Genomic DNA, 922,746 nt, shown 5'->3' on the forward strand with positions numbered 1-922,746 from the left:
ATCTATAGTTAAATGGTTTTTCTTTTCATTAACCCTTATATCCCTTTTTCCAAATAAACTCATCATTCTTCACTCTCCAAAGCAGCTTCATCTTCCTGATTGCTATTCATATATTCCATAAAATGGATGCTTATCTCCGACTCGATTATACTTAAGAGAAGGTTGAATTGGCTAAGTGCCACTTTTTCAAACAACATATATGGGTCCTGTTGACCATATCCGCTTAAACCAACGCCTTCCTTCATACTATTCATTTCGTCCAAATGATTCATCCAATTTGTATCAATATGCTGCAGCATGAAAGCACGTAACTGGTTTCCCCATTCTGCATCGTCTTGAAAAATTACTAGCATCGATTCCAATTCACCTAAAGCATCCAATGCTTTTGCTTCAACTAAATGACCTTCCAAATCCTTCAAATCACTTGCCTGCCAATCCAAAGACAGGAAAACAGGGGAAAGCTCATCAATAAAGGCGGAGGAATCATGTTCTGCTAGATGTTCAGGGTAATGTTTCTCTATGAGTCGACGAACGTATTTTTCGATATATTCTAGTAATATGACCGACATCCGTCCAGAATCCCAATCAAGAATCCTATCTCTCATCGCATAGATGATTTTTCTTTGCTCATTTAATGCATGTTCTAACTTCAATAAATGGTAACGACTTGATTGATGCATCTGCTCTATCGTTTCCTGCACCCTTTTCACGAATTTATCGGGTGCAGGGCCCACCACCAATCCATTTTCGTCCGTTTTGATTTTATTTATATACCGTTCGATCTCTTCTTCATCATAGTAATCAAACAAATCATCTTCCAAGGAAATGATGAATTGTGTTGAACCTGGATCACCCTGCCGGCCGGAACGTCCCCTTAGCTGCATGTCAATCCGACTGCTCTCGTGTCGCTCCGTACCGATGATATGAAGGCCGCCCAATTCCTTGACAGCATCATCCAGCACTATATCCGTTCCTCTCCCAGCCATGTTCGTAGCCAGCATGACTTGATTTTTTTGCCCGGCATTGGCGATGATTTCCGCTTCATCCTCTTCCGTCTTCGCATTAAGGATTTGATGCTTAATTTTCCCCTTATCTAAATGAACCGAAATTTTTTCAGATTGCTCAATGGAGGTCGTCCCGATCAGAATAGGTCTGCCTTCTTCATGAATCCGTTTTACTTCCGTGACGATTTTGTTGATTTTGCTGATTTCATCCTTATAGATCAAATCAATCTCATCCACTCGAATAATAGGCTTATTAGTTGGAATTTCAATGACGGGGAGCTGATATGTTTCCCGGAATTCCGACTTTGATTGCACGGCACTGCCTGTCATCCCAGACATTGAATGATATAAACAAAAGTAATTTTGGATGGTTATCAACGCCTGTGTTTCATTCTCTTCGGAAATCTCCAAGCCCTCTTTTGCCTCAATTGCTTGATGAAGCCCATCACTGAAGCTTCGCCCTTCCATCACCCTGCCTGTGAATTTATCGATTAATGAAATCCTTCCATCCATGACAATGTAGTCCACATCCAATTTCATGATCGCGTGGGCTTTAAGCGCCTGTGTGACATTATGTAATAACTCTTGATGATCCAGACCATACAGATTGTCGATACCAAAAGCCTCTTCAATCTTGGAAGCCCCTTGATCCGTGAAAAAGGCCGCCTTTGACTCAGTGAAAATCTCGTAATCATCATTTTCTATATATGACTTCATGATTTGTGCAGTGATCTGGTGAAGCTCGGTTCCGTCGCTTGCCTTGCCCGCAATGATTAATGGTGTCCTCGCTTCATCAATCAAGATGCTGTCAATCTCATCGACAATGGCAAATCGGTGTCCTCTTTGAACCCTCTCTTCTCTTCGGAAAACCATATTGTCACGCAAATAATCAAAACCGAACTCTGTTGCCGTTCCATACGTGATATCTGCTTTATAAGCTTCACGTTTTGCAGTAGGCCCCATTTGGGAAATGTTCAAACCGACCGTCAACCCTAGAAATTCATGAATTTTTCCCATTAACTCTTTATCACGTCTGGCCAAATATTCATTGGCCGTAATAATATGGACACCATTCCCGCACAGTGCATGTAAATAGCTAGGCAAGGTAGCGACAAGTGTCTTCCCCTCTCCCGTATTCATTTGTGCAATGCCCCCTTCACTCAGGACAAAGCCACCTGCAAGCTGGACATCATGGTGCCTAAGGTTCAACACTCGTTTAGAAGCCTCCCTTACTACCGCAAAAGCTTCGGTTTGTATATCCGATATATTTTTACCAGCATCCAATAAGTTTTTAAATCTATCCTTCATTCCGCATAATTCTTGATCTGAATATCTTTCATACTTACCCTCTAGTCGATTCACATCTTCTACCAACTTATAAATTCTCTTTAAGTCTTTAGAGCTTTCTTTGAAGAACTTTTTCATACTGGATAGCATAGGGTTTTCTCTCCTATTATTTCAATTGAACTCTAGTGAAATTATATCAGTTATATATTTACTGTTTATAAATTATTACCTATATATTGAAATTATATAGAAGGTTTTATCACCCTTCCTTCTTTTATTGCGATATTGTAAAAGTTATAAAAGCTACAGTCATCCTAGTCCAGTCTGGATGATATTCACATAGAAAATTAATGCTCCTTCCTGAATATCAGGAAGGGGTTTTTTTATCGATTTAAACAAATAATAGGAAGACTTTCACCCAATGGAGGATTCCAGATGAATAAGACATCCACAAGATTCATTCTTAAACTTACACAGCCTCATCACTTTGGATTACTCGTTCTTATCTGCATTATTTGCATGACCTCTCCTATTCAAGCAGAGATCAAAAACACCCCCAAGAATGTCATATTGCTGATTGGCGACGGCATGGGGTTAGGTGCAATAGAAATTGCCCGACAATTGGAATACGGAAAGACAGGCGTTTTGCATTTGGAAAAACTGGAGCACATTGCCCTGATGCGCACGTATTCCGCCAATAATTACGTCACTGACTCGGCAGCAGGAGGGTCCGCGATTGCCACTGGAATAAAAACCAACAATGAATCGATCGGTGTCGATGTCAATGGTTCCGAGGTAGATAGTGTATTGGATGCATTTCAGGCGAATGGAAAAAAAGTCGGGATCATTTCAACCAATATGGTAGTCGATGCCACTCCTGCTGCCTTTGGTGCAAGTGTGTCTAACCGGTGGACAGGCGGCGCAAATATCGCGAGGCAGCTCTTTGAGAACCGGATAGACGTCATTCTCGGCGGAGGTGCCAGCTATTTCGGGGCAGATAAGCAAAATGGCGAGGATTTAATCACTAAATTTAAAAAAGCAGGCTATGGGATTACGACCACTAAAGAAGAGCTTAGTTCCATTAATAAAACGGAAAAACTATTAGGGTTATTTCACCCTACCTATATGAATTTTAAGCTGGATAAAGAAGTATTACATTCACAAGAGCCATCTCTACCCGAAATGACATCCAAAGCGATTGATATTTTATCTCAGGGTGATAAAGGATTCTTCCTGATGGCTGAAGGTGCTCGTATTGACCACATGGAGCATGCGGCCGATATCACTGGAATATGGAAGGAAACGATCGAGTTTGACCAGACCGTCAAAGAAGTTGTGAATTGGGCAAAAAATAGAAATGATACTTTGATTGTTGTGCTTGCAGACCACGAAACAATGGGGACCTCCGCATCTGAGACCATGGATATCCCTGCATTGAAAAAAATCAGGGTTTCTTCTGAATATATGTCCAAACAGCTTATATTCAATAAAAATAACGAAATCAATCCAGAAAGTGTCGTTTCCACATTCAAGAAGTATGCACATATATCCCTTACGGATCAGGAAGTTCATCGATTCATCGCTAACGTTAGAAAGAATAGAACGCTTGTCTATCCACAGCATCAAATTGATTGGGAAATCGGAAGCACCATCGCCAAGTATCATAAGGCAGGTGTAGCTGATCGAAACATAAGGGCTGCCAGTTCCACAGGAGGGCACACCGCCAATATGATACCCGTTTTTGCTTCGGGCCCAGGCAGTGAAGCCTTTGATGGGGTCATTGAAAATACGGAAGTTTCGAAAATCATCACAAAAGCCGCCGGTGTTCCGTTCACACCCGGTCAGCATAAAACAAAAGAAGAATGAATTGATTCATTCTTCTTTTAAGATGATTCTCCTGTCTCATTAAATTGGATTTTTTCTGTATTCATTTCTATTGAGGTGCGTTAACTCAAGTTTGGGGGGATTTCTCCGAAGTTTGGGGCAATTACTCGCGAAATTGTGCGATATTCCTGAAGTTTAGGGCGTTTACTCGTGAGTTTAGTGCGTTTACTCGTGAGTTTGCGCTTTTTACTCGTGAATTCGTGCTGTTTCCTTATAAGTGTGATGAATTTACTCTTAGGAGGTGCGTTAACTCAAGTTTTGGAGGATTTCTCCGAAGTTTGGGGCAATTACTCACGAAATTGTGCGATATTCCTGAAGTTTAGGGCGTTTACTCGTGAATTTGTGCTGTTTACTCGTGAGTTTGGGGCGTTTACTCGTGAGTTTGCGCTTTTTACTCGTGAATTCGTGCTGTTTCCTTATAAGTGTGATGAATTTACTCTTAGGAGGTGCGTTAACTCAAGTTTTGGAGGATTTCTCCGAAGTTTGGGGCAATTACTCACGAAATTGTGCGATATTCCTGAAGTTTAGGGCGTTTACTCGTGAATTTGTGCTGTTTACTCGTGAGTTTGGGGCGTTTACTCGTGAATTCGTGCTGTTTACTCGTGAGTTTGGGGCGTTTACTCGCGAGTTTGTGCGTTTACTCGTGAATTTGCGCTTTTTACTCGTGAATTCGTGCTGTTTCCTTATAAGTGTGATGAATTTACTCTTAGTAGGTGCGTTAATTCAAGTTTTGGGGGATTTAGCCGAGTTTGGGGCAATTACTCACGAAATTGTGCGATATTCCTGAAGTTTTGTGCGTTTACTCGTGAGTTTGCGCTTTTTACTCGTGAGTTTGCGCTTTTTACTCGCGAGTTTGCGCCTTTTACTCGTGAGTTTGATGAAGAACCTTAACCATTTATAATAGAACAAAAAAAGACGCCAATAAATGACGTCTTAATTATTCATTTTTTCACATGTTTCTTTACAACATACCCAATCTGGCTTCCCTTTTTCACTTTATACCACTCATCTTGTTGAGCTAGGATCGTTACGGTTTGATCCCTGTATAGTTTCCCGACCGTTTCAGAAGAATCATTTCTATTTTCTTTAATAGATAATGTGTTTGCTGTCACGATTCCCGTCGTCTTCCTAATGGGGATTTTCGTTGAAACGCTTTTCTTATTGTCACTCCCATCCTTAGCGGTGATTGTCACCGTGAAAATCCCGTTGGTCATATTTTTGAAATCCCAGCTTGCCGATTGCCTGCCTTTAATGACCTGCCTTTCGGAAAGGGTGCCAACCGCTTTGCCCTTACTGTTCTTGATTTCCACTTTCACTTTAGAGTTTTCATTTATTGTATACGTTATGTTCGCTTTCTCGGTACTGTAATTACCCGATGTATTGACATCGGTGATTTTCGGTGCCGACGTATCCTTACTAATCTTAATCACCATTCTTGCCGAACCTTCATTACCGCTTCGGTCCATTGTTGATATTTCCGCTCCATATGTACCGTTACTTACCGCTTTCGTGTTCCAGATTACTGAATGGGTACCTTTTTTCATTGTTTGGTCACGAACTGGGGTAGTTAGGGCTTTCCCTTTACTATCTTTAATCGTGAGTGAAACTACTGCATCTTCTTTAAGGGAATAAGTGATTTCAACTTCATCCTTTTCATGATCCGTCTTCGCTTTCATGTTTATTGATTTCGGTGCCGCCTTCACGTCAAGATCCGTTTTAGAACCAGCCCCTATTTGTCCATATTCCTTTTCTATATTAGTATTAGGATAATAAAATGCCAAAATCTCTTGATACGATTGACCTGCTTCCGCCCTGTTTTTCGCTCCAAACTGACTTAGCCCGACCCCATGTCCGTATCCTGACCCTTCAATAGCAATTCTGGAAGGTTCGGAAGATGAATGGTCAACCAGATAGCTTTTCATCACATCTTGCCCCACCATGCCCCTGATTTTGGAAGCCGCTACATTGGTAAGGTTAATCTTTTGCTCCAAAAGTCTCCCCCTGTCATCAACAAGATCCCTTACATAGAATTTCAGTTGGATCGAGCCTTTCGTAACCCGGCCTCCCGTTTTTTTATCGGTAAATGTTAAAACGGGAATCTCCGTTATTTTAATATCTTTATTCGCATATCCATTATTATTTAGCCAAACCTTGAGCCTAGGTACAACCGCATTATCTTTTTCCTGTATACTTGTCCACCATTCATCCGGATTCGATAAATCTTTTTTTGACAGGTCGATTTGCTGCTTGTCCAGCGTTATCGCCCAATTGGTTTTTGGATCATAGGAATCTTCTTTTATAGTTAAATATGCAAGAGGATTACCACTTGACCAAACATTTGAATTCGATTCGGTCATGCCTCCATTACTTGAGGAAAAGAACGCTTCGATTATTTCATCATCTTGTTTGATTACCATACCCGTCGTCTGATCAATGGCAGAATTAGTTTGGTAGTGACCGTCCGCCCCGCCATATACTTGGTAAGAAACCGTATCATCAATTAATGCGGATTGATGGCGAAGAGCATAAGTCCGGGCGGCAATCGCCTGTGCTTTTAAGGCTTCGGCATGCCATAGTGCAGGCATCTCCCGCGGCACAACGCCCTTTAGATAATCTTCAATGTAAACATGATTGATTGGCCGAATGTAACCGCCCTCCACTGTAAATGAAAATGAACCTGGATATGGCCGGCCGTTTATGGACAATGAAGCATCTGATTTAACAGGAATTATCTTGAGGGAAGCATAAGCTCCCGCTTTCTTAGAACCTTTGTAAACGGCAATTTTTGCTGACTCCACTTTCAAAGTCAGATCTTCACCCGCCTTGATGAATATCTCTCCCCCTGAAGTACGGTAGTCCCCGGTTGCCGTTAATTTGACACTGGTTTGATTCCCTAAGTAATTCTTCAGTTTCACTTCCATCGTTGTATTCTCTTCCGTTGCCGTTGCTTCAGGAGAAGGAAATGCAGAAAAAATGATAAAGAAAGCAATAAACAAATATTTTAAACTCCTCATTCCTTTTCATCCTCATTCCAATTCTATTTGTCTTTCAAAGATTTCCGGACGCATTAATCCTGATACGTTCAATCCAATGGCATGGGAGAGTATATAATAATCCTGGATGATGTCACTGCTTCTGAACCATGTTCCATGATTTTCATTCCTTGTTTTTAACTCCTTTTTGAATGACAAACTTTTAAGGTTTACTGAACTCTCTTTTTTACATTCTGTATGTACGACTCATTATCCTTCAAATCCAACCTTTAATATTGAGGTTGAATAGCATAACGTTTTTGATCATTTATGAAGGTACTGAAATCCTTAACCGTTAAAAAAAAAAGCTGGACATGGAAGAAAACATGTCCAGCTTTTTATTTGGTAAATGCTCGATGCATCTAACCATTTTCTGATGGGTACTTATTTCTTTACTTTAAATACTTCTTCAAGACCGGTTTCATATGATCGATAGCGACATGGCTGCCGCCCCGTCCTTTTACATCCTCTACCATCCATGCCATGAGAAGTTCTGGGTCTTCTAAGTCCATTGCAACAAACCAGCCATTTTCTGTTCCGTCAGCGTTTTTGGATGCCTTGATTTCAGCAGTTCCCGTTTTGGCTGCGATTTTTATGCCAAGATCATTTATTCCATGTCCGCTTCCCTTAGGATGTTCCACTACTTGTGTCAGCATCTTGGTGATCTGATTTGCTTGGTCTGCTGATATGGAATTTCCCTTCCATATTTTCTTTTCTATTTTATCTCCTGTTATTAACGAAGGTGCCAGGATGTTTCCTTCATTCAAGAAGGCTGAATAGGTCATAGCGAGATGAAGAGTGCTCATTTGGACTTGAGCTTGACCATATCCAGCGTCTGCCAAGCGTCCTTCACTGTCGATTTTACCAATGCTCGATGCTTTGATCGGATAATCGTAGTTCAAAGCTTCATCAAATCCGAATGCCTTGAGTCCATTTGAGAATTTTTCTTTTCCAAGCCCCAATGCTTTTTGGGCAAAATAAATATTGTCTGAATAAATTAATGCCTTTTCCATATCGATTGGAACACCGGGGTCAGAAACCCTTGTAATGGAATGATCTTTCCATGTCGATTTGGCCCACGTTTTTCCTTGGATATTTATTGTCTCATTCGGATCCACACCATTTTTCAAAGCGATTGCCGCAGTAATCGCCTTAATGGTTGAACCAGGTGCAAACGTCGAACTGAAACGGTTTAAGAGCGGTTTTTTTGGGTCTTCTTCAAGCGCTTTTTGTTCCGCTTTTGTTATTCCGAATATATATTTATTAGGATCGAATGACGGACTTGAAACAAGTGCAAGCGTTTCACCGGTTTTTGGATCAAGTGCCGATGCTGATCCAACTTCGTTCTTATATTGCTTAAAGATATCCTTTTGAAGCTCGGCATCGATGGTCAATGTAATTGTTTCTCCCTCTTCAGCAGGTTTTTCAGCAATTACTTTTTCTTCGCCATCTTCTGATTTAATAAAGATTTTACCGCCAGGTTTCCCTTTAAGCCTTTCTTCTAAAACTTCCTCAAGGCCTCGCTTGCCAATAACGTCACTTGCGGTATAACCTTTCCCTTTCAATTTCTCCAAGTCTTCGGCTGATGCCTCGCCGACGTATCCAATTAGATGGGCAGTAGCCTCTTTATATGGATATATGCGTTCTTCCGTATTATTGACCGATACCCCAGCAATGCTTAATAGCTTTTCCAAGGTTGCGGTATTATCGTTTGACATTTTCTTGATGGGGACGAAATAGCTGGGCTTCACCCATGATTGTTTTAATTTCTGATTCACTTCGTCGGTGGTCATATTGAGGATTCCAGCGACCTTTTTAACTGTTTCGGATTCATTGGCCATTTTCTCTGGCACAATTCCTACTTCTGCTACCGTTCCATTCATGGCAAGACCGCGTTCATTTCGATCGACAATTTCCCCGCGAATGGCTGGATACGATTCAACAGATATCTTTTCACCAGCTTCCAATTTAGGGAATATATAACTTTCATCCCACTTGATGTACCAATTTTCTTCCTCACCTTCCCCTTCCTTGACAAGGGTCGCTTTATGGTCAGAGCTGACTGCACCTGCCATAGTGGACATATCAACGGTATAAGCAAGGTTCACCTTTTCTCCATCTTTATGATCTTTTTCTTCTTTTGGCTGTTTATAGTCCACCTTTAATTGGTCGACTTCTATGCCCGAATAGATTTTTTCATAACGTTTCGCAAATTCATCCGCACTGATTTCTTTCTTTGTCTCAGGTGACAGATATTCGTACATCTTCGTAAAATCCTGTTTATTCCAAAGCTTCGTATATGCTGCAAAGCGATCTTCTGGAGTTGGCTCATCCGAGCACCCGGCCAGGAACAATACGCTCATCAACAATAAGCTGGAAACTAAAGCTAGTTTCTTCATGATTTCCTCCTAATGAATAGTTAGAGTGATATACCTATAGTTTATCAAAATATTAGGGGAATGGGGGATTTTACATGACAGATTTCTTGATTTTGCTAATTAACCATGTTTTTTCTAAAGCAAAAGTCCTGTACATATTGTACAGGACTTCAGACTATAGACGACTTCGAAGAAAGCGAGTTTGCCTACAGTTTTTTAAACGTTTCAGTTGTTTTCAGAAATCCGTTCCCTTTCCGCCGACTGTCTGCCAAGCCGCATCAAAGCAAGCATCTGTGGGGTCCGGCTAGCCAGTTATTCGGCAGGAGTGTCGCAAATTCCTTCAATCCGGTGAAGATTTCATCTACTATAATAAAGTAAAAAAACATGAATGAAATTCAAGTTTTTCTTTTAAATTCATGGTTCGAAATAAAACCAGCAGCTACAGTTTTTTCCTAATAAAAGGTCCATTTGTTTTCGGAAATCCGCAAATCCTTTCCGCCGACCGTCTACCAAGCCTTCTCACGCTAGCATCCTGCGTGGTCCAGGCTAGCCAGTTATTCGGCAGGAGTATCGAAATTCCATTAAACCAGTGGTTTCATCCACTATAATAAAGTAAAAAAACATGAACGATAATCGTTGGGTGAGGCAATTCCTAATTCCCCTTTTTCGACAAATTAAAGCATTCTTTTTTTTCGGCTTTTTTTCTCTTGCAACCATTTTTTCAAGAAGAAAAAGCCCAGGATGCTCGAAATGATGAGACCGCTCGTCGTCACCATGACAGCTACCCATTCGTATAGGGAGTAATTCATATATGCTTTCCACGGTAATTTCCCTTTCCAATCTTCAATATATAGATTCATTCCGAATATCCCGGAAATAACCGTATAAATCGTTAGTATTTGCAAGAGATAATTACTGCTTTTCCCAGCCAGTTTATCCTGGTTTTGATAAAGGTAGGAAAGTGTTTCCTTCACTTCTTTATAGAGAGTGGCGATCCTGAAGGTTTCATCCGTTTTTTTGAATAGCTCTTTACCGACAGCCGTACTATTGACTTCAGTAAATAAATATTTTGCAGAAAACTCAGTGATCATGAAAATCAGCTGTTCCGTATCCGATTGATCTTTTTCCACATCTATTCGGGAATGTTCATGAGCCAATTTGAGCAGTACGATTTTATAATAGAAGAAGAGCAACACCGTGTAAAAGTGCTGGCCGTACATTTCACTGGCCAGTTCCTGTTCCAGTTTACCTGTCGCTTTCGTGACACACGCGAAATGATACATGCTTGTTACATAATAGGTTTCCTTGCCCCACCTGTCATAAACCCTTTCTTGATAATAGCTTTCAATATAATCAGGGTTTAATGCGCCTATATATGGCTCCCCATCATTGTCATACCCGTTCAGTTCACTGATCCGGAATAAGTCATTTTTAGAAATATCACGATTCTCAGGGAATGCAATGTAACTGATCACGTACATTCTTTCATCGATGAAGAAGGGTAAACTGCCAAAATATGTCGGGTCCGCTTGTTCTTCATCTATATATTCTTCCATTGGCGGCAATAGTTCATTGAAGATGAAATCCTTCACCTGTTCATACTGATTTTCCCGACAGCCGACTTTCGTTTTTTCTTCGTCATCAGCAATCGGTTCAAGGATTCGGAATGTATCCCCAAAATAGAGAACATCATTATATGAAAGTCCTTCAGGTAACGTAACACGGAGATTCATCATGCCAATATGAAATGGACATATGAAGATATCTATAGAGTTAATAATAAATGGGGTATTTAAATAGGGTGATTCGAAGGTACAATCAATATCCAGTTTTTTCGTAAAGCGCCGCAAGCCTTCCTTCTGTTTTGCGTTTCCTGGAAATAATATCGGCTCGATGTAAGGCATGAAATACTTTTCCAATTTACGGTGTGAAACTTTATGGCCACCGTAAAATTGATTTTGTTGTTCCATATCTTTCAAGTTCAAAAAAACGAAATTGTCCCCCAACAACTTTTCCACAAACTTTTCAATCATATTTCCTTCAAGCGTAAACGGAAAAATGTACTGCTGGAAAGTTCGCTTCGTGGTATCATTCTTATCTTTCACATCCATAAATATATTCCTCCGATTAAACCTGCGACAAACAAGGGTTAATTCATTTATTTAATTATTATTTACCCATGTATATACAAACAAAACGAAACATATTATAGAAATAAATTGGACAAATTGTCCAAATAAAAAAAGATCCCCCAAGCAAGTGCTCGGGGGCCATCGAAAAGAGTTCTTCAACCCTCTTCACTTTAGGGTACTAGAAACTGATGTTTCTAATGAAAAATCCGATAGTCGGACCATTTTAGCATTTATTTTCAGGATGATAAACCACGAAATTCCTCCATATTTGGGCTTTAGAACTAAGTTTTATCTAATTAATCCTTATATACAGGAATTCACAGATGAAAATATAACTTTAGGAATAATCATAAGATCTTCTTTAAACCATCCATAAATCATGAAAATCACGTTTTAAATAATGGAAAAAGGGTAAATAAAAAAATAAGCAAAGGAGAGACATCATGAAATCCGATAACAATAAACAAAACTTTAAATTTTTCGAAAAAACAAATAACTCAAAACCAAGTGAAAGGAAACAAATGAGCGATTTCATCAAAAAAATGAAAATGAATTCTCAAAACTCTCATCTAAATGGTAAAAACTCATGACATGTATGGTGTCATGAGTTTTTATCGTTTAAAATGCGATTTCATTTCCGTGAAGGTTTTGCCTCACACATTTTTTGATACCGATTACATTCAAAAAATGTTGAATTTTCTTCATGGAGGTTGCCTGATATTCATCTACAATCGAAAACTCTTTAATATAAGCGATTTTTTCTTGTACATCTGTATCTATATGATCTTGGCTGTATTCTTTTCCATCTGATTTTTTGCATGTGTACACCACAGCTTCACCAATATTCCTGGTTGCCTTATCAAAAGAAAAAGAAAACACAATGGCACATTCATCATCGTAAAAAGAGGGTTTAACTTTCATATTAATATCAATCATTAACCTTACACCTCTCTCCGTTTTATTATTTACACTATAACAAAATTAATAAAAGGAAATAGGCGTTCCAAACTACGCTCACGTTTCTTCCACACCTACCAAATGGACCTTTCACCCCCATTGCATGGATAATTATAACTAAAGGAATATGCGCAAAAGAATAATCTATTAAAAAGAATAAAAAAAACACCTTCATATGAAGATGCTTGAATGAATAATAGGAAGCTTCATTACTTATTTATATAAACCTGGAAGTTCTGCGTAAAGGCCTGGTAATTCGCTTGGGACAATAACAAAAGCAGCGATGATAAGAAAAGATACGACTAATGCTTTAGTACTTTTTTTCATAGGTCATTCCTCCTTTTCTTTTAAAAAAATATTGGTTAAAATAGAAATTAATTCTATAGTTATATTTAACCACATTTCTTAAAACCATTAATTTCGACTAAAGAATCTATTTAAACCGTTCAGGACCTGTACATACAGCTTTCACCGATTTTTCATAACAAAATATAACTCTAGGCATATTTTAAGGAGAATCAAAATGGATTTTTTTGCAGTTGGACAAAAGATCAAAGAGCTACGTAAACAAATCGGACTTTCCCAGGAAGAGTTGGCATCCGGCATTTGTACACAAGCACAGATCAGTAAGATTGAAAAGGGCGATGTCTATCCATATGCATCCACTCTCTACTTAATTTCTCAACGTTTAGGTGTTGATGTAAACTATTTTTTCGATATTGGTATGACCCCTAGGCTGGATTATGTCGAAGAAGTGATTTATCAATTAAAAATAGCCAGAAGAACCCGAAATTATGAAGAAATGCAGCAAATTGTTAAGGCTGAGGAGAACAGTCCGCTCTTTCTTCAGAATAAAAAGAATCATCAATTGATTCTTTGGCACAAGGGAATATACGAATATGAAAAAAATAAAGATTTAGATAAAGCCATTGAGTTTATTAATCAGGCCATCGCCATCACTCATACGACTGATAAAATTTATTCGGAACGGGAGCTTGAAATCTTGAGTAGCCTTGGTGTGATGTATGTTGCCGAAGAACAATACGAAAATGCCTTTGCCTTGTTAAGGAAAGCTTTAGATCACTTGAAAGCCCTGCCCTTTTTGACCGATAAAACGCTAAAGACACGCTTATCCTATAATTTTGGCAGAGTCTTAACACGCCTGGTCCGATATGAAGAATCCATTGCCTGCTGCCAAGATGCCATAAAGTGGTGCCTCGAACATGATCAATTATATGCGTTAGCGGATTTACATTACCATTTAGGTTACAATTTTGAACTCGTAGGTAACTTTAAAGAGGCAAAAGAGTACTTGGAAAAGTCAGCATTTCTCTTCACATTACAAAAAAATCATACCTTCGCTACATTCATCAACAAAAAGTTGGACAGTTGGAAGAATGAAATGAAAATAAACTAATTCTATATATAAAGCCATTCCCACTGGAATGGCTCTTCCCATTCACCAAGAATATGTATAAGCTCTCGACTCATCATTTCCAAAACCTCTATTCTACATTTCAAATTCCAAGCCAAAATGAAGTATAATAAAGAGATGCTTCAAAAACCCACTTTTAAAAATGGTTCCTGCCCCTCATCACTTGGCTATTTGGCAATGTGAAGCGGATGAAGGATTTGTGGCATGGTTAGCATGAATGCTAGCTATTCCTGTTTGGAAGGCTATATATCCGAACCGCTTATATTCAAGGGGGTTTTTGACGATATTGACTTTTACAGGGGTTAAATGAAAAGACGGAAAGAGAATGGCCATGAAAAAAGTCAAGCATGGTACATATGCTGTGATGGCTTTTAAAATTGTCACTGTGGCAATTCCTTGGTTAACCCAGGCAAGACTACGATTGTTAAAGTACTGATGGTTCATGATCATACAAAAATATAATTTTGGTAAACAGGGCTTGACCCTGAAGGAGGAGAGTATGGAGCGGGAGTTGTTGTTAGTTGGGGAGCGGCTGGCGGAATTTTTGGAGGCCGGGAATCCGGAAGATTCGGACGTGGTGAATCAAGGGCTTCAGTTATACCGTCAGGGGCTTGTTGATATTAAAGAAGAAGCGGCAGATACGATTACGGCTGAAGTACAGGATGAAACGCGCTTTAAGGCCAGGCTGAACCTACTCTTCCCTCAGGATGGAAGCTGTACATGTGATTCAAGGTTCATTTGCCGGCATCAAATGGCCGTTTTCTTTTCTTCGTATTCAGAACATGCTAGTGTTTCCGACTGGCTGAGCGAATGGAAAGCACCAAAAAATACCTCAACCGCCCAAGCACTGCAGCAAGTAAAACGGGCGAGTGATTTACTTAAACAGGATGGGGAGAAATCCATCACCTTAGATAAAAGCTATCCATCATGGAAGCAATTCGTGAATGTTACCTTTGAGGAACATGTCGAGCCTCATATAGGCGAGCCTACTTATATGATTGAAAACCATATACAAACTTACTTTAAACGCCTTAGCTCTAAAGCTCCAATGGAACGGGAATGGAAACTGCTTTACCATTTCGTTACACAATTTTGCTCGATGCAGCTGACACTGAGAATGATTCAGTTACATAAAAGTCAGACGCAAATGATCCGGGTCTTTTATGCACTTGCTGTCGACCTAGCAGAAGAGCTTCATGAAACGGTGCAGCCGCTTAGCCGGCAAGCTAGGCCATTCGCCTTTGATCCCTTCGTTTTCAGCATCAAGGAGGATGTAGCTAAGCTGCTCGATGGAGGAGATGGTCTGGAATATGAAAAGATCGACCTCTACCGGGAGATTTGGAGCTACTTATTCTCCAACTCCTCATGGCGTAAAGAGGAACTGGAACGAATCAAGAAAGAACTTCCTGAGAAATACATGGGCACGACTGAGAGGACGTCCTATTCCCTCGCAGCCATTCACCTATCCCTTCTGGATAATCATGATAAGCAAGCGATTGGACTACTCCATGAATTGAAGAAGGAAGCCTGTCCATACATTTTTTATTGGCTGAATCTCCTGTCTGAATCAGACAACCGGTCACGTGCCATCCCTTTCATTGAATTCATCAACGCTAATGTCCAGGAGTTTCTTGCGGATTTATCCGATTATTATCAGCGGGTAGATTTCGTACGGACCTTTACGACTTTAATTAACAGTTGCTGTTATAAGCTAAAACGAACCGATTTGCTTGAGAAATTTTACAGAGCCACACTTCCGCACAGCTATTGGAATTATGCAAATTTCCTTTTTGAACAAGGACAATATAAAAAATGGGTGGAGATGCATATTTACTCAGAAATCAGCATTGACTTAATCAGCAGTGAATCCATCAAAGAAGTGGTCTCAAAAGAACCGGAACTAATCTTGCCCCTATATTATCATGCGGTTCAGGAAAAAGTTTCCTTAAAAAACCGACCTGCATATAAGCAAGCTGTCCGTTATTTGAAAAGGATGCGCACCATCTACAAAAAGAGCAAAAAGGAAGACGTATTCGAACGCTATATACTTTATGTAGCTGATTCAACCAAACGGCTTCGCGCTTTCCAAGAAGAACTAAAAAGGGGTAAGCTTATCGATGTTTAATCCAGGGAAATTAAAAATCAAAATAGCGGCTCTCGAAAACGGATCCTACGCCCTTGGTGTAGTCAATGAAGAGAATACCTTCCTCAATACCAATTATATACGCAGGCTGTTATTCAATTGGGATGACGCAAGCTTTTATGGTACTAAAATGACCACGGATCTAGTTGATGGAAATCCTGTATTCATTCTTGACGCTTGGGGACTTCTCAACTTTTTTGCAAGGGAAAGCTTTAATTCCTTCATAGAATGGGAATGGTCCGAGATATCCTCCCTTTGCCTGTCGGCAGCGCCTGTGCTTCATGAATCCATTGAAGCCGGAATCCCCGTACCGGATTTCACTAATCTTCAGTTGGACTCCATCGGCTGGAAGCTGCCGGAAGAGGTGGAGGAGGAATTCGTCCCTTCGTTTTGGGAAGAAGAAATATCTTTGGACCTCCCTTCACCTGAACTGGAAACCAATCGTACATTTATCGAAAAGTGGTATAACGGTGCCGCTAATATGTATTTAAAAAACTATTCACCCATGCAGCATAAATGGAGTGAAGCCGTCGGGGCATTAAAGGATTCACGGCTTTCTCCCGAAGAATTGCAATCCTTTTTTGACAAAGACAGCTGGCAGGAATGGCTCGGGACCCAACCCGATCCCAAACCATTCACTATAGGCCTCCGTTTAACTGAGCCTCCTGATGGTAATGGGCCTTGGATACTCGATGTCACCCTTCGTTCCAAAAAGGATGAGAATATCATCGAAACATATACAGGAAAGAAACTGCCGCGCGGCTGGAATAAGTATGCAAGTGATGTGGTGCGTGCTACGAAACGCTGGCAACTCGTCGTGCCATGGCTTGGAGAGAATGGACGTCTAAAAAGGGAGATTCCGGAAACGGATGCATGGGAGTTCTTGACCGACGCAAGCGAAAAACTCCTGTTTCTTGGCGTCGAAATTCTCCTTCCATCCTGGTGGCTTGCCTTGAAGGAGTCCTCTTTGAAGGTTAAGGCGAAAGTAAAGAGCCAATCAAATCGCGGCCCTTCTTATGTCGGGTTAAAGGCTTTAATGGACTTTGATTGGCGTTTCTCATTAAATGGCAAAGAGCTCACTGAGGCGGAGTTCGAGGAGCTCGTCAATGAAAAAAGGCGGCTTGTGTTCATCCGTGGCCAATGGGTCAAGCTTGATCCCGCTTTCATTAAACAAATTCAGGAGCTGATGGAAACGGCTAATGAAAAAGGAATCCAGCTGACTGATTTGCTGCAGCAGGAATTGTTGAATGGCGTAAATGAAGATAGCGATGACGATTCTGAAAACGACGAAATGCTCCGGATTCAATTTGAATTGAACCAGGAGCTTCGTAAAATGGTGGGAAGACTCAGGGAAACAAAAAACATATCCGTTTTGCCCGTCCCCAATACACTTCAAGGCGATTTACGACCTTATCAAAAACTGGGCATGAGCTGGCTCCTTTTTTTAAGGGAGCATGGTTTTGGTGCTTGTCTAGCCGACGATATGGGGCTTGGGAAGACTGTCCAGATGATTGCCTACCTCCTTCATGTGAAAGACAAAGAAGGAGCAAGTAAAGAGCTGCCCACTACTCCCTTGGACGAACAAAAGAGTGAAACGATCATCGTCGAAGAGGAAAGTAACGAAGAGAGCAGCGATGAGGCTGAGGTCAATACCTCTCCACCCGAAACCGTCTCTGTACAATCGGCGCTCATCGTTTGCCCAACATCAGTATTAGGCAACTGGCAAAAGGAATTGGAAAAATTCGCACCAACACTTAAAGTTCACCTTCACTACGGTTCAAATCGGGCTAAAGGTGAAGCATTTACTAAACTGGCAGCGGACCATGATATTGTCTTAACATCATACGGCCTGACCCACCAAGATGTAGCTGAACTGTCCTCCATCCATTGGAGCAGCGTAATCCTTGATGAGGCACAAAACATCAAGAATGCCCAAACAAAGCAATCCAAAGCGGTCCGCAAGCTAAATGGCAGGCATCATATTGCGTTATCGGGTACGCCAATGGAAAACCGTTTAAGTGAGCTATGGGCGATTTTCGACTTCATCAATAAAGGTTATCTTGGAACGCTAGGTCAGTTTCAGGAAAAATATGTGGCGACCATCGAACGTGATGAACAGAAGGATAAAGTCAAAGAATTACAGCGTTTGATACAGCCATTTTTACTCCGCCGTACAAAACGCGATAAAGAAGTCGCACTTAATCTCCCGGATAAGCAAGAACAAAAAGAATTCGTACCGCTTACCACAGAGCAAGCGTCGTTATATGAACAATTGATCAAAGATACATTCACCGATATCGAACAACTGTCGGCCTTTGAAAGAAAAGGCATCATCCTGCAGATGCTGAATAAGCTAAAGCAACTCTGCAATCACCCAGCTCTTTACTTAAAAGAGATGGACAAGGAAAACATCATGAAGGCGCCTAACCGATCAGGCAAACTCGAGAAGCTGACTGAGCTTGTCGATGCTGTCCGCGAACAGGATGAAAGCTGTCTCATTTTTACACAATATATCGGGATGGGCAATATGATGAAAGAATTGTTGGAAAAACGGTATGGCTTTGAAGTGCCATTCCTGAACGGGAGTGCGAACAAGAAACAGCGTGATGAAATGATCACTCGATTCCAAGATGGGGAGTTCCCAATCTTTATTCTCTCGCTGAAAGCAGGTGGCACCGGGCTCAATTTAACAGAAGCAAACCACGTGATTCACTATGATCGCTGGTGGAACCCAGCTGTTGAAAATCAAGCCACCGACCGTGCATACCGAATTGGGCAACAGCGTTTCGTTCACGTTCATAAGCTAATATGCACAGGGACACTGGAAGAAAAAATCGACCAGATGCTTGATAAAAAGCAAGCCCTGAACGACGAAATCATCAGCAGTGACAACTGGATCACCGAACTTTCCACAGAGGAAATCAAGGACTTGGTTGCTCTTCAATAATGTTCTCACACTCAAACACCCGCTCTCTCGATATGAAGATGAATGAATGCGGGGTGTTGCTTATCAAGACATAAAAGGAGAATACATATAATATGTATTCTCCTTTATTTTTTTAAAAAGTGCCCATTAAGTGGTTAATGCTGCACAATATCATTTTTTCAAAAAAACGATTTCACCATATAGAGAGCCGTAATCCAGATGATGATTGCAGAGATTTTATTTAATATTCCAAGGAATTTGCCTGATGTATCAACCTTTTTCAGCAATCTTCCCGCAAGACATAATCCATGGAACCAGCACCATGACACAACGATGCATGTTCCCGTGAAAATCATTTTATCAGTTCCGGAGTAAACAAGTGAGCTAGAACCGATTACACCTATCGTATCTAAGATCGCATGTGGATTGAGTAATGATACCGATAAAGCAAATACAATTTGTTTTTTAACGGACATCTGCATAGTTTGAGCATCTGACTGTGTATTTGCTTTGGCAGACCAAATCTGAAAACCCATATACAATAGGAATATAACTCCGATTATGATTAACGTAAGACGCAACCAATCATATTGCATGACAATCAACGATACACCTAAAATGGCTAACAGAATGAGTACGGTATCACAAATGGCAGCTGTGATCGTTGCAGGCAATGCTTTTTTTAACGTAGGTTGGATTGCTCCCTGATTAAAAATAAATACATTTTGGACTCCTAATGGCAGTATCAGTCCTAATGCCAATAACAATCCATGAAAAAATGGTCCCATACGAATACCTCCCTCCCCCACATTCAGTATAATGAAAAAAACAAAGGAAATGACCATCCAATTGGTTGGTTTTCAACCCAACCAATTTATAATGAATATAGACCTGAAAGGAGTGATTTTTCGTATGATCATCGAATGGAGACCTAACCGGACATCCAACATATCACTTCACCGACAAATAGTGGATTGGATGAAACAACAAATAACAAGGGGGGAATGGCCCGTTGCGACCAAGCTTCCAGCACAACGCTCATTGGCCGATTCCTTTGGCGTTAACCGAAGTACCATCATTACAGCTATAGATGAGTTGATTGCAGATGGACTATTGGAAACCAAGGTAGGGTCCGGCACATTCGTTTCGAATAACACATGGAATGTGCTCGTCTCCAGCAAACAGCCCGACTGGAGAAACTATGTCCGAAATGGCCTTCATGAACCTAATTTAAAAACGATTCAGGACATTAATCAGTATGAAACAGACACCACCATCATCAGATTAGGCACGGGCGAACTTTCACCGTCTCTCCTGCCGACAAAAAAAATCGAAAAGACGCTGCATTCCACTTCTTTCGATGCCCACTCATTGGGTTATTCTGAACCCAAGGGCGATAAAAGGCTCCGCCAATGTATAAGTGTTTATTTAGAAACAAAAGGGGTCAAGGCAAGCCCCAGCTCCCTCATGATCGTTTCTGGCGGGCTTCAAGCACTCCAATTGATTTCAGTCGGTTTACTTCAAAAGGGATCAATGATTTTACATGAATCCCCTTCCTATTTAAATTCTGTTCATCCTTTTCAATCTGCGGGCATGAACTTAGTAGGTATATCAAACCAAGGCCGGGAAAGTATTCCCACACAAATAAAGCGCATCATTGAAAAGAAGAAAGCGTCACTGTTTTATACTGTTCCAACGTTCAACAATCCAACAAATACTACATGGACAAAAGAAGAAAGACAAAACCTCCTATCCATATGCAAAAAAGAACAGATTCCGATTATTGAAGATGACGTATATAGTGACTTATGGTTTGATAAGGAACCACCGCTACCTATAAAATCACTTGATGCAGATGGCCTTGTATTGCACATTGGCAGTATGTCCAAAACGTTAAGCCCCGGATTGCGCATCGGATGGATTGCTGGTCCAATAACTGTGATTGAACGTTTAGCAGATATTAAAATGCAAATGGATTACGGTTCCAGTGCACTTTCCCAATACCTTGTGGCAGAATGGTTGGCAAGTGGTCAATATTCAAAGCATTTAGAGTGGCTAAGGCATGAGTTGATAGTACGTAGAGATTTTACATTATCTCTTCTCAATCAATATTTTAAGGGACTGGCAGAATGGAAAATACCTCAAGGCGGATTTTATATATGGTTAAAATTATGTAAACCCATCGTGAATCCAAATCTTTTCAAACAAGCGATAAAGGAGAACATACTCCTTAATCCGGGGTACATATATGAACCAAATGACACGACACATCTACGGCTTTCATATTCATACGCCTCGGAGGACCAATTAGCTTATGGCATTCAAACCCTTTCAAAAATCATTCGGCAGTTAGTTTGAATTCTTGATTGATCAAAAGCGCCTCATCGTATTGAGACATTAATGGAGCTGCTCGTGGCAGCCCCCATTCATATTGAACTGAACAATTTACATGTACCGGGTAACGAACCTTGTCGAATTACGTTCCACTTTTAACGAAAGTGACCAGCTTTAATGTCCTGCCTAAGAAAGGTAAAGAAAGTCACGGAGTGCCTGATTTCCTTTTTACGTTCCATTCTTTCAGTTGGATGATGAAAAAAGAATGGTGATTTCCATGATTGATCATGATATGATCGAGGATTTCGGTAAGCGCCTCCCCCTTATTCTGATGATATTGATCTGAACTTTCCTCAATGGTGATTTTTTCTTGTTGGGGGTCATAATTTATTGATGTTTTAGCACCCTTTTCAAAAAAAGAAAGGGCTACCTCCTCAAATAGCGGAAAATCCTGATAGGGTGAATCTGAGCGGGGCTCTTTTTCAAATGGAGAATTGACGTGCTGAAGTGCATCAAAGAAACTCGGTTTTGTAAGTGATGAGTCGCTTCCTTTTCTTTCAAATTTCACTGTAATTCCACGATTATATACCTTTTTGCTCGAATACTTCTTACGATACATAGATATCCTCCTTTTTTATCAGTTCTTTATACCTAATTCCTTCACCTTTCACTATTTACCTGCTAGATAATGAAAATACTTCCTCACTAATAGATTTCCATATTAGTACGGTGAAAACGCAGCAAACTACTCCAAAATCATCACGAAAGACTTCATACTCCAAATTCATTTACGCAAAAACAGCCCTCTTGGATAAGAGGGCTCATACTGTAAACAAACTCGATAATAATTGATTTTACCAACAGTTTTTTTGAGGGTTTGTACACAATTCGAACGTTGATTTCCACTCCAGGCACTCGCTTTCCGCGGGCTGTCCGGGAGCCTCCTCGGCGCTCTTTGCGCCTGTGGGGTCTCCCTTGGACACGCTTTTCCCGCAGGAGTCTCGTACCTTCCGTTCCAATCAACTGGAATGTTTTTTTAAAGAATACTGTAGGTAAACTCGCTTTTCTTCGTCAAAAGGAGGTTCGGATTGGACTACCCCGAACCATGATTAGAAAGGAAAACTTGGTAATCCTTCATGTTTTTTTACTTTTTTATGGAATGAAACCCTCATTAGATTGAAGAAATTTGCGACACTCCTGCCGAATAACTGGCTAGACGAGACCCCACAGACGCTTGCTTTGATGCGGCTTGGCAGACAGTCGGCGGAAAGGGAGCGGACTTCTGAAATAAGCTGGAACGTTTTTCAATGAAAAAAACTGTAGGCAAACTCGCTTTCTGCGAATTTGTCTACAGTCTGAACCCATGGGTAAGAGGGCTGCCTTTCGTTATTTTTTTGCTTTATTGATGTTAAAGGATTTCTTCGATTCATTTCCTGCAAGATCGGTCACCTTAAATTCAAACTTGTTGTTGCCTGATTTAAGCGGCAGTTCCAGATCCTCTATCTTCTTCTTATAGGCACGCATTTTATATGGTTCCTTGAATTCATTATAGAATACTTCGCTTCCGTTCAGGTAAAGGCGGATTTCATCGAAATTATCTTCTACCGTCACATCCACTTTTGGATTTTTCCCTTTGAATCCTACAGTTGCCGGTACGCCTTTAACTTTTATACCTGGTTTTGTTGTATCGACCATAATCGTCCGTTTAAAGGAAACCGTGTTATCCCATTTGTCTGTCGCTTTAACCGTAAAGCTTTGGACGCCGTCCTCGAATTTCTTTTCATATGAGAATTCATATTTATTATTCGTTTTGTTATACGTTACAGGGATCGTTTTATTATCTATTTTAAATTCCTTTATTTCCGACGCTTCTTCAATATCTCCTGTTATTTTGATTTTCTTTTTATTATTCACGCTTAATGCTTCAGGACTTTTTATCTTTACAGCTGGTGCATGATTATCGATTGGAGCTGAATCACTGGCTAATTCAGTTTCAGCTGTTTTTTCATTACCTGCAAAGTCAATTGCCACTACTTGAACCTTTTCCCCTTTTACATCAGGTAGGGTGAATTGTTTCGAATTCGCCGGGAGCGGCTCCTCCATGATGGATGCTCCATCGACTTGCACATCGTAATAAGCAAGTCCTGAACCATTCAAATTATCCTTACCTTGGATGGTTAATACATTGCCTTTTTTCGAAATCTTGACTGTCGGCTTTACCGTATCGATTTTGATAGGCATTTTAAAAGTCTGCCATTTTGCACCCTCGTAATCTATCATCGCTTTGATTTCAAAATGATAGACCCCATCCTTAGCAAGTGCATTATTGATTTTACCGTCCCATTTACGGGCTGGATCAAGTGAGTATGCGGTCCCTTCCCCACCATCATAATAGTCCTTACGCACATTATTCTCTGTGCGAAGTTTCCGGACTGATTTGTTTTCACCATTCAATATATTATATTCTACCTTTTTCGCATTCCTTAAGAATGATAGGACAGGCACGAAGTCATCCTGCGCTCCATCGCCATTTGGGGAAATCGCAATATTTTTGCCATTAAATGTTTTCCCCGCAGGGTCGTAGCCAAGATAAGTGAAATCTTCACCTGCTGTCGATACTCCACCTGCCATGCCATAGAAAGACTCTTTATCATATTTAGTGCCATCAAGGATTGGGGCCTTGTCCCACTCCCCTTTAAACCCTACATAGGGTACATGCAGTTCCGGATTAGTGTCAGCTGGATCCTTCAATGAAATGAAGCCTTCAACAAAATATCCGTTTGGAAAGACCTTGTCAACGTCTACAAGAGTCTGAAGGTCATCGCCAAGTACCTTTGCATCGGTTATGTCCACCTTCACTTCGAATGTAACCGATTTTTTTGCAGGTACGGTAATCTTATTTGTATCTTTATTATTGATTTTAATCGAAGCGTCCTTAATTTCCTGTGCCTCTAACTGGTGCGCGGAATAACCCAGTTGTCCCTGGATTGCATAGTCTGTTTGGATATTTCCTTTTACATCATACTTGACTGCTTTGTTGCTGAAGTTTTCAACCTTTAAAGTAAAGGCGAACTTATTGCCGATCTCCTTCATTGCAACCTTCGCTTCTTTCGTGAACGCCTCCGTCACGACAGCAGGTGTGGACAATGCGGATTGCAGCTGCATGACTCCAGCTCCCTGCCTGCGAGGTGAGTATGGATTCTCCCATTCAAGGGCGTTATTGACGACCCCCTGATCCATTAATGGCTTTGAAGTATTCATCATCAGGTTCTTAGCCAAATTGGCCCGGGCAGATCCATCTAATTTAAAGTCTTTATCCACTCTTTCAAGAACCAGTGCAGAGCCTCCGGATACATGTGGCGCGGCCATCGAAGTACCGCTCATCATTCCATATTCATCGTTGTTCAACGTCGAATAAATTTGTCCGCCTGGAGCAGTGATTTCCGGTTTGAAATCCAGGTTCGGTGCGACTCCCCATGAACTGAATGCGCTCATTTTTCCTGCTTCTGGATTTACAGCTTTTGTTTTATCACCATTAAAGGTAATCTTCACCTTTTCTCCATCAGTTAAGGCCGCTTTCAGCTTTGCACCATCCGATTTCAACATAAACAGCTGAGGAATCGTGATATTTTGATCTGTAGCCATGGAGATATATCCATCAGCATTATTGTAAATAATGACTCCTGCCGCTCCTGCTGCCTGGGCATTTTGCGTCTTTTCAATAAAAGAAAGCGTGCCGCGCTCGATGAGGGCGAACTTGCCCTTTACATCCACTTTGGAAAGCTCCTCTGGCGTCCCAAGACCTGCGGCAACCAAGTCATGCGTTTTATCTTTTAAAGCATTGGGATGTACGCTCGAAGCCGACATGAACGGCGCTTTTCCTACTTGCCCATTTATATCATAAGTCGCCGCATCCAAATCCATATAGTTATTCTCGACCGAGGCCACTTGTACCGAGTCATAAGCAAGTCCAGGTGAACCTGAAACGCCAATATCCGGGTTCGAGGCTGATGGGTTTGCAAATCCATTTCCAAAGTGAGCCGAATTTCCTGCTGAAATCGACATGAGGATCCCATTATCAACAGCTCTGGATACTGCCTGTTGCTCCGGATCTTCTGCTGATACAAAACCTGCAGTTGAGCCAAGGCTCATATTCAGCACATCCGCCCCAAGGATGATTGCATCATCAATTGCCTTAATATATATATCTCCCCATGTTGTCTGCATGGCGGGATCATTCCCGAAGACCTTTAAAGCAAGCAGCTGGGCTTCAGGAGCGACCCCTTTAATGCCGCCATTCGCTTCATCTCCATTGGCACCAGCCGTCCCTGCTACATGCATTCCATGCATGGAGGCCCCTTCACCAAGGTCAAGGATTTCTTCATTTTCATCCATGTAATTATATCCATAAGGTACCTTCGCCGTATAATAGTTGCCTAATAGATGGCTAGATTCCTTCATTCCGCTAATTTCACTTTCAGTCAGTTCTGCCTTATTCTCGTCGTTCAGGACCATATCACGGTGAGATGGGTCGATTCCAGTATCGATAATCCCGACGACCATCCCTTCCCCTTTATATCCATATTCCCTCCAAGCTTCCTGGGCTTGGACAAGTTCTTTACTATAAAGCATCTCAGGTTTTTCTACAGGGCGTTCATATTCATTCGCTATATGTACTTCAGCAACTTCAGGCATGGCTTCCACCTTTTTGATTTCACCATACTGAAGTTCACCACTGAACCCATTGACGACTGTGGTAAAACTTTCAAGTTCCTTGAAAGCTATTTTCTTCTCTTTCACCTTATTTTTCAATTTCTTCTGAACAGCTAATTTTTCGGACTTTAATTGTTGTTTCTTATTTTTCGATAGCTGTTTAAAAAGTTTCCCTTCTTTCGAAGCCGTTTCTATTGCCGGGGCTTCCTTCATCTCTACGATGACCCTGACCTTCTCGTTGCTTTTGTATTTCTTCCCCAAATCATTTTTCTTCAGCTTTATAATGCTTTCCTGATTCTTCTCACCTGCACTGCCCGAACCGGTCGGGGGATCTGGGAGCTTGGCTGCGGAAACGCTTGCAGTAAATACTAATAGAAAGATTGCTAGAATGGACAAGCTACGTTTAAACAATGAACTTTCCTCCTCTAAAATAATGTATTTTTGGAATATTCTTACTTAGTATAAAAATATCACAACTTTTGGGGTGAATTTAAGAGATAATAGTCACTATTTTCCTATTTCAAACTAGGATATTGTCATTATTTTTCATATTTTAATAGATTTACAAGATAGACGACAAAAAGATGGTGATGTTAAAACTAACATCACCTTTTACTTCTAGTTTTTCATTCTTGGATCCAGAGCATCACGCAGGCCATCGCCCATTAGGTTAAAGCCGAGTACCGTAAGCATGATCGCAAGCCCAGGAAAAAGAACCGTCCATGGTGCTTGAATGATGAATGCTCTGGAATCAGCAAGCATTTTTCCCCACTCTGGTGCTGGCGGCTGTGCACCGAGACCGAGAAAGCCAAGTGCTGCACACTCAATTATGGCAGTAGCAATCGCCAAGGTACCCTGGACGATAATCGGTGCAAGGCTATTCGGAAGGACGTGATGAAGGAGAATGCGGCCATCTCCCATTCCAATGGCCTTCGCGGCCGTTACATATTCCTCTTCTTTCACGCTTAAGACCCGTGAACGTAGAAGCCGGCCAAATATCGGGACATTGACGATGGCAATGGCAATAAGTGCATTGCGAAGGGAAGGTCCCAAAACGGCCACGACAGCAATGGCCAGCAAGATACTTGGAAAGGCCAGAATGATGTCAAAGACCCTCGATATGATCGTATCTATCCACCTACCGTAATAACCGGCAATGATTCCTAAAAAAGATCCAACCACGACAGACCCGGCTACAGATAAGAAGCCGATCCCTATTGATATGCGCGAGCCATAAATGACCCTGCTCAAAATATCACGGCCAAATTCATCCGTTCCAAACCAATGTTCCGCAGATGGTGCCAAATGTTTATCACTTAGCTTTTGTCCCTCAAATGAATAGGGTGCTATTAGCGGTGCGAAGACGGCTATTAAGATGAAAAATAAAACAATCCCCAGACCAACAAGGGCTACTTTATTTTTCTTAAAGCTTTTCCATCCTTCCTTCCAGGGAGAGATGACTTTTTCCTCTGCCTCTTTGGGAGGAAGGATTGGCGATGTATTCGTTGCTATTTCAGGCATGAGTTTCCCTCCCTATTTATACTTAATCCTAGGATCGATCGCTGCATACAACAAGTCCACAACTAGATTAATCATGACGAACAGAAAGGCGATGACGAGAATTCCGGACTGTATGACCGGATAGTCCCGAGATAGTATTGCATCATAAATATATGTACCGATACCCGGCCACCCAAAAATGTTTTCCGTTAATATGGCGCCGCCTAATAGTAATCCTGTCTGAAGGCCGATAACTGTAACCACTGGAATTAAGGCATTCTTAAAGGAATGCTTGTAAACAACCCAAAACATTCTCATTCCCTTGGCACGAGCCGTACGAATGAAATCCGATCTCATAACTTCCAGCATGGACGACCGTGTCATCCTTGCAATAATGGCCATTGGAATGGTCGCAAGCGCAATTCCCGGCAAAATGAGATGTTTGATCACTTCGAAAAACTGATCCACTCTGCCAGCAATGAGTGTATCTATCAAATACAGACCGGTTATGGCCTCAACAGGATCCCTGATATTGTCCCGCCCTGTCGTCGGTAGTAAATCCCATTGTATTGAAATGATGTATTGCTCCATTAATCCCAGCCAGAATATAGGCATGGACAAACCAATCAACGCAATAACCATTGCTACATAATCAAACCATGAGTTTTGGAACCAAGCTGATATTATCCCTGCATTCACACCTATGACTACTGCAATGATCATGGCGATCAATGCCAGTTCTATCGTGGCCATGAGGTATGGCCCAATTTCTTCAGAAACCGGACTATTCGTTTTTAACGATACACCCAGGTCACCCTTTAACAGGCCTGATAAGTAATCCCAAAATTGAATGAACCAAGGTTTATCCAAACCAAGTTCCTTTGTCATTGCAGCGACTGCCTCTTCTGTTGCTTGCTGCCCTAGAATCACCTGTGCTGGATTTCCAGGAATCGCCCGAATCATCATGAATACAATAAATGCCATTCCGAGTAACACTGGAATGAGAGATCCTAAACGTCGTACGGTATAGGAAAACAAAACAATCACCCGCCTTTTAAATAAGGGTCCTTCGAAGCGCCCTCGATCATTTTGAAATGCATTCCATAACAAAACCGGGAAGCATGCAAGATTCCATACTACCCGGTTCGTACGGTTAATTTTCTAGAGAAACATTCACAAGGGATTGAGAACCAGTTGGATGTGGAACAAACCCTTTGACTGTCTTAGATCCGGCTAGCTGCGGTAAAGAGTGGACAAGTGGAACCCATGGAGCTTCATCATGGATGATTTCCTGAGCTTTTCCATATAACTCATTACGCTTGGCTTCATCTGCCGTGGACTGGGCTTCAATCAGTAGCTCATGAACTTCATCGTTTGCATAACGGGCATAGTTGTTGGAGCCGATATTATCTTTATCCAATAATGTATAAAGGAAGTTATCCGCATCTCCATTATCTCCTGTCCAGCCCATCATGAAGGATTGAGCTTCACCAGCCTGCACTTTCTCTAAATATGCAGCCCATTCGTACGAAACGATATTAGCTTCGATGCCGACTTGTTTTAGGCTTGCTTGAATGGCTTCAGCCACTTTTTGACCATCTGGCATATATGGGCGCGGTACCGGCATTGCCCAAAGGTCCATTTTAAACCCGTCTTCAAGTCCAGCTTGTTTAAGCAGTTCTTTCGCTTTTTCTACATCGTAATCATAGTCTTCGACTTTGTCATTGTAGCCAGAAACGGATGGCGGCATAGGATTCTTGGCAGGCTCTGCAGTGCCTTCATAAAAATTATCAATGATTTCCTTTTTGTTGATCAAATGTGAGATTGCTTGACGTACTTCTTTCTTGTCGAATGGTGCTTTCTCAACATTGAAAGCAAAGTACCCGACGTTCATGGATGCACGTTCGAATATTTGCAGTTTGTCATCTCCTGTAACCTTACTGATATCACTTGGGTTCAACCCGTCCATCAGGTCGATTTCACCCTTGATTGCAGCATTTAAACGCGCAGAGTTATCTTTAATGACCTTAAACGTGATTCCATCAAGTTTTGGCAGTCCATCTTGCCAATAGTCATCGTTTTTCACCACTTCAATCGTATCGCCAGGTTTCCATGATTTGAATTTGAAAGGACCTGTACCAGATGGATTCTTGGTGAAGCTGTCTCCCTCTTTTTCAAATCCAGTCGGACTGGCTATTGCAAATGTAGGCATGGCAAGGTTTTTCAGGAATGGAGCCTGCGGACGGTTCAAAGTGAATTCCACCGTGCTTTCATCGATAGCTTTTACTTCTTTGATCACATGGCCCTCATCACCTTCAAATCCTCCGAACATGGAAGCATAGTAAGCAAATTTACCTTCATCCTTACTTTGCGCCCAGCGTTGAAAGTTTTTTACGACCGCATCTGCATTGAAATCAGTACCATCATGGAACTTGATGCCGGTTTTCAATTTGAATGTGTATGTTTTTGCGTCATCGGACACTTCCCATGATTCTGCAAGACCCTGATTAATTTCCGTATCATCTTCCCCATATTTCACAAGCGTTTCAAAAATCTGTTGTGTGACGATGAATGATTCTCCATCGGTTACGATAGCTGGGTCAAGACCGACCGCATCTCCGCCTTTACCGTAAATCAATACGCCGCCTTTTGCATCACTCGATCCCCCTTTACCATCATCTTTCTCTTTTGATGTAGACGAGGAGCATCCCGCAAGCGCTAGTGAAAGAGCCAGGATACCAGTCAACAATAAAGCTAATGTTTTCTTCATATTCTTCCCCCTTATTATTGCGAATTTATGTATACGTCGTGTCAATTGTATAAATGACAAGCAACGTAGTGACCAGGTTTATGTTCATGCAGGATTGGCTTTTCCGTTTTGCACTCTACCATGGCTTTCGGACACCTCGTATGGAATGGACAGCCGCCAGGCGGGTTTGATGGGCTTGGAACATCTCCCTGCAGGATTACCCTATCCCCCTTGTATTCCACATCCGGGATCGGTACGGCCGATAATAAAGCCTGGGTATATGGGTGAAGTGGATCTTCATAAAGTCCCTCACTTTCCGTCAATTCAACTATATGTCCAAGATACATCACACCGACACGGTCGGAGATATGCCTTACCACTCCAAGATCATGGGCAATGAATAAGTAGGTCAAATCAAAATCTTCCTGCAAATCCTGCAGGAGATTCAAGACCTGGGCCTGAATCGAAACATCCAGTGCAGATACGGGCTCATCGGCGATGATCAGCTTGGGGTTAACGGCAAGTGCCCTCGCAATGCCAATACGCTGCCGCTGGCCACCACTGAATTGATGCGGATACCTTTTAGCATGGTAACTGCTTAAGCCAACAACCTTAAGGAGTTCCTGTACACGGGCCTTTCGCGTCTTTTTATCTTTAACCCCATGGACGATGAGCGGCTCTTCCAATATTTTTTCAATAGTATGCCTGGGATTGAGGGAAGCGAATGGGTCCTGGAAGACCATCTGCATTTCACGGCGCATCTTTCTCATTTCACGGGAAGATAAAGCCGTCAGGTCTTTTCCTTCGAAATAAACGTTCCCCTCACTCGGCTCAAGCAATCGAAGCAATAATCTTCCCGTTGTCGACTTTCCGCAACCGCTTTCTCCGACAAGGCCTAAAGTTTCCCCTTTATAAATGGAAAAAGACAAACCATCCACTGCCTTGACCTCTCCAATGGTCTTTCCTAGAACCCCTCCTTTAATTGGAAAATGTTTCTTTAGGTTTTCTACCTTAACCAATGTTTGATTCATGCAGGGCAGCTCCTTTCCCATCTTCATACAGCCAGCAACGAACATGCTGGCCCTCATCAAATTTCATAAGAGACGGTGTCTCATTCAAACATCGCTCCATGGCATGGGAGCACCGAGGGGCAAACTGGCAACCGAGGCTGCTTGTCCCAGGTTTTGGAACATTACCCGGTATCGAGTAAAGTCGCTCTTTCTTTATCCGCATATCCGGAATCGACTGAAGTAATCCGACCGTATAAGGATGCTTAGGATTTTGGAAAATCGTTTGCACATTTCCTTCCTCTATTACCTTGCCGGCATACATGACAATGACACGTTCACACATTTGCGCCACAACGCCAAGATCATGGGTAATCATCATGATTGCTGTATCTGTTTCTTTATTTAAATTCTTCATTAACTCTAGGATTTGTGCCTGGATCGTCACATCCAAAGCCGTTGTCGGTTCATCGGCTATAAGGAGTTTCGGCTCACAGATCATGGCCATTGCTATCATGACCCTTTGTCTCATTCCACCTGAAAGTTGATGTGGATATTCATCAATCAATTCCTCGGCACGACCAAGCCCAACCAGCTTCAACATTTCTACCGCTCTTTGCCGCGCCTGCTTTTTGTTCCATTTTTTATGTATCCGAAGCGTCTCCACCAACTGCTCGCCAATAGTGAACACAGGATTCAAACTTGTCATCGGTTCCTGGAATATCATCGCTATATCATTCCCGCGAATTTTTCTCATTTTCGCTTCAGAGGCATTTGCGATATTCTCTCCTTTAAAAAGGATTTCTCCCTCCACCTTACCAGCAGGTGAAGAAACCAGACCCATGATGGACAAAGAAGTTACGCTTTTTCCGCATCCTGATTCTCCTACAATACCTAAAACTTCACCAGGATTGACGTGAAAATCGATTGAATTCACGACAGGGATCACCCCATCGTCAGTACGAAAACTGGTTCGCAGCCCACTCACCTTAATAATTGGTTCGTCCATCAAATCACTTCCTATATATAACTTTTTTTCCAATTATATTATTGGGTTTATTATTGCATCAAAATTAAAATATTACAATATATTTTCTAAAAATTCTAATTTGACAGAATAATTTTTTTATTTTGTTTAAATTCACACATTTTGGCATGAAAAAAAGACTGCTTGTTTGCAGTCATTAAAGGAAGGGAATCAGAAAACTTGATTCCATATGAGGGTAAATCGGAGTTTCCAGCGAGGAAAAAGCTATATTAGCCTTTGGGGAATGAAGGGGTGAAAATGAACTCTATATACTACAGTCAAGCTTAACGGAATTTTTCCCGTCATCGAAATATTTTACGCCTTTGTTCAAGTGTTGAAATACGTTGCATTAATTTTTCATTATGTTCATATAAATAATTGTTTTGTTTATCCAATTGAGTAAGTTTCAAATTAATCTGTACTAATACATGATTCATTATTGGAAGTTTTCACATGGGTCTTCCCCACATGATGGATTAAATCACTAATGAGTTCTTCCATCCGCTTTTTCTTTTGTATGGTCTTATAAAGCTTGCCTGCTCCTGCCCAGGCAAGCTTTATATCCTCACACATGATCAACCTCCACATAAGTCTATAAACCAATATGTTCAATCTCCTTGGGCTTAACATCATTTTGTTTAGATCCAATGAATTGAACCCTCTCGGCGACCACTTCAGTTACATATACATATTTACCCTCTTGATTTTCGTATCTCCTTGTTTTTATTCTGCCTGTGATACCGATCAAGGCACCTTTTTTACAATACTGAGCAGTATTTTCAGCCGACTTTTTCCATATGATACACTGTACGAAGTCCGCCTCATAGTCACCAACAGTATTACGGAAGTTCCGGTTGACTGCTAATGTGATATTGGAAACAGCCTTGCCGTCGGGTGTGTATCTTAATTCGGGATCCTTCGTAAGCCTGCCGACGAGGGTAACTTGGTTAATCATTTTTTCACTCCTTCCTCTCTAATATGCTTTTATCATACTCTTTCTTCCATCGATTAAAAAATGAAGGAAATGGGCTTATTACACCCTTTTTCTTCTTAAAAAACGGTTTGAACTGATGCAAAATCATTTTTTGTCGATCAAAATATAATAAAAAACGAAAAGTTAACAAAATTAAATATTTTGCAAATTTTTATTCAATCATTCATAATTTAGACAATTGTTGGGTTTTCATTTCATTAAGGGACTGTTTTTTAGTATGATATAATTACCTTTAAAAGGATTAATCGATATGAACCATTCCGGAAGATTAAAATTTACGTTTAAGAGCGGTAATTACCACTCTTCTGGCAAGAAACGGAGGAATTAGATGAAATCATTTAAATTGATCTCGTTGCAAATTGTTACTGAGAATTTAAACTTGATTGATATTGCATTAACAGATGGACTGATTATAAATAAAGAAAACGACGCTAGATCATGGTTACTTGAGGCCTTTGTAGAAGAAAATCATTTCAAAGAGCTTGAACCCTCACTTCCAAATATAGACGGAGAGGTATATATCCAGGCCGTCATTACCAAAAAGGACAATGAACCGGCCCTGTTTCACACTGCTTTACGCACAATAAGAAAAGTAGGTAACCATTATAGCCTCTTATTTGTTGGTCACATCCAAAAAACGCGGAGCAAATATGCAGAACTCCTTCTAGAAGATTTGGTCCAAAAGGGTCTTGCCGGCGATGAATTAATAAAAGAGTTCAAGCAAAAAATCCGCTCAAAGCCTAAATTGGCAACAAATAAATAAAAATCCTTCCCATAATTCCCATCCCCTAATCGCATGGACATAAAAAAGACTGACTTAGACGAATAAGGATGTAAATCCTCTTCTTAACTAAGCCAGTCTTTCTCATTCTGTGCTAATTACTTATTTTTGTCGTCATTTTTATCATTGTCTTTAATCAAGTCATCGGCATCATTATCAACGTTATTATCAACGTCATTCTCGTCGTTATCAAGCACTCCATCATCGTTATCATTCATGTCGTTATCATCCGTGCCGTTGTTATCATCTGTACCGTTGTTATCATCTTCAATGATGTTGTTATCTTCTTCTGGTGCGGGATTGTTGTTGTTGTCATCATTATCCGTTCCACATCCAGCAAGGAACATAATAGATAATAAAGATCCCCCAATTAGTGCAAAAATTTTCTTCATCATTTTTGGCAACCTCCCTTCTTTCTTTATCATTAGCTATTTTGCCCGAATGTGAAAATAACTTGCGTCCTATTTTAAATTTAAAAAGAAAATCCGCTTATTGGAATTTAATCATTAAAAAATGCCGGACATAAAAATGTCCGGCATTCAAAGGGAGAATAGAAAGTTCTAAAAACCGCTCTTGCTTTAAAAAAGCAATGCAGTGCTATTTATATACACCGCTTCATGCTTCCATAAACCATTTTTTTGAAAAATATAGTTAAATTAGTAAATTAGTCCCGTTCCCGGAAAATGAATGCACTACTTCTTATTTGTCACCAAAAGCAAACATGATATCGGCTTCACATGCTGTTTCCCCATCTACCGTTGCCACTGCTTTTCCTTTACCCATTGACCCTCTCATACGCACTATTTCCACTTCAAGACGTAGTTGATCACCTGGTTTTACTTGCTTTTTAAAACGGCAATTATCAATCCCAGCGAAAAATGCAAGCCGTCCTTTGTATTCTTCTTGTTTCAAAACGGCTACAGCGCCAACTTGCGCTAATGCCTCTACAATTAACACACCAGGCATAACTGGGTAATCGGGAAAATGACCATTAAAGAATTCTTCATTTGCCGAGACATTCTTCAATCCCACCGCTCTTTTCCCTTCATCTATTTCTATGATCCGGTCCACTAATAAAAACGGATAACGATGCGGAATAATTTCCTTTATTTGTGTGATATCAAGCATATTTGTTCCTCCTATGAATTCAAAATTTCAAATATAACGTAAACTCGCCCCTGTCATGAAGACAGAGGCGTAGTTGCCATGTAATATAAATCCGATAATGACAGCAACTACTCAAAAAACATGGAACTACGCGCCCTTGTTCACTATATCAATAATATGGGTCCATGTGGATTTTTGGAAAACATCCATTGCATGTCCTCCACCGATCACACTGTATCCCAATAGTGCCCCGGATAATACAGCAATGAAAATCAATCCGATAACAATGAGTAAACGAAGCCAAATTGGCAAAAGCCGGACCTTGATTCTACGATTCGGTTTCGTCTCAACTTCCTTTATCTCTTCTTCAATTTGTTGTCTCATTACACGATTTTGTTCCATATTGAATGTGAAAGCTCCTTTTAAGAAAACTTGCCGACTGATTTTAGAAATTCAGCAGCTATGCAAAATGATAGGCACGAATGATTCTGTTATGAATTCATTATAACCGATTTGCTCTAATTCCGCAGGGAGACATTTTATTTACCAGATACCTTAACGGATTCCATTGACTAATCCGCTCATTTGATCAGCCATCGTTACTGCCCGGGATTGAAATTGGTAAGACCGCTGAACATTGATTAGATCCGTCATTTCTTTGGAAAGATCGACATTTGAGGACTCCAGAGTGCCTTGACGGACTGCTGCCTGGTTGCGGGAATCCCCTGTTAATTCAGTCATGATATCTTCTTCAGTAACACCCAAGGCAATGTAGTTTTCGGGCATGCCAAGTAAATTTCCCCCTAGCCGGTCAAGAAATTGTGGTTTCTTTACCGAGACGATTCCTAGCCCAAAACTACTTTCGCCATATTCTTCCGTATCCACTATCAATATGCCATTTTCCGAAATCTTAATGTCTTTAATATTTCCCTCTATGAGGACCGGTTCACCATTTTCATCAAGGACTTTATGTCCCGCAGAGGTAACGAGCATCATTTGATCGGGATCATTGGCATTAGGAGATAAATAAAAGGACCCATCCCTCGTAAGCCTTGTATTGACCCCATTATCGTCCTGAACGCTTACGGTGAAGAATTGGTCCTCCCTAGTGATTGCAGCATCAAGATTACGGTCCGTCGTCTTTAAGGCTCCCTGTGAAAGCACAAATTGAGATTGGCTTATCTTAGCACCTGTTCCCTGTCGAATGCCAGGTGTGGTCAACCTTCCTTTTTCCTTGGTATCACTCGGTTGATTATTGAAACTCTGTGTCAATAAGTCATTGAAACTCGTTTGGGTCTTTTTGTAGGCAGTCGTGTCCACATTAGCGATATTATTACTTATTTGATCGATTTTACTTTGAAGTTGGTTCAGCGTATTGGTCGCTGTCATCATGGTCCGATTCATGGATTTTCCCCTTACATGTTCAAATTTACAAAGGCATTTTTCTTCTAATGTTCAATTAAAGCCTGCCAACTTCATTGACCGCTTTATCCAAACTTTTATCATAGGCTTGAAGAACCTTCTGACTCGCTTCAAAAGAGCGGTATGCCGACATCATTTCTGTCATCGTTCTCGATTGGTCAACATTGGAGCCTTCAAGAAAGCCTTGCTTAGTAGAAAAACCAATATCTGCAGCCGCGTATGCGTTAGGTAATTTCCCATCATTCACTGCCTTATAAAGGCCTTCCCCATCCTTCATGAGCTGTGATGATGGATCATCTGAATAACCGATGCCCATACGTGCCGTTTGAACATTTCCTTCCAAAATAACACCGTTTTCCGTTACAGTGAACCGATCGCTATCAAGCTGGATCCGTTCATTATTTTCGTTCAATACATAATGACCGGCAGGTGTAGTCAGATAACCTTGCCCATCTAGAGTGAAATTGCCGTTACGCGTATAACGGACGTCGCCCTCACCATCCTGAACAGTAAAAAACACCGACCCTTGCCGGCCGGTTTCTTCATTGATCGGAAGGTTTTCATCAGCCAAGGATATATCCGTATTAAGCTGGGTTTCCTCCAATGTACCCTGGGTAAATAAAGGATTCGCCTCCTGTACGTAAACGCCCGTACTGAGCCCCCCAACCTGGGATAATTGAGACATACTGAATTTGTTCTCCGTAGGAATCGTTTTACCACCTATATTGCTGATAAGCATTTCAGGAAACGACCTTACACTCGTTTGATCCGCTTTATACCCTGTTGTATTCGCATTGGACATATTGTTTGTGAGCAATTCTGTGCGCCTTTGCTGTGTAAGCATCCCGGAAGCAGCCGTATAAAAACCTCTTAACATCTTCTTCACTCCTCATTCTACATAACTTATCCCGTTCAATTTCCCATATCTATCTTATCGGTCATGAACATCAGTATCTTAAGGAAAAAGAAAAAGCATTAGGCAGAAGAATTTGTCTTTTATCGTAGGCTAGGTCAGATTTAAAGGAATGGTGTTAAATTCTCGACTAAAAGAAGAGGGCCTATTGCTCATCAGTACTAGAACTGCACGCACTTTCTCTATGCCTCATGTTTGTCTGAACCTTAGACCCCTATCTTATGATGCAGATTTCCATCCGCTTTTTAGTTGAATTTGTGCCGTGGCAATTTATCCATATTATCAAGCATGATCCCTGTTCCGATTGCTACACAATCCATTGGGTGCTCGGCAACGAGTACTGGTACCTTAAGTTCTTCAGCAAGGAGTAAATCAATCCCGTGAAGCAATGCTCCACCACCTGTTAAAATGACACCGCGGTCGATGATATCAGCAGAAAGTTCAGGCGGCGTCCGCTCAAGTACGCTTTTTGCAGCTTGTACAATGATGGAAACCTGCTCGCGAAGAGCTTCCTCAATTTCTTTCGAATTGACCGAAATGGTTCTAGGTAATCCTGATACCATATCGCGTCCACGAATATCGATGACTTCATTACGTGAACCAGGGAAGACGGTTGCAACCTGGATTTTAATGTTTTCCGCTGTACGTTCACCAATCAGAAGCTTATACTTCCGTTTGATATAATGTAAAATTTCATTATCGAATTTGTCACCGGCCATTTTAATAGAAGAAGATGTAACGATATCCCCCATTGAAAGAACGGCAATATCCGTTGTACCCCCGCCAATGTCTACGACCATATTGCCGCTTGGTTGAAAAATATCCATGCCGGCACCGATTGCAGCCACTTTTGGTTCTTCTTCAAGGAATACTTTCTTCCCTCCGCTTTTTTCAGCAGCCTCTTTAATCGCCTTTTGTTCGACACTTGTTATGTTGGTCGGGCAGCAGATTAAAATTCTAGGCTTTGAAAGGAAACCTTTCACATTCAATGTATTGATAAAATGCTTAAGCATCGATTCTGTTACATCAAAATCCGCAATGACACCGTCTTTTAAAGGACGAATTGCGATGATGTTTCCTGGAGTACGGCCTACCATTTTACGAGCTTCTTCCCCGACAGCAAGAACACGGTTCGTATTCTTATCAATTGCTACTACCGAAGGCTCATTTAACACAATTCCTTTACCTTTGACATGTATAAGAACATTGGCTGTTCCAAGATCTATCCCAATATCTCTAGCAAACATTTCTTAAATCCTCCTTGAATATCCTCACATATAACCTACTTCTGTCCTAATTGTTTATTTTACCATATTGCATTGACACAAGTAAGTATGAATTATAAATAAACACTAATACAGACTATTATTTCCTATTTTTCCAATATGTAAAAAAATTAGATGTCTTAAGCACTATTCCTCGTCTTTTCCCATAAAAAAATCCCGGCACGGAACCGCAATCAAGGTTAAGGAATAGGCTGACACACTTTCATGTCCCCTTATTCATTCCCTGATTTGCATAATTCACTTCCAATTGCCGGAATGATATCAAAAATTATTTAACGATTTCTTCTTCTCTTTCAGATCGTTTATATTTTAATTTTGTCGCTTCTCCACCTCTTAGGTGACGGATGGATTTATGATAATCCAATATATCCTTCACTTCGTTAGCCAAATCAGGATTGATTTCAGGCAGCCTCTCAGTTAAGTCTTTATGCACTGTGCTTTTAGAGACTCCGAACTCTTTTGCAATGACGCGGACTGTTTTTCTAGTTTCCACGATATACTTTCCTATCTTGATAGTTCTTTCTTTGATGTAATCGTGCACACCACTCGACCTCCCCAGATTGGATGTGAGAAGTGTGAAATGAGATTCGTATTTTTCGAATCGAATACCGCTGCCCTATAAACAATGAAAGATAGAATTATTCACCTATTAGATAATTTGTAATAAACGATTCCTCACCTCAAACACTCTCTTTGCATGGTTTATAACATCTTATTAGCTTGGTTAAGAATATATGCCTAATGGGACAGGCGGTTTGCATTTATTTCTAATTTTCATTTGTTTATTTTCCTTAAGATCAAATTATTTCCCGAGAAATTTGTCGGAAATTCAAATGTTTCAGCTTATGGGCCAATATTTCCTCGAAAGAAAAAAAGAAGCCGTTCAAATTGAACGGCTTCTTTTTACCAAATTTTCAGTTGTTGTCATTCGTAACGCTCTAGGTTTTTGTTTTGATTTAATTAAAAATCTTAATCTTAATTAGATTGATTTAACGAATCTTTTAAGGAGTCACTTTCCTCAGTTGCATCTTTCTCTGGGACAGAGCCTTCCTCATCAGTGCCACTCTCTAAATCAGTGCTCTCGTCAGTTTCGTCAACGGCAGGCGTTTCATCCGTGCCAGTTTCAGATTCTTCGACTGCAGGTGTTTCTTCTTTATCAGTTTCAGATCCTTCAACTGCAGGTGTTTCTTCTTTATCAGTTTCAGATCCTTCGACTGCAGGTGTTTCTTCTTTATCAGTTGAATCGTTAAGTTCGCTGCCTTCTGCTTCAGTTGCCGATTGAATGGCAGAAGCTTGTTTATCAACAAAATCAAGTGGATTTAACGCAATGTTATCTTTTCTGATTTCGAAGTGGACATGCACGCCAGCTTCTTCGTTGATTTGGCTTTTTCCAGCTGTAGCAATTGCTTGTCCTTGTTTCACTTTGTCACCGACTGCAACCTTAATGTCTTTAACAGATTGATAACGAGTGATGACACCATCTTCATGCTGTACTTCAACTAAATTTCCAAGTAACGCGTCGTCTTGAACTTTCGTTACATTTCCACTTAAGGAAGCTTTTACATCGAAAGATTTTCCATCTTCCATTGCAATGTCTATACCTTTGTTTTGCTCATATCTATTGTTGTAGAAAACCAATGCTTCTTCTTGTGCCTTTTCATCCGCATTCACATCATAAAACTGTTTCTTGATAACCGATTTGTCTGCATCGGCTACAGGCATCTTGATTGTCTCAAGATTACTATTAACCTCGACAGAAGGCTGACCATAGTTTTTTCCTGTTTCAGCTGATTCCTCTTTGCCATCTTTAGCTGAATCATCAAAACTATTTTGTAATAAGAAGGCCGCGGCTAAGATTATGGCTGCACTTGCGATATAGATTGCTGATAATGCCCAACGTTGTTTTAGTATACGTCGGATTGTGGAAGTTGGTTTCTTTTCTTCCTCTCTCATATTAATCACCTCAGCAATCATTCTGAACATTTTGTTAAGATTATATACATTCAGGAAAAAATTTTTTTAGATTTATTTTGCGGAAATGAAACCGATTTTATTCGTAGAATGGTAAAATGTTTGGTATCTTACTGTTGAAGGATGTTTAATTCATGAAAAAAGCCTTTAAACTTGTGTTAACGTTATTGCCTTTTCTATATATGATTGCCATTTGGATAATGTCGAGCAACCCCGATGATATGATTCTTGATCTTCCCTCATCCTCAATTGACCGCTTTATCAAAGAGGCACTTCATCTGGTCGAATTTGCCCTTTTGTATATATTATTGGTTTCGGCCCTTGCTGCAAACCAAAAACTGAAACCTGGTTTAAGCCTGTTGGCGGCCCTTGTAGCTTGCCTTTACGGAGTTATTGATGAATACCACCAATCATTCATCCCATACCGCACCGCTGCCTTAATAGATGTAATTAAAGATATCATTGGAGTGGCTGCAGTCTATTTTCATGTCCAATATCATTATTTCAAGCGTGAACGCGGCTTTTTGACCATTATAGAAAAATTAAGCGCAAAAAAATGAGAGATGGGAATCCCCATCTCTCATTTTTTTGCCGTCATCGTATTCAGCCACTTACTTGAAGACTGAACTTTGACGCCTTTATAATAATATTTTACGATGTCTTCATAGGTTTTCCCTTCCCTGGCCATCCCATTGGCACCGTATTGGCTCATTCCAACTCCGTGTCCAGAACCTTTTGTCGTGATAACAATCTGGTTGCCTTGACGCTCCCAGTTAAAATCGGATGATGTCAGCCCAAGCTTTTCACGAATCTGTTTTCCTGTCATTTTCTTTCCTCCGATTTCCACCACACCAACGCGATTACCTGATGTTCTTTCAATGACGGTTCCTATTGATGTTCCAGATGAAAGGCTTACACCCAGTTTGTTTTCAAAATCTGCAGTATTCACTACAACTTTATTATAAAACTTTGGTGATTCTTCTTTATCCCATGGGCTGGATACACTTTTTAAATAGGGAAAATCAGCTTGCCAATAGTCCTCGGAATTCTCCGTGTAGCCATTGCTGGTCGAAAAAAATGTGGCAGTAATCGGTTTTCCTTCATAGGTTAGGATTTGACCCGCTGTTTCTTTTATAGCTTTGTTAATTTTCTTCATCTTCGATTTATAATCAGAGCCCCACTGTTTCTTCAGCTCATCATTATTCTTATAAACTTGGTGCATGACCGTATCGCTTACATCGGCACCATCCGGCAAGCCCAATCGACTTTCGCTTATGAGCTGATTGACGATATAAGTTCTCGCTGTCAATGCTTGTGCCTTCAGCGCCTCTTCCTCAAAATCTGCTGGCATCTCAGCTGCAACCACACCAGTCAAATACGATTCAATCGGCAGTTTTTCAATCTTTTTTGCAGAGGTACGGTAAACGGCAACTTCAACGGAACTCATTTCATTTGCACTTACCTCTTTCCCCTCATTCTTCACTTTCTTATCTAATTGTTCGGCTAACTCCCCACTTGTCTTATCATTTGAAAATGGAAGCACAAGCACTGCTGGAATCATGATAATTGCGAATGCTACTGCTATGAATAGTACGATCATCGGTTTGATTGCTTTCAAATTCCTGAGCCTCCCTACACTTGTTTTCTCTGCCGTATAATCTTTATCCAGCAGGATCTTTACATAACAAATGTATGTCGAAGGACAAGCTTTTATGAATAGAAAAACGATAACTATTTAACCGGAGGCGATGAATGCTGGAACAAAACAAAAAAAACCATTCACGTTTCCATGTATCGAACGTGAATGGTTTTATAAGCTATCTTATGCGTTTAAATCTGCAATTTTTTTTGTTTCTGCAGGTACATCTTCGTTAATACGTTCCACATCAGCACCTAGAGATGCCAATTTACCATGGAAGTTAACGTATCCTCTGTCAAGATGCTTTAATTCTGTAACGCGAGTAATGCCATCTGCAACCAATCCAGTCAGGATGAGCGCTGCTGCGGCACGTAAATCTGTTGCAGCTACTTCAGCACCTTGAATGTTAGTTGGTCCATTAACGATAACAGAACGACCTTCTATTTTAATATTGGCATTCATGCGACGGAATTCCTCAACATGCATGAAACGGTTTTCGAAAACGGTCTCCGTAATCATACTTGTTCCTTCAGCACGCAATAATAATGCCATCATTTGCGATTGCATATCAGTCGGGAAACCAGGATGTGGCATTGTTTTGATATCAATGGCCTTCAAGGTTTTTGGACCGATAACGCGTAATCCATCTTCTTCTTCAAGAATTTTAACGCCCATTTCCTCCATTTTAGCAATAAGGGAAGTAAGGTGTTCAGGTACAGCTCCTTGAACAAGAACATTGCCGCCAGTAAGAGCAGCCGCTGTCATAAATGTACCAGCTTCGATACGGTCAGGTATAATCGCATGTTCAGTGCCATATAATTTATCGACACCTTCGATTCTCATCGTACCAGTACCAGCACCTCTGACTTTGGCACCCATTTTATTAAGGAAATTCGCAAGATCTACAATTTCAGGCTCTTTGGCCACATTTTCAAGAACAGTTATACCTTCAGCAAGTGTTGCTGCCATCATGATGTTTTCAGTGGCACCCACACTCGGGAAGTCAAGATACACTCTTGCACCCTTAAGTCTTCCTTCTACCTCGGCATCAATGAAACCATTGCCGACCTTCACTTTTGCTCCCATCGCTTCAAAACCCTTTAAATGCTGGTCGATAGGACGTGATCCGATGGCACAGCCACCAGGAAGAGCAACGCGGGCCCGGCCATTCCTTGCTAGTAATGAGCCCATTACTAAAACGGAAGCTCTCATTTTACGTACATATTCAAATGGTGCTTCTTCTAATAACTCTCTTGATGCATCTACAGTTACTTGATTGTCATGAAAGGCAACATCTGCATTTAAGTTGCGCAATACTTCATTGATTGTATATACATCGGAGAGCGTAGGAACATCTTTAATGATACTTTTCCCATCACTTGCTAATAATGTTGCAGCGATAACTGGCAAAACGGCGTTTTTAGCACCTTCTACTTTAACTGTCCCGCTAAGCCTTTTTCCGCCGCGGACGATGATTTTTTCCAAAAGTATTCCCCTCCGCGTCCATTTTCTCTATATTAATATTCAAACGTTATGATTGGTGTGCCAACTACAAAGTTCGTTTGGTCACCCAATCCTTCTGTCCGTAGCCCAAACTGCAAATTTAATTTTTCTTTTGTCAAAGGTTGTTTAAACAATGTTGAATGTGCAGATATTGATGTAAAGTTCGTTTCATGCACACTCTCAATTTCCCTTGCTTGGAACATATCTAACAGGTCTTCAGTTTTAGAGTTTAAAACCGAATCCATATTATCATTGATAGACCCTTTAATACAAGAAAAAATTGAAGGAGTCCCTATAAATAGGTCATTCACCCTGTTCTGGAATGTAGCCGTAAAAAATGCCGAATTAGCTTTTCTCCACTTTTTTCCCTTCACTTCGTAAATAACATAGGTAACTTTATCAAATTTCTCTTCCGTTGTCATTATTTTGATAGACTCGGTTAGACCTGAATCGACATTGTAAGTTAACGCCTCAGCCTTCCAGCCGGAAGCATCATCTTTCCGGTGCCATTGAAATTGAGGGTATTTTCGTTTTAAAGCCGCAACTTCGCTTTCAAACTCTCGTTTAGTTGTAATCTCTTTATTTATTTCTCTAGTGAGTACAGACCAATCTTCTATGTCTAAATCCTTATCCTTTTGTAACAGACCCACCAATTTAACTATATCTGGTTTACTTTCTGCCACAATCGTACTATTCCCAATTAAAATCACCATCAAACCAAGAAATACTATGTATGTTAACATTTTTTTGTTTAAAATATACATGTTAAATCCCTCCCCTTTTACACATTCTTTCCATAAGGAGAGAGATCATACTTCGAGTTTTCCGACAATTGGTGACACATTCCGCCTTAAAATGGCAGTAAGCATGGCGAATACAAGAGTAGAATCATATTTTGCTATAAGAAAAGTCTTACAGCTTATCAGTCATCACTAAACATATACGGGAGTTGGTTTGCAAATCCCAGGTAGTCAAGGAAGAAGTTACTAACAACTGAACCTATGGCAACCGTTAATAAAATGTATAAAACCCTGGCCTTGATGACCGAATTGGATCTTAAGATTTTATCGAAATGTAATGCCTGTAAAGCCCACCAGGTAACTGCAATGAAAAACAAATGTGCAATTATTCCTGTTAAAGCCTGCTGTCCCATTGCTGAAAACATGTACATACCTCCTAAATGACACCCGAACTCTATTCTAACACAAAACTCCTTCGAATTTGGAATATAAAAGGAAGAATTGCAAAATATCTTTTTAAAACTGTAAATAGAGGCTTGATCCAATGGAACAAGCCTCTGATACAGGCATTATATCATTTACTCGAAATAAAGTCTGTAAATTCACCAAATTGATCATGAATAAAATCAAAGGCAATATTTGGCGCCACCCCGAAAAGTATGGTGCCTATTACGCAAATGATCAACACTGTGTAAAGACCCCAACGAATTTTAATGACCTTCTCTGAATAAATGGGTCGGAAAAAGACCTGAACCAATAATCCGAAATAGTATACATAGGACACAATGGTACCTGCGATCATGATTCCCGCAAGGACAAAATGTCCAGGCTCCGTAATGAATGTTCCAAGGAAAATATTGAGTTTGCCAATGAATCCTGTCGTCCCTGGAATTCCAGCAAGCGACAGGATAAATACAGTAAATGATATGGCAAGATACGGGGATTTCCTCCCCAGTCCTGCAAGAATGCTAATGTCTTCCGATCCGCTTTGACTGGAGAGCAGCTGAATGACTGCAAATACACCGATATTCATCAATACATAAGCCAGTAGGTAAAACCAGACTGTATCCAACAGGAAATATCCCCCACCCAATGTGGCGACCGCTACAAGGAGATAACCCGCATGGGCGATGCTTGAATAGGCGAACAACCGTTTTAAATTTTGCTGCCTTAACGCAATCACATTTCCAATGATGATTGTCAGACCTGCCAATGAAGCTATATAGATATTGTTTTTTTCCAAAAAGTCGAGCGCTCCGAATGTATCACCGGATGCCGTTAGGAACAACGAAAGAAAAATTCGCAGGATGATGACGAAACCCGCTATTTTCGAAATTACACTTAAGAAGGCTACGACCGGTGTCGGTGCCCCCTCATAGACATCCGGCGCCCACATATGAAAGGGAGCGGCGGCTATCTTGAAGGATAAACCGACAAATACCATGAAGAAAGCGAGGCCCATGATGTATTGCAGCTGACCGTCGGTCATCGCAGCCATCGTCCGGCTCATTTCGCCTAGATTGACAGAACCAGTCACACCATATAAATAGCTCATCCCGAATAAAGTGATCGCCGTGGAAATGCCTCCGTTTATCACATACTTCATGGACGCTTCGTTAGACTTCTGATCATGTTTACGCATTCCGACTAGTATATAAGATGAAAGGGAAAGAAGTTCCAGTCCAACGAACAGGGTTATCAAATCCCCGCTTGAGGACATGACCATCGCTCCAAGCAAAGCGGTCAGGAAAAGATAATAAAATTCCCCCCGATGTTCCCGCAGCCCCTCTTTAGGTTCATATTCTTCAGCCAGAAGGATGATTAGGCCCGCTCCGAATAATAAGAGTAGCTTAAATGCTTTTGCAAATGAATCTAAACGAAACGTATCGGATAAGATACTGACTGTCTCAAAGGATAGTAAGCTAATCAGTGACAAACATGCCAAAATGATTCCGGTTAGCGCGAGCCATGCCAGTTTTCTCCGATTAAAGTGCTTCGGCCAGAATAAATCCAATATCGAAAGAATCATGGCCGTTCCCAGGATGATGAATTCCGGCATCATCGCTCCCCAATCATAAGAAAGCATCGTGTTCAAATCCATCCTTCATCGCCCCCCTAAAGCTAGCATCATGGCTTCAATCGTTCCTTGAAGAGGCCCGCCTAACAAATTTGGGTATACCCCAACAGATATTATCAAACCGAGAAGAACCAATGCCGGTACAAGCTCCCAGCCTCTAAGGTCCCGTTTCTCTTTCTCTACCAAGCTATCATTTTCCCCGAAGGTCATCAACATGACCGCCCTCAGGATATAGACAGCGGTTAATACCAGCCCGATCACCCCAATTGCTGCAAGCAATGGCTGACTCTTGAATAAGCCAAGAAATACCATGAATTCACTGATGAAGCCAGACATGCCAGGCAAACCGAGTGAAGCCATCCCGCACGCTAACATAAACCCTGAAAAAACCGGCATCGACTTGGCCAATCCACCAAGCTTAGGAAGCATGGTGGTTCCCGTCCGCTCATACAACACACCCACCAAGAAAAACAACAAAGCAGCAATTAGCCCATGTGAGATGACTTGAAAGATAGCTCCCTGAATGCCCGCTTCATTCAAGGCTCCCAGACCCATCATGACGATTCCCATATGCGAGATTGATGAGTATGCTAAAACGAGCTTGAAATCCGTTTGTACCAATGCTAGAAATGCACCATATAAAAAACTGAGGACCCCAATCAGGACAACGGTAAAGGCCAAGCTTTTATATTGTTCAGGAAATATCCCCATTCCAAACCGGATGATTCCATAAGCCCCTATTTTCAATAGGACACCAGCATGAATCATGACTATGGATGGAGGTGCTTCCGCATGGACCCGCACCATCCAGCTGTGAAATGGATATACGGGCAGCTTTATCGCAAATGCAACGAGAAAGGCCAGGCATAAACCAAACTTCATCGAACCGGATATGGGCGCAAAAAGCGAAACACCACCCATTGTCATCATCTGTGTCAATGCCGCAATATTGGTCGTACCTGTCCTGGCAAACAAAATCAAAATGACCACCAATAAAACTGCCGAACCTATGCCATTATAAATCAGAAAACTATAAGACGCTTTCTCCCTCTCCAGAAAGCCCCACCTGCCAATCAAAAAGAAAGCGGGGATCAAGGTCATTTCAAAAAAGAAGAAAAAAAGGATCAAATTTTCTGCGGTGAAGACACCGAGCATCCCGATCTCCAAAATCAAAAATAACAAATAATACCCTTTCCATTCTTGTTTTATATATATGGAGGCGATTGCGGCAAGTGAAGAAATGATTGTCGTCAATAATATGAAGATGAGACTTAACCCATCCAGGCCCAACTCAAAGTCAACTGTGAAGAGTTTGGGATCATACATCTCCAAATTCCCAAATCTGATCCAATTCAACTTAATGTCAAAGATGGATAGGGCCACTCCCGAATAATATTGACTGCATAGAAAGAACGATAGGAAAAGGGGAGGCAGTGTTCCGAAAAAGCCAAATTGTTTAATCGTCCTTTCCTCTTTCTTCGGCATTAGGGCAACCATCACAATGCCCAGCAGCGGTGAGAACACTAGAAGCGAGAGCAAATAGACATTCATCTTAGATACCCCCCAGTTACTGCAAAAATCACCAATAGTACCGCAAGTCCCAGAAAGGCTATCATGCCATATTGCTGTACCTGTCCCGTTTGCAGTTTAGACCCTAATTTCCCCAATCCCTCTATTGAACTTGTTACGGTGGATACCAAGCCACCGACAACGAACCTTTCAAAATAAGATAGGAAAATACTAAAGCCTTTGATTGCATAGCCTGCTGTGAAATGGTAAATCTCATCAATATAATACTTATTTTCCAAAACTCTATATAACTCGGAGTTTTCCTTGACAAGCCATACCCGAGGTAACTTCTTTTTAGCGTATATCATATATGCAAGGAATATTCCGGCAAGTGATACAAGCACAGCCATGAACATTATCCAAACTGGTCCCTCACTATGGCTGGCTCCTAGAAGAGTTTCATTTCCCTCCACAAGCCACTCTCCCAGGAAAGTCCCAAACCACGGCGTTTGGATATACCCACTGATTACAGCAAGCAATGCCAATACGAGCATGGGAATTATCATGATGGAAGGTGAGTCCTTAACCTGTTTTACTTGACTGCGTGAATCTCCTGCAAACATCATGAAAAACAGCCGGAACATATAAAACGCGGTTAAAAAGGAGGTAATCACCGCAAGTCCAAACAACACATAATTGCCGTTCTCCCAGGCTGCCATTAGAATTTCATCTTTACTGAAAAAACCTGAGAGCAAGGGGAACCCTGATATCGCCAAAGTTCCAGTCAAGAACAGCGGCCCTGTCCAATTCAATTTCCCCCATAATCCACCCATCTCTTCTATATCCTGTGTATGTATAGCATGAATAACACTGCCTGCTGCCAAAAACAGCAATGCTTTAAAAAAGGCATGGGTCATTAAATGAAACACACCCGCCACATATCCAGCAGTCCCCAAAGCAAGCATCATAAAACCAAGCTGAGAGATTGTCGAATAGGCCAATACTCGCTTAACATCCTTTTGCACAATAGCGATGCTTGCGGCAAATATGGCTGTAAATCCACCTGTTATTGCTACGACTTGCATTGCCGCTTCACTAGCAACGAATAACGGAAACATGGTCGCCACCAGGTATACCCCTGCAGCAACCATGGTTGCTGCGTGAATCAATGCGGAAACCGGAGTCGGTCCCTCCATTGCATCCGGAAGCCATGTGTGTAGTGGAAATTGTCCAGACTTCCCAACCGCACCGATAAAAATCAAAATAGCGATCAAAGTCAGTCTTTCATTTGATATCACGCCTGATTGAATGGCTTGAAAGATCTCTCCAAATTCAAAGCTTCCCGTTTCCCAGAATAGTAGAATGATGCCGATTAAGAGCCCTACATCCCCAATTCTGGTCATGATGAATGCCTTCTTCGCTGCATTCTTGGCTTCCAGTTTATAAAAGTAAAACCCAATAAGCAGGAAAGATCCCACCCCGACCAATTCCCAGAAGATATAAAGCTGTAGCAAATTTGGTGCCATGACAAGTCCAAGCATGGCAAAGGTGAAGAAGCCCAGATAAGCATAAAAAATGGAGAATCGCACTTCATCCTTCATATACCCCTTCGAATATATCTGGACAAGCAGGCTGACAAGTGAAACGATCACGAGCATCAAGGCATTAAGCTGGTTGATTTCAAACCCCGCTGTAAGTTGCGTCCCCCCGAAGGTAAGCCAATCTATCGATATTTTATAAGTAGGTTCTTTAAATCGTTCCACCAAGGTAAGCAGCGATAGAACCAACGAAGCCATTGTACATATTATTCCTATAAAGGCCCCTCGTTCCCGCAACCGCCCACCCGATAGAAGCAGAACCAGAAACGTGACGAGTGGAAAGATCGGTATGAGCCAAGCGTTCTCCATCATCGTATCAAATCCCCTTCTTCATTTATATAAACCTTCAATGCTTCATAATATCCATTTCATCGACATTGACCGTCTTCCGATTCCGATAAAGGGACATTAATATAGCCAGCCCTACAGCTGCCTCGGCCGCAGCGATCGTAATCGTGAATAATGAAAACACTTGACCCGTAATGGATGGCGTTACACCGAATTTACTGAAGGCAACTAAATTGATATTAGCAGCGTTCAGCATCAGCTCGATTGAAATCAAAACAATGACCGCATTTCTCTTCGTCAAAGCGCCATACAGTCCTATACAAAATAAAACGAGTGCCAATACAAGATAAGCCGACAAGGGAACTCCCGTCATGATCGATCTCCCTCCCCATCATCTTTTTTAGCCAATACAATGGCGCCGACAAGAGCAACAAGCAGTAGTACCGACATTGCTTCAAATGGAATGACATATTTTGAAAAAAGTTCGATTCCTATTTGTTTTGTATTATCCTCATGCAAGGCGGTTGGCTGTACAGGGATATTCAGATTATAAATACCCAGATAAACCGCCACGGCGAATCCAGCAATAGCTGCCAGCAATGAGAACCTCCCCCAGCCCCCTTTAACGGGTTCATCACTTTCTTGGTGTTTAGTGAGCATAATTCCAAATAACATCACGATCGTTATTGCCCCTGAATAAATAAGGATCTGGACAATGGCGACAAACTCAGCCGAAAGCAACATATAAATTCCAGCAATGCTCAAGAAAGTAAAAACGAGTGCAATTACCATGTGGACCACTTTTGTTAAGGTAATTAACAGCACTCCGCCTAATATGGCGACGAGTGCCAAACCAAAAAAGGCAATTAATTCACCGGACAAACTCATACTTTATTCACCTTCCGGATATTTTCATCATTTTCATCAAGCCACTCCAGATTTTTAAATAAATGATCACGGCTATACTCCGCCAGCTCAAATTGATTCGTCATCACGATTGCTTCTGTCGGGCATACCTCCGTACATAAATCACACAAAATGCAAATCTCGAAATTAATGTCATACGTATCAATGATTTTACTTTTTTTTGACGGGTCCGGATGTTTTTTACCAGTTAATTGAATACAATCGGTTGGACAAATCGTCACGCATTGATTACATACAATACACTTTTCAGGATAAAACTTTTGGATTCCGCGGAATCGGTCAGGGAGCGGCAGCGGCTCATTCGGGTAGTCATAGGTCACTTTTTTCCTCGTCAAGTTCTTTAATGTATAGGTTAAACCTTTTGCTAAACCAAGCATATAAATCCCTCGCTTTCTGACCAGCTTAAGTTTTTAAAAAAGGTTAATTAATTCTTTTATAAGTGCCGTCAAAAATATATTTGCCAATGCAACCGGAAGCAGCACTTTCCATCCGAACTCCATCAATTGATCTGCCCTTATACGAGGAAAAGTCACACGAATCCAGACCAATACATAGAAAACAACACTAAACTTGAGACCGAACCAGATGGCCGCCGGAATAAAATCCAAAAACGGAATAGAATTCCATCCCCCTAAAAATAATACAGTGGTTAGCGTGGCCATTGCAAACATATACACATATTCGGATAACATAAAGAAGGCCCAGCGAAATCCAGAGTATTCAACATGATAGCCTGCAACAAGTTCGGATTCAGCTTCCGGCAGGTCAAAAGGAACCCTGTTCAACTCGGCAACCGATGCAATAAAAAACACGATAAACGCAATCGGCTGAAGAAAAATGAACCAAACCTTCTCCTGGGCTGCAACTATTTCATTCAAGTTTAAACTGCCTGTTAAGAGGACGATTCCCACTAGTGACATCACCAACGGGATTTCATAAGATATCATTTGCGCGGCTGCCCTCATTCCGCCAATCAAAGAATATTTATTATTGGATGCCCATCCCGCAGTGACGATGCCGATGGTCGATATGCCGGAAATGGCAATATAATATAGCAGTCCAACACCTATATCAGCAAATTGGAAGGCATCGGTGAACGGCAAGGTGGCAAGGACCATGAAAGCCGGAGCAAAAGCAATCACTGGAGCTAATATATATAGCGGCTTATCGGCTTTTTTTGGTATTGTATCTTCCTTGATCAGAAGTTTCAAAACATCGGCAACGGTCTGCAAGAGACCCCATTTCCCCCCAATTTGGTTGGGACCGACACGCATCTGCATAAACCCCATGATTTTTCGCTCTGATAGGATTCCATAGGTTACGAACCCTAATACAACGAATAGCAGCAGGACTGCCAAACCAAAAAAGATGCCAAAATTCAGTAGGCTAGGAGTGGATTGGAGCAAATCCTTGATCATTTATCCATCCACCTCCCCTAGAACGATATCGATTGCTCCTAATATCGTTATCAAGTTCGCCATATTTTCCCCTTCCAATAATTTCGGAAGAATCTGCAGATTATAAAATGAAGGTCTGCGAAATTTCAAACGATATGGCTCCTTTTTCCCTTCACTCGCGATATAACAGCCGATTTCCCCTCTTGGTGATTCAATACGGACAAATGCTTCACCCTTAGGAACCTTTATTATTTTTGGGACCTTAGCAAGAACCGGCCCTTCTGGAAATTGCTCAACCGCCTGCTCAATGATTTTCAGTGATTCTTCGATTTCCTCCATTCTACAGTGATAGCGAGAGAAGGCATCACCCTCTTCCCTTGTAGGAACATCAAAGGTGAACCTGTCATAAATGGAATATGGTTCATTTTTCCGTAAATCCCATTTCACGCCTGTACACCTTAAGTTGGCACCGCTAAGCGAATACTGCAATGCTTCTTCTTTCGTATAGATGCCCACCCCTCTAACCCGGTTAACAAAGATTTCATTCCCTGTTACTAACTCATGGTAACCGGCAAGCTGCTCCCTCATATAAGGAACAAACTCGGCCACCTTCGCAATCCAGTCATCAGGAGCATCCCATTTCACACCTCCGACACGCATATAATTGAATGTAAGACGTGCTCCTGACAATTCAGTCAATAAGTTAACGATCATTTCACGTTCTCGAAAAGCGTATAGGAAAGGGCTCGTCGCACCTATATCAAGCAAGTATGTACCCCACCAGACAAGGTGGCTTGCGACTCTGCCCAATTCCATGGCAATTACGCGCAAATATTCTGCCCTTTCGGGGATTTCCACCCCCATCATTGTTTCAACAGCATGGCAAAGCACATAATTATTTGTCATTGCGGCTAGATAATCGAGTCGGTCGGTATATGGAATTATTTGTGTATATTGCAGATTTTCCGCTAGTTTTTCAGTACCGCGATGCAGATACCCAATGACAGGGGTAGCCTCTTTTATAATTTCACCGTCAATCTTGATGACAAGCCGAAAAACACCATGTGTACTCGGATGCTGCGGCCCGACATTGAGAAGCATTTCTTCGGTCCTTAACATTGGGCTTACACCTCCACATCATAAGGCTGATAATCTTTTCTAAGGGGATACCCTTTCCAATCATCACCAAGTAAAATCCGCTTTAAGTCAGGATGTTCTTGAAAATTAATACCTAATAAATCGTAAGCCTCACATTCCGGCCAATTTGCACCTGGCCATAATGGTGCCAATGATGGAATAACGGGAGAATCCCTATCCAGCTTCACCTTTAAGGCAACCGATTGGTTCATATTGAACGAATGCAAATGTACATAAATTTCCATATGGGATTCAAAATCCGTTCCATGAAGTTCCGATAAATACGAAAAGTTAAGCTGTTCATCATACCGCAGAAATTTTGCTATTGAGAAATATGTATCCGGATTAGCCACTAAAGTGGGTACATCTTTTGATAGTCTATTAATATAGTGGTCTATTAATGCCTCTTGCCCTACATGCCTTTCAATAGCATGAACAATTTGATCGAGTTTGGACTGGTTTGGAGAAAGATCATCTGGGGTGATAACTTCCTTGCTTTCCTTTACAGCAGTCCTGGCCTTCGCAACAGCAGCGGCTTTCGCCTTGGCCGCTGCAATAGCCTTTGCCTTCGCAGTTTCAAGATTATCACCATTATCCCTTGATTCCTTTCGGGCCAATGCTGCCGCCTTCGCTTTGGCCGCTGCAATAGCCTTTGCCTTCGCAGTTACAAGATCATCACCATTATCCCTTGATTCCTTTCGGGCCAATGCTGCCGCCTTCGCTTTGGCCGCTGCCGCTGCCTTTTGCTTCGCTACGTCCACTTCTCCTTCCGGTTTTTCCATCCCTTCCTCTTTCGCCTGTTTTCGGGCCAATGCTGCCGCCTTCGCTTTGGCCGCTGCCGCTGCCTTTTGCTTCGCTACGTCCACTTCTCCTTCCGGTTTTTCCATCCCTTCCTCTTTCGCCTGTTTTCGGGCCAGTGCTGCTGCCTTCGCCTTGGCCGCTGCCGCTGCCTTTTGCTTCGCTAAATCGGTTTCTCCCTCCGGATTTTCCGTCCCTTCCTCTTTCGCCTGTTTTCGGGCCAGTGCTGCTGCCTTCGCCTTGGCTGCTGCCGCTGCCTTTTGCTTCGCTAAATCGGTTTCTCCTTCCGGATTCTCCGTCCCTTCTTCTTTCGCCTGTTTTCGGGCCAGTGCTGCTGCCTTCGCCTTGGCCGCTGCCGCTGCCTTTTGCTTCGTTAAATCGGTTTCTCCTTCCCGATTTTCCGTCCCTTCCTCTTTCGCCTGTTTTCGAGCCAGTGCTGCTGCCTTCGCCTTGGCCGCTGCCGCTGCCTTTTGCTTCGCTAAATCGGTTTCTCCTTCCGGATTCTCCGTCCCTTCCTCTTTCGCCTGTTTTCGGGCCAGTGCTACAGCCTTCGCCTTCGCCGCTGCCGCTGCCTTTTGTTTCGCTATGTCTTGCTTTTCACTCATCTATATCACCCGCTTTCCGGTTTTCGCCTCGTAACGGATTTTTTCTTTTAATTTATTGATTCCATAAATAAGTGCTGCTGGGTTGGGGGGACACCCCGGTATATATACATCGACAGGTACTATTTGATCTACTCCTTTGACCACCGAGTAGGAGTGAACATATGGCCCTCCTGCAGTTGCACAGGATCCCATTGCAATAACCCATTTCGGTTCCGGCATTTGTTCGTATAATCTACTAATTATTGGAGCCATTTTTTTCGTTACCGTGCCTGAGACAATCATGACATCCGATTGTCTGGGTGATGTCCGAAAAAACGAACCAAACCGGTCCAAATCATAATGAGAGGAGCCTACGCCCATCATTTCAATTGCACAACATGCTAATCCGAAAGTCATCGGCCAGAGTGAGTTACTTCTAGCCCAGCCCTTTATTTGTTCAAGTGTGGATAAAAAAATACTATGACGCATTTCTTCCATTTCTTTAGGGGTAAGTTCATCTAATTTCAATTCCACTTCAACACCTTCTTTTTCCAAGCGTAGATTAGGCCTAGCATAAGGATAAGGACAAAAAATAGCATTTCAATCAATGCAAACAGCCCGAGTTCATCGTAGGCAACCGCCCATGGATAAAGAAAAACGGTTTCTACATCAAATATGACGAACATCAATCCGAATAGATAATACCTGACATTGAATTGAACCCTTGAATCCTGAAAAGGCTCGATTCCACTTTCATAAGTCGTATATTTCATATCAGTCGGTTTATAAGGCCTTAGCAGTCTACCAAGAAATAATGCAATCACAGGTAATAAAATGCCGAGACAAAGGAAAACAAATACAATTAAATAATTATTTTGGTAAATATGCAGCTGTCCCATGTTCATCTCCCTTTATGGATAAATCATGTAAAATGGGTGCATTTTAGATTTGCTTGTCTTCTTTTTTGGTCGTTTTAAATATTATGCAGGATAACATTCTTTTAGAAGCAAAGTGACTGGAGGGGGTATGAAGCAATTAATGTAAGCGTATACATTATATCATCAGGATAATCGTATGTCGACGAGTTAAGGATTAATATGGAAAATTACTTTACTCTATAATTCGATTTTTTTTTACAAATGAAAACCGTTTTTTCTAAATTCCGCCATTCTTTGACAAAAATCCTCAAAAACTAATATAAAAAAACACCTGATCTTACCAAGAATGGTTAGATCAGGTGTTTTCATCATTTAAAGTTATCGCATTTCTGCAATTTGGATCCGGTTGATGGCACGTTTAAGTGCTAAATTAGCTCTTTTGGCATCATTTGATCCATCATTGTTCTGCAATCTTTGTTCAGCACGAGCTTTTGCTGCTTGAGCACGTGCAAGATCGATAGTTTCAGCTCTTTCAGCAGATTGAGCTAAAATGGTTACCACATCAGGGCGAACTTCTAAGAAGCCACCATTTACAGCTACATAGTCTGTGTTGCTTCCATTTTTAAGACGGACAGCACCAATGGTAAGCGGGGCTACAGTTGGAACGTGTCCAGCCATGATTCCCAGCTCACCGCTTTTAGCTTTAGTGCTTACCATTTCAACTTCTGCATCATATACTGGGCCATCGGGAGTAACAACATTGACTTTAATGGTCTTCATTTCATTCCCTCCTAGGTCCCTTTAATTAAGCCATTTCTTTTGCTTTGGCAATAACTTCTTCGATGCGACCAACTAGACGGAAAGCATCTTCTGGAAGTTCGTCATATTTTCCAGCTAGGATATCTTTGAATCCTTGGACTGTTTCTTTAACTGGTACATAAGATCCTTTTTGACCAGTGAATTGTTCAGCCACGTGGAAGTTTTGCGACAAGAAGTTTTGAATTCTACGAGCACGGCCAACGATTATTTTTTCGTCTTCGCTTAATTCGTCCATACCCAAGATGGCAATAATATCTTGAAGTTCTTTATATTTCTGTAAAGTCGATTGCACTTGACGAGCCACTTTATAGTGCTCAGCCCCAACGACTTCTGGGCTAAGGGCACGAGAAGAAGATGCCAATGGATCAACTGCTGGGTATATACCCATTTCAGAAAGTTTACGCTCAAGGTTAGTTGTTGCATCCAAGTGAGCGAAAGTTGTAGCTGGAGCCGGATCCGTATAGTCATCGGCAGGTACATAGATCGCTTGAATGGATGTAACAGAACCTTTATTTGTTGAAGTGATACGTTCTTGTAATTGGCCCATTTCAGTAGCAAGAGTTGGTTGGTAACCAACCGCTGATGGCATACGGCCTAGTAGGGCAGAAACCTCAGAACCTGCTTGTGTGAAACGGAAAATGTTATCGATGAAGAAAAGAACGTCTTGTCCTTGTTCGTCACGGAAATATTCAGCCATTGTCAAACCGCTTAGAGCAACACGCATACGTGCGCCTGGTGGCTCGTTCATTTGTCCGAATACCATCGCCGTTTTCTTAATAACACCAGAATCAGTCATCTCGTAGAAAAGGTCATTCCCTTCACGAGTACGCTCACCTACACCAGCGAATACCGAGATACCGCCGTGCTCTTGTGCGATGTTATTAATAAGTTCTTGGATAAGTACAGTTTTACCAACACCGGCACCACCGAAGAGACCGATCTTACCACCTTTGATGTAAGGTGCAAGTAAATCTACTACTTTAATACCCGTTTCAAGAATTTCAACTGATGTTGATAATTCCTCGAATGTTGGTGCTTGCCTGTGAATTGGATCACGACGCACCTCTGCTGTAAGTGGTTCAAATAGGTCAATGTTTTCCCCTAATACGTTGAAAACGCGACCTAGAGTAACTTCACCTACAGGTACTGAAATTGGAGCTCCTGTATCAACAGTCTCTGCACCACGAGTTAAACCATCAGTGGAAGACATTGCTACAGTACGAACTGTATTATCACCTAGTTGAAGGGCCACTTCAAGAGTTAGTCCTGTACCAGACGCTGTATTTTCGATTCTTAACGCGTTATAGATCTTAGGAAGTTGTCCGTCTTCGAATTTCACGTCAACAACCGGACCCATAACTTGAGTAACGCGTCCTATATTCATCGTTTTCCCTCCTAACGTTGCTTATAACGACTATCGAGTTTATGGAACGGCCAGCATATCGTCCGGGCCGACCGCCCCTTTAATGATTTTATTCTAAAGCTGCTGCACCGCCGACAATCTCTGTAATTTCTTGAGTAATCGCTGCCTGACGTGCACGGTTATATTGTAATGAAAGTGAGTCAATCAACTCTTTTGCATTATCGGTCGCATTTTTCATTGCAGTCATACGTGCAGAGTGCTCACTTGCTTTACCATCTAACAAAGCACCATAAATCAAACTTTCTGCGTACTGAGGCAGTAATACCTCAAGAATTTCTTCTGCATTCGGTTCAAATTCATAAGAAGTCAATGTTGCATTGGAAGTATTAAAGTCAGCTAACGGAAGGACTTGCTTTTCCGTTACCTCCTGTTGGATTGGGCTGACATAATGGTTATAGTACATATAAAGCTCATCACACAGTTCATTCAGATATAAATTCACTGTCGATTTTGCAAGGGAGCTAATGTCAGCGAAAGACGGCTGATCGGGAACCCCAATTACTTCAAGCTCTACGTGCATGTTACGGCTGACAAAGAAATCACGACCAACCCTTCCGATTGCGATAATGACGAACTCATCATTGGATTTATGGCGTTCAAGAATAGTTTTATGAACGTGGCGAAGGATGCTACTATTGTAAGCCCCAGCCAATCCACGGTCCGATGTGATTACCAAGTAACCGGTTTTCTTAACGGGACGTGAAGTAAGCATTGGATGAGATGCATCCGTGCTTCCGTTCGCAATACTAGATACCACTTCTTGAATTTTTTCCATATATGGAACATATGCTTTAGCATTAGCTTCCGCACGGTTCATTTTAGAAGCAGATACCATCTGCATCGCTTTTGTAATTTGACTCGTCTTTTTCGTTGAAGTAATCCGAGACTTAATATCGCGTAAAGAGGCCATTCATTCTCACCACCCTTTATAAATTAGTTAGACCTTATTATTCAGAAATAACGAAGTTCTTTTTGAATTCGTTAATTGCAGCAACGATAGCAGCGTCTTCAGGAAGACCTTTTGTTGTGCGAATGTGATCTAATAATTCCGGATGAGAACGATCTAGGAACACATAGTATTCTTCTTCAAAACGAAGGATATCCGATACTGGAATATCATCTAAATGACCTTTAGTCAATGCATAGAAAATCATGACTTGTTTTTCAACTTTGATCGGTTTGTTTAGATCTTGCTTAAGGACTTCAACTGTACGAGCACCACGGTTAAGTTTTGATTGTGTTGCAGCATCCAGATCAGAACCGAATTGAGAGAATGCTTCCAATTCACGGTATGAAGCCAAGTCAAGACGTAATGTACCGGCAACTTTCTTCATCGCTTTAATTTGTGCAGATCCACCAACACGTGATACGGAAAGACCAGCGTTAATCGCAGGACGTACACCTGAGAAGAACAAATCGGATTGCAAGAAGATTTGTCCATCAGTTATGGAAATGACGTTTGTTGGGATGTAAGCAGAGATGTCGCCTGCTTGCGTTTCAACAAATGGAAGCGCAGTGATTGAACCGGCACCTAAAGTGTCATTCAATTTTGCTGCACGCTCAAGTAAACGGGAGTGCAAGTAGAATACATCCCCTGGGAATGCTTCACGACCTGGAGGACGGCGAAGTAGCAAGGAAAGTTCACGGTATGCAGATGCTTGTTTAGAAAGATCATCATAAACCACAAGAACGTGCTTGCCAGCGAACATGAACTCTTCACCCATTGTCACACCCGCGTATGGAGCCAGGTATAAAAGTGGTGCTGGTTGAGAAGCTGATGCAGATACAACGATTGTGTAATCCAAAGCACCATTTTTACGTAGTGTTTCAACTGTTCCACGAACCGTTGATTCTTTTTGACCGATAGCAACATAGATACAGATCATATCTTGGTCAGCTTGGTTAAGGATTGTATCGATCGCAACTGATGTTTTACCAGTTTGACGGTCACCAATGATTAACTCACGTTGTCCACGACCGATTGGAACTAATGCATCGATTGCTTTAATACCTGTTTGTAAAGGTTCATGAACTGATTTACGGTCCATTACACCTGTTGCAGGGCTTTCGATTGGACGAGTTTTTGTCGTAGCGATCGGGCCAAGACCATCTAATGGTTGTCCAAGCGGATTCACGACACGTCCGATTAATTCTTCTCCAACTGGCACTTCCATGATTCTGCCAGTACGGCGAACTTCACTGCCTTCTTTAATGTCTCTGAATGGTCCAAGAATAACAACACCCACGTTATTTTGCTCAAGGTTTTGTGCTAATCCCATTGAACCATTGGAAAATTCTAAGAGCTCCCCAGACATTGCATTATCTAAACCATGAACGCGTGCGATACCATCACCAACAGTGATAACCGTACCAACATCGCTTACTTTAATTTCCGACTGATAGTTTTCAATCTGCTTTTTAATCAGCGCACTGATTTCTTCAGCTTTGATGCTCATGAATTTCACCCCTATCTGTGAATATTAACCTAATAGTTGTTTGCTAAGGCGATCTAGCTTACCGCTAATCGTCCCGTCATATATGCGGTTACCGATTTGTAGTTTGATGCCGCCAAGGATATTGCTATCCGTAATATTAGTAATGCGTAAATTTCTTTTGCCGATTTTTGCAGCAAAAGATGTAGACACAGCTTCCACTTCCGTTTCAGTCAATGGACGAACTGTATAGACCGTTGCATCAGCTACTGAGTTTTCTTCATTCGCAAGTTCGATGAACTCTTGTGCCATTGCTGTCACATCATCTGTACGATGACGTTCCACCATTAACATCACAGTGTTTTGAACGGAAGAAGAAAGGCTTGCAAAAGCATTTGCAATCAAAGCGCCTTTTGCATCTTTAGTCATTTTAGGATGAGCCAGGAAGCTTAATAGCTCATTATCATTTGTGAAAACTTCATTCACTATGCGAAGCTCTTCTTCAAGTTGGTTAATGAGATTTTGCTCTTTCGCAATTTGGAAAAGGGCAACGGCATAACGCTTTGCTACTGTTATATCGCTCATTTCCCTTCTCCTGCCTCTTGAATGTAGTCATTAATCAATTGCTCTTGATCTGCTTCGGATAGTTCTTTTTCTATTACTTTAGAAGCAATAAGTACGGATAAAGATGCCACTTGCTCGCGTAATGCCGTAATGGCTTTTTCTTTTTCCTGTACGATTTCACGCTTAGCTGATTCTTTGACGCGGTCAGCTTCAAGACGTGCTTGATTCACGATTTCTTCACGCTGTGCTTCACCTTGAAGTTTCGCGTTTTCTATAAGTTGTCCCGCTTCAGTGCGAGATTGTTTTACGATTTCACGTTGTTCTTCTAAATATTTAAGTGCTTCTTGTCTGCTAGCTTCCGCTGCTTGAATTTCATTTGCAACATGTTCTTCACGTTGAGTCATGATGCCCATTAGAGGACCCCATGCAAATTTCTTCAGCAACGCTAACAAAATGATAAACATTACTAATTGGTATAACATGTCTCCGCCATTAAAGCCATGAGACGTTGACCCAAGTACAAAGCTGCTTGTTAACACGCTTGGTTCACTCCCTTCACGAGTTTCACTTCTTAAAGCGTTCATTCATATGAACTTTAGAAAACTATGCTCTTAAACTGTATAAAAACAGGATTGTGGACATAAAGGAAAGGCGAAGGTTCACATGGAACGAACTTCGCCATTTTTGAACTTTTTGAAGGTTCTATTAACCACCATATACCATAAACGCAATTACTACTGCGATGATAGGCATCGCCTCAACTAAACCTACCCCGATGAACATTGTTGTTTGAAGCATACCGCGAGCTTCTGGTTGACGAGCGATACCTTCTACTGTTCTTGAAACGATAAGACCATTACCAATACCTGCACCTAGTGCTGCTAAACCAATTGCAATTGCTGCTGCAAGAAGACCTACTGAACCTGTCATTATAAATATCCTCCTTAGATTGTATCAAAATTTATTATTTTTTTAGTTCTAAATGAACTTATAATTAATGGTCGTCACTGACTTTATGAGACAGATAAACCATTGTTAACGTGACAAAGATAAACGCTTGGATACTGCCGACGAAAATACTATAGCCTTGCCATACTAATGTAGGCACAATTGCACCAATAAATCCGGCAGGTCCACTAAATGCTAGCGATCCCGCTAATAAACTCAGCAAAACTTCACCAGCATAAATGTTACCATATAGACGCAGACCAAGTGTCAAGGAGTTTGTAAATTCCTCCACAAGTGTCATTGGGTTTTTATAAGCTTTAAAGTAACCCTTGGCGCCTTTCATTTTTATTGCATAGTAATGCGTTAAACCTAAAACCATGACCGCAAGAGTCAATGTGATAACTGGGTCGGCTGTTGGTGATTTCCACCAAAGCACACCATCGTAACTAATTGCAAACGGAAGACCTAGCATATTGGACACAAAAATGTACATTAGCAAAGTCATACCAAGCAGTTGAAACTGACCACCTGTTCTCCAGTCCATGTTACTATTAATAATACCCTTAACGAAATCCATAATCCATTCCATGAAATTCTGCATGCCAGTTGGCTCCATTGCAAGCTTACGTGTACCAAGCACAGCAAGTATGAACACAACTAGACTAGCAACTGTTATCATTAGGACGTTACTCAAGTTAAAGGTCAGACCCATAAAATCGTGTAAGGGTGCTCCATGATTCAACTATATTCACCTCTCTTCCCCGCTATCGACGTATTAATTGGATGAAAAAATCTATAAAAATGACAATATAAGCTGTCATCAATCCCCATACAACACTTATCAGATGAAAATGCTCCGGAAATTCCAATGCAATGAGTACCGCTAGACCTGCGGATGCCATTCTAGTCATCGTCCCAAGAGATTTTGTTTTCTTTCCTTCATCGAGCGCCTGACTGAACTTTTTCATTTTCTGATTGATCAGCCATAAATTGTATAAACTCAAACTCGTACCCAGTATAAGCCCAGCAAAAACGGCTTGATAACTCGTAAGTCCCCATCCAACAACATAAACCGCCAGAAGAAAAATTATATATTTACTCTGCCTGTTGAACATGATTTTCATTTCTGGCATTTTTCATTTAATCTCCTGAGAAATATTTTCGTACTGAATGAAGCATTGCTTGTAAACCTAGCAAGTCCACAAAGAAGGCCAATTACTAATAGCAGCGGTTCGAATCTTAGGTTCTGACAAGTCATCTTTCCAAAGAGAAGATACCGAACAAAACTGATCCGACTATTTGAGAAAGAATCGCTGACATCAAAGTCATAGCCATTTTTAGTAGGCAATTATTTGACGCAAGTTGCATCCTCGCGGTTGAATTTGGTGGAGGATAGAAGACATTTCATGCTGTAAAAATCTGCATGCAGGGCTACTGAAAACCCTCTCATTTTACATCCTTTGTTAGCATACAATAGGCTAGAATCAATGTCAATGAGTGGTTAGTGAAATTTGTCACAGGTTTGTAATTATTAACGAATTGTTCACAAATTATCTTTTTTATACTATTGACATCCATTTTATTTTACATATTGTCCTGTGTTCACTCAATAAGTAACGTCTTTTCTATCCGATCTTCTCTTCCACCTCTTCTCGCAAAGATTATCGCTTTATACACTCCTTTAGGCGGCAGGTTCTTTTTCAATACATCTTTTTTGATCAAACCGGAAGGTGCCGGTCTCGACCAATCCAAATAACCAACGAATTTCAAGCTGTCTTCCTCATAAAGTGCAATCCCGAATTCTTCAGCCCCCCGGGGAAGGTACATTTCGTATCGGTATGTGCCTTCCTGGTCTCCTTGACCGAAATCAAAGCCCATTACCCTTGGATAATCCGGCTCTTCCTTTACATATAAATAAGGAAGGGATATTTTTTTGGTTCCTTCCATTATAAGAAGGTATCCATCAAAGACTCCCTTTTTCAGCTTGGCTGGGTTGACCTGCAATCCCACTTTAATCTTTTTCTTTTCCCTCGGATTCAAAGTAAGGGATTTCGGCAATTCCCAAGTGAGGCCCGTCTCTTTTAATGGGACCATAAAAGAGTACTTCCTCCTTTCCTTTCCGGTATTTTCAATGATTATCGTTTCATGATGCTCTTCAATTCCTTCTTTTTTGGTATACATCCCAAACGACAATGAGCTTGGATTCAAGAGAGTGTCCACTTTTAATGCTTCGTCGATCTGGATGCGTCCAGCCCCCTGTTCATATGTGTGATACAACTGATTAGCAGACTTCCTCAATGGCTTGGAAGTGCTCATCAATGCAGATTTTACTTGATCAGGAGTCCATTCCGGATGTTTTTGCAGGATTAAGGCGCATGCTCCTGCAACATGCGGTGCTGACATACTTGTTCCATCCAGGGACATATATCCTTTAGGAATGGTGCTCTCAATTTCCACTCCCGGTGCCAATACGTCAGGCTTTATTCCCCATGATACGGTTACCGGCCCTCTAGAGCTAAAATCAGCGAGCCTATCTTGCTCGTTCTTATAAATAAAATTAACGGTTTTGCTGTGCTCTTGCTCCATGATTCGCTTAAGTCGCAATCCATCTCTTCTACTAATAGAAGCAGCAGGGATGTTCATTTCTTTTTCCAAGCTTCCAGTAAAGGTCCCGCTCGTATTATTATAAACAATGACCCCTTTTGCACCTGCCTTTTCTGCATTGGATACTTTTTGCTGGAAGGTAAGTGTGCCGCGCTCCATCAACACAATCTTATCCCGAACATGCTTCAGGTCTTCTTCATTTCCCAGTCCCCCGTATATGACATCCTCAGAAAATGTCAGCTTCCATTTCTCAGAGCCTTGAAACAAGGTTAAATGAGATTGATACTTTTTCGAACCAAGTCCGTAGACCATATAGGGAACCCTTAATGGCGGGGTCGACGCTCCAACGGAAATCGCTTTTTCTGCTGTTCCAGGGGAGCCGACAGTCCATACAGCCGGACCGGAATTCCCATTTGATGTCACGGCAACGATGCCGCTTTCCACAGCCTTATTCAATGCAAGAGAGATAGGTAAATCAGGGCCATTGACGTTATTCCCAAGAGAGAGGTTCAATACATCCACCTTATCCTTCATAGCTGACTCAATAGCCGTCAGGACTTGCTCTGTATCCCCTGCTCCACCTGGTCCCAAAGCTCTATATGCATATATCTCCGCTTCTGGTGCAACGCCTTTCATTTTTCCATTGGCCGCAATGATACCTGCCACATGAGTTCCGTGTATTGTATCCAGCTCGCCTTGATTTTTGGTTTCCATCGGATCTTCATCACCATCAACCAGATCCTGCCCTCCTTTATAAGCACGTTGTAAATCTGGATGTGTATAATCGATCCCGGTATCGATAATTCCCACTTTTACCCCTTTCCCGGTGATTCGGTGATTCTCCTTATCGAAAAAACCCCTCACCCTGCCTCCTCCTATGTATGGGACACTTTCATCCAACACGGCATGATACATGGATACTTCCGTTACTGCCTGAATTTCATTCTCCTTTTTAAGTTGTTCTATTTCATTCATTTTCCCATGTAAGGAAAATCCATTCAGGGCAACCGAATAAACATTCCTTAATTGAAGGGATGGATATTTTTCAAGCAGTTCTTTGATCTTTTTTTGCTGAAACGCCTTATCCATCGTGACAACTGCCGTTACTTCCTTAGATTCAGATAGTTTTGGTAAAGGAGGCAGAATGACAGATGCCAATCCCTTTTCATTTGAATAAATACATATAAAAAGGAAAACAAACAATATGAACGTTTTCTTTCCCAATATAATCATCCCCTTAGCAGTTATCTTTTCTCAACAACCTTGGAGTATGCAAATAAAAAAGGAAAAGCCGCATGGCTTTTCCTTTTTATGATTCAAATCTAGTTGGTGGTACATTTACTTGCTTAAAATAGTAACGGATGGCTTCAGCTATGCGGACCGAAGCATTTCCGTCCCCATATGGATTTGAAGCCTTGGACATCTTTTCATGCTCCCCTTTATTGGTGAGCAATTCATGTGCCATATTAAATATGGTTTGTTCATCAGTACCCGCCAACCTTAAGGTTCCGGCTGCAATCCCCTCTGGGCGTTCAGTCGTATCCCTTAAAACAAGAACAGGTACACCTAGTGACGGTGCCTCTTCTTGAATTCCTCCAGAATCAGTCAAAATCAGATAGGCTCTAGAAGCGAAGTTGTGGAAATCCAATACGTCCAGGGGTTCGATTAAATGAACCCGCGGATCGTCCCCGAGAATTTCGTTTGCCAGCTCTTGAACAACAGGATTTAAATGGACAGGGTAAACCACTTGAACGTCATCATGCTCAGCAATGATTCTCTTGACGGCCCTGAAGATATTCCTCATTGGTTCCCCTAGATTTTCTCTGCGATGGGCGGTTAGTAAAATGAGCCTGTCTTCCCCTAGTCCATTTAAAACCGGGTGGGAATACGTGGACCGTACAGTTGTTTTCAAAGCATCGGTTGCCGTATTTCCCGTCACGAAGATACTGTCTCTCTTGTTTTCGTTCAGCAGATTCTCTTCTGCTTTTGAAGTCGGCGCAAAATGCAAATCCGCCATCGTACCGGTGAGCTGTCGATTCATCTCTTCCGGATAGGGGGAATACTTATTCCATGTGCGCAGCCCCGCTTCTACATGTCCAATGACGATCTGATTATAAAAAGCAGCCAGACTTGCGACAAACGTTGTGGTTGTATCACCGTGGACAAGAACAATATCAGGCTTGGCTTCCTTCATTACTGAATCAAGACCATTTAAGGCTCTTGTTGTAATATCAGCAAGCGTTTGCCTTTCTTTCATTATGTTCAAATCATAATCTGGCTGAATGGAAAATAATTCGAGAACTTGATCTAACATTTGTCGATGCTGAGCCGTAACAGCAACGATCGGGTTGAAATATTCTGGGTGTTTTTGAAATTCGAGTACTAAAGGAGCCATTTTGACAGCTTCTGGTCTCGTCCCGAAAATTGTCATGACCTTTATCGGTTTGTTCATTCGTGACACCTCAGTTTCTTTCCTTATTTTGTGCCGAATAAACGATCTCCTGCGTCTCCCAGACCTGGAACGATATAACCATGTTCATTCAGTTTTTCGTCAAGTCCTGCAATATAAATATCAACATCAGGATGGGCTTCTTTCAATGCTTCCACACCTTCTGGAGCTGCAATCAAGCACATGAATTTAATATTGACTGCACCGCGCTTTTTAATAGAATTGATCGCTTCGATGGCTGAACCGCCAGTTGCTAACATCGGGTCAACGACAATGCATTCTCTTTCTGCCAAATCACTTGGCATTTTCGCATAATATTCAACCGGTTTCAATGTTTCGGGATCACGGTAAAGACCAACATGTCCGACCTTTGCAGCAGGAATCAGCTTAATGATTCCGTCCACCATCCCTATGCCTGCACGTAAAATCGGGACGATCCCCACTTTTTTACCAGAAAGCATTTTCACTTTCGCTGTGCTTACAGGTGTTTGGATTTCCACTTCTTCAAGCGGCATATCCCTTGTGATTTCAAATGCCATCAATGATGCAACTTCATCCACTAGTTCGCGGAATTCTTTTGTTCCTGTATTTATATCACGTATATAGGCTAATTTGTGTTGAATTAACGGGTGATCGAAAACATAAACTTTTCCCATTTAGCATCTCTCCAATTCCATTGCTTAGTTTTGCGCTTTTTTATGATTTCCCTAATCGAATAGAAAAATTTTTCGTGTCCTTTTAAAATTCACTTCAACCTATTTTACAGAAAAACGTTTCAATCTTCAATAAAGGTTTAGATGTCAGACCTATTTTCACTATTCGGACTCTTCTAACATACTAACCTCTATAAGGTGCAAAAAAACCGCCCCCTTTAAAAGGGAGCGGCTCCGTTATTACAATGAAGGATATAATTCAAATTTGTTCGATAATGATTCAACACGCTGTTTTGCTTCTTCAAGCTTAGCAACGTCTTCATTATTTTTCAAAACAAGTCCGATGATTGCAGCTATTTCATCCATGTCTTCCAGTCCGAAGCCACGTGATGTCACTGCCGCAGTCCCAATACGAATACCACTCGTAACGAATGGTTTTTCCGGATCATATGGAATCGCATTTTTGTTAACGGTAATACCGATTTCATCCAAAACATGTTCAGCGATTTTTCCCGTTAATCCAGTAGAGCGCACATCAAGAAGAATCAAGTGATTGTCCGTTCCATCAGAAACTAGGGTGAATCCTTCTTTCTTTAAACCTTCGCCCAAGCGTTTAGCATTGTCGATGATTTGTTGTGCATACACTTTAAATTCATCTTGAAGCGCTTCTCCGAATGCAACAGCCTTAGCGGATATTACATGCATCAATGGACCGCCTTGAATTCCAGGGAAGATGGATTTATCGATCTTCTTACCGAATTCTTCTTTACAGATGATCATCCCCCCGCGTGGTCCGCGAAGTGTTTTATGAGTGGTTGTCGTTACAAAGTCAGCATAAGGAATTGGGCTTTGATGTAATCCAGCCGCAACTAAACCTGCGATATGAGCCATATCGACCATTAAATAAGCACCGACTTCATCTGCAATTTCACGGAATCGCTTGAAATCAATTTCCCGTGGATATGCACTTGCACCCGCTACGATCAATTTCGGTTTGTGCTGACGCGCTTTTTCCAATACATCATTGTAATCGATACGGTGATCTTTTTCGTCGACACCATATTCAACAAAATTGTAGTTAACACCACTGAAGTTAACTGGACTTCCGTGTGTTAAGTGACCTCCATGTGAAAGGTTCATCCCAAGCACTGTGTCGCCAGTTTGAAGCACTGTAAAGTAAACGGCCATATTGGCTTGAGCTCCAGAGTGAGGCTGTACGTTCACATACTCCCCGCCGAAAATTTCTTTCGCACGCTCACGTGCAAGATCTTCAACGATGTCGACATACTCACATCCGCCATAGTAACGTTTTCCAGGGTATCCTTCTGCATACTTATTAGTCAGGACCGACCCTTGAGCTTCCATGACAGCTTCACTCACGAAGTTTTCAGAAGCAATAAGCTCAATTTTACTTCTTTGACGCCCTAATTCCAGTTGAATTGCGTTAAACACTTGCTCATCTTGCTTTGCTAAACGATTCATTCCGTAATTCCTCCTCAAATTGTGCGTGATTCGCTTTTTAGTTTTTATGTGCAACATGCCTTCAGGAAAGCATGAAAAAGCCTTACCAATAATTATTAGAAAATTCTACTCCATTTTAACATGTCTAATTTAGAAGCGATAGTCTATTTTTGTCGAACATTAAATGTTTTTTCATTTAAAAATGTTCGTATTTAACATCTAAAACATGTTAAATAGCTCTTTAACCCTATATTTAATGAGTAAAATCACCATTCTATTAGCACCACAAAATAAAGTTTTTTTTGTGAACCCTACTTGAGCTTTACGATTTTGCCTACATTCAATTAGAAAACAGCATTCCCCATCCGAGAAATGCTGTCTCACCCATTAAATGCAACTCTTGTTTTCAGGGATGTCCTGATAAACGGCCCGCTCCCCGCCAATTAGTTTCGGGCGGGTTTTTGCCATGGTCACATGTGCATGTCCTATCTCTTTAATTGCAGATCGAACTGGAACCGCCACATGCTTCAAATGCATGCCAATGAAGGTGTCCCCAATGTCTATCCCTGCGTCCGCTTTAATGCGCTCAACGACGACAGCATCTTTCCATTGTTGATAGGCGAACGTCGCCATCGATCCCCCAGCTGTTCTGACAGGTACAACCGAAACTTCTTCATAATTGTTTCGAACCGCGATTTCCCTTTGCAAAACCAATGCCCTATTTAGATGCTCACAACATTGATATGCAACCTGAACACCCGTTTTTTCTTGAAAATCGTTCACTACGGAAAAAATCATCCCCGCAACGTCGAGGGTCCCTTCAGTACCGATCCGTTTTCCGATCACTTCACTTGTACTGCAACCGATTACCAGTAGCTGCTTCTCTTTTAAAGCTGCCTCTTCTTGAAACTCAAATAATAGTTTCCGAAACTGGTTTTCCCATATCTCAAGCTCATTTGAAAATGTAGCATCACTTGTCATGAAAACGCATCCTTTCAATAAGAAAACTTGCTATCGGAAGAAAAGGGAGATCCCTCTAGATCCTTTTTTCCAAAACCTTAACGATTAGCTGTGTTTACCTTCATACTCCGCTATCTTTCCGATCCTGTTTTGATGACGCCCGCCTTCAAATTCCGAAGTCAGCCATGTTTGTGCAATTTCCCTGGCAAGACCCGGGCCAATGACACGTTCACCCATCGCTAACATATTGGTATCATTATGCTGACGGGTCAATTTCGCACTATAGACATCATGAACCAGTGCACATCGTATCCCTTTGACCTTATTGGCTGCAATGCTCATTCCAATTCCAGTGCCACAGATTAAAATACCCCGATCGAACTCACCCTGTGCCACTTTTTCAGCAACCGGCAAGGCATAATCAGGATAATCCACTGAAGTACTGCATTCACAGCCAAAATCTTCAAATGGAATCTGTAACTCAGTCATTAAATTCTTTATTTCTTCACGGATATGTATACCACCATGATCCGAAGCAATCGCAACTTTCATCAAAATCCTCCTCTAACTTTTATTTGATTTTATTGTGTCACAAAATTATGAAAAGATAAAGGATGGCCAGCCTTTTTCTGACCTCAAAGAAGCAGGAAACCAACTCAGGTTTCCTGCTGAAAAAATGCCAAGTGTGAAAGCGTGTAATCGTCCGGTTCACCTTTCCGCTAGCACTTTAAGATCAATCGCCGATTTTTCGACTTTTTCCATGACAATTGCTTGTTCGCTTGCCTAGCCGTTACTTCTTCCGCTCCAGCAGATATTTCTTCTGCAATGGCAACCACTTCTTGGGACTGCCTTGATTCTACACTTTCGACTCGATCGTCAACAAGCTCAGTAATATCTTTTACTGCAGCGGCCACATTATGTACCGTTTTTGTCATTCCTTCTATCGCTATCTCCGTACCCGTTCCTTTTTGGGCTTCTTCATTTACTCTTTGAGCCTTATGACTAATTCTTCTATTAGTTCCTGCAGTTCCTTGAACGTCTCTTGATAAATGCCTTCAGAACCGCCAAACGGATCCATTATGTCCCTGTCATATTTATCGTCAATAACGAATTCTTTCAAAGTAAAAGTCTTACCGATCATCTTGGGGTATGTACGGATGATGACCGCTTTATGCCCTTCCGTCATGGTGAAAATATGAGTAGCCCACTCCATTTCCTTCTCGGATAAAGGCGTTGAATGATGATTATGCACTATTTCATTTTCAATCAATACATTTTTAGCATGCAATGAAGCATCCTGGCCGGCTGAAGCATAAACGCCAGCGGACTTCACTTCAATACCCTTAATATTCTTGTTTTTTAATATCGCTTCTGCCATGGGGCTTCTGCATGTGTTGCCCGTACATACAAATAATACTCGTATCATTTTAACGCCTCCTTTTTATACATTATAAGCTATAGCCCGTTCTTTATAGTCAAAAAAATAAGCACTCTTGATATCATAAGAAAAAATAAAAACCGCCCCGGTAATCGGAACAGTTGAGGAAGGAAAGGTATGAAGTCAAGTGAATTAAAAAGAGAATAATAATTTCAATCCAAATGCACACAGGATGCTTCCGCCAAGAATCTCACTATACACCCCGAGCAACCCTTGCATTTTTTTACCCAGTAAAAGCCCTGCCCACGTTAAAAAAGTGGCAGCCACCCCAAAACAAAGAATGGTTAAAATCGTTTTTGCACCGTAAATACCCAGGGTTAACCCTACCGAGAAGCTATCCAGGCTTACACCTAAAGCAAAAATGAATAGACCTTTCCCGACCGGAGCCAGCATCTTATTTTCCCTGATACCAGCTTCTCCCTTTTTACCCGGGATAAACATCTGGATACCAAGAATGATCAACAATAGACCGCCGGCATACGTAGCAAAGGTCCCGAATTTTTCTGAAATGAAACGGCCTGCCCCCATACCAAGCAAGGGCATCCAAATATGAAAAATACCTACTATCAGCCCTATAAAAAATATTTGCCTTAACCTTAGCTTAAACATTCCCATTCCAAGGCCGACGGAAAAGGCATCCATTCCCAACGCGAATGCCATGAGCAATAAGGTGATGATTTCCCCAGCAAATGTATTCATTCCAATCCTCCCTCGGACGTGCCTACTACATGTTATGCATGTCCGAAAAGAATTAGAAGAATAAATCAGTCCTTATTACACATGTTCCTCGATGATTTGATGACCTGCTGCCTTCTCAAGACGGTTCATGACAGCGGCTCCGATCCCACATTCAGGAAACATTTCACTAAAAATGATATCGACCTCCAGCTCGTCAAACTGTCGTAAAGTATCATATAAGCCTGTGGCAACTGTATGTAAATCCGCTAATGAACCTGGGACAACCACATAATCCGCTTGATAGTACTGTTGATGCTCTAAAGCCGTTATGATGCCTACCTTTAACCCGTCACTTCTTTTTTCATCCACAAGTTTCTGAAGGAAATCTTGATTACCCTTGACTAAGTATAGAGGGGCCTTCGGAGCATAGTGGGTATATTTCATGCCCGGAGCTTTTGGCGCCGTTTCCTGATTCTTCAAAGCGACATCTTGCCTGACTTCTCCAATGACAGCTTCCAGCTGTTCCAGAGTCACCCCGCCAGGCCTTAAAATAACAGGGACTTCCACTGTGCAATCAAGCACTGTTGATTCTACGCCCACACCCGTAGTCCCGCCATCGACTATACCTGCAATCCGGCCCATCAAGTCATCTTCAACATGTTTAGCTGAAGTGGGACTTGGTTTTCCTGAAGTATTTGCACTTGGAGCTGCAATGGGCAAATCACTCGCACGAATTAGCCCGAGTGCAACCTGATGATCCGGCATCCTGACAGCCACCGTCTCCAATCCAGCTGTCACAAGATTCGATAGCTGGCCCGGTTTTCGTTTCATGATCAAAGTCAAAGGACCCGGCCAAAACTCAGCCATCAGCTTCCGTGCTTGATCAGGAATCTCCTCTACAATACCTGACAACTGATCAGCTGAGGCTATATGAACGATTAATGGATTATCACTCGGACGCCCCTTTGCTTCAAACACTTTTTTGACTGCCTCGTCACTTTTGGCATTCGCTCCAAGTCCATAAACGGTCTCTGTAGGAAAAGCAACCACTTGATTATCCTTTAATAATTCAGCTGATTGTGTAATCTGGGGATAACTTTGTAAATTATCCACATCTTTATCCACTGACCAAACTTTCGTTTTCATCTTAAACACCATCGCCTTTTAACATTTCTTATTTTATATAATCGCATTTATATGAACGGTATTATCAACTTATCGTCCTAATTTTACTTGAAAGATACTTTGAAAGTATAAAAGAAGTATACACATAATTCAAGTGTTATCCACAAAATGTGGATAACCATACCGAAACCGTGGATAAGTTTGTGGATATTAATGATTAATGACAGACTTTTTTGATTTTTTGTTAATAACCCTGTGGATATGTTTTCAAAATTATCTGATCATAAAAAAGAGGGCCCCCCTCTTTTTAAAAAAGATCATTTAGGATTTCTGCAAATAAGGACTTCACTTCCACCTCTGGCTCCTTTTCCCCTTCATATAATTGTTGACCTTGTTCAGTGGATGCCGCAAGTTTAACCTTGTTTTCACCTACATTCCCATCAATCACTTCCTCCGTTACTTCATCCATACCTTTTTCTTCTGTCACTTCTCCTTTTACTTCTGGCTCTATAACCTCTTCTTTTACCTCTTCTTGTGGTATTTCCACACTTTCCTCAATTGCTTCTTCTTCAACTACTGCCTCTGGCCCTTTTACCTTTTCATCCGGTACTTCTTCTTCAACCGCTTCCTCTGGAACAGGTTCTTTCTCCTCATTCGTTGCAGCATAAGCCTTCCCTTCCGAAGTTACAGATTCTTCATCTTCATCCTCGACAATCGGACTTTGACTTACAGCCGTTCCATTTGAAAAATCCAAGAAACATAGTGGAGGAAATAACACACACCACCAATTAGCCCCTTCCCCTTCACCAAGTGTGATGATCACAGCTTCATAATCCCCTGCCGGATATAAATACTGCCCGTAAAGTTTTGTCGGAAATTCGGCTTGTCCAAAATCCACTTTTACTGACTGTTCCAAACCATGTTCCTTTATAACTGCCTCAGCCGTGGCTTGAATATCCGGTAGATGCGAGGTGATCACATCCCTCGCTTCATCCAATGAAGTAAGCTCCTCGACCCATTTTGTGATATCTTCATTTACCTGATCCCTAATCAGCCGTTTAACCGCTTGATCCTTTTCTGTATCACTATTAGCAAGTATCCTCAGACGAATCGCCTCATCCGGAATTACCATCGTTTCTTCTGCACCGACCATCTCCGCTTTAGGCATATATATACTTACAATCGTTCCTATTGTTAAGATTAATAGATAAATAATGGCTAAATGTTTAGTTTTCATCGCCTTCGCCCCCTCACATGAATTAGTCTCACCATTTTCCAGCTATCTTAAACTAGTAAAAATAAAAAAATTGATGCTGGAAATATAGATTCCAAATCGATAATGAGGGATGTCCATATAAAAAAATCCGTCTCGCATAGGGAGACGAATCATTTTAATTCAGCAAAGACCATTCGATCTTTTTCGTTAATGTCATTTACAACGGATACTTCTGCGGCAGGAAAAGCCCGCTTCAATAAATCGGCAACTGCCTGGCCCTGCCCAGTGCCCACTTCAAAACCGATCAGTCCAGGCACCTCCATGATCAGAGGTAACTGTTCCATAAAGCGGCGGTAAAAGTCCAGACCATCGATACCCGCAAATAATGCACGATGGGGTTCATGACCCGTTACGACTACAGACATGGATTTTTGATCATCATTTGGTATATATGGCGGATTAGATAAAAGGATGTCCACTTTCTGGTTTATGTTAATCAACGGCTGAAGTAAATCACCTTGCACGAACTGCACTTCGGCACCAAGTGATTCGGCATTTTTCTTCGCTACCTCAAGTGAAGGATCTGCTATGTCCGTGGCCGTCACCGACAAGTTTGATTTTTCAAGCTTCATCGTAATGGCGATTGCACCGCTGCCTGTCCCAATATCCGCTAAACGGAGCTTCTGTCCCTCCATAAAAACGGCCGGAAGCTTACGTAATGTATAATAAATCAATTCTTCTGTTTCAGGTCTCGGTATCAGCACTTCTTCATTCACAAAGAAGGTCCGTCCATAAAATTCTTCACTGCCTATTATATATTGGATGGGCGTTCCATCAGCATGAAGCTCAACTGCTGCCTTAAATTGTCCAAAATCCGCTTCACTGAGCTCATCATGAAGGTTGGCCAGTAACTGGGAGCGCGTTAGTTTTAAAAAATGCTGTAACAGGATCTCCCCTGCATTGGCGTCACGATCATTTTCCTTTAAAAAAGAAGAAGCCCATTTAAGGGCTTCAAACACTTTCAAGGCAGAATTATTCATCTGCATTTTCCAGCCTGGAAGATTGGTCTTCCATGATTAAAGCATCCACGACATCATCCAGTTTACCTTCCATGATTTGATCCAGCTTTTGAATCGTTAAACCAATACGGTGGTCGGTAACGCGGTTTTGCGGGAAGTTATACGTGCGAATCCTTTCGGATCGATCGCCCGTTCCAACAGCAAGCTTTCTATTTTGGTCATATTCAGCCTGCACTTCGCGATGAATTTTATCATACACCCTGGCACGCAAAACCTTCATTGCTTTTTCTTTGTTCTTGATTTGTGATTTTTCATCTTGACAAGATACAACCGTATTCGTCGGAATATGTGTCAATCGCACCGCTGACATGGTCGTGTTGACACTTTGCCCTCCAGGACCGCTTGACGCAAAGGTATCGACACGAACATCCTTATCATGGATTTCGACTTCCACTTCCTCAGCTTCCGGTAAAACGGCAACCGTGGCTGTAGAAGTATGAATCCGTCCACCTGATTCAGTTTCAGGTACTCGCTGAACGCGATGGGCTCCATTTTCGAATTTCAATTTTGAATAAGCGCCATTTCCATTAATCATGAATATGATTTCCTTGTAGCCTCCAAGCCCTGTAGGACTTGCTTCAATGACTTCAGTCCGCCAACCCTGAACCTCAGCAAAACGGCTATACATTCGGTATAGGCTACCTGCAAATAAGGCCGCCTCGTCTCCGCCTGCCGCTCCGCGGATCTCCATGATTACGTTCTTATCATCGTTAGGGTCTTTAGGAATGAGCAATATTTTCAGTTTATCCTCAAGGCCTTGTATGGTCTCTTCAAGTTCATTGATCTCTTCTTTAACCATTTCGCGCATATCAGCATCAAGTTTGTCCTCCAGCATCGCCTTGGCTTCCTGGAGTTGCTCACGAACCGCTTTATATTCTTTATAAGCCGATGCCGTCTCTTGAATACTGGATTGCTCCTTGGAATATTCCCTTAGCTTCTTAGAGTCATTAATGATCTCCGGGTCACTTAATAGTTCATTCAATCTTTCATATCTATCTTCTACTGCTTGCAATCGATCAAACAAATTATTCACCTCATAAATTTTCCAAAACATCTCCATGAAACGTATTGGAAGTAATCCATCTTTTCTAACTATAAATAAGTAGTTCAGTGCCCCAGCTCAGTTCACTTCTAGGTTAATTATAGTATAGGTGAATAATCAACGTCAAAGAGGATTCAAAATTGTGGTTATTTCTTTAAATCAACATCTATATTATATTGGGGCACAACCTTGGTTATCATGCCTTGAATTCGCTGCTTTTCCTTATTTCTTTCTTTTTCCGTCTTGATTTCGCCGTTATCATGGACCGTAACATGTATGGTATTGCCATTAAACCAAACGGAGCCTGCCTCATAATTAGTTTCCGATTTAATGATACCTCTGATTTCATCAATTTCCTGCCCCATGGATGGAGAATTATTGGATGTATGATGCGGTGTGTTGAGGACTTGATCCGATGGACGTTCCGCTTCATTATCCCAATCATTATTGGACACACGATTTAAACCATTGCCAACAAAATCCTTGCCATCCCGGGATTGATCACCGTATTCCGAATCATTATTTATTGCATTGTCATTCTGGCCGCATGCCGTTAGTGCAGCAAGAAGAAAGGCCGTCATAAAAAACAGTTTTGATTTCATATTTTTTCCCTCCATTTTGACTAGTTAAGAAGAACATTTCCTTGTTAGCCTTCCCAAAATGGGGCAGTATTTATCTTTTATTTCCCTTCCATGTATTGGTCTTACCACCTGAATACCTTCAGCAGTCTTTTTACGTAGATCTTACCGCCTTTAGAATAAACTCACTTTCCGCTATGATAACCATTTCTTCAAAAAAAAGTACCCTAAGATCTCATCGGATCATAGGGCACCATCATTCAAATATGTTCTTTAATCCCAACAGCTTGCTTACCTGGAACTTCGTGATGATGGCGGCAGCGGGGCTCGTATGATTCCGATGCACCCACAAGGATGATCGGCTCATCATAGGAGGCCGGCGCCCCATCTATCAACCGCTGTGTCCTGCTCGCAGGAGATCCGCACACTTCACACACGGCCTGTAGCTTAGTCACTGATTCTGCCAGCGATAATAGAACGGGCATAGGACCGAATGGTTCACCTCTGAAATCTTGATCGAGTCCAGCCATAATCACTCGATAACCGCTGTCCGCAAGATGCTGGGCAACCCCGATAATTTCATGATCAAAAAATTGAACTTCATCTATTGCAATGATATCCAAGGGCTTGTCCAAACACTTAAAAATATCCGTTGAATGGGCAATCGGTTTTGCCATCACAGAAGAGCCATTGTGTGATACGACAGCCTCTTCCGCATAGCGATTATCTATAGCTGGTTTAAATACAGCTATTTGCTCTTTAGCAAATTGAGCACGGCTGACTCGTTTAATCAATTCCTCAGACTTACCTGAAAACATGCTTCCGCAAATAAGCTCGATCCAGCCTGTTTGTTTCATTACATACATGGAAACAGCTACTCCCTTCCACCTGTCGATCCCTTGGCCATAATTGAAGTGGACCCGGCTTTATATAAATTCTTACTTGTTTACAGAAAAGAAAAAACAGGCAAGAAAAATACTTGCCTGTTTTTAAAAAGTCCGGCTTATTTAATACCGTATTTTTTGTTGAAACGATCAACACGTCCGCCAGCTTCAGCGAATTTTTGACGACCAGTATAGAATGGATGGCACTCTGAACAAGTCTCAACTTTGATCTCTTCTTTAACTGAACCAGTTTCAAAAGTGTTTCCGCAAGAGCAAGATACTTTTGAAAGTTTATAATTTGGATGAATTCCAGTTTTCATTCTTTTCAGCTCCTTCTGCCCTGAATCATTCGAAACAGAGTTATATACTTCAAGGTGAGGGAAAAACACTCTCACATTTATTGTAAAAACACATGAACTCATTATAGCAACTTAAGACTAGTTGTGCAACAGTTTGTTTCTTTCACTGTTTAAGAACGTTTTACGCTCGCTGGTCCCTTTTTCATTTCTGTCATTTCTTCATCCAACTTACTGAAAAATTCTTCATTGCCTTTTGTCTGTTTTAGACGGCGAAGGAATTTCTCTGAGAAATCAGGTGAATCCGACATCGTTTTCCTAATGGCCCATAGTTTATCCAGGCGATCTTTCGGAATTAACAATTCTTCTTTACGAGTGCCTGAGCGACGAATGTCGATTGCAGGGAAGATACGTCTTTCGGCAAGTGCACGATCTAAATGCAGTTCCATATTACCCGTACCTTTAAACTCTTCATAAATGACATCGTCCATTCTTGAACCCGTATCTACCAATGCTGTAGCAAGGATCGTCAGGCTGCCGCCTTCCTCGATATTCCTTGCCGCACCGAAGAAGCGTTTTGGACGATGGAATGCAGCAGGGTCAATCCCTCCGGATAATGTACGCCCGCTCGGCGGAATGACAAGGTTGTAAGCACGGGCAAGTCGAGTGATGCTGTCCATTAAAATGATTACATCCCGCTTATGCTCCACAAGTCGCATAGCCCGTTCTAACACTAGCTCAGCTACCTTAATATGGTTCTCCGGCACTTCATCGAACGTTGAACTTACCACGTCTCCAGCAACGGAACGTTCAATGTCCGTCACTTCTTCCGGGCGTTCATCGATCAACAGCACAATCAATTCGGATTCAGGATGGTTCGTGGTTATCGCATTGGCAATTTCTTTGATGAGCATCGTTTTACCAGCTTTTGGCGGTGCGACAATCAACCCACGCTGTCCAAAACCGACCGGTGCCAGGACATCCATAATTCTAGTTGATATGTTCTTCGGTGTCGTTTCCAGTTTGATTTGCCTGTTTGGATACAACGGTGTTAAACCTGGAAAATGAACACGCTCTTTAGCTGATTCCGGATTATCGCCATTGACGGCTTCAACATGCAGCAATCCATAATAGCGCTCATTTTCTTTTGGAGGCCTTACCTTACCGGACACTTTATCTCCATTTCGCAAATCGAATCTGCGGATCTGGGAAGCGGAAATATAAATATCCTCCGAGCTTGGAGAATAATTAATTGGACGCAGGAATCCAAAGCCTTCAGAAGGGATGATCTCTAAAACGCCCTCCATGAATAGGAGACCATCCTGCTCAGCTTGTGCTTTCAGGATAGCGAAAATAAGTTCCTTTTTTGAAAGTTTGCTGTAATAGGAAACTTTATATTCACGCGCGTGCTCATAGAGATCCTTTAGTTTCATGTTTTCTAAATTAGAAATAGTTAAATTCATTATGACACCACACTTTTATTAATTAAACGTTTTCACCCATACTGAAAAAGAAATGGTTTGTTAGATGGAAGAAAAACCGCAATCCATGTACCCGACCAGAGTTTTCTTAGAAAGGATGATACATTTTTACATGTAAAGAAGAAAATTATTTGAAGGCTTCTTGAAGTTTGGAGTGAAAGGGCAGATTTTATATATCTAAATCAATTAATAGTAGACCAAGCTTTATTTTACTTTTTTTATTTTAATTATTCAACTTAAATTTTTTAAAAGAGAAAGCGAGCGATGAAACCGCTCGCTTTTTATCGGTGATACTTTCTAAAAAACGTTCTCAGTCAATCAAACCATTCGGTTTAATTTTAAGACTGTGGCGTCCATCAATGAAACGAACGGTACCAGATTTAGCACGCATGACTACGGATTGTGTTTCGCCGTAATGCCCTTTAAATTGTACACCGCGTAAAAGTTCTCCATCAGTCACACCTGTCGCAGCAAAAATCGCGTCATCTCCGCGAACAAGGTCTTCCATTCTCAGGACTCTTCCTACATCAAGGCCCATTTTTAAACAGCGTTCAACTTCTTCATCACTTTGAGGAAGAAGCTTACCTTGAATTTCCCCTCCGAGGCATTTTAAGGCAACAGCTGCAATAACTCCCTCTGGAGCTCCGCCAGATCCGAATAAGATGTCAACACCGGTAAGATCGAAAGCCGTATTGATGGCACCGGCTACATCTCCATCGTTGATCAACTTGATACGTGCCCCAGCCTCACGAAGTTCGTGAATGATTTTCGAATGGCGGTCGCGGTTCAATACTGTTGCGACTACGTCTTGGATATCTTTATTTTTTGCCTTGGCTACCGCTTTCAGGTTGTCCAACACAGAAGCATTGATATCAATTTGACCAACAGCCTCGGGACCGACAGCTATTTTATCCATATACATATCCGGGGCATGAAGCAAGTTCCCCTTATCGGCTATCGCCAATACAGCCAATGCATTCCAGCCGCCAGATGCAACGATGTTCGTTCCTTCCAAAGGATCAACTGCAACATCCACTAGTGGCCCAAGACCAGTACCAAGCTTCTCACCAATATAAAGCATTGGCGCTTCATCCATTTCCCCTTCACCGATTACAACCGTCCCTTGCATGGGAATAGTATTGAAAACATCCCGCATTGCAGTTGTTGCTGCATCATCTGCTTCGTCTTTCTTTCCTCTTCCCATCCAACGAGCAGAATTTAGTGCCGCCGCCTCTGTTACGCGAACAAGCTCCATCGATAAACTTCTTTCCATTTCCGGTTCCCCCTCATGTACACTAGCATGATTTATTTATATTAGTATAACACATTATATCATATATAGTAACACAATGAGGTAACAAGAAAAGGGATCAGCTTTTAAGCTGCTCCACCTCTTCTTGCGTCATTTCTTCACGCCAAATCGTTGCTCCCAAACCTGAAAGTTTCTCAACCAGATGGCTATATCCGCGATCTATATGTTCAAGCCCGGTCACTTCTGTAATCCCTTCAGCCATTAAACCGGCAATTACCAGAGCTGCTCCGGCACGTAAATCGCTTGCCTTCACTTTTGCCCCATGAAGTTGGACAGGACCATCAATGATGCCCGCTCTGCCCTCGACTTTGATCTTCGCATTCATGCGTCGCAGTTCATCAATATGCTTGAATCGTGCCCCGTATATCGTATCGGTCACCATGCTAGAACCGCTGGCTTTTGTTAAAAGAGAAGTGAAAGGCTGCTGAAGATCTGTTGGAAATCCAGGGTAAACCAACGTCTTGATATCAACGGATTTATATTTTTCTCCCGGTGAAACAAATATCTGATCATCACCGGCTTCAATATTAATCCCCATTTCCCTCATTTTGGCAGTCAATGACTCCAAATGCTGGGGAATGACATTGTCGATCAAGATTCCTTCACCGACAGCAGCGGCTAAAATCATGAAAGTACCGGCTTCAATCCGATCCGGTATGATTGTATGTTTGCACCCATGCAAACTTTCCACACCATCAATACGGATGATATCCGTTCCTGCCCCCTTGATTTTCGCTCCCATATTGGTCAACAAAGTGGCAACATCGATGATTTCCGGTTCTTTCGCAGCATTTTCAATCACAGTGCGGCCTTTGGCCAAAACGGCGGCAAGCATAATATTGATCGTTGCCCCTACACTAACGACATCCAAATAAATGCGTGCTCCCCGTAGCTCGTCCGCCCTAAGGTAAATGGCTCCTTGTTCATTCGTCACTTGTGCGCCTAGTGCTTCGAACCCCTTAATATGTTGATCTATTGGGCGAGGTCCTAAATGGCAGCCTCCAGGCAAACCAATCACTGCCTTTTTGAATTTACCAAGCATTGCCCCCATTAAATAATAAGAGGCGCGTAACTTCTTAACTCTTCCATTTGGAAGAGGCATTGAAATCATCCTGCTGGGATTCACTGTCATTTCCCCATCATCAAAGGATACCTCACCGCCAATTTCCTCCATTAACTCTTTCAGCATCTGAACATCCGAGATATCAGGCAAGCCTTCAATCGTTACGGGAGAGTCCGCTAAAATTGTTGCAGGGATAAGGGCGACCGCACTATTTTTTGCTCCGCTGACACGAATGCTTCCCTTTAAAGGATAGCCACCGGCAATTTTAAGTTTTTCCATAATAAACTCCCTTCCACGCTAAGCACTTAGATGCTACTTTCAAAAAAAGTAATATTTTACCACAGGAGAATTTCATAATCCGACAACATTCACTATCTAGTTCTTTAGTTTACACAAAAGTAGAAAATTCATGTAAAAAAAAGATAAAAATTTCTAATTTATGTTAATTTTATTTAAACGGTGCAATCTATAGTGACTTAGCGGCAAGGCATTATGCTTCAGTACGTGAATTCCAATCCTTCAAGAAAGCTTCAATCCCTTTGTCCGTTAATGGGTGGTGGAATAATTGAATTAAAACTTTATAAGGGATCGTTGCAATATGTGCCCCTTTAAGAGCCGCTTCTGTAATATGCATCGGATGGCGGATAGAAGCTGCAATGATTTCAGCATTGATATCATGGATCGCGAATATGTCAGCAATATCCGAAATTAAATCCAAACCATTTTGGCCGATGTCATCCAAGCGTCCTAAAAATGGTGATACATAAGTCGCTCCTGCCCTAGCTGCCAATAATGCTTGGTTAGCACTGAAAATAAGGGTGACATTTGTTTTGACACCTTGTTTTGTAAGAGCTGCAACAGCCTTCAAACCGTCTGGAGTCATTGGTACTTTAATCGTGATATTAGGTGCAATCGCAACAAGTTCTTTGGCTTCAGCCATCATTCCTTCAAAATCAAGCGCAATGACTTCTGCAGAAACGGATTCCTTAACAAGGCTTGTGATTTCTTTTAGCCGGTCATGGAAAGAAACTCCCTTTTCTCTTGCAACAAGGGACGGGTTAGTCGTAACTCCAGCTAAAACGCCCAGTTCGTGCGCTTGTTTGATTTCTTCCATGTTTGCTGTATCTATAAAGAATTTCATAAAATAGCCTCCGTATGTAATCGATTTTTTCTTTCCCTATATGCATCTGAATTCTAATTCTTCAAAAAATAGAGCTTGGATTCAGCCCTGCATCTAAAAGAAACCATTAGGGGAGGTGCCCCCCCCAATGGAAACATTACCTATGGCATCTTACATGCAAAGGGATGGAACCCTTATGCTGCAGTTGAAAAATTATGCTTTGCCGTTTGAACCAAATTCACGTATTTTGCCGATGACAGTTTCTTTAATAGCTTCACGGCCAGGAACCATGAATTTACGAGGATCGTATACTTCAGCATCGTTATTCAGAACTTCACGAACAGCTTTTGTGAACACAATTTGATTTTCCGTATTCACATTGATTTTTGATGTTCCAAGAGAAATCGCTTTTTGGATATCTTTCGTAGGAATGCCTGTACCGCCATGAAGAACAAGAGGTTTGTTCGTTAAATCCCGTACTTCTTCCATTTCTTTATAGCCTAGGTCAGGTTCACCTTTGTACGGTCCGTGAACGGATCCCAATGCTGGAGCAAAACAGTCGACATTCGTTTCTTTAACTAACTGTTCACATTCTTGAGGATCTGCATATACGACTCCATCAGCAATTACATCATCTTCTTGTCCGCCAACCGTGCCCACTTCCGCTTCAACCGAAACATTTCGTGCGTGAGCGAATTCGACAACCTTCTTGGTTGTTTCGATATTTTCTTCGATTGGATGGTGTGAAGCATCGATCATTACTGAAGTGAATCCAGCTTCGATAGCTTCTTTACATTTATCAAAACTTGAACCATGGTCAAGGTGAATGGCCACAGGAACAGTGATTTTCATGTCTTCCAACAATCCTTGAACCATCATGACAGTCGTTTTAAAACCACCCATGTGACGGGCAGCCCCTTCGGAAACACCAAGGATGACTGGAGATTTTTCTTGTTCTGCAGCAGCTAGGATAGCTTGGGTCCATTCCAGGTTATTGATATTGAATTGACCTACTGCATATTTTTCATCAAGAGCTTTATTCAGCATATCTTTCATAGAAACTAAAGGCATTTGATTTCCTCCTACTAGTGGATGTTATTATTTTTAAAGTTAATTCTTTCTAGATATTCCCTAAAACTAAAGTAGCATACGCTTATAAATCAGAATATCTCTCCTCTTTTAGCATATCAATACATCAAAAAAACAGCAACAAATACACTATGCCAAGCCTCAAATTTTATTCCAAAAAAAACACGGCCCTCTTAAAAAGATAGCCGCGGCAATTCTTTCGTCAATAATATTGAATTTTCAAGACCGTTAACTAGATTGAATCGGTAAGTATTCACGAACGGCTTTTCTAATATCATCAATATCAAACGGCTTTGCAAAGTGGGTCATTGCACCCAAATCCTTTGCTTCTTGGATCATATCAAGTTCACCATATGCGGTCATGATTATGACCCGGATGTCCGGATCGACCACTTTCATCCTTTTCAGGATCTCAATTCCATCCATTCCCGGAATCTTCATATCCAGTAATACAAGATCAGGTGAATGGTTATTTAGCACTTCCAAGGCTTGAATGCCATTTGCAGCTTGAAATGTTTCATACCCTTCTTTATGTAAAACCTCGTTCAATAAAATACGAATCCCAAATTGATCATCAACAATCAATATTTTCCCTGGCATTTTATCACCTCTCCCCTTCCCGATTTACAAAATTAAATGTATTAGCCGAATCGGCCATATTACCCGAAAAAGGGTAGTTACATAGATTGCGTCAAATCACATGTAGTCCAACGCATTGATTTCATTCATGATTTCTATGTTCATATTCGATAATTGTAACAAAATTCCTGCTATATGGCTAAAAGGATTTTTAATTTTTTTGTTTTTTCGACCGATTTTGTAAATTCAGCCCTTTGGATCAAAAGCCCTGAAACCTGTCAATGCAAGGGAAAGTCCTTTATAATTAAGTATATTATTTTTTAAAGGAGTCCCTACTCATGTTAAAAATTTTCTCGACACAGATAAGCGGTTTATTTAAAAAAATGATTGATAATGAAGCCTTTGAAATGGAGGATGCCGGACGCTTGCTGGCTCAGGCTGTAGTTGGGGATGGCACTGTGTTCATTCACGGTATTGGTGAAATGCAGGGCGTCACTGCCGAGGCTTTAGATGGGGCAGAACCCTTCCCTAAGGCACAAAGATATGAATCAGTAGAAACTATTTCCGGGGAAGATCGATTCCTTATATTCAGTCGCCATTCGGATGATTTTGAAGCTTTGATGCTGGCAAAACAACTAAAGGAAAAAGATATACCATTTGTTGCGGTTTCTACATCCGTTCCTTCTAAAGAAGATTCACTTTTAGAGTTGGCTGACGTACATATAGATTTACGTATCCAACGAGGATTGATTCCTGATGAAACTGGAAATCGATATGGGTACCCTACCCTCATTGCCGCTCTTTTCGCTTATCATGGGATTAAATTCACTCTTGAAGAAATCATAAAAGAATATGAAGATGAAGAATGATAAATTCATCATCTAAAAAGGGGTTCGGGAAATATAACTTCCTTCAAATGATGTTCCCGAGCCAACTGACCCATAGCAACACCTTCAACTCCTCAAGTATGATTGCTATCTAATGTTGTAACAAAGTTGATTGGAGCGGGTGTGCGAGACTGCTGCGGGGAAAGCGCGTCTAAGGGAGACCCCGCAGGCGCAAGCCGAGGAGGCTCCATGACTGCCCATGGAAAGCGAGTGCCTGGAATGGAAATCAACGTCCAAATTGTACAAGCCATAAAAAAACTGTAGGCAAACTCGATTTCCTTCAAGTTTGCCTACAGTCTGAAACAGCCATGGGCTGTTTTTTTGTTTATTAAAGTTTTGCGCTGCGCTTTAAAGACATACCGACAAAGTCACGGAATAGCGGCTGTGGACGGTTAGGGCGTGACGTGAATTCCGGATGGAATTGAGAAGCCACAAACCAAGGATGATCTTTCAATTCAATGATTTCAACCAGACGACCATCTGGACTTGTACCGGAAAAGACGAATCCTGCCTCTTCCATAGCCTGACGGTAGTGGTTATTGAATTCATAACGGTGACGGTGACGTTCATAAACAACCTCATCATTATAAGCTTCGAATGCTTTAGTTCCTTCGATAAGCTTACATGGATAAAGACCAAGACGCAGTGTACCACCCAAATCTTCAACATCCTTTTGCTCAGGAAGAAGATCGATGATTGGATCTGGAGTATCCTCTTTGATTTCAGCTGAATGTGCTTCTGGCAATCCTAAGACGTTACGTGCATATTCAATGGATGCCAACTGCATGCCTAAACAAATTCCGAAGAACGGTGTTTTTGTCGTGCGGGCAAATTCGGTGGCTGCAATTTTCCCTTCGATTCCACGATCTCCAAAACCACCAGGAACAAGGATTCCATCTGCACCTTGAAGAAGTTCGGCAACATTTTCTTTTGTTACATCTTCAGAATTCACCCAGTCGATTTCAACATCTGCATCAAATGCGTAACCTGCATGCTTAAGTGCTTCCACTACAGAAAGATAAGCATCTTGCAATTCAACATATTTTCCGACTAGGGCGATTTTCGTTTTCTTTGATAAAGAAGTAACCTTTTTGACCAATTCTTTCCAATCTTCCATATCCGCTTCGCCACAGTCCAATTTCAAGTGATCACAAACGATTTGATCCATATTTTGTGCTTGAAGCGCAAGAGGGATGGAGTAAAGTGTATCCGCATCAAGACACTCGATAACAGAATTTTTATCAATATCGCAGAATAAAGCGATTTTATCCTTCATATCTTGTGAAATTGGGCTTTCTGTACGTGCAACGATGATATTTGGCTGAATGCCAAGACTGCGTAATTCTTTTACACTATGCTGTGTCGGTTTTGTTTTCATTTCACCAGCAGCTTTGATGTAAGGTACAAGTGTACAATGGATATACATAACATTATTGATTCCGATATCACTTTTAATTTGACGAATCGCTTCAAGGAATGGAAGTGACTCGATATCCCCAACAGTACCACCAATTTCGGTGATGACTATATCTGCATTCGTTTCATTACCTGAACGGAAAACCCGTTCTTTAATTTCATTCGTGATATGGGGAATGACTTGAACTGTTCCACCTAAATAATCGCCACGGCGTTCTTTTCTCAGGACAGTCGAATAAATTTTACCTGTAGTCACATTGCTGTGTTTACCAAGGTTGATATCAATAAAACGCTCATAGTGACCCAAATCCAAATCCGTTTCAGCACCATCATCCGTTACAAACACTTCACCATGTTGATATGGACTCATCGTACCTGGATCCAAGTTGATATAAGGGTCAAACTTCTGGATGGTAACATTCAATCCCCTATTTTTTAAAAGTCTACCTAAAGAAGCGGCCGTTATCCCTTTTCCCAAGGAAGAAACTACTCCACCTGTCACAAAAATATATTTTGTCATCTTATATCCTCCTATAGAATGTTTTCTTCCAATGCTGTTCTTCACATTTCAATCAGAACCTGCATCAAATCTTCCGCCACACAAGCGGTTAAAAGCTAAAAACCGTAAATCGGTACAAACCATTAATCACTTAAAGGTCTTTAGTGAGAGTCATGCAGGATACATGAACAAGAATAAATTTCCTTAAATGACAGTAAACAAAATATGTTCTCTATAGTTTTTACAATTCTACGAGAAATCATTTTTAAAAATAAAAAAATGATGTCATTTATTCATTCCATCATTAAAAACAAAAACGCTCCGCTTACAATAAAAGTAAGGGAGCGATATAATTTAATCATTGTGTCCTTTTTTAAGGAGCCCAAAAATGATTCTACAAATTTCGCCTCAAAAAGTCAAGGGCGATTATTTATTTCTCTTTATCTTCATCCAACTCTTCTTCGTCTTCATCTTCGTCCTCATCATCTTCCAGGACAAATGCATCATCTTCAATTATTTCTTCTTCCAGATCGTCATCATCATCCACGTCATCATCCAAAAGCACTTCGTCGATAACTGGAGTACCTAGGATATCATCATCGTCGTCATCTTCATCTTCGTCCAGATCATCGACATCTTCTTCAAAGTCAAGATCTTCGTCTTCAAGTTCATCGAAATCGTCGATAACGACAGCAGCCTTTTTAGCTTTCTTTTTCTTTTTAGGTTTAACAACATGTACAACTTCTTCTTCGATTTGGTCAACTGGGTACCATGTTTTCAATCCCCAGCGGTTGTCTCCAAGTGAAGTGAAGCGGCCATCCACATTTAAATCCGTGTAGAATTGTGCGATTCTTTTTGCCACTTCCGCTTTAGATAAATGGTGCAGCGAAGCTAATTCACTTATTAATTCTTTAAATGGAATCGGTTCATTTCTTTCCACTAACAAATCATATGCCATCTCAATTAAGGACATTTCCAATAATTGCTCTTTTGAGTGTTGTTTTAAACTCAAATTCCGCACTTCCCTTCTCTATTCAAACACTGAAATCCGTGTTTTTTCACATAAAAAAATAATCTAAAACAGTATTTCGATAAAATAACGACAATTCCTGCTAGACATATACTCCATTATAAACAATCTAAATGGGTTTATGCTAGTTCTATCTGATACTTTCACAGATTTACCTTAAGGTCTCTCGTTCACAGGACTGAAAAATCATTCATTTTCTTTTTTCGATTTCTGACGATAGGCTGCCGTAAAAAAGACAACAGTCAGGATAAAAAAAGAGATGGCACCCAATTGGTGCTCATACAGCTCAAATAAAATAATGATGGCAAGAATGTAACCTATGATCAACCCAATCATTTTCAGGTTCATTTTCTCAACTCCAATAGGGCTGATTCTTCATTTTTGCCCCTTTTCCAAATAATTATAAGGTAAAATCTTCATTTTGTTAAAAAAGACGGAAATTATTTAAAAAAAGAGGCTCCTAAACGTCGGAGCCCCCTTCTTACACTACATATTTCTTCGATATTGACCGCCTACATCGTATAGCGCCCTGGTTATCTGGCCCAAACTGGCCACTCTCACGCAATTCATGAGTTCAGCAAAGATATTTTCCCCATTCATGGCAGCCACTTTCAATTTTGTCAGGGCTTCATCAGTGAACTCCTTATTTCTTTCCTGAAATGCCTGAAGGTTGATGATTTGCCCTTCCTTCTCTTCTTTTGTTGCACGGGCAATCTCCATGCTGTTCACAGCTTCTTCAGAAGGAGGATTTGGGTTCAAATACGTATTGACCCCAATGATAGGCAATTCGCCCGTATGCTTTTTCATTTCATAATGCATCGATTCATCCTGGATTTTCCCGCGCTGATACTGTGTCTCCATTGCACCCAACACACCGCCTCGATCATTGATGCGATCGAACTCTTGCAGTACAGCCTCTTCAACCAGATCCGTCAATTCCTCTACGATGAAGGAACCTTGCATCGGGTTTTCATTTTTTGAGAGCCCATGCTCCTTTGTAATGATCATTTGTATGGCCATTGCCCGGCGAACGGATTCTTCTGTAGGCGTCGTGATGGCTTCATCGTACGCATTGGTATGCAGGGAGTTACAGTTGTCCTGCAGTGCCATTAAAGCCTGAAGTGTCGTTCTGATATCATTAAAATCAATTTCTTGCGCATGAAGGGAGCGCCCTGAAGTCTGTATATGATATTTCAGCTTCTGGCTACGTTCATTCGCACCATATTTATCCCGCATGACTGTAGCCCAAATCCTTCTTGCCACCCTGCCGATAACCGTATATTCCGGATCCAGTCCATTCGAGAAGAAGAACGACAGATTCGGGGCAAAGTCATCAATATTCATTCCGCGGCTTAAATAATATTCAATGTAAGTAAAGCCATTCGCTAATGTAAAAGCCAGCTGTGAAATGGGATTGGCACCCGCTTCTGCAATGTGATAGCCAGAAATGGATACAGAGTAATAGTTCCTGACTTTCCGATCGATGAAATAAGCTTGAATATCCCCCATTAACCTTAAGGCAAATTCCGTAGAGAAGATGCATGTATTCTGGCCTTGGTCTTCTTTCAGAATATCCGCTTGAACAGTTCCGCGTACTGTTTGAAGAGTATAAGCCTGCACTTCTTCAAGTTCGGCTTCCGTAAGAGAACGGCCTAACTCTTCTTCTTTCCGTTGAACCTGCTGATCGACTGCAGTATTCATATACATGGCCAAAATGATTGGTGCCGGTCCATTGATGGTCATGGATACAGAGGTCGAGGGGTGGCATAGGTCAAAGCCTGCATACAGCTTTTTCATGTCATCAAACGTACAGATACTGACTCCGCTTTCCCCTACCTTTCCATAGATATCAGGCCGGTGATCAGGATCCTCTCCATATAGAGTTACAGAATCGAAAGCCGTACTTAGCCGTTTAGCATTATCATCCTTTGACAAATAATGAAAACGCCTGTTGGTTCGGTCGGGCGATCCTTCGCCGGCAAATTGCCGCTTCGGGTCTTCCCCTTCACGCTTGAATGGAAAGACTCCCGCTGTGTAAGGAAAGAAGCCCGGAACGTTCTCACGGAATACCCATCCTAAGATCTCTCCATAATCAACATATTTAGGCAGTGATACTCTCGGAATCATTAAACCTGATAAACTTTTAGTTTTCAGCTTCGTGATGATTTCTTTATCCCTGACTTTCGTTACAAACTGTTCCCCCGCATACTTTTCCTTTAAATCCATCCATCCAGAAAGGATTTTTTTAGATTCAGGTGATAAATTCGAAGCGGTTTCCTTTTTCAATTTTTCTAAAGAAGCCACCATGTCTTCGTTGTTCTCATTTTCCTTAACTGCTTCAATTGCTCCTTCAATCTGGAAAAGCCTGCGGGCAATACGCACTTGTTCAGCCGCACGTTTATGATACGATCTGACCGTATCACTGATTTCACGTAAATAATAACGACGATCAGTTGGAATTATGACATTTTGCTTGTAAACATCCGCTTCTTTCGAAAAGGCGGTACTCCAATCCGTCCCTGATTTTTCATTAAGCTTTTCAATCAGTGCAGCGAATAAAGCATTGGTGCCTGGGTCGTTGAATTGGGAAGCGATCGTTCCATATACTGGCATTTCAGATGGATCTTGATCAAAAAGCGTACGGCTTCTTTGGTATTGTTTTTGAACTTGGTTTTTAGCATCTTCGGAGCCTTTGCGCTCATATTTGTTAATGACTATCAAGTCTGCGTAATCAATCATATCGATTTTTTCAAGTTGGGAAGGCGCACCGAATTCACTCGTCATTACATACATGGATACATCGCATATCTCGGCAATTTCTGCATCTCCCTGACCAATTCCACTCGTTTCAACGATGATTAAATCGAAGCCAGCTGCCTTCACGACTGAAATGGCATCCCTTATCGCCAAAGACAACTCACTTTTTGAATGACGCGTGGCCAAGCTTCGCATATAAACACGCTCTGAAAAGATCGCATTCATTCTAATCCTGTCACCAAGCAAGGCACCGCCTGTTTTTTGTTTGGTCGGGTCGACAGAAAGAATGGCGACTTTCTCGTCTGGAACTTCGTTAATGAACCTTCGTATCAATTCATCAGTCAATGAACTTTTTCCGGCGCCGCCCGTCCCTGTAATCCCAAGGACCGGAACCTTCTTTTCCGAAGTCTTGATCTGCTCAAAAAGACTCTCCACCGCTGCCGCCGATTCCTGTGAAGCATCGAGTCTATTTTCAGCAAAGGTAATGAATTGGGCAATGGCATTTGTCCCCCCTGCGATCAATTCATCAAATCGTTCCTGTAAAGATGGTTTGACAGTCGAGAAATCACACTCCTCCATCAATACATTTATCATGCCTTGAAGCCCATATTCCCGACCTTCATCGGGAGAAAAGATACGGGCAATCCCATAATCATGGAGTTCCTTAATTTCCCTCGGGATGATGACCCCGCCTCCGCCGGCAAAAATCCGAATGTGCTCGGCTCCCTTTTCCTTCAGTAGGTCATACATATATTTAAAATATTCCACATGCCCGCCTTGGTATGATGACATGGCTATGCCTTGAACATCTTCCTGGATGGCCGCATTCACGATCTCCTCCACCGAACGATTATGACCTAGGTGAATGACTTCTGCCCCGCTGGACTGAAGGATTCTCCTCATTATGTTGATAGATGCATCATGTCCATCAAATAAACTCGAAGCTGTAACGAATCTGATATGGTTCTTCGGTTTATACACTTTGACTGTACTCATTTGGCTCCTCCTTATTGAAACATATTTATATCAGTGCTTTTCTGAAGCGATACATTTTGAATCAATAATTGCGTCTGCAGTTCAACATACTCTTGAAGCGTATACTGTTTATGCAAAGCCCATCTTCTAAAACTCCACATCTGTCCCTGAACGAAAATGTTATGTGAAACAAGGCTTATTTGTTTTTCAGTCAAAAACAGCTCCCCATTCTCAACACATTTCGTTATCACCTTTTCGAACATGCCTACCATCCGAAGTTCCTTGTTTAGAACATAAGGTAAGGCATCTTTCGTCAAAGCTTTCACTTCCTGATACATGACCAGCACTTCGTCCTGCATATCATCCATCACTTTATAAAAATAGGCGATCGTCAGCTTCAAACTTTCAAGTGTCCCATCACTCTGTTCTATTTCTTTCTGAAGCTTTTCCTGGACTTCATCATAGATAAAGTCACAGACGAGATATAATATATCTTCCTTGGTTCGGATATACTCGTATAACGTGCCGATACTAAAGCCGGCCGCTTTGGCGATTTCCCTGGTAGTCGTACGATGAAATCCCTTTTCCTTAAAAAGGGTCACCGCTCCTTTAATCATTTGTGTACGCCTTTTTTCAACCAGCCGCTCATCCTTTACAGATGCAAGAACCTCTCTTTTTTCCATTTTCAAACTCCTTTTAGAAAGCCCATCATTTAATTACCAAAGACATCCTTCCAAATAAATTGAAAAGGGAATTCCGGTAAGGGCAGTGCCTTATCGGAAAACCTCAGTTTCAATCCTATTTAGTAACCATCCGTGAGATGACCAGCTTTTGAATTTCCTGTGTACCTTCGTAAATCTGGGTTATTTTCGCATCGCGCATATACCGCTCTACTGGATAATCTTTTGTATATCCATAACCCCCGAAAACTTGGACGGCTTCTGTCGTCACTTTCATTGCTGTATCCCCGGCAAAAAGTTTGGACATGGCCGACTCTTTTCCATAAGGAAAGCCCTCTGATTCCAACCAGGCAGCCTGATAGGTTAATAGCCTGGAAGCTTCAACACCTGTTGCCATATCCGCCAATTTAAAACCGATTCCTTGCTGTGCAGAAATTGGCTTGCCGAATTGGACGCGCTCTTTTGCATAATCAACTGCGGCATCCAATGCACCTTGGGCTATGCCTACGGCCTGGGCAGCAATTCCATTCCGTCCGCCATCAAGCGTCATCATTGCAATTTTAAAGCCTTCCCCTTCTTTTCCAAGGAGATTTTCTTTAGGAACTCGGCACTCATCAAAGATGATTTCCGTGGTCGGTGATGAACGGATTCCCAGCTTCTTCTCTTTTTTACCAACACTAAAACCAGGGAAGTCCTTTTCAACGATAAAGGCACTCGTTCCTTTTTGTTTGGATTTTGGATCTGTCAATGCAAACACGACATATGTATCCGCAATCCCGCCATTCGTAATGAAGATTTTTGAACCGCTGATAATATATTCATCACCTACAAGCTTTGCAGTCGTTCTCATACCGCCTGCATCTGAGCCTGAGCTGGGTTCAGTCAGGCCGTATGCACCGATTTTTTCACCCTGTGCCATCGGGCGAAGGTATTTTTGTTTTTGTTCTTCAGACCCAAATTTATATATTGGCCATCCTGCGAGCGAAGTATGGGCTGATAAAGTCACCCCAGTAGAAGCGCAAACGCGGGAAAGTTCCTCAATCGCTATGCAATACGCTAAGTAATCACTTCCAATTCCGCCGTATTCCTCAGGCCACGGAATCCCAGTCAATCCAAGTTCAGCCATTTTATCGAAGATCCCACGGTCAAACCGTTCTTCTTCATCCCTCTCGGCAGCTGTCGGAGCCACTTCATTCTGGGCAAAGTCGCGGACCATTTTTCTGATCATTTCATGTTCTTCCGTTAATTTAAATTGCATGGCTATGCCCTCCAAAAATTTATCGTAATTATAGATTTTTACTAATGACCATTCTCTGTATTTCGCTGGTACCCTCATAAATTTCAGTTACCTTTGCATCCCTGAAATAGCGTTCGACCGGATATTCCGTTGTATAACCATAGCCTCCGAAAACTTGGACTGCTTCTATCGCCACCTCGACAGCCGTCCTCGAAGCGAATAGCTTAGCCATGGCCGCCTCTTTACCGCACTTCAATCCCTGCGAGCGTAAATAAGCCGCCCGATAGACCAGTAGCCTTGAAGCTTCTATGCCCGTTGCCATTTCAGCCAGTTTGAAACCAATCCCTTGCTGTTTGGCAATAGGTTTGCCGAATTGCACCCTGCTTTTTGCATATTGGACGGCATGTTCCATGGCACCCTCAGCAATTCCCAGCGCTTGGGCAGCAATCCCGATCCTTCCCACATCCAAGTTGGCCATTGCGATCTTAAAGCCTTCACCTTCTTCGCCAAGGAGATTGGCTGCAGGGACTTTCATATCCTCGAACGTTACCTGCACGGTGCTCGAGCCATGAAGGCCCATTTTACGTTCATCTTTACCGATGATTAAGCCTGGGGTTCCTTTTTCCACGATAAAAGCTGATATTCCCTTGCTTCCCATCTGCGGATCGGTTGAGGCAAAAACAATGAACACATCAGCTTCCCCGCCATTTGTGATGAATACCTTTGATCCATTTATTCGATATACTCCGTCTTCCTTTACCGCCTTTGATTTCAAACTCGCAGCATCCGAACCTGAGCTTTGCTCAGTTAAGCAAAAGGCGCCAAGAAATTTACCAGCAGCTAACTTAGGCACATATTTTTGCTTCTGCTCATCCGTTCCAAAATAAACGATTGGATTTGTGCCAACAGAAGTATGAACGGACAGTATGACACCGAGAGTGGGACTTACTTTGGAAATCTCATTGATGGCGATGATATAAGACATAAAGTCCATACCCGTGCCACCGTATTGTTCCGGGATAGGGATTCCCATCAAACCAAGCACACCCATTTTTTGCAGTATCGTTTTTGGAAATTCGCCTCTTTCCATTGCCTCGATATGAGGGGTAATCTCATTCACCGCAAAGTCGCTTACCATCTTCCGTATCATTTCCTGTTCTTCGGTAAACTTGAAATCCATTCCTTCACTCCTTCCTAGGTGCAAATTCTTTCTATGATTAGTTATATTCGTAAAAGCCGCGTCCTGATTTCTTGCCTAGCCACCCAGCTTTTACATATTTCCTTAACAGCGGACACGGTCGATATTTATCGTCACCCAGTCCTTGGTGAAGGGTTTCCATTATGTATAAGCATGTGTCGAGCCCAATGAAGTCAGCTAGTGTAAGCGGGCCCATCGGATGGTTCATTCCCAGCTTCATTACATCATCGATCGCCTCTTTAGTAGCGACGCCCTCGTAAAGTGTATAGATGGCCTCATTGATCATCGGCATTAAAATCCTATTCGCTACGAAACCTGGAAAATCATTGACTTCCACCGGTACCTTGTTCAAGGTTTCTGCCATCTTTTCAACTTCTTTATAAACTTCATCCGATGTAGCAAGGCCACGAATGATTTCAACCAGCTTCATGACTGGAACGGGGTTCATGAAATGCATGCCAATTACCTTTTCAGGCCTTTTCGTGGCTGCGGCTATCTCGGTAATCGGAAGCGAAGAAGTGTTGGATGCAAGAATGACGTGCTGTGGTGTGATTTCATCCAACTCGGCGAATATTTTTGTTTTAATTTCCATATTTTCCACTGCAGCTTCAATTACTAAATCCACCGCTGCTGCATTTTTCAAATCCGTCGATGACGTCAAGCGGGAAAGGATTGAATCTTTCTCCTCGGATTCCATTTTCCCTTTTTCAACTTGCCGGGAAAGGTTCTTGGTGATTGTCCCTAATCCCTTTTCTACATACTCATCTTTTAAATCGTGTAAAAGAACTTCATAACCGCTCATTGCACAAACCTGAGCAATGCCAGATCCCATCTGTCCCGCACCAATGACCATCACTTTTTGAATGCTCATGAAAACCCCTCCTCAATAATCTATGAAACTATCATCCTTGTTTCGGCACTTCGATTAAAATGGCATCTCCCTGACCGCCGCCACTACAGATCGCTGCGATGCCCAAACCTCCTCCGCGACGTTTCAATTCATGCATCAGTGTAATGATGATGCGGGCACCACTTGCACCGATTGGGTGACCTAATGCTACAGCCCCTCCGTTAACATTCACTTTTCCCGGCTCGATGTTGGCAATTTTCCCACTTGCCAGTGCAACCGCTGCAAATGCTTCGTTCACTTCAAACAAATCAATTTCCTCTATCGATTTACCTGTCTTCTTCAGGAGTTCATTTATGACCAAACCTGGCGTTTTAGGGAAGTCCTTTGCTTCCACTGCAACTTCTGCATGAGCTAAAATATAGGCAAAAGGCGTTTTCCCTTCTTTTTCCGCACGTTCCTCACTCATCAATACGAGTGCACCTGCCCCATCATTGACACCCGGAGCATTACCAGCCGTAATGGTCCCCTCATTATTGAAAGCTGGACCTAATTTAGCTAACTTCCCGGCAGATGTATCTTTTCTTGGGGCTTCATCATGTTCGATGGTAATTGGTTCGCCTTTTCGCACAGGCACCTGTACGGAAATGATTTCTTCTGCAAGAATACCGCCATCGATTGCTTTTATCGCCTTTTGATGACTCTCGTAAGCCCAGCTATCTTGTTCCTCACGGGTGATTTCAAGATCCTCGGCAGTACTGTTTCCGTAAGTCCCCATATGAGCGCCTGTAAAGCTGCAGCTAAGTCCATCCGAAATCATGGTATCCTTCAGTTCGCCATCACCCATCCTTAGTCCCCACCTTGCTTTCGGAAGGATATAAGGCGCATTGCTCATCGATTCCATTCCGCCGGCAACAATGATTTCTTCTTCACCAAGGCGAATGATCTGATCAGCAAATGTGACACTGCGAAGTCCTGATGCGCATACTTTATTAATGGTTTCCGTTTTCACTTCCCAAGGCAACCCAGCATGACGTGCTGCCTGGCGGGAAGGTATTTGTCCTTGGCCCGCTTGAAGCACATTCCCCATGATGACCTCGTCTACTTCGCTGCCTTCAATCCCTGCCCGAACAAGTGCCTCTTTGATTGCAATTCCACCAAGTTGTGATGCCGTCAAACTGCTAAGACCACCGCCAAATTTACCAAAAGGTGTTCTCACACCGCTAATAATCACTGTTTTTGCCATCATTATTTCCCCCTATAAGTAACATTGATTGAACGCTCGCTCAATATGGAGTTAAAAAAATAGTGTTGTAAGCGCTTAATATCATACTATATTATACAATTTTCCCAAAAATGAAAATATTTAGTTTGTAAATATTGAAAAAAATTACCTGCTTCCATTTATTTCATCCCATATAGAAGAAGCAGGCAATTCCATTTTAAATTAGGATGCAATCGATTTATTTTCACCAATGACCGCTTTTTCGAGTAGTTCTGCTACATCATACGTTTTAACATTTTCCTCAACTTCTTTTGCTTTCGTCCCATCAGATAGCATGGTCAGGCAATAAGGACATCCGGAACTGATCACTGTTGGACTGACGGCTAGTGCTTGTTCAGTACGGGCCACATTAATGCGGTTACCCGTTTCCTCTTCCATCCACATCAAACCGCCTCCAGCTCCACAGCACATACCCTTTTCACGGTTACGCTCCATCTCGATAAGCTTCACACCATCAATGGATTGTAAAATTTCACGCGGCGGGCTGTAAACTTCATTGTACCTTCCCAAGTAACAGGAATCGTGGAATGTAATGGTCTCATTCACCGGATACTGTGGCACCAACCTGCCTTCACTAACAAGTTTGGCTAACAATTCAGTATGATGGTACACTTCCGCTTCCAATCCGAAATCCGGATACTCATTCTTAAAGATATTGTATGCATGCGGATCGATCGTAACGATTTTCTTTATTTCATTCTTTTGGAATTCTTCTATATTTTTCATTGCAAGTTCCTGAAAAACAAACTCATTACCCAATCGACGAGGAGTATCCCCTGAGTTTTTCTCCTTATTTCCGAGAATCGCAAACTTGACGCCCGCTTCATTCATTAATTTAGCAAAGGAAAGGGCAATTTTCTGGCTTCGGTTATCGTACGACCCCATTGAACCCACCCAGAATAAATACTCGAATTCTTCTTCTGCCTTTTGTAATTCCTTCACGGTAGGGACGCTAACATCTTCCCGAAGGCTGCGCCAATCTTCTCTCTCTTTACGGTTCAGTCCCCACGGGTTTCCTTGACGTTCAATATTTGTCATGGCACGTTGAGCATCAGGATCAAGCCTGCCCTCTGTCAACACTAGATAACGGCGCATATCGATGATTTTGTCGACATGTTCATTCATTACCGGGCATTGATCTTCACAGTTCCGGCATGTTGTACAAGCCCAAAGTTCTTCTTCCGTAATGACTTCACCAATCAAGCTCGGGCTGTAAGCTTCCGTTGCTGCAGCTGATTCCTGCGCCCCCTGCGCGGCACCAGCCAAAGCTATCTTATTTCCCTTGTTATTTCCAAAAACAAAAGATGGTACCCATGGCTGCTTCGTTGTAACAGCAGCGCCTGTATTTGTTAAATGGTCACGCATCTTGATGATGATATCCATTGGTGACAGCATTTTACCGGTACCTGTAGCCGGGCACATATTCGTACAGCGCCCGCACTCCACACAGGCATAGAGGTCCACCATTTGATACTGCGTCAAGTCTTCGATATATTTGGCACCGTAATATTGATTGCCTTCTTTGTCGAGGACCTCTTCTTCCAAATCAACCGGTTTCAATTTCCCTGGATTGTCCAGGCGATTCAGGAATACATTTATCGGACCGGCAATCAAGTGAGCATGCTTAGATTGCGGGATATAAACAAGGAAAGATAGTATGATCAGTAAATGCAGCCACCAAGCTACATAAAAAACTACTGTTGCTGCTGTTGTTCCCATCCAGCCGAATAGGAAAGCGATGCTTGATGCGACTGGCTCTGACCAAGTTGCATCGTGACCATGCCAGATCATTCCCATTCCATTCCCCAGTAATACGGTAATCATGATACCGGTAATGAAGATGACAACCAAACCTGCTTTGAAATCCCTTTTCAAGCGAACGAGCTTCTCGACATAACGACGGTAAGCCGCCCATAGGATTGCAACAAGAACGGTAAGCGTCACAATTTCCTGGAAGAAAGTAAAGGCTGGATAAACAGGGCCAAACGGTAAATGCCACCCCGGTCTTAAACCTTTGACGAAAAAGTCAATTGCGCCAAATTGCACTAAGATGAAACCATAAAATAACAAGGCATGAATGATTCCGCTCTTTTTATCCTTAAAGAGCTTCTTCTGTCCAAATACATAAACCCCTATTTTCACAAGACGATCTTTCACACGGTTATCGAATTCCACTTTTTTGCCAAGTTTTATATAAGCTATACGAGTTTTTATCAAATAGACAAATAAACCGGCGGCGTAAGCGATTACAAGCAGGAATGCAACTAAGTTGATCCATAGTAAGCCATTCATTTCCATGCAGTCTTTCCCCCCTCTAAGTAAATTGTAAATGCCAGGTAACCATTTAAATAAAATAGAAAAATGGCATTTTTCTGAAATTTGATTAATTCCATTATATAATGAATGAGCATTCAGTCAACTTTTTTCTTTCTAAAAAAAATTTAGTTTTATGCACTTTAATGTATAATTCGACAATTCCGTAAATTCCCCTTCTGTATTCTAAAAAAAATGAGGACCTTTTCCCCCGCTTTTTAATGGTTACTAACAGGGAATTTGAGCCAAACTAAAATGAAATCATTTAGGGGGGATTTTTTTTGAAAATAATCACTAAGCTTGCCTCTATATTTTTATTGATCTTCACTTGGTGCTGGGTTGATCTTAAGTTAGGGCATAAGCGTTATATGAAACAGGCAACCACCGTTAAATATCCGCCTCGGAACAGTGACATGACTGTATTCACTTCAGGGAAAATCCTGTTTGATGATTTTATGAAAGAGGTCAAGCAAGCTAAGGATTCCATCCATATCCTTTTTTATATTGTAAAAAATGATAAATTCAGCAAGGACTTTTTGAATTTACTGCAATCAAAAGCGGAAGAGGGCGTGGAAGTGCGGCTTTTAGTCGATTGGGTAGGAGGTAAAAAGATGTCCCGCAAATCCATTCAGGAACTAACTAAAAGCGGCGTTCATTTTTCTTTTAGCTTTAAACCGAAACTCCCCTTCCTTTTCTATACAATACAAAAAAGAAACCACCGTAAAATTACAGTGATAGACGGCAAAATCGGCTATCTTGGCGGCTTTAATATCGGTAAGGAATATATAAACCAAGGGGAGAAGCTGAACCCTTGGAGAGATTATCATTTGAAAATGACCGGAGAGGGGGTCAAGGACCTTCAGGAAGTCTTCCTCACGGATTGGTTCCATGATACAAACGAGGATTACAGGGGAACACCTGCCTATTTCCCGACACTGAATCCTGGGTCGCAGGCAAATCAGGTTGTCGTCATGAATGGAAGTGATCTTGAATTGTCCATGACACGATTGATACAGCAAGCCAATAAAAAGATCATTATCGGGACTCCATACTTCATTCCCAGTGAAACTTTATTTCACGAATTAAGGGAAGCCCTTGCACGCAATGTTTCCGTTACGGTCATCGTGCCCGAAAATTCAGACCATGCCCTTGTCAAGGAAGCTTCCTTTCCCTACTTTCGGGTACTATTAAAAGAAGGGGCAGAAATCATGCAATTTCAAAAAGGGTTCTACCATTCCAAAGTGATACTGATTGATGATACAATCTGTGATATCGGTACGGCTAATTTTGATAAACGCAGTTGTTTTTTAAATAGTGAAATCAATTGTCTGGTATTTGACCCGACATTCATAAGAGATGTAGAAAAGGAATTGGCGGTCGACCTAGCTGAATCCAAGCCATTAAGCGGGGACGCGCTATCCTCCATGAATGTAGTCCGTTCAGTAAAAGAATCGTTGGCTTCCATCCTTTCCCCTTTTCTTTGAAATCCCGTTGTTCAAGGAGAAAAATATAATGAAAATAAGATTTGGTTTCGTATCCAACGCCACCTGTTTATGGGAAGCTTCTCCAGCTAAAACACTTACTTTCAAGCGATATAGCACACTTGGCACGGAAAAAGGGATGGAAAAACTCCTGAGTGTGACACGGCAGAACATTGAAAATACCTTAAGGGTCCTTCAATATAACACCGCCCACCAAGTAGAAATATACCGGATGTCCAGTTCCATTGTGCCTTTAGCCACACATCCCGAAATAGAATGGGATTTCGTGACTCCTTTTAAAAAAGAGTGGAAACAGCTTGGGGATTGGGTTACTGCACACAAGATGAGGGTCAGTTTTCACCCCAATCAGTTTACGCTGTTTACCAGCCCTAAACCTGAGATTACACAAAATGCCGTAAAAGATATGGAGTTCCATTATAAAATGCTGGAAGCAATGGGCATTGCGGACACCTCTTTCATCAATATCCATGTCGGTGGGGCCTATGGTGATAAAGAGTCCGCCATAGTAAGGGTTCATGACAACCTTAAATCGCTTCCTATGCATGTCAAGGAAAGAATGACTTTGGAGAATGATGATAAAACGTATACAGCATCTGAAACACTGAGCGTATGTACAAGGGAAGGCATCCCACTTGTATTCGATTACCACCATCATCTCGCAAACCTTTCAGATGAGCCGCTTAACGAGCTGCTCACCGAGGTGTTCACCACTTGGAGTCAGGCAGGGGCGGTACCAAAGATTCATATTTCATCCCCAAAATCGGCAGGTGAATTTCGCTCGCATGCAGATTATATCGATTTGGACTTTATCATGCCCCTTTTTAAAGTTCTTAAAGAGCTTGGACAGGACGTGGATTTCATGATCGAGGCCAAGATGAAGGACCGGGCAATGCTGCAGCTGATTGAAGATATATCTAAGGTTCGTGGTGTAAAAAGGGTGAGCGGCGGTGCAGTCGAGTGCTAATTAACCTAAAAAAAAAAGCGGCTGTTTCGCTAGAAACAGCCGCTTTTTCCATTACATTTTTTCCGGTGCCGAAACCCCGATTATAGCTAATGCATTCTTTAAAGTAATTTGGACGGATTTAACCAGTCCTAGACGTGCCTTACTTCTCTCCAACTTTTCAACATCCAAAACCTTATCAGCATTGTAGAAGCTGTGGAATGTGGAAGCGAGGTCGAATATATAATTCGTCATGCGGTGAGGCATACGTTTTTCGGCTGCTTCCGCTATTGCCTGCGGGAATTCACCTAACTTCTTCAAAAGCTCCACTTCTTTTTCAGTAGAAAGGGAAGAGAAATCAGTGATTCCTTCATAGCTGATCCCTTGTTCCACACCTTGGCGTAAAATGCTGGAAATGCGGGCGTGAGCATATTGTGCATAATAAACCGGGTTATCATTGGATTGTGATACCGCAAGATCCAAATCGAAGTCCATATGAGTATCCGCACTTCTCATCGCAAAGAAATAACGTGTTGCATCCAGTCCTACTTCCTCAATAAGATCACGCATCGTAACTGCTTTACCAGTACGCTTACTCATCTTCATTTTCTCGCCATCCTTGTACAGGTGAACAAGCTGGATGATTTCCACTTCAAGCTGCTCACGTTTGTACCCTAACGCTTCGATCGCTGCTTTCATACGCGGGATATAGCCGTGGTGGTCCGCACCCCAGATATTGATCAACGTTTCAAAGCCGCGCTCCAATTTATTCCGGTGATAGGCAATATCAGGTGTCAGATATGTGTAAGACCCATCCTGTTTAATAAGCACCCGGTCCTTATCATCGCCTAATTCCGTAGAGCGGAACCATGTAGCCCCTTCTTCCTCATAGACATGGCCCCTTTCCCTCAACACTTTGAGGGCTTCATCAATTTTACCGTCTTCATATAGGGATGTTTCCGAGTACCATACATCAAATCCGACACGGAAATTTCCCAAGTCCGTTTTCAATTTTTCCATTTCATATTTCAAGCCGTACTCACGGAAAAATTCAAAACGTTCCTTTTCATCCGCATTTACATATTTATCCCCATATTCACTTGCGAGCGTTTTACCGATTCCAATGATATCTTCGCCATGATAACCGCCCTCAGGCATATCCTTTTCGAGGCCAAGTGCCTGGAAATAACGGGCTTCTATGGAAATGGCCAAATTATTGATTTGATTACCTGCATCATTGATGTAGTATTCACGTGAAACATCATAACCTGCTTTAGACAGGATATTACATAACGTATCACCTACTGCTGCACCACGGGCATGACCTAGATGGAGATCACCGGTCGGGTTCGCGGAAACGAACTCCACTTGGATTTTTTCACCTTTTCCAAAGTCACTTTCCCCATATGCTCCATCCACTTTCAAAATGACAGGAATCAATTCTGTCAAATAAGAATTATTCATGTAGAAGTTTATGAAACCTGGTCCTGCAATTTCTATTTTTTCAATGGACGCTTTTGAATTGTCAAAGTTTTCGATGATTGCTTCTGCTATCATTTTGGGTGCTTTCTTTGCAACCTTCGTTAATTGCATGGCCATATTCGTGGAGTAATCTCCGTGTGTTTTATCTCTTGGAAGTTCCAATACAACATTTGGAATCTGCTCTTCCGTTGCTAAACCAGCTTTAATGACCGCCGCTTTAATTTCTTCTTTCAGTTTTTCCTGTACCTCTTTTACTATATTCATGTGCTATGCTTCCTCCTTATAGGAAATCGTCATCTCATATTGACCGGGTTCGCTTCCCTGCATATGTAACGTATATTTAAGAACAAGTTTCCCTTGTTTGGACTGCTCATCCCATTGATGATGAATTTTCTTCGTGGTCGTCCGTAACCCTAACCTGCCATATATACTTTCATAATGTCCATTTGTCGCTTCCTGTAGGCGGAAAAGCTGCCTCATTTTAATGGCACCATTTCTAAGCAGGATCGTTTCATCCTTTTTGTGCTTGATGGTCGTTTGTGTTTGACCGACTTCACTTTCCTCTTTATATTGCAAATATAAATCTGAACCTTTATACATTTTTGTACCAAATGTGACCAGCTCATACGTTTCGGTTTCTGAGCCATGCTTGATTTTTGTCTGTAAAGTCACTTTAATAGCATGCTTATCTATATCATGAAGAGTCAAAGCTACACTTCCTTCATCATGTCGTTCTTAACTTTATAAGTATAAATACTCTTCAAGGAAGTTTCAACTTGGAGCGGAAAATAAAATGTAATTCCAAAAAATTGAGGATAAACTGTCGAAATCATCTTGTTGCAATTCATTTGATTTTAACGCAATAATGACTCCATTGGGTGGAATTAAAAAAGAGTCAATCAGGTGTAAATTCTTTTCAGGGATGGATAAAAAAAGACCATTCCTGCTAAAAAACAGGAACAGTCAAGTCTTCCATCCATTAACCTTTTTGAACCCAACCTAAAATCATTTCGCGAATCAGCTTGCTCGCCGTGTTCGCTGTCTGCTCGGATGGGTCATAAATCGGTGCAACTTCAACTAAATCGCAGCCGACTACATTAATTTCAGATCGGGCTATCTCATGAATCGAAGCTAAAAGCTCTTTTGAAGTGATGCCCCCACAATCTACGGTGCCCGTTCCTGGCGCATGCGCTGGATCAAGAACATCGATGTCGATCGTTACATATACAGGACGCCCTGCTAACTGCGGCAGTACTTCTTTAAGAGGTTCAAGAACTTCAAATTTAGAGATGTGCATGCCGTTTTCTTTTGCCCATTGGAATTCTTCCTTCAAACCGGAACGGATGCCGAAAGAGTATACATTTTTCGGACCGATAAGCTCCGCGGATTTGCGGATGATGGAAGCATGGGAAAGTGGTTCTCCCTCATAATCCTCACGTAAATCTGTATGGGCATCCATATGGATGATGGCCATATCGGGATACTTTTTGTACATGGCTTTGATGACAGGCCATGTGACAAGGTGTTCGCCTCCCATCCCCATTGGGAACTTACCTGCATCCAACAAGCTGTCGACAAATTTTTCAATCATATCGATGCTGCGCTGCGGATTACCAAATGGTAATGGGATATCTCCGGCATCAAAGAATTTAACTTCTTCTAATTCACGATCTAAATATGGGCTGTACTCTTCCAAACCAATCGAAACTTCTCGAATCCGGGTAGGGCCGAAGCGGGAACCAGGACGGAAACTTACGGTCCAGTCCATCGGCATACCGTATAGCACAGCTTCAGATTCTTCAAAAACTGGGTGGCTTTTAATGAATACATTGCCTGAATAGGCTTCATCGAATTTCATGGTCCACGCCTCCCTTATTTCACTAAATCTTGAACGAATTTAGGCAGAACGAAAGCTGCTTTATGAAGTTCTTTTGTATAATATTTCGTTTCGATTTCATGAAAACGGTCTTCCGTCACTTCTAATGGATTATATTTTTTCGACCCGATCGTGAACGCCCAAAGGCCGCTTGGATACGTCGGGATATTCGCTAAATAAAGGCTAGTGATTGGGAATATTTCTTTTACATCACGTTGTACATCACGAATTAAGTCTGCTTTAAACCAAGGATTGTCTGATTGTGCCACAAAAATCCCATCTTCTTTCAAAGCTTTGGAAATCCCGGCATAAAAACCTTTAGTGAATAAATTGACAGCAGGTCCAACAGGTTCAGTTGAGTCGACCATGATCACGTCATATTCATTTTCACTTTTGGCGATGTGCATGAAGCCATCCCCCACTTGTACGTCTACACGCGGATCTTCAAGCATGCCTGCAATTTCAGGCAAGAATTTCTTTGAGTATTCGATGACTTTCCCATCGATATCCACCAATGTAGCTTTTTTTACGCTTGGATGCTTCAGGATTTCACGGATAACTCCTCCGTCCCCTCCGCCAACAACCAAAACGTTTTCTGGATTAGGATGAGTGAATAAAGGAACATGGGCTACCATTTCATGGTAAACGAATTCATCGCGCTGTGAAGTCATTACCATGTCATCCAACAATAGCATATTGCCCCACTCTTCCGTTTCAATCATATCCAGCTTTTGAAACTCAGTTTGCTCCGTATGTAAAGTACGATTCACTTTCATCGTAATACCAAAATTCTCTGTTTGTTTTTCAGTAAACCAAATGCTCATTTATTAACGCTCCTTTTCCATTTCATATTGTCAGTCACCTAATAGGTTCCCCAAAATCGGTATAGTCATTAGCTAGAAAAATTATAGACGAATCTAGCAGAAATGCAAGATAAATTTCGTAAATGCAGTTCTTATGTTTAAAAATTTCTTTTTTTTCCATAATAGTAATAGATAATAGATTCTTTTTCTGATAAGAGAGGTGAAAGCAATGGAATTGATTCCAAGCGAACGATTTAAAAGGACAACTAAATATGTACGGGCCTTCATTATCCTTGCCACAATCGGGCTCACTATACTCTTTGTATTGCTTCTCTCCTTACTGATTTATGCAAAAATATTAGGTCCGCCTCCTTTGGTCGTGCCGCAGTCCACTCTCTATTATAGTGATAGCGGAAATGTGATCGGGGAAACCGATAATGGCCAGAAACGTTATTGGGCCGGAATGGATTCGATTTCACCACAGCTCATCAAAGCAACTGTCGCTGTTGAGGACCGTCAATTTTACACTCATAATGGATTTGATATAAAACGGATCGGCGGTGCCATCCTTGCGGATATCAAAGCAATGTCCAAAGTCCAGGGTGCAAGCACCATTACCCAGCAGTATGCCAGGAACCTTTTTCTGGGTCATGACAAAACGTGGTCGCGGAAACTCAATGAAGCCTTCTATACTGTACGTTTAGAAATGAACTACTCAAAAAAGGAAATTCTAGAAGGCTATTTAAATACGATTTACTATGGCCATGGCGCATATGGAGCCCAAGCTGCAAGTCAATATTACTTTGGCAAGGATGCCAAGGATTTGACTCTTCCTGAAGCGAGCATGCTGGCCGGAATACCAAAAGGTCCGTCAAATTATTCTCCATTGGATAACTTTGAAAAAGCGAAATCAAGGCAGAAAGTTGTCCTGCAAGCCATGAAAAACAAAAGCTACATTTCAGGAAAAAACATCGCGGAAGCATTGCAAACATCCCTTACATTAAAGGGCGAGCACGGAACGGTCACCAATAAAACCGCTCCTTATTTCCAGGATGCGGTCAAGCAGGCTTTAAAATCACAGCTTCATTTAGATGACCGGACGATCGAGCTAGGCGGACTTAAGGTCTATACCACACTGGATGAAACCCAGCAGGATGTTGCCGAAGAGGTCCTTTCCACTACCATACCCAAGTCTTCAGGGATTCAAGCTTCGATAGTGGCAATGGATCCGGACACCGGGGAAGTCCGTGCACTGGTCGGTGGTAAAGATTATGCGGAGTCGCCATTCAATCGAGCTACACAGGCTGTTCGCCAGCCCGGTTCCACGATGAAGCCATTGCTATACTACTCAGCGCTGGAGAATGGTTTCACACCATCTACCACTTTAAAAAGTGAGATTACTACATTTTCTTTCGATGATGGTCACTCGTCATATACACCGCATAATTACAACCATCAATATGCGGAAGGCGAAATAACGATGGCTCAGGCCATTGCTCTTTCCGATAACATCTTCGCCGTAAAAACGCACCTGTTCCTTGGGGAACAGACCCTGGTTGATACAGCGCATCGTTTCGGCATCACGGCGAAAATGGATGCCGTTCCATCCCTTGCACTTGGTACGTCAGGTGTAAGGGCGATTGAAATGGTGAATGCGTACAGCATTCTGGCTAACGGCGGCAAGAAGGTTGAACCCGTGTTCATCAAAAAGGTTGAAAATCAAAAAGGTGAAGTGATTTTTGATGGAAATAAGAAACCGGAACAGATTTTGGATGAGGATAAGGCCTTTGTCATGACTCAGATGCTTACCGGGGTTTTTGATGAAACCTTAAATGGCTATACGAAAGTGACCGGCAGCACCATCAGCTCCCAGCTGACCCGCCCATATGCCGGCAAATCAGGTTCCACCCCGACGGATAGCTGGATGATTGGTTACACACCGGAGCTTGTAGCTGGAGTATGGACTGGATATGATCAAGGTAAAAAGATCGAGAACCCTGCTGAAAAAGGCTATGCAAAGAAAATCTGGGCTTCTTATATGGAAAAGGGCCTACAAGGTAAACCAGCAAAATCGTTTAAGGAAACGGAAAACGTAATCGGGGTAAACGTGAATCCCGTCAGTGGAAAATTGGCAACAAAGGATTGTCCTGCCTCAAGACTTACTTATTATGTTAAAGGCTCCGAACCTGTCGAATACTGTGCCGAGCACTTTAAGGGTGAAAGCCCGAAACATGCCCCAAAAGGAGAAGAACAAAAGAAGGCACCGTGGTACAAAAAAGTCTTAAAACCATGGGGATAACGAAAAACCCCGAAGCCGGTAGCGGCTTCGGGGTTTTTCTGTCCTAGTTCCACAGTGTCTAAACTGCTGTCTTTAAGTTTACTTATTTTATCCGTTTCCTACAAGTGAATTTTTCACTAAACCTAACATTTCATCGATTAAATCAGATTCAAACCGTCAATGACTCCTTGAGCAGTGCAGAAGAGCGCTCCCACATTCCTGCATCATGGTTTTTCAGGAAGTCTGCAAGTATACGTTTGGATTTATCATCCATGTCCTCGACGATGATTTGCCGTTTCAGTGATTTATCCATCCGGTTAACATGCTCCGGAAGCGATTTATAACCACGTCTAATTGAGCGGTCGACCGTCATTTCACAAGCTGTCACACCTGCATAGTGCGGACCATTTTGAGTGGCTTCAATGGTCACCCAAACAAGCCAGTAAGGTTTGGCATTCGGGACCTCTTCTTTAGTCTTTAAAAATTTAATTCCTTTTTCCACTGCACTCCTTGCATGCATCGCGCCGATATCGACCTCGGCTTCACCTGCATCCACATCGATTATGACCGGAGAAATATTATCGAGCGTTAAAACACCTGCTCCATATCCGCCATGACCTTCTGTAGGGTCGTTTTTTATAATATTGAAGCCTACCTTTTTCTTTGGTTGTTCTTCCATGTTTATATCCCCCTTTATGGTTTGTCATTTCCTATCGTTTAAAAAAGAAAAAGTGTAAAGAACCGACTCAGGACGTCGCCTACCAATGGTACAACATTGTTCAAAATCGGGCCAATTGTATACTTGCTCAGCGGTGTGATGATCAGAATCAAAAAAATCAGTGAGCCATATTGTTCATACTGGGTCATTTTTGCCCGCAAGTCAGCTGAAACAAGATCCTGTACGATCCTATAACCATCGAGCGGCGGCAGCGGTAACAGATTAAATACAAACAAAAGGATATTTAAGTTGATGAGCACCTCGAAGAATGGCTGAACGAAGAACGGTAAATCAGGTCCAACGCCTGCCGCCAGCAACCCATAAAAAATCAAATACCCCAAAATTGCAACAAGCAAATTACTGAACGGACCGGCAAAAGAGACAAGCACCCCTGCCAATTTTGGATTCTTGAAATGAAAACGATTAACCGGTACAGGTCTCGCCCAACCAAATCCGGCTATCAATATTAACAGAGTTCCGATCGGATCCAAATGCGAAATCGGATTCAATGTGACTCTTCCTTCATTCTTTGCAGTCGGGTCACCGAACTTATTGGCTACATAGGCATGTGAAAATTCATGAACCGTAAATGCGATTAACAGTGACACAATGACATATGGAAGCTGTTCCAAAGGATAAAACAAAAACCGTTCTATTTGCTCCAAGAATTGCATTGATAGCTTCTCCCCCAATATTTATTACCGTTAGTATACATCAAAAGAGCAAGAAGTGAAAAAACTCTGACTTCCGTGTCTTGCAATTATTTTTCCATTGTGAAACACTACAAGATGAGAGAGGAAGGGGGGAATGAGAGATGCCATATGTAACAGTCAAAATGCTTGAAGGCCGTACAGACGAACAAAAGAAAGCTTTAGTTGAAAAGGTGACTGCAGCCGTTACGGAAACAACTGGAGCACCAGCTGAAGCCGTTACGATTTTCATTGAAGAAATGTCAAAAAATCACTTGGCAGTAGCCGGTGTCCGTAAAAGCGATCAATGAGCTTTACATAATGGGGAAAAGCTAAGCCATCAATTCGGCTTAGCTTTTGTTTTTAACTGCTCAATATATTCATATGCCTCATCAATTTCTTCAAGCGTATATTTTTGTTTGCTTTTCAGCGTGAAAATTTTCTCGGTGACTTCTTCTTTTTCAAGCGTGTCAAAGTATAACACCGTTGAAACAAGCTCCAAAAACCGGGCATTCTGTTCGTTCATATCCAGTAAGCATGCCTCAAGAGCTGGCATCTCCACTTCCTGGATGGATAGGAAATCCTGGCCGGCGTCCGTAATCGAATAACAATACTGATAATACCCTGCTTTTTTTTCCCTTACTTCATTCAAGTAACCCATTTCGCAGAGCTCTTCAATCCGCAAGGTTAACTCCTCCGAATATGGTCCGTAAAAGTGAAACTGAAACTTTTCATGAAATGGGAAGGACAGCTTCTTCGCGATATAAACGATTTTTTGTAATTTTTTCCGACCCGAGATTTCACCGGCAGTAGAAATTGCATTGATAATGTTTGCATGATCCTTAAACAAGGCTCGTCACTCCTCACCAAAAATGTACCACTTTAATCCGATAGCTCCAAAAGCTTACGAATCTGTTTTTTTATATTTTTCTTCGTAGATTCATCACGCAATAAATCTGCTGGATAATACAACTTATGATCCGTTCTTCTTTTTCCTGAAATTGCATCGACAATTTCGGATTCACGCGATAATTCCCGAATTTCGCCATTATTTTTCAGCAAGTGAATCGGCAGTCTCTCCTCTTCCTCACCTGGCCGGTAAAAATCATACGGCAGATCCGATGAAGAATCTACGACGAGATAATAATCCGGATCGATGCCCGCCTTCTTGAATAAAGTCCTTAATTCCATCAATCTGTTCATTTGACTGTTCGATGGATGGAATTCCACATATTTAAATAGTTTACGGTTAACGAAGCGAGTGCATAAATCTTTTAAAATCGCATCGTTTTCCTCTTCCCATGCTTCGAAATAATAGAGCATCACCGCTTCATCCATTTTCAAATAGTCCGTTAAAGTCACTTCTCCCTTGAACAATGAATAAAAATGGTGCGGTTCTTGAGCAAACTCATAACCGGATTCATATAAATGTTTCGCCCTATGTAGAATCTTGGTAAGTATGACCTCCGCACTTCTCGTAACTGGATGGAAGTAAACCTGCCAATACATTTGGTAGCGACTCATGATATAATCCTCAACCGCATGCATCCCGCTTTGTTTTATGACGGCATGTTCTTCCCTGGGCCTCATTACACGCAAAAGCCTTTCCATATCGAAATGTCCATAACTCACGCCAGTGAAGTAAGCATCACGCTGTAAATAGTCCATTCTATCAGCATCGATCTGACTTGAAATCAGGCTGACTACTAATTTGCCTTTATAGGTTTTCGCTATGACTTCTGCCACTTTTTTCGGGAAATCACGCCCTACTCGAAGGAGGATCTTATTCACTTCCGTATCGCCGACGATTATCTGCTGCGTGAATTGCTCATGATCCAGGTCAAACACCTTTTCAAAAGAATGAGAGAAGGGACCATGGCCCAAATCATGCAGAAGGGCTGCACATAGGGATAGTAACCGTTCCTCAGGTTTCCACTCCGGTCTGCCCTCGAAAACATCATCGACGATTCTCCGAACTATCTCATATACTCCAAGCGAATGGCTAAGCCGACTATGTTCCGCACCATGAAAGGTTAAATAAGTCGTTCCCAGCTGTTTGATCCTTCGAAGACGCTGGAATTCCTTCGTTCCTATTAAATCCCATATAACCCGATCACGAACATGTATATATCGGTGCACCGGGTCCTTGAATACTTTTTCTTCTTGTAATTTTTCGCCGGAATATTCCATGAACTACCCTCTTTTTCATAATCTCGATGCACTCATTATAGCGTGTTTTGACAAAAAACCCTAACTTTCCCCTTTCTAGTAAGAGGGGTCATTTTGTAAGAAAACGGAAGTTCCCGTCGGGTTTAGTCTCGAAAATAAGGAAATAAAAAATCACCGCAGTTTGTTGAATCTGGGTGATGAACAGCTTGTTCCATTTATCAAAAGCAAACAATCCACTCCAACTATATCTCATGGATCCTACTTTAGTTTTTTATTGATTTTATCTAGTAACTCGTCTTCTGTCGGTGCAGCAACTGGACGGTTATTGACGAAGGCAAATGATTTCTTTCTGCCAGGACCGCAATAGGATTGACAGCCCACTTCAATTTTCGCGTCGGGATCAAGCTTTTCAAGACGGGGGATCAATGTTTTGATGTTTACCGCCAAGCAGTCATCACACACTCTGAATTCATTGGACATCCTCCGGCACCATCCTTTCCATGACAAACTATTTTTCTTTCCATTTATATGACTAAAAGGTATTTTACCGTTTCTACTTATGAATATCAAGAGGGCTGGATGATGTGAAAAGGAAAGGGCAGCCGCTAGTAAATGATGTAATTAATCAAAAAACTAGTATCCTTTCAACCTTTTTGTATAAAAAATCCAAATTTTGTCCAAAATGCTAGTAGAACACTCCATAAATCACTGCCACACGATATTTTATATAGTTATTTATTTTAAAAGTTACCAGAAAGGGAGTATGTAGAAATGAAGGTTCGTCAAGACGCCTGGACAGAAGAAGATGATTTGCTTTTGGCAGAAACGGTATTACGCCATGTGCGAGAAGGCAGCACTCAGCTAAATGCATTTGAAGAGGTAGGAGATAAGTTGAATCGCACCTCTGCCGCATGCGGATTCCGCTGGAATGCAGTTGTCCGCCATAATTATGATAAAGCGCTATCCCTTGCCAAGAAACAGCGTAAGCAACGGCAAAGGATTCTTGGAAAAGATCAAGGAGGGAAAAAACGGCTTCTTTATACACCGCCGTCCCCAACGATTTCGGACATAGTGGTTTCTCAAGTACAAGAAGAGGAACTAGACTTGCAATCCGAAGTCGATACCACCAATTATGAAGCAGCAGAAGAATTCGTTGTGGCTGAAGCTCTCGCTCCTAAGCCACAGAACACTCCAGTAACTTTGGAAAAAGCCATGAACCTAGATACCGTCATCGCGTATTTGGAATCTATGAATGGCCGTATGCTTCAAGCCGAAGTATTAAAAACCGAAAATGAAAGATTGAAGCTCGAAATTAAAGGACTGAAAAAGCGAAACGAAGATTTGGAGAATAAAATCAGCCACTTAGAACAAAACAGCGGCTTGATGCAGGAAGATTATGAAACTTTGATGAATATCATGAACCGAGCAAGAAAGCTGGTCTTGTTAGAAGAAGAGGAACGTCCGGCAACTAAGTTCAAGATGGACCGGAATGGAAATTTGGAAAAAATGGCTGAGTAATTTGATAATGTGGGGTTCAGTTACATAGATCAACCACATGCTAAAGGCCATTCACCCATGTTTATCCGAAAAAGGGAGCCAACAAGGCTCTTTTTTTCATGGCCAAGAAAAAAGGATAAAATCGTCCAAGGATGTTCGGTGATTATACCTCTGCTGCCTATCATACAGTCCCTTTTACAGTTTCAGTGAATGCTAAAGTCGTATTACATGCAAAAGGCCGTCCCTGACACAGGAACAGCCTTTTGCATATCAATCCTTTATTGAATCGAATACTTTATCATTGCGTTCCACCACTCTTGTCAAGTATGCCTCATATAACGGCCATTCCTGAACAGAAAGAGTGTCAGAGAATATCTTTCCGCTATGTTCCTTCAAGACATGAAGGAATCTGAGCATCACATCCTGAACACTCAATTGCACGCCCAATAATTCTGTAAGGGATGCCATTACCGAAGGGACGATATCAGGATAAACGAATTTGGTTTCTGCATTTCCTTTAGCTGCATCATAAAAACCCTTAACGAGACTGGCACGTTCAGCCCCGCTTCCATTAACACACAAATAGATTTGCACCGCTACGCCATTACGAATCCTGCGTTGGGATATGCCCGCAAACTTCTGCCCATTTATACTTAAATCATAACTTCCAGGACAATAGGAACCGACGATTTCCCTTGCCTCCATCGTGACTGGGAAATCGGAAAACATCAATTGGACAAGCTCCCACATCGCATCATATCCACGATTGATTTCAATTTTTCGCTCATTTTCAGGAAAAATGAGCGAAAAATTCAGGACCCCCTCATCCAGCACGACTGCCAGCCCTCCGGAATTCCTTACAATGGCCTGATGATCATGTTCTTTTAAATGATCCAAACCCTTTTTAAGGAAGGGCAACTTCGTATCCTGTATACCCAGGACGATGGTTCGATGGTGTACCCACGCTCTTGCTACGGCTGCTGATTTACCTGACCCTACGGAAGCGCAAAATGTATCATCCATCGCAAAGGACTCTAGAGCAGGAAACTGAGGTCCAACGGAGGATTGATCAATAACCCGCCACTCTTGTTGCATTAATAATGAATCTGTTTCACTCATACGAATCTCCCTCTACTTTTTATCCTCAAGCGGCCTATTGATACTGCGCCACAATCCCCTGTGCCGCTGTAATGACTGCCAGCTTATATACATCCTCTTCGCTGCATCCCCTCGAAAGGTCATTTACAGGACGGTTCAGCCCCTGAAGGATCGGGCCGACCGCTTCGAAGCCACCCAAGCGCTGTACCATCTTGTAGCTAATGTTCCCTGCTTCGAGGCTTGGGAAAATAAAAACATTCGCATCCCCCTGAATAAGGGAATCCGGTGCTTTTTTTCTTGCTACCGAAGGAACAAAAGCCGCGTCAAACTGAAATTCCCCATCCAAAATGATTTCAGGATCCATTTCTTTTGCCAATTCGACGGCATCGACTACTTTTAGCGTCTCGGGTGATTTTGCCGACCCCTTCGTAGAAAAGCTCAACATAGCCACACGCGGTTCGATATCGAACATTAGTGCAGTCTTCGCACTTTCGATTGCGATTTCGGCCAGGTCCTGGGAATCAGGGTTTATATTTATCGCACAATCCGCGAAGACATATTTTTCTTCTTCCCGGACCATGATGAATACACCCGATGTTTTTTGGACGCCTGGCTTTGTCTTGATGATCCTTAGGGCGGGGCGAACCGTATCGGCAGTCGAATGCGTTGCACCACTCACCATTCCATGTGCCAGTTTCATATGGACGAGCATGGTTCCAAAATAGTTCTCATCCTTTAAGATTTCACGTGCTTGTATATCAGTCTCTTTACCTTCACGGACCTTCACAAACGCTTCAACCATTTCATCCATCATGATATAATTCTTCGGATCATATATTTCGATTGCATCAAGGGAGATTTTCAAATCCTTTGCCTTCTCTTGAATCAACCCGATATCCCCGATCAATACAGGTGTCACCAGTTTAGCTTTGGCAAGCCTGCCTGCCGCTCCCAAAATCCGTTCATCCAACCCTTCTGGAAAAACGATCTTTAAATTATGCCCCATAACTTTCGATTCCAAAATTTCAAATAAATCACTCACTGGCTCTTCCTCCTTTTTTAGATACGTTTCCCCTGTTTTTCCTATATTTAACCATTCGGCAAGAATTCCATAGTCGTCTTCTTTTAAGAATACTCTAGCAGCTAGGTAAATTCCAGCCACTTTGGTCACCAACCATTCCGTAAATTTGAAATTTGTTTGAACACCGAAAAACAGTGATGGTGTTTGCGGGTTGATATAAATTTCCTTATACTGAAACTATGATATATTAAAGTTATAATAAGACTTAGGAGTGATCGTAATGAGTGAAGCAGCACAAACACTGGATGGCTGGTATTGTTTACATGACTTCCGTCTGATCGACTGGGCTTCTTGGAAAACCTTATCAAGTGACGAACGCCAATTGGCTATCTCAGAATTCCAAGGTTTACTGGATAAATGGAATATGACACAAAGCGACAACGAAGGCAGCCATGCCCTATATTCCATCGTTGGTCAAAAAGCGGACTTCATGCTAATGTTTGCCCGCCCAACCATGGAAGAATTGAATATAATTGAAAATGAATTCAACAAAACGAAGCTTGCCGAGTATACAATCCCCGCTTATTCATACGTTTCCGTCGTGGAATTAAGCAATTACTTGGCAAGTGGAGATGGTGAGGACCCTTATCAGAACCCTCATGTTCGTTCTAGACTTTATCCGATACTTCCAAAAGCGAAACATGTATGCTTCTATCCAATGGACAAGCGTCGTGATGGAGATGATAACTGGTATATGCTTTCCATGGAAGAACGCAAAGGCTTAATGCGTTCCCACGGCTTGATTGGCCGCAGTTATGCCGGTAAAGTAAAACAAATCATTTCCGGTTCTGTCGGTTTTGACGATTATGAATGGGGCGTTACACTATTCGCGGATGATGTCCTTCAATTTAAAAAATTGATCTATGAAATGCGTTTTGATGAAGTGAGTGCACGATACGCTGCATTTGGTTCTTTCTTTGTAGGCAATATCCTGCCGGAAGAAAACGTACCTTCTTTCTTATACGTATAAGACGATGAGCTTCCGGTTTCCGGAAGCTTTTTCCTTTTGCGTCCACTCCTTTTTATTTTTCCCCATCTTTGGAATAAAACCAATGCATATCCCATACATTTTCAATAGTGATGAATTTATTTTTTCACAGTCCCATTCAGCTTCAGGAAAATTTCCTGACTTCAGCGAGGTGAAGGAACGTTACTTCCATTCATTAGCAGACAAGAGGGTTCGAATTAAAACATGAACGGCAACCGTTACGTATCACTCAAATTCATTGTGGTTTTTTAAGCCACCCGGGGATTATCCAGAACTACCGGTCGCTATAAATCGCACTGTTTCTCCCATTCCACACTCTCGGATTGTCCAAATTCCACAAAATCAAATAAACCTTTTAGGAGGGAATGCAATGTCACAAAATAATCCTTATGGTAATTACCCGTACGGAGGAAGCCCCTATTACCCCTATGAAAATAATGAGCCTAACCTGCGGCAGCAGAATCCTAACCCGCAACAGGGTTACCAGCAGCAAGCATACCAACAGCCACAAATGCCCACTAATGGAGGCACGCAACAACAAGTGCCCATGACGATGAATGGAGGCACGCAACAACAAGTGCCCATGATGATGAACGGAGGCACTTCCGGACCACAGATACCTGGCATGCTACCGGTCGAAGCGTCGTACATCGAGAACATTTTGCGTTTGAATAAAGGGAAATTAGCCACTGTTTATACCACGTTTGAAAACAACACGGAATGGAATGCAGTGATCTTCAAAGGAATCATCGAGGCTGCAGGACGCGATCATTTGATCATAAGCGACCCTGAAACGGGAAAACGATACTTAATTCCGATGGTATACTTAGATTATGTAACGTTTGATGAGGAAATCGAATATGACTATCCATTTGGAGGCGCTGGGCTTGCCACCTATCCGCCAAGGTGAAGAAACTTCCATAAAGAAGAGCCTCAGAATCTATTTGATTTTGAGGCTCTTCTTTATTGGGGGGACTTTTCTAATTAAGCTGACCTAAGAAGATCAGCTGTCTTCATTACAAGTATTTATATGCAGCAATGATCATTAGGACCCAAGCAACCAAGAATGAGACTCCGCCAAGCGGTGTGATTGCTCCCAGGACCTTGATTTGCGTAACGCTAAGAACGAATAGACTACCGGAAAACAGGATGATTCCTATTAGCATGAGCCAGCCGGACCAGTTGATTAGCGGACTTGAAATCTTCCCAGCCAATAAACCAAGCACTAATAAACCCACCGCATGGAACATTTGATATTGAACAGCGGTTTGCCATGTTTCTAAATATTTATCAGGAATTTTCCCTTCCAGTCCGTGTGCACCGAATGCACCTAGTGCTACAGCAATAAACCCATTCAATGCACCTAAAATGATGAACAGTTTCACTATGATTTCGCTCCCCTACTCTAATTTAAAAATCAAACAAGGATTCCCCATTGGCTTCTTCCATTTTAACCGGTTCTACATTCGATGTAGCCGACATAACGGGCTGGCTCAATGTGATTGGCTTCGGGATGCTGATGTTCCCAGCCTTTTCATCAACCATTACTTCACAAAGGGACTTAATGGCAATTACATACCCCTGCACCTTATCTTCTGAATTTGCCTGTTTCGCTTTCAAAACAAGCTCTTCGATTTTATCTAACATTTGTCTTGATGAAATATCCACCTTTACCACCTCGTCTATTTACAGGTCAAAACTTTCATAACTAGCATAGCAAAAATCAGAGAAGAAAACACCTTGCATATCCCTACTTTTTAATTGGCTTGGAGTGAAATTTCAAGCATGGTTGTCCTGAAGAACGAAAGACCTCAAGAGAGGGCAGGTTTGATGTTTTGAATTGAAACGCACGGCAGCCCTTTGGAAACCTGGGATCCCAAGTTATATAGAAATGACAGCACGCCATACAATTCACCCGTTCCTTTTTCTTGCCCATATCATCGCTTCGAGATTTTCCAATCAATTGGGGATTCCCCCATTTCCACCAGCAACTGATTTGTTTTGGAAAAAGGTTTGCTGCCAAAGAAACCACGGGAGGCAGACAGCGGACTAGGATGGACGGACTTAATGATTCTATGACGGGTTTCATCAATCAAAGGGATTTTGGATTGAGCAGGTTTCCCCCACAGGATGAATACAACCGGTTTCGGACGTTCATTCAATAGGCGAATAACTTGATTCGTGAAATTTTCCCATCCTTTTCCTCGGTGTGAATGAGCCTCTCCCTCGCGGACAGTCAAGACTGTGTTCAATAGAAGCACCCCCTGTCCCGCCCATTCAACAAGGTAACCATTATCAGGAGCCTCATATCCTAGATCAGTGTGTAACTCTTTAAAGATATTTCTTAAAGAAGGCGGGATGCGAACCTCCGGCTTAACTGAAAAACTAAGGCCATGCGCTTGATCCGGGCCATGATAAGGGTCCTGTCCAAGGATGACAACCTTTACGTCTTCATAAGAGGTATAGTGAAGCGCATTGAAGATATCATCTTGTTCCGGGTGAATGACTTGCTGACTGTACTCCTGCTTTATAAATTCCCTTAGCTCCTGGTAATATGTTTTTTTGAATTCCTCTTCCAATAGAGGCCACCAATCATTTGTTAATAACTGCTTTTCCATGTGCCACAGCCCCTTTCAACCTTTTGAAACTATATTATATCAAACTAATCGCCTTACCTTTTTCCATAGATTAAGATTTATGTTTCTATATACCCCTATGTGGGAAAATAGATAGTTAGCAAGCAATTTATCCATGTTGGAGGATTCCCTATGAAAAAATGGTATAAAAGAAAACTGTTTTATCTGCTTGTCTGCATTTTGATCGTCATTACGGCCGTAATCGTCTATAACAGCTACAAGCCTCTCCCTGATGGCATTTCTTATGAAGGGAAGGTTCATCATGTCGAGGATATTGATTTCATCTATGACCTTTCCTATCACGATGAACAAGGGAATCTGCAACATGAGCAGCGAATTTTCCAAACCATAAATCAAGCCATAGAAGACGCTGATTCTTTTATCGTAATCGATATGTTTTTGTTTAATGCTTTTTATGATGAAAAGATGAACTTCCCGAAGTTAACCGAGAATCTGAAGGATAAACTGGTTGAACAGAAGAAAAAGAAACCTGACCTCCAGGTTATCTTCATTACTGATGAAGTGAATACTTCCTATAATGCCTACCAGTTAGAGGCATTGGAAACGATGAAGAAAAATGGCATTGATGTCATCGTTACCAACTTAGACCGGCTTCGGGATCCGAATCCCCTCTATTCAGGTGTGTATCGGACCTTTTTCCAATGGTTCGGTGAAAGCGGGAAAGGATGGATTGTGAATCCAATGGCTAAAAGCGCACCAAAGGTCACCTTTCGTTCTTATCTTAGACTGATGAATATTAAGGCCAATCATAGAAAAGTGGTCGCTACCGAAAAAACGGCCATCATCTCTTCTGCCAATCCTCATGACGCAAGTGGATTCCATTCCAATATTGCGTTTCAGATGGATGGGAATATCATCGGCGACTTTGTTAAAGCCGAAGAAGCAGCTTCGAAATTCTCGGGAGGTCCAAAGTCATTTCCTGAGTTCAAAGGGGCATCAGCAGATAAAGGACCGATATCGGTACAATTGCTAACGGAAGGAAAAATCAATAAACATGTCCTTAAAGTAATAAAGGATGCAGAAAAAGGCGACAAGATCCATCTTGCCATGTTCTACATTGCCGATCGTGATGTTGTCGAAGCATTAACCGATGCAGCTAAACGTGGTGTAAAGATCCAAATGATATTGGATCCGAATCAAAATGCTTTCGGAAGTGAGAAAATCGGGCTTCCTAATCTTCCAGTTGCCGCTGAATTCGAAAAACTTGGGGATGAAAATATCTCGATCCGCTGGTACAAAACAGATAAAGAACAGTTCCATACAAAGTTGATGATGATCCAAAAGGCTAATGAAACGATTATTCTTGGAGGATCGGCTAATTATACATCACGTAATCTAGATGACTATAACCTTGAAGCCAATGTTGAAATCCATGCTCCAAATGATGCGGACGTTTCTAATGATGTCGATAGCTATTTTCAAAGACTATGGACAAATCAAAATGGAACATACACCGTTGATTACAGTGAATATCAGAAGAAACTGCCTGTCTTCAAATACTTGACCTACCGCATCCAGAAGGTGTTCCGCTTCACCACTTACTGAATAAATTCGGTATAAATGTTTATCGGTAACCAAATAAGGTTATATACTACTATAGCCAATCAAGAACTGTAATAAGCAAGATTCCATTTACCTATATCCAAGAGAATCTTACACTGAAATTCAAGGAGGAGTTTATATGTATCAAGTACATGTAGTAGAAAACGGTTTACAAGCAAAGGAAAAAATCGATGAACTAGTCACATCAGGTTATACGAAGGACGATGTATATTTGTTTGCCCATGATAAAACCCGTTCAAAACACCTTACCGAGAATACAAATACAGAAGATGTAGGCATGAAGGAACAGGGTTTCCTTGATTCCGTTGGAAATCTCTTTAAATCACGCGGCGATGAACTTCGTAATCGAATGAGCAACCTTGGCCTTAGTGATATGGAGGCAGAACGTTACGAGGAAGTGCTTGACGAAGGAAAAGTCGTCATCGTTGCTTCCAAATAAGAAAAAAGCGGGGTTACACACTAATACCCGAAAACCATTACCCTATATGGATTCATAAAAAACGAGGCTCCTTAATCGGCAGCCTCGTTTTTTATATTCATTAACCCAGAATTCTTTGGTACGTGGCCTTTGCATGGACCATGTCCTTCGTGCCGTGAATCAACGCCCGGCCATCCTTGAAAATGACAATACGTTCCCCGGCTTTTTCACAAGAGAGTAGAAATGGATTGAATTTTACCAAATAGCCGCTGCCATTCAGTTCCTTGGCTAATTTATCGAGTTGAAGTTTCAAAGGTTTTGGCGGTCTTACCTGTACAGTATCCCTTCCGCAAAGAACCGCAGTTTTCGTTGCGTTTTCCATAGTTAAAAAGGGATATGTCCTCTGATCTCCGCAAGAGAGACAATCTTTCTTTTTAGCTTTTGTTAATCGAACGGTTTGGTATTGATTCCTCCACAGATCAAAAGTAACAAGTGCAGGTCGAACCGATTTCCAGTCTTCAACAAGGATTTTCAAAGCTTCGGCAGTTTGGTGTGCCACTACCATCGTTACAGCTGGCGATATGATTCCTCCTGTGTCACAGGTCATTCCTTGAATGGGGATAGATTTAAGTAAACAGTGCAAACATGGCGTCTGTCCGGGAAGAATGGTCAAAGTCATGCCCACACTCCCCACACATGCCCCATAAATCCAAGGTATTTGAAGCTTTTGTGACAAATCATTTATAATCATCCGTGTCTCAAAATTATCGGTCGCATCCAATATCAAATCAACATCACCAAGCAGCTGTTCAAGGTTCTGGGCGGTTGCATCCATGATGATGGCATTCACTTCAACTTCATGATTGATTTCAAATAAATGACGCTTTGCCGCTTCTGCTTTTGGCAGATTCTCCTCGACATCCCGTTCCGTATACATTTGTTGGCGCTGTAAATTACTAGTCTCCACATAATCCCTGTCGACAATTGTAAGCTTCCCTACTCCCGCACGAGTAAGGGCCTCGGCGTTAGCAGATCCCAAAGCCCCTGCCCCTAGAAGTAAGACATGCTTCTTCAAGATTTTCAATTGGCCGCCTTCACCAATGGGGGCGAATAAAGTCTGTCTTGAATAACGCTCTTTCACTGTAAACCCTCCCCTCCAATTCGATCCGATTCTCTCAGCCTCCGCTGACAGGTGGAATGAAAGCTACTGTATCTCCATCAGATAGAACCGTGTCATCGTCGGCAAATTCTTCATTGACCGCTGTCATCACGGATTCAAGACCTTCCAATTGAAATTCCACCCTCATCTTTCCTTTTAGCTGGGCCACACTCATTCCATTTCCTTCTATAGAAAGAGTCTCTTTGCCTAACGCATCTTTCAATTGGGCAAATAAAAGTACATTAATCATTGATATCCACCTCTTCCGGTTTTCCTTTTGGATATGAAACGGTTTCCAACTGGTTTCCGACCCATGTCTCCCCATCCTCCCAATGTTCTTTTTTCCAAATCGGGACGATTTCTTTAATTCTTTCAATTGCATACCTGTTTGCCTCATATGCATCATTTCGATGTGGCGTACTAACGGCAATTACGACTGCGATATCCGTGATTTCAAGTTTACCTACACGATGGGTGATCGCCGTTTCCGCATCAGGCCAACGCTCCTTGATCTCAGATCCGATTTGCTCTAATTTTTTGATGGCCATCGGTTCATATGCTTCGTAAATTAAGAAGAGGGTCTTTTTTCCTTTCGTCATTTCCCTCACTGTACCAATAAAGGTCGTGACGGCACCTGCATTCCTCTCTACTACTTTATCAATCACTTCCTGGATGACAATCGGCTCTTTTGAAATTTTATAATTCATGTCTACCATCCTTTTTATATAATTCGGTTTGGCTAATATAACCTGCCTCTTGATAATCTTCCCTCGTATTCATATTGAAAAAAAGGTATTGAAAATGTTCAGGATTTTCATGATATATCTTAAAGTCGCTTTCCTTCATGATTTTCACCGAAATCTTTTCCAAAAACAGACTCATTTTTAATTCGTTTTTCAATAAACATTCTGTCAGTACAGGAAGACATCTTTTATGATAAACAGCAAAAAGCGGCTGAATCCTGCCATTTATCTCCGGAATGACTGCATCGAATTCAGGTTCATAATAGGATATGATATCATTTATGGCAGCTGCACTCACAAACGGCATATCACAGGCTGTAAGGAATTGGAGCTCCGTTTTCGAGGAGGCCATCCCTGCATGCAATCCCCCAAGTGGTCCTTGATCTTTATGTAAATCCGGTATTAACGGAAGTTGCAGAAAACGATAATCTTCAAATGTATTCGTAATGACCAGAATGTTTTCTGATACCTTTTTCAATACGGATGCCACTCTTGAAATGTTCACAACGCCACCTATGGTCAACAGGGCCTTATTCACTCCCATACGGCTTGATTTCCCACCAGCTAACAGCAACATTGTCCACTCCATACGAATCACCCTCCCTTTTTGGGGTTTAATCCAGCATCCAACGGTAAAGCTATAATAAATATGTCCACTATATTTAAATATTTTAAATCAATTTTCAAAATAATGACACTTTCACAAACTTTGCTTTGTATATCAAAAGATGGAAAATAGGATTCAAAGCTTAAAAGCAGGCGGCCCATCTATCCAATTTCCTGAAATCCATGTATTATTTCAATTTTAAAAATGGCTTATGCGAGGCCATTCCATCTCCTTCTTATAGGCACTCATTTTAGGGTGAAAACTAAGTTTTACATAAAAGAAATTTTGGTATATTCTAAAAATAGCATATTATCTGGTATGCTGATAATATCGAAATCCAATTCTCCTGAGGAGGTCACATAATGACTATGACAAGAGCTATGACAGTTGCCGGATCGGATTCGAGCGGCGGCGCGGGTCTTCAAGCAGATTTAAAGACATTTCAAGAATTCGGCGTTTACGGTATGTCCGCCTTAACGACAATCGTTACGATGGATCCCAAGAACGGCTGGTCACATAATGTATTCCCTACACCGGTCGAGGTTTTGGAAGCCCAAATCGAAACGATTCTATCAATCGGCATTGATGCCATGAAAACGGGAATGCTTGGATCAGTGGAGATCATTGAACTTGTTGCCCGTAAAATAGACGAGTTGAAACTGGACAAAGTCGTAATCGATCCAGTTATGGTATGTAAAGGTGAAGATGAAGTATTGCACCCTGAAACGGCTGTAGCCCTGCGTGAACTACTTGTTCCACGTGCAACTGTAGTTACGCCTAACCTGTTCGAGGCTGCTCAGTTAGCAGGAACAGCGCCTATCAAAACGATCGATGATATGAAGGGTGCAGCCGAAAAGATTCATGCACTTGGTGCAAAATATGTCTTGATCAAAGGCGGTAATAAACTGGATTATGACAAAGCCATCGACCTTTTATATGATGGAAAAGAATTTGAGATCCTTGAATCCGAGAAAATCGAAACAACCAATACACACGGTGCCGGCTGTTCATCGTCAGCAGCCATTGCAGCTCAATTGGCTGAAGGGAAAAGTCCGCGTGAGGCTGTCCTCATTTCAAAAGACTTCATTACCGAGGCGGTTCGCCATTCTTGGAAGATGAATGACTATGTTGGACCTGTCAATCATGGTGCATACCATAAATATGGAAATGCTGAAAACACAAAATAATAGACCAAAGTTTAATGGCTGCTCAAATTCATCGAGCGGCCTTTTTCGCTTTTTTTGTTTTTATTTAGTAGAATGAAAAGAAGGAAAAGCTTATCTAGCCGCCCAGTTAAGGAGGAAATTATAGAATGAAACCTATAGACCGTACAGAGGTGCAAAATGCTATTGATTCTTTCGCCGGACAAGATGTATATCTTCACCTTGAAACGACAAATGGCGCCTATGCCACTCATGTAGATGAAGCTTTCTTTTCGGCAGGTGCTTATATTCGTAATGCTTTTATCCAGTATGAACATGGGAAGATAGTTGGGGATGGACCCTACCGCATCGGCTTGAAGCTCAATATTGGCTGGGTATATGCTGAAGGCGTCAACCACTTCGAAATGGATGAACAAGGGAGATTGCTGTTGGCAGGCCTTGATTTTTCCGGAAAACTTGCTGTCTCCATGCAGCTCAGCCCTACTCCCTTTGAATGATCACGACTAGCTTGATATGTATAATATAATTCCGATGAAAACTCCCATTCACCGATAACCATACTTACTGTAAGTAGAACGGAAGGAGAAATATACCTTGGAAAAAGAACGTCATGTATTAGTTATATTCCCACATCCCGATGATGAAGCCTTTTCGGTCTCCGGAACGCTGGCACTCCATAGAGAAGCTGGCACTCCTGTCACCTATTTATGTTTAACTTTAGGAGAAATGGGACGTAATTTAGGCAATCCTCCATTTGCAACAAGGGAATCGCTCCCTAAAATTCGCAAAAAAGAATTAATCGATGCAGCAAATGCGATGGGCATCCAAGATTTGCGCATGCTTGGATTGCGTGATAAGACAATTGAATTCGAAGATGATGAAAAGCTGACTTCATTATTTACCGAAGCCATCAATGAATTGAATCCTTCATTGATCATAACGTTTTATCCAGGATACAGTGTCCATCCAGACCATGAAGCGACAGCACGGGCTGTGGTTCGGGCCGTGGAAAGAATGGAAGAGAAAGAGAGACCTAAACTTCATTGTGTCGCGTTCTCCAATAACTGCATCGATGAGTTAGGGCAGCCTGACATCATCCATGATATCTCTGCCGTCGAAGAAAAAAAGGTAGCTACATTCACTGCCCACCGTTCGCAAACGCAGGCAATGGTGATCGATTGGAAAGAGAAATTCGAAAATCAGGATGCTGATTTTCTCGACTGGATCCGCAAAGAACGATTATGGACCTATAAATTTTAAAGAAACCGCCAATTAGGCGGTTTTTTTGTTTATGGCATAAAAAAAACGCCTGTGGATTACAGGCGGAGAAAAGGGGGATACTTTGGAAAATTAATCATAATATAAGCATCCCCATTTTTGATTATTTCATACATGCATATTCAAAAAATTAAGCAGACAAGCGTTCTTCTCGCTGCATTTTCTTTCTTGCCGCGGCTTTTCTACCATGTGCGAAAAAGTAAATCCCTATAAGAGCGAATGCCAAGACCGACATTCCTATGAACAACCCTTTGAAGCCGGTAAATGGAATAAGGAATCCCAAAAGGAATGGGCCAACACCGATTCCAAAATCGTACATTGTATAAAACGTGGATGTGGCTAATCCCATCCGATTTGATGGTGCTTCCTTAATGGAAATGGCTTGACAGCTTGATTGGAACGTACCATATCCCACTCCGATAAAGGCACCGGCAATCAGAAGCGTAATACCATGATGGGATTGGCTGAGAATGACCATACCCACGGCAAATAGTAAGAGCGAAGGATAAATGACTGCATTCTCCCCCTTCACATCAAACATTCTTCCTGTAAACGGACGGGACGCCAAAAGGAATACAGCAAATACGACAAAGAAAAAACTTGCCGCATCCATTAAATCCATTTCCTTTGCAAAAGATGTTAAATACGACAAAATGCTCGAATAGGTAAATCCGGCAAATCCGATAAAAATGGAAATGGGCAGAGCTTTTTTTTCAAAGTAATCACTAATTTTAAATCCTTCTTGTTGTGAAGCTCTGCCTTTTTCTCCTTCAGGAACATTCATGAATAACGATGCCACTAAAGAAAACGCGGCAAATAAAGAGGCAGCATAGAAAATGATGGAATAACTAAAATGCTGTGTGATCAGCAATCCAATAAACGGACCGAACGCCATTGCCAAATTGGTACTCATGGCAAAGTAACCTGTCCCTTCCCCGCGTCTCTCATTCGGAATGATATCTGCAGCAATCGTTCCAGTTGCCGTAGTGGCAAGGCCAAAAGCAAAACCGTGAATAAGCCGATCGATCAATAATAGGGATAAACTATTAACCAGGAAATAGCCAATGGATGCGATCAGGAATAGAATCAAGGATCCAAGCAACATTTTTCTGCGGCCGATCTTGTCAATTTTTTTCCCTGCAATCGGTCTGACAAGCACAGCCCCGAGGACAAAAATACTTGAGGCAAGTCCCGCTTGTGCTTGCGACGCATGAAAGTTATCAATCGTGTAAATGGTCAATGTCACCATCAAGACATAAAAAGTTAAAAATAGAAAAAAGTTCGCAGACGAGACAATCAGAAAGTCTTTCGTCCACAATTTCGGTTTGTGATTCATTTCAATCCTTCTTCCTTACTATTGTTTTAATTTTTCCTTCAGGAAAATCAACGTTCGTAACGTTGCCTCTCGATCCTCTTCAGCCAAACCGCTCATTAATTGAAGTTCAAATTCTTCAACTACCTTTTTGGCCTTTTGATAAGTCCTTACACCTGACTCCGTTAACTGTATTCTCCGCTCCCGCTTATCTTTTCCTGGGATTTGTTCAATCAAACCAAGTTCCTCCAACCGGTTTACCGTCCTCGTTACCGTCGGTTTCTCCACATCTAGATAAGTGCTTATTTCAACAAGCGTAGAACAGCCAAACTCATTCAGATAATATACAATCGACCATTGAGAATGAAAAAGATCAACCTTGGCCAATTGTTCATTTAATTTTTTAGTAAATGACCTTGAAAATTGTAAGTTATGATGAAAAAAACCATTATTAAAGGACAAAGGTATTCCTCCTGTAAATTAGTTACCTAGGTAACTATACACCTATTCACTAGAAATGTCTAGCCTTCGGATGAACGAAAATAATTGTATGCACACTGTTTGACACAACAAAAAGATACCCTTTGCAGGAGTTCGTGCACATTATTTCGTGCTACTCGTGTTTGGTAGTGAATTTGGAGCTTTTACTCGTGAGTTTGGGCGTTACTCGTGAGTTTCACGCTTTTACTCGTGAATTTCACGCTTTTACTCGTGAGGTTGGGTCAAATGGGGGCCATGCTCTTTGTGGTCGATGCTTCGAGGCCATATAAAAAATGAAACCCCGCTATTAAAAGCGAGGCTTCCGGGAGAGATTGAAGAATCATCTTTAATATTAAATATAATGCAATGGATCTTGGACAACCTCATTCGAAACGGTGTTATCATGATTCACAAACACCTCGTCTCCGACTTGTAGCTCCTTCGCATTGATAACTTCAGGGCATATTTCCTTTTAACCGAGATAGTGGCAAACGATATAGCTTATCGTCTTTTTCATCAGGATTTCCTCGGCCATCCGTATTGTTGCTTATGAAATAAAGGGATTCTCCATCTACGAAAACATCACGTATCCTTCCTGAGCTTGTAATGATATTAGTCAGTTTTCCGCTCTGTACATCATAACCCTTAAGCGCTTCGCCCCTTAATGCTGCAAAATAAAGCTTTCCGTCAAAATAGGCCATTCCAGAAGGAGCCCATGTATTTTCACCGGAATGAATCAATGGATTTACCATACCAGGTTTTTGCTCATCGCCTTCTATTTCTGGCCAGCCGTAGTTTTTACCTGGATCGATCTTATTTAATTCATCGTGAGCCGATTCGCCGTGCTCACTTTCATACAATTGTCCGACTTCATCCCACGCCAGACCTTGTGGATTGCGGTGACCGTATGAATAGACGTATGAATTCCCGAAAGGATTATCTTTCGGAATGGTGCCATCCAGATTCATGCGCAAAATCTTCCCGCCTAAAGAATCTATGTCCTGTGCGATCTCCGGCTTTCTTGCATCACCTGTTGTTGCATATAGCTTATCGTCCGGTCCAATCTTGATTCGGCCACCATGGTGGAATTCCCCGCTTGGTATGCCATCGATCAAGGTCTCCATCTCCTGCCATTTATCATCATCTTTTTGTAAAATGACGATTCGATTGATGGATTCCCTGCCTTCTTCATACGTATAATAGGCGAAAGCTTGCCTGCTCTTAGCGAAATCGGGAGTTAACGAAAATCCAAGTAACCCAGCTTCCGCTTTTGTAGACAATGTCTTTTTAAGGTTGACCTTTTGCCGTGTCATCTTACCCTTGTCCCATGCTACGATGGTTCCTGTCCGCTCTGAGACATACATTGTGTCCCCTTCCTTCTGAATCGACCATGGGATATGCAGGTTCGTTACTAGCACATCCGGATCTTCTCCTAAAGTGCCCGTCACTTCTTTATCAGGATTCGGCTGGGTTTTGCTGTCCTCTTCATTCATGTTACAACCAGTTAAAGTCATTGTTGCCATAAGGAAAAATAAGAGCCATTTTTTCAAAACTTTTCCCCTTCCGATTCATGAGTTTAATAGGCTGACTGTTTAAGTACCTTTAAAATGGCCTCCGCTACACCGGACTCATCATTCTTGCCTGTTACTTCATCACACAGTTTTTGAATATCAAGCGGGGCATTTCCCATTGCGACAGACAAACCTACCCGTTCAAACATGGATACATCATTATAATTATCCCCAATGGCCATGGTTTCCTGCATCGAACCGGATTTTTCATTCACATATGTTTCAAGTGCCGTACCTTTTTGAGCTGTCCCACTCATGATTTCCACATTTTCACGTCCTGATGAAGTGACTGTAACTCCCTGTCCTTTCAATTTCGTTGCAATTTGATTCAATAAACTTAAATCTTTTGAGAAGCTGAGAATTTTATAATATTCCACATTCGAATGGCTGAATAACTCGGAATAATCGGAAATGGAAGTTACCTGTCCAAGCTGTAAACGCTCCTCCGCATATTTCCGCATATTCTCAGGGTCAATGTCCGGATTGGCTGTAACGAATACATCAACCAAAGCGGATATTGCGTTTTCATAGTCTTTAGAATAAATCCCCTGACTCGTATATATTTCGAAATAAATCCCTTGTTCTTCGAGGAATCCAGCGACCATTTTAGCAGTGGCAGCTGACATTGGATTGGAAGCAGCAATCTTTCCATCCTCCGTGAAGAGGGCAGCACCATTTACACAGATTACAGGGCAAACGATTCCTGCTTCATCTAAAGCGAACCTTGCTTCAACATAAGATCTTCCAGTAGCAATGATCACTTCCACTCCCTCACTTTGCGCCCTCTGGATTGCATGTTTATTTTCCTCACTGACCTTTTGCATTTTGTTTAACAATGTTCCGTCCATATCAATCGCAATCGTCTTTATCAATTCAACCGGCTCCTTCTTTTCAATATAATCCCTATTTTAACCGAATCGGCGTGGATAAACACGTTTAACAAACCCATATCGATTCTTGGTGTGACTTAATCCAATTATGTATATAAATAAACTGCACCTAATTAAGATAGGTGCAGTTTGTTTTTTTAATGCAGGATCGTTTGGCTATCCACTTCCTGTGCCCGTTCAATAATCTGTTCGTGGATGTCTCTTTGAATGTCATCGATGGCTGTAAAGTCCATCGCTTTTACATAAATCTTTTCAAGTTCGTCATGCAACTCTTTTGCTTTAGCCAGACTGGCTGTCGCTTCATTCATTTTCGTCCGGTACCTGGAGGAAACATCCTTTAACTGATCAGCATAAATTTCGTCCGTTCCTGGCAGGATGGCCGTTTTATATATATCAATGATTTCATCACCTTCACAACTCGGGAAATATTCATGAGGGGATGTGCTGTCAAAAATGGCGATCCCTACCTCCCGGACAATTACCATGTCCAAGCTATGCGGATCGAAACCGCAATGATATACTTCCACATCAAAGCCTCTTTGTTCCGCAGCCTTTGCAATCTTCTTCAGCATCGTTGATTTCCCTGAACCTGGGCGTCCCTTTAAAAAGTACCGTTTTTGTATTCCCTCAGTAATATTGGGGATGAAATCAACTGCACCCTTTGGTGTAGCGGCCCCTAAGAATCGGTGACGAACATCCGACTTCTTATTGAGGATGATATCTCTATAAAAGCCTTCTATCAATTTATTGGTCAACCCGTTCAATTTTGCGAAATCAATATTTGCTTTATAAATGTCTTCCCATTCATCATGTATCTTCAATGCTTCAGCGAATAGGGCATATGCCTTCTCAAAACTCTTGCTTCTCGCATTCGTCAATCTTATGATGGCGGCTCTTTCAGAAGCCAGCTGCTGGGAATTCCAGGCAGCTCCTAGATTGACATATTCCTCAATGGCCCCAGGTGCCTTCGGCTCAATCACATGCGGCGCGGTCCCATCCACGAGTCCGATTTTCAAAGCCGGTATGATCACGCCATCAATGGAATCATTATCGGACGAACAATGTAAATACTCGATGTCATAGTCTTTATCCAGCCATTCTTGGCCGATTTTTTTCATTATGGTCGATTTACCGGAACCAGGTCCGCCTTTTAATATGAATAATCTTTCCAGGCCTGCTAAATTGGAATCATATAAACTATAAAAACCTTTAGCCGTATTGCCTCCAGCGAAATAATGCATCACTTTTCCTGTCACTTTCACACTCTCCCTCACAATACAGATGTGAACTTCAAGACAGCGTATGCAGAAAAGACCTAATAGGTGAATGCCTAAAGGTCAACAGTCTATTTTATTAGGCCTACAGATTCCGCTTGTGTGACCTCCAGGAATTCTGACGGTTTTAAAACGATCTGTGTACCGATCTTCCCTCCGCTTACGATGATTTCAGGCAGGTTTGCTGCACTTTCATCGATAAAGGTCGGGTATTGCTTTTTCATTCCGATCGGGGAACAGCCTCCCCGAATGTACCCTGTGTATTTTTGCAGGTCTTTAACTGCAAGCATTTCTATTTTTTTTGCCCCTGCCGCCTTCGCTGCTTTTTTCAAATCCAGTTCGGTGGCTACAGGAATGACGAATACATAAAGCTGCTGTGGTCCGTTATGGGTAACAAGCGTTTTAAAAACGGTTTCTGGCGCTTTTCCAATTTTGTCCGCAACAGTGATCCCGTCGATTTTTCCATCGGTGGCATCATAACTCATCATGCCATACTCTATACGTTTGTTATCTAGAATTCGCATTGCATTCGTTTTACTTGCTCCCATATTATAAATCCCCTTATCGTTTTCTTCATCTTACCATTTTTAAATACAGGCAAAAAGAAAAGCACAGTGCTCATGCATCTGTGCTTTCCTTATATTCATTCTAAATGACGTCTTTGGAAATCAGCGATCCTCTTATAGTCGTCTTCTAAATTCCTGCTCACGGATAAATAAATCGACATTAATTCTTCATACACTTTAACGTTCTCTTCGATTGGGACAAGTTCATTCGTTTCACCAATCATACCCTCAACCTCATCGAGGCTCTCGATTTCCCCTAAAGCGTACAACCCCAGAACGGCGGCACCTAAGCTCGAACTCTCAAAGCTTTCTGGAATTGTCACGTTCTGATTAAATATATCAGCCATGATTTGACGCCAGAGCTTCGAGCGGACAAACCCACCGCTTGCATGAATTTTCTCAGGAGCACCAGTCAGTTCCCTAACAGCAAGAAGGACACTGTATAAGTTATACATCACACCCTCCAGTACTGCCCGGACCATATGGTCACGAGTGTGATGAAGAGCCAGTCCAAAGAAGGAGCCCCTTGCATCGGCACTCCATAATGGCGCCCGTTCCCCTGCCATATACGGATGGAATATTAACCCATCCGATCCAGGTGCAATATTGGAAGCCATATCCGTCAGTATCTCATAGGAGTCCTGTCCAGAAGCCTTCGCTTTTTCGATTTCCACACGTCCTAATTGATCCCGTGCCCATCGGAAGGTGATTCCCCCATTGTTGACCGGTCCACCGATTACCCAATGATTCTCAGTAAGGGCATAGCAGAATGTCCTGCCTTTCGGGTCGGTAAGCGGTCGGTCACTAACGGTTCTTACTGCACCGCTCGTTCCGATTGTCACTGCCAGAACGCCTGGCTTGATGGCGTTTTGCCCTAAGTTCGCAAGCACGCCATCACTCGCGCCAATAACAAACGGGGTACCTGCCTGAATGTTCATTTTTGCAGCTAATTCCTCACTTAACCCTGAGAGAATATGCGTTGTGGGGACAAGCGTTGGCAGCTTGTCAGCCCCAATTCCAGCAATGGTGAGTGCCTCTTCATCCCAATTCAAGTCATTCAAGTTGAACATGCCCGTTGCAGAAGCGAGCGAATAATCCATCACATACTCATTGAAAAATTTATAGATGATGTATTCTTTAATCCCTATAAATTTGTCCGTTTCGTTAAAAGTCCCGGGATGCTCACTTCTTAACCACATTACTTTCGTGATTGGGGACATTGGATGAATGGGCGTCCCCGTCCTGTGATACAATTGCATCCCCTGTTCCGAAGCCTTCAATTTCCCCGCATAGGCAGCACTTCGATTATCCGCCCATGTAATGCTATTCGTAAGCGGATTACCGTCTTTACCCATGGCGATCAAGCTATGCATCGCCGAACTGAACGATATGAAACCCAGTTCATCCTTCTTTATTCCGCTTGTAATCATAACCTCGCCTATTGCAATGATGACCGCTTTATAAATTTCTTCTGGATCTTGTTCCGCAACCGAAGGCGTTGGACTGTGAAGAGGGTATCCCTTCGAACAGGATTGGACAACCTCCCCCCTTTTTGAAAAAAGAACAACCTTCGTACTCGTCGTACCAATATCGATCCCCATCATATAACCTGATTGTCCCATACTAACATCATGCTCCTCTCTCTTAAACAATTGAATTCAATAGTAAGATTAGGATAAGTGAAACGACTGATACAATCGTTTCCATAACCGTCCAAGATTTTAGCGTTTGTGCGACTGTAAATTAAAGAACTCTTTGATCATCCAAAATCCGGCATCATTCACGTGGGATAGAATGAATGAACCTGAACCGATTGCAGGGACCGGCAATTCAATATTAACACCTGGTACAGAAGATGATCGGCAGCACAATACCTACCGCAGTTGTCATCGCGACAATTGCTGAACCTGTGGCTACACGAATCATAGCTGCAACGCAGCCAAACAGAATTAGTGAAATATCAAAGAATGTCGTTAACTTGCAACGGCTTCACCCACTCCGCCCGTGTTCAATACATTTTTAAATGCACCGCCCGCTCCGATAATCAAGATAATGGAGGCAGGTGGAGCAAGGCAGGCTGACATGAATTGGTTTAGTGCTACTTTATTAATACCCCTAGCGTAACCTAATGTAAAGTATGAAACCACCACAGAGGACCATGAGGGCGATGATCGGTTCTCCAATGAGATATATAGGAACCAAAAACAGGACCAGCTAAAATGTGCTGCGGGAATACCGATGATCAAATCTCCCTGTCTGAACAGCATCTGCAACATCCGGAACATCCATACCTGCTAATCCCTAAAGGACGGAAGCGAGAAGTAACGCAATAAATGGGCTTTGATAACGATCAAGAAAATGGTGGAAACAAGCGCATAAATCAACAAACTATTGTTCTGGCTCTATCCAAATAAACTAAACGTCTTATTCAATCATTCACTCTAAATCAGGATAAGGAATCCATATAGGTAAGATCTCAATGAAAAAAGCATCGAACCTGTTCATCGTGAACTAAACTCGATACCTGATTCAGTCATGAAATGATCATTCACCAATAAAAAGAGGACCGGATCGGTGCTTGATTTCTTTCTCCAGTTGTTCAGGATAAGCAATGAGGAAGCAGGTGGATGGTCCTGACGATTTTTCAATATCGACTTCATTGCTTATATGCACAGAAACACCTTCACCACTTTGATCCAGATGCTCCCATTCATATGCTATCCCTTTTGAGCCGACTGGAAGTGCCTGAACGTCTTCCATTTCACATAGGCTTTTATATAAAGATAATGGCGCGACCCAATCTTGCTGATCCATTACTTCTTCTCCAACGAGCGGCCTGCCGATCAGTGCGATTTTTCGTAAAGGATGTTGCTTTTTAATACATTCATTCACTCGTTTACCGATCACCATAAGTCCAACCGCGGATTGAAGAAGCGGCATGTTACTTTCTGTGCTGCCAGTAATGGGAAGGTCCTCCATTCCCAATTCTTTCAGCCCCTTCCTGACACCCCTGGTCAAGTCCTCCCAGGCTTCATCACCGCAGAAATTATTTAGGACAACGGATACTGGACTTCCGCCAACGCCCAAACATTCCATGACGGCAACCCGAAAGGAATAATATCCAACGACCTCATAAGGAACATGGACAAGATCTTTTTCCTTCAGGCCGATTCCGCCGCTATTATCACTTGAAACAATCAATGAATCTGATTCAGAAAATGGTAAAATCAATGAATCACTCATTCTACGAGTCCATCTTTAAAGATCATTTTTCTCAAAACAGGCTCCAAGCGGGGCAGTAAAAGGACTGCCAATACTACATTTACCGCCGTCGCCACCGTTAATCCCGGAACCAACAACGCGTAAAAACCATAGCTGATCAGAAATGCGAAAGGCAAGGCTAAGATGAAAGCATTACCGATAAAGAAGAGGAAAAATGCGCCTACTTTTTTTCCTTGTATATATAAAATTCCAAACATCCATACGAGAACCGCCATTTCGACCATGATCAAAAAATGGAATGGCCCAAGTGTCATTCCGCCAATGAACGCTGAAATGATATGACCAAGCCCAGCTACAATAGCCCCCGATACCGGGCCAAGTACGATGGCAGCCAAAAGGGCCGGAAAACTATCCAAAGCGATACTCCCGATCGGGGAAGGGATTTTAATCATTGCCCCTACTGCCGATAAGGCAATGAATATAGCAATTGCACTAATTTTTCTTACATCCATGTTTACTCTTTTTCCTTTCTTTTCCCTCCACGGAACACATTTGCGCTACGGATATATTCCACATCTTTCACACCAAGGCGGAAATTGATCACACGTGCAACAGCAAAGAAGTAATCCGACAAACGATTTAAATATTGAAGTGATAATGGTGAAACAGCCGCACCAGACTTGATCAATGAAACGACCAATCGTTCCGCCCTTCTTGTAACTGTACGGGCAATATGAATGGTTGCAGCTGCTTTTGTGCCGCCAGGCAGGATAAACTTTTCCAATTCCGGAGCTTCGATTATGAAGGCATCTATTCGTTCTTCCAAATAGGTAATGGCCTCATCCGTCAACTTTTGTGGGGCCTTCTCGGAAACGGTTGCCAAATCACCGCCACAGTCAAATAACTCATGCTGGATTTTCTCTAGATCGGCCAATACATCCGTAAATATCGCGGGGTCCAATTCAGTAACCGCAAGACCGATATAGCTATTCACTTCATCCACCGTTCCATAAGAATCAACACGGATGTCATCCTTGTCAAGCCGACCACCGATTACGCTTGTTTGTCCCTTATCCCCTGTACGTGTATAGATTTTCATCCCCATTACCTCCTCTATTTTATTCGCTGGTTTATTCCATACCAGATGATATCAACGCGCCTTGATATGGATGCTACATCTTGAAAGACCCATCCGCAGGCATCGCGCCATCTGCGATCTCTCGCTTCCATCGGGACAATGCCTTTGGAAATATCAGAACCGATCACAATGCAGTTGTGTTCATCCCTTTCTTTCTCCCATATTCGCCAATCAGCCATGATTTCCTTCCATCTTTTTCGAATCGAATCTGAATCCATTTTTTCTGCATCTTGCTGAATCCATGCATCCAACCCTTGCAATACAACAGTCTTGCCTTGAAAATCAATCAATTTCGGCTGTTCTTTTCGATAACCGGATAGCCAAAGGACATCATTTTCCAAACCATACAATTGCTTTACCCATTTAGTTTTCCCATTATAGGCGCCTCCTGTAACAAAGTGCAGCGTTCTCCCCTCCTTAAACTGTTCCGGTCTTCCCATATCAGCTCATATCCCCTGCCATGGGAAGTCCCCCAATCAAAAAAAGACTTTTCCATCGGGGCATAGCGGACCAATAAATCACGTATTACCCCTCCATGCGTCATTAGGGCAAATCGGTTCTCCTTACAGGCAATCAATTGATTCCAGCCATCATTGACACGTTCGGAAAATGCCGGATAACTTTCACCCCCAGGCACCATTGCCTCCATGGGACGTTCCAGCCAATTAATATAATCTTCATCGGTCTTCAACTCTTCATACGTTCGCCCTTCCCAACTTCCGAAGTTCATTTCACGAAACGAGGGGTTTTTGACCGGAACTACATCTGGAAACAACAGCCTTGCAGTTTCCACACAACGAGGCAAATCACTCGTGTGAATTTTTTCATACTGCGGGTAAGAGCCCCTTAAGCCCAGTATTTCCTTTACTCCTTCGATACTTAATGGGGAATCCGTCCAGCCTAAATAGGCCTTTCGCTCATTCGCTTCTGTCAGCCCATGGCGAAGTAGTGTAATAGCCACAATATCAGCCATAACCAAAGCTCAACCCCTTCCACGGATGCACCCAGTACATCCCCAGTTATCCCACCGAACCAACTTACCACTTTACGTTTTATATAAAGCAGGAAAAACAGCGCAGCCAGACACATGATGAAAAATAGGGTGACAAGCTTAAAATCGATGATCCAGGCAATCGCCAGACTTACAAAGAGGTACAGCCAATAAATGGGCAAACTGCTTTTCTTTACTGCACTTTGAAAAAAAGCACCGAGTCCCTCATTTTTAGCCAGCGGCATCCGGATGAGCAAATAGCCCATCACACATTTGCTTAAGAGCGGAAGGGCAATGATCAAGAAGTATGTCCATTCATTTACCCTTTCGACAATTTCATAGATAAAAAGAAACCGTGCTGCCAATAGGACGATGACGGAGATGACACCGAATGCACCTGTCCTTGAATCCTTCATGATTTCCAATCGGCGCTCTTTATCCTGATAGGAAAAAAAAGCATCACTTGCATCGATCCAACCATCGAGGTGTAAACCTCCAGTTAATGCCATCGTCAAAAACCAAAGGAAAAAGGCAATCGCAAGGGAGGACAATGGGGTCCATTCCACTAGTGCATATAAAACACCACCCAAAATCAAGCCTAGTAAAAGACCGACTAATGGAAAGGTTTGAATGGCACGGTGAATATATTTCTTCTCCATCGGAAGCTGTTTCTTTATTGGAAAAATCGTAAAGAACTGCAGGTTAATTAAAAATCCGATCGCTCCGTTCATTCCTGGATGCACCCTTTCTTCCGCAATGGTATTCCCGATTCAATGAGATAGGCTTCATCGGCCTGCCCGACAATCGTTTGATGAAGCAGACCTAGTGTTTTTCCGTATAGATGGAGGAATTCATTATGGAAAATCGGTTCTTGCACCAATTCATTGCTCACGACTATTAAACAACTGGATTGTTTTCTAATCTCATTGATCCCGTTTATTATTTTTGAAAAAACGCTATCTAAAAATTCTTTTTCGAGCGGAATGCCAGGGCCAAATAGTTCGTTATCAAGCAGGGTTGTCAGACAATCGACTAGGATTATAGAATCCTGATTAATGTCCGCTCCTATTCTTGTAATATCCGTTGCGTATTCCGAAGTCTGCCAGGCAATTGGGCTGCGTTCTCTATCTTTCTGGTGCCTATGGATGCGTTCACCCATTTCAACATCACTGACACGCCCACAGGCGAGGTAATGCAAGTTCCCATCCATTTGGAGTGCATACTCCAGGGCTTTTCTTTCTGCGAAACTGCTTTTTCCGGAACGGACACCCCCGGTTATAAAACAGAGCCTTGCTTTCTCCACTGTCTTACCCCCTCCATCAGTGCTTCGTTATCATGCTCACTCTTCACTGCAAACCGAAGCCACTTTCCATCCAAACCCGGGAAATTATAGGTATGGCGCGGTACGATTCCTTTTTTCAGCAAAAAGGGGAAAAGGGATAAGGATTCATCTTTCACTAAATAAAAATTAACTGTGCTATTGGAGACAATCAATCCTTGCTCCTCATAAAACCGGAATAGTTTCTGCTTTTGCAATTGAATATAGTCTCTTGTTTCTCTCATATATTCTTCTTCTGCAAGACAGATTTCCCCTACTTCCAATGCCACATGGTTGACGCTCCAATGCGGTTTATAAGTTCTTACCTGAGTTATGATATCCGGTGCCGCAAGCAAATAGCCTAGTCTTAAACCCGGAATGGCAAAGATTTTGGTCATTGATCTTAGAATGAGTAAATGTGGAAATTCATTGATTAAAGTAGCATAAGTAAAGGCGTCTTCCGTAAAATCATAAAAAGCCTCATCGATGACAACCAGGCAATCCGCTTTTTGACATTCGATGATCAATTCCCTAACTTCATCCCGCTTAAATGAAACACCCGTCGGATTATTAGGGGTACACAAGAAAATTGCATCATATTCGGGTAACCGCGAAATCAATCGATCCAAGTCAAGTTGCCACTCAGGTGCATTAAGTTGATGAAAATCGACCTCACACCCTGCCGCCAAACATGCCTCTGCATATTCCGCAAATGCAGGCTGAATGATTAACACCCTTTGATTGGCTAATCTGTTCGCTACCAACATGATTATTTCTGCACCACCGTTACCCACCAAAACGGATTGCTCTGGAAGAGCTTCTTTTTTTGCGATCGATTTTGTCAGCTCAATGGCATGCGGATCTGGGTATTGAAGGATTCCTTCGAAAAACCCAGACCACTGTTCCTTTATGCGTAAAGGCGGACCCAATGGGTTGATGTTAGCACTGAAGTCGAGAACCGATTCAGGCATTTCGATTTCCAGCGCTTCGTAAAGATAATGAGGATTAGAGCCATGTGAAGGTAACGTCAAGAATAAGTCCCCCTAGCCATAGCATCAGTAGAAATAGAAAAGATGACCGATGCATGATGGTAATCGTTTTTGGTATATGTTTTGCTTCCAATCGAACAAGCGAAACTCCCATCCTCGCACGGTCGGAAACAATTCCTTTGTACATATTCCGGCCTCCTAGCTGTATTCCCAAAATGGCAGCGACGCCTGCTTCACACCACCCGCTATTCGGGCTTGGATGTTTTTTTGCGTCATTGAATAATATCTTCCATCTAGCACCAAATCCATGATAGCCGGATTTCGAGCTCAGCAACATCAGGAACCCGGTGAGGCGGCTGGGAATCCAGTTGACGATATCATCGAGCTTGGCTGAAGCCCAGCCGAATTGCCCATATTTATCATTTTTGTACCCTACCATGGAATCGCAGGTATTAATCGCCCTGTACACCATCGCGAGCGGCGCACCGCCAATGGCTGACCAAAACATCGGGGCTGTAATCCCATCACTGGTATTTTCCGCTACGGTTTCCACGGTGCCCCTGACTATTTCGGATTCATCAAGATCCGCAGTATCACGGCCCACGATATAGGAAAGCTTTAGCCTCGCTTCAGGAAAATCCCCTCGATTCAACGGATGGCAAACATCCATTCCAGCTTGCTTCAAGCCTTTCTGAGCTATCGTAGTGGAAATGACAACAGCTTCCCAAAGGATACCTGCAAGCGGATGGATACGATAAGCCAAATAGACGGTAAGACCAGTAATCAATAACACCACCGATAAGACGATGAACAACATGAAGAGTCCATTCCGCTTCTTATGTGTTCCTCTATTGAATGCCTGATCAAACTTGCTTATCATCGTTCCTATCCATTTGACTGGATGCGGCCAATTTGGCGGATCACCAATTAATAGATCAAGGAAAAACGCCAGCGTAACCGCAAAAAGATGATGGTAAATCATAAATCCTCAATCCGTTTCCGATTATTGTTTAATGCTTCCGCTGTACAATCATATACACCGCGGCTGATCAGCTTCCCTAACGGAGTGATGGTGCCTGCATATTGAAGCTTTGCCCCTCTTTGAGTTGCCGCAATCAAAATGCTGTCTGTCGATGTTCCTGTTGCACATGTATTTGTCACCTTATCCAAGACACGCAAATCATGAAGCGCTTTTACTTTTGCCTCGGTCGCAGTAACTATGCTGTGGATGAAAGCCTCTTCTGCCAAATGCCCATTTACGAAGATCCATGTATTTATCGTTCCTGGAGCGGAACTCCAAGAATGTCGGTCAGCTAAAGATGCGTCGATGGCATTCCCTACACCAGCGGTCACGATGATAAAAACCGAGAAATTTTCAGCTCTTAATAACTTGAAGGCAACCGTATCGAGAAAGACAGCCGTCATCATCCCTACCGTTTGCTGCGGGTCAAATCCATGAGTTTTTAAATAGTCAGCCATTTCAACATGATGATCCTCGCAATCATATCCATGATGGACATGCCTATTCACGAAATATTTATGCCATCCCGTCCCCGAACCAGTCACTCCAGAAGACATCGTTCTAAGCGGGATCGGGGAATTCAATTGAATCATTTCAGATCCGACTGTCAGATAAGAATCATCAATTTCCAATGGGATAGTATCATAGCCATGCTTTTCCGGAACGATGAACATTTGCGGTTTCGGAAGGGCGGGATGTGGATGTTTTTCGATCGTCGTACGATATACCCCCTGAATCCGTTCCTGTCGGAGCACTTCATTCGGCACATCCACAACCAAAATTTTCCCTTTTTCAAGCAACATAAGCCGATCACAATATAACCCAGCCAAATTCAAGTCATGAAAAATTGAAATAACGGTCAACTCTTGCTCTTTTGCCATTTTCCTCATTAGATCAAGAAGATCCTTTTGATAGGAAAGATCCAAGTGGTTCGTAGGCTCATCCAAAAAAAGGATTTCCGGTTCTTGGGCAAGTGCCTGTGCCAATAAGACCCTTTGTCTCTCCCCGCCTGATAATCGTTCAAATTGAAGATCGTGAAAATCCGCTACTCCCGTTTGTTCCATAACCTGTTGGACAATCGTTTCATCTTCTGCGGACCAACTATGGAACCAACCTGTTTGATGGGCATATCGCCCAAGTGAGACCGTCTCTTTTACCGTATATGAGAAAGCTAATGAGGAATGCTGAGGGAGCACAGCAATGACCTGTGCAAGTTGTTTTGACGAATAATCCTTCAAATCCCTTCCTCTTATCCGTATGCTTCCGCCCTTATAATCGAGCACCCCGCTAAGCATACTTAAAAGCGTCGTTTTTCCGCTGCCATTTGGGCCAAGAATCCCGAATAATTCCCCTTTATGTACATCAAAAGTAACAGAGTCCAAAACAGCTTTGTTGTCATATCCACCTGTTAACCCTTTAACTTCAAGCATCCATCTTACCCTTCTCTCCGTCTCTTTAATAAAATCAGCGCGAATGCGGGTGCCCCGATAAGTGAAGTGATCACCCCGATTGGCAGTTCCGATGGGGCAATGATCGACCGTGCTACAAAGTCCGCCAATATTAGGAATCCGCTTCCTACCAGCAATGACAACGGAAGCAAATGTTTATGGTCAGGTCCCCAAATCTTTCGGACAAAATGAGGAATGACCAATCCTACAAAGCCAATCGCCCCTGAAACGGCAACGGCTGCCCCTGTCAACATCGAACCGGCTATCAAAATCCACATTTTCCGCCGCTTAACATTAACACCTAAGTGTTTTGCCCGGTCTTCCCCGAAAGTCATCGCATTCAATTCGCTCGTATTCATGATCAAGATCAATGAACCAATAATAAAAAACGGCAAAATGATTGCAATATAATTCCAGCCGCGCATTGAAACGCTTCCCATCAGCCAGCCGATGATTTGTCTTAATTCATCACCAGTCAGCGCAATCATCAATGAAATGAAGGCACTTAAAAACGAGCTGAAAATGATTCCCGTTAAAATGATCGTTTCCACTTTCATCGATCGATCCATTTTTTTTGCAAAAGCCAGTACGCAGAACATCGTGAGCACTGAGCACACGATGCTCAATGCCGGAAGAGTATATAAACCGATGAATGGTAGTGATATATTCAAGAATATTGTCAATACGGCACCGACTGATGCTCCTGATGAAATACCTAATGTGTAAGGGTCAGCGAGCGGATTCCGGAGCAGGCCCTGAAACCCCGCTCCCGAAATCGCAAGCGATGCCCCAACAAAACCCGCTAGCAACACACGCGGCAAGCGGATGTTCATCACAATATTCGTAAGCATTACATCCGGATCAGCTGAAATCGGTAAATGAAAAATCTCCTTGCCGATAATTTGTAATAGTACAGGAATCGGTACTGGCACCGAACCAAAGGAAATGCCTATCGTCATTGCGAATAACAAAAATAATAACGCAATCAAATAAGCAATCATCCATTTAGTTGTCAAATAGGTTCGGATAGACTGATTTGGCAAGTTCCTCTACTCCCTCTATTAAGCGTGGACCGGAACGGGTCACCAAGTCGGAATGGACATCAAAGACTTGGTCATCCTTCACAGCATTTACGTCTTGCCAACCTTTTCGGCCCTTCACTTGACTTACTGCATCTTTTGTATAATAACCATACGTTGTAATGATGACATCCGGATTTGCAGCAATCATCGACTCTTCATCAATTTTTGCCCATCCGTCCAATTCAGCAGCTGCATTTTCCGCTGAAATAATTTGAAGCATTTCATTCATGAAGGTATTTTTTCCAGGTGTATATATCTCAGGTGACGGTGAAACCTCCACAAAAACGGTCTTCCTATCCGCTTCCTTTACGGATTTGGCTTTTTCCTGTATATCCTTGAGCTTCGTTTTCATGTCCGTAACGATTCCTTTTGCCTTATCATGTTCCCCCGTTGCCTGTCCAATCATATCAATAGAATCATAGACTTGGTCAAAGCTTTGTGCATCATTGACTACGAGGACATCAATTCCAGCATCCTTAAGCTGCTGTAAACCCTCATTCGAATTATGGGCACTGGATGCATGGGCAAGAACAAGGTCAGGCTTCAAGGAGACAATCATCTCCGTGTTCATTTCCATTCCGCCAACTTTTTCAATTTCTTTCGTTTCTTCCGGATAATTATCATAGTCGGAAACACCAACAACCTTTTTGCCCAAGCCAAGTGCAAAGACAACTTCCGTATTACTTGGTATCAACGAAACGATTTTCTTCGGTTTTTGTTCTATCGTCACCTTTTCGCCTGTTGCATCTTTAATCGTAATCGGGAAAACTTCCTGTTTGGCATGATTCGTTTCCTGCTTTTCTTTTCCTTCATTAGTAGCATCGCTACAGCCAACCATCATACCTGCAGTCAGCAACATCACCAGTATCAGACCAAAAATCTTCTTCATTTTCATTCCCCACAATCTTTTTTTCTTTTAATTTCTTCACACCTAATAAACAAAACGCATTATCGGAAGATGCACCCCAAAACAAAAGCACCTCCCGTTAAACGGAAGATGCTTGTATGGCAACAATATAATTACGGACTCTTTAGGGTCTGCCACACACCTTCCCATCCGCGTAGGTTACAGGTGTACGAATTTTGGCAGGTCTCCTGGCTCATGGTCATCGTCAACGGCACCTTCCCATATCTCATACAGTGGTAAACATCCGTTGGCTCCCATATACAGTGGCGGGACCGCGCTGGCATTTCACCAACTTCCCTATTAAGTCATTAAGACACCAAATCGTTCATATGTATATAATTTTCACTGCCTTTCATTATACACCATGTAAGAATCGATTATTATATGATTTTTCTGACTTGCCTCGAAATGACCCGTCCACCTTCAGTGATTAGAAGCATTTTCAATCAGGGACGCAAATCCCTCGACTGATAATCCCGGTGAAATCCGAACCCTATGCAGGGAATGCATCCCTTGGTCCCTTGAAGCTCCTCCAGGTTCGGTAGTGACTGCCATCTTGTATCCAGCTTCTTCTGACACCCATAGACTTTCTTCGTTATACCGGCCAACCGGATAGGAAATTACTGTCGTGTCCTGGTCGAGGATACGGTCGAATAGCTCCTTCGACTGAACCATTTCCGCTTCTTGCTGCTCTGCCGTCATCCGGTTCAGCTCCAAATGGTTGATAGTATGACTTTCGATCGAAACCCCATTCCTGCTCATCTCCAACATTTGATTTTCAGTCAGGTGATGACCTTTATCAATGGACTTCCCAATCATGAAGATGGTTGCTTTCATATCATATTCTTTTAATATGGGGAAAGCTTCCGTGTAGTTATCTGTATAGCCATCATCAAAAGTAAGCCAGACGCACTTATCACTTGGCATCCGATTTTCGGTTAAAACGAGGAATGCTTCTTTAGGGGATAATGTATAGTAACCATTCTCCCGAAGCCAAGTCATTTGTGATTGGAATTCCTCTCTTGGAACCCGTAGGCCATTACCTTCAGAAATGCTATGATACATCAATATTGGAAACTGAACCGCGGAATCGGCCCTTATCCAGTTTCTCGTATCGATTTGTTCCGGTTCGTCCTTTGAATCCTGTCCGGTGCCATTCTCCGCTGCCTCAACCACTTCAATGTCATCTTCCGCAATCGGCGCAGCCCTCTTTGTGCCTATACCCTCTAAAATCCCTTGTGAGCATGCAGGTAAAATTAATATCCCCAGCAATGCCACAAACAGTAAAACTCTGTATTTTCCCACTATCATTCTCCTATTTTTTTCTAGTATAATAGTACCAGAAAACCAACCAATAATAAAGTATTCCATTTAATGAAAAAAAAGGAAAAAGCAGAAATAAGAGACCCGCTAAGCGTTTAGATGATTTTTTCATAATTATTATTGCTATTAGCTTGAAAAGTTTGCCTATAAGAAATATAATAAATAAGTCGTCGACTTTTTTTATATGTCCCAGTAGCTCAGCAGGATAGAGCGACAGCCTCCTAAGCTGTAGGTCGTAGGTTCGATTCCTATCTGGGACGCTAATTTTAAAACCCTGTTACAATGCGGTATCTCCGCGTCGTAACAGGGTTTTTTCTGTTGGTATGGCCTTACCTATTTAGGCTTTTGAGGGGCTTCCAATATGTAAAGGTCGGATTTCTATACCGGTATGAGAAAAGCCGGAAGTATCGGCGATCAATACATTATGAAATTAACCATTTAATATTCGTTCAAAACTTTTTGACTCTGTTTAAAGAAATGTTTTAATTAATGATGTTTTTCGATATATATATCCACAAAAAAGTAATATTTTTTTGAAATATATGTTTTAACCTGTCCCATCCGGGTAGATAACTACTGTAAGACATTCTCACCAAAGGAGATGATGTGCACGATGAGTACAATCAGAAGCCAATGGAACAAAGAGAATGACGCAGCGGTGTTTAGTCCCGGTGATCAGCGTTAGAGTCAATTGAAGCGTTAGTCGATAACCAAAATGGGAATTACTAGTCTTCTCGCCCAAAGGAGGAGGATACTGATCATGAGTATTTACAACCTATGGAATCCAGAGAATGATGAAGCAATTTTCAGTCCGGGTGATCAGCAGACATTCAGTACGCTTACACTAGCAGATACGGATAAATACACACATACAACTGACGAAACACTTGAATATGAATTACACGGCACCGTACTGAATGAAATTTAACCCGAAGCAGTGATATATGGAAAAGGATGGAGCGAATGCTCCATCCTTTTCTGCTGTCTTTTACTTTTATATGGATTTCGCCACTTCATCAAGCGGCAATCTTTTGTCTGGAAAGATGGACCTGCCCACAATGAATTTGCCCACCCCGCCCCATGCAAATACCCCCCAAAAAAAAGGCCCTTTCACTATTAAGCTTAAAGTGAAGGACCCTTTTCTTTTATTTATCGAATTTCAGTTTGGCCAAAGCATCCGCTAAGGCAGTATTGATCGGCTCTTCTTTATTTTGCTTTTTCATATAATTGGAGACTTCATTTTTTGATACTTTTTGATTTTTATTTTGCCCTCTTCGTTTATTGTAAGAAGAAAGTTTTTCGTGAAAACCGCATTTACAGGTGAATGTCTGTGCTTCTCCTTGACCGCGCATTTCCATCTTTTTGTGACATTGTGGACATCTGGCATTTGTTACACGTGAAACACCTTTTTTGTGGCCACATTCACGATCCTGACAGACAAGCATTTTTCCCTTTTTACTATTCACTTCAAGCATCAGCTTGCCGCAATCAGGACATTTCGTTCCTGACACGTTATCATGCTTGAACTTTTGGTCACTATTTTTGATTTCTTGAACGATATTTTTGGCATAGGTGCGCATATCGCCGATGAATGCCTGTTTTGGTAGCTGTCCTTTGGCAATCGCTGTTAACTTTTGCTCCCATTGAGCTGTCAGTGCTGGAGATCGTAAGTCTTCAGGTGCCAATTGAAGGAGTTGTTTACCTTTCGAAGTTACATGAAGGCCCTTCCCTCTCTTTTCAATCAGGAAGCTATTGAACAATTTTTCAATAACGTCAGCACGTGTTGCAACAGTCCCAATCCCTCCAGTTTCACCCAGAGTCTTGATGAGTTCCTTGCTTTCCCCTGCCATGAAACGAGCAGGATTTTCCATTGCCGAAAGAAGCGACCCTTCATTGAACGGCTCCGGTGGTTTCGTTTCACCCTCTGTTTGTTTCACAGTCGAAATGGATAAACTGTCACCTTTTTTAACGTTCGGAAGCAGTTGCTCAGCAAGGCCATCTTTAGCTTCTTCCTCGTCGAATTGGTGATCATAGACTTCCTTCCAGCCTGATTTCAGGACGACCTTCCCTTTTGCCATGAACGTCTCCTGTCCCATTTTTGCGGTGACGGTCGTTTGCTCATATTCAAAAGGCGGCATTAATACGGCAAGAAACCTTTTAACGACCAAATCATAGATTTTAGATTCTTTGTCGCTCAGTTTTCCCGGTAGCGGAGTCTGCTCAGTGGGGATGATCGCATGGTGATCCGAGACCTTGCTATCATCCACGAACGATTTATTGGCCTTCATCGGGCTGCGCAGGATCCTTGATGCATACTGGGCATATGGTTTAATGCTGACAGCCTGTAATCTTTCTTTTAGCGTATCAACCAAATCCGTTGATAAAAAGCGTGAATCCGTCCTTGGATACGTCAAGACTTTATGGCTTTCATATAAGCGCTGCATGATCGATAACGTCTCTTTCGCCGAATAACCGAATTTCTTATTGGCGTCCCTTTGAAGTTCCGTTAAATCATATAAAGAAGGGGCAAAACTTTTCTTATGGGCTTTGTTCACTTCCACCACTTCTGCCTTTTTCCCCTTCACGGCTGAAAGAACCTTTTCTGCCTTGGCTTTATCAAATGTGCGGATATCTTTAGATTGGGCATCTTGCCAGATTAGGCGCAAATTGGATTCTGCAGTTGCCGAAACGCCATAATATTTCTTAGGCTGGAATTGTTTTATTTCTTCTTCTTTTTTTGCAATCATCGCAAGTGTCGGCGTTTGGACGCGGCCGCAGGATAGCTGGGCATTGTGCTTCGTAGTAAGAGCCCGTGTCGCGTTCATCCCAACGATCCAGTCCGCTTCTGCCCTAGCAACAGCAGAGGCAAATAGGTTTTCATACTCCTTGCCATCCTTCAGCTTTTTAAATCCATCTTTGATCGCTTTATCCGTTACAGAGGAAATCCAAAGCCGTTTGATCGGCTTCTTTACATTCGCTTTTTCGAGAATCCAGCGTGCAACGAGCTCCCCTTCGCGGCCTGCATCTGTTGCAATGATGACATCCTTGACATCATTGCGGTTCAATTGTGTTTTAACCGATTGGAACTGTTTGCCTGATTGCTTGATCACGACCAATTTCAAAGACGGCGGCAACATGGGCAGGTCCTCAAGGCGCCAAGTTTTATATTTTTCATCATAAGTTTCCGGATCTGCATGTGTGACCAAATGACCCAGGGCCCAAGTGACGATATACTGATCGCCTTCAAAAAAACCATTTCCCTTTCTCCCGCAATTCAGCACTTTCGCTATATCTCTTCCGACCGAAGGTTTCTCGGCCAGTACGACTGTTTTACTCATAGTGACATCCTTTCCCTTTTAAACTGATTCCTCTATTATCTCATATAATTTATGACAGGGCGATAATGCACAGGCATGGCATCCCAAAAACAGATCCAACAGGTATCGATCCATTGAATTTCCCGCCTGGGCTCACTTGTACCCAAGGGGATAAATGTAAATTAATAGATTAGATAGCAATCCCGTGCAGTTTTTAGTATGATGAAACGTAGGGATTTTTTCAAATTAATTGGGAGGTTCAATATAAAATGAGCTTACTTTCTATAGATAAATTAGCACACAGCTTTGGCGACCGTACCTTATTCAAGGATGTTTCCTTCCGCCTGATGGCCGGCGAACATGTTGGTCTGGTCGGGGCAAATGGTGTCGGGAAATCAACGATGATGAATATCATTACAGGACAACTTATCCATGATGATGGCCGGGTGGAATGGACACCTGGTGTCGAATATGGCTATCTTGATCAACATACGATACTTTCAAAAGGTAAATCGATTCGCGACGTCTTAAGGGATGCATACTTACCTTTATTCGAGCAGGAAAAAGCACTGAATGAAGTAACAGAGAAAATGGGGACAGCCACTCCAGAAGAACTTGAAGAACTCTTGGAACAAATGGGTGAGATTCAGGACAAGCTGGAAGCTGGAGGTTTTTACAATCTGGATATTAAAATTGAAGAAGCGGCACGCGGTTTAGGGTTGGATGCAATCGGTTTGGACCGTGATGTCTCTGCCCTAAGCGGTGGACAACGGACAAAGGTTTTACTAGCCAAGTTACTTTTGGAACAGCCTGAAGTGCTGCTCCTTGATGAACCGACGAACTACTTGGATGTAGAGCATATCCGCTGGCTGAGCAGCTACTTAAAGGAATATCCTAATGCATTCTTATTAATTTCGCATGACACTGAGTTCATGAACGGCGTCGTCGACGTCATTTTCCATCTTGAATTTTCAAAACTGACCCGTTACACGGCAACTTATGAAAAATTCCTTGAGCTGGCTGAATTGAATAAAAACCAACATATTAACGCATATGAAAAACAGCGTGAATTCATTAAAAAGCAGGAAGACTTCATTGCAAAAAATAAAGCCCGCTACTCAACGACCGGTCGGGCAAAGAGCCGTCAAAAGCAATTGAACCGGATGGAACGCATCGATCGTCCAGAAACTGCAATGAAACCTACCTTTGATTTTAAAGAATCACGTGCGAGCAGCCGTTATGTATTTGAAGGTGAAGATTTGGAAATCGGATATGACCGCCCATTACTTCCGAAGTTGTCCATGACCATCGAACGGGGAGAAAAAATTGCCGTGGTCGGCTGTAATGGAGTTGGTAAATCCACTCTTTTAAAAACGATATTAGGTAAAATTGATCCTCTAGGCGGCAAAAGATCACTTGGCGATTTCCTTTTTTCTTCTTATTTTGAACAGGAAGTGAAAGCAGGCAATACGACGCCGATAGATGAAGTATGGAATGCATTTCCACATCTGGACCAACCGCAGGTACGTGCCATTCTTGCCCGTGTCGGTTTGAAAAACGAGCACATTACACGTCCGATGAGCCATTTAAGCGGTGGTGAACAATCAAAAGTACGCCTGTGCAAACTTATGCTTACCGAAAGCAATTGGCTGTTATTCGATGAGCCGACAAACCATTTGGATGTCGTTGCAAAAGAAGAACTGAAACGTGCATTGAAAGAGTATAAAGGAACGATTGTCCTCGTATGCCATGAACCTGATTTCTATGAAGATTGGGTTACCAAAGTATGGGATGTAGAAGAATGGTCTGCCCAAAATTAATTTTTTTAGGGGATGTCGCAGAACGCGGCATCCCCTTTATTATGAAATAAATAAAAAGCTAGATCATACTTTTAATTGTTCGGACAGGTCTCATCCCGAACCATGATTTAAAAAGATGGTCATTTACTGTTTTATCTGTAATCCCCATTGGATTGAGGAAATTTGCGACACTCCTGCCGAATAACTGGCTAGACGAGACACCAAAGAGCTTCGACGAGGTGACTTGGCAGACAGTCGCGGAAAGGGAGCGGAGTCTGAAAACAACTGGAACGTTTATTAAAGAAAAAAACTGCAGGCAAACTCGCTTTTTTCGAATTTGTCTACAGTCTGAAAGTCAATTCTACATTTTTTTCTATTTATTGATTTTTCCCTCTGTTATTTCACTGGAACGTTTTCATTTTGAATGAAACTGTGAAAAACTGTGCTATTAGATAATCAGAAAGATGTTCTATGTACGGTTATATTGGTAGTTACTCACCTTTTGTTTTTTGGGTTTTCCTCTATACCTTAGGAGGTAAAGGATCAGTGTCAATGTAACGGCTATAGTCAATTGAATTATAAAGATTGTTTTAATAATAAATAACGATTCAATAAAGATCCCAATAACCATATACGAAACGATTATCAAGGCTTTTATCTTCTTTTTAATTTCATACTTATAAAAGCAATCTAAAATTAAGCTTAACATAAGAAAACAGTAGAATGCCTTATAACCATCAAGTATCAATAATAAGGGAAGACCCTCTACGAATACTTTTAATAGAAGAAGAATGGTGAACGTTACAAATAGAAAAAAACTGTTCGTAATGTCTACAGCAATTCGTTCCGTTTTTAATGAAACGGGTAATAAATCAAGTCTAAGCTTTTGATGTAATTTGTATTCAATTTTGATATTGGTTAAATTTAGTAAATTGACGAAGAAAGCAATATAAATGGTATCCACGAAAAAGTTAGTATGTATATCTTCCATTTTCATAAAAGGCAAATACATACTAAGTATATTAAAAACGATAACCGTAATATTTATCGTAATGAGTTTACTAATATAGTTAACATCTCTCAGTAGCCTGAAGAAATTGTACTTTATTAGACCATTTATAACTTTATTCCGTATGAGGATATTCACTATCCTTGTAGATATCCGGTTCGTGACGTGATTGAATTTCTGAGAATCTAGATTGGCACCTTTTTCTTTTATTAATCCACCAACAATGATTGGATAAGTGATAAACGTTATGACTAAAAACATGCAGAGAATAAGCAAAATGGTTGTTATCGTGAAATCCAATTTGGATAATAAAGGCGAAAGCTTACTTGAATTAATATATAAGATTAAAACGATGAGAAGGGTAATGGCTGGAAAATACGGGAATCGAACCTGATACTTCTTAAACCAAAGGATGAAAAACTCAGAATATGTCCGAAGAAACTTCAATGAGAAAACAAAGAATAATAGCAATAGGATATTTAACGTTGGTGCCCCGTAAAATAAAAGAAAAGAAATCACGATTGTAAGCTCTAGAACAATTTCTGCTGTTAGGTTCGATTTAATCAAATGATAAAAAAAGAGTTGGTTGGGCTTAATCGGAATGGTTTTGGAAAAGCTTATGATATAAGTGGTGCTTTCATATAACGCCATAAACACGAAAAGCAATAACAACTCGATTACAGTGAGCACAATAATATAATAGTGAATTACCGTACTCGTATGTACATCAAAAAAAGACAAAAGGATAAAGAGCAAAGAAACCCAAAAAAGAGCTGTGAATATTAATTTTACAGCTTTTTGCTTTTGGTTTAGACTCTTTTCTTCGGTATAGATATTGTATAGCTTGCTGTATGAATGAAAATTCATTCTACTACCCTCTCTGTCATTTCTTCATTTTTTTGACTATGAAGCTTTCCATTTTCCAATCGGTATATATAGTCTGAAATATCCCATGTATGGTCCATGATATGACTCGTGAATAAAGTAGCTTCTCCATTTGCTTTTCGTTTTAGGAAATATGCTTTCACCCAGTTAACAGCCTCATGGTCCAAGCCCTCGAAAATTTCGTCACAAACCAATACCTTAGGATCATAAAGAATGCTACCGATCAATTGGATTTTTTTCTTTGTTCCGAAAGATAAAGAACTAAATGTGGAATCTAATTGATTTATTACATTCAATTCCTCTGCATAGGATGTATATTTAGCAACAACTGATTCTTCTGGAAGGTTGTATATAGAAATTATAAGTTCAAAGAACTCTCTTCCGGTGACCTTCTCCAAATGCAGTTGATTATCTACCGAAACGAACGATGTAACTGTTCTCAGGAAGTTATGATTATTATGATTTTCATTCAAAATATTAATTTCACCTGAATCATAATCCATAAAGTTCAATAAGCAGTTTAAGAAAACACTTTTCCCAATTCCGTTACTTCCTACTATCGCTACTACTGAATCACGTTCAATAGTTAAATTTAAATTGTCTAATACTTTCTTGGAACCAAAACTCTTATTTAGATGATGGACCTCTATACTATTAATCGCAATCACATCCAATTAACTCTTAGTATTTATATCGTACCAGAAAATGACAGATAAAGTAATGACATTAGGATAAGTATTAGGTTTTGTTGCTTAAGTTAAATTAATAAATTAATCTATTAGTCCAGCAGCTTTTAATGCATCATAAATTGCATATAGTGCACTTGCGTTTGATGCTAACCATTTAGTGAAAGCCCAGTATCCAGCTTCCCATGCCGCCTTTGCTGCATTGTATACTGATGCTGCGCCAGCTTTGATTGCGGCCCATGCCTTTGATCCGTATTTTGAGATTGCGTTATAAATTTTAATAGCGATACTTAACATTTTTAATCATCCACCTTTTGGTTTTTTTTATAATTTCCTAATGTCATTACGATATCTTGCTTTAATAATACAAAAGAAAAAAAGAAAAAAAGGTAAAAAAGTAAATGTTCCGGAAACCCAAAGACCCTTTGTCACAGATGGTTTCGTCTTTCCGCAAATCCTTTTACATTCATAGAATTCCCATGTAAATTATGGTAAAATTTCCTTTCATGGATTAGTAATTCAGTTTCTCCTGGATGGAGATGAGAGGCTTTCATTTATTTAACTCTATAAATTAAGAGCATAAAATCCATGTTATACATAATCAGCTTTTATTAGAAAAGGAGTTTTTATAGTGAAGAAACTGACCGTATTTTTCGAAATTATCTTTGTATTAAGTTTCGTTGGTTTAACGCTCCGGTTTTTTGGAGTTGAAAAGGCAGAAGAATGGGGCATCATCTTTTACATAACGGGTGGATCTAGTTTCTTAATCAGTTACTTGCTTCGACAATCAACAAAGAAAAAAGATACCGTAAGTAGTGATAAATAAAGGTGCTTAATTCCATTCCCACTTCATGAAAAGGCTTCCATTAGGAAGATTTTGCATACCTAGTGAAATAAGAAAGATGCTGGATTTGGAGATAAGTAACCCACTTGAATTGTTTATAGATGACGAACATATCATCCTAAAAAAACATGAACCGCAAAATGAATGTATATTAACAGGAGAGGTATCAAGTCAAAATCTTATCCTGGGAGATGGTTCAATCATTCTGACTCCTAAAGCTGCTGAATTGCTTTTTGAAGAATTGCAACATTTAATGAAATCCTAAAACTTTGGAAACCATGTAGGCTAAATCCCCTAAAGGCAGATATCACAATGAAATAAAAGAGAACAAATACTTATTTAAATGCAGAAGAAAACCAGTATCGATAATTATACTGGTTCTTTTGATTTCTATTTATTTGTCGCACCCATTTTAAAATGAAAAGCGTGGAAGGCTCCTTCAGCCAGCCATATTTCCTTAACCTGCGGCTTAAACTCTTTCCGCCACCAAGGTATAGGTTTTCGGAAGTCCAATATCGTGGATTTTATGATTCGGTTCTTCCTCGAGTACCTTAATGACAAGTCCTGATTGACCTATCGACGTTATAAGTTCCCCGATTGTCCATTTACGCTGTACAACTCTTGAAAGGCTCCCTTTTTCCTCATCTGGCATATGCTTCGAAAAAGCGACCTCATTGTTTTCGATTGCCGGGGCGAAATAGTTGCCTGAAATCTTATGTTTTTTACCATTGGAAGTAATGAGCTTTGTTGAAATAGGGTGAAATTCATGCAGTACGAATCGGCCTCCAGGTCTCAACATCATTTTAATTTTTTCAAATAACGGCTGCAGATCTATTAAATAGTGAAGCACACCGAGCTCCATTAAAACCAAATCCTGATTCCCTGATTCATGCTCTGATGATAATGAAAGGACATCTGAAACGATATACTCGATGGTAACATTGGCCCCATTGGCCAGCTCATTTGCAAACGTTGCATTTTCCTGGGAAAAATCAACAACCTTCACTTCAGCTCCCAATATGGCCAGGGCAACTGCTTTAACACCGTTCGACCCCATCAAATGAGTTATCTTTTTACTTGTTACATCCCCCATATATTTATAAAAAGGATGCAGTCTCCATTTTGGATTTTGCTTGATTTTTGATGCCAATTCCACAGGATCTCCATAACGATTGACAAGCGCTAAATAATTATTCTGGTTCCACGCCTGTTCATTTTCCGCTGTGAATCCCTGCTGCTCGGCAGATAAATAAGCATGAATCTCAGCACTGTACCTGCTCATTTCTTCATCGTATAAATAACTGTACAACGACCTGCACCAAATCTCCATATCCCCCAGCTTTATAGATAACCGGTAAGGATCTGTTTTAATGGTCGTGTTAAACCGACAGCGGACAGTTACCGAAACCCCCTCGACATCCATTAGAAAGGAGGCAGTCTCAGGACTTCTTTCAGGCTTTGTTGGGGAGTATTTGGAAAAAAGATTTAAAGCCTCAGTAAAGACATCCCATTGTACATCAATTTCGATGTTCTTATACTCATCAATTTCAACTCCTTGCACGAAAAGAGCAGATCGACCTGTATATTGGTAAGGTATATTAGCTTGATCCAGCATGTTCCCCATTAATGTGATTGAATGATAATAACTTGCCTTCATATGAACCTCCTAAACGTCAAAAAAGCATTACAATTATTCTTATTCTTCCATAGCAAATTTCAAACCTGTACTCGTAATGACAATCAGCTCTTCATCATGGCGGTCAATGCCATAAACGAGTAATGTAACAAGCATATATATGGCTCTGAACCTGGCTAAGCTTTCTGTTTCCTTTTCGATTTCACCATAGATTTCAAAAAAATCACGGCGCACCTCTTTTGGAAAATAACTGTATAAAAAAGAAAAATCAATGGCTCGGTTTCCGATATGCACATCTCCCCAATCAATGATACCTGCGAGAACGCCTTCATCATCAAGCAAGACATTCCGGATATGAATGTCTCCGTGAACGAGTGAAATCGGATGCTGAACATCCAATTCGCCTAGCCCTTCAACAAATTCCTTAACCGCATTGGCCTGTTCCAAGTATCCCAGCCTTAATAGACTTGAGACATTTTCCATTAGCGATTTCTTGCGAAAGGAAACATCAAGCCTCATCATCCCATCAGGCTGTACACCTAAACGCCTAGCCTTTTCCACAGGGAAACTGTGAAGAACTTTCAAAAAACGGGCAAATCTTTTTGCCGATTCGACCTTATTTTCAACCGATCCTTCTACAGGCAAGTGTCCCTTTACCATTTTATAACCGGTAAAAGGATAAGGATATAGAGTACTTGGTTTCCCAAAAAAGATCGGTTCAGGGATATCAAGCGGAAAAGTGCCTGCAATTGAAGGCAAAAGCTGATTTTCCACCTGAATCAACGTAACTGCAATAGGGCGGCGAGGGAAACGGAATACAAATTGCCCATTGATCTGTATGACCGTGTTATCGAAACCCTCCCCAAGTTGCTTGATCTCTTTCAACTCAATTTCCGGAAACTGCAGCATGACCAATTTCCCTGCTAGCTCCAACGAAACTGGATATTCTGCCAACCAAGGCTTTTCCACTCCCGACTCCCCCTTTTACCGGTTTCTCCCTCTATTGGGGCTGCTGCCAGATCCACCCCTGCGATTACTTGGACCTTGTGTACTAGTAGATCTACGGCTATCTCTTTGATCTCCTCGTGGATTGTCACGTTTTGGTCCACGGCTATCTTCCGAGCGGGCCCCCCGCGGATTCTCTCGCCTTGGTCCGCGGCCGATTTCCGAACGGCTTCCCCGTGAATCCTCACGTATAGGTCCACGACCGTTTTCCGAACGGCTTCCCCGTGAATCCTCACGTTTGGGTCCGCGGCTGTTTTCCATCCGGCCTCCCCGTGGTTTCTCCCTCTCGACTTCACGATTGTCCGCTTGATTTACAGAACGGTGACTGCCTCGATTCGGTCCTCTCGTATCTATCCGTTCCCGATGTTTCCTTCCTCCTCCCGAACGCGGTCGGCGGGTACTCTCATCAGAAGAGTCTTCATAACGCTTCCTGTTTTGCCTCACCTCATCGGGTTGGAACATTTTCACTCCTTCAATCGTCCTTCTCTCGATTTTCATGGAGATCCCTTTTTCAATATCGCTTAAAAGCTGAAGATCCTTCGTTGCTATGAAGGTTACAGCCAAGCCATTCTCACCCGCCCGGCCTGTACGGCCAATTCGGTGGATGTAACTTTCTGCATCCTCGGGAACATCATAATTAAACACATGGGTCACGCCTTCTACATCGAGCCCCCGGGCAGCAACGTCCGTTGCCACTAAATATTGAAGCTTTGCGTCTCTGAAGTTTTTCATGACACGCTCCCGCTTTGCCTGTGAAAGGTCACCGTGAAGTTCTTCAGAATTGAATCCAGCTGCCTTCAGGGCATCATTCAAAATCGAAACGCGACGTTTTGTACGGCAAAATATGATCGCAAGGTATGGCTGTTCTTCTTTGATCATGTTAATTAGTGAAGACTGTTTGGCACGATCGGTCGTCTCAATGACAAGCTGCCTGATTTTCTCGACCGTTACTTGCTCAGCCTTCACAGCGGCAGTTAATGGTTTAGTCATGTATCGTTTAGCCAATTGATGCACCTGTTCAGGCATCGTCGCTGAAAAGAGCAACGTTTGGCGCTCCTCTGGAAGCTGTCCCATGATCTCTTCCACTTCTGGTAAAAATCCAATATGAAGCATTTGATCAGCTTCATCAAGCACGAGTGTTTGAGTTTGTGATAGATCGATGGTGCCTCTTCGTAAATGATCTAATAACCTGCCTGGCGTGGCGACCACCACGGAGATGTTTCTTGTCAGCTTTTTCATTTGCTGCTCGACATCCTGTCCGCCATAAACTGCAAGCACTTGAAGTCCTTCGATTTCATTAGCGAATTTTTTCAATTCAGCAGTGATTTGCAAAGCCAATTCCCTGGTTGGCGTGACGATCAGTGATTGTATGTGGGATGCGGAGGGATCGACTTTTTCGAGGATTGGCAACAAAAACGCCAAAGTCTTCCCCGTCCCCGTCTGCGCCTTCGCGATGACATCTCTTCCAGCAAGGATATCTGGAATCGATTTCTCCTGTATGGGGGTTGGCTGGGATATTCCTATTTGCTTTAATATCATGTTAATCGCCGGGCTGACGCCAAGGTCGATGAATTCTGTCATGTATGGGCCTACTTTCTGAATTTCTTCATTTAATTGACTGGTAAATCCACTTTAATGGTAACAGCTTCCTTCACTTTAAGTCATTTTCCTTAGTCTAAGCTATTTGTTAGTATATCATTATCTATTTTCGAGAAAACCTGTACCTTAAAATTTTTCATCCTATTGTACTTTAGTTATTTTTCTAATATAATTTATTAGATTTATTATCCATATATCGAGCTACTTACTTGAAAAAGGGTAAGCATCTCCTCCTTGTAGATTTTTACAAGGATTTTTTGTATATAAAAAAGGAGTGACCGCATGTTTAAATTAAAAGAACGGAATTCAAATATTAAGACGGAAGTACTTGCGGGGCTTACAACCTTTTTAACACTGGCTTATATCATCGTTGTAAACCCAATGATCCTTTCTGATGCCGGTGTTCCTTTCGACCAGGCATTCACAGCAACCATAATCGCAATAATAGTCGGTACCCTATGCATGGCCCTATTAGCCAATTACCCGATTGTCATAGCCCCGGCTATGGGATTGAATGCCTATTTTGCATACTCGGTACTGGGAACCCATGATATCTCATACACAGTTGCCTTTTCTGCAGTCTTTGTTACGGGTATCATCTTTATCCTTTTATCCCTTACCTCTTTCCGCTCAAAATTGATCGAGGCCATCCCCAATAACTTAAAGCATGCAATCAGTGCCGGAATCGGACTTTTCATCACCTTTATCGGACTTCGTTTGTCAGGTGTCGTAACACAGCATGAATCCAACCTGGTTACCCTTGGAAGCTTCAGGGATCCCAGTGTGGCACTTACATTGGTTGGTCTGGTCATAACGATTGTGCTGATCGTTCGTAATGTACAGGGCGCCATTTTCATCGGAATGATCGTGACCGCCATTATCGCTTTCTTTACAGGCCAATTGGAAATTAACGGCTTGGTTTCCACCCCCTCCTTACCTGAAGGAATAATAGTCGCCAATCCAATCACATCTTTCGCCGATGTCATTAACTACGGGCTTTATGGCGTCGTCTTCTCCATTTTGCTTGTAATGCTATTCGATACGACCGGTGCTTTATTAGGAATTGTCCGCCAAGCTGGATTGCTGAAGGAGAATAAGCTTGAAAAATCCGGCAGTGCCTTCTTTGCAGATTCCGTCGGCACTACTGTTGGCGCCATGTTCGGTACAAGCCCGACCGCTGCCTCGGTTGAATCATCAGCTGGTGTAGGAGCGGGCGGCAAGACAGGTTTAACCGCTTTGGTAGTGGCCATCCTTTTCTTGATAACAGCCTTCTTCAGTCCATTGATAGGAGCAGTCTCAAATGTAGCGGCAATCACGGCACCTAGCTTGATCATCGTGGGAAGTATGATGATTAAAAGCATTAATGAAATTGACTGGACACACTTTGATGAATCATTCCCAGCCTTTTTGGTCATTGTCGCCATGCCGTTAACATCAAGCATCGCCAACGGGATAGCACTCGGATTCATCGCCTATCCCATTTTAAAAATGGCAAGAGGCAAATTCCGTGAAGTGCATCCGTTCGTGTATATGTTTGCTGTTCTATTCCTTTACCAACTGATTTTCCTGGCTTGATCATTTCATGAAGGGCACCATGGAATAATAAAAAGGAGTGTTCAATTCATGTTAATTGAACACTCCTTTATTTTGTTTACGTGCAATTACTTTATAACGTTTTCTTTCTGCTTACCTTTAATCACACTTGGTACTCCAACTGCCGTGCAATTATCGGGAACGGATGTCAAAACAACTGCATTTGCCCCCACTTTCGAATTCGTGCCAATTCGAATGCCACCGTGTATTTTAGCGCCATTTCCTATAATCGCATGATCACAAACGATAGGTGCTTTTTTACTTTCTTTATTTTGTCCGAGCGATACTTGATGCATAATCGTAACATGATCCCCTATTTTGCAATATGGGTTGATCAGAACGCCTTTAGCTCCATGAGGCAGACGTAAATCCTTTCCAATTTGACATTGCCCAGGAAACTCGCAATTCAGGAAAAGTCTTATGATTAACAAATCTACCATGCGGTACATAATCCATAATACTTGTTTTAAGATTGGAATGTTCACTTTATAGTAAATTATATTGCCTATCCGGTAAACAAACATGACGATTATTCCATGAATGCCGCCCAGTCTCCCCCAGGTATTAATAAATGCCAACTTATTGAACCATTTAAATAAACCCATGATATGCCTCCTAAGAACATTATATTAATTTATCGAACAGTGATCGCAGCTTCTCCTCTTCATTCTCCCAATTATATTCTTGTCTATATGCAGCTTTTCCTCGTTCCCCCATGTTCGCTGCCATTTCAGGGGATTCCAGTAAATAAACCGCTTTTTGAACCATTTCATCCATGTTTGCTACATCAGCCGACATTCCACAGCGCCATTTATCCAGTACATCTTGAATAAGAAAATCAGAAACCATAAATGGAATGCCAGCGGCCATATATTCAAAACACTTTGTTGTTTTACCACCCATGAAATTAGGATCAGGAACTAAAAACGCCATGCCTGCATGTGCTTTCTGGATGGATTGGAATGCTTTATCAAAGGCCACTACACCCTCTAGACTGATATAATCTTCTAAGCCGTTGTCAAGGATGAATGTTTTCAATTTTTCGATGTATACTTCTCTGCCCGTTCCAATGATCCTCATGTGAAATACTTTCTTTAATTCTACTAATCTTTTTGCAAGAAGCAGCATGGTTTCCCCGCCACGTATATCAGATATGCTTCCTAGGTAGATAAATGTAAACACATCTTCTTTTACCTTATTTTCTTTCATTACAGGAATTTTCGGGTAATTGTAAACATCCGTTGTTGGACAAGTTAAGAATTGATAGTCATCTTTATACGTCATTTCTGCAAACACGACCCCGCTGCATGCCCTTAGCAATCGTTTCTCCAAATAACGATACATACTCAATGCAATTTCGGGGATTTTTTTTCTCATAAGGACCTTTGGTACATTTTCATGCATGTCATAAACAATGACTGGATGATAACGGGGAATCCTTCTTATTATGTTCATTAAAATCAGCAGCTCCGGATCATGAAACTGAATCACATCAGGTTTATCTTTCTTAATCTTCCGGTAAAGAGCAATCCAATTTAACATACGCCCTTTCCTGGATTTCTTAGTCAACAGTTCAACTTCTATATTGGCAGGGATATTATCAGGGATTAGGTTATTTTCAATCGCTATATGCTTCACCTTGTACATTCCTGTTTCTCCAAAAGAAAAGGCTTGCCGAAAATAAATCCTGGTATCATTCCATGGGTGCACCGAACTAATATTATAAAATAACTTCATCTCTTATCTCCCTTTTGTAAATCTGACCCTAACAATAAATACATGATAACGAAAGTAAAAACCATCCCGCCTGTCACAAACGTTGTTGTAAGCGCAGTATCCGCTAAACACCATGCAGGTACAACAAACAGGATTATGCCAACACCTTGCCACTTTTCATTTTCTGTCAGGCTATCATAAATCCATAATATCGCTGCTAAGATCACTGTATAAACCAAGAATCCAATATAACCGAAATTAGCAAAAGCATCGGCGAACATATTGGCATTGGCTGCCATTTCAGGTCGCCCAAAGTACTCTGTACCGATAATGAAGGGCGGGGTCTGGTCATAAACAGGGTCTATGAATTTTTCAAAAATACTATACGATAGCAAGGCTTTTGGATTATTTGAAAAGAAGTCTACATAATAGGTTGTCAGCAAACCCGGTGTGATGATCATCCTTCTGGCAAACAAATTAGATAAATATGTCTGATCAAGGATAAAATCCAGAAAAATGCTGATGCCTAACAGCGAGCAAAGACTTACACAAAAAAGAATGGAGAAATTCCTTCCCTTCTTCCGAAAAGCAATGAATACAATGATTAATAATCCAGTCGATAAAAGGGTGGATTTCAAGCCATTGACGGTGTACAAAAGGTATTGCAGCCCTAGTCCGATAACCACATAGATATATTTTTTTTTGCATAAGCCAATGGTCACGATTAAAGGATTACATACTTTTGCAAGCCACTGTATAATATAGCCTGCAAGAGGGGTTAGTTTTGTTCGAAAGGTCATTCGCTTATCATAGATATCCTCAGAATTTATAGGAGGCTTTAGACTAATTCCGCCCGAAACCTTGAAGATGTAAAGAAAAAAAATCAATAATGTTATAACAAAAATGATTTTTAGTAGACCGAGATTAACATTAGGATGTATAAACTTCATGGCTGGAAATCTATTAACATTTCCAATGATAAGTAAACAAAAAAACAAAAGAACATTCGTATATATGAAATCAGGCTTTATCGTATCAAATAAATAATTTGGAACCCATACTACCGGTATATAGACAATAAAATACAAAATCCAGAAAACGAGTTCCGACGGCTTATCTAAATCCTTTTTTATGAATACAGCTGGCAATATAATGAAAAACATGGAAACACCTATCATGACTGCACTTGGATGTTGTTGATATATATATCCCATATAAGCATATTCAGGGGAAATAAAGTAAACGTAGGATATATCCAGTAACCAGACGTATATTCCTACCAGGCCCAGTTGAATCAGCTTCATTTTTTTAGGTTATCCTCTCGATCTATGGAATGTATCGCTCTATATCCAAGGAGAGCAAAAAAGTAGTAGCTCGCCCCCATACAAATGCTATAGTATAAAATGGCTGTTTCAGCTGAACCCCCTGAAATGAAAATGACCAGTACTCCAATAGATGACAGTAACAGCCTTGAAACATCCCATAGAAGCTGAGTCCGTTGTTTTTTTATTAAATACAATATTTGGGAAACCGGTATGACAATCACTTGACTTATAAACATAAATGACATCAACGTCACATATTCACCGGAAACACGCCACTCTTCACCAAAAACAAAGCTGAAGAGCCCTGGGGCGATCCAAGCAAGCAGTATCAGTGACGGTATACCTGCCATCGCTAACTTAGCAAGGATGCTTCTATATAATTTCAAAACTCTTCGAGGATCATTTGTAATGCTTTTTAACGCTTCGGTGTAGAATACTGGTGAAATACTCGCTCCCACCATCGTAATGGGCAGACCTACCGTTTTTGAAGCCATGGAAAAATAACCTGTCACTTCAGGTCCGTATAGGCGCATTAATAACAAAAATATGATTTGCATGGATAAAGAACTTAATAGTGTTGACCACGTGGAGTATTTAGCGAAATCCTCATACTTTTTAAACAAATACCCAATTCTTCTAAAGTTCACTTTCGGCCAATGCATCTGCTTTAAGAAAAATCGCCAAATATATACAAGGGTAATTCCTCTTCCAATCATATCTCCCGTAGCTAAACCTATTCCTGGAGTAAGATGATTAATCGACGTAAGCGAGAACTGGCTTATTACATTGCTAATCGATTGAAGTATTTTAGAATGAGTTATACCTTTAAACTTATCTTCTTTCACCAACCAGTAAAGCAACACTTGGTATATCCCTGCAAAAAATAGACCACTTGAAAGCAAAAGGTCATTTTTTATAGTCGTCTTAATCCCGTATATTTGAAATAACGATAGATTCAAAAGGCTTAAAATAATATTCAGCATACAAACAACGGCAATCGTAAACAAACTGATGTACATTAAGTGAACCGTATTCTTATGGTTTTTTTCTAAAGGAATCGCCTTTTCTAAACAAAGAGATGAAAATGACATGAGAATGGCCAAAAGGGAAGTATAGGTTGCAAACACACCAAAATCTTCTGGTGTATATATTCTTGTCAATATGGGAGAACTTGCGAATAGAATAAGCTGTGCAATTGAATTCCCTGTTAATAATAAAAGTATTTTATTCATAAAATCATTTTTCATTTTCATATTCTCATACCACGCCACATCTCTATTTTATATACTAAATTTTGCTTTTCAGATTAGCCTAATCTATCGTCCATTAACGTTTCTTTTATTTGATCCGCTGGATAGTGCATGATCCAGTCAAGAATTGATAAATTTTTTACACATTCTTTCTCATTTTTCACATAATAGACAGGATGAATGAAATTTTGATATACGACTTCAATATCTTCTTTATGAAACAATTCTTCTTCCAAGTAATCCTTTCCGCTTTTTCCGCTTAAATAGCATGCACCGCCAGCTTGCTTAATTAAGCTGACTAATCTCTCAGTTTTTCCAAACGACGTTTTAAACTCAGTGGAAAGTTGTGTTTCTCCTTCATAGTTTAAATAATGTAAGATCAATTCAATTAAGTGAATATTTAAATCTACTAACAAAGCGTGTTCTTTTTGATATGCCTCTTCCAACAGTGGGAAGAAATCTTGAAAGTGCCGAGTTTTTTTATAAACTTCCGAGATTTGCTTCAAATGGTTCCTTTTCCATTTTTGATTTGGGGAATGATAACTGATTACTTTTTCATGTAACATTTCAGGTTTTTTTTGAAGTGGCACAGTTAGCCTTGACTCTTTTCCGTCAGCACCTAAAATATATGTTTTATTTTGAAAATTACTTGAAGAGTATTTCACATCCAATAGATATATAAATACATCCGATTGAAAAATCTTGTGAATCAATCCGATCCAAGGCAGGAAATTAGGCTGGTGAATTGTGACTATCTTCTGTTTTTCCACCTACAGAACCTCTATTGAAAAGATTAGTAGGAATGTTTCCGCGTATTTACAATTCACTTGGGAGCCCCTCCAACTACCGATATGCTCTGCATTAACTAAGTAATGCCCCATATAACCGGATAACTGTGATTGGAACAAGGTAATCATACGTTTTTTATCTTCCATAAACTCTGTAATATCACTATAAATATTCGGGTGAAATTGATTGGCGGCGATGTTATTATTTTGGTTAATTTGTTCAAATTCATATAGAGTAAATTGTTTTTTCCTAAAACAGCTTCTTACGACCTTAGATAATTTTTGATGATCTTGATGACTGTCATTCATCCAATGTGTGTAGACTTCGTCAGGATTGATTTCTTCAATGATTTCATCGAGCTCTTTTATTAATATATGCATAGGAATATCCTCAACGTTTTTACCCTCGCTGTATTTAGAGAACTGTACCTCATATCCAAAGTTCTTTGATGACTCTATAGCCTCTTGTTTCCTGACCTTGATATTCGAAGGGATGGAAAATATGACGTTGATAATGTAATGTCCTTGACTCAGTAGCTTACGAATGGTTCCGCCCATACTAATTTCCGCATCATCTGGGTGTGCTGTTACTAGCAATATTTTTTTCATCATGTTCCTCCATTTAGTGCTTGTTCAATGATAGATATCGCTTGAAGTGTTATGTTCTTTCGTTCTCTGTACGCTGTTTTATTTTTCATTAAAATATATTCCGAAAATTCAGTAATTTCATAAAGCAAACTATTATCACTAATTGGTTTGCTTATTGTTTCTCTAATGTTATTACTGATACTGTGGTAACTAATTTTTCGAATATCGTATAATGAATGAAAACGCAACGTTCCGTTCTCTCCGTAAATTTCCGATATTGAATAATTCGTAAAATTAATTTTTGAAATCAACATGGTTATCTTATAATCTTTATATTCAAAAATGAGCGTACCGCCCAAATCAATATTTTTTACGATCATTTGTTTAAAATAAAAACTGTTAACGGGAACACCGAATAATTGAATGGCTGCATAAATAGGATAAATTCCAATTGTCCTTAATGTGCCGCCACCATGGTTTTCATCAAAAAGTGGAGCTTTTTCTCCTTTTAGTAAAGCCAAATACTGCTTGGAGTAGTTTTGATACTTTAGAGTTGCCCCATGAATTTTCCCTAACTTTTTAATGGCATTCTTTAAACTATGAAAGTTAGGTTCATAAATGGATCTTACTGCCTCAAACACAAAAACATTTTGTTTATCTGCAGCATCGAAAACTCGATTTGCCTGATCGGTTGTCATGAATGCCGTTTTTTCCACAATGACGTTCTTTCCATGCTCAATGGCCGCCATAGCTTGTTCATAATGGGAGGCATTTGGCGTGGCAATATAAACAGTATCCAGCTCCTCATCTTCAAGGACTTCATTCAGGGATCCATAAACTTTAGAAACTCCTTTTTCTTTTGCAAGCTCCTTGGCAAAATGAAATCTTCTCCCCCAAATTCCAATTACCTCTCCATTTGAACTTTCATTAATGGCATCGATCATTGCACAACTTATGGGACCTGAACCTACCACTCCAATCCTATTTTTAATTGCCATGTTCCACTGCCTGTTTACATTTCGCTACAATGTATTTCAGATCCTCATCGGATAAATCCAAGTGACATGGTAACGTGAAATGAGATTCACGAAATCTATCGGCATTCGGGAGAGAGGCAAGGGGATATTCCTCTAGCAATGTGGGCTGTAAATGTAACGGGACCCCATAACAATGCCCTGTGCTTATATGACCCTCTTTTAAATGCCTTTTAAATGTTTCGCATTGCTCTTTGCTTTTAGACATAACGATAATTTTATAAAATGAAGATTCATTGTGGTCAGAAGAAGCTTGGAAGTAAAGACCGTGTTCTTGAAAAATATCTCTTAAATTCTCTTTATAGAAACGGAAGATTTCCTGCCTGACCTGGATCATCCCATAAGCTTCCTGAACTTGCAGATAACCAAGCAATGCATTAAATTCACTAAGAAGCATGTCACCGGATAATACTTGATTGACTGCACCATTTTCATTCCCATGGTGCCTTAACAACTCACAGTATTTGATTAAATCTATATCATCCGATGTAATGACACCGCCTGTGGCACTTGTAACAATTTTAGTGGGGTACATTGAGAAAACCCCAGCAAATCCAATTGTACCGGCTTTATATCCATTTATAGTGGCACCAAAAGCATGTGAAGCATCTTCGATTAGATAAAGATCATTCTCATCACAAAACTCTTTAATCTCAAAGATGTTATCAGGGATCTTTCCAGCAATATATGTAATTAGGACAACTTTCGTTTTAGGAGTCACGGCGTTCTTCAGGCTATTTAAATCCAAATTGAAATCCTCTAAATTAATGTCACAAAGAACGACTCTTCCTTTCGCATTTTTCACCGCATATACTGGAGAAATAAACGTATTGCTTGGCATGATCACTTCTTTGTCTTCAACATCCAGATACTTTAATATAATTTCAATGGCTGCCGTTGCACTAGAAAGTGCGACAGCATACTTAGAATCACTGTATTGTCTGACGCTTTCTTCAAATTTCCGGGTAAAATCACCTAGAATTAATCTGCCAGAATCCAAAATGTGCTCAATGTTTTTAAGGTATTCCCATTTTACCCAACCTGTTATCACTGGCTTTGTATTTACGATATTCTCCATAGAACTCCATCCTTTTTCCAAAATTAGATCTTCAAGTTAAGTGAGAAGCAGACAAATATAAAATTCTTACTAACCAATGTTCAAGAAAAACACATTCTTGAATATTCAATGATTAATAACGACCAATTCCGATAATGTTCTTTCTATTTTTGAAATCAATTTGGTTTTCTCATAATTCAGGGCTAACCGCTTTACATTTTCTTGCATTTTCATATGCATTCGTTTGTCACTCTTCATTGCTTTTACATACTCTATCATTTTTGATATATCACTATATTCAAAACCATGGCCTGCGTGGTATTTTGTCATAACCTCATGTTGCCAGCCCTTATAGTTTATTAATGTTGGTTTTCCGGCGGCCCAAAAATCAAAAAGTTTATTTTGACTATTCCTATCCAATATTTCATTATTACGGACAAAACACAGACCCATATGACATACGGCCATTAATAAGTACGCATCTTTTTTAGATACCTGATCAAGGAAAATAACGTTGTTTAATTTTTTGCTCTCTTTCACTTGAATTAATCGCTCTTTTTCCCTTCCATCCCCAACAATTAGATAGACAATATCAGGGTCATCCGTCTTTTCGGCAAGCTGTAAAATATAATCGATATTATTGATAAATCCTAAAGTACCCGCATATAAACAGATAAACTTCGCTTTTAAGTCCAATTTTTCCAATGCTCCTTCCTTATCTTCGGAACAAATCCGAGAAAAATAGTCTATATCCGCAAAGTTAGTAACCGTCGAAATCTTTTCCTGTTTAACTCCTTTTTTCAATAAATCTTCTTTCATTCCAGGCGAAAGCACGATGATTTTATCAGCTGCGGAATAAATCATGCTTTCTAGCTTCAATAACACTCTCTTTAACCATTTATTTCTTATGATTCCCAGCTCAATAGGTATATCTGGCCATAAATCCCTTACTTCAAACACAAATTTGCTGCGCTTTACCTTAGCAAGAAGCATACCTATTAACCCAATCGTCAATGGAGTCGAGGAAGCATAAACAACGTCTACCCCTTTTTCCTTCACCCCAATAAAGAAACTCTTATACATATAATGAATGAACGATAGTAATCTTTTCAGGTAACCATATTCTTGTTTATATTTAGTTTTGGTTGATATTATCTTTATTCCCCCACACGAATCTGTGGCATTTCCGGTGATGATGGTGACTTTATTATTTTTAGAAACTAAAAATTTGGCTATTTCATAAGATCGAGTACTTCCTTTATCGGTATTAAAATATTGATGCAAATAAAGAATTTTCACTTTATCACTTCCTTATACCCAGTGTGAATCAGTTGATTTACTGATGATTGCTTTCACCCAGATATCAAATGTAACATCGAATATAGTTGAACCCTGTCCCTTTTTTAGAATGGGTCGTTTTAATTTTGAAACCCACTAGATAAACCTTATCGCCAATAAGATAAAAAGGGCTTCCCCATCTGGCATCATTGTTTTTTCCTCTCTTTAGGTTGGTTCCAGTCAAGGAGGGCTGAGATCGCAATCCAGTTATCCAGGCGGTTGTGAACCGTTTTGTCTTGTACATGGATTTCACGTCCAACTTCGGTAAATATGTTATTCCTTTCAATCACGTTATTTTCCATGTTCAAAGTGGTAATGGCATAGTCATTTGTAGGGCTGCCATTATTATGGGACCCCCTGATACCAATGCCCGCTTGAATAAACTTTTCGTCGGATTTGTTAATGTGGTTAATGATGTTTCCTTGGAGTTTGGTGAACTTATTGGAACTAAGAATCGCAATCCCATTGTTGAAGCTATTTTCAATGGTATTGCCCTCAATAAGTGCATTTTTGGTCACATGGATACTGATGCCTCCCCATTCCTCGACATTAGCCTGGACATTATTCACATAATTGCCTTTAATCACGACCGTTTGCAGGAATCCCATTTCCGTTTCAGAAAGGTCGTTAAATTGGGTACCGTTGACAGTAATGCCTCGTTCGCTGACTGTGGCATTTTTATCTATACCGTAATCCTCATAATCATTAAATGATTCACCATTAATTCTATTCCCTACAATCTTGATGTTGCTGGGTGGATAAGCTGAGACACTTCCTCCCTTGTAATCCAATCCTCCGACAATGATTGGAAAACGCGTATTTAAGATGACATTATTCGTGAAGGAAACATTGTGGCCTGAATGGGTGTCAATCCCTTCCCATGATGGGTTATTCGCCACCACATTCCCATCAATTACGATCGTGTCACTTCGCGGAAACTTTGATTGAGTCATGACATCTCCCGCTTTGTCTTTCCGGTGGCTAAAGGCCATGCCATAGCTTTGCTTGGTATTTCCCACTGTCTCCCCAGGTCCAAGATCTCTCACCGTCGTATGCCTTACAGTCACGTTACTAGCAGAATACCCTCCGATGCCTGCATATCCAATATCTTTTATGATCATTTTGTTTCTTTTTCTTGAATCAGACCCTTTGACAGTGACTCCATTTACGTGTTCTAAATAAATGCCATATCCCTCATACCCGGTGATTTGAACATCTTCGATCAGGATATTTTGAAGCCTCTCCAAATCGTTCGTAACCGAATAGACAGACACCAAATCAGCCGTGGATTTGGATTGATCGATTGCAGTTACCTCGATCCCCCTGTTCCGTGCCGAATAATGGTTCCTCGGTTCACCAGTTCGGGGATCTTCCGTCCGTCTTTTCCCATCGAGTATCAGGTTCTTGACACCAGTATGACTCACCATGATTTTTATGGTGACAGCATCGCTTGTGGGCTGGGTACACATTGTCGTGACGGGCCTATCATTCTCTACCGTCCCTTCTAAAGTTACCCCTTCCTTCATCACAATAAAGGCACTCGCCGTGAACTGGCCTTTTGACAAACGAACCGTTCCTCGTTTCCCATTCGATTCATCTTGCGGGTAGACTGAAACCCTCGTAATGGCCTTATTAAGGATTCTCCGGATCGTTGTGGTGGAAGAGTTTGCTTCTAGTGACAACGTTTGTTTTAACTTCCCGTTATTGTCCAATAACTGAATCGAAGTTCCCGTTGTGGGACTGCAGACCTCGTTTGCCCCGATGGCAGTTGACTGGAAGGAGAAGAACGCCATGATAAGCACGGTAAATATTCCTGTTATTTCATATAATTGTTTCATCTGAAAACTCCCATGTCTTTTATTCATTTTTCGACAGTTGTTTTACACATTCCATGAGCCGATATCAAGGAAACCATAGTCGGCCTAGAAAAAAGGGGGGCATATCTAATGTTACATGGGAAGGAAGATGTCCATTTCTCAAAATCGACATAACATGTGTTAATCTTGGAACAGTTGCTTAAACGTACGGCTAATTCGACAATTTCCCCATACAAAAAAACCTTCAATCGAATATGGAATAAAGGGTTAAACCGGATTGTGATTGGGGAAAACAAACCTTCTTGCGTGGCTATTGAAAAGTGAATGGCCGGTTAATGCGTGCTTTATAAGGAATGTTCAGCGATTACGAGGGGGGACATCTGTCATTCAAAAGAAAAAGCCTTTCCCCGTTTGTTTACCGGGAAAAGGCTGCAGCTTAATATACTCTTTTTTATGTCTAGTTTAACGGGGTATGTATCATTCTTGTAGCCCCCGCAAAAGAAAAAGGAGGATATCCAACTTATCGTCAAATATCCTCCTATAGTTCACTGGTTCATTTGATCAAGAAAATCACCCAGGAGATCGTCGAGATTTTCCTCTTCCTCTTTCGGTTCGGGTTCTTTCACTTGTTGTTCAGTTTCATCCAAACTATTCCAATCAAAGTCATCCAGGTCTTTCTTAGGCAGGTCTTCCTGGACCTCCTCAGCTTCCGTTTCTTCAGGCTCGGCCTGCATATACGATTCCTCATTCAATACATTGCCGTTCAAAGAGGCAAGCAAGGCCGTAGCGCGTAAAGGATCGGATAAAAGGTTGTACATAATCGTTCCGAGCATAGCTTCTGAGTGGGAATGCTTGAGCCAATCACGCTGAGATTTGCTTAGCTTGTTCGGCATGGGCAGGGCAATCATTTCCCGATCCTGATGGGTGGATTGCCCGACTCCATCGAGAACATACTCGGCAATTTTACTGGAAAAATTCCTTCTTTCCGTTTCCTTCAATTTCTGCAGCTGTCTTAACGTATAGTCTGATACATCCGAAGGGATACGAAAAGTGATGGCTTGCCCTCTTTTAATTTCAGAAGAAGCTGTTTTTTTCATTCTCTCACCTATTTAATGGAGCCCGATCTTTGTTCTTTCTTCTTTTGCTGGGACTGATTCTGTTCCTTTGCATTCCGGCGGTTAAAATCCGAAATCAATTTATAATAGGCGTTTGCCATCATCCAAACGCTTTCCCGCTCATCTTCGAAAAAGTCTATGTTATAGCCATCGAAATTTTGATTCAATGTTTTCAAGTAATCTTTCAGGACAATCGATCCCCCGCCTACAAAATAGCAGATTTCCGTTTGTGAATTTTTTTGCCATACGTTGCGCAGGTGGCGATATTGCTTTTTGGCCAGTTCTCCCAAAATACGGTCAACGATATCATGGACGCTTGTCCGGCTTCCGCGAACCATAATATGATTGCGATCATTTTTCTTCGTGATGATTTCAACGACATCGCGCCTGCTGTCCAACTCGACACCATGTTTCTTCCTGATTTCTTCGCGAATTGCTTCAAGAGCTTCAGCTACTCCTAAATTGAATCCTTGTGCCTTGTCATCGTCAACTTTACGATTTTTAATGACCGCGATATCTGTCGATAGACCACCGATATCCTGAATGAGGATTCTTCTATCTATCAATTCACGGTTAATGATATTCAAATCTTTATCCATGACCAAATTTATGTATGCTGCAAAGCCCTCTGGATAGACCTTCACTTCATCGAATTTGATATTAACTTTCAACCCTTGGTATTTAGGGGTAATTAAAAATTCCACCTGATGGACAGATCCGAGTAATTTCGACCGATACCCGACGTCTTTTCCTTCTTTAACCTCACGAAGAGGCAAGCCTGTTCCAAGTGTATAATTGGCTTCCACAACATTATTAACTTTTTTGAATGTATCATTGTTCCCCTGTTTGGCAGCGTCTAATGCCAGAGCCGCAAAAAGCATGACCAATGTTTGATCTTCTTCTGATTTGCTGCTTCCCAAATCCAATTCGGTAGGATTATCGCTTTTTGTCGCTAAGTTCCCAACGCGATAAATAGCATTATTATCTTGAAGGGCTGGTGAATGAACTCTGATATGAATCCCTTCCAATGGGTTTTTTTCATCAAGTTCCTCAATCCCGATAACTGGACGATCCTCTATGTCTTTTGCAATGACGTTCGGTATATAAAGTTCAGACTCTAGCTTTCCAAAAATAGCCTTGATAGCATCATTTCCTACGTCTATTGCTGCGATTCTAGAACTCATCTAAAAACATCCCCTTTTTAATAGAAAAAAATTTAAGTGAAGCCTTCCCTTTAAGAATAGGAAAAGTTTCCACGATAGTCAATCCTTCATTAGTTGTAGCTATATTTGTCGAATTGTTTTCAAATTGTTTACAATAGGAACAAATATGTATACACCTTATATATAGCAATGTGTACGTGGTTGTAAACATGTATACTCATTTGTGTACAATGTGTCTATTTTTGTTTACATGCATACGTATTTGTAAACAAACCAAATAATGCATTTTTTTTCAATCTTTCTTCTTACAAAAATTAGCGTATAAATAGCACTTTGGGTATGGTAATAAATGGACGATTCACTAACTGAACTGTATGGAGGTATTCAAATGAATGAAAAAATACAGATCTTCCCCGATTTCCGGAACCCTATTGGCGCAGTGCGTTAACTTTCCCTTCTTTTTCTAAACTAGATATAGATCTAACCACTGATATCTTAATAGTAGGCGGCGGAATTACTGGAATCACATCTGCTTATCTACTAGTTAAACAAGGTGTTAAAGTCACACTGATTGAAACAGGCGAAATCCTTACTGGAACGACAGGACACACTACAGCAAAAATCTCGGCCCAGCATGGCTTGATTTATGACCAGTCGATCACTGACCATGGTAAAGAGAAGGCCAGACTTTATTATGAAGCCAATGCAGATGGAATGAAACTAATTAAAGACTTGGTAGAAGAACATTCCATTGAATTCAATTTGACTGCATAAGATGCTTATGATCCCTTTCTCCATTCCTTGTAAATCTTCCATGATCCAAGCACAGTTTCACCCCTTTAAAATATTTAACGGCCCTCCTCTTCACGATTCTGGAAGCTGAAAAAGTTTCCACGATAGTCAATCCTTCATTAGTTGTAGCTATATTTGTCGAATTGTTTTCAAATTGTTTACAATAGGAACAAATATGCATACACCTTATATATAGCCATGTGTACGTGATTGTAAACATGTATACTTATTTGTGTACAACGCATCTATTTTTGTTTACATGTATACGTATTTGTAAACAAACTAAATAATGTATTTTTTTTAATATTTCTTCTTACAAAAATTAGCGTATAAATAGCGGATTTGGGTATGGTAATAAATGGACGATTCACTAACTGAACTGTATGGAGGTATTCAAATGACTGAAAAAAATACAGACCTTCCCCGATTTCCGGAACCCTATTGGCGCAGTGCGTTAACTTTCCCTTCTTTTTCTAAACTAGATACAGATATAACCACTGATGTCTTAATAGTAGGCGGGGGAATTACTGGAATCACATCTGCTTATCTACTAGCTAAACAAGGTGTTAAAGTCACACTGATTGAAGCAGGCGAAATCCTTACTGGGACGACAGGACACACTACAGCAAAAATCACGGCCCAGCATGGCTTGATTTATGACCAGTTGATCACTGACCATGGTAAAGAGAAGGCCAAACTTTATTATGAAGCCAATGCAGAGGGAATGAAGCTAATAAAAGACTTGGTAGAGGAACATTCCATTGAATGTAATTTGACTGCACAGGATGCCTATGTCTACGCAAATACGGATGAATATAAAAGCAAAATTCAAAATGAACTGAAAGCCTATCAAAAACTCGGCATTCGGGGGGATTATGCAGAGAATATCCCTTTCTCCATTCCTTGTAAAGCTGCTGTGATAATGAAAGATCAAGCACAGTTTCACCCGTTAAAATACTTAACTGCCCTCCTTTCGACGATTCTCGAAAGTGGAGGCACAATTTATGAACGGACAACGGCAATGAAGATTGAAGACGGCGATCCGCCGACCGTTCTGACGGATACTGGACATTCAATCAAAAGCAATCAAGTAATCGTTGCCTCCCACTTCCCCTTTAACGATGAAACGGGCTTATACTTTGCCCGTGTTCATGTAAATAGGTCCTATGTGCTTGGTATCAAGACTGAACAGGAATATCCTGGCGGGATGTATTACAGTGCAGACAGCCCTACCCGCTCCCTTCGCTATACGGAATTGGACAATGGGGAAAAACTTATACTTGTTGGCGGGGATGGCCATAAAACAGGCCAGGGAATCTCGATGATCGAGCATTATGAAGCACTGGAGGACTTCAGTTCCCAGTATTTCGATGTGAAGGACATTCCCTATCGCTGGTCGGCACAGGATATCGTGACACCGGATAATATCCCCTTCGTCGGTCCAGTGACAGCCAACCATCAAAACGTCCTGATAGCTACCGGCTATGCTAAATGGGGAATGACGAATGGATCGATTGCCGCCAAGATCTTAACTGACCGGATTTTACAAAGAGATAACCGGTATGCGGAATTATATGACCCTGCCCGTCTAAAAGGCGTGAAAAATATGGTCCAAGATAATGCTGATGTGGCGAAGCATCTGATCAAAGGTAAATTGGCCGTCATTCATAAAACGCCGGAAGACCTAGGAAATGATGAAGGAGCAATCGTTAAGGTGAATGGAGACAAAGCTGGGTGTTACCGTGATCATGATGGCCAGTTTCATATTGTCGACTCCACATGTACTCACATGGGATGCGAAGTTGCCTGGAATAGCGGCGACCGTACCTGGGACTGTCCATGCCATGGCTCCCGCTACTCTATCGCTGGTGAAGTTTTAAATGGCCCAGCTGTCGAACCATTGAAAAAAATACGCTAATTGTCAATTTGTGATTTTAGCTAATAGTCGACTAGGGTGTCTGTTTTCCTTATACTGAAGTTACTGCATGATTGAATGGTTGCAAATAACTCTGAAAAGGATTGAATCGAACATGAACGGTAAAAATCGAAAAGATATTACCCCGGGTGCCTCTGTGGACATTGTACTTAAAGCAGACCAACGCAGCGGAAAACTGACAAGCGGGACCGTAAAGGATATTTTAACCAATTCCAGCACTCACCCTCATGGAATTAAAGTAAGATTGACTGATGGCCAGGTTGGCCGGGTTCAAGTCATTCATAAGTAAGGTGCACTCGGTCCAGGCCGAGTGTTTTTTTTTTGTGATTATTCGACCGAATTAATGACAATGGGGATATTTCAATCATGTTTCCCATTCATAATTCGTACAATAGGGGTGAGATTATCTATTTCAAAAGGCTGGTGTCAAAATGAATCAAGAATACAATGCCCCCAATAGGGATTATTACCGAAACGATGAACATACATTGAAAGTTTCCGGCTCAGAGACGCTTCAGGCTGCTCCGGATCAAGCCACAATCACCCTTGGAGTCATAACAGAGGATGTGGACCCGCAAAAGGCCCAGCAAGCCAATTCCCAAGCAATCGCAAATGTCATCGCAGCACTTAAATCTGCAGGCATTCCCGAAGATCGATTGAAAACGAGTGATTACAGAATCGATCCACAATATGATTATATTGACGGAAAGGAATTGTTCAAGAACTACAAAGTCCAGCACATCATCCAGGCCCAAACGACCGACATCGAGAAAATAGGCAGCATAATCGACACGGCCGTCAGAAGCGGCGCCAATTCAATCACCAGCATCCGCTTCTCCTTATCCAATCCAGATGCATACTATAACCAGGCACTTTCGCTCGCTTTAAAAAATGCATATGAAAAGGCACTCTCCATGGCTCGAACGCTAGGAATCTCATTGAACCCAGTCCCTAATAAGGTTGAAGAGCTATCTGAAACCGCAACGCCAATGCTTTATCAAACAAGCACCTTTTCAAAAATGGCGTCTACCCCGATTCAGCCCGGGGAATTGAATATCACCGCCTCGGTTAGGGTGGAGTACACGTACTAGCACTCTCTCATTCCATCCTAAAAAGCCCCCTTGGCAAACCAAAGGGGGCTCTTCACTTTAAAAGACTACCGTTTTATTTTCATGAACGAGGACGCGGTCCTCCAAATGCCATTTAACGGCACGTGCCAGCACTCTCCGTTCAGCTGAACGACCGATTTTCTTCATATCCCCTGCAGAATCACGATGATCCACACGTTCAATATCCTGCTCGATGATTGGACCTTCATCCAAATCATTCGTCACATAATGGGAAGTCGCCCCAATCAGCTTAACACCTCTGTCATAAGCTCTTTCATAAGGCCGGGCACCAATGAATGCAGGTAAAAATGAATGATGTATATTGATGATTTTGTTTGGATGGGCGGCAACAAAATCCGGCGTCAAAATCTGCATATACCTAGCCAGTACAATTAAGTCCACATTGAATTCTTCCAGAAGTCCAAGCTGTTTCGTCTCCACTTCCTTACGTATATCCTTATTTGCAGGAATATAATAAAAAGGGATGCCCATCGATTCGACAATTTGCCTGGTATCTTCATGATTACTGATGACTAGCGCAATATCAGCCAATAAATCCCCGCTTTGCCACTCCCATAGCAATTCGAGAAGGCAATGCGGTTCCTTGGAAACGAAGATTGCCGTCCTCTTCAGATCACTCACATGGTTAAATGTCCATTGCATTGAAAATGTTGTCGAAACTTCATGAAATGCCAGTTGCATATCGGCTGCCTTATCCTTTAATCCTGGACAATCGAATTCGATCCTGGTGAAAAAGGTACCGCCCTCAGGATTCATCGAATATTGACTCAATTCAACAATATTTGCATCATATTCTTTTAGAAAGGCTGTAACTGTTGAAACAATTCCCGGCTGGTCCGGACATTTTATTATTAAACGGCCTCTATCTTGATTTTTCTCGCGAAACTCCTGTAACTGTTCTTGCACAAAGTTGCTCACCATTTTCCCAACTGCCCTTCTTCTATTTTGCTATATTATACTTCAATTCATAGGTTAAATTAAAGTCAGTCAATAAATACGGGATTTTGTTGGTAGCCACGACGATCTGAAACATTCCACTATTATTACAACATACACAGATTACACAGTAGAAATAATTCAACGTATCTTATACAACACATTTAAAAATTTTTGCTTACAAGGATTTGTACCTTAATATCCTATCTATAACATCTTTCTCCTGTAAAAAAATTGGTGTTTATATTTAATAGAAATTAATAAAGTTCCAATAATGAAATAAATTATTTATATATTGAAACTCTAAAAATCATTTCTTATGTTAGTTTGGGATGATTTTAGACAATATTAAAAAACTATCCAACCACTTGCTGGCAGCATTATTACAACATCTCTTATTCCGAGCTATACCTATTCCGGAAGCACAGTCGATATTATTCTTTCCAATTTTAACTGATTCGTATTTGACGTTAAAACAAAACAATGATGGAGTGGGGAAAATAAGATATGGCTACTTTAAAATTAAAAACTAAATGGCTGTATTCGTAAGAGATTCGAAATCACGTAATCTTTTGGTTGTTTCAGTATTAAAACATTTGATTTCAATTTTGAGAAATGCTTGTCTCTCTTTTCATTTAACATAAAATACACAAACTAAATGGAGGGAGAAATAACATTGATACAAAAAATGAAATCTTTACTATTTTTATCCTTGATTCTAGTTTTAGGACCCGCTCTACTTCCATCTCATGTATTTGCAGCTGAAGGTAACTCACCTGTAACGGAGGAAAAGCCAGTTGAAAGACAACCAACATCATTAGACCCGATTGAAATAAAGGAAATTAAATTTAAAATTAATAAAAATTTATCAGACGAACAAATCATTGATAGATTTGAAGAAATTAATTCAAAATATAATATAAATGAACCCTTTTCTTTGGAAGATACAGAGTTTATAAGAGCTTATGCTTCAAGTACAAACGAAACAGAGGACATTGCCGTCCAACCAACTAACTTAATTCAACCAATTTCACTGAAATTTGGTAATACAAATAGCCAATCTTTTAGTAAATCAAAATCAAAATATGGTGTTACTGTTAAATTCACTGGAAAAGTTTATACAAATATAAATGTATTAAATCATAGTTATCGAGGAAACCTTAAAGCTACGATTCCTGCTGGAAGTTCAAAAGTTAAAGGAATAAAAACTGCTGTAACAAATGTTGCTTATGGCGTACTGGGAAAAAGCGGAACTTACGTAGGCATAGTTTATAGTGGTTCCGCTCAAAGTAGCACAACCACAAAAAAAACATCTTGGGCAATGGATAAGACTGTAAAATATAGTGCAATTGCTGTAGTATACACATACACTGATGCTAATGTAGAAGTTAAAACAACTAGTGGGTCCTTCAACTTATATGCATTCTAAGGAGAAATAATATGAAAACCTTTAGTCCAATAGGAGCTTTAATAGCACTAGTTATAATATTTATAATTGGCTTTCTTCTTTTTAAAATTGTAAGAAAATTCAAAAAATAAAACAAAGTTTTAAATGCGACAAATTGGGATAAGCCGCTAGAGATTAAAAACTTTAATAGGGTAGGGTGAAATTAAAATGGATGTATCGTCTTCTTACTTTATATTTGGTTTAATAAACATGATTTTAATGGTTGTATCTATACCAGCCATCATATACGCTTTGTATTTATTACGTAAAATATCAAAAAAATAAAGAGAAAAAAGGAAGAGGCGTTTTTGCAGTTACTTTTCCTTTTTTGTTCACTTGTTTCCACAACCTGGACTTTTCTGGATTACTTATTTAGAAGTCAAATAGGGTAAACGTTTATGTAAATCAAACTCATCCCTTGGTTTTTATGCGTCGAACTCATCTAAGATCTATCCCTTAATTCATAGTTTAACCCCTAAAGAATATAGTACTGGAATAACTGTAAATAGACTAGAAATCTAGAAAACGCTTAAATCACCTACTCATTTGTTTCTTGGCTACGGCAAATGCAGTGGAGATCCAAATGATAAGGCAAGTTATTATGATATCGAAACAGTTAGGTTATTGAAAAGGATTGAGAGGGCAATACATGAATGAAACAATTGTGAATTGGTTTGATGTAGGATATCAAATTACCATATTCATATTATTGGTTGCTTTAATTTCTTTCATTGTCTATTTGGTAAAAAGAAAAAAGCGTAATAAAAAATCCAACTTTTAATATCCAAGTTTAGAGATGTAGTGGCGGAAATTTCGTAAATCAAAGTGAATGAAGGTCTAAAAGCCCCCCTTCTCTAACAGGGGGGCAGTAATCGCAAAAATGACTAATATTGAAACGAGGTGTCTCAGTTTATAGATGCTTTTTTATTTTATTATTTATTTTGTTTTTTTTCACCTAGACTTGCCGCTAGAGATAAAAAGATATAAGGGAACGCCAATAAAATTAAATCCGGAAACCCATAGCCAATAAACACTAAGTTATAATCTGGATGTTCATCCATATAATAACCGGCTCCCGCCATATATGATCCAACAATCAAATAAGTAATGAAAGATATAGTTAAAGTACTTATAGTTAGAGCGTTTAATTTTATAGTAACTACAATTAACGCAAAGTAAACTAAATAGACAATCCCTAAAATAATTAACAGTAAAAAAATATAACCTGGATCAAATATCGCTTGATTGGAACTGCTAAACATATGAAATCACCTCTTATTTCAAATAAAAATTAATGTTAGCCCTACTACTCTGGGTTACATTTGTTTTTATAGGTTAATGCTAGCGATAAATCCGGACGCCAAGGTTCTAAGTTCCAAGGTGACTTGTAAATTGTTAATGGATTTACAGCATGACAAATGAATTGATCTTTAATTCTTCCTTCTCTTGAACTTGATACATGGGATTTAAATGAAGCATCAGCTTTTAATTCAGCCCACATATCTTTCATTAATGAAGATTGAGAAATAGCTGTTAAAACACTCGGTCCAAGAACCCAGTGAGCTGTAATGTATGTTTTAGTACAAGTTCTTGTTACAACTGATAATGTTTTCCACCATTATAACTACTATTCCATTTTGTAGCTGTATTATCAATAGTATCTGAACAAAATAGTGGATCAGCTGTCAAAGGATAATTCGTTCCTGTATAATTAATTGTTTGATATAGTGAGTCTCCTTCTTGCTTAAATGAACTTTCAATAAAGTTTCCTTCACTATCCATAGCCCATGCTTTACCAATGTTAAAGATAATTTCACCCTCGCTATTTTCAACAAAGTAAAGTCCATTTTTCTCTACTAATTTACTACCTTCATCTAATTTCAAATCAATTTTATAGGTTTTAGGAGAAGACTCAGATTCAATACTGAACAACTGTCTAAATCCACCATCTAGTATCTGATTATCAACTGAGTATCCTTCTTCTTCATTTTCGTAAACAATTGTACCATCAACATTCTCAACAAATTTTAAATCTGGATCGTCTATCGAAATAGCGACTGAATTATCTTCTGAATCAGTATATGTAATTTCATTTTCATCAAGATTAATATTTGAAGTGAAATTTTCTGTTTCAGTAACAATGTTATTTTCTTGTACTTGATAATCCATTACTTCTACATCTTCAATAAGATTATAAGGAAGTTGATCCATGTTTGTTACAGTGGAATTACTTTCTGCATAACTACTTGTACTGTAGCCAATAAAACTTAATGATAAAAAACTAATTACACTTAAGACTTTTAAACTAATAAACTTCATTGTTGTTCCCCCTTTATTTTTTTAGGTTTGTCTATAAACAACAGGCCCATAGTACTCAAAAAAAGAAGTGCAACTACATGTTTTTTAGTTGCTAAAGTGAAATTTTTATAGCGATAAAATTAGTGTTGAAGTTACAGGTCCATAGTGTAGTACTGGGGCAATTAACTATTAAATCAATATAGTTCCTCCTTATGAATTGTAATAATTTAATCGTATATAAAAGGAACTTGTTATACATTCCTACTTTGGAACAATGGGTTTCATTTTTGAGTAAATAAAGAGAAAGTGATGATATGAAATGAGGGTCTTTTATTCCAAGAGTCACTAGTTCTACTTTAGTAACACTTGCAAAATCAAATGGAGTTTCCTTTTTATAATGCTATCCTCTATTCATATTTCATAGGTTTTAATCGCGGAAAAGTCGGCCTGATCACGGTCGACTTTTTTATATTGAAGTAGAAGTGATCTAGATATGAGAATGAAAAGATACCATTCGTTCTCATCCTCTATTAATAGGCACTATCATTCTTCCAATAAATAACTGGTGAATTTAAAGGAAATGAAGGCAAAGGCCGAGAACCTTTATGAAATGCATAGTGAAGGGGGATTCTTGGATGAAATGTCGGCATGATCTGGACAACCTTATTGGTTTCAGTTTTATTTTCCATAGTTAATAAGGTTATTCACTGCTTCATAAGGGTATAGACCATTCTATTAGTTTTTTTAAAAGGGGGAAATGAAATTATCATGAAATCATCCGTTACATTCATTGTATCCATTCTGGCTGTTCTTGGTCTTCTGTCCGGCTGTGCCGAAAAGGACCAGCTGGAGGACGGGAGTAAGCTGATCAATGAGGACCAGTTTGTTTTCGCTGCCTCAGGTGAATTCAAGCCATTCAGTTATGTCAATGATGACATGACCGTAACCGGGTTCGATATTGAAGTTGGCGATGCCATTGCAAAGGAACTCGACCTAGAGCCAGTGCCTAAACGGATAAAGTTCAAAGGTATCGTGGAAGGTGTTAAAACCGGTCGGGCAGATGCCGCGGTTGCCAGTCATACAATCAATGAACAACGAAGTAAACATGTTGCCTTCTCGACCCCATATTACTACTCAGGTCCTCAAATTTTCGTCCGTTCGGATAGTGATATTAAAACGGTTGAAGATTTAAAAGGTAAGGAAGTTGCGGCTTCTAAAGGCTCTACGTACGCAACCACAGCAGAAAAATATACAACCAATGTAAAAACCTATGACAGTGATATCACCGCCCTGAAAGCATTGAGCGGAGGACGTCATGATGCCGTGATCACCGACTTCGTAACCGGCAAGGAAGCGACCAAGGAAGGTTTCGACATCGAAGGAAGGCAATTGATCGAACGAAGCGAGCAGGCCATCGTACTGCCTAACGACAACCCTCAGCTGCTTGCACGCATCAACGAAGCTCTTGAAAACCTCCGTGAAGATGGAACGCTTGCTGAAATCAGCAAAAAATACTTTGGTGAGGACATCACAACTAAGCCTGAATAAAGATTGATAGAAAGGGAGTCATTACATTGCCAAGTTTTTCACATTTTTTTGATACATTATTTAGCTCATCGGACGTATTCATCCGAGCCATGCTCCTCACATTGGAACTGACGGTAGTCTCCATATTGGTAGGTATCGTCATCGGTTTGCTATTTGCACTTTTAAAAATATCCAATATAAAAATTCTTGCATGGATTTCAGATACTTATGTATTCCTGGTACGTGGAACACCTTTAATCGTACAGATATTCATACTCTATTTCGGTATCAGCAACCTCTTCTTACTGCCTGACTTCTGGGCGGCGTCACTTGCCCTAGCCTTCCATAATGGGGCTTATATCTCAGAAATCCTACGTGGTACGATTCAATCCATCGACAAAGGCCAAATGGAGGCCGGACGCTCCCTTGGCATGAGCAATTCGCTCACATTAAGAAGAATCATCTTACCTCAAGCCTTCCGTCGTGCATTGCCGCCGCTAGGCAACCAATTCATCATCGGACTGAAAGATTCATCACTGGCAGCCTTCATATCCATGAATGAGCTGTTTAATGTTGCCACCACGTTAGGCTCTAATAATTTCGATGAGATGACTTATTTATTGATTGTAGCGGTCTACTACTTGATTCTTGTGGCATTCCTGACCATTATCGTCAATTTATTCGAAAAGAAACTGTCCATTAGTGATCGATAGGGGGAATTGAAATGGAACAAAAAGAAATGATTCGCATTAGGAACTTAAATAAATCGTATGGAGACCTACATGTACTCAAAGATATTGATATGAAGGTATTGGATAGCGATGTTGTCTGTCTGATTGGACCAAGCGGTTCCGGAAAAAGCACACTTCTCCGCTGTTTGAATTATTTGGAGAAGAAAGACAGCGGGCAAATCCTTATTGAAGGAACGGAAGTCAATCCGGGTACCCATGATATTAATAAAATCCGTGAGAAAGTCGGAATGGTTTTTCAGCATTTCTATCTCTTCCCTCATATGACCGTACTTGAAAATGTCATTGAAGCACCTACTCACGTCAAAAAGATCCCAAAGGCCCAGGCGATTGAAGAAGCAAAAGCATTGCTTGCCAAAGTCGGCTTATCAGATAAAGCGGATGTTTATCCAAGCAAGCTCTCAGGTGGGCAGAAACAGCGTGTTGCCATAGCCCGCGCCCTTGCCATGAAACCTGATATCCTACTCTTTGATGAGCCAACCTCGGCTCTTGATCCCGAACTTGTCGGGGAGGTTCTTGCTACGATGAAGGAACTTGCCTTGGAAGGGATGACAATGGTAGTCGTTACACATGAAATGAGCTTTGCACGTGAGGTTGGGGATTGGATTGTCTTCATGCACAATGGGAGGGTTGTCGAAAGCGGCCCGCCAAAAGAATTCTTCACCAATCCAAAAGAAGAGCGTACAAAAGAATTCTTGCAAACGACAGTCTTTTGATTTGAATTCTAAAATCTATCTAATAGCGAGAGCAATTCGTCGTCTTCACGGATAATCTGTCCTAGAGCGTGGACAATCATTATAAGCAATACAGGCATGATTCCTGTATTGCTTATTTTGCATATAAAAACCGTTCTTGTTTTCTATAATTGCCAGTTAGGTAGTTTGCCCATTTATATGTTCAAGGTTTCTGGGATATTTTCGATCTGACTGTACAAACTATATACTTGATGAATTGTTTCAGAACGTATCCCAAAAACCCTGATTCCGGCTCGAACATGGAAAAATATCTGTATTTATGGTATATATACAGGTAAAATTAAAAGAAGTATATAAATGAAAGAGGTCGAATTCAGTTGGAAAATAACTCTTCGAATTTTATTAAAAATATTATAAAAGATGATCTAGAGTCCGGAAAACATGATCATGTCATCACCCGCTTCCCTCCTGAACCAAATGGGTATTTACATATCGGGCACGCCAAATCAATCATTTTGAATTTTGGGGTGGCTGATGATTTCAATGGGAAAACAAACCTTCGTTTTGATGATACGAATCCATTGAAAGAGGATATTGAGTTTGTCAATTCCATTAAGGAAGATGTAAAATGGCTCGGTTATGACTGGGATAACCTGTTCTTCGCTTCCGACTATTTCGATGAAATGTATAAAAGAGCAGTGCTGCTCATCAATAAAGGACTGGCATATGTGGACGACCTTAATGCCGACCAAATTCGTGAATATCGCGGAACGCTTACCGAGCCGGGGAAGGATAGCCCCTACCGCAATAGAACCGTCGAGGAAAACCTTGAACTATTTGAAAAGATGCGCAGCGGTGAATTCGGGAACGGCACAAAAGTATTGCGTGCAAAAATCGATATGAGCTCGCCTAACATTAATTTGCGCGATCCCGTCATATACCGTATTTCCCATACGGAACACCATAATACCGGCAACAAATGGTGCATCTATCCGATGTATGCCTTTGCCCACCCAATTGAAGATGCCATCGAGGGAGTCACCCACTCCATTTGTACGCTTGAGTTCGAAGATCAACGCCCTCTTTATGACTGGATCGTTGAAAACTGTGAAATGGACAGCAAACCAAAACAATATGAATTTGGCCGTCTTAACCTGACCAATACAGTAATGAGCAAGCGAAAACTGAAGCAGCTTGTGGATGAGGGCTTCGTGGACGGCTGGGACGACCCACGGATGCCTACCGTTTCAGGCCTACGTAGACGCGGGTATACACCCGAAGCGATTCGTGCGTTCTGCCAAGAGATAGGTGTCGCAAAAACAAGCGGTGTCGTAGACTCTCAAATGCTGGACCATTTCGTACGGGAAGACTTAAAGTTGAAGGCTCCACGGACCATGGCTATCCTAAACCCGCTTAAAGTGGTCATCACCAACTATCCGGAAGGTGAGATTGAATGGCTGGATGCTGAGGTCAATCCGGAAGTTCCGGAAATGGGTACACGACAAATTCCGTTTTCACGTGAAATATATATCGAACAGGACGATTTCATGGAAAACCCGCCGAAAAAGTATTTCCGTCTTTTCCCGGGCAATGAAGTCCGTTTGAAACATGCTTATTTCATTAAATGTGAAGAAGTGATAAAAGACGAAGCCGGTAACGTTATTGAACTTCGCTGCACATATGACATTGAAACGAAGAGCGGATCGGGTTTCACTGGCCGTAAAGTAAAAGGGACATTGCACTGGGTCGAAGCTTCACAAGCCGTTTCAGCAGAATTCCGCAACTTCCAGCCTTTAATTTTGGATAAGGAAACTGATGAAGAAGAAGAAAAATCATTCTTGGAGCGGGTAAACCCTGATTCCATGGGAATTTTACAAGGATTTGTCGAGCCCAACATGAAAGATGTTAAGCCTCAGGAAAAATTCCAATTCTTCAGGCATGGCTATTACAATGTTGATTCAAAACTCACTACTGCCAATCACTTGGTTTTCAACCAAATTGTTGGTTTGAAAAGTTCCTTCAAGTTATAGAATCACTGAAAAGAACCAGATTCCTAGCGGGATCTGGTTCTTTTTCACTCTCTGCACCTTTATATCATTTTCTCTCGTAAAGTTTGATCCCTTGCTTGGAAAGAGCTTGTTTAAGAGTACTATGTGTCGAAACCTGACTAAAATCAAGACCTAACTGAATCGATGTCTGGGCCACTTCAGGACGAATGCCGGAAATGGTCGATTGAATGCCTAATAGGTTCAGGGTGCTTATCAATTGATAGATCTGTTGGGCAACCATCGTATCTAAAATGGAGACTCCCGATAAATCGATGAATAAGTGAGAAATATTTTTGATAATGCATTTGCTTGGAGTCGTATCCAATATTCCCTTTGCCCGGTAGGTATCGATATCACCGATTAACGGCAATACCGCAATGGCATCAATAATGGGAATGACAGGTGCGCCCAGTTCATTAATCAGATCCTGTTGAGCTAATAATCGTTCTTTTGTCAAAAGATAATACTGCTCAGTGAACTCACGGTTCAATTGATCGAATGCACGATTAATAAGCCGGCTCCAACGGATGATCGTCGCCTTCGTGATTCCCGTATCATCCTTTAGCATATAATCAGTGATAAAGCCCCAATATGCTTCCCGCACCTTATTAAGTGCTTCCAACACTTCGTAAATGGGTGTGTCCGATTCAACCCTGCTTTTCGCAACAAGTGTGGCCCACTGTTCCATTGTTTCGATGAAAACAGTTTTATCTTCATGTAAAGCACTGGTCACTGTTTTGATGGTCAATGTATTCTGTTCCCTAAGAAGCTTTTCGATTTCCTCATTAGAGTCCATTGAATAGATGGAACCAAACTGCTTTTCCCTTAAAGCTAGCCAGTTTTCTGTAATATTGGAAGAATTATCAAGGATGTATCGATATAACTTTTCATCTATTTTATCCATTTGCGTTCCCCTCAACTAGTTATTTCATTTTAAAGAGTAATAATAAGTCTCCATATCCCTCTCTCTCCATATCATTTCTAGAAATGAAGCGGAGGGCGGAAGAGTTTATGCAATATCTCGTGCCTTTAGAACCGGGGCCATCAGGAAAAACATGTCCAAGGTGTGAATCTGCGTCCCTGCTGCGCACCTCGGTCCGGGTCATTCGGTGGCTGAGATCCATTTTTTCATTGACACTTGCCGACATGATTGGCTTCGTGAAGCTCGGCCATCCACAACCGCTATCATACTTATCCCGCGAACTGAATAGGGGCTCCCCAGAAACGACATCCACATAAATCCCTTCTTCAAAGTGATCCCAATAGGCATTATCGAAAGGCGGCTCCGTGCCATTTTCCTGGGTGACATGAAACTGAATTTCGGTTAAGGTCTTTCTAAGGTGTGCATTATCCTTAGGCCAATTTTCTTTTATGAAAGTATCCCGTCCCGAGCCTTTACGATACAATGCATAGCGAAATTGATTTTTCCGATAGAATTCTTGATGGTATTCCTCAGCCGCGTAAAATTTCCCCGAGGGTAGAATACCCGTTACAATAGGTTCCTTAAACCGCCCACTCATCATTAAATCTTCCTTCGATTGCTCTGCTTCCTGTTTCTGACGTTCATTAAGATAGAAAATGGCTGCCTTGTATTGCTTTCCCCTATCCGAGAACTGTCCTCCGTCATCCGTTGGATCGATTTGCTGCCAAAATAGCTCCAATAACGCTTTATAGGGAATGATCGATGGATCGAATTCCACTTGAACCGCTTCAACATGATCAGTCGAACCGGTAATCACTTGTTTATAACTAGGCGCGGCAAAATTACCGCCCGTATAACCCGATGTCACTTTAATTATCCCATCCATTTCATCAAAGGGAGCGACCATGCACCAAAAACAACCTCCTGCAAAGATAGCTGTTTCTATTCCACCAATCGTCATCCTAAAACTCCCCTTTCTCATTTGTCATTTTATGTATTATATACCAGTAAGCCAAACACCTTCAAATTCAAAAACCATTGTTTTCAATCTTTGCTACACAAATATAAAAGAGGCACTTAGGAGTAAACCCAAGTGCCTCTTTTATATTAGATCCGTTAATTAAAGTATCACACTTACGATGATCGCTGATAGGATGCTGACAAGTGTCGCACCGTATAGCAGCTTCAAGCCGAAACGGGCCACAACATTTCCTTGTTTTTCATGAAGTCCTTTGACTGCACCTGCAATGATTCCAATAGATGAAAAATTAGCGAATGAAACCAAGAAAACTGAAACGATCCCTATTGTCCTATCGCTCAAGGCTGCTGATGCGTCCCCTAAGCTCAGCATGGCAACGAATTCATTTGTTACTAACTTCGTCGCCATGATTCCGCCTGCAGTAACTGTTTCTGAAATTGGTATCCCCATGATAAAGGCAAACGGGGCAAAAATATACCCCAAGATGTCTTGGAAGCTGATGCCGAAGATCATGTCGAATACACTGTTGATTCCTGCAATTAATGCAACGAAACCAATTAACATCGCGGCTACAGTGATAGCAACCTTAAATCCATCCATGATATATTCCCCAAGCATTTCGAAAAACGACTGCTTCTCTGCCCCTTCTTCAATAGGGAGAATATCATCTTCATCCGTTACCGTATAAGGATTGATAATGGATGCAATGATAAATCCACCAAACATGTTAATAACAATAGCCGTCACAACATACTTTGGTTCAATCATCGTCATATAAGCACCGACTATCGACATCGATACGGTTGACATGGCTGACGCACAAAGCGTATACATGCGAGATGGCGGAATGGCACCAAGTTGTTTTTTCAAGGTTATGAAAACCTCGGATTGGCCCACTATTGCTGACGCTACCGCATTGTAAGATTCCAATTTACCCATCCCATTCACTTTACTTAGCAAAAATCCAATCCACTTCATGATGAACGGAAGGATCTTGAAGTGCTGTAAAATCCCGATTAATGCCGAGATGAATACGATAGGAAGAAGGACATTTAAAAAGAAGGGCGATGCTCCTTCGTTTACAATCCCGCCAAATACAAAGGTGATCCCTTCATTTGCCCATTCTAAAAGTTTTCCGAACCCATCGGCAATCGAATTGATGATCACTAAACCGAACTTCGTATTTAATAATAGATAAGTTAAAATAAGCTGCATGATCACCATGAGGATGATCGGTTTAATTTTAACTTTCTTCCTGTCACTGCTGGCTAAGATAGCTAGTCCAAAAACAATAAGCAGTCCTAAAATTGCAATCAGAAATTTCATATATTCTGCCTCCACTAAGGGTGAATTTAATGTTCGTGCATTAATAGTAGGATACCCTCAAAAAATTTATGCAAACGTTTTCTCTTTTATCCAAAATACATGTACGTACCTCTCCAGAAGTCTATATTAAACTAATATTTTTTTTTGTGCAATTATTATTTCCCTTTTTAAAATAACAATTAGTGACAATAATGGGTTTCGTGAATTAAAAAAGAAGGCTCCCCTTCGAAAGGAACCTTCTCTTTCCTAAAATAATATCGATTTTTTAGGCTGCTGTTTTTCTGGACATCATCGATGTAACCAATCCTGTGCTTCCAATTACAAAGATGATGATTGATGCAGCAAGCCCGCCTACCCCTTGATAAAAATTGATGAATTTACCTGCAAAAGAATCTCTGCCTTGGAAACCGCCACCACTTGGCATCTCCCCCGGAGTTCCAGAACCATTAGGCCCGTCCGCCATACTGCTCTGTGTATCATTTGGTGTTGTTTCCGCAGTTGAATCATCGGTTGCAGCAGTACTGCTCTTCGATGATTCTCCCGTTGCATCAGATTCAGTTGTGTTGCGGTCAACAGGCCGATCCATCATCGCTTGACCATTCATGGGTTCATTGCCGCTGCCATTCACATACATCATGATCCCGATGACTGCTTGAGCCATCAAAAGGACCGAAGCCAATATTCCAACCAAAAAGTGTAACTTACCAAGTCTATTCATCATGAATTCTCCTCCGAAAATAAATCTAATTCTCATAAGGATTATCTAAAAAGACCCTTAATTTTTCCTTAAGCAACAAGAAAAAATTAAGGGTCTATTAGCTTATTAATTTTTCTTTTGATTTTTTGGAAAAGTGATTTCAAAACGGGTGCGTTCATTCTGTTCACTTGTAACCTTGATGGTCCCTTGATGTGTGTTTACAATCCATTTGGCTATGGATAGACCTAAACCGGAGCCTTCATTTGCTGAACGGGATTGCTCCACTTGATAAAAACGGTTAAAAATCAAGGGGAGGTCTTCCTGCGGAATGCCTTTTCCATTATCCTCTACAGTAAGAATGATGGATGAAGCATTCTTTATGCAGGATAGGGAAATCTCCCCGCCTTCCTCGGTGAATTTCATGGCATTATCTACCAAGATTACCAATAGCTGATGAATTCTCTCTTTATCCCCATGAAACACCACCTGTTCGGGAGCATGGCTAATGATTGATTTCTCTTGAAAAGAAGCTATATCCGTATACTGTTCCACGATATCGATAAGTAAGTCATCAAGGAAAAAGTTCGATTTCTTAACCTCCATTTGATTCGAATCCGTTCTGGTTAAGGTCAATAGTCCGTTAACAAGCTTATTCAATCGGCGGACTTCTTTCGAAATGATGGATATATCAACGGCTTTTTCCTCGATTGTCGCGTTCGGTGATTGAAATAGCAAATCAGCCCGCGATTGAATGACAGCAAGCGGCGTTCGAATTTCATGCGAAGCATCCGAGACAAACTGCTGCTGCTGATCCCAGGATTTCTTGACTGGTATAAGGGCCCGTCCTGCTAGAAGATAGCCTGCCCCTACCGCCACTAGACTTCCAATTCCTCCACCAACAAACAATATGAGCAGCAAGCGATCGAGCATTTCTTTTTCTGTATCCACATTCCTGATGAATTGTACGGCCATCTCACCATACTCCGTATCGACCTTGGTGGAAAGGGCCCGATACGTGTATCCATTCACCGATATTTCTTCAATCCCATCAAAAGTTTCAGGGAAAAATTGTTGTTCATTGACCTTAAAAAAATGGTCTACACTCAGTCTTGGCTCAATGATCGTATCATCTGGTCCCCAAACGATGACACTCGGTCCCGGTCCTAAGAGAAATTCACCTTGCGGACGTCCGCCTGGCATGCCTCCATTATTGAAGTCCCTGTAATCCTTTTTAAGTGAATCATTGACATCCTTATAGATCTGATTTTCCGTATAGAAATAAATTGTTCTGCTTAAGATGGCTATTAAGACAATAAAGACGATAGAATTCAATAATGTTAGTTGAAGCCGTGTTTTTTGGAACATAATGATCCCCTTATGGTTGTTTTAGCATATAACCAATACCCCGAACAGTTTGAATATCTTTATGATAATTGAAAGGTTCCAATTTTTTTCTAAGGTGATGGATGAACACTTCCACAATGGCAATCGTCGTATCTGAATCAAACCCCCAAATGCGGTCGAAAATCTGCTCACGCGTCAATATTTTTCCATTATTTTGAATTAAATACTCCAGTAACTCAAACTGTTTCAAGGTCATTTTAATGACCTTTCCATCAACCAAAATATCCTTTTCTTTTTCCAACAGTTCAATATCACGGTATTTCACATGCTGCTCAAGCGATATAATGCCACTCCTTCGAAGCAGGGCACGAATCCTGGCCTTAAGTTCCGGTGCCTGGAACGGCTTGACTAAATAATCATCGCCACCCATTTCCAATCCTCTGACACGATCCTCAAGTGCATCTTTTGCCGTCAAAAACAAGACACTTGTATCTATTCTTGCTTCCCTGATTTTCCGGACGATTTCAAATCCATCGATTCCCGGAAGCATTACATCCAAAATGATGATATCGTATATACTTTGCTGAGCCATGAATAGCCCATCTTCCCCATTATCCGCTGTATCCACTTCGTATTCATCCGTCAAAATTTGTCGGATCGATTCTAATAATGAAACATTATCTTCTACCACCAAAACCTTCATGTAGGGTACCTCCCAACCGCCTCAATTGTGATATATGTTGATTTTATCCTTTTTCATATGCAAAAGAAAGCGGGCTTTTAATCGCCTGCTTTCTTTCAAATTGAATGTTCATTCATGACGCAGTGCTTGGATTGGATTTAACCTGGATGCCTTATTGGCAGGAAATACGCCAAAGATTATCCCGATTAAAATGGAGAATAAGAAGGCAAACAATGTCACCGACCATGAATAACTAATCGTTAAACTTGAAAAAACTGAAATCAATTTTGCAATTCCCAATCCAATTCCAACTCCCAGCAATCCCCCTAAGCAGCTCAAGACCATCGCTTCAATTAAAAACTGGAGAAGAATCGATTTCCGATTTGCCCCAATTGCTTTTCTGATCCCGATTTCCTTCGTCCTCTCTGAGACGGAAACCAACATGATATTCATGATTCCAATTCCGCCTACTAGTAACGAAATACTGGCAATACCGCCAAGCATGAGTGTGAACGTATCCGACACAGAGCTCATTGTATCCATCAGATCTTCTTGATTGGACACAGAATAGTTATCACTCTGATCTGGGAATGATGTGGTCATCGTACCTTGTACCTGGTACATCGCCCTATCAATGATATTCTCGTTATCCGCTTTTAAATATACCGTTCCGATTGTCGTGCTGCCTGTAGCCCTTTCGGCAGTGGTGATCGGTGCAATGATTACATCATCCCCGCTCGATCCCATTGAGGTGCCTACCGATTTCAGCACTCCGATCACTCGATAGGAAACGCCGCCGATAAGAACGTTCTGGTCCACAGCTTTTTGATTTTCAAAAAGCGTGTTGGCTGTATCCGATCCCAGGACAACGACCTTGGAGCGTAATTCCGTTTCCATATCCGTCAAAAACCGGCCTTGACTGAGCTCTAGATCCCTAACTGATAAGTAGGATGAAGTTGCACCGGTCATTGAAACCTGTGCCGATGCTTCTCCGTTTTTAGCATAAACGCGGCCAGTGACCACGGGTGCAACTTCCGATATCCCGCCCAGATCTTTAAACTGTTCAATTGTGTCATCCGTCAACTCCACGGAGTCGGTATCCGTGACACTTACCGTTATCAGGTTCGTTCCCAGGCTATTGATCTCATCCTGAACGGACTGTGAGGAACCCTGCCCAATCGAAACCAGAACGATTACAGAGGCAACTCCAATTATGATCCCAAGCATGGTTAAAAATGCTCGGACTTTATTGGTTTTGATACTGCGTATAGCCATCTTCATTGATTCGCTCAGGTTCAATCCAATCACCTCCGTTTTCAAATAGCTGACCATCCTGTATCCGAACGACACGAGTTGCTTCTTTTGCCACTTCCAAGTCATGGGTTATAAGAATGATTGTTTGTCCCTTTTCATTCAACTCTTTCAGCATTTGCAGCACTTCTTTACTCGTTTTGCTATCAAGAGCACCCGTCGGCTCATCCGCCAATAAGACGGGAGGATTACCGGCAAGTGCCCTTGCAACCGCAACCCTTTGCTGCTGTCCACCCGAAAGTTGGGTCGGCAAATGATTCTTCCGGTCACTCAGTCCTACCATATCAAGGCACGCATTGGCCACTTCTCTTCTTTCCTTCAAACTTGCCCCTCTATAAACCAGGGGAAGTTCGACATTCTCCAACGCTGTCAGTTTTGCCAATAGGTTGAAATTTTGAAAGATGAATCCTATTTTGATGTTTCGAATGGCAGCTAACTCATTATCCTTCATCTTTTCCACTTCTTTTCCATCAAGAAGATATTCACCCATGTCAGGCTTGTCAAGGCAGCCAATCATATTCATGAAGGTCGATTTCCCTGATCCGGAAGGTCCGATGATGGAAATGAAATCACCTTTATCGATTGTAAGACAGACATCTTGAAGAGCCTTAACCGTTTCGCCGCCTAATTCATACGATTTGGACATGTTGTTTATTTTTATGATGGGGTTCGCCATATTACTGACCTCCCTTGCCACTTGGCATTCCGCCACCGTTTAGCATCCCGCCGCTCGGCATTCCGCTGCCACTCTGCATTCGTATTTCGCCACCTTGGCCTCCCCTCATTCCATCGCCGCCACTGCCAGTGGAACTTTCATTGATGGTAATGGGCAAGGAAACATACTGACCCTCTTCAAGGCCTGAAGTTATTTCAATATACCTATCGTTACTGATCCCAGTCTCAACCGTTGCCTTTGTACTGGTAGCCCCTTCAGTTGCACCGGATTGTTGTATATTCACATATTTCTCTTCACCGTCCATTTGGACTGCTTCAATCGGAACATATAAAACATCTTTTACACTATTCGTCACAATGCTCACTTCAGTCGACATCCCAATTTTTATATCGCCAGGTTTGTCAATCTTGATAGTGACATCGAATGAAGAAACACCATTCTCATATGTACCTTCCTTTGCTACACTCGTCACTTCACCCGTGAACGTTTCATCTTCAAAAGCACTGGCTTTAATTTCAACTTTTTGTCCTTTTTTAACACTTGGAACATCCAATTCATCAACACTGATCGTGGTTTTCAATTTTTTATAATCCGTAACATGTGCCACCACTTCACTGCTTGATACACGATCCCCTTCTTCTACATCCAATGTTGTCACGGTACCATCGAATGGGGCCGTTATCGGATCACTTCCATCCGTGAAGGTAATGAGTTCATCACCTTTCTCAACCAACTCATTCTTCGCTACAAGGACTTCATCCACTTCATCCGTTACCGAGGAAGTGATGTCCTCACTATTGATTGCGGCGACCGATCCGGAACCGCTTATTTGAACTTCAAGATCTCCCTTTTCTACCGTAGCCGTCACCGACTTTGCAATTACAGGCTCAGCATTATCCTTCATGAAAAACCAAACGCATCCCCCGATCGCCAGCACTAAAACCGTACCTATCAATATCAACTTTTTCATCATCTTTCTCCTTTCAGATTTCCTTCGTTGAAACCAGTATCGTGAAAGAAGCTTAACTTTTCCTTAATGGCAGCCGGTTTGATTTCCTTGACGTTCGTTCAAGCCAGCCTTTATTTTTGCTTGTACCCATTTCTCTCAAGTAATGATTAAAACTATGTCGAACGAAAAAAGAGTTAATTTTAGCATTTAAATTTACAATATATTCTGAAAAATATATACTGATACTGTTATCAGAAAAATTGGTAATGAAAACCAAATTAATAGAGATGAAGGGGGAACCAACTTGGCATCAAACGATTCAATCGCAAAGGAAACCGAGGTAAGCGCTTCCACTGACTACACCAAGATTGTTCAATCACAATCATTTCAAGAACTCCTAAGGAAAAAACGCAATTTCATCGTCCCACTATCCATCTTTTTCATGGTCTTTTATTTCACCTTACCCATACTAACTTCCTATTCTAAAGTCCTTAACTCCTATGCTTTCGGGGCAATCAGCTGGGCATGGGTTTTTGCCTTCGCTCAATTTATCATGACCTGGACATTATGCATCCTCTATTCCAAAAAAGCTGCGAAATTTGACCAATTAGTAGAAAAAATCGTTAAAGAAGCGAAAGGATAAAGGTGAATTTACCATGAATATACTTGCTTTCATATTATTTCTAATCATCGTCGGGCTAACATTGGTCATTACCTATTTTGCTTCACGGCGCACTAAAACGACCGCGGACTTTTATACGGCGGATAGCAGCCTGACTGGCTGGCAGAATGGCTGGGCCATTGCGGGTGATTATATGTCCGCAGCCTCATTTTTGGGGATAGCCGGCATGGTCGCACTCTCTGGATTTGATGGTTTTTTCTATAGCATAGGTTTTCTGGTTGCATATCTGGTCGTTCTCTATATCGTGGCCGAACCGCTCCGTAACCTTGGTAAATATACACTGGCGGACATGATCGCTGCCCGCTTCAATGAAAAGAAGGTACGCGGGGTCGCCGCCCTTAACACCATTTCCATTTCAACCTTTTATATGATTGCCCAACTGGTCGGTGCAGGTGCCCTTATAAAACTCTTACTTGGAATTGATTATCTATACTCCGTCATCATTGTTGGTATTTTAATGACCGTCTATGTCGTATTTGGCGGTATGACGGCCACCAGTTGGGTCCAAATCGTAAAAGCCGTTTTATTGATGGCAGGTACATTCATCATCTCCATTATCGTGTTGGCGAAATTCGACTTTAGCGTGATCGAGATGTTCAAGCAGATGAAAACAGCCACCCCTTTAGGCGGGGATTTCCTCAACCCAGGTAACAAATTCAAGGATCCTTTGGATACTTTATCCCTTAATTTGGCGCTGGTACTCGGTACAGCTGGACTTCCTCACATTCTCATACGTTTCTTTACAGTAAAAGACGCCATCACAGCCCGCAAGTCCGTAGTATATGCCACTTGGATCATTGGCATCTTTTATATAATGACCATTTTCCTGGGCTTTGGAGCGGCAGCTTTTGTTGGATATGACAAAATCATAGCCGCGAATGCTGCCGGCAATATGGCCGCTCCGCTGCTTGCCGAAGCCATTGGAGGTGACTTCCTGTTCGCCTTTGTTTCTGCAGTTGCTTTCGCAACCATTTTAGCGGTTGTAGCAGGTCTCGTTCTATCGGCAGCTTCTGCTTTTGCCCATGACTTTTATGGCCACATCATCCGTAAAGGTCAGGCCACTGACAAAGAACAAGTCGTTGCAGCCCGTTGGGCATCCATCGGAGTATCCATTCTCTCCATCATCCTTGCTTTATTTGCCCAAAACATGAATGTCGCCTTCCTTGTTTCACTTGCCTTTGCCGTCGCTGCCAGTGCCAATCTGCCCATCATCATCTTCACGGTATTCTGGAAACGTTTTAACACAGCCGGGGCTGTTACGGGCATGATAGTTGGACTGGTCAGTTCTTTATTGCTTGTGTTCCTAAGTCCCAATGTCTGGTCACCGATAGAGGGAGCGGCAATATTCGTTGGGGAACCATTATTCCCGCTTGCCAATCCAGGCATCGTCTCGATCCCGATTGGCTTTATCGCAGCCATCGTCGGAACTCTGCTGTCAAGCAAGAAAGCTGATGCCAAAAAATTCGATGAAATATTGGTTACAGCTAACACTGGAATGAAAGATCCTATATAAGCTAGATTACTTATTATTTTAAAATATAAAAAAGAGAAAGGAGATCCAGGTATTCCGCCTGCTCTCCTTTCTCTTTATTTAGAAACATATTATCAGGAAGATTAATTGGATTCCTTTACCCTAACTTCTCAACCTTAACTTCCTTCTATTGTATTTAGTTACTAACTGGTTCATGACTTCTGCAAAGATCAGCCCCATCGCAATGGCACCAGCCAGCATGAAGACCTTGGCGGCCAATTGAACGGCGACATAAAAATCATTTCCGACAAAATGCTTCATCGCATCATACGACAAACCTCCAGGCACGAGGGGGATGATTCCCGATACATTGAAAATCGTGATTGGCGTTTTATACCTTTTAGCAAAATACTGGCTGATGACCGCAACGATGAATGCAGACGCTAATGTTGCAATGATGCTGTTTATCTCATTTTCAACCAAAGAATAATATAGAAGCCACCCTAACATCCCCACGAAACCACATTGAAACAATGAATTTTTCGGTACATTGAAGATGACTCCAAAGGCGGCTGAGGCAATGAAACTTGTAATAAGCTGTGCAAACATCATTCTTCCTCCCCTAAAATCATAAGAAAACAAACGCTGCAGATATTCCTGCCCCAATGGCTAAAGCAGTCAAACCTGCATCCGCACCCTTAGATAGACCCGAAACTAAATGGCCTGCAATTAAATCCCTGGCTGCATTCGTAATTAACAGACCTGGCACAAGGGGCATCACCGCTCCAATGATTATCGTATCCAAATGACCTCCAACACCAATCTGGACAAAGAACATAGCTACTAAACCCACAACCAAAGAGGCAATAAATTCAGCAAAAAAACGAACTTCCAGTAACCTGTGCAAATAAAGCAGGCAGGAGAATCCCATTCCCCCAGCTATACAGGACCAGATGAAATCATTCCACTGTCCTTGGAACATGATTAAAAAACAGCCGCTCGCTATAAAAGCTGCAAAAATCTGACCCCACATGGGATACCCCATCCCAGCCTTTTCGATTTGTTTTAATCGTAAATAAGCTTCCTCCGGTGTCATTTCCTTGCTGGAAATGCTTCGGGATATACTGTTAACAAGCGTTACCTTATGTAAATCTGTAGATCGTTGGGAAACTCGAATCAATTTTGAAGCTGGGTGCATACCATCCAGCGAAAAAATGATTCCTGTAGGGGTTGAAAAACTGTGTGAGTCACCGCATCCAAAAGCTGCAGCAATTCTCACCATCGTATCTTCTACCCGCGAAGTTTCCGCTCCGTTCTGAAGCATGATTTTTCCCGCAAGCAAACATACATCTATAATTTCATTGTATGGTAACTGATCATCCATTTTATCCTCTCCATCACTTTCTGCATGCGTTTCTCTCAATAACAGATAACGATCTTACCAGTTTAAATCCACCTCATAATAGCCCAATTCCTGTGAAAAGGATATAAAAATATTACCTATTTAAATTATTAACACCATCTAATTGCAGTGCTGACGTCCTTAGTACCAGTATTCCCTTTATTTCTTGCTGAAACCTCTTAGAAAGCAGAAAAAAACCAGTGGGAAACTATTAATGAGTGTTGTTACTACAATAAAAAAAGAATGCGGGGCACTACCCGCCCGCATCCTTTCTTCATCATCTCGTTAGTGTTTTGCTTACTTTATCATCCTTTATCCATTTCACCAGATTTTTACGAACTGAAATATATACTAAAGGGTAACACCTGTTTTAAAAATAGCGAGTTCCCTAAAGTCATTTTTCTCATTGTTTACAAATTCGCCATTAGCTATCTGAATGATATAATTAATAAATTTCCGTAAAATGTATTCAGAGGAAATGTCATCATCCAACAAGATACCTGCATTAAAATCAATCCAATGTGGTTTAGATTTATATAATGATGTATTGGTGGACACCTTCATCGTAGGAACGAATGTCCCAAACGGTGTTCCTCGTCCAGTGGTGAATAATACCATCTGACAGCCAGTGGCAGCGAGTGCTGAAGAAGCAATCAAGTCATTTCCTGGGGCACTCAGTAGGTTTAAGCCCTTCGCTTTCAGCACTTCCCCATACTTCAATACATCGACAATTGGAGATGATCCCGCCTTTTGTGTGCACCCCAAAGATTTATCTTCAAGCGTTGTAATACCCCCTTTTTTATTTCCAGGGGAAGGATTTTCATAGACTGGCTGGTCGAACTTTAAAAAGTACTCTTTAAAATCATTGATTACGGCAACAATTTTATGGAAGATATCCTCGTTCTTCGCTCGTTCCATTAAGATGGTTTCCGCCCCGAACATTTCAGGTACTTCTGTTAAGACGGTCGTTCCACCTTGTGCTATCAGAAAATCTGAAAACCTACCTAAAAGGGGGTTAGCCGTTATTCCTGAGAATCCATCCGAACCCCCACATTTTAAGCCTATTTTCAATTCCGATAATGGAACGTCTTCCCTTTTATCACCCTGAACATAGGCATGGATTTCTTTAATTAACTTTACTCCAGCCTCTATTTCGTCCGTCACGTCTTGTGATACAAGAAATTTAATTCGGTTTTCATCCACATTTCCCAGATCTTCTTTGAATTTGACCATTTCATTATTTTCACATCCCAGCCCCAGTACGAGAACGCCTGACGCATTTGGATGGTTCACTGCATTCAACAGGATTTGCTTTGTATTTTCATGGTCATCCCCTAATTGCGAGCAGCCATAATTGTGTTTAAAGACAAGCATATTATCAAAAGGTGTAATATTCCCTACCTCTTTTTCAAATCTTTTGATGATTTTCTCGGCAATGCCATTAACGCATCCTACCGTGGGAACAATCCAGAGCTCATTTCTGATTCCCACGGATCCATTTCCCCTTTTATATCCTTTAAATGTTAAATTTTCATCATGGAAAGGATTATCTATAAGCTTCCGTTCATAGCTATATTCCTGAGTACCTGATAAATTGGTTATTGTATTATGCGTATGGACCCACTCGCCAATTTCCACCTCTTGCAAAACATGACCAATTGGAAAACCGTACTTAATTACATGATCATCTTTTTGAAGATTTTTTAATGCCACTTTATGTCCTCTTTCAACCTCTTCCTTTATCACTAATTCTGTTCCATTTATAATGAAGCGTTCATCTTTTGATAATTTTCTTAAGGCTAATGCTATATTGTCATTTTCATGTATTTGAAAAATATCCTTCATGATAAAGGACCTCCCTATTTTACGGATTGTTCCTTCATCATTGCTTCCAACGAAGGTTTAATACCTGACTCTTCAATTTGATGTACATATTCTGCCACCAATTTCGTAAGTCCGCTTATTCCATTCAAATCCATCCCCCAAATATCTTGGTTCCCAAGAATCGTCTCGACAAGCTCCTCGACTTTCATGGTATCCTCAGCCACCGATTTCCACGACGCCTTAAATAATTCAAGAACACTTGAATCATCCTCAAGCGGAATCATTTCTTCTCCCCTTTTACCTTTATAAAAAATGAGTAAAGCACTCAAGGAAAAAACCATTCGACGGGGCAACTCTTGTTTCTTTTCCACATAATCGAGTAATGCCGGGAGATTCCTTGTTTTAAATTTTGATAAGGAATTCAAGCTAATGCTCAATAAATAATGCTTAATATAAGGGTTTTTAAAACGGTTAAGAACATCATTTGCAAAGGCTCTCAATTCTTCAGTCGGCATGTTAAGCGTCGGTATGATTTCTTCAAAAGTCAATTCTTTTATAAATTGTCCAGTAGTATCATCTTCCATCGCCTCTGCCACTGTTTCCACTCCTGATAGATAGGCAACAGGGGTCATCGCTGTATGGACACCATTCAGAATTCGCACTTTCTGTACGCGATATGGTGTTAAGTCATCGACAAAAAAGGTATTTAGACCCACTTGATCGATTGGAAATTCCGTTTTGATCCACTGAGGACCCTCGATGACCCACTGATGGTATTGTTCACCTACTACTAATAAATCATCTTGATACCCTAACTCTGCTGTGATTTCATCTATCGTATCTTTTGGAAAACCAGGTACGATTCGATCAACTAAACTGTTGCAGAATGTATTGGCGTGGAGAATCCACTCGACAAACGCTTCCCCAAGATTCCAAATACTAGCAAACTGAAGAACAATGTCTCTAAGCTTAGCTCCGTTCTCTTCTATTAATTCACACGGGATGATAATACAGCCTTTTTGGTAATCCCCCTTAAATGCTTGGAAGCGGTGAAATAAAAAAGCGGTTAATTTACCTGGAAAACTTTTTTGAGGACGGTCTTCCAATCTGTCAGTCGTTTCTAAGTAAACTCCTGCTTCCGTCGCATTTGAGATAATAAACCTTAGCTCTTCACTACCTGCTAAATCCACATATTTATCATAGTCCTTAACTAGATCAATGCCTCTGCTTATCGAATTGACAATCATATGCTCATTAACAGCTTTTCCCTCTTTAATCCCTTGCAAATATAAAGTGAATAATCCATCTTGTTCGTTCAAACGCTCAATTTTTTCAGAACCTCTTGGCTGGACAACCACTACACTGCCTTTGAAATCAGTTTTTTTATTCAGTACATCAATTTGCCAATCAACAAATGCCCTTAAGAAATTCCCCTCTCCAAATTGAAGGATTTTTTCCTGGTATAAGGGATGCTCCCCACTGATTTTCTTACTTATTTTTTCCATTAAACATTCCTCCTCCTCAAATGCACACGTGAACATTTTATTTTAAAAAAAATAAGACTTATTTTACTGCCCATTTATTAGTTATATTCAAAATAAATGGGCATATTTTTTATGACTTCAATTTTTTCACAGAATCTCGCACCTTTAATTCTGTATTCACAAAAATTCGCTTCCCGTGTTTCCCAGGGTTTCCAATTAGAGATAATAAGTTCTCTGCCCCCTTTATACTTATCTGCTCGATGGGTCTTTTTACAGTTGTTAACCGCGGAGTTGTATATTGGGCAAATCCAATATCGTCAAATCCAATAATGGATATATCCTCTGGAACCTTCAAACCATATGCGAAAACAGCATTCATCGCCCCTATGGCCATATCGTCATTGGAACAGAAGACAGCAGTCGGTGGCGTCTTGACGGTAAGCAATTTTTCCATAGCCTGGTACCCACTATGCATATCATAATTCCCTTTGACAGCATATTCACTTTTGATTGGGATTTCGTAATCAATCAATGCCTTTATAAAGCCATCTTTCCGCTTTTTAGTCGATTTAAATCCTTCTTTACCTTCAATAATCGCGATATTCTGATGACCATTTTGAATCAAATGTTCAATCGCTTGATAGGATCCCTCTGAATCATTTGATAAAATATTAATCAGTTTCTTTTCATCAACTTGTCTATTTAACACGACAAGAGGTATCTTTTTTTCCAATACATAATAGATAAAAACATTATCCACATCACTTTGGCTCATCAAAATAATCCCATCGAACCTACCACTATTAATAGCTGAAAAATCCTCATAATCATCTATACCGCGTACAAATAAATTGAAATTCTCATTAATGACACTGTTGACTCCCTTGATTGTATCTGTAAAGAAGCTGGGTGATGTACCATTTGAGATGCTTGTAAAAAACAATCCGATTGTGTGTGATTTCTTCATTACCAAGCTTTTAGCATTATAATTTGGGGTATAATTTAGCTGAGAGGCTAGATCCAGTATTTTCTTCCTTGTATCCTCTTTAATCAAAGGACTATTATTCAAGGCCCTTGATACTGTCGTATGAGATACATTCGCTATCTTAGCAATATCTTTTATCGTCACCATTCCACTCATCCTTTAAAATCACAAAGTATACTTTCTACTAGCATACCATGTTTATCTGGCAATTCCAGATTGCAATCCCCCTAATAGAAAATCCATGAGACGGTAAGGACCTGCAATCTGCAAAATGGTTCTTTGCCAAAACTGCACCTTTCATTTTATATCCCTATTACCTGGTTTCAAGTTTTTGAATGATTTCTGCATGTTTCTCGTCTGTTAATTTATACAAAATTCCAATTATCAGCATGGCTATTGTCAGCGCAATTGCGGGGTAAAGGGTTAGTAGGCCCTTGATCCCAAGCAGGGTCCCTGCTGTTTGAGCCACATTGGGTACATAACCAATTAAACTTAACCCAAGTCCTGAAAGAAAGCCGGCTAAAGACTGAGCTAATTTCCTTGAAAAATTGAACAGTGAATATGTCGTTGCCTCTTTACGCTCTCCTGAAACCCACTCACCATAATCAATGATATCGGATACAAGTGCCCATGTTATGCCATTTGGAATACTGATCCCGATGAAAGCAATTGCAGATAAAATTGTAAATGAATAGATATTGGTTGGAATAAAGAAATTAATTAAATCAGCAACAATGCAAATAGCGAATCCTAGCATCGCCGTATGCTTTTTTCCGAATTTCTTGACAAGTTTAGGCATTAGGATAACCCCTATGAAAGAGGAACCGATAATGACAAAACTCATATTAGCCACTAGGGTTACGTTACCTAAATTATATTGTGCAAAATAGATTAATAATGCTGACTTGATATTATAAGCTGAGATTGAAAAAATCGTCATCAGTACCAGTGTTAATAAGGGCTTATTTGTTACAAATGTTTTAACAATAGATTTAAAAGATAATTTTTCTCTTGGCGCCTCTTTAACCAAAACTCTTTCTTTTGTATTTCGATAACAAATATAGAAACCAATGATTCCGACAATACACATTATTCCCATTACAACCGGGTAACCTACTTTAGGATTTTCAAATTTCACAATCAATGGCATAACAATGACACTAGTGATCAACAAAGCTCCCAATGAACCTATTTGCCTGAAAGTCGCAAGGGAAGTCCGATCTTCAGCATTTTGTGTCATTGCGGCTCCAAGTGAACCATAAGGAATATTGGTAAAGGAATAAGCAATGCCCCAAATCATATATAAAGCATAGGCATATATAAGTTTTCCTGTAATTGATATCTCAGGTGAAATAAACAGTAGCACAGTAAATATAGCTAATACTAAACTTCCAATAATTAAATATGGTTTGAACTTACCGTGCTTACCGATGTTCTTACGATAATCTATTGAGGAGCCAACAATCGGATCCATAATGGCTGCAAAAAGTTTACTGACCAAGAAAATTGTACCTGCCGCTGCTGCAGGTATACCAGCAATATCAGTAAGAAACTTAAGCAGGTAAAGTTGACCGAGATCGAACATGAAACCGTTTCCAAAATCACCAAAACCATAAGATATCTTCTCTTTCAAACTCAATTTCTCTTTTTTCACTTCTATCGGATCTTTTTCTTGAGCAAGGACTGTACTCATATTATCCTCCTGATAATCTACATTTTGTTCCAAAGTTAAACTAAGTTATACTTATACTGATATACCTTTCAACAGAACCCTCCATTCCACCTAGGGAGAAGGAAGAATAGAGAGCTGAATTTATTCTTTTATATCAAATTCAAAGTAATTTTTCGCATTATAATATGAAATTCCTTGCACAATATTTCCTAATAAATCCATATCATTTGGAATCTCTCCATTTTCAACCCATTCTCCTACTAGTTGGCATACAAGCCTTCTGAAGTACTCATGCCTTGTATATGAGAGAAAGCTTCTTGAATCCGTCAGCATACCAAGAAATCGACTAAAGAGTCCTACATTCGCTAATGCTTTCATTTGTTCTAGCATGCCATCCTTATTATCATTGAACCACCATGCGGTTCCAAACTGAATTTTCCCTGGTTTCTTTCCATCTTGAAAACTATTAATAATGCTGGCAATGACATGATTATCATTTGGATTTAATGAATATAGAATCGTCTTTGGTAGAGCATCTTCTTTGTCCATTGCATCCAATATTTTCACAAGCGGCTTAGCTATTCCATCATCATTCATTGAATCATAACCGGTGTCCGGACCTAGCCGATTATACATTTTTGAATTATTATTGCGCAGGGCATTTATATGGAATTGCATCGTCCAACCTAACTTGGCATATATGCCGCCAAAAAAATTAAGTGTATATGTTTTGTATTTCTTCTCATCTTCTTGAGAGACTTCGACGCCTTGCATTCTTTTCGAGAATATTTCGGCAATCTCTTCTTTAGTCGCTTCTTCGTAAACCATTACATCCAAAGCATGATCGGATACCCTGCCTCCAATTGAATGGAAAAAGTGGATTCTTGACTCCAAGGCATTAAGGAAGTCATCGTAGTCTACAATTTTTTTATCTGCTGCCTGCTCCAATTTACTTACCCACTCGAGATAACCATTACGATTAATTTCTAAAGCTTTATCTGGCCGGAAGCTCGGTAAAACGCTTACATTAAAATCATGATCTTCCATCAGCAGCTTGTGGTACTTAAGCGAATCGACTGGATCATCCGTCGTACAGATCACTTTTACATTCGACTTCAAGATTAAATCCCTTGCACCAAAACCCCTGCCATTTAACAAATTATTAACTTTTTCCCAAATGGTAGAGGCCGTTTCTTCATTTAAAATATCATATACATCGAAAAAACGTTGTAATTCTAAGTGAGTCCAATTATACAAGGGATTTCCAATTGTCATTGGTACCGTTTTCGCCCATGCTACAAACTTGTCATAATCATCAGCCTGCCCTGTAATATAATCCTCTGAGATACCATTTGCCCGCATTACCCGCCATTTATAATGGTCCCCATATAACCATGCTTCAGTAATATTTTTGAATGTCTTATTTTCATAAATTTCTTGAGGACTTAAATGGCAATGATAGTCAATAATCGGCATATCCTTTGCGTAATTTTGGTAAATATGCACCGCAGTTTCATTTGTTAATAAAAAGTCTTCTCCCATAAATTTTTTCATCATTTCACCACTTTCTTTTCGTTTGTATTTGCTATAAAACGTCATAAACTCAATAATGTTATCGTTAACATTTTTACACATGAATAGTTTATAGAAGTTTAATTTGTTTTATGTTAACGTTAACAATAATAGATTCATTTTACTGACTATTCACTAAAATTACAATATTTTTTTATTTCAGAACAAAGTTGTTGTAAAACAAGAAAAGACATGCATTACTGCCATGTCCTTTCTTACTTTTTCTATTTACCCTTTTAATTTTCGAATAAAGCAATCAACGGTTTCATTAAACAAATCGCTTTCTTCCATAAATGGACAATGGCAACTATCTTCAAAGATTACAAGTTGGGAATGCGGAATGTTTTTATGCAAATGCTCCCCTGCAGCTACAGGAATCACTTTTTCATGCCTTCCAAAACAGAGAAGTGTGGGAATATTAATTTTTGGCAAGAATTCACGATAGTCAACAATCGATTGGTCAAATAGAATGGCACTAGCAATGGATTCCGGCATTTTGGTCACTTCCTTAAGCATCCAGCTTGCATCCGCTACAGATAATTCATTTTTAAACATGGAGGCAAGGAAACTTTGTAAAAATGGGGAACGATTCGTTTGAATTTCAGTCATGAAGGCAATCAATGTGTCCATATCAAATGCACCAATGTTAAAATCGGGCCACTTAAAATCAGAGGCCAATTCATCCACAATCACAGTTGAATGAATATTTCCTTCACCGAATTGCTTCAGATAATCCCAAACGACAAAAGCCCCCATGGACCAGCCTACGAGTATGACATCCTTTAATCCCAGTTTAGCAATGAACGCATGAAGATCTTTTGCATAAACGGAGACCGTATTTCCGTAATGAACATGATTTGACTGGCCATGGCTTCTTAAATCAAGTAAGATCGTTCTATATTTTTCTGAGAAGGACGGAAGCTGCCTTCTAAAGAACCGGCTGCTCATCCATACACCATGGATAAAAATAATTGGTCTTCCCTGGCCCTTTTCTTCATAAAACAACCGAACGCCTTCTTCCACCTCAATATATGCCATTCCATCCCTCCTTCATGGTATTTTCACAATCCATTCCCTATTATTATTTATTGCGTTTCATCTTTTAACATTCCTTCCTATAAAAAAATATTGTCAAACCTCATTTTAGAGTTGATAATGAAGTATATTTTTATTGATATATTCATCCTGAAAGGACGGAATTTTCATGAAGAGCTTTATCAAAAACTATCGTTCCTCTTTAATACTACTCACTGCCATTATTATCGGTGGGATAGCGGGCGTCGTTTTCGGGGAGAAAACCTCGGTCATACAGCCGCTAGGGGACTTATTCCTAAATCTGATGTTCACGATCATCGTACCATTGGTATTTTTCAGCATTGCTTCAGCGATTGCCAATATGAGCGGAATGAAGCGTCTCGGGAAAATCATGGGCAGTATCGTCGTCGTTTTCCTGACTACAGCCGCTTTAGCTGCCGTCATTGGATTTATTGGGACAACCATCATCAATCCATTGGAAGGCACAGATACGACAGCCATTAAAGAACTGATGGAAAACAGTTCCTCTGAAGAGACCATTGAGGAAGTTCCTTTCTTCAGTCAATTGGTCAACACAGTAACCGTGTCCGATTTTCCAGAACTGTTCTCCAGAAGCAATATGCTTCAACTTATCGTTTTCTCTGTTCTAATCGGACTTTCCACTGCACTGGTCGGTGAGAAAGCAAAACCGATTACCGAGTTTTTGACAGCGGGTACAGCTGTCATGATGAAAGTCGTCAAAATCGTCATGTACTATGCTCCAATTGGACTTGGTGCTTATTTTGCGGCGATTATCGGCCAGCTTGGGCCGCAGATTTTAGAAGGGTATGCTCGCACTTTCATTCTTTATCTAGTCTTAGCCTTAATTTATTATTTCGGCTTCTTCACTTTGTATGCCTTTATCGCAGGTGGGAAAGATGGAGTTAAACTATTTTGGAAAAATGCGCTGACACCATCCATTACAGCCATTGCCACTTGTTCCAGTGCCGCGTCAATTCCAGTCAATCTGGAATCGGTCAAGAAAATGGGCGTGCCAAAGGATATAGCGGAGACTGTCATCCCACTCGGAGCCAACACTCATAAAGATGGTTCTGTATTCGGCGGGGTATTGAAAATCGTTTTCCTATTCAGCTTATTTGGAAAGGATATGACAAGCATTTCAAGCATTTTAAGTATACTTGCCGTTGCCTTTTTGGTTGGAGCTGTTATGGGTGCCATTCCTGGAGGCGGTATGATTGGGGAAATGCTCATCCTTAGTGTATTCGGCTTTCCTGTTGAAGTCCTGCCGATCATTGCCGTTATATCCACCATCATCGATGCTCCCGCTACACTGCTTAACTCAACAGGAAACACGGTTTGTGCCATGCTTGTCACAAGGCTTGTTGAGGGTAAAAACTGGCTAAAACAAGCATTCGTTAAAGAAGCCGTATGATTCTATAACATCAAACTGACTCCTGGTTAACCAGGAGTCAGTTTTTTAATTTTCACGTCTTTCTTTCAAACAGTTCTTTAATTGACAAGGTGTTCCTTCCCTTTACATAGAATTAAAGATTGAAGGAGGGAATTAAATGCTAATGAAATGGTTACCGACTGCCATCCTTTTCACGGGACTATTATATATTTTTTTTATACCGGAGGAGCCTTTAACCATAAAAATCATGTTCAAGGTCATTCCCATGTTATTGATTTTGCTTTATGCATGCACAACAGGGGGAACGCATGATCGTTACCAATCCTTAATACTTCTTGGTTTATTTTTTTGCATGCTTGGTGATGGTTTGTTAATCTGGTTCGTCATCGGGCTTTCCGCCTTCTTGATCGGCCACCTTTTCTATATTTCGGCATTCTTTAAGCTATGGACCTTTTCTTGGCTTCGATTTGCGACGATTCTTCCAATTATTATTTACTCCACTTGGATTGGTCGTGAAATTGTACTTGCTTTAATTGAGAAAGGTGAAAATAGCCTCATCATCCCTGTAATCTGTTATGTAACGGTCATCTCCCTCATGGGTTGGGCGGCTTTTATGACCGGAAATGCAGCCGCAATCATCGGCGGGGTTCTGTTCGTGATTTCCGACTCCATATTATCTTGGAACAAATTTATCGAAGATGTTGCCTTTTCAGATCCACTGATCATGCTTACCTACTATACAGCTCAGTTTTTCATGGCTAGAAGCATTCGCATGAGTCCTTCTTTCCATTTATCGAAAGGTTCGAAAAGAGAACTGCCTATCAAGTGAATCCGAATAATCGTACGTTCCACATGAAACAATTTCATGAAAAAAGGCATTCACAGCTCTGCTTGAACTGTGGACGCCTTTTTTTATCCTTTAATTTTCTTAATGAAGACTACTTTTAAATAGTTCCCTTCCTTATATTCCGTACTTGTTTTAAAATCAGCCGGCAATGAGAATTCTTCCATGAGCTCGTATTTTCCGTTCATTTCCTTGAAGGCAATATCAATGAAGCTCTTGAACTTTTTCATGTCGAACGTACTGCAATTAGTTGATGCGATAATGACCCCATTGTCTTCCGTAATGGATATGGTATCCTTCAATAGATTCGTATAGTCTTTTCCGGCGCTGAAAGTAAACTTCTTCGATTTGGCAAAGCTGGGTGGATCGAGGATGACCATTTCAAATTTCAAAGCCTTCTTCACTGCATATTTAAAATACTTAAATACATCCATCACCACGATATTTTGAGCTTCAGGATCTATTCCATTTACACTGAACTGTTCGATCGTCTTTGGTAAGCTGCGATTCGCCAGGTCGACACTAGTTGTTTTAACAGCACCGCCTAAAGCGGCAAACACGGAAAATGCCCCAGTGTAGGAGAACATATTCAAGACGGTTTTCCCTTTTGCGTATTCATCCCGGATTTTCCTTCTGACATCGCGTTGATCAAGGAAGACACCGACCATTGCCCCATCATTCAGGTAAACAGCGAAATTTACTCCATTCTCCTTTACAAGAAGCGGAAATTCCGGTTGTTCACCCATGACAAAATCGTCTTCATCCACGTATTGCCCCTTTGTATCAAAGCGTTTCTTCTGATAAATCGATTTGACTTCAACCGTATCCTGCAATGCCTTAATGATGTAGTCTTTAAAGGAATATATCCCTTTGCTATACCAGCTAATCACATAGTGACCATCATAATGATCAATGATTAAACCGCCAATTCCATCACCTTCCCCATTAAACAAGCGGAAAGCCGTAGTCTCTGTATCTTCAAAAAAAGACTTTCGGAATTCATATGCTGCCTGGATTTTGCCGTTAAAGAAGGTTTGATCGATCTTTTCATTTTCTCTTCGGGTCAATACCCAGCCATAGCCCTTGTTCTGTTTACCATAATATCCTTTTGCTAGAAAACGGTTGTTTTCATCCACCAACCGCACTAAAGATCCCTCTTCCTGAAGGTCATTAAGGTTGGCTATCGACTCTTTAACAATCAAGGGAAAACCCTTGCCGATTTTACTCACGAACTTAGCTTTCACTTTTATATCTATTTCATTTCCCATATATATCATCCTATCTATGCAAATGCTTACCTTCCCATTTTACCCTAATCCCTTTATAAATAAAAACCAGCCTGGTTCCTTAACCAGGCTGGTTTCCCGAAAACTTGATCATGATACTTCTAAATGGAGATCGCCTGGCTTAACTTTGCCCATCATCTTCAATACCCGATGTAAGGCAAGTGTGATTACAGCTGGCAATACCATACCCACTGCCACATAAACCAAGAACGTGTACAGCCCTTGACCAGTTATGATGGCAATCGGGGCAATCATTGAACTTAACCCCATGCCTCCAAGTTCATACGGTACTTGAAAATCGAATGCCAAGGTAGCGATTGGGGCACAAATGATTGCCGCTACAAAAGGCGGGACGACATATAATGGTTTTTTGATTAAGTTAGGAAATTGAACTTTTGGCGTAACGACCATTTGGGCAAGGAACCCACCCATATCATTATCTTTATAAGACATGACAGTGAACCCAACAAACTGAACGGTACATCCGATCAGGGCTGCCGCACTGGACACGGGATCTAATTGCAAGGCGATTGCCAGTGCAGCGGAAGACGCTGGTGTCATCAATAAAATGCTCCATACCAAGGCTATGACCATGGACCCGATTAAGGGAGAACCCTCGACCGCAGCGGTGGTTTGACTGCTTATCCATGTTAGGAGCGGAGTGGTGACAAGAGCCAGGCCATATCCCGAAACTCCACCGACAAGAACTGCTCCCATTGGGATGGCCATGATGTCCAACTTTGTTTTGCCAATTATGCGCTTACCTACATATGTTGCAATTACAGCTGCCAATACAGCACTTAGTGGCTGTCCTGTAACAATCGTGAAGGCACCCTCAGCAGTTCTGTTAATGGCGGCACCGCCAACTGCACTTGAAGCCATGGCGCTAAAGATAATTAATGAATTTCCTCCTAGCTGATAAGCGATTCCTGCTCCTAAAGCTGGGGCTAGCAAGACCTTTGCGGCACCGCCTATTGCCAGGAAGACCTCCCAACCTAAATATCCTCCTATGGATTCAAACAATAACCCGATCCCTAATGTAACCAAAACTGCATTGGCTATCCCTGTTGATGCCTTGTACATTCTATTACTGATGTATTCTTTCCTGCTCACTTTATCTCCACTCCTTATTAATTATCAGAATATTCAATTTCAAAAAAATCAAAAAAAAATAAATATCTTTAATTTAAAAGCCTATCAAGTATATCACCGCTACGTATAATGTCTGCCCGTATAATAACATGAATTTTCTGATAATGTAAGTAGTATTTTTATACTAATAAAATAAAAGCGTTTTCATAAATATGAGTTTAACGCATTTTCATCCAATAAAAACTAGGATTGTATTATTTCAAAATAAAATATCCCTTTTAAGGAGGTGCTACATGGAGATTTTTCGATACATTTGGGACAAAAAAAGAACCCGATTAAGGATTCTCTCACTAGCTGGATTTATGACTATTCTAATAGATACCCATCCTATTTTTGAAACCCTTCCAATTTTACAAAAGTATCCTTTAAATATTGGTAAAACAATTTCTCCGTTGGCATCAGTTCCCTATCAGTCGGAACGATGACCCCTACAGCCCTGGTTACAGATGGATCCTCCAGCGGCAATTTAACCGTAAAGCGAGGCAAGCTATCAATCAAGGAAATCTCAGGAATCAAGGTTATACCCAGACCTGCTGCCACCAGGCCTTTTATAGCATCAGTATCTTTTCCTTCAAATGCCACTTCCGGTTCGAAACCATGCAGTCTGCATGCGTTCATAACGAGATCCCTTAAAACATAGCCCTTTGGATATACGATGAACGGGTTTCCTTGAAGCTCATTTAATGATAATGACTTCTTCAAGGCCAAAGGATGGCTTTCTGGTAAAAGGGCAACTAAGTTCTCAATAAATAGCGTTTCTCCTTTGATTTTCTTTTCATTCACCGGCAGGGGGCCAATCAAGGCCATGTTTATGTTACCTTTTATCACCGAATCTATCAGGTAGCGATATGAACCTTGTTTCAATGTGAATTTCGCCAGCGGATAACTTTCCCTGAAGTCGGAAATGACCCTTGGCAATATATAAGAAGCTAAACTGCTGGGAAAGCCAATGCGGATTGTCCCTTTTTCTGGATCCAGACTTTCAGCCATCTCACGCTTAGCACGATTGATTATATCCATAGCTTGTTCCATATGGGCTAAAAATGTATATCCAATAGGCGTCAATCTAATCTTTCGGCCTTCCCGAATAAATAGGGGCACGCCCAATTCTTCTTCTAAATTATAAATTTGGCGACTGACAGCAGACTGGGCAACATGCAAGTCCACTGCTGCTTCCGTCATATGTTCACGCTTTGCCACTTCAATGAAATATTCGATTTGCCTTAATTCCAATCTAAGCTCCCTCTTTCATATCAAAACAGCATGTTATTTATCTAATATTCAGATTGTTTATTTCACTTTTAAATTATATCATGAAAGTATTATATAAAACCGATAAGCTTACCCTAATTAATATTTTTTGACTTTACTAAAGGAGAGAGAACAATGACCACTTCACAAGAAGTCGAGCATGAGGATTTACAAGTTGCTAGAGAGTTCGTAAGTCAAGTATACGCACAGGTAAAGGAGCGTAATCCTCACGAAAGTGAGTTCCATCAAGCCGTAAAGGAGATATTCCTTTCATTGGTCCCCGTTTTTGCAAAACATCCAAATTATATGAAAAGCGGGATATTGGAAAGGCTGGTTGAGCCCGAAAGAATGATCACCTTCCGAGTCTCTTGGGTTGATGACCTGGGAAATGTTCAAGTCAACCGTGGTTTTCGTGTACAATTCAATAGTGCAATCGGGCCATTCAAAGGCGGTCTTCGATTCCATCCCACTGTTAATTCCAGCATCATAAAGTTTCTTGGTTTCGAGCAAATCTTTAAAAATTCTCTTACAGGCCAGCCGATTGGTGGGGGAAAAGGCGGTTCAGACTTCGATCCAAAAGGAAAATCGGACGCGGAAATCATGCGTTTTTGCCAAAGCTTCATGTCGGAACTATCTCGCTATATCGGCCCTGATACAGACGTACCAGCTGGTGATATCGGAGTCGGTGCAAGGGAGATCGGTTACCTGTTCGGTCAATATAAAAAGATTCAAGGCAGCTACCATGCCGGTGTTTTAACTGGTAAAGGAATAAGTTATGGCGGAAGCTTGGCCCGTACAGAAGCAACTGGATATGGAACGGTTTACTTCGTCGAGGAGATGCTTAATGACAAAGGGTTACAATTCCGTGGCAGCACTGTCGTTATTTCCGGATCTGGCAATGTATCGATTCATGCCATTGAGAAAGCTACACAATTGGGAGCTAAAGTTGTTGCTTGCAGCGACTCCAATGGCTACATATATGATGAAAACGGTTTGAACCTGGATACAGTCAGACGTTTAAAAGAAGTGGAACGAAAACGATTGAGCGAATATGTCGATGCACACCCGGAAGCTGTATACCATGAAGGAAGCTACGGCATTTGGTCTGTACCATGCGACATCGCACTTCCTTGTGCCACACAAAATGAAATCGATGAAGAAGCAGCAAAATTACTGATCAAAAATAATGTGAAGGCAGTCGGTGAGGGTGCTAATATGCCTTCAACCCTTGAGGCCATTGAAGTATTCATTAATAATGGCATCCTTTTTGGACCAGCAAAAGCGGCCAATGCAGGCGGCGTAGCCGTGTCTGCACTCGAAATGGCCCAAAACAGCGCAAGAATGCCTTGGACTTTTGAAGATGTCGATGCCAAGCTGCATCAAATCATGAAAAACATCTATAAAAACAGTGTAGAAGCTGCAGAAGCATATGGTGAGCCTGGTAACTTAGTTATTGGGGCCAATATTGCCGGATTCCTTAAAGTGGCGGATGCAATGCTGACTCAAGGTATACTCTAGCAATCGGTTGATTTAGGAGGCGGTTCCGACAGGGGCCGCCTTACTTTTGTAAAAGAGTGATCTCACTTTTTTTTACCCTCTTATTCATCTCAATTCAAGCTGAATATCCACACTCAGATAACATCAATGAGATTAAAACATTTCTTTCTTACTATAAAAAAAAGAGTGCCGGAAAAGTTCTGGCACTCTCATGGTTTGCAGACAATTATTCTTTGGTGACCAATTTCAATGGAACGGATATTGTGTCATCCACTTTATCGCCTTTTAAGATTTTCTCAGCCGCATTAACCGCTTCTTCACCGATAAGTGCCGGTTGTTGGGCGATTGTAGCTTTTAGTTCACCGGTTTCAACTGCTTTCAATGCATCATCATTTCCGTCAAAACCAACCACGATGATGTCTTTTCCTGCTGCCTTGATTGCTTCAATGGCCCCAAGTGCCATTTCATCATTATGGGCGAATACCGCTTGGATGTCATTATTGCCTTGGAGGATATTTTCCATGACGTTAAGCCCTTTTGTCCGGTCGAATTCCGCCGTCTGGCTTGTCAGGACATCTAACTGCTTGTCCGCAATATTGTGGAAACCTTTCCCACGTTCACGAGTTGCAGATGCTCCGGATACCCCTTCAATTTCCACTACTTTCGCTTTTTCGCCAAGCTCTTTAACTAGATATTCTGCAGCCATTTCACCGCCAGCCACATTATCGGAAGCGATGAACGTTTCAATGTCACCTTCGTCTGAAGAGCGGTCAATCGTGATAACGGGAATGCCCGCATCATTTGCATCTTGAACGGCTGAAGTTATTGCCGCAGAGTCAGTTGGATTCACAAGAAGGACATCAACCTCTTGAAGAATTAAATCTTCAATTCCGCTAATCTGTTTTGCTGTATCATCCTGGGCGTCAACAACTGTAACTTTCATGCCTTTTTCTTTTGCTTCTTTTTCAATACCATCTTTTAAGGAAACGAAGAATGGATTGTTTAAAGTTGAGATGCTGACTCCGACTTTCACGTCTTTCATGGAGTCTTTCTTTTCTTTTTTATCATCTTTTAGACCAGAATCCATTGAACAGGCAGCTAAGACCATTAAAGAAAGAACCATGATGATCGATACTATTTTTTTCATTGATTACACCTCTTCTTATGATTTTTTACGGTCAAGTAAGACCGCGATTAATATAACTGCACCTTTTACCACTTGCTGGTAAAAGGAGGATACACCAAGTAAATTCATGCCGTTATTCAAGGTACCGATGATCAGGACACCCACCAGCGTACCGAACAACCGCCCTTTACCGCCTGAAAGGCTCGTTCCACCCAGCACCACGGCTGCGATGGCATCCATTTCATAGGATTGGCCTGCCGTCGGCTGTGCCGAATTCAAACGGGATGTTAAAATGGCACCGGCAATTGCTGCCATCGTACCGGCCAGACCATATATGGCCACCTTGACTCGGTCAACTTTAATCCCCGAAATGCGGGAAGCCCTTTCATTTCCGCCAATTGCATATGTTTTACGGCCAAAGGATGTTTTATGAAGCAGGAACCATAGGATTAAGAAAGCGATGACCATCACAACAGCCGGTACTGGCAGTCCCAGGAAGTATCCTCTCCCAAGCATCTGGAACATTTCAGAATCGCCAATTCCAGTAATCGGCTTTCCATCCGTATACACAAGCGTTAATCCCCGGAATATCGTCATGGTGGCCAATGTCACGATGAAAGGGGCCATTTTTCCTTTTGAAACGAGAATCCCATTGATTATACCCATTATTGCACCTAGCAGAATGCCTACTAATATTGCTAAAATAGGATCCATTCCCGAGACCATCATGCCCGCCATAAGTGCGCTGGATAGAGCTAAAATGGAACCGACGGACAAGTCGATGCCACCTGTCAATATGATAAAGGTCATTCCAAATGCAATAAGTGCATTGATGGAGGTTTGACGCAATAAATTCAAAATATTATTCGGTTCCATGAATGATGGATTTAAAACGGTTATTACGATAAATAAAAGTACCAGGGCAAGTAACGGACCAAATTTCTGCCAAATCCCGCTTTTCCCTGTAGCCTCAAGTTTCATCCTAGTTCCCTCCTGTCGCCAATGCCATAATTTTTTCTTGCGTCGCTTCCTGCTTTAACAATTCCCCAGCAATCTCACCTTCGTGAACCACAAGGATTCTATCACTCATTCCAATGATTTCCGGAAGTTCTGACGAAACCATGATGATGGCGATGCCTCGCTCCGTCAATTCATTCATCAATTCGTAAATTTCACGTTTTGCACCAACATCTATGCCTCGGGTTGGCTCATCCATAATTAAAACTTTAGGGGAAGTGCCGATCCATTTGGCTATTACCACCTTTTGTTGATTCCCTCCGGAAAGATTGCCGATGATCGTTTCAGCCGAAGATGTCTTTACGTGAAGTCGCTTAATCATCATTTCGGCAAAGTTTTTCTCATCCTCCGTTTTTACGAGTCCATTAGGAGCAAAGCTTTTCAGATTCGGCAAGCCGATATTTTCCCTTACTGAAAAGTCCAGTATCAGCCCCTCTTCTTTACGATTTTCCGTAATGAAGGCCAGGCCGTGTCGAACTGCATCCGTTGGTTTTCGTATGGAAACTTTCTTGCCTTCAATGGTAATTTCACCGCTGTCTATTTGGTCGACACCAAAAAGGGCGCGCATTATTTCTGTTCTGCCAGCTCCCATCAATCCGGCTACACCCACAATCTCGCCTTGCCGTACTGCGAAATGGATATCTTCAAAAAGCCCTTTTTTAGTTAATCCTTTTACATCGAGGACTACGTCGCCAGGGTTTGCTTCACGATGAGGAAAACGATCCTCCAACTCCCGCCCGACCATTTTTTGAACGACTTCATCGAAATTTGTATCTGCAATTTTTTTCGTATCGACTGTTTTTCCGTCACGCATTACGGTGATCCTGTCACAAATGGCAAAAATTTCTTCCATTCGGTGAGAGATATAAACTAGTGATACACCCTTTTTAGTAAGTCCTTTCATCACTTCAAAGAGCTTCTCTATTTCTCTATCGGTCAGAGCTGCTGTGGGCTCGTCCATGATGATGACTTCGGCATCCGTCATAAGCGTCTTGGCAATTTCAATCATTTGCTGTTCCCCGACAGAACAAAGGCCGGCTTCCTTATCAAAAGGAAGGGAAATATTAAGTGTTTTAAAAATCTCGTTTGCACGCGCTTTCATTTGTTTCGTCTTTAGGACACCGAAGGTATTTACCATTTCCCTGCCGATAAATAGATTCTCCAGCACGGTCATCTCTGGCCAAATATTCAATTCCTGACGGATAAAGGCCATTCCCGCCTCTTCCGCTTCCTTTGAATCCTTGAATGAGGTTTCTTTACCGTTAATCTCGATCGTTCCTTGGTCTTGTTTATGCAGCCCGGTCAAAATGTTCATCAAGGTTGACTTCCCCGCTCCATTCTCCCCCATTAGTGCATGTACTTCTCCTGCCTCTAAAGAAAAATGAACACCTTCCAATACCTTGTTTTGACCAAATGCTTTATAAATATTGTGCATTTCGATTTGCATGCTCATCATCTCTTTTCTTTAAAAGAATACTCCAGACTGCAATATGCAATTTGAATACGGCGTCGTCTCCCCAGTCCGGATTATTGCTTTCGCGTTACTTGTCAGCCTTTTAAAATCCTCATGGGAAACATATTCAATCCCTTCCCCGAATTGCTGCTCCAAATATTGATGCTGTTCTGGGTTTTTATCCTTCACTTCAGTGGCAGCGATAACTTTTTCAACAACCATATCTTCGTGAACGGCTCGAACGACATCTTGAAAAGATGGTGTTCCAGGCGTCAAAGCTAAATCTATCTTGCAAACTCCCGATGGTACCGGCAGCCCCGCATCAGCCACGACAATATAATCCGTATGACCAAGGTCAACCAGGACCTTGGCTATTGAACTATTGATGATTCCTTGACGTTTCATGCTTCAAGGCCCCTTTCGACTTCTTTCCTTTGCGGCATGCCGCCTTGAGCGCCTAACTTCGTCACGGAAATGGAGGCTGCCCGGTTCGCGAATAACAAGCATTCGTCAAAACTTTTTCCTTCTGCAACAGCCACCGCAAAGGCAGCATTGAATGTATCGCCTGCCCCTGTTGTATCCACTGCTTCCACTACAAAGCTTGGAACGACCTTTTCTTCATGCCCGTCAAAATAACGGACGCCATTTTTCCCTTCGGTAATGAATAATTTATTTGGATACTCAGTCAAGACTTTCGTTCGATCCCGGCCATTAAAAAGTATTTCGAACTCATGTTCATTCGGCGTAAGGAATGATGCCTGTTGAATGACAGCCTCGCTTAGCTTGCGGGCTGGAGCTGGGTTCAAAAGTAATTTCTTTTGAAGCGTGTTGCACAATTCAGCCAGAAATTCCACTGTTTCCTCAGGAATTTCCTGCTGAACCATCACGATATCCGACTCCTCAATGACCTTTTTCGCCTTTTGTACATATTCAGGAGTAATGAAATCATTTGCACCTTTTACGACAATAATACTGTTATCACCTTCTGAAAGGGTAATGTGTGCTGTACCGGAGGCTGCACCTGTAACCGGTTCCACATACTCCGTGTTTATATGATTTTTTTTCAGGTTTTCTAAAATGATCTCACCATAGACATCATCACCTACACATCCAACCATGGATACTTCAGCACCAAGTCGGGCAGCAGCCACAGCCTGATTGGCTCCTTTTCCTCCAGGAACCGTGATGAACGACTCTCCTAAAACCGTTTCCCCTGCTATTGGCCGCTTAGCTGATGTCACCACTAAGTCCATTGAGGAACTTCCCACTACTGTAATTCTAATCATGCCTTCTCCGCCTTTCTTCTCGTTGTTTGTCTCTCCACAAAAGAAACAGGGAGCTTTTTGTGCGTCACTTCCAATTTTTCCTGATTGATCTTTTTAATTAGCATTTCCGCGGCTTGTGCCCCCATCTCGTAGGCTGGCTGCCGAATTGTCGATAACGGTGGGTGCAATAACGCAGTGAAGGCGATATCATCATAGCCTATCAATTGTATGTCTTCCGGAATCCGTATTCCCCGTTTTAAAATCTCTTGAAGTGCGGCAGCTGCAACAATATCATTGCAAGCAATGATTCCATCCGTTTTTGGATATTGCTCGAACAGCTGTCTCACGCAAATTTGGCCGCCCTGAAGAGTGAGGGATGAATCCATGACTTGCACATTCACTTCGGCTTGTTTCAATTCTTCCAATGCTGCCATGTACCGTTCATATACAGGTTTTATTTCGACTGGTCCCCTGATGAGGACGATATTTGTACTGCCTCTATCAAGCAATACGCGTGCTGCGAGCTTACCGCCTGTCTTTTGATCGGAATAAACAGCTGGTAATTTTTCTGCTGTACGGTCAAGAAGGACAACTGGAATTTCCAGGTTATCAAAATTTTCATTGGCTTCTTCACTGGTTGAAGCAATCATGCCCACTACATTATTCTGAAGAAAAGTGTCAATATATTCTATTTCTTTATCTCTCTTTTCATCGCTATTCCCAAAGATTAATCGATACCCGAATTGCTGCAGATAATCCTCGACACCTCTTGCCATTTCAGGGAAGAAGGGATTCGTAATGTCTGGCAAAATCAAACCAACCAATTTGGATTTACGATTATAAAGGGATCTTGCCACTTCATTCGGTTTATAATTTAATTTTTCAACAGCTGCCATGACCACCTTTTTTGTGTCCTCATGTGCATAACCACTGCCATTCATAACTCTGGAAACCGTTGCCACAGAAACCCCAGCTTCCTTTGCAACATCCCGAATAGTTGCCAATATATCCACCTCAATAATTTTGTGTAACCGTTTACACAATAGCTTATCACCAATTTATATGAACGGCAAGCCCTATTCCAAAGAAAATTTTTAGGTAGTTTGAATCAAGCCGGATAACACAATCCTTTTTAATGCGTACATTTTTAATAATTATCGGACTCTGTTGGAACGGAAGGTACGAGGCCCCTGCGGGGGAATACGCGTCCAAGGGGGACCGCCCGCGGAAAGCGAGTGCCTGAAGCGGAAATCAACGGTCAAAATTTAAAAATCCAAAAAAACTGTAGACGTACTCAATTCTTATTGAGTTCGTCTACAGTCTGAAATTAGCTCAAAAGTCTGAGCCAGTTTAACTTTATTGCGTTTTTGCAGGTAACTTTTCATAAAGGGCATTATTCACATGCCCAAACTCAGATGCATGCGGACGGTCTTCACCATCGCTATATCCATATTGAAGCATCCGATTTCTATTCAGGCAAAGTTTTGTTAATTTTGGCGCAAAGAAATTGAATATATCGAAACGATCCTGTAACCTAGGGAATTTTTTCTGATGTGTAAGGATTGTTTGAGCGACGCCTTCCCAAAAGACATTCTCATCCAAAAGGGACCTCTTCATCAGGAGTGTTGACAAGTAACGGAAATGACAGATGAATAGTCCCGTGAAAATGAATTGAACCAGTCCTTCAGGGGTTTCACTTCTTAATACTTTTCTTAAATCATCAGGAAGTTTACTCAATTCAGGAAGCGGCTGATCACTGACGTTTACATCATCCACAAAATCCTTGATGGCCAAACGATGAGGCTTGTAATCCTTCAAAACTAAAATGGTATTTTGACCATGCGGCGAGAAGACCAATCCATATTGATAGATAAAATGTAATAGTGGTGATAGAATGACATCGAATAATTGAGCTGTCCAGGCTTCCGCAGTCAATCCGGATTTTTCAATAAGGCTCTCCACATATGGCTTCCCTTTGTAGTCCACATGTAAAAGGGAAGCAAGTGTAATGGGCTTTTCGCCTTCTTCCATATAACTGTATATGCTTTCTCTCCAAATACCGCCTAGCATCTCCAAATATTGATAGGGTACATTCTCCAGCTTGGAAAAATACGGGTGGTCAACGTTTAAACTGGCCACTTCACCTGGAAGCACTACTTTGCATTCTTCCTTCAAGAATGAATCATTTTCATAAATGTTCTTAATATACGCTGTGATTTTTGGAGCAATGACTGTGCGCTCCGCTGGTAATCCACGGTAGACTAGCGTATTTAAAATGCTCATCGGCAGCTTGACGTGGTGTTTATTCTTATTCGACACATTAACAAATGTCCGAATTGATTGTTGCGGAAGATACTCATCAGGACCATTTCCCAAAGCTACAATCAACCCTTTAGCCAAGTCATCTGTAAAATTCTGGATGATTACATTTTTCCACTGCCATTCATGGACTGGGAGGTAGAAATAGTTTTCTGACTTCAGGCCTTTCTCTGTCAATCTTTTTGCAAATGATTTTTGGGTTTCCTCATCCAGTTCATTCTCCATCAATTGCTTATAAGACAACTTTTCAATGGAATTGAACTCACCCCTCGTTTTATTGACCGCAATCCATGATAACTGAACTTCCTTCTGGTTTTCTGGAGCAAACTTCAAATAATCATCAAAACCGAAACCGATTCTTCCCTTGTTATAAGCAATCCAAGGGTGACCGCTCATTTCCCCTTCAAGTAAAGCATAGTCCAGTTCGACCAAATCATCCGCGTCTTGTTCAGGTTTGGATAGCAATTGGAGGTCCGCAAGCAGCGTATGATGGAATTCCTTGATTAAATGTCCTGTTGTTTCTGCAGTCATCCCAATTACCGGCTGGATGTCCAAAATGAATTGAATAGCATCATTGGCCTGTGTAAAACCTTCCGTTTCATATACCTGGATCGACTCAGCCTGTACTTCATAGCTGTCAAAAAGACGGGGTGAAGCCAAAAATTGATAAGATCTCCCCTCATTTATCTTTAACTCATATAGGTTTCCTGCTGCATTTTCGTTCAAGACAGCTGGTTTGATCATATCTTCATACATATACTCAGAAATCATCTTGGCCAGCAGGTTTTGGTTTACTATCGACCAATTTTTTTCTGAAACCGCCTGTTCCACTTCATTTATGAACTGCATACAATGCTTCCCTTCCCTTCTCTTAGTAAGCCATGACAGGTGATTTTACACGGAATGACTGAAAAGCACCCTTTGGCTCTGATGGATAAATCTCTTTACCTGCCAATTGATTGATAATGATGGAGTTTCGGAAGGCCCCTAAGCCTAGATCCGGAGCACCCACACCATGTGTATGTATCTCGCCATTTTGAATAAAAAGGTGATTCTGCGTAGTGATGGCCGTTCCTACTCTATAATCTTTCGTTATTGTAAGCCGCCCCAAATCATCGCGGACTAAAAGGTCTTCCATGGTGTCAAGGAATGCCGGAAGGGTTGGTTTATAGCCCGTTCCAAAAACAATCGCCTCTGTGTCCACATCAAATTCTCTATCTTCTACCCACTGTCGGCATTTCAATCCCCAGCCATTTTCGGTGGGAGTTACCGCCGAAACTTCCGTCATGGCCCTAAGTTCAATGGAAAGTTCGGCATTTCCAATCGATTTTTCATACATCTTGTCAAAAATTGCTGCAATTGTCGTGGCGCTGATCCCTTTATACAATAGATCCTGTTTCGGCAGAATTTCATCCTTCTTTTCCTGTGGCAGCCGATAAAAGAAATCAAGGTAATCCGGAGTGAAGTATTCCAACCCAAGTTTTGAATATTCCATAGGGAAAAACCCCTTGGATCTTGTATACCAGTTAAGCTGATAGCCATATTGCTCCTGCTCATTCAGGAGATCCAGAAAGACCTCGGCTGCACTCTGTCCAGATCCGACAACCGTTACGGATTTTTTCTTTAAGACATTTTCTTTGTTCCGTAAATAATCTGCCGAATGCAGGATGCTCTCCCCCATATATGGGTGAAATGCCGACGGGACAGTCGGGGCGGTGCCAATTCCCATGACAACATGACGGCCATAATAGACTTCGATCTTTTGTGTTTGTGCATCCCTTACACTGATTTGATAGAAGGGTTCACCTTGATCACCTATATACTCCACCGCCTCCACCGCCTTTCCAAAACAGCAGCTTTCAAGTTGATGGGCAGTCCAGCGGCAATAGTCGTTATATTCTTTTCGTGGAATCAAGAATTTTTCAAGAAAGTAGAAATGATAGAGACGATCATGCTGCTGTAAATAACTCAAGTAACTATATGGGCTAGTCACATCAGCCATGCTAACTAGATCGGCAAAGAACGGTACCTGCAGTGTTGTCCCTTCCAGCAGCATTCCTTCATGCCAATTAAATTCCTGCTTTTTCTCAAAAAAGACGGCATTCAACTCCGGGGTTTTCTCCAAAAGGGCCGCAAGTCCAAGGTTAAAGGGGCCTATCCCTATCCCTACCAGGTCATAGATAGATTGTTGCTTCTCCATACTTCCACTTCCTCTCAAAATTCTCCCGTGTACATGACATTAGCAATGCCGTTTTGTCAGGGAGCTCAATTTCTTTAATTGGGGTGAAACCGCACTTTTCAAATAAGTAAATCATCTTTGCATTTCGAATGTCCGGTTCCGCCATCACCTTTTTTGTTCTAGAAGAAAGCAGTTGGTATTTCACCATTGCACGTAAAAACGGCAAAGCCAGTCCTTTTCCAAGGTAATCTGAATCACCAATGAGTAAATGAATGCCTTGATCTCCCTCTTCGGACTCATAATAATCTTCGATGATATCGCCTTTTACCCAATACGATTCCCAATAGCTCATGGGGATTGCATCAAGGCAGCCAAGATAGAGTGTTTGGTGTGTGTCAGCCAACGCCTTTTGCAAATGAACAGCAAACTTTTCTTTTGTGAAATTTAAATTCCAGTAGGGTATCACATGTTCTTCATGCATCCATTTATGCAGTGTATCTACATCCCTCTCAAATTCAACTTTGACAAATGAAAGCTGTTGATTACAGTCCTTCAGATTTTCTTCATAACTATTTTTCATAGGCGGTTAAAACCCCCTGCGCGAATGGATTACCAATCGTTGTATAAACGGATTGTGTCTCAAGTGAACCGACAAGCTCATCCATATCATGAAATCGCGTCAGTAAATTAGCCTTACAAGATAATTCCCGGGCATGAAGCAGCCTTGAAACAACTCGATTCAACCCTTCATCCTCGCTTTCCCTGCTGCTTGTTTCCAATTGTTCCTGAACGAGCTGTAACAGGGTTTTCTCTGATACTAATCCTTCCGTACCAAAATTATTGATTAAGCCTAATAAGTGATTGAAAAAGAAGTAGTATTGAAGTCTTTCTTCAGCGACTTCATCAGAACAAGTCGTGAAGCTTTTTTCACTTAGTTCAGGCAGGATATTCAACAACCTGTCTACTTTGGACTCGCAATAGTAATACCCTTGATTATCACGATAATAAAAAGTGGATGGATAGCCATCTTGAAGTTGAATGATTGAATTTTGCTGGTGGGCTTCTAAAACAATTCCATACTCTTCAAATAGCCAAAGCATCGGTTTTAATGTCATTGAAAGATAAATTTTGAACCATTCCTTACTTACTTCTTCGGTACTGCGGTTTTCATCAGCTGCCAATTTGCGGATGATCGCTCCAAGCCTTGATGGTGCACCATAGGCATTATCCTGACATAAGCCTGCAATCAGGCTTGCTTGTTTATCATTTTCATAAAAAGGGTTTTCCCGAATATCAACATCGAAACCTGATTCTTGTTCAGTTGTTTTGATCGTTAGATAAGCAGGGTCCTTAATAACACGGAAGGCGGGATGCTGTTCTTTTAGATCATCGCCCACTTTTGAATCTATTAATTTAGCAATTTCCACACCGCGATCTAGTTCTTTTTGCAAATTCGCACGTAATGAATTCGTGATCTTAACCGGAACGGAAAATTTGTACATATATCTCGATGTGGCACTATATACCGTTCTAAATGAAGAGGTAGCCGTGAATTTTTTTCCAAGCGGTCCTGCATAAACTAGTGTTCCTTGCTCGATTAGCCTCTTAACCTCTTCTTTTTCGATAAGCACTTTTGCCTGGAGCGGATGTGCCGGGATAATGCTGTATCGGCTTTCCTTTTGGCAATACGTGTCACGAAATTCACTGGAAATCTCCAAGTCACCAGCTAATTCTTGTTTAATGATCTCACTTGCCGATCGGACTTCACTAGAATCCTGGATGACGATCGAAGGCTCTGCCAGGAAATAGTGCAGCTGAAACTCCCCTTTTAATTCGGGTGAATAGATCCATTCATCTTTTTCTGAAATGCCCTGCTTACTTTTCGGTGTCGGGTGGAACAGGTGGCCGAATAAAAGCGACTGCTCTGCTTCGATGTATGTAAAATCAGGACTTTGAAGTGCATCAGCGTCTTCTGTCCTCGCTTCCACATAACGTTGAATATTTTGGCTGCTAAGGATGACACGCAGCATCAATTCATCTTCACTATCCGTCCGGCCCTGCTCATTCAATAACTCTTTAGAAACAATCGAGACCATTGTCACATAATCTAATTCACGTACTTGTTTGGATGCTGTTTCGTAGTAAATCGGGAAGGTGAAGATATGACGCCCCGTTACCGACCAATATTTAAGTGGAACAAGCAATGCAATATCTTGGGATCTGAGATTACTGACTAATAATGAATCCGGAATGGAACCCTCCAAATCTGGCCAGTTTCTCGTTTCTTCTAAACTGCAATTCCCGGTTTCCCGGAAATAACAGTTCAGAAAGCTTTGCATCGTTGCCCTTTCAGCTATTTGCTTACCATTCATCTTCATTCCTCCATCATCTTGAACATTTCACCTAAAACTCGAATTTCGTCTAAAATTTCCTCTATGTGTTCAAGCCTTGTCATTGGATTCAATAGTGTCATTTTTAAATATACCTGTCCGTCAAAACGCGTTTTTGCTAAAAATGCCCGTCCGCTTTTCAGTAATTCCTGCTGAATCTGTTTATTTAATAGATTTACTAGCTGATCACTTTCTCCCGAGGGATTATAACGGAATACAACTGCATTCAATTCAGGATCTTTATTTAATACTGTGAATCCATCCTCTTTTTCGATCTTCACAGCCACTTCACGTGCAAGATGACAAGTATAGTCGATCATTTCAGCAAAGGTGTCCAGTCCAACGACCTTCAATGACATCCAGAGTTTCAGTGCATCGAACCTTCTCGTCGTTTGAACCGATTTATTGACTAAATGAACCATGCCCTCCGCTTCATCTTCCTGTGGATTCAAGTAATCGGCGTGATGCTGGATATATTGAAATGAGTTGCTGTCCGAGACAAGAAAAGCACCACAACTGATGGGTTGATAGAATAATTTGTGAAAATCAACCGTAATCGAGTCGGCCCGTTCAATTCCGCTGATTAACTCTTTGTAATCCTTGCTTAAAATCATCGCACCGCCATATGCAGCGTCCACATGCAGCCATATCCCATTCTTCCTAGCAGCTTCGGACAATTCATGTAATGGATCGATTGAACCAAAATCCGTCGTTCCACAAGTTGCAACGATAGCAAATGGAAGTAAATCCTGTTCCTCTAAAAGCAGCAACTGATGATTCAAATCATCCATGGACAGACGATGATTTGAATCCGTTTTAATCGTGATCACTGCCTGTTCACCAAGCCCCAGCTGTGCCGCTGATTTACGAACCGTAAAGTGGGCAGCCTCGGAGCATAGGATCCGCAATTTTTTCGCCTCGACTGGCAAGCCGTGCTGTTGAACGTCCACATCCCAGAAACGCTTACAATAGGCGTCCCTTGCCAATAGCAGTCCCATGTAATTAGATTGGGTACCACCGCTTGTGAAAATCCCATCGGCTTGTTCCGGTAACCCTACCTGACTGCACAGCCAATCTATTAAACGCTCTTCAACGAAAGTTGCCGTCGAGCTTTGGTCCCATGAATCCATGGATTGATTCAACGTACCGATAATCATTTCGGCTGCCACGGCTGGAATTAGTGTCGGGCAATGCAAATGCCCGATACAAGTAGGACTGTGTACATTGATGCTGTCATCAATAACAAACTCCGCCAGCTCAGCCGCAACTGCTTCAATCGTCTCCCCTTTTAGAGAAGCGAGGGTCAGTCCGTTTAATCTTGCTTCTATTTCATACGGATTTTTCCCAGAGTATGGTGAATTGTTCCCTTTTAAAAAGGCCATCAGCTTCTTTTCCATGATTTTTAATGACTGGCTGTAGTTATTGAAACCTTCTTCGTTATTCAAGAACAATGGAGAATAAGCAAAATCCGTTTTATTTATCATTTCAATCATTGATAATTCACCCTCTAGCTACAGCTGCACGAACAGCCTGTTCAAAAATGGCAGTGGCTTCGCGAAGCTGGGATTCCGTTACGATCAATGGTGGCAGGAACCTCACTACACTTCCATGTCTGCCGCCCACTTCCAGAATCAATCCTCTTTGAAAACATTCCTGTTGAATGGTACTGGCAAGTTCCGAATCAGCTGGATAGCTTCCATTCGGATTTTGAGGTTCTTCATGCTTGACCATTTCGACACCGACCATCAATCCACGGCCTCTAACATCCCCGATCTGCTGAATATCTTTTTGCAAATCTTTAAGAATATCCTTTAAGATTTCACCCATTTTAGCGGAATGCTCCACAAGATTCGTCTCTTTCATATACTTTAAAGTCGCTGTTCCTGCTGCCATCGCCAATTGATTTCCCCGGAACGTACCGATATGTGCACCTGGAGACCATAGGTCCAACTCTTTGTTATAAATTACCACCGATAATGGAAGACTTCCGCCAATTGCTTTAGATAAGACAAGAACATCCGGAATGATTCCTGCATGTTCGAAGGCAAACATTTTTCCTGTACGGCCGATACCGGATTGAACTTCATCGATAATTAGCGGAATGCCCTTCTCTTTTGTAATTCTTCTGATTTCCTTAAGCCAAGGAATTGGAGCGGGAATGGAACCTCCTTCACCTTGTACTGCCTCTAAAATCATTCCTGCAGGTGCCAATAATCCAGATTCAGGATCGTTCAGTAGATTTTCGATATACTGGCTACTGATTTTATGACTTTCTTCTCCGCCTATTCCAAAAGGACAGCGATATTGATAGGGATACGGAAGGAAATGTACGTCTGGCATTAACCCTTGTATCTTTTCCTTTGGTTTTGTATTGCCGCTGATTGACATGGTTGCATGGGTTGCCCCGTGATAAGCTCCTTGGAAGGATAAAATGCTTCTGTTGCCTGTGGCTGTTTTTACTAATTTAAGTGCTGCCTCAATGGCATCCCCGCCAGTAGGACCACAGAATTGAATTTTTGCATTTTTCCTGAATTCTTCAGGCAGGCTTTCAAAAATTTCATCAACGAACTGCTCTTTGATTGGCGTCGTAAAATCCAATGTATGTAACGGCCGTTTATCCTTAAGAACTTTTTCCATTGCTTCAAGCACAGCCGGATGATTGTGACCGAGCGCTAATGTTCCAGCCCCGGCAAGAAAATCAATATATCGTTTTCCATCCATGTCTGTTAGGTAAATTCCCTCCGCTTGATCGATGGCTATCGGTAATCTTCTAGGATAAGATCGGGCATTTGATTCCCTTGTATTTTGTTGTTCCAGTAATTGATCATTTTTTGTAAGAGTATTCGTTACCATAGTGAGCCTCCATGTATTGAATTAATTGAGAATAATTATCATTATCATGAGATTCATTTTACTGATAATGATAATTATTCTCAATGAGTAAATCCACTCATTTTTCTTCTAATAAATTCCAATAAAATTAAGAAAAGGTTAAAACTGGGGACTATTCTCTATTTATCTATTAAACAGAAAATTGTTCTTAAGGTTTTATTAAGATTGTGTTTATAAGCTGAACCTAGTAAAAACATGAAAAAGGAGGAACAACAATGAATGATTTAAAGGGCAGGCGGGAACTCAAGCATGCAATCACCAGAGCAGATTGTTATTTATTAAGAAATAATCTGAAAAACTTCATGAGGCTTGATCCCCATGGGCTGGATGGGAAGTATTTAATTCGAAGTGTCTATTTCGATAACTTTGACAATAAAATCCTGCGGCAAAAAACGGAGGGGTTCTATCACAGGGATAAGTTCAGGGCTAGACTTTATGATCATAATACTGATTTCATCAATCTAGAAAAAAAGAGTAAGCGGGATAACCTTACCTATAAACAGAAGTGCAGGCTGTCTGCCGAAGAATACGAACGAATTCGTTCAGGGGATATAAATTGGATGTCCGAAGATTCAAGGGATATCCTTAGGGACTTATACATTCAAATGACCCTTTTCCAAATCAAGCCGACAACAGTCGTCGACTATGAAAGGGAGGTATTTATCTATGAGTATGGAAATGTGCGGGTCACCTTCGACAGCAATGTGAAAACCAGCTATCGGGATACGGACTTCCTGAATCCCGAATTAATCGTCGTCGATGCACTAGACCCGGATTGGGTCATCCTGGAAATAAAGTTTGATGAGTTTCTTCCGGATATCATCAAACAATTGTTATCCATCATCGATACTAGAAAAACGGCTTTTTCAAAATATCAACTAAGCAGAAGATACGGCTGATTTCAGCTAAACACATAATATTTGGAGGAATGGCACATGGATACGACGACTACTAGCACTTTTAATGATATTTTCAAATCAAGCTTTTTAGACAAGACAGAGAGCTTTTCAATCATTGACTCCCTAATTGGGTTATTGTTGGCATTTGCCATCGGTTTGTTTATTTACGTCATTTATAAGAAGACCTTTTCCGGTGTGATGTACTCACACAATTTCAATATTTCCCTCATCATCATGACAATGGCAACGGCTTTGATCATCATGGGTATTTCAACTAATATCGTTATCTCCCTTGGTATGGTTGGTGCTCTCTCCATCGTTCGATTCAGAACGCCAATTAAAGATCCCATGGACTTGATCTTCCTATTCTGGGCAGCCGCTTCCGGGATTTTATGCGGGGCAGGACTAATTCCACTGGTTATCATCGGTGCTATTTTAATAGGTATTGTCATGCTCATATTTGCGAACCGGATCACTGTAGAAAATCCTTATTTATTTATCGTTAAATATACAGATGCCTCAATTGAAAAAACGTTAGACGAAATGATATCCAATAAAGTGAAAAAGCATTCCATCAAATCAAAGTCGGTCATGCCGGATAATAATCTTGAAGTGACATATGAAATTCGATTAAAAGATAATAATGCGGAATTCATTAATCAAGTCAAGGACATGAATAGCGTTCATTCTGCCATCATGTTGAGTTATGATGGCAACTTCACTGCTTAAGATAGATGGCGGACATAAGATTCCATGGCTTGTCCGCTATATAAGAATGCAGAAGAAAGGAGCCTGGCATGTTAAAGACAAGATACGTCGTAGCGTCGATTGGGTTACTTATCGCCATCTTTATAGCAGTGATGTCTTTCCTTCCCAATCTGACAATTGAAAAGGCCACTAAAGGAAATACATATACGGGGTCCGTGTTTGACCAAAGCAAGGTGACAACCGTTGATATAACATTGGCTGATGATGATTTGGATTCAATCCTGGATAACCCCTCTGAAAAGGAAGTTGTTGCATCAGATGTGACCATTAATGGGGAAAAAGTTGAAAATGTAGGGTTTCGAACCAAAGGGAACCTTTCCTTAAACTCTGTTGTCCAAATGGAAGATTCGGAACGCTACAGCTGGAATATAGATTTTAATTACTATCAGTCAGATCAAAATTTGCATGGCCTGAAAGAATTTGATTTAAATAATAATTATAGTGACCCCACGTATATGAGGGAGTACCTTTCATATGAGCTAATGGAAAAGATGGGCATAGCAACTCCCGGACATTCCTATATGTACGTGACCATCAATGGAAAAGAATGGGGCTTATATTTAGGCGTTGAATCTATTAATGAAACATTTTTGAATAATAACTTTCCATCTGGCAACGGTGACCTTTATTATCCTGATGGCACCGGAAGTGATTTAAAATGGATTGGTGAAAATATTGATGATTATACAGGGTTGAACTTAAAAACAAATGAAAGTTCTGATCAATCTGCGATGATCAAGATGCTTGATGCCATCAATAATGGCGGGGATTTAGAAGAAGTTTTGGATGTAGATGAAACATTGCGCTACTTTGCAGCCAATACAGCCCTCGTCAACCTCGATCATTATCAAGGCACATTAAAGCATAACTACTATCTATATGAGGAAAATGGCGTCTTTTCCATGCTGCCCTGGGACTATAATATGTCATTTGGAGGCTTTTCCGGAGGCGGGGTACGCCAGGAAGGCGCATCCGATAAAGAAAATGAAGTGGCAGCTGAGAGTAACGATACTGCTAACAAGGATGACACGGAGCCCCTTGGAGAAGCACCGAATAAGAACGGTGGCGGAATGATGGATATGAGTTCAAATTTCATGAATGAAAGTAATATCAACTTCAGCATTACCGAACCTGTATCAGGTACAACCCTTGAAGATCGTCCTTTATTGAATGCCCTGCTTTCCAACGACGGGTACCGTGAAAAATATTATGATTATCTAGACGGCATTGCCACAGATTTTTTCTCTGAAGAAAATATGACAGCAATGACAACTGATATTTCTACATTAATCACACCATATGTGAAAAAGGACCCGACTAAATTCTATACAATTGAAGAGTTTACAGAAGCGACGTCAGGCGAGGAAACCCTGGTTGACTTCGCTGCCCAACGAGCTGAGTCTATCTTAGCACAGCTTTCTGGAGATCTGGTTGTGGAGGCTGAAACAGAAAGCAGTATGGGCGGCAGAGCTCCTAATAGGGGCGATAACGCAAATGCAGGCCAGCCACCACCAAACATGGGCGGCGGCGAGAATGGGGCTGCCTTGCAGTCCCCTAACATGGTGAATGACGAGAATGGAGCACCTCCTGGTATGAACGGGAACATGGGGCAACAAGGGACAGATAACAGCAGCTCATCCAAAAATACGATCATTCCATCTTCCGTGCTCCTACTCTTATTATTTGGTGCAATGGTCTTTGCCCACTTCTTTAAACGGAGAGGTAAAAAAGGATAGACCATGCCCTTCCAATACGAAAAAGGTATCCCAAAATATTCGGGATACCTTTTTTATTGCTTTGGCGTAAAGCCATCCATTATTTTCGTCGATGACTTTAGACCAAGAACTTAAACTATATCGTTTTTCCGCCTTCCTAATACTTTAACCCGGTTATTCCTCCACCTTTTAATAATTTTTAATTGCTAATCAATATAAAATACCCTTATTTGGTATAAAATAGTAAAATAGAGAGGTAAATGAAACTCTATTCAGAGGGATTTGTTTACTTGTTTATCATTTGAAATTAGAGGGTAAAGATTTCCACTATTACTTTATCCGATCGTTCTGCTTCAATTTTATCAAAACGTGTCGGTGTCAGGGGGGGAACGGATGAAAAGAAATCATACGATGATGCAATTTTTCGAGTGGCATCTTGAGGCAGATGGTTCTCATTGGGAAAGATTGAAATATGCAGCCTCCAAGTTGAAGGATATAGGAATTGATTGCGTCTGGCTTCCGCCGGTTACCAAAGGGCAATCCATTGGGGATAACGGGTATGGAATATATGATGGATACGATTTGGGGGAATTTGACCAAAAAGGAACCGTTCGTACCAAATACGGAACCAAAGATGAATTGCTTCAAGCAATAGCCACCTGTCATAACTACGGACTTTGCGTTTATATCGATTTAGTCATGAATCACAAGGCAGGAGCAGATGGAACCGAAAAAATAGAAGTCATTGAAGTCAATCCAGACAATCGTATGGAAGATATTTCAGAACCTTTTGAAATTGAAGGCTGGACAACATTCGATTTTCCAGGCCGTAAAAATAAATACTCTGATTTTAAGTGGAACCATACTCATTTTAATGGGACTGACTACGATGCCGAAAACGACAAAATGGGTGTATATCGAATCACAGGCGAAAATAAACACTGGAGTAAGCATGTCATCGATGAATTCGGAAACTATGATTATTTAATGTTTGCCAACATCGATTACAGTCTGCCAGAAGTTCGGCGGGAAATGATTAACTGGGGAAAATGGATGGTTGATACGTTAAAGTGTGATGGTTTTCGTTTGGACGCCGTTAAACATATTGATTATGAATTCATCAATGAGTTTCTACAAGAACTCATTCCTTATACAAAGGAACATTTCTTCATGGTCGGCGAATTTTGGAAGGCGGATGTTAAAGCTTGTCAAACTTACTTAGAGCAAACCAATCATGACCTCAACTTGTTCGATGTTTCCCTGCATTATAAATTTCATGAGGCTTCAAAAGCAGGAACTGACTTCGACCTCTCAACCATCTTTGATGATACCCTCGTCCAAACCAATCCGGCGCAGGCTGTCACTTTTGTCGACAACCATGACTCCCAACCTCATGAATCACTGGAATCCTGGGTAAAGGACTGGTTTAAACCGTCGGCATATGCCCTTATCCTGCTTAGACTTTGCGGTTATCCCTGTGTCTTTTACGGGGACTATTATGGAATCGGCGGGCCTTCTCCGGTACCTGGTAAACAGGATATTCTCGATCGCCTCTTATATGCAAGGCATGAAAAAGCTTACGGGGAACAGACGGACTATTTTGATGATCATAATACGATTGGCTGGGTCCGGCTCGGGGTTGAAGAGCTAGAAGGCTCGGGGTGTGCCGTCGTTATCTCCAATGGTGATCACAACAGTGAAAAAAGGATGTTCGTCGGTAAACATCGGGCTGGTGAAATCTGGAGTGATTTAACCTGTCATCGAGATGACCACATTACCATTGAAGAAGATGGTTACGCGACCTTTCCCGTTCATGGGAAAAGCGTATCCGTATGGGCCTTGAATGATGCACCGCTTAAAGCAACACCACTCTAAAATGAGATAGCACCGGAACAGCATGTCGATTGGAGATATGCTGTTCTTTGCTGATGACAAAGACCTGAAATTCCTCCACCATCCTAGTGAAAGATAATTTTTCCATCACGACCAATCATGGTAAGATAAGGGAAAAAGGAGTTGAAGGAAAGTGAAAAATGAAATCATTGAAAGATTCACTTCTTTTGTGAAAGTGGATACCCAATCGAATGAGGCAAATCCATCATGCCCCTCTACACCCGGACAGTTGACCTTGGCAAATACATTGGTCCAGGAACTTCAATCCATTGGGATGAAGGAAGTGACAATTGATCAGAATGGCTATGTCATGGCAACCTTGCCAGCCAATTCAAAAAAGGATATTCCGACAGTTGGATTTTTGGCTCATGTCGATACAGCAACGGATTTCACCGGGAAAGATGTAAAACCACAGATCGTTGACAACTATGATGGCAAAGATCTTACTTTACATGAAAAATTGGATGTCATCCTCTCACCTAATGATTTCCCTTCGCTCAAGAACTACAAAGGGCATACCTTGATTACAACGGATGGAACAACCCTGTTGGGAGCAGATAATAAGGCTGGCATTGCCGAAATCATGACTGCCATGGATTATTTGATACAGCATCCGGAAATCAAGCATGGAAAAATTCGTGTTGCCTTCACTCCCGATGAGGAAATCGGCAGGGGACCACATAAGTTTGATGTAGATGCTTTTGATGCCCAATTTGCCTACACCGTGGACGGCGGCCCACTTGGGGAACTTGAATATGAGAGCTTCAATGCTGCATCGGCCAGGATCCTGATCAAAGGTACGAATATTCACCCTGGTACGGCTAAAGGAAAAATGGTGAACTCGGCTAAAATCGCCATGGAACTCCATAATAAGCTCCCAGTGGCAGAAGCACCGGAATATACGGAGGGTTACGAAGGATTTTATCATCTTCTTTCTTTTCACGGCGATGTGGAAGAGACCAAGCTCTCTTACATCATCAGGGATTTCGACCGCCAAAAATTTAATGAACGTAAGGTATATATAACGAAAGTCATCGAAGATTTAAAAGAAAAATACGGGCAGAATCGTATCCAACTTGAATTACAGGACCAATATTACAACATGAAGGAAAAAATTGAACCCGTGAAGGAAATCGTCGATATTGCCCATGAAGCAATGGAGAAACTCGGTATAAAACCAAAAATCTCGCCAATACGCGGTGGTACGGACGGATCTCAATTATCGTATATGGGACTGCCAACACCCAACATTTTTACGGGCGGAGAGAACTTTCATGGCAAATATGAATTTATTTCCGTCGATAATATGGTCCTGGCCACAAAGGTGATTGTTGGCATTGCATCGCTTCTTGAAGAAAAAGCGAAGTAGCTTGATACGAACTGTCTTTATTGAAAAAAAACCCCAGACTCCAAGTCTGGGGTTTTTTTTCAAAATTAAGCGCGTGTCCAGTGACGGTGCTTGGCAATTGCCTCGATAAAGGCAGCTACACCATTTTTCTCCGAAACAGCTACAATGCCTCCGGCTGGCTCAATGGAACCTATGCCTGCCTTCGTTAAAATCTCGGCTCCTTCTTTTCCTGCACCAATCGCCTTGAAATGATTGTAAGCTTCATCAACAAAGTAAATTGGTTCCTTGGATGCCTTTAGCGTATCGACACTCTCCTGGCCTCCTGCCACATATACAGCATCGAAAAGTACCGAATCGGCTGTCAGGAATGTCTGATTCACCTCAACTTGCTGTCCTTTTGAACTTGTAATCACTCCACGATTATTACTGATGATTTCAGCAGTTATACCTGTTGATTTAAAGGATTCCAAAACTTGATTAACCTCTGATCCGTTGAAACCATCGGTAGCCAAGATTGCCACTTTTCTTGTTGCGGCCGTGTTCACTTTCATTTGCTCTTGGCTTAAAGCCGGAGAAGCCAAATCCATTTTGACTTCACTCTTGTTTGTTGGAGGATTCACCCCCACTCCAATAGCGATTGTTTCTGCCAGTTCTACATCAACATTACTGAACATCTCGACAATTTGCTGCTGAACGTCCTTACTTTTCACTTTTCCCACTTCAAAGTGGAAAGCTTGAATAATATGCTCCTTCTCCACTTCCGTCATGCTATTCCAGAATAGTTTTGCTTGGCTGTAATGATCCTTGAAACTTTCACTGCGTTGACGGACCTTCCTGCCATCGACTTTTTCCTGGTAATGTGCATAGCCGCCTTCCTCTTCTGAAGCAGGTTCAGGAGAGTTACCTGCAAGGGAGTTTTTATGATAACTGACCGGCCCTGGATTTATTGACATTCGGTGCATGCCATCGCGTTGATTATTATGAACGGGGGCAACCGTCCTATTAATGGGAAGCTCGTGGAAGTTCGGGCCTCCCAATCGGGATAGCTGGGTATCGGTGTATGAGAATAAACGACCCTGAAGCAGCGGATCATTTGAAAAATCAATACCCGGTACAACATGCCCCGGATGGAAAGCTATCTGTTCCGTCTCTGCAAAAAAGTTATCTGTATTTTGGTTCAAAACCATTTTCCCGATTATTTTCACCGGGATTTGTTCTTCCGGCCATAGTTTAGTGGGATCAAGGATATCAAAGTCGAATTTGAATTCATCTTCTTCCTTAATCATTTGCACGCCAAATTCAAATTCAGGATAATTTCCAGTATCTATTGCTTCCCACAGATCTTGGCGGTGAAAATCAGGATTTTTCCCTGCAATTTTCTGCGCCTCATCCCAAACAAGGGATTTAACTCCCAGTACAGGCTTCCAATGGAATTTAACGAAATGGGCCACACCTTCTTCATTCACAAATCGGAATGTGTGGACACCAAACCCTTCCATCATCCGGAAACTTCTTGGTATGGCCCTATCAGAAAGATGCCACATGACCATATGTGCCGTTTCTTCATTGTTGGCGACGAAATCCCAAAAAGTATCATGGGCAGACGCAGCCTGAGGTATTTCGTTATGAGGTTCAGGTTTAACGGCATGAATTAAATCAGGGAACTTAATGGCATCCTGGATAAAAAATACCGGAATATTATTTCCAACCAAATCATAGTTTCCTTCCTCGGTATAAAACTTTGTCGAGAATCCCCTGACATCACGAACCGAGTCTGCCGATCCGCGGGAACCCGCTACCGTGGAGTAACGAACGAATACTGGCGTCTTGACTGTAGGGTCTTGTAGAAACTTGGCCTTTGTATATTCGGTCATCGGCTCATATACCTGAAAATATCCATGTGCTCCAGACCCACGTGCATGCACAATCCGCTCAGGAATACGCTCATGGTCAAAATGAGTCATTTTTTCACGAAAATGAAAGTCCTCCATCAAAGTGGGACCGCGGGTTCCCGCTTTCAAAGAATGTTCATCCTCGGAAATACGCAAACCTTGGTTAGTCGTCATCTTTTTCCCATTATCGTCCACTCGATATTGTTCCAATTGCCGTTGCTTACTTTGTTCATCGATTCTTCCGCTTTCATTTACTTTTGTCATCCCTGTTCATTCCCCTCCATGTTCAAAAATTTCAGTTTAATTCGTGTGGTATGTATTTACTTTAAATTCGTATAATTGCGTTATCCTTCCTCATATACCACTCTATTTTGACGGGTAAACAGAATTCAGAAAAAGAATCTTCCCGTCATCATAAAACAAAAAAAATGATTCCAGTGAGGACGGGACCATTTCGAGGGGAGGTTATCAAAACATATAAAAAACTAAGTCTATCTAAGAGTTTTCCAATTATTATCATTATGAAAGAGCAATTTTATATAGACTAAATACCTAATATTAATATTTTTCATTCATATTTTTATTGTAAATAGAAATTTAGATCCATTTTTTAGTCCAAATGGATTATTATAGTTATTGTATTTTAATAACCTAATTTATTAAAAAGGAGGGTATTATCATATGAGAAAACTCTTTGTACCAAAAGTTATAATTTTCACTATTTTTATTTTTTTATTTCCAACGGTTGGTGAAACATTTTTAGCCTTTGCTAATACAACTGATTCATTAGAAGATTTTAGAGAAAATTTTGAGGATGAATCATTATTAGAAGATTTAACTTATAATGATTTAGATAAGTTAAGTGATACAGAGATTGAAGATTTAGGAGTAAACACAGAAAATGGTGCTGATGAATTTAACCATGAAATACTAGATGAAAATTTTAATTTTGAAGCTAAAGTTGATAATTTAGATATATCAAAAATGAATGAAGTTGAAAAAAAGGAATTTATAAAAACAATTGAAGAAGCAGCAGCAATTTCTGGTACTGAGGAAGTAGAGTTATTAGAAAAAGCACTTATAGGTATTTTTGATGGAAATTCAGAAACATTTAATGATCTAAAGGCTGCTCAAGAGCAATTAGAAGAAAACTATGTAGAAAAGTCAGAATCTGAAGAATTAGCTTTCTTCTCTAAGGCAAAAAAATTAATTTTTGGCTCAGAAAAAGTATATGCATCTAATAAACAAAAAGGAAAAGTAAGAGTTGGTGTTTACTTTGCAGGTTCTGTTTTCAATGTAGCAATAGGTGGAGTAGTTGGTGGGGGTGTAAGTGCAGTAAAAAGTTATATTAAGAAGAAAGGAAAAAGGCAGCTACCGAAGGAATATCAAGGGTAGCTACAGCTACAGCTCAAGCAAAGAAGCTTGGAATTCAAACTGTAAGAGGAGTGGCTATAGCAACAGTAATTGGTGGTGCTGTCAGTTTTGCTTTAGACTATGCAGATGTTGGTGTAGCAATAGCAAAATTTTTAGATTCTAAGGATTGGTATAAAAATAATGGGTGGATTGATATAACAAAATGAAGTATTTAAGATATTTATTATATTTAATTATTACGAGTGTAGCGTTCTATTATGTATCTATGTCCATAACTAAGGATAAAAGTTTGGTAGGAATAATAATAGGTTTTATAATAATGTTTATAATTGTTTTCCCAATGATGTATTTAGAATTTATAAAGTTTCAAAAAAAATAAAAGAAGCTTTTTTTGAAATGAAATATAAGTTAGCAATAAAAAAGTGGTGGAAGTTTTCTCTCAAAACTTCACCACTTTTTTTGTTCCAGGTATAGAAGTTAACCAATTTTAATTGGTTAACCTTGGTTAGATAAGCTCCCGCTTCTTTTCCATTCAACACCTTTAGTTCTTAAAGGCCTCTGAAACCTTCAAAAGTTTGCCTTTTACTTTCGTATTTTTCATCACTTTCAAGACAAGCGGTCCCTTTTCATTCAATATTTCCACATAAGAAACATTATCCTGAATCGTAATGATCCCGATGTCCTCGGCATTCACACCATCAATTTTTGCGATAGTTCCGACAAAATCAACAGCCCTGATTTTCTTTTTCTTTCCGCCATTGAAATACAGCTTCATGATTTGTTTATTCAATTTTTCACTTTTATCTTTTTTTATCTTTGGACGAGCTTCCAGTTTCGCTTCGAAATCCATTTTTTTATTGGAGACATCCTCTTTTGTCGGAACAGGCATCTTAGGGATTTCAAAGCCGATATAGCCTTGAATCTCAGTAAGGAATTTGTCTTCGTACGGCGTCACAAAAGTAATGGCTTTTCCTTTTTTCCCGGCACGGCCCGTTCTTCCAGTTCGATGTACGTAACTTTCCTTTTCCAATGGCAGGTCATAATTAATCACGTGGGTTATATTATCGATGTCAATTCCACGTGCAGCAACATCCGTCGCAACCAAATAGCGGAATTCCCCTCTTCTGAATTCATTCATCACTGCAAGGCGATCTTCCTGAAGCATGCCGCCGTGAATCATATCACAAGGATATTCCAGATCCATTAGCTGTTCGCATACTTGGTCCACCCGATCTTTCGTCCGACAGAAAATGATGCAGCTATCGGGGTTTTCCGTGATGGTGACGTCTCTAAGCAGGGAAAACTTATCATCCTCTTTCACTTCAATAAGTGCATGTTCTATTTTCTCCGTCGTTAAACCCTTTGCTTTGATTTCAATATCCAAAGGATCTTTCATATATTGCTTACAAAGCTTTTTTATACTCTCAGGTAATGTGGCAGAGAACAGCATCGTTACCCTATCTTTCGGAAGCTCTTTAATAATGGCTTCCACTTGTTCAATGAAGCCCATATTCAGCATTTCATCCGCTTCATCAATAACTAAATGAGTTAAGCGTTCCAAGGCGAATGTCCCTTTCTCGATATGATCTAGAACACGCCCCGGTGTTCCAACGACTACATGGCTTTTTTGTTTCAATTCCGCTTTTTGCAGTGCGAATGGATGTTTTCCATAAACCGCAGTAGCCTTTATCCTTTTGAATCTTCCTATATTCGTGATATCCTCTTTTACCTGTACAGCAAGCTCACGTGTCGGTGTTAAAATAAGCGCTTGAGGCTTATTCTCCTCCCAATCGACCATTTCGCAAATCGGTATGCCGAATGAAGCGGTCTTGCCACTTCCCGTTTGGGATTTAACAACAAGATCCCGCTTTTTCAGCGCCACTGGAATCACTTCACGCTGTACTTCGGTTGGATGTTGATATCCCAAGCTTTCTAATGCCCTTACAATTTCATCGCTTAATGTATAATCAGTAAAACCTAATTCATTCATATAACAGCCTCTTTTGTTGTTTAGTATGTTGCTTTATTGTTTCCATAATCGTAATTTCCTTATACAAGGTTCTATTATACGCGATATACATCGATAAACCTTGTAATAACCAAATTCAATTGCCTTATTTCAATATAATGAAACTTCATTATCAGTAAAAAGGATGCTAATGATCTTGATTAATCAAAATGGACCATGCTTCTTTCAATATGCTAAAATATGTATGAGATTAAAGCGGAAACAGGGTGTAGATTAAAAACCGATGTCCAAAAGGAGTGCTGATTTATGATAATCGTAACGAATAGAATCAGAGTCAAAAAAGGGATGGGGGCAGTCATGGCCCCAGGATTTACTGCACCAGGTCCACTTGATACAACGGAAGGCTTCGTAAAAGTTGAAGTATTATTAACGCAGAACTTATCGGATCACGATGAATTGAGCGTTAATATGTATTGGGAAAACCTTGATAACTTTACTGCTTGGAGAAATAGCGATGCATTCAAAGCTGCACATAAACGTCCTGAACCTAGTTCCGGTGAAGCTAAAAAAGAATCTCCAATTCTAGGCAGCGAGCTTACTACGTATGAAGTCGCCTCAGTAAAAGAAATAGCTAAATAATAAAATCACACCAAAAGAGGCCGCAAAATATGCGGCCTCTTTTTGATGGGGTTTATGGCTTGGGTCTCTCTTAGTAAATTATTGGGCTTCAGCTTTCTTGATTTGTTTGCTTCTAAGCTGGCCGCAAGCAGCATCAATATCCGTTCCATGTTCTTGCCGGATTTTGCAATTTACGCCTCTCTTTTTCAGCGTATCATAGAACGAGAGAACGGACTCTTTTTCACTTCTTTGGTACTGACTATGTTCATCTACAGGATTATATGGAATCAGGTTGACATAGAGACGATGTTTTTTGTCATCAAGAAGCTCGGCAAGTTGCTCGGCTTCTTCTTGATGATCATTGACATCTTTCAATAGGATATATTCAATCGTAATTCTCCTATTCGTTTTCTCTAAATAATAATCGAGTGATTTCATAAGTTTTTCAATTGGAATACCTCGGTTTATTTTCATGATCCGTGTCCTGAGCTCATTATTCGGAGCATGTAATGAGATTGCCAGATTCACCTGTAATTGAGTATCGGTGAATTCATAAATCTTATTCGCAAGACCGCTCGTCGAGACAGTAATACGCCTTGCAGCGATAGCAAGACCCTTATGGTCCATGATCACCTTCAAAAAGTCTATCATATTTTCAAAGTTATCGAACGGTTCGCCAATCCCCATTACAACAACATGGCTTACAGCATCTTCTTGTTCCAATTTATCCAGATGCAGTTGTACGTTCATGATTTGTTCCACTATTTCCCCGCTGGATAAATCACGGCTTTTGGCCAATAATCCACTTGCACAGAAACTGCAGCCAATATTGCAGCCCACTTGGGTGGTGACACAAACCGAAATCCCGTATTTATGCCTCATCATAACCGTTTCGATAAGGTTTCCATCCTGTAATTTAAACAAGAACTTAATCGTACCATCAGCCGATTCTTGCTTAACGTGCTCAGTCAAAGTCTGGATGACAAAGTGATCTTCAAGTAGTTGTAGGCACTCTTTATTAACATCAGTCATTTCAGAGAAACTCGTCACACGTGTCCTATAAAGCCACTCCCAGACTTGTGAAGCTCTGAATTTTTTATGGCCATGGTCCAAAAGCCATGCTGTCAATTGTTCGAATGTTAAACCATAAATGGACTCTTTACTCATTCGTTACCCTCTTTTCATTACATTAAGATTTAATATGTTAACCTTACGGGGAATTTCCCCGTAATCAGTTCTTTCATTTATGATATGGTTCATTTCTATTTATCCGAAAAGCCCGATATATTTGCTCCACTAGAACCAGTTTCATCAATTGATGCGGAAAAGTCATTTTCGAGAAGGAAAGGGCATAATCACTTCTTGATAATACCTCGTTGCCAAGCCCAAGCGACCCGCCAATAATAAAGGCAATTTTGCTCTTTCCATAAGTGGCGAGCTGATCCATATGAGTGGCCAGCTGCTCTGAGGTAAGTTGTTTTCCATTGATCTCAAGCGTTATCACGTAGGTGTCCGGGCTGACTTTAGCCAGGATCCGTTCACCCTCCTTTTGCTTTACAATGTCCATGTCCGCTGCACTCAGGTTCTCCGGAGCTTTTTCATCAGGTACTTCAACAAGTTCTATATTAGCATAGGCACTTAACCTTTTTGTATATTCAGCAATACCTTGCTTTAAGTATTTTTCCTTTAGCTTGCCAACAGTAATAATCGTTATTTTCATATATATCCTCTAACTTTCATTATGGTTTTACTATCAGTTGTCGGATTTGCCTACCTATTATCATACCTTAGAGTGACCTATAAGCAAAACAAGCATATCCTTTCCAATTTTTAATGAAGGGTTTCATGACCCTTCAAATAAAAACCGCTGCCCCTGAAAGCGGCAACGGTAAAAAATTTGGATCGATCAAGTTCAGATCCGATAAAGAATAATGGTGGATTTCCAAGGATCCACTTTCCAACAGAGCTATTATTTTGAACAACAAAAAGCTTGAATCTAAACAATTCCACCCTCAGGTTTATTGTTCGAAAAATGTTAAGAACAAGTTAAGAACAGGTTACAAACATGTTATCCACAATAGTTATCCACATATCCACAAAATCTATCCACATCTTGTATGGGAATATTAGTTCCCTACTAGATATATTGCCACGTTTCGACAATATTCACAGGTTGTTGATAACTGATTTTCTTCAGGAACCAGCGTTAAAACAGGATAGGTTTCACATTCGTATACCACTTCATCCAGCGCCATGTCAACATGCTCCTGACAGCAATATAATTTCATCTTTCATATCTCCTTTCTCTCTCATTATTCCAAGTACTTCTGTTCCCAATTATCCACAGGTTGGGTGAACTCAATTAATTTCATTATATATCCACAGGTAATCGTAACAAAAAATAAGAAAATCGCAAGGAAATATAAAGGACAGGAAGCATTGCCCGCCCCCTGTCCGTTTGCGTTTTAGATTTCGCTGCTTGAAAGCGTGACTTCCGTAGTTGCCTTCTTTCCGTCACGGTAATAAATGATTTTAACTTTATCACCGATTTTCTTTTCATTGTAAAGGTATTTTCTTAATTCGACGACATCATGGATTTTTTCATTATCCATTCCAACAACTACATCAAATTCCTTCAATCCTGCTTTTGATGCTGGAGAGTTGCTTTGAACGCCTGTAATTGCAACGCCTGCAGTAACTTTCCTTGGCAACTTTAATGTATTTTGCTGATGGTATTGGGAAATTTCTTCTACAGATGCCAAGTTTACACCCAAGAAGGCACGTTTCACTTCACCAAATTCTTCTATATCATTAATGATTGGAATAACTGAATCAATTGGGATGGAAAGACCGATTCCTTCCACTGCATTTTCTGCAATCTTCATGGAATTTATTCCAATGACCTGCCCTGACATATTAACGAGTGCTCCCCCGCTGTTACCTGGGTTAATCGCCGCATCGGTCTGGATGACCTCCGCATTCCAATCGACTTGTCCGTCCTCATTGATATCCACCTCTATCGTACGCTCCAAACCAGAGATGATCCCTTGTGTGATGGATCCAGAGAATTGGAGGCCTAATGGGTTACCAATGGCAATCACAGGCTCACCAGGTTTCAATTTGCCGGATTTTCCGAATTCTGCAATGGTTTTGATTTTATCACCACTAACGACAATGACGGCTAAGTCTGTCCATGGGTCACTGCCTTGTAGTTCTGCTGGCAATTTAGTGCCATCACTTAATGTCACTTCCAGTTCATTGGCACCTTCAATGACGTGATTATTGGTGACAATATAGGCCTTGCCACCATCTTTTTTGTAGACAACACCAGAACCAGTGCCAGCTTCAGCTGAACTGTCCTCGGCATTGCTCCCTTGACCCCAGAAGTTCGTTTCCTGAATGTTCGTGATGCCTACCACTGCGTCGCTGGCTTTATCAACGGCATTGGTGACGGCACTTGTTACATCAACTGTAAGGTTTTGCTGGGACTGCTCCGTGGACTCACCTCCCGTTGATTTTTCCGTTTTAATTTCGTTATCCTCTTTAGTTAAAAGTCCACTTCCTGGAAAGGCTAATAAAATAAGTAAGGCCCCGATGATGGCGCCTCCCAAGCCAGCTAGAAAATAGCTCGTATGGCTCTTTTTCCGTTTATTTTGGTTCTCCTCATTCTGATCATAATAACCCAAGACCGCTCCATCCTCTCATTTTAGGATTGAATTATAGCAATTCTATTGTTTGGTATCCTCCCTCAATTATACTCAATTACCGAAATTTTTCTAAAAAAAAGCATGCCTTTATTTTAGGGAAAACTTAAAATACTTTTCTTTTTCCTATACAGTTCTAACCAAACGATACCCCTTTTAATCCGAATAGTAACTTACGAATCGAAATTTTAAAAATAAAAAAGAATGAACAAGGTATCCCTCATCCATTCCTTTTTTTTTATAAGGTAACAAGTTCAGTTGGTCTTTTCGGGTCAGTATCATATAAGGAAAATTGATCACCAACGATGATCCCCTTTGTCTTTAACGTCTGTTCTACCGACATTCTCGCTAGATCCTTCATATTGTTATCAAGGCTTAAGTGGGCCAAGTAAATCCGCTTGGTCTTATCACCGGCCACTTCACTCATTGCAAGGGCGGCATCTTCATTACAAACATGTCCGACATCACTTAAAATCCGGCGCTTAATGCTCCATGGATATTTTCCCATCCTGAGCATGGACACATCATGGTTACTTTCGAATACATATGCATCGGCATTCGAGATGATTCCTTTCATGCGATCACTTACGTACCCTGTATCAGTAATGACCACGAGTTTCTTATCTTCATGATGAAAGACGTAAAACATCGGCTCTGCCGCATCATGTGAAACGCCGAAAGATTCTATATTAAGACTGCCGAATGTTTTGACCTGTTCCATTTCAAATGTGAACTTTTGATCGGTTGCAATTTCACCGATTGATCGATCCATGGCATTCCATGTCTTTGCATTAGCATATATCGGGAGTTTATGTTTTCTGGCAACCACGCCAAGTCCTTTAATATGGTCGCTGTGTTCATGGGTAACAAGGATACCGGATAACTTCGACATATCACGGCCTATATCCTGAAACAATGCTTCCAAGGCCTTACCGCTTAAACCGGCGTCGACAAGGAATGATTGATCCTCCGTTTCCACGAATAAGGCATTTCCTGTACTCCCGCTTGCGAGAACACTAAAATGCATAGTCATCTATACTCACTCCAGTATTTTTTCTTCTGTATTCAATTCAATGACCTCTCCATCAAAAGCATTCACGAAGAGATCTGTTTCATCATCAATGACCACCCACCATGTTGGCACAAGTAAATGTGACACAGATGTCGTCTGCAGCGAATTATAAAAACCCAGTTCTACATTCGTGACTGTGTTTTTGGGATTAATATCACCATTTCTATACAATGCTCCAATAGCATTTAAGGCAGATACCAATTCTTTAGGTTTATTGAATTTTTCAATTCCCTCTAAATACATCTGTTCATAGGAAACGATTTCACCCTTCTTGTTCAGATATAGAGTGACCTTCCCCTTACTATTATTATAAAACATCTTTTTATCTGCCACCTGATAGCAGGTGATGGTCTGGTTGATTTGATCATAGCTCCAAAAACGATACTCATTTCCATTTAATATATACTCCTTCAGGAATATATCAACGTCTGCTGCATGAATTTCCGCTTTCATGCCAACTGGTGTTTTAAATGTACCTACAAGCTTCTTATCATCTATGATTTTTGCTTTTTGATTTTTCAGGTACTGTATATCTTTCTTCTCGAAAGTCTTGCTGTTGGCAATCAGGAATTGATCCTTCTTTTGTTTCGGAAGTGGGGTTTCTATTGAAATCTCATCTTCCTTCAAGAGTTCTTCCGTTGTGGACTCTGTGAAATTTTCAATTTGGTAGTCATTTATCTTTTCCAGAAATTGATAAAGAAGAAAAATATTCAAAACGAAGAAAACCATGATGAATATTGATTTTGTATTATTCCAATCCACTTTGATCGCCTCCCGTATCTTCTTCAAAAGGCACAATAAACCATTTATCGCCGATACGATAATACCAAGTGGGTTCAAGCGTAACTAGTGTGACAAGTTTGGAATCAAGGGATTTATGCAGTTTATAGCCAATCGAGATGTCCTCCACGCTCTTGAAGTCGATATTATCTTTCGATTTCAACTGATTCAAGACTTCTCTACCACTTTTTAAAGTCATTTCCGACCCTTCAGACGGAAGGACTGAGGCAAGTGAAAAGTATGGGCGCTCGTAGCTATAAATTTCTTCTTTCCCCCAAATTTGCTCGATTTCGGTCATTCCGGATTCATTGAAGGCCGGATAACCATTTACGAATAAGCGGAATACCACTCGTTGCTCATTCTCCGACATATAGGCAAAGCGGTAATTGTTATCTTCCCAACCAGCATGATCATTGATGAACTCTATTCCTTTTTGGAGAAGGTCACTGGAACTGTCAAATAACTTGCTCTTTTGTGCCGGATTGATATAAGAAATTAGGTAATTCTCTTTATTGACCGTCATGAGTCTTGTTCCATCCGTGTATTCCTCACCGACCGAAACGGAGTCCTGTCGTACATACTTCGGATTATTAAATAGAGCGTTTTTAAGGTCTCCAATATCCAAAGAGTCGATATAATATTGAAATTTGCTGATCGTCACTGGTTTTTCAGGAACGAACAATGTCCTTTTGCTGTTTATGGTTTCGGCCGTATATTCAGGGTGCCTATCGTAAGAACCCGTATAAAACAAATCCATAAAACGCCTTAGTCTTTTAGAGTCGACCATACCTTGATAGATCTTCCCTTGATCGTAGGAAACAAAATAAACGGCAGATTCATTACCACTGATATCCTTTTGTTTAATGATGATTCTATCGAATGAAAATCCAGGCACTTCCGTATCCGTAATACCCAATACCGTTTTATAGAGGGAGATGGGAACCTCATCGGAATATTCGATTTCAATCGACCCATCTTCGTGGACAAAATCATCAAATTTCCTTTGCAGCCTTTTTACGGATATCTCTTTTACGCCGGTAAAATTCCATTGCGAAAATTCTTTTTCCATTCTATTTATCTCTACCGGATTGGAAGTCTGGAAATGTCGACCATTTCCATGAAAAAGGATACTGACAGGTTTAATGACATCACTAACAATCTGGACATCGCTTTTAATCTTTATATAATTCGATTGGTCACCAAATTTATCATATTCAGGCTCGTACGTCCAAATGCTCCAAGTCAAAAAAATGCTTGTCCCAACCAAAATAATCAGTATGATGCTTTTTGCACGTTCAAAATTCATGACCAATCATCCTCTTCTTCCTGTTCGTAAGGAAGTGTAAAGAACACGGTAGTTCCTTTTCCATCCACACTTTCCGCCCATATTTTCCCGCCATGCGCCACGACCATTTCTTTTGCGATCGCTAAACCAAGCCCGGTCCCACCTAAGTTCCGCGACCTTGCTTTATCCACACGGTAGAAGCGGTCGAATATTTTATCAATGACGTTTTTCGGGATACCCACTCCTTGATCTGTAATGCTCACAATGATAAAGCCATCCGATGCCCTGACACGGAAAGTCACTTGACCCCCTTCAGGTGAGTACTTTAATGAGTTGGAGATTACATTATAGAGAACCTGGGTGATTTTATCCTCATCAATATCCACAAAATAAGCTTCCTTAGGCAAATCACGCTTAAACGTGATATCATCATTTTTCGTCATTTCAAAACGATCGATGATATGGTCATAGAATTTATTGAAATTCACCCAGCCTGTTTTAAGCCTGTAATCTTTACTGTCCATTTTCGAAAGCTGTAACAGATCATTAACAAGCCTGATCATTCGCTCTGTTTCATTTTGGGTCACACTTAAAAAGGATGGAGCGATTTCCTCGTCCTTCCATGCCCCTTCAGCCAATGCCTCCAGGTAACTTCTCATCGTTGTAAGCGGAGTTCGCAGTTCATGTGAAACGTTGGCAACAAATTCCCTGCGTTCACCCTCGATCTTTTCCTGCTCTGTAATATCATGCAAAACAGTAATCAAGCCATTAACGAATCCCGTTTCCTTTTGAATGACCGAAAAGTTTCCCCTCAAAATGAATGGCCGATTTTTTTTGCTGTAATCAAGGATCACGGACTCTCGCTCTTCCAGTAAATCCTCGAATTTATATTCTTCTTCAAGACCCAAAACCTCAATGATTGGTTGATTCATGACGGTTTCACGCGAGACATTCAATAATTGTGCCGCCGGTTCATTAATCAAGTTCACCCGACCGCGTCTGTCCGTTGAAATTACGCCATCCGTCATATTGGCAAGGACAGATGAAAGCTTACGCCGCTCTCCTTCTGTACTTGATTGCGATTCTTGAAGCTTTTTGGTCAAATTATTGAAAGTGACGGCAAGCTGACCAATTTCATCATCGCCATATACCCTAACTTTTCTGGAGAAATTCCCTTTCGCCATCACCAGGGCCTGTTTTCTCATATCAGACATGGGCCTGGTGATCGTTCGTGCGAGCAGGATTCCTAAGATGGCCGTAATCACTAGGGCAATGGCTGTGCCCGTCATGAAGATACTATTGATTTCATCCATCTGCTCAAAGACATTTTCCATCTCTGCAATTACATAAACGGCACCAATGACCTCCCCATTTGCTTCAATGGGTGTCGAAAGGACCCAGAGCCGCCTGCCGGTTTTCTGATCTCGAAAAACATCACTATCTTCTTTTCCATAAATCAGCGTATTTTTAATAAGGGCTTCCGTTGTCTTCTTTCCTACGATACCTTGGTTACTTGGGACTGAAGTTCCGATCACACGCCTGCTGCGAGTGTCGATGACACGTACTTCCGAAATATCATTCGATGAGTTATCCCGGTCTTTCAATATCGTATCAATCGCTTCTTCGAGGGTTGGATCTTCCTCTCCCCTCTCTTTTTCCATTTCTTCACCAATACTGTAGGTAAGAAGGTTAACGTGACCTTTTATTGATTTCGTGAAGTTCCCGACAAGATTTTCTTCCAATTCCCCAACAAAATATACCCCAATTATTTGCATCGCTACGAAAATGAGCAAAACATAAATCAGAACAAATTTAAAATGAATTGAGCGAAAAAAACCAACCTTTTTCATAAGGACTACTCCTGTTCAGGGTTACGCAGGTAATAACCGACCCCTCTTCTAGTTACAATCCAACCAGGATGGCTTGGATTGTCTTCAATCTTCTCACGAAGACGCCTGACCGTTACATCGACTGTCCGTACATCACCAAAATAATCATAGCCCCACACGGTTTGTAATAAGTGCTCCCTTGTCATGACCTGACCGATATGCTTCGCCAAGTAATGAAGCAATTCAAATTCGCGATGCGTTAATTCAATCGTATCGCCCCGCTTGGATACCACATAGGCATCCGGATGGATAGTGAGCGTTCCTATCGTAATTTCCTTCGGTTCATTTTCTTGATCTGGGACCGGGACAGCTTGCTGACGTCTTAAGTTCGCCTTAACGCGGGCAATTATTTCCCGGGTACTAAATGGCTTTGTCACATAGTCATCTGCTCCAAGCTCTAAGCCTAAGACCTTATCTATCTCTGAATCCTTAGCCGTTAACATGATGATTGGCGTTTCATACTTCTTCCTTACTTCCCTGCAAACTTCCATCCCATCGCGCTGCGGTAGCATGATATCAAGTAAAATCAAATCAGGTTGCCGTTCTTCTACCATCTTGAGGGCTTCATTGCCGTCATAAGCACAAAAAACTTCATAGCCTTCCTTTTTTAGATTGAATTGTAATATGTCAGCAATTGGCTTTTCGTCATCCACTACCAGAATCTTCTTATCCATGTACTTATCTCCTTTTTAATAACTAAACTGAATCTATTAAAAACCGTGTCCTTATCCGGGACCTTATTCACTTTTCCTTCTGTTTGCACCAATCTAACAACCTGATTCAACAAAATTATATATATATACCCAATAAAAGGGGCTGAACACCGGAATGAAAGCAAATTGTATCTATTCTACTTTATCATTTTATAGGCATTAAATCACCTTTTTCCTATTATTCTCATCTATATATGAAGCAGAAGAAGTCTTCGAATATTTTTCGAAGACTTCCATCGATTACTGACTTATATAGTTTAGCGGATTTACAAGAGACCCATTTTTATATATTTCAAAATGGAGATGGACACCGGTTGAGTGCCCTGTTGAACCCATCATGCCAATTTTCATGCCTTTTTCAATCTTTTGTCCTGCTTTTACATCTATTGAATCCAAATGGGCATACACTGTCTTATACCCATTATTATGATTGATCGTTATCTTATTTCCATACCCTCCGGAGTTTCCGGCAGTTTCGATTATTCCATGATCTGCTGCCGTTATGGTTCTGGTGGTTGGCCGGGCGATATCAATACCTTTATGAAGTTTCCCCCAACGCTGGCCCTGCTTACTGGAAATATAACCCCCGTCTGCAGGCCATGAATATGTACCGCTTCCCTGTGAAGGAATGACCTTCGTGCCTTTTCTGGTGATTTCTGTTTTGGCTTTTTCCGTGACTTCCTTTTTTACGATCGTTTCGCTGATTTTCTTACCGTTTGTTTCAGATACTGCGTAGGTGTATGCCCGAATCCCCTCATTGCCTATTTGTTCAGTAATGAGTTCGCCCTTTGGAAGTTCGTCATCCTCCTTCACTTTCTTTTCAAAAGGAATCCTCTCTTCCTTAAAAACTTCTCTTTCTACCATTACGTTCACATAGGGCGTACGCTGGGTCACATAGAGACGCTCTCCCTCTTTAATACCTTTGTCCTCTTCCTGTCCTGGATTTAGCTCCAACAGTTGATCCAGGTCCATATCATGCCTAGTGGCAATTGATTCAAGATCCTCATCTTCCTTAGCCTCATAAATCGTCTTTTCTTCCTTTCCTTCTTCAATCATGGAAAGGGTTTTATCGACGGTCTTGATTTCATCTGGATCGACCATTGTTTCTTTAAACGTGACGGGAACTGAAAATTTGATGTCCAGAATTCTGCTTCCCGGTTCTTTTAACGCTCCCGCGTCCGTTTCGCTTTCTTTTTTAACTGATTCATATTCGGAGAATTCCTCTTCATTTACATATAATAAAGTGATTTTCTCCAAAACGTCCTCAGCATCATCCTTTGACGCAACATAGGCTACCGCCTGATTATCTATATCGATTTCATACGCCTCTGCCTTCACATTCAACTGATCTTGAATACCCTTTACAGCCTGATCCTCTTTAACCTCTACATCGAATACCTCTTCAGGTACAAACGTCAGCTGTGTCTCCCTATCGAATGTAAAGTCAGGATAATCTTCCTGTGCTTCTTCTACCTTTTCGGCTACGACCTTCTCTATTTCCGTTTCATCCGTCACACTTCCGACGAACTCATCGTTAAGGTAAACATGCTGAATGGTGTTAGTTTCCGATATCCCTGCAGCCGTTGCCCGATTTCCTGCAAGCAATAAAATGACGGAAACCATCAACAGGATGATCCCCTTACCTTTTGAGCTAAACATATATTGTCCTCCTTAACGGCTCAGTCACCAATTAAGAAACTAATCAAATTTATTTTGAGATTTATTAGTCCATTTTAAATATCTACATACATATGACTGATTTAATGATTTTTCCACTCATAACTCTACCATAATAAGAAAAAAAACAAGAAATAGACTTCATAATGTAATAGAACTGTATAAATGGTGACAACAAGTACCAATAAATATGTTAATGAGGATAGTTCGGTAAATTACGAAAAAAGGAGTGGATATAAGCCCCGTATGGGTAAAAGCGAGTTATATGACAAATTGGCCAAAATTGGTATGTTACAAATCGTTAACAATCTATTAACAAGATTTCATTTAAAATACTTCTGATGTAAAACAAAAAAACGCCTTAAAGGAAAGGCGTTTTTAAAAAGGATGGCTCAGGACGGAATCGAACCGCCGACACAAGGATTTTCAGTCCTTTGCTCTACCGACTGAGCTACTGAGCCAAATATTCTATTTTAGAACAAAAAAATAAAATGGCGGTCCCGACGGGAATCGAACCCGCGATCTCCTGCGTGACAGGCAGGCATGTTAACCGCTACACCACGGGACCAGTAAAGAATTTATATAAAGAAGTGACCCATACGGGATTCGAACCCGTGTTACCGCCGTGAAAGGGCGGTGTCTTAACCGCTTGACCAATGGGCCGAAAAAAATGGTGAGCCATGAAGGATTCGAACCTTCGACCCTCTGATTAAAAGTCAGATGCTCTACCAACTGAGCTAATGGCTCGTTCTAATGAAATGTAACTTCGCCGGATGTAAACTTAACATCTCCAATGCAGCTACTCGCTTGCTGTTGTTAACGGCTTGTTCTATTGTGACGACGCTTTTGATAATATCATGGTTAATATAGTTTAGGCAATAGTTTTTTGAAAAAAATTAAAATTTTCTTATCTTTTTCATTTTTCACTACTGTTTCACTCCATTAACTCTGTATCCCATGCCTCACGAACGTGACATCAGGATGCATGCACCCTAATAAAGAAAGAAGAAGCTGGCAAAAAAAGCCAGCTCCTTTTTCATGAATTACGCTAGACGCCAAGGGCTTCTCACGACATTTGTTTGGTTACGGTCAGGACCGACAGAGAAAGTAGTCAAAGGAATGCCTACCAATTGGGATACGCGCTCTACATAGTGGCGTGCGTTCTCTGGAAGCTCATCCAATGATTTGCACCCCGTGATGTCTTCTGGCCAGCCTGGTAGCTCTTCATAGACTGGTTTACATTCGCCAATCGCTTTCAAGGTCGCTGGTACCTCATGAATGATCTCGCCTTTGTATTCATAAGCTACACAAATTTTGACCTTATCAAGACCTGATAATACGTCAATCGAGTTCAATGATAAATCGGTAATCCCGCTGACACGGCGAGCATGACGGACGACAACAGCGTCAAACCAGCCGACACGGCGCGGTCTGCCTGTAGTTGTACCATATTCACGGCCAACTTCACGGATTTGGTTACCGATTTCATCATGCAATTCTGTAGGGAAAGGACCATCACCCACACGGCTTGTATATGCTTTACATACTCCAACTACATGGTTGATTTTAGTAGGGCCTACGCCAGAACCGATGGTAACCCCACCTGCAACCGGGTTAGATGAAGTGACGAATGGGTATGTTCCTTGATCGATATCAAGCATGACACCTTGTGCCCCTTCGAATAATACCCGTTTTCCTTCATCAAGTGCGTCATTCAATACAACGGATGTATCACAAACATATTTCTGAATTTGTTGTCCGTACTCATAGTATTCTTCCATGATATCTTCAATCTTGAAACCTTCCGTTTCATAGAAACGTTCAAACATACGGTTTTTTTCGACAAGATTTTGAGTCAATTTTTCCTCGAAAATTTCACGATCCAAAAGATCTGCCATGCGGATTCCGTTACGAGCAGCTTTGTCCATATAAGCAGGGCCGATACCCTTTTTTGTCGTTCCGATTTTGTTGGCGCCTTTACGGTCTTCTTCGACTTCATCCAATTTGATATGGTAAGGAAGAATGACATGTGCACGGTTTGAGATACGAAGATTATCCGTACTTACACCGTGACTATGTAAATAAGCAAGCTCCTCTACAAGAGCTTTTGGATCAACCACCATACCATTTCCAATGACACAAATTTTATCACTATAAAAAATCCCTGACGGAATTAAATGCAGTTTATAGGTAACGCCGTTAAATTTTATTGTATGCCCTGCATTATTCCCACCTTGATAACGAGCGATGGCTTCCGCATTCTGGGATAGAAAATCTGTTATTTTACCTTTACCTTCGTCTCCCCATTGTGTACCGACTACTACAACTGATGACATCTGAATAAAGCACCTCCAAAGGTTCACGTAATACCGATTTTTAACCGGTTCTTATCAAACAAACCTATTTTATCAATAATCCAAACTGGAAGTCAATACAAAATCCGAACAATACACATTTTAATAAATTATTTGTTCGTAAATATGAAAAATCCTTTCCGTTTTAAAATTGGTTTTGGATTGTCAATCATTATTCTGCCCTTTGATTTCTTTAATTATTATCACCAGCCCCTTTCTTTTTCCCAAAATAAAAAATGCCTGCCATTCCATGAATGGCAGGCTGTTCTCTATGCCCCGGGAGACATCGAATCATCATCGAAGCGACGTTCGAGGTTAACGAATTTATTGTATTCTTTTACGAATGCAAGCGAAACCGTTCCTACTGGACCATTACGCTGTTTCGCTATAATGATTTCAATGATGTTTTTATTCTCGGATTCCTTGTCATAATAATCATCACGGTATAAGAATGCCACGATATCAGCATCTTGCTCGATACTCCCTGATTCCCGGATATCGGACATCATCGGGCGCTTATCCTGGCGCTGCTCCACTCCCCGCGATAGCTGGGAAAGGGCGATGACGGGCACTTGAAGTTCACGGGCGAGCGCTTTGAGTGAACGTGAAATCTCGGATACCTCTTGCTGACGATTGTCGCCTGAACGACCATCGCCTTGAATCAACTGCAAGTAATCGATCAATATCATGCCAAGGCCATGTTCCTGCTTCAAACGACGGCATTTTGAACGGATTTCGCCAATCCTCACACCTGGCGTATCATCGATATAAATGCCGGCATTCGACAAGCTTCCCATCGCCATCGTCAATTTACGCCAATCCTCATCAGTTAAGGAACCTGTTCGTAAATTCTGGGCGTTGATATTTCCTTCAGCACAGAGCATACGCATAACGAGCTGCTCTGCACCCATTTCAAGACTGAAAATCGCTACATTCTCATCCGTTTTGGTTGCAACGTTTTGTGCGATATTCAATGCAAAGGCGGTTTTACCAACCGAAGGACGGGCGCCCACTATGATGAGGTCATTACGTTGGAACCCGGCTGTCATTCGATCCAGTTCAGCAAACCCGGTCGGTATTCCCGTGACATCCCCTTTACGGGTAGTCAAAACTTCAATGTTATCGTACGTCCGCACCAATACATCCTTAATATTTTGAAAAGACCCGGAATTCTTACGCTGGGCCACTTCCATGATCGTTTTTTCTGCTTCCCCGAGCAGCTCCTCGACCTCGTCCTCGCGACTGTAGCCTTCCTGGGCGATGTTGGTCGCTGTCCTGATCAAACGGCGAAGCAATGACTTCTCCTCGACGATGCGGGCATAATATTCAATATTGGCCGCGGTAGGTACCGATCCGGCCAATTCACTTAAATAAGAAACTCCGCCAACTTCTTCAAGGTTTTTGGTCGCAGCCAGTTCCTCTGTCACCGTAATCAAATCGACAGCTTTTCCTTCGTCATTCAATTTAAGCATCACATTAAAGATTTTTTGATGAGAGCTTCTGTAAAAATCCTCCGGAATCAAAACTTCCGATGTAACGGTCAATGAAGAGGGCTCAAGAAAAATGGCTCCTAGTACAGCCTGTTCGGCTTCTATATTTTGAGGGGGAATCCTATCCTGAAATTGTTCTATCATATCTTAAAACCTCCCATTCTAAGAGGATACCTTTTATATGTTTCTAGTGAAAAAGAAAAAAGTGAAAGGACAACATGCCCAATCACATTTTTCGTCTACCTCTATTTTATCAATTTTTCACAGATATGAAACAACTAAAATTAGTTAATTTCTTTCACATGCACAGTAAGTGTCGCTGTGACTTCAGGATGAAGCTTGACTGGAAGCTTGGTGTGTCCTAAAGAACGGATACCGTCAGCAAGCTCCATTTTGCGTTTATCAATCTTGATACCATGTTTCTTCTGAAGCTCTGATGCAATTTGTTTAGTCGTGATGGAACCGAATAAACGCCCGCCCTCACCGGCTTTGGCAGATAGCTCAACCGTTAATTTCTCCAGTTGGACTTTCAATTCTTCAGCATGTTGCAGTTCCTCGGCAGCAAGTGATTCTTCTTTATTCTTCTGTGCTTCCAACGTTTTCACATTTGTATTATTTGCTTCAACAGCCAATCCTTGTTTAAGCAGGAAATTATGTGCATATCCATCTGCAACATTTTTAACTTCCCCTTTTTTCCCTTTACCTTTAACGTCTTTTAAAAATATTACTTTCATTCTTTTTGTCCCCCTTCTAAATATTCATCAATAGCTACTTTCAATCGACTTTCGGCTTCATCAATGGAGCATACCTGTTGAGTAGCGGCATTTGTCAAATGGCCGCCCCCATTCAACATTTCCATGATCACCTGTACATTGATATCACCAAGAGAACGCGCACTTATGCCTACTGTATCATCAGATCGCTTAGCCATTACAAAGGAAGCAACAACGCCATCCATGGTCAATAGGGTGTCAGCAGCCTGAGCTATGAGCACCTGATTATGGACCTGATCGGTTTTTGCCGAGGCAATGGCAATTCCCTTTTTATAAAAGATTACCTCTTCAATGAGCTTTGACCTTTTAATATAGGTGTCCACGTCTTCTTTTAAGAACTTCTGGACAAGTACCGTATCAGCTCCATGTGCCCTAAGATAGGAGGCTGCATCGAAAGTACGTGACCCCGTCCTTAAGGTGAAGCTTTTCGTATCGACGATGATACCCGCAAGAAGCGCCGTCGATTCCAGCATATCAATCTTGCTGCGTTTCGGCTGATATTCAAGCAGTTCGGTTACAAGTTCAGCTGTTGAAGACGCATATGGCTCCATATAGACGAGCAACGAGTTTTTGATGAACTCTTCACCCCGGCGATGATGGTCGATGACTACAACTTTATCGATCCTATTCAATAACCGCTCTTCAATTACCATGGAAGGTTTATGTGTATCGACCACAACCAGCAATGTCTCATCCGTAATCATTTCAAATGCATCATCAGGAGTTATAAACCGGGCATAAAGCTCTTTTTTATTTTTGATTTCCTCCATTAAACGGAGGACACTGCTATCAAGCTGCTGGGTGTTTATAACAATATAGCCTTCACGTTCATTCATTTGGGCAACTTTCAAGATGCCTATCGCTGAACCGATTGCGTCCATATCCGGGTTTTTATGGCCCATGACAATGACTTTATCGCTATCAAGGACTATATCCTTCAATGCATGGGAAATCACACGTGCACGGACCCTTGTGCGTTTTTCCATCGGATTGGTTTTACCGCCATAGAATTTCACTTTACCATTCGCTTGCTTTATTGCTACCTGATCACCGCCCCGACCTAGAGCGAGATCCAAGCTGGACTGTGCAAGCGTACCTAGTTCCGGTAAGGATGACACGGCCGAGCCGACCCCGATGCTCAAGGTCAATGGTACATTTTGCTTGGCTGTCGTTTCCCTGATTTCATCCAAAATCGAGAATTTCCCCTTCTCAAGCTGCTGAAGGATATGCTCATTAAAGACAGCGATGAATCGTTCCGAGGAAACCCGTTTAAAGAAAACGCCATTATCCCTTGCCCATTTATCAAGAAGTGAGGTGACCAGGCTATTAATGCTGCTTTTACGCTGATCATCCATACCCTGTGTCAAATCATCATAGTTATCAAGGAGAATGATCGCAATTGCCGTTCGCTCATCTTCATATAATTTCTCGATTTCAACTTGCTCCGTCACATCAAAAAAGTAAAGAAGCCTTTCCTCACGCTTATGGACCACTTTGAATTTCCGATCGTGGAGCGTAAGTGTCTCTGTCTCGATCTCTTGCTTAATTAATGGAACGATCGAGTCCGCGACATCATAGAGCGATCTTCCTGCCAAGGAGTCTTCACTAAAACATGAAGCCAGGAATGGATTGGTCCATTCAATGTAATAATCCTCATTAAAGAGCATGATCCCAATTGGCATTTCCAATAACGCTTCCTCGCCGACCTTCTTTAATCGGTAAGATAAAGTCGTTATATACTCTTCTGTCTTACGTTGCTTTTTTTCTACCATTCTTAATGTTAAATAAAATAAACCAGCAAGAATCAATAGTCCAACAAGTGCAATAACCCAATTATAATAAGCCAGTACGCCCAAAAGTAAAACGCCCGCGGCCAGCATCCCATACAACGGGGACTTAATCGAGTATTCTTTCAAATAAGATGGCATAGTTTCAGCTCCTAAAAGCATCTGTTTTACAAAAAAGTCTATTCCTTTTTCTTGATTGTCTCCCTAAAAGGAAAGCCTAAATCTATTATACCTAAAAATCGTACGGCTGTTGTAATAATCGGAATCGGCAGCAGCAAAGAAAAAACCACGATTATAACAGGTATGGCTTTAGCCCATGACTTCACATGAGCGATATAAAATATCAGGGAATATCCTTGTAATAAAATGAAGAACTGCAAGATGAAAAATATGTTCGTTATGGCCATATATACAAAACTGTTCTTGTCCGTATTCACAAAAAGAGCAAGAAGCATCGTAATTAAATAATACCATAAAAGACTTTTCGGGAGTCGCAGATCTCGAAAATGGGGCCATTTTAACGTTTTATCACTGAACCTCTTCACAATTGGATGCGCAGCGAAGAAAATCAATAAAACCATGATGACTGACATCAGAACGAACAAACTTGGCATCAGTGTGTTTAACATATCGACAGTTTCATACACCTGCTTTTTGACTTGTTCCGTCGGTGCCTGGCCAAAAGAATCCATGATGCCCACTGTATTTTCAACGGACTCTTCAACCATATCCATCGATTCTTCTATGTAATTAACATCCATTATCAACACTGAAGCTGCATATATTAATAAAATGCCTCCCAGGAAGACAAGTACTGCACTTATGAACATAGTTGCCATCGATTTGTCCCTTTTCAAAAAATAACCGATCGCAATTCCGGTTGCCCCCATAAGTAAGGTAAGCGGAACAGACAATAGCGTCCCAATGAGGATTGACAACAGCGAGGCTATAAATAAGTAACCCAGGCTCCACGATAACTTTTGTTTGGCTGTGAACAGTATGAATGGAATGGGTAAAAAGAAAGTGGTGAAGATATTCACTAATGGTACTTGAATGGTGATGAACAATAAAATGCAATATAGTGCCAAAAGGGCTCCACCCTCCGCAATTCGTCTTCCGCTATTCATCTTTGTTTTTCACCCCCCTGTTTTGATTAAAATTAATGTCTTATCTCCATCTTTATATTGTATCCGTTACGGCTAGGATATTTCAAACATCACATTCTTTTTTAGGATATGATTACTTTTTCTAAGGAAAATGGCCATATGAATTACTTTTGAAAATAAAAAAACCGCAATTCAGCGGTTTTCAGGCATAAGAGCCGATTTTATAAAAAAGGCACATTAAGGAAAACTCCTCAATGTGCCAATTTATTATTCACCAGATACATATGGAAGTAATGCCATAGTACGTGAGCGTTTAATAGCAATCGTTAATCTACGTTGATATTTAGCGCTAGTGCCAGTTACACGACGTGGTAAAATTTTACCGCGTTCTGAGACGAATTTTTTAAGAAGATCTACATCTTTGTAATCAATTTTAGTGATTCCGTTAGATGTGAAATAACAAACCTTTTTACGCTTACCGCGTCCTTTACGTCCACCCATTGCCATAATAAATTTCCCTCCCTGCTTTTTCAATTTTCATTTTAAACGGCTGTTTAAAACGGAAGATCGTCATCTGAAATGTCGATTGTTTTACCGTCATTTGCAAATGGATCATCATCTACACGAGTGTAGTTGTTATTGCTCCGTTGATTCTGATTAGGATTTTGTCCATACGAATTGTTGTCATTTCCGTTATTATTATTGCTATAACTTTTTTGACCTCCACCGTAAGAACCGCCTTCATTTCTTTCACCCGCTGAACTGCTTCGTGGTTCAAGGAATTGAACGCTCTCAGCCAGAATCTCCGTCACATATACGCGTTTGCCGTCTTGTCCTTCATAATTACGTGTTTGGACACGTCCATCCACGCCAGCTAAACTGCCCTTTTTCAAGAAGTTAGCTACATTTTCTGCCGGTTTACGCCAAACAACACAGTTAATGAAATCCGCTTCACGGTCACCCTGCTGATTCGTAAAACTACGGTTCACAGCTAAAGTAAAGGTAGCTACGGGAACTCCATTAGGTGTATATCGTAATTCAGGATCTTTAGTTAAGCGTCCTACCAAAACTACGCGATTCATCATCAGAATCAACCCCTAGGTTTCAAGCCTGTTTCATGTGAAACAAGATTAGAATTTATATTAAATATGTGATTATACTTCTTCTCTAGTAGCCATGTGGCGAATAATGTCTTCACTGATTTTAGCAAGACGATCGAATTCTTGAATCGCAGCACTTTCAGCGTTAACTTTAAGAAGCATGTAGTAACCGTCACGGAAATCATTGATTTCGTATGCAAGACGGCGTTTACCCCATTCTTTTGCTTCTACTTCCGCACCATTATCAGAAAGGATTGTGTTGAAACGTTCAACTAAAGCTTTTTTAGCTTCTTCCTCAATGTTTGGACGGATGATATACATAATTTCGTATTTTCTCATCACTGTCACCTCCTTTTGGTCTAAGCGGCCCAATTGGGCAAGGAGCAATTATTTATAATTACTCACAAGATAAAATTATAGCATAGTTAAAGAGGCTTTGCAACGAGCGGTTCGACTTATTACAATTAATTGAAATCTAATGATTAACGGCTCAAAAAAGACCCTACATATGGAGCTGTAGGATCTTTCAGACTGGAGTTGAATCTTAAACGTTAAAACGGAAATGGATTACATCGCCATCGTTAACGATGTATTCTTTTCCTTCCAAACGAACTTTTCCTGCTTCTTTTGCAGCACCATGACTACCCGCTTCAAGCAAATCGGTATAAGAAACGATTTCGGCACGGATGAAACCACGTTCGAAGTCCGTGTGAATGACGCCTGCACATTGAGGGGCCTTCATACCTTTCCGGAATGTCCATGCACGCACTTCCTGTACACCAGCCGTAAAGTATGTTGCCAATCCAAGCAGATTATATGAAGCACGGATCAACTGGTCAAGACCTGACTCCTCGATGCCAAGTTCAGATAGGAACATTTCCTTTTCTTCACCTTCAAGCTCTGCAATTTCTTCTTCGATTTTGGCACAAATTACGATTACTTCGGCATTTTCCTTAGCAGCATATTCACGAACTTGCTGAACATATTCATTATCGTCAGCATTAGCCACTTCATCTTCGCTCACATTCGCCACATAAAGCGTCGGCTTCGCTGTAAGTAAATGCATGCCCTTCACGATTTTTTGCTGTTCTTCAGTGAATTCAACTGAACGGGCTGGTTTTTCATCTTCCAATGCCTCTTTTAAAGCCACAAGGATTTCATGTTCTGCCACTGCGCCTTTATCTTTTTGCTTGGCCATTTTTCCGACACGGTCGATGCGTTTGTCAACGGATTCCAAATCGGCAAGGATCAATTCAAGATTGATGACTTCGATATCATCGATTGGATTTACTTTTCCGGAAACATGAGTAATGTTATCGTCTGCGAAACATCGGACGACCTGACAAATGGCATCCACTTGACGGATATGGGAAAGGAATTTATTACCCAGTCCTTCTCCTTTACTTGCTCCTTTTACAATCCCGGCGATATCCGTGAATTCAAATGCTGTCGGAACCGTCTTTTTCGGTTTAACCAATTCAGTCAATTTTTGCAGACGGTGATCCGGCACTTCCACAATCCCGACGTTTGGATCAATCGTACAGAAAGGATAGTTGGCAGATTCCGCACCTGCCTGAGTAATTGCATTAAATAAAGTGGATTTACCTACGTTAGGCAAACCAACTATACCAGCTGTTAAAGCCATTTATATTTCACTCCTTCAAGATAATTCGTACATATGGAAAAAGACTGATCTTCTATAAAGACCATCCAATTACCTAAACCTTTCCCAATTATAGATTTCGCTCCCTAAAAAGACAAGTAAATCATTGAGATGGCAGGACTACTTTCATTCCAAAAAAAAAGCATGATCACTCCTCATGCTTTTGCAGAACTTTTTTCATTTTCTTCGCGAATTCACGTCGAGGCAGCATTACGCTATGACCGCAACCTTCACATTTTATCCGGATATCCATACCAAGCCTAATGATTTTCCACTTGTTTATTCCACAGGGATGCGGCTTTTTCATTTCCACAACATCCTTAAGCCCAAATTCTTTCTCCTCCATAACCATGAGCCCCCCTAATTCCTATGACTCGCTGCCATTGTACGTAGATTTAATCCCACTTAAATCAAGCGCAGCACTTATTTCTTTTCTTAATATCCTACTGATTTCGATGTGATGCATTGGCTTTGTTTCCGCTGTAATCCGAAGGACGATTTCTTCAGCACTTATTGTTTCGATTCCCAAAAATTCAGGTGCTTTAATCAAGGCTTCATATTTGCCTTCCATACTGCTTAAGAGTTCAATCAGCACCTTCTCAGCAAGCTCGACCGACCCATCGTTAGGTATGGTCACATCAACCACAGCCATACTGTTTAAAATGGAATAATTCGTAACCTGGATGATGCTGCCGTTGGGTATGAAGTGCAATTCCCCTGCACCACTTTTAATTTTCGTAGTACGAAGCCCGATTTCAATGACTTCCCCTTCAAAATTATTTATTTTAATATAATCCCCAACCGAGAAATGATCTTCAAAAATGACGAAAAACCCTGTAATTATATCCTTGACCAAACTTTGAGCACCAAACCCAACTGCCAAACCAAGAATACCAGCTCCAGCCAGTAAGGCCTTTACATCGAATGAGAAAATTTCAAGAATCATTATCAAGGCAATGAAATTGATAACGTAAGTTACAATATTTTCCAGCAACTTAATAAGTGTCGTTTCTCTACGCTCTGAAACACGAATAGGACTTCTTAAGCGAACCGCGAAAAATTTACTTATAACCGTCTTTCCTATTGAAATAATAATACGCGATAATAACAGAACAAGGAAGATTTTAATAATGCCCTCGCCCATCAGCAGCCATACCTTTTCATCCAATATCTCTTTTGTAACGTTATCATAAATGCGATCCATCTTTTCCTCCTGCCTAATGCAAACTGCAAAACTTTTATATCTTCTCTATGACTTTTCCATATAGACGTAGTCCTCTACCCCTACTGCTGTGAGATAACCCTGAATAAGAGAAGTTTTCTCTATTTTATCAATAAATAAGGGTTTCTGTACAAAAAAAATATGGGTATATAGGTAAAGGAATTAGAAGTTTTTTCCGAATTAATCAAGTATTTTTCTAATAGAATGTATTAATGAAAGCAATTGGTAGAGGAAGAACGTCAATCCATTTCCCCTTCACCTGTTTGCATGTTCTACAAAAAATTCCCTCATCCATTACGTTAAATACCGTATATTTTTCCCTTATTATCCGTATACTGTAATACCAAATAAAGTAAAGGAGTGGAGCCGATGAATCTGAATTCTAGTCTATTTAATAATAATAAAAATAGATTGAGTCGCATCCTGCATGAAGATACGGATGCATCCAAACAAATTTCCCAGGAATTAATCAACCTTCTACCAACTGGAAAGCTTCAACCAATCGTCATCGTCTGTATAGGCACAGACCGTTCTACAGGCGATTCCCTCGGACCACTTGTCGGCACTCTGCTTAGTGAAAAAGCTGGAAGCGGTTCTTCTACATTCCATGTGTACGGTACTCTGGATGACCCTATTCATGCGATGAACTTACAGGAAAAATTAAATGAAATAAAAAAGATTCATACCAATCCCTTTATTGTCGGAATCGACGCTTGTTTAGGCAAAATGAAAAGTGTGGGTATTGTTCAAATCGGTCAAGGACCAGTGAAACCAGGTGCTGGAGTCAATAAAGAACTTCCTTCCGTTGGAAATGCCCATATTACAGGAATCGTGAATGTAAGTGGATTCATGGAGTTCATGGTTTTACAAAACACTCGTCTTAATCTGGTGCTGAAGATGGCCAAAACCATCGCCGAAGGAATTTCCGAAGCACAAGATCATTATCCAGTAAAACCTTCCATCACTCCTTTCACATGGTCATTCAAGCAAGAAAAATCCCTTTGATTGGTATTTCTGATCATAAAAAAGAAGGAAGGGTTTACCCCTTCCTTCTTTTTTATACATAATACATGATAGTAACCAGAATGACGGTAATCATTATGCCTGGAAGCAGATTGGCCACCCTTATTTTGGTGACACCGATAATATTCAAACCAATGGCTAAAATCATGACTCCTCCAGTTGCCGTCATTTCCAATATGAAGGAATCCATTAAAGCGGTTGGGATCATCGTATTGATTTGTCTTGAAAAAATTGCTAAAAATCCCTCATAAAGAATGATTGGAAATGCTGAAAAAAGTACACCTATGCCAAGCGTACTGGCGAGGACCAGCGCTGTAAATCCATCGATGATCGCTTTTGTTATCAAAACGTCATGATCATTCCGGATACCACTATCCAGGGCACCGATAATGGCCATCGCCCCAATGCCAAATATGAGCGTAGCCGTTACAAACCCCTGAGATATCGAAGTTCCTTCAGTCGCTTTCATCCTGCGTTCAATCCAATTGCCTAAAGAATTAAGCCTTGCCTCAAGATCCATCCATTCGCCAAGGACTGCCCCTCCAACAATACTTAAAATGACAATGAGGAACTGATCACTTTTCAGCCCCATCTGCAAGCCTAAGACCATGACGGCTAAACCGATCCCGCTCATGACCGTTTCTTTTATCTTTTCAGGTATATGTTGTAAAAACCTTCCCAAAATCGAACCGATTAAAATGCAGGCACCATTCACCAAAGCCCCTAATAATACCATCTCATCCACCTAATTTTCTACAGTGAAAAATAGATCTAACTTCTGTTGCCACTATCTTTTCATAAAGGCAATCTAAGAGGAAAGGTTCTCTTGATCGATCAAGTCCAAAATTCTCTCTAGATCTTCTTTTGAAAAGAATTCGATTTCTATTTTCCCTTTTTTCTTACTTTGTTTTATCGTTACACTCGTTCCTAGTCTTTCACGCAGACTTGACTCCCGCTGCTTTATGAATATATCCTTTTTCTCTTGTTTCTTAGTTTTGGTTTCACGTGAAACGGTATCATTCAATTGATGTATATATTGCTCTAGCTGTCTGACATTCATTCCTTCTTTGAGGATTTTATCCACTACTGGCTTTAGCATCTCTTTTTTCTTTAAACCCAGTAATGCTCGGCCATGCCCCATGGAAATTTCCCCATCGGAGATATAACTCCTAATCCCTTCAGGCAAAGACAGTAATCTGACATAATTCGCGATATGGGGTCGGCTTTTACCCAAGCGATTGGCCAACTGCTCCTGGGTAAATTCCAATTTTTCAAGAAGTGTTTGATAAGCAGCCGCTTCCTCAATCGGATTTAAATCTTCCCGTTGCAGGTTTTCCAAAATCGCCAGTTCCATCATCTGCTGTTCATTCAATTCCCTCACAACAACCGGAACTGTCTTTAAACCCGCTTCCTTAGCAGCACGATAACGCCTTTCCCCTGCCACGATTTCATATCCCTTAATGCTTTTCCGGGCAATAATCGGCTGTAATATCCCGTGTTCCATGATAGATTGCTTTAATTCCTCTATAGCTTCAAGTCGGAAGCTCTTTCGGGGCTGATAAGGATTTGGCCTTAATTCCCTTAATTTGATTTCGCGCACGATTTCATCTTTACTGATTTCCCCATTGTTGAAAAGTGCGTTAAGTCCTTTGCCAAGTCCTTTAGCCATTTGATACCACTTCCTTTGCCAGTTCTAGATAGACCTCCGCTCCTCGTGACTTTGGATCATATATAATTATTGGTTCCCCATGGCTCGGTGCTTCACTCAAACGGACATTGCGGGGGATGATGGTTTGATAGACTTTATCCTGAAAGTATTTTTTGACTTCTTCTATAACCTGGATACCTAAGTTTGTTCTGGCATCCAACATCGTCAATAGCACACCCTCGATTTTCAAATCATGGTTCAAATGCTTTTGGACGAGACGGACCGTATTCAAAAGTTGGCTCAAGCCCTCCAGTGCATAATATTCACATTGTACAGGAATCAAAACGGCATCAGCTGCCGTTAATGCATTAAGCGTGAGCAAACCCAATGATGGAGGACAGTCAATCACAATGTAATCATATTGGCTTTGCACCTCTTCCAATGCCCTTTTTAATCGGACTTCCCTTGAGATGGTTGGAACAAGTTCAATTTCAGCACCTGCAAGTTGAATGGTCGCAGGTATAGCATATAAATTTTCTACCTTTGTTTCCATGATGACGGTACTGGCCTCGACATCATCAACCAATACATCATAAATACATTGTTCCACATCTGCTTTATCGATACCTGCCCCGCTTGTAGCATTTCCCTGCGGATCGATATCGACCATTAAGACTTTCTGTCCTATGTATGCAAGACAAGCACTTAGACTGACAGAAGTTGTCGTTTTTCCAACACCGCCTTTTTGATTGGCAATGGCGAGAATCTTACCCACGAATTCACCTGCTTTCAACTATCTTCATCACGCTATATCTATTAACTTTTACCGTAGATCCATTTATTTCTTTCTATTTTATCATGAATGTTACTGGAAGAAATCGTTTTCTTAAATTCCTCTTAAAAATTGAAATATATCTAAACAGCATTAAATACCGGAAAAATTGAAACCTTTTTGAGATGGCAAATGCCAGTGTTGGCGACAAAATAAAAAAAGCTTGGTAATCAGAGACTACCAAGCAGGGTTAAGGATAGGGAATCAAGTTTTTTTCTTAGGTATTTTAATCGTGAATTGATAATACTCCTCGAATTCTTCTTCCTCTGCATCCAAATTTATTCCATTGTCTGTAACCATACTGAGTGATTGGCGTATAGTATTCACGGCAATCCTCATGTCTTTACTAAACGCTTTCCGCTTAGGTTTCGGCTTTTGCACAGTACCCGTTAAGAGCTTGACGACCTGCTCTTCGGTCTGCTTGACGTTTAACCCCTTTTCGATGATTTCCAAAAGCAGTTTAAGCTGCTTTTCTGGACTTTTTAACGGTATCAACGAGCGGGCATGGCGTTCCGTAATTTGCTTTTGAAGAAGTGCATCTTGAACCTCTTGGGGCAGCTTAAGCAACCGAAGCTTATTCGCCACGGTAGATTGTCCTATTCCCAGTCTTTGTGCCAGAGCTTCTTGGGTTAAACTATGCAGCTCCAATAGTTTACCGTAAGCCAAAGCTTCTTCAATCGGTGTCAGTTCTTCACGCTGAAGGTTTTCTATCAGCGCAACAGAAGCCGTTTCTGTATCGGTGAAATCTTTGATTATTGCAGGTGCCAATTCCCAGCCAAGCTTTTGCATGGCTCGAAAACGACGCTCACCAGCAATGATTTCATATTTCCCCTGTCCATAAGCCCTTACTACAATTGGTTGAATGATTCCATGTGTATGAATCGTTTGAGCCAATTCAGCAATTTTATCGTCATTAAAAACGGTCCTTGGTTGAAATCGATTAGGCACAATATCAGAAATGGAAATTTTTCTTATCTCTTCATTATTATTGCTAGGTGTCTCCATCTCTAGTTGCTGTTCTTCTTTTTCGCCAAACCCAAAGAACCGCGAAAAAGGATGCTTCATCTTCCTACACCACCTTTTAAAACTCCCAAATAACATATTCTCTATTTAAAGGACAAGTCCTGCATACATTTCCCGACATGGTTATACATATGGCCCTTCACTGTGAAAAACATGTCGACTGGCGTCATCAAGGCAATAATGAGGAATTGACGGCCAGTTATTATAAATATCGCCGGCTTGCCCAAGATTATTTCCCTGAATCAAAAAGAAAAATCGCCGACTTTCTAGCCCAACTGTAAAATCTGGCACACGTTTGACATTGTACCGAAAAATTGCCTTTTGTTGGCAAATACAATATTGATAATAAGCTCGTACATTTATAGTAAAAGAAAATAGTACCAGCCATATATCCGAATCATTTACGCTTAATATGAAACCATCTCCATATAATAGAGGTTATTCAATAGGCTGCTTATTCGGTGTCCCTGGTTTTCTTGGGTATTTTTTAGGAGTCTTCTTCACTTTTTTTACTGTAATGATGTTTCTTTCACTATTTTCCTCTGGCAATGTGAAAGGATGAATTTCTTCGATTTCTCCGCCTAATGTAAAAATGGCCTTTTTCCCTGTGTCCATTTCATCCTGTGCACTAGCCGCTTTCATGGCAATGAACATCCCGTTTGGCTTAACAAGCGGCAAACATAGTTCACTTAAAACGGACATCCTGGCTACCGCTCTTGCCATGACAATATCATAGGATTCGCGATGCTCCGGTTTTTGGGCGAAGGTTTCCGCCCGGTCATGATAGAAGGAAACTCCCTTTAATTGTAAGGACTCAGCAAGGTGATTCAAAAAAGAGATTCGCTTATTCAAAGAATCCACAATCGATACGTGGATATCAGGGAAACAAATCTTCAATGGAATACTCGGAAATCCGGCTCCAGCCCCAACATCGCAAATTCGATATGACTTGTTAAAGTCGAAATAGAAGGCTGCGCTGATTGAATCATAAAAATGCTTTAGATAAACTTCTTCCTTATTAGTGATGGCTGTTAAGTTCATCTTTTCGTTCCATTCCACCAATAATCGATAATAAGTGTCAAACTGATCAAGCTGGTGAGGAGAAAGCTCGATCCCTTTCTCCTGCAGTGCTTGTTGGAACTGTTCAATATTCATGTTTTCTTCAATCCTTTTCGGGTATTTCCATTACTGAGATACTCTGGCAATTTTACCTTGTTCCAAATAAACAAGCAAAATGGAAACATCAGCGGGATTCACACCGGAAATTCTTGAAGCCTGAGCTACTGATAGCGGGTGGACCTGCTTTAATTTTTGACGTGCTTCCGTTGCTAGACCAGAAATTGCATCATAATCGATATTCTCTGGAATCTTTTTATTCTCCATTTTTTTCAGGCGATCGACTTGCTGTAGAGATTTTTCGATATAACCTTCATACTTGATCTGGATTTCGACCTGTTCCGTCACTTCATCGCTCAGTTCGACATCACTTGGCGCCAACTTCTGAATATGGGAATAATCCATCTCAGGCCGTTTCAATAAATCAGAGGCACGGATTCCATCCTTCAACTCACTGCCGCCACTTGCTGTAATGATTTCTTGTACCTCTTTAGTCGGTTTGATGAAATTTGATTTTAGTCGTTCTTTTTCCATTTCAACCGCTTCTTTTTTCAAAAGGAAACGATTGTAACGTTCTTCTTGGATCATTCCGATATTGAATCCAATTTCCGTTAAGCGCAAATCGGCATTATCATGACGCAACAATAAACGATATTCTGCTCGTGAAGTAAGCAATCGGTATGGTTCATTCGTACCTTTCGTTACAAGGTCATCAATGAGAACACCAATATAGGCATCCGAACGGCTTAAAATCAGTTCTTCTTTACCTATTGCATTCAATCCTGCATTAATACCGGCCATCAATCCTTGTCCTGCTGCTTCCTCGTAGCCGGATGTCCCGTTAATTTGGCCAGCAGTATACAGATTTTTGATTTTTTTCGTTTCCAGTGTGGGCCAAAGCTGCGTAGGAACGATAGCATCATATTCTATTGCATATCCAGCCCGCATCATTTCCGCCTTTTCGAGTCCTGGAATGGTTTGTAGGATTTTCACTTGTACATCTTCAGGCAAACTGGTAGATAAACCTTGCACATAAACTTCCTTTGTATTGCGACCTTCAGGTTCCAGGAAGATTTGATGCCGTGGTTTATCATTAAAACGGACGACTTTATCTTCTATCGAAGGACAATAACGAGGTCCAGTTCCCTTTATCATTCCGGAATACATTGGTGAACGGTGTAGATTATCATCAATGAGCTGATGTGTTCCCTCATTCGTATACGTTAACCAGCAAGGTAATTGATCAGTGATGAACTTTGTGGTTTCATAAGAAAATGCACGTGGCACTTCATCACCAGGCTGAATTTCCGTTTTGCTGTAATCTATGGAAGAACTATTGACACGTGGTGGTGTCCCCGTTTTAAAACGGACCAAATCAAATCCTAACTGCTCTAAATGTTCAGATAGCCTGATGGAAGGCTGTTGATTATTAGGACCGCTTGAATATTTCAGTTCCCCTAATATGATTTCACCGCGTAAATATGTTCCCGTCGTTATTACGACAGTTTTCGCACGATACACCGCACCAGTTTTAGTGATTACACCCGTACAAACGTCATTTTCAACAATTAATTCTTCTACCATTCCCTGAATCAATGTCAAATTTTCTTGGTCTTCTATCGTCTTTTTCATTTCTTGTTGATAGAGAAATTTATCTGCCTGCGCCCGCAACGCTCGAACAGCCGGACCTTTAGCAGTATTCAGCATCCTCATTTGGATATGGGTCTTATCGATATTTTTTCCCATTTCACCGCCTAAAGCGTCAATTTCCCTAACAACTATACCTTTTGCCGGCCCACCAACGGACGGATTGCATGGCATAAAGGCGACCATATCCAAGTTAATGGTGATCATCAACGTTTTAGCTCCGACTCTTGCAGCCGCAAGGCCAGCTTCACTACCAGCATGACCAGCACCAATAACAATGACATCATAGCTACCTGCTTCGTATTGCATATCCTTTTCCTCCTTTTACGCTTATTTTCCTAAACAAAATTGTGAGAACAATTGGTTGATTAAATTATCCTGAACGCTTTCACCAATGATTTCCCCAAGAAGCTCCCATGCTTTCGTGAAATCAATTTGAACCAAATCAACCGGCGTACCCATTTCAATAGCTTCGATTGCGTCTTCGATTGACTGTAATGCCTGTCCTAGCAAAGCTATATGCCTGGCATTGGAAACATAGGTCAGGTCTCCCGTTTCTAAAGATCCCTCAAAAAATAGTGAAGCGATGGCTTCTTCCAATTCATCGACCCCTTTATCCTCAAGTAAAGAAGTGGAAACAACCTTATGGGATGCCGCCTTTTCCTTAACCTTTGCCAAATCGATTTTCTGTGGAAGGTCGGTTTTATTGATGATAACGATAACATCCATTCCATCAACCGCTTGGAATAGTTTTTCATCTTCCGTTGTAAAATCATCGGAATAGTTCAATACAAGTAATATTAGATCCGCCTCTTTTAATACTGCACGGGACCGTTCAACTCCAATTCGTTCAACGATATCTTCCGTTTCGCGTATTCCTGCTGTATCGACAAGTTTAAGCGGTACACCGCGAACATTGACATACTCTTCAATTACATCACGTGTTGTACCTGGGATATCAGTGACAATCGCTTTATTTTCATGAACCAAGCTGTTAAGCAAAGAAGATTTTCCGACATTGGGGCGCCCTATGATAACCGTCGCAAGCCCATCCCGCAAGATTTTCCCTTGTTGGGCCGTGTGAAGCAGTTTCTCTATTTCAGTCTTCACATAACTGCCTTTTTCCAAAAATAAACGATGCGTCATTTCTTCGACATCATCATATTCCGGATAATCTATATTTACCTCGACTTGAGCGAGGGTCTGTAAAATTTCTTGACGTAGGTTTTGGATTAATTTCGAAAGCCGGCCTTCCATTTGACCTAATGCAACATTCATGGCTTTATCCGTTTTAGCACGGATTAAATCCATAACGGCCTCAGCTTGAGAAAGATCGATCCTGCCATTCAAAAAAGCCCGTTTCGTAAATTCACCAGGTTCTGCTAAACGAGCACCTTGTGAGAGAATGAGCTGTAATACCCGATTGACCGAAACTATTCCACCGTGACAATTTATTTCAACTACATCTTCTCTTGTAAATGTCTTTGGACCCTTCATGACCGAAACCATGACTTCCTCTATGATTTCACCTGTTTTAGGCTGGATTAGGTGGCCATAATGAATCGTATGTGATTTCACTTCAAGCAATCCTTTTCCACCTGGTCCTTTAAAGATCCTATCGGCTATTTCTATGGCCTCATCACCGCTGATTCTAACGATGGCGATTGCCCCTTCCCCTAAGGGAGTAGAGATAGCGGTGATTGTATCGAATTCCATGCTTTCACCTCTTATATATTGATGTTTCTATTTTTTTCTGATAATAAAATCGTCGAATCCCTAAATTACTACAATACCACAGTATATTCATGAAAAAAAGTAGATACTCCTTCCTTTCAAGGGTTATCCACATGCAATGAATCCATATTCTGTAACATTCATTTTAACTTATCCACATGTGAATAACAAATATCGCCAGCCTCCCTTTATTCCATTCCCTTTTCTTTATCATGGGAATATAAAAAGAGTTGTCAGTAATTGTTGAATTATCCTTTTATAAAAAGATATTCGACACACATCGATATTATGTCCTAAAAAAAAAGAACCCCTGCTTTAAAGCAGAAGGTTCATTTGAGTGGAGTAATGACCAAATGGCGATATGGTTCCGTCCCACTTGAAGTTGTTTTTATTTTTGGATAATGCAGGAGAGCATTATGGATGACCTTCCGTTCATAGGAAGGCATCGGCTCCAGTGAAACAGCCTTACCTGTTTTCTTGGCTTTAATTGCCATTCTATCAGCCAATTGGATTAAAGTTTCATTGCGGCGATTTCGATAATCTTCTGCATCCACAGTAATATTCAAAAACTGCTTCGAATATCGATTTGCAACCAGCTGCGCTAAATACTGAAGAGAATTTAGTGTTTGACCCCTTTTTCCAATTAATAATGCTATTTTCTCACCTGATAAATGGAATGTTACGTTCTTACCTTTACGGTGGACATCAATTTCTGCATTGACTCCCATTTCCACGCTGACATTCTTCAAAAATTCAAGTGTCTCTTCAATGGGATCGGCAGGCAATGTCACATGGACAATCGCCTTCCTTGCACCAAATAAACCAAAAAATCCTTTTTTGCCTTCATCTTCTATTTCTATCTCCACGCGATCCTTAGTGCTGTTCAGTTGAGCTAAAGCTAAATTTACTGCTTCTTCGACAGATTGTCCTGTAGCAGTTACCTTTTTCACTTTTTCTTTGCCCCTCCCGCGTTTTCCGCAGCTGCTTTTCTAAGATCCGGACCTTTAATGAAATATGTTTGAACGATACCAAAAAGGTTACCTACTACCCAGTAAAGAGAAAGAGCAGCGGGGAAATTAATAGCAAAAACAACAATCATAATTGGCATGATGTAAAGCATCATGGTCATTTGTGCCGCCATTTGTGGATTGGAGTTCATTCCAGCCATGGACATCTTCTGCTGGATAAAAGTCGTAATACCAGCAACCACCGGTAAAACATAAAAAGGATCCGGGGAACCTAAATCAAACCAAAGAAAACTATGTAAAGAAATTTCTTCCGTACGGCTGATGGCATGGTAAAATCCGATCAAAATCGGCATTTGCACCACTATCGGCAAACATCCCGCCAATGGATTCACATTATATTTTGAAAATAAAGCCATTGTTTCTTGCTGTAGTTTTTGTTGTGTGGCAGCATCTTTTGAGCTGTATTTTGCTTGAAGTTCTTTCATCTCAGGCTGAATGGCCTGCATTGCTTTCGAGCTTTTCACCTGTTTGATCATTAGTGGAAGTAATGCTAAGCGAATGATTAATGTAACACCGATGATTCCCAAACCATAATTCTCGCCAAATGCTTCAGAAAGCCAAATGATCAGGGCTGATAATGGATAGACAATGTATGAATTCCAAAAACCTTCACTATCCGCAGTAATAGGTTCTTTAATTTCCGTACACCCTGCTAACAGCATCATTATCGAGGCTAGTCCAATAATGAGTAATATTCGTTTTTTCAACCGTAATTTCCTCCTAACTGCAATCAATCTTTTTTGAAACAATTGTGAACTGTTTATTAGCAGATTTCAAGAATAAGTAATCCACATTTTTCTACAGTTCCAATAGGAATTTTCTATATTATCTTTTCTCAAGTAACTACATGATCCGAGGAATGCTTAGTATTCGATATAAAGGGGACTTTATTGTTTTTTCATTTTAAAGTTTAGTGATTTAGAACGTTTCAGGACGTGGATCAAGCTGCTTTTCACCTGGAAAAAGTCCATCTCCGCCACTGGTTTTCGAGCAATCACAATATAATCCTTACCCTCTTCTATATCTTCTTTCAATTCCAAAAACGCTTGCCGTATGTATCTTTTAATTTGGTTCCTTACAACGGCGTTCCCGATTTTTTTACTGACTGAAAGGCCGATCCGAAAATAATCCTGATCTGGCTTTTCAAGGACATAGACAACAAATTGCCGATTAGCAGAAGATTCACCTTTTTTAAAAACAAGCTGAAATTCATCCTCTTTCTTAATCCTTAACTTTTTTTTCATTTTTACACCTTCATTACATGAATTGAGTCTCAGTAAATCCCTTATTTTGCGAAAAAAGACCACTGAGACTTTTCAGTGGTCTATGCAGATAATACTTTTCTGCCCTTACGGCGACGTGCTGCGATTACTCTACGTCCGTTTTTCGTGCTCATACGTGCACGGAAACCGTGAACTTTACTATGTTTGCGGTTATTCGGTTGATAAGTTCTTTTCATTATATGACACCTCCCTGAGGAATAACAGTTAAAGACAGTCTTTACAATTATATAGATGGAGGTTTCTACTTGTCAACCTCATCCAAAAAAATATTTCTTTTTAGTGCTCAATGTCCAGTAGGTCTTTTTTTACTACCTAGCCTATTGTAAATGATTTTGCTCCGAACTGATATAGAAATTTTTGGGGAGAGGAAAATTTCATCGATTCCTCCACGAATAAATATATGAGATTCCCGAGGTATCTTCAATTGATCGACTAGCATCCGACATAATTTGGATGAACCTAAACCATCTTCTATATGTATCATTCGATTTTTATCAATGTAGGTTTTCCAGCTTGAACAACTTGGTTTATCCAAAAATAAAATTAAATTAATCCAATTCATAATCATGGTCTGTGGATAAAATTCGACATGTTTTTTTCTATCCACAACCCAATTTATAGACTTTTGCACATAACAATAGCCTGTGGAAAAGTTTTTCCCACAAGCTCGGTAAGTTGTGGATAAAGTTTTCTAACCCATTGCAAGACGCCTGAATTTCTGATATTATATTTGTGTTTTCACTCTGAATAACTTTATCAACAGGTAACGGTTATCCACAGACTGTGTATAACATGTGGATAGCTTATTCGACCTGTGTATATTAATTTGTCCACAGATGGTGGATATTGTCGAAAACCCTTTTTTCTTCTTTATTATATATTTCTCAAAATACCTGTTGATGAATAAACATCCAAATCTACACCGGCTTACCAGATGTAGTCTGTACAAAGGTTGTACAGCGCAAGATATAGTTTTAGGGACTTCACATTACACTACACAAAAATCCCTTATACAGCTCACCGAACCTTTGCTGTCAAAATTTATATAAAGACGGCAATCGATGAGTTTATTTGTGCCTATACATTTTAGAAACTATTATTAAAAATATTTTGCAAAGGAGGGATAAGTTTGGATAATATCGATAGCCTCTGGAACCAGGCGCTCGGAAAAATCGAAAAAAAAATCAGTAAACCAAGCTTTGAAACTTGGCTTAAATCCACCAAGGCCTATTTACTGCAAGGTGATACATTAACAGTCACCGCTCCCAATGAATTTGCCAGGGATTGGCTTGAAGAACGCTATTCCCATCTTATTTCTGATGTATTGTTTGAGCTTACAGGTGAGGAATTGGAAGCAAAATTCATCATTCCCCCCAATCAAGAAGATGATGATTTTACCGTTCCTGTTCAGCCTAAAAAGATTAAGAAACGGGATAAAGAGCATGCTGCATTTCCACAGCATATGCTGAATGCGAAAAATACCTTCGATACATTTGTCATCGGCTCCGGCAATCGGTTTGCCCATGCCGCGTCTCTCGCTGTCGCAGAAGCTCCAGCCAAAGCTTATAATCCCTTATTTATATACGGAGGCGTAGGCCTTGGGAAAACTCATTTAATGCATGCAATCGGGCATTATGTTCTTGAGCATAATCCAAATGCAAAGGTCGTTTATTTATCGTCTGAAAAATTCACGAATGAATTCATAAACTCCATCCGGGATAATAAAGCTGGGGAATTTCGAGATAGATACCGGAGTGTAGATGTTTTATTAATTGATGATATTCAATTTCTTGCGGGAAAAGAACAAACCCAAGAAGAGTTTTTCCATACATTCAATGCGTTGCATGAAGAAAGCAAACAGATCGTCATTTCCAGTGACCGTCCACCAAAAGAGATCCCTACACTTGAGGATCGCCTCCGTTCCAGGTTTGAGTGGGGTTTGATCACGGATATCACACCTCCTGATCTAGAAACGCGGATTGCCATTTTGCGTAAAAAGGCAAAAGCTGAGGGTCTTGATATCCCGAATGAAGTCATGCTCTATATTGCCAACCAAATCGATTCCAATATTCGTGAGCTTGAGGGTGCACTTATTCGTGTCGTCGCTTATTCTTCATTAATTAATAAAGATATAAATGCCGATTTGGCAGCTGAAGCATTAAAAGACATCATCCCAAGCTCAAAGCCTAAAATAATCACCATCTTAGAAATCCAGAAGACGGTTGGTGAACATTATAGTGTCAAACTTGAGGATTTCAAGGCGAAAAAACGGACTAAATCCGTAGCCTTTCCAAGACAGATTGCCATGTATCTTTCCAGGGAATTAACAGACTCATCCCTGCCTAAGATAGGAGATGAATTTGGAGGTCGCGATCATACGACCGTTATCCATGCGCATGAAAAGATTTCTAAACTCATGCAAACGGATACCCAGCTTCAACGCCAGGTTAAAGAAATACAGGACCAGCTGAGGGTATAATCGATTCTGGATATTGTGTATAACTGACGACTACTTACACACAGTCTGTCCACAAGTGGATAGACTGTTTTTCCTTAGGTTAAGTGGACTTATCCACATATCAACAGGCCCTACTACTATTACTACTATCTTTTTTAATAAAAATTATTAATAAATATGCCTATTCGGCAATAAAAAAATTGGAGGATGAAACATGAGATTTATAATCCAAAGAGATCGATTAGTTCATAGTGTCCAAGAAGTAATGAAAGCAGTCACATCAAGGACGACGATTCCGATTCTGACGGGAATAAAAATAAGCGTTACTAGTGAGGGCGTCACTCTAACAGGAAGTGACTCAGATATCTCCATCCAATCATTCATCCCAGCTGAAGTTGACGGAGATGAGATTGTTGAAGTTAAAAGTAGCGGCGGTATTGTACTGAATGCCCGTTTTTTCAGTGAAATTGTCAAAAAGCTACCGATGGATACTGTAGAAATTGAAGTGGAAAACAACTTTCAAACGATTATCCGCTCAGGTAAAGCTGAATTTAATCTAAATGGACTAGATCCTGAGGAATATCCACATCTTCCGATCATTGAAGAAGAAAATATTTTCAAACTTCCAACGGATCTTTTAAAGACCCTTATTCGCCAAACGGGTTTTGCAGTGTCCACGTCAGAAACACGTCCCATCTTGACAGGTGTAAACTTGAAGGTTCAAGATGACGAATTGACCTGTATTGCAACAGATAGTCATAGGCTGGCCATGAGAACAGCCAAAATAGAAAATAAAATTACAGGGACTTATAGCGTTGTAATCCCAGGTAAAAGTCTGAATGAGTTGAGTAAAATCCTTGATGATACAAACGAACTCATTGAGATCGTCATTACCGACAATCAAGTACTTTTCAAAGCTGAAAATTTATTATTTTTCTCAAGACTTCTTGAAGGGAATTATCCTGATACATCACGCTTGATTCCATCAGATAGTAAAACGGATGTAACTGTTCATACTAAAGATTTTCTCCAAGCTATCGATAGGGCTTCTTTATTGGCGAGAGAAGGAAGAAATAATGTCGTCAAATTGACAACCCTGGAAGGCCGTATAATCGAAGTCTCTTCCAATACCCCTGAAATTGGTAAAGTAATTGAAGAGGTTCAGGCAGAAGCCATTGAAGGTGAAGATTTGAAAATCTCATTCAGTGCCAAATTTGTAATGGATGCTTTAAAGGCATTGGAAGGTTCCGATATAAAAATTAATTTCACCGGTGCAATGCGACCGTTTGTCATTCGTCCACTACATGATGATTCCATGCTGCAATTAATTCTGCCGGTAAGGACTTATTAAGCAAAAATAATATTTCAAAAAAATTAAAGGCTTGTTTAGCAGGCCTTTAATTTTTTTATTTTTAACATAGGTTCCCAAAGGGTTTTTAGGATTTTTTAAATTCCGTACGGAACTCAGAACCGCTAAAAACAAGAGCTGAAAAAGCTATACTTTGTCTTAATGGGATTAATTTAGTAAAATGAAGTATTAAAAGACTACTTGGAAATGAGTGAAGCATGAAATGGACTCCATAAAAATCAGCACAGAATATATTACACTAGGACAATTCTTGAAATTGGCCGATTTAATCCAAAGCGGCGGAATGTCAAAATGGTTCTTAAGTGAATACGAAGTTTACATTAATGGCGAATTAGACGTGAGAAGAGGCAGAAAATTAAGATCAGGTGATAAAATAGAAATTCCTGGATTTGGCACCTACACAATTACAAGCTAAAACATAAGGGAAGAGCGGAATATGTATATTGAAAATATAAGTTTGAGAAATTACCGCAACTATACCGAACTGAATCTGACTTTTGAAAATAAAGTCAACGTAATCCTCGGCGAAAATGCTCAAGGGAAAACAAATGTCATGGAATCCATTTTCGTTTTAGCAATGGCAAAATCTCATCGTACCTCAAATGATAAAGAACTTATTCGCTGGGATGAAGAGTATGCTAAAATAGAAGGAAGAGTTAGAAAGAGAAATACCTCAATACCACTTGAGCTGACCATTTCAAAAAAAGGGAAAAAGGCGAAGTGCAACCATATTGAACAAAGAAAGTTGAGTCAATATGTCGGAAATATGAATGTGGTCATGTTTGCGCCTGAGGATCTTAACCTTGTAAAGGGGAGTCCTTTAGTCAGACGCCGTTTTATAGATATGGAAATTGGCCAGGTTTCTCCCGTATACCTTCATGATATGAGCCAATATCATAAAATACTTCAACAAAGAAATCATTACTTAAAGCTTCTGCAGACCCGGAAACAAACGGATACGACGATGCTTGACGTGCTAACTGACCAATTTATTCAGTATGCAGCGAAAATTGTCGAAAGAAGGTACCAGTTTCTTTTAAAGCTCCAGCAATGGGCAGAGCCGATTCACTCGGGGATCTCCAGAAATCTAGAAGTATTGAAAATCCAATATAAACCGTCGCTTGATGTATCAGAATCTATGGATTTGACGAAAATGATAGAAGTATACACAGAAAAATTTGATAAAATAAAAACAAGGGAAATTGAGCGGGGTGTAACACTGGTAGGTCCTCATCGTGACGACCTGGTTTTTTTTGTGAATGACCGTGATGTCCAGACATATGGTTCACAAGGACAACAACGTACAACTGCCCTGTCATTGAAACTTGCCGAAATTGAGCTGATCCATGAAGAAATCGGCGAGTATCCCATTTTATTATTGGATGATGTGTTATCGGAACTCGACGATTTCCGTCAATCCCATTTACTGAATACGATACAAGGGAAAGTGCAAACATTTGTGACGACACCCTCCGTTGATGGAATCGATCATCAAACCCTAAGAGAAGCGTCCACCTTTTATGTTAGTCAAGGAAGTATAAAAAAGGTTAAATGATGAGGTGAATGAATGTATCTCCATATTGGTGAAGACATTCTTGTGAAAACGGACGATGTCATAGCCATTTTAGATAAGAAGCTGCTCCAGGCTTCTCCAATCATGAGTGAATTTCTGGAGAAAAAGTCTGATGTAACTTACCATTTAGCAAAAAACTCGGTTAAATCGATTGTGGTAACGGATAAACAGGTCTATTATTCACCGCTTGCATCGTCCACTTTAAAAAAGCGTTCAATGCAGCCATCGTTCTTAATCGATGATATAGATATTCTTTGAATTGTAGCCATAACGTAATAATTACTCCTGAAAAATTGATAAATGCCAAAAGAAAAGTGTAGGTGATACGTATGACAATGGAACAAAAAGAAGTACAAGCTCAGGCATACGATGAGAATCAGATACAGGTTTTAGAAGGCTTAGAAGCAGTTCGTAAACGTCCGGGGATGTATATCGGTACTACCTCTGCAAAAGGACTTCACCATCTTGTTTGGGAAATTGTCGATAATAGTATCGATGAGGCACTAGCTGGTTTCTGTACTGAAATCAAAGTGACGATCGAAGAAGACAATAGCATAACAGTAGTCGATAATGGTCGGGGTATTCCAGTAGGTATCCATGAAAAAATGGGACGGCCAGCTGTAGAAGTAATCATGACGGTCCTTCATGCGGGCGGTAAATTTGGCGGCGGAGGTTACAAGGTCTCCGGTGGTCTGCATGGTGTGGGAGCTTCAGTAGTAAATGCTTTATCCACGGTATTGGAAGTTTATGTTCATCGTGAAGGTAAAATCCATTATCAGCAATTCAACCGTGGGGTTCCTAAAGAAGATTTGAAAGTTATCGGGGAAACCGATCATACAGGTACGACTGTACACTTCATTCCTGATGGTCAAATTTTCACGGAATCCTTGGAATATGATTTTGATACATTAGCCACACGTATCCGTGAGCTTGCGTTCCTGAATAAAGGCTTGAAACTGATCATTGAAGATAAACGTGAAGAGGAAGAGAAAATCAGGGAATACCACTATGAGGGCGGCATCAAATCTTATGTGGAGCATTTGAACCGTTCAAAAGAGGTCCTTCATGAGGAACCGATTTTCATGGAAGGCGAGAGAGATGGAATCTCTGTTGAATTAGCATTGCAATATAATGACAGCTATATCAGTAATGTCTTTTCTTTTGCTAATAATATCCATACCTATGAAGGCGGTACACATGAATCAGGATTCAAGACTGCTTTGACCCGTGTCATTAATGATTATGCACGGAAAAATAGTCTTTTAAAAGAAGCCGATTCCAATTTCTCCGGTGAAGATGTCCGGGAAGGTCTAACGGCAATCATTTCGATTAAGCATCCTGAACCACAATTTGAAGGTCAGACGAAAACTAAACTGGGAAACTCTGAAGTAAGGACGGTTACTGATTCCATCCTTTCGGAACGGCTTGATTCTTTCTTATACGAAAATCCTGCAGTGGCCAGAAAAATTATAGATAAAGGGCTTATGGCAGCAAGAGCCCGTATGGCAGCCAAGAAAGCCCGTGAATTGACACGAAGGAAAAGTGCTTTGGAAGTATCCAATCTACCGGGGAAATTGGCAGATTGTTCATCTAAGGATCCGGCTATCAGCGAATTGTACATCGTTGAAGGAAACTCGGCGGGAGGCTCTGCTAAACAAGGAAGGGACCGCCATTTCCAAGCCATTTTGCCGCTAAGAGGTAAAATCCTGAATGTTGAAAAAGCACGATTGGATAGAATCCTGCACAATGAAGAAATAGGTACGATCATCACAGCACTTGGAACAGGCATTGGTGATGAATTCAATATTGAAAAGGCTAGATACCATAAAATTGTTATCATGACCGATGCGGATGTGGATGGTGCCCATATCAGAACGCTGATGTTGACATTCTTCTACCGTTATATGAGAAAAATTATCGAGTATGGATATATATATATTGCTCAGCCGCCACTTTTCAAAATTCAGCAAGGGAAAAAAGTGGATTATGCCTATAATGATCGGCAGCTTGAAGAAATCTTGGCTAGTATGCCAAGTACTCCAAAGCCTAACCTGCAGCGTTATAAAGGGCTGGGGGAAATGAATCCAGAGCAATTGTGGGAAACGACAATGAACCCAGATACAAGAACTCTACTTCAAGTCAGTTTGAAAGATGCTGCCGAGGCAGATGAGACTTTCGAGATGTTGATGGGCGACAAGGTGGAACCGCGACGTAACTTCATTGAAGAAAATGCAATTTATGTAAAAAATCTCGATATCTGATTTTTTGACAGGATGCTTTTTACATCCTGTTCTTTACATAGTACACGTACAGTAAAAACTAAATGAGAGTATAAGCTTTTTATAGGAGGTTGGCTCCATGTCAGAAAATGAAAGATCAGGTGTAAAAGAAATAAATATAAGTACCGAGATGCGGACATCATTTTTGGATTACGCGATGAGCGTAATTGTGTCTCGGGCTTTGCCTGATGTAAGGGACGGTTTAAAACCGGTACACCGAAGAATTCTTTATGCAATGAATGATCTTGGAATGACTTCGGATAAACCATTTAAAAAATCAGCCCGTATTGTAGGGGAAGTAATCGGTAAATATCACCCGCATGGTGATTCTGCCGTATATGAAACGATGGTACGGATGGCGCAGCCTTTTAACTATCGTTATATGCTTGTCGATGGTCACGGGAATTTCGGTTCGGTCGATGGAGACCAAGCTGCCGCAATGAGGTATACAGAAGCAAGGATGTCGAAGATCTCGATGGAGTTACTTCGCGATTTAAATAAAGATACGGTTAATTTCCAGGATAACTACGATGGTTCAGAAAGAGAACCAGCCGTTATGCCAGCCCGTTTCCCGAACTTGTTAGTGAATGGTTCATCAGGTATAGCAGTAGGGATGGCAACCAATATTCCACCCCATCAATTAGGTGAGGTAATTGACGGCGTATTGGCTTTAAGCAAGAATCCTGAAATTACAATTCCAGAGTTGATGGAATATATCCCTGGTCCGGATTTCCCGACAGCCGGTTTAATTTTAGGACGAAGCGGAATCAGGAAGGCCTATGAAACTGGAAAAGGGTCAATCATTCAACGGGCGAGAGTCGAGATTGAAGAAAAACCCAATGGAAAACAGGTAATCCTTGTTAAAGAAATCCCTTATCAAGTGAATAAAGCAAGATTGATTGAAAAAATTGCAGAACTTGCTCGAGATAAGAAAATCGAAGGCATTACCGATTTACGGGATGAATCGGATCGTAATGGCATGCGTATCGTAATGGAACTTCGCAAGGATGTTAATGCAAATGTCCTTTTAAACAACCTGTATAAGCATACTGCAATGCAGACAACCTTCGGAATCAATCTACTTGCTTTGGTGGACGGTCAGCCTAAAGTGCTGAATTTAAAACAATGCCTACACTATTACTTAGAGCATCAGCAGGTAGTCATACGGCGCAGGACTGAATTTGAATTACGGAAAGCGGAAGCCCGTGCTCATATTTTGGAAGGTTTGCGCATTGCACTTGATAATTTGGATGCGGTCATTTCATTAATCCGTGGTTCCCAAACGACGGAAATTGCCCGTGAAGGCTTAATGACACAATTTTCGCTTTCCGAGAAACAGGCGCAAGCTATCCTGGATATGCGTTTACAACGTTTGACAGGTCTGGAACGTGAAAAAATAGAAGATGAGTATCAGGCTTTAATGGCTATAATTGCAGAATATAAAGCCATTCTTGCTGATGAGGAAAAGGTTCTTGAAATTATTCGTGAAGAGCTTCTTGAAATTAAAGAACGTTTTGATGATAAACGGAGAACTGAAATCACATTGGCCGGCTTTGAAAGCCTTGAAGATGAGGATTTAATTCCAGAGGAAAATATAATCGTGACACTGACGCATAACGGTTATATTAAACGCTTGCCTGCAACCACGTACCGCAGTCAAAAACGCGGAGGGCGCGGGATACAGGGTATGGGAACGAATACAGATGACTTTGTCGGTCACTTGTTAACCACTTCGACTCATGACACTCTATTATTCTTCACTAACAAAGGTAAGGTCTATCGTTCCAAAGGATATGAAATACCTGAATATGGTAGGACGGCAAAAGGGTTGCCGCTTATCAACTTGTTGGAAGTCGATAAAGGTGAGTGGGTCAATGCAATCATACCTGTGAAGGAATTTGCTGACGATTGGTATTTATTCTTCACGACCAGACATGGGATATCGAAGCGTACACCTTTGTCTTCGTTTGCAAATATCCGTAATAACGGTTTAATTGCCCTAGGTTTACGTGAAGATGATGAATTGATTTCTGTCCGTCTTACGAATGGAGAGAAGCAAATCATAATTGGAACGAAAGCCGGGATGATGATTCGTTTCCCTGAGACGGATGTACGGACAATGGGACGTACTGCAGCGGGAGTGAAAGGGATTTCCTTAAGGGCCAATGATGAAGTGGTCGGCATGGAAATTCTTGAAGATGATGAAGAAGTCCTTATCGTTACGAAAAACGGCTATGGAAAACGGACCTCTGCGGAAGAGTACCGTATTCAAAGCCGTGGAGGCAAAGGGATAAAAACATGTAATGTCACTGAGAAAAATGGTGAACTTATAGCTGTGAAAACAGTAACGGGTGTAGATGAGGATTTGATGCTGATTACAGCAGCTGGTGTATTGATCCGAATGGAAGTCGAAGGCATTTCTAAAACGGGCCGTAACACACAGGGTGTTAAGCTCATCCGACTCGAATCCGCAGATAATGAATATGTTTCTACGGTAGCCATCGTTGGAAGAGAAGAAGAAGAAGAAATAGAGATGGATACAGAACAGGGTCCAACAATAGATACCGATTCTGATTCTGATTCTGATTCGGAACCTACTGTAATCGAAGAAAATGAAGTAACTGAAAAAGATACGGAAGAATAATTCTTCCATAAAAAAAGACCCAGGCAATTATGCTGGGTCTTTTTTTGGTATTAGATGATTTTACAAAAAATATACTACAGTGTTTGGGTGTGGGTAAAAATTCTTATGATTTCAAGTATATTAAAGATTGTAATGCTAATAAATATGGATTTGTATCTTGAGTTAGTACAAACATATAAACGAGAATTTAAAAATTGGCAAGCAGGCAGTAAAGTCGATGTGGCCATGATTTGTTTAATCCTGGTTCCTTTAATGGACAAAGCTTTAGAGGAACCAGGAAACATTTTGATGCTGCACCACTATTGCAGAAGACTATGTATACCATCATGCCATTTCAATTGGATTGATAGGGGGGATATATTGCTATTAAATGAAATGCAATAGGGCGGATGTCTAACAGGCCACAATTGGCGGGTGTTTGGCAGACTGCGGGATGGCAACAGGATTCGCTAACTTTTCCATGGGAAACAAGGTCAAACTGAACTTGGATTCATCGCTGAAATCATTTTTATTGATGCCAGCTCGCAAACAAGACCGATCATCAAGGTGAAAGATAGTGATCAAATAATCAATTTAGGGTTTAATCGTGAATGATATATAGAAGAAATACTATAATGCTAAAGAAAAAGTTTACTCCTAAAAAGATAAGCTTTTTCTTGCTATTAGGTGGACAACCAAATTCATTGTTATCTATGGATTCATGTATTTTATTTATTTTAAAATAACTCTTGCTTTTATTTCTGATACTAGATATAATAACTAAGTCGACAGCGAAAGAATAAAGTTGTTGACAAAAAATAATATAGTTGATATATTATTAAAGTCGTTTCTAAACGAACGATACAAATTGCTCTTTGAAAACTGAACAAAACAAAGCGCCAACGTTAAATTTTAAGTGAGCACACACTATCAAAAAAGCAAATGAGCAAGTCAAACATTTCTTCGGAGAGTTTGATCCTGGCTCAGGACGAACGCTGGCGGCGTGCCTAATACATGCAAGTCGAGCGAATCGATGGGAGCTTGCTCCCTGAGATTAGCGGCGGACGGGTGAGTAACACGTGGGCAACCTGCCTATAAGACTGGGATAACTTCGGGAAACCGGAGCTAATACCGGATACGTTCTTTTCTCGCATGAGAGAAGATGGAAAGACGGTTTCGGCTGTCACTTATAGATGGGCCCGCGGCGCATTAGCTAGTTGGTGAGGTAATGGCTCACCAAGGCGACGATGCGTAGCCGACCTGAGAGGGTGATCGGCCACACTGGGACTGAGACACGGCCCAGACTCCTACGGGAGGCAGCAGTAGGGAATCTTCCGCAATGGACGAAAGTCTGACGGAGCAACGCCGCGTGAACGAAGAAGGCCTTCGGGTCGTAAAGTTCTGTTGTTAGGGAAGAACAAGTACCAGAGTAACTGCTGGTACCTTGACGGTACCTAACCAGAAAGCCACGGCTAACTACGTGCCAGCAGCCGCGGTAATACGTAGGTGGCAAGCGTTGTCCGGAATTATTGGGCGTAAAGCGCGCGCAGGTGGTTCTTTAAGTCTGATGTGAAAGCCCACGGCTCAACCGTGGAGGGTCATTGGAAACTGGGGAACTTGAGTGCAGAAGAGGAAAGTGGAATTCCAAGTGTAGCGGTGAAATGCGTAGAGATTTGGAGGAACACCAGTGGCGAAGGCGACTTTCTGGTCTGTAACTGACACTGAGGCGCGAAAGCGTGGGGAGCAAACAGGATTAGATACCCTGGTAGTCCACGCCGTAAACGATGAGTGCTAAGTGTTAGAGGGTTTCCGCCCTTTAGTGCTGCAGCTAACGCATTAAGCACTCCGCCTGGGGAGTACGGCCGCAAGGCTGAAACTCAAAGGAATTGACGGGGGCCCGCACAAGCGGTGGAGCATGTGGTTTAATTCGAAGCAACGCGAAGAACCTTACCAGGTCTTGACATCCTCTGACAACCCTAGAGATAGGGCTTTCCCCTTCGGGGGACAGAGTGACAGGTGGTGCATGGTTGTCGTCAGCTCGTGTCGTGAGATGTTGGGTTAAGTCCCGCAACGAGCGCAACCCTTGATCTTAGTTGCCAGCATTCAGTTGGGCACTCTAAGGTGACTGCCGGTGACAAACCGGAGGAAGGTGGGGATGACGTCAAATCATCATGCCCCTTATGACCTGGGCTACACACGTGCTACAATGGATGGTACAAAGGGCTGCAAACCTGCGAAGGTAAGCGAATCCCATAAAGCCATTCTCAGTTCGGATTGTAGGCTGCAACTCGCCTACATGAAGCCGGAATCGCTAGTAATCGCGGATCAGCATGCCGCGGTGAATACGTTCCCGGGCCTTGTACACACCGCCCGTCACACCACGAGAGTTTGTAACACCCGAAGTCGGTGAGGTAACCTTTATGGAGCCAGCCGCCTAAGGTGGGACAGATGATTGGGGTGAAGTCGTAACAAGGTAGCCGTATCGGAAGGTGCGGCTGGATCACCTCCTTTCTAAGGATAATTACGAGAGCGCTTTTGTTTTGTTCAGTTTTGAATGAGTGATTCATTCAATTTAATAGTAATCCCGCGATAAGCTTGGGAAGCAGAAGCTTATTATTTATGTGAATGGGCCTATAGCTCAGCTGGTTAGAGCGCACGCCTGATAAGCGTGAGGTCGATGGTTCGAGTCCATTTAGGCCCACCATTCCATTTCCCAAAACGGGGCCTTAGCTCAGCTGGGAGAGCGCCTGCCTTGCACGCAGGAGGTCAGCGGTTCGATCCCGCTAGGCTCCACCAATGAATCAATCACGTTGTGATTGGGACAACTTGTTCCTTGAAAACTAGATAATAGATAGAAGGCAATTAATTTTTTTCAAAGCATCTGTAAGATCTTTTTAACGGTTAAGTTAGAAAGGGCGCACGGTGGATGCCTTGGCACTAGGAGCCGATGAAGGACGGGACTAACACCGATATGCTTCGGGGAGCTGTAAGTAAGCTTTGATCCGGAGATTTCCGAATGGGGAAACCCACTGTTCGTAATGGAACAGTATCTTTACCTGAATACATAGGGTACTGAAGGCAGACCCGGGGAACTGAAACATCTAAGTACCCGGAGGAAGAGAAAGCAAATGCGATTTCCTGAGTAGCGGCGAGCGAAACGGAATTAGCCCAAACCAAGAGGCTTGCCTCTTGGGGTTGTAGGACACTCAACATGGAGTTACAAAGGAACGGGGTAAATGAAGTGACCTGGAAAGGTCCGTCAAAGAAGGTAAAAACCCTGTAGTTGAAACTTCGTTCCCTCCTGAGTGGATCCTGAGTACGGCGGGACACGAGAAATCCCGTCGGAAGCAGGGAGGACCATCTCCCAAGGCTAAATACTCCCTAGTGACCGATAGTGAACCAGTACCGTGAGGGAAAGGTGAAAAGCACCCCGGAAGGGGAGTGAAATAGATCCTGAAACCGTGTGCCTACAAGTAGTCAAAGCCCGTTAATGGGTAATGGCGTGCCTTTTGTAGAATGAACCGGCGAGTTACGATTTCATGCGAGGTTAAGTTGATAAGACGGAGCCGCAGCGAAAGCGAGTCTGAATAGGGCGAATGAGTATGAGGTCGTAGACCCGAAACCAGGTGATCTACCCATGTCCAGGGTGAAGTTCAGGTAACACTGAATGGAGGCCCGAACCCACGCACGTTGAAAAGTGCGGGGATGAGGTGTGGGTAGCGGAGAAATTCCAATCGAACCTGGAGATAGCTGGTTCTCTCCGAAATAGCTTTAGGGCTAGCCTCAAGATGAGAGTATTGGAGGTAGAGCACTGATTGGACTAGGGGCCCCCAACGGGTTACCGAATTCAGTCAAACTCCGAATGCCAAATACTTATTCTTGGGAGTCAGACTGCGAGTGATAAGATCCGTAGTCGAAAGGGAAACAGCCCAGACCACCAGCTAAGGTCCCAAAGTATACGTTAAGTGGAAAAGGATGTGGAGTTGCTTAGACAACCAGGATGTTGGCTCAGAAGCAGCCACCATTTAAAGAGTGCGTAATAGCTCACTGGTCGAGTGACTCCGCGCCGAAAATGTACCGGGGCTAAACGTATCACCGAAGCTGTGGATTGACACCATTAGGTGTCGATGGTAGGAGAGCGTTCTAAGGGCGTTGAAGTCAGACCGGAAGGACTGGTGGAGCGCTTAGAAGTGAGAATGCCGGTATGAGTAGCGAAAGAAGGGTGAGAATCCCTTCCACCGAATGCCTAAGGTTTCCTGAGGAAGGCTCGTCCGCTCAGGGTTAGTCGGGACCTAAGCCGAGGCCGAAAGGCGTAGGCGATGGACAACAGGTTGATATTCCTGTACCACCTATACATCGTTTGAACGATGGGGGGACGCAGAAGGATAGGGTAAGCGCGCTGTTGGATATGCGCGTCCAAGCAGTTAGGCCGGAAACGAGGCAAATCCCGTTTCCATTAAGGCGGAGCTGTGATGGCGAGGGAAATATAGTACCGAAGTTCCTGATTCCACGCTGCCAAGAAAAGCCTCTAGTGAGATGTAAGGTGCCCGTACCGCAAACCGACACAGGTAGGCGAGGAGAGAATCCTAAGGTGTGCGAGAGAACTCTCGTTAAGGAACTCGGCAAAATGACCCCGTAACTTCGGGAGAAGGGGTGCTTTTTAGGGTGAATAGCCCGGAAAAGCCGCAGTGAATAGGCCCAGGCGACTGTTTAGCAAAAACACAGGTCTCTGCGAAGCCGCAAGGCGAAGTATAGGGGCTGACACCTGCCCGGTGCTGGAAGGTTAAGGGGAGAGGTTAGCGCAAGCGAAGCTTTGAACCGAAGCCCCAGTAAACGGCGGCCGTAACTATAACGGTCCTAAGGTAGCGAAATTCCTTGTCGGGTAAGTTCCGACCCGCACGAAAGGTGTAACGATCTGGGCACTGTCTCAACGAGAGACTCGGTGAAATTATAGTACCTGTGAAGATGCAGGTTACCCGCGACAGGACGGAAAGACCCCGTGGAGCTTTACTGCAGCCTGATATTGAATTTTGGTACAGCTTGTACAGGATAGGTAGGAGCCTGAGAAGCCGGAGCGCTAGCTTCGGTGGAGGCGTTGGTGGGATACTACCCTGGCTGTATTGAAATTCTAACCCGCGCCCCTTATCGGGGTGGGAGACAGTGTCAGGTGGGCAGTTTGACTGGGGCGGTCGCCTCCTAAAGAGTAACGGAGGCGCCCAAAGGTTCCCTCAGAATGGTTGGAAATCATTCGTAGAGTGTAAAGGCACAAGGGAGCTTGACTGCGAGACCTACAAGTCGAGCAGGGACGAAAGTCGGGCTTAGTGATCCGGTGGTTCCGCATGGAAGGGCCATCGCTCAACGGATAAAAGCTACCCCGGGGATAACAGGCTTATCTCCCCCAAGAGTCCACATCGACGGGGAGGTTTGGCACCTCGATGTCGGCTCATCGCATCCTGGGGCTGTAGTCGGTCCCAAGGGTTGGGCTGTTCGCCCATTAAAGCGGTACGCGAGCTGGGTTCAGAACGTCGTGAGACAGTTCGGTCCCTATCCGTCGCGGGCGCAGGAAATTTGAGAGGAGCTGTCCTTAGTACGAGAGGACCGGGATGGACGCACCGCTGGTGTACCAGTTGTCTTGCCAAAGGCATAGCTGGGTAGCTACGTGCGGACGGGATAAGTGCTGAAAGCATCTAAGCATGAAGCCCCCCTCAAGATGAGATTTCCCATGGCGCAAGCTAGTAAGATCCCTGAAAGATGATCAGGTTGATAGGTCAGAGGTGGAAGCGTGGCGACATGTGGAGCTGACTGATACTAATAGATCGAGGACTTAACCAACGCTTTTTAAAAAATGAAATACCTTCTTATTATCTAGTTTTGAAGGAACAACGTTCCTGATATGTTTGGTGACGATAGCGAAGAGGTCACACCCGTTCCCATTCCGAACACGGCAGTTAAGCTCTTCAGCGCCGATGGTAGTTGGGGGTTTCCCCCTGTGAGAGTAGGACGCCGCCAAGCCATTTCTAAGATCAGCCATCTGGCTGGTCTTTTTTCGTCGTTTCGGGATAGATCATTTCAACATTGATAGTTAAAAGGATGAAAAGTTTAACCTTTCTGTCTTAATCCATTCAAATATTAAGAATGGCACCTTAGCTTGGCTTATTTTAAGGAATTGCACAATGCAAGGGTAATCATCATTAGGCATAGTTTTCATCAGCTCTGCCCACCATTCTGTTTCATAACGGGCTATTATACTAAGGTTATAAGAAATCAAATAATGTATTAAAAGTTCAGGTAATGAAAAAGCCGACGAATCTTTATTGAGTGATAGCATGAACTGTCCTTCTGCCAAATTATACCGTATTGGAGAGGTAGCATTATGAATAGGAACGTTATCTGTTATTAAATGCAGTGTCCCAGGAGATTCTGAAATACTGTAAACTTGATTCGTTTTGGATTTTAAAAATTCTTCCAATCGACTGCTGGACATTTGATAGCTATCCAATACTGATGAGGGTAATTGAAAGCCGTTTGAAGAGGGTAACAGGGCGACGAAATTTTTCTTGGAAATAGACAATGTAAAATTTTGCATATCTGGTATTTCCTTCAATAACGTACCCATGGAAAATTTTTCGCCCTCCAGATGCTTGATATGGAATAACTTCTCGGCAATGCAGGTGAAAAGTCCATTCTTTTGCGTTTTCACTTCGTCCTTTAAAAATTCGTATTGTTGTTTTTTCCTTTTTCTCGTAGTTACCCCATGGGCAAGTAACGATGTTGATTCCGGATAGTTGGGATCAATCGTGAGCAGACAGGCCTTCAACAATTGGGCGAATCCATAAAATGTTAGGATTGGTTGTATGGAAAGTGGAGCGATGGCAGCCTGATTATAATAAGTTTTAGCATGTTCAAGATGGTATATAAATGGATAACAATTTTCGTAACTTTTTATTTCCGCTTCTGCAATTTTTTCATGCGTGTAACATTTTTGTAAAAAAAGTTGTGAGGCAGATGCGGAAAAAAAAGGTGTATATTTATCGAAATTATCATTGTTTTCAGGCATTGCAGCCTCTCCTTCGAATTGATAGAATAATCAAACATTTATTTCCCTTCTTGACAGTAGTATGTCCTATTGATAACCTACAAATAATATTTTTAAGCAGGAGGGGAAAATAATGTGGGAAAATAAATTTGCAAAAGAAGGTTTAACCTTTGATGATGTCCTATTAATTCCAGCGAAATCAGAGGTTTTGCCGAAAGATGTTAACCTTCAAGTCAGCTTGTCTGAAAATTTAAAGCTCAACCTTCCTATCATCAGCGCAGGAATGGATACCGTGACAGAAGCTGAAATGGCAATTGCCATGGCTCGTCAAGGTGGATTAGGTATCATTCATAAAAATATGTCTATTGAAGCACAAGCTGAACTGGTGGATAAAGTAAAACGTTCAGAAAGCGGTGTTATTACCGATCCGTTTTTCTTAACGCCAGATCATCAAGTATTTGATGCAGAGCATCTAATGGGCAAATATCGCATTTCGGGTGTGCCTGTAGTCAACAATATAGAGGATCAAAAACTTGTGGGTATCATTACAAACCGTGATTTGCGATTTATTTCCGATTTTTCCTTGAAGATTTCCAGTGTCATGACTGTTGAGAATCTAGTTACAGCGCCAGTGGGAACTAACTTGGAACAAGCAGAAAAGATTCTTCAAAAATACAAAATTGAAAAGCTTCCTCTTGTAGACGATAATGGTGTTCTTAAAGGACTCATTACGATCAAGGATATTGAAAAAGTCATCGAGTTCCCGAACTCGGCGAAAGATAAGCAAGGAAGATTACTTGCAGGTGCTGCTGTCGGTGTGACAAAAGATACAATGAAACGTGTAGAAATGCTTGTTAAGTCTCAAGTCGATGCAATTGTACTTGATACTGCTCACGGTCATTCAGAAGGCGTCCTTGAAATGGTGAAGGAAATCCGCAAGGCATATCCTGAATTGACGATCATTGCTGGTAATGTGGCAACAGCTGAAGGAACGAAAGCGTTGATTGAAGCCGGAGCTGATGTAGTGAAAGTGGGAATCGGTCCAGGATCGATCTGTACGACAAGGGTTGTAGCTGGTGTAGGTGTTCCTCAAATCACGGCAGTCTTCGATTGTGCGACAGAAGCAAGAAAATATGGTAAAACGATTATCGCTGATGGCGGAATCAAATACTCTGGTGACATCGTTAAAGCCCTCGCTGCAGGTGGACATGCAGTAATGCTAGGCAGTATGCTTGCGGGTGTAACTGAAAGCCCAGGTGAAACGGAAATTTTCCAAGGTCGCCGTTTTAAAGTTTATCGGGGTATGGGTTCTGTTGCTGCAATGGAAAAGGGATCTAAGGATCGTTACTTCCAAGAAGATAACAAGAAATTCGTACCGGAAGGCATCGAAGGGCGCCTTCCATACAAAGGACCTCTTTCAGATACCATTTTCCAACTGATCGGCGGCATTCGTTCAGGTATGGGATATTGCGGTACAGCCACATTGGAAGAGTTAAGAGAAAACTCTCAATTTGTCAAAATGACTGGTGCCGGATTAAGGGAGAGCCATCCTCATGATGTCCAAATTACTAAAGAAGCACCTAACTACTCAATGTAATGAATTTAACATATAATCGTCATTAAAATTTATTGTTAAAATAGACAGAGTCTACGATTACTCTGTCTATTTTTTTTATTTTTTCTGTGATAAACTAGACAAGGTGTCAAGGGAATTACATAAAGTTTCTTCTTTGTTATAGAGATTAGCTTAAAAGTTGGAGGTATTGGAAATTGAAAAAAATCAGCAAGATGACCCTCATTTTCACTTTTGTTTTTGTTCTTGTTATGTCGCAATTTGCCTATCAACCGGGGGAAGCTGTTGCTGAATCTGATAATTTAGATTTAAAAGCAGAAGCAGCCATCATCATTGATGGCGAAACAGGACAAATCGTTTATGAAAAAAATGCCGATAAAGTATTAGGGATTGCATCCATGTCAAAAATGATGACTGAGTACATCATAATGGAGTCAATTGAAAATGGGAAAATCAGTTGGGATCAAAAAGTTAAAATAAATAAATACGTACATGATCTTTCAAAAGCACCGAATTTGTCGAATGTTGGGTTAACAGAAGGTGAAGATTATACAGTTAAGGAACTATATCAAGCTATGGCCGTCTATTCTGGAAATGCTGCAACAGTTGCTTTAGCACAGTTGGTTTCCGGAAGTGAAAAGAGTTTCGTTAAATTAATGAACGAAAAAGCAAAACAATTAGGCTTGAAAAACCATAAATTCGTTAATGCCAGCGGTTTGAATAACACCGATCTATTAGGGCAGTATCCTGCCGGTAAAGAAGATGAAGAAAATATCATGACAGCAAAAGATACTGCTCTTCTTGCTTATCGTCTAATAAACGATTATCCGGAAGTGTTAAAAATCGCAAGTATTTCTAAATTGAAGTTCCGTGATGGAAAAGAATATCCGAACTTCAACTGGATGTTGCCTGGCCTGATATTTGAATATAAAGGCGTAGATGGACTGAAAACTGGATCTACCGACTTTGCCGGTTATGGTCATACAGGGACGGTTATCCAAGATGGTCAGCGCTATATTACGGTGGTTATGAAGTCCACTAATAAAAATGAACGTTTTGCAGATAGCACTAAGCTGATGAACTATGCTTATGCAACCTTTAAAAAAGAAAAAATCCTTCCAGCCAATTACCAGGTGAAAGGGAAAGAAACTCTTTCGGTAGTAAAAGGTAAGGAAAAAAACGTTAAGATTCAATCTGAAAAAGCGATCGAGCTGCTTGTTGAAAATGGCGAGAAAGATAACTATAAAACAGACTTAGTGATCGATAAAAACAAATTGAATGATGATGGTAAGTTGACTGCACCAATCAAAAAAGGTGAAAAGCTTGGTTACATTACAGTCACTCCTAAAAACGGCGAAGATTACGGGTACATTAACGGTGATCCAGTGAAGGTTAACGTCGTAGCTGCTGAATCTGTTGAAAAGGCAAACTGGTTCGTGTTATCAATGCGAGCGGTTGGCGGATTCTTTGGTGATGTATGGAGCAGTGTAGCTTCTACTGTTAAAGGCTGGTTTTAAGTTTCGTGTATAAAACGGTTGCGTAATGTACAAAATTATAGTACATTATGGAAAACAATCTGATATATAAGAAAGCAATGACAGGATATAGTAACAAGTATTTCTTTCTATAGAGAGCCGATGGCTGGTGAAAATCGGTGTGAGAGTTTTGTGAATCCCTCCTGGAGCAGAGTATGGAAAGCCTTTTGGGTCAGTAAATGCTTTCGGTTAAAAGCCGTTATCGTGATAAGTGGTAGGCATTTTTCATATGCCTTCAACTAGGGTGGCAACGCGGGTTAACTCTCGTCCCTTCTTCAGGGGACGGGAGTTTTTTGCGTTCTTTGATAGATCATCAAAATATTAAGGAGGAACTGAGTATGTTGGATTTGAAATATGTAAGAAATAATTTTGAAGAAGTGAAACGTGTACTGCAATTTAGAGGTGAAGATTTAACCGATTTAGGTAAATTTGAGGAATTGGATGTAAAGCGTCGGGCTTTGATTGCTGATACGGAAAAATTGAAAAGTAAAAGAAATGAAGTTTCAAATCAAGTGGCCGTATTGAAACGGGAGAAAAAAGATGCTGATCAGTTGATTGCTGAAATGCGTGAAGTTGGCGATCGAATCAAAGGATTCGATGATGAGCTTCGTGAAGTGGAAGCCCAGTTAGGAACATTACTTCTTTCCATTCCTAATATTCCGCATGAAAGTGTGCCAGTGGGTGAAACGGAAGACGATAATGTTGAAATCCGTAAATGGGGAGAATTGCCGGAATTCAAGTTTGAACCGAAACCACACTGGGATGTTGCTGGAGATCTAGGTATCCTGGATTTTGAACGGGCAGCAAAAGTGACCGGAAGTCGATTTGTATTTTATAGGGGTCTTGGTGCTCGATTAGAGCGTGCTTTAATTAGCTTTATGTTAGACCTTCATGTTGAAGAACATGGATATGAAGAAATGCTGCCTCCATATATGGTGAACCGTGCAAGCATGACTGGCACAGGTCAATTGCCAAAATTCGAGGAAGATGCCTTCCGTATTGAAAGTGAAGATTACTTCTTGATTCCTACAGCTGAAGTCCCGGTGACAAATTTCCATCGTGATGAAATCATGGGCATGGACGATCTGCCAATAAGCTATGCGGCATACAGTGCTTCATTCCGTTCAGAGGCAGGATCTGCTGGTCGTGATACCCGCGGCTTAATTCGTCAGCACCAGTTCAATAAAGTTGAGTTAGTGAAGTTCGTGAAGCCGGAAGATTCTTATACGGAATTGGAAAATCTTACAGGTCATGCCGAAAAGGTCCTTCAATTGCTAGGTCTTCCATATCGAGTACTAAGCATGTGTACGGGAGATCTTGGTTTCACTGCTGCTAAAAAGTATGATATCGAGGTTTGGATCCCGAGTTATGGAACTTATCGCGAAATTTCTTCTTGCAGTAACTTTGAAGCATTCCAGGCTAGACGTGCCAATATCCGCTTCCGACGTGATGCAAAAGGTAAACCGGAACATGTCCATACTCTAAATGGATCAGGTTTGGCAATCGGCCGCACAGTCGCCGCGCTTTTGGAAAATTATCAGCAGGAAGATGGCAGTGTCATCATTCCTGAAGTGTTACGTTCATATATGCGCGGTGCGGAAGTCATTAAACCGTAAGTTAAAGGAATCAGCTTCTTAATATAAGAGGCTGATTCTCCTTTTTATCTAAGTTTGAAAATTATTTTAAAAAAACTTTGTAGACTGCTTGACTTTAATTTTAAATCAATGTATTATAATAAATGTTGATACGGAGGTATACCCAAGTTCGGCTGAAGGGATCGGTCTTGAAAACCGACAGGGGAGTCAAATCCCGCGGGGGTTCGAATCCCTCTACCTCCTCCATAACTTATTAATAACCACAGCGCATAAATTGGATATCGATGAATTCCGTTACAGAAATGTAACGGAATTTTTGTTTTCTAATATATTAAAAAACCACCGGATAATCGGTGGTTTTTCTGTTTTACATATTTCGTAACAACTTGGTTTGCTCCATATATTCGGCAATCCGTTTTATAAGAGGTTCGATACTTGCTTCATCCTGCATTAGGTCATATTCGTTTATATTTAATCGAAGGACAGGACAGGCGTTAAATTGATCGATCCATTCTTCGTAACGGCCATGCATCTCCTGCCAATATTCAATTGGGGTATGCTGTTCCATTGGACGGCCACGCTCTTGGATCCGGTCGAGGATATCATCCAGTGAACCTTCGAGATAGATAAGTAAATCAGGGTGCGGGAAGTATGGCGTCATAACCATCGCGTTGAAAAGGCTTGTGTATGTTTCGTAGTCGACATCGTTCATCGTACCTTTTTCATAATGCATTTTTGCAAATATTCCAGTGTCTTCATAAATGGAACGGTCTTGGATAAAACCGCCGCCATATTCAAAGATTTTTTTTTGCTCTTTAAAACGTTCAGCGAGGAAATAGATTTGCAGGTGGAAACTCCAACGATTAAAATCATCGTAAAACTTATCCAGGTAGGGGTTCGTATCAACCTTTTCAAAGGATGTCCTGAATTGAAGGGCATCGGCTAATGCATTGGTCATGGTCGATTTTCCTACTCCAACCGTCCCTGCTATCGTAATGACGGCGTTGTTTGGAATATTATATTTCTTTCGTAAGTTCATTTGACTTTACTCCTTTTTGCAGGGCATTCTCTATTTGGTTGATTATCGTTTTCAAATCATCCTGGTTGCCTACGAAATCCAGTTCATCTCCGTTGAACGTAAGAACAGGTATGTCAGGGTGCCGTATCTCGAACGTTTCCATGAATGTTCGATAATCCGCGGATAACTGCTCTAAATAAACGGAGGATATATTTTTTTCGAATTCACGGCCTCTTTTACCGATTCGGGAGAGAAGGGTATCTAGACTTGCGTTTAAATAAATGACCATATTAGGTTTGGGCATATCCCGTGTTAAAATATTGAATATTTCAAGGTATTTATTGTACTGTTCATTTTTTAAAGTTCGTTCAGCAAATATCAAGTTCTTGAATATATGGTAATCAGCGACCACGGCTTGGTCATTGGTAAGATAATTCTTTTCGATATCTTCCAATTGCTTATAACGGTTACATAGGAAAAACATTTCTGTTTGAAAGCTCCACTCATCAATATCGTTGTAGAATTTCCCGAGAAATGGATTTTCATCAACGATTTCCTTCAATAATGAAATTTGAAAATGATCTGCGATAACTTTTGCAAGTGATGTTTTTCCCACGCCAATTGGACCTTCGACAGTGATAAATGGGGTGGATTTCATCCAATCTGTCCTCCTTCATGAGGTATCAAACTAAAATTCCCAGTTTATTAGGTATTTCAGCCAAGAGATATTGTAACACAGACTTGGGTCTTAAGTGTTATTTTTGTCAGCTTGCTAATGAAGGAGAATGAAAGATTGTTTACCGAGGAGATATGATAGCTTAGTGCCTTGCTTGTCTGTTAAATTTCCCCACATTTTATGGATGCTTTGAGAACATGTTTCATCATCTTTAATGCATAATGATTATCTTCCTTTGAGGCTGAAGCGATGCAATCCTTGGGTATCCATAATTGATATTCACGCATATAGGCATCATTGGCCGTGAATAGTACACAGATGTTACCGGCTATGCCGGTAATGATCAGGGTATCCACCTTTAATCGTTTGAGTAATGTGTTGAGGGCTGTCCCGTAAAATGCAGAATGCTTCGGCTTGATGAGAAAGAACTCGTCCTGCTGAGGTTTTATCCGTTCGATTAAAGAGGCGTTTCGATCATTTTTACATGTTTCAATAATTTTATCGAAGTCAGCCTGCCATAACTCGTAATGATCATTGATATATATGATTGGGAATCCTTTTTCTTTCATTTGCTTTTTTAACTTCAATATCGGATCGACGATATCCATCGTATGTTCAAGGAGCATATTCCCGTATTTGAAATCAAAATCATTGATCATATCAATGATGAGCAAGGCGAAAGTAGGCGATTCAGGTCGGTTCATGGTATATGCTCCTTTAATGTGAGAATTTACTTGCGGCACATATGCAGATTGCGTTACTATTCATTAGAATAAGTAGTATGACCTTTATTTTGTCTTATATTTGTCTGTTTACTCCTACTTATATGAGGGGGTTTTTTTATGAAGGATGATTTTTATTACATGAATTTAGCCTTAAAGGAAGCAGAAAAGGCGCAGATGTTGAATGAAGTGCCGATTGGCGCTTTAATTGTAATAGATGATCAAGTTATTTCGACGGGGCATAACCTGAGGGAAACTGAACAGAATGCGACGGCACATGCGGAGCTACTTGCGATCAATGAGGCTTGCAATGCACTTGGCAGTTGGCGTCTTGAGGATGCGACGTTATATGTAACGTTGGAACCCTGTCCCATGTGTGCCGGTGCCATTTTGCAATCGAGGATAAGACGGGTTGTTTTTGGAGCGCACGATCCAAAGGCTGGCTGTGCAGGGACATTTATGGATTTACTTCGAGATGAACGCTTTAACCATCAATGTGAAGTAACTAGCGGTGTATTAGGCGAAGAGTGTGGTTGGATATTGACTTCTTTTTTTAAAGAGCTTAGGGATAGAAAGAAAACTTTGAAAAGAGAGCAGGCACTAAAGAGAGTCGAAGAAAATAAATAGGTGAAAAATGATCATTGAACATGCGGCCTTGCTTCTTTTGAAAAAAATGGAACCATACTGTTCCGTTAACAACACTTGCGTTTTTTTTGTTACCTTAGTATAATGAATTATGCGTCGTAATGACGCTGCGAAATTGGTATTACATTTGCCGTGCTAGACGGGGAGGTAGCGGTGCCCTGTACTCGCAATCCGCTCTAGCGAGGTTGAATCCCTTCTCGAGGTTAGCATTCTGTAGGGCCTGCCTTAAGTAAGTGGTGTTGACGCCCGGGTCCTGCGCAATGGGACTCCATGAACCATGTCAGGTCCGGAAGGAAGCAGCATTAAGTGGAAGTTCTCATGTGCCGCAGGGTTGCCTGGGCCGAGCTAACTGCTTAAGTAACGCTTATGGTTGCTAATCGACAGAAGGTGCACGGCAGTTATTTTACATAAACAAAAAACTCATTCGTTTCGGGTGGGTTTTTTTTTATGCCAAGAAGGTAAACTGATTGGCGTTTTGAAAAAAATGAGGCAATCATGAAATTTCTTTTTAGTCTTTGAAATTAAGGAAATCAGTAATGTATAATAAACAAGATGGAGAAAAAAAGGAGGGATTTCCGTGGGGTATCAAGCATTATACCGGGTATGGCGGCCACAACAATTCATTGATGTAGTGGGGCAGGAACATGTAACGAAAACGTTGCAGAATGCCTTGGTCGGGCAAAAGGTTTCGCATGCCTATTTATTTTCCGGTCCACGTGGGACAGGGAAAACGAGTGCTGCCAAAATTCTTGCAAAAGCAGTGAATTGTGAGCATGCCCCGACAAGTGAGCCCTGTAACGAATGTGCTACCTGCCGCGGAATCACTGATGGCTCCATATCAGATGTTATAGAAATTGATGCAGCATCCAATAATGGTGTCGAGGAAATCCGTGACATTCGTGATAAGGTCAAATATGCACCGAACGCGGTTACATATAAAGTTTATATCATTGACGAGGTACATATGCTTTCACAAGGGGCTTTCAATGCGCTTTTAAAGACATTGGAAGAACCCCCGAAGCACGTAATTTTCATATTGGCGACGACTGAACCTCATAAGATTCCACTAACTATCATCTCCCGTTGCCAAAGGTTTGATTTTAAAAGGATTCAGCCTCAAGATATAGTTGGCAGGATGTCACAGATCATTGCAGAGACAGGTGTTTCATGCGATGAACAAGCCCTGCATATCATTGCAAGGGCAGCTGAAGGCGGGATGCGAGATGCCCTAAGCCTTCTTGATCAAGCGATTTCCTTCAGTGAAGAGACGGTTTCTGTGGAAGATGCATTGACTGTCACCGGCTCAGTTTCGCAGGCATTTTTAAGCCGGTTGGCAAAAGCTATATATGATAAAGAAGTAGCGGTGGCACTTGAAGTCCTTGAAGAGTTGCTAGCTATGGGGAAAGACCCGGCTAGGTTCATAGAAGACATGATTTATTATTTCCGTGACATGCTTTTGTTTCAAACGGCACCGGCACTGGCAGAATCCTTCGAGCGTGTATTGATAGATCCCCAATTTAAAGAATTGGCAGAAGTAATTTCATCTGAATCGATTTACTCCATTATTGAAAGTTTCAATCAAACACAGCAGGATATGAAATGGACAAATCATCCAAGGATTTTCCTTGAAGTGGCACTTGTGAAGTTATGTAATGAGCAGAGGCCCAATCAAGTGGATAATGGGCAGCTTCAACAGCTACAGCAGAAAATAGAGGATTTAGAGAAGAAATTACTGGAAATGCAGAAAAATGGCATTCCAGCAGCCATGACAGAAAAACCTGCAGAGCAGGCAAAGGCACAAAGGTCCATTAAAAAAGCGTATAAAGCTCCTGCAGGAAAGATCAATCAAGTTTTGAAACAAGCTACTAAGCCAGGTCTTAATGCTGTGAAAAGTAAGTGGGGGGAAGTCCTTGAACAGTTAGGTCAGCAAAACCAAAAGTCATTGGCAGCTTTATTAACGGAGGCAGAACCTGTTGCTGCGTCAACTGAAGCTTTTGTGGTAAAATTCAAATATGATATTCATTGTCAAATGGCAATGGAAAATAACCGTTTCGTGGAAGTGATTGCCTCGATCATGCAGCAATTGACCGGACACAGAATGGAAATCGCTGGTGTTCCGGAGAGCCAGTGGCAAAGGTTGCGGGAGGACTTCATCTCAACACAGCAGTTCGACGGTCCAGAAGAAACGGAATCAAAAGAAGAAGACCCCTTTATAGCAGAGGCTAGAAAATTAGTCGGCGATGATTTACTTGAAATTAAAGAATAATTGGAGGTAAGGAAAATGGGTATGCGCGGCGGTAATATGCAAAACATGATGAAACAAATGCAAAAGATGCAAAAGAAGATGGCAGAGGCACAAGAAGAATTAGGTGAAAAAAAGATCGAAGGCACTGCTGGCGGTGGAATGGTAACGGTTATCGTGACAGGCCATAAGGAAATAGTTGATGTAATCATTAAACCGGAAGTTGTCGATCCGGATGATATCGATATGCTTCAGGATTTAGTCCTGGCTGCAACTAACGATGCTTTGAAAAAGGCGGAAGAACTGACAAACCAAACGATGGGACAATTCACTAAGGGAATGAACCTTCCAGGTATGTTTTAAGCAAGTTCAAAAGAAACTTCCTTTCAGGAGGTTTCTTTTGAAATTTTTAGGAGGAATTCGATGCATTATCCAGAACCAATTTCCAAGCTCATTGACAGTTTTATGAAATTGCCGGGGATTGGGCCTAAAACTGCTGCTCGATTAGCCTTTCATGTACTAAGCATGAAGGAAGATACTGTTTTGGATTTTGCAAAAGCACTTGTGAATGCCAAGCGGAATCTAATGTATTGTTCAGTCTGTGGTCATATTACAGATCAAGATCCCTGTTATATATGTGAAGATCAAAAGAGGGACAGAAGTTTGATTTGTGTGGTTCAGGACCCAAAAGATGTAATAGCCATGGAAAAGATGAGAGAGTTCAGTGGTTTATACCATGTACTGCACGGCAGTATTTCCCCGATGGACGGAATAGGTCCGGAGGATATAAATATTCCTGATTTATTAAAGCGCCTGCAAGATGAAACTGTGTTGGAGGTCATTTTGGCTACTAATCCTAACATTGAAGGTGAAGCGACAGCCATGTATATTTCGCGGTTGCTCAGACCGTCAGGGATTAAAGTGACCCGAATTGCCCACGGACTTCCAGTTGGCGGAGATTTGGAGTATGCGGATGAAGTGACGCTATCAAAAGCAATAGAAGGAAGAAGAGAAATATAAGATAGCTGGGAGGACTTCACTTGTTCTTTCGTAAAAAAAAGAAACTTCGAAATGAATTCAATGATTCATTAATCGAAGAGCTTGAACATTTGAAATGGAATTGGCATAATCAAAAATCATTACTTGAAAAAAGCGTTGATCCATCTGAGGAAGTAATCGCCCAAGCAAGACTGGCGGAAGTGAAATATTTCTACTTATTCAGAGAAGTTAAAAGAAGGAACGTCCGCTTGAAAAGATGATAAGGAGATGGCTGTGAAGGATTGCATTTTCCTCATAGCCATTTTTTTGTTTCAGTTCTTAATCCATAGATCCGTTCATATAAGTGTAGTACAAGCTTGCGGGGAGGAATGAGTTTGGAACCAGTTGTCTTTGTTGCCGTAGTTGGCGGCCTGATTTTAATGCTTCTCATTATCGGGGCGCCTTTAAGACCCGTCCGGTTTATAGGGCAGGGGATTATAAAAATCATCATCGGTGCAGCCTTTTTGTTCTTTTTGAATACACTTGGGAATCAAGCGGGTATCCATGTACCCATCAACCCTGTTACCTCGGCAGTCGCCGGCCTGCTTGGAATACCAGGAGTAGCAGCTTTGGCGGCCATTGGTTATTGGATCATTTAAAGGCTATTTGCGTCGATGTCACTTTAATGAAAACCTCATGGATACCTCCTTGGGGTTTTTATCATGTTTATAGGTCATTTATGTTTTTTGAAAAAAACTGATTTAACCATTGACGATAGCAGATTAACCTGATAATATATTAGGAGTCGCCAATAACGACATCACAAATGCTCAATCAAAAAACAATATGAAAAAAATGTTGACATTAGATTAGCTAAGTGATAAGATAATAAAGTCGCTTATGAAGCGGACAACGAAGTATCGCTCTTTGAAAACTGAACAAAACAAAGCGCCAACGTTAAATTTTTAAGTGAGCACACACTATTAAAAAAGCAAAATGAGCAAGTCAAACATTTCTTCGGAGAGTTTGATCCTGGCTCAGGACGAACGCTGGCGGCGTGCCTAATACATGCAAGTCGAGCGAATCGATGGGAGCTTGCTCCCTGAGATTAGCGGCGGACGGGTGAGTAACACGTGGGCAACCTGCCTATAAGACTGGGATAACTTCGGGAAACCGGAGCTAATACCGGATACGTTCTTTTCTCGCATGAGAGAAGATGGAAAGACGGTTTCGGCTGTCACTTATAGATGGGCCCGCGGCGCATTAGCTAGTTGGTGAGGTAATGGCTCACCAAGGCGACGATGCGTAGCCGACCTGAGAGGGTGATCGGCCACACTGGGACTGAGACACGGCCCAGACTCCTACGGGAGGCAGCAGTAGGGAATCTTCCGCAATGGACGAAAGTCTGACGGAGCAACGCCGCGTGAACGAAGAAGGCCTTCGGGTCGTAAAGTTCTGTTGTTAGGGAAGAACAAGTACCAGAGTAACTGCTGGTACCTTGACGGTACCTAACCAGAAAGCCACGGCTAACTACGTGCCAGCAGCCGCGGTAATACGTAGGTGGCAAGCGTTGTCCGGAATTATTGGGCGTAAAGCGCGCGCAGGTGGTTCTTTAAGTCTGATGTGAAAGCCCACGGCTCAACCGTGGAGGGTCATTGGAAACTGGGGAACTTGAGTGCAGAAGAGGAAAGTGGAATTCCAAGTGTAGCGGTGAAATGCGTAGAGATTTGGAGGAACACCAGTGGCGAAGGCGACTTTCTGGTCTGTAACTGACACTGAGGCGCGAAAGCGTGGGGAGCAAACAGGATTAGATACCCTGGTAGTCCACGCCGTAAACGATGAGTGCTAAGTGTTAGAGGGTTTCCGCCCTTTAGTGCTGCAGCTAACGCATTAAGCACTCCGCCTGGGGAGTACGGCCGCAAGGCTGAAACTCAAAGGAATTGACGGGGGCCCGCACAAGCGGTGGAGCATGTGGTTTAATTCGAAGCAACGCGAAGAACCTTACCAGGTCTTGACATCCTCTGACAACCCTAGAGATAGGGCTTTCCCCTTCGGGGGACAGAGTGACAGGTGGTGCATGGTTGTCGTCAGCTCGTGTCGTGAGATGTTGGGTTAAGTCCCGCAACGAGCGCAACCCTTGATCTTAGTTGCCAGCATTCAGTTGGGCACTCTAAGGTGACTGCCGGTGACAAACCGGAGGAAGGTGGGGATGACGTCAAATCATCATGCCCCTTATGACCTGGGCTACACACGTGCTACAATGGATGGTACAAAGGGCTGCAAACCTGCGAAGGTAAGCGAATCCCATAAAGCCATTCTCAGTTCGGATTGTAGGCTGCAACTCGCCTACATGAAGCCGGAATCGCTAGTAATCGCGGATCAGCATGCCGCGGTGAATACGTTCCCGGGCCTTGTACACACCGCCCGTCACACCACGAGAGTTTGTAACACCCGAAGTCGGTGAGGTAACCTTTATGGAGCCAGCCGCCTAAGGTGGGACAGATGATTGGGGTGAAGTCGTAACAAGGTAGCCGTATCGGAAGGTGCGGCTGGATCACCTCCTTTCTAAGGATAATTACGAGAGCGCTTTTGTTTTGTTCAGTTTTGAATGAGTGATTCATTCAATTTAATAGTAATCCCGCGATAAGCTTGGGAAGCAGAAGCTTATTATTTATGTGAATGGGCCTATAGCTCAGCTGGTTAGAGCGCACGCCTGATAAGCGTGAGGTCGATGGTTCGAGTCCATTTAGGCCCACCATTCCATTTCCCAAAACGGGGCCTTAGCTCAGCTGGGAGAGCGCCTGCCTTGCACGCAGGAGGTCAGCGGTTCGATCCCGCTAGGCTCCACCAATGAATCAATCACGTTGTGATTGGGACAACTTGTTCCTTGAAAACTAGATAATAGATTGAAGGCAATTAATTTTTTTCAAAGCATCTGTAAGATCTTTTTAACGGTTAAGTTAGAAAGGGCGCACGGTGGATGCCTTGGCACTAGGAGCCGATGAAGGACGGGACTAACACCGATATGCTTCGGGGAGCTGTAAGTAAGCTTTGATCCGGAGATTTCCGAATGGGGAAACCCACTGTTCGTAATGGAACAGTATCTTTACCTGAATACATAGGGTACTGAAGGCAGACCCGGGGAACTGAAACATCTAAGTACCCGGAGGAAGAGAAAGCAAATGCGATTTCCTGAGTAGCGGCGAGCGAAACGGAATTAGCCCAAACCAAGAGGCTTGCCTCTTGGGGTTGTAGGACACTCAACATGGAGTTACAAAGGAACGGGGTAAATGAAGTGACCTGGAAAGGTCCGTCAAAGAAGGTAAAAACCCTGTAGTTGAAACTTCGTTCCCTCCTGAGTGGATCCTGAGTACGGCGGGACACGAGAAATCCCGTCGGAAGCAGGGAGGACCATCTCCCAAGGCTAAATACTCCCTAGTGACCGATAGTGAACCAGTACCGTGAGGGAAAGGTGAAAAGCACCCCGGAAGGGGAGTGAAATAGATCCTGAAACCGTGTGCCTACAAGTAGTCAAAGCCCGTTAATGGGTAATGGCGTGCCTTTTGTAGAATGAACCGGCGAGTTACGATTTCATGCGAGGTTAAGTTGATAAGACGGAGCCGCAGCGAAAGCGAGTCTGAATAGGGCGAATGAGTATGAGGTCGTAGACCCGAAACCAGGTGATCTACCCATGTCCAGGGTGAAGTTCAGGTAACACTGAATGGAGGCCCGAACCCACGCACGTTGAAAAGTGCGGGGATGAGGTGTGGGTAGCGGAGAAATTCCAATCGAACCTGGAGATAGCTGGTTCTCTCCGAAATAGCTTTAGGGCTAGCCTCAAGATGAGAGTATTGGAGGTAGAGCACTGATTGGACTAGGGGCCCCCAACGGGTTACCGAATTCAGTCAAACTCCGAATGCCAAATACTTATTCTTGGGAGTCAGACTGCGAGTGATAAGATCCGTAGTCGAAAGGGAAACAGCCCAGACCACCAGCTAAGGTCCCAAAGTATACGTTAAGTGGAAAAGGATGTGGAGTTGCTTAGACAACCAGGATGTTGGCTCAGAAGCAGCCACCATTTAAAGAGTGCGTAATAGCTCACTGGTCGAGTGACTCCGCGCCGAAAATGTACCGGGGCTAAACGTATCACCGAAGCTGTGGATTGACACCATTAGGTGTCGATGGTAGGAGAGCGTTCTAAGGGCGTTGAAGTCAGACCGGAAGGACTGGTGGAGCGCTTAGAAGTGAGAATGCCGGTATGAGTAGCGAAAGAAGGGTGAGAATCCCTTCCACCGAATGCCTAAGGTTTCCTGAGGAAGGCTCGTCCGCTCAGGGTTAGTCGGGACCTAAGCCGAGGCCGAAAGGCGTAGGCGATGGACAACAGGTTGATATTCCTGTACCACCTATACATCGTTTGAACGATGGGGGGACGCAGAAGGATAGGGTAAGCGCGCTGTTGGATATGCGCGTCCAAGCAGTTAGGCCGGAAACGAGGCAAATCCCGTTTCCATTAAGGCGGAGCTGTGATGGCGAGGGAAATATAGTACCGAAGTTCCTGATTCCACGCTGCCAAGAAAAGCCTCTAGTGAGATGTAAGGTGCCCGTACCGCAAACCGACACAGGTAGGCGAGGAGAGAATCCTAAGGTGTGCGAGAGAACTCTCGTTAAGGAACTCGGCAAAATGACCCCGTAACTTCGGGAGAAGGGGTGCTTTTTAGGGTGAATAGCCCGGAAAAGCCGCAGTGAATAGGCCCAGGCGACTGTTTAGCAAAAACACAGGTCTCTGCGAAGCCGCAAGGCGAAGTATAGGGGCTGACACCTGCCCGGTGCTGGAAGGTTAAGGGGAGAGGTTAGCGCAAGCGAAGCTTTGAACCGAAGCCCCAGTAAACGGCGGCCGTAACTATAACGGTCCTAAGGTAGCGAAATTCCTTGTCGGGTAAGTTCCGACCCGCACGAAAGGTGTAACGATCTGGGCACTGTCTCAACGAGAGACTCGGTGAAATTATAGTACCTGTGAAGATGCAGGTTACCCGCGACAGGACGGAAAGACCCCGTGGAGCTTTACTGCAGCCTGATATTGAATTTTGGTACAGCTTGTACAGGATAGGTAGGAGCCTGAGAAGCCGGAGCGCTAGCTTCGGTGGAGGCGTTGGTGGGATACTACCCTGGCTGTATTGAAATTCTAACCCGCGCCCCTTATCGGGGTGGGAGACAGTGTCAGGTGGGCAGTTTGACTGGGGCGGTCGCCTCCTAAAGAGTAACGGAGGCGCCCAAAGGTTCCCTCAGAATGGTTGGAAATCATTCGTAGAGTGTAAAGGCACAAGGGAGCTTGACTGCGAGACCTACAAGTCGAGCAGGGACGAAAGTCGGGCTTAGTGATCCGGTGGTTCCGCATGGAAGGGCCATCGCTCAACGGATAAAAGCTACCCCGGGGATAACAGGCTTATCTCCCCCAAGAGTCCACATCGACGGGGAGGTTTGGCACCTCGATGTCGGCTCATCGCATCCTGGGGCTGTAGTCGGTCCCAAGGGTTGGGCTGTTCGCCCATTAAAGCGGTACGCGAGCTGGGTTCAGAACGTCGTGAGACAGTTCGGTCCCTATCCGTCGCGGGCGCAGGAAATTTGAGAGGAGCTGTCCTTAGTACGAGAGGACCGGGATGGACGCACCGCTGGTGTACCAGTTGTCTTGCCAAAGGCATAGCTGGGTAGCTACGTGCGGACGGGATAAGTGCTGAAAGCATCTAAGCATGAAGCCCCCCTCAAGATGAGATTTCCCATGGCGCAAGCTAGTAAGATCCCTGAAAGATGATCAGGTTGATAGGTCAGAGGTGGAAGCGTGGCGACATGTGGAGCTGACTGATACTAATAGATCGAGGACTTAACCAACGCTTTTTAAAAAATGAAATACCTTCTTATTATCTAGTTTTGAAGGAACAACGTTCCTTTATTGTTTGGTGGCGATAGCGAAGAGGTCACACCCGTTCCCATTCCGAACACGGCAGTTAAGCTCTTCAGCGCCGATGGTAGTTGGGGGTTTCCCCCTGTGAGAGTAGGACGCCGCCAAGCCATTTCTAAGATCAGCCATCTGGCTGGTCTTTTTTTGCTTAATGAAAAGAAAAACCATTGGATATGAAGGGTTTATCAATTATGGAAACTTTTATAAAGACATACACGTAATGAAAATCTTCATCATACATTGTTAAAAGCATCCCGGGTTCTCTTAAACTATTTAAATTAATGTATGCGAACAATGGTTTTTGGGGAGAATGCAGGTATGGAGGTGGAGATGTTGGGAACAACAACAACCAAAACAAAGGCAGGGGAATCGTGCGTGGTTTGTGAACAAATAAAAGGGCTGGGAATACATCTATATACGACTTTTATTTGTGAGGAATGCGAAAGGGATATGATCGGGACGGATACGAACGATCCCAAGTACAAATATTACTTAAAGCAATTAAGAAAAATCACTAATCCTGAAATATTTTCATGAAAAAATAGTTTATGGAAAGTTGAAGAGTCAGAGAATAAAGAAATGGATTGTTTTCTTTATTCTCTGACTCTTTTTTTAGTACTTTAGAAGAATGCTTGGCAACAAGCTGCATGTTTCTGTAGGTTCCCTCTAAACAGACTGTTGGGAGATATATAATTGCCTTTCTGTCGAAGCAATATGAGATAAATTTGAACTTATTTGATAAAATGAAGGAATACTATGATTTGAGGGAAGAGATAAATGAATCAATCACAGACACCATTGTTCGATGCAATGAGTGCTTTTTATAAAAAAAGGCCAATATCCCTGCACGTCCCAGGACATAAAAATGGTTGGGTATTTAGTGAAAAGGGCCAAGCGCTGTATAACCCACTGCTTGGTATAGATGCCACGGAGCTAAGCGGTTTAGATGACCTGCATGCTCCAGAGGGAGCGATTTTAAAGTCCGAGCAACTACTCGCTGAATTATATGGAGTAAAGAGGAGTTATTTTCTGATTAACGGGTCAACCGTAGGTAACATAGCGATGATTCTTGCTACTTGCCGCGAAGGTGATAAGGTGCTTGTCCAAAGAAATTGCCATAAATCAATTTTACATGGATTAATGTTAGCGAATGTACAACCGATTTTTTTACAACCGGTTTTTTATGAGAAATGGGGCATAGCTGGCGGTGTAGGATCAAAATTAATTGAAAAAGCCTTGAGTGCCCATCCAGATGTAAAAGCCATCGTTGTAACCTATCCGAATTATTATGGTCTTGGTGAAGACTTGACGGAAATGGTTAGACTTGCACATCAAAAGGGAATCCCGGTGCTGGTGGACGAGGCACATGGCGCTCACTTTCAGTTAGGGAGTCCGTTTCCTAAAACAGCCATCTTGGCAGGGGCAGATGCCGTTGTCCATTCAGCGCATAAAACACTGCCGGCTATGACGATGGGGTCGTATCTTCATGTCAATTCATCCTTAGTTGATGTGGATCAAGTATCATTCTATTTACAAATGCTTCAGTCGAGTAGTCCATCCTACCCGATTATGGGATCGCTCGACTTAGCCAGGGCCTACTTAGCCGCTTTTACATCAGAAGATAAAAAATCCCTTATTAAAAAGATATCAGATTTCAGAGGGGAATTAGGTTCCCTTCAAACAGTAAGGGTGCTGGAGGCACCACTAGGTACTTCAGCAGACCCATTGAAAGTAGTCATTCAATCAACAAGTCGTTTAAGCGGGTTTGAGTTACAGCAGCTATGTGAAACAAAAGGCATTTTTACAGAATTAGCTGATCCTAATAATTTATTGATGATTTTACCCTTATTAACAATGAGTACCGATTTTCCTTTTCATGAAATCGTTCAAAATATAAAAAGTGCCACTAAAGACAGAACCGGAAACGGGGAAGCAGATCTTGGGGTTAGCTGGCCTGAAGGAAGGTCAATGACAGGTCTAGAAATGCCATATTCCGTTATGAAGCATAGTAAGTCGAGACCTGTTCTATTAAGGAAAGCAATAGGAAAGGTCTCAGCGGAGATGGTCATTCCTTATCCGCCGGGAATCCCTTTAATTATGTCCGGGGAAATGATTACTCCGGAGCATATAACCAATTTAAGGAGACTGCTTGAACTGGGATCAAGGTTTCATGGCGGTTCCTCCCTTTCAAACGGAGAGTTGATCGTTTATGAAAGCGGGCAGGCTGGTTAAAATGATATACTACAAACAAAGAACCTTGGAGGTACATCGATGAAACGCGGTATTTTTATAACAATGGAAGGGCCCGAGGGTGCTGGGAAAACAACAATTACCCAAATGCTTGGCAAGGCTCTGCAACAAGAAGGCTACCAAGTGCTATTAACGCGTGAGCCAGGAGGAGTCCCCATTTCAGAACAAATTAGGGAAGTGATCCTTAATAAGGATAATACAGCTATGGATTCGAGAACAGAGGCTTTATTATACGCAGCAGCTAGACGTCAGCATTTAGTGGAAGTGGTCATGCCGGAGTTGGAACGAGGGGGAATTGTCCTCTGTGATCGATTTATAGATAGTTCTCTAGCCTATCAGGGCCATGCAAGGGGCTTGGATATTGAAGAGGTTTATAATATCAATAAATTCGCAATTGGAGATATGATGCCGGATGCCACGTTCTTTTTTGATATCGACCCAGAAGAAGGATTGAGGCGTATCCAGTCCAATGGAGAACGGGAAGTGAACCGGCTGGATCTTGAAGCCCTGGATTTTCATAAAAAAGTTTGTGACGGGTATCAGTTAATTATAAATAGAGGGAAAGACCGTTTCATTATTGTGGATGCAGGCGGGACAATTGATGAAGTTTTTGAAGAAACGAAAGCAGGTTTGTTAGATTTTTTAGAAAAAGCTGGAAAATGAATATAGGTTTCCATATTATTCAACCGAATACTATTCCAGGCAAAGACTAGTTGCTATAATGGAGTTAGGAAAAATTCAGAGTAACCGGAGGATGATGAGAATGAAAATGATCATTGCTGTCGTTCAAGACAAGGATAGTCATCGCCTGCTGAATGAATTAGTGGAAAATAATTTCGGAACAACCAAGCTAGCCAGCACTGGCGGGTTTTTAAAATCAGGTAATACGACCTTTATGATTGGCACCGAGGATGAACGTGTTGATCAAGCCATCCAGATCATCAAACAGAATTGTCAGTCACGATCCCAGTTAGTATCACCGGTTTCACCGATGGGCGGGAATGCCGAGTCCTATGTACCTTATCCAGTGGAGATTCAAGTAGGCGGTGCGACCATTTTTGTTCTGCCGGTCGAAAACTTTTTACAATTTTAACGGTTAGTTGCAGGGAGGTTCATTATGAAAATCAACCATGATATCCCTATTAAGCTTGATAAATCCCGACAGGATGCCAAACAGTTTCAAACCGGAAATGGGAGATTTCAGCAAATGGTCCAAACACAGGATCAAAAGATGCAAATCCAAACATTAAACCGTTTGATAAGCGATATTGAAGGTGCGGGCCAGCGTTTGGTAAGGTCACGTACTTTTAGGGAATTGGCAAAATATAAAGCATTGGTGAAACGGTTTGTAAAAGAAGCTGTTGAATATGGACTGGAACTGAAGCAATCCACGAGCTGGAACCAATTTGGACAGAGCCGGCCGTTGAAAACCGTGGAAACGATAGATGCAAGACTAGTTCAGTTAAGCGAGGAAATTCTTAATAAAGAAAAAAGCTCGCTTGAAATATTGGAAATGATAGGTGAAATTAAAGGGCTTCTGATTAATTTATATACTTAAGTGAGTTGATGGTTTTGGATAAAACATGGCAGGACATGAGTAAAATTCAGCCGCAGGTAATGACGATGCTGCAAAATAGCATAACGAAGAACAGAGTGGCTCATGCGTATTTATTTGAAGGGGAAAAAGGTACAGGTAAGCAAGATATAAGCAAGACCTTTGCCAAAAGCTTACTATGTGAAGCCCCGACAGCAGGTTATAAGCCATGCGAACTTTGCCGGAATTGCAAACGGATTTCAAGCGGGAATCATCCGGATGTCCATTTGATTGAGAGAGACGGTCTCTCGATAAAGAAAGAACAAATTAAGGGGCTCCAAGAAGAATTTTCGAAAAAAAGCGTAGAGGCCGATCGAAAGGTTTATATGATTGCCGATGCAGACAAAATGTCGGTGGGGGCCGCCAACAGTCTATTGAAATTTTTAGAAGAACCTTCGGCCGATACCGTTGCCATATTGATGACTGAACAGATTCAGAGGATTCTACCGACCATATTATCAAGATGCCAAGTGATTTCATTCAAGCCATTATCCCCGGAGAATGTGAAACGGAAGCTGATGGAACATGATTTAGAACCACAGCTTGCCTCGGTAATCTCGCATATAACACAGAATGTGGAAGCCGGAATCGAGCTTAGCCATGATGAATGGTTTGTACAAGCTCAAAAAATAGTGGTAAAATTATATGAAGTGTTAAAACTTAATTCCTTGAAGGCATTGTTGTACCTTCAGACGGATTGGTTTGCACACTTTAAAGAAAGAGAACAGGTTGACAGAGGTCTTGATTTGTTACTTCTTATATATAAGGATTTATTATACATTCAGTTGGACAAAAAGGACTTCGTTGTTTTCCAAAATAAACTGAAGGAATTTGAAACTCACGCTCTTCATCTTTCCCCAAGACGCCTTGCTGAACATATGGGTTGTATTTTGGAAGCAAAAAGGAAGCTGATGTCCAACACGAATCCACAGCTGTTGATGGAACAGCTTGTGCTGAATTTGCAGGAGGGATCATGATTTGTATGATGTTGTAGGTGTCCGTTTTAAAAAGGCGGGCAAAATATACTACTTTGATCCGGGCGAATTCGCTATTCCTAAGGACGATTTTGTAATAGTGGAGACTGTCCGCGGTGTTGAATTCGGTAAAGTTGTTACAGCCCGTAAACAAGTAGATGAAAACGATGTTGTCCTGCCATTGAAAAAAGTGCTTCGGGTCGCTGATGCAAAAGATAAGATTATAGTTGACGAGAACAAGGCGGCTGCAGAAGAGGCTTACTCTATATGTTGTCAAAAGGTTGTTGAGCATAAGCTGGATATGAAGCTGGTTGATGTGTCATATACTTTCGACAGAAATAAAGTCGTGTTTTATTTTACAGCGGATGGTCGCGTGGATTTCCGTGATTTAGTCAAAGATTTAGCTGCCATATTCAGAACTCGTATAGAACTGCGCCAAATTGGGGTCAGGGATGAGGCAAAGATGCTTGGTGGCATCGGGCCTTGTGGCAGAATGCTTTGTTGCTCCACATTTCTTGGTGATTTTGAACCGGTTTCCATCAAAATGGCGAAGGATCAGAATTTATCACTAAACCCTACAAAAATCTCAGGATTATGCGGTCGATTGATGTGCTGTCTGAAATATGAAAATGATGAGTATGAAAGTGCGAAGGAAATGCTTCCTGATTTAGGTGAAATGATTAATACGCCTGGTGGCAAAGGCAAGGTAGTGGGGCTTAATATTCTAGAACGCGTACTTCAGATTGAACTAATCGAGCAGGAAAGAGTATTAGAGTATACTCTAGATGAGATTCTAAAAGAGGGAGCCGTTTCTATTCAAGCCACAGATTATTAAGGTGGTGGGAGAGCGTGGATAAGAAAGATATTTTTGAGTCGGTGACCAATATGGAAACCCAGATAGGCCAATTATATAAGCAGCTTGGAGAATTGAAGCAGAACTTAGCTGAAATACTAGAGGAAAACCAGTCGCTCAAGCTGGAGAACGAGCACTTGCGCCAACGGTTAGGCCTTGTGGAAGTAGAAAGCGCGCCTGCTGCAGTAAAGGTTAAACAAAAAGTGAAAAACCGTACTGCTAGTGCGGACAAGGTTATGGATATCGGGGAAGGCTATGATAATTTAGCCCGTATCTATCAAGAAGGCTTTCATATTTGCAATCTGCATTTCGGCAGTTTGCGAAAAGAAGGGGATTGCCTGTTCTGTTTATCTTTTTTAAACAAGAAGTGATAATGGAATAATATAAAAGATGTTCCATCTCTTTTACGTGATAGTGGACCGTTTACAATATATAGTGATTCGGGGTCTGACGCATACTATGAGTCAGGCCCCTTTTTGTTCGATATGAATGTCGTAGCATGGACCCTAAACATGCTTTTTCGCTACATAATTAGGAGGGTAACAGCAATGGTAGAACTTAAAGGAGATGAACGCCTGGATTATCTATTGGCTGAGAATTTAAGGATCATCCAGAGCCCATCGGTTTTCTCTTTTTCATTAGATGCGGTTTTATTATCAAGGTTCGTAAATGTCCCGATTCAAAAGGGGAAAATCGTAGATCTTTGCTCAGGGAATGGGGTCATACCTTTGCTGCTGAGTACAAGAACTAAGGGGGAAATTACGGGTGTGGAGATTCAAGAGCGGTTATATGACATGGCCCAGAGGAGCATGGACTATAATGGCGTATCCTCCCGGATCGAGATGATTCATGGGGATATAAAAGAGATTCCAAAACAGATAGGGTATAGCAAATATGACGTTGTTACTTGCAATCCACCCTATTTCCCGACGCCATCTATCGAGGAAATAAATAAAAATGAGCATTTTGCAATTGCCCGACATGAAATAATGTGTAATCTTGAGGACGTCATACGTGTTTCAAGTCAGTTGCTGCGTCAAGGTGGGAAAGCAGCATTCGTTCATAGACCGGGCCGTCTTATGGATATCCTCCATTTAATGAGGATGTACAGAATTGAACCGAAGCGGCTGCAGTTTGTTTATCCAAAAAGTTCAAAGGAAGCGAATACGATTCTTATTGAAGGGATAAAGGACGGTAACCCCGATTTGAAGATTCTTCCTCCGCTCGTTGTGTATAATGATCAAAATGATTATAATCCGGAAATCAGAAGGATTTTATATGGAGAGGAATAAGCATTATTTTTATGTTTTAAAATGCAGGGACGGCAGCTATTATGCTGGGTATACAAATAATCTGGATCGCAGGATTGATGCTCATAATCAAGGCAGGGGGGCAAAGTATACGCGAGGGCGGACCCCGGTTGAATTGATTTACCATGAAATTTTTGAAACACAGACAATGGCCATGCAGGCTGAATACCAGTTTAAGCAATTAACAAGAAAACAAAAGCAAAAGTGGATGGCAAAGGAGGATACATGATATGTGGCAGCAAAAGAGTTTTGAAAAAGAAGGGTTGGAGCCAGCTCTTTATCTGGTTCCTACACCGATAGGAAACCTTGAGGATATGAGCTTTCGGGCTCTAAGAATCTTAAAGGAAGCTGATGTCATTGCTGCTGAGGACACGCGAAATACGAAGAAATTATGTAACTACTTTGAAATTTCGACACCTATCGTCAGCTACCATGAACATAATAAGGAATATAGCGGGAAGCAGATGCTTGAGAGGCTTCGAGCAGGAGAGGTCATCGCATTGGTAAGTGATGCTGGATTGCCGACGATATCCGACCCGGGATATGAACTGGTCAAAGATGCCATTGCCGAAAAGTTTAAAGTCATACCGTTGCCGGGGGCCAATGCTGCATTAACTGCATTGATTGCATCTGGACTCATTCCGCAGCCTTTTTACTTTTATGGCTTTTTACAACGGGGAGCAAAAGAAAAAAAGCAGGAGCTGGAAAAATTAAAAAAAATGGAAACGACTTGGATCGTTTATGAATCGCCACATCGATTGAAAGAAACGTTGAAACATATGCATGAAATTTTAGGTGACCGCCGTATAGTTTTATGCCGCGAATTAACTAAGAAATTTGAAGAGTTCATTCGGGGGACGATGAGTGAAGCGTTGACTTGGGCAATGGAATCCGAGATTCGCGGTGAGTTCTGTTTAATAATAGAAGGTGGGCAATGGTCGGATGATGAACCTGAAGAAGCTTGGTGGATGGCCCTTGATATAGTCGGTCATGTTAATCATTATATGGAAGCCAAGCAGTTCACTTCCAAGGACGCAATCAAGCAGGTCGCAAAAGACCGCAATATACAAAAACGCGATGTATATCAAGCGTATCACATTGATATATAATGATAAATAAGCATAAAAAAACTTCCGAAGATCGGAAGTTTTTTATTTATATCAATTATTTAGAAGTAGTGAAGTTTTGTTGAATTTCTTGGATAAGTAATTCTGCACCTTCACGACTAAGAATCAATTTACCATTAGCAAGTGTAAGGTTGTTATCGGAAACTTCACCTGTAACTTGGCAAGTCATGTTTGGTTTGTATTTTTTCAGGATGATGCGCTCGTCATCAACATAGATTTCAAGAGCGTCTTTCTCAGCGATACCCAATGTACGACGAAGTTCGATTGGAATTACCACCCGGCCTAACTCATCAACTTTACGAACAATACCTGTAGATTTCATTTTTAAAAATTCTCCTCTCAGTTACAATCTAGTACCCTATTTCTATTTTTTTCGCCAATATTCGACAAATTTTTTTATAAATTTATAATACCAGCCATTCCCAAATTCGTCAATGATTTATTTTCATTTTTTTGTAAGAAATAGTGTGGCTGCATTCCGCTGAAACAAACGGCTTTAATGAGAAAAAACTGGTTATGTCTTTATAATTCAAGAAATGATAGGCTACAAAGAACTACTCACTTCATCACAATTCGACAAAGTGTGCATATAAGAACATACCTCTCCTCTTTTATTATATGATTAATTACAATTTAGTTTCAAAACAAAAGTTCTGAATTAAGGATAATTTTCCGAAAAAGTTCGAATATGTGAGTTGTTGCACAAAAAAAGAATTTTAGGTATATTTTGTTGAGGTAAGAGGTAATGCTGAAATAAGGGAATTTTACATCATGATCGCTTAGTTTAAAATGACATTTACTTATAATATTTTCTATTCTATTAACATCATGATTTGATTAGTGATTATTGTCGCGTAGAATGGTATATAGCGTTAAAATAGAGATAATAGCTTAAATATAGTCTAATGGCTTTGGCCTAGACCCAAAGCCGGTTTTCCAAAAGATGAGGAGGGAACGAAGTGCAAGATAAATTAAAAACATTCTATATCACGACACCCATATATTATCCGAGTGGTAATTTACATATAGGGCACGCGTATACGACAGTGGCAGGGGATGCCATGGCTCGTTATAAAAGGATGCGTGGCTTTGATGTCATGTATTTAACAGGCACTGATGAACATGGTCAAAAAATTCAGCGTAAAGCGGCTGAAGAAGGAATCACTCCACAGCAATATGTAGATAATATCGTATCAGGGATTAAAGAGCTCTGGGAAAAGCTTGATATATCTTATGATGATTTCATTAGGACGACGGAAGATCGCCATAAAGAGGTTGTAGCCAAGATCTTCAAAAGGCTTTTGGACCAGGGTGATATATACTTGGACCAATATGAAGGGTTATATTGTACACCTTGTGAATCTTTCTTCACGGAACGTCAGGTTGAAGAAAGCAATGGTAACTGTCCAGATTGCGGCAGACCAGTTGAAAAGGTGAAAGAAGAGTCTTATTTCTTCAAGATGAGTAAATATGCGGACCGATTACTGAAGTTTTACGAGGAAAATCCTGATTTCATTCAACCGGAATCCCGAAAAAACGAAATGATCAATAACTTCATCAAACCTGGATTGGAAGATCTGGCCGTTTCACGTACTACTTTCGATTGGGGCATCAAGGTACCTGGAGATCCAAAGCATGTTATTTATGTATGGATTGATGCATTGACCAATTACATAACGGCATTAGGGTATGGAACTGATAATGATTCTAAATACTTGAATTATTGGCCTGCCGATGTACATCTGGTCGGAAAGGAAATTGTTCGTTTCCATACAATCTATTGGCCGATTATGTTAATGGCTCTGGACATACCACTTCCAAAGAAAGTCTTTGCCCACGGCTGGCTTCTCATGAAAGATGGTAAAATGTCCAAATCAAAAGGGAATGTAGTGGATCCCGTTACATTGATTGATCGATACGGTTTGGATTCTTTACGTTACTACTTATTGCGTGAAGTCCCATTTGGTTCTGATGGTGTATTTACACCGGAAGGCTTTGTGGAACGGATCAACTTTGACCTGGCAAATGATTTAGGTAATTTATTAAATCGGACAGTAGCAATGGTCAATAAATATTTTGATGGTGTGATTCCAAGTTACGAAGGATCCAATGGCGAATTTGAAAAGGCTTTGCTTGAAATGAACCAAGATACGGTAGGCAAGTATGAGGAAGCCATGGAAAACATGGAATTTTCAGTTGCACTAACATCCATTTGGCAACTCGTGAGCAGAACTAACAAATTCATTGACGAAACCCAGCCTTGGACTCTTGCTAAAGATGAATCAAGGAAGGAAGACCTTGCTAGTGTCATGGTTCATTTGGCGGAATCATTACGCAGGACGGCCATTCTTTTGAAACCTTTCTTGACGCAAACACCGGAAAAAATATTTGCTCAACTTAACATCACGGATAGTGTTTTAAAATCCTGGGACAGTTTAGCGGAGTTCGGTCAAATTCCTGCTGAAACAAAAGTTTTGAAGGGCGACCCGATTTTCCCTCGTTTGGATATGGAAGAGGAAGTTTCATATATAAAAGAACAAATGCAGGGTGGAGCCCCTAAGGCCGAGGAAAAAGTGGTGGAGACGATTCCAGAGGTTGATGAAATCACTATTGATGACTTTACAAAAGTGGAACTTCGTGTTGCCCAGGTCTTGGAAGTCGAACCGGTAAAGAAAGCGGATAAGCTTCTTAAACTGCAGCTTGATTTAGGTTATGAGAAACGGCAAGTCGTATCAGGCATTGCACAGCACTATAAACCTGAAGATTTAGTAGGCAAAAAAGTGATATGCGTAACTAATTTGAAACCTGTTAAACTTCGTGGCGAGCTCTCTCAAGGAATGATTTTGGCGGGCAGCCAGGATGGTGTGCTCTCAGTCGCTACAATAGATTCATCGATTCCAAATGGTTCAAAGGTGAAATAAACCCTCGAAAACATAAAGGTGTTTCATATGAAACATTTTTATGTTTTTTTCTTTATGCTTTTGGAAACAGTAAATTATAAAGGTTTTATTAGTTCTATATTTACTTGTTGGGCATATAGGCTCCTTTGTAATCTTTTTGTTACCTAAATGTGAAACATAAAACTTTCATTTTTTAATAAAATAGTGCTAGAAAGGAAGAAAAATAATGCTATTTGATACACACGTACATGTTAATGCGGAACAATTCAACGAGGATCTAGAGGACGTCATAGAAAGAGCTAAGGAAGCAGGAGTGAACAATATGGTAGTCGTTGGTTTTGACCGGCCTACTATTATTAGGGCAATGGAATTAATAGAAGCTTATGATTTCATGTATGCCGCAGTCGGATGGCATCCTGTTGATGCCATCGATATGACCGGGGAGGACTTACTATGGATCGAGGAATTATCCAATCATCCAAAGGTTGTGGCTATAGGTGAGATGGGACTCGATTATCATTGGGATAAATCACCGAAAGATGTTCAAATGGAGGTGTTCAGGAAGCAAATCCGTTTGGCGAAAAAAGTGGGTCTGCCCATTATCATCCATAATCGGGAAGCGACTGCGGATATCGTGAAGATATTAAAGGAAGAAGAGGCCTCAGAGGTAGGAGGAATCATGCATTGCTTTAGCGGAAGTGCAGAAACTGCCTTGGAATGCATTAATATGAATTTTTATATTTCATTGGGCGGCCCTGTGACCTTCAAGAATGCAAAAAAACCAAAAGAGGTGGCAGCAGCCGTACCTTTAGACCGTTTACTGATTGAAACCGATTGTCCATATTTGGCTCCCCATCCTTATAGAGGGAAGCGTAATGAACCTTCGTATGTGAAGTTTGTTGCTGAACAAATCGCAGAAATCAAACAGCTCACAATAGAGGAAGTTTCCAAGGCAACAACGGAAAATGCCAAGAAATTATTCGGCATTAACTGACAGTTTTTTTTACAATATCTCCCGGGATTCGCTAGCTAAAATCGCATTTTTTTAGGATTCTACAAATCTCACTCCAATTATAGGCTTATTATGTCGAGAATTCGCCCTTTCCTTTTTAATGTGGAATATGCATAATAGGTATTAATTTCCTTAATGAGAAGTGAATGGGTTGACAGCTTGATAACTATGTCTATATAATCACCGGGAGGAAGGAGGAGTTTTTCATTCTATTAAAAACTATGAAAAACCTTATTCCCAAACCTTTTGGGAAGAAGAGAATGGCAATTGCCATATGCAGTGCGATTCTTGTTTCTACAGCATTGGGAATACTTATCTATCAAGGAACAAAGCATACAGTCACAATTATGCTAGATGGAAAAAAAGAGGTAGTGCGGACACACGCGGCTACTGTAAATGATATGTTGAAAGATTTAGAGATTACCGTTCAAGCAGCAGACTATGTCCACCCATCAAGAAACACAGAGGTTGATGGTGATTTAGAGGTGGTTTGGAAGCCTGCACAAAAAATCGTCATGGTACAAGACGGTAAACCAAAGGAAGTTTGGTCCACTGCCGATACGGTAAACGAACTTTTAAAAGAACAAGATCTTAGGGTGAAGGAACATGATAAGATCACGCCTTCAAAAAATACGAAGCTGAAAGCGGATATGGAAGTTGCCATAGACAAAGCCTTTTCACTGAAATTAGTTGTAGGTGGGGAAGAAAAGCAGGTATGGTCAACTTCGACTACTGTCGCTGACTTTTTAAAGCAACAAGGAGTAAAGCTCAATGATTTGGACCGAGTTGAGCCAGAATTAGCCGAAAAAGTTGAAGCTGAGAATACGGTAAACGTAATTCGAATTGAAAAAGTCACCGATGTAGTGGAAGAACCAGTTGACTTTGCTGTCATAACTAAAAAAGATGACTCTTTATCAAAAGGGAAAGAGAAAGTTGTCAAAGCAGGAAAAGACGGACTTATTTCCAAAAAATATGAAGTTATTAAAGAAAATGGCAAAGAGGTCAAAAGAGAATTACTATCAGAAAAAGTAGTTAATAAAAAGCAGGATAAAGTTGTCACGGTTGGAACTCAAACGACGGTTGCCCAGGCATCACGCGGAGTAACTAACGTTAGTTCTTCAAGTGGAAAAGAAATATACGTATCATCAACGGCTTATACTGCCAGTTGTAAGGGCTGTTCCGGTGTCACGTCTACAGGCGTGGATCTAAAAAGTAATCCGGGGGCGAAAATCATAGCTGTCGATCCAAGTGTGATTCCTATGGGATCGAAAGTATATGTAGAGGGCTATGGCTATGCAGTGGCTGCTGACAAAGGCGGAGCAATAAAGGGAAATAGGATTGATGTCTTCTTTTCCTCAAAAGATGATGCCTATCGCTGGGGTGTAAAGAAAGTTAAGATTCGCGTATTGAACTAATAAGGTTTCTCTCGCAGGAGATGAATTCGTCTCCTGTTTTTTGACGTTTTATTTTCCATTTGTTGAAAAACCCTATATAAAACTGTTTTAATAAGATAGACGTCTCAATATTCCATAAGATTTCATAATCGTTTAAACTTTCATAAATGATGTTGACTGGTTTCATTCCTATGAAAATGGGTGGGTGTCTTACGGGGACCAGTTACGTTTATAAAGAGCCAATCAAAGCGCTTGCGCTTTTCTGTATGGAGGAAAACATGAAAAAGATTAAAGAAATTATTGTTGTAGAAGGTAAAGACGATACGGTAGCGATAAAAAGGGCTGTTAATGCTGATACAATAGAAACGAACGGTTCCGCGGTGAATGATTCCTGTATTGAGCAGGTGAGGCTTGCACAAAAGACACGTGGAGCCATCATTTTCACAGACCCTGATTTTCCTGGTCAAAAAATCAGGAATGCAATTTCAGAACAAGTAAAAGGCTGCAAACACGCCTTTTTAACGAAGAAGGAAGCCCTTCCTAAGTCAGGTAGAGGGATAGGAGTTGAACATGCTTCTCCTGAGGCAATTCGTAATGCTTTAAAGGATGCCCAACTAATGGATGAAGAGGCTTCAGAAGAGATTTCACAGCAGGATTTAATAGATGCAGGTTTAATTGGAGGATCCGGTGCCAAGGAACGAAGGGAAAAACTTGGATCCATTTTGAAAATCGGGTTTACCAATGGTAAACAGTTATATAAGAGACTAAAAATGTTCCAAATATCAACTGAGGCTTTTGCTGAAGCGATGGTACAGATAAATCAGGAGGAAAAAAATGAATAAGGATATTGCAACCCCTGTCAGAACGAAAGATATATTAAAGAAGTACGGATTCTCTTTTAAAAAGAGCTTAGGTCAAAACTTTTTAATCGATACGAATATCTTGAAACGTATTGTCGAACATGCAAATTTGACAGAGGAAAGCGGTGCCATTGAAATTGGGCCGGGGATCGGCGCGCTGACGGAACAATTAGCGAAAAGTAGCAAAAAGGTTACGGCCTTTGAGATTGATCAGCGACTACTGCCCATCTTATCGGATACACTGTCTCCTTATAACAATGTAAACATCATTCATGGCGATGTTCTAAAAGCTGATGTTAAGAAGGTCATCGAGGAAGAATTTGCTGGCTTCTCGGACCTGATGGTTGTTGCAAACCTGCCTTACTATGTCACGACGCCCATCATTTTAAAGCTATTGTCCGAGGATCTGCCCATTAGAGGCATCGTGTGCATGCTGCAAAAGGAAGTGGCTGATCGAATTGCCGCTAAACCTGGGACAAAGGAATACGGTTCTTTATCCATTGCCATTCAATATTATACCGAAGCTGAAACAGTGATGATCGTACCCAAAACGGTATTCATGCCTCAACCTAATGTTGATTCAGCTGTAATCCGCCTTACTAGGCGGGTTAAGCCAATCGTCGAGGTCCTGGATGAGGATTTCCTCTTCATTGTGACCCGGGCGAGTTTTGCGCAGCGTCGGAAAACGATTTTAAACAACTTAACCAGTCAGCTGCCAGATGGTAAATCGAAAAAAGAACTCATACTTGCTGCTCTCGAAGCCGCGGAAGTGGATCCTTCCAGACGTGGTGAAACACTGAGCATCAAAGAATTTGGACGCTTGAGTGATGCGTTATTGCCAAATTTTAAATAAAGGATATGAGAAAATTCAAAGTCGGAACGGGGTCACTCCCAGCTTCCGGCTTTTTTATTTTTAAATTGGCCTACCATGAATGGAACGTAACCAAAATGTAGTTAATCCCACCTTTCACCATTCAAGAATCGTTCGCATAACTTAAGAATGAAAATAAACTGAGGCGGGCTGAAAATAAGTCTTCTCATGGGGTGGGGCCATGAATATTCAAATAAACGATATTGTTGGTCGGGTTTCTTATAAATGTGACGTGTTGTTCCGGGTAATCGATATCCATGATATTGACGGAAGACGGCAAGCTGTTCTTTATGGGGAAGATATCCGATTGATTGCAGATGCACCTTTTCAAGATTTAATAATCATAAATGATAATGAAAGACATGATCGGCAAAGGTCGAATGAGGTACTTCAAGAACAATCTTACCGCTTATTAACACAAGATTTAGAGTTACAACAACAAAAAAACGGCTATCAATCCAGTAATGGATATCGTTATAGCGGTGAATATTTTCAGATACCAGGCAGGGTCCTCCATGTTGATGGGGATGCATCATACTTAAGGAAATGCATGGATCTATATCAGAAATTCGGTATTCCGGTCAATGGTATCTATTGCAATGAAAAGGAAATGCCCCAAAGAATCGGGGGGTTATTGGATCACTATCGGCCGGATATCCTTGTTGTCACCGGTCATGATGCCTATTCAAAATCAAAAGGACCAATGTCCGATATCAACGCCTACCGTCACTCAAAGGATTTTGTACAGACAGTAAGAGAAGCGAGAAGGAAGGTTTCTCATTTAGACCAACTGATTATATTTGCCGGAGCTTGTCAATCGCATTTTGAATCGCTAATACAAGCGGGGGCAAACTTTGCAAGTTCCCCTTCCCGTGTTAATATACATGCTCTTGATCCAGTGTATATTGTCGGAAAGATAAGCTTTACGCCTTTTTCTGAGCATATTCATGTATGGGATGTCCTTCGGAATACATTAACGGGAGAGAAGGGGTTAGGGGGAATTGAGACAAAAGGAGTGCTCCGGACCGGGTTGCCTTTCAAGCCATTTCAGGAAGAATGAACGAGCTGCATTTTGAAAGAATGCAGCTTGCTTTCATCGTGTCAGAATTCGGATATTATCACAAAATACCAGGGTTTTTGTTAAGAAATGATACTAGGTGAGGATTTAATTACGAAAATTCGGCTTAATGAATAATGAAATAGTTCGTCTACATAATTTTTCATTTCCCAGGATATAATAAAAATGTTCGCGATTTTGCCGAATTTCAGATAAAAATATATTGACTACATTTTTAAGTGCTGATATAATTTATTATTTTGTTTGCGTATATTTGTAAAATGTGATATACTTAACTTAGTGAGGTGGACCGAAAATGCCAAAAACTCTAGCTGACATTAAAACTGCACTTGATTCAAACCTAGGTAAAAGATTGCTCTTAAAAGCAAACGGTGGAAGAAGAAAGACTGTAGAACGTTTTGGAACTTTGGCGGAAACTTATCCGGCTGTTTTTGTAATTGAGCTCGACCAAGATGAAAATGCGTTTGAAAGAGTATCTTACAGCTATGCGGATGTTTTAACGGAAACCGTAGAACTAACATTTTTAAACAAACAACAAGAGATGTAACTTAGAGGAGGCAGCGAACAATTATGTTTGCTGCTTTTTGTTTTGCATAAAATATCCTGTGAACTCCAATAAAGGCTTAAAAAGGATGTAATGAAATAGCGTATGATGCAAACACTAGGCATGTGACAGCATGTGAAAGGGGTTGTTTCGCTTGGGCAGGAAAAAAGGGATTATGTCAAATGATCTTAAAGAAGAATTGGCAAAAGAACTTGGATTTTACGATGTTGTCCAGAAAGAAGGCTGGGGAGGAATCCGGGCCAAGGACGCAGGGAACATGGTAAAACTTGCTATCGAAAAAGCACAACGTCAATTGGTGAACAAGGAGTAAGATAAAACACTTAATTGCATCATGCTGTCCTATTGAAGAAGCCAGACTCTTTATACAATGTATAGCTATATTCATTTTTGCTTACATTGTAGATATGGAGTCTGGTTTTTTTATGTATCGGTGATGCTATATGGATATGTAGCAAGTCTTTTGGGAAGTAGGAACGTGATGCTCACCCATGTGCCTACATGTGTCTATTCTCCTCTAAAGGTCAGTCTTAGCTTCATTACATTGAAATTACGATGAAAAAACCTTTAGAATATAAACAAATATGATAGAATAGGACAAGAACTTTTAAGAACGTAAAAGTAGGTGGACATATTGAAGCTTATGGAAAAAGCCCCGGCTAAAATTAATTTGGCTTTGGATGTGCTTTTCAAACGGCCTGATGGGTATCATGAGGTGGAAATGATCATGACGACAGTCGACCTTGCCGATAGAATTGAACTAAAGGAAATAAAGGGAAATCATATACAAATTCTATCCCATAATCGATTTGTTCCGGATGATCATCGGAATTTAGCTTATCAAGCCGCATTTATTCTAAAGGAACGTTTTGGAATCAATAAAGGTGTTTCTATAACTATAGAGAAAAATATACCTGTAGCCGCAGGACTTGCTGGTGGAAGCAGTGATGCCGCAGCTACGTTGAGAGGTTTAAATAGACTGTGGAAGCTTGGTCTTTCCATGGATGAACTTGCGGAAATAGGAGCTGAAATTGGCTCTGATGTTTCATTTTGTGTATATGGAGGTACGGCATTGGCCAGAGGGCGCGGGGAAAAAATCACGCATCTTCCTGCACCGCCAAAATGCTGGGTCATCTTGGCCAAACCGACAATCGGTGTTTCGACTGCTGATATATACAAAAGGCTCCAAATTTCAAAAATGGAGCATCCGGATGTACCTGGAATGATTTCGGCTATTAAGGAAAACAATTATCACGATGTATGTGGGGGATTGGGCAATGTTCTGGAACAAGTGACATTGCAGTTATACCCAGAGGTTGCGAACATTAAAGATCAAATGAAGACATTTGGAGCAGATTCGGTCTTGATGAGCGGAAGTGGTCCGACCGTTTTTGGTTTGGTGGAACATGATTCGCGCATGCAAAGAATTTATAATGGGCTTCGGGGATTTTGTGATCAAGTTTATGCGGTCCGTTTATTGGGTGATCGAAACAATCTTGAATAGAAACGTACATTAGTGGTATAGTTGCTATATAATATTCGGAATTCACAAAGGGGGTGTCTCAATGAAATTTCGTCGCAGCGAGAGGCTAGTCGATATGACCAATTATTTATTAGAACATCCGGGGGAATTGGTTTCACTGACTTATTTTGCTGAAAGGTACAGTTCGGCAAAGTCCTCGATCAGTGAAGATTTGACAATCATCAAGGATACCTTTGAACAACGCGGGATAGGATCTTTAACAACCGTTCCAGGTGCGGCTGGTGGAGTGAAATATATTGTTTCCATCAAGGAAGAAGAAACCAATGCTTTCATTGACGGATTATGCGATACGATCGCTAGTCCCGAAAGGCTACTTCCTGGCGGTTATCTATATATGACAGACATATTAGGACATCCGCAAACCGTGAATAAGGTTGGAAGGATAATCGCTTCAATGTATGCCAAGAAAAATGTCTCAGTCATCATGACAATGGCAACCAAAGGGATATCATTAGCATACGCCGTGGCAAATTATTTGAATGTTCCAGTTGTCATTGTAAGTAGGAATAATAAAGTAACGGAAGGTTCTACAGTGAGCATCAATTATGTTTCAGGCTCTTCAAAGAGGATTCAGACTATGGTACTCTCTAAGAGAAGCTTGGTTGAGGGTTCGAATGTATTGATTGTAGATGATTTCATGAAGGCTGGGGGTACCATTAACGGTATGGTCAGTTTATTGGATGAATTTAAGGCAACAGTTGCCGGAATAGCGGTGCTGGTCGAATCCGAACATACGGAGGAGTGCCTTGTCGAGGACTATGTTTCTTTAATCAAGTTGACACAGGTGGTCGAAAGAGACAAAAAAATCAAGGTCAGCCGTGGGAATTATTTTACGAAAAAGGAATAGGGGGAATCATTTCATGAAAACGATACATACGGATGAAGCACCGGCAGCGATCGGACCATATTCACAAGGCGTGATCGTGGATAAGTTATTTTTCAGTTCAGGACAGATCCCACTTACTGCTTCTGGTGAGATGATAACAGGGAATGTTAAGGAACAAACACACCAGGTCTTTAAGAATCTCCAAGCTGTATTGAAAGAAGCAGGAGCCTCATTGGAAACTGTCATTAAAGCTACTGTATTCATTAAAAGTATGGAAGATTTCGGTTCGATTAATGAAATATACGGAGAATATTTTTCTAATCATAAACCTGCTCGCTCATGTGTAGAGGTTGCCCGGCTTCCTAAAGATGCACTAGTGGAAATAGAAGTGGTTGCGCTCGTTAAATAAACGGGCGTTTTTTTTATTTTTTAAGGGGAATTCGTAATGGGTAATTTTCCTATAATATAAGGGGTATTTATAGTATTTTTGAAAACTAGGCTGAATTTTCTAAAAAAATTACAGATAATAGAAGGAGTTCCCGTTTTTTTGTTGAATATGTACTTTAAGTTTTAACAACAACAAAAAGGGATGGTGAGCTTAAATGGAAGTAACTGACGTAAGATTACGCCGTGTGAATACGGATGGTCGTATGAGAGCTATCGCATCAATTACACTGGATAATGAATTTGTGGTTCATGATATTCGTGTGATCGACGGAAACAATGGTTTATTTGTAGCAATGCCAAGTAAACGAACTCCAGATGGAGAATTCCGGGATATCGCTCATCCAATCAATTCCTCGACACGCGGGAAAATTCAAGAAGCTGTCTTGACAGAATATCACCGATTGGGAGAACTTGAAACTGAACTAGAGGAAGCTGGAGCAGGTGCTTCTTAATTAACTTACCTTTAAACTTTTATTTTATAATTCGTGCATCTAGAGCCTACTTCATTAGTAGTGCTCTTTTTTATTTTATTCTGAAACGATAAGTTTAGAACTTATTCCCTTTCCAATCAGTAATTTGACTAAAATGGTATATATTATGATGCCATCTTCAATGGTTTAAGTACCCCTCCTTTTTATTTTTCAAACCTTTTTATACATCCTGAATATTAAAATCCCTGTAAGCGGATGGAAGGAATACCATTTATGAAAATTATCATAACCTTCAATGACGTGAATATGAGATGAATCGGCAACCTGATATCGGAATGGGAGTTAACAACGGATGCAGTGCTTCCTAATGGCCTGTACATAGGGCGTAGTGCAATCATGGTAGTGTTTTGGGATGATGGGGGGTGACTGGTGTTAACAGGGGAAGAAGGCGCGATTTCTGTATTATGCTAATAATGAAAATGACATTGATCAAGCAAATATTATTATTTGAATGATTAAAAAGACTGCGAACAGGTCCAATAATAACGTTTGAGGGAAGTCGGAATTTGAATTTTTTCTTACCTTCGCGGTTGACAATTATATGTACTTTTAATTGTTACCTTGAAAAGAATCACTATATGAGATAATATTTTTAGTGGATAAAAAGGTGAAAATGGAGGCCTGTTATGAGTAATCGCTATGCAATAATATTGGCCGCTGGGCAAGGTACTAGGATGAAATCTAAGCTTTATAAGGTTTTGCACCCTGTTTGCGGGAAACCAATGGTACAACATGTTATCGATCAAGTCAATCAACTTCAAATAGAAGATATTGTAACAGTCATTGGTCATGGAGCTGAAAAAGTTCAAGAACAACTTGGTGATTCATGCAAGTATGCCTTACAAGATCAGCAATTAGGTACGGCACATGCTGTAATGCAAGCGGAAAGCGTTTTATCCGTTAAAAGTGGAACGACCCTTGTGATTTGCGGAGATACGCCTTTGATCAAAGCGGAAACGATGAAAGAGCTTATAGCATTGCATGAGCAAAGTCAGGCGAAAGCAACAATCTTAACAGCATATGCAGATAACCCAGCTGGCTATGGAAGGGTCCTTCGAGGTGAAGGCGGACTTGTAGAAAAAATCGTCGAGCATAAGGATGCCACTGATGAAGAAAGATATGTTAAGGAAATAAATACCGGTACATATTGCTTCGATAACCAAGCATTATTTAGCGCGCTGAAAAAGGTTTCAAATGAAAATGTCCAGGGAGAATATTACTTACCGGATGTTATTGAAATTTTAAAAGAAGAAGGGGAAGTGGTGACGGCCTTCCAATCCAGTGAATTCGAAGAGACATTAGGTGTAAATGACCGAGTGGCTTTATCGCAGGCTGAGCATATTTTACGGAAACGCATTAATGAATCGCATATGAGGAATGGCGTAACGATCGTCGATCCGCTTACAACGTTCATTGAAGCGGATGTGCAAATCGGACAGGATACGGTCATTAACCCTGGGTCATTCATAAAAGGAAAAAGTATTATCGGACAGGATTGCTTGATTGGCCCGAATACGGAAATCAGTAATTGTGAAATCGGTGATGGAACGGAAGTCCTACAATCGGTTGTACACGAAAGCAATATTGGAAGTTTTGTTAAAATCGGTCCTTTCGCACATGTTAGACCTCAATCAGATATTAAGGATTCCGTTAAAATCGGTAATTTTGTCGAAATTAAAAAGGCCGTTTTTGGAAAAGGAAGCAAGGCCTCTCATTTGAGTTATATTGGCGATGCAGAGGTTGGGGAGAATGTTAATATAGGCTGCGGATCTATTACCGTGAATTATGATGGGAAAAATAAACATTTGACGAAGATTGAAGACAATGTCTTCATAGGCTGCAATTCTAATCTAGTTGCACCTGTGACGATAGGAGAAGGAGCATATGTGGCTGCTGGGTCAACCATCACGCAAGATGTACCGCAGGAAGCCCTATCCGTTGCTCGGGCTCGTCAAGTTAACAAAGAAGATTATGTCAAGAATTTGAAATTTAATAAATAACCGACGGAGGTCATCATGTCAAATCAGTATTTAGATCCTAATTTAAAAGTATTCTCTTTAAATTCAAACTTCGATTTAGCACAAGAAATCGCTGCTGCAATCGGTGTTGAACTTGGAAAATGTAGCGTAACAAGTTTCAGTGACGGTGAAGTTCAGATTAATATTGAAGAAAGTATTCGTGGCTGTGACGTTTACGTAATCCAATCAACAAGCCAACCAGTCAATGAAAATTTAATGGAACTTTTAATTATGATCGATGCTCTTAAACGTGCTTCAGCTAAAACGATCAATATTGTAATGCCATATTACGGTTATGCCCGACAAGATCGTAAAGCACGTGCGCGTGAACCAATTACAGCTAAACTTGTCGCAAATCTTTTAGAAACTGCTGGTGCCCATCGTGTAATCACATTAGATCTTCACGCGCCACAAATACAAGGTTTCTTCGATATTCTGATTGATCACCTTGTTGCTGTTCCAATTTTAGCTGATTTCTTCAAGGAAAAAGATTTAAGTGATATCGTCATCGTTTCCCCTGATCATGGTGGGGTTACACGGGCACGTAAAATGGCTGATCGCCTAAAAGCACCGATTGCCATTATCGATAAACGCCGCCCAAGACCGAACGTGGCTGAAGTCATGAACATCATTGGTAATATTGAAGGGAAGACAGCAATACTGATTGATGACATCATCGATACCGCAGGCACTATTACACTAGCGGCCAATGCCCTTGTAGAGAATGGTGCTAAAGCAGTATATGCTTGTTGTACACACCCAGTCCTTTCAGGTCCTGCCATCGAAAGGATTCAAAATTCAACGATTAAGGAATTGGTCGTGACTAACACGATTGCCCTATCTGAAGATAAGAAAATCGATAAAATTGTTGGACTCTCTGTAGCACCTTTGATCGCAGAGGCGATTATTCGTGTCCATGAGGAACAATCAGTCAGCACATTATTCGATTGATAATAAAATAAACGAAAACACGGCGGTCCTTCGGGCTCGCCGTATTTTCGTTTAAAAGTTTCAGAATATATTTAATTCTTAGTTGACAGATATGAATACTAATAATAAAATGACTATACAAATATTCAATTCATATTTTCTGAAATGAAGAACTGTACTAACGCAAGTGCATACTGGTTAACGCCGATCGGACTACCGAAGGCTCCTTTTCACTTACCATTGAACATTAGGCATCTTTTTGCCCTATTGTCCTATTGGTGAAGGAAAGGAGCCTTTTATTTTTATATAAATAGTTTAAGAAGGGTGTGCGTGCAGAATATGAAGAAAAAACGAAATTTGTGGCTGATTTCCATTATTAGTATCTTCATGCTGATATTAAGTGGATGTGGACAGGAAAAGAACAGTTCCAAAAGTGCTGACGCAAAAGAAACGGATAGGACCATTCGAATCGGTTATCAAAAATTCGGGACATTAAATATTTTAAAATCCAAAGGGGAGCTGGAAACACATTTAAAAGAATTGGGATATACCGTAGATTGGACTGAATTCCCTGCCGGACCTCAGCTACTTGAAGCCTTGAATGTCGGCAGCCTTGATTTTGGGCACACAGGGGAGGCGCCACCGATATTTGCACAGGCAGCCAAGGCTCCGCTTGTCTATATTGCTAATCAGCCCGCAAACCCTTCAGGAGAGGCTATAGTCGTGCAAAAGGATTCGCCCATTAAAAATGTGAAAGATTTAAAGGGAAAGAAGGTTGGTTTGAATAAAGGTTCCAATGTTCATTATCTATTGGTCAAAGCTTTAGAGGAAGCAGGTCTTACTCTTGATGATATTACTCCTGTCTACTTACCGCCGGCAGATGCGAGGGCCGCTTTTGAAGGAAACCAAATTGATGCCTGGGTAATATGGGATCCATTTTTATCAGCGGCCGAATTGGAACTTGAAACGAAAACGATCCGGGATGGAGAAAGGCTAGTGGCGAATCGTGAATTCTTTTTGGCGACGGATTCATTTGCCGAGAACGAAGAGGTTTTGAAAATCATCAAAGAAGAATTGATGAAGGCTGATAAATGGATTGAAGAGAACCCAAGGGATGTCGCTGAGTTTCTATCTCCGGAAATTGGAATGAGTATTGAGGCATTGGAAAAAACATTAGAAAGAAAAGAATATGGACTTGAGGAAATTTCTAATACCGTTTTGGATGATCAGCAAAAGATTGCCGATACATTTTTCAATCTTAAACTAATCCCAAGCAAGATTAATATTCTAGATGCGTCAGCAGATCTTAAAAAACAGTAAGGGGGAAATGAAAATGAAAGTTTTTTGGTTTTTGCCATCACACGGGGAAAGTAGGTATTTAGGATCGACAAAGGGAGGGAGAGCGATCACACTTCCTTATTTAAAGCAAATAGCACAGGCAGTCGATCATTTGGGGTTTGAAGGAGCGTTGCTTCCAACGGGGCGGTCTTGTGAGGATGCATGGGTAGTGGGTTCTTCATTGATTTCCGCAACGGAAAGAATGAAATTTTTAGTTGCGGTCAGACCTGGTTTAATGTCGCCGACCTTGGCTGCCAGGATGGCTTCAAGCTTCGACCGGCTTTCGAATGGCCGTCTATTAATCAATGTAGTAACTGGAGGGGACCCGGTCGAATTGGCAGGTGATGGCGTATTTCTGAATCATAAGGAACGATATGGACAAACAGATGAATTTCTTGATATCTGGAGAAAAGAAATGACTGGGGACAAAGTGGACTTTGAAGGGGAGCACTTAAAGGTTGAAGGCGGGAACATTCTGTTGCCATCTGTACAAAAACCGTACCCACCACTCTATTTTGGTGGTTCATCCGACCCTGCCATCGATATATCAGGAAAGCATATTGATGTGTACTTAACTTGGGGTGAGCCGCCGGAGCAAGTAGCTGAAAAAATTGAAAAGGTACGTAAAAAAGCAGCAGAGTATGGACGTGAGGTCAGGTTTGGCATACGGATGCATGTCATAGTGAGGGAAACGGAAGAAGAAGCATGGCAGGCAGCGGAGGAACTCATTAAATATGTGGATGACGAAATGATTGAAAATTCACAAAATATTTTTGAAAGATTTGATTCAGTGGGCCAGAAGCGGATGTCGCAACTCCATAACGGAAAAAGGGATTCACTTGAAATCAGCCCTAACTTATGGGCAGGTGTTGGTCTTGTGCGCGGAGGCGCCGGTACGGCACTAGTCGGGAGTGCGGAAAATGTTGCTGCCAGAATGAAGGAATATGAAGAAATCGGTATAGAATCCTTTGTTTTATCTGGATACCCTCATCTGGAGGAAGCGTATCGTGTTGCGGAATTATTATTTCCTTTGCTACCTGTTGAACGGCTGCAAGTTCCCATTTCAAAAGCTACGAGCCCATTCGGTGAAATACTGGCTAATGACCACTACCCTACAAAAGGAAGTGAAAATGAAGATGCAGAAAAAGTTAAACAAAAAATTCAATAGGTTTCACCTCATTTCATGGCTTGTACCCATACTGCTATTGGTAACTTGGCAGCTGCTGTCTTTGTGGGGAATTCTGTCGGAACGGATATTGCCTGCCCCGACTGAAGTGTTTCAAGCGGGTGCCGCTTTATTGGGGACAGGTGAACTTATTGATTATATCGGCATCAGTGCCCAGCGTGCCTTCATCGGCTTTTTAATAGGAGGGATTATAGGTTTTGTACTAGGTTTATTAAATGGATTATCGTCCATTGCTGAAACCTTATTCGATACCTCGCTTCAGATGTTGCGTAATATTCCGCATTTAGCTTTAATACCGCTGGTGATTCTATGGTTTGGTATAGAAGAAGAAGCGAAAATCTTCCTTGTCGCTTTAGGGGTTCTATTTCCCATCTATTTAAATACATTTCATGGAGTGAAATCGGTGGATAAGGAATTAATCGAAGCGGCAAGGGTTTATGGGTTAAGTGGTTTTTCTTTATTCTGGAATGTGATCCTACCTGCAGCCTTTCCATCCATTTTGGTGGGGATTCGCTTCTCCCTTGGAATCATGTGGGTCACATTAATTGTCGCAGAAACAATATCCGCTAATTCTGGAATTGGATATATGGCTATGAATGCACGGGAATTCATGAGGATGGATATTGTTGTTCTCAGTATTCTCTTATATGCAATATTAGGAAAAGTATCGGACGTTGCGGCCAAAATAATTGAAAAAAGATGCTTAAAGTGGCATCCGTCATACCAATGAGGAGGTCATTAATATGAAAAATGGAAATTCGTTGGAATTGCAGGGCGTGAGAAAGGGGTTTGGGGAGTTTGAAGTTTTAAAGGGAATGGATCTCACTTTTAAAAAAGGGGAATTCGTAGCCATTGTCGGTAAGAGTGGATGTGGAAAGAGCACCTTGCTGCGTCTTGTGGCAGGACTGGAAAAGCCGACGGGCGGGAAGATACTGGTGAATGGAAAACCATTGAATGGATTGAATAAATCGTCACGTACGATGTTTCAGGATGGAAGGCTTTTTCCTTGGAAAAGAATCCTTCAAAATATTGGTATCGGCTTAAAAGGGGATTGGAAGTCAAATGCTATGGAATTACTGGAGCAAGTGGGCCTTGCAGATCGAGCAAATGATTGGCCGTCCGTTTTATCTGGTGGGCAGAAGCAAAGGGTAGCCTTAGCGAGGGCATTGGTGAACCAACCTGACATTCTCCTCTTGGATGAGCCGTTAGGGGCATTGGATGCTTTGACGAGAATTGGCATGCAAAGGCTGATTGAAGAATTATGGAGGAAAAGGAATTTTACTGCCTTACTTGTTACACATGATGTTGAAGAAGCCGTACTGCTTGCCGACCGTGTCATATTAATTGAGGAAGGCAAAGTCGCCATGAATAAGGAAATCAATCTGCCGAGACCACGGAAAAAGGATAGCATTCAATATTCCTCACTAGCAGCCCAAATCCTTAACCGAGTCATGCAAGTTGAGGGGGAAAGGGAAAACAAAGCGATTCACGCTTAAATTCAAGAAAAAAGATTATACGGTGAATTCCTATGTTTACCATATGTTTAGCTTCTTGTGGCAGCCTTCAGATTTTACCTTTCATGTTTAATGATTCGCCATTTAGGGAAATGTTAAATATAGAGAGACTTGTAATTCATATTTAGGAAGGCGGAGGATGTATGAGTAATATATTAGCTGCAAAAGAACGTACGGATTCAAAACACTCTAATTTAAGGAATTTGAGGGAAAGCGGCGAAATCCCTGCGATTGTATATGGCAATAAAAATGACAGTACAGCCATTTCAGTCAATAATATTGAGCTTCAAAAGACAATCAAGGAAATAGGCCGTAATGGTATCATTTCTTTGGACTTGGAAGGAACGAGTTATAAAGTCATGCTCTCTGACTATCAAAAGGATCCTATAAAGAACTCCATTTATCATGCAGACTTTTTAATTGTAGATATGTCCGCTCAATTACAGGCACAAGTTCGCATTAACCTTGTCGGAGTTTGTAAAGGCGTGAAAGACGGTGGGGTCCTTCAGCAGTCTCTTCATGAAGTGACGGTTACGGCTAAACCGAATGACATTCCTGACTCCATCGATGTTGACGTTACCGAACTTCAGGTAGGGGATACAATCTACATATCTGATATCCAAACGAATAAGCAAGTTACAATCGACAACGATGGTGAGGAAGTAGTTGCATCTGTTTTGGCTCCTCGTCAGGAAGAGGAAATAAGTACAGGTGAACAGCAAGATGGCGGTATCCCTGAAAATGAAGAGGGCAGGGAGACCAAGGCATCACCAGAGTCATGATGCAGGGATTAAACAAGTGAATCGTGATATAATAGGCGTAGCTCTTAATGAGTTACGTCTTTTCAATCTCTGGATGCGTCAATTTAAACAGGGCCATTTTCCGGAACTGATTCCTTTAATTAGGATTTTTTTCTAATTAGTTCTCCGGTCGCTTGCAGGCCAGCTTGAAATTAGGGTACTATTTTTCTAAGGTCAATAAGCTTGGAAAAACTTCGTCCCGACGTAACTCCCTAAATAACCGTAATGACGGAGTGTGAATCATGAAAATTATTGTAGGGTTAGGGAACCCAGGTAAACAATATGAAAAAACTCGGCATAACGTCGGCTTTGAAGTAATAGATGAGTTATCCAGAAAATGGTCAATTCCACTTGATCAAGCAAAACACAAGGGTATCTATGGTGTAGGAATGGTAAAGGGAGAAAAAGTTTTATTGCTTAAACCCTTAACTTACATGAATTTATCAGGAGAATCCATTTCGGCTGTTATGCATTTCTTTAAGGTGGAGATCGCGGATGTGGTCATTATATATGATGACCTTGATTTGCCTCCAGGGAAGCTTCGCCTGCGTCAAAAAGGAAGTGCAGGCGGTCATAATGGGATAAAATCTTCAATAGCCCATTTGGGTACGCAAGAATTCAATCGCATCAGAATAGGCATTGGCCGCCCGATTGGCCGTATTCCAGTACCTGATTATGTATTAGGACGTTTTTCGCCTGAAGAATGGGATCATGTAGGGGCAACGATCGAAAAAAGCGCGGCTTCTTGTGAAGCTTGGATGGAAAAACCATTTATACAGGTCATGAACGAATATAACCAATAAGCAAAGAGTAGATATAAGTAAAGAATAATATCTTCCTGTTTCGCTGAATAAATCCCCTCTAATTGTACATACTAACACTATTACAAAAATAGGGGGTTACGAAATGGCTCTCCATTATCGATGCCGACATTGCGGAACTAAGCTGGGCTCAATCGAGGCACACTCACTGAGTACGGAGCAGTTAGGTTTTAATCAACTTACCGATGAAGAGCGACAAGAGATGATCGTTTATGATTCTGAAGGGGATATGCATGTAAGGGCGATATGTGAAGATTGTCATGAATCGCTGCAAAGGAACCCTGAATTATATGAAAACGATTATATTATTCATTAGCGGGAGAGGGCTTTGGACAAAATCCAAAGCATTTTTCCGTTTGTCTGGTTTACAAAGGCACGTAAAATGAAAAATTGCCGTTAATAAAGAGGGCGCTTGGTTGAATTGGCCAAGTTTAAATACAAGGATTACAAATGGTTTTCGCACGTTAAAGAGAGGGGGGAAAGAAAATGAATGGATTGCAAAACTTGTTCTCCAAACAAGATGATGTTCATTCGTTAATCGCCGGCATTGATGAAGGACTTAAGGAACAAATAGTCTCTGGTCTGACAGGTTCCTCGAGATCACTATTGCTGGCTTCCGTATATGAAAAAACGAATAGGCCGATTTTATTAGTTACCCATAATTTATTGCAAGCACAAAAATTCCATGAGGATTTATCCAGTTTCATTCCCGAGGAAGAATTATATATATATCCCGCCAATGAATTGATTGCGGCCGATTTGAGTGTGGCCAGTCCGGAATTAAGGGCCCAACGAGTAGAGGCATTAAACTTTTGGGCTGAGGGAAAGAAAGGGATTGTCATTGCGCCAATTCCCGGGGTCCGTCGTGTGCTTCCTTCTAAAGATATTTGGAAGAGGCATCAGCTTACGTTTAATTTAGGGGAAGACATCGAGCTCGAACCAACACTGAATAAATTCATTGCTATGGGTTATAACCGGTCTGAAATGGTTGCTTCACCAGGTGAATTCAGTATCCGTGGCGGTATAATCGATATTTATCCGATCACGGAACCTAATCCAATACGAATAGAGTTATTCGATACCGAAATAGATTCAATAAGGACTTTTTCAAGCGAAGATCAGCGATCCATCGAAAAACTCAAGAAAGTGATGATTGGTCCCGTCAGTGAGGCCTTGCTAGAGACAGAGCATATCGAAAGAATCATAACAAGGCTCGAGAGCGGATTAAGTAAAAGCTTGAAGAAACTTAAAGATGAGAAAACAAAGGAACAACTGGTTCAAACGATCAGCTATGAACTAGAACAGCTGAAAATGGGAAATAAACCCGACCAAATCTTTAAATACTTAAGTTTGGCTTATGAAGATCCAGCTAGTTTAATAGATTATTTACCGGTAAACGGTTTGGTTTTCTTAGATGAGATCAGTAGAATCCAGGAAATCAATGATTCATTGGAAAAGGAAGAGGCTGGTTGGTACACTGACCTTTTAAGTCAGGGACAGATTATCCATGACGTAAAATTGGCTCACCCCATGCAGGAATTAATAATGAAATCCAGCAGGCCGTTTATATATCTTTCATTGTTTTTACGGCATGTACCGCATACGAATCCTCAGAATATCCTGAATTTTGCCAGTAAACAAATGCAAAATTTCCATGGACAGATGAATGTGTTCAAAGCTGAACTGGAACGTTGGAAAAAAGGGAAATATACAGTCGTCATACTTGGACAGGATGAAGAACGGGTAAAAAAGCTGCATTCGGTTTTAGCCGATTATGATATAGAGGCCACAGAACTGTTTGATGCGAACAGCATTCTTCCAGGTAAAGTACAGATTTTACGAGGCAGCCTTAATAGCGGCTTTGAATTACCCATGCAGAAATTCAGTATCATTACGGAAACGGAATTGTTTAATAAGAAATCAAAGAAATCGATACGGAGACAGAAACTATCGAATGCGGAGCGAATCAAGAGTTATTCCGAACTGAAGATCGGTGACTATGTCGTTCATGTTAACCATGGTATCGGTAAATATTTGGGAATTGAAACCCTTACGATAAATGGGGTCCATAAAGATTACCTACATATTCGTTATCAAGCGGATGACAAATTGTATGTTCCTGTCGACCAAATAGATCTTGTGCAAAAATATGTCGGTTCTGAAGGGAAAGAACCGAAGCTTTATAAACTAGGTGGAACGGAATGGAAACGTGTCAAAAGTAAAGTTCAATCATCCGTTGAGAACATTGCTGATGATTTAATCAAGTTATACGCAGAAAGGGAAGCGGCCAAGGGCTATGCCTTTTCACCTGATGGTGATATGCAGAGAGAATTCGAAACATCATTCGCTTATAACGAAACGGAGGATCAACTACGTTCTATAGTCGAAATCAAAAAGGATATGGAACGGGAACGGCCGATGGATCGTTTATTATGTGGCGATGTCGGATATGGGAAGACAGAGGTAGCCATCCGTGCCGCTTTTAAAGCCATTATGGATGGCAAGCAAGTTGCATTTCTTGTTCCGACCACCATCCTCGCCCAGCAGCATTTTGAAACACTAAGGGAACGTTTTCAGGATTATCCCATTTCGATTGGTCTTATGAGCCGTTTCCGGACGAAAAAACAGCAAACGGAAACGATTAAAGGATTGAAGGCAGGCACGGTGGATATTGTGGTTGGCACGCACAGGATTTTATCCAAAGATATAGTGTATCGCGATTTGGGTTTGCTTATCATTGATGAAGAACAGCGTTTTGGAGTTACACATAAGGAGAAGATCAAACGCTTAAAAACAAATGTGGATGTACTGACTTTGACTGCGACGCCGATTCCGAGGACCCTTCATATGTCCATGTTGGGCGTGAGGGATTTGTCCGTCATCGAAACACCGCCTGAGAATCGGTTCCCAATCCAAACATATGTCATGGAGTATAATGGCTCGTTGGTAACGGAAGCGATAGAACGGGAATTGGCCAGGGATGGCCAGGTTTATTTCCTTTACAATCGGGTAGAGGATATAGCAAGAAAAGCAGAAGAAATTTCCATGTTGGTACCCGATGCCCGAGTCACCTATGCCCATGGGCAAATGTCGGAGCAAGAGCTGGAAGCGGTTATGTTCGGTTTTTTGGAAGGCGAATATGATGTTTTGGTAAGTACAACCATTATAGAGACGGGTGTTGATATCCCGAATGTCAATACGCTTATAGTGAATGAAGCAGATAGAATGGGACTTTCACAGCTCTATCAGCTACGTGGCCGTGTAGGGAGATCCAATCGGGTTGCATATGCATTCTTTACTTATAGGAAAGATAAAGTGTTGACGGAAGTGGCGGAAAAACGTCTTCAATCCATTAAGGAATTTACAGAGTTGGGTTCAGGATTCAAAATCGCGATGCGTGATTTATCCATCAGGGGAGCTGGAAATATTCTAGGGGCTCAACAACATGGCTTCATCGATTCAGTTGGTTTTGATTTGTACTCACAAATGTTGAAAGAAGCAGTGGACGCGAAACGTAATGACCAGCCAACCGAAGAAAAGAACACCCTTGAAATTGACGTTGAAGTGGATGCTTATATCCCTGATGCCTACATAATGGATGGACATCAGAAAATAGAAATGTATAAAAGGTTCAGAGGCATTACTTCTCTTGAAGAAGTGGAAGAATTACAAGATGAAATGCTCGATCGTTTCGGAGAGTATCCAGAAGAAGTAGCCTATTTATTCATGATTGCCGAAATGAAGGTATATGCTGAAAAGGCTGGAATTGAAAGCATTAAACAATTGAAGCAGGAAATCAGCATTCTCCTCAGGGAAAAGGTAAGCAGCGATGTGGATGGACAAAAGGTGTTTGAGCTGGGGTCAAAGTATGGCCGTATGGTCGGCTTCGGCATGGATGGAAATCGAATGAAGCTAGTCCTGCACATAAAAGGTGTAGAACAAAGCAAATGGCTTAACATACTATTTGAGATGGCCAAGGGTTTACAGCATGTAAAAAAAGAGACTCAAGCCACAAAAAACTGAAGTGAATGATTGTCCTCTTGAAGAAATTGTTTTTAAGATACCATGGTAAAAAAATGCAACAAAAAGAAAAATTTTTTCAAAGTGCATAGAACTTACCATTAGAAAAATACTAAGTACAATAGCTGGTGATGATTTTATGCTACAAAAAGAGGATTTATCAAATCAATTAGATGAAAGTGAGGCAACATTAGATGAAAGCAACTGGTATCGTTCGCCGAATTGATGATTTAGGAAGAGTCGTCATCCCGAAAGAAATTCGAAGGACCCTCCGTATTCGTGAAGGGGATCCTTTGGAAATCTTTGTGGATAGAGATGGAGAAGTAATCTTAAAGAAATACTCTCCTATTAGTGAATTAGGCGATTTTGCAAGAGAATATGCAGAAGCACTTTATGATAGCCTTGGAAATCCAGTTATGATTTGTGACAGGGATACTTACATTGCAGTGGCAGGCGGCTCCAAAAAAGAATACTTAAATAAAAGCGTTAGTGAACTAGTGGAAAAAATCATGGAAGAAAGAAATCCTGTCTTGGAATCTCCGAACGGACAAATTTCTTTCGTTGATTCAAATGATGAAGAAGTCCAATCGTATACTGCAGCTCCGATCATTGCGAGTGGCGACCCGATTGGTGCCGTCCTGATTTTCTCTAAAGAAGGTACACTTGGTGAAGTGGAACAGAAATCGGTTGAAACAGCAGCAAGTTTCCTAGCAAGACAAATGGAACAGTAAGCTTGGACATGCCATTATATTTTTAAAGGTGGAAAGGGCAGCAATCGCTGTCCTTTTTGCTCTTTCTTAAAGGTTAAACGGATTGGGAAGGGCAATAAAGAGAATTCTTTGAGATGAACATGGAAATTAATTAACAGTATGGTTGCAATTGAAAAATAACCACTTGAATTATGCTATAATAACTACCACATATGAGTGAAAAGGGGAAAAAGAATGGCTGAAAAGCCTAATAAAACATCAAATGAACTTTTGCGAGGTGCGCTGATCCTGAGCGCAGCAGCGATTATCGTAAAAGTTTTGAGCGCGGCCTATCGCATACCTTATCAGAACATTGCGGGTGACATCGGGTTTTATATCTATCAGCAGGTATATCCCTTCTACGGTGTAGCCTTTACATTATCCACACTAGGCTTCCCGGTTGTCATATCCAAACTGATCGCAGAACGGGAGTCTTCTAAAAATAATTTTGAGGTCAAGGACATTTTAGTGACATCATTCGTCGTCTTAAGTTCGATAGGAATCATGATGTTTGCGGCACTGTTCCTGGGCGCTGATTGGATTGCCGGATGGATGAAGGATCCGGATTTAGCCAGTCTGCTTAGAATCATTGCCTATTCCTACTTATTAATGCCGATTTCATCTGTTTTAAGAGGCTATTTTCAAGGAATAAACAACATGTTACCCACGGCAAGTTCGCAGGTCGCTGAACAATGCATCCGTGTATTGACGATACTGGTGCTTTCAACGATATTCGTGTATCTAGGCTACTCTCCTTATGTGGTCGGTAAGGGCGCCGTCTTCGGTTCGATTACCGGCGGCATAACCGGCCTTGTCCTGCTTATTGCTTTCGTTATTTTAAGAGAAGAATGGAAGCTTTTTTCACAAGTGAAAATCAAACCGGTAAATTTCATCAAAATTTCAAAAGTCCTGGTTTTCCAAGGATTGGCGTTTTGCATAACTGGCTTGATCCTTATCTTGTTTCAGTTTGTCGACTCAATACACCTGTATTCTCTACTAAGGGAAACGGGGATGGGGGAAAGGGAAGCTAAAGAGTGGAAAGGGGTATATGACCGTGGACAGCCTTTGCTTCAGCTAGGGACAGTCGTGGCTAATTCTTTTGCTTTGGCGCTTGTACCTGTAATATCCGGATTCGTTCAGAAGAGGAGTGAACAAGAATTAGTCAATAAGATTAAATTGGCGCTGCGTGTAAGTACGACGATTGGAATCGCTGCTGCGATTGGGCTGATAGTGACGATGAAGCCGGTCAATCATATGCTGTTCACGAATTCCAAAGGGACAATTACTTTAGCGATTTTTTCCTTATCGATTTTATTCACATCCCTCATAATGGCAAAAGCGGCAGTGATTCAAAGTTTAGGCTATTCGTTTGTACCGGTGATCATTACGATTGTGGGGGTGGGCAGCAAGTGGGCGTTGAACCTTGTTCTTGTTCCCTATTACAAAATTGCGGGAGCAGCCTCAGCAACAGTACTTGCATTTATGATCATGACAGTATTATTTTATACGGTTTTGAGAGTACATATCAAAAAGACATTAATTGAAAAGAAGTACCTGTTAATAATCTTGAAGAGTACGATTTACATGGGTACGGTTGTCGTTTTATTCAATGCCATATTCCAATTGGTGTTTTCAGGTGATAGCCGGATGTTAGCTACGATCCAAGCGCTGATCGGTGTGGGGATCGGTGCAGCCGTTTTTGTGATGACCGCAATTCGTGCAGGCTTATTTGGTGAAGAAGAACTTTCACTTATCCCTGCAGGTTCAAAGCTTAAACGATTTATAATGACGAATAGGAGTATACGAAATCATGAATGAGATAACTATAATAGGCCTTGGTGCAGGGGATTTAGATCAGTTACCGCTAGGGATTTATAAAAAATTGACACAAATTGAACAATGCTTCGTCAGAACGATGGATCATCCGGTAATCGGGGACTTGAAAAAAGAAGGAGTCAATTTCACGGCTTTTGACGAGATATATGAAAAGCACGACCAATTTGAAGCGGTATATGAAGAAATAGCCGGAACATTATTACAAGAGGCTTTAAACCGCTCCGTTCTATACGCGGTTCCAGGGCATCCCATGGTTGCGGAAAAAACGGTTCAGCTTTTGCTCGAAAAGGGGCCGGCCCTTGGAATAGCCATTAAGCTGGAAGGCGGCCAAAGTTTCCTTGACCCCCTGTTTCAGGCTGTTAGAATCGATCCGATTGAAGGGTTCCAGTTGTTGGATGGTACAGATCTTTCACCCGATGATCTGCACATTACCCAGCATATTATAATCGGACAGGTTTATGACGCATTCAGCGCATCGAATGTGAAGTTGACTTTAATGGAAAAGCTTCCGGATGACTACGAGGTATATATCGTTACAGCGGCAGGCAGCAGTCAGGAAAAAGTGACAAAGTGCGCCCTGTTCGAACTCGACCGTCAGATGGAGTTAAGTAACTTGACGAGTGTTTATGTCCCGCCTGTTAGAGAAGAAGCGTTACAGTATCGGGAGTTTTCCAAGCTGCGGCAAATCATCGCAGAACTTAGAGGTCCAGAAGGATGTCCTTGGGATAAGAAACAAACTCATGAAAGCTTGAAGAAATATCTAATAGAAGAGGCATACGAGCTTATTGATTCCATCGATCAAGAGGACGATGAGGGCATGGTTGGTGAACTCGGGGATGTTCTGCTTCAGGTGATGCTTCATTCACAAATCGGTGAAGATGAGGGCATGTTCACGATAGATGATGTAATTGAAGGCATTACGGCAAAAATGGTTCGACGGCACCCTCATGTATTCGGAAATGTTGAAGTGAATGGCGAGGAAGATGTGTTGGTGAATTGGCAGAAAATCAAAGAAGAAGAAAAGGGGAGCGAACCAAAAGCTATGCATTCCATACTGGATGGTATTGAGAAATCGCTGCCAAACTTACTTCGGGCCGAGGTGTACCAAAAAAGGGCTGCGAAGGTTGGATTTGATTGGGATGAGGTTTCCGAAGCCTGGAAAAAGGTTTTGGAAGAGGTGAAGGAATTAGAAGAGGAAGTATTAACCCCAAACAGGGATGTCGAAAGAATCAAATCGGAACTGGGCGACCTCTTTTTTGCGCTTGTCAACATTTCACGTTATTATGACATACAAGCAGAAGAAGCCGTCTACAAAGCAAACCAGAAATTTCAGCAGCGTTTTACATATATAGAAGAGTGCATTCAAAGGGCAGACAAGAAGTTTGAGGACTATACATTGGAAGAACTGGATTCATATTGGGATGAGGCAAAAGCTAAAGGACTTTAATTAAGGGAGAGATTTGAATGTCGATGAGATTAGATAAATTCCTAAAAGTTTCAAGATTGATCAAGCGCCGTACGCTTGCGAAAGAAGTCGCGGATAAAGGGAGAATCACGATTAACGGACAACAGGCAAAGGCAAGTTCGAATGTTAAAGATGGTGATGAGTTGACTGTCCGATTCGGTCAAAAGCTGGTTACGGTACGAGTCGATAAAATTCAAGAAACGACGAAAAAAGAAGCGGCTGCAGACATGTATACCATCGTAAAGGAAGAAAAGCTAGCGGAGGAGTAAAGACAGGCTTGGTTCTAATTCCATTCTTACGGACATACACTTGTACAAAATCAGTGGTACTGTGAGGGATGAAAAAATGAGCCAATATAATGATCCGAATGCTAGTTATACAAAGGGAACGATCCAAGAGCATGATGTAATGATGAAAGGCCGCCGTTTACTTGATATTACCGGTGTCAAACAAGTGGAAAGCTTTGATAATGAAGAGTTTCTGCTCGAAACGGTAATGGGGTTCTTATCCATCAGGGGTCAAAACTTGCAAATGAAGAATTTGGACGTTGATAAAGGCATTGTTTCCATTAAGGGAAAAATTTTCGACCTTGTTTATTTAGATGAGCAATCAGGGGAGAAAGCTAAAGGCTTCTTTGGCAAATTGTTCAAATGACCTTAACGATCCAATTTTATACGTTGCTTGCGATGATAGGCATGGGCAGTGGCTTTGGAGCTGCCCTAGATACGTATAGCCGGTTTCTGAAGCGTTCAGAAAGGAAAAGGTGGATTGTATTCATCCATGACTTCCTTTTCTGGATCATTCAGGGTCTCCTTATTTTTTATGTTTTGTTTTTAGTGAATGAGGGGGAGTTTCGCCTCTATTTATTTTTGGCCTTATTATGCGGTTTTTCAGCTTATCAAGCACTTTTCAAAGGTTTCTATCAACGGTTTTTGGAGTTTTTGATAATACTGGTGATAAAGTTGGCGAGATTTATAACGAATTTGGTTCACATGCTGATATTTCTTCCGATAAAATGGGTAATAGTATCTTTAATAGCCATCATCATCGGGATGGGAAAGTTCGTTTTAGCATTATTAAAATGGGCGGGGAAAATACTTCTCTTTATATTAAATGTTTTCTGGAGGCCAGTAAAATGGATTCTGACCCATATATGGAATTTATTGCCGGTTTTTGTTACGAAAAACGTCGGGAAGTTTTATAATAAAGGAAAAGGGATTTTATTGAAAATAAAGAATTCTATAATTAGAATGCTAAATAGATGGAGAACTAAAAAGAAATGAGGAGCGATAAAAAATGAGTAGCCTTCGTAAAAGGAAAGTGGCAAAAATAGAAAATCCCTACGTCGCTCAAGAAGAGAAAAAAGTGCAAACCGTAGAAAAAAAGAAGCGTGGTCTAATGCGTAGATTAACTCTATACTCAGTTTTCGCCGCTGTCTTTTTGATTTTGGCTGTTTCCACCCTCATAACGCAAAATGTTGCACTGGATGAGAAAGTTCAACAGAAGGAAGAATTGAAGGGAAAGTTAGCTAAATTGGAAAAAGACGAGACCCTTCTTAAAGAAGAAATCGTGAAGCTAAATGACGACGACTATATAGCGAAAATAGCCAGACGTGATTATTTCTTATCTGAAAAAGGTGAAATCATTTTTACCCTTCCAAAAGGGAAGGAAGATAGTGACTAATATTGACACTGTTTTTTTACTTTCGTTATAATATAGTGTGAAGAGATTTTTTAACATTTCTAAGGAGGAACATTTTTTTTATGTCAATCGAAGTAGGCAGCAAGTTACAAGGTAAAGTAACAGGCATAACTAATTTTGGTGCATTTGTTGAGCTCCCTCAAGGTTCAACCGGTCTTGTCCATATCAGTGAAGTGGCTGATAACTATGTAAAAGATATCAATGATCATTTAAAAGTGGGCGATACGGTTGAGGTGAAAGTCATCAATGTGAAAGATGGCAAGATTGGCTTGTCCATAAAAAAAGCGATAGACCGACCTGAAAGTGAGCAAAAACCTGCATACACACCACGTCCGCGCCAAGGAAGAGGGAATGACAGCCGTTCCAAAGACTTCCGCTCGAAAAGTAATGGTTTCCAACCCAAGGAAAACTTTGAGCAAAAAATGGCTAAATTCTTAAAAGATAGCGAAGACCGCTTAACGACCCTTAAACGTAGCACCGAAACGAAACGGGGAGGTCGAGGAGGAAGACGCGGATAAAACTGCTGCTGAAAAATAATAGTTTAGCAACTTTTCCTGTGAAATTATTCATAGTGTAGATAAAGGCAAGCTTGCCGGCTTGTCTTCTTTTAATTTTATAAGGTTTTACTCATCGAATTGAATTCAACGGCAATAAATAGAAAAAGCGCCTCTGTACACTTACTCGGATAAGTGTGCAGAGGCGCTTTTGGTATTTGATGACCCGTACGGGATTCGAACCCGTGTTACCGCCGTGAAAGGGCGGTGTCTTAACCGCTTGACCAACGGGCCGTGATTTTAATAATAAAGGATAGCGGCAGAGGGGATCGAACCCCCGACCTCACGGGTATGAACCGTACGCTCTAGCCAGCTGAGCTACGCCGCCAAAATGGTATGTGCTACTGAAGCACAAGTTATATCTTACATTCGTGAAGAAAAAATGTCAACAAAAAAAAAAAAATTTGTCGGTTTCCATTTCCTGATTATTTATTCATGTTATTTTCCGCAAAAATAACCTAAAAACTTTGCTTTTCTTCAAAAATAAAAGAACACCTGTTTCTGTATTGAAAAAAAAGGCACAAAAACCTGTATACAAATGATTGTTCAAGAAGAATTTCGTCGAACGTTTTTCTTATAAGCTTATAAAATTCTGACAAAAAAATAAACAAGCCCTCTATATAATAAAAATCACTAATACGAATGGGGTGTTGAAATGGAAAAAGTAGAAAGACCCATGATGGAACCGCTTGGAGATGTTCAGTTAAAAGAAGCGAAGGCAGGAGCCATCAATTGGATCCAACAACTGCAAATGAAGTCGGAAGACATATTCATAAAGAAAGGTATCTCTTTAGCCATTATCGGTTTTTTATTAGGACGAGCATTAATTCTTTCGCAGCTGGCACCATTTGGACTTCCGTTTTTCGCAGCCGTTTTTCTCATGAGGCGTGACAGGGCTCCACTTGCATTATTCGGATTGATTGCAGGTGGGCTGACCGTTCACTATTCCAATAGTTTAGTCATCTTTGCATCGGCGTTCCTGCTTCTGTTATTTCATAAGATCAAGAAGCCCGCCGTAGAAGGACAATTCAAGACGATGTCGATGTACGTCTTTGCTTCACTATTCCTGGTCAACCTGGCCGAGCAATATCTGGTATTTCGAACGATTCAGCTGTACGACCTGATGATGATAGGAGTAGAGGCGGGACTCGCCATGATCTTAACCTTAATCTTCATACAGTCCATCCCGCTGCTAACCGTACGGACAAAAACTCAATCATTAAAGACGGAGGAAATCGTCAGTATCATCATCTTGCTGGCTTCGGTGATGACCGGAACCATAGGCTGGATGATATACGATTTATCACTCGACCATATATTCTCACGATACTTGGTCCTCCTCTTCGGGCTGGCGGGAGGGGCCGCCATAGGCTCCACTGTAGGTGTAGTTACTGGATTGATATTCAGCTTGGCAAGTATCGCAAGTCTTTATCAAATGAGCCTTCTCGCTTTTTCCGGGCTTTTGGGCGGGTTGTTGAAGGAGGGAAGGAAGATAGGGGTCGCAGCAGGCCTCTTAATCGCTACGACACTGATAGGTTTATATGGTGAGGGCACCAATAATATTATGGTGACCCTTTATGAATCACTTGTAGCGGTGGCTTTATTTATATTAACACCGACATCCATAATCAACAAAATAGCGAAACATATACCGGGAACCGTCGAGAATTCCGATGAACAGCAGCAGTATGCCCGGAAAGTGAGGGATGTTACCGCTCAAAGGGTGGAGCAATTCTCACATGTATTTGAGGCGCTCTCAAATAGCTTTTCCCAAGTGGATGAAAGGGGGAGATTGGAGGAAGATGAGAAAGAATTCGACTACTTCTTAAGTAATGTAACGGAAAAGACTTGCCAGCTCTGTTTTAAAAAGGAACAATGCTGGTCCAAGAACTTTAATACAACTTATGAGGGTATGCAGGAAATTATGCTTCAGTTAAGTGAAAATGATGGGCAACTACCCCAAAAGACTTCGAAAGAATGGGGGAAATATTGTAGTCGCGGACCTCAGGTCATTGGGGCGATATCACAGGAGCTTACTTATTTTGAAGCAAACCAAAAGTTAAAAAGGCAGGTGAAAGAAAGCCGGAAACTGGTTGCGGATCAGCTGCGGGGCGTTTCTGCAGTAATGGATGATTTTGCAAAAGAAATTCAAAGGGAAAGGAAGAATCATCATGTACATGAAGAATCCATTATGGAGGCCATCCAGGATTTTGGCCTGCATATAGGCTATGTTGAAATATACAGTCTAGAACAAGGAAATGTTGATATAGAGATGAGTGTCCCATACTGCCAGGGCAGAGGGGAATGTGAAAAGTTAATAGCACCAATGCTTTCGGACATTTTAGGGGAAACGATAGTCGTTCATTCAGAAGAGTGTGCAACGTATCCAAACGGGCAATGTGAGGTGATATTTAGGTCAGCAAAAAAATTCACGGTCGAAACGGGTGTGGCTCATGCTGCCAAGGGGGGAGGGCTTGTTTCAGGAGATAGTTATACGACCATGGAAATTGGTTGCGGAAAATTCGCAATAGCCATTAGTGATGGCATGGGAAATGGGGAAAGGGCCCATTTTGAGAGTACAGAGACATTGAAGCTGCTTCAAAAATTTTTACAATCGGGAATAGAAGAAAAAATAGCCATTAAATCCGTAAACTCCGTATTATCTCTACGCACTACCGATGAAATTTTTTCAACTCTTGATTTGGCAATGATTGATCTTCAGGACGCAAGGGCTAAGTTTTTAAAAATCTGTTCGATACCGAGTTTCATTAAAAGGGGGGATAGGATAATAAAAATTGAATCGAGTAACCTCCCTATGGGAATCATCCAGGATTTCGATGTTGATGTTGTATCAGAAGAGCTAAAGGCAGGGGATATATTAATCATGATGAGCGATGGAGTATTCGATGGTCCCTCCCATGTCGAAAATATCGAGTTCTGGCTTAAACGAAAAATAAAAGAAATGGAGACAGACGATCCACAGGAAATTTCTGATTTAATATTGGAGGAGGTCATCCGAACAAAAGGGATTATAGATGATGATATGACAGTGGTAACATCAAAAATTAAACACAATACACCGAAATGGGCATCGATTCCCGTTTCTCCAAAACGAAAAAAGGCCCAGTAGGGGGCCGTTTATATACATCAAATAAATAAAACGATAAATGAGGTGATTTATTGGAAGACGGATAAAAGGTAAAAAGATGAACACAAGGCCATGAATGTGACTTGATTGCGTATGTCTTTGGCGTATAAATTCCCCCTTTTTAGTCAATTATGGTAACAGATTGAAAGGAAGGGAGAGCAAAACATGAAAGCAGGAACATTAAGACAGATTTTGCTTATAACCGACGGATGTTCAAATCATGGTGAGGAGCCTTCTGCCATGGCCGAATTAGCAAGGAAGCAAGGTATAACCATCAATGTCATAGGTGTTATGGAAAATGATGTGATAGATGAAAAGGGACTTAAGGAAATCGAGAAGATTGCTGGTTCAGGAGGTGGCGTAAGTCAAATAGTCTATGCACAGCAGTTGTCCCAAACCGTCCAAATGGTGACCCAAAAGGCAATGACTCAAACTATACAGGGAGTTATCAATCGTGAACTTCAACAAATACTTGGAGACTCAAGAACGATGGAAGATCTTCCGCCGGAAAAACGAGGGGAAGTGATGGAGGTGGTTGATGAGCTTGGGGAAACAAGCAAGCTCGAAGTACTGATTCTTGTCGATACCAGTGCAAGCATGAAACATAAACTGCCTACCGTAAAAGATTCTTTATTGGATCTTTCCCTGAGTATGAATGCAAGAATGGGTGACAGCCGTTTTTCCGTATTCGTATTTCCTGGGAAAAGAAATGATGTGGAAAAGTTGCTGGATTGGACCCCGAACCTTGAAGCCTTGACGGCAACTTTTCCTAAGCTTAGTACAGGGGGACTCACTCCGACAGGTCCGGCCATTCGTGAAGCTTTAACATTTTTCAATAAAAAACGTTCATTGAGGGGATTGTTATCACATGATGATGAACAATACTTTGAGGAATCAATGTAAACTCCTGCCTGACAGTTTGGTCACTGGAAAATGGAATAAGAACGAGTACAAAATAATTAAGGAATTGGGGTGTGGAGCGAACGGGATCGTCTATTTGGTTGAAAGAGAAAATCGTCATTATGCTTTAAAGCTCAGTGATAATGGGACGTCCATTATTTCGGAGATGAATATCCTAAAATCCTTTTCAAAGGTCCAGGGGTCTACCCTTGGACCTTCCTTTTTGGAAGCGGATGATTTCATGAAAACAGGAAAGCAGCTCCCTTTTTATGTCATGGAATATATCCATGGACACGATTTTTTGCGTTTCATCGATAAGAAAGGGTCATCGTGGATTGGGGTCTTGACGCTTCAGCTTTTAACCAGTTTGTCTTCCTTGCATACTAATGGCTGGGTGTTCGGGGATTTAAAACCTGAGAATTTGATAGTGACTTCACCAGCCTATAAAGTCCGGTGCGTGGATGTAGGCGGAACCACCTTGATTGGGCGATCTGTTAAAGAATTCACCGAGTTCTTTGATAGAGGGTACTGGGGACTTGGATCAAGAAAGGCTGATCCGCAATATGACTTGTTCGCTGTGGCGATGATTATAATCAATTCTGCCTATCCTGGACGTTTCCATAAGAAAGGGGAGGGGTATAGACAGCTTAACGACTTGATTAAGCAGAAAAAGGAATTGCACCCATATAGAAAGATGTTGGATAAAGCACTCCACGGGCAGTATGATTCAGCCCTCCAGATGCGGGAGGATTTGATAACAGTGATAAGTAAGCAAAATAACTTGAAGAAAAAGGGCCAGAGTCAGGCAGCGACAGGTCAGCCATCAACAATCCAACCCTCAACGAGGCAAGCTAGAAGGTCCCAAAACTACTCCAATAAGAAAAGGGGAGGTTTCTTTGAAACTTTTTTGCTGGTTGCCATAATATCGATGCTCTATGTTCTTTACATATATGAACAGTTGTTATGATATAGTTAATTGATGAATGCGTGGAATAGTTGAAACCATTTCATGTTTGAATCGTATAAACTAATGCCTGTCATAAAGAAGGAAGATTGTATGTTAAAGGAAAAAGTTCTGAACACCATTTATAGAAACGAATTGATTCAGGAAAACTCGAAGTTGCTCATAGGCGTTTCCGGGGGACCGGACTCGTTGGTGCTTCTCCATATCCTTAAGGAAATTCAATCTATTTTTCATTACGAGATGATTGTTGCAAGTGTTGACCATATGTTCCGTGGTGAAGAATCATATGAGGATTATAAATATGTAGAGCAAATATGTATACGGTGGGGCATCGCATTTGAAGGAAAAAGGATCGATGTTCCTGCCAGGATGGAACAGACGGGGGAAAGTTCCCAAATAACGTCAAGAAAGTTACGTTTTGCTTTCTATGAAGAAATGATGGATAAGCATCAAGCCTCCACCCTTGTCCTGGGACATCATGGAGATGATCAAATTGAAACGATGCTCATGCGTTTAACAAGAGGGGCGACAGGTAAGGCAAGAGCGGGTATTCCTATAAAGAGACGTTTTCATACCGGTCACCTGATCAGGCCTTTTCTTGAAATCACGAAAAGCCAAATTATCGAATATGCGGGTCTTCATAATATTGAACCAAGGTTTGATCCGAGTAACGAAAAAGATGTCTATGTAAGAAATCGTTTTAGACATGAAGTCCTTCCATTTTTAAAGAAAGAAAATAGAAAGGTTCATGAGCATTTTCAAAGATTCAGTGAAGAGCTTTATGAAGATGAAGAGTTTTTTCAGAACCTGGTTTCAAGCAAAATGTCAGAGGTTTGGATACAACAGGATAAAGATCAAGCGGTTATTCAGATTGATAAGGTTCTCGCGATGCCTAAACCTTTACAAAGAAGGGCGATTCAACTAATATTAAACTATCTTTATTTGGAGAGACCTTCATCGCTTTCGGCATTACATATTGACCAACTTTTAGTTTTGTTTTTAAATCCTCAACCATCTGCTGAATTGCATCTTCCGGAGGGCCTTATTGCTGAAAAATCATATCAAACTTGCACGTTTAGATTTTTCCGGCAAAAAAGCCATAAATATTCCCTTAAATTACAAATTCCCGGTGAGACTATTCTTCCGAATGGATATAAGATTAAAGCGCACTATATAAAAGAAGAAATTCCGGCTCTTAGAGGAAACAATTCTTTTATACTTCCCGAATCTGCAGTTCAGTTTCCGCTTACAGTCCGAACCAGGAATGAAGGCGAACGGATGGCAGTCAAGGGATTGGGTGGAACTAAAAAGTTGAAGGAGATTTTTATTAATGAAAAGATCCCGATGCTAGAAAGAAATGTGTGGCCGGTCATCATCGATCAAGCTGGAACGGCCATTTGGCTTCCTGGTTTAAAGAAATCGAATGTTGAACCGGATATAATTTCTGATGAAAAATCTTTAATCTACTTAGAATATAAAAAAGCTTAAATCTTCATGGGGGGCAATTAATTACTATGACCATGCAAAACGACATTGAAAAAGTTTTAATAACTGAGGAAGAACTTCAAAAAAAAATCAGGGAATTGGGTGCGCAGCTTGAAGCTGATTACCAAGGAAAGTTCCCGTTGGCCATCGGAGTGCTGAAAGGCGCCATGCCATTTATGTCAGATTTACTGAAACGTGTGGATACACATCTTGAAATGGACTTTATGGATGTTTCAAGCTATGGTAACTCCACTGTATCTTCCGGTGAAGTGAAAATCATCAAAGATCTTGATGCATCTGTAGAAGGCCGGGATATTTTAATCATCGAAGATATTATCGACAGCGGTTTAACCCTTAGCTATCTTGCGGAACTTTTCCGTTATCGAAAAGCAAAATCAATTAAAATCGTTACCCTATTGGATAAACCAACAGGCAGGAAAGCGGATATCACTCCGGACTATGCTGGGTTTATCGTTCCGGATGCATTTGTTGTCGGATATGGTCTTGATTTTGCAGAAAAGTATCGTAATCTCCCGTATATTGGCATATTGAAGCCTGAAATTTACTCGAATTAATCGTACCTGTTTGAAAGAGAAGACCAGATAAAAACAGCGGTGTTAAATTATTGTAATTCATTAATTTTGTATGATAGTATTTACTATAGTTTGTTTACCCGTGGGAGGAGGTAAGGGATGAATCGGATCTTCCGTAATACCATATTTTATTTACTGATCTTTTTGGTCATCATTGGGATTGTAAGCATCTTTAATAATAACAATGAACCAACAGAGAAAATGACCCAAGATGAATTCTATAAGCATTTGGAGAGTGGGGACGTCACAGCACTAACGATGCAGCCCGAAAGCAGTGTATTTGAAATCACAGGGAAGCTCAAAGGTTATGAGGAAAATAAATTCTTTGTTACTTACGTGCCTTTCAGTGAATATTCGCAGAGTCGAATTAATGATGCCGTAACCAAGTTGGATAAAGACATCATCACTGTTGAACCTCCAGAAAAGACAAGTGGTTGGGTGACATTTTTCACTTCCATCATTCCATTTGTAATCATTTTTATCCTCTTCTTCTTTTTACTTAACCAAGCTCAGGGCGGCGGTGGTGGCCGTGTCATGAACTTCGGGAAAAGTAAGGCGAAATTGTATAATGATGATAAGAAAAAAGTACGCTTCAATGATGTTGCCGGAGCGGACGAAGAAAAGCAGGAACTTGTCGAGGTCGTTGAATTCTTAAAAGATCCTCGCAAATATGCCGAGCTTGGAGCCCGTATTCCTAAAGGGGTACTTTTAGTTGGCCCTCCTGGTACAGGTAAAACTTTACTTGCACGGGCAGTAGCTGGTGAAGCCGGTACTCCTTTCTTCTCAATCAGTGGTTCTGATTTTGTTGAAATGTTTGTGGGTGTCGGTGCATCCCGTGTTCGTGATTTGTTTGAAAATGCTAAGAAGAATGCACCATGTATCATCTTTATCGATGAAATTGATGCAGTCGGACGTCAACGGGGCGCAGGTCTTGGTGGCGGTCATGATGAACGTGAACAAACACTGAACCAACTACTGGTAGAAATGGATGGTTTCGGTGGGAATGAAGGAATCATTATCATTGCTGCAACTAACCGTGCTGATGTATTGGATCCTGCATTATTGCGTCCAGGACGTTTTGACCGTCAAATAACGGTAGGCCGCCCTGATGTTAAGGGCCGTGAAGAAGTCCTGAAAGTGCATGCACGTAATAAACCTTTAGCAGAAACTGTCGATTTGAAAGCAATCGCTCAGCGTACACCAGGGTTTTCTGGTGCAGATCTTGAAAACTTACTGAATGAAGCGGCGCTTGTAGCTGCCCGTCAAGATAAGAAGAAGATCGACATGTCCGATTTGGATGAAGCTTCGGATCGCGTTATCGCGGGGCCTGCCAAGAAAAATCGTGTCATTTCCAAAAAAGAACGGAATATTGTTGCATGGCATGAAGCGGGCCATACCATTATTGGATTGGTTCTGGATGATGCGGAAGTCGTTCATAAAGTTACGATTGTCCCTCGTGGTCAAGCTGGCGGTTATGCAGTTATGCTGCCGAAAGAAGATCGTTTCTTCATGACGGAACCTGAACTTAAAGATAAAATCGTAGGACTTTTGGGTGGCCGCGTATCCGAAGAAGTAACATTCGGAGAAGTGAGTACCGGTGCTCATAATGACTTCCAGCGTGCAACGGGCATAGCTCGAAGCATGGTTATGGAATATGGTATGAGTAAGCTCGGACCTCTTCAATTCGGTAATTCTCAAGGTCAGGTCTTCCTAGGCCGTGATTTCAACAATGATCAAAATTATTCAGATGCAATCGCATATGAAATCGATCTTGAAATTCAACGTATCATCAGGGAAGCTTACGAAAGATGTAAGAAGATTCTTACTGAAAATCGTGAAAAACTTGATTTGGTTGCAAAAACCTTGCTTGAAGTGGAAACACTTGATGCTGAACAAATCAAAAGTTTATTCCATAACGGAAAATTGCCAGAACGGGATTATACCGCTCTAAATGGGAATTTAACCACTGATGAGAATGTCAAGGTGAACATCAATACGAAGAAGGAAGAAAAAGAGGCCCTATTAGATCCATTGGATAAGAGAGGACCTGAGGACCTTGAAATAACGGAGGAAGGATTGAATACTCCTCCAATCAAAGAAGGTACACCTCAAGATCAGCCGCTTTCCTTCCCGAACGAAGATGACAATAAAAAGTCTTAAATCGACTAAATTCAAAAGGGTATTTCCGCCTCGGAAATACCCTTTTCTTAACCCTTAAATGAATTTGGGATATAAGAAAAAGATGCTGGGGTACCATTCGAAAAGTGCGACTGATAGCGTGGGAAATAACAGTGTGGTATGATGTTGGAGAATAATTTACCGGAGTGATGAAACGATGATTTTTGTATTGGATGTTGGGAATACGAATACTGTATTAGGCGTATACGATGAAGATATTTTAAAATATCATTGGCGAATTGAGACTAGCCGTAACAAGACAGAAGATGAGTATGGAATGGTCATAAAGTCTTTGCTGCAACATGAAGGTCTTTCGTTTGATCAATTTGATGGAATCATCATTTCTTCGGTAGTTCCGCCTATTATGTTTGCACTTGAACGTATGTGCAAAAAATACTTTGGAGTTAAACCGCTTATAGTTGGACCTGGAATTAAAACTGGATTGAATATTAAATACGAAAATCCCCGTGAGGTGGGAGCTGACCGAATTGTTAATGCTGTTGCTGGCATTCAGGAATATGGAAGCCCTCTCATTATCGTGGATTTTGGCACGGCAACTACATATTGCTATATAAATGAGGATAAACAATACATGGGAGGAGCAATTGCTCCGGGTATAAACATTTCCACAGAAGCACTTTATTCAAAAGCAGCCAAACTTCCAAGGATAGAAATCAGCCGACCTGAAGGAATCATTGGGAAAAATACGGTATCTGCCATGCAGTCTGGTATTTTATATGGGTATGTTGGACAGGTTGAAGGAATCGTTAATCGAATTAAGGCGCAAAGTAATCTAGAACCAACGGTAATAGCGACAGGCGGACTGGCTACCCTAATTGCTAATGAGTCTACTGTCATTGACGTTGTTGAGCCATTTTTGACCCTAAAGGGGCTGCAGCTGATATATAAACGAAATCGTGAGCAAGTGAAGAAGTAATACACAGCATGGAAGGAGCAAAATAAATGAAGGATTATCTAATAAAGGCGTTAGGCTATGAAGGACAGGTTCGGGCATATGCTGTTTCAACAACTGATACTGTAGGAGAAGCTCAGCGACGCCATTATACATGGCCTACTGCTTCCGCTGCCCTTGGGCGTGCAATGACTGCAGGTGTAATGATGGGCGGAATGTTAAAAGGTGAAGAAAAGCTGACGATTAAAATCGAGGGTGGTGGCCCGATTGGATCCATCCTGGTCGACAGCAATGCCAAAGGAGAAGTCCGTGGATATGTCACTCACCCGCAAACCCATTTTGATTTGAATGAACAAGGGAAGCTTGATGTCAGGAAAGCGGTTGGAACTGATGGATTGTTGACTGTTGTGAAAGATATTGGTCTGCGTGATCACTTTTCAGGGCAAGTACCGCTTGTATCGGGAGAGTTAGGTGAAGACTTCACTTATTACTTTGTTACTTCCGAGCAGGTGCCTTCTTCTGTGGGTGTTGGGGTTCTGGTGAATCCAGATAATTCGATCCTTGCTGCAGGTGGATTTATCATTCAACTGATGCCAGGTACATCCGATGAAACGATATCCAAAATCGAGAGTAGACTAAGCACGATAACTCCTGTCTCTAAGATGATTCAAAATGGCCTGACTCCTGAAGAAATCCTAACCGAGATTTTAGGTGAGGGCAATGTAAATATCTTAGAAAAAATGGATGTCGAGTTCTCCTGTCAATGTTCAAGGGAAAGAATTGCCAATGCATTGATTAGCCTTGGACAAGAAGAGATTCGGGATATCATTGAGACAGAGGGACAAGCAGAGGCGCAATGTCATTTTTGTAATGAGACCTACCAATTCTCGAAGGAAGACCTCGAGGAACTAGAAGCAGAAACCAAAAAATAATTGACGGGGGATAAGGGTTTTGCCTAAACAAAAGCTTCGGGCGATTATTGCCGGCCTTGCCTTGTTGAACCTATTGACAATCATTATCTTTTTCATAAGACCATTAATCATTTCAAAATCCGTCATTGGGGAAGAAACGGGCGCAAAGGTTGGCTCCAAGGATATTTCCCGGGAAGCGTGGATTAATGAGCTTGAAAAAAGATATGGGGAAGATGTACTTGAGGAAATGGTCGATAAAGAGGTAGTCAAACAGGCAGCAGAAAAATATAAAGTGAAAATTAAGGATGAAGAGCTCGATCGGGAAATTAAAATGATGAAAACAATGTATGGGACTGCAGGTCAGACTCTTAATAAAAGTAGCGATCAATTGAGGCAGGAGATTCAATCGAGTCTCCTCCTAGAGAAGCTCCTCACCAAGGATGTTTCGGTTTCCGAAACAGCAATGCGGAATTATTATGATAATAATAAGGATATCTACCGGATCCCTACTACTTTTCATATTTCCCATATTACCTCGTCTACAAAAAAACAATCAGACAAAATCATACGTGAACTGGAGAAAGGCGTCTCTTTTGATGTCTTAGCGATGGAAAAGTCCCTTGATGAATTCACTGCCAATCAAGGGGGCGACATGGGTTATATATCACAGGATAACGAGCAAGTCTCCAAGGAATACATTAGTGCTGCCGAAAGATTGAAGGTAAAAAAGTGGAGTGATGCAATCCAAACGGAAGATGGCTGGGCCGTTCTCTATCTGCATGAAAGAATAGAGGGCAAGCAGTATGAATATGCTGAAGTCAAAGACAAGATTCGCCGCCAAATAGCTCTTGAACAGATTCAGGCACCGGTCTCAGGGAAAATTTTCTGGGACGAATTTGATGTAGAATGGTTTTATGGATTGAAAGAACAAAAGTAGGTCAATGGTTGTGTGAGAAAATTTAGAATATAGTATATAATCATTGACAATGAACTATTAAAACTGGTAACTTTAATTTAATAAAACCAATAAACATACTCGGTATTGAAATGATAAGGAGTGGAGAAAATGGCACGTATAGCTAATTCTGTAATCGATTTAATTGGGCAAACACCTATTGTGAAGTTAAACAAGCTTCAAAATGAAAACAGTGCAGATATTTATTTGAAACTTGAGTATTTTAACCCAGGCAGTAGTGTTAAAGACCGCATCGCCCTTGCGATGATCGAAGCAGCAGAAAAAAACGGTAACCTTAAGCCAGGTGATACGATCATTGAACCAACAAGTGGAAATACTGGAATAGGACTAGCGATGGTAGCTGCAGCAAAGGGCTATAAATCAATTCTGGTAATGCCGGAGACGATGAGCTTGGAACGCCGTAACTTGCTTCGCGCTTATGGGGCTGAGTTAGTTCTTACACCTGGACCAGAAGGAATGAAAGGTGCGATCGCTAGAGCAACTGAGCTGTCTAAAGAAAAAGGTTACTTCATCCCGCAGCAATTCGAGAATGAAGCCAACCCTGAAGTTCATCGTAACACTACTGGCCCTGAAATCGTGGAAGCCTTTGGTGATGAAGGCCTGGATGCATTCGTTGCCGGAATCGGTACTGGTGGAACCATAACAGGAGCTGGTGAAGTCCTGCGTGAAAAATACCCTGACATCAAAATTTACGCTGTTGAGCCTGCAGACTCTCCAGTATTATCGGGGGGTACTCCAGGTCCTCATAAAATCCAAGGAATCGGTGCAGGCTTCGTTCCAAGTATTTTGAATACAGATCTCTATGACGAAATCATTCAAGTCAATACAGAGGAATCGTTTGATTATGCCCGCCGCGCAGCAAAAGAGGAAGGAATCCTTGGTGGAATCTCTTCTGGAGGCGCAATTGCAGCTGCCATTAAAGTGGCTGACAAACTGGGAAAAGGCAAAAAGGTACTTGCTATCATACCAAGTAACGGTGAACGCTACTTAAGTACACCATTATATAACTTTGAGTAAAACCAGACACTAAAAATGAGAAGCGAAGTTCCTTAGGGGCTTTGCTTTTCTTTTTGTAGTAAAGTAGCTGAAGTGTTCCAAATCTTCATGGAGCTTGCACTATGCCTATGTAAATGGGTAAACTCGTATATATAGATTTCTTTAGGCGAAGGAGAACGTTGGATGTCATTAGCTGGAGCGTCAAAAATAAAATGCGGTTCATTTGATTTGGATTACAGCAATAAAACCTTAATAATGGGGATTTTGAATGTTACGCCGGACTCCTTTTCGGATGGCGGGAAATATAATCGGATAGATGCTGCTTTGAAGCATGCCGAACGGATGGTCAACGATGGAGCGGATATATTGGATGTAGGCGGAGAGTCCACCCGTCCTAACTATGAGAGGATATCGGATGAAGAGGAAATAGAGAGAGTCGCCCCAATTATTGAAGCCATATCCCGTAATATTGAGGTTCCAATATCGGTCGATACGTATAAATCAAGAGTAGCGGAAGCGGCGGTAAAAGCAGGAGCCCATATATTAAATGACATTTGGGGAGGTAAAGCCGATTCATTGATGCCAAAGGTTGCTGCGGAATATAAGGTGCCGATCATCTTGATGCATAACCGGGATAATATGGGTTATGGACATTTTGTCCGGGATGTACTTCAAGATTTATTCGAAAGCATCATGTTGGTAAAAGATGCGGGAGTCAAGGATGAAAACATCATTCTCGATCCAGGTATTGGTTTTGCGAAAGATTTAAAGTTAAATTTGGAAATGATGAGGAATCTTGATAAGCTGGTATCATTAGGTTATCCCGTGTTGCTAGCCACATCAAGAAAGTCCATGATTGGACATGTTCTGGACTTGCCGCCTAGTGAGCGGATGGAAGGAACAGCGGCTACAATTTGCCATGGAATTCAACAAGGCTGTCAAATGGTTCGTGTGCATGATGTGAAGGAAATGGCGCGGACTGCAAAGATGATGGATGCTCTATTAGGAAAAGGTGAATGAAATGGATAAGATATATGTGAATAAAATGGAGTTTTACGGTTATCATGGAGTATTTCCAGAAGAAACGAAGCTTGGTCAGCGGTTTAAAGTGGATTTAATCGTCCAGACTGATTTAGCCAAGGCAGGGAAGAGTGACCACCTTGAAGACTCAATCAACTATGGCGAGTTATATGAAGTGTGTAAAAGTGTTGTTGAGGGAGAACCTTTTAAGTTAGTGGAAGCTGTCGCTGAAAAAATTGCCTCTGAACTACTTAATAAATATTCCTCCATCGAGACATGCACCGTGAAGGTTTATAAACCAGATCCCCCAATAGCGGGTCACTATGATTCAGTTGCCATAGAGATTGTAAGGGGACGCTGACTGTGGTAAATATTGCTTACCTTTCAATAGGGTCGAACTTAGGGGATCGCCTTGAAACATTCCGAAGGGCTTTCCGATTATTATCTGAAAATCCACATATCAAGTTGGTGGCCTGCTCTTCTTTATATGAAACGGACCCGATAGGATATGCCGATCAGGACTGTTTTTTAAATGCTGTCCTTAAAGTGATAACCGATTTAGAACCCGAGGAATTACTTCATGCTTGTATGAAAATTGAACAAGATTTAGGGAGAAAAAGGGAAATCAGATGGGGTCCCCGTACTTTAGACCTTGACATTTTGTTATATAATCATGAAAATATTGAGACAGAGATTCTTTCAGTCCCGCACCCTCGTATGCACGAGAGGGCTTTTGTTATCGTGCCCTTAATGGAAGTGGACCCTGATATCTCACTTCCGCAAATGCATGCACCTTTGAGCGACCTGCTTGAACAGATTTCGGATAAAGAAGGAGTTCGATTATGGAAGGTGAAAAATGGGGAAGGCGTATTCGCGCTTTTCGAAAGTTAAAGGGTTATACCCAGGAAGGGTTTGCGAGAGAAATAGGTGTTTCCGTTTCCTTGCTGGGAGAAGTCGAACGAGGGAACCGCAACCCTTCAGAGGCATTTTTACTGGAAGTGGCGGAAATTCTTCATGTTTCCATTGAGGAGCTTAAGCCACCTGAGGATAAATGAACGAATGTTATAGGAGGTGACAACGTGTTAAAAATAGGCGATATAGAAATGAAGAATCCGGTAGTGCTAGCACCGATGGCGGGAGTCTGTAACTCAGCATTCCGCTTGACCGTCAAGGAATTTGGTGCTGGTTTAGTTTGTGCGGAGATGGTTAGTGACAAGGGAATCGTACTTAAAAATGCTAAAACGATGAATATGCTTTATATAGATGAAAGAGAGAAGCCATTGAGTTTGCAAATCTTTGGCGGAGAAAAGAAATCTTTGGTCGAAGCTGCAAAGTTTGTAGATAAAAATACAAATGCTGACATCATTGATATCAACATGGGTTGCCCAGTCCCTAAGATCACTAAATGTGATGCGGGTGCGAAGTGGCTTCTCGATCCAAACAAAATTTATGAGATGGTTTCGGCAGTGGTAGATGCAGTTGAAAAGCCGGTAACGGTGAAAATGCGCATAGGCTGGGATGAAGAGCATGTGTTTGCCATTCAAAATGCTCAGGCAGTTGAGCGTGCAGGTGGTAAAGCTGTTTCCATGCATGGTAGAACTCGGGTTCAAATGTATGAAGGAAAAGCTAACTGGGACATCATCCGTGAAGTGAAGAAATCGATTAATATTCCGCTTATCGGGAACGGTGATGTGGAAACTCCGCAGGATGCGGAAAGAATGCTGAAGGAAACTGGTGTTGACGGAGTCATGATTGGCCGTGCAGCTCTAGGTAACCCGTGGATGATTTACCGGACTGTAAAATATTTAGAAACCGGTCAACTGATGGATGAACCATCAGTTCGTGAAAAGATGGATGTTTGCGTACTTCATATGGATCGTCTAATAGCATTGAAAAATGAAAATGTTGCCGTTCGTGAAATGCGTAAGCATGCATCTTGGTATTTAAAAGGTGTTAAAGGGAATGCTAAAGCTCGTAAAGGGATTAATGATTGTGAAACAAGGGAAGATGTTGTAAGTCTTCTTTATGAACTTGTTGATGAGATTGAAGCGAAGCAACAGAATATCCAAATGGTCTGATGTTTGACATTACCTTCCTGTTTTCCTATAATACGCTTATCTTGAACTGCCAGTAATCCTGGCAGTTTTTATATGTACATAAACAACTTTTTAAGATAAAAAGCTGTTGAATTCCTTTACTTTATGTAAGAATAAATACGTATGCAAAAGAATTTTTGATTAATTATATAAAGCGTTTATTAATAAAGATGGAGATGATTTTCGTGAGTCATGAAGAATTGAATGACCAACTGCAGGTAAGACGCGATAAAATGCAGGCCATGATTGATAATGGACAAGACCCTTTCGGGAGCAGATTCGAGCGTACGCATAACACTCAGGAGATAGTTAGTGCTTATGGGGAATTAGAAAAAGAAGATCTTGAAGAAAAAGAAATCGAAGTTACGATCGCTGGCCGTGTCATGACTAAGCGTGGAAAAGGGAAAGCGGGATTTGCCCATATCCAGGATATTAGCGGTCAAATCCAAATCTACGTCCGTTTAGATAAAATAGGTGAAGATTCTTACCAAATTTTCAACCAAACAGATCTTGGCGATATCGTGGGGGTCACTGGCGTTATTTTCAAAACGAAAGTCGGGGAACTTTCCATTAAAGCTAAAGAATATGTGTTCCTTGCAAAGGCGCTTCGCCCTTTGCCTGATAAATTTCATGGCCTGAAGGATGTTGAAGAGCGTTATCGGAAACGTTATGTTGATTTAATTACAAATGAGGAAAGTAAAAATACGTTGATCATGCGCAGTCGTATTGTACAAGCCATGAGACGATATTTGGACGATCATGGATACCTTGAAGTGGAGACGCCTCTGTTGCACTCTGTTGCCGGTGGAGCTGCTGCACGCCCATTCCTTACTCACCATAATGCTTTGGATATGCCTTTGAATCTAAGGATTGCCATCGAGCTTCATCTGAAACGCTTAATCGTTGGCGGTTTAGAGAAAGTTTATGAAATTGGCCGGGTTTTCAGGAATGAAGGAGTATCTACAAGACACAATCCTGAATTCACATTGATTGAATTATACGAGGCATATGCGGATTACCAAGATATCATGAGCTTAACGGAAAACCTGATTGCCCATATAGCCCAAGAAGTTCTAGGGATGACTTCCATCCAGTATGGGGAGTATGAGATAGAGTTAAAACCGGAATGGAAACGACTTCACATGGTTGACGCTGTAAAAGAATATACAGGTGTGGACTTCTGGACTCAAATGAGCAAAGAAGAAGCCCAACAGCTCGCTAAAGAAAATGGGATTGAAGTTAAGGAATCCATGGAGTTTGGTCACATTGTAAATGAATTCTTTGAACAGAAGGTAGAAGATAAGTTAATTCAACCTACATTCATTTATGGTCATCCGGTGGAAATCTCTCCGTTAGCAAAGAAAAATCCGGAAGATTCCCGTTTCACAGATCGTTTTGAGTTATTCATTGTAGGTAGGGAGCATGCAAATGCCTTCACGGAACTAAATGACCCTATTGATCAACGTCAGCGTTTTGAAGCTCAATTGAAAGAGCGAGAGCAAGGTAATGATGAGGCACATGAAATGGATGAAGATTTCTTGGAGGCGTTAGAATACGGAATGCCGCCAACTGGCGGATTGGGAATTGGTGTTGACCGTTTGGTTATGCTATTGACCAATTCTCCTTCTATACGTGACGTCCTGTTATTCCCGCTAATGAGACATCGCTAATAATGCAAGATGAGTAATGATTGCAGGGCCGAATTCGGATGGCTGGGTTCATGGGGTTTAGCTCATGATCCTGGTATGTCCGATTCGGTTTTTGTTTTTTAATTATAATTTCATGTCTTTTAAGTGATTGGATTCTGGGGTTTGAAAGAAAAACAACATTATCTCAAAAAAACTTTATAAAAGGTATTGCGCAGTTAACGTAATGGTGTTATATTTATATCTGTCGTTACGAACGAGTTGCAAACGGATTACAAACTTTAAAAAAGTTTTAAAAAAGTTGTTGACTTAAAGTAATGAAAAATGTTATTATAAATAAGCTGTTTCGAAAGATATTGCTCTTTGAAAACTGAACAAAACAAAGCGCCAACGTTAAATTTTAAGTGAGCACACACTATCAAAAAAGCAAAATGAGCAAGTCAAACATTTCTTCGGAGAGTTTGATCCTGGCTCAGGACGAACGCTGGCGGCGTGCCTAATACATGCAAGTCGAGCGAATCGATGGGAGCTTGCTCCCTGAGATTAGCGGCGGACGGGTGAGTAACACGTGGGCAACCTGCCTATAAGACTGGGATAACTTCGGGAAACCGGAGCTAATACCGGATACGTTCTTTTCTCGCATGAGAGAAGATGGAAAGACGGTTTCGGCTGTCACTTATAGATGGGCCCGCGGCGCATTAGCTAGTTGGTGAGGTAATGGCTCACCAAGGCGACGATGCGTAGCCGACCTGAGAGGGTGATCGGCCACACTGGGACTGAGACACGGCCCAGACTCCTACGGGAGGCAGCAGTAGGGAATCTTCCGCAATGGACGAAAGTCTGACGGAGCAACGCCGCGTGAACGAAGAAGGCCTTCGGGTCGTAAAGTTCTGTTGTTAGGGAAGAACAAGTACCAGAGTAACTGCTGGTACCTTGACGGTACCTAACCAGAAAGCCACGGCTAACTACGTGCCAGCAGCCGCGGTAATACGTAGGTGGCAAGCGTTGTCCGGAATTATTGGGCGTAAAGCGCGCGCAGGTGGTTCTTTAAGTCTGATGTGAAAGCCCACGGCTCAACCGTGGAGGGTCATTGGAAACTGGGGAACTTGAGTGCAGAAGAGGAAAGTGGAATTCCAAGTGTAGCGGTGAAATGCGTAGAGATTTGGAGGAACACCAGTGGCGAAGGCGACTTTCTGGTCTGTAACTGACACTGAGGCGCGAAAGCGTGGGGAGCAAACAGGATTAGATACCCTGGTAGTCCACGCCGTAAACGATGAGTGCTAAGTGTTAGAGGGTTTCCGCCCTTTAGTGCTGCAGCTAACGCATTAAGCACTCCGCCTGGGGAGTACGGCCGCAAGGCTGAAACTCAAAGGAATTGACGGGGGCCCGCACAAGCGGTGGAGCATGTGGTTTAATTCGAAGCAACGCGAAGAACCTTACCAGGTCTTGACATCCTCTGACAACCCTAGAGATAGGGCTTTCCCCTTCGGGGGACAGAGTGACAGGTGGTGCATGGTTGTCGTCAGCTCGTGTCGTGAGATGTTGGGTTAAGTCCCGCAACGAGCGCAACCCTTGATCTTAGTTGCCAGCATTCAGTTGGGCACTCTAAGGTGACTGCCGGTGACAAACCGGAGGAAGGTGGGGATGACGTCAAATCATCATGCCCCTTATGACCTGGGCTACACACGTGCTACAATGGATGGTACAAAGGGCTGCAAACCTGCGAAGGTAAGCGAATCCCATAAAGCCATTCTCAGTTCGGATTGTAGGCTGCAACTCGCCTACATGAAGCCGGAATCGCTAGTAATCGCGGATCAGCATGCCGCGGTGAATACGTTCCCGGGCCTTGTACACACCGCCCGTCACACCACGAGAGTTTGTAACACCCGAAGTCGGTGAGGTAACCTTTATGGAGCCAGCCGCCTAAGGTGGGACAGATGATTGGGGTGAAGTCGTAACAAGGTAGCCGTATCGGAAGGTGCGGCTGGATCACCTCCTTTCTAAGGATAATTACGAGAGCGCTTTTGTTTTGTTCAGTTTTGAATGAGTAATTCATTCAGATAGGAAAGAAAAGCATCACGATGTGATGGATTCTTTCTGCTTTGTTCCTTGAAAACTAGATAATAGATAGAAGGCAATTAATTTTTTTCAAAGCATCTGTAAGATCTTTTTAACGGTTAAGTTAGAAAGGGCGCACGGTGGATGCCTTGGCACTAGGAGCCGATGAAGGACGGGACTAACACCGATATGCTTCGGGGAGCTGTAAGTAAGCTTTGATCCGGAGATTTCCGAATGGGGAAACCCACTGTTCGTAATGGAACAGTATCTTTACCTGAATACATAGGGTACTGAAGGCAGACCCGGGGAACTGAAACATCTAAGTACCCGGAGGAAGAGAAAGCAAATGCGATTTCCTGAGTAGCGGCGAGCGAAACGGAATTAGCCCAAACCAAGAGGCTTTCCTCTTGGGGTTGTAGGACACTCAACATGGAGTTACAAAGGAACGGGGTAAATGAAGTGACCTGGAAAGGTCCGTCAAAGAAGGTAAAAACCCTGTAGTTGAAACTTCGTTCCCTCCTGAGTGGATCCTGAGTACGGCGGGACACGAGAAATCCCGTCGGAAGCAGGGAGGACCATCTCCCAAGGCTAAATACTCCCTAGTGACCGATAGTGAACCAGTACCGTGAGGGAAAGGTGAAAAGCACCCCGGAAGGGGAGTGAAATAGATCCTGAAACCGTGTGCCTACAAGTAGTCAAAGCCCGTTAATGGGTAATGGCGTGCCTTTTGTAGAATGAACCGGCGAGTTACGATTTCATGCGAGGTTAAGTTGATAAGACGGAGCCGCAGCGAAAGCGAGTCTGAATAGGGCGAATGAGTATGAGGTCGTAGACCCGAAACCAGGTGATCTACCCATGTCCAGGGTGAAGTTCAGGTAACACTGAATGGAGGCCCGAACCCACGCACGTTGAAAAGTGCGGGGATGAGGTGTGGGTAGCGGAGAAATTCCAATCGAACCTGGAGATAGCTGGTTCTCTCCGAAATAGCTTTAGGGCTAGCCTCAAGATGAGAGTATTGGAGGTAGAGCACTGATTGGACTAGGGGCCCCCAACGGGTTACCGAATTCAGTCAAACTCCGAATGCCAAATACTTATTCTTGGGAGTCAGACTGCGAGTGATAAGATCCGTAGTCGAAAGGGAAACAGCCCAGACCACCAGCTAAGGTCCCAAAGTATACGTTAAGTGGAAAAGGATGTGGAGTTGCTTAGACAACCAGGATGTTGGCTCAGAAGCAGCCACCATTTAAAGAGTGCGTAATAGCTCACTGGTCGAGTGACTCCGCGCCGAAAATGTACCGGGGCTAAACGTATCACCGAAGCTGTGGATTGACACCATTAGGTGTCGATGGTAGGAGAGCGTTCTAAGGGCGTTGAAGTCAGACCGGAAGGACTGGTGGAGCGCTTAGAAGTGAGAATGCCGGTATGAGTAGCGAAAGAAGGGTGAGAATCCCTTCCACCGAATGCCTAAGGTTTCCTGAGGAAGGCTCGTCCGCTCAGGGTTAGTCGGGACCTAAGCCGAGGCCGAAAGGCGTAGGCGATGGACAACAGGTTGATATTCCTGTACCACCTATACATCGTTTGAACGATGGGGGGACGCAGAAGGATAGGGTAAGCGCGCTGTTGGATATGCGCGTCCAAGCAGTTAGGCCGGAAACGAGGCAAATCCCGTTTCCATTAAGGCGGAGCTGTGATGGCGAGGGAAATATAGTACCGAAGTTCCTGATTCCACGCTGCCAAGAAAAGCCTCTAGTGAGATGTAAGGTGCCCGTACCGCAAACCGACACAGGTAGGCGAGGAGAGAATCCTAAGGTGTGCGAGAGAACTCTCGTTAAGGAACTCGGCAAAATGACCCCGTAACTTCGGGAGAAGGGGTGCTTTTTAGGGTGAATAGCCCGGAAAAGCCGCAGTGAATAGGCCCAGGCGACTGTTTAGCAAAAACACAGGTCTCTGCGAAGCCGCAAGGCGAAGTATAGGGGCTGACACCTGCCCGGTGCTGGAAGGTTAAGGGGAGAGGTTAGCGCAAGCGAAGCTTTGAACCGAAGCCCCAGTAAACGGCGGCCGTAACTATAACGGTCCTAAGGTAGCGAAATTCCTTGTCGGGTAAGTTCCGACCCGCACGAAAGGTGTAACGATCTGGGCACTGTCTCAACGAGAGACTCGGTGAAATTATAGTACCTGTGAAGATGCAGGTTACCCGCGACAGGACGGAAAGACCCCGTGGAGCTTTACTGCAGCCTGATATTGAATTTTGGTACAGCTTGTACAGGATAGGTAGGAGCCTGAGAAGCCGGAGCGCTAGCTTCGGTGGAGGCGTTGGTGGGATACTACCCTGGCTGTATTGAAATTCTAACCCGCGCCCCTTATCGGGGTGGGAGACAGTGTCAGGTGGGCAGTTTGACTGGGGCGGTCGCCTCCTAAAGAGTAACGGAGGCGCCCAAAGGTTCCCTCAGAATGGTTGGAAATCATTCGTAGAGTGTAAAGGCACAAGGGAGCTTGACTGCGAGACCTACAAGTCGAGCAGGGACGAAAGTCGGGCTTAGTGATCCGGTGGTTCCGCATGGAAGGGCCATCGCTCAACGGATAAAAGCTACCCCGGGGATAACAGGCTTATCTCCCCCAAGAGTCCACATCGACGGGGAGGTTTGGCACCTCGATGTCGGCTCATCGCATCCTGGGGCTGTAGTCGGTCCCAAGGGTTGGGCTGTTCGCCCATTAAAGCGGTACGCGAGCTGGGTTCAGAACGTCGTGAGACAGTTCGGTCCCTATCCGTCGCGGGCGCAGGAAATTTGAGAGGAGCTGTCCTTAGTACGAGAGGACCGGGATGGACGCACCGCTGGTGTACCAGTTGTCTTGCCAAAGGCATAGCTGGGTAGCTACGTGCGGACGGGATAAGTGCTGAAAGCATCTAAGCATGAAGCCCCCCTCAAGATGAGATTTCCCATGGCGCAAGCTAGTAAGATCCCTGAAAGATGATCAGGTTGATAGGTCAGAGGTGGAAGCGTGGCGACATGTGGAGCTGACTGATACTAATAGATCGAGGACTTAACCAACGCTTTTTAAAAAATGAAATACCTTCTTATTATCTAGTTTTGAAGGAACAACGTTCCTTTATTGTTTGGTGGCGATAGCGAAGAGGTCACACCCGTTCCCATTCCGAACACGGCAGTTAAGCTCTTCAGCGCCGATGGTAGTTGGGGGTTTCCCCCTGTGAGAGTAGGACGCCGCCAAGCAGTTATATATGGAGGATTAGCTCAGCTGGGAGAGCATCTGCCTTACAAGCAGAGGGTCGGCGGTTCGATCCCGTCATCCTCCACCATTTTACACCTGCCGGTGTAGCTCAACTGGTAGAGCAACTGACTTGTAATCAGTAGGTTGGGGGTTCAAGTCCTCTTGCCGGCACCATCTTCATACAAGCTTAATATAGCATATATAAATAGTTTATATGAGCCATTAGCTCAGTTGGTAGAGCATCTGACTTTTAATCAGAGGGTCGAAGGTTCGAATCCTTCATGGCTCACCATTTTATTATGCGGGTGTGGCGGAATTGGCAGACGCACCAGACTTAGGATCTGGCGCCGCAAGGCGTGGGGGTTCAAGTCCCTTCACCCGCATGTTTGCGGAAGTAGTTCAGTGGTAGAATACAACCTTGCCAAGGTTGGGGTCGCGGGTTCGAATCCCGTCTTCCGCTCCACTATTTATTTATGCCGGGGTGGCGGAACTGGCAGACGCACAGGACTTAAAATCCTGCGGTAGGTGACTACCGTACCGGTTCGATTCCGGTCCTCGGCACCATCTTAATATGCGCCCGTAGCTCAATTGGATAGAGCATCTGACTACGAATCAGAAGGTTGTAGGTTCGACTCCCGCCGGGCGCACCATATTTTTTTCGGGAAGTAGCTCAGCTTGGTAGAGCACTTGGTTTGGGACCAAGGGGTCGCAGGTTCGAATCCTGTCTTCCCGACCATGATTTTTTTGGGGCCTTAGCTCAGCTGGGAGAGCGCCTGCCTTGCACGCAGGAGGTCAGCGGTTCGATCCCGCTAGGCTCCACCAAAAAAAACTTGACAAGCTCAAATGGCTTTGATATGATTAGAAAGTTGATTCTTTAAAAGGATCAAATTGCTCTTTGAAAACTGAACAAAACAAAGCGCCAACGTTAAATTTTAAGTGAGCACACACTATCAAAAAAGCAAAATGAGCAAGTCAAACATTTCTTCGGAGAGTTTGATCCTGGCTCAGGACGAACGCTGGCGGCGTGCCTAATACATGCAAGTCGAGCGAATCGATGGGAGCTTGCTCCCTGAGATTAGCGGCGGACGGGTGAGTAACACGTGGGCAACCTGCCTATAAGACTGGGATAACTTCGGGAAACCGGAGCTAATACCGGATACGTTCTTTTCTCGCATGAGAGAAGATGGAAAGACGGTTTCGGCTGTCACTTATAGATGGGCCCGCGGCGCATTAGCTAGTTGGTGAGGTAATGGCTCACCAAGGCGACGATGCGTAGCCGACCTGAGAGGGTGATCGGCCACACTGGGACTGAGACACGGCCCAGACTCCTACGGGAGGCAGCAGTAGGGAATCTTCCGCAATGGACGAAAGTCTGACGGAGCAACGCCGCGTGAACGAAGAAGGCCTTCGGGTCGTAAAGTTCTGTTGTTAGGGAAGAACAAGTACCAGAGTAACTGCTGGTACCTTGACGGTACCTAACCAGAAAGCCACGGCTAACTACGTGCCAGCAGCCGCGGTAATACGTAGGTGGCAAGCGTTGTCCGGAATTATTGGGCGTAAAGCGCGCGCAGGTGGTTCTTTAAGTCTGATGTGAAAGCCCACGGCTCAACCGTGGAGGGTCATTGGAAACTGGGGGACTTGAGTGCAGAAGAGGAAAGTGGAATTCCAAGTGTAGCGGTGAAATGCGTAGAGATTTGGAGGAACACCAGTGGCGAAGGCGACTTTCTGGTCTGTAACTGACACTGAGGCGCGAAAGCGTGGGGAGCAAACAGGATTAGATACCCTGGTAGTCCACGCCGTAAACGATGAGTGCTAAGTGTTAGAGGGTTTCCGCCCTTTAGTGCTGCAGCTAACGCATTAAGCACTCCGCCTGGGGAGTACGGCCGCAAGGCTGAAACTCAAAGGAATTGACGGGGGCCCGCACAAGCGGTGGAGCATGTGGTTTAATTCGAAGCAACGCGAAGAACCTTACCAGGTCTTGACATCCTCTGACAACCCTAGAGATAGGGCTTTCCCCTTCGGGGGACAGAGTGACAGGTGGTGCATGGTTGTCGTCAGCTCGTGTCGTGAGATGTTGGGTTAAGTCCCGCAACGAGCGCAACCCTTGATCTTAGTTGCCAGCATTCAGTTGGGCACTCTAAGGTGACTGCCGGTGACAAACCGGAGGAAGGTGGGGATGACGTCAAATCATCATGCCCCTTATGACCTGGGCTACACACGTGCTACAATGGATGGTACAAAGGGCTGCAAACCTGCGAAGGTAAGCGAATCCCATAAAGCCATTCTCAGTTCGGATTGTAGGCTGCAACTCGCCTACATGAAGCCGGAATCGCTAGTAATCGCGGATCAGCATGCCGCGGTGAATACGTTCCCGGGCCTTGTACACACCGCCCGTCACACCACGAGAGTTTGTAACACCCGAAGTCGGTGAGGTAACCTTTATGGAGCCAGCCGCCTAAGGTGGGACAGATGATTGGGGTGAAGTCGTAACAAGGTAGCCGTATCGGAAGGTGCGGCTGGATCACCTCCTTTCTAAGGATAATTACGAGAGCGCTTTTGTTTTGTTCAGTTTTGAATGAGTAATTCATTCAGATAGGAAAGAAAAGCATCACGATGTGATGGATTCTTTCTGCTTTGTTCCTTGAAAACTAGATAATAGATAGAAGGCAATTAATTTTTTTCAAAGCATCTGTAAGATCTTTTTAACGGTTAAGTTAGAAAGGGCGCACGGTGGATGCCTTGGCACTAGGAGCCGATGAAGGACGGGACTAACACCGATATGCTTCGGGGAGCTGTAAGTAAGCTTTGATCCGGAGATTTCCGAATGGGGAAACCCACTGTTCGTAATGGAACAGTATCTTTACCTGAATACATAGGGTACTGAAGGCAGACCCGGGGAACTGAAACATCTAAGTACCCGGAGGAAGAGAAAGCAAATGCGATTTCCTGAGTAGCGGCGAGCGAAACGGAATTAGCCCAAACCAAGAGGCTTGCCTCTTGGGGTTGTAGGACACTCAACATGGAGTTACAAAGGAACGGGGTAAATGAAGTGACCTGGAAAGGTCCGTCAAAGAAGGTAAAAACCCTGTAGTTGAAACTTCGTTCCCTCCTGAGTGGATCCTGAGTACGGCGGGACACGAGAAATCCCGTCGGAAGCAGGGAGGACCATCTCCCAAGGCTAAATACTCCCTAGTGACCGATAGTGAACCAGTACCGTGAGGGAAAGGTGAAAAGCACCCCGGAAGGGGAGTGAAATAGATCCTGAAACCGTGTGCCTACAAGTAGTCAAAGCCCGTTAATGGGTAATGGCGTGCCTTTTGTAGAATGAACCGGCGAGTTACGATTTCATGCGAGGTTAAGTTGATAAGACGGAGCCGCAGCGAAAGCGAGTCTGAATAGGGCGAATGAGTATGAGGTCGTAGACCCGAAACCAGGTGATCTACCCATGTCCAGGGTGAAGTTCAGGTAACACTGAATGGAGGCCCGAACCCACGCACGTTGAAAAGTGCGGGGATGAGGTGTGGGTAGCGGAGAAATTCCAATCGAACCTGGAGATAGCTGGTTCTCTCCGAAATAGCTTTAGGGCTAGCCTCAAGATGAGAGTATTGGAGGTAGAGCACTGATTGGACTAGGGGCCCCCAACGGGTTACCGAATTCAGTCAAACTCCGAATGCCAAATACTTATTCTTGGGAGTCAGACTGCGAGTGATAAGATCCGTAGTCGAAAGGGAAACAGCCCAGACCACCAGCTAAGGTCCCAAAGTATACGTTAAGTGGAAAAGGATGTGGAGTTGCTTAGACAACCAGGATGTTGGCTCAGAAGCAGCCACCATTTAAAGAGTGCGTAATAGCTCACTGGTCGAGTGACTCCGCGCCGAAAATGTACCGGGGCTAAACGTATCACCGAAGCTGTGGATTGACACCATTAGGTGTCGATGGTAGGAGAGCGTTCTAAGGGCGTTGAAGTCAGACCGGAAGGACTGGTGGAGCGCTTAGAAGTGAGAATGCCGGTATGAGTAGCGAAAGAAGGGTGAGAATCCCTTCCACCGAATGCCTAAGGTTTCCTGAGGAAGGCTCGTCCGCTCAGGGTTAGTCGGGACCTAAGCCGAGGCCGAAAGGCGTAGGCGATGGACAACAGGTTGATATTCCTGTACCACCTATACATCGTTTGAACGATGGGGGGACGCAGAAGGATAGGGTAAGCGCGCTGTTGGATATGCGCGTCCAAGCAGTTAGGCCGGAAACGAGGCAAATCCCGTTTCCATTAAGGCGGAGCTGTGATGGCGAGGGAAATATAGTACCGAAGTTCCTGATTCCACGCTGCCAAGAAAAGCCTCTAGTGAGATGTAAGGTGCCCGTACCGCAAACCGACACAGGTAGGCGAGGAGAGAATCCTAAGGTGTGCGAGAGAACTCTCGTTAAGGAACTCGGCAAAATGACCCCGTAACTTCGGGAGAAGGGGTGCTTTTTAGGGTGAATAGCCCGGAAAAGCCGCAGTGAATAGGCCCAGGCGACTGTTTAGCAAAAACACAGGTCTCTGCGAAGCCGCAAGGCGAAGTATAGGGGCTGACACCTGCCCGGTGCTGGAAGGTTAAGGGGAGAGGTTAGCGCAAGCGAAGCTTTGAACCGAAGCCCCAGTAAACGGCGGCCGTAACTATAACGGTCCTAAGGTAGCGAAATTCCTTGTCGGGTAAGTTCCGACCCGCACGAAAGGTGTAACGATCTGGGCACTGTCTCAACGAGAGACTCGGTGAAATTATAGTACCTGTGAAGATGCAGGTTACCCGCGACAGGACGGAAAGACCCCGTGGAGCTTTACTGCAGCCTGATATTGAATTTTGGTACAGCTTGTACAGGATAGGTAGGAGCCTGAGAAGCCGGAGCGCTAGCTTCGGTGGAGGCGTTGGTGGGATACTACCCTGGCTGTATTGAAATTCTAACCCGCGCCCCTTATCGGGGTGGGAGACAGTGTCAGGTGGGCAGTTTGACTGGGGCGGTCGCCTCCTAAAGAGTAACGGAGGCGCCCAAAGGTTCCCTCAGAATGGTTGGAAATCATTCGTAGAGTGTAAAGGCACAAGGGAGCTTGACTGCGAGACCTACAAGTCGAGCAGGGACGAAAGTCGGGCTTAGTGATCCGGTGGTTCCGCATGGAAGGGCCATCGCTCAACGGATAAAAGCTACCCCGGGGATAACAGGCTTATCTCCCCCAAGAGTCCACATCGACGGGGAGGTTTGGCACCTCGATGTCGGCTCATCGCATCCTGGGGCTGTAGTCGGTCCCAAGGGTTGGGCTGTTCGCCCATTAAAGCGGTACGCGAGCTGGGTTCAGAACGTCGTGAGACAGTTCGGTCCCTATCCGTCGCGGGCGCAGGAAATTTGAGAGGAGCTGTCCTTAGTACGAGAGGACCGGGATGGACGCACCGCTGGTGTACCAGTTGTCTTGCCAAAGGCATAGCTGGGTAGCTACGTGCGGACGGGATAAGTGCTGAAAGCATCTAAGCATGAAGCCCCCCTCAAGATGAGATTTCCCATGGCGCAAGCTAGTAAGATCCCTGAAAGATGATCAGGTTGATAGGTCAGAGGTGGAAGCGTGGCGACATGTGGAGCTGACTGATACTAATAGATCGAGGACTTAACCAACGCTTTTTAAAAAATGAAATACCTTCTTATTATCTAGTTTTGAAGGAACAACGTTCCTTTATTGTTTGGTGGCGATAGCGAAGAGGTCACACCCGTTCCCATTCCGAACACGGCAGTTAAGCTCTTCAGCGCCGATGGTAGTTGGGGGTTTCCCCCTGTGAGAGTAGGACGCCGCCAAGCCATATCTAAGATCAGCCATTCTGGCTGGTCTTTTTTAATATTCTAATTAACGAATAGGTTTTTTATCTCCAGGGTCAGCATAGGGCTGGATCTATTTGTTGGTTAAAATACCATTAGAGGGAACGGACGAGCTGGAGAAAAAGGTTGAATTTAGGTGAAGGAGCTTTGAGGAGAAGAAAAAATTGCAGGTTTTGCATTTATCTTTTCAGGGTATTTATGTAAGATATTTCAACTTTAATGTTCAATGGGGTATGTAACTACATATAATTTGGAGAAAATGGATAATACAGAAAGAAAGTGCGTTTAAGTTGCAAAATGCATTTTTCCTTGTATAATAATAGTCAAATATAGTCAAAGTCAGAATGGAGGAGGCTGAGTGAGAAACATATCTGATGTTATCGAAACTTATTTGAAGCAAGTGCTGGAAATAAGTCAAAAAGATATCTTAGAGATTAAAAGAAGTGAAATAGCAGATAAATTTCAGTGTGTTCCTTCTCAAATCAATTACGTAATCAATACCCGGTTTACAATCGAGAGAGGTTATGTTGTAGAGAGTAAGCGTGGAGGCGGCGGTTATATACGCATCATGAAAGTGGAATCACAGGATTCCGTGCAACTTATTAACCAATTATTATCGCTTATTGGCTCTAGGGTAACTCAATCGATGGCTGAAGGAGTAATTTCCCGGCTGATGAATGAGGAAGTCATTAATGAAAGAGAAGCAAAGATTATGATGAGTGTCATAGATAGATCGGTGATTTATATCGACCTACCTGACCGCGATGAGCTTAGGGCAAGAATTTTAACTGCGATGCTTACGACTTTAAAATATAAATGAAACTGGCAGAGGTGATGAACGTTGATTTGCCAAGAATGTCATCAAAGGCCTGCTACCCTACACTTCACCAAAATCATCAATGGAAAAAAGACTGAAGTCATGATTTGTGAGAAATGTGCTCAGGAAAAAGGTGAGATGTTCATGGATGCAGGGGGACCTGGTTTTTCAATAAATAATTTATTAGCAGGATTGTTGAATATGGAGTCGAATATTCAACAGACAAAGGCAAATGCATTACCCAAATCGGAAGAGAGGCGTTGCCCGAATTGTCATCGTTCCTATAAAGAATTTGTCCATATTGGTAAGTTTGGCTGTGCCGAATGTTATAAAACATTCAATGAACAGTTAAACCCTATTTTAAAAAGGGTTCATAGCGGCAATACAGCACATATAGGGAAAATTCCAAAAAGGATTGGTGGCACCATATATCTTCGAAAGCAAATTTTGGATTTGAAAGAAGTTTTAAAGACCCACATTATTCAAGAGGAGTTTGAGAAAGCGGCAGAGGTAAGAGATAAGGTTCGTTCCCTTGAAAAAAGGTATGATGCACAAGAGGGAGGCGAGGAATTATGAGCTTGGAAAAGTTTGTAGAAAACGCCTTGAGTTCCTGGATGAGTGCCGAAGGGCCGGAGATCGATATTGTATTGAGTTCCAGGATTCGATTGGCCAGGAATTTCAAAGACTTTACCTTCCCAACCTCCTTTTCTAACGAAGAAGCTAAAAAAATAATTGAATTGGTCAAAAAAAGAATTGAAGAGGAAGTTACTCGAGAGATTGGGAAGCTGGAACTTCTAGAGATTGACCAATTACAGCCACTGGAAAAGCGCGTTCTCGTTGAAAAACATTTAATCAGCCCTCATTTAGTTGAGGAATCAGCGAAAAGCGCATGTCTCCTTTCGGAAAATGAAGAAATCAGTATCATGATAAACGAAGAGGATCATCTCCGTATTCAGTGTTTAATGTCGGGGTTGCAGCTAAAGGAAACTTTAAAGATTGCAAATGTTCTTGACGATTGGATTGAAGAATCCATAGACTATGCATATGATGAAGAAAGAGGATACCTAACTAGTTGTCCAACTAATGTGGGAACAGGATTAAGGGCTTCAGTCATGATGCATCTGCCAGGCCTGGTCCTTACTCAGCAAATGAATAATATCATACCGGCTATCAACCAATTGGGGTTGGTGGTACGAGGGATTTATGGAGAGGGCAGTCAAGCGTTAGGGAATATCTTTCAAATCTCTAATCAAATCACTCTCGGAAAGTCGGAGAGGGATATCGTTGAAGATCTAACAAGTGTAGTGCAACAAATCATAGCCCAGGAACGGTCAGCGCGGGATGCATTAGCGAGGACTTCCCACATACAATTAGAAGATAGAGTTTTCCGTTCATATGGGATATTGTCCAATGCTCGAATCATCGAGACCAAGGAAGCTGCTACCTGTATCTCAGATGTTAGGCTAGGTATAGATCTTGGGTATATAAAAAATATTTCTAAAAGCATTCTAAATGAGTTGATGATTTTGACACAGTCGGGATTTTTACAAAAGTATGCAGGTGGCCCTTTAAAATCCCATGAAAGGGATATCCGTAGAGCAGCACTCATCCGAGAACGCTTGAATTTCACGGAATCTTCCTCCTCATAGAGGTCATTATCCTCTTTGGTGAGTACCAATATTCATGAATAGATATGGAGCAAGAACCTGCCATTACTTAGAGAATTGTCTACAACTTTATTCAAAACGAAAATTCTTAAGGAGGAATTCCCTATGATGTTTGGTCGTTTTACTGAAAGAGCCCAGAAAGTATTAGCATTAGCCCAAGAAGAGGCAATCCGTTTAGGTCATAACAATATTGGCACGGAACATATTTTACTGGGCCTGGTCCGAGAAGGTGATGGCATTGCAGCCAAAGCGTTATATGCTCTTGGATTGGGACCGGATAAGATTCAGAAAGAAGTGGAAAATTTAATTGGCCGTGGACAGGATACGGCTCAAACGATACATTATACCCCAAGAGCTAAGAAAGTCATTGAGCTTTCCATGGATGAGGCGAGAAAATTAGGTCATTCATATGTTGGAACAGAGCATGTACTTCTTGGTCTGATACGAGAAGGGGAAGGTGTAGCCGCCCGCGTGTTGAATAATCTGGGAGTAAGTTTAAATAAAGCCCGACAACAGGTATTACAACTTTTGGGCAGCAATGAATCAGGTGGTCATCAAGGTTCAGCTGCTTCAAATGCTAGCACACCGACACTGGATGGCCTTGCCCGTGATTTAACGGCGATTGCCCGGGAAGGAAGCTTGGATCCCGTTATCGGAAGAAGTAAGGAAATACAGCGTGTCATTGAGGTATTAAGCCGTCGTACAAAAAATAACCCAGTATTAATCGGTGAACCTGGGGTAGGTAAAACAGCCATTGCTGAAGGGCTTGCCCAACAGATCATCAATAATGAGGTACCTGAAATTTTACGAGATAAACGCGTAATGACCCTAGATATGGGTACTGTTGTGGCAGGTACTAAATATCGGGGTGAATTCGAGGACCGATTGAAGAAAGTGATGGATGAAATTCGTCAGGCGGGTAATATCATCTTATTCATCGATGAATTGCACACATTGATTGGTGCAGGCGGTGCAGAAGGCGCAATCGATGCCTCCAATATCCTTAAACCATCATTGGCGCGTGGTGAATTACAATGTATCGGTGCTACCACTTTGGATGAGTACCGTAAGTATATTGAAAAAGATGCTGCGCTTGAACGTCGTTTCCAGCCAATCCAAGTAGATGAACCGACCATGAAAGAATCCATTCAAATTCTCAAGGGTTTGCGTGACCGTTATGAAGCCCATCACCGTGTCTCGATTACTGACGAAGCGATTGATGCCGCAGTCAAATTATCCGACCGTTATATTTCCGATCGCTTTTTACCGGACAAAGCGATTGACTTGATTGATGAAGCTGGATCCAAGGTCAGGTTACGTTCATACACAACGCCACCAAACTTAAAGGAACTTGAAGTGAAGCTAGATGATGTTCGTAAGGAAAAGGATGCTTCCGTTCAGAGCCAGGAATTTGAAAAAGCTGCTTCGCTTCGCGATACAGAACAACGCTTAAGAGAACAATTGGAAGAAACGAAAAAGACTTGGAAAGAAAAACAAGGGCAAGAGAACAGTGAAGTGACTGTGGATGATATTGCGCACGTCGTATCCAGCTGGACGGGAGTTCCAGTCACTAAACTGGCGCAAACAGAGTCAGATAAACTGCTTAATATGGAATCAATCCTCCACGATCGCGTAATTGGGCAGGAAGAGGCCGTCATTGCGGTTTCTAAAGCAGTACGACGCGCAAGAGCAGGTTTGAAAGATCCTAAACGTCCAATTGGTTCATTCATCTTCTTGGGACCTACAGGGGTCGGTAAAACCGAGCTTGCCCGTGCTTTAGCTGAATCCATTTTTGGTGATGAAGATGCTATGATCCGTATAGATATGTCCGAATATATGGAGAAACATTCGACTTCACGTCTTGTTGGATCCCCTCCAGGATATGTTGGATACGAAGAAGGCGGACAGTTAACGGAAAAAGTGCGGAGGAAACCATATTCAGTCGTTCTGCTTGATGAAATAGAAAAGGCCCATCCAGATGTCTTCAATATTCTTCTTCAAGTTTTGGAAGATGGAAGACTGACAGATTCCAAGGGGCGTACTGTCGATTTCAGGAATACCATTCTGATTATGACATCGAATGTAGGGGCATCTGCCTTAAAAATTGATAAGTATGTCGGCTTTAACATCCAGGATACCGGCCAGGATTACAAAAATATGAAAGGGAAAGTGATGGAAGAACTCAAACGAGCATTCCGTCCGGAATTCCTGAATCGTATTGATGAAACTATCGTGTTCCACTCATTAGAGAAGGATCATTTAAAACAAATCGTCACATTAATGTCAAATCAGCTTACTACCCGTTTGAAAGAACAGGAAATATACTTGGAACTGACAGATGCTGCTAGAGAAAAAATTGCTACGGAAGGTTTCGATCCTGAATATGGGGCACGACCAATCCGCAGGGCGCTTCAGAAGCATGTAGAAGATTATCTTTCCGAGGAGTTGCTTAAGGGTAACGTGAAAAAAGGGCAAACGGTCGTGATGGATGTCGTGAATAATGAGTTTGCAATCCGACAAGGTGAGCCTGTTAATGTAAGTGAATAACCTGATTCTAAACTTCGAGGTACACGGCAGATTTTTTTGCAGTGTACCTCTGTTTTTTATCCATAGGTAAAAATGAGTATAAGTTGGACAATGTAGAGTGATTATTTTTTTTAAAAAACTTAGCCTTAAGAAGGTTTAAATAAAACAGAGATATAATATCCTTAAAATAGGTATTTTTTCCAAAGAAAGAGGAGTAATTTATGGCTGTAAAGAAGAAAACCAAATTTATGTGTCAGTCTTGTGGATATGAATCCGCGAAATGGATGGGGAAATGCCCAGGTTGCGGTGAATGGAACAAAATGGTCGAGGAAACTGAAATCGTTAAACCTGCTAGAAAAGGTGCTTTTACCCATTCCGAGGTTAGTGGTTCCGGGGAAAGGGAAAAGGCAGCGCCCATAACTACTATTCAATCAGAAAAAGAACCACGGATTAAGACGGATTTAATGGAATTGAATCGTGCTCTTGGGGGCGGGATCGTACAGGGGTCACTTGTATTGATCGGAGGCGATCCGGGTATAGGTAAATCGACTCTACTTTTGCAGGTATCCTCCCAATTGGCACATAAACAGAAAAAAGTGCTTTATATATCAGGTGAAGAGTCAGTCAAGCAAACCAAATTGAGAGCGGACCGGCTTGGGACCATGTCAGAAAATCTATTCGTCTATGCTGAAACCGATATGGACTATATCCAACAGGCGATTACAGAGGTAAAACCGGATTTGGTCATTATTGACTCCATTCAAACGGTGTACCATTCGGAGGTTACATCTGCCCCGGGAAGCGTTTCACAAGTTAGGGAATGCACAGCCTCACTCATGCGCATTGCTAAAACGAATGGGATTGCGATCTTTATCGTCGGACACGTTACAAAAGAAGGGGCCATTGCAGGGCCACGGCTGCTTGAGCATATGGTAGACACCGTTTTATATTTCGAAGGTGAAAGACACCATACATATCGAATCATACGTGCTGTCAAAAACCGATTTGGTTCGACGAATGAGATGGGTATATTTGAAATGAAAGAACATGGTTTGGAAGAGGTCGCGAATCCATCGGAAATTTTCCTTGAAGAACGGTCTCAAGGAGCTTCGGGTTCCACAGTAGTCGCATCCATGGAAGGAACAAGGCCGGTGCTTGTTGAAATTCAAGCATTGATTTCACCTACTAGTTTTGGCAATCCAAGGCGAATGGCCACAGGGATAGACCACAATCGAGTTTCGCTCTTAATGGCTGTTCTGGAAAAGAGAGTGGGCTTGCTGCTCCAAAACCAAGATGCGTATTTAAAGGTTGCTGGTGGTGTCAAGCTGGATGAACCGGCAATTGATCTCGCCGTCGCAATCAGCATTGCCTCTAGTTTCCGTGATAAACCAACAAACCCTACCGATTGCATCATTGGTGAAGTGGGGCTGACTGGGGAGGTAAGAAGAGTGTCAAGAATTGAACAAAGGGTGCAAGAAGCAGCAAAACTAGGGTTTGAGCGGGTGATCATACCGGCTAATAATATAGGGGGATGGACCGCGCCAAAAGGTATTAAGATCGTTGGTGTTTCATCGGTCTCGGAGGCTCTTCAACAATCGTTAGGGGGGTAAGTATGACAGATAAAAAAGGGTATGAGAAAACAAAATTGGAGATTCTGCAAATTGTAGCTCCAGGTACCCCGCTTCGAGAGGGTATTGAAAATGTCCTGAGGGCAAATACGGGTGGTTTGATAGTGGTTGGATATAACGAGAAGGTTCGAACTATCGTAGATGGCGGCTTCGAAATCAACTGTAGCTGTACCCCAAGTACATTGTATGAGCTGGCGAAGATGGACGGGGCCATCATTTTAAATGAAAAAGCCGATACGATCATTTTCGCAAATGCCCAATTAGTGCCGGATAACAGTACACCTTCCACTGAAACGGGAATGCGGCATCGGACAGCGGAACGTGTAGCAAGGGAGACCAAGTCGTTGGTCGTCGCAATATCACAACGCCGGAATGTCATCACTTTATATCAAGGCAATTTCCGGTATGCCCTCAAAGATATAGGGGTCATACTTGCTAAGGCTAATTTAGCCATTCAAACCTTGGAAAAATACAAGGTGGTCCTACAGCAGAGCATATCAGTATTAGGAGCATTAGAGTTTGAGGAAATCGTGACCTATGCCGATCTTTTGCAGGTATTGCACCGTTATGTAATGGTACTCAGAATCAAGGCGGAGCTACTTACTTACCTTAATGAGCTTGGTACGGAAGGAAGATTGATCCGTCTGCAAATGAATGAAATCCTGGCAGATATTGAAACGGAAGGAAAGTGGCTTATCAAGGACTATATTTCCAGTAATGATGAAAAACCAGAGGATATCATTTTTCGGCTTCAAGAGTTGGCCATGCAGGAAAAATTGGACGAAAGCATACTTCTAAAGGTGCTGGGCTACCACGGATACATACATCTTGATGAGTCAGTACATCCCCGTGGTTACCGTATTCTTCATAAGATTCCACGCTTGCCGGGTTTGATTATCGAAAATTTAGTGAAACAGTTCGGAAGCTTTAGCGAAGTCAATAAAGCAACAGTTCAAAACCTTGACGATGTAGAGGGTATTGGCGAAGTCCGTGCCAATAAAATTAAAGAAGGACTCCGCATTTTAAAAAATCAGTTGGTCACAAATAGAAGGATGTAAGGTGCAGCTGGCCTTCAAAATTTCCCTGGATTAGCTTGAAATTGATTAGTGTTTATTTTTGACACTCAAAACTCAGGGTGCTAGGCTAATATTACGAAAAAGAGAAGGAGTCATATTAGTAAATCCACTAATTCCTTAAGTGAATTTCACGTATATAATGAAAACGAATTTTCGAAGGTTTCATTTTATTTTATTGGTCAATAATGAGTAGAGGGAGGTGAAAGGGATGTTAAAACGCATTATACAAGCATGCTTCTTAATAGTCGGCGGAACACTTGGTATGTTACTTATTCCAGAATTATTAATTGTTTTACATGCAGACGATATTGCTTTAATAAACAATCCTTATGTAAGTGTACTGTTGGGTGCCATTATCTTTTATCTTATTACTTTTTGGGCAGTAGATCATGTGATCTATTTTATGAAGTGGCTGGAGGAACAGCTTGTTAAGATACCGATTACGGACATAATCTTTGGCAGCGTCGGTCTTTTAGTGGGGCTGCTTGCGGCGTTCTTGGTTGGTTCAGCCTTCAGTGCCATCAAGGTGGTTCCTATCATCCTTACGCTTTTATTTGGTTATCTTGGTTTCCAGGTGGGCTTTAAAAAACGTGATGAACTATTGAGTTTATTTACGAAAAGTAATAAGAAAAAGAATACTGATGGTGAAGTAAGTGAAGAGGACGAAGAGGGGTATAGCAAGCGGCTGAAGATTCTCGATACAAGCGTCATCATTGACGGTAGAATTGCGGATATCTGTCAGACAGGCTTTCTGGAGGGTACCATAGTCATCCCTCAATTCGTATTAAACGAACTACAGCACATTGCTGATTCATCTGATGCATTGAAAAGGAATCGTGGAAGACGTGGTTTGGATATCCTGAATCGGATTCAAAAAGACCTTCCGATTAAAGTGGAGATGTACGAGGGAGATTTTGAAGACATCCAGGAAGTGGATAGTAAACTTGTGAAGCTTGCCAAAATATCGGGCGGAATGGTCGTTACCAATGATTTCAATTTAAACAAAGTATGCGAGTTTCAAAATGTGGCGGTCCTTAATATCAATGACCTTGCCAATGCCGTAAAACCTGTTGTACTTCCTGGGGAAGAGATGAATGTTCAGGTCATTAAGGACGGGAAAGAGCAGAATCAGGGCATTGCTTATTTAGACGATGGTACAATGATCGTTGTAGAAGGTGGTCGTGACCATATTGGGAAACGAATCGATGTACTTGTCACAAGTGTACTGCAAACCTCTGCAGGACGTATGATATTCGCTAAACCGAAACTATTAGAAAAAGCATTATAAAGAAGAGTAGGAGAAACCGTTATGTTTTATGAAGTAGTGATACCTGCAGCTGGACAAGGAAAAAGAATGAAGGCGGGCAAGAATAAACTTTTTATTGAACTATCGGGTATCCCGATTATTGTTTATACACTTCGTGTCTTTGAAGAAGATCCTGACTGCCGGGGGATTATCCTTTCAATAAACCCGGCAGAAAAGGATTATTTCAGTCAATTGATAGCAACGTATGGGCTTAAAAAGGTCAAGAAACTCGTCATGGGTGGCAAGGAGCGCCAACAAAGCGTTTATAATGGGCTGCAACATGCTGGGGAAGAAATCATTCTGGTCCACGACGGGGCTCGCCCTTTTATCAATCCAGGGCAAATCAGAGAATTGACTACCGCAGCTTCCCTTCATGGAGGTGCTGTCATTGCAGTGCCCGTAAAGGATACGATTAAAAAAGTTACTGATAAAAAGGTATTGGAAACGGTGGAACGATCAAGCTTGTGGGCGGTGCAAACTCCACAAGCTTTTCGTGTATCCATATTAAAAAGGGCGTATGAACAGGCAGAGGCTGAAGCTTTTTTAGGGACGGACGATGCAAGTTTGCTAGAACGGATCAATGAACAGGTAGTTATTATTGAGGGCAATTATGATAATATTAAAATTACGACTCAGGAAGACCGATATTTTGCAGAAGCGATTTTACATAAACAACAACATGGAAAACGATGATTGGGGAGAATGATATGTTTCGAATTGGACAAGGATATGACGTTCATCAGCTTGTAGAGGGTAGACCCTTGATTATTGGCGGAATTACGATTCCGCATGAGAAAGGTTTGTTAGGTCATTCGGATGCGGATGTCCTTTTGCATACTGTTGCTGATGCCTGCTTGGGGGCAATCGGTGCAGGGGATATCGGTAAGCATTTTCCGGATACCGATCCTGAATTTAAAGATGCCGATTCGGCAAAGCTGTTGCAGTATATTTGGGCGATTGTAAAAAAAGAAGGATATTCTTTAGGTAATGCGGACTGTACAATCATTGCACAAAGCCCGAAAATGGCACCGTATATTGAGGAAATGCGAGGCAGGATTGCAGAACTTTTAGATGCCTCGATAGATAGAATTAATGTAAAGGCGACCACTACAGAGAAACTTGGATTTACAGGCAGAAGCGAAGGAATCGCTGCACAGGCTGTTGTCTTATTGGTTAAATCAAACTAATTTGTTTTTAGAGTGGATGCCTTTAACCAAATGTATATAAATGATAAAATAAACAATAGAAAAGAACGACTGGGAGGTCTATATATATCATGAGCAGTGATATTCGAGTTCGCTATGCACCGAGTCCGACTGGACATTTACATATAGGTAATGCACGGACGGCTTTATTTAATTATTTATACGCACGAAACAAAGGCGGGAAATTCATCATCCGGATTGAAGATACCGACCAAAAGAGAAATATTGAAGGTGGAGAGGAAAGTCAGCTTAAATATTTGAAATGGCTTGGTATGGACTGGGATGAAGGTGTGGATGTTGGCGGTGAATACGGGCCATATCGTCAATCAGAAAGGAACGACCTTTATCAGGAATTGTATCAAGAGCTTTTAGATAAGGGTTTGGCATATAAATGCTATTGTACGGAAGAAGAGCTTGAAGCAGAGCGTGAAGGACAGGTCGAACGGAATGAGACGCCAAAATATTCAGGGAAGTGCAGGCATTTAACTGAAGAAGAGCAAAGTGAACTAGTGGCTGAAGGACGAAAACCTAGCATTCGCTTTGCCGTTCCAGCGGGGAAAGTCCTTACTTTCAAAGATATGGTCAAGGATGACGTTTCGTTTGAAACAGATGGTTTTGGTGATTTTGTTATCGTTAAAAAAGATGGCATACCGACCTATAACTTTGCAGTGGCAGTCGATGATCACTTGATGAAGATTTCCCATGTCCTTCGCGGTGATGATCATATCTCCAATACTCCGAAACAATTGATGATTTATGAAGCATTCGGCTGGGAACCGCCGGTATTCGGACATATGACGCTAATTGTAAACGAAAGCAGGAAGAAACTGAGTAAACGTGATGAATCGATCATTCAATTCATTGAGCAATATGAAGAGCTTGGTTATGTACCTGAGGCTTTATTCAATTTCATTACATTATTAGGATGGTCTCCGGTCGGGGAGGAAGAGATTTTCACGAAAGAAGAGTTCATTAATCTTTTCGATGCTGCTCGGTTGTCTAAATCACCTGCACTTTTCGATAAGCAAAAGCTTACATGGATGAATAACCAATACGTGAAGCAATTGGACGTAAATCGTGCAGTGGAATTGTCAATGCCTCACTTAATTAAAGCTGGGAAGGTCTCAGAAACACTAACCGCTGAAGAAGAAGAGTGGGTACATGGCCTTGTTTCCCTTTTTCAAGAGCAGATGAGCTATGGAGCGGAAATAGTTGAGCTATCTGAACTGTTTTTCAAGGATGAGGTCGAGTTTGAGCCAGAAGCTAAGGAAGTATTGGCAGAAGAACAGGTACCGGAAGTCATGGAAGCTTTCCTTCAGGAAATCGAAGGGCTTGCAGAATTTAATGCGGATGAAATCAAGAAGTCGATTAAAGCGGTACAAAAAAGCACAGGGCATAAAGGGAAAAAATTATTCATGCCGATAAGGGCGGCCGTCACGGGTCAAACACATGGTCCTGACTTGCCTAAGGCCATTTCATTACTGGGCAAAGAAAAAATTAAACAGCGTATTCAGAGTATTTTATATTAACAATTTGTCAAAAATGTAATATAGTATTTAATAATCTTACAAAAGAACGCGTAGATGGGGAGAAGTAAGTAAACGAAGCTTTTTAGAGAGAACCATAACCTGCTGAAAGTGGTTCAAGCCTCTCGTTTTCTGAAATGCACCCTTGAGTCCTTTGCTGAACTAACCTATAGTAGGCACAGGCGGAATGTCCTCCGTTACAGGGATTAAAGTTGGGGATGAAAAAACAGGGGAAAGCTTTACCTGCTTCGTATATTCCAAACAGAGTGGAACCGCGCTTAAAGCGTCTCTGTCTATTTGGACAGAGACGCTTTTTTATATGCATTAAAAGCTTCAAAAGGGGATGTAGGAAAAGGACGGAACATAGGGGGAATCATTTTGTTAAAGATGTTTAAAGAGGATATCGAAGTGGTTTTTGATCAAGATCCTGCTGCGCGCAGTTATGTGGAAGTCATTTTGACGTATGCAGGTTTACATGCGATTTGGAGTCATAGGATGGCTCACGCGCTATTCAAGAAGAAGTTCTTTTTCCTAGCGAGAAGTATATCTCAAATCAGCCGGTTTTTCACCGGAATTGAAATTCATCCAGGAGCTACCATTGGCCGTCGTTTCTTCATTGACCATGGAATGGGAATCGTCATTGGCGAAACTTGTGAGATTGGTGACAATGTATCTGTCTTTCAAGGTGTAACCCTTGGGGGGACAGGAAAGGAAAAGGGAAAACGTCATCCTACGATAAAGGATAATGTGTTGATTGCTACAGGAGCAAAAGTGCTGGGTTCCATCACTGTTGGGGAAAACTCAAAAATCGGTGCAGGATCGGTCGTTTTAAAGGAAGTGCCACCTAATTCTACAGTGGTGGGAATTCCAGGTAAAGTAGTCATTCAAGATGGTATCAAAATCAACAAAGACCTAAATCATTGTGATCTTCCTGATCCAATCGCTGATCGCTTTAAGGAATTGGATAGTGAACTCAGGGCCTTAAGAGCGAAGCTGGCTGAACAAAAGCAGGAAGAAAGGAGTCTATAATATGGCGATTAAAATATATAACACAGCTACAAGAAAAAAGGAAACCTTCGTCCCGATTGAAGAGGGAAAGGTGAAGATGTATGTATGCGGACCCACTGTCTATAATTACATTCATATTGGTAATGCACGACCGGCAATCGTATTCGATACCGTTCGTAGGTATTTGGACTACCGTGGATATGATGTGCAATTCGTTTCGAACTTTACGGATGTGGATGATAAGCTGATTCGCGCGGCAAAAGAATTGGGCGAAGATGTCCCGACAATATCAGAGCGTTTCATCAAGGCTTATTTTGAAGATGTGTCCGCATTGGGCTGCAAAAAAGCGGATGCTCACCCAACCGTAATGGAGAACATGGATGCAATCATTGAATTCATCTCGGCATTGATTGAAAAAGGATTTGCTTATGAATCTGAAGGGGATGTGTATTACCGTACCCGTAAGTTTGAGGGGTATGGAAAACTTTCACATCAGTCCATCGATGAGCTGCGAGTAGGGGCCCGTATTGAAATAGGTGAGAAAAAACAAGATTCCCTTGATTTTGCCCTTTGGAAGACGGCCAAGGATGATGAAATATCTTGGGAGAGCCCATGGGGAAAAGGGCGTCCTGGCTGGCATATAGAATGCTCCGCAATGGTCAAAAAGTATTTGGGCGATACAATCGATATTCATGCAGGAGGTCAAGATCTAGCTTTCCCGCATCATGAAAATGAAATTGCACAATCCGAAGCTTTGACAGGTAAGACCTTTGCGAATTATTGGATGCATAACGGGTATATAAATATTGAGAATGAAAAAATGTCTAAGTCATTAGGCAATTTCGTTCTTGTGCATGACATCATTCAGAAGCATGATCCACAAGTGTTACGCTTCTTTATGTTATCCGTACATTACCGTCATCCCATCAATTATAGTGAAGAAGTGCTTGAAAATGTAAAAGCGTCCCTTGATCGGTTAAGGACATCTTATCAAAACTTAAAGCATCGCCTTCAGGTAAGCGACGGATTGACTGAGAATAATGATATTTGGTTGGAGAAGCTTAATGGATTACATGAACAATTCATTAAGGAAATGGACGATGATTTCAACACAGCTAATGCAATATCCATACTCTTCGAACTTTCCAAACAGGCAAATTATTACTTGATGGAGAAAAACACAGACAAGGAAGTCATTGATGCTTTCCTTGAAAAATTCAATACCTTATTTTCTGTCCTAGGTTTGTCACTTGAAGAAGATGGGCTTTTGGATGAAGAAATCGAAGGTTTGATCCAGCAGAGAATTCAAGCGCGGAAAGACCGCAATTTTGGGTTATCTGATGAAATTCGTGATCGTTTGAAAAACATGAATATCATATTAGAGGATACCCCTCAAGGTACAAGATGGAAAAGAGGGTAATTAATGCTTCATTACGATAGTAACGTAGATGCAAAAATGCTGAACAGTTTGGCTTTAGCTTATATAGGTGATGCTGTATACGAAACGTATATCCGGCATCATCTCATTCAAAATGGTGCGGTCAAGCCCAATCTACTTCACAAAAAAGCTACATCTTTTGTAGCGGCTAAAGCTCAAAATAAGATTATCCATTTTTTCCTTGAGTCAGATTGGTTATCGGAAGAGGAATCCGCTGTGGTTCGGCGCGGCCGAAATGCAAAATCCGGTTCGGTCCCGAAGAATACGGATGTGCAAACGTATCGCTACAGTACCGCTTTCGAGGCACTTATAGGATTTTTGTATTTATCCGGTCGAATAGAAAGAATGGAAGAACTAATCAAAAAATCTATTGAATACATTGAAGAAGAAAAGGGGAGTAACCCATGAGCGAAGAATATATCATTGGCAGAAACCCCGTATTGGAAGCTCTTCGCTCCGAACGGGATATTAATAAAATTTGGATAGCCGAAGGCTCGCAAAAAGGCTCGATGCAACCACTTATCGGTCTGGCGAAGGAAAAGAAGGTATTCGTGCAAATCGTGCCGAAGAAAAAAATTGACCAAATGGCAGAAGGCATCCATCAAGGTGTTGTCGCACAAGTGGCTGCATATGAATATGTGGAATTGGATGACCTATTCGCAAAAGCGGCTGAACGGGACGAAGCACCTTTTTTCATGATTCTTGATGAAGTTGAAGATCCGCATAATTTAGGTTCGATTATGAGGACGGCTGATGCAGTCGGTGCCCATGGAATCATCATTCCAAAAAGAAGAGCGGTGGGCTTGACGGCAACAGTTGCGAAAGCTTCAACTGGTGCGATTGAATATATTCCGGTTGCTCGCGTGACAAATTTGGCAAGGGCAGTGGAAGAGTTGAAAGAGCGAGGGGTATGGATAGTGGGTACCGATGCGAAAGGCAGCGATGATTACCGTAACATGGACGGAATGATGCCTATCGGACTTGTTATCGGTAGCGAAGGAAAAGGTATGGCCCGGTTAATGAAGGATAAATGTGATTTTCTCATCCGTCTTCCCATGGCAGGACAGGTAACTTCGTTAAATGCATCGGTAGCAGCCGGTTTATTGATGTATGAGGTTTATAGAAAAAGAAATCCTCTAGGGCAATGATGGGATGAACATTCTGTTGGTGGACGGTTATAACATTATTGGAGCCTGGCCGGAACTGAGAGAATTAAAAGAACGGGATCTTGCTGCTGCAAGAGACCGGTTGATTGAAATGATGGCGGAATATCAAGCATTTACCGGATACCGTGTAATTGTCGTATTTGACGCTCAATATGTTCAGGGGATTGCCCGTATATTCAAAAATCATAAAGTTGATGTAATTTTCACAAAAGAAAATGAAACTGCGGATGAAAGAATAGAAAAGATGGCCATTGAACTGAATAACGTTAAAACGCAAATCCAAGTGGCAACCTCTGACTTTACAGAACAGTGGGTGATCTTTGGCCAAGGGGCTCTAAGGAAATCCGCTCGTGAACTGCTTATTGAAATGAAAGAAATTCAAGGGGAAATCAAGAAAGATGTAAGAAAAACAACGACAATAAAACCCGCGGTTAAAATTCCTTTAAGTGAAGAAGTGGCAGAAATTTTCGAAAAATGGCGCCGAGGTAAAATTTGAACCATTGACGGGTAAATTTTACCTGCTGTATAATATTTCTATCTGAGTCAGGTCAGGGGGATATAATGTGGGTCTCAAATTCGGAATGAAGCTGAACGAAAAGTATCTGCAGTTTGAGGATGATGAATTGATAGGGTTGGTTCACACTGGTGATAGTGAAGCGCTGGATTATTTGATCCAAAAGTATCGTAATTTTGTTAGAGCAAAAGCAAGGACTTATTTCTTAATTGGTGCAGATAAGGAAGACATCGTGCAAGAAGGTATGATTGGTTTATATAAAGCCGTCCGTGATTTTAAAGGGGATAAGTTATCTTCCTTTAAAGCATTTGCAGAACTGTGCATTACGAGGCAGATCATAACAGCTATCAAAACAGCAACACGTCAAAAACATATTCCGCTCAATTCCTATGTTTCCCTGGACAAGCCCATTTATGATGAGGAATCGGACCGAACTCTAATGGATATTATATCGGGTACGAAAGTTTTGGACCCGGAAGAGCTTATCATCAACCAAGAAGAGTTTGACGATATCGAATTAAAGATGGCCGAGCTCCTGAGTGATCTTGAGAGAAAAGTGTTAGCTCTTTACCTGGATGGACAAACCTACCAAGAAATTTCGGAAGAGTTGAACCGACATGTTAAGTCAATCGACAACGCCCTTCAGCGGGTGAAAAGAAAGCTCGAGCGCTATCTGGAAGTAAGGGAAATCAGTTTATAATCCCTCCGCTTTTTCCGCTTAATTTCATCTGTCCCTTCTCCACATGGAAGTTTATTATTCACTGAAATTTTTAATGGGATGTTAAGAAACCAACGGTTTGATTTCCGGTATCCATAATGGGCGAAACCCGCTTTGACATTGACAATAAAAAACAGCCGTGATAAGGTTTTATGGATATAGTAGATAGGATAGGTGTATCTAATGCGAAAAAAAATAGTTCTTGCCTGCACTGATTGCGGTTCAAGAAATTATAGTTATGAAAGCAAACAATCGACAAGCGGAGACCGCCTGGAAATCAAGAAATTTTGCAGCACGTGCAACTCACACTCGATTCATAAAGAAACGAAATAACCGTTTTATAAATAGATTGACAGAAGCTTCTAATGCTTGGAGGATACATTCATGAAACGTTTTACCGAATTTTTCAGCGGAGTCGCTCGCGAAATGCAAAAAGTAAGCTGGCCTAAACGCAAGGAGCTTACCAAATATACAATCGTGGTAGTGACGACTGTATTGTTTATGGCTCTATTCTTTACAGTGGTCGATTTGGGCATTTCCGAATTAATTCGCTTAGTTATTGAATAAGAGATTCGAAAATAAGGTATAATAGTGATAGAATAATATGTGTCAGCAGAAAAGCCCGGAAACGGGTTTTTTAATTTGTCTTTTTTAAGAAGTGAAGAAGTTCAATATCGAGCACTGCTGTAATATGAATCATCATAATTTATTCTAGTTAAGTCGGGATGACGACGGTTTGGTATTTTGGCTAAAACGTTCAAAGATAAAGATTAATAAAGAAAATGATTGATTGCAGGGAGGGAAGGACGTTAAAGTCCTAACACATGGAAAAGAATTGGTATGTAGTTCACACCTATTCAGGTTATGAGAATAAGGTTAAGGCTAACTTGGAAAAACGTGTTGAGACTATGGGGATGGAAGACAAGATCTTTCGCGTTGTAGTTCCAGAAGAAGAAGAAACGGAAATTAAAGATGGCAAAAAGAAAGTGACCAAAAAGAAAGTGTTCCCAGGTTATGTACTGGTTGAGATCATCATGACGGATGATTCTTGGTATGTTGTCCGGAATACGCCTGGCGTAACAGGCTTCGTAGGTTCATCTGGAGCTGGGTCAAAACCGACTGCGTTGCTGCCGGAAGAAATTGAAGTCGTTCTTAAACGAATGGGCGTGGATGAAAGTAAATTCGAAGTTGATTTTGAAATCGGTGAAACGGTTCAAGTTAAAGAAGGACCATTTGCAACCTTTGCAGGACCTATTGAAGAACTTGATAAAGATAAAGGTAAAGTAAGGGTTCTAGTCAATATGTTCGGTCGTGATACACCGGTTGAACTTGATTTTAATCAAGTGGAAAAATTATAAACGGAAAAAAACTTGAAATTGTCTTTTGAAAGTGGTAAAATTTCAAAGGTCAGTATGTTTCAATTTTTAGGCCTCAACGATACAAGCATTCTTTATTAATATATAAAGAATTCAAGATGAGTGGGAGGGTATATCCCTATTACCACATCACGGACTTATAAGGAGGTGTGTCTCGTGGCTAAAAAAGTAATTAAAATGGTTAAATTGCAAATTCCTGCTGGTAAAGCGAATCCGGCACCGCCAGTCGGTCCTGCATTAGGTCAAGCTGGTGTAAACATCATGGGATTCTGTAAGGAGTTCAACGCTCGTACAGCAGATCAAGCTGGTCTAATTATTCCTGTTGAAATCACGGTATTTGAAGACCGTTCATTTACATTCATTACAAAAACTCCACCGGCTGCAGTATTGCTTAAGAAAGTAGCTGGTATCGAGTCTGGTTCTGGTGAACCTAACCGTAAAAAAGTTGCTACAGTCAAGCGTGATCAAGTGCGCGAGATTGCTGAAACTAAAATGCCTGACCTAAACGCTGCAAGCGTTGAAGCTGCAATGCGTATGGTTGAAGGTACTGCTCGCAGCATGGGTATTGTCATCGAAGACTAATCCATGTAATTGCTATTTGTTTCTACGGGGTTGCGATTGATACTCGCAACCTTTATTCGTGGGAGGTTATACCGTTAAAACCACAATTTAGGAGGATTTATATCATGGCTAAAAAAGGTAAAAAGTATCTTGAAGCAGCTAAGCTTGTAGAAGTTTCTAAGGCTTATGCTGTAACTGAAGCAATCGAAGTTGCTAAAAAAGCTAACTTCGCAAAATTCGATGCGACTGTTGAAGTTGCTTTCCGTTTAGGCGTAGACCCTAAGAAAGCTGACCAACAAATTCGTGGAGCGGTTGTTCTACCGAATGGTACTGGTAAAACTCAACGCGTATTAGTATTCGCTAAAGGCGAAAAAGCAAAAGAAGCGGAAGCTGCTGGTGCTGACTACGTTGGCGAATCTGACTTCATCAACAAAATCCAACAAGGATGGTTCGAATTCGACGTAATCGTTGCGACTCCAGACATGATGGGTGAAGTTGGTAAACTTGGCCGTGTATTAGGACCTAAAGGATTAATGCCTAACCCTAAAACTGGCACTGTAACATTCGACGTAACGAAAGCTGTTAATGAAATCAAAGCTGGTAAAGTTGAATACCGCGTAGATAAAGCTGGTAACATCCATGCTCCAATCGGTAAAGTATCTTTCGAAGATGCTAAACTAGTGGAAAACTTCACTACTATCTATGATACGTTAATGAAAGTTAAACCTGCGGCTGCTAAAGGAACTTACATGAAAAACGTTTCTGTAACTACTACAATGGGCCCTGGTGTGAAAGTTGATCCTTCTACTTTCAATAAATAATAATTGACATTCCAAAACTATTGTTGTTATAATAAGTTTTGTTGTGAATAAATGAATATCATTTGTACCGTAGACAGTAGGTGCTCGTTACGAGCTTAATTCCCTGCCGAGGTAATTCGATAATAATAGTCCTTGACTATGACTTTTGAAATTACTGCCTTCATGTCTGCAATAGAGATGAAGGCTTTTTCTTTGAAACGGTATAAATGTTTTCAAGCAAATCTACAGGAGGTGTAAGGATGAACGCAATTATTGAACAAAAGCAAAAAATCGTTGCTGAGATTACTGATAAATTAACTGCAAGCCAATCAACAGTAGTTGTTGACTACCGTGGATTGACTGTTGCTGAATTAACAGAACTTCGTAAGCAACTTCGTGAAGCTGGCGTTGAGTTTAAAGTTTACAAAAACTCTATGACTCGCCGTGCTGCGGAAAGTGCTGAACTTAGCGCTTTGAACGAATCATTAACAGGACCAAACGCAATTGCATTCTCAACTGAAGATGTTATTGCGCCAGCAAAAATCCTTAACGATTTTGCGAAAAAACATGAAGCTTTAGAAATCAAAGCTGGAGTTATCGAAGGAAATGTTGCAACTGCTGAAGAAATTAAAGCTCTTGCAGAACTACCTTCACGCGAAGGCCTACTTTCAATGCTACTCAGCGTGCTACAAGCACCTATGCGCGGACTTGCTATTGCTACAAAAGCAGTTGCAGATCAAAAAGAAGAACAAGGCGCGTAAGCTAACTGCTTATTTTGCCTATTGATTCAAAAAAAACCAACCATTTCGAGGAGGAAATAAAAATGACTAAAGATCAAATCTTAGAAGCAGTTAAAAACATGACTGTTTTAGAATTAAACGACCTTGTAAAAGCAATCGAAGAAGAATTTGGCGTAACTGCTGCTGCACCTGTAGCTGTAGCTGCTGCTGGTGGCGCTGCTGCTGAAGAACAAACTGAGTTTGATGTTATCCTTACATCTGCTGGAGATCAAAAAATCAAAGTTATCAAAGCTGTACGTGAAGTTACAGGTCTTGGACTTAAAGAAGCAAAAGAACTTGTTGACAACACTCCAAAAGCAATCAAAGAAGGCGCTACTAAAGAAGAAGCTGAAGAAGTTAAAGCTAAACTTGAAGAAGTTGGAGCTGGCGTTGAAGTTAAGTAATCTTGCATAAACAAAAAGCTCGCTATCATTGGCGGGCTTTTTTTCTTCATTTTAATGAAATGACGGAAATACGCCGTTAATGGTTTGATTAATTAAGAGGTTTTCGTTATTCAAACATTCCGGCATGCAAGCATCCATTCTTCAAATCTCTTCTCTCATTAAATCTTCAATATTCCTTTCTGATAGGGGGAGATGACTCTGACAGAGCATTACTACTCACATAAACCGGATGTCGTAAGCAATCCGAAGTTTTGGGATTTTACATTAAAGGGACGTACCTTTCGCTTCAAAAGTGATAATGGTGTTTTTTCGAAAAAGGAAGTTGATTTCGGATCGCGTCTTTTGGTTGAGAGTTTTAACCTTAATGAAGCTGTGGAAGGAGATATTCTTGATGTTGGTTGCGGTTATGGACCAATCGGAATATCGATTGCGGCAGCTTATCCCGATAGAGCGATAGAAATGATTGATATAAATAGCCGGGCAGTTGAGTTGTCAAAAGAGAATGCAGCTACTAATGGGATCGCAAATGTGAAGATTTACGAAAGTGATCGTTTTGACAAAGTTGGCTCCAATCAATTCGCGGCAATTCTTACGAACCCTCCCATTCGCGCAGGCAAAAGTGTAGTCCACGAAATTTTAGAAGAAAGCTATCGCAGTTTGGTAGCTGGTGGAGAATTATGGGTTGTCATTCAAAAAAAACAAGGGGCTCCATCCGCAATGGATAAAATGGAGCAATTATTTGGCAATATTGAAGTGCCCGTTAAGAAAAAAGGTTACTATATACTATTATCCAAAAAGGTTTGACTCTAAATTTTCGCTATGTTAGTATTATAAAATGCATATATATAATTCCGTAACTATGCAATTTTTATACCATTGGTGTATAACCAATGGATAATATGGGAAAAATATATAAATAATAGTTCGTTTTATGAGAAATAGTGGTTTTTAAAATAAAAACCATTTTCTTTTTGTCTATGGAAATGATTCCTTTTCCGGGGCAAATGGATCCTTATAACGCTTGATTTAAGGGGTGAATCAGTTGACAGGTCAACTTGTTCAGTATGGACGACACCGCCAACGTAGAAGTTATGCAAGAATCAGTGAGGTTTTGGATCTTCCGAATCTGATTGAAATTCAAACAGCTTCTTATCAATGGTTTCTAGATGTAGGTTTAAAGGAAATGTTCCAGGATATTTCTCCTATTGAGGATTTTACAGGTAATTTATCGTTAGAATTCATCGATTACAGCTTAGCTGAGCCGAAGTATTCTGTGGAAGAAACAAAAGAACGCGATGTTACGTATTCTGCACCACTTCGTGTGAAAGTGCGCCTTGTTAACAAAGAAACAGGGGAAGTGAAAGACCAGGATGTATTTATGGGCGACTTCCCGCTGATGACTGAAACAGGTACATTTGTCATCAATGGTGCTGAACGGGTAATTGTATCCCAATTAGTGCGCTCACCGAGTGTTTACTACAATGGGAAAATGGATAAAAACGGTAAGCTTGGGTTCTCTGCGACCGTCATTCCTAACCGTGGCGCATGGCTCGAATATGAAACAGATGCCAAGGATGTTGTGTATGTTCGAATCGATCGCACCAGGAAATTACCGATAACGGTATTGATGCGTGCCCTTGGATTCGGAACTGATCAAGAAATCATTGATTTGATCGGTGACAACGAATACCTTCGCAACACTCTTGAAAAGGATAACACCGAGAGTGTAGAAAAAGCATTGCTAGAAATCTATGAGCGTCTACGCCCAGGTGAACCACCTACTGTCGATAACGCGAAAAGTCTTTTAGTATCCCGCTTTTTCGATCCGAAACGTTATGATTTAGCTAACGTAGGTCGTTATAAAATAAACAAAAAACTGCATATCAAGAACCGTTTATTCGGACAACGTATTGCAGAGACTTTGATTGATCCTGAAACAGGGGAAATCATCGTTGAAAAAGGTACAATGCTTGATCGTCGGACTCTTGATAGGATTCTGCCTCATATCGAAGCTGGAATCGGATTCAAAACTTTCCATCCATCAGGTGGCGTAGTAGAGGAAGAAACTCTTCTTCAACCTATTAAAGTCTTTGCACCAAACGATGCTGAAGGCGAAAAAGTGATCAATATCATCGGTAATGCCTATGTGACCGACCAGGTCAAAAACATTACACCGGCTGATATCATTTCTTCCATTAGTTATTTCTTTAACTTATTGCATGGTGTGGGAATCACGGATGACATTGACCATTTAGGTAACCGTCGTCTGCGTTCCGTTGGTGAATTGCTGCAAAACCAATTTAGAATTGGTTTATCCCGTATGGAGCGTGTCGTTCGTGAAAGAATGTCTATTCAAGATACGAATACAATCACTCCGCAGCAACTAATTAACATTCGCCCAGTCATTGCGTCTATTAAAGAGTTCTTTGGAAGCTCACAGCTTTCCCAATTCATGGATCAAACGAATCCGCTTGCTGAATTGACGCATAAACGTCGTCTATCTGCATTGGGACCTGGTGGTCTGACACGTGAGCGTGCTGGCTTTGAAGTACGTGACGTTCATTATTCCCACTATGGCCGTATGTGTCCGATTGAAACGCCTGAGGGCCCGAATATTGGTTTGATTAACTCATTGTCCAGTTTTGCAAAGGTAAACCCATATGGTTTCATTGAAACACCATATCGCCGTGTGAATCCTGAAACTGGTAGAATTACAAGCCAAATCGATTACTTAACAGCTGATGAGGAAGATAACTATGTAGTTGCCCAAGCGAATGTACGTCTATCAGATGACGGCTCATTCCTTGATAATGATGTTGTTGCACGTTTCCGCGGTGAAAATACCGTTGTTCCGCGTGACCGCGTAGATTACATGGATGTATCTCCTAAACAGGTTGTATCTGCTGCGACAGCATGTATTCCTTTCTTGGAGAATGATGACTCCAACCGTGCCCTTATGGGAGCGAACATGCAACGTCAAGCAGTGCCTTTGCTACAACCGGAAGCCCCTCGAGTCGGAACGGGTATGGAATATGTTTCAGCGAAAGACTCCGGTGCTGCTGTCATCTGTAAACACCCTGGTATCGTAGAGCACGTTGAATCACGTGAAGTATGGGTTCGCAGGGTAAGTGAAGTTGACGGACAGCAAGTAAAAGGAAACCTTGATAAATACCGTCTATTAAAATTCATTCGTTCTAACCAAGGAACGTGCTATAATCAACGCCCTATCGTCAGTGTTGGTGACAACGTCGTAAAAGGTGAGATTCTTGCTGATGGTCCTTCAATGGAAAAAGGTGAGTTAGCACTTGGACGTAACGTATTGGTTGCCTTCATGACATGGGATGGGTATAACTATGAAGATGCCATCATCATGAGTGAGCGATTGGTTAAAGATGATGTGTACACTTCTATTCATATTGAAGAATATGAGTCTGAATCACGCGATACGAAATTAGGACCTGAAGAAATCACCCGTGATATCCCTAATGTAGGGGAAGATGCGCTTCGTAATCTTGATGAGCGCGGAATAATCCGTGTGGGGGCTGAAGTAAAAGACGGAGACCTTCTAGTTGGTAAAGTCACGCCTAAAGGTGTAACGGAACTGACTGCTGAAGAACGTCTATTACATGCAATCTTCGGTGAAAAAGCTCGTGAAGTAAGGGATACATCACTTCGTGTACCTCACGGCGGCGGTGGAATCGTTCTTGATGTTAAAGTATTTAACAGAGAAGACGGCGATGAACTACCTCCTGGTGTAAACCAGCTCGCACGTGTTTATATCGTACAAAAACGTAAAATCCATGAAGGCGATAAAATGGCTGGACGACATGGTAATAAAGGGGTAATCTCCAGGATCCTTCCTGAAGAAGATATGCCTTATTTACCAGATGGCACTCCAGTCGACATCATGTTAAACCCATTGGGTGTACCTTCACGTATGAACATCGGTCAAGTGTTGGAGCTTCACTTAGGTATGGCTGCACGCGCACTTGGCATTCATGTAGCATCTCCTGTATTCGATGGTGCTACTGAGGAAGACGTTTGGGGTACGATTGAAGAAGCCGGGATGTCCCGTGATGCAAAAACTGTCCTTTATGATGGCCGTTCAGGTGAAGCTTTCGATAACCGTGTATCCGTTGGTGTCATGTATATGATCAAACTGGCACATATGGTCGATGATAAACTTCACGCACGTTCAACTGGACCTTACTCCCTTGTTACGCAGCAACCACTTGGTGGTAAAGCGCAATTTGGTGGACAGCGTTTCGGTGAGATGGAAGTATGGGCACTTGAAGCTTATGGTGCTGCTTATACATTACAAGAAATCCTAACCGTTAAATCAGATGATGTCGTAGGTCGTGTTAAAACGTACGAAGCGATTGTCAAAGGTGAAAATGTCCCTGAACCAGGCGTTCCTGAGTCCTTCAAAGTATTGATTAAGGAGCTTCAAAGTTTAGGATTGGATGTTAAAATTCTTAATGCCGAAGATCGTGAAATCGAAATGCGTGATTTGGAAGATGAAGAAGAAGCCAACCAAGCAGACAAATTAAGCCTTGATTCAGAAACTAAAGATATGGTTGCTTCCGAAGTAGGGGCACCTGTCAAAGAATAAATATAAACATATCTAGTTATATATCACCCGCTCTGACTGGCAGCAAGATGTTTCTTTGAAGATCATGCTGCCTTGTTAGAGCCTTATTGATTCAATCAACCATCATCCGGTGTAAGATTGCCTGATACTTGACGGCAATCGAGGGTTAAACCTGGAGATTAAAAGGGAGGTAGGCCCCTTGTTAGACGTTAATAATTTTGAGTATATGAAAATTGGTCTTGCTTCACCAGACAAGATTCGTTCTTGGTCCCATGGAGAAGTTAAAAAACCAGAAACAATCAACTATCGTACGTTAAAGCCAGAAAAAGACGGTTTATTCTGTGAGAGAATTTTTGGACCTCAAAAGGACTGGGAATGTCATTGCGGAAAATATAAACGTGTTCGTTATAAAGGCGTAGTCTGTGACCGTTGTGGCGTCGAAGTCACTCGTGCTAAGGTACGTCGTGAGCGTATGGGTCATATTGAGCTGGCAGCTCCAGTTTCACACATATGGTATTTTAAAGGAATCCCTAGCCGTATGGGACTTGTTCTTGACATGTCTCCACGTGCATTGGAAGAAGTTATATACTTCGCATCTTACGTAGTAACTGAAACGGGCGATACAACTTTAGAAAAGAAACAACTTCTTTCTGAAAAGGAATATCGTACATACCGTGAGAAATACGGTAAGAAGTTCCAAGCTGCCATGGGTGCGGAAGCTATTAAAAAACTTTTACAAGATATTGATACGGAAAAGGAAGTAGAGTCGTTGAAAGAGGAGCTTAAAACAGCTCAAGGACAACGCAGGACCCGTGCAATCAAACGCTTGGAAGTGCTTGAAGCATTCCGTAACTCCGGAAATGAGCCTTCATGGATGATCCTGGACGTGCTTCCGGTCATTCCACCGGAACTTCGCCCGATGGTTCAACTTGATGGTGGACGTTTTGCCACATCTGATCTAAATGATTTATATCGCCGTGTTATCAACCGTAATAATCGGTTGAAAAGATTACTGGACCTTGGAGCACCAAGCATTATCGTTCAAAATGAGAAGCGTATGCTACAAGAAGCTGTCGATGCTCTTATCGATAATGGCCGTCGCGGCCGTCCGGTAACTGGACCTGGTAACCGTCCGTTGAAATCTTTATCTCACATGTTAAAAGGTAAACAAGGTCGTTTCCGTCAAAACCTTCTTGGTAAACGTGTTGATTATTCTGGCCGTTCCGTTATCGTAGTTGGACCAAACTTAAAGATGTACCAATGTGGTCTTCCGAAAGAAATGGCGATTGAATTATTCAAACCATTCGTTATGAAGGAGCTTGTTCAAAGAGGTCTAGCGCATAACATCAAATCTGCCAAGCGCAAAATTGAACGTTTATCTCCTGAAATATGGGATGTACTAGAAGAAGTCATTAGAGAACATCCAGTACTATTGAACCGTGCACCGACTCTTCACAGACTTGGTATCCAAGCGTTTGAACCAACGTTGGTTGAAGGTCGCGCAATTCGTTTGCATCCGCTCGTATGTACAGCTTACAACGCTGACTTTGACGGTGACCAAATGGCGGTCCACGTTCCTCTATCTTCTGAAGCCCAAGCCGAAGCACGCATGCTTATGCTTGCAGCACAGAACATTTTGAACCCTAAAGATGGTAAACCTGTCGTAACACCTTCTCAAGATATGGTATTAGGTAACTATTACTTAACATTGGAAAGAGAAGGCGCTATCGGAGAGGGTATGATCTTTAAAGATACAAGTGAAGCATTACTTGCATACCAAAATGGATATGTACACCTGCATTCCCGTTGTGGCGTACATGCATCATCACTAAATAATGAAACTTTCACTGAAGCGCAAAACAGCCAACTTCTAATTACGACTGTCGGTAAATTGATCTTCAATGAAATTTTACCAAAATCATTCCCGTATATTAACGAACCAACACGATATAATTTGGAAACGAAAACTCCAGAGAAATATTTTGTGGAAAAAGGCGCTAATATCCCTGAAATGATTAAGGCCCAACCTGCTATTGATCCATTCAAGAAACAAATTCTTGGGAATATCATTGCGGAAGTCTTTAAACGTTTTAAAATTACCGAAACATCCAAAATGCTTGACCGGATGAAAGATCTTGGATTCAAATATTCGACAAAAGCTGGTATTACCGTTGGTGTGGCTGATATTGTCGTTTTAAAAGAAAAACAAGAGATCATCACTGAGGCTCAAACCAAAGTGGATAACGTCTTGAAGCAGTTCAGACGTGGTCTGATTACAGAGGATGAGCGTTATGATCGCGTTATCTCAATTTGGAGTGCTGCCAAGGATACCATCCAGTCCAAACTTATGGACTCACTGGACCGACGCAACCCGATCTTCATGATGAGTGACTCCGGTGCCCGTGGTAATGCTTCCAACTTTACGCAGCTTGCTGGTATGCGAGGTTTGATGGCCAACCCGGCTGGACGTATCATTGAATTACCGATCAAGTCAAGTTTCCGTGAAGGTTTAACAGTGTTGGAGTACTTCATCTCTACACATGGTGCGCGTAAAGGTCTTGCCGATACAGCACTTAAAACAGCCGATTCCGGTTACCTTACCCGTCGACTTGTTGACGTTGCCCAAGATGTCATCATCCGTGATGACGATTGTGGAACGGACCGCGGCTTGAAAATTTCGGCCTTGAGAGAGGGTACTGAAATAATTGAGCATCTTGAAGAGCGCCTAGTAGGCCGTTATGCAAGAAAAGCGATTAAACATCCAGAAACAAATGAAGTGATCGTGGCTGAAAATGATCTTATCACTGAAGATCTTGCTGATTATATTGATTCACTTGGAATTGAAACAGCTTGGATTCGTTCTGCCTTTACATGTAACACCAGCCATGGTGTATGTAAAAAATGTTATGGACGCAACTTGGCTACCGGTCAAGAAGTTGAAGTGGGCGAAGCAGTCGGTATTATCGCCGCTCAATCAATCGGAGAACCTGGTACACAGTTAACGATGCGTACATTCCATACTGGTGGGGTTGCTGGGGACGATATCACTCAAGGTCTTCCTCGTATCCAAGAGATATTTGAAGCGAGAAACCCTAAAGGTCAAGCTGTCATTTCCGAAATCGAAGGAACGATTGTTTCGATTAATGAAATTCGGGATAAACAACAGGAAATCGTTGTTCAAGGAGCAGTTGAATCACGCACATATACTGCGCCGTACACAGCGCGTTTAAGAGTAACTGTTGATACGCCTGTCCGTCGTGGTGAAGAGTTAACAGAGGGTTCTATCGATCCGAAAGAATTGCTGAAGGTTACAGATGTACTTACTGTTCAGGAATACCTGCTTCATGAAGTTCAAAAAGTATACCGGATGCAAGGGGTTGAAATCGGTGATAAACACATCGAGGTAATGGTTAGACAAATGATGCGTAAAGTCCGTGTGCTTGACGCAGGTGAAACTGAAGTTCTTCCAGGAACATTATTGGATGTTAACCAATTCACTACTGCAAACACAGATGCATTGCTGACTAACAAGTTACCTGCTACAGGACGCCCTGTATTACTGGGTATCACGAAAGCATCCCTAGAAACGGATTCCTTCTTGTCCGCCGCGTCATTCCAAGAAACGACTAGAGTCTTGACTGATGCAGCAATAAAAGGAAAACGTGATGAATTGCTTGGACTTAAAGAAAATGTCATCATCGGTAAACTTGTCCCTGCAGGAACAGGAATGCTTAGATACAGAAAAGCAAACCCTGTCGTTGTTGGTGACGAAAGTGCCGATACAGTAACAGTGGATTAAAGGAAAAAGGACCAGCTCAATTAAAGCTGAAAACCGCACTCCTGTATTCGAGTGGAGCTGAAGGGTCAGAATTTATTGTGCTGGTCTCTCTTATTACTCAAGGAAGCCTGAAAAGAAGTATGAGGAATGGATATATTACCTCTAGGCAAATTGATAATCTTAATAGAATTATGTAAGGAAAACCTTTTGCTTGAAATATTTTTTATGAAAGAAGTTGACAGTATCCGACTTATAATGATACTATAGCAAAGGTGCTCCTATGTTACCCTGTAACTTTGGAGGATATGGACCATGTCTTATGAAAAAGTAATACAGGCAAAGTCAGTGATTATAGGGACGAAACAAGCAGTTAGAGCTCTTAAAAACAATTTAATTCAAGAAGTTATCATCGCTGATGATGCAGATATATACTTGACTGGGCGTGTCGTTGAGACCGCTAAAGAATTGGATGTTCCTATCACATATGTTGATTCGATGAGAATGCTTGGCAAAGCATGTGGTATTGATGTCGGAGCAGCAACTGTTGCCATTAAAAAGTAAAAATGTTTTTGCAATAATATTTGCAAAGACTTTGTTTTTACCCATTTATGAACCACCTGGATGTGTGGTACTAGAAATGAAAACGTGAAGGGAGGAAAAATGTAATGCCTACTATTAATCAATTAGTGCGTAAAGGACGCGAGTCTAAAGAGGTTAAATCAAAATCTCCAGCACTTAACAAAGGCTACAACAGCTTTAAAAAAGCACAAACTAACGTATCATCTCCGCAAAAACGTGGTGTTTGCACTCGTGTGGGTACTATGACACCGAAAAAACCAAACTCCGCGTTACGTAAATATGCGCGTGTACGTTTAACAAACGGTATCGAGGTAACAGCTTATATCCCAGGTATCGGTCACAACCTACAAGAACACAGCGTGGTTCTTATCCGTGGCGGTCGTGTAAAAGATTTACCAGGAGTACGTTATCACATCGTACGTGGTGCTCTTGATACTGCTGGAGTTAACAATCGTATGCAAGGCCGTTCTAAATACGGTACTAAGCGTCCGAAAGCAGCAAAAAAATAATCTCAAACAAAAATTAAACTTTCTTGAAAGGAGGAAATATAATGCCTCGTAAAGGACCTGTAACGAAAAGAGACGTATTACCAGATCCAATTTATAATTCAAAACTTGTGACTCGCTTAATCAACAAATTAATGGTTGATGGACAAAGAGGTAAATCACAAAAAATTCTTTACTCTGCATTTGATTTAATCAAAGAACGTACTGGCAATGAGTCGATCGAAGTTTTTGATCAAGCACTTAAAAACATCATGCCTGTATTAGAAGTAAAAGCACGCCGTGTGGGTGGTGCTAACTATCAAGTACCAGTTGAGGTGCGTCCAGACCGTAAATCGACTCTAGGACTTCGTTGGTTAGTAAAATACTCTCGCCTTCGTGGAGAAAAAACGATGGAAGAGCGTTTAGCTTATGAAATCATGGATGCTGCTAACAATACTGGAGCAGCAGTTAAGAAACGTGAAGATACACACAAAATGGCTGAAGCTAACAAAGCATTCGCTCATTATCGCTGGTAAGATTAATTACTATAAAATCCTTATAGAAGGAAGGAGAAAGACAAATGGCAAGAGAGTTCTCCTTAGCAAACACTCGTAATATCGGTATCATGGCTCACATCGATGCTGGTAAAACGACAACAACAGAACGTGTTCTATATTACACTGGTAAAATCCATAAAATTGGTGAAACACACGAAGGTGCTTCACAAATGGACTGGATGGAACAGGAACAAGAACGCGGAATCACGATCACATCCGCTGCAACAACTGCACAGTGGAAAGGTCACCGTGTAAACATCATCGATACACCGGGACACGTAGACTTCACAGTTGAAGTTGAACGTTCTTTGCGCGTACTTGATGGAGCTGTAGCTGTACTTGATGCCCAATCAGGTGTTGAGCCTCAAACTGAAACAGTTTGGCGCCAAGCTACAACTTACGGTGTACCACGTGTCGTATTCGTAAATAAAATGGACAAAATCGGTGCAGACTTCCTTTACTCAGTTGGAACTATCATCGACCGTCTACAAGCTAATGCACACCCAGTTCAGTTACCAATCGGCGCTGAAGATCAATTCTCTGCAATCATTGACCTTATTGAAATGAAAGCTCATTTCTATGGTAATGACCTAGGAACTGATATCTCTGTTGGTGAAATTCCTGAAGAACATCGCGAATTAGCTGAAGAATACCGTGAAAAGCTAGTTGAAGCAGTTGCAGAAGTTAATGAAGACTTAATGGAAAAATACCTTGGCGGCGAAGAAATCAGCGTTGCTGAATTAAGAGCTGCTATTCGTACAGCAACCGTTAATGTTGAATTCTTCCCAGTTATCTGTGGATCAGCTTTCAAAAACAAAGGTGTTCAATTAATGCTTGATAACGTTATCGACTTCCTTCCATCTCCATTGGACGTACCAGCTATTAAAGGTATTCTGCCGGATTCAGAAGAAGAAGTAGAACGTCATTCAGATGATTCTGAACCGTTCTCAGCTTTAGCGTTTAAAGTTATGACTGATCCTTACGTTGGTAAACTTACATTCTTCCGTGTGTACTCAGGTACATTAGAATCAGGATCATATGTAATCAACTCAACCAAAGGTAAACGTGAACGTATTGGACGTATCCTTCAAATGCACGCAAACAGCCGTGAAGAAATATCAACTGTATACGCAGGGGATATCGCTGCTGCTGTTGGATTGAAAGATACTACAACTGGAGATACACTATGTGATGACAAGAACCAAGTAATTCTTGAATCCATGGTATTCCCAGAGCCGGTTATTTCACTTTCAGTAGAACCGAAATCAAAAGCAGACCAAGACAAAATGTCTCAAGCTTTACAAAAGCTACAAGATGAAGATCCAACATTCCGTGCGCATACTGACCAAGAAACTGGTCAAACGATCATCGCTGGTATGGGTGAACTTCACTTGGACATCCTTGTTGACCGTATGCGTCGCGAATTCAAAGTGGAAGCAAACGTTGGTGCTCCTCAAGTAGCATACCGTGAAACTTTCCGTGGTTCAGCTAAGGTTGAAGGTAAATTCGTTCGCCAATCAGGTGGTCGTGGACAATTCGGACACGTATGGATTGAATTTGGTCCAAACGAAGAAGGTAAAGGATTCGAATTTGAAAATGCTATCGTCGGTGGTGTAGTACCACGTGAATATATCCCTGCTGTACAAGCTGGATTAGTTGATTCACTTGACCGTGGTGTACTTGCTGGTTACCCGCTAGTCGACATCAAAGCAAAATTATTTGACGGTTCTTACCATGACGTTGACTCCAACGAAATGGCATTTAAAATTGCTGCATCAATGGCACTTAAAAATGCTGCTTCTAAGTGTAAACCGGTTATCCTTGAACCAATCATGAAAGTAGAAGTAGTTATTCCTGAAGATTATCTAGGCGACATCATGGGAGATATCACTTCTCGTCGTGGTCGTGTAGAAGGTATGGAAGCTCGCGGTAACACGCAAATGGTTAAAGCGATGGTTCCACTATCTGAAATGTTCGGATATGCTACATCTCTACGTTCTAACACACAAGGACGCGGAACATTCTCTATGCACTTCGACCATTATGAAGAAGTACCTAAGAGCATTTCTGAAGAGATCATCAAAAAAAATAAAGGTGAATAATTGATTTTCATCTCTTATTAAAGTATAACTATCTTATGTAAGCTGTGATGGAAGAATTAGTCTTCTTTCACAGCCCTATATACTTAATCTTTTATTTATAATTTTAAGGAGGAATTCCTAATGGGAAAAGCTAAATTTGATCGTTCAAAACCGCACGTTAACGTTGGAACAATTGGTCACGTCGACCATGGTAAAACAACTCTAACAGCTGCAATCACAACTGTACTTGCTAAAACTGGTGGAGCAGAAGCTCGCGCTTATGACCAAATCGATGGTGCTCCAGAAGAAAGAGAACGTGGTATCACAATCTCTACTGCACACGTTGAGTACGAAACAGCTACTCGTCACTATGCACACGTTGACTGCCCAGGACATGCTGACTATGTTAAAAACATGATCACTGGTGCTGCACAAATGGACGGCGGAATCCTAGTAGTATCTGCTGCTGATGGCCCAATGCCACAAACTCGTGAGCACATCCTTCTTTCTCGTCAAGTAGGTGTACCATTCCTAGTAGTATTCATGAACAAATGCGACATGGTTGATGACGAAGAACTTCTTGAATTAGTAGAAATGGAAATTCGTGACCTTCTTTCTGAATATGAATTCCCTGGCGATGACATTCCAGTTATCAAAGGATCTGCACTAAAAGCTCTTCAAGGAGAAGCTGCTTGGGAAGAAAAAATTCATGAATTAATGACAGCTGTTGACGAGTATATCCCAGAACCAACTCGTGACACTGACAAACCATTCATGATGCCAGTTGAGGATGTATTCTCTATCACTGGTCGTGGTACAGTTGCTACTGGCCGTGTTGAGCGTGGACAAGTTAAAGTCGGTGACGTTGTTGACATCATCGGTTTCAACGAAGAGTCTAAACCAACAACTGTAACAGGTGTTGAAATGTTCCGTAAACTTCTTGACTATGCTGAAGCTGGTGACAACATCGGTGCACTTCTTCGTGGTGTATCCCGTGAAGATATCCAACGTGGACAAGTACTTGCTAAACCAGGTACAATCACTCCACACACAAAGTTCAAAGCTGAAGTTTATGTTCTATCTAAAGAAGAAGGTGGACGTCACACTCCATTCTTTACAAACTACCGTCCTCAGTTCTACTTCCGTACAACTGACGTAACTGGTATTTGTAACCTTCCAGAAGGCGTAGAAATGGTTATGCCTGGAGACAACATCGAAATGACTGTAGAACTTATCGCTCCAATTGCTATCGAAGAAGGTACTAAATTCTCTATCCGTGAGGGTGGACGTACTGTAGGCGCTGGCGTCGTTGCTACAATCACTGAGTAATTAATTCTTAAATGAATATTGGAAGGGACGCCTTCCGGGAAAAGCAGATGGGACGCCATCTGCTTTTTTTCTATTTTAGAGGACTTTTCATGTTTACTTCTATAATATCCATATCCATTGAAAAATGGATGTATTCCAAAGAGAATGTTGTTGATTTATCAAATGAAGAAAATGGATATGAAAGACCGTGTAGAATGTACTTGTAAATACTTGAGATAGTATGTATAATAATAAAAGTGTGTTGCACAAGAAAAATTTAAGTTTAACTTGCATTCTACTTGTGCTTTATGTATAATAGACAATGTTGGTCTTTGACTGCGATGATATGGAAGGTTGCTGACACACCCGGCCGCTTTGCCATGGCGAGTGTGTGGGAAATTTCCATTGAGAAGGTCTATTTTAAAATAGGCGAAAAGGAGGGAAAATTATGGCAAAACAAAAAATTCGTATCCGTTTAAAAGCATATGATCACAGAATTCTTGATCAATCTGCTGAGAAAATTGTTGAAACTGCAAAACGTTCTGGTGCGGCTGTATCTGGTCCGATTCCATTGCCTACTGAAAGATCGGTTTACACGATCCTACGTGCGGTTCATAAATACAAAGACTCTCGTGAACAATTCGAAATGCGTACGCATAAACGTCTAATCGACATCGTTAATCCAACTCCACAAACAGTTGATTCATTGATGCGTTTAGATTTACCATCAGGCGTTGACATTGAAATCAAATTATAATTCATATAAATATGAACAATTACTCTAGGAGGTGTGACTTATGACCAAAGGAATCTTAGGAAGAAAAATCGGTATGACTCAAGTTTTTGCTGAAAACGGCGAACTTATCCCGGTAACAGTTATCGAAGCTGCTAATAACGTGGTTCTTCAAAAGAAAACTGTTGAAACTGATGGCTATGAAGCAGTTCAAGTTGGTTTTGAAAACAAACGTGAAAAGCTTTCTAACAAACCTGAAAAGGGACATGTTGAAAAAGCAAATACTACTCCTAAGCGCTTCATTCGCGAATTCCGCGGAACGGATCTTGCAGAATATGAGATCGGTCAAGAAGTCAATGTTAGTATTTTCGCTGAAGGCGATTTAGTAGATGTTTCAGGAATTTCAAAAGGTAAAGGTTTCCAAGGCGCTATCAAACGTCACGGACAATCTCGCGGACCGATGACTCATGGTTCTCGTTACCACCGTCGCCCAGGTTCAATGGGTCCTGTAGCTCCAAACCGCGTATTCAAAGGTAAATTATTACCAGGACGTATGGGTGGGGAACAAATTACTGTTCAAAACTTAGCTATCGTTAAAGTTGATGTTGAACGTAACCTGCTATTGATCAAAGGTAATGTACCTGGTGCTAGAAAAGCATTGATCAAAGTTAAAACTGCTGTTAAAGCAAAGTAATTTCTGAGAAAGGAGGAGCAATAGAATGCCAAAAGTTACATTGTTCAACCAAACAGGTTCACAAGTTGGCGACATCGAACTAAATGAAGCCATCTTTGGTATTGAACCTAATAATCATGTATTATTTGAAGCAATCATTATGCAACGAGCTTCCTTACGTCAAGGAACTCATAAAGTTAAAAACCGTTCTGAAGTTGCAGGCGGTGGACGTAAACCTTGGAAACAAAAAGGAACTGGACGTGCGCGTCAAGGTTCTATCCGTTCTCCACAATGGCGTGGCGGTGGCGTTGTTTTTGGACCAACTCCAAGATCTTACGCTTACAAGCTACCTAAAAAGGTTCGTCGTTTAGCTATTAAATCTGCATTGTCTGCAAAGGCATTGGAAGAGAACATTTTGGTACTTGAAAGCTTGTCTTTCGAAGCTCCAAAAACAAAAGAATTTGTAGCAGTACTTAATAACCTTTCTATTGATACTAAAACGTTGATTGTTACTGACGGATTAGATGAGAAAGTTGCTCTTTCTGCACGTAACATCCCTGGTGTTACTGTAGTTGAAGCTGTTGGTCTTAATGTTCTTGATGTTGTATCACACAACAAATTGATCTTGACTAAATCAGCTGTCGAAAAAGTAGAGGAGGTGCTTGCATAATGGATGCACGCGATATCATTAAGCGCCCCGTAATCACTGAACGCTCTTCAGACATAATGGCTGAAAAAAAATATACTTTTGAAGTTGATGTTAGAGCTAACAAAACTCAAGTTAAAGATGCTGTTCAAGAAATTTTCGGCGTTAAAGTTGAGAAAGTAAACATCATGAACTACAAAGGTAAATTTAAACGTATGGGCAAACATGCAGGCTATACTAACAAGCGCCGTAAAGCAATTGTTAAATTAACTGCTGACAGCAAAGAAATCGAGCTTTTCGAGGCTTAATTCATTAGAGAAGGAGGGAAATACAAATGGCGATTAAGAAGTATAAACCTACCTCTAACGGTCGACGTAATATGACAACTTCCGATTTTGCTGAGATTACTACAGACAAACCGGAAAAATCATTACTTGCTCCTTTACACAGCAAAGGCGGCCGTAATAACCAAGGTAAGTTAACAGTTCGTCATCAAGGTGGCGGCCACAAGCGTCAATACCGTATCATCGATTTCAAACGGAATAAAGATGGTATACCAGGACGCGTTGCTACTATTGAGTACGATCCAAATCGTTCTGCAAACATTGCATTAATTAATTACGTTGATGGAGAAAAACGTTATATCCTAGCTCCGAAAAACCTAGAAGTAGGTTTGGAAATCATGTCAGGTCCAGAAGCTGACATTAAAGTGGGTAACGCACTTCCTCTTATTAACATCCCAGTTGGTACAGTAATTCATAACATCGAACTTAAACCAGGAAAAGGTGGACAATTAGTCCGTTCAGCAGGAACATCTGCTCAAGTACTTGGTAAAGAGGGTCGTTATGTACTTGTACGTTTAAACTCAGGTGAGGTTCGTATGATTCTTGCTACTTGCCGTGCTACAATCGGTCAAGTTGGTAATGAACAACATGAACTTATCAACATTGGTAAAGCTGGTCGTAACCGTTGGTTAGGTAAACGCCCAACAGTTCGTGGATCAGTAATGAACCCGAACGATCACCCGCATGGTGGTGGTGAAGGTAAAGCTCCAATCGGACGTAAATCACCAATGTCTCCATGGGGTAAACCTACTCTTGGATTCAAAACTCGTAAGAAGAAAAACAAATCCGATAAATTTATCGTACGTCGTCGTAAAAAATAACGGGATTGACCTACGGTTCATATATAGAACCGTAGAACAGTCACGAAGGGAGGTACTCGCATGGGTCGTAGCTTAAAAAAAGGGCCTTTTGTTGATGATCATTTATTGGTAAAAGTTGAAAAATTAAATGAAGCTGACAAGAAGCAGGTAGTAAAAACTTGGTCTCGTCGCTCAACAATCTTCCCGCAATTCATCGGACATACAATCGCTGTTTATGACGGTCGTAAGCATGTGCCGGTTTATGTAACAGAAGATATGGTAGGTCACAAACTAGGCGAATTCGCGCCTACACGCACTTATAAAGGTCACGCAAGTGATGACAAGAAAACAAGACGTTAATGAGAGGAGGGCATCTCATGCAAGCAAAAGCTGTCGCTAGAACAGTTCGTATTGCTCCTCGTAAAGTGCGTTTAGTCGCAGATTTAATTCGAGGAAAACAAGTAGGTGAAGCAGTAGCGATTCTTCGCTTAACACCAAAATCTGCTTCTCCAGTCGTAGAAAAGATTCTGAAATCTGCTATCGCAAATGCAGAACATAACTACGAAATGGATATCAATAACCTAGTCGTTTCAGAGGCATACGTTAACGAAGGACCAACATTAAAACGTTTCCGTCCTCGCGCTCAAGGTCGTGCGAGTGCAATTAACAAACGTACTAGTCATATTACAATCGTTGTATCAGAAAAGAAGGAGGGGTAATCTGTGGGTCAAAAGGTAAATCCAGTCGGTTTGCGTATCGGGATCATCCGTGATTGGGAATCCAAATGGTACGCTGATAAAGACTACGCAGTTCTTTTGCATGAAGACCTTAAAGTTCGTGAGTATATCGCGAAACGTTTAAGTGATGCTTCTGTATCCAAAGTTGAAATCGAACGTGCAGCTAACCGTATCAATGTATCTGTTCACACTGCTAAACCAGGAATGGTTATCGGTAAGGGCGGTACTGAAGTTGAAGCACTTCGTAAAGCTTTGAACCAGTTAACTGGCAAAAGAGTTCATATCAATATCATTGAAATTAAAAGAGCAGATCTTGACGCAAAATTGGTTGCTGAAAACATCGCTCGTCAATTAGAAAACCGTGTTTCATTCCGTCGTGCTCAAAAACAAGCTATCCAACGTACTATGCGTTCTGGCGCACAAGGAATCAAAACTCAGGTTTCTGGTCGTCTTGGCGGTGCTGATATTGCTCGTGCTGAACATTACAGCGAAGGAACAGTTCCACTTCACACACTTCGTGCTGACATAGATTATGCTCATGCTGAAGCAGATACTACTTACGGTAAGCTAGGCGTGAAAGTTTGGATCTACCGTGGAGAAGTTCTTCCTACTAAGAAGAAATCTGAGGAAGGAGGAAAATAATATGTTATTGCCAAAACGCGTAAAATACCGTCGTGAACACCGCGGTAAGATGAGAGGGATGGCTAAGGGCGGCACTGAAGTTCATTTTGGAGAATTTGGACTTCAAGCTCAAGAAGCTTCCTGGATCACTAACCGCCAAATCGAAGCAGCTCGTATTGCGATGACTCGTTATATGAAACGTGGAGGAAAAGTTTGGATCAAAATTTTCCCAAGCAAACCTTACACAGCTAAGCCGCTTGAAGTACGGATGGGTTCCGGTAAAGGTGCTCCTGAAGGTTGGGTAGCAGTTGTTAAACCGGGCAAAGTATTGTTTGAAATCTCTGGTGTATCTGAAGAGGTGGCAAGAGAAGCATTGCGCCTTGCAGCACACAAACTTCCAATCAAATGCAAGTTTGTAAAAAGAGAGGAAATTGGTGGTGAAACAAATGAAAGCTAATGAAATCAAAGATCTAACCACTGCTGAAATTGAACAAAAACTAAAATCTCTTAAAGAAGAACTATTTAATCTTCGTTTCCAGTTAGCTACTGGACAACTTGAAAATACAGCTCGCATCCGTGAAGTTCGCAAATCGATTGCTCGTATGAAAACAGTTGTTCGTCAAAGAGAGATCGGTGTCACTAATCGATAATGAATGGAGGTTTGCAGAATGAGCGAACGCAACCAACGCAAAATCTACACTGGCCGCGTAGTATCCGATAAAATGGATAAAACAGTAACAGTTGTTGTAGAAACCTATAAAAAGCATTCTTTATACGGTAAACGCGTGAAATACTCTAAAAAGTTAAAAGCTCATGACGAGCTAAACGAAGCTAAAGCAGGCGACGTAGTACGTATCATGGAAACTCGTCCACTTTCAGCTACAAAGCGCTTCCGTCTTGTAGAAGTAGTAGAAAAAGCAGTAATCATTTAATATAGTTCGGATTAAGCTAATTCCGAAGGGAGGTACCGTACATGATTCAACAAGAATCTCGTTTAAAAGTCGCTGACAATTCAGGTGCTCGTGAAGTGCTAACAATTAAAGTCCTAGGTGGTTCTGGCCGTAAAACTGCAAACATCGGTGATGTCATCGTTTGTACAGTTAAACAGGCAACACCAGGAGGCGTTGTTAAAAAAGGTGAAGTCGTTAAGGCTGTTGTTGTCCGTACAAAACGTGGTATGCGTCGTCCTGACGGTTCTTACATTCGTTTTGATGAAAACGCATGTGTAATTATCCGTGACGATAAGAGCCCACGTGGAACTCGTATTTTTGGACCTGTTGCTCGTGAATTACGTGACAATAGTTTCATGAAGATCGTTTCTCTAGCTCCAGAAGTTCTATAATATGTAAAAATTGTATAAAGCCTTTCAAGGAGGTGCCAAGCTAATGCATGTTAAAAAAGGTGACAAAGTCGTAGTCATCTCTGGTAAGGACAAAGGCAAACAAGGAACAATTCTTGAAGCATATCCGAAACAAAATCGTGTGCTTGTTGAAGGAATTAACATCGTGAAAAAGCATTCCAAGCCATCTCAAATTAATCCACAAGGTGGAATTATCAGCAGAGAAGCTGCTATTCACGTATCCAATGTAATGCCACTTGATCCTAAATCAGGTAAACCGACTCGTGTTGGATATAAGATTGAAAATGGTAAAAAAGTACGCGTAGCTAAAATATCAGGTGAATCTTTAGATAAATAAGTCATAAATGAAGGGAGGTACACTAAGCAATGAGCCGCCTTAAAGAAAAATTCAGAAGTGAAATTACACCATCATTGATGGGTAAATTCAACTATCAATCAGTAATGCAAGTACCAAACATTGAGAAAATCGTTATTAACATGGGTGTGGGTGACGCAGTATCTAACTCAAAAGCTTTAGATACAGCTGTTGAAGAACTTACATTGATCACTGGTCAAAAACCAGTTATAACAAAAGCTAAAAAATCAATCGCAGGCTTCCGTTTGCGTGAAGGTATGCCTATCGGAGCGAAAGTTACATTACGTGGAGAGCGTATGTATCAATTCCTTGATAAGCTAGTATCTGTATCTTTACCACGTGTACGTGATTTCCGCGGCGTTTCAAAGAAATCCTTTGACGGACGTGGGAACTATACATTAGGTGTTAAAGAACAACTTATCTTCCCTGAGATTGATTACGATAAAGTGAGCAAAGTTCGTGGTATGGATATCGTTATCGTAACGACTGCCAACACTGACGAAGAAGCTCGTGAACTACTTACTCAAGTTGGAATGCCGTTCCAAAAGTAATCTCTAAATAAAGGGAGGCGAAATCGTGGCTAAAAAGTCTATGATCGTAAAGCAAAAACGCGAACAAAAGTTTAAAGTACAAGAATATACACGTTGCGAACGTTGCGGACGTCCACATTCTGTATTACGTAAATTTAAACTTTGTCGTATTTGTTTCCGCGAACTTGCATATAAAGGACAAATTCCTGGCGTTAAAAAAGCTAGCTGGTAAAACCCGAGTTTGGGAAGGAGGTAAAATATAATGGTCATGACAGATCCTATTGCAGATATGCTTACTCGCATCCGTAATGCGAATATGGTTCGTCACGAAAAACTAGAAGTTCCTGCTTCAAAGATCAAGAAAGAAATTGCTGAGATCTTAAAGCGTGAAGGCTTCGTACGTGACTTTGAATTAATCGAAGACAACAAACAAGGTATCATCCGTATCTTCTTAAAATACGGTGCAAACAACGAACGTGTTATCACTGGTCTAAAACGTATCAGCAAACCTGGTTTGCGTGTATATGCAAAAACTGGAGAGGTACCACGCGTTCTTAACGGTTTAGGTATCGCAGTTGTTTCTACTTCTCACGGAGTTTTAACAGACAAGGAAGCTCGCTCTAAACAAGTTGGCGGAGAAGTTTTAGCATACGTTTGGTAATACATTTTCACAAGAATGGAGGTGCACAATATGTCTCGTATAGGTAAAAAACCTATTGAAATCCCTGCAGGCGTAACAGTTACTGTTAACGGAAGTGAAGTAACTGTTAAAGGACCTAAAGGTGAATTAACTAGATCATTCAATCCTGATCTTACAATCGTTGTTGAAGAGAACGTGTTAACTGTAACACGTCCGTCTGACGAGAAGGCTCACCGTTCTTTACACGGAACTACTCGCGCACTTATCTCTAACATGGTTGAAGGTGTATCAACAGGATTTGTAAAATCACTTGAACTTATTGGGGTTGGGTACCGTGCACAAAAGCAAGGTACTAAGCTTATCCTTAACGTTGGATATTCCCACCCTGTAGAAATAGAACCAGAAGCGGGCGTTGAAGTCGAAGTTCCTTCTAATACAAAAGTAATCATCAAAGGTGCAAACAAAGAACGCGTAGGAGCTCTAGCAGCTAATATCCGTGATGTTCGCCCACCTGAACCGTATAAAGGTAAAGGTATTCGTTACGAAGGCGAATTCGTTCGTCGTAAAGAAGGTAAAACTGGTAAGTAATGCCGCATAAGTAAACGAAAGGAGTGACGTAAATGATTACGAAGCTTGATAAAAATGCTACTCGTCAGAAAAGACATGCACGTGTACGTGCTAAGCTTTCTGGAACAGAAGCTCGTCCTCGTTTAAATGTGTTTCGTTCAAACAAACACATTTACGCACAATTAATTGACGATGCACAAGGCGTAACATTAGCAAGTGCTTCAACTCTTGATAAAGAGATCAGTATCGAAGCTAGTAGCAATGCTGAAGCAGCTCAAAAAGTTGGCGAACTTATTGCGAAACGTGCTGTTGAAAAAGGTTTCAAAGCTGTGGTATTTGACCGCGGTGGTTACCTCTTCCATGGTCGTGTTAAAGCATTGGCTGACGCTGCTCGTGAAAACGGCTTAGAATTTTAATGGATAAGGAGGGACATAACAGATGCGTAGCATTGATCCTAATAAATTAGAACTTGAAGAACGCGTAGTTACAGTAAATCGTGTAGCTAAAGTTGTTAAAGGCGGACGTCGTTTCCGTTTCACTGCACTAGTTGTTGTTGGTGATAAAAATGGTCATGTTGGATTTGGTACTGGTAAAGCTCAAGAAGTTCCGGATGCTATCCGTAAAGCTATTGAGGATGCTAAGAAAAATCTAATTACAGTACCAATGGTTGGAACTACAATTCCTCACCTTGTGAACGGTCGCTATGGCGCAGGTCACATTCTATTGAAACCAGCTTCTGAAGGTACAGGAGTAATTGCTGGTGGTCCTGTTCGTGCGGTACTTGAATTAGGCGGAGTTAGCGATATCTTGTCTAAATCACTAGGTACTAATACACCTATTAATATGGTTCGCGCAACACTTGAAGGATTGAAGCAATTGAAACGTGCTGAAGACGTAGCTAAGTTACGTGGAAAATCAGTACAAGAACTGTTAGGATAAGGAGGGAAATCGAATTATGGCTAATAAATTAGAAATTACCCTCACTCGCAGCTTGATTGGTCGTCCAGAAGATCAACGTGTTACAGTTAACACTTTGGGTTTACGCAAAATGCATCAAACGGTTACTCATGAAGATAACCCTGCGATTCGCGGTATGATTACCAAAGTTGCTCATCTTGTTACTGTAAAAGAACAATAAAATAATTTTTAACTTAACAAGGAGGTGCCAACATGAAACTTCATGAGTTAAAAGCTGCAGAAGGTTCTCGTAAAGAACGTAAACGTAAAGGTCGCGGTATTGGATCTGGTAACGGTAAAACAGCAGGTAAAGGACATAAAGGACAAAACGCTCGCTCCGGCGGCGGTGTGCGTCTTGGATTTGAAGGGGGACAAACTCCTCTATTCAGACGTCTACCTAAACGTGGATTTACCAACATCAACCGTAAAGACTATGCTATCGTGAATCTCGATACGTTAAATCTTTTCGAAGACGGTACTGAAGTAACACCAGCTCTTTTACTTGAGACTGGAGTTGTAAGTAAAGAAAAAGCAGGAATCAAAATTCTTGCCAAAGGAAGCATTGAGAAAAAGCTTACTGTTAAAGCTCACAAATTCTCGTCTACTGCTAAAGAAGCTATCGAAGCTGCTGGCGGTAATACAGAGGTGATCTAATGTTTCGCACGATCTCCAATTTTATGCGCGTGGGTGAAATAAGGAATAAGATTATTTTTACCCTTCTAATGTTAATCGTCTATCGCATCGGTACATTTATACCTGTACCGCATGTGAATGCCGATTTTCTCGCTGAACAGGACCAGCTGAGCGTCATCGGTCTTTTAAATACCTTTGGCGGCGGAGCACTACAAAACTTTTCCATATTAGCGATGGGTATCATGCCATACATCACGGCATCTATCATCGTTCAACTATTACAGATGGATGTTGTACCTAAGTTCACTGAATGGTCTAAACAAGGAGAAGCAGGGCGCCGTAAATTAGCTCAATTCACTCGTTACTTCACTATTATCCTAGGATTCATCCAAGCTTTGGGTATGTCTTATGGGTTCAATAATATGTCAGGTGGCCAGTTGATTGAAAATCCTGGAATTGCAACATACTTGCTTATTGCGACTGTCTTAACGGCAGGAACAGCTTTTCTTTTGTGGTTAGGGGAGCTGATCACTGCTAAGGGTGTGGGTAATGGGATTTCCATCATAATCTTTGCTGGTATCGTAGCTAGTTTGCCAACTACGGCAAATCAGATCTACGCCCAACAATTTGAAAATGCCGGGGATCAATTATTCTTACGAATCATAACGATTATCCTCATTGTTTTAGCAGTATTAGCAATCGTGGTTGCTGTCATCTTCATTCAGCAGGCATTACGAAAAATTCCTATTCAGTATGCGAAACGTGCTGCGGTAGGTCGTACACAAATGGGTGGCCAGTCTACACATTTACCATTGAAAGTAAATGCTGCGGGGGTTATTCCGGTAATCTTTGCAATGGCATTTATCATTACTCCCACTACAATCGCTTCTTTCTTCGGAAAGAACAGCGTCACTAGTTGGATATCAACAAATCTTGATTACACCAAGCCAATTGGTATGATCATTTATGTTGCTCTTATCATTGCTTTTGCGTATTTTTATGCATTCATTCAGGTTAACCCTGAACAAATGGCTGAGAATTTGAAAAAGCAAGGTGGCTATGTGCCGGGGATTCGTCCAGGTAAGAGTACACAAGAATATTTAACACGTGTTTTATACCGATTAACGTTTGTAGGCTCTATATTCTTAGCCATCATTGCCGTTTTACCGGTATTTTTCATTAAGCTTGCTGATCTACCTCAATCTGCACAGATTGGTGGCACTAGTTTGCTAATCGTAGTGGGGGTTGCCCTTGATACGATGAAGCAACTGGAATCACAACTTGTGAAGAGACACTATAAAGGCTTTATAAAGTAATGAGTTTTGGGAACGGTTTGTTCCCTTTACCCATTATAGAGTTTGAGGGGGAAGAAAATTGAATCTAGTGTTAATGGGTCTGCCGGGTGCTGGTAAGGGCACTCAAGCTGAACAAATCGTAGAAAAATATAATATCCCTCATATTTCTACTGGAGATATGTTCCGAACAGCTATCAAAGATGGAACAGAATTAGGTCTAAAGGCAAAATCATTCATGGACAAAGGCGAATTGGTACCTGATGAAGTTACCATTGGCATTGTACGTGAACGTTTAAGCAAGGAAGACTGCCTAAAGGGTTTTTTGCTTGATGGATTTCCACGTACTGTGGCACAGGCAGAGGCACTTGAAAGCATTCTTACTGATTTAGATCGAAAAATAAATTTTGTCATTAATATCGATGTGGATAAAAGCATCTTAATGGAAAGATTGACAGGACGTCGTATTTGCAAATCATGTGGTGCGACATATCATCTTGTATTCAATCCTCCTGCTAAAGATGATGTATGCGACCGCTGTGGCGGAGAATTATATCAACGTGCTGACGATAATGAAGAAACGGTTCAAAATCGCTTAGATGTGAATTTGAAACAAACCAAGCCACTTCTTGATTTCTACGGAGACAAAGGATACTTGGTCAACATTAATGGACAGCAAGATATTAATAAGGTATTTGAAAATATCGATGTGTTATTAGGTGCTTTACAAAATTAATCATTCGTATTGATTTATGAAATTCATACCATTTTTATATCTTACTATTTAAACTTGGTGCATTCCTTTAATACAAAGGGTATAATGGATTTCGCGAGAGCATTCGCACATTTATTAATCAGGTTCTTGTACTTGGTATTCCCTGAATTGGGCGATTACTTTTTAAGTGATCTTCATGGACATATCCGGTCGGCAAAATTGATGAAGAAATGCAGTGACTCTATTGGGATTCCTAAAGAGTCGTGATATAGAGGGTTGAAAGAAGCTATGTCAGGCGTGCGCCTTTCAAACATCTCCCATGCTATTCAAACCTATGTCGAGACTAATTGCTTCTCTATTCGAGAGTATGTCGGTCACGGAATCGGTCAAGACTTACATGAGGACCCATAAAATCCTCATTTCGGTCCAACTGATAAAGGTCCTCAGTTAAAGCCTGGTTCTACAAAATGGTGAATACTTGATGCAGAATTGTAAGACTTATGAGGATAATTGGACTGTAGTAATGTTGACGGAAAGATGTGTACCTTTAATAGGTTCACGCATAGAGAAGGGAGAATCACTTTAATGGCGAAAGATGATGTAATTGAAGTAGAAGGCACAGTACAAGAGACTTTGCCAAATGCAATGTTTAAGGTAGAATTAGAAAATGGTCATACTGTTTTAGCTCATGTATCCGGTAAAATTCGTATGCACTTTATTCGCATTTTGCCTGGAGATAAAGTTACGGTTGAGCTTTCCCCGTATGATCTAACTCGCGGCAGAATCACATACCGGTTCAAATAATCCGGTTACGCTCCGATCTGTATAAGGAGGTTAGATAGCAATGAAAGTCAGACCATCAGTCAAACCAATCTGCGAAAAGTGTAAAGTTATCCGCAGAAAAGGTAAAGTTATGGTTATTTGCGAAAACCCTAAACATAAACAAAAACAAGGCTAAATAGAAGGAGGTGCACTCAAGCATGGCACGTATTGCTGGAGTAGATATTCCCCGTGACAAACGTATTGTTATCTCATTAACATATATATATGGTATTGGAAAACAAACAGCGATGAAAGTTCTTGCAGAAGCAGGCGTTTCTGAAGAAACTCGCGTTCGTGACTTAACGGAAGACGAATTGAATAAAATTCGTGATATCATTGACAAGCTTAAAGTAGAAGGCGACCTTCGTCGTGAAATCTCCCTAAACATCAAACGTTTAATGGAAATCGGTTCTTACCGTGGTTTACGTCACCGTCGTGGTCTTCCTGTCCGCGGTCAAAATACAAAAAACAATGCTCGTACGCGTAAAGGACCTCGTCGTACTGTAGCTAACAAGAAAAAATAATTAGTAAAGGAGGTTACTTTTCATGGCACGTAAAACTAATACACGTAAACGTCGTGTGAAAAAGAATATAGAAACTGGTATTGCACATATTCGTTCAACTTTCAATAACACTATCGTTACGATCACTGACTCTCATGGTAATGCTATTTCTTGGTCAAGTGCTGGAGCTCTAGGATTCCGTGGATCTCGTAAATCCACTCCATTTGCTGCACAAATGGCTGCTGAAACAGCTGCTAAAACATCAATTGAACATGGTATGAAAACTCTTGAAGTTACAGTTAAAGGACCTGGTGCTGGACGTGAAGCTGCTATTCGTGCACTTCAAGCTGCTGGCCTAGAAGTAACTGCAATTAAAGATGTAACTCCAGTTCCACATAACGGATGCCGTCCACCAAAACGTCGCCGTGTTTAATTTTTCTGTATAGATTTTGTATTCCTGTCAATAATGGGATATAATACTGAGTTTGCGTTCTTACAGAGGATTAATTTTCAGTTGTTGCGCACAGCGGGAACGTATACATGGGGAATTTCGGTTTAAGTGACTTAGTTTACTTGCCGGGGTTTTGACGTTTTGAAGGAGGGTTTATTGATGATCGAAATAGAAAAACCAAAAATCGAAACGGTTGAAATCAACGACGATACCAAATTCGGTAAATTCGTCGTAGAGCCACTAGAGCGTGGGTATGGTACTACATTGGGTAACTCCTTACGTCGTATCCTTTTATCCTCACTCCCAGGTGCTGCTGTCACAGCTATACAAATTGATGGAGTGCTACATGAGTTCTCAACAATTGAAGGCGTCGTGGAAGATGTAACATCTATCATTCTTAATGTGAAAAAACTAGCTCTTAAGATTTACTCTGATGAAGAGAAGACGCTGGAAATTGACGTTCAAGGTGACGGAGTCATCACGGCTGCTGATATCACTCATGATAGTGATGTAGAAATTCTTAATCCGGATTTATATATTGCTACAATTGGTAAAAACGGTCATATGCGTATGCGTTTATCTGCACGTCGCGGCCGCGGCTACACTCCTGCTGTTCAAAACAAGAGAGAAGATCAGCCAATTGGTGTAATTCCAATCGATGCTCTTTACACTCCAGTTTCACGCGTATCTTTCCAAGTTGAAAATACACGTGTTGGACAGTTGTCTAACTTTGACAAGTTAACGTTCGATGTTTGGACTGATGGCAGTACGGGTCCGCAAGAAGCGGTAGCACTTGGAGCTAAGATTTTAACAGAGCATTTAAATATCTTTGTTGGGTTAACCGATGAAGCTCAAAATGCTGAAATCATGGTTGAAAAAGAAGAAGATCAAAAAGAAAAAGTTCTTGAGATGACGATCGAAGAATTAGACCTTTCTGTTCGTTCTTACAACTGCTTGAAGCGTGCTGGAATCAATACCGTTCAAGAGCTAGCTCATAAAACGGAAGAAGATATGATGAAAGTACGTAATCTAGGCCGTAAATCACTTGAAGAAGTGAAAGCGAAACTAGAAGAATTAGGCTTAGGTCTTCGTAAAGACGACTGATAACATGGCGGAATCAATCCATTATGTTGTGAGCCTTGTTTAGACACACAATATAGAACTTCAACAAAGGAGGGAATCTCTAATGGGTTACAGAAAGTTAGGACGCACTAGCGCACAACGTAAAGCATTACTTCGTGATTTAGCTACGGATCTTATTATCCATGAGCGCATTGAAACTACTGAAGCACGTGCAAAGGAATTACGTTCTGTAGTAGATAAAATGATCACTCTTGGTAAACGTGGTGACTTGCATGCACGCCGTCAAGCTGCATCATTCATCCGTAACGAAATCGCTGACGCTGAGAATGGCACAGATGCCCTTCAAAAACTATTCAGTGACGTGGCTCCACGTTATGAAGAACGTCAAGGTGGATACACTCGTATCATGAAAGTTGGTCCACGCCGCGGTGACGGTGCACCAGTCGTGGTTATTGAATTAGTTTAATAACAACGATGAAAAAGGGCGGGACAAATGAATAAACTCACTTGTTCTATGCCCTTTTTCTTTTTTTAAAATAGAAATTCTGTTATTTAGAAATTCGCATTGAGTGTTACGATGGCTGGCGGAACCTGTTTATACAGGGAGCCTTCACGTCTAGCTCAAGCATCCCTTCCCGCTTTTGATAAGCGATTATAAGATAACCTGTTTTTCGTAACAGGCCCGCTGTAAGCTGCTCTTAATTTACCGAAAATTCTTTCGGTGGAAGGGGTGCAGCGTTTTTTTATATTTTCAGAAGAAATACCACTATGTTTATGTTGATTGAGCAGAGTTTAGATTAGACGAGTGCAGTCGAGGATGAGGAGGGCCACATGGGGAAGAAGCTGGTTTCTTTAAAAAATATTATTTTTAAATATGAGGGTCAGTCTCGAAACGCCTTGGATGATGTTTCATTTGATATTCATCAGGGGGAGTGGCTTGCGATTGTCGGGCATAATGGTTCTGGCAAGTCGACATTAGCGAAGTTACTGAATGGACTTCAGTTCGCTAACTCAGGTACCATTACGATTAATGATCAACTATTGACGGAAGAAACCGTTTGGGATGCGCGCCAAAAAATTGGCATGGTTTTTCAAAACCCAGATAATCAATTTGTAGGCACTACAGTTCAGGATGATGTGGCTTTTGGTTTAGAAAACGCCGGTGTTTCTCAGCAGGTTATGGTGGAGCGTGTTCATGGTGCGTTAAATAAGGTTAAAATGAATGCCTTTCTTAATCAAGAGCCGCACCATCTATCCGGCGGTCAAAAGCAAAGAGTGGCCATAGCAGGTGTAATAGCCTTGCAGCCAGACATAATCATCTTAGATGAAGCAACCTCCATGCTTGACCCAAGAGGCCGTGAAGAAGTGCTTGAAACAGTTAGGGAGTTAAAACAGGAAAACGAGATTACCGTCATATCAATCACCCATGATCTTGAGGAAGCTGCGAAAGCTGATCGAATGATAGTCATGAACCAAGGTCGGTTATATCGTGAAGGACCGCCTCAGGATATTTTTGAATTAGAGGAAGAATTAATTGCTCTTGGTCTGGATATTCCCTTTTCAGTGAAACTTACCAAAGAGTTACAAAAAAATGGTGTTCGTGTGGTTGATGGGCATTTGACAGAGGAAGAGTTGGTGAAGGATTTATGCGAATTACACTCGATGATGTAGAATACCGCTATCAGGTGAATACTCCTTTTGAACATCTCGCCCTTCATGATGTCAATATTTCTATGGAGCCGGGAACCTATACCGCAATCATCGGGCATACAGGGTCCGGGAAATCGACGCTACTGCAGCATTTGAATGCTCTTTTAAAACCGACAAAGGGTCGGGTCTTCATTGGGGACCGGACGATCGAGGCTGGAAGAAAAGAAAAGGCATTGCGGCCAATTAGACAAAAGGTCGGAATTGTTTTTCAGTTTCCGGAACATCAGCTATTTGATGAAACGGTTGAAAAGGATATATGTTTCGGACCTATGAATTTTGGGGTTTCTGAAACCGATGCTAAGAAACTGGCCAGGAAAGCCATCGCTCAAGTTGGATTGAGTGAGGAAATTCTTGAAAAATCTCCATTCGATCTATCCGGCGGACAAATGCGACGGGTGGCCATTGCCGGGGTACTTGCGATGGAGCCGGAAGTATTGGTACTGGATGAGCCTACAGCGGGACTGGATCCACGGGGACGCAAAGAAATAATGAACATGTTTTATGATTTGCATAAAGTAAGGGGCATTTCTACAATTCTGGTGACACATAGTATGGAGGATGCAGCAAAGTACGCGGATGACATAATTATCATGCACCAGGGTACGGTGTTCAAAAAAGGAACTCCGCAGGAAATCTTCTCCGAGCCAGAACAATTACTTGAGCTTGGCCTGGATGTACCTGATACGGTGCGTTTTCAGCTCAAGCTCCAGAAGGAACTTGGGGTTAGATTTGATCAACCGTGTCTTAATATCGGTGATTTAGCGATAGAAATAGATAAAGCCATGAAACGGGGGAACCGCTGATGCTGGATAAAATGATCATCGGGCGCTATGTACCTGCTGACTCCCTGATACACAGGATGGATCCAAGGGCTAAATTGCTCCTTGTGTTTCTGTTTGTTTGTGTCATCTTTTTGGCGAATAATGTCGTTTCTTATGGTTTACTCGCGGTATTCACCATCCTTTTGATTAGCCTTTCGAAGATACCGCTTCGATATCTTTATAATGGGTTAAAACCTATCTTTTTCTTAATCGTGTTTACTTTCCTTCTCCATATATTGTTTACGAAAGAAGGGGAATTGCTTTTTGAATACGGTTGGTTCGAGATCTATGAAGGCGGTTTGATTCAAGGTTTGTTCATATCCGTAAGATTTACTTTACTAATCCTTGTTACGTCACTATTAACATTGACGACAACTCCGATATCCATTACAGATGGAATGGAAGAGCTGTTGGGTCCCTTGAAAAAGTGGAAAATGCCTGTACACGAACTAGCATTGATGATGTCCATTGCCCTTCGGTTCATTCCAACGCTAATGGAGGAAACGGAAAAAATCATGAAGGCTCAAACGGCAAGGGGAGTTGACTTTTCATCTGGTCCAGTAAAGGACAGGGTTAAATCGATTGTACCGCTGCTTGTTCCTTTATTTGTGAGTTCATTCAAACGGGCAGAAGAATTGGCAACTGCCATGGAATCAAGAGGATATCGTGGTGGGGAAGGCCGCACGAAATACCGCCAATTGGACTGGAAGACGAGTGATAGCCTTTTAATGGTCTCAATAGGTCTTCTTACGGTCATGTTATTTTTATTACGTTCATATTAAGGAAGAGTACTATGCCAAAATATAAATGTGTGATCGCGTATGACGGCACGGATTTCGCTGGGTATCAGGTGCAGCCTGAGAAACGAACCATACAAAGTGAATTCGAGGCAGTCTTAGCACAAATGCACAAAGGCTCAATTATAAAGGTGACTGCTTCAGGCAGGACAGATTCAGGGGTCCATGCAAAGGGGCAGGTCATTCACTTTGAATCGCCCCTTACATTTCCTACTGAAAATTGGGTAAAGGCGTTCAGCGCCCTTCTTCCGACCGATATTGTCGTTTTGGAAGTCGATATCGTGCCTGACGATTTTCACGCGAGGTTCCATACGACTGGGAAAGAGTACCGTTATATCATAGCCCGATCCAATCTACGGGATCCGTTCCAACGTAATTATGCCTACCATTATCCCTACCCATTAGATAGGAAGGCGATGAGGGAAGCCATTTCCTATTTGATAGGGACACATGACTTTACAAGTTTTTGTTCGGCAAAAACGGAAGTGGTCGATAAAGTTCGAACTATTCAAGAAATCGATTTTGAAGAGAGCGATGGTGTCATGGTTTTTCGCTTCGTTGGGGAAGGTTTTTTGTATAATATGGTACGTATCTTGGTTGGGACACTCCTGGAAGTCGGCAGCGGCAAGATGGCACCCCGGGATATGATCGGGATATTGGATAAAAAAGACCGCAGTTTTGCAGGGAAAACAGCACCAGCCCAAGGCTTGTATTTATGGAAAGTATTTTACAAATAAAAATATTTCTGTTGTGATACCAGTTTTTTTACAACTGATAAACGGGAAGAAATCAGTAATGGAGCGGTTTGGCGCTATACTGACCTTTTCATGGAGTTGCAGAGAGTATTCTATAGACAACTTATCCTAGTGTAACATTCCCTTGACAATGAATCTGGGAGAAGTTAATATAATATGGTATGTATTTTAATCCCACGATAAGCCCCGGAAGTTTATTGTGATTGAAAATAAATATAAAAAATTAAAAAGTTTTTTAGGAGGTTAACCATGCGTACGACATTTATGGCGAAAGCTAATGAAGTAGAACGTAAATGGTATGTGATTGACGCTGAAGGCAAAACTTTGGGTCGCCTTTCTACTGAAGTAGCATCCATCTTACGTGGTAAACATAAACCAACTTTTACACCTAACATTGACACTGGTGATCATGTAATTCTAATCAATGTTGAAAAAATCCACTTGACTGGTAAAAAATTGACTGACAAAATTTATTACCGTCACACTATGCATCCAGGCGGTCTTAAAACTAGAACTGCTCTTGAAATGCGTACAAACTACCCTGAGAGAATGCTTGAACTTGCTATCAAAGGTATGCTTCCAAAGAATTCTCTTGGTCGTCAAATCTACAAAAAATTACACGTATACGCTGGAGCTGAGCACCCTCACGCTGCTCAACAACCAGAAGTATACGAATTACGCGGATAATTACTAAGGAGGTTACTATCTTGGCACAAGTTCAATATTATGGTACTGGTCGCCGTAAGAGCTCAGTAGCTCGTGTACGTTTAGTACCAGGCGAAGGTCGCATCGTTATTAACGGTCGTGACATTAATGAATATATTCCTTTCGCAGCATTACGTGAAGTTGTTAACCAACCACTAGTTGCAACGGAAACTACTGGAAATTACGACGTTCTAGTAAACGTTAGCGGTGGTGGATACACTGGTCAAGCTGGAGCAATCCGTCACGGTATCGCTCGTGCATTGCTTCAAGTTGATCCAGAATACCGTCCATCTCTTAAAACTGCTGGTTTACTAACTCGTGACCCACGTATGAAAGAACGTAAAAAATACGGTCTTAAAGGCGCACGTCGTGCACCTCAGTTCTCAAAACGTTAATTCCATTATCGTTTCGAAAAGCTCTCAACCATTTGGTTGGGGGTCTTTTTTTGTCCGGAAAAAGATTTTGATCACATCATGCTCCATGAACCTTATTATGTGGGACTGAGATATATTAAAAATAATAAAGCATATCTGGGATATCCCAGATATGCTTTATTTTAAAGACTCCATTATTAATAATTTTAGTTATGGGATTCACTTTCACTTTTTTTGATTGTGGCTTTTTTAGGCATAAAACATGTAAAAATTAACGCCACAATAGATAAGATTAACATAAAAACATAGGCATCACTTGAGCCAAAGATAGAAGCTAATGCCTCTAGTCGTATAGCTGTAATGTTTTCATTTTGCATTGATAGCTCAGAGGCATGTAAAGTTGCTTGCATTGTATACACTGTGATGACAACTGCTGTGCCAATAGCACCTGACAATTGGCGAATGGTATTATTTACAGCTGAACCATGGGAACCCAATTCTCGTGGTAAAGCATTTAACCCTGCTGTATTTAAAGGCATGGTAATAAAACTTAATCCAATTCGTAAAATAATGGTACGAACCATTAAATACATATAGGTTGTTGATTCGTTTATATCAATGACTCCCCACATCGAAACAATGATAAATAGTAAACCTGTAATAAAGAGTGGTTTAGCACCGTATTTATCATACATTTTACCAGTGATAGGGGATAAGAAGGCATTAATCACAGCTCCAGGTAATAACAGCAAACCTGCTTCAAATGCTGTAAAACCTCGTCCATTCTGCAAGTAAATTGGTAAAAGAATTAAATCAGCATACATAATAATCGTAATTAGTACATTGATGAATGATGTCAGAGTGAAAATTCTATTGTTAAATACGGATAAATTTAATAATGGATCGCTGGATTTCATTTGACGTAAACAGAATAGAGTCGTCACGATTATTCCGACGATAATTGTAGTAATGACAACGAGATTATCCCAACCCTTGCTTCCTGCGCTACTGAATCCAAATAAAATGCAGCCAAAACCAATCGTTGATAAAATGACACTTGTGATATCTAATTTTGCTTTTGTTGTCTCTGCAACATTCATTAAATATTTGAACGCTAGAACAATGACAATTAATATAAATGGGATTAACCCAATAAATAGCCATCTCCATGAAACATACTCAATGATAAAACCAGAAAATGTAGGAGCGATGGCTGGAGCAAAAATCATCGCAAAGCCAATTGTCCCCATAATACTTCCACGCTTTTCGCTAGGATATAAATATAAAATAACTGTCATCATTAGAGGCATAATAATCCCGGCACCAATTGCTTGAATCATTCTTCCCGTTAACAGCATGCCAAAATTCATCGCACATGCACAAATTACCGATCCGATGAGCAAAAAAAACATCGAGCTAATAAATAGCTGCCTTGTTGTAAACCGTTTCATTAAAAAAGCCGTAATTGGTACTAAAACACCGTTTACTAGCATAAAGCCTGTTGATAACCATTGTACAGTTGCAGCCGTTACTTGAAATACATCCATTAAACCACTCAATGCAACATTTAATAAAGTCTGATTTAATGTTGATAAAAAACAGCCAGCAATCAATACAATTAATAAAACTTTTTTATTTCCTTCTGTTATTTCCATTTCTGTCGACAACCCCTTTATTTTTGACTTGCATTCTCAACATTGTGTCGATAAAATCGATGGTAACAAAAATATATGTTCCTTACCATGAACAGTTTTCATGAAAATGTTCACTAATCGACATAGAAATATATGCTGTTGAGAAAGTAAAAGAAAAAGCTATAAAGGAGTTAAAAATGTCTATACCTAAAAAAGAAGATCCTCGTACAATTCGTTCAAGAGAAATGTTTAAACATGCTGTCATTGCTCTCTTATGCGAGGATCCCGCAATTTCAAATTTAACGGTTCAGAAAATCGCAGCCAATGCAGGATTAAATCGAACAACATTTTACTTACATTATCAGGATATTCAAGATTTACTAACGCAAATCACCGATGAGATTTTAAATGAGCTTTCTGATAAAATTGTTGCTTTAATACATGCAAAAGATTTATCAGAAAAACAACAGCTAACACAATTGCTTGATTACTTATATATCCATCGAAATTATTTACTTATTTTATTTAATACGAATCTGTTTGAGGACCAATTGTTTTCATTATTAAAGCAATTAGTAGAAATAAGGAGGAAGAATTCCAAGAAGGATTTAGCAGCTGATTATGTTGCCATTGATATTAAAACAGCCTCATTGGTAGGCATTATAATATGGTGGTTAAGACAGGGGCTTCATTTTAGTTCAGATTATATTGCCAATCAAATTTATTTAATGTACAGAGTGCACTGATTCTACTTTCGTTTGAATCAACCTTGAATTTCATTAATGTCGCGGTTTTGTTCTGATGTTTTAGATTTTCACAGTTTTTAATAGTCGTCCTTCATGGTTCAGTGTCTTTTTTAGGCCCTGTAAAAGATTAGACCACATCATGAATTCTGAATGCCTTTCTGCGTCATTTTTCAATTCATCCTAGTCTTTCCAGCATCAAATACAAATGAAACGCCGCGGTAAAGGCGTTTCAGAGTTGGAGACAGTTGCGTGCCATTCGTTGGAAGATGAGTTTATTTATGTAATACAGGTTTATTTGTAAAATCCATATTTATTAAGTTTCTGATTAGGAGTATGATAATACTAAAATAAGAAAGAGGACTTCATATGAATTCAACATTCTCAGCGACAGAAACAACTAAAACAAAGGCCTTAGTCATCAATGCCCTTTTCATCGCATTAACCATTGTAGCGACATTCATCAACATCAAGCTCCCGATAATGGGTAACGGAGGCCTAATCCATCTGGGTAACGTTCCTCTTTTTATAGCAGCCTTGGTTTACGGCAAAAAAACAGGGGCCATAGCAGGAGCATTCGGAATGGCCCTATTTGATCTTTTATCTGGTTGGGCAGCATGGGCACCGTTTACATTCATCATAGTAGGTGCAATGGGCTTTTTAGTCGGACTCATATCCGAAAAGGTACCCGGCAAAAGAGAATATGTATACACATTGGCCATTGCCGTTGCGTTGATCATAAAAATCGTGGGCTATTATTTTGCTGAAGTTATCCTTTACGGTAACTGGATACAGCCATTCGGCTCCGTCCCTGGTAACGTAATGCAGGTCATAATAGCCGGTATAATTGTAGTGCCGCTTGTAGGCCGCTTAATGAAAAGAGCCGGACAGATATAGGGATTGATGTTACGACCAAAAAAAGTATCCGTTTGATGACAAACTGCGCCGGGAATTCCGGACAAATAAAAATAAGATACCTGCTAATAAAGCAGCTATTAAATGACTTCGCTATTATAAAAAGTTATATTATGGACATCCATTTATCAGGGATGTCCTTTTTATTTAATCTTAAAGCCAAGATTAGAATTTTTTCACGCTTATATATTTGACCATTTTTATCTATACCCTTTCTCCATGACATCCGTCTGTTTTGTTAAAGATGATTTATTTGTCATCCTAATCGACTCTTTACTAAGGGGGAAAGAAGAGGAAACAAAACATGGATAAGCTTGATGCTCATGAGATAGAAGAACAGGACTTGAATAACTAGTATTAATCAATGTCCAGAGAGACATGCCCAGTGAGCACCCAAGTCGGCAAAGACAGCCTCGGGTAGCGTCCTGAGTTGCAAGTTATCGGGGGGGGGAAGTTTCTTGGGTCCATATGATCTAAGTGTAAAACGAGAAAACCTCCGGAAAATTCAATCGTATGCCTTGTTACCCAGGAGGTGCGTTTGCAGGTCCGCGCGAATCGCATCATATTTCAAAGGAAATACTGGCTCCTTCTCAACGGCTTACATCTCTGTTCTATAATCCGTGCAGGCAGACTTTTATCATCCGAAATGTGCAATCTTCCTTTTAACAGTGTTCTTATAAAACTAGATCATCGTCCTGCACTTGCTGAACTTATCCTCATTATTTTTTGCCAATAGAATAAATGAATGGTTCAAAATAGAACGCAAAAACTAAATTATGTCTTGGGAAATAATTTGGGAAATGGGGAAAGCCCCGGAGGTGAAATATGGCTGTGATATTAGGTTTACAGGAGATGCAAAGGGAAAGGCAACTGAAGTTCGAACGTAGATTGCTCAGGGATCTTTCTATTGAGGATATGAAGGGAAGAATCCAGCGTTACTTTGGACAGGATTTGATGGATGTCTTGGAAGAAGGCTACTTTGATGTAGCTATCGAGGCTTATTTATTAGGGGCGAACTATAGTAAGTTTGGCTATTACGGTGAGTCAGAGGACGATGTAAGGGCCAGGTCCTGGAAGGAAGAAAAGTTTTTGACCGATACTCTTTTTAACTTTATTTTGTATTGGCGGGAAGTTACAGCAAATAACGCTTTCGATGAAGGTTTGTTTTATTGCTGTGAGGGGTTTGTGGGAGAGTGGTGGCTGGACGGCTTTAAGACTGGTGAAAAACGATATAAAATGAAACTGCATTAAGAAGGCAAAAATCTCGTTCCTTGTTCTAATTCCATGGTTTGTCCCATACTTTTTAATAGAGGGATCATGGAAGGGGAACGGTCATGCGCAGAAAGCTGAAATATACAGGAATCGCTATGGGATTGTTTGTCCTTTTTTTAATTGTGACTTTTAAATTTGTTGAAGATGATTCTTGGGACTCTTGGAACCTTCCGTTGGCAGGTAAGGTAATCATATTGGATGCCGGTCATGGAGGGATGGACGGAGGGGCAAATGTACAAGAGGTAATGGAAAAGGAAATTGCCCTTTCCGTATCATTGAAGGTAAGGGACTATTTACAGGAACAGGGTGCCCTTGTCATCATGACCCGTGAGAAGGATGAGGATTTGGCACAGGGTAATACAAAGGGGATTCGCCAGCGCAAACAGGAAGATTTACGGAATCGGGTTGAAATGATCAATGATTCGGAAGCGGACTTATTCTTAAGCATTCATTTGAACTCTTTTCCATCAGCGTCATCGAAAGGTGCCCAAACCTTTTATACAAACAGGTTTGAGGAAAATGAACAGGTAGCAAAATTCATTCAGACTGAAATCATTAGAAACCTGGAAAATACAAAGCGTGATGCAAAAACGATCAATAATGTGTATTTGATGAATTATGCTAAAAAACCGGGAGCGCTTGTGGAAATTGGCTTTCTTTCCAATACTGAGGAAAGGGAACGCCTTATCAGTGATGGGTATCAAGAAAAGGTTGCCAGTTCGATTTATATGGGCATTTTACGTTACTTTACAGAGGAAAAACTATCGGATAAAGAGTGACGTCTGGGTCTTGTAAAGTACAAGGCCTTTTTACTATGGGAAATAATCGGTTTCGAATACAGGACAGATAATAAGCTTTATTTCGGTAATATGTTATACTGAAAAATGGGAAAAAAAAACGAATTCAAAGGGGTGCTCGACTTGTTAACAGAAGAGAAAGTACTGAATTTATTGAAGGATCTTAAAGACCCTTTTTTACATAAAAACCTTGAAGAGACAAATGGAATTATAGAAATAAAAATAAAGCCTGAAAAGAATCATGTAAGCGTTAAACTTGCGATTGCGAAAACTGGGACTGCCGAGCAAATGCAAATGCAATCGGAAGTGGTGGACTTGCTGAAAACGAACGGAGCGGAATCTGTAGGCATCCGTTTCACGGAACTTTCTGAAGATGAGTTGGCTAAGCACCGTGAAAGCATTCCGCAGGGTGAAGCGGACCAAGGTTTGCTTGGACCTAACAACAAGACACAATTCATCGCGATCGCCAGTGGTAAAGGCGGAGTGGGAAAATCTACGATTTCAGTGAATTTCGCTACTTCACTTGCCCGTTTGGGTAAAAAGGTCGGACTGGTTGATGCAGATATCTATGGATTCAGTGTACCTGATATGATGGGGATAACAAAAAGACCGGTTGTTCGTGGGGAAAAGATCATTCCTGTAGAACGATTTGGCGTTCAAGTTATTTCAATGGGCTTTTTTGTAGAAGATAACGCGCCTATCATCTGGAGAGGACCGATGCTGGGTAAGATGCTTAACAGTTTCTTTAATGAAGTGGAATGGGGAGAATTGGACTATTTAGTCCTTGACTTACCACCAGGTACAGGCGATGTTGCATTGGACGTGCATACGATGCTCCCTTCATGTAAAGAAATCATCGTTACGACACCGCATCCGACTGCAGCCTTCGTTGCTGCAAGAGCTGGTGCAATGGCCATCAAGACAGAACATGAAGTCATTGGTGTCATTGAGAATATGTCATTCTTCGAAAGTAAAACGACCGGTGAAAAAGAATATGTATTCGGAAAAGGCGGCGGCTCGAAGCTGGCAGAAGAACTTCGTACAGAAGTTTTAGGTCAACTGCCCCTGCAACAGCCGGATTGGAACGAAGAGGACTTTGCTCCCTCCATTTACGCAGCAGACCATAGGCTTGGAAGGATATACGAGGATATTGCTAAAAAGGTCATTGAAAAGCTACAATAAAATGAAGGCTGATTCCAATTGGAATCAGCCTTATTTCATTACTTTTCCTTTTTATCCTTGTTTTCCTTCTCTACTGCTTTAGTAGCTGCTTTATCCAATCTCTCTTGCATTTTCGCTTGAACGAGAGGACTCTCCATGGTTTCTATGATCAGCTCTTTATAGACGGAGCGCATTTCCTTGGTTTTTAATAATTTATTCATTTCTTTTTCCATGTCCGGTTCTTTCATTACTTCCATGATCATTCCACGATACTGAGGATCAGCAGTTAAGTCCTTCAATACCTTTTTATGTTCATCTTCTAAAGCTTTGGCGTAAGCGGAGGCAAATTCAGGATCATTAAATGTCTTTTTCCAAAATTCCTTCCCTTTATCTGAAGTGACCATATCTTCAATGGATTTCTTAATGACATCCGAGTCCATAATAAGTTCAGCTTTCGTTTTATCATCGGAAATGATATCCTGGATGGCTTTTTTTCCATCATCTGTTTTCAGGATATCGACGACCATTTTCTTTGTCTCTTCATACTCCATTTTATCTGCGCCTGCTCCATTTTGAGCACAACCGGAACAAACGAGTAAGAATGACGTGAAAAGCAAAGCAACTCCCACTCTCATACGCAGGGCCCCTTTCATCCTTCTTATTGTTAATATGGTTCCAATCGGCGATATTATTCCTTGGTGGAATAAGTGGATTTTTCCAAATTTGGTTGGTACAATTAAGGAAATGAAATAGAAATTTTATGGAGGAAAACAATGAACAGCCGTAATTTAGTTAAATTGTTTTTAACAACATTGCTTATCGGTGGTGTAACGGGCGGAGTTGTAGGGTTCTTGGCTCGATGGAGTGAGTTTAAGCCTTATTTTTCTTCTTTTGAAGTCAGTGCCATCCTATCAACGTTTATTTGGTTATTCGGTGTTGGATTAATTTTCAGTGTCATAAGCCAAGCCGGCTTTTTTGCCTATTTAACGATACATCGTTTCGGTCTGGGAATATTTAAAAGCGCTTCCTTATGGAATGCCGTTCAAATTGTACTCATTCTTTTTGTTGTATTTGATTTGGTGTATCTGCGATATCTTAATTTTGGTTCAGGTGAGGGGATTAGTTCATACATCGTCCTGGCGTTGGTTGTATTGGCTGCAGGACTTATTACAGCTTATTTCAAAATGAAACAAACGAATAAACAATCGTTTATACCGGCCTTGTTTTTCATGGTCGTAGTCACGGTTTTGGAGTGGATACCTGTCCTAAGTTCCGATGATGAAAGCTGGCTTTACTTCATGCTGTTTCCGTTACTGGTCTGCAATGCATATCAATTATTGGTCCTAAGCAAATTGATCGAACGTTCACAAAAGGAATTGGCCAGTAAAAGAGCACGGGTGCAAACTCCAGCAAAGGGGAAGAAAATGAAAGCTGGCGAATTAGGTAAAGGCAGCAGCTAACCTATATGTAAGTCGTGGGCCATACATAAGGAAGCCAACATAAAAACTGCGTACTAAAGTTCATGGAGAACATTAGTACGCAGTTTTTTCAGTCAGCGGATTTCCTCACTGCTGGCTGATGAATTGGAGATCATTTCTGAAACATTAACGAAATTTAAATTTTTTGCTCGAAGTTCACTTATTAATTCAGGCAAAGCCTTATTTGTTTGTTTTGCTGAGTCTGAAGCATGTAATAAGATGATATCACCCTTTTGGGCCTTGGTGATGTTCTGAACGATTCGATCCACACCTGGATTGGTCCAATCCTTTGAATCGATACTCCAATGAACAACTGTATATCCGAAATTTTCGCTGATCTTTAAGAGTCGTTTATCAAAGTGACCGGTGGGCGCTCGTAAAAGTTCTATATTCTTTACATTCAGTTTTTTGAATGCTTCCTGAGCTTTAGAAATATCCCGGATGATTTCTTGATCTTCCATTTCGGAATAATCCTTATAATCGTAACCAAGCATACCGATTTCATATCCTTCTTTCCCAATTTCCTCTACTATGTCCGGGTGACGCTCAGCCCAAGAGCCAGAAAGGAAAAAAGTGGCAGACTCAATCTTTTCCCTTTTCAATGTCTCTATTATTGGAGCGGCTTTCTCATCACCCCAGCCAATATTGAACGTGATCGCGACATTCTTTTCCCCTTTATAAACCGCTTTTGGCCCATCTTCTGTAGAAAAAACAGGGGCATGAAGAATGTTTTGTACAAAAAGGAACCAAGCGGTAAAAAGTGCCGTAAGTAAAATTAACGAATAAAATTTGATGTTCTTTGCATGAAGCACCATGAAAAATTTCATTAATCCATCCCCTTGTCCAAAAGACTCTTGTCTTCAAATTTATGCGCAAGGATTATTGTTATGCAAAAAAAATCAGTTGGAAATTCATAAAATTGAAGGGAATGGGGAAAGATGTCTGGTGGAGGTGTGAATCATGCTCGGTTTATTGATTAATGATAAGGAGAAGATTGAATTGGAGTATCTGTTAAAAAGAGAGATGGATGAAATACTATTCGATTTACAGGATGACAGAATTGATCACTTAGTCAAAAGGGCAATAAACGAGAAATATAACATCCTTTTCAGACTGTTTAAAAGGGTGAGCACCGAGGAGGAATGCCTTATATATATGAGGGTGAAAACGAACTTATCCAAGGGGAATCAGTCATGATATTTAAAAGTGAAATATATTCAAAAAATCTATTGACTATTGATTTATACGCTGGTATATTATAAAAGTTGCTGCAACGTAGTAATAGCTTTTAAAAAAAGCGAAAAAAACTTTTTTAAAAAGTTATTGACGAAGTGGTAATAAGATGTTAAGATATTAAAGTCGCTAAGAGAGATGGCGAAAAAATTGCTCTTTGAAAACTGAACAAAACAAAGCGCCAACGTTAAATTTTAAGTGAGCACACACTATCAAAAAAGCAAATGAGCAAGTCAAACATTTCTTCGGAGAGTTTGATCCTGGCTCAGGACGAACGCTGGCGGCGTGCCTAATACATGCAAGTCGAGCGAATCGATGGGAGCTTGCTCCCTGAGATTAGCGGCGGACGGGTGAGTAACACGTGGGCAACCTGCCTATAAGACTGGGATAACTTCGGGAAACCGGAGCTAATACCGGATACGTTCTTTTCTCGCATGAGAGAAGATGGAAAGACGGTTTCGGCTGTCACTTATAGATGGGCCCGCGGCGCATTAGCTAGTTGGTGAGGTAATGGCTCACCAAGGCGACGATGCGTAGCCGACCTGAGAGGGTGATCGGCCACACTGGGACTGAGACACGGCCCAGACTCCTACGGGAGGCAGCAGTAGGGAATCTTCCGCAATGGACGAAAGTCTGACGGAGCAACGCCGCGTGAACGAAGAAGGCCTTCGGGTCGTAAAGTTCTGTTGTTAGGGAAGAACAAGTACCAGAGTAACTGCTGGTACCTTGACGGTACCTAACCAGAAAGCCACGGCTAACTACGTGCCAGCAGCCGCGGTAATACGTAGGTGGCAAGCGTTGTCCGGAATTATTGGGCGTAAAGCGCGCGCAGGTGGTTCTTTAAGTCTGATGTGAAAGCCCACGGCTCAACCGTGGAGGGTCATTGGAAACTGGGGAACTTGAGTGCAGAAGAGGAAAGTGGAATTCCAAGTGTAGCGGTGAAATGCGTAGAGATTTGGAGGAACACCAGTGGCGAAGGCGACTTTCTGGTCTGTAACTGACACTGAGGCGCGAAAGCGTGGGGAGCAAACAGGATTAGATACCCTGGTAGTCCACGCCGTAAACGATGAGTGCTAAGTGTTAGAGGGTTTCCGCCCTTTAGTGCTGCAGCTAACGCATTAAGCACTCCGCCTGGGGAGTACGGCCGCAAGGCTGAAACTCAAAGGAATTGACGGGGGCCCGCACAAGCGGTGGAGCATGTGGTTTAATTCGAAGCAACGCGAAGAACCTTACCAGGTCTTGACATCCTCTGACAACCCTAGAGATAGGGCTTTCCCCTTCGGGGGACAGAGTGACAGGTGGTGCATGGTTGTCGTCAGCTCGTGTCGTGAGATGTTGGGTTAAGTCCCGCAACGAGCGCAACCCTTGATCTTAGTTGCCAGCATTCAGTTGGGCACTCTAAGGTGACTGCCGGTGACAAACCGGAGGAAGGTGGGGATGACGTCAAATCATCATGCCCCTTATGACCTGGGCTACACACGTGCTACAATGGATGGTACAAAGGGCTGCAAACCTGCGAAGGTAAGCGAATCCCATAAAGCCATTCTCAGTTCGGATTGTAGGCTGCAACTCGCCTACATGAAGCCGGAATCGCTAGTAATCGCGGATCAGCATGCCGCGGTGAATACGTTCCCGGGCCTTGTACACACCGCCCGTCACACCACGAGAGTTTGTAACACCCGAAGTCGGTGAGGTAACCTTTATGGAGCCAGCCGCCTAAGGTGGGACAGATGATTGGGGTGAAGTCGTAACAAGGTAGCCGTATCGGAAGGTGCGGCTGGATCACCTCCTTTCTAAGGATAATTACGAGAGCGCTTTTGTTTTGTTCAGTTTTGAATGAGTAATTCATTCAGATAGGGAAGAAAAGCATCACGATGTGGTGGATTCTTTCTGCTTTGTTCCTTGAAAACTAGATAATAGATAGAAGGCAATTAATTTTTTTCAAAGCATCTGTAAGATCTTTTTAACGGTTAAGTTAGAAAGGGCGCACGGTGGATGCCTTGGCACTAGGAGCCGATGAAGGACGGGACTAACACCGATATGCTTCGGGGAGCTGTAAGTAAGCTTTGATCCGGAGATTTCCGAATGGGGAAACCCACTGTTCGTAATGGAACAGTATCTTTACCTGAATACATAGGGTACTGAAGGCAGACCCGGGGAACTGAAACATCTAAGTACCCGGAGGAAGAGAAAGCAAATGCGATTTCCTGAGTAGCGGCGAGCGAAACGGAATTAGCCCAAACCAAGAGGCTTGCCTCTTGGGGTTGTAGGACACTCAACATGGAGTTACAAAGGAACGGGGTAAATGAAGTGACCTGGAAAGGTCCGTCAAAGAAGGTAAAAACCCTGTAGTTGAAACTTCGTTCCCTCCTGAGTGGATCCTGAGTACGGCGGGACACGAGAAATCCCGTCGGAAGCAGGGAGGACCATCTCCCAAGGCTAAATACTCCCTAGTGACCGATAGTGAACCAGTACCGTGAGGGAAAGGTGAAAAGCACCCCGGAAGGGGAGTGAAATAGATCCTGAAACCGTGTGCCTACAAGTAGTCAAAGCCCGTTAATGGGTAATGGCGTGCCTTTTGTAGAATGAACCGGCGAGTTACGATTTCATGCGAGGTTAAGTTGATAAGACGGAGCCGCAGCGAAAGCGAGTCTGAATAGGGCGAATGAGTATGAGGTCGTAGACCCGAAACCAGGTGATCTACCCATGTCCAGGGTGAAGTTCAGGTAACACTGAATGGAGGCCCGAACCCACGCACGTTGAAAAGTGCGGGGATGAGGTGTGGGTAGCGGAGAAATTCCAATCGAACCTGGAGATAGCTGGTTCTCTCCGAAATAGCTTTAGGGCTAGCCTCAAGATGAGAGTATTGGAGGTAGAGCACTGATTGGACTAGGGGCCCCCAACGGGTTACCGAATTCAGTCAAACTCCGAATGCCAAATACTTATTCTTGGGAGTCAGACTGCGAGTGATAAGATCCGTAGTCGAAAGGGAAACAGCCCAGACCACCAGCTAAGGTCCCAAAGTATACGTTAAGTGGAAAAGGATGTGGAGTTGCTTAGACAACCAGGATGTTGGCTCAGAAGCAGCCACCATTTAAAGAGTGCGTAATAGCTCACTGGTCGAGTGACTCCGCGCCGAAAATGTACCGGGGCTAAACGTATCACCGAAGCTGTGGATTGACACCATTAGGTGTCGATGGTAGGAGAGCGTTCTAAGGGCGTTGAAGTCAGACCGGAAGGACTGGTGGAGCGCTTAGAAGTGAGAATGCCGGTATGAGTAGCGAAAGAAGGGTGAGAATCCCTTCCACCGAATGCCTAAGGTTTCCTGAGGAAGGCTCGTCCGCTCAGGGTTAGTCGGGACCTAAGCCGAGGCCGAAAGGCGTAGGCGATGGACAACAGGTTGATATTCCTGTACCACCTATACATCGTTTGAACGATGGGGGGACGCAGAAGGATAGGGTAAGCGCGCTGTTGGATATGCGCGTCCAAGCAGTTAGGCCGGAAACGAGGCAAATCCCGTTTCCATTAAGGCGGAGCTGTGATGGCGAGGGAAATATAGTACCGAAGTTCCTGATTCCACGCTGCCAAGAAAAGCCTCTAGTGAGATGTAAGGTGCCCGTACCGCAAACCGACACAGGTAGGCGAGGAGAGAATCCTAAGGTGTGCGAGAGAACTCTCGTTAAGGAACTCGGCAAAATGACCCCGTAACTTCGGGAGAAGGGGTGCTTTTTAGGGTGAATAGCCCGGAAAAGCCGCAGTGAATAGGCCCAGGCGACTGTTTAGCAAAAACACAGGTCTCTGCGAAGCCGCAAGGCGAAGTATAGGGGCTGACACCTGCCCGGTGCTGGAAGGTTAAGGGGAGAGGTTAGCGCAAGCGAAGCTTTGAACCGAAGCCCCAGTAAACGGCGGCCGTAACTATAACGGTCCTAAGGTAGCGAAATTCCTTGTCGGGTAAGTTCCGACCCGCACGAAAGGTGTAACGATCTGGGCACTGTCTCAACGAGAGACTCGGTGAAATTATAGTACCTGTGAAGATGCAGGTTACCCGCGACAGGACGGAAAGACCCCGTGGAGCTTTACTGCAGCCTGATATTGAATTTTGGTACAGCTTGTACAGGATAGGTAGGAGCCTGAGAAGCCGGAGCGCTAGCTTCGGTGGAGGCGTTGGTGGGATACTACCCTGGCTGTATTGAAATTCTAACCCGCGCCCCTTATCGGGGTGGGAGACAGTGTCAGGTGGGCAGTTTGACTGGGGCGGTCGCCTCCTAAAGAGTAACGGAGGCGCCCAAAGGTTCCCTCAGAATGGTTGGAAATCATTCGTAGAGTGTAAAGGCACAAGGGAGCTTGACTGCGAGACCTACAAGTCGAGCAGGGACGAAAGTCGGGCTTAGTGATCCGGTGGTTCCGCATGGAAGGGCCATCGCTCAACGGATAAAAGCTACCCCGGGGATAACAGGCTTATCTCCCCCAAGAGTCCACATCGACGGGGAGGTTTGGCACCTCGATGTCGGCTCATCGCATCCTGGGGCTGTAGTCGGTCCCAAGGGTTGGGCTGTTCGCCCATTAAAGCGGTACGCGAGCTGGGTTCAGAACGTCGTGAGACAGTTCGGTCCCTATCCGTCGCGGGCGCAGGAAATTTGAGAGGAGCTGTCCTTAGTACGAGAGGACCGGGATGGACGCACCGCTGGTGTACCAGTTGTCTTGCCAAAGGCATAGCTGGGTAGCTACGTGCGGACGGGATAAGTGCTGAAAGCATCTAAGCATGAAGCCCCCCTCAAGATGAGATTTCCCATGGCGCAAGCTAGTAAGATCCCTGAAAGATGATCAGGTTGATAGGTCAGAGGTGGAAGCGTGGCGACATGTGGAGCTGACTGATACTAATAGATCGAGGACTTAACCAACGCTTTTTAAAAAATGAAATACCTTCTTATTATCTAGTTTTGAAGGAACAACGTTCCTTTATTGTTTGGTGGCGATAGCGAAGAGGTCACACCCGTTCCCATTCCGAACACGGCAGTTAAGCTCTTCAGCGCCGATGGTAGTTGGGGGTTTCCCCCTGTGAGAGTAGGACGCCGCCAAGCAATTCATTTATATCTTTAAATGGGTTTTAGGAAACATTATATTATTCCGCAGTAGCTCAGTGGTAGAGCATTCGGCTGTTAACCGAACGGTCGTAGGTTCGAGTCCTACCTGCGGAGCCATATGCTTCCATAGCTCAGTAGGTAGAGCACTTCCATGGTAAGGAAGAGGTCAGCGGTTCGAATCCGCTTGGGAGCTTCCCAATCTATCTATGTACACAAAATAGTCCGGCCCGTTGGTCAAGCGGTTAAGACACCGCCCTTTCACGGCGGTAACACGGGTTCGAATCCCGTACGGGTCACCATTCTTAATTCATTAATCCGGAGGATTAGCTCAGCTGGGAGAGCATCTGCCTTACAAGCAGAGGGTCGGCGGTTCGATCCCGTCATCCTCCACCATTTATTCTTTACTTGCCGGTGTAGCTCAACTGGTAGAGCAACTGACTTGTAATCAGTAGGTTGGGGGTTCAAGTCCTCTTGCCGGCACCATTTACAACCATATATTGCGGAGGGGTAGCGAAGTGGCTAAACGCGGCGGACTGTAAATCCGCTCCTTCGGGTTCGGCAGTTCGAATCTGCCCCCCTCCACCATTTTAATAAAATCCTGTGGATCAGTTATATATTCTCTTTAATGGGGAATTATATGATTACCACCTTTTTATTTTGTTGAACATTAATTGTTACATATTATATATTGGGCTATAGCCAAGCGGTAAGGCAACGGATTTTGATTCCGTCATGCGAAGGTTCGATCCCTTCTAGCCCAGCCATTTGCGGAAGTAGTTCAGTGGTAGAATACAACCTTGCCAAGGTTGGGGTCGCGGGTTCGAATCCCGTCTTCCGCTTAATATATTTTAAATTCCTTAGGGGCCTTAGCTCAGCTGGGAGAGCGCCTGCCTTGCACGCAGGAGGTCAGCGGTTCGATCCCGCTAGGCTCCACCATCAACTACATACACCAAAACTTACGTCTTAAGCCAAAATGGTTTAAGACTTTTTTTGTATAAAAGCATTTTTTGGTTAACCTATGTCTAGAAAGATTTTTTTTCATAGGTCTTATAAAAAAAGCGTATTAGGTATGAAAAGGGTGCATCATTATACATGGAAATGTCGAGTTGAACCACTTGGCATATACGATATAAAATGGGTGAAAGGGGGAATTATATGTCTATTCAGAAAATTTCCGTCATTGGATTGCCTATGGACCTTGGTCAAGCAAGGCGGGGCGTGGATATGGGACCTAGTGCCATCCGCTGCGCAGATATTTTCGAGCGTCTTGAACAGTTAAATATAGAAGTAGAGGATTTAGGAGATATAATTGTAGGACGGCCTGAAAAAGCAAATAAGCCTGGGACCAACCTGAAAAACTTACCGCTTGTTGCAAAGGGTAACGCCCTGTTAGCTGCAAGGGTTGATGAAATAATAGAAGGTGGTTCCTTCCCGCTTGTATTGGGAGGAGACCATTCAATAGCTATAGGAACACTGGCGGGAGTCGCAAAGCACTATGAAAATGTAGGTGTGATTTGGTATGACGCACATGGGGATTTAAATACGGAAGAAACCTCGCCATCGGGGAATATACATGGAATGCCCCTGGCTGTCAGTATTGGACTTGGACATCCGGACCTGATCAATATCCATGGTTCCGGTCCAAAAGTGAAACCGGAAAACATCGTAATAATTGGGGCAAGGTCTTTGGATGAAGGGGAAAAAGAACTTATCCGTGATAAAGGGATTAAAGTATTTACGATGCATGAGATTGATCGAATGGGAATGACAAAGGTCATGGAAGAATGCATAGATTATTTAAGGGAAAGAACGGATGGTGTCCATCTTTCATTGGATTTGGATGGAGTTGACCCAGCAGATGCTCCCGGAGTGGGGACACCGGTGATTGGTGGCATAAGTTATCGGGAAAGTCATTTGGCCATGGAAATGCTCGCTGAAGCCAACTTGATTACATCAGCTGAATTCGTTGAAGTGAACCCCATTTTAGATGAGCGGAATAAAACGGCAATCGTTGCGGTGGCTCTAATGGGTTCGCTATTTGGAGAAAAGTTATTATAACTGAAAAAATAAAAGAAACAGTAACCGGCTTGTAATGGGTTACTGTTTTTTATATGCTAGAAGACGTAGGTTTATTTTCCAGGGTGTATGTAACATGAACATATCTATAAATAGATGGTTGCAATCGCATATCCATATTCACTTAAGAGCACGTCGGTGTGTGAGATCTCCATTTTTAGTTAAATGGAGGTATTCGTTGATTAAAGTATCCAGTTTGCTGCTAACTTCAATAACTTCATTATCAACCATCGAAGAACGGGAAGCCAAAATCATCATCTTCTGTCTGTATTGTTCAATATGGTCTAAAATTTGTTCAGCAGTCATATAGAGATTCACTCCCTCGAATTTTACAATTTCTTACTATATAGCCCTGTTTTTTTTTTCTTAAACATTAAATGTAAAACTTTGTTAAAATTAATGTATTAAATTTTTGAAACCTTTTAGCTTACGATTCGTAGTAATCGTATAGCCGCATGAGCGGGGGTAATACCGGAAAATGGATGCACTCATTAAAGAGAGAATTAATCAAGTATTAAAGGGAGACCATAATGCATTTGGGGAAATTGTCGAAATTTACAAGGACAAAGTTTTCCAGATATGTTTCAGGATGCTCGGAAACAGGCAAGAAGCAGAGGATTTGGCACAAGAGGCCTTTGTAAGGGCCTTCGTGAATATTCGTAGTTTCAATATACAAATGAAATTTTCTACATGGTTATATCGGATTGCGACCAACCTTTGTATTGACCGCCTTCGCAAGAAAAAGCCGGATTACTATCTAGATGCAGAGGTGGCAGGGACAGAGGGATTGAATATGTATTCCCAAATAGCATCAGATATGGCGAAACCCGAGGAAGAAGTTGAATCTTTAGAACTACAGGAAACCATTCAAGTGGAAATAATGAAATTGCCCGAGAAATACCGATCGGTTATCGTATTGAAGTATATTGAAGAGTTATCTTTAAAGGAAATCAGTGAAATATTAGATTTGCCAGTCGGTACGGTTAAGACGAGAATACATCGTGGTCGGGAAGCCTTGCGTAAACAACTACGCCATTTATAAAAAGAAGGTGAGAAAAATGAACTGCCATGAGGAAATCATTGAATATATGCATGATTATTTAGATGAGGACATCAAACCGGAGCATAAAGAAGTTTTACGGGAGCACTTGCACAACTGTGCTGAATGCCGGAATTACTTTCATGAAATGAAAAAGGCGGTCGCTCTTGTACAAAGCACTTCCCATATTAAGGCCCCGGATGACTTTACAGCAAAGGTTATGGCTCAATTGCCAAAGGAAACGAAAACAACGGGCGCCAAACGTTGGTTCAAAAGCCATCCCTTCATGACAGCGGCAGCGATGTTCATCATATTGATGACAGGATCTGTTTTTTCCACTTATAATCAGGACGAACATTTTTCAGTATCAAAGCAGCCTAACTTAGTGGTCGCAGGTGAAACGGTGATTGTGCCTGCGGGTGAGACAATCAAGGGTGATGTGGTAGTTCAAAATGGCAACATTCAAATAGATGGTGAAGTAGAGGGAGATGTGACAGTCATAAATGGGCATAAATATATGTCTAAGGCAGGGAATGTGACTGGGAGCATCCATGTTATTGACCAAGCTTTTGAGTGGATGTGGTATAAAGTAAAGGATACTGCAACCTCGTTGGTTCCTGCTAAAGAGGAAAAAAATGAATAAGGAATAGAGAGCTGGGAGGAGAGCATCGTTTTTCATATACGGTGACTTCGCTCAGCTTTATTTTTTAAAAGGAAGGGAACCATTTTGCATGGTTCGTTCTTGCCGTGTAAATTTCTCACACTAGTTTTTAGATGTATCATTTAAAAAATGGTATACTATTAAGGTTATCGTATAAAGATTGTAATTGGTATTTGGAGTAATACTGACTGGAGGAAACAACATGTCTTTAACCAATTTGACTGTTTGGGACTATGTAGTAAATTTCATTGATATTCTCCTTGTATGGTTTGTGATATATAAATTGTTAACTATTATTCGAGGCACGAAGGCTATTCAGCTGCTAAAAGGAATTTTTGTAATTGTCATTGTAAAAAGCTTAAGCAACCTGTTTGGTTTCAATACACTCGGATGGTTAATGGCACAAGTCATGAATTGGGGAGTATTGGCGATTCTCGTCATTTTTCAACCTGAACTGAGAAGGGCACTTGAACAATTAGGACGCGGGAAGCTCTTTGCAAGGGGCACCGTTCCAGAAGAGAATCAGCAAGAGCGTTTAGTCGAAGAAATCCTAAAGGCATCCACTTATATGGCAAAAAGGCGGATTGGGGCCTTGATTACGATAGAGAAGGGTACGGAGCTGGGGGATTATGTTGAAACGGGGATACCCCTAAAATCCTATATTTCTTCAGAACTGCTCATTAATATCTTCATCCCTAATACGCCGCTCCATGATGGCGCAGTTATTTTACAAAATAACCAGGTGGCGGCTGCAGCTTGCTACTTACCATTATCAGAGAGTCCATTCATATCAAAGGAGCTTGGCACACGGCATAGGGCAGCCATAGGCATGAGTGAAGTTACGGATAGTCTTACGATTGTCGTTTCTGAAGAAACGGGAGGGATATCCGTCACTAAAAACGGGGAACTTTACCGGGATTTGAATCAAGAATCATTTAGGGCCATGCTTACAAGTGAACTGGTAGTGGAAAACATCAAATCAACTTCCTCAAGCATCTTTAACTGGAGGGGGAAAAAGAATGGATAAATTCACCAATAGCGCTTGGTTTATGAGAATCGTAGCTTTTGCCTTGGCAGCACTTTTGTTCATTTCCATTAACTTTGAGATGGAGTCGGATAAAAAATCCCTTGGTTTATCGACGGCCCCTGAAATCAGTACGGAGACCATCGAAAATGTACCGGTTGAAGTGTACTATGACCGTGAGAATCTAGTGGTCAGCGGAGTGCCGGAAACGGTTGATGTTACTCTAAAGGGAGCAAAAAGCCTATTGATAAATGCGAAAAACCAAAGGGACTTTAAAGTGTATGTAGACCTATCTGATCCTGCAATCTCAATGGGGGACAGAACCGTCACATTTAAAATAAGTGAGTTGAATGAAAAGTTAGTGGCGACGATCGATCCGGAATATGCGGAAGTCAACGTTCAGGAACGGGTGACGAAGGAATTCTCCGTTGAAGCCGAGTATAATAGCTCTTTACTTGAAGAGGGATATACCGCCGGTCAACCAACAGTTAGCCCGAAAACTGTCAAAATTACGGGTGCTAAAGATGCGATTGAACAAATTTCCTATGTAAAGGCAAACCTTGAAATAAGTAAGGGACTTAACGAAACGGTGAACGGCAAGGCAACCGTTAAAGCCCTGGACAGGGACTTGAATAAGTTGGACGTGACGATTGAGCCCGCTTCTGTTGCCGTTTCCTTAAAAGTGAGCATTCCTTCCAAAACGGTGTCGATAACACCAAAGCAAACTGGGAAGGCAAAGGATGGCATCAGGATCAAGAGTATAAGTGTCGATCCAAAAGAGGTCACCTTATTTGGGTCAGAAACGAGCCTTGGGGATATAAGTGAAATAAATCTTCCTGTAAATATCTCGAAAATTGATGGTGATACAGAATTGGAACTCGATCTTACTAAACCGGAAAATGTACAAAAAATGTCCTTGGGTAAGGCAAAGGTCAAGATTCGTACAGAGAAAGTGGATGTAGATGAAGATGAAGTGACTGCAGAGCCAGTTGAAGAAGAGGAAGAACCAGAAACTGAACCAAAACAAGAAGAAAAAGAGCAAGTAATCGAAGAAGATGAACCGGCTGCCATTGAGTCTAAAACATTCAGCAATATAAAAATAGTTCCTGTGGGCATACAGGATGACAAAGATGCCGAATTGGAATCCGATGTAACAAGCATCACCTTGCTTGGTGAGGCGGATGACTTGAAGAAAATAACTAAAGACGACATTAATCTTACAGTAGATGTGAGTAATTTAGATGAAGGTACGCATGATGTAGAACTGGTGGTAAACGTGCCTGAGGGAGTGGACTGGGAGCTGGATTCTGAAACGGTTTCGGTCACCATTACTCCAAAAGCCGAAGAGACATAACCTTCCTTTAACATCATTTAATTCAGTAACGATTCGAAGAAGGAGCGATAAATATGGGTAAATATTTTGGAACAGACGGAGTAAGGGGTATAGCGAATAGCGAATTAACACCGGAGCTGGCATTTAAACTGGGCCGATTTGGTGGCTACGTTCTTACTAGAAATACAGAAAAACCCAAAGTGCTCATAGGGCGCGATACACGAATTTCAGGTGAAATGCTGGAAGGTGCACTTGTTGCCGGTCTATTATCCATTGGGGCTGAAGTGATGCGCCTGGGTGTAATTTCGACACCGGGAGTTGCCTATTTAACAAAGGCCTTAAGTGCCGAAGCAGGTGTCATGATTTCCGCTTCGCATAATCCAGTAGAGGATAATGGCATTAAATTCTTTGGACCGGATGGTTTTAAGCTATCCGATGATCAAGAAGCGGAAATTGAAACATTGTTAGATTTGGAAAAGGATGAACTTCCACGCCCGGTTGGCGGAGATTTAGGCCATTTGAACGATTATTTCGAAGGTGGGCAAAAGTATCTCCAGTACTTGAAACAATCAGTGGATGAAGACTTTACAGGCATTCATGTTGCGCTCGATTGTGCACATGGGGCGACATCAGCCTTGGCCATGCATTTGTTTGCGGATCTTGATGCAGACATCTCTACAATGGGGGCATCGCCCAATGGCTTGAACATCAATGACAAGGTAGGTTCCACCCACCCTGAAGCACTTGCTGAATTCTTAAAAGAAAAAGGTGCGGATGTTGGACTTGCTTTCGATGGTGACGGAGACCGCGTCATTGCCATAGATGAAAAAGGAAATATAGTGGACGGCGACCAAATCATGTATATATGTGCGAAATACTTGAAAGAAAATAATCGTCTGAAACAGGGAACAGTGGTTTCTACGATCATGAGCAACCTTGGTTTTTATAAAGGTCTTGAAGAGCACGGTATACAAAGCGCCCAAACGGCAGTGGGGGATCGCTATGTGGTGGAAGAGATGCGAAAAGGCGGCTATAACCTTGGCGGCGAACAATCCGGACATATCATCTTCCTGGACTATAACACCACAGGAGATGGCTTATTGACGGGCTTACAGCTTGTGAACATCATGAGTGACACCCAAAAAACCTTATCAGAGCTCGCTGGCGAGATGAGGAAATATCCACAGACACTCATCAACGTCAGAGTTACCGATAAGCATGCTGTAACTGATAATGAAAAGGTACAGGAAGTCATTAAGGCAGTCGAAGGGGAAATGAACGGAAACGGTCGCATTTTGGTGAGACCATCCGGTACTGAACCGCTAGTCCGTGTTATGGCTGAAGCACCGACTGCTGAAGAATGCACTAATTATGTAGATCGCATCGTCTCAGTGGTAAGAGCGGAAATGGGAATAAACGAATAACCAATCCAATGCATAAAAGGAACGAAATTTCCTTTTATGCATATTTTTATAAAGAAGTTCTTTTTCATAGGTCTTGGTAATAAAGAATTGACCTATGTCCCTTGTTTAAGGTATGATTATCCTGATTTACAACTCATTTTCTCTAAAATGGTTGTTTTTAAAAAGGAGGGTAGGCAAGGAGAAACAGATTTACAAAAGCGCCTGAACTAAGTCTGGTCGAGAAAGGCTTAGTTGACGAGGAGGAGGTTTATCGAATGATCGGCGGATACCTCCCGGCTGAAGTGCACAGCCGCAGTAATTCCAATCATAAAACAGTAGGGCAACTTACTGCACAAAGGGTTGGAAATGCACAATGGGAAAAAGTGCTTTAGGGCATTTCCTTTATAAAAATATATTAGAGATGAGGGGGCAGGGATGCCCCCGTGCATTCCTGTTCCCTCGAATCGGTTGGAGGAACAGAAATTATGTGTGGAATTGTTGGATATATTGGACTTAGTGATGCAAAGGAAATTTTATTAAAAGGTCTTGAAAAACTTGAATACCGCGGATATGACTCTTCAGGGATTGCTGTGAAAAATGATGCAGGCGTGACAATCTTCAAGGAAAAGGGACGAATCGCGGACTTACGCGGTGCCGTGGATGATAACACTATTGCATATACTGGAATAGGACATACACGCTGGGCCACCCATGGTGTGCCAAGCCGTGAGAATGCTCATCCTCACCAAAGTAATTCAGGTCGCTTGACTTTAGTTCATAATGGGGTCATTGAAAACTATGCGATTCTAAAACGTGAATATTTGAAGGATGTTGCCTTTAAAAGCGAAACGGATACGGAAGTCATCGTTCAACTAATTGAGAAGTTCGTAAACGATGGTATGGAAGTGGAAGAGGCGTTCCGTCAAACACTCACTCTATTAGAAGGCTCATATGCCATTGCCCTTTTGGATGCTGAAAATGATGAAACCATTTTTGTCGCAAAAAATAAAAGCCCGCTGCTGATCGGTGTGGGAAATGATTTTAACGTTATCGCTTCAGATGCAATGGCCATGTTGCAAGTCACAGATCAATTCCTTGAACTGATGGATAAAGAAATGGTTATCGTGACAAGTGAAAAGGTAACGATCAAGAACCTTTCCAACGAAGAAGTTATGCGAGCTCCATATACTGCTGAACTGGATGCAAGTGATATTGAAAAAGGTACGTATCCTCACTATATGCTTAAAGAAGTCGACGAGCAGCCAGCTGTCATACGTAAAATCATTCAAGCATACCAAAATGAAGAAGGTAAACTTGCAATCGATTATAGCATTACTGAAGCGGTAAGTGAGGCTGACCGAATTTATATCATCGCTTGCGGAACCAGCTATCATGCAGGATTGATTGGTAAGCAGTTCATCGAAAAAATGACTGAAATTCCGGTTGAGGTCCATGTGGCATCGGAATTCACTTACAATATGCCGTTATTATCGAAAAAACCGTTATTCATCTTCATTTCACAAAGTGGTGAAACTGCAGATAGCCGTGCCGTATTAGTGTCCATCAAAGCGCTTGGTCATAAAGCTCTGACCATCACGAACGTACCGGGCTCTACATTGTCACGTGAAGCGGATTATACGCTCTTGCTGCATGCTGGCCCTGAAATAGCCGTGGCCTCTACAAAGGCTTACACAGCTCAAGTGGCAGTCCTGTCCATATTAGCAAATGTAACTGGCCAATTCCGTAAAATGGAGTATGATTTCGACCTTGTAAAAGAGCTTGGAATCGTTGCGACAGCAATGGAAGCCCTCTGTGATTCGAAAGAAGAGATGGAAGCCATTGCCCGTGAATATTTGTCCGTTACAAGAAACTGCTTCTTCATTGGCCGTTCCCTTGACTACTATGTTGTTCTTGAAGGGGCCCTTAAGCTGAAGGAGATATCATACATCCAGGCAGAAGGCTTTGCTGGCGGAGAGCTTAAACACGGAACGATCGCCTTGATTGAAGAAGGTACACCTGTCATAGCCCTTGCCACTCAAGCAGGCGTCAACCTAAGCATCCGTGGAAATGTTAAAGAAGTGGTTGCCCGCGGCGCCAACCCTTGCATCATTTCCATGAAGGGTCTGGAAGAAGAGGATGACCGTTTCGTCATCCCGGAAGTGAATGAACTATTAACACCCCTTATCTCTGTTATCCCGCTGCAGCTCATTGCTTACTACGCTGCCTTGCACCGCGAATGTGACGTGGATAAACCACGTAACCTTGCGAAAAGTGTAACGGTTGAGTAAGTTGGAATGAATGCAACGTATGTTTGTTGAAAGACAACAAAGTCGGGTACTGAACAACAAAGTTGGGTACTCGATATAAAGATTAAGCACTAGAAGCATAGGGTTATATCCTATGCTTCTTTTTTTATATATAATACTTTTTTATGGTGTGCAGTATGAATCTAGCTTCTAGTTGCTGCTATTCTGTTACTTCAGCAACTGAATCAAAGGATAGTTCTTCCTGTGGTAGTCCTGTTCTAACGAGATTGGTAATTAAAAATAATTCATGTTACGAATAAACCAAAAGACCAGCCTGGATATCAGGCTGGTCCTTTAAATTTATCCTTTTTATTTCGAGATACAGTATTAATTTACTTTTGGATAAGATTGTTAATTTTATTGTTGGTTTAAAACAAATAGAAGAGACCACCTATTTGAAGTGAACCCAAAAAGTTAGAAGTAGGCATGTAACTTTTATACATAGTTAACGTCTAACAAAAAAAGGTGGGATTAACGTGAAAGTTAAGAAATTATACGCTATATTGATGCTGCTCTTACTTATAGTAGGAGGTTGTTCGAATGAAACCAAAGAAGAACCACCAGAAGCGAAAGTGAAAATAAACGATGTAAATATCGAAACAGCTAGAGGTACTTATCAGTGGGAAAAAAAGAGTTTCCTCTCCAATACGACGGTTATCGCCGATGCTGCTGCACCCTTTCAAATTGCTGAAGATATGAAAGCGGAAATAGTTGAACAAAGTTCAGTTGCAAATGTAGAGTTTAATGATGGCTCCCAACCACAATTACAGGCTTATTTATGGGAAGAAGAAAAGCGTAGCGAAGAATTACCTTTGAATCAACACAACATAACCTTACCGTCGGAAAAAGGAAAGTATGTAATTGAAATGAACGCTAAATGGTCAAATGGAGACTCCTCTTATACTTTTGTCGTAGAGGTACGATAATACAAGATTTTTTCCTCAACGAAGTTAAGTAGATCTAAATAAAGATTAACTGTTTATAAAAAGTTGCGAAGCTTTACCCCTTTGGCTATGATTAGCCAAAGGGGTATTTTTAATGTCTAAAATAACGAGAACCTCTCAAGTTGATAAGTGGATTAAAGCAGGCTAAGGAATAGGAAACGATGTGCAGTGACAATAAAGTTGTTTAATGCAATCTATTACATCCATCGGTAGGGAATCACGGCATTCATTAGAGCAAAGTTAAAGATCTTCCTATGGTGCATTGTTGAAAATGAAGTCTTCATAAAATTTTTTTAATTTAGGAGAGAATGACATGGAAGTTTTTGCAGAATTTTTAGCGAATATTGATAACCCGCAACATAGGGAACGAACGGAAGAAGTCTTGGCTTGGGTAACTAAGAAATTTCCAAATTTAATGCCGAAAATTGCGTGGAATCAGCCTATGTTTACCGATCATGACACATATATCATTGGCTTTAGCGTAGCCAAACATCATTTGGCTGTTGCCCCTGAAAAGGCAGGGATCGATCATTTCTCTGATGAAATCGTGCAGGCAGGCTATGATCACACCAAGCAGTTGGTACGTATCAAGTGGGATAATCCGGTTGATTACTCATTACTTGAAAAAATGATCGAGTTTAATATTTTTGATAAGACAGACTGTTCAACTTTTTGGCGGAAATAATAAAAGCTGATTATTAAGGGTGAGTTGACCCTCTATTAAAGTGTCCATTATTCGGGGTTTATTCATATAAAAAGTGAAACGATGTGGTCCTTAGGTTATAATATCTCTTATCTGCCGTCTGATCTAACTCCATAGGCAAAAAGGCAGATTCCTCGGTCCTTATGACCTCACCTTTACGGTTGCGATTCATAAATAGTTTTAAATTCAAAAAAAGCACAGGGTATTCCAAATTTGGAACTCCTTGTGCTTTTGGTTTTTGATAAAATCGAGATATACAAATATTAAACCAAACTACTTAAAATATTAAAACAAAATTCATAGTGGGTATTTAAGGAAAAAATATTAGGTGGGGTGAAGAAATGAAGAAGTTACTATATATTTTTATATTAATAATTCCTGTATTTTTGTTTGGATTTAATTCATCAACCTTTGCAAGTTCTCCAACTAAAGAAGTTGATTTAAAAGAGGAAAGCCAATCAGGTGAGTTTCTGTCATAATATACAACTCTATCAGGCACTGATGTACTTTTAGGTCAAGAAATACCTATACATGTAGATGAAAAAACAGGAGAAATAACTAATAATAGAATTGGTATATCTCCAGTGTGTGCTACTTGTAATCGATATACTTGGAAAACAGCCACAGATAAACGACAATCAAGTGTCTTTCACAAAAAAGTGACTGATACTACAAAATGGAGTCTTAACCTTACCTTCAAGGTGGAAATATACGGTAAATTAGTTATTTCTGGTGGCGGAGAAAAGATATATTCGGCAACGAAAAAATGGAATCAATACAAAGAAACATGGAAATTGACTGGAACACTAAAAACATATAGTCCAACTGGGAATTTGATAAAATCAGAACAAAGAAATGAAACCTACATTAAATATAAAAAAGTAGCAACGAAATAAGTTGGCAATAGTGTAAATGTAACCCTTATTCTAAAAAGGTTTTTTTAGAATTTGAAAATATCGTATCACAAAGGGGTAAGAATGGATACTGATATTAAACAAACTCATCGCTTTATATTATATATAACAATACTAATTATGATTATTTTTCCTTTTACACAACTTATATTACAAGAACTTTTTTTGCAAATAAACAAACAATTATTTTTCTTTATAAGTAAACTGGTTATTATCTATATGCTTTTTCTTTTCTTAAAAAAGAAAAAAATAACCTTATCTAGCATTCAGCTTAAAAAGGTACATGTAAAATATATTCTTCTTGGTATTTTAATGGGTAGTATAACTCACATGCTAACTGTGTTTTTTGGTAGGACCCAATATTATCTACTAACTGGCGAATGGCTTACTGCTGAAAAAATTGTTGGTACACTTATGGAGAGTAGTAAAAACATAAGTTTTTACAGCATTATCATGATTGGCTTTTCAGTGGCAATTAGTGAAGAAATTCTTTTTAGGGGTATATTATTAAAACAATATCAGAGAATGAACATAAAATCGGCCATAATTTTAAGTGCTCTTATTTTTAGCATTTATCATATGACGGTGGGAAATTTGGTTTTTGCATTTGTAATGGGTATTTCTCTTGCAATATTAACCATCTATACTGGAAGTATCGTTCCGGCTATCTTTTTTCACTTTTTAGTGAATGAAATAATGAGGATCATCATGCATTTCCCGGAAAAGGTTACTGTAACTTATTTTAAGGTAATGGTGTCTCCAATTACCACCATAACTGGTTTAATACTTTTTCTATCTATATTAACTTACTTATTTATAAAAGTAAGAAAAAATAATCAATTTCAAAGTGAAAAAGTTAAATTCTTTGATAGATATATTATTTTGTTGTTTTTGATGTATGTTCTTTTCCTGACAATATATATTATAAAGGTTAAATATGCTGCCAATCCCTGAGGACTACTTTCATAAATAAATCTCTTTTATAGCTCAAAAGTAGCACAAGAAGTTCCAAAATTGGAACTCCTTGTGCTATTAATTTTTGATAAAGTGAAGATATAAAAATATTGCAACCAAACTACTTTAAGATATTTATTAAAGGGGGATTCAAATGAAAAAGACCATTTGGCCAATCATTGCTGAATTTGTTATGTTAGTATGTTTTCCAGAAGTAAATTCTTCAGCTGAGAGTCTTCAAAAGGATTTAACACAAGAAGAAATTTATCAAAAATTATCAGAAATATCAGATTATTACGATGTTGGTGAAGAATTAAGTTTTGACGATGCTGAATTTGTGAAGCTTTATGCGAAGACATCAAACTCTCCTATCATGCCTGTAAAAACTGCCACCGTCTTAGGAAGTAATTCTAATTCAAAAATTAGTGCAAATTTGAAAGGATCTGTATCATCAAATCATGGAATTGTTAATAATTCTTTTGGTGGTAATGTAACGACAACAGTTACCAAAGGAACTCCTACAAAAATCACTACAAAAATTAGACATACTGCCTATGGATTAGTTGGATCTGGTGGTGTTGGTAAGATGCAAGATAAACCTTAACAGTGTCATGCACTTCTGGAAAGTCTTGTGCACTTAAACAAACATATCCATATACAGCCTCTGTAGCATATTCGACAACTTATGCTGAAGCGACTATTAGTTATAGTGGCGGGGCACTCGGAGTTACTGCTAAATAATTTTTTATATAGTAAAGAAGGTGATTAAAGTTTTAAACAATTTTAGTTTGGTTGGAACAATTATTCTGTTATTGGCGATTGCAGGAATAGGGTTTATTATCAGACGGATTTATTTAAAAATATCAAAATAATCATCTCTAATATTGAAAAAGAAAAAAAGAGGTAACATATTGCACATAACTCTTTCAAGTAATATCTCTATCTACTGCCTTTTCTAAGTAGTCTACCGGAATATTTGTTAAGAAATGAAGCAGAACGGCCCATTATGGATGGAAAGGAGACGGAGCCTTCATTGGTGATGATCGGTTTTGGCGGACTTTCAGAAGAAGAGATAGAAAAAGGAATTGCCGTACTTCGAAATGCTTGGTTTTCTGAAATGTAAATTAATGGAAGGTTGGCCTCGAACTCATCTTAAAACAAAGTGGAAAGTAACGTTCAAATTTTAATTCCTCAAAAAGCTATCCAGGATAGGTGATTTTATTTAGCTTTCATTTTAATTCTACGGAAGGCCAAAAATGTGGTCGGATATTAATCTGAAGCAACAATAACTACAAATAGAATTAAACCAGCTGACAAGTCAGCTGGTTTTTATGAAATAGGAAGCAGAATCGTAAAAGTAGTTCCCTTTTCGAGTTCACTTTCCACGGATATGGTCCCTTCATGCATCTCTATAATTCTTTTCACGATGGATAGACCTAGACCGCTGCCGCTTTTTGAGCGTTCCCTTGCCAGGTCGGCTTTATAGAATCGCTCGAATATATGGAACTGGTCGTTTTCGGAAATGCCGATTCCATTGTCGGATATCGTTATGGATGCCCGATCATCAATCTGTTGTAATCGAATCGTGATCTTTCCGCGATGGCGGGTGAACTTGATACTATTGTGTATTAAATTCGTCCATACTTGGCTCATTAAGTCCTGGTCTGCAACTATTGGAACCTTTTCTAAGGATATATCCAATTCGAGTTCTTTTTCCAACCAAGCGGGTTCACATGCCAAAATAATGGTTCGTATTTGCTGATCGAGCCGGAAATCGGTCCTTTCAAAAGGATGATGGTCGGATTCAAGGGATGTAAGCTTTAGAAGGTTATCACTTAATTTAGATAATCTCCGGCTTTCTGTCTCAATTATATTAAGATAATGATTTCGTTCTTCGGTTGTCAGCTTATTAAATTGAAGAGCCTGGGCAAATCCTACAATGGAGGTAAGGGGCGACTGTATTTCGTGTGAGACGTTAGAGATGAATTCTTGCCGCATTTCTTCCATTTGCTTCAATTGCTTGGCCATGTGATTGAAGTGGTTAATGATATCCGTCATTTCGTTTTTCTTGCCCGTTTTAAAATCCAATTGTACATTATAATCGCCATTTGCTATTTTCCTTAAGGCATCTATGATCTCGAGGTAAATATTTACCCGTTTATTGTGATGGATAGCGCGGATAAGATAACCGATGGATATCATGATTGCGATGCTTGTCATGATAGTGGCCAGAAACCGAACATAATCGGTTAATCTTAAGGGCAATAGTTCAATGATATAATAACCGGCGGAAAAACATATGGAAATATATGCAATAAAAAACAGTGTGCCAAGCATTTGTTTGAAAAATCGATTGCTTCTCATCTCGTTATCTCCAAACGGTAGCCCAATCCCCAGATCGTTTTAATCCGGAAAGGGAAATCCGATTCAGGAAACCGTTCTCGCACTCTTTTAATATGAACATCGACAGTTCGTTCATCACCTTCATAATCATAGCCCCAAATGTCTTCGATAAGATTTTCCCTGGAAAAAGTTTTTCCAGGATAGCTTGCTAATTTAAACAACAATTCGAATTCTTTTAAGGGAATCGTATATTCCTGTTCTTTGAATGAAATTTCATGTGTGTTGCGATTCATCTTTAATTCGCCGATATTTAATGTTTGTGAAATAGTAATTTTATAGCGTTTTAGTAATGCCTTTATTCTCAGAACCAATTCGATCGGTTCAAATGGCTTTACAAGATAATCATCTGCCCCAAGCCCGAAACCTTTTACTTTCTGTGTTGTTTCCCCTTTTGCAGTCAGCATTAAAATGGGGATATCACTAAATTCCCGTAACTCCTTGCATAATTGCCATCCATCCATGTTGGGCATCATAATGTCGATGACTGCCAAATCGATTTTCACTTTCTCCATTACTTTCAATGCTTGCAGTCCATCTGAGGCTTCATATAAATTGAATCCTTCTTTTCTTAACAACAGGTTTATAAGTTCGCGAATATGAGCATCATCATCGACTATCAATATTTTTGTCATCCTTCTTCTTTCCTTTCGGTGAATTAGGCCAGTTCAAGTTTGTGCAACTGCTGTTGGGCAAACTCGCGGTATAATGAATGCGTATGATACAGCTCTTTATGTGTTCCGCTGCCTGTTATTTTCCCTTTTTCAAGGAAGATGATTTGATCTGAACCGATAACGGTCGATAGGCGGTGGGCGATGACTATTGTTGTTCGGCCTTTCATTAAATCATTCAATGCCTGTTGAACCACTTTTTCTGATTTGCTGTCTAGGCTGGATGTAGCTTCATCAAGCATTAATATTTTGGGGTTTCTTAAAAATGCACGAGCAATCGCGATTCTTTGTCTTTGACCGCCTGATAATTTCATGCCCCTTTCACCAACCTCTGTATCATATCCGTTCGGCAGATCAGAAATGAACTGATCTGCATACGCCATTTTAGCCACTTGATTTAATTCCTCATCCGTTATATCCCGTTCGATGCCATAACAAATATTATCTCGAATTGTACCTGATACAATCGGGCTTTCTTGTGAAACATATCCAATCTGGCTTCTCCATGAAAGCAGTGTGAAATCATTTATGGATTTCCCGCCTATGGATATGGACCCTTGCTGTGGTTTGTAGAAACGCTCGAATAATGAGAAAAGGGTCGTTTTGCCGCTGCCGCTTGGTCCGACAATTGCTGTGACCTTACCGGATTCAACGTTAAAGCTTATATCTTTAAGTACCTGTTCTCCATTATTGTAACTATAGTTCAGGTGATCCACGGTGATTGATTGACTTATATTCTGAACTGGCTGCTTCGCATCTTCCTCCTCTACTGAATCCAAAATGGAAATGATGCGCTCTGTTGCACCCGTGGCTTTTTGAAATTGTGTAAAGAAACTGGCTAATTGAGCCATTGGCATGATTATTTGGAAAAGATACATGATGAATGCAACTAGGGCTCCAGCTGTCAGGGCTCCTGAAGAAACGCGCATTCCCCCATAACCTAAAATCAGCACGAGTAATGCCATCATGACAAAACTCATTAGCGGCGCAATCAACGATTGGATTTTTGCCTCTTTTAATCCGAATTGAAATAATTTATGGATTCCTTTTTTTCCATTTTCATATTCTAGAGTTTCAGCATTTGAGGCTTTAACAAGACGGATTTCCGTTAGCACTTGCTGGAGGACTGAGGTGAAGCTTGCTGTCTCGTCCTGCATCCCTTTTGATATTTTATGCATTTTTTTCCCTAGTGGCATTAATATCAAAACAGAGAGTGGAATTGCAGTGAACATCAATAATGTCATTTTCCAATCCAGTACGAATAACACGATCATGGAACCTACGATGGAAATGATTCCTGTAACGAAATTAGAGAGGTGCTCAGAGATTAATCCCTTCACTACTGTTGTATCATTTGTCATTCGACTGACTGTTTCGCCTGACGGATGTTCATCAAAATAACTCACGGGCAATACGAGTATTTTTTTCCATAGTTGATCGCGGATACCCGCCACTACAGATTGACCGATCCGATTTAATAAATAGATGGAAAATCCACTGGCCAATGCTTGAACAATGATGGCAAGAACGAGAAGGGTGATCCGTTCAGTGCTTAGTGAGCTGATCGAAAAATCATTAATTAAATTTTTTGTGAATAAAGGGACTAATAAACCCACACCCGTTGTTCCTAGGCTTAATGCCAATGCAATCCCTATCATTAGTTTAGAAGGCTTCGTTTGTTGAACTAACCGAATGAACTGGCGCCATCCTTTTTGTTTTTTTTCTTCTGGCATATTTAAATACATCCTTTCTTGATCTTTACATGAGGAAGTATACAAAGAAGTTATGAATTGAATATGAACTTCTGGGTATTAAAGAAAAATTCCACGAAATTACTGTTGGATTTTTACTGAATGATAAAGTTGAAAAAATAGCGGTCACTTAAAATAGTGTCGGCTTTTTTTAATTAAGATACAAGAAAAATAAAGAATCGGCCTGAAATATTCAGGTGAATATGGATGTTAGGTATATGAAGTTCTTGGTTAATGAAAAGGCATATCAGTTATAATGGGTCACCAGTAGCAATTTGGAAAATCGGAATGGAATGGAGTACAATTAAAGTAATGGGAATATGTAAAAGGGAGTAAGATACAGATGAAGCGGATTACCATATTGATAGCTGATGATGAGGTGGAAATTGCTGACCTGGTCGCTTTGCATTTGGAGAAAGAGGGATATAACTATATCAAGGTATCGGATGGGAAAGAGGCCATTCGTGTTATTAGCGATCAGAAGATAGACTTGGCCATCTTGGATATCATGATGCCGGAGTTGAATGGCTATGAAGTTACCCGTCAAATTAGAGCGAAATATCAAATGCCTATCATTTTTCTTAGTGCAAAAAGTTCCGATCTGGATAAAATCTCCGGATTGGTGATGGGGGCGGACGATTATATGACCAAGCCTTTCAACCCAATGGAATTGGTCGCACGCGTGAATGCGCAATTGCGACGGGCAATGCAGTTGAATCAAGTTTCAAACGAAAACGAATCTATATTGGAAGTCGGCGGTTTGATCATTTATCCGGATCAGCGCAAAGTGATACTATATGATGAAGCCATCGAACTAACTCCGAAGGAATTCGATATTTTGGTTCTCTTAGCCGGTCATTCCCAAAAAGTATTTAGTGCGGAAAGTATTTTTCAAAATGTATGGGGCGAAGCGTATTATGAAATGGGCAATAATACTGTCATGGTTCATATTCGTACGCTAAGGAAAAAGCTTGGCGAGGATAAAAATAAAAACAAGTTCATCACGACAGTTTGGGGAGTGGGATATAAATTCAATGGCTGACATGTTACGAAGCTTCCGGGCTAAAATGATTGTATTGCTTGCATTGAGTATGTTGATAGCCGGAACCATTACCTTCCTGATATATAAAGGGCTTCAACTTTATTATCATACGAATGTAAAGGTCGAAGATCCATTGTTCCGTTTGCGTTTGATCATGAATATATATGGAGATCTAAACTTCTTTTTAATCATTTTTATCCCACTTTCGATACTATTCTTCTTTTTCCTTACAAAACCTTATGCGACATACTTTAATAAGATTTCCAATGGAATCAATGATCTCGCAAATGGTGACTTTAAAAGCAGAGTCGACATCTTATCAAAAGATGAGTTCCAGGATATAGCGGAAGATATTAACCGGGCAAGTGAGAAATTACAAGAAGCCGTAGAAAGAGGCGATTTTGCAGAAAGCAGTAAGGATCAATTGGTTCTGAACTTGGCCCATGATTTACGTACACCTCTAACTTCCGTTTTGGGATATTTGGACTTTATCCTTCGAGAAGAAGATTTACCTGCAGAACGAATCAGGCATTTTACGAAGATTGCTTATACGAAATCCCAACGTTTAGAGAAACTTATTGATGAACTTTTTGAAATAACCAGAATGAACTATGGCATGCTTCCATTAGAGAAAAAATCCCTCAATTTAAGTGAATTGCTCATTCAATTAAGTGAAGAACTATATCCACTCTTCGAAAAAAACCACTTGAGTGCAAGATCGACTCTTCCATCGCATTTAGATATTTCAGGTGATGGCGACCTATTGGCGCGTATATTCGAAAACTTATTGACCAATGCCGTACGTTATGGAAACGATGGACAGTTCGTGGATATCCTTGGTTTCACTGATAAAGGGGAGGTTGTGGTGCAAGTTATCAACTATGGAACTTGTATACCTGAGGAAGAACTACCTTATGTTTTTGATATGTTCTACACAAATGATAAGGCGCGGTCCCATAAAGATGGAAGCACGGGTCTCGGTTTATTCATCGCAAAAAATATTGTCGAACAGCATAATGGAACGATATCCGTTAAAAGCGATTCTGTACAGACTCTATTTGAAGTGCGATTACCGCAGTGATTTAAGAAAAATTTTATAATTTCCCCACTATTTTTTTAAACTATTTTTCCTAACCTATAGAAAGAAGGTTAGGAGGACTGTTCATGAAGAAGTGGGTTTTTTTGTTTGTTTTATTTTTGCTGTTTGCACGTGAAGTAAACGAATATAAATCTGACGGTGATTTTCAAATTATTGATGAAAGACATGGTCTAAGGGTTCCGAAGGAGAGTGGAACGTTAGAAATAGCTAAGGATCAGGTTTACCAAGGGAATTTGTTATTGGTCAATAAGGAACATCCTGTACATCGGGGAGGGATCAAATCTGATGTGGTTAATCTATTTCAACACAAAGAACTAATAGAGGGATATGGTCTGTTGGACGAAAGGATTCGCTTGTCACAGGGTGTGGCAGAGAAATTCTTGGAAATGGTTCGTGCGGCTGAAAAAGACAATGTCCGTCATTTCATGATTAGCAGCGGGTATCGGAATGAAGAGGAGCAAAGTCAGCTCTATCAAGAAAAGGGGTCTGCATTTGCTTTACCAGCTGGCTATAGTGAGCACAACTTAGGGTTATCACTTGATATAGGCTCCACCTTATCAGGTATGAATGAAGCCCCGGAAGGAAGGTGGCTGCAAAAGAATGCCTCGAAATACGGTTTTATTTTACGTTATCCGGAAAATAAAAAGGCTATTACAGGAATAGAATATGAGCCATGGCATTTCCGCTATGTTGGTCTTCCCCATAGTAGAATCATGCAGAAAAAGAATTTTACATTGGAAGAATACCTTACTTATATAAAAGAGAAAAAGAAAATTGGGGGAACCATAGCGGGTGTGGAATATGAAGTCTCTTATTATCCTGTATCCTCAAAAAAGACGGTTAAGCTACAGGCCAACGCGTATGAAGTATCTGGAGATAATATGGGTGGAGTCATCGTGACTGCTTTTTCTTCTGTGCATGCACGTGATGGGCAAGAGAAATGAAGAAAATAATAATACAGGATATCATTATTCCAGCTTTGTTTGCTAGTTATATATTTTTGCTAACCAAAGTCATTTTATTTAAGTTTGGCCATATTGATATAACTTTTCTTCTGGAACAGCTTCAAAGTAATCTAAAAAACCCAGTAAATATGAAGGATAGATTATTATTGTTCGGTAATTTCATACCGCTTAATGAAATAGTGAGTGCTGTCCAAAATAGGACGTATCACAATATATTCAATTTGCTAGGAAACATCACATTATTCATTCCTTTTGGTATATTTCTACCTCTCGTTATTGGAAAGGGATATATAAATCTAAAGAGGGTATGCTGTATTTCCTTTATAGTAAGTCTTTGTTTTGAAGTCTCTCAGGCTGTCTTTAATATCGGCATCTTTGATGTGGATGATCTTCTATTAAATACGTTTGGCGGAATGCTAGGGTATGCCCTATTCAAGTTCGGCATCTAATCGAAAAACGATCAAGTATTATTGTAGATGTACAAGAATGAAAGGAGTTCCTTCAACATGAGCATAGATAAAAGGAGAGCCCGGGGCTAGATCCGGGCTTTTTCTATGTCCTCAAATGCTTTTTTTAGTTGGAGTCGATAGGTAAAAAGGTATATTGAAATTTTAATTTTTTAATGTGAAATTAATAATAAATACCTATATAAGCTAAATACTTACCGCTTTTAACCGATTAAATATGGAGATACAAAAAACAGTATAAGTTAGGTGGAAAAAATGATTATTTTGAATGAGTCCATTGTGTCGCCAATTCTTCTAAAGGTGTTGGAGGAACAGCAAATTCCAGTGCTGGAACAAGGGCAATGGGGAGAAACATCAACATCAGAAAAGCTAAACATTCAAAAAGATACCGAATTTTTCAAGTCCATGGAAATGGGCCAAAGAATTCTTACAAACTCTGAAAATGGCATTACATTATTAGGTCATTTCCGACCAAATAACAATGAGTACATATGGTCAAAGTTATTGAAGGATAAGAGTCAGGTGCGGAATTTAACGAAATCTTTATATCCTGATTTCTATTTCCAAGATATTGATTTATCCATGATAAGTGACCTGGATAAAAATCAAATACCGTTTCCGGTAGTTATCAAACCCAATATTGGCTATTCAAGTGTAGGGGTGCATAAAGTCAAGAATGAACAGGACTGGGATATAGCCGTGAACCAGCTTAAAGCGGATTTACTTCATTCGGATGGATTATATGATTCAGAAGTGGTCGGTTCCCAGACCGTTTTAATAGAGGAGTGGATTCAGGGTGAAGAGTATGCCATTGATGGTTATTACAATCAAGTTGGCGAACCGGTCATTTTGAATGTCTTCAAACGATTATTCAAGGACGATTACGATACTTCCGATCGAATTTATTATACTTCGAAGTTGGCCATTAATGAAATCTATAATGATGCACTAAAGTTCATGAAGAATATCCAAACGGTCCTTCCACTTAGGAATTACCCTGTACACTTCGAAATTCGCAAAAAAGGAAACCGGGTGATACCTATCGAAATCAATCCTCTGCGTTTTGCTGGAGCGGGTACAACGGATCTAGGGTACCATGCGTATGGGATGAATATGTATGAACATTATTTTTCAGGTACCAAACCCGATTGGAATCGGATATTGGAAGAGATGGACGATAATATATATAGCTTTTTCTTTGCAGAGTTACCACTGGAAATAAATCTGGAAGATGTTGCACGTATTGATCATGATGCACTTTGTCGTGAATTTGAACATGTTTTGGAATATAGGCAGCTTCCTTTTCAAAATGACCGGAGCATGGCAATCATATTTTATAGAAGTGAGGATTTGAACAAAAATCTCCAGTTGCTTCATTTGGATTTAATACCATATTTGACTATAAAACATCTGGCTTTTATCTAAGGGGGGCATGGGAATGAGATTTTCAAAGCTGAATCCTAAAAAATCTTTACTGGCAAAACTATTCTTGTTTTATATCATTCCATTCATACTTTTCGCAGGGGCGATGGGCCTTTGCTTTTCCTATATTACTAATAAAATGATCAATGAGCATGTCCTTCCGCAATTCGATGAGCGTCTTTCTGAAAATGCCCACAGTTTAGCAGCAAGCCTCAATCCTACTTTGATAAAGAATGCTTCGGAACGGGGAGAAGTAATTGTGAGGCAGCTAGATGCTTTTGTAGAAAATAAAAAGGGAATTGAGTACGTTTATGTATTGAAGCGCGAGAATGATGCCGACGTGATTGTAGCCTTGAATGGCAGCACGGATTTCATGGTGGAATCCCCTTTTACGCCGGAACAGGCAATATCGATAAATGGAAAAGAAGACGTATTGAGTGAAATATATAAAGATAAGTGGGGCACACACAAGTCGTACTTTACGCCAATCGAAGGAACCGACGCCATTGTGGGAATCGATATGGATGCAAAATTCATTGATGAATTGAAGAGCACAATGTTATTCTATAATATCTTATTTCTTGCAAGTGCCATTATATTAGGTGTGCTATGCGCCGTTGTCATCGGGAAAAAGATCTCGGGACCCGTTAATAAACTTGTAGGTTACACGAATGAAATGGCAGAAGGGAACTTAAGTAAATCGATACCCATTGGTAGACAGGATGAGATTGGCGATCTGTCAAATGGATTCGAAGATATGAGATTAAGTTTGTCCCATATAATTCAGAATGTCCGTGAACACGCTCAAACGATGAATCAAACGACAGTGTCCATTCACCAATCCTTTGAGGAGATGGTGGAATCCTATGGGCAGATAGTGACTGGGACAACGGAAGAAGCAAAAGCCTCAGAAGAACGTGCCCATCATATTGACCGAATTTCCAATATGATCAGTGACTTAACGGATACAATCCGTTTAATGAGCGAACAAACGAATGAAATGAATGAATTTACGATGCATACGAATACACTTGCTGAACAAGGAAGTAAACAAGTGCAGGATGTAACGAGCCAGATGGATAAAATCATGGAAAACGGCCAATCGAATAAAGTGAATTTGGTGAGCCTGGAAGCTGATGTAGTGAAGATAAACGAAGTGATTGGCTTAATAAGGGGCATTGCTTCCCAGACCAACCTGCTATCATTGAATGCTTCCATTGAAGCGGCACGGGCGGGGGATGCAGGCAGAGGTTTTGCTGTAGTCGCTCAAGAGGTGCAAAAATTGGCTGTGCAAACAGATGAATCAATCGATATCATTTCTGAGTCGATTACGCGGATCAATGAACAAACAGCCAAAGTCATCCAAAATAATGATGAAAGTTTTCAGGATATAATAAATGGTGTTTCCTTAGTGGAAAACAATGGAGAGATTTTCAATAAGATATTCGAATCCGTAGAGAAATTGTTGAAAGGCACAGAACAATTAGCAAGCCATTCGAAAAAAATCAATGAGTCTTCGGATGAAAGCCTAGCATCCATTCAGGAAATTGCAGCGATTTCAGAAGAAGGAGTCGCAACAACGGAGCAAATATCGGCAGCCGCAATTCAACAAAGTACCATAATGACTGGATTCAAGGAGCAAAACGAAGAGTTAGCAAATGAATCGGCCATATTAGAGGGGATGGTAAAAAAGTTCATTACGGAAAAATGATATATTTGATGTAAAAAAAAACCTCTTGTTAACGTTGTTTACAAGAGGTTTTTTTTTTGTGGAAATGGCATGTGGGTCATTTGCTGTAATAGATAGAGTCACATTAGACCAAGATTATTTCTATGTGAATTTATAGAGTATTAAAAATTGCTTGAAAAAAGTTTATCCAAACCATTTGCAATCGCTGCCATTTAATGTTATGCTTAGTCTTAATTATTTTTGTTCGGTACTAAGGATACTAAAAGTACTACTTTTCGTTTTCGATGATGACTTAGAGCAAGGATAGTAATACAATGTGCTTAAATGCACTAGGAGGCAACAACAATGGAACAAGGTAAAGTAAAATGGTTTAACGCAGAAAAAGGTTTTGGATTCATCGAACGCGAAAACGGAGACGACGTATTCGTACATTTCTCAGCTATCCAAAGCGAAGGTTTCAAATCTTTAGACGAAGGCCAAGAAGTTACTTTTGAAGTAGAACAAGGTCAACGTGGACCTCAAGCTTCTAACGTTCAAAAAGCATAATTTCAAAAACAAAAAAAGACAGATCCTAGTAATGGGATCTGTCTTTTTTTGTTTTGAAAAAAACATTACAAAAAACCCTGCTCAACGAAAAGCAGGGTAAACGGTACAAGTAAAGTAAAACGCTTAAAAAGGTTTGACTAAGTATATCATAGTTTTTCTAGAAAATACTAAATTAAATATATAATACTTATCAAGGTACTGTTAGGGAATTACTGAAATCATTGGATTGAAGGGACATGAAGGAATTTCTGCCCCTTCTTTTTTTTGTCACGAAGATAAAAGTTTCGGTTACCAAGATTCGGGAAGGTTGGATGGGTTCCTGGAAAGAGGACAGCCTGCCCTTTAAGGGCGGATCAAAATCGCGGGAAGTGAAACAAAAAACGATGGCCCTCATATAAAGGCATATAGGGCACTTTCGTTAAGGTATCGGAAAAGGAGAAGCAAGAATAGTAAACATTCAAATGTGGATTTGAATATTCAGGGAATTATGTTATATTATAATCAAACGAAGATTTGAATGAGAGGTGTGAGAAGATGGCGGAACTGAAAGATATATGTGATGTCCACTTGCATGATGAAGTGAAGGTTAATCGCATTCAAGAAGAAATGAGCCAGGTGAATATATCCAGCATGTCGAAGCTGTTTAAAGTGATAGGCGACGAAAATAGGGCAAAGATAGCTTATGCGCTCTGTACGGACGAGGAATTATGTGTGTGCGATCTGGCCAATATCATTGGTGCTTCGATGGCGACAACGTCACATCATCTTCGTACCCTTTATAAACATGCAATCGTAAAATACCGAAAAGAAGGAAAGTTAGCTTTTTATTCTTTGGACGATCACCATATTAAACAATTGATTCTCATTGCATTAGAACATCAGCAGGAGGTAAGGGTCGATGGCTGAGTCCCCATTAAAAACATATCGTATTCAAGGTCTATCTTGCACGAATTGTGCGGCTAAATTTGAGAACAATGTCCGTGATCTGGAGGGTGTGGAGGATGCCAAAATCAACTTTGGGGCTTCAAAGATTTCGGTACAGGGTAGCGCGACCATTGAAGAGATTGAAAAGGCGGGTGCTTTTGATAACCTGAGAATCCGTGGTGAGCAGGAACGGGTGACGCAAAAGGAACCATTTTGGAAGCAAAAAGAAAATATTAAAGTGGTGTTCTCGGTTATCCTTTTGCTAATCAGCTGGATATTGGATAATCGATATGCTGATGGAGGCATCATGCCGGTAATCGGTTATGCGGCTGCAATCATTGTTGGCGGATATTCATTATTTGTCAATGGGTTGAAAAACCTCGTCAGACTTCGCTTTGATATGCACACCCTTATGACGGTTGCCATCATCGGAGCGGCTGTGCTGGGTGAATGGGGTGAGGGGGCAACTGTTGTCATTCTATTTGCAATAAGTGAAGCACTGGAAAAGTATTCGATGGATAAAGCCCGGAATTCTATAGAATCATTAATGAATATCGCACCTAAAGAAGCCTTGATCCGTAGAGGACATCACGAAATGATGGTTGCTGTTGATGAGATTGAAGTGGGCGACTTCATGATCGTTAAACCCGGTCAAAAACTTGCTATGGATGGCAGGATCATGAAAGGGGCGTCGACACTTAATCAAGCAGCCATTACAGGGGAGTCCGAGCCGGTTTTTAAAACGGTTGAGGGTGAAGTATTTGCCGGAACCTTAAATGGTGAAGGCTTGCTCGAAGTGAAGGTCACGAAGCGAGTCGAGGATACGACTATTGCAAAAATCATCCACCTTGTTGAAGAAGCACAGGCTGAAAAGGCCCCTTCCCAAGCATTCGTGGATAGATTCGCAAAATTCTATACTCCGGCCATTATGCTTATAGCCTTGGCCATTGCCGTGGTACCCCCGATTGTGATGAACGGGGATTGGAGTGAATGGATTTACCGGGGATTGGCTGTACTGGTTGTCGGTTGTCCTTGTGCATTGGTCATTTCTACCCCCATCGCCATTGTGACAGCTATCGGAAATGCCGCGAAACATGGTGTGTTGATTAAAGGCGGGGTCCATTTGGAGGAAACAGGAGCCTTAAAGGCGATTGCATTCGATAAAACGGGTACTTTAACAAAGGGCGTACCGGAAGTGACTGATTTCAAAGTGTTATCCGATGTGTTGAATGAACAGGAGGTGCTGGCGATCGCTGCTGCTTTAGAAAGCAGATCACAGCACCCACTTGCCACGGCCATTCTTCAAAAGGCGGCAAATCATGATGTGGATTATCATTCTGTAGTGGTAGAGGATTTTACTGCGATCACGGGTAAAGGTATAAAAGGGAAAATCAATCAAGAAATCTATTACATTGGTAAACCCCATCTCTTTGAGGAAGTGGCAGGCCTAGTATTCTCTGATGATGTCCTTAATTTAATCAGCGGCTATCAAAATGCAGGGAAAACGGTGATGGTGCTTGGCGATCAAATGAAGCTCCTGGCACTCATTGCTGTGGCAGATGAAATAAGGGAAAGCAGTAAGGAAGCAATTCGGAAACTGCATGCATTGGGCATTGAAAAAACGATAATGCTGACCGGGGATAATATCGGAACGGCAAAAGCTATTGGAGCGGCAGCAGGCGTTCACGAGATCGAGGCGGAGCTATTGCCACAAGATAAACTGACCATCATCAAACAATGGAAACAAAAATATGATCGAGTGGCCATGATAGGTGATGGTGTCAATGATGCTCCGGCCTTGGCAGCTTCCACGGTAGGAATTGCAATGGGCGGGGCGGGTACTGATACGGCCCTTGAAACAGCCGATATTGCCTTGATGGGTGATGACTTATCGAAGCTGCCGTATACAATCAGCTTAAGTCGCAAAACATTAAAAATCATTAAGCAGAACATCACGTTTTCATTGGTGATAAAAATCCTGGCGTTATTATTGATAGCACCGGGCTGGTTAACACTTTGGATGGCAATTTTTGCCGACATGGGTGCGACGTTATTAGTTACATTGAACAGTCTTAGATTACTGAGAATAAAAGAATAGAATGATATGGGCTTCCTGGTGCTTATTAAGGTGCTGGGAAGCTTTTTTTTATGCACTTTCCAATTGTTTCATGTGAAACTTTGAAAAAATGCATCCATTTTTCCTTTGAAAACGTAAATGGATCAGAGCACTGAAAATGTTAAGGGTGTCCCAAGGGAAAAATCATGATAGTCAATCTATAGTAAAAATATCAATAGGATATAAAATGACAGGTCCTAATCAGTCTGTTATTTTTTTGTTGAATTTTCTTTTAAGTAAAAGGAATTCTAATAAGAACATTTTGCTTGGGCAAGATCGTTATCCAAGAGATGGTCAGTATGCTACAATGTGGCTGACTTAGAAGCATGGTAGGTTTGTTTAAGTATAATATAGGGAGTAAGGTATGTAAGGAAAGGATTTGAAATGATGGAATTACAGCAGAGGGCAATCTTGGTTGGAGTCAATCTCAACGGTCAAAAGGATTTTGAGTATTCAATGGAGGAATTGGTCAATTTAACGGAAGCGTGTGAGGTAGAGGTTGCAGGGACCATCACACAAAATTTGCATCGGGTGAACTCATCACATTTTATCGGTACCGGGAAGATTGAGGAAGTAAAAAATCTCGTTGAGTATAAAGAAGCTAATGTCGTCATTTTTAATGATCAGCTCTCCCCTTCGCAACTTCGGAATCTGGAGAGGGACATGGATTGCAAGGTGATCGATCGGACAATCTTGATTCTGGACATCTTCGCGCATCGGGCGAAAACGAAGGAAGCGCAGCTTCAGGTGGAAGTGGCGAAGCTTCAGTATATGCTCCCGCGTCTCGTTGGTTTAAGGGAGTCATTAGGGCGTCAAAGTGGTGGAGTCGGTACAAACAAAGGGGCAGGTGAAAAGCAGTTAGAGCTTGACCGCAGGAGAATCGAGGAAAATATAAGTGTTTTGAATAAAGAACTGGAAGACCTTGTTGCACACCGGCAAACGCAGAGGAAACAGCGAAAAAAGAATAGCATCCCTGTCGTATCCTTAGTCGGTTATACCAATGCAGGGAAATCTTCGATCATGAATGCTCTGATTGGGATGTACCATCCAACAGCCGAGAAGCAGGTTTTGGAAAAGGATATGCTTTTCGCTACACTTGAGACATCCGTACGAAACATACCGCTGCCGGATAACAAGGAATTCTTATTGACGGATACGGTGGGCTTTGTGTCTAAATTGCCCCATCATCTTGTGAAAGCATTCCGATCCACATTAGAAGAAGTGGTGGAAGCGGATTTGTTGATCCATGTTGTCGATTTTTCCAATCCTAATCATGAACAGCAAATAGAGATAACTGATAAGACGTTAAATGAGATAGGCATTAAAGGGATTCCAACGATTTTTGCCTATAATAAAGCGGACCTTACCGATTTGGAAATCCCTCAGGTGAATCGTGGCTCTGTATATATGTCAGCGAAAAACAAAGTTGGCATCGAGGAATTGATCAATCAAATTCGCAGGCATATTTTTGTCGACTATACTCACTGTGAAATGCTGATTCCATTTGATCAAGGACAGCTGGTTTCCTATTTCAATGAAAATGGTCATATTACGGAAACTGAATATGAGGCAAACGGATATCGAATTAAGCTTGAGTGCAGGAAAACAGATTATGAGAAATATAATCGGTACGTTATTCATCAAGAATGAGATTGGTTGTTGATAAGTTGTTAACAGCATGTTGATAAGTGGAAAAATAAATTGGTAAATGTGGATAACTTTTGTATATGTGCTTCTGTTCTGCGAAAACAAAGAGAATAAAGCAATATGTTTTGTGTATAAGTTGTGGATAAAAGTAAAAGTCCTAGGGAATCTTGAATAAAGTTTCTGGGCTTTTTTTTATGTGGACAAAGTGTTGATAAGTAGATTTTCGGAACAAATCATCAAAGAATATCATTAGGTATGATGAATAATAAGTTTGAATGTAGAAAAATGACGATGTTTATCATTTATTGTTAGGAAATATAACATGGATATTACATATTGCATATCTTACAGCTGGCAATACTTTACACTTTGTATAATGTAACTTACTTTTCAACATTATAAAATAAAGAATACTCATTTCTAAGATAATCATCAGGATTTGAGTTTTTAAGATTAGTAGGGGGGGCTTTTTATGGCCGAAGGAAGCGGGGACCGAGGCATGGCCAGTGAGAGAATGATAGAAAATAATATACGGAAAGAGAGAATTTTGGCAAGGAAATCGCCATGACTGTCTGTTGAATAAATTGGTGAAAGCCATGTGGCAATTTTTTCAATCCTTTAAATGTGTGAGAATTGTATTTTTAGAGTAATGGATGCAAATCCTCCCTTTTTATTTTTCAAAAAATAAATTTTTGGAAGGAGAAATAGTGGATGAGTATGACTAGCCCGTTAAAAGGTGGCCTAGAGATTAACTTTCAGGAAGCGGAGAGGGGTTTGTCCCCTAGGGAAGCTTTGGAAGAATCGAATCGATGTTTATACTGCTATGACGCCCCATGTATCCAAGCCTGTCCGACAGGGATAGATATTCCAAGTTTTATTAAGAAGATAGCTTCAGGTAATTTTAAAGGTTCAGCCAAGACGATCATGACGGCCAATCCTGTCGGTGCCAGCTGCGCGCGGGTATGTCCGACAGAAGAGTTATGTGAGGGGGCATGTGTCCTGAACCATTCTACAAAGCCAATCATGATTGGCGATCTCCAGCGTTATTCCACAGATTGGGCCATCCAAAATAAACAAGCCCTGTTCAAGGCCGGGAAGAAGAATGGCAAAAAAGTTGCCATTGTAGGAAGCGGTCCAGCGGGCTTATCTGCAGCTAGGGAATTAGCCTTGCTTGGCTACAGTGTAACCATTTTCGAAGCTGAAAAAAATTCAGGCGGTTTAAATACTTACGGAATTGTGTCTTTCCGTTTGCCTCAGAGCATTTCTTATTGGGAAGTCGAACAAGTGAAGAGTTTGGATGTCGAAATTAAAACGAGTACACGGGTCGGGGTTGATGTTTCCGTAAATCAGCTGACAGCCGACTATGATGCGGTCATTTTAGCGATTGGCATGTCCGATGTTCCGAAGCTTGGAATTGAAGGAGAAGATTTGGATGGAGTTTATGATGCAATCGAGTTCGTCAAAGCAACGAAAACGGAGGCCATCACTGATAAATTCATTGGGAAGAAGATGGCGGTAATAGGGGCTGGAAACACGGCGATCGATGCAGCGACCTGCTCTGTCCGACTGGGTGCCGAACAAGTGAGCATTATTTATCGTCGTACCCAAAAGGAAATGACAGCTTATGATTTTGAATATGAGTTTGCCAAACAAGAGGGTGTCGGGTTTCACTGGCTGACTAACCCCTCCAGGATCCTATCGGATGAAAGCGGTCAGGTAACGGGCATCGAGTGTGTGAAAATGGTTCTTAGCGAGGAGGCAGGGGATGATGGCCGCCGCCGTCCAGTCCCGATTTCGGGATCAGAGTTCGTCATACCGGTTGATGGAGTCATTCGTGCTATAGGCCAATCCAGGTATATAGGATTGATTGAACAGTTTGGCATACAACATGAAGATGGCGTCGTTACATTGGAGGGAGATTCCTACAGAACATCTAATGAAAAAGTTTTTGCGTGCGGGGACGTGATTTTTGGAAAAGGCCAAGGTGAAGCAATGGTTGTTTCAGCTGCCCAGCAAGGGAAGAAGACAGCCTATGAAATTGACTCGATTTTAATGAGCGAAGCGGTGGATATTGCTTAATAACTATGAAAATTAGGAGGCTTATCATGGCTGATTTATCAATTGATCTCGCAGGTATTAAATCTCCCAATCCTTTTTGGCTTGCTTCAGCACCACCTACTAATTCGGGTTATCAAGTACAGCGGGCATTTGAAGCTGGCTGGGGAGGAGCTGTTTGGAAGACATTGGGTGACCCCATCCTGAATGTCTCATCACGTTTTGCAGCTGTCAGTTTTAATGGACAGAGAGTTGCCGGGTTCAACAATATAGAATTGATTACGGATCGTCCGCTTGAAGTGAATTTGAAAGAAATATATGAAACGAAGAAGAGATTCCCTGATCATGCAATCATTGCATCAGTGATGGTAGAGCCACAACAGGAAAAGTGGCATGAGATCATCAAGCGAATAGAAGATGTAGGGGTTGATGGTTACGAATTGAACTTTGGCTGCCCGCACGGTATGGCAGAGCGGGGGATGGGAGCTGCTTCGGGACAGGTTCCCGAACTTGTGGAAAAGCAAACATATTGGGCGAAGGAAGCTGCATCCAAACCGGTCATCGTCAAGCTTACACCGAATATTACCGACATTACGGTTACGGCTGAAGCGGCGGTGCGCGGCGGTGCGGATGCAATAAGCATGATCAATACAATTAACAGCTTGGCAGGAGTGGATATCCATTCATGGAATACGATTCCCCATGTAGGCGGAAAGGGAGCTCACGGAGGGTATTGTGGCCCTGCTGTGAAGCCAATCGCATTGAACATGGTGGCAGAGTGTGCAAGGAATCCAATGATTAATGTTCCCATTTCCGGAATAGGCGGCATTTCAAATTGGCAGGATACAGTGGAATTTTTATTGATGGGTTCAACGGGAGTGCAAATTTGTACGGCTGCCATGCATCACGGTTTTAGGATAGTGGAGGACATGATTGATGGCCTGTCCAATTACCTTGATGAAAAAGGGATCTCGTCTGTGATGGATATTGTCGGTAAGTCAGTACCGCGCTATTCCGATTGGGGGAATTTAGACCTTAATTATAAGGTCGTTGCACGCATTAATAATGATGTGTGCATTAACTGCAACAAATGCCATATTGCCTGTGAAGATACTTCTCATCAATGTATAGATATGTTAAAGGACACGTCAGGCAGCTCCTTCTTGCGAGTGCGCGAGGAAGATTGCGTAGGCTGTAATCTTTGCTCGATCGTTTGTCCGGTAGATGGGGCTATCGATATGATCGAATTGACAAATGAATTACCGCCAATGACGTGGAATGAACGCCAATCGTTCCTTGGGGGCATCGGCAGTGAAAGTGTTGATTTCGTAAAATGATGGAGGGGACGAATTTGAAGAAAATCATTAAAAATGGAACGATCGCTACGGCTGCAGATACGTATCAAGCCGATATATTAATTGAAAATGAGAAGATTGCAATGATTGGCATGGACCTGACTGCTGAGGGGGCTGAAATCATTGATGCAAAAGGTGCTTATATTTTTCCGGGAGGCATTGACCCACATACCCATCTCGATATGCCGTTTGGGGGGACAACGACAAAAGATGATTATGAAACGGGGACGATTGCGGCTGCCTATGGAGGCACGACAACGATCATTGACTTTTGTTTGACCGAAAAAGGGGTGCCGTTAAAGAAAGCGATAAAAACATGGCATGAAAAGGCCAATGAAAAAGCGGCCATAGATTATGGTTTTCATTTAATGATCAGTGAGATTAATGATGAGGTATTGTCTGAGTTGCCAAGTATCATCGATAATGAAGGGATTTCTTCCTTTAAAGTGTTCATGGCTTACAAGAATGTTCTTCAAGCCGATGATGCCACGCTATACCGCACATTGTTGCAAGCGAAGGAACTTGGTGCACTTGTCATGGTTCACGCTGAAAATGGTGATGTCATCGATTATCTTACAAAGCAGGCGCTTGCTGAAGGTAACACAGATCCAATTTATCATGCGTTAACAAGACCGCCAGAGCTTGAAGGGGAAGCAACTGGACGGGCAGCTAAACTGACGGAAATGGCAAACGGTCAGCTCTATGTCGTTCATGTCACCTGTGCAGATGCAGTTGAAAAGATTATCGAGGCCAGAAATAAAGGGGTGGATATTTGGGGGGAGACTTGTCCGCAATATTTGGTCCTTGACCAATCTTATCTCGAAAAGCCCAATTTCGAAGGATCTAAGTATGTATGGTCCCCGCCATTAAGGGAGAAGAAAAACCAGGAAGTGCTTTGGAATGCTTTAAAAATGGGACAGCTGCAAACGATCGGCTCAGATCAATGCTCTTTTGACTTTAAGGGACAGAAGGACCTTGGACGTGAAGATTTCACGAAAATACCGAACGGCGGTCCAACGATTGAGGACCGCATGAGTATCCTTTTTTCAGAAGGCGTCAAGAAAGAGCGTATTACCTTGAATCAATTCGTCGACCTGACTTCCACGCGTGCTGCGAAACTATTCGGGTTATTCCCTAAGAAAGGGACGATTGCAGTAGGGTCTGATGCTGATATTGTCATTTTTGACCCGGAAGTGGAAAGGACCCTTTCTGCAGATACTCATCACATGGCTGTAGATTATAATGCGTTTGAAGGTATGGAAATTACAGGTGAACCGGTTTCCGTCTTATCCAGAGGTCAATTCGTCATTAAAGACAAACAATTTGTAGGTGAGGCTGGAAAAGGGCAATTCCTGAAACGGGCAAAATATAATACAGCTCTGAAGCCGCATTCAGGGAAAAAGCTTCCAGTCTGACTTCGGTAAGGAATCATGCAAATTAATATAGGGGGATTTTATATGAGTGAGAAGAAAGATTATTTAAAGTCTCCCGATTTGCTGCCTATACCTCATAGTGAGAAAAACATAAGTGCAGCCGGATTTGGTTTTATTTGGGTGGGCATGGCTGTAGTATTGGCTGCCTTCGCGATCGGTGGGAACGGTGTTCAAAGTTTATCTTTAGGCTGGGTCGTTCTTGCAACGATCATTGCCTGTGTGGTTCTCGGCTTTCTGATGACAATGACAGGGGATATTGGTGTTGAGCACGGAATATCCTTCCCAGTCTATATGAGGGCGCCGTTCGGTACGATTGGCACCCATATCCCTTCGGTTGTACGGGGGTTTGTAGCTTCATGCTGGTTTGGCCTTAACACATACTTTGGAGCTACCGCAATGAATGCTATCTTTACAACCCTTTTTGATTTTGATAATTGGTTTATCTGCTTCCTCATTTTTGCCGTTTTACAATTGGTCAACACAGCAATGGGAATAAAGTCGATAGAACGTTTTGCCGACTTGGCAGCGCCCGTTATCATTTTAATTTCTGGCTGGATGTATTTCACTCTTTCCGATCAAGCTGTGGCCCAAGGAAGGGATGTATGGTCCTGGATTGAAAGTCCGGTCACTGGCGGGGCTGCCGTTACGGCATTCATGGTCGTCATTATGGCCAATATGGGATTTTGGGGCACATTAACTGCAGATATGCCAACACTCTCCCGCTATATAAAGGCACCAAAAAATGAAAAAAATTGGTTCAAGCGCAATAAGGGGCAGATAATTGGGAATATTATCACCTATCCCATCACTCAGACTTTCATGGTCATAATCGGAGCGGTTTCTTATATGGCTGTTTCTAATTATGATCCCGTAGTTGCTATTCAGGGATCAGCAAGTGGAGTTGCTCTCGGGGTCCTATTAATCATGATCGTATTTGCTCAATGGTCGACGAATACTACGGCCAATGTCATTCCCGCAGCTACCATTTTCTCCAATATCATGGGTCCTAAAATGCCATTTTGGGCAGGCGTCGTTGTAGCAGGGGTTATTGGGATAGTAGTTCAGCCATGGAGCCTGTTCGGCATCATAATAGAAGTTTTATTAATAATAGGTGGAATCCTGGCATCCATTGTCGGCATCCTGGTAGCGGATTATTATTTTCTCCGTAAACGGCGGGTTAATGTCCAGGAGCTCTATGAGAGCGATGGTCAGTATAAATACTTGAATGGAGTGAATTGGGCAGGAATCATTTCTTGGGTGATTGGAGGAATCGGTGCAACGATTTTTTCAAATTATTCGTTTATTATTGGCTTTGTTCTTGGCAGTGCAAGTTATTATATCTTGGCTAAGTATTGGTGGTTCAAGAAATATGAACAAGCTGAAATCATTGATCCAAGCGATGAGAAATATTTGGGTATTTCCGTCGGCAGGGATTGGAAAGTCGAAAAAGGTCCAGAACTTGAAGAAGAGATGGTTATTACGGCTTCAGCTGGTAAGGGGAACGTGTAAAAAAAAGGGGGAATGGAAATGTCCGAATATCAAGAGTATCGCTTAGAAAGGGAACAAATTGATTTTTTACTTGAAAGAGGATATCGAATCACCCGGGTTTCAGAAAATTTAAGCGGAGCTTTTCTCGATTTTGAACTGATTGAAGGAACGAAGCAGGAATGGAAGCAATTGAACATCAAAACCCCTGAAGGAAGAAAATACTTCTCTACCCTGCTTTTCAGGAAATTGAATTGAAATAGTTATGAACCGGGCCTATTCCACATGAATGGGTCCTTATTCTTGTACCTGTTTAGACTTTCATTAAAAGAGGGTAATGATAGATGTTGAAAGTGAATGAACAGGTAATGTGGATTTTTGTTTCCCCAGGAGCCATGTGCATGTGGAAAAGTGGCGAATTTTTTGTAGAATTTTGACGTTAGATTTTCTGACAAGTGTCTGGAGATTTAAGGATTGTCCGTTTATAATAGATTTTAAAGCAGTTTTATAAAAGGATGTGGATGGATGAATACATCGATTACAATCGAGGAAATTCTAACACGCAAGCATTTTAATCTGACGGATATAATTGCAGGTAGCAGTGGGATAAAGCGTCAAGTGAAGTGGGTCCACTGCATGGAAGTCACCCAAATCAGCCATTTGTTAAATGGAAATGAACTGATTCTGACTACCGGTTTAGGGTGGAAAGATTGCGATGACACATTTCTATCTTACTTAAAACAGTTAATTGAATGTAATGCAGCTGGACTCTGTATAGAGATTGGCGCCAACACCATGGCAGTGCCGCAATGTGCAATTGATCTTGCAAATGAACAGCAATTCCCTATCATCCTTTTTCATGAAGAAGTCCCTTTCGTGGAAATCACTCAGGATATTCATTCCCTTATCATCAATAAACAATATCAAATGATCTCCAACTTAGAAAACTACTCCCAGCAGTTAAATAAAAATCTCCTCGAAATTGACCATTATGAACCAATTCTAAAATTTCTCCACAGCTATTTAAATGTACAGGTTATTCTTATCTTCAATGAGAACGATATAGCCAGCATTCCAAAAACAAAGAAAAAAATAACCTATCAAATGGTAGCGGACATATACGAAGAAAAGCGAAAAATGGATAAAACCGTTTTTAGACAGCCAATTCAAGTACTTGGTGAAAATTATGCGGAACTGCTTATTTGCAGCAACGACAGAGAACTGACGGACTTTGATTCACTGATTTTGGATCGAACGGCTACCGCATTGGCACAGCATTTATTAAGGGAATTATATATAGAAGAAAAGAAAATGTCGGAGGAGAGTAAATGGCTTACAAATTGGATTGAAGGTGAGTATAGTGACGAAGCAATCCGGGAAAGGCTTTCCTATATTGATCCGAAAATGCAGTTGGATGGCGGAATTGTTTGCATTTGCAAACAACACCCAAGGTATAATAAAAGTTCTGCAAAATTAGATGGAACCTATTTTAAGATAATGTTTAAGACAGTTTTTGAACAGTACGGCTTTCAGATATTTTCTATGGAAATACATCAGCATCTAGTTTTTATTTTAGGTGATAATCGTTCATCTGAAGATTGGAAATCAAGGGTGACAAGCGCAGTGGACCGAATCATGAAAATGGATGTAAGCGGGCGTAATCGTATGAGTCTGCTTTCCATTGGTTTTGGAAAGCATGTTCAAAGGTTAAGTGAGATTTATAAAAGTTATGAAACGGCCCGCGAGACTCTGCTGCTTCAGGATACCTTACCAGAGGATAACAGGAGCTTCTTTTATCAGGATTTACATATGCATCGCATGATTTCGCTCATAAATAAACATGGTAATCTGGAGGAAACGGTGCATGAGTATTTAGGTCCCGTCATTGAATATGACAAGCAAAACAATGGTGAGTTAATGCCTACCCTGAAGACCTATCTTGCTTGTAATGGTTCTAAACAGGAAACATCAAAACAACTATTCATTGTCCGGCAAACGCTATATCATAGGCTAGAAAAATTGGAGAAACTTTTAGGTGCGGATTTTATGCGTTCAGATAAGCGCCTTGGCCTTGAATTCATGATTTTTGCATTGGACTTCTTACAGTACAGCAGCAGGAAGGTCAGTGGAAAATATGTAGATAAATATATTGGTAAGTAAAAAATAGTTGCGACTGCAGGGTGTCCCAAGGACATCCTTTTTTGAATGTAAGGAAAGGGAAACTAATACAAGGTTAATGCTGACATCAAAATGGCCTTTATAGCTTTTTGATGTCAGCATCTTTTTTTAATATTCATCTTTTTTGGAAAGGCAGTGGTCACATTCCAAGAGGTAGGACTCTGCTTGTTCAGTGATATGAGTGCCGCATTCCGTACATTGTTTAGGTGGCAGTGACCTGAAGAATTCCAATGGGTTTTTAGTTTGCATGATGGTTCCTCCTTATGATTTGGTTTAGTTAGTCTTCGCGTTTGGAAAGGCAGTGGTCACATTCCAAGAGGTAGGATTCAGCTTGTTCGATGATATGGGTGCCGCATTCCGTACATTGTTTAGGTGGCAGTGACCTGAAGAATTCCATTGGGTTTTTAGTTTGCATGATGGTTCCTCCTTATGATTTGGTTAATTAGTCTTCGCGTTTGGAAAGGCAGCGGTCACATTCCAAGAGGTAAGATTCAGCTTGTTCGATGATATGGGTGCCGCATTCCGTACATTGTTTAGGTGGCAGTGACCTGAAGAATTCCAATGGGTTTTTAGTTTGCATGATGGTTCCTCCTTTTTGAATTGGTTTAATTAGTCTTCGCGTTTGGAAAGGCAGCGGTCACATTCCATTAAGTAGGATTCGGAGTGTTCAATAATATGGTCACCGCACTCAGGGCAATTTTTAGCAGGGATATTGTTGAAAAATTCAATGGATTTTTTCAGTTGCATGATGATTTCCTCCTTTATAATGTTCTTTATTTTTTTCAACCGAATTATTCTTCACGTTTGGAAAGGCAGCGATCGCATTCCAACAGATAGGAATCTGAGTGGTCCACATGTGTTTCACCACATTCAGGGCAATATTTAAATGAATCGACTATGAATGAATCTGATTGATAATCTTGCATGTCTCGCCCCCCTCTTTATAGTACAGTTATTGTTGTTTGTTTGTTGTTATAATACAGTATATACCCGAATTTGGAAAATGTATAGGTATTTTACAGAAAATTTGAAATTTATTTCATAAAGAGTCTGAAAACCCTATAGAGAAGGGGTTTATCAGCTATTATTCTTTGTGTTTTTCTTCATGGTAAGGAGGGATTTGAATAGAAAATTCATTTTACAGATGAAAAAAAATACGAAGGAGCGAAAGGGACAGACAATTTTCAATTGATATGAATAGGTGTAATTGTAACAGATGTAGAACAGGAAGATCAGTGATCAATGAATGCCTGTTTCACAGGTCATGTAACAATAAGAGCTTGTTCTAAAATGACAGCAAACCGTCTAAACTGAAGCGATAATATGAAAGTTACTGGAAAACTTCTTTATTCAACAATCAGAAAAATTGTCCGTTTGGTTTTAGTACTTCAGTAAAGAGGTAACTTGCTAATAGAAGTACAAATAATGGGAGGTAGCATATGTCGAAAGTGATGATTATCATAAATCCATCTTCAGGTAAGGAAAAGGCAGGAAAGATTTTGCCGAAAGCGGAAAAGACGCTTGGTGATATTTATGATGAGGTGTCCGTTCGAAAAACGGAAGGAGAGGGGGATGCTACGGGTTTTGCTATGGAAGCCTGTGAAGAAAGGTTCGATGCTGTCATTTCCATGGGTGGGGATGGAACGGTGAACGAGATAGTGAATGGCTTGGGCGAGCAGCAACATCGGCCAATTTTCGGAATCATTCCACTAGGAACCATTAATGATTTTGCTAGATCATTGGGTATACCCATGGATCCCGATGCAGCTATTGAGATACTAAAGGATATGCATATTAAGGAATCGGACATAGGGAAGATCAATGATCGTTACTTCATGAATGTGTTGGCAGTAGGGGCAATCGCCGAGGCTACCTATAATGTGTCCGTTGAACAAAAAACCCGACTGGGGTCTTTTGCATATTTCATTGAAGGAGCAAAAGCAGTCATTAAAAAGAATCCGTTTCCTTTAACGGTTGAACATGATCAGGGCAGGTGGATGGGCGAGGCTCATTTACTGATTGCGACAATGACTAACTCTGTCGGGGGTTTCGAACAACTTGCACCGGAGGCGGAAGTGAATGATGGAAAGCTGCACACATTCATCATTAAGGATTTATCTCTTCCTCTTATCGTCAAGATCATTCCCAGTTTAATGAGGGGAGAGATCAAAGGACATGATGAGGTTGAATATATTCAAACATCCAAGCTCCATTTATCCACAACAGAGGAACTTGCAGTCAATATAGATGGTGATGAAGGCTTTCTTCTTCCTTTTAAGGCGAATGTACTGCACAAACATCTTCGTCTGTTTGTCCCGGGAACAAAATGAGCGTGTTAGTGCCAACTTGTTATGTGGGTCATATTTTTCACAATGACCATTGTCATTATCATGTGGGAAAAGCTGATTAGGATAGCCAATCATTTTTTTCCATTCAATAGACGGTCACCATATTTTCCGATGTAAATCCGTTGAGGTATTGGGTTGATTTTGTATTCATAAGGTCCTTTGCTTATATAAAAAGCATCATTATTCAGGAGGGTTCTAGGTTAGAATAGTTAATGCATGAATGGTTGGGTATAAATATGTTACGCTTATAGTTATGATAATAGATGAGAGAGGAAGTTTGATGTTTGTATGGAGTTTTTCCTTGTTATATTAGCCCTTCTTATATTGATTGGAGTGTCTAATGTAATTAACCATTTTATACCTTTTATACCTGTACCATTAATACAAATAGCACTAGGTGTCATACTGGCACTTTTACCCTTGGGTATGCATGTTGAGATGGAGACGGAATTGTTTTTGCTGTTATTCATCGCGCCCCTTTTATTCAATGATGGCAAAAATGTACCCCGCACAGCGCTATGGAAGTTGAGAGCACCCATTCTAATGCTTGCACTGGGCCTAGTATTCATAACGGTTTGGGCAGGCGGGTATCTAATTAATTGGATGATTCCATCGATTCCATTGCCGGCAGCATTTGCTTTAGCTGCCATTTTGTCACCTACAGATGTAGTGGCAGTAAGCGCTTTGGCGAGTCGGGTTAAGCTGCCTAAGAGCATTATGCACCTTCTCGAAGGAGAGGGGCTAATGAATGATGCCTCAGGTCTGGTTGCCTTCAAGTTTGCCGTAGCAGCTACAGTCACTGGTGTTTTCTCCTTAGTCGACGCAACCTTCAGTTTCATATGGATTGCAATTGGTGGGTTTGTAGGTGGAGCAGTACTTGCTTTCGTCATAATCAGGCTTCGTGTATTTCTTCGCCGCTTAGGGATGGAAGACGTCACGATGCATATGTTGATCCAAATCCTAACTCCTTTTATTATTTTCCTCGCTGTGGAACATTTCCACCTTTCTGGGATTTTAGCGGTCGTGGCTGGGGGAATTGTCCATGCCATTGAACGAGATCGGGAAATATCACCAACTGTAGAACTTCAGGTCGTTTCAAAGAGTACATGGTCCGTCATTTTATATGTATTGAATGGACTTGTATTCGTTTTGCTTGGCTTGCAAATCCCAAGCGTTGCGAAGACTATCTTTCAAGATCCAGCCTTCAATAATGGACAAGTGCTCCTTTATATCGTGATCATTACACTTTTCCTCTTCGCTTTACGATTCATTTGGCTTACGGCTGCCTGGTCGATTGGTTGGATGACGAAAAAAGCAGGCGCCCAAAAACCAGACTTCAAAGCGGCCGGAATCATTACCATTTCCGGTGTTCGCGGAGCTGTAACGTTAGCGGGTTCGTTCTCGATTCCATATGTATTGGCAGATGGAAGTCCTTTTCCTGAGCGTTCGTTAATCATCTTCATTGCAGCAGGCGTCATATTGCTGACCTTGATTGTTGCGAGTGTATTTCTGCCAATCGTAGCACGATCCGAAGAGGAGGATGTAGTGGACAAGCAGGCTGACAAAACGAAAGCTGCTGCCATTCACACACATCAAGCGGCCATCCGGGTGGTTGAGTCCCAAATGACAGATGAAAACCGTGAAGCGGCTTTATCGATTATTTCGAGGTACTGTTCAAAGATCAATGAATTGTCCTATGTAGAACAGGAGAAAGAGCCAGCTGCATTAAGAGAAGAAGAGAAGGTCCTTCGCTTCAAGGCCCTTGAAGCAGAGGAAAGATTCCTTGATAAACTTATTAAGGATGAAAAAGTGGATCGGGAGACGGCGTATATATGCAAGGAATACATCCAGCGTATGGAAGGCGCGGTCACAAACCGAATGAAATTCCGTTTTTTCAGGACAGTAACGCTTTTCAGAAGAAGTATGCTGAGGGTTTTTAAATTATTTTTCCCTAATAAAAGTGAAATAAGAAGGATCAATATAGAAAGATTGGAAAAGGTGAGAGACCTTAAAATCAGGATGTACAAAGCCGCCATCCAAGAGATGCAAGCGGGTATCACTTCTGAAAATCATGAGACATCTTCGATGATCATAGAAGAGTATAAAGTGTTGATTTTAAAATGCAAACGGGAAAATAGAGGCCGAATCCCTAGTAAAATGGTCGATTATGAAAGGGAACTATTTTATAAAGCGATTCAGGCGGAGCGGGACGAAGTGCAGGATATGTTTGAAAAACGACAAATTTCCCGTGATGTTGCCAATATACTCCGACAGCAAATCAATTTACGAGAAGCACTGACAATCAATGAAAACACCCATTGATTGACTTAAGGAGCGCTGCCGAAATATCCGGCAGTGCTTCTTCCCGTTAGGGGAGGGATTATAAGAGGAGGCATAGAATCTTTAAGTATCCAATAATTGATGAAAGTGGTGTGCCCAATGGAACAGGACAAGGAAATCAAGACCGTTACCTTAACGCCTTATTTACCGGAACATCTTCACGAGCTTTCCCAGTTTTATTTACCGGATACACAAACCCCTTTTTCAGCTCTGCCCGAAGAGTCACTGAAATATTGCCGGGAAGATTGTGACAGGCATCCTATCGTAATATTGGTTGAGGGTATCCCAGTTGGCTTTTTCGTTTTACATATTGGCGAGACCATCACCCCTTTCACCAACGATAAAAAAGCGATATTACTCCGTGGATTTCTTGTTGATCAAAAGCATCAAGGTAAAGGAGTTGCAATGAAAGCTTTGCAAATCCTTCCGGAATTCGCAAAAGGGATTTTTCCAAACAAGGATTCGATCATTCTGGCAGTGGACGTCATGAACGTGATTGCAAAAACGCTTTATGCGAAAGCGGGGTATCAGGATACAGGGATTCAAAAAGAAGGCAGAAGCGGGTTGATGGAAATAATGGAGTATAGATTAGATACGATGAACAAGGATATGGAATAAGAAACGGAACAAGGATATGGAATAAGAAACGACAAATTGGCATGTAGCCTTTTCCAAAGAGGAGAGGTCTTTTTTTGTCCAATTTGTTACAGGTTTCATTACGAAACTAATGATTTAGAAGGGCCGTTTTTAATATTGCTGCTGCCTTATGGTACACTTTACTTAATGAAAATTTCGTTAATCGAGGTGTAGTCCTAATGAAAACAATCGTAGTCGTAGGTGGAGGCATTACCGGTTTATCAACCATGTATTATTTACAAAAAACGGCTAAAGCGAACAGTCTCTCCGTACGATTGATATTAATAGAAGGAAATGAGAAATTAGGCGGTAAAATCAGGACAGTGCATGATGGTCCTTTTAAAATCGAAGCGGGTGCCGATTCGATTGTCGCAAGGAAGCAAAATATAGTACCATTTCTTGAAGAATTGAACCTAGAGGACCAAGTTGTCTATAATGCGACGGGAAAATCATTTATCCATACGGATGGCATGCTGAAGGGAATCCCGGAAGATGCCTTATTCGGAATTCCAATGAGCCTGGAGTCCCTGGCGAAAAGTGATCTGGTTTCCGCACAAGGGAAGGTCGACGCCTTAAAGGATTTCTATACAAAAAATGAGACGTTTACGAAAAATGACTCAATCGGTTTATTCCTTGAAAGTTTCTTAGGTAAGGAATTGGTGCAAAAACAGATATCACCTGTCCTATCGGGTGTTTATTCAGGGAAATTAAATGAATTGACCATTGCCAAAACACTGCCTGAGATGCTGGATTATAAAAATGAATATGGCAGTATAATACGCGGTTTATCGGAAAATAAGCAGAAATACCAAAGCAAGGGAAATAGGAAGTTCCTTTCGTTTAAAAATGGCTTATCGGCATTGATTGAACGTATTGAGGAGAGCCTCGATATGGTGGAAATTTTAAAAGGGATCAAGGCAGAAAAAATTAGAAAGAATGATCAGGGGTATATCATTTCATTGGCAAACGGTGAAAAGCTGGAAACGGACTTCATTGTTTTGAGTACACCGCATACAGCTGCCCAGAAACTATTGGGTGATCGGGAGTTGGATCAAGACTTCTCTGGCTTGATCAATAGTTCAATGATTAGCGTTTATCTTGGATTCGATATCCCGGACAGTAAGCTTCCTAAAGACGGGACTGGTTTCATTGCAGGTGATAATAGTGATTTGATCTGTAATGCATGTACCTGGACAAGCCGGAAATGGGAGCATACTTCTGAAAACAGTCAGCTTTTAGTAAGGCTTTTTTATAAAAGCTCAAGTCCGGAATATGAACGATTACGGTCCCTTACAAACCAGGAATTAATTCAGGTGGCTTTACGCGACATTAAAAATAGTTTAAGTATTTCTGGAACTCCAATTACAAGTGAAGTGACGAAATGGCATGAAAATATGCCAAACTACCATATAAAACATCCTCAAATCGTTCAATCCCTGGAGGCGAAAATCTCCGAGAATTATCCGAATGTTTTACTTGCGGGCTGTTCATACAATGGTGTTGGAATCCCGGACTGTATTGCAGATGGCGAAAAGAAAGCGCAAGAGATTTATCTGAAGTTGTAAAAGAAGGACTGCCAGTAGGCGGTCCTTTTTTCATGCATTCCTGGAACTTTCAATTGAAGTTTCCAGTATTTCCTGTATAATAATATTCGTAAAATTAAACTGGAAGTTTACTTATATAAAACTTTATCTACTATGGGTTTACTATAAGTAAACCAATTGAGGGTAAATAGGATGCAAATTGGAAAAAAAATTAAAAATCTTCGCTTGAAAAAAGGATTGACCCAGGAAGAATTGGGGGAAAGAACTGATTTAAGCAAAGGGTATATTTCACAGTTAGAAAGGGATCTCAGTTCCCCTTCAATTGAAACTCTTTTCAACATTTTAGAAGTACTCGGCTGCAAGCCGAAGCAGTTCTTCGATGAAGAGGATCACGTCCAAAAAGTGGTGTATGAAGAAGAAGCGCAAACATTTTTCATAGATGACGAACGAGGGTATCAAATTCAGTGGCTCGTGCCTGAATCGAATGAGAAGGAAATGGAACCGATTCGCTTGACTCTTCAGGAAAAAGGGGAGTTCAAACAATTTGAACCATCCTTGTCGGAAACATTCGGTTATGTATTAAACGGAAGAGTCATTGTAAAGCTTGGTACTCATGCTTATTCCGTCAAGGCAGGGGAATCGATTTATTTTCATGCTTCAGATGAACATCAAATCATCAATGATTTTAAAGGTCCATCCGAGTTATTGCTAGTGGTGACGGAATCCTACTTGTAGAATTCAAGACAAATGCATTGGTTCATTTAAGGTAAAGATGGATGAAGTAAGGGAATGGAAAGAGGGAAGTAGCTATGGCAAACGGGAATATAATACGCTTCGATCAGGTTACGAAGCAATTCGATGATGATACGATAGTTCTCGATAATGTTAGTTTTGAAATCGAGAGAGGGAAGTTCTATACGCTCTTGGGTCCTTCCGGCTGTGGGAAGACCACGATCCTTCGCTTGATTGCTGGATTTACGGAGGCATCCAAAGGTGATATTTACTTTGAAGGAAAAAGGATCAATGATGTACCAGCCAATAAAAGGCAAGTAAATACGGTATTTCAAGATTACGCACTTTTTCCGCATTTAAATGTGTTTGAAAATGTAGCATTCGGCCTTCGGATCAAGAAAATGAAAAATACGGAAGTGGAAAAAAAGGTGAAGGAAGCCCTTAGCTTTGTTAATTTGGAGGGTTATGATAAACGGGAGATCAGGGAAATGTCCGGTGGTCAACGGCAAAGGGTAGCGATTGCCAGGGCGATTGTTAATGAACCGGCAGTCATCCTTCTGGATGAACCGCTATCTGCCCTCGATTTGAAATTGCGTACAGAAATGCAATATGAATTGCGGGAGCTGCAACAAAGACTTGGAATCACGTTTATCTTCGTCACTCATGACCAAGAGGAAGCATTAGCGATGTCAGATGAGATTTTTGTCCTTAACAAAGGGAAAATTCAGCAAAGTGGGACCCCTACGGATATTTATGATGAACCGCTGAATCGATTCGTTGCCGATTTCATCGGTGAGTCTAATATTGTAAAAGGAAAAATGATTGAGGATTACCTCGTGGAATTCGTCGGCAGACAGTTCGAATGTGTCGACCAAGGATTGAACAGTAATGAAGCTGTCGATATTGTCATCCGCCCGGAAGATTTAGAGATAACTTCCGTCGATCGCGGAAAACTGCAAGTTCGGGTGGACTCCCAGCTATTTCGCGGTGTTCATTATGAAATCAGCTGTTATGACCATGATGGAAATGAATGGCTTGTCCAATCAACGAAAAAAGTGGCGGTGGGAGATGAAATAGGTCTTTATTTCGATCCAGAATCGATTCATGTCATGCGATTGGGTGAAACTGAAGAAGAATTCGATAAGCGTTTGGAAGCGTATCATGATGGGGAAAGTCATGCAGAATAAAATATCCCGGAATATTTACTTCATACCCTATGTCTTATGGATTGCTTTATTCGTGATTGCACCCATTTTGTTAATCCTTTACTATTCCTTCTTTGACATTGAAGGCAATCTCTCTTTGATTAACTATCAAAAGTTCTTTACGCCAGTATATTTAAAAATGACTTTAAGTTCATTTTGGTATGCTTTCCTGATTACGGGAATATCCCTTTTAGTGGCTTACCCGACAGCATATCTATTAACGAAAACCAAGCATAAGCAGTTGTGGCTTTTGCTGATTATCGTACCTTCCTGGATCAATTTACTTTTGAAAGCTTATGCCTTCATTGGTATTTTTGGCACGTATGGTGTGGCGAATGGTTTTCTGGAGGCTGTAGGGATTGGAAAGCAGCAGATTCTCTTTACGGATTTCAGCTTCATCTTCGTTTCGGTTTATATTTTCATCCCGTTTATGATTTTACCGATATTCAATGCGCTTGATAAAATGAATCCAACCCTTTTGGATGCGGCCAACGACTTGGGAGCGTCCCGATGGATGACATTCCGCCGCGTCATTTTTCCATTGACGTTAGATGGTGTGAAGACGGGATGCCAGGTAGTCTTCATCCCGGCACTTTCATTGTTCATGCTTACAAGGCTGATTGCCGGTAACCGCGTCATTACGCTTGGTACGGCTATCGAGCAGCACTTCCTTGTGACACAGGATTGGGGCATGGGTTCCACTATCGCGGTATTTTTGATTATTATAATGTTCCTGATTATGTTTGTAACGGGTAACCGAAAGCAGGGTGTGTAAATTGGGCAATAAATTATCACCAATATCAAAAGCGTTTCTCGTGTTGATTTTTCTCATACTCTATGCACCGATTTTCTTTTTAGTCTTTTACTCTTTTAACAGCGGTGGAACGATGTATGATCTTAAAGGGTTCACGATGGAGTGGTACAAAGAGCTATTCCAAGATACAAGGCTGTTGATCATTGTATTGAATACACTTGTGATCGCTTTATTATCTGCACTGATCGCCACTATCATAGGGGTGATAGGGGCCATTGGAATTCGGTCCTTTACGAGCAGTAAAGCTAGGAATACGGTATTGTCATTGAATAATGTATTGATTGTCAGTCCCGATGTCATCATCGGTGCCTCCTTCCTGATTTTATTCACAATGGCCGGGATCAAACTTGGATTCTACTCGGTACTGTTGTCGCATATAGCTTTCAGCATCCCGATCGTTGTGCTGCTGGTCCTTCCGAAACTTCAAGAAATGAGCCCTACCTTAATTGATGCGGCCCGAGATTTAGGGGCAAGCCGGTGGGATGTATTGACGAAGGTCATCCTGCCATACATCTTACCAGGTATCTTTGCTGGTTTTTTTATGGCATTGACTTATTCCCTTGATGATTTTGCGGTTACGTTCTTTGTGACCGGTAATGGCTTTTCCACTCTATCTGTGGAAATCTATTCATTGGCCCGCCGTGGAATTTCATTGAATATCAATGCCCTATCGACACTGCTATTCGTCGTGACACTACTGTTGGTTGTCGTTTATTACTATATAACTCAACGTGTAAGGCAAACGGGAATGGGGGGGAAACGATGAAAAGGCTGGTCCAAATGTTTTTGATCATATCCCTTGTATCCGTTTTGCTGCTATATGCGATTTCCAGATTGAATTCATCGCAGGGGTTTACTAGCAGCAATACGCTTACCATCTATAATTGGGGCGATTACATCGATACGGATCTAATCGACCGTTTTGAAGAAGAAACAGGTATAAAGGTCATTTATGAGACGTTCGATTCCAATGAGGCAATGATGACGAAAATCGAACAGGGCGGTACGACTTATGATATTGCCATTCCGTCTGAGTATATGATCGATAAGATGAGGCAAGAGGACTTACTGGTTCCCTTGGATCATTCCAAGCTACCAAATTTGAAAAATATCGATGAGCGATTCATCAATCTGCCATTCGATCCGGAGAATAAATATTCCGTGCCGTATTTTTGGGGAACGGTTGGAATTGTTTACAACTCCAAGATGCTCGGTGGCAAAGAGATAACGGCTTGGGCGGATTTATGGGATAAAGATTTAAAAAATGAAATCCTTTTGACGGATGGGGCTAGAGAAGTGATAGGCATGGGACTGAACTCTTTGAACTATTCATTGAATGATATAGATGAAGAACACCTTCAAGAGGCAAAGTCCAAGCTTGATGCACTCACCCCGAATATTAAAGCGATCGTTGGAGATGAAAGCCGCATGCTATTGGAAGCCCAGGAAGCGCCGATTGGTCTTGTTTGGTCTGGAGTTGCCTCTGAAATAATGGCTGAAAATGAAGATCTCGAATACGTAGTACCAAAAGAGGGGTCCAATTTATGGTTTGATAATATGGTCATCCCGAAAACAACCAAAAATGTCGATGCGGCTCACCAGTTCATCAACTTCATGCTGGACCCGAAAGTTGCAGCACAGAATGCTGAATATGTAAGCTACTCGACACCTAATAAGGAAGCGTTGAAATATATGCCTGAAGAAGTGGTGAAGGATGAACGTTTCTATCCATCACCGGAAATGACAAAGAAACTGGAAGTATACGAAAACCTTGGCAAGAAAAACTTGGCCCATTACAATGAACTCTTCCTTGAATTTAAGATGCATCGTAAATAAAACGAAAAAGCATGGTGTAAAGGAATTCCCCTTACACCATGCTTTTTTCTGGTTTTGACGAGATTTTCTCCCACAGCTTCACCTCTGTAACCTATATGGTCAAAGTCAATATAACGGTATAATTTAGATTGATACTGTATAGCAATGTAAGTTGGTAGCAGGTCAGTTTTTTAGTAATACTCTAAAATTTCAGTGGGGATATAAGTATGTTAGTATAATGATTGAATTAATGCATACTGCAGGTGGAATTAAAATCTTAAGGATTAATTAATATTCCCAAGCTATGATAATAGAAAAAATAAGGGAGACTATTCATGAAACTATTAAGAAGCACGAAGGCATATGTTTGGGCAGGGAGCATTTTAATCATTGCCGGGATCATGGCTTTTGCGATGATTTCGTCCACGGATAAGACAATGGCAAGTATAGATGGTGAGAAAATCAATAAGGATGAGCTGTATGACGCGCTTATTGCAGGGTACGGAGCAGATACTTTAGACCTGTTAATTACGAATAAATTGGTTGAATTGGAAGCGGAAAAAGAAGGAATTAAAATTAAGGATGAAGAAATCCAGAAAGAAATCGATACGATGGTTGAGTCCTACGGTGATGAAAAGGCATTAAAAGAGCAATTGGAAGCAAGCGGTTCGTCCATGGAAGCCTTGAAAAAGGACATCGTGGTTTATCTGCAAACGAAAAAACTGATTGAGCCGAGAATTACCGTGACAGACGATGAAATCAGTACGTATTTTGAGGATAATAAAGATACATTTGCACAAGCGGAACAAGTGGAGGCTAGTCATATTTTAGTCGAAGACGAAAAAACGGCTAAAAAAGTTGCGAAGGAAATTGCAGACGGCGGTGATTTCGCTAAATTGGCAGCTAAATATTCCACTGATACAGAAACGGCAGATAAGGGTGGAAGCTTGGGGTATTTTGGGAAAGGTGATATGGTGGATGAGTTTGAAGATGTTGCCTTTGATCTTGATATCGATAAAGTCAGTGATCCAGTCAAATCCGATTATGGTTACCACATCATAAAGGTAACCGGTAAGAAGGAAGCAAAAAAAGCTAATTTAGAAGACAGTAAAGAAGTGATCAAGGAAACACTGATTTCTGAAAGATTACAAGAGGAATATCCCGTTTGGTTAGCTGAAGTGAAAAAGGACCATGAGATAACGAATAAACTAGAGGGTTCTGAATAAGGTTATTAAATGATATAAAAAAAGCTGGGGCATATTGCCTCAGCTTTTTTTATATTAAAAGTTGGATGAAATGGATTTTTTATTGGATAAACCTGATTGGGTAACGACTTCATCACTCTCTTTTTCACCTTTTTTATTATCGGATTTCAATGATTGTGATGGCGTTTCTTTCAGTTGTTTACCGGCAACGACCACTTTTGAACTGATGTCTTTTAATTCACTTGTTGCGTCCTTAGCTGTACCAAGGGCATTAGTGGAGATATCCTTTACTTCTGAAACTTTACCCACCACGTCTTCATTGACAGTTTCATATAAGGTTTCAACGTCGTTGATGGCTTCTTTAATCGTCTCTGTTGCCCCTTTGACTCCTGATACCATCTGTTCCTTCATTTCGCCGGGATTTTCCTTGACCTGTTCAATCATATTCATGGAGTTGTCTTTTAAAATGACGGCTGAACGCTTCACTTTATTTCTTGTGTTGGAGTCAAGCAAGGTCAACGCACCACCAACAAGTCCCCCGATTAGAATCCCTTTTAATAGTTTGCTATTCGTTTGAGTTTCGATAGTTGTTTGAGTCATTTATATTTCCTCCTTAAGAATAGTAGATTGTTTGCTTACTTTGGTTTTCCCTTATTTACCATAAGTTAAACTGGAAATAATAAACTTTCATGGGATTGACGAAATAAATAAAACAATAGTAAGCTACATATAGTTAAATGACTGAACTACTTTTGTGAGGTGTAACGATGACTAATGAAAAAGTTTCCGAATTGATTGATCGATATATGAAAGTCTCCTTCTATGTAAATAAGATGGGGGAACTTTTAATAAAAGATCAGATTTGTGATGTGCTGACGAACGAACAATACTATACTTTACGGTTCATTGAACAACAACGGTTATGTACTTCGACGGAAATCAGTGATGCCTTTTATATTAATAAGAGTGCCGTCACTTCCAATATCAACAGGCTGGAAGGCAAAGGATTGATAGAACGGGAACAGGACCTGGTTGACCGGAGGGTCTTTCACTTGAAGCTTTCCAAAGAGGGGAAAGCATTGTTACAGGAAACGGAAAATAAGATTCATAAATTGGTAGAGAGCATCTTGACGAAGTTCGATTATGAAGAGATCGTTAGATTCCTTGATACATATGAGAAGCTGGCACAAATTTTCATTCAAATGAAGAATGAGGAATGGGAGGAAATATAAATGAGGGGAATCATAAAGGGAAGATGGCTGGTCATTATCGCTTGGGTTGCAATTACGGCAGGTTTATTGTTTGCGGCACCGAATATGGCGGACCTTGTCCGGAATAAGGGACAGCTGGATGTACCGGCAGAGTATTCCTCTGGGATGGCCAATGAGCTAATGAAAGAGATCCAGGATAAGGATGAGTCACAAGTGGCTCTCGTATTTCATGGTGAAAAGAAGTTGTCTTCCTCGGAATTGAAAGAGATTGAAATAGCGATCCAAAAGCTTGAAAAGAATAAAGCGGAGCTTGGCATCAAAGAGGTCATGACCCATTTTAATGAGCCCTCGCTAAAAGGTCAGTTGGTCTCGGAGAATGAAACCACGGTTTTGACATCCATCACGATGGTCAAGGGTGACCGAGAAGCTAAGGAAGCGATCGATTCCCTTTATAAAGAGTTGAAGGAAGTGGATGTCGAGCATTATTACACAAGCAGCTGGATGATCGATGAAGATCTTAATGCCAATTCCCAAGAGGGGCTTAAGAAAACTGAAGGCATCACGGTTGTCTTCATTCTGGCGGTATTGCTGATAGTCTTCCGTTCAGTGGTGACACCGATCATTCCGTTGGTAACAGTCGGCTTCACATATTTATGTTCACAATCCATCGTCTCATTCCTGGTGGATAAATGGGACTTTCCGATTTCGTCTTACACCCAAATATTCCTGGTTGGTATTTTATTTGGAATCGGGACTGATTATTGCATACTGCTGCTTAGTCGCTTCAAGGAGGAGCTATCGTCACAGGAGTCCTTACCTGAAGCGATCATGGAAACATACCGAACTGCCGGTAAGACTGTATTCTTCAGTGGGCTGACCGTAATGATTGGCTTTGCGGCAATAGGTTTTTCTACTTTTAAGCTCTATCAATCTGCGGCGGCCGTTGCCATAGGGGTTTTCATTTTAATGATCGCCCTTTATACGATCGTTCCATTTTTCATGGCGGTTCTTGGCAAAAAGCTATTCTGGCCGGCAAAAGGGAAGCTTGCGCATAGTGAAAGTAAACTATGGGGAATGCTCGGTAACTTCTCCTTGAACCGCCCATTGTTGGCGCTAATGATCGTTGCAATCGTCTGTGTTCCTTTTTTGGTTATGTATGATGGGGAAATTTCTTATAACTCCCTTGAAGAAGCGGGTGATGATGTTCCTTCCATCATGGCATTTAATATCATTTCCGATGAATTCGGTCCCGGACAATCGATGCCAACACAGATTGTCATCAAAAATGACGAACGTATGGATTCGGAAGATTACGTCGCACTTGCTGAAAAAATCAGCCAGGAAGTCGTCAAGGTGGATGAAGTCGATGTAGTTCGTTCCATGACCCGCCCGGCAGGTGAACCGATTAAGGACTTATTTGTCGCGAATCAAGCCGAAACTTTGGAAAAGGGTATCGGGGAAGGAAATGAAGGCATTAAACAAATAAGTGAGGGGTTAAAAACGGCAGGCAGTGAGCTTTCCGATTCAGGGCCGCGCTTGAAGCAAGCGACGGACGGTATAGGGGGTCTCATATCCGGGACCAATGAATTAAAAAGTGGCGTAGGTCAGGTCGAGAAGGCGTTAACAAGCATTGAAGCAGGCATACGCGATGGGTCTTCAGGGACTGGTGACATAAAAAACGGACTGAATGAGGTCAAGGCAAATCTGGAGAAGCTCGCCACCGGAAGCGGACAGCTCCTCGAAGGCTATAAACAATCAGCTAATGGGTTAAGTGAGCTCACAGGGGGCTACAAAGAGATTCAAACTAACCTTACGGGCGTATCACAAAGCCTTGCTGGTTTAAATACTTCCTTTGAGCAAATGGAAGCCACTCATCCAGAATTACAGGCTGATCAGTCCTATCAAACGATCAAGCAAACCGTACAAGGGGCACAGGGTGGCTTGGAGCCCATGGCAGCAGGCCTTTCCGAACTCAATAGGAGTCTTGGTACAGTGTCCGGCGGTTTGAATACAGCGAACCAAAGTATGGCAAATATCGTAAAGGGTCAAACCTCTCTTGGGGAGGGCCTGAACCAATTGATTTCAGGTGTTGACACTTTACAAAGAGGCCTAAGCACCATGGCCAATGGTCAGGGTGAAGTCATAAATAATCTGTCAGGATTTAAAGGAGGACTTACCAGCTTAAGTAATGGGCAGCAAGAACTCCTAAATGGTTTTTCAAGCCTCGGCGGGCAACTTACTGATTTGACAGATGGATTGAATGAAAGTGCGGATGGACTGAATGAAGTCCATGATGGACTATCATCTGCACAGGGTTATTTATCAGGGCTGGCAAAAACGGATAAAACGGTAACAGGTATGTACATTCCAAAAGAAGTAGTGGAAAGCGAAGAATTCAAGGAAGCATTGAACGCGTATTTATCTGAAGATGGTAAGATCATGACCATGGATGTGGTATTCAAGGCGAATCCATATTCCAATGAAGCAATCGAGCAAATCGATTCGATTGAAGCAACCGTTGAAAGAGTAACGAAAGATACAAAGCTAGAAAATGCGCAAGTGGCGATAGGCGGTATCACAAGTACGCATCATGACTTGGGAACGATGTCTGAGGAGGATTTTTCCCGGACGGTCGTTTTGATGCTGTCGGGTATAGCAATCATTCTCTTTTTCATGCTCCGATCCCTGGTCATGCCGATATATTTGATTGTTTCGCTCGTTTTGACCTATTATACAGCGGCAGCCATTACAGAGTTGATTTTTGTTAATATTCTCGGTTATGCAGGCATCGGCTGGGCCGTTCCTTTCTTTGCATTCGTCATCTTGATTGCTCTTGGCATTGACTATAGCATTTTCTTGATGGATCGCTTTAACGAATGGAAAGATAAGCCGGTCAAGGAAGCGATGTTACTATCCATGAGGAAAATGGGAACGGTGATCATCTCGGCAGCCGTAATTCTTGGCGGAACTTTTGCTGCCATGATGCCAGCAGGCGTATTATCGCTATTGGAGATTGCCACTTTAATATTGGTGGGGCTTGCTTTATATGCGTTTGTCATATTGCCATTGTTTATTCCAGTGATGGTTGCGACGTTTGGAAATGCGAATTGGTGGCCGTTTTTAAAAAATAAGGAATAAAGGGAAGTACCTTTAAACTAAAGAAGGCATCCGCATGGATGCCTTCTTTAATATTTCATCGTGACTGCTTTATGAGGAACATAAAAGCTTATGTATTCCTTTTTGGCTAAACCGATTCACAATTGGGGGATTCTTGTTTTATATTTCGCGATGATCTTTTGATTGTGTTCATCGGCCCCTTCGATATTACTGCTTAGGAATACGGGAGGGGTTTCCCCCGATTCAATAATCGTTTGGATGACTTGCGTAAAAATCATATTGAGGAGAACGGCCCCGATCACGGTCGATCCAGAACCAAAAGATATATTATTTGATTTCAGTAATGTGTCACCTTTGGAAATATGATTATCTATGACCAAATCAACGACATCGTGAAGATAATGCTTCTGTTTATGCCGTGAAAGACAACTTTTTGCATATTCCGGTGATGTTAGTCCAATGACAAAGGCCCCTTTTTCTTTTGCGAGTGTCGCGACATCAATGGGAACGGGATTCACGCCAGATGATGAAATGACGATACAGATATCACCAGGACGGATATCCTCATCATGCATGAATTTCTCTGCTAGGTCATTTTGCCGTTCAAGTTGGGAGGACCTTGATGCACCCTTAAAAAGCATCAAATCTTCAACGAAAATAGGACGAATCGCGGCTAACCCACCTGCCCGGTAGAATACCTCTTCCGTCAAAATATGAGAGTGTCCGCTTCCGAATAAATGGATGACTCCATCCGACATCACTGCTTTTGAGATATGTTCCACGGATTTCTTAATTGAATGCTTTTCCTCTTCTCCCACAATTGTGAGTAACGCCTGCACTTCTTCAAAGTATGAGTTCATATATGTGCAACCTCCGATTTACCTTTGGCATTAAAGACTTTAGTGATGAAATTTGCCCTTGTTTTATATCCGAAAAATTCAAGTTATCTGGTTATGGTGATAGTGAACTTATACCTGTCCGCACGATAAGCCGATTTAACATATTCAAGGGGAGTTCCATCTATTAGGAACGTATTCCTTTGAATGAATAATATGGGTGAGTGCTTTGGAATCGCTAAATGGGTGACTTCTAATTCAGATGCAATCGATGATTCCAATGTTTGTGTAGCATAATCTATTTTAAGTTTTACGTAATTCTCCACATATTGGTAAAGGGAATGGTTAATGATTTCTTCCGTTAACCCTTTAATTAAATTAGCAGACATGTACACGGTCTCGAGTGCCATTGGAACATCATCAGCCAACCGAATGCGTTTTATTTCATAAACGGGTGCATGAAGGGAAATGAGCAATTCACTGGCAATTTTCTTATCAGCCGGAATGATTTCAAAACTTAGCAGCTTACTGCTTGGATTTAATCCCCTGGCCTTCATATCCTCTGTAAAACTGGTCAATCCATTGAGCTGCTGCTCCAACTTTTTATCGGCAACAAAGGTTCCCCTGCCTTTTTGACGGTATAAGTATCCGTCATTAACCAAGTTATTTATGGCTTGCCGGACGGTCATTCGGCTAATTTCGAACTGCTCCGCATATTCACGTTCAGATGGAAGGGCATTGTGCGCTTGGAACTCACCGTTTTCTATTTGTCTTTTTATTTGTTCTTCGATTTGAAAATAAATCGGAAGAGGTGAGTTTTTATCAATCATCGACTTTCGCTCCTTTTAGGGAATTATCACTCCGGATAACGCTTTTTGGTCTGCGATAATTGTAACACTATTATGTTTTTTTAGGATAGATGCAGGGAATTCCTCTGAAATGTCACCGTGTATCAATTTCTTTAAGGTTTCGGCTTTTTCTTCACCGGATATCAGCAGCAGAATTTCTTTACTCTTCATGATTGTTGAAATGCCCATCGTAACGGCATGTGTGGGAACTTCGTCTAGGGAGTCGAAATAACGTGCATTTGCCTGGCGCGTTGAATCTTCAAGTGTCACGACATGTGTACCGGATGTGAAAGAAGTTCCAGGTTCATTAAAACCAATATGGCCATTTTGCCCAATACCAAGTATCTGAAGGTCGATTCCTCCCACGGAATCAATCATTTCGTCATACCGTTTACATTCTCCAGAGTTGTCATCGGCTGTGCCATTCGGAAGGTGAGTGCGCTCTTTATTTATATTGATGTGAGTGAATAAGGAGTCATCCATATAGTAATGATAACTGTTTGCATCATTTGGACTTAAGCCGATATACTCATCAAGATTGAAAGACGTTACATTTTCATATGAAGTATTATTGCTCATGTGATCTTCAATCATATTATCGTACATCCCTTTAGGGGTACCGCCTGTTGCAAGGCCCAATTTGATATCCGGATTTCCTTTGACTTTTCCGATTACTATTTCAGCTGCTGTCCGGCTCATTTCTTCATAGTCCTGCACTTTAATGATATTCATTATACATTCTCCTTTTTAAAAGCTAAATTACCTCTACAGAACGTCATTTCAACGTCCAATCGGTCATTCAATATTACAAAATCGGCGTCTTTGCCGACTTGGATGCTTCCTTTTCTGTCAAAAATCCGAAGCTGCTTGGCAGGGTTTTCTGCCGTCATTTTTATAATGTCAGTCATGGAACAATCGGTATATTTTAAGGTGTTTTTAATGGCATCGTTCATTTTCAATATACTGCCGGCTAGTGTACCGTTTGAAAGCGTTGCTTTCGTTTCGTTAACATACACAGGCTGGCCACCTAAATCATAGGTACCTTTTTCTAGCCATTTTGCACGAAGCGAGTCCGTTATCAAAATCATGCGTTCACTGGTAATTTGGTTATATGCCAGCTTCACCATTTCCGGCCTGCAGTGAATGCCGTCAGCAATAAGTTCAACATATAGCTCGTCTCGAAGATAAGCAGCTCCCAAAACACCAGGTTCGCGGTGATGGAGTCCCCGCATCCCATTATAAAGATGTGTAACGTGGGTAGTCCCTGCTTGGATTGCTTCATCAATTTGGTCATATGTTGCATCTGAATGTCCAATGGAAGCGACGACGCCAGTTTCCCTTAAGTGAGCGGCAAGATCTAATCCGTTTGGTTGTTCAGGAGCAAGCGTTACAAGCTTGATTTGATTTTCGGCCATTTCCTGCCACCTTTTAAATAGAGTGACATCAGGGTCAACGATATGCTCTTCAGGCTGTGCTCCTTTACGGACCGGTGAAATGAAAGGACCTTCTAAATGGATCCCAACTATTTCAGCGTGTTCTTGTGTTTGATTTTCGATATATTTACCAGCATTAAGAAGTGCTGATTCAATGGCTTGGGTAGATTGAGTCATTGTAGTGGCCAGAAAGCTGGTGGTTCCTTCTTTAGGAAGAGTCTCTGCCATTGTGGATAAAGCTTCATGTGTGGCATCCATTGCATCGGAATTGGATGCTCCGTGAATATGAATGTCAATCGCACCGGGAATTACCTGATAATCCGGTGAAAGAGTAATTACCTTGGCATCATCGTCCTGTTTGCATTGGCTGACTGGACCAACTTCGGCAATTTTTCCATCCACGACTTTAATATACCCATTTTGGTATGTTTCCTTTTCGCTATGAACTGTTAGATTATTAATAATGAATGTTTTCATACATAATCTCCTTTATGAAAGTAAAACTTAATGAATGAGTCATGAAGTGGTCTCATATATTTTGCCCTCATTTTATCGTTTTTATTAAGGGTTGTCTAGACCAGTTAGGGTGTATCATGAATAAAAAAGATATTTTTGCTTTATTTTCGAAGAAAATAGTATGTTTTCAAGTAAATTGGTATAGACATCTATATATTTTCTGTGCTAGTATAAGCCAAAGAAAAGTTATTATATTGATAAAATGAAAACGCTTTATACGTCTTTTCGTTCTGCTGAATTAAAAGAAGTTAGGAACAAGGGAGATGAGTTCGATGTTAAATTTTTTACAAAAAATTGGGAAGGCTTTAATGTTACCGATTGCTGTTTTGCCAGCAGCGGCTTTATTGCTTCGTTTAGGGCAACCTGATTTACTTGATATTCCATTTATGGCTGCCTCGGGACAAGCTATTTTTGATAACCTTGCCATATTGTTCGCTTTAGGTATAGCGATTGGATTATCCAAAGATGGAAGCGGTGCTGCGGCATTGGCAGGTCTTGTTGGTTACTTTGTTTTAACGAATGGTACAAAAGCGATTAATGAAGATATTAACATGGCTGTTTTAGGCGGTATTATATCGGGTATAGTTGCCGCTCTTCTATATAATAGATACTCCGACATAAGACTCCCAGAATGGCTTGGATTCTTTTCAGGGAAACGATTCGTCCCGATAATCACTTCGCTTGCGATGATTATACTTGCAGGAATATTCGGTTTTGTTTGGCCGCCGATTCAAGACGTAATCAATAGTGTTGGAGACTGGATTACAGGTGCAGGGGCATTGGGTGCCGGCGTATTCGGCGTATTGAATCGCTTATTGCTTCCAGTAGGATTGCATCATGTCTTGAATAGTATGGTTTGGTTCGTTTTTGGTGAATACAATGGAGCGACAGGTGATATAAATCGTTTCTTCGCAGGGGACCCGACAGCTGGTCCCTTCATGACCGGCTTTTTCCCGATCATGATGTTCGGTCTTCCAGCAGCAGCATTAGCGATGATCGCAGCTGCTAAGAAAGAGAAACGTAAATTGGTGACGGGGATGCTTGTTGGGTTAGCTTTCACTTCTTTCTTAACAGGAATCACTGAACCGATTGAATTTCTGTTCATGTTCATCGCACCAGTATTATATGTAATACATGCCCTTTTAACCGGTGTCTCTCTGGCACTCGCCGTTATATTGGATATCCATCATGGTTTTGGATTCTCTGCAGGAGCCATTGATTATTTCTTGAACTTTGGTATTGCGCAAAAACCACTTTGGTTAATACCAATTGGATTGATTTACGCGGCAGTTTACTTCGTGATTTTCTATTTTGTCATCAAGATCATGGATTTAAAAACACCTGGCCGTGAAGACGATGAGGAAGATGTGGAAGAAGAAACTATTGTGAAAACAGGGGATAAATATACCGATATGGGATCGCTTTTCATTCAAGATCTTGGTGGTAAAGAGAATATAAAGCTAATTGATAACTGTGCAACACGCTTGCGTTTACAAGTGGCCGATTCAGGAAATGTGAATGAAGCAGCCTTAAAACGGCATGGTGCGCGCGGTGTAATGAAGTTGAATAAATCAAGTGTGCAAGTCATTGTTGGAACGAATGTTGAATTCGTTGCAAATGCAATGAAACAACTTGTCAAGAATGGCGTCGATTCAAGCCAAGTGAGAACAGGTCCATCTGCACAAGTGGCAGAGGAAAGAGTGGAAGAGAACCAAGCTTTGGGTGCAAATGACTTTGTCCTTCCGATTGAAGGAACCGTGTTACCGATAGAACAAGTTCCCGATCAAGTGTTTGCGATGAAAATGATGGGGGATGGCTTTGCTATCGAGCCAGTCAATGGAAAACTAGTATCCCCAATCGATGGGGAAGTGCTAAGTATCTTCCCGACAAATCATGCACTGGGATTGAAAATGGATAATGGTCTGGAAATTCTGATCCATGTTGGCTTAGATACAGTTAAATTAAATGGAGAAGGGTTTACATCTCTTGTGCAAGAAGGTCAAAGGATAACAAAAGGAACACCTCTTTTGGAAATTGATTTAGATTTCATAAAGCGGAATGCTCCATCTACGGTCACTCCTATTATATTCACTAACTTACCTGAGGGAACGGCAGTGAAATTACAAAAGGCAGGGATTCAGAAACAAAATACAGCAGGTATAATCCAGTTGGAAAAACTATGAATTTGTAAAAAAAGGGGTGTCGACTTGTCGACATCCCTTTAACTTTAGACTGTAGACAAACTCAAAGAAAAGCGAGTTTGCCTGCGGTTTTTTTTATCGCTTGTACAATTTGGATGTTGATTTCCGCTCAAGAAACTCGCTTTCCGCGGGCGGTCGTGGAGCCTCCTCGGCTTGCGCTTGCGGGGTCTCCCCTAGACGCGCTTTCCCCGCAGGAGTCTCGCACCTTTCTCTCCAATCAACTATGTTATAAAATTCAGATGGAAACCATACCTGAGAAATTGGAGGTGTTGGTTTGGGTCAGTTGATTCGGGAATATCATTTGATGAAATATACCCACTTTTAGAGTCACAACTTTTAAATGGATGAAACGGCTTCTTTCTAGACTTCTTGCTGTGATAAATTGTCATAACCAAAACAAACGGGAGCCCCATTGGCAGGATCTATCATGACCCTTGCATTAATACGAAAGACTTCTTCTAAAACGGCTGGTGTAATGATTTCGCCCGGGGTTCCGATTTTAACGATTTCTCCTTCCTTCATTGTTATGATTTCATGTGAAAACCGAGACGCATGGTTGATATCATGCAGTACCATCACGATGGTTTTTTTTTGTTCCCTGTTAAGTCTCTCAACAATTTGTAAAACTTCCAGTTGGTGAGCCATATCAAGGTAGGTGGTAGGTTCATCTAGTAATAAAATCTCCGTTTGCTGTGCTAAAGCCATTGCTAGCCAAACTTTTTGTCTTTGACCACCGGAAAGATTTGCGATCTGCCGGTTTCGAAATGAAAGGGTTTTTGTGATATCCATGGCCCATTCAATCGTTTCTTTATCTTCTTTCGTTAGTTTATTTACATTATTGCGGTGCGGATACCTTCCATATGAAATAAGTTCCTCTACCTTCAATTGGGCTGGTGCAACCGGGTTTTGGGGAAGTAATGCCAAGTGCTTGGCAATCTGTTTGGTATGGATCTTATGTAATTCCTGACCTTGCAAATAAACGGTTCCGCTCTTTTGTTTTAGAATACGGCCTATTGTTTTCAGTAATGTGGATTTACCACATCCATTCGGACCGATGATGGTCGTGACCAGTCCCTTTTTTATTTCCAAATTCAAGTCTTTGAATACCGTGAATTTCTCGTAATTCGTTTCCAGATTTTCCATACGGAGAATACTCACTTATCATCTCTCCTTCTATGCTTTTGCTTTAATTAATAAATAGAGAAAATATGGGACACCAATAATTGAAATGACTATCCCAACTGGCAATTCAGAGGGTGAAAAAACGGTTTTTGCGATAAAGTCGGATAGGATGACCAGTAATGCTCCGACTGCCCCAGATACGGGGATGACTTGATTGTGATGGATTCCTACAAGATGCTTGGATATGTGGGGAGCCATTAAACCTACAAATCCAATATTGCCCGATACGGAAACACAGGCGCCCACTAATCCGATGCTACAGAGCAAGAGGATGATTGTTTCCCTTTCCACTGAAATCCCCAAACTTTTTATACTCGATTCTTCCAATTGATACAAATCCAGTAAATACGCTTTTTTCTTAATAATGGGGATCAAGATTATCATCCAAGGTAGCATGGAAGCGATGTATTTCCAATTAGCATCATAAATCGTTCCAGAGAGCCAAACCGTTGCCATTTCGAAATCCGTGGAATTCATTTTTAATGATAAATATAAGGAAAGGGATCCAAAAGCTGAGCCAATGGCGATACCGGTCAATAAAAGCCTGCCCGTATCGAGTGTCCCATTTTTCCACGAAAAAAGGAAAATCAATAGGGCGGCCAAAAGACCGCCAACCAACCCGAACAACGGTAAGCTCATAATGGAGAACCAATCCGGACTGCCGTTATGACCTTGATAGAAAAACATGAAAATGACAATGGCCGTACCAGCCCCGGCATTAATACCCAAGATCCCCGAATCGGCCAATCCATTTTTCGTCACGCCTTGGATGACGGCTCCGGCAATTCCTAAACTCAGTCCCACCAAACCGGCGATTACAATGCGGGGGAGCCTGAAATCAAAGATGACCAAATCATAATCGGACATTGGATTCACCCTGAATAATGTCTGAAAAACAGCTTTGATGGTCATGTCGAATGTACCGCTTATTAAGCTGAAATAACTTGAAACAACGATTAAACATACAATGATTGTCATCGTGATGGTGAATCGCCACCGTGAATTCTTATCCATTCTTTTCTCCTCCTCTAGTTCTGATTAAGTACAGGAAGAAAGGGATTCCAATCAAGGAAGTAACGACTCCTATGGGGGTTTCGAATGGGTAATTGACAAACCTGCTCAATACATCGCACAGAGCTAAAAAAACGGCACCGATTACACCTGCACATGGAATGACCCACTTATAATCTATCCCAATTAAAAAACGGGTAATGTGAGGAATGATAAGCCCAACAAAGCCGATTTTCCCTACTAGGGCAACGGCAATTCCTGTTAAACATATGACGGAAAGGAGGGCCGCTGCTTTTACCAGCTTTGTGCGTTGACCTAAATTGATCGAAATTTCATCGCCTAAAGATAAAATGGTAATCGACTTAGAAATGCATAGAGCAAGGATGATTCCCACCATTCCACAAGGAATCGCCAATTTTAGTACATTGGGATCGATCTGGTGCAGCCTGGAGTTGTACCAAAAACTTACATTTTGGGAAATTTGGAAATAGGATGCTATGGCAGCCGAAATACTACTTAGAAATGTCCCGATGACGGTTCCGATTATGGCCAATCGAACGGGGGATAATCCATTTGGAAGCAGCGATCCAAAACCAAATACAATCCCGGCCCCCAATGCAGAACCAATCATGGAAAAGAGGATCATTTGGAAAGAAGACATACCCGGAGCAAAAACCATACAAAGTGTAATCATGAAAGCTGAGCCATCAGTCACTCCCATAATTGAAGGGGATGCAAGATAATTTCTTGTCATCCCCTGCATGAGTGCTCCTGATATGGCTAGAAATGCCCCAACGAGGAGGGCACCCAAAACTCTAGGCAAGCGAGAAGCCATAATGATGGTATGGTCGACGTTGCTAGAGTCATAGTGGAAAATCGCATTCCATACCGTTATGGAATCTATATTTTTGGCACCGTATAAAATGGACAAAACGATCGATATACAAATTAATAGAGGTGCCATACAAAGAATTATTATTGGTAATGAATTTGTTTTTGCCATATCATTCAACGCACCTTACTGTTTATTTAGCTAATTCTTCCGTGGCGGCCTTCAGGAAAGCCGTTTTACTCCAAGCCGTTCCGCCTTGAGCAAGAGGATCAACCGAGTTAACAAACACTTTATTATCTTTTACTGCCGTGATGTTCTTCCAGATCGGGTTATTTTGCAGTTCTTTTAAAGCTTCAGGCTTTTGGGCATTTTCACTTTCCGTGAATTGTAAGAAGATATAGTCCGGGTCCAGTTCCGCAAATTTTTCTAGTGAAATCATTTCTTGTGCTTTAATAGGCTTTATTTCTTCAGGGACAGTCAAGCCTAAATCTTTATATATAACTGGGTTGAAATACACATCCTCAGGATAGAGGAAGAGGCTGCCGTTCCTGATTCTCACTACTAAAGCCTTTTTATCCTTCAGTTTTTCACCAATTTCCAGTTTTGCTTTTGCGGCATCATCATTATATTTTGTAATGATTTTTTCAGCTTGATCCTTTTTACCGGAAAGGCTGGCCATTAACCGCAGGTTGTCTTCCCAGTTTGTCGAAATATGTGAATAAGGGAATGTTGGCGCCACTTTTTCCAACTTTTCCGTCACATTAGCTGGAGATTTAGAAGACCACATGATGACATCAGGTTTCATACCCAGAAGGGTTTCATAGTTCGGTTGCATTTTTTCACCGATCGACTTGGCACCTTCGAGGTCTTTCGCTAAATATTCAGGTATTTCTCCACCTACAGTAACAACACCAGAAGGTTTAATCCCTAATATCGCTGCATCTTCCATTGATTCCAAACTCGCAGTTGCAATATTGGTCACCTTGGATGGAATTGTATATTCTTTATCCAGATAGGATATGGTCTGTGTTTCTTTTTTAGCAGAATCCGTCACTTTGCTTTTTTCTGAAGCATCGCTTGAAGTCTTTTCGGCATTGCCACAAGCGCCGAGTCCTAAACTGAATACTGTTGCCATACCAAGTACGAATAATTTCTTTTTCATTAGTCGATTCCCCTTATTAGATTTATAGAATATAAATTTATCGCTTCTTCACGGTTCCCACAGTTAAATCTTTATTTGTTAAGATTGATTTTTTCACTTCCTTTACCAGCTAGGTTGCAAAATAAAGATACAATATTTTCATGTAGTATTTGATAACGATTATCATTATCACTTGGGCGTGCTATTAAATATATAATTAATTTTCTTTTATTTCAAGAATAATTTTCCAAAGTAATGTTTTAGGATATTTCAAAAGGGCATGAAAACCAGGGTAAAAAGGGAAGAGAAAGCTCCTTTTTGTAAAATGATAGGAAAAAATTATCGGTGTATGGTTGATATATTCATTGAGAAAGATTATCATTATCGATGTCGTGGTAATCTTTCTCAATTACATTCTTTTAAACTAGGCTGATATTAAGAGATTAAATCACTTGAGAAGTGAAAAATGAATAAAATTACTAGTATTAGAGGTTGGGGGAATTCATTTAGATGATGCATCAAAAAGTGGACAAAAGCGTAATGGATAAAACTACTGCCAGTACAGAGGTTGCGATCAAAGGAACCCAACAGTTTCTCATGGAGTCGAGTACTGGGAAACGTGAGTACCAAATCTTTGTATCAAAGCCATTGGAAGAGCCGCCACCCTCGGGATATCCAGTCATTTATTTGCTGGATGCCAATTCTGTATTTGGAACGATGGTTGAGGCGGTACGATTGCAATCTCGCCGGCCGGAAAAGTCAGGGGTGGTTCCCGCCATCATTGTGGGTATTGGGTATGCCACCAATGCACCATTTTCTTCTGAACGTTATTATGATTTCACTCTGCCCGTTGCGGTTAGCGAGTTACCTGTAAGACCAGACGGAAGTCCATGGCCTTCGCATGGAGGAGCGGAAAACTTTCTGAAATTCATAGAAGAGGATTTAAAACCGGAAATCGGTAAAAGATTTAAGGCCGATCACAATAGCCAAACGCTCTTCGGGCATTCCCTTGGTGGCCTTTTCACTTTATATGTTCTTTTTGAAAATCCGTATGCTTTCCAAACATATATAGCTGGGAGCCCATCTCTCCATTGGAACAAAAAGTGGTTCCGTGAGGAGGAGGATAGGTTTCTTTTCCGATTGAATCAAGGAAATGGTCATATTTCCTTATTGCTTGGCGTGGGGGAGCTGGAAGGCACCCATAAAAGCGGCATGAACGAAAATGCTTTGGAATTATCAAAAAGATTATCTTTGAAGGATAGCGGAGTGAATGTTCAATTCAAGGAGTTTGAAGGGGAAGGGCATCTTTCAGTCTTGCCACCTTTGATTAACAGGGCCTTACGTTTTGCTTTGAAGAGAAATGTACCTTGTAAGGAATAGGTCCTTCTCAGTAAATCCATGGAAGGCACTTGACCATTAAGTTATAAATAGATATCATAACCTGTAGACTACAGTTGATAATGATTATCATTATTAGTTGTAAATGCAGCGTGCTGAAATTGGCTAGGAGATTGCTAACAAACATTCACTATCAAGAATTTGAAAAAATTATGAAGGAGGACAATAACTGATGACCAACCGTTTCGTGAATGAAAATGGCATCTACAATGAATTTATAAATGAAGAAGGTCGGCATTCCATTTGGCCCGAATTTTTGGTTATTCCAGAAGGCTGGTCCGTGATATATCGAGAGGATTGCTGGAAATGCATCAACAAAAAATGGATGGATTTGCTGCCCAATAGTTTAAAACTAGTTGCCAGCAGTGATGGAACACAGTGAAATCCAAGATACAGTTAGACCCTAAAATAGTAGTGAGCATCGTTTATGTCATAGCGATGTTCATGGTTTCGATGGACGGGACGATTGTCAATGTGATCCTGCCAACGATCAGTAATGAATTTAACCTTGATCCCTCTTCAGCCAGTGGCATTAATGTTGGATATTTAGTAAGCCTGGCTGTATTCCTTCCGGTAGCTGGTTGGCTTGGGGATCGTTTTGGAACCAAGAAAATCTTCTTGATGGCATTGGGTGTCTTTACGGCAGCCTCCTTTTTATGCGGATTCGCTAATAATCTACAAACCTTGAACTTGTTCAGGGTTTTGCAGGGGGCAGGAGGCGGGATCCTGACACCAGTTGGAATGGCCATATTATTTAGAACGTTCTCTGCTGAAGAACGCCCAAAGGTTTCCCGTTCCCTTGTGCTCCCCATTGCATTCGCACCAGCTGTTGGTCCGATTGTTGGTGGATTCCTTGCTGAGCAGCTGTCTTGGCGTTGGGCATTTTATATAAATGTGCCTTTCGGAATTATGGTCCTTTTATTAGGTGTATGGCTTTTAAAAGAACATAAAGAGCCAACTGCTGGCAGGTTGGACCTTCCAGGATTTTTAATGTCAGCTGCAGGCTTTTCCATGTTGATGTATGCAATGAGCTTAGGACCATCTAAAGGATGGGACTCCCCAGTGATTATGTATACAGGTTGTATCGGTGTAATTCTTGTTTGCTCATTTATTCTATTGGAGCTGCGTGTTAACGAACCGATGCTTGATTTGCGTTTATTATCCGATCGATTGTTTCGGACATTGGGCATCATTTCATTATTTTCAATGGCGGGCTTATTGGGGATGCTCTTCGTGTTCCCGTTAATGTATCAAAGTTCGCTTCATGTTTCGGCTTTAGAAAGCGGGCTGACGACTTTCCCGGAAGCTATAGGTTTGATGGTGGCCTCCCGGATGATGCCTTGGACTACGAAGAAACTGGGCATACATCAGGTGATCCGGATAGGGCTGCTTGGCACAATCATCATTTATACATTGATTAGCATTGTCGGGCCGACAGCCAACCCCTGGTTTCTTCGTGCCTTATTATTTAGCGTCGGTATATGTTTGGGACATACTGTTGTGGCCGTACAGTTTTCCACTTTCACCAATATCAACTCGGCTTCGATGGGAATGGCGGCTACATTGTTCAATGTCCAAAACCGGATTGGCTCTGCCATTGGTGTAGCCATCCTAGCCAGCATTCTGGGGGCAGTGGGCACTAGCTCGATAGGACCGAATGGGGAGCAGCATGTTAATTTAATTTCCTATCAATTTGCTCTCCTCGGTTCTGTAGCTTTGCTCGTCATAGCCCTATTATTTGCGATGCGTTTGAAAAAGGATGATTTTAAGGCCAAGATACCGAAACAGCATATGGCTAAATCCCTTGATGTAAAACAGGTGAGAAGCGGATAACGGTGATTTTGCCAGTGACCTCCCTTTCATTTTTCTAGCCAGGAAAGGGACTGCCTACATAATATTAATTAAAGATTGGCTTTGCGGCTCACTACCATATATAAAAAAGAGCCTGTTCGATTCGAACAGGCTCTAAACATAATATTAGTCTTTTAAACACGTTATGCATTCGAGCATATGGTGGTTATTTCTGAAGCATCAACGATACGCTGAACTTCTGATCCCTCGAGTGTCTCTTTTTTCAATAACTCTTCAACGAGCTCTTCATACTGTTGGCGATTCGAATCAATCAACATTTCCGTTTCCTGAATCGCTTTAGTGAATAATTCCTGCATCCTTTGCTCTCTCTCGCCTTTATTAAAGGTGAGGGTAAATCCGTCTTGAAGCATTCCGGTATCGACCATTTGTTCAAGTAGATGTTTCGCCTGTTGGACATCTCCGCCTACACCGATGCTGTGTTCCCCTAAATACATTCTTTCAGCCACACCACCTGCTAAGATCATTTTGACTTGATCAAGCAATTCACTGGCGGTTGCCAGATGGAGTTCTTTTGGTATAGGCGCTACATATCCAAGGGCTTCCCCACGAGGAATGATGGTCGCCTTTCGAACGGAACCTGGCTTTGTCAGAGCTGCAATCAGGGCATGTCCACTTTCATGGATGGCCACACGCCGCTTCGTATCCACATCATTCAAGGTACGTGATGTGGCTCCAAGAATCGTACGGTCAATGGCATAGTCAATATCCTGTTTACGAATCATTTCCTGTTCATTCCTCAGGGCATGACGTGAGGCTGTATCGAATAGAGAACTTAAGTCAGCACCGGAGAAGCCGGAAGTACTTTCAGCCAATTCATCCAATGATGAAAGTACATCTGTTGCTAGACGCTTTCCCTTCGTATGGATATTGATGATTTCCTTTCTTCCTTGGGTATCTGGAAGTGGAACTTGGAAAGAGAAATCTATCCTGCCCGGACGTAGAAATGCCTCATCGAGCATATCTTTCCGGTTGGTCGCTGCAATGAATAAAATGCCTTCGTTTGGATGGCCTCCATCCAATTGCACAAGCAGTTCAGTTAACGTTTTTTCGCCTTCTTCGCCGCCATGAGCTTTCCTTTTACCAGCCAACGCGTCCACTTCATCGATGAATATGACAGCAGGCGATTGCTTACGTGCATTTTGGAAAAGGCTGCGGACACGGGCTGCACCGACTCCAACAAACATTTCGTTGAAGGCTGAACCGCTCGTCGAGAAGAAATTTGCACCAAGCTCTTTTGCAATTGCCTGTGCAAGCAACGTTTTCCCCGTTCCTGGGGGGCCGTATAATAAAATGCCTTGAGGCGGCTTAATTCCAATTTTAGCTGAACGTTCAGGTTCCTTTAGTGTAGTGAGTGTCTGTAGGATTTCCTGTTTGATTTCGGTTTGCAAACCGCCTACATCATCCATGGTTATCTCTGGTAGAGGCTTAGGGCTGGAAAGGCTTTGTTTCTTGCTGCCGACCCGTAATCCGCCTTTTGATCTTTTCTGTATAATTACAGCGGTTGCGACGAGAGCTGCCATTAATCCGCCTAAAATCCATAATGCTGATTTATTAGTTGATGAAAAAGAATATTGAACGTTATAAGTTTCGACAAGTTTATTGATCATTTGACTGTTGGGAGGGATATTAGAAACGTATTCTCCATCTGGTGTGGAGATGTGAAGAGTGCCATTCTTTTTTTCTTCAATGGTGACAAGGGCTCCATTTTGAGCTTTAATCGTCTTTTCTACGGAAGAAAAAGGAATGACCATATCCTTTGACTGAGTAACAACATACCAACTGATTCCAGCAATTATCACAATGAAAGCCGTCAAGAACGGCAGTAACTTCGAAACTAATTTAGAGTTAGAGTTCAATATTTCATCTCCTTTAAGAGTATATATCCAGTATAAAATTTTTAAACGTGTAATCTATAGGTCTTTATACCTTAAAATTTAGGTAAATAATGTTAAAATCTAAAAATACCATTTATTATGAAAATTCAAAGGATAAAGTCCGATGTTTATCTAACCTGCATATTAGACTTTTTAAATGCGAAATGCTAAAGTGAAATGGTCTAAGTCATGAAAAAATAAAATGGTAGAAGAGTGTGTGAAGTTCTATGAGTAAATTTATAAAAGACTATATGATTACGATGAAGGATATCGTTAGAGAAGGAGATCCAATTCTGCGTCAGGTAACGGATGAAGTCAGCCTGCCGATTTCGGATGAAGATCGTGAAACGTTGGAATGCATGATGCAATACCTGAAAAATAGCCAGGACCCAAAACTCCAAAAGAAGTACAATTTGCGTGAAGGCGTTGGGTTGTCTGCCAATCAGATAGGCTTGAATAAACGCATGTTCGTCATGTATTTTCCAGACGAAAAGGGGAAGCTGTTTGAATATGCCCTTGTGAATCCGAAAATTATCAGTCATTCTGCGACAATGATCTATTTACCTCAAAGTGAAGGCTGCCTTTCTGTCGACCGTGATATTAAAGGATATGTACCGCGTTATGAACGAGTTAAAATTAAAGCGGTGGATGGTAATGGTGAGGAAATAGAGATGCGGCTGAAGGGCTTTGCTGCAATCGTGTTTCAACATGAGTTAGATCATTTAAACGGGATGATGTTTTATGACCGGATCAATACCGAGAACCCTTTCAAGCTCCCGGAAAACGTGGAAGTGAAAAGTCTGTAAAACCCAAAAAGGCAAAGCGCCATGCTTTGCCTTTTTACTGTTTTAAGGCTGAGGAAGTATTTCCTCTGCCATATGCTTCTGTAAATCACTGAATATGGCCATGCTCATTTGCTGGTACCCTTCGGAAGTGAGGTGGATGCCATCATCGCTAATCAAGCGATCCAAGTCGCCGGAGGATTTAATATAGGAACGGACATCAATCAAAGGCACCTTTAGTTCCTCTGCAAGGTTTTTCAATTGGCGATTATACATCCCATGCCAATGTTCAATACCGCCGACATGTGAAACGAAATGCCCGATCGAATGACCGAACTTATCAGCGATAGCTCTGTAATACCTGGCAGGATCCAGCGGTGGGAGAGTTAAAAGGAAAGGTGTTACATGCTTGTCCTGAACCTGCTTGACAAGTTGTGTGATATTTTCCAGATAGCGTTCGATTGGAACGATAGGCTCATGGTCACCTTCTGGATTCTTAGCTACTTCGTCCCAATGGAAGTTACAGTCGTTTCCACCGACCTCTATTAATACGATATCGGGATTTTCCGACATGACGTCTTTCTCGATCCGGCTAACCAACAGGTCGGAATTGTCATTGAAAACCCCTTTATTCAATACTTCCACGAATGGCAAAGATTCTGTTAGCTTAGCTAAAGAGTTCGGATAATTTTCTTTAATAATGCGAAGGCGGCCCTTAACATAAGAAATGCCTCTGGTTAAACTGTCTCCAAAACATACGATCTTCAAACTTCTCACCTCGGTATGTGAATGTGTTACTTATATTTTAGTAGTGGAATGATTTTTCGGCAAACTTTACCTCCTATATAGAAAAACAAAAAGCGCTGGAATTCCAGCGCTTTTATTTATTGTAATGATTCCTCTTTCGAAGGTGTTTCCACTCTTGTTTTTCCCATAAAGAACACAGTGATTGCTGCAAGACCGATCGGAATGAGAGCCAAGGTGAATATCAATGATATCGAATCGGACATCGCATGAACGATTTTATCCAGGATAAAGTCCGGAATCTCGGCACGTGCGTCCGATTGGAAGAGCTGTCGTGGGTCCTCCATCAACCCGGCTATATCCGGACCCCTTTGCATTCCTTTAAACGCATCCGTCATTTTACTTGTGAATACATTGTTCTGAATCGCTCCATAAATCGTTACACCGAGTGTCATCCCAAAAGAACGGAGGAATGAGTTTGTTGAGTTGGCCGACCCCCGGAATCTAGGTTCCAAGTTGTGAATGGACGCAATAGGCAAAAGGGAGAAGGAAAAGCCCATGCCAAACCCAGTCAAAATCATGTACAAAGTTAATAAAGTCCTGCTGGTATCAGGGGTGATGGTCCCTAATAAAAGCATACCTGCAAAATAACAGATGACGGAAATCGTCATTAAGTTGCGAAAGCTTGTCTTTGTATTGAATATCCCGCCAACTGCACTGCCGAATACAGAACCAAGCATCATGGGAGTTAGGATCAATCCGGCATTTGTTGCGGAACCACCGTAAACTGCCTGCACGAAAATCGGAATATAGACGGTTAAAATAATGAATGTACCGCCATAAAGAATGGCTAAAATCTGAGAAGTGGCAAATAATCGCCTTTTAAATAGCCATAATGAAATGATTGGATCTTTAGCTCTTTTTTCGAAAAAGAAAAATGAAACGAAGAAAACCACAAAACTGGCAAACAGACCTATGATAGGAGAGGAACTCCAGCCATACTCCCCGCCTAGTTCGAGAGCGAACATTAAGCTGATAACCGCAATGACGAGAGTTGCTGCGCCACCCCAATCAATTTTTTGCTCTTGGGTGTTGGGTGACTCCTTGTAATAATTCCAGATGAAAAATAAAGAAATGATCCCAATCGGAACATTGACGTAGAAAATCCAGTGCCAGCTGGAGTATTCAGTAATATATGCACCTAAAAGTGGTCCCAATACGCTTGATGCTCCAAATACAGCGCCGAATAGGCCCGTTAATTTTCCGCGTTTTTCAGGTGGGAAAATATCAAAAATGATCGTAAAGGCTATAGGCATCAAAGCGCCTCCGCCTATCCCTTGGATTGCACGGAAGATACTTAACTGCACGATGCTCTGAGCCATGCCACATAAAGCGGAACCGATTAAAAAGACTATAAGTCCAAAAATAAAAAACCTCTTTCTTCCATACATGTCGGAAAGCTTTCCGAATATCGGCATACTTGCCATCGTAGCGACCATATAGGCAGATGTCACCCATACAAACTTATCGAATCCACCTAAATCAGAAACGATCGTTCCCATTGCAGTCGCAACAATCGTATTATCCATTGCTGACATCAAGATACCCAATAGTAAACCGGCAACAATGAATTTTTGTTTTTTTTGAACGTTCATTTATTTTCCTCCTTCGTATCAACCAGCTCATGAATTCCCTTTACATGGTTGAAGGGTAAACGTTAAGATGAAACAAAACATTTATCTTGAAAATCAAGATAAATTTAAGTGTAAAAGGGGTGGCATTTTATGTCAAGCGTTAATAGGGTGAATGCAGCACTGTTAGAGAGTTTAACACACAGATTGCAGCGGTATGGAATGAGATCCGTTTTATTTCAACAAAATATGGCCCATAAAATAGGGGTGTCCCATACGGACTTAAAGAGTGCTGAAATATTGAATGAAACAGGACCGATTACCGCTGGTGAATTATCCAAAATTACAGGATTGAGCACGGGATCGGTTACAGCACTGATCAATCGCCTTGAGAAATCCGGTTATGTTAAAAGAGAACGAGATCAATTGGACGGAAGACGGGTAATGATTGCACCGATACCCGAAAGGCAGGAACAGATTAAATCGCACTATCAATCGCTCTCTATGGCCACCAAGGAGTTATGCTCCGCTTATAATGAGCAAGAGCTAATATTGATCAATCAATTTGTGGAGGATATCACAAAAATCATGGACAAAGAAAATGACAAGTTAATGAGTGAGCGTGAAAGGTAGCTGATATGTAGGCTGCCTTTTTTATTTTTAGCCAGCTGGGAGCTACTTATCCTACGAAAGCAAAAGGGATATAGTTGAATTTTTATAAAGAGAATGAATTTGTCACGTTTCCATTAAAATATATATTGATAATGATTATCAGTATCTGCTAATATGAATCTACAAATCATTTCAAAGGGAGAATACAAAATGAAGAAAGCAAAGGCGTCATTAGCAGTCTTACTATCAACCAGCCTATTATTTGGCTGTGCGCAGGAAAAGGAAGAAGCCAAGCCGGCTGACGATAACGCCAAAGAAGCTAGTGCGAGTAAGCTTGATGATGTATCTAGCGAGTACCGGGAATATGCGATTGGTGAAATAGAAGAGTTCGTGAACGCAACGGAAGAATTCACTACGGCAGTATCTTCCGGTGATATTGAAAAAGCGAAGGAGATATACGCACCAGCCCGCATGCATTATGAGAGAGCGGAACCCATCGCTGAAGTATTTGGGGATCTTGATCCCAAAATCGATGCGCGTGAAGGGGATGTCAAAGATGCAGAATGGGGCGGTTATCATCGGATTGAAATGGGGCTATGGCAAGAAAATACAACAAAGGGATACGAAAAGTATGCAGATCAATTAATGAGTGATGTCAATTTGCTTCGAGCCAAAGTTGAAACGGTTAAGGTAACACCTGATTTGTTGATCACGGGTGCGGTGGATTTATTGAATGAAGTTTCTACCAGTAAGGTTACAGGAGAAGAGGACCGATACTCCCATACCGATTTATATGATTTCGTTGCAAATGTTGAAGGTGCAGAAAAGATCTATGAACTGCTTACTCCTGCGCTAAAAGAAAAGGATGCGAAGCTTGCTGCGGAAATCCAACAACGTTTTGACGATGTATACGGTTTGCTTGAAAAGCATAAAGATGGGAATGGCTACATCTCATATACGGATTTAAAAGAATCTGAAGTCAAAGAGTTAAGCCAAGCAATTGATGCATTAGCTGAACCACTTTCGCAAATAGGGATTGTAACGGAGGAATCATAATTGAAAGAAAATACGCCGAAAGATGCAACCGGGCTTTTTACAAAAAAGGTGAGTCGTCGAAATGTGTTGAAAACGGCAGGGGTCGGTGGAATCGGAGTCGTGATAGGAGCATCTGGATTTGGAGGGCTGCTTTCTCTTACTGAACAAGAGGCAAAGGGACAAACTAAGGATATTGTTCCTTTTTATGGAGCGCATCAAGCTGGTATCACCACTGAAGCGCAAGATAACCTTTATTTCGCATCATTGGAAGTAACCACAGAAAAAAGGTCCGACTTAATCCAGTTGTTTAAAGATTGGACAGAGGCTGCGGCTCAGATGACAGCGGGAAATTTGATTGGTGAAGCATCTCTTAATACGAATATGCCCCCAAAAGATACGGGGGAAGCGAAAGAATTATCACCTTCCAATTTAACGATCACTTTTGGAGTGGGTCCGACCCTATTTTCGAAGGATGGCAAAGATCGATTTGGCTTGAAATCGAAAAGACCTGCTGAATTAAAGGACCTGCCCAAATTCCCTTTAGATGCGTTAGAAGATGAATGGAGCGGCGGGGATATTTGTATTCAAGCATGTGCAGATGATCTTCAAGTGGCTTTTCATGCCGTTCGGAACTTAGTGAGAATCGGAAGAGGCAAAACGATCATTCATTGGGCACAGACAGGGTTTCAACGTACTAAGCAAGCCGATACACAAAAAACGACACCGCGGAACTTATTCGGGTTTAAGGATGGGACTGTCAATCCGGATACGAATAATGACAGTGAAATGAATGAGCATGTCTGGGTGAAGGCTGAGGACGGACCTGACTGGCTTGTTGGAGGCAGTTACATGGTGGTGCGCCGAATCCAGATGTACATTGAAGTTTGGGACCGCACAATATTGAAAGAACAAGAAAATACGTTTGGCCGCCATCGAGACAGTGGAGCTCCACTAGGAATGAAGAATGAGTTTGATAGCGTTGATCTGAAAGCTAAAGACCCAAATGGAAATCGGATCATTCCAGAAGATTCGCATATGAGTCTATCCAGGGGGGACGGAAAAGCAAAGATACTGCGGCGTCCCTATTCATATGCAGATGGAATGGATCCCAAAACAGGAAGCTTCAATGCCGGCCTGCTATTCATTTGTTATCAGCGAAACCCAAGTAAACAATTCATTCCCATACAGGAGCGACTGGCGAAAAATGATAAGCTCAACGAATATATCGTTCACAGGGGCAGTGCCATGTTCGCTTGTTTACCAGGCGTGAAAAAGAGTGGCTATATTGGCGATTCCCTTTTTGGCTAAATTGAATTACAAATGAGGACATGAAAATCGCCAGCATGGATATTATCCGGTTGGCGATTTTAGTTCATGAATAAGGAGGTACCAGTATGACCGTTTCTAGATGGAAGAGTGGGATATTGGTTTTAGTCGTCAGCCTTTTATTTCTTTCAACTGATATAAGGATGGTTGCGGCGGGTGAAAACCATGATCAGCTTTTTGTTTATATCGGCGATAGTTTAATGAAGGTAAAATCAGGCGACCTTGAGGAAGTATCGAAAAATATTGATCTATTCGAGCAAGATTGGAAAACGATAAAAACGGACAGCGAGAGTGCGAGGAAAGTCGACGAGAAGCTATCCGCTGTAAAAAGTGCTGTGAGCGACCAAGCCTCCACAGATGAAATCAAAAAGCGATTATCGGCATTATCAAGTACTCTTGTTATTTATGATACAAACGAAAACCCTGTTGATAATACGGACTATAAAGAACGGTTAGAAGCAATACTTCCTTTAATAGATAAGTTGGAAGCTTTGATAAATGAAGGTGACTTTGATCAAGCTAAAGTTCAATATACCAATCTCCTGAATCAATGGACCGATGCAGAGGTCATTGTCAGGGAGAAAAGTGTTGCTACATATGGTGAGTTTGAAACGAAAATGGCCTTTGTGCGGATAGCGATTACCCAAGACCCACCTGATCCGGAAAAAGCCCAAAGAAATCTAACTGAATTGAAGGGTCTAATCGAGGATTTCCTTGCTGGTAAAGTTGAAGTAGGAAGCCAGAAGAACACATATTCACTTGTGGATGTAACAGAACTTTTACAAGGAAGTGCAACGGATATTGAAAAGGATGAAATCGATTCTGCCGTTGATAAGCTAAATGAAATCTTAACAATTTGGCCTAATGTAGAAGGGGAGGTTTCCACAAGGGACAGCAAGCTTTACAGCGATATGGAAACGAAAGTCCCGACCGCAATCAGCCTATTGCAATCGAAAAAGGTAAAGGCGAATGAAGCAAAGGGAATCGTATCCGATTTAAACACAAGGTTACTCCCTTTAATTGAGGATACGGGTTATACAACATGGGATGCAGCTCTGATCCTTTTACGGGAAGGGTTGGAAGCACTCTTGATTGTAGCTACATTGCTGTCTTTCCTAAAGAAAATCGGGCAAGCGGACAAACAAAAATGGATTTGGACAGGGGGTGGTGCGGGTTTAGTTGCCAGTTGCATATTGGCAATCATAATCAATATCGTTTTCTCCCAGATCACGGCTGCGTCAAGCCGGGAATATATTGAGGGAATCACTGGAATAATAGCAGTATCTATGATGTTGACAATTGGCCTTTGGCTTCATAGTAAATCGAATGTTCATGCATGGAACCGGTATATCGGCAAGCAAATGAACCAAGCCATTGCGACGGGAAGCATCATCTCTTTCGCTTTAATCAGTTTTCTGTCGATATTCCGTGAAGGTGCGGAGACCATTATCTTTTATGCTGGAATGGCTCCTTATATGGAATTAAAGCAGCTGTTGAGCGGAATTTTCCTTGCCTTCCTCATTTTAGTGGTAATTGGTTTCATCATGCTGCGCTACAGTGTGAAATTACCGATGACCCTATTCTTTAAAGTTGCAACGATATTCATATATGCCTTGGCTTTCAAGATTCTTGGAGTCTCTATCCATTCACTTCAGGTTTCGCAAGTTATACAGACAAATACGATCAGCACCTTCCCGTTTGTAGAAACGATAGGTCTTTATCCAACAATGGAAACGCTGGTGCCGCAAGCTGTTTTAATTTTATTGATCGCATTGGCCACTATTTGGGTTAAAAAGAGTAATTCCTTACGTGCAACCGAATAATAAAATGGGACTGACGCTAGTCAGTCCCATTATGTGCACTTTTTAGCGAAGAGATCGGCGATAGGAATATTGCTTCCATTGATAAAGGATAAAGCAGCCGATGCAGAATCCTAGAATGGCTATGAGAGATGCCATTCCGACCATCAAAGTGAATATATAACCGATAACATTCAAACCCAGTAAAAAAGAAGTCAATCCAAGTCCTAAGCAAACGACTGCAATGGCCTGGTTGAATTGTTGCTGTGAATGATCTTCAGGAATATAATCGGAGGGCTTCTTTTTCAGAAATAGCTTTGCGAGACGCATGACTGGATTGAAATTAAAGAAAAGACCTAAAAGTCCCGCTGCTAAAGGAATCGCTAAGATCCATATTTGTCCCGTTAATAAGGCAGTGGCTACGCTTAACAAAATGATCCATTGATTCGTACGTACTAAGGGACGGGGAATAGTTCGAATTTCACTCGTCATCAAATACCAACCTTCCTGATATGTTTTATTACAGTTTATCCTTATTTTAATTAGTTGTGAAGAGGGATGCTAATTAAAACAAGTGAAGATCCAAAGACTCTTCTTATTAATAATTATTTTAATTTAGTATTGATTATAATATCAAAGTAATATAATATGTATAATAAGAAGTTAAAGTGAGGTGGACAGTATATATGGTAGCAAAAGTCTGTGAAACATGCGGAACACCAATAAAAAAGCTGAAGCATTCTTCCCTATGCCAATGCGGTCCTAAGATATTGAGCAATCAATTCTCAGTTAAAACAAAAAAATAGAATGATGATTAAATCATAAATTAAACCGATTATTCAATTAATCGGTTTTTGTTTTTCCAATGAAGGGTAAAGATGAGAATATCCTTTTATCCAATAATATATATTTTTCATTTCTATAAAAATGATGTACGATTAGGGAATAGAATAAAACGTCATGGCGGAAAAGGCATACTTTTAGTTTGCCTAAACCATCACGTGACGGTTTGGAGGGGTTATATTGGGAACGAGACTTTAAAGATTGGCGAGTTGGCGGAAATGGCGAATGTTACGAAACGGACCGTTGATTATTATACGAACTTAGGCCTGCTTAAAGCAGAACGTTCCGCCTCTAATTACCGTTATTATACAGTCGGTGAACTTGAAAGGCTCCGCCGTATCGAGGGATATAAAAGAGAGAACCTTTCATTGGAAGACATAAAAGAAATATTTAAACAGGACATGGAAGCCTCATCAGCAATTGAGGAAACGGGTCTTCAACTGAAGAACAAAATGGATGGCCTGAACGAGGAGCTTCAGGAAGTCATCAGCTTGATCAAAAAGGATGAAAAAAATGAGCTCCTTCTAAAAAAACAGATATCCCGTGAAAGCATGGCCTTGATCCAATCATTACTAGTGTTGCTGGTATGATTGAAATTTATTCCCTATAGTTTTATTCACAAAGGTGCATATTAACGATATAGGCTAAATGGTTTTGGTTCATGTCAGAAATCGCTTTGTGAAACGAAAATAACCATTTATACAGGAGGTGCTTGGGATTAAACCGTGTATGTCTAATCAAAAGGATAGGCACTATACATGGTGAACCCGCACATATTGGAGATTTTTATAAAATTATTAGCAGTAGCTGTATTAATAGCATTAACCGCATTTTTCGTTGCATCGGAATTTGCAATCGTGAAAGTCAGAAGTTCCCGAATCAATCAGTTGATTGAAGAAGGGCATAGAAATGCACTGGCAGCCAAAAAAGTGACATCCCATATCGATGAGTACTTATCGGCCTGTCAATTGGGAATTACAGTAACCGCCTTAGGTTTAGGGGTGTTGGGTGAACCGACAGTAGAAGCGATCTTAAAACCATTGTTCCATAAATGGGGATTAGAGGAATCTGTAGGTCACATCATCTCTTTCGTAATTGCATTCGGTTCTGTAACATTCCTTCATGTTGTAGTCGGGGAATTGGCACCAAAAACAGTTGCGATTCAAAAGGCAGAAGAGGTAACCTTGCTTTTTGCAAAGCCGTTAATTCTTTTTTACCGTATTTTGTACCCATTTATTTGGTTACTGAATGGTTCTGCCCGTCTCCTAACAGGCATATTTGGATTAAAGCCTGCTTCTGAGTCTGAAATGGCCCATTCTGAAGAAGAACTGCGCATCATTTTATCGGAAAGCTATAAAAGCGGTGAGATTAACCAATCGGAATATAAATATGTGAACCAGATATTTGAATTTGATGAGCGTATTGCCAATGAGATCATGGTTCCGCGTACGGAAATGACAGTTATCGAAAAGGGCATGCCATTATTGGAAGTTGTTGAACTGATTCAAGAAGAACAATACACAAGGTACCCGGTCATAGAAGGTGATAAAGATAATGTCGTGGGAATGGTCAATATCAAGCGACTTTATACAGCTACGATTACAGAAGAAAATGTAACAGCTTTGACGGTGGATTCCTTTGTAACACCAGTCATCCGCGTTCTTGAAACGATTGCCATTCATGATCTGCTGCTGAAAATGCAGAAAGAACGGATCCATATGGCCGTTTTGACTGATGAATATGGCGGAACTGCAGGTCTTGTTACGGTGGAAGACATCCTTGAAGAAATCGTCGGGGAAATCCGGGATGAGTTTGATCAGGATGAACGTCCGCTTATTCAAAAAATTGATGAGGGACATTATGTATTCGACGCAAAAACATTGGTTGAAGATGTCAATGATACCCTTGCGATCGATTTGCCAGAGGAAGATATCGATACATTGGGAGGATGGTTCCTGACAGGCAGATTTGAGATTGCCGTCGGGGATAAAATTGATTACGCCGGATATGAATTTACTGTAAAGGAAATGGACGGCCACCATGTTTTATATGTGGAAGTGAAGAAGATAAAATAATAAGGATTACAATAAGAGCCGAAGGTGGAAACTTTCGGTTTTTATTATGTATTAATACTGATAAAAAAAGCTTCGCGGTTCGAATAATGGCCTTTGGTTTTCAAAACAATGGAAAAGGCAGACTGCTACTTAATTGGAAAATGAATTCATTTAAATTAACACTGTAGGTAAGCATTTTAGATTGGAAAATGTTAAAATTGATTTTGAGTAATGAATCTATCCATATATCATTTTATGACATAAGGAAAATTCTTAAAAAGCTAATGATAGTATTAAGATTTATTTTGCAATGCCGTTTATTTCGGGCTGTTATAAATAAGTATTGAAGGTGGGCGGGAAAATGGGTTTTAAGAAGAAGCAAATGTTGGGGTTTGGTTTAATCTTGCTTTTCTTGGCTATTTTACTTTCTTTCATGATGGTCACGCTTAACAATTTAAAGAGCAGCATGACTGAAATAGTTGAAAATCGTTATGAAAAAGTTCAAGCTTCGATGGAAATCCGTCAGCTTTTTTCAAGGTCGGACCGTGAGATTCTGTTTGCAGCTAATGACGCAAACAAAGAAGAAAGAGCAGAGAGCCTCGAAATCATCAATGAGAATCATAGTTTGATTGAATCAAAAATTGCTGGTTTATCAGGTACGTTAAATAAGTTGAAAGCAAAGCAATTATTGAAAGAGTTCGAGACTCAATATGCTTCTTACTCCATAACGGAGGCTGAGATCATCCAAAAGATAAAATCGGGAAACTCTTCGGATAATCTTTCAAGCCTGATGGACGACCAGAGGGAAAAACGTACGAAAGTCATCAGTACGATGGATGACTTTAAGGATTACCAAGAAGGTGTCATGAAAGATACCTTAAAAAATTCAAAACAAACCTATGAGGATATGATCGGTTTTGTGATTTTCGCGGTTATTCTCAGTATTTTGGTTATTTCCGTAACGGTTGTTTGGATGATCCGCAGTACATCGAAAGATCTGCAATCCATTACGAAGGTCATCAAAAACATCGATTTTAAAAATTTATCGGTCGTACCAAGAATTCCGGTTCGGACTACTGATGAAATTGGTGATATCGCGAGATCGTTCAATGATATGGCGGAATCGCTTGAAGTCTATAATCAAAAAGAGAAAGACTTCACTGAAAAGATCAGTGAACAGAACTGGATCCAGACCCGGGTTGCAGATATAGCTACCATGTATCAGCGCATTGTTGATGTGGAAGTTCTTGCTGACCGGTTCATTACCAGGCTTGCACCGATGATGGGAGCTTCACTTGGAGCTTTTTACGTCAAACGGGGTGAGGGCAGGGATATGCGTTTTGTTAAACTTGCCAGCTTTGCGGGAGACGGCGAAGACTCAGGCAGACGTGAATTCCGTATGGGCGAAGGTTTGATCGGACAATGCGCCCTTGAAAAGAAATCGAAGGTCATTGAAGATATCCCTGAAGATTTCCAATTGGTTAAAACAGGATTAGGGGAAGTAAGCCCGAAAAGCATTGCCATCGCGCCAGTCGTTTTTGAGGATGAAGTTGTGGCGATGGTTGAACTGGCAAGCTTGGAGACCTTTACGAAGTTGCAAAAACATTTCCTGAACCAGGTTCTTGATACTCTGGGCATCACGATTAATAATGTTGAGGGTCGGATGGAAATAGAGCGTTTATTGAAAGAATCACAGGCACAGACCGAAGAGTTACAGGCTCAATCGGAAGAATTGCAATCACAGTCAGAGGAAATGCAAGCCCAATCAGAGGAACTGCAAACACAGGCTGAAGAGTTGAGAATGATCAATGAACAATTAGAAGAGAGAAATCGTGAAACTGAAGAAAAATCGAAAGAGCTTCAAGTCACAAAATTAAATCTTGAAAAACAAGCGGAAGAATTGAAGTTAAGTTCAAAATATAAATCGGAGTTCATGGCAAATATGTCCCATGAATTGCGGACGCCGCTCAATAGTATTTTGATTTTATCAGAAATGCTTTCCGATCCAAATGATAGTAAATTAAATGAAGAGCAACAGGAATTCGCTCGTGTCATTAACTCATCAGGTCAAGATTTATTAACGTTGATCAATGACATTTTGGATTTATCGAAAGTTGAAGTCGGAAAGCTCGAAGTGGTCTTTGACGAAATGAATATGAGTGAACTTCCCGAGTTATTACACCGTAACTTCGATCATGTAGCAAAGAAAAAGAACATTGACTTTAAAATAGAAAAAGATAAAAATGTACCGGATATTTTCTTTACGGATGAACAGCGCTTCCAGCAAATTTTGAAAAACCTATTATCCAATGCATTTAAATTCACAGAAAAGGGTTCTGTGTCTGTCCAAATCAAAAAAGCTGATGAAGAAAATGTAGCACAATGGATACAGACAAAAGGAGCTAGCAATTGGGTTGAAATTAAGGTGACGGATACGGGCATCGGAATTTCAAAAGATAAGCAAAAACTTATCTTCGAAGCGTTCCAGCAAGGTGATGGAGCTACAATGAGAAAATATGGCGGTACAGGACTTGGGCTATCGATTTGCCGGGAGTTTGCCAAACTTCTAGGAGGATGGGTCATCGTAGATAGTGAAGAAGGGCAAGGCAGTACCTTTACTTTCTTTATTCCGAGCATGCCGGAGGGCTTCAAAAATGCAGGCGAAGCAATAGCTGCTTCTCCAGAAGTGGCAGCAGCCAGCCACGATGATTCTGCCGCACCATTTGACGGTCAGGAAGAACCGGATGTAGTAATAATGGATGAAGAAAATCAGAATAAGACAAAACCATTCTGCAATAAAAGAGTGCTGGTCGTCGATGATGACCACCGTAATATATTTGCACTGAAAAATGCCCTTAAGCATGAGGGGATGGAAATCCTTACAGCTGAAAACGGGTACGAATGTTTGGAACTCCTTGAAAAAGGAAACGATATAGATGTAATATTGATGGATATCATGATGCCAGGCATGGACGGTTACGAAACGATGACCAGAATTCGTGAGCAAAGTAAATTCGAGAATCTTCCAATCATCGCGCTAACGGCCAAAGCGATGAAAGGCGATAGGGAAAAATGCCTGAAGGCTGGCGCTTCCGATTATGTCAGCAAGCCATTAAAATTAGATCAGCTGTTATCCGTCCTAAGAGTATGGTTGACTAATTAATTGAATGATTGATAGTACGGATAAGGAAGGTTTTGCATGAAGGATACTTTAACGATTGAAGAAAGAGAAGATATAGAAATCGAATTATTGTTAGAGGCCATTTATTCCGTTTCTGGGTTTGACTTTCGCAAGTATATGCGTTCTTCTATAAAAAGAAGAGTTGAAAATAGAATGAGGCTGGACCATATTCGCAGGATTAGCGGAATGATAGAAATGGTTTTATATGAAAAAGGGTATGTCGAGAAGCTTTTGAAAGATTTTTCAATAAATGTCACTGAAATGTTTCGCGATCCGGATTTCTTTAAAGCTTTTCGTTTAAATATCGTTCCGCTCCTGAAAAACCTTCCGGAAATCAGAATTTGGCATGCGGGCTGTTCGACCGGTGAAGAAGCCTTTTCCATGGCGATCATCCTCAAGGAAGAAGGACTATATGATAAGGCGAGGATTTATGCCACTGATATGAATGATGAAGTCCTCCGTCATGCGGAAAAAGGGATATTACCTTTAAATAGAATGCAGTCTTATACGAAAAACTATCTGCATGCAGGCGGTAACCAAGAATTTTCGGAGTATTACACGACCGATTACCAAAATGCCTATCTTGATTCGAGTCTCCTTAAAAACATTGTGTTTTTCCAGCATAATTTAGTTACTGATGGTTCGTTCAATGAGTTTCATATCATCATGTGCAGGAACGTGATGATTTACTTTACTGGTGAATTACAGACCTATGTCAATCAGTTGTTTTATGACAGTCTTAGCAAAGACGGTTTTCTTGCAGTTGGTAGTAAGGAAACACTTCATACATCATCCTTTTCGGGAGATTATGAGGAATTTGACTCAAAGGAACGAATTTACCGGAAGTTGTAAAAAGAAAGAGTTCGCATATTTGCGGACTCTTTCTTTTTAATTTAGAGCATATAATTTATTTTTCGTTTTTTTGCATTTTTATGTTTAAGGTGTCTGAGGAAGGGGTATAAATAATGAGTTGGTCTCCATGCAGGACAGCTATAGTGGTTTATTATTATTAAAAGAGACCGAACTTCGTTATAATATAATGGAAAAATCCCTGTTATGGGAGCTTTAATCAAGTACTGATCCATATAATGAAGATAAATGTTGTCGCTCGATATAAGCCAAAAGGGGAATGAAAGAATGACGATTTTAATCGTAGATGATAACCAGGTTAACCTTTTCGTTATAGAGAAAATTCTAAAGCGAGCTGGCTATACGGATTTTCTATCATTAACTTCAGCAGTTGAGATGTTTGAATATTTACAGGTGGATAGTCCGCAACCTAAAGAGACTTCAGTTGATATCATTCTGCTTGATATCATGATGCCGGAGATCGATGGGATAGAGGCGTGCAGGAGACTTCAAAGCATTCCTCACCTTAAAGATATACCCGTTATTTTTGTGACCGCTCTTGAAGATTCAAACAAGGTGGCCGAGGCACTTGATGTGGGCGGGATTGATTATATAATGAAGCCTATCAATAAAATAGATTTACTTGCGCGAATTCGTGTGGGGTTAAGACTTAAATATGAAAAAGATTGGCATAAAATGCAGGATGAAAAAATTCGCAACGAATTGGATCTCTCCATGCAGGTCCAAAGCAGTTTATTAAGTGAGCCCATTTTAAATGACCACTTAACTATTAGAGCATCATACTTACCTGCGAATAAATTAGCAGGGGATATGTATTATTGGCACCGCATTGATGAAAATCGGTATGGGATCATCCTATTGGATATGATGGGGCATGGCATATCAGCCTCACTTGTTTGTATGTTCATTTCCTCCGTTTTGAGAGATGCCATCAGGACACATACAGATCCAGTGGCAGTAATAAACGAAATGAATCGCTGGATGAGTACCCTTAATAAAGAAGAAAACCAAGTGCATTATTATTTTACCGCGATTTATATGATCATTGATACAGAGCAAAAGACAGTGGAATATGTGAATGCCGGACATCCTCCAGGCTTCGCTTCATTAGATGATGGAAAAGTGGTCTCACTTTCAAAAGGGACATGTCCTGTCGGTTTTTTCACCGAGATGAAAATAGAGAAATCCATCATTCATTATGAAGAGAAGATTCAGCTTATGCTATTTACGGATGGAGTCATGGAAGCTATAGATCGAGAAGGGACGGAAGGGCTCGACCAAATACGAGAAGCGGTCTCAACGAGATGGTTTGATTGCAAAGAAACTCCCCCTATTGATTTATTGATGTCCCCGGAAATGCAGCAAGATCAACCTGATGATATGTGTGTCGTGGTTATTCAAGCAAATTAAATAGAGAAGAGGCGGCAGATTATCTGCCGCCTCTTCTCTATTTAAGGGGGGTCAATTTTATTGAATTGAAATGTTCAAATTAAGAGTATTGAGTGAATGAAGTATCCAGCATTGCAATTAACGGTTATTTTTCAGTTTACCAATGCCATCTTGGAGATTGCCTTTTAATTTATCGACTTTACCTTCTGCTTGTAAGTGAGGATCATTTTTCGCGTTTCCGACTTGGTCTTTCGTTTCACCTTTAACTTTATTTACAGTGCTTTTTAGTTTGTCTGATAAACCGCTCATTATGTTACCTCCTTTTTCTTTATATACTATATATACCCATGGAGTGTAGGGGTAAACATAATTTATATGGAGGAAAAGGAGTTTAAGAAGCGATTATTGCCCTTTTACTTAACTTTTGAATGAACTGGTATGACCGTTCAATGATATGATCTTTGTCATGATCCAACGAGGCCACATGATATGAATTTTCAAGGGGCGCCATCTCCTTATCAACGGACATGACAGTTTCGTAAATCTGATAGGAGCAAGAGTCTGGTACAACGTGATCTTCTGGAGAATGGAAGAGAAGTATGGGGCACGAAACCTCTATAAGTTTTTGACTGGTATGTTCCATTATATCAAGCAATTGATTAATCGCTTTTGACGAAACTTGATTATATGTGATTTCTTTAGTTGTATTGTCTTTTATGTCAGGCTTACCTTCAGGAATGAAGCGTGGAACCGACTGGTTCCGATATATTTCATATTCAGGAACTTCGAGAGCGGCATTTATGGTGAGAATTCCATCACAAGCCATTTTTGTCGCCAAATCCAGGACAAGGGCGCCTCCCATTGATTGTCCAATAGCGAATACATGGGTGCATGTACGCTTTAATTTTGCATAGGCCATTTCTACATCTTTTATCCATTCCTGATAATGTATCGTTTCCATCTCATATTCATCCGTTCCGTGGCCTGCCAGTCTAGGAGCGAAGACAGTAAAGCCTTTTGCAGCGAATTTTTCACCTAAATACCTTACGCTTTGTGGTGTTCCATTAAAACCATGGCAAATAAGAATGCCGATGGAATTGCCGGGTATGAAAAAAGATTCCGCACCTGGTATTACCATTGCTGCTGTCATATTCCCATCTCCTTTTCCTTAGCTAAGTTTTATTTAAAGTTAGCATGTAAAAGCATAAAATTAACTATTCCGATTATATTACTTGGTTATATAATAGCATAATGGAAATTGTGAAGTCAACTTGGTGATATTCCATTAAGATGCTTTTTATAAAAAAGGATATAATGATACGAAAGATACGTATTAGACCTATTGGTATGTAAGGTCACAGTATAGATGGTTGCAGAGAAATAAACTGCTTAGAGGTTTTAGATGAAGGAGCTAGCAAGGGCCCTATTTCATACTTTGCGTCCCAGCAGCTTGAGATTACTCAATCAACAACAGGCAATAATGTATGGTTACAACTCTTCCTATTATATAAGTAATGCCTTGGAATTGTTGATAAACTGAAGATGCTAATAAACTGTGCAGGATATTAAAATAAGAAATAAAGAAAAAGCGTTGACTTTAAAGTGAAATTGGATTAATATAAATAAGCACCAACTAAGACAAACGAAGAACGTCATCCGCTTTTGGTAGATTACCAAAACAAAAATAATAACTATTGACTTCTTACTATGAAAATGATAAGATGAAATGGTCGCTGAGAAACACAGCGATTTAAAATAAGTTTAAAACTTCGCAGAAGTTGACAACTAATCAATAAGATGTTATGATGAATAAACAAGCCGTTCGAAAGAACGATTGTGAAATTGCTCTTTGAAAACTGAACAAAACAAAGCGCCAACGTTAAATTTTAAGTGAGCACACACTATCAAAAAAGCAAAATGAGCAAGTCAAACATTTCTTCGGAGAGTTTGATCCTGGCTCAGGACGAACGCTGGCGGCGTGCCTAATACATGCAAGTCGAGCGAATCGATGGGAGCTTGCTCCCTGAGATTAGCGGCGGACGGGTGAGTAACACGTGGGCAACCTGCCTATAAGACTGGGATAACTTCGGGAAACCGGAGCTAATACCGGATACGTTCTTTTCTCGCATGAGAGAAGATGGAAAGACGGTTTACGCTGTCACTTATAGATGGGCCCGCGGCGCATTAGCTAGTTGGTGAGGTAATGGCTCACCAAGGCGACGATGCGTAGCCGACCTGAGAGGGTGATCGGCCACACTGGGACTGAGACACGGCCCAGACTCCTACGGGAGGCAGCAGTAGGGAATCTTCCGCAATGGACGAAAGTCTGACGGAGCAACGCCGCGTGAACGAAGAAGGCCTTCGGGTCGTAAAGTTCTGTTGTTAGGGAAGAACAAGTACCAGAGTAACTGCTGGTACCTTGACGGTACCTAACCAGAAAGCCACGGCTAACTACGTGCCAGCAGCCGCGGTAATACGTAGGTGGCAAGCGTTGTCCGGAATTATTGGGCGTAAAGCGCGCGCAGGTGGTTCTTTAAGTCTGATGTGAAAGCCCACGGCTCAACCGTGGAGGGTCATTGGAAACTGGGGAACTTGAGTGCAGAAGAGGAAAGTGGAATTCCAAGTGTAGCGGTGAAATGCGTAGAGATTTGGAGGAACACCAGTGGCGAAGGCGACTTTCTGGTCTGTAACTGACACTGAGGCGCGAAAGCGTGGGGAGCAAACAGGATTAGATACCCTGGTAGTCCACGCCGTAAACGATGAGTGCTAAGTGTTAGAGGGTTTCCGCCCTTTAGTGCTGCAGCTAACGCATTAAGCACTCCGCCTGGGGAGTACGGCCGCAAGGCTGAAACTCAAAGGAATTGACGGGGGCCCGCACAAGCGGTGGAGCATGTGGTTTAATTCGAAGCAACGCGAAGAACCTTACCAGGTCTTGACATCCTCTGACAACCCTAGAGATAGGGCTTTCCCCTTCGGGGGACAGAGTGACAGGTGGTGCATGGTTGTCGTCAGCTCGTGTCGTGAGATGTTGGGTTAAGTCCCGCAACGAGCGCAACCCTTGATCTTAGTTGCCAGCATTCAGTTGGGCACTCTAAGGTGACTGCCGGTGACAAACCGGAGGAAGGTGGGGATGACGTCAAATCATCATGCCCCTTATGACCTGGGCTACACACGTGCTACAATGGATGGTACAAAGGGCTGCAAACCTGCGAAGGTAAGCGAATCCCATAAAGCCATTCTCAGTTCGGATTGTAGGCTGCAACTCGCCTACATGAAGCCGGAATCGCTAGTAATCGCGGATCAGCATGCCGCGGTGAATACGTTCCCGGGCCTTGTACACACCGCCCGTCACACCACGAGAGTTTGTAACACCCGAAGTCGGTGAGGTAACCTTTATGGAGCCAGCCGCCTAAGGTGGGACAGATGATTGGGGTGAAGTCGTAACAAGGTAGCCGTATCGGAAGGTGCGGCTGGATCACCTCCTTTCTAAGGATAATTACGAGAGCGCTTTTGTTTTGTTCAGTTTTGAATGAGTAATTCATTCAGATAGGAAAGAAAAGCATCACGATGTGATGGATTCTTTCTGCTTTGTTCCTTGAAAACTAGATAATAGATAGAAGGCAATTAATTTTTTTCAAAGCATCTGTAAGATCTTTTTAACGGTTAAGTTAGAAAGGGCGCACGGTGGATGCCTTGGCACTAGGAGCCGATGAAGGACGGGACTAACACCGATATGCTTCGGGGAGCTGTAAGTAAGCTTTGATCCGGAGATTTCCGAATGGGGAAACCCACTGTTCGTAATGGAACAGTATCTTTACCTGAATACATAGGGTACTGAAGGCAGACCCGGGGAACTGAAACATCTAAGTACCCGGAGGAAGAGAAAGCAAATGCGATTTCCTGAGTAGCGGCGAGCGAAACGGAATTAGCCCAAACCAAGAGGCTTGCCTCTTGGGGTTGTAGGACACTCAACATGGAGTTACAAAGGAACGGGGTAAATGAAGTGACCTGGAAAGGTCCGTCAAAGAAGGTAAAAACCCTGTAGTTGAAACTTCGTTCCCTCCTGAGTGGATCCTGAGTACGGCGGGACACGAGAAATCCCGTCGGAAGCAGGGAGGACCATCTCCCAAGGCTAAATACTCCCTAGTGACCGATAGTGAACCAGTACCGTGAGGGAAAGGTGAAAAGCACCCCGGAAGGGGAGTGAAATAGATCCTGAAACCGTGTGCCTACAAGTAGTCAAAGCCCGTTAATGGGTAATGGCGTGCCTTTTGTAGAATGAACCGGCGAGTTACGATTTCATGCGAGGTTAAGTTGATAAGACGGAGCCGCAGCGAAAGCGAGTCTGAATAGGGCGAATGAGTATGAGGTCGTAGACCCGAAACCAGGTGATCTACCCATGTCCAGGGTGAAGTTCAGGTAACACTGAATGGAGGCCCGAACCCACGCACGTTGAAAAGTGCGGGGATGAGGTGTGGGTAGCGGAGAAATTCCAATCGAACCTGGAGATAGCTGGTTCTCTCCGAAATAGCTTTAGGGCTAGCCTCAAGATGAGAGTATTGGAGGTAGAGCACTGATTGGACTAGGGGCCCCCAACGGGTTACCGAATTCAGTCAAACTCCGAATGCCAAATACTTATTCTTGGGAGTCAGACTGCGAGTGATAAGATCCGTAGTCGAAAGGGAAACAGCCCAGACCACCAGCTAAGGTCCCAAAGTATACGTTAAGTGGAAAAGGATGTGGAGTTGCTTAGACAACCAGGATGTTGGCTCAGAAGCAGCCACCATTTAAAGAGTGCGTAATAGCTCACTGGTCGAGTGACTCCGCGCCGAAAATGTACCGGGGCTAAACGTATCACCGAAGCTGTGGATTGACACCATTAGGTGTCGATGGTAGGAGAGCGTTCTAAGGGCGTTGAAGTCAGACCGGAAGGACTGGTGGAGCGCTTAGAAGTGAGAATGCCGGTATGAGTAGCGAAAGAAGGGTGAGAATCCCTTCCACCGAATGCCTAAGGTTTCCTGAGGAAGGCTCGTCCGCTCAGGGTTAGTCGGGACCTAAGCCGAGGCCGAAAGGCGTAGGCGATGGACAACAGGTTGATATTCCTGTACCACCTATACATCGTTTGAACGATGGGGGGACGCAGAAGGATAGGGTAAGCGCGCTGTTGGATATGCGCGTCCAAGCAGTTAGGCCGGAAACGAGGCAAATCCCGTTTCCATTAAGGCGGAGCTGTGATGGCGAGGGAAATATAGTACCGAAGTTCCTGATTCCACGCTGCCAAGAAAAGCCTCTAGTGAGATGTAAGGTGCCCGTACCGCAAACCGACACAGGTAGGCGAGGAGAGAATCCTAAGGTGTGCGAGAGAACTCTCGTTAAGGAACTCGGCAAAATGACCCCGTAACTTCGGGAGAAGGGGTGCTTTTTAGGGTGAATAGCCCGGAAAAGCCGCAGTGAATAGGCCCAGGCGACTGTTTAGCAAAAACACAGGTCTCTGCGAAGCCGCAAGGCGAAGTATAGGGGCTGACACCTGCCCGGTGCTGGAAGGTTAAGGGGAGAGGTTAGCGCAAGCGAAGCTTTGAACCGAAGCCCCAGTAAACGGCGGCCGTAACTATAACGGTCCTAAGGTAGCGAAATTCCTTGTCGGGTAAGTTCCGACCCGCACGAAAGGTGTAACGATCTGGGCACTGTCTCAACGAGAGACTCGGTGAAATTATAGTACCTGTGAAGATGCAGGTTACCCGCGACAGGACGGAAAGACCCCGTGGAGCTTTACTGCAGCCTGATATTGAATTTTGGTACAGCTTGTACAGGATAGGTAGGAGCCTGAGAAGCCGGAGCGCTAGCTTCGGTGGAGGCGTTGGTGGGATACTACCCTGGCTGTATTGAAATTCTAACCCGCGCCCCTTATCGGGGTGGGAGACAGTGTCAGGTGGGCAGTTTGACTGGGGCGGTCGCCTCCTAAAGAGTAACGGAGGCGCCCAAAGGTTCCCTCAGAATGGTTGGAAATCATTCGTAGAGTGTAAAGGCACAAGGGAGCTTGACTGCGAGACCTACAAGTCGAGCAGGGACGAAAGTCGGGCTTAGTGATCCGGTGGTTCCGCATGGAAGGGCCATCGCTCAACGGATAAAAGCTACCCCGGGGATAACAGGCTTATCTCCCCCAAGAGTCCACATCGACGGGGAGGTTTGGCACCTCGATGTCGGCTCATCGCATCCTGGGGCTGTAGTCGGTCCCAAGGGTTGGGCTGTTCGCCCATTAAAGCGGTACGCGAGCTGGGTTCAGAACGTCGTGAGACAGTTCGGTCCCTATCCGTCGCGGGCGCAGGAAATTTGAGAGGAGCTGTCCTTAGTACGAGAGGACCGGGATGGACGCACCGCTGGTGTACCAGTTGTCTTGCCAAAGGCATAGCTGGGTAGCTACGTGCGGACGGGATAAGTGCTGAAAGCATCTAAGCATGAAGCCCCCCTCAAGATGAGATTTCCCATGGCGCAAGCTAGTAAGATCCCTGAAAGATGATCAGGTTGATAGGTCAGAGGTGGAAGCGTGGCGACATGTGGAGCTGACTGATACTAATAGATCGAGGACTTAACCAACGCTTTTTAAAAAATGAAATACCTTCTTATTATCTAGTTTTGAAGGAACAACGTTCCTGATATGTTTGGTGGCGATAGCGAAGAGGTCACACCCGTTCCCATTCCGAACACGGCAGTTAAGCTCTTCAGCGCCGATGGTAGTTGGGGGTTTCCCCCTGTGAGAGTAGGACGCCGCCAAGCCATTTCTAAGATCAGCCATCTGGCTGGTCTTTTTTTGCATTTATAAGGACGTCTACAATATATGAAGACTTATAAGGTTTTTTTAGGAAACCTTGGAGTTCTGTCTGAATTATTTTTATTAAAGTCGTGTTTTTTATCCTTAAGCCAACGGGGATCAGATAGATATAGACCCTTCATTTAGAAAAGGAATTATTTATTTTGAAATGTGTTGACTTTAAAGTGAAATTGGATTAATATAAATAAGCACCAACTGAGACAAACGAACAACTTCATCCGCTTTTGGTAGATTACTAAAAGAAAAATAATAACTATTGACTTCTTACTATGAAAATGATAAGATGAAATGGTCGCTGAGAAACACAGCGATTTAAAATAAGTTTAAAACTTCGCAGAAGTTGACAACTAAACAATAAGATGTTATGATGAATAAACAAGCCGTTCGAAAGAACGATTGTGAAATTGCTCTTTGAAAACTGAACAAAACAAAGCGCCAACGTTAAATTTTAAGTGAGCACACACTATCAAAAAAGCAAAATGAGCAAGTCAAACATTTCTTCGGAGAGTTTGATCCTGGCTCAGGACGAACGCTGGCGGCGTGCCTAATACATGCAAGTCGAGCGAATTGATGGGAGCTTGCTCCCTGAGATTAGCGGCGGACGGGTGAGTAACACGTGGGCAACCTGCCTATAAGACTGGGATAACTTCGGGAAACCGGAGCTAATACCGGATACGTTCTTTTCTCGCATGAGAGAAGATGGAAAGACGGTTTCGGCTGTCACTTATAGATGGGCCCGCGGCGCATTAGCTAGTTGGTGAGGTAATGGCTCACCAAGGCGACGATGCGTAGCCGACCTGAGAGGGTGATCGGCCACACTGGGACTGAGACACGGCCCAGACTCCTACGGGAGGCAGCAGTAGGGAATCTTCCGCAATGGACGAAAGTCTGACGGAGCAACGCCGCGTGAACGAAGAAGGCCTTCGGGTCGTAAAGTTCTGTTGTTAGGGAAGAACAAGTACCAGAGTAACTGCTGGTACCTTGACGGTACCTAACCAGAAAGCCACGGCTAACTACGTGCCAGCAGCCGCGGTAATACGTAGGTGGCAAGCGTTGTCCGGAATTATTGGGCGTAAAGCGCGCGCAGGTGGTTCTTTAAGTCTGATGTGAAAGCCCACGGCTCAACCGTGGAGGGTCATTGGAAACTGGGGAACTTGAGTGCAGAAGAGGAAAGTGGAATTCCAAGTGTAGCGGTGAAATGCGTAGAGATTTGGAGGAACACCAGTGGCGAAGGCGACTTTCTGGTCTGTAACTGACACTGAGGCGCGAAAGCGTGGGGAGCAAACAGGATTAGATACCCTGGTAGTCCACGCCGTAAACGATGAGTGCTAAGTGTTAGAGGGTTTCCGCCCTTTAGTGCTGCAGCTAACGCATTAAGCACTCCGCCTGGGGAGTACGGCCGCAAGGCTGAAACTCAAAGGAATTGACGGGGGCCCGCACAAGCGGTGGAGCATGTGGTTTAATTCGAAGCAACGCGAAGAACCTTACCAGGTCTTGACATCCTCTGACAACCCTAGAGATAGGGCTTTCCCCTTCGGGGGACAGAGTGACAGGTGGTGCATGGTTGTCGTCAGCTCGTGTCGTGAGATGTTGGGTTAAGTCCCGCAACGAGCGCAACCCTTGATCTTAGTTGCCAGCATTCAGTTGGGCACTCTAAGGTGACTGCCGGTGACAAACCGGAGGAAGGTGGGGATGACGTCAAATCATCATGCCCCTTATGACCTGGGCTACACACGTGCTACAATGGATGGTACAAAGGGCTGCAAACCTGCGAAGGTAAGCGAATCCCATAAAGCCATTCTCAGTTCGGATTGTAGGCTGCAACTCGCCTACATGAAGCCGGAATCGCTAGTAATCGCGGATCAGCATGCCGCGGTGAATACGTTCCCGGGCCTTGTACACACCGCCCGTCACACCACGAGAGTTTGTAACACCCGAAGTCGGTGAGGTAACCTTTATGGAGCCAGCCGCCTAAGGTGGGACAGATGATTGGGGTGAAGTCGTAACAAGGTAGCCGTATCGGAAGGTGCGGCTGGATCACCTCCTTTCTAAGGATAATTACGAGAGCGCTTTTGTTTTGTTCAGTTTTGAATGAGTAATTCATTCAGATAGGGAAGAAAAGCATCACGATGTGATGGATTCTTTCTGCTTTGTTCCTTGAAAACTAGATAATAGATAGAAGGCAATTAATTTTTTTCAAAGCATCTGTAAGATCTTTTTAACGGTTAAGTTAGAAAGGGCGCACGGTGGATGCCTTGGCACTAGGAGCCGATGAAGGACGGGACTAACACCGATATGCTTCGGGGAGCTGTAAGTAAGCTTTGATCCGGAGATTTCCGAATGGGGAAACCCACTGTTCGTAATGGAACAGTATCTTTACCTGAATACATAGGGTACTGAAGGCAGACCCGGGGAACTGAAACATCTAAGTACCCGGAGGAAGAGAAAGCAAATGCGATTTCCTGAGTAGCGGCGAGCGAAACGGAATTAGCCCAAACCAAGAGGCTTGCCTCTTGGGGTTGTAGGACACTCAACATGGAGTTACAAAGGAACGGGGTAAATGAAGTGACCTGGAAAGGTCCGTCAAAGAAGGTAAAAACCCTGTAGTTGAAACTTCGTTCCCTCCTGAGTGGATCCTGAGTACGGCGGGACACGAGAAATCCCGTCGGAAGCAGGGAGGACCATCTCCCAAGGCTAAATACTCCCTAGTGACCGATAGTGAACCAGTACCGTGAGGGAAAGGTGAAAAGCACCCCGGAAGGGGAGTGAAATAGATCCTGAAACCGTGTGCCTACAAGTAGTCAAAGCCCGTTAATGGGTAATGGCGTGCCTTTTGTAGAATGAACCGGCGAGTTACGATTTCATGCGAGGTTAAGTTGATAAGACGGAGCCGCAGCGAAAGCGAGTCTGAATAGGGCGAATGAGTATGAGGTCGTAGACCCGAAACCAGGTGATCTACCCATGTCCAGGGTGAAGTTCAGGTAACACTGAATGGAGGCCCGAACCCACGCACGTTGAAAAGTGCGGGGATGAGGTGTGGGTAGCGGAGAAATTCCAATCGAACCTGGAGATAGCTGGTTCTCTCCGAAATAGCTTTAGGGCTAGCCTCAAGATGAGAGTATTGGAGGTAGAGCACTGATTGGACTAGGGGCCCCCAACGGGTTACCGAATTCAGTCAAACTCCGAATGCCAAATACTTATTCTTGGGAGTCAGACTGCGAGTGATAAGATCCGTAGTCGAAAGGGAAACAGCCCAGACCACCAGCTAAGGTCCCAAAGTATACGTTAAGTGGAAAAGGATGTGGAGTTGCTTAGACAACCAGGATGTTGGCTCAGAAGCAGCCACCATTTAAAGAGTGCGTAATAGCTCACTGGTCGAGTGACTCCGCGCCGAAAATGTACCGGGGCTAAACGTATCACCGAAGCTGTGGATTGACACCATTAGGTGTCGATGGTAGGAGAGCGTTCTAAGGGCGTTGAAGTCAGACCGGAAGGACTGGTGGAGCGCTTAGAAGTGAGAATGCCGGTATGAGTAGCGAAAGAAGGGTGAGAATCCCTTCCACCGAATGCCTAAGGTTTCCTGAGGAAGGCTCGTCCGCTCAGGGTTAGTCGGGACCTAAGCCGAGGCCGAAAGGCGTAGGCGATGGACAACAGGTTGATATTCCTGTACCACCTATACATCGTTTGAACGATGGGGGGACGCAGAAGGATAGGGTAAGCGCGCTGTTGGATATGCGCGTCCAAGCAGTTAGGCCGGAAACGAGGCAAATCCCGTTTCCATTAAGGCGGAGCTGTGATGGCGAGGGAAATATAGTACCGAAGTTCCTGATTCCACGCTGCCAAGAAAAGCCTCTAGTGAGATGTAAGGTGCCCGTACCGCAAACCGACACAGGTAGGCGAGGAGAGAATCCTAAGGTGTGCGAGAGAACTCTCGTTAAGGAACTCGGCAAAATGACCCCGTAACTTCGGGAGAAGGGGTGCTTTTTAGGGTGAATAGCCCGGAAAAGCCGCAGTGAATAGGCCCAGGCGACTGTTTAGCAAAAACACAGGTCTCTGCGAAGCCGCAAGGCGAAGTATAGGGGCTGACACCTGCCCGGTGCTGGAAGGTTAAGGGGAGAGGTTAGCGCAAGCGAAGCTTTGAACCGAAGCCCCAGTAAACGGCGGCCGTAACTATAACGGTCCTAAGGTAGCGAAATTCCTTGTCGGGTAAGTTCCGACCCGCACGAAAGGTGTAACGATCTGGGCACTGTCTCAACGAGAGACTCGGTGAAATTATAGTACCTGTGAAGATGCAGGTTACCCGCGACAGGACGGAAAGACCCCGTGGAGCTTTACTGCAGCCTGATATTGAATTTTGGTACAGCTTGTACAGGATAGGTAGGAGCCTGAGAAGCCGGAGCGCTAGCTTCGGTGGAGGCGTTGGTGGGATACTACCCTGGCTGTATTGAAATTCTAACCCGCGCCCCTTATCGGGGTGGGAGACAGTGTCAGGTGGGCAGTTTGACTGGGGCGGTCGCCTCCTAAAGAGTAACGGAGGCGCCCAAAGGTTCCCTCAGAATGGTTGGAAATCATTCGTAGAGTGTAAAGGCACAAGGGAGCTTGACTGCGAGACCTACAAGTCGAGCAGGGACGAAAGTCGGGCTTAGTGATCCGGTGGTTCCGCATGGAAGGGCCATCGCTCAACGGATAAAAGCTACCCCGGGGATAACAGGCTTATCTCCCCCAAGAGTCCACATCGACGGGGAGGTTTGGCACCTCGATGTCGGCTCATCGCATCCTGGGGCTGTAGTCGGTCCCAAGGGTTGGGCTGTTCGCCCATTAAAGCGGTACGCGAGCTGGGTTCAGAACGTCGTGAGACAGTTCGGTCCCTATCCGTCGCGGGCGCAGGAAATTTGAGAGGAGCTGTCCTTAGTACGAGAGGACCGGGATGGACGCACCGCTGGTGTACCAGTTGTCTTGCCAAAGGCATAGCTGGGTAGCTACGTGCGGACGGGATAAGTGCTGAAAGCATCTAAGCATGAAGCCCCCCTCAAGATGAGATTTCCCATGGCGCAAGCTAGTAAGATCCCTGAAAGATGATCAGGTTGATAGGTCAGAGGTGGAAGCGTGGCGACATGTGGAGCTGACTGATACTAATAGATCGAGGACTTAACCAACGCTTTTTAAAAAATGAAATACCTTCTTATTATCTAGTTTTGAAGGAACAACGTTCCTGATATGTTTGGTGACGATAGCGAAGAGGTCACACCCGTTCCCATTCCGAACACGGCAGTTAAGCTCTTCAGCGCCGATGGTAGTTGGGGGTTTCCCCCTGTGAGAGTAGGACGCCGCCAAGCCATTTCTAAGATCAGCCATCCGGCTGGTCTTTTTTACGGTTGTTATTCCTTCAGTATCATATTATTTAAACTGTTAATAGGTAGAGACTCGTAAAGAGCATAAAGAAAGTAATATAGTATATGAATAGTAAATATGGTAGAACATACTATAAATGCATCCCTGTTATTTATAAAAAATAATTCCTACTTTCTATCTGTATAATCCATATCTGTTTAAGACAAAGGGACAGAATTCTTCGTTTCTGTAGGGATATATGTTAAACTTAACGTAGTTCTGAAACTGTCATTGGGGGAATAGCCGATGGATACCTCTGCTAAAGATGAAATGATTTTTTCGTTTGCTGAATGGTTGAGAGACCAAGGTAAATCAGCTAATACGATCAAAACGTATACTGGTGTCCTTTCACAGTTTTGTGACCAGACACAAAAGATATTGATGGAGATTCATTCTGAAGATGTTCAGGATTATCTTGATTATTTAGAAAATTGCAAGAAAAGTCCAGGGACAATCGAAAAACACTATATCGCTCTAAATGTATTCTTTAAATTTTTAGGTAAACCACAAGTAATGCTTTCTGTGGAACGTAAGGTTAAAGAGCACAAGCTTGAGGTACCTGAAACTTTAAGCATGAAAGAGCAGCAAATCCTGTTAAGAGATATAGAAGCAGAAGGAAATCTAAGGAACATTGCCATCGTCTACCTTTTGTTACATACTGGAATCCGTGTATCTGAATTATGTGACTTAAATGGTCGGGACGTCATCATGGAAACAGAGCGAAATTATATTCTTGTCAGGAACGCAAAAGGTGAAATCGATAGATCCGTTCCCCTTACACTATCGTCTATACAACATGTGAAAAATTATCTTTATTCTTTAAAAGAAAAGGCAGATCCGTTATTCATCTCAAGTTATAATCAAAGGATCACTCCGAGGTCAGTTCAATATATATTAAAAAAATACAATGTGCATCCACATAAACTTCGCCATACCTTTTGCCAAAGGTTAGTGGATAATGGAATAGATATACAAACGATATCCAAGCTTGCCGGTCATAAAGATTTAAACGTAACGAAGCGTTATTTAAAAGAAAAATCGCTGGATCTGGAAAATGCAATCGACCAGACCTTCACCAAACACTAATCTATAGAAATTAAAAAGGAAGGCTAGTTCTTTCCTTTTTTTGTTTATATAAAAATATGGTGTTAAAAACAAATGAATTTCCTTGGAAATGACGAATGGGACAGTTTTGCCTTATCAGGCGGGGGGTAGGGTTAAAGAAAGAATTGAAGCCCGTCTAAAGAGTCCCAGAAGCATTATGAGCTTAAGGAAGTTGGATTTAATAAGATAATGAAAATGAGTGTGGAAAGAAAGGTTCAAGGTATTCTTGTTGGATTGAGAGCAGAAAGAGGGCATCCCCCATAAAAGGATGCCCTCTTTCTGTTTCTTCTTTATTTACTTGTTTTTTTCTTCTTTTTACCTTTTTTCATGATAACTTCATATACAACAGGTACTATTACAAGTGTTAGCAATGTAGAGCTCACCAGTCCGCCGATAACGGTAATTCCAAGACCCTGTGATATTAATCCACTGCCTTCTGCACCGATGGCCAATGGTATTAAAGCACCGATTGTGGCTAGGGCAGTCATCAGGATTGGACGTAGGCGGGTGGTTCCTGCTTCGAGTAAAGCTTCCCGGGTAGATAAGCCTGATTCTTCATTTTTGATAACGCGGTCGACCAATACGATGGCATTGGTTACGACGATACCAATAAGCATCAGGACACCCATCATTGCGGAAACGCTGATGGTCTCACCTGCAACGAATAGGCCTGCCAATGCACCAATTACCGTGAATGGTAATGAGAAAAGAATGGCTATTGGTGCTAAACCACCATGGAAAGTAACGACTAGGACAAAGTAAACGATAGCAATGGCTGCTAACATAGCGATTCCAAGTTGAGTGAATGACTCTTGGATATCTTCCGTTACTCCGCCGTAGTCTACAGAGACGCTTGCAGGTAGGTCTAATTTCTCAACTTCCTTTTGTACTTCAGCTGTTACTGCTGCTACATCATCCGATTTGATTGTTGCAGACACGTCGGCATAAATTTTTCCATCGCGACGGCTAATTGTATCGGACGCTTTGCCCTCTTCGATTTTCACAAGCTCTTTCAATGGGATTTCCATTCCCATTGGAGAAGAGATTTTCGTATTTTCTAGGTCTTTTTTATCTTCGAATGTCGTTTTTTCCGTTTCGACATATACTTTGACTTCTTCTCCATCTTTCTTAATTGTAGTTAAAGCATCATCTTTATTCGTATTAGCAATGGACATACCAATTTGTGCAGCTGTCAGTCCAAGATCACTTAGCTTTTCCTGATCTGCAACTAGAGTATATTGCTCATAAGCATCGGAAAGACTTGTATCAACATCTTTTAAATCTTTATTTTTCTTCATGATATTTTGAATATCATCGATTACCGGTTCAATGTCTTTTTGTGTATTTCCGTAAACAAATAGAGTGGTTTCGTTGCTTGCTGTTGACGTGAATTCTTGTTGTTTCCATGTTCCAGGTGAATCAAGGTCAGTTAAATCTTTTATGACCTTTTCTTTTTTGTCCCCGAAATTTTCGGTGTCTTCATCATAGAGTACATAGAAGAGAGCTGAGTTACTCGATCCACCCATCATGCCGCCCATCATGTTTTCCCCTAGTGTGTATTGAACGGTCTTCACATCATCTTTATCCATGAAATATTTTTCTACTTTTTCTGTTTGCTTTTCAATATCCTCTTTTAATTCGCCAGGTGCTGGGGTGTAAGTAACGATAATCGTTTTTTCTTCATCTGCAGGCATGAAGCTGACACCGATGCTTGGAATTAGGAATAAGCTCCCGACCAATAATACAATGGCAGTACCGAAAGTGATTAACTTATGGCTTAATGACCAATCCAGTGCTTTTCGGTAGAATGCAGATAGGTTACTTGGTTTTTCTTCATGTGATTTTAATTCCTTTTCAGATAGTCCCTTTTTAAATAATGAGTCTGCCATTGCCGGAACAAGTGTGATGGCGATTATTAATGAAGCGACTAATGCAAACACCATTGTTAAGGCGAATGGCATGAATAGTTCCCCGACAGGTCCTGTAACGCTTGCTAAAGGCAGGTATACCGCTACAGTAACGATTGTCGATGAAAGGATAGGGATGAACATTTCCTTAGTGGCTGATCGTATTAATTCGCCGCCTTTTAATTGTTCGCCTTTTAAAGCCATTCTCCTGTAAATATTTTCAATGACGACGATGGAGTCATCGACGACTCGGCCAATGGCAACGGTCATGGCCCCCAGTGTCATGACATTCAATGAAATATCCATTTGTTTGAGCACCAAAAGGGCTGCTAACAGGGATAGTGGAATCGAAATGACGGAAATGAGAGTCGTTTTAAAATTCCTAAGGAACAGCATGATAACAATGACGGCAAACAGACAGCCGAAGAGTGCCTTGCTGATCATGGTTTCAACAGAATCTTTGATCGGTTTGGCTTGATCAAGCGTAGTATGTACACTTACGCCTTTAAATTCTTCTTTGAAATTCGAAACTTCTTTATTTACTTCGTCAACGATCGCAACTGTATCGGCATCAGGCGATCTTGTAACCTGGATTCCAATCGATTCGCTACCATTTGTTCTTGATATCGACTCAGCCTTACCGGTGATTTTAACATCGGCAATGTCTGATAATTTGACATTTTGCAGTTGGGCAGTAGCCGGTGCCATTTCAGGAGATAATTGATTGGTTTCAGGTACGGTTTGTGTTGGCGTTCCTGTTTTAGAGCCACCCGTTAAAGGTATCTTTATATTTTTCAAGTCTTTTAATGTGGAGATGTTTCCATCCACAACGATCGTTTTTTCTTTATCATCAAAGTTATATATACCAAGTGGCATGTTGACGTTTGCTGCCTGGATTACCTTCTTTACGGTGTCTTCATCGAGCCCGTATTGAGCCATCTTTTCTTGATCGAATATAAGACTGCCTTCATTTACTTGTTGTCCGGAAATTGATACGGATGTTACGCCGTCAACTCCTTCAAGTTTAGGTACTAACACTTCTTCGACATTTTTAGTAAGGGCAGGTAAATCCGAATCCTTATCTGTTACACTAAGTGCAACAACAGGAAAAGCGTTTAATTCCAATTTGGATACGTTTGGGTCATCCACTCCTTCAGGCAATTCTAATTTCTCTAATGCTTCTTTCACTTCTTTTACAGCGTCATCCATATTAGTATCATAATCGTATTGTAATTGGATGGAAGACACATTAGCCATGGAAGACGAACTGACTAATTCGACTCCTGATAAATTCGTGACTTTCTGCTCTATCTGGTCTGTGAGTTTATCTGCCACTTCTTCAGGTGCAGCTCCGGGGTATACAGTGGAGATGCTTATTAAAGGAGTCGAGATGTTTGGAATGGTTTCTTGTTTCATGTTTAAACCGGAGTATAAACCCGCTCCAACGATGATGATCGTAAGTAACCAGATTGCCAATTTATTCTTTAAGGAAAATTTAATTATTGAATTCAAACTTGTACCCTCCATACTTAAAATTGTGACTAGTCGGTCATAAACTCAAATATATAGTATATGGATTATGATTGCAACAGATAATATTCGTGAGTTTTATCGTTGTGATTCCAAGGGTTTTGGGATACAATTTGGAAGAAGTGACTGAGCGGTCATAAGTGAACAATCTTTAAGAGATAGGATGAATTTGATGAATGAAAAACATAAGATGATCATAGATAAGTCTGTAGAGCTTTTCGCGGAGAAAGGCTATCATGCTACATCCGTTCAGGAAATTGCTGAAAAATGTGGGATAGCAAAGGGGTCTTTTTATAATTATTTTAAATCGAAGGAAGAATTATTAGTCTCCATTTTTAAATATTATTATGAAGCGTTGACGGACTCTTTACTTGACCTTGAGCTGGATGCTTCATTATCAAGTAAAGATAAGTTTTTAAGGCAAATCACTGTTCATATTGAGCATGTGACGGGAAATACCAACTTAATCAAAATGATGATGCAGGAACAAATGATTCATATCAGCAAAGAACTAGATAGATTTTTACATTATATCCATGAAGAGGGCATGATTTGGTTCAAGCGTAAAATCATTGAGTTATACCCAGGACTTTCGGCTGACCTTCTGCCGGATTGCACAATAATGTTAGATTCACTTTTCAAAGGATATATCGGAATATTAATCAGGAAAAAAAATGCTTTCGAAGTGGAATTGTTACCTAACTTCATTTTGAATCGGATGGATTCGATTATCGCAAGCCTGCAGATCATGGATGATCCATTATTGAAACAATTTCCTTTACACGAATGCTCACTGAGGGATTTGAGCCCAAAAGAGGAAATCCATTCAATCATAAGCAGGATGCTTGAAGTGGAAACACGTAAGGAAGAAGGAATGGAAACAAATAAATATACGGAAGCTCTAAAGGCGATCCAAGAAGAGTTTTCGAAAGTTAGGCCAAGTCCCATTATCTTGGAAAGTCTTTTGTTATTTTTGGAAAAAAATGAAAAAAGAAGTCACTTATGTTCAAAGCTTATCTTGACGATGAAGGAATATTTGACGAATATATGAAGGCTTTACTGAAAAGGGGCGTATAGCCTCTTTTTACTTTTGATATGACTTAGATTTCAAGCCATATGAATTTTTCCATTTGATAATGATTGAGTTTCAAAAGCGGGGGTTAGGGAAAAGTATAAGTAGCAGGAAGAAGATAATTCTTTCATTAATATGGGGGCTAGATCATGAGATGGAAAAAGGGAATGCTGATTTATAACAAAAATGCTGGAAATGGTAAACTCGCAAGGAATCTTGAGGCATGTCTTCCAGTTATAGCTCTTCATATTGATGAGTTCCTCATTCTACAAACGAAGGAAAAAGGCGATGCATCTCGTTTTTGCTCGGAATATGGTGAAGACATGGATGTAGTTTTCGTATTAGGAGGAGATGGAACTGTACATGAGTGTGTAAACGGCCTTTCACCGCTGGAGAAGCGGCCATTACTTGGGATTTTACCTGGAGGGACTTGCAATGACTTCTCCAGAACATTGAATATTCCTCAAAATGTTCGTCAAGCTGCAGAAGCAATAGTAAATGGCAAGGTTCGTTCAATTGATATCGGGCAGGCCAATAACGATTATTTTTCTAATTTTTGGGGAGTTGGACTTATTTCTGAAGCTTCAAGCAATATTGATGAGCAGGAAAAAAACAGATTCGGAAAGATAGGGTATTTATTAAGTGCGGTAAGGACGATTGGTGATAGTGCCCCCTTTCCCTATAAACTTGAATATGATGGGAATTTAATTGAAGGGAAAGCAATCATGATTTTGGTCTTGAATGGATGTTTTATCGGTACTAATTTATTGCCGTTTCCCATGGTTAGTCCAGACGATGGGCTCTTTGGCGTTGCCATCTTGGAGAACGCAAACCTTGGTGCATTTTTGGAAATAATAGCGATGAAACGTTCATGGACAGAAAATCTGAGCTCGGAAGCTGGAGTGACATATGTGCAGGCCAGTACCCTGACTATTGAATCCAAGAGGCCACTTGATGTGGATATGGATGGAGAGAACTATAGCCAAACACCTACTCGAATTAAAGTCCTTGACCATCATTTATCAGTATTAATTCCCAATTAGAGGGAGATTAATTATAAAGGGTAAGGATTATGTGTTTTTTTTGTTTCAATCATTCCTTATTTCTGCATTTGTTTCCAAAATAAGATAAAATATAGGATGATATATCATTTTTTGCAGGAGGAACACATATGGTGTACCAGGTCAGATTGTTAAAGGGCATTTTAGAGCCTAATCGGAGTCGTTATCAGCTGCAAAATGCAGAGGCAGTCACACGACTTGGTTGGAAATTACTATTTTTATATCTTCTTAGTCTTTTAGTATTTGCTATTGAGGGGTATTTTGGCATTGGATCTGAATCATTTTCCAAAGAAATCACGAAGATGGGTGTTAATGAATTTGAAGCAGGAAAGTTGCTGATATTGAGCGGCAATATAATAGCAGGCATAATCCACCCTTCCATATACATATTTTTATCAGCTCTATTCTTTTGGATCGTTACGGATATCCCGTACATAAAAATAGTCATCGTTCAAATGATCATTTTTGGTTTGCAATTGGTGGAAAAAATATTATTGATTCCTCTATTCGTATTAATGGATATAGGCAACGATGCCAATCCTTTTTCTTTAGGAATCATCAGTCAGTATTTTCTCAGAAGTGATTACTTTATTCACTTTTTCAGCGAAATCACCATTTTTCAATTTCTTATTATTGCCCTGCAATATTTTTATTTAAGGGAATTTTCAGAACGAAATAATTATTTGATCTTTTTAATGATTGTTCTATTCTATCTGGCCACTTGGTTTGTTAAAGCCTTTTTAGCATATATCCAAGTGGGCGTATTTGTATAAGGCGGGGTGAAAAGAATGAGCGGGAAATGGAAAATAGCAGCGGTCTCTATTGCGTCGACTGTTTTGATAACCGTTAACTTATACCTTATTGAAAAAAAGGAAAGCAAAGTGGAACGAACTGTTTTCGTGGAAAACTGGACAATGGTAAAAAAAGATACAATTACGGATACCATTCAAACGAATGGTGTAATTAAACCTTTGGAAGAGTATGATATCTATTTCGATACCAAGCAGAATGATTTTAAGAAATTCCTTGTAAAAGAAGGTGATGTGGTAACGGCTGGCTCCTCGTTGTTTGAGTATACGGCAACCGAACTTGATGCGCTTAAAGCGAATGTAGAATCGGAGAAAGCTGCCGCTGAGGGAGAAATTGTAGGGATTGACCAATACTTAGGGAAGTTGAGGTCTTATCAAGGGACATTGACCCGTGATCCCGATAAGGCGGTCATTGATGATTCAGTGGAAAGAAACTTGAATATCGATATAACAACAAGCTCTTCAGACCTTATTAAAAGTAATATTGAGCAAGAATTGTACAAGCAGGAACTCGAAAAAAACAGTTTGAATGAAAAAGTTAAAATGCTTGATGCTAAATTAAGGTCTATTGAGGAGCAGTCCAGCGCGATTGTGACGACGAGTGAAGCTGATGGTGTAGTTAAGAATATCAATGAAAACCTGAATAATCCCATTATATCCATTGTTTCGACAAATATGGCAATTGAAGGTGATTTCTCCGAAGAGGAGATGAAAAAGGCTGAAGTGGGCATGACTATAAAAGCAAGTTCTTCTGACTCAAAAACGACTTTGAAAGGAAAGATTGGCCGTATCCATTCCTACCCGGCAGAAGAGCCGTCCATAAAAAAAAATAACAGATTTCCATTTCAGGCTTTAATCGAACCTGAAGGTGAAGAAACCGAACCTTTGTTGGTGGGATCCAAAGTCAATCTTACTGTAATAACCAATGAGAAAGCGGGTGTACCCTCCATTCCTATAGAGGCAGTCCATTACAAAAAACAGCCGCATGTCTACAAGTTGACTAAAAAAGGCTTTGTGGATAAACACTACATCACAAAAGGACTTAAAGCTGAAGGAAAGCAAGAGCTCATAAAGGGACCGTCCGTAGGTGACGTCATCCTATTAGAACCGAATAGGGTAGTGAAGAACCATTCTTATTTTATTACTCCAATTCAATTTGAAAAAGTGAAAACTAAAACTTATAAGAAATTCACCTCTAGGGAAAAAGTAAGATATCTGTTACTTGGCATTCTGGAAAAATAACCGCTTCTTTAATAAGAAGAGAGGTGCAATTTGGTATTATTTATATATCCATATAACTTATATGTATAAAATCGGGCAATGGAATTATAGGTACAATAGTCATTAAGGCAGAATATTCAGACATGTTTTAAGATTTTTTCAAGAATGAATGCGAATAAATATTTACAGATTAACATTTTTAGTATAATATTTTATTATAAGTTAACTCGCTTAATCTTATTCCAAGAACGGGGGACCCATTATTGTGGATTTTATTATCCGCTAGGGGTGAATTCAGAAATGAAAGGGCATTTGTGTTTCCAATTCCTAACCCGACAGCTAACCTCGTCAGCGTCTTTAAGGGAACATGTGTGAATATTCACGCCAATAAGAAATCGACACATGAAGTGTCTTTTTTTTCGGCGTAAAGACAGAGTTTTTCAAAAAAAGAAAAATTACTTTCTTTTATTAGTATCTTGTTTCCCTTACCGAGACAAAATGTTTTTGCATCAAAGACTTTATGGAAGGTGAGGAAAGTATATGAAGAAATTTAAATTAAGTTTAGCTAGCCAAATTTTCATTGGTTTAATTCTAGGAATTATCGTGGGTGCCATTTTTTATGGTAATGAGACGGCTCAAAACTTTTTACAGCCATTCGGTGACATTTTCCTACGAATGATTAAAATGATTGTTGTGCCAATCATTGTATCAAGCCTTATCGTTGCTGTTGCGGGTGTAGGTGATTTGAAAGCAGTAGGTAAACTAGGTGCTAAATCACTATCATACTTTGTTGTGGTAACTATGATTGCGATTGCTGTTGGTTTAATTTCCGCGAATATCATTCAGCCTGGTGCTGGTGTAAATATGAATAATCTGGAACAAACTGATATCTCCACTTATGTTGATACAGCAGAAACTAAGCAGCATGAGTCGTTTGTAGATACACTTGTTCACATTGTGCCATCCAATCCAGTTAAAGCTATGGTAGAAGGCGATATGCTAGCGATCATTTTCTTCTCCGTATTGTTTGGGCTTAGTATTGCGGCTATCGGTGAAAAAGGTAAACCAGTATTCCGTTTCTTCCAAGGAACAGCTGAAGGAATGTTTTACCTAACAAATATGGTCATGAAATTCGCTCCAATCGGGGTATTTGCACTAATCGGTGTGACCATCTCCAAGTTCGGTCTGGAATCTTTAATTCCGTTAGGTAAGTTAGCGCTTTCTGTATACGGAACAATGATTTTCTTTGTAATTGTCATTCTGGGTCTTATTGCGAAATTTGTAGGATTCAATATCTTTACGTTGATTAAACTTCTAAAAGAAGAATTGATTCTTGCGTTCTCTACAGCAAGTTCAGAAGCTGTTCTTCCGAAAATCATGGAAAAAATGGAGAAAGCGGGATGTCCGAAACATATTGCTACATTTGTTATTCCGACTGGATACTCTTTTAACCTTGATGGTTCTACATTATACCAAGCGTTAGCAGCTATCTTCATCGCTCAAATGTACGGAATTGATTTAAGCGCGTATGAGCAAATTACGCTAATGCTAGTGTTAATGATCACGTCTAAGGGGATTGCTGGTGTACCAGGTGTATCTTTCGTAGTTCTTTTAGCGACATTAGGAACAGTTGGTATTCCTATTGAAGGTCTAGCATTTATTGCTGGTATCGACCGTATTCTTGATATGGGACGTACAGTAGTAAACGTTATTGGTAATTCACTTGCAGCAATCGTCATCTCTAAATGGGAAGGTCAATTCAACCCTCCTTCCGATAAAGAACTAGAACAAGTTTCTTAATACAAAAAATCCAGAGTGATATGCCACTCTGGATTTTTTTTGAATTTTAAAAAATGTACCTTATTTTTGAACGATCCAGAAGCGGCAATCAGAAGGGAAAGCGTTTACATCATCGCTTTCATGGAATAATTCACTTCTGTAAAAGGTCTCGATGACTGTAAACCCTGCTTCTTCAAGGCCATCAAGTACTTCAAGTTGTGTTGGGATATGGAGGTAAGTATCTTTTTGAGGTGTCTTTCCGAATGTGAAAATATCCCCAAACTCATAAAGCCTCTCATCTTGTTTACCTTCACACCAAATAATTTCCTCTTGTTCCCAGAAATTCATATAATATTCGTTTTTATCACGGTCGTGTGTTGTGAAAATGAAAATGCCTTCTGGTTTTAAAATACGATTGATTTCTTTTAAAGCTAATGTAGGGTTTTTTCGCTGGGGAATTTTCATTAAACCATTAAAAGCGAAGATTGCTTTATCGAATGATGAATTGTTGAAAGGGAATTTCGTTGCATCGCCAAGGATAAAGGGTATATCCAGGTTATATTCGTACGATATTTTTTCGGCTTCATGAAGCATGGCAGGTGTTATATCGAATCCCGCTATACTATTGAAATCCTTTTTTATACAGTGCAAATGTGGATCTTCCAGTTCCACAGCCAATATCAAGGATTGTATCATCCTGATATAAATATTTTTCGAATGCATATTTTTCTGATTGCCAAAGATCAAAATTTTTTGTTGCATCAGCATAAAGTGAAGCGGACTCATGTAAAGAATTATTGATAAAACCTTTTTCAATTTTATCCATCGTCAATTCCTCCAAATTTTAATTTTTTCTATAATATAGATATTTGATATTGTCGAACTCGTTCCTTGACCTTATAGGTGAATATAGAGACGGGTTTCACATTATATAGACGATGCTGATGATGATTAATATTCTGGGTTATATAACTTACGTGAAAACCCAAAAGTTTGATAAAATAACATTATTGATTGAGAGCTCGGAGGGGATCAGGTTATGAAGAGTGATAACAATGATATCTTATATATGCATATGCAGGCTTCTGAACGGTTTGTCCTTTTTAATGGACTCAATTTCCGCGAATTTGTTTATTCGTTGCCATATACCATGGATTCCATCTTATTATTGAAACATCAATTCGATGGTGGGGAATACAATTTGAATGTCCTGCTTGAGAGCGCTTCATCTGAGGATATTGCGAAGCTCGTTAAAGAAAATGTCCGGGCATATGGAGATTTCTGTTGGATTGATTTTGAAGAAGCTGAAGGGCTGGATGAATTGGATGGCAGGGAAATAGCGGAACTTTTATATTTAGGGCATGCTAAAACCCATCTGGAACCTCCATTTTTCCGTAAATTGAATAATCAATTTGTGTACCTTGCCCAGGATGATGGCTGGTTCAATAAAATTTATTTTCGTTCTCTTTCGACATATTATATGATGTTAGGAAGCTTGATTCCGTTAAAGCTGGAGCCATTAAAAGTGGAGAGGTCGTGGCTTGGAATCAGAAAGAAAAGAGAACTGACGGCCATCCCTCCAGAAATGATTTCTTCTTTGGCTCATATTCTGGCAGAGGGGCTCATTTTTTCCTTTCGGCATGTTAAGTACTCGAGAACGAAGATTGAGATACCGGCATGGGTCGTAGGGGATTATTTAAATATGGATGAGATGCATGATGACTTTTCGGATAGAAATATTAAGGAGCCGGATGTCTTTATTACGTTCAATCGAAAAGAAAAAGTATGGGAAAGCATTATAAAAAATAAATAATTATCCTGATTATCCTAACTTCCAGATTCGTGGATTGGATTATTAAACTCCTGGAATATTTTAGGTTTAAGACTTACTATCTCATGCATAAAAGATTAGAGAGGACGACGCACTGAAGTGGGTTGGCCTATAATCATTGGAAGAGAGACAATTATGGAAATTTCGCTTTACCCCGCATTAACATGCTGTAAGGGGCCAACAGCCTGTAAATGCCCGATTGCGACGCACAGGATGTGCTAGCACAGGGGTTGCCACAGGGCGTGGCGAATTTAACCTGTGTTCCACTTGTTTGTAGTAATCATTGGAAAAGCATCAATGATGGAAGTTTCGCTTTATCCGTTTTAGTGTAAAATGATACAATGAACATGGTTAAAAGAATATTGGAGGGTAATACTCATGAAAACTAAACTTGGTTTGCTTTATGGTGGAAAATCTGCGGAGCATGAAGTTTCTATGCAGACGGCTTTAGCAGTCATTAAAGCTCTCGATTTAGCAAAGTTTGATATATATCCGATTTACATAACAAAAGAGGGTTCATGGATTAATGGACCGAAGTTGACAGGACCTGCTGAGAGTGTGGAGGCTTTGACTTTTTCACCGGAAAAATCGAGCTCGCCTCTTGCCTTACAAGCGCATTCAACTGATAAAAATAGTGAATCAACAGGGTATGACGTAATTTTCCCATTGCTTCACGGACCAAATGGAGAAGATGGAACCGTGCAAGGGATGCTGGAACTATTGAATCTTCCTTATGTGGGTAATGGCGTTTTAGCCTCATCAGCTGGAATGGATAAGGTTATCATGAAAAATATTTTTGCCCAGGCGGGACTACCACAAGTTAAATATACTTGGTTCATTCGTTCTGAATGGGAGAAAAATACTGAAAGCGCCATTAAAAAGGTAGCGGATGAATTGGGGTACCCATGCTTTGTCAAACCCGCTAACTTAGGCTCAAGTGTCGGTATCAGCAAATGTAATGATGCTGATGAATTGGAAAAAGCGGTAGTAGAAGCTTTTCAATTCGATAGGAAGATCATCATTGAAGAAGGGGTAATAGCTCGTGAACTCGAGTTTGGCATCCTTGGTAATGATGACCCGTCTTGTTCAGTGGCAGGGGAAATCATCCCTAAGAAAGATTTTGCCTTCTATGATTATTCAGCAAAATACGTTGACGGTAATTCCGCAATGGTCATCCCAGCGGAGATAAAGGAAAGCGAGTATGCAGCTTTATCCGAAATGGCCATTACGGCCTTTAAGTCATTGGATTGCTCTGGATTGGTTCGAGCTGATTTCTTCTTGACGGAAGAGGGCCAAATCTATATTAATGAAGTGAATACAATGCCTGGGTTCACTCCATTCAGCATGTTTCCGTTATTGTGGAAACACACAGGTGTCGACTATCCAACATTAATTGAAAAACTCGTGAAACTTGCCTTGGAACGTCATCAAGAAAAACAACAAATTAAATATACAGTTTGACCATGCAGGTAATGTATCAGTAAACTTCACAATCCTTCAAAAATTGATTTGATGGATCCAATCAGCAGGAGCCGGTGCGATTAACACTGGTTTCTGCTTCGTTTGGTTAATGGAAGAAGAGAGCGGTTACCGTTTCGATGAATGTAGGAGGAGCAAAATGATAAAGAGAACGTTAAAACAAGTACATGAAATGGCAAATGGATTGAATGATATCACTCCATTCCAGACCATAGGGATCAATGGGGTTACCATCGATTCAAGAACGGTTAAGGAAGGTTGTTTGTTCATTCCTCTTAAGGGTGGGCAGGTTGACGGCCATCAGTATGTCAAGCAAGCTATAGCGCAAGGAGCATCGGCTTCTTTTTGGCAAAGGGATGTTCCGAATCCCCCTAATGATTTACCGATAGTCATTGTTGAAAATACCGAAAAAGCACTTCAGCAATTAGCGCGTGCTTACCGTGAGCAATTGAATATAAAAGTCATTGGGATAACAGGCAGTAACGGTAAGACGACTACGAAAGATATGACGGCTGCATTGCTGGCGACTACCTATAAAGTTCATAAAACCAATGGTAACTTCAATAATCATCTAGGTTTACCACTAACGGTGCTTTCTATGGAAGAGGATACTGAAGCCGCTGTTTTGGAAATGGGAATGAGCAGCCGCGGTGAAATCGAGTTCTTATCCAAAATGGCAAAGCCAGATGTAGCGATCATTACCAATATCGGTGAATCACATTTATTGGATTTAGGATCACGCGAGGAAATAGCGAATGCGAAGCTGGAAATTGTCGAAGGTTTGGCGGAAGATGGAACGCTCATATATCATGGTGATGAACCATTGCTTCGCAGTCGAATCAAAAAGGATTTTCCTGATTTAAACGTAATATCTTTTGGACGTACAGAACAAAATGATTTATTTCCGCAGACCATTAACCAAGGGTCAGACAGTACAACGTTTACAATCGCATCTGATGAAAAGGAAATCGACTATGAGATACCTGTTTTAGGCCAACATAATGTTCTTAATGCATTGGCGGCCATCTTGGTGGCTAAAGAATTCCATGTAGATGATTCTGCGATCCGTAAAGGTCTGTTAACCATTCAGTTAACTAATATGAGGATGGAATTGGTCGAGGGTGCAAAAGGGCAGAAAATCATCAATGATGCGTATAATGCCAGTCCAACTTCAGTTAAGGCCGCTATAGAGCTGATTGAGGGATTATCTGGTTTTGAGAAAAAGATACTTGTACTGGGAGATATGTTGGAGTTAGGGCCACAGGAAAAAGACTTTCATTTGAAAATTGGTGAATTGATTTCAAGTGAGCGGATTGATAAGATCTTCACGTATGGTCCTTTGGCTGAGTTTATTGCCAAGGGAGCGAGCAAGGCTTTTTCATCAGAGAAGGTTCGTCCTTTTCAAGATAAGCAGAAGCTTATTGAGGAACTTAAATCGTCAACACAGGTGAATGATATCATTCTCGTTAAAGCTTCTAGGGGCATGAAGCTGGAGGAAGTCGTTCAAGCCTTGCAAAAATAAAAAAGAGTAGAAAAGGGGTTCGGAATTAAAAATTCAGAACCCCTTTTGGAATTCCCTTTATGTGAGAACGGTTAAAATTTAAAAACCTAAAAAGGAATACAGACAAACTCAATTATTATCGAGTTAGTCTATAGTCTGAAGGCCGTTTCTATGAAACGGCCTTTTTTATCGTATTTAAAAAAGTGTCCCGGCAATAATGCAGATATCATCGTTAATAACTGAATGCCTCATCCTTGAAACCAAAAGCTCCTTAAGAAGGTCATGTGTATCGAGATGGACATTTTCGATGAAGTCCATCTCAATATTGTCAGATCTGTCAATGGCAGAAGGTCCCGGCGTTTTAGAGAGTCCATCTGTATAGATGATGAAACGGCTTCCTGGTTCATAATGAAATACTATTTTTTTAATGGGCATTTCAGGAATTAGTCCTATTGGGTTAGACCCTTCATTTAAATTGAGGAGTTGATTGGTGCATGGGGAATACAAAAAGGCTGAAGGAAGCCCGCAGTTCACATATTCGATGAGTCTATCCTTTGTATTCACGTATGCAATGAAGGCTGTATAACAAACATGGTTTTTATTTTCCCTTTTAACTCCTTGAAATAGATCCTGCATATGTTTGTTCAGTTCCTCCGTTATAAAAATGGGGTCTTTTACACGTTTGATAAGCTCAGGTATCAATGTGCGTATGTACATGTTAATAAGTGCTGTATGAATGCCCTTTCCCCATACATCGATCATTATGAAGCCGTATGTCCTGTCATCAACTTCCGTCCAATAGAATAAATCCCCCGACAGCTCACTGGAAGGCTGGGAAAGACCTTTGACCTCTATATCTGCTTTATTGATCGATAAAGGTAAACCTGAAAGTTGAAAGTCCTTTGCAATTCGCAGGCTCCTTGCTGATTTCTGGTTAATCTTTTCAAGCTCATGCCCCTTCATTTTTGCTGAAAACAGTTGCATGCTGATGTTTTGGAGTGATTTTAATTTAATCCTGACTTCTACTGAATCGGCAGGGACTGCCATGGTTTCATAAAAGGTCCTTTTTGGCAACGCCGGAGGGGGCCTCATTCCTATAGTACGTTTGTAAATAAATAAGATAGGGATATCATGAGATTCCGCTAAGGCGAACAACGAGGTTTGCTGCCAAGAATCTTTTGATATGTGTAAAGGTAAAATAAATAATGATTGCATTAAGTCCGTTGAATCCTGGAATAGATGACTTTGATTGAGTGGATCCTCCAAAAAGGTGACTTTCTTGTTCAGTGACTCTAACATCAGACCAAAATCCTTACATAAAGGAACATCTATTGTGTATATATTCATATAACCCCCCATTAATTTAGTGATAGGTCAATCATACTGCATTTAGGCTGATTTACTATAATTTTCGGGTGAATTAATCGAAATTTCGAACTTTATATGATCTTATATACCTGGAAATGTAAAAGGGGATTGGTAGTAAGCCCTATCTTTTTCAATGGGAGTAAACGAGGAAGGTACCCAATTTTTTTGAATAAAACCTCCTGCAATAGGATTGTTGAAACTATTTCATTAAAACACATATCATGTATATAAATAGATGTTCGTTTTGTAAAATCATTTAATATTTCCGCTCCAATTTTAAGAATCCATTTACTCATAAATGGATATAGTAACTACGGTAATCCTAGAATCAGACGATGTAGCATCTCTAAAGGAAAAATAAAAATCAATCGGAACATTTTAACCCTTTATTAAATGGCACATTGAATGAACATGCTATATTCTTTCTCAAACGTATCAAGACAGCCATTTCCATGTAGGAATATACCAATTTTCCTATTTTTGAAACGATCTAAAGTTTTTAGTAACCATGAATGGGGAGATATCCTTTATTGCAATAACAGTTTGAAAATGGTAATATGAAGTATGAGTTTAAATGTCTTATCATTGATGATTATTTAGATTAATCAGGTTGAGGCAACAAAATTGTATGTTCTTACATGTTTCATGAGTTCATTCTTGAGATTATTTTAGATTAAATAGGCCGCGCGTCTGGTCATATATAAAAGCTGCATCTCTTGGCGGCTTTAGTAGCTATTAGGGAATCAAGCCGCATATTAGCGCTTTTCCACTTCTGCAAATCCTCAACGCACCGGGCCTGTTTTGTATAAGAATCTTGGCTCTCGTCAAGTTTTGTTCATACAGTCTTTTTAAGTCTGATGAATAATAGGTGCAGCAGCCCTCACCTGAATAAAACGGTGAAACACCCGTTTATGCTACTTTTAATTTTCCATATTGAATTTAATTTTGGTTACATGTACTTTTAAAAAGATGAGCGTATGTTAATGATAAGTTTACACGTGCGCGAAGTTAAAAATGCCAGTGAATGTTCGTGCTGGTATATTTCCTTTTTAAAAAATCATATTGAGTTCATTTGAACTAAAAGGCAGACATACTTTTAGGTGATAATGATAAACTTTTTCATAAGAGATAAAGTAGAACATCCGTCATGATGATGAGGATTTGAACAAAAACATCTGTGCATGATTCATGAATGCACGTGTAAATTTACGATATAAAAAGGAGTACGAAAACATTGACATTGTTTAGCGAATTAGGATTAGATAGAACGTCTATGAAATCAATAGAAAAAATGGGTTTTGAAGAAGCGAGCCCGATTCAATCCCAAACGATACCACTAGCACTTGAAGGTAAAGATATCATTGGTCAAGCGCAAACAGGAACAGGTAAAACCGCAGCATTCGGTATCCCATTGATGGAAAACATCGATATTAATAACGAAAACGTGCAAGGGATTGTTATTGCACCTACACGTGAGCTTGCCATTCAAGTTTCTGAAGAACTTTTCAAACTTGGTTACGGAAAACGCGCTCGTGTATTAGCGGTTTATGGTGGACAAGATATTGACCGTCAAATCCGTGCTTTAAAGAAAAAACCACATATTATCGTTGGTACACCTGGTCGTCTTTTAGATCATATCAAACGTAAAAATATTAAATTGGGCGGAGTTCACACTGTAGTTCTTGATGAAGCGGATGAAATGCTTAACATGGGATTCATTGAGGATATCGAATTGATCCTTTCAACGGTTCCTGACGAAAGGCAAACATTGCTTTTCTCAGCTACAATGCCTGATCCAATCCGTAAAATTGCTGAAAGATTCATGCGTGAACCCGTTCTTGTTCGTGTAAAAGCGAAAGAAATGACAGTGGATCGTATCGAACAATATTACTTGGAGTTAAAAGAAAGTGAAAAGTTCGATACACTGGCACGTCTTTTCGATATTCAAACACCGGATCTTGCCATCGTCTTCGGACGTACGAAACGCCGTGTGGATGAATTGGCTTCTGCATTGAATATCCGCGGTTATATGGCTGAAGGCATCCATGGTGACCTTAGCCAGGCAAAACGTCTTTCCGTTTTGAAAAAATTCAAAGAAGGAAACATCGATGTACTTGTCGCTACTGATGTGGCTGCACGTGGACTTGATATTTCCGGCGTAACTCACGTATACAACTTTGATATCCCTCAAGATCCGGAAAGCTACGTTCACCGTATTGGACGTACAGGACGTGCGGGTAAACACGGTATTGCCATTACGTTTGTAACACCAAGGGAAAGAGGCCAACTGCATGCGGTTGAACATACAACGAAAAAACGTATGGAGAAACTTAAGACTCCTACGTTGACTGAAGCGTTGGAAGGTCAACAAAAAGCAGTAACGGAAAAAATCCTTACTACAATCGAGAATGATGATTTATCATTATACCTTGGTCAAGCGGAAGAATTACTACAAAAACATAGCGCGGCGGATTTAGTGGCAGCTATGCTTAAATCAATGACAAAAGAACCGGATCAAACGCCAATCAAGTTAACGGAAGAGTCTCCATCTCCAATGCGTCGTAATCGCGGAGGAAGCAGTTCTTCTAGTAACAGACAGCGCAATGGCCGCAGTTCTTCAGGCAGAAAAGATTACGGTAGCGGGGCAAGTAAACGCCCAAGCACGAACCGTAAATCGAATGGTTACGGAAACCGTAGCACGAGCCAAAAAAGAGAAAAATCAAATAAGATTTAATTGAATTTGAAATGCCGCTCAATTGAGCGGCATTTTTTTATGTGCATCTCCATATTCCATGGTTTCCAAATGAGTTGCGGTTTTTGGATGAACTGTTCAAAGACTTTGTTTGAAAAGTGGTTAAATCCCAGCATTTAATTATAGTATAATGGATGAAAGTGAAGGATGGATGATGAAGATTCATTCAAAAATACCTTGACGGAAGAGGAGAAACCATGGAACCCGAAAATCGCATATCGAATAGGGCCTTAACCGTATGGAAAATCAGTGGTCTTATAAGCTGCTCAATAACTTGGATTATAAGCATTGCCGTACTCGTGCTTACAATCATTTTTGATTGGACATATTGGATATTTGGAGCATTGATCATAATTTCGATAATCCAATCCTATCTGTCCATTTTTCTCATTCCTTCGGTGAAATGGAAGAGATGGCGTTACGAAGTAAAGGATACGGAAATTGATATCCAAAGTGGTATTTTTGTCATTAAAAGAACACTCATACCGATGATTAGGGTTCAGCATGTTGAAACGAAGCAAGGACCATTATTAAGAAAATATGATTTAGCTTCCGTTGAAATTTCCACTGCCGCGACCCTTCATGTCATACCTGCCCTGGACCTTGAAGAGGCAGATGAACTGCGGCACTATATTTCCAGAATGGCGAGTGTGGAGGAAGAAGATGTCTGAACCTAAAAGGCTTCACCCCATAGCTGTATTGCTTAACATTATTAAATCAATCAAGGAGTTAGTTATCCCTTTTTTATTAGTAATCGTTATTCCTGGGAAGAATGAAGGGATTCCTGGCTGGATTCAGCCGCTAGTCATTTCCGTTATTATACTTTTTCTGATAGTTATTGCATTCCTACAATGGTTTCGTTTTACATATCGCATAGAAGAGGGCGAATTCAGAATTGAGTCCGGAGTATTCGTAAGGAAGAAACGGTATATAAAGTTTGATCGAATCCATAGCATTGATATATCAGAGGGTATCATCCAGAGGATATTCAGGCTAGTGAAGGTGAATATTGAAACCGCAGGCGGATCTCAGGCCGATGCTGTATTATCAGCCATAAGAAAAAGTGATGCCCAGCGAATCAATGCTTTTATAAGCGAGGAAAAAAACAAAAATACGAATAACCCTCTTGATAAGGAAAAAGATGAAGTGGCGGGTTATGAAGATGCAGCAAAACCGGCTTCCGTTTTTAAACAGACACTGCCGCAATTATTCGTTATGGCTGCCACTTCTGGGGCGGTAGGTGTCTTTTTATCTGGAGGAATCGCTTTTATTTCCCAGTTTGATGAAATGATTCCTTTTGAACGGATATTTAAGGATTATGAAGATTTCATTGGAATGGGAACCATTATTCTGTCCGTGCTTGGCCTTGTGGCCTTATTGGTGGTTTATGTACTGGCTACATTAAGTATGGTAATTAAATATGCTTCTTTTACAGTGATAAAAACGGATGATGAAATCGTTATTTCCAGAGGGCTTCTCGAGAAAAGACAGCTGACAATCCCTATCCATAAAATACAAGGTATCCGGATCATGGAGAATTTCGTTCGAAAGCCATTGGGTTTGGCGACGGTTTATCTTGAATATGCAGGAGGCAGCATGGAAGATAAAGAAAGTCTATCCATCATGCTGTTCCCTTTGATCAAGAAGGGGCATTTACCTGAAAAAATCCTGGAAATTTTACCTGTTTTTCAAACAACCACTGAGATGAAGCCGATCCCTAAGCATGCGCTTTCCCGGTATGTGTTTCGCAAGGTTATATACATCATCCCGATAATCGGAGCTTTGGTATGGTTTGTCAAACCTTGGGGTTTACTTTCCTTTTTGATTGTACCGTTGGCGATCTTTTGGGGTTACATGCAATATAGAGATGCAGGGTGGAGTATCGAAGGGAATTTGTTGCTATTGAGCAGCCGTTTTTTCTCAAAGCAAACATTGATCATGCAGAGAAGCAGAATTCAATCAATCACGTATAAAAAAAGTTGGTTTCAGAATCGAAAAGAATTAGCTACGATTTCAGCATCGATTAAATCTGGAGTTACTTCCAGGGTCGGCATGGTTGTGGATTTAGAAGAAAAGGATTGCCTAATAATTAAATCATGGTATTTGCCAAAAAAAGCAGTCGACTCCAATGATTGAAAGTAAAGAGTCGGCTGTTTGTCCTACCATTTTTTTCTCAAGTATAATGGAGCTGTTAAAACGCCGGTTGTAAGACCCGCCAAATGACCGACAACGTTAATCTGTGGTTGGATGAATGTCATGATAATGGCAATTCCGGTCAGTGTATATACTGTATTTCTTTCGTTATTTGTAAAATTTGTTTTATTAAACAGTACAAGGTAAAGGAAGAAACCGAGTAAACCAAAAATTGCACCGCTGGCACCTACGTGGTTATATGTCAGTGGTTTAATCAGGAAGGTTGCGATATTAGCAAGGATTCCGGTTGTTAAAAAGAAGATTGAAAACTTTATGGATCCAAGGGATTTCTCCAGGAATGGACCAAAGATGGCAAGTGAGAACCCATTAAACAGTAAATGTGTAAACGTGCTATGTAGAAAGATGGGGGTGATCAAACGCCACCATTGTCCATCGGAGATGTATAAGTTTACACCTGTGCCGTAATAAAAGAGTACATTGCCGGGAAATATGGGGAAAAGGATGAGAACGAAAACAATCATCATAATGAGTATGAGCACAGTCACAGCTCGATATGAATTGGCGTATTCGCGGAAGCCTTCTGTTCTTGTAAACATAAATTCCTCCTTATTATTTTTATAATTAGATACAATATTATCATTTTCAGGTAAAAGAGTCCTCCTAATGATATGCAACTTATTACTTTAATAGAAGAGGTGTCAAAGTGATTAAAGGTATAGGCGTGGACATTACTGAGTTGGATAGAATGGAAACACTGATTAATCGGCAACCCCGTTTAAAGGAACGTATATTGACAGAAAAGGAAATCTCGATTTTCGAAAAGTTAAATGGAAGAAGGAAGGTCGAGTATTTTGCTGGACGTTTTGCAGCAAAGGAAGCTTTTTCCAAAGCGTATGGTACAGGGATCGGTAAGCACTTGTCCTTTTTGGATATCGAAATCACATCGGATGAAAAAGGAAAGCCAGTGATTTCAAAGCCGTTTTCTGAAGGGGTCCATCTTTCGATTAGCCACAGCAGGGATTATGCTGTGGCTCAGGTCGTAATTGAAAGGGTGAATTGAGTTTTGTCCAATCGGGTCATAAACCTTAAGGTTGTCTCATATACATTTAGTGCTATAGGGAGACAAGGCCCGGTAAAAGGTACATGGCAGAGTAGGTGCTCTCGAAAAGTTTTTAGCCGGATCGAACTGGTCCGTGGCTGAAATACCGAGGAAACTAAGACATCAGTCGAGCCAATGTCCGGATCCTGCCTTTTCCTCTCCCTTTTACGTTCAAATGACAAAAAGGGGTTGAAAAGATGAAGAAGATGTTAATGCTTTTTGCAGGGATCATGCTCTTGCTTGCTCTTTCTGCTTGCGGCCAAAAATCACAGGGTGACGTAGTGAGTGAATTGAATGAGAAGCTTGGCGAAATGAAAGGATATAAAGCTAACGCGAAGATGACATTAAAGATGGGGACGGAACCTCAAGTGTATAATGTGGAGATTTGGCATAAGGACCCTTCTTTTTACCGCGTAAATCTTAAAAATGAAGAGAAGGATCAAAGCCAGATGATTTTGAAAAATGATGATGGTGTATATGTTTTGACGCCTGCTTTGAATAAAAGCTTTAAATTTCAAAGCGAGTGGCCGGAGAACAGCAGTCAGGCTTATTTGTTCGAGTCGTTGGTGAAAGACATTACGGAAGATAAAAGTGCGACATATAAAGAAACGGATAAACATTATGTCTTTGAAACGAAAACGCGCTACCAAAACAATAAAATGTTGCCATTTCAAGAGATTACTATAAACAAAAAGGATTTATCTCCAGTCAGTGTAAAAGTCATGGACCCCGATAAGACCGCATTAGTCCTTGTTGAATTTTCAAAAGTGAAATTCGATACGACTTTTGATAAAGATTCATTCGATATGAAGAAAAACATGACAAGTGCACAACTTGAAGCACCTGTTATGGCAGAAGTCCAAAAAGAAGGGTTTGCGGTGAAATACCCAGAAAATATTGGTGATATGAACTTAACGGAAGAAAAAGAAATTGCAACGGAAAAGGGAGAACGTGTCGTTTTGACCTATGAGGGTACAAAAAGTTTTACATTGGTTCAGGAAAAAGCTGAGGTAGTCCAAACTTCCGTTTCGACGAATGTAAATGGGGAGCCGGTTGATTTGGGTTATACAGTCGGAGCCATGACAGGAAATACGATTGCATGGACTTTTGAAGGTGTGGATTATATGCTTGCATCAAAGGACTTGAAACAGGAAGAGATGATAGAAGTCGCCCGTTCTGTTGGGGGAGATCCAGTCAAATAGGATTACATAACAAGCTGATGTTTCCCGTCTCCTCATGAAGGCTTCTTCTGGGAAGGATAGGCGGGGAAGCAGCTTGTTGACATTTTAGATCCTTCCATTTGGTATGGGTTGGCAAGCTGGAAAATTAGATTCAAGGTGAAAAAGCACTTTATCTTTCTATCAGTTGGTTATAGAATGGTCCTATAATGAAACGAAAACTTCGCTACTGGGAAGAATCTTACTGTGAGTGCAGGAAAGAAGGAAATGGGCTTGGAAACGAAAATATTTCATCGAGATACGTGGGCAGAAGTAAATTTGGATAATATTTTTGAAAATATCTCTTCATTGAAAAAAAGACTGGGAAATGGCGTTAGTCTTTTCGCTGTCGTTAAAGCGAATGCTTATGGCCACGGGGACTATGAAGTGGCTAAAACGGCACTTGAAGCGGGGGCTGATTTTTTAAGTGTCGCTTTTTTGGATGAGGCACTTGCTTTACGGAAAAAGGGAATATTGGCTCCAATTCTTGTACTTGGGGCATCGAGGCCTGAAAGTGCAGCGCTTGCTGCCGAGTATGGGATTTCCGTGACGGTTTTCGATGTAGCGTGGTTGGAGAAGGCAAAGGATTTATTGAAACCGGGACAAGTTCTGCAAGTTCATGTGAAAGTGGATAGCGGCATGGGGAGAATTGGCATTCGTGATGAAGGTCAACTCCTGAAAGTGGAAAGTTTGCTTAAGCAGGAGGCGTGTTTCAACTTCCAAGGGATATTCACACATTTCGCGACGGCAGATGAATTGAATACCGACTTTTATGAAAAGCAGCTTGCTTCATTTAAAGGGATGCTTTCCGCATTGATTAGAAAGCCAGAATATATTCATGCAGCCAATAGTGCAGCTTCTTTAAGGTTTACCGATCCTGAATGGAATGCAATAAGAATGGGGATTTCCATGTATGGTTTGAGCCCTTCCATGGAAATGCAGCCGATATTGCCATTTCCCTTAAGACAGGCTATATCTTTAAGAACGAAGATGGTCGCGGTTAAACAGCTTGCTAAGGGTGAAAGCGTTAGTTATGGGGCAACTTATACGGCTGAAGGTGATGAATGGATTGGGACTTTGCCAATCGGTTATGCTGACGGCTGGATCCGTAAACTGCAAGGTCAGGAAGTTCTTGTGGATGGAAGCAGAGTACCGATTGTCGGCAGGATTTGCATGGATCAATGCATGATCAAGCTACCTGGACCATTCCCTGTAGGAACAGAGGTCACACTCATCGGGAATGATGGTGATGAATCGATTACTGTTGATGAGATAGCGGCAAAGCTGGAAACGATCAATTATGAGGTAACATGTATGATAGGTGCAAGAGTGCCCCGCATATATATTAAAGATAATCAGTTGAAACATGTACGTAACTTCATCTTGGAATGACAGGATTGTAAATAAATCCTAAGATTGTGAATAAGATTTCCTTTATTATGCTGATAATAGGATTGAGAATAGAATATACTCTTTGCAGATAGGCATTTTAATGGTAATATTGAAAAGGATATATAATAAAGGTGTGTAGTGATGGTGGAGGTGTATGTTTGTGTCTGAATCCAGCGCAACAAGAGAGATATTAATTCGATTACCTCAAAATTTTTTAACAGAGTTAGATGGGTATGCGAGTGAAGAAAATGTAAATCGCAGTGAATTTATTTATCGTGCCACAAAAATGTATCTTCGCGAACGTAAAAAGAAAGAGTTTCGTGAATCGATGAAACGCGGTTATATTGAAATGGCGGCCATTAATTTAACGATTGCTTCTGAAGCCTTCCAGGCTGAATTCGAGGCTGGTCATTGCGTTGAACGATTAGTTAGCGGAGGCTGAGCCATTGATTGTTGTTAAGCGTGGTGACGTATACTTCGCAGACCTTTCCCCGGTAGTCGGTTCAGAGCAGGGTGGAACCCGTCCGGTACTAATTTTACAAAACGATATTGGTAATCGCTTTAGTCCGACTGTGATCGTGGCAGCCATTACAGCTCAAATTCAAAAAGCGAAATTGCCTACGCATGTTGAGATTAATGCAAAAAAGTACGGATTCGAGCGGGATTCCGTCATTTTATTAGAACAGATCCGGACAATTGATAAGCAGCGATTAACTGATAAAATTACGCATCTTGACGAACCAATGATGCAAAAGGTCAATGAAGCTTTGCAAATTAGTTTAGGCCTCATTGAGTTTTAGAGAAAATTTTTCCCGTTAAACCGGGCGTTATTATAATACAAATCATTCTTGATGTTTTTAGATGGCACGATTCCTGCAACGGTGGGAATCGTGTTTTTTTTGTCGAAATAACATGCCCCAAATTAAGTAATACAGAGGATGACTCTTCTTGCATATTATTATGAATGTACTTAATATTACAGCAGGATATATATAAAATTTGACGAATAAAATCAGTATATAATTAGAAATTGGATAGAATCCTCCTAACTTTTCTTTGAAATGATGTTTTCCTTACCTGAATTTTGGGTATGTAGTTATGTTGTAAATACTTAAATAAAAGCAAAAGTGTAAGGGAAAACCCAATGGAAAACTAGATGGGAAAAACATTACAGTTAGTTAACATCCTTGTGACGAGGACAGGGGAACATAGCAATTGTGTTAGAATGGGAGGATATTATGAATCAATTGGTTTACGATTTTATTAAGCAAAATCAAGATTACATCCTTACTGAGTGGATGGGCATCATGAAGGAAAGTACAGACGAAAGATTAATTAAAGTCGTCTCCGATCGAATGTTCACGCAAACGAGCAGTGAATTCATAGATATGATCATCACGAATGTTGATAGTAAAAACAAGGAATTCACATTGAAGCTTTCAGATTTTGCCGAGAAAGTCGTCCAATTGGGATGGCCTCTCACTTTCGTCAATGAAGGTCTTCATAAATTCACGTTAATTGTCATTAATGGTATGGTGGCCAAGAGTCTGGTGACCCCTGATAATCAAGTCAATCTTGTTAACCATTTGGATAAATGGGCAACTCCAATAAATAATGAAATAGTCAATATTTATACCCAAACTTGGGAAAGAACTGTTTCTATGCAAAAAATAGCCTTGCAAGAACTTTCGGCTCCGCTCATTCCTGTATTGGAAGGCATTACGGTTATGCCGCTGATTGGTACAATTGATACAGAACGTGCCAAACAGATAATGGAGAACCTGTTGACTGGCGTTGTTAAGCATAGATCTGAAGTTGTCCTTATCGATATAACGGGTGTGCCTGTCGTGGATACCATGGTTGCTCATCATATCATTCAGGCAGCGGAAGCAGTCCGATTAGTGGGTGCAAAATGTATACTCTGCGGCATTCGCCCTGAAATAGCTCAAACCATCGTTAACCTAGGAATTAATTTAAATGAAGTGATTACAAAAAATACATTGAAAAAAGGGATAGAAGTTGCGTTGGAATTAACGAGCCGTAAGATCGTAAAGGTGGAGGGATAAGTATGAGGATTCCGATATTAAAGCTTTATGACTGCTTGTTAGTCTCTATACAGTGGGAATTGGATGATGAGACAGCCCTTCAATTTCAAGAGGATTTATTGCATAAGATTCATGAAACAAGCGCGAATGGCGTAGTTATAGATATTACCTCAATAGATTTTATAGATTCCTTTATCGCAAAGGTATTAGGCGATGTCTTTAGCATGTCTAAGCTTATGGGGGCCAAGGTTGTAATTACGGGGATCCAGCCTGCTGTTGCAATAACATTAATTGAACTGGGAATTAGTCTCGATGATGTTCTGACAGCATTAGATCTAGAGAAAGGCCTGGAGAAATTACAACAGGAATTGGGGGATTAAAGAATGGAGTTCCAATCCTGCGTAAAAATCATAAATGAATGGGACATCGTAGCTGCAAGGCAGCTCGGAAGAAATGTCGCTAAAGAGTTGGGGTTCGGCACTGTAGACCAGGCAAGGATCACAACGGCTATAAGCGAATTGGCCCGAAATATATACCTATATGCTGGACAAGGCAGTGTTAGCATAGAGAAGCCAAATAAAAATGGGAAGTCAGGATTGAAAATCATTGCAGAGGACAAAGGGCCGGGAATTGAGGATATCCGGAAAGTCATGGAAGATGGATATACCACCTCAGGGGGACTGGGGGCAGGCCTTCCGGGAGTCAAACGTTTAATGGATGACTTCGATATTGAATCGATACCAGGTGAAGGGACTAAGATTGTCGCTACGAAATGGCTCCGTTAGGGGGGGACTATGGATATTAGGGAGAACATGGAGAAAAAGTATCATGAGGCGCTTTCTACTTATCTTAAAGACCAAAATGAGCAAGCACTCTACCAAGGGCAAAAGATTAGCCGCCTACATATTAAATACAATATATCTCCTGAAGAAATCATCAGTATGCATAAAAATAACTTAATGGAACTTTACCCGGAATTACCGAGGAAAGTATTGGATTCTTTCGATTTTTTGCTGGAAGTCATGATGGGCTATGGCATAGCATACCGTGAACATCAAAGCCTTAGACATCAACAGCAGGAACTGAAAACGGAAATTGAGATTGCGGCAAACGTTCAACATACTCTTTTGGAAACGGAAATTCCTGATATCAAAGCTCTTGAAATTGGGGCGATCAGTGTTCCGGCCAGACAGATGAATGGAGATTATTATCATTTTGTTCAAGATGAAAATGAGCGAATCGGGGTAGGGATAGCTGATGTCATAGGAAAAGGCATTCCTGCTGCATTGTGCATGTCGATGATTAAATATGCGATGGATAGTCTTCCGGAGCATCGACATGAACCGAAAAGCGTGCTTGAGAGTTTGAACCGTGTTGTGGAGCATAATGTGGATCCAAGCATGTTCATAACCATGTTCTATGGTTTATATGATCCGCATGACAGGCAATTTTCCTATGCTTCAGCTGGACATGAACCTGGATTTTACTATGATGCCGCTACAGGTACATTCAGCGATTTGGATGCAAAAGGTTTGTTGCTTGGAGTTGATAAAAAAACAAGGTATCGCCAATATGAAAAAACGGTGAATGGCGGAGACATGATCATTTTATTATCTGATGGAGTAACGGAGTGCCGGACGAATGATGGGTTCATAGAAAGGGAAACGCTTATTGGTTTCATTAAAAAGAATATGCACTTACAAGCCCAGGAAATGGTGAATAATATATATAAGCAATTGGAGAAAATGCAGAACTTCCAACTGCGGGATGATTTCACATTAATAATTTTAAAATCAAATGTTTAGTATTGTTTCCGCTGGGTATAGATATAAGAAAGATGAGCATTTAAAGAGGTGGGTCAAGGATGAATATAACTGTAGATGTTAATGAATTAAATACTGAATTTATTGTAAAACTAAAAGGTGAAATCGATGCCTATACTGCACCAAAACTAAGGGAATCACTTTTTCCTATTTCAGAGCAGGACAATGTTTCGATTACTATTGATTTAACCGAAGTTTCCTATATGGATAGTACGGGACTTGGGGTATTTGTCGGTGCTTTTAAAAGCGTAAGGGCACATAATGGCGAATTCACTTTAGTTGGGTTATCAGAAAGGTTACGACGTTTATTTGATATTACTGGTCTTGCAGATATCATTGATATAAAAAGTGGTACAGAGGGTGGGTTAGAATGAGTCAAGTATATGATTACATCGAAATGAAAATACCTGCAAAACCGGAATTCATCGGTGTCATTCGTTTAACGCTTTCTGGAATAGGTAGCCGGATGGGGTTTGCGTATGATGAAATTGAGGATTTGAAAATCGCTACCAGTGAGGCTTGTACAAATGCAGTACAGCATGCATATAAGGATTCCGAAAAAGGTGAAGTGAAAGTGAGTTTCGGGCTTTATCCTGACCGTTTGGAGGTCATGGTTTCTGATAGCGGTAAGAGCTGTAATTTCGAAGAGGTTCGCCAAGGGCTCGGTCCATACGAAAATGGACAAAAAGTCGAACTCTTGAGAGAAGGAGGCTTGGGTCTTTACCTCATTGAAACTCTGATGGATGATGTGAAAATTCATCAGCATGACGGGGTTACAGTATTTATGACTAAGTTTTTAGAAGGAGAGCAGGTGGAGATGGATGCAAAAACAGTCTCAACCTAATCAGGCACAAAGAGAACAGGTAAATGAATGGATTAGAGCTTATCAGCAAGACCAAGATGATGAAGCACAGAGCAATCTAGTCATCCATTATAAAAGTTTGGTTGAAACAATCTCCCGTAAGTACGCGAAAGGAAAATCGTTTCAGGAGGATATCTCCCAGGTCGGCATGATTGGTTTATTAGGTGCCATCCGACGATATGATGAATCCTTTGGTAAGAGCTTTGAGGCATTTGCCGTCCCTACTATAATTGGGGAAATCAAAAGGTTCTTGCGTGACAAAACTTGGAGTGTCCATGTGCCAAGAAGAATAAAGGAACTTGGTCCAAAAATCAGGGTGACTGTCGAGGAATTAACAACGACACTTCATCGTTCACCAAGAATAGATGAAATAGCCGATTGTATAGGAGTGACTGAAGAAGAAGTTTTAGAAGCGATGGAAATGGGAAAAAGCTATCAAGCTTTATCTGTTGATCATTCTATTGAGGCGGACTCTGATGGCGGTACTGTCACATTACTTGATATATTCGGTAATGTCGATGAAGGTTTTGAAAAGGTCAATCAGCGCCTCGTGCTCGAAAAGGTGCTGCATGTGTTAAGTGACCGTGAAAAGATGATCATTCAACATACTTATTTAGAAAATTTAAGTCAAAAAGAAGCTGGCGATAAACTTGGAATTTCTCAAATGCATGTGTCGAGACTCCAGCGACGCGCGATCAAGAAACTTCAAGAAGCGATTAATGCTGAAAACTCGGAGTTAATTCAGTGATCAAAGATATTCTGAGGGGAGAAAGAATTGAAGTCCTTGTCTCTCAATCCTCAAAAAACGGGATGGTTTATTGTGGTGATGATTACTTCTTTCTTCATACGAAAGAGTACTTTGTGTGTGTACTGGCTGATGGGCTAGGTAGCGGGAAAAACGCTTACGAATCTTCCCATGCCGTCATCGAGGAAGTAAAACGTAATCATGAGTTGGATGTAGAATCACTAATGGCAGTGTGTAATCAAGTTTTAATCGATAAGCGGGGGGCCGCCGTTTCCATTTTGAAGATATTTTATGACAAGAATGAATTTGTATACAGTTCAGTGGGTAACATCCGCTTTTTCCTGTATAATCCAAGCGACGACAAACTAGTTTACCCTCTACCTGTTACAGGGTATTTATCCGGCAGGAAACAAAAATACCGGACGCAGAGCTACAAATTTGAACCAAATGCAAAATTCATTCTTCATTCCGATGGTTTAGAACTTAAGGGAGCTAAATCTTTTTTAAAAAGGCTGGTCCCTATCGATAAGAACGCCAAATGCATTTTAGAAAGCAGTCCAACAACTGCAGATGATACAACTTTCATTTTAGGAAGCTTACTTTCGTCGTAATTCGGAAGTGAGCTTTTTTGTGTTGAATTCGCAACTTCATCTCTCATTTGCTAGACTATATATATAAGATCAAAAGGTTGGGGGTAAACATAATGATCGTTGTAGAAGATACATTAAAAGAATTGATTAAACAAATATCCAATGAGCTAACTTTGAAAAATCATCAAGTTCAAAACGTCATACAGATGCTGCAAGAGGGGAATACTGTTCCCTTTATTGCCCGATATAGAAAAGAAATGACAGGTTCACTTGATGAAGTGCAGATTCGATCCATCATGGAAAGGTGGAACTACCTGGAAAACTTAGGCCAGAGGAAAGCGGAAGTTACGCGTTCGATTGGTGAACAGGGGAAATTGACGGAAGAATTAAAAAGGCAAATCGAGAAGGCGACAAAACTGCAGGAAGTCGAAGATTTATACAGGCCATTCAAGCAAAAAAGGAGAACGAAAGCGACGGTTGCTAAAGAAAAGGGTCTTGAACCACTGGCTACTTGGCTTCTTGAATGTCAAATCCATGCTCGAGTTAGCGAAAAAGCCACTGAATTCGTATCCGCAGAAAAAGAAGTTCCTTCTATTGAAGAGGCTATTGCAGGAGCGCAGGATATCATAGCAGAACATATTTCCGATGATGCAGAATTAAGGAAGTGGATAAGGGCTGAAATTTTCAAAGCTGGAAAAATAATTTCGACTGTGAAAAATGAGGAGAAGGACGAGAAAAGAATCTTCGAGATGTACTATGAATATGAGGAGCCGGTTCAAAGGATCGTACCCCATCGGGTTTTGGCACTTAATAGAGGTGAAAAGGAAGAGGTTTTACGAATATCCATTCAGCCTCGTACGGAAATCATCATTGGTCATCTGGAACGGAAAATCATTAAAAATAACAAATCTGAAGCCCAAGATGTTCTTAAATCGGCAATTGAAGATGGACTTAAGCGTTTGATCATGCCCTCGGTGGAACGGGAAATCAGAAAAGAGCTGACGGAAAAAGCTGAGGATCAAGCTATCCATATTTTCTCTGAAAACCTCCGGAACCTGCTCTTGCAGCCTCCGCTTAAAGGGAAAGTGGTCCTCGCTCTCGATCCGGCATATCGGACGGGCTGTAAGTTGGCTGTCATTGATGAAACGGGAAAGGTACTGGATATCAGTGTAATCTATCCGCATCCTCCTGTTGCGAAGTTTAATGCTGCCCGGGAAAAAACAATCGAAATACTTCAGCGGTTCTCAGTTGAGATTGTGGCAATCGGCAACGGGACGGCATCACGTGAATCAGAGCAATTCATCGCAGATATTCTAAAAGAAGTGAACGGGAATATTTCATATATTATTGTTAATGAAGCGGGAGCCAGTGTGTATTCAGCCTCGGATATTGCCCGTGAAGAGTTTCCGGATCTTCAAGTAGAGCAGAGAAGCGCCGTATCAATTGGCAGAAGGCTCCAAGATCCCCTTGCCGAACTTGTTAAAATCGATCCTCAATCCGTGGGGGTAGGACAGTATCAACATGATGTGTCCCAGAAAAAGTTAACGGAATCCCTCACCTTTGTAGTAGAAACAGCTGTTAACCAGGTGGGCGTGAACGTCAATACCGCTTCATCGTCACTATTACAATATGTAGCTGGTTTATCAAAATCGGTTGCTCAAAATATTGTGAAGAAAAGGGAAGTGGAAGGGAAGTTTTCAAGCAGGAAGGAATTAAAGAAGATTCCCCGCCTTGGTGCCAAAACATATGAACAATGCATAGGGTTCCTGCGTATCATTAATGGAGATGAGCCTTTGGATCAAACTGCGATACATCCTGAGAACTACAGTGCCGTGAATAAATTGTTGAAGAAAATGGGATTCACATCTGTGGATTTAGGCAGTGATGCACTTAATGAAGAATTAAGGAAACTAAATCCGGCCGAGTTAGTCAATGAATTGGAAATTGGGGAAATTACGATTCAAGATATCATTGATGATTTGATGAAACCGGGAAGAGATCCTCGGGATGAATTATCAAAACCACTGCTTAAGCAGGATGTACTGAAAATGGAGGATCTACAAACTGGGATGGAATTACAAGGCACAGTGAGGAATGTTGTGGATTTCGGTGCGTTTGTGGACATTGGTGTCAAACAGGATGGACTGGTGCATATTTCCAAACTAAGCAACCGGTTTGTAAAACACCCATTGGATATAGTTGCCGTTGGGGATGTTGTGACGGTTTGGGTAGAACTGGTCGACTCTCAAAAGCAAAGGGTTTCCTTAACTATGCTCGAGCCAAAGAATCAAATCTAGCCTATGGAAAGCTCCTTCTATATTAGAAGGGGTTTTTTTAGCGAAGCGAATGTATGTTATATTTCGAACAAGTTGAATCTATAACCGGAGACTTTCTTTTTTTTGATAAAAAAACCAACATTGATTCAACATCTTCACTTGATAATAATCCTTTTCATAAAAGGCTTTACGTATTTGATTCTGGAACCAATTAGGCATAGCTTTTCCTCCCTTAGTTTCCTATTGTATTATTAGTCTATGTTATAATGGGTTGTCATGTTACCAAGGAAAGGGAGGGGGAGATGGATAATCTGCAATTGCAAAAACTAGTCGAAGAAATTTCGTTGAAAAACTTTAAAAAGACCTTTAACCACGTAGCCACTTTTAATCCGCGTCTCCGAACTACAGGAGGTCGATACTTGCTGCGTTCACACAATATAGAAATCAATAAGAAGTATCTTGATGAACGCGGTGTGGAAGAAATGATTGGCATCATAAAACATGAATTGTGCCATTATCATCTGCACATCGAGAAGAAAGGGTATCAGCATCGTGATGCGGACTTTAAGCAATTACTCAAAAAAGTCGGGGCACCGAGATTTTGTGAGCCACTCCCATCAAACCAAGTAAAGAGAAAGATGAATACTATTCAATATAAATGTGAAGACTGTCAGCAGGTGTATGTAAGAAAAAAACGAATGGACACTACCCGTTTCGTTTGTGGTAAATGTCGTGGAACGTTGATTTACCAAGGGTTCAAGGAAGAAAAAACAAAAATATAAAAAAACACAAAAGAACCCTTGACTTTAGGTTGCAACCTCTTTATAATCATAAGAGTCGACAAGATAACAACTTGTTCTTCACGACAAACACTAAGGTCCTTGAGCGTGAAAAAGGAACCCAATTTTCATTATTCCGCAGTAGCTCAGTGGTAGAGCATTCGGCTGTTAACCGAACGGTCGTAGGTTCGAGTCCTACCTGCGGAGCCATTTTTTGGGGAAGTACTCAAGAGGCTGAAGAGGCGCCCCTGCTAAGGGTGTAGGTCGCGTAAGCGGCGCGAGGGTTCAAATCCCTCCTTCTCCGCCAGTTACACATTTTATCAAGGCCCATTGGTCAAGCGGTTAAGACACCGCCCTTTCACGGCGGTAACACGGGTTCGAATCCCGTATGGGTCACTTTCTAATAATGCTGGTCCCGTGGTGTAGCGGTTAACATGCCTGCCTGTCACGCAGGAGATCGCGGGTTCGATTCCCGTCGGGACCGCCATTTTTTTTAAAAAAATACTTGCTAAAATAATATTATGGTGATATAATATTAACCTGGCTGTTAATTAGTATTTGATTAGTGGGCTATAGCCAAGCGGTAAGGCAACGGATTTTGATTCCGTCATGCGAAGGTTCGATCCCTTCTAGCCCAGCCATTTTCTTTTGGAGCCATTAGCTCAGTTGGTAGAGCATCTGACTTTTAATCAGAGGGTCGAAGGTTCGAATCCTTCATGGCTCACCATTTATTTTCGCGGGTGTGGCGGAATTGGCAGACGCACCAGACTTAGGATCTGGCGCCGCAAGGCGTGGGGGTTCAAGTCCCTTCACCCGCACTGATATTTTTCTTCTTGACATCAAGTTGAAAAGGTGTTAAGCTTACAAAGTCGCTTTCGCGGTCGTGGCGGAATGGCAGACGCGCTAGGTTGAGGGCCTAGTGGGGGAAACCCCGTGGAGGTTCGACTCCTCTCGGCCGCACCAATAACATCATAGAAATTAGCGCCCGTAGCTCAATTGGATAGAGCATCTGACTACGAATCAGAAGGTTGTAGGTTCGACTCCCGCCGGGCGCACCATATTTTACGGGAAGTAGCTCAGCTTGGTAGAGCACTTGGTTTGGGACCAAGGGGTCGCAGGTTCGAATCCTGTCTTCCCGACCATTCTTTCTGAAAATATCTTAAAAATTAAATGCGGGTGTAGTTTAGTGGTAAAACCTCAGCCTTCCAAGCTGATGATGAGAGTTCGATTCTCTTCACCCGCTCCATTATTATTGTTATTGCTCTTTGAAAACTGAACAAAACAAAGCGCCAACGTTAAATTTTAAGTGAGCACACACTATCAAAAAAGCAAAATGAGCAAGTCAAACATTTCTTCGGAGAGTTTGATCCTGGCTCAGGACGAACGCTGGCGGCGTGCCTAATACATGCAAGTCGAGCGAATCGATGGGAGCTTGCTCCCTGAGATTAGCGGCGGACGGGTGAGTAACACGTGGGCAACCTGCCTATAAGACTGGGATAACTTCGGGAAACCGGAGCTAATACCGGATACGTTCTTTTCTCGCATGAGAGAAGATGGAAAGACGGTTTCGGCTGTCACTTATAGATGGGCCCGCGGCGCATTAGCTAGTTGGTGAGGTAATGGCTCACCAAGGCGACGATGCGTAGCCGACCTGAGAGGGTGATCGGCCACACTGGGACTGAGACACGGCCCAGACTCCTACGGGAGGCAGCAGTAGGGAATCTTCCGCAATGGACGAAAGTCTGACGGAGCAACGCCGCGTGAACGAAGAAGGCCTTCGGGTCGTAAAGTTCTGTTGTTAGGGAAGAACAAGTACCAGAGTAACTGCTGGTACCTTGACGGTACCTAACCAGAAAGCCACGGCTAACTACGTGCCAGCAGCCGCGGTAATACGTAGGTGGCAAGCGTTGTCCGGAATTATTGGGCGTAAAGCGCGCGCAGGTGGTTCTTTAAGTCTGATGTGAAAGCCCACGGCTCAACCGTGGAGGGTCATTGGAAACTGGGGAACTTGAGTGCAGAAGAGGAAAGTGGAATTCCAAGTGTAGCGGTGAAATGCGTAGAGATTTGGAGGAACACCAGTGGCGAAGGCGACTTTCTGGTCTGTAACTGACACTGAGGCGCGAAAGCGTGGGGAGCAAACAGGATTAGATACCCTGGTAGTCCACGCCGTAAACGATGAGTGCTAAGTGTTAGAGGGTTTCCGCCCTTTAGTGCTGCAGCTAACGCATTAAGCACTCCGCCTGGGGAGTACGGCCGCAAGGCTGAAACTCAAAGGAATTGACGGGGGCCCGCACAAGCGGTGGAGCATGTGGTTTAATTCGAAGCAACGCGAAGAACCTTACCAGGTCTTGACATCCTCTGACAACCCTAGAGATAGGGCTTTCCCCTTCGGGGGACAGAGTGACAGGTGGTGCATGGTTGTCGTCAGCTCGTGTCGTGAGATGTTGGGTTAAGTCCCGCAACGAGCGCAACCCTTGATCTTAGTTGCCAGCATTCAGTTGGGCACTCTAAGGTGACTGCCGGTGACAAACCGGAGGAAGGTGGGGATGACGTCAAATCATCATGCCCCTTATGACCTGGGCTACACACGTGCTACAATGGATGGTACAAAGGGCTGCAAACCTGCGAAGGTAAGCGAATCCCATAAAGCCATTCTCAGTTCGGATTGTAGGCTGCAACTCGCCTACATGAAGCCGGAATCGCTAGTAATCGCGGATCAGCATGCCGCGGTGAATACGTTCCCGGGCCTTGTACACACCGCCCGTCACACCACGAGAGTTTGTAACACCCGAAGTCGGTGAGGTAACCTTTATGGAGCCAGCCGCCTAAGGTGGGACAGATGATTGGGGTGAAGTCGTAACAAGGTAGCCGTATCGGAAGGTGCGGCTGGATCACCTCCTTTCTAAGGATAATTACGAGAGCGCTTTTGTTTTGTTCAGTTTTGAATGAGTAATTCATTCAGATAGGGAAGAAAAACATCACGATGTGGTGGATTCTTTCTGCTTTGTTCCTTGAAAACTAGATAATAGATAGAAGGCAATTAATTTTTTTCAAAGCATCTGTAAGATCTTTTTAACGGTTAAGTTAGAAAGGGCGCACGGTGGATGCCTTGGCACTAGGAGCCGATGAAGGACGGGACTAACACCGATATGCTTCGGGGAGCTGTAAGTAAGCTTTGATCCGGAGATTTCCGAATGGGGAAACCCACTGTTCGTAATGGAACAGTATCTTTACCTGAATACATAGGGTACTGAAGGCAGACCCGGGGAACTGAAACATCTAAGTACCCGGAGGAAGAGAAAGCAAATGCGATTTCCTGAGTAGCGGCGAGCGAAACGGAATTAGCCCAAACCAAGAGGCTTGCCTCTTGGGGTTGTAGGACACTCAACATGGAGTTACAAAGGAACGGGGTAAATGAAGTGACCTGGAAAGGTCCGTCAAAGAAGGTAAAAACCCTGTAGTTGAAACTTCGTTCCCTCCTGAGTGGATCCTGAGTACGGCGGGACACGAGAAATCCCGTCGGAAGCAGGGAGGACCATCTCCCAAGGCTAAATACTCCCTAGTGACCGATAGTGAACCAGTACCGTGAGGGAAAGGTGAAAAGCACCCCGGAAGGGGAGTGAAATAGATCCTGAAACCGTGTGCCTACAAGTAGTCAAAGCCCGTTAATGGGTAATGGCGTGCCTTTTGTAGAATGAACCGGCGAGTTACGATTTCATGCGAGGTTAAGTTGATAAGACGGAGCCGCAGCGAAAGCGAGTCTGAATAGGGCGAATGAGTATGAGGTCGTAGACCCGAAACCAGGTGATCTACCCATGTCCAGGGTGAAGTTCAGGTAACACTGAATGGAGGCCCGAACCCACGCACGTTGAAAAGTGCGGGGATGAGGTGTGGGTAGCGGAGAAATTCCAATCGAACCTGGAGATAGCTGGTTCTCTCCGAAATAGCTTTAGGGCTAGCCTCAAGATGAGAGTATTGGAGGTAGAGCACTGATTGGACTAGGGGCCCCCAACGGGTTACCGAATTCAGTCAAACTCCGAATGCCAAATACTTATTCTTGGGAGTCAGACTGCGAGTGATAAGATCCGTAGTCGAAAGGGAAACAGCCCAGACCACCAGCTAAGGTCCCAAAGTATACGTTAAGTGGAAAAGGATGTGGAGTTGCTTAGACAACCAGGATGTTGGCTCAGAAGCAGCCACCATTTAAAGAGTGCGTAATAGCTCACTGGTCGAGTGACTCCGCGCCGAAAATGTACCGGGGCTAAACGTATCACCGAAGCTGTGGATTGACACCATTAGGTGTCGATGGTAGGAGAGCGTTCTAAGGGCGTTGAAGTCAGACCGGAAGGACTGGTGGAGCGCTTAGAAGTGAGAATGCCGGTATGAGTAGCGAAAGAAGGGTGAGAATCCCTTCCACCGAATGCCTAAGGTTTCCTGAGGAAGGCTCGTCCGCTCAGGGTTAGTCGGGACCTAAGCCGAGGCCGAAAGGCGTAGGCGATGGACAACAGGTTGATATTCCTGTACCACCTATACATCGTTTGAACGATGGGGGGACGCAGAAGGATAGGGTAAGCGCGCTGTTGGATATGCGCGTCCAAGCAGTTAGGCCGGAAACGAGGCAAATCCCGTTTCCATTAAGGCGGAGCTGTGATGGCGAGGGAAATATAGTACCGAAGTTCCTGATTCCACGCTGCCAAGAAAAGCCTCTAGTGAGATGTAAGGTGCCCGTACCGCAAACCGACACAGGTAGGCGAGGAGAGAATCCTAAGGTGTGCGAGAGAACTCTCGTTAAGGAACTCGGCAAAATGACCCCGTAACTTCGGGAGAAGGGGTGCTTTTTAGGGTGAATAGCCCGGAAAAGCCGCAGTGAATAGGCCCAGGCGACTGTTTAGCAAAAACACAGGTCTCTGCGAAGCCGCAAGGCGAAGTATAGGGGCTGACACCTGCCCGGTGCTGGAAGGTTAAGGGGAGAGGTTAGCGCAAGCGAAGCTTTGAACCGAAGCCCCAGTAAACGGCGGCCGTAACTATAACGGTCCTAAGGTAGCGAAATTCCTTGTCGGGTAAGTTCCGACCCGCACGAAAGGTGTAACGATCTGGGCACTGTCTCAACGAGAGACTCGGTGAAATTATAGTACCTGTGAAGATGCAGGTTACCCGCGACAGGACGGAAAGACCCCGTGGAGCTTTACTGCAGCCTGATATTGAATTTTGGTACAGCTTGTACAGGATAGGTAGGAGCCTGAGAAGCCGGAGCGCTAGCTTCGGTGGAGGCGTTGGTGGGATACTACCCTGGCTGTATTGAAATTCTAACCCGCGCCCCTTATCGGGGTGGGAGACAGTGTCAGGTGGGCAGTTTGACTGGGGCGGTCGCCTCCTAAAGAGTAACGGAGGCGCCCAAAGGTTCCCTCAGAATGGTTGGAAATCATTCGTAGAGTGTAAAGGCACAAGGGAGCTTGACTGCGAGACCTACAAGTCGAGCAGGGACGAAAGTCGGGCTTAGTGATCCGGTGGTTCCGCATGGAAGGGCCATCGCTCAACGGATAAAAGCTACCCCGGGGATAACAGGCTTATCTCCCCCAAGAGTCCACATCGACGGGGAGGTTTGGCACCTCGATGTCGGCTCATCGCATCCTGGGGCTGTAGTCGGTCCCAAGGGTTGGGCTGTTCGCCCATTAAAGCGGTACGCGAGCTGGGTTCAGAACGTCGTGAGACAGTTCGGTCCCTATCCGTCGCGGGCGCAGGAAATTTGAGAGGAGCTGTCCTTAGTACGAGAGGACCGGGATGGACGCACCGCTGGTGTACCAGTTGTCTTGCCAAAGGCATAGCTGGGTAGCTACGTGCGGACGGGATAAGTGCTGAAAGCATCTAAGCATGAAGCCCCCCTCAAGATGAGATTTCCCATGGCGCAAGCTAGTAAGATCCCTGAAAGATGATCAGGTTGATAGGTCAGAGGTGGAAGCGTGGCGACATGTGGAGCTGACTGATACTAATAGATCGAGGACTTAACCAACGCTTTTTAAAAAATGAAATACCTTCTTATTATCTAGTTTTGAAGGAATGAAAATTTCTTCTTGCATTTTGATCTCATACATGATATGATAATGAATGTACTGAAAAAAGATTAAATGTTTGGTGGCGATAGCGAAGAGGTCACACCCGTTCCCATTCCGAACACGGCAGTTAAGCTCTTCAGCGCCAATGGTAGTTGGGGGTTTCCCCCTGTGAGAGTAGGACGCCGCCAAGCTATAATCTTCGTATCCTTTTTGAGAAAATGGGAATACTAAATTTATAAAAGTAGCATTTATACCGTCGCGGGGTGGAGCAGTCCGGTAGCTCGTCGGGCTCATAACCCGAAGGTCGCAGGTTCAAATCCTGTCCCCGCAATCATGAAAAAAACGAAACTTAGGTTTCGTTTTTTTGTTTTATCCGAAATTCGAATAATTATGTCCCTAACTTATTTGTTTCTTCTTTTGAAACAAGGTAAACTACATATAGAATGGTTATTGTTCCATAATACTGTGTTTATGGTTCTCTTGATATGAACTATAGGACGTTTTCCTAATAATGATAAAGGTGATTGATATATGCAACATTTTGAATGGATTTCTCAGGGTGAAGAAGAAACAGCGCAATTTGCGCATGAATTGGCACAAAAACTTTCGAGTGGTGATGTACTTGCTTTAGAAGGTGACCTGGGTGCAGGAAAAACGGCATTCACAAAAGGGCTAGCTAAAGGATTAGGTGTAACTAGAGTTGTAAATAGCCCTACTTTTACAATAATAAAGGAATACATCGGGCGAATGCCTTTATATCATATGGATGTATATCGGGTAAGTGAATCAGAAGATGATTTAGGCTTTGATGAATATTTTGAAGGTGATGGTGTGACTGTCGTTGAATGGGCCCATTTAATAAAGGATCATCTCCCGGATGAAATCTTGACCATATATATTTATCGTCTTAGTGATACAAGCAGACGTATTGTCTTAGAGGCCAAAGGCGAACGATATGTAACGTTATGTAAGGAGATTATTTGATGAAGGTTTTAGCTATAGATACATCGAATTTTACATTAGGGATTGCACTGGTAAACGGGAGTCAAGTAATTGGTGAGTATACGACGAACCTAAAGAAAAATCATTCGGTTCGGGTAATGCCAGCAATTGAAACGCTGCTAAGTGATTGTGATACTAATCCTAAGGAATTGACTAAGATAGTGGTCGCTCAAGGTCCAGGCTCCTATACAGGTGTCAGGATTGGTGTGACGATTGCGAAAACCTTGGCATGGACGCTTCAGATTCCGTTATCAGGTGTATCCAGTTTGGAAGTATTAGCAGCCAATGGACGTTATTTTAACGGGTTGATATCTCCCTTGTTCGATGCAAGAAGAGGGCAGATTTATACTGGATTATATGAAATGGAAAACGATTTGTTAAAAACAGTCATGGAAGATTGTAATATTCTATCCTCTGAGTGGGCGATTCGATTGAAGGAATTAAATCGTCCCGTTTTATTTGTTGGTCAAGATGTGGATATCCATCGAGATGCTATTACGGATGCATTGGGCAATTTAGCAGTATTTGCTCCGGTACAGTCCTTTAACTCAAGACCAAGCGAACTTGCTTTCATTGGTCTTGAGAAGGACGAAGTGGATGTTCACCAGTTTGTACCGAATTATATTCGCATGGCTGAAGCAGAAGCTAAGTGGCTTGAACAGCAGGGGAAATAAAAAAGGAAAGCGACCGATTATTATGAGTAAAACATTGACGTTCCGAAAGATGAAAACGGAAGATATCGACCAAGTGCTTAACGTGGAAAAGCAGTCCTTTACATTGCCTTGGAGCCGGGAAGCCTTTTTTAATGAATTGAATCATAATCAATATGCTGTGTACATGGTGATAGAGGATGAGGGGAAAATTGCCGGTTATTGCGGTGCGTGGATCGTCATTGATGAATCGCACATTACCAATATTGCTATTTTACCTGAATACCGTGGGCAAAAGCTTGGAGAAGCTTTGCTCAGGAAGATGATTGAAATCTCCATTGCGATGGGTGTGGTGAGGATGACGCTTGAGGTCCGTGTCAGTAATGCAGTTGCCATTTCACTTTACGAAAAACTAGGTTTCCAAATGGGTGGAATCCGGAAAAATTATTATACAGATAATCAAGAAGATGCTTATGTTATGTGGGTGAATTTTTCATGAAAACAGATCAACTTATATTAGGAATTGAAACCAGCTGCGACGAAACTGCGGCAGCTGTCATAAAAAATGGAACAGAAATACTGAGCAATGTCGTGGCTTCACAAATAGAAAGCCATAAACGTTTTGGCGGTGTCGTCCCCGAAATAGCTTCCCGTCACCATGTAGAGCAAATTACGATTGTTCTTGAAGAGGCACTGCTCCAGGCAGGTGTGACATATGAAGATTTGGATGCCATTGCCGTTACAGAAGGCCCCGGACTTGTAGGGGCACTATTAATAGGCGTGAATGCAGCTAAGGCTGTAGCTTTCGCACATGGAATCCCGATTGTTGGTACGCATCATATTGCGGGCCATATCTATGCAAATAGACTTATTCAGGAAATCCAATATCCTGCCCTTTCTTTAGTCGTTTCGGGAGGTCATACGGAATTGGTGCTTTTAGAAGAACCGGGTTCTTTCAAGGTGATAGGGGAGACGCGGGATGATGCAGCAGGAGAGGCGTATGATAAAGTGGCTCGAACTTTGGGGCTCCCTTATCCTGGTGGACCGCATATAGATAGGCTTGCGCAAGAAGGCTCACCAACTTTGAAACTGCCCCGGGCATGGTTGGATGGCAGCTATGACTTTTCTTTCAGCGGGTTGAAATCAGCAGTAATCAACACTTTGCATAATGCAGAACAGCGCGGGGAAGAAATTGAACCTAAAGATTTAGCGGCAAGTTTCCAAGCAAGCGTGATAGAAGTGCTTGTTATGAAAGCTGTAAAGGCTGCAAAGGAATATAATGTGAAGCAGGTACTGCTTGCTGGAGGAGTTGCGGCAAATAAAGGCCTGAGGGAAGCGTTAACGGAAGCTTTTAAGGATTTACCTATGGATATATCGATTCCGCCCCTCCACCTTTGTACGGACAATGCGGCCATGATCGGTGCTGCTGGCAGTGTCATGTTTGAAAAAGGAAAGCGCTCTGGATTGGATTTGAACGGAAATCCTGGATTGGATATAGAAGCATTTTGATTGACGAGAAGGCAGGATTCCGAACTTCGGCATCCTGCCTTTTTATCGTGTTTAATAAAAAAATAGAATATTCTGTGGATAAAGTTTTTTTGATAATCATACTGGGTGTGTATAAATGGGTGGTTTTGTGGATAAGTGGATATGTTTCTGTGGATAATGTGTATAACTCAAATTAATGCCTAGTGAACGGTAAGTGATTTGTTAACAAGTTTGTGGATAACTTTCAAAACCATTTTACATGAAAAAGAAAAGACCGAGTCATTTGACTCGGTCAATTGTCATTCTTCCAGCTCAGCCCATTCTTCGAGAAGCCGGTCTAATTTTTCCTGTGCTTTATCAAGCTTTGTTTGGACTTCCATTACTTTCTCATGATCTTGGAAAACATTTGGGTCACAAAGAAGTTCATTATACTCGTTTATTTCGGTTTCAAGAAGCTCCATGGCAGCCTCGATATCCTCAATGCGCCGTTTTCGCTGACGTTCGGCTTTTTTTGCTTCTTTATCGATTTTATAATTTGTTTTTTCTACGAATACATCTAAGGTTTTCGCTTGATTCTCCTGTTCAAGTGCTTTGATTTCCGCTTGCTCCTGTTTCTTCTCCACATAGTAATCATAATCACCGAGGAATTCTTCGTTGCCGTCTTTGGAGAGCTCGATCACTTTCGTTGCTATCCGATTAATGAAATAACGGTCATGTGAAACGAAAAGAATAGTTCCCGGATAATCGATCAATGCGTTTTCAAGCACCAATTTACTATCGAGGTCTAAATGGTTCGTTGGTTCATCAAGAATTAAAAAGTTCCCTTTTTCCATCATCATTTTGGCTAGAGCAAGCCGGGCCTTTTCGCCGCCGCTTAGTGTGGAAACGGTTTTTAAAACATCGTCCCCGCTAAAAAGGAAATTACCGAGTACGGTGCGTATGTCCTTTTCCGGTTTAAGGGGATAGTCATCCCATAATTCATTGAGTACGCGTTTATTGGAAACAAGGTTAGCCTGTTCCTGATCGTAGTAACTGACTTCGACGTTCGTTCCGAAACGGAAATCCCCGGAAAGTGCAGGCAGTCTAGAGATGATCGTTTTCAATAACGTTGATTTTCCAACGCCATTTGGGCCAACAAGAGCTATGCTCTCTCCTTTTGTCATCCGGGAATTTATATTTTTTGATACCATTTCCCCTTCGTAGCCGATAGCCAAGTCCTGAAGGTGAAGGACTTCATTTCCGCTTTGCTTTTCAATCTGGAATGAAAAATTTGCGGATTTTTCATCACCTTGCGGCTTGTCCAATACATCCATCTTTTCGAGCTGTTTGCGTCTGCTTTGTGCTCTTTTCGTGGTGGAAGCCCTTGTGATATTGCGTTGGACAAAGTCGCGAAGCTTTTCGATTTCCCCTTGTTGTTTCTCGAAAAGCTTCATGTCCCGCTCATAATCTTCCGCTTTGCCCTCTAGGTAAGAACTATAATTACCATAGTATTTTTTCATGTTGTTCCGGGAAATTTCATATACCTGGTTTACGACTTTATCTAGAAAATAGCGGTCATGGGAAACAATAAGAACAGCTCCTTGGTAGCCTTGTAAATATTGCTCAAGCCAAGAGAGCGTTTCGATATCCAAATGGTTCGTTGGCTCATCCAGAATCAATATATCCGGTTTCCTTAAAAGCAGTTTCCCTAAAGCAAGTCTAGTTTTTTGCCCACCGCTTAAAGTGGAAATTGGGGTAGAATAGTCAAAGTCAGCAAACTGAAGTCCATGCAATACGGAACGGATATCCGCTTCATATTGATAACCGCCCTTTTCCTTGAATGCTACCATCAAAGTGTCATATTCATTCAACACTTTTTGGTAAATTACTTCGTTTTCAAAGATGTCAGGTCTGGCCATATCGGCCTCAAGGCGACGCAGTTCTTTTTCTTGCTCTATAAGGTCCTTGAATACTGTCAGCATCTCATCCCAAATGGTAAGTTCCGATTCCAGTCCCGTATCCTGGGCCATATATCCGATGGTGACGCCTTTTGGTTTGATTATTTCACCGCCATCATGGGAAATCTGCCCGGCTATGATTTTTAGCAGAGTGGATTTCCCGGCGCCGTTACGGCCAACAAGTGCAATTCGATCTTTATTTTGAACTTCGAGCTTCATATTTGATAAAATAAGTTCAGCTCCATAATATTTCGATAGTTGATTGATTTGTAATAAAATCATAGATTTCACCTCAATTGATTATTGTTAGTGTAACGTATTTTAGTTATTATCGGCAACAGCTTGGTTCCAAGCTAAAACAAGCTGTTACATAAAGTGGAATAATAGTGTATGATTTAGGAGGGGTTACTTAAATGGGAGACTTAACGCATTTTAATGAGCAAGGCAGGGCCAAAATGGTTGATGTGAGTGCTAAGCCTGAAACAACCCGGACGGCTATAGCTCAATCGAGCATTTTATTGAACGATGAAATATATGAATTGGTCACGAACCAGAAAATGAAAAAGGGTGATGTACTGGCTGTTGCACAAGTTGCAGGAATAATGGCCAGCAAGAATACATCCAATATAATTCCGATGTGCCACCCCATTGCTCTGCAAGGGGTCAATATAGCCTTTGATTGGGAAAAGGAAGATCAAGGATATAGGCTTAGGATTGAAACGGAAGCTAAGACAAAAGGGAGTACAGGTGTGGAAATGGAAGCGTTAACAGCTGCATCCGTGACTGCCTTGACTGTTTATGACATGTGTAAGGCCATTGATAAGGGAATGGTAATCGGGCCTACATTCTTAGTGGAGAAAACAGGCGGATTTTCTAGCAACGATTATAAAAGACAAGTAAAACAAACAGATAGAGATTAAGTTGAAAAGCATGTGTGAAGGCGGGGAAGAATGATGAACCATGACCCAAAGATACCGCAGGCAACAGCCAAAAGGTTGCCATTGTATTATCGATTTTTAAAAAACTTACATTCCTCAGGCAAACAAAGAGTTTCCTCGGCAGAGCTAAGCGAAGCCGTAAAAGTGGATTCTGCTACCATTCGCCGTGATTTTTCCTACTTTGGCGCGCTTGGGAAAAAAGGCTACGGCTACAATGTCAATTATTTATTATCCTTCTTTAGAAAAACACTAGATCAGGATGAATTGACAAAAGTCGCTTTAATCGGGGTAGGAAATTTAGGGACCGCTTTTTTAAATTACAATTTCATGAAAAATAATAATACGAAGATTGAAATGGCATTCGAAGTCTCTGATGATAAGGTCGGTAAGCAAATAGCTGATGTGCCAATCTACCATATGGATCAAATCGATACACTATTGCAGGAAAATAATATTACTGCGGCTATTTTGACAGTGCCTGCCCAGGTAGCCCAGACGATAACCGATCGTCTAGTCAAAGCCGATATAAAAGGAATATTGAATTTCACACCTGCACGGCTGACAGTACCTCCATCCATAAGGGTTCACCACATTGACCTGGCTGTGGAGCTTCAGTCGCTCATCTATTTTCTGAAACATTATCCTGTAATGGAAGAAGCTGCATTGGAGGAATGAAAAAAACGCTGCATCATAGCAGCGTTTTTTATTTTTTCTTATTTTTTTGGGCGGCTTTAATCTTAAAGTGAAGCATGATCATGCGTAATCCCGATCCAAAGTCCAGGGTCGCGATCAGTACAAGTATGTAGGCAAAGATTCCCCATCCTGTAGAACTGACGGTTTGAATCGCGATAGCGGTAAAAAGAGCTCCTAAGCCTGCATAGATGATGCCCATGAATAATGGTGATTGACGTTTCATAATAAACCTCCGATGAATGCCTGTGCAGTATCTATCATCTTCTCAATATCTTTCCGATATACCACTTGAAGGATGATAACAAGCGTATTCATCGCAACATGAGCGCTAATGGACACGATGATGCGGCCCGTTTTCGCATAAAGGAAAGCAAAGGTGAAGCCCATTGCCGAATATAAAAGAAGATGTTCCAATTCACCATGCGCCAAGCCGAAAATAACTGAACTGAGTAAAGCTGAAATAAAGAAGTTAAAGCGTTTATGAAGTGATCCGAAAATGATTTTCCGGAAAATGATTTCTTCCAATATAGGTCCAATTACTGAAGTGACGAAAATGACCATGGGGACTTGGTAAATGAGTGAAATGAGCTGCTGCGTATTTTCAGATTCAGGCTCCACCCCAAGCATCTGTTCAATGCTCCCGGCAATGCTTTGCGCAAAAAGAGCCATGAACACTCCTGCTATTGCCCATAATATGGACATGGGAATAGAATCTTGATTCCTTGTGTCCACCTTTTCCCTCATATCTTTTCTTATTAAAAAAAGAATCAAGGATAGAGCAACGAGAAAGCTGAATACGATCCAGTATGCTGCAGACTTCACTTGGAGTTCATCAGCAGGCATTCCAGTTGAAGACCCGATCAGCATGAAAATGGGTACCCCAACGATACTGGATAATTGCATGGCAATGTAAGTGATGATGACGAACCAATATTCTTTTTTCAAAAATGAAAACTCCTTTTATTTTGTCACCCATTTCGCTTAGAACGTTCCAAATATGGGGACAATCAATAAACGCATACTCCAAAATGGTATCAAATATTGAAGCATAACACCACTTAAAGGTACCCCTAATCAAACATTTCAGTCACTTTGTTAAAAGAATCATTATGCTAAAGTAGTATACCCGTAATTTATCAGAAATTAATAAAAAATTTTCGATAAGATACTTGCAAAAAAGGCTCGGTTTATTTAATATTATAAATGTGTTAGCACTCGATGATGAAGAGTGCTAATAATCATGAAACAAATTATCAAGAGAATATGAGGAGGTTGTTTCACTTGTTAAAACCATTAGGTGATCGCGTTATTATTGAACTAGTTCAATCTGAAGAAAAAACTGCAAGCGGTATTGTTCTTCCTGATACTGCAAAAGAAAAGCCACAAGAAGGTAAGGTAGTAGCTGTTGGTACTGGCCGTGTCCTTGAAAATGGCGAACGTGTTGCTTTAGAGGTTGCCCAAGGCGATCTAATTATCTTCTCAAAATATGCAGGTACTGAAGTTAAATACGAAGATACTGAATACTTAATTTTACGTGAAAGCGACATTCTAGCTGTAATCGGCTAATTATACATCATACTTAACTGAACGAAAATTTTCTTAAATTTTAGGGAGGTACTTATAATGGCTAAAGAAATTAAATTTAGTGAAGAAGCACGCCGCTCAATGCTTCGTGGTGTGGACGCACTTGCAGATGCAGTTAAAGTAACGCTTGGACCAAAAGGTCGTAACGTGGTTCTTGAGAAAAAATTCGGTTCACCGCTTATCACTAATGACGGTGTGACGATCGCTAAAGAAATCGAACTCGAAGATGCATTCGAAAACATGGGTGCGAAATTGGTTGCTGAAGTAGCAAGCAAAACAAACGACGTAGCTGGTGACGGTACAACCACTGCAACGGTTCTTGCACAAGCCATGATCCGTGAAGGTCTTAAAAACGTAACAGCTGGTGCTAACCCAATGGGTATCCGTAAAGGAATCGAGAAAGCGGTCAATACTGCAATTGCAGAATTGAAAGCCATTTCCCAACCTGTTGAAAACAAAGAATCAATTGCACAAGTTGCAGCCATCTCTTCAGCTGATGAAGAAGTGGGCCAACTGATTGCTGAAGCAATGGAGCGCGTTGGTAACGACGGCGTCATCACAATCGAAGAGTCAAAAGGTTTCACTACTGAATTGGACGTTGTAGAAGGTATGCAGTTCGATCGTGGATATGCATCTCCATACATGGTTACTGATTCAGATAAAATGGAAGCTGTCCTAGAGAATCCATACATCTTGATCACAGATAAAAAAATCACGAATATCCAAGAAATCCTTCCTGTACTTGAGCAAGTTGTTCAACAAGGGAAACCGCTATTATTGATTGCTGAAGATGTAGAAGGCGAAGCGCTTGCAACTCTTGTTGTGAATAAACTTCGTGGAACATTCAACGCAGTTGCGGTTAAAGCTCCAGGATTCGGTGACCGTCGTAAAGCAATGCTTGAAGACATCGCAGCTCTTACAGGCGGCGAAGTAATCACTGAAGAAATCGGTCTTGACCTTAAATCTGCAACAATCGATTCATTAGGCCGTGCGTCTAAAGTGGTTGTTACAAAAGAAAATACAACGATCGTTGAAGGTGCTGGAAATACAGCTCAAATTCAAGCTCGTGTAAACCAAATCCGTGTTCAATTAGAAGAAACAACTTCTGAATTCGACCGTGAAAAATTACAAGAACGCCTTGCTAAATTAGCTGGTGGTGTAGCGGTAATCAAAGTCGGTGCAGCTACTGAAACAGAATTAAAAGAACGTAAACTTCGTATTGAAGATGCATTGAACTCCACTCGTGCCGCTGTTGAAGAAGGTATCGTAGCCGGTGGTGGTACAGCACTTCTTAACGTATACAATAAAATCGCTGAAATTCAAGCGGAAGGCGACGTAGCAACAGGCGTGAAAATCGTTCTTCGTGCCATCGAAGAGCCTGTACGTCAAATCGCACACAACGCTGGACTTGAAGGCTCTGTAATCGTAGAGCGCCTTAAAGGCGAAGCAGTAGGTACTGGCTTCAACGCAGCTACTGGCGAATGGGTCAACATGATTGCATCCGGTATCGTCGATCCTACTAAAGTAACTCGTTCAGCTCTACAAAACGCTGGTTCTGTAGCAGCTATGTTCTTAACGACAGAAGCTGTTGTTGCTGACAAACCAGAACCTGCTGGCGCTGGCGGCATGGGCATGCCTGATATGGGCGGCATGGGCGGAATGGGCGGCATGATGTAATCATCGCCTAGAACCCTTGGTATATAGGGGTTTGTAAGGTGGAGATTAGTGAAATGCTAACTTTTTGCTAACTTTCAGTTTTTGAAACAATTTTACTTCAACAATTAGAGGAGACCTTTCGTAAGTTCACTGAACTTATGGGAGGTCTTTTCTTCAATATTTTTTGTCATATGAGCGTAAATGTTCATCGTCGTGTTGATGTCTGAATGCCCTAATCTTTCTTGAATCTCTTTTACGCCTGCCCCAGCTTCAATGAGAAGGGATGTATGAGTATGTCTAAAGCTGTGGGGGGTAATATGCTTGTCTACATCCAAATGCTTCATTAAACGCTGTAAACGCAATACCACTTGCTTCATAACCCTTGGATGTCCGATGTTTTCAGCAAAAATGAAATCTTGATCCTCATATACTAACCGTTGTTTCATTTTCAATTCCATCTGCTCACGCTTGTGTGCTTTAAATAAGGCGACAAGTCCATCGTCAATCATGATTGTGCGGATTGACTTTTTTGTTTTTGGGGTTAGGAGTTGATAACCTGTACTTTTGTTATTTGGATTATAGTATGTTTTGGTGATTCTTATAGTTTTCTTAGTAAGGTCCAGGTCTGTCCATTTTAATGCTAACATTTCGCCTAAGCGCATACCGGTATATGCCAAAGTAGCAAAACATAGATAGTCTAGATATAATCCTTGTTCTTTTGTGATACGTAGAAAGGTTCTCAGTTCATTTAACTCAAGAAACTTTCCCTTAACCTCGTCTTCCTCGATATCCTCAACAGTCACATGCTTTTTGGGCATGACAAAACCATAGGTTGGATTTGTCTTTATCAAGTCTTGCCTGATAGCATGCTTGAAGATCATGTTTCCCGTCGTATGGATACTGTCAATATAGTTATGGCTAAATTGTTTGCTTAATTCATCTATGCGAGTTTGGTACATATACCTTGTAATCTTTTTCAAAGGAGTATTTTGCCACGAAGAGACAAGGTGTTTCATCGCTATCTTGCGCGCTCGAACGCTACTGATTTTTACTTGGTGTTCATAATAGCTTAACCATTCAGTAGCAAATTCTTCAAAGGTTATGTTGCTTTCCTGAAACACTCCACCGTTTGCTATAGCATCTTCTACCTTGTTAGCAGCAAGTTGTGCCTCTTTTTTTGTTTTAAAGCCGGATTTAGTAATTTGTCTCCTTTTGCCGGTCACTGGGTCTTTTGCGACGTTAACCATGTAAGCCCATTTGTCACCACGTTTTAAAATGTGCGCCATTAGTTCACCCCCCTTCAATTAATCATCTAGCAGCAATTCAAGCATTGTTTTAACTTTTTCAATTTCAATTCTAGTTAATACGCGATCTTTATAAAAAATATCATTGGTATCTTGTGTTATCAAATGATGTAAATTAAAGAAATTGCTCTTCAATTCTTCTTCAGTGTATCTCACATATTTTTCCGTACCATTTTCATCTGTCTTTTTATATACAGTTTTCACATTAAAACAAATATTTGTGAATTCTACCTCGTTGGTTGTAGTGAATTCGTTTGATGTTGCCATATAACCAGCAGCTCTCATCAATATGAAATAATCAACACCTAAACCATTCGCGATTTTTTTAATCATGTCAGGTTGTGGAGTATCCCTTGAACCATTTTCAATTTGTGAAATGTAAGATTGGGAAACACCAGATTTTTTGCTTACAGTATTAATGGTCATCCCATTATCCATTCTTATTTCTTTTATTTTTTTACCGAATGGACTAATTGCTCTCATAATTTACCCCCCTAATAAAAAAGTATAAAACCGTTATTTAATAAAACCTTCCATCAAAGAAAGATAACACAATAACACAATAACACACAAGTGAAATATTTTTATACACACTTGCAATAACATTTTGGTTATTATATCATGTTTAGTAACAATCTGTTAAATGATTCTTTGTTACATTTAATGATTGTAAAGATAGAAGGAGGAGTAGTTATGATTACTTTAGAGATTAACCAAGAACAGTTGAAAGAGTTGTATCTTAGAAAAGTGGAAGAGCGTCTTGAGGAACTAGAGGCAGAGGTATTTTTTATGAATTCTAAACAACTAACGTCATATCTCAATATGTCTTGGAATTCAATTTGTACGCACCTTTTATACGAAGAGAATTTTCCTAAAATTCGCCTCGGGAGTAAATGGTTGTTTAAAAGAAAGGATGTTCAAGAATATATGGAAAAATACTACGATAATGTGCGAAATAATGGCGGAGATATTATGAAATATAAAAGGAAAGGATGAATGTTGTTGTGAGGAGAAACATGCAATCTGATGCGAAGAAAAAAAGCCCATTAGCTCATTGGGGTGAGTTAATAGGCATGAAAAAACATTACACTATTATTTTAAATCGTATCACTCGTTTTATCAATCAAATATGTGAAGCAGAGGGGGATCATCATGTTACACAGCTCTTACGTACGAGAGGTTGAAATGATATTCCCGAACACGAAAATCATAAAATGTCTGGGTTACTCGAATGGAAATATTCATTACAGTACAGCGAAAAAGCCACTTGGCTCATATATTAATAGAGAGAGCTTAACTGAAACAGAGATTAAAGACCACCTAGCAAGGGGAGGGTGGATCGGTGCTCTAGTACCAAAAGGATTTATCGTTATTGATGTCGATGATGTAGAACACGGTACTTATCTAATCAAACTTTTAAAGGGAGAAAGAGTTCGACATCATTTAATTAGGACTCCGCGAGGCTATCAGTTCGTGTTTAAGGCGTCATCAACATCAAACAAGCAAGTTAAAATGATTAGTCGATTTTTTACATCAATCGGAATACTTATTGATACACGTGTTGGAACAACGAATAGCTTTATTGTGTTTCCGAGCCAGAATACAGAAAAACGCTTTATTGTTGAGGTTGCAGAAGATTTAGACGAGCTTCCTGTTTACTTAAGACCAGTATGGAATGGCCAGAAAACCAAAGACTATCACTTTGCGATTCCAATGGTAAATGGGTCTCGTAACCAATCACTCTATGACCTTGGAAGACGACTTAAATCTATAGATGTTCCATTAGACCAAGTGAAAAAAAGCATGCTATTAATCTATAAATATTTCTGTATTGACAAGGATCGAAGTTATACATGGGAGGACGTTAAGGCCTCAATAGATAGTATCGCTAAGTTAGAACAAACCTCAAGAAAAAGGGAAGAACCTTTAGAAGTAAATAATATCTTCCAATCGTTTGAATCTAAGCTTCCTGATCCTTATCTGAAAAAAGAAGGTTCACTCTACAAAAAAGAAATGAAAAAAATTGATGGTAAATTACAAGAAGTTAGCACTTTTGTGAGTCGGAATGTACCTTACATTACTAAATACTTAGAGCATCTAGAGAGAAGCGAGATATACTATGAAATTTGCTGGAATAACATGGGGAGAGACTTTAAGGAAACAGTTGCAGCCAGCACAATTGCTTCAAAACGTGAGATTCTCTCTCTAGCTGATAAAGGACTAAGTTGCAATGACTCTAATTCCAAACATTTAATAGAATACTTTGATTTGTTCATAGCAAAAAACAATATTCCAACTATACAGATTGTTAATCGGCTTGGGCAGATTAAAGGAAAATTTATTCACCCAGTAATATCAAATGAGATTCAGGTACTACCAAATGATGGGGGAGAAATTCAACTATATGAATCTTTTAAGGTAAAGGGGACTGTTGATAGTTGGATCAAAAATGTTTTTAATTTGGTTAAAAATCATCCGAAAGCAGTTCTTCCTATCCTTTCTTCATTTGCTTCTGTGATTTTGCACGAATTTGATATGAAACCGATTGTTATTGATGTATCAGGGGCATCAAGTAGTGGGAAAAGTGGCCTTCTTAGAATGTGTGCATCTGTATGGGGGGATCCTGAAAGATATCTTGGAACATTCAATACTACACTCGTAGCTGTTGAAAGAAGATCTACCTTTTTAAACTCATTTCCTCAAATCCTGGATGATTCAAACGGTGCAAATGAATCTAAAATGATACAACCAATGATCTACCAATACGTTAATAATACAGGAAAGCAAAGAGGAAGCTTGAATGGCAGTCAATACACAGATTCATGGAATTCTTTAATGATTACTTCTGGAGAGAATGAGATCGTAACATATGCAAACGCTCAAGGAGTTCCTGCCCGCGTCATACTAATTTCAAACTTTTCATTTGAAGGAGAAGACCATGATTATTTGAGGAAAGTGTATGATTCGTTTCGAGATAATTACGGAGCAATCGGAATGGAGTTTTTAAAAAGATGGCAGGAAAATCGAAAGCACTATATGAAATATTTTAAAGCATATGAAAAACAATTTTTAGAAATTAGTTGTCATAATAATATTTTAAAGCGGTTATCAAGACATTACTCATTCATTGTATTTACAGGAAGAGTGTTAAATGAGATGTTTAAAAACGAATCTATTGAAATAAATTTGAGGGATTTAGAAGAACTCTTTGTTGAAATGTCTAAAACAAATAAGGCAATGGACTTGCCAATTGTGGAACTACAAAATGCTTTGGAGGATATTGATGCAAATCGTAATAAACTGTATGCAGATTACGAGCCGCAGGGAACAATCAACGCTTTTTTCCATAATGGAGATTTTTACTTTGCACCTGCTTATTTAAAACAACGGTTAGGACTCAACGAAAAGCAAATTCGCTACCTATGGATGAAAAGAGGACTTACTGACACATTTATCAATAGAGACAATGAAGTCGATTACAAAGTCATAAAAAAAAATAAGCGATCGTTTAGAGGCGTATTAGTGAATAGGGAGATCATTGAGCAATTGGGATTTAATTTCAGTTAAACGGATTGAATGATTGGATGGGGTTACAATGGTTACACATAGTTACAAATTAATGTAACCCCTTAAGTATTGATAGACCGTGGATTGAAGCCGTTTATATAATATAGTTACAAGGGTTACAGAGTTAAATGTTTAGTATATTAATTAATCTAATGTAATTTTATTATTAGTTAATAGTCCGGTATGCAAAAATATATGTAACTCTGTAACTGGACAGAATAACACCAGTTAAACAGTTATACAGTAAGGGGTTATAGTGTTACATAGCATTGTATCTGAAAAGGAAATAATGTAACTCTTTTTCTTCTTTTTTATTTAAAATGACAAGGGGGAAACTAATGAATAAGAATAAAGAAGATAATTATAAAACAGTTAGAATTAACCCAAAGGAATATCGTTTTCTAAAAGACTGGGCATATTTTGGTGAATCTACAATTATAGATAGAATTTCGTTTCTAATTAATAACTACAAAAAAGATCTTTTATTAGAAAAAGAGAACACAATAAAATCAATATACTTTCTTAACAAAGAACATAAAGATAAATTTATAGCATATCTAATGACTTTTCCTTTCCGTTCGTATGAAAATAATTATTTACTAGCTTTTTACACTAATGCAGCAGCAAATATTTCCACTGAAGAGATTATAGAACCTATGAGTTGGACAGGGGAATGGAATAAAGAAAAAACCATGTTCACTCAAAGTGAAAAATTTTTAGCAATGGAAAAAGAAGAGCAACAATTTGTTGATTTTGCTATGACTCTCTATGATTATCCAGATCCAGCTAACATCATCAAAAAGCTTGCTGATATAGAACCAGCCAATTTACCTTTAGCACAAGCAATGATTAGACTTAGATTAAATGGGCTTGGAATATAAAAGGAATAGGTTTATAGGAAAAGGGTTGCATAGGACGACGTAAGGAATTGTCTTTGATTCTTTACAGCATCGAAATATCATTGCTTTGTAAAACCAATAGTCAAACGTTTTCGAAAAGTACGGTTCTCGACATGTGCCAATGACTTCGTGTAGGCCTGGTAAGGGGGAATGGAGGGCATCCTATTCATTCAAAGATTCTGAAATCGATGGTTTGATATCTCTTTGCTTGTCGGATATGACTTTTCTTTTTGTTGTTTGGCGTCCCGCCCTTCCCTCCCAAAAGTGAAAATACGTTATGGGCACTTTACTTATGTACCTGAAATCGTAAGTATTCCGGCAGGGTGAAAGATATATAAATATTCATAATTGTGGCCATGCTGTAATCATCAAACCATATATAAAGGAGCTGTAATCATGGCAAAACAAGTGGTAAACATGACAAAGAAAGAGGGCTTGGAGCTGCTGAAGAAAATAAAAGATCATTCAGAGAAAAAAGGATATCCCGGAGCAGTGACAAAGACAAAGAAAAAAAGAGCATGATGATCCGATTCCCCCTATAAAGGGAAGCAACAATAAGGACTTGAACAACAGGAGACAAATAAGTGTGAATCCCGACAAGATATGCGGGATTCACACAAAAAAATGGATTTCTTTATTATTTGATTATTAATAAGTATGAATACCCTTTATAGATTTTCTAGTCCAGAAAGAATTAGATTTCCAATTTTATCTAAACTATCATTTGGACTATACGGCACTTTTGTAAGCCACTGATTAACCTGAGTAGTATTTGTACTTTTATCGTCAGCTACCGGGTATAAAACCCATACCTCAGGGACCGGATCAATTGTCCGTGAACCTCTTTTGTTTGGAATATAATCATTACTTTTTCCAACGAAAGCACTGTCAAATTTACTATAATGGAGGAGCTGTTTATAGGCATACCCATCCTTACTGTAATCGTTAACTGTACCAATAGCACTTTGAGGTCTATATTTAAAATCCATTACAAAACTGGCTTCATAAATTCCTCTAACATAATAATCCAATCTAGCATCGGGACGATTGTGTGGAAACTCTGTATATACAGGCCTATCAAAACTGGTCTTTTCTCTTTTGTTAGGTATTGCTTCATCATAAACCAATTGTATGACCCTGTCTTCACCACTTTGAAACGTAATCTTTGTTCCATCTTCCAACATAGGAACCTGCCAAGTCTCTATCATTTCATTATTCCCATAAATCCAACCAGCAACAGGTTTAAATCCCAACCTTTCTGTTTGTAGAGCTTTAATTATGCGGATAAAACACCACATTTCGTAAATCTTATCAGTTCTTTTCCAAGCATATGCGTACTTTGTATCGAGCTGAATTTTCTTTTTCATGTTTTTCAATTCTCTATATAATTGAAATAAGGTGCGGTAGCGTACATCTAGATGTAAGCCTGGAGAATGAGCAGATTGTACCTCTACTTCAGTTATCCATTCCGTTTTTAAAAATAGAGTAAAAGCATTTTTTAGTTTTGTCATCGTGATTCGCTGTTGTTCTATCCACTCAGACTGTTCTGAGTGCCTTTTTGCTAGGTTATCAGATTCCTGACGACCTTTATAGAAATGATAAGGGTTTCCACTCTTACCCATTAACGCCTGCTTTTCTTTTTCTATAAAGGGTTTTACTTTATCAAGATAGTTTATAGACGACCGACTAATTTTCAACAGATACTTCACACATTGAATAATTGTTTGATTTTCTGGTAGATTGCGAGTAATAATTCTTTCTGGCACAAACATTCTTTGCTGCATATCAGGATGTTTCAAACGATGTTTTATTGTTTCTTGGTCAATCATACGTACTTTTGAAGATTCTTCTAGGTGGTACTCTTTTGTTATTTTAGATCTAGGTGAATGTTTAATCTGATCAATCAACCCCATCAATTTATCGTAGTTTTGAGAAATCAGTAGCATTTGATTAGCAAGAGAAGCATTATTATCCAGATTTGATTTATCTTGTGCTGCTGATTCATTATTAACTAAAACATGTGCCAGATTTTCAATCGTCTCCTCCAATTCACTCCTCATCATATCAAGTTCCTTATTGTTCACTTGTTTTGGTTTGATTTTCAAATAAGCATAATACCGCTTTCCATCGCATGAGATATAGATACGATAAGTCCCTGGAATGAAAGGATAATAGCTGGTTATACTACTTTTATCGAATGAATTCATAAATAGTATAATCTGTTCATCTGATTCTTCTATAAAGATATTTCCTTCCTCATCTTCTTTACAAACCGTTCCCTGGTAATAATCCAGAGTATCAATGTAAAGTCTTGCTCCTGTATTATTTGCGGTAAAGGTCATTTTTACATCTCTATTCTCAGTAATAGTAATCATCTTATCTTTTTGTATTCCAAAGTAAGGATCCTCATGAAAATAATCTGAGAAATCTTCCGATTGATAGCCCTCATCTTCTTGGTGTTTATTCTTTATCTTTTCATGAATAATTAATTTAAAGGGTATGACCATATATCACTAACTCCTTCGCCAAAGAAGCCACTTTCTTCCTGGATTCAGTAAAAGAATACAGCTCTTTATATTCATCGAAAATATCAATAAGATGGCTTCCCTTTAGTTCTCCTGAAACTTTTTCATATCTTCCTACTAATGCAGCAAGCTGCTCTTCTCCGCCACGTACTTTCGTTAAAATTCGTTGTAATATTTGTAAATCAAAAGCTGTATCTCTGGATAAAACATTACCTTGAGGTAGGCATTGTAGGTAATGATCAATTTGACGCACTATACGGAAACCTACACCAAGTTTATCGTTGCTATCTTTTAATGCTTTGTGGATTTTCCATAATACATCTAATTCAGCATCCACCAATTGAAATGCTGGATCTTCCATTGTAGCTGGTCTTGTTGCAAAATATTGATCTTTTGTAAAAACAGCAGTACCGATACTATCTGTTACATCAAACTCTTTAGCAGCTCGAGCAACCTCTTTAAATGGACGAAGTTCCAAATGAATGACGTTAGCCCTATCAAGGACTTTATCCGAAAAATGATGAGTAGACTCGTCCAAGTTCACGGTACCAACGAACAATACGTTTTCTCCAATTTTAAGTGTGTCGTTATATTGATGACTATTATAAAGGCGGTTCTGATAATCCTTGTTATAAAGTCGTATCTTTCTTTGATTCTCACCGGTTTCTTCTAATACCGATAGAAACTGAGAAAAATAGTGTTCAACACGTGCTAGGTTCATTTCATCGAAACAGACAATATAGAGTTTATCTTTGTTTTCTTCTTTATTAGCGTCAACTAAGAAGTCGATTAATCCTGAATCCCCAGGGCGATATATGTTATTGAGTACATCCAAGTACCCTAACAGATCACTATCGTCTTGCCAGAACGGTCGGACTGGTATCATTTTAAAATTACCACGGTCTTCTAACCCCAGTGCCTCTGCATAACAATTTACGATTTTTGATTTACCTGTACCACTCATACCAGCTAAGATAACTAAGTTACCAGTCTTCATAGCGGTATGAAAGTTATAGAGGTCTACATCCGTATAATATAACCCATTGTTTTCTGCACTCTTCTTAAATCTCTCTAATATCTTTTCCTCGGTTTGTTCTCCTTGTCCCTTTTCAACTTCTACATTTTCGGTTTCTTTTATTTCTTCAATCAGAGTTGGTTCTTCTTTTTTCCTATCATCCGCTATCTTTTTTTCATTTTTCTTTAATGTTTCACGAATCTGATTTGAAGCATGCGTAGAAACAAAGTAGCATGTGATTTTAGAATCCGATGCTGTTTCATCGGTATTACTATAGTTGTCGTATAAGAAGTCCTGATCATTTATACTGATTTTATGTGCTTCTTTAGAGAAAACTAGAGATATGCCGTCTCTATCGTTTCGTATATCATTTAAGGGGCCAAAAGCGTAAATTTCTTCTTCACTTTCCTGAATAATTATAAAAGGTGGGATGAAATTGTTATCAAACATGCCCTGGTCAAATAATGTATTCTGGATTAACCGTCTAATTTCTGAAATCTTATTACCCTTTTGTAATTGCTGAACGAAATAGTCTACATTTGTTACTTTGAAATACGGTATTGTATCAAATTTATCCTCGTCCGAAAACGCTTTGTTTTTAGGTTTTAAAGAAGCATTACTTAGATTGTAGTATCCATCTCTGTACTCAAGTTTAAATATGACCAATGAGCCCTTTAAATCGTTTTGCAATTCTCGTCTCTTTTCAATTTTGGATAAACTTGTATAGCTTGATTGAGATTCAGATCCATATTCAGGTCTTAGTCTATGATCTAGAGCCTTTATGATGTTATTTTGCTGGGAAATCTCTGGTGCTAATTCCCCGGGAATCTGTGAAAGTATCTTTATATTAACTTTATATCTTATATGGGCATCGAATATTGGATCTTGTCCACTGGGCATTTCATTTAAGTTAGCTAATCTACCAATATAATAATTACCTAATACTGAAGTTGTTACGTCAAAAATATTACTCATATACATTCTCCTCTTACTAAATAATTAGTGTTTTGTTATAAGTTGTTTTTTTCCATTGAATAGACTCTGAGTTTTTATTTCTAGTTAGCTGCCGCTTTTCTTTAGGTGTCAATTTATCTTCTATATACCAATGTTCATCGTAGTTATCATCAAAATTATAATTTTGAAAATCTCCATCAAAAAATGAAATATCATAATATGGTTTTTTTTGAATCGTGATTGGGATATCTCCAAACACAAGTATTCTCTTTTTTTTATTTTTAGGTGAATTATTAACCACTAGTTCCTTCAATGAATCTATGTTTTCATAAATTTCATCATCTTGTCCTAATTGTGTTTGTTTTAATTCTTGTTCTAGACCTTGGAAACGCTCTTTTATGTCATTAAACTCTTTTGTAAGCCTCTCATTTTCTTTCTCTAATATTTCATAAGATTCCAAATGGGAGCTATGTTCTTCTGTAAGAACCAAAGACTGTGAAGTAATGGTTTTGTTCTTAGCCTTAAGCGCTTTTATTTCATCGTTCTTTCTATCAAGCATATCGTTATATTTCTTTTCTAATGCTTTATGCGTTCTTTTCAATTGTTTTTCAGAGGTTTTTAATCTTTCTAATTCCTCAGTTAAATTAGTTATCTGCTTTTGTTTTTCACAAAGTTCATTTTCAGACATTGTATTTTCAGAAAGTTTTTCTTTAGTTTTAGATAGTTCCATAATTAGTTGATTTACTTTATCTACTTGATCTGAAATTATTAAAGCGATAATCACATATAGATGGCCACGTTCTATAATAGCTTCTTCAAGTCTTGTTATATCCATTTCTTTCAGTTCTACGAAATGAGACGCATTTTCATCCATATCCTTCTGCACTTGTGGGACAATCGATTCAACAATAAAAGAGACCATTGAATGTTGTACTTTTGGTTGTATAAGCTCGGAGTCAAACATTGAAATAGCCATTTTCCACTTTGCTTCACTTCTAAGAAGCTGGGTTTGTAATCTACCAATTTGAATGTTTTTTTCTTTTATCATGTCTTTTTTTTGTTCGAATGTAAGTTCGTTGCTTAGAAACTTCCAGACATTCTTAGAAATAGTTTTTGACACCTCATTTTTCTCTCCTTCGAATAACATCTCAACAACTAATATTTAGGGAATAATCCTTATGATATTAAATGTCACAATCTATTATACAATTTTTTAGAAAATAATGGATAGAAATACCCGGTGAAACTAATTTAATTTTTAAAATTCTAGTCTAATATCACTATACCGGCAGCTCGGTGATTGCTTCAGCATTAAGAGGGATAAAAAAATAGCATTTTGAGTGAAGAAGGGACAAAATAATTGAGAATCTTGTTGACCACCTAGTTGTAAGGAACCTCTGAACTTTTCCAGTGCCAATCTGTTATTTGCAATAAAGGTATATCCTTTATTTGGAAGAGGAGTTTAGTTTATAGGATTGCATCGGAACTTCATATGTGGCATTTAAGAATATCTTAAATGGAGAAAGAAAGGTTAAAAAGCTTGTAACAGATATCAACTATTTGTTGGACATATATTGCAACTATTGCCGAATTAGATTAACCGATGAAATCGGTGGCTTAGGAAGTTTCCAAATGATATGTCCTTGAATAGAAGAGGTACTCTCAAACGGTTTAAGGACAAACCATTACAAAGGTGTCCTTTTGCATCAATATCAAGGGTTCTACTATAAACGAATCTATACGAAAAGCCTTAGGACTGCTCTACAAAGATGGGGAAGAATGAATGAACTAACGGGTGCGTTAGCTGAAAATCAGAGCTGTCTTTAAGGCAGCTTTTTCTTTATGCAACTAACGGGGCAAGTTAGTGGAAGAAGGAATTTTCGGGAAGATAGCGAATAATGCATTAAAATGAAACTACAGGTGAATTATGATGACAACAAATGAATTGCAATATCTTCGCTCAGGATTAAGAGTCAAATGTGAAAAGGATGTAAATCCATCAGTAAGACGAACTTGCTTAAGCTTTGCGGTTTGGTTACGTACATATATGGAATTTCCGATAAGGGTAGTTGTATATTTAAAAACGGATTATCAACTTAAAACCAGAGATACAAAAGAACTGGCTAGTGCTACTTTTTTTGCACCTTATGATAAAACTGTTGAACCTTACATAAGAATTGCAACAGGGGATTATGAAGAATTAGTTTCAGAAAGAGGAAGAAATGATGCTTTATGGGCAATTTTACGCAGCATGGCACATGAGATAATCCATTATCAACAATGGCTAGAAGATAAGGAAATGGATGAGAAAGAAGCAGAAAACGGAAGCGAAGAATTATTAGATAGTTATTATGAATTTTTGTAATTAGATACTCTTAATGAACTAACGGGTGCGTTAGCTGAAGATCGGAGCTGTCTTTAAGGCAGCTTTTTCTTATGGAACTAAAGGGGCAGGTTAGTTGAAGTAGGTATTTGCAATCGAAAATTGAATAATTAGTTACATATACAAAAAATGTAAAAGTTTTAGATTTGAGTTAATTAATATAAAGGAGGAATTAAATTGAGCGAACTTAAACTAATTAATACTTACAAAAACGAGCTTCAAAATTATTCTTTGGAACAGCTAAGGTATAAATCTGAAGAAACGGTTTGGTCTATTGGGCAAATGTATGACCATTTAATCCTTGTTGCCCATGAGTATCTAGATAATATGGATACATGTTTCACCTTAAATGATGAGCAACCCCTTGGGAAAACGGAGTTTGGTAAGCATTTATATAAGATTGGAGGGTTTCCACCAATTAAAATTAAATTACCGGATGAACTAAATACTCCACCTAATAATTCAAATAGCAAGGAAGATCTTATCAGCAGAATGGATCAAGTAATTCTAAGGTTAAGCCAATGGGAATCGAAAGTGGATAATATTAACCCTAATTATAAAGTCGAGCATGGAGGGTTCGGATGGCTGAATGCAAGGGAATGGTATGATTTGGTTGGTATGCATTTTCGTCATCACTTGCGCCAAAAAGATGAGTTAGAACAAAGGCTTGTTAAGTGACGGGTGTTTAAGTTGAGGATAGGATTGTTTTGGCGAGCATGTTTTCTTATTCAAGTAACTGGTGCGTTAGCTGAAGATCGGAGCTGTCTATAAGGCAGCTTTTTCTTTATGCAACTAACGGGGCAGTTTAATTGAAGAAGGAATTGAAGAAACAAAAAGAAAATAGGTACTGTTAGTTAAAATTATTTTTTATAGAAAGAAGGATTAATATGGCATATTGCAAAGTTCGCCAAGCCGAAATATATTATGAAGATTTCGGGGAAGGTAAACCAATTTTAATGATACACGGTTATTCTCCGGACCATCGATTAATGAGTGGTTGTATGGAGCCTATATTTACTAAGAGGGAGGGGTGGCGACGTATTTATATTGACCTACCTGGAATGGGATTAACAAAAGAATATAACGAAATAAGCAGTTCTGATGAAATGCTGAATGCTGTTTTAGATTTTATTCAAGCTGTAATTCCTAACCAAGAGTACGTTATTGCTGGGGAATCTTACGGTGGCTATATAGCTAGGGGCATTATTGAAAAGCAACAAGAACAAATACTCGGTGCAGCATTTATATGTCCTCTTATTATTCCTCTTCCAGGAAATAGAACAGTTGAGAAACATAAAATATTGAGAACGGATGAAAAGTTTATTGGAAATTTATCAAAGGATGAATTAGAAGATTTTAGAAATAACAACATTGTACTTGATGAGTACACATGGTTAAGGTATAACAAAGAAATTCTAAGTGGTTGTAAAATTGGAGATGAAAAGTTTCTAAATAAAGTTAAGAATAAATATGGGTTTTCTTTTAAGATTGACCAGTCTGATTTTATTAAACCCAGTGTATTCCTGTTAGGAAGACAAGACTCTTCGGTTGGATATAAAGATGCTCTTGACTTAGTAAACAAGTATCCGCGAGGAACTTTTGCTGTATTGGATCTAGCAGGTCACAATTTACAAATTGAACAACCACAACTTTTTAGCACTTTATTAAATGAATGGTTGGATAGAGTTGAAGAGTTCCAAAACTAATACTTAACGCAGTAAGTGAGGTTTGTGAAATATTGTACTTAAACTAACGGGTGCGTTAGCTGAAGATCGGAGCTGTCTTTAAGGCAGCTTTTTCCTTATGGCACTAACGGGGCAGAATAGTTGTATAAGAACTATGAACCAAATTTTGTTAATATCCCTTGATATAGGATAGAATTAATATATTAAAACAAGATTATATTTGGAGGGAAACCATGAAAGAAAGTACAAAAAAAGAAATTTATTCTTGGGTAAAATCAATTGTCTTTGCATTCATCATCGTTTTTATTTGTAGACAGCTTCTTTTTACACCTACAACTGTATTGGGAGCATCAATGTCGCCTACCTTTCAAGACCAAGATAGAGTAGTTGTAAGTAAAACGACTGAAATTCAACGGTCTGATGTGATTGTATTCGATGCACCAGATGTTGATGGTAAAGACTATATTAAGAGGGTAATAGGTCTTCCTGGAGATAGTATTGATATGAAAGATGATGTGCTCTATATTAATGGAAAAGCCGTAGAGGAACCGTATTTAAATGCAAATAAAGAAGATAATCCATTTAATAAACTGACAGAGGACTTTTCATTGCAAGAAAAAACTGGAGAGTCCAAAGTGCCTAAAAACATGTTATTTGTGATGGGGGATAATCGTTTAAATAGTAAGGATAGCAGGATTTTTGGATTTATTTCCTACGACTCGATTGTTGGAGAAGTGAAATTTCGATTTTATCCATTACAAGAAATCGGCATACCTAAATAGTTGCCAAGGCAATCTTTTCATAATGAACTAACGGATGCGTTAGCTGAAGATCGGAGCTGTCTTTAAGGCAGCTTTTTCCTTATGGAACTAAGGGGCAGGTTAGTTAAACAAGTATTATAAATTTTTATGATAGTAAAGCAGGTAACTTTGGTATTGTATTTTGCTAATATATGGTTGATTTAAAAGCAGACTAACGAACTGCTATTTTTTTTGATTTTTTGTAACGAAATCTTTCTATCATAGTCTTACATATGAAAGGAGGTAGAAGATTGACAGAATTTGAGAGTATATACAATCAATATTTTCGGGAGGTTTATTTATTTGTTCTGAAATTAAGCCGTAATGAAAAGATTGCAGAAGAAATAACTCAAGAAACGTTTTTTAAGGCTTTAAAAGGTATAGATAAATTTCAAGGGTATTGCAAAATAAATGTATGGCTTTGCCAAATTGCAAAAAATACATATTTCACCTATCTCAATAAACAAAAACGATACGATACAGAAGAGATAGAAGATATAGCCGGCGAAAATATAATCGAAACGTTGATTTTAAAAAAGGAAGAAACTTTCCGTATTCATAAAGTTTTGCATTCCTTAGACGAACCTTATAAAGAGGTATTTACACTTAGAATATTTGGTGAACTTTCCTTTAAACAAATAAGTGAACTATTTGAGAGGACGGAGAGTTGGGCGAGAGTCACATTTTACCGAGGTAAACAAAAAATACAAGAAATGTTAAGGGAGGAATGAAATTGAGAAAAGTATCATGTGAAATAATTAAAGATATGCTTCCGTTGTATTACGACAGTGTATGTAGTGATGATAGCAAAAGAATGGTAGAGGAACACCTATCAGAGTGTAATAACTGCAAAGTGGAATTTAAAAAAATTCAAGATGAAATTCATATTCCAGAAAAAATTATTATTGAAAATAGAACGGATAGTAATGTCATAAAAAATATATCTACTTCGTGGAAAAGATTACGGTTAAAGTCTTTTATTAAAGGTGGAATAATAACTGCATTATTAATAGGCATAATCATTTTAGGATATGTTGGCTTATTTAAATGGGAAATCAACAGTGTTTCTACAGATGTAGTGGAAATTAGGGATATAAGTGAAATGGAGGATGGTAAAATCGTATATTATGCGGATATAAACGATGGATATAGTTTAAATACAATAAAATACGATATGGATAGCGAAGGGAATTTTTATATGACTCCACTACGCCCCTTAATAAAAAAAGAAGCACAGCCTCCATACGGATTAGAAAAAGGGTATGATTTTATAGATATTAAAGTACAAGAAGAATTTCGTGGTAAGGAAATAAAAAGAATTTATTATGGTACGCCAAAGGATAAAATTTTAATTTGGGAAAAGGGAATGGTATTGCCAAAGGCAAGTGAAGAAGTAGAGAAATACTTTGGATTTGAATAGAATAGAATTTGTCTTTTGTTATTCAACTAAAGGGTGCGTTAGCTGAAGATCAGAGCTGTCTTTAAGGCAGCTCTTTCTTTATACAACTATCGGGGCAGGTTAGTGCTAAGCCAAAAAGTTCCATTTGTCCATTGAGCAAAGAAAATAATTACGGTAATGTTAAATTCAAGGGATTAATATGCCAAATAAAAGAGGAGGAAAAATCATTAATAAGAAATTAATTTTGGTAAGTCTAGTGTTTATGTTTTTAACTGCTTGTTCTAATACTCCTAAAGATCCAGAAATATTTTCAACAAATAAGAAAGAAAAGGAAATTGAATCATTGATTTTTAAGGAACTAGACAAGCAGAAGGTTGACGTTGTTGTAGCTTATGGAATATCCACAGAAACCAACTCAGTTAATTTGGGGATTAGAACTTCAAAAGAAGATTTCGATAGTACAAAACAAAATCTGGAAAAAATAGTGAATAAAACTCTTACTAAAAATGGTATAGAAGGTTTAGCAGTAAATATAAAAAAGAAGTAAATTAAATTTGTTGAAAACTGGCCGATAAAAAACGATTTAATGAATTTGTGAAGAAATCTACTTAAACTAACGGGTGCGTTAGTTGATTAAGGAACACAAAAATAAAGGAAATTTAATTCTTTGGGCAAATCTTCTTCCTCTACTAAAAGTTATTGTTAGTGACAATACGGGCTGTTAACTAAAAATTACACCGTTCAAATTTCCGAACGGTGCTTAAAATAAATTAGATTCCTAATTAAAACGCCTAAAGTTATTACCTTTTTGATATTTGTGATAATTTACTGCAAAATGTGACGTGCCAACTAAAACGACTGATGTAACTAGGAATGTGATAACGAATTTCATAGGGTCTTTGAGGGATCCTTCAAAAACTAAAGTAACATATACAGGTGCACATAATACCAAAATTAAGATATTAGAAAAGGAGATGACCTCAAAAATATTCTTTTTATACCTGCCATTTGCAATCAAGGTATATAGAATAACAGGGATTGCAATAGCTAATGCTAGGAAAATATATTTAGGGTCAAATAATCCATTCTCGAATAAAAATCTACCTTTAAACAACTTCCCAACCATAGCTGTACAATAAATAATAATTGCAGAAAAGACTAGATTTAAAACGATTAAAAATGGCTTTCCCACTTTCATTTTCTTTCCCTCCCTTTATATGAGCCTCTTTCTAAGGCTGGATTGGCTCATATTTAATTGGGAATATCAATCTTAAATTCTTCATACATAATAGGTTTTGGAAACTTATAAGTTTTAATCTGCAAGCCTTTATTCTTGCTGGCTGCAAATTCTTGCTTAAATGTATTACCCTCAATTCGCTCCGCTAATGGATTATCCTCTAGCAATAGGCTTTTCCCATTAGCATCTTCTAGCCATAATGAATTTCTTGAAAGTTTATTGCCTACAATTGCATCACTTTGAAGATCAAAGTACATAACGGTCTTATCTTGTTGATGAATGATCTTTGTAACAAGAACTTTCCCAAAATCACCTTGATCCACGATAAAAGGTAAAGTTTGTTCATCTAAAGGCAAAGACACTTCTTCCAAGCCTTTTTCCGACATCGGAATGGTATAAGGAACCACTCTTACTTTTTTGCTGTCTTCTTTTAAAGGTGAATACAGAAAATTAAGCTTTGCTATTTCTTTTCCATTTTCAATTTCTCCACTGCCACTTCCGGTGATAGAATCTAATACATTTCCAATATCATCGATCACATAAAAGTTTAATGAATATGGATCAAGCTTATTATTTCCTTCATCTTTTACCACTTTCACATTAAGAACTGTTCCGGCAGGGCCAACTTTTAAAGAACTTATTTCTATTTCTGCCCCTTCGATGGTTTTCACTTCCTGCGGTCGAATCACTGTTACTTCATTTGATTGCTTCACCGGAAAATTGAATTCCCACTTGCCTGGAATAAGACCAACAGCATCAATTCTCATTTGCATGTCAAATTCTTCTGGGAGCTCCTCAGTTGGCGTAATATCCATAGTCCCTTTATATTTTTGTGGTGTGACAAAGTCACCTGAATAACCCGAACTGAAATTGATTTCCTTCCCATTCACTTCAATCGTTGGATGTTCGATTTGCCCATCTGCAAATAGGGATTCTTGTGTAAAACCGAATGTTAAGCGTGTTCCATCATAAAAAATTTCATTTATTGTTAAAGTAATCCCATTATCTTTTGAAGATTGGTTGACTACTTGCGCTAAGCCATTTTTACCAGCAATTCTAAGCCCTTCATCCAAAGAATCATTGAAAAATGTGCCGATAATCGGAATATTGGAGGCAATTTTCGCCATAGCAGGAGAAACACTGGCAGACCCAATAAAAACACCCAAGCCTAATACTGCAGCACTAAGTGAGTAAAAAACCACTTTTTTCTTCGACATTTTTCTTCGATTTCCATTGATTGTATTTGTAATAATCGAATCAAGCTTATCCATTGGGACAGATACTTTATCCATTTCTTTTTTCAAATCTGGCCATTGATTACTACTCATTAACACAATCCTCCTTCAATTTTTCTTTTAATAGATTAATCCCACGATGAATGTTAGTTTTCACCGTACCTTCTGGATAATCTAAAACGTCAGCAATTTGCTTAACCGTGTAATCCTTATAAAACCGTAGAATTAAAACCGTTTTATATTTTTCATCTAATTCCATAACAGCTTGAAGTAAATCAGGATCTTTTTTGTTTGTTTGGTATGGAGCCAGCTTTTCTTCTATGCTTTTTATCTCCATTGGAATAATTCTTTTCTTTTTGTTTATGAGATCAATCGCTGTGTTGATAAGGATACGTGACAACCAAGTTGAAAAGTACCGTTCATCTTTAAGATTTTTAATTGAAATAAAAGCTTTATATATGGTTTCTTGGAAAACCTCCAGCGCATCGTCTTCATTTTTCATATAAATATAGGCTATTTTATAAAGTTTGCTTTTTTCATCCTCTATCAGCTCTTGAAAAGCTTTGTTATTTCCCTTTTTCGCACGCTGAACCTTCTTTATATCTTGCAATGTAGTGCCCCTCCCTTCCTCTAACTGTTAGACAAACTAGGAATGAATAACGTTTCAATTTTTCTCATTTTTTTTGATTAAACAATTTTGTTCTCTAATTCTATCTTAAATGTAGATTCTTAGAGTGGCTTAAATAAAGTTGAACTGTTTATAAAAGTCGCACCGTTTTGAAAAAAGTTTAGCCGTTTTTGAAAAGGATTTCAGTTTTTCTTGTAGATTAAGAACCTGTTGAGTAATAATAAAGTTATTCCATTAAAGGGCCAGATTGTGGTAGAAGGACTGTATTAACTATTTGAAATAATTGAAGTAACTAAAATGGGGAATCTACGATGACGAAAACTAAATGGGTATTAATTCTGTTAGGTGTAATGGACTTGGTACTTATCATCGCATCTTACAGACTATTTCATTCTTTTCTTGAAACCAACAGGTTATCTTGTTCCTTTGGGAATTAATTTTATTGTTTTATCCGTAATCGGGTTTCGTTCGAGCTTTCCAAAAATCTGGAATGGGCGGTATAGCACTGTTGCTACCGTTCGTAAAAGTAGACTTTCTCGAACGGTGGAGTTTCTTCTCAAAACAGCCCTTATTCACGTTCGTTAAATCATAAAAATACTTTACGAACGTTCCTAAAATTCCATCGACTTTTACGAACGTCCTGGACGAAAAGAAGACCACCAATTGGGTAGCCTTTTGAATGTACTATGATTTTCTATGATTATAAAGTTTCAGCTGATGAAAAAGACCCCTTTATCAAAATTTATTCACTTTAAAGTAACTTCACCAGTATCATTAAAAGTCCATTTATCTATGTCTTGATCAAAAATAACTTTATCAAATGTACCATCAATAACTTTAAATACTAATAATGCTATTTTCTCTCCTTGGTCAACAATAGTATCAAATACATTCTGGCCACTTGTGAATTCATAGTCAAACCCTTTAATTCCTAACAGTACACCTGCCATTTTAACATATTTAATTGCACCAAATTCATAACGGCCAGTAGTTGGAGAAACCGGATTTCTTGGAAGCTTATTTAATATTGGTTTTAAAACAGTTTGCAGGTTTTCTTGTGGATTTCCTTCTTGATCATAAAAGAATGTTGTTGCTGTTTCTATTTCTTGAGTTGAATTAACTTCTTCAGTATTAGCCTTAGCATAAAAATTTTCTCTTTCCTGTTCATTAGCTGCTACCCAAGCTAAGCTTGGTTGGTTTATAAAGGTCACTGTCCCTTTTATATGTATTTTTTGTATTGTACCTTCCCAGTCCTCGTCTTTAAATTCTCTAAGTATAGCTAATTTTATTCCCTCGTCCTCGGCAAAAGTTCTAGCGCCTCTTGTATATCCTTCAGTAGTAACCACGAAAGCTTCATCAGGTTTAATTTGTGAGACGGCACCAAAGAAATCTCTTACTATACTTATACCAACTTTTGAATCATAGTCTTTACATTCAATTAAAACTCTTCTAGATACGTTTGAACTTTCAATTGTGACATCTATTTGATGTGCTGTTTTCTTTCCATCTCCACGAAGAGTTAAATCATGAATAACAACATCATTTGTGTTTAATGTTTTAAACACTACTGCCGCAATTTTTTCGTATTTTGTACCCTGCTTTAATTTTTCCTCAGCAATATATTCGTCGTATATAGTTTCTATTTTCTCACTCATTTTAGCCACTCCCTTTTCCATATTATAACATGGGTTAACCATACAAATATGAATGATGATGGGGGTTTTGAACTGAAAAAAGAGTAGCGATTCCTCGGGGGTTATGCGGTCAATAGGGGTAGCAGGTACTTTAACTTATCATGGTGTAGATTTGTGAAAAAATGTACTTAAACTAACGGGGCAGAATAGTTAAACAAGATCTTCGTCAATATGGTGAAATGTGGTGATATATATTCGACATGCCCACAAAGGAGGAAGAATGAACATGCCCACATCTGAACCGGAGTTTACTATTACCCGCACCCTGAATGCCCACCGCAAGCTCGTGTGGCGCGCCTGGACGGAGGAGAAGGAACTCGCCGACTGGGTTGCCTTCGACACCCTTAGAGACCATCTCCTTCGATGTTCGCGAAGGCGGACGCTACCGCTACACGATGGTCAACATCGAGACCGGCGAGGAGTTTCCTACCGGAGGTGTGTTTCTCGAGGTCGTACCTTTCGAACGGCTCGTCTTCACCTGGGGATACCCTGATGCTCCCATTGATATCCCCTGTCGTGACCCTAACCCTCACCGTACATGGCGACCGCACCGAGATGATTTTCCACCTGCGTGGATTCGCTGGTCACCCCGGCGATCAGTACGTGTACGACGGCTGGTCCGATGCGCTCGACATGAAAAAATATACTTAAACAAACGGGTGCATTGATCCAAGAAGGATTAATGCACTTTTTTGTCGAAAATATAAGTTAGTTCTCAAAAAAAATGGGAGTTGAAACTTGTTTTATAGAATGAAGTTCTACATTGTAAAGAATGAATTTGTTGAAATTTTTATTTTGTTATTATTTGGTAGAGGTGAAAGTATTGAATTTTTATAATATCTTTTTTGATGATAAAGGAAACTTTGTTTGGGCTAGTATTGCTGCATTTGTTGCTTTAATTGCTGCATTAGTAAGTCTATATAATGTGTATAAAACAAATAAATCTAATTTTAAAAGTAATATTGTTTCAAAATCAAGAATTGAATGGATACAAGAAGTAAGAAAACAAAGTGTAGCATTTATTTCCTCTTTTTATAAATTAATAAATTATATTAAAGGGTTTGATTATGATTATTTTAGGGATCCAGACCATAAAAATAGAATTGACAGAATTGAAAAGGACCAGGAGTTGTCGAGGCTAATCAGTGAATTGAAAGAAAAGGGTACACTGCTAATCTTATATTTTGGACCTGATAAGAGTGGTAATAATGAGTTTATAGATTATATTGTTAACCATATCTTGGAAATAGCAGATAGAATGGGTAAATATTATGACGTTGACTATTTACTTGCACAAGAAAAATCTATAATTAGTTTTAAGGACTTTTTAAGAGTTTATTTTAAAGCAGAGTGGAAAAGAGCGAATGGCCAAATTAAGGATTCAAAAGTACAAGCATATCTTGAAAAGGATAAGTTATATCGAGATATCATGGAAATTTATAGAGATGGGCTTACTAGTCACAAAGAAAATACTGAGGTTTTTTATAATAGTTTGAGGGATAAGTATAAAGATTAAGCCTTATTTTTTATGCAAGAAAGGCTGTGATAATTTGGATTAAGAGGCAGACCTTATAATACGAAAGGGTGCGTTAGCGAATTAAGAAGGTCAAAGGGATGGGATTGTAGTGCTTACTCAGAAAGGTAAAGTTATCGCTAAGCGTGAGGGAACAGACCGAATAAATTCAGTATGAAGTAAATTGACTATGCTTTAAAGTTGTAGAAAGTCATTCATACAAAGAAGTAGATATGAGGGAAACTATAAGAGTACGCTGATCAGTGCTAAGAATAAATTGAAAACCTAGGCGTGAGTAGTAGCTTACGCTTCTTTTTAATGTGTATCCTCCCTACTCGAACACCTCATCACGCTTACAGCAGTATAGGATTATATGTAAAGAAATATTTGATATTTTGTAATGAGTATCAATTTTAGGGAAGGGGGGGCAGCATTAAAAAACACAATAGGATGCTAATTATTCATTGTATATACCCATTCCATATTACTTCCTTTACTACTTTGAAAGCTGGAATAATATAAATTTTCATTTTTTCCACTTTGAGATTCTTTTATTATTGTTTAATCTTTAGCATTCTTCATTCTTGAATTTTTATAAAAAGTTATTCTCACTTGTCTGGGTTAATTTTTAAATTGCATTTAATGTCCAGGGTATCCGATCTATCAGTAGGTAATTGTATAGGCATATTTATTTAATATAAAAGTAAAATAAAATAAAAAGGAAAAAATTTTTTTAAGGTGAAATCTTAATTAAGGAATATATTTATGTTAGTCTGTTTAAGAAATTAAATAAGGGATGATTAACAATGGGGAAATTAAAGGATATTGATATCCGGGAAGCTTTGATATCCGAGTTATTAAGTAGGTATTTTGATGATCAAGATACCAAAATAGTTAACGAAATGGGAGTTCTTCACGGCCAATCTAGAGTTGATGTAGCTGTTATAAACGGTATTTTACACGGTTATGAAATTAAAAGTGAAAGTGATACTCTAATTAGATTGCCTAGCCAAATCCAAGATTATAGCCAAGTTTTTGATAGGATGACAATTGTGGTTCAAAGAAATTATTTAGACCAGGTTAGGAGCATTATACCTAAATGGTGGGGGATAATTTTGGTAACGCGTTATGCTGGTGATATTAAATTACGGGAAGTTAGAAAAGGAAGAATCAATAATTCAGTAAATCCATATTCTCTTAGCCATTTACTTTGGAGGAATGAAGCTCTTGAAATTCTCAAGGAAAAAGGCTTGCAAAAGGGCTACTTAAGCAAGCCGAGGCATGATCTTTATAAAAAAATTTGTAGTTCTATTACTTTAGAGGAAATAAAAATTATTGTGAACCAACGGCTAAAGTTGCGTGAAAATTGGAAAGTTCATTCCTAACTAAAGTAAGATGATGATTCGTTCCGACTTTTCTCCACCTTTCAGCGTTTCCAGTACTGGCGCTTCCATTTGCACAGTCATAAATATATTTGTCACCGTATGAGTAGTGTGATCCAGAATATTTAGAGTGGCCCACTACTCTTTGGCAAAGGCCTTGAGTTTGAGTCCATTTTCCATATTTGGGGCTCGTGACTGAGAACCCCCTGAAAATAAGGTATTCATCATCAGCAGTATAACGAATATTGGCCGACATTCTCATTAATCTAGGGTCAATTTTAGAATATTCCGGATTTGATATAATATAATCTCCAAATGCGGGATATCTCGGTAGTTTGGTTTTTAATAGTCGTTGGTATATTAACCACTCATTTCTTGGTATATTGCCGTCCGTACCAGTAGAGAATTCAGAAAGGTTTTCAGGAAAAGTTGTGGCAGCAAAGGTGAGCGTTCTCCATTGGTTAATATGAGGTAAAGACAATAAAGACCCAGCTACTAATTTTGCCATCCTTCCAACTGGTGATTTTGAATCAATATATTTATAGTCTATGAATATATCAGTCTCGGCTGGGCTACAATCAAACTGGTCTACAAACCAGGAAATATTTGAATCGATATCATCAAATTCTTCATCTGTAAGGCGTATAGCAAAGCCCGTGTTATAAGTGTGTAGGACTGAATTTATTGCTTTTTGATAATTGGTTCCTCTATTTTTACTTGTGACAGGGATAGCCTCTATTTTTTCTTCTGAAAGTAAATGAAAAATGTATTCTAATGGATGACTCCCATTGGCCATTATATCATCATCGTCTATACAGATTTGGAATGCGTCGATGAACAATTTATTAGGGTTATTCCAACTTGTTTTAATTTGTGTTGCAAAGTTTTTTAAATGGTCGTCAATAGATTTTTTAAAACATTCATTTTCAAAATCCCAATCAATAGGTGGGATTTCTATTAGTGGAGTCATACCATTTTTAATTTCCTGGTCTAGTTCAATTAATGCTGTTTGTTCACCTCTTTTCCATCTTATAATAGGGACATAGTGGTCTTTATTAAACATAGTATAGCCTCCATTCAGAATAGTTTTAATTATGTAAAATCTTGGGGTTGTAATTATTTTACATTATCTTTGGACAAAATGTCATTTTTTTGACAATCTTCTTTTGCAATATCCTCATCAAATTTTTTTGAGTTACCTCCCAGGATTTCTTTAGCCTTCTTTTCATTTGTGTAGATCCTGATATCTTTTTACTTTTTATTAAATAAAAAAATACTTCAAGATAAAAAGAACAAGTGACCTCCGTTTTATTCTTCCATTAAATCACATAACAAACTTTCTAATTGGTCAACCTTATCTATCATTTTTTCCATAGCATTAATGTTTTTTGAAATAATCCATTCCAATCTCATTTCTTTTTCATTTTGTTCTGGTTCATATGCTACCTTTTCTACAATTGATTTAAGAAATTCTTGCCTTGATATTGATTTTCTTTTTGCTATTTCATCAATTTTTTTCATTGCTACTGGGTCTATTTTTCTTAAAAAAATATCCATTGTTTAACTCTCCTTTTTGGTAAAACTCAAAATATGGATTTAAAGGCTATAGAGTGAGAAAGAGCATAAGGAAAAACTGATATCACCAAGGGTGATATCCTAGGCAAAGCCTAGTGTTTTATATGATATCGTTAATTTCTTTCAGGTGGGCTGACATGGGACTCCTGATTGATATAGGTGGGCTGACGTGGGATACCTGAACTTTCTCAGATGGACTGATGTGGGTCTTAAATAATAATTAAAAAGCAGTTATTTAGTGATATCACTAAATGTTAATCAATGTCCCCTTTGTGTCCCCCTATTTAATTGAATGTTATTTAAAAAAAGAGAAGGGAACCTTCTCTTTCATTTCACTTTTTTATTGGTTTTTTCGACGGAATTTAGCGATGTTGTTTCTTAGACTTTCGCCTGTATTTTGACCAATTTGATAGGTGCGTTTAACAGTTTTTACTGATTGACTGTTCCGCGCATTGTCAGAAATTATGCTTCCAACATGACGAGTTTCTCGATCAGTTCTTTTTTCTTGTAGTGGTGTTTTCATATTAGATTCTCCTTGCATTTCAGATGAAACCAAAGGGGAATTTGATTGTGAAAAGGAAGGTGATGAAGGACTGGCACTATCGTAGTCACCGGACATTTTCTCATTTTTTTGTATATCATCATTCTTCATTTGGTTTGGCGAACCAGACAAAATGGAGTGTGGACTGTTTACAGCTGCACTCCGTTTTCCATTACCGGAGACACCATTCAGAGCCATTTGATCATGTAATCCCATTACTTTTCCTCTTCCTGTTTGCCCTTGTTGTTGTTGTGCTATTTCTTGTTCAATTGAAGAAGCAACTTCTTGTGTTCCATTTTCGATTTCCCAGGAACCTTTCGAACCATTTGGACTCTGTTTTTCTTGATTTTGATCTTGTGCCTTTAAATCTGCAGAATGACCACTTTCAGAACCATACGAAGTCTGTTCTGTGGATTGGTCCTTTCCTTTTGATCTAAGGCCTTGTGCCATTCCTGCAACTCCTGCAATACCACTTACACCCTTCAATGCGGCCGATTTACCTTCACTTGATAATCCTTTCAAAGTATTTGCAGTACCCCTTGTGGCACCCGTTACGCCTTTTGTAACAGCATATCCACCGGCTACGGCACCCCAGCTAGATTTCAGTCCTGCATCAATACCAAATAGCCGTTCAACGATATTGGGGCCATCAATTACAGCAAGAGAGAAAGCAAATAATGCAATTAAATAGGCGACACCATCCAATTTATCTGTAATAAACTCTGTACCAATCAGATAGATTTTCATTGATAGGAAAATCATAATTGTCACTAGAAAAGTATTTAGGATACTTTGAAGGATTTGCTTTGTCTTTTGCCCTGAATGAATATCTGCAGGGGCTATAATGATTGCTAATACGTAGTTGAATGTTAATTCAAAGAACAGTTTTGCTAACTTAATAGCAATTGTCAGCATAGTGAATGCTGTAATAGCTAATGTTATGGCGATTGTCCAAAAGTTCCAATCCCAACGGTAATACTTTTCTTTAAACGCAGTGAACCAACCATCATCTAACTCAACTTTCTTTGGATTACCTAAATCGTCATACTCCAAACGATTAGAAAAAACCCCAAGTCCTATTTCAGACATTTCTTTAGCTTCCCCTGCGGGATCAAAATCCTTATCAATCGCCTGTGTAATATTAATTTTTAAAATTCGATTTTTTGGAATTCGGTTTGGATGGTTAAGCTCAGTTGTTTTCCAACCCGTTGCATCAAATTGAGCAAGATCAGTCATATTGTCTTTAATAACTTTTTGACTAATTGAACCTTCTTCAACAACATCAAGAGCATCAATAGCTTTATCTGTGAATTGGTTTGCTTTTTCCATACCTTCTTGTATCAAAGCGAAAAAAAACATTATCATAAACACATTCACTATAATGGCTTCGCGATCCAACTTTTTTTGAAAAATGAGCTGATATCCTGTGTAGAGAAGCGAAAACCCCATCAATATCACAGAAAGAGGAATAAGGAATTCTACAAAATTTGTAATTTCAATACTGTCATAAAACATTTTTAATCCCAGGATTGAATCCGTAATGTTTGATAGGGAATCAACAAGCCATGCCAAACCTTTTATAATGACCCACCCGATCAAACGCAGCATGTACGAGATTGGATTGGTCATTTCGAGAAAATCAGAAAATTCTTCAAGTATCCGTGCTACTTCATCCATGGAGCCCCTCCTAGATAATCCCTAATACAAAGGTTAACCGCACTATTGTGGTTAACCTTACATGGATTAATCATGCTTCATATTTTGAACAAATTTTTCAACTTCGCCAGAAACATCATCTTCTGAAATATCCGTAAAATCCAATTCCTCTTTGATTTCACCCTCTTGATAAAAGGCGAAGGTTCCTGAATATTGCTCAAGAGTACGTTTTGAAGTATCCTGTTCGTAAAGTTCTGAAGTAGACAGTTCTTTTGCATCAAACACATAAAAATCAATCTTTTCAGCCTTGGCAACACGTTCAATTTCGCTTAACTGCATTCGATCGCTTTCTTTATCAGAATCAGAATCAAATGCTGATTTCACATATAAAAACCCTGTTTTTTTATCTTCCACAAATGCTTTAACTTCCTTCAAATCGAGTTCAGTAGCTTTTCCAATCCCTCCATTAACACCATCACTCTCACAAGCTGATACAACCAACACAAACAATAAAACAAGACAGCAACTAAAAACCTTTTTTAAATTCATTTACAAAACTCCCTTGTATTTATTGATCTAAATAAAAACCACGCCTTTTACCGTTTTATTCGGAGACACAAATCCGTATAAAATCATGCCTGCATCACCATCAATCGTGAAAGCTTCAGTTAAAACACCATCTTTTTCTTCAAATTTTTTTATATGCTTCTTTAATAACGCAGTTTGAATAGGGTTTAAGGGTTTTTTCATTTTCATGATAATCTCTCCTTTTGAAATTAATAGGGGTTTGAATGGTTTAAAAATTCACCATCAAGGGTTGCTAACTTTTTTGCTAACCTAATTTTTATTTTTCATTTCAACGTATACAATCTCCATTCTTAAAATCCAGGTTACTCAAAGAATTTGCCAGCCCATATAAGAGCAAAAAACCACCTCTTAGATGGGCGGCATGATGTAATCATCGCTTAAATAGGTTTAACGAGGATTCAGAATGAATGCTCACCTAACATGTGAATATCTTTAAAGTTGAAGGCCACCCACGGTTTACTGTAGGTGGCCTTTTTCTTCTTTGTTGAAAGGGAAACTTCATACATCTAATTTCAACGAAAGACATACATATAGTTCCGGGCGATGGGGGGGAACAGCAACTACTAGAGTATTTTCGAGTAAAAGGAACTGTTGGTAGTTGGATTGGAAATGTTTTTAACTTAGTGAAGGATCATCCAAAGGAGGTTTTCCCTTTATTTGTATCTTTTGCTTCGGTTATTTTGCATGAGTTTGATAGGAAGCCCATAGTTGTAGATGTATCAGAGGAATCCAGCAGTGGTAAAGTGGTTTACTTCTACTCTGTGCATCAGTATGGGGGAATCCTAAAGTGTATATCGGAACTTTTAACTTAACCAAAGTGGCTGTTGAAAGAAGATCTGCATTCCTGAATTCTTATCCTCAGATACTTGATCCATTCAAATGGAGTAAACGACACCCGAATGATTCAAACGATGATCTATCAATTTGTGAATAACATAGGTGGGGATAGCTGGTTTTAAAATATTTAGAAAATCCAGTTGACAGTTCACCTACTACGTGTTACGATATACCTGTAGTTAGTCACACTGTATACCAACATCACTGAATAGTGAGGTTGCAAAAATATTTTCCAGAAAAAAAGTTGACATCTCCGCTACTCGGTGTTACGATGTACGTATAATAAGCAATACTTAATAGCGTGATTTTTCAAAAGCTATTAAGTAAAAGCTTCCTTTAGTACTAAGTTATACTGAATATAAGTCAGACAAAATAGGGGAGGTTCTGAACATGGAAAATTTAACTGAAATGCTGAAGGGTTCGCTGGAAGGCTGCGTGCTGGAAATCATCAGCCGCCATGAAACCTATGGCTACGAGATTACTCGCCGCCTGAACGAGCTTGGGTTTACTGAAGTCGTGGAAGGGACGGTCTACACCATCCTCGTGCGATTAGAAAAGAAAAAACTGGTGAATATAGAAAAGAAACCGTCAGATATGGGGCCGCCCCGCAAGTTTTACTCACTTAATGAGGCTGGCCGTCAGGAACTTGAATTGTTTTGGAAAAAATGGGATTTTGTATCATCAAAAATCAACGTCTTAAAGTCAATCTAGCTTCATAAGATATTCCGTACGATATGTTTGGAGTGTCCTGTTCAGCTTTATAAAAAAGGAGGAAAAATAACATGATGGAAATGTTCAAAAAAATGATTGGTGATAAAAAAGAATACAAGATGATGATGGCACGGGTTGAAGCCCTGCCAGAGGACTACCAGTTTGTATTTAAGAAAATTCAAAACTACATGTGGAATTTCTCAGCAGCGGGCAGCGGGATGGATATGCTGCACATGCAGTATGAATTAATCGAGTTGTTCGAAGCCGGTGCGGCGGAAGGCAGACAAGTGCTGGAAATCACTGGGGACGACGTGGCGTCCTTTGCCGACGAACTAGTGGCAAACGCTAAAACCTATGTCGCCAAGTATCGTGAAGATTTGAATCAGAGTATCATGAAGCGTTTGGGAAAAAATAAATTCAATAGATAATACCGACTGAATAGCTGGTTATAAATGTGAATTACCACCTTCGCTATTCAGTTATATTTTTAACTCAGTAGTAAGTTATACGTATTATCAGTCAGACTAAATAGATGAGTATAGGCAATCTAGCTCCGCAAGGCGCTGACCGGATAATTACGGATCTCGCAAGCGACCTTGCTGCGCATTTTATAAGGAGGAAAAAAGTATGAGAAATGCAGCGATTTCTGTAAAAGGGTTAAAAAAATCCTTTAAAGACAAGGAAGTCTTAAAGGGGGTGGATTTTGAGGTGCGGCGTGGCGAAATTTTCGCACTGCTGGGCTCAAATGGAGCGGGCAAGACGACGACGGTCAACATCCTCTCGACGCTGATGAAGGCTGATGGCGGCGAAGTAGGTATTTGCGGCTTTGACGTCCAGCGTCAACCGGATCATGTTCGCCAGAGCATCAGCCTGACAGGGCAGTTCGCAGCTTTAGACGGCATGCTCACAGGGCGGGAAAACCTGATGATGATCGCCAAGTTGCGGGGAGTTTCCAATCCCGCTCAAGTCACCGACAATCTGCTTGAAAAATTCAGCCTGACCGATGCGGCCAACCGCCGGGCGGACAAATATTCCGGCGGGATGAAGCGCCGGCTTGACATCGCCATGAGTCTGATCGGGACGCCAGCAGTCATTTTTCTCGACGAACCGACGACAGGGCTTGACCCCGAAGCGCGGATTGAAGTCTGGGATACCGTCAAGGAGCTTGCCGGCGGAGGCACAACCATCTTGCTGACGACCCAGTACCTGGAGGAAGCCGAACAACTGGCGGACCGTATCGCCATCCTGCATGGTGGAAAAATAATCTCGACCGGGACCCTTACTGAACTCAAGGAGATGTTTCCGCCAGCGAAAGTGGAGTACATCGAGAAGCAGCAGACATTGGAGGAAATTTTCCTCGCGATCATCAGCAAAAAGGAGGAGATGTAAATGAAAAGCAAAACAGGGGTATTACTAGGGCGTTTAATGCGCAACATCATGCGCAGCCCGGATACAATTATCACGGTGGCGATTACGCCGATTATGATGCTGCTGCTGTTTGTCTACGTATTTGGCGGCGCCATAGAGACAGGCACGGACAACTACGTCAATTATTTATTGCCGGGAATCTTGCTGATGGCTATCGCATCCGGCGTCGCTTACACTTCCGTGCGGTTGTTTACGGATGTTAAGAGCGGGCTAATGGCGCGTTTCATTACCATGCCCATCAAGCGCTCGTCGGTATTGTGGGCTCACGTGTTGACCTCGCTTGTTTCCAATGCGCTTACTGTTGTGGTGGTTATCCTCGTCGCGCTCTTGATGGGCTTCCGTTCCAGCGCTGGTATCCTGGATTGGCTCGCGGTAGCTGGGATACTCGCGCTGTTTACGCTGGCGCTGACATGGCTGGCGATCATTCCCGGATTGACAGCGGGGTCTATGGAAGGGGCAACAGCCTACTCGTACCCGCTGATTTTCCTGCCGTTTATCAGTTCGGCCTTTGTCCCCACCGAAACCATGCCTAAAATTGTCCGTGCGTTCGCTGAGAACCAGCCCGTGACTTCAATCGTGAATGCGATTCGTGCCCTCTTGTATGAAGGGTCTGTTGGCAACGATATCTGGATCGCGCTTGCCTGGTGCGTCGGCATCATGGTCATCGCTTACTTCTTCGCCAGTAAAGTATTTAAACGCCAGTTAGGGTAAGGACACCATTATGGGATTAGCCATATCAATAGTCAGCCGCTGCGATGAATGCATTTGCTATCACATGGATGGCTGCTTAAATGCCGGGGTAACCATCGATTACCAAAAGTGCTGATATTTATTACCTTGTTACTTCCTATTAAATTATCAATTGAATGGGATGCATAATATAATCATCGCCTAGAAGTCTTGATATATATGGGTTTGTAAAGGTGGTATTAGTGAAATGCTAACTTTTTGCTAACTTTCAGTTTTTGAAACAACTTTATTTCACCAATTAGAGGAGACCTTTCGTAAGTTCACTGAACTTGTGAGAGGTCTTTTCTTCGATATTTTTGGTCATATGAGCGTAAATGTTCATAGTCGTGTTTATATTCGGAATGCCCTAATCTTTATTGAATCCCTTTTACGCCTGCCCCAGCTTCAATGAGAAATAATGTGTCTCCTCTTAAACCAACAGCAATTTTTATCCACCTTTCAAATACGTCCCATATGTTTTCCAGAGGAACGATTTCTTTTCACCAGCTGGGAAACTAATGTTACCATGCTAGGGGAGTCGCTGAGAACGGGATCTGATGATAAAAGGCCGGCTGAAGGACGTGCAAGAGCAAAGGCCCAACTGTATAATAAATCACCAGAAAAGTTCCATTTTGATCATTATCACAGTACAGTATCGGAAATGAATTTATAAAAGAAGACCATGACTTAAAAATAAAAATAGCGTAACCCAAAAGGCTACGCTTAACAAATTATTGATGATAATCCTTAATTAATTTAGCGAAAAATATGTCTAGTTTATCGATAATAGCAATAGGATAAAGGGTAATAAAGGCTAAAGAGTTATGATTAGTTTACACGATTAAAACAATGGCGGGCCTAAAATGGAGTTAAACGCTGGTTATCAAAAACTAGTGTTGTTAAGAGTGGGTTCACAGGGAGCAACTCGCATGGATAGGGCAGACCGTGAGTAGCACCCCAAATAGAGAGTTGACTAAAAGTTTACCGTTATTTACCAAAATACAGATTAGATTTAACTAAATTCCATGATATTTTCTTCTTACTCATGAAGAATATTAACAGTAAAAATAAGCATCCTATGAAACTGCTTAGTAAAGCTCTTTCGCTCGAAGATAGATCAATGTATCGAACAACTAAACCAATTGTACCGAAAATAATCATTGATAATATAAACTGTATTTTAGATTTCATCGTCTTCTCCTAAGAATCTGCGAAACAGCTTATATTTCGCAGATTCTTAACCTTTTTTTAATATAAGCAATCACAGGACCTCAATAATATGCAGGGTGGCAATACTTACACCGATTTGTGCGCATGTTTCAAATAAAAATATCCCTGCTTCGATCAGTAACGATGTATGCGTATGCATGAATGGATGCAACGTAATTTTCTTGTTGTTGTTATGCGGTGACTTCTTAAGAAGACGTTGTAAACGTATTGCAGGCAGTTTTTACACTAATAATTTGTTAGAAACATAGAATCCTGGCATAGAACGGACTCGCTTTCCGGACTCTCTTATCCAACTCCGGAACATATTGCTGGACCCACGCATAATGGTTGTGTGAGCTATGGATAAGCCTCGTTCCTCCATTATTTCCATAAAATCACGAAAACTCAAGTTGTACCGTAGGCATCACCTTACTGTGACCATACTAATTTCTAGTACATAATGCTTTTAAAGAGATTACTTGCAAGATGTTCGGATTTTTGCGCCAGAACCCATTTTTTTATAATTTTCACAATTACTATGAATTGCGTATAATGAGATTATGGAAAGGGATACATAAATTTAAATAAATACGAAATGAAGAATGGTTACCATTCTATTCTATAAGCAAATTAATCTATTAAAGGTGAAATGATTATGATAGCTAGTCTTATGAAGTCTTGGACAATATGGATGAAAATTGGAGTAATTTTATTCGGGGTATTCTTACTATCGTGGTTGGGTCCTGACGAAATTGGTCTTACTGATTTGCTTATTTCATTAAGAGAAGGTGAAGAAACAGGAAATAAGTTAATGCTTGCCGTTTTTTTGTTAATTTCTTTAAATACAGTTTTAGCTTTGTTTCATTATATTGGTGCACTGCTGTTGGGGGACGAAATCGGTGCTCGTTTAAACCGTCCATGGTTAAAAATTATCATTCCTCTTATTGTTATTCCTCTCGACTATATCGTGATAAATGCTTATTATTCTTTAACATACTCATTTAGCGCATATGCGTTGTTATTGTTGTTAGCAATCTTATTATTGCAAGCCTTTGAAAAGGATAGGCTAAAGCCAATTATTAAAACGATTATTTGTTCGCAATTAATCTTTGGGATTGAATGGCTGAATGAGATTCCTTCTTTATCTAAATATGGATTCGGCCAAGGGTCGATTTCAAAGGAATTAAAAGATATAGCGGTTCAAATTGGATTTGAGCAATCATTAACATTGTACAGTTTAACTTTGTGTTTAATTTTTGTTATTAATGCTGTTATTTTAGCTGTGTATTTTTCATTAGCTGAACAAAAGTGGCGGATAAAGCAAGAGCTTCATTATGCGCAGTTAGAAGCAATGCAGTCAAGATCAGGACGAGAAGCTCTTTATCTGGTCCATGATTTAAAAACACCTCTTACAGCAATTGAGGGGATAAATTCTTTAATTAGTTTGAAAGTGGACGATTCTAAAATTAAAGAATATTGTCAAAAGATTTCATCATCGATTCATTCCGTTAGCGACATGATTTCCGAGATTTTATATGATGATAAAAAACATTGGTGCCGTATAAAAGATTTAGTTGAATACGTCGAAGCAAGCAGACTGAGCGGGACAAATCTTAATCTGAAGGTAGACTTTCAAACAGATCCTGAAATTAAAATTTTAATTAATAAAATCCGTATGACAAGGGCATTAGTTAATTTAATTGACAATGCTTACGATGCAGTGAATGGAATAGAAGATGGCAAGATTTTGCTTAAGGTAAAAACCTATGAAAATGAACTTTGGTTGGGCGTATCAGATAATGGGAAAGGGATTTCACCTAAAGAGCAGCTGAAAATATGGAAAGCTGGGTTTAGTACAAAATCGCATCCAGGGATGGGATTAGCTTTCGTACGACAAGTTGCTGAAGGACATGGTGCATCTTTAGAAATTGACAGCAAGCTTGGGCACGGGACAATAATTTGGATTAAACTAGCTGAGAGGAGTGTGTTAAGATGAACATTTTAGTCATTGATGATGATGCATCAATTCAATATATGCTAAGTGAAATTTGTGAATTTGCCGGCTGGAATGTAGATACGGCTAACAACGGAAAAGAAGGGTTAAATGTGTTTGCAGAAAAAGGAGCAGATGTTGTTTTAGTTGATTATCATATGCCGGAAATGGACGGAATAAAAACAGTGGGTGAGCTTCGTAAACTTAATGCTGATGTTCCGATTCTTGTATTAACAGTCGATGAACGACAGGAAATTGCTGATCGCTTTCTTGAAGCAGGCGCAACAGATTTTGCATTAAAGCCTGTAAAAGCGCCTGATTTGATTTCAAGAATTCAACTGCATGCTCGCCTTGCAAAATTAACTCAATCAGCTCCGCAGCAAAAATCCAGTGAAGAAAAGGATGTATTTGTAACAAAGGGAATTAGTAAGAGAACACTTTGTCACGTTAGTGATTTTCTACATTCTAATCGTGAACCTTTTTCTGTTGATACAATTTCTAAAGAAGTTGGTTTGGCTTATCCGACCGTCTATCGCTATATTATGCATTTACTTGATGAAGGAAAAGTGGAAATTATTGTGAGTTATCAAAAAATAGGAAGACCGAAAAATTTATATCAATGGATTGTTGACTAAGAAACTGCCTTAATACAAGGCAGTTTTTTTATTATAATGGGGGTCTCCGTTGCTGCACAGACCGCTAATGCAGCAGGACTTTTTTTCTTTTTTTTCTGTGTTTTTATATTTTCTGATAATATAAAATTATTTTACAACACTAAAGATTCTTTGAAATTTAAATACCTTCATTAAACGTCTTCGAATAAAATGAGTTTATTAGTTAATGTTCATTTAGATTTTGCTATCTGATTCCTTTTGCACCAGAGTCAAGATTAAAAAATGTAAACGCTTACTAATGGTGGGTTGGATGGCATGCGTCGCCATCATCGTATTAGGCGTAGGTGGAACGAATCAATAATTTGTCTATTAAATGCAATTATTTTGCGAATGTAAACGATTGGTGAATGGTTTAATATTTAACCATATTTAGGGGGACTTTATTATGCAAGCACTATTAAAAGATGATGTTCAGCAGCCAAACCAGTCCAGGAAAAAGCATCCTCCAGGACTGTATATGCTGTTCGCTACTGAGGCATGGGAGCGCTTCAGCTATTACGGAATGAGAGCAATTCTTGTTCTTTACTTAACAGCAACTGTTGTAAATGGCGGGCTTGGAGTCGACAAATCTACGGCTATGGGCATATACGGATTCTTTACCGGGGCCGTTTATATTACGCCAATGATTGGCGGATACTTGACTGACCGTTTCATAGGCAGAAGATTGGCGATCACGATTGGCGGTATTTTAATGGCGCTTGGTAACTTTTCGCTATTCTCAAGTCAGAGTTTGACGGCACTTTACATTGGTCTTGGTTTATTGATTATCGGTAATGGTTTCTTCAAGCCAAACATCTCGACAATTGTTGGTGATCTTTATGAAGACAACGATCCGCGTCGTGATGGAGCTTTCACTATCTTCTATATGGGTATTAACGTTGGGGCTTTCTTCGCACCATTAGTAGTTGGACTTATGAGCTATAAATATGGGTTCTTGACAGCAGCAATTGGCATGATTGTAGGGCAGTTAGTTTTCAACTTATTAGGCAATCGCTATTTAGGTGATATCGGTAAAGAACCTACTGGCAAACCGGAAGTTACAGCTGGTCAAAAATCAGCTGCACCGTTAACGAAAAGAGAACAAAAACGTACAGCGGCTATCGTTATTTTGGCAGTCTTCGTTATTGCGTTCTGGGCCGCTTTCGAGCAGGCTGGAAGTTCATTGACATTGTATGCTAATGACCAAATTGATCGGAATGTATTTGGTTTTGAGATTCCAACTGCCTGGTTCCAATCATTGAACCCATTATTCATCGTGATTTTAGCGCCAATTATGTCTGCTTTATGGTACAAGCTTGGCAGCTCAAAACGCGGTGACTTAAAAACTCCAACGAAGATGGCTCTTGGTTTAGTCACAGTTGGTTTAGGTTTCTTAGTACTGCTTCCTGCTGTTATGTATACAGGAAACGATACAGCGCTGAAAGTAAACATCCTGTTCATGATTGTAACGTATTTCCTTCATACATTAGCCGAATTAATGATTTCACCAGTTGGTTTATCAATGGTAAGTAAAATTGCTCCAATCAAGCTTGCCTCTCTTCTAATGGGAGTATGGCTGGCAAGTTCCGCGGTAGCTAATATGGTAGCCGGCCAATTAGCTGCATATACGCAGTCTTTAGGTTACCTGGAAATCTTCAGTGTAATTGGTTTTGTAACAATTGGCTTAGGTATTGTTTTATTGCTTCTTTCGAAGCCAGTAGCAAAGCTGATGAAATAATGAGAAAAGGAGCTGACCCAAAAGGCATATAATATGCCATTTGGGTCAGCTCTTTTTAGTGTAAAAAAATAATAGAATCGGTCCAAACTGGTATAAGGGGAGTCTCCACAACGACACAAACCAGAAAGGAACGATTCTCTGAAGTTTTATTTCTGTTTGCTTAAGCTTATTGTGTTTCAGCATTTTCACGAGTCTTTCATCAATTTGAATGACGGAATGCTAATATAAGTAAAAAAAACAAATCAATGGGAAGTTCTTATAGAACAAGTTAAAGCTATATTAGATGAGAAACAATAATAAACACTTAGGTGGATTAATGGACTGAGTTTCATTAATCGGCCAGCCGCTTTTAGTAGAAAAGGACTCAGAGCTGGTTATGTAAAAGAGCCTATGAATGTAGGATGGAATTCTACTCTTTATTGAGCACTTCGAAAGAAAATATGCACAAAGTTATTCTAGAAAGCCTGCAATGATAGAATATCATGTATCTAGTGATGGAAATCAACGAACGTTACGGGCTAAATTAGTGGGTGCAGACTATATTAGAGCTAGAGTATACTCCTATAAGTTACAATCTTATCAAGAATGACAATTATAAGAGGGTTCAATCTAACTTAAGTGAATATACGAAATTTGTGCGAGTGTGTAATTTGCAACAAAAAAGGGGGAATCTTAAGGATAAGGCTGGCCAGTTTTCTAAAGGCACGGGACCAGGCGCCAGGCCCAACCAGATGTAACATCCACAATGGATAAGGATAGATAGAGGCTATGCAAGAGAAGAAAGGTAAGCGAATAGATGATCTAATCCTATATGGAAACAGAAGAAAGGAAAAGGAAACCTTATCGCTATCCCTAACGACTTCTGGATAGGCTATACTTATCTAGACAGAAAATTTAAGGTCAGGTAGACTACAGATACAACTAGTAATAGAAAAGAGGTCCGATATGCGACGTGATATACAATTGAATGAAAGAGCTTTCTCTTCCAAGGAAGTGGCAGAAGAAGTGGGGATTGCAACTCCCACTGTTCGAAAGTATGGTCAAATCTTAGAGCGGAATGGATATGAGTTTTTGAAAGATGGAGATCGACGTATCTTTGTTAAATCTGACATCGGAGCGCTTATAGCGCTACGCGATACGGACAAGCCCCTAGACGATACAGCTAAAGACCTTGTATATCAACAAAAAGAAAGATTAGAAGGATCCAATGAAACACAGATAGCGATACCCGATACATATGAAAATTTACCCCACGACCCCAATCAATTAAACGAGGTCTTAATGTTTTTAGTCAATGAACTCGCAGCCACACGTGAAATGAATGTCCAACTTACAAACGATATGTCACAGCTTAAAACAAAGGTTTCCCGGCTCCAGCAAGATCATCATGTTATAAGTTCTAGTATTGGAAATTCAGCGCAAAGAACTAATTCTAAAATTGAACAATTAACTGAACAACAAAATACCCATTACGAAACATTGCTGGAACAAGAAAAACAAAAAAGTGAACTCTTACAAAAAGAAATACAAAGTATGCGGGCCGAACAGAAAAAAGAATGGAGTTCACAAAATGAATTTAATAAACGTTTAGAAGAGTCTATACAAAAACGTTACGAAAAATGGCGGGGGCTTTTCTCCATATTCAGAAAATAAGGTGACTGTTAAGGTTTTTTGCCTAGCTGTGTATTGATTTGTGGAAGCAAATTATTGATGTAGAAACATTTGATAAATATTTTTTGAATAAATAATGATGGATAAAAGCATTGAGATGCGAATCCACAAAACTTTTTAAAAATCATAGTGCCATATATGATTCGCGTAGCTGGAAACACAGAATTTAGAAAGAATATTACAACTTTACAGGATTTGGTGCCTGCTATGTAAGAGCTCGGCGATACCAATGTATCGGACGTTCTACCAAAGGCAAATGAAGGCTCAATTGAAATTCATTGGAGATTTGTTTAAGCGATATGCATCTAAAACAAAATACACAATTTGAAGCAAGCAAAAAAGGTAGTTTGATAAAATGGGAGTTGAGGCGGTTGAGAACTTGTATTCAAAAACAAGAGTCATCCTCACTAGAGTTGCTCCAGACAGGGATTGAGGCTCTTTCTTTGTGTTTCATATCGCTGGGCGATATAACTTGCAAATAAATTCAAAACCTTTAGGTTTAATAGAAAAGCGGCGTTCGATATGCAAACATGAAATACATCCGAATGAACAAGTATTCTTTTCTAAGGAAGTGGAAGAAGTGGGGATGCAACACCCACTGTTCAAAAGTATGGTCAAAACTGAGAACGAAACGGATATGAGTTTTTAAGATGGTGGTTGCCTATCTTTATTCAATCTGACATCGAAGCGCACATAGCGTTATGCGATACGGACAAGTCCCTAGAGGGTACAGCTAAAGACCTTGTGTATCTACAAAAAGATAGATTATATGAATCTAATGAATAGCGATACCCGATATATATGACACTTAACCCATAATTCCAAACAAATAAAAGAGATTTTAATTGTTTTAACCAATAAACTCGCAGCTACGCTTGAAATGAACGTCCACTGACAAACGATATGTCTCAGCTTAAAACAACGGTTTCCCAGCTCCAGCAAGATCCACGTCCTTAATAGTGTTCCTCAAGAAAGGGGATTATCGGTTCTTTTTTGTGTTTCGTATCGCTGGGCGATATAACATGAAAATAAATCCACAGACCTTCATCTTTAATAGAAAGGGAAGTCCGATATGCAACAGGATATACATCCGAATGAATGAGCATCCTCTTCCAAGGAAGTGGCAAAAGAAGTGGAGATGCAAAATCAATGTTCGAAAGTATGTTTAAAACTTAGAGCGAAATGGAAAGTTGTTGTTAAGAAATGGAAATAATTACACCTTCGTTCAATCCGACATCGAAACGATTAAAGCGTTACACGATACGGGCAACCCCCTAAACGATAGAGCTAAAGACTCTTGTTTCAAGAAAAAGAAAGATTAAAAGGAACCAATGAAACAGAGATAGCGATACCCGATATATATGACAATTTAACCCATGTTCTCATTCAATTAAAAGAGAGCTTAATTTTTTAACAAATGTACTCGCAGCTACGCGTCAAATGAACATCCAACTGACAAACGATATGTCACAGCTTAAAACTGAACAACAAAAAACCCATTACGAAACATTACTTCAATAAGAAAAAGGTTTCATTACCTTTTTTTTAGTCTCTTTTACGATATTGAGGTGTTAATTTACGTTAATAACAATTTAAACCTAAGGCAATCAAATCAAAAGTAGAAATTCCTTTGTTCCAACTATTCAGAATCACTATTTTCAAATTTCAACAATTTCCCGAGAAATATCTACAAATTCTGAGTAGATATCGACAAAATTAGAAGCTTCTAAAAGCCTGAACCCTTTCGATTTTACCGACCAAGAAAATGTAGGACAGTGCTCCTGCGAAGGTTATACAAGTAATAAAGGTAAGTGCAGGAGCAAAATCACCGCCCTTGGCCAGGAAGCCAATCACAATCGGTATAATAATTGATGCTGTACCACCAATAATATTGAATGTACCTCCAGCAATTCCAATCAGCCGTTTTGGGGCAAGCAATGAAACAAACACCCAGGTGATTGAAGTGAAATCGTTTCCAAAAAAGGCGATACACATGAATAAAATAACTAGATTAGATGAGCAGTCTTTCCTACAATTGTATGGGTATTTGTGAGTGTGATTGGTTCAATTGAATATATTAAGAGCCTGTTTTGATTAAATCTTATTTTCAAAACAGGCTCTTTCTTTTGTTCATTTATCAAGGTTATTAGCATTACTTTGATCAAGGTTCTTTTAAAAACAAGGACATGGATGTGAATTACACAACTATTAATAAAAGAGGTAGGGCTCATAAAGGAATTTTAATCAATAAATATATTATCAAAAAGTTGAAATTTTACTTCAGCACAAAATAGTTTTACAAGAAGGGTTACATGAGGATACATAATTTGTATTCTATTGTAACCCTTAAAACTAGGTTAAGTTTACTTTAAAAGGTAGAACATGGAAAAAGTCAATTAGATTGTATGTGTACTTTTGAATGAAAGCGTATGTGTTTGAGAAGAACACACCTTTCAGGACTAAAGAAATATAAAGGGGTGAATGAGAGACAACCTACGATAGTACTGAAGGCAGCTAAATCGCTGCGAGTAGCGACCTGTGCTCGCTCGGACATTACAACAAGACCTACAAGCAAGTCAAAGAGAACAAGGCTAAGGCCGAAGACAAAGGGAGGTCTCAAGGCCAGGGATATATGTCTCGTGGCGAAGCCAAACCCAAGCAGGTTCATCAATGATAGCTTTTTTTATAGGTGAATGAGGGCTATCTAAGTAAATTTAGGAAGGCAGCTTGATCCCCGCGAGTAGCAACCTATGCTAGCCGACCAGTAACGTGCAATCTCTAATAGGTACTAACCTCATCAACTGGCAAAGTCTGCCCAAAATGAGGTTGAATTCATTCGTAAGTTGTTCGGAGTAGCTGCTTAATCCCAAAGTTAACAGGATATTACCAATCTATGTTTCCTCATTATTTTTGCCCCAGAACCTTCTAAACTCCCAACAAACTTTGACTATATTGACGAGAACCCAGTGAATTCAAAAAACTTGCATTATTATTTATTTTTATTATAATACTTGTATACAAGTGTACTTGAACTCTATAAGAAGGTGAATTTATGGCTGAATCAAAGGAATTTCTTTATCCTGTAAAATGGCTTTCAAAAGCTTCAGCTGGTGATCGTGTAACATCCGAGCTTAGAATGCGTATTATTTCGGGGATGATTGAAAGCGGTACCATCTTATCTGAAAATAAATTAGCTGCCGATTTTGGTGTTAGCCGCTCACCAGTTCGTGAAGCGTTAAAAATACTGGCATCTGAAAATATCATCCGATTAGAAAGAATGGGTGCGGTTGTCATTGGTTTAACAGAAAAAAAATATGCAGAAATATATGATGTACGGATACTCATCGAGACGTTTGTATTTGAACGTCTAGTAAGGGTGGACACGAATGAATTAGTAATGGAGCTTAGTAAAATCCTGGAAATGATGAAAATTTCCATAAAATACAGAGATGCTGATGAGTTTTCCTATCAGGATGTCCTATTCCACGAAACGATCATTCGGTCCATCAATCATTCCTATATCCTGATGATTTGGGATAATTTAAAACCTGTGATGGAAAGTTTGATTCTTCTATCCATGCGTTGTCGTTTTAAAGAAAAGTATGAAGACTTTACACGGATCATTAATAATCATCAACTTTATATTGATGCGATCAGAACAAAAGATCGAGAACTCATGATTAAGTCGTTACATGTAAACTTTGATGATGTTCAAGGGGAAGTTGAAGACTTATGGATGGCCCAGCAGATGCTTTCAAAAGGAGTCGAACAAGAAAATGACTAGCTATATGTTAGGTGTAGACATCGGTACAACAAGTACAAAAGCTGTATTATTTACGAAAAAAGGCGATGTCATTCAGCAAGAGAATGTTGGTTATCCTCTTTACACACCGGATATGACAACAGCGGAACAAGACCCTGAGGAGATTTTCCAGGCCGTTCTGAAAGCCTTTTCAAATATAACGAAACAGCATCCAGATAAAAAGATATCATTTATTTCATTTAGCAGTGCGATGCATAGTGTTATAGCTATGGATGAAAATGACCAGCCGCTAACCCGTTGTATCACTTGGGCAGATAATCGCAGTGAAGCTTGGGCCCATAAAATTAAAGATGAATTAGATGGGCATGAAGTTTACAAACGAACCGGAACACCGATACACCCGATGTCTCCATTATCCAAAATCACCTGGATTGTGAATGATCACCCAGAGATCGCAACCAATGTTAAAAAGTATATTGGGATTAAAGAATATATCTTTAAAAAGTTCTTTAATCAATATGTTGTCGATTATTCCCTTGCTTCATCCATGGGCATGTTGAATCTCAAAAACTTGGATTGGGATGAGGAAGCCTTAAGAATTGCTGGAATAACGCGTGGTCAATTATCTGAACTCGTACCAACAACAAAGATCTTTAACAACTGTGACCCGGATTTAGCCAAACAGATTGGGATTGATCCACAAACCTCTTTTGTTATTGGGGCAAGTGATGGTGTCCTTTCAAATCTAGGTGTAAACGCTATCCGTAAAGGGGAAATTGCTGTCACGATTGGGACAAGCGGTGCGATTCGGACGATTATTGACGAGCCGAAGACAGACGAAAAGGGAAGAATCTTTTGCTATGCCTTAACGGAAAAGCATTGGGTGATTGGCGGGCCGGTAAACAATGGCGGGATGGTCCTTCGCTGGATTCGCGATGAATTTGCTTCTTCCGAGGTAGAAACAGCTAAAAGGCTCGGAATCGACGCTTATGAAGTCTTAACCAAGATTGCCGAACGTGTAAGACCAGGCGCTGACGGATTGTTATTCCATCCATATCTTGCAGGTGAACGTGCACCATTATGGAATCCGGACGTACGGGGTTCATTTTTCGGATTAACACTGTCACATAAGAAAGAACATATGATTCGAGCGGCTCTAGAAGGAGTCATTTACAATTTATATACAGTATTTTTAGCCTTAACAGAATGTATGGACGGTCCCGTGACCCGAATTCAAGCTACGGGAGGCTTCGCAAGGTCGGCTGTTTGGCGGCAAATGATGTCCGATATCTTCGAATCGGAAGTCGTGGTTCCGGAAAGCTACGAAAGTTCGTGCCTGGGTGCTTGTATATTGGGGTTATATGCCACTGGGGAAATTGAGTCCTTCGAAGTAGTTTCTGAAATGATAGGCAATACCCACAAGCACACACCGAAAGATGATTCTGTAAAAGAATATAGGCAACTACTGCCGATTTTTATTAACCTTTCAAGGGTATTGGAAAATGAATATACACAGATTGCGAATTATCAAAGAAACTTAATAAATGCTGCAAAGTAAAGACATGGAGGAATTACAATGCCATTAGTTATTGTCGCTTTAGGAATTGTCGCTTTATTAATTTTAATAATGGGCTTAAAATTAAACACCTTTATTTCCTTGATCATTGTTTCGTTTGGAGTGGCTTTAGCACTTGGGATGCCACTTGATGGAATTGTCAAAACCATTGAGGCTGGATTAGGCGGAACACTTGGTCACTTAGCGTTAATCTTTGGACTTGGAGCGATGTTGGGTAAGTTAATCGCAGATTCAGGCGGCGCGCAGCGCATTGCCATGACCCTTGTTAAAAAATTTGGTGAAAAGAATATTCAATGGGCAGTCGTAGCAGCATCATTTATTATCGGTGTCGCATTATTTTTTGAAGTGGGATTAGTATTATTAATTCCAATCGTATTTGCCATTTCAAGAGAATTAAAAGTTTCGATATTGTATCTTGGTATTCCAATGGTAGCATCATTATCCGTAACACACGGTTTCTTACCGCCACACCCAGGACCAACCGTTATCGCTGGTGAATATGGTGCAGACCTTGGTCAGGTTTTACTTTACGGCTTCATTATTGCAGTTCCAACAGTTATTTTAGCTGGACCTGTATTTACGAAGATAGCTAAAAGATTAGTACCTGCATCATTTACGAAAACAGGCAGCATTGCCTCTTTAGGAGAACAAAAATCTTTTAAACTTGAAGACACACCTGGATTTGGGATTAGTGTATTTACCGCTTTACTTCCGGTTATATTAATGTCAATTGCTACGATTATCACTTTGATGCAAAAAACAATCGGATTTGAAGATAATGGTTTACTAGCGGCTATCCGTTTTATCGGCGAAGCCGGTACTTCCATGTTGCTTTCCTTATTATTTGCGGTCTATTCAATGGGATTAGCAAGAAAGATTCCAATGAAGGATATTATGGAATCTTGTACATCTGCAATCTTGCATATCGGAATGATGCTCTTAATCATAGGGGGGGGCGGTGCCTTCAAGCAAGTATTGATCGACGGCGGTGTAGGTGACTATGTAGCTGAATTATTCAAAGGAACATCATTATCACCAATCTTGCTTGCCTGGATCATCGCGGCAATCCTGCGTATTTCCTTAGGATCTGCTACCGTTGCTGCCTTAACGACAGCTGGTTTAGTTATTCCAATGTTAGGTCAGTCGGACGTTAACCTTGCTCTAGTTGTACTTGCTACAGGAGCGGGAAGTTTAATCGCTTCACACGTTAACGATGCTGGTTTCTGGATGTTTAAAGAGTATTTTGGTTTAAGCATGAAAGAAACATTTGCAACATGGACCTTGCTTGAGACGATTATTTCAGTAGCTGGATTAGGATTTATTCTATTACTAAGCTTATTTGTATAAGCTTTTCCCGGCAGTAAATCCCTCACTTATGGCAGGGATTTACTGCCTATTATTCTTACATAAAAGGAGCAGAAATAAATGTTCAATACAATTGGTGTCATTGGTTTAGGGGTAATGGGCAGTAATATCGCTTTAAATATGGCTAGTAAAGGTGAACGAGTAGCTGTCTATAACTACACAAGAGATTTAACGGATCAGCTTGTTGCTAACTTGGACAGTCAGTCGCTCCATCCGTATTACGAAATCCAAGACTTTGTTCAGTCACTGGAAACTCCAAGAAAGATTTTTCTAATGGTGACGGCGGGTAAGGCGATAGACTCGGTGATTAATTCATTACTTCCACATCTTGAATCAGGCGATATTATCATGGACGGGGGCAACTCCCATTACGAAGATACTGAACGCAGATATGATGAATTGAAATCTAAAGGAATCAGTTACTTAGGCATCGGTATTTCTGGTGGAGAAGTCGGAGCGTTAAAAGGACCTTCAATCATGCCAGGTGGAGATAAAGATGCCTATGAAAAAGTAGCTCCGATTCTGACAAAAATCGCAGCCAAAGTAAATGATGACCCTTGCTGTACCTATATCGGCCCAAAAGGAGCGGGTCATTTTGTGAAAATGGTCCATAACGGGATTGAGTATGCAGATATGCAATTAATCGCCGAAGCCTATACGTTTTTAAGAGAAAAGTTACATTTGGAAGTTAATGAAATAGCTGACATCTTTGAAACATGGAATCAAGGCGAACTGAAAAGTTATTTAATTGAAATCACAGCCGAAATTTTAAGGAAAAAAGATGAAGTAACGGGTTCACCCTTGATCGATGTGATTCTTGATAAAGCAGGACAAAAAGGCACAGGTAAATGGACCAGCATGCAAGCTATTGATAACGGAATCCCGGCATCGATTATTACAGAGTCTTTGTTTGCTCGTTACATTTCTGCTTTAAAAGAGGAAAGGGTCAATGCAGAAAATATTCTAACTGGCCCTGAGAACGATCAGCAAAAATTAGATAAAAATGAGTGGATTGACTATATTAGAAAAGCATTATATATGGGAAAAGTTTGTGCGTACGCGCAAGGTTTTACTCAATATAAGATGACTTCTGAACTTTACGGCTGGAATTTGCCTTTAAAGGATATTGCGCTGATTTTCCGTGGTGGTTGCATCATTCGTGCAGAATTTTTAAATGTCATTAGCGAAGCCTATCAAGAGCAGCCGAATCTGGCCAATTTATTAATCTCACCATATTTTGCTGAAAAGGTTACAGGTTACCAGGTAGGATTGCGAAAGGTTGTCTGTGAGGGAATAAATTCTGGTATCTCGTTTCCATGTTTAGGCGCTTCACTCACTTATTACGATAGTTATCGAACAGGCATCTCTAATGCAAACCTTTTGCAAGCACAACGTGATTATTTTGGTGCACATACCTATGAACGACGTGATATAGCAGGATCCTTTCACACAAACTGGCAGTGATAAAAAGAAACAGTCATTTACAATAATCGTTCATGAATTTGAGACAGGTACCTTACTTCAAAAAGAGAGCTGCTTTTGAAGTGAACCCAAAAAGTTTGACACTTTATTTACTTAGGCAGCCTTGAGGGCATGAACCCGGTAATCTACCGGGCTCATGCCTTTTAATTTTACCTTGATTCGTTGATGATTGTAGTAATGGATATAATCTCCTATTTCTTGTTTGAAATGCTCCATGCTTTCAAATTCTTGAAGATAGAGTAATTCGGATTTTAATAAGCCAAAGAAGTTTTCAATGACCGCATTATCGAGACAATTTCCTTTGCGGGACATGCTTTGTGTAATGTTATGTTTTTTCAAATCATGCGAGTATTGTTTCATCTGATAATGCCAGCCCTGATCTAAATGGAGAATGGGTGAATCTTTCGATTCCAAGCGATCAAAGGCTTTATCCAGCATTTTGGAAACGAGCGGATAAACAGGCCGAGATTCGATATTATAGGCGATGATTTCTCCATTAAACAGGTCAAGAATGGCTGATAAGTATAGTTTCTCCCCAGCTAGATGGAATTCCGTGACATCTGTCACCCATTTTTCATTGGACTTTGCCGCCTTGAAATCACGTGCTAGAATGTTGGGCGCAATCTTACCGATGTTCCCTTTGTACGAACGGTATTTCTTCATGCGAATCAATGACTTCAATCCTAGTTCATTCATCAATCGGAGAACTGTTTTATGATTGATGCGAGCACCTCTGTTACGTAATTCTAGGGTAATACGCCGATACCCATAACGCCCTTTATGCGTATGGAAAATCTCTTTGATAAGGGATTTAATTTCTGTGTATTTATCCTCACGCCCGAAGGCGTTTACCTAATAATAGTACGTACTCCGTGCCATTTTAGAAATGGATAGAAGCAGTTTTAAATCAAATTGTTTCCTTAGTTCATGGACTACTTTCGCTTTTTCTTTCTTTGTAAGGCTTCCTTTTCTTGAACTAAGGCATTCAACTTTTTTAGATAGGCATTCTCTGCACGTAAGTATTCTAATTCGGCAAGAAGTGCTTCTTGAGAGCCATTAGCTTGCGATTTTTTCTTAGTTTCTTTTTTCATGGATAGACGCCCCTTTTTCATTGGTTTTAGGGCGTCTATACCTCCTTCCTTAAACTGATTTACCCAATTCAAAAGTGTAGAATCAGAAGGAAGGTTATAGTGTACAGCGGTCTCGTTGATCGATGCCCCATATTCGTTCATATATTTAAGTACCTCTAGTTTAAAGGGCAGAGTGTAATTTGTATAGGATGGAACAAGTCCTTCCATTCCATGTTTTAGATAGCGAGCGACCCATCTTTTCAGAGGGGATAAACCTACATTTCTTTCTTGAGCAATGGATTTATAGGATTTTTTCCCTTCTAAGTACTCTAAAACTGCATTTGATTTTTCGTCTATCGTATATTTAGTCAAAAAAATACACCTCCAATTGTTAGATGTTGTCTAACAATTGGGGTGCAGTTCATCTATCTAATTTTAAAACAAATTTGATTGGAGCGGGTGTACGAGACTCCTACGGAAAAAGCGTGTCCATGGGAGACCCCGCAGGCGCAAGGGCGCCGAGGGCGGACCTCCCGCGGAAGGCGAGTTTCTTGAGAGTAAATCAACGTTCAAATTGTACAAGCTTTTAAAAACTGTAGACTCTAATTAAAGAGGCTGGAAATTTTAGTCATGGCATTTTAATTGGTGTATTTAATTGATAATAATCCCTATATGATCGATAAGATACCATTTTTTTATCCTGATAATCTCCATCCAATTGCAAAATTTTGGATTTGTTGGTTTCTAAATAATAATGATACCCTTCTGTTTCTAAACTATAGAAGGCATAGTATATTCCAAGCATTTGTTTCTTGGTGACTTTTGTATCAGGGTGATGTTGTATAAAATCAGCCAATTGTTGTACAGATGTTGATGGAATGTCTGCGATATTAAATAATGTTTCCTTAATATTAGTTTTTACTTTATTCCAAGTAGTTTTTGCTTTATGTTTGATTTTGTTGGAATGTCTTGTCACAAATATCACTCCTACTCTGATTATAATTAAAAGATTTAATTATAGTTAAAAGATTTATTATGTTATTTCCAATCAGCAAACGGAGTAAACAAAAATTTGACCCTGGGAGAAAATCTACTAAAAGAAAAAAAACCTTGGTGAAAAAATTGACGGGCAACGAATAATGTTTTTTGGGGAGGTTTAATACTCAGGTTAAGTGGTATATAAATGGTATCGGTTTGTAGTAGTTGCCCCTGCTTCCTTTGATGGTAGAGGTTCTTTACGAAAGAGTATCGAATAATGTCGACAGGTAGCACATATTCTTCTTTTGATTATTACTAATTATTTTTGGATAAAAAAGGAGTGATATATCATGAGGCAAATGTGTATTTACTGTTTTAAATGGGCTGACATGGATACGATGACACCACTTTTTGAACAAGGTAGAGAGTTCGTCAATTATTATTGCGAAGATTGTGTTACTGCTGTTATGGATAATTTGTTTAAGCTCCCATACAAACATGGTCGTTCCTATACAGATGTATGCGAACAAACAAGAACCCACTAGCATCAAGCAATGCGTTTTAAAAGGTAAGCGATTGCTCATAAAATGTATCGCTAAAATCATATTTTTTTCAGAAATCCTTCATTTTTTCAATTACCCACTAGTTAGTTGATCAATACTGCAACTTATAACGTGTTGTCACCAGCCGATTCTCATTCTCTTAAATAATTTAAAGCATTACTAGCAATAGCTCGGACAATATCTCCCACTTATTAGAAAGAGCTTGTTGTTGTCGTTATTTGCTATCGAAATGAATTAAATGAACAGCATAACTAGAGGCCATCTCAAACGAGAAGGGCTTTTTTTGTTCGCGTTTGTCCTCTTCTTAATCATATCGCATTTAAATTAATCTAGTCGAACTCTTACGGAATATTGATATATAGTCTTTTTTTATCTTATTACTTACTTTTTTATTTAAAGATGAATGGGCGACATGGGCAGGAGGTTTAACCCTAGTTATTTCAACCCACTTAAAACAACATGATCATACCGAATGTTATTAAGTAGTGCATATGAGTTAGTATATCGAAGTGAGGAAAAATTAAATAGGATGTACATGATTTAATCCTGCTAATTAATGAATTTCGGATTAGATATAAACAAATATTTTTGTATACAACAGATGGGTGACTAAATAAAGTTATAGTAATTTGTCTTTAGCTTTAACAATATAGCTTTTTATTTTTTTGTATCAGATTTTTATCAAAATAAAAAAATTAAAGAAACCAAAGCATTTAAGGGGAAGATTAACCTGTTAAAGGAATTCTATGTTTGTTATACTCTTGACGCTGATGTTAAGTGGGAGAAAATAAAAAAAGGTTTGAGTATTAAAAAAGAGGATGTTTTACAAGAAGTCTTAAAAAGGATGGAACACTGTGAGTATTTTATTGTAAAAAGTGAAAGTAAGCATCATATTATCAATACATCTTTAATACGTTATATACGTATTTTTGATGGAAATAAGTGATCTCACTACTGCTTTCTTAGAATATAAGTTATGGTTGCATTCTCCTAACAGTCTAACTGGGAGGGGATTTTTCTATGGCAAAAAAGGGTAAGCCTCATATACAGAAGAATTAAAGCGGAAAGTTGCTAAAAGTGATGCGCAAATAGGAATTAAGTAAAGAAATTCCCAAATAATGAGCCATAGAAGGCCAGCGTTGTATTTGGAACCATAAGAAATTTACTAGTGTTAAAGAAGAAAATGTTTATCTGAAAGCACAGGTGGACTATATGCAGAGAAGGTAAATTTGGACACCCAAAAACAGCAAAACAAGCTTCTGTAGCTATTCAGGGTTGGTTAACACTTTGAAAGGAGTGTAAAGATGAATAAAGAATTAGATGATGGTTTTATTGGGGCATTAATGGTTTCCCTTCAAGACGAAAGGGTCATTGAAAAGATAAAAGAAATAGCAGAAGCGGGCTCTTTGAGTCAAATGGGGGAACCTAAGGAGCTACTGAGAGAAAAAGATAAAGAAATTGCAAAACTCCAACAAGAGATTGAGTCGAAAAAAGAGGAAATTATTGAGTACCAAAAAATGATCCACCATCTAAATGAGAAAATGGAATCCTATTTTAATGAATTGCAAAAGAGAAGAGCAGACTATCGGGAAGCAGAAGAACTTTACGACGCTATTCAACGATTATCCGAAACTACTAAAAGTTCCTTAAAAGGAATCTTCAAGGGCAGTTCGGTTCAGGAGTTTATTGTCTGTGGTGTGCAATATGAGAACATTTCATCTTTGTGGGATTTTATTAAAAACGAGATTATGGAAGGACGAGAGCAGGAAAGAGAGATTTTGCTCGCCCTTTTTCTGTATTTCTTTCAAGAGTACAGTAAAACATACGATACCCCTTTATATAAAATACAGCAAGTGAAAATGAATGAGGTCTTCAGAGAAGACTTGTACATAAGAGCCCTCAATAGCAAAATATCCGGGAACATTACGGACATCCTGCTGCCAGGATATATAAGCATTAATGGTAAAACCATTAAAAAATCCGTTGTGAGAATCTAGCAGCGAAAAAGAGAATGATAATAAAGGAGAAATAACAATGACATCGATTATTATCCCAGAGATTGAAGAAGGGATTGAAAAAATCCTTCTTATGCAATGGTATAAACAGCCAGGAGATTATATTACGGTGGGCGAAAGCTTAGCCAAATTCAGCTGTGAGGGCATCGAATTTGACCTCTTTTCAGAAAAAGAAGGTACCCTTAAAGAATTGCATGTAGCAGAGGACACTATAGTCAAGATTGGTGATCTGATATGTTATTTGGATTCTGGTGAAGCTCTTTCAGGAGAATTATTAAAGGAAGTTGAAAAGCAAGAAACGATAGAAGATAAAGAGCCCCTTGAGAACGTAACAAGTTTAGCTGAAAAAAATAACATAGACAGTTCTATTTACTTAATGAATAAGAACGAAGAGCAGGTTCTATTCTCACCTGATTCCCAAACCGTTCCAGTCTCTGCCATTTCAATGACTTATAAAGAAGTGAGATCTTTAATCAGCCATTTATATCAGAGTGCAGAAGAAACCTTTTTAAAGGAGGAATCGAGCTTCTTTCAAGACATTAAAAAGATGCTCCGTTCCAGATGGGTTTACATGAATAACGGAAATGTTATTTATGATCACAACATTGCAGCTTTATTTCCTTATAGAAAATACTATGAATTAGTGGACGAAGATTTTGACTACAAAAAGCATCTGGACGTTTCCGGTTATATAGGTGATGCCATGACACGGGAAGAAGCTGCCAAAAGTTTCAATACAACTGATCACCCTGTATATAAGAAAATAATAGCTTTAGATGATTACTCCACGAGTAAAAATCCTTCCATTTCAAGGATATTTGCCAATCAAACGGCTAACTCTTCTAAATCAATAGCGTTTAAATTTAACGGGTACGACATTCAAAGTTTCGATGTAGTAAATCAAAAAACTAATTTGCTAGGAAAAGGATTTTTCGTTCCTGTTTTCCGTTTAAATGGGGAAAATGCCTTTGAAATCAATGATCAAATGGCTCTCCATCTCTGGCTGGAAAACCGATTAGTACCAAGTGGATTAAGCGCAGAACGCCAGAAGGAGTATGATTATTTGCTGGCATTGTATCAATTAAAGGGTTCAGATCATGAAAGTTTTCTAAAAGAATTGCCATCAATCGCTATCGATTCCAAGACTTTTTATGAGAAGCTTTTAAACTCTGAAAAAGTAAGAGCCGATATTGATACATATGATGAAAAGATGTTAATGGATCCAAACAGAGGACATTGGGATTTATGGCCTGTCCACTCTGATGAAAAACTTTTAACGATAAAACTGAACGAAGAAATAATGGCCAGAAACCCTAAAATGGATATTAGGGAGGACGGCATAGTTGGCATTGATTTTGGAACGAAAAGTACAGTGGTCGTTCATCAAGAGGAAAGTGATTTTACTCTTCCCATGCGTATTGGGGTTGGCTACCTTAACACGGAAGTACAAGACTGGCATTATGAAAATCCAACCGTGATTGAATTTATTGATTTAGAACATTTTCTGGAGCTTTATCAAGAAAAAGAAGGAAGACCAGATACAAGGTGGCAGGATGTGACGGTTTCCCACAATGCTCTAAACAACTTGATGAATGGAAAGAGTGACCATTATTATTCCATATTGAATAATCTAAAGCAGTGGGCTGGAGAAAAGAAAAACGAACTCCGATTAAAAGATAAGAGGGGATATGCCGTTGTACTGCGTTCATTTCTGGATTTAACCGATCAGGAAATCAACCCAATAGAGTTATACGCCTACTACCTCGGTTTGTATATCAATAACCAGAACAATGGAATTTACCTGGACTACACCTTATCTTTCCCGGTGGCGTATGAAAAAGAGGTAAGAGAAAAAATTCTAAAGTGTTTTGAGCGTGGGTTAAAAAAGACGCTTCCTATGCCGATACAGCAGGATGAAGAATTAATGAAAAAGTTTCGTGTCACAGCTGGTGCGAGTGAACCTGCTGCCTATGCCGTTTGTGCCTTACAGGAATACGGGTTTGAACCGGAAGAGGATGAAAAAACGTACTACGGTGTGTTTGATTTTGGTGGAGGAACGACAGATTTTGATTTTGGTATTTGGCGTGAAGCGGGCTTGAGAGAAAGCAGATATGATTATGTCATTGAGCATTTTGCAGCTGGCGGGGACCGTTATTTAGGTGGAGAGAACCTGCTAGAGCTTTTGGCGTTCCAAGTGTTTAAAAACAATCAAAGAACAATGCGTGAGCTAAATATTCCTTTTACTCTCCCAGCAGAATGTGTGAAATTTCCTGGAAGTGAAATGCTGATTAATGAGTCACAAGAATCCTATTTAAATACGAAACAATTGGTAGAAAAATTAAGGCCGCTTTGGGAAAGACATGAACGGTATGAAGAACAGTTTGGAAAAGGCATGATCCGGGCAGACTTGTTTGACAAAGCCGGCCACGCAAAACTCAATGTGGAACTTTTGATTGATCAAGATGAAATGGAACAACTTATTGAGGAAAGAATTGAAAAAGGCATTAAAAATTTCTTTGAGTCATTAAGGCGCGCCTTTACCGGGTCAGAACCGAGCAAAATTAGTAAAGTAAATATACTGCTTGCGGGTAATTCAAGTAAATCCCCGATCGTTATGAATCTATTTAATAAATGGATTGAAAGGGAAGTACAGAATACTCAAAACTGGGGAGAAGTGTCTGATAATCTTTTTGAGATTTTCCCACCACTGGGGACAGAAGGTGCTTATTTAAAGCAAGAAGAGAGAAATAGAGTGGTTAACCGAGATATTTTAACAGCCCCTACAGGAAAAACAGGCGTTGCCTTTGGACTTGTACAAAGCAGAAAGGGCGGAAGTATAAAAGTTATTGACCGCGATTTGGTGAATGGTGAATCAAAGTTCAAGTATTTTCTTGGCATCGGGAGAAAAGGGAAATTAAAAACAGTGATTGATCAAGAAGAAGAGTATAATATATGGCATCTTTTCATTGATGCGTCAGAAGAAGATTTTGAAATTTATTACACAAGCCTGCCTGAAGCTAGTACCAACCAGCTTGATATTAAGCAGGCACAAAGGAAAAAACTTCGAATTGAGCATGTAGATGATTCAGCTTTTGTTTATATTCGAACATTAAGCCCGACTGTCATTGAATATGTTGTTGCAGACGAAGACTCGATATTAAATGGGGTCTATTTAAGTGAAACTACTAAAGTGGAATTAAGCTAATCTTTCGGTTGTGGAATTTAGAAATATATGTTAAATGATTTTTTTTTGTGAACACACAACAGATTAATCAATTGTATGGGCATTTGTGGGTTTGATTGATTCAATTGAATATATCAAGATGATGCTATGTTTTATTTGAGTGGTATATAAATAGAAGATGTCTTCACCTGGTGCATCGGTTAAGGTTTTATGAAAAAAACGCCTTGAGTGGAAAATAACTCACTTTTAAGTTAGAGGCCTCCCACAGTTTACTGTGGGAGGCCTTTTCATGCTATCGTTATTGTATGTCCATGGTCACCGTTTAATAGCTTCCCATGGGACTTGCAATGTTTACAGAAAAAGGTTTCATTTTCAGCATTTAATGCTAGAAACTCAAGGTGTTATCCTGAATGTTCACTCCTTTGATCCTCCTGATGTTCCATAATCGTTAATGGTTAAGTTTACATCATAGTTTATAGTAGTTTCACTAAATCTTTGATCCCAATCTTTTTTGACCTTCTTCCATACTTTGGGGTTCTCGATTCTCAATCGATTTCCGAAGCCAGCAACGTCCACTTGGTATTCTTTTTGCATTTTTTCTAATACATTCCCCACCAAGCGTTTCACTTCTTTTTCAGATGATTTTTCTGCTTTTTTTAGAAATTCATTTTTAAAAGAATCTCCTGAAACTACCCAGTTTTCAGACAGTCTTCCCACTGATTCAATGTTTACATCAAAAGAGATGTTGTCTCCTTTAACTCTAGGTACGATACTGCTTTTCATGGACTCTATCTCATACACAATCAGCTGACCGGTTTCTTTATCAAAGCTTTTCACTACACCGCCTTTTCCCTTACCTGTTATCCATGTTACGCCCTCCAGTTCTTCCTCATTCAAAGTACCAGTCATTTTGTGTGTCTTTCCATCGATCACGGCAGCTCCGGCAAATTTGACTTGCCCGTTCACTGATAGTACTTTTTGCATCAGAAAACTAGATCCTGATTTGATCTTGCTTTCTACTTTAATATGCGACATAGGAGGCAAAATCCTTGTTGTTCGATATGCATTTTCTACAATGCCAGCCAGACGGAACGCTGGAATTTCTCCTGCTTTCTTTGTTTCCAGTGTCTTGCTTGCTCTTCCTTTACTGATGAGCACAAGACAGCTTGGTCTAAGCTCGCTTTCTCGAAAATTTTGATCAAGTAATTGTTCCAACCTAAACGATCTTGCAAGACCTTCACCGATAACAACCACTTTCATATGGTGAGCGGTTACGGGTTGTTCACTTCTCAATGATAATTCACGAACCATTTGATGGAGGGAATCTCCCGTTTCAGAAACATTAACATAAGATTTTTGTTGTGGTCCGGATTGTTTCGTTGTTGAACTTGCTACTAGTGGAGTGATAAATTGATAGGTTGCAGTAATCAGGTCCTTTTTTGAATAACCCTCCCCTTGTTCGTTTAACTTTTTCTCGATGGAGGACTGCTTGCCTTTATCGAATGCCAAACCTATACCTAAACTTTGCTCTTCAATTTCATGACTGCTCCAGCATCCTGTAAGGGTTAAGAACAAAAGAACGGAGAGGGAAATGAAGAGGGGACGTATATTGTTATGTGATTGTTTCATATTTTCCTCCCTTTATTCTTGAGATGATAAGCAGGAGAAGCGGGAGTAAACCAAATAAAAACAATGCGATATTGCCGACGAAATCTCCTTGTTTAAATAGGTCATTGATATTTTTCGGAATCATGGCAATGATGTAGAGAATTGGAAGCAAGCCATACATAAATGGGTGAATGCTCTTTTTTGAAAGTTGAGCCAGTCCTAGAGCAGCTGCATAGAATGTTATGGTAAATGTCGCAAATATTTGCATGATCCATACCACGAGCAATAAAGATTCAAACCGTTCAAAGATCAAACCGGAGATTTCAAAACTTCGTATAAGATCAAGAGTTGGCCATGTTCTCATGACCACTCCATCAATAGATAATGCTCCGACAACCATGACGACCGTTATCACGTAAAAAATCAAGGGAATGGAAACTCCAACAAGCATGGCTTTTACTGCTTTTTTTGGCTGATTCATAAACGGAAGAAGCAGTAACATGATTTCAGGACCTGAAAAAGCGAGAGCCGTTGTTTTTACTCCTTTTAGTACAGGGATGATTCCTTCTCCTAATACCGGACGCAGATTATCGATCTCAAATATTTTGATGCTCATAAAGGTAACTACCAAAAAAAGGATAACTGTCAAAGGTAATATAATTTCAAAAAGACGGGCGATCGAGTTAATGCCGCCCAGGATCAGATAAAGACCCACCCACATGAAAATCATGGTAATTGCCCATGTAGGGGTACCCTCCAGAAGTAAATACTTTATAACTTCAGCCATTGCACGGAGCTGAAATCCGGAAGTTGTGAGAAAATAACATATTATAACTAAACTGAGTAAACTCCCCACCCATTTTCCTACAATTTCATTTATGTATTGATAAAAGGTCTTATCGGGAAACTGTTGGCTTAATTTGACCATGATCACCCCTGCGATTATGGCGATGAACCCGCCTATAATAACGCTTATCCATACATCTGGTGTATGTACCTTTTCCGTAGATGATCGGGGTAGGGTGAGTAATCCTGTACCAAGTATAAAGCTGCTGATAATCACAGCTGTTTGAGGAGTCGTGATTTGATCTTTCGGATTGAGAATCATTCTTTAACCACCCTTTCACCGATGAGTTATCCTTTACGTATGGGGTTTTTTGTATGCATCATCTTTGGACGGCGTTTCATCATCATAAGTGGCATGCGAACCATCAGGTCTTTCCATTCACTTAAGCGATAAGGAACGGCTGGACTCATATAAGGTACACCAAAGCTTTTTAATTTAACTAAATGGCTGGTCATTAAAAGAAAAAAGAGAATGACCCCGTATAATCCAAATGTAGCAGCACATAGCATTGCGGGAAAACGAAGAATCCGTAATGTAATCCCAATACTATAGTGCGGAATGGAAAATGATGAAATAGCGGTTAACGCTACTACAATGACCAAAACAGGGCTAACGATCCCTGCCTGTACAGCAGCTTCCCCAATGATTAAACCGCCGACAATTCCCATTGCCGGACCGATTGGCTTAGGTAAGCGCAGTCCTGCTTCCCTCAAAATTTCGATGGCTATTTCCATGAATAATGCTTCGATTAGTGCCGGAAACGGAACCCCGGACCTGGTTCCGATAATGGATATAGCCAGTTTGGTCGGAATCATCCCTGAATGAAATGAGATAAAAGCTATATACAAAGACGGTGTAAAAAGAGCCAGAATAGCTGCGAGGTAACGAAGCATACGGATGAATGTGCCAGGAATCCATCTTTCATAATAATCTTCCGGTGACTGCAACATCATGCTTAAGGTAACCGGAACGATCAAAGCGAATGGCGTCCCATCCAATAAGATGGCCACTCGACCTTCCATCAAAGCAGCGATCACTCGATCAGGACGCTCTGTATTCTGTACCTGCGGAAAAGGACTAAGGTAATTATCCTCAATAAGTTGCTCTACATAACCTGATTCCGGCACACTATCAATATCAATTTTCTTAATTCGGTTTTCTACCTCTTGAACTAATTCGGGATCAACAATATCTTTTATGTAAGCGACAACTAAGTCCTTTTTTGAACGCTTTCCTACTTGGAATTTTACTAACGATAAATTCTCAATTTCACCACTACCCCTTAAAAAGGATGTATTATCACTCAATGATTCAGTGAAACCGACCCGTGGACCTCTGACTAATGCCTCTGATACCGGCTCTTCAATCGTCCTTGTTTTAAGTTTTGTCGTTCCGAGGATTAGGGCATCCACTGATCCCTCAATTAAAAGAGCGGTAGAACCTGTTAATACTTTTGAAGCTAAATCTTTAATGGAACCAACCTCTTCTATTCCACTAATAGATAACACTTCATTTTTTATGAATTCTTTTGAAATGCTTCCTTTGGTGTAAGGAAGGTTCTGTTTATATTCTGCTGAAAAATCAACCATCAATGATGGCATAATATGTTTATCAATGAGGTCTTTATCTGATAATCCATCCGCAAAAATGATAATTGACCGAATATCGGTTCGCCCTATATTAAATTCTCGAAAATGCACATCCCAATTATGGCCAATTTCTTGCCTAACCATTTCTAGATTTAAATTAAAATTATCAGTAAACTGACCAGTTGAATCTTGGGAGGTATTTGCTTCTTGATTGTCTTTATCGGTAACTTTCCCTTTTTTACTAATCTTTGATATCCACTCTTTCATTTTCATCACTCATCCTTTGAGTTACGAAGCCTATAAAATAATTTGGCAATCAAAAACGGAATAAAAAACACTATAAAAGCTTGTATAAAAACCTGCCATTCTGGAAGGTAGGAAACAATCGTTTTCCACATTTTCATCACCCTATACTTGCCTAATATCAGCAGCTAAAATCTGTGAAATCTTCTGCAAAATTCCTTTATTTCTCAAATAGTATTATTATCTTCTACGTTTCTTATGCAATGAAGTTAGAAGCAATTGTCCATCACTATATATGTGTATTAGCTATACAGCACAATAAATGTCATCCAACAATCTCTTACATAATCAGTGCATATGATCCCAAGCTAATGTTCATGGGGAAAAGAGCGGTCATAAAAGTCTTCGATAGTGAAAATACGTAAGTAGAATAATACTAAGAGAAGCAAAAGGAACAGAAGTACTTTGATTTAGTTGAGGAGAGAACGAGGGAAAATCAATATCATCTGGAACTTAATTAACGATGAATGAAGGCGGAATCCCCATATATTAAAGTGAGAATCGAATGATTTTATTTTTCAATAATTGACTTTTCCTCATACATTAAAATTAAGAGGGTTTATGCTAATGATTGAAATATAATTTTGAAAATAAAGATATCAAATTGAAATTATGTTTGAAGTGATATATACTGAAAATTGAGAATAATTAGTAATCATTATCCATTTTTGGAAAAATATTTTCTTTTATCAACGGTTGACTTGGTGAAAAAAGAATTGATAAATTAGCTCTTCAAAAGTTATCCCAATCGCTACTACTTTTCTCCCCGGAACGGATACACGGTTCTCGCTTAATAGGATTGTGAAGCCTGGTGTAGATAAGAGCGGAAGGAAAGAATTTCGTCCGAATGAATGAGAGTATCCTTTTGTTTCGACTATTGGTCAAAAGGTAAAGTTGTTCGTTTCTTGTTTTCTAAAGTACGATTTCATAGGGGGAATATGATGAATATATGGACAAGCTGCACACTAAGTTCAATTCTGACTCTCTCATTACTTGTTTCTCCTGTATCTTACGCTAAAGCAAATGCAAATCAGGAAGTTACTGTGAGTAAGGAGGCTAGCCAGTACCCCGTGTTAACGAAGGCTAAAAAACCGGAAGAAGTGGGCTTTTTATCTAAAAAACTGGAAAAGGTGGATCAGCTTATTGAAATGGAAGTGGGTGCCGGTTTTCCTGGTGCTGCCCTGATTGTCATAAAGGACGGAAAGATCGTTAAAAGTGAAAGCTACGGGTACAAACAGAAATTTAATGAGCATATACCTCTTAAGAAGTTTCGTAAAATGGAAAAAGACACTTTATTTGACCTTGCTTCAAATACAAAGATGTATGCAACTAATTTTGCCATTCAAAAATTAGTCAGTGAAGGCAAGCTGGATATCCATGCAAGAGTTCAGCAATATATTCCTGAATTCAAAGACACGGAGTCGGATGTGATCAAAGGGAAGGATAACCTGAGGATAATCGATGTTCTTCATCATACAGCAGGGTTTAAACCAGATCCGCAATACCATAATCCAAAGGTTTCGAAAGACCTTTATTCACAGGAACGGGATAAGACCATTGAGTTCATATCCAAAACACCGCTGACATATGTACCTGGAACACAGAATGTATACAGTGATGTCGACTATATGCTGCTCGGTGCCATTGTTGAAAAAATCACGGGTCAGCAGCTTGACGCCTATGTTGAAAATAAATTATACAAGCCGCTTAATTTGAAAGATACAAAGTTCAATCCTCTGCAAAAGGGCTTTAAGCCAAAGGATATTGCGGCAACTGAACTGCTTGGGAACACTCGGGATGGCGTGATAGATTTCCCTAATATTCGCAAATACACGCTTCAAGGGGAAGTTCATGATGAAAAAGCCTTTTATTCGATGGGAGGCGTATCAGGTCATGCAGGTCTTTTCTCGACTACCAGCGATCTCGCTGTCCTTCTGCAGGTAATGCTGAATGGCGGGGGATACGGTAAACATATGTTGTTTGATAAAGACACAATCGATGAATTCGTCGCACCCTCCGAGATGAACCCTACCTATGGACTCGGATGGAGACGAAATGGCGATGCCAGCATGGAGTGGATGTTCAGTCCTTATGCGAGCGACAGTGCATACGGACATACTGGATGGACTGGGACGGTCACGATCATTGATCCTGAAATAGACTTAGGGATTGTTTTACTTACAAATAAAAAGCATTCCCCGCTAGTTAACCCTGTAGCCAATTCGAATCAGTTTTTTGGCGATCTCTTCAAAACAGGGAGCTATGGAAGTGTTGTAACTGCGATATATGAAGCATTGGAAACGAATGAATAAGAGGAAAAGAATAAATTGATTAACAGCGGATGAAGCCGAAGTGCTAACTCAAAAAAGTTTGTAAAGTTCTGCTGAGGGAGAATGGTTAATTACTGATAGGGCGATAACCTTATGAATTCCGTTAGTGATTTATTTATATCTCTATAAAGCTGAAGGCCTCCCATCGTTTATTTTGGGAGGCCGTTTTTCTTGTTATCGGTTTTGGCAGGGTGCCTTGACCGTTGTAGGATTTCTTTTATACAAAGTGAATTATACTGTTTGGGCAAGAATCAGATTCTTATATGCTCCGTCTTGATGGAGTAAATTATCATGGGCACCTTGTTCGATGATTTCCCCATTTTGGACAACGATGATGCGATCGGCATGTTTAATTGTCGCTAATCTATGTGCAATGACAAGTGTAGTCCGATTAATCGAAAGTCGTTCCAATGCTTTTTGAACGGCCTGTTCGGTCTCGGTGTCCAGAGCGGAGGTCGCTTCATCCAGTATTAATATAGGAGGATTCTTCAGGAATATACGAGCAATCGAGACACGCTGTTTTTGCCCTCCTGATAATTTCACTCCGCGTTCTCCAATCAAAGTATCCAAGCCTTCGGGCAGCTGTTCGCTACCACTGACTGCAATCTTAGGTTCATTATTGCTGTTATCCGCCGATACATTAGGACGAGTGATCATGGCCCCAATGGAATTGCCAGTGGGAATTATCGTTTCGATTTTAGGAGCGCCGTATTTTATCTACTTACTCGTGAAAAACATTTAATATATGTGAAGAAGTTCAGGAGAGGTAAAGAAAAGTTTAGAAAAAGCACATTTTCCAGCTTGACGGAGGATGGGCTTTTTTTGCAATCAGGGGAATATGCCTTTTTGAGAATCTTTGATGATTTTCAAAGGATATTCATGACCATGTACGATGGATAGGCTGGAAGTGGGGGTGATAAGTCATCCTCTAAAAGAAGTATTTTAAAAAATATGTTGACCGAATGGCTTGTATCCGCTTACAATGATACTTAGTTATTAGTGTATTTAGAAAATTGTAAAAGAGGTACTTGCATGACAAAGGAATTCGACAGAAGAATCGGACGCCATGCAATCATGTACGCGTTTGCGGAAGAAGAGGAAGAAGTCATATTAACGACTGATCTAAAGCGGATGAATTGGCTTTATGGAAAAGGTAAAGTCGGTTCAATGGAGCTGCAGAAAATAGTTGCGGCCATTGAGACATCAGCGAAAAGGCTGGGATTGGTCAATCCCGACATTTATCGTGAAATGCATGCGCTGTATCATGCAATCATCGAAGCACTCCAAGGAGTGACACGCGGCCAAGTCGAGCTTGGCGGTCTTTTGAGGACGGCAGGCCTTCGGTTTGCAATCGTTCGGGGCAGGCCGTTTAAAAACGGGGACGAAGGTGAATGGATTGCTGTCGCCGTGTATGGAACGATTGGAGCACCGGTTCGGGGATTTGAACATGAAGCGGTTGGATTGGGAATTAACCACATTTAAATAATTAAAAGCCTATAGTTATTTAGTGAAATAGGGGGCTGTATTGGAAGACTGGATAAGTCTGTCAATATGGCCTCCTTTTGTTTGTTTAAAAAAGAATAGGGGTGCAGGAAATGATTATGTTAACGGGCCAAACTTTAACGATTGAAGAAGCGAAAAAAGTATTGTATGGGGAAGCATTTGTCACGGCTTCAGCCGAGAGTGTTAAGAAAGTGGAAAAAAGCCGGGAAGCTGTTGAAAATATCGTGAAACAAAAGAAGGTCGTTTATGGCATTACAACAGGTTTTGGAAAGTTCAGCGATGTTTTGATTGATGCAGAGGATGCAGAGCAGCTACAGTGGAATTTGATTCATTCCCATGCATGCGGAGTGGGGGAACCGTTTCCTGAGGTGGTTTCAAGAGCTATGGTCCTTCTCCGTGCCAATGCTCTATTAAAAGGGTTTTCCGGCGTCCGTCCTGTTGTCATTGAACGTTTGATCGATCTTTTGAATGCCCATATCCATCCGGTCATTCCTCAGCAAGGTTCTCTTGGGGCAAGTGGGGACTTGGCGCCGCTTTCCCATTTGGCGCTAGTATTGATGGGAGAAGGGGAAGTGTTTTATAAAGGAGAGCGAATGGAGGCCATCGTAGCTTTATCGAAGGAAGGCATTCTTCCAGTGACACTTAAAGCAAAAGAAGGTCTTGCATTAATTAACGGTACACAGGCCATGACGGGGATGGGCCTCGTAAATTACATTGAAGCTGAACAGCTGGCCCATCAAACTGAAGCAATTGCTTCCCTGACGTTGGAAGGGTTACGCGGCATTGAAGATGCCTTTGATGCGGATGTTCATCTAGCACGCGGTTACCGCCAGCAAACAGAGGTCGCGGAACGGATCCGGCGAATGATCAATGGCAGCCAGCTAATCACCAAGCAAGGAGAACTGCGGGTACAGGATGCTTATTCGCTCCGCTGCATCCCGCAAGTACATGGTGCATCATGGCAAACTCTTGATTATGTTAAAGAAAAATTGGAAATCGAAATGAATGCAGCGACGGATAATCCGCTAATCTTTGATGATGGGGAAAAGGTTATTTCAGGGGGGAACTTCCATGGCCAGCCGATTGCTTTTGCAATGGATTTCATGAAAATCGCTGTTGCCGAGCTTGCGAACATTTCAGAACGCCGGATTGAGCGACTCGTCAATCCACAGCTGAATGATTTACCGCCATTCTTAAGTCCGTCACCTGGCTTGCAGTCGGGAGCGATGATCATGCAATATTGTGCAGCTTCACTCGTCTCTGAGAATAAAACACTCGCACATCCTGCAAGTGTTGATTCCATTCCATCTTCAGCGAACCAGGAAGATCATGTAAGCATGGGAACGATCGGGTCCCGCCACGCCCATCAAATCATTCAAAACGTTCGCCGCGTTTTGGCAATTGAGCTCATTTGTGCCTTACAGGCGGTGGAATACCGTGGAACAGAAAAAATGGCTCCATTTACAAAAGAGTTTTATACGGAAGCAAGAAAACTCATTCCAAGCATCACCCAAGATCGTATATTCTCAAAAGATATTGAAGCAACGGCAAGCTGGTTACATCAAATTGATTGGAATTCATTTATTCACAGGAGTTTACCTACGACATAAATCCCGGTGATTCTTTTTCAATAAACGTTAGGCTTATAGCCCTTTCACTTGGGTTTTTAAGCCTAACATAGTTGCGTAAATGCTACATAGATCCCTGAAATCCAAAAAAGGTCTCAGCATAGAGAAAATGACCTTGAAATAGTAATAAGTGCAGGAAATAACTATTGATGGAATGATCGACTTTACTTATTCGTGCTAGATTAAATATGAATTTTTGGAGGGGAATCCAATTTGGAAAATCGGCAATTGCAACTGCCTGTTAAAAATGAACAGAACCAGCCGTCAAATACTTTACAAAGAAAGCTAAAGGCGCGCCACCTTACGATGATTTCGTTGGGCGGTGCAATTGGAACAGGGCTTTTCCTCGGAAGCGGGCCAGCCATTCACTCTGCAGGACCTGGCGGGGCTTTGGTCGCTTACACCGTAATTGGTATAATGGTTTATTTTATTATGACAAGTCTCGGAGAACTTGCATCATTCATGCCAGTCAGCGGGGCTTTCAGTACCTATGCTACGCGTTTCATCGATCCAGCTCTAGGATTTGCACTTGGTTGGAACTATTGGTTCACGTGGGCGATGACTCTTGCCGCGGAACTATCCGCCGCAACAATGGTAATGAAGTTTTGGTTTCCTAACAGTCCGTCATTTTTATGGAGTTCTTTGTTTTTAGTTTTGATATTCTTATTGAATTACGTATCTGTTAAAGGGTATGGAGAAGGGGAATATTGGTTCTCACTCATTAAAGTGGCGACCATCATCATTTTTATCGTCGTCGGTATTTTGATGATATTCGGGATTATGAACGGAGAGGCGATTGGTTTTAAAAATTTCACAGTTGGTGAAGCTCCTTTTGCCGGTGGTTTTTTGGCAACATTGGGTATTTTCATTGCTGCTGGTTTTTCTTTTCAAGGTACGGAAATAGTAGGTGTGGCAGCCGGTGAAAGTGAAGACCCGGCAAAAAATGTACCTCGTGCAGTTCGCAGTATCTTTTGGAGGATTTTCCTTTTTTACATCCTGGCGATACTTGTTATTGGATTGATCGTTCCTTATACGAATGGCAGTCTGCAGGGACACACGATCATGGTCAGCCCATTTACGATGGTGTTTGAAAAAGTGGGACTGGCATTTGCTGCTTCCGTGATGAATGCTATCATTTTAACGGCCGTATTATCCGCTGGTAATTCGAGCCTTTACGTGACAAGCCGAATGTTGTACTCAATGGCACACGAAGGATTGGCACCGCGTATTTTTGGAAAGCTCAACAAGCGCGGCGTTCCCATTTGGGGACTGGTTGTGACCTCACTTGTAGGGATGTTGGCATTTTTTGCTTCCATTTTCGGTGATGGGGTCATTTATATTTGGCTGATGAATGCAGTTGGAGTCACTGGATTTATATTTTGGTTGGGAATAGCGGCAAGCCATTACCGGTTTAGAAAAGCCTATATTGCTCAAGGGTATTCACTGGACGATCTTCCCTATAAGTCAAAATGGTTTCCTTTCGGACCGATATTTTCCTTTGCTCTTTGTTTTTTCGTTTTATTGGCGCAAAACTATCAGGCCTTTATTGGCGATGACATTAACTGGGCTAGTGTGTTCGCAGCCTATCTTGGCATCCCATTCTTTCTGGTAATGTGGCTTGGATATAAGTTCATTAAGAAAACAAAAGTAACTCCGCTAGAGGAATGCCAAATTGATTTTGATGAACATAGGAATGCCAATTAGTATGTATCGATAATATGCATTAACCTTGAAATGAGTTAGTTGTTTCAAGGTTTTTTTTCTGTATATGTGACACATTTCCATGTATGTCTGCATAAAACATAACCTATAAAAAAAGTGTAAAATTCCAATCTTGCCAGATCCGGAACCGCTTAAATTTACCCGTTATTTATGACAGAAAATCGCTTTTTCCGTTTTTTGGATCATTTTGGATTATAAAAAAACTAAAAAAAATTTGTGGCTGATGATGGGCTTTTATGATTATAGGAAGCCAAAGTGTTGGTATATCAAGGTTTTTAGAGTCTTCAGGAACCTTAAGAATTGATGGCGTAAATGGGCTTTTTAGGCAAGAATTCCGTCCCACATCATTTGAACTTATATTCATTCTTTGTTAAGGTAATGAAGTACTTTAGGGATTCAGGTTCAGTCCGTATGTTGAGACTGAACAAAACTCTAAAATAAAAAACCATTATATTTCAGTTGGTATATGCTGTGCCTGTTAGTTTCCTCAGTTGTATTGCACCTCTTTTCCCTGCAAAGCTCAAATTAGACACATTGGGAATCCCATAATCATATTTCTATGCGTTTTGGTGTTATACTGCACTGCAAGTATCATTCCACCTGGTTAAGGAAATGAAGTACTTTAGAGGGTAGTCGTAAGTCCACCATCTGGACAAAACTCTAAGTGGAAATCGTTTATATTACAGTTGGTATATGTTGTGCCTGCTAGTTTCCTCAGTTGTGATTGCACCTCTTTTTTCCTACTTGAAATGCTCAATTTATCACACAAAAATAATCCAAGTAAAGAAATGCTTCTTGGGAATAATAAATATAGATTATTTTTCTATGCACGTTATGCCCTGTGCCACTGAATAAGTGTCACTTCCGCTTTTTTGAAGAAAAAGTAATGGGGTAGAATAGCTTTGTTAATGTCGGTTATTTCAAGATACTTGTGGATTAATAATCATCACTCGCATAAAACGGGGGAATTCAGCAAAACTGAATATCATATGGGCAACTATTAGAATGAGGTGACTTGATGAAGCCGTATGTAGAAGTCAGAAATGTCTCGAAAATTTTTGGCAAATCTCCAAAAGCAGCAACAGACTTATTGAAGCAAGGCAAGACGAAAAAAGAAATCTTGAAAGAAACGGGACAAACGGTCGGAGTGAATAATGTTAATTTCGAGATTTATCCCGGCGAGATTTTTGTCATCATGGGCCTATCAGGAAGCGGGAAATCCACTTTGATCCGCATGTTCAATCGTTTGATCGATCCCACTTTGGGTGAAATCTTAATTGATGATGAAGATATCGTGAAGATGAACGCTGCCCGGTTAAGGGAAGTCAGACAAAAGAAAATAAGCATGGTCTTTCAGAACTTTGCTTTATTTCCGCATAAAACGATATTGGAAAACGCTGAATTTGGGCTCGAAATTCAAAAAGTGGATCCAGCAAAACGTCATGAAAATGCGATGAAGGCTCTTGAGGCTGTTGGATTGAAAGGCTACGAAAATCAGCTGCCATCACAGCTTAGTGGTGGTATGCAGCAAAGGGTTGGGTTAGCCCGGGCACTCGCAAGTGATACGGATATCCTATTGATGGATGAAGCCTTCAGTGCCCTTGATCCATTGATTCGTAAGGATATGCAGGATGAACTGATTCAAATCCAAGATCAGTACAAAAAAACGATCATTTTCATTACCCATGATCTTGATGAAGCATTAAGAATCGGGGATAGAATTGCCCTTATGAAAGATGGAAGTGTCATTCAATTGGGAACTCCTGAACAAATCATGATGAACCCAGCCAATGAATTCGTCGAGAAGTTTGTGGAAGATGTTGATCTATCAAAAGTTTTGACAGCATCTCATGTGATGATACGCCCAGAGAAGATCGCGGTGGACAGAGGTCCGAGGGTTGCCTTGGAAATCATGCGCAAACAAGGGTATTCCAGCATTTTTGTTGTGGATAGAAAGCAGAAGTTATTGGGGGCCGTGACCGCTGAACAGGCTCGTCAGGCAATGAGCAATAACCAATCGATATCTGAAGTGATGTCAACCGATATCCCCACTGTAAAAGAGGATGAATTACTTGGAAACCTCATGGATGTGATGGCGACTTCAAGTTTGCCAATCTCAGTCATCGATGATCAGAATAGAATTAAAGGAATTCTGCTTCGCGGTGCCGTTATCGGCGCTTTGGCCGGAAATAAAGATTCCTTGAATGAAATGGAGAGTGAATAATTCAATGAATATGCCGAAAATCCCACTAGGAGCTTGGGTTGATTCTTTAGTGGATTGGATAACTATTGTATTTGCTGGATTATTTACACTTATTACGAATGTGATCGAGGGACTACTGGATATCCTGGTCGATGTAATGAGTGCTGGACCTTCCATCTTGTTAATTATAGTCCTTACCCTTCTGGTTACCTATACAAGCAGATGGCCCTTAGGGATATTTACATTCATTAGCTTACTATTGATTGATAATCTTGGTTATTGGGAATCAAGCATCCAAACACTGGCAATCGTTATATTGTCAGGAGTCTTAACGATAGTGATCGGGATACCGATCGGAATATGGTGTGCCCAAAATAACACGGTGCGTAAGATCGTTACCCCGATCTTGGACTTCATGCAAACAATGCCTGCATTCGTTTATTTGATTCCTTCGATCTTATTCTTTGGAATAGGGGTAGTACCGGGAATCATTGCGTCATTCATTTTCGCAATCGCACCGACAATCCGTATGACCAATCTTGGGATTCAAGAAGTGCCTAATGATCTGATCGAAGCATCGGATGCTTTTGGTTCAACCAGCAGCCAAAAGTTATTCAAGGTACAAATACCATTGGCTACTCCAACGATTATGGCAGGAGTTAACCAAAGCATCATGCTGGCGCTATCCATGGTAGTTACAGCTTCATTGGTTGGAGCACCCGGACTTGGGGCGGATGTCTACCGGGCTGTCAGCCAAATAAATGTTGGGCAAGGATTTGAAGCAGGTTTATCCATCGTAATCATTGCAATCATTCTCGATCGTATCACGCAAAACCTACGTAAGCCAGCTTACGAGCATATCATTAGCAGAAAAATCATTTTTACAATATTGGCGTTACTCGTTGTAGGTACTGCACTATTCAGTGCTTTTACAAAAGATACGGCTGTGAACGGGGATAAAAATAGTTTTGCTGCCAAAACCGATTATGAAATCATCGGAATTGAACCTGGAGCAGGATTGATGAAGTTGACTAAAACGGCTATAGATGATTATAAGCTGGATGATTGGAAGTTGGTTGAAGGGTCTTCGGCGGCAATGGTTGCTGAATTGAAAAAAGCGATTGATAAAAAAGAACCAATCGTCGTTACAGGATGGTCACCGCATTGGATGTTCTCGAAATATGACTTGAAATATCTCGAAGATCCGAATGAATCCTTTGGCGGGGCTGAAAATATTAATTCGATTGCCAGAAAAGGCCTTGAACAGGATGCCCCTGGCGCTTATAAAATCCTTGATCAATTCTTCTGGGATACTAAAGATATGGAAAATGTAATGGTCCAAGTTGCTGAAGGGATGTCTCCTTCAGAAGCAGCAGAAAAATGGATAAAGGAAAATCAGGACAAAGTATCCAAATGGACCAAAGGTGCTGAATCAGGAAATGGTGAAAAAATCAAACTGGTTTATGTTGCATGGGACACTGAAATTGCCAGCACAAATGTGATTGGCAAGGTTCTGGAGCAGAATGGTTATGATGTAACATTAAGTCAGGTTGAAGTGGGACCAATGTTTGCCGGCGTTGCAAACGGAAGTGCGGACGCCATGGTGGCCGCATGGCTCCCAGGAACACATCTTGAATACTATAATAAGTATAAAGCTGAAATGGTTGACCTTGGACCAAACTTAAAAGGAACAAAGAATGGTCTGGTCGTACCGGATTACGTCGATATTGATTCGGTTGAAGACTTAAAATAAGAAAAACGCGGGAATTTCAGAAATGAAATTCCCGCGTTTTTTCAGTTTTATTGGACAGCTGGGGTTTTAAAACTGAGGATCAATGTATGGAAACGAACTTACTCCTCAATTCCTCTTCCGTTACTTCGATCTTTCCTTTCAAATCTTCAGCTAGTAATACATAACTTTTCACACCTATGAATTCTGAATGTGATATTAAAAAGAATTTTGTTCCCTTTTTATACGCAGAAGGATCATCTACAATCAACTTAAACATTTTCATCCTTTTTCCACCTTGGATATCATAAATTCGTAACGCATGCATTCATAACTACCTTTGGAGTAGACGTAATAGCATTGAACAAGTTGAAAAGGAATTAGGGCGCTACTAAGATACAACTTCTTCTTTTCACTTTTTATATCATTGATATTTATGAGTGGTCAACTATTTTTACTGGTAGATACAAGAACCAGCGGGCATTGTCATTTGTTTGCAAATTATGAGTATTCCTAACTTTCTGTGGAAGTGCCTATAATTGAATGTTAAAATTCAGTTGGAAAACAGTGTTTCATGATACATAAGAAAAAGAAAAGAGAGGCATTGAAAGAGCTCTCGAAAAGTGATTTTGGAAGGTGTGGAAATATTGAAACCAATCATATTCGATGTTGATACTGGAATTGATGATGCCATGGCGATGGCGTATGCTTTAAATTCCCCAGAATTGGAGGTGCTCGGATTCACGACTTGCTTTGGTAACGTGCCCGTTGTTGAATCGACCCGCAATACACTTGCCGTTTTGGAGAAATTAAATAGGCGCATTCCGGTTTTTGAAGGTGCTGACCAAACTTTGGTGCGCGGAAGGAAGAAGAAATATCCGAAGCATGTTCATGGGGAAGACGGGTTAGGAAATACCCTTCAGTTTGAACCAAGTATCAAAGCTTCACAAGGAAATGCAGTAGATTTCATTATCGATCAAGTGAAGAGCCGACCGCATGAAATTACGATTATTGCAGTTGGTCCACTGACTAACATCGCATTGGCGATTAAAAAAGCCCCAACGATCATGTCCTTGGTAAAAGAGGTCGTTATTATGGGCGGTGCCGTATACGTACCAGGAAATGTAACGCCCTATGCTGAAGCGAACATAATATCAGATCCTGAGGCAGCTGATCAGGTATTTGCTTCAGGGCTGCCAATCACCCTAGTGGGGCTTGATGTGACACTGCAAACATACCTACTGAAATCGAAGCTTGATGATTGGCGTGCCACTGGAAAGGAAAGCGCCAAATTTTTAGCGGAAATGACCGATTATTATATGAAAGCATATGAAAACTCCCATCCAGGTTTGGGCGGTTGTGCACTTCATGATCCTCTTGCTGTCGGGGTTGCGATTGATTCAAGTTTTGTGAGTACGGAATGGATGAACGTCAAGGTGATGACCGAAGGTGAAGAAACAGGCAGGACAATCGGTCAACATGATAGCGAACCTGGAATCCGTGTCTGTACGAAAGTGGAAGCGGTTTGTGAAACACTTTTTGGAACGGGTTATATGAGGGCTTGATCAGGATTTCCATTAACTAAACAACGGAGTTGAAATCCATGTATTGGGTATAAATGCTATCACTTTTCCAAAAACCTTTGGGAAGAGACAGACTGTTTCCTTTGAATTCGATTCTGGCAATATGACGTACTCCTGCTGCGGAAGCATAGCTGAAGTAAGTAGGAGTTCGAAATAATTGGAGATAGGCGAAAAAAATTGGAGATACACTGAAATAAGTTGGAGGTAGGCGGAAAAAAGCCGGGTCAGGCCAAAAAAATATTGTATTTGCTTTGTAAAAAGGAACTCCGTCCATTCGGATGTCCCTTTTTGAATGGTTTGGAAAATATTTCGATTATAAAGACAAACTGTATGGAAACGCTGGATATTTCGAACATTAATCAAACGTTTGATTAATGTTTAATGGAAAAGAGTCTAAAGTCACCGATGAAAATCAGTTATTTGAGTAATGGATCAGGAAAATTGGGTATAAAGAACTTTTTTTGCCATGAAAAGTAAAATATTTAAAATTAATTCAAAAAAAGGGTTAATTACTTGGGAAAACAGGTACATAGACTTTCATAATGCCATATATAGGTTTTTTTACATAATCATAATTTACCATTTTTCGACTTTGCACTTATTTATATGGCAGAAAATGTATGGTTCCATTAAAATGTACTATATAAGATATAAGGAGGAGTTTTCTATGTCACAAATTCGCGTAACACCTTCAGAACTGAAAGATGTAGCTAGGCAATATGATAATGAAAGCCAACAGGTAACGGATATGATTGGTCGTTTAGATAGAATGAGAGATCATTTAACTGGTATTTGGGAAGGTTCTTCCAGTGAGGCTTTCGTCGGGCAGTACGAAGAATTGAAGCCTTCATTCATGGATATGGCTCGTTTGTTGAATGAAGTTTCTCAACAATTGAATAAATCAGCTCAAATCCTTGAAGACACAGATAATCAGATTGCTAGTCAAATTCGCGGATAATCAATAGTCAAAGAGATAAAGAATTTTCTAGGAAAAAGCGCCGCGACTCTTAATGAAGATCGTGGTGCTTTTTTGCTTTTAAAGAGGTGGTTTCCATATATATTCAACTTACGATCGATTTAAACAGGTACACAGGGGAAGTATTTGACTTGCAAGTGTCGAATTACCGCTCCATCAAGAAGGTTGTGGAAATTGTATGGCAGGTAAAGGATATTGCCAGTGCACCTAAAGATGGCTATTGGGTGCGGGTCCAGAATAAGGAGTTTGTATGTTCAGGTTATGATACCCTGCTTGATAGCGGAATTACGACGGGGGACCGCCTTGAGATCCTCTAATGGATTAAGTGTGGGCTCGTTATAGGAATAAAGTCTAAAGCCCTTTAGCAGGGGTAAAGGAGTACATAGAATGGATGAGAAAAAATCTTCATATCTGGAGAAAAAAACAGAAGCTGCAATTGTGAAGGGTGATAATGGGTATTCGTTCGTTTTCCAACGGGCAAAACTGTCGATGCAAGATGCATTGGAATTACAGCTTATTCATGAAGCCGATGATGCTCTCCAGAAACATATAGAAGTGACAGAGGACGAGGTGCAGATCAGAGTAAATCCACCAGCCTCTTTTTTTGTTTTTTCCAAAGCTAAAGATAAAAATCTGATAGGTCGATGGGTATCGTCCTATCAAATCGTGAAGAAAATCAGAAATCATGAATTGACTCGGCTGCAACTAGTCGTCTGTCCAGAAAATATCGTTTTTGATTCAAGCTTGGCCCCATATTTCCTGCATTATGGTGTAAAAGACAGTTTGCCTCCTTATGAACATAATCAAGATGAGCTATTTAAAGAAACGAAGGCAACGATTTCTGCACTTGTGGATGGGCAGTATACATTCGAAGAGTATTTGCTTTACCATAAAACACTAAAACTATCGAACGAATCACAAAGTATACTGGCATCGGGGACTTGGGATGAACTTTCCAAGGTCATTCAAAATCGGATAGAAGCTTTAGAGAAGGAAGAAAAAGCATTTGTACATATCCCTGAAAAGAAATGGAAAACGGGCCGTTATACACTTTGGGGTACGATGATCGTTCTAGTGCCACTGCTGTTGTTTATGATTTACACACTATTCTTCTCCCAACCTAGGCAGGAGGCATATGTAGAAAGCGGTGAAAGCTTCTTAAAACAAAAATACAGTGAAGTCATTGACCGTTTGGAAAACTACGATCCAAAAAATATGCCGTATGTCGTTCAATATGAACTGGCTATGGCCTATGTCACTTATGAGCCGTTAGATGATGTCAGGAAGAAGAATGTAGAAAATGCAATCACTTTGCAAACGGATAGTCAGTATCTTCTATATTGGATTTATATAGGCAGGGGCATGAACGAGGACGCGATCGATTTGGCGAGAATCATGGAGGATCGCGAATTGATTACATATGGTCTGTTAAATCAGAAAGAACAGATTAAGCTAGACGATAACCTTTCAGGGGAAGAAAAGGAAACGCAAATTAAAGAAATCGATACAGAGTTGTCCCAATATGAAAAGGAAATAAAGGAATTGCAAAAGCAAATGGAGGAACAGCAAGATCAAAACCAGCCTGCAACAGAGTCCAATGATCAAGGTGAAGCGGAAGCAAAACCTGCTGTAAAAGAAGTAGAGGAAAAGGAGCCTGCTTCTGGGGAAAAAGAAGAAAGTAAGGATTCCTCGAAAAAATCATCTGAAGAAAAAGAGAAAAGCAAAGAGTGAGCATTTGGCCTTTTGCGGAGGTGAGATTTAATGAGTTTATTATGGATTTATTCTAAGGGGACCTATCAGTCCTTCACGATCAAGGATAATCATAAAGGTCCAATCACGATTGGCCCATCAAAGCAGGATACGATCACCGTCTATTCCATTCCCTTTGAACATGGACCTATCAAGCTGAGAAAGCAAGATGGGCTTGATGAGTTTGAGGTGTTTAGAGAGGAAAAGAAGCTTGGCGATGTAAAGCCGTTTCAAAGCTTCACCTTTCATGAAGGAGAAGAAACGATCGAGATTTTTTATACGGCAGGGGAATTGGAAGAAAGCCTCTATTATATTGGCAATTTGAAAGAAATCACTATATCAGCCAAGCTGGGAGCGACTTTCCGTAAAGAAGGACCCGTTTCCGGCAATGGCTTTTCCTTTGTGCTTCATAAAGGGAAATGGCTTCTCGTGCCAAAGGAAAATAGCAGGATTTTCCTGAATGGTGAAAAGGTAACGAAGGCTGTTCCCGTTCAAAATGGCGATCTGATTTGCTGGCCAAATATGGTGCTGAGGTTGATTGAAGGCGACTTATTGATGATTCATAGTGCCGAGAGTTATGAAACATCTTTATCTAAAATGAAGAAGCCAATCTCTGAAATGAAGAAAAGCTATCCACAATATCGCCGTACACCAAGGATGATCTATGAATTGCCGGATGAGAAAGTGACGATATCATTTCCGAGCCAAGAATCGGAAGATAATAATAGAGGGTTATGGCTAATCCTTATGCCACCGTTAATGATGCTTATTGTCATGGGGGTCATCACGATCATTCAACCTCGGGGCATTTTCATCATCATATCGATCGTGATGTTCACAACGACTTTAGTTACCTCGACGGTACAATACTTTAAAGACAAAAAGAAGCAAAAATTCAGAGAAGAAAAACGTCAACGTGTGTATACCAGGTATCTAGAGCAGAAGAGGGAAGAACTGCAAGAGCTGTCTGAAAGGCAAAAGAATGTGCTGTTGTATCATTACCCTTCTTTTGAAAGGATGAAGCATCTGACCGATAGTATCAGCGACCGTATTTGGGAGCGAACATTGGATAGTGAAGACGCTCTCCACTTTAAGATAGGAACGGCGGCCATACCCTCAAGTTATGAGGTGTCGGTTAATAGTAACGATATGTCCAATCGTGATATAGATGATTTACTTGAGCAGTCGCAGGAACTTGTGGAGGTATACAAAAACCTGGATGATCTTCCGTTATCCATTGATTTATCAAGCGGATCGATGGGGCTGGTTGGAAAGGAATCGATTGTTAAACGTGAGTTGCAACAATTGATTGGGCAACTGGCCTTTTTTCATAGTTATCATGATGTACGATTTGTGGCCATTTTTCCGGAAAAGGATTACCAAGAATGGGAATGGATGAAATGGCTCCCTCATTTTCAATTGCCGCATGCCTATGCAAAAGGCCTTATATACAATGAGCAATCACGCGACCAGCTACTTACTTCGATTTATCAGCTATTGAGGGAAAGAGATTTGGATGAGAACAAAGGGAAAGTAAGATTCACTCCCCATTTTGTCTTTATTGTCACGGATCGCAATTTAATTGCAGAGCATGTCATATTGGAATATTTAGAGGGTAAAACAGAAGATTTAGGTATCTCGACGATTTTTGCTGCGGATGCAAAAGAGAGTTTGACGGAAAATGTCCATACGCTTGTTAAGTATATAAATGATCGCGATGGTGAGATTCTCATCCAACAAACGAAGGCTGTTCATACCCCTTTTACACTTGATACACATACAAAAGAAGGTAATGAGCGTTATGCACGTACGCTGCGTTCACTGGATCATCAAAAGGGGATGAACAATTCAATACCAGAAACGGTTTCATTTCTGGAGTTATTGAAAGCTCGTGAAGTGGAAGATCTACCTATCAGCCAAAACTGGCAGACCAATCAGTCTTCCAAATCCCTGGCAGTACCGATTGGATTGAAAGGGAAAACGGATAGGGTTGAATTGAACTTGCATGAAAAGGCGCATGGCCCCCATGGATTGGTTGCTGGGACGACAGGATCGGGGAAAAGTGAATTACTGCAAACTTACATCCTATCATTAGCCGTTCATTATCATCCGCATGAAGTTGCCTTTTTGCTCATTGATTATAAAGGTGGGGGAATGGCGCAGCCATTCAGACAGATTCCGCATCTGCTGGGAGTCATTACGAATATCGAAGGAAGCAAGAACTTCAGTGCCAGGGCACTGGCCTCCATTAATAGTGAATTGAAGAAACGTCAGCGCATGTTTGATCGATATGAAGTCAACCATATCAACGATTACACGGATTTATACAAAGAAGGCAAAGCGGATGAACCGTTACCGCATTTATTTTTGATATCAGATGAGTTTGCGGAACTTAAAAACGAAGAACCCGATTTCATCAGGGAATTAGTGAGTACGGCAAGAATTGGACGGAGCTTGGGTGTTCATTTAATTCTTGCTACACAAAAGCCTGGCGGTGTTATCGATAACCAGATTTGGAGTAATGCCCGTTTTAAAATTTCCTTAAAAGTGCAGGATGCCAATGATAGCAAGGAAATTCTTAAAAATAGCGATGCGGCAAATATTACTGTCACCGGACGGGGATATTTGCAGGTGGGAAATAACGAGGTTTATGAATTGTTCCAGTCTGCATGGAGCGGTGCACCCTATTTAGAGGATACGGTTGGATCTGAGGATGAAGTGGCACTTGTCACAGACCTTGGTCTTGTTCAAATCTCAAATGTATCGGAACAGATCACTAATAAGAGGAAAGAAAAGATTAGTGAAATTGAAGCCGTGGCGGATCGAATTGTGGCGACACAGGAAGAAATGGAGATTAAGAAGTTGGGAAGCCCATGGCTACCGCCTCTTTCAGATCGTTTATCGAGAAACGCTGAAAGAAGCTTGGCGAGCAATCAATTCCACCTAGGAATGAAGGATGAGCCTGAATTGCAGAGCCAGACAAATTATGTCTATAACTGGATTGAAGATGGGAATGTTGGGGTTTTTGGTTCTTCCGGATACGGCAAGTCAACCACCGTTTTGACACTTCTCTTTAGTTTTGCAGATCAATTCAGTCCTGAAGAACTGCATTATTATATTTTCGATTTCGGGAATAGCGCTTTACTGCCAATACGCCAGCTGCCTCATACTGGGGAATACTTTAGGTTCGATGAGTTAAGGAAAATTGAAAAATTCATGTTATTCATGAAGTCGGAGATGGAAAGGCGTAAGCAGCTTTTTTCAGAAAAGGAGCTTAGTAACATAAAGCTTTATAATGCATTAGTGGAAGATAAATTGCCGATTATTTATATCGTGGTCGACAATTTTGACTTAGTGAAGGATGAGATGCAAGACCAGGAAGCGCAATTCGTTCAGTTTGCACGGGATGGACAATCACTTGGAATATTCATGATTTTAACCGCAACGAGAATCAATGCGATTCGCCAGCCGTTAATGAATAGTCTTAAGACGAAGGTCGTCCATTACTTAATGGACAGTTCGGAGCAATATTCAGTTTTGGGGAGGACCCCTTATGAAAATGAACCTGTTCCGGGTAGGGCGTTGGTGAAAAAGGACCAAACCTATCTCACGCAGGTTTATTTACCAGCCGATGGAGCGGATGATATAGCCGTTTTGGAAGAAATGAAACAAGCGGTGGCAGAACATAAGGTTAAATATAAGGAAATAGCCAAACCGCCGGCGATTCCGATGTTACCGACGCGACTTGATTCCAGCAGCTTCAAGAGTTACTGCTCACAAGCCATTAAGAAGGATTCCATTCCAATCGGGCTTTCTGAGGAAAGCGTTACACCTGTTTTCGTGGAGTTGAATTCTAATCCATTCCTGCTTGTCGTAGGACAGTCACGTAAAGGGAAAACGAATGTCCTTAAAGTGCTCTTGGAATCGTTGCTTACACAGACGATTGGGGAAATTGGTTTATTTGACGGAGTTGATCGTGGCCTATCTTCATATGCGTTAGAGGAGAAGGTACGCTATGTGGAAACAAAAGATCAGATAACCGAATGGCTTGATCATATCACTGGAATATTTGAAGAACGTGAACGACGTTATCTAGAGGCATTGGAAATGAAACCGATGAAGCAACTGGAATTCCCGACGATCATGTTTGTCATAGATAGCATTTCAAGAATCCAACAAACGATCGACGGCAGGATTCAGGATAGGATCAGTGGTTTGATGAAACAGTACAGCCATCTCGGGTTTAGTGTGATTGTCGCTGGAAATGCCAACGACTTCACCAAGGGGTATGATTCGTTGACAACCGAACTGAAACAAGTCAGACAGGCTGTTTTGCTTCTTAAAAAATCGGACCAAAGCTTGTACACCCTCTCGTATTCCAGAAAAGAAGAAGAAATACAGCCGGGGTACGGATACTTTGTGCTGAATGGCCAGGAGAGTAAAATCCAAATTCCACTAAGTGAAGAAAGAAGGAGAGTGCAAGAGAGTGTCTGAAAAAATAAAACCGATGCTATTAATCGGTAAAATACTGGTGATCTTAGCGCTGCCAATCCTGTTTTTTTCCTATATTGGCCAAAATCCAATGAAAAAGACAGAAACGGCTTCTCGTGAAATCGCCATTGTAAATGAAGATAATGGCACTGAATTTAACAAAAAACCCATTTACATGGGCTCAGAGCTTGTTACCACATTGGACAAGGATTCTGAATATGAGTGGTTTGTGGTTAATAGAAGTACGGCGGAAAGTGGACTTGCAAATGAAAAGTATGATGCAGTTATATATTTTCCATCCGATTTTTCAGAGAATATTTATACGTTCGATGATGAACAGCCTGTCAAGGCGGGGTTGAAATACAAGGTACAACCTAGTTTGAATGCAGAGAATATGGAAAAGGTACAAAAGGAATTAGAGAAGACAAAGAGCAAAATGAATAAGCATATTTCCACACAGTATTGGAGCTATGTTTCCCAATCAGTCGAGGACATTCGTAAGAAGTTCGATAATGTCCTAGCTAAAGAAATCGCTTTTCAAAACACGATGTATGAGTTTTATACTCCAAGCTCGGAAAGCCTTGCTGGCGAAATCAAGCAGCATAAGGACATGCTTGAAGGAGTCTTTGCCCAGACGAAGGATGCAGGGAAAACGAGTACTGAAACAATGGGTGAAATAGGGGACACTAAGGCCCAAATGGCTTCCTTTGTGAAGGATGTTGTTTCTTTTGAGGAGTATCAACAAGCTCAAAGTAACCTTTTTGAGAAGGCATCGACCCAAAATCAGCAGCTTGTCAAGGAGAGTATTCAATCATATGACAAGGTGTTGAATGAAGGGAACCAATCTGTACCAGAGATTCAGCAAGGGATGAATACGGAATTCAGTCTTAATGATCAAGGCATTAGTGAGAATATTGGAATCATGCAGCAGAAACTTGATTCTAGTAATAATGAATTGGAACAGTTTTCAACAAGCATGAAAGACAAACAAGTAGAACAAATCACGAAAATCACCCAAGATCAACAAAGCTCGATTGAACAATTGAAACAATCTGAAGAGGGGGGTCTTGATAACCTTCAGTCTACTTTACTAATGCAAAGGGGAAATCTTGCAAGCAGCTCTGGTGATGGGGAAATTATCGATGAAGGAACGACCTCTATAGAAGATATTGAAACGGAAACGGGTAAAGGTGAATCGGATGCTGCTCCTTCAAAGAAGGATCCGATTGATGAACTATCACTTCAGGTACTGCTGGATCAAATAAATGGCATCAACACGGCACTTGAAAGTTTGGTGCCGGCAGAGGGAAGTGAAGGTACTGCCGAACAAATCAACATTCTTACGGCAGAACTCCAAGCAGAAATCAATAATCTTAGCGGCACAGTGAACGGCAGAACGGGAAATTATAATCAAGTGATTACGGAGTTTAATACACTGGTAGATTCATATAGTGATCTGCTCGCTCAGTTTACGCAATTACAGACTGATTATAATGAACTCGGCACGAATTATAAGGATTTAGGTGACCAATGGAAAAAGTCACAGGAAGATATTCAAAAATTACAGGACATCCAGAGTATGACAATCGACGAGGCCATCGCAGAGATCAAGAATCTCGAACAGACACTCCTTGAAAAAGTGGGGGGAGAAAGGCGGGCAATGTTGGTGAAGGCCTTTGATAATCCTATCACTAACCGGGATTCAACTACCCTCCTTGCCTATTACGGTTCGCTCTCATCTTATGGTGAATTGGCTGAAAGAGTCACGGAAGCAAATGTAGATAAGGTATTTGCAGCCAATATAAAAGAATTGGAAAACTTGAAAAATGGGGTTTCCGGAAACGTAGATGAAGAAGCAAAGCTCGTCAAGGCGAGTTTAGCGGGAGTTAATGAAGACTTTGGAATGTTCTCCGACTCCATTATGGGTTATATGCAGGAATATGATGCAAACGTCGAATCAGGGCAGAAAGCAACTTTAGCTGAATTAGCGGCAATTACCGAAAGGGCTCAAGGAGTGTCTGCCAATTTGTCAGATCATATGGAAGCTCCTGAATTAGAGACGGAACCGCCAGTAAACCTTGATGGCGAAATGTTTGTATCACTTCAAGACAATACGGCAACAACTGTCGGCTTCATTTCAGACCTTGTCAACTCTGTAGCGGAACGACAAGACACGGTTACGAAGGATACAGCAGACCTGCAAGCGAAAGTGGGGTCCGTACAGGAAAGGGCCGATCAGCTTAATGATAATTGGTCCCAAAATGTAGACTCAACCGTAAAAATCAAGACAGACGTATATAGTGTCTTGAATAACACTCTGGTCGATGATCAGCAGAACGGGTATGTGTATGAATATTTAGCGAATCCCGTTCAAATAAGCGGTGAAGTCCTTCATCAGGAAAAGGTTAATATCCCGCCAATCGTCATGTTGGTGATCATACTCATTTCTGGGTTATTGATCGGTTTCTTCATGCATCATTATGAAACCATTCCAATGATGGTCCATGCGGCCTTGTTTACCTTATTGAATCTGATCGTAGGTTTAATAATCAGCATATATGGTTTGAAGATTTATCCACTGGGAGATATGCAGGAGATTAAATGGACTGTTTTCACTGTCCTGCTTTTATTCTTCTGTTCAGCGTTTACACGACTTGCCTTCTCAATTGGTCCGTTTGTCGGTGCTATCCTTGTGATTGGTTTGATCAGTTTCTTTACCATTCCATTATTGGATTTAATCATGCCGAATTTCAATGTTGAACACCCTGTTGCAGACGTATACATGTCCATTCAATTCGGTAATCAGTCTGCATTCATTCCGGCTATCATCATCTTGATTGTACTGACGCTTATCGGAACGGTCATTCCATATATAGTGAAGCGTCTGACAGAAAGAAGAGAAATGGCCCATGAAGTGGAGTGAATTCGTAATGCCAGTCTTGTTCATCCTGTTCTTTAGCTATACAGCGCATGCCGGGGCAGAAGAGGAACCCATGGTGGAGCCCAATGAGTATCAAGAAAAGGATATTGATATTCAGACGGAGTATTTCCATGAGGAAGGATTGTTGGAACAGAAGCAAGAACTGCCTGAAGAACTAAAAGACCTTACTTTTGAAAGAGGTAAATATGATGTCATTGACTCGGTGAAGGACTCACTGTTTCTGTCTCCGGTAACGGAGAATCAAAATAATACCATCGCTTCAAAAGCAGAACAGCTTGGATTATTCTCGGAAGTCAGCATTCGAACGAGAAGTGAAGAAGAAACGGAGCCTACCCTTAATTTTGACCTGACGATATTGCTCGGAATTGTTTTGGCACTTTTGGTCGGTTGTTTGTTTTTTATCCTTATTCCGAAAATGGGGAAGCTGAATGGTGAGGTTAAACGAAAATGAAAAAAGCCCGATTTCTGGCATATGTCAGGAATTGGGCTTTTTTTTTGCTACATATCCATAATCGTTTTAAGAAGCCCTAAAAGAAGGGCAACTGCGAAAATCAAAATGAAGAATCTTTTATACATGATCAGTACCTCTTATATCTTTGAGTGGATTGCATCCATTTTAGCATAATTAAGAAAGAAAGGAAGTTGGTTCATTTTTAATTCCTTAAGAATGTATTCCAGATGATCGTAGCTCTATTGCCCTGATGAGCGAGCAGGAAATGGAAAGGATGCGCCAATATATTGGTGCATCCTTCTTCGTGTTATTTGAACAAGTTATGATAACATTAAGCAGCATTAATATTTTTAGAGAAATTCGTTTATGGTTTACTGAATATCTAGTAAACTTACAATGTAAGGTTTAATTGGAGCTTAATGTAAAAAAAGTCTAGTTTTAATATGGAAAATATATGAAATATTGATAGGGTGATCTCAGGAGGTAGAGAATGATTTATAAGCAGATCAATCAAAAGCTGGAAATGATTCTAGGGAATATCGAAAAGGTGATTATCGGAAAACGGGATATAGCAGAACTAAGCATCGTGGCACTTCTTTCCGGCGGGCATGTCTTATTGGAGGATGTTCCGGGTGTGGGAAAGACAGTCATGGTAAGGGCACTGGCAAAATCAATAGGTGCAAGCTTTAAACGTATACAATTCACGCCTGATTTACTGCCTTCTGATGTAACTGGTGTTTCGATCTTTAATCCTAAGGAACAAGAATTCATTTTTAGACCGGGACCGATAATGGGACATATAATTTTAGCCGATGAAATTAACCGGACCTCGCCAAAAACGCAGTCTGCCTTGCTTGAAGCCATGGAAGAGGCAAGTGTGACGATAGATGGTGTCACAAGAGGATTGGAGAAGCCCTTTTTCGTAATGGCAACACAAAATCCGATCGAGTACGAGGGAACATATCCGCTTCCAGAGGCTCAATTGGATAGATTCCTATTAAAAATGAAAATGGGCTATCCAAGTGTGGAAGACGAGATGGAGGTACTTCATAGGGCTCAACATATGGCACCGCTTGAGGAGCTGGAATCCGTCATCACCATAGATGAATTGATAGCATTACAGGCAGAGGTAAAAGCGGTGATAGTGGATGACACAATAAAACGTTATATCGTTGAGTTGGCGATACGAACCCGTACTCATGAAGGGGTCTATTTGGGGGTAAGCCCGCGTGGATCGATAGCCTTGATGAAAGCAGCTCAAGCTTACGCACTGATTCAGGGAAGGGACTATGTTCTACCGGACGATATTCAATATTTAGTTCCATTCGTATTCTCCCACCGGCTCATTTTGAAACCTGAAGCGAATTATGATGGATTCGATGCAGGAATGGTGATACATGAAATTGTCGCGACAACTCAAGTGCCTGTGAAGCGGGCTGTGACCTGATGCGCAAATTCATCAACTTTTTAAGGGGAAATATGAGTGTGATCGGACTGGTATTACTCATGGCCATTTCCTTTTGCTTTGCAATGTTTCAAGGCGGTTTTGTCAGTTGGTTTATTTTTTATTCGTTTTTTCCATTTTCTGCGTACGCTGCGATTCTGCTGTTTTATCCGCTGCATGCCTTTACCGTTGAGAGAAAGGTCAATAAAAGGGAATGCCAGGCCGGGGAATCCGTTCAAATAGCCGTGACGTTTACCCGTAAAAACCGGCTGCCCCTATTATTTATGGTGATAGAGGAGGAATTGCCTCAGGAGATGGAGGATAGGGGATTCCAAAGGAAAATACTTATCTTTCCGGGATTCAAGCGTACCTTCAGCATGTCATATACCTTGGAAAACTTGCCGCGTGGAGAGCATTCGTTTCAATCTATCCGCTTCAGGATAGGGGACTTTTTCGGGCTCGTTGAAAAGGAAGCGATATATCGTTCACCTTTGAAGATAACTGTTTACCCTCAATATCATGAACTTGCCTACAGTGATCTTGATCGAGTGTTCAATCAGGGGGCAGTGGGTTCAACAAAGAAAACTAAACGGGAACATTCAGTGGTCTCTGGGGTAAGAGAGTATCAGCCAGGCGATCAGTTGTCATGGATTAATTGGAAGGCGACGGCTAGAACGAGTGAAATCATGACGAAGGAATTCGAAGTGCAGAAAAACAGGGATGTATTCATCATGCTTGATAATAAGCCATCGGATTTATTTGAAGAATCAGTTGTAATCACGGCTTCCATTGCACACGCCATGTTAAAAAAAGGCATGGAGATTGGGTATGCAAGTATGGGATCGAGACTAATCATACCGACAGGAGCAGGAAATAACCAGAGACGAAAGATTTTTTACCGACTTGCTAAAGAGGAACATAGTGTTGTGAATGCATTGAAAGAAAATGTAAGTAAGGGCAGTCTTCCGGCAAACGCTGCTGTGATATTCATAGTTTCAGACTTAACCTTAGAAAAGGTGGACATATTGAGTGCTTTCCGCGCTAATCAGGGATTAATGTTATGTGTAAAGAAACAGGCCGATCTTACTGATGAGGAAAAAATGTCACGTTCTACAGCTGTCTCGAGGGGGATAAAGGTTAGCTTTTTTGAACATGGCCAACTAAAGTTTGACAGATCAGGGGTGATGGCAAAATGAATGTCACTACCGAAAAGTTAGAAAGGTTCATGCATGTCCTCTTATATATATTTGGTCTGTTGTTGATTACTGAATGGTTAAGGCCTGTCGATAAACTCACCGATACAGGTAATATCATCATTTTTGTTCTATTTTTGATTTATTCCCTACTACTGCATTATTTCCGCATTCATTGGTCAATCCGAATTATTCTCATTATTGCTTATATTATGATTTCATTACAGTTCCTTCATTCCAAAAGCGCTTTATTTCAATTATCATGGTTGAAAGGATTTCTAGTGGATTTTACGGGCAACCTTGGGTATATGTATGATGGGAATTGGGAGTCGATCACCAATCCATTTCGAACATTTCTATTTTTTGTCCTGCTTTGGCTAGTAACATATTTGATCCATTACTGGGTGATGGTGAGGCAAAGCATCTTTTTCTTTTTTATGTTAACGGTGATTTTTATCTCTGTACTCGATACTTTCACTCCCTATGTGGGGGATAAGGCAATGGTAAGAATCATCATCATCGGGTTCTTGATGCTCGGTCTACTATCCCTGCTGCGTCTAACGATACAGGAGAGAATAAGGTTTCCGATGGCTGCCATCAATAAGTGGATCTTGATGCTAACCGGCATGATATTGGTAAGTGTCCTTGTTGGATTCGGTGCCCCAAAGCTCTCTCCGCAGTGGGCGGACCCAGTTCCTTATATTACTTCATATTCTGATAAAGCGGTTAAAGAAGACGGTGGTTCGAAGGGTAAAAGTGTCGGATATGATGAAGACGATTCGGATCTTGGCGGTTCGATAGAGCCAGATAGTTCCATCGTTTTTTACAATAATGCACCTGCAGGACATTATTGGAAAGTCGAGAACAAAGATATTTATACCGGTAAAGGATGGGTTTCCTTACCGGAAACGGACTTTCATGCTTTTTCCAACGGGCAGGATATGACATCTTTAGATATTCAGGTTCCTGAAGTAGAGAAAACAGAAGAAATGACGGCAAAAGTAACAATGACGGAAACATATTCGCATATACTCCATCCGCAGTCCGGATATTTAAAAAAGATCGATGCCAAAAACGGAATGGATTTCAAATATTATCAGGGTATCGACAAAATCATTTCTCAACGGGAAAATGGAGACAGACTGGACATGGAAGAGTATGAGCTGGTCTATGATATGCCGAGTTTTGATTTAGCTGAGTTAAGAAAGGTAACGGAACCTGACGAAACGATGGATTTGTTAATGGAAAAAAACACACAGCTTCCTGAGGGATTGCCAAACCGGATCTATGAATTGGGATCCCAACTAACAAGAAATGAAACGAATTGGTACGATAAAGCAAAAGCCATTGAGGATTACTTCGACGGTCCTGAATTCATTTATTCAAAAGACGATATTCCGTATCCGGGGACAAATCAAGATTATGTCGATCAATTTTTATTCGAGACACAGATAGGGTATTGTGATAATTTTTCAAGTGCAATGGTCGTTTTACTCCGTGCCGCCAATATACCTGCCAGGTGGGTAAAGGGCTACACGGAAGGTGAAAAGTCAATCAATGATGGTGAATCCGTTTATAAGGTGACCAATAATAATGCACATTCCTGGGCCGAGGTTTATTTTTCTGGGATAGGTTGGGTCCCCTTCGAGCCGACAAAGGGATTCAACGGGGAAGTTGAATTTTACGATTCGGAATTGAAACAGGAAAAGATCAAGAACCCTGGCCCAACTAATGAAGAGCATACAAAAAAAGAGACCAGGGAACGCCAGGATACACCCGATAGGGAAACTCAATCATCAGGGGAAACTGGTATAGGGGGCTCAGAAGGTCTCTTTAAATGGACTGCCATCACACTGTTAGGTGTAATGATTCTCGCTTCAATTGGTTATTTCTCCAGAAGGAAGTGGATTCCACATCTGCAGATTCTTCGATATAAAAATAAAACCGGTGCTCATTTCACGAAAGCCTATTTAATATTATTGAAACAATTAAAGCGAGCTGGTTTAGTTCGTCCGGAGGGGCAAACTTTAAGGGAGTACGCCGCCTATGTGGATGCAGTGTACGATACGGATGAGATGAGTGAATTGACGGCTGGATACGAGTTAATGATATATCGTGGAGACGTGGAAGATAGCGAATGGGAGCACTTTCAAAACGGTTGGGAAAGCTTAATGAAAAAAACTAGCTCTTGACCAGGTTTTTATTATATTGATACAATAACAAAAACTAACTTAAACTAATATATCCTTCATATATCCTCGATAATATGGATCGAAAGTTTCTACCGAATCACCGTAAATGATTTGACTATGAAGGCGGATTTTAACAGGAAAGCTGAAAATCTGCCTTCGTCTATACTTTTTGTGTATTTTTGAGGGTGGATTTTTAGTTTTTCTTTTTTTATGATAATATTTTTTATAAGAAAGTATCACTCGATTTTATGAGTGAATTACATTGATAGAGGTGACGTTTGTGCCGGGGAAAACAGAATTGCAAAAAAACCAGGAAATGATCGTAGTACTTGATTTCGGAAGCCAATATAACCAATTGATCACTCGTCGTATCCGCGAATTTGGTGTGTACAGTGAGCTTCATCCTCATACAATTACTGTAGAAGAAATCGAGAAAATGAACCCAACGGGAATTATTTTCTCAGGTGGTCCGAACAGTGTTTATGATGCAACTGCATTTGGTTGTGATGAACGCATATTCGAAATGGGCCTACCGATTTTCGGTATTTGTTATGGCATGCAGCTTATGACCAAACATTTTGGCGGAAAAGTGGAACCAGCTAAAAACCGTGAATACGGAAAAGCGACACTTGCCATCCAAAATGAGTCCAAGTTATTCAGTGACTTGCCAAAAGAACAAATCGTTTGGATGAGCCATGGTGATTTAGTGGTGGAAACGCCTGAAGGTTTCAAGATTGATGGAACGAACCCGTCTTGCCCAATTTCGGCTATGAGTGACGAGTCACGTAAATTGTATGCAGTACAATTCCATCCTGAAGTCCGTCATTCAGTTTACGGAAATGACATTTTGAAAAATTTCGTATTCGGCGTTTGTGGTTGCAAAGGTGACTGGTCAATGGAGAACTTCATTGAAATCGAGATGGAGAAAATCCGTCAAACGGTCGGAGATAAAAAAGTGTTATGCGCATTGAGCGGCGGAGTGGATTCATCCGTTGTGGCTGTATTGATCCATAAAGCGATTGGCGATCAGCTAACATGTATTTTCGTTGATCATGGATTACTTCGTAAAGGGGAAGCTGAAGGTGTAATGGAAACATTCAGGGAAGGCTTCAATATGAACGTAATTAAGGTCGATGCATCGGAACGCTTCCTATCGAAACTTGCTGGCGTTTCAGATCCGGAACAAAAACGGAAAATCATCGGTAACGAGTTTATCTACGTATTTGATGACGAAGCAACAAAGCTTAAAGGTATTGAATTCCTTGCACAAGGGACACTGTACACAGACATTATTGAAAGTGGTACGGCTACTGCACAAACAATTAAATCGCATCATAACGTTGGCGGTCTGCCGGAAGATATGCAATTTAAATTGATTGAGCCATTGAATACTCTATTCAAGGATGAAGTGCGTGCACTTGGCAGTGAAATGGGCATTCCAGATGAAATCGTTTGGCGTCAACCATTCCCAGGTCCAGGTTTAGGCATTCGTGTATTAGGTGAAATTTCAGATGAAAAACTTGAAATCGTTCGTGAATCTGACCATATCTTACGTGAAGAAATTAAAAAGAATGGTTTGGAACGTGAAATTTGGCAGTACTTTACGGTGCTTCCTAACATCCGTAGTGTAGGGGTAATGGGCGACGCCCGTACGTATGATTACACAATCGGGATCCGTGCTGTAACATCCATTGACGGAATGACTTCCGATTGGGCGAGAATCCCATGGGATGTACTTGAAATCATCTCAACGAGAATCGTTAATGAAGTTAATCATGTTAACCGCGTCGTGTATGACATTACTTCCAAGCCACCTGCAACTATCGAGTGGGAATAGAAGATTAAATCATCCAATCAGTGAAGGAATTAACCTTCACTGATTTTTTTTTGTTATAAAAATTATAGATAATATGTTGAATACTTACATTTCACGTATGTTGGTGAAGATATAGCCATAATAAGTAAGGAAAATATAGCGAAACGCGAACAATGCCTAAAATTACATAAAAAATATTCGTTTGGCGTATTGACGATTATTTTTGTGACTGGTACACTATACCTATAATAATAAAAAAACATAATTGTCGTATAATATTGGGGATATGGCCCAAAAGTTTCTACCAAGCTGCCGTGAACGGCTTGACTACGATGTGAATGGATTGGCGCGAGCAAGGATAAACCGCCACTTCTTTACATGATTGTAGTCAAGCCCCGTTCGGAAGCGAATGGGGCATTTGTCTGTTGGCTTACGATCTTATGATAGGGGAGACTCATAATGAAAAATTATTTTCGGTTTAATGAGCTGGGAACTAATTATCGCCGTGAAATACTTGGCGGACTAACTACGTTCCTTTCGATGGCATATATCCTGGTTGTTAACCCTGTGATGCTGACTTTACAAAGCATCGAGGACTATCCAGATGAATTGAGAATGGACTACGGAGCCGTTTTTGCAGCGACTGCCTTAGCAGCTGCGATTGGCTCGATATTGATGGGGCTCATAGCCAGGTATCCAATATCGCTGGCGCCAGGAATGGGATTGAATGCTTTCTTCGCTTTCACCGTTGTACTTGGTTTTGGAATCCCTTGGCAGACTGCTTTAACAGGGGTATTGATTTCAGGGATTATCTTCGTTTTGCTTTCCCTATCGGGAATACGGGAGAAAATCATTAATGCAATTCCAGTCGAACTTAAATACGCAGTTGGAGCTGGTATCGGCTTATTCATTACTTTTGTAGGGTTTCAAAATGCTGGAATCATCACGAATGATGACAGCGTCCTTGTCGGATTGGGTGACTTAACCTCAGGAAATACTTTATTGGCTGTTTTTGGAATTGTCGTAACCGTCATTTTGATGACGAGAGGCGTTAAAAGTGGCGTGTTCATAGGAATGGTCATTACAGCCATTGCAGGAATGATCTTTGGGCAAGTGCCGGTGCCGGAGAAAATAATCGGTGCCGTTCCTAGCATTGCTCCTACTTTCGGAGTTGCATTCGATGCCTTCGGAAATCCCGGTGATCTCTTCACTGGTCAAATGTTAATCGTGATATTGACTTTTCTGTTCGTAGCTTTCTTTGATACAGCCGGTACGTTGGTGGCTGTTGCGCAACAAGCTGGACTGATGAAGGATAATGTACTTCCTAGAGTGGGAAAAGGATTACTTGCCGATTCATTATCCATCGTTTCAGGTGCAATTCTTGGTACTTCCACCACTACATCTTATGTAGAGTCAACATCAGGTGTTGCTGCTGGTGCTCGAAGTGGTTTTGCGGCTGTAGTAACCGGTTTGCTGTTTGTCCTATCCCTTTTCTTCTTCCCGCTTCTTTCGGTGGTGACATCTGCGGTGACTGCGCCGGCATTAGTTATAGTCGGAGTATTAATGGCATCTTCACTTAAAAATATTGACTGGCAGAAGTTCGAAATTGCTGTTCCAGCCTTCTTTACCGTTATCATGATGCCCATGACATATTCAATTGCGACAGGGATAGCTTGTGGATTCATCTTCTATCCGATCACGATGTCGATGAAAGGAAGGGCTAAAGAAGTTCACCCGATTATGTGGGGTCTTGGAGTCGTCTTCCTTCTATATTTCATTTTCTTGAAGTAATAATGCGAGTGAGTAAGAAGAGCCCTGACTTTTGGGGCTCTTCTTTCATGTTGTAAGAGAAAGCTCATATCGTGTATAGTAAAAGTACTAAGTACTAAGCACTTTATCCTGTATGGGGCATAGGGATGACTTTGAGAAAAAATGAGGGAGAAAAATGAATGGTTTTATCGTTGAAAAGGTTTTGAACAATAACGTGGTGATAGCCACGCATCCGACGTATGGTGAAGTCGTCTCTATTGGAAAGGGCTTGGGCTTCAACCGAAAGAAAGGTGAAGAGTTAAGTCCGGAACTTGCGGAGAAAACGTTCGTTCTGAAAAATGTTAAGGAACAGGAAAGTTACAAAAAACTTTTGCCGCAGATCGATCAAAATCTTCAAGCAGCCATTATAGAATCCATTCATCTCATTAACGATCGAGTAACCGGAAAACTCAATGAACATATACATGTCGGTTTAACAGATCATTTACTGTTCGCCCTTCAGCGTGTTTCACAAGGAATGACTATCAAAAACCCATTCTTGAAAGAAACGATAACCCTTTATCCTTTTGAACATGATATTGCTGTTGATGTAATCGACTTAATTCAAGATAAGACAGGCATAGGCCTACCCCAAGGGGAAATCGGTTTCATTACCCTTCATATTCATAGTGCAATAGCAAATAAAGACTTATCGGAAGTCAATCAGCATTCGCAGTTAATCTATCATCTTATTCAAGTCGTTGAAGAACAGCTAAACGTAAAAATTAATAAGGAAAGCATTGATTATACACGTTTGGTCCGTCATTTAAGATTCATGATAGACAGGGTTTTGGCTGGGGAAATGGTCGATGAACCTGAAAAAATTGCATTGCTATTGAAAGAAGAATATCCTTTGTGTTACAATATCTCATGGAAGCTAATAAAAATTATGCAGCAGAAATTAGGCAGACCGGTTTGTGATGCGGAAGCTGTCTATCTAACGATGCATATCCAACGATTACAAAAGAAAATCAAATAAAAATACATTAACTTACGTGTTACTGATTCGATCAGGCATAAGTGAGGAGAATGATTGTTATGAAAGAGGGTATTATATACCTGAACTTCATTTCAATCCTATCTTTGCTTATGCCTTTTTTGTATTCGAATTCTGTTGCGTGGGAAGATGAATTCCATCGTTAAATGTAACCGTTTTATTAGCGTGGAAAAATAGTAAAGAGGAGGAAAACCTATGTTTAAGAAGTTGTTTGGTGTTTTGCAAAAAATCGGAAAAGCTTTGATGCTTCCTGTAGCCATTTTACCAGCGGCGGGAATTTTACTTGCTTTTGGTAATGCATTGCAAAACGAGACTTTGTTGGATATCGCCCCGTTTCTTGCAAGTGGCGGAGTTGAAATGGTCGCATCGGTCATGGAGAATGCTGGGAATATTATTTTTGGGAATCTTCCCTTATTGTTTGCTGTGGGGGTCGCGATTGGTCTAGCTGGCGGAGATGGTGTTGCCGGGCTGGCGGCGATTATCGGGTTCTTGATTATGAATGTAACAATGGGAACTGTTCTTGGAATTGACGCTGCAGACATTGCGAAAAATGGTGCGGTGTATAGCAATGTTCTGGGAATCCCAACGTTGGGAACAGGCGTGTTCGGCGGTATTATTGTCGGTGTCATGGCTGCTGTTATGTATAATAAATTTTATGAAATTGAACTGCCTTCTTATTTAGGATTCTTTGCAGGTAAACGTTTTGTACCCATTGCAACGGCTGCAAGCGCAGTTATTCTTGGGTTGTTGATGATTTTAGTTTGGCCGACGATTCAATCGGGGCTAAATTCATTTTCAGAAAATATGTTGGGTGCTAACCTGACTCTGGGAGCTTTAGTGTTCGGGATTGTAGAACGTGCGTTAATTCCGTTTGGACTGCATCATATCTTCTATTCTCCATTCTGGTTTGAATTTGGCAGCTATATCCCTCAAGGCGGGGGAACGCCAGTCAGGGGTGACCAAGCCATCTTCATGGCGCAAATTAAAGATGGCGTACAGAATTTAACGGCAGGTACCTTCATGACTGGTAAATATCCGTTCATGATGTTCGGATTGCCAGCAGCAGCTTTGGCCATTTATCATGAAGCAAGACCGGAACGAAAGAAAATTGTCGGTGGCTTGATGGCTTCGGCGGCACTTACATCTTTCTTGACGGGGATTACTGAGCCTCTTGAATTTGCCTTCTTATTTGTTGCACCGATACTTTTCGGGATTCACTGTCTGTTTGCAGGTCTATCTTTCATGACTATGCATTTACTGGATGTGAAAATCGGGATGACGTTTTCGGGTGGTTTGATCGATTACGTACTGTTTGGTTTAATTAATCCTCAAACCAATGCTTGGATCGTTATCCCAGTTGGTTTAGTTTTTGCGGTTATCTATTACTTTGGATTCCGATTTGCGATAAGGAAGTTTAACCTTAAAACTCCTGGCCGTGAAGTGGAAGAGGACGAGGAAACTGAAGGGTCTGCAAGTACAGCTGGAAGTCTACCTGGGGATATCTTGGAAGCCATGGGTGGAAAAGAAAATATTTCTCACTTAGATGCTTGCATTACTCGCCTTCGTGTATCAGTGAATGACATCGGTAACGTTGATAAAAATAGATTGAAGAAACTTGGTGCCGCTGGAGTTCTGGAAGTGGGCAATAACATTCAGGCAATTTTCGGACCTCGTTCAGAAACAATCAAAGGGCAAATGAAAGATATCATCGATGGAAAAAGGCCTCGTAAAGTAGAAGCGTCTCCTGAAGTAGGCGTGGAAAAACAAATCGAGGATATCGTCCCGAAACCTTTAAGGACGGATGAAGTTTCCGAACGCTTTATTTCACCTATTAAAGGGGAATTAAAACCGATTACGGAAGTGCCTGATCCAGTCTTTGCTGAAAAAATGATGGGTGATGGGTTTGCCATTTTACCGGAGGAAGGTTTGGTCGTTTCTCCTGTAGATGGTACGATCGTTAACCTATTCCCGACTAAACATGCAATAGGTATCGTTTCCGATGCTGGACGTGAAATCTTAATACATGTCGGGATCGATACAGTTAAGTTAGAAGGCAAAGGCTTCGAAGCTCTTGTCGCTCAAGGAGATAAAGTGACAAGCGGACAGCCGTTGCTTAAAGTCGATTTAGAGTATGTCAAAAACAATGCCACCTCTATCATTACGCCAATCGTCTTTACCAATCTTTCCGAGGGTGAAAGTGTGAAGATTGAGAAGGCCGGAAATGTAGATAGAGAAGAAGCGGACGTAATTTCTATCAATAAATAAACTTTCAAAAACAGGAGGGTAGCTATAATTAGCTGCACTCCTGTTTTTGTTTATTCATTAGTAAGGTCGGGAATTAGGGACATTAAATTCTCTTTGCTTCGAAATACCTTTAATAGAAAGAAGGAGTATATATATAGAAGGAGGTGGTAGTTTTAAAAAAAGAAGGAATTTTTTTGAGAATTAAATTGACTTGTCTGTATGCAAGTGCTAATATATTAAATACACCGCTTGAGACATTAAAGGCAGCAAGAGAAAATGAAAACTTGTTGTTGACATGGTGTTTGAAAGGTGTTATACTAATTAAGTCGCTGAAGAAGCGGTGTGAAATATTGCTCTTTGAAAACTGAACAAAACAAAGCGCCAACGTTAAATTTTAAGTGAGCACACACTATTAAAAAAGCAAAATGAGCAAGTCAAACATTTCTTCGGAGAGTTTGATCCTGGCTCAGGACGAACGCTGGCGGCGTGCCTAATACATGCAAGTCGAGCGAATCGATGGGAGCTTGCTCCCTGAGATTAGCGGCGGACGGGTGAGTAACACGTGGGCAACCTGCCTATAAGACTGGGATAACTTCGGGAAACCGGAGCTAATACCGGATACGTTCTTTTCTCGCATGAGAGAAGATGGAAAGACGGTTTCGGCTGTCACTTATAGATGGGCCCGCGGCGCATTAGCTAGTTGGTGAGGTAATGGCTCACCAAGGCGACGATGCGTAGCCGACCTGAGAGGGTGATCGGCCACACTGGGACTGAGACACGGCCCAGACTCCTACGGGAGGCAGCAGTAGGGAATCTTCCGCAATGGACGAAAGTCTGACGGAGCAACGCCGCGTGAACGAAGAAGGCCTTCGGGTCGTAAAGTTCTGTTGTTAGGGAAGAACAAGTACCAGAGTAACTGCTGGTACCTTGACGGTACCTAACCAGAAAGCCACGGCTAACTACGTGCCAGCAGCCGCGGTAATACGTAGGTGGCAAGCGTTGTCCGGAATTATTGGGCGTAAAGCGCGCGCAGGTGGTTCTTTAAGTCTGATGTGAAAGCCCACGGCTCAACCGTGGAGGGTCATTGGAAACTGGGGAACTTGAGTGCAGAAGAGGAAAGTGGAATTCCAAGTGTAGCGGTGAAATGCGTAGAGATTTGGAGGAACACCAGTGGCGAAGGCGACTTTCTGGTCTGTAACTGACACTGAGGCGCGAAAGCGTGGGGAGCAAACAGGATTAGATACCCTGGTAGTCCACGCCGTAAACGATGAGTGCTAAGTGTTAGAGGGTTTCCGCCCTTTAGTGCTGCAGCTAACGCATTAAGCACTCCGCCTGGGGAGTACGGCCGCAAGGCTGAAACTCAAAGGAATTGACGGGGGCCCGCACAAGCGGTGGAGCATGTGGTTTAATTCGAAGCAACGCGAAGAACCTTACCAGGTCTTGACATCCTCTGACAACCCTAGAGATAGGGCTTTCCCCTTCGGGGGACAGAGTGACAGGTGGTGCATGGTTGTCGTCAGCTCGTGTCGTGAGATGTTGGGTTAAGTCCCGCAACGAGCGCAACCCTTGATCTTAGTTGCCAGCATTCAGTTGGGCACTCTAAGGTGACTGCCGGTGACAAACCGGAGGAAGGTGGGGATGACGTCAAATCATCATGCCCCTTATGACCTGGGCTACACACGTGCTACAATGGATGGTACAAAGGGCTGCAAACCTGCGAAGGTAAGCGAATCCCATAAAGCCATTCTCAGTTCGGATTGTAGGCTGCAACTCGCCTACATGAAGCCGGAATCGCTAGTAATCGCGGATCAGCATGCCGCGGTGAATACGTTCCCGGGCCTTGTACACACCGCCCGTCACACCACGAGAGTTTGTAACACCCGAAGTCGGTGAGGTAACCTTTATGGAGCCAGCCGCCTAAGGTGGGACAGATGATTGGGGTGAAGTCGTAACAAGGTAGCCGTATCGGAAGGTGCGGCTGGATCACCTCCTTTCTAAGGATAATTACGAGAGCGCTTTTGTTTTGTTCAGTTTTGAATGAGTAATTCATTCAGATAGGGAAGAAAAACATCACGATGTGATGGATTCTTTCTGCTTTGTTCCTTGAAAACTAGATAATAGATAGAAGGCAATTAATTTTTTTCAAAGCATCTGTAAGATCTTTTTAACGGTTAAGTTAGAAAGGGCGCACGGTGGATGCCTTGGCACTAGGAGCCGATGAAGGACGGGACTAACACCGATATGCTTCGGGGAGCTGTAAGTAAGCTTTGATCCGGAGATTTCCGAATGGGGAAACCCACTGTTCGTAATGGAACAGTATCTTTACCTGAATACATAGGGTACTGAAGGCAGACCCGGGGAACTGAAACATCTAAGTACCCGGAGGAAGAGAAAGCAAATGCGATTTCCTGAGTAGCGGCGAGCGAAACGGAATTAGCCCAAACCAAGAGGCTTGCCTCTTGGGGTTGTAGGACACTCAACATGGAGTTACAAAGGAACGGGGTAAATGAAGTGACCTGGAAAGGTCCGTCAAAGAAGGTAAAAACCCTGTAGTTGAAACTTCGTTCCCTCCTGAGTGGATCCTGAGTACGGCGGGACACGAGAAATCCCGTCGGAAGCAGGGAGGACCATCTCCCAAGGCTAAATACTCCCTAGTGACCGATAGTGAACCAGTACCGTGAGGGAAAGGTGAAAAGCACCCCGGAAGGGGAGTGAAATAGATCCTGAAACCGTGTGCCTACAAGTAGTCAAAGCCCGTTAATGGGTAATGGCGTGCCTTTTGTAGAATGAACCGGCGAGTTACGATTTCATGCGAGGTTAAGTTGATAAGACGGAGCCGCAGCGAAAGCGAGTCTGAATAGGGCGAATGAGTATGAGGTCGTAGACCCGAAACCAGGTGATCTACCCATGTCCAGGGTGAAGTTCAGGTAACACTGAATGGAGGCCCGAACCCACGCACGTTGAAAAGTGCGGGGATGAGGTGTGGGTAGCGGAGAAATTCCAATCGAACCTGGAGATAGCTGGTTCTCTCCGAAATAGCTTTAGGGCTAGCCTCAAGATGAGAGTATTGGAGGTAGAGCACTGATTGGACTAGGGGCCCCCAACGGGTTACCGAATTCAGTCAAACTCCGAATGCCAAATACTTATTCTTGGGAGTCAGACTGCGAGTGATAAGATCCGTAGTCGAAAGGGAAACAGCCCAGACCACCAGCTAAGGTCCCAAAGTATACGTTAAGTGGAAAAGGATGTGGAGTTGCTTAGACAACCAGGATGTTGGCTCAGAAGCAGCCACCATTTAAAGAGTGCGTAATAGCTCACTGGTCGAGTGACTCCGCGCCGAAAATGTACCGGGGCTAAACGTATCACCGAAGCTGTGGATTGACACCATTAGGTGTCGATGGTAGGAGAGCGTTCTAAGGGCGTTGAAGTCAGACCGGAAGGACTGGTGGAGCGCTTAGAAGTGAGAATGCCGGTATGAGTAGCGAAAGAAGGGTGAGAATCCCTTCCACCGAATGCCTAAGGTTTCCTGAGGAAGGCTCGTCCGCTCAGGGTTAGTCGGGACCTAAGCCGAGGCCGAAAGGCGTAGGCGATGGACAACAGGTTGATATTCCTGTACCACCTATACATCGTTTGAACGATGGGGGGACGCAGAAGGATAGGGTAAGCGCGCTGTTGGATATGCGCGTCCAAGCAGTTAGGCCGGAAACGAGGCAAATCCCGTTTCCATTAAGGCGGAGCTGTGATGGCGAGGGAAATATAGTACCGAAGTTCCTGATTCCACGCTGCCAAGAAAAGCCTCTAGTGAGATGTAAGGTGCCCGTACCGCAAACCGACACAGGTAGGCGAGGAGAGAATCCTAAGGTGTGCGAGAGAACTCTCGTTAAGGAACTCGGCAAAATGACCCCGTAACTTCGGGAGAAGGGGTGCTTTTTAGGGTGAATAGCCCGGAAAAGCCGCAGTGAATAGGCCCAGGCGACTGTTTAGCAAAAACACAGGTCTCTGCGAAGCCGCAAGGCGAAGTATAGGGGCTGACACCTGCCCGGTGCTGGAAGGTTAAGGGGAGAGGTTAGCGCAAGCGAAGCTTTGAACCGAAGCCCCAGTAAACGGCGGCCGTAACTATAACGGTCCTAAGGTAGCGAAATTCCTTGTCGGGTAAGTTCCGACCCGCACGAAAGGTGTAACGATCTGGGCACTGTCTCAACGAGAGACTCGGTGAAATTATAGTACCTGTGAAGATGCAGGTTACCCGCGACAGGACGGAAAGACCCCGTGGAGCTTTACTGCAGCCTGATATTGAATTTTGGTACAGCTTGTACAGGATAGGTAGGAGCCTGAGAAGCCGGAGCGCTAGCTTCGGTGGAGGCGTTGGTGGGATACTACCCTGGCTGTATTGAAATTCTAACCCGCGCCCCTTATCGGGGTGGGAGACAGTGTCAGGTGGGCAGTTTGACTGGGGCGGTCGCCTCCTAAAGAGTAACGGAGGCGCCCAAAGGTTCCCTCAGAATGGTTGGAAATCATTCGTAGAGTGTAAAGGCACAAGGGAGCTTGACTGCGAGACCTACAAGTCGAGCAGGGACGAAAGTCGGGCTTAGTGATCCGGTGGTTCCGCATGGAAGGGCCATCGCTCAACGGATAAAAGCTACCCCGGGGATAACAGGCTTATCTCCCCCAAGAGTCCACATCGACGGGGAGGTTTGGCACCTCGATGTCGGCTCATCGCATCCTGGGGCTGTAGTCGGTCCCAAGGGTTGGGCTGTTCGCCCATTAAAGCGGTACGCGAGCTGGGTTCAGAACGTCGTGAGACAGTTCGGTCCCTATCCGTCGCGGGCGCAGGAAATTTGAGAGGAGCTGTCCTTAGTACGAGAGGACCGGGATGGACGCACCGCTGGTGTACCAGTTGTCTTGCCAAAGGCATAGCTGGGTAGCTACGTGCGGACGGGATAAGTGCTGAAAGCATCTAAGCATGAAGCCCCCCTCAAGATGAGATTTCCCATGGCGCAAGCTAGTAAGATCCCTGAAAGATGATCAGGTTGATAGGTCAGAGGTGGAAGCGTGGCGACATGTGGAGCTGACTGATACTAATAGATCGAGGACTTAACCAACGCTTTTTAAAAAATGAAATACCTTCTTATTATCTAGTTTTGAAGGAACAACGTTCCTTTATTGTTTGGTGACGATAGCGAAGAGGTCACACCCGTTCCCATTCCGAACACGGCAGTTAAGCTCTTCAGCGCCGATGGTAGTTGGGGGTTTCCCCCTGTGAGAGTAGGACGCCGCCAAGCCATTTCAAAGATCAGCCATCTGGCTGGTCTTTTTTTGCATTTATAAGGACGTGTACAATATATGAAGACTTATAAGGTTTTTTTAGGAAACCTTGGAGTTCTGTCTGAATTATTTTTATTAAAGTCGTGTTTTTTATCCTTAAGCCAACGAGGATCAGATAGATATAGACCCTTCATTTAGACAAGGAATTATTTATTTTGAAATGTGTTGACTTTAAAGTGAAATTGGATTATTATAAATAAGCACCAACTGAGACAAACGAACAACTTCATCCGCTTTTGGTAGATTACTAAAAGAAAAATAATAACTATTGACTTCTTACTATGAAAATGATAAGATGAAATGGTCGCTGAGAAACACAGCGATTTAAAATAAGTTTAAAACTTCGCAGAAGTTGACAACTAATCAATAAGATGTTATGATGAATAAACAAGCCGTTCGAAAGAACGATTGTGAAATTGCTCTTTGAAAACTGAACAAAACAAAGCGCCAACGTTAAATTTTAAGTGAGCACACACTATTAAAAAAGCAAAATGAGCAAGTCAAACATTTCTTCGGAGAGTTTGATCCTGGCTCAGGACGAACGCTGGCGGCGTGCCTAATACATGCAAGTCGAGCGAATCGATGGGAGCTTGCTCCCTGAGATTAGCGGCGGACGGGTGAGTAACACGTGGGCAACCTGCCTATAAGACTGGGATAACTTCGGGAAACCGGAGCTAATACCGGATACGTTCTTTTCTCGCATGAGAGAAGATGGAAAGACGGTTTCGGCTGTCACTTATAGATGGGCCCGCGGCGCATTAGCTAGTTGGTGAGGTAATGGCTCACCAAGGCGACGATGCGTAGCCGACCTGAGAGGGTGATCGGCCACACTGGGACTGAGACACGGCCCAGACTCCTACGGGAGGCAGCAGTAGGGAATCTTCCGCAATGGACGAAAGTCTGACGGAGCAACGCCGCGTGAACGAAGAAGGCCTTCGGGTCGTAAAGTTCTGTTGTTAGGGAAGAACAAGTACCAGAGTAACTGCTGGTACCTTGACGGTACCTAACCAGAAAGCCACGGCTAACTACGTGCCAGCAGCCGCGGTAATACGTAGGTGGCAAGCGTTGTCCGGAATTATTGGGCGTAAAGCGCGCGCAGGTGGTTCTTTAAGTCTGATGTGAAAGCCCACGGCTCAACCGTGGAGGGTCATTGGAAACTGGGGAACTTGAGTGCAGAAGAGGAAAGTGGAATTCCAAGTGTAGCGGTGAAATGCGTAGAGATTTGGAGGAACACCAGTGGCGAAGGCGACTTTCTGGTCTGTAACTGACACTGAGGCGCGAAAGCGTGGGGAGCAAACAGGATTAGATACCCTGGTAGTCCACGCCGTAAACGATGAGTGCTAAGTGTTAGAGGGTTTCCGCCCTTTAGTGCTGCAGCTAACGCATTAAGCACTCCGCCTGGGGAGTACGGCCGCAAGGCTGAAACTCAAAGGAATTGACGGGGGCCCGCACAAGCGGTGGAGCATGTGGTTTAATTCGAAGCAACGCGAAGAACCTTACCAGGTCTTGACATCCTCTGACAACCCTAGAGATAGGGCTTTCCCCTTCGGGGGACAGAGTGACAGGTGGTGCATGGTTGTCGTCAGCTCGTGTCGTGAGATGTTGGGTTAAGTCCCGCAACGAGCGCAACCCTTGATCTTAGTTGCCAGCATTCAGTTGGGCACTCTAAGGTGACTGCCGGTGACAAACCGGAGGAAGGTGGGGATGACGTCAAATCATCATGCCCCTTATGACCTGGGCTACACACGTGCTACAATGGATGGTACAAAGGGCTGCAAACCTGCGAAGGTAAGCGAATCCCATAAAGCCATTCTCAGTTCGGATTGTAGGCTGCAACTCGCCTACATGAAGCCGGAATCGCTAGTAATCGCGGATCAGCATGCCGCGGTGAATACGTTCCCGGGCCTTGTACACACCGCCCGTCACACCACGAGAGTTTGTAACACCCGAAGTCGGTGAGGTAACCTTTATGGAGCCAGCCGCCTAAGGTGGGACAGATGATTGGGGTGAAGTCGTAACAAGGTAGCCGTATCGGAAGGTGCGGCTGGATCACCTCCTTTCTAAGGATAATTACGAGAGCGCTTTTGTTTTGTTCAGTTTTGAATGAGTAATTCATTCAAATAGGGAAGAAAAGCATCACGATGTGATGGATTCTTTCTGCTTTGTTCCTTGAAAACTAGATAATAGATAGAAGGCAATTAATTTTTTTTAAAGCATCTGTAAGATCTTTTTAACGGTTAAGTTAGAAAGGGCGCACGGTGGATGCCTTGGCACTAGGAGCCGATGAAGGACGGGACTAACACCGATATGCTTCGGGGAGCTGTAAGTAAGCTTTGATCCGGAGATTTCCGAATGGGGAAACCCACTGTTCGTAATGGAACAGTATCTTTACCTGAATACATAGGGTACTGAAGGCAGACCCGGGGAACTGAAACATCTAAGTACCCGGAGGAAGAGAAAGCAAATGCGATTTCCTGAGTAGCGGCGAGCGAAACGGAATTAGCCCAAACCAAGAGGCTTGCCTCTTGGGGTTGTAGGACACTCAACATGGAGTTACAAAGGAACGGGGTAAATGAAGTGACCTGGAAAGGTCCGTCAAAGAAGGTAAAAACCCTGTAGTTGAAACTTCGTTCCCTCCTGAGTGGATCCTGAGTACGGCGGGACACGAGAAATCCCGTCGGAAGCAGGGAGGACCATCTCCCAAGGCTAAATACTCCCTAGTGACCGATAGTGAACCAGTACCGTGAGGGAAAGGTGAAAAGCACCCCGGAAGGGGAGTGAAATAGATCCTGAAACCGTGTGCCTACAAGTAGTCAAAGCCCGTTAATGGGTAATGGCGTGCCTTTTGTAGAATGAACCGGCGAGTTACGATTTCATGCGAGGTTAAGTTGATAAGACGGAGCCGCAGCGAAAGCGAGTCTGAATAGGGCGAATGAGTATGAGGTCGTAGACCCGAAACCAGGTGATCTACCCATGTCCAGGGTGAAGTTCAGGTAACACTGAATGGAGGCCCGAACCCACGCACGTTGAAAAGTGCGGGGATGAGGTGTGGGTAGCGGAGAAATTCCAATCGAACCTGGAGATAGCTGGTTCTCTCCGAAATAGCTTTAGGGCTAGCCTCAAGATGAGAGTATTGGAGGTAGAGCACTGATTGGACTAGGGGCCCCCAACGGGTTACCGAATTCAGTCAAACTCCGAATGCCAAATACTTATTCTTGGGAGTCAGACTGCGAGTGATAAGATCCGTAGTCGAAAGGGAAACAGCCCAGACCACCAGCTAAGGTCCCAAAGTATACGTTAAGTGGAAAAGGATGTGGAGTTGCTTAGACAACCAGGATGTTGGCTCAGAAGCAGCCACCATTTAAAGAGTGCGTAATAGCTCACTGGTCGAGTGACTCCGCGCCGAAAATGTACCGGGGCTAAACGTATCACCGAAGCTGTGGATTGACACCATTAGGTGTCGATGGTAGGAGAGCGTTCTAAGGGCGTTGAAGTCAGACCGGAAGGACTGGTGGAGCGCTTAGAAGTGAGAATGCCGGTATGAGTAGCGAAAGAAGGGTGAGAATCCCTTCCACCGAATGCCTAAGGTTTCCTGAGGAAGGCTCGTCCGCTCAGGGTTAGTCGGGACCTAAGCCGAGGCCGAAAGGCGTAGGCGATGGACAACAGGTTGATATTCCTGTACCACCTATACATCGTTTGAACGATGGGGGGACGCAGAAGGATAGGGTAAGCGCGCTGTTGGATATGCGCGTCCAAGCAGTTAGGCCGGAAACGAGGCAAATCCCGTTTCCATTAAGGCGGAGCTGTGATGGCGAGGGAAATATAGTACCGAAGTTCCTGATTCCACGCTGCCAAGAAAAGCCTCTAGTGAGATGTAAGGTGCCCGTACCGCAAACCGACACAGGTAGGCGAGGAGAGAATCCTAAGGTGTGCGAGAGAACTCTCGTTAAGGAACTCGGCAAAATGACCCCGTAACTTCGGGAGAAGGGGTGCTTTTTAGGGTGAATAGCCCGGAAAAGCCGCAGTGAATAGGCCCAGGCGACTGTTTAGCAAAAACACAGGTCTCTGCGAAGCCGCAAGGCGAAGTATAGGGGCTGACACCTGCCCGGTGCTGGAAGGTTAAGGGGAGAGGTTAGCGCAAGCGAAGCTTTGAACCGAAGCCCCAGTAAACGGCGGCCGTAACTATAACGGTCCTAAGGTAGCGAAATTCCTTGTCGGGTAAGTTCCGACCCGCACGAAAGGTGTAACGATCTGGGCACTGTCTCAACGAGAGACTCGGTGAAATTATAGTACCTGTGAAGATGCAGGTTACCCGCGACAGGACGGAAAGACCCCGTGGAGCTTTACTGCAGCCTGATATTGAATTTTGGTACAGCTTGTACAGGATAGGTAGGAGCCTGAGAAGCCGGAGCGCTAGCTTCGGTGGAGGCGTTGGTGGGATACTACCCTGGCTGTATTGAAATTCTAACCCGCGCCCCTTATCGGGGTGGGAGACAGTGTCAGGTGGGCAGTTTGACTGGGGCGGTCGCCTCCTAAAGAGTAACGGAGGCGCCCAAAGGTTCCCTCAGAATGGTTGGAAATCATTCGTAGAGTGTAAAGGCACAAGGGAGCTTGACTGCGAGACCTACAAGTCGAGCAGGGACGAAAGTCGGGCTTAGTGATCCGGTGGTTCCGCATGGAAGGGCCATCGCTCAACGGATAAAAGCTACCCCGGGGATAACAGGCTTATCTCCCCCAAGAGTCCACATCGACGGGGAGGTTTGGCACCTCGATGTCGGCTCATCGCATCCTGGGGCTGTAGTCGGTCCCAAGGGTTGGGCTGTTCGCCCATTAAAGCGGTACGCGAGCTGGGTTCAGAACGTCGTGAGACAGTTCGGTCCCTATCCGTCGCGGGCGCAGGAAATTTGAGAGGAGCTGTCCTTAGTACGAGAGGACCGGGATGGACGCACCGCTGGTGTACCAGTTGTCTTGCCAAAGGCATAGCTGGGTAGCTACGTGCGGACGGGATAAGTGCTGAAAGCATCTAAGCATGAAGCCCCCCTCAAGATGAGATTTCCCATGGCGCAAGCTAGTAAGATCCCTGAAAGATGATCAGGTTGATAGGTCAGAGGTGGAAGCGTGGCGACATGTGGAGCTGACTGATACTAATAGATCGAGGACTTAACCAACGCTTTTTAAAAAATGAAATACCTTCTTATTATCTAGTTTTGAAGGAACAACGTTCCTTTATTGTTTGGTGACGATAGCGAAGAGGTCACACCCGTTCCCATTCCGAACACGGCAGTTAAGCTCTTCAGCGCCGATGGTAGTTGGGGGTTTCCCCCTGTGAGAGTAGGACGCCGCCAAGCCATTTCAAAGATCAGCCATCCGGCTGGTCTTTTTTTGTGTTCTGGATAGAAGACCGGATAAGATCATTAGGCTTTATGAAGAGAAAAAAAATGAATTCCATTTATCATCCTTATAGGAAATAAGAAGCAAGGAAGTTGAAATAAGGGCAAATGTGTTACAGCATTACTTAGTCAGAGATTGAACAAAGTAATTTATAATAATTTAGAAGACAGATAATTAACTCGAGTGAAAAATTCAACTTTATAACTTCAATTACAAAAAGTTGCAACATTGGATTTAAATCAGAAGCACTTCATTTATTTTAGCTAAAAAGAAATTTATTCAGAAACTGGTAACTAAAAAAGTAAGGAATATCGAAATAGAAGAAACTAATTTTAAGAGATAGTATGCCTTGTGCCATATTAAATAAAAACATTCATCATCATGTATGAACAGTACCAAAAACAAGCTATGGCTGAACTATTAAGATAAGGATGATATTTGGTGAGCACTTCAAAATTCAGAGATGGTTAATAAGGAACAGTGTTTCAGGACTGCTTCATGAGTTTGACACAATGAAATTAGCGCAGTATAATAATTCGAGTAGAACGATATACTAAAAAAGTTAACTAAATTACTTCAGCATAAGCGCTAAAATTCAATACTATTGGATTTATAAACTTATTGATAAGAATAGTGTTAGTAGAACGATATACTAACATTAAGAAAAATTAGTAGAACGATATACTAGCTGAAATCTAGTAGAACGATGTACTAACTGAAGTCGGTTACTTAGAGGTTTATTGTTTTTTATTTGAACGTAATTTGTTTCTTGAATTTATGATATGGGGCAAGGGGGAAACTTCTGAAAGGCTAAAGAATCAAATTGAATTTCGATCATTAATAACTATAGGGGTGTGTTTCATGAAAAATCCATTTATAAAAATGGCAACAGGTTTATATATTAGTTATTTTATTTTAGGCATGATCAATATTATCATTGGATCTAATATGGAAAATTTATCCGAACAATTAAACACAAGTGCATCGGGGATAAGCTACTTGGTCTCTGCTATAGGAATCGGTAAGTTAGTTTCTTTGTTTTTCGCCGGTAGACTGTCAGATAAATTAGGAAGGAAGCCATTTGTCGTTTCAGCATCTTTTATCTACCTGATCTTCCTCATAGGTATACCTTTGGCTCCTAACTATACATTGGCATTTATATTTGCTGTTTGTGCTGGTATTGCAAACTCATTTTTGGACGCTGGTACGTATCCTGCGCTTATTGAGGCTTTTCAAAAGAAAGCAGGTTCCGCTACCGTATTAATAAAAGCGTTCGTTTCAGTCGGTGCCGCACTTCTCCCATTTATCATGGCGTTCTTTATAGCTAGAGATATGTTTTACGGGTATACATTCTTCTTAATGGCTGCTGTTTACCTTGTTAACGGATTCTTCTTGCTCAAGGTTTCATTCCCGAATCATAAAGCTCCTAGTCATGTCCAAGATGAAAAACAAGCTGCAACGGTTCAACACCAATTCCTATCAAAACCGAAGTTTGCTCAGGAAGGATTGGCCGTCATACTTTTAGGCTTCACATCAACTGCTTTATTCATGCTGGTTCAAGTCTGGCTCCCGAACTTTGGACAAGAGGTATTGGGGCTAACCCAGGCTAAGGCTGTTCAATTGCTTAGTTACTATAGCGTTGGCTCCCTTGTTTCTGTCATTTTACTGGCGGTACTATTGAATAAAGTAATTAAGCCTATTACCGTCATGATCATCTATCCAATCATTGCAGCACTATCTTTATTGTCACTCATATATATCCAGCAACCATTTATGACTGTTTTGAGCGCTTTCTTCATTGGACTTTCAACTGCAGGAGTGTTCCAATTAGCCATGACAATAATTACCGAATTCTTCCCAGCCAATAAAGGGACGATTACTTCTTATGTAAACATTGCAGCTAGTTCAGCTTTTATCATCATACCTTTCGTTACAGGTATCATTTCTAAGAGTGCCGGTTTAACTGCAGTCTTCTTGTTTGATGTGGCAATTGCGGTAGTCAGTATTTTATTGGCCGTATTCGTTGCCTATCGATATAAAAAGGTAATTAAGATTTCATCCAATTAAGTGGTAAAGCGAACATCAATCACCACTGATGATAATGATAAAAGGGGGAAACATCCATGCAAACAATCACGATCAAAGACGTAACGATCGGAGAAGGGGTTCCAAAGATCATAGTTCCGCTTATGGGGACCACTGAAAAAGAACTACTGAAAGAAGTTGAAACGGTAAATGCTTTAGAGCCGGATATCATTGAATGGCGAGTGGATGTCTTTGAACAAGTTGAGAGCTTAGAAGCCGTTTCGGAAATGATTTCAAAACTTAGACGTGCTGTACCTAGTACATTGCTGCTTTTCACTTTTAGAAGCCATAAAGAAGGCGGGAACAAGGAAATCACCGATGAACATTATTTTCAACTGCTTCATACAGCAATTAGAACGAAGAATATTGATCTTGTCGATGTTGAGTTATTTTTTGAAGAGTCGTCAGTGAAGGAGACTGTAAAAATAGCTGAGGAAAATGGCGTATACGTAGTGATGTGTAACCATGATTTCGATAAGACACCAGAAAAAGAAGAAATCATATACCGTTTGCGTAAAATGCAGGAATTTGGAGCTCATATTCCAAAAATCGCTGTAATGCCCCAAAGTGTTGGTGATTTACTCATTTTATTAGATGCAACCCATACGATGAAAACAAAGTATGCCGATCGTCCGTTCATTACGATGTCAATGTCGGGTACAGGTCTGGTAAGTAGATTATCAGGCGCGGTGTTTGGATCTGCTTGTACATTCGGTGCCGGAAAAGAAGCATCTGCCCCAGGACAAATTCCTGTTAATCAATTAAGAAGTGTATTGGAGATCATTGATCAAAATATTTAATTCAAAATTTCTTCCAAGAAGGAATTTATATAAATTTTTCAAATTAACCACCAGGGGGAATAGAACATGGAAAATCTAGGACGTATCAATGGAAAAACAGAATTGGTAGGGTTGCTTGCAACACCTATTGGACATTCTTTGTCACCAGCCATGCATAATTTAGCTTTTGATAAATTAGGATTGAATTGCGCCTATTTAGCATTTGAAGTCGGAAATGAACAATTGGAAGATGCAGTCAAAGGGATGCGTGCATTAAATGTAAAAGGATTTAACGTATCCATGCCTAATAAAATGAAAATACTTCCTTATCTTGACGAGTTGGCAGACAGTGCTAAATTTTCTGGGGCCGTTAATACAGTTGTCAATGTCGATGGGAAATTCGTGGGTCACAGTACCGATGGAATGGGTTATACTCGGAACCTAAAAGAACATGGTATAAATATTAAAGGTAAGAAAATGACTCTTATCGGTTCTGGTGGGGCTGCTACTCCTATCGCTATTCAATCTGCTCTAGAAGGTGTGGCGGAAATTAGCATTTTTGCTCGTGATGATGCTTTCTACCCGCAAGCAGAAGAAAATGTACGAATCATCAATGAAGATATGAAGCACTTAAACGTGAAAGCAAATGTATACCCTCTTGAAAATGTTGAGCAATTAAGGGCTGAAATCGCAACTAGTGATATTTTGGCAAATGGAACTGGCGTTGGCATGAAACCACTTGAAGGCTTAAGTGTCATTCAAGATGTATCCATGCTACGTCCTGATTTAATCGTAACAGACGTTGTTTACATTCCCCGCAAATCGAAACTAATGGAACAAGCTGAGGCTGCGGGTGCTACAGCAATTAATGGTCTTGGGATGATGCTATGGCAAGGTGCATTGGCCTTTGAATTATGGACAGGTCAACAGATGCCTGTAGATTACATCAAAGAGCAAATGTTTGCAGAATAATATGATTCCACTCTCGAGATTATTCTCCATTTTATCGTAATAGAGGTTTTTTCATACTTGAAGTGCATCATTGTTAAAGGATAAAAGTACTTACAAATGAGTGCAGAAAACCTCGGAGCTAAGAAATGCAGGGAGTGAAGTCCCTTGTTTTTCTTAGCGTTTTTTTTTGAAAAGTGGTTTTCATTTAAATGGATAACATAAAGGGGAGACTTAATTCAAAATGTATTTATAGAAAAATATTTTATTACTGTATTTTTGAATTATAAGGTCAAGGGAGAAACATCACATCGTGACTTATTATAGGGGTGTAATAATGAAAAATCAGTATTTTAAAGCGGCATCCAGCATGTATATTAACTATTTTCTGCTGGGTATGGTCAATATAATCCTCGCCTCAAACATGTCCTCCTTAACAGAGCAATGGGATACGGATTCTACTGGCATCAGTTATCTCATTGCCGCAATAGGAATAGGGAGATTACTCACGTATGGTCTCACGGGAGTATTATCAGATAAATTTGGAAGAAAGCCTTTAATTATTGTCTCCTCAATTGTAATGGGAGTTTTTCTAATTGGGATTCCATTTTCCCCCACATATGAAATGGCCTTTGTATTTGCTTTACTTGCGGGTATTTCCAACTCAGCCATGGATGCTGGTACATATCCAGCTCTAACTGAAATGTTTCCTAATTCTGCAGGTTCCGCCAGTGTTATGGTTAAGGCTTTTGGTTCCCTAGGTGCAACCATCTTACCATTCATCATCTTGTTTCTTTCCAAGAACCAATTATTTTACGGATTTGCATTTATATTACCGGCCGTCATCTATTTCGTTAATATGTTTTTTGTGATGTCGGTTTCATTTCCAAAAAGCAAGTCCGGTCCTGTCAGTAATGAGGATGATTTGCAATTGAACAGGTTCATAACTGAACCTAAATTTTGGAGCGAAGGACTGGCGCTAATCATAATTGGATTTACATCAACTGCGTTATTTACAGTTTCACAAATCTGGTTACCGAGTTTCGGACATGAAGTTGCAGGGATGTCCACATCAGGTTCGATTAAATTACTGAGCTATTATGGTGTTGGATCACTCATTTCCGTCCTGCTACTATCCGTCTTATTAAACAAATGGATTAAGCCCGTGACGGTGATATTGCTTTATCCAATGATTACTTTACTGACAGTAATCATCATATTAACGGTTCATTCACCTATGGTCTTAAGTATTACCTCCTTTTTCCTTGGAGCCTCGACAGCTGGGATATTTCAATTAACCATTGCAATAATGACTGAACTTTTCTGGAGGAAAAAAGGAACTGTAACAGGGATCGTTGCGACGGCCTCAAGTTTGGCGAGCGTCATTTTACCAATTGCAACGGGTCTGATCGCCAAGAGTGGGGATATATCTCACATATTTCTATTCGATTGTTTTATTGCAACATTAGGTATCCTAGCTGCAGCATTTGTTAATTATCGGTATAAAAAATTGACACAGCACCAGACTATATTTAACCATGGATAATGAATGGTGACGGATTAGTTAAAACTCCATCTACTAGAAATAGGGTGGCGTTTTTTTTTGGTCAAATGAATAAGGTATATAGACGTATTGGAGAGATTATTGACCGATGAAATACCCTTGTCCCAAAAGCAAGGGTATAATAATGACAGTAACTATATTATTATTATTATTATTATAGTAAGAACATGATAATAAAAAATACATCAAAAATACATTCAAGATGGTGATTGAACTATGAAACAATCCAAAAAAGGTCGAGTCACGCTGCAAGAGGTAGCGAAACATGCTGGGGTATCTACTTCCACTGCTTCCCTTATAGTTCGTAATAACCCGCGAATTTCGGAAGCGACGCGAAAAAAGGTATTAAAATCCATGCATGAATTGGGTTATGTTTACGATAGAATTGCAGCAAACCTAAGATCGCAGAGTTCTGATACTGTAGGAATCATTATTACTGATATATCAAATACCTTTTTTTCTGAATTCCTGATAGGCGTTCACGACGCATTGGATGAGGTCGGTTATACGGTGTTGCTGGGGACTACATTCGACTCGGTTACCAAGCAAGACCATCTTCTTTCAACCATGTTGGAACATAGGGTTGGAGGCTTGATTCTTTGTCCTGTCTCTGAAAGTACACAAGAAACCATTGAGCGATTAAATGAAATTGACACGCCAATGGTCCTTGCTGTTAGAGAACTACCGGAAGTGAATAGTGACTATGTAGGCATCGATTATCCAGAAGGAGCCCGAATTGCTGTTGACCATCTTATTGAAAAGGGACATAAAAGAATTGCGCTCCTTGGTGGAATCAGGGAATCTTCTACTTGGATCGAGAGAATGGAGGGGTATCGGGAAGCCCTTTCAAGAGCGGGCTTGGAAGTGGATGAATCGTTAATGATAGATAGTGCCCCGACACGGGAGGGCGGGCTAGAGGCTGTATTGAAAGTACTTGAGAATCCCAATCCGCCAACTGCAATTTTTTGCTTTAGCGACTTAATTGCCTTCGGTGTTATGCAAGGATTAAGGATGAAAGGATTTACTCCTGGAAAAGATATAGATATCGTAGGGTTCGATAACGTTCCAGTTGCAGAAATCTATCATCCTCCGTTAACGACCATTTCTTCATTTCCTAGACGTATCGGAAAAGAGGCAGCGAATCTCTTGTACCAGCAAATGGAGAAAATCGAACGTGAACAACAGCGAATCATATTAAACCCAGAACTGATAATTAGAGAGTCTTCCTAATAAAGAAAAATAAAAAGGTGATTAGTTTACAGGAGGCTGGGTGTCCTTACCTCTGTATCCTTTTCATCTTTTCTATTATTCTTTTATCGGGGACATTGGTTAAATATAAAAGGAATGGGGCTTACTTAAGCGGTTCATAAATATCCCAGGCCACTTTCAATGAATCGACTATAAAGTCTGCCACTTCATCAACATCAAGATCGTTGGTATTCACTTTTGAATGATGATAGGAGTATATCTCCTGTCTGGTGTAAAAGAGCTCTTCGATTTCCTCTAGGGTCCGACTTTGTAAAACAGGTCTACTATCAATAAGTAAGCCAATTCTTTCTTTCCAATATTCCCAAGATAAATCAAGGTAGAAGACAATGCAATTAGATAAACAGATATTGCGTATATCCTCTTGTAAGAATGCCCCGCCTCCAACTGAAATGATTTTCAATTGTTGTTGACTAAGGCTTTCAATCACATTTTTTTCTTTTTCGCGAAATGCTTTTTCCCCAAACTTCTTGAATATTTCTGTAGTGGGCATATTGAATTCCTTTTCAATTTCTTGGTCTATATCAATAAAGTCCCTATATAACTTTCTGGCTACTTTCTGTCCGATCGTCGTCTTTCCAACTCCCATAAAGCCAATAAAAACGATACTTTGCATCCTCAAAGATGTGTTTTTATTAATCATCTATAAATCCCTCTCCCAACTATTTTTATAATGATTAAAAGTCTTTCCTGAAATTTTTAAAATAAATTTATTATAGTACAAGAAAGTAAAATTGTAAAAAAGATATTTTTTAATATTTGGACAATGGAAATGGGAAATATAAGCGGTTTAATTCTAAAATCACTTATCCCATTCTTAAAGGAACAATAATTTTTTTTTATATTCGATTTACACCTTTCATTTATTGGGGTGAATGGTCTATTGAAAATGAAGATAGTAATTGATCTGGATAATATAGTTTTTATGGATTTGGCCAAAAGCGTTACTAATCGGAAGGGGAGTGTGTTTCAAAAAGGTCTTCGATTTAATAAAATGGATGTTGATCGAAGGGGACCTTAGGTTTAATGAACAAGGATCAAGAAGGTTTTGGTGGATTATATTCATGTTGTAATAAGGACATATAATGCTCCTATCTCCTATATAATAAATGGATAAATCACTTGATAAAGAATTGTATAAAATGTGTTGACTTTATGGTGCGAAAGGATTAATATAAATAAGCACCAACTAAGACAAACGAAAAACTTCATCCGCTTTTGGTAGATTACCAAAACAAAAATAATAACTATTGACTTCTTACTATGAAAATGATAAGATGAAATGGTCGCTGAAAAACACAGCGATTTAAAATAAGTTTAAAACTTCGCAGAAGTTGACAACTAATCAATAAGATGTTATGATGAATAAACAAGCCGTTCGAAAGAACGATTGTGAAATTGCTCTTTGAAAACTGAACAAAACAAAGCGCCAACGTTAAATTTTAAGTGAGCACACACTATCAAAAAAGCAAAATGAGCAAGTCAAACATTTCTTCGGAGAGTTTGATCCTGGCTCAGGACGAACGCTGGCGGCGTGCCTAATACATGCAAGTCGAGCGAATCGATGGGAGCTTGCTCCCTGAGATTAGCGGCGGACGGGTGAGTAACACGTGGGCAACCTGCCTATAAGACTGGGATAACTTCGGGAAACCGGAGCTAATACCGGATACGTTCTTTTCTCGCATGAGAGAAGATGGAAAGACGGTTTCGGCTGTCACTTATAGATGGGCCCGCGGCGCATTAGCTAGTTGGTGAGGTAATGGCTCACCAAGGCGACGATGCGTAGCCGACCTGAGAGGGTGATCGGCCACACTGGGACTGAGACACGGCCCAGACTCCTACGGGAGGCAGCAGTAGGGAATCTTCCGCAATGGACGAAAGTCTGACGGAGCAACGCCGCGTGAACGAAGAAGGCCTTCGGGTCGTAAAGTTCTGTTGTTAGGGAAGAACAAGTACCAGAGTAACTGCTGGTACCTTGACGGTACCTAACCAGAAAGCCACGGCTAACTACGTGCCAGCAGCCGCGGTAATACGTAGGTGGCAAGCGTTGTCCGGAATTATTGGGCGTAAAGCGCGCGCAGGTGGTTCTTTAAGTCTGATGTGAAAGCCCACGGCTCAACCGTGGAGGGTCATTGGAAACTGGGGGACTTGAGTGCAGAAGAGGAAAGTGGAATTCCAAGTGTAGCGGTGAAATGCGTAGAGATTTGGAGGAACACCAGTGGCGAAGGCGACTTTCTGGTCTGTAACTGACACTGAGGCGCGAAAGCGTGGGGAGCAAACAGGATTAGATACCCTGGTAGTCCACGCCGTAAACGATGAGTGCTAAGTGTTAGAGGGTTTCCGCCCTTTAGTGCTGCAGCTAACGCATTAAGCACTCCGCCTGGGGAGTACGGCCGCAAGGCTGAAACTCAAAGGAATTGACGGGGGCCCGCACAAGCGGTGGAGCATGTGGTTTAATTCGAAGCAACGCGAAGAACCTTACCAGGTCTTGACATCCTCTGACAACCCTAGAGATAGGGCTTTCCCCTTCGGGGGACAGAGTGACAGGTGGTGCATGGTTGTCGTCAGCTCGTGTCGTGAGATGTTGGGTTAAGTCCCGCAACGAGCGCAACCCTTGATCTTAGTTGCCAGCATTCAGTTGGGCACTCTAAGGTGACTGCCGGTGACAAACCGGAGGAAGGTGGGGATGACGTCAAATCATCATGCCCCTTATGACCTGGGCTACACACGTGCTACAATGGATGGTACAAAGGGCTGCAAACCTGCGAAGGTAAGCGAATCCCATAAAGCCATTCTCAGTTCGGATTGTAGGCTGCAACTCGCCTACATGAAGCCGGAATCGCTAGTAATCGCGGATCAGCATGCCGCGGTGAATACGTTCCCGGGCCTTGTACACACCGCCCGTCACACCACGAGAGTTTGTAACACCCGAAGTCGGTGAGGTAACCTTTATGGAGCCAGCCGCCTAAGGTGGGACAGATGATTGGGGTGAAGTCGTAACAAGGTAGCCGTATCGGAAGGTGCGGCTGGATCACCTCCTTTCTAAGGATAATTACGAGAGCGCTTTTGTTTTGTTCAGTTTTGAATGAGTAATTCATTCAGATAGGAAAGAAAAGCATCACGATGTGATGGATTCTTTCTGCTTTGTTCCTTGAAAACTAGATAATAGATAGAAGGCAATTAATTTTTTTCAAAGCATCTGTAAGATCTTTTTAACGGTTAAGTTAGAAAGGGCGCACGGTGGATGCCTTGGCACTAGGAGCCGATGAAGGACGGGACTAACACCGATATGCTTCGGGGAGCTGTAAGTAAGCTTTGATCCGGAGATTTCCGAATGGGGAAACCCACTGTTCGTAATGGAACAGTATCTTTACCTGAATACATAGGGTACTGAAGGCAGACCCGGGGAACTGAAACATCTAAGTACCCGGAGGAAGAGAAAGCAAATGCGATTTCCTGAGTAGCGGCGAGCGAAACGGAATTAGCCCAAACCAAGAGGCTTGCCTCTTGGGGTTGTAGGACACTCAACATGGAGTTACAAAGGAACGGGGTAAATGAAGTGACCTGGAAAGGTCCGTCAAAGAAGGTAAAAACCCTGTAGTTGAAACTTCGTTCCCTCCTGAGTGGATCCTGAGTACGGCGGGACACGAGAAATCCCGTCGGAAGCAGGGAGGACCATCTCCCAAGGCTAAATACTCCCTAGTGACCGATAGTGAACCAGTACCGTGAGGGAAAGGTGAAAAGCACCCCGGAAGGGGAGTGAAATAGATCCTGAAACCGTGTGCCTACAAGTAGTCAAAGCCCGTTAATGGGTAATGGCGTGCCTTTTGTAGAATGAACCGGCGAGTTACGATTTCATGCGAGGTTAAGTTGATAAGACGGAGCCGCAGCGAAAGCGAGTCTGAATAGGGCGAATGAGTATGAGGTCGTAGACCCGAAACCAGGTGATCTACCCATGTCCAGGGTGAAGTTCAGGTAACACTGAATGGAGGCCCGAACCCACGCACGTTGAAAAGTGCGGGGATGAGGTGTGGGTAGCGGAGAAATTCCAATCGAACCTGGAGATAGCTGGTTCTCTCCGAAATAGCTTTAGGGCTAGCCTCAAGATGAGAGTATTGGAGGTAGAGCACTGATTGGACTAGGGGCCCCCAACGGGTTACCGAATTCAGTCAAACTCCGAATGCCAAATACTTATTCTTGGGAGTCAGACTGCGAGTGATAAGATCCGTAGTCGAAAGGGAAACAGCCCAGACCACCAGCTAAGGTCCCAAAGTATACGTTAAGTGGAAAAGGATGTGGAGTTGCTTAGACAACCAGGATGTTGGCTCAGAAGCAGCCACCATTTAAAGAGTGCGTAATAGCTCACTGGTCGAGTGACTCCGCGCCGAAAATGTACCGGGGCTAAACGTATCACCGAAGCTGTGGATTGACACCATTAGGTGTCGATGGTAGGAGAGCGTTCTAAGGGCGTTGAAGTCAGACCGGAAGGACTGGTGGAGCGCTTAGAAGTGAGAATGCCGGTATGAGTAGCGAAAGAAGGGTGAGAATCCCTTCCACCGAATGCCTAAGGTTTCCTGAGGAAGGCTCGTCCGCTCAGGGTTAGTCGGGACCTAAGCCGAGGCCGAAAGGCGTAGGCGATGGACAACAGGTTGATATTCCTGTACCACCTATACATCGTTTGAACGATGGGGGGACGCAGAAGGATAGGGTAAGCGCGCTGTTGGATATGCGCGTCCAAGCAGTTAGGCCGGAAACGAGGCAAATCCCGTTTCCATTAAGGCGGAGCTGTGATGGCGAGGGAAATATAGTACCGAAGTTCCTGATTCCACGCTGCCAAGAAAAGCCTCTAGTGAGATGTAAGGTGCCCGTACCGCAAACCGACACAGGTAGGCGAGGAGAGAATCCTAAGGTGTGCGAGAGAACTCTCGTTAAGGAACTCGGCAAAATGACCCCGTAACTTCGGGAGAAGGGGTGCTTTTTAGGGTGAATAGCCCGGAAAAGCCGCAGTGAATAGGCCCAGGCGACTGTTTAGCAAAAACACAGGTCTCTGCGAAGCCGCAAGGCGAAGTATAGGGGCTGACACCTGCCCGGTGCTGGAAGGTTAAGGGGAGAGGTTAGCGCAAGCGAAGCTTTGAACCGAAGCCCCAGTAAACGGCGGCCGTAACTATAACGGTCCTAAGGTAGCGAAATTCCTTGTCGGGTAAGTTCCGACCCGCACGAAAGGTGTAACGATCTGGGCACTGTCTCAACGAGAGACTCGGTGAAATTATAGTACCTGTGAAGATGCAGGTTACCCGCGACAGGACGGAAAGACCCCGTGGAGCTTTACTGCAGCCTGATATTGAATTTTGGTACAGCTTGTACAGGATAGGTAGGAGCCTGAGAAGCCGGAGCGCTAGCTTCGGTGGAGGCGTTGGTGGGATACTACCCTGGCTGTATTGAAATTCTAACCCGCGCCCCTTATCGGGGTGGGAGACAGTGTCAGGTGGGCAGTTTGACTGGGGCGGTCGCCTCCTAAAGAGTAACGGAGGCGCCCAAAGGTTCCCTCAGAATGGTTGGAAATCATTCGTAGAGTGTAAAGGCACAAGGGAGCTTGACTGCGAGACCTACAAGTCGAGCAGGGACGAAAGTCGGGCTTAGTGATCCGGTGGTTCCGCATGGAAGGGCCATCGCTCAACGGATAAAAGCTACCCCGGGGATAACAGGCTTATCTCCCCCAAGAGTCCACATCGACGGGGAGGTTTGGCACCTCGATGTCGGCTCATCGCATCCTGGGGCTGTAGTCGGTCCCAAGGGTTGGGCTGTTCGCCCATTAAAGCGGTACGCGAGCTGGGTTCAGAACGTCGTGAGACAGTTCGGTCCCTATCCGTCGCGGGCGCAGGAAATTTGAGAGGAGCTGTCCTTAGTACGAGAGGACCGGGATGGACGCACCGCTGGTGTACCAGTTGTCTTGCCAAAGGCATAGCTGGGTAGCTACGTGCGGACGGGATAAGTGCTGAAAGCATCTAAGCATGAAGCCCCCCTCAAGATGAGATTTCCCATGGCGCAAGCTAGTAAGATCCCTGAAAGATGATCAGGTTGATAGGTCAGAGGTGGAAGCGTGGCGACATGTGGAGCTGACTGATACTAATAGATCGAGGACTTAACCAACGCTTTTTAAAAAATGAAATACCTTCTTATTATCTAGTTTTGAAGGAACAACGTTCCTGATATGTTTGGTGACGATAGCGAAGAGGTCACACCCGTTCCCATTCCGAACACGGCAGTTAAGCTCTTCAGCGCCGATGGTAGTTGGGGGTTTCCCCCTGTGAGAGTAGGACGCCGCCAAGCCATTTCAAAGACCAGCCATCCGGCTGGTCTTTTTTTGCGTCTCAATGATTTGAATGGAAATCGTTTTTTTAGAAATCCCCATATTTCAGGTCGAATTGGAGAAGAATACGCCTTCAATTCGACCTGTTTCCTATCTAATTTGACCTAGAAGGAAATAATTCGAGCCGCAGCCTATCCAATTCGACCAAAACCCAATTAATCCGTCCTATCGTCAATTCCCTCAAATTCAAACAGCCGTTTATTAATACGGCCCATGTGAATTGAAATAATTCATGAGAGCAAGATACGATTATGTACCGATCAAGGAGCAGAGGTTAATTTCTTGATTCAGGCTATAGTAATTCGAAAGGGAGAAAGGATAGGATATTGAAGGTATGTAAATTCATGAGGGTAGGTGCCTTTACGATAGAAAGGATTTTTATACTGGAATGGATTTTTGAAAAATGAATTTCTTGTCTTTATTGGTTCTTTTCATTATACTAGGAAGAATTTATTAATGGTAATAATGTAAGTTGGATACAAAGCGAAATGAAATTATGGAAGGGATCGGTATTGTGAGTAAAAAGAGTAAGGAAAAGTTTGAAGTTATCGAGGGCGAGACAATCGATGCATGTTTAGATCGAATTAAAGCAGCAGGGTACTTTCCTGTAAGGCGAACAGAAGAACCCATCTTCGCCGAGAGAATCGAGAATGGCAAAGTCCAATATGTGCCAGTTGATCGAAAAATTGTATTCGAAGCAAAATTAATTGAGTAAAACACGAACGATTTATTCATATCATGTAAAAATATTCGATTTTAACTTGACATTAAAATGGCCGGAAGGTAAGATGAAGTTACATTAATACATCTCATATAATCATGGGGATATGGCCCAAAAGTTTCTACCTGATGACCGTAAATCATCGGACTATGAGAAAAGCATCTGACTAATTCGGAAACTAGCCAAGTCTTTTTGTATTTTTCAAAAGGGCTTTCTTTTCCGGACAGGTTGCTTTCTCGATGAGGAAGCAACCTGTCCGGTTTTTTATATTTTACATGTTATAGATAATGATAAGCGTCCATCTGCATACTCGGGACGCCTTAATATGAGTGTTGGAGGGAAAGATGATATGAAACCGCAAGTTGGGGTTATTATGGGAAGTGTCTCGGATTGGGAAACGATGAAATACGCTTGTGAATCATTGGAACAGCTTGAGATTCCCTATGAGAAAAGAGTCGTTTCCGCTCACAGGACGCCGGATTTACTATTTGAATATGCAGAGAGTGCAAAAGAGAGAGACATTAAAGTGATTATTGCCGGAGCGGGCGGGGCGGCACATCTTCCAGGTATGACAGCAGCCAAGACCATTGTCCCTGTGATAGGCGTGCCAATTCAATCGAAGGCATTAAATGGAATGGATTCGTTATTATCGATTGTTCAAATGCCTGGTGGCGTACCGGTTGCAACGGTTGCGATCGGAAAAGCGGGCGCAGTCAATGCCGGTTTGTTTGCGGCCCAAATATTAGCAGCTTTCGATTCTGACATTGCTGATAGGTTAGTGGCTTTACGAGACGAAACCAGAGAAAAGGTGTTACAGAGCAGTGAACAACTTAAATAATACAATCATTTTACCGGGACAGACCATTGGAATTATCGGCGGTGGGCAATTGGGAAGGATGATGGCCTTATCGGCTAGGGCATCGGGCTTTAAGATAGCGGTCCTTGAGCCGACTGCAGAAGGTCCATGTGCACAAGTGGCGGATATTGAAATCATTGGTGCTTATGATGACATCGAAGCATTGAAAAGGTTAGCTGAGGTCAGTGACGTAATAACCTATGAGTTTGAAAATATCAGTTCAGAAGCCCTGGATTGGTTAAAGCAACATGCATTTCTGCCACAGGGCTCAGAATTATTAAAGCTGACACAGGATAGACTAACTGAAAAAAAAGCGATATCTGATGCAGGAGCTTCTGTTGCTCCATATCGGGAAATACGGGATATTTCAGAAATTTACCTTCATATAGAGAAATTAGGGTACCCTAGTGTGTTAAAAACGACGCGGGGCGGTTATGATGGAAAAGGGCAGTTGGTCATTAAGGAAGAAGCCGATATCAAAAAGGCAGAATCCCTGCTCAAAACAGGTATATGTGTGCTGGAAGCCTGGATTCCTTTCGTAAAAGAAATCTCCATCATTGTGACGCGTAAGGCAAATGGCGAGGCAAGTCATTTTCCGATAGCGGAAAACATTCATATCGAAAATATTCTTCATAAAAGCATTGTTCCCGCCCGTATTAGTCAACAAGCTGAACGGAAGGCTATTAATGAAGCTTTGCAGCTTGCAGAGAAACTTGATTTAGTGGGGACATTGGCAGTAGAGATGTTTTTAACTGCTCAGGATGAGATCATCATTAATGAATTAGCGCCAAGACCTCATAACTCAGGGCATTATACAATGGAAGCATGTGAGACTTCACAGTTCGAACAGCATATAAGGGCTGTCTGCAATTGGCCGCTCGGAAATACGGCGTTATTGAAGCCTGTGGTAATGATAAACATCCTTGGTGAGCATATCGGGCCCTTAATGGATGAAATTCCGACGCTTTCAGATTGGAAGGTTCACCTTTACGGTAAGAAAGAAGCCAAGGTTAAGCGGAAAATGGGTCATGTGAATATTTTACGTCCAACGATTGAGGAAGCTCTTTTGGAAAGTGATCGAAGCAAAATATGGAATCAACAGGTTGAAACGGAGGAAGTAAAATGATTGAACGTTATACCCGCCCAGAGATGGGAAACATTTGGACAGAAAAGAACCGCTTTAATGCGTGGTTGGAAGTTGAAATCTTAGCTTGTGAAGCATGGTCTGAACTAGGTGTCATTCCAAAAGAAGATGTGAAACTTCTTCGTGAAAATGCTACGTTCGATGTGGAGCGTATCAATGAAATCGAAAAAGATACACGACACGATGTTGTTGCTTTTACACGTGCGGTTTCTGAAACGTTGGGTGAAGAACGGAAATGGGTTCATTACGGATTGACCTCAACTGATGTTGTCGATACAGCTCTTTCATATGTGATTAAGCAAGCGAATGATATCCTTTCCAAGGATTTAAATAACTTCGTGGAGATCCTGAAAAATAAAGCGAAAGAACATAAATATACGGTTCAAATGGGACGTACACATGGAGTTCACGCGGAACCGACTACTTTTGGGTTGAAACTGGCACTTTGGTATCAAGAAATGAAACGCAATGTCGAACGTTTTGATGAAGCCAGAAAGAACATAGAGGTTGGGAAAATCTCTGGAGCTGTCGGAACTTACGCAAACATCGACCCGTTCGTTGAAAAATTCGTTTGTGAAAAGCTTGGCCTTGAAGCAGCACCAATTTCAACACAAACATTGCAGCGCGATCGTCACGCACATTATATGAGCACTTTGGCTTTAATTGCGACATCAATTGAAAAGTTCGCAGTGGAAATTCGCGGCTTGCAAAAAAGTGAAACACGTGAAGTGGAAGAATTCTTTGCAAAAGGACAAAAGGGCTCTTCGGCAATGCCTCATAAACGGAATCCAATCGGTTCTGAAAATATGACGGGAATGGCTCGTGTAATCCGCGGTTACATGATGACAGCTTTTGAGAATGTACCGTTATGGCATGAACGTGACATTTCGCATTCTTCTGCTGAGCGCATCATCTTACCGGATGCAACGATCGCTTTAAACTACATGCTGAACCGGTTCAGCAACATAATTAAGAACTTGACCGTTTATCCAGAAAATATGAAACGCAATATGGACCGAACGCTGGGATTGATTTTCTCACAACGTGTGCTGCTTTCCCTTATCGATAAAGGACTTGTCCGTGAAGAAGCTTATGATACGGTTCAGCCGAAGGCGATGGAAGCATGGGAGCTTCAGGTTCCATTCAGAAGCCTGATCGAAAAGGATGATAAAATCACAAGCTTGCTTACGAAAGAAGAACTTGATGATTGTTTCGATCCTACACATCACCTGAAAAATGTTGATGTAATCTTTGATCGTTTAGGTTTATAAAAATGAAGGCGGCAAACATGGCACCTCTAAACGGTGATATGTTTGCCAAGCCTGATCAATGGTAGGAAGATTCATAATATTCACAATGTGGGGGTCTGGACAGATGGAAAAACGAGAATTGTTGTATGAAGGAAAAGCGAAACAGATTTTTGCAACGGACAACAGTGAAATAGTATGGGTGGAATACAAGGATTCGGCAACAGCGTTTAATGGTGAGAAGAAATCAGAGATTGCCGGAAAAGGTAAGTTGAATAATCAAATTACTAGCTTACTATTTTCAAAGCTTGCCCAAGAAAATATCCCTTCCCATTTTATTGAAATGCTTTCCGACCGGGAGCAGTTAGTCAAGAGGGTATCTATTATCCCACTTGAAGTCGTTGTCAGAAATACGGCTGCCGGCAGTTTTTCTAAAAGAACTGGCATTGAAGAAGGCCAGCCGCTCAAGAAAACGCTGATTGAGTTTTACTATAAAGACGACGAGCTCGGCGATCCTCTGTTAACGGAAGACCATATTGAAGAGTTGGAACTTGCAAGCAAGGAAGATGTAGCCATTTTAAAAGAAAAGGCACAAGAAATCAGTATCGTCTTAACTTCCTTCTTTAAAGAATTGGACATTAAATTGATTGATTTCAAATTAGAGTTCGGTAAGACCCCGAATGGAGACATTCTGCTGGCAGATGAAATTTCACCTGATACCTGCCGATTATGGGATATTAACACGAACGAAAAGTTAGACAAAGATGTATTCCGCCGTGATTTAGGCAGTTTAACAGATGCTTACGAAAAAATACTAGCAAAGTTGGAGGGCACTCAACATGTATAAGGTTAAAGTATATATCACACTACGCGAAAGTGTACTAGATCCACAGGGAGCAGCAGTGCAACAATCACTTCATAGTTTGACTTATAACGAAGTCAGTGATGTTCGAGTGGGGAAATACATTGAACTTACAATTAAGGATACGGATCGTGATTTAGATCAACTTGTGAAGGAAATGTGTGAAAAACTATTGGCCAATACGGTAATTGAAGCTTACCGTTATGATGTTGAGGAGGTTATCACCAAATGAAATTTGCTGTCATAGTTTTCCCTGGTTCCAATTGTGATGTCGATATGTACCATGCGATCAAGGATGCACTAGGGGAAGAAGTGGAGTATGTTTGGCATTCCACAGACAATCTAGATCAGTATGATGGAATTCTCCTTCCTGGAGGTTTCTCCTATGGAGACTATTTACGCTCTGGAGCGATTGCCCGATTTTCGAATGTAATGGCCGAAGTTGTAAAAGCTGCACAAGCAGGAAAGCCTGTTTTGGGTGTCTGCAATGGTTTTCAGATTTTACTTGAAGCAGGACTTTTACCTGGAGCGATGCGCCGTAATGAAGGCTTGAAATTCATTTGCCGCAATGTTGGATTAAAGGTTGAAAATAATCAATCGATGTTCACGACAGGTTATGAAGTAAATGAAACGATTACGATCCCGGTTGCCCATGGTGAAGGGAATTATTACTGTGATAATGAAACATTGGCTGAATTAAAACGAAATAACCGCATCTTATTCACTTATGATGGTGAAAATCCAAACGGAAGCTTGGAACAAATAGCGGGAATTACAAATGAACAAGGAAATGTCCTCGGTATGATGCCTCATCCCGAACGTGCTGTTGATTCACTGCTTGGCAGTAAAGACGGCTTAAAGATTTTTCAATCCATCGTAAAAAACTGGAGGGAATCACATGTTATTACAGCTTGAACCAAGTCCGGAAAAAATTAAATCGGAGCGATTGTACGCAAGTATGGGACTGTCCGATCAAGAATTTGCAATGGTTGAGAAAATCTTAGGCAGACTGCCTAATTATACGGAAACTGGATTGTTTTCTGTAATGTGGTCAGAGCATTGTTCCTACAAAAATTCAAAACCCATCTTAAAAAAATTCCCGATAACTGGGGAGAAAGTTCTTCAAGGTCCTGGTGAAGGAGCTGGTATCGTTGATATCGGTGACGATCAGGCTGTCGTTTTTAAAATAGAAAGTCATAACCACCCATCTGCTATCGAACCTTACCAAGGTGCCGCTACTGGTGTCGGAGGAATTATCCGTGATGTCTTCTCCATGGGTGCGCGTCCGATTGCGATGCTGAATTCGCTTCGTTTTGGTGAGCTAGACAATGATCGTGTTAAATATTTATTTAAAGAAGTGGTTGCCGGGATTGCTGGATACGGCAATTGTATCGGAATACCGACTGTCGGAGGCGAAATTCAATTCGACCCTTCTTATGAAGGGAACCCTCTGGTAAATGCGATGTGTGTCGGCTTGATCGATCATAAAGACATTAAAAAAGGCCAGGCTCATGGAGTAGGTAACACAGTCATGTATGTGGGAGCCAAAACAGGACGCGATGGTATTCATGGAGCAACATTTGCATCTGAAGAGCTGTCAGAGTCTTCAGAAGAAAAACGACCTGCCGTCCAAGTGGGAGATCCATTCATGGAGAAACTGCTTTTGGAAGCATGCCTTGAATTGATTCAAAATGATGCCCTTGTTGGCATTCAGGATATGGGTGCAGCGGGTCTTACAAGTTCATCTGCAGAGATGGCAAGTAAAGCTGGATCAGGCATTAAAATGAACCTTGATTTGGTACCGCAGCGTGAAACTGGAATGACTGCTTATGAAATGATGCTTTCTGAATCACAAGAACGGATGCTGATCGTTGTCACTAAAGGACGTGAACAAGAAATCGTTGACTTGTTTACGAAATATGATTTAGAGGCTGTTTCCGTAGGAGTAGTGACGGATGACAAAAACCTAACATTATCGCATCAAGGTGAAATCGTTGCAGAGGTTCCGGTGGATGCATTGGCTGAAGAAGCTCCGATTTATCATAAGCCATCTGCAGAACCGCAATATTTCCGCGATTTCCAAAGCATGACGGCCGAAGTGCCAGTCATTGAAGATTATAAAGAAACATTGGTATCACTATTGAAGCAACCGACGATTTCGAGTAAGGAATGGGTCTACGATCAATATGATTACATGGTCCGTACGAATACAGTCGTCTCACCTGGATCTGATGCGGCGGTGGTACGTGTCCGGGGCACAAATAAGGCCCTTGCCATGACGACGGATTGCAACTCCCGCTTTATTTATTTAGATCCTGAAACGGGAGGTAAAATCGCAGTCGCTGAAGCAGCCCGTAACATTATTTGCTCGGGTGCGGAACCTTTAGCGATTACGGATTGCTTGAATTTTGGGAATCCGGAAAAACCTGAAATATTTTGGCAATTGGAAAAAGCGGCAGACGGTATGAGTGAAGCTTGCAGAAGCTTAAGCACTCCTGTAATTGGTGGAAATGTCTCGCTATACAATGAAACGAACGGTGAAGCGATTTATCCGACACCTGTGGTTGGGATGGTTGGTCTTATCAATGACCTTCAGCACATCACTACACAAACGTTTAAAAATGAAGCCGATTTGATTTATGTGGTCGGCGAAGCGAAAGTTGAATTTGGAGGCAGTGAGTTACAAAAAATGCTCGAAGGTAAAATCTTCGGACGCGCACCGGAACTTGATTTGGCCGTTGAACAAAAACGTCAGCAGCAAATCCTCACTGCAATCCAAAAAGGACTTGTTGCATCAGCCCATGACCTTTCGGAAGGCGGTTTGGCAGTGGCTTTAGCTGAATCTTTATTCGGGGCTAGCAAGCTTGGGGCAAAAGTGAATATAGCTGGCGAACCGGTATCGGAATTATTCAGTGAAACGCAATCTCGATTCCTACTATCCATCAAGCCTGAAAACCAAACGGCATTCGAAGCGCTAGTTGAAGATGCGAAATGCATTGGCTCAGTAACGGGAGATAATAAATTAGTTGTGGCAACAGACAGTGATAGCAAAGTATTGGAAGCGGACGTTGAAGATTTACAAACAGCTTGGAAGGGAGCCATACCATGCTTGCTGAAATAAGAAGCCTAAACGAAGAGTGTGGTGTTGTTGGAGTCTGGGGACATCCTGATGCAGCACAGCTGGCTTACTACGGTTTGCATAGCTTGCAACATCGTGGTCAAGAGGGAGCTGGCATCGTCGTTACTGACGGTGAGCAGATGTCCATCTCCAAGGGTGAAGGTCTTGTCACAGAGATATTCACGGCCGAAAAAATGCAGTCACTTTCCGGTTCAGGAAAAGCTGCGATCGGCCATGTCCGTTATACAACGGCAGGCGGCGGCGGGTATCAAAATGTTCAGCCTTTCTTGTTCAATTCACATACAGGAGGGCTGGCGCTTGCTCATAATGGGAATATAGTAAACGCCCATCAGTTAAAAGCACAGCTTGAAGGACAGGGAAGCATTTTTCAAACGACATCGGATACGGAAGTCCTGGCCCATCTTATTAAACGGTCCGGCTACTCGGATGTCAGAGATTCCGTGAAGAACAGTTTAAGCATGCTGAAGGGAGCTTACGCCTTTGTCATCATGACAGAAAACCAAATGATCATGGCAAGGGACCCGCATGGCTTCCGTCCACTTTCCTTGGGGAAAATAGGCGATGCATATTTCGCCGCATCAGAAACATGTGCCCTTGATATTGTAGGTGCAGAATTCATCCGCGATATTGAGCCGGGTGAACTCGTTGTCATTAATGATGAGGGAATCACATCCGAGTACTTTTCGCTTTCAAGTCAACAGGCAATGTGCACGATGGAATATGTGTATTTCTCCCGTCCGGATAGCAACATTGATGGGATCAATGTTCATACGGCAAGAAAAAACCTTGGCAAGCAAATGGCACTGGAAACCAAAATTGAAGCGGATGTAGTTACAGGTGTACCCGATTCCAGCATTTCGGCGGCGATAGGCTATGCTGAAGCGGCCGGCATTCCCTATGAAATGGGCTTGATAAAAAATAGGTATGTTGGACGGACGTTCATTCAGCCATCACAGAGTCTGCGTGAACAAGGCGTGAAGATGAAACTTTCACCTGTAAGAGGGGTCGTGGAAGGTAAGCGGGTCATAATGGTTGATGATTCAATCGTCCGTGGGACAACAAGCAGAAGGATTGTCCGCATGTTAAAAGATGCTGGAGCCAAAGAAGTGCATGTTGTAATCAGCTCACCACCGATCAAGAATCCATGTTTTTATGGTATAGACACGTCTAAAAAGGAAGAACTGATTGCTAGCTCTAAATCTGTGGAGGAAATAAGAGAAATCATTGAAGCTGATTCCTTAACTTTTTTAAGCGTCGAAGGTATGGTCGAAGCAATTGGACGACCGTTTCCTGGAGAAACGCGCGGTTCATGCCTAGCTTGTTTCACCGGAAATTATCCGACTGAAATTTTTGAGTACGAACGAGAAAAAACAAAATGTTAATCAAGTCGGCAATGATGATTGATTTTCGGAGGAGGATTTCAAATGGCTAATGCATATAAGCAGGCTGGTGTTGATATTGAGGCTGGTTATGAAGCGGTAAATCGAATGAAAAAACATGTAAAACGCACATTTCGTCCAGAAGTAATGAATGGTCTGGGCGGTTTCGGGGGCATGTTTGATTTATCTTCCTTGAACCTTAAAGAACCTGTGCTCATTTCAGGTACGGATGGAGTGGGTACGAAACTATTGTTGGCAATCATGATGGATAAGCACGATACAATTGGAGTGGATTGTGTAGCTATGTGCGTCAATGATGTTGTCGTTCAAGGTGCTGCACCTTTATACTTTTTAGATTATATTGCCTGCGGTAAAGCAGATCCAGAACGAATTGAAATGATCGTCAAAGGAATTGCAGATGGCTGTGAGCAAGCGGGTTGTGCTTTAATCGGTGGAGAAACGGCTGAAATGCCAGGCATGTACGAAACGGAAGAATACGATGTGGCAGGTTTTACTGTAGGTGCAGTTGAAAAATCCCGTCTAATTACGGGTGAGGCAATCTCGGCGGGTGATGTCGTTATTGGACTTGCTTCGAGCGGCATCCACAGTAATGGATATTCACTTGTTCGTAAAATCCTTCTTGAAGACTCAGGTATGGGGCTTCATGACTTCGTACCGGAATTGGATTGCAAGTTGGGCGAGGAATTATTAAAACCGACAAAAATCTATGTGAAGTCCGTTTTATCGACATTGGAAAAATTTGATGTTAATGGTCTTGCCCATATCACGGGTGGCGGGTTCATCGAAAATATACCGCGTATTCTACCTGAAGGATGCGGTGTTGAGATCGAGCTTGGAAGCTGGGAAATTCCATCTATATTCTCATTCCTTGAAGAAAAAGGGAACCTTGTAAAAGAGGAAATGTTCAATATTTTCAATATGGGTATTGGAATGACTGCTGTCGTGAAAAAAGAAGTGGCATCAGATGTACTATCCCATCTACGGTCTTGCGGTGAAGAAGCATCGGTTATTGGAACGATTGTGGATGGAAATGGAGTGTCGTTTAAATAATGAAGCGCCTTGCTGTCTTTGCATCAGGTAACGGTAGTAATTTCCAATCGATTGCTGACGCAATAAAAAGTGGAAAGTTGGAGGCGGAAATCTGTCTTGTCGTTTGCGATCGTGAAGACGCATATGTGCTTGAGAGAGCTAATCTTGAGAATATTGAGTCTTTCTCCTTTTCAGCTAAGAATTACTCTAACAAGACTGAGTATGAATCGGAAATCCTGGAGAAACTTCGCCAGCACGAGATAGAATTTATCATTCTGGCTGGTTATATGCGTTTGATTGGTCCGACATTATTACAAAAGTTTTCACAGAGGATTGTGAACATCCACCCTTCACTTTTGCCTAGTTTTCCAGGCAAGGATGCAATTGGACAGGCTTTTGATGCCGGAGTGAAGGTAACAGGGGTAACGATTCATTTTGTTGATGATGGAATGGACACAGGACCGATCATTGCCCAAAAGGCAGTGCCAATTCTTGAGGGGGATACGAAAGACATCCTTCAAAAAAGGATTCAGGAAATGGAGCATGACATGTATCCGCCAGTTTTGCAGGAGCTATGCCACAAGAAACTTACTTAATGGAGGGACCAACATAACATGAAGAAACGTGCTTTAATCAGTGTATCGGATAAAACAGGGATCGTAGAATTTGCTCAAGGTTTAATTGAGGCAGGTTTTGAAATTATTTCTACAGGCGGTACTAAAAAAACGCTTCAGGATAATGGCGTTGATGTAATTGGAATCAGTGATGTCACCGGTTTTCCGGAAATATTAGATGGACGTGTTAAAACGCTTCACCCAAATGTCCATGGAGCAGTGTTGGCAAAACATGATGACAAGGATCACGCAGCACAGCTTGCAGAGCATAATATTGAACCCATTCAACTTGTCTGTGTAAACCTATATCCTTTCCAAGCGACTATTTCCAAACCGGAAGTCACTGTGGAAGATGCTATTGAAAACATCGATATCGGTGGACCGACTATGCTTCGTTCTTCTGCTAAAAACCACGCATATGTAACTGTTATCGTTGATTCCGAAGATTATCCTACCGTATTGGCTGAGCTGAAACAAAACGGCGGAGTATCTAAAACCACGAATCGCCGCCTGGCTGCAAAAGTCTTCCGCCATACAGCAGCATATGATGCTGTTATTTCGGAGTATATGACAGAGCTTGCCGATGAAGAAAACCCTGAATCATTGACTGTTACCTATGAATTGAAACAGTCGCTTCGTTATGGGGAAAATCCACATCAAAAAGCAGCATTCTATAAAAAACCGCTTGGTTCCGTCTTCTCAATTGCTGAAGCGAAGCAATTACATGGAAAAGAACTTTCATACAACAACATTAATGATGCTGATGCAGCACTTCAAATCGTTAAAGAATTCAATGAGCCGGCTGCTGTAGCTGTCAAACATATGAATCCTTGCGGCGTCGGTGTCGGGGCGACCATTTTAGAAGCATATGAAAAAGCTTATGAGGCAGATGCCACTTCCATTTTTGGCGGAATCATTGCTTTGAACCGGGAAGTTGATAAGGCGACTGCGGAAAGGCTTCATGAAATTTTCCTTGAAATCATCATTGCTCCTGGGTTTACGGATGAGGCAGTGGAAGTATTAACAAGCAAGAAAAACCTTCGTTTATTAACGATCGATTTCGACGCGGTTAAAAAACCTGAACGTAAATTGACTTCCATTGAAGGCGGATTACTTATTCAAGATCGGGATGCACATAGCTTAAAGGATGCAGAGGTAAAAGTGGCAACGAAACGTGAGCCTACTCCTGAAGAGTGGAAAGCCTTGGAACTTGGCTGGAAAATCGTAAAGCATGTTAAGTCGAATGCAATAGTGGTAAGTAACGGTCAAATGACATTAGGTGTTGGCGCAGGGCAGATGAACCGTGTGGGAGCTGCAAAAATTGCTCTGGAACAAGCTGGGGAAAGAGCGACAGGAAGTGCGTTGGCATCAGATGCCTTCTTCCCAATGGATGATACCGTAGAAGCGGCAGCGAAAGCGGGCGTCACGGCAATCATTCAGCCTGGTGGATCTGTAAAAGATCAGGATTCAATCAAGAAAGCTGATGAATATGGAATTGCGATGGTATTTACAGGAATTCGTCACTTTAAACATTAATCAAAAATGAGGTGCGATAATGAATGTACTAGTAATTGGCCGGGGCGGCAGGGAGCATGCCATTGCCCGCAAACTATTTGAAAGTAAACGGGTGGGGACAGTTTTTGCAGCACCGGGAAATCCAGGTATGATCGATGTTGCGACTCTTGTTCCAATTGATGAAAACAATCATGAGGAATTGGTTGCCTTTGCCAAGAAGAATGCAGTTTCATTAACGGTGATTGGGCCCGAAACCCCATTGTTGAATGGACTTGCTGATGACTTTACGGAGGCAGGCTTACAGGTGTTTGGCCCTAATGGTCGTGCTGCAGTGATTGAGGGAAGTAAATCCTTTGCTAAAGATTTAATGAAGAACTACAGCATTCCGACAGCGGAATACGAAACATTTTCTGATTATGATTCAGCAAAGGCATATATTGAAAGAATGGGTGCCCCCATCGTCATAAAAGCGGATGGATTGGCTGCAGGAAAAGGTGTCGTAGTAGCGATGACGATGGAAGAGGCGTTAGATGCCATCCATGACATGCTAGTCGGAGCAAAGTTCGGCGAAGCTTCTGCCAAAGTCGTTATTGAGGAATTTCTCGATGGCGAGGAATTTTCATTGATGGCATTCGTGAATGGGGAAAAAGTGTATCCGATGGTCATAGCTCAAGATCACAAGCGGGTTTTTGATGGAGATCAGGGCCCGAACACAGGTGGAATGGGTGCATATTCACCGGTGCCGCAAATTTCCGATGAAATGATTCAGACCGCAGTCGAAACAATTCTTCAGCCTACAGTAAATGCGATGATTTCGGAAAATCGGCGTTTTACAGGGATATTATATGCCGGGTTGATCGCTACTGAAAAAGGTACGAAAGTAATTGAGTTCAATGCACGTTTTGGCGATCCGGAAACGCAAGTTGTTTTACCACGCCTGAAAACAGATTTCGTAGATACCCTTGAAGCGGTTCTTTCTGGAGAGGATTTACAACTTGAGTGGCATGAAGAAGCCGTTCTTGGAGTGGTCGTCGCAGCTGATGGATATCCAGGGGATTATAAAAAGGGTTCCATCATTAAAGGCTTGGAAAAGATTGATCCGGATGCCCATGTTTATCACGCTGGAACGGCTCTCAATAGTGAGGGGAATTTCATCTCGAATGGCGGACGTGTACTTTTGGTTGCTGCAAAAGGGAAAGATTTGGCCTCTGCCCAAGCTGAAGTATATAAAGAGTTAGGGCATATTGAGAAAGATGGCTTATTCTGGCGAACGGATATTGGCTACCGTGCAATAAAATACAATTTTTCATCATAATATAAAGAAGCTGACTCTTAGCGGAGTCAGCTTCTTCTTTAGAAAAAACTTAATATGAATCAGATTGATTAGATTATTTTTCCTGTTTTGATTCGTTTTTCATAAAGTTTTGTCCGTTTTCCATTGCATCGACGACAGGACAATAGCGAAGAATGCCTTCGCCTATTTTCATGGCTGAAAGCATGACCACGAATAGATAAGATTGGTTTTTCCATGGTTTTTTTACCATTTTAGCCATTGCCCATGTTAGAAGTGTAAAACCACAAGTAATTCGCATTAACGCATTTATTATACTAATATTTTGTTTAAAATTCATTTTATGTCCATCCCTTCACAAAAATTTAACAATATTCTGGATAACATTACTGTTCTAATGAGGCAAGTATGTTACTATGAAATAAAATTGGATTGAAAATGGTTTTTTTCATACAACTGTTTCTAAAAAATTATGGGGGAATGTTTAATGCTTGAACAGCGCTATAGATGGAAAAATAAGCATCTAAGAGAACATATAGATGTGCTGGATGGCAATAGGGCACCACACATTCTGCTTAAAAATACGACTTATTTAAATCAGGCTTTACGAAAATGGGTAAAAGCGAATATATGGATATATGATGATCGCATCATATATGTTGGCGATAAGCTTCCTGATAATATAGACCGCTGTGAAATGGTAGACTGTACAAACCAGTACTTAGTCCCGGGTTATATTGAGCCGCATTCACACCCTTCTCAATTATATAATCCCCTTTCTTTTTCACGTTATGCATCTCATTTTGGCACAACGACATTGATCAATGATAACTTGCCGTTTCTTTTGCAGTTAGATAAAAAGAAAGCGTTTTCTCTTTTGAAAGAATTACGTAACATTCCTGTAACAATGTATTGGTGGAGCCGTTTTGACGGACAAACGGAATTGATAGATGAAGACATGGTCTTTTCCCATGGGGCCGTTAAATCATGGCTGGAGCATGATGCCGTATTACAGGGCGGGGAACTGACTGGATGGCCGAAGCTTCTCGATGGGGATGACATGATGTTGCACTGGATTCAGGAAGCAAAGCGAATGAGGAAGAAAATAGAAGGACACTTTCCAGGTGCTTCAGAGAAGACTTTAGCGAAAATGACCTTGTTCGGCGCCGATTGTGATCATGAGGCAATGACAGGTGATGAAGTCATGTCGCGCTTGCTGCAGGGATATTATGTATCGTTAAGGCATTCTTCGATCCGGCCGGATCTTCCAAAGATGATACAGGAAATCCATGAACTGGGCATTGATCATTATGACAAATTCTTTTATACGACAGATGGATCGCCGCCGTCCTTTTATGAAGGTGGTTTCATAGACTGCTTGATTAAAATAGCGATAGAGCATGGCGTTCCGGTAATCGATGCTTACAATATGGCAACTATCAACATCGCACGATATTATAACATTGAGTACCTTCATGGCAATATTGCCACTGGAAGGGTAGCGAACATCAACTTCCTGACTGATGTAAAGGAACCTGCACCGGTTTCGGTAATGGCAAAAGGGAAATGGGTGAAAAGGGATGGTGAAATCATACCCGATTCACAGGAAATCGAATGGAGTGATTTCGATTTTAAACCACTTGATCTTGACTGGGATCTTAGTTTAAAGGAAGATTTTGAATTTTCCATGCCGTTTGGAATTGAATTGGTCAATAATGTAATTACTAAACCGTACTCTCTTTCCAATGATGTTGGGCATGAAGAGCTGAACTTTGAGGATGATGAATGCTTTTTCATGCTTATCGATCGGGAAGGGAAATGGCGCATCAATACGATATTAAAGGGGTTTGCGGATAAGTTGTGTGGCTTTGCCGGCTCTTATACCAATACCGGTGATATCATACTAATCGGTAAAAGGAAACAGGATATGCATTTGGCATTTAACCGGCTGAAGGAGATTGGCGGTGGAATCATTTTAACGGAACACGGAAAGGTGATCCATGAACTTCCTCTGAAATTAAAGGGGGTCATGTCCACCAAAGAGGTTCCTGAACTGATAGAAGAAGAAAATGAATTGAAAAATTTGCTGCGTGACAGGGGGTATCGCTTCGCCGATCCTGTGTATACCCTTTCATTCTTTTCGACAACCCATCTGCCATATATAAGGCTGACCCAGCGGGGAGTGTATGATGTTATGAATAAAACTATACTCTTTCCCACTATAATGCGTTAAAATATAAGAGAAGAAATGGCTAATAAATCGGAGGAGTGGAAAGATGAATTTTAAGAGAGTTCTTTTCATCGTTATTTCTATTTTACTGCTGGCAGGCTGTTCGACGAAAGAAGATCCTGCATCGGATGACAGTAAACCGAAAGATCAGGCTGTCATCAAAAATACAGATGTGAAAAATGAACCTTCCAATGAGTTTCCACTTACAGGTATAGCCACCGAAGAAGTCAGTGAGCAAAGGGCCGTAGCAGTGATGATTAATAATCATCCAAAAGCACGCCCGCAATCGGGCCTCTCAGAAGCCGATATTGTCTATGAAATGCTCGCAGAAGGTGACATAACCAGATTTTTAGCTATCTTCCAAAGTGAAATGCCAAGCCAAATCGGTCCGATTCGGAGTGCAAGGGACTATTATATCGAATTGGCTAAAGGCATGGATTGCATCTATGTGTGTCATGGGTATAGCCCCGAGGCAAAGACCATGCTGGACAAAGGTTATATTGATAACTTGAACGGATTATATTATGATGGTACTTTGTTTCAACGTTCGGCAGATCGAAAAGCACCGCATAATTCCTACATCTCTTTTGAGGATATCCAAAAAGGCGCGAAGGATAAGGGCTTTGAGATGAATGGTGCACCGGAGCCTTATGCTTTCCTTACAAAGGAAGAGGCGGCTGGCCTTCAAGGGGAACCGGCAGTGAAAACCGAGATATCCTACGGATCAGACGAGTATGATGTAAAGTATGAATACGAAGCCACGGAAGAGAAATATAATCGTTATTCGAATGGTGAGCAAACAGTCGAACATAAATCGAATAAACCGATTTTACTGGATAATATATTGATCATTGAGGCCACTCATCAAGTGATTGACGATAAAGGACGTCGTACAATCGACTTGAAAAGTGGTGGAAAAGGTTATTTACTTCAAAAAGGAAAAGCGAATGAAGTAGAATGGGTTAATAAGGATGGTCGGATTACACCAGTGAAAAACGATAAAGAAGTAGGGTTGATTCCAGGGAAAACTTGGGTCAATATTATTCCGAATGAACCTGGTTTAGTAGGAGACGTCACATTTTGATACCCATGAAATTGAGGGGGAGTAACATGCAAATTGATAAGTTAAGGGGAAAAGAAACGGATCAGCTGTTTAAGTCGATCCTTTCCTTGCGTGATTTGGACGAATGCTATCGATTTTTTGATGATTTATGCACAGTTAATGAAATTTCATCATTAGCACAGCGTCTTGAAGTAGCCCGGATGCTTGAAGAAGGTAAGACCTATCATAAAATCGAAACGGAAACGGGTGCGAGCACGGCTACGATTTCCAGGGTGAAACGCTGCTTGAATTACGGAAATGACGCTTATTCAATGGCTCTTAACCGGATTAAGGATAACGTTGAGGAAACAACTGAATCTTAATGCTTTAGATTTTTTATATGGTGAATTAGAAAAAGCCGAGGAATTCATTTCCCGGCTTTTTATTTTGAGTTTAGCGCTTTCTTTGTCTGCTGTCTTTCAGCCGTATCCATGTTATATTGGATTTTAGATTCAGGGGGTTCCATTTGGTAAACATTTTATCAATACTTCTCATTTTTAATGAAAAATCTTAATGCTATAATGGTTAATGGGAAGTGTGAATGGAGGATTATTATGTACGATTTTCGCGAGTGGAAACATGTTTTCAAACTCGATCCAAATAAAGAAATAAGTGATGAAGCCCTTGAAAAAGTCTGTGAATCGGGTACTGATGCAATCATGGTCGGGGGAACGGATGGAATCACGCTTGAGAATGTGCTTCATTTAATGGCACGGGTCAGACGATATACCGTCCCATGTGTGATGGAGATTTCTTCTGTTGAAACGGTGACGCCAGGGTTTGATTTATATTTCATTCCGAGTGTTCTGAATAGCACCAATCCGGATTGGATGATGAAACTGCATCAGCAAGCAGTCAAAGAATACGGATACCTTTTGAATTGGGATGAAATTTTCGTTGAAGGGTACTGTATCCTGAATCCTGAGTGCAAGGCGGCCCAATTGACGAAAGCCAATACCGATTTGGATATGGATGATGTGGGAGCATACGCGATGATGGCAGAAAAGATGTTCAACCTGCCGATTTTTTATCTGGAATACAGCGGTGATTATGGCGATGTTCAGATGGTGGAAGCGGCCAAAGAGAGTCTGGAGAATACAGTATTATTCTATGGCGGTGGGATTAAATCGGTTGAACAGGCTAAAGAGATGTCTAAGATTGCGGATGTTATCGTTGTCGGAAATGTGATTTATGAAGATTTGAAAGTGGCACTAGCAACAGTTACGGCAGTTAAATGAAAACTTGGAATAAATATAGTATACTAAAACAGAAACGAATGTTCGTATAGGTGGTGTGATAATGCAATATTTAGCGGAAAAATTACTAATAGGTTTGAATGAACAGCAACAAAAAGCAGTTAAATCAACTGATGGTCCACTTTTAATCATGGCTGGGGCAGGAAGTGGAAAGACGCGTGTGCTGACTCACCGAATAGCTTACTTGATGGTCGAGAAGGAAATAGCACCTTGGAATATCCTTGCAATCACGTTTACCAACAAAGCTGCACGTGAAATGAAGGAGAGGATCCGTGCCATACTTGGCGGTGCGTCCGAAGATATCTGGATTTCGACTTTCCACTCGATGTGTGTCCGCATTTTACGGAGGGATATTGATCGTATCGGTTTTAATAGGAACTTCTCGATATTGGATACGACGGATCAGCAATCGGTCATTAAACAAATTATGAAAGATCGCAATATGGATACGAAGAAATATGATTACCGTGCCATTTTGGGTAGCATCAGTTCAGCTAAAAATGAATTGGTCGGGCCGGAAGAGTACCTGAAGACGGCGTCTGATTACTTCACTAAAGTAACTGCCGATGTTTATACGGAATACCAAAAGCGGTTGCGGAAAAATTCAGCGCTCGATTTCGATGATTTGATCATGATGACGATTCAATTGTTCCAACTGGTACCGGAAGTGCTTGAATACTACCAGCGCAAATTTCAATACATTCATGTCGATGAGTACCAAGATACGAACAGGGCTCAATATATGCTTGTTAAACTACTGGCTTCACGCTTCCGTAATCTTTGTGTTGTCGGGGATTCCGATCAATCGATCTATCGCTGGCGCGGTGCGGATATTGCGAATATCCTTTCATTTGAAAAAGATTACCCGAATGCCAACATGATTTTCCTTGAACAGAATTACCGCTCGACGAAAAAGATTCTAGAAGCGGCGAATAAGGTCATCGATAACAATCAAAACCGAAAACCGAAAAATCTTTGGACCGAGAATGCAGATGGTAATAAGATTTTCTATTACCGTGCAGACAATGAACAAGGGGAAGCGCAATTTGTAGCCGGAAAGATAAATGAGTTAGCTCAGGCCGGCAGCAGGAAATATTCCGATATAGCAATTCTGTATAGAACAAATGCACAATCACGTGTCATGGAGGAAGTTCTGCTTAAATCCAATATAAACTACGCAATAGTCGGGGGCACTAAGTTCTACGACCGTAAAGAGATTAAGGATTTACTTGCCTATCTGCGCCTTATTGCGAATCCTGATGATGACATCAGTCTTCGCCGTGTAATCAATGTACCAAAACGCGGAATTGGTGCAACTTCAATGGACAAAGTGGCAGATTATGCAGATCAATATGATGTTTCCATTTATAAAGCACTCGAATCCGTGGAAATGGTAGGGATAAGCGGTAAGGCTACCAAAGCGGCAAGGGAATTTCATACGCTGATCACTAACTATACAAATCAGCAGGAGTACCTATCCGTGACGGAACTGGTGGAGGAAGTCATTAAGAAAACCGGTTACCGTGAGATGCTGCAGGCAGAAAAAACGATTGAATCACAAAGCCGGCTTGAAAATATAGATGAGTTTTTATCTGTAACGAAGGCATTCGAAAGTAACAGCGAGGACAAGTCATTGGTTGGCTTTTTAACTGACCTGGCGTTGGTTGCGGATATAGACCAACTTGATGAGAATTCCGAAGAAGCTACAAATACGGTAACGTTGATGACGCTGCATTCCGCGAAGGGACTGGAATATCCGGTGGTCTTTTTATTGGGCCTTGAAGAAGGGGTTTTCCCTCACAGCCGCTCGCTCATGGATGAAGAGGAGATGGAAGAAGAACGCCGTCTGGCTTATGTGGGAATTACAAGGGCTGAAAATGAGCTATTCATAAGCAATGCCCAAATGCGGACATTGTATGGACGGACGAGTATGAACCCAGTTTCACGGTTCATCAGTGAAATACCAGAGGAGCTTCTTGAAGATCTAAAACCGAAACCGGCTCCTCGAGCTAGGCAAACACCTTTCAGTTCTTCGAGAACTGGATCTCCTTCAACAGCTTCCACAAGAAAAGTTCCTGCCTTTGGAAGAGCTGTTTCTGCACCATCCGCAACGGGCGGTGAAGAGATTGGCTGGGCTGTCGGTGACCGTGCATCCCATAAAAAATGGGGGATAGGAACCGTGGTGAGCGTAAAAGGGGAAGGCGAAGGGAAGGAATTGGATATTGCTTTTCCAAGTCCAATCGGCATCAAGCGCCTACTGGCGAAATTTGCACCGGTTGAAAAAGCTTAAGCTATTAATATGCTTCTACTGGTAAAGAATAGGGATATCTGACTTTAGACACCGCTCTTCTATAAGAAGTGCGGTGGAGTCTTCTTTAGAAAGGATTGAACGTATGGACTTACAAGCTGCAGAGAAGAAAGTTCTAGAACTGCAAACTTTATTGAACCAATACAGCTATGAATATTATGTGATGGACCAGCCATCAGTACCTGATGCTGAATATGATCGGCTACTCCGTGAACTTATTGAGTATGAGGAAAAATTTCCGGAACTGCAAACGGCTGACTCTCCGACACAACGGGTCGGTGGGGCCATTTTGGATATGTTTGAAAAAGTGGAGCACACCACGCCGATGCTTAGTTTAGGCAATGCCTTCAATGAAAGTGACTTACGGGATTTCGACAGAAAGGTCAGACAATCTGTTGGTGACGATTTCTCCTATGTATGTGAATTGAAAATTGATGGACTAGCCGTCACACTTCAATATGAGAATGGATATTTCGTACGAGGGGCAACCCGTGGAGATGGAACGATCGGTGAAGATATTACAGCTAACCTGAAAACGATCAAGTCGATTCCATTGAAGGTGCGGGAGCCGGTTGCGATAGAAGTGCGCGGTGAGGCATTCATGCCAAAAAAATCATTTGAATCTTTAAATGAGGCTAAGGAAGAACGTGGGGAAGAACCATTTGCTAACCCACGGAATGCAGCTGCTGGTTCGTTAAGGCAGCTTGACCCGAAACTTGCTGCTAAACGGAACTTGGATATTTTCCTTTATGCGATTGCCGATGTAGGAGAAACCGGGGTCCGTTCCCACAGTGAGGGTCTGGATTTGCTGGATAGGCTTGGCTTTAAGACGAACCGGGAAAGAAAAACATGCTCGAATATAGAGGAAGTACTAGCTTATATAGTAGAATGGACGGAACAACGTCCGAACTTGGCCTATGATATTGATGGGATTGTCGTAAAGGTGGATTCCCTTGAACAGCAGGATGAATTAGGTTTTACCGCAAAAAGTCCGCGTTGGGCAATTGCTTATAAATTCCCGGCTGAAGAAGTCATTACAACCCTACGGGATATCGAGCTGAATGTTGGCCGTACGGGTGTATTGACCCCAACTGCCGTTTTGGATCCCGTTCGGGTAGCTGGTACGACTGTGCAGCGAGCTTCACTTCATAACGAAGACTTAATCCGTGAAAAAGACATAAGGATTGGAGATCAAGTGGTCGTGAAAAAAGCTGGCGATATCATTCCAGAGGTGGTCAATGTACTGGCAGAGCGCCGTACAGGGGAAGAAGTCGAGTTTCAGATGCCGACTGAGTGCCCGGAATGCAGCAGCGAACTCGTTCGGCTGGACGGGGAGGTTGCCTTACGGTGCATCAATCCGAAGTGTCCTGCACAAATACGGGAAGGCTTGATTCATTTTGTATCCCGGACAGCAATGAACATAGACAGTCTCGGTGAAAAAGTGATTAGCTTGTTGTTTAAAGAAGAACTCATACAAGATGTGGCTGATATTTATAAGCTTACATACGATCAACTGATTGCATTGGAAAGGATGGGGGATAAATCAGTCAATAAACTCCTTCAAGCAATCGAAGCTTCGAAAACCAATTCATTGGAAAAATTACTATTCGGGCTAGGCATTCGCCATGTCGGTTCGAAAGCCGCCAAAACACTTGCACGGGAGTTCGGGACAATGGAAGCCTTAAGCAAGGCGAGCCGTGAAGAACTAACGTCCATTAATGAAATAGGGGAAAAGATGGCGGATTCCATCGTAGCTTATTTTGAATTGGAAGAAGTTCATGCGTTACTGAATGAGTTGGAGGCAGCCGGTGTGAATCTTACTTTTAAAGGGCCAAGGGCTGTTCCCATTGAAGAAATCGATTCCGTTTTTGCCGGTAAAACAGTCGTTTTAACGGGTAAATTGCATCAGCTAACACGTAATGAAGCAAAAGAAAAATTAGAGGCGCTGGGAGCTAACGTTGCTGGAAGTGTCAGCAAGAAAACCGATTTGGTCGTAGCTGGCGAAGATGCCGGTTCCAAACTGGAAAAGGCGGAAAGCCTGGGCGTCATGGTATGGGATGAAGAGAGACTGATTGAGGAACTAAAAAAATAAGAGGTGTAGCTATGAGGAAACACTCTATTTTGGGGATGATTCTTATACTGCTTCTTGCTGGTTGTGCGCCTAGTTTTGAGGATAAGCAAGAGGTAGTTCAAGACTCCAAAGACAAAAAAGAGACGGCAATTATTCCGAAGTACAAAATTTCGGAAGAATATTATCAAACGATCCTACCGTTTGAACCATCAAAAGCACGCGGTTTGGTCGTATCTAATCTAAATACCCGATATGATATTGAAGAATTCGAAAATGGATTGATGCGGTTGGCCCAAACCCAATTCGACCCGGAAGAATACCTATTTCAAGAGGGGCAAACGCTTGATAGTTCCAAAATATCTTCCTGGCTGAACAGAAAATATACCAATAGTCAGTTGAAAGAAAAGAAAAAGAAAGCATCAGACAACGTCGGCTTGAATCCGGTTGATCCAGGTAAAGGGGACATCGATAAGCGGAATAAAGACAATCCAATCTATCTTGCTCATATTTTAGAACATAATTACTTAGTCAAAACAAAAGATAATTCAGTGAGCCTAGGCGGGGTTGTAATAGGTCTTGCGTTGAATTCAGTGCATTACTATCAAAAAGAGGCATACGGTGCCACCTATGAAAAGACAATCGATAGTAAAAAGGTAAAGCAAGAAGGGGAGAAAATTGCTGCAGAAGTCTTAAAGAGGCTACGTAAAATGGACAAGCTGAAAAATGTTCCGATTACGATTGCCTTATTCGAGCAAAATGAAAAATCCTCAGTAGTTCCTGGGAATTTCATTTCCTATACGAATATTGATAAAAACTCTGACAATATTGGAAAGTGGACGAACTTGGACGAAGAGTATTTCCTATTTCCTTCTGCTGCTGCTGAAAAAAAATACCGTGATGACGTCAATACTTTCACGAACTTTAAAGAAGATGTCGAAGAATTTTTCCCTAACTTTAACGGAGTCATTGGCAGGGCGTTCTATATGGATGATCAATTACAAAGTCTGAACATCGATATCCCCATTCAATTTTATGGGAACTCGGAAGCGATTGGCTTTACCCAATATGTTGCTGGGCTTGTAATGGAACGTTTCCCTAACTATATTGCCGTACAAGTATCCATTACCTCTGTAAATGGACCTGAAGCTCTCATTGTCCGAGAAGCAAATCAGGACGAACCAACCGTGCATATATATGAATGAAAAAAGATGAAGCTTAACGGCTTCATCTTTTTTTGCGACAATCTCTGAAATCCACTTTTCATAAGTTATTCTTCCGGAGATAAGGTAAATTTCAAAATAACCTTTAAGCAGGAACAGACACATATAGTAGAAAGTAAACCCTTCCTAATAAGGAAGTGAATACTTAAAAAGGGGAACATATGTCGAATATTAAAGGCTTTCTTGTCATTTCCCCGGAAATTCCGACAACTTTCCCATATTTCCCGGAAAATATCTCTTTTTCCTTGAGAAATAATTGAATTTCGACATTGTTTCTCTAGTTGCTTTACTGTGTAATAGTTTGATATGATTTAAACGATGATTTTATGGAGAATAGCGACGGAATTCAGTCGATTTGGATATTTTTTCGGAGGTGAAGAGAATGTCACGTATTTCTATGGAACAAGTTAAACACGTTGCCCATTTGGCTCGTTTGGCAATTACGGAAGATGAAGCACAACAGTTTCAGCATCAGCTTGACCAAATGATTTCATTTGCGGAGCAGTTGAATGAGCTTGATACGGATCAAGTAAACCCGACTTCTCACGTTTTAGATATGAAAAATGTTATGCGCGAAGATGTCGCAAAACCAGGATTGCCAGTAGAAGAAGTAGTGAAAAATGCACCGGATAGCAAAGAAGGATATATCCGTGTACCATCTATAATTGAATAAGGGGGGACAATGATGTCGTTGTTCGAACAAAAGGTTTCTGAGCTTCATGAACGCTTACATAAGAAAGAGATCAGTGTCACTGATCTTGTAAACGAATCGTATGAGCGCATTGGACAGGTAGAGGACAAGGTGAAGGCATTTTTGACACTTGATGAAGAAAACGCCCGCGATCAAGCAAAACGATTGGATGATCAATTGGTAAAAGGCGAGAACGAAGGCGCTTTATTTGGTATGCCAATCGGAGTGAAGGATAATATTGTCACTAAAAATTTACGAACGACTTGTGCAAGCAAGATCTTGGAGAACTTTGATCCAATTTATGATGCAACCGTCGTTCAAAAGCTGCAGCAGGCAGAAACGGTGACGATCGGGAAATTGAATATGGATGAATTTGCGATGGGTTCATCAAATGAGAACTCTGCATTTCAGGCGACACGCAACCCGTGGAATACGGATTATGTACCAGGCGGTTCTTCAGGTGGTTCGGCTGCGTCCGTCGCTTCCGGAGAAGTCCTATTCTCTTTAGGTTCCGATACGGGTGGATCGATCCGCCAACCAGCGGCATATTGTGGTGTTGTCGGCTTAAAACCTACATATGGACGGGTTTCCCGTTTCGGACTTGTAGCGTTTGCTTCTTCATTGGACCAAATCGGTCCGATTACAAGAACGGTCGAAGATAATGCCTATTTGCTTGAAGCTATCTCAGGAGTAGATCCAATGGATTCGACTTCTGCAAACGTTGATGTGCCGAATTTTGTGAATTCGTTAACAGGCGATGTTAGAGGATTGAAAATAGCTGTGCCTAAAGAATATCTTGGTGAAGGTGTTGGCGAAGAGGCACGTAATTCGGTTCTTGAAGCGTTAAAAGTATTAGAAGGACTTGGAGCTGAATGGGAAGAGGTATCCTTGCCGCATTCCAAATATGCCTTAGCTGCCTATTATCTGCTATCTTCATCGGAAGCTTCGGCTAACCTTTCGCGTTTTGACGGTGTGCGTTACGGACATCGTACGGATAATGCAGAAACTCTTATAGAAATGTATAAGCAAACTCGTGCAGAAGGATTCGGTGACGAAGTGAAACGCCGTATCATGCTTGGAACTTTCTCCTTAAGTTCAGGTTATTATGATGCTTATTATAAAAAGGCTCAAAAAGTCCGTACTTTAATCAAAAAGGACTTTGAAGATGTCTTTGAAAAATATGATGTCATCGTCGGTCCGACTACACCTACGCCTGCATTTAAAATTGGTGAAAAAGTCGCCGATCCATTAACGATGTATGCGAATGATATCTTAACGATTCCAGTCAATCTTGCTGGTGTACCAGGTATATCCGTGCCATGTGGATTCGCAGCGAATGGGCTTCCGCTTGGACTGCAAATGATTGGAAAGCATTTTGATGAAAGCACTATTTACCGCGCAGCTCACGCTTTTGAGCAAGCAACAGATTTTCATAAACAATTTCCTAAGCTGTAAGGGGTGAAATAAATGGACTTTGAAACGGTGATTGGTCTAGAAGTACACGTAGAATTAAAAACGGATTCTAAAATTTTCTCTGCGAGCCCAAATCATTTTGGTGCTGCTCCAAATAGTAACACGACTGTAATTGACCTAGGCTACCCAGGCGTATTGCCTGTCGTCAATAAAAAGGCTGTTGATTTTGCAATGAAGGCTGCAATTGCCCTAAATTGCGAAGTGGCAGAAATTACGAAATTCGACCGGAAAAACTATTTTTACCCGGATAATCCTAAAGCATACCAAATTTCACAGTTCGATCAACCGATCGGTGAGCATGGCTGGATTGAAATCGAAGTCGGTGGCAAGAAAAAGAAGATTGGCATTACCCGCATTCATATGGAAGAGGATGCTGGAAAGCTGACACATAAAGGGAACTATTCTCTTTGTGATTATAATCGCCAAGGTACGCCACTTGTTGAAATCGTATCCGAACCGGATATCACTTCCCCGGAAGAAGCATATGCTTATCTGGAAAAGTTGAAATCCATCATTCAGTATACAGGCGTTTCCGATTGTAAGATGGAAGAAGGCTCACTTCGCTGTGATGCTAACATTTCCTTGAAACCTGTCGGCCGAAAAGAATTCGGTACGAAAACCGAATTGAAAAACTTGAACTCATTCAACTTCGTTCGCAAAGGATTGGAGCATGAAGAAATCCGACAAGCGGAAATCTTGAATGAAGGCGGCGTAATCGAACAGGAAACTCGCCGGTTCGATGAAGCTACAGGCAGAACGGTACTAATGCGAATTAAAGAAGGTTCCGATGATTACCGTTACTTCCCAGAGCCGGACTTATTGACAATCCATATCGATGAAGAATGGAAAGCACGCATCGCTGCCGAGATCCCAGAACTTCCGGATGCCCGGAAAAAACGCTATGTCGAAGAATTCGGTTTACCGGAATATGATGCAGCCGTTTTAACGGTAACGAAGGAAAGTGCTGATTTCTTTGAAGCGACAGTGGCTTCAGGTGCGGATGCGAAACTAGCATCTAACTGGATCATGGGTGAGGTTTCTGCTTTCTTGAATGCAGAAGGAAAAGAGCTGCATGAAGTCAAATTGACTGCCGAATCGTTGGCTGGAATGATCAAGCTGATCGAAGATGGTACGATTTCTTCTAAAATAGCTAAAAAAGTTTTCAAAGAATTGATTGAAAACGGTGGAGACGCTGAAACGATCGTCAAGGAGAAGGGACTAGTCCAAATTTCCGATGAAGGCGCGTTGCGTACAGCAGTTGAAGAAGCATTGAATAATAATCCGCAATCAATTGAAGATTTTAAAGCCGGTAAACAAAAAGCAATCGGCTTCCTTGTCGGACAGATTATGAAAGCGACAAAAGGACAAGCCAATCCACAGCTTGTTAATAAAATTTTGGTGGAAGAAATCAATAAACGTTAATATTAACCGTATCACTTTTAAAGTGGTACGGTTTTCTCTTGATTAAGGAAAGAGCTTACTGAGAAAAATAATAAGCGGAAAATAATTTTTGATTTTTTTTGAGTTATCTGTAGGGGTAACTCCTTTTTGTGTCGTCTATTACATGAATGTTTAACAGGAAAGGAGGAAGAGAAGTGACCGATGAGTTAGTTGAGAAGGTAAGGGCTGGGAATGATCATGCATTCCGAATAATAATTGAAACTTATAAACAAACGATTTATAGAACCGTCTATTCCGTCTTGCGGAATCAAAAGGATGCAGAAGATGTTACCCAGGAAGTCTTTATCAAAATCTATACTTCTCTTCCTCAATATAAGAACCAAGGTTTCAAGACTTGGATTACCCGAATTGCGGTCAATCATGCAATCGATTTAAAGAGAAAGAGGGAACGCCAAAAGGAAGAATTGCAGGACGAACATTCATCGGAAGCTAATTTGGGCTTAACTGATGATGTCGAGGCAGTATTTTTTCGGAATGAAAGGCGAAAGCAAGTATTAAGGAAGCTGAATGACCTTCCAGAGGGATACCGGGACGTTGTATATGGCTATTACATAAAGGAAAAGACATTCAAGCAAATTGCAGAGGAGCAGCAGATTCAAGTGAAATCTGTGGAGGTTAAGCTATATCGGGCAAGAAATTGGATGAGAAAACATTGGAAAGAGGAGGATTTTTCATGAATCATGTTCCAGAAGCAGAATGGGTTGCATATTTGGCAGATGAAATAACAGAGGCTCTAAAAATTGAATATGAAAATCATCTATACTCCTGTGACAAGTGTTTATCCGCCTATATGGAAGCGATGGAAAAAGAAGAATCCAGACTGGACATTGAAGGATTTGATATTGCGGGTCCTGTCATGGACTCGATTAGCCGATTGAAAGGCGGGTCTGTTGAAGAGGCTAAGCAACTCCGAAAAGAGAAATCCCTTCGGACCATCACGAGACATTACCTGATCGCGGCCGGATTTACGATCCTATTAATGGCAGGCGGAGTATTTCAATCATTGACAGAATACGTGGATTCTGTGGAATCCAGCAGTGTAAAGGAAACTCAGTCCTTAACCGAAGGGCTTATTGATAAAACATTTAATTGGATGGACACAATCGAAAAGAAAAATAAGGAGGGGTTTAGAAATGAATAAAAGTCCGGTATTAGCTTTTTTATTATCGTTTTTGCCAGGTTTTGGACATTTTTACCTAGGAAGGAAATATAAAGGTTTATTTTATTTTCTTGCCGCAGCTGGACTGGGACTTGGAGGTCTTTTTCTTTCATTGATCAGTCAAGCGGATGAATTCCTGGCATTTTCCATTATTGGAATGGTGTTTTATTTCATCAGTATATTTGATTTGGTGGTCACCTCACTGAGGAATCCTAAAAGTGAAGAGTATTTAGAGGGGATGGCAGATCAGCCGGAAGCGGAAAGATTCTATGTAATCATCCTTTCATTCGTTCCAGGATTAGGGCATTTTCAGTTGGGCCTCATGAATCGGGGACTCATTTTTCTGATCGGCTTTTTAGGCCTTGGCATTATGGTGGTATTCATCAGTGTAATGACACATATGGAAGGTCTGTTAATATTCATGGCACTATTGCCTGTTATCTGGATTTACAGTTTTTTTGATTCCGTTCAACAGCTGAATAAAAAGCAAAGAGGTGAGGAGCTTATCGATCGGACCGTTTTGGAAGATTTCGAGGAGAGGCGGGAATCCGGGAAGAAGAGTAAATCGGTCGCGACTTTATTCGCCATTTTCCCTGGAGCGGGTCACTTATATTTGGGGCTGCAAAAACGTGGGATTCAATTGATGGCTGGCTTTTTATTCGCCATTTACATTTTGGATTTACTTCGTTTAGGTTTCTTCTTTTTCCTTATTCCGATCATCTGGTTTTATAGTTTTTTTGATGGATTGCAAAAAGCCTCGAAAATGGAAGAGGGTCCTGTTGAAGATACGCCCATCATTTCGGGAATCGTCAATCACCAAAAATGGGTAGGATTTGGGTTGGTGGGGCTTGGAATCTATTTCTTGGCTAGTAATATAATCGTCCCTGCAATTGCACCTCATTTAGATGAATGGATTGGAAGCAACTTGGAATATTGGTTTAGAGATTATTTTCAAAAAGGACTGGTATGCATCCTACTTATAGGTGGGGGAATCAAATTGCTGTCGGGCAGTAAAAAAGGGAGAGTCAAGGAGGAGACAAAATGAGAACATGGAGAGTCGGAACGATTTCAATGGGTATCTCCCTGGTTGGTTTGGGTTTGGTTTTACTGGTTTCTCAAATTACGGATATGAATTTGACGACGATTATGCTATCTTGGTGGCCGTTGCTGTTCATTATCTTGGGTGTGGAGATTCTCTGTTATATTTATTTTTCCAGAAAAGAAAGTTCTTTTGTAAAATATGATATTCTTAGCATTCTTTTCGTAGGATTGCTAGGAACGACAGGGATTGTTTTAATTCTGCTAACATCAAGCGGTTTGATGGATCAAGTTAGGGCTGCCGTGAATAGTGAAGAAAAAACGGTCAATTTGCCTGGTTTCAATGAAAAGGCCGGGAAAGACATACAGAGAGTTGTTCTGGACTCTGGCTCATACCCATTGACGATTGAAAGTGGCAAGGATGGGGAAGTATCCATTTTTGGAACATATGGTGAGCGGGTAATGGAAGATGCTGATTCTGTGTTGAAGAAGGCGGAAGATTATCTAATGGTTGAGAGAAATGGTGATACACTTTATATAAGCTTCAAGGATTTGCCGATTCAAAATGGAATTTTGGACAGTGGTATGATGAATCTTAAGGCCACTCTTATAATCCCTGCTGAGTTGGCATTGGAAATAGACGGAAAAAGTACCGATCTTGTCTTGAAGCCTAGAAAGCTATTGAATGATTGGAGTGTGAAGGATAGTGGGAATCTTAGTGTATTCCTTCAGGATAATAGCGATATCAAGATAGATGCCAGAGGGGTCGAGGAACTGGAAGGTCCTGAGAATAGCTGGAAGATGACTGAAGTGAAAGAAGAAACAAGTGATGGAGGCACTGTAAAAAAGAATGGGACATTCAATACTGGTAAAGGCAATCATACTTTAACCGTTACCGATACATTTAACGTGAATGTACAATATCCATGATTGAAATCATTTACTAGAATAAAATTGTAAAAAGCATTATAATTTCCCTGATAAGTTTTCTTGTAAAATGCATAAAAGATATGGACCGAAATACGGTCCTCTTTTTTTCGAATATTGCTTTTCATGCAACGAAGGATTAAGATGTAAATTATGGAATCAATATGTATAAGGATGATGGGAAATGAAAAGAGCAAGGTTGATTTACAACCCGACTTCGGGCCGGGAAGCCATTAAGAAGAGCCTGCCAGGTGTGCTAGCAAAACTTGAAGAAGCTGGTTATGAAGCTTCTGCACATGCGACGACCGGTGCTGGGGATGCAACGAAAGCGGCTAAGATAGCGATTGAACGCGGCTATGATATAGTTATTGCAGCAGGGGGCGACGGTACGATTTATGAGGTTGTTAATGGACTGGCCACTGCAGAGAAACGTCCGAAACTAGGAATCATTCCGACGGGAACGACCAATGATTTCGCGCGGGCGCTGCATTTACCGAAGTCAATTGAAGGGGCAGCCGAAATTATTGCCGGTGGGCATACGATGCCGGTCGATATTGGGAAAATGAACGATAAGTATTTCATCAATATTGCTGGCGGGGGCAGATTGACCGAATTGACCTATGACGTGCCGATCAAGCTGAAAACCATGCTTGGTCAGCTAGCGTACTATATTAAAGGGATTGAAATGCTTCCTTCAATTAAGCCGACGGAAGTTTCAATTGAATATGATGGGAAGCTTTTTGAAGGGGAGATCATGCTTTTCTTGGTGGCTAACACGAATTCGGTCGGCGGCTTCGAGAAACTGGCTCCTGACGCCTCTCTGAATGATGGTATGTTCACGTTGCTTATTTTGAAAAAGGCCAACCTGGCTGATATTGTCCGTGTCGCAACATTGGCAATGCGCGGTGAACATATCCATGATAAAAACGTCATTTATGAAAAAGCCAATCGAATTAAAGTACAGGCCAAAAATGACATGATGCTTAACTTGGATGGGGAATTTGGCGGGATGGCCCCAGCTGAATTCGTAAATCAGTACCGCCATTTTGATGTATTCATCCCACAAGGAATACTGCCGGACGATCCGGCAAATAAATAGGGTGAAAAGGCCACTGAATCTGGTGGCCTTTTCATTTTAATAGATCAAGGAGTATGTATAAACATGTATATCAGGAAAGCGACACCGGAAGATGCGGACAAGGCAGCCGTTTTGACCCGGTTAGCGATTAAGGAAATTGCAGAGGTTTTGACAGGTGAAACGGAAGAAGAAAGAATCCTAACCGTTCTATCCGAGTTGTTCAGAAAAAGTGGAAATCGGATCAGTTTTGAAAATACGTTCGTAAGTGAACATGATGGACAAGTATCTGGATTGATCATTGCTTACCATGGTAAGGATGCAGAAAGCTTGGATGAACCGATAGTGAAACAATTAAGGATGAAAATGAAAGACCCAAGCGTTACGCTCGATAAAGAAGCGGAAATGAAAGACTTTTATTTGGATACATTATGCGTTGACCCGGATTTTCAAGGAAAAGGAATTGGTAGTGCACTGATTCAGTATGTTGAGGGATACGCTAAACATAAGGGATATCCAAGGGTTTCTTTAGTCGTTGAAAATGAAAATGAAGGGGCGAATCGTCTCTATAGAAGATTAGGTTATAAAGAAATGAAAACCATTACGATTGGAGGCCATGAATTTGGCTATATGGTAAAGGAAATAGAAGAACCTCCTGTTTAACAGGGGGTCCTTTTTATTGATTTGAAATTTGGCAATGTATGCGATTACATTTGCTGCCCATTCATTGCGGCCCAATCAGAGTAATCACCGGTACCATTACAGCCGGGACAGTCGTGTATATCGGAAAAATGATATTCCGTAGGTACGAAGGAGCTATATCCTCGTCCGTAACAATCCGGACAGAGGCCTTTTTCCTCCATACTTGCTCGATGTTTTTCTAACCTTGTAGCGTTCCAGGCTGATATAGAGTTAAATAAACCCATTTCCTCACCTCATCTTTTTTCCTTATTTTTCTTTTTTTATTGAACTTTTATACATGGAACTATGAAAAATCCGTAATTCCTTCCACTATATTTTTATGAAAACCAATGTAAATTGGTGAGTGGTTTTGTGGCGAGGCCTCGATTGTGGTAAAATACAGGCTAGCATAAAAAAGAAAAGAGAAGATGATATGAAAAAAACAGCACCAGTTGCTAAAAATGATATTATAGAGGTTTTATTTGAAGATTTAACACATGAAGGAGCTGGAGTGGCTAAAGTTGATGGCTACCCGATCTTTGTTCAGAACGCCCTTCCTGGTGAAAAGGCAAAAATTAAAGTGATGAAGGCTAATAAAGGTTATGGCTTCGGACGCTTGATGGAAATTATAGAAAATAGTCCATACCGGGTTGAGGTCACGACTGAAGATTTCCATAAATACGGTGGTTGTCAGCTGCAGCATATGAGCTATGAAGGACAGTTGAAATTCAAGGAAAAGCAAGTACGTGAAGTAATGACACGCATCGGGAAGCTTGAGGATGTGAAGGTTCACCCGATCATCGGGATGGAGAATCCAACCCATTATCGCAATAAAGCGCAAGTGCCTGTTGGTGAAAAGGATGGCAAGCTAATAGCGGGATTCTTCAAACCGCGGACACATGAAATTGTTGAAACGAAAGAAAGCATAATCCAAAATGAAGTGATCAGTGAAGCCGTTCAAGTTGTTAAAGAGATCTTCAGTAAACTTGGTATCCCTGCTTACAATGAAGAGGCACATAAAGGTGTATTGCGGCACATCATGGCCCGTTATGGCAAGCAAACAGGTGAATTGATGATTGTTCTCGTTACAAGAACGAATAGTATCCCTTTCATCGAAACCATCGTTAAGGAAATCGTTGAACGTCTTCCGCAAGTGAAATCCATTGTTCAAAATGTGAATTCCAAGAAAACGAATGTTATCTTAGGCGATAAAATGACTTTACTGTGGGGCGACGAAGTGATCCATGATATGATCGGTGATGTGAAATTTGCGATTTCAGCAAAATCCTTCTACCAAATCAATCCAGACCAAACGAAAGTCCTTTATGATAAAGCCCTTGACTATGCAGGGCTAACGGGTGAAGAGACGGTGATAGATGCCTATTGCGGCATTGGAACCATATCTTTATTCTTAGCTAAAAAAGCGAAAAAAGTAATCGGTGTCGAAGTAGTGGAAGAAGCGATAGAAGACGCACGCCGCAACGCTGAATTGAATGAAATCTCCAATGCCGAATTCATTGTTGGCGATGCAGGTAACGTTATTGCAGAATGGTATCAAAAGGGTAATACTGCGGATGTCATCGTAGTGGATCCGCCTCGCAAAGGTTGTGAAGAATCCCTTCTGAATACGATCATCGAGATGAAACCTAACAAAGTCGTATACGTATCATGCAACCCCGGCACTCTAGCGCGTGATCTTCATATCTTGGAAGAAGGCGGATATAAAGCAGTTGATATCCAACCTGTCGATATGTTCCCAATGACGACGCATGTTGAAAATGTAGTGTTATTAGAGTTGAAATAAGGAAATGGGGCCCGGTCTAAATGACCGGGCCCTCAGACTGTAGGCAAACTCGATGAAAATCGAGTTTGCCTACAGTTTTTTTAGGGCTTGTACAATTTGGACATTGATTTCCGCTCCAGGCACTCGCTTTCCGCCTGTGTCTCCCTAGACGGGCTTTTCCCGCAGGAGTCTCGTACCTTTCTCTCCAATCAACTTTGTTATAACGATTAGATAGAATCCGTTCCTGAGGAGTTGAAGGTGTTGCTTTGGGTCAGTTTGTTCGGGAATAATGAAAGATATGTACCCTTGTCTACAAACTGTAGGTCTCGGTCTGAATGACCGGGGCCTTTTTCACGTAGTTAAATTGAAGTAAAGTGAGGGGGTTTTTTTTTTGCATGTATATTCTTGACGCTCTGACTTGGACATATATTAAGGAATATATGATTGGGAGGTAAGGTGATTTTATTAATTTTCAAAAAGCAGTGGCTGTAATTGTTGGTAGCTTTTTGGTGGCTATTGGAATCAATGGTTTTTTAGTGCCTCATCATTTAATAGATGGCGGCGTTATTGGAATTGCACTCATTCTTCATTATTTCTTTGGTTTTCAAACAGGGCTATCCATGTTGATCCTAAGTATTCCTATATTTTTATATGCCTGGTACTATGAAAGGTCCTTTTTCTATAGCAGCATTCACGGTTTACTTTTGACATCCCTTTTTATGGATTGGCTAAATCCATTGAAAAAAGTCTTTTCCCTTTCGATACTAACTAGCTCTTTGATTGGCGGAGCCATCATTGGGATGGGCATAGGGCTCATGCTTCGATATGAGACAAGCAGCGGTGGAACGGATATGTTAGCCAAAATCATCTCCAAATCTTCCTACATAGATATTGCTTTGGCCATTATCATCATAGATACACTCATCATTTCAGCTGCAGCATTCACTTTAGGTATCGAAATTTTTCTTTTTTCATGTGTGACGATCGTCATCATTGGACTGATCACTTCGCTTATGAAAGTGAGGAAATGAATATATAATCAGTTCCGTAAGATATGGGCTACGTCATCTATTGCCTTTTGCAGCTTTTCGCTATTTTTGCTATACATCTCTTTAGCTTCCTTTGATTCAGTTCCAAGTGCAAACAACTCTAAGTCCGCTTGGCATTTTTTCAAGGTCGCGAGCATGAGAGGTTTTTCTTGAGGAGAAGGAACCTTAAGTTTATCATCAAAAAGATCCACAGTTAATTCTCCGTTAGAATTGGCTTGACCAAGAAAAACATTCTCGAGGATTACCCCTAACTTATCCAGTTCAGTATGAAGCCAATTTCGGTTCAGTCCAATCGTGGAAAGTGGTTCATCGAGTATGCTGCCGTCCATAATTATGGTTTGTGGCTCCTTTACTGCAGCCACTGACAGGTTAAGGTCCTTAGCTGTTACAGGTTGATTTTGCTTCTTTAACATTACGGAAAAATCCCCGTTGGCTTCCAATAAGGCAAACTCAACTTCAGAAATATCGAAGACATCCTTTTTTCGGAGCAACCCTAACAATTCATCAATGGTATATTTCTCTTTTTTTAAATTATCTTCCATGACTTTCCCATCTTTGATGAAAACCGATGCTTTTCCTTCCACAAGATCACGGAAAGTTTTACTTTTTAGGGATATTAATCCTGCAATGAAGGGTGCTATGGCAAAAACGAGAATGGACAGTACGCCATGTATAATATTGCCCTCCACTTTCGTAGCTAATTCTGCCCCAACATTACCGATGGTTATGCCCGTTACATATTCAAAAAAGGAGAGCTGGGACAATTGTTTTTTTCCTAGCACTTTTGTGATCACAAAGAGAACAATTAAAAAGAATAATGAACGCAAAACAATTTCTATCCAACCCGGCATTACCAAACACCTCCTGCTTGATCAGTATATTTAAAAACCTTTATATTGTGGTTCTTCCCGTTCTAATTCTCCCACACGCTTCTGTACATCCTTCATAACTTCATTCACCACCAGCATCGTTTCATGCAAGATGCGTTTAGATTCATCATCTTGAGTCCGGAGTGCTAAGCTGGATAAACCTGCTTCAACTCCTTTAAGGCTAGAGACACATTGTTTTACATTTGAAGCTATCGTCATACAAGGGATCCTCCTTATCCTTTGGATCTAAATATAATGGCTTGTAATACTCCGAGGCTGTTTTTCCTGGCACTGGTTACTTCAATCGTGCCAGTGACAACAACCGATCAATCCATGCTTTTCCGCATCCGTTAACGCTCCCGAAAACAATGTCCGCAGCCGCGAATGTTCATCCGAATGAGCAGGCACTTCAACCCTTATATGACCCGATTACACGAGTGAATCATGGTTGTCATTCATTCATATTCAATCGAAACGGCATGGGCAATGCATGGGATCGTCTCACTTTGTTGAAAGGATAGGGGAGATAATAAGGCACCGGTAGCCACGACGAGCAACCGTTTTATTTCTCCCTTTTTCATGCGATTTAATAAATGACCATAAACAACGGTTGCGGAACATCCAGGGCCACTTGCCCCGGACAGGACAGGTTGACCATCTCTGTATATCATTAAACCGCAATCTTTATATTGCTCCTCTTTAATCGGAGTACCATGTTTCTTAAATAATTCCAGAGAAACTTCATGTCCAATCTTTCCTAAATCCCCGGTCACTATTAAATCATAATAGGATGGGTCTAGGTTCCGTTCTCTTAAATGGGCTTCAATCGTATCCACAGCGGCCGGGGCCATGGCGCCTCCCATATTGAAAGGATCAGTCAATCCCATATCGATGACACGGCCTATCGTAGCTGAAGTGACCCTTGGGCCTTCCCCAGCGCTGCTTAATAAAGCCACGCCGGCCCCCGTAACGGTCCATTGGGCTGTTGGAGGTTTTTGCCCTCCGTATTCTGTTGGGTAGCGAAATTGCTTTTCTACTGCGGCGTTATGACTGGATGCTCCTGTCAATAAGTAATCTGCCCCTTTGGTATTGACAAGGTATGCACCAAGAGCCAGTCCCTCCATGGAGGTGGAGCAAGCACCAAATAAGCCGAGATAAGGTGTTCCCAGTGTACGACAGGCAAAACTCGTAGGGGTTATTTGATTGATAAGGTCGCCTCCAAGGAAAAATTGAATCTGTTCCTTCTGAAGACCCGCCTTTTCGATTGCTTTTGTACTCGCTTCTTCCAATAAGACTTTATGTGCCTTTTCATAAGTATCTTGATTTATCCATAAATCGGAATGGAGAAGATCGAAATCATCCGCAAGCAAACCGTCTGCTTCAAATGGACCGCCAACGGTTCCTGTGGAGACGATGACAGGCTTTTGATCAAACACCCAAGTGCGATGCCCCGTAAGCATTATAAACCACCCCATTGTATGAGTATTGTCAGTACCAGTGCTGTGATTAAACCAAGGAATAACATTTAAAAACGATGGTATAGAAAAAGAAATGAAAATTTATTCCCCTTATGGATTGAAAGATATAAAAAAAGGCTGGTTGTTTTAACCAACCTTTTTTATATGAATGATTATTGTTTATATTGAGGTTCCTCGTTTTGAATCTCTTCAATGCGAGGGGTGATGCTGTCCACAATCGTTTGTGTTTGTTGGGCAGCTTGTTGGTATAGTTGTTTGGCTTGCTCATTATCTGTGGAAAGGGCGAAGGTTTCAAAGCTCGCTTGAGCGCTTTTCAGCCCTGCTATAGTTGTTTTGACATCGTTTATTACTGTCATATATGAACCTCCTAGTTTGTAACTGCCCTATTAGAGTAAGGAAAAAATGAGTATCTATACCTTCCAAATTTCTCTAGGAAATGAAGCGCATTAAATTCTTTTTCAAATCAAGAGTTTAACTAGCTCATTCAATTAATCAAACGTTTGATTAATTGAAAGGGAACAGGCAAAAGCGTTGTAAAAATCGAATCTATGTAGTACAAATCGTTTTTATTGATTAATTATTGACTGAATTCAGAATTATTAATATAATTATAGAAAACATAACGCGATTACGTGAGGTGATATGACATTTATATTAGGGACGATTTGTATAGTAGAGTTGTTTTTGAAATTTCATCTGAAGAAGTGATAAAAGGACTGCTATTTCATAAAAGCAAACAGGAATCGGAAATTGAAGCGATCAAAAGTAAAATACATAAATATGAGCAAAAACGAAGAGCTGAGGAAGCTTGGTATCAATCCCTATCACCATTTAAACGTTTTTTTACAGGGCGTGCTCCAAGTCATCACCAGGCCGTTGAGCATTTGGTGAATGTTAAAGATAGATATAAAAAAATTGAGATGATAAAACAGAAGGTCGCCTTTTTAAATGAAGTGATCCGTTTACTTGAAGAAGAACCGGAAAAACGGGAATTGAATTTACCATCAGACATCATTAACGAAATAATGGCCTGGCAGAAAGTGGAGGGAACACCAAGATGACACTTGAAACGTTAAACGCTGGCTTGGATACGATATGGGTGGTACTTACAGCAGCCATGATTCTCTTAATGGAGGGCGGGTTTGCCTTATTGGAGGCAGGGTTCGTCCGTACGAAGAATAATGTGAATATCATCATGAAGGTTTTTGCCGATATCACGATCGGAACGCTTTGCTATTTCGTCGTTGGTTTTGGCTTAATGTATGGAATGGATGTTTTTGGAATCATCGGAGCCAGCGGCTTTCTGCTAAAAGGTGATTTGTCGCACATTGACCTTACGATTTCCATGGATGCATTTTGGTTATTTCAAGGGGCATTCGTCATCGCCGTTATTTCCATCGTTTCGGGAGCAGTTGCGGAAAGGATTAATTTTCGGGCGTATCTTATTTTTGTGGTAATGATGACGGCATTCATCTATCCGATTGCTGGTCACTGGGTATGGGGTGGTGGCTGGTTAAGCCGGTTGGGCATGCAGGACTTCGCAGGGTCGGCGGTCATTCATGCGCTAGGCGGTTTTTCTGCATTTGCAGCTGCCATTGTAATCGGGCCGAGAGCAGGTAAATTCACTGCACGGGGGGTCAGTTCCATTTCGCTGCCAAGTAATCTCCCGTTGGCATCCGTTGGGGCATTCCTTTTATGGTTTGGCTGGTTTGGGTTTAATGCAGGAAGCACCTTGCAGGCTACAGATGGACGAATTGGCCATATTGCCATTGTCACGATGCTCTCAGCTGCATCAGGGGGAGCGGTGACCTTGCTTTATACACTATTTAGGTATGGACGCTCGGATGCACCTTCCGTCATCAATGGCTCACTTGCAGGTCTTGTCGGGATTACAGCAGGCTGTGCATTCGTTAGTGATTTGGCGGCGATACTGATTGGAGCAGTTTCTGGAATGCTTATGTTAGCTGCGACAAATTGGTTGGAAGCCCGAAAAATCGATGATCCGGTTGGCGCCTTTCCTGTTCATGCGGCATCAGGCATGTGGGGTACGATAGCGGTAGGGCTTTTCTCCACTGAAAACGGATTGTTTGCAGGTGGGGGATGGCATTTGCTCGGTGTTCAAACATTAGGATTAGTGGTGTTATGCATCTGGGGCTTTTCATTAACATGGCTTGTTTTTAAAGTTATAAATGTTTGGCTCCCTATAAGGTCCACTGAAGAAGAAGAAGAACTCGGGTTGGATATCAGTTATCATGGCATCATGGCCACACATACCTCGCCGGAGTTCATCAAGGTAGAGGACTACTATAAGCAGGATGAAGAATTGAAAAGGTAATGTCTATAATACTCATGGTAGAATCAAGTGAGAGGTGAATTTTATATGGGGACATGCAATCTTAATCATTCGCAACAAGATATCAGGTTGAAATTCGAGAGTCAAAAGGCATTTTTACCAACGGTTTTGAGTCATACATTAGATCGTTATCTGGAAAAAGCGAATTCGCAGGAAACACTGAATGAACTTTTTCATCTATTGAAGAAGTATGACTTATCTACCTCTGAGGAACAGGAATCAAGAAACGAAAAGTTGAAAGAGATAATGTTGTAATCGAGAAAGAACGGGAGTGGAAGCTTACTCCCGTTCTTTTTTTGTTTTTTTTTCATAATGGAATATCTGTCTCTTAAAACGGCAGGGAGGCGCACTATTTATTTAAGGGATTTTTGTGATACTATCTCATGAATCATTTACATACTTATACAGAGGGCGTAAGGAAACTTACGCGTGGTTGGTTGATCTATAAGGCTAACAATGAATGGATTTGAGGTGAGAAATTGAAAAACTGATATTCAAAATTGTCAGAAAAGAAGAGGTTTGGTGTAAAGACCTAGGTTTTTCAAGGAACGTGATTTTTTCGTGGTTGTACTTATTTAATGCATGTAAAAGGTGTAACGAGTAACAAAAGGGAGAGACATAAAAAATGAAAAATTGTAAATCTTGTGGCAATCCTTTGAACGAGGACTCTCGATTTTGCCCATCATGTGGCGCTCCTGTTGTGGGTGAAGAACAAATAACAAAAAAGGAACCAGCTGCTTCCGAGGTGAGGCAAGAACTATTCGAGGAAAGGTCTACCAAAAGGCAATTCAAGAAAAGAACGTTAATCATTACTGCAATATTGGCCTTTATCATGTTTTCGAGTGCAGCCGCAGCTATTATTCTTCATAAATCCCCGAAAGAGCTGTATCTTCTTTCTGAATATAAAACATATCAGAGTTCCAAAGAAGGGTGGGTCGATAAATATGGCGATACAATTGAATTCCAAGAGAAAATGATGAAGGAACCTTCAAGTTCGGAGATGACTCTAAGCGGAAAAGTCGAAATGGATTCATTATCGAATGAACAAGACCTGGAAATGATTCAAGAATCATTTAACCAGGCATCTCTTACTGCCAAAACTGAACAGGATCCAATAAGCAATCAAGGTTATTATAAATTAGCTTTGAATGTCGATAAGGAAAGGGCATTGGATGTAGAAATGTTCCAAACCAAGGAGCGACTCGGTTTGAAGGTGCCGATCTTATATGAGAAATTCTTATATTTAAATATTGATGAATATGGTGAGTTCATGCGGATGATCGATCCATCATATGCTGGCACTGAAACCTTGGAAGTATCCGATCTTGAATGGCAAGACTTGAAATTGACGGAGAAAGAACAGGAATACATCCAAAAACGATATGGGGCGTTCCTGTTGGACAATTTGGAAGGTAAAAACTTTAAGATGAAAAAAGGTGTGGAGTTTAAACGTGAAGGCGAAACGATGAAGGTAAGGGAAGTGACGCTTAAACTATCTTCTTCGGAAACTAAAAACCTAGTAAATGATTTCATGGACCATTTAATAAAAGATGAAAAGCTTCATAACATGATAGTCACTAGGGCACAAAAGGTGTCAAAGGCTGGGAGTCCTGATGCTAAAGAATTGAAACGGCAATTGTTGGACGGTTTAAAAGCTGCTAAGCAAGAAACGAAGGGTTTCCGTTTTTCTAAAGGATTTTCTTCTACATTGATTATTGATAAGGATGAGCAAATAATCGATCGTAAAGTAACAACTGCTTTTGGAGGCAGTAAGAATCAAGTCAACATGAAATTGAGGAGCAAAAACGTTCCATATGGCAAAGATCGGAAAACCGAAGAATTTAGCGTGGCACTTACTCCAGAAAAAGATGAGGAACCAAAGCTTATGTTCCGGATTACAAATGATGTGACCATTAAAAAAGATACTCGGAAAGAGAATCTTAATGCCTCTTATAAGTTAGAAGAGTATGAGGACCTTGTGGAAATCAAGTTTTCGATGAAGAGTGATATTGCCGGAGAACAGGGTGGTAAGCAAAAAATCAAAAGAGATTTCAATCTTAACTTCGTCGGCGGCGACTTCACGAATATGCCTTCCGCTTTTAAAGGGACCTTTAAACAAACGAATGACCTTAACTTAAAGAAAGACTATTTTAACGGCAAATTCGAATTAAAGCTTGGTTTAGCAGATGAATGGGACTCAGGTACGGTCACATTAAAGGTGGATTACAAAACGAAACTAAAAGACAAACTGGAAATGCCGGATTTGAAACCTGATTCTGGAGGAGGCTTAAGCTTAGTGAACATTACTGAAGATGAAATGTATCGAATTCAGGAAGAAGTAGGAATCAATTTGATGGAGCTAGGTGTTAAATACGGACTGGTGCCAGAAAATGTTTATCAGTTCGATATCTATGATGAGGCTAGTTATGATGGTTATTATGAGTTAGAAGATGAAGATACGAAAGATAAGTTGTAGACAGGGTGTTTTTACTTCCTTTTATTTAAAAGTACTAGTGGGAAATAGGAAAGCAGCCGCAGGAATGTGGCTGTTTCCTATTTTCTTTTTATTGGGCTCATCAGTAATTCGTAACTACGTTTTTAAAGAAGAAAGCAAGGTTCTCCCATATAATGTGGCGGTCATTCCAAGGAACGGCTTATGGAGATATGTGATGCAGTTCAGCTCCAGGTTATCTAGCTTTTGGGGAAGAAAGGTAAACTTAATATCGCGGTTTCTTGATACATGAAGCTGATATCCTTTTGATCGACTAACCGACCGTGGGTATCGATCCTCAATCCAAACTTTAAATTAATCAATATGTAAAAAGGCATTGCCAGGCAAGGAAATGCAATTCTGTATATGACACTTGATATGAGTGAAATCATAAAACTCTATGACCGAATCGGTATTCTTCAAAATGGTGTACTGAAATTCAAGGGTACACGCGCTTTCGTAAAAATGGCTTTTATAGCGGCTATTATAACTTATAGCCATGGAGGATGTGGGTAGGGCTGTTAAGGGAAACCGAGGATGGTTTTGAGGAGTGATTAATCAGTTTAAGTAATTTAGACAAGGGCGTTTATTGAACCTTTAAAGATTTAATCAATCGTTTGATTAAATCTCATGTACTGGATTTTACTGATTAAAACAGGCTTTGATAAAAGCATTGCGCATAAAAAAAGCGGGAGCCCATAATGAGCTCCTGCCATTTCCTCCATTAAAAACCATCATCTGTTGCAGAGAAGGGGATGTTTAGGTTTCTTTCCACTGCCCGAAGTCTTTGATTAAGCCTGTTTAACCTATTGGTATGTCGCTGGTCGGCTTGACTTAGCCTGGTGATTTCTTGGTTAACGCGGTTCACTTCCCTATTTATCCGCGTAATTTCTTGGTTCTGCCGACTGAGTTCCCTCGTTTGACGCTCATTTTGCCGCTCAAGTTCCCGGACCCTTCTTTCGAGTTGTTGAGGCTGCCTTTCAACATCGAACTGGTCAGGCACTTGGCCATATGAATTTTCTTGAACCTGCTGAAGGTCCCAATCTTGCTGTGGCACATATTCAAATCGTTCAGGCTGTTGGAAATATGGGTTATAATTAGACTGAAAGTACTGGTGATTTCCATTTTGTTGTGGAAAAGGATAAAATCCGTATGAATTCATAGTCAACTCTCCTTTTTAAAATCGGGATGGATACGTTATAACTTATGTAAGTTCCGGTGAAGTGAATAGGCGTTAGCCCATAACAGTGGGAAGAAGAGGTAGTCTACAGAAAAAATTTCAATAAATTTGCAGAAACCATCCTGTTCCTATATCGTTTAGGATAGGAGAAATTCTTTTATCCATCTTGAAACCAATCTCAATGATAATCCGTATATATAGAAAAGAGTGTAAGTCAGGAGTGTAATGATAATGAATCGATTTCTTGCTGATACTGTTCCGATATTGATTGCATTTCCAATGGTTTTTCCGGTTTGGTTGATTAGCTATTTCGTATTGAATCAACCGTTTGTCCTGTCTGTTGTCATATCTTTAGCAGGAGGGGTGCTTGCATACTGGCTAAGTTCCGTTTATTTTTCCTCGCGATTCCTAAAAAAACATGAATTGACGAGAAAAGAATACCAATATATAAAGAAAAATTTAATTGAGGCAAAACCAAAGATATGGCGGGTGCAAAAGGCACTCATCTCGGTCAGGCATATCTCTTCTTTTAAACAGAGGAAGGATATGATTAAAATGATCAGGAAAATATATAGTCTGACGAAAAAAGAACCGAAGCGGTTTTACCAGGCGGAGCAATTTTATTACTCGCATCTGGATTCGGCTACGGAACTCGCAGAGAAATATGTTTTTTTATCACAGCAGCCAAAAAAGAATAAGGAACTCGAACTTTCCTTAACGGAAACTCGTAAAACCTTAAAGGAACTCACTAAAACGATAGAAAAAGATTTATATAAAGTGATTGCCGATGATATCGATAACCTTAACTTCGAATTGGATGTTGCTAAGCAATCCATTAACACTGGAAAAGAGTCACAAGTAATTGATGAAAGCAGGAGGTTAAAATGAATAACAATGATCCAAACCTGTTGAATAAAACGAATAATGCCAGTTTGATCGATGATCTTTTAGCCAATCCATTTGATGGGGTGCAGGAGCTGGAGAAAGTATCTTCCCAGGAAACGAAACCAGTAAAACTGATTGATGTCATTCCTGAAGAGAACAGGGCAAAGGCTTATCAGCTTGCCGAACAAATCGACCCAACGAATCATCAGGCAATGATATCCTATGGTACACCCGCCCAATCAAAACTCCTGACCTTTTCTAATTCCATGCTTGAGCATGTCCAGAAAAAAGATGTGGGTGAAGTAGGCAACATTATCAGTGATTTAATGAAGAAGTTAAACGAGCTGAGTCCGGATGAGCTTAAACCGGATAAGCCCTCTTTTTTTGCGCGTATGTTCGGGAAGCTCTCGGGATCTGTACAGGAGGTGCTCTCCAAGTATCAGAAAACTGGGGCCCAGATTGATCGAATCAGTGTAAAACTAGATCGGAGCAAGAATATCCTGTTATCGGATATCGTAATCCTTGAAAAGCTATATGAAACGAATAAGGAATATTTTCAGGCGTTGAATGTCTATATTGCAGCAGGGGAAATAAAACTCGAAGAAATCCATGAGAAAACGATTCCGGAGCTAAGGAAGTCCGCTGAATTAAGCAATGATCAAATGAAGTTTCAAGAAGTCAATGATATGCGCCAATTTGCTGAACGGTTGGATAAAAGGCTTCATGATTTGAAATTGAGTCGTGAAATCACGATTCAAAGCGCACCGCAAATCAGGCTGATTCAAAACACGAATCAGGCACTAGTCGAGAAAATACAATCTTCAATCATGACGGCCATTCCTCTTTGGAAAAATCAGGTTGCGATTGCACTGACCCTAATCAGGCAAAGGCATGCTGTAGAAGCGCAAAAGCAGGTTTCCAAGACTACAAATGACTTGTTACTGAAGAACTCTGAGATGCTGAAAACGAATACCATTGAAACGGCTAAAGAAAATGAGCGGGGACTTGTCGATATCGAAACATTAAAAAATACTCAAGCCAACTTGATTTCCACGCTTGAGGAAACCATGCGGATTCAGGAAGAAGGCAGGCATAAACGCCGACAAGCCGAGCAGGAATTGGCGTCAATGGAAAATGAACTGAAACAGAAACTATTGGAGATAAAGGGATAAGGGGAGATAACGTGGAAACTATCGAGGCTATAAAAACGAGAAGAAGCATTGGAATCGTTAAGCAAGATCCGATACCGAAAGAAATGATCGAACAAATCATCGAAGCTGGAACATATGCACCTAATCATCACCGAACGGAGCCTTGGCGCTTTTTTGTATTGACAGGAGAAGGAAGAAATAAACTTGGGCAGGTCTTCGAAGAAATAACAAGAATCGAAAATGCTGATGATACTCCGGAAAGTCTAATCAGCAAGCTCGAAAGACAAAAAAAGAATCCCTTAAGGGCTCCAGTCATCATCGCAGTGGGCATAGAGCCTAGTGATAAGAATAATGTCCTCGTTTCAGAGGAATATGCGGCAGTGAACAGTGCCATCCAAAACATGCTTCTAGCTGCACATTCCCTAGGTTTGGGTGCAGTATGGAGAACGGGGAAAATAACATATCATGAAAAGGTCCGGGAATTTTTCAAATTATCCTCAAAGGGAGAAGTATTGGCCTTCATATATTTGGGCTATCCTGACATGGAGCCGAAACCTGCTAAGAAAACACCGATTGATGAATTGACCACATGGATCGGATGAAAAATTAAGGGGGCAGTTGCAGCAGTGCAAACACACTGCTGCAACTGTTTTTTTTTGCCTTCAATAAGATTTCTTATATCTGTTTTAACGAATGGGATTTGTCCTAGGCAGACTTCGTTTCAAGTGACGATTGATGAATTAGGTTGTACAATACATAGGAAGAATAAATTTTGATGAATTAGGATGTGTCTATAGATGAGGACGATTGATCCATTTGAGATACTCGATGGAAAAGCGATTAAATATTTGGATGTTTTTGGCGTTGAGGATGGAATTGCATTAAAGAGTAAGTATGAAGATAAAACATATTGGATATATGATTATTATTGCATGCATCAGACTTGTGATTGCCAGGAAGTATACCTTGAATTCGTAGAGGAGCTCAAGAGCAATAAACAGGCAGGACAGCATTTTGGAGTGAGGGTTTCTTTCAGGGATAATCAATTTGCCCTGGAGGATTATAATATTTCCAAGCAAAAGGCAATGGATATCGCGGAAGATACGTTAAAGTACAGTAAAGATGTAATGGAGTTATTTAAACAGCGCTATCAGCAAATGAAGGAAAAAGGCACGCAAATTATCATGGAAAGTGCGAAGGCAGCTAAAATGCCGCATGTCCATACGGAACCGGTAATCGGAAGAAACGAACCTTGTCCATGCGGAAGCGGGAAAAAATACAAAAAATGCTGCGGTGCAGCTTAACATTCATGGAAGCTGACTCGATTAAGAGTCGCTTCTTTTTTTATTTGAACAAGCGCTAAGTTGAGAAATGAAATTGTGCAATAATTAAAAAAATGTGGAAATACGGGAACGTTTGTTCTATAATAAGAGTACCAGATAGTAACTGAAAAAGAAATAAAAAGTAGTTATTTAGACCGAATTTTCGGAAAACTTATTTTTTATTTTCAAAAATCTGGTATATATAAGAGAGAAGAGTTTTTTGATCTCATCTCTTTCAACGGTAGACGGCAGCCAGACGGGATGCAAATCCCCACACTGATGGCAGTTTAACTTTGAACGAAGGAAGGGGTAATCAAATGACAAGAGAAAAAAGATTAATACCTTACAAAGTTCTAGAAGTAATGGATGCGGTGAAAGAGAAGATTCCTGAGGGTGTTGAACTTGTGAAAGCCCCTGCAATTTGGGAAAAAAGCAATTATGGTGAGGGCGTGGTAATTGCCGTCATCGATACAGGCATTGATAAGGGACATCCAGACCTCAAAGAAAGAATCATCGGTGGAAAGGATTTTACCAATACCGGGGATTTTCAAGATGATAACGGACATGGGACACACGTGAGCGGTACGGTTTTGGCTGCCATTAATAATGCTGGTGTAGTGGGAGTGGCTCCGAAAGCAAGCATATTAGCGTTAAAGGCATTAAATGGTCAGGGACAAGGCGAAATAGATTGGATTAATGGAGCTTTAGAGTATGCAATCAATTGGCGGGGACCTAATGAAGAAAAGGTTTCAGTTATTTCACTTTCACTTGGCGGTCCTCCGGATGAGGCTGAACATATACTCATTCAAAAGGCCCTTCAGAACGATATCCTTGTTGTTTGCGCAGCTGGAAATAGTGGTGATGGGCGACATGAAACGGATGAATTGGATTATCCAGGAGCATATCCCGAAGTAGTGGAAGTCGGAGCTGTGGATTTAAGCAGGAATTTAGCGGATTTTTCAAATACAAATGATGAGATTGACTTGGTGGCGCCAGGGGTCGATATTCTCTCTACGTATCCAGGGAATAAGTATGCGAGGCTGAGCGGAACGTCAATGGCTACGCCTCATGTAAGCGGTGCAGCAGCGCTCTTGAAAGTGATTGCTGAAAAGGAGTTTGACCGTAAGTTAACTGAAGCGGAATTATACGCACAGTTAGTGAAAAATACCGAAGATCTGGGAATCAGCAAAAAAGCACAGGGAAATGGAATGCTTAACTTAACGATAGGGGAACAAAGAATTGAAAAATCCATTAAGATTACCATAGAATCAGAAAACCTTAAGTTACCGAGTAAATCAGTAGTCATGGAATATTAGAAGTGAAAAAAGGTGCCCCGGGAGAAATATGGGGCACCTTCCATCATGTAATGATTATTTTTTGTTTTTCCTTAGAGCTGCAAAAAGCGCTACAATGGAAAGAATTAGTGATATGACAGCCAGAGTGATGATTAGCGTTTGATTGCTAGCATCTTCTGTTGTTAAGGAATCCTTTGAATTGTCAGTTGTCTTGGAATCATTAGTGTCAGCTGCATCTTTGTGACCATGGTCCGTAGATTCTGCATCTGCCTTTGGCGCAACTGAAATTTCCGTTACAGAATGCGGGAGTTCTGAGCCTTCATCACCACTCCATTCGACAATTTCACCATCTTCGTAATATTGAAATGCATCCCAGGCCACATTCGTTTCTTCTTTGGGATTTTGGGCAACGAATGAGAACTGCTGGAATTGTCCAGCGGATATTCCTGCATCAGTTGCTGCCCAAGTTACCGTTTTTACATGCCCATCTTTGTCACCTTCGGTTGTCACTTTCCATCCTGGTACAGGCTGATAGCTTTCAAAAGTAATCCCTTCAGGTACTTTTAAAGTCACCTTTGTAGTGGCAGTTTCTTTTTCAACGGGCACTTTGAGTGTATAAGTTTCCCATGCCTCAGGTGCAGATGAACTAGGTTTGACTGTAACGTGTGCATTCGCCGAACCGGAGAAAATGAATAATGCAGCAAATGTGGATATAAGTAGCTTTGAAATGTTTTTCATTTTTATAAATCCCTCCTGTTATGAATTCCCTATTAAAATTGTAAAATCAACATTGATTGAATCCAGACTTTCGGTTAATCCGTGAACATGGATATTCCACTTTCCTGGCATGGTTAATATAGACTTTGATGTAAATGTACCTTTATTTTTTTCCTGCATTTGTAGCTTTATTTCACCGCCTGGCGTATCGACTGGCTGCATGGTGATTGTAAGCTGTTCTATTTCAATCGGCTTGCCGCCATTGGATAGATCTACTTGAATTAGGTTATCCCCGACTTCATTGGGAGTCACCATTAATGTGACCTCATTATTTTCGTCAGTCTGTAAGGTTTTCTCTATTGGCCCGGGAGAAGACATGGCAGTTTGGACATTTGTCAATAGAGCTGCAACGAGAAGTATGATGATTCCTAAACCAAACTCCATTCCCACACTATAACCAAGTTTTTTCGTTTGCTTTTTCCCTCTGAGAAAATGAAAGCCCCCGAAAACGATCATGACCAACATGAGACCAATTTTCGCAAGTAACAATTGTCCATATGTCGTGTTTATTAATGAATGGATAGTCGGCACATGCTGTAAGCTGCTATATATCCCGCTAACAATCAGTATGATTACAAACAGAAACGACCATCTGGAAAACCTTTGAATGATTGACCAGTAATATGTTTTCTTATCTTCTTGGACTGGCTGCCGATCAGCAAGCCCAGGTAAAATCACCAATAAGGCCATAAGTCCGCCGAGCCATAAAGCCATGGACAATAAATGGAGGAAGTCCATCAAAACGGCCAGAACCTGATTAGGGACGGCTGCCGTATGTCCAGTTAAAGCCTTACAAACCATCAAGCCGGCTATTATTATGATAGTAAGGAAAGGGAGTGATTTAATCAGTGAGTTTTCGAGCATGAAATAAATCACTAAAAACAGAAGAAGCAACATTAGAATTTCAACGATCCAGATGGCTCCAAAGTTTGTAGCATTCAATACTTCTTTTATATAACTCACATTAAATGCATCGGTCCAACCTACGCCAGCGTCAATCGTCACCTTTAAAGGCAGACTGAAGAAAATGGAAAATGCTAAACCTGCATATGAAAGCCAAAGGTATAGGCTGGCTCTTCGGCTGGCTTCAAAAAGGCGGGAATCCTTCATTAACGATAATTGGAAAAAAAGGATTCCGGTTAGGGCTGCGAAGCATATGTATTGAAGACTTTGCAGGAAAACGTTGATGAAATTCGGAAAACCTGCATTCACATCGGAATTTTCTTGGTCTGATAGACCCGCTGAATCTCCGAATTGAAAGGGAATTGTCCCTTCAATGGGGTGACCATCACTAGAAACCACTCTCCATTTTATGTAGTAAATCCCTTCATCGATAGTGCCTTTCCACTTAGCTACCAGTATTTTTTCACTTTGTTCCGAGATTGTACTGTCTTGAATTTTGATTTTATCCCCATCTTGGCTGAATACCTCAAGCGAATGGAAAGCTGGTTGTATATTTTCACTGAATTGAATGCTGATCTTTTCAGGAAGAGTATCCATCGCTTCATTCGGGCTGGGATTAGAGCTTATTACAGTAGCATGACCAGAAGCCATTGCTGGATATAAAAGCAAACTGAATAGGCTGAATACCAGCCATAAATAATTTTTCATCGTGGTGTGCCATCACCCTTTCATCAGGTTATGTAAGCTTATTATAAAAGGAAAATGTGAAAAAACAGTGAAAATAAATTAGTTATCTAAAGGCAGTTTAAGAGGTTCGCAAGAAAAGTGATAACAATAAGGTTAGATTGGTCTGGCTTCCACCATAATAGCCATTAAAATAATTGGTGGTAAAAATTGGTATGTAACCCCTTCAGTTTTTACCTAAAGAATCAAGCTATATACCCCATTAAGAAATAATTAAGATTTATTTGGTAACCTGACCCTATCATGTTTACAGGAATTATAGGGGGGATAGGCTTTGCTAAATAAGGGGTTAAAAGAAAAAAGTGTGAAGGTGATTTTGGTTGGTTCCCTTGTGGGGATGGGAGCATCCACTTATATGCCCGTGGTAGAGGCTGCGGAGGGTCCTTCTGTTCTGCAGGAAGAGGCCCAAACGGTAAATATTCTTTCAAAGTTAGAAATAGAAGGTTTGGCACTGGATCAAAAATTTTCAGAGAGTGTACACGACTATAGTTCAACAGTGGGGAATGATATGGAAAAGATTACCTTGATTGCAGAGAGTCACAATGAGAATGCAGCCATATATGTGAATGGCGTCAAACTGACAAATGGTGAGGTGAAGGACTTAACTCTTCAAACCGGCATGAATACTTTTGAAATCACCGTGAGTGATGGAATAAATGAAACGGTTGCATATACCGTCAAGATCGAAAAACTTGAAAGTGATGATAACCTTTTAACTTCGATTGGATTATCAAAAGGCTCGTTAACATTCGATTCTAATGTGACAGCTTATAATGCTTCAGTTGAAAATGAAGTCAAGTCCGTTACGGTGGCCCCGACATTGAGTGACAGTACCGCAAAAGTAAAGGTGAATGGAAAGGATGCAACCAGCGCAGGTGTAAAGGTTACCCTTCCAATCGGTAGGACGACAGTGAGGATTATCGTTACAGCGGAAAATGGAAATGAAAAAACATATACGCTCACGATTACACGGGCCGCAGCCAAGATAACTGAATCGAAGGATAAAGATGCCCCTAAAGATGATGAAGTTCAAAAGGAGCCCACAAAAGGAGCAAGTGAGGCTCTGCCTTCCTCCGACAAGGGGAATAAATCATCTTTAACTTCTACTGCTGAATCCTCCAATAATTCAAAACCAAGCAGTGGCAGCCAAGTACCGAAAGCACAGCAGCTTGAAAGTATTTCAACACAGAAACCGAAAACGGATTCTGTAGAGAAGGTACCGTCAACCGATTCTTTAAGTCAAGAAGGCAATAACGCCCCAGTGTTGAACAATGTGACAGTATCATCTGGAGTATTGAACAAACCTTTTGATTCGAATGAGCATACATATCATATCGAGGTCGATAATGATATTGCTTCAGTCGAAATGAATGCAACGACAAGTGCTAGCGGAGCCAAGATTGAATATGACGGTGAGAGCAGTAAAAAAGTGAAGATCAAGGATAAAGCGAAGACGGCCATTTCAGTTACAGTTTCAAAGGATGGGGAACGCCGTACTTATGTCCTTGTTTTCGAAAAGGATATGGATTTGGAGATGGATGAGGAAGAAACCGTAGATGATATCAAAACAAAAGAGGCGGAAGTTGAGGCAACGCAAATGAGTACAGCTGGAAAAGAGGATACAGTTACTTTCAATAAGATTGGAGGTCCGAGAATACTTGGGAACCAACCTGATGAGTCCGTGTCATTCTGGGGGAAAATCAAGGGTTTCTTCACCTCTCTATTTTAATTTTATCAAGGGATGGTTCTGAATCGTAAAAAAAAGGACAAGATTAAGGCTTGTCCTCCGATTTATATTTATATGGGCAAAAGGATTTGGACCTCGGTTCCATGGTTTGGTTCGCTGTTAAAGTGGACCTTTCCCCGATGCGCCTCAATGATTCGGCAGCTGACTGTCAATCCTAACCCTGTTCCTTTTTCTTTAGAGGAATAGAAAGGTTCTCCAAGATGCTTTAACCGTTTTTTTTCTATTCCGCTTCCATTATCTTTGATGGTAATGGAAAGGTTATTGTCCTTGCGCTCAAAATCAATCCAAATGTGATCGGCGGATGCCTCCATTGAATTCTTGAGCATGTTTATGAATACTTGTTTTAATTGGTTTCCCTCACATAATAGAAGCGGTATTTCGTTTTTTACAGATATTGATATTTGGGTGGGGTACGAGTCCGCCTCTGGTTTCAACAAGGTTTTGACATCATTCATCAGTTCGATGATTTGATGCTTGCTGAATGGAAGTTCCTGTGGTTTTGCCAGAACGAGTAACTCGCTTACAATAAGATTGATCCGGTCCAATTCACTTAACATAATCGTGTAGTATTGTTCATAGGGATGGTCGCTCTTTTTAAGTAGCTGGACAAAACCCTTTAAAGAAGTCAACGGGTTTCGTACTTCGTGGGCTACACTTGCGGCAAGTTCGCCGACTATCGACAATTTTTCTGTTCTTCTTAAGCGTGCTTCGGTTTCTCGAATTTGAGTGACTTCTTTAGCATAAGTGATGATCCCGACCAAATCCTCGCCAACCATCATCGGGACAAAGGTACAAGAAAGTAAGATGGACTTCCCGTACTTCGTTAGGAATTCTATATCTTTCCCTTTCTTAATCCCCTTATGGTTTTCGATGACATATTGGCAAGATGTACGGATCAGTTCCGCATCTTCTGTAGTAAAGTTCAATTTAATGAATGAGGCTCCATGTATTTCTTCCTGTTGAAAGCCTGTTACCGTTTCAAACCTTGGATTTACGGTCGTGATCATTCCATTTAAATCAAGCATCAGCATCGGATAAGGGTTGTGTTCAAACAATGATTTATAGCGTTGTTCACTATCGAATAATTGATTCTCAGCGACAACCCTTTCAGAAATATCCCTGCCGATGACTACTAAGCCTTTTCGTGAACCATCCTCATTGAACAGGGGAACTTTGATCGTATCAAAGGTCTTGTGATTGCCGTCGGGAAGAGGGATGATTTCCTCACACCTTGTAATTTCCCCTTTTACCCACGTTTCTTCATCAGAACCTTCACAGTAGATCAACGACTCTTTATAAAATTCGGAGTATTCTGCGAGTTCGCTGTCTTTTTTCCCCTTATAATCTACATGCTCCAACTGAAATAATTGTAGCCCGAAGGTATTGGACTCAAGCCATCTGCCATCACCATCCTTGAAGTTAACGAAATCCACCATTGAATTGATGAGTGTGCGCCGGCGTTGTTCCGCTTCTTTTAATTGTTTGAATTCTTCCCTTTTAGCTAAATAAAGATATAAGATCAAGCCTATTGATAAAAGGAAAACAATGCCTTCCACTCTCTGAAGTTGAATGAAGACCTCTTTGTTATGGATATTTGTAGTTAAAAAAAAGTCGAACACGACTAGTGTAAGAATCCCGGATAGGATATATATTGCTAAGATGGAGCGTTTGGACATGGAGATTCTCCCTGATTTTAAGACATTTCAAAGGTAAAATTACATACACATTTTAACAAACTATCGAAAAAAAATATATGCAGAATCCTAAATAAAAAAACAGGGACCAATGTGGGTCACCTATTTTTTCTGAATAAGGTTAGGTTCTTTTTCTTTTTTGCACGCTTATAGATAATGAAAAATAATAAGAAGAGGAGTGCGAGTGCAACTAGCGTGTATTGGTTCATTTCAACAGATAGGAGTCCATATGGAATTAACGATAGGAAGAAAAAGTATATCAGGTTGCCAAGTGCCGTCGCTAATAAAAAATCCTTGAAAGTGACGGTGCTGACTCCAGCTGCCAAGTTAATTAAACTTGTTGGGATAAGCGGGAAAATCCTGCCTGTAAACACGTACATGAAGCCATGCTCCACAACAGTTTTTTGCCATTTTTCCCCCATCTTCTTTAAGAGAAGTTCCTGAAACCAATTTCTTGCAGCATAAAAAATGAATCCTGAAGCAACGACACTTGTAAACCAACTCCATAGGTAGCCATATATGAATCCGAATATCGTGACATTGATAGTCAGAAGCAAAATTAAGGGGATGATTGTAAATGAATTTTGGACAAACATCAATACGAATGTCACAATAAAAGTGAGCAAAAGGTTTTCCTTCAATATGCTAATAACTGAATCCAAGTCACTTTTCCAAATCAAAGTAAATAATTCTGCATTTGAAAAAATAAATAATGCAATTACCAGTAGACCGGTTAAGGTCAGGACTTTTTTCAAAGGGTCACCACCATTCTGACTAATAGTTTATCATTTTTAAGTTAATTGGTGAAAAAAGAGCTGTCGCATGATGCAGACAGCTCTTTTACATTATAGTGGGTTCACGAAGCGAAGATTCCTTTAAAGCCACTTTTCAAACTGAATTCTTTTGTTCATTCCATAAATGATTGGCGCGCCAATCAAGAGGACAACGAATTCACCGACAGCCGTGGTCATCCAGCTTAACCAGAATGGTAAGCCAAAGGCAAGGTTCAGTTCAATGGCAATTAAAAACATTGTGAACGTGAAAAAGATGATCGTGGCGATCATCCGCCCTTTAATACCTTTTATGAACCGTGAAACAAAAATGACAAGCAGCAAGGCGAGTACGGATTGCCCCACCCCAAAAATTAAATCATATGGAACCATCGGTGAAAAGAGCAGATTCGATATGAAGACGCCGCCGACAATACCATAGATATATTTTTTATTGAATACAATAAGATGGTTCAACATTTCCGGTACACGAAATTGGAACATCTCAAAAGCTATTGGTTTAAACACCAATGAGACCGCCACATACAAGGCAGCCAATAACCCGTTTATCACGAGTGTACGAACATTCATTTTACTCTCTCCCTAGTTTTTTATCGTGGGATGGTTACGAACCACGTATAGGCGTTTGCCCAATGATTAATAGTATCCCAAGTAAGCTTGTTTCGTCAATTTGTAAAGAATGGTTTTAATTTTTAGGTTTTCAAGCATCCATAGGATTTTGATTTATGGCAATGAAGGATGATATTATTTTTATATGTATTTCAAAGGAGTGAATATAATATGTCTATCGCGAGTGTCAAAAGCCATTTTAAACAATGGGATCGGGAAGGTGATGTAATGGAGTTCGAAACATCGAGCGCTACGGTGAGTGAGGCTGCAGAAACCATCGGCGTTATCCCAGCGAGGATCGCTAAAACTCTTTCCTTTAGGGGGGAAGGTGATGATGCGATTTTGGTTGTAGCGGCTGGGGACGCAAAAGTGGATAATAAGAAATTTCGGCAGATGTTCGGTTTCAAGGCACGGATGCTATCACCCGAGGAAGTGCTTGAGCAGACCGGCCATGCCATCGGAGGAGTTTGTCCGTTTGGTCTGGCAAACGATCTAGCTGTTTTTCTTGATGTATCGATGAAGCGCTTTGAGTCATTGTTCCCGGCATGCGGCAGTACGAACTCTGCAATAGAACTTACACCCACGGAATTATTTGAATATTCAGGAGCAAAGGATTGGGTGGATGTTTGCAAGGCTTGGAATGAAGAAGGGAATGAGGAAACGGCAGCAGGCAATGCAGTGGAAGGTTTTTAATTAATGGACCAAAAAGATCCACATGAATGGGATAAAGTCCACTTGGGTGGACTTTATTTGTGGGGGCCGTATGCATTTTAGCGGTCTATAATTTTAAAGCGGAAAATCGTGCAGAAAGTGTTCCTGAGCGGAGGGTGAAAGATGTTAAATGGAAGCCAAAGAAAAAGCAATAGCAGCTATCTTAGTCTTAAAACTCTTTATGAAGAAAATATCACGGTTAAGAGCATAGCCCAGGAGCTTGAGTTTTGCCACACAAACGATCTGGCGCTGGATATTCGGAAAGCATTGGAAAAAAAGAATTTTGATATATTGGCAGTGCAAGATCAAGGGGAAATCATCGGATATATCGAAAGGGAAGAACTGGGTGAAGGGAGCATTTCGGAATATTTGAGAAACTTTTCACCAAGGGAAATGGTTTCGGATTCAACGCCTTTGATCCAGCTGCTCCATATTTTCAAGAATAAAACAAGGGTCTTCGTATTAGAGAATAATTCAATTAAAAAGTTGATTACCCATGCCGACCTTCAAAAGCCTCCAATCAGGATGCTGATATTCGGATACATTACCTTATTGGAAATGAGGATGAGCGATATCATCATGGATAGATTCGGCGACGGAAGCTGGCATCCAATGATCAGCGAAGACCGTTTAGAAAAGGCAACCGAATTATATAGGAGGAGAATCGATAAAAATGAGGATATCAATTTAATAGAGTGCCTGCAAATCAGTGATAAATTCGATATCATACATAAGGATGAAGAATTGAAGTGCTTCTTCCAAATCCCTTCGAAAAGTAAAGGGAAGAAGGATGCGAATGCCATCCGGAAATTACGGGATAAGATTTCCCATGCAAATGAACTGGGACTGGACATGTCGTGGATGGAAATCATTGAGGTTGTCGAGTCCTGTGGGCAACTGCTCGAAATCTCTGAATCCTATCAGTATGAAAAATAAGGATCCGGCTATCATGCTGGTTCTTTTTAATGTTTAACTCCAGACAGAAAAAAACTGCCCATATCAGGCAGTTTCCCCGAAAACTCAAAACTCCGGCAGTTGATCCAGGTTATTTTCTTTTATCCCATCAGGCTCACTCCGCAATATATCACGTCCATATTTATGAAAGACGTCAACATTGGCCAGGATGCCTGCTTTGGCTTCCGAAAGGGCAGTGGGGTAGTCGAGTTCGCGGCCGGAGTTGGTCTTGATGGCGATAATATTGTCCTCTTCATTTTTCCTTACGGCGATGATTTCTTCTTTTCCTGCTGAATCAAGTTGGTTTGCTTGCGGTGTTCCCTGCTGTTTATAGGATTCATAAGCTTTTTCAAATTGGTCCATGTTTTGGACACCTCCCATTTATAGGGTGAGCTATTTTTTCTGCAATATACAAACCGGATTTCGTCCAACTTGAGCCGTTAATTCGTCCAAAAGCGCCGAATTTTCGGCACTTTTTTAAATTGGATGCTGTCGTCTTGGCCTTTTTGCATTGGCATGGCACTTGCATCTTGTATAAGTGGAGTAAGAAATAATATCCACTTAATTAAGGGAGGAATATGAATCATGAATGTAAAACAAGGGGCAAGCACTTTGAATGCAAAACAACAGGTCAAGACAATGAAAGCAGCGGTCGTCAATGAATTTAACCAAAAACTTGAGATTAAAGAAGTACCCATCCCGGAATTGGAATATGGTGAGATATTAGTGAAAATTAAAGCATGTGGCGTGTGTCATACCGATTTACATGCGGTACATGGCGATTGGCCGGTTAAACCTAAACTTCCGCTTATCCCTGGACATGAAGGTGTAGGCATCATAGAAAAGGTGGCAGAAGGCGTAACTTCCTTGAAAGTCGGTGACCGCGTTGGGATCCCATGGCTTTACTCGGCCTGTGGCGATTGTGAGTATTGTTTGACTGGAAGGGAAACGCTTTGCTTGGATCAATTGAATGCAGGCTACTCCGTGGACGGGGGGTATGCGGAATACTGTAAAGCACCTGCCAAATATGTGGTGAAGGTTCCTGAAGGGCTTGACTTTGCGGAAGTTTCACCGATTTTCTGTGCAGGCGTAACGACTTATAAAGCGCTTAAGGTATCAGAAGCAAAACCTGGTGATTGGGTAGCGGTTTATGGAATTGGCGGATTGGGACATGTTGCCCTTCAATACGCGAAAGCGATGGGCTTTAATGTCATTGCTGTCGATATTCAAGATGATAAGCTTGATCTGGCGGCGGAACTGGGAGCGGATTTCACGGTTAATGGGCTTAAGACTGATCCTGTACAAGCCATTAAGGATAAAGTTGGCGGTGTGCAGGCAGCCATTTCTGTAGCGGTTACGAAAAAAGCATTCGAACAGGCTTACAGTTCAGTCAAGAGGGGCGGGACACTGGTCGTAGTCGGATTGCCGAATGATGAACTTCCAATCCCGATTTTTGATACGGTACTAAATGGGGTAACTGTAAAAGGGTCAATCGTCGGGACGAGAAAAGATTTACAGGAAGCTGTTCAATTTGCGGCTGAGGGTAAAGTCAGAACGAATATAGAGACGAGGAAACTTGATGAAATCAATGATGTGTTTTCAATGATGGAAAAGGGAGAAATCAATGGACGCATCGTATTGACGCTAGAATAGTAACAGAGGAGGATGCCCTGGAACGGGGCATCCCCCTTTTTTTATGTCTGGTTCTTCTCATTTAATATATAGCGTAATTTCCTTATGGATATCTGCAAGCGTTTGGCTGCTTCATTCCGGTTGCCGTAGGTTTTTTGCAGTGCCTGCATGACGAGTTCCTTTCCAATTGTGGATTGAAGCTGTTTGATTTCCGTAAGGATTTCTTCAAGCATCAGTTCATCTTTCTCATTAAAGTCGGCCACCAGCTTTTTTCGCCACTCTTCAAGAAGGTTTTCAGTTGTCTGAATCTCATTCGGACGCTCTTTCTTCTTCGGAGTGACCTGGCTGTTAGATAGCGAGATATCATTGGCTGTTATTTCAGACTTATTGTCTGCAAGAGTTAGCGTGCGCATGACCACATTAGATAGTTCGCGTATGTTGCCTGGCCAGTTGTATTGCTGTAATTTTTCAATGGCTTCATTGGAAAAAGAGATATCTCCATGACCATTTCTCTCAATCAAGTGACGGACAAGCAAGGGAATATCCTCTTTTCGGTTGCGCAAAGGCGGGATATCCAGAGTCACGACGTTCAGTCGGTAAAATAGGTCTTCCCGGAATTTATTTTTGTCCACTGCCTGTTGCAGGTTTTCATTGGAGGCCGCCACTAACCGGGCGTTCGTCCGTATTGTCCCGCTGCTGCCAACCCGCATGAATTCCCGTGTTTCCAACACTCGTAGCAATTTGACTTGAATGGCGGGACTCGCATCCGCAATTTCATCAAGGAAAAGCGTACCATTCCCTGCAATTTCGAAAAAACCCTTTCGCAACTGGGTAGCTCCGGTGAAAGCCCCCTTTTCATGGCCGAATAATTCGCTTTCAAGCAGGGATTCAGAGATCGCTCCACAATTGATGCCGATAAAAGGTTCATGGTTTCGGGGGCTGGCTATGTGGATGAAACGTGAAAGCACTTCTTTGCCGCTGCCGGTTTCTCCTTCAATTAATACATTGACTGATTTTTGGGCAACCTTGAATGTCGTTTCAATCAAACTCTTCATTAAAGTACTTTCACCGACAATCAATCCTGATTCCTCGGCTAGCTTATGGATGAAATGTTGATTCAAATCTTCATTTTCATTCAATAGGTTGTCAATTTGCTTTTCCAATACTTCAATATCCACAAAGGGTTTTTCCATATAATCACTCGCGCCAAGTTTCATTGCATCAACAGCGGTCTTGACGGTGCTGTATCCGGTCATGATCAGTACCTTGCAACGCGGCTGTAGTTGTTTTAGATGTTGCAGAAGGGAAAGGCCATCACAATCCGGAAGCTTCAGGTCTATCATTGCTACATCAAAACGCTGCTGATTCCAATCGATTTCATGAAAATCCTTTCCGCTATTCACAACTTGTACGAGGTAACCTTTCATCGTAAAAAGGCGGGATAGAAAAGTCCCAACTTCTTTCTCATCGTCTACCACAAGTAAATTGATCAACTTATCATCGCCTTTCCTCTTCTGCTTGCAAGGGAAGCCTCAGGAAAAAAGTGCTTCCTTGTCCTGATTTGCTCAAAACGTCGATCTTGCCACCATGGTCTTTGGCGATTCCAAGGCTTACGGACAGCCCCAAACCTGTACCTTTTTCACGGTCTTTAGTTGTATGAAAGGGATGGAATATGAAGGGCAGGCGTTCTTTTTCAATCCCCGTTCCATTATCAGTCACCTGTACCACCATGAACTTGTCTTCTGAATAGGTAGTGATCGAAATCGATTTTTCCGATGGAGAGGACTCATCCAATGCGTCCTTGGCATTCAATAACAAGTTGATGATGATCTGTTCTATTTGAGGTTGGCTGCCCTTTATGAAGGGAAGGTCTTCCTGAAGGGAAAGATGAAGGGAAATTTGCTTCTTCCCCAGTTGAAACTTCAAAAGGTTCAGAACCTGATGAATGGCTTCGTTAATAGAGTAATAGTGGAATCTATACTCATCCTGCCTCGAAAAGGTAAGCAGGCTTTTCACTATTTGCCTGCATCGGTCCCCACAAATCTTAATATCGTTCAAAAGCATATAGTCCAGATTGTCCTGGGGAGTTTTCCGTAATAAAATCTGGGAGTTACCAAGAATGGCCGTTAAGGGGCTATTCAATTCATGGGCAATCCCTGCTGCCATTTCACCGATCGCCCCAAGTTTACCGGCATGCAATAGCTGGACCTCCATCTGTCTTCTTTCGGTGACATTTTTATAATAAGCAATGACCCCATAGACTTGATGCTCCTTATTCTGAATCGGGTAGGCATGCATTTCCAAGATGGTATCATGCTGAAGGAGTATTTCTTGAAATCCTGGCTTATTGAATGAAAAGGTATCTTGAATCAGATTTTGAGATTTTTCAATTAAAGGAACCAGGTCGGAAAAGTCCCTGGCAGAATCATTGGATTGATAGACGGTTCCTTTGTGATCAAAAACGATAATCATATCTTCAACTGCCTTGAACGTATCCTCCCACTCCTGCTTGGAATGAAGGACTTCCTTATAAAGCTGGGCATTCTCCAAAGTTAGTGCAAGCTGATTTGATAGTTGCTCAAGAAAATCCAGTTCATCTTTATGCCATGTTTTCTTATTCTTCCTGCCGAAAGTCCAAATTCCGATTTTTTTACTTTTTCCATACAAAGGAACCAATAGAAGTGCTTCGATCTCAAGGGATAATAGTCGTTCTTTTTCTGGGAAGTCCGGTAACCGTTTAACTTCCACCTGAATGGGCTGCTTATCTTTCAGAGCAGACGAGAAACCCTGAAATGGGTGTAACGGATTGTTGGAATCAATTTCAAGTTCAAGTTCGCAGTGACCATTGGGGCAGATGTGAAGCAGGGCAGGTTCTTCCTCATACAATATGACAAAGTGACTGTCATCGAAGGTAATTAGCTGCTTGAGCTTTGCAATAACATTTCGGAGAATCTCTTGGATGTCGATGTCCATATTCATATTTTTAGTGATGTCATTCATAATTTCAAGCTGCATATTCTTCTTCTTCAGCTGATCCACAGTTTTCTTAAGTTCCGTGTAATACGTTTTTTTTGAAGATTTTACACCTGTCATTAAATCTATCAATTCAAGTTTGTTCATGTTTTTCACCTCTTATAGGGCTGTAAGAAGCAGATGATTAATCTGTTCTAATGACATATCACGAGGATTTGTGATCATGCAGGCATCCTCAAGGGCAGTCATCCCTATGGGATCTATCATTTCCTTTGTAATGCCGACATCACTTAAACTCTTGGGAGCCCCTATATCCTGGGATAATTCCCTTACGAAGTGAATGGCCGCCATTCCAGCTTGCTGCTCGGTCAATGCACGTGTATCGATGCCCATGATGTCTGCAATCTCACTGAATCGCCTTGGTGAGGCAATTCGATTGAACTCCATGACATGGGGAAGGAGTATCGCATTGATTTCCCCATGCGGAAGGAGGTACTTGCCGCCGATGGCATGTGAAATGGCATGGGCCGCTCCCAAAATGGCATTGGAAAAAGCTAGTCCTGCCTGCAGGCTTGCCATCGCCATCGATTTTTTTGCTTCCTCATTATGCCTGGATGCAACAGAGGGGCGTAAGTGACGGGAAACGATGGAAAGCGCATTTTTAGCTTGGACATCGGTCAATGGTGTGGCAGCGATTGAAACGTAGGATTCAATGGCGTGGGTTAAAACATCCATTCCCGTAGCCGCGGTCAAATCCGGACCCAAGGTGGTTAAGGTACCGGGATCGACTATTGCAATATCGGGGACGAGTGATTTTGAAATGATCGTCATTTTTTTCTCGCGGAATGAATCTACAATGACCGAAAACTGGGAGACCTCTGATCCCGATCCGGCCGTAGTCATGATCATCACCATGGGTGGGAGGGGGGAGTGGACTTTATCAACGCCTTCATAATCACTGATGATGCCGCCATTCGTAGCTAAAAGGGCTACCCCTTTGGCGACATCCAAAGCACTGCCTCCTCCTAAACCAATGATGGCATCGCATTCTTGTTCATTAAATGTCAAACAGCCGGCTTCAATCTCCCTGTCTTTCGGGTTGGTCGTCATATCAATGAAGGTAGCAAAAGCAAGACCAGCATCTTGGCAGGATTTAATGACTTTATCTAACCAGCCAGCATTGGCCACACCAGAGTCGCTGACTATAAGCGCCTTTTTGGCACCCAACCGCAAGCAGGCCTCACCGGCTTGTTCAATCGAACCTTTTCCAAAAATCACTTCCGGCATCACAAATTTAGTTATCGACATCTTTGCGCCTTCTCCCTGTAAAAATTCAATCTCTTCTGTATTATTTTCCCGAAAAAGAGCGAAAATCCTGTTTGGATTCCAGGTATTTTTATATAATATGACAAAATATCAAATGGTAGAGAACTTTCGGTACGTGTCAAACGGCCTGCTTATTTCTTTGATTTGTAAATTCGTTACTTTAGACATGCATTAATAGGGATAAACCTACCTAGTTAGTATTATCTATATATTGTAAAATTATGGAGGTAATCTATTAAACTGGGAGGCAATCTATGAAAAAACAATTTCTATCGATAACATTAATCGCAGCATTGACACTCGGGACAACTACCGCTTTAGCGACGCCGCATTCATCACAGGTGCAACAGGCGCCATCCACGGACAAGAAAGTCGTTAAGAAAATTGATGTCGACAAAATCTACAAGAATATTGAATACCTCTCACAAACACCTCGGGTGGCTGGTACGGATTCTGAGTATAAGGCCGTCCAATTCATCAAAAAGCAATTCAATTCTTATGGCTATGAAGCCGACATCGAAGAGTTCAATTTTTTATCTTATACAGACCCAAATCTGGTCAAGCTGTCCGTTGCTGGATTTGATGGGGAAATCCAAGCGAACCATCTAACCTATTCAGTTAATGGGAATTTATCCGGTGAAGTGGTATACGCCGGTTTAGGAACGAAAGAAGAACTTGAGGAAACCGATGTTAAAGGGAAGATTGCCCTTATACAAAGAGGCAGCCTCACTTTTGCAGAGAAAGTATTGAATGCAGCAGAAAAAGGGGCAGCGGGAGTCATCCTGTTCAATAATGCCGATGGGGAATTAAACGGGACACTCGGAGGGGCTAATGACAAGTATATTCCATCTGTCACGATAACCAAAAAGGATGGAGAAGCCCTGCTGGAGAAATTAAATGCTGGAGCTAAATTGACAGCATCATTAAAAATTGAAGGAGCTTATTCCGGAGAGAAAACCTCTTATAATGTAGTGGCAACGAAAAAAGCAACCAAGAACATAAAAGCAAAAAAGAGCGATATCATTTATATTACTGGACATCATGATTCCGTCGCTGGAGCACCCGGAGCGAATGATGATGCATCAGGAACATCCGTCACCCTTGAACTTGCACGTGTGCTGAAGAATCTTCCTACAGATACGGAAATTCGCTTCGTCACCTTTGGGGCTGAGGAAAATGGACTTCTAGGTTCACAGCATTATGTGGACAATCTCTCTGATGATGATATCAAGCGGACGCTTGCCAACTTCAATCTGGATATGATAGGAAGCCGGGACGCAGGAGATTTGGTCATTTTAACTAATGATGGAGAAATGAATCTTGTAACCGAGCTGGCTCAGGCATCAAGTGCAAGACTGAATGGCGAGCCGACTCCATATGGACAAGGCGGTAGAAGTGACCATGTATCTTTCGCAGAGGCTGGGATTCCCGCTGCATTATTCATCCATAGTCCATCAGAACCTTGGTATCATACTCCTGATGATACCATTGATAAAATCTCAAAAGAAAAGCTTCAAGATGTTGCTGAAATTGTCGGCACCGCTGTCTATGACCAAGCTAAAATCGAACCTGAAAAACCTGATCTCAATCATAAAAAAGGGAAAAAGGTGAAAGTTCCGCATTTATTTGACGAAAAGGAATTTAAATAATGCAGTAAATATTTAGAGGGTGCAGCCTGCACTCTCTTTTTATGTTTGAAAATGGAAATAAAGAGGTAAAAAGTCTATTCTGGAATTGGTGCGTGTGGGATGGATTCCCTAAACACCTAGCATAAATAGCTTATTTATCCCTATTTAACTCTAAGACTATAATCCTTATAATAAAAATTATGAAAAATATGACAGTCTGCATAATGAGAATAGTATGTTTGAGGTGATTTTTTTAAGTGTATGCAAATTCATTGAGTGAAATTCACTCTGCCCTATCCAGTAAAATGTCCGATGTGAATGAAAAAATTAATCGTTTGGAGCAGGCAAAAAGACAAATAAAAGACGAACAGAACGCTTGTCTGGGGGAAATTGCTAAAATTAAAAATCCAGACTTGGCAAAAAGCTGGACGGGAAACCGTGCAGAAGACTTTCAAGATGCCCGCAGTGATGCATACAAGGCAATGTCAACGATCATTCATGATGATTATGACGACTATCAAGAGAAAATCGACGGTAAAATCATGATGCTTAATATAGAGAAAAAGGCTCTGAGTGCAGCAGGCACCATAGCTCATGAAGCGGATGTACTTTTAGGTAAAGGAGAAGCCGTCATAGATCAACTGGAAAGTAAAATATCATATTTAAAAGGGTGGTTGTTTTAATGACGACGATCAAACTGAATCATCCTGCCGTAATGAAGCAAGTCGATCAGGTGAAGACGGCGCTTGGTACAGTCACGCTTGGAAATCTGCCGGCAGGCGAACTTGGCAGCAATAAATTGGAATTCACCTCGAAATGGATTGACCGGGAAACGAACCTGGAGAAGGTCTTCGAGCAATATATCAAAATCGTCCAGAAAAATGTGGAAGATACCCGTGCCAACATTGACTTATTAAAAGAACAGGATGAAGCCATCGCCCATACGTCTTCACATGGGTACCAGCCGCGATGAAAATATATGAAGCCAAGACATTGACGGCCGCAACCAAGTCGCGGGCCAAGCAATATGAAGAACTAAAGAAGGAAGTCACAGCCCTGAAAAAGGAATTTCAGGGCATCGTCGGCCTGGATAACGAGTTTCAAGGGGCCGGTGCCGCAGCCATCAAAAGCTTTTATGAAGCACAAATCGAGGTGGCCGACGCCTGGATGGAACTATTCACTACCCAGATCAGTTTTTTGGAAGGCATTCCAGCCAGTCTGGAAGAGGCGGACCTATCCGGAATTACGGTGGTCGAGGTTCCCTTTTTAGATGGCGAAGTCTCGACCGGCATTAACCGAGCGAAGTCGCTTGTCGATGAACAAGCGAACGATCTCCAAAGGATCCTGAATAGCATTGACGATATCCTGCCTCTTGATATGTTCAACCAAAAGGACTTTAATGAAAAAATCACGCTGGCCGGACAAAGGCTGGACGACACCGTGACAAAGGTCGAGAATGTCGACCGGCAATTGGTCGAGGAATATGATGTGTCCGTCGGGCAGGAAAACGTGGCCGTTGGCCTCTTCCGCGCCTTGCTTGATGCCACCAAACAGGACGGCAACGTTTCGCCGATGACGTTCAACCAATCGGCATTTAAGAATAGTGACGTCTATCAAGTGAAGGATGAAGTCGCCGGTCAGATGAAAGACTATCAGACCTTCAAAAAGCAACAAGCCGAAGCCCAGAAAATCGAACGTGAAATGGAAGAACTCGAAAACCGCCCGTGGTATGAAAAAGCCTGGGATACCACAAAAACCTTTACAGGGGAATTTACGGGATATTATGATTCAATCAGGGCCTCAACCGGAGTCGATCCAGTAACGGGCCGTAAGCTGTCCGATGCCGAAAGAATCGCCGCCGGCGCCATGGCCGCCGCTGGATTCATCCCCGTCGTCGGCTGGGCAGGCCGGGCCATCAAAGGCGGCAGCGCCCTATACAAAACGGCCAAAGGACTCAACGCGGCGAACCACGCGCTCGATGCCTATAAAACAACAAAAGGCTTTAGCCTCCTCCAGAAAACCGAATACGGGATATACGGACTTCTCGCAGCCAACGGCCTCGGCGAAGCAGTCACCGGCAAAGACATGTTCGGCAACCAGCTAACCGAGGAACAGCGCCAGAACGGCCTGCTAATGGCACTAGGAATCGGCGGTGTGGCAGGTGCGGCTAAGTATGTGGATAGTCGACAGCTTAAAAATATTAGTGAACAAACAACTAACGGTAGAAAAGTTAAAACCCAATTTGACTCAAAAAAATTAAAGGACCTACAAGGCTTTAATATTAAAATAGATGATGTACTCAAAAATGTGGGCATGACCTCGTCAGAGTTTAAAGAATTAAAATTAAAATCGCATGATGAGTTAACGGATTTGGAAGTAGAAAAATTAAAAACAATTAGAGAAGCTGTTCCACCTATTACAAGGACAACTATTTTACAGAAAACCATTCCAGGGCAGGATATAGAAAAATACTTAGATGGCACATATTCTGAAATTGGAGGTTACGTTGCAAAAGCCGAAGATGTTCATGATATAAAGCTTTATGATGATTTCGTTGAAAGTTTGAGGTTAGATTATACGGATTGGAATGGGAAAAGACCATTTCCAGAAGGAGGAAGTACCTACGGTGTTATAAAATTTATGACACAAAAAGTAGATAATGTATATGTTCCATATGGGGAGAAATTTGGGGGCTTAAATACAGATGGTCCTCCATGTACACTAAACGGTTTTACGGGGTCTAGAAATGATAAAGTAATACCTGAATTTAAATTTGAAGGTAGATTCCTACCGAAAAATGGCGCAGAATTATATAAAGTTGAAAATGGCGAAGAAATATTAGTCGGGATTTTTGATGGTAGAGAGAAGAAGTTTACATCTGTAATATAAAACTAAGTAATGGAGGATATAAATGATAAGAAAAGGTGAGTATACTATATATAATGGGAAAGAATATAGGTTTATAGAATCAGATAAAGTAGAGTTCATTGAATTAATAAGCAATGATAAAAAGGATATGGACAATGGATTTACTCATTATAAGAATAATATTTACACAAAAATGGTTCATATAAATCAGGTTAATGAATTATTTTCTATAAATCCTTATGCCAAATATAAGGGGGAGATGTTTCCAGCATCTGAAGATGGAAAAACAGGTAAAGTGCTGTTGGATACAACCAACACTGAACTTGCCAAAAAAATGGATTTTGAAAGAACAGATAAATATATGTACTCCAAATATGTAGAATGGGATGAAGTTGAAATAATTGAGGAGAGGAAGCCCTATTCATTAGATTGATTCCTCGTTTAAAACGCCTTTAATATTTATTGAACTGTTCCCCTAATATGGACAATAGTAAAAGCCCCTTATTAGGGGCTTTTCTATATCTTATAACTAGAATCCAATTTTATAATCAATTCAATTTTTAGCTCCACTTTGCAACCAGCTAACCGAGGAACAGCGCCAGAACGGGCTGTTGATGGCACTCGGAATCGGCGGTGTGGCAGGTGCGGCCAAAGTCGCTGATAAAGTAGCGAGTGGTACAAAGTTCGTCCCTTACAGTAAGGAATTTGCGCAAAAGCAGGTTCAGTATGCAAAAGCTACAATAACAGACATAGCGAAATCCGGAAAAACCACGTTAAAAAATATAGGTGAAGCAATAGGTAAAAAAGCAATCCCTAAACGGATAAGTATGGAAAAAGTATCCCTCACAGGAGGACCAGCCCTTCGCCAAGTTATGATGGAAAAGCAGACAATTAAGGAAGCCTATCAGAAAAATCACGGTGAAGGATAGCAAAGTAGAGGGTGTTTCTGGGGAGAGTATTTCTAAGGGTACGAATGATCCTAAGTTTAAGAATGTTGGGGAGTATTTTAATAGTATCAATAATATTGGAAAACGAGATGATTTAACGAGTGAACAGAAGCTTGTAAAGATTCACGAAGCATATGCCGCATTAGAAGTAAAAGGTGATGTTACTGTTGTTAAAGGCACAAAACTCCTTCGTCCAGAAGGGTTTGGTCGAAATGGTAGAATGATTGTGGATTGGCCAGATAAGATGGGGTTTGTAGAAGAATCCATCCAGCCAATTGATAGAAATAGTCCGTTACCAGAAAGATGGGATAGAGTAGGTGGAAAAGGTGGAGAGAATTTCACCACTTTACCTCATAATGGTATTCCATACACATATGATCAACGTGCAATACCGTATATAGAAAACCCTGCTGCAAGGCACGTTGGGAATTTTAATAATGAATCTTATTTTAAATCTATTGATGCAGTCAAAAGTGGAAATCTTGAAGAGTTAAATCGAATTGTAGTGGCCAATGGAAGAACAGCAATTTCTGATTCAGAATTTGCTGATTTTAAGGCTTATTATGACGATTTCCAAGATAGAGTACAAAAAGTAATTGGAAATACAGATACTACTTACGGTGTGAAAGGTACTGCTGCTTCCTGGACTAGTAGCGCTACAGGTGAGAAGTTAATGAATGGTGGAGCAGAACAAATTGTAACACCATTAAATGGTGAGATGCTAGAGATTATAGGAGTTATACCTAAATACTAGGAGGGCTAGACGTGACAAAACAGGAGTTCTTAAATAGATATGATGCTGAAAAATTAAATATTGGTGAATATATTATGGTACTAGATACTATAACGGATGAGTCGCTAGTAATAGGATGTGCACATGATCAAGGAGTGTGGAAAGTTTATAAAACAAGAGAGAGAGGAGGTCACTATATAATTAAAGAAATGGCTAGTGAAAATGAAGCATTTGATTTTCTTTATGAGTTAATATTAAGTAGACATAACAGAATTAATAATTAAAATTTGCATTAGATTTGAAAGTGTAAAAACACCACTTATTATTCAATTTATATTTTGCATACAGGAATGACCGAACTTGTAGCAAAACTGTACAGGTAATTGAAAAACAAAGCATATTTGAAGTGTACAAAAAAAGAAAAGGCCATTTTGAAGAATCGACTCTATGATGGTTGTACCATCATAAGCTAGTGTTTGCACCCCCATATCTCGACAAGGTAAAATAAGACACACGAGCTTAGGTGAGATGACATTTTATTGTATGGCGGGTACAATGATATGGAAAGTATAGTGAGCTAACGAATGCACACAAGCTCGGACGTTTTAAAGGTATTACTTGTCACGAAACACAATAGTTGTCATACTGTTTTTACAATGCAATGAAACTTACAAACTTAAAGCACTTGATTGTCACTTATGGCAACGAGTGCTTTTTTGCGTTTTGATTTAGAACCGAGTTGGTACACGTATAATTTTATAAGTGTATAAGTGTTAAATTTATACACTGTAATTGGCTTTATACAGTGTACGACACTACTAGAGAAAAAACGATATAAAAATTAAGGGTTGTATTATTTTTTGAAGTCATCGTACAGTACGTTTTAACGGATTTACGTTACGAACACGTTATCCGCAAAAAACGGGTAAACGTTACAGGGACTGTAATTGCTGTAACGGGAGGGAGTTTGATATGGAAGGGAAAGTAGTTGGTTATGTACGAAAAAGTTCATAATGGTAAATAGACTTACGAGATTGGTTGTAGTGACATTTAAATAAATCAACCACACTAACTACTCGATTTATATTTAGAATGACAAAGATCGTAATATACTAAAGGGAATAATATATAGACGAATAGGCAAGTTAACACAAAATTAAATATGCGGATTTTTTGAATGGAACAAAAAGAAAATAATTTGTTTGAAAATTGAGACATCATAAAAGTTGTACCATCATGAAGTTTTGTTGAAATACTTTGATTGGGTTACAGGACCTTAACTTAATTTTTATTGGAGGAGAAAACTAATGAAAGATTGGGAGTATAATGAATTATTTGATGCAATTCAGGAGACATATGAAGAGTTGTTAGCTGAAGATAGGGGATATAGGTATGCTGTAGCAAAACTAGCTGATGAATTTGATAGATTAGGCAAGATAGAAGATTTTATTGTTGATACTGCTATTGGAGAAATAGCAATCGGCCATGAAAAAGTATTTGTTGGGCGCATTGAAGGTATAACAAAGAGGTTAAGCATGTTTAACCCACAAGAAGCAGAAGCTGACTTAACATTAGAAGAAATACAAGACTTATCGAAACGAATAAAAAAAGTAATAGAAGGACTAAGAAATGCAGAGGTTGATTATACCTCAGCAGAATAGCATGTGAAAGAAAAATATTTAATGATGCAGTGTAAACCTTGAGTGGCTAAAGCCATTCAAGGTTTTTAATAAAATGGACATTTTTAAATCTTTGTATGATACCTACAATGGTAAGCAGGTAATTTGGAAATACGAACTGATTTTGCTCTTGTATTTAAATGGAAAGATATTATAGTGGTTGTAGTATAGGTGTTAGCATACATAAAAACAAAGTTTGAATTTAATCAATCAGTAGGGCATTTGTTAAGCAAGGGTACTGAGAAATGGTGCTTAAACAAAAAGTAGGTGTAAAGAATGACAGGCAGAAGAATGGTAGACAGATGGGAAGACGATAACAAGATTTTTATGAGTTTAGCCATTAAGAAAAGATTATTACCGAGTATGTATGGCGGTATTATCGGAGACATGCTGGGTGTTCCTGTTGAATTTAAAAAAAGAGGGACTTTCACTATTAATGATATATCGGGATATGGAACGTATAATCAGCCGCCAGGCACCTGGTCGGATGATACTTCGTTAACTTTATGTTTAATTGAAAACTTAATTGAAAAAAGCGATTCAACGGAGCTCATGCAAAAATTCGTTCAGTATATGGAATCTGGTTATTGGACACCACATCATGAAATGTTCGATATTGGCAGAACGACCAGTGAAGCCATAATCAAGTTTAAAAATGGAGCCCCAGCGCCAGAATGTGGCGGAAATGCCATGTTTGATAATGGGAATGGGGCGTTGATGAGGATCGCTCCAGTAGCATTTATCCTTATTAATAACTTTAATTTCATTGATAAAATCCAAACCATTAAAAAATATACGGAAGTTACCCATGCACATCCGCGTTCTGTGGTAGGTTCCATTATTTATGTCGAGTTTTTACTTAGACTTTATTATAATAATTCTCCTGAAGATGCAATAAGACAAACAAAAAAACTTTTTGATGAGAATTTTGATAAAGATCATATATACCAAAAAGAACTGCAATCCTATTTAAGGATTTTTGAGGAAGATTTCTTTTCATTACCACAAGAAGAAATTCAGTCAGATGGTTATGTGGTTCATACGTTGGAAGCAGCCATTTGGTGCTTAGGAAATTCAGGTTCATTTAGTGAAGCCGTTTTAAAAGCAGTGAATCTAGGGGATGATACGGATACAGTAGGTGCCATTACAGGGACAATGGCAGGTATGTACTATAAAATGGACGAAATTCCTAAAGAATGGCTTGAGAAAATCACCAGAAAAGAAGATATTGATCAATTAATCAAGCAATTCCATAGTTTTTGTGCAGATAAAGCAATTAAAGAAGAGTATGGGGTTTGATGTAAATCCCCAATATAAAAAAAAACTCCTATAAAATTATAGGAGTTTTTTTTGTACAGAGTCCGGTTTATGCGATGTTAAACGGAAAGCAAGCCTTTTGAATTGGGTGATGGAAAATCAAATAATGGGGTGAGTGGAAAAATGATAAGAAAAGGTGAGTATACGATCTATAATGGGAAAGAGTATAGATTCATAGAATCTGATGCAGTGGAAGGTATTGAATTAATTAGTAATGATAAAAAAGATATGAACAATGGCTTTACTCATTACAAAAATAATATTTACACGAAAATAGTAGGTGTAAATGAAGTTGGAAAATTATATTCTATTAATCCCTATGCTGTATATAAGGGAGAGCTGTTTCCAGCATCAGAAGAAAGAACAACTAGTAAAGTATTGTTGGTTACAGCAAACACTGAAATTGCTAAACAGATGGGATTTGAACGAACAGATAAATATATGTACTCCAAATCTTTGGAATGGGATGAAGTGGAGATAATCGAGAAGAGGAAGCCCTATTCAATAGATTAAATTTTCTCGTTTCAAATACGATTTATTTTATTGCACTATATTGGAGGTTAAAATGGATTGTAAGAAAAAGCAGTTAATCGATCAAATAAAAGTTGTAATAAATAATCTTGAAAATGATTATTATAATGAAATTACTAGCGGCGTTTTACAACTTATATATATAAGATATAAGAATGCATTGAAAGCATTGGAGAATAATAAAGATATAAGAGAATTAAAAATAATTGGTGGTATAAGAGCTTATATGGATAGTTATAGTGATTATCAAAATCCGTTATTAGCAGAATTACATAAAGCTGAAAAATTAAATAAAGAATTATTGAATACTTGATAAAGTTTGAAAATGGGGGAACCTATGATAAGAAAAGGAAAGTATGCAATACATAATGGTAGCGAGTATAGTTTTAGTCTACTGGAAGATAAGTCGATAAGGTTAATAAGTCATAAACATGCTGATCTATCTCAAGGTTTCAAACATTTAGATGAAAATATTTATATAAAAAATGTATCTGTAGAAGAGGTAGAAAATTTATTTAAGATAAATTCGAAGGCAATATATAAGGGAGAGATGTTTCCAGCATCTGAAGAAAGAAATAACGGAAAAGTATTGTTGGATACAACAAACACTGAACTTGCTAAAAAGATGGGGTTTGAACGAACAGATAAATATATGTACTCCAAATCTGTGGAACGGGATGAAGTGGAGATAATCGAAGAGAGGAAACCCTATACATTAGATTAATTTCCCCATTAAAAAGCCCTTAAGGTTAAGGGCCTTTTTTATGAGGGGTGTCAATCTAAAGGCAACGAATCAGCACCAGTTGATTTGGTAACGACAGTATCCTTCCGTTACCAAATTGGCCGAAGGTGCCTGAATTATAATAGCCTAAGCAGAGCCTGTGCACCTGTTAGGATAAGCCCGATTATAAAACCACAGACCGCTCCGTTCACCCGAATCCATTGTAAATCTTTTCCTACACCATTTTCCATCATATCAATTAGCGTTTCGTTGTCTAGCTTATCTAAATTTTCTTGTACAAGATTGCCGATCTGAGTATGATTATTTTCAATGAGAACAGTAATTTGTTTCTGTATCCAATGATCGATGTGCGTGCTATTTTCTTTTATGTTGTCCAGTACGTGATGAATCATTGGAGTCAGATAAGTATCCATGAAATGTTCTTCTTCGACGAAATCCAATGCTTCTTGTTGAATTTGTTGTAGACTTCCCTTTATTGTCGCCTCAGGCTCCCATTTTGTCAGAAGTTGTTTTTTCCATTTTTCAACTCCTTCTAACAGTTCCCGGTTATGGTTAATGCCTTGTATCTCTTTCCTGATATATAAGATTAAAGCTTCTCTATTTGGTTCTTTCTCGTTTTGTAAATTATTTACGACACTTAATAGCAGGTTTTGGATGATATTCCCAAGTTTCTCTTCGTTAAGTAGACTTTGAATGGATTTAACGGCGAACTGAAGCATACCTTCCAGTTCAATCTTGCTGAGTACATCCATGGAAACAGTGCCAAGTCGGTGACTGGTTTCTTTTTTTCCTAACCAATCTTCAGCTTTTTTCAAAACATGATCCAAAGCCTTCTTATCAAACTCTTCGTTAAGTAACTCTGAACTTACTAAATGTAGAATCTTGCTCATGTCTATGCCAGAAAGTGATGCTTTAATTTTTTTTGCAACGAAAGGTGTAATCTTTTCTATATCTATATAACCAATCATTTGCTTGATTAGTTTAATCAGGACTTTTCTAAAAGTATCACTTTGAATCTCTTTTCCTAAAATAGGGATCAATTTTTCAGTAAAAGGAATATGTTTTACTTTGTCCTGAATGCTTTCCTTAGAAAGCCAGTCGTTTTTTAACATCGAAACAAGTGCATTTGTCATTCTTTTACGATTGTTGGGCAAAAGCGCTGTATGGGGGATTGGTAATCCAAGCGGATGGCGGAATAATGCAGTGACTGCAAACCAATCTGCCAATCCGCCGACTAAACCAGCCTCAAACCCTCCATGTAATAAATCTAACGGCAATGAACCTTGAAATGGAGTGGTTGCAATATAACCTGCCCCCATGATAATTAGTGAATATCTAGCTATTTTTCTTGAAGATTTTATTTTTGGTGACATTATATTCCCTCATCCTTAAAATGATAGTCAATTACTATAACCCGAATCATTAGCAAATTTTATAACTTACTTTCATCTAGTAGTATAGCAGGTAGTTCAAAAAAATAACCACAACAAGGCAGTAAGTTCATTATTTTTGGGCATTGAATATTTGTCATTTTCCCTTGAATGTTCAATATTCAGATGATAAATGCACAAAAAAAAGCCGATTCACTCAATCGGCTTTTTTTATTCATTTACTGAAAAGCGTTTTTGGTTCATCTCCAACTTATTATGATGCGTCAGTTTTTATCGAACTATTTTTAACGGTCCCTACTTTTTTCTTATCTTTCATGCGACTGAAAATAAAGGCCAGAACGGAGCCTGATATATTATGCCAAACGCTGAAGATGGCACTAGGAACAGCGGCCAAAGGCGAGAAGTGGGCTGTTGCTATGGCTACACCTAAACCAGAGTTCTGCATACCAACCTCCATTGCAACTGCTTTCTGTTTAGCTAAATCCATTCCGCATAAACGAGCAAAGAAAAAGCCGAGCAAAAAGCCAAGAACATTATGAAGAACGACTACTGCAAAAATCAGCAAACCTGTTTTAGCCAGCTGAGCTTGGCTGCCAGCTACTACGGCAGATACGATCAGAACGATAGAAATGACAGATACTAGAGGTAAAGCCTTTGCACCGGCCTCTGCCTGTTTACCGAAAAACTTTTTAACAATGAATCCAAGCAGCAGTGGGATAATCACCACTTGAATGATCGAAATGAATAACGACCCAATACTGATATTGACCCATTTACTTGCCAAGAGCAGAATAAGCAGGGGAGTTACGATAGGTGCTAGAATAGTGGAAACAGAAGCAATGGCAACTGCAAGCGCAACATTTCCTCTCGCAAGAAACACCATGACATTTGAAGCTGTTCCACTAGGGCAACATCCTACTAAAATAACCCCAACAGCCACTTCTTTGGGCAAATCGAACCCTATTGCTAATACAAATGCCAATAAGGGCATTATGATAAAATGTCCTGCTACTCCTAGTGCCACTTCTTTCGGCCGTCGGAATACTTCTTTAAAATCCGATGCTGATAATGTAAGTCCCATGCCAAACATGACAATTCCTAATAATGGAACAATATAGGCTCCAATCCATATAAAATGATTAGGTAAGATATACGCAATAACTGCAAATAAAATGACCCATAAGGTAAACGTTTTACCAGCAAATCCGCTGATTTTCTCTACTACTCCCATAGTAACCTCCTAGATGTTTTAAAATAAAACAATTATAATTTATATTCAGAATATTTAAAACCCTTTTTGGCAATAAAAATATCAATCCGGCTGAACTAGTGTGAATATGACGATTTACTATAGGAAAAAAGCGGACAGGGTTTTTAGATTCTGTTCGCTTTTGACTTTATTTTTTTAAAAAAATAAGAGGGCGCTGTATATTAGTGGCAAACTAGTTTATAAGGAACCGGAAATTGAATTAGTATTTGTTGTTTTACAGGTTTAATTATTGCTATGGTATGTTTAGCCAGTGCTATAAAAGAAGTGGAGATGTGGTTTCTTTGATACATATATTAATTGCGGATGATGATCGGCATATTCGGGAGTTGCTTAAATTTCACTTGGAAAAGGAAGGGTACATGGTATCTGAAGCGAAGGACGGGAATGAAGCTTCCATGATACTGGAGAAGGAACGGATCCATCTGGCCGTTGTTGATATTATGATGCCGTTTAAGGACGGACTGGATCTTTGTAAGGAAATCCGGGATCAATATGATCTGCCGGTCATTTTATTGACAGCTAAAGATCAACTTATCGATAAGGAAAAGGGGTACTTTGCGGGTACGGATGATTACCTCGTAAAGCCATTTGAGCCACGGGAACTTCTATTTCGGATAAAAGCGCTATTGCGAAGGTACCGTATGGTGAATTCTGAATCCATTTCATTGAATCAAACGGTCATTGACCGTAAAAGTTATGAGGTGCGACTAAATGGGAGTACGCTGCTCCTACCGCTTAAGGAATTTGAGCTGCTGGCTCAGCTGGGGAGTTTTCCTGATCAGGTCTTTACGCGTGAGCAGCTTATTGAATTGGTGTGGGGTGCTGATTTTGAAGGGGATGATCGGACGGTTGATGTCCATATTAAACGGTTAAGAGAACGTTTTGCCGGGCGGACCAATGATTTTGTTATAACGACAGTCCGTGGCTTAGGTTATAAACTGGAGGTCAACAAGAAGTGAAAACACTCTATTTCAGGATAGTTATTCAAACCATTTTGATCATGGTGCTTGCCAGTGTCATCGCCTTTTTGATTTCCAATGTCTATTATCATCAGGTTCAAAAACCCAACAATGGTGAGAAGATAAAGAAAGTTGCAAGTGATATCGTCTCCTTATATGAGGAAAATCCTGATCAGGATATTGATGCGTATTTAAATCATATTGCAGGATTGCACTATCAAATGTATCTATTTAATGAGCAGGGTGAAGGAACTTTATATGGTGAGCCGTTTCGGGAAACTGGTTTGGATCGAGATACGATTTCCGGTGTTTTGAACGGGAAGACCTATCAAGGGATCGCCAATTATAATAATGGGTTATTTATTACCGGATTTTTTGAAGATGTATTGATTAATAGCATTGGGGTCCCATTGAACGTGAATGGCGAAAAACATGCATTGTTTGTAAGGCCGAATATAGAGCTGCAGTTTGGTGAATTCCGCTTTTTTCTTGCAGTTTTGCTTGTTCTCACGCTCCTTCTCAGCTTTTTATTTGTGATCATTAACACGCGTTTCATCGTTAAGCCAATTACGAAATTAACGGAAGCTACAAAGAGGATTGCCGATGGAGATTATAGTAGTGAATTGAACGTTACCCGCAGTGATGAAATTGGAGATTTGGCTCAAAATTTCTCGAAAATGACTCAAAGCATACAGCGGTTAGATGATATGAGGCAGGAGTTCGTATCGAATGTATCTCATGAAATTCAATCTCCGCTTGCATCCATCCAAGGTTTTTCTCAAACCCTCCAATCGGAAGAATTAACAAAGGAACGAAGAAATCAGTACTTGTCAATTATTGAAAAAGAAAGCAGGCGCATGTCGTTGTTAAGCAAACAGCTGCTCCTGCTTGCTTCGTTGGATAAAGAAGAAGATCCGCTGCAACGGTCCAATTTCGATTTAGCACAACAAATACGGCAAGTGTTGTTCATGCTTGAATGGAATTGGCGGGAAAAGGATATGGTGATCGAAATGGATTTGCCTTCAACCCTCATTTCTGCAGATGAGAAACTTTTAAATCAAGTATGGACGAATTTGATAACCAATAGCATTAAATACTCGGAAAACGGCAGTTCGATTGATATTCGGGTTAAAAGAATAGGCAGTGCTGTTGAAGTGATGATCGCGGATACGGGCATGGGAATTCCAGTAGAAGACCTCCCTTATATCTTTGATCGTTTTTATAAAGTCGACAAAGTGAGGAACAGGAGTGAAACAAGCAGCGGATTAGGACTTTCGATTACGAAAAAGACGGTTGAACTTCATGGGGGAACGATCGAAGTTCAAAGCGAACTTGGTAAAGGGACCACTTTTTATATACGGTTGCCCCTTATGTAATCAGTTGTTCATCTTCCATTCATATTGATTGTTTACAATCTGGTTATACCGATTCAGGAGGACTTTATCGGTAAACAAAAGGAATGGGAGCTGAAATGATGTTTTTGGCATTACGTGAACTAAAGCATTCAAAGTTACGTTATCTGCTGATTGGACTGATCATGGTATTGGTCGCTTTGCTTGTCTTTATCATTTCCGGATTAGCTAATGGACTTTCTTCAGATAATGCTTCATCCATACAAAACATGAAGGCCGACTATTTCGTTATGGAGCATGAGTCTAAAAATAAATTGAACCGATCCATCATATCCATGGAAAAGCTAGATGAAATCCGTGCCTCGTCGGATGTTAAAGCAGCCGAAGGGCTAGGGCAAATGATGATCACATTGAATAAAATCGGCTCATCGGAGAAAACGGATGTCACCATTTTTGCGACCGATGCCAGTGGGATTTTAGCACCGAAGGTCATAGAAGGAACGAACTATGACAATAAGAAACAAGGTGAAGTCGTTGCAGATCGTTCTTTAAAAGAAGTGGGTTATAAATTGGGTGATTCACTTAAAGATGACCTATCAGGTAAGGTTTTCACCATTGTTGGTTTTACTGAAAAGCAATCTTACAGCCATTCACCGGTAGTTTACATGAATGTTAAGGGGTGGCAGGAGATTAATCCTGCATTGAAAAATCAAGAGAAAGATTCAATCAGCACAATAGCCGTGCAAATGGATTCGAAGGCAGAAGGAAATGTACGTGAATCATTGCCTGAAGGCGTAACGCTCATTTCGAAAGAAGAATCACTTCAGAGTATACCAGGCTTCAAAGAGGAACAGGGTACATTGACGATGATGATTGCCTTCTTGTTTGTCATAGCAGCTTTCGTTTTGGCTGTATTCTTTTATGTGATTACCTTGCAGAAGACGAATCAATTTGGAGTCCTTAAAGCACTCGGGGCCAATACCGGCTACCTGGCAAAAAGTATCGTTGGTCAAGTAATGCTGCTTGCCGTGACATGTATAGCCATCAGTGTTGCACTGACATATGGCGTCACTTTAATCATGCCAGAAGGAATGCCATTTGAATTGAGTACGGATTTGGTCATTAAATATTCCGTGTTACTTTTGGTTGTATCCGTATTGGGTTCGCTGCTATCACTATACCGAGTATCGAAGATAGATGCGATTGAAGCAATAGGGAGGGTATCATGATGGGGGATAAGCTATTATTTGAAAACGTCAGTAAGATTTATGGGGAAGGCGATAATAAGGTGACAGCCCTTGATAATATTTCGCTGAATGTGAGAGCGGGGGAATTCGTCGCCATCGTGGGTCCTTCAGGCTCAGGGAAAAGTACTTTTCTTTCAATAGCAGGTGCGTTACTTTCCCCGAGCAAAGGTCGCTTACTGCTGAATGATGAGGATATTACAACATTATCCCCAAAGGAATTGACTAGAGTACGCCTTGAAAAGATCGGATTTGTATTCCAATCGTCGAATCTTGTGCCATATCTCACCGTACGAGATCAGCTTCTGCTACTTTCTGAACTGATTGGCAGGCGGCGGGATAAAAAAATTGTGAAAAAAGCGGACGAATTGCTTAGCCACCTTGGACTTGGACATCGGGCAGGTCACTTGCCAGAAGAACTGTCGGGCGGTGAGAGGCAGCGTGTAGCCATCGCCCGTTCGCTGATGAATGATCCAGAAATCATTTTAGCGGATGAACCCACCGCAAGTCTTGATTCCAAAAGAGGCAGGGATGTTGTTGAAATGCTTGCACATGAGGTGAAGTCAAGAAATAAAGCGGCCATCATGGTAACGCACGATGAAAGAATGTTAGATTTATGTGATCGAGTGGTCAATATTACAGATGGCAAGGTATTTGAATGAAATTATACGTAAAACACACTCTCATGAGTTGAGTCATTACAATAAGCGGTAAATAGGCCGCCGTTTCTCCAAAGGAATTAGGGGAGGCGGCGACCTGAATCGCTTGAATTAAACCTGGTTAATCGACAGTAAGCAGTTGAAATACTAGTCGTTACTTTATATAAACGGCCTACAATTATGTATTATATTTTGCTTGGATCTCAGATGGTTATCTTCGGATTAAGCATGTTTTTTAATTTTAAAGAACAAACAGTGATAGGTTGCTTTCACACCTGATTCATCTCGGTATTCTGTGTCGTATATGTTGATCAACTCTCGAAAAAAGGAAGGGCGCTGGCAGTAGTTTTCTTTGTTGCTGTTAGCTGCACCAATCTTTTTAATTGAAGTGAAAAATTCACGTACTGTCTGAAAGTACTCTAGTTCAAGCTTTTCTTTTTTTGTTATCTCGATTGGAAATGCTGGTGAAAAGGGGAGTGCTTCTTCACAAACTTGAGATAATTCTTCTAGAGTGTAAAACATTTGGCCTGGTGAACTATCAATGGAAAGTTGAAGCTTTTCTTTCGCATGTTCATATGACCTATGAAGCTCTTGAAAGGTATCAATTCCAAACGTTGAAAATATCAGGCTCCCTTCAGCCGTTAATCGTGTACACAGTTTTTCAAGGGTTGCAGGAAGATTATTCAGCCATTGAAACGTTGCATTAGAGATAATCATATCGTAATTTTCATTAAGCGCCATTTCTTCGATATCAGCACATAAAAAAGTAACACGGTCATCCTTTGTCATTCCTTTTGCCACTTCAACCATTCCTGGTGCTAAATCAACAGCGGTAATAGTGGCATTAGGGAATGTTTTGACTAGTAACCTGGTTAAGTAACCAGTGCCGCAGCCGATTTCAAGAATATTGATTTTATGATTGGTGTTTTTTTGAGGAAGCAAATCCACTAATTGTTTTGCCATGTTTTTTTGAACATTGGCGTACGCATCATATGTTTTCGCGTGTTCACTGAACCGCTTACTTAACAATCGTTTATCAATCATGAATGTACTCCTTTTGAATAAATGTTTTGATATGCTGCACACATTCCTGTGGTTTTGTGAAAAATGGAATATGACCTGCACCTTCCATAATATGAAACTCTGATTTCCCACCCAGATTTTCTTTAATGAAAGATGAGGCTTCGAGTGGACAAATTTTGTCTTCCCTCCCATGAATCAATAAAAAGGGGGTTTCAATCCTGTCTAGATTTACTCTAGCATCTTTCTGAAGTAAATAATCCAAACCTATAGAAAGAGAAAACACCTCATCTCCATGAAATTCACGTTGAATTGTCGCGTTGAATTGATGATAAAAACCTTCTTCTTTTTCAGCTTCGGAAAACATTGCTTCATAAAAGGAAGTCAAAGTCTTCTCTTTATTACGCTGTAGTTGTTTCTTCATGCGCTCGACAATAAGTCGATCCCAGCCAAATGAATAATTTTCTCCTGTGGTAAACCGACTTGTTGCGCCAAAAAGTATAAAACCTTTTATTTTTTCTCGATACGTACTTGCAAGTTCCAGTGATATTAGTGATCCTAATGACCAGCTCAGTAAATAAATAGTACCATCGATGGATGCGATTGTGTCTATGACTCTTTCTTCAAAGTCATTTAGTGTTTTCATATCTCTCCATTCTATAAATGAAAGGTTAAATACTTCAGACAACGGTTGAATTAACGGTTGAAACGCCCCTTTTTCCATTCCCCAGCCTGGAAGCATGACTAAATTCGGCATTTTCATTCAACAACACCCATTTCTTTTCCAATAATCGAAATTTTTTCAACTGCCCACTCAAGATCTTTTTTATCGTGGAGAGCTGTCACGGTAAACCGAATTCTCGCCTCATTTTCAGGAACGGTCGGCGGTCTGACAGCGATAGCTGCAATTCCTTCTTTCCGCAAACGTTTGGCAAATTTCATCGTTTTTTCGTTTTCTCCGATGACAATGGGAACAATTTGTGATTGACTTCCACAAATATTAAACCCGTAATATGTGAGTTTTTCTCTAAAGTATTCCGAATTCATTTGGAGTAGTGTGCGGCGCTCTGGCTCTTCTTGCACAAGTTCAATCGCTGTTTTTATAGCACCAAGTATGGCTGGGGGAAGTGCAGTTGAATAAATGAATCCGCGCATGCGATTTTTTAAATAGTCGATAAGCCATTTTTTCCCGACAACATAGGCTCCGAATGAACCGAGCGCTTTGCTGAAAGTACCCATTTGGATATCTATTTTTTTTTGAAGGTGGAGATGACAGGCATAACCTTCACCGTTCTTACCGTAGATGCCGCTTCCGTGTGCTTCATCAGTCATTAACATTGCATTATAACGTTCTTTTAACCGAACAAGGTCCTCAAGGTAAGCAAAGTCACCGTCCATGCTGAAGATTGTATCCGTCACGATTAATTTACGTGCTTCAATTGATGACTTTTTCAATAATGCTTCTAAATGATCTAAATCATTATGCTGATATCGCAAATGTTTCGCACGGCTCAAAAGAGTGCCATCGACAATGCTTGCATGATTCAATTTATCGCTATAAATTAAATCGTTACGAGACACCAGGGCGGAGATAATTCCAAGGTTTGCGTTATAGCCACTGTTGATAATGAGTCCTGCTTCTGCTTTCTTCCAATTGACAAGAGCTTGTTCTGCTTGCTCGTAAAGAGGATGATTGCCAATAATTAACCGTGAAGCCGTTGCTCCTGCACCATATGTATGTACTGCATCAACCATGGCTTTTTTCAACCTTTCATCTCCTGCATATCCTAAATAGTTATTAGAAGCTAGATTTAGCATCCTGCACCCGTCGATCATAAGCCATGGCTGCTCGGCAAATTCCGTTGTTACGAGTTCACGCTTTTGTGATATCTCTTCTAAATAAGCAAGTTCTTTCTTTATTTTTACTTCCCAAGATAATTGTTTTTCACTGTGCATGGTCATTCTCCTTTTTATATGTTAACTAAATTATTCATTAGTTAACATATAAAACATTCTAATCATGACTCAATGAAACTGTCAAGCTTTGAAATGGAACCGGATTAGGAATTAATTATCCAAAAATCAGGAGATATCAAGAGGCGAAAGAAGACAACTATCACCAACATGCTGGTTGGTAATTTTGTGATTTGAACCAAGCGGGGCGGATGATGAGTAAACTAGCATTTGTCGATAATAATAAGGAGGAATAATGACTGCACTATGTGAAGGGAGAAATGAGGGCCATCATAGGTGCATCCAGGTTGGGTAATCACAAAGACTGGCTGCGTTTTCCTTTGGCAGCGGCTTTGTTGAGCTAATGGCTAAAAGAGCTTAATGAAAGTTCATTGAAGATAATTTAACTCCCAAGGTAGTCTTTTTGTTAAACCTTCAAATCTTTGAAGGATTAAATGGAAATCCATGTTACTATAGAGCAGTGAAATTAACCTATCTCTTTTCACATTAACCATTACTTAAAGGAAGGTATTAAATATGAAAAAGATTTCTTTAGATGTTTTCTTTATATTAATAGGAGCTTTTATTTTCGCTTTGGCAATAAATCTTTTCGTTATTCCCAATGAACTTGGTGAGGGAGGAGTCACAGGGATAACCATCATTTTATTTTATCTTTTTGAATGGTCACCAGGGCTGTTAAGTTTGATCATTAACGCTTTCCTGCTCATTGTCGGTTATAAATATTTGTCGAAAATGACAACGGTTTATACAATTATTGCCGTTGCATTTAATTCTCTTTTCCTCCATTTAACCGAAAGTTGGAGTATATCTTCAGATGAATTGGTCATCAATGCTATATTTGGCGGGGTTTTTGCAGGAGCAGGTATTGGCATAATCATTCGTGTTGGAGGTACAACTGCCGGTACAACGATCCTAGCCCGAATTACGAATAAATATTTGGGGTGGAGCTTAAGCTATGGACTTCTGTTTTTCGATTTAATCGTTGCGTTCTCATCTTATTTCATCATTGGTGCAGAAGGTCTGATGCTTACTATTCTCATGCTTTATATTGGTACAAAAACGATGGAATTCATCATTGAGGGATTGAACCCGAAAAAAGCGATTACCATCATTTCAAAAGAAGCGGACCAGATTGCAAAGCAAGTAACAGAATTGATGGACCGAGGGGTCACTGTTTTTAGCGGTCATGGATACTATACAAAAGAATCAAAGGATATTTTGTATATCGTTATAAGTAAGCAAGAGGTACTCAAGTTAAAGAGAATTGTTCAGTCAACTGATAGCAATGCTTTTATAGCCATACATGATGTTCGGGATGTATTTGGTGAAGGATTCCTGGATATTTCGAAGTCCTGAAGCTATTTGGCAGAAGGAGGATATCGTAAGTTCGAAATGAAAAGGCCTAATAGGCTTTTTTATTTTGCACTGTAAAAAGATCTGTGAATTCGGAATAATTTGTTATATTATGTAAGTAAGAAACCACACACCCTGAGGAGTGCAGCCATTAATTGTGGAGGTGTCCAAGATGATCCTTTTAAAAGTGGATGACAGAAAGTTTGGGAAAAGCAATATCAAGTACAGTGTCGTTGATAAGGAAACGAATGAATTGATCATTAGTGGTGTGTTTAAAGAATTTGGACAAGCAAGCGATAAATATTATGAATTGAAGGATGAATATGGTCCTTCAAATGTGAAAATGGTATTGAAGTGAAAAGAGGGGGACCGTTGGGTTTCCTTTTTTTGTATAGTAGAAAAAGGCCCGTACAATAAATTAGATTTTATAATCGGATAAAGGAATAATCAAAGGTTTCTGAATCATATAATTAGGTTGAGAAGGTTTTTAACATCCTTTTTTTACAATATACTACAATTTTATTGTAAAGTATGGAATTAGGTGGTAATATAAAGCCCATAAATGTAAACGTTTGCAAAGTAATTTTGTGAGGAGGTGATGTAAAAGAAGTACGATAGACTATGATTATCGCAGAATGAAAGGCTTTTATTTTACAATTTTATGCAAACGTTTTCTTAAAATTGCGTGAATCTTATGAAAAAGGGAGAGTCGGTAGGCATGAAGCGAAAAAAATGGTACGGGGGAATCTTTTCTGTTTTATTAATTTTTAGTGTGATTTTGGCAGGTTGCTCTTCATCTACTGGCGGAAATAGCGACTCTAAGGATAAAGTGACGCTGGATATATTTCAGTTCAAGGTAGAATTCAAGTCGCAATTCGAGACATTGGCAAAACAATATGAAAAAGAAAATCCAGATGTGAAGATCAAGGTATCGACAGTTGGCGGTGGAAATGATTATAAATCAGCCATTACGGCAAAGTTCGCTTCCGGTGAGGAGCCAGCAGTTTTTAACATTGGCGGACCGGTAGATGTCGAGCAATATAAAGATAGATTAACAGATTTAAAAGACACGAAAGCTGCAGCAGCAGCACTTGATGGTACTTTGGATGGCGTGGAAGAGGACGGGCAAGTTCTTGGACTTCCATTTAACCAGGAAGGTTACGGCTTGATTTATAACAAACGGATATTTAAAGAAGCCGGAATTAATCCTGATGAAATTACAAATTATGAAGCCCTGGAGGCGGCAGTTAAGAAAATGGATTCACAGAAAGATAAATTGAAAATCGATGCAGTTTTTGCGTATCCGGTTAAAGAGAAGTGGGTGACAGGAAACCATTTATCCAATGTATTCTTATCTCCGGAGTTTGATGGGAATGTGTTGGAAGCAAGCAAGGCCCCAACGGTTAAATTTACTGATGGTGACAAGTTTAAACAAATGGTCGATATCCAAAATGAATATTCCGTCCAGCCGACAGCAAGCCTCGATTACTCCCAACAAGTGGAAGAGCTGTTCTCACTTGAAAAGGTTGCAATCATTCAGCAAGGTAACTGGGTATATAACACAGTGTATGATATGGACCCTGAGTTAGCGGAAAAAGGCATTGGCATCATTCCGATTCCTAATGGAGACTCTGCGGGCATGCCAGTCGGCGTACCGAACTATTGGGCAGTGAACAAGAAATCGGATGAAAAGGTGCAGGAAGAAGCGAAGAAGTTCCTCGACTGGATGTATACATCTGAAGAAGGGAAAAAAGCCGTTTTAGAGGATTTTAAATTCATTCCTGCTTATGAAGGATATGATGTAGAAAAAATAGCCGATCCAATTTCAAAAGAAATTTATAAATACTCCCAAGAAGGAAATACGATTGGCTGGGTGTTCAATGGATATCCGGTTGGTTGGAATGATGACCTTGGTGCAAGTGTCCAAAAATACGTAACTGGTAAATTGACGTGGGAGGAATTTGTACAACAGAACATTGAAAATTGGGAGAAGATTCATAGCAAATAAGTGTTTGGAATGGCAAATGACCAATCGGCATGAAAAATAGTGTGTCGATTGGTTGTTCCTTGTTACAAGAAAGTCTCTAAGGGAATTTGCCGCAACAAGATTTTCATTAACTAACTTAGTTATGATCGATGATTTTTCTATAATTTAAAACCCGTTATCTATTAAATCATTTCAAGGAGGTCGGTTTCGTTGAGGAATCGGGATGCCGCATATTGGCTGTTTTTAACACCTGTTCTTGCTGCACTCATTTTGGTGGTGATCGTGCCACTCATCTACGGATTTTATTATTCCTTTACGAATTGGAACGGTCTAGGGACACCAGATTTCATCGGTCTAAAGAATTATATGGACTTGTTTACTGATAAAGGGTTCCTTGATACATTTTGGTTCACCATTAAATTTTCCGTAGCTGCAATTGTGGTAATCAATATCATCGGATTAAGTTTGGCTCTAATCGTGACATCGAAAATTAAATCAAGCAACATCCTGCGGACAGTTTTCTTCATGCCCAATTTAATTGGCGGCTTGATTCTCGGTTTTATTTGGCAGTTCATTTTCATTAAAGTCTTCGGTGCGATTGGTGATCTGACTGGGATCGAAGCATTTAATGGATGGTTATCAACGACAGATACAGGCTTTTGGGGATTGATCATATTAACGTCTTGGCAAATGGCCGGATATATCATGATCATTTATATTGCATATCTGCAGGCTGTTCCTGAAGACTTGATCGAAGCGGCAAAAATTGATGGGGCTAACAGCTTCCAGCGTTTTCGCCATATTACCTTTCCGCTTGTGGCACCTGCTTTTACCGTCAGCTTGTTTTTGACGTTGTCACACTCGTTCAAGATTTATGATCAAAATCTTTCTTTGACGAACGGAGCTCCCTATAATTCAACCGAAATGGTCGCGATGAACATCGTAAAATCCGCTTTCACTGAAAATGATATGGCATATGCACAGGCAAAGGCCGTTATCTTTTTCGTAATTGTGGCGGTAGTTTCACTGACACAAGTCTATATCAATAAAAAGCGGGAGGTTGAGCTGTAATGAGGGAAAAATGGAAATTGTGGCTTATTGGATTCGTCGGATTCATTTTGGCCATATTATGGCTCACTCCGTTTTATTTAATGATTGTCAATGCTTTTAAAATGAAGCGGGATATATTTGCCGATACACTGGGACTGCCTGAAACCTGGACATTCGAAAACTTCTATCAAGCATTCGAGCAATTGGATTTCCTCCGGACTTTATTCAATTCTTTATTGATATCGGGCGTCAGTGTAGTCATCATCATCATCTTTTCTGCGATGGCGGCATATGCGCTTTCCCGTAACAAAAGTAAAATAAGTTCCTTGCTTTTCTTTGCGTTTGTAGCAGCCATGTTGATTCCGTTTCAGTCTGTGATGATACCGCTTGTTGCCCAATTCGGACAGTTTGGGATGTTGAACAAGGCGGGACTGATTTTCATGTATTTAGGTTTTGGCTGCAGCCTTTCCATATTCCTATATCATGGTACTTTAAAAGGGATTCCCATCTCACTTGATGAGGCTGCAAAAATTGATGGTGCAAACCGGTTTCAAATATTTTGGCATATCATATTTCCATTATTAAAACCGATGTCCATTACAGTTGGGATCTTAAATGTCATTTGGATATGGAATGACTATTTGTTGCCATCCCTTGTTATTGGTGGCGCAGGATCTGAGACCATCCCACTTAAATTATTCTTCTTTTTCGGACAATATACGAAACAATGGCATCTAGCCTTGGCTGGACTTACTTTATCCATCATTCCAGTCATCATTGCGTATTTTTTTGCTCAGAGGCAAATTATCAAAGGAATTGCAGATGGAGCCGTTAAATAACTATTTAAATATAGGGAATATTAAACCATGTGCGGTGAACGGGAAGTGGTGATGAATATGTCTGTTACAATAAAGGACGTTGCCAAAAAGGCTAATGTCGCTCCATCAACGGTATCGCGTGTAATCCATAACAGCCCGACAATCAGTGAAAAGACAAAGCGTAAAGTACGCAAGGTATTAAAGGAAATGGGCTATCATATGAATGAAAATGCCCGGAACTTAGTCACGAAGTCCACTAAGGCCATTGGGATCGTCATGAAAAGTTCCGCAAGGGAATCACTTTATAATCCCTTTTTTCCAGAAGTGATTCGGGGCATTGGGGATTTCTGTAATAAAGAGGGGTACAGTCTTTCTCTGACAACCGGCGAGACGGAGGATGCCATCTTTGAGGATGTCGTGAAAATGGTTCAGGGCAGAAGAGTTGATGGCATGATTGTTTTATACTCTAAAAAGGACGATAAAGTCGTGCCATATTTATTAAAGCAGGGCTTCCCGTTTGTTCTGATAGGGAAGCCAAGTACGAACATGAGCGGCATTACATTCATTGATAATGATAATGTTCAAGCGGCCAGGGAAGTATCGGAGTTTGTGATCAGTCTGGGGCATGAGCGAATCGCCTTTTTAGGAGGCAGTCCAGAGTTTGAGGTGATTCAAGCCCGCATGGCAGGGTTTCAACAAGCGATGGAACAGGCCGGGGTGGATGTGCCACAGGAATATATCAAATTGATCCCTTTAAATCGAACGGATGGAATAAAGGCTATTGACGAATTGCTGGAATTGAGGGAGGCTCCAACCGCTTTTTTGGTTATGGATCTTTTATTGGGTGTTCTTTTGCTAGGAGTGCTAGCTGAAAAGAACTTGAAAGTACCAGAGCAAATTAGCGTCGTCTGTTTTAACCATTCAGAATTCATAGAATTTTTAAGCACTCCACTGACAACGGTTGATATCCATACGTATCAGTTAGGGTATGAGGCGGCAAAATGCGTATTCGACCTTATTGCAAATCCTGAAATGATGGAAAAGAGCATTAGGATTCCTACGAAAATCATAAAGCGGGAGTCGCATTTTGTAGCTGAAAAGGAAATTAAATGAAAAATGTAGAAATGTTTTACCAATTAAAGCTTGATTTTTGCTAACATAAATTTACAATATAGATTATCACTATTATTTTTGAAAATTCATACTTTCTTGAGTCATTAAGTATGTTCTTATAACCGGCTGAGATTTGATCATGCCTAACGCAAACGTTTGCGTTAAGAATAAAGAGGTAATAGTTAAACATGCAGAGCAAGTTGCCGACAAATTAATATGGAATGGAGGAGATTGTTTGAGAGTCCTAGTATGGAATGAGTTTCGCCACGAGAAAACAAAGCCTGAAGTAGCCGAAGTATATCCAGATGGAATCCACGGGGCAATTGCCAGCTTTTTGCAAAGTGAGCAGGTCGAGGTGAGAACGGCTACTCTCGATGAAGAAGAGCATGGATTAACCGAAGAAGCACTGAAACGAACCGATGTACTTCTATGGTGGGGGCATGTTGCACATGATGAAGTCCAGGATGAAATCATTGCGAGGGTTCACAAGCGAGTACTCGAGGGAATGGGCCTCATCGTCCTCCATTCCGGTCATTTCTCAAAAATCTTCAAACAATTAATGGGCACGACTTGCGATTTGAAATGGCGGGTGGCTGATGAAAGGGAGCGGCTTTGGGTTGTCGATCCAAGTCATCCTATCGTTGATGGAATCGGAGAATATATAGAGCTTGAGAAGGAAGAGATGTACGGGGAACATTTTGATATTCCTGCACCAGATCAATTAATATTCGTCAGTTGGTTTGAAGGCGGGGAGATATTCAGAAGCGGTTGCACGTATCTGCGGGGAAAAGGGAAGATTTTCTATTTCCGACCAGGTCATGAAACATATCCGACCTACCATAATCCAGAGATTCAACGGGTAATTAAGAATGCAGTTGATTGGGTCAAGCCGGAATTTGGAATGGTAACGAACTATGGGAAAGCCGAACCGTTGGAATCCATCTCGACAAAGAGCTGAAGTGAAGGAGAGAACAGAATGGGTAAAGTGAAGGTAGGGGTCATTGGATGCGGGAGTATCGCAAAAAATAGGCATTTTCCGGAGTACGATGCACATCAGGAAACTGAAATCATTGCCGTTTGTGATATTGTGCCAGACCGGGCGAATGCAGCAGCACAAAGGTATGGCGCGCAAGCATATACTGATTATATAGAACTTTTGAAGAATGAGGAGATAGAAGCGATCAGTGTATGTACACCGAATTACCTGCATGCACGCATCACAGTTGCGGCCTTGGAAGCAGGTAAGCATGTCCTTTGTGAAAAACCGATGGCCACTTCTTTAAATGACGCTGAAGAAATGAATGAAGCAGCAGTTAAAAGCGGCAAAATACTAATGATTGGTCATAATCAGCGTTTTGTTCCCTCACATCAAAAAGCGAAACAGCTTATTGAGAGTGGTGAACTTGGAAAGGTCTATAGCTTCCGGACGTCTTTTGGACATTCCGGGCCAGAAACATGGAGCGTGGACGGACGGGAAAGCTGGTTTTTTAAAAAGGATCAGGCAGTCATTGGTGCAATGGGTGATTTAGGCGTCCATAAAGCTGATTTATTAAGGTATATCCTTGGAGAAGAATTTGTTGAAGTGGGAGCCTTTGTGGAAACGACTGCCAAGAAAAACACAGACGTTGATGACAGTGCTGCCTGTATCCTACGGACGGAGAGCGGTATCATCGGTACTCTTACCGCCAGCTGGTCTTATGCAAAAGAAGACAATGCGACGGTCATTTATGCGGAAAAAGCAGTGTTGCGTCTTGAAGACGATCCGAAATACTCACTGATCATCCATCATGATAATGGAAAGACAGAAACCATCCAATTGGGAAGCATCCAGACAAATGACTCTGAAGGACAGCATGATTCCGAAGTAATCAGCCACTTTGTAAAATGTGTGGTGGACAATGAGGAGCCTCTTGTCACAGGAGTAGAAGGATTAAAATCATTAAAAGTCATTCTTGGCGCGATGGAATCAAATGCATCCCGAAAAATCATCCGCTTATAAAGGGGTTAATAGTCATCATGTACAAATTAAAAATGGGTATTATCGGTGCTGGCGGAATTGCCCAAAAAAGGCATATCCCAGCTTTTCAAAAATTTCAAGATAAAGTAGTTTTATACGCCATTCAGGATATAGATGAAATGAAGGCGCGAGAAGTTGCACGTGAATTTCATATCGAGAAAGTTTTCACCAATTATGAAGAAATGTTTGCTGAAGTGGATGCTGTAACGATTGCAACGCCAAACAAGTTCCATGCGGAGATTTCCATTGCCGCTCTGCAAGCGGGTGTGCATGTGTTATGCGAAAAGCCAATGGCCATCACTACTGAGGAATGTAAGGCAATAACCGAGGCTGCAAACATATCGGGTAAAGTGTTATCGACAGCATATCATTACCGCTTCATGAAGGAAGCCCAGGCTGCAAAGAAAATGATTCAGGCCGGTGAAATCGGTGAGCCTTATGTAGCGCGTGTACAGGCAATCAGACGCCGCAAAGTTCCTGGCTGGGGAGTGTTTACAAGCAAGGAATTGCAAGGCGGGGGAAGCGTAATCGACTACGGCTGCCATTTGCTTGATTTGGCTTTATGGCTGATGGATGACCCAGAACCGATTGAAATCGTAGGTTCGACATATAATTATGTCAGTAAGGGTGTCGATCAGGTCAATCTATGGGGGAACTTCGATGCCTCGGTATTTGAAGTGGATGATCATGCCACGGCATATATCAAATTTGCCAACGGAGCATCTTTATTATTCGAAACATCTTGGGCTGCGAATATCCGTGAAGAAGCAACTGTTTTGAGTTTATCCGGAACGCAGGGCGGACTTGATGTGTTCCCGCTAGTCTTGAATCAGGCTAAGCACGGCATGCTTTTGAATAGTGAGGCAGTATGGATGCCAGGGGAGGATACACCAGACCTGCAGCAGGCAGAAAACTTTATTGATAGCTGCCTAGGGTTGGTGGAACCATTGGTAAAACCATCGGAAGCCATGAAAGTTTCGAAAATAATCGAAGCCATTTATCAAAGCTCGGCAAGTGGGAAGGTCATGAGCATAAATTAAAGAAAAGGTGAGGTGGGGCTTGTGAAATTAGGGATTTTTACAGTGTTATTTGCTCAAAAATCATTCGAGGATATGCTTGATTATGTGGCAGATTCCGGTTTAAAAACAGTTGAAATCGGTACAGGCGGGTATCCAGGCAATATCCACTGTCCACTTGATGAACTGCTGGAAAGTGAAGAAAAGCGCCAAAAATACTTGGAATCCGTTCAAACAAGAGGATTGACGATCAGTGCATTCAGCTGCCACGGCAATCCAATCTCTCCAGATGAAGCATTCGCTAAAGAAAGTGATGAAACACTGATTAAAACAATCAAGCTTGCATCCTTACTGAACGTCCCGGTCGTCAATACCTTTTCAGGTACAGCCGGTGATCATGAAGGAGCTAAATATCCAAACTGGCCTGTCGCCCCATGGCCGAATGAATATACAGATGTGCTGAAATGGCAATGGGAAGAAAAATTGATTCCCTATTGGAAAAAAGTAGCTGCCATTGCCGATGAACACAATATAAAAATCGGACTTGAACTGCATGGGGGATTTCTCGTTCACACCCCCTACACCTTGTTAAAACTACGGGAAGCTACATCGGATGCAATAGGCGCCAACCTTGATCCAAGCCATCTTTGGTGGCAGGGCATCGAGCCAGTCGGTGCCATCAAAATCCTAGGAAAAGCGGGAGCAATCTACCACTTCCATGCAAAAGACACATACTTGGATCAGGATAACATCAATATGTATGGATTAACTGACATGCAGCCATATGGTAATGTCCAAAGCCGTGCCTGGAACTTTCGCTCTGTAGGATGCGGTCACAGCCTGCAAGAGTGGTCCGACATCATGAGCGCCCTTCGCACATACGGTTACGATTACGTCGTCAGCATCGAACACGAAGATCCGCTGATGTCTGTAGAAGAAGGATTTCAACGGGCGGTATCCAACCTTAAAACTGTTCTAATCAATGAAAGCCCGACTGATTTATGGTGGATATAATTTATAGCCGATAACGAGCAGCCTATAGCAGGTTGCTTTTTATTTTTGACCTAAAAAAGTAGAATTAACGAGTAAAAGCGTGAAACTCACGAGTAAAAGCGCAGAATTCACGAGTAAAAGCGCAGAATTCACGAGTAAAAGCGCAGAATTCACAAGTAAAAGCGTGGAATTCACGAGTAAAAGCGTGAAACTCACGAGTAAAAGCATGGAATTCACGAGTTAGTGAAAATTATTGCTGAAAACTCTTCTAAAATAAAAAAAACGATGCCCCCCGGTATTCTGGGGGCATCTCAATTATCATCTCTGCCTTGGAGTATAATCCAATTCCTTAAATAGTTCTGTCAATTCATCTTTGGTCAGGTCGCGCCATTGTCCTAGCGCCAGTCCGTCCAAATGGATGTTCATGATCCGGATTCGATGTAAATCACGGACTTCATAGCCTAGTGCTGAGCACATACGGCGGATTTGTCTGTTCAGTCCTTGCATCAAAGTGATGTTGAATGTATATTTGGTCAACTGCTCAACCTTACAAGGAAGTGTTTTCGTATCCAAAATCTCCACGCCGGATGACATATCTTGAATGAAGGAAGCGGTAAGAGGTTTATCCACGGTTACGATATATTCTTTTTCATGTTTGTTTTCTGCACGAAGGATTTCGTTTACAATGTCTCCGTCATTTGTAAGCAGGATCAAACCGCTTGAGTCTTTGTCCAGCCGTCCGATATGAAAAATGCGAAGCGGATGATTTACAAAATCAACAATATTTCCTTTAATGTGTTTTTCCGTCGTACTTGTAATCCCTATCGGTTTATTCAGTGCAATATAGACATTTTGCTGTTCCACTTTAATGGGCTTGCCATCTACACGAACATCATCGCCGGGTTCAGCTTGACTGCCAAGCTCAGCAACAGTGCCATTAATCGTCACGCGGCCCTCGGCTATCCATTTATCTGCGCCTCGTCTCGAGGTAATTCCGGATTCACTGATATATTTATTGATCCTCAACTAAAGCACACCTTTACATTCAGATTTTCTTCTTTAAAGGATAACGTAAATCATGCTGCGTAGACAAGGGGAAAAGACAAGAAAGCGTTCGATGATTTGGATTTCTGGACATTTTTTACATGTGCCTTGTGACAGCGGCCGGGTATTCTTTTTTCTTTTTACTTGTCAGGTAGACACCAATGAAGACAAGGAGACCACCCAGGAGTTGGACGACAGTAATCGGTTGCCCTAAAATCAGGCTAAGAATGGCGGTAAAAACAGCAATCAGATTTAAATAAACTCCAGCCTGGCTGACATTGATATGGCGAAGGGAAATATTCCAGAAAATAAAGGAGCCGACAGATGGGAAGATTCCAATGTATATGAGTCCCGTGATTGCTTTACTGCTTAAATCAAGGTTCAATCCTGAGCCAATGGCAAACGGAGCGACGAGAATCAATCCGAGAAATACGGAAACGGCAGTTGCTGAGATGATCGGAATGTTTTTCAGTCTTTTACCGATTATCGAATAGAAGGTCCAAACGATAATCGCCAGGATCATCAATAGGTCGCCTTTATTAAAAGTGAGATGGAAAATATCCAGAAGGTGTCCCTTTGTTAAGACCAATAAAACGCCGAATAAAGAAATGATAAGCCCGAGTGCATGGTGGGATGAAATTTTCTCCTTCAACAGCAAAGCCGAAAAAAGAACAATTATGGCAGGGTTAATTGAATTGACAAGAGCTGCATTCATGGAAGTTGTATAGGTCAGAGCCCAATAAAGGAAAAAATTATAACTGATGATACCGAGCACACCCATGACTAATAGTAATTTCCATGCCTTCCATACACTCTTCCAGTTTGGCTTTTCAATCCATTGTGCTAGAGGAAATAATAAGAAAACGGCAATTAGCCAACGCGTAAATGTTAGTTGGATCGGGGAAAGTTCGGTAACAACGTATTTACCGAAAATGTAATTACCGGCCCAGAATAAATTTGCTAAGAAAAGAAATGAAATGACAACGGATTTTTTCATCAGGCAGCCTCTCCTAAAATGATGGAATATTCACTAAATATAGCAAAGTAGAAGACTCTAAGCAATATATAAGGAAAACGTAATGGGCCTAGGGGTATCAGTCTTTATGCATGATAACCAAGAAAGGATTAAACCACAGAGCAGGAAAAATGAAGAAAGGCCGTTCAACTTGAGCTGAACAGCCTTTTCTTATTTATATTAAGCGAAAATGGCACTGATTTCGGCTATTTCATCCATGGTTAGACTGACAGCCAATGCTTGTAAGTTGCGTGAGACCTGTTCTGGCTTTTTCGCTCCGGGAATCAGGACATCTATCGAGTGGCGAGTTAAATACCAAGCTAGTACCACATCGGCGACATCGGCATGCTTCCTGTTGGCGATCGCCCGTACTTCTTCCACTTTTTGCAGATTGCTTACAAAGGCTTGTCCTTGGAAAAGCGGACTTTTTGCCCGGCCGTCCTCGAATGTTGATTCCTGATTATATTTGCCGCCTAGTAGACCGGAAGCAAGGGGAAAATAAGGAATGAAGGAGATATTATTCTCGGCCGTATAGGGCAGTAAGTCTTGTTCCGCCTCCCGTTTGAATAGATTGTACTCGGATTGCAGGACATCGACATAGCCGTCTTTATTCGCTTCTTTCAATTGTTCGAATGAAAAGTTCGAAACACCAATGGACTTGATTTTGCCTGCGTCCTTCAATTCCTTTAAGGCACCTACTGCTTCATCTTTAGGAGTACCTACATCAGGGAAATGGATATAGTATAAGTCGATGTAATCTGTTTGGAGCCTTTTTAGACTCGAGTCCACGGCATTTTTCAGAAAAGCCGGGGAGTTATCAAAGACGATGTTGCCATCGACAAACTTATGTGCCCCCTTAGTGGCAAGGACTATATCCTCGCGTTTGCGGGTCTCTTTAAGGATTTCACCGATAAGTTCTTCTGAACGCTCAGGACCGTAAATGTAAGCTGTATCCCAAAAGTTAATTCCCTCTTCCAATGCCGTTCTCAAAACATCCCTTCCTGTATCCTCGCTTAGATTAGGGAATAGGTTATGTCCGCCAATGGCATTTGTGCCAAGGCCAATCGGATTTACATACAGATCTGTTTTACCAATACGGGTTTGTTTAGACATATTACTTATCATCTCCTTTATCCCATCATAACAAAAAGTGGATGTCGGTTTCCAAGATAATGCAATGCAGGGCGTCCCAAAAATAAGCAGATGATCTGTAAAATCATCTGCTTCCTTCATTATTATAATGTTTCGATTTCCAACTCCTCAGCTGGAGCTGTCTGTCCGGTTTGACTGAGCAAAAGGCCAAGGGCAGTACCGGCGAGAGCAGGGATGATCCATTCCATACCGTAGGCAGAAAGGGGAAGGACATCACTCAATGTTTGCACGGGTCCTAATTGTAATCCGAATGCATTCAGTCCATCTATCAAGGCGAAAACTCCTGTGAAGGTCATTGCACTACGATATACTTTCTTCGGGTTTTTGAAATGAGGGCTGAAGAATGTCAGGGCAATCAGGACGATCGTTAACGGATAAGCCATCACAAGGAATGGAACCGATACTTTCAAAATTTGATTCAGACCCATGTTAGAAAGGATGAAACCGACGATTGTTACGATCAGGATGACGGTTTTGTAGTTCAGCTTGGGAAAAAGTTTCGAGAAATACTGTCCGCAAGCAGTCGTCAATCCGACGACGGTGGTGAAACATGCTAAAGTGAAAATGATGCCAAGAAGGACCTTCCCGCCAGTTCCAAGTAAAAGGGTGGATGCGACAGTAAGGATATCCGTTCCGTTTTCGAATGATCCATCCGCTGCCATGCGTGCTCCCATTACACCTAAGGAGATATAGACTAAAGAAAGCAATACACCGGCGATGAGTCCCGCTTTTACTGTATATCTCGTCAATTGTTTTCGTTCGGAAATCCCTCTTTGTTGGATTGAAGTAAGGATGACGATCCCAAAAGCCAGGGCAGCTAGAGCATCCATCGTGTTGTAGCCTTCAATGAACCCTTTCGAAAATGCTCCTGCTGCATATGCTTCTGTTGGGGCTTGGAATGGAGCATCAAGCTTTACGAACCCGACTACACAGAGAACGACCATGGACAAAAGTAGAACAGGTGTAATCCAGCGTCCCATGAAGGTTTCCATTTTTTCTGGATTCAATGAAATGGCATAAACGATGATGAAAAATAGGGTTGTGAATATGAATAGGAATAGTGATTGATTCATTGAGTCGCCAAGATATGGCTTGAAGCCCATTTCATAGGCAACATTCGCATTCCGTGGAATGGCTAGAAAAGGCCCGATGCTTAAATAAATGACTACCATGAACAACGTGCTGAATAGAGGATGTACACGTGCCCCGATAGTTTGTGCCCCGCCTTTAACAAGTGAGACGGCCAGAAGCACCAATATTGGCAGTCCGACTCCGGTAACGACAAAGCCGGCAATGGCTGGCCAGAAAGAAGTTCCCGAAGATGCACCTAAAAATGGGGGGAATATAAGATTCCCCGCTCCGAAGAACATTGAGAAAAGCATAAGGCCGATAAATAATGTGTCTGTTTTTTTCATGGTGATTTCTCCTTTTCTTAAAATGATGACTTCCGCCGACTGGCCTGAAATAGGCTGTTTTAAGTGTTTTGTGCAAATAAAAAAACTCGCCCCTGAAAATCAGGGACGAGTTTGTGCTCGCGTTACCACCATATTCCGCACTTCATTAAGAAGCTGCGGCACTCAGTCAACGTACGAATTCATACGTGATCCATTGTAACGGCGGAAACCCGTCAAAGCCTACTGCATTTTCAGCTTTGCATCTCAGAGATGATTTTCGGATAGGCCTTGGACATCGACTTCCACCACATGTCGACTCTCTGTGGAACAGGGTTCTCATCTTACTCTTTCTCTTCATAGATTTTATAATATAAAGATAATTTAGCAAATTCTGATTATAAAGTCAATATAATTTATCATCATTTCGTTATTTAAGGAGCAGGAAATTAGTCCCTCGTTGGCGAAACTTCCTTTATTCAGAGGTATTTTTTGCAAAAAGAATCGGATATAACTCCCTATTATCTTTCTAACCGCAACTATATTATAATAGAAGCAGAACACTAAAGGAGACAACATTATGTCTGAAAATAAAAAGTTAAGCCTGGCGGATGCAGTCAAACAAAAACTGGCTCAAAAGCAAGCAGGTTCAAGTAAAGATAAACTGGAAACCGGCGTTGTGAAGAAAACGAAACAGCTTAAAAGCCAGTTGACCAAAAAGCCGAATAACCAACGTAAGCGTACAGGGGTATAATCCTAATTTGTCAAAGGACAACGACTGTTCGGAGCTTATCAGAGAGCAGTTACCTTTCATGAATGAAGGTACTGCTTTTTTATATGAACGTTCAAATGGGATTTTAGTAATGAGTGAAAGGTTCTAGTGTGACTTCATATATTTACCATTTATTAGGTAATTTAAAGGCTGGACTCCTGGTAATTCAGTGGTAAAAAGAATGCTTCGCCCACTTCTTCAAAAGTCTTTAAAGCTAAAAAAACATTTTTTCTCGAATATGGGAATGACATCTCTGTATCTGTTTATTAAAATCATTACAGTTCCACTTGTTTCTGTTTTAAAATTGTAAGAGTGGTGACATGTTGTTACCATATTGTTTTGTTAAAATAATATTTTAAGGTTTTGTAAATAATTTTCTTAACTAAAGGAACCTATAAAATTGCATGGAAGGTCTTCTGGAAGGCTTATCAAATCGGTAATTATCCTTTAATTGAAAATATGAAATATATCGGGGGAATAAAGATGGACGAACGGCTGATCGGGAAAAAATATTATGAAACGATGATTGAGGATACAAGGAAGCATCCCATTCAAGCTTTGGGTGAAATGTTTCTCGTGGAACAAAAAAAGGAAAGGGCGGATTTAACCGCAATTCGCTTTGCTCAAGGTGAAGTATACTTTCAGCACCATGATTATGAGGCAGCCATTTTCAAATGGGAAAACATAGAAGGTGAGCTTGGTTCATGGGCGAAGAAAAACATCGCCGATGCTTATTTTGAACTGGAAATGTATTCAACCGCGGAGGATATTTATAAATCCGTCGATACGAATGAAGCGGTTTTGAAAACGGAGGTTCTATTGCAACTGTTTTCCCTGTACATAGTGGAATCTAGAAATGATTTGGCTTCCAAAGTCGTGAAAGAAGCAGTCGAGTTTCAACCTGACTACCCGAATGTCACGGAAATAGCACGCGCCTTTTTTGAAGAACAAAAGGATTGGAACAGTGCAGTGGTATTAGCGGCAAATGAAAGTATCCGGACAGAATCAATGGGCTGGTTCGATGTGCTTAAAACGTATATCCAGCAGGGTGTTGCCCAATCGATGGATCCGGATTATTTTTCAACTGTCCTTGGTTCGCTATACACACTGGACCAGGATCGTTTCGAAAAAGTGACGGTTGCACTTTGGAAAAATTATAAATATACGGATTCTTATTTTGAATGGCTAAGAGTGATTAATAACTTGATAGATACCATCGAATTAAACCAAGGGGATGTATGGGATGAGCTTTCCGTCTATTACAGGGATGCATATGCAGGTCTATTAGAAGGAACGCACCTAATCAAAGATTTAAGCCCCGTCGTGCCAAGGTTGCTGGAAAACTGGCTGAAAATCGCAGATGGGGAGCTTTCGCTGTTTGCAGCGGCATCCGCGTTGTCCTGGAATGAAATCTTCCCGGATACGATTAATGCGCTTGTCATTCAGGATGCAGAAAGCCTGTTGGCAAAATCGCCTAAATTGGGAGGCGGACTGGAAGCGGGAGAGAAACTGTTCAATTCCATTATCCAATGGGCTGAAGAGAATGATTTAAGGGTTGGCAATAAGCTTAAATGGATGGTCGAAGGGCTTAAGGATACTAATAATTTCAATCTTCTTCTTGTGGGAAGTACAGGAAATGGCAAGACATCCTTCATTCAGTCAATTGTTGGCGAGAGCATTGCTGCCGAAGATCATTCATCCCTAGTCAGTGTCAAAGACGGGGATGATTTGGAAATCCTAGAGATTACAGATACAGATAGCAAAGTGGTCATGGAGCTGGCTGAATTGGATGAAACACGCCGTCAGCGCGGGACTATTGTCGATGTGACGATTATCAGTGACTACCTTAGAAATAATGGTCTGCGATTATTGGATACACCGGGGTTCAATGGGGAGAAAAGCGTGGAATCCGATTTCCAAGGCTATTTACATGGCAGTGATGGCCTGATGTTCGTTCTTGATGCCAGGGCGCCTTTCACCGGCAGTGAACGAGATCTATTATTGGAAATTCAAATGATGGCTCCGAAACTGCCTATCCACTTCTTATTGAATAAAATGGATACGATATATAGTGATCAAGTCGCAGTCCGGATGGAAGACGAAACATGGGATAAAGTGAATGCATATTTCCCGAATGCAAAAGTATTCGCTTTCTCCAAACTTTATGACAGCAAGCAGCAGTTGAAGGACCTTTCAGCATTCCTTCAATCGAATTATCAAGATGATAATTGGAAAGAAAGAAGATCTGAAAAAATCCTAGCGTTCATTCGTAAAACTTTATCTTATCTGTTAGAAAAGCGGGCAGCCAATGAACGGAAATGCGAGCATTCCATCTCTTGGAATGAACAGATGGAGGTCAAACTGAATGGTGCGGTCAATCAACTGGCGGATTTGGAAAAAGAAAAAAGTGAAAATATCATAAGGTCTTATCGTTCGCTTAAGGATGAAGTGAAAAATCAGCTTTCTTCTAAAATTCCTGAATTGCTGAGGGATTGCTCTAAATCGTTAACGGAAAGCAGTGATTTCAGTCAGGTCCATGTACAGTTAAACCAGGAAATGAATGAGCGGATTCAAGCATTCATTTCTGACAAGATCATGCCTCAATATTACCGTTCTCTTCAAGATTGGATTGCCAGTTCCCAAATGGAGTTCTCACAAAGCCAGCAGTTTATGGATGAAATGAGTGCCGGGTTCAATGAATTATACAAAGAAGAACGGATCACGCTGGCAGGTGACTTTAGGGTATTGGATGACTGGCGCCGTGATGCCGACCGGATGACAAGCAGTATCCGCATCGAAAACGTTAATATCCTTTTGCGCAGAACTCCATCACAATTGCTGCTTAAAGGAGCAGGGAAGCTGTTTGGGGCGATACCACAAAATAAAGCCAATATGTACAATCGTTATAAGAAATACCTGGAAAGTGAAGATTACCTGGATGTTGCCGAAATGATCACGGAACGTTTCCTTACCCAATTTGGATTGTTTGAAAAATCTTTGGATCGGGACATCTCACTTTTCTATCGCAGTTCCTTTGCCTTACTTCAAAAAACGATAGAGCAAACGCAGACAGAAATCAAAGACTACCAGGCTGCATTGGAGCATATGAAAGAAAATCCGGAAGTTTACCGTGACCCGATCACTTTGTTCGAAGTGAAATTACGTCAGTTGGAGAGACTTGAAAAAATCGAGAAAAAGCGTCTAGCCCAGCTGCAAAGAAAATGAAAAATAACGGGGAACATTTTAAATATTCGAAAAACTATTGACTTTACGACTATATCCCTATAAAGTGATAATTACGAAAAACGTAACACAATATATTCTCTTATCAAGAGTGGCGGAGGGACTGGCCCTAAGATGCCCAGCAACCGTTCCATTAGGAATTGGTGCTAAATCCTGCAAAACAGAAATGTTTTGACAGATAAGAGAGGGATAAGTCTGCAAAACAGCTGATTAAACCTCTCTATATTAATAGAGAGGTTTTTATTTTGGGACTTACACCAACTTAACTGATAAGACTAATAAGAAAATATGGAGGGGAACAAGATGAGAAGGTCTATTAAAGGGATATTCATTTCAGCCATCGCTTCGGCTTTGCTTTTAACGGGTTGCTCTACAGGGCAGAGTTCCACAGAATCGAAGAAAGAAGAAAAAGTATCATTTGAAAATGTCCCGGAAAGATTTGCTAATGGGGAAGGAGCCAAAATCAAAGTGATCCGTAAAATTGGCGGTGATGATCATACGGCCCAATACTTAGCAGGAGCGAAGGAAGAAGGAGAAGCACTGGGGTTTCAAGTGGATACATATACAGCCAATGGTGATACGGCTAAATTTCATGATGCGATCGCACAGGCTTTGCAGGAAGATTATGACGGCTATATCATCTCCCATGGTGATGATGCAGCAACAGTGAATGACGTTCAAAAGTTGGTTGATGCAGGCAAAAGCGTTGTTACATTCGATTCAATAAGCGATCTAACTAAAATAGAAGGCGTAACATTAACATCACAGGATGATGAAGCGTTGGCAACACTGGCTCTTGATAAACTGATAGAAGAACAGAAAGGTGAAGCGGCAATTGCGTATCTTTGGGTGGATGGTTTCCCTCCAATGGTGAGAAGAAATGCTGTTTATCAGGAAAAATTAAAAGAAAACCCTGGAATTAAAGAAGTCGAAAGATTCGGAGTGGCGTCTGCAGATACTTCGGTTCAAACACAAAATGCTGTAGCCGCAATGCTGAATAAATACCCTAAAGGTAAATTGGATGCCATTTTCGCAACATGGGATGCCTTCGCTATCGGTGCCGCCCGGGCAATTAAAGAAGCGGGACGCGATGAAGTGAAGATATACGGAATTGATGTGTCGAATGCAGACCTTCAGGAAATTCAATCAGCTGGCAGCTCATGGTCCTACACGGCAGCAGTCGATCCCAAGTTGATCGGTGCAGTGAATATGAGGATATTGGCGAAAAAATTAGCGGGCGAAGAAACGCCGCAAACCTATGACTTAGAGGCTTCACTTATTTCACAAAAGGAAATCCAAGCTTCAAAAGAAGCGGTAAATATGGCAAATCTGTCTGGTATTGTCGAAGGATGGGGTGTATCAGCGGAATTTGAAGAAGATTGGATGAAAGTTTTGAAAGATCATTATAAAAAGTAAAAGGGGACACTCTCTTTCCAGTGAAGGGAGTGTCTGTTCAATAAGGGGGAATGGACATGGGCACGCAACTAGAAATGAAGAAAATCTCGATTGAATTTCCGGGGGTGAAGGCGCTTAGTGAAGTTGATTTTTCTGTACAATCAGGGAAAGCCCACGCATTGGTCGGTGCTAATGGAGCAGGGAAATCGACGTTAATGAAAGTTTTATCGGGAGCCCATGTTCATTATTCAGGTGACATATTCATTGATGGGGTGAAGCAGGATATCCGCTCACCAAAAGAGGCGCAGGAACAAGGCATTCAAATTGTTTATCAGGAAGTGGATACGGCCCTCATCCCTTATTTAACCGTTGGGGAAAATGTGATGTTGAATGATATTGTCCAAAACATGGGAAAAAAACAGATGGTCCAATGGAAAGAGCTGCACAATAAAGCCTCTTGTATTCTTGAAGATATGAAAATTCGTGTCCCTTCGAAAAAGCTGGTAAGAGACCTTACCTTGGCTGAAAAACAGATGGTCCTGATAGCAAGAGCCGTTTCGACAGAATGCAAATTCCTGATTCTCGACGAACCAACTGCTCCGTTAAGTCATACGGAGACGACAGAGCTTTTTCGAATTGTAAATGAATTGAAGCAAAAAGGCGTGGGAATCATTTTCATTTCACATCGTCTGCCCGAGATTTTTGAAATATGTGAGGAAATTACGGTCATGAGGAATGGGGAGCGTGTCACTTGTCGAAAAATGGAAGACATCACCCGTAACGAAGTGGTAGAGAATATGCTCGGGAAAACCATGGAGGAACAGTTCCCTGAAGTGAATTCTTCAATTGGCGACGTTATTCTTGAAGTGAAGGGATTGTCAGATGCAGAGAAAGTTAAAAATGTTAGTCTCCATATTAAAGCAGGAGAGATAATAGGCTTGGCGGGGTTGGTTGGGGCTGGGAAAACGGAGCTGTGTAAAACCCTTTTCGGTCATACTTCGATCACAGCGGGTGAGGTCATCCTGAATGGCCGAAAGCTTTCTTTGAAATCACCGCACCATGCAGTAAAAAGCGGCATGGCACTTGTACCTGAGGAACGCAGGAAAGAAGGGATCCTTGTTCAGGAATCGGTCGCGGCGAACTTGACTGCAGCCAGTATCGGCAAATTCTGCAGAACATTTGGTTTCGTGGATCGTAAGGCGGAAAAGGAAAAGGCGAAAGAAATGATCGCCAGTATCGGAATTAAAACTCCTTCCGGGGAAGTGAAAGTCGAAAACCTTTCAGGTGGTAACCAGCAAAAGGTTGCCATTGGAAAATGGCTTATTGCCGATGCGGATGTATACATATTCGATGAACCGACGAAAGGGGTCGATGTTGGAGCCAAGAAGGATATTTTCGAATTGATTGCTAAGCTTGCGAGGAATGGAAAAGCGATCATTTATGCCTCATCCGAGCTTTCCGAAATCATTGGCATTACCAACCGGACATATGTGTTATATGACGGGAGCACTGTCATCGAATTCGAAACGAACAAAACGAATGAAGAAGAACTACTATTCTATTCAACAGGAGGAAAATAGGATGAGCGTACCCATTCCTGTTACACAGACAGTGAAAGCAAAGAAAAAGGTGGAGCTATTCGACTTTTTCTATAAATACGGCACAATATTGACGATTATCATTCTGATTGGAATTTTTGCCGTGTCCAATCCATCTTTCATTCAAACTACTAATCTGATCAACATCCTGCGTTCCATTTCAATCGTGACCATCATTGCGATCGGCATTACGATATCCCTTACGGTGGATGGCTTCGACCTTTCCGTCGGTTCCGTCGCATCATTGGCCAATGCCATCGTCATATCAATGTTTGTCTGGTTTTCGCAGGATACATTTATCGCCATATTAGCTGCGATCGGTGCCTCACTTGTCGTAGGGGCTTTAAATTCGTTCATGATCGTTAAATTGAGAATTCCCGACATGCTGATGACATTGGCCACCATGTTCATTATCCAAGGAATTGCCCTAACATATACAAAAGGGGCCACGGTTTCGCAAAATATGGTCATGCCCGATGGGACCTTCGCAACAGGTCTGATCAGCCCCCTTTTCGCCAAAATTGGCCAGGTACCATGGATAATCCTGATCATGGCAACCATTGTGATAGCGACCCATATCTTTTTGACTTATACGAAGCATGGTCGTTATATGTACATTATTGGCGGAAATAAGGAAGCGGCAAGACTTTCCGGGATATCGGTTAATAAATACAAAGTTCTTGCCTATCTGCTTTCGGCTCTATTAGCTGCAATTGGGGGGATTGTCCTTGCTTCAAGGGTCATGACATCGGAAATCAATTCAGGGTCCCCTTATTTAATGGATGCCGTTGCAGCAGCCTTCATTGGTTCCTCCGTTTTAGGAGCGGGAAAACCGAATGCCTTTGGAACCTTCGTCGGTGCAGTCCTGATCGGAATCCTTCAAAATGGGCTCATCATGATGTCAGTTCCGTATTATGCGATGGATATCGTCAAAGGAACAGTGCTGGCCCTTGCGCTCGCGGTAACCTATTACAAACAAAAACACTAAAGTGAATCCGTCACGTTAATATAACTATATGATAAGTTGCATGTGGATGATATAAGAGACTGGTAACTCGTGGTGAGTTTTAACGAAAGAATAAGAAGATAGGAGAAGAGGGTTCTTTTTAACCCTCTTTCCACACTAATTTCCAAATCCAAATTTTTAAAAAGTAATTACACTCACTATATTTTGTTTTTATAAATGACTTTGTTAACATCGTGTCTTACTGTTTTGTGACCCTCTTTAATTCCTTTCCCCATGGCAATAAGCATAACATCTAAATACCTATCAGAAATTTTTAAGGCTGACTTTAATTGTTCGGAATCATACCCGGACATTGTAATGGTTTCAAGACCTGCCTCGTTCGCCAATAAAACTAACGACATTGACGCCAGGCTTGCGTCTCTTATTAATTCAACCTTTAAATCTTCTTTTGATTTATTTAGATAATAATTGATTGCCGCGTTTGTTAGATAATCTCTTACTGATGCGTCAAAATAACCTTTTTGAAACTCATCCTCATGTATCATTATGATATTTTCTTTTTCAAATGCTTGATAATCACCTAATATAACAATCAGTACTGATGCTTCAATTACCTGTTGCTGATTAAAAGCAATGGGCAGTAACAAATTCTTTAAATATGGTTCATCTATAACCAGGTATCGTGTTGCTTGAATATTGTTTCCGTTAGGCGATTTACTGGCTCCTTCAATAAATGTCGCCAACGTTTCTGGACTAATTTTATAATGGGGATCATACTGCCTTACGGAACGTCTTTTTTCTATAATCTCTCTTACACTCATCCTGTTCACTCCCAATGTTATATTTGCTTCATAATCAGAGTATAATGGACCATGATGTAGTAGAAAATAACGCACAATAAAGTGGCATAGCCACCTTTATGTGCCTATTCAGGAGGAATGAGTAATGAAGAGTCTAAATACTGGAATAAATATTTTCATGAATACTGTAGGAGGAAAGTGGAAATGCTTAATCCTCTTTTTTCTGAGTCAAAAACCAATGAGGACGAAAGAGTTTTATATTCTAATACCGGCCATTACCCAGAAAGTCTTAACCGACCAATTAAAGCAGTTGGAAAGAGATGGACTTGTCCGAAGAGAAGTATATAAAGTAGTACCACCAAAAGTGGAATACAGTTTAACTGAGTTGGGTCAATCCTTTGTACCTGTATTAAATACAATGTGTGAATGGGGCACTACATATGCAGCCGAACAAAACCTCGAAAGACAAGAACAAATCTGTCGTCATCATAAATAAGTAAGAACTGCCTCTACTAGGAGTATGGCTTTTTTTTTTGACAAGATCAGTGATGGGAAGCAGGATTTATTCAAGCTTTCAGTATAATTGTAAGAAATACGTTATTAGAGGAAATGTCTTGAAGATGAACTTTTTGGCAGTCTCTCAAGAGATTGTATTAAACTAACAGGTGCTTTACTTTAAAGTAGTAGCTTTGCCCCGCTCTTTTTCTTATGGGTTTAAAGGAACAGGTAGTTGCATAAGATTTTTTTTACTTTATAATTAGTACCAGGTATTAATATCAAGTTACAAAATTGATGCAATTCATAAACACGAGGTGGCTATTTTATGTTCAAATCCAAAGCACGTATTACTGCGATAGGTTCTTATGTTCCAGAAAAAAGGTTAACAAATAAGGACTTAGAAAAGATGGTTGAAACCAATGATGAATGGATTGTTAAACGTACTGGTATTAAAGAACGAAGAATTGCACATGAAGAAGAGTTTGCTAGTGATATAAGTTATAAAGCTGTAAAGGATTTAATGGAACGGTATGATAAATCTGTCGAAGATGTTGATATGATCATTGTCTGTACCTTTACACCTGATTTCAACACGCCAAGTGTAGCTTCTTTAGTCCAAGCAAAGCTAGGTATTAAGAATACTGGAGCTATTGATTTAAATGCTGCTTGTGCAGGATTTACTTATGGGTTGCATGTAGCTAATGGATTAGTAACATCTGGTTTAAACAAGAAAGTTCTTGTTATTGGAGCTGATACTTTATCTAAAATTATGGACTATGAAGATCGAGCCACTTGTATTTTATTTGGAGATGGTGGAGGAGCAGTTCTTGTAGAATATGATGAACAGCAACCAAGTTTCATTTCTTCACATTTATATTCGGAAGGAGAAGGCGGAAAAAATTTATATAGTACAAACCTATCGACACGTATAAATGGTGAAGACTTGAATAATAGTGGTAACCTTGTACAAAATGGACGTGAAGTTTATAAATGGGCTGTTACTACTGTTCCAAAAGGTATGCAAACAGTGATGAAAAATACTGAATTTCAATTGAATGATGTTGATTGGTTTGTTCCGCATAGTGCAAATTTAAGAATGATTGAGTCGATATGTGAAAGAAGCGGCTTTCCTATTGAGCGTACTTTATATAGCTTAGTGGAGTATGGAAATACTTCTTCAGCAACAATACCATTAGCTTTAGATATTGGAATAAGAGAAGGGAAGCTCCGTAATGGTGAGAAGGTTTTATTATATGGTTTCGGTGGTGGTTTAGCACAAGCAGGATTGCTTATCGATTGGACGCTATAACTCAGCAAGACCTCCATTTTAATTTTAGGAGAATTATGATGGTGTAAAACTTGAGGTGATTCCCATGAGGAAATGGCTTCTTTTATAAAAACCGTTTGCGTTTTGCTATAGTGTTATTAAATTCAATTTGTAGTTTTATGATTACCATAATTTTAAAACAAGACTTGGTTATACTCCATGATTTTTGTCATTTATATGGGATGAAACCACAATAGATTGAAGAAATTTACGACACTCCTGCCGAATAACTGGCTAGCCGAGACCCCACAGCCGCATGCGGCGAGGAGGCTTGGCAGACAGTCAACGTAAAGGGAGTGGACTTCTGAAATCAATTGGAACGTTTATTAAAAGAAAAAAAGCAAACTGCTTCTTCTAATTTGCCTTCTGTCTGTGAGTGGCTGCACTTTTTGTTATTTCCAAAGTCGCCACCACTTTCGTGTTAACTGGCGAAATTTTTTTTGAAAATTTTAACTTTCTACAGCAGTTCCCTAAAATTCAACGGATTCCCTTGATAGATCAAGGTTTTCTACGTTGTCACTCATAAGTTGCATAGTAATGCGCTTATTACTATCTTTACTTTGCATAATTCCTCTCACAATACTAGGACTAGGAAAGGCGATGAACTCATTATGATTTTTAGCGAACGATTAAAAAAAGAACGTGAAAAAAGAAATTGGTCACAAAATGATCTTGCAGAGAAGATTCATGTGAGTCGCCAATCTGTGTCCAAATGGGAAACGGGAAAAAATTATCCAAGTATTGAAGTACTCATTAATTTAAGTGATTTATTTCAAATTACGGTAGATGAATTATTAAGGAGTGACGAGGAATTGAAAGAAAAAATAATACGGGAAAGTAAGCAGTTGGCATTTCCAAAAAGGAAAATGTTTTTTGATATCGTGTTATTAATAGGAGCATTTTTGTTAGTGTCTAAATTAATTATTTTTGGCCTTAACAAATTTGTTGGCACAGATATTACAATTTTAAAAAGTATGCCAGTTGTATTTAGGTTTTTACCATTTGCATTGATGGTCATTGGTGGTATTGGTTCAGATTATTTGAAAGATAAATATGTAGATTAAAAATAACTCTACCTAAAATAGTGATAATTGTAATTTCTTTTAAAGGAAATGCGCTTACAAACTTTAGGGATACCAGAGGAAAGAGATTGATCATTTTATAAAAACTGTACATTAAATCACAAAAAAAGAATCCATCTTTTTTCAAAATGGATTCTTTTTATTTTTCCTTATATAGGGAGAGGGAAATCTTTTGAGCAAACTTAGTTTCAATGCCAGAGGTATAGCCCGATATCTCCTTTAGGAGTCTTATCATAAAGGAACAGTACCTTTGAATTTTAGGTTCTGTTCATTTTCTATTTGAACTTTTGCACTTCTTCATTTCCCTCGAATTTGTTGTCTTTCAATATGCCGATTTCTTCAATATGGTTTCGCGCCGTTTCATCGCCAAATTTATAAATGAGGGCATAAAGCTTTTTCATGGCTGCATCGTATTTATCATTTGCCCGGTCATGATGATAGAGAAGGTATGGCACATGTGAACGGGCATATGCCTCCAGGTCATCTGTCCGGTGTTCCTCCAAGCATTGTTTCAATTCTGCAAGTTCCTCATCAGTTGCGTGTACAGTGAAGCTCGGGTTCTCTTCAAGTTTTTGTCCGAGTACATCGCCGCTGACCAAATCGACATGATAGGTCTGTTTTTCCTGCATCATTTTGCTCATCATCCTTTCAAGCGTTTATCTATTCTGTACCACTATTTGTAAAAAGTTAATCATAAAAGTAAACATTTACTTAATGAAAATGATAGGAAATAGAGGTATCGGATTTCATATCAAATGGTTTAAGATGGATTTATAGAATGATATGGAAGAGTAACTTTGAGGAGTGATATTGTGAAGAGGTCAATCATGGTTATTTTTATGGTGTTGATTGCTTCAGGCTGCGTAACAAGGAATTATGATTCCAATATGGATTTAGGGAAAAGTCAGTTGAATGAGGAAAATTATTTAGAAGCCCACGAGGCATTTGAATTAGCTTATAAAGAAGCAGAAACACCGGAAGCAAGAGAGTTAATGGATCTTTCAGGTTTTCTGGCGAGTGGAATGAAGAAATACGACGAACAGGATTTTGATTCGGCAAAAAGAGATTTTGAAGAAGCAACCGCATATAAAGCAAAATATCGGGAAGGGAAACTAATGGTTTTAAAGGCGGTGGAAATGCACCCGGTATCAGACACCGCCACGTTAGAAACAGTAGAGGGAAATGACGAAGTGGAACCGGTGGAGGAAGCAAGTGAGGACGGGACAATTGGATCCAAAGTAGATGATAAGGCGGCAATGGATTCAAAAGGAAAAGTAGAAACGGTAAAAAGCAAAGAAGGGAGTAAGGATTCGGCTAGTCCCTTAAGTAAATCTCAGGCGGAGAAGCTAGTGAAGGATTACGTGGACATGAAAAACTTTCCACATTTGCAAATCGAATATGATCATGATGCCGAAAAGGGAGATTACATTTTTCAAGTGTTCGAAGTGGATGCAGGCAGTCAGAAAAATGGCCACAAAGCTACTTGGGGCTGGTATGGTGTGAATAAGAAGACAAAGGAAGTGTATGAAGTCATGTAAGGCTATAATGTCGAATTGAAAGGGTCCCTGTGGAGGCCTTTTTATTTTGTCGTACTGCAAAATATCATATAGCTGGATTCGATAATTTTTTTTTGAAAAGGTGGCCTTATTCTTTATTTCTTAAGAATTTTTTAATATTTACTGTTTATGATTGAGCCAAGTAAAGGACAATCATAGGAGGGATAATGATGGAGAATAATAATGGCGATGAGCAAGTCAGAGTGAAGACAGAACGGAAAAAGGGCAAGTCTATTTGGCTAACTGGCCTTGTTTCCGGAACGGTTGCTTCTATGGTTACATCAACTGTATTTTTATTTGGCGGGGACTTTATAGATCAAGGGAAAAGTTCAGTGAATGAGTCAAGTCAAACGGCAGGTGTAGAGCAAACGGAAAGCGGTGAAAAGGATGGGAGTGTCACGGCAGAAAAGTTATCGACTAGTACGGATTCTAATGATAGGGCAGAGATGGTTGAATCAGCATCCAAATCGATAGTAGGGGTCGTGAATTTACAGGAGATTCAAAACCGGTACCCATACCAGCAGCAAAGCACGGGGAGCGAAACAGTTGAGAGCGGCACTGGTTCAGGGGTCATTTATAAAAAAGCTAATGGGAAGGCTTATATCATCACGAACAATCACGTTATTGAAGGAGCTAAGGAAGTCGAAATTTCATTGTATGATGGGAAAAAGGCAACGGCAGTGGTTGTCGGGGCTGATGCTTTGACGGACTTAGCGGTTTTGACAATTGATGCCTCGATAGCACCTGAGGGAATTAAATTCGGGAATTCTGATAGCATGCGTCCAGGTGAAGAAGTATTGGCGATTGGTAACCCTCTTGGACTTGATTTTTCACGTTCCGTTACACAAGGGATCGTCAGTGCTACCGGACGCTCCATTTCAGTCGATACATCGGAGGGGGAGTGGGAACTTGATGTCCTTCAAACAGATGCAGCGATCAACCCTGGCAATAGCGGCGGCGCATTGATCAACACCGCTGGGGAAGTGATCGGCATAAACAGCTTGAAGATTTCCGAAAGCGGTGTGGAAGGCTTAGGGTTTGCCATACCAAGTAATGATGTGATTCCGATTGTTACGGAACTGATTGAAAACGGAAAAATCACGCGACCGTATTTAGGAGTAAGCTTGGCCAGCATAGAAGAACTGCCACAGTATTATCTTCAAAATGTTCCTGAAGCTGCAAAGTCGGGTGTCATGGTTACGAGTATAGAAGCGGGGTCGGCAGCGGCGAATGGAGGGCTTAAGCAGCAGGATATCATTGTGGAGATTGATGGAACGAAAATAAAAACGTCAGCAGAATTAAGGAAAATTTTATACACAGATAAGAAAATCGGCGATAAAGTAAAGGTTAAAGTCTATCGGGGGACTGAAGAGAAAACGGTAACGATAACCTTACAAAACTCATAGATAGAAGGAAGGCCTCTGATTGATCATCAGGGGTCTTTTATTTGAAAATGTAGTTAAAAAGTTTTTAATAGTATTGAAAGTGTTGATATCGGAAAAAATGATAGTGTATTTATACTGTTTATCAGATTTTTCATATAGTCTCGAATACCTAAAAGTGAATAGCGGCGTATTCTATTTGTCAAGGTTTACATTATAGATATGTTAAAAAATAGAAAAGATTTGACAAATTTGTGAAATGTCATAAAATAGAAAGAAAGGGGATGAAATTATGGAAGCTAATCAGAAGATGTTGGATGCAGTGAAATGGGTATCGGGCACAGGTTGCGTAATCGGAATTATTATTTTTGCTTTAAGTTTTTTTGTAAGCGATTACAATAAGGATTATATATTTACCGCTGTTGGAATCGCCATCACACTAAGCGCAGCTGCCATTTTTCTAGTTGGTATATTTTTTGTCCTGACAGAAGAAATGGTAATGAATACACATAAAGGCAAAAGAATTGATTCGGAAACGACTAAAATCATAAAAATGAAATCAAAGGCTAAAACTCAAACAAAAAGAAGTACAGAATTCAGTAACTAAAACGAGGAATTTAGCGTAATAAACTGGCTTTCTATCATCAGATTCACTTGTATGGATGAACAAAACGAGTTGTTCGTTGGCTTGAAGAATCTGAGCCAATTTAACCCCAAGTATTGAATGCGCTTTCATTCTGTGTGTTGCTTGTACATCCAAACCAAACTGCCTGCACGCCAGGAACTTCTCACCTTGAATATTGAACTATATCCACGAGAAAAGGACACTTTTAAAAAGTCCTTTTTTCGTGGTTTTTTTTATGTGTTTTTACCTGAAGATACAAAAGGGAAGCACGTATCAATATGGGGGGTATTGAGTAAAGAGTTTCCAAAAGGTGGAGTTGATTGAACACCAAATGTACTTATTAAAAAATGGTTTTTGTCCTGTCCTCTGACTGATAAACTTGAACAGTTGCAACAGGTTGATTGACCCCTGAATTACTTCACCCCACGACTACTGCTAAACGGCTGTTTAGGAATACTGAGGGCAATAAAATAAGTATTGCGAGGAGAAAGAACCCAATTACATTTCACGCTCGTTGTTTCCTTATATATATATAATAATGACCTGTGTTGGATCATTAGGGTATTGAAGCATGGATGCAAGATCGTGTACAATGCGGCTACCATTTAAAACCTTCCATGGCCGAGTGAAAAAAATCCGCTTTAAATCTTGTTTTCCAACGATAGATACCTAATTAACAGGATAGGTAATATAATTCATAATCTTAATAAGTCTTGAGGCAATAAACGCGGTGAATATAATGTGAAAATTTTATTTCATTATATTAGAGTAATATTAAACGGAAAGTGGATCAGTTCTATCTGCAATCCTGTACTGATAAGTGAAGTTTCCGTAGGTAAGTTATTAAACATTTATTATATTTCATTTGCTGAAGATTTTCGAACATTTCAGTTCATTTACCATCTTCTTACTGCTCTTTAATGAACTTTATGTGACAGATGTCACTTTATATTGTCTTTTTTTACACTTGGGATTAATATTGGTATGTCGGGGTTTGTGAACATGGTAACACTTTGTCCGAATAATTACCAATAGGAATTTTAATATGTAAGAAAGGGGTAGTACTATGAAAATAAAATGGGCTCTATTAACTATACTTTTTACAATTGCCACTGTGCTAACCGGTTGCGATAACCCATTAATGGTCTTGGACCCTAAAGGGCCAGTAGCTGCAACACAAGCAGATGTTATTATGATTTCGATATGGACAATGGCCTTTGTCGTCCTTGTCGTTATGGTACTGTATATCTTCATGATAATGAAATATCGTGCTTCCAAACAGCGTGATGATTATGAACCACCTCATATTGAAGGAAGTAAGGTTCTTGAAATAATTTGGGTAGCGATCCCGATTTTAATCGTCGCTTTCCTATCCGTTGTTACTGTTAAAACAACAAATGAAGTTGAGGCAACACCTAAAGGATACGGAGATCAAGAACCTTTAATTATTTACGCTTCATCTTCCAACTGGAAGTGGCATTTTAGTTATCCGGAAGAAGATATCGAAACAGTTAACTATCTGTTTTTACCGACTAACCGACCAATTGAATTTAAACTTTATTCTTATGGTCCAATCTCGAGTTTCTGGATTCCGCAACTTGGAGGACAAAAATACGCGATGTCGAACATGGTTAATACGTTGCACTTAGCAGCTGATGTACCAGGAGAGTATATGGGTCGAAATTCAAACTTCAGTGGTTCAGGTTTTGCTCAGCAAACGTTTAACGTTAATGTACTGTCTGCAAAAGAATACGATAAGTGGGTAGATGAAATTAAAGCTACTGCTGAACCGATTACTGAGAAAAAATTCAATGAATTATTAGAACCTGGTCATGTGGGACAATCCACATACACTGGAACTCACTTAGAGTTTTCTCCAGCTCCTGAAGGGGAACATGCTGGTCATGGTAACCACGGATCTTCTGATACTGAAGAAAGTGATTCCAAGGATTCACACGAGGAACATTCAGAACACAGCAACATGAATCATGATCACTAAGAATTAATTTCGTTCGATAAAACATCTAAGTTTACAAGATAAGGAATATTTTCCTGAAAGGAGTCACAAAAGTATGGATTACTTTGATCGATTTGCCGTACCTCATCCAAGTCCTGCGATTTATGCATCCATGGTTGCCATTGGCTTAACCATGATTGCGGTTGTTGCCGGAATTACCTATTTTAAAAAATGGGGTTACTTATGGCGTGAGTGGTTAACAACGGTTGACCATAAACGTATTGGTATCATGTACATCTTGGCAGCACTGCTTATGCTCTTCCGTGGTGGCGTTGATGCTCTCATGATGCGTGCTCAAACGGCTATTCCAGATAACGGTCTTTTGGATGGGCAGCATTATAATGAGGTATTTACAACACATGGGGTTGTCATGATCCTGTTCATGGCTATGCCATTTATCATTGGGTTAATGAACATTGTCACACCATTACAAATTGGAGCGCGTGACGTAGCATTCCCACGTCTAAACGCAGTAAGCTTCTGGTTATTCTTCATGGGGGCAATGCTATTTAACATCTCTTTCGTAGTTGGTGGTTCTCCTGATGCAGGTTGGACATCTTACTTCCCGCTGGCAAGTAATGATTTCAGTGAATCAGTTGGTTCGAACTATTACGCGATTGCAATTCAAATAGCTGGTATCGGTACATTACTGACTGGTATCAACTTTATCGTAACAATCTTGAAAATGAGAGCACCTGGTATGAACTTAATGAAAATGCCAATGTTCACATGGTCTATCTTGATCACAAACTTCATTATCGTTTTCGCTTTCCCTGTATTGACAGTGGCACTTGCGTTGATGACAATGGATCGTCTATTCGGAACTCAATTCTTTACGATGGCCAATGGCGGTAGCGATATGCTTTGGGCGAACTTGTTCTGGGTTTGGGGACATCCTGAAGTTTATATAGTAATACTTCCAGCTTTCGGTATTTATAGTGAAATCATTTCGACATTTGCACGTCGTAACCTGTACGGATATAATTCGATGGTTATCTCCATGGTAGCTATTTCTACTCTATCTTTCATTGTATGGGCTCACCATTTCTATACAATGGGTCACGGTGCAATGGTTAATGGTATCTTCTCGATTACCACAATGGCAATTGCCGTTCCGACCGGTGTTAAGATTTTCAACTGGTTGTTCACACTTTGGAAAGGTAAAATCGTTTTTACCGTCCCAATGTTATACTCGTTAGCTTTCATTCCGATTTTCACTCTCGGTGGGGTAACTGGGGTTATGCTTGCAATGGCAAGTGCTGACTACCAATACCACAATACAATGTTCTTAGTAGCTCACTTCCATTACGTTTTAATCCCTGGTACTGTATTTGCCGTACTTGCTGGTTTTACGTACTGGTGGCCAAAAATGTTTGGCTTCATGTTGAGCGAAAAAATTGGGAAATGGTCGTTCTGGTTCATTACAATCGGCTTTAATGTAACATTCTTCCCGATGTTCATCACTGGTTTAGATGGGCAGGCACGTCGTATGTATACGTACTCTGAATCAACGGGCTATGGTCCATTGAATATGCTTTCTTTCGTTGGAGCAATTGGCTTAGCAATAGGTTTTGCACTTATTGTGTACAATATCTATTGGAGCACTCGTTATGCATCAAGAAATATTTCAAACGATCCATGGGATGCACGTTCTCTAGAGTGGGCTACCCATACACCAATTCCAGAATATAACTTTGCAATTGTGCCTACAGTTGATTCTACAGAAGCATTCTGGGATTCTAAGAAAAAGGGCTTTAAATTATTTGGTGGTAAAGTAGAAAAGATTCATATGCCAAATAACAGTGGCGTGCCGTTTATCATGAGCTGTATCTTCTTCGTTTGGGGCTTTGCAATGGTATTCAGCATGTGGATCATTGCAATCATTGCAACGATCGGTATCTTTGCTTGTATGATTCACCGTTCATTCGAAAAAGATCACGGACGTTATATCTCTGTTGAAGAGATCGAAGAAACTGAAAATAAATTGCGAGGTGCTAAGTAATGAAAATAGATAACTCGCTGCCACTAGAATATAGCACGGAAGAAAATCGCTTAAAGATTTTTGGATTTTGGATTTTCCTTGGGGCAGAAATAGCTCTTTTCGCTACACTGTTCGCCACTTATTTTGTATTAGTTGATGGAACTGGAAATGGTCCAACAGGGGAACATCTTTTTAAAGTCCCAACCTTAATGTTTCAAACAATCTTTCTTTTAACTAGTAGTTTTACCATAGGTCTTGGAATCAATGCAATGAGACTTGGCAGGCAGAAAGCAACGATTGGTTTCTTCATTATCACCCTTATTCTTGGTTTAGGCTTCTTGGGAGTCGAAATTTATGAATTCGTTGAGTATGTACATGAAGGAGCAACCATTCAAACCAGTGCTTTCTTATCTAGTTTGTTTACATTACTAGGTACGCATGGAGCTCACGTTACACTTGGTTTATTCTGGGGAACCTTCATCGTCATGCAGATTAAAAAGCGCGGTATGACTCCAGAAACAACAAACAAGGCTTTCATCTTTTCACTTTACTGGCATTTCTTGGACGTTGTCTGGATCTTCATCTTCAGTTTCGTCTACCTGAAAGGAATGATGTAATATGAAAGAATTATTCCCACGGGGCCAAGTTATGGGATTTGCCTTCTCACTAGTCCTGACTGTGGTCGCACTATCAGTTATTGTGTTTGATCTCTCACTTAAAATGGGTGTGATCATCCTGCTTGTTACAGCTTTCATGCAAGCTGCACTGCAATTGGTTATGTTCATGCACGCAGGTGAGTCTGAAGATAAAGCATCGATTTACACAAATGTTTATTACGGATTGTTCGTAGCATTGGTTACAATTTTCGGTACAATGCTAACAATGATTTGGGGATATCAATAATCGATTGAAAAGCTGGGCGTCTTGATGACGCCCAGTTTTTTTGTATTTATACCACTCTAATCACTTCGTTCATAGAAATTAGTTAAGAAGGGTGTGGATGAAACCATTTTGTTTAGTATAACCATTTCGGAATATTATATTTATAAGGGCAAAATTTACTTTTTTTGAAGCGCTCCCGTGCGTTTAAAGTGCAATGTTTTACTAAAGTAAAACGTTAATATAACAGACACATTTTCTAAGAAAAACTATCTGATCCTTTGATATAATAATCTATATAAGAAATTAATATATGACGTAGCGGAGATGATGAAATATGACATTGCCGGTTTTGATTTTGACAATTCTATTAAGTTTGCTTAAATTATTAGTAACCTGCCTTCCAACCGATGCAGTGAATTGGATTATCAGCAAATTTAAAATACATTCAGAACTTAGTGACGAGAATGCAATCGTAACCTTTGACGGAAGACGTTTGGAAAGTGAAGATAAAATAAAAGTTATTAATTATTTTAATAAGGCTAAATTTTTGAAAAAGAATCATATATTCCCTGGTAATGAGCAATTGTTTTTACATCCAGAGAACAGTGGGACTCCATTAGTCATTGATACTAAAAGAGGTAAAAAAGATGTTAGGTTATTTGTGTACATGTACAACGACCGTGTGGATGTAGTTAAGCAGTACAGGAAGAAATTAGTTTCGTATAGTCTGCTTTCCGATAGCCTCCAAGAACGCTCTATGCCATTAAGTTTAAATTAAAAGAACATTAAAAATGGCGATCTTTAAAAAAGAACATTTCAGACTGTAGGCAAACTCGAAAGAAAAGCGAATTTGCCTACAGTTTTTTTATTTAAAAAGGTTCCAGTTGTTTTCAGACGCTCCCTTTCCGCCGACTGTCTGCAAAGCCACCTCGCCGCATGCGTCTTTGGTGACTCGGTAAGCTGGTTTTTCGGCAGGAGTGTCGCGAATTTCTTCAATCCAGTGAGGTTTCATCCCATATTAAAGAGAAAAGTATCTTGGAGTATACCCTGTCTGTTTTAAAAAGATCGTAATGCTTCCCTCGGTAATCGCGATAGGGATACGGGATTAGGCCATTCCGTATCCCATTTTTTCGACAAACTGAGGCGTTCTTTAAAAAAATCGTCTTAATTTCTAAATTACTTGTTATTCAAATTGATTGTTGTAACGTAAAAACGTCTTAAAATTATTGTCACAAGAAAAAATAATTATGTGGATTATATGGGAAAATCGCTATCGAGGGTTCTTTAGAGAATACAAATGAAATACAGAAATCAGGATTGAAAAGGGTTTTAATTGTTAATTAATATAAAAACAAAGTGCATAGTGATTTTGGTGAGTTATATCTAAAAAGGTAATAAAAAAAGCAGGTATCTAAATCGATGCCTGCTTTTTTATGCTTTCCATTGTTTTTCCACTTGTTGAAGGGCTTGTTGTAAAATTTCTTCTTGATTAGTACCCGGTTTAGTAAGTACGTTAGTTTGATAAGATTTTCCTTGGAAATCAACTGTTACTGTAACTTTTTCCATTATGCATCGTTCCTTTCTAGTATTAAATGGGATGGTTGTACTACTTCTTTTATACCCTTGGGAGGAGATTTTTCAAACATTGCGGAATTAGCAAAAGTTGAGATTTAATATTCAAAATTATCTGATACTTTTACAGATGTGTCAACATTTTTTTTTTGACCTGCCCCATTTCCCGTTTAAATAGAAAATGACCTGGCTTGTACACATGACAGCCAGGTTGTTTTTGTAAAATGAACTATATTCATATTTTAGTTAAAATAATACCGATTAATGCAGCAAGAACACCGGCAATTTGATAGGTTTTTAGTTTTTCCTTGAATAAATAACATCCAGCGAATACGACAACTAAACAGTTCAGGCTGACGACAGGAAAAATGATGCTTGCGATCCCGGTGTTCAATGCAAAGAAATAACATCCATAGCCTATCATGCTTAAAAAACCTACCAAGGAACCGATTTTGACTTCCTTTAGCTTGATTTTTTCTTTTTTAAAGGCCAGAGCCGAAAGAAGATAAAGCATTCCGCCTCCATACATTGATACTAAGATATCAAGGGAGTTTAAGTGAAGACGTGTTGATGTCGTCATTAGAATTCCGAGCACACCAAATGATAAGATGGAGAATAATGTGTGCATGATCCAAGGGACATATTGATGGTTACCTTTGGCGTTAGGTGTATACTGGATGACTAATGTAGCGAGAAGCATGCAGGCGATTCCACTCCACTGCAAGGAAGAAATATGTTCGTGAAAAATTAAAGCTGCACAGAGTATGGGGAATATAGCATTAGCTGCGATTAATGGTGATGTCAAGCTTGCCGGACCTTTTTCAAAGGCGCTTGCCATCTGGATGTTACCATTAGCGTTCAGTACACCAATTGCTGCACCAAGCATGATGGACAGCCAGTTCAGCTGTAAACCATCCATAAATACTCCATAAGCAATGGATAAAATAAAAGCTGAAAAATAAAAGAAAAATTGGATATGTATCTTTGAATAGCTTTTTCCGCTACTCCATTTGAAAATGCTGTTATTGATTCCGAAACATAAGCTGGTAATGAGTGCTGCAAAAATCCACATGTGTATATTCTCTTCTTTCTTATAGGTTGAACTGCTTTTTCCATTTTAAACTGAATATATAAAGGAATCAAACCCAATTTAAGAGAGTTGCATTGACAGATTGACTATTTTTTTTTATATTTACTAAGACAATTTTAAAATATTTCCCGATAAACGGGAGAGGTTCATAGCATCACCCTCTTAAAAAAACTATGGATTTGATATTTTTCGCGAATCAACCATATCTTTGAGGAGATATGGTTTTTGTTATATAGAGGCCCATTTTATGAATCTCCCTGAAACGTGGGATTAGGAGGACTTTTCATGTCTGGAAGAAAAGAAGAAGAATTAAAAAAAGATATCACACTGCTTGGGAATCAAGGAACAAAATATACATTTGACTATGCGCCTGAAATCCTTGAGTCATTCGATAACAAGCATCCGAACCGGGATTATTTCGTTAAATTCAATTGCCCGGAATTCACTAGCTTATGTCCGATAACGGGCCAGCCGGATTTTGCTACCATTTACATCAGCTATATTCCCAGTGTGAAAATGGTGGAAAGCAAGTCTTTGAAACTTTATTTATTCAGCTTCCGCAATCACGGTGATTTCCATGAAGACTGCATGAACATCATCATGAATGATTTAATCGAATTGATGGACCCTAAATATATTGAAGTCTGGGGCAAGTTTACACCTAGGGGCGGAATTTCCATCGACCCTTACACGAATTATGGAAAACCAGGTACGAAGTATGAGGAAATGGCGAATTACCGCTTGATGAACCATGACTTATACCCGGAAACTGTGGATAATCGCTAAAGAATAGGAGAGACAATGGGCATATGCCCATTGTCTTTTTCTTTGTTTTTAACTATTCTGGATCAGTCGTCCTGATGTTTTGTCCTTTTTAAAAATACAAATGTCCTCCTATAATGGAATTCCCACTTGATTGTTTCGAGAAAAAGCGTAATAATAGGGAGAGTTGATTTTGACAGAATATTTACGAAAATAGGGGATGTCGAGATGAAAGTTGCAAAGTTTGGTGGAAGTTCACTTGCGTCAGGTGAACAGTTGAGGAAGGTATTCGAAATTGTTGTTTCTGATCCAGAGAGAAAGATTGTAGTCGTTTCGGCTCCAGGGAAACGCAATTCCGATGATATAAAGGTGACGGATTTATTGATTGAAGCTGCGGAACAGCAGCTGCGCGGGGATAACGGAGAGCATTTGATAGAAGATGTCGTATCCCGCTATGCGAGCATTGCTGAAGAGCTGGATATATCCGAGAGTGTCATCACTGGGATTCATGAAAATTTAATGGCACTGCTGCATGCTGACCAATCTAACCAGAAGCGCTATTTGGATGCTTTAAAGGCCAGTGGCGAAGATAATAATGCGAAGCTGGTCGCAGGTTATTTTCAAAGCCGTGGGGTAGAGGCAAAGTATATAAATCCAAAGAAGGCCGGCTTGATCGTAACGGATGAAGGTGGATTTACCAAGGTGCTGCCGGAGTCTTATGATCGGTTATATGCTCTTCGTGAAGAGCCTGGAATCGTAGTATTCCCAGGGTTCTTCGGTTATACGTTAGATGGTGATGTGTTAACCTTCTCAAGAAGCGGTTCCGATATTACTGGTTCGATTCTTGCGAATGGGGTCAAAGCTGATTTGTATGAGAACTTTACGGACGTGGATGCCGTTTATGCGGTGAATCCAAATGTGGTTTCCAATCCGAAGGGAATCCGGGAATTAACCTATCGTGAAATGCGTGAGCTTTCTTATGCAGGTTTCTCGGTATTTCATGATGAGGCGCTGATTCCTGCATTCCGTGCGGGAATACCTGTCCATATCCAGAATACGAACAATCCGGCGGCACAAGGGACACGCATTGTGAATACACGGGATAATACGAACGGGCCCGTTATTGGGATTGCGAGTGATAAAGGATTTTGCAGCATTTACATTAGCAAATATTTGATGAACCGGGAAGTTGGTTTTGGCCGGAAACTGCTGCACATCCTTGAAGATTATGGAGTTTCATATGAGCATATTCCATCAGGCATCGATGATGTGACGCTAATTCTAAGGCAGGACCAGATGAAAGGTGAAGTCGAGAAGAAAATCATTTCCCGAATCAAGAAAGAGCTTCATGCCGATGAAGTGAATGTGGAGCATGATCTTGCCTTGATCATGGTTGTAGGGGAAGGAATGCGCCATAATGTCGGTACAACGGCAAGAGCGTCAAAAGCCTTGGCCGAAGCTAAGGTTAATATTGAGATGATCAACCAGGGCTCTTCGGAGGTAAGTATGATGTTCGGTGTGAAAGGGCACAACGAAGAGACGGCAATTCAGGCATTATATCACGAGTTCTTTTGAGTATAATAGATCAGTGACCTCCTTTTAGAAGGGGGTTTTTTTGTGATCAATCTTTTAGTCACTATACATATGGCTGGACTTTTCATCTGGTACTTTATGGTAGTGGCAATGACCGTATGGGGATATTAAATCTGAGCTAAAAGACGCGGATACTTATTGCAGTGAATTGGTATGGTATATTCGTACTATAAAGCAAGGAAAGACTATAAAGTTAAGACAAATGCTGCTTCTGGATGTTATCCCCCAATTGGTTTAAAATAATTACTTCGAGTTGATTTCGCTGAATAGAATCATGTTTAGAAAGCCAACCTTATCACCTCAAGTTTAATACTTCTATATTTAATACAAAAAAGACTGTAGGAATAAGTTCTATCTATATATTAAAACAAAGTTGATTGGAGCGTAAGGTGCGAGACTCCTGCGGGAAAAGCGCGTCAAGGGGAGACACCGCAGGCGTAAGCCAAGGAGGCTCCCCGGACCGCCCGCGGAAAGCGAGTGCCTGGAGAGGAAATCAACGTTCAAATTGTAAAGCCATAAAAAAACTGTAGACAAACTCGATTTTCATCGAGTTTGTCTACAGTCTGAGCCTCCAAATAGAAGATTGGAGGCTTTCCTTTTAGGTTAGTCCATAATTGTCAGGAGTTGATCGATCTCTTTCCTGGGGCGTGGGGCAGGGATCATGTCGGGATAGCCAACATGAAGGCTGCCTACGATTTTCTCGCCAGGTTTAACGCCTAAAGCTTCACGAAACTCCATGCTGTGGATCATGCCGTATGTTTCCCATATCATCCCGATTCCTTGTTCCCAGGCAAGCAGGCTGAAATTTTGGATCAAGGCACTTGTAGCTGCATAATCTTCTTCACGTGTCATTGGATTCGGATTCTCTTCCATGATCACTGCGACAAACATCGGTACATCTATAAGTTTATTATATCCTCGCTGTCCGGCTGCGTTTTTCTTTTCAGGGTCCTTCTCTTTGCCTGCCATAAAAGCACGGGTTGCTTCTGCGAGTTTTAAACGGCTTTCGCCATGTACCACGACGAAGCGCCAAGGCTGGGTCATTTTATGGTTCGGTGCCCATGTCGACGTTTCCAATAATGATTGGATGGTATCAATAGGAACAGGAATGTCCTTAAATCGCTTAATGCTGCGCCGTTCTTTAATGATATCTTCAAGTTTCATGATCATCCTGCTCCTTTAATCATATATGTAAGTTCATTAGTTTTTTTAAAAAAAATAGTCCCCGGCTGCCTAATATGCTTCCAACGTGAATAAATTACTTGAATAAAGAGGGGGCAATATTCCAGTGACTTGCATTCGCTAATGAGCATATAATTTTTACTAGGCACAGAGAAGCCGGGGCGACATTGTATCTATGTACAATATCAAAAGGGTACGATAAGAGATTATCGTAATTGCTTATCAAATTTCAGAGATCAATAATGAAATTGAAAATCATTATCAATTAGAATTTTCGCTTATTTCCTGTTATTTGTCAAGAGTATTTATTAAAAAAAAATCAAGTTATTTACTAATCCTTTGAATCAGTTAAAATCTTTTAAAAAATCTGTATAAAAATGTATAATGAGAGGATGAAAAGATGCTATCTACATATGAAGAATCGAAGGGTGTCATAGATGAAAAAACTGGCCTCATTTCTTAAGCCGTACTGGCTCTTGATCATTCTTGCTTTAATCTTAATGATTGTCGAGCTCGGTGTAGAACTGTTACAACCTCTATTTATAGCAAAAATAATTGATGATGGCATTTTACAGAAAGATTTATCGGTGGTGATTAAATGGGGAAGCGTCATGGTTGGACTTTCCATTTTTTCATTTATTGGCGGGATCGTTAATTCCTTTACGGCATCACATGTAAGTCAGAGTTTTGGACATGATGTCAGGAAAAGCCTTTTTGGTAAGATACAGGCGTTTTCTTTTGCGAATTTGAATAATATCCCGACTTCCTCGTTGATCACAAGGATGACGAATGATGTGACCCAACTTCAAAATACGGTTTTTATGGGCCTGCGTATCATGGCAAGGGCGCCATTGATCGTAATCGGCGGGGCGATAATGGCCATTGCGGTAGATTTTAAACTCTCCCTTGTTTTGGTCATTTCGATTCCGGTTCTTGTTTTTTTTCTTGGCTGGGTTATGAAACGAGCGGCTATTCTATTTAAGCTCGTACAGAAAAAGCTCGATAATGTCAACGGTGTCATGAGGGAAAACCTGATAGGCATGCGCTTGATCAAAGCCTTTCTTCGTAAGGAGCATGAAATTGGACGGTTTGACGATGCAAATGACGAGTTGAAAAGAAAGACTATGTCTTCCCTTCGTTTAATTGAAACGACCATGCCTGTACTGATGCTGGTCATGAATGTGGCAATTCTGATCATTCTCTGGCTTGGAAGCGAATTTATTACAACGGGAGATATACAGGTAGGGGAAGTTGTGGCGATTGTAAACTATGCCACAAGGATTGCGGCATCACTTTCCGTTTTTTCATGGCTGATCATGGTCATTTCCCGTGCGAAGGCTTCCGCGGAACGTGTGACGGAAATATTTGAAACCCCGATAGATATTGATGAGGGTAAGTTGGAAAGCAAGAGTGAGGCCGTCAATGGGGGAGGCATAAAGTTCCTGGATGTATCTTTCCGCTACCCTGGAACCGATGCACCGGTATTGAAAAACTTGAACTTTTCTATCGATCCGGGAGAATCGCTTGCCATCATAGGAGCGACGGGATCAGGGAAAACATCCTTGTTCCAGCTGATTCCGAGATTATACGAAGTTGAAAGCGGCTCCATTCAAATAGATGGCCAGGATGTGAAAGATATTCCCTTGAATTCGCTGCGGAAAAGGATTGGCTATGTACCGCAGGAAGCCCTTCTTTTTTCAGGAACCATAAAAAGTAATGTTGCCTGGGGAAAAGAAGGGGCATCAATGGAGGAAATCATGGCAGCAGCCATGCATGCCCAGGTTCATGAAACCATCATGAAACTCCCGAAACAATATGAAACGCAGTTAGGGCAAAAAGGAGTGAATCTGTCCGGAGGGCAAAAACAGCGGTTATCGATTGCGAGAGCATTGGTGCGCAAACCGAAGATTCTCATTCTGGATGATAGTACGAGTGCGCTGGATTTGAAAACGGAAAGTAGATTACTCGCCGCTTTAAAGGCCTATACATGCACAACGCTCATCATTACACAAAAAATCAGCACAGCCATGGAGGCGGACAAAATCTTGTTACTGGAAAATGGTCAAGTGCTTGCACTAGGGAAACATCAGGATTTGATTCAATCAAGTGATCTTTATCGAAAAATCGTTCACTCACAGTTTGGGGAGGAGGGAGTTTCTCTTGAGTCCAAGAATATCTCCCGTTAAGGTAAAGTCAAAACCGGTCAATTCATGGAATACGATAAAAAGGATCATCCCCTACTTAGCAACGAATAAAAGCCTGCTATTTTGTGTCCTTTTCATGGTACTGGTAAGCTCCGTTTTGGGATTGCTCGGCCCCTTTCTTGTTGGGATGGCGATCGATGATTATATTGTTACAAAGGATAGCGAGGGGCTGTTCAGCCTTCTTATCGGGCTTCTCGGAGTCTATCTATTCTATTCCCTATCCATGTGGCTTCAGAATTATTGGATGATCGGAATCGCGCAGGATACGGTTTATGCGATGCGCAATCAATTGTTCAAGAAACTTCACCAGTTATCCATTCCCTTTTTTGACCGGCGTCAGCATGGGGAATTGATGAGTAGGGTCACGAATGATATAGAAAACGTCAGTTCCACTTTGAATAGTTCCGTGATCCAGATTTTTTCAAGTGTGCTGACACTGGTCGGGACGATTGGAGTGATGTTGTATTTAAGCCCTCTATTGACTGTTTTAACCTTATTCATCGTTCCTCTTATGTTCTTCGGGCTGAGGTGGATAACGAACCGGACGGGAAAGCTTTTTAAAGAACAGCAGAAGAACCTTGGAGAACTGAATGGGTTTATAGAAGAAACGATTTCGGGACAACGGATCGTAAAGGCTTTTTCGCAGGAAGATAAAGTGATCCGTGATTTTATCACCCGGAGTGAAAACTTAAAGAAAGCCGGATTTCTATCACAATCATACTCCGGGCTGATTCCAAAACTGATGAATTTACTCAACAACTTAAGTTTTACGGTAATTGCCGCAGTCGGCGGGTTTTTGGCGTTGAGTGGCATAGGCACGGTTTCCATCGGGGTCATTGTCATTTTCACCGAGTATTCAAGGCAATTCACCCGTCCGCTCAATGACCTGGCTAATCAATTCAATACACTCCTCTCAGCTGTTGCTGGTGCTGAGCGGGTTTTCACCATACTTGATGAAAAAGAAGAAGAAGTGGATGAGAAACAGGCCTCTGAACTTCGGGATGTCTGTGGTGAGGTGGACTTTGAGGGTGTTACATTTTCATACAATGATGAGGACCAAACGATATATGATGTTAGTTTTCATGCAGAAAAAGGGGAGACCATCGCGCTTGTAGGTCCCACTGGGGCCGGTAAGACAACGATCATTAATCTTCTTGCCCGTTTTTACGAGCCAAACAACGGCCGGATCTTGATTGATGGCCAGAATATCCAGCAGGTGACCAGATCAAGTCTCCGCAAGCATATGGGTTTTGTTTTACAGGATTCCTTTTTATTTCAGGGTACGATTCGTGAAAATATCCGCTACGGTCGACTGGAGGCGGGAGATGAAGAAGTGGTGGATGCAGCGAAGCTTGCCAATGCCCATTCCTTTATCATGAAAATGCCAGAACGATATGATACCATCTTGAATCAGGATGGCGGTGGAATCAGTCAGGGACAGCGCCAGCTTTTATCGATTGCCAGGGCCATTTTAGCCGATCCCGTTCTATTGATTTTGGATGAAGCGACAAGTAGCATAGATACGATTACCGAGCTTAAAATCCAGGAAGCATTACACCGTTTGATGGAGGGGAGGACAAGTTTTGTCATTGCCCATCGATTGAATACGATTCAGCAAAGTGATCAAATCCTGGTGCTTGATGAAGGAAAGGTCATTGAAAAGGGATCACATGATGAATTGTTGAAGCAAAGGGGTTTTTATTACGATCTCTATCGCAGTTCATTAAAGGAAAATCAGACCGGATGAAAAAAATGTGTGCCGTCAGGCGCACATTTTTTGCGTTGTCCTGTAAAACACGAACTTAAACTTGGGGATTGCATTCCGTCTCATTGTTTTCCGCTTCCTCTATGCTCGCAAACGTCTGTTGTTGTTGATGGAGGAGCAATTCTTTGAAGGATTTTTTATCCAATACGGTTTTTATATCATCCAAAGAGACCGAAAGGCTTTTGAGTAGACAGATTTTCTCGAGCCTTTTCAGGTCTTTTTCCGTATAATACCTGCGGCCATTTGTATTGTGGGGAAAGAGGTAAATATCGACAAAATAATGGAAAATACTTTACAATTTGACTAAATTACTATTGCTAAAAAACCTTATGATAACATATAATTCAGAATATATATAAAATTCTTTAAATTTAACGTCACGAGGCGGAATATAGCCCTAACACCCTGTAAAATGAAGATTTTTTTATAGTTGATCACTAGTTTAATAGAGAGGAGATGGAAAAAAATGAAAGCGCTTAAGTCGGTTATTCTTTGGGGGATCATATCAGCAGTGGGTGCGGTGAGTTTTGGTGTCGTCGCGCTAAACCGAGGGGAAAGCATCAATGCCATGTGGATTGTCACTGCAGCACTCTGTGTTTATTCAATTGCCTATCGCTTTTATAGTAAATTCATTGCACAGAAAGTGTTTGAGCTAGATGATAATCGCCAGACTCCATCTGAAGCGAATAATGATGGGAAGGACTACGTGCCTACAAATAAATGGGTGCTGTTTGGCCACCATTTTGCAGCAATTGCAGGAGCTGGCCCTCTTGTAGGCCCCATCCTTGCAGCGCAAATGGGATATTTGCCAGGGACGCTTTGGCTTGTAGTCGGAGTTGTATTAGCTGGTGCCGTTCAGGATTTCATCATTCTCTTTGGTTCGATGCGCCGTAACGGCAAGTCATTGGGAGAAATGATCAAAGAGGAAATTGGTCCGATTACAGGTTTGATAGCAATGATCGGCATCCTGGGTATCATGATTATTTTATTAGCGGTACTTGCCCTGGTTGTCGTTAAAGCGCTGGTGGGCAGTCCATGGGGGATGTTCACGATTGCCTCGACCATACCGATTGCAGTCCTTATGGGCATCTATATGCGCTATATACGGCCGGGACGGGTTGGTGAAGGATCGATTATTGGAATCGTACTATTGATGCTTGCGTTATATTTCGGCCGCTTTGTATCCGAAAGCGCTACGTTGGCGCCAATGTTCACTTTCAGTGGGGAAACGATCGCCATCATGTTGATTGTATACGGATTCGTTGCCTCCGTTTTGCCGGTATGGATGCTATTGGCACCGCGTGATTACTTAAGCACATTCTTGAAAATCGGTACGATCATCGGACTTGCACTAGGAATCTTTATAGTCATGCCGAGCCTTGAAATGCCTGCCGTCACTCAATTCATTGATGGAACAGGCCCCGTATTTTCCGGAAATTTATTCCCGTTCCTATTCATTACGATCGCTTGTGGAGCGGTATCTGGATTCCATGCACTCGTTTCATCGGGTACAACTCCTAAAATGATTGAACGCGAATCCCATTCACGTCCAATCGGGTACGGGGCGATGTTGACTGAATCTTTTGTAGCCATCATGGCGATGATAGCAGCCTGTGTACTTACGCCAGGGATCTATTTTGCCATTAATAGCCCGGGGGCCGTTATAGGTACGGAGCCGGCTCAAGTGGCTGCTACGATATCCGATTGGGGTTTCATTTTGACACCTGAAATGATTACTGGCCTTGCGGATGATGTTGGGGAAGAGACCATTCTATCCCGAACTGGAGGGGCTCCAACCTTTGCAATCGGTATGGCCCATATCTTCTCGCAAGTGATTGGTGGAGCGTCCCTGATGGCGTTCTGGTATCATTTTGCGATCCTGTTCGAGGCATTGTTCATATTGACCACCATTGATGCGGGAACAAGGGTAGGGCGTTTTATGATACAGGATATTATCGGCACCTTTTACAAGCCATTTGCCGAAACGAATAAATGGCTGCCCAATATTATTGCAACTGCCATTTGTGTAATCGGTTGGGGATACTTCCTTTATCAAGGGGTCATAGATCCTCTTGGCGGGATCAATACCCTTTGGCCATTGTTTGGAATTGCGAATCAGATGCTTTCCGCCATTGCATTGCTGCTTGGGACGACAGTCCTTTTCAAAATGGGCAAAAAAGCGTACACATGGGTCACACTCGTCCCTACTACATTCTTATTGATAGTGACCATGACAGCTGGATGGCAAAAGCTGTTCCACGAAAACCCGGCGATAGGCTTTTTAGCGCATAAGGATAAATTTAAAGCGGCCTATGATAGTGGGGAAGTTCTTGCTCCGGCAGCAAATCTAGCCGAGATGAAACGGGTTATCGTCAATGATTATGTGGATGCAGCCCTTTGTGCCATCTTCATGATCGTTGTGATCACTGTCCTGATTTCTGCCATTAGGTTATGGATAAAAGTCTTGAAGAACCAGAAAATAGATTTACATGAATCGCCTTATGTATCAAGAAGGACATCATAAGGGAGGAATGGCCATGTTGAAAAGATTAGTTAAGATTCTCAGCTACAGAAAGCAATTCGTCAGTTTGCTTGTCGGCGTTCCAAGTTATGATACCTATGTGGCACATATGAGCGTGCACCATCCTGATGATCCTGTAAAAACCAGGAAAGAATTTTTCTGCGAAGCCCAGGATGAACGGTATAACGCAAAGGGTGGCAAGGTGTCTCGTTGCTGTTAACTGAATATATTTTGAAGGGCCCTCAAATAAGAGGGCCCTTTTTTAGTTGAATCTTATGAAGTCGGACATAAGTAGAGGGGGAAATGTAACGGTGATGGACTGAAAAAATCTTGAAAAGTACCAAAAAATGAAATTTTACGGTTCTTTATTCATGGGAGATGTTATATAACCTTACATTTTTTAATGAAATACAAAAAATCAGTTGAATTATTAGAAAATTAAGTATATGATAAAAAACATAACATAATAGTGTTAATAAACATAACATATACAAAAAACAAGGGGGAAAACAATATGCAAATGGCAGATTCGGTATTCATGTTTTTGGCGACGATGATGGTTTGGCTAATGACACCAGGGATTGCCCTGTTTTATGGAGGGATGGTAAAAAGTAAAAATGTCCTGAATACGGCGATGCATAGTTACATGCCGCTGGCAGTCATTTCGATTCTTTGGGTACTGATTGGGTATTCATTATCGTTTTCACCTGGAAATACACTCCTGGGCGGCTTGGACTGGGTTGGTTTAAAAGATGTAGGCTTCGAACCTGGTCCATACAGCGAAACAATTCCTCATAGTTTATTCATGTTATTCCAAATGACTTTTGCCGTTTTAACAGTCTCGATCATTGCAGGTGGCATTGCCGAGCGGATGAAGTTTTCTGCATTCTTGATTTTTACGATCCTTTGGTCTTTATTCGTATACGCTCCTGTTGCTCACTGGGTATGGGGTGGGGGCTGGTTAGCGGAGATGGGTACACTTGACTTTGCAGGCGGCAACGTTGTTCATATATCTTCCGGGGTTGCCGGTCTGGTATTAGCAATCATGTTAGGTAAAAGGAAAGAGTCAGGGGACAGTGCGCCACATAATCTTCCTTTAACATTCCTTGGCGGATCACTAATTTGGTTCGGTTGGTATGGCTTCAACGTCGGTAGCGCACTGACAATCAATGAAGTGGCCATGAATGTATTCGTTAATACAGCCGTTGCAGCAGCAGCTGGTATCATAGGCTGGCTGATCGTCGAGTATATGGCTAATAAGAAGGCAACGTTGCTTGGTGCAGTATCAGGAGCTATTTCAGGGTTGGTTGCGATTACACCTGCTTGTGGATTCGTAACGCCCGCTTCTTCCATCATCATCGGGGTCGTTGGCGGTGCTGTATGTTTCTGGGGTGTATTCTTCCTGAAGAATAAACTGGGTTACGATGATGCTCTGGATGCTTTCGGATTACATGGGATCGGTGGTACATGGGGTGGCATCGCTACAGGTTTATTCGCGACCACTTCCGTCAACGAAAACGGGGCAAATGGTTTATTCTATGGAGATTTCAACTTATTGTGGAAGCAGCTTGTAGCAATCGTTGCGACTTATATTTTCGTTGCCGTGGTCACTTATGTCATTGCTAAAGTCATTAACCTGTTCGTTCCGTTACGTGTCAGTGAGGAAGATGAGTCAATGGGGCTTGATCTTACACTTCATGGAGAAAAGGCCTATCATGAATCAATTTAAAAGGGGGTTGATCATATGTCCGAGGTTTTAACGAAAATAGAAATCATTACACGTCCTATCAAGTTTGAACAATTCAAAGCGGAACTTGCAAAAATAGGGGTAAGCGGAATGACTGTATCGGAAGTAAAAGGAACTGGTCTTCAGAAAAGTTATGTGGAAACATATAGAGGCAGAAACCGGGAAATGTCATTGCATGACCGGATGAAAATCGAAATTGTCGTGTGTGAAGTGCCAGTTCAGGATGTTGTGGATGTAGCAAGAAAATTCTTAAGCACCGGTAAACCGGGTGACGGTAAAATCTTCATTTATGAATTGGCGAATGTTGTGAATATCCGTACCGGAAAAGAAGGTCATGATGCGTTAAAGAATGAAATCTAATGCAGTGATAACTCCGACCGAATGTGCCGGAGCCAATAGATTAAGAAAGGGAGCTGAAAATGGGGAGACTGGTCCGAATTGTTAATGCAAAAAAACAGAAGATCGTTAATACGCTCATTTCAGAGGATGTATATCAACCTGATGACCGACCCTTTTTATTGGAATTACCACTGAAAAATCTAGAAGAAATTTTATGCCTTCGAATGAAATCCGCGTTTCAAAATTCCCGTTTTAAAAAATAACCTTTCAGCCGTTATCCTATCTGCAGGAGAACGGCTTTCTTTATGCTTTTGATGCCCGCCCTCAGTAGTGGCATTTAAAATTATAGCTTCAAAATGAATTTTGCTATATAAGGAAACTTTTTTCTTGAATCCCCCATGGAAATCGGGGGTGTTTCCAACTATAATGGATAAGGATATAAATTTAAATTCAATTTTATTGCTTTTTTTGACACTTTTCGCTTAGTTAATTCATTTTTTCTTTATTTTGCGAGAAATTAAATTCAAAAAAATGTAAGTGCTCCAAAAATCTATGAATCATTTTGCTATTGCCCTGTTTGATGATGGGGAAATTATTAATATGTTCTTTTAAGAGGTGAAGGGAAATGGATCAATTTACGGTCGAATCCGTTTTAAATATCATCAGGGAGTTTGTACCGAAGGATGCTTCAATTTCTGTTGCTGATTCCGAAAAATACATCTATTATCAACCGAGCAAACAAGTTGACCTTAGAATAAAACCGGGTGATCGAATTAGTGAAAACACGGCGACATATAAAGCGTTGAGTGTTCGTAAAAAAATTGGGGTGCAAGTGGAAAGTAATGTGTTTGGTGTACCTTACTATGGGTTGAGTGTGCCTATCATGGACGAGGGCAATCCTTTAGGCGCGGTAACAGCCATTTTGCCAACAAAGCCATTAATTTTACCGACATCATTCTTGACCATTAAAATAGATGATCACTGGATACCGCTTCCATATGATCAAATTATGTATTTGGAAGCTCAAAATAGGAAAACTAAAATTCAGTCCGAACGCGTGAGTGGATTTCATAAAATGAACCTAAGTGAATTGGAATTCATTTTACCTAATGATTTATTCATTCGTGTACATCGTTCGTACATCGTCAATATCAACTATATACAAGAGATCCTTCCTGATTTTCATTCTACATTTTTACTAATAATGAAGGACAATTCCAAAATTCAAGTCAGTCAAACATATGCAAGTCAATTTAGAAGAGCTTTGGGATTTTAGTGTTTCTCCTTAGTGTGAAAAAAATGCTGGTTTATGCTCTATTTAAGGCTTTTCATTCGAAAATGAATGTGACAATTACACAGGATTGGTAAAATTAAGTGTAAGAAAAGCGAAAATGGGGGTCTTTTGTATGAACGAAAGCGTTTTCAAAAAAATTCGCAACGAACAATTTAAGGGGAAAGTAGTTACAGCGGAAGAAGCAGCTTCCTGGATTAAAGATGGGATGAAACTCGGTATGAGTGGATTTACCCGTGCTGGTGATGCTAAGGTCATTCCGATGGCTCTAGTTGAAAGGGCTAAAACTGAAAAATTCAAAGTTGACGTTTATACTGGTGCTTCATTAGGACCGGAAGTCGACCAACATATGGCGGAAGCCGGTATCATAAACAAACGTTTGCCGTTCCAAGCGGATAAAGGCATTCGCAATAAAATCAATGCTGATGAAGTCACTTATGTGGATCAGCATTTATCTCATACAGCTGAACAAGTTCGTCAAGGCATTGTCGGACCTATAGATATTGCTATCATCGAAGCATTGGCGATTACGGAAGAAGGATTAATCATCCCGACAACTTCTGTAGGTAACTCAGCCATATTCGTTCAAGAAGCTAAACATGTAATCATTGAAATGAACGTGTCCCATCCAGAAGGATTGGAAGGGATGCATGATATATATACACCAGCTAAACAAGGGGAACGCGAACCGATTCCTATGACTAGCGTAAGCGATCGCCTGGGATCGATTGGAATTCCGGTTGACCCTGAAAAAGTAATGGGGATTGTCGTTTCTACAGATCTTGATGCACCTTCTACAATCGTGCCGCCGGATGCAGAAACTGCAACGATCGCTAACCACCTCATAAACTTCCTTCGTGGAGAAATCAAGGCTGGCCGTTTAACTGAAAGCCTTGCTCCGCTTCAGTCAGGTGTAGGTTCCGTGGCAAATGCAGTATTCGCTGGCTTTCTTGATTCTGAATTTAAAGAATTGGAAGTGTATTCAGAAGTACTGCAAGATGCTGTATTCGATTTAATCGATGCTGGAAAAGTTAAATTCGCTTCAGGGTGTTCGATTACATTAGCTGAAGAAAAAGGAAAACAAGTATACGGTGAGCTTGATAAATACCGTGATAAACTAGTTCTTCGTCCACAAGAAATATCTAACCATCCTGAAATCATCCGTCGTCTTGGTTTGATTTCAATCAATACAGCGTTAGAGTGCGATATCTACGGTAACGTAAACTCGACACATGTTTCTGGGACAAGAATGATGAATGGAATCGGTGGATCAGGAGATTTTGCCCGTAATTCACGCCTAGGCATTTTCGTTACGAAATCATATGCAAAAGGCGGCAACATTTCCAGTATCGTTCCTTTCGTTTCTCATGTGGATCATACTGAACATGATGTGGATGTATTAGTGACAGAGCAAGGGATTGCTGATTTACGTGGTTTGGCACCAAAAGAGCGCGTAGAGCTAATCATCGAAAACTGTGCACATCCTGACTACCGTCCACAGCTTCGTGCATATTTCACTGAAGCTGTCGCGCAAACTGGAGGACATCAAACTCCACATATTCTTGAAAAAGCATTCTCATGGCATACAAACCTGGCTAAAAACGGTACGATGCTTGAAACAGTGCTTCAAGATCAAAAATAAGAGACAAAACCCCGCCCTTCAGCGGGGTTTTTTTATTTGTGTTCGCCTTGCACTATGCCCCTTTTGATGTCTGGGTGGAAACTAATGAAACTTTCGTCACTCGAATGGAATATTGAAAGGGAAGTGGATTATTCTTCTAAGTAATTTGTATGATGTTTCCAATTTGTTCTTTTTCCTTCAACACATAACTGATTTAAAGTGTAAAATGAAGCTTAACCATCAAAAAGATAGGGAACTGTATCATTAGGGTTTTTTATTGTTTTTGTATATAATTATTCATTCAAGTTATAGAAATATGGTAAACTGCTAACAATGAAAGATTATTATACATAGGATTTTTCGTATTTAAGATGTTGTTTCCTTAGAAATGGGGAGTTAAATAGAATGGTTATAGTGGAGGAGATAATTTGTTCAAGACAAAACTGCATTTTTGGACGTTAGAGTTATTACTATTGTCTTTACTTTTTTATGTTGGTACAAAGATTTCTTTTCTTTTTGAACCAATAGTTATTTTTACATCTACATTGTTCTTTCCGATCTTGATTTCAGGTTTTCTCTACTTTTTGTTCAACCCCACTGTTGATTTCCTGGTAAAAAGAAAAGTACCAAGGGGATTGGCGATATTACTGCTTTATGTGTTTTTCCTGGGATTGATTAGTTTGTTGGTCGGTCTGGTAGGCCCGTCACTTTCAAAACAGGTTACGGATTTACTCAATAACCTCCCTGATTATTTCAATCAAGTAAGGAAGTTCATTGAAGATTCAGCTGAGTCAAAATGGTTTTTGTGGACCATGGAACAAGATTATGTTTCCTTGAAAGAAGTGGGAGACTCGCTTCAGAAATATTTGACTGATTTACCTAGTAATATAACGAACAGTTTATCTTCTGTTTTCAGCGTAGTGACGAATATTACATTAGTGGTCGTAACGGTTCCTTTCATCCTATTCTATATGTTGAAGGATGGGGATAAGCTACCGAGCGCCATCATGAAATTCGTACCGGTTCGCTATAGAAAACCAGCTTTGACAGTACTTCAGGAAACTGGTGGGACGCTTACTACATACATACAAGGACAGATGCTTGTTTGTATGTTTGTCGGGATTGGAACGTTCATCGGATATCTAATCATTGGTTTGCCTTACGCGTTCTTATTTGCGCTGATTGGTGCTGTGACCAATATCATTCCATATGTAGGCCCGTTTATCGGAGCGGCTCCTGCGGTCATTGTGGCATTGATTCATTCACCGACCGAAGCGCTATTGGTCATTCTTGTTGTAACGGTCATCCAGCAACTTGATGGTAATTTCATTTCACCGTTAGTCATCGGGAAAAAATTGAACACACATCCGCTTACAATCATCATCCTATTGCTCGTCGCGGGAAACATTGCCGGTATCATCGGTATGATTTTGGCCGTTCCAACTTATTCCGTTGTTAAAACGATTGTATTGAATATCGTAAAATTCATCAGGATCCGGAAAGAGGAAAAGCTTGAAGAAGATATATTGGAATGAAAAAACGGGCCCGACTCATTAGAGTCGGGCCCGTTTTCTTAAGTTATGGAACGAAAGCAAATAAATAGATTACAAACCCAAGGAAATATATTTAACTTCCAGGAATTCTTCGATGCCTTGGTGTCCGCCTTCACGGCCAAGCCCGCTTTGCTTGAATCCGCCAAATGGAGCTTGTGGCACGGAAGGAAGCCCGTCGTTCAAGCCTACAATACCGAATTCAAGTGCCTCGGTGAATTTGATGCCTTTGGTGATATTTTCAGTGAAGACGTAAGCTGCCAAACCAAAGATGGAGTCATTTGCCCTTTTGATTGCCTCTTCATCAGTCTTAAATGAGGCAATTGGAGCTAGTGGACCAAATGTTTCTTCCTTCATGCAGAGCATGCTGTCGTCAATGTTGGACAGTACGGTTGGTTCAAGAAAAAGGCCGCCGAGCGATTTTCCGCCAGCTTCGAGCTTAGCTCCGCTGCTAATTGCTTCATCAATTTGTTTTTGAACTTTATCCACTGCATCTTGATCTATAAGCGGACCGATATCGACGCCATCTTCCATTCCGTTTCCTACTTTTAGTTCTTTGACCTTGGCTACGAGCTTTTCGATAAAGGCTTCTTGAATGGTTTCGTGGACATATATGCGATTTGAACAGACGCATGTTTGTCCAGCGTTACGGAATTTTGAACTGATGATGCCATCAACCGCTTTATTAAGGTCGGCATCTTCAAGAACGATTGCGGGTGCGTGACCTCCGAGTTCAAGAGAAATTTTCTTAACCGTGTCAGCTGAGCCCCTCATTAGGGTTTTACCGACTTCTGTAGAACCGGTGAACGTCAATTTACGGACCCTTGTATCCTGAAGCCAAGTTTCACCGATTTCTGATGATTTTCCTGTCACGACATTGATGACTCCTTTCGGAATGCCAGCTTCTTCCGCTAATTCAGCCATTTTTAGCGCTGTTATGGGAGTCAGGTTTGCGGGTTTAATGACGACTGTACAGCCGACGGCAAGGGCTGGTGCCACTTTTCTAGTAATCATGGCTGCTGGAAAGTTCCAAGGCGTAATGACAGCTACAACTCCGACAGGCTGTTTAGTCACGAAAAGCCGCTTATTGGACACGGAAGCGGGAATCGTTTCTCCGTACACCCGTTTTCCTTCTTCGGCAAACCAAGATAAAAAGCCATTTGCATATGTCATTTCACCAAGAGCCTCTTTAAAGGGCTTGCCTTGTTCTTCAGTCATGATTTTGGCTAGTTCTTCTTTATTATCATCAATCAATCGATGCCATTTCCAAATTAGTTCAGCACGTTCGTAGACTGAGAGTGCTGCCCAATCCGTGAAGGCCTCATAAGCAGCATCTGCTGCCTTTGCTGCTTCAGTTGCACCGCCTTTAGGAACGGTTGCAACTATTTCATCCGTTGCCGGGTTTTTCACTTCAATTTTATCCAATCCATAATCCGACCACTCACCGTTAATAAATAATCCGTAATCTTTCATGATAAAACCTCCTAATTTGGTTAAATCCATCAAACTACTAAACTTTATACTTTTACCTGTTACATAAAAGTATAAACACTTTTCGGTGATTCTGAAATTTATTTGACTGGCTATTTTTTGAAACCCGGAGATTCATTGAAAGATGAGGAGGGAAAAAATAAAAAAAGAGGTGCAAGTTGCACACCTCTTCATTTAAGGTTCGATTATTTTTCCGATGAGACGGCCACTTCACCCATATCACCCGAGATGGCTTGATTTGGATTGAATTCACCTTCGGATTTAGAAATGACCACTGTAGCAACACTGTTACCAATTAGATTAGTGATTGCACGTGCTTCAGACATGAAGCGGTCTACTCCCAGCAGTAGTGCCATTCCTTCAACTGGAATCATTGGGAAGGCAGCTAATGTGGCAGCAAGTGTAATGAAACCGGACCCCGTCACACCGGCAGCGCCTTTGGATGTTAACATCAAGATCCCCAGAAGGGTCAATTCCTGCCAGATGCTTAGATCGACACCATAGGCTTGGGCAATGAAAATCGCTGCCATGGATAAGTAGATGGATGTGCCATCAAGGTTGAAAGAATAACCAGTTGGGACAACCAAACCGACTACCGATTTTGAGCAACCGTATTTTTCTAGTTTTTTCATTACGCTTGGTAGAGCGGATTCCGATGAAGATGTACCTAATACTAATAGGATTTCCTCTTTTATATAAGCGATGAATTTAAAAATATTAAAGCCGTAGATTTTTGCGATCGTACCAAGGACAAGGAAGATGAATAGAGCCATTGTGATATATACGCTACCCATCAATTGTCCTAACGAACTTAAAGAGCCAAGACCAAACTTACCGATTGTATAAGCCATTGCCCCAAATGCCGCCAATGGAGATACTTTCATGATCATGCCGACGATGCCGAAGAAAATATCGGCAATATGCTGAAAGAAAGAAACGACTGGCTGCACTTTCGGTCCTATTGCTGCCATTGATAATCCGAATAATACGGCAAAGAATAAAATGGGGAGTAAGTCTCCGCCAGCCAGTGCGGCAACGGCATTATCAGGAATGATATTCGAAATGAAGGCAACTGCGCCATGTTCCGTTTCGGAAGCGGCTGTTGTATATTGTGATACATCTCCGCCTTCGACTGAATCGATGTTAAAACCTTTACCAGGTCCCAACAGATTGACTACGATGATTCCGATTGCAAGTGCGAAAGTGGTAACGATTTCAAAATAGAGCAGGGCCTTTCCGCCGATGCGGCCAACCTTTTTCATATCGCCCATACCGCCAATTCCGATTACGACGGTTAAGAAGATAATTGGTGCAATGACCATTTTAATCATTTTAATAAATAAATCTGCCAATATCTTCAGTTGTTCACCGAAAGCAGGGAAGAAGAAACCGACTGTTATACCCAGAATGATACCGATGATGACCTGAACTGTTAGATTTTTTAATATTTTCAAGGGGCATTCTCCTTTGTTATATGATAGCGCTTTCTTAACTTGATAATAGTGTAACAGAAGAAAGAATCAGAATATTCTTTTGGTGATATTGTTTTCTTTTTGTTCTTTTTGGTCTTTGAGAATTTCTAATAACTGAAGGGTGGAAGAGGAATCAAAAGTTACTACTATGATATAGATAGACTGCTAAACTGCAATAAAAAATACCGGCGGAGAGCCGGTATTGGGGAAAATCAATTTTCAAATGGTTTTATGAGTGCATATAGGGTTCCGATCACAGGAAGTTTCAAACCAACCCTGTCGGCAAGGCGCAGCGCACCGCCCTGTAAATGCTCCACTTCGAGGGTTAGTCCCTTCCGGCGGTCTTGGTGCATGGAAGAGGTGGATTCATCAGGTAAACCTGCCATGTTTTCCAACGCCTGAGCAATATTCTCCACAGTAATTCCGACGTCATAAGCATTTGCAAGCTCCTTCATTTCAACAAGGACCTTTTCTAGCAATCCATTGGTTTCCGGGAATTTCCGTATCGTGCCGATAGGGAGGTTGGAGGCTGTTGTCACACCGGAAAAAGCGGTGATGAACATATATTTGATCCACATCCTGATCAATATGTTCTCCGTTCTGCTTACCTTCATGATAGCTAATCCGGCCGCTTGTTCGAAATCATCACAAATCTTTTTTTGTGAAGGATGGAGCGGGCCATAAATTAAATCGTGATTATCATTGGAGTGAATGACATGACCTTTTTCATCAAGGGTGGCAATGATGAAGGCGCTTCCTCCCAATACGGCTTCATCGCCCAGTTCGTCCTGTAATATGGATAAATGTTCCAATCCATTCAAAAGCGGGAGGACCTTTGCGCCCTTTTCAACAAGGACCTTTAAATCTGTAAGGGTGCCTTGCAGATGCTGTCCTTTTACGGCGAGAATCACGAGGTCGACCTTTTCTATATCATTTACATTCTCTGTGATATGAAGTTCGTTAAATTGGTAGTTTCCATGTGGGCTGGTTATGCTGATCCCGTTTTCTTTCAATTGTTTGGCACGGTTTTTTCGGACAAGGTATTGAACATCCTGCCCGGCCTGTTGCAACCTGCCTCCAAAGTAGGAGCCGAGTGCCCCGGCCCCTATAATGACAATATTCAAAGTGCACACCTCTCTTTTGATTAAGATATACTAATCATAACATTGGCGGAATTTTCAGTAAACGGTTATCGTTTTAAGTAAACTTGATGTTTAGGAGTGTGTAAGAATGGGGGAAAAACAAAAGACCAGCCTGAAAGGTTTCAGGCTGGTGCTTATTATTCATTATTTATAGATTTTAACTTTAACAGTCTTTCTGCCCCAATTGGTAGCTTTTGAGTGTGAAGAGTAAAAGACGTCAATTTTATTCCCTTTGATTGCGCCGCCTTTATCTGCCGCAATGGCATCCCCGTATCCTTCTACATGAACTTTCGTTCCAAGTGGAATGACCTTAGGGTCGACTGAGATGGCTTTTACGTTAGGGTTTTTCTTTAAGTTAAGACCCGATGCTGTAATACCGCTGCAACCTTTGCAGTTCGCTGTGTAAGCTGTTGCCTTCACCGTGATCGTTTTATATTTTGATGATGATGATGATGTTTTAGCTTTAGGTTTAGCGGAGGTCGATGTTTTCTTGACCTTTAAAACTTGTTTTGGATGGATGTTATCTTTTTTCAGGTTGTTCCAACTTTTGAGTTGATTGACTGTTATATTATGTTTATTGGCGATACCCCATAGTGTGTCGCCGCTTTTAACTTTGTATGTAGTAGTAGCAGCCGATGAAACTCCGGAAAAACTAAATACCAAAAAGAAAGCAGTGAATAGTGGAAGTAGTATTTTTTTCAAAATGAATAGTCTCCTTTGTTTTAAATCGTAGACTTAGAATAACAGGTCTATGTGACAATAATGTTTCGGTGGAATAGTAATTGTGTTACAAAATGGTTTCCTTTGAAAAATAAATGTAATATAAACTAGGACAAAAGTACTTATCTGTTAAATGTAAATATATTATTTATTATGTCAGTATAAGCGTTTTATTGTTTAAAAGTGTTGATATAATTGAATATTCTGTTTATTTATAAAGAATATGGATATGTAATATTTAGTTTTATAGTCCTGTATATTTTGTAAAAAAACAAACGCAATAATAGACAATTAAGCGCTGTATATTTTAGTAGGAGAGGATATTTAGAACATGAAAAAAGCCGGCATTTATGTAATGTCGGCTTTTTTCATGAAATGGATTACGATAAAACAAATTCAGAAGCGAAATCGACTAGCATTTTTTGATATACTGCTACAGATTCAAGATTAACGCATTCCCTATCTCCATGCCAGTTCTCGCCTTTTGGTCCGAATTCAATGGCTGGGATATCATATGCAGCAAAAAAGACGGTATCTGCGGAGCCGTGTTGTCCAAAAATGACTGCATCCCGATTGGTGTTCTTTTCGATAATTGGACGAAGCAATGTTATGAATGGGTCTGACTCTTCTGTTTTTACAGGTTTACTGTACATATTAAGGTGGATATTCTTTCCTGTCACACTTTCGATCTGTGCAATGATATCTTCCATTGTTTGTGTAGGGAGATAGCGGATATCAAGACTGAGCAAACAGGCATCCGGTACCTTATTATAGACATCCCCGCCTTTTATTTTTGCTAGGTTAAGTGAAGGGGAAGAGTAAAGGGGAGTATGATCCCGGGTGAAAGGAAGTTCCTTTATTTTTCGATAGAGATCATATGCCTTTTCGATTGCATTCACCCCTTCCCATGGTCGGCTTCCGTGTGCGGATTTGCCGGATACTTCAATATCGAGGCGAAGGGCACCCTTTGCCTGAAGTCCGATCCCCAATTGCGTCGGTTCAGCACAGATTACAAAATCCCCTCTATAACCATGTTTCGCTAAATATCCAGAACAGTTCAACCCACCAGTTTCTTCATCTGATACAATCTGCAGCTGGATTTTCAAACCTAAGTCCTTATCCTTCAGTTCGTTAAATGCACACATCATCCCTGCAACCCCAGCTTTCATGTCGGCTGTCCCGCGTCCATATAAATTTCCTTCATGAACCTCAGGGAAAAATTGATCCGGCGTCCCGCTGACAACATCGACATGGCCATTCCAAATGACGGTCTTATCTCCGCTGCCAATTTCGCTAACAAGCATTTTATAACCGTTATTAACGATCACATTCACGGTAAGTCCCTGATTTTTTAGCCAGTTCGCACAGTACTCAACTGCTTGGTTAGCTCCTTCTTTCGATGAACTTTCGATAGATACTAAATCTTTAAGTAACTCGATAAGCAAAAAGAAAACCTCCTAAAAATATGCATACTATTATTATATATACCCTTTCTTAGTAAGGGTTAACTCAAAAATATTTTCCTGTTAAATAACGTTTAGCCCTTTCATTCCCAGGGGTATGTAAAGGGGGAGCGACAATTTACATTCTTTAAGGAGGATGATAGATATGGATAAGCGTATAATTGGTGTATATGAAACTGGAGAAGAAGCAATTAAGGCTGTTGAGTCATTACAGGCTCAAGGATATAATCGTGAAGATATTTCAGTGGTAGCTAAAGATAAAGAAGAATTAAAGTCAGTGAATGAAGAAACGGGTACAAAAGTTGAAGAGGGGCTTGCAGCTGGTGCAGCGACCGGAGGTATTTTGGGAGGTGCTGCCGGATTATTAGCAGGTGTAGGTGCGTTGGCGATTCCGGGAATCGGACCAGTACTGGCAGCTGGACCGCTTGCTGCAACATTAGCCGGGGCGGCTGTAGGTGCTGGTACAGGCGGATTGGCCGGTACCTTAATCGGTATGGGCATACCTGAAGAAGAGGCGAATCGTTATGAAGCGGATGTAAAGAGTGGCAAGCTGCTAGTGTTAGTCGATTCGAATGCGAGTAAATCCAATTCTTCTTACTCAGGAATTACTGAAACAGACGAAACGCTAACGAACAGTAGACGACCTCTATAAATCGTAAGTTTAAAAAGGACGGATCCCTTAGGATCCGTCCTTTTTTTGATTAGAATGTGAATTTCCGTATTTCTTTATGCATTTCCTGGGATAAGGCATCCAATTCACTAGCTAAGGCATTCAATTGTTCCATGGAAGCATTCGTTTGTTCTACGGATGCAGATACTTCTTCTGTTCCTGCCGCAGTTTCCTGACTGATCGAGTTTAATTGTTCTGCGTTACTCGCCATCCGTGTGACCTCCGATACCATATCGTTCATCATCTTTTTTATTTCATCAAAATTGCTGAATGTGTTCGCGATAATCGACGCAATGTGACTGAAGGCATTTTCCGTATCCGTTACAGAAGTATCCTGATGGTGGATTTTTTGATTGACTTGGTCAATCAAATGAACGGTATTGGTTGTGTCGCTTTGCATGGCTTGAATGATTTCAGAGATTTCTTTCAGGGAGTTTTCCGTCTGCGCGGCCAATTTCTTCACTTCATCGGCAACAACTGCAAACCCTTTTCCGTGCTCGCCAGCCCTGGCCGCTTCGATGGCAGCATTCAGGGCGAGTAAATTAGTCTGTCCGGCAATTCCGCTTATGGTCTTTACGATTGCACTAATATCTTTGGACCGTGCATCCAAAGATTTGACTGCCGTACTCATCTTACTGGATATCAGGGACGTTTCATTGAATTGCTGTTTTAGGCCTTGCATTTGAGTTATTCCGTTTTCGGAAGCCTTGAACATATTTTCGGATTCCGTGGCCATTTTGCTCGTTTGCGCTTCAAGATCATTGATTTTGTCAGCCAATAGCTTTACAGCGATTTCGTTATTCTGCCCGACTTCGATTTGGTCGATGGCACCGGCCGCTATTTGTTCCATCGTCATGGCCACCTCGTTAGCTGCAGCTGAATTCTCATCTGCACTAGCCACTAACGTCATGGAGGAATCTGATACTTTATCGGAAAGGTTGTTGACCTGCCCTAGCATATGGCTCATATTTCTGGTCATTAAGTTAGTGTCTTCTGCAAGCTGCCCAATCTCATCTTTCCTGGAAATGAAATTCTTGGATGTGAAATCGCCGTCAGCCATTTTCCGTATGGATTCCTGCAGCTTTTTAATGGGAGTCGTTAAAGAACGGGTGATGAAGATGGCAGATAGTGCAGTCACAGTAAAGACAATCAACAGTGTGATGATATTATCGAATATCATCGGGCTTGCACGGACGAGCACTTCATGTTCATCCATTAGCCCTGCTATTCTCCATCCCGTGTTTGGATTGGTAGCGTATCCGATGAGTCGGCTTTGCCCGTCATATTCCTCGATCATTGATCCGGATTCACTTTTCATTTTTTTGAAAATATTTTCCTTTGATATATCCTGTTGAATTTTTTTCTTGTCTGGATGCGTAACGAATGACCCGTTCTTATCCAGCAAAACCGTATAGCCCGTTTCGCCGAATTTCGTTTGATTAACCATCGTGACCAAAGTATCGATCGAGATGTCGACACCAAGCACGCCTATTAATTCATTACCATCATATAAGGCTTTTGCTGCCGTAATGACAAGTTCATTCGTAGCCTGATCGGTATAAGGTTCCGTCCAAATGGTCTTGTTTTTTTGTTTCAATGCGGATTGATACCAATCCCTTTGTCTTGGATCGTAGTCAGCCGGCAATTCAGTATTTGGGAATATAAATGCTTTTCCATCCTTCTCAGTGCCGAGATATATACCATTTATTTCAGAGTTGCTGGATTGTGTATAAGAAAATTCATCCATTATGGATTCGAGGTTCTTATCATAAGTACTCATGATTGGATATTTGCCGATCCTATCCAATTGATTTTCCGTTTTTTGAAAGAAGATTTCGAAAGAATCGTTCATTGACTTGACTTGTTCTTCAGTCGTTCCGGTAAGTTCCTGGGTCGTCAAATCGATGCTATTTTTATAGCTCATGTAGGAGATGGCCATTCCGCTTATCATGATCAAAGCTAAAAAGGGAATCAATATTTGTTTTTTTAGCGAATTAAAATACCAGTCTGTCAGTCTTCTCATATGGACAATCCCCCTTCTTATAAACCTCTAATTAATTTTGGCTTCTATTTGATATTTCGGTCTTCTTTCGCTTTTTTGAAGTGACAAGTTAGAAAATTCCAATATTAATTTTGTCGTGAAGTGCGAAGATGGGAAGGGAGTGGAAAAGGATGAAAAAAAAGCTGACTGCAATAGTCAACTCTCCAAACATTGAATCTTATTCGACTTGGATATTTTTTGTCCTGCCCGTATACCATGTGTAAAATTCGTCAGCATATTCAACGGATACATCTTGGAGCTTTGTATGGTGTACAGGCTTGGAGCGGTTGATCGTTTCAATTGAGGCAAGCCCGAAAAACCTTTGCAGCTTCGAACGTTCCACCTCAATTTGAATGACCTTACTTCTTTTGGTAATGAATAGTGATGTTTCCAAACTTCCGGATTTAAACTGAATGAACTCATCATTTAACAAGTAACGGCTATTATTGTAATCCATTATTCTCAATGTATAAATGAGAACGAGTAGGATAAGTGATATATACCATAGGGAGGGTTTGAAATAATAGATTGCCACTGTTGTGAGAATCCAGAAAAAGCTTGGCCGCAGCATTCGGATTTTGAAGGCCTGCTTCGATAACGACTCCATTGACCGTTCCACTTTGTAAGCGGGTAAAATCTCTTCTACCATCCCATATGCCCGTTCAACGGATAAAAAAGGATAGAGAGTATTCGTTTCCAGTTCTTCATCACCTGTACTTCCTGCGCTAATCAGTTTCACTTCTGCCAATCCTAGCAATCTTTTAATGATTGATTGGGTGATTTCGACAGCTTGTACTTTTTCTTTCTGAATGGAAAAAGCAGATTCGTCCAGTACACCTTTCTTGATATATATACGCTCGTGATCGGATGAAATTTCATATTTTCCATATTTAACGAATGTGGAAACGATTCCGAAGGCAACGGCTACACATATGAGACAGACGAGAACGATGGTTATGATCCACCATGTATCAAATAACTTGGCAAAAAAACCTTCTGCATTCTCCAAATTGAAAAAATCATCGAGTGTATTATATAACGTAGCCACAACCGGGATAAGAGCCAAAAAGCTGAGTGATGTAAAGGAAGCCTTTAGAACGTCTTGTTTGGTGGGTGTGAAATGAATCGTCTTTTCATTGAATGGTTCCATATTCTCCGCAATTCGTTCTTCGTGAATATCCACTTCGATAACCGAAAGTTCTTGTTTTGAAGAATATTCCCCCTCAAGCCGTTCTGCTTCTTTTCGGGAAATCACCTCGAAAGACACGGTACCCTGATCACCAGTCATCCCCGTTTCGAATGTTAATGAGGTTAAGCGGAAAATCTTATGGAATAATGTCGTACGTTGTTGAACATTCTGTACTTTATGAAGCGGGACCGTTCGATACGATTTCGAGACAAGCCCTGAAGTAATATAGATGGTTCCTTCTTTTATTTGATATTTATAAGTAAACCATTTAAGGATGACAGAAATGACTTTCCAAATCAGATAAACTAGAAAACCGATTTGGAGTACCTTCATATACATCTTTTCAGAACCGAAGTTCAGGACATAAAGCATAATTATGAAAAATACATTCCCTTTCAGCAATTTCCATAATTCGAAGGGGATTTTGAAAGGGTGTAATCGTTTTGCATGTTCTTCCATCGTTAATCCACTTCCTTTATTTTTGCGAAATGGGCAATTTTATCTCTTAATTCATACGCCTCTTTCTTCGGGATGGCGGGAATGTCATGAGAGTTTCCCATTGTTCCGATACTTAGTGAATAAAGGTTATATTTTCTTAAAAACGGGCCTTGGTTCAATTTGACGGACTGAACCTTCGTCATCGGAATGAGTTCATGCGTTTCACTCCAGGCTCCACGTTTTGTTTGAATGAATTCTTCGTTCACGTCGTAACGCCAATACTTTTGCAACAAGATCGGTTCAATGAAGATGGACCAGATTGCATGGAAAAAAGATAATGTGATAAGTCCGTATAAAATCCATCCAATCCATTCTGTCCAAGCGAAATGATCATCAACATATAATAGGATGCCAAGGACGGTGAGGATAATGAGATTGGTAATGGCTTCAGTCATCCGCCAAACTTTCACGGATTCTTTGGAAATTTTCTTCGTTGGTGGCTGTATCTTTGAATACATATATTCACTCCTTACTATGTCTTCATACTTATACGGATTATCAATCAAAAAAGTTCCCTGTAATCGTACATGTAAATGAATCATGAAGTTGGGATTGCCTAATGGATCCCATTGAATGGGGCCGAATAATCCTGCAGTTTCATGAGTATGTATAAATAGGGAGGTTCTAGTGGATCTTTTCTTTTTATATGACCGTAAAATGGACAAGATAGAAGTGGTGAGTTATGAGAGTGGGAGTGATAGGTTTGACATATAAAAGGAAGTTGAGTTTTATATTCTTCCTGTTTTTGATTTGTTTTTTTAATGGAGAATCGATGCAGGCAGCGAATGATGATGGAAACCTAGGACAGAAGATCCAACAAATATTGGACGATTCACCAGGATTGGCAGGGGCGTTAACGGGAATTTCCATCCGTTCAGCTAAAACAGGAGAAATGATTTATGAACGAGGGGCGCAAACAAGATTGCGGCCTGCTTCGAACCTTAAGCTTTTGACCGCAGCAGCAGCTTTAGAAACATTAGGGGAAGATCATGTTTTTCAAACCGAACTATACATAAATGGAGTGCAGGTTGGCCATGTTCTGCAGGGAGATGTGTACCTGAAGGGAAAAGGAGATCCCACATTATTGGAAAAGGATTTTGATGAGCTGGCAGCCTCACTGAAGCAAAGGCGAGTTAAGCTCGTTCATGGAGATCTTATAGGTGATGATTCTTGGTATGATGATGTTCGTTATTCCCAAGACTTAGTTTGGAGCGATGAACAGGAATATTACGGAGCAGCTGTTTCAGCTTTAACCGCTTCCCCTAATGAGGACTACGATACCGGCACTATCATCGTGGAGGTAACACCCGGGGAAAAGCCTGGAAAAATGGCAACGGTGAAGCTGAAGCCGGAAACGGATTATGTGAAGGTCATCAACAAAACGAAAACGGAATCTGTAGACGGCAATAAGGAAATTGAAGTTGAACGGTCCCATGGGACAGATGTCATTACTGTGACGGGGACCATTCCCGAGCATGCCGGGGTGACCAAAGAGTGGATCTCGGTGAAAGATCCTACAGAATATGCCCTGAGCTTATTTAAAAAATCAATGAGGAAACATGGAATTAAAGTGTCGGGAGAAAGGAAAAAAGGGAAAACGCCAGTAGGGGCGGACTTGATCGCCACTCATCAGTCCATGCCGCTTTCACAACTGCTTATACCTTTCATGAAATTGAGCAATAACGGTCATGCCGAGGTTTTGGTGAAAGAAATGGGCAAAGAAGCAGAAAGGGAGGGAAGCTGGAAAGATGGTTTGAAGGTTGCTCGAAATCTGATGAATGGTATGGGTCTCGATATGCAAACGATCATAATGCGTGATGGATCCGGCATTTCCCAAGTCAATATGGTTCCAGCGAATGAAATAACGAAGCTGCTATATGCCGTACAGGAAAAAACGTGGTTTCCTGCTTACTTGAATGCATTGCCAATTGCGGGAGATGAAAATCGGATGGTGGGCGGTACGCTAAGAAAAAGAATGAAAGGGACAAATGCAGCTGGAAATGTCCGTGCGAAAACAGGGACCATTTCAGGAACGAGCTCCTTATCAGGTTATGTGACGACCAAAAGAGGGGAAAAAATCATATTTTCGATCATTGTGAATAATTTTGTTGAAGAAAAAGGCATCACGGCAATCCAGGATAGGATAGCTGTAATGCTTGCAGAACAGGAAAACCTATTGGGGAGTGGCCTTTAGTATCCATTTGGAAAGGTATATTTGAAGTTCAGGAAAATCTGCGATGAACAGATCTGCATCAGCCAATTCATTTTCTTCGGCAAATCCGAATTGGCAGCCTACAGCCGTTAAGCCATTTTCCTTTGCTGCCTCGATGTCGGACTTTCGATCCCCAATCAGAATGGCGCTTTCAATTCGATAGTCTCTCAATAACATTTGCACCAAGTCGGTCTTCGATCCTTTCGAAGACCTTTCCACGCTATATATGTCGGTAATAAATTCATGTAACCCAAAATAAGAACAAATTTCTTCCAAGTACTTTTCTAGACCATTGCTAGCAATGAAAATGGAAATTCCAAGCTGTTTGATCGTTGACAAAGTCTCCATGACGAGAGGGAAAAGCGAACCTTTTCCTTCTTTGATTTCTTGTATCAAACACTCTAAAAAAAGTTGATCAGCTTGCCGGCGAATATGCGCGGGTTGCTTTGGTAACAGAGTTTCCCAAACGACTGTTAGTGGGACGCCCATAATCCTTTGGTACGTGGCAAGCGGGGTATTTCCTATCCAGCTCCCTTCTGATCGAAGGATCTCAAATGTTCTTTCAAGTGAAGAACCTAATATCTTGTTAGTTTGAAACAAGGTACCGTCCATATCGAAAATGGCGGCAAATTGGATGTTATTCAATACTTGCACCTTCTTCATAGTTTTTTTCATTTTATCCTCTCAAGGAAGGGATATAAGGGAGGACGATGAATAAGTAGTATAGGAGGAATGCTAATGACCTTTCCAACACTTAATGGACAGTATACGATTAAAAGTCTTATAACTGATGTTCTCGAAATTTCAAAAAAAACGATCTCCATATATAATGGCCATAGATGGTCGGGTGGGTCTGGAAAAGTACACTCGCCTCCCGTTTCCAAGCAGAATGTCGAGGTAGTGCGGTCATTCATATAGACGATTTTCATTTGCCATCATCGAAAAGGATCCAACTGCCCCCAGCCCAAAAACAGATTGGTGCGGTCTGTGATTGAGGACCGCTTTTTAACCAAATCATGAAACCGCTTACTGAGGGGAAAGAAGCAAGGTATCAAAGGTATGAGTGAGAAACGGACACTACGGCCAAATGGCATATGGTTCCTGCTGGGGTCAATATTGAAGGAACGTATTCTATGCGTAAAGAAATGGAAGGGTCCCATGATTTCACAATTTGGGTGGAATGTCCCCGTGATACGTGGCCTTGAGAGGGATGGTGAAGATGCGCGTCAAATGTGGAAGGATAATATAACTGGATGGTTCATGAAGATTGCTATGTTGACGCACAAAGGCCTCAGGAAAGAGCGAATCTTGTGGTGGACGGAACAAGCTGTATCAAGGGATATCTGGAAAGTCACTGTTAATTGTAAGGGTTTACCTGTAAAATTCATATTGAATTTTTAGATAAAATTCTGGGGAACCGGAATCATGGGGGGAAACTATGTTTACTAATGAAGAACAAGCCGCAGTATATAAAGCCATTTATAACCGAAGGGATATCAGGAGTTTTTTGCCTAAGCCCATTTCAAAGGATGTACTCCGCAGAATTTTGGATGCTGCACATCATGCGCCGTCTGTAGGATTCATGCAACCTTGGAGTTTTATCGTAATTTCATCTCAGGAAACCAAGAACAGATTGGCATGGGCAGCGGATAAAGAAAGACGGGCACTCGCTATTCATTATGAAGGCGGTAAAGAAAATAAGTTTCTTAGTTTGAAAGTGGAAGGGTTAAAAGAAGCACCATACACAATTTGTGTAACATGTGACCCGACACGGGGAGGCTCCCATGTTTTGGGGAGGAACTCCATTCCGGAAACGGATATCCTATCCACAGCCTGTGCGATTCAAAATATGTGGCTGGCTGCCTGTGCGGAAGGATTGGCAATGGGATGGGTAAGCTTTTATAAGAAAAATGATATTCGTGATATTTTGGAAATTCCGCCGCATGTGGAACCCATTGCACTCATGTCGATTGGCTATACCGATCAATATCCGGATAAACCCATTCTTGAACTTGCCAATTGGGAAAAAAGAAGACCAATGGATGAACTTATTTTCGAGGATAAATGGGGTAATAAATAAAACTCGAATAATAAAGAATGACATTAGGATACTAAGTCCTCTTTCAGTGAATTGGGGGAGGACTTAAGACAACCGTTACACAGGTATTTGGAAAGTTTGAATTAATAAGTGTATGGAGCCCCTGGTTCAGGGGTTTTTTGTTTATGTGGCATTCACTAGACCTTTAACAGAATCAACGGAAGTATGGAAGATTCTTTTAAAATTCCCCATCTATCCATTTTAAAAGAATCTTCCAAATAAATGTATCTTTTGAAAGAGTCATAGCTAGTTTTTTTGATTTTAAAATCTGCGGCGTTTGGAAGATCCCGGTATACCTAGGACTTCACGGTATTTAGCAATGGTGCGGCGAGAAATTTTCGTCCCTTCATTTTCGAATATCTGACAAATTTTCTGATCTGAAAAAGGCTTTATCTTATCCTCATCGGCAATCAAGACCTTTATTTTTTCTTTGATGGTCGCCGTGGATTCGGTCGCTTGGCTGTTCACTCGGTTTAAGCCTCTAGTAAAGAAGTTCTTTAATTTAAATAGGCCATGCGGAGTCTGAATATATTTATTGCTTGTCGCCCTGCTGATTGTTGATTCATGAAGTTGGAGTTTTTCCGAAATGTCTTTCAGTGTCATAGGTTTTAAACCAGCGATTCCCTTCATGAAAAATTCTTGTTGCTCCTCCACTATTGTAGCTGTCACTTTGTAAAGTGTCATTTGTCTTTGTTCAAGCCCTTTTAATAGTAATTGGGCATCATTTATGTGACCCTTGACATAATCTTTTACCTTATTACCAGGATTCATAGCGAGGTGGTTCTTATAGTAAGGATTGATGGAAAGTTTAGGTGTGTAGCTGTCATTGACCGTTATCAGGAACCCTTCTTTTTCTTTTTCCACATATACGTCCGGAACGATGTAATGAGTCATATCTTTGGAAAAGTGACTGACGGGACGAGGGTTTAACGTCCGGATGAAATCAGAGGCCTCTTGTACTTCCTGAACGGTCACGTTGTAAAGGCCCGCAATTTTTCTGTAGCGTTTTTCTGCTAAATCCGTTATGTGCTTTTTAACGATCTTATACGCCAATTCATTGTAATCCTCATGCTCACGCAGCTGAATGAGTAAACAATCGGTCAGATCTTTAGCCCCGACTCCAATGGGGTCAAGGGATTGCAATACTTGAATCATATCTTCTATTTCTTCCACGGACACGGAAAAATGCGAGGCTGCCCAATTTCCATCCAATTCAAGGTATCCATATTCATTTAAATTCCCAATTAAAAATTGGAGAATCTTCCTTTCGATGGATCTCAATGACCTTAACATACTCATTTGTTCCAATAAGTGGTTTTCCAGTGTTTCTGTGTTGACGGAATAATTATTGATCGGGTTGTAATCATTTTCTCCGTTGAAACTTTTAGAGGAAGATCCCCGTAACTGAGAATTAATTTTATGTGTACGAATGAAAGATTCAGAGGATCCGGGGGGCTCTTTAAATGTTTCGCTTATTTCGAGTACGGGATTTTCGTTTGCCTGTCGATGTAGGAAATCTATTAGTTCATAGGTGGAATATTGAAGGATATTGATTGATTGCTGTAATTCAGGGGTTAATGATAATTTCATGGTTTGTTTTTGGAGCAGTTCAAAACCTGCCTGCATATATATCAACTTCTTTCGTTTAGATTAACCTAGCGGCAAAAAAAGAATGAAAAGTATTAACACGATAATAATACAAATCTTCCGAAAATTCAATATGTTATGTAAGGTTATGTAACATCTGTTGGAGAATGACGGTGGAATTCAACATACTGCCTGTAAATTAGTACTCTTTCTAAATGAATGGGGGGCTAGTGATTTGAATATGAATCGAGTGATTTATATATGAATCAATATTCACTCGTATTGATTTGATTATGAATCATTTTAACTTGAATACCTTTAATATAAGGCTCATATAATTTGGCATGCATCTTGCTATATCTATAAATATATATAAATAAAATAGTTTAGCAAAAAAATACATTACATGAGAAGGGTGTTTTTTACATGATTAAAGAGAAGACGGGTATTCAGGAATTAATCGATTTGGATAAAAAGCATTTTATTCATCCTACTACTGCAATCGAACAACAGCAGACAGATGGTCCAAGTTTCATTTTTACTGAAGGTAAGGGAATATATCTTACGGATGTCAAGGGCAGGACTGTCATTGATGGCATGGCTTCACTTTGGAATGTGAATATTGGACATGGACAAGAAGAGTTGGCTGATGTGGCGAAGGAACAAATGGCGAAGTTAGCTTTCACCTCTAGTTTCGCCACTTTCAGCAATGAGCCGGCAATCCGGTTAGCGGCCAAAATCGCTTCCATCGCTCCTGGGGATTTGAATGCAGTTTTCTTCACTTCAGGTGGATCGGAGTCGAATGATACGGCCATCAAACTAGCTCGTCATTACTGGATTTTGAAAGGTCAGCCTAATCGACAAAAAATCATTTCCCGCTCGAAATCCTATCATGGAGTGGCAATGGGAGCTACAAGTGCGACTGGTCTGAAACCGTTCCGGGACTTCACGAATTCAACCGCACCGGATTTTTACCATGTGGAAGGTTCCTCCATTGAGGAGTTGCGTAAGGTCATTGTACAGGAAGGACCTGAAACGATTGCGGCATTTATGGCTGAACCGATTCAAGGAGCAGGTGGCGTGAACCTTCCTCCTGAAGGCTATTTTAAGGAAGTAAGGGAGATTTGTAATGAATACGGCATTTTAATGGTGACGGATGAAGTCATTACAGGTTTCGGTAGAACAGGGACTTATTTTGGAATTGAGCACTTTGGCGTTGTACCGGATATGATGTGCTTTGCAAAAGGTGTTACGAGTGGATATGCACAGTTAGGCGGGGTCGTCCTGAATGATAAGATGCATCAAGATTTCATAGCCCTTTCAAAAGGCACGCTTTTACATGGCTACACATACAGTGGTCACCCTATGGCTTGTGCGGTTGCTTTGAAAAATATTGAAATAATTGAACGTGAAAACCTGATAGAAAACTCGAAACAGCGTGGTGAAGAGTTGCTTGCTGGCTTTAAGAAGCTTCAAAGCAAACACCCGATTGTTGGTGATGTTAGGGCACTTGGACTAATTGGGGGCATCTCCATCGTAAAGGACAAACAAACGGGGGAAGGCTTTGAGACACAGCTTGCTCCAAGATTGGTTGCTGAAGCCGCAAAGAATGGTTTGATTTGTCGGTCTGTTACGTTTGACCAAGATACACTGGTATTCGCACCGCCTTTAATCATTACTAAATCGGAAGTAGAAAGAATAATTGAAATCCTTGATAAGACATTTACTGCTGTAGAAAAAGAAATTTTATAAGAGGTGAAAAGGATGGTCATGACGGAAACGCTGAAGAAGAAATTATTCATTAATGGTAAATGGCAAGAAGCAGAAAAGTTCACGACACTAAAGTCTCCCTATAGCGGGGAAGTACTTGCGGAGATTCCTTCAGCAAGCCTGGAAGATGTCGAATCGGCGATAGAATCAGCCTATCAAGCTAGAAAAACAATGGCCGCTTTACCTAGCCATAAACGGGCTGCCATACTTGAAAAACTTGCGAGTCTTTTGGAAAGCCGAAAAGATGAAGCAGCTGAAATCATTGCTAAAGAGGCAGCGAAACCGATTAAAACGGCTATGGGGGAAGTAACCCGGACGATCGCCACTTATAAATTTGCAGCAGAGGAAGCAAAAAGGATTCATGGCGAAACATTGACGATGGATGCTACAGCTGACGGGGAAGGAAGGATTGGCTACACCGTCCGTGAGCCGATTGGAGTTGTGGGTGCGATTACGCCTTTTAATTTTCCGATGAACCTTGTTGCTCATAAAGTAGGGCCGGCCATTGCTGCAGGAAATACGCTTGTCTTGAAACCTGCGAGCCAAACACCGCTATCTTCGCTATTTCTTGCTGAGCTGTTAGCAGAAACGGATTTGCCGGCAGGTGCGTTTAATTTAGTTACCGGAAGCGGTTCGGTAATTGGTGATAAATTAGTCACTGATTCAAGGGTGAAGAGCATTTCATTCACTGGAAGTCCTGCTGTAGGAATCGGGATTCGTAATAAGGCAGGGTTAAAGAAAGTGAGTCTTGAACTTGGTTCAAATGCAGCTGTCATAGTGGATAAAGGAATAAATATCGATAAAATCATCAAGCGCTGTGTATCGGCGGCATTCGCTTTCCAAGGGCAGGTCTGTATTTCCTTACAGCGCGCATATGTTCATGAAGAGATATATGATGAGTTCGTCAAAAAATTCACTGAAGCAACGAAGGACTTGAAGCTTGGTGATTCCATGGATCCCGCAGTGGATATCTCAGCATTAATCAGCCCTGGCGATGTACAGCGAAGCCTGGACTGGATTGGTGAAGCTAAACAACACGGTGCGGTTGTTGCAGCAGGAGGTAAATCTGAAGGGAATATCCTGCATCCCACCGTGTTGCTGGAAGTGGATGCAGGGCTTAAGGTATCTTGTCAGGAAGTCTTTGCTCCCATTGTTTTGATCAATAAAGTTTCGTCCGTTGAGGAAGCGATTGATATGGTCAATGATTCCGAATTCGGATTGCAGGCCGGGATTTACACAGAAAATATCAATTTGGCACTTTCTGCCGCAGAAAAATTGGAAGTCGGCGGTGTTATCATTAATGATATCCCAACTTACCGTGTCGACAACATGCCATATGGCGGAATCAAAAAAAGCGGGACGGGTCGCGAAGGGTTAAAATATGCCATTGAAGAGATGACGGAAATGAAATTGGTCATTTTTAACCGAAATTAATGTATTAAGAGATGAGCAGCTGCTCATCTCTTTTTTTGAGCTGCTGATTTTACTATTTTTCTATGAATTTATAAAAGAGCTGTAAGTTGTAAATGTTTTATGCAGAATTGAATAGGGAATTCATGATTGAATTTAAATGGTACAGGAAAGGGCAAGAAAATGTGATTTCCCTAATATTTCAGACTGGCATGAATCTTGCTCATATCTTATATAGGTAGATAACTTAAAACCGAGGAGGAATTTATATGCAGGAAACTTTACAAAATAACACGAAAAAAGAAGGAACGGGAGCACTGGACTTAAAGATGTACATCAATGGGGAATGGGTGAATTCGACTTCAGGTGAGAAGAGGGATGTATTGAATCCGGCCACGGGAGAAGTTATTGCTACAGCTGCAGAAGGCACACAGGAAGACGTGGATGCAGCTGTCGAGGCAGCGAAATATGCTTTCTATGAAGGTGGATGGTGGGGAACTCCGGCAGTGGAGCGAGCTCGCATTTTATTCAAAATTGCCGATAAAATAGAAGAAAAAGCTGAAGAACTTGCTGCGTTGGAAACATTGGATAATGGGAAGCCATTGCGTGAGGCTCGTTATGACATAGATGATTCAGCAGCCTGTTTTAGATATTATGCAGGATTGGCTACAAAACCGACAGGTCAGACTTATGAAGTTCCTGATGGTCAGCAAGCGATGGTCGTAAGGGAACCGATAGGAGTATGCGGGCAGATCGTTCCTTGGAATTTCCCTCTAATGATGTCAGCCTGGAAACTAGCCCCGGCACTGGCTGCAGGAAATTCCGTTGTGTTCAAACCATCGGAGGTTACTCCCGTGACAGCTGTCAAACTATTTGAAATCATGGATGAGGTCGGATTGCCTAAAGGTGTCGCAAACCTAGTGTTAGGAGCGGGGCCAATTGTCGGACAGGCGATTGCCGAACATGAAGAAATAGATAAAGTAGCCTTTACGGGAGGAACGGCCACAGGACGTAAGATCATGGAGGCTTCACTAGGTAACCTAAAGAAAGTGACATTGGAGCTAGGTGGGAAATCGCCTAATATCGTATTTGCGGACTCTGACTTCGAGACTGCAGTTGATTATGCTCTCTACGGGATTTTCTGTAATCAAGGACAAGTTTGTTCAGCGGGCTCCCGGTTACTTTTGGAGGAGTCCATTTACGATCAGTTCATTGCAAGCCTTACTGCTAAGGCGAAAAAGATCAAAGTAGGCTCAGGTTCCGATGAAAAAAGCCAAATGGGTCCTATCGTTTCAGAGGCCCATATGAACAAGATATTATCGTATATCCAAATTGGAAAAGAAGAAGGAGCCAAATTAATCGTCGGTGGAAACCGAATTAAAGAAGAAGGCTTGGATAAAGGTTACTTTGTCGAACCTACTATTTTTGTTGATACGACACCGGACATGCGGATTGTGCAGGAAGAAATTTTTGGACCGGTGCTTGTCGTTCAAAAGTTCAAGGATGAAGCGGAAGCTCTTCGACTTGCCAATGATACGAAATATGGTTTAGCGGGAGCGGTGTTCACGAATGATATCGCAAAAGCGTACCGTGTCATTAAAAAAGTACGTGCCGGCATCACGTGGATAAACTCATATCACCCGACTTATAATGAAGCTCCTTGGGGAGGATTCAAGCAAAGTGGAAATGGACGCGAACTGGGCACTTTCGGTTATGAGGCATATACGGAAGTAAAGCAAATCAATAACAACTTGGATATTCAGCCAACTGGTTGGTTTGATGAAGAGTAAATAGCTAGACGAAAAGGCTGTTCCTTGTGGAACAGCCTTTTTTATGTTGATATGCAAAAAAAACGGAAATCGCCGATATAATCCGGAAATGGGCCGATATAATCCGGAAATCGGCGAAATAACTCCAGAAACTCCAGAACCGCCGATATATTTATAGATTCGTGGACTTATGTTGGACTTTTTCAAGATCCACCCGTCCTGAAAAGAAAACGGCGCCATTGCCCATATCTGAGAGGCGATCTGGAGTAAGGGCATTGATGAGTTGTTTCGTTTCAGGTGCATTCTGCCACAAGCCTTGGCTGACAAGTACGCCGGGTAACACATTTTCACCGGGAGCGGCGGTAAGCAAGCATTCACCGCGGCCGTTCCAGATTTTAACCATATCTCCTGAAGCTATCCCTAACGTTTTGGCATCAGCTGCATTGATGTGCAGCTTAGGTTCCTTTTCCAAGGAGATATGTTTGGCATTATTTGAAAAGGTTGAATTCAAGAAGTTATGATTAGGTGCCGGTATGAATAAAAATGGCAGTTCGCTGTCTTTAATGATTGGTGTATATGTTGGTAGAGGCTGATATCCATCGCGCTTCATCCGTTCTGAATAAAGTTCGATTTTACCGCTTGGTGTCGGTAGCTTGCCTGGGAACATCCGGTGCATCTTGGCTTTGACAAATTGATTCCTTGAAAGGGAGTCATAGGTGATGCCTTCCAAATGCGGATTATCGGGAAAATCAAGCGCCTGCCGTATCATATCTTCTTCTGAATCTTTAAAAGCTTGTTCCTCAAAGCCCATTCCATCAGCTAAAAGTTTGAACAATTCAACATTCGATTTCGACTCGCCATATTTATCGACTACAGGTTTCTGTATTTGGACGTAATTATGCCAGTATGAATTATAAAAATCCTCCGTTTCATAAGATGATGTGGCAGGGAGGACGAGGTCAGCAAACATGGCCGTTTCGGTCAAGAATAGATCATGGACCACTGTGAATAGATCTTCCCGCATTAGACCTTCCTGCACCTTATTTGCATTCGGAGCGACAAGTGCTGGGTTGGAGCCGTATACAAACATGGAGCGAATCGGGTTTTCTTTTTCCAATAGAGCTTGACCGATTTGGTTCATATTAATGGTCCGAGTAGCTTTATTGCGCAATAAATCAGGGCGTCTTAAGGCATTTGTATTAAAAGCCAGATATCCTGAATTCCCTTTGATGGCCCCGCCGCCTTCCGTCATCCATTGGCCGGTAAGTGCAGGCAGGCAGGCAATGGTGCGTACTGCCATGCCGCCATTATCATGGTGCTGCAGCCCATTGCCTATTCGGACGAATGATGGAGTGGTAGTGCCATACATCCTGGCTAATTCATATAAGTCATCCATTGGAACGCTGGTGATCGCGGAGACGGTTGCAGGGTCATATTGGCGGACGTGTTCGCGCAATTCAGCAGCACCCACTGTGTATTCATCAAGAAAAGGCTGATCGACTAGATTCTCGGCAAATAGAATATGCATTAAACCGAGGGCAAGGGCACTATCGGTACCAGGCAGAATCGGTATGAACCAATCTGCCCACTTACCGGTTTGGTTTTTATGTACGTCAATGACAACTACTTTGGCCCCGTTTTTTCGGGCTTGCTGTGCAAGCGTAACTTGGTGCATATTTGTGCTCACCGCATTAATGCCCCACATGATGAAAAGCTTTGTATGAATCGTTTCTTCAGGGTCGATGCCGAAAGAACCACCCATTGTATAGTTGTATCCGACTGATCCGGCCGCGTTACAAATGGAACGCTCAAGCATGCTTGCACCGAGTTTGTGAAAAAAACGGCGATCCATGCCCTCTGCGCTTAGGTTACCCATGTTTCCATAAAAGCTATAGGGAAGTATGCTTTCAGGGCCATGCATTTCGAGCAGATCATTCCATTTGAAAGTAATTGTGTCAATGGCCTCTTCCCAGCTGATTGGAGCGAATTTCCCTTCTCCTTTCGGGCCGATGCGCTTTAATGGCTGCTTTAAGCGATTGGGGTCATATAGGCGGGCAGTCATGTTCCGGACCTTGTTGCAAATATTCCCTTTGGTAACTGGATGATCAGGGTCCCCTTGAACTTTAATGATTTTCCCGTCCTTTTTGTGCAGCAGTAGACCGCATTGATCAGGACAGTCAAGAGAGCAAACAGAGGGAAAGACTCCATCTGGCTGATTGATATAGGATTGCATGGGCGTATTCCTCCTAATAATTTAATCTAATAAAATGAATTTTCTTAATTATATTGAAAGTGAAATCGTTGATAGGTGCAAGAACTTCTTAACATATGTTTTTTTTTCTGATAAGCTTACAAGATGAAAATTAACCTATAAATAGGAGGATTCATTTTTGGAATATGGAATTATAATATCAATTGGAATATACATGGCAGGCATGCTGTTAATTGGTTATTTGGCCTATCGGAGAACGGCCAACTTAACGGATTACATGCTTGGCGGCCGGAACTTGGGCCCAGCTGTAACTGCATTGAGTGCAGGTGCTTCCGATATGAGCGGCTGGCTGTTGATGGGTCTTCCCGGTGCAATGTACATAAGCGGGTTAAGTGCTGGCTGGATTGTCATCGGCCTGTGTGCAGGATCTTATTTAAACTGGTTATTCGTGGCACCAAGACTTCGGACATATACGGAAGTGGCCGGCAATTCGATTACGATTCCCGACTTTTTGGGAAATCGGTTTAAAGATGGATCACGGATTTTGAAAGTTGTATCAGCATCGGTCATTTTAATCTTCTTCACCTTTTACACCTCTTCAGGTATGGTAGCAGGCGGTGAGCTTTTCCGCTCCGCTTTCAATTTGGATTACCGGTGGGGCATCTGGCTGACGGCGAGCGTTGTTATTCTTTACACATTATTTGGCGGATTCCTGGCTGTTAGCTGGACGGACTTCGTACAAGGTACGATTATGTTCATTGCCTTAATTCTAGTACCAGTTGTCACGATTGTAAATATTGGTGGCTGGGATCCTACCTTCAATGAAATAAAATCGATTAACCCGAATTTATTGCATGCTTTCGAAGGAACATCAACCATTGGCATCATATCTCTTCTGGCATGGGGACTTGGTTATTTCGGGCAGCCTCATATAATCGTTCGATTCATGGCGGTTTCATCTGTTAAGGAATTGAAAAGTGCACGGAGAATCGGTATGGGCTGGATGATTTTTGCTATCGTGGGAGCGATGTTCACCGGATTGGTAGGGATTGCTTATTTTAATCTGACAAGCAGTCCTTTAGGGGAAAAAAGTGCAGAGTCTGTCTTCATCATTTTAGCTAAAGAACTGTTTCCTTCTTTAATTACAGGCTTCTTGTTGGCGGCGATTTTGGCAGCGGTCATGAGTACGATTGCGTCTCAGCTGTTAGTTTCTGCAAGTGCCCTGACGGATGATTTCTATAAGCAGTTCATTCGGCCGAATGCATCTGATAAGGAATTAGTGCTAGTGGGCCGGTTTGGCGTTTTGGCAATTTCTGCCATCGCTCTCATTTTAGCTTTTAATCCAAGTGGTACGATCCTTAAATTGGTGGGTTATGCATGGGCCGGTTTTGGAGCGGCCTTCGGTCCGGTCATTTTGTTAAGCCTGTACTGGAAGCGAATGACGAAATGGGGAGCCCTGGCGGGAATGATTGTCGGTACCTCAACAGTAATCGTTTGGGAAATGATCGAAGAGTTAGCTGAAGTATACGAAATCATTCCTGGTTTCATCGCTGGAACAATAGCGGTCGTTGTTTTCAGCTTACTATCGGCCAAGCCTTCAAAAGTTATAGAAGAGGAATTCAATCAAGCCATCAAAAACCTCTCTTGATCATTTAACCCAGTTGTTTTTTAGATATAAACAATGAACGCCATAGATATGGTACAATATCCAAAGAGTCCTTATGTGGAAAACATGAGGGCTTTTTTTGAGTGATTTGGGAATAATAAACCAAAAAACATTACAAAGGATAAAACATGAACCAATCTCATAAAATTGCATGTAAAGTGGCTATTATATATATAATCATTGGGGTCTTATGGATTATCGTTACGGATTACATCTCTATGACACAGGCAAAGGCGGATGTTCAGATATATGCAATGTTTCAACATTCCAAAGGATGGATGTTCATTTTCATAACCGGGCTTTTCTTATACTTCATAATCAGGTATTGGACGGGGAAAATGTTGAGGTCCCAACAGGAATTCAATCTAAAGGATGAACAGTATCAGTCGCTGTTCAAGCATAACCCCGATTGTGTCCTTGAACTGAATCTTGAAGGAAATGTCGTTTCAATTAACCCGGAAGCTGAAAAGCTGTTAGGTCATCACAGTGACAATTTGAAAGGCAAGAATGCGAATCATCTCATCAACTGGAATGAAAAGGAAAAAGTATCTGTTTTCTTTATACAGTCCCTTCAAGGCGAAGCCGTAAAATTCGAAACGACCATCCAGAATAAGAGTGATGAAAAGCGGATAATCCGTGTAACCTTTCTACCGATCATCGTTCAAGCGGAAATGCTTGGAGTATATGCAATCGTAAGGGATATTACTGAATTGCGGCGCGAAGAGGAATTGATGGTCATGTCGGAAAAGCTATCTGTAATCGGACATCTGGCTGCTGCCGTCGCACATGAGATAAGAAATCCGCTGACATCTTTAAAAGGATTCGTACAATTAATGGACATGACACAGGAGGTCAACCCGCTGCATTCTGATATCATGTTGAAGGAAATTGACCGAATTAATATTATCTCAAGTGAACTGTTGGTTCTCGGAAAGAAACAGGATGTCGCATTCCGAAGGATAGATCTTGCCGACAGTTTACAACAGGTATTCACGTTGATGCAAGCAGAGACGAATTTGAATAATATCGAAATGGGGTTTAGGGTTAAAACCGCTGAACCGATTTATATTATGGCTGATTCAATTGAACTTAAACAGTTGATAATCAATGTTGTCAAGAATAGCATTGAAGCGATAGAGGATAATGGGAAAATTGATCTGTCGCTGCAAATCCTCGATGATCAAGCTGTAGTCAGCGTGAGTGATAATGGCATAGGAATGATGCCCGAGCGCCTTGAAAGGATTGGTGAGCCTTTTTATTCGACGAAGGAAAAGGGCACAGGGATCGGACTTGCAATTTGCCGGAAGGTCGTTCATCGCCTTGACGGGGAAATGCATTTTGAAAGTGAGATAAACAAAGGGACGACGGTTACAATTCGTATTCCGTTGGCTACTGGACAAGAATAAGTGGTACTATGAAAGATAGGAAAAGTTTTATATTAAAGGAGAACGATATGAGCGAATTACCTGCATTAGTGAACGATAGAAAACCATATATACAAGAGGTCTGGAAAAAGTCCGGATTCGGACAACTTACCCCGATTCAAACTAAAGCGATTCCCGTGATTGTTGAGGGAAAAGACATCATGGCTGAATCACCGACTGGAACCGGAAAAACTTTAGCTTATTTACTGCCAGTGTTAGAAAAGGTAGATCCTGAAAAAAAATCGCCGCAAGCTTTGATTTTGGCATCATCCCGAGAACTGGTCATGCAAATCAATGAAGAAATTCGCATTTGGTCAGAGGGAAGCGGCATAACGGGTGCAGCATTCATCGGCGGGGCTAATGTGAAAAGGCAGTTGGACAAACTGAAGAAGCATCCACAGGTAATTGCCGGAACACCGGGTAGGATTTATGAATTGATTGCCCAAAAGAAATTGAAGATGCATGAAGTTAAGACGATTGTACTTGATGAAGGTGACCAATTGATCACTCCAGAGCATATGGGTACGATCAATAATATTATCAAAACAACCCTCAAAGACAGGCAAATAATGGTATTCTCGGCAACTCTGCCAGAGGAAACGGAAAAAGCGGCCCGAGGATTCATGAATGAACCCGAAATGATAAAGGTCGATAAGCATGAAAAAATGGAATCGAAAGTGGATCATCTGTACTTTGTTGTAGAGAGACGGGAAAAATCCAAAATTCTAGAGAAAATCACAAGACTTAAAGATGTGAAGGCCCTTGCCTTCCTGAATGATATAGCAGAACTGAGCGTCTTACATGAAAAGCTGAGCTATAAAGGTGTTGAAATGGGCGTGCTTCACGGGGAATCCAATAAAGTCGACCGGGAGAAAGCGCTGCGCAAGCTTCGTTCCGGAAAATCCCCGATGTTGATAGCAACGGATGTAGCGGCTAGGGGGCTTGATATTAAAGGTCTTACTGCGGTCGTTCATATTGATATGGCTGATAACATCGATCAATATATCCATAGATCAGGGAGAACTGGGCGTGCAGGTGCAGACGGCACTGTTATTTCAATCGTAACGGAAAGAGAAGAGCGAGAGTTGAAAAAAATGGCTCGTGAACTGGAGATTCCATTAACGAGAGTAACCTTCTATGGTGGAAACATCGTAGTCGATGAATGATTTGGAAAAGGGATGGCCGTGGCGGCTGTCTCTTTTTTTTTACAAACACGATTAGGATTTAAGCAGGGAACATATACCATCCGACCAATTCTTAAAACTCCTCCTTTTCTTTAAAAATTAAGTGGATGCTCAATTTGAATTCACTCTACATGACCTTTTCACTGTCTTAAAATGGTGGGATTCCCAGTTAACCAAAAATATGCGGATGAAAATGAGTGAACCTCCACTGCAACGTACCAGTGAACAGGGTCATCCAGCAAGAGGAATAACGGGTTCATGAATGTCAAGATCGACAATTCCCCGGCTGAATTGGTCCTTAAACCTATAAAGAAGCATCCCCTGACACCAGCTGTCTGGAAAAAAAGATGATACTCCATTTGGACCAATTCTTGATCTTTTTGAGTGCGGGCGTTTGATGAGCTTAACGACTATGGCCATGCTGAAATCTGCTAGGATGAACCGAAACACTGCCAGTAACTTAGGGTGAAGTACGCTAAGCCAATTTGTCCTATAGCGAATGAAGAACCCATTAAAGCAGTCGTTAATATAACCAGAAAACCAAAAATGAATTTGTTCATCTTGCGCCCTGCCAAAATCTTTATCTATAAATTCTGATTGTGAAATTAAATTATATAAACTGAATTCTGGAGTTTATTGATGGGGATATTCATGCATGAAAACGCTTCCTTTATATGGATTTTTGACATATGATAGCAATAGATATAGGTTAGGAGGAGACGATATGACAGGGAAGTATAAAAAGTTTGAAACGGCAGTCATACATGAAGGATATGACTCGAAGAAGCATTTAGGAAGCTTGGCAACACCCTTATTCCAAACCTCAACATTCACTTTCGAAACGGCCGAGCAAGGGGAACGGCGTTTTGCCGGTATAGAAGATGGATATATTTATTCTCGCCTTGGAAATCCCACGGTACAAGTGCTTGAAGAAAAGATTGCCGCTTTGGAAGGGGGGGAAGCTGGCCTTGCTTTCGGCTCGGGTATGGCAGCGGTTTCAGCAGTGCTTTTTGCGTTAACTAAAACGGATGACCACATCCTGTGTTCACAGGGGTTATATGGATGTACATTCGGGCTTCTGCAGTTAATGAAAAATAAATACCGAATCACTCATGATTTTTGTGAAATGGATACAGAAGAACAGGTAAGGAAAATGATTCGGCCGGAAACGACCTGCATATATGTAGAAACCCCAATCAATCCGACGATGAAAATGATTGATTTAGAGATGGTAGTGAGAGTTGCGAAGGAATATAATGTAACGGTCGTAGTCGATAATACGTTTTCGACTCCCTACTTACAGAGACCGCTTGAATATGGATGTGATATCGTCCTTCATAGTGCGACGAAATATCTTTGCGGGCATGGGGATGTCGTTGCGGGCCTTGTTGTCGGCAAGAAGGAGTTTATGAAAAAGGTAGCTGGAACTACACAGAAGGATATCGGTGGAATCATTTCACCATTCGATGCCTGGTTACTATTGCGGGGGGTAAAGACCTTGCCTGTCAGGATGGACCGTCACTCGGCCAATGCAATGGAGATCTTTCGTGAACTTAAGAAACATCCAAAGGTGAAAAAGGTATATTATCCAGGTGATGAAGCCTCACCGGATCATTATATAATGCAAAAACAGATGAAACATGGCGGCGGCATTATCTCTTTCGAATTGCATGGCACAAAAAAGGATGCGCAGGAATTCCTCAATAAATTGGAACTTATCAAAATTGCCGTCAGTCTAGGGGATGCCGAAACATTGATCCAGCATCCCGCCACCATGACGCACTCTGCCATTCCTGAAGATTCGCGGGAACAAATGGGCATCAGTGACCAACTAGTCCGTCTCTCAGTTGGCCTTGAAGCTTGGCAGGACGTATGGCATGATCTTCGGCAGGCATTTTAGGCAGCCATATTTCCTTTTCAGCTCCTTCTATTTTTGATGAAGATTGTGATGGACACGATAAAGGTGAGAGCAGCCAGAATATAAGAAATGTCTGAGGTTACCGGGTAGGCGGCACCATTTCGGATCCCGATGCCTATGAACGCCCAAACGAATACGAGAGGATAGCACCAATCCCGGTTTTTACCTGCAAAGACAAAGGCCAGGATTGTTGCTGCAATGAGCAAAATGATTGTCCAAGCTACACTGGAAATCCCATAACCTTCCCATTTAATATAGGTAAGGTAATAAGAAATGTCAGCGATGGCAGCAACACTCACCCAGCCTGTATAAACGGAAAACGGAAATAGATCGAAAGCAGTATGCTCCACTTTTTTTATGCTTATATAAATGACCATTAATGTGGCCAAAAGAGCGATGATAATGAATACGGATAACAAAAAGTGTTCGTAATGCCAAGCCAAAAGCCAGGAACCATTCAGTACACAGCTTAAAGCGAACCAAGGGGAGGATGCCTTATAAACAGGGCTGTTAAGGTGGTTACCTAAAAACTGTCTGATTACCCAAATGGCCAGCAGAAAGTAGATAAAGCCCCATATGGAAAATACATAACCGGCAGGAGTGAAAAGGACATCCAATTTATCAGAGACCTCTCCTGATGTTTGGCCGTTCAATGGCAGGAAATTGGCTAGAAAATTCATTGTTACGACGAATAGAAAGAAAATCAAATTGGTGATGGCAATAAGCATGAGCTTCCTCCTTGTATGAATTGTGACTCCTATAACTTATTCCACCATTTAAGCATGTTTAATCTTTTTGGAGCACATCGGAGGTACTCGGAAATGAATTTCATTTTTCCATATAGAAAGGGATTTCCTGTAACTAATGAACCATTTAAGTTTAGAAATTTCATATCTTTTTTCACTTTATGGCGTTAAAATATTCAAAAATTCATATTATTTTAGTCCTTCGGGTCGTAAGATCAAAAATAAACCGCCTAAACCTTTGTATTAAAGGGTTTGAGGCGGTTTTTATTTGTTCCATTTTAGTGTTTGGTAGGAAAGGTTGGCACAATTGAAGGGTGCATTGAATCGTATACTCCACACGAAATGCTAGCTTAAATGATAAAGCCTTAATGAGGACTTTGTAAATCGTCAAGAAGTTCCACCTGAAGAAGTAGGGAAGTTAACTTTTTATTGTCTGAAAGTAATAACTGATAAAGGCTGTTATTTTTGGTTTGAATACAGAATTAGAAGACGAAAATACAAGATTGGTCTATGAGGATAAATCACAGATGTTAGATATAACCAGACTTATTGGAGATTCATTTTATAGAACGTGGATAGATAATTTGAAATCATTAAGCATCCATAATTATGGGGGGTCCTTAATTGCCTAAACTTACAAACATCTGATCTGCAATCGGATTCGAATACTCAAAATTTTTTTCAACATTATAGCAAAATTCCCAAAGAAAATCTTTATAGAAAATATATAAAGAAAACCCTCTGAATTCGATTGTATAGTTATATTATCATCTATTCAATTGGGTGCTTTTTATCTTGGAGAAAGAAGATGTCAATATATTCATTAATGGGGACAAGCACAAGCGTAAATTTAGTAAATCCATATTATATAACAATACATGATATGGGGATGATTATATGGGGAAACATAGTTGTAAGAAAAAAAAGGATAAAAAGTGTTGCAAAAAAGAGAAACACAGTTGTAAGAAGGTAAAAGATTGTTGCAAGAAAAAAGAGAAAAAGTGTTGTAAAAAAGAGAGTAAAAAGCATTATTTTGAATGGAATAGTAAAATCAAAATCAGGTGGTAAGTACATTCCGATACAATATAGTAGTTTAGTTAATGGTAAGTTGCAAAGCACTAATTGAATTTAAATAGTTTAAATATTGCACTCATTCTTTGGGTGCATTTTTATTTTGGAGAAAGAAGGTGAGGAAATAGTATGGGTAAGCAGGCTTATTACAATAAATACAAACGTGATAAAGAAGCTAAGAAGTTCTATAACTCATCTGGTTGGAAGAAGTGCCGTGCTGTTGTATTGGCAGGAGACAATCATTTATGCCAGGAATGGTGGAAGAAACGGATCACACCTGTAGACATGGTCCATCACATATAACTTGCAGCTAACTTGATTTTTAGTATGGCCGAGCTTATGGGCCAAGTCTTTATAGTATCCATTGTGTGGTCCAAACTCTTTTCATTCATTTACATAAACTAGTCATTAACATATTCGAGACTTTGAAGAGGTGAGATTAATTGGGTTTAAACAAAAAATGTAAAGATTGAACAAAAGGTAGAGTAAAACGTCGAAGTGGATGTAAACGTGCCTGCTAAGGATAAAAAAGGGAATAGGGATCTTCCCTTACACGTGGTTAAAATCGGAAGGATATACAAAGTATCCAAAATTACTTTTTTAAAATGGCTTGATGGAGAAGGGCAAGGAGATTCATTCCTTGTTCTTTTTATTTTGTCGTGGTAATATGTCATTAATTAAAAGTCAATTCAGTGGTAGTTTTTTGGTAGGATACTTGGAAGGAATGAACAATATTCAACAGAACTATAAAACATTTCAATCAATATCATAACCGTAAAAATCCTATTACATAGGCTTTTAAATAACAACATAATACTAGAAAGCGCAGCAATGTGTTGATAGTGTCCTTCGGGGTCGGGTGAAAATCCCAACCGGCGGTGATGAAGAAATTCTAAGCCCGCGAGCCTGATAAAGGCAGGATTTGGTGAGATTCCAAAGCCGACAGTACAGTCTGGATGGGAGAAGGACGTGTGGAACCCAAGTGTATACGTACGCCTAATTTTTCAAAAAAGAAAATATTAGGCTTTTTAGGTATACAGTTTTTTTCACTCATTTCTCCTGCTAACTCCTTAGGTCTTCCTAAGGGGTTTTTTATATTTTATAAAAGGGGGAAAAACATGTTTACGGGAATCATTGAGGATATCGGTACCGTCCATTCCTTGAAAAAAGGAAAAAGCAGTATGGAGCTGTCGATTCGTTCTGAAAAAATCCTTGAAGATGTTCATCTGGGGGATAGTATTTCAGTCAACGGGGTCTGCTTAACGGTAACGTCCTTCACGAAAAGTTTGTTTACGGTCGATGTGATGCCGGAAACGGTCAAAGCTTCCTCGATCCGGACGTTAAAGTTGGGATCACCTGTGAATCTCGAACGAGCCATGAGTGCACAGGGAAGGTTTGGCGGTCATTTTGTTTCAGGTCATATCGACGGAACCGGAACAATCATAAAAAAAGAACGAAAAGAAAATGCCGTATATTATGTAATCCAATTGGAAGAAGGGCTCAGTACCTTTTGTATTCCAAAAGGATCTGTAGCCATTGATGGAACGAGCTTGACGATATTTGGAATCGAACGAAACCTTTTGACTGTATCACTGATTCCATTGACTCATCAGGACACCGTATTGGGGCAAAAAGCGGCTGGCGATATAGTTAACATCGAAAATGACATGATAGGGAAATATATTATACATCAAATGAAAAATGGTGATTCAAAACCAGGGTTGAATTTAGAGTTTTTGGCAGAGCACGGATTCTAATAAAAGGGCGGTGTAATGATGTTCCATACAATTGAAGAAGCGATCGAAGATTTGAAAGCTGGCAAGATAGTAATCGTATCTGATGATGAAGACCGTGAAAATGAAGGGGATTTTGTCTTGTTGGCCGAAAAGGCGACGCCGGAAGCGATTAATTTCATGGCGACTCATGGACGAGGTTTGATTTGTACAACCATTACTGAAGAATTGGCAGGAAAATTGAACCTGCATCCTATGGTAGGAGAAAATACCGATCATCATGGTACTGCTTTTACTGTTAGTGTCGATCATAAAAGCACTTCCACAGGAATCAGTGCTTTTGAACGGTCATTGACGATACTTGAGCTTCTTAAAGAGGATTCGGTCGCTGAAGATTTTCAAAGGCCTGGTCACACTTTTCCGATAGTCGCTAAAGAAGGCGGCGTACTGAGGAGGGCAGGACATACGGAAGCTTCGGTGGATTTGGCAAAGTTATGCGGTGCCGCTCCAGCTGGTGTCATTTGCGAGATCATGAATGAAGATGGATCGATGGCACGCGTATCCGATTTGGAAGTCATCGCTGAGAAATTCAACCTGAAATTCATCACGATAGCCGATTTGATTCGGTTTCTTCAACAAAGTGATACAATCGGGAAACAAGAATTTGAACTGAACATCCCGAATGCTTAAGGAGTTTAGCGCATTTAAATGAACAAAAAATGATATCTGTATAATAATTAGGAGGAATTGGACATGGGGAAAATTATTGAAGCACAATTAATCGGATCAGGATTGAAAGTAGGAATCGTTGTAGGAAGATTTAATGAGTTTATCACAAGCAAGCTTTTAGGAGGGGCATTGGATGGCCTTAAGCGTCATGGTGTTGATGAGAATGATGTTGACATCGCATGGGTCCCGGGTGCTTTTGAACTTCCGTTAATTGCGAAGAAACTTGTAAATACAGGTAAATATGATGCGGTAATCGGTCTTGGGACGGTAATCAGGGGTGCCACTTCACATTATGATTATGTGTGCAATGAAGCAGCTAAAGGCATGGCATCCGTTTCCTTGGACACAGGTGTACCGGTTATCTTCGGATTGTTGACAACTGAGAATATTGAACAAGCCATTGAACGTGCCGGAACTAAATCAGGTAACAAAGGCTATGAAGCTGCCGTTAGTGCCATTGAAATGGCCAACCTTGGAAAATTGATAGAACAGTGATTTCACATAAGGAGGCCGCAGGGATTAACATTTCCTGCGGCTTTTTTTTGATGTACTGGATTTTAGGTTATGTTACTCAGGTTCTGTTGAAAGTGATTTGTGGCATGACGGCTATTTTAGTTTTTTTTTATATCTATTAAGGCAATAACGATTTCCTCAGATTTCCCCCTGTTATTTGGACAATTCTGAAATGGCCATAAGGGCCACTTGTTGGCGGGGTGCCTAGAAATATGGATAGAATGAGGCATAAAGTGATCATTGAATACATGATCATGATATCTTGAAGCATTAATGGTTTGTTGTTTTCCCCTGTCTGTTTTAAGGGAGTACATGGAAATGCCACGATTTCAAAGTAATGTGTTTTCATTATATATTGGTATAAATTCTGGAAAATAAAGAATCATAATTGGGTTTTTTTAAAAAAAAAGAACAAAAGTAACGCGTAATGGTAGCATGGTAAATTATGCGGATATGATTATGCTACAATTGTAAAGATTGCAATTGAAATTCATGTCTTTAGGGAAAAGTAAATTTATTAGTTATTAGGAGGGGTTTGTGTGTACCATCTCTTTACACATAATGATTTAGATGGAGTCGGTTGCGGCATTGTAGCTAAGCTGGCATTCGGAGAAGAAGTAGTTGTTAGTTATAATTCAATCGGTCGCCTTAATCAGAATGTAGGAGCATTTCTTGAGCAGGCTAAGATTGAAGATACATTGATTGTTACTGATTTATCGGTTGATGAAGATAACGAAAAAATGATTACTCAGTTTGTTGAAGATGGAGGTAAAGCGCTGCTGATCGATCATCATAAGTCAGCATTGCATTTGAATGAACATGATTGGGCATCTGTAACTGTCGAACAGGAAGACGGTAAACAGACGGCAGCAACTTCATTATTCTATCAGTATGCTGTTGAAAATAAATTTCTGGAACCTTCAAGCATTATCGCTGAATTCGTTGAATTGGTCCGTCAATACGATACGTGGGAATGGGAAGTCAATAAAAATTCAACGGCAAAACGGCTGAATGACCTGTTTTTCATGATTCCGATTGAGGAATTCGAAATGAAAATCGCAAAAAAGTTGTCGACGGCTGAAAGTTTTACTTTTGACGAAGTGGAGCAAACGCTTCTGAATGTTGAGGAGAGTCGGGTTGATCGGTACATAAACAGGAAAAAAAGAGAAGTTTATCAGGCTACGGTCGGTCCCCATACAGCTGGGGTGGTCCATGCAGAGTCATACCACTCAGAATTGGGAAATGAACTGTCGAAAGAGTTCTCGCATCTGGATTATATCGCCATCCTGATGGTAGGGAGTAAAAGAATCAGCTTCCGGACAATCCACGATGACATAGATGTTTCTGAGGTTGCTGGAAAGTACGATGGTGGCGGCCATCAAAAAGCCGCCGGTTGTACCATGTCCGAAAAGGCTTATAGTCAATATGTCGAAAAGACATTCTTTGCCGAGCCCCTTAAACGCGATGCACATAAAAATCAATTGAATGTAAAGGAATCCCCAGAGGGTTGCCTATATTCAACGAGAGATAAAAAGGACATATTCATCTATGAAGATGAAGAAGAAGAATGGATTGTTGAAATCAACGGAAAACAACAGAAAAAAACATTCGATACATTTGGGGAAGCTGAAAAATACATGAAGCGGAAATACTCGGCATGGCTGGCCCATGATGAAAGATATGAAGAGTTTGTCAATAAAGGATGAATAGGAAAGCGGCTGTCCGAATGGGACAGCCGCTTTTGAATTAATTCCATCTAGTTCCGTAATTCATGATTTTACCTTTTAAGCGGGACAGGATGTACGATAGTGCGTGACTGTTTTTTTGGAATGGTATTTTGGCGATGAAGAATTGCATTGATTTCTCCGCCGATCACAAAGATCAGACCACTCAAATATAGCCAGATCATCAAGATGATGACGCCTCCTAAACTGCCATAAGTGGAAGAATAGTTGGCAAAGTTACTGATATAGAATGAAAATCCAAGTGATATTCCCAGCCAAAGTACAGTTGCGGTCACTGCCCCAGGGATGACGTGTTTAATGGGGAAACTTTTGTTCGGTGCAAAACGATATAGAAAGGTCAGGACGAGTGAGATGACCACAACCGCGATAACCCACCGTAACAAGCTGAATAAAATTTGCATTTCTTCAGGGATCGGGATGACTTGCTGTAGTAAATCGATGATGACTTTTCCGAAGACGGGGAGACCTAACATGACGATGAATGCAACAACCAAGCCTAATGTCAATACAATGGAGATGAAGCGGGCTTTAATGAAATTCCTTGTTTCTTCAACATCATAAGCGATATTCATGGAATGAATGAACGCATTCATTCCGTTTGAAGCGGACCATATGGTGCCAAGGAAACCAAAAGTCAGTAAGCCGCCGTTCCGCTCAGATAATATGTTGATGATATTTTTCTCAATGACTTCCATCGTCTCCGCAGGCATGAAGGTTTTTATCGTGTCCAGTGCTGTCTGAATATCAATATTCAGATAAGGTAATATGGACAGAAGTAAAATGAGCAAAGGGAATAGGGCGAGTAAATAGTAATAAGCTTGTTCAGCTGCCAGCCCCGTCACGCGATCCTCCTTTATTTCTTTAATCAGTTTCTTTGAAAATTTTATCGACTTATTCATCCGGGCATCACTCCTGAATAGTTACTTAGGTTATCTGCTTCTTTTCCCTCTGTTCATGCAAGCTAATCCTCAAATGAAAAGAAATTGAAAGGGGCTTCCTAAAAAAGAAGTCCCTTTCATGTTAATCCTCGCGCTTGTATAAGCTTGTGACAATGATATAACCTGCAATTACTCCAATGATCGCATTTAATGTGGTTGATTCATTTTCTCCGAAGTAACCAAAAACAAATTTGGAGAGAGGCAAATCTTTAAATAATCCAGTAAAGTACAAAATCGGAATGATGGAGAGGTAAAGGAATGGCAAGCCAAGAATGATTAGCCTTAACCAACTCACTTTCCAATGCCCCTTTTTAGAAAACCTTTGCAGAATTCGGGGAATGGCGAGTACCATGCCCAGGAAAATCGGGAATGAAGATCCGAACAGCAAGTATCCCTTAATCTCGTAAGTTTCGTGACTAACTGTAAATAGGTGCTGTTGGTACTTCAAGCCTATGAATAATACGCCCAATACTACCACTAGGCAGATTAAATATCTAATGGCTCTTTTTAAAGAAAGACTCATTATTCCACGCCCCTTTTATAACAATTATATTAATGTTAGGGTAATTATGGAAGTTATTCCGGGTGGGCTATTGAAGGTTAACAGAAAAAAGGCCAGATAGCATGTCTGGCCTTTTTGTCTATTGTACTTCTTTTCCTTGTTCCTTTTGAACCTTCGGAGGGGTCCATTTGAAGACTTTATTTAGGATATTATAGATGTGTTTGGATTCTTTTGTAAGGATCGGCCCAAGAATCGCTAAGGTCAAAACATAAAGTGCCGCAAACGGGGTTAGTATAGGCATTAAACCGCCAGCAATGCCTAGGTTGGCTAAAATGATGGAGAATTCGCCACGTGAAACAATCGTTAAACCGATGTTTGCGGAAGCTCTGTGAGATAAACCGGATTTGCGTCCGGCAATCATACCAGCGACAAAGTTACCGATTATAGTGATGATGACGGCTCCAAGAACCATCCAGACAGCTCCGCCAAGGGTCGTCGGATCGATGCTCAAGCCAAAGCTGAAGAAGAATATGGCCCCGAAGAAGTCCCTAAAGGGAATGACAAGTTTCTCAATCCTGTCGCTATGTTCCGTCTCAGAAAAGACTAGGCCGAGCAGTAATGCACCAATGGCTTCCGCAACATGAATAGTTTCCGAGAAACCTGCAATAAAGAACAGTAATGCAAACACGACGATGATAAAAATCTCATCTGATGTAATATTGAATAATTTGTTAAGGATCCCAGATGCTTTCCGGGCGATAACAAAAAATACAAGCATATACCCAATTGCGATTAAAGTAGAAAGTAACGTTCCCCAAATGGAACCAGAGGAGCTTAATACCAATCCGGATACGACTGAAAGATAAACAGCGAGGAAGATATCTTCAAACATGATGATACCAAGGATTAGCTCCGTTTCATTGTTCCCGGTCCTTTTAAGGTCAACAAGTACCTTTGCTACAATGGCACTTGAAGAAAAACTGATGATCCCGGTTAATATCAGAACCTCTTTTAATGGAAGTCCGAGCAGGAAACCATATACAAAGGCCATTCCGGCGTTGATCACAATGTAATACGTTCCGCCTGTCACGATATTTTTCCCGGACTTCATAAGTTTTTTTACGGAAAATTCCAGACCTAAGTAAAACAGGAGGAATAAGATACCGACACGTCCGAGGAACGCTATGATTTCATCACTTTCAATGAAACGCAGGTCAATTAATCCGAATTGTGGGGCATGGGGACCAACGAGCATCCCGATGATAATTAATAGTGGAACATTTGAGATTTTGAATTTACCTGCAACGAGAGCAGCTAATGCTACTAGAAGTAGGGCAGTTCCCACTTCAAAGACTAAATGGTCCATATGAGCTTAGTCACTCCTTTCGTCGGTCAATAATTCTCTTGTCAGGTTACGGATATCTTTTCTTTCACCAGATATCACAAGGGTATCGCCTGTTTCGATGATAGAGTCAGGACCAGGATTATTCAGTTGTTTTTTTCCTTTTTTCGAATGGGCGATGACGGTTACATTATAATTGCTCCTTATATCAATCGCACCGATCGTTTGATTGATGGCCTTAGAACCTGGTTCCACTTTGAACCATTCAATCACTAAGTCACCCAATGACATTTCAATCGTTTCAAGTGCTTGTGGTTTATAAACCATGCCGCCTATGATGGAAGCCATTTGCCGGGATTCCTGATCGTTAAGGGTGATGCTCGAAATGACGTCTTCATGTTCATTATCAAAATGGTACAATTCCCGACGGCCGTCATCGTGAATGACAATTACTAACTTTTCATCATTTCTCGTTATGATTTCGAACTTTTGGCCAATACCAGGAAGTTCACTTTCTCTAATTCTCACTGGAATTCCTCCTTAAAATGTTGGTTAGAGTTAATAGAAGATAGCAGAATGTTTATAAGTTAACGTCAATATTCGTCTTGAATTTCTTCTCCTTGGATATGCCGATGTATTTTAATGTCTCCGATGGACTGGAATGATGGTAATGCTTCTGTATCAAGGCCAGTGACACTCCTTGTTTATAGGCATGGTAGCCAAAAGTTTTACGCATCGAACTTGCTCCGAATTTGCCTGTCAGACCTGCACCTTCCACAGCATCATGGATGATTCGGTGTGCCTGTTGACGTGTAATCGGCTTTTTTGTCTTAGGGGAAAGAAATAAAAATTGACCTTCGATAACCTTCGAGCCTTTAAGGTGTTCTTGTAAGGCGGTACGGACTTTCAGGTTCAAATAAATTTGGTTGACCTCATCATTTTCCATCCGTTGCTCATAAAATTCCTTGATTTTTCCAGTTTCATCAAGAACGTTGGCGACGGTTATTTCGAGCATTTCATTTATCTTCATACCTGTATTGATGCCGAGTACAAACAATAAATAATCCCGACTGGAGTGAGCTCGTAAATAGGTTTTTATTTTGCTGATTTGATTGATATCCTTAAAGGCTTCTACATATTCCATAAATCTTCTCCTCTTACCAATGTAACATAATTATACTATATCACAACTTATGTAACATTGCATGCGTTTAGTCCTGCAGGAATGATCCTTCTTCAAAAAAGCAACGCATACTGTCGAACGTAAAAACCCTTTTCCTTATTCTCTACTCAAACGAGGTAAAATATATCAGTGAAGTTATTTAACTTTAAAACGTGGAGATTGCTGCTTGCACCCTGGGAACATAAGGCTGGATAGATAAAAAAAAGAAACCCCAAGTTGGGATTCCTTCATCTTTTTAGTATACGGCTTTTTGTAATTTGTGAATGACCTCAAGTGAAAGCCCGGTTCCGATGGCGACTGATTCAAGCGGATTATCTGCAAGTTTGACTGGGACGACAATTTCATTCGTCAGCCATTCTTGTATCCCGTTGAGAAGTGCACCCCCGCCGGATAAGATGACACCTTGATCGACGATATCCCCGCTCAATTCAGGTGGACAGTCTTCCAAAGTGGCCCTTATTGCTTCCAATATATGAAGAAGCGATTCCTGGATGGCTTCCTGGACATCAGTGGATGATATTGTAATCGGCTTTGGAAGACCCGTTACAAGATCGCGGCCCCTGACTTCCATGGTGATCACGGGATGTTCAACTAGTGCGTAGCCGATTTCTTTTTTTATTTCCTCGGCTGTTCTTTCCCCGATCAGCACATTATGTTTTTTTCTAACATATTGGCTGATATCTTCATCCAATTGATCTCCGCCAATTCTTATTGAATTGCAAGAAACTACGCCGCCGTAAGATATGATCGCGACCTCAGTCGTGCCCCCGCCGATATCAACGATGACATTTGCAACCGGCTCTTCGACAGGCAGGCCTGCACCTATTGCTGCTGCTACTGGTTCCTCGATAAGGTGGACCTGTTTGGCTCCGCAGCTTTTGACTGCATCCTGAATGGCCCTTCTCTCAACTGATGTGGAACCTGATGGTGTACAGACCACCACACTAGGTTTTCGAATCGAAAAGCCTAGGGCCTTACTTGCTTTTTTCATGATTTCCCGAAGCATTTGCGCCGTTACTTCAAAATCCGCAATGACACCGTCCTTAAGCGGACGGATTGCCACGATATTTCCAGGTGTTTTCCCGATCATGTTTTTTGCATCCACACCAACTGCCAATACTTTATTAGTCTCTATATCAATGGCCACCACTGATGGCTCATTAAATACGATTCCTTTATTTTTACTGTAAACTAGCGTATTTGCAGTTCCTAAGTCAATGCCTATTTCTGTATTTGATAACATTTAGTCACCCCTCCATAAGAGTTTGACCCCTATATACTCATTCTACCTTTTGTAGCGAGTTTGTGGGGGTGGGAAATCTAGTAAATAGTGGAAGTGCATTGCTGTTTCTTTTAATGGAGCGAATATATCATGAAATATAAAAATGCACTGACGATGGCGAGCACGCCAAGAACGTGAAGTGTTGTGACCAATTCATCCTGACATCAATGGCTACTGGCACCAACATTCTGCCTATTGTAAACAGTAAGCTTGATGCCGCGAAATATTGTCCCAGCATAAGCTTGGATGCGAATCCTTGCTGAATGCCTGCTTTAAAAGCTCCGCCATTGAAACAGTGCAATGGCAATGAATAATCTTTAAACCCATTGTGACGATCCAAATAAAATGAAGGAAAGGCAGTAGGTAATCGAGGAGTCGATGAATACACTTCGTTCTTTATAGGCGGACGATCATTTTGTTACTGAAATGGTAAAGAGTATGACGAATACTCCTCGCTTCAACGAAAACAAGTATGTAAGGAAACTTTGAATCAGCTTATTTTATGTTAAGATATAGATGAAAATTCGCTTAGGTAAAGAAGGTAATTTTGTGAGTGCAAATTTAATCGAGAGTAAGAGTTTTAGAGTCATTTTTACATCTTTTTTGGCTTTCCTGGGTGGATATGCGTTTGATTGCCTTGGAATATACTTACCATGGATGCTGGGACCATTATTCGTGGTGATGATTGCGAAAGTGAAGTTAGGGAAGTACATGTTATGGTCTAAAACCTTTAGAAGCACAGGATTGGTCATTCTTGGTTTACAACTGGGCAGTTCATTCACTAAACAATCGTTAAATGAGATGATTGAATATTTGCCGGTTATGCTTTTTACGACAATCGCAATCATTTTATTTACAGTTTTGACTGGCTGGTTTGTCGGAAAACGGATGGACCTATCTCTGAGCACATCCATGCTTGGCAGTTTTCCGGGAGGCCTTTCCCAGATGGTGGTCTTAAGTGAGGAGATGAAGGATAGTGATGAAACCGTTGTAGGTTTCATGCAAACACTTCGTGTCATCCTGGTGATCTCCATTGTTCCTTGGCTTGTGACCCATGTAATGTCAGTTGAACCAGGTGCTGTGATGGCTATATCGGAGCGGCCGTTTTTCTTATTTGAATATGATGTGGTATTAGCCATCATGATGTTGGCAACCTTGTTAATATTCATCATAATCACAAAGAAAGCGAATTTCCCGCTGCCTTTTTTACTAGGACCTCTCATGGCCGCAGCCTTATTTAATCTAGTAGGCCCAGGTGCCCCGCAAATTCCTGACTTTTGGTTGAACTTGTCACAATTGTTGATTGGCGCCCATTTAGGTTACACACTGAAGGTTGATAACCCCCGACTCTTCAGAAAGATGTTCGGGGCAGTATTCGTAAGTAACATCCTGTTAATTGGATTTTGCTATTTTCTTTCCATTCAGTTTGCTCCTGTCCTATCCTTGCAGGCAAACGAATTATTTTTGAGCATGGCGCCAGGCGGCGTCGCCGAAATGGCAGTCACAGCCATGTCTGTGCATGTGGATTTATCCGTTGTCACAAGCTTTCATTTATTCAGGATCTTATTCATCTTATTTTTTTTATCGCCCATCATAAAATGGCTCGGTGGAAGAAGCCGATGGAAACAGGAACAAGGACAAAGCTGACAGGCTTTGTCCTTTTTTTGATAAATGTCCAAATTTCGAAACTTACGAGTAAAAGCGTGAAACTTACGAGTAAAAGCGTGAAACTCACGAGTAAAAGCGTGAAACTCACGAGTAAAGCACCGAAATTCACGAGTAAAGCACCGAAACTCACGAGTAAAAGCGTGAAACTCACGAGTAAAGCACCGAAATTCACGAGTAAAAGCGTGAAACTCACGAGTAAAGCACCGAAACTCACGAGTAAAAGCGTGAAACTCACGAGTAAAGCACCGAAACTCACGAGTAAAGCACCAAAACTCACGAGTAAAGCACCAAAACTCACGAGTAAAGCACCGAAACTCACGAGTAAAGCACCAAAACTTACGAGTAAAGCACCAAAACTCACGAGTAAAGCACCAAAACTCACGAGTAAAGCACCAAAACTCACGAGTAAAAGCACCAAAACTCACGAGTAAAAGCACCAAACCCCAAGTGAAATTACATTCCCGGCGGAAATTTTACCCGACCTGTTGATATATGCTTTTAATTCCGCCCTTGGCAAGGAGTGAGTGGATTTTGTGATGATTTAATGAAAATTAAAATGGAATAGAAAAATAATCCTCACTTTTTTTAAACTTCATCCGATATAAGGAGGAGACGAGAATTTAAATGATTGGGTGAGTATTATGGATATAACATCAGTTTTGGGCGTAGTTCTTGGTATTGTGGCCATCTTAGTCGGGATGGTGTTGAAAGGCGTTAGTGTAACAGCATTGATTAACCCGGCGGCTATTCTGATCATTATTGTAGGGACGATAGCTGCTGTCGTAACGGCTTTCCCTTTGTCGGAATTAAAACGACTACCTAAAATTTTCAAGATTTTATTCTTGGAACAAAAATTGACAAAGCCTGAAGAATTAATAAAAACATTTTCGGAATGGGCGGTCATTGCAAGGAAAGAAGGCTTACTGGCATTGGAAAGCATTTCGGACCAAGTGGATAATGCTTTTTTGAAAAATGGCTTGAATCTTGCAGTAGAAGGTCAGAGTGCCGATTATATTCGTGATATTTTAGCAGAGGAAATAGACGCGATGGAAGAGCGTCACCTAAGCGCGGCAGCGATTTTCAGTCAAGCCGGAACATACGCACCGACACTTGGCGTATTGGGTGCTGTAATCGGGCTGATAGCTGCATTGGGCAATATGGCTGACACGGAGGCATTGGGGCATGCCATATCTGCCGCCTTTGTCGCAACCTTGATGGGAATTTACACAGGGTATGTGTTATGGCATCCATTTGCCAATAAGCTCAAACGGAAATCGCAGCAGGAAGTCCGGATCAAAGAAATGATGATAGAAGGGATTTTATCGATCATCGAAGGGGAAGCGCCAAGAACGATTGAACAGAAATTAACATCATATTTGCCTGCTGGAGATCGTAAAAAGTGGTTAGAAGGCGATGTGAGAGAAGATGGCTAGGCGCAAAAGGAAACAAAGGCATGAAGAGCATATCGATGAATCATGGTTGGTTCCCTATGCCGATATCTTAACATTGCTTCTTGCGCTTTTTATCGTCTTATTCGCTTCAAGTTCGGTTGATGCAGTAAGGTTCCAGCAGTTGTCCAATGTATTTAACCAGGTATTTACGAGCGGAACGGGTTTTATGGATTTCCCAAGTGATTCCCCCAGCAATGAGCCGACATCACCAGAACAAAGATCAGGGGCAGATGATCTTAAGAAGTTAGGGGAAAACGAGCAAGAAGAACTTACGGAAGTTCAGGAGCGTGTAAATGCCTATATCCAAAAGAATGGTTTAACGGATAGATTGCAAACGAACCTTACGGATGAAGGCATGTTGATTTCAATTAGGGAGAACGTGTTGTTTGAATCGGGAGTGGCTGAGGTGAGAAGTGAAAACCAAAAAATCGCAAAGGAAATCTCAAATTTACTGGTCATGGACTTACCCAGAAACATTATCGTAAGCGGCCATACCGATAATATTCCAATTAAAAATTATCAGTATGAATCCAACTGGGATCTGAGTGTGATGCGATCCGTGAATTTCATGAAACTTCTTCTCGAAAATAAAGAGTTGGATCCCGAAATGTTCAGTGCTAAAGGGCATGGTGAATTCAAGCCGGTTGCTTCTAATGAAACGAAAAAAGGAAGAGCTGAAAACCGGAGAGTTGAAATCCTGATTGTCCCACGGACGGCAATAAATGAGTGAAAACCTGTCTGGAATGACGGGTTTTTCTTTTTTGAAGGAGAATTTATGGATAGAGAATATACAAATGTTATGGAAGAGATCGTTGTGACATGGGTGCAGGTTTTAATGTCCGGTATGGAATACCAAACATTTTGCTCTTGCAGCAAATGTAAAAATGACATCATCACATTATCACTGAATAACCTGCCTAATTACTATGTAACCACTGAAGAAGGGCGGAAAAGGATGTTTGAAAATTTGAATATAGAAGAAAATAGGAAATGGATCAACAAAAGAATCATCAATGCCATACACGTTGTTGGCCAGTATCCTAAACATTGATCAGCTTTTGGAAAAGATAAAAGGTCAGGGACCCCTTTTCTTTTGATATTGGGAGCAACCGCCGAAATGGATTTCGCTCATAAACGAAAGGTAATAGTTTTGGGAACATTGTGTTTTATTTATAGTGCAGTAGGGAACATAAATAAAGTACAAAGATAGGTTCATTCGATCAAAAATTGAGGAGATGAATTTTTATGGGTAAAAATATCGCATGTGTTGTAACGAATATGTTTGAGGACTCGGAGTACAGTGAACCGGCAAAAGCATTTGAAGAAGCTGGTCATACGGTAACGACGATTGAAATGGAAAAAGGGAAAACCGTAAAAGGAAAACAAGGGGAAGTAGGAGTCAAGGTTGATGAAAGCATCGATTCAGTGAAACCGGAGGATTTCGATGCTTTGTTCATCCCCGGAGGGTTCTCACCTGATCAACTACGTGCTGACGAACGCTTCGTATCTTTCGCCAAATCGTTCATGGATGATAAAAAACCTGTATTTGCGATCTGTCATGGACCGCAGTTGCTGATTACAGCCAAAACACTTGAAGGACGCCACGCAACAGGATATACATCCATTAAAGTCGATATGGAGTATGCAGGTGCCACATATTTGGACAAAGAGGTTGTAGTTTGCGGCGACCAGCTTGTAACCAGCAGGACACCAGAAGATCTTCCGGCATTTAACCGGGAATCGCTTAATCTATTGAAATAATAAAAAATCCCGGCAGCTGCCGGGATTTTTTATTTAATGAGATTTAAAGGATTCATATACTTCCATCTTTGCAGTAAAATAAAAGGAAAGACGAATTAAAAAAGGAAGTGTCACGATTGATCGTATTAAAATCTGCACGTGAAATTCAAGCGATGCATGAATCGGGTAAAATTTTGGCAGCTTGTCATAGGGAGATTGCAAAGTTGATTGTTCCTGGTGTGACAACATGGGAAATAGAAGAATTTGTCGAAGGATTCTTAAAAAAGCATGGAGCGAAGCCGGAACAAAAAGGTTACAAGGGATATGAGTATGCGACATGTGCCAGCATAAATGAAGAAATCTGTCACGGTTTCCCTCGAAAGACCCCTTTGAAAAATGGAGATATCGTAACGATTGACATGGTCGTCAATTATAACGGAGCCCTTGCCGACTCTGCTTGGACGTATACGGTAGGTAAGGTTTCAAAGGAAACGGAACATTTAGTGCATGTGACGAAGGAATCTTTATATAAGGCGATTGAAGTGTGTGTGGAAGGAAACCGGATTGGTGATATTGGTCATGCCATTCAAACATATGTCGAGGCTGAAGGCTTCTCGGTCGTTCGTGATTTCATCGGACACGGGATAGGAAATGTCATTCATGAAGAGCCGCAGGTTCCGCATTATGGGCTGCCGAATAAAGGTCCGCGTCTTAAGGAAGGCATGGTATTCACTATCGAGCCAATGGTCAACGTAGGTACATACAAAGCCAGCCGGGATGCGAATGGATGGACGGCTTCCACCGCAGATGGGAAATACTCGGCTCAATATGAGCATACGATTGCCATCACGAAGAACGGTCCGCTAATTCTGACCGAACAATGAACGAAAAAACAGCATCAATTATGATGCTGTTTTTTCATCTTAATCAATCGGTCGTTCCAATGAATACAAATCTTCTTCGATATTTCCTAATCTGTCCTCAATCACTTTTTTAGCATCTTTAATGCCTTCATTATAAATAAAGGGAGCAATGTTTTCGAAAATGAATTGCAAGTGATTTTCAGCAGCGATTTCACCGATTTCCTTGCCATGTTCCTGATACACATATTCTTGGATACGTTCGATCATCTTACGGCGTTTCTCTAAGGGAAATTGAATGAACATTGTGCCCTCCTTCATATTTGTTTTAAGAACCATGGAATGAAATCATCCGAATTCAAAGGGAAGACGGGTACTGAAGCATGATTCCTGGTGCGTTCCAGACATTCGGGCCAAGCCACCGCTGCTTTGACATTAGTAAGCCGTTCCAATAACAGGAGGTCGCTTTCTTCTTTGATTAAAATGACCTTAGGATAGTCCTCTTGCTTATAACCTTCAATTAAAATCACATCGGGGAGGAATAGACCCAATAATTGAATCAGCTCAGTGATAGGGGCTCCCCCCTTGAAATTGCCAAGCAATTCTATTGTCCCGTCTCCTTCAACAAGTGAAGCGGCTGCTCCAGCCTGAAAGTGTTTATTGGAATCCTTCATGCCTGTGACATCTGGTTTTCCGCCATGTCCATGGTGTTTTAAAACGGCTGTCTCTAATTTTGCTGCGCGAAGCTTTTCGATAATATTCGTTATGAAAGTCGTTTTTCCTCTATTTTGGTAGCCAACCACCTGAAAAATAAAAGGCTTCACCAAGGCCATTTGCATCCTTCTTGATCATCGAGAAGCAGGATGTCCACAAAATCTCCCGTTTGAAAACCACGGGTTCCCCCAGGTAAGACGGTCAGTGAATTGGCACCTGCCAAGCTTGTCGTAATATTGGATTTATCAACTCCGCTGGGAATTACTTTCAACTGGCCGGATTCGTAAAATAATCGGGTTCGAAGCAGACGTGAGAATGGATTGGGCTTTAAGAAATCTTCTGCCAATTGAGCCGTCTCTTTTCGTAAATGCGGATATTCCGAAAACAGCATGGTGCGGATGATCGGTCTTGCAAATAGTTCAAAGCCGACATAACTGGCGGATGGATTGCCGGATAAACCGAATAAAAATTTGTTATTAAATACGGCTACCGTCGTCACGCTGCCCGGGCGCATGGCCACTTTGTTGAATAAGACATCAGCTCCAATTTGTTGATAAATATCTGGGAGAAGATCAAAATCACCGACGGAAACGCCTCCCGTTGTGATTAGCAGATCGACTTCCTCCAAGGCCGTAGAAATGGCCTCGTAGCTTAATTCGAGTTCATCTTTAAGTTTTCCATAAAAACGGACTTCTCCTCCAGCCCTCCGAATTTGGGCGGAGATGGCATGAGAATTACTGTTGCGAATCTTACCAGGCTGCAAGGGTTCATTAACATCAAGTAGTTCCGAACCTGTAGCGAATAATCCGACGACAGGCTTCTTGGCAACAGGGACTTCAGCATAACCGAATGTTGCCAATAAGCCGATGATCCCTGGGTTGATCGCTGTTCCTTTTTTTACAAGAACTTCTCCTTTCTTTGCGTCCTCACCTTGAAAAGAAACGTTTTCCCCTTCCTTTAGTGAGCGTTTAAATGATATGTACTTCTTTCCGTCCTTTTCGAATTCCTTCGTGAGCTCGAGCATGATTACGGCATCACACTCAGCAGGCATCTGAGCTCCAGTCATGATTCTTGCCACTTGGTTTTTTTGTACGGGAATAGTCGATACCATACCAGCAGCCAATTCTTCAACCACTTCGAACTCGAGAGGGTTATTTATGGAACCGTCAACGGTATCCTTGGACCTGAGGGCGAATCCATCATATGGCGAGCGGTTAAAATGCGGAACATCATTTGTAGCTGTAATATCTTGAGCCAAAAAACGGTCTTGGCTTTCCTCGAGGCGAATCAGTTCCATATGTCCGTTTAATTTATGCTTCATCACTTTTTCCACTGCTTCTGCAATACTGATGGGCGTTCTTCTTTCTACCATGCTTACAACCCCTGTCTGTTTTTAACTATAATCTCTATAACAAATGTAGCAGGATTTTTAAAAAAATGAAAAAAATCCTCACCGTATGGGAGGATCTAAATGTTACTTATTACGCAGTCTTCCAAGTTCTTCGGCGATTGCTTCCATTTCACGGACACTGAAATTCGTTTTTTTCATCACCATTATATAGATATCGTGCAGTTCTTCGTACATTTCGATATCAAAATGGGTTGATTTGATTGCACCGAAGTTCATCACTTTTAATTTATCCTTAATTGCTTCGACCATAAACTCTACACTTTCGGCTGTGTTTTGTGTTAAATCCATATTCCTCATCCTTTCTTACGTTCCTAAATTATTTTCATCTTTGCATGATTACCCCTAGAAGTCAATGGATATTCGGGTGGAAAACGAAGCTTGATCCCCAATTCACTATGTCATCTCCACGTTTTAAAGTGAGAGAGTTTGGGAAAAGATAGGAAAAAACTTTTTTAAACATTGTATAATGGAGATAGCTACCATTATCCATGAACCAATATATGACGAGGAGGAGAATATATGAGCAACATTCGAGAAGAATATAAGTGTGCCAAGAAAAGTAAATTTATGCAAGCGGTCTTTATTGGGGCGTTAGCAGGGGCTGCAGTAAGCCTTTTTGATAAGAATACACGTTATTCTGTATTGGAAAACAGCAAAAGTTGCATGAGTAATATGAAAGAATTCGTGAAGAATCCCAATGGGGTGCTTACACAAGTACGTGAAACATCATCTAAGATACGTTCCACTGTTGAAAAAATCTCCGATGATGTATCCTTCATTTCCCAAAAGGTGGAGGAAATGAAAGATATTCCTTCGCAAGTTGCCCAAGTGGTGATGGAGACGAAGGAAGTCTTTGCTGCAGAGCAGGAAGAGTCATCTTCAATTCAGGATCCACAAGAACGGGTCTCCTTAAATTAGAAAATGAGGTGGAGGTATGGCCAATAAAAAAGAATGGCTGAAAGGCTCATTCTTCAAGACTTTCATAAAACGGTTACATATGGATGATGTGTCGGGACTTGCCGCACAGCTGTCTTATTTCTTCTTACTTTCCCTGTTTCCGTTACTTATTTTTTTGTTCACTTTATTGGCCTATCTGCCATTTTCCCAGGAAGATATTTTAAATACCATCCGTACATATGCACCTGAAGATTCGATGAATATCATTGAGGCTAACCTATCGGAAGTGATGGAAGCGAATGGTACTTTATTGTCGTTTGGTGTCATCGGGACGATATGGTCGGCATCAAATGGGATGAATGCAATCATTAAAGCATTTAACCATGCATATGGTGTAAAAGAAAGTCGAACTTTCTTTATTTCCCGGGGAATGTCGATTCTTCTCACTTTAGCGATGATATTTGTTTTTATTGTCGTTTTATTGCTTCCGATATTCGGAAAACAAATCGGAGTATTCCTATTTGCCGAGATTGGGCAATCCGATGAGTTTCTAACGATTTGGAACCAACTGCGCTGGGTGATCAGTACGCTGGTATTTTTGATTGTGTTCACGATCCTTTATTGGATTGCGCCCAACAAAAGACTGAAATGCATAACAGTATTGCCCGGTTCTATCTTTGCAACGGTAGGATGGAGTATCGTTTCCTTTTTGTTTTCTTTTTATGTGGAGAACTTCGCTAATTATTCCGCGACTTATGGAAGCCTTGGAGGAATAATCGTATTAATGGTTTGGTTTTATTTATCGGGGCTAATCATCATACTGGGCGGAGAAATAAATGCCCTAATAAGTGTAAAGGAAAATCCAGAATGTGAATGAGCTTCCTGGAGTTACCTTAGTAGCGGACTTTACTTCTGCAGATACTATTCAAGAAATGACAACTTTTGTAGAGGAGGAGTTCTTTCATGAGTAAAAAGGATGGCAGCACAAAGCAAAAAGGAAAAAATAAAGGTTCGAACCATAAAACATCAGGTTCTGCAAACGGTAAGAACGGATATCACTAACTGAAACGAACATAAAAAAAGGGAGCCTTTAGGGGCTCCTTATTCATGTTTAGTTTCTCAAAAGTCTTAAGCTATTCAGTATAACGAGAATTGTGCTTCCTTCATGGCCAATGACGCCATATGGAAGGTCGAGAAATTGAAGGAAATTAGATGCTATCAGGATCATGATGACCGAAATCGAGAAAATGACGTTTTGTTTGATGATTCGATTCATTTTCTTGGATAATTTGACGGCTTCGGCGATACGTGGCAGGTCATTCTTCATCAGAACAACATCCGCTGTCTCCAAGGCAACATCCGTGCCTTCACCCATTGCGATCCCAACAGAAGCTGTTGCTAGTGCAGGTGCATCATTTATGCCATCCCCAACCATTGCTACAGTGCCAAAATGTTCTTTCAGCTTTTTCACTTCATTCACTTTGGTTTCAGGGAGGCATTCGGCAATATATGCATCAATGTGACTCTCCGACGCAATTGCTTTAGCGGTTTTTTCACCATCGCCTGTCAGCATGACAGTATGGATACCCTCATTTTTCAAAGCTTCGATGGCAGCAATCGTTTCTTCGCGTACGACATCTTTCAAAGTGAGTATACCGGCAATCCCTTGATCATCTTTTGCAAAAACAATTGTCTTACCTTGTTCAGCCAATGTCAGCGCAATGCCATTTTGGAATCGTTCAGCTTCACTGCGACCGACGAAATCAGCTTTTCCAACTTGCCAAAGCACGCCATTGAAATAAGCTTGAACCCCATTACCTGAAATATCTTCCATGTTATCCGGTTTAATGATGTCCTTCTTTTGCAATTTCGTTTTAGCATAACGTACGATCGATGTTGCCAAAGGGTGGTTTGAATAATTTTCAACAGATGCAATATGAAATAAGAAATCTTCTTCGTTTAAATCTTCGCGGATAATGACATCCGTGACCTCTGGTTTTCCTTTTGTTAATGTTCCGGTTTTATCTAAGGCAATCGCCTGCAGGTTTCCTAGATTCTCAAGATGTATGCCACCTTTAAATAAAATGCCATGACGTGCACCATTTGATATGGCAGAAAGTGTAGCTGGCATAATGGAGGCTACAAGGGCACAAGGAGAAGCGACAACGAGCAGGATCATTGCTCTGTAGAACGTTTCGGTCCAACTCCAGCCCAATAAGAAATGGGGCACGAACATCATTAAGCCGACAACTGACAATACCACTTTTACATAAGTCCCCTCAAACTGTTCAATGAACAGCTGGGAGGGTGACTTTTCGCTTTGTGCAGATTGAACGAGAGTGATTATCTTTTGAAATAATGTTTCATTTGCTGGTTTGGTAATTTCCACGGTAATCGTTCCACGGAGATTAACCGTTCCCGCAAATACTTCATCATCCAAGGATTTACTGACTGGCATGGATTCGCCAGTGATTGCCGCTTCATCGATATTGGTACGGCCATCCGTGATTTTTCCATCTGAAGGAACTCGCTCACCTGGTTTCACTAATATGAGATCCCCGATACGCAGCTGGGAAACGGATACGGTTTCTTCATATCCGTTAGTGATGCGCAACGCTTCTTCAGGCTGTAAGTCCATAAGTGCCGAAATTTCTTTATGGCTTTTATTCATCGTGTATGTCTCAAGCGCACCGCTTAAAGCAAAGATGAAAATCAATATGGCGCCTTCAGTCCAGTATCCGATGATCGCTGAACCGATGGCGGCAAAAATCATCAGCATCTCAACATTCAATTCCCGGTCGGCGATTGTATCTTCTATGCCTTCTTTTGCCTTGGCATATCCGCCAATCAGGAAAGAGGCTAAGTATATGACTATGGAAGTGGACTCCATTCCGTTCTTTGAAAAAGCCCAGCCCAAAACTATTAATAATCCGCTGAATAAGGCAGCAATAAGTTCTAAATGAGGTTTTGCTTTTTCCAACCAAGAGGTTTTGCATGTAGCCGGTTGGGTTAAATGTTTAGTATCTGTAGTCATAAGATTCCCTCCCACATTCTTCTCTATTTTTGTGTAAATGATATAGATTATCATTTGTTTAATACCTAATTGAGAAAGATAATCAACGTCATTTCTCTGGATAAAATATGAAAGCTGCCATCGTAATTGCGATGACAGCAATGTTTTCAAAGGTTTATTAACGTGATGTCCCTTTTGTTAATATTATATTACCACATATCCTATTCAGAAATAAAGAAGAATGATTCTAATCTAGCAAAAAATATAAAGTGCATTTACAGGCACTATTGCTAAATACCATGCAAATTGAATAATAAATGGAGTTGTCCAGATAATAAAATATACTACATAACTGAAGCAGGCATTTTCTCCTTAAACAAGGCCAATGAAATGAAGACAAGCAAAAGCATGATACTGATCATATAGAAAAAATTCCCACCCTGAACGTGTTCAATGACCAGGCCGCCAAAGAATGGACCGCCGATGCTGCCGAGACTAAAGAAAATGCTGCATAATAAATTTCCTGCGGGTAAAAGGTTTCGAGGCAAAAGATCTGCCATATAACTGATACCCAGCGAGAAAGTCGAACCGACCATCATTCCGCCAATCATAAAGCAGATGAATAGGCCAAGAACTGAATAGGAATAAATCCCTGCCAGAGTGAATGCGGCAAAGCCTGAAAAAAGAATCGTCAACAAGGTCTTTCGCCGGCCAAAGCGGTCACTGATCATCCCCAGGGGAATCTGTGTAAGCAGGGTCCCGGCGGAAAATGCCGGAATGATGATGGATACTGCGGTTAAATCGATTCCGGAGCGCAAGGCGAATACTGGAAAGTTGCTATTCAATGATGCTTCGAGCACGCCAAAGGTGAACGGAAGTAAAAAAGCGACCCAAGCTATGCGGCTCACCTTTGAAAACCTTTTGAGTGTTCCAAGGAATGATGTGTTTTCAGAGTCATCCTGTTCAGGAAGCTCATTTCTAATAAGGAAAACAGTTAACCAAGTAAGAAGGCTAAGTATGGATGTCATGATGAAAGGCAAAGACTGATTAATCTCGAGAAGCTTCGTCATTAGCGGGCCGACCATGAAGCCAAGACTGAAGAAAAGTCCATAAATGGCAAGATTCCTTCCTCGTTTTGCTATTGGTGAAATAGCAGTGATCCATGTCTGGGTAGCAAAGTGGAGTGTATGATCGCCGATTCCAATGAAGAAACGGAGTACGAACCAAAACCAGAATGATTTCCAAACCGGGAATAAGGCAAGCGATAGAATGACGGTTATCCCGCCAAATAATATCAATGGCTTATACCCGTATTTACGGAGTGGCGCTTCCATAAAAGGAGAAATCAACAGAATCCCAATATAAAGGGAGGCTGAATGGAACCCGTTTAAGGATGAACTGATTCCGTCATTTTCAAAAATGATGGCGATGATCGGCAGAAGCATCCCTTGAGAAAACCCTGATATGCCGACAATAATGATTAGAACACTTAAAAGCAGTTTATTATTCATAAGGTCATGTCTCCTAAGAAATGTATACCTTTTTGATGTTACATCTTAGTAAGAGGATTAAGCAATAGAAATTTGGGTAATTGACAAGAAGCGAAGGGATGATAAAATTTTCCTTTGTCATCGCCCGGAAATTATGTATGATAGTTTTTGTTACATAAAGAACTATAGGATTGTGAGGAGAAGTATCGTGAATAAAATATTTTTGGGGCTTGTCCTGTTAGGTGTCCCCTTATCTGTCATTGGGTCTTTATTGCATTGGCCGAGCGTAATCATGTTCATAGTATATTGCTTAACAATCGTCGCGCTTGCAGGCTTCATGGGCCGGGCGACTGAAAGCTTAGCGATAGTTATGGGACCAAGGATTGGCGGACTATTGAATGCAACCTTTGGTAATGCAGTAGAATTGATCATATCCATCTTTTCATTAAAAGCGGGACTAGTGGGTGTCGTATTGGCGTCTTTGACTGGTTCCGTTTTAGGAAACTTATTGTTGGTGGCAGGACTATCATTCTTTATCGGAGGGACCAAATATAAACGGCAGAAATTTAGTGTATTCGATGCGAGGCATAATGCCGGCCTGTTAATTTTTGCTGTTATTGTAGCCTTCGTCATACCGGAAGTATTCACACAAAACATGAGTGAATCAAGCACGATGTCGTTAAGTGTCGGAATTTCCATCATTTTGATCTTATTATACCTTGCTGCATTATTCTTTAAATTGGTTACTCACCGAGGGGTATATCAGCATACGGAGCAAACCGAGGAACATGAAGAGGAAGAACCGGAGTGGAGCAAGAAAAAGGCAATTATAATACTTGCTGCCGCTACATTGGCTGTTGCGTTCGTATCGGAGAAACTTGTCCATACGTTCAGCGAAGTGGGGGAAACCTTCGGATGGACGGAGTTATTCATCGGAGTCATTATCGTTGCGATCGTGGGTAACGCGGCAGAACATGCTTCCGCCGTCATAATGGCCTATAAAAATAAAATGGATGTCGCTGTGGAGATTGCCGTTGGTTCCACACTTCAAGTTGCGATGTTCGTAGCACCTGTACTCGTACTGATTTCGTTAATGTATCCAACACATATGCCGCTTGTTTTTACATGGCCAGAACTGATATCAATGGTTACAGCAGTCTTCCTGATGATCATGATTTCGAATGACGGGGAAACGAACTGGTTTGAAGGCCTTACCCTATTGGCAGCATACTTCATTATGGGGATTGGATTTTACTTATTATAAGAATGCTGGCCTTCCGATGCGGAAGGTCTCTTTTTTATAAAAAAAAATAAAAATGACTCTGCTCAGGTTAGATTTAGCAGAGTCATTTCTATATTAGTAAATTACCATCCATAAGTTAATCCAAAATTTTTCATCATGCTTTTGTAAAAGTTGAGAAAATATTCTAGAGTGTCACACCATCCTTTTACATCAGATTTAAGTATAGGCGAATTCGTTTTCTGTCATCCTTTAAAAGGGTGTCGTGGATTGTTCGATAAGCATACCTCCTGAAAGAGTTATAGGTATGAACGATTTCGCCTCCTTTTTATAATGTAAATTAAGTATAACCGATTTGAATAGAAAAGTAAATATTCTGAACTTTACAAATATATTACAAAATCGACATCAGATTGAAATGTATAGAATGTCGGCTAAAAACAAAATCTATAAACAAATGATTGAACCCCTCAAAAGGAGTGCGACAGCATGAGAAGAATTATTCTTATTACGATGTTTGCCCTATTTGCCTTCATTCAGGCTAATGTAGGTTTTGCAGCAGATATACCAGGAGATATAGCAACTCCGAATAAGGTGAAAATCCCACCTTCCGTATTGAATATTGCAAAGGAGAATACGTATCCGAACTCGACTCAAGATCTGCCAATGCTACAGCCGAGTAAGTTTGCCGAACAATTGATTGATTCGTCGGATATAAAGATTGAAAATCCAGAACTCATTCATATGTTGAATGAATCAGCAATTGCAAAGGCTCCGCTTGCTTTTGGATACAGGGCGACCATTTACCTTGGCCATTGGGCATTGAATTATGAGTCTTCGGAAACTGCCCCAAACTGGGAATACCAAAAGATCAATATGAATTACTATGATAATCGCGGCGGTGAAGTTCCATACAGGATCCGTTACGTCCAGGAAAGTCAGAAGGCAGTAAGTGGCGGTCTGACCGCCAAAATCCCTAAGGCTGAGGATGTTCAAAAGATGATGCTTTTAAAAGCCACGGAAAAAACCAATTTGCCATTGGCTTTCGAAACGATCATCGGAGCTGGTACGAAAAAAGATCAAGTATACAATGTTGCTTCAAATAGGATTGGTTATTTATCCAGTTATGCTTCCGCCGTCAATGAAAAAGGAAAGGTCACATATGGGGAAGTATATTTGAATCTAAAAGGAAATAAAAGAACCATAACGATCAAGAACATCACTTCACAAGGAATCGGGGCATGGATACCGGTTCAGGACCATGTTTCCTTCAGCTTTACAGTCTCGCAGCAACCCAGGTAAAATGAAAAAACTCGCCGGATTGGCGAGTTTTTTCTTCATATGGTTGACTTCCTCATCCTAAAGTCTTCCTTTGGGTAGTAGGCATTTTTGACGAGAACATTCGGGCCAAGACATTTGACTGCCGGGCAGTGGCAGTTCAACTCATTGGCCAGTTTTGAATTCATCCATGTGTCATACGATTCGGTCAATGGCCGATCAATGATATTTCCCAATGTAGGTGCATCACCGAAGTCGGTCACTATAACTTCCCCGGTGAAAATATTGACGTTCAACCGGGAACGTCCATCAGGGTCATTTCGAACAGTCACTTTATGTGAATCATAAAGGCGTTGAAGCAGCTCAATATCCTCTTTACCGTTATTGCAAGGATAGAATGGCAGGGTACCGAAAAGCATCCATACATTTTCATCACGGATATCAAGCAAATGATGAATCGCTTCACGCATATTCTCCAATGATAACGTTTCAAGTGCTGAAGCGAAGTCGCTTGGATACATCGGATGAATTTCATGCCTTTGACATCCCATTTCATCGACGATCTGTCTGTGAATATGTTCAAGATGGGGCAATGTGCGTTTATTAAGCATCGTTTCTGCTGAAACCAGCACACCGGCCTTTGTCAGGGCACGGGAATTTTCGATCATTTTATCAAATAATTTCTTTCGCTGTACCCGCGATGGTTTTCGGTCCATCATGGCGAAGCCGATATCAATGAATTCATCTATCGTTCCCCAGTTATGGGAAATGTGCAGGACATCCAAATAGGGAATGATTTCCTCATACCGTTCCAAGTCAAGGGTCAAATTGGAATTGATTTGTGTCCGGACCCCACGGCTACGGGCATATTTCAATAGAGGCAAAACATAATTCTTCACTTGTTTTCTTGATAGCATCGGTTCTCCGCCAGTGATGCTGAGCGAGCGAAGCAAAGGAATCTCATCAAGGCGCTGAATCAGTAATTCCAGTGGCAGAGCATCGGGATCCTTGGGCTGAAGTGTGTAACCGACAGCACAATGCTCACAACGCATATTGCAAAGTGTGGTGGTTGTGAACTCCACGTTGGTCAGGCTGAGCTTTCCATATTGTTCAACGTCCATATATGCTTCCCAAGGATCATACTTGGGTGTAATTGGTGTTAAAAGGTCTTGCTTGATTATTGACATGTTTAAAACTCCTTACGTAATAATGCACTAACCCATTATGAACAATGGGGACAAAAATTGTCAAATGGCGGAGAGCTGCATTTATAGCTTGCCATTGCACTTTCAAGCAGATTTCGTTACGATGAAAGAAGAATGGAAGGAGAGTGCCTCATGGGAAAATCCATTACAGGTAAAAACGAACAATTAACATACTTAAAAGAACGCCTAACGATGTTCATGGAGGTTCTTGATCATATCGAACCTGAAAATACTGAACTGGAAGATATAGACCGCTTAATCGGCATGTTAGATGATTTGGAAGGCAAAGTTGAACAATTCAAAACCAGGGAAGAATAATATCTGTTTCGATAGTATGATTTTTTCAATGTTAATATTCATGAAGGGATGACGTGCAACCTGCGTCATCCCTTTTTTATAAATAATGATGAATAGCGTTCATAACAAATAGGAAATGTTTGGTGATGAAAATTTAGTCATGGGCTATTCTTGGCGCTTTGAAGATTCCTCACCAATTTGCTTTTCATTAAGAAAAATAATTACTTGTTTTCGAAAGATTATGTTAGATGTATAATAAAACGGGTGTTGTATCATTCGCTATTTATAGAGAAGCAGGGAAATGATTAAATCTAGGGGAAATAAGAGGGGGAAGAGAAATTTGGATATTCAAAAATTCCAAGAAAGTATGTACAGTCTTATCGTTGAAACTTCAACGAATCTTCCAAAGGATGTTCGTCGTGCGGTCAAAAGTGCAAAACAACGTGAAAATGCAGGTACTCGTTCTGCATTGAGCTTGGCCACCATCACGAATAATATTACAATGGCTGACGACAATGTATCACCGATTTGTCAGGATACGGGTCTGCCGACTTTCAAAATAAAAACTCCAGTTGGTGTGAACCAACTTGAAATAAAAGAAGCAATCCGAAATGCAATCATTTTAGCAACAAAGGGCGGAAAACTTCGTCCAAACGCCGTTGACTCTTTATCGGGTGAAAATAGCGGGGATAACCTTGGGGAAGGTCTTCCTGTCATGAAATTCGATCAATGGGAAAAAGACTACATTGATGTTCGTCTCATCTTAAAAGGCGGCGGCTGTGAAAACAAAAACATCCAATACAGTCTTCCTATGGAGCTTGAAGGATTGGGGAAAGCGGGCCGTGACTTGGACGGAATCCGTAAATGTGTCCTTCACTCTGTTTACCAAGCACAAGGACAAGGCTGCAGTGCCGGCTTCATCGGCGTTGGTATCGGCGGGGACCGTTCATCCGGATATGATCTGGCTAAGGCTCAACTTTTCCGCAGTAATGAAGATGTGAATCCGAATGAAGATCTTCGTAAACTTGAAGATTACATCATGAAGACAGCTAATGAATTGGGAATCGGCACGATGGGCTTTGGCGGCGAAACTACACTGCTTGGATGTAAAATCGGTGTCATGCACCGTATTCCTGCAAGCTTTTTCGTATCCGTGGCTTATAACTGCTGGGCTTTCCGCCGTTTAGGAGTGAAAGTGAATCCGGAAACAGGCGAAATCAATGAGTGGTTATATCAAGAAGGAGAGAAAATCGACTTCGCTCTAGAAGCAGAAAAAGAAGCGAAGGAAGAAGTGGCAGCCGCTGTAGAATCCGACGTTGAAGCTTCCCGTGAAATCACCCTGCAAGCACCTATCACGGAAGAGCAAATCCGTGAATTGAAAGTTGGTGACGTAGTTCATATTAACGGCAGAATGTATACGGGCCGTGACGCTATCCACAAACATTTATCTGAAAATCCTGCTCCAATCGACCTGGATGGACAAATCATCTATCACTGTGGACCAGTAATGCTGAAGGACGAAGAAGGTAAATGGCATGTGAAGGCTGCGGGACCAACAACAAGTATTCGTGAAGAACCATACCAAGGTGATATCATGAAACGATTTGGCATCCGTGCAGTTATCGGTAAAGGCGGAATGGGACCAAAAACACTTGAGGCACTAAGTGAACACGGCGGCGTTTATCTAAACGCAATCGGCGGAGCTGCTCAATATTATGCAGACTGCATCAAATCCGTAGAAGGCGTGAACTTCACTGAATTTGGTATTCCTGAAGCAATGTGGCATCTGAATGTTGAAGGATTTACAGCCGTTGTTACCATGGATTCACATGGTAACAGCTTGCATAAAGATGTTCAGCAATCTTCATTGGAAAAATTGGCACAATTCAAAGAACCAGTTTTTAAATAAATGTATGGCAAAAGACGCTCACCAATCGGTTGGGCGTCTTTTGCTATCTTACTCTTCTATTTCCGGCAGTGGATCGACCCTCGAAGAATCCTCTAAATTCAATCCACTTTTCACAAAATGAATAAACACTCCACCACCTAAACCAAGACAACCAACAAACCCTAACGTGATAACCCATTCCAGCATTTCATTCCCCCCTTGCTAAATGTATATGAAAAAAAAGGCGATAATTACCTTAGAAAAGTACAATCTTTTGGAACGGTCGCACATACATTAGAAGAGAAAGGGGGGATTTTCATGCAGAATAGCTACATCTTATTCTTTATCGCCATGTTAACCGGTTTTGCTTTCATCAAACTTCCTGTGGCAAACACGATCTTCTCCGGTCTTGAAACATTCCTGGACGTAGTCGGAATTGTAACAGTTCTCATTTTCGCTATCGCCATTATTTGGAAGGCGGCACAAGCGTTATTTAAAGGATAAACCAATATGGAGGGGCCAATCCTTTTCGGAGGAAAGGCCTTTTTTGCGTGGGATTAAGATTTTGTTGAGAGGATTCGTCCCACAATTCGATAATTCGGCCTTCACAATATCATGCATATAAATCTCTATGTTCCAAACACTAAGAAAAAAGAACATGGGGGATATTCCAATGAAAAAAATGGTGATTTTTTCCGCTTTTATATGCTTGATATGCTCTTTGGCAAGTCCAGCTTTTGCGGAATCCTATAACTGGGGTTTCAATAAAGGAAGAAATGGGACACCTGCCGATGCCGGTAAAAAATTCAATGAAATGCTGCCTAAATATGAAGCGATTTATAAAGGGGATACAAAGAAAAAAGACGTTTATTTAACATTTGATAACGGTTATGAAAATGGTTATACGGCACAGATTTTAGATGTTCTGAAGAAACATAAGGCTCCTGGAGCTTTTTTTGTCACGGGTCATTATTTAAAAACGGCGCCTGAGCTTGTTATCCGTATGGCTAATGAAGGGCATATCGTGGGGAACCATTCATGGAACCATCCGGATATGACCAGCGTGACGGACGATGTCATTCGCACTGAGCTCGAGCGGGTAAAAAAAGCGACGGAAAAATTAACCGGGCAACAGGGAATGAATTACTTAAGGCCGCCTCGTGGGGTATTTAATGAAAGAACAATGAAAATCGCAAAAAGAGAAGGGTATTACCACATCTTTTGGTCACTGGCATATAGAGACTGGATTGTCGATCAACAAAAGGGTGCCGCGTTCGCACACGATGAGGTGCTTAAGCAGATACATCCCGGCGCGATATTATTACTGCATACAGTATCGAGGGATAATGCGGAAGCACTTGACTCGATACTGACGGATCTTGAAAAACAGGGATACACATTCAGCAGCCTTGATGATTTAATGATTGAGAAACAATTGCCAAACCGAATGCTTTATTAAAATTAAAAGCGGGTCCTGTAGTGATGATTCAGGTCCTGCTTTTATCCATTCTCCTCTATTTCAAGTAATATTTCTGGAAACATGCTATAATACGTGGAAAACTGCTAAAGGATGGATCGATTGTGTGGACAGAAAAATTACAGGTTCAAGGACCCTATAATTTCGATCTAGTTCTCGAACGATTATCGTTAGACCCACTTCAGGTAGTTGATTTTACTAACAGGACGGTAAAAGTTCCGCTATATATAGAAAAAGAACCAATCGTTTTGCAGGTTCAGGCAATAGGAAATATCGAAGAACCATCTTTTATCATCAAAGGTCATTCAGAAGAGGACAAGTCTAAAGCAATCGAACGGTTAAAAAAGGTTTTTCATTGGCATCAGCCATTAGAAGGCGTTTCCCGGCATTTTCGGGAATCCGATTTGCGGGAAATCTTCGAGGAGCACCGCGGTACAGCCATAGTCTTGGACTTCGATTACTACAGTTGCCTCGTCAAATGCATCATACATCAGCAATTAAACCTATCTTTTGCTCATACGCTCACGGAACGATTCGTTAAAACATTCGGCTACCAGATAGAAGGTGCCTGGTTTTATCCGACACCGGAAACAACCGCCCAACTTCAAGTTGAGCAATTAAGGGCCATTCAATTCAGTGGCCGGAAAGCGGAATACGTCATCGGGCTTTCCGAGCAAATCATTCAGGGCCATCTCAATCTTGGTATAATGGATAAGCTTTCCGATCAAGAGGTTATGGATACACTAATAAAAATACGCGGTATCGGTAGATGGACGGCTGAAAACTTCCTGCTTTTTGGACTCGGCCGGCAGAACCTATTTCCCAAAGCCGATATTGGCATTCAAAATGCCTTGAAAATATTATATGGCTTACCGCAAAAGCCAACCCAAGAAGAAATGGAATCCTATAGTGTGAACTGGGCTCCATATCTAAGCTACGCTTCCCTCTATTTGTGGAGAAGCATCGAAAAACGGAGTGAAAAGAAATGACAAACATTCAAGATACAAAACTGGAAGTGAATCAAACCCTTCCCCTTACCATTAAACGGCTTGGCATTAACGGAGAGGGAGTCGGTTATTTTAAAAAGAAAGTCGTCTTCGTCCCTGGAGCATTACCAGGTGAAGAAATTGTAGCTTTGGTCACAAAAGTACAGCCAAACTTTACCGAAGCGAAAATTAAAACCATCCGGAAAGAATCGCCACATCGGATTGCAGCACCATGTCCGGTTTACGCAGAGTGCGGCGGATGTCAGTTACAGCATTTAAGCTATGACCAGCAGCTTGTAGAAAAGCGCGATATCGTCATTCAAGCGATGGAACGTCATTCGGAATTCCCAGTTTCTTCATTAAATATAAAAGAAACGATCGGTATGGAAGATCCTTGGAATTATCGCAATAAAAGTCAGTACCAAGTAGGCCAAAAAGATGGCAAATTGATTGCTGGTCTTTACGGGTTGAATTCCCATACACTGATCGATATCCCGAATTGCCTTGTACAGCATAAGGCAACCAATAAAGTAACACGTACGGTGAAAAAGATACTAAAGAACCTGAATATCTCGATTTATAACGAAAGAAAAAGAAAAGGTGTAATCCGTACGGTCATTACTCGGGTAGGCTTTGAAACAGGTGAAGTGCAGGTTGTCCTTGTCACAGGAGCGGAAGAAATTCCACAAAAGGATCAGCTGCTTAAACAAATTCATGACCAACTGCCAGAAGTGAAATCGGTCGTTCAAAACATCAACAACCAAAACACCTCACTTATCTTTGGGGAAAAAACGATTCATTTGGCAGGCGAAAAAGTCATCAACGAAACATTGGGTGACATATCATACGAACTATCAGCGCGTACATTCTTCCAGCTTAACCCGGTCCAAACTGTTCGCTTATATGATGAAGTGAAAAAAGCAGCAGCTTTAACCGGCACGGAAAAAGTCGTTGACGCTTATTGCGGCGTAGGGACCATTGGACTATGGCTGTCTGAAAATGCCAAAGAAGTCCGAGGAATGGACGTCATTAAAGAATCCATTGAGGACGCCAAGAAAAATGCAAAAAAACATAATCGCAACAATGTATACTATGAAACAGGCAAAGCCGAGAATATCCTGCCACGCTGGACCAAAGAAGGCTGGAAACCGGATGTACTCGTCGTCGATCCGCCAAGATCAGGCTGTGATCAATCCCTACTGCAAACAATCTTGAAAGTTAAACCGAAAACCATTGTGTACGTATCATGTAACCCATCCACATTGGCGAAGGACTTACAAGAACTAAGCAGTTCATATAGCGTTGAAACCATGCAGCCGGTGGACATGTTCCCGCAGACGAGTCATGTTGAAGTAGTTACCTCGTTGAAGCTGATTAAAGAATAAGCAGAAGGATCCGGGAATCTGTAAAAGGTTCTCGGATTTTCATCTGCGTTTATTTCCATCCATTTGTGAAATAATGAAGGTACTGTGAAAATTGAGAAATACATAGGAGGTTATTAGATGCATAATCATGATATATTAATTCGATTAAGATACGCGCTGGATATAAAAAATAACGATATGGTAGAGATATTTAAACTTGGGGACATTGAAGTGACAAGAGAAGAAGTCATGCAGATGCTCACAAAACCAAAAGATGATTACTATGATGAATACGACGATGATATAGATGAAGATGAAGAAGGGATAAACTGCAATAACATGATGTTAGAGTCCTTTTTAAATGGCTTGATCATTTTTAAAAGAGGGAGACAAGAGCCAAAACCTGGTCAGCCTCAAAGCCAGGCACCGGCTGTAAAGAATAAGGAAAGTGTGAATAATATCCTTCTGAAGAAACTGAAAATAGCATTGACATTAACCAGTGAGGATATGATTGATATCTTGGAGGAAGCAGGAGTCATGATAACCAAAGGAGAATTAAGCGCTATTTTAAGAAAAGTTGGCCATAGGAATTATAAAGAGTGCGGAGATCGATACGCCAGGAATTTCTTAAAAGGATTAGCTTTGAAATATAGGGGATAAGGGTTCAGGAAATAGCAACTATTTTAATCAAGTACATCATATTAGGCACTGGTTTCGGGAAAAACATTTCCGATTTCAGGGTCTATTTCTTTTCGTTTGATTTTATTGAAGACACTAGAAAGTGTGAAATGGCAAAAAAAGCAGAAGGTGTCCCTAAGGCACCTTCTGCTCATTTATACAAGTTCATTAACCTTTTAAAAAGTCTGGTTTTGTGAAATTGGGATGGGGATATTCATAGTCATTCTCCTTTTTCCCTTTGGATATCTCTTCTTGTTAATTATTTCACTTATGCTGAAAATAGATGTAGGAATAAACTCAAGCCTAACTTGAAGGAGAAGATCTAGTTGGTATCCTTATTGTTTATCAAGAAAAGGAGCGGTATATGTACAATCTTCAAAGAATGCCGATATCTTTTCCACCAATGAACATACTTTCAAGTGACATGCGGTATATATGTTTATATATCGGTGTTGTAATTGGATCAAATCCCAAACGGAGTTTACTTTGTGAATGAGTTATTGTTTAAAAAAACCAATAATCATTTTGGTTAATTTGACCTATTAGATGACGAATTTTGTAATAGGGGAAAACAAAAATTCAGAGGGTCCTTTACTTAACAAGATGAAAAAGATGAACCCGTAATGTAAATTCGAAGTCGGCATCAAAGAAAGGAACTGGCTTCAATTTTAGCCGTGCATAAGGTGTGGATAATGGAAGGGGGAAATGGGAAAAATCCTAATTCCTCCTGATCATGTGCATAACATTTTTTAATTTTCTTGTACGTGAAATTTACCTCAACTTTCAGGAGCTGGTCATCAGCTTTTTTTATGGAACTAAATGGAAGTTTTGATGGGCCCTTTGTTGTGTATTTGACTCAAACTGTCCATTTGAACCATGGAAAACGATAAAAAAAGAGGATAATTAAATCCTCTTAGATTACTTGTCTTCCTTTATTTGGTCATCGGATTTTTGAACGATTTCTTTTAATTCTCCTATGTCACCTTTTGCATTGATAATTTCAAAAATCTCATTTAAGCCTTCTGAGGTTTTTTCATCTTCTGTTTTCACTTTATACCCCTCCTTATTTGTGATCATTTGTTAAGGTCTCCAAAAAACCAGAAGATAAAACATAGGTTAACTTGGAAAATTGATGATGATATTCTCTTTGAATTTACCCCGATTTAAACACATTTTTGAGCGATCTTTATTACAAAACTACAAAAATTCCGATTTTTTTGTCCACACAATATGGACAACCTTAAAATTTTCTATTATTATGATTGATATAACTATTAGTATAAAGGGATTTAGGTTACTTCCCTATGTGTTTATGGAGAGGACACGTGTATTTTTAGAAAAAAGAGTAAATTTCAGTATTCTTGAAATTGGGGTAAAACATATAATAATCCTGCACTTATTCCAACCATCAATGAGGGGGTATATTAAATGTCTAGTGAAATATTAAATAAATTTTTGAAAGAAAATTTGGAAGATTTAAAAGAAAAAGGCCTTTACAACGTTATTGATCCTGTAGAAGGTCCAAACGGTCCGGTAATCACCATTGCAGGCAGAGAGTTAATTAATTTATCATCAAATAACTATTTAGGTTTAGCGACAGATCGACGATTGATAGAGGCTTGCATAGAAGCAACGAAAACATATGGTGTCGGAGCTGGTGCCGTTCGTACGATCAACGGAACATTGGATATTCATGTCAAATTAGAAGAAAAGCTTGCTGAATTTAAACATACAGAAGCGGCGATTGCTTATCAATCGGGCTTCAATTGTAATATGGCAGCGATTTCAGGAGTGATGGATAAACATGATGCCATTCTTTCGGATGAATTGAATCATGCTTCTATCATTGATGGATGTCGATTATCCAAAGCAAAGATTATTCCCTTCATTCATTCGGACATGGACGATTTACGAGCGAAAGCACGTCAAGCAAAAGAGTCCGGATTGTATAACAAGGTCATGATCATTACTGATGGCGTTTTCTCGATGGATGGGGATATTGCCAAGCTCCCTGAAATTGTTGAGATTGCAGAAGAGTTTGATTTAATTACTTATGTTGATGATGCACATGGCTCAGGGGTATTGGGTAATGGTGCTGGAACGGTAAAGCACTTCGGGTTATCGGATAGAGTGGATTTCCAAATTGGAACTTTATCCAAAGCGATAGGTGTTGTAGGTGGCTATGTAGCAGGAAAGAAAGATTTAATTGATTGGTTAAAAGTGAGAAGCCGTCCATTTTTATTTTCAACTGCTGTCACACCGGGAGCAGTTGCAGCTAGTATAGAAGCAATTGATATTTTGATGAATAGCTCAGATCTTCAAAATAAGCTATGGGAAAATAGCGAGTACTTGAAAAAGGGCCTAAAAGAATTAGGGTTTGATATCGGGGAGAGCGAAACACCGATTACGCCTTGCATTATAGGAGATGAAGCAAAAACGCAGCAATTCAGTAAGAGACTGAATGAAGAAGGCGTGTATGCTAAATCCATCGTATTTCCTACCGTTCCAAAGGGAACAGGGAGAGTGAGGAATATGCCTACAGCTGCTCATACAAAAGAGATGCTGGATAGTGCACTAGCCATTTATGAAAAAGTAGGAAAAGAGATGTCGATCATTTAAGGGAATTGCTTGCTGCAGAGAGAAAAAGGGGAGGGATTTTGATGAAAAAGGTCTTGGTAACGGGGGCTTTAGGTCAAATAGGTTCAGAACTTACGCTGAAAATGAGAGAGATTTATGGATCTGATAATATCATTGCAACAGATATTCGGAAAACGGACAGCGATGTTGTCCAATCAGGTCCATTCGAGACTTTAGATGTTACAGATGAAAAAGCGATGTTTAATATGGCAAAAAAACATGAAGTGGATACGATCATACATTTAGCTGCTTTATTGTCAGCAACAGCTGAAAAGAAGCCTCTATTAGCTTGGCATTTAAACATGGGCGGATTGGTCAATGCTTTGGAATCGGCACGGGAACTTGATTGCCAATTATTTACACCGAGTTCAATTGGTGCGTTTGGTCCAAGCACACCTAAGGATTGTACACCGCAAGACATCATTCAAAGACCGAATACGATGTACGGAGTTAATAAGGTATCAGGGGAGTTATTATGTGATTATTACCATCATAAATTTGGGGTTGATACGAGGGGTCTTCGATTCCCGGGATTGATTTCATATGTTACACCTCCCGGCGGGGGAACAACCGATTATGCAGTTGAAATTTACTACGAAGCGATTAAAAACAAGCGATATACTTCTTACATTGATAAGGGAACGTATATGGATATGATGTATATGCCTGACGCATTAGCTGCCATCATTAACCTAATGGAGGCCGATGCCTCAAAATTAAAACATCGGAATTCTTTCAATGTGTCTGCAATGAGCTTTGATCCGGAGCAAATTGCAGCCGAGATAAAAAGGCATATTCCGGAATTTGTCATGAATTATGACGTAGATCCAGTAAGACAATCCATTGCCGATAGTTGGCCAAATACAATAGATTCAACCTGTGCAAAAGAAGAGTGGGGATTTAAGGCGGAATATGATTTGGAAAAAATGACGAATGATATGTTGGTGAAGCTGAAATTAAGGTCACTTTTAGTAACAGCATAAATATATCTGCTAGTAGCCGAATAAAAGAGTTGTAATACTCTTTTATTCGAGTTACTATATTCAGATAACGTTTAAGGATTTCACTTTTAAAACCAATAAAAAGTAAGCGCTTTCCATGCGAGTGGGTGATTAGGTTAAATGCTTGGTTCAAAGTTCTTATGATACTTGATACAGCATTAACTTGAAATCCACGATCTGGAATTACGTTATAATTTTTAAGAATCTTATTAACTGT

Annotated in this window: 809 protein-coding genes, 42 tRNA genes, 33 rRNA genes, 1 other RNA gene, 10 pseudogenes, 9 riboswitches and 4 other annotated features (1 of these 908 running past the window's edge); of the genes and pseudogenes, 550 read left to right on the forward strand and 345 right to left on the reverse strand. The window is 41.1% G+C overall.

Annotation, left to right across the window (positions count from 1 at the left end):
• Positions 1-66: the 5' portion of an SLAP domain-containing protein gene (locus ACDZ29_RS09210; RefSeq protein ID WP_289327010.1), read on the reverse strand. It extends 417 nt beyond the left edge of the window; the window shows 66 of its 483 coding nt (coding positions 1-66); its start codon is at positions 64-66; its stop codon lies beyond the left edge, outside the window.
• Positions 63-2,441 (reverse strand): preprotein translocase subunit SecA, encoded by a 2,379-nt coding sequence (gene secA / locus ACDZ29_RS09215; protein ID WP_375090717.1) that lies wholly within the window; start codon positions 2,439-2,441, stop codon positions 63-65. Before secA ends, ACDZ29_RS09210 begins: the two co-directional genes overlap by 4 nt.
• Before the next feature lie 285 nt (positions 2,442-2,726).
• On the opposite strand from secA, the gene ACDZ29_RS09220 reads away from it, so the two are divergent.
• Both ACDZ29_RS09220 and ACDZ29_RS09225 read left to right on the forward strand, forming a co-directional pair.
• Positions 2,727-4,157 (forward strand): alkaline phosphatase, encoded by a 1,431-nt coding sequence (locus tag ACDZ29_RS09220; protein WP_375090718.1) that lies wholly within the window; start codon positions 2,727-2,729, stop codon positions 4,155-4,157.
• Positions 4,158-4,509: 352 nt separating this feature from the next.
• Positions 4,510-4,962 (forward strand): hypothetical protein, encoded by a 453-nt coding sequence (locus tag ACDZ29_RS09225; RefSeq protein ID WP_375090719.1) that lies wholly within the window; start codon positions 4,510-4,512, stop codon positions 4,960-4,962.
• A 154-nt stretch (positions 4,963-5,116) separates the two neighbouring features.
• Here ACDZ29_RS09225 and ACDZ29_RS09230 read toward each other — a convergent pair whose 3' ends face one another.
• The 5 genes from ACDZ29_RS09230 to ACDZ29_RS09250 form a co-directional block, all read right to left on the reverse strand.
• Positions 5,117-7,189 carry a SpoIID/LytB domain-containing protein gene (locus ACDZ29_RS09230; protein WP_375090720.1) on the reverse strand — a complete coding sequence of 691 codons (2,073 nt, stop codon included), beginning with the start codon at positions 7,187-7,189 and terminating at the stop codon, positions 5,117-5,119.
• Between the two features lie 12 nt (positions 7,190-7,201).
• Positions 7,202-7,366: a hypothetical protein gene (locus ACDZ29_RS09235; RefSeq protein ID WP_375090721.1), complete on the reverse strand. Its 165-nt coding sequence runs from the start codon at positions 7,364-7,366 to the stop codon at positions 7,202-7,204.
• Between the two features lie 233 nt (positions 7,367-7,599).
• Complete coding sequence (locus ACDZ29_RS09240) at positions 7,600-9,606, reverse strand: penicillin-binding transpeptidase domain-containing protein (protein WP_375090722.1); 2,007 nt, start codon at positions 9,604-9,606, stop codon at positions 7,600-7,602.
• A gap of 653 nt (positions 9,607-10,259) precedes the next feature.
• Entirely contained in the window at positions 10,260-11,696 is a 1,437-nt protein-coding gene (locus ACDZ29_RS09245) for a hypothetical protein (RefSeq protein ID WP_375090723.1), read from the reverse strand.
• Positions 11,697-12,335: 639 nt separating this feature from the next.
• A complete protein-coding gene (locus ACDZ29_RS09250) occupies positions 12,336-12,653 on the reverse strand; it encodes a hypothetical protein (RefSeq protein WP_375090724.1) in 318 nt (105 codons plus the stop codon).
• Between the two features lie 544 nt (positions 12,654-13,197).
• Between ACDZ29_RS09250 and ACDZ29_RS09255 the strand changes: the two genes are divergently transcribed.
• The gene (locus ACDZ29_RS09255) at positions 13,198-14,091 is read left to right on the forward strand and encodes a helix-turn-helix domain-containing protein (RefSeq protein WP_289327022.1); all 894 of its coding nucleotides are present in this window, start codon (positions 13,198-13,200) and stop codon (positions 14,089-14,091) included.
• A 177-nt stretch (positions 14,092-14,268) separates the two neighbouring features.
• On the opposite strand, the gene ACDZ29_RS09260 is transcribed toward ACDZ29_RS09255, so the two are convergent.
• Complete coding sequence (locus ACDZ29_RS09260) at positions 14,269-14,493, reverse strand: hypothetical protein (RefSeq protein WP_375090725.1); 225 nt, start codon at positions 14,491-14,493, stop codon at positions 14,269-14,271.
• Between the two features lie 115 nt (positions 14,494-14,608).
• On the opposite strand from ACDZ29_RS09260, the gene ACDZ29_RS09265 reads away from it, so the two are divergent.
• Positions 14,609-16,234, forward strand: coding sequence for a hypothetical protein (locus ACDZ29_RS09265; protein WP_370016843.1), 1,626 nt, complete (start codon positions 14,609-14,611; stop codon positions 16,232-16,234).
• Positions 16,227-19,199 carry a DEAD/DEAH box helicase gene (locus tag ACDZ29_RS09270; protein ID WP_370016844.1) on the forward strand — a complete coding sequence of 991 codons (2,973 nt, stop codon included), beginning with the start codon at positions 16,227-16,229 and terminating at the stop codon, positions 19,197-19,199. The genes ACDZ29_RS09265 and ACDZ29_RS09270 overlap by 8 nt, the downstream gene beginning before the upstream one ends.
• A gap of 158 nt (positions 19,200-19,357) precedes the next feature.
• Here the strand turns inward: ACDZ29_RS09270 and ACDZ29_RS09275 are convergent, their stop codons facing one another.
• On the reverse strand, positions 19,358-19,966 hold the full coding sequence (locus ACDZ29_RS09275) for a LysE/ArgO family amino acid transporter (RefSeq protein WP_289327026.1): 609 nt from the start codon (positions 19,964-19,966) through the stop codon (positions 19,358-19,360).
• A 31-nt stretch (positions 19,967-19,997) separates the two neighbouring features.
• On the opposite strand from ACDZ29_RS09275, the gene ACDZ29_RS09280 reads away from it, so the two are divergent.
• Positions 19,998-21,536, forward strand: coding sequence for a PLP-dependent aminotransferase family protein (locus tag ACDZ29_RS09280; RefSeq protein ID WP_375090726.1), 1,539 nt, complete (start codon positions 19,998-20,000; stop codon positions 21,534-21,536).
• Between the two features lie 181 nt (positions 21,537-21,717).
• On the opposite strand, the gene ACDZ29_RS09285 is transcribed toward ACDZ29_RS09280, so the two are convergent.
• The 9 genes from ACDZ29_RS09285 to ssb (ACDZ29_RS09325) all read right to left on the reverse strand — a co-directional run bounded on the left by ACDZ29_RS09285 (position 21,718) and on the right by ssb (ACDZ29_RS09325) (position 33,463).
• Positions 21,718-22,131, reverse strand: coding sequence for a hypothetical protein (locus ACDZ29_RS09285; protein ID WP_289327027.1), 414 nt, complete (start codon positions 22,129-22,131; stop codon positions 21,718-21,720).
• 767 nt (positions 22,132-22,898) lie between these two features.
• Positions 22,899-26,636, reverse strand: a complete 3,738-nt coding sequence (locus tag ACDZ29_RS09290) for a S8 family serine peptidase (RefSeq protein ID WP_375090727.1) — start codon at positions 26,634-26,636, stop codon at positions 22,899-22,901.
• Positions 26,637-26,843: 207 nt separating this feature from the next.
• A complete protein-coding gene (locus tag ACDZ29_RS09295) occupies positions 26,844-27,746 on the reverse strand; it encodes an ABC transporter permease (protein WP_289314337.1) in 903 nt (300 codons plus the stop codon).
• Between the two features lie 12 nt (positions 27,747-27,758).
• Positions 27,759-28,763, reverse strand: coding sequence for an ABC transporter permease (locus ACDZ29_RS09300; protein WP_289327409.1), 1,005 nt, complete (start codon positions 28,761-28,763; stop codon positions 27,759-27,761).
• A 115-nt stretch (positions 28,764-28,878) separates the two neighbouring features.
• Positions 28,879-30,495: an ABC transporter substrate-binding protein gene (locus ACDZ29_RS09305; RefSeq protein WP_289327029.1), complete on the reverse strand. Its 1,617-nt coding sequence runs from the start codon at positions 30,493-30,495 to the stop codon at positions 28,879-28,881.
• Positions 30,496-30,536: 41 nt separating this feature from the next.
• Positions 30,537-31,505 (reverse strand): ABC transporter ATP-binding protein, encoded by a 969-nt coding sequence (locus tag ACDZ29_RS09310; protein WP_289314335.1) that lies wholly within the window; start codon positions 31,503-31,505, stop codon positions 30,537-30,539.
• Positions 31,486-32,490, reverse strand: a complete 1,005-nt coding sequence (locus ACDZ29_RS09315; RefSeq protein ID WP_375090728.1) for an ABC transporter ATP-binding protein — start codon at positions 32,488-32,490, stop codon at positions 31,486-31,488. Before ACDZ29_RS09315 ends, ACDZ29_RS09310 begins: the two co-directional genes overlap by 20 nt.
• Before the next feature lie 429 nt (positions 32,491-32,919).
• Positions 32,920-33,081, reverse strand: a complete 162-nt coding sequence (locus ACDZ29_RS09320) for a hypothetical protein (protein ID WP_375090729.1) — start codon at positions 33,079-33,081, stop codon at positions 32,920-32,922.
• A 19-nt stretch (positions 33,082-33,100) separates the two neighbouring features.
• Positions 33,101-33,463: a single-stranded DNA-binding protein gene (gene ssb / locus ACDZ29_RS09325; protein WP_370016851.1), complete on the reverse strand. Its 363-nt coding sequence runs from the start codon at positions 33,461-33,463 to the stop codon at positions 33,101-33,103.
• 367 nt (positions 33,464-33,830) lie between these two features.
• Here ssb (ACDZ29_RS09325) and ACDZ29_RS09330 point away from each other — a divergent pair, with 367 nt between their 5' ends.
• Positions 33,831-34,265, forward strand: coding sequence for a YwpF family protein (locus ACDZ29_RS09330; protein WP_289327033.1), 435 nt, complete (start codon positions 33,831-33,833; stop codon positions 34,263-34,265).
• Between the two features lie 116 nt (positions 34,266-34,381).
• On the opposite strand, the gene ACDZ29_RS09335 is transcribed toward ACDZ29_RS09330, so the two are convergent.
• From ACDZ29_RS09335 to ACDZ29_RS09370, 8 genes are all read right to left on the reverse strand, one after another.
• A complete protein-coding gene (locus ACDZ29_RS09335) occupies positions 34,382-34,678 on the reverse strand; it encodes a hypothetical protein (protein ID WP_370016852.1) in 297 nt (98 codons plus the stop codon).
• Between the two features lie 304 nt (positions 34,679-34,982).
• On the reverse strand, positions 34,983-35,411 hold the full coding sequence (gene fabZ, locus ACDZ29_RS09340) for a 3-hydroxyacyl-ACP dehydratase FabZ (RefSeq protein WP_034315755.1): 429 nt from the start codon (positions 35,409-35,411) through the stop codon (positions 34,983-34,985).
• Positions 35,412-35,537: 126 nt separating this feature from the next.
• Complete coding sequence (locus ACDZ29_RS09345) at positions 35,538-35,792, reverse strand: DNA-directed RNA polymerase subunit beta (protein WP_230159095.1); 255 nt, start codon at positions 35,790-35,792, stop codon at positions 35,538-35,540.
• A gap of 153 nt (positions 35,793-35,945) precedes the next feature.
• Positions 35,946-36,794 (reverse strand): flagellar hook-basal body protein, encoded by an 849-nt coding sequence (locus tag ACDZ29_RS09350; protein WP_375090730.1) that lies wholly within the window; start codon positions 36,792-36,794, stop codon positions 35,946-35,948.
• Between the two features lie 55 nt (positions 36,795-36,849).
• Complete coding sequence (locus tag ACDZ29_RS09355; protein ID WP_375090731.1) at positions 36,850-37,689, reverse strand: flagellar hook-basal body protein; 840 nt, start codon at positions 37,687-37,689, stop codon at positions 36,850-36,852.
• Positions 37,690-37,970: 281 nt separating this feature from the next.
• On the reverse strand, positions 37,971-38,972 hold the full coding sequence (locus ACDZ29_RS09360) for a rod shape-determining protein (protein WP_289327037.1): 1,002 nt from the start codon (positions 38,970-38,972) through the stop codon (positions 37,971-37,973).
• 307 nt (positions 38,973-39,279) lie between these two features.
• Positions 39,280-39,552, reverse strand: coding sequence for a sporulation transcriptional regulator SpoIIID (spoIIID, locus tag ACDZ29_RS09365; protein ID WP_034315767.1), 273 nt, complete (start codon positions 39,550-39,552; stop codon positions 39,280-39,282).
• Between the two features lie 434 nt (positions 39,553-39,986).
• Entirely contained in the window at positions 39,987-40,964 is a 978-nt protein-coding gene (locus ACDZ29_RS09370) for a peptidoglycan DD-metalloendopeptidase family protein (protein WP_375090732.1), read from the reverse strand.
• A gap of 152 nt (positions 40,965-41,116) precedes the next feature.
• Between ACDZ29_RS09370 and ACDZ29_RS09375 the strand changes: the two genes are divergently transcribed.
• A complete protein-coding gene (locus ACDZ29_RS09375; RefSeq protein WP_370016857.1) occupies positions 41,117-41,542 on the forward strand; it encodes a VanZ family protein in 426 nt (141 codons plus the stop codon).
• Positions 41,543-41,562: 20 nt separating this feature from the next.
• Here the strand turns inward: ACDZ29_RS09375 and spoIID are convergent, their stop codons facing one another.
• The 46 genes from spoIID to ACDZ29_RS09605 all read right to left on the reverse strand — a co-directional run bounded on the left by spoIID (position 41,563) and on the right by ACDZ29_RS09605 (position 85,371).
• Positions 41,563-42,600 carry a stage II sporulation protein D gene (gene spoIID / locus ACDZ29_RS09380; RefSeq protein ID WP_289327040.1) on the reverse strand — a complete coding sequence of 346 codons (1,038 nt, stop codon included), beginning with the start codon at positions 42,598-42,600 and terminating at the stop codon, positions 41,563-41,565.
• A 204-nt stretch (positions 42,601-42,804) separates the two neighbouring features.
• Complete coding sequence (gene murA, locus ACDZ29_RS09385) at positions 42,805-44,106, reverse strand: UDP-N-acetylglucosamine 1-carboxyvinyltransferase (protein ID WP_125159867.1); 1,302 nt, start codon at positions 44,104-44,106, stop codon at positions 42,805-42,807.
• 32 nt (positions 44,107-44,138) lie between these two features.
• Entirely contained in the window at positions 44,139-44,888 is a 750-nt protein-coding gene (locus ACDZ29_RS09390; RefSeq protein WP_289327041.1) for a YwmB family TATA-box binding protein, read from the reverse strand.
• Positions 44,889-45,046: 158 nt separating this feature from the next.
• Positions 45,047-45,289: a DUF1146 family protein gene (locus tag ACDZ29_RS09395; RefSeq protein WP_061465671.1), complete on the reverse strand. Its 243-nt coding sequence runs from the start codon at positions 45,287-45,289 to the stop codon at positions 45,047-45,049.
• A gap of 149 nt (positions 45,290-45,438) precedes the next feature.
• Positions 45,439-46,965 (reverse strand): NADH-quinone oxidoreductase subunit NuoN, encoded by a 1,527-nt coding sequence (gene nuoN, locus ACDZ29_RS09400; protein ID WP_375090733.1) that lies wholly within the window; start codon positions 46,963-46,965, stop codon positions 45,439-45,441.
• Between the two features lie 3 nt (positions 46,966-46,968).
• Positions 46,969-48,492 carry a NuoM family protein gene (locus ACDZ29_RS09405; protein ID WP_375090734.1) on the reverse strand — a complete coding sequence of 508 codons (1,524 nt, stop codon included), beginning with the start codon at positions 48,490-48,492 and terminating at the stop codon, positions 46,969-46,971.
• Positions 48,489-50,360, reverse strand: a complete 1,872-nt coding sequence (gene nuoL / locus ACDZ29_RS09410; protein WP_375090735.1) for an NADH-quinone oxidoreductase subunit L — start codon at positions 50,358-50,360, stop codon at positions 48,489-48,491. The genes ACDZ29_RS09405 and nuoL overlap by 4 nt, the downstream gene beginning before the upstream one ends.
• A gap of 34 nt (positions 50,361-50,394) precedes the next feature.
• A complete protein-coding gene (nuoK, locus tag ACDZ29_RS09415) occupies positions 50,395-50,709 on the reverse strand; it encodes an NADH-quinone oxidoreductase subunit NuoK (protein WP_064467120.1) in 315 nt (104 codons plus the stop codon).
• The gene (locus ACDZ29_RS09420; protein ID WP_375090736.1) at positions 50,706-51,224 is read right to left on the reverse strand and encodes an NADH-quinone oxidoreductase subunit J; all 519 of its coding nucleotides are present in this window, start codon (positions 51,222-51,224) and stop codon (positions 50,706-50,708) included. The genes nuoK and ACDZ29_RS09420 overlap by 4 nt, the downstream gene beginning before the upstream one ends.
• Positions 51,221-51,640 carry an NADH-quinone oxidoreductase subunit NuoI gene (nuoI, locus tag ACDZ29_RS09425; RefSeq protein ID WP_375090737.1) on the reverse strand — a complete coding sequence of 140 codons (420 nt, stop codon included), beginning with the start codon at positions 51,638-51,640 and terminating at the stop codon, positions 51,221-51,223. The genes ACDZ29_RS09420 and nuoI overlap by 4 nt, the downstream gene beginning before the upstream one ends.
• 33 nt (positions 51,641-51,673) lie before the next feature.
• Positions 51,674-52,681 carry an NADH-quinone oxidoreductase subunit NuoH gene (gene nuoH / locus ACDZ29_RS09430; RefSeq protein ID WP_289314317.1) on the reverse strand — a complete coding sequence of 336 codons (1,008 nt, stop codon included), beginning with the start codon at positions 52,679-52,681 and terminating at the stop codon, positions 51,674-51,676.
• The gene (locus ACDZ29_RS09435) at positions 52,682-53,779 is read right to left on the reverse strand and encodes an NADH-quinone oxidoreductase subunit D (protein WP_289314316.1); all 1,098 of its coding nucleotides are present in this window, start codon (positions 53,777-53,779) and stop codon (positions 52,682-52,684) included.
• Positions 53,780-53,784: 5 nt separating this feature from the next.
• Positions 53,785-55,200 carry an NADH-quinone oxidoreductase subunit C gene (locus tag ACDZ29_RS09440; protein ID WP_375090738.1) on the reverse strand — a complete coding sequence of 472 codons (1,416 nt, stop codon included), beginning with the start codon at positions 55,198-55,200 and terminating at the stop codon, positions 53,785-53,787.
• Positions 55,201-55,677: an NADH-quinone oxidoreductase subunit B family protein gene (locus ACDZ29_RS09445; RefSeq protein ID WP_170946902.1), complete on the reverse strand. Its 477-nt coding sequence runs from the start codon at positions 55,675-55,677 to the stop codon at positions 55,201-55,203.
• Positions 55,678-55,703: 26 nt separating this feature from the next.
• Positions 55,704-56,078, reverse strand: coding sequence for an NADH-quinone oxidoreductase subunit A (locus ACDZ29_RS09450; RefSeq protein ID WP_076368347.1), 375 nt, complete (start codon positions 56,076-56,078; stop codon positions 55,704-55,706).
• A 357-nt stretch (positions 56,079-56,435) separates the two neighbouring features.
• The gene (locus ACDZ29_RS09455; RefSeq protein WP_048685840.1) at positions 56,436-56,837 is read right to left on the reverse strand and encodes a F0F1 ATP synthase subunit epsilon; all 402 of its coding nucleotides are present in this window, start codon (positions 56,835-56,837) and stop codon (positions 56,436-56,438) included.
• Positions 56,838-56,862: 25 nt separating this feature from the next.
• Positions 56,863-58,260: a F0F1 ATP synthase subunit beta gene (atpD, locus tag ACDZ29_RS09460; protein ID WP_289327049.1), complete on the reverse strand. Its 1,398-nt coding sequence runs from the start codon at positions 58,258-58,260 to the stop codon at positions 56,863-56,865.
• 88 nt (positions 58,261-58,348) lie between these two features.
• Positions 58,349-59,209, reverse strand: a complete 861-nt coding sequence (locus ACDZ29_RS09465; RefSeq protein WP_048685846.1) for a F0F1 ATP synthase subunit gamma — start codon at positions 59,207-59,209, stop codon at positions 58,349-58,351.
• A gap of 37 nt (positions 59,210-59,246) precedes the next feature.
• A complete protein-coding gene (gene atpA, locus ACDZ29_RS09470) occupies positions 59,247-60,755 on the reverse strand; it encodes a F0F1 ATP synthase subunit alpha (protein WP_095390555.1) in 1,509 nt (502 codons plus the stop codon).
• A 24-nt stretch (positions 60,756-60,779) separates the two neighbouring features.
• A complete protein-coding gene (locus tag ACDZ29_RS09475) occupies positions 60,780-61,316 on the reverse strand; it encodes a F0F1 ATP synthase subunit delta (RefSeq protein ID WP_289314312.1) in 537 nt (178 codons plus the stop codon).
• Positions 61,313-61,834: a F0F1 ATP synthase subunit B gene (gene atpF, locus ACDZ29_RS09480; RefSeq protein ID WP_289318259.1), complete on the reverse strand. Its 522-nt coding sequence runs from the start codon at positions 61,832-61,834 to the stop codon at positions 61,313-61,315. The genes ACDZ29_RS09475 and atpF overlap by 4 nt, the downstream gene beginning before the upstream one ends.
• Positions 61,835-62,000: 166 nt before the next feature.
• Entirely contained in the window at positions 62,001-62,225 is a 225-nt protein-coding gene (gene atpE, locus ACDZ29_RS09485) for a F0F1 ATP synthase subunit C (RefSeq protein ID WP_048685857.1), read from the reverse strand.
• A 64-nt stretch (positions 62,226-62,289) separates the two neighbouring features.
• Positions 62,290-62,985, reverse strand: a complete 696-nt coding sequence (atpB, locus tag ACDZ29_RS09490) for a F0F1 ATP synthase subunit A (RefSeq protein ID WP_370016864.1) — start codon at positions 62,983-62,985, stop codon at positions 62,290-62,292.
• A gap of 22 nt (positions 62,986-63,007) precedes the next feature.
• Positions 63,008-63,376, reverse strand: coding sequence for an ATP synthase subunit I (locus ACDZ29_RS09495; RefSeq protein ID WP_048685860.1), 369 nt, complete (start codon positions 63,374-63,376; stop codon positions 63,008-63,010).
• A gap of 469 nt (positions 63,377-63,845) precedes the next feature.
• A complete protein-coding gene (locus tag ACDZ29_RS09500; protein WP_375090739.1) occupies positions 63,846-66,071 on the reverse strand; it encodes a S8 family serine peptidase in 2,226 nt (741 codons plus the stop codon).
• 85 nt (positions 66,072-66,156) lie between these two features.
• Entirely contained in the window at positions 66,157-67,299 is a 1,143-nt protein-coding gene (wecB, locus tag ACDZ29_RS09505; RefSeq protein ID WP_289327053.1) for a non-hydrolyzing UDP-N-acetylglucosamine 2-epimerase, read from the reverse strand.
• A gap of 23 nt (positions 67,300-67,322) precedes the next feature.
• Positions 67,323-67,952: a uracil phosphoribosyltransferase gene (gene upp / locus ACDZ29_RS09510; protein ID WP_289314309.1), complete on the reverse strand. Its 630-nt coding sequence runs from the start codon at positions 67,950-67,952 to the stop codon at positions 67,323-67,325.
• A 237-nt stretch (positions 67,953-68,189) separates the two neighbouring features.
• A complete protein-coding gene (gene glyA / locus ACDZ29_RS09515; protein ID WP_375090740.1) occupies positions 68,190-69,431 on the reverse strand; it encodes a serine hydroxymethyltransferase in 1,242 nt (413 codons plus the stop codon).
• A 366-nt stretch (positions 69,432-69,797) separates the two neighbouring features.
• The gene (locus ACDZ29_RS09520; RefSeq protein ID WP_289314308.1) at positions 69,798-70,391 is read right to left on the reverse strand and encodes a TIGR01440 family protein; all 594 of its coding nucleotides are present in this window, start codon (positions 70,389-70,391) and stop codon (positions 69,798-69,800) included.
• Positions 70,392-70,475: 84 nt separating this feature from the next.
• Positions 70,476-70,922: a ribose 5-phosphate isomerase B gene (rpiB, locus tag ACDZ29_RS09525; protein WP_375090741.1), complete on the reverse strand. Its 447-nt coding sequence runs from the start codon at positions 70,920-70,922 to the stop codon at positions 70,476-70,478.
• A 167-nt stretch (positions 70,923-71,089) separates the two neighbouring features.
• Positions 71,090-71,305 (reverse strand): hypothetical protein, encoded by a 216-nt coding sequence (locus ACDZ29_RS09530; RefSeq protein WP_375090742.1) that lies wholly within the window; start codon positions 71,303-71,305, stop codon positions 71,090-71,092.
• Between the two features lie 47 nt (positions 71,306-71,352).
• Entirely contained in the window at positions 71,353-71,796 is a 444-nt protein-coding gene (locus ACDZ29_RS09535) for a low molecular weight protein arginine phosphatase (RefSeq protein ID WP_375090743.1), read from the reverse strand.
• Positions 71,797-71,940: 144 nt separating this feature from the next.
• On the reverse strand, positions 71,941-72,507 hold the full coding sequence (locus ACDZ29_RS09540) for a manganese efflux pump MntP family protein (RefSeq protein WP_289327058.1): 567 nt from the start codon (positions 72,505-72,507) through the stop codon (positions 71,941-71,943).
• Between the two features lie 75 nt (positions 72,508-72,582).
• Positions 72,583-73,632, reverse strand: coding sequence for an L-threonylcarbamoyladenylate synthase (locus ACDZ29_RS09545; protein WP_289327059.1), 1,050 nt, complete (start codon positions 73,630-73,632; stop codon positions 72,583-72,585).
• 286 nt (positions 73,633-73,918) lie between these two features.
• On the reverse strand, positions 73,919-74,848 hold the full coding sequence (gene spoIIR / locus ACDZ29_RS09550) for a stage II sporulation protein R (RefSeq protein ID WP_370016870.1): 930 nt from the start codon (positions 74,846-74,848) through the stop codon (positions 73,919-73,921).
• Positions 74,849-74,997: 149 nt separating this feature from the next.
• Positions 74,998-75,867 carry a peptide chain release factor N(5)-glutamine methyltransferase gene (prmC, locus tag ACDZ29_RS09555; protein WP_375091123.1) on the reverse strand — a complete coding sequence of 290 codons (870 nt, stop codon included), beginning with the start codon at positions 75,865-75,867 and terminating at the stop codon, positions 74,998-75,000.
• A complete protein-coding gene (gene prfA, locus ACDZ29_RS09560; RefSeq protein ID WP_289327411.1) occupies positions 75,860-76,930 on the reverse strand; it encodes a peptide chain release factor 1 in 1,071 nt (356 codons plus the stop codon). The genes prmC and prfA overlap by 8 nt, the downstream gene beginning before the upstream one ends.
• A gap of 164 nt (positions 76,931-77,094) precedes the next feature.
• A complete protein-coding gene (locus ACDZ29_RS09565) occupies positions 77,095-77,550 on the reverse strand; it encodes a hypothetical protein (protein WP_375090744.1) in 456 nt (151 codons plus the stop codon).
• A gap of 236 nt (positions 77,551-77,786) precedes the next feature.
• Complete coding sequence (locus ACDZ29_RS09570) at positions 77,787-78,392, reverse strand: thymidine kinase (RefSeq protein WP_289314299.1); 606 nt, start codon at positions 78,390-78,392, stop codon at positions 77,787-77,789.
• A gap of 137 nt (positions 78,393-78,529) precedes the next feature.
• Entirely contained in the window at positions 78,530-78,730 is a 201-nt protein-coding gene (gene rpmE, locus ACDZ29_RS09575) for a 50S ribosomal protein L31 (protein ID WP_053348458.1), read from the reverse strand.
• 149 nt (positions 78,731-78,879) lie between these two features.
• On the reverse strand, positions 78,880-80,169 hold the full coding sequence (gene rho, locus ACDZ29_RS09580; protein ID WP_289314298.1) for a transcription termination factor Rho: 1,290 nt from the start codon (positions 80,167-80,169) through the stop codon (positions 78,880-78,882).
• A gap of 328 nt (positions 80,170-80,497) precedes the next feature.
• Positions 80,498-81,460, reverse strand: a complete 963-nt coding sequence (gene glpX, locus ACDZ29_RS09585; RefSeq protein WP_289327062.1) for a class II fructose-bisphosphatase — start codon at positions 81,458-81,460, stop codon at positions 80,498-80,500.
• A 97-nt stretch (positions 81,461-81,557) separates the two neighbouring features.
• A complete protein-coding gene (locus ACDZ29_RS09590; protein WP_125159891.1) occupies positions 81,558-82,841 on the reverse strand; it encodes a UDP-N-acetylglucosamine 1-carboxyvinyltransferase in 1,284 nt (427 codons plus the stop codon).
• A 211-nt stretch (positions 82,842-83,052) separates the two neighbouring features.
• Entirely contained in the window at positions 83,053-83,703 is a 651-nt protein-coding gene (fsa, locus tag ACDZ29_RS09595; protein WP_289314296.1) for a fructose-6-phosphate aldolase, read from the reverse strand.
• Between the two features lie 192 nt (positions 83,704-83,895).
• Complete coding sequence (locus ACDZ29_RS09600; RefSeq protein WP_214744241.1) at positions 83,896-84,753, reverse strand: class II fructose-bisphosphate aldolase; 858 nt, start codon at positions 84,751-84,753, stop codon at positions 83,896-83,898.
• Between the two features lie 246 nt (positions 84,754-84,999).
• On the reverse strand, positions 85,000-85,371 hold the full coding sequence (locus ACDZ29_RS09605) for a response regulator (protein ID WP_034315860.1): 372 nt from the start codon (positions 85,369-85,371) through the stop codon (positions 85,000-85,002).
• 317 nt (positions 85,372-85,688) lie between these two features.
• On the opposite strand from ACDZ29_RS09605, the gene ACDZ29_RS09610 reads away from it, so the two are divergent.
• On the forward strand, positions 85,689-86,219 hold the full coding sequence (locus ACDZ29_RS09610) for a DUF2529 domain-containing protein (protein WP_375090745.1): 531 nt from the start codon (positions 85,689-85,691) through the stop codon (positions 86,217-86,219).
• A 346-nt stretch (positions 86,220-86,565) separates the two neighbouring features.
• On the opposite strand, the gene ACDZ29_RS09615 is transcribed toward ACDZ29_RS09610, so the two are convergent.
• The 10 genes from ACDZ29_RS09615 to ACDZ29_RS09660 form a co-directional block, all read right to left on the reverse strand.
• Positions 86,566-88,173 carry a CTP synthase gene (locus ACDZ29_RS09615; protein WP_289314294.1) on the reverse strand — a complete coding sequence of 536 codons (1,608 nt, stop codon included), beginning with the start codon at positions 88,171-88,173 and terminating at the stop codon, positions 86,566-86,568.
• A gap of 409 nt (positions 88,174-88,582) precedes the next feature.
• Positions 88,583-89,173 carry a DNA-directed RNA polymerase subunit delta gene (gene rpoE / locus ACDZ29_RS09620; RefSeq protein ID WP_370016871.1) on the reverse strand — a complete coding sequence of 197 codons (591 nt, stop codon included), beginning with the start codon at positions 89,171-89,173 and terminating at the stop codon, positions 88,583-88,585.
• 195 nt (positions 89,174-89,368) lie between these two features.
• Entirely contained in the window at positions 89,369-89,530 is a 162-nt protein-coding gene (locus ACDZ29_RS09625; RefSeq protein ID WP_289327067.1) for a hypothetical protein, read from the reverse strand.
• Positions 89,531-89,668: 138 nt separating this feature from the next.
• Complete coding sequence (icmF, locus tag ACDZ29_RS09630) at positions 89,669-92,935, reverse strand: fused isobutyryl-CoA mutase/GTPase IcmF (protein WP_375090746.1); 3,267 nt, start codon at positions 92,933-92,935, stop codon at positions 89,669-89,671.
• Between the two features lie 11 nt (positions 92,936-92,946).
• A complete protein-coding gene (locus tag ACDZ29_RS09635) occupies positions 92,947-93,597 on the reverse strand; it encodes a TetR/AcrR family transcriptional regulator (protein ID WP_289327069.1) in 651 nt (216 codons plus the stop codon).
• Positions 93,598-93,712: 115 nt separating this feature from the next.
• Entirely contained in the window at positions 93,713-94,852 is a 1,140-nt protein-coding gene (locus ACDZ29_RS09640; RefSeq protein ID WP_375090747.1) for an acyl-CoA dehydrogenase, read from the reverse strand.
• 28 nt (positions 94,853-94,880) lie between these two features.
• On the reverse strand, positions 94,881-96,011 hold the full coding sequence (locus tag ACDZ29_RS09645) for an acyl-CoA dehydrogenase (protein ID WP_289314288.1): 1,131 nt from the start codon (positions 96,009-96,011) through the stop codon (positions 94,881-94,883).
• Between the two features lie 37 nt (positions 96,012-96,048).
• Positions 96,049-96,900, reverse strand: coding sequence for a 3-hydroxybutyryl-CoA dehydrogenase (locus ACDZ29_RS09650; protein WP_370016873.1), 852 nt, complete (start codon positions 96,898-96,900; stop codon positions 96,049-96,051).
• A 31-nt stretch (positions 96,901-96,931) separates the two neighbouring features.
• Entirely contained in the window at positions 96,932-98,122 is a 1,191-nt protein-coding gene (locus ACDZ29_RS09655) for an acetyl-CoA C-acetyltransferase (RefSeq protein WP_289327073.1), read from the reverse strand.
• Positions 98,123-98,323: 201 nt separating this feature from the next.
• Positions 98,324-100,453 (reverse strand): (Fe-S)-binding protein, encoded by a 2,130-nt coding sequence (locus ACDZ29_RS09660; RefSeq protein ID WP_289318256.1) that lies wholly within the window; start codon positions 100,451-100,453, stop codon positions 98,324-98,326.
• A gap of 302 nt (positions 100,454-100,755) precedes the next feature.
• Between ACDZ29_RS09660 and cls the strand changes: the two genes are divergently transcribed.
• Positions 100,756-101,958, forward strand: a complete 1,203-nt coding sequence (gene cls, locus ACDZ29_RS09665; protein ID WP_289327074.1) for a cardiolipin synthase — start codon at positions 100,756-100,758, stop codon at positions 101,956-101,958.
• 28 nt (positions 101,959-101,986) lie between these two features.
• Positions 101,987-102,940 carry a UV DNA damage repair endonuclease UvsE gene (gene uvsE / locus ACDZ29_RS09670; RefSeq protein WP_370016876.1) on the forward strand — a complete coding sequence of 318 codons (954 nt, stop codon included), beginning with the start codon at positions 101,987-101,989 and terminating at the stop codon, positions 102,938-102,940.
• Between the two features lie 51 nt (positions 102,941-102,991).
• Here the strand turns inward: uvsE and argS are convergent, their stop codons facing one another.
• The 4 genes from argS to speE form a co-directional block, all read right to left on the reverse strand.
• On the reverse strand, positions 102,992-104,662 hold the full coding sequence (gene argS / locus ACDZ29_RS09675) for an arginine--tRNA ligase (protein WP_289327076.1): 1,671 nt from the start codon (positions 104,660-104,662) through the stop codon (positions 102,992-102,994).
• A 3-nt stretch (positions 104,663-104,665) separates the two neighbouring features.
• Positions 104,666-105,106, reverse strand: a complete 441-nt coding sequence (locus ACDZ29_RS09680; protein WP_289314282.1) for a DUF1934 domain-containing protein — start codon at positions 105,104-105,106, stop codon at positions 104,666-104,668.
• 271 nt (positions 105,107-105,377) lie between these two features.
• Positions 105,378-106,256 (reverse strand): agmatinase, encoded by an 879-nt coding sequence (gene speB / locus ACDZ29_RS09685; protein ID WP_289327077.1) that lies wholly within the window; start codon positions 106,254-106,256, stop codon positions 105,378-105,380.
• 14 nt (positions 106,257-106,270) lie between these two features.
• A complete protein-coding gene (gene speE / locus ACDZ29_RS09690) occupies positions 106,271-107,098 on the reverse strand; it encodes a spermidine synthase (RefSeq protein WP_053348438.1) in 828 nt (275 codons plus the stop codon).
• Between the two features lie 208 nt (positions 107,099-107,306).
• Here speE and ACDZ29_RS09695 point away from each other — a divergent pair, with 208 nt between their 5' ends.
• Complete coding sequence (locus ACDZ29_RS09695) at positions 107,307-109,376, forward strand: transglycosylase domain-containing protein (RefSeq protein ID WP_289327078.1); 2,070 nt, start codon at positions 107,307-107,309, stop codon at positions 109,374-109,376.
• A gap of 148 nt (positions 109,377-109,524) precedes the next feature.
• Here the strand turns inward: ACDZ29_RS09695 and ACDZ29_RS09700 are convergent, their stop codons facing one another.
• Complete coding sequence (locus ACDZ29_RS09700; protein WP_289314279.1) at positions 109,525-110,034, reverse strand: YwhD family protein; 510 nt, start codon at positions 110,032-110,034, stop codon at positions 109,525-109,527.
• A gap of 38 nt (positions 110,035-110,072) precedes the next feature.
• Positions 110,073-110,747, reverse strand: a complete 675-nt coding sequence (locus ACDZ29_RS09705; RefSeq protein WP_375090748.1) for a site-2 protease family protein — start codon at positions 110,745-110,747, stop codon at positions 110,073-110,075.
• A 140-nt stretch (positions 110,748-110,887) separates the two neighbouring features.
• Between ACDZ29_RS09705 and ACDZ29_RS09710 the strand changes: the two genes are divergently transcribed.
• Entirely contained in the window at positions 110,888-111,073 is a 186-nt protein-coding gene (locus ACDZ29_RS09710) for a 2-hydroxymuconate tautomerase (protein ID WP_061465772.1), read from the forward strand.
• 29 nt (positions 111,074-111,102) lie between these two features.
• Here ACDZ29_RS09710 and ACDZ29_RS09715 read toward each other — a convergent pair whose 3' ends face one another.
• The 3 genes from ACDZ29_RS09715 to ACDZ29_RS09725 form a co-directional block, all read right to left on the reverse strand.
• Positions 111,103-111,612 (reverse strand): YwgA family protein, encoded by a 510-nt coding sequence (locus tag ACDZ29_RS09715; protein ID WP_076368383.1) that lies wholly within the window; start codon positions 111,610-111,612, stop codon positions 111,103-111,105.
• A gap of 32 nt (positions 111,613-111,644) precedes the next feature.
• On the reverse strand, positions 111,645-112,952 hold the full coding sequence (locus ACDZ29_RS09720) for an HD domain-containing protein (RefSeq protein WP_148358379.1): 1,308 nt from the start codon (positions 112,950-112,952) through the stop codon (positions 111,645-111,647).
• Between the two features lie 237 nt (positions 112,953-113,189).
• Complete coding sequence (locus tag ACDZ29_RS09725; protein ID WP_048683566.1) at positions 113,190-113,411, reverse strand: DUF1450 domain-containing protein; 222 nt, start codon at positions 113,409-113,411, stop codon at positions 113,190-113,192.
• A 291-nt stretch (positions 113,412-113,702) separates the two neighbouring features.
• Here ACDZ29_RS09725 and ACDZ29_RS09730 point away from each other — a divergent pair, with 291 nt between their 5' ends.
• The gene (locus tag ACDZ29_RS09730; RefSeq protein WP_289327080.1) at positions 113,703-114,449 is read left to right on the forward strand and encodes an RsfA family transcriptional regulator; all 747 of its coding nucleotides are present in this window, start codon (positions 113,703-113,705) and stop codon (positions 114,447-114,449) included.
• 249 nt (positions 114,450-114,698) lie between these two features.
• Here ACDZ29_RS09730 and ACDZ29_RS09735 read toward each other — a convergent pair whose 3' ends face one another.
• Together ACDZ29_RS09735 and pta are read right to left on the reverse strand one after the other, a co-directional pair.
• Positions 114,699-115,547, reverse strand: a complete 849-nt coding sequence (locus ACDZ29_RS09735) for a lipoate--protein ligase family protein (RefSeq protein ID WP_289327081.1) — start codon at positions 115,545-115,547, stop codon at positions 114,699-114,701.
• A gap of 34 nt (positions 115,548-115,581) precedes the next feature.
• Entirely contained in the window at positions 115,582-116,568 is a 987-nt protein-coding gene (gene pta, locus ACDZ29_RS09740) for a phosphate acetyltransferase (protein WP_289327412.1), read from the reverse strand.
• A gap of 259 nt (positions 116,569-116,827) precedes the next feature.
• Here pta and hemQ point away from each other — a divergent pair, with 259 nt between their 5' ends.
• Together hemQ and gerQ are read left to right on the forward strand one after the other, a co-directional pair.
• Positions 116,828-117,577 carry a hydrogen peroxide-dependent heme synthase gene (gene hemQ, locus ACDZ29_RS09745; protein ID WP_289327082.1) on the forward strand — a complete coding sequence of 250 codons (750 nt, stop codon included), beginning with the start codon at positions 116,828-116,830 and terminating at the stop codon, positions 117,575-117,577.
• A gap of 388 nt (positions 117,578-117,965) precedes the next feature.
• A complete protein-coding gene (gene gerQ, locus ACDZ29_RS09750) occupies positions 117,966-118,505 on the forward strand; it encodes a spore coat protein GerQ (protein WP_289327083.1) in 540 nt (179 codons plus the stop codon).
• Positions 118,506-118,611: 106 nt separating this feature from the next.
• Here gerQ and ACDZ29_RS09755 read toward each other — a convergent pair whose 3' ends face one another.
• The 3 genes from ACDZ29_RS09755 to ACDZ29_RS09765 form a co-directional block, all read right to left on the reverse strand.
• Positions 118,612-118,980, reverse strand: coding sequence for a DUF423 domain-containing protein (locus tag ACDZ29_RS09755; RefSeq protein ID WP_054398573.1), 369 nt, complete (start codon positions 118,978-118,980; stop codon positions 118,612-118,614).
• Between the two features lie 25 nt (positions 118,981-119,005).
• The gene (locus ACDZ29_RS09760; RefSeq protein ID WP_289327084.1) at positions 119,006-119,263 is read right to left on the reverse strand and encodes a YwdI family protein; all 258 of its coding nucleotides are present in this window, start codon (positions 119,261-119,263) and stop codon (positions 119,006-119,008) included.
• 269 nt (positions 119,264-119,532) lie between these two features.
• Positions 119,533-120,213: a uracil-DNA glycosylase gene (locus ACDZ29_RS09765; protein WP_375090749.1), complete on the reverse strand. Its 681-nt coding sequence runs from the start codon at positions 120,211-120,213 to the stop codon at positions 119,533-119,535.
• A 150-nt stretch (positions 120,214-120,363) separates the two neighbouring features.
• Between ACDZ29_RS09765 and ACDZ29_RS09770 the strand changes: the two genes are divergently transcribed.
• Positions 120,364-121,797 (forward strand): phospholipase D family protein, encoded by a 1,434-nt coding sequence (locus tag ACDZ29_RS09770; protein ID WP_289327086.1) that lies wholly within the window; start codon positions 120,364-120,366, stop codon positions 121,795-121,797.
• Positions 121,798-121,933: 136 nt separating this feature from the next.
• Complete coding sequence (locus ACDZ29_RS09775; RefSeq protein WP_289327087.1) at positions 121,934-122,254, forward strand: general stress protein; 321 nt, start codon at positions 121,934-121,936, stop codon at positions 122,252-122,254.
• A 100-nt stretch (positions 122,255-122,354) separates the two neighbouring features.
• Here the strand turns inward: ACDZ29_RS09775 and ACDZ29_RS09780 are convergent, their stop codons facing one another.
• From ACDZ29_RS09780 to ACDZ29_RS09800, 5 genes are read right to left on the reverse strand one after another with little or no spacing between them, the layout of a single operon-like run.
• Positions 122,355-123,374 carry a MoeB/ThiF family adenylyltransferase gene (locus ACDZ29_RS09780; RefSeq protein ID WP_375090750.1) on the reverse strand — a complete coding sequence of 340 codons (1,020 nt, stop codon included), beginning with the start codon at positions 123,372-123,374 and terminating at the stop codon, positions 122,355-122,357.
• A 34-nt stretch (positions 123,375-123,408) separates the two neighbouring features.
• A complete protein-coding gene (moaD, locus tag ACDZ29_RS09785; protein WP_289314266.1) occupies positions 123,409-123,642 on the reverse strand; it encodes a molybdopterin converting factor subunit 1 in 234 nt (77 codons plus the stop codon).
• Complete coding sequence (locus ACDZ29_RS09790) at positions 123,635-124,099, reverse strand: molybdenum cofactor biosynthesis protein MoaE (protein WP_289314265.1); 465 nt, start codon at positions 124,097-124,099, stop codon at positions 123,635-123,637. The genes moaD and ACDZ29_RS09790 overlap by 8 nt, the downstream gene beginning before the upstream one ends.
• Positions 124,089-124,724 carry a molybdenum cofactor guanylyltransferase gene (locus ACDZ29_RS09795; protein WP_375090751.1) on the reverse strand — a complete coding sequence of 212 codons (636 nt, stop codon included), beginning with the start codon at positions 124,722-124,724 and terminating at the stop codon, positions 124,089-124,091. Before ACDZ29_RS09795 ends, ACDZ29_RS09790 begins: the two co-directional genes overlap by 11 nt.
• A 5-nt stretch (positions 124,725-124,729) precedes the next feature.
• Entirely contained in the window at positions 124,730-124,903 is a 174-nt protein-coding gene (locus ACDZ29_RS09800; protein WP_375090752.1) for a hypothetical protein, read from the reverse strand.
• A gap of 201 nt (positions 124,904-125,104) precedes the next feature.
• Between ACDZ29_RS09800 and pdxK the strand changes: the two genes are divergently transcribed.
• The 3 genes from pdxK to bshB2 all read left to right on the forward strand — a co-directional run bounded on the left by pdxK (position 125,105) and on the right by bshB2 (position 127,165).
• On the forward strand, positions 125,105-125,929 hold the full coding sequence (pdxK, locus tag ACDZ29_RS09805; protein ID WP_375090753.1) for a pyridoxine/pyridoxal/pyridoxamine kinase: 825 nt from the start codon (positions 125,105-125,107) through the stop codon (positions 125,927-125,929).
• A 125-nt stretch (positions 125,930-126,054) separates the two neighbouring features.
• Entirely contained in the window at positions 126,055-126,402 is a 348-nt protein-coding gene (locus tag ACDZ29_RS09810) for a YojF family protein (RefSeq protein ID WP_034315946.1), read from the forward strand.
• Between the two features lie 97 nt (positions 126,403-126,499).
• The gene (gene bshB2, locus ACDZ29_RS09815) at positions 126,500-127,165 is read left to right on the forward strand and encodes a bacillithiol biosynthesis deacetylase BshB2 (protein WP_289314261.1); all 666 of its coding nucleotides are present in this window, start codon (positions 126,500-126,502) and stop codon (positions 127,163-127,165) included.
• A gap of 148 nt (positions 127,166-127,313) precedes the next feature.
• On the opposite strand, the gene ACDZ29_RS09820 is transcribed toward bshB2, so the two are convergent.
• The 21 genes and pseudogenes from ACDZ29_RS09820 to ACDZ29_RS09920 all read right to left on the reverse strand — a co-directional run bounded on the left by ACDZ29_RS09820 (position 127,314) and on the right by ACDZ29_RS09920 (position 146,697).
• Positions 127,314-128,519 carry an MFS transporter gene (locus tag ACDZ29_RS09820; protein WP_289327092.1) on the reverse strand — a complete coding sequence of 402 codons (1,206 nt, stop codon included), beginning with the start codon at positions 128,517-128,519 and terminating at the stop codon, positions 127,314-127,316.
• Between the two features lie 18 nt (positions 128,520-128,537).
• Entirely contained in the window at positions 128,538-128,957 is a 420-nt protein-coding gene (locus tag ACDZ29_RS09825; protein WP_375090754.1) for a MarR family winged helix-turn-helix transcriptional regulator, read from the reverse strand.
• Between the two features lie 473 nt (positions 128,958-129,430).
• Entirely contained in the window at positions 129,431-130,525 is a 1,095-nt protein-coding gene (locus tag ACDZ29_RS09830; RefSeq protein ID WP_375090755.1) for a PQQ-dependent sugar dehydrogenase, read from the reverse strand.
• Positions 130,526-130,551: 26 nt separating this feature from the next.
• A complete protein-coding gene (locus tag ACDZ29_RS09835) occupies positions 130,552-131,418 on the reverse strand; it encodes a Cof-type HAD-IIB family hydrolase (RefSeq protein WP_289327098.1) in 867 nt (288 codons plus the stop codon).
• A 155-nt stretch (positions 131,419-131,573) separates the two neighbouring features.
• Positions 131,574-132,692 carry a PRK06851 family protein gene (locus ACDZ29_RS09840; protein ID WP_289327099.1) on the reverse strand — a complete coding sequence of 373 codons (1,119 nt, stop codon included), beginning with the start codon at positions 132,690-132,692 and terminating at the stop codon, positions 131,574-131,576.
• A gap of 89 nt (positions 132,693-132,781) precedes the next feature.
• Positions 132,782-133,258 (reverse strand): Cys-tRNA(Pro) deacylase, encoded by a 477-nt coding sequence (gene ybaK, locus ACDZ29_RS09845; protein WP_289327100.1) that lies wholly within the window; start codon positions 133,256-133,258, stop codon positions 132,782-132,784.
• Between the two features lie 95 nt (positions 133,259-133,353).
• Positions 133,354-134,898, reverse strand: a complete 1,545-nt coding sequence (gene gntK, locus ACDZ29_RS09850) for a gluconokinase (RefSeq protein WP_375090756.1) — start codon at positions 134,896-134,898, stop codon at positions 133,354-133,356.
• A gap of 22 nt (positions 134,899-134,920) precedes the next feature.
• A pseudogene (locus ACDZ29_RS09855) lies at positions 134,921-135,460 on the reverse strand (permease DsdX); the annotation flags it as partial.
• Positions 135,461-135,820: 360 nt separating this feature from the next.
• On the reverse strand, positions 135,821-136,519 hold the full coding sequence (locus tag ACDZ29_RS09860) for an ATP-binding protein (protein WP_289327101.1): 699 nt from the start codon (positions 136,517-136,519) through the stop codon (positions 135,821-135,823).
• Positions 136,516-137,010, reverse strand: coding sequence for an ECF transporter S component (locus ACDZ29_RS09865; RefSeq protein ID WP_375090757.1), 495 nt, complete (start codon positions 137,008-137,010; stop codon positions 136,516-136,518). The genes ACDZ29_RS09860 and ACDZ29_RS09865 overlap by 4 nt, the downstream gene beginning before the upstream one ends.
• A 2-nt stretch (positions 137,011-137,012) precedes the next feature.
• On the reverse strand, positions 137,013-137,597 hold the full coding sequence (locus ACDZ29_RS09870) for a cob(I)yrinic acid a,c-diamide adenosyltransferase (RefSeq protein WP_289314252.1): 585 nt from the start codon (positions 137,595-137,597) through the stop codon (positions 137,013-137,015).
• 14 nt (positions 137,598-137,611) lie between these two features.
• A complete protein-coding gene (locus ACDZ29_RS09875; RefSeq protein ID WP_375090758.1) occupies positions 137,612-138,076 on the reverse strand; it encodes a bifunctional adenosylcobinamide kinase/adenosylcobinamide-phosphate guanylyltransferase in 465 nt (154 codons plus the stop codon).
• Positions 137,992-138,609: a histidine phosphatase family protein gene (locus tag ACDZ29_RS09880; RefSeq protein ID WP_375090759.1), complete on the reverse strand. Its 618-nt coding sequence runs from the start codon at positions 138,607-138,609 to the stop codon at positions 137,992-137,994. The genes ACDZ29_RS09875 and ACDZ29_RS09880 overlap by 85 nt, the downstream gene beginning before the upstream one ends.
• Positions 138,567-139,358 (reverse strand): adenosylcobinamide-GDP ribazoletransferase, encoded by a 792-nt coding sequence (gene cobS / locus ACDZ29_RS09885; protein WP_289314249.1) that lies wholly within the window; start codon positions 139,356-139,358, stop codon positions 138,567-138,569. The genes ACDZ29_RS09880 and cobS overlap by 43 nt, the downstream gene beginning before the upstream one ends.
• The gene (locus tag ACDZ29_RS09890; RefSeq protein ID WP_370016891.1) at positions 139,355-139,930 is read right to left on the reverse strand and encodes a bifunctional adenosylcobinamide kinase/adenosylcobinamide-phosphate guanylyltransferase; all 576 of its coding nucleotides are present in this window, start codon (positions 139,928-139,930) and stop codon (positions 139,355-139,357) included. Before ACDZ29_RS09890 ends, cobS begins: the two co-directional genes overlap by 4 nt.
• Entirely contained in the window at positions 139,903-140,976 is a 1,074-nt protein-coding gene (gene cobD, locus ACDZ29_RS09895; RefSeq protein ID WP_370016892.1) for a threonine-phosphate decarboxylase CobD, read from the reverse strand. Before cobD ends, ACDZ29_RS09890 begins: the two co-directional genes overlap by 28 nt.
• Positions 140,951-141,916 carry an adenosylcobinamide-phosphate synthase CbiB gene (cbiB, locus tag ACDZ29_RS09900; RefSeq protein WP_375090760.1) on the reverse strand — a complete coding sequence of 322 codons (966 nt, stop codon included), beginning with the start codon at positions 141,914-141,916 and terminating at the stop codon, positions 140,951-140,953. Before cbiB ends, cobD begins: the two co-directional genes overlap by 26 nt.
• Entirely contained in the window at positions 141,913-143,385 is a 1,473-nt protein-coding gene (locus ACDZ29_RS09905) for a heme ABC transporter ATP-binding protein (RefSeq protein WP_375090761.1), read from the reverse strand. The genes cbiB and ACDZ29_RS09905 overlap by 4 nt, the downstream gene beginning before the upstream one ends.
• Before the next feature lie 5 nt (positions 143,386-143,390).
• Positions 143,391-144,404, reverse strand: coding sequence for a FecCD family ABC transporter permease (locus ACDZ29_RS09910; protein WP_375091124.1), 1,014 nt, complete (start codon positions 144,402-144,404; stop codon positions 143,391-143,393).
• A 4-nt stretch (positions 144,405-144,408) separates the two neighbouring features.
• On the reverse strand, positions 144,409-145,374 hold the full coding sequence (locus ACDZ29_RS09915; protein WP_375090762.1) for an ABC transporter substrate-binding protein: 966 nt from the start codon (positions 145,372-145,374) through the stop codon (positions 144,409-144,411).
• 178 nt (positions 145,375-145,552) lie between these two features.
• Positions 145,553-145,728: riboswitch (cobalamin riboswitch) on the reverse strand.
• Between the two features lie 87 nt (positions 145,729-145,815).
• Positions 145,816-146,697 (reverse strand): polysaccharide deacetylase family protein, encoded by an 882-nt coding sequence (locus tag ACDZ29_RS09920; protein ID WP_375090763.1) that lies wholly within the window; start codon positions 146,695-146,697, stop codon positions 145,816-145,818.
• 204 nt (positions 146,698-146,901) lie between these two features.
• On the opposite strand from ACDZ29_RS09920, the gene ACDZ29_RS09925 reads away from it, so the two are divergent.
• Together ACDZ29_RS09925 and ACDZ29_RS09930 are read left to right on the forward strand one after the other, a co-directional pair.
• Positions 146,902-146,975, forward strand: a tRNA-Arg gene (locus ACDZ29_RS09925).
• A gap of 500 nt (positions 146,976-147,475) precedes the next feature.
• A complete protein-coding gene (locus ACDZ29_RS09930; RefSeq protein ID WP_289327113.1) occupies positions 147,476-147,643 on the forward strand; it encodes a hypothetical protein in 168 nt (55 codons plus the stop codon).
• Between the two features lie 217 nt (positions 147,644-147,860).
• Here the strand turns inward: ACDZ29_RS09930 and ACDZ29_RS09935 are convergent, their stop codons facing one another.
• Positions 147,861-150,053, reverse strand: coding sequence for a DNA topoisomerase III (locus tag ACDZ29_RS09935; protein ID WP_375090764.1), 2,193 nt, complete (start codon positions 150,051-150,053; stop codon positions 147,861-147,863).
• Between the two features lie 248 nt (positions 150,054-150,301).
• On the opposite strand from ACDZ29_RS09935, the gene ACDZ29_RS09940 reads away from it, so the two are divergent.
• Positions 150,302-151,852, forward strand: a complete 1,551-nt coding sequence (locus ACDZ29_RS09940; RefSeq protein ID WP_061465848.1) for an ABC-F family ATP-binding cassette domain-containing protein — start codon at positions 150,302-150,304, stop codon at positions 151,850-151,852.
• 448 nt (positions 151,853-152,300) lie between these two features.
• Here the strand turns inward: ACDZ29_RS09940 and ACDZ29_RS09945 are convergent, their stop codons facing one another.
• The 3 genes from ACDZ29_RS09945 to ACDZ29_RS09955 form a co-directional block, all read right to left on the reverse strand.
• Positions 152,301-153,707: a hypothetical protein gene (locus tag ACDZ29_RS09945; protein ID WP_375090765.1), complete on the reverse strand. Its 1,407-nt coding sequence runs from the start codon at positions 153,705-153,707 to the stop codon at positions 152,301-152,303.
• Positions 153,704-154,393 carry an ABC transporter ATP-binding protein gene (locus tag ACDZ29_RS09950; RefSeq protein WP_289327414.1) on the reverse strand — a complete coding sequence of 230 codons (690 nt, stop codon included), beginning with the start codon at positions 154,391-154,393 and terminating at the stop codon, positions 153,704-153,706. The genes ACDZ29_RS09945 and ACDZ29_RS09950 overlap by 4 nt, the downstream gene beginning before the upstream one ends.
• Positions 154,394-154,495: 102 nt before the next feature.
• Positions 154,496-154,708 carry a hypothetical protein gene (locus ACDZ29_RS09955; RefSeq protein ID WP_289327116.1) on the reverse strand — a complete coding sequence of 71 codons (213 nt, stop codon included), beginning with the start codon at positions 154,706-154,708 and terminating at the stop codon, positions 154,496-154,498.
• A gap of 334 nt (positions 154,709-155,042) precedes the next feature.
• Here ACDZ29_RS09955 and ACDZ29_RS09960 point away from each other — a divergent pair, with 334 nt between their 5' ends.
• Entirely contained in the window at positions 155,043-155,237 is a 195-nt protein-coding gene (locus tag ACDZ29_RS09960; protein WP_289314235.1) for a hypothetical protein, read from the forward strand.
• A 76-nt stretch (positions 155,238-155,313) separates the two neighbouring features.
• Positions 155,314-155,520, forward strand: a complete 207-nt coding sequence (locus tag ACDZ29_RS09965) for an AbrB family transcriptional regulator (protein WP_375090766.1) — start codon at positions 155,314-155,316, stop codon at positions 155,518-155,520.
• Between the two features lie 204 nt (positions 155,521-155,724).
• Here ACDZ29_RS09965 and ACDZ29_RS09970 read toward each other — a convergent pair whose 3' ends face one another.
• The 3 genes from ACDZ29_RS09970 to ACDZ29_RS09980 are packed head-to-tail and all read right to left on the reverse strand — an operon-like array spanning position 155,725 to position 159,477.
• Positions 155,725-156,912: a class I SAM-dependent methyltransferase gene (locus ACDZ29_RS09970; protein WP_375090767.1), complete on the reverse strand. Its 1,188-nt coding sequence runs from the start codon at positions 156,910-156,912 to the stop codon at positions 155,725-155,727.
• A 39-nt stretch (positions 156,913-156,951) separates the two neighbouring features.
• Positions 156,952-157,860, reverse strand: coding sequence for a phosphotransferase (locus tag ACDZ29_RS09975; protein WP_370016901.1), 909 nt, complete (start codon positions 157,858-157,860; stop codon positions 156,952-156,954).
• Positions 157,861-157,875: 15 nt separating this feature from the next.
• On the reverse strand, positions 157,876-159,477 hold the full coding sequence (locus ACDZ29_RS09980) for a DEAD/DEAH box helicase (protein WP_375090768.1): 1,602 nt from the start codon (positions 159,475-159,477) through the stop codon (positions 157,876-157,878).
• A 300-nt stretch (positions 159,478-159,777) separates the two neighbouring features.
• Between ACDZ29_RS09980 and ACDZ29_RS09985 the strand changes: the two genes are divergently transcribed.
• The gene (locus tag ACDZ29_RS09985; protein WP_289327127.1) at positions 159,778-161,070 is read left to right on the forward strand and encodes an NCS2 family permease; all 1,293 of its coding nucleotides are present in this window, start codon (positions 159,778-159,780) and stop codon (positions 161,068-161,070) included.
• An 86-nt stretch (positions 161,071-161,156) separates the two neighbouring features.
• Here ACDZ29_RS09985 and ACDZ29_RS09990 read toward each other — a convergent pair whose 3' ends face one another.
• The 12 genes from ACDZ29_RS09990 to ACDZ29_RS10045 form a co-directional block, all read right to left on the reverse strand.
• On the reverse strand, positions 161,157-161,693 hold the full coding sequence (locus tag ACDZ29_RS09990) for a serine O-acetyltransferase (protein ID WP_289327128.1): 537 nt from the start codon (positions 161,691-161,693) through the stop codon (positions 161,157-161,159).
• Positions 161,694-161,712: 19 nt separating this feature from the next.
• Entirely contained in the window at positions 161,713-162,735 is a 1,023-nt protein-coding gene (locus ACDZ29_RS09995) for a glycosyltransferase (protein WP_375090769.1), read from the reverse strand.
• Between the two features lie 86 nt (positions 162,736-162,821).
• Positions 162,822-164,108, reverse strand: coding sequence for a hypothetical protein (locus ACDZ29_RS10000; protein ID WP_375090770.1), 1,287 nt, complete (start codon positions 164,106-164,108; stop codon positions 162,822-162,824).
• Positions 164,105-165,376, reverse strand: coding sequence for an oligosaccharide flippase family protein (locus tag ACDZ29_RS10005; protein WP_375090771.1), 1,272 nt, complete (start codon positions 165,374-165,376; stop codon positions 164,105-164,107). Before ACDZ29_RS10005 ends, ACDZ29_RS10000 begins: the two co-directional genes overlap by 4 nt.
• A 59-nt stretch (positions 165,377-165,435) precedes the next feature.
• Entirely contained in the window at positions 165,436-166,149 is a 714-nt protein-coding gene (locus ACDZ29_RS10010) for a WbqC family protein (RefSeq protein ID WP_289327132.1), read from the reverse strand.
• Positions 166,150-166,776, reverse strand: a complete 627-nt coding sequence (locus ACDZ29_RS10015; RefSeq protein ID WP_375090772.1) for a PIG-L deacetylase family protein — start codon at positions 166,774-166,776, stop codon at positions 166,150-166,152.
• Positions 166,776-167,753 (reverse strand): Gfo/Idh/MocA family protein, encoded by a 978-nt coding sequence (locus tag ACDZ29_RS10020; RefSeq protein WP_375090773.1) that lies wholly within the window; start codon positions 167,751-167,753, stop codon positions 166,776-166,778. The genes ACDZ29_RS10015 and ACDZ29_RS10020 overlap by 1 nt, the downstream gene beginning before the upstream one ends.
• Positions 167,743-168,867 (reverse strand): DegT/DnrJ/EryC1/StrS family aminotransferase, encoded by a 1,125-nt coding sequence (locus ACDZ29_RS10025; RefSeq protein ID WP_375090774.1) that lies wholly within the window; start codon positions 168,865-168,867, stop codon positions 167,743-167,745. The genes ACDZ29_RS10020 and ACDZ29_RS10025 overlap by 11 nt, the downstream gene beginning before the upstream one ends.
• 105 nt (positions 168,868-168,972) lie before the next feature.
• On the reverse strand, positions 168,973-170,145 hold the full coding sequence (locus ACDZ29_RS10030) for a glycosyltransferase family 4 protein (protein ID WP_375090775.1): 1,173 nt from the start codon (positions 170,143-170,145) through the stop codon (positions 168,973-168,975).
• Positions 170,146-170,330: 185 nt separating this feature from the next.
• Positions 170,331-172,022, reverse strand: coding sequence for a right-handed parallel beta-helix repeat-containing protein (locus ACDZ29_RS10035; protein ID WP_370016909.1), 1,692 nt, complete (start codon positions 172,020-172,022; stop codon positions 170,331-170,333).
• A 524-nt stretch (positions 172,023-172,546) separates the two neighbouring features.
• Complete coding sequence (locus ACDZ29_RS10040) at positions 172,547-173,098, reverse strand: hypothetical protein (RefSeq protein WP_289314211.1); 552 nt, start codon at positions 173,096-173,098, stop codon at positions 172,547-172,549.
• Between the two features lie 8 nt (positions 173,099-173,106).
• Entirely contained in the window at positions 173,107-174,300 is a 1,194-nt protein-coding gene (locus ACDZ29_RS10045) for a ParM/StbA family protein (RefSeq protein WP_289314210.1), read from the reverse strand.
• 477 nt (positions 174,301-174,777) lie between these two features.
• Between ACDZ29_RS10045 and ACDZ29_RS10050 the strand changes: the two genes are divergently transcribed.
• The 4 genes from ACDZ29_RS10050 (at position 174,778) to ACDZ29_RS10065 (ending at position 178,098) form a co-directional block, all read left to right on the forward strand.
• The gene (locus ACDZ29_RS10050) at positions 174,778-175,053 is read left to right on the forward strand and encodes an FAD-dependent oxidoreductase (protein ID WP_375091125.1); all 276 of its coding nucleotides are present in this window, start codon (positions 174,778-174,780) and stop codon (positions 175,051-175,053) included.
• 415 nt (positions 175,054-175,468) lie between these two features.
• The gene (locus ACDZ29_RS10055) at positions 175,469-176,989 is read left to right on the forward strand and encodes an FAD-dependent oxidoreductase (RefSeq protein ID WP_375090776.1); all 1,521 of its coding nucleotides are present in this window, start codon (positions 175,469-175,471) and stop codon (positions 176,987-176,989) included.
• A gap of 112 nt (positions 176,990-177,101) precedes the next feature.
• The gene (locus ACDZ29_RS10060) at positions 177,102-177,296 is read left to right on the forward strand and encodes a YwbE family protein (RefSeq protein WP_076368446.1); all 195 of its coding nucleotides are present in this window, start codon (positions 177,102-177,104) and stop codon (positions 177,294-177,296) included.
• Between the two features lie 142 nt (positions 177,297-177,438).
• A complete protein-coding gene (locus tag ACDZ29_RS10065) occupies positions 177,439-178,098 on the forward strand; it encodes an SIMPL domain-containing protein (protein ID WP_063234247.1) in 660 nt (219 codons plus the stop codon).
• Between the two features lie 57 nt (positions 178,099-178,155).
• Here ACDZ29_RS10065 and purU read toward each other — a convergent pair whose 3' ends face one another.
• Positions 178,156-179,055, reverse strand: coding sequence for a formyltetrahydrofolate deformylase (gene purU / locus ACDZ29_RS10070; RefSeq protein WP_375091126.1), 900 nt, complete (start codon positions 179,053-179,055; stop codon positions 178,156-178,158).
• Positions 179,056-179,761: 706 nt separating this feature from the next.
• On the opposite strand from purU, the gene ACDZ29_RS10075 reads away from it, so the two are divergent.
• Positions 179,762-180,502: a hypothetical protein gene (locus tag ACDZ29_RS10075; protein ID WP_375090777.1), complete on the forward strand. Its 741-nt coding sequence runs from the start codon at positions 179,762-179,764 to the stop codon at positions 180,500-180,502.
• 950 nt (positions 180,503-181,452) lie between these two features.
• Here the strand turns inward: ACDZ29_RS10075 and ACDZ29_RS10080 are convergent.
• The 3 genes from ACDZ29_RS10080 to ACDZ29_RS10090 form a co-directional block, all read right to left on the reverse strand.
• A complete protein-coding gene (locus ACDZ29_RS10080) occupies positions 181,453-181,782 on the reverse strand; it encodes a hypothetical protein (RefSeq protein WP_375090778.1) in 330 nt (109 codons plus the stop codon).
• A gap of 44 nt (positions 181,783-181,826) precedes the next feature.
• Positions 181,827-182,030 (reverse strand): DUF2599 domain-containing protein, encoded by a 204-nt coding sequence (locus ACDZ29_RS10085; protein ID WP_375090779.1) that lies wholly within the window; start codon positions 182,028-182,030, stop codon positions 181,827-181,829.
• Between the two features lie 83 nt (positions 182,031-182,113).
• Positions 182,114-182,839 (reverse strand): hypothetical protein, encoded by a 726-nt coding sequence (locus tag ACDZ29_RS10090; protein ID WP_375090780.1) that lies wholly within the window; start codon positions 182,837-182,839, stop codon positions 182,114-182,116.
• A 747-nt stretch (positions 182,840-183,586) separates the two neighbouring features.
• Here ACDZ29_RS10090 and ACDZ29_RS10095 point away from each other — a divergent pair.
• The 4 genes from ACDZ29_RS10095 (at position 183,587) to ACDZ29_RS10110 (ending at position 187,819) form a co-directional block, all read left to right on the forward strand.
• The gene (locus tag ACDZ29_RS10095; RefSeq protein ID WP_127777595.1) at positions 183,587-184,366 is read left to right on the forward strand and encodes a transporter substrate-binding domain-containing protein; all 780 of its coding nucleotides are present in this window, start codon (positions 183,587-183,589) and stop codon (positions 184,364-184,366) included.
• Positions 184,367-184,392: 26 nt separating this feature from the next.
• Positions 184,393-185,058, forward strand: a complete 666-nt coding sequence (locus tag ACDZ29_RS10100; RefSeq protein ID WP_048685680.1) for an amino acid ABC transporter permease — start codon at positions 184,393-184,395, stop codon at positions 185,056-185,058.
• Between the two features lie 11 nt (positions 185,059-185,069).
• On the forward strand, positions 185,070-185,810 hold the full coding sequence (locus ACDZ29_RS10105; protein ID WP_289327144.1) for an amino acid ABC transporter ATP-binding protein: 741 nt from the start codon (positions 185,070-185,072) through the stop codon (positions 185,808-185,810).
• Between the two features lie 356 nt (positions 185,811-186,166).
• Positions 186,167-187,819 carry a glutamine--tRNA ligase/YqeY domain fusion protein gene (locus tag ACDZ29_RS10110; RefSeq protein ID WP_289327145.1) on the forward strand — a complete coding sequence of 551 codons (1,653 nt, stop codon included), beginning with the start codon at positions 186,167-186,169 and terminating at the stop codon, positions 187,817-187,819.
• Positions 187,820-187,883: 64 nt separating this feature from the next.
• Here ACDZ29_RS10110 and ACDZ29_RS10115 read toward each other — a convergent pair whose 3' ends face one another.
• The 9 genes from ACDZ29_RS10115 to ACDZ29_RS10155 form a co-directional block, all read right to left on the reverse strand.
• Positions 187,884-188,741 (reverse strand): STAS domain-containing protein, encoded by an 858-nt coding sequence (locus tag ACDZ29_RS10115; protein ID WP_289327146.1) that lies wholly within the window; start codon positions 188,739-188,741, stop codon positions 187,884-187,886.
• Between the two features lie 19 nt (positions 188,742-188,760).
• Entirely contained in the window at positions 188,761-189,720 is a 960-nt protein-coding gene (gene msrB, locus ACDZ29_RS10120; RefSeq protein ID WP_375090781.1) for a peptide-methionine (R)-S-oxide reductase MsrB, read from the reverse strand.
• Positions 189,721-189,879: 159 nt separating this feature from the next.
• Positions 189,880-191,064, reverse strand: a complete 1,185-nt coding sequence (locus ACDZ29_RS10125; protein ID WP_289314197.1) for a NupC/NupG family nucleoside CNT transporter — start codon at positions 191,062-191,064, stop codon at positions 189,880-189,882.
• A 265-nt stretch (positions 191,065-191,329) separates the two neighbouring features.
• Positions 191,330-191,785, reverse strand: coding sequence for a hypothetical protein (locus tag ACDZ29_RS10130; protein ID WP_375090782.1), 456 nt, complete (start codon positions 191,783-191,785; stop codon positions 191,330-191,332).
• A 102-nt stretch (positions 191,786-191,887) separates the two neighbouring features.
• A complete protein-coding gene (locus tag ACDZ29_RS10135; RefSeq protein WP_375090783.1) occupies positions 191,888-193,126 on the reverse strand; it encodes a sensor histidine kinase in 1,239 nt (412 codons plus the stop codon).
• A 10-nt stretch (positions 193,127-193,136) separates the two neighbouring features.
• Positions 193,137-193,808, reverse strand: coding sequence for a response regulator transcription factor (locus ACDZ29_RS10140; RefSeq protein WP_289327150.1), 672 nt, complete (start codon positions 193,806-193,808; stop codon positions 193,137-193,139).
• A 108-nt stretch (positions 193,809-193,916) separates the two neighbouring features.
• Positions 193,917-195,107: an ABC transporter permease gene (locus tag ACDZ29_RS10145; protein ID WP_375090784.1), complete on the reverse strand. Its 1,191-nt coding sequence runs from the start codon at positions 195,105-195,107 to the stop codon at positions 193,917-193,919.
• Complete coding sequence (locus tag ACDZ29_RS10150) at positions 195,034-195,774, reverse strand: ABC transporter ATP-binding protein (protein ID WP_289327151.1); 741 nt, start codon at positions 195,772-195,774, stop codon at positions 195,034-195,036. Before ACDZ29_RS10150 ends, ACDZ29_RS10145 begins: the two co-directional genes overlap by 74 nt.
• 1 nt (position 195,775) lies before the next feature.
• On the reverse strand, positions 195,776-196,744 hold the full coding sequence (locus ACDZ29_RS10155; RefSeq protein WP_289327152.1) for an efflux RND transporter periplasmic adaptor subunit: 969 nt from the start codon (positions 196,742-196,744) through the stop codon (positions 195,776-195,778).
• A 301-nt stretch (positions 196,745-197,045) separates the two neighbouring features.
• Between ACDZ29_RS10155 and ACDZ29_RS10160 the strand changes: the two genes are divergently transcribed.
• Together ACDZ29_RS10160 and ACDZ29_RS10165 are read left to right on the forward strand one after the other, a co-directional pair.
• Complete coding sequence (locus ACDZ29_RS10160) at positions 197,046-197,366, forward strand: DUF485 domain-containing protein (RefSeq protein WP_370017128.1); 321 nt, start codon at positions 197,046-197,048, stop codon at positions 197,364-197,366.
• 13 nt (positions 197,367-197,379) lie between these two features.
• Complete coding sequence (locus tag ACDZ29_RS10165) at positions 197,380-198,918, forward strand: cation acetate symporter (RefSeq protein ID WP_289327153.1); 1,539 nt, start codon at positions 197,380-197,382, stop codon at positions 198,916-198,918.
• Positions 198,919-199,038: 120 nt separating this feature from the next.
• Here ACDZ29_RS10165 and ACDZ29_RS10170 read toward each other — a convergent pair whose 3' ends face one another.
• From ACDZ29_RS10170 to ACDZ29_RS10205, 8 genes are all read right to left on the reverse strand, one after another.
• On the reverse strand, positions 199,039-199,488 hold the full coding sequence (locus tag ACDZ29_RS10170) for a threonine/serine exporter family protein (protein WP_370016918.1): 450 nt from the start codon (positions 199,486-199,488) through the stop codon (positions 199,039-199,041).
• Between the two features lie 16 nt (positions 199,489-199,504).
• On the reverse strand, positions 199,505-200,260 hold the full coding sequence (locus ACDZ29_RS10175) for a threonine/serine exporter family protein (protein ID WP_375090785.1): 756 nt from the start codon (positions 200,258-200,260) through the stop codon (positions 199,505-199,507).
• 369 nt (positions 200,261-200,629) lie between these two features.
• Entirely contained in the window at positions 200,630-202,123 is a 1,494-nt protein-coding gene (locus ACDZ29_RS10180; protein WP_375090786.1) for a UxaA family hydrolase, read from the reverse strand.
• 14 nt (positions 202,124-202,137) lie between these two features.
• Positions 202,138-203,607 (reverse strand): tagaturonate reductase, encoded by a 1,470-nt coding sequence (locus ACDZ29_RS10185; protein ID WP_375090787.1) that lies wholly within the window; start codon positions 203,605-203,607, stop codon positions 202,138-202,140.
• A gap of 109 nt (positions 203,608-203,716) precedes the next feature.
• On the reverse strand, positions 203,717-204,718 hold the full coding sequence (locus ACDZ29_RS10190; protein ID WP_289327158.1) for a LacI family DNA-binding transcriptional regulator: 1,002 nt from the start codon (positions 204,716-204,718) through the stop codon (positions 203,717-203,719).
• Positions 204,719-204,884: 166 nt separating this feature from the next.
• On the reverse strand, positions 204,885-206,264 hold the full coding sequence (locus ACDZ29_RS10195) for a glycoside-pentoside-hexuronide (GPH):cation symporter (RefSeq protein WP_375090788.1): 1,380 nt from the start codon (positions 206,262-206,264) through the stop codon (positions 204,885-204,887).
• A gap of 120 nt (positions 206,265-206,384) precedes the next feature.
• Positions 206,385-207,797 carry a glucuronate isomerase gene (gene uxaC, locus ACDZ29_RS10200; protein ID WP_375090789.1) on the reverse strand — a complete coding sequence of 471 codons (1,413 nt, stop codon included), beginning with the start codon at positions 207,795-207,797 and terminating at the stop codon, positions 206,385-206,387.
• A 246-nt stretch (positions 207,798-208,043) separates the two neighbouring features.
• Positions 208,044-208,853: an alpha/beta fold hydrolase gene (locus ACDZ29_RS10205; RefSeq protein ID WP_289327161.1), complete on the reverse strand. Its 810-nt coding sequence runs from the start codon at positions 208,851-208,853 to the stop codon at positions 208,044-208,046.
• A gap of 166 nt (positions 208,854-209,019) precedes the next feature.
• Here ACDZ29_RS10205 and ACDZ29_RS10210 point away from each other — a divergent pair, with 166 nt between their 5' ends.
• Positions 209,020-210,282 (forward strand): dicarboxylate/amino acid:cation symporter, encoded by a 1,263-nt coding sequence (locus tag ACDZ29_RS10210; protein WP_289314186.1) that lies wholly within the window; start codon positions 209,020-209,022, stop codon positions 210,280-210,282.
• Positions 210,283-210,418: 136 nt separating this feature from the next.
• Positions 210,419-211,090 (forward strand): lysoplasmalogenase, encoded by a 672-nt coding sequence (locus ACDZ29_RS10215; protein ID WP_375090790.1) that lies wholly within the window; start codon positions 210,419-210,421, stop codon positions 211,088-211,090.
• An 83-nt stretch (positions 211,091-211,173) separates the two neighbouring features.
• Here the strand turns inward: ACDZ29_RS10215 and ACDZ29_RS10220 are convergent, their stop codons facing one another.
• The 3 genes from ACDZ29_RS10220 to ACDZ29_RS10230 form a co-directional block, all read right to left on the reverse strand.
• Positions 211,174-212,373, reverse strand: coding sequence for a class I SAM-dependent rRNA methyltransferase (locus tag ACDZ29_RS10220; protein ID WP_289327163.1), 1,200 nt, complete (start codon positions 212,371-212,373; stop codon positions 211,174-211,176).
• A gap of 108 nt (positions 212,374-212,481) precedes the next feature.
• Entirely contained in the window at positions 212,482-213,474 is a 993-nt protein-coding gene (locus ACDZ29_RS10225) for a PTS transporter subunit IIC (protein ID WP_289327418.1), read from the reverse strand.
• A 396-nt stretch (positions 213,475-213,870) separates the two neighbouring features.
• Positions 213,871-214,776 carry a LysR family transcriptional regulator gene (locus ACDZ29_RS10230; RefSeq protein WP_375090791.1) on the reverse strand — a complete coding sequence of 302 codons (906 nt, stop codon included), beginning with the start codon at positions 214,774-214,776 and terminating at the stop codon, positions 213,871-213,873.
• A 153-nt stretch (positions 214,777-214,929) separates the two neighbouring features.
• Here ACDZ29_RS10230 and gdhA point away from each other — a divergent pair, with 153 nt between their 5' ends.
• Positions 214,930-216,312, forward strand: coding sequence for an NADP-specific glutamate dehydrogenase (gene gdhA / locus ACDZ29_RS10235; RefSeq protein WP_289327165.1), 1,383 nt, complete (start codon positions 214,930-214,932; stop codon positions 216,310-216,312).
• A gap of 205 nt (positions 216,313-216,517) precedes the next feature.
• Here the strand turns inward: gdhA and rbsB are convergent, their stop codons facing one another.
• From rbsB to ACDZ29_RS10295, 12 genes are all read right to left on the reverse strand, one after another.
• Complete coding sequence (gene rbsB, locus ACDZ29_RS10240; RefSeq protein WP_375090792.1) at positions 216,518-217,438, reverse strand: ribose ABC transporter substrate-binding protein RbsB; 921 nt, start codon at positions 217,436-217,438, stop codon at positions 216,518-216,520.
• A gap of 15 nt (positions 217,439-217,453) precedes the next feature.
• On the reverse strand, positions 217,454-218,398 hold the full coding sequence (locus ACDZ29_RS10245; protein WP_289327167.1) for an ABC transporter permease: 945 nt from the start codon (positions 218,396-218,398) through the stop codon (positions 217,454-217,456).
• A 1-nt stretch (position 218,399) separates the two neighbouring features.
• The gene (locus ACDZ29_RS10250; protein WP_375091127.1) at positions 218,400-219,881 is read right to left on the reverse strand and encodes a sugar ABC transporter ATP-binding protein; all 1,482 of its coding nucleotides are present in this window, start codon (positions 219,879-219,881) and stop codon (positions 218,400-218,402) included.
• Between the two features lie 18 nt (positions 219,882-219,899).
• A complete protein-coding gene (rbsD, locus tag ACDZ29_RS10255) occupies positions 219,900-220,292 on the reverse strand; it encodes a D-ribose pyranase (protein ID WP_375090793.1) in 393 nt (130 codons plus the stop codon).
• On the reverse strand, positions 220,289-221,173 hold the full coding sequence (gene rbsK / locus ACDZ29_RS10260; RefSeq protein ID WP_375090794.1) for a ribokinase: 885 nt from the start codon (positions 221,171-221,173) through the stop codon (positions 220,289-220,291). The genes rbsD and rbsK overlap by 4 nt, the downstream gene beginning before the upstream one ends.
• Entirely contained in the window at positions 221,170-222,156 is a 987-nt protein-coding gene (locus ACDZ29_RS10265) for a LacI family DNA-binding transcriptional regulator (protein WP_375091128.1), read from the reverse strand. The genes rbsK and ACDZ29_RS10265 overlap by 4 nt, the downstream gene beginning before the upstream one ends.
• A gap of 352 nt (positions 222,157-222,508) precedes the next feature.
• Complete coding sequence (locus ACDZ29_RS10270; protein ID WP_375090795.1) at positions 222,509-224,320, reverse strand: IucA/IucC family protein; 1,812 nt, start codon at positions 224,318-224,320, stop codon at positions 222,509-222,511.
• Positions 224,321-224,342: 22 nt separating this feature from the next.
• Positions 224,343-225,671: a lysine N(6)-hydroxylase/L-ornithine N(5)-oxygenase family protein gene (locus ACDZ29_RS10275; protein ID WP_375090796.1), complete on the reverse strand. Its 1,329-nt coding sequence runs from the start codon at positions 225,669-225,671 to the stop codon at positions 224,343-224,345.
• Complete coding sequence (locus ACDZ29_RS10280) at positions 225,646-226,230, reverse strand: GNAT family N-acetyltransferase (RefSeq protein ID WP_289327173.1); 585 nt, start codon at positions 226,228-226,230, stop codon at positions 225,646-225,648. Before ACDZ29_RS10280 ends, ACDZ29_RS10275 begins: the two co-directional genes overlap by 26 nt.
• Positions 226,220-228,022, reverse strand: a complete 1,803-nt coding sequence (locus ACDZ29_RS10285) for an IucA/IucC family protein (protein ID WP_375090797.1) — start codon at positions 228,020-228,022, stop codon at positions 226,220-226,222. Before ACDZ29_RS10285 ends, ACDZ29_RS10280 begins: the two co-directional genes overlap by 11 nt.
• Before the next feature lie 2 nt (positions 228,023-228,024).
• The gene (locus ACDZ29_RS10290) at positions 228,025-229,533 is read right to left on the reverse strand and encodes a pyridoxal phosphate-dependent decarboxylase family protein (RefSeq protein ID WP_375090798.1); all 1,509 of its coding nucleotides are present in this window, start codon (positions 229,531-229,533) and stop codon (positions 228,025-228,027) included.
• A gap of 7 nt (positions 229,534-229,540) precedes the next feature.
• Positions 229,541-230,893: an aspartate aminotransferase family protein gene (locus ACDZ29_RS10295; RefSeq protein ID WP_289314169.1), complete on the reverse strand. Its 1,353-nt coding sequence runs from the start codon at positions 230,891-230,893 to the stop codon at positions 229,541-229,543.
• 254 nt (positions 230,894-231,147) lie between these two features.
• Between ACDZ29_RS10295 and ACDZ29_RS10300 the strand changes: the two genes are divergently transcribed.
• The 5 genes from ACDZ29_RS10300 (at position 231,148) to pepT (ending at position 237,576) form a co-directional block, all read left to right on the forward strand.
• The gene (locus tag ACDZ29_RS10300) at positions 231,148-231,831 is read left to right on the forward strand and encodes a polyphosphate polymerase domain-containing protein (protein WP_289327177.1); all 684 of its coding nucleotides are present in this window, start codon (positions 231,148-231,150) and stop codon (positions 231,829-231,831) included.
• Positions 231,832-231,867: 36 nt separating this feature from the next.
• Positions 231,868-232,560: a DUF4956 domain-containing protein gene (locus ACDZ29_RS10305; RefSeq protein WP_289314167.1), complete on the forward strand. Its 693-nt coding sequence runs from the start codon at positions 231,868-231,870 to the stop codon at positions 232,558-232,560.
• A 68-nt stretch (positions 232,561-232,628) separates the two neighbouring features.
• The gene (locus ACDZ29_RS10310) at positions 232,629-234,335 is read left to right on the forward strand and encodes a CotH kinase family protein (protein WP_375090799.1); all 1,707 of its coding nucleotides are present in this window, start codon (positions 232,629-232,631) and stop codon (positions 234,333-234,335) included.
• 372 nt (positions 234,336-234,707) lie between these two features.
• On the forward strand, positions 234,708-236,189 hold the full coding sequence (locus ACDZ29_RS10315; protein WP_289327180.1) for an alpha-amylase: 1,482 nt from the start codon (positions 234,708-234,710) through the stop codon (positions 236,187-236,189).
• A 151-nt stretch (positions 236,190-236,340) separates the two neighbouring features.
• Positions 236,341-237,576: a peptidase T gene (gene pepT, locus ACDZ29_RS10320; RefSeq protein WP_375090800.1), complete on the forward strand. Its 1,236-nt coding sequence runs from the start codon at positions 236,341-236,343 to the stop codon at positions 237,574-237,576.
• Between the two features lie 65 nt (positions 237,577-237,641).
• On the opposite strand, the gene ACDZ29_RS10325 is transcribed toward pepT, so the two are convergent.
• Positions 237,642-239,711, reverse strand: coding sequence for a catalase (locus ACDZ29_RS10325; RefSeq protein WP_375090801.1), 2,070 nt, complete (start codon positions 239,709-239,711; stop codon positions 237,642-237,644).
• Positions 239,712-240,128: 417 nt separating this feature from the next.
• Here ACDZ29_RS10325 and ACDZ29_RS10330 point away from each other — a divergent pair, with 417 nt between their 5' ends.
• Positions 240,129-240,842 (forward strand): hypothetical protein, encoded by a 714-nt coding sequence (locus ACDZ29_RS10330; protein WP_375090802.1) that lies wholly within the window; start codon positions 240,129-240,131, stop codon positions 240,840-240,842.
• 50 nt (positions 240,843-240,892) lie between these two features.
• Complete coding sequence (locus tag ACDZ29_RS10335; RefSeq protein WP_370016937.1) at positions 240,893-241,027, forward strand: hypothetical protein; 135 nt, start codon at positions 240,893-240,895, stop codon at positions 241,025-241,027.
• Positions 241,028-241,362: 335 nt separating this feature from the next.
• Here the strand turns inward: ACDZ29_RS10335 and ACDZ29_RS10340 are convergent, their stop codons facing one another.
• Complete coding sequence (locus ACDZ29_RS10340; RefSeq protein WP_375090803.1) at positions 241,363-242,811, reverse strand: DEAD/DEAH box helicase; 1,449 nt, start codon at positions 242,809-242,811, stop codon at positions 241,363-241,365.
• A gap of 285 nt (positions 242,812-243,096) precedes the next feature.
• Here ACDZ29_RS10340 and ACDZ29_RS10345 point away from each other — a divergent pair, with 285 nt between their 5' ends.
• A complete protein-coding gene (locus ACDZ29_RS10345; protein WP_289314160.1) occupies positions 243,097-243,429 on the forward strand; it encodes a heme oxygenase in 333 nt (110 codons plus the stop codon).
• 78 nt (positions 243,430-243,507) lie between these two features.
• Here ACDZ29_RS10345 and rlmN read toward each other — a convergent pair whose 3' ends face one another.
• From rlmN to ACDZ29_RS10470, 25 genes are all read right to left on the reverse strand, one after another.
• Positions 243,508-244,575 (reverse strand): 23S rRNA (adenine(2503)-C(2))-methyltransferase RlmN, encoded by a 1,068-nt coding sequence (gene rlmN, locus ACDZ29_RS10350; protein WP_289314159.1) that lies wholly within the window; start codon positions 244,573-244,575, stop codon positions 243,508-243,510.
• A gap of 73 nt (positions 244,576-244,648) precedes the next feature.
• Positions 244,649-245,128 (reverse strand): 23S rRNA (pseudouridine(1915)-N(3))-methyltransferase RlmH, encoded by a 480-nt coding sequence (rlmH, locus tag ACDZ29_RS10355; RefSeq protein WP_289314158.1) that lies wholly within the window; start codon positions 245,126-245,128, stop codon positions 244,649-244,651.
• 406 nt (positions 245,129-245,534) lie between these two features.
• The gene (locus ACDZ29_RS10360; protein WP_065310847.1) at positions 245,535-245,696 is read right to left on the reverse strand and encodes a CxxH/CxxC protein; all 162 of its coding nucleotides are present in this window, start codon (positions 245,694-245,696) and stop codon (positions 245,535-245,537) included.
• 177 nt (positions 245,697-245,873) lie between these two features.
• Entirely contained in the window at positions 245,874-247,094 is a 1,221-nt protein-coding gene (locus ACDZ29_RS10365) for a S1C family serine protease (RefSeq protein WP_375090804.1), read from the reverse strand.
• 256 nt (positions 247,095-247,350) lie between these two features.
• Positions 247,351-248,145: an MBL fold metallo-hydrolase gene (locus tag ACDZ29_RS10370; protein WP_289327187.1), complete on the reverse strand. Its 795-nt coding sequence runs from the start codon at positions 248,143-248,145 to the stop codon at positions 247,351-247,353.
• A 6-nt stretch (positions 248,146-248,151) separates the two neighbouring features.
• Entirely contained in the window at positions 248,152-248,946 is a 795-nt protein-coding gene (locus ACDZ29_RS10375) for a two-component system regulatory protein YycI (protein WP_289327188.1), read from the reverse strand.
• Positions 248,933-250,270, reverse strand: coding sequence for a YycH family regulatory protein (locus ACDZ29_RS10380; RefSeq protein WP_375090805.1), 1,338 nt, complete (start codon positions 250,268-250,270; stop codon positions 248,933-248,935). The genes ACDZ29_RS10375 and ACDZ29_RS10380 overlap by 14 nt, the downstream gene beginning before the upstream one ends.
• Positions 250,267-252,099 (reverse strand): cell wall metabolism sensor histidine kinase WalK, encoded by a 1,833-nt coding sequence (gene walK / locus ACDZ29_RS10385; RefSeq protein WP_375090806.1) that lies wholly within the window; start codon positions 252,097-252,099, stop codon positions 250,267-250,269. The genes ACDZ29_RS10380 and walK overlap by 4 nt, the downstream gene beginning before the upstream one ends.
• Positions 252,100-252,104: 5 nt before the next feature.
• Positions 252,105-252,812 (reverse strand): response regulator YycF, encoded by a 708-nt coding sequence (gene yycF, locus ACDZ29_RS10390; protein ID WP_034316131.1) that lies wholly within the window; start codon positions 252,810-252,812, stop codon positions 252,105-252,107.
• 279 nt (positions 252,813-253,091) lie between these two features.
• Complete coding sequence (locus ACDZ29_RS10395) at positions 253,092-254,510, reverse strand: peptidoglycan DD-metalloendopeptidase family protein (protein WP_375090807.1); 1,419 nt, start codon at positions 254,508-254,510, stop codon at positions 253,092-253,094.
• A 406-nt stretch (positions 254,511-254,916) separates the two neighbouring features.
• Positions 254,917-254,989 (reverse strand) — tRNA-Phe (locus ACDZ29_RS10400).
• Between the two features lie 31 nt (positions 254,990-255,020).
• Positions 255,021-255,096, reverse strand: a tRNA-Asp gene (locus ACDZ29_RS10405).
• A 23-nt stretch (positions 255,097-255,119) separates the two neighbouring features.
• Positions 255,120-255,191, reverse strand: a tRNA-Glu gene (locus ACDZ29_RS10410).
• Between the two features lie 8 nt (positions 255,192-255,199).
• A tRNA-Lys gene (locus ACDZ29_RS10415) sits at positions 255,200-255,275 on the reverse strand.
• Between the two features lie 296 nt (positions 255,276-255,571).
• Positions 255,572-256,864: an adenylosuccinate synthase gene (locus tag ACDZ29_RS10420; protein WP_370016941.1), complete on the reverse strand. Its 1,293-nt coding sequence runs from the start codon at positions 256,862-256,864 to the stop codon at positions 255,572-255,574.
• Positions 256,865-257,151: 287 nt separating this feature from the next.
• Positions 257,152-258,516 (reverse strand): replicative DNA helicase, encoded by a 1,365-nt coding sequence (dnaB, locus tag ACDZ29_RS10425; protein ID WP_289314149.1) that lies wholly within the window; start codon positions 258,514-258,516, stop codon positions 257,152-257,154.
• A gap of 140 nt (positions 258,517-258,656) precedes the next feature.
• Positions 258,657-259,106 (reverse strand): 50S ribosomal protein L9, encoded by a 450-nt coding sequence (gene rplI / locus ACDZ29_RS10430; protein ID WP_289314148.1) that lies wholly within the window; start codon positions 259,104-259,106, stop codon positions 258,657-258,659.
• On the reverse strand, positions 259,103-261,073 hold the full coding sequence (locus tag ACDZ29_RS10435; protein WP_289327192.1) for a DHH family phosphoesterase: 1,971 nt from the start codon (positions 261,071-261,073) through the stop codon (positions 259,103-259,105). The genes rplI and ACDZ29_RS10435 overlap by 4 nt, the downstream gene beginning before the upstream one ends.
• Before the next feature lie 38 nt (positions 261,074-261,111).
• Positions 261,112-262,059 (reverse strand): YybS family protein, encoded by a 948-nt coding sequence (locus tag ACDZ29_RS10440; protein WP_370016942.1) that lies wholly within the window; start codon positions 262,057-262,059, stop codon positions 261,112-261,114.
• Between the two features lie 246 nt (positions 262,060-262,305).
• Entirely contained in the window at positions 262,306-262,545 is a 240-nt protein-coding gene (gene rpsR, locus ACDZ29_RS10445; RefSeq protein WP_230161608.1) for a 30S ribosomal protein S18, read from the reverse strand.
• A 47-nt stretch (positions 262,546-262,592) separates the two neighbouring features.
• Positions 262,593-263,123, reverse strand: coding sequence for a single-stranded DNA-binding protein (ssb, locus tag ACDZ29_RS10450; RefSeq protein ID WP_370016943.1), 531 nt, complete (start codon positions 263,121-263,123; stop codon positions 262,593-262,595).
• Positions 263,124-263,192: 69 nt separating this feature from the next.
• Complete coding sequence (rpsF, locus tag ACDZ29_RS10455; protein WP_034316153.1) at positions 263,193-263,477, reverse strand: 30S ribosomal protein S6; 285 nt, start codon at positions 263,475-263,477, stop codon at positions 263,193-263,195.
• Between the two features lie 205 nt (positions 263,478-263,682).
• Positions 263,683-264,783 carry a redox-regulated ATPase YchF gene (gene ychF / locus ACDZ29_RS10460; protein ID WP_289314144.1) on the reverse strand — a complete coding sequence of 367 codons (1,101 nt, stop codon included), beginning with the start codon at positions 264,781-264,783 and terminating at the stop codon, positions 263,683-263,685.
• Positions 264,784-264,949: 166 nt separating this feature from the next.
• A complete protein-coding gene (locus ACDZ29_RS10465) occupies positions 264,950-265,147 on the reverse strand; it encodes a DUF951 domain-containing protein (RefSeq protein ID WP_289314143.1) in 198 nt (65 codons plus the stop codon).
• A gap of 21 nt (positions 265,148-265,168) precedes the next feature.
• Positions 265,169-266,005, reverse strand: a complete 837-nt coding sequence (locus ACDZ29_RS10470) for a mechanosensitive ion channel family protein (RefSeq protein WP_375090808.1) — start codon at positions 266,003-266,005, stop codon at positions 265,169-265,171.
• 387 nt (positions 266,006-266,392) lie between these two features.
• Between ACDZ29_RS10470 and yyaC the strand changes: the two genes are divergently transcribed.
• Positions 266,393-267,028 (forward strand): spore protease YyaC, encoded by a 636-nt coding sequence (gene yyaC, locus ACDZ29_RS10475; protein WP_289327196.1) that lies wholly within the window; start codon positions 266,393-266,395, stop codon positions 267,026-267,028.
• A gap of 52 nt (positions 267,029-267,080) precedes the next feature.
• Here the strand turns inward: yyaC and ACDZ29_RS10480 are convergent, their stop codons facing one another.
• From ACDZ29_RS10480 to noc, 4 genes are all read right to left on the reverse strand, one after another.
• The gene (locus ACDZ29_RS10480) at positions 267,081-267,782 is read right to left on the reverse strand and encodes a DUF554 domain-containing protein (protein ID WP_289314140.1); all 702 of its coding nucleotides are present in this window, start codon (positions 267,780-267,782) and stop codon (positions 267,081-267,083) included.
• Between the two features lie 72 nt (positions 267,783-267,854).
• Positions 267,855-268,715, reverse strand: coding sequence for a ParB/RepB/Spo0J family partition protein (locus tag ACDZ29_RS10485; protein ID WP_375090809.1), 861 nt, complete (start codon positions 268,713-268,715; stop codon positions 267,855-267,857).
• Complete coding sequence (locus ACDZ29_RS10490) at positions 268,708-269,469, reverse strand: ParA family protein (RefSeq protein ID WP_289314138.1); 762 nt, start codon at positions 269,467-269,469, stop codon at positions 268,708-268,710. The genes ACDZ29_RS10485 and ACDZ29_RS10490 overlap by 8 nt, the downstream gene beginning before the upstream one ends.
• A gap of 261 nt (positions 269,470-269,730) precedes the next feature.
• On the reverse strand, positions 269,731-270,591 hold the full coding sequence (gene noc, locus ACDZ29_RS10495) for a nucleoid occlusion protein (RefSeq protein ID WP_289314137.1): 861 nt from the start codon (positions 270,589-270,591) through the stop codon (positions 269,731-269,733).
• Between the two features lie 77 nt (positions 270,592-270,668).
• On the opposite strand from noc, the gene ACDZ29_RS10500 reads away from it, so the two are divergent.
• Complete coding sequence (locus ACDZ29_RS10500) at positions 270,669-270,830, forward strand: hypothetical protein (protein WP_289327198.1); 162 nt, start codon at positions 270,669-270,671, stop codon at positions 270,828-270,830.
• Between the two features lie 157 nt (positions 270,831-270,987).
• Here the strand turns inward: ACDZ29_RS10500 and rsmG are convergent, their stop codons facing one another.
• The 7 genes from rsmG to rpmH form a co-directional block, all read right to left on the reverse strand.
• On the reverse strand, positions 270,988-271,704 hold the full coding sequence (rsmG, locus tag ACDZ29_RS10505) for a 16S rRNA (guanine(527)-N(7))-methyltransferase RsmG (RefSeq protein WP_375090810.1): 717 nt from the start codon (positions 271,702-271,704) through the stop codon (positions 270,988-270,990).
• Positions 271,705-271,734: 30 nt separating this feature from the next.
• Positions 271,735-273,621, reverse strand: coding sequence for a tRNA uridine-5-carboxymethylaminomethyl(34) synthesis enzyme MnmG (mnmG, locus tag ACDZ29_RS10510; RefSeq protein WP_289314134.1), 1,887 nt, complete (start codon positions 273,619-273,621; stop codon positions 271,735-271,737).
• Between the two features lie 21 nt (positions 273,622-273,642).
• Positions 273,643-275,028 (reverse strand): tRNA uridine-5-carboxymethylaminomethyl(34) synthesis GTPase MnmE, encoded by a 1,386-nt coding sequence (gene mnmE / locus ACDZ29_RS10515; RefSeq protein WP_370016947.1) that lies wholly within the window; start codon positions 275,026-275,028, stop codon positions 273,643-273,645.
• Positions 275,029-275,375: 347 nt separating this feature from the next.
• Positions 275,376-275,996, reverse strand: a complete 621-nt coding sequence (gene jag / locus ACDZ29_RS10520; protein ID WP_289327201.1) for an RNA-binding cell elongation regulator Jag/EloR — start codon at positions 275,994-275,996, stop codon at positions 275,376-275,378.
• A complete protein-coding gene (spoIIIJ, locus tag ACDZ29_RS10525) occupies positions 275,993-276,781 on the reverse strand; it encodes a YidC family membrane integrase SpoIIIJ (protein WP_289327202.1) in 789 nt (262 codons plus the stop codon). The genes jag and spoIIIJ overlap by 4 nt, the downstream gene beginning before the upstream one ends.
• A gap of 180 nt (positions 276,782-276,961) precedes the next feature.
• Positions 276,962-277,318 carry a ribonuclease P protein component gene (gene rnpA, locus ACDZ29_RS10530; RefSeq protein ID WP_370016949.1) on the reverse strand — a complete coding sequence of 119 codons (357 nt, stop codon included), beginning with the start codon at positions 277,316-277,318 and terminating at the stop codon, positions 276,962-276,964.
• Between the two features lie 80 nt (positions 277,319-277,398).
• Positions 277,399-277,533 carry a 50S ribosomal protein L34 gene (gene rpmH / locus ACDZ29_RS10535; RefSeq protein ID WP_034316183.1) on the reverse strand — a complete coding sequence of 45 codons (135 nt, stop codon included), beginning with the start codon at positions 277,531-277,533 and terminating at the stop codon, positions 277,399-277,401.
• Positions 277,534-278,486: 953 nt separating this feature from the next.
• On the opposite strand from rpmH, the gene dnaA reads away from it, so the two are divergent.
• From dnaA to rrf (ACDZ29_RS10595), 12 genes are all read left to right on the forward strand, one after another.
• Positions 278,487-279,836 (forward strand): chromosomal replication initiator protein DnaA, encoded by a 1,350-nt coding sequence (gene dnaA / locus ACDZ29_RS10540; protein WP_289314130.1) that lies wholly within the window; start codon positions 278,487-278,489, stop codon positions 279,834-279,836.
• 193 nt (positions 279,837-280,029) lie between these two features.
• Positions 280,030-281,166, forward strand: coding sequence for a DNA polymerase III subunit beta (gene dnaN / locus ACDZ29_RS10545; protein WP_289323263.1), 1,137 nt, complete (start codon positions 280,030-280,032; stop codon positions 281,164-281,166).
• A gap of 220 nt (positions 281,167-281,386) precedes the next feature.
• The gene (yaaA, locus tag ACDZ29_RS10550) at positions 281,387-281,599 is read left to right on the forward strand and encodes a S4 domain-containing protein YaaA (protein WP_289314128.1); all 213 of its coding nucleotides are present in this window, start codon (positions 281,387-281,389) and stop codon (positions 281,597-281,599) included.
• 21 nt (positions 281,600-281,620) lie between these two features.
• Positions 281,621-282,739, forward strand: coding sequence for a DNA replication/repair protein RecF (gene recF, locus ACDZ29_RS10555; protein ID WP_375090811.1), 1,119 nt, complete (start codon positions 281,621-281,623; stop codon positions 282,737-282,739).
• Positions 282,740-282,751: 12 nt separating this feature from the next.
• Positions 282,752-283,015, forward strand: coding sequence for an extracellular matrix regulator RemB (gene remB, locus ACDZ29_RS10560; protein ID WP_289314127.1), 264 nt, complete (start codon positions 282,752-282,754; stop codon positions 283,013-283,015).
• A gap of 77 nt (positions 283,016-283,092) precedes the next feature.
• Positions 283,093-285,018 (forward strand): DNA topoisomerase (ATP-hydrolyzing) subunit B, encoded by a 1,926-nt coding sequence (gene gyrB, locus ACDZ29_RS10565; RefSeq protein WP_375091129.1) that lies wholly within the window; start codon positions 283,093-283,095, stop codon positions 285,016-285,018.
• 97 nt (positions 285,019-285,115) lie between these two features.
• A complete protein-coding gene (gyrA, locus tag ACDZ29_RS10570) occupies positions 285,116-287,680 on the forward strand; it encodes a DNA gyrase subunit A (RefSeq protein WP_375090812.1) in 2,565 nt (854 codons plus the stop codon).
• Positions 287,681-288,619: 939 nt separating this feature from the next.
• A 16S ribosomal RNA gene (locus ACDZ29_RS10575) occupies positions 288,620-290,170 on the forward strand.
• A 116-nt stretch (positions 290,171-290,286) separates the two neighbouring features.
• Positions 290,287-290,363 (forward strand) — tRNA-Ile (locus tag ACDZ29_RS10580).
• A gap of 16 nt (positions 290,364-290,379) precedes the next feature.
• Positions 290,380-290,455: transfer RNA gene (locus ACDZ29_RS10585), tRNA-Ala, on the forward strand.
• Between the two features lie 103 nt (positions 290,456-290,558).
• Positions 290,559-293,491, forward strand: a 23S ribosomal RNA gene (locus tag ACDZ29_RS10590).
• Positions 293,492-293,555: 64 nt separating this feature from the next.
• Positions 293,556-293,671 (forward strand): 5S ribosomal RNA (gene rrf, locus ACDZ29_RS10595).
• Together the 16S, 23S and 5S rRNA genes with 2 tRNA genes alongside form the textbook arrangement of a ribosomal RNA operon.
• Before the next feature lie 70 nt (positions 293,672-293,741).
• Here the strand turns inward: rrf (ACDZ29_RS10595) and ACDZ29_RS10600 are convergent.
• Positions 293,742-294,716 carry a YaaC family protein gene (locus tag ACDZ29_RS10600; protein WP_375090813.1) on the reverse strand — a complete coding sequence of 325 codons (975 nt, stop codon included), beginning with the start codon at positions 294,714-294,716 and terminating at the stop codon, positions 293,742-293,744.
• Between the two features lie 112 nt (positions 294,717-294,828).
• Between ACDZ29_RS10600 and guaB the strand changes: the two genes are divergently transcribed.
• The 4 genes from guaB (at position 294,829) to ACDZ29_RS10620 (ending at position 299,644) form a co-directional block, all read left to right on the forward strand.
• Positions 294,829-296,292, forward strand: coding sequence for an IMP dehydrogenase (gene guaB / locus ACDZ29_RS10605; protein ID WP_289314122.1), 1,464 nt, complete (start codon positions 294,829-294,831; stop codon positions 296,290-296,292).
• A gap of 173 nt (positions 296,293-296,465) precedes the next feature.
• Positions 296,466-297,785, forward strand: coding sequence for a D-alanyl-D-alanine carboxypeptidase family protein (locus ACDZ29_RS10610; protein WP_370016955.1), 1,320 nt, complete (start codon positions 296,466-296,468; stop codon positions 297,783-297,785).
• 68 nt (positions 297,786-297,853) lie between these two features.
• Positions 297,854-298,078 (forward strand) — a binding site (T-box leader).
• A gap of 63 nt (positions 298,079-298,141) precedes the next feature.
• Positions 298,142-299,419 carry a serine--tRNA ligase gene (serS, locus tag ACDZ29_RS10615; protein WP_289323269.1) on the forward strand — a complete coding sequence of 426 codons (1,278 nt, stop codon included), beginning with the start codon at positions 298,142-298,144 and terminating at the stop codon, positions 299,417-299,419.
• 132 nt (positions 299,420-299,551) lie between these two features.
• Positions 299,552-299,644: transfer RNA gene (locus ACDZ29_RS10620), tRNA-Ser, on the forward strand.
• Between the two features lie 121 nt (positions 299,645-299,765).
• On the opposite strand, the gene ACDZ29_RS10625 is transcribed toward ACDZ29_RS10620, so the two are convergent.
• From ACDZ29_RS10625 to ACDZ29_RS10635, 3 genes are all read right to left on the reverse strand, one after another.
• Positions 299,766-300,437 carry a deoxynucleoside kinase gene (locus tag ACDZ29_RS10625; protein ID WP_289314119.1) on the reverse strand — a complete coding sequence of 224 codons (672 nt, stop codon included), beginning with the start codon at positions 300,435-300,437 and terminating at the stop codon, positions 299,766-299,768.
• Positions 300,415-301,074, reverse strand: coding sequence for a deoxynucleoside kinase (locus tag ACDZ29_RS10630; RefSeq protein WP_289323271.1), 660 nt, complete (start codon positions 301,072-301,074; stop codon positions 300,415-300,417). The genes ACDZ29_RS10625 and ACDZ29_RS10630 overlap by 23 nt, the downstream gene beginning before the upstream one ends.
• A 179-nt stretch (positions 301,075-301,253) precedes the next feature.
• Entirely contained in the window at positions 301,254-301,796 is a 543-nt protein-coding gene (locus tag ACDZ29_RS10635; protein WP_289323272.1) for an isochorismatase family cysteine hydrolase, read from the reverse strand.
• A gap of 138 nt (positions 301,797-301,934) precedes the next feature.
• Here ACDZ29_RS10635 and tadA point away from each other — a divergent pair, with 138 nt between their 5' ends.
• The 23 genes from tadA (at position 301,935) to rsmI (ending at position 319,725) form a co-directional block, all read left to right on the forward strand.
• Positions 301,935-302,441, forward strand: coding sequence for a tRNA adenosine(34) deaminase TadA (gene tadA / locus ACDZ29_RS10640; protein ID WP_370016956.1), 507 nt, complete (start codon positions 301,935-301,937; stop codon positions 302,439-302,441).
• Positions 302,442-302,589: 148 nt separating this feature from the next.
• An RNA gene (gene ffs, locus ACDZ29_RS10645) (signal recognition particle sRNA large type) lies at positions 302,590-302,854 on the forward strand.
• A 182-nt stretch (positions 302,855-303,036) separates the two neighbouring features.
• Complete coding sequence (gene dnaX / locus ACDZ29_RS10650; RefSeq protein WP_375090814.1) at positions 303,037-304,725, forward strand: DNA polymerase III subunit gamma/tau; 1,689 nt, start codon at positions 303,037-303,039, stop codon at positions 304,723-304,725.
• A 21-nt stretch (positions 304,726-304,746) separates the two neighbouring features.
• A complete protein-coding gene (locus ACDZ29_RS10655) occupies positions 304,747-305,064 on the forward strand; it encodes a YbaB/EbfC family nucleoid-associated protein (RefSeq protein ID WP_053348895.1) in 318 nt (105 codons plus the stop codon).
• A gap of 60 nt (positions 305,065-305,124) precedes the next feature.
• The gene (gene recR / locus ACDZ29_RS10660) at positions 305,125-305,721 is read left to right on the forward strand and encodes a recombination mediator RecR (protein WP_289314114.1); all 597 of its coding nucleotides are present in this window, start codon (positions 305,125-305,127) and stop codon (positions 305,719-305,721) included.
• A gap of 20 nt (positions 305,722-305,741) precedes the next feature.
• Positions 305,742-305,960, forward strand: a complete 219-nt coding sequence (locus tag ACDZ29_RS10665) for a YaaL family protein (RefSeq protein WP_260288908.1) — start codon at positions 305,742-305,744, stop codon at positions 305,958-305,960.
• 108 nt (positions 305,961-306,068) lie between these two features.
• Positions 306,069-306,338 carry a pro-sigmaK processing inhibitor BofA family protein gene (locus tag ACDZ29_RS10670; protein ID WP_375090815.1) on the forward strand — a complete coding sequence of 90 codons (270 nt, stop codon included), beginning with the start codon at positions 306,069-306,071 and terminating at the stop codon, positions 306,336-306,338.
• Between the two features lie 355 nt (positions 306,339-306,693).
• Positions 306,694-308,244, forward strand: a 16S ribosomal RNA gene (locus tag ACDZ29_RS10675).
• A 116-nt stretch (positions 308,245-308,360) separates the two neighbouring features.
• Positions 308,361-308,437, forward strand: a tRNA-Ile gene (locus ACDZ29_RS10680).
• Between the two features lie 16 nt (positions 308,438-308,453).
• Positions 308,454-308,529 (forward strand) — tRNA-Ala (locus tag ACDZ29_RS10685).
• 103 nt (positions 308,530-308,632) lie between these two features.
• A 23S ribosomal RNA gene (locus ACDZ29_RS10690) occupies positions 308,633-311,565 on the forward strand.
• A 64-nt stretch (positions 311,566-311,629) separates the two neighbouring features.
• Positions 311,630-311,745 (forward strand): 5S ribosomal RNA (gene rrf / locus ACDZ29_RS10695).
• Positions 311,746-311,953: 208 nt separating this feature from the next.
• Positions 311,954-312,172 (forward strand): sigma factor G inhibitor Gin, encoded by a 219-nt coding sequence (locus tag ACDZ29_RS10700; RefSeq protein WP_375090816.1) that lies wholly within the window; start codon positions 311,954-311,956, stop codon positions 312,170-312,172.
• A gap of 240 nt (positions 312,173-312,412) precedes the next feature.
• Entirely contained in the window at positions 312,413-313,867 is a 1,455-nt protein-coding gene (locus ACDZ29_RS10705) for an aminotransferase class I/II-fold pyridoxal phosphate-dependent enzyme (protein WP_375090817.1), read from the forward strand.
• Between the two features lie 39 nt (positions 313,868-313,906).
• Positions 313,907-314,548, forward strand: a complete 642-nt coding sequence (gene tmk / locus ACDZ29_RS10710) for a dTMP kinase (RefSeq protein WP_375090818.1) — start codon at positions 313,907-313,909, stop codon at positions 314,546-314,548.
• Positions 314,549-314,648: 100 nt separating this feature from the next.
• Positions 314,649-314,978, forward strand: coding sequence for a cyclic-di-AMP receptor (locus tag ACDZ29_RS10715; RefSeq protein WP_061440312.1), 330 nt, complete (start codon positions 314,649-314,651; stop codon positions 314,976-314,978).
• Positions 314,979-315,002: 24 nt separating this feature from the next.
• The gene (locus ACDZ29_RS10720) at positions 315,003-315,443 is read left to right on the forward strand and encodes a YaaR family protein (RefSeq protein WP_375090819.1); all 441 of its coding nucleotides are present in this window, start codon (positions 315,003-315,005) and stop codon (positions 315,441-315,443) included.
• 8 nt (positions 315,444-315,451) lie between these two features.
• Positions 315,452-316,456: a DNA polymerase III subunit delta' gene (holB, locus tag ACDZ29_RS10725; RefSeq protein ID WP_375090820.1), complete on the forward strand. Its 1,005-nt coding sequence runs from the start codon at positions 315,452-315,454 to the stop codon at positions 316,454-316,456.
• 1 nt (position 316,457) lies between these two features.
• On the forward strand, positions 316,458-317,288 hold the full coding sequence (locus tag ACDZ29_RS10730; protein WP_289323280.1) for a stage 0 sporulation family protein: 831 nt from the start codon (positions 316,458-316,460) through the stop codon (positions 317,286-317,288).
• A gap of 14 nt (positions 317,289-317,302) precedes the next feature.
• The gene (yabA, locus tag ACDZ29_RS10735) at positions 317,303-317,677 is read left to right on the forward strand and encodes a DNA replication initiation control protein YabA (protein WP_289323281.1); all 375 of its coding nucleotides are present in this window, start codon (positions 317,303-317,305) and stop codon (positions 317,675-317,677) included.
• A gap of 177 nt (positions 317,678-317,854) precedes the next feature.
• Complete coding sequence (locus ACDZ29_RS10740) at positions 317,855-318,598, forward strand: tRNA1(Val) (adenine(37)-N6)-methyltransferase (protein WP_289323282.1); 744 nt, start codon at positions 317,855-317,857, stop codon at positions 318,596-318,598.
• Positions 318,585-318,845: a GIY-YIG nuclease family protein gene (locus tag ACDZ29_RS10745; RefSeq protein ID WP_289323283.1), complete on the forward strand. Its 261-nt coding sequence runs from the start codon at positions 318,585-318,587 to the stop codon at positions 318,843-318,845. Before ACDZ29_RS10740 ends, ACDZ29_RS10745 begins: the two co-directional genes overlap by 14 nt.
• A gap of 1 nt (position 318,846) precedes the next feature.
• The gene (gene rsmI, locus ACDZ29_RS10750; protein WP_375090821.1) at positions 318,847-319,725 is read left to right on the forward strand and encodes a 16S rRNA (cytidine(1402)-2'-O)-methyltransferase; all 879 of its coding nucleotides are present in this window, start codon (positions 318,847-318,849) and stop codon (positions 319,723-319,725) included.
• Positions 319,726-319,780: 55 nt separating this feature from the next.
• Here rsmI and ACDZ29_RS10755 read toward each other — a convergent pair whose 3' ends face one another.
• The gene (locus tag ACDZ29_RS10755) at positions 319,781-320,065 is read right to left on the reverse strand and encodes an AbrB/MazE/SpoVT family DNA-binding domain-containing protein (RefSeq protein ID WP_057915383.1); all 285 of its coding nucleotides are present in this window, start codon (positions 320,063-320,065) and stop codon (positions 319,781-319,783) included.
• Positions 320,066-320,702: 637 nt separating this feature from the next.
• On the opposite strand from ACDZ29_RS10755, the gene metG reads away from it, so the two are divergent.
• The 30 genes from metG (at position 320,703) to ACDZ29_RS10905 (ending at position 350,623) form a co-directional block, all read left to right on the forward strand.
• On the forward strand, positions 320,703-322,664 hold the full coding sequence (metG, locus tag ACDZ29_RS10760) for a methionine--tRNA ligase (RefSeq protein WP_375090822.1): 1,962 nt from the start codon (positions 320,703-320,705) through the stop codon (positions 322,662-322,664).
• A gap of 205 nt (positions 322,665-322,869) precedes the next feature.
• Positions 322,870-323,637 (forward strand): TatD family hydrolase, encoded by a 768-nt coding sequence (locus ACDZ29_RS10765; RefSeq protein WP_375090823.1) that lies wholly within the window; start codon positions 322,870-322,872, stop codon positions 323,635-323,637.
• A 239-nt stretch (positions 323,638-323,876) separates the two neighbouring features.
• Positions 323,877-325,070 carry a ubiquitin-like domain-containing protein gene (locus ACDZ29_RS10770; protein WP_375090824.1) on the forward strand — a complete coding sequence of 398 codons (1,194 nt, stop codon included), beginning with the start codon at positions 323,877-323,879 and terminating at the stop codon, positions 325,068-325,070.
• A 257-nt stretch (positions 325,071-325,327) separates the two neighbouring features.
• Entirely contained in the window at positions 325,328-325,891 is a 564-nt protein-coding gene (gene rnmV / locus ACDZ29_RS10775; protein WP_289323288.1) for a ribonuclease M5, read from the forward strand.
• Complete coding sequence (gene rsmA / locus ACDZ29_RS10780; protein ID WP_289314099.1) at positions 325,884-326,762, forward strand: 16S rRNA (adenine(1518)-N(6)/adenine(1519)-N(6))-dimethyltransferase RsmA; 879 nt, start codon at positions 325,884-325,886, stop codon at positions 326,760-326,762. Before rnmV ends, rsmA begins: the two co-directional genes overlap by 8 nt.
• Positions 326,763-326,961: 199 nt before the next feature.
• A complete protein-coding gene (gene yabG, locus ACDZ29_RS10785) occupies positions 326,962-327,840 on the forward strand; it encodes a sporulation peptidase YabG (protein ID WP_289314098.1) in 879 nt (292 codons plus the stop codon).
• Positions 327,841-328,153: 313 nt separating this feature from the next.
• Complete coding sequence (veg, locus tag ACDZ29_RS10790) at positions 328,154-328,405, forward strand: biofilm formation stimulator Veg (protein ID WP_034316343.1); 252 nt, start codon at positions 328,154-328,156, stop codon at positions 328,403-328,405.
• 151 nt (positions 328,406-328,556) lie between these two features.
• Entirely contained in the window at positions 328,557-328,733 is a 177-nt protein-coding gene (locus tag ACDZ29_RS10795) for a small, acid-soluble spore protein, alpha/beta type (RefSeq protein WP_089364277.1), read from the forward strand.
• Between the two features lie 321 nt (positions 328,734-329,054).
• Complete coding sequence (gene ispE, locus ACDZ29_RS10800; RefSeq protein ID WP_289314097.1) at positions 329,055-329,924, forward strand: 4-(cytidine 5'-diphospho)-2-C-methyl-D-erythritol kinase; 870 nt, start codon at positions 329,055-329,057, stop codon at positions 329,922-329,924.
• Positions 329,925-329,985: 61 nt separating this feature from the next.
• Positions 329,986-330,810, forward strand: coding sequence for a pur operon repressor (gene purR / locus ACDZ29_RS10805; protein ID WP_289314096.1), 825 nt, complete (start codon positions 329,986-329,988; stop codon positions 330,808-330,810).
• 13 nt (positions 330,811-330,823) lie between these two features.
• Entirely contained in the window at positions 330,824-331,198 is a 375-nt protein-coding gene (locus tag ACDZ29_RS10810; protein WP_289314095.1) for a RidA family protein, read from the forward strand.
• A 193-nt stretch (positions 331,199-331,391) separates the two neighbouring features.
• On the forward strand, positions 331,392-331,688 hold the full coding sequence (spoVG, locus tag ACDZ29_RS10815; protein ID WP_034316332.1) for a septation regulator SpoVG: 297 nt from the start codon (positions 331,392-331,394) through the stop codon (positions 331,686-331,688).
• Positions 331,689-332,353: 665 nt separating this feature from the next.
• Positions 332,354-333,727: a bifunctional UDP-N-acetylglucosamine diphosphorylase/glucosamine-1-phosphate N-acetyltransferase GlmU gene (glmU, locus tag ACDZ29_RS10820; protein ID WP_289323293.1), complete on the forward strand. Its 1,374-nt coding sequence runs from the start codon at positions 332,354-332,356 to the stop codon at positions 333,725-333,727.
• Between the two features lie 15 nt (positions 333,728-333,742).
• Positions 333,743-334,696, forward strand: a complete 954-nt coding sequence (locus ACDZ29_RS10825) for a ribose-phosphate diphosphokinase (RefSeq protein WP_289314093.1) — start codon at positions 333,743-333,745, stop codon at positions 334,694-334,696.
• 318 nt (positions 334,697-335,014) lie between these two features.
• On the forward strand, positions 335,015-335,995 hold the full coding sequence (locus ACDZ29_RS10830; protein WP_375090825.1) for a sulfonate ABC transporter substrate-binding protein: 981 nt from the start codon (positions 335,015-335,017) through the stop codon (positions 335,993-335,995).
• 13 nt (positions 335,996-336,008) lie between these two features.
• A complete protein-coding gene (gene ssuD, locus ACDZ29_RS10835) occupies positions 336,009-337,181 on the forward strand; it encodes an FMNH2-dependent alkanesulfonate monooxygenase (protein ID WP_375090826.1) in 1,173 nt (390 codons plus the stop codon).
• Complete coding sequence (ssuC, locus tag ACDZ29_RS10840; protein ID WP_289323296.1) at positions 337,144-337,929, forward strand: aliphatic sulfonate ABC transporter permease SsuC; 786 nt, start codon at positions 337,144-337,146, stop codon at positions 337,927-337,929. Before ssuD ends, ssuC begins: the two co-directional genes overlap by 38 nt.
• 13 nt (positions 337,930-337,942) lie before the next feature.
• On the forward strand, positions 337,943-338,695 hold the full coding sequence (locus ACDZ29_RS10845) for an ATP-binding cassette domain-containing protein (RefSeq protein ID WP_289323297.1): 753 nt from the start codon (positions 337,943-337,945) through the stop codon (positions 338,693-338,695).
• 161 nt (positions 338,696-338,856) lie between these two features.
• Positions 338,857-339,495: a 50S ribosomal protein L25/general stress protein Ctc gene (locus ACDZ29_RS10850; RefSeq protein WP_289314088.1), complete on the forward strand. Its 639-nt coding sequence runs from the start codon at positions 338,857-338,859 to the stop codon at positions 339,493-339,495.
• Between the two features lie 260 nt (positions 339,496-339,755).
• Complete coding sequence (gene pth, locus ACDZ29_RS10855; RefSeq protein WP_289323299.1) at positions 339,756-340,316, forward strand: aminoacyl-tRNA hydrolase; 561 nt, start codon at positions 339,756-339,758, stop codon at positions 340,314-340,316.
• A gap of 103 nt (positions 340,317-340,419) precedes the next feature.
• Entirely contained in the window at positions 340,420-340,650 is a 231-nt protein-coding gene (locus tag ACDZ29_RS10860; protein ID WP_061440335.1) for an anti-sigma-F factor Fin family protein, read from the forward strand.
• 170 nt (positions 340,651-340,820) lie between these two features.
• Positions 340,821-344,357: a transcription-repair coupling factor gene (gene mfd, locus ACDZ29_RS10865; protein WP_375090827.1), complete on the forward strand. Its 3,537-nt coding sequence runs from the start codon at positions 340,821-340,823 to the stop codon at positions 344,355-344,357.
• 191 nt (positions 344,358-344,548) lie between these two features.
• Positions 344,549-345,085 (forward strand): stage V sporulation protein T, encoded by a 537-nt coding sequence (spoVT, locus tag ACDZ29_RS10870; RefSeq protein ID WP_289314085.1) that lies wholly within the window; start codon positions 344,549-344,551, stop codon positions 345,083-345,085.
• A gap of 213 nt (positions 345,086-345,298) precedes the next feature.
• Positions 345,299-346,921, forward strand: a complete 1,623-nt coding sequence (locus ACDZ29_RS10875; RefSeq protein WP_375090828.1) for an oligosaccharide flippase family protein — start codon at positions 345,299-345,301, stop codon at positions 346,919-346,921.
• Positions 346,914-348,386: a nucleoside triphosphate pyrophosphohydrolase gene (gene mazG / locus ACDZ29_RS10880; RefSeq protein ID WP_375090829.1), complete on the forward strand. Its 1,473-nt coding sequence runs from the start codon at positions 346,914-346,916 to the stop codon at positions 348,384-348,386. The genes ACDZ29_RS10875 and mazG overlap by 8 nt, the downstream gene beginning before the upstream one ends.
• Positions 348,387-348,409: 23 nt before the next feature.
• A complete protein-coding gene (locus ACDZ29_RS10885) occupies positions 348,410-348,673 on the forward strand; it encodes an RNA-binding S4 domain-containing protein (RefSeq protein WP_034316386.1) in 264 nt (87 codons plus the stop codon).
• Positions 348,674-348,749: 76 nt separating this feature from the next.
• A complete protein-coding gene (gene yabP / locus ACDZ29_RS10890) occupies positions 348,750-349,058 on the forward strand; it encodes a sporulation protein YabP (protein ID WP_289323303.1) in 309 nt (102 codons plus the stop codon).
• Positions 349,055-349,687: a spore cortex biosynthesis protein YabQ gene (gene yabQ, locus ACDZ29_RS10895; protein ID WP_375090830.1), complete on the forward strand. Its 633-nt coding sequence runs from the start codon at positions 349,055-349,057 to the stop codon at positions 349,685-349,687. The genes yabP and yabQ overlap by 4 nt, the downstream gene beginning before the upstream one ends.
• Before the next feature lie 13 nt (positions 349,688-349,700).
• A complete protein-coding gene (locus ACDZ29_RS10900; protein WP_375090831.1) occupies positions 349,701-350,087 on the forward strand; it encodes a septum formation initiator family protein in 387 nt (128 codons plus the stop codon).
• A gap of 80 nt (positions 350,088-350,167) precedes the next feature.
• Complete coding sequence (locus ACDZ29_RS10905) at positions 350,168-350,623, forward strand: S1 domain-containing RNA-binding protein (RefSeq protein WP_289314079.1); 456 nt, start codon at positions 350,168-350,170, stop codon at positions 350,621-350,623.
• Positions 350,624-350,821: 198 nt separating this feature from the next.
• On the opposite strand, the gene ACDZ29_RS10910 is transcribed toward ACDZ29_RS10905, so the two are convergent.
• Together ACDZ29_RS10910 and ACDZ29_RS10915 are read right to left on the reverse strand one after the other, a co-directional pair.
• A tRNA-Glu gene (locus tag ACDZ29_RS10910) sits at positions 350,822-350,893 on the reverse strand.
• 20 nt (positions 350,894-350,913) lie between these two features.
• Positions 350,914-350,987, reverse strand: a tRNA-Met gene (locus ACDZ29_RS10915).
• A gap of 327 nt (positions 350,988-351,314) precedes the next feature.
• Here ACDZ29_RS10915 and spoIIE point away from each other — a divergent pair.
• From spoIIE to rpsI, 98 genes are all read left to right on the forward strand, one after another.
• Positions 351,315-353,789, forward strand: a complete 2,475-nt coding sequence (gene spoIIE / locus ACDZ29_RS10920; protein ID WP_375090832.1) for a stage II sporulation protein E — start codon at positions 351,315-351,317, stop codon at positions 353,787-353,789.
• Between the two features lie 183 nt (positions 353,790-353,972).
• A complete protein-coding gene (locus ACDZ29_RS10925) occupies positions 353,973-354,710 on the forward strand; it encodes a VWA domain-containing protein (protein WP_353957883.1) in 738 nt (245 codons plus the stop codon).
• The gene (locus ACDZ29_RS10930; protein ID WP_375091130.1) at positions 354,679-355,674 is read left to right on the forward strand and encodes a protein kinase family protein; all 996 of its coding nucleotides are present in this window, start codon (positions 354,679-354,681) and stop codon (positions 355,672-355,674) included. The genes ACDZ29_RS10925 and ACDZ29_RS10930 overlap by 32 nt, the downstream gene beginning before the upstream one ends.
• Before the next feature lie 90 nt (positions 355,675-355,764).
• The gene (gene tilS / locus ACDZ29_RS10935) at positions 355,765-357,159 is read left to right on the forward strand and encodes a tRNA lysidine(34) synthetase TilS (protein ID WP_375090833.1); all 1,395 of its coding nucleotides are present in this window, start codon (positions 355,765-355,767) and stop codon (positions 357,157-357,159) included.
• A gap of 32 nt (positions 357,160-357,191) precedes the next feature.
• Positions 357,192-357,731 (forward strand): hypoxanthine phosphoribosyltransferase, encoded by a 540-nt coding sequence (gene hpt, locus ACDZ29_RS10940; protein ID WP_064462624.1) that lies wholly within the window; start codon positions 357,192-357,194, stop codon positions 357,729-357,731.
• Positions 357,732-357,848: 117 nt separating this feature from the next.
• Entirely contained in the window at positions 357,849-359,909 is a 2,061-nt protein-coding gene (gene ftsH, locus ACDZ29_RS10945) for an ATP-dependent zinc metalloprotease FtsH (protein ID WP_289314076.1), read from the forward strand.
• 175 nt (positions 359,910-360,084) lie between these two features.
• Entirely contained in the window at positions 360,085-360,864 is a 780-nt protein-coding gene (locus ACDZ29_RS10950) for a type III pantothenate kinase (RefSeq protein ID WP_289314075.1), read from the forward strand.
• 26 nt (positions 360,865-360,890) lie between these two features.
• Positions 360,891-361,772: an Hsp33 family molecular chaperone HslO gene (gene hslO / locus ACDZ29_RS10955; protein ID WP_289314074.1), complete on the forward strand. Its 882-nt coding sequence runs from the start codon at positions 360,891-360,893 to the stop codon at positions 361,770-361,772.
• A gap of 19 nt (positions 361,773-361,791) precedes the next feature.
• Complete coding sequence (locus ACDZ29_RS10960; protein WP_375090834.1) at positions 361,792-362,688, forward strand: peptidyl-prolyl cis-trans isomerase; 897 nt, start codon at positions 361,792-361,794, stop codon at positions 362,686-362,688.
• 129 nt (positions 362,689-362,817) lie between these two features.
• Positions 362,818-363,744 (forward strand): cysteine synthase A, encoded by a 927-nt coding sequence (cysK, locus tag ACDZ29_RS10965; RefSeq protein ID WP_289314072.1) that lies wholly within the window; start codon positions 362,818-362,820, stop codon positions 363,742-363,744.
• Positions 363,745-363,906: 162 nt separating this feature from the next.
• A complete protein-coding gene (gene folP / locus ACDZ29_RS10970; protein WP_289333738.1) occupies positions 363,907-364,743 on the forward strand; it encodes a dihydropteroate synthase in 837 nt (278 codons plus the stop codon).
• A gap of 1 nt (position 364,744) precedes the next feature.
• Entirely contained in the window at positions 364,745-365,104 is a 360-nt protein-coding gene (gene folB / locus ACDZ29_RS10975; RefSeq protein ID WP_375090835.1) for a dihydroneopterin aldolase, read from the forward strand.
• 2 nt (positions 365,105-365,106) lie between these two features.
• Complete coding sequence (folK, locus tag ACDZ29_RS10980; RefSeq protein ID WP_375090836.1) at positions 365,107-365,634, forward strand: 2-amino-4-hydroxy-6-hydroxymethyldihydropteridine diphosphokinase; 528 nt, start codon at positions 365,107-365,109, stop codon at positions 365,632-365,634.
• Complete coding sequence (locus ACDZ29_RS10985; RefSeq protein ID WP_375090837.1) at positions 365,586-365,798, forward strand: helix-turn-helix domain-containing protein; 213 nt, start codon at positions 365,586-365,588, stop codon at positions 365,796-365,798. Before folK ends, ACDZ29_RS10985 begins: the two co-directional genes overlap by 49 nt.
• A gap of 24 nt (positions 365,799-365,822) precedes the next feature.
• The gene (gene dusB / locus ACDZ29_RS10990) at positions 365,823-366,821 is read left to right on the forward strand and encodes a tRNA dihydrouridine synthase DusB (RefSeq protein WP_375090838.1); all 999 of its coding nucleotides are present in this window, start codon (positions 365,823-365,825) and stop codon (positions 366,819-366,821) included.
• Positions 366,822-367,015: 194 nt separating this feature from the next.
• Positions 367,016-368,509 (forward strand): lysine--tRNA ligase, encoded by a 1,494-nt coding sequence (gene lysS / locus ACDZ29_RS10995; protein ID WP_375091131.1) that lies wholly within the window; start codon positions 367,016-367,018, stop codon positions 368,507-368,509.
• A gap of 425 nt (positions 368,510-368,934) precedes the next feature.
• Positions 368,935-370,485, forward strand: a 16S ribosomal RNA gene (locus ACDZ29_RS11000).
• Between the two features lie 175 nt (positions 370,486-370,660).
• Positions 370,661-373,593, forward strand: a 23S ribosomal RNA gene (locus ACDZ29_RS11005).
• Between the two features lie 64 nt (positions 373,594-373,657).
• Positions 373,658-373,773 (forward strand): 5S ribosomal RNA (rrf, locus tag ACDZ29_RS11010).
• Positions 373,774-373,783: 10 nt separating this feature from the next.
• Positions 373,784-373,859, forward strand: a tRNA-Val gene (locus ACDZ29_RS11015).
• Between the two features lie 10 nt (positions 373,860-373,869).
• A tRNA-Thr gene (locus ACDZ29_RS11020) sits at positions 373,870-373,945 on the forward strand.
• Between the two features lie 42 nt (positions 373,946-373,987).
• Positions 373,988-374,063, forward strand: a tRNA-Lys gene (locus ACDZ29_RS11025).
• A gap of 9 nt (positions 374,064-374,072) precedes the next feature.
• Positions 374,073-374,154 (forward strand) — tRNA-Leu (locus ACDZ29_RS11030).
• Positions 374,155-374,159: 5 nt separating this feature from the next.
• A tRNA-Gly gene (locus ACDZ29_RS11035) sits at positions 374,160-374,234 on the forward strand.
• 12 nt (positions 374,235-374,246) lie between these two features.
• Positions 374,247-374,335, forward strand: a tRNA-Leu gene (locus tag ACDZ29_RS11040).
• A 9-nt stretch (positions 374,336-374,344) separates the two neighbouring features.
• A tRNA-Arg gene (locus tag ACDZ29_RS11045) sits at positions 374,345-374,421 on the forward strand.
• A gap of 9 nt (positions 374,422-374,430) precedes the next feature.
• Positions 374,431-374,507: transfer RNA gene (locus ACDZ29_RS11050), tRNA-Pro, on the forward strand.
• 10 nt (positions 374,508-374,517) lie between these two features.
• Positions 374,518-374,593: transfer RNA gene (locus tag ACDZ29_RS11055), tRNA-Ala, on the forward strand.
• A gap of 159 nt (positions 374,594-374,752) precedes the next feature.
• A 16S ribosomal RNA gene (locus ACDZ29_RS11060) occupies positions 374,753-376,303 on the forward strand.
• Between the two features lie 175 nt (positions 376,304-376,478).
• Positions 376,479-379,411: ribosomal RNA gene (locus ACDZ29_RS11065) — 23S ribosomal RNA — on the forward strand.
• A gap of 64 nt (positions 379,412-379,475) precedes the next feature.
• Positions 379,476-379,591: ribosomal RNA gene (gene rrf / locus ACDZ29_RS11070) — 5S ribosomal RNA — on the forward strand.
• A gap of 376 nt (positions 379,592-379,967) precedes the next feature.
• A complete protein-coding gene (locus tag ACDZ29_RS11075) occupies positions 379,968-380,429 on the forward strand; it encodes a CtsR family transcriptional regulator (protein ID WP_289318627.1) in 462 nt (153 codons plus the stop codon).
• Between the two features lie 21 nt (positions 380,430-380,450).
• A complete protein-coding gene (locus tag ACDZ29_RS11080; RefSeq protein ID WP_375090839.1) occupies positions 380,451-381,002 on the forward strand; it encodes a hypothetical protein in 552 nt (183 codons plus the stop codon).
• Positions 380,999-382,075, forward strand: a complete 1,077-nt coding sequence (locus tag ACDZ29_RS11085) for a protein arginine kinase (protein WP_375090840.1) — start codon at positions 380,999-381,001, stop codon at positions 382,073-382,075. Before ACDZ29_RS11080 ends, ACDZ29_RS11085 begins: the two co-directional genes overlap by 4 nt.
• A gap of 123 nt (positions 382,076-382,198) precedes the next feature.
• Entirely contained in the window at positions 382,199-384,640 is a 2,442-nt protein-coding gene (gene clpC, locus ACDZ29_RS11090) for an ATP-dependent protease ATP-binding subunit ClpC (protein ID WP_289323316.1), read from the forward strand.
• Between the two features lie 200 nt (positions 384,641-384,840).
• The gene (gene radA / locus ACDZ29_RS11095; RefSeq protein WP_375090841.1) at positions 384,841-386,229 is read left to right on the forward strand and encodes a DNA repair protein RadA; all 1,389 of its coding nucleotides are present in this window, start codon (positions 384,841-384,843) and stop codon (positions 386,227-386,229) included.
• 2 nt (positions 386,230-386,231) lie between these two features.
• Positions 386,232-387,305 carry a DNA integrity scanning diadenylate cyclase DisA gene (gene disA / locus ACDZ29_RS11100; RefSeq protein WP_289318632.1) on the forward strand — a complete coding sequence of 358 codons (1,074 nt, stop codon included), beginning with the start codon at positions 386,232-386,234 and terminating at the stop codon, positions 387,303-387,305.
• A gap of 226 nt (positions 387,306-387,531) precedes the next feature.
• A complete protein-coding gene (locus ACDZ29_RS11105; RefSeq protein ID WP_289323318.1) occupies positions 387,532-388,611 on the forward strand; it encodes a PIN/TRAM domain-containing protein in 1,080 nt (359 codons plus the stop codon).
• Between the two features lie 21 nt (positions 388,612-388,632).
• Positions 388,633-389,322 carry a 2-C-methyl-D-erythritol 4-phosphate cytidylyltransferase gene (gene ispD, locus ACDZ29_RS11110; RefSeq protein WP_375090842.1) on the forward strand — a complete coding sequence of 230 codons (690 nt, stop codon included), beginning with the start codon at positions 388,633-388,635 and terminating at the stop codon, positions 389,320-389,322.
• Positions 389,323-389,336: 14 nt separating this feature from the next.
• Entirely contained in the window at positions 389,337-389,816 is a 480-nt protein-coding gene (gene ispF / locus ACDZ29_RS11115; protein ID WP_095395284.1) for a 2-C-methyl-D-erythritol 2,4-cyclodiphosphate synthase, read from the forward strand.
• Between the two features lie 89 nt (positions 389,817-389,905).
• Entirely contained in the window at positions 389,906-391,363 is a 1,458-nt protein-coding gene (gene gltX / locus ACDZ29_RS11120) for a glutamate--tRNA ligase (protein ID WP_289323321.1), read from the forward strand.
• Between the two features lie 42 nt (positions 391,364-391,405).
• Positions 391,406-391,654 (forward strand) — a binding site (T-box leader).
• An 84-nt stretch (positions 391,655-391,738) separates the two neighbouring features.
• Entirely contained in the window at positions 391,739-392,389 is a 651-nt protein-coding gene (gene cysE, locus ACDZ29_RS11125; RefSeq protein ID WP_289323322.1) for a serine O-acetyltransferase, read from the forward strand.
• A gap of 1 nt (position 392,390) precedes the next feature.
• Positions 392,391-393,788 carry a cysteine--tRNA ligase gene (gene cysS / locus ACDZ29_RS11130; RefSeq protein ID WP_289323323.1) on the forward strand — a complete coding sequence of 466 codons (1,398 nt, stop codon included), beginning with the start codon at positions 392,391-392,393 and terminating at the stop codon, positions 393,786-393,788.
• Between the two features lie 3 nt (positions 393,789-393,791).
• Complete coding sequence (locus tag ACDZ29_RS11135) at positions 393,792-394,214, forward strand: Mini-ribonuclease 3 (protein WP_375090843.1); 423 nt, start codon at positions 393,792-393,794, stop codon at positions 394,212-394,214.
• Positions 394,211-394,954, forward strand: coding sequence for a 23S rRNA (guanosine(2251)-2'-O)-methyltransferase RlmB (gene rlmB, locus ACDZ29_RS11140; protein WP_375090844.1), 744 nt, complete (start codon positions 394,211-394,213; stop codon positions 394,952-394,954). The genes ACDZ29_RS11135 and rlmB overlap by 4 nt, the downstream gene beginning before the upstream one ends.
• 4 nt (positions 394,955-394,958) lie before the next feature.
• Positions 394,959-395,468, forward strand: coding sequence for an NYN domain-containing protein (locus ACDZ29_RS11145; protein WP_289323325.1), 510 nt, complete (start codon positions 394,959-394,961; stop codon positions 395,466-395,468).
• 85 nt (positions 395,469-395,553) lie between these two features.
• Positions 395,554-396,186 carry an RNA polymerase sporulation sigma factor SigH gene (gene sigH / locus ACDZ29_RS11150; protein WP_094246690.1) on the forward strand — a complete coding sequence of 211 codons (633 nt, stop codon included), beginning with the start codon at positions 395,554-395,556 and terminating at the stop codon, positions 396,184-396,186.
• Between the two features lie 201 nt (positions 396,187-396,387).
• The gene (gene rpmG / locus ACDZ29_RS11155) at positions 396,388-396,537 is read left to right on the forward strand and encodes a 50S ribosomal protein L33 (RefSeq protein WP_289323326.1); all 150 of its coding nucleotides are present in this window, start codon (positions 396,388-396,390) and stop codon (positions 396,535-396,537) included.
• Between the two features lie 51 nt (positions 396,538-396,588).
• On the forward strand, positions 396,589-396,771 hold the full coding sequence (gene secE, locus ACDZ29_RS11160; protein ID WP_214751063.1) for a preprotein translocase subunit SecE: 183 nt from the start codon (positions 396,589-396,591) through the stop codon (positions 396,769-396,771).
• Between the two features lie 257 nt (positions 396,772-397,028).
• The gene (gene nusG / locus ACDZ29_RS11165; protein ID WP_289323327.1) at positions 397,029-397,562 is read left to right on the forward strand and encodes a transcription termination/antitermination protein NusG; all 534 of its coding nucleotides are present in this window, start codon (positions 397,029-397,031) and stop codon (positions 397,560-397,562) included.
• Positions 397,563-397,736: 174 nt separating this feature from the next.
• On the forward strand, positions 397,737-398,162 hold the full coding sequence (gene rplK, locus ACDZ29_RS11170; RefSeq protein ID WP_063235791.1) for a 50S ribosomal protein L11: 426 nt from the start codon (positions 397,737-397,739) through the stop codon (positions 398,160-398,162).
• A gap of 104 nt (positions 398,163-398,266) precedes the next feature.
• Positions 398,267-398,962, forward strand: a complete 696-nt coding sequence (rplA, locus tag ACDZ29_RS11175; protein ID WP_061440375.1) for a 50S ribosomal protein L1 — start codon at positions 398,267-398,269, stop codon at positions 398,960-398,962.
• Positions 398,963-399,011: 49 nt separating this feature from the next.
• Positions 399,012-399,162 (forward strand) — a sequence feature (ribosomal protein L10 leader region).
• Positions 399,163-399,201: 39 nt separating this feature from the next.
• On the forward strand, positions 399,202-399,702 hold the full coding sequence (gene rplJ / locus ACDZ29_RS11180; RefSeq protein ID WP_375090845.1) for a 50S ribosomal protein L10: 501 nt from the start codon (positions 399,202-399,204) through the stop codon (positions 399,700-399,702).
• A gap of 62 nt (positions 399,703-399,764) precedes the next feature.
• Positions 399,765-400,124 carry a 50S ribosomal protein L7/L12 gene (gene rplL, locus ACDZ29_RS11185; RefSeq protein ID WP_289323329.1) on the forward strand — a complete coding sequence of 120 codons (360 nt, stop codon included), beginning with the start codon at positions 399,765-399,767 and terminating at the stop codon, positions 400,122-400,124.
• Positions 400,125-400,322: 198 nt separating this feature from the next.
• Positions 400,323-400,928, forward strand: a complete 606-nt coding sequence (locus tag ACDZ29_RS11190) for a class I SAM-dependent methyltransferase (protein WP_289318829.1) — start codon at positions 400,323-400,325, stop codon at positions 400,926-400,928.
• Positions 400,929-401,166: 238 nt separating this feature from the next.
• Positions 401,167-404,736, forward strand: coding sequence for a DNA-directed RNA polymerase subunit beta (gene rpoB / locus ACDZ29_RS11195; RefSeq protein WP_289318643.1), 3,570 nt, complete (start codon positions 401,167-401,169; stop codon positions 404,734-404,736).
• Positions 404,737-404,914: 178 nt separating this feature from the next.
• Positions 404,915-408,514, forward strand: a complete 3,600-nt coding sequence (rpoC, locus tag ACDZ29_RS11200; protein WP_289323331.1) for a DNA-directed RNA polymerase subunit beta' — start codon at positions 404,915-404,917, stop codon at positions 408,512-408,514.
• 291 nt (positions 408,515-408,805) lie between these two features.
• Positions 408,806-409,054, forward strand: coding sequence for a 50S ribosomal protein L7ae-like protein (locus ACDZ29_RS11205; protein ID WP_034305040.1), 249 nt, complete (start codon positions 408,806-408,808; stop codon positions 409,052-409,054).
• Positions 409,055-409,158: 104 nt separating this feature from the next.
• On the forward strand, positions 409,159-409,581 hold the full coding sequence (gene rpsL, locus ACDZ29_RS11210) for a 30S ribosomal protein S12 (RefSeq protein ID WP_061440379.1): 423 nt from the start codon (positions 409,159-409,161) through the stop codon (positions 409,579-409,581).
• Positions 409,582-409,622: 41 nt separating this feature from the next.
• A complete protein-coding gene (gene rpsG / locus ACDZ29_RS11215; protein ID WP_034305035.1) occupies positions 409,623-410,093 on the forward strand; it encodes a 30S ribosomal protein S7 in 471 nt (156 codons plus the stop codon).
• Between the two features lie 44 nt (positions 410,094-410,137).
• Positions 410,138-412,216, forward strand: a complete 2,079-nt coding sequence (fusA, locus tag ACDZ29_RS11220; RefSeq protein WP_375090846.1) for an elongation factor G — start codon at positions 410,138-410,140, stop codon at positions 412,214-412,216.
• Between the two features lie 120 nt (positions 412,217-412,336).
• Positions 412,337-413,524, forward strand: coding sequence for an elongation factor Tu (gene tuf, locus ACDZ29_RS11225; protein WP_053349066.1), 1,188 nt, complete (start codon positions 412,337-412,339; stop codon positions 413,522-413,524).
• 427 nt (positions 413,525-413,951) lie between these two features.
• Positions 413,952-414,260, forward strand: coding sequence for a 30S ribosomal protein S10 (rpsJ, locus tag ACDZ29_RS11230; RefSeq protein WP_019244375.1), 309 nt, complete (start codon positions 413,952-413,954; stop codon positions 414,258-414,260).
• Between the two features lie 40 nt (positions 414,261-414,300).
• Positions 414,301-414,930 (forward strand): 50S ribosomal protein L3, encoded by a 630-nt coding sequence (rplC, locus tag ACDZ29_RS11235; RefSeq protein WP_375090847.1) that lies wholly within the window; start codon positions 414,301-414,303, stop codon positions 414,928-414,930.
• Positions 414,931-414,955: 25 nt separating this feature from the next.
• Complete coding sequence (gene rplD / locus ACDZ29_RS11240; protein ID WP_370013574.1) at positions 414,956-415,579, forward strand: 50S ribosomal protein L4; 624 nt, start codon at positions 414,956-414,958, stop codon at positions 415,577-415,579.
• Entirely contained in the window at positions 415,579-415,863 is a 285-nt protein-coding gene (rplW, locus tag ACDZ29_RS11245) for a 50S ribosomal protein L23 (protein ID WP_034305023.1), read from the forward strand. Before rplD ends, rplW begins: the two co-directional genes overlap by 1 nt.
• A 26-nt stretch (positions 415,864-415,889) precedes the next feature.
• On the forward strand, positions 415,890-416,720 hold the full coding sequence (gene rplB / locus ACDZ29_RS11250; protein ID WP_061440383.1) for a 50S ribosomal protein L2: 831 nt from the start codon (positions 415,890-415,892) through the stop codon (positions 416,718-416,720).
• Positions 416,721-416,780: 60 nt separating this feature from the next.
• Positions 416,781-417,059, forward strand: coding sequence for a 30S ribosomal protein S19 (gene rpsS, locus ACDZ29_RS11255; protein ID WP_034305018.1), 279 nt, complete (start codon positions 416,781-416,783; stop codon positions 417,057-417,059).
• 17 nt (positions 417,060-417,076) lie between these two features.
• Positions 417,077-417,418, forward strand: coding sequence for a 50S ribosomal protein L22 (gene rplV, locus ACDZ29_RS11260; protein ID WP_061440384.1), 342 nt, complete (start codon positions 417,077-417,079; stop codon positions 417,416-417,418).
• A gap of 3 nt (positions 417,419-417,421) precedes the next feature.
• The gene (gene rpsC, locus ACDZ29_RS11265; RefSeq protein ID WP_289318647.1) at positions 417,422-418,078 is read left to right on the forward strand and encodes a 30S ribosomal protein S3; all 657 of its coding nucleotides are present in this window, start codon (positions 417,422-417,424) and stop codon (positions 418,076-418,078) included.
• Position 418,079: 1 nt separating this feature from the next.
• A complete protein-coding gene (gene rplP / locus ACDZ29_RS11270) occupies positions 418,080-418,514 on the forward strand; it encodes a 50S ribosomal protein L16 (RefSeq protein ID WP_053349061.1) in 435 nt (144 codons plus the stop codon).
• Positions 418,504-418,707 carry a 50S ribosomal protein L29 gene (gene rpmC, locus ACDZ29_RS11275; protein ID WP_034305010.1) on the forward strand — a complete coding sequence of 68 codons (204 nt, stop codon included), beginning with the start codon at positions 418,504-418,506 and terminating at the stop codon, positions 418,705-418,707. The genes rplP and rpmC overlap by 11 nt, the downstream gene beginning before the upstream one ends.
• An 18-nt stretch (positions 418,708-418,725) precedes the next feature.
• Entirely contained in the window at positions 418,726-418,989 is a 264-nt protein-coding gene (gene rpsQ / locus ACDZ29_RS11280) for a 30S ribosomal protein S17 (protein ID WP_034305007.1), read from the forward strand.
• A gap of 41 nt (positions 418,990-419,030) precedes the next feature.
• Positions 419,031-419,399: a 50S ribosomal protein L14 gene (gene rplN, locus ACDZ29_RS11285; protein WP_061440386.1), complete on the forward strand. Its 369-nt coding sequence runs from the start codon at positions 419,031-419,033 to the stop codon at positions 419,397-419,399.
• A 43-nt stretch (positions 419,400-419,442) separates the two neighbouring features.
• On the forward strand, positions 419,443-419,754 hold the full coding sequence (rplX, locus tag ACDZ29_RS11290) for a 50S ribosomal protein L24 (RefSeq protein WP_061440387.1): 312 nt from the start codon (positions 419,443-419,445) through the stop codon (positions 419,752-419,754).
• Between the two features lie 29 nt (positions 419,755-419,783).
• Entirely contained in the window at positions 419,784-420,323 is a 540-nt protein-coding gene (gene rplE / locus ACDZ29_RS11295) for a 50S ribosomal protein L5 (RefSeq protein WP_034305000.1), read from the forward strand.
• Between the two features lie 25 nt (positions 420,324-420,348).
• Positions 420,349-420,534, forward strand: a complete 186-nt coding sequence (locus ACDZ29_RS11300; RefSeq protein ID WP_034304998.1) for a type Z 30S ribosomal protein S14 — start codon at positions 420,349-420,351, stop codon at positions 420,532-420,534.
• Between the two features lie 30 nt (positions 420,535-420,564).
• Positions 420,565-420,963 carry a 30S ribosomal protein S8 gene (gene rpsH / locus ACDZ29_RS11305; protein WP_053349057.1) on the forward strand — a complete coding sequence of 133 codons (399 nt, stop codon included), beginning with the start codon at positions 420,565-420,567 and terminating at the stop codon, positions 420,961-420,963.
• A 30-nt stretch (positions 420,964-420,993) separates the two neighbouring features.
• Positions 420,994-421,530 carry a 50S ribosomal protein L6 gene (rplF, locus tag ACDZ29_RS11310; protein WP_289318648.1) on the forward strand — a complete coding sequence of 179 codons (537 nt, stop codon included), beginning with the start codon at positions 420,994-420,996 and terminating at the stop codon, positions 421,528-421,530.
• A gap of 32 nt (positions 421,531-421,562) precedes the next feature.
• On the forward strand, positions 421,563-421,925 hold the full coding sequence (rplR, locus tag ACDZ29_RS11315; protein WP_061440390.1) for a 50S ribosomal protein L18: 363 nt from the start codon (positions 421,563-421,565) through the stop codon (positions 421,923-421,925).
• 22 nt (positions 421,926-421,947) lie between these two features.
• Positions 421,948-422,448 (forward strand): 30S ribosomal protein S5, encoded by a 501-nt coding sequence (gene rpsE / locus ACDZ29_RS11320; RefSeq protein WP_289323333.1) that lies wholly within the window; start codon positions 421,948-421,950, stop codon positions 422,446-422,448.
• A 16-nt stretch (positions 422,449-422,464) separates the two neighbouring features.
• Positions 422,465-422,647 carry a 50S ribosomal protein L30 gene (gene rpmD / locus ACDZ29_RS11325; protein WP_289318649.1) on the forward strand — a complete coding sequence of 61 codons (183 nt, stop codon included), beginning with the start codon at positions 422,465-422,467 and terminating at the stop codon, positions 422,645-422,647.
• A 32-nt stretch (positions 422,648-422,679) separates the two neighbouring features.
• Positions 422,680-423,120 carry a 50S ribosomal protein L15 gene (rplO, locus tag ACDZ29_RS11330; protein WP_034304982.1) on the forward strand — a complete coding sequence of 147 codons (441 nt, stop codon included), beginning with the start codon at positions 422,680-422,682 and terminating at the stop codon, positions 423,118-423,120.
• Positions 423,120-424,415, forward strand: coding sequence for a preprotein translocase subunit SecY (gene secY, locus ACDZ29_RS11335; RefSeq protein WP_289318650.1), 1,296 nt, complete (start codon positions 423,120-423,122; stop codon positions 424,413-424,415). Before rplO ends, secY begins: the two co-directional genes overlap by 1 nt.
• Before the next feature lie 58 nt (positions 424,416-424,473).
• Entirely contained in the window at positions 424,474-425,127 is a 654-nt protein-coding gene (locus ACDZ29_RS11340; protein ID WP_289318651.1) for an adenylate kinase, read from the forward strand.
• Between the two features lie 267 nt (positions 425,128-425,394).
• Positions 425,395-425,517, forward strand: a complete 123-nt coding sequence (locus ACDZ29_RS11345) for a M24 family metallopeptidase (protein WP_289318652.1) — start codon at positions 425,395-425,397, stop codon at positions 425,515-425,517.
• Positions 425,518-425,691: 174 nt separating this feature from the next.
• On the forward strand, positions 425,692-425,910 hold the full coding sequence (gene infA / locus ACDZ29_RS11350; RefSeq protein ID WP_028390440.1) for a translation initiation factor IF-1: 219 nt from the start codon (positions 425,692-425,694) through the stop codon (positions 425,908-425,910).
• A gap of 40 nt (positions 425,911-425,950) precedes the next feature.
• On the forward strand, positions 425,951-426,064 hold the full coding sequence (gene rpmJ / locus ACDZ29_RS11355; RefSeq protein WP_003156543.1) for a 50S ribosomal protein L36: 114 nt from the start codon (positions 425,951-425,953) through the stop codon (positions 426,062-426,064).
• Positions 426,065-426,086: 22 nt separating this feature from the next.
• Complete coding sequence (gene rpsM, locus ACDZ29_RS11360; RefSeq protein WP_057915228.1) at positions 426,087-426,452, forward strand: 30S ribosomal protein S13; 366 nt, start codon at positions 426,087-426,089, stop codon at positions 426,450-426,452.
• Between the two features lie 22 nt (positions 426,453-426,474).
• Positions 426,475-426,864, forward strand: coding sequence for a 30S ribosomal protein S11 (gene rpsK / locus ACDZ29_RS11365; protein ID WP_028390438.1), 390 nt, complete (start codon positions 426,475-426,477; stop codon positions 426,862-426,864).
• A gap of 177 nt (positions 426,865-427,041) precedes the next feature.
• Positions 427,042-427,986, forward strand: coding sequence for a DNA-directed RNA polymerase subunit alpha (locus ACDZ29_RS11370; protein WP_053349049.1), 945 nt, complete (start codon positions 427,042-427,044; stop codon positions 427,984-427,986).
• Positions 427,987-428,068: 82 nt separating this feature from the next.
• On the forward strand, positions 428,069-428,431 hold the full coding sequence (gene rplQ, locus ACDZ29_RS11375) for a 50S ribosomal protein L17 (protein WP_034304973.1): 363 nt from the start codon (positions 428,069-428,071) through the stop codon (positions 428,429-428,431).
• Positions 428,432-428,796: 365 nt separating this feature from the next.
• Positions 428,797-429,636 carry an energy-coupling factor ABC transporter ATP-binding protein gene (locus tag ACDZ29_RS11380; RefSeq protein ID WP_289323335.1) on the forward strand — a complete coding sequence of 280 codons (840 nt, stop codon included), beginning with the start codon at positions 428,797-428,799 and terminating at the stop codon, positions 429,634-429,636.
• On the forward strand, positions 429,612-430,478 hold the full coding sequence (locus ACDZ29_RS11385; protein WP_289318654.1) for an energy-coupling factor ABC transporter ATP-binding protein: 867 nt from the start codon (positions 429,612-429,614) through the stop codon (positions 430,476-430,478). Before ACDZ29_RS11380 ends, ACDZ29_RS11385 begins: the two co-directional genes overlap by 25 nt.
• Complete coding sequence (locus ACDZ29_RS11390; RefSeq protein WP_289318655.1) at positions 430,478-431,278, forward strand: energy-coupling factor transporter transmembrane protein EcfT; 801 nt, start codon at positions 430,478-430,480, stop codon at positions 431,276-431,278. The genes ACDZ29_RS11385 and ACDZ29_RS11390 overlap by 1 nt, the downstream gene beginning before the upstream one ends.
• An 11-nt stretch (positions 431,279-431,289) precedes the next feature.
• Positions 431,290-432,030: a tRNA pseudouridine(38-40) synthase TruA gene (gene truA, locus ACDZ29_RS11395; protein WP_375090848.1), complete on the forward strand. Its 741-nt coding sequence runs from the start codon at positions 431,290-431,292 to the stop codon at positions 432,028-432,030.
• Positions 432,031-432,297: 267 nt separating this feature from the next.
• Complete coding sequence (gene rplM, locus ACDZ29_RS11400; RefSeq protein WP_034304960.1) at positions 432,298-432,735, forward strand: 50S ribosomal protein L13; 438 nt, start codon at positions 432,298-432,300, stop codon at positions 432,733-432,735.
• A gap of 20 nt (positions 432,736-432,755) precedes the next feature.
• On the forward strand, positions 432,756-433,148 hold the full coding sequence (rpsI, locus tag ACDZ29_RS11405) for a 30S ribosomal protein S9 (RefSeq protein ID WP_034304957.1): 393 nt from the start codon (positions 432,756-432,758) through the stop codon (positions 433,146-433,148).
• A gap of 185 nt (positions 433,149-433,333) precedes the next feature.
• Here rpsI and ACDZ29_RS11410 read toward each other — a convergent pair whose 3' ends face one another.
• Positions 433,334-434,782 (reverse strand): DHA2 family efflux MFS transporter permease subunit, encoded by a 1,449-nt coding sequence (locus tag ACDZ29_RS11410; RefSeq protein WP_375090849.1) that lies wholly within the window; start codon positions 434,780-434,782, stop codon positions 433,334-433,336.
• 176 nt (positions 434,783-434,958) lie between these two features.
• Here ACDZ29_RS11410 and ACDZ29_RS11415 point away from each other — a divergent pair, with 176 nt between their 5' ends.
• The 5 genes from ACDZ29_RS11415 (at position 434,959) to ACDZ29_RS11435 (ending at position 439,670) form a co-directional block, all read left to right on the forward strand.
• Positions 434,959-435,507, forward strand: a complete 549-nt coding sequence (locus ACDZ29_RS11415) for a TetR/AcrR family transcriptional regulator (protein WP_375090850.1) — start codon at positions 434,959-434,961, stop codon at positions 435,505-435,507.
• Between the two features lie 366 nt (positions 435,508-435,873).
• Positions 435,874-436,401 (forward strand): ECF transporter S component, encoded by a 528-nt coding sequence (locus ACDZ29_RS11420; RefSeq protein WP_370013579.1) that lies wholly within the window; start codon positions 435,874-435,876, stop codon positions 436,399-436,401.
• Positions 436,402-437,244: 843 nt separating this feature from the next.
• Positions 437,245-437,670 (forward strand): DUF2521 family protein, encoded by a 426-nt coding sequence (locus ACDZ29_RS11425; protein ID WP_375090851.1) that lies wholly within the window; start codon positions 437,245-437,247, stop codon positions 437,668-437,670.
• Positions 437,671-437,753: 83 nt separating this feature from the next.
• Positions 437,754-438,470, forward strand: a complete 717-nt coding sequence (gene cwlD / locus ACDZ29_RS11430; protein WP_289323347.1) for an N-acetylmuramoyl-L-alanine amidase CwlD — start codon at positions 437,754-437,756, stop codon at positions 438,468-438,470.
• Between the two features lie 141 nt (positions 438,471-438,611).
• Positions 438,612-439,670: a P-loop NTPase gene (locus ACDZ29_RS11435; RefSeq protein ID WP_375090852.1), complete on the forward strand. Its 1,059-nt coding sequence runs from the start codon at positions 438,612-438,614 to the stop codon at positions 439,668-439,670.
• A gap of 38 nt (positions 439,671-439,708) precedes the next feature.
• On the opposite strand, the gene gerD is transcribed toward ACDZ29_RS11435, so the two are convergent.
• Positions 439,709-440,284 (reverse strand): spore germination lipoprotein GerD, encoded by a 576-nt coding sequence (gerD, locus tag ACDZ29_RS11440; RefSeq protein ID WP_370013581.1) that lies wholly within the window; start codon positions 440,282-440,284, stop codon positions 439,709-439,711.
• 138 nt (positions 440,285-440,422) lie between these two features.
• On the opposite strand from gerD, the gene ACDZ29_RS11445 reads away from it, so the two are divergent.
• Entirely contained in the window at positions 440,423-441,109 is a 687-nt protein-coding gene (locus ACDZ29_RS11445) for a KinB-signaling pathway activation protein (protein WP_370013582.1), read from the forward strand.
• 92 nt (positions 441,110-441,201) lie between these two features.
• On the opposite strand, the gene pdaB is transcribed toward ACDZ29_RS11445, so the two are convergent.
• The gene (pdaB, locus tag ACDZ29_RS11450) at positions 441,202-441,954 is read right to left on the reverse strand and encodes a polysaccharide deacetylase family sporulation protein PdaB (protein ID WP_370013583.1); all 753 of its coding nucleotides are present in this window, start codon (positions 441,952-441,954) and stop codon (positions 441,202-441,204) included.
• A gap of 133 nt (positions 441,955-442,087) precedes the next feature.
• Here pdaB and ACDZ29_RS11455 point away from each other — a divergent pair, with 133 nt between their 5' ends.
• From ACDZ29_RS11455 to rocF, 14 genes are all read left to right on the forward strand, one after another.
• Positions 442,088-442,324 (forward strand): hypothetical protein, encoded by a 237-nt coding sequence (locus ACDZ29_RS11455; protein ID WP_375090853.1) that lies wholly within the window; start codon positions 442,088-442,090, stop codon positions 442,322-442,324.
• A 278-nt stretch (positions 442,325-442,602) separates the two neighbouring features.
• Positions 442,603-444,153, forward strand: a 16S ribosomal RNA gene (locus tag ACDZ29_RS11460).
• 175 nt (positions 444,154-444,328) lie between these two features.
• Positions 444,329-447,261 (forward strand): 23S ribosomal RNA (locus ACDZ29_RS11465).
• Positions 447,262-447,325: 64 nt separating this feature from the next.
• Positions 447,326-447,441 (forward strand): 5S ribosomal RNA (gene rrf, locus ACDZ29_RS11470).
• Between the two features lie 45 nt (positions 447,442-447,486).
• Positions 447,487-447,561 (forward strand) — tRNA-Asn (locus ACDZ29_RS11475).
• A 3-nt stretch (positions 447,562-447,564) separates the two neighbouring features.
• Positions 447,565-447,637, forward strand: a tRNA-Thr gene (locus tag ACDZ29_RS11480).
• A gap of 31 nt (positions 447,638-447,668) precedes the next feature.
• A tRNA-Glu gene (locus ACDZ29_RS11485) sits at positions 447,669-447,743 on the forward strand.
• Between the two features lie 18 nt (positions 447,744-447,761).
• Positions 447,762-447,837 (forward strand) — tRNA-Val (locus ACDZ29_RS11490).
• A 14-nt stretch (positions 447,838-447,851) separates the two neighbouring features.
• Positions 447,852-447,927, forward strand: a tRNA-Thr gene (locus ACDZ29_RS11495).
• An 18-nt stretch (positions 447,928-447,945) separates the two neighbouring features.
• Positions 447,946-448,029: transfer RNA gene (locus tag ACDZ29_RS11500), tRNA-Tyr, on the forward strand.
• A gap of 104 nt (positions 448,030-448,133) precedes the next feature.
• Positions 448,134-448,208: transfer RNA gene (locus tag ACDZ29_RS11505), tRNA-Gln, on the forward strand.
• Between the two features lie 3 nt (positions 448,209-448,211).
• Positions 448,212-448,283: transfer RNA gene (locus tag ACDZ29_RS11510), tRNA-Gly, on the forward strand.
• Positions 448,284-448,304: 21 nt separating this feature from the next.
• A tRNA-Ala gene (locus ACDZ29_RS11515) sits at positions 448,305-448,380 on the forward strand.
• A gap of 219 nt (positions 448,381-448,599) precedes the next feature.
• Complete coding sequence (gene rocF, locus ACDZ29_RS11520; protein WP_289323351.1) at positions 448,600-449,502, forward strand: arginase; 903 nt, start codon at positions 448,600-448,602, stop codon at positions 449,500-449,502.
• Between the two features lie 138 nt (positions 449,503-449,640).
• Here the strand turns inward: rocF and ACDZ29_RS11525 are convergent, their stop codons facing one another.
• Positions 449,641-449,826 carry an aspartyl-phosphate phosphatase Spo0E family protein gene (locus tag ACDZ29_RS11525; RefSeq protein ID WP_289318669.1) on the reverse strand — a complete coding sequence of 62 codons (186 nt, stop codon included), beginning with the start codon at positions 449,824-449,826 and terminating at the stop codon, positions 449,641-449,643.
• Between the two features lie 172 nt (positions 449,827-449,998).
• Between ACDZ29_RS11525 and sigW the strand changes: the two genes are divergently transcribed.
• The 12 genes from sigW (at position 449,999) to ACDZ29_RS11585 (ending at position 461,405) form a co-directional block, all read left to right on the forward strand.
• A complete protein-coding gene (sigW, locus tag ACDZ29_RS11530) occupies positions 449,999-450,562 on the forward strand; it encodes an RNA polymerase sigma factor SigW (RefSeq protein ID WP_289318670.1) in 564 nt (187 codons plus the stop codon).
• A gap of 16 nt (positions 450,563-450,578) precedes the next feature.
• On the forward strand, positions 450,579-451,202 hold the full coding sequence (locus ACDZ29_RS11535; RefSeq protein ID WP_289318671.1) for an anti-sigma factor: 624 nt from the start codon (positions 450,579-450,581) through the stop codon (positions 451,200-451,202).
• Between the two features lie 220 nt (positions 451,203-451,422).
• Positions 451,423-452,247 carry a diadenylate cyclase CdaA gene (cdaA, locus tag ACDZ29_RS11540; RefSeq protein WP_034304935.1) on the forward strand — a complete coding sequence of 275 codons (825 nt, stop codon included), beginning with the start codon at positions 451,423-451,425 and terminating at the stop codon, positions 452,245-452,247.
• Positions 452,240-453,598: a YbbR-like domain-containing protein gene (locus ACDZ29_RS11545; RefSeq protein ID WP_370013586.1), complete on the forward strand. Its 1,359-nt coding sequence runs from the start codon at positions 452,240-452,242 to the stop codon at positions 453,596-453,598. Before cdaA ends, ACDZ29_RS11545 begins: the two co-directional genes overlap by 8 nt.
• Before the next feature lie 53 nt (positions 453,599-453,651).
• The gene (glmM, locus tag ACDZ29_RS11550) at positions 453,652-455,001 is read left to right on the forward strand and encodes a phosphoglucosamine mutase (protein WP_289323354.1); all 1,350 of its coding nucleotides are present in this window, start codon (positions 453,652-453,654) and stop codon (positions 454,999-455,001) included.
• Between the two features lie 464 nt (positions 455,002-455,465).
• Positions 455,466-457,268, forward strand: coding sequence for a glutamine--fructose-6-phosphate transaminase (isomerizing) (glmS, locus tag ACDZ29_RS11555; RefSeq protein WP_370013587.1), 1,803 nt, complete (start codon positions 455,466-455,468; stop codon positions 457,266-457,268).
• A gap of 494 nt (positions 457,269-457,762) precedes the next feature.
• Positions 457,763-458,212, forward strand: a complete 450-nt coding sequence (locus ACDZ29_RS11560; protein ID WP_375090854.1) for a hypothetical protein — start codon at positions 457,763-457,765, stop codon at positions 458,210-458,212.
• Between the two features lie 331 nt (positions 458,213-458,543).
• Positions 458,544-458,915: an iron chaperone gene (locus ACDZ29_RS11565; RefSeq protein WP_370013591.1), complete on the forward strand. Its 372-nt coding sequence runs from the start codon at positions 458,544-458,546 to the stop codon at positions 458,913-458,915.
• 359 nt (positions 458,916-459,274) lie between these two features.
• Positions 459,275-459,412, forward strand: coding sequence for a hypothetical protein (locus ACDZ29_RS11570; RefSeq protein ID WP_375090855.1), 138 nt, complete (start codon positions 459,275-459,277; stop codon positions 459,410-459,412).
• Positions 459,413-459,634: 222 nt separating this feature from the next.
• Positions 459,635-459,829 carry a hypothetical protein gene (locus ACDZ29_RS11575; protein WP_375090856.1) on the forward strand — a complete coding sequence of 65 codons (195 nt, stop codon included), beginning with the start codon at positions 459,635-459,637 and terminating at the stop codon, positions 459,827-459,829.
• A gap of 81 nt (positions 459,830-459,910) precedes the next feature.
• Positions 459,911-460,801: a lysostaphin resistance A-like protein gene (locus tag ACDZ29_RS11580; protein WP_375090857.1), complete on the forward strand. Its 891-nt coding sequence runs from the start codon at positions 459,911-459,913 to the stop codon at positions 460,799-460,801.
• A gap of 154 nt (positions 460,802-460,955) precedes the next feature.
• Positions 460,956-461,405, forward strand: coding sequence for a hypothetical protein (locus ACDZ29_RS11585; protein WP_375090858.1), 450 nt, complete (start codon positions 460,956-460,958; stop codon positions 461,403-461,405).
• A 725-nt stretch (positions 461,406-462,130) separates the two neighbouring features.
• Here the strand turns inward: ACDZ29_RS11585 and ACDZ29_RS11590 are convergent.
• From ACDZ29_RS11590 to ACDZ29_RS11600, 3 genes are read right to left on the reverse strand one after another with little or no spacing between them, the layout of a single operon-like run.
• Positions 462,131-463,165: a cell wall metabolism sensor histidine kinase WalK gene (locus ACDZ29_RS11590; RefSeq protein ID WP_289323359.1), complete on the reverse strand. Its 1,035-nt coding sequence runs from the start codon at positions 463,163-463,165 to the stop codon at positions 462,131-462,133.
• Positions 463,162-463,836 (reverse strand): response regulator, encoded by a 675-nt coding sequence (locus ACDZ29_RS11595; RefSeq protein WP_375090859.1) that lies wholly within the window; start codon positions 463,834-463,836, stop codon positions 463,162-463,164. The genes ACDZ29_RS11590 and ACDZ29_RS11595 overlap by 4 nt, the downstream gene beginning before the upstream one ends.
• A 23-nt stretch (positions 463,837-463,859) precedes the next feature.
• Entirely contained in the window at positions 463,860-465,605 is a 1,746-nt protein-coding gene (locus ACDZ29_RS11600; RefSeq protein WP_375090860.1) for an ABC transporter ATP-binding protein, read from the reverse strand.
• A 361-nt stretch (positions 465,606-465,966) separates the two neighbouring features.
• On the opposite strand from ACDZ29_RS11600, the gene ACDZ29_RS11605 reads away from it, so the two are divergent.
• From ACDZ29_RS11605 to ACDZ29_RS11680, 16 genes are all read left to right on the forward strand, one after another.
• The gene (locus tag ACDZ29_RS11605; RefSeq protein WP_375090861.1) at positions 465,967-466,665 is read left to right on the forward strand and encodes a response regulator transcription factor; all 699 of its coding nucleotides are present in this window, start codon (positions 465,967-465,969) and stop codon (positions 466,663-466,665) included.
• Positions 466,658-467,746 (forward strand): ATP-binding protein, encoded by a 1,089-nt coding sequence (locus ACDZ29_RS11610; protein ID WP_375090862.1) that lies wholly within the window; start codon positions 466,658-466,660, stop codon positions 467,744-467,746. Before ACDZ29_RS11605 ends, ACDZ29_RS11610 begins: the two co-directional genes overlap by 8 nt.
• 83 nt (positions 467,747-467,829) lie before the next feature.
• Entirely contained in the window at positions 467,830-468,708 is an 879-nt protein-coding gene (locus ACDZ29_RS11615) for a D-alanyl-D-alanine carboxypeptidase family protein (protein WP_370013601.1), read from the forward strand.
• Positions 468,705-469,178, forward strand: coding sequence for a VanZ family protein (locus ACDZ29_RS11620; RefSeq protein WP_375090863.1), 474 nt, complete (start codon positions 468,705-468,707; stop codon positions 469,176-469,178). The genes ACDZ29_RS11615 and ACDZ29_RS11620 overlap by 4 nt, the downstream gene beginning before the upstream one ends.
• Positions 469,179-469,451: 273 nt before the next feature.
• Positions 469,452-470,621, forward strand: a complete 1,170-nt coding sequence (locus ACDZ29_RS11625; protein WP_375090864.1) for an ATP-grasp domain-containing protein — start codon at positions 469,452-469,454, stop codon at positions 470,619-470,621.
• A 13-nt stretch (positions 470,622-470,634) separates the two neighbouring features.
• Complete coding sequence (locus ACDZ29_RS11630; RefSeq protein ID WP_375090865.1) at positions 470,635-472,329, forward strand: methyl-accepting chemotaxis protein; 1,695 nt, start codon at positions 470,635-470,637, stop codon at positions 472,327-472,329.
• A gap of 324 nt (positions 472,330-472,653) precedes the next feature.
• Complete coding sequence (locus ACDZ29_RS11635; protein WP_034304915.1) at positions 472,654-472,854, forward strand: cold-shock protein; 201 nt, start codon at positions 472,654-472,656, stop codon at positions 472,852-472,854.
• Positions 472,855-473,388: 534 nt separating this feature from the next.
• Positions 473,389-473,760 carry a metalloregulator ArsR/SmtB family transcription factor gene (locus ACDZ29_RS11640; RefSeq protein ID WP_289318686.1) on the forward strand — a complete coding sequence of 124 codons (372 nt, stop codon included), beginning with the start codon at positions 473,389-473,391 and terminating at the stop codon, positions 473,758-473,760.
• Positions 473,753-475,876, forward strand: coding sequence for a heavy metal translocating P-type ATPase (locus ACDZ29_RS11645; RefSeq protein ID WP_375090866.1), 2,124 nt, complete (start codon positions 473,753-473,755; stop codon positions 475,874-475,876). Before ACDZ29_RS11640 ends, ACDZ29_RS11645 begins: the two co-directional genes overlap by 8 nt.
• Positions 475,877-476,278: 402 nt before the next feature.
• On the forward strand, positions 476,279-477,544 hold the full coding sequence (gene hflX / locus ACDZ29_RS11650) for a GTPase HflX (RefSeq protein ID WP_375090867.1): 1,266 nt from the start codon (positions 476,279-476,281) through the stop codon (positions 477,542-477,544).
• Between the two features lie 714 nt (positions 477,545-478,258).
• Positions 478,259-479,620, forward strand: coding sequence for an NAD(P)-dependent oxidoreductase (locus tag ACDZ29_RS11655; protein WP_375091132.1), 1,362 nt, complete (start codon positions 478,259-478,261; stop codon positions 479,618-479,620).
• A 26-nt stretch (positions 479,621-479,646) separates the two neighbouring features.
• The gene (preA, locus tag ACDZ29_RS11660; protein ID WP_289318690.1) at positions 479,647-480,933 is read left to right on the forward strand and encodes an NAD-dependent dihydropyrimidine dehydrogenase subunit PreA; all 1,287 of its coding nucleotides are present in this window, start codon (positions 479,647-479,649) and stop codon (positions 480,931-480,933) included.
• Between the two features lie 14 nt (positions 480,934-480,947).
• Entirely contained in the window at positions 480,948-482,366 is a 1,419-nt protein-coding gene (hydA, locus tag ACDZ29_RS11665) for a dihydropyrimidinase (RefSeq protein WP_375090868.1), read from the forward strand.
• A gap of 42 nt (positions 482,367-482,408) precedes the next feature.
• Positions 482,409-483,893 carry an NCS1 family transporter gene (locus tag ACDZ29_RS11670; protein ID WP_375090869.1) on the forward strand — a complete coding sequence of 495 codons (1,485 nt, stop codon included), beginning with the start codon at positions 482,409-482,411 and terminating at the stop codon, positions 483,891-483,893.
• Positions 483,894-483,911: 18 nt separating this feature from the next.
• Positions 483,912-484,127: a hypothetical protein gene (locus ACDZ29_RS11675; RefSeq protein WP_057915016.1), complete on the forward strand. Its 216-nt coding sequence runs from the start codon at positions 483,912-483,914 to the stop codon at positions 484,125-484,127.
• A gap of 267 nt (positions 484,128-484,394) precedes the next feature.
• Complete coding sequence (locus tag ACDZ29_RS11680; protein WP_375090870.1) at positions 484,395-486,029, forward strand: PucR family transcriptional regulator; 1,635 nt, start codon at positions 484,395-484,397, stop codon at positions 486,027-486,029.
• Positions 486,030-486,155: 126 nt separating this feature from the next.
• Here the strand turns inward: ACDZ29_RS11680 and yhfH (ACDZ29_RS11685) are convergent, their stop codons facing one another.
• The 5 genes from yhfH (ACDZ29_RS11685) to yhfH (ACDZ29_RS11705) are packed head-to-tail and all read right to left on the reverse strand — an operon-like array spanning position 486,156 to position 486,973.
• The gene (yhfH, locus tag ACDZ29_RS11685; RefSeq protein ID WP_289318694.1) at positions 486,156-486,296 is read right to left on the reverse strand and encodes a protein YhfH; all 141 of its coding nucleotides are present in this window, start codon (positions 486,294-486,296) and stop codon (positions 486,156-486,158) included.
• A 28-nt stretch (positions 486,297-486,324) separates the two neighbouring features.
• A complete protein-coding gene (yhfH, locus tag ACDZ29_RS11690; protein ID WP_375090871.1) occupies positions 486,325-486,462 on the reverse strand; it encodes a protein YhfH in 138 nt (45 codons plus the stop codon).
• A 27-nt stretch (positions 486,463-486,489) separates the two neighbouring features.
• The gene (gene yhfH, locus ACDZ29_RS11695; RefSeq protein ID WP_289318696.1) at positions 486,490-486,627 is read right to left on the reverse strand and encodes a protein YhfH; all 138 of its coding nucleotides are present in this window, start codon (positions 486,625-486,627) and stop codon (positions 486,490-486,492) included.
• Positions 486,628-486,656: 29 nt separating this feature from the next.
• Positions 486,657-486,794: a protein YhfH gene (gene yhfH, locus ACDZ29_RS11700; RefSeq protein WP_289323374.1), complete on the reverse strand. Its 138-nt coding sequence runs from the start codon at positions 486,792-486,794 to the stop codon at positions 486,657-486,659.
• Positions 486,795-486,838: 44 nt separating this feature from the next.
• Positions 486,839-486,973 (reverse strand): protein YhfH, encoded by a 135-nt coding sequence (gene yhfH, locus ACDZ29_RS11705; protein ID WP_375090872.1) that lies wholly within the window; start codon positions 486,971-486,973, stop codon positions 486,839-486,841.
• 513 nt (positions 486,974-487,486) lie between these two features.
• Between yhfH (ACDZ29_RS11705) and ACDZ29_RS11710 the strand changes: the two genes are divergently transcribed.
• The 10 genes from ACDZ29_RS11710 to ACDZ29_RS11755 all read left to right on the forward strand — a co-directional run bounded on the left by ACDZ29_RS11710 (position 487,487) and on the right by ACDZ29_RS11755 (position 498,707).
• Positions 487,487-488,377 carry a diacylglycerol/lipid kinase family protein gene (locus tag ACDZ29_RS11710; RefSeq protein WP_375090873.1) on the forward strand — a complete coding sequence of 297 codons (891 nt, stop codon included), beginning with the start codon at positions 487,487-487,489 and terminating at the stop codon, positions 488,375-488,377.
• A gap of 306 nt (positions 488,378-488,683) precedes the next feature.
• Entirely contained in the window at positions 488,684-490,717 is a 2,034-nt protein-coding gene (locus ACDZ29_RS11715; protein ID WP_375090874.1) for a Na+/H+ antiporter, read from the forward strand.
• Positions 490,718-490,834: 117 nt separating this feature from the next.
• Entirely contained in the window at positions 490,835-491,353 is a 519-nt protein-coding gene (locus tag ACDZ29_RS11720) for a GNAT family N-acetyltransferase (RefSeq protein WP_375090875.1), read from the forward strand.
• Positions 491,354-491,550: 197 nt separating this feature from the next.
• A complete protein-coding gene (locus ACDZ29_RS11725) occupies positions 491,551-492,936 on the forward strand; it encodes a protoporphyrinogen oxidase (RefSeq protein WP_375090876.1) in 1,386 nt (461 codons plus the stop codon).
• Positions 492,937-493,107: 171 nt separating this feature from the next.
• Complete coding sequence (locus ACDZ29_RS11730; protein WP_375090877.1) at positions 493,108-493,650, forward strand: helix-turn-helix domain-containing protein; 543 nt, start codon at positions 493,108-493,110, stop codon at positions 493,648-493,650.
• 74 nt (positions 493,651-493,724) lie between these two features.
• A complete protein-coding gene (locus tag ACDZ29_RS11735; RefSeq protein WP_289318704.1) occupies positions 493,725-494,834 on the forward strand; it encodes an ABC transporter ATP-binding protein in 1,110 nt (369 codons plus the stop codon).
• Positions 494,824-495,627 carry an ABC transporter permease gene (locus tag ACDZ29_RS11740; protein ID WP_289323380.1) on the forward strand — a complete coding sequence of 268 codons (804 nt, stop codon included), beginning with the start codon at positions 494,824-494,826 and terminating at the stop codon, positions 495,625-495,627. The genes ACDZ29_RS11735 and ACDZ29_RS11740 overlap by 11 nt, the downstream gene beginning before the upstream one ends.
• A gap of 1 nt (position 495,628) precedes the next feature.
• A complete protein-coding gene (locus ACDZ29_RS11745; RefSeq protein WP_375090878.1) occupies positions 495,629-496,432 on the forward strand; it encodes an ABC transporter permease in 804 nt (267 codons plus the stop codon).
• Complete coding sequence (locus ACDZ29_RS11750; RefSeq protein WP_375090879.1) at positions 496,429-497,502, forward strand: PotD/PotF family extracellular solute-binding protein; 1,074 nt, start codon at positions 496,429-496,431, stop codon at positions 497,500-497,502. Before ACDZ29_RS11745 ends, ACDZ29_RS11750 begins: the two co-directional genes overlap by 4 nt.
• Before the next feature lie 314 nt (positions 497,503-497,816).
• Positions 497,817-498,707 (forward strand): peptidylprolyl isomerase, encoded by an 891-nt coding sequence (locus tag ACDZ29_RS11755; RefSeq protein WP_375090880.1) that lies wholly within the window; start codon positions 497,817-497,819, stop codon positions 498,705-498,707.
• 54 nt (positions 498,708-498,761) lie between these two features.
• Here ACDZ29_RS11755 and ACDZ29_RS11760 read toward each other — a convergent pair whose 3' ends face one another.
• A complete protein-coding gene (locus tag ACDZ29_RS11760) occupies positions 498,762-499,286 on the reverse strand; it encodes a YtxH domain-containing protein (RefSeq protein WP_375090881.1) in 525 nt (174 codons plus the stop codon).
• A 167-nt stretch (positions 499,287-499,453) separates the two neighbouring features.
• On the opposite strand from ACDZ29_RS11760, the gene ACDZ29_RS11765 reads away from it, so the two are divergent.
• Together ACDZ29_RS11765 and ACDZ29_RS11770 are read left to right on the forward strand one after the other, a co-directional pair.
• Entirely contained in the window at positions 499,454-499,918 is a 465-nt protein-coding gene (locus ACDZ29_RS11765; protein WP_375090882.1) for a MarR family winged helix-turn-helix transcriptional regulator, read from the forward strand.
• The gene (locus tag ACDZ29_RS11770) at positions 499,919-503,035 is read left to right on the forward strand and encodes an MMPL family transporter (RefSeq protein ID WP_375090883.1); all 3,117 of its coding nucleotides are present in this window, start codon (positions 499,919-499,921) and stop codon (positions 503,033-503,035) included.
• Positions 503,036-503,151: 116 nt separating this feature from the next.
• Here the strand turns inward: ACDZ29_RS11770 and ACDZ29_RS11775 are convergent, their stop codons facing one another.
• The 4 genes from ACDZ29_RS11775 to nagA all read right to left on the reverse strand — a co-directional run bounded on the left by ACDZ29_RS11775 (position 503,152) and on the right by nagA (position 506,608).
• On the reverse strand, positions 503,152-503,874 hold the full coding sequence (locus ACDZ29_RS11775) for an SIS domain-containing protein (RefSeq protein WP_375090884.1): 723 nt from the start codon (positions 503,872-503,874) through the stop codon (positions 503,152-503,154).
• An 83-nt stretch (positions 503,875-503,957) separates the two neighbouring features.
• Positions 503,958-504,680 carry a GntR family transcriptional regulator gene (locus tag ACDZ29_RS11780; protein WP_289323384.1) on the reverse strand — a complete coding sequence of 241 codons (723 nt, stop codon included), beginning with the start codon at positions 504,678-504,680 and terminating at the stop codon, positions 503,958-503,960.
• A 15-nt stretch (positions 504,681-504,695) separates the two neighbouring features.
• On the reverse strand, positions 504,696-505,430 hold the full coding sequence (nagB, locus tag ACDZ29_RS11785) for a glucosamine-6-phosphate deaminase (RefSeq protein WP_375090885.1): 735 nt from the start codon (positions 505,428-505,430) through the stop codon (positions 504,696-504,698).
• Complete coding sequence (gene nagA / locus ACDZ29_RS11790) at positions 505,430-506,608, reverse strand: N-acetylglucosamine-6-phosphate deacetylase (protein ID WP_375090886.1); 1,179 nt, start codon at positions 506,606-506,608, stop codon at positions 505,430-505,432. The genes nagB and nagA overlap by 1 nt, the downstream gene beginning before the upstream one ends.
• Positions 506,609-506,919: 311 nt before the next feature.
• On the opposite strand from nagA, the gene nagE reads away from it, so the two are divergent.
• Positions 506,920-508,830 carry an N-acetylglucosamine-specific PTS transporter subunit IIBC gene (gene nagE, locus ACDZ29_RS11795; RefSeq protein WP_375090887.1) on the forward strand — a complete coding sequence of 637 codons (1,911 nt, stop codon included), beginning with the start codon at positions 506,920-506,922 and terminating at the stop codon, positions 508,828-508,830.
• 378 nt (positions 508,831-509,208) lie between these two features.
• Here the strand turns inward: nagE and ACDZ29_RS11800 are convergent, their stop codons facing one another.
• From ACDZ29_RS11800 to ACDZ29_RS11815, 4 genes are read right to left on the reverse strand one after another with little or no spacing between them, the layout of a single operon-like run.
• The gene (locus ACDZ29_RS11800; protein ID WP_375090888.1) at positions 509,209-510,006 is read right to left on the reverse strand and encodes an ABC transporter ATP-binding protein; all 798 of its coding nucleotides are present in this window, start codon (positions 510,004-510,006) and stop codon (positions 509,209-509,211) included.
• A gap of 15 nt (positions 510,007-510,021) precedes the next feature.
• On the reverse strand, positions 510,022-511,044 hold the full coding sequence (locus tag ACDZ29_RS11805; protein WP_375090889.1) for a FecCD family ABC transporter permease: 1,023 nt from the start codon (positions 511,042-511,044) through the stop codon (positions 510,022-510,024).
• The gene (locus ACDZ29_RS11810; RefSeq protein WP_375090890.1) at positions 511,037-512,044 is read right to left on the reverse strand and encodes a FecCD family ABC transporter permease; all 1,008 of its coding nucleotides are present in this window, start codon (positions 512,042-512,044) and stop codon (positions 511,037-511,039) included. Before ACDZ29_RS11810 ends, ACDZ29_RS11805 begins: the two co-directional genes overlap by 8 nt.
• Before the next feature lie 22 nt (positions 512,045-512,066).
• Positions 512,067-513,035 (reverse strand): iron-hydroxamate ABC transporter substrate-binding protein, encoded by a 969-nt coding sequence (locus ACDZ29_RS11815; protein ID WP_375090891.1) that lies wholly within the window; start codon positions 513,033-513,035, stop codon positions 512,067-512,069.
• A 489-nt stretch (positions 513,036-513,524) separates the two neighbouring features.
• On the opposite strand from ACDZ29_RS11815, the gene ACDZ29_RS11820 reads away from it, so the two are divergent.
• The 3 genes from ACDZ29_RS11820 (at position 513,525) to ACDZ29_RS11830 (ending at position 516,245) form a co-directional block, all read left to right on the forward strand.
• Positions 513,525-514,394, forward strand: coding sequence for an alpha/beta hydrolase (locus tag ACDZ29_RS11820; RefSeq protein WP_375090892.1), 870 nt, complete (start codon positions 513,525-513,527; stop codon positions 514,392-514,394).
• A 190-nt stretch (positions 514,395-514,584) separates the two neighbouring features.
• Positions 514,585-514,794 (forward strand): MbtH family NRPS accessory protein, encoded by a 210-nt coding sequence (locus tag ACDZ29_RS11825; protein ID WP_289323388.1) that lies wholly within the window; start codon positions 514,585-514,587, stop codon positions 514,792-514,794.
• Between the two features lie 56 nt (positions 514,795-514,850).
• On the forward strand, positions 514,851-516,245 hold the full coding sequence (locus ACDZ29_RS11830) for a DHA2 family efflux MFS transporter permease subunit (RefSeq protein ID WP_375091133.1): 1,395 nt from the start codon (positions 514,851-514,853) through the stop codon (positions 516,243-516,245).
• A 161-nt stretch (positions 516,246-516,406) separates the two neighbouring features.
• Here ACDZ29_RS11830 and ACDZ29_RS11835 read toward each other — a convergent pair whose 3' ends face one another.
• A complete protein-coding gene (locus ACDZ29_RS11835) occupies positions 516,407-518,140 on the reverse strand; it encodes an AAA family ATPase (protein WP_375090893.1) in 1,734 nt (577 codons plus the stop codon).
• Between the two features lie 245 nt (positions 518,141-518,385).
• On the opposite strand from ACDZ29_RS11835, the gene def reads away from it, so the two are divergent.
• Complete coding sequence (gene def, locus ACDZ29_RS11840) at positions 518,386-518,964, forward strand: peptide deformylase (RefSeq protein ID WP_061461156.1); 579 nt, start codon at positions 518,386-518,388, stop codon at positions 518,962-518,964.
• Between the two features lie 42 nt (positions 518,965-519,006).
• Here the strand turns inward: def and ACDZ29_RS11845 are convergent, their stop codons facing one another.
• Both ACDZ29_RS11845 and ACDZ29_RS11850 read right to left on the reverse strand, forming a co-directional pair.
• A complete protein-coding gene (locus ACDZ29_RS11845) occupies positions 519,007-519,708 on the reverse strand; it encodes an SGNH/GDSL hydrolase family protein (RefSeq protein WP_289318724.1) in 702 nt (233 codons plus the stop codon).
• 116 nt (positions 519,709-519,824) lie between these two features.
• Positions 519,825-521,339 carry an MDR family MFS transporter gene (locus ACDZ29_RS11850; protein ID WP_375090894.1) on the reverse strand — a complete coding sequence of 505 codons (1,515 nt, stop codon included), beginning with the start codon at positions 521,337-521,339 and terminating at the stop codon, positions 519,825-519,827.
• 129 nt (positions 521,340-521,468) lie between these two features.
• On the opposite strand from ACDZ29_RS11850, the gene ACDZ29_RS11855 reads away from it, so the two are divergent.
• From ACDZ29_RS11855 to ACDZ29_RS11870, 4 genes are all read left to right on the forward strand, one after another.
• Positions 521,469-521,948, forward strand: coding sequence for a MarR family winged helix-turn-helix transcriptional regulator (locus ACDZ29_RS11855; protein ID WP_289323392.1), 480 nt, complete (start codon positions 521,469-521,471; stop codon positions 521,946-521,948).
• A gap of 189 nt (positions 521,949-522,137) precedes the next feature.
• Positions 522,138-522,983: an iron uptake system protein EfeO gene (gene efeO, locus ACDZ29_RS11860; RefSeq protein WP_289333693.1), complete on the forward strand. Its 846-nt coding sequence runs from the start codon at positions 522,138-522,140 to the stop codon at positions 522,981-522,983.
• Positions 522,984-524,270: an iron uptake transporter deferrochelatase/peroxidase subunit gene (efeB, locus tag ACDZ29_RS11865; protein WP_370013629.1), complete on the forward strand. Its 1,287-nt coding sequence runs from the start codon at positions 522,984-522,986 to the stop codon at positions 524,268-524,270.
• A gap of 86 nt (positions 524,271-524,356) precedes the next feature.
• Positions 524,357-526,111, forward strand: coding sequence for an FTR1 family protein (locus ACDZ29_RS11870; RefSeq protein ID WP_375090895.1), 1,755 nt, complete (start codon positions 524,357-524,359; stop codon positions 526,109-526,111).
• 42 nt (positions 526,112-526,153) lie between these two features.
• Here the strand turns inward: ACDZ29_RS11870 and ACDZ29_RS11875 are convergent, their stop codons facing one another.
• On the reverse strand, positions 526,154-526,579 hold the full coding sequence (locus ACDZ29_RS11875) for a DUF4395 domain-containing protein (RefSeq protein WP_375090896.1): 426 nt from the start codon (positions 526,577-526,579) through the stop codon (positions 526,154-526,156).
• Between the two features lie 509 nt (positions 526,580-527,088).
• On the opposite strand from ACDZ29_RS11875, the gene ACDZ29_RS11880 reads away from it, so the two are divergent.
• From ACDZ29_RS11880 to ACDZ29_RS11900, 5 genes are all read left to right on the forward strand, one after another.
• A complete protein-coding gene (locus ACDZ29_RS11880; protein WP_289323397.1) occupies positions 527,089-527,520 on the forward strand; it encodes a MerR family transcriptional regulator in 432 nt (143 codons plus the stop codon).
• Between the two features lie 186 nt (positions 527,521-527,706).
• Positions 527,707-529,005, forward strand: coding sequence for a hemolysin family protein (locus ACDZ29_RS11885; RefSeq protein ID WP_370013632.1), 1,299 nt, complete (start codon positions 527,707-527,709; stop codon positions 529,003-529,005).
• 340 nt (positions 529,006-529,345) lie between these two features.
• On the forward strand, positions 529,346-532,147 hold the full coding sequence (locus tag ACDZ29_RS11890; RefSeq protein WP_375090897.1) for a response regulator: 2,802 nt from the start codon (positions 529,346-529,348) through the stop codon (positions 532,145-532,147).
• A 36-nt stretch (positions 532,148-532,183) separates the two neighbouring features.
• Positions 532,184-533,017 (forward strand): protein-glutamate O-methyltransferase CheR, encoded by an 834-nt coding sequence (locus tag ACDZ29_RS11895; RefSeq protein ID WP_289323400.1) that lies wholly within the window; start codon positions 532,184-532,186, stop codon positions 533,015-533,017.
• 285 nt (positions 533,018-533,302) lie between these two features.
• Entirely contained in the window at positions 533,303-534,445 is a 1,143-nt protein-coding gene (locus ACDZ29_RS11900) for a PP2C family protein-serine/threonine phosphatase (RefSeq protein WP_370013634.1), read from the forward strand.
• A 117-nt stretch (positions 534,446-534,562) separates the two neighbouring features.
• Here ACDZ29_RS11900 and ACDZ29_RS11905 read toward each other — a convergent pair whose 3' ends face one another.
• Positions 534,563-534,733 (reverse strand): CsbD family protein, encoded by a 171-nt coding sequence (locus tag ACDZ29_RS11905; RefSeq protein WP_289318736.1) that lies wholly within the window; start codon positions 534,731-534,733, stop codon positions 534,563-534,565.
• An 82-nt stretch (positions 534,734-534,815) separates the two neighbouring features.
• Entirely contained in the window at positions 534,816-535,574 is a 759-nt protein-coding gene (locus ACDZ29_RS11910) for an alpha/beta hydrolase (RefSeq protein ID WP_375090898.1), read from the reverse strand.
• 785 nt (positions 535,575-536,359) lie between these two features.
• Here ACDZ29_RS11910 and ACDZ29_RS11915 point away from each other — a divergent pair.
• The 7 genes from ACDZ29_RS11915 to ACDZ29_RS11945 all read left to right on the forward strand — a co-directional run bounded on the left by ACDZ29_RS11915 (position 536,360) and on the right by ACDZ29_RS11945 (position 547,730).
• A 16S ribosomal RNA gene (locus ACDZ29_RS11915) occupies positions 536,360-537,910 on the forward strand.
• A gap of 175 nt (positions 537,911-538,085) precedes the next feature.
• A 23S ribosomal RNA gene (locus ACDZ29_RS11920) occupies positions 538,086-541,018 on the forward strand.
• 64 nt (positions 541,019-541,082) lie between these two features.
• Positions 541,083-541,198, forward strand: a 5S ribosomal RNA gene (gene rrf / locus ACDZ29_RS11925).
• A gap of 552 nt (positions 541,199-541,750) precedes the next feature.
• A 16S ribosomal RNA gene (locus tag ACDZ29_RS11930) occupies positions 541,751-543,301 on the forward strand.
• Positions 543,302-543,476: 175 nt separating this feature from the next.
• Positions 543,477-546,409: ribosomal RNA gene (locus ACDZ29_RS11935) — 23S ribosomal RNA — on the forward strand.
• Positions 546,410-546,473: 64 nt separating this feature from the next.
• Positions 546,474-546,589: ribosomal RNA gene (rrf, locus tag ACDZ29_RS11940) — 5S ribosomal RNA — on the forward strand.
• Between the two features lie 301 nt (positions 546,590-546,890).
• Complete coding sequence (locus ACDZ29_RS11945; RefSeq protein WP_289318738.1) at positions 546,891-547,730, forward strand: tyrosine-type recombinase/integrase; 840 nt, start codon at positions 546,891-546,893, stop codon at positions 547,728-547,730.
• Positions 547,731-548,038: 308 nt separating this feature from the next.
• Here the strand turns inward: ACDZ29_RS11945 and ACDZ29_RS11950 are convergent, their stop codons facing one another.
• Positions 548,039-551,167, reverse strand: coding sequence for an efflux RND transporter permease subunit (locus ACDZ29_RS11950; RefSeq protein WP_375090899.1), 3,129 nt, complete (start codon positions 551,165-551,167; stop codon positions 548,039-548,041).
• Between the two features lie 190 nt (positions 551,168-551,357).
• Between ACDZ29_RS11950 and ACDZ29_RS11955 the strand changes: the two genes are divergently transcribed.
• The 5 genes from ACDZ29_RS11955 (at position 551,358) to ACDZ29_RS11975 (ending at position 557,148) form a co-directional block, all read left to right on the forward strand.
• Entirely contained in the window at positions 551,358-552,236 is an 879-nt protein-coding gene (locus ACDZ29_RS11955) for a TetR/AcrR family transcriptional regulator (RefSeq protein WP_375090900.1), read from the forward strand.
• Positions 552,237-552,406: 170 nt separating this feature from the next.
• Positions 552,407-553,300, forward strand: a complete 894-nt coding sequence (locus ACDZ29_RS11960; protein ID WP_375090901.1) for a diacylglycerol/lipid kinase family protein — start codon at positions 552,407-552,409, stop codon at positions 553,298-553,300.
• Positions 553,301-553,428: 128 nt separating this feature from the next.
• The gene (locus ACDZ29_RS11965; RefSeq protein ID WP_375090902.1) at positions 553,429-554,091 is read left to right on the forward strand and encodes a hypothetical protein; all 663 of its coding nucleotides are present in this window, start codon (positions 553,429-553,431) and stop codon (positions 554,089-554,091) included.
• Positions 554,092-554,106: 15 nt separating this feature from the next.
• Positions 554,107-555,369: an efflux RND transporter periplasmic adaptor subunit gene (locus tag ACDZ29_RS11970; protein WP_375090903.1), complete on the forward strand. Its 1,263-nt coding sequence runs from the start codon at positions 554,107-554,109 to the stop codon at positions 555,367-555,369.
• Between the two features lie 197 nt (positions 555,370-555,566).
• Positions 555,567-555,717: riboswitch (cyclic di-AMP (ydaO/yuaA leader) on the forward strand.
• A gap of 171 nt (positions 555,718-555,888) precedes the next feature.
• Positions 555,889-557,148 (forward strand): cation:dicarboxylate symporter family transporter, encoded by a 1,260-nt coding sequence (locus ACDZ29_RS11975; RefSeq protein WP_289323408.1) that lies wholly within the window; start codon positions 555,889-555,891, stop codon positions 557,146-557,148.
• Positions 557,149-557,208: 60 nt separating this feature from the next.
• Here the strand turns inward: ACDZ29_RS11975 and ACDZ29_RS11980 are convergent, their stop codons facing one another.
• Both ACDZ29_RS11980 and ACDZ29_RS11985 read right to left on the reverse strand, forming a co-directional pair.
• Entirely contained in the window at positions 557,209-557,778 is a 570-nt protein-coding gene (locus ACDZ29_RS11980) for a class I SAM-dependent methyltransferase (protein WP_375090904.1), read from the reverse strand.
• The gene (locus ACDZ29_RS11985) at positions 557,750-557,953 is read right to left on the reverse strand and encodes a hypothetical protein (protein WP_375090905.1); all 204 of its coding nucleotides are present in this window, start codon (positions 557,951-557,953) and stop codon (positions 557,750-557,752) included. The genes ACDZ29_RS11980 and ACDZ29_RS11985 overlap by 29 nt, the downstream gene beginning before the upstream one ends.
• Before the next feature lie 213 nt (positions 557,954-558,166).
• Here ACDZ29_RS11985 and ACDZ29_RS11990 point away from each other — a divergent pair, with 213 nt between their 5' ends.
• From ACDZ29_RS11990 to murF, 3 genes are all read left to right on the forward strand, one after another.
• Positions 558,167-558,940, forward strand: a complete 774-nt coding sequence (locus ACDZ29_RS11990; RefSeq protein ID WP_289333680.1) for a hypothetical protein — start codon at positions 558,167-558,169, stop codon at positions 558,938-558,940.
• Positions 558,941-559,336: 396 nt separating this feature from the next.
• Complete coding sequence (locus ACDZ29_RS11995) at positions 559,337-560,419, forward strand: D-alanine--D-alanine ligase (RefSeq protein ID WP_375090906.1); 1,083 nt, start codon at positions 559,337-559,339, stop codon at positions 560,417-560,419.
• A 157-nt stretch (positions 560,420-560,576) separates the two neighbouring features.
• Positions 560,577-561,959, forward strand: a complete 1,383-nt coding sequence (murF, locus tag ACDZ29_RS12000) for a UDP-N-acetylmuramoyl-tripeptide--D-alanyl-D-alanine ligase (RefSeq protein ID WP_289323411.1) — start codon at positions 560,577-560,579, stop codon at positions 561,957-561,959.
• 174 nt (positions 561,960-562,133) lie between these two features.
• On the opposite strand, the gene ACDZ29_RS12005 is transcribed toward murF, so the two are convergent.
• On the reverse strand, positions 562,134-563,285 hold the full coding sequence (locus tag ACDZ29_RS12005; RefSeq protein ID WP_375090907.1) for a PP2C family protein-serine/threonine phosphatase: 1,152 nt from the start codon (positions 563,283-563,285) through the stop codon (positions 562,134-562,136).
• 1,255 nt (positions 563,286-564,540) lie between these two features.
• On the opposite strand from ACDZ29_RS12005, the gene ACDZ29_RS12010 reads away from it, so the two are divergent.
• The 3 genes from ACDZ29_RS12010 to ACDZ29_RS12020 all read left to right on the forward strand — a co-directional run bounded on the left by ACDZ29_RS12010 (position 564,541) and on the right by ACDZ29_RS12020 (position 568,194).
• On the forward strand, positions 564,541-566,040 hold the full coding sequence (locus tag ACDZ29_RS12010) for a DEAD/DEAH box helicase (RefSeq protein WP_289323413.1): 1,500 nt from the start codon (positions 564,541-564,543) through the stop codon (positions 566,038-566,040).
• A 215-nt stretch (positions 566,041-566,255) separates the two neighbouring features.
• Entirely contained in the window at positions 566,256-566,729 is a 474-nt protein-coding gene (locus ACDZ29_RS12015; RefSeq protein ID WP_289323414.1) for a PH domain-containing protein, read from the forward strand.
• Complete coding sequence (locus tag ACDZ29_RS12020; protein ID WP_375090908.1) at positions 566,722-568,194, forward strand: PH domain-containing protein; 1,473 nt, start codon at positions 566,722-566,724, stop codon at positions 568,192-568,194. Before ACDZ29_RS12015 ends, ACDZ29_RS12020 begins: the two co-directional genes overlap by 8 nt.
• Before the next feature lie 23 nt (positions 568,195-568,217).
• Here ACDZ29_RS12020 and ACDZ29_RS12025 read toward each other — a convergent pair whose 3' ends face one another.
• Entirely contained in the window at positions 568,218-568,808 is a 591-nt protein-coding gene (locus tag ACDZ29_RS12025; protein ID WP_375090909.1) for a rhomboid family intramembrane serine protease, read from the reverse strand.
• A gap of 107 nt (positions 568,809-568,915) precedes the next feature.
• Between ACDZ29_RS12025 and acpS the strand changes: the two genes are divergently transcribed.
• The 14 genes from acpS to ACDZ29_RS12095 all read left to right on the forward strand — a co-directional run bounded on the left by acpS (position 568,916) and on the right by ACDZ29_RS12095 (position 580,282).
• A complete protein-coding gene (acpS, locus tag ACDZ29_RS12030) occupies positions 568,916-569,272 on the forward strand; it encodes a holo-ACP synthase (protein WP_289333676.1) in 357 nt (118 codons plus the stop codon).
• Positions 569,273-569,508: 236 nt separating this feature from the next.
• Positions 569,509-570,513 carry an outer membrane lipoprotein carrier protein LolA gene (locus tag ACDZ29_RS12035; protein WP_289323418.1) on the forward strand — a complete coding sequence of 335 codons (1,005 nt, stop codon included), beginning with the start codon at positions 569,509-569,511 and terminating at the stop codon, positions 570,511-570,513.
• Positions 570,514-570,756: 243 nt separating this feature from the next.
• Positions 570,757-571,920, forward strand: coding sequence for an alanine racemase (alr, locus tag ACDZ29_RS12040; RefSeq protein WP_370016962.1), 1,164 nt, complete (start codon positions 570,757-570,759; stop codon positions 571,918-571,920).
• A 160-nt stretch (positions 571,921-572,080) separates the two neighbouring features.
• Positions 572,081-572,362: a CopG family ribbon-helix-helix protein gene (locus ACDZ29_RS12045; RefSeq protein ID WP_034306380.1), complete on the forward strand. Its 282-nt coding sequence runs from the start codon at positions 572,081-572,083 to the stop codon at positions 572,360-572,362.
• A 7-nt stretch (positions 572,363-572,369) separates the two neighbouring features.
• Positions 572,370-572,720 carry a type II toxin-antitoxin system PemK/MazF family toxin gene (locus ACDZ29_RS12050; protein ID WP_034306610.1) on the forward strand — a complete coding sequence of 117 codons (351 nt, stop codon included), beginning with the start codon at positions 572,370-572,372 and terminating at the stop codon, positions 572,718-572,720.
• A 438-nt stretch (positions 572,721-573,158) separates the two neighbouring features.
• Complete coding sequence (locus ACDZ29_RS12055) at positions 573,159-573,986, forward strand: RsbT co-antagonist protein RsbRA (protein ID WP_370013649.1); 828 nt, start codon at positions 573,159-573,161, stop codon at positions 573,984-573,986.
• A 2-nt stretch (positions 573,987-573,988) separates the two neighbouring features.
• A complete protein-coding gene (locus ACDZ29_RS12060) occupies positions 573,989-574,345 on the forward strand; it encodes an STAS domain-containing protein (RefSeq protein WP_289323420.1) in 357 nt (118 codons plus the stop codon).
• Between the two features lie 3 nt (positions 574,346-574,348).
• Positions 574,349-574,750, forward strand: coding sequence for an anti-sigma regulatory factor (locus ACDZ29_RS12065; RefSeq protein ID WP_289323421.1), 402 nt, complete (start codon positions 574,349-574,351; stop codon positions 574,748-574,750).
• A 9-nt stretch (positions 574,751-574,759) separates the two neighbouring features.
• On the forward strand, positions 574,760-575,770 hold the full coding sequence (locus ACDZ29_RS12070) for a PP2C family protein-serine/threonine phosphatase (protein WP_375090910.1): 1,011 nt from the start codon (positions 574,760-574,762) through the stop codon (positions 575,768-575,770).
• A gap of 59 nt (positions 575,771-575,829) precedes the next feature.
• On the forward strand, positions 575,830-576,162 hold the full coding sequence (locus tag ACDZ29_RS12075; RefSeq protein ID WP_063236355.1) for an anti-sigma factor antagonist: 333 nt from the start codon (positions 575,830-575,832) through the stop codon (positions 576,160-576,162).
• Positions 576,159-576,632 carry an anti-sigma B factor RsbW gene (rsbW, locus tag ACDZ29_RS12080; RefSeq protein ID WP_034306366.1) on the forward strand — a complete coding sequence of 158 codons (474 nt, stop codon included), beginning with the start codon at positions 576,159-576,161 and terminating at the stop codon, positions 576,630-576,632. Before ACDZ29_RS12075 ends, rsbW begins: the two co-directional genes overlap by 4 nt.
• Complete coding sequence (sigB, locus tag ACDZ29_RS12085; RefSeq protein WP_289318761.1) at positions 576,610-577,398, forward strand: RNA polymerase sigma factor SigB; 789 nt, start codon at positions 576,610-576,612, stop codon at positions 577,396-577,398. Before rsbW ends, sigB begins: the two co-directional genes overlap by 23 nt.
• The gene (locus tag ACDZ29_RS12090) at positions 577,395-578,006 is read left to right on the forward strand and encodes a PP2C family serine/threonine-protein phosphatase (protein ID WP_370013650.1); all 612 of its coding nucleotides are present in this window, start codon (positions 577,395-577,397) and stop codon (positions 578,004-578,006) included. The genes sigB and ACDZ29_RS12090 overlap by 4 nt, the downstream gene beginning before the upstream one ends.
• Before the next feature lie 92 nt (positions 578,007-578,098).
• Positions 578,099-580,282: a Tex family protein gene (locus ACDZ29_RS12095; RefSeq protein WP_370013651.1), complete on the forward strand. Its 2,184-nt coding sequence runs from the start codon at positions 578,099-578,101 to the stop codon at positions 580,280-580,282.
• Between the two features lie 78 nt (positions 580,283-580,360).
• On the opposite strand, the gene cmpA is transcribed toward ACDZ29_RS12095, so the two are convergent.
• Complete coding sequence (cmpA, locus tag ACDZ29_RS12100) at positions 580,361-580,480, reverse strand: cortex morphogenetic protein CmpA (RefSeq protein WP_089364909.1); 120 nt, start codon at positions 580,478-580,480, stop codon at positions 580,361-580,363.
• Between the two features lie 83 nt (positions 580,481-580,563).
• On the opposite strand from cmpA, the gene ACDZ29_RS12105 reads away from it, so the two are divergent.
• The 20 genes from ACDZ29_RS12105 to tsaD all read left to right on the forward strand — a co-directional run bounded on the left by ACDZ29_RS12105 (position 580,564) and on the right by tsaD (position 590,254).
• On the forward strand, positions 580,564-581,043 hold the full coding sequence (locus tag ACDZ29_RS12105) for a SprT family protein (protein WP_375090911.1): 480 nt from the start codon (positions 580,564-580,566) through the stop codon (positions 581,041-581,043).
• 132 nt (positions 581,044-581,175) lie between these two features.
• Positions 581,176-581,250 (forward strand) — tRNA-Asn (locus tag ACDZ29_RS12110).
• A gap of 6 nt (positions 581,251-581,256) precedes the next feature.
• Positions 581,257-581,347: transfer RNA gene (locus tag ACDZ29_RS12115), tRNA-Ser, on the forward strand.
• A 17-nt stretch (positions 581,348-581,364) separates the two neighbouring features.
• A tRNA-Glu gene (locus ACDZ29_RS12120) sits at positions 581,365-581,436 on the forward strand.
• A 15-nt stretch (positions 581,437-581,451) separates the two neighbouring features.
• Positions 581,452-581,527: transfer RNA gene (locus tag ACDZ29_RS12125), tRNA-Asp, on the forward strand.
• Positions 581,528-581,606: 79 nt separating this feature from the next.
• Positions 581,607-581,681: transfer RNA gene (locus ACDZ29_RS12130), tRNA-Gln, on the forward strand.
• A 10-nt stretch (positions 581,682-581,691) separates the two neighbouring features.
• A tRNA-Lys gene (locus ACDZ29_RS12135) sits at positions 581,692-581,767 on the forward strand.
• A gap of 9 nt (positions 581,768-581,776) precedes the next feature.
• A tRNA-Leu gene (locus tag ACDZ29_RS12140) sits at positions 581,777-581,858 on the forward strand.
• 59 nt (positions 581,859-581,917) lie between these two features.
• Positions 581,918-582,003: transfer RNA gene (locus ACDZ29_RS12145), tRNA-Leu, on the forward strand.
• An 18-nt stretch (positions 582,004-582,021) separates the two neighbouring features.
• Positions 582,022-582,098, forward strand: a tRNA-Arg gene (locus ACDZ29_RS12150).
• Between the two features lie 7 nt (positions 582,099-582,105).
• Positions 582,106-582,182: transfer RNA gene (locus ACDZ29_RS12155), tRNA-Pro, on the forward strand.
• A 30-nt stretch (positions 582,183-582,212) separates the two neighbouring features.
• Positions 582,213-582,286, forward strand: a tRNA-Gly gene (locus ACDZ29_RS12160).
• Between the two features lie 105 nt (positions 582,287-582,391).
• Positions 582,392-583,942, forward strand: a 16S ribosomal RNA gene (locus ACDZ29_RS12165).
• A 175-nt stretch (positions 583,943-584,117) separates the two neighbouring features.
• Positions 584,118-587,050 (forward strand): 23S ribosomal RNA (locus ACDZ29_RS12170).
• Positions 587,051-587,168: 118 nt separating this feature from the next.
• A 5S ribosomal RNA gene (rrf, locus tag ACDZ29_RS12175) occupies positions 587,169-587,284 on the forward strand.
• 66 nt (positions 587,285-587,350) lie between these two features.
• Positions 587,351-587,424, forward strand: a tRNA-Met gene (locus ACDZ29_RS12180).
• A 200-nt stretch (positions 587,425-587,624) separates the two neighbouring features.
• Positions 587,625-588,077 (forward strand): tRNA (adenosine(37)-N6)-threonylcarbamoyltransferase complex ATPase subunit type 1 TsaE, encoded by a 453-nt coding sequence (gene tsaE, locus ACDZ29_RS12185; RefSeq protein WP_375090912.1) that lies wholly within the window; start codon positions 587,625-587,627, stop codon positions 588,075-588,077.
• Complete coding sequence (gene tsaB / locus ACDZ29_RS12190; protein WP_289318766.1) at positions 588,077-588,769, forward strand: tRNA (adenosine(37)-N6)-threonylcarbamoyltransferase complex dimerization subunit type 1 TsaB; 693 nt, start codon at positions 588,077-588,079, stop codon at positions 588,767-588,769. Before tsaE ends, tsaB begins: the two co-directional genes overlap by 1 nt.
• Before the next feature lie 22 nt (positions 588,770-588,791).
• Positions 588,792-589,244 (forward strand): ribosomal protein S18-alanine N-acetyltransferase, encoded by a 453-nt coding sequence (rimI, locus tag ACDZ29_RS12195; protein ID WP_289318767.1) that lies wholly within the window; start codon positions 588,792-588,794, stop codon positions 589,242-589,244.
• On the forward strand, positions 589,241-590,254 hold the full coding sequence (gene tsaD, locus ACDZ29_RS12200) for a tRNA (adenosine(37)-N6)-threonylcarbamoyltransferase complex transferase subunit TsaD (RefSeq protein WP_375090913.1): 1,014 nt from the start codon (positions 589,241-589,243) through the stop codon (positions 590,252-590,254). Before rimI ends, tsaD begins: the two co-directional genes overlap by 4 nt.
• Before the next feature lie 278 nt (positions 590,255-590,532).
• On the opposite strand, the gene ACDZ29_RS12205 is transcribed toward tsaD, so the two are convergent.
• On the reverse strand, positions 590,533-592,452 hold the full coding sequence (locus ACDZ29_RS12205; RefSeq protein ID WP_289323428.1) for an ATP-binding cassette domain-containing protein: 1,920 nt from the start codon (positions 592,450-592,452) through the stop codon (positions 590,533-590,535).
• A gap of 131 nt (positions 592,453-592,583) precedes the next feature.
• On the opposite strand from ACDZ29_RS12205, the gene moaC reads away from it, so the two are divergent.
• Entirely contained in the window at positions 592,584-593,090 is a 507-nt protein-coding gene (gene moaC / locus ACDZ29_RS12210; protein ID WP_375090914.1) for a cyclic pyranopterin monophosphate synthase MoaC, read from the forward strand.
• A gap of 30 nt (positions 593,091-593,120) precedes the next feature.
• Positions 593,121-593,783, forward strand: coding sequence for a redox-sensing transcriptional repressor Rex (locus ACDZ29_RS12215; protein WP_375090915.1), 663 nt, complete (start codon positions 593,121-593,123; stop codon positions 593,781-593,783).
• Positions 593,784-593,811: 28 nt separating this feature from the next.
• On the opposite strand, the gene ACDZ29_RS12220 is transcribed toward ACDZ29_RS12215, so the two are convergent.
• The gene (locus ACDZ29_RS12220; RefSeq protein WP_289318772.1) at positions 593,812-594,024 is read right to left on the reverse strand and encodes a YdiK family protein; all 213 of its coding nucleotides are present in this window, start codon (positions 594,022-594,024) and stop codon (positions 593,812-593,814) included.
• On the reverse strand, positions 594,021-594,746 hold the full coding sequence (locus ACDZ29_RS12225) for a CPBP family intramembrane glutamic endopeptidase (protein WP_289323430.1): 726 nt from the start codon (positions 594,744-594,746) through the stop codon (positions 594,021-594,023). The genes ACDZ29_RS12220 and ACDZ29_RS12225 overlap by 4 nt, the downstream gene beginning before the upstream one ends.
• A 336-nt stretch (positions 594,747-595,082) precedes the next feature.
• Here ACDZ29_RS12225 and groES point away from each other — a divergent pair, with 336 nt between their 5' ends.
• Entirely contained in the window at positions 595,083-595,367 is a 285-nt protein-coding gene (groES, locus tag ACDZ29_RS12230; protein WP_053348954.1) for a co-chaperone GroES, read from the forward strand.
• A gap of 57 nt (positions 595,368-595,424) precedes the next feature.
• Positions 595,425-597,062, forward strand: coding sequence for a chaperonin GroEL (gene groL, locus ACDZ29_RS12235; protein WP_063235581.1), 1,638 nt, complete (start codon positions 595,425-595,427; stop codon positions 597,060-597,062).
• A 104-nt stretch (positions 597,063-597,166) separates the two neighbouring features.
• On the opposite strand, the gene ACDZ29_RS12240 is transcribed toward groL, so the two are convergent.
• Positions 597,167-598,327 (reverse strand): site-specific integrase, encoded by a 1,161-nt coding sequence (locus ACDZ29_RS12240; RefSeq protein WP_137020337.1) that lies wholly within the window; start codon positions 598,325-598,327, stop codon positions 597,167-597,169.
• Positions 598,328-598,345: 18 nt separating this feature from the next.
• Positions 598,346-598,828, reverse strand: coding sequence for a helix-turn-helix domain-containing protein (locus ACDZ29_RS12245; protein WP_307428127.1), 483 nt, complete (start codon positions 598,826-598,828; stop codon positions 598,346-598,348).
• 210 nt (positions 598,829-599,038) lie between these two features.
• Here ACDZ29_RS12245 and ACDZ29_RS12250 point away from each other — a divergent pair, with 210 nt between their 5' ends.
• From ACDZ29_RS12250 to ACDZ29_RS12265, 4 genes are all read left to right on the forward strand, one after another.
• Positions 599,039-599,341, forward strand: coding sequence for a hypothetical protein (locus tag ACDZ29_RS12250; protein WP_375090916.1), 303 nt, complete (start codon positions 599,039-599,041; stop codon positions 599,339-599,341).
• A gap of 156 nt (positions 599,342-599,497) precedes the next feature.
• Complete coding sequence (locus tag ACDZ29_RS12255) at positions 599,498-601,912, forward strand: DUF927 domain-containing protein (protein WP_375090917.1); 2,415 nt, start codon at positions 599,498-599,500, stop codon at positions 601,910-601,912.
• A 338-nt stretch (positions 601,913-602,250) separates the two neighbouring features.
• On the forward strand, positions 602,251-602,793 hold the full coding sequence (locus ACDZ29_RS12260; protein WP_375090918.1) for a hypothetical protein: 543 nt from the start codon (positions 602,251-602,253) through the stop codon (positions 602,791-602,793).
• Positions 602,794-603,207: 414 nt separating this feature from the next.
• Positions 603,208-603,333, forward strand: coding sequence for a hypothetical protein (locus ACDZ29_RS12265; RefSeq protein WP_318260864.1), 126 nt, complete (start codon positions 603,208-603,210; stop codon positions 603,331-603,333).
• Between the two features lie 146 nt (positions 603,334-603,479).
• Here ACDZ29_RS12265 and ACDZ29_RS12270 read toward each other — a convergent pair whose 3' ends face one another.
• The 3 genes from ACDZ29_RS12270 to ACDZ29_RS12280 are packed head-to-tail and all read right to left on the reverse strand — an operon-like array spanning position 603,480 to position 608,425.
• Positions 603,480-605,318, reverse strand: coding sequence for a DUF2357 domain-containing protein (locus ACDZ29_RS12270; protein ID WP_375090919.1), 1,839 nt, complete (start codon positions 605,316-605,318; stop codon positions 603,480-603,482).
• Positions 605,302-607,326 (reverse strand): McrB family protein, encoded by a 2,025-nt coding sequence (locus tag ACDZ29_RS12275; RefSeq protein ID WP_375090920.1) that lies wholly within the window; start codon positions 607,324-607,326, stop codon positions 605,302-605,304. Before ACDZ29_RS12275 ends, ACDZ29_RS12270 begins: the two co-directional genes overlap by 17 nt.
• A 16-nt stretch (positions 607,327-607,342) precedes the next feature.
• Positions 607,343-608,425 carry a hypothetical protein gene (locus tag ACDZ29_RS12280; RefSeq protein ID WP_375090921.1) on the reverse strand — a complete coding sequence of 361 codons (1,083 nt, stop codon included), beginning with the start codon at positions 608,423-608,425 and terminating at the stop codon, positions 607,343-607,345.
• 810 nt (positions 608,426-609,235) lie between these two features.
• On the opposite strand from ACDZ29_RS12280, the gene ACDZ29_RS12285 reads away from it, so the two are divergent.
• The 7 genes from ACDZ29_RS12285 (at position 609,236) to ACDZ29_RS12315 (ending at position 614,119) form a co-directional block, all read left to right on the forward strand.
• On the forward strand, positions 609,236-609,670 hold the full coding sequence (locus ACDZ29_RS12285) for a hypothetical protein (RefSeq protein WP_375090922.1): 435 nt from the start codon (positions 609,236-609,238) through the stop codon (positions 609,668-609,670).
• Between the two features lie 195 nt (positions 609,671-609,865).
• Positions 609,866-610,366, forward strand: coding sequence for a DinB family protein (locus ACDZ29_RS12290; RefSeq protein WP_375090923.1), 501 nt, complete (start codon positions 609,866-609,868; stop codon positions 610,364-610,366).
• A gap of 209 nt (positions 610,367-610,575) precedes the next feature.
• On the forward strand, positions 610,576-611,394 hold the full coding sequence (locus ACDZ29_RS12295) for an alpha/beta fold hydrolase (protein ID WP_375090924.1): 819 nt from the start codon (positions 610,576-610,578) through the stop codon (positions 611,392-611,394).
• 212 nt (positions 611,395-611,606) lie between these two features.
• The gene (lepB, locus tag ACDZ29_RS12300) at positions 611,607-612,155 is read left to right on the forward strand and encodes a signal peptidase I (protein WP_054399317.1); all 549 of its coding nucleotides are present in this window, start codon (positions 611,607-611,609) and stop codon (positions 612,153-612,155) included.
• Positions 612,156-612,424: 269 nt separating this feature from the next.
• Entirely contained in the window at positions 612,425-612,904 is a 480-nt protein-coding gene (locus tag ACDZ29_RS12305) for an RNA polymerase sigma factor (RefSeq protein WP_057219387.1), read from the forward strand.
• Positions 612,905-612,906: 2 nt separating this feature from the next.
• Positions 612,907-613,593, forward strand: a complete 687-nt coding sequence (locus ACDZ29_RS12310; protein ID WP_057219386.1) for a zf-HC2 domain-containing protein — start codon at positions 612,907-612,909, stop codon at positions 613,591-613,593.
• A 178-nt stretch (positions 613,594-613,771) separates the two neighbouring features.
• Positions 613,772-614,119 (forward strand): hypothetical protein, encoded by a 348-nt coding sequence (locus ACDZ29_RS12315; RefSeq protein WP_375090925.1) that lies wholly within the window; start codon positions 613,772-613,774, stop codon positions 614,117-614,119.
• A gap of 231 nt (positions 614,120-614,350) precedes the next feature.
• Here the strand turns inward: ACDZ29_RS12315 and ACDZ29_RS12320 are convergent, their stop codons facing one another.
• The 4 genes from ACDZ29_RS12320 to ACDZ29_RS12335 all read right to left on the reverse strand — a co-directional run bounded on the left by ACDZ29_RS12320 (position 614,351) and on the right by ACDZ29_RS12335 (position 618,327).
• Positions 614,351-614,770: a hypothetical protein gene (locus tag ACDZ29_RS12320; protein ID WP_201250000.1), complete on the reverse strand. Its 420-nt coding sequence runs from the start codon at positions 614,768-614,770 to the stop codon at positions 614,351-614,353.
• Between the two features lie 53 nt (positions 614,771-614,823).
• Positions 614,824-616,137 carry a DUF4179 domain-containing protein gene (locus ACDZ29_RS12325; protein WP_375090926.1) on the reverse strand — a complete coding sequence of 438 codons (1,314 nt, stop codon included), beginning with the start codon at positions 616,135-616,137 and terminating at the stop codon, positions 614,824-614,826.
• Positions 616,130-616,654, reverse strand: a complete 525-nt coding sequence (locus tag ACDZ29_RS12330; RefSeq protein ID WP_375090927.1) for a sigma-70 family RNA polymerase sigma factor — start codon at positions 616,652-616,654, stop codon at positions 616,130-616,132. Before ACDZ29_RS12330 ends, ACDZ29_RS12325 begins: the two co-directional genes overlap by 8 nt.
• Positions 616,655-617,418: 764 nt before the next feature.
• Positions 617,419-618,327: a restriction endonuclease gene (locus tag ACDZ29_RS12335; RefSeq protein WP_201249997.1), complete on the reverse strand. Its 909-nt coding sequence runs from the start codon at positions 618,325-618,327 to the stop codon at positions 617,419-617,421.
• A 434-nt stretch (positions 618,328-618,761) separates the two neighbouring features.
• Between ACDZ29_RS12335 and ACDZ29_RS12340 the strand changes: the two are divergent.
• The 4 genes and pseudogenes from ACDZ29_RS12340 to ACDZ29_RS12355 all read left to right on the forward strand — a co-directional run.
• Positions 618,762-618,806, forward strand: a pseudogene (locus ACDZ29_RS12340) (hypothetical protein); the annotation flags it as partial.
• 52 nt (positions 618,807-618,858) lie between these two features.
• The gene (locus ACDZ29_RS12345) at positions 618,859-619,017 is read left to right on the forward strand and encodes a hypothetical protein (RefSeq protein WP_375091238.1); all 159 of its coding nucleotides are present in this window, start codon (positions 618,859-618,861) and stop codon (positions 619,015-619,017) included.
• 121 nt (positions 619,018-619,138) lie between these two features.
• Positions 619,139-619,882 (forward strand): hypothetical protein, encoded by a 744-nt coding sequence (locus ACDZ29_RS12350; RefSeq protein WP_375090928.1) that lies wholly within the window; start codon positions 619,139-619,141, stop codon positions 619,880-619,882.
• Between the two features lie 803 nt (positions 619,883-620,685).
• A complete protein-coding gene (locus ACDZ29_RS12355; RefSeq protein WP_375090929.1) occupies positions 620,686-621,264 on the forward strand; it encodes a sce7726 family protein in 579 nt (192 codons plus the stop codon).
• On the opposite strand, the gene ACDZ29_RS12360 is transcribed toward ACDZ29_RS12355, so the two are convergent.
• From ACDZ29_RS12360 to ACDZ29_RS12380, 5 genes are all read right to left on the reverse strand, one after another.
• Positions 621,212-622,324 carry a beta family protein gene (locus tag ACDZ29_RS12360; protein WP_375090930.1) on the reverse strand — a complete coding sequence of 371 codons (1,113 nt, stop codon included), beginning with the start codon at positions 622,322-622,324 and terminating at the stop codon, positions 621,212-621,214. The two genes, ACDZ29_RS12355 and ACDZ29_RS12360, sit on opposite strands and share 53 nt — an antisense overlap.
• Before the next feature lie 245 nt (positions 622,325-622,569).
• Positions 622,570-622,818, reverse strand: coding sequence for a hypothetical protein (locus ACDZ29_RS12365; protein WP_375090931.1), 249 nt, complete (start codon positions 622,816-622,818; stop codon positions 622,570-622,572).
• 358 nt (positions 622,819-623,176) lie between these two features.
• Entirely contained in the window at positions 623,177-625,054 is a 1,878-nt protein-coding gene (locus ACDZ29_RS12370) for a pLS20_p028 family conjugation system transmembrane protein (protein ID WP_375090932.1), read from the reverse strand.
• A 66-nt stretch (positions 625,055-625,120) separates the two neighbouring features.
• The gene (locus ACDZ29_RS12375) at positions 625,121-625,582 is read right to left on the reverse strand and encodes a hypothetical protein (RefSeq protein WP_375090933.1); all 462 of its coding nucleotides are present in this window, start codon (positions 625,580-625,582) and stop codon (positions 625,121-625,123) included.
• A 27-nt stretch (positions 625,583-625,609) separates the two neighbouring features.
• Complete coding sequence (locus tag ACDZ29_RS12380) at positions 625,610-625,789, reverse strand: hypothetical protein (protein WP_061142125.1); 180 nt, start codon at positions 625,787-625,789, stop codon at positions 625,610-625,612.
• 434 nt (positions 625,790-626,223) lie between these two features.
• On the opposite strand from ACDZ29_RS12380, the gene ACDZ29_RS12385 reads away from it, so the two are divergent.
• The 6 genes from ACDZ29_RS12385 (at position 626,224) to ACDZ29_RS12410 (ending at position 629,423) form a co-directional block, all read left to right on the forward strand.
• On the forward strand, positions 626,224-626,433 hold the full coding sequence (locus ACDZ29_RS12385) for a hypothetical protein (RefSeq protein ID WP_375091134.1): 210 nt from the start codon (positions 626,224-626,226) through the stop codon (positions 626,431-626,433).
• A gap of 415 nt (positions 626,434-626,848) precedes the next feature.
• The gene (locus tag ACDZ29_RS12390; RefSeq protein ID WP_016131412.1) at positions 626,849-627,169 is read left to right on the forward strand and encodes a PadR family transcriptional regulator; all 321 of its coding nucleotides are present in this window, start codon (positions 626,849-626,851) and stop codon (positions 627,167-627,169) included.
• Between the two features lie 71 nt (positions 627,170-627,240).
• Positions 627,241-627,597: a DUF1048 domain-containing protein gene (locus tag ACDZ29_RS12395; RefSeq protein WP_375090934.1), complete on the forward strand. Its 357-nt coding sequence runs from the start codon at positions 627,241-627,243 to the stop codon at positions 627,595-627,597.
• 199 nt (positions 627,598-627,796) lie between these two features.
• Entirely contained in the window at positions 627,797-628,558 is a 762-nt protein-coding gene (locus ACDZ29_RS12400; protein ID WP_375090935.1) for an ABC transporter ATP-binding protein, read from the forward strand.
• Positions 628,559-629,308, forward strand: a complete 750-nt coding sequence (locus tag ACDZ29_RS12405) for an ABC transporter permease (protein WP_289323444.1) — start codon at positions 628,559-628,561, stop codon at positions 629,306-629,308. It abuts the gene before it with no gap.
• Positions 629,309-629,318: 10 nt separating this feature from the next.
• Positions 629,319-629,423 (forward strand): carboxymuconolactone decarboxylase family protein, encoded by a 105-nt coding sequence (locus ACDZ29_RS12410; protein WP_370013661.1) that lies wholly within the window; start codon positions 629,319-629,321, stop codon positions 629,421-629,423.
• Between the two features lie 162 nt (positions 629,424-629,585).
• On the opposite strand, the pseudogene ACDZ29_RS12415 reads toward ACDZ29_RS12410, so the two are convergent.
• A pseudogene (locus ACDZ29_RS12415) lies at positions 629,586-629,748 on the reverse strand (site-specific integrase); the annotation flags it as partial.
• 104 nt (positions 629,749-629,852) lie between these two features.
• On the opposite strand from ACDZ29_RS12415, the gene ACDZ29_RS12420 reads away from it, so the two are divergent.
• Positions 629,853-629,999, forward strand: coding sequence for a hypothetical protein (locus tag ACDZ29_RS12420; protein ID WP_375090936.1), 147 nt, complete (start codon positions 629,853-629,855; stop codon positions 629,997-629,999).
• Between the two features lie 326 nt (positions 630,000-630,325).
• Here the strand turns inward: ACDZ29_RS12420 and ACDZ29_RS12425 are convergent.
• Both ACDZ29_RS12425 and ACDZ29_RS12430 read right to left on the reverse strand, forming a co-directional pair.
• Positions 630,326-630,517 (reverse strand): annotated as a pseudogene (locus ACDZ29_RS12425) (EamA/RhaT family transporter); the annotation flags it as partial.
• Between the two features lie 314 nt (positions 630,518-630,831).
• Positions 630,832-630,977 (reverse strand): annotated as a pseudogene (locus ACDZ29_RS12430) (IS6 family transposase); the annotation flags it as partial.
• A 213-nt stretch (positions 630,978-631,190) separates the two neighbouring features.
• Here ACDZ29_RS12430 and ACDZ29_RS12435 point away from each other — a divergent pair.
• The 5 genes from ACDZ29_RS12435 (at position 631,191) to ACDZ29_RS12455 (ending at position 637,239) form a co-directional block, all read left to right on the forward strand.
• Positions 631,191-632,531, forward strand: a complete 1,341-nt coding sequence (locus ACDZ29_RS12435) for a sensor histidine kinase (protein ID WP_370013662.1) — start codon at positions 631,191-631,193, stop codon at positions 632,529-632,531.
• Positions 632,528-633,163, forward strand: a complete 636-nt coding sequence (locus tag ACDZ29_RS12440) for a response regulator (RefSeq protein ID WP_370013663.1) — start codon at positions 632,528-632,530, stop codon at positions 633,161-633,163. The genes ACDZ29_RS12435 and ACDZ29_RS12440 overlap by 4 nt, the downstream gene beginning before the upstream one ends.
• A 424-nt stretch (positions 633,164-633,587) precedes the next feature.
• Complete coding sequence (locus tag ACDZ29_RS12445; protein WP_375090937.1) at positions 633,588-634,919, forward strand: peptide MFS transporter; 1,332 nt, start codon at positions 633,588-633,590, stop codon at positions 634,917-634,919.
• A gap of 963 nt (positions 634,920-635,882) precedes the next feature.
• On the forward strand, positions 635,883-636,572 hold the full coding sequence (locus tag ACDZ29_RS12450) for a hypothetical protein (protein ID WP_370013665.1): 690 nt from the start codon (positions 635,883-635,885) through the stop codon (positions 636,570-636,572).
• A 490-nt stretch (positions 636,573-637,062) separates the two neighbouring features.
• Positions 637,063-637,239, forward strand: a complete 177-nt coding sequence (locus ACDZ29_RS12455) for a hypothetical protein (RefSeq protein WP_375090938.1) — start codon at positions 637,063-637,065, stop codon at positions 637,237-637,239.
• Positions 637,240-638,306: 1,067 nt separating this feature from the next.
• Here ACDZ29_RS12455 and ACDZ29_RS12460 read toward each other — a convergent pair.
• Positions 638,307-638,540: a hypothetical protein gene (locus ACDZ29_RS12460; RefSeq protein WP_375090939.1), complete on the reverse strand. Its 234-nt coding sequence runs from the start codon at positions 638,538-638,540 to the stop codon at positions 638,307-638,309.
• Positions 638,541-639,642: 1,102 nt separating this feature from the next.
• Here ACDZ29_RS12460 and ACDZ29_RS12465 point away from each other — a divergent pair.
• From ACDZ29_RS12465 to gnd, 4 genes are all read left to right on the forward strand, one after another.
• The gene (locus ACDZ29_RS12465) at positions 639,643-640,374 is read left to right on the forward strand and encodes a GntR family transcriptional regulator (RefSeq protein ID WP_289323448.1); all 732 of its coding nucleotides are present in this window, start codon (positions 639,643-639,645) and stop codon (positions 640,372-640,374) included.
• On the forward strand, positions 640,367-641,911 hold the full coding sequence (gene gntK, locus ACDZ29_RS12470) for a gluconokinase (protein ID WP_370013668.1): 1,545 nt from the start codon (positions 640,367-640,369) through the stop codon (positions 641,909-641,911). Before ACDZ29_RS12465 ends, gntK (ACDZ29_RS12470) begins: the two co-directional genes overlap by 8 nt.
• Positions 641,912-641,929: 18 nt before the next feature.
• Positions 641,930-643,276: a GntP family permease gene (locus ACDZ29_RS12475; RefSeq protein WP_289323450.1), complete on the forward strand. Its 1,347-nt coding sequence runs from the start codon at positions 641,930-641,932 to the stop codon at positions 643,274-643,276.
• 78 nt (positions 643,277-643,354) lie between these two features.
• Positions 643,355-644,758: a decarboxylating NADP(+)-dependent phosphogluconate dehydrogenase gene (gene gnd, locus ACDZ29_RS12480; RefSeq protein WP_289323451.1), complete on the forward strand. Its 1,404-nt coding sequence runs from the start codon at positions 643,355-643,357 to the stop codon at positions 644,756-644,758.
• 111 nt (positions 644,759-644,869) lie between these two features.
• On the opposite strand, the pseudogene ACDZ29_RS12485 reads toward gnd, so the two are convergent.
• Positions 644,870-646,218, reverse strand: a pseudogene (locus tag ACDZ29_RS12485) (IS3 family transposase).
• A gap of 256 nt (positions 646,219-646,474) precedes the next feature.
• Positions 646,475-646,822: a hypothetical protein gene (locus ACDZ29_RS12490; protein ID WP_375090940.1), complete on the reverse strand. Its 348-nt coding sequence runs from the start codon at positions 646,820-646,822 to the stop codon at positions 646,475-646,477.
• A gap of 352 nt (positions 646,823-647,174) precedes the next feature.
• On the opposite strand from ACDZ29_RS12490, the gene ACDZ29_RS12495 reads away from it, so the two are divergent.
• From ACDZ29_RS12495 to ACDZ29_RS12505, 3 genes are all read left to right on the forward strand, one after another.
• Entirely contained in the window at positions 647,175-647,369 is a 195-nt protein-coding gene (locus ACDZ29_RS12495; RefSeq protein WP_375090941.1) for a hypothetical protein, read from the forward strand.
• 1,322 nt (positions 647,370-648,691) lie between these two features.
• Complete coding sequence (locus ACDZ29_RS12500; protein WP_289323454.1) at positions 648,692-649,384, forward strand: hypothetical protein; 693 nt, start codon at positions 648,692-648,694, stop codon at positions 649,382-649,384.
• 37 nt (positions 649,385-649,421) lie between these two features.
• A complete protein-coding gene (locus tag ACDZ29_RS12505) occupies positions 649,422-652,607 on the forward strand; it encodes a biotin/lipoyl-containing protein (RefSeq protein WP_375090942.1) in 3,186 nt (1,061 codons plus the stop codon).
• 393 nt (positions 652,608-653,000) lie between these two features.
• Here the strand turns inward: ACDZ29_RS12505 and ACDZ29_RS12510 are convergent, their stop codons facing one another.
• Genes ACDZ29_RS12510 through ACDZ29_RS12520 form a run of 3 tightly spaced genes read right to left on the reverse strand, consistent with a single transcriptional unit; the run spans position 653,001 to position 656,897 of the window.
• Positions 653,001-654,215, reverse strand: coding sequence for a Ger(x)C family spore germination protein (locus ACDZ29_RS12510; RefSeq protein WP_289323456.1), 1,215 nt, complete (start codon positions 654,213-654,215; stop codon positions 653,001-653,003).
• Complete coding sequence (locus ACDZ29_RS12515; RefSeq protein WP_370013672.1) at positions 654,199-655,302, reverse strand: spore germination protein; 1,104 nt, start codon at positions 655,300-655,302, stop codon at positions 654,199-654,201. The genes ACDZ29_RS12510 and ACDZ29_RS12515 overlap by 17 nt, the downstream gene beginning before the upstream one ends.
• Before the next feature lie 26 nt (positions 655,303-655,328).
• Complete coding sequence (locus ACDZ29_RS12520; protein ID WP_375090943.1) at positions 655,329-656,897, reverse strand: spore germination protein; 1,569 nt, start codon at positions 656,895-656,897, stop codon at positions 655,329-655,331.
• Positions 656,898-657,874: 977 nt separating this feature from the next.
• On the opposite strand from ACDZ29_RS12520, the gene pbp4b reads away from it, so the two are divergent.
• Positions 657,875-659,245, forward strand: a complete 1,371-nt coding sequence (gene pbp4b, locus ACDZ29_RS12525) for a penicillin binding protein PBP4B (protein WP_375090944.1) — start codon at positions 657,875-657,877, stop codon at positions 659,243-659,245.
• Between the two features lie 249 nt (positions 659,246-659,494).
• Here pbp4b and ACDZ29_RS12530 read toward each other — a convergent pair.
• Positions 659,495-659,842, reverse strand: a pseudogene (locus tag ACDZ29_RS12530) (ATP-binding cassette domain-containing protein); the annotation flags it as partial.
• Positions 659,843-659,870: 28 nt separating this feature from the next.
• Between ACDZ29_RS12530 and ACDZ29_RS12535 the strand changes: the two are divergent.
• The 6 genes and pseudogenes from ACDZ29_RS12535 to ACDZ29_RS12560 form a co-directional block, all read left to right on the forward strand.
• Positions 659,871-660,005 (forward strand): annotated as a pseudogene (locus tag ACDZ29_RS12535) (iron chelate uptake ABC transporter family permease subunit); the annotation flags it as partial.
• A gap of 290 nt (positions 660,006-660,295) precedes the next feature.
• Positions 660,296-660,745 carry a hut operon transcriptional regulator HutP gene (gene hutP / locus ACDZ29_RS12540; protein WP_289318801.1) on the forward strand — a complete coding sequence of 150 codons (450 nt, stop codon included), beginning with the start codon at positions 660,296-660,298 and terminating at the stop codon, positions 660,743-660,745.
• A 113-nt stretch (positions 660,746-660,858) separates the two neighbouring features.
• The gene (hutH, locus tag ACDZ29_RS12545) at positions 660,859-662,376 is read left to right on the forward strand and encodes a histidine ammonia-lyase (RefSeq protein ID WP_289323460.1); all 1,518 of its coding nucleotides are present in this window, start codon (positions 660,859-660,861) and stop codon (positions 662,374-662,376) included.
• A 324-nt stretch (positions 662,377-662,700) separates the two neighbouring features.
• On the forward strand, positions 662,701-664,098 hold the full coding sequence (locus ACDZ29_RS12550) for an amino acid permease (protein ID WP_289327213.1): 1,398 nt from the start codon (positions 662,701-662,703) through the stop codon (positions 664,096-664,098).
• 1,036 nt (positions 664,099-665,134) lie between these two features.
• Complete coding sequence (locus ACDZ29_RS12555) at positions 665,135-666,340, forward strand: glycine betaine/L-proline ABC transporter ATP-binding protein (RefSeq protein WP_192207592.1); 1,206 nt, start codon at positions 665,135-665,137, stop codon at positions 666,338-666,340.
• Positions 666,341-666,344: 4 nt separating this feature from the next.
• Entirely contained in the window at positions 666,345-668,072 is a 1,728-nt protein-coding gene (locus ACDZ29_RS12560; RefSeq protein ID WP_375090945.1) for a glycine betaine ABC transporter substrate-binding protein, read from the forward strand.
• 79 nt (positions 668,073-668,151) lie between these two features.
• On the opposite strand, the gene ACDZ29_RS12565 is transcribed toward ACDZ29_RS12560, so the two are convergent.
• Positions 668,152-668,334: a hypothetical protein gene (locus ACDZ29_RS12565; RefSeq protein ID WP_289318811.1), complete on the reverse strand. Its 183-nt coding sequence runs from the start codon at positions 668,332-668,334 to the stop codon at positions 668,152-668,154.
• Between the two features lie 361 nt (positions 668,335-668,695).
• Here ACDZ29_RS12565 and ACDZ29_RS12570 point away from each other — a divergent pair, with 361 nt between their 5' ends.
• From ACDZ29_RS12570 to ACDZ29_RS12690, 25 genes are all read left to right on the forward strand, one after another.
• Entirely contained in the window at positions 668,696-669,613 is a 918-nt protein-coding gene (locus tag ACDZ29_RS12570; protein ID WP_375090946.1) for a nucleoside hydrolase, read from the forward strand.
• 685 nt (positions 669,614-670,298) lie between these two features.
• Entirely contained in the window at positions 670,299-670,589 is a 291-nt protein-coding gene (locus ACDZ29_RS12575; RefSeq protein WP_034306171.1) for a WXG100 family type VII secretion target, read from the forward strand.
• A gap of 95 nt (positions 670,590-670,684) precedes the next feature.
• Positions 670,685-670,924, forward strand: a complete 240-nt coding sequence (locus ACDZ29_RS12580; protein ID WP_289318832.1) for an EsaB/YukD family protein — start codon at positions 670,685-670,687, stop codon at positions 670,922-670,924.
• A gap of 70 nt (positions 670,925-670,994) precedes the next feature.
• Positions 670,995-672,338, forward strand: coding sequence for a type VII secretion protein EssB (essB, locus tag ACDZ29_RS12585; RefSeq protein WP_375090947.1), 1,344 nt, complete (start codon positions 670,995-670,997; stop codon positions 672,336-672,338).
• Between the two features lie 30 nt (positions 672,339-672,368).
• The gene (essC, locus tag ACDZ29_RS12590; RefSeq protein WP_375090948.1) at positions 672,369-676,850 is read left to right on the forward strand and encodes a type VII secretion protein EssC; all 4,482 of its coding nucleotides are present in this window, start codon (positions 672,369-672,371) and stop codon (positions 676,848-676,850) included.
• A complete protein-coding gene (gene esaA / locus ACDZ29_RS12595) occupies positions 676,843-679,770 on the forward strand; it encodes a type VII secretion protein EsaA (protein ID WP_375090949.1) in 2,928 nt (975 codons plus the stop codon). Before essC ends, esaA begins: the two co-directional genes overlap by 8 nt.
• Positions 679,757-680,239, forward strand: coding sequence for a type VII secretion protein EssA (essA, locus tag ACDZ29_RS12600; RefSeq protein ID WP_375090950.1), 483 nt, complete (start codon positions 679,757-679,759; stop codon positions 680,237-680,239). The genes esaA and essA overlap by 14 nt, the downstream gene beginning before the upstream one ends.
• Before the next feature lie 490 nt (positions 680,240-680,729).
• Positions 680,730-681,686, forward strand: a complete 957-nt coding sequence (locus ACDZ29_RS12605) for an AAA family ATPase (protein WP_375090951.1) — start codon at positions 680,730-680,732, stop codon at positions 681,684-681,686.
• Between the two features lie 38 nt (positions 681,687-681,724).
• Positions 681,725-682,879: a DUF58 domain-containing protein gene (locus tag ACDZ29_RS12610; protein WP_375090952.1), complete on the forward strand. Its 1,155-nt coding sequence runs from the start codon at positions 681,725-681,727 to the stop codon at positions 682,877-682,879.
• A complete protein-coding gene (locus tag ACDZ29_RS12615; protein ID WP_375090953.1) occupies positions 682,876-685,068 on the forward strand; it encodes a DUF4129 domain-containing transglutaminase family protein in 2,193 nt (730 codons plus the stop codon). The genes ACDZ29_RS12610 and ACDZ29_RS12615 overlap by 4 nt, the downstream gene beginning before the upstream one ends.
• A 36-nt stretch (positions 685,069-685,104) precedes the next feature.
• A riboswitch (purine riboswitch) is annotated at positions 685,105-685,206 on the forward strand.
• 142 nt (positions 685,207-685,348) lie between these two features.
• Positions 685,349-686,905: a glutamine-hydrolyzing GMP synthase gene (gene guaA, locus ACDZ29_RS12620; RefSeq protein WP_289323469.1), complete on the forward strand. Its 1,557-nt coding sequence runs from the start codon at positions 685,349-685,351 to the stop codon at positions 686,903-686,905.
• A gap of 227 nt (positions 686,906-687,132) precedes the next feature.
• Positions 687,133-687,234: riboswitch (purine riboswitch) on the forward strand.
• A 109-nt stretch (positions 687,235-687,343) separates the two neighbouring features.
• Positions 687,344-688,675 (forward strand): NCS2 family permease, encoded by a 1,332-nt coding sequence (locus ACDZ29_RS12625; protein WP_289318820.1) that lies wholly within the window; start codon positions 687,344-687,346, stop codon positions 688,673-688,675.
• Positions 688,676-688,829: 154 nt separating this feature from the next.
• The gene (glcT, locus tag ACDZ29_RS12630) at positions 688,830-689,672 is read left to right on the forward strand and encodes a glucose PTS transporter transcription antiterminator GlcT (protein WP_289318821.1); all 843 of its coding nucleotides are present in this window, start codon (positions 688,830-688,832) and stop codon (positions 689,670-689,672) included.
• 213 nt (positions 689,673-689,885) lie between these two features.
• Complete coding sequence (gene ptsG, locus ACDZ29_RS12635; RefSeq protein ID WP_375090954.1) at positions 689,886-691,955, forward strand: glucose-specific PTS transporter subunit IIBC; 2,070 nt, start codon at positions 689,886-689,888, stop codon at positions 691,953-691,955.
• A gap of 422 nt (positions 691,956-692,377) precedes the next feature.
• Positions 692,378-693,928 (forward strand): 16S ribosomal RNA (locus ACDZ29_RS12640).
• A 175-nt stretch (positions 693,929-694,103) separates the two neighbouring features.
• Positions 694,104-697,036: ribosomal RNA gene (locus ACDZ29_RS12645) — 23S ribosomal RNA — on the forward strand.
• 64 nt (positions 697,037-697,100) lie between these two features.
• Positions 697,101-697,216, forward strand: a 5S ribosomal RNA gene (gene rrf / locus ACDZ29_RS12650).
• A gap of 552 nt (positions 697,217-697,768) precedes the next feature.
• Positions 697,769-699,319, forward strand: a 16S ribosomal RNA gene (locus tag ACDZ29_RS12655).
• 175 nt (positions 699,320-699,494) lie between these two features.
• A 23S ribosomal RNA gene (locus ACDZ29_RS12660) occupies positions 699,495-702,427 on the forward strand.
• Positions 702,428-702,491: 64 nt separating this feature from the next.
• Positions 702,492-702,607, forward strand: a 5S ribosomal RNA gene (gene rrf, locus ACDZ29_RS12665).
• Between the two features lie 904 nt (positions 702,608-703,511).
• Positions 703,512-704,717, forward strand: coding sequence for an MFS transporter (locus tag ACDZ29_RS12670; protein ID WP_370013686.1), 1,206 nt, complete (start codon positions 703,512-703,514; stop codon positions 704,715-704,717).
• Between the two features lie 56 nt (positions 704,718-704,773).
• Entirely contained in the window at positions 704,774-705,535 is a 762-nt protein-coding gene (aroD, locus tag ACDZ29_RS12675; RefSeq protein WP_370013687.1) for a type I 3-dehydroquinate dehydratase, read from the forward strand.
• Between the two features lie 66 nt (positions 705,536-705,601).
• Positions 705,602-706,486, forward strand: coding sequence for a shikimate dehydrogenase (gene aroE, locus ACDZ29_RS12680; RefSeq protein ID WP_375090955.1), 885 nt, complete (start codon positions 705,602-705,604; stop codon positions 706,484-706,486).
• 313 nt (positions 706,487-706,799) lie between these two features.
• Positions 706,800-708,008, forward strand: coding sequence for an MFS transporter (locus ACDZ29_RS12685; RefSeq protein WP_289323474.1), 1,209 nt, complete (start codon positions 706,800-706,802; stop codon positions 708,006-708,008).
• A 234-nt stretch (positions 708,009-708,242) separates the two neighbouring features.
• A complete protein-coding gene (locus ACDZ29_RS12690; protein ID WP_289318827.1) occupies positions 708,243-709,256 on the forward strand; it encodes a LacI family DNA-binding transcriptional regulator in 1,014 nt (337 codons plus the stop codon).
• Between the two features lie 121 nt (positions 709,257-709,377).
• On the opposite strand, the gene ACDZ29_RS12695 is transcribed toward ACDZ29_RS12690, so the two are convergent.
• Positions 709,378-709,935 (reverse strand): shikimate kinase, encoded by a 558-nt coding sequence (locus tag ACDZ29_RS12695; RefSeq protein ID WP_289318828.1) that lies wholly within the window; start codon positions 709,933-709,935, stop codon positions 709,378-709,380.
• An 848-nt stretch (positions 709,936-710,783) separates the two neighbouring features.
• Here ACDZ29_RS12695 and ACDZ29_RS12700 point away from each other — a divergent pair.
• The 16 genes from ACDZ29_RS12700 to purD all read left to right on the forward strand — a co-directional run bounded on the left by ACDZ29_RS12700 (position 710,784) and on the right by purD (position 729,504).
• A 16S ribosomal RNA gene (locus ACDZ29_RS12700) occupies positions 710,784-712,334 on the forward strand.
• 175 nt (positions 712,335-712,509) lie between these two features.
• Positions 712,510-715,442: ribosomal RNA gene (locus tag ACDZ29_RS12705) — 23S ribosomal RNA — on the forward strand.
• A gap of 64 nt (positions 715,443-715,506) precedes the next feature.
• Positions 715,507-715,622 (forward strand): 5S ribosomal RNA (gene rrf / locus ACDZ29_RS12710).
• A gap of 512 nt (positions 715,623-716,134) precedes the next feature.
• Positions 716,135-716,377, forward strand: coding sequence for an NETI motif-containing protein (locus tag ACDZ29_RS12715; protein ID WP_370013689.1), 243 nt, complete (start codon positions 716,135-716,137; stop codon positions 716,375-716,377).
• Positions 716,378-716,451: 74 nt separating this feature from the next.
• Positions 716,452-716,553: riboswitch (purine riboswitch) on the forward strand.
• A gap of 179 nt (positions 716,554-716,732) precedes the next feature.
• Positions 716,733-717,221, forward strand: coding sequence for a 5-(carboxyamino)imidazole ribonucleotide mutase (gene purE, locus ACDZ29_RS12720; protein WP_289318245.1), 489 nt, complete (start codon positions 716,733-716,735; stop codon positions 717,219-717,221).
• On the forward strand, positions 717,205-718,365 hold the full coding sequence (gene purK / locus ACDZ29_RS12725; RefSeq protein WP_289323475.1) for a 5-(carboxyamino)imidazole ribonucleotide synthase: 1,161 nt from the start codon (positions 717,205-717,207) through the stop codon (positions 718,363-718,365). Before purE ends, purK begins: the two co-directional genes overlap by 17 nt.
• Positions 718,362-719,654 carry an adenylosuccinate lyase gene (gene purB, locus ACDZ29_RS12730; RefSeq protein WP_289323476.1) on the forward strand — a complete coding sequence of 431 codons (1,293 nt, stop codon included), beginning with the start codon at positions 718,362-718,364 and terminating at the stop codon, positions 719,652-719,654. Before purK ends, purB begins: the two co-directional genes overlap by 4 nt.
• A gap of 103 nt (positions 719,655-719,757) precedes the next feature.
• On the forward strand, positions 719,758-720,477 hold the full coding sequence (gene purC, locus ACDZ29_RS12735) for a phosphoribosylaminoimidazolesuccinocarboxamide synthase (protein ID WP_098370357.1): 720 nt from the start codon (positions 719,758-719,760) through the stop codon (positions 720,475-720,477).
• The gene (gene purS / locus ACDZ29_RS12740) at positions 720,470-720,724 is read left to right on the forward strand and encodes a phosphoribosylformylglycinamidine synthase subunit PurS (RefSeq protein WP_289318241.1); all 255 of its coding nucleotides are present in this window, start codon (positions 720,470-720,472) and stop codon (positions 720,722-720,724) included. Before purC ends, purS begins: the two co-directional genes overlap by 8 nt.
• Positions 720,721-721,407: a phosphoribosylformylglycinamidine synthase subunit PurQ gene (gene purQ, locus ACDZ29_RS12745; protein WP_289323477.1), complete on the forward strand. Its 687-nt coding sequence runs from the start codon at positions 720,721-720,723 to the stop codon at positions 721,405-721,407. The genes purS and purQ overlap by 4 nt, the downstream gene beginning before the upstream one ends.
• The gene (gene purL, locus ACDZ29_RS12750; RefSeq protein WP_370013692.1) at positions 721,391-723,613 is read left to right on the forward strand and encodes a phosphoribosylformylglycinamidine synthase subunit PurL; all 2,223 of its coding nucleotides are present in this window, start codon (positions 721,391-721,393) and stop codon (positions 723,611-723,613) included. The genes purQ and purL overlap by 17 nt, the downstream gene beginning before the upstream one ends.
• A complete protein-coding gene (purF, locus tag ACDZ29_RS12755; RefSeq protein ID WP_289323479.1) occupies positions 723,598-725,013 on the forward strand; it encodes an amidophosphoribosyltransferase in 1,416 nt (471 codons plus the stop codon). Before purL ends, purF begins: the two co-directional genes overlap by 16 nt.
• A gap of 42 nt (positions 725,014-725,055) precedes the next feature.
• Entirely contained in the window at positions 725,056-726,081 is a 1,026-nt protein-coding gene (purM, locus tag ACDZ29_RS12760) for a phosphoribosylformylglycinamidine cyclo-ligase (protein WP_289318237.1), read from the forward strand.
• Positions 726,081-726,656 (forward strand): phosphoribosylglycinamide formyltransferase, encoded by a 576-nt coding sequence (gene purN / locus ACDZ29_RS12765; protein WP_289323480.1) that lies wholly within the window; start codon positions 726,081-726,083, stop codon positions 726,654-726,656. Before purM ends, purN begins: the two co-directional genes overlap by 1 nt.
• A gap of 18 nt (positions 726,657-726,674) precedes the next feature.
• Complete coding sequence (gene purH / locus ACDZ29_RS12770; RefSeq protein WP_289333633.1) at positions 726,675-728,210, forward strand: bifunctional phosphoribosylaminoimidazolecarboxamide formyltransferase/IMP cyclohydrolase; 1,536 nt, start codon at positions 726,675-726,677, stop codon at positions 728,208-728,210.
• A 19-nt stretch (positions 728,211-728,229) separates the two neighbouring features.
• Entirely contained in the window at positions 728,230-729,504 is a 1,275-nt protein-coding gene (gene purD / locus ACDZ29_RS12775; protein WP_289323482.1) for a phosphoribosylamine--glycine ligase, read from the forward strand.
• A 73-nt stretch (positions 729,505-729,577) separates the two neighbouring features.
• Here purD and ACDZ29_RS12780 read toward each other — a convergent pair whose 3' ends face one another.
• Positions 729,578-729,820, reverse strand: a complete 243-nt coding sequence (locus ACDZ29_RS12780; protein WP_375090956.1) for a YgaP-like transmembrane domain — start codon at positions 729,818-729,820, stop codon at positions 729,578-729,580.
• A gap of 147 nt (positions 729,821-729,967) precedes the next feature.
• Here ACDZ29_RS12780 and ACDZ29_RS12785 point away from each other — a divergent pair, with 147 nt between their 5' ends.
• The 18 genes from ACDZ29_RS12785 (at position 729,968) to ACDZ29_RS12870 (ending at position 750,986) form a co-directional block, all read left to right on the forward strand.
• Positions 729,968-731,713 (forward strand): adenine deaminase C-terminal domain-containing protein, encoded by a 1,746-nt coding sequence (locus ACDZ29_RS12785; protein WP_289323484.1) that lies wholly within the window; start codon positions 729,968-729,970, stop codon positions 731,711-731,713.
• A 43-nt stretch (positions 731,714-731,756) separates the two neighbouring features.
• Positions 731,757-732,794: a DUF3048 domain-containing protein gene (locus tag ACDZ29_RS12790; protein WP_375090957.1), complete on the forward strand. Its 1,038-nt coding sequence runs from the start codon at positions 731,757-731,759 to the stop codon at positions 732,792-732,794.
• A gap of 26 nt (positions 732,795-732,820) precedes the next feature.
• Entirely contained in the window at positions 732,821-733,135 is a 315-nt protein-coding gene (locus tag ACDZ29_RS12795) for a YerC/YecD family TrpR-related protein (RefSeq protein WP_034306094.1), read from the forward strand.
• Between the two features lie 231 nt (positions 733,136-733,366).
• Complete coding sequence (locus ACDZ29_RS12800; protein ID WP_289318230.1) at positions 733,367-734,050, forward strand: heptaprenylglyceryl phosphate synthase; 684 nt, start codon at positions 733,367-733,369, stop codon at positions 734,048-734,050.
• A gap of 61 nt (positions 734,051-734,111) precedes the next feature.
• The gene (gene pcrA / locus ACDZ29_RS12805; protein ID WP_289318229.1) at positions 734,112-736,358 is read left to right on the forward strand and encodes a DNA helicase PcrA; all 2,247 of its coding nucleotides are present in this window, start codon (positions 734,112-734,114) and stop codon (positions 736,356-736,358) included.
• Between the two features lie 103 nt (positions 736,359-736,461).
• Complete coding sequence (gene ligA / locus ACDZ29_RS12810) at positions 736,462-738,468, forward strand: NAD-dependent DNA ligase LigA (protein ID WP_375090958.1); 2,007 nt, start codon at positions 736,462-736,464, stop codon at positions 738,466-738,468.
• An 11-nt stretch (positions 738,469-738,479) separates the two neighbouring features.
• Positions 738,480-739,649 carry a CamS family sex pheromone protein gene (locus ACDZ29_RS12815; protein WP_375090959.1) on the forward strand — a complete coding sequence of 390 codons (1,170 nt, stop codon included), beginning with the start codon at positions 738,480-738,482 and terminating at the stop codon, positions 739,647-739,649.
• Positions 739,650-740,049: 400 nt separating this feature from the next.
• Positions 740,050-740,340, forward strand: coding sequence for an Asp-tRNA(Asn)/Glu-tRNA(Gln) amidotransferase subunit GatC (gatC, locus tag ACDZ29_RS12820; protein WP_289318226.1), 291 nt, complete (start codon positions 740,050-740,052; stop codon positions 740,338-740,340).
• Between the two features lie 12 nt (positions 740,341-740,352).
• Positions 740,353-741,813, forward strand: a complete 1,461-nt coding sequence (gatA, locus tag ACDZ29_RS12825; RefSeq protein WP_375090960.1) for an Asp-tRNA(Asn)/Glu-tRNA(Gln) amidotransferase subunit GatA — start codon at positions 740,353-740,355, stop codon at positions 741,811-741,813.
• Between the two features lie 12 nt (positions 741,814-741,825).
• Positions 741,826-743,253 carry an Asp-tRNA(Asn)/Glu-tRNA(Gln) amidotransferase subunit GatB gene (gene gatB / locus ACDZ29_RS12830; RefSeq protein ID WP_375090961.1) on the forward strand — a complete coding sequence of 476 codons (1,428 nt, stop codon included), beginning with the start codon at positions 741,826-741,828 and terminating at the stop codon, positions 743,251-743,253.
• 173 nt (positions 743,254-743,426) lie between these two features.
• Complete coding sequence (locus ACDZ29_RS12835) at positions 743,427-743,969, forward strand: RNA polymerase sigma factor (protein WP_289318223.1); 543 nt, start codon at positions 743,427-743,429, stop codon at positions 743,967-743,969.
• On the forward strand, positions 743,966-744,433 hold the full coding sequence (locus ACDZ29_RS12840; RefSeq protein ID WP_375090962.1) for a hypothetical protein: 468 nt from the start codon (positions 743,966-743,968) through the stop codon (positions 744,431-744,433). The genes ACDZ29_RS12835 and ACDZ29_RS12840 overlap by 4 nt, the downstream gene beginning before the upstream one ends.
• On the forward strand, positions 744,426-745,496 hold the full coding sequence (locus tag ACDZ29_RS12845; protein WP_370013703.1) for a hypothetical protein: 1,071 nt from the start codon (positions 744,426-744,428) through the stop codon (positions 745,494-745,496). The genes ACDZ29_RS12840 and ACDZ29_RS12845 overlap by 8 nt, the downstream gene beginning before the upstream one ends.
• Positions 745,493-746,419 carry a hypothetical protein gene (locus tag ACDZ29_RS12850; RefSeq protein ID WP_375090963.1) on the forward strand — a complete coding sequence of 309 codons (927 nt, stop codon included), beginning with the start codon at positions 745,493-745,495 and terminating at the stop codon, positions 746,417-746,419. The genes ACDZ29_RS12845 and ACDZ29_RS12850 overlap by 4 nt, the downstream gene beginning before the upstream one ends.
• Positions 746,420-746,600: 181 nt before the next feature.
• Positions 746,601-747,515 carry a diacylglycerol kinase gene (locus ACDZ29_RS12855; protein WP_289323494.1) on the forward strand — a complete coding sequence of 305 codons (915 nt, stop codon included), beginning with the start codon at positions 746,601-746,603 and terminating at the stop codon, positions 747,513-747,515.
• 63 nt (positions 747,516-747,578) lie between these two features.
• Complete coding sequence (locus ACDZ29_RS12860) at positions 747,579-748,154, forward strand: GNAT family N-acetyltransferase (RefSeq protein ID WP_375090964.1); 576 nt, start codon at positions 747,579-747,581, stop codon at positions 748,152-748,154.
• 451 nt (positions 748,155-748,605) lie between these two features.
• Positions 748,606-749,976 carry a 23S rRNA (uracil(1939)-C(5))-methyltransferase RlmD gene (rlmD, locus tag ACDZ29_RS12865; protein WP_289318216.1) on the forward strand — a complete coding sequence of 457 codons (1,371 nt, stop codon included), beginning with the start codon at positions 748,606-748,608 and terminating at the stop codon, positions 749,974-749,976.
• Between the two features lie 461 nt (positions 749,977-750,437).
• Positions 750,438-750,986 (forward strand): YitT family protein, encoded by a 549-nt coding sequence (locus ACDZ29_RS12870; protein WP_375090965.1) that lies wholly within the window; start codon positions 750,438-750,440, stop codon positions 750,984-750,986.
• 8 nt (positions 750,987-750,994) lie between these two features.
• Here ACDZ29_RS12870 and ACDZ29_RS12875 read toward each other — a convergent pair whose 3' ends face one another.
• The 4 genes from ACDZ29_RS12875 to ACDZ29_RS12890 all read right to left on the reverse strand — a co-directional run bounded on the left by ACDZ29_RS12875 (position 750,995) and on the right by ACDZ29_RS12890 (position 753,707).
• Positions 750,995-751,855 carry a DUF421 domain-containing protein gene (locus tag ACDZ29_RS12875; protein ID WP_375090966.1) on the reverse strand — a complete coding sequence of 287 codons (861 nt, stop codon included), beginning with the start codon at positions 751,853-751,855 and terminating at the stop codon, positions 750,995-750,997.
• A 30-nt stretch (positions 751,856-751,885) separates the two neighbouring features.
• Positions 751,886-752,092, reverse strand: coding sequence for a DUF1657 domain-containing protein (locus tag ACDZ29_RS12880; RefSeq protein ID WP_076372773.1), 207 nt, complete (start codon positions 752,090-752,092; stop codon positions 751,886-751,888).
• Between the two features lie 236 nt (positions 752,093-752,328).
• Positions 752,329-753,333 carry a stage V sporulation protein AD gene (gene spoVAD, locus ACDZ29_RS12885; protein ID WP_289323499.1) on the reverse strand — a complete coding sequence of 335 codons (1,005 nt, stop codon included), beginning with the start codon at positions 753,331-753,333 and terminating at the stop codon, positions 752,329-752,331.
• Between the two features lie 170 nt (positions 753,334-753,503).
• On the reverse strand, positions 753,504-753,707 hold the full coding sequence (locus ACDZ29_RS12890) for a DUF1657 domain-containing protein (protein WP_057278507.1): 204 nt from the start codon (positions 753,705-753,707) through the stop codon (positions 753,504-753,506).
• A 309-nt stretch (positions 753,708-754,016) separates the two neighbouring features.
• On the opposite strand from ACDZ29_RS12890, the gene ACDZ29_RS12895 reads away from it, so the two are divergent.
• The 4 genes from ACDZ29_RS12895 (at position 754,017) to ACDZ29_RS12910 (ending at position 758,180) form a co-directional block, all read left to right on the forward strand.
• Positions 754,017-754,412, forward strand: coding sequence for a hypothetical protein (locus ACDZ29_RS12895; protein ID WP_289323500.1), 396 nt, complete (start codon positions 754,017-754,019; stop codon positions 754,410-754,412).
• Positions 754,409-755,686, forward strand: coding sequence for an ammonium transporter (locus ACDZ29_RS12900; RefSeq protein ID WP_375090967.1), 1,278 nt, complete (start codon positions 754,409-754,411; stop codon positions 755,684-755,686). The genes ACDZ29_RS12895 and ACDZ29_RS12900 overlap by 4 nt, the downstream gene beginning before the upstream one ends.
• Positions 755,687-755,731: 45 nt before the next feature.
• On the forward strand, positions 755,732-755,959 hold the full coding sequence (locus tag ACDZ29_RS12905; RefSeq protein WP_375090968.1) for a hypothetical protein: 228 nt from the start codon (positions 755,732-755,734) through the stop codon (positions 755,957-755,959).
• A gap of 370 nt (positions 755,960-756,329) precedes the next feature.
• Positions 756,330-758,180, forward strand: a complete 1,851-nt coding sequence (locus tag ACDZ29_RS12910) for a zinc-ribbon domain-containing protein (RefSeq protein ID WP_375090969.1) — start codon at positions 756,330-756,332, stop codon at positions 758,178-758,180.
• A 739-nt stretch (positions 758,181-758,919) separates the two neighbouring features.
• Here ACDZ29_RS12910 and ACDZ29_RS12915 read toward each other — a convergent pair.
• Positions 758,920-759,357: a hypothetical protein gene (locus ACDZ29_RS12915; RefSeq protein ID WP_370013712.1), complete on the reverse strand. Its 438-nt coding sequence runs from the start codon at positions 759,355-759,357 to the stop codon at positions 758,920-758,922.
• Positions 759,358-759,606: 249 nt separating this feature from the next.
• Here ACDZ29_RS12915 and ACDZ29_RS12920 point away from each other — a divergent pair, with 249 nt between their 5' ends.
• The 5 genes from ACDZ29_RS12920 (at position 759,607) to ACDZ29_RS12940 (ending at position 764,049) form a co-directional block, all read left to right on the forward strand.
• Complete coding sequence (locus ACDZ29_RS12920) at positions 759,607-760,263, forward strand: 5-bromo-4-chloroindolyl phosphate hydrolysis family protein (protein ID WP_289323506.1); 657 nt, start codon at positions 759,607-759,609, stop codon at positions 760,261-760,263.
• The gene (locus ACDZ29_RS12925; RefSeq protein WP_370013713.1) at positions 760,260-761,432 is read left to right on the forward strand and encodes a toxic anion resistance protein; all 1,173 of its coding nucleotides are present in this window, start codon (positions 760,260-760,262) and stop codon (positions 761,430-761,432) included. Before ACDZ29_RS12920 ends, ACDZ29_RS12925 begins: the two co-directional genes overlap by 4 nt.
• An 11-nt stretch (positions 761,433-761,443) precedes the next feature.
• The gene (locus ACDZ29_RS12930; RefSeq protein WP_289323507.1) at positions 761,444-762,013 is read left to right on the forward strand and encodes a nitroreductase; all 570 of its coding nucleotides are present in this window, start codon (positions 761,444-761,446) and stop codon (positions 762,011-762,013) included.
• A 195-nt stretch (positions 762,014-762,208) separates the two neighbouring features.
• Complete coding sequence (locus ACDZ29_RS12935) at positions 762,209-762,715, forward strand: SEC-C metal-binding domain-containing protein (protein ID WP_289323508.1); 507 nt, start codon at positions 762,209-762,211, stop codon at positions 762,713-762,715.
• Between the two features lie 335 nt (positions 762,716-763,050).
• The gene (locus ACDZ29_RS12940; RefSeq protein ID WP_375090970.1) at positions 763,051-764,049 is read left to right on the forward strand and encodes a S8 family peptidase; all 999 of its coding nucleotides are present in this window, start codon (positions 763,051-763,053) and stop codon (positions 764,047-764,049) included.
• Between the two features lie 54 nt (positions 764,050-764,103).
• On the opposite strand, the gene ACDZ29_RS12945 is transcribed toward ACDZ29_RS12940, so the two are convergent.
• Both ACDZ29_RS12945 and ACDZ29_RS12950 read right to left on the reverse strand, forming a co-directional pair.
• Positions 764,104-764,766: a YcnI family protein gene (locus ACDZ29_RS12945; RefSeq protein ID WP_375090971.1), complete on the reverse strand. Its 663-nt coding sequence runs from the start codon at positions 764,764-764,766 to the stop codon at positions 764,104-764,106.
• An 18-nt stretch (positions 764,767-764,784) separates the two neighbouring features.
• Positions 764,785-766,416, reverse strand: coding sequence for a copper resistance CopC/CopD family protein (locus ACDZ29_RS12950; RefSeq protein ID WP_375090972.1), 1,632 nt, complete (start codon positions 766,414-766,416; stop codon positions 764,785-764,787).
• 310 nt (positions 766,417-766,726) lie between these two features.
• On the opposite strand from ACDZ29_RS12950, the gene ACDZ29_RS12955 reads away from it, so the two are divergent.
• Positions 766,727-768,181 carry a cadherin-like beta sandwich domain-containing protein gene (locus ACDZ29_RS12955; RefSeq protein WP_375090973.1) on the forward strand — a complete coding sequence of 485 codons (1,455 nt, stop codon included), beginning with the start codon at positions 766,727-766,729 and terminating at the stop codon, positions 768,179-768,181.
• 68 nt (positions 768,182-768,249) lie between these two features.
• On the opposite strand, the gene ACDZ29_RS12960 is transcribed toward ACDZ29_RS12955, so the two are convergent.
• The 3 genes from ACDZ29_RS12960 to ACDZ29_RS12970 form a co-directional block, all read right to left on the reverse strand.
• Positions 768,250-769,875, reverse strand: coding sequence for a PAS domain S-box protein (locus ACDZ29_RS12960; RefSeq protein WP_375090974.1), 1,626 nt, complete (start codon positions 769,873-769,875; stop codon positions 768,250-768,252).
• A 116-nt stretch (positions 769,876-769,991) separates the two neighbouring features.
• The gene (locus ACDZ29_RS12965) at positions 769,992-770,648 is read right to left on the reverse strand and encodes a TVP38/TMEM64 family protein (protein ID WP_289323514.1); all 657 of its coding nucleotides are present in this window, start codon (positions 770,646-770,648) and stop codon (positions 769,992-769,994) included.
• Between the two features lie 120 nt (positions 770,649-770,768).
• Positions 770,769-771,254, reverse strand: coding sequence for a QueT transporter family protein (locus tag ACDZ29_RS12970; protein ID WP_289323515.1), 486 nt, complete (start codon positions 771,252-771,254; stop codon positions 770,769-770,771).
• Positions 771,255-771,260: 6 nt separating this feature from the next.
• Positions 771,261-771,305, reverse strand: a riboswitch (PreQ1 riboswitch).
• Positions 771,306-771,464: 159 nt separating this feature from the next.
• On the opposite strand from ACDZ29_RS12970, the gene ACDZ29_RS12975 reads away from it, so the two are divergent.
• Positions 771,465-771,986 (forward strand): YbaK/EbsC family protein, encoded by a 522-nt coding sequence (locus ACDZ29_RS12975; protein ID WP_375090975.1) that lies wholly within the window; start codon positions 771,465-771,467, stop codon positions 771,984-771,986.
• Between the two features lie 141 nt (positions 771,987-772,127).
• Complete coding sequence (locus tag ACDZ29_RS12980) at positions 772,128-772,940, forward strand: hypothetical protein (RefSeq protein ID WP_375090976.1); 813 nt, start codon at positions 772,128-772,130, stop codon at positions 772,938-772,940.
• An 84-nt stretch (positions 772,941-773,024) separates the two neighbouring features.
• On the opposite strand, the gene ACDZ29_RS12985 is transcribed toward ACDZ29_RS12980, so the two are convergent.
• Positions 773,025-773,321, reverse strand: coding sequence for a DUF3892 domain-containing protein (locus ACDZ29_RS12985; protein ID WP_289318195.1), 297 nt, complete (start codon positions 773,319-773,321; stop codon positions 773,025-773,027).
• Between the two features lie 276 nt (positions 773,322-773,597).
• Here ACDZ29_RS12985 and adhP point away from each other — a divergent pair, with 276 nt between their 5' ends.
• Positions 773,598-774,611 carry an alcohol dehydrogenase AdhP gene (gene adhP, locus ACDZ29_RS12990; RefSeq protein ID WP_289336185.1) on the forward strand — a complete coding sequence of 338 codons (1,014 nt, stop codon included), beginning with the start codon at positions 773,598-773,600 and terminating at the stop codon, positions 774,609-774,611.
• Positions 774,612-774,652: 41 nt separating this feature from the next.
• On the opposite strand, the gene ACDZ29_RS12995 is transcribed toward adhP, so the two are convergent.
• From ACDZ29_RS12995 to ACDZ29_RS13005, 3 genes are read right to left on the reverse strand one after another with little or no spacing between them, the layout of a single operon-like run.
• Positions 774,653-776,083 carry a sigma-54-dependent transcriptional regulator gene (locus ACDZ29_RS12995; RefSeq protein ID WP_375090977.1) on the reverse strand — a complete coding sequence of 477 codons (1,431 nt, stop codon included), beginning with the start codon at positions 776,081-776,083 and terminating at the stop codon, positions 774,653-774,655.
• 4 nt (positions 776,084-776,087) lie between these two features.
• Positions 776,088-777,710 carry an ATP-binding protein gene (locus ACDZ29_RS13000; RefSeq protein ID WP_375090978.1) on the reverse strand — a complete coding sequence of 541 codons (1,623 nt, stop codon included), beginning with the start codon at positions 777,708-777,710 and terminating at the stop codon, positions 776,088-776,090.
• Positions 777,711-777,722: 12 nt separating this feature from the next.
• A complete protein-coding gene (locus tag ACDZ29_RS13005) occupies positions 777,723-778,871 on the reverse strand; it encodes an iron-containing alcohol dehydrogenase (RefSeq protein ID WP_375090979.1) in 1,149 nt (382 codons plus the stop codon).
• Between the two features lie 272 nt (positions 778,872-779,143).
• Between ACDZ29_RS13005 and ACDZ29_RS13010 the strand changes: the two genes are divergently transcribed.
• The 13 genes from ACDZ29_RS13010 (at position 779,144) to ACDZ29_RS13070 (ending at position 789,316) form a co-directional block, all read left to right on the forward strand.
• Positions 779,144-780,538 carry a M28 family peptidase gene (locus ACDZ29_RS13010; protein WP_375090980.1) on the forward strand — a complete coding sequence of 465 codons (1,395 nt, stop codon included), beginning with the start codon at positions 779,144-779,146 and terminating at the stop codon, positions 780,536-780,538.
• A gap of 251 nt (positions 780,539-780,789) precedes the next feature.
• Positions 780,790-781,200, forward strand: coding sequence for a DUF5082 family protein (locus ACDZ29_RS13015; RefSeq protein WP_375090981.1), 411 nt, complete (start codon positions 780,790-780,792; stop codon positions 781,198-781,200).
• On the forward strand, positions 781,200-781,490 hold the full coding sequence (locus ACDZ29_RS13020) for a YwqI/YxiC family protein (RefSeq protein ID WP_289318189.1): 291 nt from the start codon (positions 781,200-781,202) through the stop codon (positions 781,488-781,490). Before ACDZ29_RS13015 ends, ACDZ29_RS13020 begins: the two co-directional genes overlap by 1 nt.
• Positions 781,487-783,406: a ribonuclease YeeF family protein gene (locus tag ACDZ29_RS13025; protein WP_375090982.1), complete on the forward strand. Its 1,920-nt coding sequence runs from the start codon at positions 781,487-781,489 to the stop codon at positions 783,404-783,406. The genes ACDZ29_RS13020 and ACDZ29_RS13025 overlap by 4 nt, the downstream gene beginning before the upstream one ends.
• 22 nt (positions 783,407-783,428) lie before the next feature.
• The gene (locus ACDZ29_RS13030; RefSeq protein WP_127777404.1) at positions 783,429-783,818 is read left to right on the forward strand and encodes a hypothetical protein; all 390 of its coding nucleotides are present in this window, start codon (positions 783,429-783,431) and stop codon (positions 783,816-783,818) included.
• Positions 783,819-783,999: 181 nt separating this feature from the next.
• Complete coding sequence (locus tag ACDZ29_RS13035; RefSeq protein ID WP_370013725.1) at positions 784,000-784,314, forward strand: hypothetical protein; 315 nt, start codon at positions 784,000-784,002, stop codon at positions 784,312-784,314.
• The gene (locus ACDZ29_RS13040) at positions 784,304-785,086 is read left to right on the forward strand and encodes a hypothetical protein (protein ID WP_375090983.1); all 783 of its coding nucleotides are present in this window, start codon (positions 784,304-784,306) and stop codon (positions 785,084-785,086) included. The genes ACDZ29_RS13035 and ACDZ29_RS13040 overlap by 11 nt, the downstream gene beginning before the upstream one ends.
• A gap of 11 nt (positions 785,087-785,097) precedes the next feature.
• The gene (locus ACDZ29_RS13045; RefSeq protein ID WP_253511617.1) at positions 785,098-785,349 is read left to right on the forward strand and encodes a hypothetical protein; all 252 of its coding nucleotides are present in this window, start codon (positions 785,098-785,100) and stop codon (positions 785,347-785,349) included.
• Between the two features lie 1,023 nt (positions 785,350-786,372).
• A complete protein-coding gene (locus tag ACDZ29_RS13050) occupies positions 786,373-786,726 on the forward strand; it encodes an Imm3 family immunity protein (protein WP_375090984.1) in 354 nt (117 codons plus the stop codon).
• A 294-nt stretch (positions 786,727-787,020) separates the two neighbouring features.
• Entirely contained in the window at positions 787,021-788,043 is a 1,023-nt protein-coding gene (locus ACDZ29_RS13055; protein ID WP_375090985.1) for an ADP-ribosylglycohydrolase family protein, read from the forward strand.
• Positions 788,044-788,145: 102 nt separating this feature from the next.
• On the forward strand, positions 788,146-788,574 hold the full coding sequence (locus ACDZ29_RS13060) for a hypothetical protein (RefSeq protein ID WP_375090986.1): 429 nt from the start codon (positions 788,146-788,148) through the stop codon (positions 788,572-788,574).
• A 52-nt stretch (positions 788,575-788,626) separates the two neighbouring features.
• Positions 788,627-788,905, forward strand: a complete 279-nt coding sequence (locus ACDZ29_RS13065) for a hypothetical protein (RefSeq protein ID WP_375090987.1) — start codon at positions 788,627-788,629, stop codon at positions 788,903-788,905.
• A 24-nt stretch (positions 788,906-788,929) separates the two neighbouring features.
• A complete protein-coding gene (locus ACDZ29_RS13070) occupies positions 788,930-789,316 on the forward strand; it encodes a hypothetical protein (RefSeq protein ID WP_375090988.1) in 387 nt (128 codons plus the stop codon).
• Between the two features lie 134 nt (positions 789,317-789,450).
• On the opposite strand, the gene ACDZ29_RS13075 is transcribed toward ACDZ29_RS13070, so the two are convergent.
• Both ACDZ29_RS13075 and ACDZ29_RS13080 read right to left on the reverse strand, forming a co-directional pair.
• Positions 789,451-790,707 carry a DUF445 domain-containing protein gene (locus tag ACDZ29_RS13075; RefSeq protein WP_375090989.1) on the reverse strand — a complete coding sequence of 419 codons (1,257 nt, stop codon included), beginning with the start codon at positions 790,705-790,707 and terminating at the stop codon, positions 789,451-789,453.
• Between the two features lie 271 nt (positions 790,708-790,978).
• On the reverse strand, positions 790,979-791,956 hold the full coding sequence (locus ACDZ29_RS13080) for a bile acid:sodium symporter family protein (RefSeq protein WP_375090990.1): 978 nt from the start codon (positions 791,954-791,956) through the stop codon (positions 790,979-790,981).
• A 278-nt stretch (positions 791,957-792,234) separates the two neighbouring features.
• Between ACDZ29_RS13080 and ACDZ29_RS13085 the strand changes: the two genes are divergently transcribed.
• From ACDZ29_RS13085 to ACDZ29_RS13100, 4 genes are all read left to right on the forward strand, one after another.
• On the forward strand, positions 792,235-792,954 hold the full coding sequence (locus ACDZ29_RS13085; protein ID WP_375090991.1) for a response regulator transcription factor: 720 nt from the start codon (positions 792,235-792,237) through the stop codon (positions 792,952-792,954).
• Complete coding sequence (locus ACDZ29_RS13090; protein WP_375090992.1) at positions 792,951-794,330, forward strand: sensor histidine kinase; 1,380 nt, start codon at positions 792,951-792,953, stop codon at positions 794,328-794,330. Before ACDZ29_RS13085 ends, ACDZ29_RS13090 begins: the two co-directional genes overlap by 4 nt.
• Before the next feature lie 98 nt (positions 794,331-794,428).
• Positions 794,429-795,535 carry an ABC transporter permease gene (locus tag ACDZ29_RS13095; protein ID WP_375091135.1) on the forward strand — a complete coding sequence of 369 codons (1,107 nt, stop codon included), beginning with the start codon at positions 794,429-794,431 and terminating at the stop codon, positions 795,533-795,535.
• Positions 795,532-796,212 (forward strand): ABC transporter ATP-binding protein, encoded by a 681-nt coding sequence (locus ACDZ29_RS13100; RefSeq protein WP_375090993.1) that lies wholly within the window; start codon positions 795,532-795,534, stop codon positions 796,210-796,212. Before ACDZ29_RS13095 ends, ACDZ29_RS13100 begins: the two co-directional genes overlap by 4 nt.
• A gap of 219 nt (positions 796,213-796,431) precedes the next feature.
• Here ACDZ29_RS13100 and bioC read toward each other — a convergent pair whose 3' ends face one another.
• From bioC to bioF, 3 genes are read right to left on the reverse strand one after another with little or no spacing between them, the layout of a single operon-like run.
• The gene (gene bioC / locus ACDZ29_RS13105; protein ID WP_370013733.1) at positions 796,432-797,253 is read right to left on the reverse strand and encodes a malonyl-ACP O-methyltransferase BioC; all 822 of its coding nucleotides are present in this window, start codon (positions 797,251-797,253) and stop codon (positions 796,432-796,434) included.
• On the reverse strand, positions 797,246-797,953 hold the full coding sequence (locus tag ACDZ29_RS13110) for an alpha/beta fold hydrolase (RefSeq protein ID WP_375090994.1): 708 nt from the start codon (positions 797,951-797,953) through the stop codon (positions 797,246-797,248). The genes bioC and ACDZ29_RS13110 overlap by 8 nt, the downstream gene beginning before the upstream one ends.
• A 35-nt stretch (positions 797,954-797,988) precedes the next feature.
• Positions 797,989-799,185, reverse strand: coding sequence for an 8-amino-7-oxononanoate synthase (bioF, locus tag ACDZ29_RS13115; protein WP_375090995.1), 1,197 nt, complete (start codon positions 799,183-799,185; stop codon positions 797,989-797,991).
• A 534-nt stretch (positions 799,186-799,719) separates the two neighbouring features.
• On the opposite strand from bioF, the gene ACDZ29_RS13120 reads away from it, so the two are divergent.
• The 10 genes from ACDZ29_RS13120 to ACDZ29_RS13165 all read left to right on the forward strand — a co-directional run bounded on the left by ACDZ29_RS13120 (position 799,720) and on the right by ACDZ29_RS13165 (position 809,571).
• On the forward strand, positions 799,720-800,559 hold the full coding sequence (locus ACDZ29_RS13120) for a YitT family protein (protein WP_289318172.1): 840 nt from the start codon (positions 799,720-799,722) through the stop codon (positions 800,557-800,559).
• 169 nt (positions 800,560-800,728) lie between these two features.
• Positions 800,729-800,914: a hypothetical protein gene (locus ACDZ29_RS13125; protein WP_289318171.1), complete on the forward strand. Its 186-nt coding sequence runs from the start codon at positions 800,729-800,731 to the stop codon at positions 800,912-800,914.
• A 360-nt stretch (positions 800,915-801,274) separates the two neighbouring features.
• A complete protein-coding gene (locus ACDZ29_RS13130; RefSeq protein WP_289327216.1) occupies positions 801,275-802,564 on the forward strand; it encodes an ABC transporter substrate-binding protein in 1,290 nt (429 codons plus the stop codon).
• A gap of 189 nt (positions 802,565-802,753) precedes the next feature.
• Positions 802,754-803,614: a carbohydrate ABC transporter permease gene (locus ACDZ29_RS13135; RefSeq protein ID WP_289318169.1), complete on the forward strand. Its 861-nt coding sequence runs from the start codon at positions 802,754-802,756 to the stop codon at positions 803,612-803,614.
• Positions 803,614-804,432 (forward strand): carbohydrate ABC transporter permease, encoded by an 819-nt coding sequence (locus ACDZ29_RS13140; RefSeq protein ID WP_370013737.1) that lies wholly within the window; start codon positions 803,614-803,616, stop codon positions 804,430-804,432. The genes ACDZ29_RS13135 and ACDZ29_RS13140 overlap by 1 nt, the downstream gene beginning before the upstream one ends.
• A gap of 57 nt (positions 804,433-804,489) precedes the next feature.
• The gene (locus ACDZ29_RS13145) at positions 804,490-805,524 is read left to right on the forward strand and encodes a LacI family DNA-binding transcriptional regulator (protein WP_375090996.1); all 1,035 of its coding nucleotides are present in this window, start codon (positions 804,490-804,492) and stop codon (positions 805,522-805,524) included.
• A gap of 235 nt (positions 805,525-805,759) precedes the next feature.
• Complete coding sequence (locus ACDZ29_RS13150; protein ID WP_289323536.1) at positions 805,760-806,482, forward strand: ThuA domain-containing protein; 723 nt, start codon at positions 805,760-805,762, stop codon at positions 806,480-806,482.
• An 18-nt stretch (positions 806,483-806,500) separates the two neighbouring features.
• Positions 806,501-807,523, forward strand: coding sequence for a Gfo/Idh/MocA family protein (locus tag ACDZ29_RS13155; protein WP_375090997.1), 1,023 nt, complete (start codon positions 806,501-806,503; stop codon positions 807,521-807,523).
• 17 nt (positions 807,524-807,540) lie between these two features.
• A complete protein-coding gene (locus tag ACDZ29_RS13160; protein WP_089362554.1) occupies positions 807,541-808,581 on the forward strand; it encodes a Gfo/Idh/MocA family protein in 1,041 nt (346 codons plus the stop codon).
• Positions 808,582-808,602: 21 nt separating this feature from the next.
• The gene (locus ACDZ29_RS13165) at positions 808,603-809,571 is read left to right on the forward strand and encodes a sugar phosphate isomerase/epimerase (RefSeq protein WP_289323538.1); all 969 of its coding nucleotides are present in this window, start codon (positions 808,603-808,605) and stop codon (positions 809,569-809,571) included.
• Between the two features lie 39 nt (positions 809,572-809,610).
• Here ACDZ29_RS13165 and ACDZ29_RS13170 read toward each other — a convergent pair whose 3' ends face one another.
• The 5 genes from ACDZ29_RS13170 to brnQ all read right to left on the reverse strand — a co-directional run bounded on the left by ACDZ29_RS13170 (position 809,611) and on the right by brnQ (position 814,176).
• Positions 809,611-809,787 (reverse strand): hypothetical protein, encoded by a 177-nt coding sequence (locus ACDZ29_RS13170; RefSeq protein ID WP_375090998.1) that lies wholly within the window; start codon positions 809,785-809,787, stop codon positions 809,611-809,613.
• An 81-nt stretch (positions 809,788-809,868) separates the two neighbouring features.
• A complete protein-coding gene (rluF, locus tag ACDZ29_RS13175) occupies positions 809,869-810,576 on the reverse strand; it encodes a 23S rRNA pseudouridine(2604) synthase RluF (protein WP_289323540.1) in 708 nt (235 codons plus the stop codon).
• Positions 810,577-810,691: 115 nt separating this feature from the next.
• Entirely contained in the window at positions 810,692-811,591 is a 900-nt protein-coding gene (locus ACDZ29_RS13180; protein ID WP_375090999.1) for a DMT family transporter, read from the reverse strand.
• A 198-nt stretch (positions 811,592-811,789) separates the two neighbouring features.
• Positions 811,790-812,722, reverse strand: a complete 933-nt coding sequence (locus tag ACDZ29_RS13185) for an aldo/keto reductase (RefSeq protein WP_375091136.1) — start codon at positions 812,720-812,722, stop codon at positions 811,790-811,792.
• 122 nt (positions 812,723-812,844) lie between these two features.
• A complete protein-coding gene (brnQ, locus tag ACDZ29_RS13190; protein WP_289323543.1) occupies positions 812,845-814,176 on the reverse strand; it encodes a branched-chain amino acid transport system II carrier protein in 1,332 nt (443 codons plus the stop codon).
• A gap of 98 nt (positions 814,177-814,274) precedes the next feature.
• Positions 814,275-814,522, reverse strand: a binding site (T-box leader).
• A gap of 210 nt (positions 814,523-814,732) precedes the next feature.
• Here brnQ and ACDZ29_RS13195 point away from each other — a divergent pair.
• From ACDZ29_RS13195 to ACDZ29_RS13215, 5 genes are all read left to right on the forward strand, one after another.
• Positions 814,733-814,906, forward strand: coding sequence for a hypothetical protein (locus ACDZ29_RS13195; protein ID WP_164468807.1), 174 nt, complete (start codon positions 814,733-814,735; stop codon positions 814,904-814,906).
• A 501-nt stretch (positions 814,907-815,407) separates the two neighbouring features.
• The gene (locus tag ACDZ29_RS13200) at positions 815,408-818,149 is read left to right on the forward strand and encodes a GTPase domain-containing protein (RefSeq protein ID WP_289333596.1); all 2,742 of its coding nucleotides are present in this window, start codon (positions 815,408-815,410) and stop codon (positions 818,147-818,149) included.
• Positions 818,150-818,246: 97 nt separating this feature from the next.
• A riboswitch (SAM riboswitch) is annotated at positions 818,247-818,352 on the forward strand.
• A 118-nt stretch (positions 818,353-818,470) separates the two neighbouring features.
• Positions 818,471-819,583 (forward strand): sugar ABC transporter substrate-binding protein, encoded by a 1,113-nt coding sequence (locus ACDZ29_RS13205; protein ID WP_289323545.1) that lies wholly within the window; start codon positions 818,471-818,473, stop codon positions 819,581-819,583.
• Between the two features lie 56 nt (positions 819,584-819,639).
• A complete protein-coding gene (locus tag ACDZ29_RS13210; protein ID WP_375091000.1) occupies positions 819,640-821,142 on the forward strand; it encodes a sugar ABC transporter ATP-binding protein in 1,503 nt (500 codons plus the stop codon).
• A 1-nt stretch (position 821,143) separates the two neighbouring features.
• Positions 821,144-822,148: an ABC transporter permease gene (locus tag ACDZ29_RS13215; protein ID WP_289323547.1), complete on the forward strand. Its 1,005-nt coding sequence runs from the start codon at positions 821,144-821,146 to the stop codon at positions 822,146-822,148.
• Positions 822,149-822,324: 176 nt separating this feature from the next.
• Here the strand turns inward: ACDZ29_RS13215 and ACDZ29_RS13220 are convergent, their stop codons facing one another.
• Positions 822,325-822,948: a nitroreductase family protein gene (locus ACDZ29_RS13220; protein ID WP_251431985.1), complete on the reverse strand. Its 624-nt coding sequence runs from the start codon at positions 822,946-822,948 to the stop codon at positions 822,325-822,327.
• Between the two features lie 124 nt (positions 822,949-823,072).
• Here ACDZ29_RS13220 and ACDZ29_RS13225 point away from each other — a divergent pair, with 124 nt between their 5' ends.
• The 3 genes from ACDZ29_RS13225 to ACDZ29_RS13235 all read left to right on the forward strand — a co-directional run bounded on the left by ACDZ29_RS13225 (position 823,073) and on the right by ACDZ29_RS13235 (position 825,816).
• A complete protein-coding gene (locus ACDZ29_RS13225; protein WP_289323548.1) occupies positions 823,073-823,423 on the forward strand; it encodes a helix-turn-helix domain-containing protein in 351 nt (116 codons plus the stop codon).
• Positions 823,424-823,750: 327 nt separating this feature from the next.
• A complete protein-coding gene (locus ACDZ29_RS13230; RefSeq protein ID WP_375091001.1) occupies positions 823,751-824,734 on the forward strand; it encodes a ketoacyl-ACP synthase III in 984 nt (327 codons plus the stop codon).
• Between the two features lie 629 nt (positions 824,735-825,363).
• Positions 825,364-825,816 (forward strand): helix-turn-helix domain-containing protein, encoded by a 453-nt coding sequence (locus ACDZ29_RS13235; RefSeq protein WP_375091002.1) that lies wholly within the window; start codon positions 825,364-825,366, stop codon positions 825,814-825,816.
• Positions 825,817-826,109: 293 nt separating this feature from the next.
• Here the strand turns inward: ACDZ29_RS13235 and ACDZ29_RS13240 are convergent, their stop codons facing one another.
• Positions 826,110-826,466 carry a hydrolase gene (locus ACDZ29_RS13240; RefSeq protein WP_289318150.1) on the reverse strand — a complete coding sequence of 119 codons (357 nt, stop codon included), beginning with the start codon at positions 826,464-826,466 and terminating at the stop codon, positions 826,110-826,112.
• A gap of 195 nt (positions 826,467-826,661) precedes the next feature.
• Here ACDZ29_RS13240 and ACDZ29_RS13245 point away from each other — a divergent pair, with 195 nt between their 5' ends.
• The 8 genes from ACDZ29_RS13245 to ACDZ29_RS13280 all read left to right on the forward strand — a co-directional run bounded on the left by ACDZ29_RS13245 (position 826,662) and on the right by ACDZ29_RS13280 (position 835,055).
• Entirely contained in the window at positions 826,662-827,372 is a 711-nt protein-coding gene (locus tag ACDZ29_RS13245; RefSeq protein WP_375091003.1) for a hypothetical protein, read from the forward strand.
• Between the two features lie 188 nt (positions 827,373-827,560).
• Positions 827,561-828,796 (forward strand): S1C family serine protease, encoded by a 1,236-nt coding sequence (locus ACDZ29_RS13250; RefSeq protein ID WP_375091004.1) that lies wholly within the window; start codon positions 827,561-827,563, stop codon positions 828,794-828,796.
• 268 nt (positions 828,797-829,064) lie between these two features.
• On the forward strand, positions 829,065-829,379 hold the full coding sequence (locus ACDZ29_RS13255) for a hypothetical protein (RefSeq protein ID WP_375091005.1): 315 nt from the start codon (positions 829,065-829,067) through the stop codon (positions 829,377-829,379).
• Between the two features lie 1,084 nt (positions 829,380-830,463).
• Positions 830,464-831,396, forward strand: a complete 933-nt coding sequence (qoxA, locus tag ACDZ29_RS13260; RefSeq protein ID WP_289318146.1) for a cytochrome aa3 quinol oxidase subunit II — start codon at positions 830,464-830,466, stop codon at positions 831,394-831,396.
• A 73-nt stretch (positions 831,397-831,469) separates the two neighbouring features.
• Positions 831,470-833,416 carry a cytochrome aa3 quinol oxidase subunit I gene (gene qoxB / locus ACDZ29_RS13265; RefSeq protein WP_101224932.1) on the forward strand — a complete coding sequence of 649 codons (1,947 nt, stop codon included), beginning with the start codon at positions 831,470-831,472 and terminating at the stop codon, positions 833,414-833,416.
• Entirely contained in the window at positions 833,416-834,012 is a 597-nt protein-coding gene (gene qoxC, locus ACDZ29_RS13270; protein ID WP_289318145.1) for a cytochrome aa3 quinol oxidase subunit III, read from the forward strand. Before qoxB ends, qoxC begins: the two co-directional genes overlap by 1 nt.
• A 1-nt stretch (position 834,013) precedes the next feature.
• Positions 834,014-834,298: a cytochrome aa3 quinol oxidase subunit IV gene (gene qoxD / locus ACDZ29_RS13275; RefSeq protein WP_289323556.1), complete on the forward strand. Its 285-nt coding sequence runs from the start codon at positions 834,014-834,016 to the stop codon at positions 834,296-834,298.
• 313 nt (positions 834,299-834,611) lie between these two features.
• Positions 834,612-835,055 carry a YfmQ family protein gene (locus ACDZ29_RS13280; protein ID WP_289318143.1) on the forward strand — a complete coding sequence of 148 codons (444 nt, stop codon included), beginning with the start codon at positions 834,612-834,614 and terminating at the stop codon, positions 835,053-835,055.
• Between the two features lie 653 nt (positions 835,056-835,708).
• On the opposite strand, the gene ACDZ29_RS13285 is transcribed toward ACDZ29_RS13280, so the two are convergent.
• On the reverse strand, positions 835,709-835,843 hold the full coding sequence (locus ACDZ29_RS13285; protein WP_289323557.1) for a BA3454 family stress response protein: 135 nt from the start codon (positions 835,841-835,843) through the stop codon (positions 835,709-835,711).
• Positions 835,844-836,084: 241 nt separating this feature from the next.
• Positions 836,085-836,921, reverse strand: coding sequence for an EamA family transporter (locus ACDZ29_RS13290; protein ID WP_375091006.1), 837 nt, complete (start codon positions 836,919-836,921; stop codon positions 836,085-836,087).
• Between the two features lie 153 nt (positions 836,922-837,074).
• A riboswitch (PreQ1 riboswitch) is annotated at positions 837,075-837,120 on the forward strand.
• A 104-nt stretch (positions 837,121-837,224) separates the two neighbouring features.
• Here ACDZ29_RS13290 and queF point away from each other — a divergent pair.
• Together queF and ACDZ29_RS13300 are read left to right on the forward strand one after the other, a co-directional pair.
• A complete protein-coding gene (gene queF / locus ACDZ29_RS13295) occupies positions 837,225-837,725 on the forward strand; it encodes a preQ(1) synthase (RefSeq protein ID WP_034305880.1) in 501 nt (166 codons plus the stop codon).
• Between the two features lie 204 nt (positions 837,726-837,929).
• Entirely contained in the window at positions 837,930-839,276 is a 1,347-nt protein-coding gene (locus tag ACDZ29_RS13300) for an aspartate kinase (protein ID WP_375091007.1), read from the forward strand.
• Between the two features lie 621 nt (positions 839,277-839,897).
• On the opposite strand, the gene ACDZ29_RS13305 is transcribed toward ACDZ29_RS13300, so the two are convergent.
• A complete protein-coding gene (locus tag ACDZ29_RS13305) occupies positions 839,898-840,458 on the reverse strand; it encodes a nitroreductase (protein ID WP_375091008.1) in 561 nt (186 codons plus the stop codon).
• A gap of 455 nt (positions 840,459-840,913) precedes the next feature.
• Between ACDZ29_RS13305 and ACDZ29_RS13310 the strand changes: the two genes are divergently transcribed.
• Together ACDZ29_RS13310 and ACDZ29_RS13315 are read left to right on the forward strand one after the other, a co-directional pair.
• Positions 840,914-842,662 (forward strand): ABC transporter ATP-binding protein, encoded by a 1,749-nt coding sequence (locus ACDZ29_RS13310; protein WP_375091009.1) that lies wholly within the window; start codon positions 840,914-840,916, stop codon positions 842,660-842,662.
• Positions 842,637-844,427, forward strand: coding sequence for an ABC transporter ATP-binding protein (locus ACDZ29_RS13315; RefSeq protein ID WP_375091010.1), 1,791 nt, complete (start codon positions 842,637-842,639; stop codon positions 844,425-844,427). Before ACDZ29_RS13310 ends, ACDZ29_RS13315 begins: the two co-directional genes overlap by 26 nt.
• A 55-nt stretch (positions 844,428-844,482) precedes the next feature.
• On the opposite strand, the gene ACDZ29_RS13320 is transcribed toward ACDZ29_RS13315, so the two are convergent.
• Positions 844,483-844,611 carry a hypothetical protein gene (locus tag ACDZ29_RS13320; RefSeq protein WP_375091011.1) on the reverse strand — a complete coding sequence of 43 codons (129 nt, stop codon included), beginning with the start codon at positions 844,609-844,611 and terminating at the stop codon, positions 844,483-844,485.
• 27 nt (positions 844,612-844,638) lie between these two features.
• Positions 844,639-844,734, reverse strand: a pseudogene (locus ACDZ29_RS13325) (MerR family transcriptional regulator); the annotation flags it as partial.
• 177 nt (positions 844,735-844,911) lie between these two features.
• Here ACDZ29_RS13325 and ACDZ29_RS13330 point away from each other — a divergent pair.
• From ACDZ29_RS13330 to ACDZ29_RS13360, 7 genes are all read left to right on the forward strand, one after another.
• Complete coding sequence (locus ACDZ29_RS13330) at positions 844,912-846,969, forward strand: carbon starvation CstA family protein (RefSeq protein ID WP_289323563.1); 2,058 nt, start codon at positions 844,912-844,914, stop codon at positions 846,967-846,969.
• 13 nt (positions 846,970-846,982) lie between these two features.
• The gene (locus ACDZ29_RS13335; protein WP_289323564.1) at positions 846,983-847,186 is read left to right on the forward strand and encodes a YbdD/YjiX family protein; all 204 of its coding nucleotides are present in this window, start codon (positions 846,983-846,985) and stop codon (positions 847,184-847,186) included.
• Positions 847,187-847,480: 294 nt separating this feature from the next.
• Positions 847,481-848,695, forward strand: a complete 1,215-nt coding sequence (locus ACDZ29_RS13340) for an ammonium transporter (RefSeq protein WP_289323565.1) — start codon at positions 847,481-847,483, stop codon at positions 848,693-848,695.
• Positions 848,696-848,710: 15 nt separating this feature from the next.
• Positions 848,711-849,073, forward strand: coding sequence for a P-II family nitrogen regulator (locus ACDZ29_RS13345; RefSeq protein WP_289323566.1), 363 nt, complete (start codon positions 848,711-848,713; stop codon positions 849,071-849,073).
• Positions 849,074-849,677: 604 nt separating this feature from the next.
• The gene (locus tag ACDZ29_RS13350; protein ID WP_375091012.1) at positions 849,678-850,328 is read left to right on the forward strand and encodes a LytTR family DNA-binding domain-containing protein; all 651 of its coding nucleotides are present in this window, start codon (positions 849,678-849,680) and stop codon (positions 850,326-850,328) included.
• A 130-nt stretch (positions 850,329-850,458) separates the two neighbouring features.
• Entirely contained in the window at positions 850,459-851,985 is a 1,527-nt protein-coding gene (locus tag ACDZ29_RS13355; RefSeq protein WP_289318129.1) for an acetyl-CoA hydrolase/transferase family protein, read from the forward strand.
• Between the two features lie 407 nt (positions 851,986-852,392).
• Complete coding sequence (locus ACDZ29_RS13360) at positions 852,393-853,499, forward strand: AI-2E family transporter (protein WP_289323569.1); 1,107 nt, start codon at positions 852,393-852,395, stop codon at positions 853,497-853,499.
• A 69-nt stretch (positions 853,500-853,568) separates the two neighbouring features.
• On the opposite strand, the gene ACDZ29_RS13365 is transcribed toward ACDZ29_RS13360, so the two are convergent.
• The 5 genes from ACDZ29_RS13365 to ACDZ29_RS13385 form a co-directional block, all read right to left on the reverse strand.
• Entirely contained in the window at positions 853,569-854,987 is a 1,419-nt protein-coding gene (locus ACDZ29_RS13365) for an NAD-dependent succinate-semialdehyde dehydrogenase (RefSeq protein WP_375091013.1), read from the reverse strand.
• Between the two features lie 203 nt (positions 854,988-855,190).
• Complete coding sequence (locus ACDZ29_RS13370) at positions 855,191-856,459, reverse strand: dicarboxylate/amino acid:cation symporter (RefSeq protein WP_289318126.1); 1,269 nt, start codon at positions 856,457-856,459, stop codon at positions 855,191-855,193.
• A gap of 230 nt (positions 856,460-856,689) precedes the next feature.
• Complete coding sequence (locus tag ACDZ29_RS13375; protein ID WP_375091014.1) at positions 856,690-857,610, reverse strand: ketopantoate reductase family protein; 921 nt, start codon at positions 857,608-857,610, stop codon at positions 856,690-856,692.
• A 153-nt stretch (positions 857,611-857,763) separates the two neighbouring features.
• Positions 857,764-858,321 carry a 3D domain-containing protein gene (locus tag ACDZ29_RS13380; protein ID WP_289323572.1) on the reverse strand — a complete coding sequence of 186 codons (558 nt, stop codon included), beginning with the start codon at positions 858,319-858,321 and terminating at the stop codon, positions 857,764-857,766.
• Positions 858,322-858,719: 398 nt separating this feature from the next.
• The gene (locus ACDZ29_RS13385) at positions 858,720-859,784 is read right to left on the reverse strand and encodes a M20 family metallopeptidase (RefSeq protein ID WP_375091015.1); all 1,065 of its coding nucleotides are present in this window, start codon (positions 859,782-859,784) and stop codon (positions 858,720-858,722) included.
• Between the two features lie 163 nt (positions 859,785-859,947).
• Here ACDZ29_RS13385 and ACDZ29_RS13390 point away from each other — a divergent pair, with 163 nt between their 5' ends.
• Positions 859,948-860,454 carry a general stress protein gene (locus tag ACDZ29_RS13390; protein WP_370013771.1) on the forward strand — a complete coding sequence of 169 codons (507 nt, stop codon included), beginning with the start codon at positions 859,948-859,950 and terminating at the stop codon, positions 860,452-860,454.
• 49 nt (positions 860,455-860,503) lie between these two features.
• On the opposite strand, the gene ACDZ29_RS13395 is transcribed toward ACDZ29_RS13390, so the two are convergent.
• The 3 genes from ACDZ29_RS13395 to ACDZ29_RS13405 form a co-directional block, all read right to left on the reverse strand.
• On the reverse strand, positions 860,504-862,495 hold the full coding sequence (locus tag ACDZ29_RS13395) for a methyl-accepting chemotaxis protein (protein WP_375091016.1): 1,992 nt from the start codon (positions 862,493-862,495) through the stop codon (positions 860,504-860,506).
• 196 nt (positions 862,496-862,691) lie between these two features.
• Positions 862,692-864,161, reverse strand: coding sequence for a PH domain-containing protein (locus ACDZ29_RS13400; RefSeq protein WP_375091017.1), 1,470 nt, complete (start codon positions 864,159-864,161; stop codon positions 862,692-862,694).
• Between the two features lie 2 nt (positions 864,162-864,163).
• Positions 864,164-864,658: a PH domain-containing protein gene (locus tag ACDZ29_RS13405; protein WP_289318119.1), complete on the reverse strand. Its 495-nt coding sequence runs from the start codon at positions 864,656-864,658 to the stop codon at positions 864,164-864,166.
• Positions 864,659-864,882: 224 nt separating this feature from the next.
• Between ACDZ29_RS13405 and dacB the strand changes: the two genes are divergently transcribed.
• On the forward strand, positions 864,883-866,394 hold the full coding sequence (gene dacB, locus ACDZ29_RS13410) for a D-alanyl-D-alanine carboxypeptidase/D-alanyl-D-alanine-endopeptidase (protein ID WP_375091018.1): 1,512 nt from the start codon (positions 864,883-864,885) through the stop codon (positions 866,392-866,394).
• On the opposite strand, the gene ACDZ29_RS13415 is transcribed toward dacB, so the two are convergent.
• Positions 866,374-867,087: an HAD hydrolase-like protein gene (locus ACDZ29_RS13415; protein WP_375091019.1), complete on the reverse strand. Its 714-nt coding sequence runs from the start codon at positions 867,085-867,087 to the stop codon at positions 866,374-866,376. The two genes, dacB and ACDZ29_RS13415, sit on opposite strands and share 21 nt — an antisense overlap.
• A 63-nt stretch (positions 867,088-867,150) precedes the next feature.
• Between ACDZ29_RS13415 and ACDZ29_RS13420 the strand changes: the two genes are divergently transcribed.
• Both ACDZ29_RS13420 and bluB read left to right on the forward strand, forming a co-directional pair.
• A complete protein-coding gene (locus tag ACDZ29_RS13420; protein ID WP_289323579.1) occupies positions 867,151-867,330 on the forward strand; it encodes a hypothetical protein in 180 nt (59 codons plus the stop codon).
• 520 nt (positions 867,331-867,850) lie between these two features.
• The gene (gene bluB / locus ACDZ29_RS13425) at positions 867,851-868,492 is read left to right on the forward strand and encodes a 5,6-dimethylbenzimidazole synthase (protein WP_289323580.1); all 642 of its coding nucleotides are present in this window, start codon (positions 867,851-867,853) and stop codon (positions 868,490-868,492) included.
• Between the two features lie 279 nt (positions 868,493-868,771).
• On the opposite strand, the gene rpoN is transcribed toward bluB, so the two are convergent.
• Positions 868,772-870,100, reverse strand: a complete 1,329-nt coding sequence (gene rpoN, locus ACDZ29_RS13430) for an RNA polymerase factor sigma-54 (protein WP_375091020.1) — start codon at positions 870,098-870,100, stop codon at positions 868,772-868,774.
• A 423-nt stretch (positions 870,101-870,523) separates the two neighbouring features.
• Between rpoN and ACDZ29_RS13435 the strand changes: the two genes are divergently transcribed.
• The 3 genes from ACDZ29_RS13435 to ACDZ29_RS13445 all read left to right on the forward strand — a co-directional run bounded on the left by ACDZ29_RS13435 (position 870,524) and on the right by ACDZ29_RS13445 (position 875,067).
• Positions 870,524-871,849 (forward strand): aspartate aminotransferase family protein, encoded by a 1,326-nt coding sequence (locus ACDZ29_RS13435; protein ID WP_289333573.1) that lies wholly within the window; start codon positions 870,524-870,526, stop codon positions 871,847-871,849.
• An 18-nt stretch (positions 871,850-871,867) separates the two neighbouring features.
• Positions 871,868-873,301 carry an aldehyde dehydrogenase family protein gene (locus tag ACDZ29_RS13440; RefSeq protein ID WP_375091137.1) on the forward strand — a complete coding sequence of 478 codons (1,434 nt, stop codon included), beginning with the start codon at positions 871,868-871,870 and terminating at the stop codon, positions 873,299-873,301.
• A gap of 245 nt (positions 873,302-873,546) precedes the next feature.
• Positions 873,547-875,067, forward strand: coding sequence for an aldehyde dehydrogenase family protein (locus ACDZ29_RS13445; protein ID WP_289323584.1), 1,521 nt, complete (start codon positions 873,547-873,549; stop codon positions 875,065-875,067).
• 151 nt (positions 875,068-875,218) lie between these two features.
• On the opposite strand, the gene ACDZ29_RS13450 is transcribed toward ACDZ29_RS13445, so the two are convergent.
• Positions 875,219-877,279 carry a molybdopterin oxidoreductase family protein gene (locus tag ACDZ29_RS13450; protein WP_375091021.1) on the reverse strand — a complete coding sequence of 687 codons (2,061 nt, stop codon included), beginning with the start codon at positions 877,277-877,279 and terminating at the stop codon, positions 875,219-875,221.
• Positions 877,280-877,436: 157 nt separating this feature from the next.
• On the opposite strand from ACDZ29_RS13450, the gene putP reads away from it, so the two are divergent.
• The 3 genes from putP to ACDZ29_RS13465 all read left to right on the forward strand — a co-directional run bounded on the left by putP (position 877,437) and on the right by ACDZ29_RS13465 (position 881,514).
• Positions 877,437-878,906 (forward strand): sodium/proline symporter PutP, encoded by a 1,470-nt coding sequence (putP, locus tag ACDZ29_RS13455; protein ID WP_289318109.1) that lies wholly within the window; start codon positions 877,437-877,439, stop codon positions 878,904-878,906.
• Positions 878,907-879,082: 176 nt separating this feature from the next.
• Entirely contained in the window at positions 879,083-880,330 is a 1,248-nt protein-coding gene (locus tag ACDZ29_RS13460; protein WP_289323586.1) for an ATP-binding protein, read from the forward strand.
• Between the two features lie 47 nt (positions 880,331-880,377).
• Positions 880,378-881,514, forward strand: a complete 1,137-nt coding sequence (locus tag ACDZ29_RS13465) for a DEAD/DEAH box helicase (protein ID WP_289323587.1) — start codon at positions 880,378-880,380, stop codon at positions 881,512-881,514.
• A 249-nt stretch (positions 881,515-881,763) separates the two neighbouring features.
• On the opposite strand, the gene ACDZ29_RS13470 is transcribed toward ACDZ29_RS13465, so the two are convergent.
• The gene (locus ACDZ29_RS13470; protein ID WP_370013780.1) at positions 881,764-881,952 is read right to left on the reverse strand and encodes a hypothetical protein; all 189 of its coding nucleotides are present in this window, start codon (positions 881,950-881,952) and stop codon (positions 881,764-881,766) included.
• A gap of 304 nt (positions 881,953-882,256) precedes the next feature.
• On the opposite strand from ACDZ29_RS13470, the gene megL reads away from it, so the two are divergent.
• Positions 882,257-883,432: a methionine gamma-lyase gene (megL, locus tag ACDZ29_RS13475; protein ID WP_370013781.1), complete on the forward strand. Its 1,176-nt coding sequence runs from the start codon at positions 882,257-882,259 to the stop codon at positions 883,430-883,432.
• 17 nt (positions 883,433-883,449) lie between these two features.
• Here the strand turns inward: megL and ACDZ29_RS13480 are convergent, their stop codons facing one another.
• Positions 883,450-884,178 carry a TspO/MBR family protein gene (locus ACDZ29_RS13480; RefSeq protein ID WP_375091022.1) on the reverse strand — a complete coding sequence of 243 codons (729 nt, stop codon included), beginning with the start codon at positions 884,176-884,178 and terminating at the stop codon, positions 883,450-883,452.
• 1,218 nt (positions 884,179-885,396) lie between these two features.
• On the opposite strand from ACDZ29_RS13480, the gene ACDZ29_RS13485 reads away from it, so the two are divergent.
• The 5 genes and pseudogenes from ACDZ29_RS13485 to ACDZ29_RS13505 all read left to right on the forward strand — a co-directional run bounded on the left by ACDZ29_RS13485 (position 885,397) and on the right by ACDZ29_RS13505 (position 889,948).
• Entirely contained in the window at positions 885,397-885,570 is a 174-nt protein-coding gene (locus tag ACDZ29_RS13485) for a hypothetical protein (protein ID WP_370013784.1), read from the forward strand.
• Positions 885,571-886,108: 538 nt separating this feature from the next.
• Positions 886,109-886,239: riboswitch (FMN riboswitch) on the forward strand.
• A 146-nt stretch (positions 886,240-886,385) separates the two neighbouring features.
• A complete protein-coding gene (gene ribE / locus ACDZ29_RS13490) occupies positions 886,386-887,024 on the forward strand; it encodes a riboflavin synthase (RefSeq protein ID WP_289323592.1) in 639 nt (212 codons plus the stop codon).
• Between the two features lie 18 nt (positions 887,025-887,042).
• Positions 887,043-887,681, forward strand: a pseudogene (gene ribB / locus ACDZ29_RS13495) (3,4-dihydroxy-2-butanone-4-phosphate synthase); the annotation flags it as partial.
• A gap of 72 nt (positions 887,682-887,753) precedes the next feature.
• Positions 887,754-888,224 (forward strand): 6,7-dimethyl-8-ribityllumazine synthase, encoded by a 471-nt coding sequence (gene ribE / locus ACDZ29_RS13500; RefSeq protein WP_289318100.1) that lies wholly within the window; start codon positions 887,754-887,756, stop codon positions 888,222-888,224.
• A gap of 557 nt (positions 888,225-888,781) precedes the next feature.
• A complete protein-coding gene (locus ACDZ29_RS13505) occupies positions 888,782-889,948 on the forward strand; it encodes a DHH family phosphoesterase (protein ID WP_289323593.1) in 1,167 nt (388 codons plus the stop codon).
• Positions 889,949-890,019: 71 nt separating this feature from the next.
• On the opposite strand, the gene ACDZ29_RS13510 is transcribed toward ACDZ29_RS13505, so the two are convergent.
• From ACDZ29_RS13510 to mreBH, 6 genes are all read right to left on the reverse strand, one after another.
• Positions 890,020-890,886 (reverse strand): YihY/virulence factor BrkB family protein, encoded by an 867-nt coding sequence (locus ACDZ29_RS13510; protein ID WP_375091023.1) that lies wholly within the window; start codon positions 890,884-890,886, stop codon positions 890,020-890,022.
• Between the two features lie 121 nt (positions 890,887-891,007).
• Positions 891,008-891,448, reverse strand: coding sequence for a hypothetical protein (locus ACDZ29_RS13515; protein WP_375091024.1), 441 nt, complete (start codon positions 891,446-891,448; stop codon positions 891,008-891,010).
• Positions 891,449-891,566: 118 nt separating this feature from the next.
• Positions 891,567-892,793: a cation:proton antiporter gene (locus ACDZ29_RS13520; RefSeq protein WP_289318095.1), complete on the reverse strand. Its 1,227-nt coding sequence runs from the start codon at positions 892,791-892,793 to the stop codon at positions 891,567-891,569.
• A gap of 6 nt (positions 892,794-892,799) precedes the next feature.
• Complete coding sequence (locus ACDZ29_RS13525; protein WP_101224892.1) at positions 892,800-893,297, reverse strand: cation:proton antiporter regulatory subunit; 498 nt, start codon at positions 893,295-893,297, stop codon at positions 892,800-892,802.
• Between the two features lie 52 nt (positions 893,298-893,349).
• Positions 893,350-893,913, reverse strand: coding sequence for a tyrosine-type recombinase/integrase (locus ACDZ29_RS13530; RefSeq protein ID WP_289323596.1), 564 nt, complete (start codon positions 893,911-893,913; stop codon positions 893,350-893,352).
• 274 nt (positions 893,914-894,187) lie between these two features.
• Positions 894,188-895,195, reverse strand: coding sequence for a rod-share determining protein MreBH (gene mreBH / locus ACDZ29_RS13535; RefSeq protein ID WP_289323597.1), 1,008 nt, complete (start codon positions 895,193-895,195; stop codon positions 894,188-894,190).
• A gap of 588 nt (positions 895,196-895,783) precedes the next feature.
• Between mreBH and ACDZ29_RS13540 the strand changes: the two genes are divergently transcribed.
• Positions 895,784-896,881 carry an AbrB family transcriptional regulator gene (locus ACDZ29_RS13540; protein ID WP_375091025.1) on the forward strand — a complete coding sequence of 366 codons (1,098 nt, stop codon included), beginning with the start codon at positions 895,784-895,786 and terminating at the stop codon, positions 896,879-896,881.
• On the opposite strand, the gene ACDZ29_RS13545 is transcribed toward ACDZ29_RS13540, so the two are convergent.
• The gene (locus ACDZ29_RS13545) at positions 896,826-897,305 is read right to left on the reverse strand and encodes a hypothetical protein (RefSeq protein ID WP_375091026.1); all 480 of its coding nucleotides are present in this window, start codon (positions 897,303-897,305) and stop codon (positions 896,826-896,828) included. The genes ACDZ29_RS13540 and ACDZ29_RS13545 overlap by 56 nt on opposite strands.
• Positions 897,306-897,543: 238 nt before the next feature.
• On the opposite strand from ACDZ29_RS13545, the gene motA reads away from it, so the two are divergent.
• The 5 genes from motA to map all read left to right on the forward strand — a co-directional run bounded on the left by motA (position 897,544) and on the right by map (position 900,977).
• Positions 897,544-898,335 carry a flagellar motor stator protein MotA gene (motA, locus tag ACDZ29_RS13550; protein WP_289318088.1) on the forward strand — a complete coding sequence of 264 codons (792 nt, stop codon included), beginning with the start codon at positions 897,544-897,546 and terminating at the stop codon, positions 898,333-898,335.
• Positions 898,328-899,083: a flagellar motor protein MotB gene (motB, locus tag ACDZ29_RS13555; protein ID WP_289323604.1), complete on the forward strand. Its 756-nt coding sequence runs from the start codon at positions 898,328-898,330 to the stop codon at positions 899,081-899,083. The genes motA and motB overlap by 8 nt, the downstream gene beginning before the upstream one ends.
• 45 nt (positions 899,084-899,128) lie before the next feature.
• Positions 899,129-899,404 carry a late competence development ComFB family protein gene (locus ACDZ29_RS13560; RefSeq protein WP_289333555.1) on the forward strand — a complete coding sequence of 92 codons (276 nt, stop codon included), beginning with the start codon at positions 899,129-899,131 and terminating at the stop codon, positions 899,402-899,404.
• A gap of 194 nt (positions 899,405-899,598) precedes the next feature.
• Positions 899,599-900,114, forward strand: coding sequence for a type 1 glutamine amidotransferase domain-containing protein (locus ACDZ29_RS13565; RefSeq protein WP_375091027.1), 516 nt, complete (start codon positions 899,599-899,601; stop codon positions 900,112-900,114).
• A gap of 116 nt (positions 900,115-900,230) precedes the next feature.
• On the forward strand, positions 900,231-900,977 hold the full coding sequence (gene map, locus ACDZ29_RS13570; protein ID WP_370013793.1) for a type I methionyl aminopeptidase: 747 nt from the start codon (positions 900,231-900,233) through the stop codon (positions 900,975-900,977).
• A gap of 39 nt (positions 900,978-901,016) precedes the next feature.
• On the opposite strand, the gene ACDZ29_RS13575 is transcribed toward map, so the two are convergent.
• From ACDZ29_RS13575 to ACDZ29_RS13590, 4 genes are all read right to left on the reverse strand, one after another.
• Complete coding sequence (locus ACDZ29_RS13575) at positions 901,017-901,259, reverse strand: DUF2164 domain-containing protein (RefSeq protein WP_289323608.1); 243 nt, start codon at positions 901,257-901,259, stop codon at positions 901,017-901,019.
• 11 nt (positions 901,260-901,270) lie between these two features.
• Positions 901,271-901,786: a molybdopterin-guanine dinucleotide biosynthesis protein B gene (mobB, locus tag ACDZ29_RS13580; protein WP_289318082.1), complete on the reverse strand. Its 516-nt coding sequence runs from the start codon at positions 901,784-901,786 to the stop codon at positions 901,271-901,273.
• On the reverse strand, positions 901,774-903,039 hold the full coding sequence (glp, locus tag ACDZ29_RS13585; protein ID WP_375091028.1) for a gephyrin-like molybdotransferase Glp: 1,266 nt from the start codon (positions 903,037-903,039) through the stop codon (positions 901,774-901,776). Before glp ends, mobB begins: the two co-directional genes overlap by 13 nt.
• A gap of 102 nt (positions 903,040-903,141) precedes the next feature.
• A complete protein-coding gene (locus tag ACDZ29_RS13590; protein WP_289323610.1) occupies positions 903,142-903,366 on the reverse strand; it encodes a DUF1128 domain-containing protein in 225 nt (74 codons plus the stop codon).
• Between the two features lie 231 nt (positions 903,367-903,597).
• Here ACDZ29_RS13590 and ACDZ29_RS13595 point away from each other — a divergent pair, with 231 nt between their 5' ends.
• Positions 903,598-903,996 (forward strand): YtxH domain-containing protein, encoded by a 399-nt coding sequence (locus ACDZ29_RS13595; protein WP_375091029.1) that lies wholly within the window; start codon positions 903,598-903,600, stop codon positions 903,994-903,996.
• Between the two features lie 16 nt (positions 903,997-904,012).
• The gene (locus ACDZ29_RS13600) at positions 904,013-904,852 is read left to right on the forward strand and encodes a YihY/virulence factor BrkB family protein (protein ID WP_289323612.1); all 840 of its coding nucleotides are present in this window, start codon (positions 904,013-904,015) and stop codon (positions 904,850-904,852) included.
• A 234-nt stretch (positions 904,853-905,086) separates the two neighbouring features.
• Here ACDZ29_RS13600 and ACDZ29_RS13605 read toward each other — a convergent pair whose 3' ends face one another.
• Entirely contained in the window at positions 905,087-907,009 is a 1,923-nt protein-coding gene (locus ACDZ29_RS13605; RefSeq protein WP_375091030.1) for a heavy metal translocating P-type ATPase, read from the reverse strand.
• Positions 907,010-907,332: 323 nt separating this feature from the next.
• Positions 907,333-908,499 (reverse strand): MFS transporter, encoded by a 1,167-nt coding sequence (locus ACDZ29_RS13610; protein ID WP_375091031.1) that lies wholly within the window; start codon positions 908,497-908,499, stop codon positions 907,333-907,335.
• Positions 908,500-908,683: 184 nt separating this feature from the next.
• On the opposite strand from ACDZ29_RS13610, the gene cax reads away from it, so the two are divergent.
• Both cax and ACDZ29_RS13620 read left to right on the forward strand, forming a co-directional pair.
• Positions 908,684-909,742 (forward strand): calcium/proton exchanger, encoded by a 1,059-nt coding sequence (gene cax, locus ACDZ29_RS13615; RefSeq protein WP_289327218.1) that lies wholly within the window; start codon positions 908,684-908,686, stop codon positions 909,740-909,742.
• 465 nt (positions 909,743-910,207) lie between these two features.
• On the forward strand, positions 910,208-911,020 hold the full coding sequence (locus ACDZ29_RS13620; RefSeq protein ID WP_370013797.1) for a YfkD family protein: 813 nt from the start codon (positions 910,208-910,210) through the stop codon (positions 911,018-911,020).
• 35 nt (positions 911,021-911,055) lie between these two features.
• On the opposite strand, the gene yfkAB is transcribed toward ACDZ29_RS13620, so the two are convergent.
• The gene (gene yfkAB / locus ACDZ29_RS13625; RefSeq protein ID WP_375091138.1) at positions 911,056-912,177 is read right to left on the reverse strand and encodes a radical SAM/CxCxxxxC motif protein YfkAB; all 1,122 of its coding nucleotides are present in this window, start codon (positions 912,175-912,177) and stop codon (positions 911,056-911,058) included.
• 156 nt (positions 912,178-912,333) lie between these two features.
• Between yfkAB and ACDZ29_RS13630 the strand changes: the two genes are divergently transcribed.
• Together ACDZ29_RS13630 and ACDZ29_RS13635 are read left to right on the forward strand one after the other, a co-directional pair.
• Entirely contained in the window at positions 912,334-912,519 is a 186-nt protein-coding gene (locus ACDZ29_RS13630; RefSeq protein ID WP_375091032.1) for an SE1561 family protein, read from the forward strand.
• Positions 912,520-912,838: 319 nt separating this feature from the next.
• On the forward strand, positions 912,839-914,407 hold the full coding sequence (locus tag ACDZ29_RS13635; RefSeq protein ID WP_289318073.1) for a fumarate hydratase: 1,569 nt from the start codon (positions 912,839-912,841) through the stop codon (positions 914,405-914,407).
• A 48-nt stretch (positions 914,408-914,455) separates the two neighbouring features.
• Here ACDZ29_RS13635 and ACDZ29_RS13640 read toward each other — a convergent pair whose 3' ends face one another.
• Positions 914,456-914,593 (reverse strand): hypothetical protein, encoded by a 138-nt coding sequence (locus ACDZ29_RS13640; protein WP_289318072.1) that lies wholly within the window; start codon positions 914,591-914,593, stop codon positions 914,456-914,458.
• A 111-nt stretch (positions 914,594-914,704) separates the two neighbouring features.
• Between ACDZ29_RS13640 and ACDZ29_RS13645 the strand changes: the two genes are divergently transcribed.
• The 5 genes from ACDZ29_RS13645 to ACDZ29_RS13665 all read left to right on the forward strand — a co-directional run bounded on the left by ACDZ29_RS13645 (position 914,705) and on the right by ACDZ29_RS13665 (position 918,873).
• On the forward strand, positions 914,705-914,890 hold the full coding sequence (locus tag ACDZ29_RS13645) for a hypothetical protein (protein WP_289318071.1): 186 nt from the start codon (positions 914,705-914,707) through the stop codon (positions 914,888-914,890).
• A 169-nt stretch (positions 914,891-915,059) separates the two neighbouring features.
• Positions 915,060-915,845 (forward strand): delta-lactam-biosynthetic de-N-acetylase, encoded by a 786-nt coding sequence (pdaA, locus tag ACDZ29_RS13650; RefSeq protein ID WP_289323619.1) that lies wholly within the window; start codon positions 915,060-915,062, stop codon positions 915,843-915,845.
• Between the two features lie 122 nt (positions 915,846-915,967).
• Positions 915,968-916,852: a DNA-3-methyladenine glycosylase gene (locus ACDZ29_RS13655; RefSeq protein WP_370013800.1), complete on the forward strand. Its 885-nt coding sequence runs from the start codon at positions 915,968-915,970 to the stop codon at positions 916,850-916,852.
• Positions 916,849-918,234, forward strand: coding sequence for a 23S rRNA (uracil(1939)-C(5))-methyltransferase RlmD (gene rlmD, locus ACDZ29_RS13660; RefSeq protein WP_375091033.1), 1,386 nt, complete (start codon positions 916,849-916,851; stop codon positions 918,232-918,234). Before ACDZ29_RS13655 ends, rlmD (ACDZ29_RS13660) begins: the two co-directional genes overlap by 4 nt.
• Before the next feature lie 117 nt (positions 918,235-918,351).
• Positions 918,352-918,873: a DUF1456 family protein gene (locus tag ACDZ29_RS13665; RefSeq protein WP_289323622.1), complete on the forward strand. Its 522-nt coding sequence runs from the start codon at positions 918,352-918,354 to the stop codon at positions 918,871-918,873.
• A 936-nt stretch (positions 918,874-919,809) separates the two neighbouring features.
• Here ACDZ29_RS13665 and ACDZ29_RS13670 read toward each other — a convergent pair.
• Positions 919,810-919,941, reverse strand: coding sequence for a hypothetical protein (locus ACDZ29_RS13670; protein ID WP_289323623.1), 132 nt, complete (start codon positions 919,939-919,941; stop codon positions 919,810-919,812).
• Between the two features lie 378 nt (positions 919,942-920,319).
• On the opposite strand from ACDZ29_RS13670, the gene ACDZ29_RS13675 reads away from it, so the two are divergent.
• Both ACDZ29_RS13675 and ACDZ29_RS13680 read left to right on the forward strand, forming a co-directional pair.
• Positions 920,320-921,510 carry a glycine C-acetyltransferase gene (locus tag ACDZ29_RS13675; RefSeq protein WP_289323624.1) on the forward strand — a complete coding sequence of 397 codons (1,191 nt, stop codon included), beginning with the start codon at positions 920,320-920,322 and terminating at the stop codon, positions 921,508-921,510.
• 41 nt (positions 921,511-921,551) lie between these two features.
• Positions 921,552-922,511 carry an L-threonine 3-dehydrogenase gene (locus ACDZ29_RS13680; RefSeq protein WP_375091034.1) on the forward strand — a complete coding sequence of 320 codons (960 nt, stop codon included), beginning with the start codon at positions 921,552-921,554 and terminating at the stop codon, positions 922,509-922,511.
• Positions 922,512-922,746: the final 235 nt, after the last annotated feature.

This window comes from Peribacillus sp. RS7 (assembly GCF_041956845.1).
Taxonomy (GTDB): domain Bacteria; phylum Bacillota; class Bacilli; order Bacillales; family DSM-1321; genus Peribacillus.

Bases quoted from the DNA above. Each gene is read 5' to 3' on its own strand.
- secA (WP_375090717.1), bottom strand. From the start codon at position 2,441: ATGCTATCCAGTATGAAAAAGTTCTTCAAAGAAAGCTCTAAAGACTTA.
- ACDZ29_RS09220 (WP_375090718.1), top strand. From the start codon at position 2,727: ATGAATAAGACATCCACAAGATTCATTCTTAAACTTACACAGCCTCAT.
- ACDZ29_RS09230 (WP_375090720.1), bottom strand. From the start codon at position 7,189: ATGAGGAGTTTAAAATATTTGTTTATTGCTTTCTTTATCATTTTTTCT.
- ACDZ29_RS09240 (WP_375090722.1), bottom strand. From the start codon at position 9,606: ATGAAGAAACTAGCTTTAGTTTCCAGCTTATTGTTGATGAGCGTATTG.
- ACDZ29_RS09245 (WP_375090723.1), bottom strand. From the start codon at position 11,696: ATGGATGTGAAAGATAAGAATGATACCACGAAGCGAACTTTCCAGCAG.
- ACDZ29_RS09250 (WP_375090724.1), bottom strand. From the start codon at position 12,653: ATGATTGATATTAATATGAAAGTTAAACCCTCTTTTTACGATGATGAA.
- ACDZ29_RS09255 (WP_289327022.1), top strand. From the start codon at position 13,198: ATGGATTTTTTTGCAGTTGGACAAAAGATCAAAGAGCTACGTAAACAA.
- ACDZ29_RS09265 (WP_370016843.1), top strand. From the start codon at position 14,609: ATGGAGCGGGAGTTGTTGTTAGTTGGGGAGCGGCTGGCGGAATTTTTG.
- ACDZ29_RS09270 (WP_370016844.1), top strand. From the start codon at position 16,227: ATGTTTAATCCAGGGAAATTAAAAATCAAAATAGCGGCTCTCGAAAAC.
- ACDZ29_RS09275 (WP_289327026.1), bottom strand. From the start codon at position 19,966: ATGGGACCATTTTTTCATGGATTGTTATTGGCATTAGGACTGATACTG.
- ACDZ29_RS09280 (WP_375090726.1), top strand. From the start codon at position 19,998: ATGAAAAAAACAAAGGAAATGACCATCCAATTGGTTGGTTTTCAACCC.
- ACDZ29_RS09285 (WP_289327027.1), bottom strand. From the start codon at position 22,131: ATGTATCGTAAGAAGTATTCGAGCAAAAAGGTATATAATCGTGGAATT.
- ACDZ29_RS09295 (WP_289314337.1), bottom strand. From the start codon at position 27,746: ATGCCTGAAATAGCAACGAATACATCGCCAATCCTTCCTCCCAAAGAG.
- ACDZ29_RS09305 (WP_289327029.1), bottom strand. From the start codon at position 30,495: ATGAAGAAAACATTAGCTTTATTGTTGACTGGTATCCTGGCTCTTTCA.
- ACDZ29_RS09310 (WP_289314335.1), bottom strand. From the start codon at position 31,505: ATGAATCAAACATTGGTTAAGGTAGAAAACCTAAAGAAACATTTTCCA.
- ACDZ29_RS09315 (WP_375090728.1), bottom strand. From the start codon at position 32,490: ATGGACGAACCAATTATTAAGGTGAGTGGGCTGCGAACCAGTTTTCGT.
- ACDZ29_RS09320 (WP_375090729.1), bottom strand. From the start codon at position 33,081: ATGTGTGAGGATATAAAGCTTGCCTGGGCAGGAGCAGGCAAGCTTTAT.
- ssb (WP_370016851.1), bottom strand. From the start codon at position 33,463: ATGATTAACCAAGTTACCCTCGTCGGCAGGCTTACGAAGGATCCCGAA.
- ACDZ29_RS09330 (WP_289327033.1), top strand. From the start codon at position 33,831: ATGAAATCATTTAAATTGATCTCGTTGCAAATTGTTACTGAGAATTTA.
- ACDZ29_RS09335 (WP_370016852.1), bottom strand. From the start codon at position 34,678: ATGATGAAGAAAATTTTTGCACTAATTGGGGGATCTTTATTATCTATT.
- fabZ (WP_034315755.1), bottom strand. From the start codon at position 35,411: ATGCTTGATATCACACAAATAAAGGAAATTATTCCGCATCGTTATCCG.
- ACDZ29_RS09345 (WP_230159095.1), bottom strand. From the start codon at position 35,792: ATGGAACAAAATCGTGTAATGAGACAACAAATTGAAGAAGAGATAAAG.
- ACDZ29_RS09350 (WP_375090730.1), bottom strand. From the start codon at position 36,794: ATGAATCGGACCATGATGACAGCGACCAATACGCTGAACCAACTTCAA.
- ACDZ29_RS09355 (WP_375090731.1), bottom strand. From the start codon at position 37,689: ATGTTAAGAGGTTTTTATACGGCTGCTTCCGGGATGCTTACACAGCAA.
- ACDZ29_RS09360 (WP_289327037.1), bottom strand. From the start codon at position 38,972: ATGTTTGCTAGAGATATTGGGATAGATCTTGGAACAGCCAATGTTCTT.
- ACDZ29_RS09370 (WP_375090732.1), bottom strand. From the start codon at position 40,964: ATGAGAGAGGAAGAAAAGAAACCAACTTCCACAATCCGACGTATACTA.
- ACDZ29_RS09375 (WP_370016857.1), top strand. From the start codon at position 41,117: ATGAAAAAAGCCTTTAAACTTGTGTTAACGTTATTGCCTTTTCTATAT.
- ACDZ29_RS09390 (WP_289327041.1), bottom strand. From the start codon at position 44,888: ATGTATATTTTAAACAAAAAAATGTTAACATACATAGTATTTCTTGGT.
- ACDZ29_RS09395 (WP_061465671.1), bottom strand. From the start codon at position 45,289: ATGTTTTCAGCAATGGGACAGCAGGCTTTAACAGGAATAATTGCACAT.
- nuoN (WP_375090733.1), bottom strand. From the start codon at position 46,965: ATGGATTTGAACACGATGCTTTCTTATGATTGGGGAGCGATGATGCCG.
- ACDZ29_RS09405 (WP_375090734.1), bottom strand. From the start codon at position 48,492: ATGAATGTCTATTTGCTCTCGCTTCTAGTGTTCTCACCGCTGCTGGGC.
- nuoL (WP_375090735.1), bottom strand. From the start codon at position 50,360: ATGATGGAGAACGCTTGGCTCATACCGATCTTTCCACTCGTCACGTTT.
- nuoK (WP_064467120.1), bottom strand. From the start codon at position 50,709: ATGACGGGAGTTCCCTTGTCGGCTTATCTTGTATTGGCACTCGTTTTA.
- ACDZ29_RS09420 (WP_375090736.1), bottom strand. From the start codon at position 51,224: ATGAGTTTGTCCGGTGAATTAATTGCCTTTTTTGGTTTGGCACTCGTC.
- nuoI (WP_375090737.1), bottom strand. From the start codon at position 51,640: ATGCTTGGTTTAGCAAAAGGTTTAACCTATACATTAAAGAACTTGACG.
- nuoH (WP_289314317.1), bottom strand. From the start codon at position 52,681: ATGATCAAGGATTTGCTCCAATCCACTCCTAGCCTACTGAATTTTGGC.
- ACDZ29_RS09435 (WP_289314316.1), bottom strand. From the start codon at position 53,779: ATGTTAAGGACCGAAGAAATGCTTCTCAATGTCGGGCCGCAGCATCCG.
- ACDZ29_RS09440 (WP_375090738.1), bottom strand. From the start codon at position 55,200: ATGAGTGAAAAGCAAGACATAGCGAAACAAAAGGCAGCGGCAGCGGCG.
- ACDZ29_RS09445 (WP_170946902.1), bottom strand. From the start codon at position 55,677: ATGGAAGAAATGCGTCATAGTATTTTTTTATCCACACTTGAACAAATA.
- ACDZ29_RS09450 (WP_076368347.1), bottom strand. From the start codon at position 56,078: ATGGGACAGCTGCATATTTACCAAAATAATTATTTAATTGTATTTGTT.
- ACDZ29_RS09455 (WP_048685840.1), bottom strand. From the start codon at position 56,837: ATGAAGACCATTAAAGTCAATGTTGTTACTCCCGATGGCCCAGTATAT.
- atpD (WP_289327049.1), bottom strand. From the start codon at position 58,260: ATGAATATAGGACGCGTTACTCAAGTTATGGGTCCGGTTGTTGACGTG.
- ACDZ29_RS09465 (WP_048685846.1), bottom strand. From the start codon at position 59,209: ATGGCCTCTTTACGCGATATTAAGTCTCGGATTACTTCAACGAAAAAG.
- atpA (WP_095390555.1), bottom strand. From the start codon at position 60,755: ATGAGCATCAAAGCTGAAGAAATCAGTGCGCTGATTAAAAAGCAGATT.
- ACDZ29_RS09475 (WP_289314312.1), bottom strand. From the start codon at position 61,316: ATGAGCGATATAACAGTAGCAAAGCGTTATGCCGTTGCCCTTTTCCAA.
- atpE (WP_048685857.1), bottom strand. From the start codon at position 62,225: ATGACAGGTTCAGTAGGTCTTCTTGCAGCAGCAATTGCAATTGGTTTA.
- ACDZ29_RS09495 (WP_048685860.1), bottom strand. From the start codon at position 63,376: ATGCCAGAAATGAAAATCATGTTCAACAGGCAGAGTAAATATATAATT.
- wecB (WP_289327053.1), bottom strand. From the start codon at position 67,299: ATGAACAAACCGATAAAGGTCATGACAATTTTCGGGACGAGACCAGAA.
- upp (WP_289314309.1), bottom strand. From the start codon at position 67,952: ATGGGAAAAGTTTATGTTTTCGATCACCCGTTAATTCAACACAAATTA.
- glyA (WP_375090740.1), bottom strand. From the start codon at position 69,431: ATGAATCGTTTAGCAAAGCAAGATGAGCAAGTGTTTAACGCAATTCAA.
- ACDZ29_RS09520 (WP_289314308.1), bottom strand. From the start codon at position 70,391: ATGACAAGTGATGCTACATTTTCAAATGAGCTTGAGATATGGGAAAAC.
- rpiB (WP_375090741.1), bottom strand. From the start codon at position 70,922: ATGAAAGTTGCGATTGCTTCGGATCATGGTGGTATACATATCCGTGAA.
- ACDZ29_RS09530 (WP_375090742.1), bottom strand. From the start codon at position 71,305: ATGACAAAAACGGTACATAATGTGGCCGCTGCAGTAAAAGATATTACT.
- ACDZ29_RS09535 (WP_375090743.1), bottom strand. From the start codon at position 71,796: ATGATACGAGTATTATTTGTATGTACGGGCAACACATGCAGAAGCCCC.
- ACDZ29_RS09540 (WP_289327058.1), bottom strand. From the start codon at position 72,507: ATGAATACATTTGCTGGGGAAATCATCACCTTATTGCTCATGGCATTC.
- ACDZ29_RS09545 (WP_289327059.1), bottom strand. From the start codon at position 73,632: ATGAAAACGAAAGTTTGGTCAGTGGATAAAGATGTGGATAATTTACAA.
- spoIIR (WP_370016870.1), bottom strand. From the start codon at position 74,848: ATGAAAACTAAACATTTAGCCATTATTTATCTATTAATCTTAACAATA.
- prmC (WP_375091123.1), bottom strand. From the start codon at position 75,867: ATGAATAATTCTGCCTTGAAAGTGTTTGAAGCCCTTAAATGGGCTTCT.
- ACDZ29_RS09565 (WP_375090744.1), bottom strand. From the start codon at position 77,550: ATGAAATCAAAACTGTTTTTTATGACGGCCTTTCTTCTTGCTGCACTA.
- ACDZ29_RS09570 (WP_289314299.1), bottom strand. From the start codon at position 78,392: ATGTATGTAATGAAACAAACAGGCTGGATCGAGCTTATTTGCGGAAGC.
- rpmE (WP_053348458.1), bottom strand. From the start codon at position 78,730: ATGAAAACTGGAATTCATCCAAATTATAAACTTTCAAAAGTATCTTGC.
- rho (WP_289314298.1), bottom strand. From the start codon at position 80,169: ATGAATTTAACTATTTCTAATTTAGAAAACATGAAACTAAAGGATCTC.
- glpX (WP_289327062.1), bottom strand. From the start codon at position 81,460: ATGGAAAGAAGTTTATCGATGGAGCTTGTTCGCGTAACAGAGGCGGCG.
- ACDZ29_RS09590 (WP_125159891.1), bottom strand. From the start codon at position 82,841: ATGGAAAAACTTAAAATTGCCGGTGGCTATCCTTTAAAGGGAAGCATT.
- fsa (WP_289314296.1), bottom strand. From the start codon at position 83,703: ATGAAATTCTTTATAGATACAGCAAACATGGAAGAAATCAAACAAGCG.
- ACDZ29_RS09600 (WP_214744241.1), bottom strand. From the start codon at position 84,753: ATGCCTTTAGTTTCTATGAAAGATATGCTGAATAAAGCTCTTGATGAA.
- ACDZ29_RS09605 (WP_034315860.1), bottom strand. From the start codon at position 85,371: ATGCCAGGGAAAATATTGATTGTTGATGATCAATTTGGGATTCGTATT.
- ACDZ29_RS09610 (WP_375090745.1), top strand. From the start codon at position 85,689: ATGTTAAAAATTTTCTCGACACAGATAAGCGGTTTATTTAAAAAAATG.
- ACDZ29_RS09615 (WP_289314294.1), bottom strand. From the start codon at position 88,173: ATGACAAAATATATTTTTGTGACAGGTGGAGTAGTTTCTTCCTTGGGA.
- ACDZ29_RS09625 (WP_289327067.1), bottom strand. From the start codon at position 89,530: ATGAACCTGAAAATGATTGGGTTGATCATAGGTTACATTCTTGCCATC.
- icmF (WP_375090746.1), bottom strand. From the start codon at position 92,935: ATGAGTACAGTCAAAGTGTATAAACCGAAGAACCATATCAGATTCGTT.
- ACDZ29_RS09635 (WP_289327069.1), bottom strand. From the start codon at position 93,597: ATGGAAAAAAGAGAGGTTCTTGCATCTGTAAAGGATGAGCGGCTGGTT.
- ACDZ29_RS09640 (WP_375090747.1), bottom strand. From the start codon at position 94,852: ATGCAATTTAAATTAACGGAAGAACATGAAATGATCAGAAAAATGGTC.
- ACDZ29_RS09645 (WP_289314288.1), bottom strand. From the start codon at position 96,011: ATGGATTTCAAGTTTACCGAAGAACAGGAAATGATACGGAAGATGGTA.
- ACDZ29_RS09650 (WP_370016873.1), bottom strand. From the start codon at position 96,900: ATGAGCATTCAAAAAGTGATGGTCATTGGTGCGGGACAGATGGGATCT.
- ACDZ29_RS09655 (WP_289327073.1), bottom strand. From the start codon at position 98,122: ATGGCAAAAACAGTGATTATTAGCGGTGTGAGAACACCTTTTGGTAAA.
- ACDZ29_RS09660 (WP_289318256.1), bottom strand. From the start codon at position 100,453: ATGAATGGCTTACTATGGATCAACTTAGTTGCATTCCTGCTTGTAATC.
- uvsE (WP_370016876.1), top strand. From the start codon at position 101,987: ATGAAAATAAGATTTGGTTTCGTATCCAACGCCACCTGTTTATGGGAA.
- argS (WP_289327076.1), bottom strand. From the start codon at position 104,662: ATGAATATAGTAAAAGAGGTACAGGAAAAACTGAAAGAAGAAATTAAA.
- speB (WP_289327077.1), bottom strand. From the start codon at position 106,256: ATGAAATTCGATGAAGCCTATTCAGGCAATGTATTCATTAAAAGCCAC.
- speE (WP_053348438.1), bottom strand. From the start codon at position 107,098: ATGAGCATTTGGTTTACTGAAAAACAAACAGAGAATTTTGGTATTACG.
- ACDZ29_RS09695 (WP_289327078.1), top strand. From the start codon at position 107,307: ATGGAATTGATTCCAAGCGAACGATTTAAAAGGACAACTAAATATGTA.
- ACDZ29_RS09700 (WP_289314279.1), bottom strand. From the start codon at position 110,034: ATGGAAGAACAACCAAAGAAAAAGGTAGGCTTCAATATTATAAAAAAC.
- ACDZ29_RS09705 (WP_375090748.1), bottom strand. From the start codon at position 110,747: ATGCAATTCTTGGAGCAAATAGAACGGTTTTTGTTTTATCCTTTGGAA.
- ACDZ29_RS09710 (WP_061465772.1), top strand. From the start codon at position 110,888: ATGCCATATGTAACAGTCAAAATGCTTGAAGGCCGTACAGACGAACAA.
- ACDZ29_RS09720 (WP_148358379.1), bottom strand. From the start codon at position 112,952: ATGGAATATTCCGGCGAAAAATTACAAGAAGAAAAAGTATTCAAGGAC.
- ACDZ29_RS09725 (WP_048683566.1), bottom strand. From the start codon at position 113,411: ATGTCCAATGAATTCAGAGTGTGTGATGACTGCTTGGCGGTAAACATC.
- ACDZ29_RS09730 (WP_289327080.1), top strand. From the start codon at position 113,703: ATGAAGGTTCGTCAAGACGCCTGGACAGAAGAAGATGATTTGCTTTTG.
- ACDZ29_RS09735 (WP_289327081.1), bottom strand. From the start codon at position 115,547: ATGAGTGAAACAGATTCATTATTAATGCAACAAGAGTGGCGGGTTATT.
- hemQ (WP_289327082.1), top strand. From the start codon at position 116,828: ATGAGTGAAGCAGCACAAACACTGGATGGCTGGTATTGTTTACATGAC.
- gerQ (WP_289327083.1), top strand. From the start codon at position 117,966: ATGTCACAAAATAATCCTTATGGTAATTACCCGTACGGAGGAAGCCCC.
- ACDZ29_RS09765 (WP_375090749.1), bottom strand. From the start codon at position 120,213: ATGGAAAAGCAGTTATTAACAAATGATTGGTGGCCTCTATTGGAAGAG.
- ACDZ29_RS09770 (WP_289327086.1), top strand. From the start codon at position 120,364: ATGAAAAAATGGTATAAAAGAAAACTGTTTTATCTGCTTGTCTGCATT.
- ACDZ29_RS09775 (WP_289327087.1), top strand. From the start codon at position 121,934: ATGTATCAAGTACATGTAGTAGAAAACGGTTTACAAGCAAAGGAAAAA.
- moaD (WP_289314266.1), bottom strand. From the start codon at position 123,642: ATGATTAATGTACTTTTATTTGCCCAATTGAAAGATGCGTTAGGCAAA.
- ACDZ29_RS09790 (WP_289314265.1), bottom strand. From the start codon at position 124,099: ATGAATTATAAAATTTCAAAAGAGCCGATTGTCATCCAGGAAGTGATT.
- ACDZ29_RS09795 (WP_375090751.1), bottom strand. From the start codon at position 124,724: ATGGAGTGGACAATGTTGCTGTTAGCTGGTGGGAAATCAAGCCGTATG.
- ACDZ29_RS09800 (WP_375090752.1), bottom strand. From the start codon at position 124,903: ATGGGCCGCCTGCTTTTAAGCTTTGAATCCTATTTTCCATCTTTTGAT.
- pdxK (WP_375090753.1), top strand. From the start codon at position 125,105: ATGACTATGACAAGAGCTATGACAGTTGCCGGATCGGATTCGAGCGGC.
- ACDZ29_RS09810 (WP_034315946.1), top strand. From the start codon at position 126,055: ATGAAACCTATAGACCGTACAGAGGTGCAAAATGCTATTGATTCTTTC.
- ACDZ29_RS09820 (WP_289327092.1), bottom strand. From the start codon at position 128,519: ATGAATCACAAACCGAAATTGTGGACGAAAGACTTTCTGATTGTCTCG.
- ybaK (WP_289327100.1), bottom strand. From the start codon at position 133,258: ATGGGAGCAAGTAAAACGAATGCAATGCGAATTCTAGATAACAAACGT.
- gntK (WP_375090756.1), bottom strand. From the start codon at position 134,898: ATGGGACAATCAGGTTATATGATGGGGATCGATATTGGTACGACGAGT.
- ACDZ29_RS09860 (WP_289327101.1), bottom strand. From the start codon at position 136,519: ATGAGTGATTCATTGATTTTACCATTTTCTGAATCAGATTCATTGATT.
- ACDZ29_RS09865 (WP_375090757.1), bottom strand. From the start codon at position 137,010: ATGGATGTAAGAAAAATTAGTGCAATTGCTATATTCATTGCCTTATCG.
- ACDZ29_RS09870 (WP_289314252.1), bottom strand. From the start codon at position 137,597: ATGAAAATCTATACACGTACAGGGGATAAGGGACAAACAAGCGTAATC.
- ACDZ29_RS09875 (WP_375090758.1), bottom strand. From the start codon at position 138,076: ATGGGAAGACCGGAACAGTTTAAGGAGGGGAGAACGCTGCACTTTGTT.
- ACDZ29_RS09880 (WP_375090759.1), bottom strand. From the start codon at position 138,609: ATGGCTGATATTGTGGCTATTACACTACTTCGCCATGGGCTGACAGAA.
- cobS (WP_289314249.1), bottom strand. From the start codon at position 139,358: ATGAACGGAGCGATCGGATTTTTAATTAACCTGCAGTTCTTTACGATT.
- cbiB (WP_375090760.1), bottom strand. From the start codon at position 141,916: ATGATTTACCATCATCTTTTTGCGGTTACGCTGGCGTTTTTCCTTGAT.
- ACDZ29_RS09905 (WP_375090761.1), bottom strand. From the start codon at position 143,385: ATGCTTGAAGTTAAAGGGTTAACAGGTGGATATGACAACAAAGCTGTT.
- ACDZ29_RS09910 (WP_375091124.1), bottom strand. From the start codon at position 144,404: ATGATTGCTTATTTGATTGCGTTATTATTTTTGTTATTCGCAATGACG.
- ACDZ29_RS09915 (WP_375090762.1), bottom strand. From the start codon at position 145,374: ATGAAGAAGATTTTTGGTCTGATACTGGTGATGTTGCTGACTGCAGGT.
- ACDZ29_RS09930 (WP_289327113.1), top strand. From the start codon at position 147,476: ATGAGTATTTACAACCTATGGAATCCAGAGAATGATGAAGCAATTTTC.
- ACDZ29_RS09935 (WP_375090764.1), bottom strand. From the start codon at position 150,053: ATGAGTAAAACAGTCGTACTGGCCGAGAAACCTTCGGTCGGAAGAGAT.
- ACDZ29_RS09940 (WP_061465848.1), top strand. From the start codon at position 150,302: ATGAGCTTACTTTCTATAGATAAATTAGCACACAGCTTTGGCGACCGT.
- ACDZ29_RS09945 (WP_375090765.1), bottom strand. From the start codon at position 153,707: ATGAATTTTCATTCATACAGCAAGCTATACAATATCTATACCGAAGAA.
- ACDZ29_RS09955 (WP_289327116.1), bottom strand. From the start codon at position 154,708: ATGTTAAGTATCGCTATTAAAATTTATAACGCAATCTCAAAATACGGA.
- ACDZ29_RS09965 (WP_375090766.1), top strand. From the start codon at position 155,314: ATGCTGGATTTGGAGATAAGTAACCCACTTGAATTGTTTATAGATGAC.
- ACDZ29_RS09970 (WP_375090767.1), bottom strand. From the start codon at position 156,912: ATGAAGGCAAGTTATTATCATTCAATCACATTAATGGGGAACATGCTG.
- ACDZ29_RS09980 (WP_375090768.1), bottom strand. From the start codon at position 159,477: ATGACAGAATTCATCGACCTTGGCGTCAGCCCGGCGATTAACATGATA.
- ACDZ29_RS09985 (WP_289327127.1), top strand. From the start codon at position 159,778: ATGTTTAAATTAAAAGAACGGAATTCAAATATTAAGACGGAAGTACTT.
- ACDZ29_RS09990 (WP_289327128.1), bottom strand. From the start codon at position 161,693: ATGGGTTTATTTAAATGGTTCAATAAGTTGGCATTTATTAATACCTGG.
- ACDZ29_RS09995 (WP_375090769.1), bottom strand. From the start codon at position 162,735: ATGTACAAGGTGAAGCATATAGCGATTGAAAATAACCTAATCCCTGAT.
- ACDZ29_RS10000 (WP_375090770.1), bottom strand. From the start codon at position 164,108: ATGAAGCTGATTCAACTGGGCCTGGTAGGAATATACGTCTGGTTACTG.
- ACDZ29_RS10005 (WP_375090771.1), bottom strand. From the start codon at position 165,376: ATGAAAAATGATTTTATGAATAAAATACTTTTATTATTAACAGGGAAT.
- ACDZ29_RS10015 (WP_375090772.1), bottom strand. From the start codon at position 166,776: ATGAAAAAAATATTGCTAGTAACAGCACACCCAGATGATGCGGAAATT.
- ACDZ29_RS10020 (WP_375090773.1), bottom strand. From the start codon at position 167,753: ATGGCAATTAAAAATAGGATTGGAGTGGTAGGTTCAGGTCCCATAAGT.
- ACDZ29_RS10025 (WP_375090774.1), bottom strand. From the start codon at position 168,867: ATGGAGAATATCGTAAATACAAAGCCAGTGATAACAGGTTGGGTAAAA.
- ACDZ29_RS10035 (WP_370016909.1), bottom strand. From the start codon at position 172,022: ATGAAACAATTATATGAAATAACAGGAATATTTACCGTGCTTATCATG.
- ACDZ29_RS10040 (WP_289314211.1), bottom strand. From the start codon at position 173,098: ATGAAAAAAACAGCTTCTTCTGAAATTAAAAGAGGGCAAGCCATCACT.
- ACDZ29_RS10045 (WP_289314210.1), bottom strand. From the start codon at position 174,300: ATGAGTTCTAGAATCGCAGCAATAGACGTAGGAAATGATGCTATCAAG.
- ACDZ29_RS10055 (WP_375090776.1), top strand. From the start codon at position 175,469: ATGACTGAAAAAAATACAGACCTTCCCCGATTTCCGGAACCCTATTGG.
- ACDZ29_RS10060 (WP_076368446.1), top strand. From the start codon at position 177,102: ATGAACGGTAAAAATCGAAAAGATATTACCCCGGGTGCCTCTGTGGAC.
- ACDZ29_RS10065 (WP_063234247.1), top strand. From the start codon at position 177,439: ATGAATCAAGAATACAATGCCCCCAATAGGGATTATTACCGAAACGAT.
- ACDZ29_RS10075 (WP_375090777.1), top strand. From the start codon at position 179,762: ATGAAATCTTTACTATTTTTATCCTTGATTCTAGTTTTAGGACCCGCT.
- ACDZ29_RS10080 (WP_375090778.1), bottom strand. From the start codon at position 181,782: ATGTTTAGCAGTTCCAATCAAGCGATATTTGATCCAGGTTATATTTTT.
- ACDZ29_RS10085 (WP_375090779.1), bottom strand. From the start codon at position 182,030: ATGAAAGATATGTGGGCTGAATTAAAAGCTGATGCTTCATTTAAATCC.
- ACDZ29_RS10090 (WP_375090780.1), bottom strand. From the start codon at position 182,839: ATGAAGTTTATTAGTTTAAAAGTCTTAAGTGTAATTAGTTTTTTATCA.
- ACDZ29_RS10095 (WP_127777595.1), top strand. From the start codon at position 183,587: ATGAAATCATCCGTTACATTCATTGTATCCATTCTGGCTGTTCTTGGT.
- ACDZ29_RS10105 (WP_289327144.1), top strand. From the start codon at position 185,070: ATGGAACAAAAAGAAATGATTCGCATTAGGAACTTAAATAAATCGTAT.
- ACDZ29_RS10115 (WP_289327146.1), bottom strand. From the start codon at position 188,741: ATGGATAAAATAGATGAAAAGTTATATCGATACATCCTTGATAATTCT.
- msrB (WP_375090781.1), bottom strand. From the start codon at position 189,720: ATGACGATTGGTGGAATAGAAACAGCTATCTTTGCAGGAGGTTGTTTT.
- ACDZ29_RS10125 (WP_289314197.1), bottom strand. From the start codon at position 191,064: ATGAAATTTCTGATTGCAATTTTAGGACTGCTTATTGTTTTTGGACTA.
- ACDZ29_RS10130 (WP_375090782.1), bottom strand. From the start codon at position 191,785: ATGATGAATAGACTTGGTAAGTTACACTTTTTGGTTGGAATATTGGCT.
- ACDZ29_RS10135 (WP_375090783.1), bottom strand. From the start codon at position 193,126: ATGTTCCAAAAAACACGGCTTCAACTAACATTATTGAATTCTATCGTC.
- ACDZ29_RS10140 (WP_289327150.1), bottom strand. From the start codon at position 193,808: ATGAAGGTTTTGGTGGTAGAAGATAATGTTTCATTATTAGAATCGATC.
- ACDZ29_RS10150 (WP_289327151.1), bottom strand. From the start codon at position 195,774: ATGGCGAACCCCATCATAAAAATAAACAACATGTCCAAATCGTATGAA.
- ACDZ29_RS10155 (WP_289327152.1), bottom strand. From the start codon at position 196,744: ATGAAAAAGTTGATATTGATAGGTACGGTTTTAGTGCTGGCGATCGGG.
- ACDZ29_RS10165 (WP_289327153.1), top strand. From the start codon at position 197,380: ATGAATATACTTGCTTTCATATTATTTCTAATCATCGTCGGGCTAACA.
- ACDZ29_RS10170 (WP_370016918.1), bottom strand. From the start codon at position 199,488: ATGATGTTTGCACAGCTTATTACAAGTTTCATTGCCTCAGCCGCCTTT.
- ACDZ29_RS10175 (WP_375090785.1), bottom strand. From the start codon at position 200,260: ATGGATGATCAGTTACCATACAATGAAATTATAGATGTATGTTTGCTT.
- ACDZ29_RS10180 (WP_375090786.1), bottom strand. From the start codon at position 202,123: ATGAAGGATATTTTTCAAATACATGAAAATGACAATATAGCATTAGCC.
- ACDZ29_RS10185 (WP_375090787.1), bottom strand. From the start codon at position 203,607: ATGGAAAAAATAAGTAAGAAAATCAGTGGGGAGCATCCCTTATACCAG.
- ACDZ29_RS10190 (WP_289327158.1), bottom strand. From the start codon at position 204,718: ATGGTGACGATAAAAGATATTGCTAAGATAGCGAATGTATCTCATACG.
- ACDZ29_RS10195 (WP_375090788.1), bottom strand. From the start codon at position 206,264: ATGAGTACAGTCCTTGCTCAAGAAAAAGATCCGATAGAAGTGAAAAAA.
- uxaC (WP_375090789.1), bottom strand. From the start codon at position 207,797: ATGAAAAAATTTATGGGAGAAGACTTTTTATTAACAAATGAAACTGCG.
- ACDZ29_RS10205 (WP_289327161.1), bottom strand. From the start codon at position 208,853: ATGGCATATATTGAGGTGGAAGAAGGCGTTCGGTTGTTTTATGAAGAA.
- ACDZ29_RS10210 (WP_289314186.1), top strand. From the start codon at position 209,020: ATGAAGAGCTTTATCAAAAACTATCGTTCCTCTTTAATACTACTCACT.
- ACDZ29_RS10215 (WP_375090790.1), top strand. From the start codon at position 210,419: ATGCTAATGAAATGGTTACCGACTGCCATCCTTTTCACGGGACTATTA.
- ACDZ29_RS10220 (WP_289327163.1), bottom strand. From the start codon at position 212,373: ATGGGAAATGAAATAGATATAAAAGTGAAAGCTAAGTTCGTGAGTAAA.
- ACDZ29_RS10225 (WP_289327418.1), bottom strand. From the start codon at position 213,474: ATGTACAAGGCATCAACAGGGATAGCCAATGCAGTTTTGGTTACATTA.
- gdhA (WP_289327165.1), top strand. From the start codon at position 214,930: ATGACCACTTCACAAGAAGTCGAGCATGAGGATTTACAAGTTGCTAGA.
- rbsB (WP_375090792.1), bottom strand. From the start codon at position 217,438: ATGAAAAAAATAGTATCGATCATCATGGTTCTTTCTTTAATGGTCTTA.
- ACDZ29_RS10245 (WP_289327167.1), bottom strand. From the start codon at position 218,398: ATGAAACTTGAGGCTACAGGGAAAAGCGGGATTTGGCAGAAATTTGGT.
- ACDZ29_RS10250 (WP_375091127.1), bottom strand. From the start codon at position 219,881: ATGCAAATCGAAATGCACAATATTTATAAAGCATTTGGTCAAAACAAG.
- rbsD (WP_375090793.1), bottom strand. From the start codon at position 220,292: ATGAAACGTCAAGGAATCATCAATAGTTCAATAGCCAAGGTCCTGGTT.
- rbsK (WP_375090794.1), bottom strand. From the start codon at position 221,173: ATGATTAGAATTACAGTAGTGGGAAGTTCCTCAATGGACTTAGTGGTG.
- ACDZ29_RS10270 (WP_375090795.1), bottom strand. From the start codon at position 224,320: ATGCAGTTCATAAATGAAGTGGAACAGGCGGTTTCAGAAAAAAATTGG.
- ACDZ29_RS10275 (WP_375090796.1), bottom strand. From the start codon at position 225,671: ATGGAGAAGCAACAATCTATCTATGACCTGGTAGGGATAGGGATAGGC.
- ACDZ29_RS10280 (WP_289327173.1), bottom strand. From the start codon at position 226,230: ATGAAAAATAGTTATGAAGAAAATCTGAAGGACTGTAATCAACAGCTT.
- ACDZ29_RS10285 (WP_375090797.1), bottom strand. From the start codon at position 228,022: ATGAATGGTAAGCAAATAGCTGAAAGGGCAACGATGCAAAGCTTTCTG.
- ACDZ29_RS10290 (WP_375090798.1), bottom strand. From the start codon at position 229,533: ATGATTGAAATGATAAATAAAACGGATTTTGCTTATTCTCCATTGTTC.
- ACDZ29_RS10295 (WP_289314169.1), bottom strand. From the start codon at position 230,893: ATGGTAACGAATACTCTTACAAAAAATGATCAATTACTGGAACAACAA.
- ACDZ29_RS10300 (WP_289327177.1), top strand. From the start codon at position 231,148: ATGAATGATTTAAAGGGCAGGCGGGAACTCAAGCATGCAATCACCAGA.
- ACDZ29_RS10305 (WP_289314167.1), top strand. From the start codon at position 231,868: ATGGATACGACGACTACTAGCACTTTTAATGATATTTTCAAATCAAGC.
- ACDZ29_RS10310 (WP_375090799.1), top strand. From the start codon at position 232,629: ATGTTAAAGACAAGATACGTCGTAGCGTCGATTGGGTTACTTATCGCC.
- ACDZ29_RS10315 (WP_289327180.1), top strand. From the start codon at position 234,708: ATGAAAAGAAATCATACGATGATGCAATTTTTCGAGTGGCATCTTGAG.
- ACDZ29_RS10325 (WP_375090801.1), bottom strand. From the start codon at position 239,711: ATGACAAAAGTAAATGAAAGCGGAAGAATCGATGAACAAAGTAAGCAA.
- ACDZ29_RS10330 (WP_375090802.1), top strand. From the start codon at position 240,129: ATGAGAAAACTCTTTGTACCAAAAGTTATAATTTTCACTATTTTTATT.
- ACDZ29_RS10340 (WP_375090803.1), bottom strand. From the start codon at position 242,811: ATGAATGAATTAGGTTTTACTGATTATACATTAAGCGATGAAATTGTA.
- ACDZ29_RS10345 (WP_289314160.1), top strand. From the start codon at position 243,097: ATGATAATCGTAACGAATAGAATCAGAGTCAAAAAAGGGATGGGGGCA.
- rlmN (WP_289314159.1), bottom strand. From the start codon at position 244,575: ATGAGTAAAGAGTCCATTTATGGTTTAACATTCGAACAATTGACAGCA.
- rlmH (WP_289314158.1), bottom strand. From the start codon at position 245,128: ATGAAAATAACGATTATTACTGTTGGCAAGCTAAAGGAAAAATACTTA.
- ACDZ29_RS10360 (WP_065310847.1), bottom strand. From the start codon at position 245,696: ATGAAATTATATTGCTGTCAGGAGCATGTTGACATGGCGCTGGATGAA.
- ACDZ29_RS10370 (WP_289327187.1), bottom strand. From the start codon at position 248,145: ATGACTATGCATTTTAGTGTTCTCGCAAGCGGGAGTACAGGAAATGCC.
- ACDZ29_RS10380 (WP_375090805.1), bottom strand. From the start codon at position 250,270: ATGAATTTTGAACGTGCAAAAAGCATCATACTGATTATTTTGGTTGGG.
- walK (WP_375090806.1), bottom strand. From the start codon at position 252,099: ATGAAAAAGGTTGGTTTTTTTCGCTCAATTCATTTTAAATTTGTTCTG.
- yycF (WP_034316131.1), bottom strand. From the start codon at position 252,812: ATGGATAAGAAGATTCTGGTAGTGGATGACGAAAAGCCAATTGCTGAC.
- ACDZ29_RS10395 (WP_375090807.1), bottom strand. From the start codon at position 254,510: ATGTTTAGCTCAAAAGGTAAGGGGATCATCCTGTTGATGGTTTCCGTC.
- ACDZ29_RS10420 (WP_370016941.1), bottom strand. From the start codon at position 256,864: ATGTCATCAGTTGTAGTAGTCGGTACACAATGGGGAGACGAAGGTAAA.
- dnaB (WP_289314149.1), bottom strand. From the start codon at position 258,516: ATGATAGAACAATTTCAGGATAGGATTCCCCCTCAAAATATAGAAGCC.
- rplI (WP_289314148.1), bottom strand. From the start codon at position 259,106: ATGAAAGTAATATTTTTAAAAGACGTTAAAGGTAAAGGGAAAAAAGGG.
- ACDZ29_RS10435 (WP_289327192.1), bottom strand. From the start codon at position 261,073: ATGCCATCTTATTTGAAAGAATACTCGATTAAGTCCCCGTTGTATGGG.
- ACDZ29_RS10440 (WP_370016942.1), bottom strand. From the start codon at position 262,059: ATGAATAGCGGAAGACGAATTGCGGAGGGTGGAGCCCTTTTGGCACTA.
- rpsR (WP_230161608.1), bottom strand. From the start codon at position 262,545: ATGGCAATGGGTGGACGTAAAGGACGCGGTAAGCGTAAAAAGGTTTGT.
- ssb (WP_370016943.1), bottom strand. From the start codon at position 263,123: ATGATGAATCGCGTAGTTTTGGTAGGACGCTTAACTAAAGATCCTGAA.
- rpsF (WP_034316153.1), bottom strand. From the start codon at position 263,477: ATGAGAAAATACGAAATTATGTATATCATCCGTCCAAACATTGAGGAA.
- ychF (WP_289314144.1), bottom strand. From the start codon at position 264,783: ATGGCTTTAACAGCTGGTATAGTTGGTTTGCCTAACGTAGGTAAATCC.
- ACDZ29_RS10465 (WP_289314143.1), bottom strand. From the start codon at position 265,147: ATGGAGGAGAAAGAATTTGGGCTTAAGGATGTTGTGGAAATGAAAAAG.
- ACDZ29_RS10470 (WP_375090808.1), bottom strand. From the start codon at position 266,005: ATGGATCGCATTTATGATAACGTTACAAAAGAGATATTGGATGAAAAG.
- yyaC (WP_289327196.1), top strand. From the start codon at position 266,393: ATGAATCTGAATTCTAGTCTATTTAATAATAATAAAAATAGATTGAGT.
- ACDZ29_RS10480 (WP_289314140.1), bottom strand. From the start codon at position 267,782: ATGGTATTATTAGGGGCTTTGGTGAATGGTGCCTGCATTTTAATCGGT.
- ACDZ29_RS10485 (WP_375090809.1), bottom strand. From the start codon at position 268,715: ATGGCTAAAGGACTTGGCAAAGGACTTAACGCACTTTTCAACAATGGG.
- noc (WP_289314137.1), bottom strand. From the start codon at position 270,591: ATGAAGCATCCTTTTTCGCGGTTCTTTGGGTTTGGCGAAAAAGAAGAA.
- ACDZ29_RS10500 (WP_289327198.1), top strand. From the start codon at position 270,669: ATGGTTATACATATGGCCCTTCACTGTGAAAAACATGTCGACTGGCGT.
- rsmG (WP_375090810.1), bottom strand. From the start codon at position 271,704: ATGAATATTGAACAGTTCCAACAAGCACTGCAGGAGAAAGGGATCGAG.
- mnmG (WP_289314134.1), bottom strand. From the start codon at position 273,621: ATGCAATACGAAGCAGGTAGCTATGATGTCATTGTTATTGGTGCTGGT.
- mnmE (WP_370016947.1), bottom strand. From the start codon at position 275,028: ATGGAATTCGATACAATCACCGCTATCTCTACTCCCTTAGGGGAAGGG.
- rnpA (WP_370016949.1), bottom strand. From the start codon at position 277,318: ATGAAAAAAAAGTTAAGGATTAAGAAAGAGGATGAATTTCAGCTTGTT.
- rpmH (WP_034316183.1), bottom strand. From the start codon at position 277,533: ATGAAAAGAACTTATCAACCGAATAACCGCAAACATAGTAAAGTTCAC.
- dnaN (WP_289323263.1), top strand. From the start codon at position 280,030: ATGAGATTTATAATCCAAAGAGATCGATTAGTTCATAGTGTCCAAGAA.
- yaaA (WP_289314128.1), top strand. From the start codon at position 281,387: ATGGACTCCATAAAAATCAGCACAGAATATATTACACTAGGACAATTC.
- recF (WP_375090811.1), top strand. From the start codon at position 281,621: ATGTATATTGAAAATATAAGTTTGAGAAATTACCGCAACTATACCGAA.
- remB (WP_289314127.1), top strand. From the start codon at position 282,752: ATGTATCTCCATATTGGTGAAGACATTCTTGTGAAAACGGACGATGTC.
- gyrB (WP_375091129.1), top strand. From the start codon at position 283,093: ATGGAACAAAAAGAAGTACAAGCTCAGGCATACGATGAGAATCAGATA.
- gyrA (WP_375090812.1), top strand. From the start codon at position 285,116: ATGTCAGAAAATGAAAGATCAGGTGTAAAAGAAATAAATATAAGTACC.
- ACDZ29_RS10600 (WP_375090813.1), bottom strand. From the start codon at position 294,716: ATGCCTGAAAACAATGATAATTTCGATAAATATACACCTTTTTTTTCC.
- guaB (WP_289314122.1), top strand. From the start codon at position 294,829: ATGTGGGAAAATAAATTTGCAAAAGAAGGTTTAACCTTTGATGATGTC.
- serS (WP_289323269.1), top strand. From the start codon at position 298,142: ATGTTGGATTTGAAATATGTAAGAAATAATTTTGAAGAAGTGAAACGT.
- ACDZ29_RS10625 (WP_289314119.1), bottom strand. From the start codon at position 300,437: ATGAACTTACGAAAGAAATATAATATTCCAAACAACGCCGTCATTACG.
- ACDZ29_RS10630 (WP_289323271.1), bottom strand. From the start codon at position 301,074: ATGAAATCCACCCCATTTATCACTGTCGAAGGTCCAATTGGCGTGGGA.
- ACDZ29_RS10635 (WP_289323272.1), bottom strand. From the start codon at position 301,796: ATGAACCGACCTGAATCGCCTACTTTCGCCTTGCTCATCATTGATATG.
- tadA (WP_370016956.1), top strand. From the start codon at position 301,935: ATGAAGGATGATTTTTATTACATGAATTTAGCCTTAAAGGAAGCAGAA.
- ACDZ29_RS10655 (WP_053348895.1), top strand. From the start codon at position 304,747: ATGCGCGGCGGTAATATGCAAAACATGATGAAACAAATGCAAAAGATG.
- recR (WP_289314114.1), top strand. From the start codon at position 305,125: ATGCATTATCCAGAACCAATTTCCAAGCTCATTGACAGTTTTATGAAA.
- ACDZ29_RS10670 (WP_375090815.1), top strand. From the start codon at position 306,069: ATGAGTTTGGAACCAGTTGTCTTTGTTGCCGTAGTTGGCGGCCTGATT.
- ACDZ29_RS10700 (WP_375090816.1), top strand. From the start codon at position 311,954: ATGGAGGTGGAGATGTTGGGAACAACAACAACCAAAACAAAGGCAGGG.
- ACDZ29_RS10705 (WP_375090817.1), top strand. From the start codon at position 312,413: ATGAATCAATCACAGACACCATTGTTCGATGCAATGAGTGCTTTTTAT.
- tmk (WP_375090818.1), top strand. From the start codon at position 313,907: ATGAAACGCGGTATTTTTATAACAATGGAAGGGCCCGAGGGTGCTGGG.
- ACDZ29_RS10715 (WP_061440312.1), top strand. From the start codon at position 314,649: ATGAAAATGATCATTGCTGTCGTTCAAGACAAGGATAGTCATCGCCTG.
- ACDZ29_RS10720 (WP_375090819.1), top strand. From the start codon at position 315,003: ATGAAAATCAACCATGATATCCCTATTAAGCTTGATAAATCCCGACAG.
- holB (WP_375090820.1), top strand. From the start codon at position 315,452: ATGGTTTTGGATAAAACATGGCAGGACATGAGTAAAATTCAGCCGCAG.
- ACDZ29_RS10740 (WP_289323282.1), top strand. From the start codon at position 317,855: ATGGTAGAACTTAAAGGAGATGAACGCCTGGATTATCTATTGGCTGAG.
- ACDZ29_RS10745 (WP_289323283.1), top strand. From the start codon at position 318,585: ATGGAGAGGAATAAGCATTATTTTTATGTTTTAAAATGCAGGGACGGC.
- rsmI (WP_375090821.1), top strand. From the start codon at position 318,847: ATGTGGCAGCAAAAGAGTTTTGAAAAAGAAGGGTTGGAGCCAGCTCTT.
- ACDZ29_RS10755 (WP_057915383.1), bottom strand. From the start codon at position 320,065: ATGAAATCTACAGGTATTGTTCGTAAAGTTGATGAGTTAGGCCGGGTG.
- ACDZ29_RS10765 (WP_375090823.1), top strand. From the start codon at position 322,870: ATGCTATTTGATACACACGTACATGTTAATGCGGAACAATTCAACGAG.
- ACDZ29_RS10770 (WP_375090824.1), top strand. From the start codon at position 323,877: ATGAAAAACCTTATTCCCAAACCTTTTGGGAAGAAGAGAATGGCAATT.
- rnmV (WP_289323288.1), top strand. From the start codon at position 325,328: ATGAAAAAGATTAAAGAAATTATTGTTGTAGAAGGTAAAGACGATACG.
- rsmA (WP_289314099.1), top strand. From the start codon at position 325,884: ATGAATAAGGATATTGCAACCCCTGTCAGAACGAAAGATATATTAAAG.
- yabG (WP_289314098.1), top strand. From the start codon at position 326,962: ATGAATATTCAAATAAACGATATTGTTGGTCGGGTTTCTTATAAATGT.
- veg (WP_034316343.1), top strand. From the start codon at position 328,154: ATGCCAAAAACTCTAGCTGACATTAAAACTGCACTTGATTCAAACCTA.
- purR (WP_289314096.1), top strand. From the start codon at position 329,986: ATGAAATTTCGTCGCAGCGAGAGGCTAGTCGATATGACCAATTATTTA.
- ACDZ29_RS10810 (WP_289314095.1), top strand. From the start codon at position 330,824: ATGAAAACGATACATACGGATGAAGCACCGGCAGCGATCGGACCATAT.
- spoVG (WP_034316332.1), top strand. From the start codon at position 331,392: ATGGAAGTAACTGACGTAAGATTACGCCGTGTGAATACGGATGGTCGT.
- glmU (WP_289323293.1), top strand. From the start codon at position 332,354: ATGAGTAATCGCTATGCAATAATATTGGCCGCTGGGCAAGGTACTAGG.
- ACDZ29_RS10825 (WP_289314093.1), top strand. From the start codon at position 333,743: ATGTCAAATCAGTATTTAGATCCTAATTTAAAAGTATTCTCTTTAAAT.
- ACDZ29_RS10830 (WP_375090825.1), top strand. From the start codon at position 335,015: ATGAAGAAAAAACGAAATTTGTGGCTGATTTCCATTATTAGTATCTTC.
- ssuD (WP_375090826.1), top strand. From the start codon at position 336,009: ATGAAAGTTTTTTGGTTTTTGCCATCACACGGGGAAAGTAGGTATTTA.
- ssuC (WP_289323296.1), top strand. From the start codon at position 337,144: ATGAAGATGCAGAAAAAGTTAAACAAAAAATTCAATAGGTTTCACCTC.
- ACDZ29_RS10845 (WP_289323297.1), top strand. From the start codon at position 337,943: ATGAAAAATGGAAATTCGTTGGAATTGCAGGGCGTGAGAAAGGGGTTT.
- ACDZ29_RS10850 (WP_289314088.1), top strand. From the start codon at position 338,857: ATGAGTAATATATTAGCTGCAAAAGAACGTACGGATTCAAAACACTCT.
- pth (WP_289323299.1), top strand. From the start codon at position 339,756: ATGAAAATTATTGTAGGGTTAGGGAACCCAGGTAAACAATATGAAAAA.
- ACDZ29_RS10860 (WP_061440335.1), top strand. From the start codon at position 340,420: ATGGCTCTCCATTATCGATGCCGACATTGCGGAACTAAGCTGGGCTCA.
- mfd (WP_375090827.1), top strand. From the start codon at position 340,821: ATGAATGGATTGCAAAACTTGTTCTCCAAACAAGATGATGTTCATTCG.
- spoVT (WP_289314085.1), top strand. From the start codon at position 344,549: ATGAAAGCAACTGGTATCGTTCGCCGAATTGATGATTTAGGAAGAGTC.
- ACDZ29_RS10875 (WP_375090828.1), top strand. From the start codon at position 345,299: ATGGCTGAAAAGCCTAATAAAACATCAAATGAACTTTTGCGAGGTGCG.
- mazG (WP_375090829.1), top strand. From the start codon at position 346,914: ATGAATGAGATAACTATAATAGGCCTTGGTGCAGGGGATTTAGATCAG.
- ACDZ29_RS10885 (WP_034316386.1), top strand. From the start codon at position 348,410: ATGAGATTAGATAAATTCCTAAAAGTTTCAAGATTGATCAAGCGCCGT.
- yabP (WP_289323303.1), top strand. From the start codon at position 348,750: ATGAGCCAATATAATGATCCGAATGCTAGTTATACAAAGGGAACGATC.
- yabQ (WP_375090830.1), top strand. From the start codon at position 349,055: ATGACCTTAACGATCCAATTTTATACGTTGCTTGCGATGATAGGCATG.
- ACDZ29_RS10900 (WP_375090831.1), top strand. From the start codon at position 349,701: ATGAGTAGCCTTCGTAAAAGGAAAGTGGCAAAAATAGAAAATCCCTAC.
- ACDZ29_RS10905 (WP_289314079.1), top strand. From the start codon at position 350,168: ATGTCAATCGAAGTAGGCAGCAAGTTACAAGGTAAAGTAACAGGCATA.
- spoIIE (WP_375090832.1), top strand. From the start codon at position 351,315: ATGGAAAAAGTAGAAAGACCCATGATGGAACCGCTTGGAGATGTTCAG.
- ACDZ29_RS10925 (WP_353957883.1), top strand. From the start codon at position 353,973: ATGAAAGCAGGAACATTAAGACAGATTTTGCTTATAACCGACGGATGT.
- ACDZ29_RS10930 (WP_375091130.1), top strand. From the start codon at position 354,679: ATGATGAACAATACTTTGAGGAATCAATGTAAACTCCTGCCTGACAGT.
- tilS (WP_375090833.1), top strand. From the start codon at position 355,765: ATGTTAAAGGAAAAAGTTCTGAACACCATTTATAGAAACGAATTGATT.
- hpt (WP_064462624.1), top strand. From the start codon at position 357,192: ATGCAAAACGACATTGAAAAAGTTTTAATAACTGAGGAAGAACTTCAA.
- ftsH (WP_289314076.1), top strand. From the start codon at position 357,849: ATGAATCGGATCTTCCGTAATACCATATTTTATTTACTGATCTTTTTG.
- ACDZ29_RS10950 (WP_289314075.1), top strand. From the start codon at position 360,085: ATGATTTTTGTATTGGATGTTGGGAATACGAATACTGTATTAGGCGTA.
- hslO (WP_289314074.1), top strand. From the start codon at position 360,891: ATGAAGGATTATCTAATAAAGGCGTTAGGCTATGAAGGACAGGTTCGG.
- cysK (WP_289314072.1), top strand. From the start codon at position 362,818: ATGGCACGTATAGCTAATTCTGTAATCGATTTAATTGGGCAAACACCT.
- folP (WP_289333738.1), top strand. From the start codon at position 363,907: ATGTCATTAGCTGGAGCGTCAAAAATAAAATGCGGTTCATTTGATTTG.
- folB (WP_375090835.1), top strand. From the start codon at position 364,745: ATGGATAAGATATATGTGAATAAAATGGAGTTTTACGGTTATCATGGA.
- ACDZ29_RS10985 (WP_375090837.1), top strand. From the start codon at position 365,586: ATGGAAGGTGAAAAATGGGGAAGGCGTATTCGCGCTTTTCGAAAGTTA.
- lysS (WP_375091131.1), top strand. From the start codon at position 367,016: ATGATTTTCGTGAGTCATGAAGAATTGAATGACCAACTGCAGGTAAGA.
- ACDZ29_RS11085 (WP_375090840.1), top strand. From the start codon at position 380,999: ATGAGCTTGGAAAAGTTTGTAGAAAACGCCTTGAGTTCCTGGATGAGT.
- clpC (WP_289323316.1), top strand. From the start codon at position 382,199: ATGATGTTTGGTCGTTTTACTGAAAGAGCCCAGAAAGTATTAGCATTA.
- radA (WP_375090841.1), top strand. From the start codon at position 384,841: ATGGCTGTAAAGAAGAAAACCAAATTTATGTGTCAGTCTTGTGGATAT.
- disA (WP_289318632.1), top strand. From the start codon at position 386,232: ATGACAGATAAAAAAGGGTATGAGAAAACAAAATTGGAGATTCTGCAA.
- ACDZ29_RS11105 (WP_289323318.1), top strand. From the start codon at position 387,532: ATGTTAAAACGCATTATACAAGCATGCTTCTTAATAGTCGGCGGAACA.
- ispD (WP_375090842.1), top strand. From the start codon at position 388,633: ATGTTTTATGAAGTAGTGATACCTGCAGCTGGACAAGGAAAAAGAATG.
- ispF (WP_095395284.1), top strand. From the start codon at position 389,337: ATGTTTCGAATTGGACAAGGATATGACGTTCATCAGCTTGTAGAGGGT.
- gltX (WP_289323321.1), top strand. From the start codon at position 389,906: ATGAGCAGTGATATTCGAGTTCGCTATGCACCGAGTCCGACTGGACAT.
- cysS (WP_289323323.1), top strand. From the start codon at position 392,391: ATGGCGATTAAAATATATAACACAGCTACAAGAAAAAAGGAAACCTTC.
- ACDZ29_RS11135 (WP_375090843.1), top strand. From the start codon at position 393,792: ATGCTTCATTACGATAGTAACGTAGATGCAAAAATGCTGAACAGTTTG.
- rlmB (WP_375090844.1), top strand. From the start codon at position 394,211: ATGAGCGAAGAATATATCATTGGCAGAAACCCCGTATTGGAAGCTCTT.
- ACDZ29_RS11145 (WP_289323325.1), top strand. From the start codon at position 394,959: ATGAACATTCTGTTGGTGGACGGTTATAACATTATTGGAGCCTGGCCG.
- sigH (WP_094246690.1), top strand. From the start codon at position 395,554: ATGAAGCTGAACGAAAAGTATCTGCAGTTTGAGGATGATGAATTGATA.
- rpmG (WP_289323326.1), top strand. From the start codon at position 396,388: ATGCGAAAAAAAATAGTTCTTGCCTGCACTGATTGCGGTTCAAGAAAT.
- secE (WP_214751063.1), top strand. From the start codon at position 396,589: ATGAAACGTTTTACCGAATTTTTCAGCGGAGTCGCTCGCGAAATGCAA.
- nusG (WP_289323327.1), top strand. From the start codon at position 397,029: ATGGAAAAGAATTGGTATGTAGTTCACACCTATTCAGGTTATGAGAAT.
- rplA (WP_061440375.1), top strand. From the start codon at position 398,267: ATGGCTAAAAAAGGTAAAAAGTATCTTGAAGCAGCTAAGCTTGTAGAA.
- rplJ (WP_375090845.1), top strand. From the start codon at position 399,202: ATGAACGCAATTATTGAACAAAAGCAAAAAATCGTTGCTGAGATTACT.
- rplL (WP_289323329.1), top strand. From the start codon at position 399,765: ATGACTAAAGATCAAATCTTAGAAGCAGTTAAAAACATGACTGTTTTA.
- ACDZ29_RS11205 (WP_034305040.1), top strand. From the start codon at position 408,806: ATGTCTTATGAAAAAGTAATACAGGCAAAGTCAGTGATTATAGGGACG.
- rpsL (WP_061440379.1), top strand. From the start codon at position 409,159: ATGCCTACTATTAATCAATTAGTGCGTAAAGGACGCGAGTCTAAAGAG.
- rpsG (WP_034305035.1), top strand. From the start codon at position 409,623: ATGCCTCGTAAAGGACCTGTAACGAAAAGAGACGTATTACCAGATCCA.
- fusA (WP_375090846.1), top strand. From the start codon at position 410,138: ATGGCAAGAGAGTTCTCCTTAGCAAACACTCGTAATATCGGTATCATG.
- tuf (WP_053349066.1), top strand. From the start codon at position 412,337: ATGGGAAAAGCTAAATTTGATCGTTCAAAACCGCACGTTAACGTTGGA.
- rpsJ (WP_019244375.1), top strand. From the start codon at position 413,952: ATGGCAAAACAAAAAATTCGTATCCGTTTAAAAGCATATGATCACAGA.
- rplC (WP_375090847.1), top strand. From the start codon at position 414,301: ATGACCAAAGGAATCTTAGGAAGAAAAATCGGTATGACTCAAGTTTTT.
- rplD (WP_370013574.1), top strand. From the start codon at position 414,956: ATGCCAAAAGTTACATTGTTCAACCAAACAGGTTCACAAGTTGGCGAC.
- rplW (WP_034305023.1), top strand. From the start codon at position 415,579: ATGGATGCACGCGATATCATTAAGCGCCCCGTAATCACTGAACGCTCT.
- rplB (WP_061440383.1), top strand. From the start codon at position 415,890: ATGGCGATTAAGAAGTATAAACCTACCTCTAACGGTCGACGTAATATG.
- rpsS (WP_034305018.1), top strand. From the start codon at position 416,781: ATGGGTCGTAGCTTAAAAAAAGGGCCTTTTGTTGATGATCATTTATTG.
- rplV (WP_061440384.1), top strand. From the start codon at position 417,077: ATGCAAGCAAAAGCTGTCGCTAGAACAGTTCGTATTGCTCCTCGTAAA.
- rplP (WP_053349061.1), top strand. From the start codon at position 418,080: ATGTTATTGCCAAAACGCGTAAAATACCGTCGTGAACACCGCGGTAAG.
- rpmC (WP_034305010.1), top strand. From the start codon at position 418,504: ATGAAAGCTAATGAAATCAAAGATCTAACCACTGCTGAAATTGAACAA.
- rpsQ (WP_034305007.1), top strand. From the start codon at position 418,726: ATGAGCGAACGCAACCAACGCAAAATCTACACTGGCCGCGTAGTATCC.
- rplN (WP_061440386.1), top strand. From the start codon at position 419,031: ATGATTCAACAAGAATCTCGTTTAAAAGTCGCTGACAATTCAGGTGCT.
- rplX (WP_061440387.1), top strand. From the start codon at position 419,443: ATGCATGTTAAAAAAGGTGACAAAGTCGTAGTCATCTCTGGTAAGGAC.
- rplE (WP_034305000.1), top strand. From the start codon at position 419,784: ATGAGCCGCCTTAAAGAAAAATTCAGAAGTGAAATTACACCATCATTG.
- rpsH (WP_053349057.1), top strand. From the start codon at position 420,565: ATGGTCATGACAGATCCTATTGCAGATATGCTTACTCGCATCCGTAAT.
- rplF (WP_289318648.1), top strand. From the start codon at position 420,994: ATGTCTCGTATAGGTAAAAAACCTATTGAAATCCCTGCAGGCGTAACA.
- rplR (WP_061440390.1), top strand. From the start codon at position 421,563: ATGATTACGAAGCTTGATAAAAATGCTACTCGTCAGAAAAGACATGCA.
- rpsE (WP_289323333.1), top strand. From the start codon at position 421,948: ATGCGTAGCATTGATCCTAATAAATTAGAACTTGAAGAACGCGTAGTT.
- rpmD (WP_289318649.1), top strand. From the start codon at position 422,465: ATGGCTAATAAATTAGAAATTACCCTCACTCGCAGCTTGATTGGTCGT.
- rplO (WP_034304982.1), top strand. From the start codon at position 422,680: ATGAAACTTCATGAGTTAAAAGCTGCAGAAGGTTCTCGTAAAGAACGT.
- secY (WP_289318650.1), top strand. From the start codon at position 423,120: ATGTTTCGCACGATCTCCAATTTTATGCGCGTGGGTGAAATAAGGAAT.
- ACDZ29_RS11345 (WP_289318652.1), top strand. From the start codon at position 425,395: ATGTCAGGCGTGCGCCTTTCAAACATCTCCCATGCTATTCAAACCTAT.
- infA (WP_028390440.1), top strand. From the start codon at position 425,692: ATGGCGAAAGATGATGTAATTGAAGTAGAAGGCACAGTACAAGAGACT.
- rpmJ (WP_003156543.1), top strand. From the start codon at position 425,951: ATGAAAGTCAGACCATCAGTCAAACCAATCTGCGAAAAGTGTAAAGTT.
- rpsM (WP_057915228.1), top strand. From the start codon at position 426,087: ATGGCACGTATTGCTGGAGTAGATATTCCCCGTGACAAACGTATTGTT.
- rpsK (WP_028390438.1), top strand. From the start codon at position 426,475: ATGGCACGTAAAACTAATACACGTAAACGTCGTGTGAAAAAGAATATA.
- ACDZ29_RS11370 (WP_053349049.1), top strand. From the start codon at position 427,042: ATGATCGAAATAGAAAAACCAAAAATCGAAACGGTTGAAATCAACGAC.
- rplQ (WP_034304973.1), top strand. From the start codon at position 428,069: ATGGGTTACAGAAAGTTAGGACGCACTAGCGCACAACGTAAAGCATTA.
- ACDZ29_RS11380 (WP_289323335.1), top strand. From the start codon at position 428,797: ATGGGGAAGAAGCTGGTTTCTTTAAAAAATATTATTTTTAAATATGAG.
- ACDZ29_RS11385 (WP_289318654.1), top strand. From the start codon at position 429,612: ATGCGAATTACACTCGATGATGTAGAATACCGCTATCAGGTGAATACT.
- ACDZ29_RS11390 (WP_289318655.1), top strand. From the start codon at position 430,478: ATGCTGGATAAAATGATCATCGGGCGCTATGTACCTGCTGACTCCCTG.
- truA (WP_375090848.1), top strand. From the start codon at position 431,290: ATGCCAAAATATAAATGTGTGATCGCGTATGACGGCACGGATTTCGCT.
- rplM (WP_034304960.1), top strand. From the start codon at position 432,298: ATGCGTACGACATTTATGGCGAAAGCTAATGAAGTAGAACGTAAATGG.
- ACDZ29_RS11410 (WP_375090849.1), bottom strand. From the start codon at position 434,782: ATGGAAATAACAGAAGGAAATAAAAAAGTTTTATTAATTGTATTGATT.
- ACDZ29_RS11415 (WP_375090850.1), top strand. From the start codon at position 434,959: ATGTCTATACCTAAAAAAGAAGATCCTCGTACAATTCGTTCAAGAGAA.
- ACDZ29_RS11420 (WP_370013579.1), top strand. From the start codon at position 435,874: ATGAATTCAACATTCTCAGCGACAGAAACAACTAAAACAAAGGCCTTA.
- ACDZ29_RS11425 (WP_375090851.1), top strand. From the start codon at position 437,245: ATGGCTGTGATATTAGGTTTACAGGAGATGCAAAGGGAAAGGCAACTG.
- cwlD (WP_289323347.1), top strand. From the start codon at position 437,754: ATGCGCAGAAAGCTGAAATATACAGGAATCGCTATGGGATTGTTTGTC.
- gerD (WP_370013581.1), bottom strand. From the start codon at position 440,284: ATGAGAGTGGGAGTTGCTTTGCTTTTCACGTCATTCTTACTCGTTTGT.
- ACDZ29_RS11445 (WP_370013582.1), top strand. From the start codon at position 440,423: ATGAACAGCCGTAATTTAGTTAAATTGTTTTTAACAACATTGCTTATC.
- pdaB (WP_370013583.1), bottom strand. From the start codon at position 441,954: ATGAAATTTTTCATGGTGCTTCATGCAAAGAACATCAAATTTTATTCG.
- ACDZ29_RS11455 (WP_375090853.1), top strand. From the start codon at position 442,088: ATGCTCGGTTTATTGATTAATGATAAGGAGAAGATTGAATTGGAGTAT.
- rocF (WP_289323351.1), top strand. From the start codon at position 448,600: ATGTCTATTCAGAAAATTTCCGTCATTGGATTGCCTATGGACCTTGGT.
- ACDZ29_RS11525 (WP_289318669.1), bottom strand. From the start codon at position 449,826: ATGACTGCTGAACAAATTTTAGACCATATTGAACAATACAGACAGAAG.
- sigW (WP_289318670.1), top strand. From the start codon at position 449,999: ATGGATGCACTCATTAAAGAGAGAATTAATCAAGTATTAAAGGGAGAC.
- ACDZ29_RS11535 (WP_289318671.1), top strand. From the start codon at position 450,579: ATGAACTGCCATGAGGAAATCATTGAATATATGCATGATTATTTAGAT.
- cdaA (WP_034304935.1), top strand. From the start codon at position 451,423: ATGTCTTTAACCAATTTGACTGTTTGGGACTATGTAGTAAATTTCATT.
- ACDZ29_RS11545 (WP_370013586.1), top strand. From the start codon at position 452,240: ATGGATAAATTCACCAATAGCGCTTGGTTTATGAGAATCGTAGCTTTT.
- glmM (WP_289323354.1), top strand. From the start codon at position 453,652: ATGGGTAAATATTTTGGAACAGACGGAGTAAGGGGTATAGCGAATAGC.
- glmS (WP_370013587.1), top strand. From the start codon at position 455,466: ATGTGTGGAATTGTTGGATATATTGGACTTAGTGATGCAAAGGAAATT.
- ACDZ29_RS11565 (WP_370013591.1), top strand. From the start codon at position 458,544: ATGGAAGTTTTTGCAGAATTTTTAGCGAATATTGATAACCCGCAACAT.
- ACDZ29_RS11570 (WP_375090855.1), top strand. From the start codon at position 459,275: ATGAAGAAGTTACTATATATTTTTATATTAATAATTCCTGTATTTTTG.
- ACDZ29_RS11580 (WP_375090857.1), top strand. From the start codon at position 459,911: ATGGATACTGATATTAAACAAACTCATCGCTTTATATTATATATAACA.
- ACDZ29_RS11585 (WP_375090858.1), top strand. From the start codon at position 460,956: ATGAAAAAGACCATTTGGCCAATCATTGCTGAATTTGTTATGTTAGTA.
- ACDZ29_RS11590 (WP_289323359.1), bottom strand. From the start codon at position 463,165: ATGAGAAGCAATCGATTTTTCAAACAAATGCTTGGCACACTGTTTTTT.
- ACDZ29_RS11595 (WP_375090859.1), bottom strand. From the start codon at position 463,836: ATGACAAAAATATTGATAGTCGATGATGATGCTCATATTCGCGAACTT.
- ACDZ29_RS11600 (WP_375090860.1), bottom strand. From the start codon at position 465,605: ATGCCAGAAGAAAAAAAACAAAAAGGATGGCGCCAGTTCATTCGGTTA.
- ACDZ29_RS11605 (WP_375090861.1), top strand. From the start codon at position 465,967: ATGAAGCGGATTACCATATTGATAGCTGATGATGAGGTGGAAATTGCT.
- ACDZ29_RS11610 (WP_375090862.1), top strand. From the start codon at position 466,658: ATGGCTGACATGTTACGAAGCTTCCGGGCTAAAATGATTGTATTGCTT.
- ACDZ29_RS11615 (WP_370013601.1), top strand. From the start codon at position 467,830: ATGAAGAAGTGGGTTTTTTTGTTTGTTTTATTTTTGCTGTTTGCACGT.
- ACDZ29_RS11620 (WP_375090863.1), top strand. From the start codon at position 468,705: ATGAAGAAAATAATAATACAGGATATCATTATTCCAGCTTTGTTTGCT.
- ACDZ29_RS11625 (WP_375090864.1), top strand. From the start codon at position 469,452: ATGATTATTTTGAATGAGTCCATTGTGTCGCCAATTCTTCTAAAGGTG.
- ACDZ29_RS11630 (WP_375090865.1), top strand. From the start codon at position 470,635: ATGAGATTTTCAAAGCTGAATCCTAAAAAATCTTTACTGGCAAAACTA.
- ACDZ29_RS11635 (WP_034304915.1), top strand. From the start codon at position 472,654: ATGGAACAAGGTAAAGTAAAATGGTTTAACGCAGAAAAAGGTTTTGGA.
- ACDZ29_RS11640 (WP_289318686.1), top strand. From the start codon at position 473,389: ATGGCGGAACTGAAAGATATATGTGATGTCCACTTGCATGATGAAGTG.
- ACDZ29_RS11645 (WP_375090866.1), top strand. From the start codon at position 473,753: ATGGCTGAGTCCCCATTAAAAACATATCGTATTCAAGGTCTATCTTGC.
- hflX (WP_375090867.1), top strand. From the start codon at position 476,279: ATGATGGAATTACAGCAGAGGGCAATCTTGGTTGGAGTCAATCTCAAC.
- ACDZ29_RS11655 (WP_375091132.1), top strand. From the start codon at position 478,259: ATGACTAGCCCGTTAAAAGGTGGCCTAGAGATTAACTTTCAGGAAGCG.
- preA (WP_289318690.1), top strand. From the start codon at position 479,647: ATGGCTGATTTATCAATTGATCTCGCAGGTATTAAATCTCCCAATCCT.
- ACDZ29_RS11670 (WP_375090869.1), top strand. From the start codon at position 482,409: ATGAGTGAGAAGAAAGATTATTTAAAGTCTCCCGATTTGCTGCCTATA.
- ACDZ29_RS11675 (WP_057915016.1), top strand. From the start codon at position 483,912: ATGTCCGAATATCAAGAGTATCGCTTAGAAAGGGAACAAATTGATTTT.
- ACDZ29_RS11680 (WP_375090870.1), top strand. From the start codon at position 484,395: ATGAATACATCGATTACAATCGAGGAAATTCTAACACGCAAGCATTTT.
- yhfH (WP_289318694.1), bottom strand. From the start codon at position 486,296: ATGCAAACTAAAAACCCATTGGAATTCTTCAGGTCACTGCCACCTAAA.
- yhfH (WP_375090871.1), bottom strand. From the start codon at position 486,462: ATGCAAACTAAAAACCCAATGGAATTCTTCAGGTCACTGCCACCTAAA.
- yhfH (WP_289318696.1), bottom strand. From the start codon at position 486,627: ATGCAAACTAAAAACCCATTGGAATTCTTCAGGTCACTGCCACCTAAA.
- yhfH (WP_289323374.1), bottom strand. From the start codon at position 486,794: ATGCAACTGAAAAAATCCATTGAATTTTTCAACAATATCCCTGCTAAA.
- yhfH (WP_375090872.1), bottom strand. From the start codon at position 486,973: ATGCAAGATTATCAATCAGATTCATTCATAGTCGATTCATTTAAATAT.
- ACDZ29_RS11710 (WP_375090873.1), top strand. From the start codon at position 487,487: ATGTCGAAAGTGATGATTATCATAAATCCATCTTCAGGTAAGGAAAAG.
- ACDZ29_RS11715 (WP_375090874.1), top strand. From the start codon at position 488,684: ATGGAGTTTTTCCTTGTTATATTAGCCCTTCTTATATTGATTGGAGTG.
- ACDZ29_RS11720 (WP_375090875.1), top strand. From the start codon at position 490,835: ATGGAACAGGACAAGGAAATCAAGACCGTTACCTTAACGCCTTATTTA.
- ACDZ29_RS11725 (WP_375090876.1), top strand. From the start codon at position 491,551: ATGAAAACAATCGTAGTCGTAGGTGGAGGCATTACCGGTTTATCAACC.
- ACDZ29_RS11730 (WP_375090877.1), top strand. From the start codon at position 493,108: ATGCAAATTGGAAAAAAAATTAAAAATCTTCGCTTGAAAAAAGGATTG.
- ACDZ29_RS11735 (WP_289318704.1), top strand. From the start codon at position 493,725: ATGGCAAACGGGAATATAATACGCTTCGATCAGGTTACGAAGCAATTC.
- ACDZ29_RS11740 (WP_289323380.1), top strand. From the start codon at position 494,824: ATGCAGAATAAAATATCCCGGAATATTTACTTCATACCCTATGTCTTA.
- ACDZ29_RS11750 (WP_375090879.1), top strand. From the start codon at position 496,429: ATGAAAAGGCTGGTCCAAATGTTTTTGATCATATCCCTTGTATCCGTT.
- ACDZ29_RS11755 (WP_375090880.1), top strand. From the start codon at position 497,817: ATGAAACTATTAAGAAGCACGAAGGCATATGTTTGGGCAGGGAGCATT.
- ACDZ29_RS11760 (WP_375090881.1), bottom strand. From the start codon at position 499,286: ATGACTCAAACAACTATCGAAACTCAAACGAATAGCAAACTATTAAAA.
- ACDZ29_RS11765 (WP_375090882.1), top strand. From the start codon at position 499,454: ATGACTAATGAAAAAGTTTCCGAATTGATTGATCGATATATGAAAGTC.
- ACDZ29_RS11770 (WP_375090883.1), top strand. From the start codon at position 499,919: ATGAGGGGAATCATAAAGGGAAGATGGCTGGTCATTATCGCTTGGGTT.
- ACDZ29_RS11775 (WP_375090884.1), bottom strand. From the start codon at position 503,874: ATGAACTCATACTTTGAAGAAGTGCAGGCGTTACTCACAATTGTGGGA.
- ACDZ29_RS11780 (WP_289323384.1), bottom strand. From the start codon at position 504,680: ATGATTGATAAAAACTCACCTCTTCCGATTTATTTTCAAATCGAAGAA.
- nagB (WP_375090885.1), bottom strand. From the start codon at position 505,430: ATGAATATCATTAAAGTGCAGGACTATGAAGAAATGAGCCGGACAGCA.
- nagA (WP_375090886.1), bottom strand. From the start codon at position 506,608: ATGAAAACATTCATTATTAATAATCTAACAGTTCATAGCGAAAAGGAA.
- nagE (WP_375090887.1), top strand. From the start codon at position 506,920: ATGTTAAATTTTTTACAAAAAATTGGGAAGGCTTTAATGTTACCGATT.
- ACDZ29_RS11805 (WP_375090889.1), bottom strand. From the start codon at position 511,044: ATGGATAAGAATTCACGGTGGCGATTCACCATCACGATGACAATCATT.
- ACDZ29_RS11810 (WP_375090890.1), bottom strand. From the start codon at position 512,044: ATGGCAAAAACAAATTCATTACCAATAATAATTCTTTGTATGGCACCT.
- ACDZ29_RS11815 (WP_375090891.1), bottom strand. From the start codon at position 513,035: ATGAAAAAGAAATTATTCGTACTTGGTATGGCAACAGTATTCAGTTTA.
- ACDZ29_RS11820 (WP_375090892.1), top strand. From the start codon at position 513,525: ATGATGCATCAAAAAGTGGACAAAAGCGTAATGGATAAAACTACTGCC.
- ACDZ29_RS11825 (WP_289323388.1), top strand. From the start codon at position 514,585: ATGACCAACCGTTTCGTGAATGAAAATGGCATCTACAATGAATTTATA.
- ACDZ29_RS11830 (WP_375091133.1), top strand. From the start codon at position 514,851: ATGTTCATGGTTTCGATGGACGGGACGATTGTCAATGTGATCCTGCCA.
- def (WP_061461156.1), top strand. From the start codon at position 518,386: ATGAGTAAATTTATAAAAGACTATATGATTACGATGAAGGATATCGTT.
- ACDZ29_RS11850 (WP_375090894.1), bottom strand. From the start codon at position 521,339: ATGAACGTTCAAAAAAAACAAAAATTCATTGTTGCCGGTTTACTATTG.
- ACDZ29_RS11855 (WP_289323392.1), top strand. From the start codon at position 521,469: ATGTCAAGCGTTAATAGGGTGAATGCAGCACTGTTAGAGAGTTTAACA.
- efeO (WP_289333693.1), top strand. From the start codon at position 522,138: ATGAAGAAAGCAAAGGCGTCATTAGCAGTCTTACTATCAACCAGCCTA.
- ACDZ29_RS11870 (WP_375090895.1), top strand. From the start codon at position 524,357: ATGACCGTTTCTAGATGGAAGAGTGGGATATTGGTTTTAGTCGTCAGC.
- ACDZ29_RS11875 (WP_375090896.1), bottom strand. From the start codon at position 526,579: ATGACGAGTGAAATTCGAACTATTCCCCGTCCCTTAGTACGTACGAAT.
- ACDZ29_RS11890 (WP_375090897.1), top strand. From the start codon at position 529,346: ATGGGTTTTAAGAAGAAGCAAATGTTGGGGTTTGGTTTAATCTTGCTT.
- ACDZ29_RS11895 (WP_289323400.1), top strand. From the start codon at position 532,184: ATGAAGGATACTTTAACGATTGAAGAAAGAGAAGATATAGAAATCGAA.
- ACDZ29_RS11900 (WP_370013634.1), top strand. From the start codon at position 533,303: ATGACGATTTTAATCGTAGATGATAACCAGGTTAACCTTTTCGTTATA.
- ACDZ29_RS11905 (WP_289318736.1), bottom strand. From the start codon at position 534,733: ATGAGCGGTTTATCAGACAAACTAAAAAGCACTGTAAATAAAGTTAAA.
- ACDZ29_RS11910 (WP_375090898.1), bottom strand. From the start codon at position 535,574: ATGACAGCAGCAATGGTAATACCAGGTGCGGAATCTTTTTTCATACCC.
- ACDZ29_RS11945 (WP_289318738.1), top strand. From the start codon at position 546,891: ATGGATACCTCTGCTAAAGATGAAATGATTTTTTCGTTTGCTGAATGG.
- ACDZ29_RS11955 (WP_375090900.1), top strand. From the start codon at position 551,358: ATGAATGAAAAACATAAGATGATCATAGATAAGTCTGTAGAGCTTTTC.
- ACDZ29_RS11960 (WP_375090901.1), top strand. From the start codon at position 552,407: ATGAGATGGAAAAAGGGAATGCTGATTTATAACAAAAATGCTGGAAAT.
- ACDZ29_RS11965 (WP_375090902.1), top strand. From the start codon at position 553,429: ATGGTGTACCAGGTCAGATTGTTAAAGGGCATTTTAGAGCCTAATCGG.
- ACDZ29_RS11970 (WP_375090903.1), top strand. From the start codon at position 554,107: ATGAGCGGGAAATGGAAAATAGCAGCGGTCTCTATTGCGTCGACTGTT.
- ACDZ29_RS11975 (WP_289323408.1), top strand. From the start codon at position 555,889: ATGAAGAAATTTAAATTAAGTTTAGCTAGCCAAATTTTCATTGGTTTA.
- ACDZ29_RS11985 (WP_375090905.1), bottom strand. From the start codon at position 557,953: ATGGATAAAATTGAAAAAGGTTTTATCAATAATTCTTTACATGAGTCC.
- ACDZ29_RS11990 (WP_289333680.1), top strand. From the start codon at position 558,167: ATGAAGAGTGATAACAATGATATCTTATATATGCATATGCAGGCTTCT.
- ACDZ29_RS11995 (WP_375090906.1), top strand. From the start codon at position 559,337: ATGAAAACTAAACTTGGTTTGCTTTATGGTGGAAAATCTGCGGAGCAT.
- murF (WP_289323411.1), top strand. From the start codon at position 560,577: ATGATAAAGAGAACGTTAAAACAAGTACATGAAATGGCAAATGGATTG.
- ACDZ29_RS12005 (WP_375090907.1), bottom strand. From the start codon at position 563,285: ATGAATATATACACAATAGATGTTCCTTTATGTAAGGATTTTGGTCTG.
- ACDZ29_RS12015 (WP_289323414.1), top strand. From the start codon at position 566,256: ATGGAACCCGAAAATCGCATATCGAATAGGGCCTTAACCGTATGGAAA.
- ACDZ29_RS12020 (WP_375090908.1), top strand. From the start codon at position 566,722: ATGTCTGAACCTAAAAGGCTTCACCCCATAGCTGTATTGCTTAACATT.
- ACDZ29_RS12025 (WP_375090909.1), bottom strand. From the start codon at position 568,808: ATGTTTACAAGAACAGAAGGCTTCCGCGAATACGCCAATTCATATCGA.
- ACDZ29_RS12035 (WP_289323418.1), top strand. From the start codon at position 569,509: ATGAAGAAGATGTTAATGCTTTTTGCAGGGATCATGCTCTTGCTTGCT.
- alr (WP_370016962.1), top strand. From the start codon at position 570,757: ATGGGCTTGGAAACGAAAATATTTCATCGAGATACGTGGGCAGAAGTA.
- ACDZ29_RS12055 (WP_370013649.1), top strand. From the start codon at position 573,159: ATGAATCAATTGGTTTACGATTTTATTAAGCAAAATCAAGATTACATC.
- ACDZ29_RS12060 (WP_289323420.1), top strand. From the start codon at position 573,989: ATGAGGATTCCGATATTAAAGCTTTATGACTGCTTGTTAGTCTCTATA.
- ACDZ29_RS12065 (WP_289323421.1), top strand. From the start codon at position 574,349: ATGGAGTTCCAATCCTGCGTAAAAATCATAAATGAATGGGACATCGTA.
- ACDZ29_RS12070 (WP_375090910.1), top strand. From the start codon at position 574,760: ATGGATATTAGGGAGAACATGGAGAAAAAGTATCATGAGGCGCTTTCT.
- ACDZ29_RS12075 (WP_063236355.1), top strand. From the start codon at position 575,830: ATGAATATAACTGTAGATGTTAATGAATTAAATACTGAATTTATTGTA.
- rsbW (WP_034306366.1), top strand. From the start codon at position 576,159: ATGAGTCAAGTATATGATTACATCGAAATGAAAATACCTGCAAAACCG.
- sigB (WP_289318761.1), top strand. From the start codon at position 576,610: ATGCAAAAACAGTCTCAACCTAATCAGGCACAAAGAGAACAGGTAAAT.
- ACDZ29_RS12095 (WP_370013651.1), top strand. From the start codon at position 578,099: ATGATCGTTGTAGAAGATACATTAAAAGAATTGATTAAACAAATATCC.
- cmpA (WP_089364909.1), bottom strand. From the start codon at position 580,480: ATGCCTAATTGGTTCCAGAATCAAATACGTAAAGCCTTTTATGAAAAG.
- ACDZ29_RS12105 (WP_375090911.1), top strand. From the start codon at position 580,564: ATGGATAATCTGCAATTGCAAAAACTAGTCGAAGAAATTTCGTTGAAA.
- tsaE (WP_375090912.1), top strand. From the start codon at position 587,625: ATGCAACATTTTGAATGGATTTCTCAGGGTGAAGAAGAAACAGCGCAA.
- tsaB (WP_289318766.1), top strand. From the start codon at position 588,077: ATGAAGGTTTTAGCTATAGATACATCGAATTTTACATTAGGGATTGCA.
- rimI (WP_289318767.1), top strand. From the start codon at position 588,792: ATGAGTAAAACATTGACGTTCCGAAAGATGAAAACGGAAGATATCGAC.
- tsaD (WP_375090913.1), top strand. From the start codon at position 589,241: ATGAAAACAGATCAACTTATATTAGGAATTGAAACCAGCTGCGACGAA.
- ACDZ29_RS12205 (WP_289323428.1), bottom strand. From the start codon at position 592,452: ATGATTTTATTACAAATCAATCAACTATCGAAATATTATGGAGCTGAA.
- moaC (WP_375090914.1), top strand. From the start codon at position 592,584: ATGGGAGACTTAACGCATTTTAATGAGCAAGGCAGGGCCAAAATGGTT.
- ACDZ29_RS12215 (WP_375090915.1), top strand. From the start codon at position 593,121: ATGATGAACCATGACCCAAAGATACCGCAGGCAACAGCCAAAAGGTTG.
- ACDZ29_RS12220 (WP_289318772.1), bottom strand. From the start codon at position 594,024: ATGAAACGTCAATCACCATTATTCATGGGCATCATCTATGCAGGCTTA.
- groL (WP_063235581.1), top strand. From the start codon at position 595,425: ATGGCTAAAGAAATTAAATTTAGTGAAGAAGCACGCCGCTCAATGCTT.
- ACDZ29_RS12240 (WP_137020337.1), bottom strand. From the start codon at position 598,327: ATGGCGCACATTTTAAAACGTGGTGACAAATGGGCTTACATGGTTAAC.
- ACDZ29_RS12245 (WP_307428127.1), bottom strand. From the start codon at position 598,828: ATGAGAGCAATTAGTCCATTCGGTAAAAAAATAAAAGAAATAAGAATG.
- ACDZ29_RS12250 (WP_375090916.1), top strand. From the start codon at position 599,039: ATGATTACTTTAGAGATTAACCAAGAACAGTTGAAAGAGTTGTATCTT.
- ACDZ29_RS12255 (WP_375090917.1), top strand. From the start codon at position 599,498: ATGTTACACAGCTCTTACGTACGAGAGGTTGAAATGATATTCCCGAAC.
- ACDZ29_RS12260 (WP_375090918.1), top strand. From the start codon at position 602,251: ATGAATAAGAATAAAGAAGATAATTATAAAACAGTTAGAATTAACCCA.
- ACDZ29_RS12265 (WP_318260864.1), top strand. From the start codon at position 603,208: ATGGCAAAACAAGTGGTAAACATGACAAAGAAAGAGGGCTTGGAGCTG.
- ACDZ29_RS12270 (WP_375090919.1), bottom strand. From the start codon at position 605,318: ATGGTCATACCCTTTAAATTAATTATTCATGAAAAGATAAAGAATAAA.
- ACDZ29_RS12275 (WP_375090920.1), bottom strand. From the start codon at position 607,326: ATGAGTAATATTTTTGACGTAACAACTTCAGTATTAGGTAATTATTAT.
- ACDZ29_RS12285 (WP_375090922.1), top strand. From the start codon at position 609,236: ATGACAACAAATGAATTGCAATATCTTCGCTCAGGATTAAGAGTCAAA.
- ACDZ29_RS12295 (WP_375090924.1), top strand. From the start codon at position 610,576: ATGGCATATTGCAAAGTTCGCCAAGCCGAAATATATTATGAAGATTTC.
- lepB (WP_054399317.1), top strand. From the start codon at position 611,607: ATGAAAGAAAGTACAAAAAAAGAAATTTATTCTTGGGTAAAATCAATT.
- ACDZ29_RS12315 (WP_375090925.1), top strand. From the start codon at position 613,772: ATGCCAAATAAAAGAGGAGGAAAAATCATTAATAAGAAATTAATTTTG.
- ACDZ29_RS12320 (WP_201250000.1), bottom strand. From the start codon at position 614,770: ATGAAAGTGGGAAAGCCATTTTTAATCGTTTTAAATCTAGTCTTTTCT.
- ACDZ29_RS12325 (WP_375090926.1), bottom strand. From the start codon at position 616,137: ATGAGTAGTAATCAATGGCCAGATTTGAAAAAAGAAATGGATAAAGTA.
- ACDZ29_RS12335 (WP_201249997.1), bottom strand. From the start codon at position 618,327: ATGAGTGAGAAAATAGAAACTATATACGACGAATATATTGCTGAGGAA.
- ACDZ29_RS12345 (WP_375091238.1), top strand. From the start codon at position 618,859: ATGCTCCCATTGATATCCCCTGTCGTGACCCTAACCCTCACCGTACAT.
- ACDZ29_RS12350 (WP_375090928.1), top strand. From the start codon at position 619,139: ATGAATTTGTTGAAATTTTTATTTTGTTATTATTTGGTAGAGGTGAAA.
- ACDZ29_RS12355 (WP_375090929.1), top strand. From the start codon at position 620,686: ATGGGGAAATTAAAGGATATTGATATCCGGGAAGCTTTGATATCCGAG.
- ACDZ29_RS12360 (WP_375090930.1), bottom strand. From the start codon at position 622,324: ATGTTTAATAAAGACCACTATGTCCCTATTATAAGATGGAAAAGAGGT.
- ACDZ29_RS12365 (WP_375090931.1), bottom strand. From the start codon at position 622,818: ATGGATATTTTTTTAAGAAAAATAGACCCAGTAGCAATGAAAAAAATT.
- ACDZ29_RS12370 (WP_375090932.1), bottom strand. From the start codon at position 625,054: ATGGATGAAGTAGCACGGATACTTGAAGAATTTTCTGATTTTCTCGAA.
- ACDZ29_RS12375 (WP_375090933.1), bottom strand. From the start codon at position 625,582: ATGAATTTAAAAAAGGTTTTTAGTTGCTGTCTTGTTTTATTGTTTGTG.
- ACDZ29_RS12380 (WP_061142125.1), bottom strand. From the start codon at position 625,789: ATGAAAATGAAAAAACCCTTAAACCCTATTCAAACTGCGTTATTAAAG.
- ACDZ29_RS12390 (WP_016131412.1), top strand. From the start codon at position 626,849: ATGGAAAATTTAACTGAAATGCTGAAGGGTTCGCTGGAAGGCTGCGTG.
- ACDZ29_RS12395 (WP_375090934.1), top strand. From the start codon at position 627,241: ATGATGGAAATGTTCAAAAAAATGATTGGTGATAAAAAAGAATACAAG.
- ACDZ29_RS12400 (WP_375090935.1), top strand. From the start codon at position 627,797: ATGAGAAATGCAGCGATTTCTGTAAAAGGGTTAAAAAAATCCTTTAAA.
- ACDZ29_RS12405 (WP_289323444.1), top strand. From the start codon at position 628,559: ATGAAAAGCAAAACAGGGGTATTACTAGGGCGTTTAATGCGCAACATC.
- ACDZ29_RS12410 (WP_370013661.1), top strand. From the start codon at position 629,319: ATGGGATTAGCCATATCAATAGTCAGCCGCTGCGATGAATGCATTTGC.
- ACDZ29_RS12420 (WP_375090936.1), top strand. From the start codon at position 629,853: ATGCTAGGGGAGTCGCTGAGAACGGGATCTGATGATAAAAGGCCGGCT.
- ACDZ29_RS12435 (WP_370013662.1), top strand. From the start codon at position 631,191: ATGATAGCTAGTCTTATGAAGTCTTGGACAATATGGATGAAAATTGGA.
- ACDZ29_RS12440 (WP_370013663.1), top strand. From the start codon at position 632,528: ATGAACATTTTAGTCATTGATGATGATGCATCAATTCAATATATGCTA.
- ACDZ29_RS12445 (WP_375090937.1), top strand. From the start codon at position 633,588: ATGCAAGCACTATTAAAAGATGATGTTCAGCAGCCAAACCAGTCCAGG.
- ACDZ29_RS12465 (WP_289323448.1), top strand. From the start codon at position 639,643: ATGGCTGAATCAAAGGAATTTCTTTATCCTGTAAAATGGCTTTCAAAA.
- gntK (WP_370013668.1), top strand. From the start codon at position 640,367: ATGACTAGCTATATGTTAGGTGTAGACATCGGTACAACAAGTACAAAA.
- ACDZ29_RS12475 (WP_289323450.1), top strand. From the start codon at position 641,930: ATGCCATTAGTTATTGTCGCTTTAGGAATTGTCGCTTTATTAATTTTA.
- gnd (WP_289323451.1), top strand. From the start codon at position 643,355: ATGTTCAATACAATTGGTGTCATTGGTTTAGGGGTAATGGGCAGTAAT.
- ACDZ29_RS12495 (WP_375090941.1), top strand. From the start codon at position 647,175: ATGAGGCAAATGTGTATTTACTGTTTTAAATGGGCTGACATGGATACG.
- ACDZ29_RS12500 (WP_289323454.1), top strand. From the start codon at position 648,692: ATGAATAAAGAATTAGATGATGGTTTTATTGGGGCATTAATGGTTTCC.
- ACDZ29_RS12505 (WP_375090942.1), top strand. From the start codon at position 649,422: ATGACATCGATTATTATCCCAGAGATTGAAGAAGGGATTGAAAAAATC.
- ACDZ29_RS12510 (WP_289323456.1), bottom strand. From the start codon at position 654,215: ATGAAACAATCACATAACAATATACGTCCCCTCTTCATTTCCCTCTCC.
- ACDZ29_RS12515 (WP_370013672.1), bottom strand. From the start codon at position 655,302: ATGATTCTCAATCCGAAAGATCAAATCACGACTCCTCAAACAGCTGTG.
- ACDZ29_RS12520 (WP_375090943.1), bottom strand. From the start codon at position 656,897: ATGAAAGAGTGGATATCAAAGATTAGTAAAAAAGGGAAAGTTACCGAT.
- pbp4b (WP_375090944.1), top strand. From the start codon at position 657,875: ATGAATATATGGACAAGCTGCACACTAAGTTCAATTCTGACTCTCTCA.
- hutP (WP_289318801.1), top strand. From the start codon at position 660,296: ATGACAAAGGAATTCGACAGAAGAATCGGACGCCATGCAATCATGTAC.
- hutH (WP_289323460.1), top strand. From the start codon at position 660,859: ATGATTATGTTAACGGGCCAAACTTTAACGATTGAAGAAGCGAAAAAA.
- ACDZ29_RS12550 (WP_289327213.1), top strand. From the start codon at position 662,701: ATGATTTCGTTGGGCGGTGCAATTGGAACAGGGCTTTTCCTCGGAAGC.
- ACDZ29_RS12555 (WP_192207592.1), top strand. From the start codon at position 665,135: ATGAAGCCGTATGTAGAAGTCAGAAATGTCTCGAAAATTTTTGGCAAA.
- ACDZ29_RS12560 (WP_375090945.1), top strand. From the start codon at position 666,345: ATGAATATGCCGAAAATCCCACTAGGAGCTTGGGTTGATTCTTTAGTG.
- ACDZ29_RS12565 (WP_289318811.1), bottom strand. From the start codon at position 668,334: ATGAAAATGTTTAAGTTGATTGTAGATGATCCTTCTGCGTATAAAAAG.
- ACDZ29_RS12575 (WP_034306171.1), top strand. From the start codon at position 670,299: ATGTCACAAATTCGCGTAACACCTTCAGAACTGAAAGATGTAGCTAGG.
- essB (WP_375090947.1), top strand. From the start codon at position 670,995: ATGGATGAGAAAAAATCTTCATATCTGGAGAAAAAAACAGAAGCTGCA.
- essC (WP_375090948.1), top strand. From the start codon at position 672,369: ATGAGTTTATTATGGATTTATTCTAAGGGGACCTATCAGTCCTTCACG.
- essA (WP_375090950.1), top strand. From the start codon at position 679,757: ATGAAGTGGAGTGAATTCGTAATGCCAGTCTTGTTCATCCTGTTCTTT.
- ACDZ29_RS12605 (WP_375090951.1), top strand. From the start codon at position 680,730: ATGATTTATAAGCAGATCAATCAAAAGCTGGAAATGATTCTAGGGAAT.
- ACDZ29_RS12615 (WP_375090953.1), top strand. From the start codon at position 682,876: ATGAATGTCACTACCGAAAAGTTAGAAAGGTTCATGCATGTCCTCTTA.
- ACDZ29_RS12625 (WP_289318820.1), top strand. From the start codon at position 687,344: ATGAAAAATTATTTTCGGTTTAATGAGCTGGGAACTAATTATCGCCGT.
- glcT (WP_289318821.1), top strand. From the start codon at position 688,830: ATGAATGGTTTTATCGTTGAAAAGGTTTTGAACAATAACGTGGTGATA.
- ptsG (WP_375090954.1), top strand. From the start codon at position 689,886: ATGTTTAAGAAGTTGTTTGGTGTTTTGCAAAAAATCGGAAAAGCTTTG.
- ACDZ29_RS12670 (WP_370013686.1), top strand. From the start codon at position 703,512: ATGAAAAATCCATTTATAAAAATGGCAACAGGTTTATATATTAGTTAT.
- aroD (WP_370013687.1), top strand. From the start codon at position 704,774: ATGCAAACAATCACGATCAAAGACGTAACGATCGGAGAAGGGGTTCCA.
- aroE (WP_375090955.1), top strand. From the start codon at position 705,602: ATGGAAAATCTAGGACGTATCAATGGAAAAACAGAATTGGTAGGGTTG.
- ACDZ29_RS12685 (WP_289323474.1), top strand. From the start codon at position 706,800: ATGAAAAATCAGTATTTTAAAGCGGCATCCAGCATGTATATTAACTAT.
- ACDZ29_RS12690 (WP_289318827.1), top strand. From the start codon at position 708,243: ATGAAACAATCCAAAAAAGGTCGAGTCACGCTGCAAGAGGTAGCGAAA.
- ACDZ29_RS12695 (WP_289318828.1), bottom strand. From the start codon at position 709,935: ATGATTAATAAAAACACATCTTTGAGGATGCAAAGTATCGTTTTTATT.
- purE (WP_289318245.1), top strand. From the start codon at position 716,733: ATGAAACCGCAAGTTGGGGTTATTATGGGAAGTGTCTCGGATTGGGAA.
- purB (WP_289323476.1), top strand. From the start codon at position 718,362: ATGATTGAACGTTATACCCGCCCAGAGATGGGAAACATTTGGACAGAA.
- purC (WP_098370357.1), top strand. From the start codon at position 719,758: ATGGAAAAACGAGAATTGTTGTATGAAGGAAAAGCGAAACAGATTTTT.
- purS (WP_289318241.1), top strand. From the start codon at position 720,470: ATGTATAAGGTTAAAGTATATATCACACTACGCGAAAGTGTACTAGAT.
- purQ (WP_289323477.1), top strand. From the start codon at position 720,721: ATGAAATTTGCTGTCATAGTTTTCCCTGGTTCCAATTGTGATGTCGAT.
- purL (WP_370013692.1), top strand. From the start codon at position 721,391: ATGTTATTACAGCTTGAACCAAGTCCGGAAAAAATTAAATCGGAGCGA.
- purF (WP_289323479.1), top strand. From the start codon at position 723,598: ATGCTTGCTGAAATAAGAAGCCTAAACGAAGAGTGTGGTGTTGTTGGA.
- purM (WP_289318237.1), top strand. From the start codon at position 725,056: ATGGCTAATGCATATAAGCAGGCTGGTGTTGATATTGAGGCTGGTTAT.
- purN (WP_289323480.1), top strand. From the start codon at position 726,081: ATGAAGCGCCTTGCTGTCTTTGCATCAGGTAACGGTAGTAATTTCCAA.
- purH (WP_289333633.1), top strand. From the start codon at position 726,675: ATGAAGAAACGTGCTTTAATCAGTGTATCGGATAAAACAGGGATCGTA.
- purD (WP_289323482.1), top strand. From the start codon at position 728,230: ATGAATGTACTAGTAATTGGCCGGGGCGGCAGGGAGCATGCCATTGCC.
- ACDZ29_RS12780 (WP_375090956.1), bottom strand. From the start codon at position 729,820: ATGAATTTTAAACAAAATATTAGTATAATAAATGCGTTAATGCGAATT.
- ACDZ29_RS12785 (WP_289323484.1), top strand. From the start codon at position 729,968: ATGCTTGAACAGCGCTATAGATGGAAAAATAAGCATCTAAGAGAACAT.
- ACDZ29_RS12790 (WP_375090957.1), top strand. From the start codon at position 731,757: ATGAATTTTAAGAGAGTTCTTTTCATCGTTATTTCTATTTTACTGCTG.
- ACDZ29_RS12795 (WP_034306094.1), top strand. From the start codon at position 732,821: ATGCAAATTGATAAGTTAAGGGGAAAAGAAACGGATCAGCTGTTTAAG.
- ACDZ29_RS12800 (WP_289318230.1), top strand. From the start codon at position 733,367: ATGTACGATTTTCGCGAGTGGAAACATGTTTTCAAACTCGATCCAAAT.
- pcrA (WP_289318229.1), top strand. From the start codon at position 734,112: ATGCAATATTTAGCGGAAAAATTACTAATAGGTTTGAATGAACAGCAA.
- ligA (WP_375090958.1), top strand. From the start codon at position 736,462: ATGGACTTACAAGCTGCAGAGAAGAAAGTTCTAGAACTGCAAACTTTA.
- ACDZ29_RS12815 (WP_375090959.1), top strand. From the start codon at position 738,480: ATGAGGAAACACTCTATTTTGGGGATGATTCTTATACTGCTTCTTGCT.
- gatC (WP_289318226.1), top strand. From the start codon at position 740,050: ATGTCACGTATTTCTATGGAACAAGTTAAACACGTTGCCCATTTGGCT.
- gatA (WP_375090960.1), top strand. From the start codon at position 740,353: ATGTCGTTGTTCGAACAAAAGGTTTCTGAGCTTCATGAACGCTTACAT.
- gatB (WP_375090961.1), top strand. From the start codon at position 741,826: ATGGACTTTGAAACGGTGATTGGTCTAGAAGTACACGTAGAATTAAAA.
- ACDZ29_RS12840 (WP_375090962.1), top strand. From the start codon at position 743,966: ATGAATCATGTTCCAGAAGCAGAATGGGTTGCATATTTGGCAGATGAA.
- ACDZ29_RS12845 (WP_370013703.1), top strand. From the start codon at position 744,426: ATGAATAAAAGTCCGGTATTAGCTTTTTTATTATCGTTTTTGCCAGGT.
- ACDZ29_RS12850 (WP_375090963.1), top strand. From the start codon at position 745,493: ATGAGAACATGGAGAGTCGGAACGATTTCAATGGGTATCTCCCTGGTT.
- ACDZ29_RS12855 (WP_289323494.1), top strand. From the start codon at position 746,601: ATGAAAAGAGCAAGGTTGATTTACAACCCGACTTCGGGCCGGGAAGCC.
- ACDZ29_RS12860 (WP_375090964.1), top strand. From the start codon at position 747,579: ATGTATATCAGGAAAGCGACACCGGAAGATGCGGACAAGGCAGCCGTT.
- rlmD (WP_289318216.1), top strand. From the start codon at position 748,606: ATGAAAAAAACAGCACCAGTTGCTAAAAATGATATTATAGAGGTTTTA.
- ACDZ29_RS12875 (WP_375090966.1), bottom strand. From the start codon at position 751,855: ATGCCGGGTTGGATAGAAATTGTTTTGCGTTCATTATTCTTTTTAATT.
- ACDZ29_RS12880 (WP_076372773.1), bottom strand. From the start codon at position 752,092: ATGACGATAGCTTCAAATGTAAAACAATGTGTCTCTAGCCTTAAAGGA.
- spoVAD (WP_289323499.1), bottom strand. From the start codon at position 753,333: ATGCTTACGGGGCATCGCACTTGGGTGTTTGATCAAAAGCCTGTCATC.
- ACDZ29_RS12890 (WP_057278507.1), bottom strand. From the start codon at position 753,707: ATGACAGTAATAAACGATGTCAAAACAACTATAGCAGGGCTGAAAAGC.
- ACDZ29_RS12900 (WP_375090967.1), top strand. From the start codon at position 754,409: ATGACACTTGAAACGTTAAACGCTGGCTTGGATACGATATGGGTGGTA.
- ACDZ29_RS12905 (WP_375090968.1), top strand. From the start codon at position 755,732: ATGGGGACATGCAATCTTAATCATTCGCAACAAGATATCAGGTTGAAA.
- ACDZ29_RS12910 (WP_375090969.1), top strand. From the start codon at position 756,330: ATGAAAAATTGTAAATCTTGTGGCAATCCTTTGAACGAGGACTCTCGA.
- ACDZ29_RS12915 (WP_370013712.1), bottom strand. From the start codon at position 759,357: ATGAATTCATACGGATTTTATCCTTTTCCACAACAAAATGGAAATCAC.
- ACDZ29_RS12920 (WP_289323506.1), top strand. From the start codon at position 759,607: ATGAATCGATTTCTTGCTGATACTGTTCCGATATTGATTGCATTTCCA.
- ACDZ29_RS12925 (WP_370013713.1), top strand. From the start codon at position 760,260: ATGAATAACAATGATCCAAACCTGTTGAATAAAACGAATAATGCCAGT.
- ACDZ29_RS12935 (WP_289323508.1), top strand. From the start codon at position 762,209: ATGAGGACGATTGATCCATTTGAGATACTCGATGGAAAAGCGATTAAA.
- ACDZ29_RS12940 (WP_375090970.1), top strand. From the start codon at position 763,051: ATGACAAGAGAAAAAAGATTAATACCTTACAAAGTTCTAGAAGTAATG.
- ACDZ29_RS12945 (WP_375090971.1), bottom strand. From the start codon at position 764,766: ATGAAAAACATTTCAAAGCTACTTATATCCACATTTGCTGCATTATTC.
- ACDZ29_RS12950 (WP_375090972.1), bottom strand. From the start codon at position 766,416: ATGAAAAATTATTTATGGCTGGTATTCAGCCTATTCAGTTTGCTTTTA.
- ACDZ29_RS12960 (WP_375090974.1), bottom strand. From the start codon at position 769,875: ATGTCCAAACGCTCCATCTTAGCAATATATATCCTATCCGGGATTCTT.
- ACDZ29_RS12970 (WP_289323515.1), bottom strand. From the start codon at position 771,254: ATGAATGTTCGTACACTCGTGATAAACGGGTTATTGGCTGCCTTGTAT.
- ACDZ29_RS12975 (WP_375090975.1), top strand. From the start codon at position 771,465: ATGTCTATCGCGAGTGTCAAAAGCCATTTTAAACAATGGGATCGGGAA.
- ACDZ29_RS12980 (WP_375090976.1), top strand. From the start codon at position 772,128: ATGTTAAATGGAAGCCAAAGAAAAAGCAATAGCAGCTATCTTAGTCTT.
- ACDZ29_RS12985 (WP_289318195.1), bottom strand. From the start codon at position 773,321: ATGGACCAATTTGAAAAAGCTTATGAATCCTATAAACAGCAGGGAACA.
- adhP (WP_289336185.1), top strand. From the start codon at position 773,598: ATGAAAGCAGCGGTCGTCAATGAATTTAACCAAAAACTTGAGATTAAA.
- ACDZ29_RS13000 (WP_375090978.1), bottom strand. From the start codon at position 777,710: ATGAACAAACTTGAATTGATAGATTTAATGACAGGTGTAAAATCTTCA.
- ACDZ29_RS13005 (WP_375090979.1), bottom strand. From the start codon at position 778,871: ATGTCGATAACTAAATTTGTGATGCCGGAAGTGATTTTTGGAAAAGGT.
- ACDZ29_RS13010 (WP_375090980.1), top strand. From the start codon at position 779,144: ATGAAAAAACAATTTCTATCGATAACATTAATCGCAGCATTGACACTC.
- ACDZ29_RS13020 (WP_289318189.1), top strand. From the start codon at position 781,200: ATGACGACGATCAAACTGAATCATCCTGCCGTAATGAAGCAAGTCGAT.
- ACDZ29_RS13025 (WP_375090982.1), top strand. From the start codon at position 781,487: ATGAAAATATATGAAGCCAAGACATTGACGGCCGCAACCAAGTCGCGG.
- ACDZ29_RS13030 (WP_127777404.1), top strand. From the start codon at position 783,429: ATGATAAGAAAAGGTGAGTATACTATATATAATGGGAAAGAATATAGG.
- ACDZ29_RS13035 (WP_370013725.1), top strand. From the start codon at position 784,000: ATGGCACTCGGAATCGGCGGTGTGGCAGGTGCGGCCAAAGTCGCTGAT.
- ACDZ29_RS13050 (WP_375090984.1), top strand. From the start codon at position 786,373: ATGAAAGATTGGGAGTATAATGAATTATTTGATGCAATTCAGGAGACA.
- ACDZ29_RS13055 (WP_375090985.1), top strand. From the start codon at position 787,021: ATGACAGGCAGAAGAATGGTAGACAGATGGGAAGACGATAACAAGATT.
- ACDZ29_RS13065 (WP_375090987.1), top strand. From the start codon at position 788,627: ATGGATTGTAAGAAAAAGCAGTTAATCGATCAAATAAAAGTTGTAATA.
- ACDZ29_RS13070 (WP_375090988.1), top strand. From the start codon at position 788,930: ATGATAAGAAAAGGAAAGTATGCAATACATAATGGTAGCGAGTATAGT.
- ACDZ29_RS13075 (WP_375090989.1), bottom strand. From the start codon at position 790,707: ATGTCACCAAAAATAAAATCTTCAAGAAAAATAGCTAGATATTCACTA.
- ACDZ29_RS13080 (WP_375090990.1), bottom strand. From the start codon at position 791,956: ATGGGAGTAGTAGAGAAAATCAGCGGATTTGCTGGTAAAACGTTTACC.
- ACDZ29_RS13085 (WP_375090991.1), top strand. From the start codon at position 792,235: ATGTTTAGCCAGTGCTATAAAAGAAGTGGAGATGTGGTTTCTTTGATA.
- ACDZ29_RS13095 (WP_375091135.1), top strand. From the start codon at position 794,429: ATGTTTTTGGCATTACGTGAACTAAAGCATTCAAAGTTACGTTATCTG.
- ACDZ29_RS13100 (WP_375090993.1), top strand. From the start codon at position 795,532: ATGATGGGGGATAAGCTATTATTTGAAAACGTCAGTAAGATTTATGGG.
- bioC (WP_370013733.1), bottom strand. From the start codon at position 797,253: ATGATTGATAAACGATTGTTAAGTAAGCGGTTCAGTGAACACGCGAAA.
- ACDZ29_RS13110 (WP_375090994.1), bottom strand. From the start codon at position 797,953: ATGGAAAAAGGGGCGTTTCAACCGTTAATTCAACCGTTGTCTGAAGTA.
- bioF (WP_375090995.1), bottom strand. From the start codon at position 799,185: ATGCACAGTGAAAAACAATTATCTTGGGAAGTAAAAATAAAGAAAGAA.
- ACDZ29_RS13120 (WP_289318172.1), top strand. From the start codon at position 799,720: ATGAAAAAGATTTCTTTAGATGTTTTCTTTATATTAATAGGAGCTTTT.
- ACDZ29_RS13125 (WP_289318171.1), top strand. From the start codon at position 800,729: ATGATCCTTTTAAAAGTGGATGACAGAAAGTTTGGGAAAAGCAATATC.
- ACDZ29_RS13130 (WP_289327216.1), top strand. From the start codon at position 801,275: ATGAAGCGAAAAAAATGGTACGGGGGAATCTTTTCTGTTTTATTAATT.
- ACDZ29_RS13140 (WP_370013737.1), top strand. From the start codon at position 803,614: ATGAGGGAAAAATGGAAATTGTGGCTTATTGGATTCGTCGGATTCATT.
- ACDZ29_RS13145 (WP_375090996.1), top strand. From the start codon at position 804,490: ATGTCTGTTACAATAAAGGACGTTGCCAAAAAGGCTAATGTCGCTCCA.
- ACDZ29_RS13155 (WP_375090997.1), top strand. From the start codon at position 806,501: ATGGGTAAAGTGAAGGTAGGGGTCATTGGATGCGGGAGTATCGCAAAA.
- ACDZ29_RS13160 (WP_089362554.1), top strand. From the start codon at position 807,541: ATGTACAAATTAAAAATGGGTATTATCGGTGCTGGCGGAATTGCCCAA.
- ACDZ29_RS13180 (WP_375090999.1), bottom strand. From the start codon at position 811,591: ATGAAAAAATCCGTTGTCATTTCATTTCTTTTCTTAGCAAATTTATTC.
- ACDZ29_RS13185 (WP_375091136.1), bottom strand. From the start codon at position 812,722: ATGTCTAAACAAACCCGTATTGGTAAAACAGATCTGTATGTAAATCCG.
- brnQ (WP_289323543.1), bottom strand. From the start codon at position 814,176: ATGAAAAAAACAGACACATTATTTATCGGCCTTATGCTTTTCTCAATG.
- ACDZ29_RS13195 (WP_164468807.1), top strand. From the start codon at position 814,733: ATGTCTGAAAATAAAAAGTTAAGCCTGGCGGATGCAGTCAAACAAAAA.
- ACDZ29_RS13200 (WP_289333596.1), top strand. From the start codon at position 815,408: ATGGACGAACGGCTGATCGGGAAAAAATATTATGAAACGATGATTGAG.
- ACDZ29_RS13205 (WP_289323545.1), top strand. From the start codon at position 818,471: ATGAGAAGGTCTATTAAAGGGATATTCATTTCAGCCATCGCTTCGGCT.
- ACDZ29_RS13210 (WP_375091000.1), top strand. From the start codon at position 819,640: ATGGGCACGCAACTAGAAATGAAGAAAATCTCGATTGAATTTCCGGGG.
- ACDZ29_RS13215 (WP_289323547.1), top strand. From the start codon at position 821,144: ATGAGCGTACCCATTCCTGTTACACAGACAGTGAAAGCAAAGAAAAAG.
- ACDZ29_RS13220 (WP_251431985.1), bottom strand. From the start codon at position 822,948: ATGAGTGTAAGAGAGATTATAGAAAAAAGACGTTCCGTAAGGCAGTAT.
- ACDZ29_RS13225 (WP_289323548.1), top strand. From the start codon at position 823,073: ATGAAGAGTCTAAATACTGGAATAAATATTTTCATGAATACTGTAGGA.
- ACDZ29_RS13230 (WP_375091001.1), top strand. From the start codon at position 823,751: ATGTTCAAATCCAAAGCACGTATTACTGCGATAGGTTCTTATGTTCCA.
- ACDZ29_RS13235 (WP_375091002.1), top strand. From the start codon at position 825,364: ATGATTTTTAGCGAACGATTAAAAAAAGAACGTGAAAAAAGAAATTGG.
- ACDZ29_RS13240 (WP_289318150.1), bottom strand. From the start codon at position 826,466: ATGATGCAGGAAAAACAGACCTATCATGTCGATTTGGTCAGCGGCGAT.
- ACDZ29_RS13245 (WP_375091003.1), top strand. From the start codon at position 826,662: ATGGTTATTTTTATGGTGTTGATTGCTTCAGGCTGCGTAACAAGGAAT.
- ACDZ29_RS13250 (WP_375091004.1), top strand. From the start codon at position 827,561: ATGGAGAATAATAATGGCGATGAGCAAGTCAGAGTGAAGACAGAACGG.
- ACDZ29_RS13255 (WP_375091005.1), top strand. From the start codon at position 829,065: ATGGAAGCTAATCAGAAGATGTTGGATGCAGTGAAATGGGTATCGGGC.
- qoxA (WP_289318146.1), top strand. From the start codon at position 830,464: ATGAAAATAAAATGGGCTCTATTAACTATACTTTTTACAATTGCCACT.
- qoxB (WP_101224932.1), top strand. From the start codon at position 831,470: ATGGATTACTTTGATCGATTTGCCGTACCTCATCCAAGTCCTGCGATT.
- qoxC (WP_289318145.1), top strand. From the start codon at position 833,416: ATGAAAATAGATAACTCGCTGCCACTAGAATATAGCACGGAAGAAAAT.
- qoxD (WP_289323556.1), top strand. From the start codon at position 834,014: ATGAAAGAATTATTCCCACGGGGCCAAGTTATGGGATTTGCCTTCTCA.
- ACDZ29_RS13280 (WP_289318143.1), top strand. From the start codon at position 834,612: ATGACATTGCCGGTTTTGATTTTGACAATTCTATTAAGTTTGCTTAAA.
- ACDZ29_RS13285 (WP_289323557.1), bottom strand. From the start codon at position 835,843: ATGGAAAAAGTTACAGTAACAGTTGATTTCCAAGGAAAATCTTATCAA.
- ACDZ29_RS13290 (WP_375091006.1), bottom strand. From the start codon at position 836,921: ATGTGGATTTTTGCAGCACTCATTACCAGCTTATGTTTCGGAATCAAT.
- queF (WP_034305880.1), top strand. From the start codon at position 837,225: ATGTCTGGAAGAAAAGAAGAAGAATTAAAAAAAGATATCACACTGCTT.
- ACDZ29_RS13300 (WP_375091007.1), top strand. From the start codon at position 837,930: ATGAAAGTTGCAAAGTTTGGTGGAAGTTCACTTGCGTCAGGTGAACAG.
- ACDZ29_RS13305 (WP_375091008.1), bottom strand. From the start codon at position 840,458: ATGAAACTTGAAGATATCATTAAAGAACGGCGCAGCATTAAGCGATTT.
- ACDZ29_RS13310 (WP_375091009.1), top strand. From the start codon at position 840,914: ATGAAAAAACTGGCCTCATTTCTTAAGCCGTACTGGCTCTTGATCATT.
- ACDZ29_RS13330 (WP_289323563.1), top strand. From the start codon at position 844,912: ATGAAAGCGCTTAAGTCGGTTATTCTTTGGGGGATCATATCAGCAGTG.
- ACDZ29_RS13335 (WP_289323564.1), top strand. From the start codon at position 846,983: ATGTTGAAAAGATTAGTTAAGATTCTCAGCTACAGAAAGCAATTCGTC.
- ACDZ29_RS13340 (WP_289323565.1), top strand. From the start codon at position 847,481: ATGCAAATGGCAGATTCGGTATTCATGTTTTTGGCGACGATGATGGTT.
- ACDZ29_RS13345 (WP_289323566.1), top strand. From the start codon at position 848,711: ATGTCCGAGGTTTTAACGAAAATAGAAATCATTACACGTCCTATCAAG.
- ACDZ29_RS13350 (WP_375091012.1), top strand. From the start codon at position 849,678: ATGGATCAATTTACGGTCGAATCCGTTTTAAATATCATCAGGGAGTTT.
- ACDZ29_RS13355 (WP_289318129.1), top strand. From the start codon at position 850,459: ATGAACGAAAGCGTTTTCAAAAAAATTCGCAACGAACAATTTAAGGGG.
- ACDZ29_RS13365 (WP_375091013.1), bottom strand. From the start codon at position 854,987: ATGAAAGATTACGGATTATTTATTAACGGTGAGTGGTCGGATTATGGA.
- ACDZ29_RS13390 (WP_370013771.1), top strand. From the start codon at position 859,948: ATGGATAAGCGTATAATTGGTGTATATGAAACTGGAGAAGAAGCAATT.
- ACDZ29_RS13395 (WP_375091016.1), bottom strand. From the start codon at position 862,495: ATGAGAAGACTGACAGACTGGTATTTTAATTCGCTAAAAAAACAAATA.
- ACDZ29_RS13400 (WP_375091017.1), bottom strand. From the start codon at position 864,161: ATGGAAGAACATGCAAAACGATTACACCCTTTCAAAATCCCCTTCGAA.
- ACDZ29_RS13405 (WP_289318119.1), bottom strand. From the start codon at position 864,658: ATGTATTCAAAGATACAGCCACCAACGAAGAAAATTTCCAAAGAATCC.
- dacB (WP_375091018.1), top strand. From the start codon at position 864,883: ATGAGAGTGGGAGTGATAGGTTTGACATATAAAAGGAAGTTGAGTTTT.
- ACDZ29_RS13415 (WP_375091019.1), bottom strand. From the start codon at position 867,087: ATGAAAAAAACTATGAAGAAGGTGCAAGTATTGAATAACATCCAATTT.
- ACDZ29_RS13420 (WP_289323579.1), top strand. From the start codon at position 867,151: ATGACCTTTCCAACACTTAATGGACAGTATACGATTAAAAGTCTTATA.
- bluB (WP_289323580.1), top strand. From the start codon at position 867,851: ATGTTTACTAATGAAGAACAAGCCGCAGTATATAAAGCCATTTATAAC.
- rpoN (WP_375091020.1), bottom strand. From the start codon at position 870,100: ATGAAATTATCATTAACCCCTGAATTACAGCAATCAATCAATATCCTT.
- ACDZ29_RS13435 (WP_289333573.1), top strand. From the start codon at position 870,524: ATGATTAAAGAGAAGACGGGTATTCAGGAATTAATCGATTTGGATAAA.
- ACDZ29_RS13440 (WP_375091137.1), top strand. From the start codon at position 871,868: ATGACGGAAACGCTGAAGAAGAAATTATTCATTAATGGTAAATGGCAA.
- ACDZ29_RS13445 (WP_289323584.1), top strand. From the start codon at position 873,547: ATGCAGGAAACTTTACAAAATAACACGAAAAAAGAAGGAACGGGAGCA.
- ACDZ29_RS13450 (WP_375091021.1), bottom strand. From the start codon at position 877,279: ATGCAATCCTATATCAATCAGCCAGATGGAGTCTTTCCCTCTGTTTGC.
- ACDZ29_RS13465 (WP_289323587.1), top strand. From the start codon at position 880,378: ATGAGCGAATTACCTGCATTAGTGAACGATAGAAAACCATATATACAA.
- ACDZ29_RS13470 (WP_370013780.1), bottom strand. From the start codon at position 881,952: ATGGCCATAGTCGTTAAGCTCATCAAACGCCCGCACTCAAAAAGATCA.
- megL (WP_370013781.1), top strand. From the start codon at position 882,257: ATGACAGGGAAGTATAAAAAGTTTGAAACGGCAGTCATACATGAAGGA.
- ACDZ29_RS13480 (WP_375091022.1), bottom strand. From the start codon at position 884,178: ATGCTTATTGCCATCACCAATTTGATTTTCTTTCTATTCGTCGTAACA.
- ACDZ29_RS13485 (WP_370013784.1), top strand. From the start codon at position 885,397: ATGGGTAAGCAGGCTTATTACAATAAATACAAACGTGATAAAGAAGCT.
- ribE (WP_289323592.1), top strand. From the start codon at position 886,386: ATGTTTACGGGAATCATTGAGGATATCGGTACCGTCCATTCCTTGAAA.
- ribE (WP_289318100.1), top strand. From the start codon at position 887,754: ATGGGGAAAATTATTGAAGCACAATTAATCGGATCAGGATTGAAAGTA.
- ACDZ29_RS13510 (WP_375091023.1), bottom strand. From the start codon at position 890,886: ATGAATAAGTCGATAAAATTTTCAAAGAAACTGATTAAAGAAATAAAG.
- ACDZ29_RS13515 (WP_375091024.1), bottom strand. From the start codon at position 891,448: ATGAGTCTTTCTTTAAAAAGAGCCATTAGATATTTAATCTGCCTAGTG.
- ACDZ29_RS13520 (WP_289318095.1), bottom strand. From the start codon at position 892,793: ATGGACCATTTAGTCTTTGAAGTGGGAACTGCCCTACTTCTAGTAGCA.
- ACDZ29_RS13530 (WP_289323596.1), bottom strand. From the start codon at position 893,913: ATGGAATATGTAGAAGCCTTTAAGGATATCAATCAAATCAGCAAAATA.
- mreBH (WP_289323597.1), bottom strand. From the start codon at position 895,195: ATGTTATCAAATACAGAAATAGGCATTGACTTAGGAACTGCAAATACG.
- motA (WP_289318088.1), top strand. From the start codon at position 897,544: ATGGATATAACATCAGTTTTGGGCGTAGTTCTTGGTATTGTGGCCATC.
- motB (WP_289323604.1), top strand. From the start codon at position 898,328: ATGGCTAGGCGCAAAAGGAAACAAAGGCATGAAGAGCATATCGATGAA.
- ACDZ29_RS13560 (WP_289333555.1), top strand. From the start codon at position 899,129: ATGGATAGAGAATATACAAATGTTATGGAAGAGATCGTTGTGACATGG.
- ACDZ29_RS13565 (WP_375091027.1), top strand. From the start codon at position 899,599: ATGGGTAAAAATATCGCATGTGTTGTAACGAATATGTTTGAGGACTCG.
- ACDZ29_RS13575 (WP_289323608.1), bottom strand. From the start codon at position 901,259: ATGTTCATTCAATTTCCCTTAGAGAAACGCCGTAAGATGATCGAACGT.
- mobB (WP_289318082.1), bottom strand. From the start codon at position 901,786: ATGGCCTTGGTGAAGCCTTTTATTTTTCAGGTGGTTGGCTACCAAAAT.
- glp (WP_375091028.1), bottom strand. From the start codon at position 903,039: ATGGTAGAAAGAAGAACGCCCATCAGTATTGCAGAAGCAGTGGAAAAA.
- ACDZ29_RS13590 (WP_289323610.1), bottom strand. From the start codon at position 903,366: ATGGATTTAACACAAAACACAGCCGAAAGTGTAGAGTTTATGGTCGAA.
- ACDZ29_RS13595 (WP_375091029.1), top strand. From the start codon at position 903,598: ATGAGCAACATTCGAGAAGAATATAAGTGTGCCAAGAAAAGTAAATTT.
- ACDZ29_RS13600 (WP_289323612.1), top strand. From the start codon at position 904,013: ATGGCCAATAAAAAAGAATGGCTGAAAGGCTCATTCTTCAAGACTTTC.
- ACDZ29_RS13605 (WP_375091030.1), bottom strand. From the start codon at position 907,009: ATGACTACAGATACTAAACATTTAACCCAACCGGCTACATGCAAAACC.
- ACDZ29_RS13610 (WP_375091031.1), bottom strand. From the start codon at position 908,499: ATGAATAATAAACTGCTTTTAAGTGTTCTAATCATTATTGTCGGCATA.
- ACDZ29_RS13620 (WP_370013797.1), top strand. From the start codon at position 910,208: ATGAGAAGAATTATTCTTATTACGATGTTTGCCCTATTTGCCTTCATT.
- ACDZ29_RS13630 (WP_375091032.1), top strand. From the start codon at position 912,334: ATGGGAAAATCCATTACAGGTAAAAACGAACAATTAACATACTTAAAA.
- ACDZ29_RS13640 (WP_289318072.1), bottom strand. From the start codon at position 914,593: ATGCTGGAATGGGTTATCACGTTAGGGTTTGTTGGTTGTCTTGGTTTA.
- ACDZ29_RS13645 (WP_289318071.1), top strand. From the start codon at position 914,705: ATGCAGAATAGCTACATCTTATTCTTTATCGCCATGTTAACCGGTTTT.
- pdaA (WP_289323619.1), top strand. From the start codon at position 915,060: ATGAAAAAAATGGTGATTTTTTCCGCTTTTATATGCTTGATATGCTCT.
- rlmD (WP_375091033.1), top strand. From the start codon at position 916,849: ATGACAAACATTCAAGATACAAAACTGGAAGTGAATCAAACCCTTCCC.
- ACDZ29_RS13665 (WP_289323622.1), top strand. From the start codon at position 918,352: ATGCATAATCATGATATATTAATTCGATTAAGATACGCGCTGGATATA.
- ACDZ29_RS13675 (WP_289323624.1), top strand. From the start codon at position 920,320: ATGTCTAGTGAAATATTAAATAAATTTTTGAAAGAAAATTTGGAAGAT.
- ACDZ29_RS13680 (WP_375091034.1), top strand. From the start codon at position 921,552: ATGAAAAAGGTCTTGGTAACGGGGGCTTTAGGTCAAATAGGTTCAGAA.